The organism is Ligilactobacillus salivarius (assembly GCF_035231985.1).
In the GTDB taxonomy this organism is placed as follows: domain Bacteria; phylum Bacillota; class Bacilli; order Lactobacillales; family Lactobacillaceae; genus Ligilactobacillus; species Ligilactobacillus salivarius.
The window spans coordinates 961544-1787500 of sequence record NZ_CP117983.1 but is presented as its reverse complement, the minus strand read 5'-3'; the positions used below and the strand labels follow the sequence as shown (position 1 = coordinate 1787500).

The following is an 825957-nucleotide window of genomic DNA, read 5'->3' as shown; positions in this document are numbered from 1 at the left end:
TATAGCCAAGCGGTAAGGCAACGGGTTTTGATCCCGTGATGCGCTGGTTCGAATCCAGCTACCCCAATTTTTGAGGATTTGATCCTTTCGTGGCGGTATAGCCAAGTGGTAAGGCAGAGGTCTGCAAAACCTTTATCACCGGTTCAAATCCGGTTACCGCCTTTAGTTCCTAAGGGTGCTAACTGTAAATATGCCGGTGTGGCGGAATTGGCAGACGCGCTGGACTCAAAATCCAGTGTCCGTTGAGGACGTATCGGTTCGACCCCGATCACCGGTATCAGTATTTAAGTCTTAGTTATAAAAACTAAGGCTTTTTAATTTCTAAAAAACAGGCATAATTTTTTGAATATAAAAAGCACTAATGAATCTATTTTATCAATTCATTAGTGCTTTATTAATATATGTTATTGAGCAGTTTCACTAGTACCGGTTTGAGCAGATGAAGATGATGCTGAACTGTTGGAAGATCCACTATTAGAACCGTTGACCTTATTCTCGCCCTGTTCATTTTGGATTAATTGCTGTTGCAAATCCGGAGAAATGCCATCAGAAGAAGAGGTGGTTGAAGATACAGCAGAAGAAGTAGTAGCACTATTTGTAGTATTTTCACTAGTTACTTCGGCAGTATCATCAATACTATTATAAGGTACCTGAGTTCCAATATTTAATTGAATAGAACTAATGTCTAACTTGTGTGATGATAATAGTACTAATTTTCCTTGTAATTTTTTGCCAACCTTTAACTTATATCCATTTACAAGAACGTTATGCGCATAGTGATTAAGTTTTCCCGTTGAAGTAAATTTGCTGCCATCGTCAGTTGTAACAGATAATGGTGTTTTGGCTAAATCAATAGTTTCTTCGCCAACATTAGTAACACTATAAGTGATTGTAGTGCGATAGTAAGTATCCCCAAGAGATGACTTATATTTGAACTTTCTTTCGGCCTCTGTGTAGTTATTACGATCATTTTCAACTTTTCTAGTAGTAACAGTACCTAAATGATATTTAAGTGATCCTACAGTATCTAGGGTTTGATTAATAGTATCAGTTGATGCTAGGCTTGAACTCACACGACTACTGCTAGATGAAGTTGTTTCCTGTTTATTATTGGAACATGCTCCTAGAAATAGCAATGATAATAACCCCATTAGAACATATCTTTTTTTCATTCTATTAATTATCCTTTCTGGTAATCTATATTATAATCAATAATTATTTTAACATATTTGAGTTAAAATGTTTCATGTGGAACAAGAATAGATTGAGGTAACGTGATAGTAGAAAATGTGTTAAAATAGTAAGTAGCTTTCATGAGAGGGCTATCAAAAATTTAGACTGTGAGGATGGAAAAGTGAAACGTTTGTTGGAAAAAGAATTTTGGCAGATACCAGAATTTTTAAGAAATAAACATTTGCGAATAATAGCAGTTTTCTTACTTATACTCTCCTTAGTCTGTGCAACGTTGGCATTTATTGTTAATGCCTGGTTAGGTATAATTGTCCTTCTGCTGATTTTATTGACAATAGGATTGTCTTTTATAACATTAAAACAAGTTATGCAAGATACCACACATTATATATCTGATTTATCGTATAAAATTAAGCGAAGTGAGCAAGAGGCATTGTTAAAAATGCCAATAGGAATTCTAATGCTCAATGATTTAGCAGAAGTTGTTTGGGTTAATCCAACTATGCAAAAGTTATTTGGGCAAGAAGAAATATTAGGTAAAAAGTTAACAGAGGCTGATGAAGAATTAGCTAAAGTGATCAATGATAATATGTCGAATAAAGATAGTGTTGAAATCAAATGGCAAGATAAAAGATTTAATATGTTAGTACAAAGTGATATTAACGTTGTTTATCTTTTAGATATTACACACTATGCTGAAATTCAGAAACAATACGATGATTCTCGCTTAGTTATCGGACAAATTTTTATTGATAACTATGATGAAGTTACCCAATCAATGAATGATACTAATATTTCCAATTTAAGTAATTATATAACGAATGAGTTATCATCATGGGCTAGTCAAATGGGAATGTTTCTAAAGATGATTGATGAAGATCATTATTTCGTTTTAGCATATACAAAATCATTAACACAGATGGAAAAAGAAAAATTCAAATTACTAGATCGTATTAGAGAAAGAACATCTAAGCAGAATTTTCCAGTTACTTTGAGTATAGGATTAGCCTATGGTGGTACTGATTTAGCTAAACTTTCTCGATTATCACAAAGTAATTTGGATTTAGCACTAGGACGAGGCGGAGATCAGGTAGTTGTAAGAGGAGTAGATGATTCTCAAGCTCGTTTTTATGGTGGTAAGACGAATCCAATGGAGAAGAGAACTCGTGTAAGAGCAAGAATGATTTCTCAAGCATTACAAGAATTAATGAGTCAATCAGATGATATTTTTGTAATGGGACATGCTAGACCAGATATGGATTCGATAGGAGCATGTTTGGGAATTAGACGGATTGCAAAGATGAATGGTAAGCAATGTTGGCTTGTGTTGGACACAGATAATTTGCATTCAGATATCCAAAGATTGCTAGATGAAATTGATAACTATCCAGATATCAAGGAAAGCATCATTTCTCCTGAAGAAGCTTTACAAAAAGCAACCAAGAAAAGCTTATTATTGATGCTAGACTTGTCTAAACCTTCAATTTCAATGAGTCCTGAATTATATGATCAACTCAAGAATCGAGTTATTATTATTGATCACCATCGTCGAGGTGAAGAATTCCCTGAAAATCCGATGTTGGTATATATTGAACCTTATGCTAGTTCTACATGTGAGTTAATAACAGAAATGTTTGAATATCAATCACGCTATAGTGATGATCCAATAAATAAATTAGAAGCAACAGCTATGCTGACGGGAATTATTATTGATACGAAGTCATTCTCATTAAGAACGGGAACTAGAACATTTGATGCTGCTAGTTATCTTCGTTCAGTAGGTGCTGACTCACAAATGTCGCAACATTTTATGAAAGAAAATGTACAAAGTTTCTTGCAACGAAATCATTTGATTGATAGAGTGGAATTTGTAGGGAATGGAAATGCGGTTGTAGTTGGTGAAAATGATCGTGCCTATGATCCGGTAACTGCTGCACAAGCTGCCGATTCTTTATTAACTGTTAGTGGGGTGCAAGCTTCGTATGTAGTGACTCACCGTTCTGAAGATATTATTGGGATTTCAGCTCGAAGTAATGGAGAGACTAATGTTCAAATTATTATGGAAAAAATGGGAGGCGGAGGACATTTATCTAATGCCGCTACTCAAATTGAAGATAGAGATATTTTGGATGTTAGAAAGCAACTACTTGATTTAATTGCACAAACAGAAGAAAATAATACAGAGGAAACTGATTAGGAGTGATTAGTAAATGAAGATTATTTTTACAGAAGATGTTCGAGGTAAAGGACGTCGTGGAGAAATTAAAGAACTTCCAGATGGCTATGCTAATTTCTTAATTAAGCAAAATAAAGCAAAGCAAGCTAATGCACAAGCAATGAGCCAATTAAAGGGTCAAAAACGTGCTGAAGCTAGAAAAGAAGCAGAGGAACTAGAAGAAGCTAAGAAGTTTAAAGAACTACTTGAATCAGGTGAAAGAGTAGTAGAAATGAAAGCTAAGGCTGGAACTGATGGACGTTTATTTGGTTCAATTACTAGCAAACAAATTTCTCAAGAACTTGAAAAGCAATACGGTATGAAAATTGATAAGCGTAAAATGGAATTACGTGAACCAATTCGTACAATGGGATATGTAAATGTTCCTGTAAAACTTCACAATGAAGTAACAGCTAAAATAAGAGTTCATATTTCTGAAAAGTAAGAATTAAAATGATGAAAACATCCAATGGTAGATAGTATTATCTAGTATTGGATGTTTTTATATATTAGTCAAAAATAAAAAAGTTAACAAAAAGAATTACTTTTATTATGTAATTACATCTTAAAAAAGTTATAATTATAAAATGTAATATTGAACGGAAAGGAGCTTCTAAGTGAATAACGACATAATGACGGATAATTTACCACCACAAAATATAGAAGCTGAACAAGCGGTCTTAGGTGCTATCTTCTTGAATACAGATGCTTTAGCAGATGCGATGGAATATGTGGAAGCTGATGATTTTTATCGAAGAGCACATCAAATTTTATTCCAAGCAATGGTAGATTTGAACAATGATGGTGAAGCAATCGATGTATTGACAGTACAAAACTATCTGACTACTAATAATCAATTAGATGACGTTGGTGGAGTTGCTTATATTGCAGAATTAGCAACATCAGTGCCAACAGCAGCTAATGCTGGATATTATGCTAAAATCGTTGAAGAAAAGTCTATGTTGCGTCGCTTAATTTCTACTGCAACAAATATTATAACGCAAGCAAATAACGGTGATGATGACGTACCATCTCTATTAGATTCAGCTGAACGGCAAATAATGGACGTTTCAGAGCGAAGAAATCGTAGTGGGTTTAGAGAGATTAAAGATGTTTTAAATGAGACATTGAGTGATATTGATAGATTATCACAGCAAAGTGAAGATATTACAGGTTTACCAACTGGATATAGAGAATTTGATAAGATGACGGCAGGTTTACAGCCAGATAATTTGATTATTCTAGCTGCTCGTCCTGCTGTAGGTAAGACAGCTTTCGCCTTGAATATTGCTCAAAATGTTGCAACGTCTACGGATACAAGTGTTGCTATTTTTTCTCTTGAAATGAGTGCTGAGTCTTTAGTAAATCGAATGTTGTGTGCAGAAGGTTCAATAAATGCTAACCATTTACGTACAGGGCAATTAGATGAAGGAGAATGGCAAAATTTAATCGTTGCAATGGGGGCTTTATCAAACACCTCAATCTTTATTGATGACACTCCAGGTATTAAAATGGCCGAAATCAGAGCAAAATGTCGTCGACTAGCAAAAGAAAAGGGTAATTTAGGTTTGGTAGTTATCGATTATCTGCAATTAATTGAAGGTAGTAATAAAGAAAGTCGCCAACAAGAAGTATCTGAAATTTCACGACAATTAAAGAAATTAGCTAAAGAATTAAGTGTGCCAATTCTAGCCTTATCCCAACTTTCACGTGGAGTAGAGCAAAGACAAGACAAACGTCCTGTATTATCTGATATTCGTGAATCTGGATCTATTGAACAAGATGCGGATATAGTTGCTTTTCTATACCGTGATGATTACTATGAACGTGGAGAATCTAAATCAGAAGACGATGAGGATGATCAAGATTCATTAAATCAAGATGTTGGTGAGGTTGAATTAATCATTGAAAAGAACCGTGCTGGAGCTAGAGGAACAGTTAAATTATTGTTTATTAAATCCTATAATAAATTTTCAAATATTTCATATGCTCAAGAGCCGCCAATGTAGAAAATATTATTCATAAAACTTTTCCTATGATAGAATATAATTATACAAATAATTATAGATAGGATTGATTAGAATGTTAATTTTGGGTATTTTAGTAGTAATAGTGATTATTGCTTTAATATGGCGATATTTTTCACACTTAGTAAACCCAACTGATACTAAGGTAGAAGGTGGGATCAATAAATCTTTAATACTATATTTCTCACCTGCTGGAAAAACTAAGCGTTTAGCTCATTTGGTTCAACAAGAAACTAGTGCAGATATTATTGAAATCGAAGGTGTAAAAGAATATAGCGGTGATGATAAAGCACGTGCTTTTCGTGAATGGATAACAGGTGCTACACCAGAAGTGAAGAACAAGCTTGATAATATTGATAAGTACGATATGGTTTACTTGGCTTATCCTATCTGGTACGATACTGCTCCAATGATTATGAAGCAAGTTATTAAAAAGCATAATTTTAGTAACAAGTATGTAGTTCCTGTAGTATCGCTTAATAAGGCTTCTCAAGGCAGTGGACGCAGTATACGTTTAATTAGGCATCACGCACCTCGAGCAAAGGTATTACCTCGTTTATTGTTACAAGACGATGGTAAAGATTTGCAACGAATTCAAGAATATTTGAAGCAAATTAACATGAAATAATATAGGTAAAAATACTCGATCTATTGTCGAGTATTTTTTAATTATATACATGAACATATAATTAAAACACGAATTTAATTGATGATAATTTGCTAAAAAGGTTTTATTAAAGTTAAAATATTCGGTTTTTACTTGAATATAATCGTTTTTCTTGTTACAATTATCGAGGTTGCGTTGGTTTGATTGACGCAAAAGTTATGGTTATACATAAAATATAATTACGAGGTGGATTATAATGTCATCAGTAGTAGTCGTTGGTAGTCAATGGGGAGACGAAGGAAAGGGTAAGATTACAGACTTTCTTAGTCAAAATGCTGAAGTTATTGCACGTTACCAAGGTGGCGATAATGCAGGACATACAATTGCATTTGACGGAAAAACATATAAATTACGCTTGATTCCATCAGGTATTTTTTATTCTGATAAGATTAGTGTTATTGGTAATGGGGTAGTTTTAAATCCCAAATCCTTAGTTACAGAATTAAAGTACCTTCATGATAATGGAGTATCAACAGACAATCTTCGTATTTCAAATCGTGCTCATGTTATCTTGCCATATCATATCGTTTTAGATGGCTTACAAGAAGCTGCTAAAAAGGATAACAAGATTGGTACAACAAATAAAGGTATTGGACCAGCTTATATGGATAAAGCAGCTCGTGTAGGTATTCGTGTTGCAGATTTATTAGAAAAAGATACTTTTGAAGAAAAATTACGTACAAACCTTGAAGAAAAGAATCGTTTATTTGAAAAAATGTATGGTCATGAACCATTAAAATTCGAAGATATTTTTGAAGAATACTACGAATATGGACAAGTACTTAAAGATTATGTAACAGATACATCTGTTATTCTAAATGATGCATTAGACTCTGGTAAACGTGTCTTATTTGAAGGAGCACAAGGTGTAATGTTAGATATTGATCAAGGTACATATCCATTTGTTACATCTTCAAATCCAGTTGCTGGTGGAGTTACTATTGGTAGTGGTGTGGGACCAGCTAAAATTGATAAAGTTGTTGGTGCATGTAAAGCATATACTTCTCGTGTAGGTGACGGTCCATTCCCAACAGAATTACATGATGAAATTGGCGATCATATCCGTGAAGTAGGTCATGAATATGGTACAGTTACTAAACGTCCTCGTCGTATAGGTTGGTTTGACAGTGTTGTTATGCGCCACTCAAAACGTGTTTCAGGCTTAACTAATTTATGCTTAAACTGTGTTGATGTATTAACAGGTCTTGATGAAATTAAGATTTGTACAGCATACGAATTAAATGGTGAAAAAATTTATCATTATCCAGCAAGTTTGAAGGAATTATCTGCATGTAAACCCGTATATGAAACATTACCAGGTTGGAAAGAAGATATTACTAACTGCAAGACATTAGAAGATTTACCTGAAAATGCTCGTAACTATATTCACAGAATTCAAGATTTAGTAGGTGTAAAGGTATCTACATTCTCTGTAGGTCCAGATCGTAAACAAACAAATGTCTTAGATAACGTATGGGCACATATTTAATTTAGGATAAAGATATTAGAAGAAAAAGATGTAATAGGGGCTAATACAGCTTTTATTTCATCTTTTTATTTTTTATTGAATTATAATTTAAAAATTATATAAAATTAGAAATAATTCTATGAATAACACAAAGAAGTTAGAGTATACCTTTATATGAAGAATTCTTCAATATTTGAATGGAAAGTTACATACTATAAAAATATGATTAAATTAAGGTATTTGCTTAGAAATACAGATAATTTTCTAAATTCATATTAAAATAATTTTTTTAAAGGCTAGGAAACCGATTAAATTAACGATAGGGCTGATATGTTTAAAATTAGAACAATATTAAGGCTTTATTTTTGTCTAAAATAGATATACAATAAAAAAGTGCTAATTAACAAGAACGGATGTTTGTATATAGGAGGAAGAGTTATGGTAATGACAGAAGAGCGTTTGAGTTCAACTCAAAAGATAATTCAGCAGGTAATGAATGAGCGAAAGCTATCTTATAAAGAAGCTATCGCTTTCCTTCTAGAATATACAGAAAAAAGGTAGTGATTAAAAATCACTACCTTTTTTGTAATTCATTAATTTTTATCTTTCAAGCTTTCGATATAAGCAAATGCTTCTTGTCCTGCAATACCTGCATCGCCAACAGCTGTTGTAATCTGACGTAGAAACTTAGAACGAACATCACCAATAGCAAAAATACCTGGAACACTTGTTGCCATGTGATCGTCAGTTACAATCCAGCCCTTATCATCAGTAATGCCAAGTTTTTGGAATGGTTCACTCATTGGAACTGAGCCAACGTAGATAAATACACCATTGGCTTCGATTTCACCATCTTCACCAGTTTTTTTATTATGAGTCTTTACACCTGTAACCTTTTTATCATCGCCAATAATTTCAGTTACAATTGTATCCCATGTGAAGTGCATTTTATCATTAGCAAAAGCACGATCTTGTAAAATCTTTTGTGCACGTAACTCATCACGGCGATGAATTACATTAACAGAAGATGTTAATTTAGCAAGATACATACCTTCTTCAACGGCAGAATCGCCGCCACCAATAACTACAACGGGTTTATCACGGTAGAAAGCACCATCGCAGACAGCGCAGTAAGATACGCCACGACCACTATATTTTTCTTCACCAGGAACACCTAATTTGCGATATTGAGAACCTGTGGCAATAATAACAACGGGTGCTTCCAACTCGCCATCATCAGTCTTAACATGCTTAATGCCATTATCATCAACGGTAAGATCTTCAACATTACCATAGACAAATTCGGCACCAAATTGTGTAGAACTTTGGAACATCTTTTCAGCTAAATCTGGACCTAAAATAGATTTAAAACCAGGATAATTTTCAACCTCAGCTGTGTTATTCATTTGACCGCCATATACACCACGGTCAAGCATAGCTACTTTTAAATTAGCACGAGAGGCATATAAAGCAGCTGTCATACCACCAGGGCCAGCCCCAATCACAATTACATCGTATTTATCAGACATTCAGTGATACCTTCTTTCTTTTTAATTATCTTAACTATCATATCATACTTATTAATAATTGAAGTAAAGTAAGTCTTGAAATACCAATTTAATATTACTTACTTTTTACAAGTAATAATATAATACAAGATATTATATTTTGCAACATGTTTGTTTACTAATTCTTATCCCAAGGTAAATGTAAAGATATATGCTGATTTAATTCTTTTTGACGAGCGAATTTTTTAGTTTTTTCTAGTTTACGGTCTTTGTATCCAGCACAAATAATTTTTTCTTCTTCAGTTATAGGAGTAACTTGGGGTAGAATGATTTGTTTATCTGGTACAACAAAAGTTAAAAATGCCGTTAATCCTAAAAATCTTTCGCCAGTGGTTAAATGTTCACCGATAATTTTCGCAAAAACTTCAATTGAGCGGGAGCCAACGCCACTAACGTATGATTCGATACATAAGGAATCATTAAGGATAAATGGTGCTAAAAAATTAAGTTCATCAACTGATGCTGTAACATTGCTAGCTCTAGCAAGACGAATAGCGGAAATAGAGGCAGTGCCATCTAACATTTCTAAGAGTCTACCACCGTATACGGTTTCATGTTCATTTAAATCACTAGCTAAAACACGATGGCTAGTAATAGCTAGAGTTTGTCTACATGTTAAATCTTCCAAGTATAACAACCCTTTCATAAAAATTACACATATAATTATAACAGTTAATGATTGAAATTAGATTATTAAGAATAAAAATGATAGATTTAAAATAGATAGTGGAAAGGAATGAAACTATGGAAAAGAAGACATTTGTAATTCCAGTAGGGTTAGTGGGGCTATATGCAGTGTTACTGGTTATTAGTGGAAGAATAGTTCAGTTATTAAGTTTAAATTCCAGTAATAGTAAGACATTTGCCTCTGTAATAATTAATTTTGTGATATGTGCGTTATTTTTATGGCTTAATAAAAAATATATAGGAGTAAAAATCGACTTTAAATTTACTTTTAGCTTTTTTAAGAGACATATAATATTGGCTACAGTTTTAGCAATTATCACAATTTTAATTGTTATAGGTAATGTAAAAAATCTTCCACTGGCATTAATGGTATCTTTACAGGCAGGAATAGTTGAAGAGGTAATATGTCGAGGTATTATTAGTAAATGTATTTATAATGATTTAAACAAAGTAGAGGAAAAAAGAAGAATATGGATAAGTGCGATTTCTTCAGGTCTAGCATTTGGAATGTTACATTTTATCAATCTTTTTAGGCAAGGACTACTACCTACTATTAATCAAGTTATAGCGGCTGCAGCAATAGGGATGCTTTTTGGGGTAATATATTTAGTATATAAAAATTTATTTGGAACGATTTTTATTCATTTTTTGAATGATTTTTGGATTATTGCAGTAACAGGTACAATTACTGAGCAAGATTCAGGTACTATAGCGATGATTATTTCTTCAGTGCTATATTGGATAATATTAGGATTTATTGCATGGCGAATTATCAAGAAAAAAGTAGCATAGAATAATGTAGAAGGGAAATAACCTAAATGAAAATAATAATTTCTCCAGCTAAGAAAATGGTAGAAGATACGGACAGCTTTGATATTAGTAAATTACCAATATTTAAAGACAAAGCAGAAGTGTTATTAACATGGTTAAAGAGTAAAAACTATGATGAATTAAAAAATATTTGGAAATGTAATGATAAAATTGCCAAACTTAACTATGATAGAATTCAAGATATGAATTTAGATGAGAACTTAACACCAGCAGTTATGGCATATTCAGGGATTCAATATCAAGCAATGGGACCACAAGTTTTTATGCAAGAAGCACTACAAAGAGCAGCAAAAGATTTATATATCATATCAGGATTTTATGGAATTTTAGGAGCGATGGATGGTATTACGCCATATAGATTAGAAATGCAGGCAAAAGTAGATATTAATGATCAACATACTCTATATCAATTTTGGGGTGACAGTATATATCAAGAATTATATAGAGATAATGAATTAGTAGTAAATTTAGCTTCTAAAGAGTATTCTAAAGCCATTGAGAGATATCTAAAGCCTCAAGATAAATTCATCATTTGTTCGTTTAAAAAGGAAAAGAATGGTAAATATGTACAACAGGCAACAGCTGCTAAGCAAGCACGTGGTGATATGGTAAGGTATATTTTAGAAAATAATATTAAAGAAATTGATGAAATAAAGAACTTTTCAGTAAATGGATATCAATATGGACCTCAATTTTCAACTGATACTGAATTAGTGTTCATTAAAAACTAAGTACGTTTCACGTGAAACAAAGTATAAGTGTGTTACACTATACTTATAAATAGTTAGCAAAGGGTGGGCTTTATGATTGAAAATGAAACAATTAAACATCAACTAAATCATCGTGCAATTAGGGCTTTTAAAGATCAAACTTTGTCAGAAGAACAATTAACGACTTTATATGAAGTAGCTAGACATACAGCTACTAGTATGTTTATGCAACAATTTAGCATCTTACATATTACTAATGAGGAGAAACGTAAACAAATTAGAGAAATAACAGGTCAAAAATACGTAGGAGCTAACGGTGATTTATTTATTTTTGTCATTGATTTATATCGAAATAAACAAATTCGCAAACAAATGGGAAATGATGATGGGCGCTTGCATACAATGGATATTTTCTTTCAAGCATTTCAAGATACAATGTTAGCAGTCCAAAATGTAATTAATGCTGCTGAGAGTATGGGACTTGGAATAGTACCTTTAGGGACGGTTAATGATGATCCTAAAGCAATGTTAAAAGTATTAGATTTACCAGAACTCACATACCCAGCTTTGGGCTTACAAATTGGTGTACCAGATCAAGAACCACAATTAAAGCCAAGACTTCCATTAGAATTTACAACTTTTGAAAATGAATATCCACGTGATTTTGAAGTTAGTGAGCTGAAAGATTACGATGAAATAGTACAAACATACTATGATTTACGTGATGCTAATCGAAGAATTGATTCATTTACTAATCAAATTAACGGAAAAAAATTGAATACACATCAAAATAAACGTGATGACATTGTAGAAGCTATTCATAGTCAGGGGTTAGCACTAGATTTTAATTAATTTATAATTTAGGGTTGACAGCAGATAATAGAAAAGATATTATTATGGCATAATAATTAGAAATAGCTAAGAAAAGATGAGTAATTAATGTGAGTATCACTAAAGAGAGTCGTGAATGGTGAGATGCGATGTGTTGAAAGCTTAATGAAGATGGTCTTGGAGCTAGATTATCTGTGAGCCATGGCAAGCAGATAACAGGGGTCGCCTGTTATAGCGAACGAGTATAGCTTGTATAGTGTACTTAGTGAGGATATTACTGTGAGGTAGTATCGAATAACGGGTGGTAACACGTGAATAAGATGATGACACGTCCCTAGAACAACATTTGTTGTTCTAGGGATTTTTTTATTTTTATACGAAAGAAAGTAGGAAAAAATTATGACAAAGACGATTAAAGATTTAGCACATTATGATATTGTAGGAAGTTTTTTAAGACCTGAAGAATTAAAAAAAGCACGCAAAGATTTTTCAGAGAGAAAGATTTCTCAAAATGAATTAAAGGAAATTGAAGATAGACTAATCGATGAGTTGGTGGAAAAAGAAAAAGAAGTGGGGCTAAAGGCTGTGACAGATGGAGAATTTAATCGAGGCTGGTGGCACATTGACTTTCTAGAAAATTTAGATGGAGTAGAAGGATATGTTCCACAAACAGGATATAATCAACAATTTAAAGGGACTGATGCACCTGCTTATAATGTTCGAGTAGTAGGGAAAGTAAAATTTAATCCCGATCATCCATTTTTGAAGAATTTTTCTTATCTTAAAGAAGTTGCAGATAAAAGAAATCTCATAGCTAAAGCTACAATTCCTAGTCCAACAATGTTATATCGTCAGGAAATTTTAGCTAACGATGGTTCTTCAAAATTGAAAGAAATTTATCCCAACGTAGAAGAATTCTATGCGGACTTATCGCAAACTTATGCTGATGCAATTAAAGCTTTTTATGATTTAGGTTGTCGATATCTACAATTTGATGATACAAATTGGGCGTTTTTAGTTGATAAAAATAAACGTGAATCTTTATTAGAAAAAGGTATTGATCCCAAAGAAGCAACAAAAATTAGTAAAGAAATTATCAATAGTGCATTAGCGAATAAGCCTGATGATTTAATAATTACAACTCATGTATGTCGTGGAAACCATGCATCTTCTTGGTTATTTTCAGGTGGATATGAAGCTGTTGCAGAAGATTTATTTTCCACAGACTATGATGGATATTTCTTAGAATTTGACGATGCACGTTCGGGTAACTTTGAACCATTGAGATTTGTTCCGGCTGGTAAAAGAGTGGTATTAGGACTAGTAACTAGTAAAAAACCTGAATTAGAGGATAAAGATGAATTGAAACAAAAAATTCAGGAAGCAACTAAATATGTTGATTTAGATAATTTAGCATTAAGTACACAGTGTGGATTTGCCTCAACGGAAGAAGGAAATAAACTTACAGAAAAAGATCAAGAAAACAAACTGAAATTAGTAATTGAGACTGCTAAGGAAGTTTGGGGAGATTAAAATAAATTTTTTACTAAAAGAAGGTGAGAATGATGACAGTACAAGCTGTAAATGGAATAGCTTTAGCACAAAAACAATGGAAAAATAAACTGGATGATAAACAAAGTTTAGAAATATTAATTGTAAATTTAATGCCAACTAAGGAAACAACAGAATTACAATTTTTAAAGTTATTGGAAAAAACAAAAATTAATTGTAGAGTGACTTTTGCATATCCTGATAGTCATCATTTTCATCATGGTAATAGTGAGATTATAAAGAAACATTATCTGCCCTTAAGCAAGGTTTTACAGCAAAACTTTGATGGACTAATAGTTACGGGGGCACCAGTAGAACATCTGGATTTCACAGAAGTAGATTATTGGGATGATTTTCAAAAGTTGGTTGAATGGAGTAGACAAACAAAAATTTATACGATTTTTGAATGTTGGGCTAGTCAAGCAGCTTTGAAAGTAAAATTTGATATTGATAAGTCACCTTTAGTTTCTAAATTATTTGGAGTTTATCAAGCAGAAAAAATAAACATGAATAGTTCCTTTTTATTAGGTTTTGGAAGTGGGGGACCAATTCGAATGCCACAGTCTCGACATACTAAATTAATCTTACCGGCAAAATTACCTGATGAGTTGCAGGTATTAGCTAAGAGTCAGGAAGTAGAAGCGTTTTTATTAGCGACTACAGATCAAAAGAATTTGTTTATTACTGGTCATCCAGAATATGATACAAGAACGTTAGATAGAGAATATCGACGGGATTCAGAAAAGGGAAAACCAATTAGTAAACCTAATAATTACTATCGAAATAATCAGATAGTTAATCAGTGGGTTCAAAGTAGTGTCAAACTATATACGAACTGGTTAAACCTAATTCATACAACTTAGAAAAGAGGAATAATTATGACAATTCAAGATCAAACAAAAGCAACAGATAGATTCGAAACTTTACAAGTACATGCTGGACAAACAATTGATGAGACAGGATCAAGAGCAGTGCCTATTTACCAAACAACATCGTATGTTTTTAAGAATGCACAGGAAGCAGCGGATAGATTTGCATTGAGAGATGCAGGAAATATTTATACTAGGTTAACAAATCCTACCACTGATGTGGTTGATAAAAGAGTGGCAGCGTTGGAAAAAGGAAGTGCAGGTATAACATTAGCAACTGGATCAGCAGCTATTACATATGCGATATTGAATATTGCAGGACAAGGTGATGAAATTGTTGCTGCTAGCACACTTTATGGTGGTACTTATAACTTATTTAGTATTACTTTAAAACGATTAGGGATTAAAACAAATTTCGTAAATCCTGATAATCCTGCAAACTTTGAAGCAGCAATTAATGATAAGACTAAGGCAATTTATGTAGAGAGTATTGGAAATCCCGGAATTAATTTAGTTGATTTTGAAGAGATTGGGAAAATCGCTCATAAATACGGTATTCTCTTTATTGTTGATAATACTTTTGGAACACCATACTTAGTACGCCCACTTGAACATGGAGCAGATATTGTCGTACATTCTGCTACAAAATTTATTGGTGGTCATGGAACAACCATGGGTGGAGTAATTGTTGAAAAGGGAGATTTTGATTATGAAGCTAGTGGACGTTATCCAGACTGCACAGAACCTAATCAACAATATGAAGGGTTGAAATTTGCAGATATCAAAGGCGCAGCTTTCACTACTAAGGTACGAGCTGAAATTGGTCGAGATACTGGTGCTACAATTAGTCCTTTCAACTCATTTTTACTATTACAAGGTTTAGAAACATTATCCTTACGAGTAGAACGTCATGTTGAAAATACAAGAAAACTAATCTCATTCTTGAAGTCTCGCCCAGAAGTAGCATGGATCAATTATCCAGAGTTAGAGGACAGCCCATACTATAATTTGGCACAGAAATATTTCCCTAAGGGTGTAGGCTCAATCTTTACCTTAGGGTTAAAAGGTGGTAAAGAAGATGGTAAGAAATTAATTGAAAATTTACGACTATTTTCTCTATTAGCAAATGTTGCGGATGCTAAATCTTTAATTATTCATCCAGCTTCAACAACACATGCACAATTAAGTGACGAAGAATTGAAAGCAGCTGGAGTAACACCAGAATTGTTAAGAATTTCAGTTGGAATTGAAAATGCAGATGATTTAATTGATGACTTCGCTCAAGCTTTGGATAAATTGAAAGATTAAAAATATAAGTTATAAAAAATACTGGTAATCATGCAATTACCAGTATTTTTTTATGATTAATCGATGACTAACAGTGATTTAATAGTCTTACGATCTGCCATATCTTTATAAGCTTGATTAATTTCACCAAGACTATAACTATGAGTAAAAACTTTTCCAGGATTGATTTGTCCATCAAGTACAGCTTTAAGTAAAACCTTTTTATCATAAGTTGTAACAGAAGCAGGACCACCAGCTAGAGTAACGTTACGATAGAATGTAGTAGCAGGGTTCATATCTTTTCCGTGAGGTAGACCAACTCTACCAATAAAACCACCAGGACGGACAACACCTATAGCTTGTTCAGTAGATGCTTGAGCGCCTACACATTCGAGAACAGCATCAGCACCAGTTCCACCAGTTAGAGCAATAACTTTAGAAATACCTTCTGCTCCACGTTCAGCAACAATATCAGTAGCACCGAATTCCAAAGCTAAATCTTGACGATCCTTATGACGACTCATCATAATAATTTGAGATGCACCTAACATTTTAGCTGCAATAACAGCACATTGACCAACAGCTCCATCACCGACAACAACTACTTTATCTCCAGGCTTAACATGAGCTGTTCGAGCAGCATGATAACCAGTAGCCATAACGTCAGATAGAGTAAGTAATGATTTCAACATTCCTTCACTATAATCTTCGGGTTTACCAGGAACTTTAACTAAAGCCCATTGAGCATATGCAAAACGAATATATTGAGATTGGAAACCAACGCTAAAATTATCTTCATGATCTTGACATACACCATCAAAACCTGCTAAACAAGCTGCACAATGACCGCATCCATGTGTAAATGGAACAATCACAAAATCTCCAGGTTTTACAGTTGTTACATCAGAGCCTACTTCTTCAATAATGCCTAATGCTTCATGACCACTATTAACGGAATGTGTTTCTTTACTGTCTAATCCAGAATAAGCCCATAGATCAGAGCCACAAACACATGCACGAATAACGCGGATAATAGCATCACCACTATCTTGAATTGTAGGTTTGCTAATTTCTTCTAAACTGACTTTACCCTTATTTTCAAAAACTGCACTTTTCATTGAAGACACCTCATTTTTTAAATCTATTCTACAGTTAAATTCTAAACCTTTGAGTTAACTCCAAGGCAAGAAAAAGTTACTTTAATTTTGGTAAATGTTGATTAAGAAAGTCGTAGAAAAGTTTATTTTCTTTAGAATAGTGCTTTTTATTTAATCTGGCTAAAAACAAATTAAATGATGCAGGATTTTTAATTCGTTTAATAATAATGTTATCAGTAGAGGAAAATGTTGGGACTAGCGATGGCATTAAAGTAATTACAAAATTGCGTTGAATAGCATCTGTTAGATATTGCCATGAAGATGATGTGTATGCAAAATGAGGCTCTAGTCCACGTATTCTAAATTGTTCCATTACTTTAAAGTAGGTCTGGTATTTGTCTGATAAAGAGACAAGCGGATATTCAGCTAGATCTTCCCAAGTTAGTATTGCCTTTGAAGTAAGAGGATGTCCTAGGGGAAGAAAGGCCACAATCTCATCTTCAGCAACTAAACGCACATCAGCTAAATCAGGTGGTAATTCAAAAGGATTAACTAGTAAAGCAAAATCAAATTTTTTTTGTAAGAAATCATGTAGGATATTTACACCACCATCCTCAATAATTTCAATGTGGATATTAGGATGTGTACTTTCAAAATCAATGAAGAGGCCAGGAAATAAAATTTGTGGGGTACTAGCAATAGCTCCAAATTTAATAAGCGAAGGTTCAGTTCCAAGTTGACGCAATTCATTTTCTAATTCTTCGTATTTCTCTAGAATATCTAACATTATGGCATAGAGAATTTTACCTTGTTGACTTAGTCCAACTAAGCGATGCTTATCTCTTGTAAAAATATGCACATGATATTCGCTTTCAATTAAATTTATTGATTTACTGAGAGCGGGTTGACTGATATGTATTTTATGAGCCGCTGCAGTAACATTGAAGTCATTTTCAACAATGGCTTGGATATATTTAATATGATTAATTTCAAAACTCATAACGTATTCTCCAATATAACAGTGATAGTCATTAAAATTTTTATGATTAACTAAATTTTTAATCATAACCTAAAGTTATAATAACATGATTAATAGAAATTAGAAAACGATTACTTTTATACCTATAGTATTTTATAATTATATATGTGAAATATATAACTTGATAAATCCTATAAGGAGGAATTTTAGATGGTTAAAGTAAATAATTGGAATGCTGAGTATGATGTAGTTGTTTTAGGGTTTGGTGGAGCTGGAGCCACAGCAGCTAGATTTGCCGCAGATGAAGGAGCAAAAGTTTTATTAGTTGATGCTGCTCCTGAAGGCAATGAAGGTGGTAACACTCGTTATTCTGCTCAAATGATCAGTGCAAGTGATGACTTTGAAGCTGAAAAGAAATATTTCGCAGCTCTAACAGACCCGATGACACTGGACCAAGAAATAGCAGATACTTATGTTGAAGGTATGGCAAATATGGCTAAATATCTGAAAGAACATTTAGGTGTGGAACCTTATCAATATAAGCGCGATTATTGGAATAATCCTAAATTCGCAGCATTGAGGAAAGCTATTATTGATAATACAGTGGAATATCCAGAATTTGAAGGTAGTGAACATCATGATATTTTATCAGTTAGTTTGGGATTCTTTGATGGTGCTTTGTGGAAGATGCTAAGACAAAATGTAGTTGATCGTTCAGATAAGATCGATGTATGGTTTAGTTCACCAGCTCGTCATTTAATTCAAGATCCTGCAACAAAAACTGTAATAGGGGTTCAAATTGAACGTGATCATGTATTGAGAAATATCAAAGCCAATAATGGTGTAGTTATGGCTACTGGTGGTTTCGAAAATAACCCAGAAATGTTAGAAGATTACTTAGGTGCATCCAAGTTAGTGCCACTAGGAACCTTATATAATAAGGGCGACGGAATTAAGATGGCAACTGAAGTCGGTGCTAGTTTATGGCACATGAATAACTATGAATCTTTAGGAATGCTCCATGGACTAGCATTTACAGTTCCAACAGGTAAACGTGGTAAATTAATTTTGGGAGATTGGAAAGCTATTTATGACGGCAGTGTCTTCCTTGCAGGAGATGATGGTACACGCTATTATCCTGAAGATATGACTAATAGACATGGCCATGTTTATAGTCATGGTTATTGGAAAGTTCCACAAAATAATCATCATCCACATATTATTTTTGATAAAAAACAATACGAAAAATTTGCAGATAAAGAGACAAGTATCTACCCACAAGCACTAGATATGGTGATTGAAGCTAACACACTAGAAGAATTAGCTAAAAAGATAGGTGCTGTACCAGAAAAATTGCAAGAACAAGTGGCAGAGTTTAACTTCTTTGCAACTGAAAGAAAGGATTATGCATTCCACCGTAATTCAGAAACGATGCAAGCATTTGATGCTGAGGGTCCATACTATGCCTTATCAGTATCACAAACAGTTTTAAATACACAAGGTGGGCCACGCCGTAATGCACGTGCTGAAATTTTGTCCAATGATGGTACACCTATTCCACATCTTTATGGAGCCGGAGAACTCGGTGGTATTTCTGCTGGACGTTATCAAGCTGGAGAAAACATTGCTGAATGCTTAATTTTTGGTAAAATTGCAGGCTTAAATGCAGCTCGTGTTAAAGAAGAAGTTTTTGAACATACAACAGAAGAAATGGACGCTGTATCTTCAGCATCTCAAACTGAAAAAAAGGTCAATTTAGGTAGTGACTTAGATGTTAAAGAAACTTATATGGTAGGTGCAAACCAATATTTAGGAAGAAGTAATGCTGGTGTAGGTAACGAAGTTGTAGTTAGAATTACAGTAGATGATGATAAAAAATTAAAAGATATTGAGATTCTAAAACAAAGTGAAACTGGAATTGGAGCCCAAGCAATTGAGAGTATGCCAAAAGAAATGATTAGTAAGAATACTTACGATGTTGATAGCATTTCAGGAGCATCAGCAACAAGCAGGGCTTTAAAAGAAGCTGTAAAAGATGCGATGAATAAAATTTAATTGAAAAAATTGAAGTCCAAAAAATAGTGAAGTAATACGATTTTTTTGGACTTTTTTATTAGATTAAGATAATAAAAAAATGAATAAACGTAGTTGACAGATTATAAAAAAGTGTTAATATGATGACAACGAATAGAGAGATTAATAGCAATGACGAGGACAGTAGTAAATTTTTACGCTTAAAGAGAGTTTTCGGTTGGTGTAAGAAAACAGTATGGAAGTTTACGAATATCACCTTAGAGCTGAAAATGCGAAGAGTGTTTTTAGGTTGTACCCTTTAACGTACTAGCGTATCGCTTAGAGAAGTCTAAGCCGCACGTGAAAAGAGATGTTGATTAATTTTTGTTGATCAATAAAAATAGGTGGTACCGCGGAAACGCCCTATAGAAGTTTAATTACTTCTATAGGGCGTTTTTAATTGCTTAATAATTTTTCTCAATAAAATTATGAGGTGAATTACTAATGAGACAAGGAACAAAACTTTTAGAACTAGATAATGGATACCATCTATTTACTCGAAAGGAAGGGGAAAGTCCCGTTAAGATGTTATGCGTACATGGTGGCCCTGGAGGAAATCATGAAGAATTTGAAAACTTTGCTCAAAATTTAAATGATAAAGGTGTAGAAGTTTATACCTACGATCAATTAGGTTCGTTTTATTCAGATCAGCCAGACTTTTCTTTGGAAGAAAATAAACATTATTTAACGCTTGATTATTATTTGGAAGAACTAGAAGAAGTTAGAAAAAAATTGGGATTAGATAATTTTTATTTAGTTGGTCATTCATGGGGCGGACTTCTAGCACAAGAATATGCTTTAAAATACGGAGAACATTTAAAAGGCTTAGTTGTTTTTAGTATGATTGACAATATTGAAGAATATACAGCTCATATCAACAAGTTAAGAGAAGAAATGTTTAATAGTTTAGAAGTTCAATATATGAAAGATGTTGAAGAAGCTGAAAATTTTGATGATCCAATGTATCAAGAATTGTTGAAAAAGCTCTATGCTAAATATGTTACTAGACATCCAAAAGTTTCACATATGGTCAATACAATGGCAACAGATGTATACAATTATTTCCAGGGAAATAATGAATTTGTGATGGTAGGAACTTTGAATGGTTGGAGTGTACGAGATAAGTTAGCAAATGTAAAAGTACCTACTTTATTGACATTTGGTGAATTTGACACAATGCCATTAGATGTAGCTAGAAGAATGCAAGATACTTTACCAAACTCTAGATTGGTATTAACTCCGGACGGTGGACATTGCCACAATGAAGATAATCCAGAAGCATTCTTCAAGAGCTTATACAAGTTTGTATCAGAAGTAGAAGACGGAACATTTGGAAAAGAATAGTGACGATTAAGGGAGAAGATGAGAATATGAAATTCAAGAAAGTATTGCGATTAGTTCCAGTTGTTTTAGCAGGCACATTCTTACTAGCATCGTGTTCAGGAAAGAATAGTTCAAAGGACACATTAAAGTTAATGCAAACAGCTGAAATTCAATCGTTGGATAACTCTAATGTAGCAACTTTGCCTCAATGGAATGTGCTGGTTCAGTCAATGGAAGGTCTATATAGAATGGACAAAAATGGTAAGCCAGTAGCAGCGATGGCTACAAAAGTTGTAAAACCAACTAACAATGGAAAGACTTATACCTTCCATATCAGAAAAGATGCTAAGTGGTCTGATGGTTCTAAAGTTACAGCTCAAGATTTTGTAACTTCATGGAGAAGATCAGCAAGTCCATCAGCTAAATCAGGATATAACTACATATTTACTGGAATCAAAAATGCTACTAAAGTTTCAAGTGGTGAATTGCCAGCTTCTGACTTAGGTGTAAAAGCATTAAATGACACTACACTTCAAGTTAAGTTAGAGTATCCAATGCCTTACTTTAGTCAAATGATGGTAATGCCAGCTTTCTTCCCACAAAGTACAAAATACGTTAATAAAGAAGGAAAAAGATATGGTACTTCAAGTACAAGATTAGTATATAACGGACCATTTAAGGTAACAGGTTGGACCGGTACTAATGAAAGTTGGGATTTAACACGTAATAAGTACTACTATGATAAGAAAGATGTTCATCTGAAGAAAATCTCTATGCAAGTAGTTAAAGATTCAAATACTGCTCACCAATTGTTCCAAGATAATAAGTTAGATGATGCATTAGTTACAGGAACTACAGCTCAAGGTTTGCAAAAAGATAAAGATCTGAAGCATGTATATAGAGCAGGAACATATTATTTAAGACTAAATCTACAAAATAATAAAGCTTTCCAAAATCAAAAATTAAGACAAGCTTTGTATCTAGTTTTAAATAGAAAACAATTAGCTAATAAAGTACTAAGTGATGGATCAACAGCAGGAGATACTTATGTTGCTCCTAGATTAGCTAAAGATCCTACTACAAACAAAGACTTTGCAACAGAAATGAAGCCTTCTACAACTTATGATTTGAAAAAAGGTCAAGAATTATGGAATGAAGGTTTGAAGGAACTTAATAAGAAGAAAGTAACATTGACACTTGTTACAGATGATCAAACAATTTCTAAGAATGTAGGTCAATTTGTTCAATCACAAGTTGAAACAAAATTAAAAGGTGCAGAAGTGGATGTAGTATCTGTCCCTGCCAAGAGTGCTAGTGATAAAGTAAGCAACGGTAATTTTGATATGAATTATACTTTGTGGTTAGCTGATTTTGCAGATCCAATCAGTGATTTCGATGTATTATCTAAGACTAATCCACAAAATTATGGTAAATATGCTAGTGAATACTACAACAAGCAATTGGAATTAGCTAAGCAAAATGGTACTGATACTAATAAGTATTGGGAAAATATGAGAAACATGCAAAAACAATTAAATGATGACATGCCAGTAGTACCATTGTATACAATGACAGAAAGTCACTTAGTAAATAGCAACTTAAAGGGTGTTATGTGGCATTCAGTAGGTGAAACAGACTACACAAGAGCATACTTCGGTAAGTAATAAATAAAGATTGAGATTTAGATCTCTAAACTAAAATAATCGCTAAAGATTAACGTTTTAATTACGTAATCTTTAGCGATTATTATTTTGTGTATTATATTTTATTGATATAAAGCTGTAGAAAGATAACGTTCACCATTGTCAGGAGCGACAGTAATAACTTTCTTACCCTTACCTAATTTTTTAGCCAATTCAATGGCACCATGAATGTTAGCACCGGCAGAGATACCAGGTAGGAAACCTTCCTTTTTAGCAACTTCACGTGCAGTTTCAAATGCTTCATCGCTTGAAACTTCTACAACATCATCATAAATTTCACGATCTAAAGTATCAGGGATAAAGCCAGCAGAGATACCTTGAATTTTGTGTGCACCTTTTTTACCTTCTTTGAGTAGTGGAGATTCAGAAGGTTCAAGAGCATATACTTTTACATCAGAAGAAGCCTTCTTTAGAGCACGACCGATTCCAGTTAGAGTACCACCAGTACCTACACCAGCAACAAAAGCGTCTGGTAAATTATCGCTACCAAAAGCAGCAACAATTTCTTTACCAGTTGTAAGTTCATGAATTTCAGGGTTAGCTAAGTTCTTAAATTGCATAGGCATGAAGTAACCCTTAGTTTGAACTAATTCTTCAGCTTTAGCAATGGAGCCTGCCATACCTTCAGATCCTGGTGTGAGAATAAGTTCAGTGCCATAAGCACGCATTAATTTTTTACGTTCATCACTCATAGTTTCAGGCATAGTAATAATTAAATGATAGCCTTTAGCAGAAGCTACTGCAGATAAACCAACACCAGTATTACCAGAAGTTGGTTCAACAATAGTATCACCTGGTTTTAAAATGCCATCTTTTTCAGCTTTTTCAATCATTGCTAAAGCAATTCGATCTTTAACTGAACCTGCAGGATTAAAGAATTCAAGTTTTACATAAACATCAGCAGCATCTTCAGGTACAACATGATTTAATTTCACGATAGGTGTATTTCCAATAGTATCTAAGATAGAATTATAAATTTTTGACATAGGGAGTCCTCCTTTAATGATTAGTTATTGTAGTAATCCAATTTTTAAAGAATTTTTTTTGTGTATTTTCCCAAGTAAATTGGGGTTGGCTCATATTATTATCATCCTTAAAGTATCCTGTTGGTTTTGCCAAGCCAACAGCATCACCTCCTCGAGCATTTAATTCGCGGTGATATTCCTTTATAAAGGCATTAGGACCGTATTCTAGGTGTGAGAATAAGAAGTGTTGAGGCTTATTTTTTGCAGACACTAAGAATAAATGTCCGGTTGATGAATAAGCATTAATAATTAAGTCTTTAGATGAAAGAATGTCATCTTTATTCATTTCAGCGTAACGTGCATGCGGTGCCAAGAAACCACTAGTTAAACCCTTAAGTAAATTACTTTGGTTAGTAACTTTTTGTGGATAAATACCAAAAAGTTTAGCATCTAACATTTCTTTATGAATACCGTAGAAGTAATTAAGAGCAACCATACCACCCCAGCAAACATAGAGTTGAGAGATATTTTGCTTTTCTAAAGCATCCATTAGTCCCTGTAATTCATCAAGATAAGTAATATCTGAAAATGGTAATTTTTCTAAGGGCGCACCTGTAATGATGAAAGCATCCATCTGACGAATTAATTTTAAATCTAATGGTTGAGATATTTTAGCCACTAATTCTGGAACTTCACGATTCTTATAATGGTTAACAGGATAGAAATAAGTTATTTCTAAATTTTCACCTGTATCTCTTAAGACTCTAGAAAATCTTTTTTGAGTATCTTCTTTGTCATGCATAAGATTTAAAATTCCAATTTTCAATGGTTGCCGCGACATTCTTACCACTTCTTTCTACACTAAAATTTTAACTTACTTTATCGGTTATGTATTTAAAACAATAAAAGGCACAGAACAAAGATAAGATTGTCCTGTGCCTTGATATCTACCAAAAGAATACATGCATACTAAATGGTGGATGGCATAGGGCACAATCCACAACAACAAATATCTGTTTTTACTTGATATTTATTAGACATTTAGTATTACCTCCGACAAATAAGTTACTTGAATTATAACTTACGAAAAGTTAGCTGTCAATTGTTACGCTTACACACTAGCTTCACTAGTCATTGAATTATTATAAGGGATAACTGTAATGTAGTTAAAAATCATATTAGTATAAGAAGGATCATCGTAAAAATCAGTTATTTTACCATCTAGGGATGAAAGATTGTCTGTAATAATTCCATCAGTATTTAACCATAAAACTCTATTCATCTCACTATCAGTATTGACGGTCCAAGCATACACTTTTTGTTGGTTAAAAAGAGCTTCGATAATAAAAGAATCAGTTAATGTAGATTGCTCCATACTATATGCATTGGCAGGGGTCTGAGGATAAGTGAAGTTGTAAGGTAAGATATAACTTACAAATACTTCTGGAGCTTTAGACTTAATTTGTCTGACAACATTATAGTCTAAAGAATGAACTTCATGATGATATTTTAAAATATCTTTTTGGTATTTTTTTAAAAAGATATCAATCATATTTTTTGAATCATGTGGAGTAGTTTTGATCTCGATTAATAACTTCTGGTGATGCTTATTGGCATAGGCTAGATAATCATCAAAACTAACTACATGAGCTGAGTGACCATTTTCGTGAGCTATTAATTTTGTAATTTGAGCTAAAGTTAATTGGTAAGGAGCTTTATTAACACCTGTAAGATTTTTTAAGTTTTCGTCATGCATAACAACGAATTGATGATCTTTGGTTTCGTGAATGTCCATTTCAATAAAATCAGGATGTTCTTTAATGGTTGCAGCCATAGCAGGTATTGTATTTTGAACACCATTCCCATCATCAACACCTCGATGTGAAATGCGAAGTGGTGGAGTATCGTTGTTATGTAAATAAAAATAGTTATTAGTTAAAGATAGTAGAGCGATAAAGCTAATTAGGACAATAGTAGTAACTCTAATTTTTTTCTTACGTTGATTAATGCGATTAGTATGGTAAAAAGTAGGATATCCTTTAAATACTTCAGTTGGTAAAGTCATTTGAAGTAAAAGAAAACTAACAAGTGTAGCAATAAAAGTACTAAAAATTTGTATAATTGCTAGCATGATAATAGCCATAATTAAGTCAAAGGGTTTGGGAAATTTATCAAAACCAGCTTGAAGAAATATAATTAGTAAATATCCAACTGCAGAAATGATGCCAAAATAAATAGAAATAACAAGCATTCTGCGAAGGTTCGCAAGATTTTGGTGTCGAGTTAGACTAAAACTTTTAGACACAGCTTCGCGAGTATGATAATTTTGAATAATCATTAAAGGAAGAGTATATAGTAATCTAAGTCCTAGGTAAAAAATAATTAGGTAAGCAATTGCTAATAATAGAGCAAATTGCCATTTAGTTAACAAAAAATCAATAATAAATGCTGGAATTTTTGCCTTATTTAATAAAGGTGTTTTAAAAATTAAATTAGCAAAGGGCATGATAAGGACAAAATATCCAATGAAGAATAGAATACTTGTTGGTCGGAGTTGAATTAAACGTTCCCAAGAAGTAAACCAAACTTCTTTAAGTGAAAAATTATCCCTAGAAATATTAGTAATACCTGTTAGTAAAAATGTAAATTGGAAGAAAATTACACCAACTATTAGAACTAGCTCTAAAATGAGAGCCAATGATCCAACAGGGTGATGAGTGATAATTTCTAAAATATTAGTATATGAAACATATGGAATATGACTCAACTTTAAAATCCAACTAGTTAAAAACGTAAAAATGGGGATAACAATTGCCTCAATAAACAAATTAATCCCTAAAAAGAAAAACAAGTAGCTTCCCCAACTACGTTTGAAAACATTGATATAGTGATCGATAAATTGCAAATCTGAACGAATTTGTTGCAAAATAAGCGCCTCCCTTAAATATATTTTCTACGGTCTAATTATAACATAGTGAATTTTCTGACCATAAAAATAAGCAAATGAAAGGCTATGGTCATTTGCTTAAAAGAGATAAGATTTAATATTTAGGGGAATTCTTTATTAAAAGGTCTGCAACAGAGAAGCCAGACATAGGGTTTTGACCCGTAATAAATTGTCCATCTTGAACTGCAAAACTAGCAAAAGGTCTTTTTTGAACAAATTTAGCTCCGGCTTTCTTAGCTTGGTTTTCAGTTAAAAATGGTACTTTAAGTAATTTGCCACTGAGAATTTCTTCAAAGTTAGTAAAGCCAGTGATCTTCTTGTTATTGATCAAATAATTACCTTGATCATCTTTAATTGTAACGAGTCCAGCTAATCCGTGGCAGATTGACATAATGAAGCCACCTTGCTTAAAGATGCTATTAGTTATAGAGCTAAGGGCTGGTTGATTAGGAAAATCCCATAATACTCCATGACCTCCAGTATAGTAAATTGCAAAATAGTCTTGAGGATCAAGATCAGAAACTTTTAAACTGTGTTTTAAAGCGCGATTTTGAAAATCATTAGAATAATAAATTTCATCAATCTCTTTAGAACGATAAGTACTTTTTAAACTACGAGGATCTAGAGGAACTTCTCCACCATTAACACTGGCATAATCAACTTGATAGCCATGTTCTTGCACTTTATAGACAAATTCAGCAGCTTCAGCTAACCACAAACCTGTCTTATCTTTACTATTACCATAGTATCTGGTGTTAGTTAGAATAATTAATATCTTTTTCATTAATTGTTGCCCTCCAAGTTGATTTCTTGAATCAAAGAGATGATATCTTGTGATAATTTGGAAAGATCATGCCATTGTTGAGTATTAGTTTCCAAATAATAGAAATTCTTAGTACCTTCTTTTCTCATGCCGACAATCCCAACTTGTTTCAGTAGTTTTAAATGGTGTGAAACAGCAGGTCGAGAAAGGTGTGTCTTTTCTGTAATCTCTCCAACGCGGACACCACCTTTGGACTTGCAAGGAAGAGAAAAGAGAGTATAGATGAGATGTTGTCGATTTTGATCGCCTAATACTTCGAATAGTTGAGATAGATTTTCAAAACTGAGCTTGATTTGTTCCATTTTTTCTTCTTTAGTCATAATAAAAGTCCTTCCTACATCTTATTCGTTAATCAAATTAAACCATTCAACAATCATATTTTCAAGGAAAATAGATATTGAGAAAGAAAATCGAGACGAAAGAATAAGCAGACTAAGAATATTAATTATTTGGAAGATCTTATTGTTTAACTAAAATAATTAAGTATGGAGAATAAAGATTTACGTTTTTTAAGATAGCTTCAAAAATGGTATTATTTAAATTAGTGAGGTAATGATTATGAAGAAATTTGTGTTAGCACCAGATTCTTTTAAAGAAAGCATGACGGCTAAAGAAGTATGCGTTGCTATGGAAAAAGGTGTAAAAAAGGTTTTTAGCGATGCAGAAATTATACATGTACCAATGGCAGATGGTGGAGAAGGTACAGTGGAATCTTTAGTTGATGCTACAAATGGTCATAAAGAGTATATTGAAGTTCAAGGACCTTTACCTGAACAGAAAGTAAAGGCGTATTATGGAATTTTAGGTGATGAGAAGACAGCTGTAATCGAGATGGCTCAAGCAAGTGGATTAATGTTAGTAGAACCTAGATATAGAAATCCTCTGACAACTACTACTTATGGTACTGGAGAATTAATAAAAGCAGCACTAGATAAGGGAGTATCAACTGTTATTATAGGAATTGGTGGAAGCGCAACCGTTGATGGCGGTATAGGTATGGCCCAAGCCTTAGGGGTGAAATTTACTGATAAATATGGAAATAATATTGAGCCAACTGGTAGAGGTCTTACTAAGATTGATAAAATTTCAACGGAAAACATGGATAAACGAATCAAAAATGTAAACTTCATTATTGCTAGCGATGTAGAAAATACATTAACTGGTAAAAATGGTGCTGCAGCAGTATTTGGACCACAAAAAGGTGCAACTCAGGATGAAGTTGAATTATTGGATAAAGGATTATCACATTATGCCGAGATATTAAGAAAGGATCTAGATAAAGATGTAGAAGACATTGCAGGCAGTGGTGCTGCAGGAGGCTTAGGAGCTGGTTTAATAGCATTTTTAGATGCTAAGCTACAATCTGGTGTGGAAGTAGTAGCTAATACAGTTGAACTAGCAGAAAAAATATCTCAAGCAGACTATGTATTTACCGGTGAAGGCGGGATGGATTTTCAAACTAAATATGGAAAAACCCCATTTGGAGTAGCACAAGTTGCTAAAAAATATCAAAAACCGGTTTTTGCTGAAGCAGGATACTTAGGGGAAAGAATCGAGGAACTGTACGATATAGGAATATCTGCAATTTTTGGAATTGTAGATAAATCCGAAAGTATAGAAGAGTCTTTAGAAAAAGGTCCACAAAACGTAGAAAGAACAACTGAGAATATTGCCCGATTAATATCGAGTATCATAAATTAAAAAAATATACTGGCATAAGTAAAAAAACTTAGGTCAGTATATTTTATTTTATTGACAACTATAATTCTTAAGATTAATATATAGTTGTGATTACAAATGTAAATTAAAAAGGAGTGAGCCTATGATTACAAAAATTATTGTTTTAGTAATAGGGATTGCTTTAATCGGTTTTATTTCATGGTGGTTTTTTGGAAAACATGAAAAAGAGGCTGTTACAGCTGATGTTGCAGATAATGTTCAAGAAGTTACAGTTAAAGTTGACGGTGGTTATTCGCCAGAAACAGTGGTACTTAAAAAGGGAGTTCCAGCGGTAATTAATTTTTACCGTAAAGATCCTTCTAGTTGTTTGGAACAAGTTGTATTCTCTGACTTTGGTATTAGTAAAATGTTGCCAGAAAATGAAAACACTAAAATAGAAATTAATACCGATAAAGCAGGTGAATATGGTTTTGCTTGTGGCATGAATATGTTTCATGGAAAAGTAATTATTAAATAGAAAGTAGGAATCAATTATGAATAGAGTAGAAATAACAGTAGATGGTGGATACAAACCAAGTGAAGTTAAGGTTAAAGTTGGAGAACCAGTTAAATTAGTGTTTAATCGAATTAGCGATAAAGGATGTCTAGATCAATTAAATATCCCAGCTTTGAATGTTAAACAGCAGGATTTACCACTAAATGAACCACAAGAATTTGATTTAGATACGAGTAAAGCAGGTGAAATTGATTTTGCTTGTGGCATGAATATGTTTAAGGGTAAGGTAGTGATTGAGTAATGACGATTAGAGTAAGATTTTGGATTTCGTTAATATTTTCATTACCAATGTTTTTTGAAATGATACTAAAGCCATTTGGTTGGATGTTGCCAGGACATACTTATACAATGTTTATTTTAACAACAATTGTAATGGTAATTTCAGCAAGACCATTCCTTCATAGTGCATGGGCGGCTTTTAAAAATCATCATGCTAATATGGATACATTGGTAGCAATTGGAACAGCTACAGCTTATGTGTATAGTATTTATGCGATGTTTACAGGTCAAGATGTATTTTTTGAGAGTGCAGCTTTTGTTATAACATTCATCTTGTTAGGTCAAGTTTTTGAAGAAAAGATGAGAAACAATGCTAATAGTTCAGTTGAAAAATTATTAAACTTACAAGTTAAAGAAGCTGAAGTAATAGTAGATGGTAAGTCTCAAATGGTGCCATTAGATGATATAAAAGTAGGCGACATTATTCGTGTGAAACCTGGTCAAAAGATAGCTGTAGATGGAGAAATAATCGAAGGAAGTTCGACAGTAGATGAATCAATGATAACAGGTGAAAGTATGCCAGTAACGAAAAAAGTGGGCGATAAAGTTATTGGTTCAACGTTGAATAATACTGGAACTTTCCTTTTCAAAGCTGATAAAGTAGGTAAAGATACAATGTTAGCTCAGATTGTTGAAATGGTTAAAAAAGCTCAAAATAGTCATGCTCCAATTCAAAAAACAGCGGATAAGATTGCAAATATCTTTGTACCGGTAGTATTAATTATTGCTATTCTTACTTACCTGGTATGGTATGTATTTTTAGGAAATAGTAATGTTACTTCATTGTTATTTGCGGTATCAGTTGTTATTATTGCATGTCCATGTGCCTTGGGAATTGCAACTCCAACAGCTCTAATGGTAGGAACCGGACGTAGTGCAAAGATGGGAATTCTTATTAAAGACGGTGAAGTACTAGAAGCAACTGATAAAATTGATACAGTAGTCTTTGATAAAACAGGTACAATTACTGAAGGTAAGCCTAAAGTTACAGATATTATCGGTAATAAAGATGAAATATTACAAATTGCTGCTAGCTTAGAAAAAAATTCTGAGCATCCATTAGCCACTGCAATTATGGATAAAGCAGTAGAACAACAGATAAAATTATTTGAAGTAAATAATTTTACAGCAGTTGAAGGAAAAGGAATTACAGGTATAATTGATGAGCAACGAGTAGTCGTGGGAAACACTAAGCTTATTGAGGATTGGAATATATCTCAAAAACTTCAAGCACAAATGAAGAACTTACAATCTGATGCAAAGACAGTTGTAGTTGTAGGTAAAAATGATGAAGTCATAGGTTTAATTGCAATTCAAGACATTCCAAAGGCAACTTCAGCTAAGGCAATTAGTGATTTGAAAAAACGTGGGCTAAAAACAGTTATGTTAACGGGTGATAATCAACAAGTAGCAGAAGTTATTGCCAACGAAGTAGGAATTGATGAAGTGATAGCGGATGTTTTACCACAAGATAAGGCACATCATATTGAAATGCTGCAAGATCAGGGAAGAAATGTTGCTTTTGTCGGTGATGGAATTAATGATGCACCAGCTTTAACAACAGCTAATGTTGGGATTGCTATGGGAGCAGGAACAGATATTGCAATTGAATCTGGTGGCATTGTCTTAGTGAAAAATGACCTAGAAGACGTAGTCAAAGCTTTAATGATGAGTGAAAAGACTTTTAATCGCATTAAGTTAAATCTATTCTGGGCATTTATCTATAATGGCTTGGGAATTCCAGTGGCAGCAGGGATCTTTTCTGGCATTGGTTTAACTCTAAGTCCGGAATTAGCAGGATTAGCAATGGCATTTAGCTCTATATCCGTAATGATAAGTTCTTTGATGTTGAATAGGGTAAAAATTGCATAAAAATTAATGACTAGGGAATTTCTCTAGTCTTTTATTTTGTAAAATTTTATCAACTAAAGTAACCGCTTTAAAAAGTGATATAATAGAATCAATGAGTTTAAATTTAGGAAGTGATAAAATGGCAATAACAGTTTACATTGTACGCCATGGGCAAACATTATTGAATCGTTATAAGAAGATGCAAGGATGGGTAGACTCACCATTGACTGAAAAGGGAATTCAAGATGGTAAGCGAGCGGGTAAAATCCTAGAAAATATTAAGTTTGATAAAGCGTATAGTTCAGATACAATGCGAGCAATTCGTACTTGTGAGTATATTTTGAGTGAAAATAAGGTATCAGGTGATTTAAAAGAACCGCAAGCAATGATGGAGTTTCGTGAACAAAAGTATGGTTATTTTGAAGGTAGTGATTCACCACAAACATGGATGCTAATTGGTGCAGCGCATGGGGCAGGTTCATTTAAAGAGCTTGTAAATAAGTATCCTTTAGATGAGATTAAGGATTTTATGCATGAGACTGATCCATTTCATGAAAGTGAAGATAGTAAGACATACTGGAAGAGAATAGATTCAGGCTTTGACTATCTAAGAAAAAATCATAAAGATGGAGAAACTGTTTTATTGGTGTGTCATGGTAGTACAATTGCCAGTTTGGCTGACAAATATGGAGATAATATTAATGTTGGGGAAAACTATCCTCAGAATGGGTCAATTACTAAGTTAAAAGTAACAGAAAATGATATTGAAATTGAAGAATATAATAAAATAGATTAGAGATGGTGGGATTATTAGATGATACCTTTTAAAGCTGTAGCAATTGATATGGATGGAACCTTTTTAAGAGATGATAAAAGCTATAATAAAAAATTATTTTCTGAGTTATTAAATAAGATGAAAGAAAGGGATATTCATTTTATTGTAGCTAGTGGTAATCAATTTGAAAGAACGAGATTAGATTTTACTGAATATTGGAAAGATATGTCCTTTGTTGCCGAAAATGGAATGTATTTGGTAGATGATGGGAAAGATCTAAGTTATGAGCAATTGGACCGAAGTTTAGTTGAAGAGTTAGTAGACTTTATGGCACAAAGACCAGAATTAACACCAGCTTTATGTGGGAAAGAAAATGCATATCTAGAAAAGAATTCAGATTCAAAATTTGTTAAGATGATGAAATATTATTTACCTAAGCATAAAATTGTTGATAGCTTCGAGCAACTTCCTGATGATGTATTTTTCAAATTTACAGTTGATGTTCCTAAAGAAAAAACTTTATCAACGGTTGATGAAATTAACAAAAAATTTGCAGGAAGAGTTTTTGCTACTTCAAGTGGTTTTGGAAATTTTGATTTAATCTTGCCACATGTCAATAAAGCTATCGGATTAGAAAAAATGTTAGCAAGTTGGAATTTAACCTTAGATGATTTAGTAGCTTTTGGCGATGGTGGAAATGATTTAGAGATGTTAAAAGCTGCAGGACTTAGCTATGCAATGGAAAATGGTAGCGATGAAGTGAAAAAGGTAGCCGATAAAATCGCCCCTAATAATAATGATTCGGGAGTATTAAAAGTTTTAGCTGACTATTTAATGTAAGTTAATCTAAACTACGGTATAATTAGAAGTATTACAATAGTAAAGCGAGGAAATTTTATGACACTAAGAGGATTCGCTTTACCACAGTCGCCTCCATCATTTTGTGACAATTAAACAATAAAATTATCACAAGAATAGGAGAAATTAGATTATGGTAGAAGCAATTAACTTGAAAAAAGGTATGATTTTTGAAATGAACGGTAAACTTATTAAGGTGTTGGAAGCAAATCACCACAAGCCTGGTAAGGGAAATACTGTTATGCAAATGAAATTAAATGATGTGCGAACAGGAGCAATCGTTCAAACAACCATGCGTCCTTCTGAAAAAGTAGAGTTAGCCATAGTTGATAAGAAAAATGCCCAATACCTATATGGTGAAGGCGACCTTGAAGTATTTATGGATATGGATACTTATGAACAATATGAATTAACTAAAGAACAATTAGCAAATGAAGAAAAGTATTTAATGCCAAATATGGAAGTTCAACTAGACTTCTGTAAGAATGAATTAATTGGGATTGAATTACCAACAACTGTTGAAATGAAAGTAACTGAAACTGAACCAACAATTAAGGGTGCTACAGCAGCTAGTGGTGGTAAGCCAGCAACAATGGAAACAGGATTAGTCGTTACAGTTCCAGACTTTATTAATGTAGGGGACACATTAGTAATAAATACTACAACAGGTGAATATAAAGCACGTGCATAAAAAATGAAAGCCAATTATATACCGAGATTATGGTATATAGTTGGTTTTTATTTTAAAAATTAAAACTTGCACCCATTTTATTTTAATGGTATTCTAATAGTATACTCAAATGTAATTGGAGGTTGTAATGATGATTAACTTACATATTAATGATAACAACAAATTGAATACAACCACCACCTCAACCACTGTGTAAGCTGGTTGAGTTAATTTGGTATGCTATTATTAAAATGAATGCAAAAATACAAAGTCAACTAGATCAGCTAATCACAAACTAAAAATGTATTGTGAGAAAAGTTGGATGGTTGGCTTTTTTATGTATTTAGACGATCCAACTGAGTAGAATTTAGTTGGCAAGGAAAAGAGGAATTTATATGAGCAAAAATAAGGATAATATAAATGGGGGCCTGAATAGGTCGCTATCATCAGGACAGATGGAGATGATAGCTTTAGGTGGAACAATTGGTGTTGGATTATTCATGGGATCTACATCTACAATTAAATGGACTGGTCCTTCAGTATTATTGGCTTATGCAGTAGTAGGTATATTACTATATGCGGTTATGCGAGCTTTAGGAGAAATGATCTATATAACACCAGGAACGGGATCATTTGCTGACTATGCGACTGATTACATTCATCCACTGGCTGGGTATTTAACAAAATGGAGTAATATTTTCCAATATATTGTTGTAGGGATTAGTGAAGTTATCGCTGTTACTCAATATTTGAATTTTTGGTGGCCACATTTACCAGATTGGATTTCAGGATTAGTGGTTATCATAACATTGACTTTGGCAAATCTTGCATCTGCTAAAGCATATGGGACATTGGAATTTTATTTTGCGATGATAAAAGTTGTTACGATTATCTTAATGATAATTATTGGATTAATGGTTATCTTCCTTGGATTAGGAAATAACTGGCATGCGGTTGGATTATCAAACCTTTGGAAACATGGTGGATTCTTTACAGGTGGATTTAAAGGATTTATGTTTTCTCTATCTATTATTGTTGGTTCCTATCAAGGAATTGAATTATTGGGAATTACAGCTGGTGAAGCAGAAAATCCTAAGCATGCAATTGTAGCATCTGTAAAATCAATTGTATGGAGAATTTTGATTTTCTATATTGGAGCAATTTTTGTGATTGTGACAATTTATCCATGGAATCAACTAGCTGCTGTTGGTTCACCATTTGTTGAAACATTTACTAAAGTAGGTATTGCTGGTGCAGCTGGAATTATTAACTTTGTTGTTCTTACAGCTGCAATGTCTGGGGCCAACTCAGGAATTTATAGTTCTAGTAGAATGTTATTTAAGTTATCAGTAGATAAGGAAGCACCAAGCATTTTCAGTAAGTTGTCTAAACATGTGGTACCTAATGTCGCTATTTTGACGATTTCAAGTGGAATTTTGATTGGATTTATTTTGAACATTGTTCTTTCTATCTTTAGTAAATCCTCGGCTAACTTATTTGTAATTGTATATAGTTCTAGTGTATTACCTGGATTAGTACCCTGGTTTGTAATTCTATTATCAGAATTACGTTTCCGTCGTCAAAATGCACATATGCTAGAAGAACATCCATTTAAGATGCCGTTCTATCCATTATCTAACTATCTGGCAATCATTGCATTGGTAATAATAGTTCTCTTTATGTTTGTTAACCCTGATACACGAGTTTCAGTATCAGTCGGAGCAGTATTTCTATTATTATTGTCATTGATTTTCTTTATTAGACATGGAAAAGATGGACAAAAAGGAAAGAATTAATATAGAAGAAAATAGTCGCATCAATTGCGACTATTTTTTTGTACCAATTTAATATTATTATGAGAAATATTGTAATTTAATAAAAATATGGGTTGCTTTTATAGGGATGATTTATTATTAAAATTCGTAATTTGATAATAAATATAGTTGTTAAAGAGTCTAATTTTAGTTTTTACTAGAATGAACAAGAAATTAATTATAGCTTTTTTTAAAGTAGAATAAAAAAATTAATCGTAATAATAAGAGAAAATTTGAATTTTGTTAATCTGAATTATCATTGTTTTAAAATTATTACAGCAATAGTTATAGCCTTTATATCAGTATTTATAAGGTGTTTTAAGCTTTAAATAGTATTTGATAGGCATAATTAAAATTTCAATTTAATAGCAAAAAAATATATTTATAAAAGAAAAATTAAAATGTTGTAATTTTTCGGTGAGTATTATATAATCTAACCATGATATAAGATAACTTTTTTAACTGAGGAAAGGGGTAAATGAAATGAAGTTTAAAAAGCTATTAGCAGTTGGCGCTACTTTAGCAGTGTCAGCATTCACATTAGCTGCTTGTGGATCAAAGAGCAGCGATTCTGGCAAAACTCTTCACTGGGAAGACAATGCTGAAATTTCCACATTAGACCCTTCTAAAGTAACAGACGTTGTTGGTTTTAACCAATTAAACAATGTTACTGAAGGTTTATATCGTTTAGGAAAAGACAGTAAGATCACACCAGGTCTTGCTACAAAGACAACCGTAAGTAAAGACGGCCTTACATATACATTTACTTTACGTAAGGATGCAAAATGGTCTAACGGTGATAAAGTAACCGCAAAAGACTTTGTATATTCCTGGCAACGTACAGTAAATCCTAAGACAGGTTCACAATATGCTTACCTATTCAGTGGTATTAAGAACGCTGACGCTATTATGAAAGGTAAGAAGTCAGTTTCTGAATTAGGTGTTAAAGCAGACGGTGACTACAAGTTAGTTGTTACATTAGATAAGAAGATTCCATACTTCAAGTTATTGATGGGATTCCCATTATTCTTCCCACAAAACCAAAAAGTTGTTGAAAAATATGGTAGCAAGTATGGTACAGCTTCTAAGTACTTCGTTTATGACGGACCTTTCAAGCAAGAAGGTTGGACAGGTTCTAACTTAAGCTGGAAATTAGTTAAGAACGATGATTACTGGGATAAGAAAGCTGTTAAATTAGACAAGATTACTTACCAAGTAGTTAAGGATTCTAATACAGGTTACAACTTATTCCAATCTGGTAAGTTAGATGGTGCATTATTAAGTGCTGAACAAACAAAGCAATTAAAGGGACAAAAAGATTATAGAGTCTTCCATGAAAGTACAACATTCTACTTACAATACAACCAAACAAAAGAAGAATTTAAGAACGCTAATATCCGTAAAGCAATTTCTCTAGCTATCAATCGTAAGGACTACTTAAAAGTTCTTGGTGGTGAAAATACAGCTGCTACATCTGTAACACCAGTTGGATTGACAAAAGTTAATGGAAAAGACTTCCAAAGCGTTGTATCTGACAAGACAGATATGACATACAACAAAGCTAAAGCTAAAGAATTGTTCAACAAAGGTTTACAAGAATTAGGTAAAGACAAATTAGAATTTGCTATTTTGACAGATGATACAGACGGCGCTAAGAAGTCTGTTGAAGCTCTTCAAAGTCAATTGAAAGAAGCATTTGGTGATAAGGTAACAGTTAATACACAAACAGTTCCATTTAAGACACGTATATCCCGTTCAACAAACGGTGATTTCGATGTAGTATTATCAGCTTGGGGTGCAGACTTCGCTGATCCTATCTCATTCTTAGACTTGTTTACATCAAACAACGAACAAAATAATGGTAAGTGGAGCAATGCTGAATATGACAAGTTGATCGCTGCTTCTAAGAATGCTAGTTCTGCAAGTGATCGTTGGAGTGATCTAGAAAAAGCTGAAAAGATCTTACTTCAAGATCAAGGTGTAACACCACTTTACTACAGAAACCAAGCATGGATGGTAAATGATAAAGTTAAAGGTATCATCTACAATACAGCAGGTGCTAACTTGAACTTCAAGGATACCTACATCGCAAAATAATTTATAGAAGTTTAGTTCTAAAATTATTTAATAAATCGGGGGCTAGATTTAGATTTAGTCACCGATTTTATTTTACCCCACAGTTATTTATGAGATTTTTTTAATTTAAATAATAGAATGAAGGGACTAATTGATATGCGTAAATACTTATTAAAACGTGTTTTGTATATGCTATTAACATTGTTCCTGGTTGCGACAATCACATTCTTCTTAATGAAATTGATGCCCGGAACACCATATACGAACCAAGCTAAAATGACAGCTTCACAAATTGAAATAATGAACAAACAATATGGTTTGGATAAACCTATTTGGGAACAATACTTGATTTACATTTTTGGTATGTTCCATGGTGATTTTGGAACTTCTTTCCAATATAGTAACCAACCAGTAGCATACTTAATTTCTAGTCGTTTAGGTGCTTCAATGCAACTAGGTTTACAAGCAATGATCTTCGGGGTTTTCTTCGGTGTAATTCTAGGTGCAGCTGCAGCTATCAAGCATAATACATGGGCTGATACAGGAGCAACAGTAATTGCGATTATTGGTAAATCTGTACCAAACTTCGTGTTAGCTATCTTGTTACAATACTATATTGCTTTGAAATTGGGCTGGTTCCCAATTGCAGGTTGGGGTCAATTCTCCAATACAATTTTACCAACAATTGCTTTAGGGGTAGGACCATTAGCTGAAACAGCTCGTTTTATCCGTACAAGTATGGTTGAAGTATTGAACTCTGATTATATTGAATTGGCTAAAGCAAAGGGCTTAAGTAAATTTGAAGTGGTTTATCACCATGCATTAAGAAACAGTTTGATTCCATTAGTTACATTATTAGGGCCTTATACAGTTGCTTTAATGACAGGTTCTATGGTTATCGAAAATGTCTTTAACATTCCAGGAATTGGGGAACAATTTGTTAAGTCAATCATGACTAATGATTACCCAACTATTATGGGGGTAACAATGGTCTTCTCAATCGGATTGGTAGTAGTTATTTTAATTACTGACATCATCTATGGATTGATTGATCCACGTATTAGACTTGAAGGAAATGGAGGGAATAAGTAATGGAAGAAAAATTAAAATTAAGTCCAGATAGTTTCGAACCTTTAGCAAAAGGCGAAGCTCAAGATAATGAAAAAATCGCTGCTCCCTCACTTACCTTTACTCAAGACGTATGGTTAAGATTAAAGAAGAACAAAGGTGCAGTTGTCTCTTTGATTGTTATCTTATTGATGGTGATTGTAGCATTTGGTTCAACACCATTCATTAATAAAAGTACATTAGTTAAGTCTCAGCCACAATATGCAAACTTACCAGCTAAGGTTCCAGGTCTAGATGCAATTAATGGTCTTAACGGTAAGATTAAGCAAGGCGGTGTCTGGGTAGATGCTTATGCTAAAAATGATGTTCCAAAAGACAAGTATTTCTATTTAGGAACTGATTATTTAGGACGTTCATTAGCTCAACGTATTATTTACGGTACAAAAGTTTCATTGATTGTAGCTCTAGTCGCAACATTCTTTGATTTAACAGTTGGGGTCGCTTATGGTATCATCTCAGGATGGAAAGGGGGTAGAGTAGATAATGTTATGCAACGTATTATCGAAATTATTTCCTCTATCCCTAACCTTGTTATCGTTGTTTTGATGCTGGTAGTATTGAAGCCAGGTATGACTTCTATTATCTTAGCTATCGCAATTTCTTCATGGACAACCATGGCTCGTATGATTCGTGCCGAAACGCTGTCCTTGAAAACACAAGAATATGTATTAGCCGCAAGAACATTAGGTGAGTCACCTACAAAAATTGCATGGAAACACTTGGTACCAAACTTATCAAGTATCATCATTATTCAAACAATGTACACAATTCCATCAGCTATCTTCTTCGAAGCATTCTTGAGCTTTATCGGTATCGGTATTACAGCTCCAGAAACTTCTTTAGGGGTATTGTTGAATGAAGGACAAAAGAACTTCCAATTCTTACCATATCAAATGTGGTATCCAGCAATTGTATTGTGTGTATTGATGATTGCATTTAACCTTTTAGGTGACGGTTTACGTGATGCATTCGATCCAAAGACAAGAAGGTAGGTTTTAAACAATGGCAGAAAGAATTTTAGATGTTAAAAATTTAAAAGTGGATTTCCACACCTATGCCGGCGAAGTTAAAGCCATCCGCGATGTGAGTTTCCACTTAGATAAAGGTGAAACCCTAGCAATTGTAGGGGAATCAGGTTCAGGTAAGTCTGTTACAACTAAAGCAATAATTGGTCTTTTAGCAAATAATGCTAAGGTTGTTGGTGGTGAAATTAACTTCAACGGACAAGACATTTTGAAAAAATCAGAAAAAGAAATGCAATCCGTTCGAGGAAAAGAGATTTCCATGATTTTCCAAGATCCAATGACTTCTTTAGACCCAACAATGAAAATTGGACAACAAATTGCTGAACCTCTAATGAAACATAAAGGCATGAATAAGAAGGATGCTTGGGCAAAAGCTCTTGATATGTTAAAGGCTGTTGGAATTACAAATGCTGAAAAACGTATCAATGACTATCCACACCAATTTTCAGGTGGTATGCGTCAACGTATCGTAATTGCGATTGCATTGGTATGTGATCCTGAAATTTTGATTGCTGATGAACCAACAACTGCGTTAGACGTTACTGTTCAAGCACAAATCTTGGATTTAATGAAAGAAATGCAAGCTAAAGTAAAAACATCTATTATCTTCATCACTCACGATTTAGGTGTTGTAGCTGGTATGGCTGATAGAGTAGCTGTTATGTATGCTGGAGAACTTTTAGAATATGGTACAGTTGATGAAGTATTTTATAACCCACAGCATCCATATACTTGGGGACTTTTGAATTCCATGCCAACTTTAGCAAGTGATAAGTTAGAATCTATTCCAGGAACACCACCAGATTTACTTGATCCACCAAAAGGCGATCCTTTTGCTCCAAGAAATCCATATGCGATGAAGATTGATGCTGAGCAAAAGCCACCATTCTTCAAGGTATCAGATACACATTATGCTGCTACATGGTTGTTACATCCAGACGCTCCTAAAGTAACACCACCTGAAGAAATTGTTAGACGTCAACAAAAGTATGCAGAATTAATGGCTAAAAAGAAAGATTAACAGAAAGGATGAGAATTAATGCCAGAAAGAAAAAAATTGTTACAAGTTAAGCATTTAAAACAATACTTTACTTCCGGTAAGTCCACTGTTAAGGCTGTTGATGATGTTACTTTTGACATTTATGAGGGTGAAACATTTGGGCTTGTAGGAGAGTCAGGTTCAGGTAAAACAACAACGGGACGTAGTATTATTCGTTTATATGATCCAACTGATGGGGAAATTATTTTCGATGGAAAAGATGTTAGCAAGTTAAAGACTAGATCTGAAAAATTAGAATTTAATCGTGAGATGCAAATGATCTTCCAAGATCCATATGCTTCCCTAAATCCAAGAATGACAGTTGAAGATATTATCGCTGAAGGTATTGATATTCATGGTTTGGCCAAGAGTAAGAAAGAACGTTCAGAAATGGTTGAAAATCTACTTGAAACAGTTGGTTTGAATCGAGATCATGCTAGTCGTTATCCACATGAATTCTCTGGTGGTCAACGTCAACGTATAGGGATTGCTCGTGCATTAGCCGTACAACCTAAGTTTATCATTGCTGACGAACCTATTTCAGCTTTGGACGTTTCTATTCAAGCTCAGGTAGTTAACTTATTGAAAGATCTTCAAGAAGAAAAGGGATTAACTTATCTCTTTATCGCCCACGACTTATCAATGGTTAAGTTTATCTCCGATAGAATTGGAGTTATGCATTATGGAAGACTATTAGAAGTAGGACCAGCTGATGATGTCTATGATAAGCCTCTACATGACTATACTAAGAGTTTGATTTCTGCAGTTCCAATTCCAGATCCTGAAATTGAACGTCAACGTCATAGAATTGACTATGATCCTTCTATTGAAGGTGATGATGGTGATAAGGTTCGTTCTTTACATGAAATTACACCAGGTCATTTTGTAAGATGTACGGATGATGAAGTGGAAATGTATAAGAAAAAAGCTGCTGAATACGAAAAATAAGTAATTAGAAAATAAAATTAATATCGCACCATTTCCTAGTTATTAAACTTTGAAATGATGCGATTTTTGTTTATTATGATAAATTATTTCTGTTGTTGATCTTCTTCTTTAATATGAGCGTGTACAAAGTAACGATAAATCGCCATACCGACGATCAATAACAAAATACCGACGATATTTAAGATTAAATTCTTGTAGTCATCGTGAATAATTAGTAAGTTTCGTAGTAAGGCTGTTAACCCCAGTCCCATTAATAAAGTAATTGATACATGACCATTATTTTTAAGAGAGCTAATCACAATCATGAAAAATTCAAACAGTAAAAAGAAAACAATAATTTTGTCTATCATAAGATAAATATCACTGGTTGTAGGTTCAAGCGCAATTTGGAAAAGACGAATAATTTCTTTTGCGATTTGAATTAATAAAACTATTCCCAACAAAATAATAATAACGAAGCTAAGTACACTGAAAAGTTGAGCGAACTTATCTGCGTATTTTTGAATTAACTTTGAGAATTTCAAAATAGTGTACCTCCTAATCTAATAATGCTAACGTTAATTTGCACACTTTCTATACACATAGTGTACTAAATAACAGGTTAAAACAAAAGGAATTGTGCAGTATAAAGCGACACGTTGATTAGGATCGAACCAAATTAATATACAAGATAAAATACTAGTAATTAAAGCAAACAGTGGAATAACAGGATACCAAGGTGTCTTATATTTTAACTCAGATAAAGAATGTCCGGATTTTAAAAATTGTTTTCGGAAATTAAGCTCTGCTAAAGCAATAGCTGCCCAAACAATTACAACTGCTAATCCAGAAACAGAAACCAAGACTAGGTAGATAGTATCTGCTGCAAAAATACTTGAAAGCAGAGCTAACAATCCACCAATCATACTTAAACATAGTGCAATGACAGGAATACCATTTTTATTAGTTTTTGAGATATTTTTAGGAATTGTTCCTTCATTTCCTAATGACCAGAGCATGCGAGTTGATGCATATAATCCGGAATTGGCCGCAGAAATAATGGCAGTTAGAACGACAAAATTCATAATATCAGCTGCATAAGGAATACCCATCATTTTTAAAACATAAACAAATGGGCTTTGCGTAACTCCAGCTTTTTGGTAAGGGATAAGAGCGGCCATAACAACAATGCTTCCAATGAAAAAGATAACCAACCTCCAAAGAGTTGTGTGAATAGCTTTAGGGATAGTTTTATCAGGTTCTTTTGCCTCACCAGCTGTAATAGCAATTAATTCAGTACCGGAAAAGGCAAAATTAACAGTTAACATAGTCGTGAAAACACCACTAAATCCATTAGGAAAAATACCATTTTTATATAGGTTACTAATGCCGGGAGCATGAGTGAAATTATTTAAGGGAATAATTCCAACCATTGCTAGGATACCAAGTAAGATAAAGGCTACAATTGCAAAAACCTTAATGGCGGAAAACCAAAATTCACTTTCGGCGAAGATTTTAACCGAATAAGCATTGGAAAAGAATATTAATATAATAAAAATAGTACTCCAAATCCAAACTGGGGTATGAGGAAACCACTCTTGCATGATAAATCCAGCAGCTGTAAATTCTGAACCTAGAGCAATCGTCCAGGTTAACCAATATAAGATTGCGACAGTAAAGCCAGTACCTTCGCCGATATACTTTTTGGCATAAACATGGAAAGCACCAGTATAAGGCATTGCCACTGATAGTTCCCCAAGGCATAACATTACGGAGTAAACAATTAAAGCTCCAATTAAATAGGCGATAATGGTACCAATAGGGCCTGCTTGATGAATGGTATAGCCAGAACTTAAAAACAAACCGGTTCCGATAACTCCACCTAAAGAAATCATGCGAATATGACGAGTTTCCATTTTACGATTAAGATGTGTTTTCTTAGACATATTTAATCCTCATTTCTTGAAATTACAGTAATTATAATTATTATTATAACTTTAAATTAATTTTAGATTAGATTATAATTAGTATATTAACATGAAAAAGTAGGTGAGTAAACGTGGACTTTACAGAGTTTTTAACTAACAATCCAGTTGTTTTAGATGGGGCAATGTCAACTCCACTTGAAAAATTAGGCGTAGATACAAATAATGATTTATGGACAGCTAAAGCATTAATTGATAATGAAGAATTGGTATATGAAGTTCATAAAATGTATTTCGAAGCTGGAGCGGACTTAATAATTACGGATACTTATCAAGCTAATGTTCAAGCATTTGAAAAAGTTGGATACAGTGAAAAAGAAGCTAGAAATTTAATTAAAAAAGCAGTAAAAATCGCACAAAAGGCACGCGATGATTATGAAAATAGAACAGGAAAGCACAATTATATTGCTGGAACAATTGGTCCATATGGTGCTTACCTAGCTAACGGAAGCGAGTATAGAGGAGATTATGAGTTATCTGTTGAAGAATATCAACAATTCCATTTACCAAGGATTGAAGAATTGGTAAATGCAGAGGTCGATATCTTAGCTATTGAAACTCAACCTAAGTTAGATGAAGTGCTAGCAATTCTAGAATTGTTAAAGGAAAAATATCCGCAACAAAAAGTGTATGTTTCTTATACTTTGAGCGATGATGATACAATCAGCGATGGAACACCATTGCCTAGAGCTATCCACGCACTTGAGGATTATTCGCAAGTAATAGCAGTAGGAATCAATTGTGTAAAGCTAGAGTTAGTAGAACCGGCTTTAAAAAATATGAAAGAAATCACAGATAAGCACTTAATAGTATATCCTAATTCAAGTGCGGTCTATGATCCTAAGAGTAAGACTTGGTCCCAACCTAAAACTAGTGCAACCTTTGAAGAATTGATTCCTAATTGGTATGAAGCAGGAGCTAGAATTATTGGTGGTTGTTGTACAACAGGACCAAAGGAAATCAAAGCAGTGGCGGATTTTATTAAGCGTAATAGATAATATTATAAAGGTCATCTATCATGGGATAGGTGGCTTTTTTGTCGTTTAAGAATGAATTTTAACCGTTTAATAAAGATAGTGAACCGTTCATACAAAGAGACGTAAAATGTACTTTAACTATGCTATATTAAAAGTGGAAAGGGGGAATCAAAGATGAAAGTTAATATTAATATTGATGAAAATTTAGTAGAAGATAGAGCAGAATTTTATCTACAAGAAATGACTGATAAAATTACAAGAATTGCCAAAGAGTTAACTAACGATAATAGCGGATTATGGTGCTATAAAAATAGAGATATTATTCCCGTGAAATATGAAGAAATTATTCTAATTCAAAGTGAAAATAATATACTTATGGTCTATACAGATGAAGATAGCTATGAATACCATGGCAGATTGTATCAGGTAAAAGATGAGTTACCAAATATGTTTATAGAAGCTTCTAGAAGTGCAATTTTTAATTATCAAAAGATTGATCATTTGGAAATTCTAGGAAGTGGCATGATTGACGTAATCTTAGAAAATCAAATGAGAGTAGGGATTTCAAGAAGGAAAATTAAGATTTTGAAAGGGAGGTTAGGGCTATGACCATTAAAAAAATTGCTAGACTTGGAATCAATGGTATCACTTATGGTGTAACAGTAGGGATGATTCTTTCGTTAATCTTTTCATATTTAGCTGGTAGTAGTAGCTACTATCCATCTACACCAGCTTTTGTAGCAGGATTTAATAATAATTTGACGGCAACACTTATTTCTGTATTACTATGGATGGTAATTGGATTATTTTCAGCATACTCAAGCATAATTTTTGAATTGGAAAATATATCTTTGCTGATTAAAACTGTGATTCATTTTTGCTTAGTATATGCGATTGTGTTGGCAGTAGGAATATATTTGAAGTGGTTCACGACTAATGGATTTATCTTAGTTACTATCTCTTTTTTAGTCGTTTATACTGCTATCTGGGTAATTACATGGTTAACGATAAAGAATGACATTAAAAGGATAAATCAACAAATAACAAAGTTAAAAGAAAAATAAAAATTTATGTAGTAGTAAACCTTATTAAAAAGTGTTAGAATTAATCTGTAATAATTCTAAACTAACTTTGGAAGGGGAAATTATTATGGCAATGAATCCTAGCAAAGCGCAAGACGTGTGGAAAGATATTGGAAAGAGTGTACAATTTACGGTTCTTGAATTAAAGCGTGAAAATCAAGCTCATGAACAAGAAGTGATCCAAGAATTTGCAGATCGTTATCAAGCAATTATCCGTTCCTTGAGAATTAGGAATGGCGATGGTTACTTAAAAGCATCTTTCGGTATCAGTAATGAAGCTTGGGATTATCTATTCCCTAATGCTCCCAAGCCCAAGGAACTAGAAACGTATAAAACAATCAGTGGTCCAAAATACTCAATGCCTGCAAGTAAAGGCGACTTATTCTTCCATATTCGTGCCGATAGCGAAGCATATGTGTACGAAGCAATGAGTCAATTCCGCAGATTCCTTGAAGACATTACAACAGTTGTTGATGAAACTAAAGGTTTCCGTTATTTTGAAGGCCGTGCTATTATTGGCTTTATTGATGGAACAGAAGCTCCGCAAGTAGAAGATGCTGCTGATTACGCAATCATTGGTGATGAAGATCCATTCTTTGAAAATGGTTCATATGCATTTGCTCAAAAGTGGAAACATAATATGGACTTCTGGAATCATATGAAGACTGAGGAACAAGAAAAAGCTGTTGGTCGTGAGAAATTTACTGACCTAGAACTTGAAGATGAAGATAAGTTTAAGAATGCTCATAACGTAGCATCTAAGGCTGAAATTGATGGTGAGGAACAAAAGATTGTACGTATGAACGTTCCATATTCTGATCCAGCACAAAATAATACTGGTACTTACTTTATTGGATATGCACGTCATTGGAAAGTAACCAAAATGATGTTACAAAATATGGTAGATAAATCAGACTTTTTACTTACATTCTCTGATATTTTATCAGGTCAACTATTTTTTATTCCATCACGAGATATGTTAGACAAGATTGCTGATGGTGAATTGAATAAGTAGTCTTGGGTTAGCTCAAAAGATTAAAATAATCTTTTGAGTTTTTATTTATAAAAAATACATAATTAGATAAATGTCTGATAAATAAATGATTAAAAGTATTGCTTTGTTAATATAAGCATATTACTATCAAAGTGTGTAGATAGTTATTTTGTGAGTGTTTGAGAAAAGGGGGAGTTCAATGCACCAAAAGGATTTGAGGGTAAGAAGGACACGGGCAAAAATTAAAAGAGCATTGATTGATACTATCAATGAGAAAGGCTTTGGCAATTTAACAGTGTCTGATATTACTGAAAGAGCTGGAATTAACCGAGGAACTTTCTATATTCATTACAAGGGTAAACAAGATTTGTTAAATCAGTTAGAGGAAAATGTATATGCTGATATTATAAAGTTATTTCATGAAAATGGAACTATTTCTTCGGCAACAAGTTACGAGGATTTGAATGAGCAATTTTTTCAAAAGTTTTCAGCGTATATTTATGGAGAACGTGACTTCATTTTAGCAATGGTATTAGGAAATGGAGATCCTATGTTTTATCATAAGGTTAAACAAATTCTAATTCGAGAATTACTGAAAAGAATGGATTATCTGGGTATAAAAATGGATGATGAAATACCTCGTGAATATATACAGGAATATGCGATTGGTAGTATGTTAAATTTATCCATTTATTGGTTAGAAAAAGATGATCCAGAAGCACCAAGTGAGTTTACAAAAATAATGATGTATACGCGTACTAAAGCACCGTTATCATTTGCAGTTAAGGAATAATAATTATAGACAAATATGATTTATTGTGTGTGGTGCTAGTTGATTGGTAAATGATATAATCTCAAATTATACATCAACAAAGAAACTTCAAATCTAGTTTGAAATCCTGTTAAGGAACGATTACGGTTATTTTCGATCTTACCTCTACAACGAATTAAAAAATAATTATAAAGAATAATTATTATGCTTGGTTGCCCCTTTCACATTTGAGCTGTATAGTGTCACAAAATTATAATGCATAATTTTTTGTATTTTATTATTGATTTTTAATTTATTTCATGATAAATTAATAATCAACAAGATAAACGAGGTAATTTGATTATGAAAAAGACTAACTTCAACAACATTATTATTGCAAGCATTCGGGTCATTATTATTTAATGATGCGGCTTGCATGGTTGTGCCCGCATCGCTTGTGAGAAGATGCGGGTAGGAGTTAGCAAAACGCTGGTGACTATCCATCATAGTCACCAGCGTTTTTTTGTTTGTTTTGTTGAAAAATTTTTTAGAATGGATGTGACGTTTATGGAATCAGTAGAAAGTACCAACTTTAAAGTAGAAAAAGACCCGGTGAAAACTGTTATTGCCGCTTCAATGGTGGGCACCGCCATTGAATTTTTTGATTTTTATGCCTATGGGACTGCGGCGGCTGCTTATTTCCCTAAAATTTTCTTTCCAGCAATGACCCCCTTAATTGCAACCATGCTCTCATTATTAACATTCGGGGTTGCCTTTGTTGCCCGCCCAGTCGGTTCCTTTGTCTTCGGTCACTTTGGTGATAAGATGGGGCGTAAGAAGACCTTAGTTGTTTCCCTTTTATTGATGGGACTATCCACCGTTTTAATCGGTTTTCTGCCTGGTTACCGAACTTTAGGGGTATCAGCCGTCTTACTACTTTGCTTACTCCGCTTCGTTCAAGGGGTAGGCCTTGGTGGTGAGTGGTCTGGGGCTGTTTTAGTCGCCACAGAAAATGCTCCTAAGGAAAAACGCGCCCTCTATGGTTCTTTCCCTGAACTAGGAGCTCCTATCGGTTTCTTCCTTTGCAACGGGCTCTTCTTCAGTTTAGAAAGTTTCTTAAGTCCCGCCCAAATGATGAGCTTTGGCTGGCGGATTCCTTTCTGGGCCTCAGCTGTCCTCGTAGTGGTTGGTCTTTACGTCCGGCATAAGCTTCAAGAAACACCACTATTTAGGTTAGCCCAAGAAAAGGCCGAAGTTAGCCACTCCCCATTGAAGGTTGTCTTAAAGCACCACTGGAAGCAAATCCTTCAAGGAACCTTCATCATGGGTTCAACTTACGCTTTCTTCTTCACACTAACAACCTGGTCACTTTCTTATGCCACGACTGCCCTTGGCTTTGGTCACCAAGAATTTCTCTTCCTGTTGATGATGGCCATTGTCATCTTTGCAGCCATGATTTTATTATCATGCCTTTATGCTGATAAAGTCGGTCGCAAATCCGTCCTCTTATGGACAACAGTTGCCCTACTGGTTTTCTCTTTTGTCTTTCCAGTTTTACTGAAGGGTCAACACAATATGGTCGGGATGCTCACCTTCCTAGGGGTTGGTTTCGTCATCATGGGTACCCTTTATGGTCCCGTTGGTGCCTTACTTCCAGAACTCTTCCCAACCAACGTTCGTTATTCTGGAGCCGGTATTGCTTATAACATGGCGGCGGTAGTTGGGGCAGCCTTGGCTCCTTCCATAACTACTTGGTGCATCAGCAAGTTCGGTTTAATGTCAGCTGGATACTACATGGGCGCCTTAGCTGTTTTGGCAGTCGTTGCCCTTGTTTTAACTAAGGAAACCAAGGATATGGACTTCAGTAAATAAACGCTACGCACAGTTGTGATAGCGAAAAGTTTTTATGGTTTCAAAGCCCACGTTGAGATTACCTATGACGGCTATATTATTAATTATGTTATTACTAAAGCCTCTGTTCATGATGCTGTTGAAGCTCTAGAACTTATTACAAGCAGTCCTTATTATCAGCTTTTAGTTGATGTTGGTTATGTCGGCAAAGATTTACATGATTTTCTAAAAAAACAAGGTTTCTATTTATGGACACCTTATCGTTCCAATATGAAAGGCACTAAAGAACATAATTCTCAAAACTAAAGAATCAACGGCGTAAAATTGAAACATGTTTTTCAATGATGAACAATGCTTTTCATGTAGAAAATAATAAAAATAGATTAATTTCTGGGTTTCAAACAGAGTTTGAACTTGAAATTCTACTATAAAATCTTGGATTTTATAAATATATTTCTAACTAGCACCACGGGTGATTTATTAAAAAAGAAGAATAGCAGCCTTTGATTTAAAATAATCAAGAGCTGCTATTTTTTGTGGTTAAATTAAGCTAGACTATCTAAAAATTGTAGTACACTTTCATAGTCTGGTTCATTTGTTTGTTCAATAACTAATTCACGATATAAAACCTTACCGTCATTATCTAACACCCAAACGCTACGAGCATCAGTATCATTATCAGCAACATAAAGACCAGCATTCTTGCCAAAATCGAAAGCTTTATCAGAAAGAAGTTGCATATTCTTAACGCCTTCAGTTGCACACCAATTTGCTTGTTCTTCAATTGTGTTTGTAGAAACTGTATAGAAAGCGATGTTGGAATATTTGTCTACATCTTGATTAAATTTTTTAGTAGAAATACTACATACACTAGTGTTGATGTCAGGAACAACACTGATAAATGTCACTTTCTTTAATAAATCAGAACTACTTACATTTTCACCTTTGGCATTTTGAACTGTAAATTCTGGGAAAACTCCATTAACGTCTACAGGAGTTCCGTTAGTTGATAGGGGTTCGTCATGACGAGTAATTTTCATAATTAATCGATCCTTTCGTTATGTACTATCTTAATTATAGAACGAGTGAGCTTAATAGTGGTAAATATATGCTTGTAAAAATATTTCGTAAAAATATTTCGTAAAACTTAACGTTCGTATAATTATTATATACGAACATTAGCGTGTTAAGCATTATCATTATTTTTATATTAGAAATGCTAATTTTATGTTGATTAATCACGAAATGCCATATATATTTTAAATCGTAATATATGAACTATTAAAGTAGTTGTTTATTTTATTGTTCGTTTTTAAAAACAGGAGGTACAAAAGTGAGAAGTAATCGATATGTTGTTGCCTTAGCGGGTGTTATCTTTCATTTAATGATTGGTTCAGTTTATGCTTGGAGTGTTTATGCAAAGCCTATTGCAAGTCAAACTTCTTGGTCAGAATCAGCTATTTCATTTGCTTTTAGTCTGGCTATTTTCTTCTTGGGAATGTCTGCAGCTTTCATGGGCCGCTTAGTTGAAAGATTCGGTCCTACAGTGACAGGAACTATTTCAGCTCTCTTATTTGGAACAGGTATCATTTTGACAGGTGTTTCAATTCATTTGAATCAATTATGGATGCTTTACTTGTCATATGGGGTAATCGGAGGATTAGGATTAGGTTCTGGTTATGTAACTCCTGTTTCTACAATTATCAAATGGTTCCCAGATAAGCGAGGCTTAGCAACAGGTTTGGCTATCATGGGATTCGGATTTGCTGCTTTACTTACAAGTCCAATTGCACAAAGATTAATGAGTGTAGTAGGGTTAGAAACAACATTTTACATTTTAGGTGCATTCTACATGATTGTTATGTTTATTGCAGCACAATTTATTAAGCGTCCTAAAGAAGGCGATGTTCCAGAAGTAGCAGTTGCTAAAGGTAATAAAGTTAGTTTAGGTGCTCAACTTACAGCTAACCAAGCTTTAAAAACTAAAGCATTCTACTCTTTATGGTTCATGTTGTTCATCAACATTACTTGTGGAATTGGTTTAGTATCTGCAGCTTCACCTATGGCCCAAGAAATGACTGCTATGAATGCAGGTGCAGCAGCTGTTATGGTAGGTATTATCGGATTATTTAACGGTTTTGGTCGTCTTATCTGGGCAACATTATCTGACTATATCGGTAGACCTTTAACATTTAGTTTGATCTTCATTGTAGATATTATCATGTTAGCAACATTACTAATTTTCCACGTACCAATGGTATTTGTTGTAGCATTATGCTTGTTAATGTCATGCTATGGTGCTGGTTTCTCAGTAATCCCTGCATATCTAGGTGATGTATTTGGTACAAAAGAATTAGGTGCTATCCACGGTTACATCTTAACTGCATGGGCAATGGCAGGTATGGTTGGTCCAGTTTTACTATCTTACACTCACCAAATGTTACATAGTTATGCAACAACAATTATAACTTTCATTATTGTTGATATGGTAGCATTGTTTGTCTCCTTCTGGGTACAACGTGACATTTTGAGAATTAAGAAACAAGTATTTGAAAAATAAACTAGTATTGAATTGAAAATATATTGTTCAAAGCATAATAATTGTTGTGTAACCGCTTATATGTTATAATTTTTCTAAATTAAAAAAGAGAGGTATGGGCGATGGCAATACTTAGCTTACAGAATGTAGGATATAAAGTTGATACTAATGAGATATTGAAAAATATAAATCTAGACATCAACGAAAATGAATTTATAACAATCACCGGTCCTTCGGGTGGAGGGAAAAGTACTTTATTAAAGATAATAGCTACTTTACTAACTGCGACAACTGGAGAAATCTTCTTTGATGGGAAAAATCAAGATGAGTATGCGATAACTGAATATAGACAACAAGTGTCATATTGCTTTCAACAACCTAGTTTATTTGGAGAGACAGTATTTGATAATTTGAGTTTTCCTTATGAGATTCGTCAAAAAGAATTTGATGAAAAATCTGCAATTGAAGCTTTGAAATCTGTAAACTTACCAGAAACTTATTTACATAAGGATATTAATAGTTTATCTGGTGGTGAGCGTCAACGAGTAGCTTTGTTGAGAAATACGATGTTCTTACCAAAAGTTTTGTTATTGGATGAAGTAACTGTAGGTTTGGATGCTCGTTCAATTGAAATTGTGCATGAATTTATTGATAAGATTTGGAAACAAGGAGTAACAATCTTACAAATTACACATCATGAAGGAGAAATTAAGCAAGCTAATAAAATAATTTGGGTAGAGGAAGGGATGATTAAAGATGTCACAACTAAGCGTTAATAATTTATCTTTAGCATTGGCTTTTGCATTAGTATTAGTAGCCGTTTATATTAGTAACCGTGAAAAATTAGGTTTAACAAAGGATATTTTTTACAGTATTTCCCGGGCAATAGTCCAACTTGTAATCGTAGGATATATTCTTAAATATATCTTCAATGTAAATAATGTTATCTTAACAGCAGCAATGAGTTTCTTTATTGTGTTAAATGCTGCTTACAATGCTCATAAGCGAAATCCTAATGACCACAAGAGTTACTTTAATTCATTATTAGCTATTTTTGTTAGTACATATGTAACTATGGGAGTATTAGTAGCTTCCGGTTCAATTAAATTTATTCCATCTCAAATTGTTCCTATCAGTGGGATGATTGCAAGTAACTCTATGGTTGCGATTGGTCTTTGCTACAGAAACTTAAATACACTTTTTAAAAATCAAAGACAACAAGTTTTAGAAAAGTTGGCCTTAGGAGCATCTATGAAGCAAGCTTCATTACCTTTATTGCATGCAAGTATTAAGACAGCGATGCAACCAACGATAGATTCTGCTAAAACAGTAGGGTTAGTCAGTTTACCTGGAATGATGTCGGGATTAATATTTGCAGGGGTGGATCCTGTACATGCTATTAAATATCAAATAATGGTAACATTTATGCTCTTATCAGCTACAAGTTTGGGTTCAATTATTGCAGGATATCGTACGTACAAAGATTACTATAATGAAAAGTTACAATTAAGAGTTAAGTAATAAAAAAATGGTGGAACTATTTTCCATCAAGGATACAGCTAAAAATATGAAGTGGGTTATATCTGGTCTGATTGTGAAATTATTTCGCTGTCAGACCTTTTTGATACAGAAAATTTTTAGTGTTAAAATTATTGTATTTCTAACAATTTTTTGATGCTGATACAGTAGTTTATTTTAAAGATCCAGATGGTACAAATTTGGAATTAATTTTGCCTAAGGGCCCATTTCAACGTGAAAGAAACTAAAAAAAGAAGCTAGAACTTAAAGTTCTAGCTTCTTTTTATATAATCTCTGATGGGTGGTCAGGGGATCGAACCCTGGACCCACGGATTAAGAGTCCGTTGCTCTGCCAGCTGAGCTAACCACCCATAACTCATCAACAAATTATATAATATCAAAGTTTAGAAAATTATGCAAGATTTTTTTGAAATAAAAAAAGAATTATGTTTTTGCGTATAAAACATAATTCTTTTTAATATTTAAAGATTATTGAAATCTGTCCTATCTAAGTCTGTTTCAGGATTAACTTTTGGCCATTCATCAAAGTGTTTTAGCCACCATTTGTATTGGTCATCTGCTAATTCATAGAAGAGTTCAGTTAAAGAAACTCTATATGATGAAAATGAATTATTTTCAGGAACAACATTTCCTACAATCATAGCTGAGTAGAAGTATTGATGTTGAGGAAGAATAATATTGGTATAATGACCACTTTTAGCTTCAGTATCATTGAAATAATTACTAAAGTATTTTATACCTTCCATGAGCTCTAATTTGTTGTATACATCCGCCATATATTCAGGTGTAAAATGATTGCTTATGATAGGAGCATTGGCAGAAGGATAAACATTTTCTGAATATCCAGCTGTCATGGCATGAGGAACTAATAATACAGCGATAGTACCTACGTGAGAATCTCCAATCTTAAAGTCAGGATTTTGTCCAGCTTGGTATCCAGCTAATGCATGAACTATCATCATAGCTTTTCTTTTATCGCTGATAGGGGCCATTTTCATTGGAGGAACACCTATTGCAAATCGCATGCGATTAATATTTTCTAAAGCTCGTTTACTATAAGCATCAGCTAAGTCTATTAAAGGTTTCAAGTTAATAACATCTTCATCTGTGACGACGGTCTTAATGCGTTTGTCAATGTTACTACCCATAGAGTCTTTAGTGCCACGACCTAGAGCGAATTCTTTAAGAATATCTTCTTTTAGACGATTAATAGTTGTTACCATCTTATCGTAGGCTGGAGTACCAACTTGAAGATATTCATCGACTGTTTTGTATTTTAAATATTCAGGATCTATAGGATTACCAGCATAAACATCACCTAAATAAGGTAATATCTTGGCTACAAGTTTAGTTCTTTCAACAATATCATCTAAAGAAGCTGTAATTTTATAATTTTCATCGGTAAATTTAATATAGCTATCTTTTCCAGGGACCTGTAATTTTAATAGTTCTTCTAATGCTGCTGTACGCTCTTTTTCTTTGTCAGCGATCAATTTATCTGCTTTATTCTGTGCATCTATTGCTTCGTTAATAACAGTTGTTAATTTAGTAGCTTGTTCTTCATATAAATATGCTTTAGAAGGATCTTGTAACATTTCTTTACTTGCATTAATAAAGTCTGTTGCTCTATTTAATTCAGTGTATAAGGAAAGCTTAGTATCTACTAAATTTTGTAATTCTTGAATTTTTGCTTCTAAATCGCGTTTACCTTGTAACTGTTTATCAGCAGATTTAATGTAAAAATCTAACCATAATTTCAAATTATTGTGCATAGACACTATACTTTCAGTACTAAAAGCATTGATATTTGGTAAGACATTTAATCCTTGTGTCTGTAACAAACCTTCAGTTGCTACTCTATATGCATCAGGTAAATACTTGATAGCTTCTTGATAATATGCAATATCTTCTTTAAATGATTTAATAGCATCAAATTTATTTTGTTCTTCAGTTGATAGAACTTTTCCATCTAATTGATTTTTTGCTTCAATAACGTTGGCAATGGCCTTGTCAACAGTAGCCTGAGTTACTTGAGTAGTATTTTGTAATTTTTTCAGTTCATTTATTGCATTATCATAAGCAAATTGGGAAGAAGCAGTTGCATTATGGTAACGTTGGTTACTATCTCTATTATTATATTCTTCGAGAAGTTCATTTGCTTTAGAAAAATCTGTGGCTTTTCCATTTAGATTATTTTTAGCAGCAGTTAATTTATCAATCATTGCAACCATTTCTTCATTAGTCAATGATAATTTATATTGCAAAGATTTTGCTTCTGACATAAGTGCATCAAAAGCTAAACGGTTATTTTCAGAGGCATTATAATAAATAGGAAGTGATACTATGTTGGAATTTGCCATTAATAGATTTTGTAATGGTGAGATATCAATTTTAGGTTGTTCAGGTTTAGATGGTGATACCTCATCTATAGAACTAGGTCCCCCATTATTATCACTACCCGAGTTGTTAGTATTGTTATTATCACTGTTGCCAGTATCTACATTACCATTGTCAGTAGGGATATTACTGTTATCACTACCCGAGTTGTTGGTGTTGTTATTACCATTGTTGCCAGCATCAACATTACCATTATCAGTAGGAAGTTCTTGACTGTTGTCACTACCTGAGTTGTTGGTGTTGTTATTGCCATTGTTTCCAGTATCTACATTACCATTATCAGTAGGGATATTACTGTTGTCACTACCCGAGTTATTGGTGTTGTTATTGCCACTGTTTCCATTGTCAACATTGCCGTTGTCAGTAGGAAGTTCTTGACTATTGTCACTACCCGAGTTATTGGCATTGTTATTACCACTGTTTCCATTGTCAACATTGCCGTTGTCAGTAGGAATATTACTGTTATCACTGCCCGAGTTGTTGGTGTTGTTATTACCATTGTTTCCAGCATCAACATTACCATTATCAGTAGGAAGTTCTTGGTTATTGTCACTACCTGAGTTGTTGGCATTATTATCACTGTTTCCAGTATCTACATTACCATTATCTGTAGGGATATTACTGTTATCACTGTCAGAATTGTTAGTATTGTTATTACCATTGTTTCCAGCATCAACATTATCATTATCTGTAGGAAGTTCTTGAGTGTTGTCACTACCCGAGTTATTGGCATTGTTATTACTACTGTTTCCATTGTCAACATTGCCGTTGTCAGTAGGGATATTACTGTTGTCACTACCTGAGTTATTGGTGTTGTTATTGCCATTGTTTCCAGTATCAACATTGCCATTGTCAGTAGAAAGTTCTTGAGTGTTGTCACTACCCGAGTTATTGGCATTATTATTACCACTATTTCCAGTATCAACATTGCCGTTGTCAGTAGGAACATTACTGTTATCACTGTCCGAGTTGTTGGTGTTGTTATTGCCATTGTTTCCAGTATCAACATTACCATTATCAGTAGGGATATTGCTGTTATCACTACCCGAGTTGTTGGTGTTGTTATTGCCATTGTTTCCAGTATCAACATTACCATTATCAGTAGGGATATTACTATTATCACTACCTGAGTTATTGGCGTTGTTATTATCGCTGTTTCCATTGTCAACATTGCCGTTGTCAGTAGGGATATTACTGTTATCACTGCCAGAATTGTTAGTATTGTTATTACCATTGTTGCCAGTGTCTACATTACCATTATCAGTAGGGATATTATTGTTATCACTGCCAGAATTGTTAGTATTGTTATTACCATTGTTGCCAGTGTCTACATTACCATTATCAGTAGGGATATTACTGTTATCATTGCCCGAGTTGTTGGTATTGTTATTACCATTGTTGCCAGTATCTACATTACCATTATCAGTAGGAAGTTCTTGGTTATTGTCACTACCCGAGTTGTTAGTGTTGTTATTGCCATTGTTTCCAGTATCAACATTACCATTATCAGTAGGGATATTGCTGTTATCACTACCCGAGTTGTTGGTGTTGTTATTGCCATTGTTGCCAGCATCAATATTACCATTGTCAGTAGGAATATTACTGTTATCACTACCCGAGTTATTGGCGTTGTTATTATCGCTGTTTCCATTATCAACATTACCATTGTCAGTAGGGATATTACTGTTGTCACTGCCAGAATTGTTAGTATTGTTATTACCATTGTTGCCAGTGTCTACATTACCATTATCAGTAGGGATATTACTGTTATCACTACCTGAGTTATTGGTGTTGTTATTGCCATTGTTGCCAGTATCAACATTACCATTATCAGTAGGAAGTTCTTGATTATTGTCACTACCCGAGTTGTTGGCATTATTATTGCCATTGTTGCCAGCATCAACATTACCATTGTCAGTAGGGATATTACTGTTATCACTGCCAGAATTGTTAGTATTGTTATTACCATTGTTGCCAGTGTCTACATTACCATTATCAGTAGGGATATTACTGTTATCACTACCTGAGTTATTGGTGTTGTTATTGCCATTGTTGCCAGTATCAACATTACCATTATCAGTAGGAAGTTCTTGATTATTGTCACTACCCGAGTTGTTGGCATTATTATTGCCATTGTTGCCAGCATCAACATTACCATTATCAGTAGGAAGTTCTTGATTATTATCACTACCTGAGTTATTGGTGTTGTTATTACCACTGTTTCCAGTGTCAACATTGCCGTTGTCAGTAGGAACATTACTGTTATCACTACCCGAGTTGTTGGTGTTGTTATTGCCATTGTTGCCAGCATCAATATTACCATTGTCAGTAGGAATATTACTGTTATCACTACCCGAGTTATTGGCGTTGTTATTATCGCTGTTTCCATTATCAACATTACCATTGTCAGTAGGGATATTACTGTTGTCACTACCCGAGTTATTGGTGTTGTTATTGCCATTGTTGCCAGCATCAACATTACCATTATCAGTAGGAAGTTCTTGATTATTGTCACTACCCGAGTTATTGGCGTTGTTATTATCGCTGTTTCCATTGTCAACATTACCATTGTCAGTAGGGATATTACTGTTATCACTGCCAGAATTGTTAGTATTGTTATTACCATTGTTGCCATTGTCAACATTACCATTATCAGTAGGGATATTACTGTTATCACTACCCGAGTTATTGGCGTTGTTATTATCGCTGTTTCCATTGTCAACATTGCCGTTGTCAGTAGGGATATTACTGTTATCACTACCCGAGTTATTGGTGTTGTTATTATCGCTGTTTCCATTGTCAACATTGCCGTTGTCAGTAGGAATATTACTGTTGTCACTACCTGAGTTATTGGTGTTGTTATTGCCATTGTTGCCAGTATCAACATTGCCATTATCTATAGGGATATTATTGTTATCACTGTCAGAATTGTTATTACCATTATTGCCAGTATCTACATTACCATTATCAGTAGGGATATTACTGCTATCACTACCCGAGTTGTTGGCATTATTATTGCCATTGTTGCCAGCATCAACATTACCATTATCAGTAGGGATATTACTGTTGTCACTACCTGAGTTATTGGTGTTGTTATTGCCATTGTTGCCAGCATCAACATTACCATTATCAGTAGGAAGTTCTTGATTATTATCACTACCTGAGTTATTGGCGTTGTTATTATCGCTGTTTCCATTGTCAACATTGCCATTGTCAGTAGGGATATTACTGTTATCACTGCCAGAATTGTTAGTATTGTTATTACCATTGTTGCCAGTGTCAACATTACCATTATCAGTAGGGATATTACTGTTATCACTACCTGAGTTATTGGTGTTGTTATTGCCATTGTTGCCAATGTCTACATTACCATTATCAGTAGGGATATTACTGTTGTCACTACCTGAGTTATTGGTGTTGTTATTGCCATTGTTGCCAGCATCAACATTACCATTATCAGTAGGAAGTTCTTGATTATTATCACTACCTGAGTTATTGGCGTTGTTATTATCGCTGTTTCCATTGTCAACATTGCCATTGTCAGTAGGGATATTACTGTTATCACTGCCAGAATTGTTAGTATTGTTATTACCATTGTTGCCAGTGTCAACATTACCATTATCAGTAGGGATATTACTGTTATCACTACCTGAGTTATTGGTGTTGTTATTGCCATTGTTGCCAGTGTCAACATTACCATTATCAGTAGGGATATTACTGTTATCACTACCCGAGTTATTGGCGTTGTTATTATCGCTGTTTCCATTGTCAACATTACCATTGTCAGTAGGGATATTACTGTTATCACTACCTGAGTTATTAGTGTTGTTATTGCCATTGTTGCCAGTATCAACATTACCATTATCAGTAGGGATATTACTGTTATCACTACCCGAGTTATTGAAATTGTTATTACCACTATTTCCATTGTCAACATTGCCATTGTCAGTAGGGATATTACTGTTATCACTACCTAAGTTATTGGAATTGTTATTGCCATTGTTGCCAGTGTATACATTACCATTATCTGTAGGAAGTTCTTGATTATTGTCACTACCTGAGTTATTGGCATTATTATCACTGTTTCCAGTATCAACATTGCCCTTATCGGTAGGAAATTCTCGATTACTATCACTACCAGAATTATTAGAGTTGTCAGAACTGTTATCTGCTTTTTGTTTATTTGTAATAATTGCAGGAGTAGGTAGAGGTGTTTGAGCTATTCTATCTTGAGGTTGGATAATTTTATCTAATATAACATTACCGTTAGGGGTGGTAAATGTTAAGCGATTGCCTCTAATAGAAATAACGGTACCTACTGGAATGGTATATTCATCACCAGGTTTATATCCATTCCATTCCATTAAAGTTTGATAATTAATATTTAATACTTGTGAAATTCCCCAGAAAGTATCTCCTCGTTCAAAAGTAAAAGTTCTATCGTTACTTGAAATTCTTTTGGCGATTTCAGCAGGAGAATTAGCATGCCAGCTTGAAGCTTGTACTTTAACGTTAGAAAGTGCTACCACACTTAAACCAAAAAATAAGGTAGTTATGCCTCTTGCGACCCAATGGTTACCCTTTTTAATAAGTTTAACTCTATATTTTTGTTCAATTAGTGCTTTATATAGTTTTTCCATATTTATCAAAAGTGATTAACTGAAATCACTTACTCCTTTCCTTTTAATGCTAGAGTGTCTATAACCTGCTATAAGTTTAATAGATTAATTAAAGGATAGTCAAGCGTTCGAAATATAATATTTTATAGATATAATATTGATTTGTACATAAAATTATAACTATTTAAAAAAGTGAAATTCGACAAAAGTATGAAAGAAAGCGACTATGAGACGTTATTAGATGCAAGAAATGCTGAAGGCGAAAAATATACAATTGAAGAAATACCATTAACCTCTAAAAATGTAAAAGGATTGGACTATAAAGGATCATATTTGAATTTTTATTTGGGAAATAAAGTAGTATTGTTACCTGTTTATGGAGATAAAAATGATGATATTGCTATTAAGAAGATTCAGACACTTTATCCTGATAGAAAAGTAGTACCTATAAATGTTACGCCATTATATAAAAATGGTGGAATGATTCATTGTGTAACTCAACAACAACCATATGAAAAGGGATTAGAAGATGAATAATAGCAAAAACAAGTTATCTAAGAAAGTAAAGCTTATCATACAAGTCGGGTTAATATTTGGATTGGTAACTATATCAATTTGGGGATATTTACCAATTATAGATTTTTTTGACGAGTTGTTGTATCTAAATTTTAGTCATTTAATGTTTATATTTGGAATATTTTTAGGTATTTGTTATTAAGTATTGTGCATTTTAAAATATTTTCTTGCTGAAAAAAAGAAGGTATCGTCAGTTATCTCTTATATACTGGTAATTTTTCCATCTACTTTTTTATTGAATTGTTTTATATGGTATTTATATATGTTTTTTAATAAGTTAATTTCAGAAACTAAAGCAGATGCACAGTACTATCAAACCTTAATGATAGGTTTTTCGATATATTTTTTAACCGTAAAGATTGGTAAAGAAGTAGGAAGTTTATTTAATTTATATAATAAATTTTAATATAGTAATGAATAATGGCATTATATCAGATTCTTATAAAATGATATAATGCCAATTTTATATACAAAAAAACAGATAGAACGAATCGTCCTACCTGCTTAATAGATCTCTGATGGGTGGTCAGGGGATCGAACCCTGGACCCACGGATTAAGAGTCCGTTGCTCTGCCAGCTGAGCTAACCACCCATAGCGTATCAACAAGAAATATATTACCAGAATTTATAATGTTATGCAAGAATTTTTTTTAAATAAGTTATTTCTAGAGTATTTCCACTGAAAACATGTATAATATAAAGCAAAATTCTAATGAGGGGTAGGAAAATATATGGCTGTTATCTATACTAAAAAAGCTACGATTGATGATTTAGATAAAATTATGTCAATTGTTGAAGATGCAAGAGAATTGTTTAAAAATGATAAAATTCCTCAATGGCAAGGAAGTTATCCGGATGAAAAACGATTTAAAGAAGATATAAATAATGAAGAAGCTTACGTACTAATAGTAGATGATGAAGTAGCAGGCATAGGAGTATTAACTACTGAACGACAAGAAAATTATGATGCCATAGAAGAAGGTAGTTGGAAACGTGATGACGATTATGCAGCTATTCATCGCGCCGCAATTTCAAGTAAATTCAGAGGAATGCATCTAAGTAATTACTTATTTAGTGGATTAATTACAATCGGCGTTCAAAAAGGATATAAAGATTTTAGAATAGATACTCATCCGGGAAATGAACGAATGAAAGGATTATCAGAAAAGTTTGGTTTTGAAAAACGTGGCATAATTTATGTTGATGAAAAAATTGAACCAATCAGATATGCTTATGAATTAAATTTATAGAGTGAAAAATAAGGTTGAAAAGTTTAGCGACTTTTCAACCTTATTGCGTCTAGTTGTTAAGAGCCCGACTTAGCTAACTAAGAGTGAGTGAACATTAGTTACTAACTCTGAAAATTCCCAGTTAAATCAGAGTCATGACATATTCCAAGGAGAATGTGTTCCAAGAATCTAACTCAAGGGATATAGAATCTTGGATTGGAAAATGGAACTAATATTATCAACTTTAAAGCTAGTTAAAGCCCATCTGTATTATAGCATGTTTGCTTTTGAAAATAATATTTTTTTCAACATTTCATTGAAAATATCTTGCAAAAAGTAAAAATGACGATATAAATATAGGACCAATTTTCTAATTTATGCAAATCAAACGTTTACTTGCACAAATTAGAAAATTGGTCCTATATCCAAAACCTACTTTACTAATTTTCTTAATCTCCAGAATAGAGGGATTGCTACAAGGGCACCAACTAATCCTTGGATGACATTCATAGGAACAGCTATGATACCAGTGGAGAACTTATAAAGAAGAGAATCAGAAACTAAATATCCTAAAACCATAAATAATACACCGGCAATTAAAGAAACAATAAGTGATTTAGCAGAAATTTTCTTATCTTCGGTTAATTTACCAACGATAAAGCCTTCTAATCCATGAACAATCAAAGAAAATACCATATATTGAGGATAACCAGAAATTAAATCTAACAAAAATCCACTAAGGCCGCCAACAACACCGCCTTTTTTAGAACCAAAAAGCCAAGCTGCTAGAAAAATACCAGTATCACAGAGATTGACATTTCCATGTGTCATAGGAATAGGTATCAAAAAAACACGAGCAATAGCGACATTAGCAGCCACAATAACTGCAAGTAGGGTAAGTTGGTGTGTATTAACTAAATTATTAGTTTTCATAATTTTCACCTTCGTTTTCAAGAATTAATAGTTGTAATAAACGAGATAGATTGATTCCATAGCGACGTTCGCGATGCGATGTAGCTGTTTCCATTAAAGCATTAAAGGTTAATTTAGTAGTCTTTTTGACAGCTTGATGGAAATCTTTTCCATGCCATAGAAAGCTTGTTAGTAAGGCTGAAAAAACATCGCCACTTCCATAAAAATGACCAGGCAATTGAGGATATGAACAAAACGTTACTTCTCCATCTTGCTCATAAACACAGCCGTGCTTATCTTCGAAAACAATATCAGTGATTACCACATTTCCGTTAGGATGAATTAGTTTTTTCATTGCTAACAGTAACTTGGATAAACTCTCATAGGAGTTGTCAAGTTCGGTTAATCCTGTTAAGAATTTAGCTTCGGTTAGATTAGGTGTGGTAACAGTCGCATGTTGCAACAATTCCTTTATTGTAGCAAGATGATTATCATCTAAACCGGGATAAAAAGCACCATCATCAGCAAATGCAGGATCGATAACTACTAAATCAAGTGAATGACTTTCAATAAAATGAAGTAATTCTTGTCCAACAACTTGATTATTAAAATAACCAATTAATATTCCAGAAAAATCAAGTTGTTCTTTTGACCAGTGATTGAAAGTAGATTTAATCCAGTTCTCTGTTGGTAAAATAGCGGGAGTACCAAATCCTTCAGATTGAGTTGATAAAACACTTGTAGGTAGCACCGCTACGGGAATGTTCTGACATTGAAGTATAGGGGTGGCAACTGTTAGAGAAAGATCCCCTACAGCAGACAGATCTTCTGCTACGAGAAGCTGTTTGTTTTCCATTATCGATCCCCCAATATAATATGTATTGTGTTTAATTATATTTTAATTTTAATTTAATTTCAAGTTGTAAAAAGTCTGCGAAAAGTTCAAATTAACTTTTAAGCAATAAAAAAAGAAAAATTTAGGGAGAATGTGATATATTGAACATGAATAATGATTATTAGTTAAGAAGGAGGGAAATTATGAAAGTTATAAAAAATAATATATTGGTTATAATTCTGATTTTGATGGTGCTGATATCAATCGCTGTATATGGTATTTTACCAACACATTTGCCTATACATTTTACCTTAACTGGAACTGTTGATGGTACAGCACCTAAATTGGAGGGTATCAGTTTTATGCCGGTTATGGAATTAATCTTGTGGCTGATAAGCAGTTTTGGGATTAAAGACATCAATCTAAAAAAGGTAATAGATGGTATAGGAATAATATTATTTCTAGCACAGTTAGCAATAATAGGTGTAGCTTTGAAACCTACAGCAAATATTAACATGATTAATGCAGTTGCTTTGTCATGTATGATCATCATCATAGCTTTAATGACGATTTGGTGGAAATCCCCTTACTCTAGTGAGGGGATGGATAGCCTAAGCCTAGGACTCGTAGAGTCCTATTTTTTATATGCATTATATTTTTGGTCGTTAATATATCTCTCAACAACATCTTTACTCATGTTACCTAGAGAGCCTAGATAATAGCTAGAAGACCATAAATGACCGCCCCAATATTGTTTTTGTCTAATTTCTGGATGTGTTTGTAAGAATAGGAATGCACTTCTGCCTTTTAGTGCTTTGATTACGTCTACTGCTGATTTTCTCGGTGGAAATGAAATAAGCATATGTACATGGTCTGGCATTACTTCCATTTTTTCAATGACTATTTCATTGTCGTCAGCTACTCTTTGTAGAATATCTTTCATTTCGTTAGATAACTTTTCATTTGTAAAAGTCTTATTTCTGTATTTTGTACACCAAATTAAGTGAAAATGTAAATTATACACATAACGCTTTGTGTATATTGCGTCTTTTATTTTATTAGTCATTGTATAGTCTCCTTTACCTTATAAAATTAATGATTTCTCTTGATACAAGCTAATACATTGATTATTATTATAGTATAAATTTAAAGGAGGTGAAATACAATGAAGAAGATGAGTGATTTAGAGTATCATTATGGATTGAAAATGCGCATTTATCCAAGCACTAACCAAAAGAAGATTATTAAAATCAATGGTAACATTGCTAGAACTGTTTATAATAAAATGGTTGCTATTGACCAAGAATTATATAAGTTGAAACAAGTTAAGTTACCTATTGATATTGTTAAGGAACGTATTAAAGAATTAAAAAGTCGTAAAAACGCTAGAAACTTGTCTAATCATTATCAGTACATGCAAGATAAGAATATTGATAGTTTAGCTAAAGCTAACGCTATTCAAAATTATCAAAAAGCGTGGAAGATGTTTAGAAAAGTACATTCATCTGGTACACCTAAGTTCCATAAAAAGAGTTACCGTTTGAGTTATCAAACTAATGCTCAATATGGTAAAGATGCTAAAATGGACGTTTATTCTGCTAGCGTAAAATTTCTTGATAAGAATCATATTAGTTTGCCTAAATTAGGTAGATTAAGAGTATCTGGTTCTCACCGTCGTATTATTGACAATAAAGATGATATTAGAATCGGTACTGTTACTATCTCTAAAGATACAGCTGATAGATATTTCGTATCAATGCAATTAGGCTCTGATACACCATTTGTAAAGAAATTAGCTAAAACTAATTCTCAAGTTGGTGTTGATTTGAATACAGAGAATTTTTTGACCGATAGTTTTGGTAAAGTGGTAGCTAATCCACGTTATTACCGTACTATTAAAGGTAAAATAGCTAAAGCTCAAAAAGTATTATCTAGAAGGCAAAGAAGAGCTAAAAAAGAAAAACGTTCTTTACGTGATAGTAAAAATTACCAAAAACAAAGAGTTTTAGTAGCTAAGCTCCATGACAGAGTGCGCAATCAACGTAATAACTTTTTGAATCATGTTACTACTGCACTTATCAATAACCACGATTTGGTGGTAGTAGAAAATTTGAGAAGTAAAAATATGCTCAAGAATCACGCTTTAGCTATGTCTATATCCGATGTAGGCTGGAGAATATTTCTACAGAAATTGGATTATAAAGCTAATTTGTATAACAGAACAGTTATATCAGTTAATCCTAAAAATACAACACAGACTTGTTATGCTTGTGGCTTTATAATGGGAACAAATGGAACTGATAAGTTGAATCTCAAGGATAGAGAATGGACTTGTCCTAATTGTCATGAACACCATATTAGAGATTGGAATGCAGCTAAAAATATTCTAGCTAAAGGATTAGACAAGTTAGAAAAACCAAAAAACTTAGCTAAAGCTAAGTAAAGGGTGCGTTTGGCAGCTCGCGCCACTCGTATATTATTGTATACAAAGTGCTGTGGTAAATTGATGTGTAAGACGTAAGTATCTTTTTTGGATATTTATGCTGTATTTTACCCACGGAAGAGTGTGTTAGTAGAGCCGAAAGGCTTGAACACTCACAAGCCCCATGTCTTTGGACTGGGGTGAGTTGACTGACAAGAAATAACAAAATTAATCGCTATATTGGCATTAGAACCACTAGAACTATAAGTAGCGATAAAATTTGGAAAAAGACCAATGCTTTTGCAAGTAACTTGTTATTGGCAGTAGGCGGTATTGGACTTATTTTAGCTGTATTTCTAAGTAACATGTCAGTTGTAATAATAATTGTATTACTATTAATGGCCGTGGTAGGGTCAATAGTATATTCTTACTATGTAAAATAAAAAAATCGAGAAGCAAAGTTCTCGATTTTTTTCGTTTAACGACTTACAGTTTCAGCATTATATTTTTTAGCATAAGCATCTTGCAAAATCTTTAAAGTCTTTCCATCTTTTCCACCAACAGGCTGACCATCAAGCTCGACTGCACGGATACCTAGACAAGCTGAAGAGCTAACAATAACTTCATCAGCATTTCTAAGATCATCCATAGTGAATGGTGCTTCAGAAGTAGGAATATTATTTTCTTTTGCTAGTTGCAAGAGATGTTTCAAAGTAATTCCTGGCAAGATTAAATTATCTCTAGGTGGGGAACAGAGAACACCATCTTTTAGAATTAAGATGTTAGAGTGTGCGCATTCTGTAACTCTGTCACCGCGATGGAAGACTACTTCTTGGCAATGACTCTCATTAGCCTTTTGACTTGCAATAACGTTTGGAAGTAAATTTAAAGTCTTAATATTGCAATGTAAGAAGCGGGTGTCTTCGCGAGATATAAGTTTATATTCAGTATCAAATGGAACTAAACCATAAGGAGCAGTAAAAATTAATAAATTAGGTTGGCTATCTTCTGGGAAAATATGGTTACGTAAACCAGAACCACGTGAAGTTTGCCAATAAAGGATACCAGTATCAACTTCGTTAGCATCAATAACAGCGTAAAGCTTTTCTTTAAGTTCATCGCGGTTTAAAGGAAAGTCGATCTCTAGTAGGCGACAACTATTATAAAAACGATCAAGATGATCTTCTAATGCAAATGCAACATTGTTCTTAAATGTAGTTGCATCGTAGCAACCATCACCAAAATAAAGTGCACGATCAGTAGCAGGCACCTTAAGTTCATTTAAATCAGCGATAGTACCATTGTAGTATCCAACTTGCTTCATAAAAATCACTCCAATTCTAAATATGATCTAGTAGCAACATCGTTACAACAATTTTAAGATCTAAATAGCAACGTTGTCAATTTATATTAATAAAAAAACCAGAAGCTTAACTTCTGATTTTTTAAATTCTACCAAATATTTACACGTTTTTCAGGAGCGAGATACATCTTGTCATCTGATGTAATCCCAAATGTTGTATAAAAATCAGCTAGGTTCTTAGGTTGAACATTAGCACGTAATACGTGAGGAGCATGAACATCAATTGATAATAATAATTTTTGACGTTCAATTGAAGATTTCATTCTCCAAATACGAGCCCAGTTAATGAAGAAGGATTTTAGATCAACATCTGGTTCACTCTTAGCAGCTTCTAATGCACAACTTAGACCACCAGCATCAGCGATATTTTCTGAAACTACAAGCTTTCCGTTAACTTTACCTGCTTCAGTTTCTAGACCATCAAATTCAGCAATCATATCTTGAGCAAGTCCTTGGAAATGTTTCAAATCTTCATCAGTCCACCAATTGTGTAAATTACCAAACTCATCAAACTGAGCACCATTGTTGTCAAATGCGTGTGAAATTTCATGAGCAATTACTGCACCAATTCCACCAAAGTTTTCACTTGAAGATTGATCTAAGCTATAAAATGGTGCTTGAAGAATAGCTGCTGGGAAAACAATGATATTAAATGAAGGATTATAATAAGCATTTACCATGTGAGCTGGCATTTCCCAACGACTTCTATCAACATCTTTACCCCAATGACCATAATGTTCCTTAAGGCTAATTTGAGTAAAGTTTAAGTCATTAGTAACTAAATCTGCATCTTCATCGACAATAAACTTAGTGTAAAGTGGATCTAACTTATCAGGATAACCTACATTTATTCCCAAAGTATTAAGCTTAACAATAGCTTTTTGGCGAGTATCATCACTCAACCAATCATTGGAAGCAAGGCGATTTTTATAAACATTAATCATCTTTTCTACCATATGATGAACATCAGCCTTAGCTTTAGCACCAAAATATTTATGTGCATAATATAATCCAACTACTTGACTAAATTGACCAGTAGCAAGGTAAAAGGCAGCTTTTTGGGCTTTCATAGCTTCTTTAGAACCAGACAAAGCACGAGAATATGTGCCAGCTAGAACACGAGTATCATCATCCAATAAGGTACTTACACTGATGAGAGTTTTTACTAAAAGCCAACTCTTGAAGTTTTCGAAAGTATCAGGATTAATCAAAGTTTCTAATGCTTCATAATATTTAGGTTCATCCACAATGACTTGATCAGGAGTTTGACCGATCAATTTCTTAGCAAAAGCTCCTAAATCTACACTCTTACTAAATGCTGTATAATCTTCAAAACTGTACTTATTATAGGATTTAGCATAATCAGCACGTTCGGTACTATCTTTTTGAACAGGAGCAAGTGACTTATCAAAAGCAAGCGCCTTTTCTAAAGTTGCTTGTGCAAAGTCATTGTCATAGCCAGCACGCTCAAATAGAGCAAGTACCATTTGACGATAGACACTGAGTAATGCTTCAGCTTGAGGATGATTTTCTTCATAGTAGGTTTTATCTGGCAAAATTAAGCTAGGCACAGACGCATACAAGGCATAGTGCTGAGTATCTTTCATATCAGGTTCAACATATAATGGAAAAGGATTAGGTAATCCCATCATAGTTAAATCATAGAGTTTTTCTTGCCAATCATTGATGTCTTTTAATGAAGTAATCTTATCAAAGTATTGTTTGGCAGGTTTAAATCCATCAGCATTACGCTTTTCAAAATTGGAAACGAGACGATAATATTTAATGAATTCATTTAAGTATTTATCATCAGATATTGCTTCACCTGTCATAAAATTGGCGAAATCTTCCATTAAAGTTTTTTCAATATCATCGGCTAAATCATAAAAACCACCTGTAGCAGCCTTATCAGCTGGAATTTTAGCAGTCTTTAACCAGTCGCCGTTGACAGCCATATATAAGTCATCTTTTATTAATTCGTTATTAACCATGAATCCATCTCCTTAGAGTATTTAATCTTATTTTAATGTAATCTGTAATTTTTTTAAAGCATAAGGCAATGTTGGTTAAAAAAATAGCCTGAAAATTACAATAGAATTTCCAGACTATAAAAATATCGAATTAAGATAATGCAAATATTCGATCTGCTTTTCTTTCTAAAGCAACGACAACGATGCCGGCTAAGACTAAATTGAATAGGAAACTACCACCATTAACAAATAAGGAGTAAAGTACAGGACTCATACCTTTTGGTGCATAGGATCCCCAGAAAATAATGCCAGCAATGAAGTGGCAGAAATATTTAGCGAAAACTGCGATAAAAACAGCTATCAAACTACGACTGAAAACTACATGCCAATCATTATTGTGCAAAGCTTGTTTAATTTGATTGGAATAAATTCCAGCTAAACCAACAACCATGTTAGCTACAGGGTATTCCAAAATTCCTTGAGTAACTGTAAGAATAGAAGCACGACCAATTAAAATTGGAAGTAATCCCCAAAGTAATCCAGACAAAAGACCAGCTTTTAGACCACGGCGAATACTAAAAATTACGATTGGAATAATTCCCAAAGAAATATCGAACCATTCAACCGTTGGTACAACAGCACTTAGTACAGTGGCAATCGCAGCCATCAAAGCGCCTTCTAATAAAATTAATAGTTTTTCTTTGTACATAAAAAAGTCCCTCCTTGTGTGAACTCGATTAGAGCCAACACAAAGACGGTATGAATATCAGATTTATTTGTAGTTATATCTGATTTACTACACATTCCTACGCTCGCATTAACGAACAGGTTCAAAGGGTCTGAATAACTTCACTCTCAGCCAAAAAGGCTCCCCTTGTGCTAGTCAATCTATCTTCACATAATATTGTACAAGGCACATTATAAATGAAAAGGTATTCAATTTCAAGGGTGACGCTTACTGAAATCATTTGTGAAATAAAAGATATGAAAGCTCGTTTTTTTCCTGTATACTGAAAAAGAACTGTTTTAATGAGTGTACAAAACAGAGAGGATTGGATGAATTTTGAAAAAGACAGAACTCAAGTTGGAGAGTGGACTGGTTAAGGCTTTGGAAAATGAATCATTTAACCAGTTGACAGTCGCGGAATTGGTAGCTGCCGCCGGTATTAGTCGTAGATCGTTTTATATATACTATAAAGATAAGTATGAATTTTTGTATGATGTTAGAAGTAGGATTTTAAAAGGTATTAAACAGGCGATGGAAGCCGATAGAAAAGTCATTGAACAGTTTGAAGTTCGCAGATTGCAGACAGATGAAGAAAAGTATTTATCAACACATGATGAATTTTATAAATTAGCCGTTTTTATTAATGAAAATAGTGATATGGTGCGTACTTTATTTTCAAGAAATGCAACAATAGATTTTTATCATGATTTTATGGATTTATTAAAAGAAGAAATAACTATTCGTAATTCTTTTCATAAAATAACGTATGGGACAATGATACCTACCAGATATGCAGAGGGGATATTTGCAGGTGAAATCATAAGTACGATTAGAATTTGGGTATCAAACCATAATAAAGAATCAATGGAAAGTATCGATGAATTCCTTGATATTTTAGGGAAAATCCAAATTATTTCTCCATATCATTTATTTAGACCAATAAAGGAATAGTATACTATTTGTGCAAAATTATATAGTTTAAAATAAGTTTTCATGATATAATTATTTGTGCAATTTATGGCAAAAAAATATAATAGTAGTTTGATAAAAATTGTGGAAGGGGGAAGATTTTGATGCAATACACGGGAGAAACTATTGATTCTGCCATAAGTAAAGGATTGCAAGATTTGAGTGTAGATAGAGAAAATGTAGAGATTGAAGTCATCTCTCATGGTCGCAAAGGATTCCTGGGGTTAGGAAAAAAGCCAGCAGTTATAGAATTGACTGTAAACTCAAGTGTGCAAACTGAAAGTGATACTAAACCTCAATTAGAGATTGTATCTGAGGATCAAGTAGATAGAGAATCAGAAACTTTAGATAACGAGGATAGTAAAAACATTGAAATAAATAGTGAGAAAGTAGAAGAAGAAAATCAAAATAATTTAGATGTGGTTATTCAAAATTTAGGTTACTATCTAGCTGATATAACTAAGCAGATGGGAATAGAGGCTGTTATAGATGTTAGCCAAGGAAAAAGGGTAGTTTACTATAATTTTGATACTGAACTAGAAGGTTTATTAATAGGAAAACATGGTAGAACGTTAAATTCCTTACAACTACTAGCGCAAGATTACTTCGATAAGCATAAAAATAATAATCGAAGAATTCGTATTATGTTAAATGTAGCTGATTATCGTGAGCGAAGAGAAGAAACCTTGAACAATTTAGCTCAGAAAAAAGCACATGAAGCTATAATTTCTAGAAGTCAAATTAGTTTAGAGCCAATGCCAGCGTTTGAAAGAAAAATTATTCATTCATCCTTAGCTAAAGATGAGCATGTTAAAACTTTTTCGCGAGGTTCAGAGCCTTATCGTTATGTAATTATTGCACCAGCAAAAGCTAAATTTTAATATAATAATTAAAAAGAAAGAAGTGACGGTAATATGTTAGAACATAAGCCAAATAAATTAGAAAATGAATTATGTTTTGCTGTTTACACAGCTCAAAAATTCTATAATCGTTTTTATACAGAATCATTGAAAGAATTTAAGTTAACTTACCCACAATACATCACATTATTGGTATTATGGGAAGAACAACGCCCAATGATGATCAAAGAATTAGGTGAACGTTTAGGCCTAGATACAGGTACTTTGACACCATTATTGAAACGTATGGAAAAAAATGGTTGGGTAACTCGTGAACGTACAGGTGAAGATGGACGTAAGGTATTTGTTTCCTTAACAGACTACTCAGTTAAAATGGAAGCAGAAATTAAATCACACGTACAAGATTGTTTTGAAAATATTGATATGACACAAGCAGAATATAAGAAGAACGTTGAGCTTGTTAAAGAAATTGGGGACAAGATTTACGATAATAACCGTGAATTAGAAGAACGCCAAAGAAGAAGATTACGTTCATAATTGAAGATGTTAAAAGGCTATGTAGCTTACCAATGTTAAGCTGCATAGCCTTTTAAATTACCATACGAATGAGAGCTAATGAGATAATCCCCACAATAACTGTGACCAAAAGATTTTTAGAAATAATAGCACTGATTAAGGTTGGCAAAGATGCCAGAAGATTTTCCCAGTTAATGTTAGGAAGATGTCCCAAGTGTTGAGTGAAAAGTTGACTAAACCACAAGGCAGACATAATAACAATTGGAACGAAGCTCAGATATTCAATAACAATTGCTGGTAAAGAGAATTTCTTAAGTAAAATAAATGGCAGTACTTTTGAAAGCCACATTGCAAATCCACAACCAATGATTGTGAGTAAGACATAATTAAAAGAGGACATGTTTCAACACCATCCCTACTGCACACCCTAATAATGTGACAATAATAATTAAAAGATTGCTAGGTATAAAAATAAGTCCTAAATAAACAAGGATAAAGGTAGCAACTACTACTAAAAGCTGTAGACTTAATTTTAATGACTTATCAGAAATCATTTGTAGGTATAACAAACCTATAAACATAGCTACCAAGGCAAAATCGATTCCTAGATTAGTGGGATTTTCGATAAAATTTCCCACTAAAGCACCTAAAACTGAAGAGAAAAACCAGACGAAGTATGCGAACCAATTGGCTGTGTCAAACCAAGCAAAATTGAGTTTATTATTTGTATAGTTGAGTTTATTCATTGCCAAAGCAAAGCTTTCATCTGTTAACAAGGATCCAATTAGGATATTATGTAACATACTATCGTTTTTGAAGTATTTAGCAGTTACTAAACTCATTAAAATCATACGTGAATTAACGAGAAAAGCAGCTGTAATGATGGAAATAATAGGACTATGTACTAACAGCATACTTACGATAATAAATTGTGCAGATCCTCCGTAGGCAATCAAGCTCATAAGACCAGCTTGCAAAGCCGACAAACCAGCGGCTTTACTAACAATCCCAAAAGCAATTCCAATACCAATATAGCCGAATGCAGTAGGAAGCACTTCTTTAATTGCTGTTTTACGATTAAGTTCAGCATTCATAAATAACACCTTCTTAAAAAAATATATAAAAAACTACCAGTAACATGATAATACTGGTAGTGAAAAGAGTTTAGATAACTGGGCGATTAGCTAATTTAGGCATCAATTCATTGAAATCATAATTTGCTAAATCAGATAATTCACCTTTGCTTGCGTCAAAGTAAGCTGTAAGAGCTTGAGAAATCATGAGATTTAATTCCTTTTCAGCATCGAATTGAACTACAATGACAGGTGTATTAGTACCAAAAGCAAGGCCAATTTCAAAAGCTGTACCAGAATCAGCTTCGTTATCACTTTCTTCTTTCTTATAATCAATAATTGCAACTACAGCATCAGCCGTGTAAATATTATTGATATCAAGAGTAAAAGTAGCTTTTTGCCATTCTAGTGATCCAAATTCAGCATGTTCATATGAATGTTCTTCAGGTACAAAAATACTAGATACAGTCTTATTAGTTTCAAGAGCTTCTTTTACTTGATTGATACGTTCGTGTTGGCCGTCACTGAAAAATGGAGCCGCAAGATAAATTTTTGCCATTACAATTCTCCTTAAATATGTATATTAATTAATGATGATACAACATATGGTACCTTAATATTATTTTAAATACAAGATACCGAAAAATAATTCTTTATTTTTTAGATCAAGATGTGTATTATTATATAGGATAGTCTGGTTTATACCAGAACTTTATTGAAATGCTGCTGCGTGTAGCATATTTTTTTGCTCGCAATTATGGATATTATTTAGAAAAGAAAGGATGCTTCAATCATTTTGATTACATTATCGGGTATTATTGGCTCTGGCAAGTCAAGTTTAACAGAAATTTTAGCGAAAGAATTAGGGACTAAGGCATATTACGAACCAGTAAAGGATAACCCTGTATTACCAATTTTTTATAAGGGAAATGAAATTGCTGCTAAAAAGCGTGCTGAAGGGGATAAGGAAGCAACTAATCCATATGCTTACTTGTTACAAACATTCTTTTTAAATCGTCGTTTTGCGATGATAAAGAAAGCTATGCAAGATGATAACAACATTTTGGATCGTTCAATTTATGAAGATGAAATCTTTATGCGTATGAACACTGAAATGGGAAACGCAACTCAAGTAGAATATGATATCTATAAGAGTTTATTGCACAACATGATGGAAGAATTACCACTTGCTTCACATAAAAAATCACCTGACTTGATGATCACAATCAAAGTTTCATATGAAACAATGATTAAGAGAATTGAAAAACGTGGTCGTGATTATGAATTAATTGAAAAAGATCCTTCCTTGGTAGATTACTATCAAAGACTATTGAAGCATTACGATATCTGGATGAAGGAATATGATGCTTCACCACTTTTGATCATTGACGGTGATAAATACGACTTTATGGAAAGTAAGGAAGATCGTGTTCAAGTTCTAGAAACTGTAGAAAATAAATTGTTAGAGCTAGGTAATATTAGTGAAGAACAATTTGAACATTTAAGAAAGAAACATCAAGCATTTTTGAATTAAGAAAACTAGGAATCGGGCTTTAGGTCCGATTTTTTTTATATTATTAAAATCCATTAAATATTGATACATTTTTATTAAAATGTCGAATCTCTCTTTTAGTGACGACAAAAAAGTTTATAATATATATTGAAAACGTTTTTAAATAGTTTTGTGAGGTGATCTTTATGTTGAAGAAAAAAGCTATAATGATAGGTGCTGGTCTAGCAAATATGGCTGGTGCAGTTTATTTGATTCAAGAAGGAAATTGGAATGGTAAAGATATTACTTTCTATGCTTTAGATACACATGGTGCTAATGACGGATCTACTGCTTCTGAAGCTGCTGAAGAATATTGGAATAAAAATCATCCAATGGAAAATACAAAGGGATTTATTGCTCGTGGTGGACGTATGTTAAACTATCGTACATACGTTGATTTGATGGATTTATTGGACAGAATTCCTTCAGTTACAGAACCAGGCATGACGGCTGCTGAAGATACACGTGATTTTGATAGTAAACATCGTACCTATGATAAGGCTCGTTTGCTTCAAGGAGGCAAGGGAATCGTTGATGGTCACAAGCTTGGTTTAAATAACCTAGATAGAATATTACTTTCACGTTTAGTGATGATGCCTGATAATCAAGAAGAAAAATTAGATAATGTGACAATTGCAGAATATTTTGAAGATTCACCACATATTTTCCAAACTAATTTCTGGTACATGTGGGAAACAACTTTTGCATTTAGAACACAATCATCAGCTCAAGAATTAAGACGTTACATGCATCAGATGATTTATGAATTTACTCAAATTGAACATTTAGTAGGGGTAAATCGTACACGTTACAACCAATATGAAAGTATTATGTTACCACTAATTAAGTATCTTGAAGGACAAGGATGTAATTTTGTTATGAACAGACGAGTTACAGATTTTGAATTTAAAGATACACCAATGCAAGATGAAATTACTGTAACTGGTTTAGAAATGGAAAACATCGAACAAGGCACAGTAGAACACGTAACTGTAGATGATGAAACAGTTGTCTTCTTTACTAACGGATCTATCACAGATTCTGCAACTTTAGGTGATTTCAACACGCCAGCTCCTGAAAATATGGATTATGGGGCAGCTTCATCATTATGGAAGAAAGCATGCGAAAGATTTTATAACCTGGGAAATCCTGATAAATTCTTCAATGATAGAGATGCATCAGAATGGGTAAGTTTTACTTTAACAACTAAGAATCATATTTTATTAAATGAAATCACTAGAATTACAACACAAGTTCCAGGAAATGCTTTAAATTCATTCATTTCAACTGAACCTATTACACCATTAGGACATAAAGATGTTAATATGTCGATTGTTGTACATCATCAACCACACTTTACAACACAAAAAGCTAATGAATCTGTAATTTGGGGATACTTCTTATATCCACGTCGTCGAGGAGAATTTGTTGATAAACAATATATCAAGATGACAGGTAAAGAAATGTTGCAAGAATTGATAGGACAATTATCTAAAGTAGATCCTGGTCCACACAATATCATGGACTTAGAAGATGAAATTATGGACAGTGTTATCAATTGTATCCCAGTATACATGCCATATGCTTCAGCATTATTTAACAATCGTGCTAAGAGTGATCGTCCAGAAGTAATTCCAAAGCATTCTACAAACTTAGCATTTACTGGAGAATTTGTAGAACAACCATATCAAATGGTATTTACTGAACAAAGTGCAGTTCGTTCAGGTGAAGTTGCTGCATTCCATTTTGCAGGAGTGTCAGAGGCTAAACTAGTTAAGAATCCACGCTTTGATAAAGATCCAAGAGTATTGCTTAGAGCAACGAAGAGAATGTTTGAATAGAGATAAAGAAAGAGTGCTAGAGAATTGAAATTTTCTCAGCACTCTTTTTAAATATCATCTTCACTGATATGTTCTTTGACTTGTTTAAAAATCATAATAATATGTTTATCTGCTAAACTATATAAAATTCTTTGACCATCACGTCGACCAGATACAAGACCTGTTTGACGTAACAGTTTAAGTTGATGAGAGATAGCAGATTGTGAAACTCCAATTTTAGAAGTGATTTCTGAGACTGAAAGTTCACGTTCATATAATAGATACAAAATTTTGTAGCGAGTATAGTCTCCAAATGCTTTGAATATTTGGACACTACGTTGTGTTTCTTCTTCTGAAGGTAATTTTGCAAAATGTTCTTTCATATAGTTCACCAAAACTAATTCTACCATTACTAGCAAAAAAAGACACGCAAAAAAGTTATAAGCTGGATTGATAGGAAAATGAAAACGTGTTATACTCTAGATGTAAATATATGAGCATATATTCATATTTTAGAAAGTAGGTGTTTATTATGAGCTTAATAAAAAGAATGTCACCAGATGAGAAAAAAGAAAGTGGAGTAATTATACTTTGCTTAATGTTTTTGATTCTCACTCATTTTATACCGAAAAATATAACGATAGTTCTGTACATAGTAACTTATATTATTTCAGCTTATCCAATTTTAAAAGAAGCGATAGAAAATATACTTCATGGTAAGTGGTTTGACGAGAATTTTCTGATGTCGGTAGCTACAGTTGGAGCCTTAGCAATTGGACAATTCTCTGAAGCTATTGCAGTTATGTTATTTTATCGTGTAGGTGAAATATTTGAAGATTTAGCGATAGAAAATTCTAAAAAATCAATAACTAACTTACTAGATATTCGACCTGAATATGCTAATTTAGAATTGAATGGTAAATTACAGCAAGTTAAGCCAGAGTTATTAAACAAGGGTGACATAATCATTGTTAATCCAGGAGAGAAAATAGCGGTTGATGGAGTTGTTGAATCTGGAGAGGCATATTTAAATACTGCAGCTCTAACTGGTGAAACCAAACCCTTGTTAGTTACTAAGGATAGTCAGGTTTTAAGTGGAATGATTGTTGAAAATAGTGCCCTTAGGATAAGAGTAAGTAAAGAGTATAAAGATTCTACCGTAGTAAAGATTTTAGAATTAGTACAAAATGCTAGTGAAAAAAAGACAAAGACAGAGAATTTTATTACTAAATTTTCTCAGATATATACTCCAGTAATAGTAATATCTGCGATCATGTTAGCTAGCATCCCACCATTATTTTTAGGACAAGAATTCCAAGTATGGCTATATCGAGCTTTGATTTTTCTAGTTATTTCCTGCCCGTGTGCTTTAGTTATCTCAATACCATTAAGTTATTTTGGTGGAATTGGTGCAAGCTCTAGGGCTGGTATCTTAGTTAAAGGAAGCAATTACCTAGAGGCGCTTAGTCAAGCTAAAGCTGTTATTTTCGATAAGACAGGGACTTTAACTAGAGGTGAATTTTTTGTAACTCAAATTATACCTGCAAATGGAGTAAGCAAGAAAGAAATCGTAAAATTAGCTGCAATCGCTGAATCATCTTCTCCACACCCAATTGCCCGTTCGATTGTTAAAAATTACCCGGGAAATATTGCGCGAGTAAGCAATGTTGAAGAACTAGTAGGCCTAGGTGTTAGAGCTGAATATCAAGGTGATACTATTAGTGTAGGTAATATGAAGCTGATGAATAAGCTTCATATTGACGGAGTATCAACAATAGAAGATACTACAGGAACTGTCGTCTATGTAGCTCTAAATAATGAATATTTTGGTGCAATAGAAGTCTCAGATATGATAAAGACTGATGCTAAAGTAGCTATTCAAGGTCTTAAGAATGTAGGAATAGACAATGTTACCCTGCTTACAGGGGATAAAAAGATTGTTGGGGAAAGTGTAGCTGAAAAATTAGCTATCCCTAATGTAAAGACCGAATTATTACCACAAGATAAAGTAACAGAAGTTGAGAAAATCAAATCTGAGATAGGTGATAAAGGTAAAGTGATCTTTGTAGGTGATGGCTTAAATGATACTCCAGTTTTAGCTAGTGCCGATGTAGGCGTTGCAATGGGGGCATTAGGTTCAGATGCGGCAGTTGAAGTAGCAGATGTTGTTTTGATGAAAGATAATCCAACTGCTGTTACCAAAGCAATAAAAATTGCTAGAAAGACAAAGGTAATCGTATGGGAAAATATTATCTTTGCTTTAGTAGTAAAAGCAATTTTCCTTTTGATAGGTGCACTAGGAATAGCGACAATGTGGGAGGCTGTATTTGCTGATGTAGGGGTAACTTTCATAGCTATTTTAAATGCTTTACGTTTATTGAAGATAAAGGAAGAAAATGAAAAAATAAATAAGTATCCACACTCTAAAACAGAAAAGTATAAAGTAGAAGTTAATGAAGCATAAAAAAGCGTTGAGAGTTTTTCTCAACGCTTTTGATATATATATAACGACTAATAATTAGTCGATTAACTTGAATTGTTCAGCTTCGTCTAAGAATTCTTTATCACCAGCTGGAGCTTCGATAGAACCGAATGGCATTTGTGCACGTAATGTCCATTCTGCTGGAAGATCAAATTCTTTCTTGATATCAGCATCAATTAGTGGGTTATAGTGTTGTAAGCTAGCACCAATACCTTGTTCTGCTAAAGCAGTCCATACAGCTTGTTGAGCACCACCAATACCTTGTTCTGCCCATGTTGCGAAGTTATCAGCATATAATGGGAATGCTTCTTCTAATTCATGAACTTTAGGTGTGTTTGTAAAGTAAAGGATTGTACCAAAACCTGCACGGAAGCTAGCGATTTTTACCTGAGTATTCTTGAATGCTTCGTCATCGTCAACAACTTTACGTAAGTTAGCTTCAACGATGTCCCATACTTTATTTGATTTTTCACCAAATAATACAACAGCTCTTACTGTTTGGCTGTGGAAAGCTGTAGGAGATTGTTGAATAGTTGTTTTTACTAAGTTAAAGATGTCATTTTTATCAGCAGTAACATTTTCACCAATAGCGTAAATTGAGCGACGTTTTTTTTGTAATTCGTTAAATTTTGATTCCATTATTAATTACCTCTTTTTCAATTATGTTGTATTCAATAAGTACATATATAATATAACAGATTACAAAAAGTAAGTAAAGAGAGAATGCTAATTTTTTGTAATTAAAATTATTGATTTATTTTTTGTAAATCTTAAAAATTTATTCAATAAAAGTTCACAAAATCTTCAAAAATAAAAAGTAATATAAGTGAGTACTCAGTTTAGAGTATGTTTTTTGAAAGCATAGTTCCCAGCTGATGAACTGGGAATAACCCTTAAATATATTTCCTTTTTCTCCGCAGTTTCCCTAGCTGTGGAGTTTTTTTATGCTTTAAATAATCTAAAAAGTATTGTAAAATTTATTTAGAATATGTGTTCGGAGGGTTAAAATGGCAAGAAAAAAGAAAAATAAATCAAATAAATTTATGAGATGGTTAGCTACCGTTGCTGTAGGGGTTGCTTTAGCAGCAGTAGGGGTTAATACAAATCATATTAGTACACCATTTAATAATGAGGTTGCAAGTAGTAGTACATATAACAAAAAGGATTACACTCCTACTGAGGAACAAGCAAGTGTAGTATTAACAGATAATGTACGCCAACAATTAGGTGGTAATTTAAGCTTTAATGGGGCAGGAGCTTTCATTGTAAATAATAATAAGACTAACTTAAATACAAAAGTTTCTAGTGCACCATATGCTGTTAATGAGGTTGATTCATTGAATCGACCAACTGTTGCGAATGCTTGGCTAAATAGAACTAGTCGTCAATATAAAAATCGCCAAGCTACAGGAAATGGACGTACAAGTTGGAAGCCACAAGGATTTAGGCAGGTACAAAATTTGCCTGGTAGATTCAAGCATGCTTATGATAGAGGACATTTATTAGCATATGCGCTTGTGGGAAATGTTAGAGGGTTTGATGCTTCTGAATCTAATGAAAAGAATATAGCTACTCAAACTGCATGGGCTAATGAATCAGCTTCTAAAGACTCTACTGGACAAAATTACTACGAAGGATTGGTAAGAAAAGCTTTAGATAGAAACAAGCAGGTTCGTTATCGTGTGACAGATGTCTATGATGGTAATAATCTAGTGCCAGCAGGAGCACATTTGGAAGCTAAATCATCAGATGGTTCGCTAGAATTTAATGTATTTGTGCCTAATGTACAAACTAACATAAATATTAATTATGCTACAGGACAAGCTACTAGAAAATAAAAAAATGGTAAATCGATTTTTGATTTACCATTTTTATTTTTTGAAAAATTTAAATTAATTAACACCTGAAATAACAAAAAATTTAATAATAGAAATAAAGACCAAAAATAATTGTAGAATAAAGTCTATTTTATTGAAAATATTTTTGTCTGAAGTTGATTCATAAAAATGAAAATGGAACATCAACATAACCAATGAAGCAAACGCCAGGCCACCTAAATGGATTAGGTTGGAATCGATAATTGTCCAAATAAACAACAAAATTGTAACTACAAAGACAACGATTTTTGGAGTAGTAGTTGGATAATAAGAATTTTTCATGATAAATCAACCTCCCTGAATATAAGCTCCAACCATAGTATAACACGCTTTCAGTAAGAAAATTAAATGAGAGCTGTTATATTGGAGTTAAAAAAACCGAAAAATGTGTTGACAAATAATTACAGTATGATTAGAATACAAAGCATAGAGATTAAATATAAAAGAACGCAATGAGAAAGAAGAGTAATTTGTTTGCCCTTTAAGCGAGCTTCGTTTGGTGAGAGGAAGTAAGACAGTAAGCAGATGAAAATCACTTTCGAGTGTTGTACCGAAATCCTAGTGAGAGTAAGGTGCATTGGGAACACCCATTACAGTGTTAGCGTATCGCCTAGACGTAGGCCGTACGTGAAAGGTAGCTGCAGCGATGTAGCTATAAATGCAGGGTGGTACCACGCGATAGGCGTCCTTGAATCGAGTAGTCGATTTAGGGGCGTCTATTTTTTTATTGCGTGCAAACTGAGAGTAACCAATCCGGAAGGTGCTTAATTAGTTGCTATATTTTTTCTAATAAATGAGAATTTGATGAGGGTATGATTTTATGGAGAAATTAGTAGAAAGAAAATTAACTAAAAAAGATTATTTTGTCGTTAGTTCGTTGCTATTTGCATTATTTTTCGGAGCTGGGAACTTAATTTTCCCACTACATTTAGGACAATTGGCAGGTCATAATTGGTTTCCTGCTACACTAGGATTTTTAGTAACAGGTGTTTTGTTACCATTGCTATCAGTTCTAGCTATCGCAATCACACGTTCTAAAGGTGTTTATGATGTAGGTTTACCACTAGGCCCAACTTTTGCTTTAGTATTTATGGTATTAATTCATGCTACAATCGGACCATTATTTGGTACTCCAAGAACAGCTACTGTTTCATTTACGGTTGGTTTGGCACCATTAGTTCCACAACAATATCAACAAGTAGCATTATTTGGTTTCTCTGCATTATTCTTTTTAGCAGCATTTTTATTATCATATAAAGAAAATAACATCGCATCTAATGTAGGTAAGGTTTTAAATCCAGTATTTTTGGTATTATTATTCTTAGTATTCTTGGTATCATTCTTAAAACCAATGGGTAGTGTTTCTCAAGCAGCACCTACTGCACAATATCTACATGGTGCATTTACTAATGGATTTTTAGAAGGTTATAACACAATGGATGCTTTGGCAGGTTTAGCTTTTGGTGTTACTGTTGTTACAGCCGTTCGTGCAATGGGTAAAAAACGTGAAAAGAGTGTTGCTGCCGTTACTGCTAAAGCTGGTTTCTTCTCAATGAGTGCAGTTGCAGTAATCTACTTACTTCTAATTGTTGTAGGCGCAATGTCATTAGGTAGATTTAAATTATCCGCTGATGGTGGTGTAGCATTTTCTCAAATCGTTAATGCTTATGCAGGTACATTTGGTCAAGCTGTATTGGCTACATTGATCACAGTTACATGTTTAACAACAGCGGTAGGTTTGGTTGCAGCTTTTGCTCAAGATTTCCATGCACATTTTCCAAAGGTTAGTTATCACACATGGTTGGCATTATCATGCTTAGCATCATTCTTAACAGCTAACTTTGGATTAGAACAAATCATCGCTTGGTCAACTCCAATGTTAATGTTCTTATATCCATTATCAATGGTATTGATCTTATTATCTGTATTTTCACCTTTATTCAAGCGTGATGGTGCAGTATACTTCATGGTAGTTCTATTTACTGTAGTTCCAGCATTCTTTGATATGGTAGTTGCATTCCCAGCAGTTGTTAGTCAAAGCGCATTTGGTAAAGCAGTTGTAGCATTTAGATTGCATTACTTACCATTAGCTAGCATCGGATTATCATGGGTAGTTCCAGCATTAGTTGGATTAGTATTAGGATTAGGAGTTTACTTCTATAAGAAAGCTAGAGTATCTGTAGGAGTAACTGAAAAAGAATAGGTTATAAATGTTAAAATATCGAAGTGCGTGTAGTGTATGCTATACGCACTTTTTACGTTGTCTAGAATTATATTGGGAATTTTGTTATTATTTTATATAAAAGATATTTGGTTTTATTTGAATTTGTTTAGATGAGGTGGCAAATAGTGAGTTATATATTACAAAAGAAAATTGCTAATACTTTTCGTGAACAGATAATGAAAAAAGGTTTTAATCATGTTTCAGTAAGTTCCTTAATGAGAATATTAGATATCAGACGTCAAACTTTTTACGATAGCTTTCAAGACAAATATGATTTGTTAGAGTGGCAATTAAATGACATTTTAGAAGAAACGATTGATAATAATATTGACTACCTTCATTGGAAGGAAATCTTAAAGTTGTTCATTTACGAAATAGATGCTCATAAACGCTACTACTATGAATGCTTGACGGTACAAACCGAGATTAATGTAGCAGATATTTTTGCGACACATTTGGTAGTATTATTAGCTCATGTGCTAGAAAGACAGGAACTTATCTCAAATAAAAAAGCACAGGATAATATGTGGATCCTATGCTTAGGTATATCTACAACTATAATTCATAATGTTACGACACCCAATCCAGTAGATTATGAGTTAATTGTAAAACAAGCAATTAATGCAATTGAATATTCTTTTGAGAGTTAATTACCAAGCTGGAACATTAACGGGAGCTTGTAAGGCATGAAGCCAATCAGCATCTTCAACTTTTAATAATGATAGAGAAATCCCGTTAATTCCATAAGATGAAAGAAAAGTCCCGACCTTATCGAATGCAATATTGATATTATCTAAAGACAATAAAGAACAAACATCATTATTAAAAATCAAATTTTCAATAGGTGTAGTCCCACCTAGAGAATTGATTAGAACAACAAATGTATCATCTTTATACCATTGGAAATTTAAGCGCAATTTGGCTATCAACTCTCTAGCAAGTAATTCAGAAGACTTAAATTCTTCTTTGCGATAGCCGGGTTCACCATGGATACCAATTCCGTAATATATCTCATTATCTTTTAGGTTAAAATTATCTCCAGAAAAAGCCACACCAATAGTTTTTAGTTTCTCTGTTAAATGTTGGCCAACCATTTCAAGAGTATCAATATTAGCTCCTTTTTGGGCATAGTAGCCGAGAATTTTATGAATTAGGACAGTTCCAGCTACGCCACGCCGTCTTTTTTCAAAAGATGAATCTACCGAAATATCATCTCTAACAATAACCATTCCAATTTGCCAATCTTCATCTTCTAAAGTTACTTTAGCTTGAGTGAAAGCAGCAACATCTTTGGGAAAGTTTTTAACAATATAAAAAGCTTTTTTAAGTTTAGTTGTTTTTTTAGTAACTGTAATTATTTCTTCTGGAGTAGGTGGTTCAAATAATTCTCCAGTAATTGAAGCGCTTAGCATTCCAGGTCCAACAAATCCCCAGTGAGCAGGATCATGACCAGCACCACCACCTGAAACTAAAGGAATATGTTCATCATTAAAATTTCTATCTATAAATCCAAATATCCCTGAGACTTGCTTGAGAGCGGGGTAAGCAAGCTTGATGCCTTGGATTGTATTTTCTAAAGAAATATCATGTGTGTTTGTTAATCTCATATTATCACTTCCATACTATTAGTATAATAATACCTTATAGGATGAAGTAACGGACAGATTTAAGATATTGTCCACTATAATTGAAAACGGTTATATTATACAATCAAGTTGTAAATAATCATAGTTCGACATGGAGGTATAGTCATGAAGAAAATTATCAATAATCCAGCAGATGTTGTTCCAGAAATGGTTAACGGAATGGTTCGTTTATATCCACAATATATTGAAAAGATTGATGGTACTGAAGTAATGGTGCGTAGTGACAAAGAATCTATGCAAGGTAAAGTAGGTATTGTCAGTGGTGGTGGTAGTGGACATGAACCATCACATGCAGGATTCGTAGGTAAAGGTATGTTAAGTGCAGCAGTTGCAGGACAAGTATTTACCTCTCCAACACCTGATCAAATATACGAAGCAATCAAGGCTGTTGATAGTGGCAAAGGTGTATTTTTAGTTATTAAAAATTATTCTGGTGATGTAATGAACTTTGATATGGCAAAAGATATGGCAGAAATGGATGATATTGAAGTTAAATCAATCATTGTCAATGATGATATTGCCGTAGAAAATAGTTTGTATACACAAGGTCGCCGTGGTGTAGCCGGAACCGTATTAATGCATAAAATCTTAGGTGCGGCAGCAGATCAAGGTGCAAGTTTAGATGAAATAGAAGAACTAGCTAAGAAAGTATTACCTAATTTAAAGACTATTGGTGTAGCTTTATCAGCTGCAACAGTTCCAGAAGTTGGTAAACCAGGATTTGAACTAGCCGAAGATGAAATTGAATATGGGGTAGGAATTCATAGTGAACCTGGCTATAGAAGAGAAAAGATTAAGCCATCTAAAGAATTAGTAGCAGAATTAATTAAAAAACTTGATGAAGAACTTCATTTGAATAAGGATAAAAAATATGCTGTTTTAATTAATGGTATGGGTGCAACTCCATTAATGGAACAATATATATTTGGCAACGATGTGCTAGATGCATTGGAAGCAAAAGGTGTTAAACCAGTATTTACGAAAGCTGGAAATTATATGACATCAATTGAAATGGCTGGTATTTCCTTAACAATATTTGAATTAGCTGAAGATAAGTGGTTAGATTATTTGAATTATCCAGTAGAAACAATTGCATGGTAAAAAGCTTAGGTAGGGAAGGAAGATTGAAATGTCAGTAACTAAAGAAAACTTAGAAAAATGGTTAGAAATATTTGGTGATTTAATTGAAACTAACAAGGCATATCTTAGTGATTTAGATACACCAATTGGAGATGGAGATCATGGTAATAACATGGCTCGTGGTATGGCTGCAGTTAAAGAAACTTTAGCAAGTAAGCAACCAGAAGATATTGTTGGAGTATTTAAGGTTACAGCGATGTCCTTGATTAGTAAAGTTGGTGGTGCTTCTGGTCCTTTATATGGAACTGCATTTTTAGAAATGGCCAAAGCTAGTGCTAAAACAGATGATTTAGCAGAATTAATGGAATTAGCTTTAGCTGGAATTAAGAAACGTGGTGGAGCCGAAGCTGGAGATAAGACAATGGTGGATGTTTGGACAGCATTAGTACCAAAATTAAAAGATAATAGTCTAACTCAAGCAGATATTGACGCAGCAGTTGAATCTACAAAGGATATGGTTGCCAAGAAAGGTCGTGCTTCTTACTTAGGTGAACGTTCAGTTGGACATTTAGATCCAGGTGCTGTATCAAGTGGTTATCTATTTACGGCCCTTTTAGAAGCGGGGGTTATGTAATGAGTTTTGGAATTACAATTGTTTCTCACGTTTATGAAGTTGCTAATGGATTGCCAAGATTGTTGACTCAGGTAGCTAAGGATGTTCCTATTACAACAGCTGGTGGAACTGAAGATAATGATGTTGGGACAAGTATGGAAAAAATCATGAATGCTTTTGAAGAAAATGATGCTGATGAAATTTTGGCTTTCTATGATTTAGGAAGTGCAAAAATGAACTTAGAGATGGCGATCGAAATGACAGATAAAAAAGTTCATCTCTATGATGTTGCTTTAATCGAAGGAGCATATACAGCAGCAACACTTCTTGAAGCTGGAGTAGATTTACAGGAAGTAGAAAAGCAATTAGAACCACTAAAAATTAAATAGAGGTGAGTACTATGAACGGATTTATTGGTGAATTTCTTGGTACGATGATTTTAATCGTTCTGGGTGTAGGAACCGGTGCTGGCATAAACCTTAAAACTTCTTATGCACGTAATGCTGGCTGGCTATTTGTAACATTAGCATGGGGGATGGCTGTAACATTTGGTGTTTATGTAGCCGGTAGCTTTGGGTCACAAGGGCATTTGAACCCAGCAGTAACAATTGGATTTGCTCTGTTTGGTTTCTTTCCTTGGAGTCAAGTTTTACCTTATTTATTAGGACAATTTTTAGGAGCTTTTGTTGGTGCAGTTTTAGTAATTATCCAATATGGAGCACAATTCAAGAATGCTAAGAATACTAGCGATGGTAATGTAGTTGGAATTTTCGCAACTGGTCCAGCTATTGACAATGGTTTATATAATTTCTTGAGTGAAACAATCGCAACTTTTGTATTTATCTTTACATTATTAAATCTTGGTGACTTTACAAAAGGATTGAAGCCATTAATCGTTGGTTTATTGATCATGGTAGTTGGTCAAGCTTTAGGTGGAACAACAGGTTTCGCTTTGAATCCAGCTCGTGACTGGGCTCCAAGATTTGCTTATTCAGTATTACCAGTACCTAATAAGAGTAATGCAAATTGGGGTTATGCGTGGGTGCCAATGTTAGGACCAATTGTTGGAGGAATCTTAGCTGCTGGCTTACAATATTTATTAGTATAAAATTTTATTTGTTGTAAATATTAAAAATCTCAGTAGATAGTTCTATTGAGATTTTTTGTTTGCTTAATTCGTACAAATTTTTTATATTTTATGCTAGAATTAACTTATAGATAACACAAGGAAGGGATGATAGATAGTTTGGAGATAATAATTTTATTATTCGAATTGGTATTTTTTGCTGTTATCAGCATTATAATTGCTGAGATGTTTGCTAAAGTATCAATGAATTACGTTAGTTTAATTATGGGAGCGGTTTTAGGATTACTTCCTGTAACGACTTATGACATCCGTTCATTTAATCCAGAAGTTTTTATGCTTTTAATCGTAGCACCGCTATTATTCTTTGAAGGGCAAGCTACTTTCCTTAATGTAGTTGGTAAAAGGGTAAAACAAATTTTCCAAGTTACAGTTATCATGGTCTTACTTTGTGCAATCGTAGCCGGATTTAGTAGCTATGCAATTGGTAAGATTGGCTTGCCATTGGCTTTTATCTTAGCTGCAATCAGTACACCAACTGATGCAACAGCCACTCAATCAGTAACTGAAGGACTAAAAATTCCACGTCGCGAAGGATTCTTTTTAAAAATGGAATCATTATTTAATGATGCTTCAGGAATTATTTTATTAAACATGGCTGTTTTATGGTATATCAATGGAAGAATAAACTATCGTGAAACATTGACAGATTTTATTTTATCTGCTGGTGGTGGGATTGTAATTGGTTTTATAATCGCATGGATTATTGTTTTATTCAGGCAAGCACTCCTTAGAAGTTCGTATAATTCTGTAAATGCACAGGTGATTATTTATTTAATGACACCATTTATTATCTATTATCTGGCGGAAGAATTTCATGTTTCTGGGATTATTGCAGTAGTTTGTGCAGGATTGGTGCATAATGCTGAAACTCAACGTAGTCGATTAGCGAATGCTCAAATGGTGTATATGGGTACAAATTTAGTTTCAATCATTACGGAACTTTTCAATAGCATAGTTTTTGTAATTTTAGGAATGATGTTGGTTAATATCATAAAAGATGAGAGTATCACTTATAATTCGTGGATCTGGATAACTTTAGGTGCAATTTTGTACTTATCCAATGTAATTGTACGGTATATATATGGCAGAATTAAATTTAAAATGGATAATCGTGCAGGTTGGATCTTTTCTTTAGGTGGTGTGCATGGAGCTGTAACGTTATCCCTAGCATTTACAGTGGCTAAGACTAGTGTTAATAGCCAAGATTTTAGTCTAGTAGTGATGTCTGAAAGTGTACTGATTATTTTAAGTATGATAGTTCCTACTGTTATTTTTAGGTTCATTTTAGATAAAGATGTGTCTGATGAAGATGGTGAAAAGGAATTAGATGAATTAAGAGAAGAAATGATTCAACAAGCAATCGCCACTGTGCAGAAAATGTACTTAGCGAAAAATGTAAAACAATCTGTAATTTTTGATTTGAAGTCTCAAAATCAAAATACAAGAACAGGGGATTTTGTCAAAGAATGGCGTAATGCAGTACGTCATCCACAATATACAGAAGCGGAAAAAGAAATGGAAAGACGTGCATTTATTAATGCATTCTATCAAGAACGACAATATTTAGATATGATTTCTCAAAAAGAAGCACGGTATGAAAAATATGTGTATCACTTATATAGTGAAATTCTTTTAGCTGAGTCGATAGTTCTCAATTCGGAATTTATTGAAGAATAGGGTTACTTTAATAAAATTGTGAGTTAGACTAAATATTAGATAATGTCTAAATTTGTCAAAGTAGCGTGAAAGGATGTTAATTCCTATGATAATTCTTACAAAAAGGCAAAAAGAAATTTTATCGATATTATTACGAATATCAAATGGGACAACGATTAAACAGCTTGAAGAAAGCGTCAATGTTAGTCGAAGAACCATTTATCGTGAATTTAACGAGCTAAAATTGGATTTAGAGCGAAGAGGACTGACAATTTCTAACATTGATGGGAAATATGTACTTCAAGGACAAGAAAGAGATATTGAACAATTGCGTGAAGATATTGGTGATAGTCCTAGTCAACAAGAAATGTCAGTATCTGAAAGGCAAAGTATTTTGGCGGTAATGCTTTTACTAGAAGATGAGCCACAAAAAATTGTTAGTCTGGCGATGTCTCTAAAAGTAAGTGAAGGTACTGTACAACGAGATTTAACGGAAGTAGCCTTGGCACTTGGAAAATATGGGATAACTTTAATTAAGAAAAAAGGTGTAGGCATTTCAGTTAAAGGTACTGAATTTCAAAGACGTCAGGTACTATGCGGTATCTTATTGAGTGAGATCAATGATTATCGTTTCTTTAAGTATATTGGTGACGATCAGGATGTCGGGGGAAACAATTACTTTTTGAAATTATTACCGAAAAAAAGGATTCAATTAGTAACTCAAGCTCTAAACAAAAGTGTATTAAAAAAAATAAATATCAAGTCAGACCATCAATCAATGCAGCTGATATTATTAACAACCATTTGTTTAGAAAGAGCTGCCTCATCTGATAATTTGGGTGAAATTAAGGCTATTGATGGTTCGTTGAAATATCAATCATTGGTTTATCAATTTATGGCTGAGTATTCACAAATAGAACCATTAAAATTAGATAGAAAAGAAATTATCTATTTAGCTAATCAATTCCAAAGTTGTGATAATGAGAGTTCTCCGACATTTTATGATAATGATCAAGAACTGGCTTTATCACTACAAATAAAGTCTTTCGTTCAAACAGTTTCTGAAAAAATGAAATGGGATTTTCAACGTAATCCGGCATTTTTGAAACGTCTGACAACGCATATTGCTGGTTTAGTAAGTCATCAGGTTGAAAGGTTACCTAATACGAGAATTGAAACTTTAACTAGATTAAGCGAAAGGTATCAAGATTTATTTAATGCTATTAAACAAGCGTGGAAAGTTAGTTTTCCAGATGAAAAGTTAGCACAATCTGAACTACAATTATTGCTACTGTATTTCGCTAATGAATATACTAGTCGTCATTATCGAGGAGATTTGAAAGCGCTAGTAATTTGTGAAAATGGGATCGGTACATCATCGATCTTGGGACAAAGATTAAAGCAAGAAATTCCAGAAGTTAAGAAAGTAAAAATTTCTAAAATTGCACAACTTCAAGACCTTGATTTAAGTGGCTATGATTTAATTTTATCTACTTTAAAATTACCAGGTTTTCCAAGAAAATATCAAATAGTTAGCCCTCTATTATTAGATGATGAGATTAGTAATATTAAAGATTATTTGAAAAAATATCAGGAAAATTATATCGGCAAAGAAACAGAAAATAATAATGTTTATTTGAATAATTCTAAGTTACAACCAACTAAAAAGTTGAATGGTATTGCGATAGGGGCATTATTCTGTACGGAATTAGTAAATGGAATTGAAGTAATTACATTAAAAAATAAATCTACTGAAAACTTATCTCAAGTAATTAAAGAAATTACAAATAGAATTGGACAAGGAATAGTAAAAGATAAAAGACAAGTAGCTGAAAATTTAAAACGTAGAATAGATTTAGCTCCGATTGGAATTCCTAATAGTAACATGGCCTTGTTACATACTAGCAGCCCGGAAGTTAAACGTTGTTATTTTACCGTAATTGATTTAGACCAATCTCTAAAGATGAAAGCTATGGATCAAACTGAAATTGAAGTTTCAAGAATGTTATTAATGTTGGGACCTGAAAGATTATCAGATATTGAGCAAGATGTAATGGGAATGGTAAGTAGCATGATTGTGATGAGTGATGATACTTTGAAATTATTCGCAACTGGTACAAAGGAAGAGTTACAAAATGCGATTGCTGTAAGGTTCTTACAAGAAATAAAATCAGCTATACCAATTAGATGAAATGATTGTTGACAAGCAATAAATATTAATGTATATTGTAGCTGTTACCTTGATTTATAAGCATTTTCAATAATTTGAAATAAGAAATCAAGGTCTATACCAATTTTAGAAAATAAAGATTTGAATTTGAGAGGTAAATAACATATGTGTGGTATTGTCGGTGTTACTGGTAATAATGATGCAACAAACATTTTATTAGATGGATTACAACAATTAGAATATCGTGGCTATGATTCAGCTGGAATTTACGTAAATGATCAAAATGGTAAGGACTTTTTAGTAAAAGAAAAAGGTCGTATTTCCGATTTACGTGCAGAAGTTGGTCCAGAAGTTAAGGGTTCAACAGGTATCGGTCATACACGTTGGGCTACACATGGGATTCCTAGCAAGGTTAATGCTCATCCTCATGTATCAGCAAATGGCCGTTTCTTCTTAGTACACAATGGTGTGATTGGAAACTTTGCTCAATTACGTGATGAATACTTACAAGATGTAACTTTGGTAAGTAGTACAGATACAGAAGTCATTGTACAATTGATCGGTAAATTCTCTGATGAAGGACTAGACACAGAAGCAGCATTTAAAAAAGTTCTAGGATTAGTTGATGAAAGTTCATCATACTCTTTCTTATTGATGGATAAAGAAGAACCAGATACATTATTTGTTGCTAAGAATAAGAGTCCATTGTTGATTGGTGTTGGTAATGGTTTCAATGTTGTATGTTCAGACGCAATTGCAATGTTGAGTCAAACCCATGACTTCATCGAATTAGTTGATGGTGAAATCGTAATTGTAAAGCCTGATTCAATTACTATCAAGGACCCAGATGGAAATGTTATCAATCGTGAACCATTCCATGTAGATACAGATCCAGCCGCAGCTCAAAAGGGTGCATACCCATACTACATGCTTAAGGAAATTGATGAACAACCTGGTGTAATGCGTAACTTAGTTCAACATTATGTAGCAGAAGATGGTTCTATCAACATCGATAAAGAACTATTGGATGCTTTAGAAAAAGCAGATCGTTTGTATATCGTAGCTGCTGGTACAAGTTACCATGCTGGTTTAGTAGGTAAGGAATTATTTGAAAAATTAGCTAATATTCCAACTGAAGTTCATGTTGCTTCAGAATTTGCTTACAATCCACCATTGTTGTCAGAAAAACCATTCTTCATCTTCTTGACTCAAAGTGGTGAAACAGCTGATAGTCGTCAAGTGCTTACTCAAGTAAATGCACAAGGTTATCCAAGTTTAACAATTACAAACGTACAAAACTCTACTTTGGATCGTGAAGCAACATATACATTGTTACTATATGCAGGTCCAGAAATTGCTGTTGCTTCAACTAAAGCTTATACAGCACAAATTGCTCTAGAAGCTATCTTGGTTAAAGCTTATGGCGAAGCTAAAAACATTGATAAGGTTAAGGAATTCGATGTTGCTACTGAATTGACTAAAGTAGCTAATGGTATGCAAGAATTAGTTGACGAAAAAGGTACTGTTGAAAAGATTGCTAAGGATATGTTAGCAACAACACGTAATGCTTTCTACATTGGTCGTGGAATTGACTATGATGTAGCTCAAGAAGCAGCTTTGAAATTGAAAGAAGTTTCTTACATTCAAACAGAAGGCTTTGCTTCCGGTGAATTGAAGCACGGTACAATTGCTTTGATTGAAGAAGGTACACCTGTTGTAGCAGTAATTACAGATCCTAAGACAGCAACTCATACACGTAGTAATGCTCAAGAAGTATTAGCTCGTGGTGCTAATGTATTATTTATTGCTAGTCGTGATGTGGCTCAAGAAGGTGATCAAGTGGTATTACCAGAAGTAACACCATTGTTATCACCATTATTGGCTATTATCCCAGCACAATTATTAGCTTACTATGCATCAATCCAACGTGGATACGATGTTGATAAGCCACGTAACTTAGCTAAGAGTGTTACAGTTGAATAAAAAATATTAATATTAAAAAAGAGTTGGAATTGTCCAGCTCTTTTTTATATGCAGCATAGGTCTTATGCTATTGCATGGTAAACTAACCTGAACTCAAACCAAAGGCTGGGGGAAAATACATTTTCAGATAAATTTTAGAAAATAGTAATAAAAAGACTATCCAATAAAAATTTCTTTCACTGAATAGTCTTGACTAAGATTTATTTTGCTGATAACGCAGCCATTGTTATATAATTATATGGTTGGTTAAAGTGTGGCAAGAAGAAAATATCTAATAAACTTAACTTATCAATAGTTACATGTTCTTGAATTGCCAGTGAGAACATGTGAATTGCCATTGAAACATCTTCCGTTGAAGCTAGTTGAGCTCCGACAATTCTCCGACTTTCTTTTTCATAAACAATTCTGATCTTAACTTCTGCATTTACATCTTTAGGCATGAAAGCTGGTTTTTGTAAGTCTTCAAAGTCTGTATACTCTACATCTAAACCGAATTTTTTCGCTGCCTCTACTGATAGTCCTGTTGAAACCATCTTCAAATCCCAAATGTTAATTCCATTTGAGCCTTGTACCCCTACTGATTCAAGCTTAGTCCCAGCAAGATTGTGAGCAGCTACAATACCTGAACGAACAGCATTAGAAGCTAGAGCAATATAAGTCATTTTATCTAGAGCATTTGAGTAAATTGTGGCACAGTCTCCAACTGCATATACATTTTTATCGCTTGTTTGTCCATAACGATCTACTAAGTAAGCTCCATTTTTGAATAGTTTCAAATGATCTTTACCCAATGAATTATTAGGTCTAAATCCGATTGCATTAATCACTAAATCAACATCATATTCACCTTCAGCAGTTACAACTTGAGTTACATGATTCTGGTCATTACCTTTATATTCTGTTACTAACTCACCAAAATGATTTTCAATACCGTGATCAGCTAAGTTTTTATCCATTAAATCGGTGAATGCTTTATCATAATGAGTAGATAAGGAACGATCAGCTGCGTCAAATAGTAATACATTCTTACCCCGACGTTTAGCAGCTTCAGCAATTTCAACTCCGATATAACCAGCTCCGATAACTGCTACATTCTTTACTTCTTCTGCAGAAAGTTCTTTATCTACATCTTGACCATCTTGGAATAATTTCAAGAAATGAATTCCGTTTAAATCTTTACCAGCTACATTAGGAGATATTGGTAGAGAACCCGTTGCTAGAATTAGTTTATCGTAATCTTCAGTTAATTCTGTGCCATCTTTCTTAATATAGTGAACTACTTTTTTATCAAAATCTATATCTTTAACTTCTGCTTCAAGGGTAATTTTAGCACCTTTATTTGTGAAATCTTCTACTTTGGTATAGAACAACCCATGATAATCGTTCACTTGTCGTCCTACCCAAAGTGCTGTTCCGCATCCTAAGTAACTTAAATTAGAATTTCTATCAATCATCACTACTTCTTGATCTGGATAATTATCCAATAATGTATTAGCAGCAGCAATTCCAGCGTGATTTGTACCAATAATTACAGTCTTTGTCATCATAAAAGACCTCCTAAAATAGTTTGTAAACGTTTTAACAATTAAATTGTAACATTGTTCACAATATCGTGCAATATATTTTTTAAAATTAAAAATTCTTTTGTTACATTTCTCTTATTTTTCTCTAACAAAATATCAATGGTAAGTGGTACAACTTTGATAAAGTGACCGGAACAATGACTATAGGAGAAAAATATATTCCTATACAAGATAAAGTAGTTTGGTATTCTGATGATGGAACGATGCTATATGGTTGGCAAAATATAGATGGTAAAGTACATTATTTTGACAAAATAACAGGTAAAATGACAACGGGATAAAAGAATATAGATGGTCACTGGTACTTATTTGATAGCAAAGGAGTTATGCAACAAGGTTTCCAAAATATTGGTTATCAAAATAAAACTGTTTACTACAATGAAGACGGTTGGATGCTATATGGCTGGCAAAATATAGATGGAAAAGTATATTACTTTGATAAAGTAACCGGCAAAATGACAGTAGGACAAAAGAATATAGGCGGACATTGGTATTTATTTGATAGTAAGGGAGCTATGCAACGAGGTTTCCAATACATTGCTAATCAAAGTAAGACAGTTTACTACAACAAAGATGGTTGGATGTTATATGGACATCAGTTGATAAATGGAAAGAAGTATTACTTTAATACTATAACTGGCGCGAAAGAATAAGCTATAGTTTGTACAAGACACCTTATAATCGTTAGAAAAAAATTAACGATTGTAAGGTGTTTTTAATTTCTCGTGTGAAATTTATTGACAAAAAAGAAGTAAAATTGTATTCTTATAGTATCTTGAAATGAAGGAGTGTTAGAAAATGGCTAAAGGTTCATACCAAGCAATGTTGATGGTTCAACCATGTTACATGATGATGTGTAACATGCTTTTTGGTATGTATAATTCTAGTCAAAGACTAACATCTTCACGCTAATGATGGAATATTTAATCGTATGTAAGTAATTAGATATTTAAATCGGTGAATGCTATTAGTCGGAGACAAGACTAATAGCATTTTTATTTTGAGAACATTACATAAGAAGAGAAGGTGAGAGTATATGTGGCATACAGTTATTAGTTCTTTACCTGAGTTAATATCAGCTGGAATAAAGTACACAATTCCGTTAGCGATTATTTCATTTATTCTAGGATTGATTTTAGCTTTGGTTACAGCTTTAATTAGAATTTCGCAAACTAAAGGACCTTTCTTGGTTATCAAAGCAATTTTTAGATTTTATGTTTGGCTATTTAGAAGTACACCATTATTGGTCCAATTATTTATTGTATACTTTGGATTACCGTATCTAAAAATCAAGGGACTAGCACCAGAAGGAATAAAGTTAGATCCATTTACATCAGGAATTATAGTTTTTTCACTTAATACCGGGGCATATGCTTCCGAAACAATTCGTGCGGCAATTACCTCAATCCCTAAAGGACAATGGGAAGCTGCTGCCTCAATTGGAATGACTCATAAACAAGCATTGATGAGAATAATCATCCCTCAAGCAGCTAGAGTTTCATTGCCACCGTTAGCTAATAGTTTCATTGGTTTAGTGAAAGATACATCTTTAGCAGCTTCTATTACGATTGTGGAAATGTTTGAAGTTAGTCAACAAATTGCAGCTGAAAATTACGAGCCGTTAGTAATGTACTGCACAGTAGCAGTCTTATATGCAATTCTATGTACGGTATTATCCTTCTTACAAGGATGGCTTGAGAAAGTAACGTCACGTTATGTGGCAACTCAATAAGTAAAGTAAGTGAGGTGATTGAATGTTACGTTTAGAAAATGTGAATAAAACTTTTGGTGGTAATTTAGCTTTAAAAGATATTACGACAACATTTGAAAATAATCAGACTACAGTTTTAGTAGGTCCATCTGGTTCAGGAAAGTCAACGATGTTACGCTCATTGAATTTACTTGAGATGCCTGAAAGTGGGAAATATTATTTTGATGATTTAGAGTTGGACTTTAAGAAAGGAATCTCTAAAAAAGAGATTTTAGAAGTTCGTCGTGAAACAGAAATGGTTTTTCAAAATTACAACCTTTTTCCACATTTGACAGTTTTGAAGAACATTATTGAAGGACCAGTTCATGTGTTAAAAGAAGATAAGGAATCAGCAACTAAAAGAGCTTATGAATTACTTGAAAAAGTTGGTTTAGCAGATAAAGCAGATGCCTATCCGCAACAACTATCAGGTGGACAAGCTCAACGTGTGGCGATTGCTAGATCATTAGCGATGAATCCTAGATATATCCTACTAGATGAACCAACTAGTGCGTTGGATCCGGAGTTAGAATTAGAAGTTTTAAAAGTATTATTACAGTTAGCTAAAGAAAAACAATCGTTGATAATAGTTACACATAATTTGGCTTTCGCACAGAAAGTTGCGGATAAGATCTTATTTGTTGAAGATGGACAAATATTGTTCCAAGGTCCTAAAGATGACTTTTTCAATTCAGATAATCAAAGAATAAAGAACTTTTTATCCGCGATGACGTTAAGTAATTTAGATTAATGGAGGGAATAATAATGAAATATGGAAAATTAATTAAATCAGTTGCAGCATTTGTTGGGGTAGCTAGTTTGGGATTAGCATTTAACGTTGCTCGTCCAGCACAAGCTAGTGCAGATAAAATTTCAGCTGCTACAAGTAGTGAATTGAAGCAAAAGGGAACTTTAACAATTGGGTTAGAAGGAACTTTTGCTCCATACTCATACCGTAAAGATGGGAAATTAACAGGTTTTGAAGTTGAACTTGGTAAGGATATTGCTAAACAAATGGGCTTAAAAGCAAAGTTCGTACCAACTAAATGGGATGGATTAATTGAAGGTGTAAATACTGGCAAATATGATATTGTTTTGAACAACATTACAGTTACTAAGGAAAGACAAGCTAAATTTGGTTTCTCTACTCCATACATCTACTCTCACTTTGCTTTGATTTCTAAAAAAGGTAGTGGCTTGAACACATTGAAAGATATTAAAGGTGTAAAAATTGCTAGTGGTACAGGAACTGACAACTCTGTAGTAGCTAAGAAATTTGGTGCTAAAGTTGTTCCTTCTAGTGAATTTTCAACTTCCTTAGACATGGTTCGTCAAGGTCGTGTAAAGGGAACAATTAACTCAATGTCTGCATGGTATGCTTACAAGAAAGATGGTAAGAATGTCAAGGGACTTCAAGCTAAAGATGTTTCCAAAGATGAAAAGCCAGCTAAGATCAGTGCTTTGATGGCTAAGAAGAATACAGACTTGAAGAAAGATGTAAACAAAGCTTTGAAGCAATTACGTAATGACGGTACATTAACAAAACTTTCTAAGAAGTATGTTGGTGGCGACATTACTAAGTAAAGTCAATCTAAATTAAGTAACGGGGTTTTAGTAAGACCTCGTTTTTTTATGCCGAAAAATAAATCAGCTTACAAATTTTTGTAATTATGAATTATAATATACTTATAAAGTGAAAGGGGCTGAGAATTATGTTTCCAGAAAAATTACGTGCCTTAAGGACTGGTAAAGGTCTTTCCTTAGCTGGTTTAGCTAAAGAAATGAATGAAATGGAAAAAGGCAAGCAAGAAAAAAAGAATACAGGGCCTCAGATTGGAAGCTGGGAACGAGGCGTAAATACACCTTCATATCTTGAAATTATAAAGTTATGTCGTTTTTTTGGAGTAACACCTAACTTTTTAATCGGAGATATGAGAGGAAAAATAGATTTAAATGAACTCTTTGCCTCTAATGCACGAATGAAATTTGAAGGACGCACTCTAACTTCTGCTGATAGAACTGAGATTTATGGTTTAATTAAAGCTCATATTCGTGGAAAATATGCAGAAGTAAGTGACTTAAATGATGATGATACAGATGACCTTGCTTTACCATTAGATTAATGTAAATTTCTTGTAAAGGTAATGCTTAAAGTCACTTTAAGATAGAAAATTTTGATAAAATATACTTGGATAAAGATAATTGAAGGGAGATCAAATTACTAATTGGATATATTACAACAATTATATGGTCCATTTTTTGATGCTAATAACTGGCGAACAGTAGTCACTTCTGGTGAAGATTGGATGATCATCCTATCACTAGTATTGATTGAATGTTTATTGTCTGTTGATAATGCGATTGTTTTGGCTGCACAGACACAGGTATTACCAGATAAAAAACAACAAGAAAAATCTCTTTTTTATGGACTTTGGGGAGCTTATATATTCCGCTTCATCTTGATTGGTTTGGGAGCCTATCTAATTCATTTCTGGGAGATAAAAGTGGCAGGGGCAGCATATTTAATGTATCTTGCTGTTAGTCATTTTTATCGTAAGAAGAATCCTAAACCAAAGAAGGACGGTAAGAAAGCTAAAAAACGTATACTACCACTGTTTTGGTCTGTAGTTGTATCCATTGAAATGATGGATATTGTATTCTCGGTTGACTCAGTTTTAGCTTCATTGGCGATTTCGCCTAACCCTGTGATTGTTTTAATCGGTGGGTTAATAGGTATTCTAGCAATGCGAGGAATTGCTGAAATTATCATGAGGTTAATGGAAATTGTACCAGAATTAGAAACGACAGCATATGGTTTGATTGCATTAATTGCAATTAAACTATTCCTAACAATTCCTATGATTGATATTGAAATCCCTAATCTATTATTTGGGGTAATTGTACTAGGTTCGATTGTCGCAACTTTTATTGTTCATAGAATTAAAAATTAATATGTAAAAATGCAATGAGTTGAAGAATTCATTGCATTTTTTGGTTGATCAAGGATTATTGTGGTCAAAAAATGAGAATGTGTCACAAATAAGTAGTAGAGAGAAAGTCGATTAAACCAAGCTTTTACACGTATTGTGAAGAAAATAATTAATTTTGACACTGACAACTGTGCCAAAGTCACATTTAAAATGAATTGTATCCGCATTCAGCAAGCGTTACCATAAACTTGTAAGATAAATCAGGAAGAAAAGAGGAGAAAAAAATGCAAGAAGCAAAAAAGAAAACTTCACTTAAAGCGAAGGTTCAAAAGTTAGGTACATCGCTATCTAGTATGGTTATGCCAAACATAGCTGCAATTATTGCTTGGGGTTTAATCACAGCTATTTTTATGGAACAAGGTTGGTTCCCTAATGCACATATCGCTAAATTGATTTCCCCAATGTTAACTTATTTATTGCCATTATTAATCGGTTATGTTGGTGGACGTATGGTGTACGAAGAACGTGGTGCCGTTGTTGGTGCCATCGCTACAATGGGGGTAGTTGTTGGTGCTAAGGTTCCAATGTTCTTAGGGGCTATGATCATGGGACCTCTTGGTGGTTGGTGCATTAAGAAATTTGACCAATTATTCCAAGATAAGATCAGATCAGGTTTTGAAATGATTTATAACAACTTCTCTAGTGGTATTTTGGGAATGTTGTTAGCTATTTTAGGAACTTATGTAGTTAACCCATTAGTTGTTGCAGGTAGCAACTTCATGAGTAAAGGTGTTGACTTCATCATCTCTATTCACATGTTGCCATTAGCTAATATCTTTATTGAACCAGCTAAGGTATTGTTCTTAAATAACGCTATTGGTAATGGTATCTTGGTTCCATTAGGTATTCAACAAGCATCAACTGCTGGTAAATCAGTATTGTTCTTACTTGAATCTAACCCAGGTCCAGGTCTTGGTATTTTGTTAGCATTCATGTTCTTTGGAAAAGGATCTGCTAAAGGTTCTGCACCAGGTGCTGCAATTATTCACTTCTTTGGTGGTATTCATGAAATTTACTTCCCATACATTTTGATGAAACCAGCATTGATTTTAGCTGCAATTGCAGGTGGTGTATCTGGTACATTTACTTTCCAACTTTTAGGAGCTGGTTTAAAAGCTGCTGCATCTCCTGGTTCAATTATCGCTATTCTTCTAATGACTCCTAAGGGATCATATCTAGCTGTATTATCAGGTGTGTTCGTAGCTGCAGTAGTATCATTCTTGGTTGCTTCTATTATCTTGAAACACGATAAGTCAACTGGCGACGATTTAGCAGAAAAACAAGCTGAAATGGAAGCCATGAAAGCTGAATCTAAAGGTAAAGAAATGCCATCAAGTCAAGCTGCACAAGATTCTGTTGATAGTTACGCAGATGTTAAGAAGATTATCTTTGCGTGTGATGCCGGAATGGGTTCATCTGCAATGGGTGCTTCCTTATTACGTGACAAGGTTAAGAAGGCTGGTATCAAAGACATTTCTGTTACAAATACCGCTGTAAACCGTCTAAAAGATGAACAAGGATTATTAGTTGTTACACAAGAAGAATTAGCTGAACGTGCATTACAAAGAACACCAAGCGCAATGCATGTATCTGTAGATAACTTCTTGAGCAGTCCAAAATACGATGAAATTGTTGCAAACTTAAAGGCTCTATCTCAAATTCAAGATAAACCACAAGCAACAGAAAATACAGTAAAAAATGCAGAAGCAGGCGACTTAGGTAATGTAGATTTTGCTAAAGTTGAAGAAGTAAACTTCATTCGTCATGATCAACACATTGGTACAGTAACAATGGCTACAAGTTTGTTCAGTGATAGCATGAATAAAGCTAACAAGCAAACACCAGTTAAGGCTGTAAGAATTAATGAACTTGAAGATTCTGATAAGCACTTAGTAATCGTAACAGCAGCTGCTAAGAAGAATTTGGCAGTTCGTTACACAGACATTCAAACTGTAGTTGTAGATGATTTATTAACAGACAAGAAGTTACAAGATATTGTAGCTAAATTGAAATAAGAGGTGAGAGAGTAATGGAATTACAAGCAAATATGATTTCTTTAAATCAAGATGTTGCCACAAGAGATCAAGCAATTCGTATGGCGGGACAATTATTGGTAGATGCAGGTTGTGTTGAAAAAGAATATATCGACTCAATGATTGCACGTAATAATGATGTCTCAACATATATGGGTAATTTTATCGCTATCCCTCATGGTACGGACGAAGGTAAACAATATATTAAAAAGACAGGAATTTCAGTAGTGCAAATTCCAATGGGCGTAGACTTCAGTGGAGAAAATGACAGTGAACAATTGGTAACTGTTGTCTTTGGAATTGCAGGTTTAGGTAATGAACACTTAAATCTATTATCACAAATCGCTTTATATTGCAGTGATGTTTCAAATGTTGCTAAATTAGCAGATGCACAAACACCACAAGAAATAATTAATTTATTGAAGGAAGTTGGAAAATAATGAGAGCAGTACATTTTGGAGCAGGTAATATTGGTCGTGGATTTATTGGTGAAACTTTAGCCGCCAATGGTTTTGGAATTGATTTTGTAGATGTAAATGACACTATCATTAGTGCTTTGAATCAACGTGGAGAATATGATATCGAATTGGCTGCACCTGGTCAAAAGAAGATTCATGTAGAAAATGTTGATGGAATCAATAATGGTGAACATCCAGAAAAAGTTGTTGAAGCTATTAAGACTACTGATTTAGTAACAACAGCAATTGGTCCTAAGATTTTGAAGTTCATCGCACCATTGATTGCTGATGGTATTAAGGCTCGTAAAGATGCTGATAACAAGCAAACATTAGATGTAATTGCATGTGAAAACATGATTGGTGGTTCACAACATCTTAAAGAAGAAGTTTACAGCCACTTAGATGACGATGTAAAAGCTTTTGCTGATGAATATATTGGTTTTCCTAATGCAGCGGTAGACCGTATCGTTCCTCTACAAAAGCATGATGATCCATTGTTGGTATCAGTAGAAGAGTTCAAGGAATGGGTTGTTGATGAAAGTCAAATGAAGAATCCTAGCTTGAAGCTAGAAACAGTCCACTATGCTCCTGATCTTGAACCATATATTGAACGTAAATTATTCTCAGTTAATACAGGTCATGCCACAGTAGCATACACTGGTAAAGCTTTAGGATATGAAACAATTGGTGAAGCTATTAAGGATGAAAAAGTTCTTACACAATTAAAGAATACTTTGAAAGAAATTCGTTCACTATTATTAGCTAAGTGGGATTTCCAAGAAAAAGAATTAGAAGAATATCATGATAAGATTATTGGTCGTTTTGAAAATCCATACATCTCTGATGATATTGCTCGTGTAGGTCGTACACCTATCCGTAAGTTAGGTTATGATGAACGTTTCATTCGTCCAATTCGCGAATTAAAGGCTCGTGGCTTAAGTTACACAACATTAATGGAAACTGTGGGTAAGATTTATCACTTTGATGAACCACAAGACGATGAAAGTCAAAAACTTCAAAAGATGCTAAAAGATGAAGATTTGAAGGACGTAATTGTTGAAACAACAGGTCTTAAAGATGATGCTGACTTAGTTGCCGAAATTGCTACAAGTGTAAAAGCTGCTGATTAATTTAACATTTAAGGCAGTCGATTGATGATAAAAGTCATTGATCGACTGCTTTTTTGTTGACAAAGAAATTATTTTTATATATAGTTAGTTACATAAGTAATTAACTGAATATGAAAAAGAATTGAGGTGGAAATGAATGTTACACTTTAATTTCAATAGTACCGAACCAATATACTTGCAAGTAGCTAATCAGTTAGAGGAAGCAATTTTTACAAAAGCTTTCTTAGATGGTACACAGGTTCCTTCGACAACTGAAATTTCAAAAGAATTCCATATTAATCCAGCAACGGTATTAAAAGGAATGAATATTTTGGTTAATGATGGACTATTGGAAAAACGAAGAGGTTTAGGAATGTTTGTAACAGAGGGTGCTTATATGAAGTTACTAGAAAGAAGGAAAGAGTCTTTTTATCAAGATTATATTGTAAAAATGATACAAGAAGCTAAGAAATTAGGCATGAATGAAGATGATTTAATTGAATTAGTGAAGAGAGGTGTGGATTAGTAATGACAGGAATTAAGATTGATGGATTATCAAAGAAATTTCGTAAGAAAAATGTATTGGATAATATATCAGTAGAATTTAAACCTAATAAGATTTATGGGCTTTTAGGTAGAAACGGTGCTGGAAAGAGTACATTATTAAATATTATCGCTAATCGATTATATGCAGATCAAGGAAATTTAACACTGGACGATGAAAATTTAGTAGAAAATGACAGTGCATTAGGTAGATTATATTTGATGAATGATGTCGATATGTACAACAAAAGTATGAGATTGGACAAAATTTTCGAATATACTGAACAATTTTATGGAAGTTTCGACTATGAATATGCTGAAAAGTTAGCTGAAAGATTTAAAATTGATACTCATCAAAAATTTGGGAAATTTTCAACAGGTTATCACACAATCGCTAAGTTAATCATTGCATTATGTGTACCGGCAGATTACATCTTCTTGGATGAACCAGTATTAGGTTTAGATGCTAATCATCGAACAATTTTCTATGAGGAATTAATGACTACTTACAGTGAACGTCCACGTACATTCGTTGTAGCAACTCATTTGATTGAGGAAATTACTAATATTTTAGAACATGTCATGATTGTATCTGAAAGTAAAATTACAATTGATGAAGATGTTGAAGATATTTTGGCTAAATCACATTTGATTGTGGGACCACAAAATGAAGTTAAAGATTATGTTGAAGGTCTAAATATCGTTGGAAAAGAAAGTTTGGGTAATTTACAAGGTTACTATGTATATGGTGATTTGAATGACGATAAGATATTACCAGATACTGTACAAATTGAACGCGTTGACTTGCAAAAGATGTTTATATATTTAACAAATCAAGGTGGTGAAAATGGTGTTAACAAGTAAAGATATTAGTGTAGTTAAGTATCTATCTAGGAAATATGCAGAAGATACAGTGAAAGGGTTAGGGATATTATTTGGAATTCATATAATTGGAACTATCCTTTTGATAATGATGTCAAGTTCTGAAGAAATTCCTAGTATTGCACTCGGATTTTGGAGCAATTTTCCGTTAGCAGTTTATTTAATGGGTGCTTTATTTATAATTAGTGCGACTAATTACGAGATATTCGCATTTTTAAATCAAAATGGAATTTCACGTAAAACATTATGGAAAAATAAAATGATAGTGTTGGGGTTAGGAACTTTAATTTTAGTATTAATTGGAACTATATACGATGCAGTAGTATCAAGTAGTGGAACAAATGATTTGATAGCAATAAATTATTTAAAGGGAACTAATCCAGTAGTAAAAGCAATGGGAAGTTATCTTTTTGATGTATTAGTAACTTTTATGACAGTAACATGGATCAGTGCAATCGGGGCAGCTTGTGGGTTACTTCCTAAAAAGCATCGCGCTTGGATAATCTTTGGAATTGTAATGGCTGCATTTTTAGTAATTACTAGAATTGTTTCGTGGATTGCGATGTTACCATTTGCTTGGACAAGAGTTTTCATGGTAGTTGTAAAATATTTCTACCTATTGTTGGGAATTAGCTATCATGGAAATGAATATAGTTTTAATTTCCTACCACCAATTTTAACAGTAATTGTATTAGCGATTTTAGGAGCGTTTTTGACACGTCATCTTTTAATGAAGATGAAGATTAGAACGGAGGGATAGATATGTTAGTTGTAACAACAGAAAATATTCCAGGTAAAAAGTATGAAGTCTTGGGTGAAGTATTCGGTGTAACTACTCAATCTAAAAACTTTGTCAGAAATATTGGAGCAGGATTAAAAAATATTGTTGGTGGAGAAATTAAAGATTACACCAAGATGTTACATGAAGCTCGAATGGTAGCAATTGAACGTATGAAACAGGAAGCTACTGAAAAGGGTGCGGATGCGATTGTGATGATGCGTTTCGATTCCGGATCTATTCTACAAGATATGCAATCTGTCGTAGCTTATGGAACTGCAGTTAAATTTATTGAAGATTAAAAAAAGGTAGTATCAGAATTTCTGGTACTACCTTTTCTTATTCTCTAATTAATAATTTAATGCCATTAGGATCGAGTGTTTGAATTTTATGACCATAATCTTTAAATGGAATTTTAGCTTTTTGTAGATTTTCTTTAACTTATTTTTTATATAAAATATTGCTTACTAAAAGTAAACATAGTTCTAAGTTGCTAAATAAATAATTTTTGTTAGAATTGAAAGTGTATACATTATATTAAGGAAGTAGAAAAAATTATGAATAAACCAATGTTTTTAAAACCTGTATTCCAAGAAAAAATTTGGGGAGGAAGTCGCCTAAAGACAGAATACAATTATCCTATTCCAAGTGACCATACTGGCGAATGTTGGGCTATTTCAGCTCATCCACATGGTCCAGCAACTGTTGAAAATGGTGAATTTAAAGGACAAACATTAGATGAAGTATGGGCAAATCATCGTGAAGTCTTTGGAAATGCAGAAGGGGACGTTTTCCCACTATTGACAAAGATCCTAGATGCTAAACAAGATTTATCAGTACAAGTTCATCCTGATGATGCTTACGCTAAAGAACATGAAGGTGAATTAGGTAAAACTGAATGTTGGTATGTTTTGGCCGCTGATGAAGGTGCTGAAATGATTTACGGTCACCATGCTAAAACTCGTGAAGAATTAGCTGAGTTAATAGAAAATGGACAATGGGATAAATTGTTAAGACGAGTACCAGTTAAACCGGGTGACTTTTTATACGTACCAAGCGGAACAATTCACGCTATTGGAAAAGGTATCATGGTATTAGAAACCCAGCAAAGTAGCGATACAACTTATCGTGTATATGATTTCGATAGAGTAGATAAGACTACTGGTCAAAAACGTGAATTGCATATACAACAATCAATTGATGTAACAAACGTACCTCATGTTGATCCTAAATTAGATATTAAGGACCAAAAAGTTGGGGATGCAGATGTAAGAACATTTGTAGAAACAGATTTCTTTAGTGTTTATCGTTGGCGCTTAGAAGGTGGAGAAGCAACTTTCACTCGTAAAGCAGCTCCATATACTTTGGTTTCTGTATTAAAAGGCCAAGGTCAAATCATTGTGAATGATAAGAGTTATGAAATTGAAAAAGGCGTGCATTTCATCTTACCTTATGATGTTAAAGAATGGACAATCAAAGGTAATTTAGAAATTATTGCTTCAGAACCAGGCTCAAAAGCTTAAGCATAAAGTGATTTTCGTATTTGATAAAAAATATGGAAATCACTTTTTTAATAGACAAAAATTATAGAGAGTGATTTTTTTTGATTGTTAGTGTAAAATTTAAGTATATTTAATGTAGGAAAGAGGAATAGGGATGGAAAACAGGAATTTGCAAGATGCGAAACGCATAGTTGTAAAAGTTGGTACAAGTTCCCTGATACGTGCCAACGGAAAAATTAATTTACAAGCGATAGATGAGTTGTGTTATACCTTGAGTGGACTGGTGAATGAGGACAAAGAAGTGGTTCTAGTATCATCAGGTGCAGTAGGTGTGGGACTCGCAAATATGGGCTTGGTACAACGACCCAAGCAAATTCCTGAACAACAAGCCCTGGCAGCGATTGGTCAAAGTCAATTGATGACTATTTATCAACAAAGATTTGCAATGTACAGTCAAAAGACAAGTCAAATTTTATTGACGCATGATGTATTAACTTATCCTGAAAGTAGAGAAAACGTGTTGAATACTTTCAATGAACTTTTAAAATGGAAAGTTATACCAGTGGTTAATGAAAATGACACAGTTGCGGTTGATGAAATGGATCATCAAACAAGTTTTGGAGATAATGATTGGTTATCTGCAGTGGTTGCTTCTGGAATTGATGCTGATTTACTAATAGTTTTATCTGATATTGATGGATTATTTGATAAAAATCCTAAAAAATATGCTGATGCTAACTTAATTTCAGAAGTGACAGAAATTAACGAAAAAATCACAGGTGCTGCAGGTGGCACAGGAAGTCGTTTTGGAACTGGTGGAATGGCAACTAAGATTAAAGCAATGGATAGAATGATTAATGAAGGACGCAAAGCTGTCTTAGCTAATGGTAAGAGACCTTCAATCATTTTTGAAATTTTAAACGGCAAGCAAATAGGAACATTATTCCATAAGAAATAGAGGCGATATAGATGACTGTAGATTTAAATAAAATGGGACAGGCTGCTAGAGAAACATCTCGACAATTAGCCTTGTTGGGTGAACAAAAGAAAAATCAAGTTTTAGAAACAGTAGCCCAAGAATTATTAGCAAAAGCTGATGAAATAATAGCTGCTAACAAAGTAGATTTAGAAAATGCTACTAATATGCCTGAAAAATTCATTGATAGATTAAAGATTGATAATGACAGAATTGCAGCGATGGCAGAAGGTGTAAGACAAGTTGCACAATTAGCTGATCCAATTGGTAAGATTGATGCTGGCTGGGTTAACTATGCAGGACTCCAAATTGAAAAGAAGAGAGTTCCTCTAGGTGTTGTAGGGATGATTTTTGAAGCACGTCCTAACGTAACTGTCGATGCCTCAGCATTATGCTTTAAGTCAGGAAATGCAGTAATCTTACGTGGTGGTAAGGAAGCTTTACAAACGAATATAAAAATAACTAAAGTTATTCGTCAAGCTTTGGAACAAGAAGGAATTAATCCTGATGCAGTACAAGTAATTACAGAAACATCACATGAATTAGCAAATGAATTCATGCAACTAACAGATTACTTGGACGTATTAATTCCTCGTGGATCTGCACGCTTAATTCAAACTGTTTTGAACACAGCTAAAGTTCCAGTTATCGAAACTGGTGCTGGTATCTGCCATGTTTATGTAGACAAATTTGCCGACAAGAAAATGGCAGTAGAAATTACAACAAATGCCAAAGTACAACGTCCATCTGTCTGCAATGCAATTGAAAACTTAGTAATTCACCAAGATGTTGCTCAAGAATACTTACCAGCAATTGCTGATGAATTACAAAAGTATAATGTAGAACTTAGAGGCGATGAAAAAGTTTGTGAAATCTTAGGAGATAAAGCAACTTTAGCTACAGCTGAAGATTGGGATACAGAATACAATGATTACATTATTGCAATCAAGATTGTATCTTCAATTGATGAGGCAATTGATTTCATTAATGAACATAATACTAAACATTCAGAGGCAATTATCACTGAAAACTATACTCGTTCTCAAAAATTCTTGGACGAGATAGACGCTGCTTGTGTCTATGTTAATGCTTCAACACGTTTCACAGATGGTTTTGAATTTGGATTTGGTGCAGAAATTGGGATTTCAACTCAAAAATTACATGCACGTGGACCAATGGGATTAGAAGCCTTAACTTCAACTAAATATGTCATTCGTGGTAATGGACAAATAAGAAAATAATTATTTATTTTTCTAAAGCTTTTTGACGTTTAAAAGTTGATTGTATATAATTAAAGTAGTTGACAACCTAGATAAAACCTTCATGGAGGAAATGTGGAAATGCAAGAAAAGCAGGAGATAATGTTATTTGCCTTAAATTCTAATCCAGAATTGGCACAAAAAATTGCTGATAACTTAGGTGTTAAATTATGTGATGCTTCCGTAAAACACTTTAGTGACGGTGAAATTCAAATCAACATCAACGAAAGTGTTCGTGGTAGAGATGTATTTGTAATTCAATCTATATCTGATCCAGTTAACGAAAACTTTATGGAAGTTATGATTATGATTGATGCTTTACGTCGTGCAAGTGCAGGTACAATCAATGTGGTTATACCTTACTATGGTTATGCACGTTCTGATCGTAAGGCACGTTCTCGTGAACCAATTACAGCTAAGTTACTAGCTAACTTCATTCAAATGGCAGGTGCTGACAGAGTTGTAGCAATGGACTTGCATGCTGGTCAGTTACAAGGATTCTTCAACATTCCAGTTGACCACTTACTTGCAATTTTTGTACAAGCTCAATACTTTGGCGATTTGGGATTGAAGAAAGATGTAGTAGTTGTTGCTCCAGACCATAACGGTGTTAAGGGTGCACGTAACCTTGCTCAATTATTAAAGGCTCCAATTGCCATTGTAGATAAGCGTGGAACTGAAAGAATTGCAGAACCAACAGAAGCACATGTAATTGGTGATGTTAAGGGTCATAACTGCATTGTTTATGATGATATGATTGATACAGGTGGTAAGATGGTAGACGCTGCTAAAGCTTTAAAAGCAGCTGGGGCAGCAGATATCTATGCTTGTGCTACTCATCCTATCTTCTCTGGAAATGCTGTAGAAGAATTGAAGGTTTCTCCATATAAGGAAGTTGTAGTAACAGATACAATTGAGGTGCCAGAAGAAAAGCAATTTTCACAATTGAAAGTTTTATCAGTAGCACCTACAATTGCTAAGGCTATTTCATTGATTAATAGTAATAAATCAGTGGATTCATTATTTCAAAAGCATGAAATTTAATTAATATATAGACTTTAAAACCCCATAATTGTTGATAAAACCAGCAATTATGGGGTTTTTGTATCTAATTTTTAATGTTTAACGCCGCGATAACTATGATTGCCTTTTATTTTATGTACGTGTTGCTTAAATTTAGGACCATTATTGCTAGTTAGGCGAAAATTCTTCATTTTGCCAATAAATGGTTTATTTTCAGAACGAATTTTAGTCCAAGTTTGCATAGCTTCAGTCATTGCCTTTAAATCTTCTAATTGTTTGTCATTTTTCTCGCGTAAAGCAACAACATAAATATCAGTTTGCAAGCGATTGGTCAAGTTGATGTGATAATTTAACAAGTCTTGCGTTAAAGGTGCGTGACGATAAGAATTAAATAGTTTTTGAATAGTTTCCATAGCCTCGCGTACAGTTTGAGGTTGGACATAACGTTTTTTTGGTTGCATAATAAAATCCTTTCTTAGAATTTATTATTATTGTAACTCAATTTAAAGCTATGACCAAAAAAATGATAAACTAGGGAAGAGAATAAAAAAGTGAGAGGTGAAAATTTATGAGTTTAGGATTTATTTTAGGTGATGCTACTAAAAATCATCGTCAAGTATTGCTAGAACAAATAACTAACTGGCAAGCAGAAGATCCACAAGCCAAGATTTACTACATAGTTCCTAACCATAATAAATTTAGTGCTGAAGTAAAAGTATTAGACTATTTAAAAAGCCAGCAAGATAATCAAGACTTGTTTGCGACAAGTAATGTACAGACTTTCTCATTTACACGTTTAGCTTGGTATTTCATGAAAGATACTGCTACATATCAAGTTAATAGAATAACTAATGCTGGCTTGAATATGATTGTTTATCGTAGTCTGCAAGAACATAGTGATGAATTGACAATTTTTAAAGGTGAACAGACACAACCTGGTTTTATTGCTCAATTGGTATCACAATTGATAGAACTACAACAATCTTGCATTACATATGATGATATAGAAAGAATGAAAGAAAATTTAAGCCAACAAGATACAGCTGATAGTGCAGAGTTGGAAGCTAAATTACATGATATAGCGATTATCTATCGTGATTTTATGCAGATGACGGACAGTAAGTATTTAAAACCTGCTGATATTTTGCCAAGTTTGACCCAGTACTTACAAAATGAAGATCTAAGCAATAGTTATTTTATTATCGAGGGATTTTCACAATTCACAGCTCAAGAACAGGCTATAATTTCAGTTTTACTTCAACGAGCTAAAGAAGTGAGAATTGATTTGATTTTGAATCGAGGAGTGACTGATATTGAAGATTTAAGTGATAAGCAGTCATTATTTTATCGATCAGAGAGAACTTACTATTTACTTTATCAACAGGCTAGAAAAGCACAGGTCAAAATTCTGAATGATGTTTATCCACAGGAATTACGTGTGGAAACTCCTGAATTACAATCCTTGGCTAAATATTGGAAAGAATCCACAGATTTAAAACCAATTAATGTTGAAAAAATTGGGGATAATCATAATTTACAAGTCATAAAAGCTGATACAAGAATGACGGAAATAAGAGAAATTGCCACAAGAATAAAACAAATGGTAGCTTTGAAAGACTATCGTTATGCAGATTTCTTGCTATTGACGCCGGATTTGAATAAGTATCGAAATATCATTGAACCTATTTTTAATGACTATAAGGTTCCAATCTTTGTGGATTTAGCTAAGAAGATGATTGATCATCCACTTGTGGAATTGTTGACAGCTTTATTCAATGTGAAAGCACGTCACTATCGTTATGTGGATATGATGAGGCTTTTAAAAACTGAATTGTTAATTCCCAAAACAGAATATGGTTATTTAGGAATTAAACAATTCAGACAAGATTTAGATTTAACTGAAAACTTGATCTTAAAATTTGGTTTTGAAGGAAGTCAATGGCTACGTAAAGATGATTGGGTATATTATCGCTTTGGAAGTTCTGACTTTGGTACTCAAACTGATATCCAAGAGAAAATAACTAAGCAAGTTAACGTTATTCGTCGTTATATTAAGGAAATTTTACCACCATTCTTCAAACAATTAGATGAAGCCGAAAATGGTAAAGAAGCGGCACAAATCTTGATGAACTTTTTGATTATTAATGGTGTTCCAGAACAGTTGATTAATTGGAGAAATCAAGCACTAGAACAAGGTGACATGGTGATGGCAGATCGTCCCGAACAGGTGTGGAACTTATTTTGTGCATTAATGGATGAATATGTAGATACTTTAGGAGATCTATCATTTAAGGAAGAAGATTTCTTGAACTTACTACAAACAGGATTTGAAGGAGCTACTTATCGCCAAGTTCCATCAACACTTGATCAAGTTATTATTTCTGAAACAACTGCGACACAAATGAATGATAGAAAAGTAACATTTATCTTTGGTGCTACGGACTTAGTAATGCCTAATCGCATTCAAAATACAATGTTACTGACAGATATGGATAGAGAATTAGTTCAAGGAACACTAAATGATGAGAAATATTTATCTGACACTGCTGAAGGGCGAATGGCAGCAGAACCATTTATGAACTATTTAGCATTTATGACACCTAGGGAAAGATTGTACTTCTCTTATCCAGTTGCTGGAGTCAATGAAGATGGATTAAGAATGTCTCCATACGTAAATCGCATCATGAAACAATTTGATTTACCACTGTATGAAGCTAATGGTGAACCAACATTAGAAGATAAAAAAGTCTTGAAATTTGTGGCAACTAAACGGACGGCTTTGAGCAATTTAATTGGAGTAGCTCGTCAAGCTAAAGGGCAAAAGCAACCTTTACCTGTAATGTGGAGATATGTCTATCAGAAGTTACAAGAAGATGCTACTTATCGTAGACTTACGCGTAAATTGATGGCAGGGATCGAATATAGTAACATTCCTGAAAGATTAAAGACAGAATACGCAGAAAAATTATATGGTAAGACTTTGAATACCTCTGTATCTAAATTTGAGGAATTCTTCAAAAATCACTATGCCTTTTTCTTAAAGTATGGATTGAAATTAAAAGAACGTGACGTGTTTGAATTATCACCAGCTAATACAGGTGAATTCTATCATATGGCCTTAGATAAACTATTGAAGACTCTTAAACAAGATAAAGTCTCAATTGCTGATATAAATAAGCCTCAGTTTGACTCATATCTTCAACAAGTTCTAGGTGGCATGGAACAATTACCACAATTTCAAATTTTACAAAGTTCAAACAGAATGCAATTTATCTTGAAGCAACTTGGAGCTACTGTAAGTCAGATGGGCTGGGCTTTACATAACCAAGGCCAAAGAACAAAAATGCGTCCGTTAGAAACAGAAGTATTGTTTGGACACGTAGGAACAGAAAATGGTTTGAAAGCTTTGACTTATGACTTAGGTAATGGTCATAAAGTTAATGTACGTGGAAAGATTGATCGAATCGATCAAATGATTATAGACAATCAACGTTATTTAGGAATTGTTGACTATAAATCAAGTAGTCATAAATTTAATTACCAAGATGCCTACTATGGATTAGCTTTGCAGATGTTGACATATTTAAATGCCATGTTACAAAATACAGACTTATTGCTTGATTTAAATACTGGAGAAGAGATTAAACCAGCTGGAGCAGTTTATATGCACTTGCAAAATCCTGTTATCAAGCAAAAGGATATTTTGAAAAATCCATATAGCGAAGTATTGTTGAAACAAAATAAATATGATGGCTTAGTTTTAGATGATCAAGAATTATTAAGTAATTTAGATACATCAATTGAAAAATCTGGTAATTCTATCGTATATCCTGTTAGAAAATATGCAGATGGTCATTTTGGAGGAGTTAAGAATAGCGGTAATGTAATCACTTTTGATAATTTAATGTTACTTCTAAAACGAAACGAAGAATTAATTCAAGAAGCCGCAAAACTTATTCTTGCTGGTGATGTGGCATTAAATCCAGTTCTATGGCCAGATAGACGATCAGCATTACAATACTCACCATATAAGGCGATTATGCAATTTGATGAACTCTTAGGGAATCAATATTATCGTTTACCAAAAGAAAATACCACTGATATTCTCCAAAAATTAGCACAAGAAAATTCAACAGAAAGTGAGGTTTAAACTAATGGCGAATGGATTTAAGTTTACATCTGCTCAACAGAAAGCAATTGAAGATACAGGGAAAAATATTTTAGTAGCTGCTTCAGCTGGATCTGGTAAAACAAGAGTTTTGGTTGAACGTGTTATTAATAAAATCAAACAAGGAGTAAGTATTGATGAATTACTAGTAGTAACTTTTACGGAAGCTGCAGCTAAAGAAATGAAAGAAAGAATTCAGATTGCTTTGCGTAAGGAATTATCAACGGCTGACTCTGAAGAAGAAAAGCGTAGATATCTAACTCAGTTATCAAAATTAAATGTAGCTAATATCTCAACATTACACGCATTTTGCTTACAGATAATTAAGCAATATTACTATGTAATTAATCTAGATCCAATGTTTAGAATGCTAACAGAAGATACTGAAGTTGCGTTGTTACAAGAAAATGTATGGGATGATTTGCGTGAAAAATGGTATAGCAAAAAAAGTCCAGAATTTGAAAATTTAGTAGTTAATTTTTCTAGTGATCGTAATGATGATGGTTTAAGTGAATTAGTAATGAAAACTTATCAATTTGCTAATGCTAATCCTAATTCAGCAGAATGGTTAAATAACTTAGTAAGTGAATATGATTTAGGTGATCAACCTTTGATGGAAAGTAATTTCTATCAAAATAAGATAAAGCCTAATATTTTGGATCAAATTCAATTAGCGAAAGACAATTTAAAACAAGGAATGGATGAAGCTAATAAGCTAGGATTAGAAAAACTCTATCAAACTTTTGAACAAGATTGCGCAACAATTGATGAGTTACAAGATTTTGTAGTTGGATGTAAGGAATGGAATAATTTAAAGACAACTTTACAAAACTTCAAGTTCAAACGCGCTAAATCTGATAGAGGTCTAGATGATGATAAGAAAAAGCAAAAAGAAAGAATTAATAAGACTTTACGCGATGGTAGTAAAAAGATCATAGAAGATCTAAGTGTTAAATATTTCGCTTTACCTGAAGATGAGATCAAAGAGCTAACCCAAAAATCCAAACAAATTGTTGAAACTTTAAGTGAAGTTGTAAAAGAATTTGGATCAGAATTCAGTAAAGAAAAACGTAGAAGACATGTACTTGATTTTAGTGACTTGGAACATTTGACACTACAAATCCTAAACACTGATACTCCTGATGGTAGACGAGTTAAGGAAAGATTGAAAAATAAGTTCAAAGAAATCATGGTTGATGAGTACCAAGATACTAACCAACTCCAAGAAACAATTTTAACAACGATTGCCCACAAGAATCCTGGCAATATGTTCATGGTAGGGGATGTAAAGCAATCTATCTATGGTTTCCGTTTGGCAGATCCGGGATTATTTTTGAAGAAGTATCAAAGCTTTGCAACTGATGATAACAATGACGAGCGAATCATTCTTGCAGAAAACTTCCGTTCAATGGAAAATGTAACAGCATTTACTAACTTGATATTCTCTCAATTGATGGATGAAAAAGTGGGAGAAATGGCATATGACGAGGATGCTCGCCTTGTTTATGGGGCGAAATATTATCTCGAAGAAACACCTGTAAAAGCTGAAATTCTAGTATATGAAAGTGAAGATTCTAGTCAAGAAAATGATGATGAACCTGTAAATGAAGACTTTTCAATTGATAATAAAGCTCAAGGTCAAATTGTTATGACTGCCAAGAGAATTAAAGAATTAGTTGAAAATGGAGAAAAAATCTATGATAAGAAACAAGGGGCTATTAGGCCAATCGAATATCGAGATATCGCAATTTTAGCTCCAACTCGTAAGAATAACTTAATTTTGACAGAAGAATTTAAACGTCTAGGAGTACCAATTTTTGTTCCTGATGCACAAAATTATTTCCAAACAACTGAATTAAAAATAATGATGTCATTCTTACAAATAATTGATAATCCTTACCAAGATATTCCTTTAGTAGCAGTGTTACGTTCACCAATTGTGGGGTTAAAAGAAAATGAATTAGCTTATCTTAGAATTAATGATAAAACGGGTGATTATTTCCAAGCAGTAGAAAGTTTCTACGATAATTTTGAAGTTGAGAAAGCTTCAGCATTTGCTCAAGGTTTGTATGAAAAGATTGCAATTTTCTTGAAACAATTAACTGAATTTAGAAATATGACTCAACAAAATGAGTTAGCAAGTTTAATTTGGAAAATATATGAAGAAACTGGTTTTCTTGATTATGTTGGGGGAATGCCAGGTGGCTTGCAACGTCAAGCTAACTTACATGCTTTATACGAAAGAGCTGCAGAATATGAAGAAATGAGCTTTAAAGGTTTATTTCAATTTGTGCGTTTCATTAACAAGATGCAGACTAAAAACAAAGATTTATCAGAAGCTACAACGCAAGTTTCTGATGATGCGGTTACAGTTATGACTATTCATGGTAGTAAGGGATTGGAATTTCCAGTTGTTTTCTTATTGGATGCTACTCATAAATTTAATGTGGGAGATTTGAATAAACCATATTTGTTGAATGCAGATGATGGGATAGGAATTTCTTATCTTGATCCCGATACTCGAGTAAAGACAGACACTTTGATGAAAGTAATTGCTGGTGAACAAGCGTTGAAAAAATTAGCAGCTGAACAAATGAGATTACTATACGTAGCTTTAACACGAGCAGAACAGCAATTATTTATCGTTGGTTCATATAAAGATAAAAATGAAGCTTTGAGTAAGTGGGAGAAAGCTACGCAAAGTGAGTCCTTAGTTTTGAATGCAGGTATTAGAGCATCAGTTAGAAACTTCATGGACTGGATTGGTATGTGTCTAACAAGAAGTGAGATCTTTAAAGAAGTTGATGATACAGTAGATGCAAAGGAACCGGCATATATAGGTGAATTACCAGTAAAATTTGCGGTTAAGTTCTATAGTAATCAAGATCTACGTGAAGAAAATATTACTTTAGACGAGAATGGTGAATCATGGTTAAAACAACAGCTTAAGAAGATAGAAGGACAAGAGCCTTTAGAAATTAATGATAAGCAATATAGAATTATTGATAAAATTCTACAAAGTAAGTATCCTAATGAATCATTAACTAAAACGACTGCTTACCAAGCTGTGTCGGATTTAAAACGAGCTTTTGATGATCCGGATAATAATATGATGCAAAGTTTGGAGATTGATTGGCAAGATCAAGCACCAAAAGGAATTAATAGATATGTACAAGGCGAGTTGAAATTACCTAAGTTTATGACGACAAAAGTGAAAGTATCACCTGCACAAGTAGGGACGGCTACACACTTGCTATTGCAAAAATTACCACTTGATGATGAAGTAACACTTGAAGAATTGATGCAGTTATTATCGCAGTTGGTAGAAGATAAATTGATCACACCAGAAGTGGCTAAAGAAATTAATCTAGATCAAATTAAGAATTTCTATGCCAGTGATTTAGGTAGAACAGTTCTAAAGAATAAAGATAAAGTAAAACGAGAATTACCATTTGCGATGATTATACCTGCTGGGAGATTATTTAGTAATGTAGATAATGATGTAGAGCAGCCGATCTTAGTTCATGGTATTATCGACGGATTAATTGAGTTAGATGATGAAGTTATTATCTTTGATTATAAGACTGACCACCATACTTCCGAAGATAAGTTGATTGAAAATTACCGTGGACAATTAAACTTATATGCAATGGCGGTTGAAAGCATGTTGAATAAGAAAGTTTCACAAAAAATCATATATTCTTTAGATCTAGGAAAAAGCATTGTTCTCTAAAGTTGTGGTAAAATGGAACTACTATTCTAGTAGTAAAGGATGAGTGAAATGTCTAAAATATGGAAAGTCCTGCAATGGGTAATAGTGGTTGTCTTGATGGTTGTAGGGTTAGCTTTAATTTTTAACGAGCAAATTAAAAGCTATGTTGTTAACCACATGAGCCAAACTGCTATTAGTAAGCCGGTTGATACTAAGACAAAACATAAAGGAAATTTTGACTTTGAAAGTGTTAAAGCCGTTGATATTAAAGGAGTTAGTAAGGCTACTCAAGATGATACAACTGCAATTGGAAAAATTGCGATTCCAAGTATCGGTTTAAAGCTTCCTATTTTTTATGGATTAGATAATAATAATTTAATGCGTGGAGCTGGTACAATGAAGGCTGACGAAAAAATGGGAGCTGAAAATAATTACGCAATTGCCGGACACCATATGGAAGATCCTAATATCTTATTCGGACCTTTGAGTAAGGCTAAAATTGGCAAAAAAATATACTTAACTGATGAGAAGAAAGTTTATGTATATAAGATAACCAAGAAAGCAGTTGTAGACGAAACTCAGGTTAAATGGATTGATGATGTTCCTGGTAAAAGCTTGGTAACATTGGTAACCTGTGCTTCAGGTACAGAAGGAGAAGTCAATCGAATTATCATCCAAGGATCATTGGTAAGTACTGAGACAGCAAGTAAGAGTAATTTGAAGTATTTTAACAATTAATAATAATGTAATCTACTAGAAATTTTCTGGTAGATTGTTTGTTTTTGCAATTAATTTGCTTGCTAAAGATGAAATAAAGCACTATTCTAGTATATAGGAATAAAAAAATCGGGGGAAATTCAGGAGAAGCTGAATGAAAGGAAAAATGGGAATATTTAAACAAAGTAAAATACAAATTATATCTTTGATATCGTTGGTAGCAATGATATTACTATTAATATTAGGTGGAAATATTGCAAAAGCTGATGATGTTAGCAGTTCTAGCAGTAGCTCTACAAGTGAGACATCATCAAGTGTAGTTGTTAAGAGTCAAGATTCTTCAAATGTTTCACGTGAAACAAGTAGTTCTGCTACTAGTTCCAACAGTTCCAGTAGCGTATTGTCTAGCGTATCGTCAACTAGTGGAAGTTCTAGTTCAGTTCAGGGAAATGCTACTTCAAAAGCAAATATGCAAGTCTATGTAGTAGCAACAGTTGATAATTCTAAGGCTAATAATACAGATAAAGATACTGATCAACAAGCAGATGCTAGTTCAGTTGAAGTGGTAGTAGCTGATAACGAAAGTCAACCTAGTGAGTATGCTAGTGTAAAAGTTAGCAATAAGAATGTAAAGAAACATTCTGAATTATCAATGCCTAAGATAGAATCCACTAATAACTTTCCTAAAACAGGAGATAACGCTAAAGAATGGTTTCCAGTCTGGGGTGCAGTTGTGCTAGCAGTTGGAAGTATCCTAGCAAGTATTTTATATGCACAAGAGAAAGAAGGTAAATAATATGGCTAAGAAAGTAGCGGTATTAATTGCAGATGGTTGTGAAGAGATAGAAGCACTAACTCCTGTCGATGTTTTACGTCGTGCCGGAATTCAATGTGATATGGTAGGATTAGACAGTTTAGACGTGATGGGTGCTCATCAAATTGCATTAAAATGCGATAAAGTTTTAGATGATTCATTATTAGATTATGATTTAGTAACTTTACCTGGAGGAATGGGTGGAGCAACTAGATTAAGAGATAGTGAAAAGTTACAAGCTTTAATGGTTAAGCGTACTGAACAAGGTAAGTGGAATGCTGCAATGTGTGCTGCACCAATGGCACTAGCTAAGTATGGATTACTTAAAGGTCATGATTATACTATGTTCCCTGGTATGCATCAAGAACATGGTGATGCAGAAGGTAGATTCCATGAAGATATGGTAGTGGTCGATGAAGCAGCTCGTTTAGTAACTAGCCGTGGACCAGCAACAGCTATGCCATATTCATTTAAGTTAGCAGAAGTTTTAGGAGTCGATACAAGCGAACTTCGTGAAGCAATGCTTTATAATTTCTTATTGGATCAAAAATAATTAAAATCAAAAATCATCATTATTCAACTGATTTAGTTAAATAATGATGATTTTTTTTATTTAGTCATGAAATTATAAATTTCTTCAAGCGAATCAGAGAATAGAAGTTTATTTCTATCTTCAGTTGTTAAGAAACCTTCTATAACCATGTGATCGAAGAAATCAGCTAATTTGTCATAATAGCCATTGACATTATAAAAAGCACAAGGGTTAGGATTTTGGCCAACTCTTGCCCAAGAGAAAGCTTCACTGATTTCTTCTAATGTTCCTGGACCTCCAGGTAAGGCTAAACAAGCATCAGCTAAAGAAAGCATCTTAGCTTTTCTTTCATCCATATCATCAGTAACGTAAAATTCATCTAGATGTGGAGCGGCAATCTCTTTATCTACTAAAAATTGAGGCATAATGCCAATAGTATAAGTACCATTTTTAATAGCTCTTTCGGCCAATACATTCATTAACCCAACTCCGCCACCACCATAAACAAGGTCTAAATGGTGTTGAGCCAACCAATCAGCAACATTGATTGCGGCTTGAGTATAAATAGGATTTTTACCAGGATTAGCTCCACAATATACAGCAACTCTCTTCATATGAAAATCAACCTCTCTTTGCTAATTTCATTGACATAGTGGGCGAGATACCAGTGGTTTTAACCACTGGAGGGATAGCCCTCACTTGTAAGCTCGTTAGAGCTTGCTTTTTTACCCTTGCCTCCTCTTTGGTATATTTCACTAACTATTTATGTTATAATAGTTAGTGAAGAAAGTGAGGTGAACCTAATGGAAATGCAAGTTACAATCAAGACTAAACTAAAGATTTCTAACTCTGAAATAGCTTGGAGTTTTTCTAAAACAATGGAACAATATCGTCAAGCATGTAATTATGTATCTGAATACATTTTTAATAATGATTTTGATATGAAACAAAGTAGATTAAATAAAGAACTATATACTAAGTTGCGCAATCTATTTAGTCTTAAATCACAAATGGCTCAATCTGTAATTAGAACTGTTATTGCACGCTATAAAACTGTCAAAACTCAAATGGCACGTAGACCTTATAAATATCAAGACCAAAATACTGGTGAGTGGTACCGTGAAGTACGTGATTTGACTTGGTTACATAAACCAATTTCTTTTAATCGCCCACAAGTTGACCTTCAACGTAACCGTGATTGGTCTTATTTAAGTAGCGGTCAATTATCCATTAACACCCTTGATGGTCGTGTCAAAGTTGATCCTATTTGTCGTGGATTCAATCAGTACCTTGACGGTACTTGGAAATTTGGTTTAGCTAAATTACTTAAATCCAGTGGCAAATGGTATTTACATATTTCAGCCACTAAGGAAGTCGCTGATTTTAATAAACAAACTGTAAAACACGTTGTCGGTCTTGACCGTGGTTTACGCTTTTTAGCTACTAGTTATGATGAACAAGGCAAGACTGCCTTTTTTGACGGCCAAGCAATTATGCGTAAACGTGCTAAATATCAAAAACTTCGTGCCACCTTGCAAGCTAAAGGAACTAAGTCAGCTAAAAGACGTTTAAAGAAATTATCTGGACGAGAGAACCGTTGGATAAGTGATGTTAATCATTGCTTGTCTAAGACACTTGTTCAAAAATATGGTGCCAATACTTTGTTTGTCTTAGAAAACCTTAACGGTGTTTCTTTTGAACGTACTGACTTACCTAAAGCTTTGCGTAATCAAAATAAATCATGGGCTTTTTATCAATTAGAACAATTTCTAACTTATAAAGCACACTTACACAATAGTGAAGTTGTTGAAGTTTCTGCTAAATATACATCTCAACGTTGCCCTAAGTGTGGAGTTATTAAAAAAGATAATCGCAATCATGAAAAACATGAATATCATTGTGATAATTGTGGTTATCGTTCTAACGATGACCGTATTGGAGCTATGAATATCCAATTACTTGGAACTCAGTATATTAGTGGACAAGAACAACCTAAATTTGAATTAACAACTAATGCGTAAACGTGTTAGTTAAGTGGGTGCTGCCAACCACCCAATGATGTAGCCACGTATAGTGTGGGAGCAACGAAGTTGCGTTATTACCACTGACCGTAAGGTCGTGAGTTACAAGCCCCATGTCTTTAGACTGGGGTAGTTGACAAGATGATTATACCATTTTAAAAATAAGTTGATTATTTATTAAGAAATTTATAAGTGTAATTTTTACTGATAAAAAAATGATATAGTATAACTGTAAAATATTTTAAGAAAGAAGGTTAAAGAAAGTAAAAAATTTAAATTTTGGTTTTGTGTATTATAAGCGTGAATAATTTCCTAACTATTTTTATTTTGCAAGATTTAAGACATAAATTAGGAAAGGAAAACTTATGAAAGAACCATATCAGATAAAGAAAGAAGAATTATCTAACGTTTATAAAAATAATAATTTCAAGCAAGGATTAACTTCAAAGGAAGCATTAGAGAAGTTAAATGCAGACGGACCTAATACTTTAGAAGTGAAGCAGACTCCCAAATGGAAATTATTTTTACGACAATTCAATAATGTAGTTATATATATTCTATTGTTGTCGGCACTGTTGACACTTTTTATCAAACATTATACAGACGCAATCGTAATTATTGCGGTAGTGGTTATTAATTCCTTGATAGGATATTTCCAAGAAACTAGTGCTGCTAATGCTTTAGCTAAAATTAAGAATTTAATGGCTCAAAAAGCAACAGTTTATCGCGATGGAATACGTAAAGATATTGCAGCAGCTGATTTAGTTAAAGGGGATATCGTGTTTTTAGAAGCTGGAGATAATGTTCCAGCAGATTTGAGAATTGTAGAAGCAGATAATTTAAGGATAGAAGAGTCAGCTTTAACTGGTGAAACTAATTCTGTAACTAAAAGTGACGTTGCTTTAAGTGAAGAAAATATTCCACTAGCTGAACGTACTAATATGGCATATGCTTCAACTGCTGTAACAACAGGTAGTGGTCTAGGTATCGTTGTAGCAACAGCTAATGATACTGAAATTGGTAAAATCTCTCGTGAAGTTTCACAAATAAAATCAACTAAAACACCATTAATTAAGGAAATTGATGGCGTTGGTAAAGTTGTATCATATATTTCAATTATCGCATCGATCATCATCTTTGTAATAGGGTTCATGTTGAAGATATATGCCTTGCCAGCACTAGCTTTAGCAGTTGTAGCGATGTTAGTAGGTGCTATTCCAGAAGGGTTACCAGCAACTACTTCTGTGATTCTGGCTTTTGGTGTAAGTAAAATGGCTCGTGAACATAAGACTATTATTAAATCGATGCCAGCAGTTGAAACTCTAGGTTCAGTAGACATTATCGCCACAGATAAAACTGGTACTTTAACTAAAAATGAAATGACAGTTACCGATGTATGGGTAGGAAATCATAAATATCAAGTAACAGGTAGTGGGTATGAGCCTTTAGGTAAACTTCTACAGGACAAGAAAGAAGTAACTATGACTGATAAGATTGAACAGTTTATTGAAGCTGGCTATCAAGCAAATGATACAATCTTATCTGAACATGATGGTAAGTGGCAGATAAATGGTGAAGCAACTGACGGAGCTTTCTTAACTTTATACCATAAATTAAAAGGTAAGAATGCCAAGAGTCCATACCATGAAGTAGATTTATTACCATTTGATTCAGACTATCGTTATATTGCGAAATTGGTAGAAAACGATGCTGGTCAACAAATGATATTTGTAAAAGGATCACCAGATAAATTATTGGAAATGGCGCAAATAGCTGATAATAATTTTGAGACAAAACTATGGATAGATCGAGCAGCAACTTGGTCTAAAGCAGGTAAACGAGTGATTGCTGTGGGTTACCAAGAAGTGAAAGGTGAGAAATTATCAGAAGTAACCCATCAAGATTTGTACCAAGGAATCACATGGCTAGGAATGGCAGCTTTACAAGATCCACCAAGAGAAGAAGTAGTGGTAGCTCTTCAAAAGATGAATCAAGCTGGTGTTGCAGTTAAGATGATAACTGGTGACCATCCTGAGACAGCTCGAGCGATTGGGAAGCAATTAGGTTTAACTAAAGGTAAGATTAAAGCAATAACTGGGCAACAATGGGATGCTTTAACTAAGGAAGAAAAGCAGAAGGCAGCACTTGAAAATCAAGTTTTTGCTAGAACTACTCCTCAAAATAAGCTAGAAATTATTACGGCTTTACAAGAACAGAAGAAAGTAACCGCAATGACAGGTGATGGTGTAAATGACGCACCTGCCTTGAAAAAAGCAGATATTGGAATTGCGATGGGGATAAAAGGTACTGATGTGGCTAAAGATGCTGCTGATATGATTTTGGCAGATGACAACTTCGCAACAATGGCAACTGTCATCAAAGAAGGACGTAGGATTTACGACAATATCAAGAAAAGTATTCTCTTCCTATTGCCAACATCTTTTGCTGAAGGTTTAGTAGTGGCTTTCTCAATCCTGACAGGACAACAAGTACCGCTACAACCTGCACAATTACTGTGGATCAACTTGATTTCAGCAATTACAATTCAATTTGCTTTTGTTTTTGAAGAAGCAGAAAGTGATTTGATGGATAGAAAACCACGTTCATTGTCACAAAAGTTAATGAATATGAGTGACATTAGACAAATGGGATTTGTTGCAGCTCTAATGGCAGTTTTTGCCTTAATTGCTTATGAGTGGTTCATCAGTATGGGAGTCAGTGAGATCAGTGCCTCTACAATGATGGTTAACATGATTGTCATAAGTAAGATTTTTTACTTCTTTAGCATTCGAACAGATGATTTTGCACTAGGTAAAGCTATCTTAGAAAATAAGCATGCTTGGTGGATAATTGGATTAATGATCTTATTCCAATTATTCCTAACATACACACCATTTATGCAAGTAGCATTTAAAGTGACGGCGATGTCACTATTAGAATGGGTAGTAGTAATTCTATTTTCTATTTTGATTTTGCTCATAGTGGAAGGTAAGAAACGATTAACTAAATAATACAAAAAGCAGTTTCTTGAGTAGATTAGGACTAAAAAATCCTAAAATCTCAAGCAAACTGCTTTTTAGCTATATAGCAAAACTTGTAATAATCTTTCAGCGTCGCTCCAATGTTGAGCTTCTTTAATGGCAACATATAGTTGAGAAACATTATCAGTAACAATGCCATTGACACCTAAACTCAAAGCTTTATTAATGGCCAATCTGGAATTAGGGGTCCAAGCATAGACTAATTTATGTTTCTGACGATTAATTGCCATAAAATCTGGTGATAAAGTTGAATAACGTATGCCATATGCATGGATATTTTCTTCGGGAATAGTTAAGTTATATGGCATTAGATAATTTAAATTTCCCTTCGGAATATCATTTTGTAAAATCATCAAAGTTTGAAAATCTAAAGTGTGGAGTTGATGATGATTTTCAATGATATTAGCGTAGTATCTCTTAGCAAAAATATTAGCGAAATCAGTAGCGTTGTTAGGAGTAGTTTTTAATTCAATTAACAACTTTTGATGATGCTGATTTGCATATTTGAGATATGTGTCAAAATCAGTTAATTTAGTCTGGTGATTATTAGCTGTGACATTAAGCTTTTTAAGTTCAGCTAGAGTTAAATCTTCCGGATGAGCTTTAATGCCAGCTAGTTTTTTCAAATTGTTATCGTGCAAGACAATGAATTTATTATCTTTAGTCATATGAACATCCATTTCGATGTAATCAGGATGATACTTAATCGTCTTTTTTAGTGATTCAAGTGTATTAGGTACACCATTTTTCTGATTAACACCTCTATGAGCAATTGTCACAGGATTAATAGGGTGATTGAATAAAACCTTTCCTGTTGCAAAGCTCAAAGTGAAGGTGATAGCTATTAGTAAAAATTCTAATAAGAATATTCTTCGCCGATTAGTAATCTGAACTTCTGTATAAGCCAGAGTTATACTTATGCCCAAACTAACGATGCCCCAAAGACTAAATAAAGCATAATTAATAGCTAGTAAATTATATGTTGGTAAAATCCAATCGGCTATAATTTGAAGTAACAATATTACTAGATATCCACTCCAAGTAATAAGGAAAACTTTGATAAGAGCTAGCCAGAATTTTTTCCAGAAATTCTTAGTGCTAGTGGTTTGCCAACTTATTTTTAAAGAGGAAAGAATACCTTCATTTTCCAAAACCATGAGTGGTAAGACAAGGTAAAATCTAATTAAAAAATATAGCAAACATATATAAAGTAGTTGCCCTCCAACTAAAGAAAAAGGATTTCTAGATACAAATTCGGTCACCATAGAAGTTAAAGTTAGATTGCTTAGCCAAGGTGTTTTAAATAAAAAGTGTAAAAATGGCAAAAATCCTAGTAAATAAACTCCAGTAATAATTCCACCTAGCAGATGATATCTACCAAGAACTTCTAATGACTTTTGAAAAAGAGTATCCCAATTAAAACTCTCTGTAAGCAACATTTTAAAGCCAATGATGGCAATAGTAGCTAGCCAAAAAGTCAATAGTAAGAAAATAATAAACTCTATTACTAATCCAGTAGCTACAAATGGATGTTTAATAATAATATTAGTTATGTTGGTAAAAGAAATTAATGGAACAGCAGCTTGTTCTAAAAGAAAAGTTGAGAAAATTCTGAATAGAAACAAGCCTATCCAAGCAATTAAATTAATTAATAAACATAGCGTAAAAATGCCATGTTTAAAGTTTTTAAATGAATGAAAGATAACTACCACAACCTTTAGACATTTTCTTAAATTATAGCATTTATATATAGAAATAAGATTGAAAAAGGTAAATTGTAAAATTAAATAGAAATTTAATTTTTAAAGATCCAAAATATATTTGTAGGACTTTATACTTGGCTAAAATATGGTATCTGACATTAAGTGAACGAAGTTTAACTTCGTTCAACTCAGAAGATAAACCATATTTTAGGGAACCAAATGTTAAGTCCTACAATAAAGTAGATTTCTATTTTACACATGCTTATTCCCCACATGAAAGAGGAACTAATGAACGTATCAATAGAGATATACGCGGTTTTATTCCCAAGGGAATAAAGTTTGAAATAATCACAGACGAAGAACTATTGGATATCACTTGGAAACTAAACACTAGACCAAGAAAATGTTTAAATTGGAAAACACCCTTTCAAGTATTCTATAGCGAATATGAAAATAATTTCTAATAATTATTGCAATCTACCAAAGGTTGTACTATATTGATAATAATAAAATTAAATAATGATTAGGAAGGATAGATTTCTATGAGAAAAATGGCAGTAATTGGTTTAGGACATGTAGGAGCAACAGTTGCTTATACTTTAGTTTCTCAAGGAATTGCTGATGAGCTTGTATTAATTGATACAAATGAGAAAAAAGTAGTTGCTGAAAAACTAGATTTTGAGGATGCAATGCCTCGTCTACCTTACCATGTAGAAATAAAGACACAAGATTATGCTGAATTAAAGGATGCTGATGTAATTATCACAGCCTTTGGTGATATTGATGCAAGTGTTAGAACTGGAAATCGTTTTGCAGAGTTCGAAATTAACACTAAGAATGCAGTAGAAGTAGGTAAGAAGATTAAGGAATCCGGTTTTAGCGGTGTTATTATTGATATTTCTAATCCTTGTGACGCAGTTACTTCTATCCTTCAAGAAACAACAGAATTACCACGTAATCAAGTGTTAGGTACAGGTACATTCTTAGATACAGCAAGAATGCAACATGTAGTTGGTGATGCTTTAGGACAAGATGGACGTAATGTGGAAGGTTTTGTCTTAGGTGAACATGGTAATTCTCAATTTGTAGCATGGTCAACAGTTAGAGTTAATAACAAGCCAATAACTGAATTCTTCACAGAAGAAGAACTAGAAGAATTAGGTAAGAAACCAGCAGAAGGTGGCTTTAAGGTAGCTAACGGAAAAGGATACACATCTTACGCAATTGCAACATGTGGCGTTAAGTTAGCACAAGCAGTATTATCAAATGCTCATTTCTTTGGACCTGTATCAACATATGTTGAAGAAGTTGGAACATACGTTGGATATCCAGCAATAGTTGGTGCTAAGGGTGTAGAAAAGGTAGTACCTTTAGTGCTTACTGATGAAGAAAAAGCAAAATTAGAACAATCTGCTAACTATATTAAAGAACATTTAGATAGCTTAAAATAAGAAAGAATGGTAGAGAATTATCGTGAAGATAGTTTTCTACTATTTTTTTGCAAGCATTTGCGATAACGGTTGTAATTTTAGAACAAATAAATTAAACTTAACTTGATATGTGAAACATGTCAGCGATGCTGTGTTTCACAAAATTTTGCAAGGAGTAATTTAATGACACCAGAAGAATTCCGTCAAAGTTTAGCAGAACAAGGATTGAATCTAACAGATGAACAAATGCAACAGTTTGAGCTGTATTATGAATTTTTAGTTGAAACCAACAAAAATTTGAATTTAACAGCAATCACTGAAAAAAATGAAGTGTATCTAAAGCATTTCTATGATTCTTTATTATTAGCTTTGACAGTAAAGGATTTACAAACAGAAGAGTTGAGTTTATGCGATGTCGGAGCAGGAGCAGGTTTCCCATCTTTACCAGTCAAAATAGCATTTCCACAATTGAAGATTACAATAGTTGATTCATTAAATAAGAGAATTAAATTTTTACAAGAATTAACTCAAAAACTAAATTTACAAGATGTTCATTTTCATCATGCACGTGCTGAAGAATTTGGTGGTAAACGAAGTGTTCACCGTGAACGCTATGATCTTGTAACAGCTAGAGCAGTAGCTAGAATGTCTGTATTATCAGAATTATGCTTGCCATTAGCTAAAGTTGGTGGAAGATTTATAGCTTTGAAAGCACAAAAATCAGATGAAGAGTTGAAAAATGCTCAAAAAGCAATCGAAGTTTTAGGTGGAAAAGTAATAGCAGATTACGCTACAGAATTACCACAAGTTCATGATGAACGTCATATTATTGTTGTTGCAAAAGAGAAAGAAACCCCTAAAAAGTACCCTAGAAAAGCAGGAACACCAGCGAAATCTCCGATTGAATAAAGATTAGTCGCGAAAAGGGAGTGATTCGGGATGGCATTTTCATTTTTTAAGTCTAAAAAAGAAGAGAAAGTAGAAGACGATACACAAGAAAAGGTTCAAGAATTACCAATTGAACAAGTAGAAGTTAATGAAGATCAGCCAAGACAAGTCTTTTCTGAAGAAAGTATCGCTGAATTAGCTGAAACTATCCAATCTCATGGCTTGTTACAACCAATTATTGTTAGGCCAATTGGTGACAATAAGTATCAGATTATTGCGGGGGAAAGACGTTATCGCGCGATTAAAAAGTTAAATTGGCAAAAGATTCCAGCAATTGTGAAGAAAATGGACGAAAAAGAAGCTGCTTCAATGGCAGTTATTGAAAATCTACAACGTGAAGGGTTAACTGCAATCGAAGAAGCTGAATCCTATCGAAAATTGATGGATTTAAATCAACTTACACAGTTAGAATTGGCACGAGCAATTGGAAAGAGCCAAGCTTTTGTAGCTAATAAATTAAGGTTATTAAAGTTATCTCCATTAGTACAAAGAGCCATTTTACAAAGAAAGATCAGTGAACGACATGGTAGAAGTATTGTTTCTTTACCAGAAAAGAAGCAAGTAGAAATCCTAAAAAAGATTATAGATAAGAAATTATCTGTCAAAGAAACTGAAAAGATTGTAGCTCAGTTGAAGACTCCACCTGTTAAAAAAGAGAAAAAGAAGACTAATCGCAAAGGAACAGCATTAGATTGGCGCTTAGCCGAAAATACAATCAAAGAGTCAATTAAACTGGCAAGTGAAAATGGAATCGAATTAAAAACTAGTGAAGAAGATCATGGTGAATTTCACCGAATCATTATCGATATTCCAGTTAAATCAAAGAAGAAATAAGGAGGCACCAGAGTTTAATGGGAACAGTTATCGCAATTGCCAACCAAAAAGGTGGCGTTGGTAAAACAACCACAAGTGTTAACTTGGGTGCTTGTTTAGCTAGAGCAGGACAAAAAGTATTGTTAATTGATACTGATGCCCAGGGAAACGCAACAAGTGGTATTGGTGTAAGAAAACACAATATTGAAAATGATGTGTATGATGTGATTGTTAGTGAATTACCGATTAGAGAAGCAATCATGCCTACTTATATCGATAATTTAGATGTTGTACCGGCAACAATTCAGTTAGCCGGAGCAGAAATAGAGCTAACAGCACAAATGGCTCGTGAAAAGAAATTGTATGATGCAGTCCAAGATGTTAAAGAAGAGTATGACTTTATTTTAATTGATTGCCCACCTTCTTTAGGACTATTAACAATCAACGCTTTTACAGCCAGTGATTCAATTTTAATTCCAGTTCAAAGTGAATATTACGCTTTGGAAGGATTAAGCCAATTGATGAATACTATTCAACTCGTTCAAAAGCACTTCAATCCTGATTTACAAATTGAAGGTGTATTAATGACAATGTTGGATGCAAGAACTAATCTAGGTAACCAAGTTGTTGAAGAAGTAAAGAAATTCTTCAAAGAAAAGGTATACAAGACAGTTATTCCAAGAAATGTTAGATTATCAGAAGCACCTAGTCATGGCATGTCAATTATTGATTATGATCCTAGATCACGAGGTGCGGAAGAATATGAAGCATTAGCCAAGGAGGTGTTAAAGGCTCATGGCAAGTAGATCTAAAGGACTAGGACGAGGAATTGATGCTTTATTCCAAGAATCTAAAGAAGAACAACAACCAGATGAACAAGTGGTAGAACTTGAAATTAGTGAGATTAGACCTAATCCCTATCAACCACGTAAGACTTTTAATGAAGAGGCATTAGAAGAACTAGCAAAATCAATCAAGAAATCTGGAGTTTTCCAACCAATTATTGTGCGTAAATCTTCAGTTAAAGGATATGAAATCATTGCTGGTGAACGTCGCTATCGTGCATCTAAGTTAGCTAAAAAGACAGAGATTCCAGCAATAATTCGTGAATTTAACGAAGAACAAATGATGGAAGTGGCAGTGTTAGAAAATCTTCAACGAGAAGACTTAACACCATTAGAAGAAGCAGAAGCCTATAACACTTTGATGGAAAAATTGAATTTAACTCAAACTCAAGTGTCAGAGCGACTAGGAAAATCTCGTCCATATATTGCTAATTATTTGAGATTATTAGGTTTACCAGGTAAAGTAAAACTAATGCTACAAGATGGAAGCTTATCTATGGGACAAGCTCGTACTTTATTAGCAGTTAAAGATGAAGAAAAATTAATGGAATTAGCTGAAAAAACTGTTAAGGAAGGATTAACTGTTAGACAATTAGAACAGTTAGTAGCACAAATTAATGGTAAAAAGCCAAAGAAAGCTAAGAAACAAACTAATCCATATGAACCTTACATTAAGCAAACAGAAAACTTACTTCAAGAAAAATTTGGAACTAAAGTTTCCGTTAAAGCTAATGCTAAGAGTGGTAAGGGAAAGATTGAAATTGATTATTTAAGTATTGATGACTTCAATCGAATTATGGATATTTTAAAAATTAAGTTAGACTAGTGAGAGGATGAGGGCGATGTACGATTTACATGATATTGTTGAAATGAAAAAGAAACATCCATGTGGGGTAAACCGCTGGGAAATTGTGCGAATGGGTGCAGATATTAAAATTAAGTGTACTGGTTGTGGTCGTCTGATTATGATGACTAGACGAGACTTTGAAAAACGTATGAAAAAAGTTCTAGAAAAAGCAGAACAAGAAAATAATTAGAAAGAGTGATTTAAGAAATGGCATTAACAGCAGGTATTGTTGGCTTACCTAACGTTGGTAAATCAACATTGTTTAACGCAATTACAAAAGCAGGAGCAGAAATGGCAAACTATCCATTTGCTACAATCGATCCTAACGTAGGGATGGTTGAAGTACCAGATAGTCGTTTAGCAAGAATTGATGAAATTATTCCTGCTAAGAAGATTGTACATACAACTTTTGAATTTACTGATATTGCGGGAATCGTAAAAGGTGCTAGCAAAGGTGAAGGTTTAGGAAACAAGTTCTTGGAAAATATCCGTCAAGTAGACGCGATTGTTCATGTGGTACGTGCTTTTGACGATGATAATATTACACACGTGGCAAACAAAGTTGATCCTTTGGAAGATATTGATACTATCAACATGGAATTAACTTTAGCTGACTTGGAATCTGTAAATAAACGTTATGCTAGAGTAGAAAAAGTTGCTCGTACTAAGGATAAAGATGCTGTGGCTGAATTTGCAGTTTTACAAAAAATTAAGCCAGTTCTTGAAGAAGGTAAGCCAGTTCGTAGTATTGAATTCAACGATGAAGAAAAGAAGATTGTTAAGGGCTTATTCTTATTGACTTCTAAGCCAGTATTATATGTGGCAAACATTGCCGAAGAAGATATGGCAGATCCAGAACAAAGCGAATACTACCAACAAGTTAAGAAGTTCGCAGAAGATGAAGGTTCTCAAGCATTAGCTGTATCTGCAAGAACTGAAGAAGAAATTGCTGAACTTCCTGATGATGAAAAGCAAGAATTCTTAGAAGCTGAAGGTGTAGAAGAATCAGGTTTAGACCGTTTAATTCGTGCTTCTTACAAGTTATTGGGTCTAGCAACATTCTTCACTGCTGGTGGTAAAGAAACTCGTGCATGGACATTTAAGCGTGGTATGAAAGCACCTCAAGTTGCAGGGGTTATCCACTCTGACTTTGAACGTGGATTTATTCGTGCAGAAACTGTTTCTTTTGATGATTTAGATAAGTACGGCAGTATGCAAGCTGTTAAAGAAGCTGGTAGATTGCGTCTTGAAGGTAAGGAATACGAAGTTCAAGACGGAGATATTATCGAATTTAGATTTAACGTCTAATAGCGTAAGAAGGGAAGATTTTTAAATAGATGGCTGAAGAAAAAACAGTTCGTGAAAAGAATCAAGAAGCTGCCAAGAAACAAGCTGAAGCAGTTTCTCAACAAAAAAATAAACAAATCATGGAATTCAATGAAAAATTTGAAGGTTTAACAAAGCGTAATCAAGACTACATGTTCCATTTAAATAAGGCGTTAGCTGAAAAGAATTATGCAGAACGTGAAAAAGTTGTTAGTGAAATGTACAATGAATTGATGGAAAAACAAAAGCAAGGCGTTGTAGCTAACAAATTATACGGAACAGTTAATGAAAAGGTTGAAGCAATTCTTGCTGGTCCTAAGAAGGAACCTAAGATGCCTACTTTATGGGAATTATCACTTGATAATGGATTGATGATGTTAGCTTTATTCTGCATCATGTACGCTTTCTTAGGTATGTTCTCTAAGAGCAATCAAAATGCAGCAAATGGTGGAATAATCACATTGATTGTTACATCTATTGTTGCTGGTGTTGGTTTAGGTTATTTCTACCGTGCGATGATGCCAGGCCAAAGCAAACGTCGTGGTTGGTTAAACATTATCTTTATGATCGCAATCTTAATGGTAGTATGGGTAGCAGCATTCGGTATTGTTGCAATTATCCCACCAACAATTAACGTTGTTCTTCCACCACTAGCTTATGCAGTGCTTGCTGTTGTTGCTTATGGTGTTCGTTGGTACTTAAAGAAGAAGTTGAACTTCATTAGTCCAGCAGACTTCAGAAGAAATAGCCAAAATTAATATTAAAACTAAAAAATAATAAGATATTGTAAGATTATTTCAAGCAAAAAAGAGACATACTAGATGTAGTATGCCTCTTTTTTCATTATTTACTTTTACTATGCGAACGAATAAATATGTAAAGCCAAGAAATTGCTGCTAGTAGAAGCGAAAAATGGCTTAAAGTAGTTGGAAATCTTGGTCTGATAAGTACTCCAGTATAGGTAATTGTTGTAAACTGGGCACATGTCCATGAAATAAAAATACTCGCTCCCAAGAAAAGCAAAGGTATTTTATATTTTTTCATACGTACAGTTTAACACTAATTTTCAGTTTAAACATTAAGAATTGTAAAAACTCTGTTAATAGTTTACTTTAAAAATAGTTTCTAACAAGGTATCATAGATATTGAGAAGTCCTTTAAGGGAAAACGGGAGTGTTTTTTTATGAAGAAAAGTATCAAAATATTCATGGCTACATTGGTAGCATTAACTTTAGCTGCTTGTGGCAATGAAAATAATAAAAAATCAAGTTCATCTGAGATGAAAACGACACAAAAGTCAAATGTGTCTAAAGAATCCAAAAAGACAGAACAAAGTAGTGAAAGTTCTTCATCTTCAAGCTCATCAAGTTCTGAAAGTTCTAGTAGTGAAGTTAGTTCTTCAAGTCAATCTGGTCCACAACAAGCCAAAGTTACAGGGGATAATAATACCCAAAGAATGGCACAGATTGCTGGAGCATTGAAGTACTTTTTAGGAAAAGATGCCTTAGTTCCAACTAAAGCAGGGATTAGTAGTGGTGTGGTAAATGCCTACTATACTGGCGATGGTAATAATTTTACGGTTTACTACATCAAAGATACAGAAGGAAAGAATTTCAATGATCCTAGTTTAAAAGATAAAGTATCATATATAACATTTTCCAAGAAAACTTATGGTTCTGAAGAAGAAGCTGAACAAGCTGTAAATTACATTTCAGGTGAGGCAGAAATGGGCTTACCTAAGGTTCCATTAAGTGGAAATGTAAATGCTACATTGAATTCTGGTGCTGGACAAAGATATCTACATTGGAATTCTGGTAAATGGTCAGTAACAATTCATGGTTCAAGTGTAACTGGGAAAGATCCTGTTCCTACTGGTCGCAAGGTAGTTGCTTTATTGAATAAAGCTTATCTACCAGCTCCTGATTCTAGAGGTGCAGCAAGCTTTACAGCCGGTTCTGGTTCTGGAAATCAAAAGATTGAATGGAACAATGGTAAGGCAGTATATACTATAAAGGGTTCTAACATTAATTCTCTAATTGAATTAGCAGGATCAATTCAAAAATAATGATTAATTTAACAGCATTTGTCGCGTAGCGTGCGAGGAAACTCGGTAATTTATTGCCGAGAGGAGAGCACATCTTTTTGAGACCATCAGGTCTCTTTTTTAGGTTAAATTTATTGACAATGCAAAAAAAATAAATTATACAATTATCTCATAATAAAAAGAGTTAAGGTTAATACAAATGCAAAAACATTATAATAACTTAAATTATGCTAGAAGTAGTGTATACTCTCTACAATATCATTTAATTTTAGTTACAAAATATAGACGTGATGTCTTAATTGGTGATGTAAAAGTAGAGTTAGAAGAATTACTAAGAAACATGACAGAAAAATTTTCTGGTGAAATTATGGAAATAAATATTATGCCTGATCATGTACATATGTTGGTTGATGCAAGCCCCAAACACTCTATATCTTCAATGATGAAAGGATATAAAGGTGTATCAGCTAGAATGTTATTTATGCACCATCCTGAAATAAAGAAAAAATTATGGGGAGGTCATTTATGGCAACCTAGTTATTTCGCATGTACAGTAAGTGAACGTTCAGAAGAATTAATCAGAGAATACATTAGGAGACAAAAGAAAAGCAAAGGAAAGAGATAAGATGATGATTAAGCTACCAAAGACAACTGAATATATTAGAGTAAGACGTTATCGTTTAGTTGCCACAGATGATTTGGTAGCTAAATTTGAAAGGAATATTGAAGTTGAAAATAAAATTTATAACTATGTTCTTAAATTTTTAGAAAAAACCTATGGTGTTAAGCATCTAAATAGACCATACCCTACTACCAAAAAGGCTAAGGTGTTTCTAGCTAAAGATGTGTTAATTCCTAAGATTTTAAAAGATATTTATGGATTATCTAAATGGGACGGTAAAAAAGTTGGTATTCACTCACAAGCTTTAAGAGATGAATATTTAGTGTCAATATTAACCAATTTTGGTGAATACAGAAAAACTTTAATATCAGCTTTTAAGATGTCCAAACAAGATAAAGAAGACTACAAAAATAATGTACACAATAATAATCCGAAACATAAATCATGGTACTGTAAAGGTTCTTTAAACTATTTACGCCCTAACCAAAGTAAACGTTGTGTTTCTTTACCTTCAAATGGACAAGCCAAAATTATATCAGCACATTTTATAAAAATTCAAGACTATGGAATTATACAAGTTGTTGAGAATTTAACGAATATGAGAAATACGGATATTGTTACAACTAAAATTAAACATAAACAGGATGGAAAGTTTGAGCTTCAAGTAGTATTCAAGACTGTTAATAAACGTAAAGAAGTTATTAATAAAATTGGTGCTGATTGGAATATGAGGGATAACAAGGCTTGGCACACTTCAGAAGATGAAGAACTATACATTGATAAAGATGTATCAGATAAAGCTGATGAATTAGAAGATAAGATTAACAAATTAAAATCTCAAAGAGATTTAATAACATGGTTACCTAGAAATTCTAAAAGAATAGTTAAATTGAATAAAGAGATTCGCTACTGGAATAGTAAACGTAGTCATATATTAACTGATAAATACAATGATATGGCAAAAGAATTACTTTCTAAAAACGATTTAATCGCTATTGAGAATTTAGACGCAAAAGAAATGCGAAAAAGACAAGAAGACAATAGCAATTCTCAAAATAGAGCTAAAAATCGTAAATTAGCAAAGATTAAACCGTATGAAATGGAACAATTAATAATTCAGATGGCTAATAGACTAGGAAAAACAGTTATTTTAGTTGATAGTTATAAAACAAGTCAAGTGGAATATGGCACTGAATATCAAGAAAAACATAGTGTAGATGACAGAGAATGGACATCAAAGTATACAGGAAAAACAATCAAAAGAGATTTAAATGCAAGTAAGAACATCTTAGCATGGGCTTTAAACCCTAAAGAACATATAAAATATAAGGAAAGTCTAGATTTAAAAAAAGAAGGCAAAATTAAAAAAGCAATTAGACCACAAAGTCTAATCACAATTAATTAATAATCTTATGGGCGAGACAGAATCCTTGTCGTCCTAAATGGCTATGAGATTTAGGATATGCGTATCACCCTGAGCGAGTCAAAACGGGTGCGATATACTATTTGAGAGTCTTAAATGACTACCACATCGTAAGATGTGCATTGCCTAAACGTCTCCAAGCAATAGTGGTTGAATATAGCCGTTATCGCCTGGAAGCTCGGTACTTTTAGTGCCGAGTTCCGTTCACAGTTAGTAAATAGCTATAAATGCTGTTTTTGTATATTTTTTTAAAATTTTTAAATCGTAATTTGAAAATAAAAAATCCCTAAATAATAGTAAATTAGAATTTCTAAATCGTAATAAGCCGAAATGCTGCTATTTCAAGCAGTTGACAAGTTAATTTTATTTTATTAGGATATAAAAAGTAATGATTACTATATAAGAAAGAGTGATTTTTTTGAAAAAAATACTAAGTTTAAGTTTAGGAATAATTGCATTATGCTTATTCTTCCTACCTAGTAATGTTAGAGCAGATAAAATAAAAGTTGTAACAACGACAGATTTTTATGGACAAGTTGCAGAAGAAGTTTTGGGCAATAAAGGGAAAGTAACTTCAATTATTAATAACCCTAGTGTAGATCCACATGATTATGAGCCAACTACACAAACAGCTAAGCAAGTTTCAAATGCAAATATTGTTATTTATAATGGATTAGGATATGATTCATGGATAACAAAACTTAGTAATGGCAAAAAGAAGATAGATGTTGCGACAGACGTAATGCATGCTAAGGATGGGGATAACGAGCATTTATGGTATAACTCAAAAACAATGGGTAAGCTTGCAGATTATTTAGTTAAGGAATATGCGAAGCTAGATCCTAAAAATGAAACTTACTATAAAAAGAATGCAGAAAAATATAAACAAAAATTAACTAAATTACAAACTTTAATTGCAAAGATTAAGAAAAATAGTGATAATAAGGAAGTTGCAGTAAGTGAACCTGTTTTTGATTATGCTTTAAAAGATATGGGATATAAGATTGCTAATAGACATTTTGCTAAAGCTACAGAAGATGGTAGCGATCCTTCCTATAGTGATATTAAGAAATTACAAAATGATATTAAACACAAAAAGATAGCATTTTTTGTAGAAAATACTCAATCTGATAGTAAAGTAATTTCAAGTATTGTTAGTCTATGTCAAAAGTATGATGTTCCAGTTATAAAAGTGACTGAAACAACACCTAAGGGAAAGGATTACTTACAGTGGATGAGTTCAGAATATGAACAAGTTCTAAAAATTCAAGAAGACGGGAAGTAATTATGGAAAATATAGTTTCAGTTGATGGTCTGAATATAGATTTGCCTGATCGTCGTTTATTTGAAAATTTAGCCTTTGATATTCCTAGAGGGGCTTTAACATGTATAACTGGAGAAAATGGTGTTGGAAAAACAACATTAGTTAAGCACTTATTACGTGATTTAAAAACTAATTCGCATAACCATTTTGTTAAATTTACTATTGAACGTGATGAAGCTTTCTATATGCCACAAATTAGAAATATTGATGAGGATTATCCTTTAGCAATTAAGGATTTTGTATCATTGGGTTTTAAGCATCGATTATTACCATGGAATACAGTAGTAATGAATGATAAGTTAAAACAGATTTTAAAAGAAACAAAACTAGAAAATCTAGCTAAAAATCCACTAGGTAAGTGTTCCGGTGGTGAAAAACAAAGAACATACTTAGCACAAGCGTTATGTTCAGATCCCAAATTATTGATCTTAGATGAGGCGACTGCTAATTTAGATCAATCATCTAAACATGAACTGATGCGACTTTTAAAAAAATTGATGCCAATTCATGGAATTACAGTATTATTTATTACACACGACGCAGAGTTAATAGAAGATTATGCAGATTATGAATTACATTTAGAAAATAAATCAGGTAAATTGATGAAGAGAGAGGCGAGATATCGTGTTTGATTATGATTTTATGCGTTATGCATTTATTGCAGGGATTTTTATTGCCTTAATTTCTTGTGTGATGGGAGTCTTTGTAGTTGCACGTCAAACTTCTTTTTTCACGCATACATTATCTGAAATCGGATTTTCAGGAGCAGCATTTGGAGTTTTTGCAGGTATTTCTCCATTGACAGGGATGCTAATATTTACGATGACATCTGCTATTTTTGTCGGATTATCTGGAGAAAAGGTAGGTAGACGAGAAGCATCTATTTCGGTGTTCTCCGGCCTATTCTTAGGGTTAGGTATCTTATTTTTATCTTTGTCCGATAAGCAAGCGAGTTATGCAACCAATATCTTATTTGGAAGTATTGTGGGAATTGATATTAATAATTTGTATACTTTAATAGGATTGAGTGTACTTTTATTAATCGTTGTTAGTGTTCTTTTTAGAAGATTAGTTTATAATTCTTTTGACTCTCAGGGAGCTGAATACAATCAACGATATAATCAAATTGTATCAATCATATTTTTAGTGTTATTAGCATTAACTATTAGTATTACAGCACAAATTGTAGGAGCTTTATTAATTTTTGTTTTACTAACAATACCTGCTTCTGCAGCTAAGTACTTTGCACATACACTTTGGAAAATGATCGGTCTAACATTTATTTTTGTATTAGTCGGAATCTGGTTAGGTTTGTATCTAAGTTTTGTTACAGACTGGCCAGTAAGTTTCTTTATTACAGTTATCGAAGCACTATTTTATGGGGCTGCCATCGTTAAGGAAAGAATGTCCGCTTCTAGATTATAAAAATAAATTCATGTTTTTAGTAATGTTCGGATATAGATACTAGGAATTAGATGTATTTCGTGGTATAGTTAGGACCTAAGGGGTAGGAATCCTTGCGTAACGGACTAATGGAACGGAATGTGAACATTAGTAGATTAAGTCTGATATGACTTAGCGTTTGGTTTCCGCATTCACCATCAATAATTTAATATCAATGGTGCTTGTCTCTACCCTAAAAAATTATTAGGGAGATGTCTATTATGACACTATTATCATGGAAAAGTCCGAAATTAACCGCCCGGACGATAGCAATGGCGGCAATTTTAATTGCGATGCAGATTGTCTTATCTAAGCTTTCAATTGGACCTGACAATCTAGTTAAGTTTTCATTTGGCTTTATCGCTACAATGTTAATGGGTTACTATTTAGGCCCATGGTTGACAGGTGTAGCAATGGCAATAAGTGATATTCTTACTAATAGTGTTTTTTCGACGGGTGGTAATTTCTTTATCGGATTTACTTTTAGTGCAATTATTTCTGGAATAATCGCCGGAGCATTTTTGTATAACCAAGAGATAACATTGAGAAGATTATTCATTTATGAGTTTGTTCAAACTCTAGTTACGAATATTTTCTTTACAACTCTTTGGATTCATATTATGTACAAAGCACCTATTATGGCTTTGTTAACTGTTCGAGTACCTAAGAATATTCTTACATGGATTGTATATTCAATCGTAGGATTCTTAGTTTTACGTGCAGTTTCAAGGTTAAACTTACGTAGTAATAACAATACGTATTAATAAGTGAAGTTGATGCCAATGAGAAGTAATTCTTGTTGGCTTTTCTTTTAGAGGAAAGGGGATTTTCCAATGGTAAATGAATATCCGCAAGTAATGACAATTGCTGGTTCTGATTCAGATGGATCTGCAGGAATGCAAGCAGATATGAATACTTTTTTGGCTCGTAAAGTATATGGCACTTCAATTCTAACAGCCGCAGTTGCGGGGAATTCTTATGGAATCCATGCTAGTCATGCTTTACCAGTTGATTTTATCAAAGCAGAATTTAAGGCAATTGCAGATGATTTTAAAATTTTGGCAACTAAAACTGGCATGTTGACAGATACTAAGACGATTCATGCTGTAATTGAAAGTTATCAAAAATATGATTTTGGACCACTAATTGTTGATCCAGTTATCATTACCAAGCATGGAGCGATGTTACTGGAACAAGAAGCATATGAGACAGTGCGCGATGAATTGATTCCATTGGCAACTGTGATTACACCTAACTTCTATGAAGCACAAAAGTTAGTAGAATCTGAGCTTCAAAATGAGGATGAAATCATTGAAGCAGCTAAGAAGTTACAAGCTATGGGTGCCAAAAATGTAGTTATTAAAGGTGAACATAATGGTAGCTCTGAAACTGTTAAAGATTATGTCTTGCTCGAAGATGGAAAGAATTTCTGGTTAGAAGATGAGTATATCGATACAGAACATATCAATGGAACTGGCGATACTTACTCAGCATGTATAGCTGCAGAACTTGCCAAAGGAGCAAGTATCGAAGAAGCAATAAAAATAGCTAAAAAATATACTCATGACGCAATTAAAAATGAAATTGCAGTAGGTCATAAGTTCGGACCAATCAATCACTGGGTATAATATAAATTGAAAAGATCACGTCTAATTAATGTTATAATGAAAAAAGTAACATTAATAGGACGTGATTTTTTTGAAAGTACTAGGTATTTTAGGCTCACACAAGAGTAATGGAGTTACTAGAATGATGCTAGATGCAGTTCTTAATGGAGTTGAAGCTTCAAATGAAGTAGAGTTACTTAACTTGAATGACTATCAAATTAAGCCACGTGTTCCAGGTGAAGATAATCCAACATTAGACTTAATAATTGAAAAGCTCAAGGCAGCTGATGTGTGGGTTCTAGCAGCTCCTACCTACTGGGGTGGACTATCTGGAGTAATGAAGAACTTTTTAGACTGCATTAGACAAGAAGTTTTACGTTTTGATCGAAAAGGTGATCCACATTCTATTCCAGAATTCGCACACAAGCATTACGTTACATTGACGAATTGTTACGTAGGTAAAGCAGAAAATATGCTAACTGGAATGACAGATTCAGCTTTTAGAACAATGGATAAGGCGATGACAACAGCTGGTCTAATTAAATTAGGTGAAGGGGTTCAAACTGCGACTTATGGTTTAAAACAATTGACCGACAAAAAACAAGCAGAACTAGAAAAATTAGGCAACAAGATTAATCGAACACAGAGAAAGGATGACCAAACCTTGAAACGTTATATTGAATTGTTCTTTATTGTAGCAGCGATGGCATTAATAACAATGGTAATTCAAGCAGGAATATTAAAATTATTAGGACAAGCACTTAGCTTTTGGACAAATTATATTTCCTTTGTCTTGATATTCTTTATTTTATTAGCAATCACACTCCACTTCTTCACAGTAGTAAAACATAAACGTAAATGATAGAGAAATACCCCATGGAATCGGCTGGATTTCATGGGGTATTTGTTACTCTTCCGATAGTTTCAAATCATTTGTTGCTTGGGTAAGTTGTGAGTCATAGACATTAATCTTATGTTGCAAGTAGGCTCTAGTTTCTTGAAGACTAGCAATTCTTTCATCTAATTTTTCAGCCTCTTCTTCTAAGATTCTTTTACGTGCTGGAATGGTACGATCATCATTCAATGAGTAAAGATGCATGTATTCATGTAGACTTTCGATAGATAAGCCAGCATGACGCATACATTTTATAAAATCTAGTCTTTGAATGTCTATATCTGTAAAATTACGAACTCCATTTTTGTCTCGACTAATAGCAGGGACAAGTCCAATACGTTCATAGTAGCGGATAGTATCAGACGAAATACCTAACTGTTTACTAACTTTTTTAATATTCATAGCAATACCTCGTTAAAATTATTGATAATCAGAGTTTACACCTTGGAGTATACTCTAAGGCAAGAGGTTAGACTACAGAATTCCATTCGTTTTTGAACTCATCTAGAAAATCAAGCATAACTTGTTGGCGATGTTCAGCAATTTTCTTAGCAGTTGGGGTATTTAACATATCTTTCAACTTCAAGAGTTTTTCGTAAAAGTGGTTAATGATAGTTTCATCATCAAGGTTACGGTATTCTTCTCTAGTCATATTGGTGCGTGGAGCTAATGCCGGATTATAGATTTTTTCGCCATGATGACCACCGTAATAAATTGCTCGAGTGATGCCAATTGCGCCAATCGCATCTAGCCAGTCAGCATCTTGTACAATTTGTCCGGATAGGGGAAGTTGGAAGTCATCATCTTGTAGTGAATGTGCAAAAGACATATGTGTGATAATAAAGCTAATCTCATCTATTTGCGTTAAAGTAAAGTCTAAAGATTTTAGAAATTTTTGAAGTTCAGTTAAAGCTGATTTAGGATTAGAGACAAGTTTATCATCAATAGTATCATGTAGATAGGCAACAGTTAGTGTAATTAACTTATCAGCAGGTTCACTTTCTAGAATTTTTTCTGCCATAGTTACAACACGTTTGATATGATCATAGCCGTGTCCGGTTTTATCAGTTCCTAATTTGGATTTAGTATATGTTTTAATTTGGGATAATTTGTTAAATTCATCCATTTAATGAATCACTTCTTTCCTAGGAAATATTGTAGTCAAAAAAAGAAGTTGAATTTATATCCAACTTCCACGTGTTTATTATAATCTGAAAGAAAGCTTAGGTCTAGGAATAATAAGCAAGGCGATGATTAGAAGGATAATATCGATGTATTTTTTAGCATCGTACTCGCCCAGATAACCAGAAAATAGGACAAAAGCCATAATACCAACTGAAAATAATAATCGTAAAGTCTTACCGTTCATAATTATCACCATCCTTAAAAAGCTATTCTATTCATATAAATTATAGCATAAAATTATCGTTGTTGGGAACCGTTTACATTTAAAAATAAGAATAAAAAAGATTTTATTTACAAAATTACTAATTTACAAAATTTCTAAATAGAATTATGATAATAGTGTAAAATTTATTGAAGAGAGTTGAGAATATATGATGACTAAAGCCCAAAGAAAAGCTTTTGTATTTACTTTATTGTTAGGAACTTTTACTATGTCGATTAGTCAGTCCTCGTTATCGACAGCTTATCCTACTTTAATGAAGTTTTTCAATGTAGATGCACCAACGATTCAATGGCTAACAACCGGTTTTATGCTGATTATGTGTATCATGATGCCGGTTAGTCCTTGGTTGTTGAACAATCTATCTTTTAAGAAAATGTACTTAACGGTACTAGCAATCTTCGAATTAGGAACATTGATGATTATTTTGGCTCCTAATTTTCCAATCGCTTTACTAGGAAGAGGTCTAGAAGCAGTTGCGGTAGGTATTTTATTTCCATCTTATCAATCAGTCTTAATGACAATTACCGCTAAAGAAGGACGTGCTGAAGTCATGGGATTGGCTGGTTTAGTTATGGGATCAGCCTTAGCTTGTGGGCCAATTATTTCAGGTATTATTTTAAATTATATTAGTTGGCAAGGCTTGTTCTGGTTCTTCTTGTTAGTAATTGCGTTAATCTTTGTCAGTGCGATCTTTAATATGCGCGATGTAATGGAACGTAAAGAAAGCCAGTTAGACTTCATCTCCGTTATCTATTCACTTAGCTTTATCGGATTGTTGTATTTTGTAAATGAATTAGGCACTAAGCAGTTAACTTTGCCATTATATTTGATTTTAATTGTTAGTGTAATCTTGTTTATAGCCTTTATTTTACGTCAATTTAGAGTTAAGGATCCCTTACTTCAATTGCGAGTTTTGAAAGTAGCGAACTTTGATATTGGCGTTCTATTAACAGGTTTTGCTTACATTTCATTGATTGTAGTAACAATCGTATATCCATTGTATTATCAACGAATTTTGCATGTTAATCCGTTAGTGTCAGGTTTAGCATTAGTTCCACCAGCAGCTTTATTGAGTATTTTGAATCTAGTTTCCGGTCGTTTAGCTGACAAAGTAGGATTTAAAATTACACTGTTGATAGGTATGGTAATGCTAGTTGTAGGTTGGGCAATTCTATTTATCTTCAGCTACCATCTAAATGTACTGGGAATGATCCTAATTGCCTGTATCATTGAAGGAGGTAACGCCTTTGTCATGATGCCAGCGACAACTATGGGAGCCAACTCACTTCCTGAAAATATGATTCCACATGGAACTGCGATAACTACGACTGTGCGTCAGTTGTTAGGTAGTCTAGGGGTAGCTTTGGCGATGATTATTATAGTAGCTGGTGGACATACATTAAGTGAAATAATTGGTTATCACTATGCCTTTGGATTTTTCTGCATCTTGGAAATTGTAGGATTAATTTTGGCAATTATCTTGCGTGATGACAGTAAAAAATAACGAATAGAACATATCCTGCGACCTTTCTAGTGAAATTTGTTAGAATGATAATAGTAACTTTTAGATATTAATCATGGAAGGGTAGGACTATGAATTTGGATTTAGTAATATTTGACATGGACGGCGTTATTTTTGATTCAGAAAAGGTTTATTATGAAGCTAATCAAATAGCTGCTGATAAGCTTGGCATGGATTACTCATTGGCTTATTACAAGCAATTTATTGGTGCTGGAACAGATGCGATGAGAGCACAAATGATTGAAGATTATGGTGGCGATGCTCAACTTATTGATGACTTTTTACGTATTAGTGAAGAAAATGTGCATCCTTTAGTTGAAGCAGGAGAATTGAAATTAAAACCAGGTTTCGTAGAACTATCACAATATCTTCAAGCAAATGATATTCCTTATACTTTAGCTTCAAGCAACTACAAAAGTGAAATTGAATTTTTCTTAGAACATACAGATGTTGATCCAGCAGCTTTTAAAACGATTATTTCTGCAGATGATGTAGCTGAGGCTAAACCAGCACCAGACATATTTAATAAAGCTTGGAAGAAGAGTGGCGCACCTGCTAAAGAAAAAACGATAGTAATAGAAGACTCTTTTAATGGAATTAAAGCTGCTAATAACGCTGATATTCCAGTAATCATGGTCCCTGACATCATCCAACCAACAGAAGAACAAAGAAAGACAACAGTGGCTGTTTTGGATGACTTGATTTCTGTGCGAGAATATCTAAAAAATAATTATTAGAAAAGGACAGTCTATTTTGAAGAAACCATACTTAACAATTAAAGAAAACGGTGAAGCAACAATTGAAATAAAGAAGTCAGAATTTATCTGTTCCTTAGCTCGAACGGAGACTGAAGAAGAAGCAGGAGCATTTATAGATAAGATTAAGACTGAACATCGTAAAGCTACACATAATTGTTTTGCTTATATGATTGGATTGAATGATGAAATTCAACGTGAAAGTGATAATGGTGAGCCTTCTGGAACCGCAGGAGTACCGATTCTAGAAGTGTTGAAAAATCTTGAATTGCACAATGTAACAGCAGTGGTTACTCGCTACTTCGGTGGCATTAAACTTGGTGCCGGTGGCCTAATTAGAGCTTATAGTAATGCGACTTCTAATGCCATCGAAAAGGTTGGTGTAGTAAGGAAGGTTGTTCAAACAGAATTATCATTGAAGGTAAGTTATTCTGCCTGGGGTAAACTGCAAAACTATCTTGAAAATAATCAGGTAAATGTAAGTGATACGGTATTTATGACTGATGTCACAGCAGTAGTTTATGTTGATACGCCAGAAGTTGAATCTTTTACTGCTACAATTGTTGATTTGATGAATGGACAAGTTGAAGTAGAAGAAGGTCAGGAAAAATATGTCGAAGTGCCATATGAACTATATAAATAAAAATGAGGTTGGGATTTGAGTCCCAGCCTCATTTTTAATTGAATAGCACTGAAATAAATGGAGCGTTATTTAAGATATGAAGGGTTAAACTGTTAGAAAGATTTTTAGTATGTACATAGACATAAGCTAAAATCCAGCCCATTGTAACGTAAATTAAAGCAGAGATGAAGTTTGTACTAGAATGCATTAAACCAAAGATGACACCACTAATAGCAACTTGCCAAAATGGTTGGTTTTTAAAGAAGAAACTCGTAAATACACCACGATAAAGCAATTCTTCGGTAATTGGTACAAGTACAATTACTAATATAGTCATTAACAAGGAGGTTTTATCAGTAACTAATGAATTGATAGCTTGATCATTAGCACTAATTGTTTGATGATAAAACTTCGTCATTAAAGTCAATAGAATACCCTTAGCGAGAATCATGACAACATAAGCTGCAAGAATGAATCTTATGTTTTTTCCAGTAACTTTTTTAAATGGAGATTTACCAGTTGTTCGTTTAACGGTGTAAAATAATATTCCAATTAGTATTAAATAACATACAATAATAAGTGGTGCAATTATCCACATTGGATAACGTGCAACAATTTGACCACTAATGAGTGGTAATAATGGTAATTGTGATAGCAAGATAAAAATAATAAATAAACATATCTTACCAATTAATGATAAAAAATTTCGCATAAAATACCTCACTTTCGTATAGATATATCTTACTAGATTTGGATGGATTAGTAAAATATCCTTTGATAAAGTTTAAAGAATAATACCCATGACAAAATTTTTTAAATACAATTTGCTAATATTATGATATAGTAGTGAAGGTAGTAATTAATTTTATGAAATTGATTACAGAATAGATTTCTTAGTGAAATTTTATTTATATTATTTGTATATCTAAGTGAGGAGAAATCTCTTGGAAAAAAAGGTAGAAGTAGTAATTGCTACTCACAAGAAATATAAAATGCCTACAGATGATTTGTATTTACCAATTCATGTGGGTGCCGAATTGAATAAAGATAAAGACTTAGGATATCAAAAAGATAATGTTGGAGATAATATTTCTGATAAAAATGATAGATATAGTGAATTAACAGCTCTATATTGGGCTTGGAAACATGTAGATGCTGAATATATTGGCTTAGCTCATTATAGACGTCATTTTGGTGGGAAAAATTATCATCATGGTAAAGATAGGCTTAATTGGCTTGTTACAAAAGCTGAACTAGAACCAATGCTAGATAAGTATGATGTGATATTACCTAGAAAGAGAAGATATTATATTGAAACTCTATATTCACATTATGAACATACACATTATTCTAACCAGCTAGATGTAACTTTTGATATTATTAAGGAAAAATATCCAGAATATGCTGATACATATGAGAAGGTAATAAATAAGACTTCAGGATATATGTTTAATATGGTTATTATGAGAAAAGATTTGTTAGACGCCTATTGTACATGGTTATTTGATATCTTATTTGAACTTGAAAAGCGTCTAGGAACGCAAAACTTGGATGCTTTCCAACAACGTTTCTATGGACGTGTAAGTGAAATTATCTTTAACGTTTGGCTAGAAAAACAATTTGAAAATGGTGTTATTGATAAGAAGCGTGTTAAAGAGCTACCAATTGTATATGTAGAGGGAGTAAATTGGTGGAAAAAAGGCACAGCGTTCTTAAAAGCTAAATTCTTTAATAAGAAATATGAAAATAGCTTTTAAGAGTTACTAATAAGGGGGAGAAGAGCTAGCAAATTTTGCTGGCTTTTTATTTTATCAAGGCAAAAGAATAGGATGTGGAAATATGGGTATCACATTTTCGTTTATAATACCAACGTATAATTCGAAAAAGACAATTATTAGGGCGATTGAAAGTGTTACGAAACAATTAGATAAATCAGAATATGAAATCATCATAGTCGATGATGGTTCTCAAGATGGAACAGTTGAATTAGTTCATGACTTTATGAAAGATAACGGCAACATCCATTTTACTAGTACAATCGGTGGTGTATCTTTCGCAAGAAATAAGGGAATTAATCAAGCACAAGGTGAATATCTCTTATTTTTAGATTCTGATGATTATTATGTAGAAGGATCATTAAAAAATTTAAAAAATATAGTTGCACAAAGTAATAGTGATTTGGTGATATTCAACTTTGAACATGGTAATACTCCAGTATTATTAGCAGAAGTACCTAATACTAATGTCGAGGCTTTATCTGTAATGTTGAGTAATCCAACTAAATATATGACGGTTTGGGGAAAAGCCTATCGAACTGAAACAGTACATGAGAACAATATAAGATTTAATGAAGACTTAAAGTTATCAGAAGATAGTGAGTTTTTGGTAAGATATGTGCAAAAATGTAAGAAGATAACCTCTGATAACACAATTTTTTATCATTACTCAATCGACAATGTTTCAGTAATGAGAGGAAAAAATAAGCAAAGTAAGATTCCTGGATATTTGGAGTCTTTAGAGGTTGTACAAAAGGATATTTTTAATAATATTCCAGAATTGAAACAAGCATTTTATCAATATGCAGTAATTCAAATGAATATTATGATGGTTAGAGAAATATTTAACTATAGTGATAATAGTAACTATAGTTCTAAAATACGTAAATCTAACGAATTATTAAGAAATAAAACAATCAATGAAGCTATTAAGCAAATGAAATTAAAGAATTGTATGTCACCAAGATTTTTACCAGTGTTTTTCATTAAACTGGGAATGCGACCTCTGGCTAGACTGATGTTTAGGTTGAGAAGTTGGAGTAACTATAGGAAGGAAAAATAAAGCGTATATAGCAAGAAAGCAATTTTGATTGAGTCGAATCTCTTTCAAAATTGCTTTTTTGGTTGTGTTAAATTCTATACATTTTTCGATAAAAGATCGAACAAAGAAATGCCCCTAGTAGGGCGAGAAAAGCTAATGAGAATGGAGCTTGTGGACTTAAATTATAAATGAGTCCCGCTAAGTAAGCACCTAATATTTGCCCTAATGATTGTGTTGATTGATAAAATCCTAATACCAAGTTACGTGTCTCAACCTGAGCTTCCTGTGTAATTAAATCTTGAAGTAGTGGAGTACTCAAAGCATAGAAACCATAGAATATACAACTACTGATAACGTAAGCTGTTAGATGATGGCTAAATAAGATAAGTACCATTAAAGTTGAAGCACCTAATAGTACATAGATTAGACTTTTACTAATCTTAGTATTTTTCATCAAATACAAACCAATTGAAGTATTAACAATCAAAGAAATAATACCGATAGCTCCTTTGAAAATCCCATTAAAACTACTAGAAAGATTGAAAATATCCTTTAAATAGTAGTTAAAACTTTGATCGAAGGCAGTATATCCTAAATATAGTAAGATAGAAACAGAGAATAATAAGGCAAAAGCTTTATTCATAAATAAACGTCCGTCTTCGAGGCGTTTAAGTGGATTTGATTCTTTCAATATAAGAGATAATTGCAAACTATCAGTGTTTTGCGAATCTTTTTCAAGTAAAAGATAGAATAATATTCCGACTAAAGTCAGTTGAATAACTTGAACTGCAAAAGATAGATAAACATTATATGCACCAAGCATTCCACCGACGAAGTAACCTAAAGCACTAGCAACAGTTTGAATAGTAGCATTAAGAGTTAGGTTAGCTCCTCGATTTGTTTCACTGGATAGATTAACAATATAGTTAAGCACACCTACGAAAAATGCACCACATGCTAGTCCTGCAAGCAATCGGCCAATTAAGATCAGGCTTGTTGTATGTCCAACTGCAAATAAGAATTGTGCAATGGCATAGCCGATACAACCAATTGCGATAACAGACTTAGAGTTAACTAAACCAGCAATCTTACTCCAAAATGGAGAGGCGATAAAGATACCAAAGGACATTACAGCAAAAGCCGTCCCAAAGACAGAATTGTCAAGATGAAGCATTTTAAAATATGTAGGTGTAACTGGATGGGCATAGTTAGCTGCTAGATTAAATAAAGCGACAAGAAAAAATAAAGTTTTTTTCTTCATTGACATAGTGGGCGAGATACCAGTGGTTTTAACCACTGGAGGGATAGCCCTCACTTGTAAGCTCGTTAGAGCTTGCTTTTTTACCCTTGCCTCCTCTTTGGTATATTTCACTAACTATTTATGTTATAATAGTTAGTGAAGAAAGTGAGGTGAACCTAATGGAAATGCAAGTTACAATCAAGACTAAACTAAAGATTTCTAACTCTGAAATAGCTTGGAGTTTTTCTAAAACAATGGAACAATATCGTCAAGCATGTAATTATGTATCTGAATACATTTTTAATAATGATTTTGATATGAAACAAAGTAGATTAAATAAAGAACTATATACTAAGTTGCGCAATCTATTTAGTCTTAAATCACAAATGGCTCAATCTGTAATTAGAACTGTTATTGCACGCTATAAAACTGTCAAAACTCAAATGGCACGTAGACCTTATAAATATCAAGACAAAAATACTGGTGAGTGGTACCGTGAAGTACGTGATTTGACTTGGTTACATAAACCAATTTCTTTTAATCGCCCACAAGTTGACCTTCAACGTAACCGTGATTGGTCTTATTTAAGTAGCGGTCAGTTATCCATTAACACCCTTGATGGTCGTGTCAAAGTTGATCCTATTTGTCGTGGATTCAATCAGTACCTTGACGGTACTTGGAAATTTGGTTTAGCTAAATTACTTAAATCCAGTGGCAAATGGTATTTACATATTTCAGCCACTAAAGAAGTCGCTGATTTTAATAAACAAACCGTAAAACACGTTGTCGGTCTTGACCGTGGTTTACGCTTTTTAGCTACTAGTTATGATGAACAAGGCAAGACTGCCTTTTTTGACGGCCAAGCAATTATGCGTAAACGTGCTAAATATCAAAAACTTCGTACCACCTTGCAAGCTAAAGGAACTAAGTCAGCTAAAAGACGTTTAAAGAAATTATCTGGACGAGAGAACCGTTGGATAAGTGATGTTAATCATTGCTTGTCTAAGACACTTGTTCAAAAATATGGTGCTAATACTTTGTTTGTCTTAGAAAACCTTAACGGTGTTTCTTTTGAACGTACTGACTTACCTAAAGCTTTGCGTAATCAAAATAAATCATGGGCTTTTTATCAATTAGAACAATTTCTAACTTATAAAGCACACTTACACAATAGTGAAGTTGTTGAAGTTTCTGCTAAATATACATCTCAACGTTGTCCTAAATGCGGAGTTATCAAAAAAGATAATCGCCATCATGAAAAACATGAGTATCACTGTACTAATTGTGGTTATTGTTCTAATGATGACCGTATTGGCGCTATGAATATCCAATTACTTGGAACTCAGTATATTAGTGGACAAGAACAACCTAAATTTGAACTAACAACTAATGCGTAAACGTGTTAGTTAAGTGGGTGCTGTCAACCACCCAATGATGTAGCCACGTATAGTGTGGGAGCAACGAAGTTGCGTTATTACCACTGACCGTAAGGTCGTGAGTTACAAGCCTCAGTCTTTAGACTGGGGCAGTTGACATATTAAACATCCATATCAAAACGTTTCTTTAATTTGTTTTCGCTATATTCAAGTAATTCATCAGGTTTAATGTCATATTTAGCAGCCAATACCAATACCTGATCAATAACATCTGCCATTTCTTCTCTTAAATTATCTTCTTTTTCAGCTTGGTTTAGGATTTTTTCGCCAGGATGATCACGTCCGACTTCGATTGTACGAACAGCACGAGATAATTCTCCAAGTTCTTCTGTAATGTAATTAACTCGATCTTGAGGTGGATACTTAAACCAATCTCTTTTTTCATAGAATTTAACCAACCATTGTTGATGTTCATTAATATCCAAAATATATTCACTCCTTCATAATAATAAAACATACAGGAAACAGGTATATTTTTCAAGTTAGACGAATTTTAGAAAGGATGAATTTTTTTACAATTAAAAAACAATGAATAATCATAAATTATACGAATATGCCATGAATATTATGTTTTAAAACTCAAATTTATGGTATAAAAATGAATTTTTATTATAAAACAATAAAAAATCTATCATAATTAATACAAATTGCATAAAAGAGAATATACTTTAGTAGTTAATAAATATACATAAGATGGAGTGGAGATTTTGGAAGAAAATAAAAAGAAAATCACGACATTTGGCTTAGTCATGATGATCATTACCGCTATCTTTGGTTTTGGTAATGTTTCTAATGCTTATGCACAAATGGGTTACGGTAGTATTATTTGGTATATTTTAGCAGGGGTATGTTTCTTCTTCCCTTGTGGTTTAATGATGGCAGAATATGGTTCTGCATTTAAAGACGCTAAAGGTGGTATTTATTCCTGGTTAGCTGAATCAATCGGAGAACGTGCAGCTTTCATTGGAACCTTTATCTGGTTAGCATCTTGGATTGTCTGGATGGTATCAACAGCTTCACGTATCTGGATAACATTCTCTGCATTGATTTTTGGTAAAGATACTACACAACATTGGTCAATGTTAGGCTTGTCATCCACTGAAGTTATTGGTATTTTAGGAATTCTATTTATTTTAATTTCAACATTCTTTACCACACAAGGAATGGATTCAATTTCTAAAGTTGGTTCTCTAGGTGGAATTTTTACCGTTGTAACTAATATTATCTTTTTAATTGCTAGTTTAATCATTATTTTTGCTAATCATGGTCAATTAGCTCAACCTATCCATGGAATGAAAGATTTTATTACTTCACCTAATCCACAATTCCAAACACCAATTGCTATTATTTCATTCGTTGTTTATGCAATTTTTGCTTATGGTGGTATGGAATCTTTAGGTAGTGTAACTGATAGTATGGATAAGCCAGAAAAGACTTTCCCACGTGGATTAATTATTGCTAGCTTATTTACAATCGGTGCATATGTAATTATGATCTTTATGATTGGTTTCAGTGTTAACTATAACTCTGTTGTTGCTAAACACGGTGTAAACTTAGGAAATATTACATATATTGTCTTTAATCAATTAGGTGTTTATTTAGGACAGTCATTAGGTTGGTCAGCAGCTGCATCTCATACAACAGGTATGTTAATTACAAGATTTGTAGCTTTAACACAAGTTCTAGGATTCTTAGGAGCTATGTTTATCCTATTATATTCACCAATCAAGTCATTTATTTTAGGTTCAGATAAGAGATTATGGCCTGAAAAATTAACTCGCCTTAACAAGCACAATATGCCAGCTAATGCAATGTGGTTACAAGCAATTATTGTTTGTGTAATTATCTTTTTGGTAGCCTTTGGTGGATCTGCAGCTCAAAGATTCTATTTAATCTTAACTGATATGGCAAATGTATCTACTAGTTTCCCATATCTATTCTTAGTTGGGGCATTCCCATTCTTTAAGAAAAAGAAGATTGAACATTCATTTGTAGCCTTTAAGAATCCATTCTGGACTAACTTATTAGTAATTATTATTGAAATTATCTTATCAGCAGGTATTATCTTTACTTGTGTTCAACCAATTTTGGATGGTGACTTTGAAACAGCCTTCTGGACAATTGCTGGTCCGGTCTTCTTCGGATTAGTGGCATTCATCTTCTATCAAGTTTCATCAAAGAAACATAAAATAAAATAGTTAAAGAGACATCAATGAGTTTTGTAGATAAGCTCATTGGTGTTTTTATTTTATAGAAAACTGTTACATAAATATATTTTATTCATTTTAAATGCAATTTAAACATGAATTATGAATAAAATATACAAAATTACAAAAAATACTTGCATAAATAAACAATAGAAAGTATACTAATCATATCAACTTGAAAACTATAGATTATATTAACGAGGGAGATTATGAGTATGAAAATTTTTAAGAAGATATTAATGCTTTTAGCTGTACTCATGATGGTAGTTACACCATTTGCTGCGATTACTGCTGATACAACTTCTAGTAGTTCTTCCGCTGATACAGCTAAGACAACAGATGATTCATTGAAAAAGGTAAAAGAAAAGGGAACATTGGTAGTTGGTTTAAGTGCCGATTATCCACCTTACGAATTTACTACTAAGCAAGATGGCAAGACTGAATATGTCGGAATTGATATTCAAATTGCTAAAAAATTTGCTAAAGATTTAGGCGTTAAGTTAGTTATTAAGAATATGAACTTCGATTCCTTATTAGTTGCGCTTGAAACAGGTAAGATCGATACAATCATTTCTGCGATGAACCCAACTGAAGAACGTCGTAAGAGTGTTGATTTCTCTAACATTTACTACTCTGGTGGTAAGTACATTGTTATCAACAAGAAAGATAAGAGTAAATATACATCTAAGGAAAGCTTTAAGGGTCAAACAGTTGGTGCTCAAAATGGTACTTTGGAATACAATTTGATTAAGCAACAATTCCCTGGAGCAACAGTTAAAGGTTTAGCTAAGTTAAATAACTTAATCATTGCTTTACAATCTGGTAAGGTATCTGGGGTATTGATGGAAGAACTAACAGCTAAGGCTTACGTACAAAACAACCCTAACTTATATACATTTAACTCTAAAGTAAGTGTTGATGTTAACGAAACAGGGGCTGCGATGGCATTCCCTAAAGGAGCAACAGCTTTAACTCAAGCTGCTAACAAGACAATTGCTGATATTAAGAAACAAGATTTATTAGACAAAGAATACGTTCCAGAAGCTGCTAAATATATGAAGCAATCTAGCAAGCACAACACAATGGCTAGTTACTGGACATACTTCGCAAAAGGTATTGAATATACATTAATTATCACAGTTGTATCTGTATTAATTGGTTTTGTTTTAGGTATCATTCTTGCTTTAATGCGTTTAGGTCACAACAAGCTTCTACACGGTTTAGCAGTTGCATACATTGAATTTATTCGTGGTACTCCATTAATGGTACAAGTAATGTTTGTATACTTCGGAATTGGTGCAGTTATTCAATCATTACCTGCTTTGGCAGCTGGTATTATCGCTGTATCTCTAAACTCCGGTGCTTATGTAGCTGAAGTTATTCGTTCAGGTATTGAATCAATCGCAATTGGTCAAACTGAAGCCGCAAGAAGTTTAGGTATGAGTCAAAAGCAAACATACCAATATGTTGTTATTCCACAAGCAATTAAGAATATTTGGCCAGCTTTAGGTAATGAATTTATTACCTTGATCAAGGAAAGTTCAATTGTATCAGTTATCGGTGTAGGTGACTTGATGTATCAAACACAGTTAGTTCAATCTGCTACTTATAAAGGTGTAGCTCCATTGGCTATCACAATGGTTATCTACTTTGTACTAACCTTTACATTATCTAAAGGCTTGAATTACTTTGAAGGGAAGATGAAACATGAGTAACAAAAAGATGATTGAAGTACAAAATCTTCAAAAGAAGTTTGGAGATAATCTCGTTCTTAAAGATATTTCTGAATCAGTAGAACAAGGTCAGGTTATTTGTGTAATCGGTCCTTCTGGTTCTGGTAAGAGTACCTTTTTAAGATGCTTGAATGTGTTGGAACGTCCAACAGGTGGGAAAGTAATTTTTGAAGGAAAAGATTTAACTCATATTTCTGAGAAGGAATTAGATACTTTACGTGAAAAAATGGGCATGGTTTTTCAAGGCTTTAACCTATTTCCTAATATGAGTGTATTGGAAAATATCAAGTTAGCTCCAATGAAAGTCAAGAATGTTGATGAAGTACAAGCAGAAAAGACAGCAAAAGAATTATTAGCTAAAGTTGGATTAGCTGATAAAGCAAATCAATTCCCAGATAGTTTATCTGGTGGTCAAAAGCAACGTGTAGCGATTGCTCGTGCTTTAGCGATGGATCCAGAAGTAATGCTATTTGATGAACCAACAAGTGCGTTAGACCCAGAAATGGTAGGGGAAGTATTGAAGGTTATGCGTGACTTGGCTGATTCAGGAATGACTATGGTAGTTGTAACACACGAAATGGGCTTTGCTAAAGAAGTTGCCGACCAAATCTGGTTTATGGCAGATGGATACGTACAAGAAGTAGGAACACCAGAAGAAGTTTTCGAACATCCAACTTCTGAACGTGCTAAGGATTTCTTAGCTAAGATTTTATAAGATAAGAAAATAAAAAGGTAGTTTATAGAAATAGCACTTACTCGGTTGTTTTGAGTAAGTGCTATTTGCGTACTATTATTGTTTATCTAATAAATCTTTTTCTTTGTTTTCTGTACTGATTTTATCTTTAGCTTCGATTAAAGGAGCCAAACCTTGAACTAATAGTTCGTAAGCTTTTTTAGAGTAGTGAATATCGTCAGCTTGTAGTAACTCACCAGCTTCATATTCAGTAGCGACACTGTGCCAATCATGACAAGCAACGTTAAGTTCTTCAGCTAATGTTACAAGTCCTTGAGCATACTGGGATAACTTCTGATTAGGATAAAAGTCTTGTAAGCTAGGTCCAGTAATCCCAGGAGTGATGAGAATACATTTTTGAGTTCCAATTAAAGTAATCATTTCTTTAATATTAGCGATAAAAGTTTGATAATCTGGACCCTCATCTGTTACATCATTTGTACCAAAGAAAATAGTAACAATATCAGGACTACTTTGAATGACATCAGCTTGGATACGAGAAAGAGCCAAGTCAGTACGATCTCCAGGGACACCACGGTTTAAAATTACAATATTTGGGAAATATTTTCTAATTTCGTTAGAAAATATTGGAGAAGGATAGCCATCAGTCATACCAGCTGTAATACTATCCCCAAATAAAACTAAATTTGTCATAGATAACTAATTACCACCTTTAAATTTATTTGTTATTAGCTCTTTGAAAGCGCAATATAATTATAAAATAATATGATATAATGAAAAAGTTAAATAATATACAATTGTGAGAAAAAATATGGAAAATAGATTAAATTATTATAAAATAGAACGAAATGAATGGAGTAATTTTTATCAGGAATATATTGTTCCATTAACCGAAGAAGAATTATTGAATTTAAAATCTTTAAATGACCAAATTTCCTTGAAAGATGTACAAGATATTTATATGCCACTGGTGCATCTTCTGAGAATACACTTAGACTCACATCAAGAGTTACAAGACAGCCAGTCTGAGTTTCTAGGTGTAAAAGCACAAAAGGTACCATTTATTCTAGGAATAGCAGGATCAGTTGCGGTAGGTAAGAGCACAACTGCTCGCTTATTACAAAGCCTATTAAGTGAAGTCTATCCAGATAAGAAAGTCCAGCTTATTACAACGGATGGTTTCTTATATCCTAATCAAGAATTGAAGAGACGTAACTTAATGGAAAGAAAAGGATTTCCAGAAAGTTATGATATGAGAAGATTATTGCGTTTCGTAAATGATGTTAAGAATAATTTACCTGCCAAAGCACCAGTATATTCACATAAAGTCTATGATATTGTAAAAGGACAATATGAAACAGTGGAGAGTCCAGATATTTTAATCGTTGAGGGGATTAATGTTTTACAATTGCCAACCAACCAACAAATTTATGTGAGTGATTTTTTTGATTTTTCAATATATGTAGACGCTGAAGAAAATTTGATTGAAGAATGGTATCTGGAGAGATTTGAAACTTTACTAGATACAGCCTTCAAGGATCCTACAAATTATTATTATCCTTATGCGATTGGTGATCGAAAACAAGCAATTGAAATGGCTAAAAATATTTGGAAGACGATAAATCTTAAAAATTTACATGAATTTATCCTACCAACGCGTAATCGTGCAGACTTAATTATGCATAAAACTAAAAATCATGCAATAAATGAGTTATTTTTGAGAAAATACTAAGTCAGTGATGAGTTATGGTTTAAAATATTGCTCAACTATTGCTAACTATGTATAATAGGTACAAAGCATAATGAAATTTAAGATGAGGTGAAAGACTTGGCTAATGTTGATATGCAAACATTTGATAAAATTATCGTTTTAGACTTTGGTAGTCAATATAACCAATTGATTACACGTCGTATTCGTGAATTCGGTGTTTACTCTGAATTACTATCACATAAGCTTACAGCCGCTCAAATTAAAGAAATGAATCCAAAAGGAATTATTTTCTCTGGCGGTCCTAACAGTGTTTATGATGATGGTGCTTTCCAAATTGATCCTGAAATTTTTGAACTAGGTATTCCTATTTTAGGTATCTGTTATGGTATGCAATTAATGGCACACAATTTACCAGGTGGTAAGGTAGAAAGTGCTGATAACAAGGAATATGGTAAGGCTATTATTACAGTTAAGAATCAAGAAAATGTAATGTTCAAAGACTTACCAGAAACTCAAACAGTATGGATGAGTCACGGTGACTTAGTAACACAAGTTCCAGAAGGTTTTGAAGTTACAGCAACAAGTGATAACTGCCCAATTTCTGCAATGGCTAATGATGCTAAGAAATTCTACGGTTTACAATTCCATACAGAAGTACGTAACACAGAATATGGTAACGATATTTTACGTCATTTTGCTTTCGACGTTTGTCAAGCTCGTAGCAACTGGTCTATGGACGACTTTATCGATATGCAAATTCAAAAGATTCGCGAAACTGTTGGCGATAAGAAAGTCTTACTTGGATTATCTGGTGGGGTGGATTCATCCGTTGTAGGTGTATTACTGCATAAAGCTATTGGTAATCAATTAACAAGCATTTTTGTTGACCACGGTTTGTTACGTAAAGGCGAAGCTGAACAAGTTATGGATAGCTTGGGTGGCAAGTTTGGCTTGAACATTATCAAAGTTGATGCTAAAGAACGTTTCTTGAACAAATTAGCAGGTGTATCTGATCCTGAAAAGAAACGTAAGATTATCGGTAATGAATTCATTCGTGTTTTCGATGATGAAGCTGCTAAACTAGAAGGAATTGAATTCTTGGCACAAGGTACTTTGTATACAGATATTATTGAATCTGGTACAGATACTGCTCAAACAATCAAGTCTCACCACAACGTTGGGGGATTACCAGAAGATGTTCAATTCAAATTAATCGAACCATTGAATACTTTATTTAAGGACGAAGTTCGTGAACTTGGTGAAAAGCTTGGAATGCCACATGAATTAGTATGGCGCCAACCATTCCCAGGTCCAGGTTTAGGTATTCGTGTAATTGGTGAAATTACAGAAGAAAAACTTGAAATTGTACGTGACTCTGATCTTATCTTACGTGAAGAAATCGCAAAGCATGGTTTAGATAAGGAAATTTGGCAATACTTTACAGTATTACCAGGTATTCGTTCTGTTGGTGTTATGGGTGATGGTCGTACTTATGACTACACAGTTGGTATTCGTGCAGTAACTTCTATCGACGGTATGACCGCTGACTTTGCACAAATTCCATGGGATGTATTGCAAGAAATTTCAGTACGTATTGTGAACGAAGTAGATCACGTTAATCGCGTAGTGTATGACATTACTTCTAAGCCACCTGCAACTATTGAATGGGAATAATGAATATATATAACTTGGTGAGGAAAGCCTATAAATCAAGCTTTTAAAAAAGGTAGATCTACAAAAAAAGGTATAAAAACGTAGTTGTTTACCAAGAGTTTGCCAAAAGTCTGCCAGAATTAATTTGCCAGTAGTGTAAAAAGCTACTGGTTTTTTATTTATTATTAACTAAAAATAATATATAAATAGGTGCTAATTCGTATATCAAAAAATAGGAATGTCAAATTATAAAGTGCAAGTAATTAAGGTAAAGTCTATTATCACAACCATAAAGTGATAATAGGCTTGTTTTAGTTATTTGCGTATTTAGACACCGAAGAAATATAAAAATTTATGCAAGTAAGCGCTAAATTTGCATAAATTAGAAAATTGGTCCTGTGTCTAGATTGGCAAAATCGGATAACATTGGCATTTTTTTATAAAGATGTTATTTAAGATACATATTTTGTTTAGTATATATAATCTTGTGTTACTATTATTTTTAGTTGTCGATGTAAAAGGAGAATTTACGTGAAAAAATTTTTGTTAGTAGTTACGATATGTTTGTCGTGTATAATGTCTTTTCAAGATAAGGTACTCGCTAAAAATATTTCTGATAAAAAAATTCAGAAAATTATAAATGGAATGACATTAGATGAAAAGATAGGGTAATTGTATATGAGTCCTAGTTCTGGCGATGCTAGTAAGACGACAAATGATATAAAAAAATATAATTTAGGGGGAATTGTTCTATTTGGAGAAGATTTTAGTAATCAGAATGTAGATTCAATGAAACAGAAAGATGTAAAATTTCAAAACTCTAGTAAGTACGGATTATTTATCGCTACTAATCAAGAAGGTGGGACTGTGTCTAGATTAAGTACAAGTCCACAATTAACAAATGGAAGAAGTTTTCCTTCACCACAAGAGATATATAAACAATCAGGAATAACTGGAACGGTAAAAGAATATGGTAGTGTGGCTAAAACTTTGCGAAGTTTAGGTATTAATTGGAACTTTGCACCAGTTGCTGATGTTTCTAATAATTCAAATAGCTTTATATATGATAGAACACTAGGGCAAAATTATCAGTTGACAGCACAATATGTATCAAAAGTTGTACCAGCAATTCAAAAGCAACAAGTGGCTGCAACATTGAAACATTTTCCAGGATATGGCTCATCTGGAGATACCCACACAGACTTTGCAAGTGATGAACGTAGTGAAGCAGAAGTTAAGAAAAATGATTTTTTGCCATTTAAAGCTGGGATAAGGGTCAAAGCCGATTCAGTACTAGTAGGTCATGTCGTTGTTAATAGTTTGGATGCGAGTAGACCAGCTTCTGTATCAAAACCAATACATAAAATTTTAAGAAAAGAATTGAGGTTTAAAGGTGTTATTATTACGGATGATATGGGAATGGGAGCATTGACTAGCTTTGCGCAGAAACAAAACACGAATATAGATGCGATGGCGATTGAAGCAGGAAATGATATGTTATTAAGTAATGATTATGAAAATGGAATACCGGCTATTAAAGATGCGATAAAGTGTGGAGATATATCACAAAAACAAATCGACAATTCAGTGAAAAGAATATTGAAACTAAAAGCCAAATTGAATATTTTGAAGTAAATTAAATTTTTATAAATGATAGTATAATGCAGACATGTTTCTATTAGGGAAAACGAGTGTTCAAATTGTGGTTCATCATAAAAGAAGACGCAAAATTTTGTATATTTGGTGGATATCAATTAGTAAGGAAAAATATTAACAGATACAAATAGACTCTAGATAGTAAGATGAAAGAAGTATTTACGAATTATTGGAATTGGCTGGTTACTCCATGGAAACATACTGGGATAATTTCATCTAGTATAAGCAATCCAGTAAATTTCAATGTATTTGTAGTATTCTTTCTAGTGTAAAGTGCAATAATTCGGTACTCAAATTGAAAAAGAAGATGGAGAATATAAGGTAAAATCCATTGGTAAAACAGGTTCCAGTCCAGAATGGGAACATAGATATGATGATTAAAATTTAATACTGTAATTTATGAGATATGGTATTCTTTCTTTGGTTAGAAAGATGTTTATTCTCTCTTTTATTTTTAAATCTATTACTGCTGCTATAAAGTAATAATAGGCTTATTTTGATTATTGGTATATTTAAACATAGAAGAAATATAAAAGTTTATGCAAGTAAGCGTTAAATTATAAAATTGGTCCTGTGTCTAGATTGGAATATCAGAAAAATCAAGAAAATAAGAAGCATAGATTAAATTTATATGAAACAGAAATATTATTATAGTTGGTACTATGTCAAGAAAATGGACAAGTTAAATAGAACAAAGATAATTTTCCTTGTAAAAATTTTATTAGAATCATTATTTCTATCAAGGGCAAGCCCATACGGGAAACCCTTGACAAAAATAATGATTCTAATCCTTTGTTGGCAAGGAAAATAATCTTAAATCATCATCTTTTAAGCTGCTTTATTTACTTTTTGTACTTTATCAAAGTATGTCTGTTCAAATTCTAATGGTGATATGTAGCCACAATGGCTATGAATTCTCACCGTATTATAAAAACCATCTATATATGAAAATACTAATCGTCTAGCTTCATTATATGAACTGATATTATATTCATTTAAGCATTCACGCTTAATTATAGCGTGAAAAGACTCAATACAAGCATTATCCCACGGATAAGCTTTATTTGAATAACTTCTTGTTATTCCAGCTGTTATTTCGCAATACTCTTTAGAGGTGAATTGACTACCTCTATCACTATGAATAATTTTTGGATTACTCTTACGAGTAGCTTTCACTTTATTTATAAGAGATATTATATTTGTGGTCTCCAATGTTGTTGATAAATCCCAAGAAATTATACGCCGTGAAAACAAATCCATGATACTAGTTAGATATACAAATCCTTCTTTAGTTGGAATATAAGTTGTATCAATGCACCAAATCGTATCAGGTGCTTCAGGATTAAATTGTTCATCTAGGATATTTTTCAATTTATTATTAAGGTTGGAATCTCTAGTAGTTACAGTAAAGGGTTTACAGTACTTTGCACGTATTTTTAGTTCTTTCATATATTTTCCAACAGTACGTTCAGAAATTTGTATGCCCATTTTTCTTAGTTTAGCTGTAATTTTGGGTGCACCATAAAGGTGCTGACTTTCTTCCTATATTTCCATGATAAGATCCTTGATTTTTAGCTGACGTTCTTTTAATTTACTCAATCCTTTAGACTTATGTCTATAATATCCTGATTTTGATAATCCTATACGGTTAAGCATTCCAGCTACAGTAGGCTTTTGTTTAGAATTTTCACTTACTTCTTTTATATTCTTATAAATTTCTTCCGTTGTTACTATCCCAGAATGCTTATTGCTTTTTTTAGTACTTCAATCGCTCCTTCTGCGTCTCTTAATTGTCTTTTTAATCTTGCAATCTCTTTATCTTTATCGCTAGAATAATTTCCACTTACTCTAGTTATCACTGATCCATCTTTTTTTGATAATTTAATCCATTTTCTTAATGCACTGACGCTTACTCCTAGTTTTTTAGCAGTGGTATTAATAGAAAGTCCACTATCATAATAATAGTTTACGGCATCTGTTTTAAATTCATCAGTATATGTTTTCTTGGGCATGTAATGTCTTCCTCAATAAAATTATTTAATTATTATACATGATTCTATCACATTTAACTTGTCCCAATTTTATTCTACCTTCATAGTTACAAGAATAACACTTGCTACATATTGCATAAGAAAAAAATATAAGATAGAATAAAACATGTTTCTAGTTATTTTAGTTGTAAATTATGATAACATAGAAGTTTTTTTAAATTTAGATTAGATAAGAAATTGTAGGGGGAGTATATGTCTATAGACTTAAGTGTATGTATAATTGCCTATCATAATTTCGATGATATTAGAGTGGCTATTTCATCACTTGAAAAGTATACATCTAATAAAATTAGAAAGCAGATATATATTATCGACAATGGTAGTAAGAATGCGACTAAAAATGAAAAAGAAAAAATAGACAATATATTAAGTAGATACAATGATGTAACATATATAGATGCTAAGGAAAATTTAGGTTTTGGTAAAGGAAATAATTATATATTACCAATACTTACTTCTAAATATCACTGCATCATGAATCCTGATGTTATTTTTAACGAAGATGCTTTTTCACCTATAATAAAGTATTTAGACAATAATTCCTCTGTTGGAATGGTTATTCCTAATATAGTAGATGAAACAGGCAGTAGAGTTGCTGTATATAGGCAAGAATTAACTATATTTGATATGTTTGTTAGAATGTTTTTTAAAAATAATTTCAAAAAACGACAAGAATGGCATACGATGCAGTATGAAGACTATTCAAAACCATTTCAAGTTCCCTTTGGGCAAGGAAGCTTTCTCGTAATCAAAACGGAACTATTTAAAAGAATTAACGGTTTTGATGAAAGATACTTTATGTATATGGAAGATGCTGATCTTTGCAAGAGGGTAAATCAAGTATCTAAATTAATGTATTTTCCAGGTGCAACTGTAGTCCATAAATGGCAAAGAGGTTCACATAAAAATAAGAAACTTTTTAAGTATCATATAGAATCAATGAGACATTATTTTAAAAAATGGGGCTACAAGTGGATCTAGACTTAATATTACTAGTTATATGATATGGTAAAAACTAAAAGAATGGGGGATTTAAAATGAAATATTTTGTAACTGGTGTTGCAGGTCAATTAGGCCATGACGTTATGAATGAGTTAAATAAGCGCGGGTATATTGGGGTAGGAACTGACTTAGCTCCAGAATATGCAGGCATACAAGACGACAGTTACGTAACAACAGCTGAATATGTTTCGCTAGATATTACAAATAATGACGAAGTGCAAAAGATAATCGAGATGGTTGATCCAGATGTTATCGTACATTGTGCAGCTTGGACGGCGGTAGATGCAGCAGAAGATGAGGATAAGCAAGCTAAAGTTCGTGCAATTAATGTAGATGGAACTCAAAATATTGCAAATGCGGCCAAGAAAATTGATGCAAAGATGGTATATCTATCTACTGATTATGTGTTTGATGGTCAAGGAATGAAACCATGGAAACCTGATTGCAAAGACTATAAACCATTAAATGTATACGGTCAAACTAAATTAAATGGTGAATTAGCTGTGGCTAACACTTTAGACAAATACTTTATTGTCAGAATTGCTTGGGTTTTTGGTGTCAATGGTGCTAATTTCATTAAAACAATGTTGAAATTAGCAGAAAACCATGATGAATTAACTGTTGTTTCTGATCAGATTGGAACCCCAACATACACTTATGATTTGGCTAGGCTTTTAGTTGACATGACAGAAACGGATAAGTATGGTTACTATCATGCAACTAATGAAGGTGGTTATATTTCTTGGGCAGATTTTGCAAAAGAAATCTTTAAACAATCAGGTAAAGATGTAAAGGTTACTCCAGTGACAACTGCTGAATATGGAGTTTCTAAAGCTGCACGACCATTTAATAGTCGTTTAGATAAATCTAAATTAGTTGAAAATGGCTTTGATCCACTCCCTACTTGGCAAGATGCATTATCACGTTACTTGAAATTGATTAAATGAGAAAGTTTAGGTAGTTAATAATGAATTATAAGGTTGGTGCAGGTATAGTTTTATATAACCCTGAAATTGAATTATTAAAGAAAAATGTTGATGCGTTATATAATCAAGTTGATAAATTATTACTATATGATAATGGATCTAGTAATTATCAAGAAGTAAAAAGTATATTCGGCAATTATGAAAAAATTGTTTTTGAAGATGGGGTTAAAAATAGAGGGATTGCGTTTGCTTTAAACAAGATTCTGAATTGGGCGAATAGAGAAAATTACGAATGGGTCTTAACTATGGATCAAGATTCTATTTGTTCTAGTAATATGATTAAAGAATACACTCAGTATTTAGAGGGAGAAGATATCGCACTTATATGTCCTTTTATTTTGAATAATGGTAAGACAACTTTCAATGAATATAAGAAAATGGATTTACCACCCATAAGTGAAATTACTGATCCAGTGAAGTGTATTACTTCGGCATGTTTAACAAATGTAAAGATTACACTAAAGATTGGTGGATATGATGATAGACTATTTATAGATTGTGTAGACATTGATCTTAATTGCCGAGTGTTAGAATCAGGGTATAGAATTGTTCAAGTTAATACTACTTATATGACTCAACAAATGGGGAAAGGGAGAGTTATTCCCTTATTTGCTAAACTACAACAATTAACGAACATTGATATATTTCGAAGAGCAAAAGTAGTAGCTACTTATTCTGATATGAGATTATATTATCATTCAAGAAATAGTAGATATATTAGAAAAAATTATAAAAATCATGGAAAGCAAACAACAGCTTTATTCGTATTTGCGTATTATATATATTTTTCAATTTTTTATCCATATAATAGAAGCAGGATAAAAATGTGGAAAGCAATGATTAAAGGGTTTATGGATTATAAATATATTGGGAAAGGTTAATTTGGGTGTAATTAAAGAATGTTAATGATTTTTTTTTGTTTGGTAATGGGTTCAATTTTGATAAAGAGGCCTAACTTTTTTCCACCACTAATAATAATGTTTTTAGTAACTATAAATTATAATGCTCCTAATGTAGCTGATTTCATGAGTTATAATAATATTTATAATAGTATAACGAATAAAGAACTGTATCAAACAGGTTATGGTTGGTATTTATTAAATAACTTAGGTAGAACATTGGGATTAGATTATAATCATTATAAAATGTGGACTATTATAATAGCAGGTTGTTGCATATGGATGATATCGCGTATATTGGTCGGCAAAGGTGAAAATTTTATTGTTGGTCTATATTTGTTATATCCAGCATTACTTGATACAGTACAATTGCGTTTCTATACTGCAATGACGATTGTATTAGTAGGAATATTATTTTTAGTGAAGCAAAAAACATGGTCGACTGCTATCTTTATTGTATTTGTTTTAATGGCGTATACTATTCATTCATCAACAATATTTTATGCAGTATTTGCGTTGTATCCTATAATAGACAAAATTTCAGATAAAATGAGGTATATAATAGTAGGTATTTCAATACTATTAATTGTATTTAAGAGTAAATTGCTTAGTATTGTATATTACGTAGCTAATGTGCGTCAATTACAGTATTTAGACTCGGCATACGGGGTAACTTCAGGTAGTAGTTATGTGTTAGTGATAGCAATAATGTCTATTGTAGTCATGTATTTTATTAATAATAGAATTTTTGTATTAGTAAATTCAAATTCTTTATTTTCTGATAGTGATAAGCAAGTTGTGTCAACTATACGCGGAATTAGTTTGATGATGTTCTTGTTAATTCCACTTGTAATTTTAAGTGGTGAATTTTTTAGAGTTTTTAGAATTATTTTTATTCTTAGCTATATATCGATAGCTATTCTTTCAAAATATAACTATAATTATCAAATCAAAAATATAAAGTATAATGGAAAATCAATTAAAATTAAATCTCAGTTTCTGGGATTAATTATAGCAGTAGTAGCATTTATTATAAATATCTTATATTTATCTCCAGCTGCTTTTGATAGTTACTTCTAGGAGGATTATAAGTGAATAAGTTTTTGAGAAAAATTGTTGCATTTACAAAAGCACTACCAATTGTAATTAAGTTACATACATATTTAAAAAATGTACGTATCAGGAAAATAGTTGATGTACTATTTATTCCCATTGGTTTAATTAGTTATGTAGCATCAAAGAAAATAACTAAAAACGAAAAAATGATAAATGAAATTGATATATGTGTTATTGTAAAAAATGAAGCACGCTATATCAAAGAATGGATAGAGTATCATCGCTTGATTGGGATTAAAAACTTTTATATTTTTGATAATGATAGTAATGACAATCTTAAAGAAACATTAGCACCATATATAGAACGAGGATTTGTTTATTATAAGGCTATTCATGGGCATGTTCGACAGTTAGATGCATACAATCTTTCTTTGAGAATTGCTAAGAAGAAAAAACACTACCTTTTAGCACTAGATGCTGATGAATTTATATTTATGCCTAATCCTAATGACAAATTTATCGATATCGTTAATGATATTTTTATAAATAACGATAATGTAGGTGGAATTGTTTTCAATTGGGTGATTTTTGGTTCTTCTGGATATGAAAAGATGCAAGATAAATTAGTAACACAAACTTATTTTCACAGGAGCCAATTTAATTTCAAATTTAATCAGCATGTAAAAACACTTGTTAATCCTCAAAAAACAATATCTTTTGTAAATCCACATTTTGCTTGTTATAAAAATGGATTTTATGCAGTAAATTTAAATAATATTAAAGTTGATGGTCCGTATAGTAAAACGATTGATAATCCTAAAGTAAGAATAAATCACTACTTTACTAAGTCTAAAGAAGAGTTTATGGCTAAACGGGCGAGAGGAATGGCAGACAATAATAATATTAGAGATATAAAAGATTATGAAAAACATAATCGCAACGAAGTTTTTGATGATTCTATGAGAAGATATGCTGAAAAAATGTAATTTAATAATAGGATTTGGTGGAAATAAATGAATAAAATAGCGATTTTAATGTCTACGTATAATGGTGAAAAATATATTAGTGAGCAAATAGAGTCTTTACAAAAGCAAACATATAAAGAGTGGAGTCTGTACATTAGAGATGACGGTTCAGGTGACGATACAATAAGAATTATTGAGGACTTCAAGAAAAAAGATTTGCGTATTAATTTGATTAAAGATGATAAGAATCTAAAGCCAGCTAAATCGTTTTTTACTCTTATGAATAAGATAGAAGCAGATTATTACTTTTTTTGCGATCAAGATGACTATTGGTTAAAAAATAAGTTACAGATTATGTTACATAAAATATCTAGATTAGATAATACAATACCACAAGTTGTTTATTGTAATTTAAAATGTGTAGATCAAAATCTCAAGTTTCGTAAGTATGGGTTTGATGATTTAATTGGAAAAATCTCTGGAGATGGTAGATTTATAGGAAATGACATGCCAGGTTGCGTAATGTTATTCAATAAGAAAACGAGAGATTTAGTGAAAGAGTATAAACCTAATTATGATAATGTTACAATGCATGATTGGTGGGTTGCACTAGTAGCTCATGTTTTTGGCCAAATTCATTTTATTGACGAACGTTTAATTTATTATCGGCAACATGTAGATAATACTTTAGGCGCTGGAAAGTCAGGAAACGTTATTATGAAACTATTTCAAAAGGATTTGTTAGATAAACAAAGGAGATTAGTAAGGGAATCCTTTAAGCAAGATATGGAATTTAGACAAGCGTTTAAACCTATTTTACCGCAAGAGAAAAAAATAATGCTTGATAATATGATGAGATGCTATGATAAATCAATAATATACAGGTTAAAATTTATCAATAGTTATGATTTTAAGCAAATGTCTGCCATAAGGACATTTGCTTACAAGTGGACTTTTGTATTTATGCTTAAATCTAGTTTGTAAAGAAGTATTTCTACAAGGAGGGATTTTATTGAAAATAGCTTTTGTGCTACCTAGAATATCATCAGTCCCAATTGGTGGATATAAAATGGTATACGAATACGCCAATAAATTATCCAATGATGGCTTCGATGTTGCAATTTTTTATGATAACTCCTTAGTTATGGATAAATATAAGATCCCAGAGTTTATAAAGAGATTTCTTATAAGTAAGAGGACTGAAAAATCTCCCGTATGGTATGAATTAAATTCAAATATCGAAAAAAAATCATCGAGAGATAAAAATTTAGATTCTTTCTTTGCAAGTGTTGATATAGCAATAGCTACAGGTGCTGGAACAGTTAACTTGGTAAAGAATTTTTTTAAGAAATCTAAAAAGGTGTATTTCATTCAAGATTTTGAGGCAGATAAGACAGGTGAAAGTTGGAGTAATTCTGCAGAAGAGGTATACAATACGTATAATGCTGGACTAATTAATATTACTGTATCTAAATGGTTGAAGGAAATTGTTGATCAAAAATCTGATAGAGAAACAATTTATGTTCGAAATCCTTTGGATATTAATAAATATAAAGTACTGACACCTATAAATAAAAGAAACCAAAATACTATTGGAATGTTATATCATGATAGGCCACGTAAAGGATGTAAATATACTTTTGAAGCGATAAAAAGGGTTAGAGATAAATTTCCTAATGTTAGATTAATTATGTTTGGAGCTTGCCCTCCTCCAAAAAATTTACCAACATGGATAACATATTATGAAAATGCATCGCAAGAGCAAGTTATACAAATCTATAATTCAATTAGTATTTTTGCAAGTGGGCCAGTAAAAGAGGGGTTTGGACTAACAAGTCTTGAAGCAATGGCTTGTGGGACTGCACTTGTATCATCAGATAATCTTGGTGCTATGGAATATGCGGTAGATGGTAAGAATGCCTTATTATCACCTATTAAAGATGTGGAAAGTATGGAAGTTAATATAGAAAGATTACTAGAGGATGATAAGAAACGAATTGAGCTAGCAAGTGAAGGAGTAAAAACAGCGTCGAATTATTCGTGGTCAAAAGCATATTCAGACTTCAAGGAAGCGATACTATTAGAATAAGTACATGTAAAAATAAAATGTCTGTGGAGGAAGTAAAAGATTGATAAATATTGCAATTCAGAATAGTACACATGATATGACATCAGGAGCATCGCATTCATTAATAGGTATGGCTAAAGAGATAAAAAAAGAGGGTAAATATAATCCTATTATTATTTTGCCTGAAAGCGGTGAGTTGGAAAAAAAACTTAATGAAAACGATATAGAGTGTTATGTGATAAATGATTATCGTAAAGATATGTGGTCTACTGGGCTAGATACTTTACAATCATATCATGCAATCAAGATATATACTAAATTAGTTTTATCGCCAATTAGAGTAAGAAATTATATGAAAGAAATCAAAAATATTTTAATAAATAAAAATATTAAATTAGTACATATTAATATGCTGACGTGTGGTTTAGTAGGTCAAGTGGCTATTAAGATGGGAATTCCAGTGGTTTGGCATATACGGGAATATTTAGAAGAAGATATTGGAGCTAAAATTTTATGGCCTAGAAAGAGACTAAGAATTATTAATCAATCTAAAAGATTAATAGCGATTTCCGAAGGTGTAAAAAGTAAATTTCAAAAGATATTAACTCCTCCGATTGACGTTATTTATAATGGTATAGATTTTAGTCCGAATGAAATTATGCAACATGAAATTCTTACTAATGATGTGGTTAAAGTTGCTATATTTGGAAGGGTTAGTGAGAAAAAGGGCCAATTTGAATTAGCTCAAGCAATGGAAAAATTGTATGACAAGAAGAATCTAAACTATGAATTATTAATTTATGGTGGTATTCAAGAATTTAATTATTTCGAAAAAATCCAAGAATTTGTCAAGCTACATGGTGCAGAAAATAGGATATATTACAAGGGTATGACTTCTCATTCAATAGAGGTTATGAAAAAAATAGATATTTTAGGAATTTGTTCAAATCAAGAAGCTTTTGGAAGAGTGACAGTTGAAGGACAAATAGCAGGTTGTTTGGTAATTGGAGCAAATTCGGGAGGAACAAAGGAATTAATTAATGATGGTGTGACTGGGTATAAATATGTTACACATAATATCGATAATCTTTCTAACGTTATTTGGGATGCTATACAAAATAGGGAAATGTCAAATAAGATTGCTACTGCTGGTCAATCTTATGCTATTGAACATTTTAGCGCAAGAAAAAATGCTGAAGAAATCATGAATCTTTATGATGAATTGTTGGCTTAGTAAAATGCTGTATTATCTATGGATGTATTTTTTATTTAGGTGAGCAACTAGCTAAAACTAATTACTATGTGATTTGATATAGTAATACTACTTTCTGACAGCTTAGGAGTATAGTAGAGTTGAATAGTATAAAAGGTAATATATGATTCATAAAAAGTTTTGATATATTAAACAAAATGATATTGATAAAACTGGGAAGATATATAATAAGAGGGGCATCTTAAGATAGTATTAAATTATGAAGAAAAGGTATGTATGATAAGAAATGCAAAAAGATAAATCGCTTGGACTAAATGCGTTGTTAAACGGCTTACAAAGTCTTTTAAATTTAATATTTCCACTAATTACTTTTCCGTATGTTTCACGAACGTTATCAGTTGATGGAGTCGGGAAATATAATTTTGCGAATTCTATTATAAGTTATTTTATTTTGTTAGCTGGATTAGGAATTAGTAATTATGCTGTGCGTGAGGGAGCAAAATTGCGCAATGACAGAAAAGCTATTAGTAAGTTTGCAAGTAGAGTGTTTACTATTAACATGGCTTCAACGTTAATATCTTATTTATTTTTATTTTTAGTAATAATTTTAACACCTGGTCTGCATAACTATGTAGTAGCTATATTGATTTTTAGTGTTCAGATTTTTTTTACGACGTTAGGAACTGATTGGGTATATACAATTTTTGAAGAGTATGGATATATTACCATTAGAAACTTAGTATTTAAGATTATTTCAATGATTTTACTATTCATATGCGTTCGTCATTCTAATGACTATTTGAATTATGTTGTAATTACAGTTATTGCCTCAACAGGTTCATATATCTTAAATTTTCTCCATGCTAGAAAATATTGTGATATTAGATTAGATTTACATTTCCAATGGAATGATTATCTGATTCCGATATTGGTAATTTTTGGATCACGAGTTGCTATACAAATATATCTAAGTTCTGATGTTACGATGTTAGGTTTTCTTCAGAATGAGTATGTTGTAGGGATTTATAGTATTGCTACTAAAATATATGGGATTGTGGGTACACTTTTAACCGCATTAACTGCCGTCACGATTCCACGTTTAGCCATGCTCATGGGACAAGGGCGAATAGATGAGTATAATCAGTTATTAAAACAAGTTATTAATACGATACTATTCATAGTATTGCCTGGAATTGCTGGACTATTTATGGTTAGTCAAGATGTTATTATCATTCTTGCAGGTGAAAAATATTTACGTGCAACTTATGCTTTAAAGATCACTTGTTTTGCAATGCTAGGTAGTGCAATGAGTGTAATTTTTAACCAATGTGCTTTAATACCGGCAAAAAGGGAAAAAAGGACATTAATTTCTTCAACTACTAGTGCTTTACTAAATATTGGACTTAACTTTGTCTTAATTCCGATTATTGCTGAGAAAGGTGCTGCTTTAACTACTGTTTTAGCTGAATTTACCATGATGTTTATGAATTTCTATTTTAGTAGGGATATAACAGGATTTGTCTTTAAAGACAGGGAAACCTGGAAGAATATTATTACTGTGATATTAGGATGTGTAGGAATCGTAATAGTATGTTCATTTTCACATATTCTTTTTCAACAGATATTTATTAGATTACTTATCTCTGTAATTAGTTCCGTCATTATTTATGTGTCTATATTACTAGTAACTAAAAATAAAATAGCTTTAACATTTTTAAGTAAGGTAAAATAAAAATAAACGGTATATATTGGTTCTTTGTCAAAAAGGACTGATATCAAAATTTTAATTATTATTTTTAAACTATTAGATGAAGTCTAATAGTTTTTTTGTTTTAAGTGGGGAAGAAAATTACATTATTTTTTAGCGAAAGCACAAGCTTTTTACCGTAAGCACACTATAGTGTGATATTGCAGATAAAAAGGCCCTCAAAATCACTAGGAAAATGTGATTTTGAGGGCCTTACTTTGTACAAATTTCTTTAACTTTAGAATTCCATGGCAAATAAGCTCCAACCTTGACATTTTCTCGTTTTTCTAATAGTGAGAAAATGTAGTTGAAATACTTGAATATATCTAGTCCATTCAACTTAGCTGTTTGAACTAAACTATAAAATATTGCACTAGCTTTGGCACCATCAACGCTTCTCGCAAACAATGAATTCTTACGAATCAAAGTTGATAGTCTAATTACTTGTTCTGCGGTATTATTCGATAGAGGTAATTCTCCAATTTCATAAATTTGTTCTAATCTAGACCGAAATTTTTGGGCATACTCAACAGCTCGCTTTAACTTTCCACTAGGATTAATGATAGTCTCTAAGAAGTTGTAAAACTTATCAATACATTCTTTTAAATGAAGTTTTCGCTTCTGAGCTTTTTCTGTTGCACTTTGATACTCAAGATTTTTTTCTTTCTCAAAAATCCTCATCAATAGTTTTACTGCTTTTAGCGCAGATGATTCCTTACCTTGTTGTAAAGATTTAGTTATATCTGTAAAATGTCTTCGTATATGCACTAGACAACTTCCAAATGTTATTTGTGGATACATTTCACTACTATAAGCATTATAACCATCACACATAATTGCTCCAGCATAGTCTCCAACTAATTCAGAAATATTTTCTTACTTTCGATTGCTAGAGTAGCTAAAAATAGCTATTTGTTGATTAGAGAATTCTTCCGTTGATCTCATTACCCAAAAATATGACTTACTTCGATTCTTTTCTTCTAACACCTGAAAAGGTGTTTCGTCCATATGAATAACTGGATTCTTCAATAGAATCTTAGTGAGTTCATTGTAAACAAATTCTAACCGCTCACTTAGTTTAATAATAGCGCGAGACATCTTATTTGTATCCATTGGTAAGCCGAGATGCTTGAAGAACATTTTTTGCCTATTTAATGGTACAGTCATACCATATTTATCAACAATAATTTTTGCGAGTATACTACTAGAAAAATAACTGTGTGGAAAGATTGGACTAGTAGGTACTTTACTAACGATAATTTTATCGCCACCTTTGGGGTGGCAATGATTACACTTATATGTTTGTTGATAATGGTTACGACAAAAAAGCTCAGGTTGCTTTAGGCCAACTTCTCGATAAACACATTTTTTGCCAATCGGAGTAAGTTTTTCATGACAGTCAGTACAAGTTTTTTGTTCAAATTTATGAACAACATCTACTTGTTCTAAAGAGTCAAGAAACTCTGCTCGTTGACCATGTGGTTTAGCTTTTCGATGGCGAACTACTCTGAGCTTCGTTTTAACTTCTGTACTTTCTTCTAATGAAATATCAGAATTAACATCTAATTCTGTTAATTCATCTTCTGAAAGAATAGAAAGTTGGTTTTTATCTAATTTTTCCGTTTTTTTTCCAAAAATACGGGCATTGAGGAGCTTAATAATTTTAGCTTGTTCTTCAATTTTTTGTTGAAGTTGCTTAATAGTTTCCGTTAATTGCTGATTTTGTTTTTCCAGTTCCTCTATTCTTTTATCTTTATCCATAGTTCGCCACCTCCTTTCAAGCTTATGTTTAAAAGGATAACAGTAGGTAGCGTTTTTATTAAAGAAAAATTTTTAATAAAATGCACCTTGGGTGCTAAATGAACTTTAGGCTGTGGTAGAGGGTTCATTCCTTTCAAAAGTAAGTTAATTTGTTGATCATCTAACTCTTTGACTTCCTCACTAGTTCGTGGCCAAGTTAAGATACCATTCTCAAAGCGTTTATAAAGTAATATAAATCCTTTACCATCCCAATAAAGTCCCTTAAATCTATCATTTCTCCGACCACAGAATAAGAAGATTGAATCATCATAAAGATTCATACCAAAATTATCAGCAATCAGAATTGCCAGTGTATCAATTCCTTTACGTAAGTCAGTATTGCCACAAACAATATATACATGCCTAGGATCATGATAATTAACCAACATACTTTTTAATTAACCCCCAAACATCGTACAAAACCTCAGTATTAACTCCATGATACAAGGAAATTTTTACTTTATCTAGTTTAATTTCTGCATCTACTTTCAGACTAGTTGTTTTACTCTTAGCTACTGCTTTACGTTCTTTATTCGCCTTAACTTCAACAATCTCTTGTTTTTCCATAACAAAAATCCTCCTACGGTTATATCTACGATATAGTATAGAGGGATTCTCATAGATTTTATATACGACCTTATTATAATGTGCTTACTTACAATTAGGGCAATACATAGGATAAACAAATATAGATGACAGATCAAAGTCTTACTATTTTTAATAATTTTTTCTTCAATATACGAAGTATATTGATATTTAGGGTCAATAGTTAAATTAGGGTCTGTAATTCCAAGTAAAAGTTTGATATTATTATCCATAGAGATGGTGTCCTTTCTTTAATTAGATTGGTGTGTGGGCCATCTCTTTTATTTTGCCGCAAAAATGGAGAAAATAAAAGAAGGACCGTAATGTAAAAAATTATACATTATCAGTCCTAAATATTATATAACCATTTTTATTGCAAAAATAATATAGCGAGTCGTATAAAATATATTCAATAGAGATATATGGAATCTATAAAAATAATTTTTATATTGATTTTAGTTCTTTGTAACACGTAATGTAATGGTCAAAAGCATTAAAATAAGCAAAAAGCTCTTTGAAATAATTATACACATTAGTTATGTCAAAAGTAGTATTATTCAAGTAGTACGTAAAATTGTTATCTATCAAATAGCGAAAAGTAAGTGCTTTTTCATCGAGCTTGTGAAGTTCAGTAATTCTATTTTCTATTATTTGGAATTCGGGATTTTCAGTGTAATCTGAATTTTCCTTAATAATATTCTCTTTAAAAAGTAGAAATAGTTCATTTAGATTATGAGTCTTAATTTTTTTATTGAGTTTCTCTTGGTTAGTTAAAGTTATAAAATGATCATATATAAAAGCTTTGATATATAATTCTAGTGTGATTCGTGCTATAAGCATAAAAGGATAAAATAAATCATATGATCCTTTGCTTAGATAGTTATATAGAATATCGAATATAGTTTCATAACCTATCAACTTTGCTGTATGATTTTTTCTAGAAATGGTATCAGTATTTAATGTGGTAGAATTATCTGGTTGCCATATAAAAGTATTTTCATACCATTTGCCACCTACAAATAAAAATTTAGGTTCTAGAGAAGAATCAAAATCAGCAGAACTATCAGTACTCCCCATGCATTTCTCTAATAAGGTCCACGCTTGAAAACAGTTATTTAGGATCTTAACTATATTTAGATGCTTATTTTCATATTTTTTCATAAAATCCGAATTGAAAGCATATCTAAATGTATCAGAAACTGGATCTGTCTTTGATAAAGAATTAAAATACTTGGATAGCCATTCTTCTTCTGTAGGGCTTAATGGAATGCTTGGGTTGTCTTTATATATTTCGAATAATTTATCTAAATGATGAAAATTTATCTTCTGGAAATTATTATTTAAATCACTACTTGAATAATTGCGTAAAATAAGTGCTTTTAGACTAAGTTCAAAAGCATGTCTTATTAAGAATAAACCTACAAAGAAACAAGTATCAAGATTCCTAGTATTACTATCTTCTTTAATATAGTTAAAAATATGATAACTACATTGATAATAATTGTAAGCTAACTCTTTATAGTCTTCAAATATGTAATCTTTTCCTCTCCATTCTATGACTATACTTTTATCAAAAATACTTTTATCTTTATTAGGCCAATAAAATTCAGAATCTTCTTCAAAGAATGTCATAAATATCACTATCCTAATTAAATAATTTTAATCTCTCTTAAAAATATCGCGAGTATAAACTTTATCTTTTACATCATCCAAAACATTATTATAACGATTTGCAATAATAGAATAACTTAATTTCTTAAACTCATTTATATCATTAACAACTTTACTTCCAAAAAAAGTAGTACCATTTTCAAGAGTTGGTTCATAGATAATAACTTCAGCGCCTTTAGCTTTAACTCGTTTCATGATACCTTGGATAGATGATTGGCGGAAGTTATCAGAGTTTGATTTCATTGTAAGACGGTAAACTCCAATAGTGACTTTCTTTTCTTCTTGTGGGTTAAAGTTATTTGAATCGCTGTATGAGTAATAACCAGCTTTTTGAAGAACTTGGTCAGCTATGAAATCTTTTCTTGTTGAATTTGACTTTACAATAGCTTCGATTAAATCTTCAGGTACATCTTTATAATTTGCTAAAAGTTGCTTAGTGTCTTTTGGTAAACAGTATCCACCATAACCAAAAGAAGGATTATTGTAATGAGAACCAATTCTAGGATCAAGACAAACACCATTGATAATTTCTTCAGTATTAAGACCTTTTGATTCAGCATAAGTGTCTAATTCGTTGAAGTAAGAGACACGAAGAGCTAAATAAGTATTAGCAAATAATTTTACGGCTTCAGCTTCAGTAAATCCCATGTAAAGTGTGTCTATATTTTCTTTAATAGCACCTTCCTGAAGTAATGAAGCAAAATTGTGAGAAGCTTTGACAATTTCAGGATCATCTTTATCAGTAGAAACAATAATTCTACTTGGGTAAAGATTATCATATAAAGCCTTAGATTCACGTAAGAATTCAGGACTAAAGATAATTTTATTAGTTTGATACTTTTTACGTATATATTCTGTATAGCCTACAGGAATAGTTGATTTTATAACCATAATAGCATTAGGATTGACTTCCATAACAAGTTCTATTACAGCTTCAACAGCACTTGTATCAAAATAGTTACGCCTGCTATCATAGTTAGTAGGTGCTGCAATTACAACAAAATCAGCATCCTTATAGGCCGTTGGACCATCCAATGTAGCTGATAAGTTTAAATCTTTTTCAGCCAAGAATTTTTCAATATATTCGTCTTGGATAGGTGACTTACGGTTATTTATTAACTCAACTTTTTCTTGTATAATATCTACTGCGGTTACTTGGTGATTCTGTGCTAAAAGAGTAGCTATTGAGAGACCTACATATCCTGTACCAGCTACAGCAATTTTTACATTAGATAGAGTTTCAGATTCTTTAGTTGTGTTAAGTGGTTCAACGAATAAATCTGTTATATCAAAATCTAGTGCTTGGCTAAGGCTCTCTAATTGAGGAATGGAAGGAATAAAATCTTTAGCTTCTATTCTACTAATAGTTGCTCTATTTATATTAGTTACATCAGAAAGTTGTTGTTGTGTTAATGATTTTTTCTTTCTATTAGCAATAGTAATTTCAGCTAATTTAGAGAGTGATAAGTGTTTCATAGTTATAAAACCTCGTCCTTTTTGTTATTTTTATTAACAAAAGCATTGCTTTTAAGTAATAAAATAGCATATAAAGTATCTTTTTGCAAAATAAATACTTATTTATTGTTACATCAAATAACAATAAATAAGTCAATAGTATATTGACAAAATAGACAAAAATAAATTATTATTAAGCCTGTAGATTTTATTTATGGGAGAAGATTATGAGTAGAAAAGACGATGAAACGATTATTGATTTAAGACATCTAATTATTGTTTTGAAAAATAACATGGTATCCATTATTATTTGGGCAGTATTAGGATTAATAATGTCTTTGGGAAGTGTGTTTTTACTTATTGAACCTAAGTATAGTTCTAGTATTGATATTTTAGTTAATCAAAAAGCAAGTAATGAGCAAGCACAATATACAGCGCAACAAGCTGATTTACAGGCTATTAATACATATAAGGATGTTTTGACAAAACCAATTATTTTGGCTCCAGTACTTAAAGAGGTTAAACGTACAGATAACTATCAAGGAAATATAAATACTTTAGAAAATTCTATCAAAGTAACAAATCAAACTAATTCTCAAGTTGTAACAGTGACTGTGACTGATAAAAATGCTTATGTTGCTGCAGATGTGGCAGATACGATTGGTAAAGTTTTTTCAAAAAAAGTTAAAAAGATGATGCAGGTAGATAATGTTACAATTGTATCTAATGCCAAAGTTAATACCAGTCCAGTGTCACCTAATAAAAAGTTATTTGCTCTAGCAGGAGTAGTAATAGGTGTATTTGTTGGAATAGTAACTACTTTTATTAAAGAACTTACTGATAAAACTGTTAAGAATAGTAATTTCTTAACTGATGAACTAGGCTTAACCAACATAGGTTCTGTTTATCATTTAGACATTAATGATAACGATTATGGTGTAGTTAAGGTCATTGCTAGAAATAAAATTTCTGATGATAACGGCGACGAAGAAGTGTTTGATACTCCTCGTCGACGTAGAGTTTAGGAGGGGGGATAAGAGACATGGCATTATTTAAGAAGAAAAAGAAGTTAGATACTAATAGTATGGAAAAAGGTGTTTATTTAGTAACAGTTGCTAAACCAACATCTGTAGATACTGAACAGTTTAATACTATTCGTACAAATATTACATTTTCTAGTGCAGATACAGAATATAAATCTTTAATGATTACTTCATCTGTTGCTTCTGAAGGAAAATCTACTACAGCTGCAAATATTGCTGCATCTTTTGCAAAGCAAGGTTTGTCTACTCTATTAGTTGATGCTGACTTACGTAGACCAACAATTGCTTCTACCTTTGGTATTGCTGATCCAAGAGGATTGACAAACTTCTTAACAGATAGAGACTTCGACATTAATGATGTTATTTACGAAACAACTGTAGATAATCTCTTTGTTATTCCTGCTGGTCCAGTTCCTCCTAATCCATCTGAATTAATGGGTTCTAGACGTATGGATAAATTACGTGAAGCATTGGAAGAAAAACTAGACTTAGTTATTTACGATGCTCCACCAGTTTTATCTGTAACTGATGCTCAACTTTTATCTGCTAAAGTTGACGGAACTCTCTTAATTGTTCGTCAAGGGGTTGCAGAAAAAGAAGGTGTCCGTCAAGCCGTAGATTTATTGAAGCATGTTAATGCTCATATTATAGGAGCCGTATTAAACGATGTAGATGTTTCCACAGATGGTTATTATGGTTACTACGGCTACGGAAAAGGAAAGTAATTTATATAATTGTTAATCTAGTTCTTATCTATATTTAGGTAGGAACTTTTTAGGATTCTTTGTCAAAAAGGACTGATGCCAAAATCTTAATTATTATTTTTAAGAGGTTTGGAAAAAACTATATTTTCAGATAAATTTTAGAAAATATTTATATTAAAAATCGCTAGGAATCAACGTTTTTAGTAACGTGATTTCTAACGGTTTTTAAGTCTTGAGACTTTTTTCCTAGCCTCTTTTTTTAGTGGAGAAGAAAATTACATTATTTTTTAGCGAAAGCAGAATCCTGAGTCTAAAATGCTTAAAATTATTATAGCCATAGGCTATACGCTTAATTACTTTAATGTGATTATTGACGCCTTCAATAGGACCATTGGTAAGTCTAGGTGAAATAAAACTATTTTCTATTTCTGACTTATGTTTCTTGATAGTTTTAAAAGCTTGTCTCATTTCGGGTGGAAGATTCCAAGAAGATGTATCAGTTAATAAATTTAGTAATTGACGACTATTTTTGCGGTACATTTGTAGAAGTAACTGATAATATTCATAGGCTGTCTTCAATTCAGAAGACATAACAAATAAACGATCTAAAACTTCAGAATCGCTTAATTCAGCGTATTTTAAAATTTATCCTTGGATAATATCTATGATAATCAACATCATCTTGATTTTTTAGAAATAGTTTCCCAAAACGTTTCAAAGCTCGATACTCATGGGTTCCCGCTCCATATTCTTTCATAACCCTAATTCTAATTTTATTCATAGCTGTATATGCCTGTGTAACCACATGAAATTTATCTGCAATAATAAATACATTAGGAAATAGCTCCTTAATCAAACTGCGGTAAGGTGCATATAAGTCAACAGTTATAGACATTACTGATAATCTAGCTTTGTAACTATATTGAATAAAATAATTCCTAAGGAATTTATTATTTCTTTCTGGAATTATATCTATAATCCGATGATTGACTGCATTGATTAAACACATACTCATCATACCACTAGATGAAAATCTCTTACCAGATTTGAAGTCATCTAAGGATAAGTGACTAGGAAGCCAGTTACGATTGACTTTAAAATTATTTTCTACACTCTCTAAGGATCTAATAATTGTGTTTGAAGATGTAAAAGAGTCCGCAGAAATTTCACACATAGGCTTGGATAGACTTAAATCACGTACAAGTTTGGCTTTAACAGCATTGGAAAAATGATCATGATAGTTAGTATCTTTAAATTTAGCTGTCGCAGTTTTCTTGCATTCAGGACACAGATACTTCTGTTTTCTTATAGAAAGCACAAGCTTTTTACCAGCAGAAGAAAGGTGAACATTATTAACTACTTTAGTGCCGTTATGTAACATCAATACCTTACAATTAAGGCAATACATAGGATAAGACAAATATATATGACAAAGCAAAGCCTTACTATTTTTAATAATTTTTTCTTCAATATACGAAGTATATTGATATTTAGGGTCAATAGTTAAATTAGAGTCTGTAATTCCAAGTAAAAGTTTGATATTATTATCCATTAGAGATGGTGTCCTTTCTTTAATTAGATTGGCGTGTGGGCCATCTCTTTTATTTGGCCGCAAAAATGAAGAAAATAAAAGAAGGATCGTAATATAAAAAAATTTACATTATTAGTCCTAAATATTATACAACCTTATTTAGTATTGTAATTTAATTGAATAATAGAAATATATAACTATAGCGCTAAATGTATAAATAATTACTGATGTAGTAAAATGAAGTCAGGTTGGTGTAATGAAATATAAATATTAGTACACAAGAATTACAAGAACATTGGAATAATCAGATTAGATTTATCAGAAAATCGGTTAAAGAATTTGATTTAGGTGATGAGATGGAAGCATGAAGAATTGCAACGAGTCTTCAAATACTGTTTCATGATATAAATTATCGAAATTATTGTTCAAGCTATTAGAGTTATTGCAAATAAATTTCTAATCTCTCTAGAGCTTTTCAAATAAGGTTTAAAGAGCAGACGTAAACAAAAATAAGAAATTTGAAATGAGAATAGTTGACGATGCAGGAAAAAATATAAGCAGTTATAAATAGAGATAAATTATTTTTTATAAACTATTAAATATAGTAGGCGAAGATTATTTCGAAAAAAGAACTTTATATATTAATGAGGATAAAAGTGGAGTGAAAGTTGAATATATTTGGGGTTATTTTTTATTTAGGTATTACATATAACATGAGGGGTATAAAAAGTATGAAAATGAGATTCTTACAAATATGATATAAGTTTTTATTTAATATTGTAATTTGAGATAATCTTAATATATAATACTTAATAAGGAATAAATTAGAGTTTTTTCAATCAGTTGAATGTAAAGATTAACTTTATTTCTAACTTTCTTATGAAAATTTAGTATTTGGGTAACCATTACTAAAAAGTAGACTTAATAAATTTGTTTAAAAATCGACAACAATTGTCGATTTTTTGTTTGCCTTTAATGAATTTAAAGGTGTAGTTTGGTATAATATATGTGTTTTTTATATTATTTAATTATCAGAAAAGGATTATTAATATGAATTTTGAGAAAATAGTAGATCTACATTGCCATATCTTGCCAGGTATTGATGATGGATCTCCAGACTTAGAACATTCATTACAACTAGCCCAAGAAGCAGTTGCTGATGGAGTTACACATATTTTAGCTACTCCACATCATCTTGATCGTAACTATACTAATCACGCACGAGATGTTATTAGAGTTGCTGATGAATTTCAAGCTGAGTTGGACAAGCGAGAAATTAAATTGACTGTTTTTCCGAGTCAAGAGGTACATATTAACGGAGAACTTCTGGATAAATACGATGATTTACTAGGAATAGATGAGGATAAACGGTATATGTTATTAGAGTTTCCACATGATGGGGTTCCTAGATATGCAGAGAATATGATTTTTAATCTAAAGAAAAAGGGAACAATTCCAGTTATTGTACATCCAGAACGTAATCATGAAATCCAGAATAATTTAAACATGTTATACGACTTTATTAAAGCAGGGGCTTTAGCACAGGTTACAGCTACAAGTTATGTTGGTGGCTTTGGTTCACATGTGGCTGAAATATCACATACATTGGTTGAACATAATTTAGTTCAAATTGTTGCGTCGGATGCACATACTTTAAAGGGACGTAAGTTTGTATTAAGTGAAGCTTTAAATCAGATTGCTAAAGATTTTGGTGAACAAAAAGCAATACAATTTGAAAAAAATGCTGAAAATCTCATCAATGGGGAGTATGTCGTAGCTAGAGACTATACACCAATTCAGAAAAAGAAGAAATTCTGGTTCTTTTAACGGAAAGTGGGAGTAGGAAATGAATAATGAAGAAGAAAAGTTAAATAGAAATCACAGTCATCATAAGCATCATCACCATCGCTCATTTTGGCAAAGACATAAAATTTGGAAATGGATTTTAATTGTTATTGGGTTATTTATAGTTGCTGATGTTGCATTGTTTGGTAAGATGTATTTTGATGCTAAAAAGTCAGCTAATAGTACATATAAGCAAGTTAAGACAAATAAATTACGTAACACACCAGATTTAAATAATGGGAAACCATTTACAGTTCTTATCTTAGGAACTGATACTGGGGAATACGGGCGTACATATCGTGGACGTTCAGATACTATGATGTTGGCAGCAGTTAGTCCTAAAGAAAAGAAGACTACTTTGGTAAGTATTCCACGTGATACTAAGGTAGCAATTCCAGGGTACGGATATAATAATAAAATTAATGCTGCTTATTCATATGAAGGCACAAAGGGTGCAGTTAACATCGTTCAAAGTTATTTAGATGTTCCTGTGGATTACTATGTTGAAATGAATATGAAAGGTCTTGAAGAACTTTCTGCAGCTGTAGGTCCAGTTAAAGTTGAGAATGACTTAGAATTTACTAACTTAAATAAGACCTTTAAAAAGGGAACTGTAACTATTGATAAAGACAACATTTTAGCATATACACGTATGCGTTATGAAGATCCACGTGGCGATTATGGTCGTCAGCTACGTCAACGTATGGTTCTAGAAGCTTTAGTAAAGAAAATTGCTACAATTGGAAGTGTTACTAAGTATCAATCAATCTTAAATGCGATTTCTAGCAATATGAAGACTAACTTAACATTCGATGATATGAAAGCAATTGCAACTAAATACAGCTCTGCTTCTGATATTGAACAGGTTCAGTTGCAAGGGGAAAGTCAAATGATTGATGGAGTATCCTATGAAGTTGTACCGCAAAGTAATTTAGATAAAGTAACTAGTCAATTAAAAAAAGCTTTGAATGAATAATGTTAACTTTTTGTTAAACTTTTGTCGAAATTCAATGATATAATTTTTGGAGTTAATAAAAAATGAGGAGAATGCGTTAATGGAAAAAATTGGAGGAACGGTTAGCATGAAAAAACTGGATAGAGAAAATATTAATAAAAGATACATCTATCATTTTTTCAAACGAGCATTTGATTTTCTTGCTAGCTTAGTAGGATTAATTATACTATCACCGCTGTTTTTATACATAGCATTTAAGATTCATAATGAAGATAAGGGGCCAGTATTCTATACTCAAACTAGAGTGGGAAAAGACGGTAAAGAATTTGAAATGTATAAATTTCGTTCAATGATTGTGGATGCTGATAAAAAGTTAGCTGAATTAAAGGCTCAAAATGAAGTAGAGGGGCCAATGTTTAAGATGAAAGAAGACCCTCGTATTACTAAAATTGGTAAATTTATTCGTAAGCATAGTTTTGATGAGCTACCACAACTTTTGAATGTACTCAAAGGTGATATGAGTTTAGTGGGACCTCGTCCACCTTTGCCAAGTGAAGTTGCCCAGTACACAACTTATGATAAACAAAGACTACTAGTCGTTCCTGGCTGTACAGGGCTTTGGCAAGCAACGGTTAGAAGCAGTGTAGGGTTTTCAGAAATGGTTAAGTTAGATTTAGAATATATTCAAAAGAGTGGATTTTTCTATGATTTATATTTAATCTTTTTAACAGTTAAGATTGTGCTATTCTCTAATGATGCGTATTAGACATAATGATCTGAATGTAAATAAAATAGCTCAGTGAAGAGTACCCCATTATATAGATAAGGGTATTTACATAAAATTTATAAAAAGCGTATAATATTACTATATGTGAATAACTAATAAAGGTAGGTAGTTACCATGAAAGGAATAATTTTAGCCGGTGGTAGTGGCACGCGTCTTTATCCTATAACTAAAGGGATTTCTAAACAATTAATCCCAGTGTATGATAAGCCAATGATTTATTATCCATTATCAACTTTGATGTTAGCAGGTATAAAAGATATTTTAATTATCTCTACTCCAGAATACACTCCACTATTTAAACAATTATTGGGGGATGGATCTGAATGGGGGATCTCACTTACATATAAGGTTCAAGAAAAACCAAATGGATTGGCAGAAGCCTTTATTTTAGGTGCTGATTTTATTGGTAATGATTCAGTTTGCTTAATTTTAGGAGACAATATTTATTACGGATCTGGGTTATCTAAGCTTGTACAAGAAGCTGCTCGAAAGACAGATGGGGCAACAGTTTTTGGGTATCATGTAAATGATCCAGAACGATTTGGTGTTGTGGATTTTGATAGTAATATGAAGGCTTTATCAATTGAAGAAAAGCCAGAAAATCCTAAGAGTAATTACGCAGTTACTGGTTTATACTTCTATGACAATACAGTTGTAGAAAAAGCTAAGAATTTGAAGCCTTCTGATCGTGGTGAATTAGAAATTACAGATATTAATAAATTATATCTAGATGAAGGTAAACTAGATGTTAAGTTAATGGGACGTGGATATGCTTGGCTAGATACAGGTACCCATGATTCCATGATGGAAGCCGCTAGTTTTATTGCTACAATTCAAAAACGTCAAAATTTGAAAGTAGCTTGTTTAGAAGAAATTGCTTATCGTATGGGTTACGTAAGCAAAGAAAAATTAGTTGAACTAGCACAACCAATGAAGAAAAATGATTATGGTCAATATCTATTAAGATTAGCTAAGGAGCAATAATAATGGGAAAATTAATTGTAAAAGAAACAAAATTACAAGATGTTAAACTAATTACACCAGCTGTATTTGGAGATAACCGTGGTTTCTTCACAGAAAGTTATTCAGATCGTGATTTCAAAGAAGCTGGAATTGATTTTGATTTTATTCAAGACAACCACTCTCTTTCTACTCAAGCAGGTGTTTTACGTGGTTTGCATTTCCAACGTGGTAAAGCTGCACAAACAAAGTTGATTCGAGTAGCAACTGGGGCAGTTTTAGATGTAATCGTTGATTTACGTAAGGGATCTCCTACATATAAGCAATGGGAAGGATATATTTTATCTGAAAGTAATCATCGTCAATTGTTAGTACCTAAGGGTTATGCCCATGGATTTGTTACTTTGACAGATAACGTTAACTTCCTTTACAAATGTGATAATTACTATGATGCAGAAGCTGATGGTGGTATTTCCTTCAAGACTCCTGAACTTAATATTGATTGGCCAATCGACTTAGATAAGGCCATTACATCTGAAAAAGATGCTAACCAACCTACTTTAACAGAATTTGAAAAAGACAATCCATTTGTCTATGGCGAAATTTAGGAGGTATCTTGATGTTTAATAATATTATTGTAACTGGTGGAGCTGGTTTCATCGGTTCAAATTTTGTACATTATGTAGTAAATAATCATCCTGAAGTTCATGTGACAGTATTGGATAAACTAACATATGCTGGAAATAAAGAAAATCTTGCTGGCTTGCCAGAAGATCGTGTAGAGTTAATTGTCGGAGATATTTGTGATAAGGAATTAGTAGATAAGTTAGTTCAAAATGCTGATGCTGTGGTACATTATGCTGCTGAAAGTCATAATGATAACTCACTTAGAAATCCTGATCCTTTTATCCAAACTAATATTGTTGGGACATCAGTTCTAATTGAAGCATGTACTAAGTATGATGTACGTTTCCATCATGTTTCTACTGATGAAGTTTATGGCGATTTGCCATTGCGTGAAGATTTACCAGGACATGGTGAAGGTCCAGGAGAAAAATTCACACCTGAATCTCCATATAAGCCAAGTAGTCCTTACTCATCTTCAAAAGCAAGTTCAGACTTATTAGTTAGAGCATGGGTACGTTCATTTGGATTAAAAGCAACTATTTCCAATTGTTCAAACAACTACGGCCCTTACCAACATATCGAAAAATTTATTCCACGTCAGATAACAAATATTTTAAGTGGCATTCGTCCAAAATTATACGGAACAGGTAAGAATGTACGTGACTGGATTCATACTAACGATCATTCAAGTGCAGTTTGGAAAATCTTGAATGAAGGTAAAATTGGTGAAACATACTTAATCGGTGCTGATGGTGAAAAGAACAACAAAGAAGTTCTAGAATTAATCTTGAAATTAATGGGACAACCAGCAGACGCTTACGATCAAGTTAAAGATCGTCCAGGACATGATTTGCGCTATGCTATTGATGCAAGTAAATTACGTAATGAATTAGGTTGGGAACCTCAATACACTAATTTTGAAGAAGGCCTAAAGGCAACAATTGATTGGTACACTAATCATCGTGAATGGTGGCAAGATCAAAAGGATGCAGTTGAAGCTAAGTACGCTAAAAATGGGCAATAAAAATTTCCCCAGGTTTTCCTGGGGTTTTGTTTTATCATTGGAAGGAAGATATTAAATGAAAGTTTTAATTACTGGTGCAAATGGACAACTAGGTCAAGAAATGCAACATCTGTTAGATGAACGTGGGCAAGAATATCTAGCAGAAGATTCACAAGGATTAGATATAACAGATAAGGAAGCAGTAGATGCTTACTTTGAAAAGAATAAACCCGAAGTAGTTTATCATTGTGCAGCTTATACGGCAGTGGATAAGGCTGAAGGAGAAGGGAAAGAACTTAACTGGAAAGTTAATGTTGATGGAACAGAAAATATTGCCAAGGCATGTCAAAAAGTTGGGGCAACATTGCTTTATGTAAGTACTGATTATGTTTTTGATGGTAATCGTACAAGTGGTGAATATTTACCAGATGATCCTAAAGGTCCACGCAATGAATATGGTAAAGCAAAACTTGCTGGCGAAGAAGCAGTACAAAAATATTGCGATAAGTACTACATAATTAGAACTGCTTGGGTATATGGACAATGGGGACATAATTTCGTATATACTATGTTAAATCTAGCAAAGAATCATGATAAATTGACAGTTGTTGATGACCAAGTAGGACGCCCTACATGGACTAGAACATTAGCAGAATTCTTGACATATTTAGTAGATAATAAGGTTGAATATGGTGTATATCATTGCTGTAATGATGGTCAATGCTCATGGTATGAATTTGCTAAAGAGATATTGAAAGATACAGATGTTGATGTTCAACCTGTAACTTCAGATCAATATCCAACAGCTGCATTTAGACCACATTATAGTGTAATGAAGTTAGCTAAGGAAACAGGTTTTGTATTTCCAGATTGGAGAAAATCTTTGGATGAATTTATGGAAGAAATATAAGTAAAAATATTTTGAATACTAATAATGTGCAACATAGCTACATATTCAAGTGTTAATTAGGATACTTTATTTATAAAGTTCTACTAGTAGGTATTGTAAAAATTTATATAAAATAGTAAATTATAGAAATATAATATTACTTAATGAAGTTAGGGAATTTAAAGAAATGGGGAACCATGATGAAATTAATAATGGAAAATATTGGTAAAGTTAGTCATGCAAGTATAGATATAAATGGTATCACTGTAGTAGCTGGTGAAAATAATTTGGGAAAGAGTACAATCAGTAAGGCTTTATATTCAGTAGTAGATGGTTTAAGTAATTACGAAGATGAAATTATAGCTCAAAGATTACAATTAGTTTTTCAAAAAATAAAAGAATCGATGAGAGAAATAAGAATAAGAAGATATTCTTTGTTTGAGTGTATAGATGCTATTGAGTTTAAAATAGGTGAAGAATTAAAAATAAATACAAATCCTAGAGGTCGTAGAATCGGAAAAAATAGAGAGCTAGTAACAGTGCAAGATATGAGTGAAGTAGTCAAAAAATTTGAGGAAGGTGGTGAATTAGATGAAGATGATATAGAATTAATTTTTGAAAAAATATTAAATTTGTTAGATGAATCAAGGAAAATATATATATCAGATGATGAAATTTCATTTGAAAATATTGATATTCCTGAACTGCTGGATAATGTTAATGAAATAATGTCAGCACCAAAAAATAAGATACTAATGCGACTATTAAGCAATCATTTTAATAAAGAGTTTCAAAATCAAGTAAATAATATCTATGACAAAAATCTAAAAGCAAAAGTAGGCTTAATAGTAAAAGATAAGAGCGTAAATATAGATATTACTGAAAATAAAGTTACAAAAATCAGTGATAATCCGGAAAATTTATGGGTTAATGTGGAATATATTGATAATCCCTTTATACTAGACGATATACCAAGTAGGATGATTGAGAGAAATAGATATTCATTATACCATGGAACAAAGTTAATTTATGATTTACAAAAAGGTATTAGTGATAATGCGATTGAAGGTTATATATTAGACGAAAAATTTCAAGAAATTGAAGATGAGTTATTAAAAATCGTAAAGGGAAATTTGAAATCAGCTGATATGCATGTAGGATTATCTGAAAATGATAGTGACCAGATTATTGATATAAAAAATGTATCGGCTGGTTTAAAAATATTCATTATTATAAAAACTTTATTTGAAAATAAGTCCCTGGAAGAAAATGGAATTTTAATATTGGATGAACCAGAGATACATTTGCATCCGGATTGGCAGGTGAAATTGGCTAAAATTATAGTTCTTATTCAAAAAATTTTTAAAATGCATATCTTATTAAATACTCATAGTCCGTATTTTATTAATGCAATAGAAGTGTATTCTGATTTGTACAATATAGAGAATAATTTTTATCTAGCTGAACAAACTGATAAGGGAACAATGTTTGTTAATGTAAATAAAAATGTAGATAAAATTTATAAAAAAATGTTAAAACCATTTCAAGATTTGGAGAACATAGATGAGCGAGAAAGATAAAGAACTGTGGCAAAAAATTGAAAAAAAAGCATGTAGGTCCTTGAAGAAGTCATCGGAAGATGAAACCAATAAAACAAAAATGACTAAAAATAAGAGTAAAGTTATAGATTTTGATAGAGTCAAAGACTGTTATATGATTAATATTAAAAAAAATTTTAAAATAGATAATGATCCTAGATCTATAGATGCAATTTTTGACACAAAAGATGGTAGAATGGTATTTGTAGAATTTAAGAATGGGAAATTGAGCCCTAAAAATGTATTAGAAAAATTATATGACAGTGTGTTGATAAATAATGATTTGCTTGGAATAAGCATAGGCAAATTAAGGAAAGACGGTATCTTTATTCTTGTGTATAATCCAGGAAGTGCTGAAGAATTACAAAATATGGTTGCAAGTAATGCTAATGAATCAATCAAGAGAATGAAAATTGGTAGATTTGAAGGCTATATTTTTAAGAAAGTTTATTCATTTACTAAAGATCAATTCGAAGACTGGATAGAAGAAAATGGGGTATATTTTCCAAATCTATATAAGAGTAATTTCAGCAAATAATATGAAATTAAAATAAATTATTATACACTATTTTGAAATATATAAGCTAGAAAAAGTTTTAAAATTCAAAAATCGTCAAAGATTACGTTATTTAAACGTTAAACTTTGACGATTTTTTGGTTAAAGTAATGCAGGGGTTAATTTACCAAATTTAATGGGAATTAGCAAAGTCATAAGCATAATCAAAAATTTCAGGAATACCAGTAAACTCCTTAGTATTTTTGGCAACTAGAGTAGTTGCTTCATTTAAAATTGGTAGGAAGTAAGGTAAAGAATTTTCGTTAATGTAACTTCTTATATCATCTTCACTAATAGTTGATGAAAACATGATCTGTGATCGAGTAGATAAGCTGAATACAATTTTTAAACCATTCTTTAGTGTATAAGAAGATTCTAGTGAAGTAATTAGCATATAATCTTGGTTGTGAATCCGATCTAATGTATATTTAAGAGTATATTGAGTTTCATTTTTTGATAAGTCCAACTTAGTAATTTTATTTAAAGATAATAGAGATAGTCGTTCTGGATTAGCAATAAATAAGAAATCAACGATATTATCAATAAGTTTTAATTGGAATCTTTTTATATCATTTGCATTTGTCATTGAAATTTTACTCCTTTAGAAAAAATATCTTTAATCATTATAGCATTGCTCTTTCATTTTATGACAACAATGTAACACTAATTTAAAAATATACTACAGTTTACGTGTTTTGTTGTGATAATTAATATCATTAAGTATAATAAAATAGAATTCCTGTAAAATTTAGGGAATTTTCTACATAAGTTCAGAATTTAGATAAGATATTAAATAGTTCAGATAAGAAAAGGGAGGACGTTTTTTCTTGAAGAATTACGAAACAAAAAAACGTTATAAAATGTATAAATCAGGTAAAAATTGGATTGTTGCACCTTTAGTATTCTTAGGACTTGCTGTGGGTGTAAATATTAATAATGCTAATGTATCAGCTGATACAACTGCTCAAAGTCAAACTACTGATAGTAATCAGGCAAACACGAATCAACAAGAAGTAGTGTTAAGTTCAGAAAATAATAAAGTAGAAGCTAATAGCACAACACAAGTTACAAGTGAAAATGTAGCTAATAATCAAAATAGTGTATCTCAAAATCAAGTAAATAACTCAGAACAAATCACAGAAAAAGTAAGTCAAACAAGTCAAAGTAATACACAAAATTTGACTGTACAAGATCAAAGCAACAAATCTACAAATGAAAGTACAACATTTTCTAATAGCACTAATAATCAAAATACAGCTAGCCAACAAGTAAGTGATGTTAATAATTCATCTACTAATGAATTGGTAGTTACTAATGCTAAATACAGTACAAGTGTGAAGAGCTATAGCTATGCTGCAGTGAAGACTCAAGTAACTAATCAGGTGAAAAATGGTTGGCAACAAGAAAATGGTAATTGGTATTACTTTAATAATGGACAACAACAAAAAGGCTGGCTCCAAGGTGGTGAAGATTGGTATTACTTCAATAATAATGGTGTGATGCAAACTAGCTGGCTCCAAGGTGGCAACGATTGGTATTATTTCAGTCCAACAAGTGGACACATGCAAAAGGGTTGGCTCCAAGGTGGTAACGATTGGTATTATTTCAATCCAACAAGTGGTCGTATGCAAAAGAGTTGGTTACAAGGTGGTAACGACTGGTACTACTTCAATCCGACAAGTGGACACATGCAAAAAGGCTGGTTACAAGGAGGAAAAGATTGGTACTACTTCAGCCCAACAAGTGGACACATGCAAAAAGGCTGGTTACAAGGAGGAAAAGATTGGTACTACTTCAGCCCAACAAGTGGACACATGCAAAAAGGCTGGCTGCAAGGAGGAAAAGATTGGTACTACTTCAGTCCAACAAGTGGACACATGCAGACAGGTACTATCAATGTAGATGGTAAAAAATACTCTTTTAGAAACGATGGTAGAATGATAAAAGATACTTGGGGTTGGCCATTTCCATCAGTAGGTGAAGGATACTTCTCTGGAGCTCAATTATTTGGAGTAAATCCAGGTGGTGAATTTAGAATGAATGGTTTCCATGATGGATTAGATTTCGGTTCAGTTGATCATCCAGGTTCAGCTGTTCATGCAGTACATAGTGGTGTGGTTACACAAATTGGATATATCGCAGGATTAGAAAATTACGTGGTAGTTCGTTCTGATGAATATACTTTTGTTTACCAAGAAGCTTTCAGTAATAAGGGAAATATTTCTGTAAAAGTGGGACAACAAATTAGTACAGGAGATGTTATTGGTTATCGTGATACTTCTCACTTACATTTAGGAATAACAAGAGAAACAAACGTCATGAAAGCAATAGCAAATTCCTTTAATAATAACGGTACATGGCTAGACCCAAGAGCCTTAATTAAAAATGGTATTGCTAATCAATAATTTAAATTAGAGGGGAGTATGTGGTATATGGGACTTATCAACAATAAGTTGGCTTTATTAATGGGAACAACCGTAGCAATTACAAGTACGATATTAACAAATACTAAAGTCAAAGCGGATACTGATGCTAACTCTAGTTTAAAAGAAGTTACTGTGCAAAATAATGATCAAAGTACAAATAGTATTAATGCACAAGAAGTAACTTTACAAAACCAAAGTACAAAAAATGAAGATAGCAGTGTGGATACAAAAGGAGTTGTATCAAAGGCCGAAACTAATAACATTCAAAGTAGCACTAGTGAAACTAATATAACCAGTACTACTGCACAAAATAGTGTGGAAAGCAGCAACACTAATAGCTATGTGAATATTAGCAAGACACAGCAAGTATCAGATGCAAGTAGACAAAATGTTAATGCATCTACGCAAGCTTTGAGTGTGAGCAGGAGAATGAAGGCCAGTGTAAAACTTGTAAGTCAAAGTTATAAAACTGGCTGGGTTAATACCAATAATAATTGGAGCTATTATCAACAAGGAAAAAAAGTAACAGGTTGGCTCCAAGGTGGCAATGATTGGTATTATTTTGATCAAAATGGGAAAATGGCAACTAGTTGGTTGCAAGGTGGCAATGACTGGTACTACTTCAATCCAACAAGTGGTCGTATGCAAAAGAATTGGCTTCGAGGTGGCAATGATTGGTATTACTTCAATCCAGTAAGTGGTCATATGCAGACAAAATGGTTTAAAAATAATAATAAGTGGTATTATCTTAATCCAACAAGTGGTCGTATGCAAAAAGGCTGGTTACAAGGTGGCGACGATTGGTATTATTTTGATAGAGCTAGTGGTGATATGAAAACTAGCTGGTTGCAAGGTGGTAACGATTGGTACTACTTCAATCCAACAAGTGGTCGTATGCAAAAGAATTGGTTGCAAGGTGGCAACGATTGGTATTACTTTAATTCAACAAGTGGTCGTATGCAAAAAGGCTGGCTAGATGAAAAAGGTGATTGGTACTATTTCAAAAATAATGGAATGATGGCAACTGGATATTATAATGGATACCTATTTTCAAATTCTGGAAAATGGATTAGTAACTTTACTTTAACAGGTTTAGGAGCAAAGAACTTTATAAGCCAAATTGGTGAAGTTGCTAAGATAGTTGCAGACGAATATGGTATATATGCTTCTATGATGATTGCACAAGCTGGATTAGAAAGTGGCTGGGGAAGTAGTCTATTATCTCAGCAAGCACACAATCTCTTTGGTGTAAAGTGGAGTGGTAAGGGTAACTATGTTACAATGCCTACTTTAGAATATTATGGAGGAGCTTACCATACAGTGAATGCACCATTTGCAGCTTATAATACTTACTATGAAAGTTTAGTTGGATATGCTACAATGATAAAGACTAGGTTCCCTAAATCTACTAAGAGTTATTCTCCAACTTATCAAGATGCTGCTCGCAATTTAAGGAATGGTATATATGGGACATATGCAACTGATCCCGAATATGCTTCAAAATTAGTATCCGTAATTAATACTTATGGATTATACAAATATGATATTTAGGTAGGTTAGAGATATTTTCTCTGACCTATTTTATTGGAGTAAATAATTAGATGAGGTAATGCAATGCAAGCAATTTTAATATTAGCGCATAAAAATATACAACAGGTAGTAGAGCTAAGTAGAAAACTTAATTCGAATTTCAATGTATATATACATTTCGATAAAAAAATGTCTCTAGATAACGATTACCTTAAAGTTTTGGAGAATGAGAATATAAGATGTATTTCTCAAGAAGATGTTAAATGGGGAAGTTGGAGTATCGTAAGAGCAACAATCGCTTTGATGAAATTAGCTTTAAATGATAAAGATAATCAGTATTTTCACCTAATATCAGGTCAAGATTGGCCTATCATTAATCCACAAGGAATATATGATTTTTTTGAAGGTAAAAATAGTATATACATGGAACGATATTTGGCAGATGGAATAAGAAAATCACATGAAGAAATAATAAATTGGCAAAAATACTACTATTACTATGATGTAATCAATAGAAGAAAATTGTATGGAAAAATCCTCCATAGATTGACAATGAAGTTACAAAGTTTATTAAAGATTGATAAATTTAAAAAATTAAAAATTGATTTAGATATATATGCAGGTTCTCAGTGGGGGAGTCTTCCAAGAGATGCGGTTGAATTTGTATTGGATTATTTAGATTCTCATGAAAATGTACATAAAATGTTTGAGACTGGATTTTGTAGTGATGAATTTTGGCTGCCAACAATTTTGATGAATTCTTCTAAATTTAAAGATAGATATGAGAATTATAATTATCATTTTATAAAGTGGACTAAGCAACATGGAAGTTATCCAGCTATTTTAGATGAAAATAACTTCATAGAATTACGACAAAGTAATGCTTTTTTTGCAAGAAAGTTTGATGCCGATATATCTAGAAAATTAATTGAAAAATTGGAGTCAGAGTAAGCTTATGAGATTAAACTTTATGTGCCATTATTTAAGTGGTAATGGTGGAGTAGAAACTGTATTAACTGATGTATTAAATTACCTTTCAAAAGATAATGATGTAACTTTAACATTAACAAATGAACCTGAGAATGAAAATTGGTTAAGTAGTTTAAGTAGCAAAATTATAATTAAAAAACCAATGTTTGAAAATAAAGTTGGTAAGGTAGCATTTTTTAGTAGAGAATTTATTAGTTCATCTCAGGATGAAATAATGATAATTTTAGGTGCTAATTTAATTAAATTAGGATATAAAATTAGAAAGATTTTCAATAAGAGATATAAGATAGTATCTTGGATCCATTTTTCCTTAAATAATCAAGATATGTTTGATCCTAATAATATTAAATATGCAGATAGACACTGGGCCATAAGTACAGCTATAAAAAATGAATTAGAAGATTTGGGCATTAGTAGTGAAAAGATAGACTTGATATATAATCCTGTTAATCATCATAATACACTTATAACTAAAAATAATTCTGATACTTTAAAATTAGCATATATAGGAAGAATGCAAATTACAGGACAAAAGAATCTATCAGATTTGTTAGAAGGAATTAGGCAATATAAAGGTAAAATAAAAGTTGATTTCTTTGGAACAGGGAAAGATGATTTATTAATAAAAGAGTATATAGAAAAATATAATTTAGAAAAAAAGATTATATGGCATGGATGGGTTAAGAATCCTTGGGACAAGTTGAAAGAATTAGATGCAACTATACTAACTTCAAACTATGAAGGTTTGCCAATGGTATTTTTAGAATCAATTTCTAGAGGGATTCCAGTGATTAGTTCTAAATTCCTAGGATATACTGATATTGTAAAAGAAAATATTAATGGATATAGTTATAATGTTGGGAACATACAAGAGTTGCTAAAGTGTATGGTGAATATAAAAAATATGGACTATAATTCTAGTAAGATTCAGGAAAGTATTTTCCAATGTTATTCTGAAAATTATCTGGAAAAATTAGAACTTATTTTAAAGAAAATCTAGTAGAGGAATGGTAAGATGAAAAAGTATATAGTATCTATATATGATGACTCTGAGTATAACGCGGGACCAAAAGCGAAAAAAGATGTGGAGGATATTTTAGTAAAGGATAATTTTGAAAAGATATCCTTAAAGTTTAAATTAAACAATTCTTTGAAATCAAAAATCTTAAAAATAAAGTATAAATATATAGATATTCCATTGAGCCTATCTAAAATAGAAAAAAATAGCATAGTGTTTTTGCAGTATCCAGCATATTCCTCGTTTATTTTAAAAATAATAATAAAAAAACTAAAAGAGAAGTCGAGAAAATTATTTTACATAGTTCATGATGTGGAATCACTTAGATTATTTAGAGATAAGCCAGAGTACCACCATGAAGAACGGTCATTATTAAATATGGCTGATGGTTTAATAGTACATAATCAAGAAATGAGAAAGTGGCTAATCAAAGATGGTATCACTGTTCCAATGGTAGATATAAAAGTATTTGATTATCTTAATGATAAAATTGATAGACAAAGTACCTCTTTTGATAAATCTATTTGTTTTGCAGGAAATCTATCTAAATCTTCTTTTTTGGAAGAAGTAGAGACAAAGTATGAGTTAGATTTATATGGTATGTATCCAGCCAAAGAATATAAAAATGGAGTTAAGTATAAAGGTGCATATCCACCTAGTGAGTTAGGAAAACAATTAACTCAGAATTTTGGCTTGATATGGGATGGAGATAGCGTAGAAGAATGTAACGGAATTTATGGTGAATATATGCAGTATAATAATCCTCATAAATTTTCATTATATTTAAGTTTAGGTATACCTGTTATTATTTGGGAAAAGGCAGCATTAGCTAAGTTTGTTAAAGAAAATAATATAGGGATAACAATAGCTAATTTAAAAGATTTAGATAGGATTTTAGATAATATAACATATGAAGAATATAAGAGAATGAAAAAAAATTCTGAAGAAATAGGTAATAGTGTAAGACAAGGAAAATTTACTAAAACAGCTGTAGAAGAGCTAATTAGAAAGGTTGATAATCTTGGAGATATTACTAAATAAAAGAGATATATTTAGAGAAAAATATCTAGTGTGGGGAAATTATATTTATATACTTTCATTATGTATATATATAGCGATTAATTATATAAGAGGGATAATGTTAGCAGTAAGTGGACAAACAATTTTTCATATTACACTACTAGCTGCTACACTATGTCTAATTAAAATTTTAATTTTCAATAATTTTGATAAATATAAATATTTATTTATGATTATTTTTTTGTTATTTCTTTTTTCCCTGGGAAGACAGTCATTAGATTATGATATGTATTATTATACAATTTTTATATTTGGTGCTGAAGGAATAGAATTCAGAAAAATATTAAAGATATTTATTCTAACGGTTAGTTCAATAATGACAGTTACTATAATAGCTTCGATTCTCAATCTTATTCCAAATATTGAAGTTGGAAGATCTGCAAGTCCTGTTTTACGCTATTCACTTGGAGCACTATATCCAACTGATTTTGCAGCTAGAGTATTTTGCTTAATTTTAGCATACGTAGCTTTGAAAAAATTTATATTATCTCTTCCTGAATATATAGGAGTAATAGCAGTAATTTTTACTATTAATTTGGTAACTGATACAAGGCTAGATACTATATTGATGATTCTTATTTTAGTTTGTTGTATTTTAAAGAAATATTTGGAAAAACTAATAGCATATTTAGGATCAAAGAAAATAAATTTACTGATTTTATTATTCATTTTTATCAATATTATATTGCCGTATATCTATACTCCTAATAATGTAATTTTAAGGAAATTAGACAACTTATTATCTACAAGATTATATTTTGGAAATTTAGCATTTAAGAACTATAATGTAGATTTATTAGGTCAATACATATATCAAGTTGGTAACGGTGGAATTCATCATTCCCCAATTACAAACTATTTCTTTATTGATGTTTCATATGTAAGAATATTAATGATGCAAGGTCTCGTAGCGTTTATATATACTTTATTTTTAATTTGCAAGAATAGTAGTAATTTTATTGAAAATAAACTATATTTTTATGAGTTTATGTTGTTAATGGTTGTTTTAAGTGCAGCTATTGATCATCATTTTTGGGAAATATCATTTAACTTTACTTTGTTAGCAACATTTTCAAAGTTAACTTGTAGTGAAAGGAATTTAGATTATGAAGGAATTAACAACTCCAGAAATTAGAAAAAGATTATTAGATATCTTGGTAGTATTTAGGGAATTTTGCCAGGAAAATAATCTTAATTTTTATCTTTGTGCGGGAACTTTATTAGGAGCAGTTAGACATGGTGGTTTTATTCCATGGGATGATGATATTGATGTGGCCATGTTGAGAGACGATTATGATAAATTATTAGATATTGCTAGAGATAATCCTATTATTAAAGACAAATATAAAATTATATCTTATGAATTAGGAACTTCACATTATCCATTTTTAAAGATTTTAGATATGGAAACACAAACAATTCAAAGTTTTTCTGATGAAGGCCATAATAATTCACTTTGGATAGATATATTTCCATTTGATGATGTATCTGAAAATACTGAACTTAGAAAGAAACAATATCGAAAAGTGGGCATATTAAGAGAAATATTGATGTTAAATTTTGCTAAATTTGGCGAAGGGAAAACACTCTTTAAAAGAATTTTTAAGCCATTATTAATACCATTTGCTAAGTTAGTAGGTGTAGATAAAGCTAACAAAGAAATGATAAGATTAGCTACAGATAGTAATTGGAAGGGAAGCCCAATAGTTGGAGATGTAGTGTGGGGTGAGTACAACAAGGAAATTATAAAAAAAGATTCATTTACTAATCCAGCTAATGTTAAATTTGAGGGAGAAACTTTCCTTACTATGTCTACATGGAAAAATTATTTGACTACAACTTATGGTGACGATTATATGGAACTACCTCCTAAAAATCAGAGAGAAAATCATGAATTAAAAGTTTGGCTTAGAGATCCAATGAAAGGAGGTGAAGTAGATATATGACTGCTTCGATAGTAATGACCACGTATAATGGAGAAGAACATGTAAAAGAACAGTTACAATCTTTATTAAATCAATCTTTAAAGGCAAATGAAGTATTGATATATGACGATGGTTCTACCGATAATACAATTAATATAATAAGAGAGTTTATAGTTAGTAATGACTTATCTGATTCTTGGAAATTAATCCAAAATAAAGAAAACAAGGGTTGGAAAAGAAATTTCATGGAAGGAATCTGGAAAGCTAAAGGAGATTATATATTTCCTTGTGATCAAGACGACATCTGGTATGATGACAAGCTCGAAAAAATGATTAAAATTATGGAATCTCATCAACAAATTAATTTGTTAGTGTCAGATTTTGAGTATATGTATGGAGAACAAAAAGTAAGAAACAAACCTTTGAATGAAAAGAATTCTAAACTTGAAAAAGTTGAATTAACTAAACATTGGCTAAGAGTAGATTTTCCAGGGTGTGTCTTTTGTATCAGAAGAAATATGGCACAAAAAAGTAAAAAATATTATGATGCAGAGTATGCACATGATGATTTTTTTTGGCGAATAGGATTATTTGAACAAAGTTTATATATTTTACATGATGAATTAATAGGTCATAGAGTTTATAAAGAAAGTACTTTTTCAAAAGAAGTACTCCAATTAAAAACTAGATCTAAAAAAATAGAGTGGATTGATTTATCAATAAATTGTTGCAAATCTCTTATGAGGATGCTAAATAACGGTACTGATATTAGTAAAAAAAAGAAATTAATTGCTGATACAGAAAAATCATTAAAGCTTAGAAGAAAGTTTTATCAAACTAGAAATCCTATTTATGGAATTATATTAATTAAATATTTAGATAATTATCAATTTAAAAAGCAGTATTTAGGAGATTGGTTCTTCACTTATTTTAGATAATTACAATGTCTAGAGGGGGATTAACGTTGAAATTAGGTAAATATATATTATTTGTAGGAAGTTTAATAGTAACTTTAACAGCTATGAGTGTAAATGCTGATACTGTTAAAGATCAGAGTAATGCTATATCTGTAGAAACGACAGATAATAGTATGATTAGTAAAGATAAAATTAATAAAGAAAACGAAAATAATAGTCAAAGTAATAAAGAAAATGAAAATAATAGTCAAAGTACGTCTCAAGTAATGTCGGATTTGACGAAAAGTAGCTCAGTACAGAGTACAAATAGTAATGATTTAAATAATAATAGTAAACCAGAGATAAAAAAGATTGAAGAACCAGCTGTGTCAGAAAAGAAAACTACAGTAATTAATGAACCTAAAGCAAAAGCTGTAGAAGTAAAAAATGGATGGTATTCTGTCCAAAATGATTGGTACTATTATAAGAATAATAGTATGCAAAAGGGCTGGCTACAAGGTGGAAACGATTGGTACTATTTTGATCCTCAAAATGGACGTATGCACAAAAAGTGGCTACAAGGTGGAAACGATTGGTATTATTTGGATTCAGTAAATGGTCACATGCAAAAAGGATGGTTACAAGGTATAAATACATGGTACTATTTCAATTATTATAATGGAAAAATGTATAGTAATACATTTTTTAATGATGGAGGACAGACATATTTTGCTGCACTTTCTGGCAATGTTCATTCACCTAAATATGTTAGTCAATGGATTCCAGTAAGAGCGCCAGAAGGTTGTACAATTGCTTCGATTGCTATGTTAATGAGCATAAAGGGAGAAAGAATTACAAATATGTATGCTGCATATGCAAACTTACCACAAAGTGGAAATGTGTTTACAGGTGCAGGATTTACAACAATTATTCCAGCTTCTAACTTAGTAACATATGTTCGTCGGTATAGTAGTGATATAGTCAATATTTCCGGTAGTAGTATAAGTACGTTAGTAAATTACATTCAAAATGGACACCCTGTACTATATTATGGATGGTCAGGATATGAAAGAATTTATGGGAATAGAAACCATGCCAAGGTTATTGTTGGATATAGAAATGGTAATTTTCATGTATATGATCCTTGTTACAACCATCAATGGGATCCTGCTGGAACATCTGGAGGTGGCAAATACGATAGAGGTGCAGACAGATGGATCTCATGGGGAGATCTGGCTAGTGAATATAATGGTTCAGGTGCTGTAACAATTGTCTAGATAAATAAATAAAAAGAGCGAGAAAGTGAACTTGCTCTTTTTTTTGAGGTGAAGTAAGTATGGAGAAAAGGGCTTCTAATTTAGAATTATTAAGAATTTTAAGTATGTTTATGATTGTAGTACATCATTTTGCATTTCATGGAACATTTAATTTTAAAACAATAACTAATACTAATCAGGGTGCATTGTTAGCGACTTTAATATTGGAATCATTTGGTAAAGTAGGTGTGGCGATATTTGTTCTTATAGGTGCATATTTTTTAGTGGAAAAAAATTTTAGTTTTAAGAGAATCATAAATTTAGTGATCTTGACAAGTTTTTATTCAATTACTATTTATATAGTATTAAAATTGCTAAAATATGGTATACCAAGTGATTATTCGTGGACTAAGATAATATTTCCATATCCAATTCCAACTAATTACTGGTTTGTGACTAGTTATATTGTAATGTTACTAAGTATGCCTATGTTAAATATAGTAATACGGAACATTAATCAAAGAAAGCATTTGTATATATTATTGTTTTTAACAGTTTTTATAGTAGCTATTCCTGATCTGTATTCATATTTTCCTGGAAAAATGGATATCTGGATAGGACAATTTGGTGCTACAGATGCTACGTATTTCATATATTTGTATTTTATTGCTAGTTATTTTAGGTTATATTCTAGTAAATTAACTAGAAAATGGGAATATTGGCTAATACTTGTAGTTATCGGAAATATATTATTGTTTATATCATACTCACTTCCGTTATTTATAAGTGATGCTACTCATAATTATTTAAATTATTCCCAATTAATGATTGGACAGAATAGTACTGTAATTACTATGGTGGCCGTATCAATATTTATGCTATTTGTAAATATTGATATAGGTAAAATAAGATATATAAACTATATATCAGCATCGATGTTTGGAGTATATTTACTCCATGAGAATGCATTTTTACGTCCTATTATATGGAATTACATTAACAACAATAGATTTACAACATTTACTTCAATGATAATCAATGGTTTAAAATATAGCTTTTTAATTTTTATTATATGTATATTGATAGATATAGTATTTCGAAGAATTTTATTTGAAAAGAAAATTAATAATTTGTCACTAAAATTAGGGAATTATTTAGATAAGAAATTATTAGGAAAATAAATAATAATTGTGTAATGAGGATATTATTATTATAATTTTAGTGATAAAATGAAAAGTGTTTTGCTAATTAAAGGAAATATTTTAGTTTTGGAGGATTTAAATGACAAATTATTTAGTAGTAGGTGCAGGACTTTTTGGTGCAGTATTTGCACGTGAAGCTGCTCAAAGAGGACATAAAGTAAAGGTTATTGAAAAAAGAGACCATGTTGCTGGAAATATTTATACAAAAGAAGTACATGGCATTCAAGTTCATCAATTTGGTGCACACATTTTCCATACTTCTAAGAAAGAAATTTGGGAATATGTAAATCAATTTGCTGAATTTAATCGTTATACTAATAGCCCAGTGGCTAATTATAACGGTGAAATCTATAACTTACCTTTTAATATGAATACATTTAACAAACTTTGGGGAGTAGCTACTCCTAAAGAAGCTATGGCTAAGATTGAAGAACAACGTGCAGTTCTTAATGGTAAGAAACCAGAAAATCTTGAAGAACAAGCTATTTCATTAATCGGAACAGATATTTATGAAAAGTTAATTAAAGGTTATACAGAAAAACAATGGGGACGTAAGGCTACAGAATTGCCAGCTTTTATCATTCGTCGTTTACCAGTACGTTTAACTTATGATAACAACTATTTCAATGATACATATCAAGGTATTCCAATCGGCGGTTATACACAAATTGTTGAAAAGATGTTGGATCATGACAATATCACTGTAGAAACAGGGGTAGATTTTTTCGATCGTAAAGAAGAATATCTAAAAGAATACGATAAAGTTGTTTTCACAGGTATGATTGATCAATTCTTTGATTACAAACTTGGTGAATTAGAATATAGAAGTTTACGTTTTGAAACAGAAGTATTAGATGAAGATAATCATCAAGGTAATGCCGTAGTAAACTATACAGATGCTGAAACACCTTATACTAGAATAATCGAACACAAACATTTTGAATTTGGTAAGGGTGAAAAAGGTAAGACGGTTATTACGCGTGAATATCCTGCTGATTGGAAACGTGGCGATGAACCTTACTATCCAGTAAATGATAGTAAAAATAACAGTCTTTACAAGCAATACCAAGAATTAGCAAGTAAAGAAACTGAAAATGTAATATTTGGTGGACGTTTAGGACAATATCGTTACTACAATATGGATCAAGTTATAGGAGCAGCTTTAATAACTGTTAAGAATGAATTTAATTAATAGTGGTACATAATTAGAGATAGTGGATTTAGTTATGTATAATCAAAAGGTTGGAAGGTTATGGAATCTTCCAACTTTTAGATTAGGTAGATGGTAGTGTTGTTTTTTAACAATTAGAATAGGTGACATACATGAGAGTAATAAAGAATTATTTATATAATGCAGGTTATCAATTATTAGCGATAATAGTTCCACTGATAACAACTCCATACGTTAGTCGTGTGTTACATCCGGTTGGTGTAGGTGATTTTTCATATACTAGTTCAATCATACAATATTTTGTTTTAATTGCCGGTATGGGTGTAGGATACTACGGAAATAGAGAGATTGCTTATTTGAGAGAAAATAGGTATGAAATGAGTAAAGCATTTTGGGAAATACAGATAGTAAAAACATTTACCACTATTATCGCATTTATCATTTTTGTCTTATTTTTATATTGGTATGAGCACTATATTCTTTATTTATGGATACAAGCAATTAACATCATAGCTGTTGCTTTCGATATATCTTGGCTATATATGGGAGTGGAAAATTTTAAGCCAACAGTTGTAAGAAATACAATCTTTAAAATATTGTCTACGATAATGGTGTTTATTTTCGTTAGAAATAGTAATGATGTAGGAATCTATATTTTAATTACTGCATTATCTGTTATTTTAGGGAATATGGCTTTGTGGTATAGTTTAAAAAACATAGTTGTCAAAGTTAAGTTAAATGAGTTAAAACCATTTAGACATTTAATGCCAAGCATTTCAATGTTTATTCCACAAGTTGCAATTCAAGTATATGTGCAGCTTAACAAGACAATGTTAGGAGCTTTTGTAGGGACTGTATCTTCAGGGTATTATCAATATTCTGATAATTTGGTAAAAATGGTTTTAACAATAGTTACAGCGACAGGTACTGTAATGTTGCCACATGTATCTAATGCTTTTTCAAAGGGAGATACGAATAAGGTTAATCAAATGTTGTATAGATCGTTTGATTTTGTCTCGTTTTTAGCTATAGCCATGATGTTTGGATTAGCAGGTGTTTCAAAGTATTTGGGATTAATGTTCTATGGACGTGGTTTTGGGCCTGTGGGAATGGCTATGATAATTGAATCAATAGTAATTGTTTTGATAGGATGGAGCAATGTTATTGGTACTCAATATTTATTGCCTACTAATAAAGTAAATTCCTTTACCGTATCAGTAACTTTAGGAGCAATAATAAATATTATTTTAAACGTTCCGCTTATTTATATGTGGGGATTATATGGTGCTATGTGGGCAACTGTATTCTCAGAGTTTGCGGTAACAGCGTATCAATTATGGGTTGTGAGAAATTCTTTAAGTATGAGAGAATTATTTAAAAACTTTTGGAAGTACATGGTAGCTGGATGTATAATGTTTAGCTGTGTAATATATTTAGAATTACTATGGAAACCGATTAGTATAAGTAGTATTACAGATATTGTACATTTATGTATCATTGTTGCGGTAGGTATATTGGTGTATGGTATAATGATATTATTATTAAAACCTACGATTTTAGATTACGCAAAAGAGATTCTTTTCAAAAGAAAGAAATAATTTAGTTAGGAGAAGTATATTTATGAAAAAATTGTTTGTATCTAGCATGGTACTAGTGAGTTTGTTAACATTAGGTGCATGTTCTAATGATGGTAACAAGAGTAGTATGTCATCTGCTAATCATGAATCAAGCAAAAATGTAGAAAAGACAAAGAAACAGATAAAAGCAACTGCTGTTTCTTCCGTAGATGAAGATAGTACAAGTATTGTGAATAATGATAATAGTGGTGAAGAAAGCAGTTCAAGTAATAACTCTGCGATGTCTTCTCAAAGTAGTGAAAGTAGCAGTAATAGTAATAAAAATTCCACTACTTCTTCCAAAAAGCAATTTTCTCAAGAACAAATTGCAGCTTTGGCATCTTGGTATACAGGAAATATAAAGAATAGTAAAATAGTGGTTCATAACATGGGAAATTATAATGCTGTAAGTGATGATAATGGGAACCTATTATTCGCATATAGCGTTTCTGGAGATAATGTAAAAGTTGGTGGCTTTGGGGATAAGCCTTGGGATGAAATGAATATCTCAAATTTAAATGACAAAGCATCTCAACAGGGACAATCAGATAATGTAAATAGTGTTGCAAATAACACTACATTTACAGATGGATATCAATAAACAAACAAACGCAGATAAATCAAGACAATAACGTCTTGTTTCATCTGCGTTTTCGTTTATTCTTCTATTGGAAGTAGGCAATATGAGCCTGCAGTATCAATGCGATATGAATTTTCTTCATTACCTTGTAAAGTCATTTCCATATCAGTTGCATAGATTACTAAACCTAATTTATGTCCTTTAGGAAGATGATAGAACATAGGTTGCGTAGTAATTTCAACATCATAGAACTTATTAGTTTCAAGTTCATCAGTACTAAAGTCGTTATGACGATTCTGTAAGTTCAAGTGAGCTTGTGTAATCATCTTAAATGGTGTTTCCTTAGTTAATTTAAATTCTACTAAATTATCTTCTTGCCAGTGATAACCTAAATCTAAGCCACGTCTTTCAAGAATTGTAGGAGTAGCTCCTAGACGTTTAGCATCGCCATAATCGACCAACTTAACACTGACCAAGCCATGATCAAGTTGACTAGCAATCTTCAATTTAATTTTAGCAACACCTTTAAGTAAAGTTTCATGCTTTAAAGGTTCGCTGGTGAGGATCAAACGATTATCTTCAAGTTTTGGACTAGTTGGTGCAAGAATATCTTCTTTCCAACTATTAATATTTGCTTGATAGTGTTTAAATGTAGCTTCTGGCAAATGATCACTAAATTCTAAAGTTTGATTTTCTTTCTTTTGTTCAGAGAGAGAATCAGAATCTAAGTATAACTTAGTAAAGTTCTTGCTTTGCCAACTAGAATAAGTTTCCCATGTACTTTCTTTAGTATTATTTTGAACTAAGATATCTGGGAGTGATTCTTTAGCGTTATTCTCAACACCATACAATTTATGACTTAACCAAAGATTCATCATATCTGTGAAATCAAGTGATTGGAAATTGTTGATATAGATATGTTGACCTTGATGTAAGATAAGTTTCTTCGTTACCTCAACATCACCAAGTTTATTATATAAGTTAAATACATTCTTTAACTTAACATTCCAGTCATTGAGACCATGAACCATCACAATATCACATTTGATGTTACTTACATCTTTCAAATAGTTACGAGCATCCCAGAAAGTATTGTAATTACCAGTAGTGCGATCTTGATCTTTAGTAATAGTTGATAGGAATTTGTTAAAACCATCTTTAGCACGATTATAGTCACCAGCACTTTTTTGACGACTAAAACATTCTTCAGCTAAGATGTCGGCATCTTCTCCAGGAAATCCACCAGGTGCAATAACAAGTCCGCCTTCGCGATAGTAGTCATACCAGCTAGAGATAGCAGCTTCGCTAATAATAGTCTCTAATCCTTCCACACCAGTAGTAGCAGTAGCTGTAGCAAGCGTTCCTAGATATGATTTTCCAGTCATCGCTACTTTTCCATTTGACCACCAAGCAGGAATAGCCTTATTTGCTTCTTTAGTTGTAAAAGCTGTTCTCTTTCCGTTCAACCATTCAACAACATCCTTAGCTCCCAAAGTTTCAGCTTCATCGCCACAAGTTCGGTATCCATCAGAATCTAAGGTCCCAATTCCACCAGAATAAACAACAGCAAATCCACGAGCTAACATGTAATCGTTAAAAGTATATGTAAATAAGTGTTCCCAACTTTCTTCAGCATTTTTAGTAGAGATTACGACAGGACGTTTCTTAGGAAGTTTAGTTTCTGGCTTATGGTATTCAATATCCTGATAAGAAAGAGGTTTAACTTCCTTACGCGTAATTGGTAAGTCGACACTGTGCATCATTTTCTCAGCACTAGCATCATTAGTTCCTAAATAGTAGGGACTAGCTGTGAAAATAGTTGGAACTTTCATACCATTATCAGTCATTGCTGGACGCGTAATAATAACTTTTAGTAAATCGCGCTTACCATCTTGATCGGTATCTAATTCTGATTCAACATAGACTACTTCGTGAATAAGTTTATTTGTATCAAAAACAGGTTGAGCTTTTCCGTTAAAGAAAATTGGCTTTGTCAGATTCAATTGGTAAAATTGTGTGAAATATCCACGATTAGCTAGAATATCGAGTAAATTTTGTCCTTTTTTAGTTGAAGTACATAGTAAATCATACCAAGCATTAATAACATCATCGCGATGATTTATTTCTTTTTGGTATGGCAAGTTTAGCTTATCCATTGCAGAAAATGGATCTTTTAAATCAAAATCTAGTCCAACTTCAAAGCCTAAAAGCTGTAGACCAATGGCATAGAAAACTCGAGAATTTATCTTACTAGAATTTAAATAAGTTAAAACATCAGCATTCTCAGTAGCTGCTAGATTGGAAAGAGCGTGATTTTTAGCTGCTTCAGTTTTGAAATTTGGAAAAGCACGTTCTAAAAATAAGCGATAAATATGATTGCTAGCTAAATCTTCATCACCAGCGTGAAGAAAAGCAATACGATTGAGTTCGGCTAATTTTTGTTCAAAAGGAACTTTGACATGAGCGAATTGATTGAATTTCATAATAACGATCCTTTCTTTTAGAATATTTATTACCATTATAGACTTTTTATAGAAAAACTTCTATGGTAATAGAGGGAACGTTTACATTGAATAGCCAGGGTATTTGACTTTTAAGACAAATATTTTTTTTGTAAAATATATATTGTAGAGTAATTTTTAGGTACTTTGAAAGGAAGATTATATGACCTATTTAGGAACACTTTGCTTGGTTTTGCTGACAACTGCTTTTGCTGGCAGTATTAGTCGCAGAGTCGGAATGCCTGCCGTAATTGGTCAGTTATTGGTAGGGATTATTCTGGGACCAGCGATGCTAGGTTGGGTGACAAGTAATAATTTTGTCCACATCTTTTCAGAAATTGGTGTGGTCATCTTAATGTTTATGGCGGGACTTGAAAGTGATCTAGATTTATTGAAGAAATATCTTAAGCCTGCGACTTCAGTAGCCTTATTTGGTGTAATTGCGCCTATTATTTTAGTTTATCTTTTGGGGCGAATATATAACTTTACTAATGAAGAAGCAATTTTTCTCGGCGTAACTTTCGCAGCAACTTCAGTTTCTATTTCAGTTGAAGTGTTAAAAGAGTTAAAGAAATTAGATACAAAAGAAGGGACAACGATTTTAGGGGCTGCCGTAATTGATGATATATTGGCGGTTTTGATTTTAAGTGTCTTAGTAAGTATCTTTAGTGATGTTGCTCAAGCAGAAGGTGGTCATACTCAATCTAATTTGGGTGTGGGTATCTTAATTCAAGTAATATATTTTATTGGTATTTACTTAGTCTTTAGATGGATTGCACCACTTTTAATGAAAATCAGTGAAAAATTACCAATATCTTCAAGTGAAATTCTAATGTCACTAGTAATTTGCTTGGGAATGGCATTCTTTGCTGACTTGGTAGGTTTAAGTGCAGTGGTAGGTTCATTCTTTGCTGGAGTGGCAGTTGCACAAACTCCATATAAACAAGAGATAGATTCAAGTATTGAACCAATTGGCTATGCAGTATTTATTCCGATGTTCTTTGTATCAATTGGATTGAATATGACATTTAAGGGATTACTGACTAATTGGCTCTTTATCGTAATTTTGTTAGTATTGGCCTTACTAACAAAATGGGGTGGCTGTGGCTTAGGTGCTAAAATGCTAGGAATGAGTTGGCATTCTGGCGATATTATCGGAGCAGGAATGGTTTCTCGTGGAGAAATGGCATTGATTATTGCCCAAGTAGGTTATGAGGCACACTTGTTATCTGATAAGTTCTATTCAAGTGTTATTATCGTAATCATCTTAACTACAATCATTGCACCATTTATGTTGAAATCAGCAATTATGCGCCAAGCAAAGGCTGAAGCTAAATAATATTAATAGAAGACGGATAAATTATTGGAAAAGATAATTTTTATCCGTCTTTTTATTCACTTATACACAGTATTGTGCATAACTTTGTGCATAAGTACTAAATGATCAAATATTAGAAGTAAAATAGAGATACATATGTTCACTTTATTGGATAATAAAGTAGTGTTATCCACAAAAAGTGTGTATAACTCGGGGATAAGTTGTAGAATACTGCCATTTTTATCCACGTAGATGAAATGTTTGGATTTACAAACGTGGATAAGATTAACTTAATAAAGTGAAAACAGAAAACAATCTTAGTTTAACAATATAGAAATAAAGTTGCGTTATTATTGATAGATAACTTAATTAATGAGGAAGAGAATTATTTATGAAGAAGCAATTTAAGAATTGGCTAATTCTAGTTATGCTAGAAATTGCAATTATAACTGGTAGTGGAATCATGAGAGGAGTAGAGGCAGATAAGATTGATGCCAAGGCAGCTTACATGATAGATGCAGGTACTGGTCAGGTCTTGTATCAACAAAATGCTGATAGCAAATATCCGATTGCATCACTAACTAAAATTTTAACATTAGCGGTTATTATGAAAGATATCCACAACCAAAAATTAAGTTGGGATCAAAAAATTAAAGTAAATAAAGATGTGTCTGATATGGCTAATAACTGGCAATACTCAAATGTTCAGTTAAACGAAGGCGAAAGCTATACCGTTAAGTCACTAGTAGAATCAATGATGATTGTATCGGCAGATGGTAGTACAGAAGCTTTAGCCTTGGCTGATGCTGGAAGTGTGAAAGCCTTTAATGAAAAGATGAAAGAAGTAGCACATGAAGCAGGAGTTACTGATGCTGAGATTTATAATATGATTGGTTTGCCAAATTCAGATTTGGGTAATTTAAAGTTGAAGAATGTAGGAGATGATCAAGAAAATAAATTTTCAGCTAAAGACATAGCTTTGATTTCAAAATACTTGGTAAATAACTATCCAGAAGTAATAGATATTACAAAACAGAAGAATGTTGATTTTAAAATAAGTGCCGATCAGACATATAATATGGAGAATATTAATTATATGTTGGAAGGAAGTTATGCAGCTCCTAAAAATGGGACAATAGATGGTCTTAAGACAGGATTTACAGATGAGGCTGGATATTGTTTTGTAGGAACAGGTACATTCAATGGACAACGTGTGATAACTGTTATTTTGAATGCTTCAGATTATAATAAACAATTTGCTGAAACGAATAAGATGATTGAGTCAGTTATGAATAATGATAAAGTAGTTAATACTAAGGATATAAAGAGTGTTAAGCAAGCTTTGAAAAAAGAAAATTTGAAAGTAAATGATACTAATATTTGGGTAACAAAGAACACCGATCCTAAACAAATAAAAGCAAAATTAACTCTATCTAATGAAAAAATAAAAGCAAAAAATGCTAAGAATGAGAAAGTTGGCACAATTAAAATCAGTTCTTCTGGGGTATCTTCAGTGGAATTAAATGTCAATTTAGAAGCTAAATAAATTAATTATAAAAGTGTAAAATAAGTAGATAAATACTGGTTTTACACTTTTTTATTTTGTCAGATATAAAAATATTTTATGGGTTTAAAAAATATTTTAATAAAACTGAAATCGCTTGCAGCGAAGGAGACTTTGTGTAAAAATAAACTTATAAAGATAATTAATTAGTTAAAGGAAGTTGAAACTTATGAACCACTATGTTGGAATTGCCGGCACTAATGATTTGAAGTCTACTAATCTTAAATTAATGCAATATATTAAGAATCATTTCAGCGAAAAAGCAGAAATCGAACTAGTTGATATTAGTGACCTACCAGTATTTTTTAAGAACAAAGATAGAGTTATCCCAGAAAAAGCAGCAGAAATTTCTATGAAGATTGAAGCAGCAGATGGTGTGATTATTGCGACACCTGAATATGATCACTCCGTACCTGCTGTTTTAATGAATGCTTTAGAATGGCTATCTTATGCAAGACATCCATTTGTAGGTAAACCTGTTATGATTGTTGGTGCTTCTTATGGTACTTTAGGAACTTCAAGAGCTCAAGCACACTTACGCAGAATTTTAGATTCACCAGAATTAAGTGCAAGAATTATGCCAAGTTCAGAATTCTTATTAGGTCATTCATTGCAAGCATTTGATGAAGATGGAAATCTAAATAATGAAGAAAAAGTTACATTATTAGATGGCTTGTTTGAAGATTTTGAAGTGTTCTCAAACATTTCTAAGCATCTAACTAATGCTAATGATGAACAAAGAAAAGAAGTAGAAAACTATTCATGGAAAGATTAGTCGGAGGAGTGGAATAAATGAAATTAGTAGGAATTATCGGTTCAATTGCTGATGAATCATACAACCGCAAATTAATGCTATACATAGCAAGTCATTTCAAGGAAACAATTGATATTGAAATCCTTGATATTAGAGATGTTCCAATGTTTAGAGCAGGAATGGAAATGGGACCAGCTGTAGAATATTTGAATAAGAAAATCTCTGCAGCAGATGGTGTAATCATTGCAACTCCTGAACATAATCATACAACTACAGCAGCTTTAAAGAGTGTAATTGAATGGTTATCTTCTAGTGTTCATCCATTTGCAGATAAACCAGTACTATTGGTAGGTGCTTCTTACTTCGAACAAGGTTCTGGTAGAGCACAATTAGATCTACGTCAAATCCTAGAATCTCCAGGGGTAAATGCTTTGGTAATGCCAAAGGATGAATTCTTATTAGGAAACGTTAAATCAGCTTTTGATGAAAATGGTAACTTAAAGGAATCAAGAACTGTTAGCTTCTTAGAAAGTGTCATGGGCAACTTCTTGAAGTGGATCAAAGTTTTGAAAGCTATGAAGAAGAATAACGATGTAAAAGGTGACTGGGAATCAGAAGATTTAACTGCATCTCAAGAGATTGATACAACTGTTAAAGGTGTAGATATGAAAGCTGAAGATTGGGTAGAACAAGCTGCTGCTAAGACTAATGCAGTTGAAGGTGATACTTATGTCAAGTTAGATAGAGGTCTTTTGACAGTTAACCAACTTAACTGGTTCTTGAATACAATGCCAGTTGAATTGACATTTGCTGATGATAATAACCAATTTATCTACTATAATCGTATGGATGAAAATCCTAAAGATATGTTAGCACCTCGTCAACCTAAGCAAGTTGGGGATCCGTTAGAATCAGTTCACCCAGAACGTGCTTTGAAGGGTGTAAAACATGTAGTTCATACACTTCGTACAGGTGAAACAGATCTTGTAAGTATGCCAGTACCATTTATCAATAAGGTTAATGAAAAGCATGTAATGCACTATTACAAGGCAATGCATGATGAAGATGGTCGCTACCGTGGAATTAATGAATGGGTAGTTGATATTTGGCCAGTAGTTGAATCTTATTTGAAGATGACAGGTCAAAAATTGGTAGCTGATGAAAATGCAAAAGTGGATGCAACATCCGGAGCTTCTGAGAAAAAAGAAGAACCAGTAGCTACACCTGAAACAGACGCAACATCAGGTGCATCTGAATCAGAAACAAAGGTAGAAGAAGTAAAAGTTGCTGAACCAGAAGTAGATGCAACATCAGGTGCTTCAGAATCTTAATAGATATGAAAGTCGAGTTTTGATACTCGGCTTTTTTTTGATAAAAAAACAAGATTAGCCCATGCTAATCTTGTTGAAAAATTAATATTTAGTTACTCCTAAAGACATGCGACTCTTTAGAGCCTTGTAAACAAGTGAAACAACATAAATAGCGACTAAACGATCGAGATAATCAGTTCCAACTTGAACAAGGAATACAGCTAAGCCTTTACCTAAACCTAATTTAGCTAATATTTGTACGATAATAGCAGATCCAGAACTAGTAATGCCATGGAATAAAAATAAAGTAATGGCAGAACTTACTAAAGTAGCTGGTAAAGAAATGATGATAGCTAACCACCATAGCTTTTTAAAAGTATCTGCAGCATAGTGTGAGTAAACCATACCTGCGATGAGACCAACTATAAGTTGAACTGGCAAATAATATAGTGAAAATAAGTCAGTTGTTAAGCCAACAATAATTGAAGTTAGAGCACCTACAGTAACACCACCAACTGGGCCGGCCAAAGAAGCAGCTAAAATAGTACCGATAGTATCTAGGTAAATTGGAAGTTTCAAAAGTAAAGCAATGTTACTTCCAACAATATTTAAAGCGATGCATAAAGCTAAGATTGTTATGATTTTAGTTGATAATTTTTTCATGAATTATTCCTCCGATATTAATTGTGGCAAAATTTTTTCTAGAAGTTCTGAATCAATTGAACAGGTACGTTGTAAGAAGATTTGCATAAAACGTAGATTATCTACCCCTGTCAAAATATGACTGTTGACAGGTTTATGCCAAAAATTCATTTCATCAACGACACTTTGACCAATACTGATACCTTTAGTTTCAATCTCAGTATGAGAATCAAAACCAGTACATAATTCTGGAAAAATAGTATAAGCCACTGCTAAGGGATCGTTAATGACACAGCCAATAACTTTTTCATATTTCCAATGAAAATCAAAATAGAATCTTGTAATTTTTTGAATAAAATTAGCTTGTTCTGGATTAACTTGATGAATTAATTCTAGAATATTTGGTGTAAGTACAATTTTTCGTGTGACATCAAGTCCTATCATTTCAATTTTTACGGAAAGATGTTGATAAACATAATTAGCAGCATCAGGATCACACCAATAATTATATTCAGCAACAGGGGAACAATTACCAAAACTCTTGAAGTTTCCACCCATTGAAACAAAACGAGTACAGTTATTCCAAACATCTGGTTGTGCTTGATGAGCTAATGCAATATTGGTTAGAGGACCTAATGCTATAATTGTTAGATTAGAATTATCAGCTAGAGTCTGATTAATAAACTCAATAGCGTTATCGTGAATAAGAATACCTGAGACTTCAGGCAGATAAGATTCACCTAAACCATCTTCTCCATGCGTATCCATGGCATCAACATAGTTACGTTTAAGTGGAGATGACGCGCCTTGATAGACGGGAATATCAAGACGATCTAAGTGATTTAAGATTTTGAGGGCATTTTTAGCACCCATATCGGAAGGAACGTTACCAGAAACGGTTGTGATTCCGACAACTTCTAATTCGGGCGATGTCAAAGCTAACATCAAAGCCAAACTATCGTCAATTCCTGGATCACAATCAATGATAACTTTTTGTCTGTCATTCATTTCTCCTACCTCCTTTGAGATTCTTGGTTTTTTATACTGGGAAGTTTACGAACCAGTCCAAGTCAAACTTGAATTTAATGAATGTACCTAACTAGTATAAGGCTGTTTGTGAGAAATTGGAAGGAATAAATAAGAGATTACCCCACAGTTCTGAATAAAGTAATTATTAATGAAAAAAGCCTGATTCCGACGAATAACGAAATCAGACTACATAAATTTTTGCATATTTAATTGTTTTAATTACTCTAAACTTTTCAATTCTTATACGTGTTTTTTATAACTTATTAGGTATTTTACAACCAATACTAATGTCATAACAAGAACATCAACCACCAAACGTAACAGCATAGCACGCCAAGAAGAGTGAATAAGCCCTCCCCAGAAAACCCAATAAAGATCAAGATGATGGATGCACAAAAGGATTATTGAATTACGCCCAAAAATCACTAACCAACTTGTTAAAGCGGTTGACATAAGTCCCCTTGATAAATAACATACAACAAGGGTCCCTGCAATTGCTTCTACAATAGTAATAACAAAATTAGGATAGCTTCGAATAGCTAATTCAATGTGCAATCCACTTTGAACACACCAAAGCCAGAAAACTAAAGCGGCGAAAACAGTTAAAAATTCGATCTTAGAATTTGAGAAGAAGTGGTAGGAACGGAGTACAGCACCAACCCATATAAAAAAAGCAGCAACTAAAGCAATATCTAGTGCTTGAGGTAACCAAATTTTTTGAGATATCAAATATCCGGCGTAAGCTAAAATAGCAAACATAACACCATTGTAGCGATCATCTTTAATTATTAATCGTCCCATATCGAAAATAATTCGAGCCCAGAAGTATGCGAATAAAAACCAAATTACTCCTACATTATTCAAGCCGGGCCGGGCACCATTTGAACCCCAAAAGATTCCCATAACAGTTACTTTAATAACATCAGCTATTTGAGCTGGATAAAATAAATAATTTTCTATTGCTAACAAGATAATCATTAATGTTGCTAAAATCCAAATACGTTTAAATAATTTACTGATAATTTTGCGAAAACCAGACCAAGTATCCACACGACGAGCGGTGTAGCCAGATAAAATAAAAAAGAGTGGCATATGAAAAGAAAAAATCCAAGTATAAATGTTTCCGCTAGCTTCATGACCAATCACCATTAACAAAATTGCAATTGCTTTAGCCATGTCAATCCAAGCAATACGTTTGGTGCTAGGCTCCGTCATACTTTGGTTAATTGAATTTAAAAAATTAGTAATCCGATTTTGACTTATATGATCAGATTGACTTGATTTTGTTTGCATTTTATAATTAACTCCATTCATATATAAGCGTTATATGTAAAGTTTATCAATCATGTAAGAACATAGCAAGTTTAATTTGATTTTCTCGAATCTTTTTAAAATTTTATAGATTCCAATGTATTAGTTGAAATTAAAATATTATTAAGAAGATTTCTAGTGTAAGAATTTAAGGAATGAATGATGATAATTGATACAGTGGATACATCAATTAAAGTAATAATCCTTTTAAATTAAAAATAGTTGGCTTACTGAGTTTACCAGAAAAAATATTGAGAATAATGTCAGATAGTCTAGAAATAAGTTTGTTATTTTGATATGCTTTATCTGAAGTGCCTTCCTTTGTATATTTGTTTGCAATTTAAGCATATCAAGAAGGAATGTGGTATTTTGTTTTTTATTTTTAAACAAAAATTGTAAAGTGCTGAATATTTGTTTAAGACTGATTTTTTAAATATTAGATAGTTTTTACTGATATTGTGTTTGAAAGGATGGAGACGATGAAAAAACTAAGAAGTAGCAGTAATATAGTTGCATTAGCAATATTATTTATTACTGGAATAGTAGCAATGGTTCCATATTTTGCAGCGAATGCACTGCATTCAGGTGTTGATATGTCTTTTCATTTGAATAGAATTTATGATTTGGCACAAAATATAAGAAACGGTAACTATTTTTCATATATAGAAACTTATGCCAATAATCAAGTAGGGGCACCTATAAATATGGTATATGGTGCATTACCGCTTTATCCGTTTGCGGTAATGTTGAATATCTTTTCTAACAAGATTATTGCTATATATTTAGGTTATTTAGTGATTGTATGGATATCATTAATGATTTCTTATTACGTAGGTCTGAAATACTGGCAAAAAGACAAGAAAAAAGCAATTTTATTTGCGGTAGTATATGTTTTGTCTACATATAATTTTTCATGGATGTTCGGGACCTTTGATTTAGGGCAAGTTTCAGGGTATGTCTTCTTACCCTTGATTGTATATGGAACGTATAGCATTTTTTATTGTCCTTCAAGAGAGTGGTGGCTACTATCAATTGGAATGATAGGTTTGATATATAGCCACATGTTGAGTACTTTGATATACTCCTTCTTAGTGGGAATGTTAGTGATTATCGCTCTTTTTACTGCACCAGATTTTTGGAAAAAAATAAAATACTTTCTGTATGCAGTAATAGTTAGCCTGTTAGGAACAGCTTTTTATTGGAGTACGTTATATGGTGTATATAGCAGTAATAAACTGTTCATAACTAAATCGAATGATATACCTACTGCTGGTTTGAAATTTGGTGATGCGATATTAAATATATTCAATAACGATGGCTCTATTGGGGTATTGTTAGGAGTTTTACTGATAATAGGCTTAGTTTTGTGGAAAAAACAAAATGTAGAAGCTAAAGTTGCTGCAGTCATTGGAATAGTATTTTTGTTAGCAACAACAAATATTTTTGATTTTGCTTGGAATTTTATTAACAAGACACCTTTAATCATAATTCAGTGGCCAGGAAGATTATTATGTGTTGTTAACTTTTTTATAGCGGTATTTGCAACAGAAACATTATTTATTCTAATCTCTGAATCTAGACGTAAAAATAAGGGGCATATATTATCGGTAATAATTGCTATTTTCGTGGTTTTGAGCAATTCATATACATTTTTGAATACACATCAACAGCAACCTGTTGTAGATTATGAACCTAGTGTGCAAAAACAATTACCATTTACCGATTATCAGATAACATCTAATGTGGGATTTAATTATTTAGTTACAGGCTATAATCAAGGTGTCGGCTCAATAGATTATTGGCCAGAAATTAGTATGAAAGATGAAAGTGTTGTTAGAGAAATAATGCAACATATGGCAATTATAAATACTAAAAAGGTGAAGTTGCAACCTACTAGTATAACTGATGGTATAAATTATCAACTCACTACAAATAAAAAAGGTAGTAGTGTTGATTTACCATTTTTGAATTATAACTCTTATGAGATTCAAGTAGATGGACGAAAAGAAAATTATTTTAAAACAAGTAGGGGTACTATTGGGATTAAGATAAATAAAGCAGGGCAACATGAGATAAAAATCAAGTATGTGGTACCTAAAATGATGAAAGCTGCTATGGTTGTTTCATGGCTGACAGTTATTTTGTTACTATTATTTGGGATTATTAGACTGCTATTTAGAAATACAGCACTTTACAAAAAATAACCCAATCTATAGTTAAACAACATTTTTAGTAGACTGAGGTATGTATAGTATGTATACTTTACAGTTAACTCAATTACGGATGTTTTCAGAAAGGCAATCATTTTGTGCAGCTTCAGTTGCAGATAAAAGTGTTTCTTTGTTTGTTGGACGAGACTTTCTAACTTAATATGATCAGTAGTGTTCAATTGGGTTAAAATCTGAACTATGTGTGGTAAGAACATTGAAGTTAATATTATTTTCATTCATTTTCAGTCATAAATATGATTACAGATTTGGCGTGATGAGATTTTATATTGTCCATGATAATGATGTCATCGTTACGCATATTTTCGTGTAGAATTGTCAAAAAAATTGGTAAAACGTTTTTGAGTCGTACCACCTTCATAAATGTCGGTAATAACTGTTCCGTCGTCATCTATGGTACCAATTAAAATTATTTTTAGAGCGAGTTAAAGGTTCTGTGGTATTTAGCACATTGCTCTTTAATAGAACGTCCATAATTTGGCCGTAGATTATTTGAAAAGCCTGATTCATCAAGAAAAATCAAGCGTAATATGGGCATCGCTAATAGTTGTGGTAAGATTTTCATTGAAAAATTGTACAAGTTTATCATCTTCTTTTGCAGATATGATAGGCTTTCTGCCACGACTATGAACGTATAAATCTAATTCATCATCTGATAACTTCGAGATTTTATAAATGTAAGCACAAAAATACTTTGACGAAGCAACAATTTTCTCGACAGATACGCTATTTTTATGAAGATTCCTAATGAAAAATTCTTTGTTCATTGTCTAATACTATCGTTCCCTCTCGTTGTGTTCTTTTCAATTATATTTTGATGCAATCAAAGGATAGTAGAGCGGCTACTATTATGTTTGTCTAATTATAGTTAGCTTATTTATCGTGGCTGAACTGTTACATAGAATCACATAAGATGAAGAAAGAAATTTGGATAAGTCCTTGAAATAATTTATAAATTAAGATAGAATAAACAAGTATATGAGTTGAAAAGGAGGGACTAAGAATGTCACAAAATACACATGTTGGCGTAGCAAATGATCGTCGTCCTGTAAACTCCAAGAACATTAAGAAGCGTCGTGCACAACATCAAGCTGTACTTAACTTCTTAAAGGAACGCGACGAAGCAGACAAGGAAAGCAAGTAATTAAGTTTTTCCTTGGATATTGAATATCAGATAACTAAATATTGATATCTTCCACATGTTGATCTTCCAAGGAAAGCATGTGGATTTTTTTAGTTTCTATTATAATTTAAATGGTTTTAGCTACAGGATCAATTTCTAATAGAAGAAATAAAGTCTTGTAATTATTATGTTACGGAAAAATTAATTTTTTTTATAAATTTAGTAAGGGAGATGGAAATTTAATAAAAAAATTATGTAGTATATTAATGGCATGTGTATCTATAGTAATAGTCACATTTTCTTTGTTAATAACACAAGCGAATCCAATTTTTTTGCAAAATAACCTATTTTCAAAAAGATTATTTGCATATGGATTACTGAATAATTTTTCTAATGTAATTGTTGGTGTGTTACTAATTTTAATAGGTTATCAAGTAAAAGGAAGTATAAACTTCATAAAGAAATATATATACATTTATATAGTAAACTTACTGATATTTATAGGGTTATTTTTGTGGACTAGAAATTTTACTATCTCAAATTTATATGATGCGGTTCTTCCAATTACTAGAAATACTTATCCAATTGTGATTGGAACTATATCTGCATTATTAATAAAAGACAAAGTAAAGAGTTTGATTAAAAAGTACAAATTTTCAGTGATTTTAGAAGTATATACTATAATTTTTTTGTTACCAAGTCTCTTTAATAAAGATATTTTTGGATTAGGTAATGGTAATAATATCATTACGGCTTTTTTGTTAACGACATTGGGAGTAATATTGTCAAATATAGAGTTAGAGAAGTTTCGTATTAATAAAAAAATTATAACTTTAATGGTTATGAGTATAATATTAAACATAATTCTAGCATTTTCTATGCCATACATTTCTTTGAGAATGCATAAAAATCTTTCAACTGCATATCGCTTCAATGTATTAACTTCAATTACCGTAGTAACAATGGCTATAGTTATATTTATAGTTGTGCAGAAGTTAAAATTATTAAAGATTAGTATAAATATATTAGAATATGCTGGGTTATTGACATTATTAATCTATTCAAATAGCTTTATTATTGAAAAAATTGTTAATAGTAGTGTTAGTTTAAAAGTTTTGCTTTTTAAGAGTTGTATAGTCACTATAATAATTATTATTTTAGGATGGTTACTGTCAATAATAGATAAAAAAGAGCATCTATTAGAGAAGAAATTATTATTGAATGATGAAAAGTTGATCAGCCTATGGATAGGTGAAATAATTGTAAAGATAACAAATTATATTAAGCAACATAAATATAATTTGTTAAATATTGTTATTTTATATATTTTGGCATACTGTTCCTTTATTTTTATGTCACCACATTTTACCTCTCCTCATATGGATGGAGAAAGTTATACAAGCATCTTTTTTTATACTTTTTTTATTAAGCAAAATATGTTGCTATTGAATTTTATATTATATTATCTGATATATAGATTTATATATAGTGTTACAAATAAATTTTGGTTAAGTTCAGTCACTACATATGTTATTACAGCAGTAGCAATTGTAGCCGATGCCATTAAAATTTATTATCGTTCAGAACCGATATTTCCTACTGAAGTCACAATGATATCTGCATATGGTGATATTTTGAGTATGGTTCCAAAAGTTATTTTATGGATAGCGATGATAGGAATCATTATTTTAAGTGTATTCATTATTTTTTGTGAAATTAAAATTCCACAAAGAAAATTAAATTGGAAGTCAAGATTGATAAGCATACTAATAACTATTATTATTTTTGGAAGTAGTACTCAAATTAATCATTGGAATTCGATAGTTAGTAAATGGTTAAGTTCGTATGGAAATGATCCTGCTTTTTGGAACCAAGAATGGGGAGTCCAACAAAATGGTGCACTACAACAATTTTTAAATAACATAGACACTAAAATTATGGAAGAGAGTTCAGATTATTCTAGAAAAAAAGTTGATGAAATAGCAGAAAAATATGAAAAACAAGCTAAAAAAATCAATAAAGACAGGATTAATAATCTATCTACGCAAACTATCATTTTTAACTTAAGTGAAAGTTTGGCTAATCCTAATAGATTAAAAGAAGTAGAACTATCACAGAATCCCTTATCACATATAGATAGTATTAAAGAAAATACAACATCTGGATTAATGATAAGTTCAGGATTAGGTGGTGGAACTGCAAATATGGAGTATATGACACTAACTGGTCTTCCAGTAAGTAATTTTTCACCAACAATAGCTACCCCTTATACACAAGTAGTACCAAATTCTGAGCAAACTTTGACAATTAATAATTATTTTAAGAAATCTACAGCTATCCATCCTTACAGGGGGAGTTTTTACAGTAGAGAAGTAGTTTATAAAAAATTTGGTTTTCAAAGATTTATGTATTTGGGAAGTAAATACAAGATAAAGCATAAGATAAAAATAGGATCTAATCCATATTTATCAGATGAGACAGCATATCAAAATACATTAGATGTGATTAATAGCTATAAGAATGGACAGTTTATTAATTTAGTTACTATGCAAAATCATCTTCCTTATTCAGATTATTATGATAATTCTGGAGATTATCAAGTAAGTGGTAATATGGATGATGACGAAAAAAATAATATTAGCAACTATAGCGCAGGAATTTCATATACTGATAAAGCTGTGCAGAAATTTATTGAACAGATAGATGAAATTGATAAATCAATTACAGTGGTATTTTATGGAGACCATCTTCCAGGAATTTATAGCAATATAGACGGAAATAGTTTAGAAGCACGAGAAACAGATTATTTTATTTACTCTAATAAATATGCTAGACAACATGGTGCGAAGAATCTAAAACACGTTAAATATGTTTCACCAATTGACTTTATAGCATTGACAGCTGAGCAAACAAATTCTAAAGTATCGCCATACTATGCTTTGTTGACAGAAATTCAAAAGGAATTACCAACAATAAAAGTATATGCATATAACAATGGTAAAAATCCTGTTTTTGTTAATAAAAAAGGAAAAACTATTAAGTATAAGCAACTAACTAAAAAACAAAAGAGATTGTATAACGACTTGAAGTTAGTACAATATGACTTAACTGCAGGGAATCAATACTTGTATAAAACTAAATTTTTTAATGTTAATAAATAATAAAAAGACTTAAAATCAGCTTATTGCAAGATTTTAAGTCTTTTTATTATTAAATCAGTAATTCTTTAACATATTTTTCCATCTCATCAGGTTCAATAACAGTATCATGTAACTGTTTAGCTTCAAATAGCTTGGCGACCGTCTTGGGTAGAGGTAGCTTAATTAAATCAACTAATTTTTGTACGTCATCTAAATCTCCAGTCGTATTATCTATTCCTAAAGCAGCTAGAACTGTTTGTGGGAATTTATATGGACTTGCCGTAGATACTGTAACTGTTGGGCAAGGGTCGGCAGTTGATTCTTCATATTTTCGAGTAACAAAGGAAGCAACAGCTGTATGAGGGTCAATGGCATAATTACTCTCAGTGAAAACTTGCTTAATTTCATTTTTAGTATCAATTTGACTTGCCGAACCAGCGTAGAAATGTGTTTGGAGGAATTTAAGTGTATCTGAGTCAACAGTATATTTACCTTCTTTTTCAAGTTGGTTCATCCATTCAGCCACTAAAGCTGCATCCCCGTTTGTAGCATAGAACAATAAACGTTCCAAGTTACTAGATACAAGGATATCCATTGAAGGAGAGTTTGTAACTTTGAAATCGTGTTTCTTATTATATGTACCAGTTTTGAAAAATTCAGTTAAGACATTATTTTCATTCGATGCACATAGTAGCTTATTAATAGGTAAGCCAAGTTTTTTAGCGAAGAAGCCAGCTAAAATATCACCAAAGTTACCAGTCGGAACACTGAAATTAACATTATCGCCTAACTTGATTTTATTATCAGCTAATAATCGTCCATAAGTATAGAAGTAATAAACAATTTGTGGCAATAATCTACCAATATTAATAGAGTTAGCCGATGAAAATTGATAGCCACTTTTTAGTAATTCATCAGTTAAAGTTGAATTATTAAAAATCTGCTTAACATTTGTTTGAGCATTGTCGAAATTACCAGTAATACCAACCACATAGACATTTTTCCCAGTTTGTGTAAGCATTTGTTTTTCTTGAATAGGGCTAACACCGTATTTAGGATAGAAGACAATAATTTGTGTATTTTCTACATCTGCGAATCCAGCCATGGCAGCTTTACCTGTATCGCCCGAAGTAGCTGTTAAGATGACGTTCTTCAGATTAGAGTTATTTTTCTTAGCTGATGTTATTAATAAGTAGGGCAATAATTGTAGAGCAACATCTTTAAAAGCAATTGTAGGACCATGAAATAGTTCAAGGTAAATATTACCAGCATGATAGGAAACTGGGGTAATCTCTTCACTAGTAAAATTACTGCCATAAGCAGAGTTGATGCATGAACGCAATTCATCTTCGGTAAAGTCACTGAAAAAAGGTTGGAGAATTTTGTAAGCTAATTCTTGATAGGATAGCAATGGTAATTGTGATAAATCTAGATCTAATTTAGGAAAATCAACCGGAACAAACAAACCACCATCTGGACTAATTCCTTGAAGAACAGCTTGAGACGAAGAAATACTATTAGCTGAAGCGTCGCGTGTACTACGATACAAAGTTGCCATAAAAAAGCCTCCTTAATGAAATTTTGTTAAGTTTATTTTAACAAAAACATTAGGGAGGCTCAATTAAATTTAATGTTGAATAACTTCGAATTCATCGGAGAGTAAATGGAAATCATTAGGAGTAAACTTACTCAAATATATCTTATTATCAGTAGTTACAAATACAGCTCCTAATAAGTTAGGATTATCTTTGCCCCAATCTTTAACTGGTTCGCCGGCAAAGAAGAGATTAGTAGTTTCAATTTCTCCATCAATTGAGTATTTAGAGAATACTGTAACACTTGCTAGATTATTTTGTTTAGGATATCCGGTCTTAGAGTCTAAAATATGATGATAACTTTTACCGTCAACTTCTAAATGACGTTCATAAATCCCACTAGTTACAATAGAACATTCAAGTGTCACAACTACTCCAATTGCACTACCACGAGCATCATGTGGATTTTGTACACCAATTCGCCAAAGTGTATCATCATGTTTAGGTTGAGGACCGACTAGTAGTAGATTTCCACCTAAGTCGATAATACCTGAACTAATGTCAAAGGCATGCCAAAAATCTTTAATTCTATCAGCGATATATCCCTTAGCAATTCCACCTAAATCTAGTTCCATTCCATCATCTTGTAGGAATACCGTCATTTCGTTATCATCTAGAATAATTTTTTGAGGGTCAATTAAATTTAAAGTTGACTTAATATCCTCGTCTTCAGGTACATTAGCATTATCAAAACCAATTCCCCAAAGCTTAACAAGTGGACCGATTAAAGAGTTGAAGCCAAGATATTCCTGACTAACTTGAACAGAACGTTTAATAAGCTTATAAGTTGCCTCGCTTACTCTAACAGGATATTTGCCAGCAGCATGATTAATGGACATAACTTCAGATTCGTCACGGTTAACAGTTAGAACATCTTCGTAATATTTTATTAAGTCATATGTTTTATCTAAGATAACAGGATTTTCGCAACCAAAGATAGTTAGATTAATTCTAGTTCCTAGTGCAAAATAAGTTTTTTGAAGTGGAGTTTGTTTAAATGTTGTATTTTTATTTTCCAAATGAATCATCTTTTCTAAAAATATTATTGATGATACTAATTATAACGAAAAAATATCAAAAAATATATTAAATATGAAAACAGTATCTTTCAATAATAATTAAAATTTGATAAGATTATTATAATAATTAGTAGGGAGGTTCTCTTTATGGAAACTATCAATATCGGTATTTTAGGTTTAGGTACAGTAGGTAGTGGTGTTGTTAGGATTTTACAAAGTCACGCAGATAAAATCTCAAGCATTACTGGCAGAAAGTTAAAGGTAAAAACGGTAGTTGTACGTGATATGACTAAGAAAAGGACAGTTGATTTAGATGGGGTAACCTTGACTGATGATTTTGAAATGTTGATCAATGACGATTCGATTCAAATGGTAGTGGAAGTAATGGGAACAGTAGAAAAAGCGTGCGAATATATTAAGCGTCTTTTAGAAGCTGGTAAGCATGTGGTTACAGCAAATAAAGATTTGATTGCGACATATGGTCCAGAACTTACAAAACTAGCCAAGGAAAAGAAATGTGATCTTTTCTACGAAGCAAGTGTAGCTGGTGGGATTCCAATCTTACGAACAATCGTCAATTCATTTGCGGCTGACCAAATTGTATCAGTTAAGGGAATTGTTAATGGAACGACAAACTATATTTTGACACAGATGAACCAAAATAATGTTGCTTATGAGGAAGCATTAAAAGATGCACAAAAATTAGGTTTTGCAGAAGCAGATCCAACTAATGATGTCGAGGGAATCGATGCTGCATATAAGATGATAATTCTGACACAATTTGCTTTTGGAAAAGATATAACTTTAGACGATGTAAAGATTGAAGGAATTTCCAAAATTCAATTATCAGATATCAAAGAAGCTAAACGTTTAGGTTACAATATTAAGCTCTTAGGGGTAGCAGAAAAGGTTAATGATCATATTACTGTATCAGTTGGACCTGTATTGGTACCTCAAACACACCCATTAGCAACTGTTATTAATGAAAACAATGCTGTTTTTGTTACAGGTGTTGCAGTGGGTGAAACAATGTTTTATGGTCCAGGTGCAGGCGAACTTCCAACTGCCAACAGTGTGTTAAGTGACATTATTAGTGTAACTAAAAATATTGTAATGGGAATTACAGGCAACAGTTTTAATGATTATTCACATGAGATTAAACTAGCGACTCCAGATGAAGTAAAGAATCCATATTATATCTCATTAATTGTTCCAGATAAAACAGGGGAAATGTTAAAATTAACAGAATTGTTTACTAATGTAGAAGCTAGTTTCAAGTTAATTACACAAACAGAAGCTAATGAAGGCTTTGCTAAAATCTCAATTGTTACTCATGCAATGACAGAAGCTCAGTTATTAAAGATTGAAGAAGGTCTTAAGCAAGAAAAAGACGTAGAACTTCTAGCAGCATATAAAGTTTTAGAAAAGGGGTAGTAAGGTGAGTGTAAAAATTATTGTACCAGCTACTAGTGCTAATATAGGTCCAGGATTTGATTCTTTGGGTTTAGCTGTAACTAGTTATTTAACAGTAATGGTTGTGGAAGAGAATGTAGATGCTTGGCATGTTGATCATAATTTAGGTGAAAAAATTCCACATGATGAAGAAAATTTAATTGTAAAGACAGCTTTAGAATTAGTACCAGACCTACAACCATTAGCAATAAAAGTAGAATCTGATATTCCATTAACCCGAGGCTTAGGAAGTAGCTCTTCTGCTATCGTTGCAGGTTTGATGTTAGCAAATCATTTTGGAAACTTGAATCTTTCGAAACAGGAATTGGTTCAAATAGCGACTGAAATTGAAGGACATCCAGATAACGTTGCACCAGCTATACTAGGCGATTTTGTCATTGCTACATATTTGGATGGAGAGATAATGTATGAAAAAATAAGTTTCCCAGATGTAAGTTTGTTAGCATATATTCCTGATTATTGGTTGGCTACTAAAAAGAGTAGAGAAGTATTACCAGCAAATTTGGATTTCAAAGATGCTGTTAGAGCTAATGCAATTGGTAATGCTTTGGTAGCGAAGATTGTATCTGGAAATAAAAAAGATATGGGAAAATTAATGGAAGCAGATCTCTTACACGAACCATATCGCGATAAATTAGTTCCACATTTCTTAAAGTTAAGATATTTGGGACATGAGGTAGGAGCATTTGCTACATATTTAAGTGGAGCTGGTCCTACAACAATGACGCTAATTGAAAAAGACAAGGTTGATGAATTTGTAAAAATTGCTCAAGAATCGGGCTTAAATGATGAATATCGTTTGCTTGAAGTTGATAGAAATGGTACAAGGATTGAAATAAAATAATAAGTATGAATCAGTAGTTTCTTAATATAAATAGGAATTACTGATTTTATTTTGTCATTAAAGATTGACTTTTTTAAGAAATATGTTATTTTATACCTTAAGATGTTCAAAAAAATAAAAAAGGAGTTTTTTATGAACAATAATGAATATGAAATATTACAATTAATTAAAAATCAAAGAATTGAAAATCAAAGAACTCTAGCTAAGATGAGTAATTTCTCTTTGGGGAAAGTAAATAGATTAATCAATAAATTAATAATGGAAGGTTTTTTGACCTCAGATTTGTCCATTACAAGTGCAGGTAAAAGATTATTTGAAGAACATAGGGTAAATAATGCAATTATTCTTGCGGCTGGATATGGTATGAGAATGACTCCTATAAATAATGATGTTCCTAAAGCACTTTTACAAGTAAAAGGAGAAGTGTTGATAGAGAGAATAATTCAACAGCTACATGATAAGCAAATATATGACATAAATATAGTTGTTGGATTCATGAAAGAAAAATTTGAGTATTTAATAGACAAATTTGGAGTAAATTTGATTGTTAATCCTGAATACGACAGAAAAAATAATTTGAGTTCATTGTATTTAACCAACTCAAGAATTTCTAATACATATATTATTCCAGGAGATATTTGGTTTAAAATTAATCCTTTTAGAATTAATGAATTTTATTCTTGGTATATGGTTAGTGATGAACTAAAAAACAATCAATATTATAAAGCAAGTAAAACTGGAAAATTACTACTAACTAAAAATAATGAGTTAGGTAATAAAGCGATTGGTGTGGCATTTATTTCAAATAAAGATAGTGACATCATTCAAAATAATATAAAAAAATTAAATGGAAATGCAAGAAATATTAGTGAATTTTGGGAAAAGTCTTTACTTCAAAAAAATAAATTGCTTGTAGCAGCTAGAATATATCCCAATAATGAATTTTCAGAGATAAATACTTATGAACAATTATTAGAATTAGATAGAGATTCTGATCACTTAGATAATGAAGCAATTGAAATTATACAAAGTACTTTTTCAGTAGATAAAAATGAGATACATGATATAAAAACTTTAAAAAAAGGTATGACAAATAGATCTTTTATTTTTAGTTGTAAAAATAAAAGATACATAATGCGAATACCGGGAGAAGGAACGGATGAATTAATAAATAGAGAACATGAATATGAAGTCTATAAAACAATAAAAGATTATCATGTAGGTGAAGAAATTCTTTATTTTAATAAAGAAAATGGTTTTAAAATAACTAGGTTTATAGATAATGCTCGGAATTGCGATGCTCAAAATTGGGATGAAGTTAAGAAATGTATGCAATTTTTGAAGAAGTTTCATAATTTGAAATTAAAGGTTAGTCATGAATTTAATTTAATGGAACAAGTTAATTTTTATGAGGGGTTACGAAAGAGTAATTCTATGTATGATGATTATGACTCAACTAAAAAAAATATTATAGAATTATATAGATTTATTAATGAGTGTAAACCAGAACACTGTTTAACGCATATTGATGCTAATCCTGACAATTTTATTATAAAAAGTGATAATAAGATATTATTGATTGATTGGGAGTATGCAGGAATGCAAGATCCTCACTTGGACATTGCGATGTTTGGAATATATTCACTTTATAATGGAGATGAAATGGATAAACTAATAGATATATATTTTGATGGTAAGTGTGATTTGAAAGATAGGGCAAAAATTTATTCTTATATAGCTATTAGTGGTCTGCTTTGGAGTAATTGGTGCGAGTATAAAAGAGAATTGGGAGTAGATTTTGGTGAATACTCATTAAGACAATATCGTTATGCAAAAGATTATTACAGAAAAGCTAAATTATTGATGGGAGAAATTAACAATGAGTAAAGTTAAAAGAGCAATTATAATGGCTGCTGGCTATGGTACAAGGTTAAGACCAATAACCTTATCTACGCCTAAACCATTAATAAAAGTGAATGGAATCAGAATGATTGAATCAGTTATAGAGGCGTTGCTAAAAAATGATATAAGAGAAATATACGTTGTGACAGGCTATTTGGCTGAAAAATTTGACTTTTTAGAAGAAAAGTATTCAGAAGTAACTCTTATATATAATCCCTATTATAGTAAATATAATAATATTTCTTCATTATATGTAGCTAGAGATCATTTGAAAGATGTAATTATTTTAGATGGAGATCAAATCATTAAAAATGATAAAATCCTAAGTCCCAATTTTGAAAAATCAGGGTATAACTGTGTATGGAGTGAAGAATACACGGATGAATGGCTTTTACAAGTAGAAAAAAATACAATAGTTAGTTGTAGTAGGAATGGTGGAGAAAAAGGTTGGCGCTTGTATAGCATTTCTCGTTGGAATCAAGAAGATGGTCAAAAATTGAAAGTAGACTTGGAATATCAATTTGAAGTAGAAAAAAATTATGATATTTATTGGGATGATGTGGCATTATTTTGCTCACCCCAAAATTATGATTTAGGCATTAGAGAAATGAACTTAGATGATGTTATAGAGATAGATACGATTGATGAATTAAGATTAGTTGATAAAAGCTATGATTAGAATGAAAGGTTAATAATGAAAAAGAAACTTGATATAGATTGGAGCATGATTTACATACCAATTACTGCTGTAGTAGCAATTAGTATAATTTTTATGATTTATCCTGCTTCTTCTAAAGAGTATTTAAAAAATATTAGAATGTTTTTGAGCAATAACTTTGAATCTTATTATATTGTCATTGCATTAGCATTTGTTATATGTACTTTATATTTGGCGTTTTCAAAATATGGAAAAATAAAATTAGGAAAAGAGAGTACAACTCCAGAATATTCTAATATTAAGTGGGGTATGATGATTTTTACTTCAACAATGTCTGCTGATATAATTTTTTATTCTTTATGTGAATGGATCATGTATTCGCAGGAAAGTTATATGAATCATATACCTGGTGGTTTACAAAAATGGGGATTGACGTACTCCTTATTTCATTGGGGCCCGATGGCATGGGGATTTTATATAATTCTATCAGTATGTTTTGGATATATGTTGCATGTTTCAAATAGAGAAAGACAACGTTTTTCAGAAGCATGTAGACCGTTATTAGGAAAATATACAGATGGAATTACAGGAAAAATTATAGATTTATTTGCAATATTTGCACTTATTGCTGGGACAGCAACAACATTTTCAATGTCTATGCCACTATTATCAACTGCTATAAATCAAGTAACAGGAATACCTAATAATAAGATGTTATCAGTAATGATACTATTATTGGTAGCTCTTATTTATACAATTGTCGCATTTATAGGAATGAAGGGATTAGCCAAGTTAGCTAACATATCAGTAGTGTTATTTTTAGCTTTACTTATATATGTATTTGTTTTTAGTGGTGAGCAAAGATTTATTATTGAAAATGGAATATCTTCTATAGGAAATTTGGTAAATAATTTTGTAAGTATTTCTACGGATACTGATCCACTTAGAAAATATACATTCATCCAGAAGTGGACGGTTTATTACTGGTCTTATTGGATGGTTTGGTGTGTAGCTACACCTTTCTTTATTGGGAAGATTAGTAAGGGAAGAACGATAAAAAATGTTATTTTAGGTGGCTATTCTTGGGGATTAGCTGGAACATATTTATCATTTATAATAATGAGTGGTTATGGATTAAGTAGACAATTTATGGGAAAAAATGATTTTATCAAGATGTTAGAGAATGGAAATGATTATGCATCAATAATTATCAGTATATTCAAAACAATTCCTTTGTCTAATATAGGTTTATTATTATTAGTGTTGGCAATGGTAGGACTATATTCTACTGTTTTTGATTCAATAACAATGGTATTTTCGGCGTATTCGTATAAAAATTTAGCTCTTGATCAAGAACCTGATAAAAAAATACGAGTTTTTTGGGCTATTGTATTTATAATATTACCAATTGCTTTAATTTTAACAGGAAATTCAGTTTATAATTTACAATCAGTTTCTATAATAGCTGCATTTCCTATAGGAATGATTATGATAGCGATAGTTGGAAGTTTTTTGAAAGAAATAAAGAATAATCATAAGTAAAGTATTTAATTTGATATTAGATTGTATTAAAATAGTGGTTGGTATTTTAATCGTAGGGGGTATTTATATTGCAAAAGAATAGACTATATTTTCTTTTGGGTAGTGTAGCTTTATTATCTTCACTTACTTTAGGAGTAAATAGTGCACAAGCCGATGCTACTGTACAACAAAGCAGTGCTAGTGTTGAAGTGCAAACGAGTACTAGTAGTGAATCTAATGCTAAGGAAACGGCTAGTGCAGACATTAGTGTAAACCAAAATGTTTCAAGTGCTGAAGATAGTAAACATTCAGAAAGTAATGTAGATAGTAGTAATGGTATAAGTAAAGCAAATGAATATGTAAACAGTGAAAATACTAGTGTTGTAAGTACCAATGTACAATCCTCTTCAGAGATTTCACAACATTTGAGTCAAAAAAATGCTACAAGTTTAAGTATTAGTACAACACAGGTGAAAAATGGATGGTATTCTGAACAGGATAACTGGTATTACTATAATAATAATAATATGCAAAAAGGCTGGCTCCAGGGTGGAAATGATTGGTATTATTTCAATCCAATAAATGGTCAAATGCAAAAGAGTTGGCTTCAAGGTGGAAATGACTGGTATTATTTCAATCCAGTAAGTGGACGTATGCAAAAGAATTGGCTCCAAGGTGGAGATGACTGGTATTATTTCAATCCAACAAGTGGGTATATGCAAAAAGGCTGGCTTCAAGGTGGAAATGACTGGTATTATTTTAATCCAACAAGTGGACATATGCAAAAGAGTTGGCTCCAAGGCGGAAATGACTGGTATTATTTTAGCCCGACAAGTGGACACATGCAAAAGGGTTGGCTTCAAGGTGGAAATGATTGGTATTATTTCAATCCAGTAAGTGGACGTATGCAAAGAGGATACGCATATATAAATGGTGTTAACTATAATTTTTCAAATAGTGGGAGACAAATTTTAAATTACTCTATTGATTACAGATATTCATTACCAGCTGGTGAAGGAGACGATGAAACAGCTGCTAATAACTATATTATTTTGCATGAAGTTGGTACAGAATCAGGTGCAGCAGTTAATGCTAAGTATTTCCATGATACAGTAGATACAAATGAGGCATATGTAACATTTGTTGTTGGTGATGGTGGTAGAGTTTACCAAGTTGGTAGACCTGGACAAGTATCTTGGAGTGCCGGTAGTGTGGCTAATCACAATGCTCCAGTTCAAATTGAGTTAGGTAGAACATATAATTCTGGTCAATTTTGGCAAGACTATGTAACATATGTCAGAGTAGCTCGTGATATGGCTGGTAAGTACGGCATACCTTTGACATTAGATGCAGGTGGTGCTGGAACTAGAGGTATCAAGAGTCACTACTGGGTAACAAAGAATATCTGGGGAGACCATGTTGATCCATACGGATATCTAAGTCGTTTTGGTGTTACACAAGCTAAGTTAGCACACGATTTATTGTATGGTGTGTAATTAATTATTGAACGAGTGGATTTTTATCTGCTCGTTCTTTTTAATTTACTTTAATAATTTAATCGGTTAAGATATGTTAGAATTAACTATAGGATAGTTAGATGCTTTATTGTATAAAGGAATGACATATATGAATAATCAGGAAAAGATCGAAATTTTAAAAAAGGATATTAAGTATAGAAGAGTAACAATCATAATTCAAATGATATTTGGATTGATATGTATCAGAATGCTTCAACATGGTTATGACACTATGATTGCGGTTATCGCTGCATTTGAAATTACATTATGCTTAAGTGACTTCAATAGAATTAGAAGAAATAGTAAAGAACTGAAGAAATTACAGTAAGTAAAATGATGGACACGAGTTGTTCATCATTTTTTTGTATGGGCGAAAATTTTTAAAGAATAGTTAAGAAATCGGTGCTATAATGATAACCATATTGAGTAAAACATAAGAGAGTAGCATTGGAGATGACGTGCAGGTGAAAGTTAATGAATACCCTAAAACTTGGAAGAGAACATTTATATCATTATGGTTAGGCTGTTTTATTACTGGACTAGGATTTTCCATGACTATGCCATTTATGCCACTGTTCATGGAAACCTTAGGTAATTTTTCGACTTGGCAACTAAATTTATATTCTGGTTTAGCTTTTTCCATGACATATTTATCGCAAGCAATTGTGTCACCATATTGGGGAAGTTTGGCAGATCGTAAGGGTCGTAAATTAATGTGTATGCGTGCTTCAGGTGTTATGGCTTTTACGATTTTCCTAACAGGATTAGCCCAAGGTGTTTGGGTGATTATTTTCCTTCGTTTCTTACAAGGAGCATTCTCTGGTTATATAAATAATGCGACTGCATTTATTGCTGGCGAAACTCCACGTGCTAAAACGGGATCCGCAATGGCAAATATGATGACTGCTAGTGTTTCAGGAAACCTACTAGGACCTATTTTTGGTGGCGCGATTGCTGGATCATTTGGCTATCGAGTACCATTCTTTATTACAGGTTTTATGATGTTAGTTGCGTTTTTCTTAACCTGGATAAATACTAAAGAACACTTTAAGCCAGTAGCTAAACGTGAAATGAAGCCTATGAAAGAAATTTTTTCTCAAATTTCAAATACTAAATTGATAATTTCAATGTTTATAACAACTTTAATTATTAACGCATCACTAATGTCAATTTCACCAATCATTAGTTTGTTGGTTAAAAGATTGATGCATGGGCAAGGTAATATTTCTTTAGTTAGTGGAATTGTTGCGGCTGCACCAGGATTTGGAACGCTATTGGTAGCAAATAAATTAGGACATAAAATGGACGAAATAGGACCAGAAAAAGTATTAATAACTGGATTAGTTGTAGAAGTACTACTATTTATTCCAATGTCCTTAGTAACTTCGCCATGGCTATTAGCTGTGTTACGTTTCTTCATAGGAATTGCGGATGCAGCTTTATTACCAGCTGTACAGACGATCTTATCAGTAGACGTACCACCAGCAGCATTTGGTAGAATCTTCAGTTATAATCAATCTTTCCAAGCTAGTGGTGGGGTAATTGGGCCATTGCTAGGATCATTCGTATCTAGTTTGTTTGGTTATCAAGCAGTCTTTTTATTCACAGCTTTGATGTTAGGATTTAATTTCATTCTAGTAATTTGGTCACAAAATAAACGAATTTTAGTAAAGAAATAGCATTTATCACGGTAGAGATGCCGTAATAAATGCTATTTTGGTTTATTCATTAGACTCTTAATTGCTAATGCTATTTTGGCTTATTCTCTAGACTCTTAATTGCTAAAGATTCATAAGGTTGTAGTGTAATTTGTTTTGCAGTCTTTTGAATCTCATTTTGGTAATTATCGATAAGTGTTGTGCATTCCTTATCTTGATATTCAGCTGGTAAATCAATTGTAACTTCAGTGCCATAGAAGTTATTGAAGACAACTAATTTCTCAGATGAATCATCTAGATAACGCTCATAAGCAAAGACTTGTTTATCATCTGCCAATAATTCTTTGAAATGACCAGCGTAGATAAGTGGTTCTGATTTTCTTAATTTAATCAATTTTTGATAGTGATTAAAGATTTCTCCACTAGCTAATTCTTTTTCTACATTAATTTCATCTTGATCAGTAGGCATTAACCAAGGTTTTACTTCACTAAAGCCAGCATATTTACTATCATCCCAATGCATAGGAACACGGGAATTATCACGTGATTTAGAAACAACAATTTCAAAAGCACGATCCTTATCTACACCCTTATCAAGTAACATTTGGTATCCGTTCAAAGCTTCTACATCAACATAATCGTCAATGGATTTATAATGAGGATCCATCATGCCTAATTCTTCACCCATGTAGATGTAAGGAGTACCACGAAGTAGGTGTAGGGTAGTTGCTAGCATTTCAGCTGATTTTTCACGGTAGTTTACGGGATCACCAAAACGATTTAATGCCCAAGGTTGATCATGATTGTTCCAGAATAATGCATTCCAGCCATTGCCTTTATCCATTTCTGTTTGCCAAGTAGATAATAGGGATTTTAATTCCATAAAGTTAAATGGAACCTTGCTCCATTTTTCACCGTTATCGTAGTCAACCTTCAAATGATGGAAAGTGAAGACCATAGATAATTCATGTTCATCTGGATTTGTATATTCAATTGAGTTAGGGATAGTTGTTGATGACATTTCTCCAACAGTTACGATTTCAGGATCTGTTCCAAAAGTATTACGGTTGAGTTCCTTAATATACTTATGAACAACTGGAGTATCAGTATATAGCGGTTTTTCATGATCTGGATCTACAGAATCTACCAATACTTCATCTTTTCCAATTACATTAAGCACGTCAAATCTAAAGCCAGCAACGCCTTTTTCTTTCCAGAAGTTGACGATTTTAGCTGCTTCAGCACGTACGTCTGGATTATGCCAGTCTAAATCTGCTTGAGTCTTATCATATAAATGAAGGTAGTATAAATCTGTATCACCAAATTTTTCCCATGCAGGACCACCAAATTTAGATTGCCAGTTAGTTGGTAATGAACCATCTTCTTTAGCAGGACGAAGATAGAAATATTTTTGATACTTTTCATCGCCAGCCAAAGCTTTTTGGAACCATTCATGTTCAGTGGAACAGTGATTTAATACCATATCCAACATTACACCAATGTTAGCTTCTTTTAGCTTGGCTACCATTTCTTCAAAATCTTCCATAGTACCAAAACGTTCATCTATCTTATAGTAATCAGCGATATCATATCCATTATCATTTTGCGGAGAAACATAAAAAGGATTGAACCAAATCATATCAATATTAAGTTTCTTCAAATAGTCAATCTTAGCAATAATTCCTTTCAAATCTCCAAAACCATCATTATTAGAATCGTAAAATGACTTAGGATAAATTTGATAAATTACTTTTTGACCAAGTTTTGTCATGTTTAGCTACCTCTTTTCTTAGATTTTTTTTCTACGAGCAAAGTCAATAAATTTAAATTTGTCAGGGCGATGATAGGAAGATGTTAGTTGGAATAGTGTAGTGTCGTCTAAATAAGAAAGACTTCTGACTATAACAACGAGTTTATCATCATCCAGTTGCAACTTTTCAGCGATGTCATCTGCGGCTTTTTCAACCGTAATAGCTTTAGTAGCATAGGATACTTCTAAATGCAATTCTTTTTCCAAATATTCATAAATAGAGTCTTCAGCTACACCAGCTGGCAAAGAAGAAACTGGAGGTGTAAGTAGATAATCTTGATCTAATACTACAGGTAGGTCGTCGATAGTACGAAGACGTTCAACGAAAATTGCCTGTTGATTATCGATATTAATGTCCATAAATCTTTTAGGAGCCAATGTGTTTACTTGCTTTAGAACCGTTGTCTTAGCATGCATATTTAGAGATCTATTTAATTCCTTAAAACTTGTAATCCCAGAAATAGGGAAGGTAAATTTTTGAATATCTAAAACGACAGAACCCTTACCACGGATTTTTTGAATAAGTCCTAATTCGGTTAAATGATTGAGAGCTTTACGAATAGTTTCGCGAGAAGTTCCATAAAGTTCACAAAGTTGATGTTCACTTGGGAGATAATCTCCTTCTTTATATTGATGATATTTAATTTTTGAAGCGATGTCTTGCGCAATCATATCATATTTACTTTGTATCAAATTGCATCCCTCCAATTAAGTTAAGTAAATTTCAAAATCATTATAACAATTAATAGATGTATATACAATATATTAATACGACAATTTTGTTGAATATATTGATTTTAAAATATTTGTAAACAATTTCATGTTTTTAATTGACAACTTGTATATACAAGTGATACTATGATTACGGAAAGAAAAAGAAAAGGTTTACAGGAGGGAAAAACATGGCTAAGAAAGTAAAAATTGTTTCTCCAGCAGCAGGTAAAGTATTAGCGCTTAGTGCAACTAATGATGAAGTTTTCTCCACAGGTATGATGGGAGAAGGCTTTGGTTTAGAACCTGTTAGTGAACAAGTTGTTGCACCAGTTTCAGGTAAGATAACTATGGTAGCCGATTCTAAACATGCGGTAGGTATTACTACTAAAGAAGGTTTAGAAGTTTTGGTACATATGGGTATCGATACTGTAGGCTTGAACGGCGAACCTTTTGATTTAGCCATTCAAGATGGACAAGAAGTTAAGGCAGGTCAAGCATTAGCTACAATGTCCCTAGAAAATATTAAACTAGCTGGCTTAGAAACAACAATCATGGTAATTATAACTAACTCCAGCGATAAATTGGAAGGGCTTGATATTGAAGAAGGTGAAGTTGAAGCCGGTAAAGAAGTTGCAACTGCCTACGTTAAAGCTGCTACTAAGAAAAATGGCAAGTTAGATTATGATGCTTTGGCAGATGTAATTATTGATAATGTTGGTGGCCAAGAAAATGTAAATAGCTTGGTTCATTGTATCACTCGTCTTCGTTTCAACTTAAAAGATGAAGGTAAGGCTCATGATGATGTCTTGAAAGATACAGACGGAGTAATTGACGTGTTACATGCATCTGGTCAATATCAAGTTGTTATCGGAAATGAAGTTACTAACGTTTTTGATGCAGTTATGAAGAAAATGCCAAATCTAGCTGACGCACCAGCAGAAGATACAGCTCCTGTTGATGATGGTAGAAATCCTGTTAGTCGCGCATTTGGTAACTTAATTGGTGTTATTACTGGTTCCATGAGTCCAGTAGTTGGGGTAATCGCAGCATCTGGTATTATTAAAGGTCTTTTAGCATTATTAACTTTACCTCAATTAGGAGCGTTGCTTGATGCCAAGAGTACAGCATACATTACAGTTAGTGCAATGGCAGATTCTGCATTCTACTTCTTACCAGTCTTGGTAGGATTTGCGGCAGCTAAGCGTTTAGGTGGCGATCCAATTGTAGCCGCAGTTATTGGTGGGGTACTAACATATCCACAATTAGTAACTTGGGGTAAAGCATTTAAAGGTATGTTTACAATCTTTGGAATTAACTTCCAATTCTTAAACTACACATACTCCATTTTCCCAATGATTTTAGCTGCATGGATGGCTAAGAAGTTAGGTGACTGGTTGAAGAAAGTTCTCCCTAGCTACTTACAAATGATTTTCAATCCATTAATTACAGTATTAGTTGTTTCAACAATTACTTTAGTTGTTACAGGTCCAATTATTCAAGGTGTTGCTAACGGTATCGCTGACTTCATTAACTGGTTAGTACATTCTTCCGGTTGGGTAGGCGGCTTGGTAATTGGTGGTTTCTATCAATTACTAGTTATCTTCGGTTTACACTGGGGCGTTGTGCCATTGGTTGCTCAACAAATCGCAGGTTCTGGCGAAAGTGCTTTGAACGCTATTATTTCTGTAACAATGGTTTCTCAAGGTGCAGCTGTTTTAGCAGTAGCTATCAAGTCCAAGAAGAATGACATGAAGTCATTAGGTATCGCTGCAGCAATCTCCGCATTCTGTGGGGTTACAGAACCAGCTATCTACGGTATCAACTTACGTTATCGTAAAGTATTTATTTCCGGTTTAATCGGATCTGCTGTAGGTGGTTTTGTCACAGGTTTAATGCACGGTTCCATGTTTGGATTTACAGGATCTCTAATCGGTTTCTCCTCATTCTTTGATTTGAAACATCCTAGTGATTTAAATAGTTTCTATGCATTCTTAATCTCAAGTGCTTTAGCTTTAGTAGTAAGTTTTGTAGTAACTTGGGTATGGGGATACAGTGACGACATGGCAATGAGTAAGAAAGTTGAAAAGAAGAAACGCCCAGGAACAGTTTAATAATAAAATAAAGGTACCATTTCCTAGAAAAAAAGGAGATGGTACCTTATTTTTTAGCGATTGAAGTAAATAACAGTTTTAGTATCTTTAGTCATTTTAACCTTAGTAATACCAGCATTTGTAGGTTCGCTAATATTAACTAGATTACCGATATTGAGAATATAATCTAAGATTAATTTGATGGTGAAACCATGGCTAACAACTAGTACAGAGTCATCAGGATGTCGAGCGATAACTTCATCGAAGAAAGATTCTAAACGTGATTTTACTTCTAAATATGTATCACCTTTTGAATCCACCCAAGAATTAGGGAGCAGATTGTGATGTTCATCGAAATATTGGGGATATTTTTGCCAAATATCAGCTTCGATTTCTCCGTCCCAAGTGCCATAATCATATTCTTTTAGGCGAGGATCAAAAGTAATAGTTTTATCACTACCACCGATAATAGTGGCAGTTTGAGCAGCTCGTAAAAGCGGACTAGCATAGATAGCGTCAAAATTGTCAGTTCCAAGTTTGGAAAGTGTAACTTGAGCTTGAGAGCGTCCAAGTTCAGTTAGTGGAGTGTCAATTTGGCTACCTTGAAGAATTCCCTTAGCATTGGCTTCACTTTGTCCGTGACGGATAATATAAAATGTTGTCATAATTGCACACCTCTAGCATAATTTTCTTTAGTTTAAAGGTTTTCAAAAATTAATTCAAGAAAATAAAATTAATATTGCTAAATTATTTAAAAGTGATACAGTAGGTAGAAAAGACAACTAGTCGAAGAAAAGAGTGGTATAAATGACAAAGGCATTGTTGATTATTGATTATACTAATGATTTCGTGGATGATAAGGGAGCTTTAACTTGTGGTAAGCCGGCTCAAGAGTTGGAAGACTACATTGTTAAAACAGCTCAAGATTTTTATAGCAATGGTGATTATGTAATTCTACCAACAGATACACATTTTGAAAATGACGTATTTCACCCAGAACATAAATTGTTCCCACCACATAATATAGCAGGGACTTGGGGACAAAAGTTGTATGGAAAATTAGATGAATGGTATCAAGAACATCAAGCAGACGGAAAGGTATATCAATTTGCGAAGAATCGCTACTCTGCCTTTCAAAATACTAATCTAGATAATTTCTTGCGTGAAAGAGGAATTAAAGATCTATATTTAGTAGGAGTTTGTACCGATATTTGTGTCTTACATACAGCAATTGGTGGCTACAATTTGAATTATCAATTAACAATTCTAAAAGATGGAGTAGCTACTTTTACAGATAATGGACAAGAATGGGCTCTAGAACATTTTAAGAATAGTTTAGGAGCAAAAGTTGAATAGAATACAAAAGAAGAGCCGAGAAATTAATCTTGACTCTTTTTAATTATTCAATTGATTTATTAATCAAGAGGTTTCCATTCCCAGTTTTCAACTTCTGGTAAATCAGTACCTTCATCACGAATGTATTGATGATGCTTAGCAACTTTAGCATCCATTTCAGCAACAAGTTGACCATACTTGTCAGCATCTGGAAGAGAAAGTGCAACAGATTTTACAAGATCGAAGCGATCCATTTGGCTTAGCACACGCATATCGAATGGAGTTGTGATATCACCATTTTCACGATAGCCGTGGAAAGCAACGTTATGATTGTGACGGTAGTAGAAGATGTCACGCAATAGGCCTTCATAACCATGGAAAGCAAAGATAACGGGCTTGTCTTTTGTAAAGTAAGCATCAAATTCATCATCGCTTAAGCCACGAGGATCTACCTTAGGACTACGTAACTTCAAGATATCAACAACATTGATGAAGCGAATCTTCAAGTCAGGTAATTTTTCATGCAAGATAGAAATTGCAGCTAAAGCTTCTAAGTTTGGTTCTGTACCAGCAGCAGCGATAACTACGTCTGGTTCAGCATTCTTATCAGTTGAAGCCCAATCAATAATCTTCAAACCTTTATCAACTAATTCCTTAGCTTCTGCAGCTGAGTAGAATTGTTGACGTGGGTGCTTAGAAGCAACAATCAAGTTAATCTTATCGCGATCATTAATAGTCTTGTCGAATACAGCCAATAATGAGTTAGCATCTGCAGGTAAGTATTCACGAATATATTCAGGTTTCTTATCAGCTAAGTGACCTAAAATACCAGGATCTTGGTGTGTGTAACCATTGTGATCTTGTTGGAATACAGTAGATGTAGCAATAACATTCAATGATGGAATTGATGTACGCCAAGGTTGTTCAGTTGCTTTACGTAACCACTTGAAGTGTTGTGTCAACATAGAGTCAACTACACGCAAGAATGATTCATAACTTGCAAAGAAACCATGACGACCAGTCAAAACATATCCTTCTAAGAAACCTTCAGCTTGATGTTCTGATAATTGAGAATCAATAACTTGACCTGATGGAGCTAAGTATTGATCGTTAGGTTCCTTAATTTCAGCTAACCATTGACGCTTAGTTACGTCAAAGATAGGTGCTAAACGGTTAGACATTGTTTCGTCAGGACCAAAAACACGATAGTTATGACGGTTATCAGAAAGTACTTTTTCAAGGTATTTACCTAAAACAGTCATATCTTGAGCAACTTCTTTACCTGGAACAGATGTATCAACAGCAAAATCACGGAAATCAGGTTTGATAACTTCTCTGATTAATTTACCAGGGTTAGTGTGAGGGTTAGCAGCCATACGCTTGTCGCCCTTAGGTGTAATTTCAGCAATTTCAGCTTTCAACTTACCATTTTCATCGAACAATTCTTCAGGTTTATAACTTTCAAGCCAGTCAACCAAAGCATCAGCATGTTGCATATCATTTTGATCAACAGGAATTGGAATTTGATGGGCACGAAATGAATTTTCAATTGGTTCGCCATCCCATTCTTTAGGACCAGTCCAACCTTTAGGGGCACGGAAGATAATAACAGGCCATGCTGGAAGACTAGGATCGTTATTTTCACGAGCATTCTTTTGAATAGCCTTGATTTCTTCAATTGCTTCATCCATTGCTTTAGCCATTGCAGGATGCATCAACTTAGGATCATCGCCTTCAACAAAGATTGGATGCCAACCCATACCTTCAAAGTACTTAGTCAAAGTTTCATCACTTTCACGAGAAAGGATAGTAGGGTTAGAAATCTTAAATCCATTAAGATCTAAAATTGGTAGGACAGCACCATCATGAATAGGGTTGATAAATTTGTTAGATTGCCATGAAGCAGCTAATGGACCAGTTTCAGCTTCACCATCACCAACAACTGCAGCCACAATCAAATCAGGATTATCTAAAACTGCACCAACAGAGTGAGAAATAGAGTAACCTAATTCGCCACCTTCATGAATAGAACCTGGTGTTTCAGGAGCAGCATGTGATGCAACACCACCTGGGAAGGAGAAACGTTTAAATAGACGTTTCATACCTTGTTCATCTTGAGAAATTTCAGGATAAATTTCAGAGTAAGAACCATCAAGATATGAGTTAGAAACCATAACTTGACCACCATGACCTGGGCCTTCAACGTAGAACATATTCAAGTCATATTTGTTGATGACACGGTTCAAATGGGCATAAATGAAGTTTTGGCCAGCGATAGTTCCCCAGTGACCAATTGGTTTAACCTTAACGTCTTCTGCCTTTAAAGGACGACGAAGTAAAGGATTATCTTTTAAGTATAATTGACCAACTGAAACATAGTTAGCAGCACGCCAATAAGCATCTAATTTATCTAAGTATTCTTGGGATGAATAATCTGTCATGAGTGTACCCTCCTAATTAATAAATCTGTTTTTTCTTTAATAATTAACTTTACAAGTAAATAATAACGCTTTTTTATCAAATGTCAACCATTTTTGAAATTGGAACGTACCAATTTAAAAAAACGTTAAGAAAAAAACTCTCAGTGCAAAACACGAGAGTTAATCTAGGTTGATAAAAGTATTAAATTTAAGGTATTTAAAATGTAGTCGCATTTGTGAAAATTCAAATGGAGTACCGTTATCTAAAAAGAAGATACCTTCCATCACACTGACAGGTTCATTTTCTTTAAGTTTGAGTAAATTTTGATCTTCTGAAGTTGAAGGTTCAGCATAAATTGACATGAATGATTTGCTGGCAGTTTGGTTAAGTTCAGATTGAATGTAAGCAAAGATTGAACTTTCAAGCTGAGTACGACTAAGTTTAGGTAAGATTTTAATAGGAATATATCCTGTTTCAATCATAAAAGGTTCATCTTCAAAAAGACGAAGACGGATAATTTTATACACAAAATCTTCAGGGGATAAGAATAAATCTCTTTGTAACTCTGAAGTTGGTTTGATTACTTGGAAATCTAAAATTTTGGTTTGAGGTTTCTTTCCTTTTAATCTGAAATTATCGGAAATCCCTAAGTTAGATCCTTCCTCATAATTAAAAATAGATTCATTTTTTAAGTACAAGGGATTAATAAAAGTACCTGATCCACGCTTTTTAAAAATAATACCCTCATTGGACATTTTGCTAAGAGCACGTTTGACCGAACTACGACTAACATTGTATTGTTCAGCTAATGAACGTTCATCTGGTAGTTTCATATCAGTAAACTTACCAGCAAATATTTTTTCTTTTAAATCACTGATAATATTTTTATAGACTAATTCAGCCATTTTCTCCCCACTTTCTATCATAAAAAAACAAGTCTTATACAATAAAGTAAAGCACAATTGTAAAAAAACGACAAGTGGTGACACACAGTAACAAAAGAAGGTGGTAAAATAAGAGATAAGTAATTTTAGGAGGTAAGTAACTGTTACTAGTATATAAAATAATGTAGAATTTAATGGTATAAAATTTCATTAGAAATAATAATGTGGAGTGAATATTATACAAACAAAGTTTTTTAAGAAATTTACTGTATTAAGAAGTTTAATTATATAGCGAACTAAAGTTCTATTTTCATCTTGGATTAGTCTGAAATTATTGATAAAATATTAATTGAAGTAATTCTAATTATGAAAAGTGGTGAAAATAGTGATCCGAGTTCAAAAAGTAAGACTTTATCCAAATCAAACTATGAAAAAGGTTATTGATGATTTATGTGATTATCGTAGATATTGTTGGAATCGAGGTTTAGCTTTATGGAATGATATGTATGATAGTTCCCTGGTTTTAGATGATAAAAAGTTAAAACCTAGTAAACGTAAGGTTCGAGATGAGTTAGTGGCTAATAAAGAGGATTGGCAGTATCAATTATCAGCTCGTTGTTTACAATTAGCGATTTCTGATTTAGGCAAAGCTTGGAGCAACTTTTTTAATAAAGCTATGCCAGATTGGGGAAAGCCTAAATTTAAATCTAAAAAAGCTTCTAGACAGGGCTTTAAAACCGATAGAGCCAAAATTATTAATGGGAAACTAAGGCTAGACAAGCCTCGTGGGAAAACTTGGTACGATATTAAGTTTAAAGGTGCTAAGAGCTTAGCTGGTGATTTAAAAGTGGTTTCTGTTTACCGTGAAAATGGTAAGTATTGGGCTAGTTTACCTTTCGAAGTTGAAATAGCTAAGAAAAATAAAACTAGCAATAAAACAGCGGTTGATATTAATGTCGGTCATTTTAATTATACCGAAGGTAAAGTTAATACTCTGCCTAATCATTTAAAGAAACTATATAAACGAATTAAGTATTATCAACGTCAGTTAGCCAGGAAACGTATTGTCAATGGAAGAAAAGCTACTCAATCACATAATTACGTTAAAACGAGAGCCAAGTTACAACGTGATTATCGTAAAGTAGCTAATATCCAACATGATATTATTCATAAATTTACGACCAAACTAGTGAGTGATTACGACAAGATTGCAATTGAAGATTTAGATGTAAAGAAAATGCAGATGACGCACGTTGCTTCTAAAGGCTTACAGAGGTCATTATTTGGGTATTTTAGACAAGTATTGACTTATAAAGCTGAATGGTATAGTCGATACTTGAAGTTAGCTGATAAATATTATCCAAGCACACAAAGATGTTCTAATTGTGATCATATTAAGACTGGCGAAGATAAAATTGGTCTTGATGGTAACCAAAAATATAAAACTAAGCATAACGAATATATTTGTTATGCATGTGGTTTTGAAATGGATAGAGATGAAAATGCAGTTAAAAATCTTTTAGCTTTATTAGATTAAAATATTTTTAGGGTGGGCTACACCCTTATGCTATCAGAGCCAGTCAATGTCGTTACCCTCTTGTTAGGATATGGGAATACTGGTGTTGACGGTAGTAAATAAAATTAGGAAAGGGAAAGCTATATTTCTTTCTAATGATGTAGAACTAATAAATATTGTTCTATATTATTCCACATTTTATATAGCAGGAAAGTTATGTCAGTATTAGTTTTAGGTGGTGCTGGATACATTGGTTCCCACACCGTAGATCGCTTAGTTGAAGCGGGTAAAGACGTTGTCGTAGTTGATAGCTTGGTTACAGGTCATTTAGCTGCGGTACGTAAAGAAGCAAAATTTTATCAAGGGGATTTAGCAGATAAGGATTTCATGCGTAAAGTTTTCACTGAAAATCCAGATATCGATGCAGTAATTCACTTTGCAGCATTCTCATTAGTTGCAGAATCTATGAAAGATCCTTTGAAGTATTTTGATAACAATACAGCAGGTATGGTTAAACTTCTTGAAGTTATGAATGAGTTTGATATCAAGTATATCGTCTTTTCATCCACAGCTGCTACATATGGTATTCCTGAAAAAATGCCAATCTATGAAGATGATCCACAACTTCCAATTAACCCATACGGTGAAAGTAAGTTGATGATGGAAAAAATTATGCGTTGGGCAGATGAAGCTTATGGAATTAAGTTTGTTGCTTTACGTTACTTCAATGTGGCTGGTGCAAAACCAGATGGATCTATTGGTGAAGATCATCATCCAGAAACACACTTATTACCAATCGTGTTGCAAGTAGCAATGGGTGAACGTGAAAAGTTACAAATTTTTGGCGATGATTACAACACTCCAGATGGAACTAATGTCCGTGACTACGTACATCCATTTGATTTAGCAGATGCACACATTTTAGCAGTAGATTATTTACGTAATGGTAACGAATCAAGTGCCTTTAACTTAGGTTCTTCAACAGGTTTCTCTAACTTGGAAATCGTAAAGGCTGCTCGTGAAGTAACTGGTAAAGAAATTCCAGCTGAAATCGCAGCTCGTCGTGGTGGAGATCCTGATACATTGATTGCTGCTTCAGAAAAAGCACGCAAAGTTCTAGGATGGAAACCAGAATTTGATGACATTCACAAGATTATCGAAACTGCTTGGAAGTGGCATACAACTCATCCACAAGGATATAACGACTAAAAATAAAGAAAGCTTGAGACTCTAAAAACGAGTTTCAAGCTTTTTTTGATAAGTGTTGTTGATGACGTAAACCCCATTTATGAAGACTATCAATGATATCTTCAAGTTCTTTTCCATGTTCAGTAAGACTATATTCAACTTTAGGTGGGACAGTAGGGTAGACTGTTCTAGTAATTAAATCATCTTCTTCAAGTTCTTTGAGATTCTTAGATAACATTTTCTTTGAAATTTCAGGAAGAACCTTTTGCAAGTCTGAGAAACGCATAGTCTGATTTTTTAATAGATATAAGATGATTGGTATTTTCCATTTACCCAAAATAGTATCCAAACCATCATCAACACGGCAAAATTGTGGATCAATCTTCATAAATATACCTCGCAATATCTCAGTATCCATCTAAAAGTATACTTTAAGTTACCTAGTTATTAAAATGAAACCTCTTCACAAAAGAAAAAATCCTAGTAGAATAACTTACATAAAGTAAGTGAGATAGAAAAGAGGTTTTAACAATGGCAATGGAAGATTATCGTATAAATAAAGAAAATGGACTAGAATTTGGCTTATATTCACTAGGAGATCACATGCCTAATGCCCTTACAGGCAAACGTATTTCAGCTAAAGAAAGAATTGATCAAATTGTTGCTGAAGCAAAATTAGCTGAAGAAGCAGGATTAGATTTCTTCAGTGTAGGTGAAAGTCACCAAAAATACTTTGTTGGACAAGCTCATGCTGTTATTTTAGGAGCAGTTGCCCAAGCTACTGAAAAGATCAAGATTGGTTCATCTGCAACAATTGTTTCAACATCTGATCCTGTTAGAATTTATGAAAATTTTGCGACACTAGACTTACTATCAAATGGACGTGCTGAAATTATTGGTGGACGTGCTTCACGTTTAGGATTATTCGATTTATTGGGCTACAATGTGAATGACTACGAAGAATTATTTGAAGAAAAGTTTGAATTACTGCTCAAAATTAACGAAAATCATCGCGTTAACTGGGAAGGTAATTTCCGAGCACCATTAAAAGACGCAGAAGTTTTACCAAGACCATTGAATGATAAGCTACCAATTTGGCGTGCAGTAGGTGGACCAGCTGAAAGTGCAATTAAAGCTGGATTACAAGGTGTACCAATGACAATCACTTTATTAGGTGGTCCATTACCAATCTTCAAGCGTTCAATCGATGCTTATCGTCAAAGTTTGAAGATGAAGAGCTATAATCCAAGTGATTTCCCAGTAGCGACAACAGGATTTTTCTATGCAGCTGATGATACCAAGACAGCTTTAAGAGAACTTTACCCTTATGTAGATCAAGGAATGAAGTTGGCAAATGGTACAGGTTACCATAAACGTTTATTTGCTAATGGCGCAGACATGAATGATGTAATGTTGGTGGGAAGTCCACAACAAATTATCGAAAAAATGATTTATCAATACGAAGAACTAGGACATCAAAGATATTTAGCACAAATTGATTTTGGTGGAATGCCGTTTGAAAAAGTTATGAAGAATATCGAAATTATTGGAACAAAGATTTTACCAGAAGTTAAAAAGTATACAAAGGGGAAGTAACATGAAAGTTGTAGCAATTTCCGGAGCTGTAATTGGGAAAAAGACTTTAACTGCCATGAAATATGTAGCAGAAAAGATGAATAAAGATTTTCCAGAGGTTGAATTTGACTTGATAGATTTAGGTGAAAAAGATATTCAATTTAGCGATGGACGTAATTATACCGAATATCAAGGAGATACTTTAAAAGTTACTACTAAGATTATGGAGGCAGATGCCCTAATAATTGGAACGCCGATTTTCCAAGCTTCAATTCCTGGATCAGTGAAAAATATTTTTGACTTACTGCCAGAAAAAGCCTTACGTGACAAAGTGGTTTCAATTGTGGTTACTGCTGGTTCTGCTAAGCATTATCTAGTAGCTGAGATGCAACTTAAGCCAATTTTGTCATATATGAAGGCACAAGTTTTACCAGAAATTGTCTTTATTGAAGGACAAGATTTGTTCAGACAAGAAATCATCAATGCTGATATTAACTTTAGACTGGATAAATTAGTTGAAGATACTTTAATCATGGTTGAAACTTTTAAAGAACTTCGAAAGAAACAAGAAGATGCATTATTCTAGAGTTACCGAGAAGAGTGGATGGAATTCCATTCTTCTTTTTTATTAGAGCAGGTTTTGAAAACGGTCTACAAAATAGTCGTGAATTAGTGTACAATGATTATATAAATTGAAATAATTGGAGGAAGATTTTGATGGACATCTCAGCAGAACGTTTTGGTGAACTGAACGGTGAAAAGGTAAACAAAATTACATTGACAAACGATAATGGAGTAGCAATTTCATGTTTGACAATGGGAGCTTTATGGCACGAATTCTTAGTACCAGCTGCAGACGGTACAAAACAAAACTTGATTTTAAACTATAACACAGTAGCTGAATACTACAGCAATGGTTTATGCACTAATCAAGTAATTGGTCGTGTTGCAGGTCGAATTAAGAATGGTAAGTGCGAAATTAATGGGGAACAAGTAACTTTACCACAAAATGAAAACGGTAATACTTTGCACGGTGGTCCTCATGGATTTAATACTTATAACTGGAGCTTTACAACTTCTGCTAATCGTAACAGCATTAGTGTAATTTTCCAAAAACAAGTTTTAAGTGCAGTTGATGGATTTCCAGGAGATATTTTAGTAACTGTTATCTATACTTTAGACAATAGTAATAACGTAACAATTTCCTTTAATGCACTTGGAGACGATAAGGTAGATACACTATTTAACCCAACTAACCACGTTTACTTTAACTTGAGTAATCGTTCTGACTTGGCTAGTCATGAGCTTAAAATCAATAGTGATGGATATCTAGAATTAGATGAGAAACTAATTCCAACAGGCCGCATTCGTCATGGCGAAGGTACAGCTTATGATTTTACTAAGGGTGCTAATTTATACGAAGCTATCCAACAAAATGAAAAAGGTGGCTTTGATGATGCATTTATTGTAAATGGACCAGGTAAGGCTGTGGAACCAATCGCTGTTTTACGTGATACTCAATCTGGAAATACAGTAACAATTGATTCAGATCGTAACAGTTTGATCATGTATACAATGAATGATGATTTGCCAGATGTTCATTTCAAACGTGATAATGGACGCCCTGCTAAGAAACAAGAAGGGGTAGCTTTAGAAGCTCAAACTTTACCAGATGCAATTAATCAAGAAACATTTGGAGATATTGTATTACCACGTGGAGCAAAGCGTTCCTACCACATTAAATACACATATTCTAACGATAAAAATTAATTTGAACTAAAATAGATCTTTCGTTAAGATTATAATAAACAAAAAGTCAGTATTATTACTGGCTTTTTTCTTGAGGTGAGTTATGTTAGAAAATTATTTATTTGACTTTGACGGTACAATTGCTGATTCTGGTGAAACTGGAATTATCGCAGTTCAAAAAGCTTTTGTTGATTATGGATTAGAGAAGCCAACTGCAGAATCAGTTAGATATTATATGGGTGTGCCCATTGAAATATTCTTCCCTAAAATATCTAATCGTGAGTTAAATGATACTGAATGGGAAGAAGTTTTTGCGATATTTAGACAATACTACAGTGAGCTAGAGCTTGAAATTACACAACTTTTCCCAGGTATGAAAGAAACTTTGATGCAATTAGTTGAGGATGGAAAACGTTTATTTGTAGTATCAAGCAAGAACTCAGTTTCCTTAAATCGAAATTTGGAAAACTTGGGGATAGCAGATTTGTTTACAGACACAATTGGATCTGATCAAGTAGAAAACTACAAGCCAGCTCCAGATGGTATAAATATACTTGCTGATAGACATGATCTAGATAAGACAAAGACAGTTATGATTGGCGATGCTAAGTATGATTTACAAATGGGTAAAGCTGCTGAAGTTAAAACATGTGGCTGTGCTTGGGACACTTATGATATTGAATTATTGAAAAATGAAGAACCGGATTATTTGTTAGAAAAAGTAGAAAAGTTACTAGAAATCTAAGGATAAAAAGATTAATAAAAGCGTTGGTATGTGCCAACGTTTTTTTGATATGAAAAATAAAAAAGAGCGGTATTTGAACCGCCCTCAATTCTACAACGCTGCTTGACTATTAGGTTGGTTAGACCCAATGTACAACTTCATAATCTTTATTCTCTTTAATAAGTATGCATGATATGCCAATTAAGTGCATTAAAAAAGGCTATTTCAGCGGTTCTTTTTGAGGATCGCTGTTTTCATTTTCTTCTGACCCAACAGCCAAGATGAAGACAGTACTAATAACTAGCAAACTACCCAAAATTTCAGCCCAGTTAAACTGCATTTTAAAGATAAGAAAATCTAGTAAAGCAGCAGTTAAAGGCTCGAAAGTGTCCAATAGAGTTGCTTCAGTAGCACTAATTAGATGCAGACTTTTTACAAAAAGGTAGTAAGATAAAGCAGTTCCGATAAAAATCAAGAAAAGCATATTTAAAGTAACTGCAGGCGTAAATTTAGGAACAGACTTCCATACTGGATGAATAAATTCAAAGACAATACCACCAACTAACATCGCCCAAGCACTGATAGTAGTAGGATTATGTCGGCGTAAAAGATCAACTGGCAAAACAGAATTTCCGGCTTGAGTTAGCATCAGAAAAATTCCCCAGATAATTGCTTCTTTTGAGATCGCAAGTTGATTAAAAGAACCTTTAGTAACTAATAACCAAGCACCAATAAGAGCAGTAATAGTTGCAATCCATTGTTTTCTACCAGGTAATTGTTTAAAAATAATAGCTGAATAAAAGATAACAGGAAGAATCCCTAAAGTTTGGATGATAGTTGCGACAGTTGCATTACTGTAATTAACAGTCATTGAATAAGTAAATTGTACTCCTGCCAAACCTAAAATGGAAAATAAGACAATTCCCAAAATATCCTTGAAACTTTTAAAGACCAGAAAAATTTTCTTACCATCAAGATAGTAAGCCAATCCCAGTAAAGTTAATGCCGACAAACTCATTTTTACACCCATCATCCAATAAACTGAAACGTGTTGATCTTGAAATAGATATTCAGAAGCAATTCCAGCCATTCCCCAGAAAATACCAGCTAAACTAGCATAAATAACTCCTTTTAAATGTGTTCTTGTTTGCAAAATTTCACCACCTAAAAAACATACTTTATCGATTATAGGTAAAATTAGAGGAAAATTAAAGACATTATTGAACTAAAATTGTAAAATAAAGGTATTATGCTAGGGAAGTGATGTTTTTGACGCTGTGGCAACGTTTTTTAGGAAACGAACGGTTAAGGCGATTTACAGTTTTACTATTTTTAGTAGGAGTGCTGTATCTAGCTCGAAGTATGATGAGTTTAATCTTACTAACCTTTATTTTTTCGTTTCTAGTTATTAGTTTAAATGATGCAATTAGAAAGAAAATAGATATTCCTTCTAAATTAATTGTCATCATTGTTTATTTGTTGATGATAGGTGGTATTTACTTAGCAATAACTATCTACCTACCAAAATTAGTTATACAAACGGAAAATTTGGTAAATTACATTGTTAAGTTCTACAATCATCCACCTAAGGGAACAAATGATGTGATTAATATGGTCACACAGTATATTAGTCAATCCGATATTATGAAGCAAATGCGTGGTGGTATGTCAATTATCGTTAAGTATTTGGCGAATATTGGAACGATGGGAATGACGTTTATTATGGCGTTATTACTAAGCTTTTTCTTTACAATTGATAAAGATGATTTGTTTAAGTTTTCAAAATCATTTTTAAAGGGTCCATATTCATGGTTCTTTAATGACGTTTACTACTTTGCTAAGATTTTTGTTAATAGTTTTGGAGTTGTATTAGAAACTCAATTTATTATTGCTTTAATTAATACGGCAATTACAACGACGATTTTAGCATGTATGAAGATGCCTCAATTGTTCAGTTTAGCGTTATTAATATTCTTCATGAGTATGATTCCAGTTGCTGGGGTTATTATTTCAGCAATTCCGATGATGTTAATTGGTTACACTGTTGGTGGGGTAAAGTATATTATTTACATCATTATTATGCTTTGCGTGGTTCATGCTTTAGAAGCATATGTGTTAAATCCTAAGTTAATGTCAAGCAGAACAGAATTACCAATTTTCTACACATTTGTTGTACTATATGTGTCTGAACATTTATTTGGAATGTGGGGATTAATTGTTGGTATCCCAGTATTTACATTCCTTTTGGATATTTTAGGGGTTAAAAGCGACCACATTCGCAGAGAAAGACTAAAGAAATTCAGAGAGAAGGTAAAATAGATGGAAAAAGAAGAATTTATCAAGAAATACGCAGTTGAACGTCGTAACACTAACTCATCTAAATGGGATGGCTTAGAATCTCAATTCGGCGAAACTGATCTTTTACCTTTATGGGTAGCAGATACAGAATTCAAAGTTCCTGAAGCAGCACGAAAAGCATTGGTTGAACGTGTTGAACACGGTGCTTTTGGATATTCTTTAGTGCCAGATAGCTATTATGAAGCATACTTTAACTGGCAAAAGGAACGTTATGGAATTGAATTGCATAAGGATTGGATGAGATTTGGTACAGGGGTAGTGCAATCATTAAGTACTTTGATTGAAACCTTAACAGTTCCGGGTGAAGCGATCATGGTTTTACAACCAGTATATTACCCATTCATGCGAGTAATTGAAAATAACAATCGTAAATTAGTAATTTCTGAATTGGTAAATCATGATGGACATTACGAAATGGATTACGGAGATATCCAAAAGAAGATGCAAGAAAACAATGTTAAGTTACTAATTTTCTGCAGTCCACATAATCCAGTTGGTAGAGTTTGGTCTGAAGATGAATTGGAAAAATTACTAGCAATCTGCCACGATGAAAAAGTAAGAGTTATTGCTGATGAAATCCACCATGACTTAATTATTGGAGATGAGAAGTTCACATCTATGTTATCAATTAAAGATGGTTTCTACCGTGATAACTTAGTAATGGTAGATGCACCTTCTAAGACATTTAATATGGCATCATTATTAAATAGTCATGTAGTTATTCCTAATCCTCAAATTCGCGATTTATATGATGAAGTAGTGGGTCGTTTAAGCGCTCCTCAAGGCAGTCTATTAGGTCGTGTAGCTGCAGAAGCTGCATATCGTGAAGGTGCAGAATGGCTAGACAACATGATCGAAGTAATTAGAGATAACTTTGTTTATGTGCGCGATGAATTAACTAAAGCATTCCCTGAAATTAAAGTTAGTGATCTAGAAGGAACATATCTCATGTGGATTGATTTATCAGCACTTGTTCCAGCTGATAAAGTTGAAAAGTTAGTTAAGAAACAAGCTAAATTAGCAGTTGATTTTGGTGATTGGTTCGGTGAAAGTGGTAAAGGCCATATCCGAGTAAACCTTGCTACTACACCTGAAAATATCAAAAAAGCAGTATCTGCATTAGTAAATGCTTTAAAATCAGAAAATTAAGTAAAGTTTTACATGAAATAACTACCAATTTTTTCATTTTCAGTGTAAAATTAGGCTTGTAAATATTATTTTAAGAAAGAGGTTTACATTACTATGCCAAAATTAGTATTTATCCGTCACGGACAAAGTGAATGGAACTTAAAGAACCTTTTCACAGGTTGGGAAGACGTTAACTTGAGTGAAAAAGGTGTTGAAGAAGCTAAGGAAGCAGGTCGTAAGTTAAAAGAAGCTGGTATCGAATTTGACCAAGCTTACACATCTGTTTTAACTCGTGCTATCAAGACTTTACACTTTGCTTTGGAAGAATCTGGCCAATTATGGATTCCAGAAATGAAGACATGGCGTTTAAACGAACGTCACTACGGTGCATTACAAGGTAAGAACAAAGCAGACGCTGCTGAAAAGTATGGTGACGAACAAGTTCACATCTGGCGTCGTTCTTACGATGTATTACCTCCATTATTGAGTGCAGATGATGAAGGTTCTGCAGCAAACGATCGTCGTTATGCTGACTTAGACCCACGTATCATTCCTGGTGGCGAAAACTTGAAAGTTACTTTGGAACGTGTAATTCCTTTCTGGGAAGACCACATTGCACCAGACTTATTGGCTGGTAAGAACGTAATCGTTGCTGCACACGGTAACTCATTACGTGCTTTAACTAAGTACATCGAACAAATCTCTGATGAAGACATCATGAACGTTGAAATGGCAACAGGTCAACCAGTTGTTTACGACTTGGATGACAAGTTGAACATTGTAAACAAAGAAAAGCTTTAAGATAGATTTTCTTTATGATATAGACCACTCTCATTTTGAGGGTGGTTTTTTTGTTGTATAGAAGTTATTTCAGTTTAGAAAAAGAAGTTATATAATTTAGTTATATAATTGTAATAAAAGGGGGAGAATATATTATGAAAAAATGCAATAAATGTGGAACTGTGAATTCTAAAGATGCAATTTTTTGTGAAAATTGTGGTAATAAACTATCAGAAAGTAAAAAGGTAGTATGTCAAAATTGTGGTTTTCCGAACTCAGTAGAAGCTTCTTTTTGTGAGAATTGTGGAAGTAAATTATCAGGAGTACAATCAAGTGATACTATATCTGATAATAATATTGATAATACATATGAAGAGTTACCAAAAATAGATAATACAAACAAAAAGCAAAAAGATGTTTCAAGAATAAAGTCTAAAAATTTAAGAAGATCACAAGGAAATTCTAAATCTAATAACTTAAGAAATATTGTTGTTACAGTAGCAATAATCATTGTAATTGTTATAGGAGCAGTTAGCTTGAGATATTTTAAGTCTAACAGACAAACTGAAAATTCAAGGAATAGCAATTCGACTGTTGTACAAAAAGACAAATCCAATAGTAGTGAGAAGAGTTCAAGCTCAAATTCAAATAGTTATTCTGAAAGTTCTTCTAGTTCAGAAAAGGAAATATCAGATAATTCAGAAAAATTATCAGTATCAACTTTAACTAATAAACAGAATGCAGCTTCAATTTTAGTATATGGGGCTTTAAAAGCAGATGTTCCTTTATTTAAGGGTAATTATGAGCTTTCTTTAAAGAATTCGCAGTTATATGTTAGTTTAGTTAAACTAAATGATGATGAAACTGAAGCTGATGAAACACCAATTCTATATGAATTAGCACCAGGACAAATGGACAGTTCTTGTGGATACAAATTAGGAAGGAATAGAGAAGTTTACTTCTATTCTCAAGTTAAAGATACACCGGGTTTTAGTAGGATAAGTGCGACTACTCAAGATGAAATTGTAGATTATATTAATAGTCATCATCTTGTAGATAAAGTTAATGAAATAGCTAATAATACAGTTGTTAACGGAGAATGAACATAATACCTTTAAATGTCTAGTAAAATAGCTATCATGCTTATTTATTGTAGTTTTATAATATCTAGAATGCGACAAATATCGCTATCTGTTTATTGTCTACATAGTAATATAAAGTGTATATTATATAACGTTAGAATATAAATTGAGAAAGAGGGGGTATGCTACTTTGAAGATGGTAGCTGAAGAATTTAATAATATTCGTAAACATAAGATTTTAACGGCAACAATTATTGCTATTATGATTATTCCCTTCCTATATAGTTTATTCTTCTTAAAATCAGTATGGGATCCTTATGGCAATACCAAGTATTTACCCGTTGCGGTAATAAATAATGATAAGCCAGTTAAGTATCAAGGAAAGACATTTAAAGTCGGTGAAGATTTAGAAAAAGAATTAAGAGAGAATAAAGATTTAGGTTGGCATTTTGTTAACGCAAAAGAAGCTAAATATGGATTGAGCCATAAGAAGTACTATATGGTAATTACAATTCCTAAGAACTTCTCTAAAAATGCTACGACTGTGTTAGATAAGCATCCTAAGAAGATGCAACTAACATATAACACTAATGATGCGTTGAACTACATTGGTAAAGTTATCGGAGAAGAAGGAGCTAAGCAAGTAAATTCTTCTGTTCGTGATTCTGTTTCCGAAGCTTATGCCACAACAATGTTTGACACAGTGAAGAAAGTTGGTAAAGGTTTCAACAAAGCTGCTAAAGGTGCTACACAACTTTCAGATGGTGCATATACATTATCTGATGGTTTGAAGGTTTATACAGCAGGTGTTGACCAAGTTAACGATGGTGTTATCCAACTTAAGAACGGTGTTGCTCCATTGAGTGCTGGTGTATTGAAGTTAACAACTGGTGCTAGTGTATTGGCAGATGGATTAAACCAATTGCAAAGTAAAACTGGAACACTTGCTTCAGGTGTAAATCAATTAGCAACAGGTTCTAAGACTTTATCATCTGGATTGAATACACTGCAAGGTAAGACAGGAACATTAGCTTCAGGTGTAAATCAATTAGCAACAGGTTCTAATGATTTAAACAATGGCTTAGGTCAATATATAAATGGTGTAAATCAATTAGTATTTGGTGTTGATACTTTACATGATAAAGTTGCTGGTAGTGCTGATAGTTTAAGTGCTGGTGCTACTAAATTAAATGACGGTAGTAAGCAACTAAATGATGGAGTTAATAAGTATACAGCAGGGGTATCTCAACTTCAACAAGGCTTGACTGAACTTAACGGTAATTCTAAATCATTGAAAGATGGTGCAGCACAAGTTGCCGCTGGTAATAAAGCACTAGCTGCTGAAGTTGCTAAAATTAATGTCAGCCAATTTAATAGTGGAGATACTACACAATTGATTAATGGCTTACAACAATTACAAGTTGTAAAGCAACAATTACAACCAGCAATGCAAGCTATAACAACTCTACAAAGTAGTATGGGTGGAATGAAGGATGAATTAGCTGCTGTTCAAAGTTCATCCACAGAATTATCTAATAAGTTAGGTAGTGATTTGAAGACTGCTGGAAGTAGTGTTCAAGGTTCATCTGCAAATATCCAAGCAGTTTTAGGTTCTAGCAACTTAACAGATGCTGATAAGCAAAAATTACAAGCAGCTTTACAACAAAACCAAGCAGCTGGTAATGCAATTTCAGATGCAGGTACAACAGCAGGTCAAATTAAGGCTCAGATGGATGGTGTAAATACTAAGCTATCAGGACTTCAAGGTCAACTATCTAATTTATCAGCAATGTCTGATAAATTAACTAATGCAGCTAGTGTATTGAATGGAATTAATATCGATCCTAATGAATTAAAAGGTAATGCTGACAAATTGCAAGAATTAGCAAAGAATGTAACTACTTTACAAGAAGCAACTAAAGCGTTAGCTAAAGGCTCATCTGATTTGAATGATGGTGTAAACAAATATACTGCTGGTGTAACAAGTGCCTTAAATGGTGCAAATCAATTGACTGATCAAAATGGTGCATTGACTTCTGGTGCAAGCCAATTATATGCAGGAACATCAGAATTGAAGAATGAATTGCCAGAATTAGTAACAGGTGTTACACAATTGAATAATGGCGCAGTAGCATTAGTTGCTAATAACGGTAAGATTTTATCTGGTTCCGCACAATTAGCTGGTGGAATAGGTCAAATGAATGCACAAATTCCAGCATTAACAAGTGGTGTAAATCAACTAGCAAATGGTGGTAACCAATTAGCTAGTGGTTTAGGCCAAATGAATGCACAAATTCCAGCATTAACAAGTGGTGTAAATCAATTAGCAAATGGTGGTAACCAATTAGCTGGTGGTCTTGGACAACTTAACGCTCAAGTGCCAACATTGACAAATGGTGTAAACCAATTAGCAAGTGGTACTCAACAATTAGCTGCTAACTCCGGTCAATTAATTGATGGTGCAAACCAAATCAGTGAAGGTAACGGAACTTTAGCTAAGAGCTTAAGTGCTGGTGCTAAGGAAGTTAATAGTCAAAACTTGAATAGTGCAAATGCTAATATGTTCGCTGCACCTACAACATTGAAACATAAGAACTACTCCTATGTTCCTAACTATGGTTATGCATTAGCTCCATACATGTTATCAGTTGCTTTATATGTTGGTGCATTGGTATTTAACTTAGTTTACCCAATTCGTCGACTATCAACTCCTGATGGCTCTGCAACAGAATGGTTCTTCAGTAAAGTAAGTATCGGTGCTGTTGTAGCGGTAGGAAATGCTATTGTTGAAGTAGGATTGATGATGTTAGCTGGATTACATCCAGATCATCCATTTGCTACATTCATGAACGCTATTTCCTTCTCACTGGCGGCAATGTTCATAATTATGGTATTAGCTATGTTGTTCAGTAACCCTGGACGATTCATTGGTATGATTTTCTTGGTAATTCAATTAGGTGCCTGTGGTGGTTCCTTCCCAATTCAAATTACTAAGGGTATGAATGGTTTCTTCCAAGCAATTAACCCATACTTACCAATGACTTACTCTGTTTACGGATTCCGTGAATCATTATCCAGTGGTTTAGGAAGCAGCCAAATAACAATTTCATTAACAGTTCAATTAATCTTTATTGTAGCAAGCTTATTGCTATTATGGATTTCTATGAGTTACTTACGTACAAGCGGAAAGGTAAGTTATTCAGAAGAACCAACAAGCATTGAAGATTAGAATAGAAAAGAGAGATTTTCGAATTTTGAAAATCTCTCTTTTTTCGTCTAGATATTAATTTCTAACACTATTGGAGTATGATCACGACGTTCACCAGAATCCAACATTTCAGAACGAACAATTTTATCAGCAATACGATTACTTGCTAGCCAATAATCAATTCTCCAACCAGAGTTGTTAATCTTGCTTGTACGACTTCTTTGAGCCCACCAAGAGTAAACATCCTTAACATCGCCATGAACATAGCGGAAGGTATCTGTAAAGCCCTTATTAAGCAAGTTAGTAAAGCCTGCTCTTTCTTCATCAGTGAAACCAGCAGAATGATGATTATTACCAGGATGAGCTAAGTCGATTTCCTTATGAGCAACATTGAAATCACCGCTAGAAAGAAGAGGTTTATTTTGATCCAATGAAACTAGGTAGTCAGCGTACTTTTCATCCCAAACTTGACGTTCAGCTAAACGTCTCAAACCATCGCCAGCATTAGGAGTATATACTTGAGTAACGTAAAAATTATCAAATTCAAGTGTGATAATTCTACCTTCAGAATCCATTGGTTCAGGTGCATCAATTTCAGGATAGCTGATAGTAGGATTTAAATTGTTTTTATAGAGAAACATAGTACCGGCATAACCTTTACGAGCTGGTTCTTGAGAACTTCTCCAAGCAATTTCATAATCTGGAAATTGTTCAGCTAAAATAGTTTGATGCTTTTTAGTTGGACCTGTAGCTGATAATTTTGTTTCTTGAATTGCTATTATATCTGGATTTTCATCAATAATAGTTGCTAAGACTTCACGTGATTGTTTAGCACGAGCAGAATCACTAGTTAAAGCAGCATTCAAAGAATCGATATTCCATGAAATAAGTTTCATGATTTCACATCCTTAATTAATATATTTGACTCAATGTTACCACATTTTTCAAATTCTAAAAAAGGGGTATAATGAAAATAGGAAGTGATTAAAATGGCAAAAGCTACTAACGAAGACAAAAATATAGAAGTTAGTGAAATTGGTAAAAAATTCGTTAAAGGCACACATGTTGAATTTAAGTTTCATCGTCATACTTTTACAGGAGTAGTCGATAAACAATTACATAATTCAGCGATGATAATTTTTGACGATGAGTATAATAAATCAATTACTTATCAAGACGCTAAGGGAAAAATTATTATTAGCTATAGTAAAATGCAGATAATCAAATAAATCTGATATTAATTTTTATTTTAAAGTTTAAATAATCATGTGTTATAATTGAATTGTGAGGACTTTATTCTTAAAATGGAGGCTTATTCGTGGAAAAAACAGAAGCACGTTGGGTAGAAGTATTCAAGGTGTCTCTACCATTATGCCTAAGTTATGTGCCAATCGGTTTGGCATGCGGAATTTTATTACATGCTGCCGGTTTTAACCCGCTATTAACTTTATTGGTATCTGTATTAGTATTCTCAGGTGGAGCTCAGTTCTTGATAGCTTCTATGTTAACTACGAATACCCCAATGCAAACGATAGTTATTATGCTATTTTTCCTAGAGTTACGTTATGCGTTGTTGGGTTCAAGTTTGTCACAATATATTAAAGGAACAAGCAAGAAGTTTTTATATTTCTTTGCCGTTTCATTGAATGATGAAAATTATGCTGTAAACTACTTAAAATTCGCAACTGATAAGAGCTGGACGCCTAAAGATGCCTTAGCTGTAGAACACTGGTCCTTACTATTTTGGTCTGTAGCTAATTTTATTGGGAGTTTAGTTGGTAATTTATTACCAATGGAGAATTATCTAGATATTGTCGACTTTGCTTTAACTGCAATGTTTATTTATATGATTGTTATGCAAATTCGCAACAAACTAACAATTTTAGTTAGTTTTATTTCAGGGGTAATTGCAATTGTTGCGTTAGTTACTTTGAAGAGTACAATGGGACTAATAGTAGCTACATTGTTAGCTTCCTTTATCGGTTTTATGATTGAACATAATATCGTTAAAAAAGGTGAAGCCAAGGGCAATTTCTGGTTAAAGAAGATCAAGCCAAAGGCAAGTCGGAAAGTTATTAGTAAGTCAGGAGAAAAATGATGCAATATTCGTCAATGGACCATTTTATACTTATTATCTGTTCGATGATTGCGGCTTTCATTCCTCGATTTTTACCATTGAAATTCTTCTCAACTCGTAAGATTCCAGAATGGTTTAATGAATGGATGAAATACGTGCCAGTATCTTTGTTTACGGCACTCGTAGTCAGAGACCTTTTTGTTAATACAAAGACCTATACATTTGTAGGTTTAGAATATATGGCTAAGTTACTAGCAGCAATAATCGTTATTGTTGTGGCTTATCGCTCACGTTCCATGGGACTTTCAGTTCTTTTTGGATTGGTAGCAGTAGCAATTTTAGCCACATTTTTGACAGTTTAGAATATAAGGTTTATTAGCTATCTTAGGCATATTATTACTAAGGTGGCTTTTTGTTTTAAGGAGGATTTTATTATGCAAAAAATAACGGAAAAGATCACAGTTGCAGGTCATACAGCTGAATTAATGGGATATACAATTGAAAAGAAAAATGACTGGGGAGTACAAGATAAGCACGCTACAATTATCATTTGTCCCGGTGGGGGTTATCATTTTGTTTCAGATAGAGAAGCCGATCCAGTTGCTTTGAAATTAATAACTATGGGATATAATGCATTTGTATTAAACTATACTTGCCAAGTTAGATATCCTGTAGCCTTGGAACAATTAGCCCAAAGTGTAAAATTAGTTAGAGATAATGCTGATGAATGGAATGTTCGCGAAGATAAGATCATCATTATGGGAATGTCAGCTGGTGGTCATTTAGCTGCTAGTTTAGGTGTTAAATGGAATAGCGATGAATTGAAACAAATGGGATATAAACCAGAAGAGATTAAGCCAAATGGTTTGGTATTATCCTATCCTGTTATCACAGCTAATAAAGATTTTTGGCATCAAGGTTCCTTTGAACAAATTTTAGGTAAAGATGGAATTGAAGATGAAAAAGCTTTAGCTAACCAATCACTTGAAAAGTTAGTTACTAAGGATGTACCACCAGTATTTATGTGGCATACATTTGAAGATAAGGCTGTTCCTATGGAAAATAGTTTACTATTTGCCTCAGCATTGAGAAAAGCTGGAGTATCAACAGAATATCATATCTTCCCACATGGTCCTCATGGCTTGGCATTAGCTAATGAAGAAACGGCTCGTGTAGGTCGTCCAGAAGACATTGAACCACAAGCTGCACAATGGGTAGATTTATTCCATAGTTGGATGCAAGCACTTCTTAAGTAGAATTGGTGAGTAAATGCTATACTAGACTAGAAAGAGAAATGGGGTGAGATGATGAAGCGGTGGATGTTTTGGTTAATAACAGCAATTGTAGTGGCACTTGTATTTGTTGGCTTTGGTTATACTAAAAAGCGTGAAACACAAAAGCAGTTTGATAATTTAATGTCGCAAGCAATAACTAATGCTCAAGCTGCAGAATATAAGAAAGCAGAACTTAATTTGCAAGATGCTCTACGTAAGAAACCAGATGATGTAGTAGCTAAACAACGATTAGAACAAGTTAAACTCTATCAAGAAGGCTTAGCTGAATTAAAACAAGATGATTATGAACAAGCGCAGTTAACATTTAGATCAACTGCAAAGATATCTCCGTCTTTATCAATTCTAACCCAGAGAGCTAAGAAGAAAGATAAGCTTCTAGAATCAGTACTAAAGCAACGTGAAAAGTATGATGATCTTTATAATGAAGCTATAAGACTTACTGAAATAGGAGCTTATAGCCAATCGAATGAAAATCTAGTTCAGATTTTAGATGGAAAAAATATTGACGAAAAGTATTATTCACAAGTAAGAAAAGATGCACGTGAATTGCAGGAAAGAAATAATAGCATTTTGGAACAAATTAGAATTCAAAATCAACAAGCTGCAATAAGAAGACAACGTGAACAACAAAGACAAGAAGAAGCTAAAAAAGCAAAACAAACTGCTGCTAGTTCATCATCATCAGCGGAAAATCAAAATGGTGAGCCCAAGAAAAATGACGATAAAAATAATGGCCAAGATAATGTAAAAGATAGCTCGGAATCTAAGCCGGAAACAAATAATTCTGCAACTGAGCCACAGCCTAATAATGAAAATAAGTAAAAATAAAAGCAACACCTAGAGTGCTGCTTTTAATAATTATTAGGGTTAATCACTGATTCTACGCCAGATTATAAGTGAACTTTCCCATAAAAATAGGACTAATAAAACACTGGCAATAGTATCAGTAGGATAATGTACATGTAAATATACGCGCGTTAGGGCGATAATAAGAATCCAAAGGAAACCTAAGAAGGTTAGAATTCGTCTTAACGTAACAGCCTTAATTTGAGGAACAATTAAAAATACTACGAAAAAGATAAATAAAGCAGTTCCAAAGGTATGCCCACTTGGAAAGCTATAGCCACCGATTGCGACTAACTTATCACTAGGGCGTGGACGCTGAATTAAATTTTTAGCTAGTATATTGATAAGATTTCCAATTACCAAGGTGCTGGCTGACCAAATTCCAGCCTTGAAGTTATGTCTAATAAACATATAAAGACTAACGATAATTGAAAGAATTGCGGCAATTCTAGGGCCACCTAGATAAGTAATTTTTTCAACAATTCTTGTATTAGTGGGATTAGTAATTGGTAGAAGTAAGTTCTGTACAAATTTATCAAATGATGTAACGATTGTGCTGTTAGTTTTAACTAAGATTAATAATATTAAAAATAAAACTAAGTAGATAGACGCGATAAAGGGTCTATACTTATTTTGTGGAACAAACATCAAAAAACTCCTTATAAATAATATCTACTAGATTATACCATTTAAATTATTTTTAAAGAAAGGAAACTGATTATGGGGAAAGATTCATCACAAGAAATGCGAAGAACACAAGCTGAAAAAATGCTAAAGCAACCCAAGAAACTTCGTGCTAAGTGGATAAGTCGGTTATTTACTTTAATCATGGTGGCTGCTTTAAGTGTCGCAACTATGGGACTTTTGATAAAGACTACGGTTTTGAACGCAGATTTTACCAGTAAGGAATTAGCTAAAGACGAAAATATTGGGAAACTATATACTGAAGCCAATCAAACATTAGCTTCATCTGCTCAAATATACCGAATTCCAGCAAGTTATGCGGATAGTTTAATTACTAAGAAGCAGTTTAGACAAGATGTTGAGATTGCCATTAAAAGAATTTATGACGGACAAGTTACACAAATTGTGGATACTAATACTTTAAGTAGTCAAATTCAAACAAATGTGAATAAGGAAATTGCAAGTTCAGGAGTACCCGTTGACGCTTCTGTCTTTAGTGGAGTAGTGGAGTCACTGGCTTCTGTATTAAACAATTACATCAGTCAACAAATTCCAAGTACACAGTTACAACAAGTATATGATGCTGCCAGCGATATCAGTGGTTATGTGACACTGATGATAACTGCAGGAAGTATCATTACAGTGATAATGTTGATCTTAGTATTATTATTACAGAGAAGTTTATTTGGTTGGTTGCACTATACAGGTTTAGCATTTTTGATTACAGGGATAATCTTTTGCATTATTGGATATACTAGTGTGCCAGCAGAGATATTTCCAAGTTTAATTAATCAATCAGGAATTTTGGGAAGTATTGTTGAAAACTATGCCTACGCAATTTTAAGTCAGATTGTGAATATGGGAATAATCGAATCTGTAATTGGTATAGTGGCATTATTAGTAAGTTTCTTTAGAAAGGTTTAACGATGAAATTTACGTGGAATAAAGAAAGTGACGAGAAAACGACACTCAAAAAATTTTTAAAGAATAAGGGTGTCAGTCATCGAACTTTAAGTAGTTTGAAAAAAGGAAATGGAAAAGTTTTAGTAGATGGCAAAAAAAGGTCATTATCTATTGAAGTTGGTAAAGGAAAAATAACTTTAATTTTACCACCAGAAAAATCAGATGAAAATGTCAAAATGAGTAAGGAATCGCTAGATATTATTTATGAGGATAGCAATTGGCTAGTGGTAGATAAACCACCTTTACTTTCAAGTGTTCCAGGTCCTAGTAATCGTATCGATACTTTAGTTAATCGGGTTAAATTTCATCTATGGCAACAAAAATCAAAAGACTTAGTTCCGCATGTAATTACTCGTTTAGATAGAGATACAAGTGGCTTAGTTCTTGTAGCTAAGCATCGTTTTGCTCAGGGATTGATTAACAAACAGGTTGAAGAACATAGTATAGATAAAAGATACTTGGCAGTGGTCGAAGGAATTATTGCAGAAAAGCATGGCATAATAGATAAACCACTTGGACCTAGAGAAAACGGAATCGGACAAATGGTAACTGATACAGGAAAGATTGCCAAGACTGAGTACTGGGTTAGAGAATATTTAGGAGATAAAGCCACTTTAGTTGAATGTAAGCTACATACAGGTAGAACGCATCAAATAAGAGTTCACTTCAGTAGCATTAATCATGCTTTGATAGGCGATGAGTTATATGGTGGCAGATTAGATTGGGGACTAGAAAGACAGGCACTCCATGCGTATCAGTTAGCTTACGTAGATCCATTTACTCAAGAAGAAAAGTTATTTAAAAGTGAGATGCCAAAAGATTTAGAAAATTTGATAGTTAGATTGAAAAATTAAGATTTATTTTTGGTAGACCAAAATTTAAATTACTATAGTGTTTGAAATCTGTTATAATTAGGTAGTAAACGTTTTACATTTATGAGTGACGAGTAATTTAAATTTGGAAAAAATAGAGGTGAAATAATGACACCTAAGAAAGAAGATTATTTAAAAATTATTTTTGAACTTGGTGGAACTAAGAAAAAGGTTTCTAACAAGCAAATAGCGATGAGTTTAAATGTTGCTGCTGGTTCTGTAACTGAAATGGTTAATAAATTAGTTAAAGAGGGTTTAGCTGCACATACGCCATATGCAGGAATATCATTAACTGATGAAGGAATTGAAGTAGCTGAAAAATTAGTTCGCCGTCATCGTCTATGGGAAACTTTTTTAGTAGAAAAATTGGATTATCAATTATCAGAAGTTCATGATGAAGCTGAAGTTTTAGAACATGTAGCTAGCGATAAGTTAATGAAAAAGCTTGATCAATTTCTTAATAGCCCACGTGAATGTCCACATGGTGGAGTTATTCCAACAGAAGCTGGGGAATATGAAGAAGAAAGTCACGAATTTTTAGCTGAAATTAAAGTTGGAGAAACGGTTGAAGTTGACAGATTTATTGATAACCATGAGTTGCTAACTTATTTAGATGATTTGGAACTTAAATTGGGAGACAAGATTGAAGTTTTAGAACATCTTCCATTTGAAGGACCAATTAAGGTTAAAAGGTTGGCTGACGGGGCTGAATTAAGCATTGGATATAAAGCTGCTCATTATATTTTCGTGAAATAATTTGGTTATTGCCAATAAGTATGTTATACTTAGAATTGTATTTTTGACTAGGTTTCATTTAGATTGTTTCAATGAAATTTCTCTATTATGTGCCACTCAGAATTACAGAATTATTATGTGCTTAGGCACAAGGAGGATTTTTCATTTATGGAACAAGGAACAGTTAAATGGTTTAACGCAGAAAAGGGCTTTGGTTTTATCACACGTGAAAATGGTGATGATGTATTTGTACATTTCACAGCTATTCAAGGTGAAGGTTATAAGACTTTAGAAGAAGGTCAACATGTAACATTTGACGTTGAAAGTAGCGATCGTGGTTTACAAGCTACTAACGTTGTTAAAGACTAATAATTAAGTAGATAAATGATAGACTGGAAAGAAGAAATTCTTTTCAGTCTTTTTTTGCTTTAAATATCGTGATATGATTAGATAAATTTTGAAGACGGTGGGGGTTAGTTACAATGCAAGATACGCAAATGCAAGAATTAATAGATTCTGTCATGTTAGCTGGAAAAATTATGATTGAAAGTGGAGCTGATATGGCAAGAGTTGATGATACTTTAAAACGTATAGCTCGAAATGGTGGAATTAAAGAACCAAAAATTTTTGAGACTACCACCGGAATCATGATGTCAGTTCCAAATTATAAATTGGCACAGGTAGAACCAATTCAAAAAAGAACAATTGATTTAGAAAAAGTGTCAAGAGTCAATGACATTTCACGTGCTTTTCAATTGAAAAAAATCACAGTTGAAGAAATGAAGGTAAAGTTGGAATTTATCGATAAAAAAGCACCATTTTTTGCTTGGACATGGCAAGTATTGGCTGCAGCAATGATAAGTTGCACTCTGATGATAATGTACAATGGTCATTGGCAAGATTTTATCACAACTGCAGTTATTGGTGGATTGGGTTATGTTTGTTATTACTTTATCAATACAACATTTAAAATAAAGTTTGTAAGTGAATTTTTAGCTTCGTTAGTAATTGGTGTTTTATCCGTATTAGCTGTTAGAAATAACTTGGGAATATCAGTAGGTATGATAATTATTGGGAGTGTTATGCCGTTAGTACCAGGAGTACCAATTACCAATTCTGTAAGAGATGTTTTAGCTGGCCATTTATTAAGTGGATTAGCTAGAGGAACAGAAGCATTATTATCAGCTAGTGCAATTGCTTTAGGGATTGCGATGGTTCTAAGATTTATGTAAGGGAGGGAAGGTTAAGGTGAACTTATTAATCAATATCTTATTCAGCTATCTTTCATCTGTAGGCTTTGGAGTACTTTTAAATATTCCTAGAAAGGCCTTAAATGGTTGTGGAATTATTGGAGTATTAGGCTGGATGGTCTTTTTATTTATTAAGCATCTTGATTTAGGTAATATGTTAGCTAATCTTTTAGCTGCATTTGCAATTGGAGTTACTGCAATTATTTTTGCACGTGTGAAAAAGATGCCTATGATTCTTTTTAATATTCCTAGCCTAGTACCATTAGTGCCAGGGGGACAATCTTATCGTGCAATTCGTTATTTTGCTTTAGGAAATAACTCTTTAGCAATTGAATATTTAGTACAAGTTGGGATGATAGCTGGAGCCATAGCGATGGGATTCTTTTTAGCTGAATTAGTAGGTCAGGTTTACTTTAAGATAAGGACTGTAAAAGAAAGTTAACGCTATTATTACATAACAGTAACAAAATGAAAACTTGAGTTAATATTTTTTAAAGAATTAAATACGTTTTAATATAAGTATTTGTTATCTAATAATTTTTTGGTAAACTGGCACTATGATTACATAATTTGAAAAAAATGATTCAAAGTATATTATTATAAGCGGATTATTTTTTTCGATAATTTTGGAGGAGAAAATGCCATCACGAAGAAATGATAATTATAATGTTCGAAGTGATGAGAATGGTTATATAGATACAGAACATATGACTCGTTCCCAACGCTATCATCAACATAATAATAAACCGAAAAAAAAGGGACATAAATTACTATGGCTAGTTGTAGTTATTGTAGCAATTATTGGGGGATTTTATGCTTATAGAAAATATACTAATGCTAAACAAGCCGCTAATGCAATTTATAGTTCAACTCAAGTCGCAAAAGCCAGAAATGTTAGTGACGCTTTGAAGAAGAAAAGACCTATCTCAATTTTGCTAATGGGTACTGATACTGGAGCTTTGGGACGTAGTTTTAAAGGAAGAACAGATACAATGATACTTTGTGTCTTGAATCCTGGGGACAAGAAGATGACATTAGTATCATTACCACGTGATACTGAGGTAGCTGTTTATGGTTATGAAGATTACTTCCCAAGCAAGATAAATTCAGCATACGAATATGGAGGATCAGCAACAGCAGTTAAGACTGTACAAAAATTCTTAAATGTGCCAATTGATTTTTATGCAACTATCAATATGGGTGGACTAAAAAAATTAATTGACGCAGTTGGAGGAGTTAAAGTAGAACCAACTATTAGCTTTACCTATGGTGGGTATACCTTTAAGAAGGGTAAAGAAGTAAATATGGATGGGAAGAAAGCTTTAGCATATGTTCGCATGCGCCATGAAGATCCACTTGGGGATTATGGTAGACAAGAACGTCAACGTCAAGTATTAACTAAACTTGCATTTAAGAGTTCAGGGTTAACAAGTTTAGTTAATCAAAAGTTCCTAAGTACTATTTCTAAGCAAATGAAGACAGACTTAACATTTGATGATTTATTAATACTAGGAACTAAGTATCGTGTTGCTACACATGATATGGATTCAGACTTCTTACAAGGAACTTCTGAAATGATTAATGGAGAATCTTTCGAAATAGCATCAACAACTGAAAAACAACGTATTACTAATAAGCTTAGAAAAGCACTAGGTTTATCTAAGGCTAAAACAGGAAATACACTTTCTAGTGATAATGATGTGAATATCAGCTCAGAAGGCAAAGATACTAATTATAGTAATGATGATAACACTTATTATGGTGGATATTAGATGATAGAAAAGAACCGGTTTAGGCTGGTTCTTTTTTCTTTGCTATAATGTGTTACAATATAAATTGAAGTTAAATTAAAACAAAGGAATGAATGGTATATGTATAAATTAGTAGCGATTGATATGGACGAAACTTTATTGAATGATGACGCTGAAATTACACCTAAAAATGTATCCGTTCTCAAAAAGGCGATCAAAGACGGAGTAAAAGTGGTTTTAAATACAGGTCGAAGCTATCTCTCTGTTCAAGAAAATTTGAAGACATTAGGAATTTACCAAACAAAAGATCAATATGTAGTTAGTTTTAATGGTGGAGCAATTGTTGAAAATAAAGATTTAAAGGTAGTACATGTTGAAGGATTGGCCTTTGATATTGTTAAACAATTGTTTGATATCAGTTTGAGATATTATCCAGAAAGTTGCATCCACGTTTATACTTTGGATGAATTGTACATGTGGAATGTCAATCAAGACGAAAAAGATTACTTGCAACCACGTGGAGTAGAGTGGACTGAATTACAAGAACCTAATATTGATTTCTTAAAAGATACTCCTATTACTAAGATTATCATCAATGTTAATGATATGGATAAGAGACTTGCCTTTAATGAGATTGCACGTAAAGAAATTGGCGATAAGTTCAAAACCACATATTCTTCAGGCCGTTATATTGAATTCAATAACATTTCAACGGATAAAGGTACAGGAATGTTGAAATTGGCTGAAATGTTAGGAATTAAGCCAGAAGAAACAATCGCAATTGGTGATAATAGTAACGACTTGCCAATGATTGAAGCTGCCGGAGTCGGTGTAGCTGTTAGAAATGCTAATGAACAAGTTTTATCTAAGGCAGATTATATTTGCAAGCGAGATAATAATCATGATGCTGTTGCAGAAGCAGTAGATAAATTTATTTATAATAAAATAGATTAAGCAGTAATTTTGTGCATAACTCCGAGATGGTGGTAAGATAAAATTACAAAGTTATATGAAATGAGGGATTTAAATGGCTAAAAACATCACTCCCAAAGATTTAGCTGATGTAACTAAGGAAGGGCTAACTTTGGTTGACTTTTGGGCAGAATGGTGCGGACCATGTAAAATGATGAATCCAGTTTTAGAAGAATTGGAAAAAGATTATCAAGGAAAAGTAAAATTTGCTAAGGTCGATGTAGATAAGTATCAAGATTTAGCGATGGAATATAAAATTATGAGTATTCCAGCGATGATCTTATTTAAAGATGGAGTGGCAAAAGAAAAAGTTGTAGGTTTCCATCCTAAAAAAGATATGGCAAATTACTTAGATGAAAAACTTGCAGAAGTAGAATAGAGATAGTTTTGCAATTCAATCAAATCTAACTTATACTATAAGGATTAATTAGTGGAGATGATTGAGGTGCAAAACGTGAAATTAGGCACTTTAATAAGTGTCTTTTTCTTTGGGATGATAGGCGGGATGTTAAGATATTTGTTAGGTCTTAAGCTAGCATCTACGGGAACTATTTTGGTTAATCTGATTGGAAGTTTTTGCTTAGCTTTCCTGACTTATTATGTGATTGAAAGGCAAAAATTACCAGCTTGGTTAAGTACAGGTCTAGGGACAGGAATGGTAGGAGCTTTCACAACTTTTTCCACATTTACAGTGGATATTTTGGGCTTGTCTACATTTACTAATGTTACCTTTTACTTGTTGATAAGTGTAGTAGGTGGTTTCCTATTAGCATATATAGGAATGATTTTAGGAATAAAATTAGGAAAAGTTGGTGACCGAAGATGATAGAAGTAGCTTTAGGAGCTGGATTAGGTGCATCTGTGCGGTATCTAATGACACAAGTATTGAAGAGCAGAACTAGAGTATTTCCTTGGGCAACTTTTATTATCAACATAACTGGAGCCCTATTATTAGGATTTTTACACAACAAAAGCACAAGTAGTCACATATTGTTATTACTAGGGACTGGATTTTTAGGTGGATATACAACTTTTTCCACATTCCAAGTAGAATTGGTAACACTTGTTAATAATCGCAAGCGAAAAATGATGCTTATATATTTATTATTAACAGTGATATGTGGGATACTGGCTGCATATTGTGGATCTTGGTTAGGAAAGTTATAAGACAAACAAAAAATATGATAGAATGGAATAGTAGTGTCGTTTTTGAATAGAATAATTTAAAGGATAAATAAATGAAAGTTGCAATTTTAACTGATACTTCAGCTTGTCTGACAGTTGATAAGATAAAAGAACTTAATATTCATCAAATTGAATTGTCTATTGAATTTGAAGGTAGTAGATATCCAGAAAAAACAGGGATGACGCCTTATTTAAGAGATAAAATGTTAGACAAAAGGACTGATACTCCGGTTTTAGAACCAATATCAACGGCTTATCTAGAAGAATATTTTGAAAGTCTAGAAAAAGAAGGTTATGATGAGTTCTTGTATATTTCTTTAGCTAACGGAATCAGTAGCTTACCTAAAGTTGTATCATCATATGCTAAAGCTTCGGATAGAAAGATAATTGTATTTGATTCTTACTCTAGTGGAGCCTTACAAGGACAAATGGTTGAGTTGGCTGGTGAAATGCTTTTATCCGGAAAAACAGTTAGTCAAGTTGTAGATCAACTTATTAATTTAAGAAATAATAATCGCACTTATATGCTTATTTCTGATATCTATCAACTAATGAAGACGGGATATGTATCGAACGGTGTAAATTCAATGTCGAATCTATTTTTGCGTCCATTAACAATGATGAAATTTAATGAGAACGGAAAATTAGCGATGGTAAATACACACTATCGAGAGAAGAAAGCCTATAGTGAGGTATTAGAGCTAATTATTTCTCAGTATCATAGTATGAATGATCAGATGCGGATTACCCTAATGGGCGATGAGAATAATAGTCAATTTGACGAATTATGTGAATTGTTACAAGAAAATTTTCCAACTGCTAAAATTGAAAAAGATGAGCTTCCAATATCTTTAGCTATTTATACAGGAAAGAAAAGTATTGGGATAAGTTTTGGTTTAGATTGGAAAACTGTTATATCTGAATAACTCTTAAGAAACATTAAAACTCCTAAGTTTTAGTGTTTTTTTGTTGAAATTAAATTGCAAAAGATATAGAATAGCTAAAATCAAGTAATGGATAAGTAAATTTATTAAGTATTTAATAAAAGTTATGAAAACGGTATAGAAATATTTGAACATTGCTTGTGAAAGTGTTATCATATTGATTGTAGATAGCATTACTAAATTTTTAGGAGGTGAAGCATATGAAGTGGTATTTAGTTGAAACTGTTAAAGATGGTCACGTAACTAATACAATTGTAAAGGCTTCCTCTGTTCAAGAAGCTGAAGAAAAGTCAAATGAATAATTGGAGCCTAGAACGTTGCAAAAAATAAAATTAACCCATAAGAAAAAGCGGCTGCAAGAATTTAAATAGTTCTTGTGGTCGCTTTTGTTATTCAAAAAAGTTTGTTATACTGTATTTCGTGGCTTTTCCACACTGGTTCGTAAACATCCCAGTTAAAAAAACTAGAAAGCAGGTAATTTATATGGTTGATACACAATCACACGAAAAACTTATTGCGGTGATTAAAGGTGCTTTAGTGGCAGCTTTATATGCAGCAGTAACACTAGGTTTAGCTCCTTTAAGTTTTGGGGCAATTCAATTCAGACTATCAGAAGTATTTAATAACTTGGTAGTCTTCAATAAACGTTATATATGGGCATTGACAATTGGATGTGCAATTGCAAATCTTTGGTCTCCAATGGGAATCGTTGATGTCATTTTTGGTTCATTAGGAACATTAGTTATGACGGGTCTAAGTTATTTATTAAGTAAACATGTAAAATCAGTCCCATTAAAGCTCTTAATTACAGTTATAATTTGTACTGTTATGACATGGAGTGTAGCATTGGAATTATATTATGTAAGTAAGCTACCATTTTGGCCAACATATTTCACTGTAGCAATCGGTGAATTTGGTTCAATGTTAATTGGTGCAATTTTAATGTGGATTTTAAGTAAACGTATTGATTTAACTAGATAAGCGAGGGAAGATTATGACTTTTGAAGAAGTATTACCAGAATTAAAAAAAGGTAAAAAAGCTGTTCGTACTGAAGGTTGGGGTAGCTCTGAGGAATACATTTTCGTAGTTGATAATGATACTCTTAATGGAGAAAAAGTTAACCCATATTTGATGATTAGAACAAAAGAAGAGCCAGCTTTATCACAATTTATGCCAACTTCTTGCGATGTATTAGCTGATGATTGGAAGATTGTAGAATAATGAACCTTTATCCAGAATTTGAAGGAAAAGTAGTTGTTATGACAGGTGTCAGCTCTGGAATAGGACTAGAGCAAACTAAAGCATTTTTACAAGCAGGAGCAATAGTTTATGGAGCTGATATTAAAGAAAGTGTAGAAATTAAGGAAGTAGAGCAAAAATTTCCGACTTTAAGTTTTCAACAAGTGGATATAAGAAAGAAAAAAGATATTCACATGTGGACAGGAAAAATAAAAAAAGAATTATCAACTGTGGATATTTTATTAAATACAGCTGGTATTCTAGATAATTATGCACCAACTTTAGATACTAGTGAAGAACAATGGGACAATATTTTTAATACCAATTTAAAAAGTATGTTCTTGTTGACTAATGAAATTTTACCAATAATGTTGAAACAGAAACATGGAGTTATTGTAAATATGGCTTCTATTGCAGGATTGGTTGCTGGTGGTGGTGGAGCAGCTTATACAGCGGCAAAGCATGGAATTATTGGATACACTAAACAATTAGCTTATGATTACGCTGATAAGGGAATTCGAGTTAATTGTATAGCTCCAGGAGCAATTAATACACCGATGAATGCGGCTGATTTTGTTGGAGATGGGGCGATGGCTAAAGAAGTAGCCAGACTCACACCAGCTAAACGATGGGCAAAACCTAAAGAAGTAGCAGAAATGACACTTTACTTGGCAAGTCCAAGAGCTGATTATGTTCACGGAACTGTTTTTACAATTGACGGTGGATGGATAGTTAAATAGATTTGAAAAGATAGTAATTGATCATGCATCGATTGCTATCTTTTATTAATGATTAGAAAAATCCCTACTAATTTACAATTAAAGTAATTTAGTAGGGATTTTAGTTAATTATTTTTCAAATAAACGACCAAAACTAAATGTTTTAACAACATTTAAATCAGAATCAAGAATGTTTAGGTCAGCATCTTTACCAACTTCAATGGCACCTTTTTGAGTTAAGCCAAATTCACGAGCTTGGTTAACAGAAGACATTTTCACAGCATCTTCAATACCGCAACCAGTAAATTTCATAATATTCTTAAAGGCATCTTGGTATTGTAATACAGAGCCAGCCAAATTACCAGATTCTAGGCGAGCTTGCTTGTCTTTAACGATAACTTTTTGACCACCTAATTCTGAAACTCCTTCAGGCATACCTTTTGCACGCATGGAGTCAGTGACTAATTCAATCTTATCTGGTCCTTTTAGGTCATAAGCTAGTTTAATCATATCTGGGAAGACATGGAATCCATCAGCGATGATTTCGCAGTACATATTTCCTTCGAGAAGAGCATGACCAGTAACACCTGGTTCGCGATGCTTCAATTCACGTTGAGCATTGTATAAATGAGTAACGTGACTAGCAAGTGAGCCTTTCATTTGAGCACGTGTAGCATTACTATGACCTACAGATAATACGATGTTGTGTTCAATACAATATTTTTCAAATTCAGTAGTATTTTTATTTTCAGGAGCATAAGTAACTAATTTAATCATGCCACCAGATAGTTCATTCCAATGAGCGAAAGCATCGATATCAGGAGATTCGATATATTCTTCTGGTTGAGCTCCTTTGAAAATAGGTGAAACAAAAGGTCCTTCAAGATGAATACCTTGAATAACTGGATTTTTTGCAGCAGCTTCTTTAATACCAACCATCGCATGCGCAATATTTTCATGAGATTGAGTCATAGTTGTAGCGAAATATGTAGTAATACCTTCATGGACCATATCATTAACCATTTCATTAATTTGGTTAGCATCGCCATCCATGGAATCGAAGCTATAACCACCATGGCTATGAACGTCGATAAAGCCAGGAACTACAACTTGTCCTTCCAAATCAATAATTTTATCATCAGATACTTGGGCTTTATATTCAGACATTGGTCCAACATTGATAATTTGTTTATCAAATCGTAAATATCCATCTACAATTTTTGCGGAACCAGTATAAATAAGTCCATGTTTTAAAACTGTACTCATATATTTGACCACCTTTATTTTAAATAATAGCGATAAACTCGCACTTCTATTAACTTAAGTAACAACTTAATAATAAATGGTATAGACCATAAATGCAAGAGTTTACAAATAGAAATATTAGTTGTATAATTGGTATAGACCAAAACGAAAGAAGGAGTATTTATTATGAAAATAATCAAAGTTAAAGATCAAGTAGAAGGCGGAAAAGAAGCATTAAAAGTATTTAAAGAAGCTTTAGATAATGGGGTCAAAGTATTCGGCTTAGCTACAGGTAGTACTCCAGAAACAACATACGATGAATTAGTAAAAAGTGATATTGATTTTTCCAATAGTATTTCTGTAAATTTAGATGAATATGTGGGATTAAAGCCAGAAGATGAACAAAGTTACGCTTATTTTATGAAGGAACATTTATTCAATGCTAAGCCATTTGCAAAATCATTTTTACCAAATGGAATGGCTGAAGATGCTGATCAAGAATGTGAGCGCTATGATAAGTTGTTAGAAGAATATCATGTTGGATTACAACTTTTAGGAATTGGACGTAATGGTCATATTGGTTTTAATGAACCAGGGTCATCATTTGATGGTAAGACTCATAAAGTGGCATTGACACAATCAACTATTAATGCAAATTCACGTTTCTTTGACAATGAAGAAGATGTTCCAAAATACGCATATTCAATGGGAATTGGAACAATAATGAAATCTGACACAATTTTATTAGAAGCATTTGGCAAGAATAAAGCTGAAGCAGTTAAGGCGATGATTGAAGGACCAGTAACACCTGAAGTTCCAGCAAGTGTACTACAAAATCACCCTGATGTTGTAGTAATTATTGATGAAGAAGCAGCTTCATTGTTGAAATAACAATTAGAGAGTACATGGAATTTCCATGTACTTTTTTCTTGCCTTGAAGTAAGCTCTAAGCTTTATAATAGGCTTTGAGGTGGTATAGTGTTACGAAAAAATAAATCTGTATGGTTAGTCTTACTAGTTGTTTTATTAATAGTATTTTGTGGAGTAAGACTTTATCGAGTACAAGCTGCTCAGAAAAATTATATTAATTCAGATGTTCCTACTTTATTCTTTCATGGTTGGGGGAGTAGTTATCGTGCGGAACGACAAATGGCAAATTATGCTAAAAATAAAGGTGTAACTAATACAATCATCAGAGCTGATGTTTCGGCTAAGGGTGAAGTTGAATTAATAGGAAATATGAAAAAGAATGCAAGAAATCCAATTGTCGAAGTGAATTATCAAGATAACAAGAACGCAAATTATAACGAAGATGCTAAATGGATGAAAAATGTAGTGGTAGCCTTACAAAAGAAATATGGCATAAAAAAGTTTAATGTAGTAGGACATTCAATGGGAAATATGTCAATTATGTTTTACTTGCTGAATTACGGTGGAGATAAGAGGTTACCTCAAATTCAAAAGCAAGTAGATATTGCTGGTCATTTTAATGGTATTTTAGGAATGGATGACAAATTAGGTGAAAGTAAATTGGATAAAAATGGTAAGCCAAATATCTTTAGACAGAGTTATAAGAAATTATTGGCAATTAGAGATAATTATCCTAAGAATCAAATTGATGTCCTAAACATCTATGGCGACGTAGGTGATAAGTCAGATGGAAGGGTAAGCAATAATTCATCAAAATCTTTAAAATACTTATTAAATAGTCGTGAGAAGTCATATCAAGAATTAAAAATAAGTGGAAAATATGGACAACATAGCAAATTGCATGAAAGCAAAGAGGTTGATAAAGCATTAGTAAGTTTCTTATGGGCTAAATAGGATTTGCATAAATTAGGAAATTGGTCCTGTGTCTAGAATTGACAATTGTATAAAAAATAAAATCTCAAACTGGTATCTAAAATATCAGCTTGAGATTTTTTTAGGTTATTTATAAGTTGAGATTTCAATCAGATTTTGATCATAATCACGTAGATAAATCGATGTCATTTCGCCTTCAGATCCCATTTTTGTCACAGGACCAGCAACAATATTTACAAAATAACTCTTAAGATGATTTTCAATGTCAGACATTTTATCTCCAGAGACGATACAAATATCAGCTGCACCAATTGTTTGATTATTAGCATGCAAGTCACTATTTTTATCAGCTTTGCGTAGACGAATAAGTTGATGACCACAACGAAGTGTAATTACATCTTCAGTGGTTTGATCCTTAATGACTGGCATATCAAATACTTCATGATAGAAGCGTTCAGCCTGAGCTAAATCTGATACTGTTAATACGATGTGATCTAAACGTTTGATTTTCACAATAAAGATTCCTTTCTTATTTGCATAGTAGAAATTTTTTTATTAGTCAGATATATACCTAAGCTTGCTACGATAAATTCAGTAAATGGAACACTTGCCCAGACACCAGCTATGCCACCAAAGTAAGCAAAAATAATAATTGATGGTAATAGGATGACGTATCCACGTAAAATCGACAAGAAAAAGGCACCTCTAGCATCGTTGATAGCTGCTAAAAATAGCATTAAAACAAGGTTTAGACAACTAAAAAAGATACTAATAAAGTAAATAGGAATACCCTTAACTGCATAAGCAACAAGTTGAGCTTCGTGTTCAGCGTTGAAAATATCGACAATAGGAGCTTTAAAAATAAGAAGTAAGAAATAACTGATTATAGCTATTGAAAAAGTAACAAGCAATCCAATTTTTAAAGCAATTTTTACGTTTTGGTATAAGTGTTTACCATACTCGCGACTGGCAATAGGTTGTACCCCTAAGGCAACACCGTTGAAGATTGCTAAGAAAACAATCCCAATATTAGCAATAACTCCATAAGCAGCAATCGCATAATTCCCACCTAACTTTAGAAGTACTAAGTTGAAAACAAAAATGCTAACTCCAGTACTCATTTCATTCAAGAAAGATGGAATACCTAATCGAGCAGCTTTTAGGACCGTTTTGAGATGGACTTTGGTTTTAAAAAGTTTTAATTGTCGTTGTGCAAAATGGCGATGACTACTTAAAACCGTCAGACTAGTTAAAGGAGAAAAAATAGTTGCTAAAGCAGCACCTTCCATTTTTAAATTTAACCCAAAAATTAAAAGCCAATCCATGAATATTACGAAAGCTGTTTGTGTTAAAGCAGCCCGCATTGTTAGTGAGGGGTTGCCATCATTTCTAACAAAGTTAATAGTAACATAATTTGCCATAAATAATGGAGCACCACAGGAAACAATACGAAAATAAGTGGTTGCCATATTGATGGTTTGTTGATTAGCACCCATTAAAGTCAAAATTTGATGAGGAAAAAGATTTCCAATTATTGCAAAGAGAATTCCTAGTCCTACACAAAAAATGATGAGTTCACTGTAAAGTCCTTCAATTCTTTCAGGGTGACGAACTTTATTTAAAGAAAAAATAGCGGCACCACCAACACCTAAAAGTAACCCTAAAGAGTTAAAAAGATTGAAAATTGGCAATACAATATTTAAAGTTGCAAGACCAATTGAACCAGCTGCAAGAGCTATAAATAAAGTATCAACCAAAACGTATAATGATATTCCTAAAGATGCGAAGATATTTTTCACGATATAACCGGAAACTTCACGTCTTACTGAATAAACAGTATTTTGCATAATTACCCTCCGTATAAGCGAACCTATGCAGAAAATCTGCCGCCTGTCAGTTCACTTGTAGTTTAGATATTGTGGCAAAACCCGGCGATTTTGCATCCTTATTTCAAAAAAGTATTATAGCACATTATTAGAATAATGAAGGTAATTATCTACTTGAAAATAATTTATATCATATGTCAAACGTTTAGCACATTTTTCTTTACCTTTTAAATGATATGTTATAAAATAATAGTTGTTATAGAGGAAAACGTTTACCAATTAATAGAGGTGAGATAAATTGACTAAATTATACGGAGCAATTGAAGCCGGTGGAACAAAGTTTGTTTGTGCAGTGGCTGATGAAAATTTAAATATAGTAGAAAGGGTTTCAATTCCTACAACAGTACCAGAAGAAACAATGAGCGATGTTTTCAAGTTCTTTGAAAAGCATGAAGTTCAAGCCATTGGAATTGCTTCTTTTGGACCAATTGATGTTAATCGCAAATCTAGTACATATGGTTATATAACTAATACACCTAAGCCAGGCTGGAAGAACTATGATTTCTTAGGTAAAATGAAGAAGAGATTTGACGTACCTTATGCATGGACAACGGATGTTAACGGAGCCGCTTACGGTGAATTGAAAAAAGGTGCAGCTTTAGGTAAAGATAGTTGTGTTTACTTAACTGTTGGAACAGGTATCGGTGGCGGTGTTGTTATTAATGGTAAAGTTATCGAAGGATATGGACATCCAGAAATTGGTCATATCATTATGCGTCGTCATCCTGATGACAAATATGAAGGAAAGTGTCCATTCCATCATGACTGTTTAGAAGGTTTAGCTGCTGGTCCTGCAATTGAAGCAAGACAAGGTGGCGTTAAAGCTTATGATATTCCTAAAGATGATAAGGCTTGGAAAATTGTAGCATATTACTTAGCACAAGCATGTGTAGATTTAACTTTAACTTTATCACCAGAAAAAATTATTTTTGGCGGTGGGGTTTCTAAGCAAGAACAATTATTCCCAATGATAAGAGAATCATTTAAAAAGCAAATGAATGATTATGTTCCAACACCCGATTTAGATGACTATATCGTTCATGTAGAATTAGGCGATGATGCTGGAATTACAGGTTGTTTCTTACTAGCAATGGAAGCAGAATAATTATTTTTTAAATGGTGTGTCTATTATAGGCATGCCATTTTTTATTGGAATTTTTTAAGAAATGCTTGCGTTAAGTCTTTGTTATGTGTATAGTTAGTTATGTAAGTAATTAACCAATGAAGATGATTAGTGATATATAGTGAAGAATACAATTGATCTAGGGAAATAATTTGGAGGATAGAAGATGAAGAAAAAAAGAAGTTTACGAAATAAATTTACAGGGAAAAAACGCTGGGTAATAGTTGGTGGAGTTGTAGTATTATTGGTAGTCGGAGTAGCTGTACATTCTGCAATCTCAGATAAGAATTCAAGTGAAGATTCCAAATATCGCGTTGCTAAAGTGTCACAACAAACTAGCTTTACGTTAACAGGAAGTGTTGAGCCAGTTCAAAGGGAAATTTTAGATACTCCTAGTGGTGATATTCAAAGTATTAATGTTAAGAATGGTGAGCATGTTGAGCAAGGACAAGCTATCCTAACTACACACAATGCAGATAAGCAAGATTCGGTTGTGGAAGTTCAAGGTGAAATTGATAAATCGCAAAGAGCGATGAATTCTCAGCAACAAAGTATTAATAATATTAAGAAACAAATGAGCAGTGTGGGATCAGGTAATGATGGATATAGTGAGTTACAAGGACAATTAACGGAAGCACAAAATGCTTATGCCGATGCTCAAGCAAGTGTGAATGCTGCAAGAAATAAGTTAAATACTTTATCTAGTAAGGTTAACCAAACTTTAACAGCTCCATATGCTGGATATGTCGAAATAGATACATCCAAACAAAATCAACCAGTTGTTACTTTATATTCTGATGATAGACAAGTTTCAGCTCAAATTTCAGAATATGACTATAACAAGGTTAAATTAGGTGGAAATATTCAGGTTAAGGCAGTAGCTACTAATAAGGTTCAAGAAACACAAATATCATATTTGTCAGAAGTACCAACAAAAGATAGCAAGGGCAATAATACTAAATATGATTTAAATGCTAAAGTGGATGCCAAGAAATTCATGTTAGGTCAAACTGTTAAAATGTCAGTAGTACAAAAGGGAATAAAAATTCCTAAAGCTGCTGTAAAAGATGGAAAAGTATACGTTGTAAATAAAGCTGGAAAAGCCCAAGCAACTAAAGTGTCAGGCAAAGAAGTTAATAGCTATTTTATTGTAGATCAAGGCCTTGTAGATAGCGATAAGATAGTTACTAATCCAGATAAAGACCTAAAAAATAATGAGCAGGTAGAAAATAATGATTAGGCTAGAAAATATTAACAAATACTACCAACAAGGCGATTCTCAATTTCATGTGTTACATGATATTAATCTAAATATCGATGCAGGAGAATTGGTAGCAATTATTGGTGAATCTGGCTCAGGGAAATCTACTTTGATAAATATTATTGGTTTTTTAGATGATAAGTTTGAGGGGACTTATTATTATAATAATGAACCAATTCATGATTATGATAGAAAAGACTTTTCAAAACTTCGGAACGAAAATGTAGGGTTTGTTTTTCAAAATTTTAAGTTATTAAGAGACGTTAGTGTGGCAGAAAATGTGGCTTTGCCATTATTGTATGCTGGTAAGAAACGTGCGGAGATTAAGGAAAGAGTTAGCGAAGTTTTGAGTAAAGTAGGTCTGGCTGGTTATGAAAATAAATTGCCTAAAAATATGTCTGGTGGGCAGCAACAACGTGTTTCGATAGCACGAGCAATAGCTACGAATCCTAAATTCTTAATTGCTGACGAACCAACTGGGGCTTTGGATACACAAACTAGCCAAGAAATTATGAATTTATTTAAGGAACTTAATCGAGAAAGTCATACAACTATTATTTTAGTTACACACGATCCACACGTTGCTGAGCAATGTGAAAGGGTAGTAACAATTCTTGATGGTCACATGATAAAAGATGAAAGGAATGAGATATAATGAAGTTTATAGAGTTATTGAGAACAGCCTTTCAATCTTTGAAAACTAATCGGAAAAGAAGCTTTTTAACAATTATCGGGATAATGATCGGGATTGCTGCCGTTATTACAATTCTGGGCATGGGTGATGGTGTTAAAAAGACGATGTATGATAAGTTTGGTAATTCTAAACAAGGACAACAGACGACAGAAATTGGATATTCTTCAGTAGATATGGGATCGACAGTACATGGCTTTACTGAAGAAGATATTGCTAATATTAAGACGGAATTTGGTTCAGAATTTAAAGATGTGAAGATAGAACATGATTCATTAATCAATTCTAAGATGACTATTGGCGATGAGGAGAAGTCTGTAAGTATTAATTTAGAGAAGAAACCTGAAAAGTCGATCGACTTAATAGCTGGTAGAGAGATTACTAAACAAGATTTACAGATGAAAGAGCCAGTAGCGATGATAAAAGAATCCTTGGCAAAAAAAGAATTTGGAACTGCTCAAAATGCAGTTGGAACTTCAATTTCATCTAATGAGACAACTTATCGTATTATTGGTGTTTATGGTGGTGGAAGTAAGTATGATCAATATGGAACATTAAGTGCAAAAGGAACTGACGTTGTTGTTCCATATAAGTTATATTACGATGGACAAAATGCCAATGAAGGTGATGTAATTAAATTAACATTCCCTCAAGACGCTCCGGCAAGCAAGGTATCTAAAAAGATTGCTAAGTATCTTGAAAAAAATGGAAGTGCCATGAATAAAGGAACATATGCATATTATGATATGGAAAAAGAACTAAAGGCATTTTCTTCACAAATTAATATGATAACAGGATTTATCAGTTTAATTGCGGCAATTTCTCTGTTTATTGCTGGAATTGGCGTTATGAATATGATGTATATTTCAGTTTCAGAACGAACTCAAGAGATTGGTATCCGATTAGCGGTAGGGGCAACTCCAACTAACATTATGTTACAATTTTTAATTGAAGCGATGGTTCTGACTGTAACTGGTGGTCTAATTGGTTTTGTTTTAGGTGCAGGCTTATCACATCTACTGGCACCATTGCTAAGCCTAGGTGGAGGAATTAAAATCAAAGCACATATTACGCTAAATGCTTTCTTATTAGCATTTGGAGTTTCTAGTGCTGTTGGTTTGATTTTCGGTATATTACCAGCTAGACAGGCAGCAAATAAGAATTTAATTGATATATTGAGATAAGAAATAAAGTAGAATTATTTGGTTATGATACAAGTTTCATAATTAGGTAAGGCTACTTTTTATTTTGCCATGTTTCACGAAAATTATTATAATTAGCTCGGATTAGAAATGAGGGAAATAATGAGTAAGTATAAATTTGAAAGAACAGTCAATGCTGAATTTGGTGGAATTTCATTACGAGCTTTATTGTCTGAAAAGTGGTTACTTCCACGTAAATTTATCCATTTTTTGAGAATTAGGGAAAACGTAAAAATTAATGATAACTATTATCCGATGAATACAATTGTTCAAGGAAATCAAAAGATTGAATTAATCTTTGAAGGTGATGAATTTAGGACAGCTACCTCAAATTATATTGTAGACAAAGGTAGGAAAATTCCAATTATTTTTGAAAATGAGGATTTATTAGTAGTAAATAAGCCTCAAGGAATCAAGAGCCATCCTAATCAACCATATGAAACAGGAACTTTGATGAATTATATTGCTGGATACTTAGATGTAAAAGATGAACATCCTTATATGGTACATCGTTTAGATATGTTGACCAGTGGGGCGATGATAGTGGCTAAGAATCCAGTTGTGGTACCAATATTGACTCGTTTGATTAGTATGCACACAATCAAGCGTGACTATTTAGCTGTAACAGAAGGAATTTTTGATCAAAAAGAAGGAGTTATTGATCTACCAATTGGTAAGGATGAAAATGATAAGCGTAAGCGAAAAGTAGACGGCATAGGCGCACTACCAGCTAGAACACATTATCAAGTAATTAAAGAATTTGGAAATAATTCAGTAGTTTATTTAAGATTGGAAACAGGAAGAACGCATCAATTACGCGTACATCTATCGGCAATGGGGCATCCTATTGTAGGAGACGTGTTATATAATCATGTAAGTGAAGAAAAGCATATGATGTTACATGGCTACAAACAGAAATTAACTTTGCCATTTTCAATGAGAGAACTAGAGATAAAGGCAGATATACCCAAATATTTTACAAATTATGAGGAAAAAGTAAAAGAGAGTAAAAACTAAATTTTTACAAAAATATTGATAATGTATAACTAGTTATAGTAGATTATATCTTAGAATAATTTTTAAGGACGTGAACTAAATGGAAATCGAAGTAGGAAATTTCATTACTGCGATTGAAAACGAGGATTATCACAAGGAGACAATCACAGCTAGAGCTTCAGATGTAGACAGCATGGGAGTAGCTGATGTTATGGTGCCGGTGATTGATAAATTTGAAAGTTCTATTAAAGATAATAAATTAACTCAAATTGAGTTAGTTATTGATTATGCAGATGGTCCAGTCTTCGTTAGATTAGAATCTGGAATAATTAATTTACCATATAGCAATATTGATAAGGTTGATAATTTCTTTAATAGATTAGAAGAAAAAGTACCAGTAGTAGTGAATTTAATAGTTGAATCACCTAAATTGAATGCATCAGGATTCAGGATAGACACCTTAGGAAGTGTCGATGAATTTCTCGCAAATCCAGAAAATTATGAAGTAAAGATTGCAGGGAATATTGCCGAAAAAATTTCAGTAATTGAAAGTGCAGAAATTTCTGAAGAAGATACAAATAATTAACCTAAGTATAAGGTAATTTTACGTAAAAAATGCTATGATAGAGCATATAAGAATTAAAAAATCAGTAGATGAAATTAAAAGGTGTTAATTAAGACATCAATATTTTGAGAAATGGGGAATGCATTTTGTCTAGTGGTCAGGCGGTTAGCAATTTAATCGTTGTAGTAATTGTATTTTTCTTTGCCGCTTTCTTTGTGGCAGCTGAATTTGCAATTGTTTCAGTACGTAAAAGTCAAATTGAGAGTATGTTAGAGGATGGAGAAGGTAACAAGAAAAAGCTTGAAATGGCTTTGAAGATGGTCGATAACATGAATGAATATCTATCTACAACTCAGGTAGGTGTTTCATTAACAGGAATCATCTTAGGCTGGCTTGGAGCAGATACCTTATCGCAAATTTTTGCTGACTTTTTTGGTTTTACACCGTTAAATCACACAACTATTATGGCAATTAGTGCAGTTTTAGGTGTTGTTTTACTTACATATTTGGAAGTTGTTTTAACTGAAATTGTACCTAAGAACATAAGTATTGATATGCCGATGAAAGTGATGATGTTTGTGGTTCGCCCACTACATTACTTCCATATTCTATTCTATCCATTTGTGTGGTTATTAAATGCTTCTGCTAACGGTATAGTTAAAGCGATGGGATTAAAACCAGCTGGAGAAGCCACAGATGTATTGTCAGAAAATGAAATCTTAAATTTATCAAAGAATGCAGTTACTGGTGGTTCGATAGACAAAGAAGACTATCTATATATGCGACGTGCATTTGAATTTAATGACAAAGTTGCTAAAGATGTTATGATTGATCGAACAAGTGTTGAAGTGGTAGATATTACCGCAACTGTAAAAGATGTTTTGAATAAATATCTGCAAGAAAAACACTCACGTTATCCGGTAGTAGCCAATAATGATAAAGATAAGATTTTGGGTTATGTCTATATTTATGATTTGATTCGTCAATCACGTGTAGATGATACGATCAAGATTTCTAAGTTATTGAGAACAATTATTTCTGTTCCTGAAACTACAGAATTACAAGGCTTGTTACGACAAATGACAAGAAAACGAGTTCCAATGGTTGTGGTGTTAGACGAATATGGTGGAACTAGTGGAATTGTAACTGATAGAGATATTTATGAAGAAGTTTTTGGAACAGTTTTAGATGAAGCTGATGATGTTTTACCAGATGATATTATTGATAATCACAATGGAACATATAAAGTTTCAGGTAAAACAACTTTATACGACTTTGAGCGTTATTTTGGATTCCAAGAAAAAGATTTCTTAGAATCAGAAAGTGTAACATTGGCAGGATATTTGCAAGATAACTATAAGATTCAGTTGGGAACTGAAGTTGAACTTGGTGGTTTGAAAGTTAAAGTTACTGAATTCAATCGAAATTATGTTGATTGGGTCGAAGTTTGCGAAAAGAAGAAGTAATATATTTTGAGTAATAAAAGCTAGGTCTATTATAATTAAGATAGACCTAGTTTTTTTGATTGTAGGTGAAATTAATTATGGAACATAGAATGTTAGAATTAGAAGAAGGTATAAATTTTAGAGAATTGGGCGGTTATTTAACCGAGGATGGTAGAAAAATTAAGTGGCACAAACTATTACGTTGTGGAAGTATGGCACAACTAACCAAGAATGATGTAGATTATCTAGATCAATATGGAGTTCGTTATATTATTGATTTGCGTTCACCCGAAGAATCCAATTATTCGCCAGATAAGTATCCAGATAAAGCACAATATTTCCAAGATACTGTATACCCATTTTCTTTTAGCTTGTTTAAAAATTTAGGAATCATCAATAATATGCGATTAGGAGCTAGTAATATGGATTTTGGAAGACAAACTTATCTTCAAATGTTGTTAGATCCTCATGCACAAGCTGCTTATCGAAAAATGTTCAATGTCTTATTGGAAAATGATAAAGAGAGAGAAAGTGTGGTTTTCCATTGCACAGCTGGAAAAGATAGAACAGGGGTAGCTGCATTTTTAATTTTGAGTGCATTAGGTGTGAGTGAAAAACAAATTGTGAAAGATTACTTATATACCAATCTATTTTTTGATAATTATTCTTCTGAAACAATAAATGATGCGTTAGAAAGTGAATCGCAAACAGAAATAGCACAGAGATTAAACAGTAAAACAGCAGTTATTGCTGAAACAATTGAAGTTTTACCTAAAGCATGTAGAGTAGTAAGTGGATCTGTTGCGAGATTTTTGGAAGAAAAATTAGGAATGACAAAAGCTAAAATTGAAAGGTTGCAAGAATTATATTTAGAATAAAAATGCAAAGGATGAGAAGTAGATAATGGATAACGAAACATTGAAGGAAGCGATGCTTAACGGCTTGTATGCTGCTGATTATTCCGGACATGAATTATTAACTCCTAAAATGTTAGTCAATGCTAATGATCAACATATTTGGACAAGTCTGAAACAAGAATTAAAAACATGTAAAAGTTTTATTTGGTCGGTAGCCTTTATAACTTTGGATATGTTAACTCCTTTGAAAGTTGTTTTGGCAGATTTATATAAAAAAGGGATAAGGGGCAAGATTGTTACAAGTACGTATCTTAATTTTAATCAACCCAAAGTATTTACTGAATTGCTAAAGTTAAAGAATGTAGACGTTTATCTTGCCGAAGAATCTGGCTTTCATGCAAAAGGATACATGTTTGAACATACAGATTATTATACGATGATTGTTGGCAGTGCTAATTTTACTAGAGCTGCGATGTTAAGTAATTATGAATGGGCGATAAAACTAACTTCAACGGAAAATGGTAGTCTATATCAGCAAACTCATTCAGAGTTAGAGCGAATTATAGAAAATTCCCAAGTACTGACACAAGCTTGGACAGATAATTATAAAGAAGTTTGGCAAAATTTACGAGTAACAAAAAAGTCTATTAATAACAAAGCCAAAAGTGAGATAGTTCCTAATAAGATGCAGATGGCTGCTTTAAAAGAGTTAGAAAAAATAATTGCTGAAAAGAAGAGTAAGGCCCTAGTTGTGTCTGCTACTGGGACTGGTAAGACTTATTTAGGAGCATTCGCGGTTAAGGAATACCAGCCTAAACGATTTTTATTTGTAGTTCATAGGGAACAAATTGCTAAAAAAGCGATGGAAAGTTTTAAGAAGGTAATCGGTGGAAGTGGCAGATTGTATGGAATGTTAAGTGGTGATAGGCAAGATACTCAAGCAAAGTATATTTTTTCTACTATTCAAACAGTGAGCCAAGACAAAATATTAGACCAATTACCAAGTAATTATTTCGATTATATTTTGATTGATGAGGCACATCGTTCAGCAGCGCCATCTTATCAAAAAATCATGCACCATTTTAAACCAGATTTTTGGCTGGGAATGACGGCGACACCTGAAAGAATGGATAATCAGGATGTATATGCTTTATTTGATTATAATTTAGCTTACGAAATTAGATTGCGTGATGCTTTAGAAAATAAAATGCTCAGTCCATTTCACTATATTGGGGTTCAAGATTATGAAGAAGATGGCATTATCGTAGATGAAACAACTAATCTACGCTATTTAACAGCTCCTAAGCGTGTAAAATATATTTTGAATCAATTAGACTATTATGGTTACTCTGGACTAAAAGTTCATGGCTTGGTTTTCTGTAGTCGTCAAGATGAGGCATTAGAATTGGCTCAGGCATTTACGGATGCAGGACATCAAGCTAAAGCTTTAACTAATCAAGATAGTAATGAACGTAGAAGAGCAGTAGTTAGAGAATTAGAAGAAGGGAAAATAGAATATATCATTACCGTTAATTTGTTTAACGAAGGTATCGATATTCCTTGTGTCAATCAAGTTGTGATGTTACGAAATACACAGTCAAGTATTGTATTTATTCAACAATTAGGACGTGGATTAAGAAAATATCCAGGAAAAGATTTCGTAACAGTATTAGATTTTATTGGTAATTATAAAAATAATTATTTGATTCCAATTGCTTTAACTCAAGACAATAGTCGCAGTATTGACGAAGCTAAAGCAGAGTTAAGAGTTCCACCAGTAATTGATGTTTCAACGATTAATTTTACGGAGATTGCTCAAGAAAAGATTCTGCAATCATTGGATAAAGTGAAGTTAGATTCAATGAAGGAATTGAGAACAGCTTATCAAGATTTGAAAAATAAACTTGGTAAAGTACCTTTGCTACAAGATTTTTATAGATTTGGGTCAGTTTCTCCAATTGTTTTTGCTAATAACGGAAATCTTGATAACTATGATATTTTCTTGCAAAAAATGGGAGAAGATTCTGAGTTGAATTTGTATCAAGAACAAGTTTTAACTTTTATAACCAAAGAATTATTGAATGGAATGAGACCTCACGAACTCATATTATTAGATCTATTGACTAAAAATAAAGTATGCAGTTTATCTGATTATGAGCAAGAATTACAAGAAAAACAAATTTATTTCAATATGGAATTAATGAATTCTGTTGAAAATATTTTGAACTTATCTTTCTTTGATGTGAAGGCTGGAAAGACAACCAAAGCTGAACAGTATGGTGGAATTCCTATCATAGAAAAGGTCAATTTGTTAGATTATCAACTTAATGATCAAATTAAAACAAGTTTGAATAATCCTAAATTCTACCAGTTATGGCAAGATGTTATTCAAACAGGATTATTATTGAGTGAGGAATATCAAAATAAAAAGCAGTTTACATTCTATCAAAAATACACTCGTAAAGATGTATGCCGCTTATTAAATTGGGAAAAAGACGTCAGTGCACCAATGTATGGGTATCGTGTAGGTGAAAAAGAATGTCCAATTTTTATAACCTATAAGAAAGATTCTGAAGATAAGCGAAATGCTAAATATCGTAATGATTTACAAAATGGTAAAAGTTTGAGATGGTATACTAGATCTCCTCGACATATAGATTCAGATGAGGTTCAACGGCTTTTAGCAAAAGATAAAATGGGAAATTATAAAATAAAACTACATCTTTTTGTAAAACGTAGCGATGCCGATGGAAAAGGGTTCTACTATTTGGGAGAAGGTAAGATTGTATCAGATAGTGTTCGTGAAGAAATCGTTGGGAAAAAGACAGCAGTAGGAATGAACATAGAGTTGCAACACCCATTAGAAACTAAAATGTATGATTTGTTATTTACTGAATAATATATTAATTATTCGTAAATAAGGTAGCTAAAAAACGAATTTTAACCTTAAAAATAAGAATAAGATTAAGAATTTAAAAATTAACTAAGAATACTTGCTTTTTCTTGAAATATTTTGTATTCTGTAAGACAACATATTAACAATTACGTAAAGGAGAGTTCTAACAATGTCCAAATGGGATACTAAATTTGTTAAAAAAGGATATACATTCGATGACGTACTATTAATTCCGGCTGAAAGCCATGTCTTACCTAATGAAGTTGATTTAAGTGTTCAACTTGCGAAAAACATCAAATTAAATATCCCTATCATTAGTGCGGGAATGGATACAGTTACAGAATCTGCAATGGCAATCGCAATGGCTCGTCAAGGTGGATTAGGTGTTATTCATAAGAATATGACAATTGAACGTCAAGCTGATGAAGTTCGTAAAGTAAAACGTTCTGAATCAGGTGTTATTATTGATCCATTCTTCTTGACTCCTGATAACAAAGTTTTTGAAGCAGAAGCACTTATGCACAAATATCGTATTAGTGGTGTTCCAATTGTTGAAAATGCTGAAAACCGTAAATTCTGTGGTATCATTACAAACCGTGATTTACGTTTTGTTACTGATAGCAAGGTTAAAATCGACGATGTAATGACTAAGGAAAACTTAATTACTGCTCCAGAAGGCACATCTTTAGAAAAAGCAGAAGAAATTTTACAACAATATAAGATTGAAAAATTACCAATGGTTAATGAAGAAGGTCAATTAACTGGATTAATTACAATCAAAGATATTGAAAAAGTAGTAGAATTTCCACATGCTGCTAAAGATAAACACGGACGTTTGTTAGTAGCTGCAGCTGTTGGGGTTACAAGTGATACTTTTGAACGTGCAGAAGCTCTTTTAAATGCAGGTGCAGACGCATTAGTTATTGATACAGCTCATGGACATTCAGCTGGTGTATTACGTAAGATTAAAGAAATTCGTGAACATTTTCCAGAAGCAACTTTGATTGCTGGTAATGTTGCAACTGCAGAAGCAACAAAGGCATTATATGATGCTGGTGTTGATGTAGTTAAAGTAGGTATTGGACCTGGTTCTATTTGTACAACACGTGTTGTAGCTGGTGTAGGTGTTCCTCAAATTACTGCAATTTATGATGCTGCAGGTGTTGCTCGTGAATATGGTAAGACAATCATCGCTGATGGTGGTATTAAGTACTCAGGTGACATTGTAAAGGCAATTGCTGCAGGTGGTAATGCTGTAATGCTAGGTTCAATGTTAGCTGGTACAGACGAAGCACCTGGTGAAACAGAAATTTATCAAGGCCGTCGCTTTAAGACATATCGTGGAATGGGTAGCTTGGGTGCTATGGATTCTACACATGGTTCTTCTGACCGTTACTTCCAAAGTGGTGTCAATGAAGCTAACAAGCTTGTTCCAGAAGGTATCGAAGGACGTGTTGCATACAAAGGTAGCGTAGCAGACATTGTATACCAAATGGACGGTGGACTTCGTGCAGGTATGGGTTACTGTGGTGCTCCTGATTTAGCAACACTTACAAATGAAGCTCAATTTGTACAAATTACAGGTGCTGGTTTAGTTGAATCACATCCACATGATGTACAAATTACTAAAGAAGCTCCTAACTATTCTAAATAAGAAGATTAAATAAAAAAGGAATTACGCGAATAATAACGTAATTCCTTTTTGATTATAGAAAAATTGCAATGAAAAGGTACTAGTAATTAGTTAATTATACTAATCGCTAGTACCTTTTTTGGTTATATTAAATTATTTATTTCCAGAAAGCTTACTGTGTTTAATACCGTAACTAAAGTAGATAGTTAAACCAATTAAGAACCAAATACCAGAAGCAACCCATGTTTCTAATGAAAGTTGAGATAGCATGATTAAACATAAAACAACAGAAACAATAGGAAGTACAGGATAAAATGGAACTTTGAATCCTTTGCTGTTATCAATATCTTTACGACGACGTAAAGGAATAACACCCAGAGAAACAACGGTAAAAGCAACTAAAGTTCCAATATTAACTAAGTTAGCTAATTGATCTAAAGAAACAAATCCACTAGTTAAAGCTATAACAATTGTTACAGCATATAGAGCAACTTTTGGTGTATGTGTCTTTTCATCTAATTTACTTAAAGAAGCAGGTAGTAGACCATCGCGACCAATTGAGTAAATTAGGCGAGAAGATGAGAATGTAGTTGAAAGGATCATAGTAAACATACCGATCAAAGCACCTAAGGCGATGATACCAGCAAACCAATCTTGGTGAGCTAGTTGCATAGCGTATGATACAGGATTTCCAACATCAAGTTTTGTATACTTGACCATTCCAGTTAAAACAGCTGCTACAGCAATATATAGAACAGTAGTGATTGATAAAGTTCCTAAGATACCAGCTGGCATTGAACGTTTTGGATTCTTAACTTCAGCAGCTGATGAAGCAATAACATCAAATCCTAAATAAGCAAAGAAAACTGTTGAGGCACCAGTGAAGACACCTTTGATTCCAAATGGCATATATGGATTCCAATTAGCAGGTTTCACAAAAAAGGCACCAACGATTACAAATAATAGAATAATTGCAATTTTTAGATAAACCATAATGTTGTTAAGACGAATAGATGCTTGCACACCCCTACTTAACAAGAAAGAAATAAACAATACAATTAAAATAGCAGTTAAATTAACGTAAGTACCTTGAGCTGGATTAAAAGGACCGCTAACTGCTTTAGGAATATGAATTCCAAAACCAGCAATAAAAGAGTTGAAGTATGAAGCCCATCCAGTTGCAACAGCAGCGACAGCTAACATATATTCAAGAATTAAAGCCCAGCCTAAAATCCAACCTATAAGCTCACCGAAAATAACATTACCGAATGAATAAGCACTTCCGGCAACTGGTAAAGCAGATGAGAATTCTGCATAACATAAAGCTGAAGTAGAACAAACAATTGCAGCCAGGATGAAAGAAATAGTAATCGCAGGACCACTATGTGTTGCGGCAACAGTTCCTGGAAGGATAAAGATACCTGTCCCAATAACAACACCAATCCCCATGGCAATCAAATCTTTAGTCCCGATAATACGTTCAAGGTGATTGTCGGAATCTAAGTAACGTTCGAGACTTTCTTTTCTTAGAATGCGATTTAAAATCCCCATTAAATCACTCCATTCATTATTAATATAGTGACAATAATAGCAATTATTAGAGTATAATGTCAATGTTAATAGAAAAATTAATTTTAGTAATCGATTTTAGCAATAAAAGCCGATAAAATGGGGATTAAAAAATTAGAAAAAATAATAAATTAGCATTTTAAAATAATTGATGTTAGTATAGATTAGAAAGTAAAGATTACTATTTAGAGAGATGGTGAATGACTTTGGTTAAGGAAGCAATCAGTATTTTAAAAGAGCATAATTTAAAAATAACCAAACAACGACAAGCTTTACTGGAATATTTGAGTAATTATCAGCATCGATATGTGGATATTACACAGGTGGATAAATATATGCATACTCTTTTTCCAGGAATGAGTCATAATACAATCTATCGTAATATAAAAGATTTTGATAATTTAGGGATCATTGAGACTCAAGAGAAACCATCAGGAGCTTGTGTAAAATATCAATGTGATTTTGGAAATTTGCATCATCATCATTTTATTTGTGAGAAGTGTGGGAAAGTTGAAGAAATTAATCTTTGTCCTCTAGATGATTTATTACAGACTCAACTTCCTGGATATCAAATTGATGGACATAGATTTGAAGTATATGGTGTATGCGACAAATGTCTTAAAGGCTCTTAGTAAATCTTTAAAGCTTCATCATAAAAAATTCATGTATTCTTTTGGACGTATGTAGTAATATAGTTAAGAAAGTGAAAGTATAGATAGGAGGAAGAAAAATGGCATATCGTACACCACCGTTTATTACACCATTTGCGATTTTATCGGCGGTATTAGCTTTAGGTGCAACTAACGTGGCAGTTAACACTGCAACTGGTACTTCTGAAGGAAAGCCTAAGGTAGAAAGTGTGTCTACGTCAACAGTTTCTTCAAGTTTTAGTTCAAATCCAGAACAAGATAATTCTAAGATGTCATCAAGTCAAAGTGATGATAAGAAACACGATAGTAGTTCGTATGATGATAGTGAAAATGATCAAAATCAAGATACTAGCTCTACTACTGATTATGACAATACAAATGGTAATAATAAATCTTATTCAAGTTCTACTAAAACTACTGATAATACAACTGGTGGAACAACGACAAATAACAATACTAATAGTAATGATACAACTACTGATAGTAATAATACGACAGGAAATACAACAACTAACAATAACACAACTGGCGGAACAACAACAAATAATAATCAGTAAAAAGAGGTGAGATGATTGTTTAGTATTTTAGGGTTGATAAATACCTGGATAGGATATATCAACATGAATGTTAAGATAAAAAATAGAGTCTACACTATAGTAGGTGGTGTAGGTAATTTCTATCTTTTATATGTAGCATGGCGTTTCTTTGCGAATGGCTTTATCGGAAGAGGACTTCTTTTTATTTTAGCATTTCTAGTGTTGTTATATTTTACCTATCTTAATGCAATATATTGGTTTACAGAAAAGAAAGCTAAGTGGGATATTTCTCCTAAAATCGAAAATGCTTTAGGAATTAAGTCTAAGGATCCTGAAGAAGAAGCTCGCAAAAAGGTTGCTAGAATGAGACAAGCAGGATTTGTGCAAACTAATGGTATTTTTGATGAAAATCAAGATTTCTTGCCGGCAGAAATAACAACTTCTGAAGCAGAGTTAGCTAATATTCAAATTGTTGCTGACAGTTTGAAGAAGATTAATTACCTTCATCTTGATTATGATGGAAAGAGTAAGAATACCATCTTTAAAGAAATAAAAAGCGATGGAAAAGTTAGATATGCTTTAGGTGAGACACCACAAGCATTACCATATTTTGAATTGAAAAATGTAGAAGGTAAATTAGTTATTTATGGTGGTATTAATCAAATTGAAAGTTACCAATTAGGAACTGTCAAAACAATTGGATTAATGCCAGCTAGTGAAGCAGCTAAGAAATATCATATTTATTTGGCAACTGTTGTATTAACAGGTGGTCCATTTATGATAGCAGGGCGCTCTACAGCGATGGAAGATAATGAACCATTCAGAATTGATGCAAAAATTGCATATACTAGTCGCGAAAAAAAGGCTGCACCTAAAGTTGCTTCTTCTTACTATGAAAAAACTTCAAGTGTTGAAGATGAACATTTAAGCAGGCGTAGAGACAGAAGAAGGTAAGATGTAATACCTTGTAAGTAGTAAAAGTTACTTACAAGGTATTTTTTTATAAAGGGGGTTACCAAAATAGATTGGAGTTTAATTTTAATCATCTTAATAGGTATAAGTATCTTTTTTAATGCTAGGAAAACGCGGAGTTTAATTTTTGTACAGTCCATTGCACTTTTGTTTGGGATGGTAATTATTAATTTAATTCTGTTTATTATTTTATTTAGTTTAGCAATTATTTTAGCTGACAGTTTTAATGCTTTAAGAATAGGATCGATTTTTACGTTATCAATGTGGGTGATTGTTCTTTCTGGCTTAATTCATTATTTAATTTTTAGGAAATTTCAAGAAAAGTTTAATTTGCCAACAACTGTATTGACGATGGTTGAGTATTATATTCAATGGATATTGATCTATATGACTATTTATCAAGTAATGTTTGACACATTACATAAAGTAGTAAAGGAAATTCCTGATATTTTGAATTTAGATTTAAGTTATTTGATAAACCCTACATACCTAATTATCGCAATTTTCCCAGCATTAATTGCAACTTGGATAACGATAGTTTTATATAAAGTTTATAAAAAAGATATTTAAGAAGACACCATATAGTTGTTAGATTTTCTAACAATTATATGGTGTTTTTATATTCATGTAACCTAATATAACATGTGTTTTAAATAAATACTTGCTTTTTGATTATATAAAGATTAAAATTAGAGTACGTTGTTATTATTTTTATATAATAATTGAGTGATATCAACGATTTTGATTATGTATAAAATGTAACGTGGAATGAAGGAGGAACAGAATATGTCGATGATTGAATTTAAAAATGTTGATAAATATTATGGAAATTTCCATGCTTTAAAGAATATTAACTTGAAGGTGGAAAAAGGCGAGGTTGTCGTACTTATTGGTCCCTCTGGTTCTGGTAAAAGTACACTTATTAGAACAATTAATGGTTTAGAAGACATTAGTAATGGTCAATTAATTGTTAATAACTATGATTTATCCGATAAGAAAACAGATATGAATAAAATTAGAAAAGATGTCGGAATGGTATTCCAACATTTTAACTTATACGAAAATAAAACTGTATTAGAAAATATTATGTTAGCTCCACGAATAGTTTTGCATAAAGATGAAGCTGAAAATAAGAAATATGCTCTAGAATTGCTAGAAATGGTAGGTCTTTCAAGTAAAGCAGAATCATATCCTAGAATGTTATCTGGTGGACAAAAACAACGTGTTGCAATTGCACGTTCATTAGCTATGCAACCTAAATGTATTTTGTTTGATGAACCAACTAGTGCTCTAGACCCTGAAATGATTGATGATGTGTTAGATGTTATGAAGACTGTTGCAGAACGTGGAATTACAATGGTTGTGGTAACACATGAAATGGGATTCGCACGAGAAGTTGGAAACAGAATTGTATTTCTAGCAGATGGGGAAATTTTAGAAGATGATGATACAGAAACATTCTTCAAAAATCCTAAAGAAGAAAGAGCCCGTCAATTCTTGAGTAAGATTATTACTCACAAATAGAAAGAGGGGTCAGCTATGAAAAATTTAAGAAAAGTAACACTGCTTTTTTCAGCGTTGCTAATGATCTTTTTCTTAGGAGCATGTGGAAAAAAAGATAAAGCAGCAAATATTGCTCAGAGAACTGAACAAACTAAGACGGTTACCTGGGGTGTAAAAGCAGATACTAGATTATTTGGTTTAATGAACATTAAGACAGGGCAAATTGAAGGTTTTGATGTAGATATGGCCAAGGCATTAACGAAAAAGATGTATGGTAAAGATGCTAAAGTAAAATTAGTACAGACAACAGCTAAAACTAAGATACCACTCTTAAAAAATCAAAATATTGATGCTGTAATTGCTGCGATGACAATCACTCCTGAAAGACGTAAGATAGTTGAATTCTCACAACCATATTTTGCAGCTGGTCAGTCATTGTTGGTGCCAGATAATAGCACAATTAAGAATGTTCACGACTTAAATAAAAAGGGCATGGTTGTTTTAGCTGTAAAAGGAACAACTGCTGTAGCAAATATTCATAAGTTTGCTCCTAAAGCTAAAGTTTTGGAATTTGATGATTATGGTCAAGCATTTACGGCTTTGAAATCTGGTCAAGGTCAAGCGATGAGTACAGATAATGGTATATTGGCAGGGATTGCTTCTGAAAATCCTGGTTATCAGGTTGTAGGTGGTAACTTTACTAATGAACCTTATGGAATTGCTGTAGATAAAGGCCAAACTCAAATGATGAAAAGAATTGATAAAGCTTTAGATGAATTAAAAGCTGATGGTACTTATGATAAGTTAATTCAAAAGTGGTTTGGAAATGTTAAGGGGTTTGATGCGAAAGGAGCTGGAGAAAGATGATACATATACTATCAGAAAATTGGCAAACTTTCCTAACGGGGTTTGAAAATACGATTTTATGTAGTGTGATTGCACTATTCTTCAGTTTGATAATTGGATCGATATTTGCAATTTTGCAAACAGTCCCTTCTAAATTAGTGAGGATAATAGCTAATATTTATATTGAAATTTTCAGAAATATTCCTTTATTAGTTATTACCATGGTGTTTTATGTAGTAGTACCACAATTTTTTATTAAATTAAGTGGATTTACTGCAGGAACAATCGGTTTAACATTATATACCTCAGCCTTTATTGCAGAAACTGTAAGAGCTGGGATTAAAGCTGTTGGAGTTGGACAAATGGAAGGTGCACGAGCAAATGGTTTAACTTACTGGCAAACAATGCGATACATTATTTTGCCACAAGCTTTTAAATTAGTAATACCTCCATTGGGAAATCAATTTATTAATTTGATTAAAAACTCATCAGTATTAGCGTTTGTTGCTGGCTTTGATTTGATGTATCAAGGTGATGTAATAGCTTCAGCTTCTTTTGAAACAATTAATACTTATTTAGTTGTAGGTGTGTTTTATTTGATTTTGACATTGCCTTTAAGTTATTACATGCGTTATTTAGAAAAGAAATTGGCATAAATTAAAAGGAGGCGACTTAGATGTCAACATTTGAACAAGCATATTCATGGATAAATCTACGCTTTCTTTTAGAAGGATTGTGGGTAACACTAGAAGTATCAGTGATTTCAATTGTTTTAAGCTTTATAATTGGTTTAATTCTAGGAGTAATCAGATATGTTAAGATTAAATATTTATCTGCAGCTGTAGGCTTTTTGATTGATATTATTAGAAATCTTCCTTTACTGTTGATTATTTTCTTTACTTATTTTGGTTTACCAGAGCTAGGTTTAAGAATGACACCAATGTTAGCGGCTGTTACTGCCTTGGTAGTTTTTGAATCTGCGATGTTAGCAGAAATTGTTCGTAGTGGTATTCAAGCTGTTCCGGTTGGACAAATGGAAGGTGCAAGGTCAAGTGGGCTGACCTATGTACAAGCAATGTGGCATATAATTATGCCTCAAGCATTACAAAAGATGATACCACCTTTAGTATCACAATTTATATCTTTAGTTAAAGATACATCTTTAGCAACTATTATTGTTTTACCAGAATTACTATATCATGCACAGATTATATATAGTCAAAATACGACTTACATGGTACCAATGTACTTAATGATTGCAGTCATGTATTTTATAGTATGTTATTGCTTGTCATTGGTAGCTAGAAGATTAGAAAAAAGATACGGTTAGAGATAAAAAAGTACGGCAGATTGAATTGCCGTACTTTTTTTGTGAAATTATTTTTTGACTTTCCAATAATATACTGGAACACCGATTAAAATAAATATAAATGAAACTAATACACCGTTAAGATCAGAGAATATTTCGCTAAGCATAACGAAGATAGCTCCTAAAATAGCAATAATTGGTGTAAGAGGATATAGAGGAACTTTAAAAGGTCTAACTAAATCCTTGCGTTGTTTACGAAGTTTAAATAAACCGAAAAATGCAATAAGATAAAAACAATAAATAGAAAAAATACAAATTTCGGATAATCTATCAGGGTTAAAGAATAATATCAAGATAGATGCAAAACTAAACATTGTAAGCACTGAAACAACAGGGGAAAACATTCTAGGATGTAACCAAGCTAATTGTTTTGAAAATGGAAGCTCGTTAGCGCGTGCCATCGCAAACATAATTCTTGGGAATGTCATAATCTTACCATTGATTGTACCAATGATAGAAATAATAATTCCAAGATTGAGAATTTTACCCCCGATTGAGCCGAACATTTTAATCGCAAAATAAGGAGCAGCATTTTCTCCAAGTTTAGTTATCTGATTAGCTGGCATAGCTTTGAAAATTCCTACAGTAAGCAAAACATACACGATTAACACAAAGGAAGTTCCTAAGATGATTGCTAATGGAAGAATTTTTTGAGGATTTTTAATTTCCCCACCAAGATTAGCAATTAAAATCCAACCATCATAAGCAAAAAGTGTAGCTAATACAGCGACGCCGAAGTTACCAATGGAAGCTTGACCGTTACTTACGACTTGTCCTAATGCGTGTTCATCTCCAAATAAAATTCCGCAGATAATGATTAAAAATATAGGAACCATTTTACAGAGTGTAGTAAATATTTGTAGTGCAGCTCCAAATCTATTGGATAACAAATTAAACAATGAAATTAATAAAATTGAAATAATTGCAATTGCGGGTGTCCAAGTTCTAGGAAAATGGAAAAATGCTCCAATTAAGATAGCGAGGTATGCACCTAGAGATGCGATTAAAGCAGGACCATAAACAATTATTTGAACCCAACCAGCTAAGAAACCCCAGAATTTACCATATATTTTTTCGATATAAACATATAATCCACCAGTATGAGGAAATAAAGATCCAATTTCAGCGATGGTTAAGCCGCTAGTTAGTGTAATGATACCGCCGATAACCCACGCAGCGATCGCCATGGTCGTAGTATGAGCATTAGCCAAAATGGAAGATTGTTTAAAAAATATTCCTGAACCAATAATTGTTCCGATAACTAATGATAATGCTGAATATAAACCTAGCGAACGCTGAAGTTGAACATGATTTTTATTTTCTGGCATATTTCTCCTTCTTTCTGAGTAAAAATGATATTTTTATAATTATTTAAAAAACTCATAGTATTAATGTTAACATAGTGATGCTAAAAGATAAATAATTATTAGAAAATAAAAGCTTTTAATTAAATATATACATAAAATACACATTATTAAAAGTAAACTTGTAATAATTAGAGATTTTGAGTATAATTATATTTAACAATTATAATTTTTATTTAATCATTTTTTCATATTTCGAAAGTAGGTGATATTGTGGATTTGAAAGTAAACCCTAAATTTAATAAAGGTGAGTTACTGAATTTGTATGCTGCGCTAGGAAGAAAAGACGAGCTAGAAAATTATGATTGCTTTAGAAAGAGTTTAAAGAAGTCTTATGTGATAGCTGCTTATGATCAGGGACGCTTGGCAGGGTTAGTTAACGCTATTAGCGATAATGCAACTACTGTTTATGTAAAAGACCTTTTAATATCACCTAATTTTGATAAATCAAAAGTGGGAAAATTCTTGATTGAACACTTAAAAAGTTATTATAAAGCAGTTCCTAAAATTATAATATCTACTAGTGACACAGATACTTCAGAATTAGTCCTGTTAAAGAGTGTAGGCTTTGAGGAACAAGATCAAAAAATTTTAGAATACTCCTAATAAATAAATCGGATAATGGATCAAGATAAATTTGATTCATCATCCGATTTTATTTTATTTAGTATAATTCATACCCCAATTGTCACGAACACGATTTAAAATATGAGCTACATCTTGTGAAAGTGATAGTTGACCGTCATCATGACCTTGTGATATATAACGTTGCATATCCATAACTTCGTAATTTAAAGCTTTAGCAGAATCGCCTGCAGTTATTGTTTCATTACTTTCAGTATGAGCATCTAGGGTGTATGTTACTTTAGCTTCTGTTGCGCGTGGATAATTATTTATTTCTACATATCCTTTTGTGCCAGATATAACACCACGTTTAGGCTGCTTAGCGCGCATTGAAAGAGCCATGACAGCTAATTGTTCTTGAGAATTCTTTAAAATGATACCAGATTGTTCATCTACTCCAGTTTCGAAAAACTTAACCGTTGTTAGAGTTACTTCAGGCTGTTCATTTAAGAACATACGAGCAAAGGCAGTAGCATATCCCCCAATATCAAGTAAAGCACCACCAGCTAATTCTTTTGCGAAGAAACGATTATTTGGATCATAGTCCTTAAGGCTACCAAAGTTTACTTGAACGAGCTTGATATCGCCTAATTTACCACTGGAGATTAGGTCTCTTACTTTTTCATAGATAGGCATATGATAAAGAGTAAATCCTTCAGTTAAAATCAAGTTTTTAGACTTAGCTAAGGCAACAACCTCATCTAATTGTTTAGCGCTAGTAGTAATAGCTTTCTCAGCAAAGACATGTTTTCCTGCATTTAATGCTTTCTTTATATAGTCATAATGAGATATATGTGGAGTAGCAATATAAATAATATCTACATCTGGATCTGTGATCATTTCATCAGGATTTATAAAAGTGTGTTTAACGTTCTTTTCTTTAGCAAATTTATATAGAGATTCTTCATTCGGATTAGATACAGCGTAAATTTCGCCATTAACTTCATTCAAAGCGTCAGCCATTTCATGTGCGATCCAACCAGTTCCGATAATACCCCAATTATATTTATGCATGTAAATCACCTTTCTTTATTTCAATAGGATTATTGTTTTTATCAAGTGTTAAAACAGAGTGGACAATGTTTTCAAAATATGAAGTTGATACAACTCCGTTAAGTGAACTTAGTTTGCTATTTATTTTCTTAATGTCTTGCCAGCTTTCACAGTAGCAATCAATAAGATAATTGCCTAGAGGTGTACGGGCGTAACTAGCAACAGCACTACCCAATCTTAATTTGGCCTTTAAACCTAATTGCTTAGATGCAGACAAAACAGAGTCAACAGAAGGAAAAACAACTTCTAAACAAAGTTGAACATTTGGATTAAGAGAAGCTTTTAATCTTTCTGGTGGAGATATAATAATGTATTTTTCTGCTTTATAGGCATACTCTTTTTCCAATGTATGGATACCACCGTTACTTTTTAAGACATTTAAATCAAAATCAATAGCATCACAACCATCAAAACCAAATTCGATAGTAGAGGCTTCGGTTATATCAATGAGATTTAAATTTAAATCACGACAAATTTGTCTAGTATATTCTGAAGGAGAACAAACTTCAATATTCAATTCAGGATGCTGACTCAATTTATGAGCGAGCTTTTTAACATTACTTCCTCCACCTAAGCTAATAGTAGTGTCAGGGTGGAGCAAATTAAATGCGAGATCGATAACATTATCCATAACGATTCCTCCAAATAAATTCATTTAAGAAATTAATTTTCAACAAAATAATAATATTGAAAATTAATTTTGTCAAGGATAGAATTAAATAGTAAGTTAAAATATAGTAAAGTAATTAACGAGGTGAGCAAATGAATAAAAATATTATCGATACTATATATGAAAAAATGCCTCACATGTCGCAAACTGATAAAAAAATATCAGAAGTTGTGTTGAGAAATCCTCAAAAAACAGTGGATTTCACAATTTCCGAATTATCCAAGTTAGCGCAGGTGAGCGATGCTTCTGTATCTCGTTTTTGTAAAAATTTGTCATTGTCTGGGTTTCATCAGTTGAAAGTGGAGTTAGCTAAGGCCTCACAGAATGAAGATAACTACTATAAAGAATTAGATAAAGATAATGTAGGTAATTCTATAAAAAGTATCTTGGATAATAAAATAGTAGAGATAAAGAATACAATAGAAGGAATTTCAAAAACAGAATTAAAAGAGATAATGAATATTTTGAAAAAATCTCGGATAGTGCAGTTTGCTGCTGAAGGAGATACTTATATTGTGGCTCAAGATGCAGAGTATAAATTTAATCAAATAGGTCGTTTAGCAATCTCTTCTAATATGTGGGAAAATGCCTTGGCACAGACTTTAAATATGAGCAGTCAGGATTGTATCGTGGCTATTTCTAATTCAGGGGAATCATCTAGACTGCTAAAGCAAATAGAAGAAGCTAAGAAGAAAGGAATAAAGGTTATAGCTATTACAAATCATTCTGAGTCGCCATTAGCATTGTTAGCAGACTACCATATAAAAACAACTTTCCGCCAAAGAGTATTGCAGTCTGAATATTATTTTTCGCGAGTTGCTGCTATGTCAGTAATAGAATTATTATTCCTATTGTTAATTGTTGAAGATAAACAAATGCTAGAATCTATAAAAAATCACGAAGAATTAATTGCTGTTACAAAAATATAAAAGAGGTTGGTAAAAGTCTAAAAATTAAAAAACGTCAGAAATCAAGTTTTCATAACGTGATTTCTGGCGTTTTTGATGTTGATATTTTCTATAGTTTAACTTGAAATGTTGTTTTCCCAACTTCTTTTTAGTCTATAATGAATTTTTTAAGTTGTTGTGCCATAATAGGCGTTGATTCAGCTGTTATTTTAGTACCCTCAGCAAGATAGTCAGTTTTTAAAATATTTGCTTGCTTGTTAATTATTTCTAAGTAGCGTCCCTCAGAAAATGGAATTAAGTAAGTATGAGTAACATAGTCCTGAAATAGATTTTCTTTGATTAAGTTGATTAACATTTCAATAGACTTTTTATCCTTAGCACTATAGTAAAATTGATTACCAACAGAACTTGGATAAGGTGTACTTGTTAAATCGGATTTGTTATAGGCATATATCATAGGGATATCTTTAACTCCGATTTCATCTAAAGTTTGTTTAGTTGTTTCAATCATATCTTTTGCGTGTTCATCACTACCATCAATAACTTGAATCAATAAGTCAGCTTGATTAGCTTCGGAAAGGGTAGTACGGAATGCTTTAACCAATTGGTGAGGTAAGTCGGAAACGAAACCAACAGTATCACTTAGGAAAAATTCCTTGTTATCGGGTAATTTAATTTTTCTAATAGAAGTGTCAAGAGTAGCGAAAAGCATGTCTTTTTCAAAAACTTCCTTATTAGTAGGTTGTTCCAGTAGTTTTAATAGTCCATTCATAGTAGTTGATTTTCCGGCATTTGTATAACCAACTAGAGAAACAGTTTTAATGCTAGAACGTTCTCTTGCACGACGTTGATTTTCATGCACGCTCTCTATTTCTTTGAGTTCTTTGGAAAGATTACTAATCCTTTTTTCAATAACACGTTTATTAAGTTCTAATTTTGTTTCCCCAGAACCACGGTTGGTATAACCGCCACCAGTATTACCAGCAGTTTGTTGGTCCATACGGTTGATACTAGAAGTTCTTAATCTAGGTAATTGATATTGTAATTTTGCAATTTGGACTTGGAGTTTAGCTTCTTTTGTTTGAGCTCGAGAAGCAAATATTTCTAGAATCAAGGCCGTTCTATCAATAACTTGAAGCCCAGTAATATCTTCGAGGTTACGCAATTGAGTAGGGGTTAGCTCTGCATTTACAATTAAAGTGTCAATATTATTAATTTCTCCCACATGACGAATTTCCTCAGCCTTTCCTTTACCAAAGTAAGTAGCAGCAATTGGATGCTCTAATTTTTGCTTCACAGAAACAACAACTTCCATATTATTAGCGTAGGCTAAAGATGAAAGTTCATCCATTTTATATTCGAAATTTTCATAGTCATTTTCTAAACCAGCAATAATAACAGGTAACACGTATAAGCCTCCTAAAAATTATTTCTACTATACTATAGTATAGTAGTTTTTAGAGTAAAGAAAGCCAGATGAAAATAAAAAATGAAAAAATTGAAAAAAAGTACTTGATTTGCCATCTATTTTATAATAATATAGAAAAGTACTTGTTCAAGGGGACGAGTATAGTTTAGTTGTTTATTTTTCAGCTTTGATGTGGAAGGTTGCGACACACCCGGCCGCTTTGCCACGAGTGGATCGGTAATTTCCACGGAGCTAGTCTTATTTTTAAAATAGACGAAGGAGGGAACAAGATGGCAAAACAAAAAATTCGTATTCGTTTAAAGGCATACGAACATCGCATTTTAGATCAATCCGCAGATAAGATTGTGGAAACAGCAAAGAGAACAGGTGCTACAATTTCTGGTCCTATTCCATTGCCAACAGAACGTACACTTTACACAGTGATTCGTTCACCACACAAATACAAGGATTCACGTGAACAATTCGAAATGCGTACTCACAAGCGTTTGATTGACATCGTTAATCCAACACCAAAGACAGTTGATTCATTGATGAAACTTGACTTACCTTCTGGTGTAGATATCGAAATCAAACTTTAATTATTAATTATATATAGAAAATAAAAATATTGGAGGTGTACTCATGACCACTAAAGGAATCTTAGGAAAAAAAGTAGGTATGACTCAAGTCTTTACTGAAAATGGTGAATTAGTTCCTGTAACAGTTGTTAAAGTTGATTCTAACGTTGTATTACAAGTTAAGACAATGGAAAACGACGGTTACGAAGCTATCCAATTAGGTTTTGATGACTTGCGCGAAGTTTTAACAAACAAACCTGCTAAAGGTCATGCAGCAAAAGCAAATACTACTCCTAAGCGCTTCGTTCGTGAAATTCGCGATGTTGAGCTTGGAGAATATAAAGTTGGAGACGAAGTTAAGGCAGATATTTTCGAAGCTGGAGACTTCGTGGATGTAACAGGTACGTCTAAAGGACATGGTTTCCAAGGATCTATCAAACGTAATGGTCAACATCGTGGACCTATGGCTCACGGTTCTCGTTACCATCGTCGTCCAGGTTCTATGGGTGTTATTATCAACCGTGTTATGAAGGGTAAATTACTCCCAGGACGTATGGGTGGCAACAGAGTTACGATCCAAAACTTGGAAATCGTTAAAGCTGATACAGAAAATGGCGTACTTTTGATCAAGGGTAATGTGCCAGGCGCAAACAAATCCTTAGTAACAATCAAAAGTACAGTAAAATAAATCGAGGAAGGGAGGAAATAACACATGCCAACAGTTGCATTATTCAAACAAGATGGTAACCAAAATGGTGAAGTTCAATTAAACGAAGCTATTTTTGGTATTGAACCAAACAATAATGTTGTTTTTGATGCAGTTATCATGCAACGTGCATCATTACGTCAAGGAACACATGCTGTAAAGAATAGAAGTGCAGTTCGTGGTGGTGGTAAGAAGCCATGGCGTCAAAAGGGTACAGGTCGTGCTCGTCAAGGTTCTATTCGTTCACCACAATGGGTTGGTGGTGGTACCGTATTTGGTCCAACACCTCGCTCATACAGCTACAAACTTCCACGCAAAGTTCGTCGCTTAGCTATTAAATCTGTTCTTTCTCAAAAAGTTGCAGATGAAAGCTTGGTAGTAGTTGATGCATTGAATTTTGATGCACCAAAGACAAAGGCATTTGCTGAAGTATTAAGTAACTTAAATGTAAATTCTAAAGTGTTAGTAGTTCTTGAAGATGACAATACAACTGCAGCATTAGCAGCTCGTAACTTGAAGAATGTTACAGTTATTCCTGCTAAGGGATTAAATGTATTAGACGTTATCAACAATGATAAGTTAGTCATCACTCAAGGAGCTCTTTCTCAAGTAGAGGAGGTTCTTGCATAATGGAATCACGCGATGTAATTTTACGTCCAGTTATCACAGAAGCTTCTATGGCTGAATTGGACAACAAACGTTATACATTTGACGTAGACACACGTGCAACAAAGGGTCAAATCAAAGATGCTGTTGAAGACATTTTTGAAGTTAAAGTTGCTAAAGTTAACGTTATGAATGTTAAAGGCAAAAAGAAGCGTATGGGTCGCTACGAAGGCTACACAAAGAAGCGTCGTAAGGCTATCGTTACTTTAACTGCTGAATCTAAAGAAATTAAATTATTTGAAGAATAATTCTTTGTAATAGGAGGGAAACACTGTGGGGATCAAAAAATTCAAACCAACCACTAACGGTCGTCGTAATATGACTGGTTCTGATTTTGCTGAAATCACAAAAACAAAGCCTGAAAAATCTTTGTTAGTTTCTAAGAGCAAAACAGCTGGTCGTAACGCTTATGGCCGTATCACAGTTCGTCACCGTGGTGGTGGACACAAACGTAAGTATCGTTTGATCGATTTCAAACGTGTTAAAGATAATGTACCTGCAACTGTTAAGGCAATCGAATATGATCCAAACCGTTCTGCTAACATTGCTTTGCTTGTTTATGCTGATGGTGTTAAATCATACATCCTTGCACCTAAGGGCTTGAAAGTAGGCCAAGTTGTAGAATCAGGTAAAGATGTTGATATCAAGGTAGGTAACACATTACCACTTGCAAACATTCCTGTTGGTACAGTTATTCACAATATCGAATTAAAACCAGGTAAAGGTGGACAATTAGTTCGTTCTGCTGGTACATCAGCTCAATTACTTGGTAAAGAAGGTAAGTATGCTATCATCCGTTTAACTTCTGGTGAAGTTCGCATGATTCTTGTAACTTGCCGTGCAACAATTGGTGCTGTTGGTAATGAACAACACGAATTAATCAAGGTTGGTAAAGCTGGTCGTGCTCGTTGGGCAGGCAAGCGTCCACAATCTCGTGGTTCTGTAATGAACCCTAACGATCACCCTCATGGTGGTGGTGAAGGTAAAGCTCCTGTTGGTCGTCCAAGTCCTATGTCACCATGGGGTAAGAAGACTACAGGTCTTAAGACTCGTTCTAAGAAAGCAAGATCCAATAAGTTTATCGTACGTAGCCGTAACAAGAAATAATTTAAAAGCGGCCTAATGATTATATAATCCGGAAGGAGGATTACACTTTGAGTCGTAGTTTGAAAAAAGGACCTTTTGTCGATGAACATTTGATGAAAAAGGTTGAAGCACAAGCTGATCAAGAAAAGAAGTCAGTTATTAAAACATGGTCACGTCGTTCAACAATCTTCCCAAGTTTTATTGGTTATACGATTGCAGTTTATGATGGTCGTAAGCATGTTCCAGTTTATATCCAAGAAGATATGGTTGGACATAAATTAGGTGAATTCGTGCCAACTCGTACATTCCATGGTCATGGAAATGACGACAAGAAAACTGGCGTTAGATAGTTAAGGGAGGATAAAAAATGGCTGAACAAGTTACATCAGCAAAAGCAACTGCCAAGACAGTTCGAATCCCTGCACGTAAAGCACGTCTAGTGATCGATCTTATCCGTGGTAAGAGTGTTGCTGAAGCATTTGGTATCTTGAAGTTTACTCCAAGATCAGGTGCTTACTTAATCGAAAAAGTATTAAAGTCTGCTGTTGCTAATGCAGAAAACAATTTTGACTTAGATGTTGAAGATTTGTATGTAAGCGAAGCTTTTGTAAATGAAGGACCAACTTTGAAACGCTTCCGTCCTCGTGCTAAAGGTTCCGCTTCTCCAATCAACAAACGTACAAGCCACATTACTGTTGTGGTATCAGTTAAATAAGGAGGGATAACGCGTGGGTCAAAAAGTAAATCCAACAGGTTTACGTGTCGGAATCATTCGTGATTGGGACGCAAAGTGGTACGCAGAAAAAGACTTTGCTTCTAACTTACACGAAGATTTACGCATCCGTAAGTATATCGAAAGTAAATTAGCCGACGCTTCTGTTTCTACCGTAGAAATTGAACGTGCAGCAAAACGCGTTAACATTTCAATCCATACTGCTAAACCAGGTATGGTTATTGGTAAAGGTGGATCTGAAGTTGAAAAGCTTCGTAAAGAATTAAATAACTTGACAGGTAAGAGAGTTCACATTAACATTGTTGAAATCAAGAAGCCTGATTTAGATGCAAAATTAGTTGGTGAAAGCATTGCAGAACAATTAGAAAACCGTGTTGCTTTTCGCCGTGCTATGAAGCAAGCTATTCAACGTACAATGCGTGCAGGTGCTAAGGGTATCAAAGTTCAAGTTGCAGGTCGTTTGAACGGTGCTGATATGTCCCGTGTAGAACGTTTCTCTGAAGGAACAGTTCCTTTGCACACATTGCGTGCAGATATCGATTATTCATGGGTTGAAGCTCACACTACATATGGTAAATTAGGTGTTAAGACATGGATTTACCGTGGTGAAGTTTTACCAGCAAAGAAAGAAAACAGTAAAGGAGGGAAATAATCTATGTTAGTACCAAAGCGTGTTAAGCATCGTCGTGAATTCCGTGGTAAGATGCGTGGCGAAGCTAAGGGTGGTAAAGAAGTTACTTTTGGTAAATATGGTTTGAAGGCATTAGATTCTCACTGGATCACTAACCGTCAAATCGAAGCTGCTCGTATTGCTATGACTCGTTACATGAAACGTGGTGGGAAAGTTTGGATTAAGATTTTCCCTCACAAGTCTTATACAGCTAAAGCTATTGGTGTTCGTATGGGTTCCGGGAAAGGTGCTCCAGAAGGTTGGGTAGCACCTGTAAAGCGTGGTAAAGTTTTATTTGAAATCGATGGAGTTTCTGAAGAAGTAGCTCGCGAAGCTTTACGTTTAGCTTCCCACAAGCTCCCAATTAAAACCAAGTTTGTACAACGTGAGGAAGTAGGTGGCGAATCAAATGAAGGCTAAAGAAATTAATGAATTAACCACTGCTGAAATGCTAGAAAAAGAAAAGCAATTCAAAGAAGAATTATTTAACTTACGCTTCCAATTAGCTACCGGTCAATTAGAAAATACTGCTCGCTTAAAAGAAGTACGTAAGAATATTGCACGTATCAAGACTGCATTACGTCAACAAGAATTAAATAAATAGAATACGAAAAAGGAGGCTAATCGCGCATGAGTGAAAGTCGTAACCAACGCAAAGTCTATCAAGGACGTGTCGTTTCTGACAAGATGGATAAAACTATCACAGTTGTTGTTGAAACTTACAAGAATCACAAAGTTTACGGCAAACGTGTTAAGTATTCCAAGAAATTTAAAGCACATGACGAAAACAACGAAGCAAAAGTTGGCGATATCGTCAAAATTATGGAAACTCGCCCATTGTCAGCTACAAAACGTTTCCGTTTATTAGAAATCGTTGAAAAAGCAGTTATTTTGTAATAAATAACATTTGCACTGATTCGTATTCTGATCTAATAACGAAAGGAGGACACATACTGTGATCCAACAAGAGAGTCGTTTAAAAGTCGCTGATAACTCCGGTGCTCGTGAAATTTTAGTTATTAAGATTTTGGGTGGTTCCCGTGTAAAGACTGCAAATATCGGTGACATCATTGTTGCTACTGTTAAACAAGCAACACCAGGTGGCGTTGTCAAAAAAGGTGATGTTGTAAAAGCTGTTGTTGTTCGTACTAAGTATGGTACACACCGTCCAGATGGCTCATACATCAAGTTTGACGAAAATGCTGCTGTAATTATTGGTGAAGATAAATCACCTAAGGGTACACGTATTTTTGGGCCTGTTGCTCGTGAATTACGTGACGGAAACTTCATGAAGATCGTTTCCTTAGCACCTGAAGTATTATAATCAATTATCGTCAGCAAGGAGGTGCGAAGTAATAATGTTCATTAAGAAAAATGATAAAGTTAAAGTGATCGCTGGTAAGGATAAAGGCAAGGAAGGTACAGTAGAAAAAGTATTTCCTGCTCAAGACCGTGTGATCGTTAAAGGCATCAATATCGTTAAGAAACACCAAAAACCAACTAACGCAAATCCAAATGGTGGGATTGTTGAAGTTGAAGCACCAATCCACGTTTCTAACGTTATGTTGATTGATCCTTCTAACAATGAAGCTACTCGTGTAGGCTTTAAAGTAGTTGACGGTAAGAAAGTCCGTGTTTCTAAAAAATCAGGTGAAATTCTATAGTAAGGAAAGGAGGATACTTTCTTCATGGTTAACCGTTTAAAAGAAAAATATGATAATGAGATCGTTCCATCTTTGATGGAAAAATTCAATTACACATCAATCATGCAAGCACCAAAGGTTGATAAGATTGTTATCAACATGGGTGTTGGTGATGCTGTAAGTAACGCAAAGCGTTTAGATGAAGCTGTTGATGAATTAACTTTGATTGCAGGTCAAAAGCCTGTTATTACAAAAGCTAAGAAATCTATCGCTGGTTTCCGTTTACGTGAAGGTATGGCTATTGGTGCTAAAGTTACATTACGTGGTCAACGTATGTACGAATTCTTAGATAAATTAGTATCCGTATCACTACCTCGTGTTCGTGACTTCCATGGTGTAAGCAAGCGTGCCTTTGATGGTCGTGGTAACTACACATTGGGTATTCGTGAACAATTAATCTTCCCTGAAATTGATTTTGATGATGTTAACAAAGTTCGCGGTATGGACATTGTTATCGTTACAACAGCTAATACAGACGAAGAATCAAGAGAATTATTAACACAACTTGGAATGCCATTCGCTAAATAAGGGGGTTTCACATTGGCTAAAAAGTCGCAAATTGCAAAGAATAAACGTCCTGCAAAGTTCTCAACACAAGAATATACACGTTGTGAACGTTGTGGCCGTCCACATTCTGTATACCGTAAATTTAAGTTATGCCGTGTTTGCCTGCGTGATCTTGCTCATAAGGGTCAAATCCCTGGCATGAAGAAAGCTAGCTGGTAATCCATAAAAGATAAGCAAAGGAGGCAAACGAACAATGGTCATGACTGATCCTATTGCAGATTTCTTAACACGTATTCGTAATGCTAACATGGCAAAACACGAATCATTAGAAGTTCCTGCATCAAAAATCAAACGTGACATTGCTGAAATCCTTAAGAATGAAGGATTTGTACGTGATGTTGAATATATCGATGATGACAAACAAGGCATCATTAGAGTATTTTTGAAGTATGGTAAGGGTAATGAAAGAGTTATTTCTGGTATCCGTCGTATTTCAAAACCAGGTTTACGTTCATATGTAAAAGCAGATGCTGTTCCTAAGGTTTTAAACGGTTTAGGAATTGCTATCTTATCCACTTCTGAAGGTGTTATCACTGATAAAGAAGCTCGTGCCAAGAAAATTGGTGGCGAAGTAATAGCTTACATTTGGTAATAAATAATAAAACGTAAGGAGGTGCCTAATCCGTGAGTCGTATTGGTTATAAAGTAGTTAACTTACCAGAAGGTGTTGAAGTAAAACAAGATGGTAATGTAGTAACAGTCAAGGGACCTAAAGGTGAATTGACACGTGAATTTTCTGACAAAATTACTATTAAAGTAGAAGGAAATGAAGTTTCTTTCGAACGTTCAGCAGAAGATAACAAAACAAAAGCTTTACATGGTACAACACGTTCAAACTTCCATAACATGGTAGTTGGTGTATCTGAAGGTTTCAAGAAGGAACTTGAACTTCGTGGTGTTGGTTATCGTGCACAAATGAAGGGTAAAACATTAGTATTGAATGTTGGTTACTCTCATCCTGTAGAATTTGAAGAAGAAGAAGGTATTACATTCGAAACACCTTCTGCAACTTCAATTATTGTATCAGGTATCAACAAGGAAGAAGTTGGCGATTGCGCAGCTCGTATTCGTGCAACTCGTGCACCTGAACCTTACAAGGGTAAAGGTATTCGCTATGTTGGCGAATATGTACGTCGTAAGGAAGGTAAGACAGGTAAATAATGCAGCATAATTTGCTGAATAAATAAATCTAAGAGGTGAAAATTGTGATTTCAAAACCAGACAAGAATAAGACACGTCAAAAACGTCATGCACGTGTCCGTGGTAAAATCTCTGGTACTGCTGAGTGCCCACGCTTAAATGTTTATCGTTCAAACAAAAACATCTACGCTCAAGTTATTGATGACGTAGCGGGTGTGACGCTAGTTAGTGCCTCTACTTTAGACAGTGAAGTAAGTGGCAACACAAAGACAGAACAAGCTAGTTCTGTAGGTGCTGTTGTTGCTAAACGTGCTGTAGAAAAAGGTATCAAAGAAGTTGTATTTGACCGTGGCGGATACCTATATCATGGTCGTGTACAAGCTTTGGCTGAAGCTGCACGCGAAAATGGTTTGGACTTTTAGGAAAAGGAGGAAATAACGTTTATGGCTTTTATTGATCCAGCTCAATTAGATTTAGAAGATCGCGTTGTTGCGATTAACCGTATCACTAAAGTTGTAAAAGGTGGACGTCGTCTACGTTTTGCTGCTTTGGTTGTTGTTGGTGACCACAACGGCCACGTAGGTTTTGGTACTGGTAAAGCTCAAGAAGTACCAGAAGCTATTCGTAAGGCTGTTGACGCTGCTCGTAAGAACTTAATCGAAGTTCCTACTGTTGGAACGACACTTCCTCACGAAGTTATTGGTCAATACAGTGGTAGTCGTATTATGTTGAAACCAGCTATTGCCGGTTCCGGAGTTGCAGCAGGTGGTGCTGTTCGTGCCGTTATGGAACTTGCAGGTATTGCTGATGTTACAAGTAAATCATTAGGTTCAAATACACCAGTTAATGTTGTACGTGCTACATTTGATGGTTTAGTAAATATGAAGGACGCTGAAAGTGTCGCAAAATTACGCGGCGTTTCCGTTCAACATTTAGCAGAATAAGGAGGACATATTCATGGATAAATTAAAAGTTACTTTAATTCGTTCTGTCATTGGACGTCCTCAAAACCAACGCGATATCGTAAAAGGCTTAGGTCTTGGTCGAGTAAATAGCTCTGTTGTTGTTCCTGACAATGCAGCTATGCGTGGTGCAATTAGAAAAATCAATCATTTAGTGGACGTTGAATTGGCTAAATAGTCTATTTTATAAATTAACAAGGAGGTGCCAACCTAATGAAATTACATGAATTGAAACCTGCTGAAGGTTCACGCCAAGTACGTAATCGTGTTGGTCGTGGTACTTCATCTGGTAATGGTAAGACTGCTGGTCGTGGTCAAAAAGGTCAAAAGGCTCGCGGTAAGGTACGTTTAGGTTTTGAAGGTGGACAAATGCCATTGTTCCGTCGTATGCCAAAACGTGGTTTCAAGAACATCAATCGTAAAGAATATGCTATTGTAAACTTGGAAACTTTAAATAAATTTGAAGATGGTGCAGAAGTAACACCTGCATTATTAGTAGAATCTGGTATCATTAAAGATGAAAAAGATGGTATCAAAGTACTTGGCAATGGTACATTGAACAAGCAATTGACTGTAAAGGCAAGCAAGTTCTCTGCATCTGCTAAGGAAGCAATCGAATCTAAAGGCGGTAAAGCTGAGGTGATTTAATAATGCTTAAGACAATGAAGAACGCCTTAGCTGTAAAAGAGATTCGAAAAAAAATCTTATTTACCTTAGGTGTCTTGATTGTATTTCGCTTAGGCACTTATATCACTGTCCCTGGGATCAACGCTAAAGCTCTGCAAAGCGTTGCATCTTCAGGGTTAATTAATATGTTGAATATTTTTAGTGGTGGTGGTTTAACTAACTTCTCACTATTTGCTATGGGTGTTTCTCCATATATTACTGCGCAAATTGTTGTTCAGTTATTACAAATGGATATTGTTCCTAGATTTGTTGAATGGAGTAAACAAGGTGAAGTAGGGCGTAGAAAGTTAAATCAAGTAACTAGATATTTAACTATTGTGCTTGCGTTTGTACAATCAATCGCAATCACTGCTGGTTTTAATGCTTTGAGTAGCTTAAACCTTGTAACTAACCCAAGTGTTAAAACATTTGTAGTTGTAGGAATTGTTTTAACTGGTGGAACTATGTTTACTACATGGTTGGGTGACATGATAACTGATAGAGGTTTGGGAAACGGAATCTCTATGATTATCATGGCTGGTATTTTATCTCGTGTTCCAGATGGAATTGTACAGATTTATAAAGATCAGTTCTCAGGTGTTACTGGTAGTGATTTATGGGAACCAATATTATATGTAGTTATTTTATTGATTGTTATTTTAATAATCGTTACGTTTGTTACGTATGTTGAACAAGCAAGCTATAAAATTCCTATTCAATATACTAGAAGATTGGCTGGAGCAACTGAAAATTCTTATTTACCATTGAAAGTTAATGTTGCTGGGGTTATTCCTGTTATTTTTGCTAGTTCATTTATTTCAGCACCTCAAACAATACTATTAGCTTTCACACAGAACCACTCTGAAGATACATGGTATAAGATTATGACAAGCATTTTTAATATGCAATCTACTCCAGGTATGATTCTTTACACAGTTTTAATTGTAGTATTTACTTTCTTCTATGCATTTGTTCAAGTTAACCCAGAAAAACTTTCTGAAAACTTGCAAAAACAAGGAAGTTACATACCTAGTGTATGGCCAGGAAAAGAAACTGAAAGATATGTATCAAGATTATTGATGCGTCTTAGTTCAGTAGGCTCATTGTATCTAGGCCTTATTTCATTAATTCCTTTAGTTGCATCCGCAGTTTGGGGATTGGATGAATCAATCGGACTAGGTGGTACTAGTTTATTGATTGTTGTTGGTGTTACAATTCAAACAATTAATCAATTAAATGGTATGATGATGAAACAAGAATACGTAGGCTTTATACGTGAATAAGAACTGAAAAGGTCAGAGAGATATTTTATATCTTTCTGACCTTTTGTATATTAAAAAAATAAGTTATAATTAACAAGTACAATTTAGGAGGTAATTATAATGGCAATGAATTTAATGTTGATGGGGTTACCAGGAGCTGGTAAAGGAACACAAGCTGAAAGAATCGTTGATGAATATAAGATTCCACATATTTCTACTGGTGATATTTTCCGCGCTGCTATGAAGAATGAAACTCCAATGGGATTAGAAGCTAAGAAATATATCAACAAAGGTGAATTAGTTCCAGATGAAGTAACAAACGGAATTGTAAAAGAACGTTTGACACAAGATGATACTAATGTAGGTTTTTTATTAGATGGATTCCCAAGAAATATGGCTCAAGCAGAAGCATTAACTGAAATGGGAAAAGAATTAGGAAAAGAATTAAACGGTGTTATCAATATTCATGTTGATCCTGAATCATTAATGGAAAGATTAACAGGTAGATATATTTGCCGTAATTGTGGTGCTACATATCATAAAGTATTTAATCCAACTAAAGTAGAAGGTACATGTGATCGTTGTGGTGAACACGAATTTTACCAACGTGATGATGACAAGCCAGAAACAGTTAAGAACCGTTTGGATGTAAATATCAAGATGAATACACCATTACTTGATTACTATAAAGAAAATGGTTTATTACATGAAGTTGATGGCAATCAAGATATTGACAAAGTATTTGCTGATATTAAGGCAATTTTAGATAACTTGAAATAAATTTTAAAAGGATGCAAATATTTTTGCATTCTTTTTTAATTATTTCTTGAATTAGTTAGGTATATGTGATATTATAATTCAGGTTTATCTTTTCAATAGGCTCAGTTTGCCTTTAAATAGGCAAATGAACTTGCGGAAAAAGGTGGGACTCCAAAGAAAGCTTCTCACATTTTTACGTGTAAAGTTTTAAAACCAATTAAGGAGGTACTTTTGCATGGCGAAAGATGATGTGATTGAAATTGAAGGCACGATTAAAGAAACGTTGCCTAATGCGATGTTCAAGGTTGAACTCGAAAACGGACATGAAATTCTAGCACATGTTTCCGGTAAAATTAGAATGCACTATATTCGTATCTTGCCTGGAGATAAAGTGACAGTTGAAATGTCCCCTTACGATTTAACTAAGGGACGCATTACCTATCGCTTTAAATAGATTGTACTTCGAGAATATATTAGGAGGTATAATTAATGAAAGTAAGACCATCAGTTAAACCAATGTGTGAACACTGTAAAGTAATTAAGCGTAAAGGTCGCGTTATGGTTATTTGCAGTAATCCAAAGCACAAACAACGTCAAGGATAATAATTAATTAGGAGGTGTAATTGTAATGGCTCGTATTGCAGGTGTCGATTTACCACGTAACAAGCGTGTCGTAATCGGATTAACTTACATTTATGGTATCGGTAATTCCACAGCTCAAAAGATCTTGAGCGAAGCAGGTGTTTCAGAAGATGTTCGTGTACGTGATTTAACAGCTGATCAAGAAGATAAGATTCGTGCAGTTGTAGATAAGTATAAAGTTGAAGGTGATCTTCGTCGTGAAGTTTCCTTAAACATCAAGCGTCTTTCTGAAATTGGCTCTTACCGTGGTCTACGTCATCGTCGTCATTTACCAGTTCGTGGTCAAAATACTAAGAACAACGCACGTACACGTAAAGGCCCAGCAGTTTCAATTGCAGGTAAAAAGAAATAATAATTAACAAAGGAGGTTAGCTATTTCATGGCAGTTAAGAAATCACGCAAGCGCCGTGTAAAGAAGAATATAGAGAGCGGTGTTGCACATATTCATTCAACATTCAATAATACACTTGTTATGATTACTGATGTTCATGGTAACGCAGTAGCATGGTCTTCAGCTGGTTCTCTTGGTTTCAAGGGTTCTCGTAAGTCTACACCATTTGCAGCACAAATGGCTTCTGAAGCAGCTGCTAAAGGTGCTATGGAACATGGTATGAAGACAGTTGAAGTAGCAGTTAAAGGACCAGGTTCTGGTCGTGAAGCAGCAATTCGTGCTCTTCAAACAACAGGTTTGGAAGTTACATCTATCAAGGATGTTACACCAGTTCCTCATAACGGATGCCGTCCTCCAAAACGCCGTCGTGTTTAATGTGGGTCAGTATTCATTTTTGAGAGAAACTCATAATGTTTTCGCCAGATTACACGTTACGTTTTGAAAGGGGTAAAGATAAGAATGATCGAATTTGAAAAACCAAAAATTCATAAAATTGAAGAAGATAATAACTACGGCAAGTTTGTTATAGAACCGCTTGAACGTGGTTATGGTACAACTTTAGGTAACTCTTTACGTCGTATCTTACTTTCTTCATTACCAGGTGCTGCTATTACAGACGTTCAAATTGATGGTGTTCTTCATGAATTTTCTACTATTCCAGGTGTTCTTGAAGATGTTACTTTAATCATTTTGAATTTGAAGAAAGTTGCTTTAAGTATGGAATCTGAAGACAGTCAAGCATTAGAAATTAATGTTACTGGTCCGATGGAAGTGACTGCTGGAGATATCCAGAGTAATAGTGATGTAGAAGTTCTTAATCCAGAACAATATATTTGTACAGTTGCTGATGGGGCTGAACTTCATGTTCGGATGAATGCTAATAAGGGTCGTGGTTATGTTTCAGCTAATGATAATAAGGCTCTTGCAGATGATATGCCAATTGGTGTATTACCTATCGACTCTATTTATACCCCGATCGAACGCGTTAACTACCAAGTAGAGAAAACACGTGTTGGTCAAAAAAATGATTATGACAAATTAACTCTTGATGTGTGGACAAATGGTTCTATCACTCCTAGTGAAGCTATTAGTCTTTCTGCTAAGATTTTAACAGAACACTTGGCATTGTTTGTTGATTTAACAGATGAAGCTAAGAATGCTGAAATCATGGTAGAAAAAGAAGAAACGCATAAAGAAAAAATGTTAGAAATGACGATTGAAGAGCTTGATTTGTCAGTTCGTTCATATAACTGTCTAAAACGTGCAGGTATCAATACAGTTCAAGAATTAACTAATAAATCTGAAGCTGACATGATGAAAGTACGTAACTTAGGACGTAAATCCTTAGACGAAGTTAAGGCTAAATTGGCAGATCTTGGCTTGTCTTTACGTCATGATGACTAGAATTTACTATAACTAAAGGGAGGGAATCTGTTCATGGCTTACCGTAAATTAGGACGCACAAGTGCACATCGTAAGGCAATGTTGCGTAACTTAACAACTGATTTAATTGTTAACGAAAAAATCGTTACAACAGAAACACGTGCTAAAGAAGTTCGTAAATTTGTTGAAAAGATGATTACTTTAGGTAAAAAAGGTGATTTAGCTTCTCGTCGTCGCGCTGCTGCATTTGTAATGAATGTTGTTGCTGATGTAAAAGAAGAAAACGACGATGTAGTTGTTCAATCAGCTTTACAAAAGTTATTTGATGATCTTGCACCTCGTTTTGCAGAACGTAATGGTGGTTACACTCGTATTCTTAAGATGAGTGAACGTCGTGGCGACGCTGCAAAGATGGTTGTGCTAGAATTAGTCGACTAAACTTTCGATAAGTAAATAAAAGAAATTGTCACTTTTATAACGATAATTGGGTGTTATGATGTTGGGAGATATAAATTAACCGAGTCTAGTCCAAAGTAGCAGATATTTGATATCTTGTGAATCTTCGTTATAAAAAGTGATTTTTTGTTTTCTATAAAATTGATATTTATCATAATCATTGGTATATTAGCATTTTAAAGACACTCATTACGAGTGTCTTTTTTGTTTGAATACGTCATGACTAAAGTAAGTTTTCTTAGTTTATATATGGTATATTATTACTATGTATATATAATATCTAGGAGTAATTGTTTATGAGTTTGACAGATGGAAATATAATTGAAATTGATAATTTATCTTTCAAATACGCTCGACAAAATAAATACATTCTGAAAAATTTAACTTTAAATATAAAGGACGGTCAATGGATAGCTTTAATTGGGCATAATGGTAGTGGAAAATCCACATTAGCTCGATTAATAGATGGACTGCTAAAGGCTGAATCTGGCAGTATAAAAGTTGATGGCTATGAAATGAATGAAAAAAATATTTGGGATATTAGAAAAAAAATAGGAATGGTATTCCAAAATCCCGATAATCAGTTTGTTGGTGCGGATGTTGAAAGTGATATAGCGTTTGGTTTAGAAAATCAAGGAGTACCTAGAGAAGAAATGGTATCGCGTGTAGCCGATGCTTTGAAAGTTGTCGGGATGGAAAAATTTGCTACACATGAACCGGCAAGATTATCTGGTGGACAAAAGCAAAGAGTAGCAATTGCTGGAGTATTAGCATTGAGACCTAAAATAATTATCCTCGATGAAGCTACAAGTATGCTTGATCCAGAAGGAAGAAAAGGTTTGATTACTCTTATCAAAAATTTAAAAGATGAGTATAAGTTCACTGTTATTTCTATTACACATGATATTGATGAAGCTACTTTAGCAGATAGAGTTATTGTTCTCGATGACGGTAAAATAATTGATGATGGTAAGCCAGAATCTATTTTTATAAAGAATGATGAATTATTAAATATTGGATTAGATATTCCTTTTGCTGAGAAAATTAGAAGAGAACTTACAAAAAAGGGTGTAGATATTCCAAATAAATATTTTACAGAAGAGGAAATGGTCGATTGGTTATGTCAATTCAAGCAAAAAAATTAAATTATACTTACCAAATTGGAACACCCTTAGAACATGTAGCATTGAAAGATGTATCTATAAATATTGAAGACGGTAGTTATACGGCAATAGTTGGACATACCGGTAGTGGCAAATCTACATTGTTACAGCATCTGAATGGCCTATTGAAACCTACTAGTGGAGAAATTTCAATCAATGGATATACAATTGATAATACTACTAAAAATAAAGAGTTGGGAAAATTAAGAAAAGAAGTAGGATTTGTTTTTCAATTTCCTGAAGCACAATTATTTGAAGAAACAGTTCTAAAAGATATAGCATTTGCTCCTAAAAACTTTGGAAAAAGTGAAGATGAAGCCGAAAAAATTGCAAGAGAAAAAGCAAAATTAGTAGCTCTTCCTGAAGAAGTATTGGAGAAATCACCTTTTGAATTATCTGGTGGTCAAATGAGAAGAGTAGCAATTGCAGGGATTTTGGCAATGGAACCAAAAGTTTTAGTATTAGATGAACCAACTGCGGGATTAGATCCTGAGGGACGCCATCAAATGATGGAAATGTTTAATAGATTACATAAAGATGAAAACTTAACAATCATCTTAGTAACACACCAAATGAATGATGTTGCTGAATATGCTGATCATGTAATAGTCTTGGAATCAGGTAAAGTAATTGCTGATTCTACTCCTAAAGAACTATTTAGTGATCCAGAGTGGTTAAAAAATCATCATTTAAATCTTCCACAAACTACAGATTTTGCCTATAAATTGTTTGATAAGTTAGCTCTTTCTAAACATAGTATTCCACTAAAAAGTGAAGAGTTAACTGATGAAATTTTGAAAATACTAGGGGGAAATTTGAATGAATAAATTACTTTTAGGAAGATATATCAATGGTAATTCTTTAATTCATAGAATGGATCCTCGAAGTAAATTAGCACTAAGTTTCTATTTTATAGGAATAATTTTTCTCGCTAATAATTGGCAAACATATTTATTGTTGATAGCTTTTACTTTTTTAGGAGTATTGTTATCAAAAATTAAATTGAGCTTTTTTATTAGAGGAATAATACCATTAGTTTGGTTAATATTATTTACAGTATTATTACAAGTCTTTTTTACAAATGGTGGTCATGTATTTTGGCATTGGGGGCCTTTTACATTATCTAAATATGGGCTAGTAAATGGTGTCTATGTATTTTTTAGATTTGTCTTGATAATAGTGATGTCTACCTTATTAACATTAACAACATCGCCATTAGAAATTTCAGATGCTATGGAGTCATTGTTAAAGCCATTGAAATATTTGAAAGTTCCAGTATATGAAATTTCTCTAATGCTTTCGATAGCATTAAGATTTGTACCTACTTTAATGGATGAAACAGCTAAAATAATGAATGCTCAGCGTTCAAGAGGTGTTAATTTTGGTGAAGGTTCATTAGTTGAGCAAGTAAAAGCTGTAATTCCTATACTAATCCCATTGTTTGTATCTTCTTTCAATCGAGCTGAAGATTTGGCTACTGCAATGGAAGCTCGAGGATACAAAGGTGGAGAGGGTAGAACTAAATTTAGAGTACATGTATGGAAATTGCGTGATACGATGACTATCATTGCTTTTGCAGTTTTAACAATAGCATTAATTATTCTAAAAAACTAATTGAAAGGAAGAAATATGACGCAAAGATTTAAAGTAACGTTAGCTTATGATGGTACTAATTTTGCTGGTTTTCAAGCTCAACCCAATCAAAGAACAGTTCAATTTGTTCTGGAAAAAGCTATTAACAAAATGAGTAAAAAGGATGAGTATATAACTGTTTATGGATCAGGGAGAACAGATTCTGGAGTACATGCTTTAGGGCAAGTTGTACATTTTGATTTTCCGCATCCTATTTCTGCTAAAGGTATGTTGAGAGGATTAAATAGTATGTTGCCGCTGGACTGTGAAGTAGTAGATTGCAAAATAGTACCAAATGATTTTCATTCAAGATATACAACTCATGGGAAAAGATACTTATATCGTGTTAGTAGAGGGGAATTTGTAAATCCTTTTAAGAGATTGTATACAGGACACTATAAGTATCCTTTGGATATAGAAAAAATAAAAGAAGCGATGCCAGATGTTGAAGGAACACATGATTATTCAAGTTTTGTTGCTTCTGGTAGTCAAGCCAAAAGTCATGTAAGAACAATTTATGAAGCTAAAGTTTACGAAGATAAGGTAAACGATGAAATAGTTTTTGAATTTTATGGAAATGGATTTTTGTATAATCAAGTTAGGATAATGGTGGCAACACTTCTGGAAATTGGTAATGGAAAAAGACCAGTACACGATTTTTTGAGATTGTATGAAGTTAAGGATAGAAGTCAAGCAAGACAGACAGCACCAGCTAGTGGCTTATACTTAAAGGAAGTATATTATGATGAAGAGGATGAAAAATTATAAGAAAACTCAATTATTATATATTGACTTATTGTTAAACAAGTAATAAACTAGTATTTGGTATTGTTTGCCCCACAGTAAGCCCCGTTAATCTTATTGTATGTCAAACATGTATACAACAAATGGAGGAAATAAACGTGCGTACAACATATATTGCAAAACCAGGCGAAGTAGAACGTAAATGGTATGTAGTTGATGCAACAGATGTTCCTTTGGGACGTTTATCATCAGCTGTAGCATCTATTTTACGTGGTAAGAATAAACCAACATTTACACCAAACGTAGATACAGGTGACTATGTAATTGTTATCAATGCTGAAAAGGTTGCTTTAACAGGTCGTAAGGCTTCTGATAAGGTTTACTACCACCACTCAAATCATCCAGGTGGTTTGAAAGCTCGTACAGCTGGTGACTACCGTGAAAAGGATCCTGAAAAGTTATTAGCATTATCTGTTAAAGGTATGCTTCCAAAGGGTACTCTTGGTCGTCAACAAGCTAAGAAGTTACATGTATACCGTGGTGCAGATCACAAGCATGAAGCACAACAACCAGAAGTATTGGATATTAACAAATTAATCTAGGAGGAATTAGAAAGTGGCTCAAGTACAATATCAAGGCACAGGCCGTCGTAAGAACTCCGTTGCTCGTGTTCGCTTAGTACCAGGTACAGGTAAGATCACAATGAACGGAAAACCTGCAGAAGAATACATTCCATTCGCAAACATTCGCGAAGATATGGTACAACCATTTGGCGTTACAGAAACAAAAGGTCAATACGACGTTTTTGTTAACGTAAATGGTGGTGGATTCTCTGGTCAAGCTGGTGCAACTCGTCATGGAATTGCACGTGCTTTACTTGAAGTAGATCCAGATTTCCGTGGAGTATTGAAGTCAGCTGGTTTATTAACACGTGACGCTCGTATGAAAGAACGTAAGAAACCAGGTCTTAAGAAAGCTCGTAAAGCTTCACAATTCTCAAAACGTTAATATATACCATATTATCGGAAAAGCACATCTCTTGTTGGGATGTGCTTTTTGTTATGCATTAATATGATAGTAAAATTGAATTAACTGTGGGATTGAAATTTTAAATTAGAACTTTATAGGGAGCAGATAATGTCGGAAAGAAATACTAAAATGAAGTATGATAAAGTTGATCAGCAATATGGTTTAATGCTTGGAAAGTCTAAGTTAGTTTTTATTAAAACTGGTGCTGCTAGTTCAATTTATGGGTATAAAAATAAGTATTTAGAATTAGCAAGTAAAATTCAGAATGAAAGAGGATATGCCGTGGTTGTTTCAGCTAATCCAGTTGGTTCTCCACTAAATTTACAAGAAGAGTTGGAAAAAGCTTCAACATACTTAATAGATGTTAAAGAAATTATATTAATTGGAATTTCGCGAGGTGGATTATTAGTATTGCAACAAGGATATTTAAATACTAAAGTTAGCCGAATTTTAGCAATTAATCCACCACTGGCAATTAATTGGCATAAAACTAAAAAGGGGATAATTAACTTTAGTGGAGCAAAAGTACAAGTGGTTTTTGGTCAATATGATCCTAGTGTTGATTATTCAGATCTTATTGAGAGATTGGAAGTACTAGAAACAGATTATAGTAGTCAAATTATTTCTAAGGCAGATCATAATTTTAAAGGGAAACTAGATACTTTTAAAAAATTAGTGATGCAATTTGTATTAGAAGATTAAAGTTGTTAGTAGTGATGATTAATAATTTAGATAAAAGATAGTAATATATATGTTGAGAATGAAAAAAGGACTACGCATTGAGCATAGTCCTTTTAAACAACTATTCATTTCTTCTTTGAAGTTTACGTCTGAAATAAGCACTTTCTTCAGCACTAGCAGAGAAGATAATATGATCACCTAATTGTAATTGCGTATAACCATGAGGTGCAATAGCATGTCCATTACGATAAATTCTACTGATTGTAATCTTATCAATGTGTGGTAAGTCTTTAACTTCAACTCCAACAAAAATTGAATCATTAACTACTACTTCATATAAACGGGATTCAGAACTTGTAAGAATTTGTAGCATAGACGGACTATCAATCATTGAACGCATCATACCTACATTGATATCGAAATAACTGAAGTATTCAATACCAGCCTTTTTAAGTTCATCTTCCATATCATTAAGTGGATTACGATTTTCAAAACGAACAATGACACGATTTACACCATACTTTTTAGCTGCAAGAGATAATTTATAATTAACATTATAATCAGAATATCCTAAAACGAGAATATCAGTATCAAAAATATGATTAGCAATTAACTCATCAGGATCTAAAGAATCTAAGAAGTGTACATTAGCTTGAGAATTGTAGGTTGTAAAGTTCTTAGAATTATCTGTATACATTTGAACATCATACATTCCTTTAGAAAGCTGTTGAGCAGCAGATACTGTAACTAAATTTACACCAATAATATGCAATGAAGTTTGCTTTTGATCTTCTGGCTCAGGTTTATATTGTTTATTAAAGAAAACAGGTCCTACGATACAAGTAAGAATTCCAGCAAGTAAAAAAGCACCAGATTGTTGTGGAGTTATAGCATGTAAGTGTTCAGCAATCTTTAAGGTTGTTACTACTAATGTGATAGTAGTACTTGTTGCAACAGCACCAACAAAGGAGTTCTTTTTACTAAAACGTCTTTGGAAACCAAAATATCCTGGAAGTTTTGCGAGGATAAAGGCTACAAAGAATAAAGGAATTAATAATAATGTTTTAGGCGAACGCATCAATGATGGAATATCTAAATTTACCCCTGTTAAAATAAAGAAGAAAGGAGTAAAGAAACCATATCCAATTGCATCAAGGCGATGTTCTGTTTCTTCCGCAGGTTCTAATAATTTCAAAACAATTCCGGCAACGAAAGCACCAAGAATATTTTCAGCTCCAACTGTCTCAGCTACTAAAACTAAAGCAATGATAACAAAGAAAGCAAGACGCATATCAATTTGTGTAGTTGCTTTATTGATTTTATCAAAGAATGAGAAGAAGTGTCTGAAACGATTGAATAAGAACGCTGCAGCTATGAATAGCAATGTAATCAACCACAAACTTGCACCTTTTCCTGCATAGAGAGAGGAGTAAGCAGTTAAAGCAATCATAGGAATAACTTCACCTAATACAGAGAATAAAAGAATAGTTTGACCGAATGGACGGCTTAGTAACTCATTTTCTTTCAATAATGAAGTCATAATTCCTAAAGAAACAGTACTAAATAAAATAGTAGCTAAACCAACATCTGAGAATAAGCCTGTAACTTTAAATAGCAAAGCTAAAATTAGCGATGCGACTAAAGAAAAAGCATACGCATAAGTTGCAGCTCTAACAGGTGAAGTTTTAGGTTCATTAGCTGCCATTTTTGCTTCTAATGGGGATAAGGTATGTGAATTCTTCTTAAATAAGCTAAAATCAATTTCCATACCACTTAAAAACATTAATAGTATAACCCCGAAAGTTGAACACCAACTCAAGAGCGTATCAGCATGAATTAAATTGAAACAACTTTTACCAATAATAATACCTATAATAATTTCAGCAACTGAAGTAGGAAGAAAAGATACTTTGAATCTTGCTAAAACCATAGGTGTGATAAAAGCTGCCAGTGTAACAATTAAAAATGAAACTGACATAGTAATACCTTCTAATCTTAAATTTTTTCTATACAAGTATAACATAAAGGCTAGAATGAATTAAATTATTCATCCTAGCCTTCAACACTGTATTCGTATTATTACAATACATTATTATACAGGCTCGAGTGATTTATTTGTAGGTTAAATTAAATGATTTTTACTTTTTTATAAATTAAATAAAGGATAATAGTTATAAAAAATATTTGAAATTTGTTATAAACAGTTAAAAATGATACAATAGTATGACGAGTTTTTTGATAATTTGAAAGGGGTTGTTAAAAATGGCTCTTACTGAAAAAGAATTAGAACAAAAACATATGGATGATGTTGTTGCTAAAATAAAGCAAGCTGAAAAGAGACATCAATCTGAGATTAATAAGGTTGAACAAGATAGAAAAGACATTATGGATGATTTTAAAAATAATGTCAGAATTAAAACAGGCTCCTATGCTGGAATTATGGAAACTGGTCTAACTGTAAGACAACAGCAACAACTTTTGCAAGAACGCGAAAATAGTTGGCAACATGCAACACAGAGATTAGAAGTTCTTGAAAAGTTAGAGAAAAAGCCGTACTTTGCTAGAATAGATTTCACTGAGAATGATGGTAAGCAGGAATCTATTTATATAGGATTAGGTTCGTTTGCGGATACCCCAGACCATTTTATGATTTATGATTGGCGTGCTCCAATTTCTAGTATTTACTATGATGGTAAATTAGGAGAAGTAACATATGATACACCTGATGGCCCACAAACAGCAGTATTAACTCTAAAAAGACAGTTTATGGTAGAAGATGGCAAGATCATAACTTTATTTGACACTGATGAAACTGTTGGGGATCAAATGTTATTGGAAGTTCTAGACGAATCTTCTGACATTAAGATGAAGAGCATTGTTACTACGATTCAAAAAGAACAAAATAAGATTATCAGAGATACTAAGTCTGACTTGCTATTTGTTCAAGGTGCTGCAGGTTCAGGTAAAACATCTGCTGTATTACAAAGAGTAGCATATCTATTGTATCGTTATCGTGGAAATTTGAGCTCGAGTCAAGTGGTATTATTTTCACCAAACCAGTTATTTAATGACTATATTGATCAAGTTCTACCAGAATTAGGGGAACAAAATATGGTTCAAATGACTTACTATCAATATTCACAACGTCGTCTACCTAAGATACATGTAGAGACATTACAAGAAAGATTTGATGAAGATAATCAGCCATTAAGAAGAAAAATTTCAGCTTTAAAAAGTAGCTTAACAATGTTTAATGCGACAACTAATTATAGTGATTATTTAAATACTGCTGGAATGAGATTTAGAGATATAAAATATAATGGAGAAATCTTCTTCTCTAAAAAGGATATAAAGAAAATTTACTATAGTTTTAATAGTAATTACAATCTACGTAATCGTTTGTCTGCTACTAAAGAAAAACTTATTAAAATTCTGAATAGTAAGGTAGGAGAACTTGCTAAGCAAGATAGTGTTCAAAAACAAATACAAGATTTAAGTAGAGAAGAGCTCAATGAATTATATGGTGATGAGCCACGTAATTTTGTTAATGGTGATCAAGAGCTAAAATTCTTAGCCCGCAGTTACGTTATGAAACAATTACGTCCAGTTCAAAGAGCTATTGTACGTAATCGCTTTTTAAGTATTAATAAACAGTTTGTTCATTTCATGCGTAATATTCCAGAACTAGTTGATTTAGCAAAATTTGATTTAACTTTAGAACAGTGGAACGATGGTGTCGATATGACAATCAGTCGTTTGAAAAATCATAAATTAACAATAGCTGATGTAACTATTTACCTGTATTTGTATGATTTGATTACGGGAAAACGTGGCGAAGTAGATATTAAGCATGTATTTATTGATGAAATTCAAGATTATACAGCATATCAATTAGCATATTTAAAATTTGGTTTTCCACGTGCTAAATTTACAATGTTAGGTGATTTAAATCAGGCTATTTTCACGAAAGAAAACAGTCATACACTGTTGGATGAGCTAGGAACAATGTTTGACAAAGATAAAACAAAAGTTATTCAATTGACGCAATCATATCGTTCAACTCAACAAATAACAGACTTTACAAAAGAAGTATTAGTAAATGGAGAAAAGGTTACATCTTTTGCTCGCAAAGGACCATTGCCAACTATTACAATTGATAGCGATGAAGAAAAATTAGTTAATGATGTAGTTATGCAATTGCACAGAAATGATGCAGAAAAGATGACTACTGCAATTATTGGCAAAACATTAGCTGAATGTGAGAAATTGACAGAGGAATTGAAGCAAAAGGGTGCTCAAGTTACTTTAATTAAGACTGAAAACCAACGCTTAGTTCCAGGAACAATTGTGGTGCCAGCCTTTTTAGCAAAAGGACTAGAATTTGATGCTGTAATAATGTGGAATGCTAATAGAAATAATTATCATGATGAAAGTGAAAGACAATTAGTTTATACAATTTGTTCTAGAGCGATGCATAGATTAGATATATTCGCTGTTAAAGAATTAACACCATTAATGGACAGGGTAAATCCAGAATTGTATGAAATGTTATAAAAAAATTCCTGAGTACTTGATTGGAAATGTAAGCCAATCAGGTCTCAGGAATTTTTTAATTCCAAAGCATACCTTTAGAATGTGTTAATTCGAGAACTTCATCACGTTTGGTAACTTTTCGATTAAGATTGCTATTTTTGCCAATAATTTGTTGAGTGAAATTCTCTTTACGTGGGTTAGAGGTGCGACTTAAATAGTAATGTTCAACTTCTTTATCGTAATCTTCATAGTCTTGTGTAGACAGATTATCCTGATATTCATTTTCAAAGACTTTGAATGATAATGGTAAACGAGGCTTTTGCTGAATTTCTTCATCAGGGATACCTATTTGCAAACCTAAGGCAGGAATTACCATATCAGGGAGATTGAATAATTCATTAACAGCACGAATATCATTGCGAATGCTACCTAGAATTACGCCTCCTAGGCCTAAACTTTCAGCTGCAAGGTACATGTTTTGAACAGCTAAAGTAGCATCAGATAAGCCTTGAAGGTACAAATCCATTGTATGCAAGCGACCATCATCAAGGTTAGCTTCTTGGCGCAATTTTACATTGCGATGTAGATCGATTAAGAAGATAAAAAGTTCACCATTTTCAGATACTGGTGGTTGGTTACAAATTTCGGCTAACTTAGTGCGTTTGTTCTTGTCTGTAACATGAATAATAGAGAATTGTTGAAGAAACTGGCTACTTGCAGTATGATTTGCAACTTCATAAAGAGTATTTAAGGTTTCTTTATCAAGTTGTTGATTCTTGAAATGTCTAATAGAGCGATGATTAAGTTGCGTTTTAATAGTATCATTTAAATTCATTACGGATCTCCTATCTCTCTAGATAAAATATACATTTAAGTATAGCACCACAAAAAGAAACGCAACAAATGAAATGAATTGTTGCGCCTAATATTATATTATTTAGATCTTATTAAATTTCCATCATCTAATTGGTAAATTTCATCGGCAAATTTTTCTAATCTAATATCATGTGTGACGACAAGAATTGCTTTATTCTGGTCATGGGCTAGATTGGCCAGTAAACTACCAACTTCTTTAACTTTTACACTATCTAAAGCAGCTGTTGGTTCATCAGCTAAGATAATTTCAGGGTTGGTATATAAGGCTCGAGCAATAGCCACTCTTTGTTTTTGACCACCAGATAGTTGATCTGGATATTTATTAATCAAATTATCGATACCTAGTTTAATTAATAATTGATTCAATGCCTCCTTAGAAAGATTATTTACTTTTTTAATCTTATCAACTAAAGTAAATTGTTCAGCGACAGTTAAGTAAGGAACTAAGTTATAAGCTTGTAAAATAAAGCCAATTTGATTTAATCGTAAATTGTCACGTTCTTTAGCAGAAAAAGCACTAATATCTTTATCATTAATCATTACTTGTCCAGAATCTGCAGATTGAAGCCCACCAGCAATCGTTAAAAAGGTACTTTTGCCAGAACCAGATGGACCTAGGATTAAAATGAGTTTTCCTTTTTCAGCAGTAAAATTTAAATCACGTAGGACATGTACCTGAGCAGTATCTTTACCGAAATACTTATTAATATTTTTTAATTCAATAACAGACATTTTTTATCCTCCAATAACAGAAACAGGATCTACTTTAAGAACAATTCTGATAGGAATTAGTGAACCAAGAATTGCCATTAAAATTAATCCTAACGAGACGACAAACATAAAAGTTAGGTTAAAGGACATAGGAACAGTATTTGGAATTAAAAATGACGTTCCGATAGTTAAAAAGATACTAATTCCAAGACCGATAATAGTTAGTATTAGTGACTGATAAAAAGTAGCATTAACTAGAAGTTTAGCAGGACTACCTTGAGCTCTGAGAACAGCATAGTTGCCAATTTTTTGAATCGTGATTATATAAAGGAATACCGCAATGATAATTAAGGAAATAATCATCAAAAATCCAATCATAAAGATAAAAGTTGAATTCTGAGCAGAATATCCTGGTAACTTATTAATAACATCTTCAACTGTATAAAGTTTTAACGAAGTATCAGTATTTTTGATTGAATTTTTTTTAGAAACAATAGCACTTCCACCGAAATTAGATCCCATACCACGCAAATTTTGCCATGTTGTAGTAGTTCCATAAATAATAGGTGAAATATTAATTTTAGCATTATGAGTGAATCCAACAATTTTATATTTAGTACTATCTGAATTTAAGGTTAGATAATCTCCTAATTTATATCCTTTTTGTTTAAAAGAATCGTCAACCACAACTTCATGATTATTAGTAAATTTTCTACCACTACTTATTTTTAAGTCACGATTAATAAATTGTTCCTTCTCTAGTCCGATAAAAGAAGCAGATTGCTTTTCTTTATCAGTAGCTTTAGCAACAACTGTAGCCTCAGCAATAACAGCATTATTTTTGTTCTTTGTCAGTTTATTTACTTGTTCGGTAGTTAATAACGATTGACGTAAATTAGTATCAGAATCTTTATTAAGGACAACACTCTTTATTTTCCAACTATCAATAGCAGCAGTATTTTCTTGAGCAAGACCTAATGCAAGACTTGTTAGGATAAAGATTAAATAACTAATCAGGGCGATCATGGCAATGATTAAACCATAACGTAACTTTTCATGTTTGATTTCTTTTAAAGCGAGAAACATACAATATCATTCCTTTCAATTTTCCAAAAGCTTTGTCAAAACTACGTAAAGTTGTTCCAGATATTTATCTTGTTTATCAGGAGAACTCATACTTTCTCTAATTGTTGCATGACATAACTCAGCAACTGCCCAAACTAAAGGGGAAACGTCAGGAGACATTGGTTTGGCAGGAATATGATGTTCGTTATGTAAGATATGCATCCTTATTAAGTCATAATATTTACTTTTTTGAGTATTGGTCAAAAAATCACGAGTTTGCTGAACGTAAGCATCGGCTGTTTGATCACTCTTAGAAATAAAAGGAGTATGAATATCTTTCATTGCTAACTTATAAAGAAAAATATATGCATCAGTTAAATCAGAAAAATATTTATAAAAGGCACCACGTGCGATCTCAGCTTCTTTAACAATTGGTGCAACCTGAGCTTTGCTCAAAGATACTTTTGAAAATTCATGGAGTAAGGCAAGAATAATTGTGTTTTTCTTTTTTTCAGATAAATGTTCAAATGTGGATGAAGGCATAAATTATCATTCCTTTGATTTAAATTAATTAGTGACACGGTGTCAACTTTACAAAAAGTATCATATACCAAAAGTGACACGGTGTCAACTTTAAAATGATTTATAAGTTAAAAAGTAGGAAGAGAAAATAATAGATCTATAAGTTATAATTTAAGACAGAGGTGATTTAGATGGATAAAAAATTAACAGGATTTACTAATATTCAGAAATTAGATCCAGATATTATTGTTGATCTAAAATATGCGACAGAAGATAATTTTACAGGCAAAGTAATTTATGATTTTACTACTGCTATAGCTAGAACTGGAACCGTATACAAACTAGCTGAAGCAAGTGCAATTGTAAAGAAACAAGGATATAGATTGAAAGTATGGGATGCTTATCGTCCTGTAAAATCTCAGAAAAAATTATTTGAAGTTTATCCTGATCCTAAGTTTGTGGCTGAACCTAATCCAAATTTCAGCCATCAAAAAGGTGTTACATTTGACTTAACTTTAACTAATAATTTAGGAAATGAAGTAGAGATGCAAACTGGATTTGATGATTTCTCTGAAATGGCTGCTAGAAAAGCACCAAGAACCCCTGAACAAGAGAAAAATTATAAGATCCTAAATGATGCGATGCTTGAAGCAGGATTTGTAGGATATGAAAATGAATGGTGGGATTACCGCGATAGTCAAATGGATGAATATGAACCTTTAGATGCTGATCCTAATGAATATAAAATAAAATAAAAAAAGTTGCACAAAACACTTGAACTAAAAGTAAGTAAGTAGTACACTATAAAACGTAATCGAAAAGAAAACGTTTGCAATGTATAATTTAGATTTGTTTTATGGAGGTTCTATTTATGACTGAAAAGAAAATTGCAGCAAGTGTTGCTATGTTAAAAGTTTTAGAAGCATGGGGAGTTAAGGATATTTATGGTTATCCAGGAGGTTCTTTTAACTCAACAATGAAAGCGCTAGATATTGAAAAAGAAAATATCAATTATGTTCAAGTTAGACATGAACAAGTAGGTGCTTTAGCTGCAGCTGCTCACGCAAAATTAACAGGACAAATAGGTGTAACTTTTGGTTCTGCTGGACCTGGTGCAGTTAATTTATTAAATGGACTTTATGATGCTAAGGAAGATCATGCACCTGTTTTAGCATTAGTAGGACAAGTTCCTCATACTAATATGAACTATGATTATTTCCAAGAATTTCCTGAAGTTCCAATGTTCCAAGATGTAGCAGTATATGATCGTATTGTAATGACACCGGAAAGTTTACCTTATGTTGTTGATAAAGCAATTCGTGAAGCTTATAAGAATAAAGGTGTAGCAGTAGTTGTAATTCCTAACGATTTTGGATATGTAGAAATTCCAGATGTAGACTATGCATCTACTACAATTCTAGATAAAGCTGAACCTAAACCAGCACCAACAGATGAAGAAGTTGACAAGTTCTTAGAATTAGTTAAGAATGCTAAACGTCCTATTTTCCATGTGGGTTCAGGTATTAAAGAAAATGCTGATAAGTTAATAGAGTTATCTAGAAAATTACAAATTCCGGTAACAATTACAGGTTTAGCAAAAGGTTCTGTTCCTGATGACTATGAAGGTAATTTAGGTACATTAAACCGTGCTGCTTCTAAAGCTGCAGATGAAGCATTTGCAACAGCAGATTTAGTAATTGCTTTAGGTGCAGATTTCCCATTTGCTAACTTGGTATATCGTACACATGACTTTAAGTTTGTACAAATTGATAATGACAGATCCCATTTTGGTAGACATCATTTCTTAGATCTAGGAATTTGGTCAGATTCAGGAGAATTCTTGGCAAAAGCTTTAGAAAGAAGTGAAACTGCTCCAGAAAGTGCATTCTTTAAAGCAAGTGTTGCAGCTATGAAAGATTGGAAAGAATATCTTAACAAGTTAATGTATAAAGAAGAAGGTCCACTTTCATTTGAACAAGTGTACCGTGAAATTAATCGAATTGCTGAAGAAAATGCTGTTTTTGGCATTGATACAGGTGATAATATTATCAATAGTTTCCGTTTCTTAGACTTTAAAGGCGATAAAAAGTGGACAATTTCTGCATTATTTGCAACTATGGGATACGGAGTACCTGCAGCTATTGCTGGTCAATTAGCTTATCCAGATCGCCAAGTATTCAATATTTCTGGTGACGGAGCTTTCTCAATGGTTATGCAAGACTTATTGACTGAAGTTAAATACAATTTGCCAGTGATCAACATTGTAACTTCTAACCAAACACTAAACTTTATTAAATCAGAACAAGATGATATTTTTGAAATGAATCATTCTGGTATTGATTTAGTAGATGCTGACTATGCTAAAATTGCAGAAGGAATGGGAGTAAAGGGAATTACAGTGAAGACTCTTGAAGAACTTCCTGCAGCATTTGACGAAGCATTAGCTACTACAAAGGCTGGTCGTCCAGTATTAATTGATGCTAAGATTACTGATAAGCGTGGAATTCCGGTAGAAGAACTAGAATTACATGTTGAAGATGGTAAATTTGTTGAAACAATTTCTGCTGCTTATCAAGCAACACATGCTGAAAAGACAGTAGAAGATTTCTTCGCAAGTTATGATGGTGCTGAATTAAAACCTTTAACTGCATATTTTGAAGAATATGGCGTAGAAGTTTAATTAAAATCAATTAGCCAATCTAAATTTATTATAAGAATCTCCTTAGGCGTCGACATTGGAATAAATGTTGATGCCTTTTTATTATGCTGATTTTTGGCAAAATAAAAAGTCCCAATCTAAGAGGATTGAGACTTAAAAATTAATTTCAATATAGTAATTGTGGCTAAATCTTAGTACCAGCCGTTAGATAACCAGTGAGATTGAGCAGCTGACCAAGAACCATAACGACTAGCTACGTATTGATCTGCAACACGTTCTTGGTTAGCAGGGGAGTAATCTCCACCTAAGTAAGAAGCAGATAATTGATATCTACCAATGTATTGACCATTACGAGCGCCATAATTGCCACCAGATTCACGAGCAGCAATCCATTCCTTAGCAGCTTGTTCGTTACCAGAAACATTGGATGTGTAATTAGAAGTTGTATTGTAGTTTGTAGTAGCTTGTTGTGAACTTGCAGCTGGAGCAACTTGTTGACTTTGTTGATCTTGAGCTGCTTGTTGGTTGTTATCTGCTTGAGTAGCTTCACCAATTTCAAGTTTTTGACCAACGAAGATTAAGTTAGCATTTGATAATTTGTTTGTGTTAACAATAGCGTCAACAGTTGTATTGTAATCTTTAGCAAGTTTTGAAACTGTATCACCTGATTTAACTGTAACTGTATCTGCGTTTGCAACTGCTGTGGAAGCAAAGACACCTGTTAATGCTGCGGCTGATGCGATAACTGCTGTTTTTTTCATATAAAATATTCACTCCTGTAAAAAATTCTTATTTAAAATCTAAATCTTAGAATAATATACATAGCTTAATAATTTGAATAAGTTCTCCTATGTATCAACGCTTATAAGTATAAAAAAATAATATAACAGGCATATAGCATATAAATTACTTTTTTCGATGATTATGTAATATTTTGTAATATTTTAGACTATTTAATGATCTAAATGTTGATATAATGGGAATTACAAAAAAATATAAAGTACTGAAAAATGTAACAAAAAAAGTAAAAAATATCCAGAAATTATTCATAAAAATCGAAATATTGATAAAACTTTGGTTATTTTACGAAGATATTACTTAGTATAAGAAGTTGTTACGAGAAAAATTAAAGAGATTTTTTAGGATTGAAAGTAGTGTGTAAAAAAATTAAATTAACTACTACTTTTTTTATTACCACTATAATATGGTAAAATTAATATAAAACTTATGTTCGGAGGGGTAATATGAAATTTTTACATACTGCAGACTGGCATATAGGAAAAAAACTACACAATTTTGACTTGAATTATGAAGAAGATGACGCGTTTAAACAAATTGAAAGAATTGCAGAGGAAGAAAAGGTTGATGCAATTATTATAGCTGGTGATTTATATGATAGATCATTACCAAGTGAAGAAGCAGTAAAAAGTGTAAATGAAAAATTAAAGAGGCTAAATCTGGTTGATAAGTATCCTTTATTAGTTATAAGTGGGAACCATGATTCAGCAACAAGATTAAATACTGGTAGTGAATGGTTTAAAGCTACAAATTTATTTTTAAATACAAAAATTTCTGGAGCATTTGAACCAGTAGAAATAGAAGACACACAATTTTTTCTCTTACCATATTTTGAACCACAAGAGGTAAGAAATTATTTTGACAGACAAAATTTGAAAAATGTTCAAGAAGCGATGCAACTTATTGTAGAAAAAATAAAAGAAAAGTTTAAACCTAACATGAAACATGTGTTGGTTGCACATTTTTTTGCTGCTGGAAGTACACAAACTGATTCTGAGACTAATGTTATGGTCGGTGGTTTAGACGCCATTCCAACTTCTTATTTGAATGATTTTGACTATGTTGCGTTAGGACATTTACATGATGCAAGAGCAAGTCAAGCAGAGACTATAAAATATAGTGGATCACCTGTAAAATTTTCAGTGTCAGAAGCGACATCTCAAAAGGGTGTTTGGATTGTAGATACTGAAAAAATAGCACCTAAATTTGTTCCATTAGTTCCAGTTCATGAAATAAATGTATTAGAAGATTCATTTGACAATTTAATTTCTCCATCGGTATATGAAAAGTATTCTAAAGAAGACTATTATGCCATTAGATTGACTGACACTAAGGTTATTCCAGATGTGATTAATAAATTAAGAAATTACTATCCTAAGATCTTAGAATTGAGGCGTGTTGGTGAAATTCAAGAGCTGAAAGTAGAAGAGAATAAAGAAAGAGATTTAACTGATCCCATGAAATTAGTTAGTGACTTTTTTACTGAAGTTACAGGTGAGAAATTAACTTCAAATCAGCAAAAATGGGTAGAAAATGCATTAAAGGATGTGAATAAAAAATGAAACCATTAAAGTTAAGAATGAAGTACTTTGGACCATATATTGATGAAACCATGAATTTTACAGAGTTTGATAATACACCTTTATTTTTAATCAGTGGAAAAACAGGTAGTGGGAAAACAACCATTTTTGATGCTATGAGTTTTGCTTTATTCGATCATACTTCTGGCGATGAAAGAGACGCTAAGCAGATGAGATCTGATTTTGCTACACCTAATGATGCAACTGAAGTGACATTTGTATTTGAGCATAATGGAATAAAGTACACAGTTATTCGTAGCCCCAAAATGAATTTAGCTAAAAAGAGAGGAAATGGAACTAGAGATATTGAGGCTTCTGTAAAAGTAAAATATATCAATAAAGAACAAGAAAATATCGAGATTACTAAAAAAAATCAGGCAGATAAATTTTTACGTGACTTAATCGGCTTGGATGCACAGCAGTTTACACAAATTGTTTTATTACCACAAGGAAAATTCAGAAATTTCTTGAATGCTAATAGTGCTGATAGAGAAAAGATATTAAGAAAATTATTTGGAACGAGTCTATATCAAAAATGGACAGAGAAAATCCAAGAACAAGCAAAAGTCAATGAAAGTGAAAATGAAAAGTTAACAACACAAATACAAACAATCCGACAACAAGTAGAAATTGAAGATAATGATGAAATTAATGACGAAGAATGGATAGTTAAAGTTAATAACCAAATTGAAGAAAAAAAGAAAAAACAAGAAAAAGTAAATAACGATATAACTATCAGTCAAAAGCAACTTGATAACTTGGTTGAGACTTATCAAAATGAAAAAGTATTAGCAGATAGTATTAAGCAAAAAGAGGACAATATACATAAACTACAATCTCTAGAAAATAATCAAGATAAGATTGAATTAAAGAAAATTTACGCTTATAAATTGGCTTGGTATCAAAAAAATCAACAAATATTTAACAATAAAACTGATTTAGAATTACAGATAAAAGAAAAAAGTGACAAATTGGTATTACTAAATCAAGAAAGTAAATTTTTAATTCAAAAACATGAATCTGCAAAAATAGAAGCCCAAGAGCTAGAAAAGCAACAAGAAAATATTGAGAATCTAAAAAATAAGATTTCAACATTAGAAGTAAAATTACCAATTTATCAAGATGTAAAAGTAAATCAAGAAAAATTGGATAATTTGGATAAGAATCATCAAGATACTAAAAATAGGCTTGATAATTCAGTAAAAGAACTAGAAAAACAAAAAGTAAGCTATAATGATTTAGAAAAAAAACTAGCTAAGTTAGAAAATTTAGATGAGAAACAAGTTGAGTTGGTTAATGAGAATAATAAATTAACTAGACTGAGCGAAAAAATAGATTTAGTAGATCATTTAGATAGTGAGATTGAATCAAAGAAATTACAAAAAGAAAAATTAGAAAAGAAATATCAAGAACAGGAAGAATTAGTACAAGAAAGTACAGATACTGAAGAAAAGTTAAATACTTTGTGGATAAAAAATCAAATTTACTTTCTTGCTAAACAATTAGCACCAGGAGAACCTTGTCCAGTATGCGGATCTAAAGAACATCCATTACCAGCTAAAATAGATGAATTGGAACAAGTAACTGAGGAAGATGTAAAATTAGCGAATAAGAAAGCTGAAATTGAAAGATCTAAAGCAAAAGAATTTAAGTTAAGACTAACATCTATAACAGACGAAATAACAGAATTAGAACAAAATAAAAAAGAAAGCATAGATAAAATAATACTTGATTTTGAACTAGGGGAAAAACATTCTTTATTAGAACTACAAGAAATATTTCAGATTAAAAATGATGAGTATCAGAAAAAAGCAAAAGATCTTGAAAATAAAGTTAGCTTGAGAGAAAAGTTAAAAGGTGACAGTCAATTAATAAAAAATGAAATAGCTAATTTAGAGAAAGAAAAAGATAAATTAAAAGAACAATATGACGATGTATATTATCGCTTAAAAATGACTGAAACTACTTTACAAGAACAAAAAAAGCAGTTGAATCCTGAATTTAATGATGTAAAACAGGTTGAAGAATATATTACAGATGCTAAAAATAGAGTGGAAGATTATCAAGCAAGTAAGGATAAAATTACTAAAGAACTTCAAGATACTAAAGCAGAATTAATTAAAGTTCAAGCTGATATTGATAGCAATGACCAAGAATTAGAAAGTAAGAAAAAAGGGTTAAGTAAAATTAATAAAGAAATAACTACATTAATAGAAAATAGTGAGATTAATTTAGAAGAAATAGCTTCCTTAGCTAAGGATCTAGCACGATTAGATTCTATTAATAATGAAATTAATAGTTATGAAAAACAAATATTAATAGTAAAAACAAAAATATCGGAATTGGACAAAACAATTAATAATAGAGAAATGCCAAATTTAGTTGAACGTAATAGTGTGATTGCTGATAAAAGAAAAGAACTTCTAACATTCCAAGCAGAATTTAGTGATATTACAACGGAAATTAACCATATACAAAAAATAAAGCAAGAAGTAGAACAATTACTGCAAGAACAAAAAGGAAATTATAAGTTAATGGCAGAATGGAAACAATTATCAGATGTAATGACTGGTAAAAGTGCTACTAAGTTGAGTTTGGAAAGATATGTGCTACAAATGTACCTTCAAAGAGTGTTAAATGTTGCTAATGGACGTTTGAAAGAATTAACTCAAGGAAGATATAGTTTCCAAATAAAAGATGAAAAAGGTAGTTATAGTAGTAATACAGGATTAGAGATTAATATATACGATGATAACGCTGGGAAAGTTAGACCAGTTCAAACTTTATCAGGTGGTGAAAGTTTTATTGCTGCTTTAGCTCTAGCACTAGCTTTAGGTGAGGTTATCCAAGCTAATGCTGGTGGAATATTTGTGGATGCTTTATTTGTAGACGAAGGATTTGGTTCCTTGGATAGCGATGCATTACAGATAGCATTGGAAGCCTTGCAGACGATTGAAGGAAAAAATAGAATGATAGGGATTATCAGTCATGTTAAAGAATTGCAAGAACAAATACCATTCCAAGTAAAAATATCTAGCAATTATGGAAAAAGTAAGATAAGTTATAGAAAGGATTTCTAAATAAAAGTACATTAAAGAGGAATAATAATGCAGGCGAAGACTCATATTACAACAACTTTAGCATTAGGATTACCCTTGATGTCGTTGACAAATGAATTAACACTCGTAAATGTTGGAGTATTAGCAGTAGGAAGTTTATTACCAGATATTGATCATCCAAGTTCTTATCTTGGAAAGAGGCATAAAATGGTAAGTGGTGTAACTAATAAAGCTTTTGGTCATCGCGGTATTACACATTCTTTGCTAGGATTTATCTTGATAGGTATAATAGTCAAATTTATCCAAAAACAATATTTGACTGATAGGATTGAAAATATTGTGTTTTGGTTAATGTTAGGATATTTACTTCATTTGTTAGAGGATAGTTTTTCTCAAAGAGGCGTTAAGTGGTTATATCCTTTTACAAAATCAGGTTCGTCATTTGGTGGAAAATTTGCATTTTATAAAACTGGTCAATTAAGTGAATATTTAGTGATGGGTTTCATGTTGTGCTTATTACTAATGGAAGTACGTCTTTTTTGGCTAGGAAATTTAAACCGTCTTTTACCTGGTGTAGTGGCGGATATATTAAAAACATTGATATTAAAAGTGCAAGATATTTTAAATAGTTATTAAAAATTTAATACAATATATTGCTAGACATAATTTGATTTTTGTATCATAATAATGTTAGAGAAATTAGTTTATAAAAGTTATAAAGTGGAGGAGGAAACCGTATGAATAACCAGGAACAATTAATGATGGCTGCAGAAAAATTAAAGAAGCGTCATATTAAGAATACTCCACAAAGACAAGTAATTTTAGCATACTTAATGTCATCTAAGGAGCATCCTTCAATTGAAATGATCTATTCATATGTTAAGGAAAATGGCTTTAGCGTAAGTTTGGCAACTGTTTATAATACATTAGAGTTATTTATGGACAGAAAGTTAATTATTGAAGTAACGCCAGACAACGAAGGACATATGCGATATGATTATTTTGCAGAACCACACTATCACGTTATTTGTGTAAACTGTAATAAAATTATCGATGTACCTAATGATGAATATGTAAAATTAGAAAAAGATGCGGCTGAGAAAACAGGCTTTAAAGTCTTTAATAGTCAATATGAGGTCTATGGATTATGTCCAGAATGCCAAGCTAAGATAGCTGATTAGCTATTGACTTTATATGAAAGTTATCATATTATTAATGACATATTAAAGTGATGAAGTAGATTAGTAGATTTGATAGTCAATTTTTAAGAGACTTGATGGTGCTGTGAATCAAGATAAACTATCAATCGAATTACACTATGGAGCTTGTTCGGGTCATTCCGATAAAGATGACAGAGTGGCTTTTTAAGCAATCTGGGTGGTAACGCGGAAATAATTTTTCGTCCCTAATGTTATTATTAACGTTAGGGACTTTTTTATTATCAAAAGAATGGAGTGTATCTAATGAATATTTTAGATGAATTAGCATGGCGTGGTGCGATTAACCAAGTTTCTGATGAAGAAGGGTTAAGAAAATTATTAGATAAAAAGTCAGTAGGTTTATACTGTGGGGTCGATCCAACTGGAGATAGCCTTCATATCGGTCATTTAATTCCATTTATGATGTTAAAGAGATTCCAAGAAGCTGGACATCGAGCACATATCATCATTGGTGGGGGTACAGGTTCAATTGGTGATCCTTCAGGAAAAAAATCTGAACGTGTACTACAAACAATGGAACAAGTTCACCATAATGAAGAAGCTTTAACTAAGCAAATGAAGTATTTGTTTGGAAAGGATAATATCACAATTGTGAACAACCGTGATTGGCTTTCTAAAATTGATTTATTAGGTTTCTTACGTGACTATGGTAAGTTATTTAATGTAAATACAATGCTTAATAAAGAAGTTGTTGCAAGTCGTTTAGAAGTAGGTATTTCATTTACTGAATTTACATACCAAATTCTTCAATCTATTGACTTCCATCATTTATGGAAGAATAATGATGTTCAACTTCAAATTGGTGGAGCTGATCAATGGGGAAATATTACATCTGGTATAGATTTAATTCATAAGATGGAAGGTAGCGAGGCTGAAGCTTATGCATTGACTATCCCATTAATGTTAAAAGCTGATGGAACTAAATTTGGTAAAACAGCTGGTGGAGCAGTATGGTTGGATCCTGAAAAGACAACACCTTATGAATTCTACCAATTCTGGTTAAACCAAGATGATAGAGATGTTATTAAATACTTGAAGTACTTTACATTCTTATCTCAAGAAGAAATTGCTGACTTAGAAGAAAAAGTTAAGACTCAACCAGAAAAACGTGAAGCTCAAAGAAGATTAGCAGAAGAAACTGTAGAATTTGTACACGGAAAAGAAGCAGTTAAGGAAGCTGAACACATTTCTGCAGCATTATTCTCTGGTGAAGTTAAAGACTTAACAGCAAGTGAAATTGAACAAGGATTTAAGAACATGCCAAGTGTAGAAGTAACTGCTGAACCTAAGAACATCGTTGAATGGCTTGTAGATACTGGAATTGAAAGTTCCAAGCGTCAAGCTCGTGAAGACGTGACAAATGGTGCAATTAGAATTAACGGAGATAGAATTCAAGATTTAGAATTCACAATTAATCCATCTGCAGAATTTGATGGTAAATTTGTAATCGTTAGACGTGGTAAGAAGAAGTATTTCTTGGCAAGAGTAAAATAAGATAATATAAAAAGTGTATCTCTTATCCGAGTTGAAATTGGATTGAGATACACTTTTTTTAATTATTAATTATTTTTCACGTAATTTTTCTTGACGAGTATGTTCTGCTAGATGAACTAAGTTTGTTAAGAAGGCATGTGTTTTAGCTTCGTAATTATGTTTACGTCCAAGTTTTACTAAATATCCGTTGATGTAATCTACTTCAGTAGGGCGATTTTTACTCATATCTTGATACATTGAAGGATAATGGAGTGGATTAGCAACTTTACTTACATAGTTGACAGTAGCCAATTCTTCTTCTCTAGTTTGTAGCATTTTTACGCCATCGCGCTCACAAACGTCATAAGCTTCGTCAATTAATGCACGGGATAGTTCATCTGCCTTTTCGAAATTAGCATATTCTCCCATAGTTATTTCAAATAAAGTACATAACGTATTGACCACTGAGTTAAATACAACTTTAGCCATAAGAGTACCTCTGAAGTTTGTAGTCAAAGTAGGATTTATATTGGCTTTTTCTAATTCAGCTACAACTTTATGTGTCATTTCATCAGGTTTCTCTGTGTAGTTAGCTAAATTCATAGATCCAGCTCCAGGCTTACCAACGAAATCTACTTCTCCAGGTGCTTTTAGAATTGTTGCAACAAGGGCAGTACCTGCTAAAACTTTTTCAGGTTTAAAGTATTTTAGTAGTTTTTCAATATGACCCATACCGTTCATGCCAGTCAAAGCATATTGTTTGTCTGTAAAGAAATGGGAACATCTTTCAAGCATTTCACCAAGTTGCATTTGTTTTAGGAAGAAAATAACAACATCAGAGTCTGTATTATGATATTCTTCTGGGGTATACACTTTGACAGGAACTAAATGACGATTTTCCTTATCTCTAGTAACATAAACGCCACCTTGTTCTTTCATTTTATTAACATGTGGTTCCCAAGCATCTACAAATTCAACTTCATTTCCTGCTTGTTGAAGTAATACACCATATCTAAGTCCCATTGCACCTGCACCAACAACTGTAAATTTCATAATTCAAGCCTCATTTCTCTAAAGTATTTGGTTATAAAATAAAAACGCCCTTTAGTCTAGTAGAGACTAAAGGACGCTTAGCGTGATACCACCTTATATTTATTATGAATTCGCACTCATAAACTCGGTATGTAGCTGTTTTTTAACTACACATAGCTGTAATGGGCTAACCCACCAATAACTACTAAAATTCATTATGGCACTCAAAGTGATATTCGCTTTATTAGTAACTATCTCTTTTCACCAACCAGAGATTCTCTGAAGTATTTAATAAAGTTACTCTTCTTTTTCATAGTGTTTTATAACCGATGTTTAATTTAATGTTAATTATACACAAATGAAAATAAAATACAAGACAAAAAATAAAAAAAGTATTAAGTAATCCAGTAGACAACTTAATACTTAAATCTTACTTAAATCTTCAATTTCTTCAATTTCGAACCCTCTACGCTTTAATTTAGTAACAATCCTGTTTAGACGTTTTTCTTCAATTCCAGATGGTAGAGTGAATAAAGTCCGATGTAAATTATCTTTTTTACGAAACCCTAAAGAAATACAGCTAGCTATTTCAGAATATTGGGTAATAGTTTTTGCAATATCTACCAAATCACCACGTTCACCTTTTGAAAGAACTGTAAGAACATAGCTTCCGAGCTCAACATTCCAAGAACGAGATAACATTTTTAATAGACGATTATGGGTTAAGATACCAAAAAAGTAATTATTTTCATCTAAAACTGTAATGTATGGTAGATCCTTAATAGTGAAAAATATATTAAAAAATGCAGCGTTGATAGAGATGAATTTTGTAGCATTTTTTAATAGATAAGTGACGGGCAGAGTCATATCACCACCGCGAGATTTATGACGATATATGTGCATTTTGTAGATGTTACCTCTAAAAATCTTACCTGTTTTATCGAGAATAGGGACACAACGAAATCCGGTATCTTCTAAAATATCTAGGGCTTCAGCTAGAGATATATCTTCTTGAACTGTAACTAATTCGTCCTTAGTTTGGATTAAAGATTTTAATATCATTAGTAATTCTTCCTTAAAATATAAAATATGCTAATTAATAATAACATAGATATAAGATTAATGATAGAGGAGAAAATAAAGAAAAAATTCTTATTTTATAAGTGAAGTGTTTAATTTAACAAAGAATTATTCTTAGAACAAAAAAGAGATTGGATATAATCCAATCTCTAGAAACTTGTAATTAACTTTCTTATTACTTGTTTTCTTCAAGAGCCTTTAAGCCATCTGTAAGAACCTTCTTCAAAGTAGCAGCAGATTCTGTCATCTTCTTGCTTTCTTCTTCATTCAAAGGTACTTCGATAACTTCATGTAAACCAGTACCGTTAACAACGGCTGGAGTACCGATAAAGATATCGTTTAAACCATATTGACCTTCCATGTATGCAGAAACTGGTAATACAGCATTTTCGTCACGTAAAATAGCTTTAGAAATACGTGCAAGAGCAGCAGCAACACCGTAGAATGTAGCACCTTTCTTGTTGATGATTTCGTAAGCTTTGTTACGAACGTCATCTTCCATCTTATCTAAATCTTCTTTGGAGACACCATGTTCTTTTGCCCAATCTAAGAATGGACGACCACCGATTGTAGCAGCAGAGTATGCAGCAAATTCAGAGTCACCATGTTCACCCATGATGTAAGCATGCATAGAACGAGGATCCTTGATGCCTGTCATTTCAGCCATAGCAACACGTAAACGTGCTGTATCTAAAGAAGTACCGGAACCGATAACTTTTTCTTTAGGGAATCCAGAGAATTTCCATGTAGCATATGTCAAGATATCTACAGGGTTAGCTGCAACCAAGAAGATACCGTCGAAACCAGATTCAACAACTGGTTTTACGATAGAAGATAAAATCTTCAAGTTCTTGTTTACAAGATCTAAACGAGTTTCACCAGGTTTTTGAGGAGCACCAGCAGTAATAACAACTAAATCTGCATCCTTGCAGTCAGAGTATTCTGCTGCATAGATCTTCTTAGGGAATGTGAAACCTGTAGCATCGGATAAGTCAAGAGCGTCACCTTCTGTACGTTCTTTAACAACGTCTACGATACCAAATTCTTCGGCAGTACCTTGTAAAGCCATAGCATAAGCATAACTAGATCCAACAGCACCGTCACCGACTAAAATAACTTTTTGATGATTTTGTGTTTTTGACACAGTTCTTCATCCTTTCATAAGTAAGCTTTTTTTACAAATCTAGTATAACACGTTTTTCATAAAATGTGATATTATTTTCAAACAAATTTTCTAAGATTTAAGAGAAAATATGTTATACTTGACTAAAGATTTGGTGATAGGTTTCTGGGTAATGATGAATTAGCCAGCCTTTTTTGCGTGTATAAATAAAAAATTCTTTGAAAATGATGAAACTTATTTTGCTAAAATTGAAAGGAAGATATAAAAAAATGAAAATGATTGTAGGTTTAGGTAATATAGGAAAAAAGTATGAAGGTACAAGACATAATGTTGGATTTATGGTAGTAGAGCGTTTTGTGGAAGAACATGGTGGAAATTTTAACAAAGAAAAATTTGATTCATTGATATCAGAGTTATTTATTAATGGTGAAAAAATAATAGTAATAAAACCTACAACTTATATGAATGAATCTGGTAGAGCTGTTAGACCATTGATGGATTATTTTAATCTAACTACTGAAGATATTATTATTTGCCATGATGATATGGATTTGGAAATTGGACATTTACGTTTACGACAAAAAGGATCTGCTGGTGGACACAATGGAATTAAGTCTATTATTTCACATGTGGGGACTGAAAAATTTAAGAGAGTCCGTGTAGGAATTGATCATCCACAAAAAATGTCAGTGGTAGATTGGGTATTATCTAGATTTACTAAAGAACAAGAAGCAAAATTAGATGATGGATTAACTAGAGCTGTTGCTGCTTTAGATGATTGGATAGAAAATGATGATTTTATGAATACAATGAATAGATTTAACTAGTTAAGTGAGGAATCTAATTTAATGGAATTAATAGATACTTTTTTGAATGTCTCGGAATTGAAAGAGTGGGAAAAGAATTTAACTACTGATGGACGACATATGTTGACAGGATTGGTAGGCTCTTCTAAGACATTGATGATAGCTAAACTATTAAAAGATAAGAAAGTACCACAATTAATTGTGGAAAGTGATTTATACCATGCACAACAATTGCAAAGTGATTTAGAGAATATAATAGAAGATACAAGAATTGAATTATTTCCAGTAGAAGATATGTTAGTTGCAGAAATGGCAACTAGTTCTCCAGAATACAGAGCTCAAAGAGTAAGCGCCTTAACTGCATTAACTTCAGAAAATCCAGTAATTGTAATTACTACAGTAGCTGGGATAAGACGTTTTTTACCTAGTGTGGAGTACTGGAAACAACATGAAATTCAATTAGAGATTGGCAAGGAAGTTGACCCAGCCGAACTAGAGAAGAAATTATTTGAAATGGGATATATTAGGTCCAATATGGTAAATGCACCTGGAGACTTTGCAATCCGAGGATCTATCGTCGATATTTTTCCTTTAGATGCAGATAATCCGTATAGAATAGATTTCTTTGATATTGAAATTGATTCAATGAGGACTTTTGATATCGCAAATCAAAGAAGTATTGAAAATGTGGAGCAAGTAACTATCATTCCAGCTACTGACTTTATTGCTAGTAAAGAAGTTCTAGAGTTGGCTAGTGAAAAAATAAAAAAAGAATATAATAAGCAATTTTCAAAATTAAAGAATACAAAAGAAGAAAAACTAACTGAAAATATTCAAAAAATGTTAGCTGATTTTAAAGATGGTTTTTTAAAGGCTGAATATCTACCATATGCTGAATATATCTATCCACAAAGTACAAATTTAATTGATTACTTGAGTGATGAAGGGTTAGTAATCTTTGATGACTATTCTCGTTTAACTGAGAAACAAAAGAACCTAGAATATTCTGAAGCTGATTGGTTAACGGATAGACTACGTACTAATAGTTTGTTTGATAATTTAAAATTAGGTCATGATTTTAGAAGTGTAGAAAAGAAAATTAAACAACCTAGAATTTTCTTATCGTTATTTCAAAAAGGACTAGGCAGAATGAAGTTTGCCCAACTTGTAGATATAAAGACACGTGCTGTTCAAAAGTTCTTTGGACAGATGCCACTTTTGAAGACTGAAGTTTCACGTTGGGAAAAACAAAAGCAAACAGTTGTATTTTTGATTAATGATAGAGAAAGACTGGAAAAGGTCTCTCAAACATTAGATGATTTTGAAATTAAGTCGATTATAACAGATAAGAACGCAATTCAAGTTGGAGTTACACAAGTAGTCCAAGGTTTCTTAAATGAAGGATTTGAAATTCCTAAGGATAAACTTGTTGTTTTAACCGAAAATGAATTATTTTCTAACGTGAAGAAAAAGCAACCTAGACGTTTAACTATGAATAACGCAGAACGACTAAAAAGTTATACTGAGTTGAAAAAGGGTGACTATGTCGTTCATGTCAATCATGGGATTGGACGCTATATGGGGATGCAAACTTTAGAAGTTGGTGGACATCATCATGATTATATGACCATTCTCTATCAAGATGATGCGAAACTTTTTATCCCGGTATCTCAATTAGATAAGATACAAAAATATGTGTCTTCAGAATCAAAAACCCCTAGAGTTAATAAATTAGGTGGCTCTGAGTGGGCTAAAACTAAACGCCGTGTTGCTAATAAAATTGAAGATATTGCTGATGAGTTAGTTGATCTTTATGCTAAACGTGAAGCTGAAAAGGGATACGCATTTACTCCTGATGATAGCTATCAAAAAGAGTTCGAAGATGCATTTCCATATACAGAAACACCAGATCAACTGCGGAGTGCTAAAGAAATTAAACAAGATATGGAAAAGACCAAGCCAATGGATCGATTATTAATCGGTGATGTTGGCTATGGTAAAACAGAAGTGGCATTAAGAGCGGCTTTTAAAGCGGTTCAAGATGGTAAACAAGTTGCTTTCTTAGCGCCAACGACAGTTTTGGCTCAACAACATTACGAAACAATGGAACAACGTTTTGAAAATTTCCCTGTTGAGATTGGTATCTTATCTAGATTTAATACAGCCAAGGAAATTAAAGAGACTATTGAAAATTTAGAAACAGGCAAGTTGGATATTGTTGTTGGAACACATAGGTTATTGTCAAAAGATGTAAAATTTGCAGATTTAGGGTTATTAATTATTGATGAGGAACAACGTTTTGGAGTTAAACATAAGGAACGATTAAAAGAATTGAAGACAAGTGTAGATGTTTTAACATTAACAGCTACACCTATTCCAAGAACGTTAAACATGTCTATGTTAGGTGTACGTGATTTATCAGTTATTGAAACAGCACCCATGAATCGTTATCCAATACAAACTTACGTTATTGAAAAAAATTATGGGGTAATTGTAGATGGAATTAAGCGTGAAATAGAGCGTGGGGGACAGGTTTTCTATCTGCATAATCGAGTTGATGATATTGAAAAAGTTGCTAGTGAATTAGAAAGTTTAGTACCTGAAGCTAAAGTAGCTTATATTCACGGAAGAATGACCGAAACGCAACTAGAAAATATTTTGATAGATTTTATCGATGGTGAGTATGATGTTTTAGTCACAACAACAATTATTGAAACTGGTGTTGATATTCCTAACGTGAATACATTATTTGTTGATAATGCGGACAGAATGGGATTATCACAGTTGTATCAATTAAGAGGACGCGTTGGACGATCAAATCGTATTGCGTATGCTTACTTCATGTATCAACCTAATAAAGTGTTGACAGAAGTTGCTGAAAAACGTCTGGAAGCTATTAAAGATTTCACAGAGTTAGGTTCAGGATTTAAAATTGCGATGAGAGACTTATCAATTCGTGGAGCTGGAAATTTATTAGGTAAGCAACAACATGGTTTCATTGATTCTGTTGGATATGATTTGTATACACAGATGTTAAATGATGCTGTAGCTAAGAAACGTGGTAAAGAGATTAAAGTTAAAACGGATGCTGAACTTAATCTTGATTTGGAAGCTTATTTGCCAGCGGACTATATTACTGATCCTAAACAAAAGGTTGAGATTTATAAACGAATCCATCAATTTGAAAATGAGGATCAATATATAGAAGTTCAAGATGATTTAATTGATAGATTTGGGGAATATCCAATAGAAGTACACAATTTATTAGAAGTTGGCCAATTAAAAATGTATGCTGATGCAGCTTTAGTAGATAGTGTTAGCCAGAATAAAAAAACAATTGAAATTGAGTTATCAGATAAGTTAAATGGGAAATTAGACATTAAGGATGTTTTTAAAGTATTATCGGTAACTAAATTTAGTACGACTCTGGGAAATAAAAATCAAAAAATTCAGATTAAGTTAAACATCCAACCTGGCATGGAAAGTAATCAGATTTTGGAAGAATTAAAAAAATTACTCAAAGAATTAGCTAAAATGGTGGATGTCACTATGGATAAATCAGCATAGGTGAAGGTAATGAAAAATAATTTTGGAAATGTTATGAAGGGAGCAATAATCCTATCAGGGGCTTCTTTTATAGCTAAAATTTTAAGTGCGATGTACCGAATTCCTTTTGAAAATATGGTAGGGAATTTAGGATTTTATGTTTATCAGCAAGTTTATCCGATTTATGCAATTGGAATGACTTTTTCTTTATCAGGATTTCCTGTATTTATTTCAAAAATTATTGCTGAACAAGATGATATAGAATCAAAATACCAGATTTCAAAAAGGATATTCAACGTTTTAGTTGTACTGGCTATCTTGTGCTTTTTATTTCTACAATTTGGATCATCTCAAATTGCTGAAGCCATGGGAGATACAAAATTGAAGGTAATTATCAGGAGTGTTTCCTGGATGTTTTTGTTGATGCCTTTTTTATCAGTAGGAAGAGGATTTTATCAAGGTATATTTAATATGACGCCTACTGCTGTATCACAAGTGTATGAGCAACTAATAAGAGTGATTGTTATTATTGGGGTTGCGTGGTATGCGGTTAGACATCATTGGTCTATTTATAAAATGGGAGCTTGGGCGATGTTTGGCTCAACATTAGGAGGCTTAGTTGCACTACTATGTTTTGTAGGTATTTTTATAAGGCTTTTTTCAAGAAAATCCCACAAACATAGTATCAAATATCGAGATTTAGTAAAGAGACTAATGACAGAAGGAATCATGATATGTTTATTTACTGCATTGATGGTACTTTTGCAATTAATAGATTCCTTCACAATTAAGAATAATTTGGAGATTTATGGCTTATCTTCAATAAAAGCTAGAAATATAAAAGGTATTTACGATAGAGCTCAACCTCTAATACAATTAGGATTAGTAATAGGTGTAAGTTTTTCTTCAACGCTTTTACCTTCCCTAACAGCCGCAATTGAAAAGAAAGAAAAAACTACTTTTGAAAATACTGCATCATCTATCTTGAGAATTAGTTTAGGAATAGCTAGTGCTGCTACAGTGGGATTGTTAGCCTTATTGCCTGAAGTTAATAAACTTTTATTTGGTGATAGTGAACTTAGCTTGGTAATTGGAATATATTTACTAGGTATAATTTTAATGACAGTAATCAATAGTTATAGTTCTATTTTACAAAGCATTGATGAGTACAAAGTGTTACTGATTGGATTAGGGGTAGCTTTCTTAACTAAATATATTCTTAATAGTTACTTAATTGGTAAAGTTGGAATAATTGGAGCAAGTATTGCTACTACAGCTAGTTTATTATTAGCTGCAATTATCATTATTCTCTTTAGTTCAATAAAGCTTGAGATTTTATTTAGAAGTGATGGTTATGTCTTAAAATTATTACTTATTTCATGTATTATGGGGATAGTAGTAAAAGAACTTTCGATATTATTAGGATACCTATTGGGAAGTTCTAGATTAGATGTCGGAATAATTTCAGTAATATGTATTCCTGTGGGAGTATTTATTTTTGGAATTTTAGCAATTAAGTTTAATTTATTTACCAAAGAAGAATATATGGCGATGCCAGGTGGAAATAAGATTATAAAAATAATTGACAAATTAAATGGAGGACGTTGATGAGATTAGATAAGTTTTTGAAAATATCACGCATTATTAAAAGAAGAACAGTAGCAAAAGAAATTTCAAGTCAAGGTAGAATTACAATTAATGGCAAGGTGGCTAAATCATCATCAAATGTAAATGTTGGCGATGAAATTGTGATAAACTTTGGTAATAAAGTATTAACAGTCAAAGTTAATGATATTAGAGATACAACAAAGAAAAAAGAAGCACAAGAATTGTTTGAAGTTATCTCTGAAGAATATAAGGAAGATTTTTCTATATAAATAGTTTTGGACAAAGAATGGAAGGGGCTAGATAGTCAGTGAAGAAAAGATCAAAGATTACCATCATGGATAATGATTATTTTCGTAAGCAACAAGCTAAAAGTAAAAATGCTGCTTTAAAAGCTAAACACTATCAACATTATCGATTGTTTAGAGTAAGTATTATTTCTTTAACTATACTATTAACAATAGTGTTTGGAATAAGACTCATTACAATGCACTATCAAACCCAAAATATTAATGTTCAAACGGAAGAAGCTAATAAGAAGTTAGAAAAAGTAAAAGCTAAAAATGCTGATTTGAAAGAGCAGATTAAGCAATTAAATGATGAAGATTATTTAAGAAAATTAATTCGAGAAAAGTACTCCTATTCTAAAGATAACGAAATAATTTATAACTTACCAACAGATGTTACAAAAAATATTGGACAATAATTAAAAAAAGTTTAATTTAGTAGTATTAATAATATTTAGTGCGTGATATACTGAGAGGTATAGAATTTCGAGGAGGAAGACAATTTTTATGTCGATTGAAGTAGGAGCTAAACTTTCCGGAAAAGTTTCAGGAATTACAGATTTTGGTGCATTTGTTGATTTAGGGGATAAGAAGACAGGATTAGTTCATATTAGTGAAGTATCCAATACTTTTGTTAAAGATATCCATGAAGTCTTATCTGTTGGTGATGAAGTTACTGTTAAAGTTTTATCTGTCAGTGATGATGGTAAGATCGGTCTTTCCATCAAGAAAGCAGTAGATAAACCTCAAAAACAAAACAACCACCGTCGTAACAATAATCACGAACAACATAATAATAGGGATAAAGTAAAGAAAAATCATAATACTTCTTTTAAGCCAAAGCATGAAGAAAAGAAGAAAGATTTCGATTCCTTATTAGCTGGATTTTTGAAGGAAAGTGAAGATAGATTGACTTCCTTGAAACGTAATACAGAAGGAAAACGTGGCGGTCGTGGCGGTCGTCGCAGCTAATACAACAAAAGGCAAGAGGTAATTACTTCTTGCCTTTTTATTTTTTTGAAGTGAGTGATAAAGTTGAATGTAAAAAAATTTGAAAATCAATTATTACAGCGACTTAGGGATTTAAAAATTTCTAATAAAAAAGTATTGCTTGCAGTTTCTACAGGTGTAGATTCTATGGTCTTATTATCAGGAATGTTGAAATTGAGTAAAGTTTTAGATGTAGAAATTAATGTCGCTTATATTGATCATCAATTACGAGAGCAAAGCAAAGAAGAAACAAAATTTATTAAAGAGTTTTGTTTTGCACGGAATATTCCTTTATATGTATACAGGTGGGAAAAAGAAGAACATCCTGTACAAAGCATTGAAGCTGCAGCCAGAGAAGTTAGATATAACTTTTTTGAAAAAGTCCTAAAAGAAAATAATATTGAGTACTTGGTAACGGCGCATCATGGAGATGACCAAGCAGAAACTTTTTTAATGAAATTAATTCGAGGTGGGAATATTCAACAATTACAAGCAATTCAATCTGTACGCATTTTCAGAGAGGATTATCAAATAGTTCGTCCCATGTTAATTTTTAATAAAAAAGAAATTTATGATTATGCTAAACAATTAGGGATTAAATATTATGAGGATGAAACTAATAAAAGCGATGACTACCAAAGAAATAGGTTACGACATCATATAATTCCAGTATTAAAAGCAGAAAATCCAGAATTTTTAAAGCATGTATTAGAATATACTCAGCAATTAACAAATAATTTACAAGCAATTCAAGAAGTAGCTGATGTGAAACTGAATAAGATTTCTAAAGAAGAAACTTTGGACTATGATAAATTTGTTAAAGAAAGTCCCTTATGGCAACGTATTCTACTTGAACGATATTTAGAAGTAAAAGGATTAGAAATCAAAGAAACACAGGTACAGCAAATTTTAGCGATGCTTAATGATGAGAAGAAACCTCAAGCAAAGTTTGATTTGAATGAAAAATTTGAATTCTATCATGAATATCTCGAAATAGGAATAAGAATTAAAAGTACTACTAGTTTAAATCTAGAAGAAAATTTTGAATTAAAATTGAATCAATGGCACAACTTAGAAGAAGGAAAAAAGATAGGCTTATTTAAGCTTGATGAAATAGAACTAATGCCTGGAGATGAAACTCTAGTTGTAGAAGATAATGAAAATTGGGTAATTAGACATAGACAACCGGGTGATTCACTAAAAATGAGCTTTGGAAATCAAAAAATTAAAAAAGTTTTTATTGATAAAAAAATTCCAAGTGAACAGAGAAATAAAAGTTGGCTAATTACAAAAAATAAAAATGAAGTGTATTGGATTTTAGAAACAAAAAAAACTGATTTGTCACTGGCCCCACAAAATGCTAAAATTCATTACATACTAGTATTTAGAAAAAAGTAAGAAAGAGGTTAATCTTATGAACAACGACATCAAAGAAGTTTTATACAGTAAAGAACAAATCGCTGAAGTTACTAAAAGACTAGGAAAGCAAATTACTAAGGATTTTGAAGGTAAAAATCCATTAGTAGTTTGTGTTCTTAAGGGTGCTGTTATGTTCACAACTGATATTATTCGTGAAATCGATACATATTTAGAATTAGATTTTATGGACGTTTCTAGTTATGGAGAAGGAACAGAATCATCTGGTGAAGTTAAAATTATTAAAGACTTAGATACATCTGTAACTGGAAGAGATGTTTTAATCGTTGAAGACATTATCGATACAGGTCGTACATTACAACGTTTAGTTGAACTATTTAAGCATCGCAATGCAAAATCTGTTAAGATTTGTACTTTACTTGATAAACCTGAACGTCGTGTTGAAGGAGTTAAGCCTGACTATGTAGGTTTTGAAGTTCCTAATGAATTTGTAGTAGGTTACGGTTTAGACTTTGCAGGTCGCTATCGTAACTTAGGATATGTTGGAATTTTGAAGCCTGAAGTTTACGAAGGTTAATAAAATTTTAAACAATTTATTTTAGTGAAATTAATAGTCAATAATAGTCAAAATTTATTAATTATGCTATTATATTCACAATGGAGTGCTTATTTAATGGTGATAAGTGACTCTTTAATCCTTGGATATGGAGGAACGTTATGAATAACAACAGGAATGGTAACGGACTTCTTAGAAATAGTTTCTTTTATATCGTAGTATTCTTGGGTATTATGGGTGTCTTGTATTATATGTTTGGTAGTCGCCAAAGTATGCAGACACAACAAATTCAATCTAGTCAATTTATAACAGAATTGAAGAAGAATAATATTAAAGATTTTACGATGCAACCTTCTGGAAGTACGTACAAAATAACGGGTACTTATCGTCATGCTAAGAAATCATCTGGTTCGAGTGGTATTGCCGGAATTGCTTCCAGTGGTGCGGATGAATCAACTGGTTTTACAACTAATGTATTGACGAATGACTCGACTGTAAAACAAATTCAAGAGTATGCACAAAAAAATAAAATAAAAAATAGTGCTAAAGAAGAAGAATCTAGTAGTATTTGGATTCAACTTTTAATTTCAGTAGTTCCAATTCTATTCTTCATTTTCTTCTTCTACATGATGATGGGTCAAGCTGGCCAAGGTGGCGGCGGTGGCCGTGTTATGAACTTTGGAAAATCCAAAGCTAAGCCTATTGACAAAAAGAACAATAAAGTTCGTTTTTCAGATGTAGCTGGTGCTGAAGAAGAAAAGCAAGAATTAGTTGAAGTTGTAGAATTTTTGCGTGATCCACGTAAGTTCTTAGCTTTAGGTGCTAGAATTCCATCTGGTGTGCTATTGGAAGGACCTCCAGGAACTGGTAAAACTTTACTTGCTAAAGCTGTTGCTGGTGAAGCTGGTGTACCATTCTTCTCAATTTCTGGTTCTGACTTCGTTGAAATGTTCGTCGGTGTTGGTGCTAGTCGTGTGCGTGACTTATTTGAAAATGCTAAAAAGAACGCACCATCTATTATCTTTATCGATGAAATTGATGCAGTAGGTCGTCGTCGTGGTGCCGGAATGGGCGGTGGACATGATGAACGTGAACAAACACTTAACCAAATGTTAGTTGAAATGGATGGTTTCGAAGGTGATGAAGGTGTCATCGTTATGGCAGCTACTAACCGTTCTGATGTATTAGACCCTGCTTTGCTACGTCCAGGTCGTTTTGACCGAAAGATTTTAGTAGGTCGTCCTGATGTTAAGGGTCGTGAGGCTATTTTGAAGGTTCACGCTAAGAACAAGCCTTTAGCAAAAGATGTCGATTTGAAGATGATTGCTAAGCAAACACCTGGTTTTGTTGGTGCTGACTTAGAAAACTTATTGAATGAAGCTGCATTACAAGCTGCTCGTCGTGATAAGAAAGAAATTGATGCATCTGATATCGATGAAGCAGAAGATAGAGTTATTGCAGGACCTGCTAAGCGTGATCGTGTAATTAGTAAGCATGAACGTGAAACAGTGGCATATCACGAAGCTGGACATACAATTGTAGGTTTAGTATTAAATGAAGCACGTGTAGTTCATAAGGTTACAATCGTACCTCGTGGACGTGCTGGCGGATATGCTATCATGTTACCAAAAGAAGATCAAATGTTGATGTCCAAGAAGAACCTTAAGGAACAAATTGCTGGTTTGATGGGTGGACGTGCAGCCGAAGAAATTATCTTTGGTCAACAATCTTCTGGTGCTTCTAATGACTTCCAACAAGCTACTCAATTAGCTAGAGCAATGGTTACAGAATTTGGTATGAGTGACAAGTTAGGCCCTGTTCAATATGAAGGTCAAGCTAATATGCAACCTGGTGAATTCAATGGTCAACATAGTTACTCTGGACAAACAGCTAATATCATTGACGAAGAAGTTAAACGTATTGCCAATGAAGGTATGCAACAAGCTAAGGAAATTATCGAAGCTCATAGAGAACAACATAAAGTAATCGCTGAAGCATTACTTGAACATGAAACTCTAGATGAAAAACAAATCTTGAGTTTGTATAAGACAGGTAAGATGCCAGCAGAAAACGAAGATGAATTTCCTAGTGAAAAGGCAGCAACTTTTGAAGAAGCAAAACAAGCTGTTGAACGTAGAGAAGCTAAAAAACAATTAGCTGAAAAAGATGAGGAACATAAAGAAACAGAAGTGTTCTATCCTCATGAATCAGATGAAGATTCTGATAAGAAAGATGAATAACAAAAATGGTATTGGTGGTTTTAAACTGTCAGTACCATTTTTTATTTGACAAAATAAAAAAGATAATAATAGAAAAATTGACTACAATTTGTTAGTATGTAATTTGTGTATAAAAATAAAGAGGTAAGAAAAATGTCTGATTATTTAGTTAAAAGCTTAGTATATGATGGAGCAATTAGAGCTTATGCAGTTGATGCTACTGAAACTGTAGGAGAAGCACAAAAATTACACGATACTTGGAGTGCTGCTTCAGCTGCTTTTGGTAGAAGTTTGATAGGTACTTTATTATTATCAGCATCGGAACTATCTGGTGATGAAAAAATGACCGTAAAAATCAATGGCGATGGACCAATTGGGGCTATTGTGGTAGATGGTAATGCTAAAGGTACAGTCAAAGGATACGTACATGAACCACATGTGCATTTGCCTTTAAATGAAAAACATAAGATTGATGTTAAAGGCGCAGTAGGTACTCAAGGCTTTTTATCAGTAACTAAAGATTTAGGATTAAAAGAGCCTTTTACAGGACAAGTGCCCCTTGTATCTGGTGAGTTAGGTGAAGATTTCACTTACTATCTAGCTAAGTCAGAGCAAATTCCATCAGCCGTAGGATTATCTGTTTTTGTTGAAGATGATAACACAATAGGTGTAGCTGGTGGTTTTATGATTCAAGTTTTACCAGGAGCTAGTGATGAGATTTTAGATGAAATTGAAAAGAAGTTACAAGAAATACCGTTAGTATCTGAAATGATGCGTAAAGATGGTAAGACTCCTGAAGAAATTTTGTATACACTTTTCCCAAAAGACAAAGTAAAAATTCTTGAGAAAATGCCAGTAGCATATGAATGCGATTGTTCAAAAGAAAGATTTGCTGAAGCACTAGCAAGTTTACCTAAAAAAGATCTTAAAGAAATGATAGAACAAGATAAAGGTGCAGAAGCAGTTTGCCATTTTTGTGGGAAAAAATATGAATTTAATGAAGAAGAATTAACTAAAATTATGAATGAAGCTAATCAAGCTTAAAATGGAGGAAGAGAATAATGGAATGGAAAATTGGTGATATAGTTATCCCTAATCAAGTTGTAGTAGCTCCTATGGCTGGGGTTACAAACGTTGCCTTTCGTATGATTTGTAAGGAATTTGGTGCAGGTTTAGTTGTTTGTGAAATGATTTCTGACAAAGGAATCCATTTTAGAAATAAGAAAACATTAGATATGCTATTTGTTGATCCAACTGAGCATCCAGTTAGTGTCCAAATTTTCGGTGGTAGCAAAGAAACTTTAGTTGAAGCTGCTCAATTTGTGGCAGAAAATACTGCGACTGATATTATCGATATAAACATGGGTTGTCCAGTTCCTAAAGTTACAAAGACTGATGCTGGTGCAAGATGGCTTTTAGATCCAGATAAGATTTATGAAATGGTTCATGCAGTTACTAGTTCTATAGATAAGCCTGTAACAGTTAAGATGAGAACCGGTTGGGATGAAGATCATATTTTAGCTGTTGAAAATGCATTAGCAGCAGAAGAAGGTGGAGCTAAAGCATTAGCAATGCATGGACGTACTAGAAAGCAATTATATACAGGACATGCAGATTGGGGAATTTTAAAAGAAGTAGCTGATCATTTAACTAAGATTCCATTTATGGGGAATGGTGATGTTCGTACACCAGAAGAAGCTAAGAAGATGTTGGATGAAGTTGGAGCAGATGCAGTAATGATTGGTCGTGCAGCTTTAGGTAATCCTTGGATTGTTAAGCAAACAACACATTACCTTGAAACAGGAGAAATTTTGGAAGAACCTACACCTGCAGAAAAGATTAAAGTTGCTAAGGAACATTTACATCGTTTAGTTAAAGCTAAAGGTGAAGTTATTGGGCCAAAAGAATTCCGTTCTCAAGCTGCATATTATTTGAAAGGAATCCCACGTTCCGCGCGTACTAAAGCGGCTTTAAATTCTGCAGATACAGAAGCAGAAATGATCGATATTTTTGATAATTTCTTAGCAGATACATTAGCACGTCAAGCTGTTTAGTGGATATTTTGTTAATATTATAATTAATATGTTCAGTTGACTATGATATAATAAAGAGCAGTGTATAAATTATTGAGAAAGTGAGGATTTTAAATGGCTAATCAACAATCAATGAATGATCAGTTAAGAGTTCGTCGTCAAAAGATGCAAGAATTGCGCGATGAAGGCGTTGATCCATTCGGTCATAGATTTGAGCGTGATTTCTTAAACAAAGAATTACACGACAAATTTGAAGATAAGACAAAAGAAGAATTAATTGACTTAGATGTTAAGGCTACAATCGCAGGACGTATGGTAGCAAAGCGTGGTAAAGGTAAGGTAGGCTTTGCTGATTTACAAGATAAGACAGGTAGAATGCAACTTTACATTCGTAAAGATGAAGTTGGCGAAGAAATGTACCATATCTTTAAACGTTCAGATTTAGGAGATTTCTTAGGTGTAACTGGTGATGTTATCAAGACTGATATGGGTGAGCTTACAATTAAAGTAACTAAACTTACTTTCTTATCCAAGGCTCTAAGACCATTGCCAGATAAATTCCACGGTCTTCAAAACGTAGAACAAATTTATCGTCAACGTTACTTAGACTTAATTACTAACCGTGAAAGTTACAATCGTTTTGTAAACCGTAGCAAGATTGTTACAGCTGTTCGTAATTATTTAGATAGTAATGGATTTTTAGAAGTTGAGACACCTGTATTACATAATCAAGCTGGTGGTGCAGCTGCACGTCCATTTATTACACATCATAATGCATTGGATATTCAACTTTACTTACGAATCGCTTTAGAATTACACCTCAAACGTTTGATTGTTGGTGGAATGGAACGTGTTTATGAAATTGGTAGAGTTTTCCGTAATGAAGGAATTGATACTAAGCACAATCCAGAATTTACAATGCTTGAAACTTATGCAGCATACTTTGACTTTAAAGACGTTATGGATGAAACAGAAGGTATCTTTAAAGCAGCTGCTAAAGTTGTAACATCTGATGGGAAGATTAACTATCAAGGAACGGACGTTGATTTTAATAAAGAATTCAAACGTGTTCATATGGTAGATTTAATCAAGGAAAAGACGGGAGTAGATTTCTGGAAAGAAATGTCTCTTGAAGAAGCTAGAAAGATAGCAGATGAGCATAAAGTTCATTATGAACCATACTGGCAAGTAGGTCATATTATTAATGAATTCTTTGAACAATTCTGTGAAGATACAATTGTTGATCCAACTTTCGTTTATGGTCATCCTGTAGAAATTTCACCATTAGCTAAGAAAAATGCTGATGATCCACGTTTCACAGATCGTTTTGAATTATTCATTTTAGGAAATGAATATGCAAATGCCTTTACTGAATTGAATGATCCAATTGACCAACGTCAACGCTTTGAAGCACAAGTTGCTGAACGTCAAGCTGGTAATGATGAAGCTGAAGGTATCGATGAAGATTATATTGAAGCTATGGAATACGGAATGCCTCCAACAGGGGGATTAGGTATAGGAATTGATAGATTGGTAATGCTTCTAACAGATGCACCATCAATTCGTGATGTACTCCTATTCCCAACTTTGAGACCAGAATAATAGAAAATAAGATAAAAAATCAGTTTGTAAATAAGCAAACTGATTTTTTTTAGATTTTATTAAAAAAAGTGTTGACGCAGAGGTGTAACTCGTGTATATTATTTAAATGTTGCTGCTACTTAAGAAGTTGCAAGTTATGAAGTTGATAATTTTTTTATTGACATATTTTTTAACTGTGATATAATTAAATAGTTGCATGAGAATGTTATATGATCTTTGAAAACTAAACAAAGTTTCGATGAAACAAATGTGCAGGGCTTCTATAAAGAAGCAAAAACATTTGCGAAGTCAATTCGCTAGTAAAAATAATGAGTCACAAACTTTAAAATGAGAGTTTGATCCTGGCTCAGGACGAACGCTGGCGGCGTGCCTAATACATGCAAGTCGAACGAAACTTTCTTACACCGAATGCTTGCATTCATCGTAAGAAGTTGAGTGGCGGACGGGTGAGTAACACGTGGGTAACCTGCCTAAAAGAAGGGGATAACACTTGGAAACAGGTGCTAATACCGTATATCTCTAAGGATCGCATGATCCTTAGATGAAAGATGGTTCTGCTATCGCTTTTAGATGGACCCGCGGCGTATTAACTAGTTGGTGGGGTAACGGCCTACCAAGGTGATGATACGTAGCCGAACTGAGAGGTTGATCGGCCACATTGGGACTGAGACACGGCCCAAACTCCTACGGGAGGCAGCAGTAGGGAATCTTCCACAATGGACGCAAGTCTGATGGAGCAACGCCGCGTGAGTGAAGAAGGTCTTCGGATCGTAAAACTCTGTTGTTAGAGAAGAACACGAGTGAGAGTAACTGTTCATTCGATGACGGTATCTAACCAGCAAGTCACGGCTAACTACGTGCCAGCAGCCGCGGTAATACGTAGGTGGCAAGCGTTGTCCGGATTTATTGGGCGTAAAGGGAACGCAGGCGGTCTTTTAAGTCTGATGTGAAAGCCTTCGGCTTAACCGGAGTAGTGCATTGGAAACTGGAAGACTTGAGTGCAGAAGAGGAGAGTGGAACTCCATGTGTAGCGGTGAAATGCGTAGATATATGGAAGAACACCAGTGGCGAAAGCGGCTCTCTGGTCTGTAACTGACGCTGAGGTTCGAAAGCGTGGGTAGCAAACAGGATTAGATACCCTGGTAGTCCACGCCGTAAACGATGAATGCTAGGTGTTGGAGGGTTTCCGCCCTTCAGTGCCGCAGCTAACGCAATAAGCATTCCGCCTGGGGAGTACGACCGCAAGGTTGAAACTCAAAGGAATTGACGGGGGCCCGCACAAGCGGTGGAGCATGTGGTTTAATTCGAAGCAACGCGAAGAACCTTACCAGGTCTTGACATCCTTTGACCACCTAAGAGATTAGGCTTTCCCTTCGGGGACAAAGTGACAGGTGGTGCATGGCTGTCGTCAGCTCGTGTCGTGAGATGTTGGGTTAAGTCCCGCAACGAGCGCAACCCTTGTTGTCAGTTGCCAGCATTAAGTTGGGCACTCTGGCGAGACTGCCGGTGACAAACCGGAGGAAGGTGGGGACGACGTCAAGTCATCATGCCCCTTATGACCTGGGCTACACACGTGCTACAATGGACGGTACAACGAGTCGCAAGACCGCGAGGTTTAGCTAATCTCTTAAAGTCGTTCTCAGTTCGGATTGTAGGCTGCAACTCGCCTACATGAAGTCGGAATCGCTAGTAATCGCGAATCAGCATGTCGCGGTGAATACGTTCCCGGGCCTTGTACACACCGCCCGTCACACCATGAGAGTTTGTAACACCCAAAGCCGGTGGGGTAACCGCAAGGAGCCAGCCGTCTAAGGTGGGACAGATGATTGGGGTGAAGTCGTAACAAGGTAGCCGTAGGAGAACCTGCGGCTGGATCACCTCCTTTCTAAGGAATAATTACGGAACCTGTACATTTATCGAATACTTTGTTTAGTTTTGAGAGGTCATATCTCTCAAGATTTTGTTCTTTGAAAACTAGATATTGATTTATTTCTTAAAAATAAACCGAGAACACCGCGTTTTAAAGAGTTTAAAACAAGAATTATAGTTCTTAATCGCTAAACTCATAACCTATTATCGTTAGATAATATTAGGTTAAGTTATTAAGGGCGTATGGTGGATGCCTTGGCACTAGGAGCCGATGAAGGACGTGACTAACTGCGATATGCTTCGGGGAGTTGTAAGTAAACTATGATCCGGAGATTTCCGAATAGGGAAACCTAACAGGTTTTACCGCCTGTTATCACTAAGTGAATTCATAGCTTAGTTGAAGGTAGACGTGGGGAACTGAAACATCTAAGTACCCACAGGAAGAGAAAGAAATTCGATTCCCTCAGTAGCGGCGAGCGAACCGGGAAGAGCCCAAACTAAGAAGCTTGCTTCTTAGGGTTGTAGGACTGAACATTTGAGTTACCAAGAAATGAAGTAGTTGAATAATCTGGGAAGATTAGCCAAAGAGAGTGATAGCCTCGTAAGCGAAACTTCGTTTCCTCAGTTCAGGATCCTGAGTACGGCGGAACACGTGAAACTCCGTCGGAATCCGGGAGGACCATCTCCCAAGGCTAAATACTACCTAGTGACCGATAGTGAACCAGTACCGTGAGGGAAAGGTGAAAAGCACCCCGGGAGGGGAGTGAAATAGTTCCTGAAACCATATGCCTACAAGTAGTCAGAGCTCGTTAATGAGTGATGGCGTGCCTTTTGTAGAATGAACCGGCGAGTTACGTTAGCGTGCGAGGTTAAGGAGGAAAGTCCGGAGCCGTAGCGAAAGCGAGTCTGAATAGGGCGAGATAGTACGTTGACGTAGACCCGAAACCAGGTGACCTACCCATGTCCAGGTTGAAGGTGCGGTAAAACGCACTGGAGGACCGAACCCGTGTATGTTGAAAAATGCTGGGATGAGGTGTGGGTAGAGGTGAAATTCCAAACGAACTTGGAGATAGCTGGTTCTCTCCGAAATAGCTTTAGGGCTAGCCTCGGAGTTAAGAATCGTGGAGGTAGAGCACTGTTTGGACTAGGGGCCCGTCTTGGGTTACTGAATTCAGATAAACTCCGAATGCCACAGATTTATATCCGGGAGTCAGACTGCGAGTGATAAGATCCGTAGTCGAAAGGGAAACAGCCCAGACCACCGATTAAGGTCCCAAAATATGTGTTAAGTGGAAAAGGATGCGGAATTGCATAGACAACTAGGATGTTGGCTTAGAAGCAGCCACCATTTAAAGAGTGCGTAATAGCTCACTAGTCGAGTGATCCTGCGCCGAAAATGTAACGGGGCTAAACACATTACCGAAATCGTGGATGTACCGTAAGGTACATGGTAGGAGAGCGTTCTAAGGACGGCGAAGCTAGACCGTAAGGACTGGTGGAGTGCTTAGAAGTGAGAATGCCGGTATGAGTAGCGAAAGATCAGTGAGAATCTGGTCCACCGTATGACTAAGGTTTCCTGGGGAAGGCTCGTCCTCCCAGGGTTAGTCGGGACCTAAGCCGAGGCCGAGAGGCGTAGGCGATGGATAACAGGTTGAGATTCCTGTACTGGTTAAACTTGTTTGAACAATGGAGGGACGCAGGAGGCTATCGATGCGTACTGTTGGATATGTACGTTCAAGCAACAAGTCTGTAGATGAGTCAAATGCTTATCTACTTAAGGACAAGTTGTGATGAGGAGCGAAATTTAGTAGCGAAGTGAGAGACGTCACACTGCCAAGAAAAGCTTCTAGTTAGAGTTTAATCACCCGTACCGCAAACCGACACAGGTAGTCGAGGCGAGTAGCCTAAGGTGAGCGAGAGAACTCTCGTTAAGGAACTCGGCAAAATGACCCCGTAACTTCGGGAGAAGGGGTGCTGAGCGCAAGCTCAGCCGCAGTGAATAGGCCCAGGCGACTGTTTATCAAAAACACAGGTTTCTGCAAAATCGTAAGATGAAGTATAGGGGCTGACGCCTGCCCGGTGCTGGAAGGTTAAGAGGATGGGTTAGCGTAAGCGAAGCTCAGAATTGAAGCCCCAGTAAACGGCGGCCGTAACTATAACGGTCCTAAGGTAGCGAAATTCCTTGTCGGGTAAGTTCCGACCCGCACGAAAGGCGTAACGATCTGGGCACTGTCTCAACGAGAGACTCGGTGAAATTATAATACCCGTGAAGATGCGGGTTACCCGCGACAGGACGGAAAGACCCCATGGAGCTTTACTGTAGCTTGATATTGGGTGTTTGTACAACTTGTACAGGATAGGTAGGAGCCGTAGAAGTCGGAACGCTAGTTTCGATGGAGGCATTGGTGGGATACTACCCTCGTTGTATGAACACTCTAACCCTCGCCGGCAATCACGGCGGGAGACAGTGTCAGGTGGGCAGTTTGACTGGGGCGGTCGCCTCCTAAAAGGTAACGGAGGCGCCCAAAGGTTCCTTCAGAATGGTTGGAAATCATTCGCAGAGTGTAAAGGCATAAAGGAGCTTGACTGCGAGACCTACAAGTCGAGCAGGGACGAAAGTCGGGCTTAGTGATCCGGTGGTTCCGTATGGAAGGACCATCGCTCAACGGATAAAAGCTACCCTGGGGATAACAGGCTTATCTCCCCCAAGAGTTCACATCGACGGGGAGGTTTGGCACCTCGATGTCGGCTCATCGCATCCTGGGGCTGTAGTCGGTCCCAAGGGTTGGGCTGTTCGCCCATTAAAGCGGTACGCGAGCTGGGTTCAGAACGTCGTGAGACAGTTCGGTCCCTATCCGTCGCGGGCGTAGGAAATTTGAGAGGATCTGTCCTTAGTACGAGAGGACCGGGATGGACATACCGCTGGTGTACCAGTTGTTCCGCCAGGAGCATCGCTGGGTAGCTAAGTATGGATGAGATAAACGCTGAAAGCATCTAAGTGCGAAACTCACCTCGAGATAAGATTTCCCATTACGTAAGTAAGTAAGATCCCTGAAAGATGATCAGGTAGATAGGATGGAAGTGGAAGTGCTGCGAGGCATGGAGCGGACCATTACTAATCGATCGAGGACTTAACCAAGTAAAGAAAACGTGAGTTTTCGGTGAAAGAGATAAATGATATCTAGTTTTGAGAGAATAAAATCTCAAGTAAATAGTGCGGTGATGATGGCACGAAGGATACACCTGTTTCCATTCCGAACACAGAAGTTAAGCTTCGTAACGCCGAGAGTAGTTAGAGGAACGCCTCTTGCGAGGGTAGGAAGTCGCCGTGCGTTATTCCGGCATAGCTCAGTTGGTAGAGCATCTGACTGTTAATCAGGGTGTCGACGGTTCGAGTCCGCCTGCCGGAGTTATGGCCCGTTGGTCAAGTGGTTAAGACACCGCCCTTTCACGGCGGTAACATGGGTTCAAATCCCGTACGGGTCATCCTAATAAACTTATGCCGGCTTAGCTCAGTTGGTAGAGCATCGGTATCGTAAACCGAGGGTCACAGGTTCGAATCCTGCAGCCGGCATAACAAGTTGCTGATATTTATGATAATTAACGTTATTTAACATTAGTTTGTTGAATAACGTTTTTTTATTTCAAAAAAATCTTCTAAATATTGGCATTTGATTTTTATTTTACAGATTAAAGATATAAGCTACTTTACTTTAGAAACAAAGGGATTAGAATTATTGGTAATAAGTATTGTTTTAGATACTAATTAATCTAATATATTTAGAAATAAACAAAAATAAATACTTATTTCCTCAAGTTATGATAAGATGAATATGTACATAAAAATTGAGATAAAAAAAAGATAAATTTAGTTCGAAAGTAGGGAATTTTTATGGAAAATGAAGTGCTTTTTCCAGGTGATACTCTGGGGATTATTGGTGACAGTTCTAATGGAATTATATTGGCTCAAACAGCTAAAAGACTAGGATTTAAAGTAATTGTTTACGCTACTAACGAAGGAAGTCCTACTTTAGCTGATGCAGATGTTAAGATTGTAGGAGAATTTAGCGATAAGGCTAAGTTACAAGATTTTGCTGAACGTTGTGATTTAGTAATGTATGAATCAGAACATATATCTTCTGAAGTTATTGCATATCTACAAAAATTCACTAGAGTTCCGCAAGGTTCTGAAACTTTAGAAATTGCACAGGATAGATTGTTGGAACGTGCTTTCTTTGAACAAATGAATATAAATATTGCCCCTTATGCAACAATTGTTAGCTTAGAGGACGTTTACCAAGCTGTTAGCTCAATTGGATATCCTTGTGTATTAAAACCTATTCAAAAAGGATTTGGACCTAAACGTCAACAAATAATTCGTAAGCAAACAGATATTGCCAAATGTGCAGACATTATTGATATGGGGACTTATATCTTAGAATCGTGGATACCTTATAATAAAGAACTATCAGTTATAATGACACGTGATTATGATGGAAATTTATCATATTTTCCTGTAATTGAAACTAGATATAAAGAAAATCGTCTTAACGAGGCAATTGTACCAGCTAATGTCCAACCTGATGTAGAGGAGGAAGTAAAACGTTTAGCTGGTGAAATTGTCAGTGGTTTAAAATATGTAGGTGCTTTAGAAGTAGCTTTCTATCTAACTGAAAGTGGTTCTTTGTATGTAAAAAGAATTGTGCCAGCTTTACACAATTCTGGCTACGTCTTTGATAAGGCAACTAATGTTTCGATGTTTGAGCAACATCTTAGAACTTTGGTGAAGATGCCATTAGTTGATATTAAATTAGTTCAACCTGCAGGCATGGTAATGATTGAAGAAGAAAATATTGATGATATTCGTACACAATGGGTACTAAAAAATAATTGGTATTATACATTCTTTAGATACCCAGAATCAATGAGACCACAACCAGAAGGCTATATTATAGTATTAGCTGAAAATGAAATGGAAATAAAACAACAAATAGAATCGACTGGTATTTGGGACGATTTATCAAAAGAATAATAGTTAATGGAGCGATAAATAATTATAAAGTTATCGCTCTTTTTAATGATTAATAATTGGATTTTAGTTATAATAAGAATTGACATTTTTCTGAAAGGATGAGTACTGTGACCGACAATATGTTTTTGTCAGGAATGAATGATAAACAATCAGAAGCAGTTTTATGTACAGAAGGACCATTATTAATAATGGCAGGAGCTGGTAGTGGGAAGACTCGTGTGTTAACTCACCGTGTAGCATACTTAATTGAAGAAAAAGGCGTAAATCCTTGGAACATACTAGCTATCACCTTTACAAACAAAGCAGCTCGTGAAATGAGAGAACGTGTAAATAATTTAATGGGTGAAGGTGCAGAAGATATATGGGTATCTACATTCCATGCTTTATGTGTACGAATTTTACGAAGAGACGCAGAAAAAATAGGCTTTAATAGATCATTTACAATTGCAAGTACAAGTGAGCAAAGAACTTTAATGAAACAGGTTCTTAATGATTTAAATATTGATACTAAAAAATATGATCCACGTGCAATTTTAAGTGTAATTTCAAATGCCAAAAATGACCTATTAGATCCTAAAGATTATGCCCAACAAGCTAATGGACCATTTGAAGAAATTGTAAGTAAAGCATATTTTGAATATCAAAATCAGCTTGCAAATAACCAAGCAATGGATTTTGATGATTTAATCATGCAAACTATTAGATTATTCAACGAATCACCAGAAACATTGGAATTTTATCAACGTAAATTTCACTATATTCATGTTGATGAATATCAAGATACTAACGAAGCTCAATATGAATTAGTTAATAAGTTAGCTCGTAAATATCGCAATTTATGTGTTGTAGGTGATGCAGATCAAAGTATTTATGGTTGGCGTGGTGCAAACATGGAAAATATCATGAACTTTGAAGAAGATTACCCAGATGCAACAGTAATTAAATTGGAACAAAATTATCGTTCTACAAAAAATATTTTAGCAGCTGCTAATAATGTGATTGAGAATAACGTAAATCGTAAAGATAAGACTTTATGGACAGATAATAAGCAAGGTGACAAGATCCATTATTATCGTGCAAATAACGCTAATGAAGAAGCTTATTATGTAGTTAAAAAAATTCAAGAACAAATTAGAAATAATGGACGTCATTATGGAGATTTTGCTATTTTATATCGTACTAATGCACAGTCACGTATAATCGAAGAAACTTTCGTGAAAACCAATATACCATATAAATTAGTTGGAGCGCATAAATTCTATGATCGCAAGGAAATAATGGACACTTTAGCTTATTTACGTTTAGTAACTAATCCAGCTGATTCTATGAGTTTTGAAAGAATAGTAAATGAACCAAAACGTAGTATCGGCTCAGTAACTGTTGGAAAATTAAGAACATTCTCTCAAATTCATGGTATGTCAATGTTAGAAGCTTCCAAGAGTGCTGCTTTAGCAGGGGTATCTGCCAAGGCAAGTAATGAATTAGAAAAGTTTGCTGAGATGATAGAACAGTTACATGAATATCAAAAGGCACATAATGTTACTGAAGTTACAGAAAGAATTCTAGATGTAACGGGTTATAAAGCTAACTTACAAAGAGAAGATACTTTAGAAAACCGTAATCGTTTAGAAAACTTGGAAGAATTTTTAACGGTTACTAAGCAATTTGATCAAGATTGGGAACCTGAAGATGAAGAAAGTGATCCATTTGTTGATTTCTTAGCTGATTTAGCTTTAGTTTCAGATCAAGATAGTGTAGAAGAAGAACCAGATGAAGTCACATTAATGACATTACATGCAGCAAAAGGGCTAGAATTCCCAGTTGTATTTTTGATGGGATTAGAAGAAGGTATTTTCCCACTTTCTAGAGCAGTTATGGACGAAAATGAACTCGAAGAAGAACGTAGATTGGCCTATGTAGGGATAACTCGTGCTGAAGAAGAACTTTATTTAACTAACTCGATTTCTCGTATGTTGTATGGTAAGAGTCAAAATAATCCAGCTTCTCGTTTTATTGAAGAAATTGATGAAGAATTAATCCAATCAGATAATCAAACGGTAGCAAGTACAACATTAACATCCAAGAGAACTAGATCTAGAGAAGTACCATTTAGTAAGAAGCCTAAATATCGTATGCCAGCAGGAACTGTTGAACGCCCTAAAGAAACTGGTGCTGACAAACAAAGCTGGAATATAGGAGATAAGATTTCTCACAAAGCTTGGGGAACAGGAACTATTGTCAAGGTCTCAGGCGATGGCGAAGATACAGAACTAGATATTGCTTTTGAAGGTAAAGGTATTAAACGATTATTAGCAGCATTCGCACCAATTACAAAGATATAAGGAAGGTGGTGCCCATATGTCACAAAAAGATATAGAGATGGAATTAAAAGAGCTTCGTGATAAGTTAAATCGCTGGAGTAATGAATATTATGTGTTGGATACTCCATCTGTTGAAGATAGCGTGTATGACAAACATTATCAACGTTTATTAGAGCTCGAACAGGCCAATCCTGATTTAGTAACTGCGGACTCTCCTAGTCAAAGAGTAGGTGGTAAAATTCTAAGTGGTTTTACTAAAGTAAATCATGATATTCCAATGTTGTCATTAGGTGATGTATTTTCTAAAGAGGAATTAATAGAATTTTTAGAGCGTTTAGAAAATAATGTAGAGCAGAAGTTGGATTATAGTTGCGAGTTAAAGATTGATGGTTTGGCTATTTCCTTAACTTATGAGAATGGTAAGTTTATCAAGGGGTCAACTCGTGGTAATGGGGTAATCGGTGAAGATATTACTGAAAATCTTAAAACTATCAAGGCAATCCCTATGGAATTAAATGAACCTGTGTCAATTGAAGTTCGTGGAGAATGTTACATGCCTAAGAAATCTTTTGTGGAATTGAATACTAAACGTGAAGCAGAAGGACAAGCTGTTTTTGCTAACCCACGTAATGCAGCAGCAGGATCTTTGCGTCAATTAGATACAAAAATAACAGCTAGTCGAAACTTGAGTACTTTTATTTATTATTTAATGGAACCTGAAAAGTTGGGGATAAAAACTCAAACTGAAGCCTTAAACAAATTAGAGAGCTGGGGGTTCAAAGTTAATAATGAATCTAAACAAGTTAAAACAAAGGAAGAAATATTTGCTTATATTGATGAGGCAACTGATCAAAGAGCCAACCTTCCATACGATATTGATGGAATAGTTCTAAAAGCAGAATCCTTTGCAGTTCAGTCTCAAGTTGGAAACACAGTTAAAGTTCCTAGATGGGCAATAGCTTATAAGTTTCCACCAGATGAACAGGAAACAAAAGTTTTAGATATTGAGTGGACAGTCGGAAGAACTGGAGTGGTAACCCCAACTGCTGTTATGGAACCAGTAACGTTAGCAGGAACAACTGTGGCAAGAGCTTCACTACATAACCCTGATTATTTAAGGGAAAAAGATATTCGTATAGGCGATACGGTGAAACTTCATAAAGCTGGAGATATTATTCCTGAAATTTCTGAAGTAGTTTTAGCTAAAAGAACAGAAGATTCAGTAGAGTATCAAATTCCAACAGAATGTCCAGAATGTGGTGCTAATTTAGTTCATTTAGATGATGAGGTAGCTCTAAGATGTATCAATCCACAATGTCCAGCTTTGGTAAAAGAAAGCTTAACACATTTTGCTTCAAGAAATGCGATGGATATTAGAGGATTAGGACCTAGAATAATTGAACAGCTTTACAACCGTGAAATGATTAAAGATGTTGCCGGAATTTATAGCTTAACTTTTGAACAGTTGATAACTTTAGATAAGTTTAAGGAAAAATCTGCGAATAACCTATTGACAGCAATCGATAATAGTCGTAATAATTCTATTGAACGTTTAATTTTTGGACTAGGAATCCGCCATGTTGGTGCTAAAGTAGCTAGAATATTAGCTGAAAATTATAAGTCAATGGATAACTTAGCTAAAGCAAAAAGTGATGAAATTTCAACGATTGATTCATTAGGAAAAATTATAGGTGATAGTGTTGAAATGTATTTTGCAGATGAACACGTGATGGAATTATTAGATGAATTGCGACAAGCTGGAGTAAACTTGGAATTCTTAGGGAAAACTCGTGAAGAACAGCTTGAAAGCAGCACCGATAGTAGTTTCAATGGTTTACGTGTTGTTCTAACTGGCACTTTGGATACTTTGAAGAGATCCGAAGCTAAATCATGGCTTGAAGCACATGGTGCAAAAGTTACAGGAAGTGTGTCTAAGAAAACTGATTTACTTATTGCAGGTCATGATGCTGGTAGCAAATTGACAAAAGCTCAAGAATTAAATGTTAGAGTAATGAATGAAGCAGAATTTATTCAGCAGATGGAGGAAGAATCTTGAAAAAGTTTGGTATAATTATCAGTTTATGTCTATCAGCTGCTTTAATGGCTTCTTGTGGAAAACTTGGTGGTAATTCTAATACTACAACAGCAACTACAGAGTCATCTAAAAGTGGTTATCAGACAACTGGTGAAAACAATAGTAGTGATTATCAAGGAATTATTGAAGATGGAGAATATAAGACAAGTAAGTCTAGAGGGGTAGGGATTTCTCAAAATTCAGATAATCTATTGAATTTGAAGAGTTTTGAAGCAGGTCTAACAACAATTTCTAAGGATCATTTCTCTACTAAGAGTTACATTTTCCAAGAAGGACAATATTTAAATAAGGCTACTATTCAAGATTGGTTAGGGAGAAAATCTAGTTCTAATCCAGAAGGTTTGAATCCTAGCGACAATGGTAAGAAAGAAGCAAATAAGCGAAACCCAATTTATGTTCAACAAATAGAAGAACAAGATTACATGAAGCAAAATAATGGTAAATTGGAATTAGCCGGTATGACAATTGGGATTGGTATGAATCAAAAGGATTACTACCAAAAAGAACAATATGGTGCTACTTATTCAACAACAATTTCTAAAGAAAAGAGAATTGAAGAAGGTAAGATAGCTGCTAAGAAAGTTCTTGCACGAGTTCGTCAAAAAGTCGGAAACAATGTACCAATTGTGATTGCGATGTTTGCTCAAGCTCCTAATGATAGTTTAGTAGGTGGTTATTTCTACTCCTATACTGTAAGTAAGAGTGGGACAGATATCGGAAGTTGGACAGAAACAAACATTAAGAGTTACGTTCTTCCAGCGACTGAAGATAACAAACTTCCTAATGACAATGATTCAACATCATTTGATAATTTCCAAAAAGAAGTTAAGAATTTCTTCCCTAATATTTCTAATGTAACGGGACAAGGTCAATATAAAGATAAGACTTTGCAAGGTTTACACATAACAATTACAACTCAATTTTATAGTGAAACCGAGATAACTAGCTTTACTCAATATGTAGCACAAGCTGCCAAGTCATACTTACCAAGTGGTATTCCAGTAGATATTAAGATTAATGGTAGTGATGGTGAAACACAAAGTTTTGTTTCAACAACAGGTGGCAATGGCGGATATTATACCCATGTATTTGGAAGTTACTAATTAATATATAAAGTGAGACTATTTTTTGCAGTAGTCTCTTTTATATTTTTAAATGATTATGCTAGAATATCAATTAGGAAACTTATTAACAAACTATAAGTAGTAATAAAATTATTAAAGTAATAGATAAGTGATGAAAGAGGGATGAATAATGGCAATTGGATCTGAAGAAGTAAAGCACGTTGCAGGGCTAGCAAAGCTTGCTTTTAAAGATGAAGAGTTAGCTAAGTTTACTGGACAAATGGATGAAATTATTAACATGGTTCAACAACTTAGCGAAGTAGATACAACAGATGTTCCTGTAACAACACACGTAACAGATGCAATAAATACTTTACGTGAAGACGTTGCAGTAAAAGGAACAGATCGTGATTTATTAATGAAAAATGTTCCTCAAAGCCAAGATGGATATATTAAAGTTCCAGCAATTATTGACGAAAGTGAGGAATAGTAATGGATTACTTTAAGAATGATTTAGCAAGTATTCACGATGATTTAGTAAATAAGAAATATAGTGTTGAAGAATTAACTAAGTCAACATTTGATAACATTAAAAAGGTTGATAAAGAAATTGAAGCCTTCTTAAAATTAGATGAGGAAAGAGCATTAGAAAAAGCTCGTAAAATTGATGAACGAGGCGTTAAAGCTGATTCTATTTTAGATGGTATTGGTATCGGTATTAAAGATAATATCGTAACTAAAGATTTAACAACAACAGCTGCTTCTAAAATGTTAGAAAATTTTGAACCAATTTACAACGCAACTGTAATGGACAAACTTAATGATGCTGGCATGATTACAGTTGGTAAGTTGAATATGGATGAATTTGCAATGGGTAGTTCTACAGAAAATTCAGCTTTCAAAATTACTAAGAATGTCTGGGATACTACAAAAGTTCCTGGTGGTTCTTCTGGTGGTTCTGCAGCAGCAGTTGCATCTGGTCAAGTTCTAGCATCTTTAGGTTCTGATACTGGTGGTTCAATTCGTCAACCAGCTGCATTTAACGGAATTGTTGGGGTAAAACCAACATATGGTCGTGTATCTCGTTATGGTTTGATTGCTTTTGCATCTAGTTTAGATCAAATTGGACCTTTGACACGTACAGTTAAAGACAATGCTTTAGTGTTAAATGCAATTAGTGGACATGATGCTCATGACTTTACTAGCTCCAGTCGTGAAGTTCCTGATTTTACTAAGGGAATTGAAGATGGTGTTAAGGGTATGAGAATTGCTGTTCCTAAAGAATACTTTGGTGAAGGTGTAGACGAAGACGTTGCTAAGGCAGTTAAGGATGCCGTAAATACTTTTGAAAGCTTAGGGGCAACAGTAGATGAAGTATCTCTACCTCATAGTAAATATGGTGTTCCAGTTTACTACATTATTGCTTCATCTGAAGCATCTTCTAACCTTCAAAGATATGATGGTATTCGTTATGGATTCCGTGCTAAAGATGTAAAGAACTTGGAAGATGTATATGTACGTTCACGTTCTGAAGGATTTGGCGATGAAGTTAAGCGTCGTATCATGTTAGGAACATTCTCTCTTTCTGCTGGTTCATATGATGCATTCTTCAAGAAGGCTGCACAAGTTAGAACTTTGATTTGCCAAGACTTTGAAAATGTTTATAAAGATTATGACTTGATTTTAGCTCCAACATCTCCAACTACTGCATACGGAATTGGTGAAGAAATCAACGATCCAGTAACAATGTATATGAATGATATTTTGACAATTCCAGTTAACTTAGCAGGACTTCCAGGTATGTCCTTACCTGCAGGATTCTCTAATGGATTGCCAATTGGTTTACAACTAATTGCACCACGTTTTGCAGAAAGTACAATGTATCGTGCAGGATATGCATTTGAACAATCAACTGATTTTCATAAAGCAATACCAACGTTAGGAGGTCAAGACTAATGAATTTTGAGACGACTGTAGGTTTAGAAGTCCATATTGAAATGCAAACAAATTCTAAGGCATATTCACCTTCTCCTGTTCAATATGGTGCTGAACAAAATACAAATACCAATGTCATTGATTGGGGTTATCCAGGTGTCTTACCTGAAATAAATAAGGGTGCTTTAGAATTTGGAATGCGTGCTGCATTAGCACTTCATTGTGATATCACACAAGATGTTGGTTTTGACAGAAAGAATTACTTCTATCCTGATAACCCTAAAGCTTACCAAATTACACAAGCTCGTACACCAATTGGTACTAATGGTTGGTTAGAAATCGAACTTGAGAATGGTACCAAGAAAAAGATTGGTATCCGTGAAATGCACGTTGAAGAAGACGCTGGTAAAAACACACACAATCCAGATGGTTACTCTTACGTTGACTTGAATCGTCAGGGTACACCTTTGATTGAAATTGTTGCAGAACCTGATATTTCTAGTGCTGATGAAGCTTATGCATACTTAACAAAATTACGTCAAGTTATCCAATTTACAGGTATTTCAGACGTAAAAATGGAAGAAGGTTCCATGCGTGCTGACGTTAACGTTTCAATTGCACCAATCGGATCTGACAAGCTTGGTGTTCGTACTGAAATGAAGAACCTTAACTCATTTGAACATGTACGCAAAGGTATTCAATATGAAGTTAAGCGTCAAGAACGTTTATTGATGTCTGGTGGAGAAGTAGAACAAGAAACACGCCGTTTTGATGAACCAAGTGGTGAAACTATTTTAATGCGTTCTAAGGAAGAAGCTAACGACTACCGTTACTTCCCAGAACCAGATCTACCACCAATTCATATTAGTGATGATTGGATTGAAGAAGTTCGTGCATCTATTCCAGAAATGCCAGATAAGCGTCGTGAAAGATATACACAAGATTGGGGTATTCCAGCTTATGACGCAGGTGTCCTTACTCAAACTAAAGAAATGTCAGACTTCTATGACGCAACTGTAGCTGCAGGAGCAGATCCTAAATTAGCAGCTAACTGGTTGATGGGTGAAGTTAATGCTTACTTGAATTCTAAGCAAGTAGAATTAAGTGATACTGCTTTAACTCCAGAACATTTGGCAACAATGATTAAATTAATTGAAGATGAAACAATTTCTTCTAAGATTGCTAAGAAAGTATTCAAAGAAATCATTACAAATGATACTGAACCTAAAGCTTGGGTTGAATCTAAAGGTATGGTTCAATTATCAGATCCAGCTAAGTTACAACCTATCATTGATGAAGTTTTAGATAACAACGAACAATCTATCGAAGACTTTAAGAATGGTAAGGATCGTGCTATTGGTTTCTTAGTAGGTCAAATTATGAAGAAAACTCGTGGTATGGCTAACCCTAAGATGGTTAACAAATTATTAATGGCTAGTTTGAAGGAAAGATAAGAGGTTTTAGACTCTTAGGCGGGGAAAAAAGCATGCAAAAAAGATGTCGCATTATTTATAATCCAACTTCTGGTCGTGAAGCATTAAAAGGTGATTTAGTAGAAATTTTGGATATCCTTGAGAATGCTGGTTATGAAACAAGTGCATTTGCTACAACAGCTGAAGAGAATTCTGCTAGAAATGAAGCTGAACGTGCAGCAAAAGCAGGATTTAGCTTAATTGTTGCTGCTGGTGGCGATGGTACGATAAATGAAGTTGTGAACGGAATTGCAGGGCTAAAGAAACGTCCACAGCTAGGAATTATTCCTGCTGGTACAACTAATGACTACGCTCGTGCTTTAAAAATACCTAGAGAAAGTCCAGTTGAAGCTGCAAAAGTAATTGCTGCTGGTAAAACTGTTAAGATGGATATAGGTATGGCAAATGATAATTATTTTGTGAATATTGCTGGTGGTGGATTACTAACTGAATTAACATACAGTGTTCCATCAGAGCTTAAATCCTTATTTGGATATCTAGCATACTTAGCAAAAGGTGCAGAATTATTACCACAAATGAAGAATGTACCTATGCATCTTGAATATGATGATGGGGTATTTGATGGTGAAGCTTCAATGTTTTTAGTAGCATTGACCAACTCAATCGGTGGTTTTGAACAGATTGTACCGGATGCTTCACTAGATGATGGTAAATTCACAGTTATCGTAGTAAAGACAAGTAATCTTGTTGAAATGCTCCACTTGATAACAATGGTCTTAAATGGTGGTAAGCATGTTAATGATAAGCGTGTTTTATATATAAAAACAAAGAAATTAGTTGTTAAGCCAGTTGATACTAGAATTATGATTAATATCGACGGTGAATATGGTGGCGATGCACCAATGAAATTTACAGCTTTGAAGCAACATATTGAATTTTTTGCTAATACTGATGAAATTCCAAAAGGTGCAATCACTGCTAGTGAAGATACTAAGCAATTAGTTAAAGATATTGAAGAAGTAACTAAAAAAGATTTAAATGGCGATGGAATAATTGGTGAAAAAGAAGAGTAAACTAATAAGCCAATGAAGTCTAAAGAAGAGGGCAGAAGAGTTAATTCTTTTTGCCCTCTTTTTTTAGGGAAAGGAAGATAATGAAGAAAAAATTACCTGTTAGTAAAAATGAAGATTTAATTTTAACAATTGAAGACTTAACTTATCAAGGAATGGGTGTGGCTAAGGTAGATGGTTATCCTTTATTTATCGAAGGTGCATTACCCCAAGAAAAAATTAAGGCACATGTGGTTAAAGTTACTAAGAATTATGGCTTTGCTAAAGTGATAGATTTTATTGAAAAGAGTCCGGATAGAGTAGAAAATGAAGATAAAATATATCTTCAAACAGGAATCGCTCCACTGCAAAACTTAAGCTATCCTGCACAATTGAAGTTTAAACGTAAATTGGTAACTGATTTGTTGCAGAAGGTACATTTGGATAATTTAGAAGTAGCAAATACTTTAGGGATGGAAACACCTTACTATTACAGAAATAAAGCACAAGTTCCAGTAAGAGAAGTTAATGGTAAGTTGGAGATTGGATTTTTCAAACGTAACAGTCATGATTTTGTAGCGATGGAACATTTTCTTATTCAAGACAAGAGAATAGATGAAATCTTGATAAAAGTAAGAGATATTTTGCGTATGAGCAAGATTACTGCTTATAACGAAGAAAAGCATACTGGAATGATACGTCATATTTTAGTTAGAAGAGGATATTATTCTCATGAGGCGATGGTAGTTCTAGTTAGTCGAGTAAGAAAAATTCCAAATCTTGATCAAATTGCATTCTTAATTCAACAACAATGTCCAGATGTAAAGAGCGTAATGCTGAATGTAAATCCAGATAAGACAAACGTTATTTTAGGAAAGAAAACTATAAAATTAGCTGGTAAAGATACAATTCAAGATACTTTGAATGGTTTGAAATTTGATATTTCAGCACAATCTTTCTACCAAGTTAATCCACAACAAACTGAAAAATTGTATCAATTAGCAATTGAAAATGCAGAATTAACAGGAAAAGAAACTGTTATTGATGCATATTGTGGAATTGGAACAATCTCATTAAATATGGCTAAATTTGCTAAAAAGGTATACGGTGTAGAAATTGTCCCTGAAGCTATTGAAGATGCTAAGCATAATGCTAGTCTAAATGATTTAGATAACTTGGACTTTGAAGTTGGAGAAGCTGAAGTATGGATGGAAAAATGGCAAAAGCAAGGAATTAAGCCAGATGTAATAATGGTTGATCCTCCAAGAAAAGGACTAACTTCTAGTTTGATACAAAGCGCAGTGGCGATGGAACCTAAAAAAGTCGTTTATGTAAGTTGTAATCCAGCAACTCTAGTACGTGATATTCAAGAATTCATGGAACTAGGATACCAAGTTACAAAGCCTATTCAACCAGTAGATCAGTTTCCACAAACAACGCATGTGGAGAGTGTTACTGTGTTGGAGCATGTGTAAGATAAGCAAATATAATTAGCATAAAAAGGAGGGAGGGAGAGATAGTGCCTAAGAATAAAATGATAGAATTTGAAAATTTAATCATGACTGAAGTCTTAAAGGCAATGAAAGAGCTTGGGGGTCGAGTGACACGCAAAGAAGTTAGGCGAGAGATTCGTGATCACTCGGATGTGATTTCAGAAGAGCAAGTTGATAAAATCAAACAGTCAAAAAAGACAGGAAAAGAATATCAACCATTCATTTATAGATTTAATTTTGCTGTTAAACATTTAATTACGACAGGGTATATCTTTACTGAGAACAACCATGATCTTGAATTGTCAGAGAAGGGGAGAACGGTTGATTTTGAAAAGTTTGATCCAATTCATGATGTTCGATCTATTGTAGATGGATCATTAAATAATGAGATAGATAATAGTAATTCCGATGAAGATACTGATGAGACTTGGCGTACAGAATTATTAGATGCTTTAGCAAAAATGTCGCCTAAAAAATTTGAGTTGTTTAGTCGAGGGCTACTTATTCATATGGGAGTTGACCTAGATGATAATATAGGTGTTAGATATGTAGGGGATGGTGGCTTAGATGGATTTGGCTACATTACATCTGATGATTTTCGTACAACTCGTGTTGCTTTACAAGCTAAGCGATGGGATGGAAAAGTTTCTGCACCAGAGATTGATAAATTTCGTGGAGCGATGGATAAACATAATGCTGAGTATGGTATTTTTATTACAACATCAGATTTTACGCGTGAGGCTATGAAAACCGCTAGAGAAGGAACTAGGGTAATTACACTCATTAATGGAGATCAAATCTGTGATTTAGTGGCAAAGTACCACTATTATGTAGAACCAGTTACAACTTATCGATTAAAAAATTTTTATTTTGATGAGGATTAATTGATAGAATTTAAACTAGAATATTTAGACTGATCATTTTAGTATAAATTAGTCTATATTTGGGGTAAATTAATATGCAGAAAATTAAATTGATGTTCGAATTTAGTCATGGTCCTATTTGGGACTCTGAACCGTTTACAGGAAAATTAATGACAGGAATTGAAATAGTTGACAGTGATCCAGATTTAGAAGTGTGGAATAGACAATGTATAGATCTTTATGATGAGTGCTATGAATTTGATTCACATGGCAAAGGTTGTTATTTCAATGAAGAAACACTAGCCAAAAATAAAAAGAAATTGCTATGTATACTTGAACAAATTAAGAGTCGCCTAGGAGAGTTGAATGATAATAACTTTACTATTGAAGATTAGGCAACAGATGAATTAAATAAAGTTAACTAGAAAAAGATTATTTGTGGTATTCATCTTTGAAAGTAAATTAAATTTAGAAAGTGTGTTTTTCTTTGATAATTGTTAAAGAGAAATGCACTTTTTGTATTTTATGAATAATAGAGCATTTATCTCAGCTTTAAAAATATCGACAATGATAGTAAAATAATTAGTATTAGTGTTAAAATCCATCGTTTAAAAGTAGTAAAAGTGGATTAAAAATGGGTTTTAACGGGTGAAGTTTGAAGAATTAATTAATTTTTTCAAAGGGAAGATGCTCTTAGGATATTAACTAAAGGTAGTGAATGAAAATGAAGAATTTAGTTACAACTTTAAGAATGAAAGAAGCCACTTTTACAATTAAGGGTGACGATAAAATTATTCCTTTTAGTGCTTTGGATAAAACGATAGAAATTAATGAAGTGATTGAAAAAAGCTACAATTATCTTAATGGTGTAGAACAAGCTTACCTTTTAATTCCAAATCTATCTGACAATTTTTATTTTAAAGAACTTAAATTGGTTTCCAATGTATGGTTCAATCATAAGAACTTTATTGATTGGGATTCTGATGAATATTATGGTGGTTCGTTTTGGAAGGAAAGTAATAAGGCTTTTGGCATAGCAGTTGCCGCAGATAATTATAACTTAGATGATCATATTGGATACGGAAAACATTTGCCATATTATTCTGATATTGACGAAAAATTGACAAGATATAATGATTTCAAATTTTTAATAGCAAAAATGGCACTTGATGATTTTGAATACGAATATGATCTGCAGAAACTTTGTACTTTTGACATTGCTTTTGATATTCTTTAAACAATGCAAATAATGGCTCTTAATCTAAAAATTATTGAAGATAGAAGCATTTTCGTGAGTTCATTTTTGTAGTATACGTAGGCGATTAAATCAATTGAAAATTAATAGTGATGAGATTAACTATCCTGAATCAATTAGAAAATATTTAGGTCGAAAAATTTGGTACTCTAATATGGATACAATTAATAGACATCCAGAATTTTGGCCAGTATTTGTTAAGTCGGTTGAAGGAAAGAAAATTACGGGAAAAGTTATTAGGTCTCCTCAAGATTTGATAGGACTAGGGTCAAGTTATGAAAATCCAGATATTATCTGCAGTGAAGTCGTTGATTTTGTAGCAGAATGGAGAGCCTACGTTCGTTATGGTCAAATTGAAGGAGTCAAGCCATATTATGGAGATTGGCATTTTCACTATGATCCTAAAGTTATTGAAAATTGTCTCAATGACTATGTTGATCAGCCAGCTGGTTTTTCGCTTGATTTTGGTGTTACTAAAACCGGATAAACCCTGTTAATTGAAGTAAATGAAGGATATTCTCTAGCATCATACGGATTATATGATATTCACTATGCAAAACTTTTAGCAGCACGTTGGGCAGAGCTAACAGATACTGTTGATGAGTGTGCATTTGATCTTGATATATAAGAATATACAGAAACTAGTGTACTATATTTTGTTAGTATACTAGTTTTTTAATATTTATATTATTTATTTACTGGTGTACTTGTTTAAAAACAAACTTGTGGAGGTATTATATGGAAAAAGTATGGGAAGATTTATATAAAGCAGCTAAAAATGTGCAAAATCCAAGAGAAGTTTCTGAAAGAATTTATGCAGGTGGTGTAGCTGCAGCTATTGAAGCATCTAGTGGAAAAATTTACACAGGAGTATGTGTCGATACATCTTGCACACTTGGAATATGTGCAGAAAGAAATGCGATATTTAACATGATTACTAATGGCGATAACGAAGTAAAACGAGTGCTTGCTATTATGTCTGATGGAAAGACTGGGGCACCATGTGGAGCATGTCGAGAATTAATAACACAATTGATGCCTAAATCTTATCAACATGTGGAAATTATGCTTGATTATAAGAAAGAAAAAGTAGTTACGTTAGGGAAATTAACTCCAGAATGGTGGATATAGTTAATGAAATGAGAGTGATTTTATGATTATCTGGACCATACAACCATATAGTGTATATCAACAACTGAAAAGTAAAGGTCAATTTTATTGTGACCCTGAAAAATCAGAAAACTTGAAAGAAAATAATTTTCAAGTTGCTTATAATTGGATGATTAAGCAAATGAAACGAAGAAAAATCTTGCCACTCAAGGATGTAAAAGTACCATTGTGGGCTTGGTATCGTAGAGATTATAAACATGTACGTCCCGATTTTCGTTGGATAAGAGATAGCGAGATAGAAGTCTGTATGAAAATCAATATACCTGAAGAAAAAGTTCTTTTAAGTGATTTTGAAGCTTGGCATTTTGTATTGAATGATTGGTATTATTCTCCTGCAACCAATGAACAAGAGTGGGAACGATTAGAGAAAAAATTTGATAGCTTGCCTGAAAGAAAGCAAAAACAAGTTAAAGAAAAATCGTGGCAACGAATATTTGATACTGATATTCGACATGGAAAATGGACGAGCAATGGTGAGACAATTCAGGCTTGTTTTTGGATGTTAGAAATGAGTCAAGTACGGAAAGCATGGTTGCTAAAAAAAGGAGAGAAAGTTCAGGAAATATACTCAGTAGATTGAATGGTATTTCCTATAATTACCAAAAGCACCATCAATAATTATGTAGTAAAATAAAGAAGTAAAACAATAATTTTAAGTGACGAAGGATATTATTTGAATATTTACTATCTTTAAGGTATAGGAAGTGAGACTATGGCAACCTTTATTGTAGGAAATACTAGGAAAGTATTTAATTTTGGTACAAGTAAAGTTTGGGACTTTTCTGAAGCGTATAGGAATGCAAGCAATGGCGATGTAATTCAATTCCAAGCAGGAACTATAATAAATTTAGGACAAAATAGATTTACAATTGAGAAAAATCTCAGCTTTGTTGGTGATATGAAAGATGACGGAAGTTTAACTACATCTATCAATGGGACTATCTTAGTTGCTAAAGGATATCAAGTTTCGTTTGAAAAAATGATTTTGAATGACAATATTGATAGAACTGTAGTTACTGTTAATGGTGCAGATGTCGTTTTAAATCAATGTATTATGCGCAATTTTAGTAATACTAATAAGAAAGTTTTATTGTATGCTAACGATAATGCACAAGTAAAAATTATGAACTCCATAGTAGATACATCTGATCAAAAAAGATGGGATACAATTAAGACTTATCAAGCAAATTTAGTAATTGAAAATACAACACTTGATAAAGTTTCAATTTGGACATCTGAAAATAGTAATTGTAAATTAACTAGAGTTGAAAGTAGTAGAATTCGCAGTACAAATGCAGTATATGCAATTAGATCTAATGTAGAGATTGAAGACTCAAAAATAATTAACGATGGCATAGATGGAGAAAATAAATATCCAACCGTCTTTTTAAATCAATCTAGTTTAAAATCACATAATTCAATTTTAGATAATCAAGATGAGGTAGAAAGTGTTCATTTAGAAAAATATTCTGTATTTGAATCAAATAATGATTACATATATAAACTAGCAGCATATAGCAGTCAAGTATTTTTAAATAATGCGACAATACAGTTGATTTTCTTATTGACCAATCGTTCTTCAGGTTATGCAAATAGTGTACATTTTAATGAACATTCAGAAAGTATAATTAACATCCTAAGTACAGATGAATCTGTGTTATACATAAAAAATGCAGTATTTGAAGAGATAATTGATCCTAATGTCAGGGTGGATAATGAAGCTTTTGCTGCTATTGATAAAATTGATTTTGTAAATGGTAATCCAGATGATATTTTGATGGAAGCTAAGAACGGCAGTAAGTTAGTTTATGATGGACAACATGGTCAAAAATCAACATCAGAGAATGAAGAATCAGTAGGAGATACAGATAATAAGACTCAAAGTGAGGATTCAAATGTAGCATTAGAAAAATTAAATAGCTTGATTGGCTTAGATAAGGTTAAGAAACAAGTTAAAGAGTTTATTAACTTGAATATTATTAACCAGAAACGTAAAGAACAAGGACTTCAAGTAGTTAACACTAGTATGCATTCATTATTTTTAGGTAATCCAGGTACAGGTAAAACGACTGTAGCACGAATTATAGGAGATGTTCTTTATCAAAAACAAGTAATCAGTCGACCAGATGTGATTGAAGTTTCACGTGCAGATTTGGTAGCTGAATATGTTGGCCAGACTGCATCAAAAACTAGAGAAGTATTAAAATCAGCTTTAGGTGGAATTCTCTTTATAGATGAAGCATATACTTTAAGCAATGGTGGAGAGAATGATTTTGGGCGTGAAGCTATTGATGAAATTTTGAAATTTATGGAAGATAATCGCGATGATATTATGATTATTTTTGCAGGTTATCCAAAAGAAATGAGAAAGTTTCTCAAGATGAATTCAGGTTTGAAGAGCCGTATTCCAAACGTCTTTGATTTTGAAGATTATACTGCTGATGAAATTGTAAGAATTGGTTTATTTGACCTAAAGAAACGAAATTACACTGTTGATGAATTGTATTATGAAAAGGCGCTTAAAGATTACTATGATAAAGAAAATGATCATAGTAATGGGCGTTGGATCCGCAATGTCAACGAAAAAATTATGAAAGCTCAAGCATTACGTTTGGCAGAGAGCGATAATATAAGTGTAGATTTACTTCAAGAAATAACGCAAGATGACATTAATCAAGTTGTAAATAAAGATCTAGAAATAAATTCAGCCGACGATGCTTATGCTAAGCTTAACTCATTGATAGGTCTAGAAAAAGTTAAACAACAAGTTTCTAAATTTATTAATATGAGTGTTATTAATAATAAGCGTAAAGAGCAAGGGTTAGCAACTTCTGCAGTAAGTTTGCATTCGCTATTTTTAGGTAATCCAGGTACAGGTAAGACGACAGTTGCTCGAATTATGGGACAAATTTTGTTCCAAAAAGGAGTTATTCGTAAACCTGAATTAGTTGAAGTTTCTAGAACAGATTTGGTAGCAGAATACGTTGGTCAAACAGCCCCTAAGACTAGAGATGTGTTAGAATCTGCCTTAGGAGGAGTCTTATTTATAGACGAAGCATACACTTTAAGTTCAGGTGGAGGTAATGATTTTGGACGTGAAGCTATTGATGAAATTCTGAAATTCATGGAAGATCATCGCGACGACATTGTAATTATCTTTGCAGGTTACACCAAAGAAATGGATCAATTCCTTAAGATGAACTCAGGTTTGAAGAGTCGTATTCCAAATGTTTTTGACTTTGAAGATTATACTGCTGATGAAGTTGTGCAAATTGGCTTATTTGACCTATCAAAGAGACAATACATTTTAGAAAATGAAGACACATATTCAGAAGTAGTAAAAGATAGTTACGAAAGTACTAATGATCATAGCAATGGACGCTGGATTCGCAATGTTAACGAAAAATTGATTGCAATCCAGGCTGAAAGATTAGCAAGTAGTTCAAATGATATGGATGATATAGATATGCTGAAAACAATTACTGAAGAAGATTTACTTAAGTTTAAAGGATAGTGAATTTCTCAATAAACTGTGTTAAAATGTAGAATGAATTATATGTGAGATATCATTGTGGCAATTTGAAAATAATTAATTACCTTTGCTAAAAATATTTTTAAGGATAAAAAATGTGCTCCCCATATCTGGTGGGGGTGATCCTTATATGTTTTAGTTAAAGATGGGTGTTCCCCATTTTATGGGGGATAATTGCTACAAAGCTTAGTAATTGAATAATATTGAAAGATCTATCAGGTAATTATCTGGTAGATCTTTTTATTATAGAGGATAAAATTCTTAAAGGGCAGTATAGTAGGAGATGATTTAATAAATTTTATTTCGAATAGTGATGATATACTTTGAATATAAGAAAAAGTTGGTTGAATTTTTATTTTTTGACTCAACTATTAGTTGTTTTTTTGAAATAATGCAATTCAACTAACGGTTCATAGTGTTTTAAATTATAAAATAAGATAATGAGTTTTGAGGGAGGAATTTTTATGGAACAGGAAAAAATTGGAAAGTTTATTGCCAAACGTAGAAAAGATTTACATTTTACTCAAGCCAATCTGGCAAAAAAATTAGGAATTACCGATAGAGCTGTCTCCAAGTGGGAAAATGGTAAAAGCATACCAGATGCTTCGTTGATGTTAGATCTCTGTCAATTACTAGAAATTAATGTGAATGAACTCTTAACTGGAGAACAAATTGTTATGAAAGATTATAAAAAAATAGCTGAACAAAATTTAATTGAATTACGAAACCAAAAAGAAAAAGCAGATAGAAGATTACTTACTACAGTAAAGATATTAGCTACTTTAAGTTGTATTTCTGCAGTTGTGTTAATACTTATGGGAACGTTATTGACGAAAATAAGTCAATTTTTAGGAATTATGGTCGTTATTTTAGGTACAATTCTAATTTTTGTAACTGCTATATATGCTGTTATGATTGAGCATGATGCAGGATATTATGAGTGCCCTAATTGTAAGATGAGGTATATACCAACCAGGAAAGCTGTGCTTTTAGCTCCACATTATGGAACAACAAGAAAAATGGAATGTCCATATTGTGGTAAAAAGGGATATCATAAAAAAGTGTTTACCAAATGAAAGCTGATTTTGTAAGCATAATATTTAGTGTATTTAGAAATGAGTTATCGGCAGAGAATTCTTTGATGTTAAAAATCAAGCGGCAGTTAGTTTTTACAATAAGCAGGGATTGAAGATTGTTCGAAAGCAAAGTGATGAGATGGGAAATAAGGAATATTTAATGCAGTGGGGAAAGTAAAAGGATTTTTAGTGAATATATAATTTATTTGTCAACTGCTAAGAGAGGTTCTGTTTTTTAATCAGGACCTTTTTTATTTAATAAATTACTATTATATAGAAGAAAAATAGTATAGATATGTTAATTATTTTTAGTTATAAAAAATTTATCATGATATATAGGTTAAAAAGAAATTTAGAAAATAATTATAATAATTAACAGAAAATAATTTTTAGTAGTTGATTAAACATGAAAGATTCAAGTATAATTAAGATAGAAAAGGTTACCATATAAGGATTAAGTAAGTGATAAAAAGCAAGCCATAATAAAAGAGGTGATTACTATGTTATCAAAGAAAAACAGGATATTAGCTACAAATTACAAACAGAGATGGGCCATTCGTAAATTGACTGTTGGCGTTGTTTCTGTTTTATTGGGGGGAACAATGTTATTTATCAGTGGAACTACTGTATCAGCTGATAATTTGATCCCAAAAAATGAAAGCGTTTCAAAAGTTGAAGAAAAAGTTCCAAATAATAATATAACCGAGGAAAAATCAATAAATACTTCTTCAGAGGTAATAACAAAAGAAACTAAAGGAACTGACACAACAATCGATAAAACTACCTTGAATGTATCTGAAATAGATCAACAAAATAATGTTGCTTCTTCAGAAACAGTTCCAGAAAAAGTTCAGGAAATCACCACAATGAGTGATGCTTCAGTAGAATTAGATAATAATACTCCTACTTCAGAAGTAGAAAAAGTTCAATCTCAACCAACTGTTTTCAGTTATCAACCTAAAGAAAGTGATTTAAGAAAAGAAGAGCATGGAAATAATGTTGTAACTTACTTTGTTATTGTTCGAGAAGTAACGATTGTTAAGCCTGATGGTAAAGAAGAAATACTTCCTTATGAAAGTATGGATACTCTTTATTATGGAATAGAGTCAGAGAATGATGATTTACCACTGATAAACTTTAAAGCAATTGATGTTCCACCAATCCCAGGGGCAAAATCACCAGTTATTCCAGGAATTTCACAAACTGTTAATTCATTTATGGAAGACGACATTAACGAAATTCTAGACACTTCATATGTTAAGTCTCCAGTTCAAAGAATTAGTGGAGAAGTTATACCTCTTCCTGAAGAAGAAAAATATGATGAACCTTACTATTTATATGAACCAAAATACGAAGAATATGAAAAGAAGTTCGCAAAGGGAGATATAAAATTAATAGGATACGATGGATTATTAATTAAAGAGAAGTATCGATATATATTGGATGATGATCCAAAACCTATAGAAGGAAAAGAAGAAAAGACGATTACGCGAACAATCAATGTACACTTGCCAAATGGTGAAGTTCAAACAACAAAACAACCAGTAACCTTGGAAAGAAAGTACACGAGTGTAGCAGGAAGCGATGAGAAGAAATATGGACCATGGACCGTAGGTCGTTGGGAAAGCTTTACAGCCCCAGAACAAGAAGGCTACACAGCAATTCCAGGCACAGTAGATGAAGCAGAAGTAACTTCAGAAAGTTTGGACGCAGTGGTAGACATCTACTATCGAGCAGATGAACCAGCAATAGTAGAAGGAAAAGAAGAAAAGACAATCACGCGAATAATCAATGTACACTTGCCAAATGGTGAAGTTCAAACAACAAAACAGCCAGTAACATTGGAAAGGAAGTACACGAGTGTAGCAGGCAGCGACGAGAAGAAATATGGACCATGGACCGTAGGTCGTTGGGAAAGCTTTACAGCCCCAGAACAAGAAGGCTACACAGCAATCCCAGGCACAGTAGATGAAGTAAAAGTAACTTCAGAAAGTTTGGATGCAGTGGTAGACATCTACTATCGAGCAGATGAACCAGCAATAGTAGAAGGAAAAGAAGAAAAGACAATTACGCGAACAATCAATGTACACTTGCCAAATGGTGAAGTTCAAACAACAAGACAACCAGTAACTTTGGAAAGGAAGTACACGAGTGTAGCAGGCAGCGACGAGAAGAAGTATGGGCCATGGACCGTAGGTCGTTGGGAAAGCTTTACAGCTCCAGAACAAGAAGGCTACACAGCAATTCCAGGCACAGTAGATGAAGTAAAAGTAACTTCAGAAAGTTTGGACGCAGTGGTAGATATCTACTATCGAGCAGATGAATCAGCAATAGTAGAAGGAAAAGAAGAAAAGACAATCACGCGAACAATCAATGTACACTTACCAAATGGTGAAGTTCAAACAACAAAACAGCCAGTAACATTAGAAAGGAAGTACACGAGTGTAGCAGGTAGCGATGAGAAGAAATATGGACCATGGACCGTAGGTCGTTGGGAAAGCTTTACAGCCCCAGAACAAGAAGGCTACACAGCAATTCCAGGCACAGTAGATGAAGTAGAAATAACTTCAGAAAGTTTGGACGCAGTGGTAGACATCTACTATCGAGCAGATGAACCAGCAATAGTAGAAGGAAAAGAAGAAAAGACAATCACGCGAACAATCAATGTACACTTGCCAAATGGTGAAGTTCAAACAACAAGACAACCAGTAACCTTGGAAAGAAAGTACACGAGTGTAGCAGACAGCGACGAGAAGAAATATGGACCATGGACCGTAGGTCGTTGGGAAAGCTTTACAGCCCCAGAACAAGAAGGTTACACAGCAATTCCAGGCACAGTAGATGAAGTCGAAGTAACTTCAGAAAGTTTGGATGCAGTGGTAGACATCTACTATCGAGCAGATGAACCAGCAATAGTAGAAGGAAAAGAAGAAAAGACAATTACGCGAACAATCAATGTACACTTACCAAATGGTGAAGTTCAAACAACAAAACAACCAGTAACATTGGAAAGGAAGTACACGAGTGTAGCAGGCAGCAACGAGAAGAAATATGGACCATGGACCGTAGGTCGTTGGGAAAGCTTTACAGCGCCAGAACAAGAAGGCTACACAGCAATCCCAGGCACAGTAGATGAAGTCGAAGTAACTTCAGAAAGTTTAGACGCAGTGGTAGACATCTACTATCGAGCAGATGAACCAGCAATAGTAGAAGGAAAAGAAGAAAAGACAATCACGCGAACAATCAATGTACACTTGCCAAATGGTGAAGTTCAAACAACAAAACAGCCAGTAACATTGGAAAGGAAGTACACGAGTGTAGCAGACAGCGACGAGAAGAAGTATGGACCATGGACCGTAGGTCGTTGGGAAAGCTTTACAGCGCCAGAACAAGAAGGCTACACAGCAATTCCAGGTGCAGTAGATGAAGTCGAAGTAACTTCAGAAAGTTTGGACGCAGTGGTAGACATCTACTATCGAGCAGATGAACCAGCAATAGTAGAAGGAAAAGAAGAAAAGACAATCACGCGAACAATCAATGTACACTTGCCAAATGGTGAAGTTCAAACAACAAAACAGCCAGTAACATTGGAAAGGAAGTACACGAGTGTAGAAGGCAGCGATGAGAAGAAATATGGGCCATGGACCGTAGGTCGTTGGGAAAGCTTTACAGCGCCAGAACAAGAAGGCTACACAGCAATTCCAGGAACAGTAGATGAAGTCGAAGTAACTTCAGAAAGTTTGGACGCAGTGGTAGACATCTACTATCGAGCAGATGAACCAGCAATAGTAGAAGGAAAAGAAGAAAAGACAATCACGCGAACAATCAATGTACACTTGCCAAATGGTGAAGTTCAAACAACAAAACAACCAGTAACTTTGGAAAGGAAGTACACGAGTGTAGCAGGTAGCGACGAGAAGAAATATGGACCATGGACCGTAGGTCGTTGGGAAAGCTTTACAGCGCCAGAACAAGAAGGTTACACAGCAATTCCAGGTGCAGTAGATGAAGTAGAAGTAACTTCAGAAAGTTTGGATGCAGTGGTAGACATCTACTATCGAGCAGATGAACCAGCAATAGTAGAAGGAAAAGAAGAAAAGACAATCACGCGAACAATCAATGTACACTTGCCAAATGGTGAAGTTCAAACAACAAAACAACCAGTAACTTTGGAAAGGAAGTACACGAGTGTAGCAGGCAACGACGAGAAGAAGTATGGACCATGGACCGTAGGTCGTTGGGAAAGTTTCACAGCTCCAGAACAAGAAGGCTACACAGCAATTCCAGGCACAGTAGATGGAGTAGAAGTAACTTCAGAAAGTTTGGACGCAGTGGTAGATATCTACTATCGAGCAGATGAACCAGCAATAGTAGAAGGAAAAGAAGAAAAGACAATCACGCGAACAATCAATGTACACTTGCCAAATGGTGAAGTTCAAACAACAAAACAACCAGTAACCTTGGAAAGGAAGTACATGAGTGTAGCAGGCAGCGACGAGAAGAAATATGGACCATGGACCGTAGGTCGTTGGGAAAGCTTTACAGCGCCAGAACAAGAAGGCTACACAGCAATTCCAGGCACAGTAGATGAAGTAGAAGTAATTTCAGAAAGTTTGGACGCAGTGGTAGACATCTACTATCGAGCAGATGAACCAGCAATAGTAGAAGGAAAAGAAGAAAAGACAATCACGCGAACAATCAATGTACACTTGCCAAATGGTGAAGTTCAAACAACAAAACAACCAGTAACTTTGGAAAGGAAGTACACGAGTGTAGCAGGCAGCGACGAGAAGAAATATGGACCATGGACCGTAGGTCGTTGGGAAAGCTTTACAGCGCCAGAACAAGAAGGCTACACAGCAATTCCAGGAACAGTAGATGAAGTAGAAGTAACTTCAGAAAGTTTGGACGCAGTGGTAGACATCTACTATCGAGCAGATGAACCAGCAATAGTAGAAGGAAAAGAAGAAAAGACAATCACGCGAACAATCAATGTACACTTGCCAAATGGTGAAGTTCAAACAACAAAACAACCAGTAACTTTGGAAAGAAAGTACACGAGTGTAGCAGACAGCGACGAGAAGAAATATGGACCATGGACCGTAGGTCGTTGGGAAAGTTTTACAGCCCCAGAACAAGAAGGCTACACAGCAATTCCAGGCACAGTAGATGGAGTAGAAGTAACTTCAGAAAGTTTGGACGCAGTGGTAGATATCTACTATCGAGCAGATGAACCAGCAATAGTAGAAGAAAAAGAAGAAAAGACAATCACGCGAACAATTAATGTACACTTGCCAAATGGTGAAGTTCAAACAACAAAACAACCAGTAACTTTGGAAAGGAAGTACACGAGTGTAGCAGGCAGCGACGAGAAGAAATATGGACCATGGACCGTAGGTCGTTGGGAAAGTTTTACAGCCCCAGAACAAGAAGGCTATACAGCAATTCCAGGTACAGTAGATGAAGTAGAAGTAACTTCAGAAAGTTTAGACGCAGTGGTAGACATCTACTATCGAGCAGATGAACCAGCAATAGTAGAAGAAAAAGAAGAAAAGACAATCACGCGAACAATTAATGTACACTTACCAAATGGTGAAGTTCAAACAACAAGACAGCCAGTAACCTTGGAAAGGAAGTACACGAGTGTAGCAGGCAGCGACGAGAAGAAATATGGGCCATGGACCGTAGGTCGTTGGGAAAGCTTTACAGCCCCAGAACAAGAAGGCTACACAGCAATTCCAGGTACAGTAGATGAAGTAGAAGTAGCTTCAGAAAGTTTAGACGCAGTGGTAGACATCTACTATCGAGCAGATGAACCAGCAATAGTAGAAGGAAAAGAAGAAAAGACAATCACACGAACAATTAATGTACACTTGCCAAATGGTGAAGTTCAAACAACAAGACAGCCAGTAACCTTGGAAAGGAAGTATACGAGTGTAGCAGGCGGCGACGAGAAGAAGTATGGACCATGGACCGTAGGTCGTTGGGAAAGCTTTACAGCCCCAGAACAAGAAGGCTACACAGCAATTCCAGGCACAGTAGATGGAGTAGAAGTAACTTCAGAAAGTTTGGACGCAGTGGTAGATATCTACTATCGAGCAGATGAACCAGCAATAGTAGAAGAATTAGAAGAAGTGACAGATGATCCAACTCCAGAAACTTCTACAACTAGTCCAACTCCAAAAAACATCACAAACGCAAAAGGGAAGACAGCTACACCTGAATTAAAAAATATGGATACTAAGTCTAAGGTCTTTCAAAATAAACTTCCACAAACTGGAAATAAAGTAGGGACCATTTACTCGATTATTGGATTACTTTTGACGTCTATTCTTGGAGTATGGGAGATTATTCGAAAACGTTAAAAAATTGATGTGATATATTAAGTAACGAAATTTTTTCTTAAAATAGTTATAATAGATGGCACTAAGCTCAATATTAACGAGATTTAGTGCCGTCTTTTTATGAACTACTAGAAAGTATAAAAAAATAAACAGTTAAATGTTATTATGTGTAGTGTTAATTAATAAAATTTTTAGAGGTGAAATCGTATTCTATGGAAAATAAAGAAGAATGGAAATAAGTAGAGAATCTTACAAGAGAAGCTTTTTGGAATAAATATCATCCTGGATTTTCTGAACATTATATTCTTCATAAATTTAGAAAACGTTCTGATTTTGTAAAAGAATTAGATTATGTTTTAGTTAAAGGTAGGTGTTCCCCATATTATGTGGGGGAGAATTTTTGTCAAATATTCAGCATAAATTTAATGAAAGATCTATCAGGTAATTATCCGGTAGATCTTTTATTTAAAGTTAGAAAAAATTATACAAGAAACTCATGTTAAATTACGTGATAACTCTTAATAGAATTATGTCTTTATCCTAACTTAACCTAAAACTATCGTTTCTTAACGGTTAAATTAGGGATTCTGGGAACACAGTATAACTTTTCACTAAATTGTTAGAGGTCACTGTTTTGTTACCATGGCGTGTTCCGTACCGTAATGAGCGATAAAATAACGCAGCGTCAAACTTGATAAAAATCTAGTTTGACGCTGTTATATTAATTAAATGGATCCCAAGTATATTTAGCGCGTTGACCACCGATCAATTTAGGACGTGAACGCAAGAACGTAACATGGGCTTTGCCAATTTCAGTAACACTTGTTCTAACGGGAATTTGTACAAATTTTACATGCATACCAATAGAAGTATCCCCAATATCCATACCAGCTTTCGCAGTGATATGTTCAACTTCTACTGGGTTATCAAAAGCTTCAAATGCTGCGATTTGACCAGCTCCACCAGCATGTAGAGACGGATAAACTGTGACAACTTCCAAATTATTCTTTTCAGCAACACTTTCTTCAACAACTAAAGCACGGTTCAAATGTTCACAACCTTGAACTGCAAGATGTACACCTATTTCTTTAAGGCGATCGTTGATTGTATTTACGACTGTGCGACCGATATCAATATTTGAATGCTTACCAATATGTTGTCCTTGTATTTCACTAGTACTCATACCTAGTACAAAAATATCATCTTTTTTTAAATTAGCTTGTTCAAGCAACTCATTAAGTGCTTGTAAAGTTTTTTCTTTGATTTCAGTTAATTCCATTTTCTCACCACCAATAATTGCTATATGTCCTATTATAACGCAAGTTTGAGAAAAAATATTATTCAATAGATTGTATACTATATATAGTGTGATATTTTATTTTTTGACACTATATATTGTATTAGATGGAGTTAACGTGTAATATATATAGTATAATTAAATGAAAGAAAGGAAAATGTACCATGTTGGATTTGAAAACAGATAAAAATAGTATAAAAGTTATAAAAGAAGTACCAAGTTACTTTATTAAAAGAGATGGAGTAAAATTTTCCTTTGCTTTATATAAATTAAAATTAGTACTAAATGCAATGGATTTATCGGGTAAGATCCAAGAAAATGTAATTAGTGGAATACTAAATAAATTAGTAGGAAAAGACGAAGTAAGTGCACAGGAAGTAGCAACTGCTTTTGTAGATACGTTAAAAGAGCTAGGTTTAGATGATAAAGCTCAAGCTTACATAGAATATCGTAAACAAGATGAAGAAAAATGGGAAGAACAAACAAATCCAACAGAAAGACTAGCTAGACTTCAAGGAAAGGATCCAAGTTTAGTTCATGAAAATGCTAATAAGGATAGTAAAGTTTTTAATACGCAACGTGATTTAACAGCCGGAACTGTTGGAAAGACACTAGGTTTGAAGATGATGCCTGAACACGTTGCTAAGGCTCATTTACGTGGTGATATTCATTATCATGACTTGGACTATACACCATGGAGTCCCATGACTAATTGTTGTTTAATTGACTTTAAAGAAATGTTGACCCATGGATTTAAGATTGGTAATGCAGAAGTGGAAAGCCCTCATTCTATTCAAACTGCAACAGCACAAATGGCACAAATCATCGCCAACGTTGCTTCTTCTCAATATGGTGGTTGTTCTGCTGATAGAATTGATGAAGTTTTAGCACCATTTGCGATGAAGAATTATCACAAGCACTTGAAGGAAAGTGAAGAATTTATCACTGATGAGGATAAAATCAAGGCTTTTGCAGTTAAAAGAACTAAAAAAGATATTTATGATGCGATGCAAGCATTAGAGTATGAGATTAATACACTATTTTCATCACAAGGTCAAACACCATTTACTACTTTAGGCTTCGGTTTGGGAACTTCATGGATTGAAAGAGAAATTCAAAAATCAATTTTGAAAATTAGAATTGCTGGATTGGGTAAAGAAAAGAGAACTGCTATTTTTCCAAAGTTGGTTTTCACAATCAAGAAAGGTGTAAATTTGAAGCCTGAAGATCCTAACTACGACATCAAAGAATTGGCAGTTGAATGTGCTACTAAGAGAATGTATCCTGATGTTTTAATGTACGACAAGATTAAAGAGTTAACAGGTAGTTTCAAAGCGCCAATGGGTTGTCGCTCATTCTTGCAAGGTTGGAAGGATGAAAATGGTCAAGAAGTTAACTCTGGACGGATGAATTTAGGGGTAGTAACAGTTAATTTACCAAGAATAGCCTTAAAAGCTAATGGAGATAAAGATCTATTTTGGCAAATTTTTGATGAGGAAATGCAAGTTGCTAAATCCGCATTAGTTTTCAAGGTTAAACGAGTATTGGATGCTAGTCCTGAAAATGCACCTATTTTGTATCAATTTGGTGCTTTCGGCAAGAGATTAAAACCAGATGGAAATGTAGATGAACTTTTCAAAAATGGTAGAGCAACAGTTTCTTTGGGATACATTGGTTTGTATGAAGTCGGAACAAGTTTCTATGGTCCTGATTGGGAAAATAATCAAGAAGCTCATGACTTTACTTTACAAATTGTTAAAGAGCTAAACTTAAGATGCAAAGCTTGGTCTAAGGAATATAATTATCACTTTAGTGTTTATTCAACTCCAAGTGAATCATTGACAGATCGTTTCTGCAAATTAGATACAGAAAGATTTGGTAAGGTAAAGGATATTACAGACAAAGAATACTACACAAATAGTTTCCACTATGATGTAAGAAAGCATCCATCTCCATTTGAAAAATTGACTTTTGAAATGGATTATCCTAAGTATGCTTCTGGTGGCTTCATCCATTATTGCGAATATCCTAATTTGAGACAAAATCCTAAGGCACTCGAGGCTGTGTGGGACTGGGCTTATGATAAGATAGGTTATTTAGGAACTAATACTCCAATTGATAAATGTTATAAATGTGGATTCCAAGGTGAATTTAAACCAACAGCACGTGGTTTTGAATGTCCTAAGTGTGGTAATCATGATCCTAAGACATGTGATTGTGTAAAGAGAACTTGTGGTTACTTAGGTAATCCTCTACAAAGACCAATGGTACATGGTCGTCACGTTGAAATAGCATCACGTGCTAAAAATTTAATGAATGGAATGGCAGAAGATGAACAATAATGATTCGATTCGTATAAGTGTTGGTGGAGACACAGTCTTTGTTAATAAGGATGATTTTAAAGTAGATAATAGTGAATCAAAAAATAAGCAAAGAAGACGAAAAAGAGGCCCTCGTAATCCACAACCTAAAGAATGGTTAGCAAGTAATTTAAGTCAAATGAAGATTGCAGATTATAAACCATTTAATTTTGTTGATGGTGAAGGGATTAGATGTAGTTTATATGTCAGTGGATGTATGTTTGCTTGCCCAGGTTGCTATAATAAAGCTGCTCAGAATTTTAATTATGGAACCCCATATACCCAAGAACTTGAAGATCGAATTATTAAAGATTTAGGCGAGAGCTATTGTCAAGGATTAACTTTATTAGGTGGAGAACCATTTTTAAATACACAGGTTTGTTTGAGATTAGTCAAAAGAATAAGAAAAGAGTATGGTCATGAAAAAGATATCTGGTCTTGGTCAGGATATACTTGGGATGAATTGATGAAAGAATCTGAAGATAAGTTAGAATTATTATATAATTTAGATATTTTAGTTGATGGTAGATTTGAACAAGATTTGATGGATTTAACTTTGCAATTTAGAGGAAGTTCTAATCAAAGGATTATTGATGTACAAAAGTCATTTAAAGAAGGTCAAGTTGTAATTTGGGATAGATTGACTAAATAAACAAAAACTTAACTTTTATATAAGTTTATATATATAGGTATTTGAGAATAAAAATATTTGATATAATCACATTAATATAAACATGATAATTGTTTACAAAAAGTTAATTAATATTTTTTGTAAAAGATATTTATTTTTTGAACAATATGTAGTAAAATAATTATGTGGTTAATTATATTGTAGTACATTGAGGTAGGTCCTTAATTTAGAAAAGAGGCGTTTCATAGATGGTTACACTTTATACATCACCAAGTTGCACATCTTGTCGTAAGGCTCGTGCATGGCTAGAAGAACATAATATTCCATTTGAAGAAAGAAATATTTTTTCTAACCCTTTAAATGTTGATGAAATTAAACAAATTTTACAAATGACAGAAGATGGAACTGAAGAAATTATTTCTAAACGTTCTAAGATTTTTCAAGATTTAGATATTGATTTAGATGAATTACCATTACAAAAACTTTATACATTAATTCAAAAGAATCCTGGTTTGCTTAGAAGACCTATCATGATGGATAGTAAGAGACTTCAAGTTGGATATAATGAAGACGAGATTAGAAGATTCTTACCAAGAGATGTTAGAGCTTTAGAATTGCAAAGAGCACAAGCATTAGTGGATTTGTAAGAATTAGTTAATAGTGGAAAAATGATAAATTGTGTTTTTGAGGAAACATGATTTGTCATTTTTTATCATTTTATACTTACTTTTTATTAGTAAAATAAAAATATATGTGCTACAATTTGGTTGAATTTAAATTGGAAAGTGAGGATATTAAATGCAAGAATTTAAAAATATAGTCATTGGATTTGGAAAAGGTGGAAAAACTTTAGCCAAGAATTTAGCTGCTAGAGGTGAATCAGTCTTAGTAGTGGAGAAATCTAAGAAAATGTATGGTGGAACATGTATTAATATTGCTTGTTTACCATCAAAAAATTTGATCATTAATGCTCAACGTGGAATTAAGTTTGAAGATGCTGTTAAGCAAAAAAATGAAATGACAACAGCTTTAAGAAATAAGAATTATCATATGGTCGCAGATGAAGAAACGGCAACTGTTTTAGATGGGACAGCTAAATTTGTTGGTAATCATACGATTGAGATTGTTTTGGACAGTGGTGAAAAGACTAAGATTAAGGGCGAGAGAATCTTTATTAATACTGGAGCTACTCCGATAATTCCACAAGTTAAAGGTTTGAAAGAAAGTAAGTATATTTTAGATTCAACAGCAGCTATGGATCAAAATTCCTTACCAAATGAATTAGTAATTTTAGGTGCTGGGTATATTGGTATGGAATTTGCTTCAATGTTTGCTCGTTATGGGGCTAAAGTAACAGTTTTAGACACTAACGAAAAGTTTTTAAAGCGTGAAGATGATGATATATCAGAAATGCTTTTCAATGATTTAAGTCAAGATGGTATTGAATTTAAATTAGGGGCAAAAGTTGTAGAAGTTAAGGATTTATCTGATAAAGTGGAAATCATTTACGAAATTAATGGTAAAAAGCAAACTGTTAAAGCCGATAAATTATTAGTAGCAACGGGAAGAAAGCCGGTAACAGAAAATTTAGGATTGGAAAATACGGATATTGAACTAGATGAACGTGGAGCAATTAAAGTTGATGATTATTTAAGAACAACTGCAGAAAATGTATGGGCAATTGGCGATGTTAAAGGTGGACCTCAATTTACTTATATTTCTCTAGATGATTTTAGAATCATTTTTGACCAACTATATGGAAAAGGTAAAAGAAAAGTTAGTGATAGAAATTTAGTACCTTATAGCGTTTTTATTACACCAGCATTATCCAGAGTAGGTTTAAATGAAGTGGAGGCTAAAAATAGTAAAATTGAGTATAAACTATTTAAGTTGGCAGCAACGTCTATTCCAAAAGCTAAGGTAATAGGAAATACTCGTGGAATGTATAAAATCTTAGTAGATCCAGATACAGAGGAAATTTTAGGTGCGACAATTTATAGTGAAGAGTCATATGAAGTAATTAATTTAATTGCGTTGGCGATGAAAGCTAAATTACCATATACAATGTTAAGAGATCAAATTTACACTCATCCAACAATGTCAGAAGCACTAAATGATGTGTTAAAAGGTTAATTGAATAACAAAAAAGTCCTACTTTAATCGGCCATAAGATTAAAGTAGGACTTTTTGACTAACGGATAAAGCCTAATTTAGCCATTAAAACTTTATACCAAACTTGTTTAGATTTATCTTTAACAACTTCTCTTTCATTTCTAATAACATTCTTTAGTGGTAATAAATACTTCTTGTACAATCTATTATTTAAAATCCAATTGTGGAATTTAGGGGAGAACTTAGACGTAAAGTAAATTGCCAAAAGAAAGAATGGTACTTGAGGGATTACTGGTAAAGCTAGACCAACTAATCCTAAGACAAAAAAGAAAATTGCAAGTACTAACCAAATTCCTCTTAAAACAAAACGCATAAAATGTCTCCTTTACTATCATTTACAAAAAGTATAGCACAAAATAATGATAAAGTGGTTAAAGATTATTTTAAGAAAATTTATTAATTTGTGCAAAACAGAACAAATTATTTTTTGTAAAAACGAATATCCATAATTAACTCCTTAAATTATAAATGCTTTATTTATAAGTGTTTTTGAACTACATATAAAAATATTTTATAGAGTATATAATATTTGACTATATGAATATGTGAATTGTATCATTAACATTGAAAGTGATTTCTTAATATTTACTTAAGGAGTGGATTAATTATGTCAGAATTTCGCATTGAAGAAGATACATTAGGAGAAGTAAAGATTCCTAAGACTGCACTCTGGGGACCACAAACAGAACGTAGTCGTAACAATTTTCCAACTGGACGTTTTATGCCAATTGAAATAATTCGTGCTTTACTTCAAATTAAAAAGGCAGCTGCACAGTCAAATATGGAATTAAACCAGATTAGTGAAGCAAAGGGAAAGTTAATTGTTGAAAGTATCGATACTTTACTTTCTTTAAGTGATGAAGATCTTCGTAAAGATTTTCCATTAAAAGTTTATCAAACAGGTTCTGGCACTCAAACAAATATGAACTGTAATGAAGTAGTAGCTCATCAAGCTGCAAAATTAAATCCTGAACTTGAAATTTTACCTAACGATGATGTTAATAAAGGTCAAAGTTCTAATGATATTTTCCCAACAGCAATGAATATTGTAGCTGCAGATGCAGTAGCTAAGTTGGAAGAATCTGCACAACATTTGATTGATGAATTAAAGAAAAAACAAGAAAAATATTGGAGAGTAGTTAAGATTGGACGTACTCATTTACAAGATGCTACACCATTAACTTTTGGTCAAGAAGTATCTGGCTGGGTATCAGCTCTAGAACATGATCTTGAATACTTAAAACAATTAGACGGTACACTTTTAGAATTAGCAATGGGGGGTACTGCAGTAGGAACTGGTTTGAATGCTGCTCCTGGATTTGCTGATGTAATTGCTGAAAAAGTTGGTAAAGTATACGGACATGAATTTACAGCTAAAAGTAATAAATTCTATGGATTATCTCATCACTCTAACTTAAATGTAGTTCATGGAGCAATGAAGACTTTAGCAGACGACTTGATGAAGATTGCTAATGATGTACGTTTCTTAGCTTCAGGTCCACGTGCAGGATATGATGAATTGAATATCCCAGCAAATGAACCAGGATCTTCCATTATGCCTGGTAAAGTAAACCCAACTCAAGCAGAAGCAATTACTATGGCTGCAGTTCGTGTTACAGGTAATGATGTTGTAGTTGGTATGGCTTCTTCTCAAGGTAATTTTGAAATGAATGTTTACAAGCCAGTATTAATCGAAGCATTCTTGGAATCAGCTGACTTATTAGCAGGAACAATGAGAGGATTCGCAGATAAGATGATTAGTGGCTTAACTGTTAACGAAGCTCGCATGAAAGAATTAGTAGATAATTCCTTGATGACAGTTACAGCTCTATCTCCACATATTGGATACCATGACAGTGCTAAGATTGCTCAAAAGGCAGATAAAGAAGGAACAACTTTGCGTGAAGCTGCAATTGCATCAGGTAAGGTAACTCCTGAACAATTTGATGAATGGGTAGATCCATTGAAGATGACAAATATCGATAGATAAACTTTTAGGAGGATATATAATGGCTGAGAAATTTATTTTTGAACCATGGAATATTTCGAAATTGGAAAGTAGCTATGATGTTGTAATCGTAGGTTCTGGTAGTACAGGTTTAACAGCTGCTATTCAAGCACATGAATTAGGTTTGAAGCCAGTTGTTTTAGAAAAAATGGAAAAATTTGGTGGTAATACTAATCGTGCTTCTTCAGGAATGAATGCTGCTGAAACTAACATCCAATTACATCATGGAATTGTTGATAATATGGATGACTTTTATAAGGAAACTTATAAAGGTGGTGGGAAGTTAAATGATCCAGAATTATTAAAATATTTCACTAGTCATTCAGCTCTTGCAATTGATTGGTTAAAAGACCATGGAATTGAATTAGACGAACTAACTTTCACTGGTGGTATGAGTAAAATGAGAACTCATCGCCCATCTAGCATGGCACCAATCGGAGCTTTCTTAATAAAGAATCTATTAAAGATTGCTCAAGATGAAAATTTACCAGTTTTCAATAATGTAACTGTTACAAAAGTTAATAAAGAAAGTGGTCGAGTAAATGGTGTGACTGTAAAAACTAGCGAAGGTGAAAAAGTAATTAATGCCAAAACAGTATTATTAGCTACAGGTGGTTTTGGTGCTGCTCAAGATATTATCAAGAAATATCGTCCAGATTTAGCTAGCTACAAGACAACTAACCATCCCGGAGCTACTGGAGATGGAATTAAGTTAGCTGAAGAATTAGGTGCCCAAGTTGTACAAATGAATTTAATTCAAGTACATCCAACTGTACAACAAGATACACCACATGCCTTCTTAATTGGCGAAGCTGTTCGTGGTGAAGGTGGCATTTTAGTAAATGGTGAAGGACAACGTTTTGTAAATGAACTTAATACAAGAAAAGTTGTTTCTAATGCTATTACTGCTTTGCCTGAACACAGTGCATACTTAATTTTTGATAAAGATATTCGCAGTCGAGTAAAAGCTATTGAATTCTACGATAGTATCGGCTTGGTAGAACATGGATCTAATTTGAAAGAATTAGCAGAAAAGATTAATGTTCCTGCAGATAAATTAGAAGCAACAGTTAACAACTGGAATCAAATGGTTGCTGCTGGTAAAGATACTGATTTTGATCGTAAAACAGGAATGGAAAGAAAGATTAGTGAAGCTCCATACTACGCTATTCATATTGCACCTGCTATCCATTATACAATGGGTGGAATCCATATTGACAGTCGTACAAGAGTTATAGATGGAAATGGTGATATAATTCCTGGTCTCTTAGCTGCTGGAGAAGTTGCAGGTGGTTTACACGGTAATAATCGTATCGGTGGTAACTCTATTGCAGAAACGGTTATTTTCGGTATACAAGCTGGACGCGAAGCATTTTTAGAAAAATAACAAATAAAGGTTGAGCAATAAAATCTCAACCTTTTTCTAAGGATTTGTAAATTAAGCAAATCCCCTACATAGAGAAGTTTGGAGAATTTTTTATGAAATCATTGGAAAAAGTTGATTATAAAAAGTTTATAGTCCCAGTTATAGTGGGCTTAATTATCTGGTTTGCAACTCCACTTAGACCAGTAGCGATTTCAGTTGCTGGTTGGCATATGTTTGCTTTGTTTGTTGCTACTATTATTGCATGTATTACACAACCTCTACCAATTGGTGCAGTTTCGATTATCGCTTTTGCTTTGGTTGTTTTGACGAGAACTGTGCCAATGGAAAAGGCAATCGTAGGATTTGGTAATGCAAGTATTTGGTTGATTGCAATGGCATTCTTTATAGCCCGTGGCTTTATTAAAACAGGATTGGGTAGAAGAATTGCCTTGATATTTGTTAAGTTATTCGGTAAACGTACTTTAGGATTGGCTTATTCATTAATCGGGGTAGATTTGATTTTAGCACCAGCAATGCCTTCTAACACAGCACGTGCAGGTGGTATCATGTACCCAATTATTGAATCATTAGCCAAAGAATTTGACTCAGATCCTAAGAAGAAAACAGAAAGAAAAATCGGTTCATTTCTAATTTTTGCTGAATACCATGGTAATATGATTACTTCAGCAATGTTTATGACAGCGATGGCCGGAAATCCTTTAGTTCAAACTTTAGCTAAGAGTAATGGTGTACATCTTCAATGGATGGATTGGTTCTTAGCTGGATTAGTTCCAGGTTTATTGTCATTGATTATCATTCCATTTATTATTTACAAGCTTTATCCACCTGAAATAAAAGAGACTCCAAATGCTAAGGAATGGGCAGATTCAGAATTAGAAAAAATGGGTAAAATAACAGTTCCTGAAAAAGTAATGATTGGAATCTTTATTTTTGCATTATTATTGTGGGTCTTAGGTAGTACATTAAAGATTGATGCTACTTTAACAGCCTTCATGGCACTTTCCTTATTGTTGATTACAGGTGTCTTAACTTGGAAAGATATTTTAAATGAAAGTGGTGCTTGGAACACATTGACATGGTTCTCAGTTTTAGTAATGATGGCTAGCCAATTAAATGAATTAGGTTTTATTCCTTGGTTGAGTAAGACAATTGCCGGTTCATTACATGGTATTAGTTGGTTCTTTATCTTATTGATTTTAGTTCTAGCATTCTTCTATAGCCATTACTTATTTGCATCTTCAACAGCACATATCAGTGCGATGTACGGAGCTTTGTTAGGTGTAGCTGTATCTGCTGGTGTTCCAGGAATGTTAGCAGCTTTGATGTTGGGATTCTTTGGTAATCTTTGTGCATCTACAACACACTATGCTTCAGGTCCAGCACCAGTATTGTTTGGCTCTGGTTATGTAACACAATCTAAATGGTGGCAAATGAATGCTTTCTTAGGAATTATCTACATCGTTTTGTGGATGGTTGTAGGAACACTTTGGATGAAAGTTATAGGCATGTGGTAAAATACACAGTTGCTTTTAACGAGGATATGGATAAACTTAATACTAAAGAAAGGTTGATCTTTTTTGGGACAACCTTTTTTTATTCGAGAAATTTTGAGGTTTATACGATGAAAAATTTTGACATAGGAAAGATAAAGAAGATAACAAATCAAGGAAATTTATACTACGATTTTGATGAAGACATAGATAATGCAAGAAATTATGCTTTTACTAATTGTCGTAAATATAATAGTGATTATCAAATGAAAGGAGAAGCAGATCGAAATTTAATCTTAGATTTATTAGGAAGTTATGGAGAAAATTTCGTATTTAAACCAGGCTTTATTTGTGAATTTGGCTTTAATTTTCATGTTGGAAATAATGTTTTGATAGGTAATAATTTTAAATTAATAGATTGTAATAAGGTTTTAATAGGGGACAATGTTCAAATCGGAAATAATGTAGGTATATTTACTTCTAAACATGCTGAAAATCCTCAGTATCGTGCGGATCACTGGGTTAAAGATCTACCAATAACAATTGGAAATAATGTTGTCATTGAAGATGATGTTGTGATTGGTGGAGGAGTTACAATTGGAGATAATGTAGTAGTTGAAAGAAATAGTGTAGTTATTAAAGATATACCTAGTAACTCTAGAGTTTGGGGAAATCCTTTATGTATAAAACCACTTAAATGATTATTTATATGCACTTGAAATCGCTTTAAATAAATAATATTATATACAATGTAATTAGTTGAAGAAACGAGAGTGAGTTTTATGAGAAAAATTATTGTAATTAATTCTGGAAGTTCTAGTTTAAAATTCAAATTATTTGAATCCCCATCTAAAAATGTTTTGGCTAGTGGCCTTATTGAACGAATAGGGTTAGATGATTCGATTATTACAATTAAATATGGAGATAAGAAAAAACATCGTGAGGTTCAAGCAATAAAAGATCATACTGTTGCGGTTGATTTATTGCTACAATTATTAAAGAAACTAGATATAGTAACTGATCTTAACGAAATTAGTGCGGTGGGTCATCGTGTAGTTGCTGGTGGTGAATATTTCAAGAAATCTGTTCCTGTAGATGGTAATGTAATTAAGAAGATTGAAGATATTATTGAATTAGCTCCAATACATAATCCTGCTAACTTGGTTGGTATTAAAGTCTTCAAAAAGTTACTTCCAAATGCTTTGAGTGTAGTTGCTTTTGATACAGCATTCCATCAAACATTACCAGAAGAAAACTTTATGTATAGTACACCATATAAATGGTATAAAAATTATGGTGTAAGGCGATATGGAGCACATGGTATAAGTCATCGTTATGTGTCTTTACGTGCAGCGAAACTAATGGGAAAACCTGTCGAAGATTTAAAATTAGTAACATGTCATTTAGGTGCAGGAGCTTCTATTACAGCCGTAAAGAATGGAAAATCTTTTGATACATCTATGGGATTTACACCATTAACGGGGATTCAAATGGCTACTCGTTCTGGGGATGTAGATGTTTCATTAGTAGCATATATGATGAAGAAGTTAAAAGTGAAATCTGTTTCTGAAATTTTGTATATGTTGAATAAAGAGTCAGGATTTTTAGGTGTGTCTGGTGTATCTTTGGATATGCGCGATGTTGAGGCAGCTGCAGCTAAAAACAACAAGAGAGCAGAATTAGCCATTAAATTATTCTATAATGATATTATTAAGTATATTGGACAATATTATATGGAAATGGAAGGTATTGATGGTATTGTCTTTACTGCTGGTATTGGTGAAAATTCACCAGAAACCAGGGAAGCTATAATGAATAAGTTATCGTTTTTAGGAGTAACAATTAATAAAGATGAAAATTCTAAGCGTGGGACAGAAGGTATTGTTTCTGGAAAAGATTCAAGTATTACAGTAATGCGGATTCCAACAGATGAAGAATATATGATTTGTTGTGATGTAGAAGCATTAATGAATAAATAATAAAATTTGATTATATAAAACAATAGGATTGAGATTATGAATTTTTCAAAATCTCAATCCTATATTATTTTGCCTTTCTTAATTTGATGAAGTAATAGCCAATAATTGTTAAGCCTAAGAGAATAACAATTATTGTAGTAAAAGAATCAAAAACTGTAAGAATTTTTTCCCAAGATGCTCCAAGATAGTGTCCAGAGCAAATTAAAATAGTATTCCAAATAGCTGTTCCTAAAGATGAAAGAACGACAAATCTCTTCCAATCAAAATGTGTCACTCCAGCTGGGATAGAAATTAAACTTCTAATTACCGGAACTAGTCTACCAAAAAAGATTGCTTTACTACCGTGTTTTTTGAAGAAACTAATAGACTTGGCTATATCTTTATCGTTAAAGTGAAGTAATTGTCCAACTTTTCCAGATAATATTTTTTCCAGACGTTCAGCTGAAAGTAGATGCCCAGCTAAATATAGTATTAAAGCACCTAAAACAGCGCCAATGGTAGATGCAACTATTACCCCTAGAATGTGTAATTCGCTATTTAAAGTCAAAAAACCAGCAAAAGTTAGAATTACTTCTGATGGAATAGGGGGAAAAATATTTTCAAGAGCAATCAGCAGTGCAATTGCCAAGTAACCGTATTGATTAATAAGCTCGGTAAGAACTGTTGTGTTCATGAAAACCTCCAAATTAGTTATTGTTTTGTCCAAATAATCCTTTTATCCAATTGGTAAATTGTGTCCACCAATTCTCAGAATTATTTGTATCAGTATTTTCGTTACTGGAGCTATCATCTACAACACTAGAAGTGTCAGAGGATGAAGTTGTATTACTTGATTCGTTAGTGTTAGTATCTGTGTCTGTGGAATTATCAGATTTTTGTCCAAAAATACCTTTTATCCAATCAGTGAATTTAGCGAACCAGCCCTTAGCTTCTTCAGCTGTTTGACCAAATTTTTCACTATTAGCCCAATTTTTTGCTTTATTCATTAAGTTACCAGTTGAGTTTTTTACATTATTAATCGTATCATCAACAGTATTTACATAAGTTTTACTTGATGAAATAGGAGCATTTTGAAATACTACTAAAGCATTAACAATTTGTGTAATCTGAGTTTGATTAGTTGTATCAGCTATGCCACGTTTTTCTAGAGCTTTATTTAACATATCTTGGATGTCTTGTTTAGTCGCTAAGTTACTAGAATCATCTTGTTTTTGCTGAGCAATTTGTTTTGAAACATCACCTACAGCTGCCATTAATTTTCCAGGATAACTTTTATCATCTTTATTAGCATCAATAGCAGATTGCGTAGCATCTAATACATTATTTGCAGCAGAAGTGTTTTCAGAATTGATATTTACCCCGTCAGTAGCTAAAGCTTTATAAACACCTGTTAAAGCAGATTCACCAGATACAGCTCGGTTAGCAGTAACGACAATACTTACATCAGTTACACCAGCCATTTGAGCAACCATAGCATATTGCTGAGCAGTAACCTCAGTGATATTATTTTCACCATTATAATTCTTTATATTAACTTTAACTCCAGACCCTGGATCACCAGGAGCAATAGCAACAGAACTAATCATAGCAGCGTTAGTTGTATTACTATTATTATTAATATATTTACGGTAATCGTCTGCTGTTGCCGTCATAGTTTTAAATGAAGAATCTGTTTGTAAAACATCATTTAAACTTGAGTAGATATCTGATGAGACTCCAGACCCGTAGACTACGTATGCAGAATTTAGAGTGTGTGTATTTGAGTTACTAGAATTTGAATTAGTTGTATCTGCAAGTACAGAAATATTCTGTATAACAGGAACAACGGGACTAATAATAGTGGTGGCTATAATAGTTCCTGTTACAATTTTAATAATATTTTTTGATTTCATAGAAATACCCCTCCTAAATAAAGGAATAGTTTTATAGTATAAATTATACCATGTATAAAAAGAAGATACCGTTTAAGAATTTGCAAACAATCTTAAATTAAAATGTAATTAATTTATTGAAAATTTAGAATTATTGTCAATATTGTGTTAAGCTATATGTGATAAAACGTTTTATTTTTTATTTGAGTTTATTTTATGAGCTTAGGAGGAACGGATATGGTTTCGAAAAATAATTATCAATTCTACCAACAAAAGCATGCCGATGGGAAGCAACGTTGGGGACTACGGAAGTTATCTGTAGGAGTAGCATCAGTATTGTTGGGGACAACTTTTATGCTATATAGCAACCATGCGGTATCAGCCGATACGGTGCCAACTACTACACCTACTGATGCTACTGTTCAAACAGATAGCAATGTAGCAGACCATCAAAGTTCTGAAGTAACATTGCGGACTACAGCTGATAAAGAAGAAACGGTAGCAACCACAACTAATGCTGAAGAAAAAGTAGTGGCAACAAATACCCAAGATACTACGCAAGATAAAGGCAAGCAGACAAATGCGAATGAAACTACGCAAAATACTACCAAAGTCGGCAATGAAGTAATGCCGGCTAACGGCGTAACAACACGAAAGAAGTTTGTACGGGCTGCACTACCAGTAAGGAAGGCTGAAGCACCAGATACTACGCAAGATAAAGACAAGCAGACAAATGCGAATGAAACTACGCAAAATACTACCAATGTCGACAAAAAAGATACTGAAGTAACGCCGACTAACGACGCAACAACAGCTACACCGAAGACAACCGCCAAGGTTAACGCACTAGTTGCACCAACAGCAATGAAGGCAGTAGTAAATCCAACTAGTACTGATCCGACCACAAGTAACAATGAAGAACCCTCGACTAGCTTACCTTGGTATTCTTTTTCGTTAGTGACCACAAGTAACAATGAAAAACCCTCGACTAGCTTACCGATGTCAAACCAAGACATTAAGCTGGATTCCCAGCCCATGTTAACGGAGATAACTAATAAGCCCACGGATAACTGGGTATACAATAACCTGAAGCATTATTGGATCAAATCAACAGCAACAGTAAAGGGAATCTTGCAAACCCACACTACCAACGATGAGAGCGGGAGATACTACTTTGCCGGTGTTGCTAACTATAATGAATCTTACCATGTTATCTATTTGTTGGCCCGCTCAAATAATTTGAATGATAATAATTTATATGTAACAATTTTGCATACTGGAAGGTATCAAAATATACAAGAAGAAGTGGTAGCACCTGGTGAATCAAAGAAGGTTGAGTATAGTAACGGGACAGGTGGAACTACTTATCCTCCAATTTTTACTAATTATGATGGGACTAGTGTTTCAATTGGTCTTGATGGGATCGAAAAAGGCGATGATATACAAGGCATGGTGGTTGGTTTTGCATATGGTCACGATACCGGAATTTCTGGAGACCCAGCTTCAATGGGAAATGGCTTTATGATGACTCCAATGCCAACGAAAGTGACAACTACGATTCATTATGTTGATCAAGCAACGGGAGACGAACTTGCAGTGCCAAAATCTTTTGAAGGTGTTGCTTATCAGAAATACACAATTACCGGAGAGGCACCAACTATTGATGGATATACATTGAAAAAATCGCCAGAGACTACAGGATATATCTCCCCATATAAAGTGGGTGAATCGTATGATTTTAGACTTGATAAACATGTAGTTATAAAGCAAACAGTAATTGACTCTCAAGGGTTGATTCGAATTACTGCGTATTATGATGGTGAAGCGATTAATAATACGACACGTTACTTGGGGAACATGAAAAATGTTAACGATCACTTCTCGTTTATTTCGCATGGAAAATCGTACACATATACAAATCAAATTACATCAACTAATGATGGTATTGTTTACTATTATGCAAAGGATGGTAGTGAAGATAAGTCTGAAGTTAGAGTTCATTATATCGATGTAACTGGGAATAAAAATTCTATTTTTGTGCCGGGAGATGGGAAAGAAGTAGCAACAGATAAGATTAGTGGTAAATTGGGAGAAAATTATAATTATAATGTCAATTTACCAACGGACTATAATTTGGCGACCAATCAAGCAAATACTGTAAATGGAACATATACTATTAATCATCACGATGAATATGTGTATGTAGTTAAAAAGACTTCAGCAGAGCTGGATCCAACGGTTCCAGCCAAGACCAAGGTTGATAATCCAACGAAGCTGACTGCTGACGAAAAGAAAGAAGTCGCAGACAAGGTCACAGAAGCCAATAAAGATAAGTTCCCAGAGAAGACGGAAGTCACAGTCGACGATGATGGGAAAGTCACAATCAACTATCCAGATGGCTCCCAGGATACGATTCCTGGTGACCAGGTAGTCGAAGCTAAGAAAGATGCCGATAAGACTAATCCAACGGTTCCAGCCAAGACCAAGGTTGATAATCCAACGAAGCTGACTAATGACGAAAAGAAAGAAGTCGCAGACAAGGTCACAGAAGCCAATAAAGATAAGTTCCCAGAGAAGACGGAAGTCACAGTCGACGATGATGGGAAAGTCACAATCAACTATCCAGATGGCTCCCAGGATACGATTCCTGGTGACCAGGTAGTCGAAGCTAAGAAAGATGCCGATAAGACTAATCCAACGGTTCCAGCCAAGACCAAGGTTGATAATCCAACGAAGCTGACTGATGATGAAAAGAAAGAAGTCGCAGACAAGGTCACAGAAGCCAATAAAGATAAGTTCCCAGAGAAGACGGAAGTCACAGTCGACGATGATGGGAAAGTCACAATCAACTATCCAGATGGCTCCCAGGATACGATTCCTGGTGACCAGGTAGTCGAAGCTAAGAAAGATGCCGATAAGACTAATCCAACGGTTCCAGACAAGACCAAGGTTGATAATCCAACGAAGCTGACTGATGACGAAAAGAAAGAAGTCGCAGACAAGGTCACAGAAGCCAATAAAGATAAGTTCCCAGAGAAGACGGAAGTCACAGTCGACGATGATGGGAAAGTCACAATCAACTATCCAGATGGCTCCCAGGATACGATTCCTGGTGACCAGGTAGTCGAAGCTAAGAAAGATGCCGATAAGACTAATCCAACGGTTCCAGCCAAGACCAAGGTTGATAATCCAACGAAGCTGACTAATGACGAAAAGAAAGAAGTCGCAGACAAGGTCACAGAAGCCAATAAAGATAAGTTCCCAGAGAAGACGGAAGTCACAGTCGACGATGATGGGAAAGTCACAATCAACTATCCAGATGGCTCCCAGGATACGATTCCTGGTGACCAGGTAGTCGAAGCTAAGAAAGATGCCGATAAGACTAATCCAACGGTTCCAGCCAAGACCAAGGTTGATGATCCAACGAAGCTGACTGATGACGAAAAGAAAGAAGTCGCAGACAAGGTCACAGAAGCCAATAAAGATAAGTTCCCAGAGAAGACGGAAGTCACAGTCGACGATGATGGGAAAGTCACAATCAACTATCCAGATGGCTCCCAGGATACGATTCCTGGTGACCAGGTAGTCGAAGCTAAGAAAGATGCCGATAAGACTAATCCAACGGTTCCAGACAAGACCAAGGTTGATGATCCAACGAAGCTGACTGCTGACGAAAAGAAAGAAGTCGCAGACAAGGTCACAGAAGCCAATAAAGATAAGTTCCCAGAGAAGACGGAAGTCACAGTCGACGATGATGGGAAAGTCACAATCAACTATCCAGATGGCTCCCAGGATACGATTCCTGGTGACCAGGTAGTCGAAGCTAAGAAAGATGCCGATAAGACTAATCCAACGGTTCCAGCCAAGACCAAGGTTGATAATCCAACGAAGCTGACTGCTGACGAAAAGAAAGAAGTCGCAGACAAGGTCACAGAAGCCAATAAAGATAAGTTCCCAGAGAAGACGGAAGTCACAGTCGACGATGATGGGAAAGTCACAATCAACTATCCAGATGGCTCCCAGGATACGATTCCTGGTGACCAGGTAGTCGAAGCTAAGAAAGATGCCGATAAGACTAATCCAACGGTTCCAGACAAGACCAAGGTTGATAATCCAACGAAGCTGACTGATGACGAAAAGAAAGAAGTCGCAGACAAGGTCACAGAAGCCAATAAAGATAAGTTCCCAGAGAAGACGGAAGTCACAGTCGACGATGATGGGAAAGTCACAATCAACTATCCAGATGGCTCCCAGGATACGATTCCTGGTGACCAGGTAGTCGAAGCTAAGAAAGATGCCGATAAGACTAATCCAACGGTTCCAGACAAGACCAAGGTTGATGATCCAACGAAGCTGACTGCTGACGAAAAGAAAGAAGTCGCAGACAAGGTCACAGAAGCCAATAAAGATAAGTTCCCAGAGAAGACGGAAGTCACAGTCGACGATGATGGGAAAGTCACAATCAACTATCCAGATGGCTCCCAGGATACGATTCCTGGTGACCAGGTAGTCGAAGCTAAGAAAGATGCCGATAAGACTAATCCAACGGTTCCAGACAAGACCAAGGTTGATAATCCAACGAAGCTGACTGATGACGAAAAGAAAGAAGTCGCAGACAAGGTCACAGAAGCCAATAAAGATAAGTTCCCAGAGAAGACGGAAGTCACAGTCGACGATGATGGGAAAGTCACAATCAACTATCCAGATGGCTCCCAGGATACGATTCCTGGTGACCAGGTAGTCGAAGCTAAGAAAGATGCCGATAAGACTAATCCAACGGTTCCAGCCAAGACCAAGGTTGATAATCCAACGAAGCTGACTGATGACGAAAAGAAAGAAGTCGCAGACAAGGTCACAGAAGCCAATAAAGATAAGTTCCCAGAGAAGACGGAAGTCACAGTCGACGATGATGGGAAAGTCACAATCAACTATCCAGATGGCTCCCAGGATACGATTCCTGGTGACCAGGTAGTCGAAGCTAAGAAAGATGCCGATAAGACTAATCCAACGGTTCCAGCCAAGACCAAGGTTGATGATCCAACGAAGCTGACTGATGACGAAAAGAAAGAAGTCGCAGACAAGGTCACAGAAGCCAATAAAGATAAGTTCCCAGAGAAGACGGAAGTCACAGTCGACGATGATGGGAAAGTCACAATCAACTATCCAGATGGCTCCCAGGATACGATTCCTGGTGACCAGGTAGTCGAAGCTAAGAAAGATGCCGATAAGACTAATCCAACGGTTCCAGACAAGACCAAGGTTGATGATCCAACGAAGCTGACTGATGACGAAAAGAAAGAAGTCGCAGACAAGGTCACAGAAGCCAATAAAGATAAGTTCCCAGAGAAGACGGAAGTCACAGTCGACGATGATGGGAAAGTCACAATCAACTATCCAGATGGCTCCCAGGATACGATTCCTGGTGACCAGGTAGTCGAAGCTAAGAAAGATGCCGATAAGACTAATCCAACGGTTCCAGACAAGACCAAGGTTGATAATCCAACGAAGCTGACTGATGATGAAAAGAAAGAAGTCGCAGACAAGGTCACAGAAGCCAATAAAGATAAGTTCCCAGAGAAGACGGAAGTCACAGTCGACGATGATGGGAAAGTCACAATCAACTATCCAGATGGCTCCCAGGATACGATTCCTGGTGACCAGGTAGTCGAAGCTAAGAAAGATGCCGATAAGACTAATCCAACGGTTCCAGACAAGACCAAGGTTGATAATCCAACGAAGCTGACTGATGACGAAAAGAAAGAAGTCGCAGACAAGGTCACAGAAGCCAATAAAGATAAGTTCCCAGAGAAGACGGAAGTCACAGTCGACGATGATGGGAAAGTCACAATCAACTATCCAGATGGCTCCCAGGATACGATTCCTGGTGACCAGGTAGTCGAAGCTAAGAAAGATGCCGATAAGACTAATCCAACGGTTCCAGACAAGACCAAGGTTGATGATCCAACGAAGCTGACTGATGACGAAAAGAAAGAAGTCGCAGACAAGGTCACAGAAGCCAATAAAGATAAGTTCCCAGAAGGGACTCAGGTAACTATTGGTAATGATGGTACAGCAACGATTACCTACCCAGATAAGACAACTGATACAATTCCAGGAGACAAAGTGGTAGAAGGAAAGAGCGACGTAAAGAGCGACGCTGAGAAGATCACACCAAATATTCCATCAACCAAGGAACCAGTAGCAGATCCAAGTCACTTAACTGAAGATGAAAAGGACCAAGTTAAGACTAATGTAACTAATGCCAACAAGGATAATCTTCCATCAGGCAGTCAGGTTACAGTAGGCAATGATGGTACTACAACGATAACTTATCCAGATGGTTCCAAGGACACCATTCCAGGAAGTGACCTAGTTCGTCAATCAAACGACGCAGATAAGATCACACCAGAAGTTCCAGAAACTAAGGTACCAGTAAATGATCCAAGTCATTTAACTGATGACGAAAAGGATCAAGTCAAGACTAATGTAACTAATGCCAACAAAGATACTCTTCCATCAGGTAGTCAGGTTACAGTAGGCAATGATGGTACTACAACGATAACTTATCCAGATGGTTCCAAGGACACCATTCCAGGAAGTGACCTAGTTCGTCAATCAAACGACGCAGATAAGATCACACCAGAAGTTCCAGAAACTAAGGTACCAGTAACAGATCCAAGTCATTTAACTGATGACGAAAAGGATCAAGTCAAGACTAATGTAACTAATGCCAACAAAGATACTCTTCCATCAGGTAGTCAGGTTACAGTAGGCAATGATGGTACTACAACGATAACTTATCCAGATGGTTCCAAGGACACCATTCCAGGAAGTGACCTAGTTCGTCAATCAAACGACGCAGATAAGATCACACCAGAAGTTCCAGAAACTAAGGTACCAGTAAATGATCCAAGTCATTTAACTGATGACGAAAAGGATCAAGTCAAGACTAATGTAACTAATGCCAACAAAGATACTCTTCCATCAGGTAGTCAGGTTACAGTAGGCAATGATGGTACTACAACGATAACTTATCCAGATGGTTCCAAGGACACCATTCCAGGAAGTGACCTAGTTCGTCAATCAAACGACGCAGATAAGATCACACCAGAAGTTCCAGAAACTAAGGTACCAGTAACAGATCCAAGTCATTTAACTGATGACGAAAAGGATCAAGTCAAGACTAATGTAACTAATGCCAACAAAGATACTCTTCCATCAGGTAGTCAGGTTACAGTAGGCAATGATGGTACTACAACGATAACTTATCCAGATGGTTCCAAGGACACCATTCCAGGAAGTGACTTAGTTCGTCAATCAACCGACGCAGATAAGACTACTCCAAGTGTCCCAGAAACCAAGGTACCAGTAATGAATCCAAGTCAGCTAACAGATAGCGAAAAAGAAGAACTATTAAATAACTTGGAAAAACTTAATCCAGGTACAGTGGTAACTATAGCTGATGACGGAACAGCAACGTTGACATATCCAGATGGATCAACAAATATAATTGCAGGTAGTCAATTAGTTGTTTCTAAAGATAATGTTACGAGTGTAGTTACAGTTCCAACAAGTGCTAATAAGATTGATAAAAATAATTATTCACTTGGAAAGAAAGGAATTAATAACAGTACAAATAAATTACCACAAACGGGTGAAAACAATAATAGTCAAAAGTTATCTATTATTGGAATGACGTTAATGGGAATTTTAGGTCTGTTTGGTTTAGATAGAAAAAAGAAGAAAAACTAATTAATTAAAAAAGGATTAATTAGGTAAATACAAAACTCCCTTTAGAGTAGTTATAGAATATATAGATTTCTGTAACAAACTTTGAAGGGAGTTTATTATTAAATAATATAAAATTTAGTATATGCGTATCATTTGAGTAAATTAAAAAAGTACGGTGTAATTTTATTTAATCTTTTAATGAGTAATACATTGTAAAATTTGTATTGACTAAACTTTTTTTATCAATAACGTTGAAACATTGTAGTTATTGATAGGGAATTTGATACTTTTAGTACCAAGTTACATTCATGTAATTAATAATATATAGAAAGTTTTATTTATTATATATAAACCACTACTTAAAATATATAAGGTAGTGGTATACTATAACATATAGTATTTTAGGTGGTGAAAATGTTGGAAAAAGTTGAAATCAGCAATGCTGAGTGGGAGATTATGAGAGTTATCTGGACTTTAGGCGAAACTACTAGTAGACAAATCATTGAAGTTTTATCTGATAAAAAAAATTGGAAGCCAGCAACCACTAAAACTTTGATTGGTAGATTAGTATCAAAAGGATATGTAGGGACTAGACGAGAAGGTAGAGCATACATTTATTATCCGGTTATAAAAGAACAAAAAACAATTAATGAGCAGATATTAACAAGTTTTGAAAATATTTGTCAAATGCATGTTGGTCAAACTCTAGTAGAAGTTTTAAATAATGTAAAGTTATCTAAAAATGACATAAAAAAACTTGAGGAAGTTCTTAAAATAAAATTTAAGGATGCACCAGAAAAATTATCCTGTAATTGTGTTTCTGAAAAATATTGTAATTGTAATAGAGGGTAATAATTATTTATATCAAATAAAAAAGTTTGGTTATCCTAAAAAACGTTTAAAAATCAAAAGGAATAAAGTATAATGAAATTGTATCTTTATAAATACAGATTCTAGTTGAAAGGATGAGCAAAATGGATTCTGAAAATATTAAAAATATTAAAAAAATATTAGTTGGTGTAGATGATTCAGAAGATGCTCAATTAGCATTTCGTGTGGCAATGCGTCGAGCAATTGAATTAAATGCAACTTTAATTATCACTTCTATCTTGGAGAAAGATGAGATGAATATTTATCAAGCTATGTCTCGTGATTATATCCATGGTGAACGAGCTGAATTAGAAAAGCATATGGAGGGTTATCGAAAGATAGCTTTGGAAGCAGGGGTAAAAAATGTTCAATTAGTATTTTCTGAAGGAAATGCAGGCGAGGAAATAGTTAAGCGGATAATACCAGCAGTGAAACCTGATTTATTAATTATTGGTGCATTGTCTAAAACAGGAATTAGAAAATATTTTGGCTCACAAGCAGCTTACATTGTCAAGTATTCTCCAATTTCGGTGTTAGTAGTACGTTAGCAATAAAAATTATGAGGTAATAGGTCAATGAAAAAGCAAAAATCTAAAAGAAAAGAAGCATTAGGTAATAGTTTACTAGTACTTTTGCGTAAAGAACCATTGGAAAAGATAACGGTAGATCAAATTTGTCGTGAGGCAGGAGTACATCGAAGTACATTTTATCGTTATTTTGCTGATAAATTTGATCTATTAAAATATAGTTTTTTGACTTTCATGATTGCTGAACTTGATCCACATGAGACTATTAATTCAGTTGTTACAATGATTGGCAATGATAAGCCATTATTTAGAAATGTATTAATCAATAATAATGATGTTACACTATTGAATGTTATTATTAATATGCTTAGTGAACAATTATTACGAGGATCTAAGGAAGATACAGAGAATTTTACTGATATTAATTGGATAAGAAATGTATTGAGTACTTCTGAAGTCCCAGAAATGACAGCTAAAATGATTGCAGGTGGAGTTTTAACAATTGTGGTAGATTGGGTAGAACAAAACTTTCAAACACCAGAAGAAGAGATAATTAACTTTTTTAGGGATTTTATGCCGTAGTATAAAATAGTAATTTGAAACACTAATTATTGATATAGAATTAATATATCGATAGTTAGTGTTTTTATTATAATTATAAAAGAATGGTTAATAATTTTAAATTTCATTGCAGTAAAAAAAATTTAGCCAAAGTATTTTACAAGATAAAAATAATAAAGTATAATACAAACAGGTAAATTAAGTACAACTGTAAACTTGTCTGAAAATGTTATTTTAAATAAATTTATGGTATTTGCTATTTACTTATATGTATATTTTATTATACGATAGAATTTGTGTTTATTGCATAAAAAGGATATAAGGCAATCTTAGTAAATTGGAGGTAAGATCAATGAGCAATTCTATTCAAAGAGCAATGGTTAACTTAACACAACTTATTAGATTACATGATTATTATGAAGGTGCTGTTGAATTGGACAAGTTAGGTGCAATCGATATGTACTATTTAGAAGCAATTAACCAATTAGATAATCCTACTATTGGAACAATTTCTAAGTTATTAGGTCAATCTACACCTAATACAAATTATCATATTAAAAAATTAACAAGTCTAGGTTTAGTGACAAAAAAAATCGATGATGAAGATAGACGTGTTACACATTTATCAGTTACAGAAGATTATACTAATGCTTTAGCACAACAAAGTGAATTTTGGGATAATTTGCAAGAACGTTTAGAAGATGAAGTAGCTCCACGTGACTTAGCTATTTTTAAGCGTGTATTACGCCAAGCAACAGAACTTATTGCTGAAAATAATCCTAGATAACTACTCATAAGTAAATAAATAATTAATAGTCTAGAATCAAAGATTCCAAAATCGATGATTCTAGACTATTTTTTATCTGTTAATAAAGAAATTAGTTTACTTTGGTTAGGAGTTAAAATATGAGAACGACGGTATGCAATTGAAACAATGAAATTTAGTGGAATATTAGTTTCAATATCTAGTGCAACTAGATCGTCAGTGTTTTTCAAAGCCAAGTCCGTTAATAAAGCTATTCCAGTATTTTGAGATACCAAACTTTTTAGTAACGGAACATCGCTTGTTTGGAAGATAATAGTTGGACGAAAATGTGCCTCGTGGGCAAAGTGTTTAAAAACTTCTGCATGAATAAAGCTTGAATTTAAGTTAATAAAGTTTTCGTTTACTAATTCATTAAAAGTTACACTTTTTCTATTTGCTAAGCGATGTTGAGGACTAACAATAATTTTAAAATTCGCTTTTGAAATAATATGTGCTTTCAAGTTTTTATTAGCTAGTGGAGTAGTTGAGCTAAGTAAAGACATATCTAAGGTACCGTCTTTTAACATTTTTAATAAAATAGCAGATCCTTTTTCTTCATAGGGTTCGATTCGTCTTAAAAGTTTGTTATCTGCTAAACCTGGAGTAATTTGTGGGAAATAGAACTGACTAATAATAGGGGGCAGTCCTAAACGGATCATTTGTTCCTGATTTCGAGAAATTTCTTTACGTGCAATTTCTAATTCATTAAGAATTGTGACTACATGCCTATCAAACTGCTCACCATCTTTAGTCAAAATAAGTTCTTTATGTGATCGATCCCGCAGAAAAAATTTTGTTTGATATTCATTTTCTAGACGTTTAATTGCTAATGTAATTGTAGGTTGACTAACTTCGAAAAATTCAGCAACTTTTGAAAAATTTTTTTCTTCAACTAATTTGTGATAATATTCTAAACTTTTTGTATCCATTTAATCACCGGTATAATAACCTTTCTTTTTATCATATAAAAAATATTAATAGTCGTATCTTTACTTGACAATAATTTTAACCCAAAACTATAATGCACCATGTAGACAGGTAAATTAGATATTTACATGGGAGGAATTTATATGGCAACGCCACAAGAAATTTTAAGAAATCCATTTTTAAATAAAGGTACAGGCTTCTCTAAAGAAGAAAGAGAAGAATTAGGCTTAGTAGGATTATTGCCAAGTCACGTTCAAACAATCGAAGAACAAGCTGAACGTGTCTATGAACAGTATAGCTCAAAGACATCAAGATTGGAAAAAAGAATTTACTTAATGTCCTTATTTAATACTAATAGAACATTATTCTTTTATCTAATGGGACAACATTTAAGAGAATTTATGCCAATTGTTTATGATCCAGTAGTTGCTGAATCAATCGAAGGATACAATCATTTATTTATGCGTCCTCAAGAAGCAGCATTTATTTCAATCGATAAACCTGAATCAATTGAAACAACTTTGAAAAATGCAGCTGATGGTCGTGACATTCGCTTAATTGTAGTTACTGATGCTGAAGGAATTTTAGGTATTGGTGACTGGGGTGTTGATGGTGTTGATATTGCTATTGGTAAATTGATGGTTTACACAGCTGCAGCAGGTATTAACCCAGCACAAGTTTTACCAGTTTCTATTGATGCAGGTACCAATAATGAAGAATTATTAAATGATCCATTGTATTTAGGTAATAAACATAAACGTGTTTATGGCGAAAAGTACTACGAATTAATTGATAAATTTGTAGCTACAGTTCAAAAATTATTCCCAGAATCAATGTTACATTTTGAAGACTTTGGTCGTTCTAATGCGGACGTTATTTTAAATAAGTATAAAGATAAAATCTTAACATTCAATGATGATATTCAAGGTACGGGTATTGTTTGTTTGGCGGGTGTCTTAGGTGCTTTAAACATTTCAAAACAAAAATTCACAGATCAAAAATTCTTAACTTTTGGTGCTGGAACAGCTGGAATTGGGATTGCTCGTTTAATGTTTGATGAAATGAAGCGTCAAGGCTTGAGTGAAGAAGAAGCTAAGAAACACTTCTATCTTGTTGATAAACAAGGATTATTATTTGACGATACAGAAGGATTAACTGAAGGTCAAAAAGCATTTGTTCGTTCACGCGATGAATTTGAAAATGCTGATGAATTAACAAACTTAGAAGCTGTTGTAAAAGCAGTTCATCCTACAGTTATGATTGGTACTTCAACTCAGCCAGGTGCGTTTACTGAAAGTGTAATCAAAGAAATGGCTGCATATACAGAACGTCCAATCATTTTCCCAATTTCTAACCCAACTAAGTTGATTGAAGCACATGCAGATGACTTGATTAAGTGGACTGAAGGTCGTGCTTTAGTTGCAACAGGTATTCCATCAGATGATGCTGAATACAACGGGGTAACCTACAAGATTGGTCAAGCTAACAACGCTTTGATTTATCCAGGTGTATGTTTTGGTGCAATGGCAGCAAGTTCTAAAGTGTTGAATGAAGAGATGATTTCCCAAGCAAGTCATGCTTTAGGCGGAATTGTTGACCCTGATGAACCAGGTGCACCAGTTTTACCACCAATTGATAAGTTACAAGAATTTACAACAACAGTTGCTGAAACTGTAGCTCAATCAGTCATTGATCAAGGATTATCTAAAGAAAATATAACAGATGCTAAAAAAGCTGTAGCTGATATGAAATGGGAACCACGCTATTAATATTTATTTTAAGAGAGACAAAGAGACAGAGAGAATGAGAATAGATTAGGAGGAGATAGAGTGGCAGCATTCTTAACTTCAGTATCTAGCGTAGTTGTTATCGTTTTGATGATGGCATTAGGATATATTTTACGAAAGAATGGATGGTTTGACGATTCATTTTCAAGTAATATTTCCAAATTAATCACACAAATTGCTTTACCAGCTTCAATTTTTATTTCAGTTCAAGATCATTTGACAAGAGATGGCTTAGGCAATTTATTCCAAGGATTACTATTTCCAGCTTTAGGAGTAGTAATAGGTTATATCATTGCTTGGTTAACAGTTAAGATTTTTAAAATTCGTCCAGGTCGTCGAGGCATCTTTATGAACACAGTAGTAAATGCCAATACAATTTTTATTGGTATGCCATTAAACAATGCTTTGTTTGGTTCAAAAGGACTATCTTACTTTTTGATTTACTATATTATTAATACAGTTTCAACCTGGGCTTTTGGTGTTTATTTAATTTACAATGATGATCCAGTTGCTAAAAATAAAAATGCAGCTAAAAAGATTAATTGGCGTAAATTATTACCAATGCCATTGGTAGGTTTCATTGTTGCAATTTTATGGTTATTGACTGGTATCAAAGTTCCAGCATTTGTGGCTCAAACATTGACATATGTTGGTGGTTTGGTAACACCATTATCTTTAATTTATATTGGTATTGTACTTTGTGATGCGGGATTGAAGAATTTTAAAGTTGAAAGAGACACAATTTTAGGTTTAATAGGAAGATTTATTCTTTCCCCACTTGTATTAATTTTACTTATAAAATTTGTTGCTCCAGCAGCAGGAATTCACATGGTAAGTTTAATGAGAGAAACATTTATCGTGCAAGCTGCGACACCAGCATTGGCAGTCTTACCAATCTTAGCAAATGAAGCACATGGTGATGTAAAATATGCCACTGATATTGTCGTCATGAGTACAGTATTATTTATTGTAGTAGTACCAATCTTAATGACAATTATCCAATATATATAGTTTTTTAAGCATAAGAGAGAAACTAATCATATTATGACAATTAGACTTTCATAATATGATTAGTTTTATTTTTATAATTTTTATTTTTAATAATGTGATATAATCTAAGCTAATGAATTATCTAAGAAGGGATTTTATATTTTGGAGAGTAAGGATAAGATTTTTAAACAGGTATTAATTGCTTTGTTTGGTGCAATTATTATCATTCAAAATTTCATACCATTTTTAGGTTATATTCCAATGGGGCCACTAAATTTAACAATTATCCACATAACGGTAATTGTTACGGCCTTAGTTTTTGGTACTAAATATGGATCGATCATAGGTGGAATATGGGGTATCATTACTTTTATTAGAGCTTTTGTTTGGCCAACTAGTCCCTTAGCAGCAATTGTTTTTGTTAATCCTTTAATTTCAATATTACCTAGAATTTTAATTGGGACAGTCGCTGGCTGGTTATTCAAGTTCTTAACACTTAGGACTGGGAAAAAATATTTAAGTATGACAGTTGCAGCTGTTGCAGGATCATTAGTTAATACTATCCTGGTCCTAGGTCAAATCTATCTATTTTACCGTGGACATTCGATGGCTTTATATCATATCGACATTCAAGCATTATTACCTTATTTATTAGGGGTAATCGCAACAAATGGAATTCCTGAAGCTATCTTAGCAGGAATATTAGCCCCAATGATTGCAAAGCCTTTAAGAAAGATGATGATTGATCGTATCAAATAATAAATAAACTAGTAATAGAAGGGAAGTTACAGAGTTTGGCGCGAAAAAGAACACAAAACAAGAAAACAGTCAAAAAAAGACGAAAAAAAGCAAAATTTAAGTTCTTATACGTAAATGGCAAACTTCGATTATCGGACTTATTATTAGTAGTTATTTTGTTAAGTTTATTATTTGTACAATTTATAAAATGGTCTAGTGTAAATAACAATACACAAATGACCAAAATTGAAGATGTAAAAAAGGAAGAATTTGTAGAGAAAATTGCTCCAATTGCGCAAGATGAACAGCGAAAATACCATATTTTTGCTAGTATTACTATTGCTCAAGCAGCATTAGAATCAAATTGGGGTCAAAGTGAATTAGCCACACAATATTACAATTTATTTGGGGTAAAGAGTGATACTGGAGGCTTAATGACAACTAAAGAGTATGTAAATGGACAATGGATTGTTGTAAGGGCACGATTTGCTATCTATCAAAGTTGGAGAGAATCTATTGAGCAACATACAGCACTTTTTGTAGATGGAACAAGTTGGGATAGTAGCCATTATCAAGCTGTGTTGTCAGCAGATAATTATGTGGAAGCTGCTCAAGCTTTACAGCAAAGAGGATATGCGACAGATCCTAATTATGCTCAAAAGTTGATTTCATTGATAAAAACATATAATTTAGATAAATATGATAATAATTAGATTTAAAAACCGAATTATAATGGTTGTTAAAGTTGTTATTGTATGTTATCTTTAAATATATACTTATATATCGTCATAATATGGGTGACAGTTTCTACCCAGGACCTTAAATCTTGGACTATAAGTAATTAAGCATAGTATATTTTAGTATGGGCTTTTTTACTTATGGTAAAAGAGCTTTTATTATTTTATGGAGGAATTAGGAGTTATGAAGCTATTAGAAGAGAGAATCAAGAAAGATGGAGTTGTTTTACCAGGAAATGTGTTGAAGGTAAATCAATTTTTAAATCATCAGATTGATCCTGAATTGATGTACAAAATGGGAGAGGAATTTGCAAGATTATTCAAAGATGAGGAAATAACAAAGATCATTACAGTTGAATCATCAGGAATTGCACCTGCTGTAATGACTGGATTAGTTATGAAGTTACCAGTTGTTTTTGCTCGTAAACATAAGAGTTTAACATTGGTAGATAATCTATATACTTCAGATGTTTATTCTTATACAAAGAAAGTTACTAATACAATTTCTGTTGATAAGAAATTTTTAACATCAGATGATAAAGTGTTGATTATTGATGATTTCTTAGCTAATGGCCAAGCCGTTCAAGGAATATTCAATATTTGCGATGCCGCTGGTGCTGAAATTAAAGGTGTAGGAATTGTCATTGAGAAATCTTTCCAAGAAGGTGCAAAGATTATTCATGATAGAGGAGTTAGATTAGAATCTCTAGCTGTTATTAGTTCATTTGATGATAACCAAGTACATTTTGAAGGGGAAGAATAATCATGCAAGAAAAAAATGTAAATCATGGTAGAGCTGCGATTTTAGGTTTACAACATTTATTGGCGATGTATTCAGGAGCAGTTGCCGTACCATTATTAATTGGTACAGCATTAAGATTTAATAGCGAGCAAATGACATATTTGGTCTCAATTGATATTTTTATGTGTGGTTTAGCTACTTTTATTCAATTAGCTCGTAATAAGTATTTTGGAATTGGACTACCAGTTGTTTTAGGATGTGCGATTCAAGCGGTAGAACCTTTGAAGATGATAGGTAAACAATTTACAATTGGAACGATGTATGGTGCAATTATTGTCGCCGGAATTTTTGTGTTTTTGATTTCAGGTTATTTTTCTAAGATTAAGAAATTATTCCCACCAGTTGTAACTGGAACATTGATTACAGTTATCGGTTTAACATTAATTCCAATTGCTCTACAAAATATCGGTGGTGGCGATGCAACTGCTGCTGATTTTGGTAATTGGAAGAATTTAGTTACTGGTTTTGTAACGATTTTGATTATCTTGATTATTCAGATTTGGGGTAAAGGTTTTTTGAGTTCCATAGCTGTATTAATTGGTTTAATTTTAGGAACATTACTAGCAGCTACAATGGGAATGGTATCCTTACAACCAATTGTCGAAGCTGCATGGTTCCACGTGCCACAACCATTTTATTTTGGAGCTCCACACTTTGAATGGTCATCTTCTGTAACAATGATAATCATTTCCTTAGTATCAATGGTTGAATCCACAGGTGTATTCTTTGCTTTAGGTAATTTATTAAACAAAGATATTACTGAAGATGATTTGAAGCATGGTTATCGTGCAGAAGGTTTAGCAGTAGTTTTAGGTGGTATTTTTAATACTTTCCCATACACAACTTTCTCACAAAATGTAGGTTTATTACAATTAACAGGAATTAAGACTAAGCGTCCAATTTATTGGTCAGCAGTTTTATTGATGGTTTTAGGATTACTTCCAAAAATTGGAGCATTAGCAACTATTATCCCAACTCCAGTTTTAGGCGGAGCTATGTTGGTAATGTTTGCGATGATTAGTGTCCAAGGAATTAGAATGTTGATTGACGTTGATTTCAAAGATGAACGTAATATTTTGATTGTAGCAGTGTCAATTGGGTTGGGATTAGGAGTATCTATTTATCCTACAATTTTCCAAAACTTGCCTCGCACAATTCAATTGTTCTTAGGTAATGGTATCGTTGTTGCAAGTATTTGTTCAGTTGGCTTAAATGTTTGTTTCAAAGGTAAAGAAGGATTAGATCAGGAACAAATTACTCAAAAAGATGAACGTCCAATGACGGTTGAAACTAAATAAAAAGAAAAAATTCACGAGATGTAAAAACATATCGTGAATTTTTTTATGGTTTATCATCAATGTTGATTTTACGAATAACTCTGGCTGGATTTCCAACAGCCACTGAATTAGCTGGAATATCTCCTGTAACAACGCTGCCAGCACCGATAATAGAGTTTTTACCAACTGTTACTCCAGCACCAATTACAGCATGTCCTCCAATCCATACGCCATCTTCAATGTTAATGGGAGCAGCTGAAAGATAATGTTGTTTCCTCAATTTGAGATCATCAGGATAAATAGTAGTATAGATGCCAACCTTTGGAGCAATATTGACATTATTTCCAATCTTAACTGGTGCATAATCTACAATAGTTGCATCATGATTTAGAAAAGAGTTATTTCCAAATGAAATATTAGTACCTAGTTCACAATAAAAATTAGATTCAATGTAAGGATTATCTCCTAAATTTTTAAATAAGGATGACAGTAATGAGTAATCATACTTATTTTCGAAATTTATCTTATTATTATATTTACGACAGATATTTTGAGCTTGAGCTTTTAATGCCGTAATTTTATCGGTTTGACTATTAAACAATCTTACAATTCCTTTTCTTCAATATAGTGTATAATTTTATTGTATCAAGAATGTAAAAGAATGGAAGATTTTTAATGAAGAAATTAATTTTAGCAGAAAAGCCAAGTGTCGCTCGTGATATTGGAAGAATTTTAAATGCTAATGAAAAGAAGAAAAACTATCTTGAAGGTAAAAATTATGTTATAACTTGGGCTTTAGGACATTTACTAGGTTTAAAAATGCCAGAAGATTTAAACAAAAAGTGGGAGAAGTGGCAATTAGAGACATTACCAATATTACCTAAATTTATTGGAACAAAACCATTGCCAAAAACTAGAAGCCAATTAAAGACAATAGAAAACTTAGTCAAAAGAAAAGACATAAATGAAATTGTAATAGCTACTGATGCTGGTCGTGAAGGAGAATTAGTAGCTCGTTGGATATTACAATATGTACATGCAAATAAAAAAGTTACGCGTCTTTGGATTTCTTCACAGACAGATAAAGCTGTTAAGCAGGGATTTAAAGAATTAAAACCAGCAGAAAAATATGATAACTTATATGAATCAGCATTAGCTCGTGCCACAGCAGACTGGTTAGTCGGTTTAAATGTTACACGTGCATTAACTGTTAAATATCAAGACAATTTATCAGCTGGACGTGTTCAAACTCCTACATTAGCTTTAGTGAGAAGACAAGAAGAAAAAATCGAAAAATTCATGCCTCAAAAGTATTATCGGATAGCATTACGCCTTGGTAATCAAACTGCATACATGAAACAAAAAAACATTTATGCAATTAAAGAACGTGATGAAGCTGAAAAGAAAAAGCGTCATCTGGATAATTTTAAGGGTCAAATAAGGAATATTAATTCAAAGGTAAAAAGAGAAGCAGCACCTTTACTGTACGATTTGACGGAATTACAAAGAGAAGCAAATAAGAGATACGGTTATTCAGCTAAGAAGACATTGAGCTTGGTTCAAAGTTTATACGAAATTCATAAAGTGGTATCTTATCCAAGAACTGATAGTAGATACTTGTCTAATGATATTAAGTCTACTTTAATGGAAAGGTTACAAGCGATTAGAAAATATGATAGTAGGGCTGAAGAATCTATAAAAAACAAAGCTAAGGTTATCTTGAAAAAAGTTTTCAATGATAGTAAAGTTACAGATCACCATGCTCTAATTCCGACTGAACAAGTACCGAACTACAGTAAATTTTCTGCTGATGAACAGAAAATATATAACTTAATTGTTTCGCGTTTCTTAGGGATTTTTGCACAACCTTATACAGTTGAAGAATTAAGAGTAGTTGTAACTTTTGATAAAGATGAATTTATTTTCGTAGGAAAGAAAGTTCTAGATTATGGTTGGAAGAATAAAGATGCATCTGAAGAAGTTGCTTTAAATCTAAAAAAAGATACTATAGTAAGTCCAAACTTTACAGTTGAAGAAAAATTAACAACACCACCATCACCATTAACCGAAGCTGGATTATTAGCGCAAATGGAAAAATTTGGCTTGGGTACTCCAGCAACTAGAGCTGAAATTATTGAGAAGTTAGTAAAATCGGAGCTGATGGAAAGAACTGGTCATGCACTAAGAGTAACACCTAAAGGAAAACAATTGTTAAATCTTGTAAATAAAGAACTTGTTAGTCCTAAATTGACTGCTAAATGGGAAAAACAATTGGAAGATATTGCTCATGGAAAAATGAAATCACAAAAATTTATTGGAGATATAAAAAATGATACTAAACGTTTAGTAAGTGAAGTAAAGAATAGTAAAGAAGATTATAAAGACTTTTCATTAACTAAGAAACGTTGTCCAGAATGTAATAGTTTCCTAAAAGTTCGAAAAACAAGAGATGGAGAAATATATGTATGTTCTAATCCAGAATGCAATTATCGTCGTCGAAAAGATGCTAAAGTTTCCAACCATCGCTGTCCACAATGTCACCGTAAAATGTTAATTGTTGAAGGAAAAAATGGTAAATATTTCAGATGTAAGTATGACGGTACTACTGAAAAGATGACAGTTGGTAAGAAAAATAAAAAGATGACTAAGCATGAAGAAAGAAGATTGCTAAAGAAAATTAATCAAGATAATGAGCCACAAGAAAGTTCTTTAGCATTAGCTTTAAAAGCAGCAATGAGTAAAAACGAATAAAATTGAAAATTTTTGAAAAATAAAAGTATCTATTTCCAACAACAAACGCTAATATGTTAAACTAATAAACGAAAGTATTTAGAATTGGAAGGTAAGTACGATGGATTGGCAATTATTTTTGAATCCCTACGAACAAACCGTAAATGAATTAAAATTAAAATTAAGAGAAATGAGAAAGCAGTATCGTCAAACTGATAATCATGCACCGATAGAATTTGTAACTGGACGAATTAAATCAGTAGATAGTATTAAAGAAAAAATGGTAAGACGACAGTTAACAGAAGATAGATTAGATGAGATGGAAGACATCGCTGGTGTAAGAATAATGTGTCAGTTCGTTGAAGATATTTATCAAGTTGTATCAGATTTACGTAAGCGAAAAGATATGACAATTATTGAAGAACGAGATTACATTACAAATAACAAGTCTAGTGGATATCGTTCTTATCACATCGTAATTAATTATCCTCTACAACAAATTGATGGTGAAAAGATTATCAAGGCTGAAATTCAAATCAGAACTTTGGCGATGAACTTTTGGGCAACAATTGAGCATTCACTTAATTACAAGTATCAAGGAAAATTTCCTGATGAGATAGAAGCTAGACTGCGTAGAGCAGCTGAGGCGGCTTTTCAATTAGATACAGAAATGTCTAGTATTAATGGTGATATTAAAGAAGCTCAACAGATTTTTTCACAAAAAAAAGGTTATACAGATAGTTCGCTGGATGATATAGACAACTAAATTGAGGTGTAAAGTTAAACATGAGAGTCGGAATCTTTTCAAATAATGTTCGTCGTTCTTTAGAAGTAAAAGCTGCCTTGACTAGACGCTTTTTGGAAAGGCATTTTATAATTGATGATGAAAATCCAGAAGTGGTAGTTACGATTGGTGGCGATGGTACACTTTTGTCAGCATTTCATAAATACATTGATATGTTAGATAAGATAAGATTTGTAGGTGTACATACTGGACATTTGGGATTTTATACAGATTGGCGTGACGATGAAATAGATGACTTAGTTATCAGTCTACAGTCTGATAATGGACAGTCAGTTAGTTATCCTCTCCTAGATGTGTTTGTTACTTATAAGGATTCAAATAAACGAGATGTATTTATTGCTTTAAATGAGGCTACTATTCGTCGTATTAGTAGTACTATGGTAACTGATATTTTTATTGGTGGCGAATTTTTTGAACGTTTTCGTGGCGATGGTTTGTGTGTATCAACTCCAACTGGTTCTACTGCTTATAATAAATCTTTAGGTGGTGCGGTAGTGCATCCAACTTTAGATGTATTACAATTAACTGAAGTAAGTTCGATTAATAATCGTGTCTTTAGAACATTAAGTTCACCAATGATTATTGCCCCTAAAGATTGGATAACAATTGAACCTGAAGGAGCTGCAGATTTTATTTTAACTGTGGATTCCGATAGTTATCATAAATTGAAAATAAAAGAAATTAAATTTAAGATTTCGAAGAAGAAAATTCATTTCGCCAAATATCGCCACACACATTTCTGGCATCGTGTTCAAACTGCGTTCATTGGTGATGAAGATGCAGATTAATTGGATTTATTCAGAAGATGTTAGTTGTAAGTTGAAAACTTTCTTCAAAAAACAAGGAATATCTAGAAGATTATTAGCTAAGGTCAGATATTCTGACGGAAAGATTTTGATAAATGGTAAATCCGGGCGTAAGGTAGATAAAATAAAAAAGAACGATAAAATAACTTTAGTTGTTCCAGACGAAGAGTTTAGACGGAACGTTCCGCCATCATTTGTACCAATTAAAATTTTGTATGAAGATGATAATTATCTTTTAGTAGACAAACCGGCTTTTGTAGCGTCAATTCCTTCACCTTTGCATCCTAATGATTCTTTAGTTAATCGAGTCGTAGGTTATTATCAAATTCGAGGATATCGTGGAATTATCCCACATATTGTGACTAGACTAGATAGGGATACGTCAGGGATTGTTATTTTTGCCAAACATCGCTATGCTCATGCTTTACTAGATAGTCAGTTAAAAGAGCATAAGATTAGCAAGACATATACAGCAATATTAAATGGAATTTTGCATAATAATCATTATATAATTGATTTACCTATTGGTAGAGATAGTACAAGTTTAATTAAACGAAAAGTACTATTCTCTGAAAAAGCTAAGCGAAGTAAAACTGAAATTTTTGTAAAAGAGAGAATAAGAGATAATACACTTTGTAAAATAAAGTTGCATACAGGTAGAACCCATCAAATAAGAGTACATTGCTCCTATTTAGGATATCCTTTGGTTAGTGATACTTTATATGGTGGGACTATTTCTATGCCACTACAACGTCAAGCTTTGCATTGTAGTGAGGTTGTATTTTGGGATCAATTTAGTTCTCAGTATATAAAAGTAAAGAGTAATATTTCCCAAGATATGATGAATTATTTAAAGTGAAAGGAGGATGATTAGCAATGGTAGAGAAACAAATTGAGAGCGAAGAAGAAATCAACGCTATTTTAAATTTGTTAAATCAACAGAAGGCGCATGATTTTAGAGAGCAATACTTAGACTTACACGTCTATGAGCAAGCACAGATTTTTGCTGAAATGGACTATATCCAACGTTCTAGATTGTATCGCTATCTTACTCCTGAAGAAGTTGGGGAAATTTTTAATGTTAGTGAAGAAGAACCAGTGGTATTAGCAAATTACTTTGAAGAAATGACTCCGCGTTATGCAGCCCAAGTTATTAATTCAATGTATACAGATAATGCGGTTGATATTTTGGCATATGCTAAGAAGAAAAACTTAGTAAAATATATGAAGTTACTGCCAGAAGAATCGGCAACTGAGATTAGAGAAATGTTGCATTATGAAGATAAAACTGCTGGAGCGATCATGTCTACAGAATATGTTGACATTGTGGGTAACCAAACTGTTAGATCGGCGATGCACGTTATCAAGAGTGAAGCTTTAGAAGCAGAAACTATTTATTATGTTTACGTAATTGACGATGAAGAAAAGTTAATCGGAGTTTTAACTCTACGTGATTTATTAACTAATGATGATGATACAATGATTAGCGACATTATGAATACTCCAGTAATGTCAGTTGAAGTTTCTGAAGACCAAGAAGAAGTTGCTCAAACAATCAGAGATTATAATTTCTTAGCAATTCCAGTAACCGACTACGATGATAAGTTAATAGGAATCATTAACGTCGATGATATTATTGACGTTATCGATGAAGAATCGTCTGAAGATTACTCAGGTTTGGCTGGTGTTGATACAGAGCAAGTTACGATAAATCCTTTTGAAAATGCTAAAAAACGTCTACCAAGTTTAACAGTAATGTTGTTGTTGGGATTATTGACAGTTTTATTAGTTTCACATTTCGAATACCTGTTAAATCAAGCTACAATTTTAGCAGTATTTATTTCAACTATTACCGGTGCTTCTGGTAATGCGGGTACCCAGAGTTTAGCTGTGGCGATTAAACGTATTGCCAATAATGATGATGATGAGTCTAGGTTAAAAATTATGGTAAATGAAATTTTGACTGGTATCTTGATTGGTGGAGTTACTGGTATTATTATTTGGATTTTGGTTGGGGCATGGAAGGCAAACTTTGTTTTGGGATTTGTAGTTGGGATAGCTATGTTCTTTGCAATTATTATAGCTAATTTAGTGGGTTGTTTAATTCCAATGATAATGGAAAAATTTAATGTTGATCCTTCTGTTGCTTCAGGTGCTCTTATTTCAACTTTAAGTGACGTGACTTCACTATTAATATATTTCCTTTTTGCACAAATGTTTTTACAATTTTTTATTGGACAATAGTAAATGTGGTAGTTTCTGAACAGTTTATGCTGATTAGAAACTACCACATTTTATTATCTAAACATATTTACTACGTAATTTAATACTCGAAAAAATAGATAGATTGAACTACTGACAATAAAATAGTATAAGAGAAGCAAAATCAAAGGTAAGTACCAAAGATTAAGAGAAAGTAAAACTGATACGAAGGCTAACTTTCCTTTTAAATATAGGTGAATCACATAAACGAGGGTAATAATAAAGCCTAGAAAAATACTACTCTTAAATTGCTTCTTATTAATCATAGAAAAAACTCCTAACAAATTAGCTACCTCTATTATAGTATGAATATCAAGGAATTTAAACCAAATATAGATTAAATTAAAAAGGTTAGATAAAAATATCAAAAACTTATTGACACCGCTTACAGATAGAAGTATTATTATGGAGTAAGGTATTTAATAAATTTACCTTCTAATCAATTCTCTTTCTCTCTTATGCCAAGGAGTTGGGATGAAGTCATTCGACTATATCCCAGCTCCTTTTGCTATGGTTGAAAAATATTATTTGAGTTAAAATAGATATTGCATAATAGTTGGGAAAGGAAAAGTAAAATGGCAAGAAAAAGTAATGAAACATTAACTTTGATTGAAGAAATAACACGTAATGATGGCAGTAAATATTATGAAATTTCAAATATGGTTCAAAATGGACGTGCAGAATTAGCCGCAATTCGTGGAATGATAAAAGAAGTTAGAATTATTCAATTAAATATTCCACATTCTACTAACGTAATTAAATATGAAAATTATGTTAATGAGAATTTTGAAATGCCACCTGAAAACTTTACTGAATTTGAAGAATGGAAGAAAACCCCTGAAATGGAAGAAATAGTTGAAAAAATTTTAAAAGAAAATCATATTGGATAACCTGAAAGGAAGAGATTATGGAATTTAAAAAGGTATGTCCAGAAGAAATAGATGCGATAGTTAGAATTGAACAAAGCGGTTTTACTCCGGAAGAAGCTGGAAGTAAAGCTACTTTTATTGAAAGAATTAAGAATTTTTCCGAAACGTTTTTGGTAGCAATTGAAGATGATGAAATTAGAGGATTTATTTGTGCTATTAGGACTAACGTTCGTTATGTAGAAGATTGGATGTATGAAGTACAAGCTAAGCCAGATGATAGTGGTAAGTATTTAAATGTTTTGTCTGTTGCTGTCGCACCTGAGTATCGTGGGAATCATATTGGCAGTGACTTATTGATAAATTTGGAGAAAATTGCTAAAAAGTTAGGAATAGATGGTATTTCTTTGACTTGCTTAGAAAGTAAAGTGGGATTTTATGAGAAAAATGGTTATTCAAACAAAGGGAAATCATCTTCTGAACATGCTGGGGAAATTTGGTATAACATGGAAAAGGAATTATAATTGAATACGAAGAAAACTAGTAAATAAGCAAGTGATAATAAGTTTTTTTCACAAGATAAAGCTTAATTTAAAAGCATTTGTTAGAATATTTTGTGAAAAATCAAAGCAAAATACTTGCTTATTTTTTATAATAGCATTATTATGTAAGCGTACTCAAATTTAGAAAGAGGTGCTTTTTATGGCATATAAAACAATTAATCCATATACAAATGAAGTAGAAAAAGAATTTCCTAATGCAACTGATGAAGAGTTGGAAGCTGTTTTAGCCAAAGCACACCAATTATATTTAGATTGGCGAAATGATTCTGAAAGCTTAGAAGATAGAAAAGCTATTTTACATAGGGTAGCTGATATTTTACGTGAAAGAAGAACAGAATATGCAACAATTATGTCTCATGATATGGGAAAATTAATTGGCGAAGCAGAAGGTGAAGTAGATCTTTGTGCAGATATTTGTGATTACTATGCAGATAAGGCAGATGAATTCTTAAAGCCTCGTACTTTAGAAACAGATGCTGGAAAGGCATATTATATTAAGCAATCAACTGGAGTTTTGGTAGCGGTTGAACCATGGAATTTCCCATTCTACCAAATTGCACGTGTATTTGCACCAAACTTTATTATCGGTAATCCAATGATTTTAAAGGATGCCTCTAATTGTCCTGCTTCAGCTCAAGCTTTTGCAGATGCAGTTTTAGAAGCAGGAGCTCCAGAAGGCAGTTTGAATAATATGTTTATTAGCTATGATCAAGTAGCAAAAGCAATTGCAGATAAGCGTGTTAGCGGTGTTTGCTTAACTGGTTCTGAACGTGGTGGAATGAGTGTAGCTGCTGAAGCTGGTAAAAACTTAAAGAAAGCCACGATGGAATTAGGTGGTAATGATGCATTTATCATTTTAGATGATGCCGATTGGGATTTAGTTAAGGAAGTAGCTCCACAAGCTCGCTTGTATAATGCAGGACAAGTATGTACTTCATCTAAGAGATTTATTGTAATGGCTGATAAGTATGACGAATTTTTAGAAGTACTGAAAGATGCATTTTCAGCTATTCGCATGGGAGATCCTACTGATAGAACTACAACATTGGCTCCATTAAATTCTAAGAGTGCTAAAGAAAAATTAGAGAAACAGGTTGAACTAGCAGTTGAAAATGGTGCTAAAGTTTACTATGGAAATGAAAAGGTTGATTTACCAGGTCAATTCTTTATGCCGACTATCTTAACTGATATTACTCCTGATAATCCTATTTTTAATCAAGAAATGTTTGGACCAGTTGCATCTGTTTATAAAGTAAACTCTGAAGAAGAAGCAATTGCATTAGCAAATAACTCAAGCTATGGTTTAGGAAATACAGTTTTCGGTGAACCAGAACACGCTGCTCGAGTAGCTGCTAAGATTGAAACAGGAATGTCTTGGATTAATTCAGGCTGGGCATCACTTCCAGAATTACCATTTGGTGGAGTTAAGAATTCAGGATATGGTAGAGAATTAAGTGAATTAGGATTCAATGCTTTTGTAAATGAACACTTAGTGTTTGAACCAAAGAGATAATCAATAATTATTAATATCGACGAGTTTGTAAGGCTTGTCGATGTTTTTTATTAAATAAATCTGGCCTTAGGTTTAATTTTAGATTAAGTAAATCTAATTTATTTTTAAAAATATGAGAAAATAGTTGATTTTAAATAGATATATTATATATAATTAGATCAACGATAAAATTGGAGGTGCTGCTAATGAGTTATGTTGATGACGTTTATTCAAGAGTAGTAGAACAAAATCCTAGTCAGCCTGAGTTCCATCAAGCTGTTAAAGAAGTATTAGAATCATTAAGACCAGTAATCGAAAGTGATGAAGAAAAGTACCGTAAAGAAGCTTTATTGGAAAGATTGACAACTCCTGACCGTCAAATTCTATTCAGAGTAAGTTGGGTAGATGACAATGGGCAAGTTCAAGTTAATAATGGTTATCGTGTTCAATTTAATAATGCAATTGGGCCTTATAAGGGTGGGCTTCGTTTACATCCATCAGTTTACCTAGGTATTATTAAGTTCTTAGGATTTGAACAAGTATTTAAGAACGCATTAACTTCACTACCAATTGGCGGTGCTAAAGGTGGTTCGGACTTTGATCCTAAAGGTAAGTCTGACAGAGAAGTTATGGCATTCTGTCAAAGTTTCATGACTGAACTTTATAAATATGTTGGAGCTGATGTTGACGTACCAGCTGGTGATATCGGAACAGGTGCTCGCGAAGTTGGTTACTTATTTGGTCAATATAAGCGTCTAAAGTCTACATATGAAGGTGTTCTAACTGGAAAGGGCCTGACCTTTGGTGGTTCTTTAGCTCGTACTGAAGCAACTGGTTACGGATTACTATATCTAGTTGAAGAATTATTAAAAGATCATGGTAAAGACTTAAAAGATAAAGTTGTAACAGTTTCTGGTGCTGGTAACGTAGCTATCTATGCAATTGAGAAAGCACAACAATTAGGAGCTAAAGTTGTAACATGTTCTGACTCTAATGGTTGGGTATATGATCCAGAAGGAATTGATGTTGAACTGTTAAAAGATGTCAAAGAAGTTAAACGTCAACGACTAACAGAATATGCAGCACGAAGAGAAAGTGCTCAATATCATGAAGGCCGTGGGGTATGGTCAGTTAAAGCTGATGTTGCTTTACCATGTGCAACTCAAAATGAGTTGGATTTAGATGACGCTAAGAATTTGGTTGCTAATGGTGTACTTGCTGTTTGTGAAGGTGCAAATATGCCAACTACATTAGACGCAACAAAGTATCTTCAAGAAAACGGAGTACTTTTTGTTCCAGGCAAAGCAAGTAATGCAGGTGGTGTTGCAGTGTCAGCCTTGGAAATGAGTCAAAATTCAGAACGTCTAAGTTGGTCATTTGAAGAAGTAGATGGTAAGCTAAAAGATATCATGGTTAATATTTATCATAATATTGATGAAGCTGCTAAGAAATATGGTTTAGATGGAGACTATGTAGCAGGTGCAAACATTGCTGGATTCTTAAAGGTAGCAGAAGCAATGGAAGCACAAGGTGTAGTTTAAAGAATAACTAATTAGTTAATTTAAGAGGCTATTAGGTTTTTCCTAATGGCTTTTTTTAGTATAATTATATCTGAAAGGAAGCGGTAACAATGTTAGGTGGATTTAGTGTTCTATTTGAAGCTCCCTTAGAGAAAGTTAAAATTGTTACAGATGATAGTGGGGGCTTACGACTTAGACCTCAAGAAAATGAAGAAACAAAACAAATAGTTATAATAAAGAAAAATGGAAAAGTTAGAGTTAAGAGATATAGCTATAGATTAGAAATTAATGGTGATCGAAAATTTTTTGATCGGACATTTAAATTTGATGAAGAAATCACTCAAAAGATTTTAGCAAGTATAAGGAATTGTTTCAATAACAGAGAGGGTAACATTATAGGTTTAGATGCTAGACCTTGGACTTTGGATGTAACTGATGAAAATGGTAGAAAGAACCAATTAGTAGGTATAGTCAATGGAGACGAATCAGTTAGCAAGATTTCAAGTTATATTCGAGAAACGTTAGATTTGGACTATTTATGGTTATTTGATGGTAAAGATACTAAGGATGAAATAAAAAAAGTTATTTTAGAAACTAGACATAATTTAAACAATACGATCAAGATAGAAAAGCTAATTATAACTGCTAAAGAAGATAAAATTGAATATAGTCAAAAAGATAATAAAGGAATGAAAATCGTTAAGACGTATGTAATTCCTAATAAGGTGAAGGAACTTTTAGAAAATTATTCTTTTACTAATTCATTCAATAGAATCTTAGGCAATCCTAAAGATGTTATTGAGTCAGAAGAAAAGCGGGATTACCAATTAATAATTGAAAATAGTCAAAATGATCGAAAGACTTATGTGGGAACTTATGATAGATATTCTCTGCCAACAGATTGGGGAGATTTTATTAAAGATATAACAAATATAATTTCACAAGAAGATGAAACAGAGATTTTTAAATCAAGTGTTTATAATAGGAGACTACGCAGAAAAGGCGAATATATTATTTGTGGTGTATTCTTTGAAGGCGGATATAAAGAATATAATTATTTAACTGATGATGAGAGTATTCAAGTTGGCGATGAGGTTGAAATCCCGGTTGGTGTTGATAATCATGTAGTAAAAGCTAAAATAGCTGATGTAAATTATTATTATAAGGAAGAAGCACCATATCCAATTGAAAAGACAAAAAAGATTCTAAGAAAAGTTTGATTGGAAGTATCAAAATAGCGCAGGGGGAATTTGAAAAAAATGAATTTAGCGGCACTTTATCACAGACCAGATAGTGAAATGGCGTATTTAGTAAAAAAAGATGACTTTCAGATTAGATTAAGAACAGGGACAAATGAAGTTGAAGCTGTAATTTTATATTATGGAGATCCATATGACGTTACCATAAATGATAAAAAGAAGCAGATTTGGGAATATCAAGTTCAAAAAATGGCACTACAGGCTTCAACAAGCCTTTATGATTATTGGCAATTAAATGTGAGTGTGCTACTAAAAAGACTACAATATTTCTTTAAAATAAAATTTAAAGATGGCGAAGAATTTTTATATGATGACAGACATATTTGGAGTTATTCCAAGACTCATTTAGAGAATAGTTCTGGTTTTAGGATGCCTTATTTCCATGAAATAGATCGCATAAAAACGCCAGATTGGGTGAAAAAAACGGTTTGGTATCAGATTTTTCCTGAACGTTTTGCTAATGGAGATCATTCAATTGATCCTAAAGGAACATTGCCATGGGGAAGTGAAAAACCTAGTAGAACTAATTTCTTTGGTGGTGATCTTCAAGGGGTAATCGATCATTTAGATTATCTGGAAGACTTAGGAATTAATGGAATCTATTTTTGTCCGATTTTTGCTGCACATTCTAACCATAAATATGATACGATAGACTATTTTAATATTGATCCTGCTTTTGGCAGTAAGGAAAAATTTAAAGATTTAGTAGATAAAGCGCACGAACGTGGTATTAAGATAATGTTAGATGCGGTATTCAATCATGTGGGGGACTTTTCCATGCAATGGCAAGATGTTATAAAGAATGGAGAAAAATCTCGTTTTGCCGAATGGTTCCACATTAATAAATTTCCAGTATCTTATGATGAAATTAGCCTGGAACAAGCAGAAAATTTAACCTATGAAGTTTTTGCTAAGACACCACATATGCCTAAATTAAATACAGCTAATCCTGAAGTACAAGATTATTTGTTAGAAATTGCTAAATATTGGATTGAACAATTTGACATTGATGCTTGGAGGTTAGATGTTGCTAATGAAATAGATCATCACTTTTGGAAGAAGTTCTATCGAGAAACTCATAAGTTGAAATCAGATTTTTATGTTGTAGGAGAGGTCTGGCATTCAGCTCAATCTTGGTTAGCCCAAGCTGAATTTGATGGCGTGATGAATTATCCATTTACTGATGCAATTATTGATGGAATTATTTTGAATAAGATTAATATTACAAATATGATGGATGCACTTATAAATAATTTAATGAAATATCGGGATCAAAATAATCAAGTTATGTTAAATTCATTAGATACACATGACACAGCCAGAATTTTGACGCTAGCAAAGGGTGATAAGAATAAAGTAAGACAAGCTTTAGCATTTATGTTCATGTTGACAGGAAGTCCATGTATTTATTATGGTACTGAAATTGGTATGACTGGGGGACCAGACCCAGATTGTAGAAGATGCATGATTTGGGATAAAAGTCAGCAAGATTTAAGAATGTTCAATTTTATGAAAGATTTAATTGCTATAAGAAAAAAGTATTCAAAAGTATTAAATTATAGTAATATAACATGGAGTTTAGTAGACAAGGGTAATTATGGTGTTGAGTTAATACGAGAATTACCTGGGGGTAAAGTGCAATCAATTTTTAATTTTGGAAAGAATAATATAGATGTAAAAATGGCTGGAAAGAAAATTTTAGCAAGTAATATCGAAAAAAATGAAATCGCTCCAGGTGGCTTTATAATAACTGTTACTGACTAAGTAAATTTTAAAGAGGGAAAATAATTTTTCTCTCTTTTTTTATTGGAATAAAATTAATAAAAAATACATTTAAATGAAAATAAGATTAAAAAAATCAGTTGATTTTGATAAAATTTGTGAAAGCTATTTCCTTAAATCAATATACGTTGTATTATAAAAGTAGATAATTTTAAATTTATCAATTCAACATAAGGAGGGGTGTCTATGGCTGTAAATACAGAAGAACGCCACGGACAAGAATCGCTAGAAAATCATAAACACATGTTTAATCAAGGTGTGAACTATGAACTTTATAATTTTTTAGGTGTTCATAAAATTAGTACAGATGATGAAAGCGGTTATGTTTTTCGCGTTTGGGCTCCTCATGCTAAACAAGTATGGGTATGTGGAGACTTTAACAACTGGGATAAATCTCACCCAATGACGTTAGATAAAAAATCTGGCATTTGGAGTATCGAGGTAAAAGAATCCCGAGAAAATCAATATTATAAATATTTGGTCAAACAGGCAAACGGTAGAGAAGTCATGAAGACTGATCCGATGGCACAGGTATATGAAAAACGTCCTGAAACGGCAGCTGTTGTCAAAGAATTGGAACCGTTTAAGTGGAATGACGGCTTATGGCGTGGCAGACAAAAACGTATGAATCATTTTAATAATCCTATCAATATTTATGAAGTACATGCACCATCATGGAAAGAACATGAAGATGGTAGTTTGTATACGTTTAAGGATTTAACAGCAGAGTTAATACCATATGTAAAGAAGATGGGTTACACTCATATCGAATTTATGCCATTGATGGAGCATCCCCTTCCAGCATCATGGGGTTATCAGTTAACGGGATACTTTGCTTTGTGTTCAAGTTACGGTACACCAGATGAGTTTAAGGATTTTGTTAATGAATGTCATCAAAATAATATTGGTGTTTTAGTTGACTGGGTTCCAGGTCATTTTAGTATTAATGATGATGCTTTAGCATATTATGATGGAACTCCAACTTATGAGTATGAAGATCCAGATAGAGCTAAAAATATAGGTTGGGGTGCCTTAAATTTTGATTTAGGTAAACCAGAAGTGCAATCATTCCTTTTATCAAGTGCTTTTTATTGGCTTAACGAATTTCATTTAGACGGTATGCGAGTAGATGCCGTATCAAACATGATTTACCTAGATTATGATGAAGGTCCATGGAAACCTAATAAATATGGAGATACTCGTAATTTAGAAGGATATGCTTTCTTACAAAAATTTAATAAAGTTGTGAAGTTTGCTCATCCTGAGTCTTTGATTATTGCTGAAGAAAGCTCATCAGGTACACAAATATCAGGAACTATTGAATCTGGAGCAATAGGATTTGATTATAAGTGGAATATGGGTTGGATGAATGATGTACTAGAATTTTTCGAAATGGATCCATATTTTAGAAAAGATAATTTGAATTTAGTTACATTTTCATTTATGTACTGGCAAGCAGAAAACTTTGTATTACCTTTATCACATGATGAAGTTGTGCACGGTAAGAAGAGCTTAATGCATAAGATGTGGGGAGATAGGTATCGTCAATTTGCACAATTGAGAACGCTCTATACATTTATGATGATGCACCCAGGTAAGAAATTGCTATTCATGGGTGGCGAATGGGGACAATTCTTAGAATGGAAATTCGATCATGGATTAGAGTGGATAGATTTACAAGATGAAATGAATGCTAAAATGCAACATTTTACTTCAGTTTTGAACCACTTCTATAAGGAAGAAAGACCATTATGGGAGTTAGGTCAACAAGATGCTACATTAGAGGTTATAGATGCGGATAATCGTGATGATACTGTTTTGAGTTTTATTCGTCATGGTAAACGTAAAAAAGACTTCTTAATTGTTATTTTAAACTTTACACCAGTTGAAAGAAGAAATTTCAGAATTGGTGTCCCATACAAGGGTACATATACTGAAATCTTAAATACTGAAATGAAGGAATTTGGTGGAACATGGGTTGAACATAATGCTGATAGTGTTAGCGAAGAAGTTAACTTTAAGGATTATGAACAGTCTATTACTACAACGGTTCCAGCTTTAGGTGCAATTATTTTGAAGCCTAAAAATGTTAAAGTAACTCGTCGAAGTTCTAAAAAACACTCACATAAGAAATAGTCAAAAAAGAGAGAGAGAATTTGGTTGTTTTTGTTGTTTGATGTCTAGGGTAAGAACAAAGTGAGGTGAAAGATGAAGTTGTTATACTTCATCGTAGTATATGAAAAATGAAATGTTAGGAGTAATCCTTGCAGGAGGTAAAGGTACGCGTTTAGGAAAATTGACACATAATCAAGCTAAACCTGCTGTACCATTTGGTGGACGTTATCGCATTATTGATTTCACTTTAAGTAATTGCGTTAACTCAGGAGTTAAAAATATCGGTGTTATTACCCAGTATCAACCCTTAAATCTAAATGCACACATTGGAAATGGTGCAAGTTGGGGATTAGATGACTTGAATGCGGGAGTGACAATATTACAACCTTATTCTAATAATGAAGGTAGCAAGTGGTTTGAAGGGACTGCCCATGCTATCTATCAAAATATTGGTTATATTGATCAAATGGATCCAGAATATATTTTAATTCTATCTGGTGATCACATTTATAAGATGGATTATGAAGCAATGCTTGATCAACATAAAGAAACGGGCGCTTCATTAACTGTTGCTGTTATTGATGTTCCTTGGAACGAAGCACCACGCTTTGGAATTATGAATACTGACGATAATAATCGTATTATTGATTTTGAAGAAAAACCGGCTGAGCCTAAGAGTAATCATGCTTCTATGGGTATTTATATCTTTAACTGGAAGAGATTACGTGAAGTTTTAGTAAATAGCTTTACTCGTAATCAAGATATGGTGGATTTCGGTAAAAATGTTATTCCATATTATTTGAAGAGTGGTGAAAGTGTATTTGCATATAACTTCAAAGGATACTGGAAAGATGTTGGTACTATCGATTCATTATGGCATGCAAATATGGAGTTCTTGGATGAAAATAACGGATTGAACTTACAAGATAGAACATGGCGCATCTATTCTAGAAATCCTATTGCACCACCACAAATCATTGCTGAAACAGCTGAAATTAAGGATGCAATGGTTGTTGATGGCTCTTATATTGCAGGTAAAGTTGATCATAGTATTTTATCTGCTAATGTAAGAATTCAAACAGGTTCTGTTGTGACAGATTCTGTAATCATGCCAGGTGCAAAGATTGGTAAAAATGTAACGATTCATCGTGCAATTATTGGTGAAGGTGCTGTTATCGGCGATGATGTTGTCATTGATGGTACAGATGAAATTGCAGTTATCGGAAATAAAGAAGTAGTTGGGGTGACAAGTCATGAAAAATAATAAAATGTGTGCAATCTTAGGAAATGAACATGAATATACGGAATTACTACCATTGACCAAAAGAAGAGCATTAGCCACTCTTTACTTTGACTGCAAATATCGTATCATGGATTTTGCTTTATCAAGTATTGTAAATGCTAATATTCGTAATATTTTCTTAGTGGTAAATCAAGCTAAATTAAAATCTTATTTTGACCATTTAGGCGGAGGTAGAGAATGGGGATTAGATAGTATTGGTAGTTATCGTTATATTAACTTTTCTCAAGATTTAGTTCGTCAAAAAGTAGAAGGTCAAAAGTATTTTGATGATGTAATTGATTATTTAGAGAAATCACGCTCAACATATACAGTTTTTGTTGGTAACAAGATGTTAAATAGTGTTGATTTAAAGGCTGTTTTGAAGATTCATAAGGCACAAAAAAATGACATGACAGTTGTATTCAAACGTATGCCAAAAGATAAGATTGCTTCTGATGATCAAATTCTAGAAATTGATGATCAAACAAATCGTGTAAAAGGTAACCATAACTTTAGTGAATATCCACATAATTCTGATATTTACAACTTATCAATGAATATCTTCATCATTGAAACTCAAAACTTAATTAACCAACTTCGTAAAGGTCAAAGAATAGGAGCATCTGCTAACTTAGAAGATTTCTTCTTAAGTTTGATTAGTCGTTTAAACTGTGGTACGTATGAATACACAGGATACTTGTGCAATATTTTTGATGTAAAGAGTTACTATGATGCTAATATGGATATGTTGAACGTTGATCATATGAATTCATTGTTATACAGTAGCCAGCACATTATTACTAGAACAAAGAATGAAGTAGCTACTCACTTTACTAAGACTTCCGATGTTAAGAATAGTCAATTTGCAACAGGATGCGTTGTTGAAGGATATGTAAGAAACAGTTTAGTATCACGTAGAACATTTATCTCTGAAAACTCTAAAGTAGAAGACTCAATAATCATGTCTAATGCTCGTATTGGAAAAGATGTAGAAATTAAATATGCAATCTTAGACAAAGATGTTGTAGTTAAATCTGGTGTAAAGATTATCGGAACTCCAGAAAACCCTGTAGTTATTGAAAAGAAGATGAAAGTAACAAGTGATGTTATTCAAGATACACCTAAGGAGGATATTGAAGACTAATGAAACTTTTATTTGCCGGTAGTGAATGTGCACCTTTCTTTAAAACAGGTGGCTTAGGCGATGTAATGGGGGCATTACCTAAAACAATTGCTAAAACAACTGATAATGATGTAAGAGTGGTACTTCCATTCTTTACAGGAATGGCTGAAGAATACAAGAGTCAACTATCATTTGTAACAAGCTTTTATGTAAAAGTTGGTTGGCGTGATCAATATTGTGGTGTTCTAAAGTTAGAAATGGATAACGTTACTTACTACTTTATTGATAACTTGTATTATTTTGATAGACCAGGCTTGTATGGTTACTATGATGAGGGCGAACGTTGGGCTTTCTTCCAACAAGCAATCATTGAAATGTTAGAAAAAATTGGATTCATTCCAGATATCTTACATGTAAATGATTATCACACTGCATTTATTCCATTCTTATTAAAAGAAAAATATGGATGGATTAATGCATATCAAAACATTAAAACAGTTTTGACAATTCATAACTTACAATTCCAAGGTGAGTATGGGCGTGAAGTATTGGGAGAATTATTTAATTTAGATGCTTCATATTATGATGATGGAACTGTTCGTTTTGATACTGCTGTTAATTTCATGAAGACTGGTATTCTGTATGCTGATAAGGTAAATACAGTTAGTCCAACTTATGCAAGTGAAATTCAAACTGAAGCCTTTGGACAAGGGTTAGATGAAATTTTGAGAATGCATAATTGGAAGTTAAGAGGAATTCTAAACGGTATTGACTACGAAAGAAATAATCCTGCTACAGATAAGAATCTTGTCGCAAATTATTCTGCTAAAAAGTTAAAGGGTAAAGTTAAAGATAAGTTAGCTTTGCAAAAGGAATTTGGTTTACCTCAACGTAAAGATGTTCCAGTGATTGCAATGGTTAGTCGTTTAACAGCTCAAAAAGGATTCCAACTAGTTGTTTCAGAAATGCAAAACTTAGTTCAATTTGATGTTCAAGTGATAGTTTTAGGAACTGGCGATGCTAATTTCGAACATGACTTTAGATACTTTGCAGATACTTATCCTGACAAAGTTGGAGCTGCTATTACATTTGATGTTGGATTGGCCCAAAGAATATATGCAGGGGCAGATATGTTCTTAATGCCATCAGCATTTGAACCTTGTGGATTATCACAAATGATTTCAATGCGTTATGGTACATTGCCAATTGTTCATCAAATTGGTGGCTTGCAAGACAGTGTTCAACCATTTAATCCTGTAACTGGTGAAGGAACAGGATTTGGTTTCCACGATTTTTCTGGCTTCTATATGATGCAAGAAATCCAAGAAGCATTACGTTTGTATGCAGAGCCAGTAGCATGGACAAAAGTTGTAAAGCAAGCTATGTCACAAGATTTTAGTTGGGAAACAGCGAGTCAAGAATATCTAAATATGTATAATGAACTAGTCTAATAAGGATAGCTTAGGAAAGAGGGTTAACATGGATTTTAACAAAGAAGTTTTTAAAGAAAAATTCAAAAATCGTTTAGATGAAAAATATGCTTTAGATGTAAAGGATGCAACACCTCAAGAACTTTATTTAACATTGAGTTCAATTGTACGTTCAAGCTACAGTCGGTATTGGCGTAAAACTTGGAAGAAGTACATGGAAGATGGTAAAAAGCAAATTTACTATTTCTCTATTGAATTTTTACCAGGTCGCTTATTAATGAGTAATTTACTCAATATGGGTTGGTTAGAAACAGTTAGAGAAGCATTGAAAGATTTAGATATCGATTTAGATGAAATTGCGGAAGTAGAAAAAGATATGGCTCTTGGTAATGGGGGATTAGGTCGTTTAGCTTCTGCTTTTATGGATTCTTTAGCTTCTGACGGTCTTCCAGGAAATGGTAATGGTATCCGTTATCGTTATGGATTATTCAAGCAAAAATTTATTGATGGTTACCAAATTGAATTACCTAATGAATGGCTTGATAGTGGTAATCCTTGGGAAATTCGCCGTGAAAGTAAATCTGTGATAGTTAGATTAGGTGGAAAGGTATATCTTGTTGATAGGGGAAACTATCTTGAACCAGTCTATGAAGGTGCACAATTAATTAAAGCTGTACCATATGATACTGCCATCGTGGGCTATAAAAATGGCACTGTTAATACAATGAGATTATGGGATGCTGAAATTCCATCTTCAGAAGAAACTAAGTACAGAACTATTGAACAAAGACGTGAAGTTGAAGATTTAGTATCTGTTTTATATCCAGATGATTCTAAAGAATCTGGACGAATTCTTCGATTGAAACAAGAATATTTCTTCGTATCAGCTGGTATTCAAAGTATTGTTCGCCACTTTAAGAAGTACAATAAATCAATGAATAAGATTGGCGAATATATTGGAATTCATATTAATGATACTCATCCAGCTATGAGTGTGGCTGAATTAATGCGTATCTTAGTAGATGAAGAACATATGAGTTGGGACGATGCTTGGAAACAAACTGTTGCTGTAATGAGTTATACAAACCATACAATCATGGCAGAAGCCCTTGAAAAATGGCCTGTTCATATCATGCAACAAGTTCAACCTCGTATTCTACAAATCATTCAAGAAATTGATCGTCGTTTTGTTGAAGAAAAACAAGGTAAATATGCACGTGATATGATCGAACGTACACGTATTATTAAAGATAATCAAGTGAGAATGGCTAACTTATCTATCATTGGTTCTCATAGTACTAATGGTGTAGCTAAGTTGCATACAGAATTACTTAAAGATGATGTGTTGCATGATTTCTATGTAATGTATCCTGAAAGATTTAACAATAAGACAAACGGAATTACAAACCGTCGTTGGTTACAAATTGCTAACCCAGAATTATCTAAAGTTTTAGACAAGGCAATTGGTACAGAATGGCGTCAAGATCCAACTAAGCTACAAAAGTTATTAAAGTATCAAAATGATAATAAAGTTTTAAACCAGATTGCTAATGCTAAGTTGAAGAACAAAGAAAGATTAGCTAAGTTTATCGAAAAAGAAACAGGAATTAAAGTTTCTACAGATGCTATCTTTGATGTTCAAATTAAACGATTACATGCATACAAACGTCAATTATTGAAATTGATGCATATTGTTAAGTTGTATCTAGACATTAAGCAAGGCAAGGTAGCCTCTGATTTCCAACCAAGAGTATTTATTTTTGGTGCTAAAGCAGCACCTAGTTATTACTATGCAAAAGCCATCATTAAGTGCATTAATGAAGTTGCAAACATGGTAAATAATGATCCTGAAATTGGCGATAAGTTAAAGGTAGTATTCTTGGAAGATTATCGTGTATCTTTAGCAGAAAAGATTATCCCAGCTGCTAATATTAGTGAACAAATTTCTCTTGCATCTAAAGAAGCTTCTGGAACAAGTAACATGAAGTTAATGCTTAATGGTGCTTTGACTGTAGCTACACTTGATGGTGCTAATATTGAAATTAAAGATTATGTTGGGGAAGATAATATCTTTATCTTTGGTTTGACTAAGGATGAAGTATACGATTACTACAATAATGGTAATTACCATTCATATGATTACTACAATAATCATGAAGAAATTCGTCGTGTATTAAATGCTTTTGTAGATGGAACAATTCCAAATTGCCAAGCTGAAGGTCAAGAAATTTTTGATTCACTTACAAAATACAATGATGAGTATTTTGTATTAAGAGATTTCGAAAGTTATGTAAATATCCAAGAAATGGTTGATAGAACTTACGGTAATAAGCGTCATTGGAACCAAATGAGTTTGGTTAATATTGCTTACGGTGGTATGTTCTCTTCTGATGATACTATTAAGCGTTATGCTGAAGATATTTGGAACATTAGTCCATTAAAGGATGAAAAACATGGCACATATTCTTTATAATGCCTGGGATTCTTTATATAAAGAACCTTTTGGAGCTGTAAAAATAGGTCACGAAGTTGTATGGCGGATACAAATTTTTCCAGATGAGAATGAAGAAATTCATTATGTTAATTTAATTCTTACCAAGGATGGAGAAGAAGATGTACCTTATGCTTTAGAAAATTTAAATCATGATGGGTTATATCAAGTAAAGCTCCAAATTGGAACAGCTGGATTATATTTCTATCATTTTGAAATTGAAACTAGCCATGGTAGATCATACTTGGAAAAACGTCAAGGTGGTATGGCTCAACAAGTAAGTAGTCAATCAGATTTGTTGAGATTTCAGTTAACATGTTTTGACGAAGAAGTTCCAAGTCCTAAATGGTATCGCCAAGGTGTAATTTATCAAATTTTCCCTGATAGATTTGCAAATGGATTGCCTAATGGTGAAGTTCAAGGAAGAAAGCCAAATAGCTTTATTTATGGTACTACTGCTGATAAACCTTATTATATTCGTGATAAAAATAATGAGATTGTACGTTGGGATTTTTATGGTGGTAATTTAAAAGGAATCTTGAAGAAGTTACCATACCTAGAGGAATTAGGTGTGACTACAATTTATCTGAACCCAATCTTTTTATCTCGTAGCAATCATCATTATGATACTGCGGATTTCTTAAAGATTGATCCAATGATAGGAAACGAAGATGATCTGAAAGAATTAATCACTGAGATGCATAAGAAAAATATACACTTGATTTTAGATGGAGTTTTCAACCATGTGGGCAAAGAGAGTATCTACTTTAATGCCAGTGGGTCGTATGGGAAAAATGTTGGAGCTGCCCAAAGCAAAGAAAGTCCTTATTATTCGTGGTTTGACTTTATTCATTATCCTGATGATTATAAATCTTGGTGGGGTATTAAAGATTTACCGGTGATAGATAAAGATAATCCTGAATATCAGAAGTTTATTTATGGTGATAGTAATAGAAGTGTACTATCCAAGTGGAATAATTTTGGCATTGATGGTTGGCGTTTAGATGTTGCTGATGAGTTACCAATGAATTTCCTTAGAGGAATTAGAAAAAACTTGGACTCACATCATAAGCAAGTAATGATAGGTGAAGTTTGGGAAGACGCTTCAAATAAGGTAGCATATGATGAACGTCGACAATATACAGTTGGAGATAATTTAACGGGTGTTATGGGATATCCAACAAGAATTTTTGTGATGGATCTGTTAGAGTCTACAAAAAGCTCACAAGATATTAAGAAATATTGTAATGAATATTTACAGTTACAAGAAAATTATCCAAGAGATTTTTGGCTTAATACTTTGAATAATATTGGAACACATGATACCCAAAGAATTAAGACAGTTTTGCATAATGACGATAATAAAGTAATTCAAGCTTTCAGAATACTATTTAATTTACCTGGTGTTCCATGTATTTATTATGGGGATGAAGTAGGTGTTGAAGGTGATACTGATCCAGATAATCGTCGATTCTTCCCGTGGGGACAAGAGAAGAGTAGTAGAATTATACAAGAAGTAAAAAAACTTGTTGATAGAAGAAAGAAAAATATTTTATTACAAGAAGGTCGTTTGGGATTTGTTATTGCAAGAGGTTCACATTGTCCAGCTTTGGCAATAGTTAGATATGATGATCAAGGTAATTCTGTGTATAATTGGTTGAATTTAACTCAATATAAACAGATTATTTCACCAGAGAACTGTGAATACCTTTGTCTACCACAAAATATTCAACAGAAATTCCAACATGAGTTAACTTTGGACTCGTGGGAATATAAAGTTATATAAATAAAAATGTACCAATTTTCAAAAGTTAGTTAAGAACTAACAATGAAGGTTGGTACATTTTTTTATAAAAAAAACAGTCTTTTAAAACTAAGACTGGTGAAATAATTGCTAATTTAATTTTTCTAAAGGATAGACACGATCATCTGCTTCATCATAAACACTAATTGGAAGCTGATTAACAGCATCTATACGGAGATGATATCCATAATTATCTAGGAACAATAATTCGCGATTATCTAGACTAACGATCTTACCGGGAAGACGCTTGCCATCGATAAAGATTTCCAAATTATCCGCAACTTCTAAGCGATGACTTCGTTTACTAATTTCATCAGTAAACATCCAAACTCCAAAATAAAATGCAGGAATAGTAATTTTGTTTTTTCTATGTTTCTTCTTAGCGTAAAAAAAATTTTTTATGCCATCTTTTAAGAACCACTTAGACCTAACGAAGTGCCTACGTTCCATCACCACTATCAACTCCTCCAAACTTAAAAACACACTAAATACCTCTTATTACCGACTATTATATACTATTTTTTTGGTTGTGGAATAGAAAAAATAAATAATAACTAAAATGAAATAATTCATTATTTTTGTTACAAACCAGAAACAATAAAACGTTTACAATAAAACGTTTACGTTGTAATATAACAGTAATTTTTGGTATGATAAATGTAATAAATTATATATGGAGGAATTATTATGCTCAGACTAGGAATTATTGGAACAGGATGGATTGCTGACCAATTTGTTGAAGCTGCTCATGCAACAAAAAGATGGCAATTATCAGCTGTTTATTCAAGAAGGATGAAGAGAGCTAAAGAATTTGGAAGCAAGTATTCTGAGGATATTGTATATTTTGATCGATTATCCGATTTTTTCCAAAGTGATAGTTTTGATGTAGTATATATTGCTTCTCCAAATAGTCTTCATTTTGAACAAGCTAAAGCTGCAATAATGGCTGGAAAACATGCAATTGTAGAAAAACCAATTACATCTAATCCACAAGAAATGTCACAATTAATAAAAGTATTAAGAAGACATCCACAACAATTTTTATTTGAAGCAGCTAGACATTATCATGAAGAAAACTTCAAAGCTGTTCAACAGGCTGTACAAGGAATGGAAGAAATTCAAGGTGCAACTTTGACTTACATGAAGTATTCATCAAGATATGATGCCTTCTTGGAAGGTAAGAATCCTAATGTATTTTCACCAGATTTTGCTGGTGGTGCTTTACAAGATTTAGGAGTTTATATGGTGTATGATGCACTAGCATGGTTTGGAGTACCAGATAGTGTAAATTACTATGCTACAAAGCTAAATAATGGAATTGATGGAAAAGGTATTGCAATTTTTAATTACCCACAATTCGAAGTAACTTTGCAATTTGGTAAAACTGCAAACTCATATTTACCTGGTGAAATCTATGGTAAGAAAGAAACAATTGTTATGGATAATGCTGCAGATTTAAATGAAGTTTACATTGTCAATGGCGAAGGTGAAAAGACAATTATTTCAGAGTTAGCAGATAATAATCCAATGTTAGCAGAAGTTATAGATTTTGCTGATGTATTAGAAAATCCAGATAGTCTTGAAGCTAGAGATATTGCGGATGAATGGTTAGCTATGTCAGTTGAAGTTAATAAAGTAATGTATAAATTACGTTACTATGCGAAAATAGAATTTCCAAATGATTATGAAGAAGAGTAGAAAGGATTAATTTTAATAATGAATCCAAAATTTGAAGAACAATTCCGTCAAGAAGGATTTACTGAACCTACGTTAATTCAAAAATATGTGTATCCAAAATTAGCTGAAGGAAAGAATGTAGTAGGTTTAGCTCCAACTGGTTCCGGTAAGACTTTAGCGTATTCATTACCATTGCTAGAAAAAATATTACCCAAAGATGGAAGTCAATTATTAATCATGGCTCCTTCTCAAGAATTGGCTGCACAGTTAACAAATACGATAAGACCATGGGCTAAATTAATAGACTTAAGTGTTATTGGTTTGTTAGGTGGTGCTAATGTAAAACGACAAATTGAAAAACTAAAGAAGCATCCAGAAGTAGTTATTGGAACTCCAGGTAGATTGTTAAATTTAATAAATCTAAAGAAACTGAAGCTTCATAAAATTGAATCTATTGTTATTGATGAAGCAGATGAGATGTTAGGTGATGAAGATAGCTTAAATGATGTACGCGAAATCGTTGGTCACTGTCCATCTGAAGCACAAATTAGCTTTTTCTCTGCTACTGAAGCACCTATTCTTTCTGAATTGCATCGTTGGTTTGGTGTTGATGTAGAAAGAATAGATGTTCGAAAAGAAGATAATACACGTGGTGAAGTAACAAACTATATGATAGAAACCCCAACACGTAAACGAACTGAAATGTTAAGAAGATTAGGACATGTTGATGATTTTTATGCTTTAGTTTTCTTTAAACAAACAGCTACTTTACGTGATGTAGCAGAAAAGTTACTTCATATGAAGGTACCAGTAGCTATTTTGTCTAGTGAACAAAGACAAGTAGATAGACAAAAATCATTAAGACAGTTACGTAAAAGAGAAATAAGATTTGTTTTGACAACTGATGTAGCTGCTAGAGGATTAGATTTACCTGATTTACCAGCAGTTGTTAATTATGATTTACCTAAGGATACTAATACTTACATTCATCGCGCAGGAAGAACTGGTCGTATGGGTGCAGATGGTATTGTTGTTAACTTGGGTAATGAACATGATTTACGTTTATTCAAACAATTAATGTCTGGAACAGATTTTGTGATAGAAAAAGGTATATTATATGCTGGAAAATTAATTCCAGAATCTGAAAAAGCATTGATTGCAGTAGAAGATGAAAGACCTAATAAAAAAGCAACAAAGAAGAAAATTAAAGATAAGAAGCCTACTCGTAAGGAAGAAAAGGCTACAGAAAAGAAGAAGAAAAAGCGTAAGCGTAATTTGAAAAATAAGGGCAAGCGTCATGGACGTAAAAAAGATAAGTAGAATAGGACGAAGTAAGAGTTAGAGGTGAGCGGATGAAAGCAGTAACGACTTTACATGTTTCAGCTAAATATTTATTTGAAAGAATTGCTGATAAAACGTTGTATGATATTTTTCAAACAACTGGTCAGGAACTTTCTTTGAATGAATTACAGGGGTATTCTTATTTGACTAAGATTGATATGTATAATGAAGCTCAAATTACAATTACTAGTGTCCTCCCTTACTCAAAGTTTCAGTATATTACTGATACAGCTGATAGTCATGTTACAGAGACCTATAAATTTAAGAGTTTAGCTCAAGATAAAGTAGAAGTTACATTTGAGCAAATAGAAGTTACATCTAATTTTTTGAAAGCTGTAGCTAATAAAATAACTAATATATCTTTGGGCTGGTTAAAGAAACATAACTTTAAAAAGGTTTTAAAACATCTAGAAACTGGATATTAGTAATATAAATATTTTTAATTTAATGATTATTGACTAAACCAAGTTTAATTTATTATACTATATGGTGTTGTCAATAATTAACAATGCACTCGTAGCTCAGCTGGATAGAGCAACCGCCTCCTAAGCGGTAGGTCATCGGTTCAAATCCGATTGAGTGCATTTTATCGAAGTTATATACCGAGATAGCAATTTAAATAGTCGGGGGAGCCAGTAGGTTTTCCCGGCTTTTTAAGTATTTAAAAACGATTGGAGATTGAAATGAAAGTAAAAAGAAAAATCTTTTGGGGAGCTTTAATAACTCTAGGGATAGTTTATGGTGATATTGGGACATCACCTTTGTATGTAATGAAAGCTCTAATTATGGATGCTGGAGGATTAAATGGGCTAACCGAAGATTACATAATTGGATGTCTATCACTGGTTTTTTGGACTTTAATGTTAATGACAACAATAAAGTATGTTTTAATAGCGTTGAGGGCAGATAATCACGGTGAAGGTGGAATTTTTGCCTTATATGCATTGGTACGTAATAAGAAAAAGTGGCTGATATTACCGGCGTTACTAGGTGGTGCGGCTTTATTAGCAGATGGAACTTTAACACCTGCTGTTACTGTAACAAGTGCTATTGAAGGTTTAAAGGGTATTTCGATTGGTTCTCAGCCGTGGATAAATACACAGTTAGAAGTTAATTTAGTAACATTTGTAATTCTATTAGTACTATTTTTGATTCAACGATTTGGTACAAGTTTTATTGGTAAAGCTTTTGGACCATTGATGTTGTTATGGTTCTCATTTCTAGCAATTTTTGGAATTGTTAACTTAATTCATGAGCCATTGGTATTGAGGGCTTTGTCGCCTCATTATGGATTAATGTTGTTGTTTTCTCCTGCTAATAAAGTAGGAATATTTATTTTAGGAAGTGTCTTCCTGGCAACAACTGGAGCAGAAGCTTTATATTCTGACATGGGTCATGTTGGTAAGAGAAGTATATATTTAACTTGGCCATTTGTTTGTGGGGCATTAGTATTAAATTATTTTGGACAGGGAGCATATTTGATTAAAAATCTTGGTAATTTTAAAACTACTGGTGATATTTTTAATCCGTTTTATGAGATGCTACCTTCCAGTGTCTATTTATTTGGCGTACTAATTTCAACGATTGCTGCAATCATAGCCTCTCAAGCTTTAATTACTGGATCATTCACATTAGTTGAAGAAGCAGTCGGATTGAAATTACTACCTAAAATGAAAGTAGAACATCCTTCTTTATCCAGAGGTCAAATTTATATTCGTACGATAAATTGGTCATTATGTATTTGTACTCTGTTAGTTTTGGCATACTTTAGAACTTCTGAAAGAATGGAAGCAGCTTATGGTTTAGCAATTACAATTACAATGCTTATGACAACTATTTTGTTATCACAATATCTTAAGGATAAAGTAAATGTAGTGTTTAATGGGATTTTCTTAGCTGTTTTCTTGTCAGTTGAATTGATATTCTTAATCTCTAGTTTAACTAAGTTTACACATGGTGGTTACGTAACTCTATTAATCACGCTTCTGATACTATTAATTATGGTAATTTGGTATTTTGGTAATAAATTACGTGATTATCTAAGTGATGAAGAAGAATGGGTATCGTTAAGTGATTATAAAGATGTATTACAGGAACTATCAAATGATGATAGGATTCCACTTTATATCAGTAATTTAGTAATGTTGACTAAAGTAGATAAAAGAACTTATAAAGTTAAAAGAGAAACACTGTATTCAATTTTAGATAAGTCTCCTAAGAAAGCCAAAGTATATTGGTTTGTAACAGTTAATACTACTAGTGATCCATATACAAATTATTATACAGTTGATATGATGGGAACAAGAAACATTGTTAATCTACAACTTTATTTAGGATTTAAAATGGATCATCGCGTAAACCTTTATTTGAGACAAGTAGTTGAAGACTTAATCGAAAATGATATTATCGATGAACAACTTCAAAAGTATACAACTATGCCTGGAAGAAAGATAGGGGATTTCCGCTTTATTATCATTCAAGAACTACTATCTCCAAATACAAGAGTAAGAGGATGGCAACATTTACTTATTTCTGCCAGAATCTTTATTCAAAACCATAGTACTAACCCAATTCAATGGTTTGGACTTGAATTTAGTGAGGTTAAGGTTGAAAAGGTACCATTGCTATTGAAGAAACGAAGAATACCAGCAATGGAACAAAGAATGATTTTGAATCCTAAAGATGTAAAACGTAGTACAAAAGAATAATATAAAAAAGATAGGTTGACAGTTAAATGTTACCTATCTTTTATATATATGTCTTTAATACAATTTATAGTAGAAAACATAATGTTAAATATTGTATAGTAGATATGAGAATAAATTTAAGAGAAATACGAGGGATTGTATGACTACAATTAGAGATGTCGCAAAATTAGCTGGTGTTTCTCCATCAACAGCTTCAAGAGCGATGCATGACAGTAATTTAATTAGTGATAAGACGAAGGAAAAAGTAAGAAAAGCAATGGAGGAGTTGAATTTTTCTCCTAATTACGCTGCACAAAGTTTGGCCAATAGGTTTTCAAAAACAATTGGGGTTATTTTACCAATAAGAGAAGAATCTGTTGGTAATAATCCATTTTTTATTCAAATACTTCAAGGAATTTCGACTATTTGTAATGCACATGATTATATAGTTTCGTTAGCGACAGGTCAAAAAGAAGAAGAATTAATCCAAAATATCGATAATTTAATAAATAGGGGTAATGTTAAGAACTTTATTTTTCTTTATTCGAAAGAAAATGATGTGATTCTAGAATATGTTAAGAAACAAAAAGATGTGTTTTATGTGATTGTGGGTAAACCATATGACAATATTGAAAGTACATCATATGTGGATAACGATAATATTCAAGCTAGTAGCGATGCGACTAATTATCTAATCAATAAGGGACATCAAAATATATGCTATGTATATACTAATCTGGACGAAATGGTACAAGATGATAGATATGTAGGATATAGGCTAGCGGTTAAAGAAAAATTATTTAATTCATATAAATTAAACTTTTCAAGTGATAATCGGGAAGAAAATAAGGAAAAGTTACTAACTTTTATCAAAGCAAATCCACAAGTAAATGGGATTGTTGCATGCGATGATATAACAGGATTAACTGTTCAACAAATATTGATAGAATCTGGGATAGATTTAGAAAAGTATGAAATTGTAACATTTAATAATTCTATCTATACTCAAATTGCTAAACCCATGATAACTGCAGTAGAAATTTTTCCAAGATTTTTAGGATCAGAAGCAGCTGTCTTAGCAATAAATAATGGGCAAAAAACATTAGATGTGGGGACTAAACACATAATTGTTCCACATAAAATTATAGAGCATTAAAAAGTCACGAAAAAAATTGTGATTTTTTCAAAATTTTTTATTGCAAACGGTTGCAAAAGAAAACGTTATCTGCTATTATATTTATTGTCGAAATGAAAGAATGCGATTTCATTTTTGATGATTTTATTACATTTATCTAGGAGTGTGATCTTATATGAGCGAAAAGGCGCAAAGTTCACAAGCAACAAAAGGTTTGCCTGACGTTAGTAGAAGTTTAATTTGGATGATAAACTTTGGATTCTTAGGAGTTCAAACAGCATTTACGTTACAAAGTTCGCAAATGTCTCGAATTTTCCAAACATTAGGTGCGGATCCTAATAGTCTTGGTTGGTTCTTCATTTTACCACCGTTAGCTGGCTTATTAGTGCAACCGGTTGTAGGGTATTATTCAGACCGTACATGGGCACCAAAATTAGGTGGTCGTAGATTGCCATATTTACTATTAGGTACATTAATTGCCGTTATTGTAATGATTTTATTGCCTAATTCTGGTAGTTTTGGTTTTGGATATGGTTCATTAGCAGCTTTGCTATTTGGTGCTATAACTGTTGCGTTCTTAGACGTTTCATCTAACATGGCTATGCAACCATTTAAAATGATGGTTGGTGATATGGTAAATGATGATCAAAAGAGTTATGCATATGGTATTCAAAGTTTCTTATCCAACACAGGGGCTGTAATCGCAGCTGTTCTTCCTTTCTTATTTGCATATATGGGATTAAAGAATACAGCTGCTAAAGGGGTTGTTCCTCAAACTGTTGTGGTAGCATTTTATGTAGGCGCTGCATTACTTATCATTACAAGTTTGTTTACCATCTTTAAAGTAAAAGAATATGATCCTGAAACATATGCTTTATATCATGGTATTTCTACAGAAGCAAATGAAGAAAAAGTTAGTTGGATTCAATTATTGAAGACAGCACCTAAAGCATTCTGGACAGTTACTTTAGTTCAATTCTTCTGCTGGTTTGCATTCCAATACTTGTGGACATATTCAGCTGGTGCAATTGCTGAAAATGTATGGCATACAACAAACGCAACATCTCAAGGATATCAAGCAGCTGGTAACTGGTATGGAGTTTTGGCAGCGGTTCAATCTATCGCAGCTGTTGTATGGTCATATGTATTAGCTAAAGTTCCTAATAAATATCACAAAGCAGGTTACTTCTCAAGTTTATTACTAGGTGCATTAGGATTCTTATCAATTTTCTTTGTTTCTAATCAATATGTTTTGATTGTTTCTTATATTCTTGTAGGTATTGCATGGGCAGGTATTAATACATATCCATTGACAATTGTTACAAATGCATTATCAGGAAATCACATGGGAACATACTTAGGTTTATTTAATGGTTCAATTTGTTTACCACAAATCGTTGCATCTTTACTAAGTTTTGGTTTATTCCCTCTACTAGGCGGACATCAAGCAAATATGTTCTTAGCAGCCGGAATTGTTTTAGCATTAGGTGCATTTTCAGTATTACTAATTAAAGAAACACATGAGGCATAATTTATGATAGAAGAAGAACATTTTGGATATATTGGAAATAAAGAAATTTCAAAATATATTCTAAAAAATAAGCAACAAACACGAGTTGGAATTTTAAATTTGGCAGGAATAATTCAAGAATTCTCAATAGTAGTAAATTCTAAGCGGAAAAATTTGGTTGTTAATTTTGACACACCTAATGAGTATGTAGAAAATAACTTTCAAATTTGTAAGCAAATAGGAAGAGTTGCTGGAAGAATAAAAGGTGCAAGTTTTGAACTTGATAATATGCAATATACAGTAGAAGCTAATGAAGGTTCTAATGCATTGCATGGAGGCTCACATGGTTTAAGCACCCAAATCTTGGATGCCAAAATTACAGGAAACACTTTAATCTTATTTACGAGATTAAAACATGAAGTAGATGGTTATCCAGGAGATATAGACTTGGAAATAAGTTATAGTTTGGATGATGATAATTGCTTGAGTGTGGGATATAAGGCTAAAGCAATTGGAAGTACAGTTTTTGATCCAACGGTGCATGTCTATTGGAGATTACCACAAGGGTTGAAGAATTCCAAGTTGATAATTCCTACTGGTCAACATGTAGAAACAGATGTGGAAAATATTCCAACTGGTAATTTTGATACGAATGAGAAGTATAATTTACAAAAAGAAAAATATTTATCAAATGTAATAGAAGAACTAAGATCTGATGAAATTGCAGGTTTAGACGATATCTATAAAGTTGATGCTAGTGACGATAAAGTGGTTGCTAGACTTGCCAATATGGAAGATAATATTAATATAGATATTTTTAGTAATAGAAATGGACTGATTGTTTTTACAGCTGATCCTATAGATGTAGCTAATCATGACAAGGGTATTTACAATGCAGTGGCAACTGAAGCTCAAACAGTTTCTGATTCGTTGCATCATCCAGATTTTGGTGATATAAGGTTGTATGATGGTCAGGAAAAAAATTACGAAATAAAATATAAAGTAAGTATAGTTTGAAAGGAAGTCTAATTATGAAGAGAATATTTGAAGTTGATCCATGGAAAGTTATTTCTCATGAACTAAAGCCTGAAGATAAACGATTACAAGAAAGTATGACAAGTATTGGTAACGAATATATGGGTATGCGTGGGATGTTTGAAGAAAAATATTCTGGCGATACACATAAAGGTATCTATTTAGGTGGAGTTTGGTTCCCTGATAAGACAGTTGTTGGTTGGTGGAAAAATGGTTACCCACATTATTTTGGTAAAGTTATAAACGCTGTGGACTTTGTATCTGTTGATATTAAAGTAAATGGTGAATCCATTGACTTAGCTAAAGATAGTTATTCTGATTATGAAGTTAGTCTTGATATGAAGAAAGGTATTTTAACTCGTAGCTATGTAGTTGATAAAGATGGAGCTAAGGTAAAGGTAACATCTACTCGTTTTGTAAGTATTGCATTTAAAGAACTATATGCTAATAAATTAACTTTTGAAAATCTGGGCTCAGAACCTGTAACTTTAGAAGTTGATTCTGTAATTGATGCAGATGTATACAATGAAGATGCAAATTATGATGAACAATTCTGGAATGTTTTGAGTAAACAAGTATCTGCTAAAGATGGAAGATTAGTTGCACAAACAATTCCAAACAATTTTGGTACACCTCAATTTACTACTGAGATGGCAATGCATCATGTTACTGACATGGAAGCTAAAGGCTTAGGTAAAGAAGAAGACAAGCAAGTTGTTAATACTTTTGCTAAAGAATTGGCAGCCAATGAACAAGTAGCATTTGAAAAACGTGTAATTGTTACAACATCTCGTGACTATGCAGATGAGAAAGATTTAGATGAAGCAACAAGTAAATTATTAGATTCACAAGCAGAAAAGACATTTAGTGAACTATTAACTGCTCATGAAGAAGCATGGGATAAGAGATGGGAAAAGGCTGATGTTAAGATCGAAGGCAGTGACGAAGCACAACAAGGTATTCGTTTCAACTTATTCCAACTATTCTCAACATACTATGGTGATGATGCTCGTCTAAATATTGGACCAAAAGGCTTTACTGGTGAAAAATATGGTGGTGCAACTTACTGGGATACAGAAGCATTTGCTGTTCCACTTTACTTAGCATTGGCTGATAAAGAAGTTACTCATAATCTTCTTGAATACCGTCATAATCAATTACCAGGTGCATACCATAACGCACAAGAACAAGGTCTAAAAGGTGCTTTATATCCAATGGTAACGTTTAATGGTATTGAATGCCATAATGAATGGGAAATTACTTTTGAAGAAATTCATCGTAATGGTACAATTGCATATGCTATTTACAACTATACACGTTATACTGGCGATGAAGAATATGTGACACATGATGGATTTGATGTTTTGACAGGTATTGCACGTTTCTGGGCAGATAGGGTGCATTACTCACAACGTAAGGGATTATACATGATTCATGGTGTAACAGGTCCTAATGAATATGAAAACAATGTAAATAATAACTGGTATACAAACATGCTTGCTAAATGGTGCTTGAATTACACTAATGAAATTGCAGATAAGGTTTCTGATGAAAAATTAGCGGAATTAGGACTTACTGAAGAAGAACGTAACAAGTGGCATGAAATTGCAGATAATATGTATCTACCAGAAGACAAGGAATTAGGAATCTTTGTACAACATGATACATTCTTAGATAAAGATTTAACACCAGTAGCTGATATTCCTGCTGATCAATTACCATTAAACCAAAATTGGTCATGGGATAAGATTTTAAGATCACCATATATCAAGCAAGGTGATGTAATGCAAGGAATTTGGTACTTTATCGATAAATTCCCAGAAGATGTTAAGAAACGCAACTTTGAATTCTACGAACCATTAACAGTACATGAATCTAGTTTATCTCCTTCTGTACACGCAATTATTGCTGCTGATTTGCACAAAGAAGATAAAGCTGTAGAAATGTATTCTAGAACTGCACGTCTTGATTTAGATAACTACAACAATGATACTAATGATGGATTGCATATCACATCAATGACTGGTTCTTGGTTAGCTATTGTTCAAGGATTTGCTGGTATGAGAGTAATTGATGATGAACTTCAATTCTCACCATTTGTACCAAAAGATTGGGAAGGTTATAACTTCCGTATTAACTTCCGTGACAGATTACTTGAAGTTACTGTAAATAAAGAAGGTTCATCTATTAAATTGCTAAAAGGCGATGATTTAACAATCAAGTTAAATGGTGAATCTTTGACATTAACAACAGAAAAGTAGGTGAATAGTTTGAAGGGTGTAGTATTTGATTTAGATGGTGTAATTACTGATACAGCTAAATTTCACTTTAAAGCTTGGAGTCAACTTGCAAAAGAAAAATTTGATTTAACTCTACCAGCTGAATTTGAAAGTAAGTTGAAGGGAATTAGTAGAATTGAATCTTTAGAAAGAATTTTGGAATTTGGCAATTTGAGCGATAAGTATACAAGTGATCAAGTAGCTGAAATGGCAAATGAAAAAAATACTTATTACGTAGCAGCAATTGATAGTCAATTAACTGAAAATGATATCTTACCAGGAGTAAAAAGATTACTTGATGAGTTGAAAGAACATGGCATGAAACTAGCAATAGCTTCTGCCTCTAAGAATGCTCCACATATTTTAGAAAAGCTAGGAATCATTGATGAGTTTGATGCAATTGCTGATCCAGCTAAGGTAGCTAAAGGCAAGCCAGCTCCAGATATCTTTATTGCAGGTGCTGAAGCAATTAATTTAGATCCTAAAGATTGTGTAGGCGTAGAAGATGCAGTGGCTGGAGTAGCTGCTATCAAGTCTGCAGGAATGGTTGCAGTTGCAGTTGGTGATAAGGATGAATTAAGCCAAGCTGATGAAGTTGTACCAAGTACACAAGATTTTAGTTATGAATTGTTTAATCAAGTGTGGAATAAAGTGAATAAGTAAATAAGAGAATAAGATGTGATTGAGAGAAGAAGATATTAACTGATTTTGGTTAATATCTTTTTTTTGCGTATAAAAATGAGGATCAGAGAAAGAACTCTAATCCTCATTTCTTTTAAATATTTGGATTCTTACGACCTATCATAGTAATTACAATTAAGGCAATAATTGATTCAATTGCAATATATAATCCGCGCAAAGCTAGATGAGTACCACCAAGACAGAGATTAAAAATAATAGATACAATGACGATGCCTAAAATAGCAATCCACTGACCTCTATTAAAGGCGATGCCATATTTTTCTTCGCGTCGGCGAATAGAAGGTAAGATAGCACCTAAACCAATTAAAACTACGATTGCAACAATATTAATAATTAATTCATACCACCATGTATGACTGAATTGCTTAACATCTTGAGGTGTAATTCCCAAAATAGTAGCAATAGCAGTTACAGCAAGTAACAAGAAACCAACAATATAAGCCAGTTTGTCATTTTTTATGTAAACATATTCTGATGGATATTTAGCTGAATTTTTACGAACACGCATGAAGGCATAGAAAATCCAGCAGGTAACGCCAGGAGAAATAATACCGTTTAAATTCAAAAGCCAATTAAATACATCATTCATTTCTGGTAAGAATACCCCTAATAGCATGATGAAAGCTGATAATGAGCTAGTTAAGATATAGCCATTAATAGGTAGGCCATCGCTATTAGTTTTACGTAAGAATTTAGGCATGAATTTATCACCAGTGTCTGAGATTAACATACGTGTCATAGCATCCAATAGAACCGCTAGTAAAGCACACATATAAAGAACAGAAGTCCAAGCGTAGATGTACATGAATAATTTACCTACACCAAGTTGTTGTCCTAAAGCTTGAAAAGCATAGTAAGAACCGTTCATCTTTAAATCATTTGGTAAGTGATAAGCATTAAAATAGATACCTAATGCAAATGAACCAAAAATAGTTAAGAAAGCTGTCATGATTGATAAAGCGATCATTGACTTAGGGAAATCACGTTTAGGTTTTTTCATCTTAGTAACATAAGGAGCAATGAGTTCACAACCATTAACTGCATAGATTAACATACCAACAGTTGACCAGTATTTTAGATCAAATTTAGGGATGATTGTTTTCCAAGTCATAGGTTGAGTTGCCATATGACCGCCATTCTTAGCTAAACCAAAAAAAGCTAAAACAACAAACAAAATTGTCATAATGAACATCATACCGCCACCGATTGTTGAAAGGAGTTCCATTGAATTTTTCAAGTGACGTTGAATAAAAATAAATACGATGAAAATTAAAAAAGTCCAAAATGTAAATTCAGCATTAGACATTGTATCTTGAAATTTATTTGATCCAGTAAATGCCCAGCCAAAACCAACTACAACAGAATTTGCAGAATCAACTACGTAAGGTACGGAAGCAGCCCAATAAGTCCAAGCAGTGAAGTAACCGAGAAATTCTCCGTTAGTTCCACGAATCCATGAACTAAGACCACCACCTTCTTTATTAAAAATACCACCAAGTTGTCCAACGATTAAAGAATAAGGAATAACATATAAAAATAGCATCAAAACCCAGGAAGTAATAACAGTCATTCCTTGGTTTTGAAAATTATACATAATATCATCAAAACCGATAACAGTAACAAAGGCCATTAAAGTTAAGATAGGCCAAGAAATATAATTCTTACTATGTAAATTATCCATAAAATTTCCTCCTTTTTATAAAATAATAAGAACGCACGAATAAAAGAATATATTAAGATATATATTTATGCAAGATAAAAAAGTAGAAAAAGCAATTTATCAAGATTTGGATATAGGACCAATTTTTTAATTTATACAAAATAATCGGTTTTAAAATTAGAAATTGCAGAAATTAAAGAATTGGTCCTGTGTGAAAATAAGAAATTGCTAGTAAGTGGTGATAAATTATGTAAAGCAAAGTTATATGTTTAAACAATATAAATAGCGCTTGAGAAAAATTCCTCTCAAGCGCATTTTAGCAGTATTATTTTTATGCCCAGTCACCGTTTCTAAAAATAGGAATAATAGTACCATCTTCTTTGATACCATCAATATCCATATCAGCTGAGCCCATCATGAAGTCGACATGAGTTTGACTAATATTGATGCCGTGTTCCTTTAATTCTTCGTCTGACATTTTAGTACCACCTTGAATTGAGAAAGGATAAGCAGCACCTAAAGCCATGTGGTTGCTTGCATTTTCATCAAATAAAGTATTAAAGAAAGTAATACCGGATTGTGAAATTGGCGATGGATCTGGAACTAATGAAACTTCTCCTAATGAAGTAGCACCATCGTCAGTTTTGATAAGTTCTTCTAAGATATTTTGTCCTTTATCAGCTGTGACTTTAGTAACTTTGCCATTTTTAAATTCAAAGTGCATATTTTCAATAATATTACCAGCATAGCTCAAAGGTTTAGTTGAACCGACATAACCGTCAATGTGACGAGCATCAGGTGCTGTGAAGACTTCTTCAGTTGGCATATTTGCCATAAATTCAATTCCAGCATCATTATAGCTACCAGCACCTTCCCAAATATGATTTTTTGGAAGTCCAACAGTAATGTCAGTAATTGGGGAAATGTAATGAAGAGCTTTAAATTGCTCTTTATTTAACCAATCAGCTTTAGTACGTAAAGTTTCATCATGTTTCTTCCAAGCAGCAATAGGATCTTCTTGATCGATACGTGTAGTTTTAAAAATTTCTTCCCACAATTTGTCAACTGCTGCATCACCCTTTAAATCAGGGAAAACTTTTTCAGCCCATTTAACACCAGCTGCACCAACAACAGTCCAGCTTAAATCGTTATTTTGAGTGGCTTTTCGTACAACATTTAAAGCTTTACCATTAGCTTTTTGGAATATAGATACACGATTATGATCTAATCCGTTAAAAGCATCAGGATCTTCAGAGATAACAGAAATACGTGCAGCTTTATTATCAGCAATATATTCAGCTTCTTTTACAAGATAGTCAGGAATATTTTCAAGACGTTCTTGATTAGCAAATTCTAAAAATTGACGAGAAGTAAATGTATCTGACCACTTAACCATAACTTCACTTGCTCCAGCAGCATATGCTTCTTTAACAATTAAGTGAGCTAATTCTTGTTGTTCAACGTTAATGTATAATACAACTGGTTGGTTTGGTTGGACATTTACACCAATTTTAACAATTAATTCAGCATATTTTTGTAGTTTTTCTTTAAAATTTGGAATTGTCATAATGGACCTCCATTCAAAGTAGATTTGTAAATTTAATATATCATAAATACCATAAAAACTGACAATAAAAGCACTGGATTTGTTATACTTTTAATGAAAACATATTTTGAAGAGGGACGGATGTTAATGAAAAAAATAAAAGTAATGACGGTTTTTGGAACAAGGCCAGAAGCAATAAAAATGGCACCGTTAGTATTGGAATTACAAAAACAAAGTCAGCGTTTTGAAGCAATTACAACAGTATCTGCACAACATCGCGAAATGTTAGACCAAGTTTTAGATATTTTTCATATCAAGCCTGACTATGATTTAAATATTATGCATGCCAGACAAACTTTGACTGATATAACTTCTAATGTACTAATCAATCTAGATAAAATCTTAAAAGAGGCTAAACCGGATATTGTATTAGTTCATGGGGATACAACAACTACATTTGCTGCAAGTGTAGCAGCATTTTATAATCAAATACCTATTGGACACGTGGAAGCAGGACTTAGAACATGGGAAAAATATTCTCCATATCCTGAAGAAATGAATCGCCAAATGACAGATGCGATGACAGACTTGTACTTTGCTCCTACAAATCAAAGTAAAGCTAATTTGCTTAAAGAAAACCATAAAGAAGATAATATCTATATTACAGGAAATACAGCTATAGATGCACTTAAACAAACAGTAGATAAAGAGTATCACCATGATATTCTAGATAAGGTTTCTCCTGATAATAAATTAATTTTACTAACAATGCATCGTCGCGAAAACCAGGGAGAACCTATGAGACGTGTGTTTAAAGTAATTCGTGAAGTAGTTGAATCAAGAGAAGATGTAGAAGTTATTTATCCAGTTCATTTAAGTCCGGCAGTTCAAGAAACAGCAAAAGAAATTTTAGGAAATACAGAAAGAATACACTTGATTTCACCACTTGATGTTGTTGACTTTCATAATTTAGCAGCTAGAAGTTACTTTATTATGACAGATTCTGGTGGTGTTCAAGAAGAAGCACCTTCATTAGGTAAACCGGTATTAGTATTGAGAGATACAACTGAACGTCCAGAGGGTGTAGAAGCAGGTACTTTAAAATTAGTCGGTACAGAGTCTGAAAAAGTAAAGGAAGAAATGGAAGAGTTGCTAGATAATGATGCTGAATATCAAAGAATGGCACAAGCAAAGAATCCATATGGCGATGGAAAGGCATCGGAACGAATTTTAGATGCAATTGCGTATTATTTTGGTGTGACAGATAAAAAGCCAATAGAGTTTGAATAATAGTAATAGGACTAGTTGTTTTCTGACGACTAGTTTTATTTTTTTACAATTTGTGAAAAGGATATCAATCTGTACTATTAAAATGCTTTTGTGAAAAAATACACTTGAAATTAATCAACAATTGCATTATAGTAGTTACTGTAAGGTACTACTATAAGGAGGTAAAGATCAAATGCTTGATATATCAACAGTCATGAGAAAATATGGGTTCAATGAATCAGAAATAAAAGTTTATCTCACCTTAATTAATCATGAACAGATGACAGGGTATGAAGTTAGCAAATTATCTGGTGTGGCTCGTTCAAAAGTTTACAATGTCTTAGAAAATTTAATACAAAAGAATATGGTTTTAGTAAATCAAACAGAAAATAAGATGTACCGTGCAATTCCTACAGATGAATTTTTAGCAAGACTTGAGCATATTTTTAAGAATGACTTAAGAAATCTGAAGCAAGGTTTTAAAGAAATTAAAGAACCTAAACGAGATGCTGGACACCTTTGGAAGATTAATGATTACACAAGTATGATTGAAAAAATAAAATATGTTATCAGTAACGCAAAAGAAAGTATATATATTCAAATATGGACTTCTGATATTGATGATGAGCTGGTTAATTTAATAAAATTGGCAGAAAAACGACTTACTAAAGTAGTTATTATTTTGTTCAAAGATAGTGAAGATAATTTTGATTTTAAAAATGTGTATTACCATGGTTTTGAAAAGGATAAGTTATCAGATTTCGGTTCTCGTTGGATTAATGTTGTTGCAGATAACAAGCAAGTAGTGTACGGCACTATTAATCATCATACAACAAATGTAATTTGGACAGAAAATACAGCTATGATAAGTTTAGCTTCAGAATATGTAAAACATGATGCGTATACTTTGAAGATTTTTAGAGATTTACCGGAAGATCTAAAGAAAGAGTATGGTGTGGATTTTGAAGGAGTAAGGGAAATTTATTGAGAGGATAGTGAAAGAAAATGGTTAGGTATATATTATTAACAATGGTTGTAATTGTAAACGGATACTTTGCAACTGTATTTATCCGTGATTTATTGAAACATAAGCAGGAATTTAAGGAAGAACCAGCTGATTCTAAATGGTTAGCATTGTCATCATTTATTATATTCTTTTTATCAACATTTGGAATTTCTGATTTTGCAATTGGTACTGTTCTATATCAAAAAGCTAAATGGGTAAGCATGAAAAAATTGCCAGGAACTTTGAATACAGAATGCGTAATACCTGTAGCAGTTATGGCTTTGAGCTATATTACTGGAATATCAGTTGGTATCAAAACTTTATTGGTTTGTATCATTTGCCAAGTTATCGGTGCATATTTAGGACCACGTTTTGTAGTTAAATTGCCAGAAAAAACCATTAAAGTTTTTGTAGGGATTGGTTTAATTATCGCTTCACTTTTGATCGTTGCTGGTCAGTTAAAATTAATTCCTTCAAATGGGACTGCAACAGAATTATATGGTTGGAAACTGATTTTAGCAGGATTTTTACTTTTTGTATATGGTGCGTTGAATAACATTGGGATTGGATCATATGCGTTGACAATGGTGACAGTATATTTACTAGGATTAAATCCAATTGCAGCTTTTCCTATTATGATGGGGGCATGTACATTCTCTGTTCCGGTTGGTTCAGTTCAATTTATTAAATTGGATGACTATAGTAGAAAAATAACTCTATTCACTGCAACTTTTGGGGTGTTAGGTGTATTAGTAGCTGTATTCTTGGTAAAGCAACTAAATACATATCTTTTAAATTGGTTAGTAGTAATTGTCTTGCTATATAGTGCCTATACTATGTTATCAAAGCAAAAAGAAGAAGCTTAGGGAGGAAATATGAATGTTAATTTTAAAAAAAGATGATATAAAAAAGTGTTTTACAATGAGAGATGCGATTGAAGCAGATAAAGAAGCTTTAGAGATATATTCTGAAGGAAAAGCTAAGGTGCCATTAAGAACCAATATTGATATAGATGAAAAAAATGGACAAAATCTTTATATGCCAGCTTATGTTGGAGGAAACCAAGCTGCTGCTGGATTAAAAATCGTTTCTGTTTATCCTGATAATATTTCTAAGGGTTTACCAAGTGTGCCAGCGACAGTAATAACTTTAGATGCTGATACTGGAGAATTAGGTGCGGTAATTGAAGGTACTTATTTGACACAGTTAAGAACGGGTGCTGTTCAAGGTGCAGCCACAGAGTTATTAGCTAGAAAAGATGCTAAAGTTGGAGCTTTGATAGGGACTGGTGGACAAGCAGCAACACAACTAGAAGCAATGATAGAAGTTAGAGATTTAGAAGAAATTAGAATTTTTGATATAGATTTTAGCAGGGCTAAAAAGTTTGCTGAATTAATGGCAGATAAATTCAATAAAAATATTTATCCATGTCAAACTGCTAAAGAATGTGTTGAAAATGCCGATATTATTACAACAGTTACTACTTCAAAACGTGCAACTTTCAATGATGAATGGGTTAAACCAGGAGCACATATTAATGGGATTGGAGCATATACGCCAGAAATGTGTGAAATACCATGTGAAACAATAAAAAGAGCTAAAACCATTGTTTTTGATACTCTTGATGGAGTTTGGCAAGAAGCTGGTGATTTTATTCAACCATTAAATAAAGGTGAAATTAGTAAAGATATGATTACTGGTGAGTTAGGACAATTAGTGGCAGGGAAAATAAAAGGTAGAACTAGTGATGATGAAATAACTATTTTTAAAACAGTTGGAACAGCTGTTTTAGATGTTTATATTGCAGATAAGATTGTAAAAAAAGCACAAGCTAATGGATATGGACACGAGTTTGAATTAAATTAAAGAGTTAGCAACTAAAAAAGGAAGCAAAGATCAAAAAAATCTTTGCTTCCTTTTAATATTATTTTTTCTTAAATTTAGTATATATCAAACTAATTGCTAAAAGAATTAATCCAACGATTGAGGTAATCATCCCTAGTTTCAAACCTGGAATATTATAGACTAATTTAACTTTATGTGTGCCTTGAGGGAGTTTTAATCCTACAAAAGCTTGGTTAGTTCTAATAACAGGAGCTTTTTTTCCATCTACTGTGGCAGTCCAACCGGTAGAATAAGGAATTGAAGAAGTTAATATTCCAGTACGATTAGTAGTTATTTTTCCTTCAAGACCGTGCTTATTGAATTTTAAGTTTTGAAGTGCATGTTTTTGAATTTTAGCTACTTCTTTATCGTAACTAGTATTTAATGGTTCAGCATAAACCTTTAATTTAAAACTATAAGTTCCCATTTTTGAAGGAGTAAGTTTTAAAGTCTCCGGTAAATTCTTGAAATATCCCATATTCATGGTTCCACTGTTTACGATTTTAAAGAATGAAGTTTTGCTTTGACGAGGTTGAGCAATTGTTTCAGTTCCAAGATTAGAGCTGATATTTAAAGTATAACTCATATCAGGTGATCCCTTCAAAACATGATATCTAAAGTATTTATAGTAGGTCAATTTTTCATTAGCAGCTAGAAGACCATTAGTTAGATCATCTGTTTGATTTTTTTCTTCCAGTGCAATTTGTTTCTTGAAAGAAAATGGAGTGTACTTGATATCATTTATTTCAACATGTAATTCTACATTTTGAGGAAGATTATTCTTTTCCTTCAATTTATCTAATTGTAAAACAAGTTTGTAAGTTTCATTAGCATCAAGTTTTTCTAAGTTATTAGTATCAATAACATTTCCACGACTAGAAACCAATACATAAGGAATGTCAATTACATCAGTATTGGAAATTTTAGCTTTTTTCAATCCTTTGGCATTATTACTAGATGTAAAGACTGCCTTACTTAATAAGCGTTCCTTTTGAGAGACACTGAGTTTATCGTAATTCTTAGGAGTGATAGCAGTATCTTGCCAATAAAGCAAGGGAAAATTATTTTTAGTAGCATATCTACGTGTTTGTTGGTTTTTACTAGAATTTTGGTTTATATCATAGATTAAACGAGTAGTTTTATCGAGATGATAACCATATGGAATTTTAGTATCATTTTCTTGATTCAACTGAGTAAATAAATATTTAACTCCTAAAAAGTTTAAGATCACTGAGCGGTCATCAAACTGTTGCAGAGGCACATTAGTTTCATATTGGACATTTTGCATATTTAAAGCAAACTGACCTATATATTTGTTTTGTAAGGAATAATATGAACTAAGTCCATGCAATTTTTCGTTAAGAGTGTTATACATTTTAAAGTCTTCACCTAAGTAATAGTTATTACTAATAGTAGAAACTTTAAAAGTATTATCATTATCAATATCTGAATCTAAACCAGCATAACGTTGATTTTGCAATTTATCATAAGCACCAGCTGGTAACATTTCATTAGCAAAACCTCCATTATAAGGTGTTTCAAAATAAATAGCATTTAAAATAACATTTAACAATACTAAAATATTTGCCCATCGATAAGCATGTTTATAATCAATGAAACGTAACCAAAAAATCAAACCTAAAAATACAAATAAGAAGATGATAGGAATAAATAATTTTTCACTATTTTGGAAATAATAATTAATACCTACAATACTGATATAAATAGCAGTAGTAATTGTGATGTACTTTAACATTTTTGGAGATAGTTTCTTAACATGTTCTAGTAAAATACATACAGAGAATGAAACTGGTAAGCAAAGCATTAGAGTCCAACGATTTGAAGGAGACATTAAACCATTGAATGCTGCACCAAAAGCGGGTAATAAAAGCATAATCCCACTAAGGATGAAGATAGCAGTCATAACTGGATATTTTCGATACTTAGCAAGGACATAAATTACTCCGAAAAAGGCGATGCTAGAAAAACCTAAAGCACTCCAAAAGTAAAAATCACGGTTTCCACCATTAATTAGCTGCGATGGTAAGGCTAAGTAATAGTAAAGTGGATAAAATTTTAATCCATTGGCGAAAGTACTACCAGCTCGAGTAGAGTTTTGTACTGCAAGTAATTCAGGGATTAAAAGTACAGAACTCAGTAACAAACTTAAAATAGTAGAACCTGCGAGCTTCCGAAATATTAAGAAGTAATTTAAAGTCTTACGATAAGTGAAAAAGACTCGAATTACTAAATAAATCATAGCTCCAATGCCTAAAATAAAGGCAAAATAAAAGTTATTGATTAACATCCAAGTGAATGCAAATGTCAGCATCCAAGCGGATTTTTCTTGCAAAACTTTTTCTAAACCTAAGATAATTAGTGGAAAAATTATGAATGCAGTTGTGAAAAAAGGTTGTGCAACGTTGGCGTATAAAAGATACGCATTAAAAATATAAACCATCGCTCCTGGAATAATAACTGACTTTTTCAAGTCGAAATGATTAGCGAAATATGTAAAAGCTAATCCAGCAAAATATAATCGTAAAATAATCATTAACTGATAAGCAAAAATTATTTTATTTGCAGGAAATAGTAGGGTTAGGTAAGCAAAGATATCTCCAACTGTATAATAAGAATAAATTTGAAAAGTATCAGCACCTAATCCGTATTTCCAAGACCAAGTCGTTATACCAGAAAAGGGATGGTGTAAAAATTCAATTAAAGCTTTGCGATAATTAATTAATAGAGGTAAATGTTGTTGAGAACCATCTATTTGCCAAATTAATGAATGGCCTGAAAAATAATAGGAGCCATAAACAAAAAAAGCGACTATCACAAATGAAATTGAATACCAAATAAATAGTTTTTTGAAATCTTTTTTTTCAAATGAGAAATTCACGAAAGAAAACCTCCTAATATGCTCACAACATATTTTACCGTAATTAGTAAAAAGTGTGAATGATTAGGAGGTTTTTAAAAGAATATTTAATTAATCTCGTTTTTTAAAAATGAAAAATTTACTAAAAAAGTAATTCAGAACTACGATTACTACTTGGTCAATAAGTTTAGTCAAACTACTATTAGCATGCAGTAAAGAAATACCAACAAACATAATACCCGCATCAATGAAATAGGAAAGAATTCTATAGAAGAAAAAAGACCACATTTCAATGAAAAAAGCTTTAACAGTTGTATATTTTGAGCCAAAAACCCAAACTTTATTGGTGAAAAATGCAAATAAAACAGATAAGAACCAAGCAATAAAATTAGCCACTTGGTAGTTCCAATGCAAGCCAGAGTCAAAAATGAAAAATACAACAAAGTTAATTAATGTTGTTAATCCTCCAAAAAATAAGTAGGCAATTACGCTTTGATATTTTTTGAAAAGCTTGAAAATCATTAATTTTCCTCCAATTTAGCAGCAAATTCACCGGCAAAGTTTTCTAAGATTTCAATATCTTCATCTGAATCAGGTGCAAGATTAATTTTTACATTTTCAGCACCCTTAGTAGCACCAGCTTTAGCTAATTGTGTTCCAAAATCGTCAACAGCTGTACAGAAGTATTCACCATAGAATGTATCGCCTGAACCTGCAACACCATAAACTTTACCTGATAGATCAACATCTGCCAAATCTTCATAGAAGTCCATTCCTTCATCAGGTAATGCACCTTCGTCATATGTGTAAGGACATACAATAACACCATCGAACTCTTCTAGGTCAAAAGCATCAACTTGTGAAATTTCTTCAACGTCAACTGTAATTCCTTTGTTTTCTAATGCTTCTGCGATAATATCAGCAACATCTTCATTATTTCCTGTAATTGTTGCAAATACAACTTTTACACTAGCCATTTAAAAGCCCTTCTTTCGTAAAATTACAATAATTATTTCATTTCCATATTATAACAGATATTTCAGAATAGGTTGCTAAAATTTCCAATCATCACAAATTAAGCGATAAGTGCTATAATAGATTAGTCGGAAATGATTTATTGGAGGAAGAATATAATGATTACTTTAAAATCACCACGTGAAATTAAAGAAATGCAAAAATCAGGTCAAATTTTAGCTGGAATGCATATTGGCTTGAGAGATATTATCAAACCCGGAATTTCTAGTTGGGAAATTGAAAAATTTGCTAGAAAATATTTTAAAGAACACGATGCGATTGCAGAACAAATTGGTTTTGAAGGTTATAAGTATGCCACATGTGTAAGTGTTAATGATGAAATTTGCCATGGTTTTCCACGAAAGAACTTAATATTAAAGGATGGAGATTTGGTTAAGGTAGATACAGTTGTTAACTATCACGGAGCTATGAGTGACTCTTGCTGGAGTTATGTTGTAGGTAAGTCTACTCCTGAAATTGACAGACTAATGGAAGTTACAAAGAATGCTTTGTATTTAGGGATTGAACAAGCACAAGTTGGAAATAGAATTGGTGACATTGGTGCTGCTATCCAACATTATGTCGAAGATGAAAATGGATATGGCGATGTACGTGAATTTATAGGACATGGTATTGGACCCACAATGCATGAAAGTCCTAATGTCCCTCATTATGGCGAAGCTGGACAAGGTGTCCGCTTAAAAGAAGGTATGACAATTACAATCGAACCAATGGTAAATATTGGTGGTTGGGAAGCAGAAATGGATGATCCTAACGGTTGGACAGCACGTACAGCAGATGGTAGTTTATCTTGCCAATATGAACATACTATTGCAATCACTAAGGATGGTCCTAAGATTTTGACTTCTCAAGATCCTGAAAGAGATAAAAAATATCTATTGGACGATTAGTATAAAAAAGTAAGTACTTATTGTTTTTTAGCAATTAAGTACTTATTTTTTTATGAAAGCCCTTATTTTAATCTTGTAAATCTCGCTATTATTGGTATAATCAGTAAGGAGAGTATATAAACATTTATTGTTGATATACTAACTTAAATTTAAGGAGTCTACGAAAGATATGAAAGTAAGAAAAGCTGTTATTCCTGCTGCAGGTTTGGGGACACGTTTTTTACCTGCTACAAAGGCATTAGCTAAAGAAATGTTTCCTATTATTGATAAACCAACAATTCAATATATTGTTGAAGAAGCTAAAAAATCTGGTATTGAAGATATTTTAGTTGTTACCGGAAAGGGTAAGCGTCCAATTGAAGATCATTTTGATTCAGTACCAGAATTGGAACAAAATCTAACAGAAAAAGGAAAGACAGAATTACTTCGATTAGTACAGCAAACAACAGATATTAATTTGTACTTTATTCGCCAATCACATCCACGTGGCTTGGGTGATGCTGTATTAATGGCAAAAGATTTTGTAGGTAACGAACCATTCGTTGTTATGTTAGGTGATGACCTTATGGAAGATAAGGTTCCTTTGACTAGACAATTAATTGATCGTTATGAAAAAACACATGCTTCAACATTAGCTGTAATGAAAGTACCTCATGAAGAAGTAAATAAGTATGGTGTAATTGATCCAGCTGCAGAAACTCAACCAGGTTTGTTTGATGTTAAGCAATTTGTTGAAAAACCAGATGTTGACAAGGCCCCAAGTGATTTAGCAATCATTGGTCGTTACTTATTAACACCTGAAATTTTCGATATGCTTGAAACACAAAAGCCAGGTGCTGGTAATGAAATCCAATTAACTGATGCTATTGACCGTTTAAACAAGATTCAAAGAGTATTTGCACATGAATTTAAGGGTCAACGTTATGATGTAGGTTATAAGTTTGGATATTTGAAGACATCTATTCAATTCGGTTTACGTCATCCTGAAGTAAGAGATGAATTGAAAGAATATATCAAAGAACTTTCTAAGAAGATTAAATAATACTATTTATTATTTTTATAGGAGTCTGAAAAGATTTTGTTTCTTTTCAGGCTTTTTAATTTTATAATAGGTTAGGTATGTTAATTAATCTAATTAATTTTTTAGAGGTGAAAATTTTGAAAAAGATACATAAGAAAAAAAGAAGATGGATAGCTTATTCCATTATCTCAGTAATTCTTATCGCTATTTTGTTAGTGATGGTAACTCCTGTAAAGGGAATAATTGTTAAGCGAGCAATGCCAACTGCAGCGATGCAGAAAGCAGAATATGAAAGTAACAAAAAAGTTGCGCGTGAAAAATATGGAGTAAAAGTTACTAAAAAAGAATCTGAACCAAAGAAAAATAATGAAGAAGCAAGTTTTGAAACAGATACAATGAGTAGTAGTAGTTCTAAAAAATCTAAGTATATTACTTATACAGTTAAAGCAGGCGATAATTTGACAATGCTTGCGGAAGAATACAATACAACGATTGAAGAAATTATGCAGGTTAATGGATTGACTCAAAGAACTGTTTCAACAGGAACTACACTAAAAATACCAAAGAATAGTGTACGTTAAAAATATTGAAAGTAATGATGAATTTGAAAGAAAAATTACATAAATTTCGTGATTTATTTCTCTTAATTGTTGAACGTGCGAGTGAAGCGAATATAAATAGTACATCTATAACAATTGCTTACTATGCATTATTAGCGATCTTACCTACAATCATTTTGTTAGGAAATATTCTTTCGATAATTAATTTAAAAGAAGCAGATGTTTTAAGTGGATTACAAGTAATAGTTCCAAGTAATGTTTTTACGACTTTAAAACCAATTATTGAGACCATGCTAAAGAAAGGTTCAGGTGGAATTGCCTCTGTTAGTGGTATTTTAGCACTGTGGGCGGTTAGTCGAGGAATAAATGCTTTAAAAAATGGTTTAAATATGGCATATGGAGTAGGTAAGGGAACTGGAACAGGTGCAGTATTAGGAAGAATATTCTCTATTTTTATTACAGTAGTTTTAGGATTGTTAATAGTTGCGCTATTTTTAGTATTTAGTTTTGGACAGATAGCTTTGGATTATATTACACCTTTGTTGAATCTTTCTACTAATTGGATAGATTTATTTATGCGTTGGAAATGGCCAACAGCTGCAATTGGTATTTTTGTAATTATAATACTGATCTACATACTAATCCCCAACGCTAAATTACATTTTATTTTAGTATTACCGGGAGCTATTTTAGCAACAATAGGTTGGCTGGGATTATCGCAAGGCTTTTCTATTTATGTTAGATACTTTACGCGGACTTTGTTAAGTTATGAAGCCCTAGGTACATTTATAGTTCTGTTATTATGGTTAAATTATACCGGTTGGGTAATAATGCTAGGTTCGGTAGTAAATGCAGGTTTAGAATATTATTTCTTTGGCGAAGTAAAGACTAAGAGTAGTACAATAAGAAAAATTTTTCAGTAAAAGTAGCTATTAATTGATGAAATATTCAATTTTAATAGCTATTTTTAGTATCCTAAAAAAATTCAAAAAAAATTTTCTGATGATTAAACCGAAGTATTTGAGTGGAAAGTAGAGTTTGTTTGTGGTTTTGAGATTAAAATGGTGATAGTGAATCAAAATGAAACTGTTTTTAAATTATAAAATACGAACTTTGTGATTTTGGATACCCGAAATACCTTGAAATAAAGGGGTTGACGAATAGTATTGAAGTCGGTATAGTAGATTATGCTGTTAGGGCAGATGAGTTGTTCTAACCAAGTATATGATCTTTGAAAACTAAACAAAGTTTCGATGAAACAAATGTGCAGGGCTTCTATAAAGAAGCAAAAACATTTGCGAAGTCAATTCGCTAGTAAAAATAATGAGTCACAAACTTTAAAATGAGAGTTTGATCCTGGCTCAGGACGAACGCTGGCGGCGTGCCTAATACATGCAAGTCGAACGAAACTTTCTTACACCGAATGCTTGCATTCACCGTAAGAAGTTGAGTGGCGGACGGGTGAGTAACACGTGGGTAACCTGCCTAAAAGAAGGGGATAACACTTGGAAACAGGTGCTAATACCGTATATCTCTAAGGATCGCATGATCCTTAGATGAAAGATGGTTCTGCTATCGCTTTTAGATGGACCCGCGGCGTATTAACTAGTTGGTGGGGTAACGGCCTACCAAGGTGATGATACGTAGCCGAACTGAGAGGTTGATCGGCCACATTGGGACTGAGACACGGCCCAAACTCCTACGGGAGGCAGCAGTAGGGAATCTTCCACAATGGACGCAAGTCTGATGGAGCAACGCCGCGTGAGTGAAGAAGGTCTTCGGATCGTAAAACTCTGTTGTTAGAGAAGAACACGAATGAGAGTAACTGTTCATTCGATGACGGTATCTAACCAGCAAGTCACGGCTAACTACGTGCCAGCAGCCGCGGTAATACGTAGGTGGCAAGCGTTGTCCGGATTTATTGGGCGTAAAGGGAACGCAGGCGGTCTTTTAAGTCTGATGTGAAAGCCTTCGGCTTAACCGGAGTAGTGCATTGGAAACTGGAAGACTTGAGTGCAGAAGAGGAGAGTGGAACTCCATGTGTAGCGGTGAAATGCGTAGATATATGGAAGAACACCAGTGGCGAAAGCGGCTCTCTGGTCTGTAACTGACGCTGAGGTTCGAAAGCGTGGGTAGCAAACAGGATTAGATACCCTGGTAGTCCACGCCGTAAACGATGAATGCTAGGTGTTGGAGGGTTTCCGCCCTTCAGTGCCGCAGCTAACGCAATAAGCATTCCGCCTGGGGAGTACGACCGCAAGGTTGAAACTCAAAGGAATTGACGGGGGCCCGCACAAGCGGTGGAGCATGTGGTTTAATTCGAAGCAACGCGAAGAACCTTACCAGGTCTTGACATCCTTTGACCATCTAAGAGATTAGGCTTTCCCTTCGGGGACAAAGTGACAGGTGGTGCATGGCTGTCGTCAGCTCGTGTCGTGAGATGTTGGGTTAAGTCCCGCAACGAGCGCAACCCTTGTTGTCAGTTGCCAGCATTAAGTTGGGCACTCTGGCAAGACTGCCGGTGACAAACCGGAGGAAGGTGGGGACGACGTCAAGTCATCATGCCCCTTATGACCTGGGCTACACACGTGCTACAATGGACGGTACAACGAGTCGCAAGACCGCGAGGTTTAGCTAATCTCTTAAAGCCGTTCTCAGTTCGGATTGTAGGCTGCAACTCGCCTACATGAAGTCGGAATCGCTAGTAATCGCGAATCAGCATGTCGCGGTGAATACGTTCCCGGGCCTTGTACACACCGCCCGTCACACCATGAGAGTTTGTAACACCCAAAGCCGGTGGGGTAACCGCAAGGAGCCAGCCGTCTAAGGTGGGACAGATGATTGGGGTGAAGTCGTAACAAGGTAGCCGTAGGAGAACCTGCGGCTGGATCACCTCCTTTCTAAGGAATAATTACGGAACCTGTACATTTATCGAATACTTTGTTTAGTTTTGAGAGGTCATATCTCTCAAGATTTTGTTCTTTGAAAACTAGATATTGATTTATTTCTTAAAAATAAACCGAGAACACCGCGTTTTAAAGAGTTTAAAACAAGAATTATAGTTCTTAATCGCTAAACTCATAACCTATTATCGTTAGATAATATTAGGTTAAGTTATTAAGGGCGTATGGTGGATGCCTTGGCACTAGGAGCCGATGAAGGACGTGACTAACTGCGATATGCTTCGGGGAGTTGTAAGTAAACTATGATCCGAAGATTTCCGAATGGGGAAACCTAACAGGTTTTACCGCCTGTTATCACTAAGTGAATTCATAGCTTAGTTGAAGGTAGACGTGGGGAACTGAAACATCTAAGTACCCACAGGAAGAGAAAGAAATTCGATTCCCTCAGTAGCGGCGAGCGAACCGGGAAGAGCCCAAACTAAGAAGCTTGCTTCTTAGGGTTGTAGGACTGAACATTTGAGTTACCAAGAAATGAAGTAGTTGAATAATCTGGGAAGATTAGCCAAAGAGAGTGATAGCCTCGTAAGCGAAACTTCGTTTCCTCAGTTCAGGATCCTGAGTACGGCGGAACACGTGAAACTCCGTCGGAATCCGGGAGGACCATCTCCCAAGGCTAAATACTACCTAGTGACCGATAGTGAACCAGTACCGTGAGGGAAAGGTGAAAAGCACCCCGGGAGGGGAGTGAAATAGTTCCTGAAACCATATGCCTACAAGTAGTCAGAGCTCGTTAATGAGTGATGGCGTGCCTTTTGTAGAATGAACCGGCGAGTTACGTTAGCGTGCGAGGTTAAGGAGGAAAGTCCGGAGCCGTAGCGAAAGCGAGTCTGAATAGGGCGAGATAGTACGTTGACGTAGACCCGAAACCAGGTGACCTACCCATGTCCAGGTTGAAGGTGCGGTAAAACGCACTGGAGGACCGAACCCGTGTATGTTGAAAAATGCTGGGATGAGGTGTGGGTAGAGGTGAAATTCCAAACGAACTTGGAGATAGCTGGTTCTCTCCGAAATAGCTTTAGGGCTAGCCTCGGAGTTAAGAATCGTGGAGGTAGAGCACTATTTGGACTAGGGGCCCGTCTTGGGTTACTGAATTCAGATAAACTCCGAATGCCACAGATTTATATCCGGGAGTCAGACTGCGAGTGATAAGATCCGTAGTCGAAAGGGAAACAGCCCAGACCACCGATTAAGGTCCCAAAATATGTGTTAAGTGGAAAAGGATGTGGAATTGCATAGACAACTAGGATGTTGGCTTAGAAGCAGCCACCATTTAAAGAGTGCGTAATAGCTCACTAGTCGAGTGATCCTGCGCCGAAAATGTAACGGGGCTAAACACATTACCGAAATCGTGGATGTACCGTAAGGTACATGGTAGGAGAGCGTTCTAAGGACGGCGAAGCTAGACCGTAAGGACTGGTGGAGTGCTTAGAAGTGAGAATGCCGGTATGAGTAGCGAAAGATCAGTGAGAATCTGGTCCACCGTATGACTAAGGTTTCCTGGGGAAGGCTCGTCCTCCCAGGGTTAGTCGGGACCTAAGCCGAGGCCGAGAGGCGTAGGCGATGGATAACAGGTTGAGATTCCTGTACTGGTTAAACTTGTTTGAACAATGGAGGGACGCAGGAGGCTATCGATGCGTACTGTTGGATATGTACGTTCAAGCAACAAGTCTGTAGATGAGTCAAATGCTTATCTACTTAAGGATAAGTTGTGATGAGGAGCGAAATTTAGTAGCGAAGTGAGAGACGTCACACTGCCAAGAAAAGCTTCTAGTTAGAGTTTAATCACCCGTACCGCAAACCGACACAGGTAGTCGAGGCGAGTAGCCTAAGGTGAGCGAGAGAACTCTCGTTAAGGAACTCGGCAAAATGACCCCGTAACTTCGGGAGAAGGGGTGCTGAGCGCAAGCTCAGCCGCAGTGAATAGGCCCAGGCGACTGTTTATCAAAAACACAGGTTTCTGCAAAATCGTAAGATGAAGTATAGGGGCTGACGCCTGCCCGGTGCTGGAAGGTTAAGAGGATGGGTTAGCGTAAGCGAAGCTCAGAATTGAAGCCCCAGTAAACGGCGGCCGTAACTATAACGGTCCTAAGGTAGCGAAATTCCTTGTCGGGTAAGTTCCGACCCGCACGAAAGGCGTAACGATCTGGGCACTGTCTCAACGAGAGACTCGGTGAAATTATAATACCCGTGAAGATGCGGGTTACCCGCGACAGGACGGAAAGACCCCATGGAGCTTTACTGTAGCTTGATATTGGGTGTTTGTACAACTTGTACAGGATAGGTAGGAGCCGTAGAAGTCGGAACGCTAGTTTCGATGGAGGCATTGGTGGGATACTACCCTCGTTGTATGAACACTCTAACCCTCGCCGGCAATCACGGCGGGAGACAGTGTCAGGTGGGCAGTTTGACTGGGGCGGTCGCCTCCTAAAAGGTAACGGAGGCGCCCAAAGGTTCCTTCAGAATGGTTGGAAATCATTCGCAGAGTGTAAAGGCATAAAGGAGCTTGACTGCGAGACCTACAAGTCGAGCAGGGACGAAAGTCGGGCTTAGTGATCCGGTGGTTCCGTATGGAAGGGCCATCGCTCAACGGATAAAAGCTACCCTGGGGATAACAGGCTTATCTCCCCCAAGAGTTCACATCGACGGGGAGGTTTGGCACCTCGATGTCGGCTCATCGCATCCTGGGGCTGTAGTCGGTCCCAAGGGTTGGGCTGTTCGCCCATTAAAGCGGTACGCGAGCTGGGTTCAGAACGTCGTGAGACAGTTCGGTCCCTATCCGTCGCGGGCGTAGGAAATTTGAGAGGATCTGTCCTTAGTACGAGAGGACCGGGATGGACATACCGCTGGTGTACCAGTTGTTCCGCCAGGAGCATCGCTGGGTAGCTAAGTATGGATGAGATAAACGCTGAAAGCATCTAAGTGCGAAACTCACCTCGAGATAAGATTTCCCATTACGTAAGTAAGTAAGATCCCTGAAAGATGATCAGGTAGATAGGATGGAAGTGGAAGTGCTGTGAGGCATGAAGCGGACCATTACTAATCGATCGAGGACTTAACCAAGTAGAGAAAACGTGAGTTTTCGGTGAAAGAGATAAATGATATCTAGTTTTGAGAGAATAAAATCTCAAGTAAATAGTGCGGTGATGATGGCACGAAGGATACACCTGTTCCCATTCCGAACACAGAAGTTAAGCTTCGTAACGCCGAGAGTAGTTAGAGGAACGCCTCTTGCGAGGGTAGGAAGTCGCCGTGCAGTATGCGGAAGTAGTTCAGTGGTAGAACACCATCTTGCCATGGTGGGGGTCGCGGGTTCGAATCCCGTCTTCCGCTTATGTAGTAATGATGGCACGAAGGATACACCTGTTCCCATTCCGAACACAGAAGTTAAGCTTCGTAACGCCGAGAGTAGTTAGAGGAACGCCTCTTGCGAGGGTAGGAAATTGCTATATAGATTTAAGGAGCAGATATGCTCCTTTTTTTAATACCATAATATTTTAATTAGTAAATAATAAATATGCAAAAATATATTTTCATATTCATTAAAAAAATCTTTAAAATATTAAGGATATTGACCTTTTTATTAAGGTAACTTATAATTATATATGTCGTTATTTTTAATTTTATTCAAAATTAATTATAAAAAAGACAAAGTGATGTATAAAAAATTACATCACTTAAGTTTGGAGGAATTTAATTTATGAATTCAGAATCAATGGACAAAGCTTTCTTTGGTCATCCTCGTGGATTATCAACTTTGTTCTTTACTGAAATGTGGGAACGGTTTAGTTACTATGGTATGCGTGCCATTTTACTATTCTATATGTACTATTCCGTATCCGATGGTGGTCTAGGAATTGATAAGACCACAGCTGCTTCTATCATGGCTATATATGGATCGCTTGTATACTTATCTAGTGTTATTGGTGGTTTCATAAGTGATAGAATTTTAGGAAGTCGCCGTACAGTATTTATCGGTGGTGTATTAATAATGCTAGGTCATATTGCATTATCAACACCATATGGTAAGGGAGCTTTGCTCTTATCAATTATCTTGATTGTTTTGGGTACTGGCTTATTAAAACCTAATGTATCAGAAATGGTTGGTAGTTTGTATTCTTCAAATGACCCTCGTAGAGATGCTGGGTTTAATATTTTTGTTTTTGGTATTAACGTTGGTGCCTTGGTTTCACCAATTGTTGTTGGGCAATTAGGATTTAACGTTAACTTCCATTTAGGTTTTTCTTTAGCAGCTATTGGTATGTTCTTTGGTTTATTACAATATTGGTTAGATGGTAGAAAATACTTATCGAAAGATAGTTTATATCCTACAGATCCAATTGAATCTGATGAATTAAAAGGTTTACTTACAAAAACAGTTATTGGTATTGCTGCAATTGCATTAATATTAATAATTATGAATTTATTGAATGCACTAAATATTACTAATATTATCAATTTAATTTCTATTATTGCTGTATTAATTCCAATTTACTATTTTGTGTTAATGCTAAGTAGTAGAAAAATAACTAAGGTAGAACGTTCACGTGTATTGGCATATATACCTTTATTCATTGCCTCAGTTTTATTCTGGTCAATTGAAGAACAAGGTTCAGTTGTTTTAGCTTTATTTGCTGGTGAACAAACAAGATTATCATTGTTTGGATTCCACTTTGCACCTAGTTTATTCCAAAGTATGAATCCATTATTCATTATCATCTACGTACCATTCTTTGCATGGTTATGGGTAAAATTAGGAAGCAAACAACCATCATCACCAATGAAATTCTCAATAGGTTTATTCTTCGCAGGGTTATCATTTATGTGGATGATGTTACCAGGAATGTTATTTGGAACTGATAAGTTAGTTAGCCCATTCTGGTTGATTATTAGTTGGGCTTTAGTAATCATTGGTGAAATGAATATCTCACCAATTGGATTATCAGTAACTACTAAATTGGCACCTAAAGCATTCCAATCACAAATGATGAGTATGTGGTTCTTAGGTGATGCTGCAGCACAAGCTATCAATGCACAAATAGTTAAATTGTATAGTCATGGTACAGAAGTTATGTATTATGGTGTAGTTGGTGCTATTACAATTGCATTTGGTATTATTTTGTTATTCTTTGTACCTAAGATTGAAAAGTTAATGTCAGGTGTTTTATAAAATTAGTTTAGAAGAGTCTAGTAAATATGCTAGACTCTTTTTTACTGGAATAAAAAAATTATTATTTTTTTTGAATATTCTCTTGCTTTTTTATCAAAAAACATGTATGATAATTAAGTCGGATATGTGATGTACATATTCAAGAAATATGGAAGGGTAGCGAAGTCTGGCTAAACGCGGCGGACTGTAAATCCGCTCCTTCGGGTTCGGTGGTTCGAATCCACTCCCTTCCACCATATTGGGGTATAGCCAAGCGGTAAGGCAACGGGTTTTGATCCCGTGATGCGCTGGTTCGAATCCAGCTACCCCAATTCTAGCGCAGATCATGTTGATGATTTGCGTTTTTTTATTACATTTATTATTACTGTAAAGCAAAGGATGGTTGAGATTATGAAGATTGGTTTCATAGGTGTAGGAAATATGGCAAAAGCCATAATTGAAGGTCTAATGAGTAAGGGTGTAGAAGCAAAGAATATTTTTATTCATAGCGCACATAAATCCAATTATGAAGTATATAGTCAAGAAACTGGAGTATCTGCTTGTGAAAGTAATAGTGAAGTTATTGAAAAATCAGATGTTGTTTTCTTAGCAGTAAAACCAATTGTAGTAGAAAAAGTTTTAAAAGAAGTAAAAGATTCAGTTCTAACTCACGATCCAGTCTTAGTATCTGTTGTAACAGGTGTATCTGTAGCTGAGTTAGAGGATATACTAGGAAGTAAAGATGTAAAAATAGTAAGAACAATGCCTAACGTTAATGTAGAGATAGGTGAAGGAATGACAGCTTTACATAAGAATGATAATGTAAGTGATGAAGATTACCAGCTTGTAAAAGAATTATTCGAAAAGATAGGTAAAGTTGCAGATATTGAAGAAAAAGACTTTAGTACATTTGTAGCTTTAGCTGGAAGTTCCCCAGCCTTCGTGTACTTCTTTATTGATAGTTTAGCACGATCAGGTGTTAAATATGGATTAAATAAGCAAAAAGCAACTCAAATAGCTGCACAAGCCGTTTTAGGAAGTGCATTAAAAGTGTTGAAATCAGATAAAACACCATGGGAATTAGTAGATGATGTTTCCTCTCCTGGTGGAACAACAGTAGCTGGATTATTAGCAATGGAAGAAGCAGGTTTTATGACTTCTATTGTTAAAGGAGTAGATGCAACAATTTCAAAAGATAAGGGATAGAGAGGGGGATATAAGATGGTATCACCTGTTTATATACAGATTCATAATCAAATAAAAAAAGATATAGAAGCTGGTAAGTGGAAAATAGGAGAAAAGATTCCATCAGAAAGAGAACTAGCTGAAAATTTTTCTGTTAGTAGAATGACTTTACGTCAAGCTATTCAAACTTTAGTGGACGAAGGAATCCTTGAGAGAAAAATTGGCTCAGGAACTTTTGTAGCAAGAAAAAAAGTTCAGGAAAAAATGTCTGGAATTACGAGTTTTACAGAAATTACAGAAGCTCAAGGGAAAGTACCAACTAGTAAAACCGTCTCTTATTTAATTACTATTCCCTCACTAAGTGAAAGTGAAAAATTGAATTTAGATGATAATCAGAAAGTCTTAAGGATGGAAAGAATTAGATTTGCTGATGATGTGCCTATTTGTTTTGAAGTGGCCACAGTACCATTAGAATTGGTAAAGGATTATGACAAAACTCAGATTACTTCATCTTTATATAGAACTCTAGAAGAAAATGGGTTAATTATTGGTCATGCTCAACAAACGGTATCTGCTATGTTAGCTTCAGAAAGAATAGCGGACTTTTTACAATTAAAGAAAGGTGATGCTATTTTAAGGTTAAGACAAGTTTCTTTCTTACAAGATGGAAGTCCTTTTGAGTATGTACGTACCCAATATGCAGGTGATAGGTACGAATTTTATTTAGAAAAATAGTGTAGCAATAAAATAATGGCTTAGAATCAATGTTGTGAGTAACATGATTTTAAGCCATTTTTGTATACTAACTTATTTTTTTAAGAATTTTTCTCTGTATATGAGTAACATGTATTTAGGTAGAGCCATCATTCTAATTATTCGTTGAGGTTCTTGAAGAAGACGATAAAACCATTCTAAATGGTGTTTTTGCCAAAAAATTGGTGCACGTTTTGAGTATCCGGCTAGGACATCGAAACTACCACCGACTCCCATCCAAATAGAATCAGAAATATGGCGATACTTGTTAATAAAAAATTCTTGCTTAGGAAATCCTAGTGCTACAAAAATAATATCTGGGTTACTATTCTTTATTGTTTCGACAATATAGCTATCATCTTTAAAATAACCATCATTGATTCCAGCAATATGGATTCCTGGGTAAGTTTCCTTAATTTTTGAAGATAATGTCTGTGCAACTTCAGGTTTAGCACCTAAAAAATAAATTTTCATATGTTCTTGATTTGCCCAAGAAAGTAGTGAAAGCATAGTATCATAACCTGTAACTCTTTCAGGAAGAGGCTTTTTAAGAATTTTAGCCCCTTTAATAATTCCAATGCCATCAGCAACAACATAGTCTGCAGAATTTATAATACTAGCATATTCTTTATCTTTTCTAGCAGCAAGTACAATCTCAGGATTAGCAGTAACTACAAAACGATTCAAGTGAAGATTAGAGTCAGTTTTTAATTGATCTACAAACTGCTTGTTAGTTATTGACAGAAAATTAATTCCTAAGATATTTACGAGTTTTGATTTATTAAACATAGAATCCTCTTTCAAATAGAATTTAAATTAATTATACAATATTTTTAGACGATATTTACTAAAAGTGATAAAATAAAAGTTAAATTAGTAATTCGTACATTTTGTATGAAAATATAACCCAGTTCATAGTAACTGAGGAGGACATAGAGTTATGAAAAAAACATTACCAGATGATAGTTATACTTTACATACTGATTTGTATCAATTAAATATGATTGAGACATATTGGAGAAAGGGTATTGACCAGAAAAAAGCAATTTTTGAAGTTTTCTTTAGAGATTTGCCTTTTGATAATGGTTATGCTATTTTTGCTGGTTTGGAACGACTTGTTTCCTATATCAATAAGTTGAAATTTACTGAGACAGATTTGGAATACTTACGGGATGAAGTTGGTTACAAAGATGATTTTATTGATTATCTTAGAAATTTCAAATTTACTGCTACAATTCGTTCTGTTGTTGAAGGAGAAGTCGTTTTTAACAAAGAACCATTAATTCAAGTTGAGGGTCCTTTGGTAGATTGTCAGTTAGTTGAGACTGCTATTTTAAATATTGTAAATTATCAAACTTTGATAGCAACTAAAGCTGCTAGAATTCGTTCTGTTGTTGGAAATGATGCTTTAATGGAATTTGGTACTAGACGTGCTCAAGAACTAGATGCAGCCATCTGGGGAACAAGAGCAGCTTATATTGGTGGTTTTGATGCTACAAGTAATGTACGTGCAGGAAAGATTTTTGGTATTCCTGCTAGTGGTACCCATGCTCATGCACTCGTACAAGCATATCGTAATGATTATGAAGCATTTAAAGCATATGCAACTACACATAAAGATTGTGTATTCTTAGTAGATACATATGATACATTGAAGAGTGGTGTTCCAAATGCTATCAGAGTCGCTAAAGAAATGGGCGATAAGATTAATTTCTTAGGTGTAAGAATAGACTCTGGTGACATGGCTTATATATCTAAACGTGTGCGCGAACAATTAGATGAAGCAGGATTTAAAGATGCTAAAATATATGCTTCAAATGACCTAGATGAAAAAACAATCATGAACTTGAAAATGCAAGGTGCTAAGATTAGTGTTTGGGGTGTAGGTACTAAGTTAATAACAGCTTATGACCAACCAGCCTTAGGTGCGGTATATAAGATGGTAGCCATTGAAGATGAAAATGGTGAAATGGAAGATACTATTAAGATTTCAAGTAATGCTAGCAAGGTTTCTACACCTGGTCGTAAGCAAGTATGGAGAATTAATAAGAAGGCTGATGGAAAGTCTGAAGGAGATTACGTTGCTTTATGGTATGAAGATCCACGTAATGAAGAAGAATTATACATGTTCCATCCTCAATATACTTATATTAACAAGAAAGTCAAAGATTTTACTGCAAGACCTTTATTAAAAGATATTTTTGTTGATGGTGAACAAGTATATGACTTACCATCCTTGAATGAAATTAAACAATATGCCCATGAAAGATTGGATAGTTTGTGGGAAGAATATCGTCGAGAATTGAATCCACAAGAATATCCTGTTGATTTATCTAAAGATTGTTATGATAATAAGATGAAGATAATCCATGATATTCATGAAAAAATTAATAGTGGTAAAATTTAAAAGAGAAGAAGGTTTAATTATGCGCCCTTTACAAGAGAGAATTATCAATGAATTGAAAGTAAAGCCAGAAATTAATGCGGAAGAAGAAATTCGTCGTTCAGTAGATTTTCTAAAAGATTATTTGAAAAAACATCCATTTCTAAAAGCATTAGTGTTGGGAATATCTGGTGGACAAGATTCTACCCTAGCTGGAAAGTTATCTCAAATGGCGATTTCTGAATTGCGTGAAGAAACAGGCGACGATGCTTATCAATTTATTGCTGTACGATTACCTTATGGAGATCAAGCTGATGAACAAGATGCTATGGATGCAATTGAATTTATGCAAGCTGATAAGACTGTTAGAGTAAATATAAAACAAGCAGCTGATGCAATGGTTCAAAGTATCGAAGAAAATGGACTTGAAATTAGTGACTTTAATAAGGGTAATATTAAGGCACGTGAAAGAATGATTGCTCAATATGGAATTGCTGGTGCTGTTTCAGGAGCAGTGGTAGGTACAGATCATGCAGCTGAAGCAATTACAGGTTTCTATACCAAGTATGGTGATGGTGGTGCAGACATTACTCCACTTTGGCGTTTAGATAAACGTCAGGGAAGAGCGATGTTAGAATTATTGAATGCACCTGAACATTTATACAAGAAAGTTCCAACTGCTGATTTGGAAGAAGATAGACCAGCCTTACCTGATGAAGTTGCCTTAGGTGTTACTTATAACGATATTGATGATTATCTAGAAGGTAAAGAAGTAGCTGATAATGTAGCAGAAAAAATTGAAAATTGGTTCTTAAAAACAGAACATAAACGTCATATGCCAATTAATGTATACGATACATTTTGGAAATAGATGTTTTTTAAAAGTTAGGTAAGTTCTAAGACAAGCCTAACTTTTTTATTATGAGAAAGGAAAGTATCGATGGATAAAAAAGTTTTAAAATTAACTAATGCTGAATTAAAGTATAATCCTAAAAAAATAGAAAAAGTAATTGAATTGCTAGAAGAAGGAAATACTATTCCTTTTATAGCTAGATATAGAAAAGAACTAACTGGAAGTTTAGATGAAGTCCAATTAAGAGAAATCCAAGTAACTTATCAAAGAAATGAAAAGATAGAAACACGTAAGAGTGAAGTTCTTAAGAAAATTTCAGAACAGAATAAACTTACAGAAGATATAAGAAATAAAATAAATAATGCAAGTACTCTTCAAGAGGTCGAAGATATTTATTTACCTTATAAGAAGAAAAGAAAAACTAAAGCACAAAAGGCAGTTGCAAATGGATTAGAACCATTAGCTAAGTGGTTATTGAGAGTAAATAGCGATGCGCCAATGGTAGAAGCTAAGAAGTATCTTAATAAAGAAGTACCTGATGAAGAAGTTGCCTTAAATGGTGCTGTTGATATTTTAGCAGAAGCATTTGGTGAAGAAGCACAATTAAGAGATTGGGTGCGAAAGCAAATGTCTAGAAAAGGAGTATTAATTGCTAAGGAAAAAGATAGTAAGAAAGATGAAAATGGTACCTATGAAGATTACTATGATTTCGAACAAGTAGTGTCTAAATTAACATCATATCGAATTCTAGCAATTAACCGCGGTGAAAAAGAAGGAATTTTACGAGTAAAAATAAGTACAGATGACGATTATGCGCTAAGATATTTACATTCTAGAATAATTGGTAGTAAGAAAAGTACAAGTAATGACTATGTAGAAATGGCATATACTGAAGCGTATAAAAAATTTATCAAACCTGCCATTGAAAGAGAGCTTCGAGCAACTTTAACTGAAAAAGCTGAAAATGAGGCTATTAAAGTTTTTGGTGAGAATTTGTACAATTTATTAATGCAAGCTCCTTTGAAAAATAAAATTATTTTAGGAATGGATCCAGCATTTAGAACTGGTTGTAAATTAGCGATTATTGATGAGACTGGGAAATTTTTAGTTAAAGATGTGATTTATCCACATGAAAAGCATAAAGGCGAGAAACCAAATCCTGAATTAAGAAAAGAAGCTGCTGAAAAATTAGAGACATTGATAAATAGATATAATGTTGACATGATAGCAATTGGGAATGGTACAGCAAGTCGAGAATCAGAAAAATTTGTAGCAGAAGTTTTAAAGAAGATAGATAAAGAAGTATATTACGTAATTGTAAATGAATCAGGAGCTTCTGTATATTCAGCAAGTGAAATAGCAAGAGATGAATTCCCGAATTTTAACGTAGAAGAACGTTCGGCTGTAAGTATAGCTCGAAGATTGCAAGATCCTTTAGCAGAATTAATAAAGATTAATCCTGAATCAATTGGTGTGGGACAATACCAGCATGATTTACCACAAAAGCAACTAGATAGCGAAGTTGAAGCGACTGTTGAAACTGCAGTTAATAAAGTTGGTGTGAATTTGAATACAGCTAGTATCCAATTACTAACCTATATTTCTGGATTGAATAAAACAACAGCTCAAAATATTATTCTTTATCGTGAAGAAAATGGAAAATTTCAAAATCGAAAAGAGTTAAAAAAGGTTCCTAGATTAGGTCCTAAAGCTTATGAGCAGGCGGCAGGCTTTTTAAGGATTATTGATGGGAATGAGTCTCTAGATAATACAGATATACATCCAGAAAGTTACACGCTAGCAGAAAAATTGATAAAGGATCTAGGTATTACTAAAGAAGATATGGGTACTAACACTATAAACGATAAGTTAGCGAAATTTAATGTTGAAAGATATGCAATAGATAATGAATTAGAAGTAATAACTGTTAAAGATATTGTAAAAAGTTTGATGAAACCAGGGCGCGATGGTCGAGAAAGTATGCCAATGCCTTTATTGAAATCAGATATTTTAAAAATAGAAGATTTAAAAGCAGGAATGCAACTAGAGGGTACGGTAAGAAATGTTGTTGATTTTGGAGCATTTGTTGATATTGGTGTAAAACAAGATGGACTAGTGCATTTATCAAAACTAAGTAAGAAATATGTTTCTAATCCACGAGATGTAGTTGCGGTAGGACAGATAGTTACTGTTTGGGTTGAAGATGTTGATCTAAATAGAAAGAGAATTCAATTAACAATGGTAAATCCAAATGAATAATAGAGAACTATTAGAACTAACTCGAAAAATTTCTAATTCTTATTTTAATAGAGAATTTAAGCACGAAATAAAGTTTAATAGTAGGTTGAGGACAACTGGGGGACGGTATTTTTTAAGTAATCATAATATAGATATTAATCCTAGGATGTTAACAGAATGTGATATGGATACTTTGATAGGTGTCATTAAACACGAACTATGCCATTATCATCTCCATATTAATGGTTATGGGCATCAGCATAGGGATAAAGATTTTAAAATATTATTGAAAAAAGTTGGAGGTTTAAGATATGCTCCAACTTTAAAGGCAAGCTATAAAGATATTTATGTTTGCCAAAATTGTGGAAAAAAGTATTATCGACAAAGAAAAATAAATACTAGCAAATATGTATGTTCTCATTGTCACGGGAAATTAAAATTAATTGAATAAGCACTTGCTAAATAGGGTTAAACTTGATATAATTATCTCTGTTGTCGCGGGTATGGCGGAATTGGCAGACGCGTCAGACTAAGGATCTGGTGGGCATTATTGCCCGTGATGGTTCGAATCCATTTACCCGCATACAGAGGTGAGCATAGGAGTCTATATTGGCTACTATGCTTTTTTATTTTATAATATATTTTGATGACTAAAAATAAAGTGAGGTTCTTTATGAATAAGGGAATAAAAATGGTATCTATAGCAGGTTACCTACCTGATAATGTTGTGACAAATGATGACTTGAGCAAAATTATGGAAACATCTGATGAGTGGATTCAAAGTCATACAGGTATTAAGCAAAGGTACTATGCTTTTAATGAAAATACGTCAGATTTAGCTACTGAAGTAGGAAAAAAACTTCTAGAAAGAGCAAATCTTAAGCCAGAGGACATAGATTTGTTAATTGTATCAACTATCTCTCCAGATGCAATTACACCATCTACAGCAGCTATTGTAGAGAAGAAGTTAAATTTAAAGTCAGCTTTTGCCTTTGATATTTCTGCAGCTTGTGCTGGGTTTATCTATGCTTTAAGTACAGCCCATAAATTTTTAGTTTCAGGTTTATATCGTCGAGCAATGGTAATTAGTGCTGAAACAAATTCTAAAATGATGGATTTTAAGGATAGAACATCAGCTGTTTTCTTTGGCGATGGTGCTGCTGGAATGATTGTAGAGGCGACTGATGATGAAAAAGAAAACATTTATTTATCTGAGAAATTGGTTACGGTAGGAAATGAGGAAGTTATTCATAGTGGTAGAATTACTCCTCTTAAGGAAATATCTAGTGATAATTATCCAAGTATGGACGCTTTTTATCAGAATGGAAGAGAAGTTTATAATTTTGTAACAACAGATATAGTTAAGCATATTAAGGAGTTTTTAGAGACAAATAAAGTGAACTCCAAAGATTTATCGTATGTTGTAACTCATCAGGCTAATTTACGATTGATAGAAATTATATCAAAAGAGATTGAAGTTCCTCTAAATAGGGTGGCGACTGATGTTAAGGAATGTGGTAATACTTCTTCTGTTGGAATACCATTAGCCTTGGCTAGAAAGTTTGAAGATGAAAATATAACAGGTAAAGTTCTATTAACAGGTTTTGGTGCTGGTTTAGCTTATGGATCTATTCTTTTAGAATTTGGTGAATAATTGATGATAATTGTATGTTATACTATTCATTAATTAAGGATAGAGAAAGAGTGATTAGATGGCAGTATTTTTCCAGAGTATCTCCGGTGTATTAGTAATCTTGGTAATGATTGCTGTGGGATATTTTTTAGAGCAAAAGGGATGGTTTGATGATAAATCAACCAAATTAATTGCTAAAATCGTTACCCAAGTATCATTACCTTGTTATATGTTGGGGACAATTGTTAGTAAATTTTCAGCTAAAGAATTATTACGAATGATACCTGATTTGAGATTCCCGGTAATTTCGATGTTAATTTTGATGGGAATTGCTTTTGCCGTTGTTCATATTTTTAAAATCCAGGATAAACATGCGGGTTTATTTACTTCAATGTTTTTTAACTCTAATACAGTTTTTGTAGGTTTACCGATTAATATGGCCTTATTTGGTAATAAAAGTATCCCCTATGTATTAATTTATTATATGGCTAATACAACATTTTTTTGGACAATTGGTACTTACTTAATCCAAAGAGATGGTGATAAGAAAACAGCTTTTGATTTAAAAAGAACATTAGGTAAAATATTTTCACCTCCATTGTTGGGATTTATAGTTGGGGTTATCTTTGTATTGTTAAAAGTGAAATTACCGACATTTGTTAACTCAGATTTATTATATCTAGGTAATTTGACAATACCATTGTCTATGATTTTTATTGGTATTTCAATTTCTAAAGCAGGACTTAATAGAATCTCTATTGGAAAAGATAATCTTTTGTTGTTATTAGGGAGATTTATTTTAGCTCCTCTAATGATGTACATACTAGTTACACCTACTAATATTCCTTTGTTAATGAAGCAAGTATTTATTTTACAAGCAGCGATGCCAGTTATGACGAATGCTCCTGTTGTAGCTAACTTATATGGAGCAGATTCGGAATATGCAGCTGTAATGGTTACAGAAACCACGTTAACATCATTAATTGTTGTTCCAATATTGATGGTAATAACGCAAAATATCTGATAGATAAGAGAGTGATGAATTTTGGTTAAGCTTGTATTGCTTAGACATGGGGAAAGTACGGCTAATGAGGCAAATATTTATACTGGTTGGTCAGATGTTCCATTGACAATTAAAGGTTGTGAACAAGCTAAAGTTGCAGGAAAAAAATTAAAAGAAGAAAATATTACTTTTACTAAAGCTCATACTTCTTTGTTAGAGAGAGCTATAAAAACGGGAATGATTGTATTAGATGAAATTAATCAGTCATGGATACCACTTGAAAAGACTTGGAGATTAAACGAACGTCATTATGGAGCATTGAGGGGATTAAATAAAGAATTTACAAAGCGTAAATATGGAAAACACCAAGTTGCTTTATGGAGACGATCGTTTGATACCGTTCCTCCTATGTTGGATGAAAGGATAGAAGAACCTAAATATAAGAAATATCCTTCTACAATTATTCCACGTGCAGAAAGTTTAAAGGATGCTTACAATCGAATACTACCATATTGGGTTGATGAGATAGCACCTGAGTTATTACATGGAAATAATCAAATTGTGATTGCTCATGGAAGTACGTTAAGAGCAATGATTAAATATATTGAAATTATTAGCGATGAAGGAATTGATGGCGTAGAAGTTGCTAATGCTGAACCAATTATTTATGAATTAGATAATAAACTTCGAGTAATCTCAAAGAAAATATTAAAATGAAAAATTAATGTGAATATTGAATATAGTTGACTAATTTTTTGTTGTTAGGAAAAAAGCTCTATGAGGAACTAGTAGTTTTCATAGAGCTTTTTATACTTAGAAATACAAAAAGACAACTTCATTAGAATATGAAGTTGCCCTAGTATTAACGATAATTAAAATTCTTCAATTAATGACGAGGAATTTCTTCGAAAATGCTATAGAATTGAGATTTAGCAGAGTAGTCAGCCATATAGACACCATTTAAACCAGCTCTTTGTCCCAAGACGCCAATATCAGCAATTAATTTTTCTTCATTAGTTGGAAAGTGAATTCGTCCAGCTAAAGCTACACTACGAATGTAATTAACCAATCGATTAAGTAATGCTTCAGGATTTTTAGTTTCAGGTAATTTACGATAAACTTGTGCTAAAACATCAATAATATCTAACAATTCAGATTGTTTTTTTTCATAATTATTGAGTATCCCTAATAATTCTTTGATATCAGTTTGTGCTTGATTAATAAGTTTTGTTCTTTCCATAATTATACTATACCTTGTTTGCAGTGAAATAGCAGTTGCTGTATTTAATCTACAGCCTTTATGTTTGTATGTGATATTATTGCTAAATCACTTTTATTTATCTCTATATTAATGATAAGAGATAGAATTAAAAATATGTAATAAGGTGATTAAAAAGCAATCACCTTAGTTGTTGTCAAATAATTTCTTAAATGACTATTTAAGTTAAACTAAGCTAATGAACCCATTGGATCCCATGGAGCTAAGACTTTAGGTTCTTCAGTAAGAACTTTTTGTAATTCTTCAGGTAAGAATTTCTTGTTTACAACAACTTGATAACAATATTCTTCCATCCAGTTATTACTCATAACGAAGAATCCTTTAGTACCAACTTTATCTCCCCATGAGTTTTCAACTTTCCATTTAGTTGGAGTGCCATTAACTAGATCTACACCAGTTAATACCATAGCGTGAGTCATTAAACTTTCACTATAATCTAAGCGTTCAGCTTTAGACATTGAAAAGTCAACATCGAATAGTTCATCTTTGTGATACAATTCAGTATCCATGATACCTTTCTTACGATCAGATTCTTGACCAACATCACAACCAAACCAAACACTTTCACCAGATTCAAGTTGCTTAATTGCTACTTGACGGAAGGTGTTCATATCAACGTTTAAATGTCTTACTTCACGTTCGCCTAGGACATTACCAAGCATTTCGATAGTGTACATATGATTATATGGCTTGTCATCAGTAGGTGCGTTAATAATTGATACATAGTCGTCAAGATTCCAATTTACGTATTTTTCAAAGAAAGTTTGAGGAGTTAAATCTTGATCGATATGATAGTTATTATCAGAATCACGATATTCAAAGTCAAAATTAACAGGTGGTTCACCCAATGTATAAACTAAGATACGATAAATTTCAGCAAGTTTCTTTTCCTTGAAAGAAGCGACTTCTTCAAAACTAGCGTTACTATTAACTAATTCACGTAAATCAACAGCATCCTTACGCAATTTTAGATTAAGAGTAGAATTTAATTCATTTGATTTTGAAGAATTATAACTTTCAGGCATTACACTCTTAGGAACTACACCATATTTTCTGATAATTGCAGTAATCATATCCCATTGACCACCATCTTGTTGAGGTGTTGTCATTAACCAAGATACTTTACGATCAGAAGTTGGAAGAGAAGCTGTTTTAATAACATTTTCATAGAAATAATTGGATTTTTCTAGCTTATCCCAGAAAAATGTATAACTTTGAGATAGTTCAAAGTCCTTAGCTACACCAAAACGATTCTTTAAATCATGGCGCATAGTATTAAGAGCAGCAAACATCCAGCAACGGCCAGATTGTTTTTGGTTTGCTACATCTCCTGTATCAAGATCAATTGAAAAGACAGGATCCATATTAACTTCAGAGTGGAAATCAGCACTTGTAGCTAAAATTCCATTTTTAGAAACTGCACGTTCTAAAACTCTGGATTTTGGATCATCTTCAATTAATTGATGAAATTTTGATAATTGTTCACTGCTAATTGCTTCAGACACAGTGATCACCCTCCTTAAGATAAGTTAATTTAATTGTAAGACAGTTTAGCTAAAAGATAAATAATAATGTTAGAAAAAATTAGAAAATTATTTTTTAGCTAATAAATCTGCATACTCAGGATGTTTTTGCATAAATTTATTAGTGTATGTGCAAAGTGGTAATAATTTTTTACCTTCTTCTTGGACTCTTGTAATAAATGTAGTGGTAATTTTACCTGCAATTCCTTGACCTCTGTAAGCATCGCTAACCCATGTTCGTTCAACAACGTATGTGTTGCCATCATCAATAGTTGAAAAACCAATTTCTGCGACTAGAGTATCACCATCATGAAGTGATAAAGTGTCATTATTCCATATATAGTTCATAAGAAACCCCTCCCAATGAAAGTATAGCACACGAAAAAATTTAAGATGGAATAAATTTATTAATTAAAATGAAATTTATTGTTAAATACGATAATTTTTAATAAATGACCTTAGCTAATATTTAATTTTAAGAATAGTTAAGAAAAGCCTATTAAATCAACATTCTTTGGATATTGATTATAGATATTTTTAAATGATTAAGGATAAAACAGACTGCATTACAGACTGTCAACAGACTATTATTAGACTGCAAATAGACTTAAAAAAGATACCCTACTCATACAAGAATAGACTTGTGTTATAATGGTATCAATGAGTATATATATTAGGTGTTGCATCGCTGCAGCTCCTTTTATTTTTAGTATGTTATAATGTCTAATGTTTAGTACTTTTATATATCAGTCTCTTAGCTCTTTGCCTTAGTGGCAAGGGGCTTTTTTGTTGTCTGAATAGGGGGTACTTTAGAGTACGGCTTTATTTTGAGCTTTCCTATTTTCTTATTGAGCTTAATTTTAAGGGTATTCCAAAAATGTCTTATCCTTGAGCTTGGTTTTAAGCTCTTATTCAAAAAAGATTAATAGCCTTTTTTAAGCCTGCCAAATCTGCCCTAGCAGTCTTTTAGGTTTTTCACTTTTTTGTGATAAACCCTTAGGGGCATCGCCTGCATGTAGTTGTGGCATGTACTCTTAATATATAGCAAGTAAAAGCCCTGTATTGTAAACTTTTGTAAACTTGATTAATTCCATAAATGCTTGATGTATCAATGGATAATACTAAAAATCAAGGTTTACAATTTCTAAATCGTTCATAATTCCAATATATACTCCAGTCTTGGCGATGTCTTAACTGGATTACTTGAATTGACTCAATCAAATTACAACGATTTTATTTTTCATTGCATAAGTAAGGTTGTCTAACTTAAATAATGCTCTTGATTGCTTGTATTTGATAAAAAAACATGCAAATAACAACCTTAAATATATCTTGAGTGTAATTATACTGGATAGGGGTTAAATGTCTTAAAACGTGCTTATTGGCTCTTGCCATGTTAATTCTAAGCGTCTGTAAATCTAGTAAGCTATGTAATTGTATTAATGGATTAAATAAGGGCGTGTCTGATAACTCTATTTAGTCAATTCAGACAATAAAAAAACATACTACCAAGTAACAACTGTACTTTTACGTACACTGGTATAAGTTTACTTTTAAATCTATTACATGTATTATTGTATATGAATAAAGGGCAAACAGTTGCGACCTGTTTACCCTTGAGCGTGGATGTTTAAAACATTGTTATGATTGAGCTAACTTTTAACGGTTAGCTTTTTTTATTACTCCTTGTAAGATATTAAATCAATATCAGTAACCAATTTAAGAATACTAGCAAACTCACAACAAGCCTCATTGATTGAGTCATATATCCTTGTCTTTTCATAACTGGTTATTTCCATTATTTCCGTTACTTTTCTATGTTCTATTAGTCTGTACGTTAAGACTTGAGCTTTTAAAGGTTCAAGGCTATTGATACATTCATGAATTGCCTTAAGGTATTCTTTAGCCTGTAATTGTCTTACTCGTATAGTTTCTACACTGTTATTAGGCGATGTATTAACTTTAGTACTGCCATAATCTACTGCCTTAAGCGTGGATATGTTAGTTAGTGCCAATAGGCTATTATATTTAGTATCAAAGAATTTTTTGACGTTCTTAATTGTCTGTTTCTCGTCTACTTCTTTATTATCAAATAAAAAGTCTAGTGTTTCCATAAATCATCGCCCTTAGTAATTTTTTAATAGTTTGAATGTGCTGCAGCTCTTTTTTTAATTGTCGCTCTTGTCGCTTAGGTTACCTTTTGTAAAGTAACAAAATGACCTATGTTAGATTTTCCAATATAGGCTTTTAGCCTCTTGAGCGATGCAAAGTATCAAAATGATACAATGCAAAGTACAAAATGATACAACGTAACTTTAATAGGGTAGCTATAAAAACACTGATATATCAACATTTTAAGCACCTACCTATTAAAGTTACACTATTATATAATATATATACTATATAAATTGAACGTGCTACTAGTATATATAGGGTAGTAGTTATTAGTATTAGTAGTAAGCTGCAGGGGAGGGGTCTATTCTACTCTTCTCTAATCTTATCTACTCTAATCTATTCTATTCTGCGTATACAAGATGTTTCCATAATGTTTACAAGATGTATACAAGATGTTTCCAAGATGTTCACAAAAAACACTAAAAAATTCTATCTAGCATGATTTTGTAAACATTCCGTATACATTATTTTTACAACCTGTAAACATTCCGTATACAAGATGTTTCCAAATGAATTAATGTTTGTTTTGCTCCTGTTCTTCTGGCTCTCTTAATTCATATATTTTATTTTCGCTTTCTTCGTCATAAATAATGTTATTGTCTAAAAATTCCTTATAAATGCTTTCTTTGTATCTATCATTAGGTATCTTATTATTATTCAGTAGCCAATGTCTAATCAAATACACGCCATTATTAACCTTGATTAAGTAACCTAATGTAACCAATTCATTAATCACTGAAATGTTAATCCCTAGCATTCTACAAGTCATAAGGGCATTATTTACAAAGCCGTCATCATCAGCATTTAAATTAAGATGTAAATATAACGCTTGTGCATCTTTGCTTAGATTATAAAAATTGTCTGTTTCTATTACTTCTCTTGATAGCATTCTTTTTCTAGCCATTTAAATAGCCTCCTTAATTATTTTTAATATGTTTGAATGTAATTATATTGATTTTAGTTAAAACGCCTTACAAGCTAATTTATTAAGGTTAAAATGAACGTTACTTCTTGCATCGCCTCCAGTTAAATAATTGATTGATTTTGTATTTGAGCCGTACTTTAAAAGGGGGCTTGAATAATTTATTTTTACCCTTGATGTTTGCTTGTAATTTTCTAAATATTTGTATATCAAGGTCTGGATAGTTATTTCTTAAATCCTCATCGCTTACTTTATTCATTGTCTTAAGTATCTTGCTTGTTTCCTGCCATAAAATAATAAGGTTCTGTTTATGTAGGGCAAGTAGTTCATCGTATGAGATTGCATTCATATCGTGGATTTCTTTCAGTCTCTCAAGATGAAAATCATTTGTATCAGTCTTTTCTAATCTGTTTATTTGTTCTCTTAAGTCATCTATTTCTTTGCCTAAGTCTTTTAATGTTTCTACATTGTTATAGCAATAGTCAAAGTCCATAATGTAGTTATTAATATCTTTACTTAGTTCTAGTATTTCTTTTTCTTGCATCGCTGCAGCTCCTCTCTTAAAAAAAGAGTGTATTTAATTACACTCTGTTTAGGTTTATTCATGTATGTTATAATCAAAAAGCACAAATGAATTAATATTTGTTTGTAGTTATTTAAGGTATTTTATTCTTGAGCTTATTCAGTCTCTAGCTGCATAAGCTCTTTTTCTTTTGCTCTCAATCAAAAAAAGTACCGTCCTTAATTGCTCTAACTATTCCATGTAATGTATATCCAGTAACAACAGACAAAAATATCAATGTGATATATTGTATTAAATTAAGTGTATATATTGGCATTGCTTTTATTCCTCCTTGTTCCAGTTGGTAAAGTTTTCTTTTAGCTTGTTTACTCGTCTAAGTTCTTCTTTACCTTGTGCCAATATTGGCAAATAGATAGCTTTTAACTCTTCTTCTGTTTTGGCGATAAAATAGCCTGCGTTTTGTGTTCGTGTAGTTCCTGCAGGTATTCCATAATCAAAAACAAGCCTATTAATTCTATCTCTGATAGTTCTTTCATTTAGTCCTGTAGCTGCCTTTAGGTAAGATGTTCTAATTGGCTTTTCTAGGGTAGCATTTAATAATAAATTGTAAATAACAATTATATGTTTATCTGATGTAGGTATTCCGTTAATTGTCATCAGTCATCGCCTCCTTTTACTGTTTGAATTTCATCATCAATCTTTTCACTTAACAAAATAACGGCGTTAAATAATTTCGTTACTTCGTCTTTTTGTGGCATATTCATTGTTTTTTGGTCGAGTAAGCATAATTTTTCATTCAACAAGTCATTTAAGATGTTGATATTATTAATTGTGTTTTCTAATTGTTCTATTTCTTTCATGGTTTTAGTTCCTCTCTATCCTAAGTTTTCTCTTGATTTCATAAAATCTATATAACTTTGCTTTCCATATCTGACCGACCCTAAAGCATAGGATACTGGCAAGCCTTTAGCCCTTAGCTCGTTTACTGTTGCTACGCTTTCGCCTATCCATTGAGCAAAGTCCTTTTGCTTTAAGTAGGGGGCTTTCAAATTGTCATTTTCTATTTCTTCTTTTACGATTGCTCTAATTAAATCTTCACTAATGTTGGCACTTAATACCTGCTTTAGCTCCTCAAATTGAACGTCTGTAAGATATACCTTAATGAGTGGCATCGCTGCTTGTTGTGGCTCTTGTATTGCTTGCATCTTTATCGCTCCTTTATGAGTATATTTTTTATATCTGACAAATATGACTATGACTTTTTAGTACTGCAAAAACTGAATGTAATTCTGTTCTTGAATGAGTGGGGTATCAGTTTATTATTTTGATGTTTTAAAGTCTTTCGCTTATTTCAATATCTAAGTTAGATACTTCTTTATCTAATTGGTCAATTAAGTAATATGTTTTGGCGATGTCTCCAGTGAGTGCATCATCTTTATTTTCACTATCAATTTGCTTTAGGGTATCAGTTAAAAATGACTCTAATATTATGATTTTTTCTGTAAGTGTAGATAAGTCATCTATTAAAACATTGCCATTATTTTTTTCTTTTGCAGCTACGGCAATTACTTCTTCGCCTAACTTATCAATTAAGTACAACATTGTTTCAACGTCTTTAGAAAATGCTTTTTCTTTATCGTTAATACTGATATTCTCTACCGTGTTAAATAATAATCTCTGTAATGTCATAATATCCGTTCTGAAAAAGTCTAATGTATCTGTTAATTCAATATCTCTCATGTTTAGTACTCCTTTAATCTTTTGTTGTAATGTTTGCTGCTAATAAGCTAATATTCACGTCTAAATCGTCTATATCCTTGTTTAAAAGCTCGCTTAGCTCCTTAGGTAGTGAATTATATTGTTCTAGGTTACGAATGGTAATAGCTAAGCTAGTATAAGACTTAAATATCTCTTTAACTAATTGTGAGTTTGTCATCTTGCATCGCTCCTTGATATATGAATTTAATTTCTTTGCCTGTTAGTAGGGCTTTTATTAGTTGATAATCAAAATTAGCCTCAATATAGGCAATTACTTTTTGTTCCAGTTGCTTATATTTCTCTTGTTCCTGCGATGTTAGCAAGTCTAGGGCTACTTTTGCATCGCCTCGCTCTTTCTTAAGTGCGTTAATACTTAATCCAGTAGCACCCTTGATTAATAGTCTGTTGATGTTGCTATAAGCGTGTTTACTGGTATATTTCCACTTCTTAATGCAATCCATTAGAGTTTTTTAACTGGCTTTTCTATCGCTCTGTTAATGTTTCTCTTGGTTAGCTCGTCTCTCATCTCATAGAATTGTTTGACTAAGGCAACCTTAAATAATTCAACTTGTGGCGTATTATCCAAGAATGTAATTAATAAGGTCGCTTGTTGCTCGTTCAAGTGATAGATTTTTCTTGGTCTACCTCCTTTAGAATTTTTAGGGGGTTTAGCCATTTCAAATCGCAAAACCCCAAAACGTTCTAAATGTTCTTTGTTTCGGTTAATTAAATCAAGAATACTTTTTCTTTTTGTTCCTGTATTAGCTGCAATCACTTCTGGCGTCGTGTATGGTTCAGCCTTTAGAGTGTTATCTGTGTAAAATACTAGGTCTAGCATGCTTAAGCCTCCTTACTGTCTTTTTATTAATAAATCATTAGGCGTTACATTTAATTCAATACATAGTTTTTTTAAAGTATCAAAATTAATAGCCTTGCTTTTTTCATAATAAAGTTTAGTTAATGTACTTCTTGAAAGTCCTGTGTTTCTTGAAACTTCTGAAATACTTTTCTTTTGTCGCCCTAAAATCTCAGATAGATTATTATTCATCGTTATCACTCCTTAAAATATATTATGATACTTATTTTGTAGTTTATACACTACAAAATTACAACTATATTATATACATAATGATTGCATTAATCAACGAAAATAATGTTATTATTTACAAAATGTCGTCTTAACACTACAATATAAGTAAAAAGGCGGTGCTATAAATGATTAGATATAACCTAAATAAGTTGTTAGGCGAAAGAAATTTAAAAATAAGTAGGGTATTTGTAGATACTGGTATATCAAGGTCAACATTGACTAAAATTGTTAATAACCAAAGTAGCATGGTACAAACTGAAACTATTGATAAACTATGTCAGTATTTGAAAGTTGATGTGAAAGATTTTTTTGAGTATATACCTTTAGATGTAAAAATCAATGTTGTTCCTAATGCTATTGAAACTTCTGGACGTGATAAAAATAATCCTCTACTAGATATAGATATATTTGTAGAATTTAGAGACACATTGAACGATAGGGTAGATAAATTTGAACTATGGTTATGTTCTGACAAGAATTATGCTAAATTTTTTCAAAAACCTAATACTAATAATATTTTTGATGGTATTGAACAATCGCCGTTTGATGATGATTATGTCCTATTAAATTTATATTTACCTGATGAATTAATAGAATACATATCTAAAGCTACCAATAATAATTATGGTTTTACCCTTGATATACGTTCAATGATTGAGGAACATATAGAAAAATGTTTGGAAAAAAATCATATTACATTTGATAATGTTTTAATTGATAATTTAGGCTTTTAAGTCCCTCTGTTTTCTCTGTTTCATCGCCTGCAGCTAAGATTACAATTCTGTTTTTGTATGAGTAGGGTATCAGTACAAAAAGGATTGATTATAATGACTAAAATAATTAGATATACAAACAAGGATAATGAAACACTGTATAAATTCCGTTACTATGCAGGATTAGATGAATTAACAGGAAAACAACGTTATATAAGGCGTCAAGGGTTTACAAGTGAAAAGGCTGCAAAGACTGAGTTATTAAAGATTGAGTATTTGGTAAGCACTAACCAATATTTTAAAGATGTGAAAAGTGGCAAATTTGGCGATGTCCTAGATGAATGGTTAGAATTGCATAAAACAAGGGTTAAGGCATCAACGTTTTACAATATAAAAGTAAGGGTAAATAAATACGTACGTCCATATTTTAAAGATATGTATGTAGATAAAATAACATTAAGGCATTGCCAAGACTTTACTAATAAAACTTTTAAAACTGCTCCTAAATCTTATGTATATTCAATTAGCATTGTTAAAAATATACTTGATTACGCTCTAAGACTTGGCATGATTGAAAGCAATCCAATGCTTTATGTGATTAAACCTAAGTTAATGCAGCAAGTACAAGAAAAACATGCTAATTTTTATAGTCGTGATGAATTAAAAAAGTTCCTTGATACTGCTAAAAATGATTTTGACTTAAAAAAATACGCTCTATTCCGTCTACTTGCTTATTCTGGCATGAGAGTAGGCGAATGCTTGGCTCTAACGTGGCATAACTTAGATTTTAAGAATAATATTCTCGATATTAATAAAACTCTTGCATCTACTGAAAAAGGTCTTGAAATTCAAGTGCCTAAGACTAAAGCAAGCGTTAGAAAAATAAGCCTTGATGTTGAAACAATTCAAATATTAAAATCTTGGCAACTTGAGCAAAGAAAACAATTATTAAAGCTAGGCATTAACTCAATGAATAAGCATCAGTTAATTTTTAACAGTAATAAGAATAGTTTTATATTTAACTCTGTAATAGCATACGATATTAAGTTAATTGCAAATAAAGCCGGTATCTATCCTATAACTACTCATGGTTTTAGGCATACTCACGCTACATTACTTTTTGCCTCTGGTATGGATATTAAGCAAGTACAAGCTAGATTAGGTCATAGCAACGTACAAACAACACTTAATATATATACTCATGCTATGAAAGATAAACAAGACAAGATAGGCGATGAATTTGCTAGATATATCAGTTTGAATTAATAGACTGCATTACAGACTGTCAAGAGTAGTTGAGGGGTAAAAGGTAGTTATATAAAGGCTTTTAGTGGGTTTTGTATAATTTTTAATAATTAATGGTATGATAAAATAGAAAGTATATTAGTTAGAGAGGATTAACAAGAATGAAAAGAGGATTTGAAGTAGTAAGTAAATATAAAGACCGTGGAGTAAAACTTCCAGTCAGAATGACAAAGAATGCTGCAGGATATGATTTTTTTGCTGCAGAAGATTTTTTATTACCTAGTATTTGGAAATTTAATTTTTTGAAAATTTTATATGCATTGTATAAACAAAAAAATATAACTGAAACAGAATTATTAGAAGGACAAAAATGTTTAAAACCTTTTCTAGTTCCTACTGGAATTAAGGCATACATGAAAGATGATGAGTTCTTAATGTTAGCTAATCGTTCTAGTAGTCCATTGAAAAGAAGTTTAATTCTACCTAATGGTGTGGGAATAATAGATGCTGATTATTATAATAATCCTAATAATGAGGGTGAAATTTTTGTACAATTAGTTAATTTTGGACTAAAAGATCAATTAATAAAAAAGGGTGATCGAATAGGTCAAGGTATATTCTTACCATATTTAGTAGCTGACAATGATGAAGGTGGAAAGGAAACTAGAACTGGTGGATTTGGATCTTCTGGAAAATAGTTTGGAAGGTGAATGTATTGGCGAAAACTAAGACAAGATATGTTTGTCAAAATTGTGAATATATCTCTCCACGCTATTTAGGACGCTGCCCTAATTGTGGTTCTTGGAATAGCTTGGTAGAGGAAATAGAGAAAAGGGAAAGTTCAACTAAAGCACAGCCTAGAGTTAGTATCTCTGGTACAACAGTGAAACCTAAATTAATTGATGATGTTTCTACTGTAGAAACTCCAAGATTTAAAACTAATTTAGAAGAATTGAATCGTGTTTTAGGTGGCGGAATCGTTCCAGGATCTTTAGTGTTAATTGGTGGAGATCCAGGTATTGGTAAGTCTACATTATTACTACAAGTTTCTGGGCAATTATCTACTCTCGGGAAAAAGGTTCTTTATGTTTCTGGGGAAGAAAGTGCAACTCAAATTAAATTACGTGCGGATCGTTTAGGAGTTCATGGAACTGAACTATATTTATATCCCGAAACAGATATGGATAGTATTAGAAAAAATATTGAACTTTTAAAGCCTGATTTTGTTGTAATCGATTCGGTGCAGACAATGCAGGAGCCAGAAATGACAGCCGCAGTTGGAAGTGTTTCTCAAATTAGGGAAGTAACTGGAGATTTGATGCAAATTGCGAAAACTAATGGAATAACTGTCTTTGTTGTAGGACATGTTACTAAAGGTGGAGCAATTGCAGGGCCTAAAATTTTAGAACACATGGTAGATACTGTTCTTTATTTTGAGGGAGATCAACATAGAACATTTAGAATTTTACGAGCTGTTAAAAATAGATTTGGTTCAACTAATGAAATTGGAATCTTTGAAATGAAAAATGGAGGATTAAGCGAAGTTGCTAATCCATCAGAGATTTTTCTAGAAGAAAGATTAAAAGGGGCTACGGGATCAGCAGTCGTTGCTTCGCTTGAAGGGACTAGGCCTATATTGGTAGAATTACAAGCACTAGTAACACCGACTGCATTTGGAAATGCTAAGCGAACAACAACTGGTTTAGATCATAATCGAGTTGCGTTACTGATGGCGGTACTTGAAAAAAGAGCGGGTTTGTTATTACAAAATCAGGATGCTTATTTGAAGGCCGCTGGTGGAGTGAAGTTAGATGAGCCAGCAATAGATTTAGCCATTGCTGTTAGTTTAGTTTCTAGTTATCGCGATGCAGAAACAAGACCAACTGACTGTTTTATAGGGGAAGTGGGATTAACTGGTGAAATAAGACGAGTTAATCGTATTGAACAGCGTGTTGTTGAGGCTGCTAAGCTAGGATTTAAGCGAGTATTTTTACCAAAGAACAACTTAGATGGTTGGATGCCTCCAAAAGAGATTGAAGTAGTAGGCGTAAGTACACTAAATCAAGCATTAAAACTAATTTTTAGTTAAAAATTGATAGAAAGGATGTGCTTAAATGCGAAAAAGAATCATAGGATTAATATTAGCTATTTTAGGTGTAGGTGCAGGATATACATTTCTACCAGAGCTATGGAGCTTGATAGGACTTGGAAGTAATCGCTGGTTAACTAATGGGTTGGTTAATGCTATTATTGGTTTGATTATTATGGAAATACTAGCGATTTTCTTAATAGATGCTATTGAGCGAGTAATCATAAAAATAGAGAAAAATTTGATTAGACAAAAGCCGGAAGTAATTATTTCAACGAGCTTGTCAATCACAGTGGGATTAATTGTAGCAGCTTTAATTTCAACGATATTTAATCGATCACATGTATTCTTCATCAATACCATTTTGCCGATTGTATTAATGATTTTATTAGGGTATCTGGGATATGTTGTTGGGAAAGAAGGCTTTGGAAATTTAAAGAGATTATTTAATTTACGACAAAGAAAAGTGGAAGATGATAAAACTCAGATTTTAGAAAGAAAAGTTGGCGAAAATTTCCACAAATACAAGTTGTTAGATACTAACATTTTGATAGATGGGAGAATTTATGATCTAGCAAAAACTGGTTTCATTGAAGGTACATTAGTAGTTCCTAATTTTGTATTATATGAACTTCAATATATTGCTGACTCAGGAGATAGTATTAAACGAGTTAGAGGACGTAGAGGTTTGGACATTCTAAATAAACTACGTTCAGAAAAAATTGTTCCTGTAAAAATGTATGAGGGAGATTTTGAAGATATAAAAGAAGTTGACAGTAAGCTTATAAAATTAGCAAAGGTTTTAGATGCAGTCATAGTAACAAATGATTACAATCTAAATAAAGTTAGTGAATTTCAAAATGTACAAGTTTTAAATGTAAATGCTTTGGCTAAATCATTAAAACCACGTGTTATTCCAGGGGAAAAATTAACCGTTACAGTTATAAAAAATGGTACAGAAAGACAACAAGGTGTTGCATACTTAGATGATGGAACAATGATAGTGGTTGAAGATGGACGTTATTACCTTAATAAACCTATTGAGGTAGAAGTAACTAGTGCATTGCAGACGGATGCTGGAAGAATGATTTTTGCAAAGCCAACACATTCTAAAAGAGAATTACGTGAGAAAAACTAAGAATAAATACCATGGAATAGTTTATTTTTTACAGTAATCATTGTAGAATGGTAAGAGTATGAGTTATGATATTATTCCTATAATCATAATGTTATTAATAGATAATTATTAAAGAAAGAAGTGCTTTAAAGTGGCAAAAAACAAGATACGTGTACGTTATGCTCCAAGTCCAACTGGACATTTGCATATTGGGAACGCAAGAACAGCTTTATTTAACTATTTATTTGCAAGACATAATAAAGGAACTTTTGTATTAAGAATCGAAGATACTGATACAAAGCGTAATATTGCAGATGGTGAAAAGAGCCAAATGGATAACTTGGAGTGGCTTGGTATTGATTGGGATGAAGGTCCTGATAAGCCAGGTAAGTACGGACCATATCGTCAATCTGAAAGAAAAGATATTTACAAGCCATTAATTCAAGAATTATTAGATAAAGATTTAGCTTATGAATCATTCATGACAGAGGAAGAATTACAAGCTCAACGTGAAGAACAAAAAGCTAGAGGAGAAGCTCCTCGTTATGTCTATGAATATGAAGGCATGTCTAAAGAAGAAATCAAGAAGGCTCAAGATGAAGCACGTGCTAAGGGATTAAAACCAGTTGTTCGTATTCGTGTGCCACACAACAAGACATACGAATGGGATGACATTGTAAAGGGAAAGATTAGCTTCTTATCTGACACAATTGGTGGAGATTTCGTTATTCAAAAACGTGATGGTATGCCTACATACAACTTTGCTGTTGTAGTAGACGATCATTTAATGGAAATTACTCATGTATTACGTGGGGATGATCATGTTGCTAATACACCAAAGCAATTAGTTGTATATGAAGCATTTGGTTGGAAAGCACCTGAATTTGGTCATATGTCCTTAATTATTAATACTGAAACTGGTAAGAAGTTAAGTAAACGTGACGAAACAGTGCTTCAATTTATAGAACAATATCGTGAACTAGGTTACTTACCTGATGCAATGTTTAACTTTATTACTTTATTAGGTTGGTCTCCTGTTGGCGAATCAGAAATCTTTAATAAACAAGAATTCATCAAGATGTTTGATGCAAAACGTTTGAGCAAATCTCCAGCAGCATTTGATGGTAAGAAATTAGAATGGATTAATAACCAATATGTAAAGGCTGCTAAAGAAGATGAAATTATGGATTCTTCATTACGTCAATTAATTAAGGCTGGTAAAGTACAAGCTGATCCGGATGCTTATACAATTGAATGGGCTAGAAAACTAATTAGTCTTTACAAACAACAAATGTCTTATACAGGACAAATTGTAGAAATGGCAGATGTATTCTTTAATGAACCACCTGTTTTAAGTGAAGATGCTAAAAAAGAATTAGCTGATGAATCAGCTGCAATTGTACTAAAAGAATTTGCTGAACGTGTTAAAGATTTACCAATCTTTGATGCTGTTGAAATTCAAAATACAATTCGTTCTATTCAAAAGGATACAAAAATTAAGGGACGTAAACTCTACATGCCTATCCGTATCGCAACAACACGCGAAATGCATGGCCCAGAATTGGCACCATCAATCGAATTATTAGGTCGTGAAAAGGCATTGAAACATCTAAAGCAAACTTTAGAAGAAATGAACTAATCGTGTAGATATAGTATAATTAAAATGAGACAAGGTTGAGGCATATTTTTGTCGCAACCTTTTGTTTTATGTTTTATTATTAAGTTAAGAGTTAAGAAAAACGTTAATTGTGATATATTATTACGTTTTAATAGATTAGGAGTGATGAATTAGATGTTGCAATTGTATAATACATTAACTAATCAAAAAGAAAAATTTGAACCATTAAATCCTGGAAAAGTGACAATGTACGTCTGTGGCCCAACAGTGTATAACTATATTCATATTGGTAATGCTAGAAGTGCGGTTGCTTTTGATACAATCAGACGTTATTTAGAATATCGTGGTTTTGAAGTAAACTATGTTTCGAATTTTACAGACGTTGACGATAAAATCATTAAAGCAAGTCAAAAAATGAATCTTTCAGTTAAAGAAATAACTGAGAAATTTATTAATGCGTTTTATGAAGATACAAGTGCTTTGAATGTAAAGAAAGCTACATTGAATCCTCGAGTAATGGATAATATGGATGATATTATCAAGTTTATTGAAGTTTTAGTGCAAAAAGGATATGCATATGAATCTGCTGGAGATGTATATTATAAGACTAGAAAGTTTAAAGATTATGGTAAACTATCTGGACAATTAATAGATGATCTAGAACAAGGTGCTAGTAGCCGAGTCGATGATATCGACCAAGATAAAAAGCAAGATCCATTAGATTTCGCTCTTTGGAAAAAAGTAAAGCAAGGAGAAATATCTTGGAATTCTCCTTGGGGACAAGGACGTCCAGGGTGGCATATTGAATGTTCAGTAATGTCTACTAAATATTTAGGAGATACAATAGATATTCATGCTGGAGGACAAGATTTAGAATTCCCACATCATGAAAATGAGATTGCACAAAGTGAAGCAAAGACTGGCAAAAAATTTGCTAGATATTGGTTACATAATGGATTTGTAACAATTGGTGAAGAAGATCAAAAAATGAGTAAATCTTTAGGAAATTTTGTAACAGTACATGATTTACTAAAGAAAGTAAACCCTCAAGTTATTAGATTCTTTATGTCAACAACTCAATATCGTCGACCAATCCGATATAGTTCTGCTAATTTAAATGAAGCAAAAGTTAATCTAAATAAATTGCAAACAGCTTATGAAAACTTAAGTTATCGTTTAAAAGATAGTGTAGAAGGAAACGATAAAGAAGTAGAAGTTAATTTTGCTAATCTTGAAAAAGATTTTGTTAAAGTTATGGATGATGATTTTAATGTACAAAATGGGATTTCTGTTATTTATGAAATGGCTAAACAACTAAATATCTATTCAGAAAAAGAAAAGGTATATACTGATACTATTAATAACTTAATTAACACTTATAAGAAAGTCGTAGAAATTTTTGGTATAAGTTTTAGTGAAGAAAAAGAATTGTTAGATGATACGATTGAACAACTTATCCAAGAAAGAAATGAAGCAAGAAAAAATAAGAACTTCAAACGTAGCGATGAAATAAGAGATCTACTAAAAGAACAAGGAATAATATTAGAAGATACAGCACAAGGTACAAGGTGGAAGAGAAATGATTAAAGAAGATGTAGACTATAATCAAATGAATGGGATTGCCTTAGCATATATGGGCGATGCAATTTATGAAATTTATATTCGAAGACATTTATTAGCTAAAGGTTTAACTAAACCAACAAAGCTACATCACAAGGCTACTCATTATGTATCTGCAAAGGCACAAGCTTTTTTAATCGAAAAAATGCAAGAGCAAAATGTTTTGAATGATGAAGAGTTAGAATTCTTTAAGCGTGGTAGAAATGCCAAAAGTCATACTTCTGCAAAAAATACTTCAGTTGTAACTTACAGAATTTCTACAGGCTTCGAAGCATTATTTGGTTATCTATATCTAAGTGATCAAATCGAAAGATTAGAGGAATTAGCAGATTGGTGTATTAATACAGTAGAGAAAGAAGGGAAATAATGAAAGAAGAGCAAAAAGATTTTATTATTGGACGTCATCCAGCTATGGCGGCTTTAAAAAAGAAAGATAGCAATATTAATAAAGTTTTTGTTCAAGAAGGATTAAAGGCGGATGCTATTCAGGAAATATATACTTTAGCTAAAGCCCGAAAGTTAGTAGTTTCTAGAGTTCCTAAAACTAAACTTGATAATTTAGTAAATGGACAAAATCACCAAGGTGTAGTGATTGCTATAGCATCATATAGTTATGCTACAATTGATGATTTGTTTGAAAAAGCTCGTAGTAAAAATGAAGATCCTTTTTTCTTGATTTTAGATGGAATTGAAGATCCACATAATTTAGGTTCAATTATGAGGACCGCAGATGCAGCAGGAGTTCATGGAATTATCATTCCCAAAAGACGTGCAGTGCAGTTGACTTCAGTTGTGGCAAAAACTTCGACAGGTGCTATTGAACATGTACCTGTTGTGAGAGTTACAAATTTAGTACAAACTGTTAAAGAATTAAAAGAACAGGGAGTATGGATCTTTGGGACTGATATGAAAGGTACTGATTTTAGAAAGTGGAGTGCTAAGGGAGCAACAGCTTTGGTAATAGGAAATGAAGGTAAAGGAATTTCTCCACTTTTGAAGAAAACTTGCGATGAAATGTTAACTATTCCAATGGTAGGACATGTTCAAAGTTTAAATGCAAGTGTAGCTGCTAGTTTATTAATATATCAAGGATTTACTTCAAGAGGAAATTAATATGAAAAAGAATATCTTGATTGTTGATGCATATAATATGATAGGAAATTGGCCACAATTAGATAAATTAAAGAAGAGTGATAGGCTAGAGGATGCTAGAGATTTACTTTTGAAAATATTATCTAATTACCGTAAACAGGCTAATACAGAAATTATTGTAGTATTTGATGCGATGTATGTACCTGGTATGACAAAACAATATGAGCAATATGACTTACAAGTGGTATGGACAGCTGAAGATCAAACAGCAGATACTTATATTGAATCATTGGCTGGAAGATTACAAACACCATTGACTCAGGTAAGAGTAGCAACAAGTGATCAAGCTGAACAATGGACAATTTTTTCGCAAGGAGCATTGAGACTCCCAGCGTGGGAATTATATCAGGAAATAAAAAGATCTAAAAAAGAGGTTAGACAACAGGCAAAGATATATCAAAATCAAAAAGCCGCAAGACGTTTAACTTGGAATGATGATCAGTTAGAAAAATTAGCTGAGTATCGGGATAAATTAATGGGAAAAGAAAAATAGTGTGATTGACATTTTAGGATATATCATGATAGAGTTTATTTGATTCAGTGTAAAGGAGTAATTTATGGCTAATAAGAAAAAAGTAGCACTTGCTTGTTCTGAATGTGGTTCACGTAATTATACAATTACTGAAAATCCAAATCGTACAGAAAGACTAGAAGTACAAAAGTTTTGTAAGTATTGTGGTAAGCATACGTTACACAGAGAGACAAAGTAATTGCTGAGGAGTGATTTAATTGAAATTTCTAAAGAATGTTATTAAAACTATGAAAGATACAACATGGTTGAATGCAAAGGAAACAAGAAGAGATACAACTACTGTTATTATTTCTTCATTGCTATTTATAGGCTTTTTTGCTGTTGTGGACTGGGTTATTCAATCAGCCTTATCATTACTTGTATAGTTGTTTGATATTATATCTAGCAATAAAAGAAAACATTTGCTATAATTACGAAAGAAAGCCCCGGGATTCGTGGAGGCTTTTTTATTTTCAATAAATTTAGAAAGGAATGGAAAAATGGCACATACAGTAGAATCAGTTGAAAAGAAATGGTATGTTTTACATACTTATGCAGGATACGAAAACAAGGTTAAAGAAAATTTAGAATCAAGAGCAACTTCAATGGGGATGGAAGATTACATTTTTAGAGTAGTTGTTCCTGAAGAAGAAAAGCATGAAACTACTAAAACAGGAAAAGAAAAAGTAGAAAAATTAAAAACATTCCCAGGATATGTATTAGTAGAAATGGTAATGACTGATCAATCATGGTATGTTGTTAGAAATACTCCTGGCGTAACTGGGTTTGTAGGTTCACATGGATCAGGAAGTAAGCCAGCACCACTATTAGATGAAGAAATTAATCATATTCTACATGAATTAGGAATTAGTTCACGTCATTCTAACTTTGATGCTGAAGTAGGGGATGCAGTTACTATTATTGATGGTGCATTTTCTGGTTTAGTTGGTAAGATTACAGAAATTGATACTGAAAAGATGAAATTAAAAGTTGATATTGATATGTTTGGCCGCGAAACAGCAGCTGAATTGAATTATGATCAAGTAGATAAATTAGTATAATAAATACTTGCATGGATGAAATACAAATGATATAATTCATGAGTATGATTTTTATCATACAAGTGGGAGGCTAAATTTTTTATAGCCATCCGTACCACACACGGAAAGAGGAGGTTTTTACCGTGGCAAAGAACGTAGTAAACGTTGTTAAATTACAAATTCCTGCTGGAAAAGCAACTCCAGCTCCACCAGTTGGTCCTGCATTAGGTCAAGCAGGTATCAACATTATGGGATTCACAAAGGAATTCAATGCTCGTACAGCAGATCAAGCTGGTATGATCATTCCTGTTGTGATTAGTGTATACGAAGATCGTTCATTCGACTTCGTTACAAAGACACCACCTGCTGCTGTATTACTTAAAAAAGCTGCTGGTGTAGAAAAGGGATCTGGCGAACCTAACATGAAGAAAGTTGCTACTGTAACTAAAGATCAAGTTAAGGAAATCGCAGAAACAAAGATGCAAGATCTAAACGCTGCAGACGTTGAAGCTGCAATGCGCATGATTGAAGGTACTGCACGAAGCATGGGCTTTGTTGTAGAAGACTAATTTCTACGGCCACGCTTCTCAGACGGATACTCTATGAAAATAGATGTATCAAGTGGGAGGTTTATCCGATAGACCACATATTGCAAGGAGGAAATTTCACTAATGGCTAAGAAAAAAAGTAAAAAGTATTTAGAAGCTGCTAAGCAAGTTGAAGAAGGCAAGTTATACAATGCTTCTGAAGCATTTGGCTTAGTAAAGAAGATTGATTTTGCAAACTTTGATGCTACTATCGAAGTTGCTTTCAACTTAAACGTTGATACAAAACAAGCTGATCAACAATTACGTGGTGCTATGGTTTTACCAAATGGTACTGGTAAAGATCAAACAGTTGTTGTATTTGCTAAAGGTGCAAAAGCACAAGAAGCTAAGGATGCAGGCGCAGACGTTGTTGGTGACGACGACTTAGTTGCACGTATCCAAGACGGTTGGTTGGACTTTGATGTTGCTATTGCAACACCAGATATGATGGCACAAGTTGGTCGTTTAGGTCGTGTATTGGGACCTAAAGGCTTGATGCCAAACCCTAAGACTGGTACAGTTACAATGGATGTAACAAAGGCTGTTACAGATGCTAAGTCTGGACAAGTTACATACCGTACAGACCGTGACGGTAACGTACATGTTCCATTGGGTAAAGTATCATTTACAGAAGAAGCACTTGAAGGTAACTTCAAAGCTGTTTATGATGTAATTGCTAAGGCTCGTCCTGCATCTGTTAAAGGTGTTTACATCAAGCATGTTTCTGTTGCTTCTACATTTGGACCAAGTGTTACATTAGATACAACAGCACTTTAATTTAAATAATGAGGTGGGAAGATAAATTCTTCTCACTTTTTTATTATTTTTTCTTGACACTTATAATAGGCTATGGTAACCTATTAAAGGTCAAGTTAATAATTCTACCTAAGACTCAGGTGGCTAACGCCTTAAATTTATGCCTGCCGAGGAGTAAACGTATCTCTCTCTGTGTCTTGGTGTGGACATAGAGCTTTTTATTTATAAAAAGCTTTTGACACAATGACTAGGAGGTGAATTAATAATGAGTAAGGAAATTATCGCAAAGAAAGCTGCTATCGTTGAAGAAGTTTTTGAAAAATTCCAAAGTGCTTCTTCTGCTGTAGTTGTTGACTATCGTGGCTTAACTGTTGAAGAAGTTACTGATTTACGTAAGCAACTTCGTGAAGCTGGTGTAGAAATGCGTGTTATCAAGAATACATTCTTGAAACGTGCAGCTGACAAAGCAGGTTATGAAGGTTTAGATGATACATTCTCTGGCCCTACTGCTGTTGCATTTGGTGGTGAAGACATCACTGCACCTGCTCGTATTATGGCTAAATTTGCAGAGGATCATGAAGCTTTAGAAATTAAAGGTGGTATGATCGAAGGTAAGATTGCTTCTCTTGAAGAAATCAACGCTCTTGCTAAATTACCAAACCGCGACGGATTACTTTCAATGCTATTATCTGTATTGCAAGCTCCAGTTCGCAACTTTGCTTATGCAGTTAAAGCTGTTGCTGACAGCAAAGACGAAGATGCAGCTTAATTCTAAATTATTAGTTGCATAAATTACAATTAACAAAAAAAGAATTTTATCTATGTATGGAGGAAAATAAAATGGCATTAGATACAGAAAAGATTATTGCTGACTTAAAAGAAGCTAGCATTCTTGAATTAAACGACTTAGTAAAAGCTATCGAAGAAGAATTTGGTGTTTCCGCTGCTGCTCCAGTTGCAGTTGCAGGTGCTGCAGGTGCAGACGGTGCTGCAGAAAAGGATTCATTTGATGTTGAATTAACAGATGCAGGTTCTGCAAAAGTTAAAGTTATCAAGGCAGTTAAGGATATCACAGGTCTTGGCTTGAAAGATGCTAAGGGCTTAGTTGATGGTGCTCCTTCCGTAATTAAAGAAGGCGTTGCTAAGGACGAAGCAGAAGAATTGAAGGCTAAACTTGAAGAAGTTGGCGCAAAGGTAACATTGAAATAATTTATTTTAATTTTACTTTTAGAGATCAGTTTAACGACTGGTCTCTTTTTTCATATATGAGTAATTATCTTATCCAGGAAAGAAGGTGGAATAGGTGAGTACTTTAGATAATATGGCTCATGCAAGTAACGAAAGAAGAAATCAAAATATAATGAAGTTACGTCAAGCATTTAATGATGAGAAATACAATACGATAAGTCAAGCTGCTAGAGGTACGGGATATACATATCAAACTGTAAAAAAATGGGCTATTGATGGAGATATTCCACTACTTGATGAGAATGGAACTTCAATAGTTAAAATCACTGAGGATAATCAAAGAAAAGTAAATGAGAAACGTAGAATTGAGCATATAAACAAATTAAATGAAATATTTCATAAAAAAGAAGCTATAACTGTTTCTGCGTGTGCTAGTAAATTAGGTTATCCAGAGGAAACAATAATTTCATGGGCGAAACAAGGAGAGATACCATTGTTAATGGCAAATAATGAATTAGTAGTACCATTTAACGAGTATAATCGTCCGTATTGGTTAGATAGTGATGATTTTCTTTAGGATTTAGTAATTTTTAATTTCCTTTACAATCTTGATTAATTACTACGTATTAGTGATAATAGAGAGAGGGATTGGAGGATGTAACATGAAAAAAGTTAAGGATTTTATCAAACAAAAATCCACAATTTTACAATTAATGTTTGTAGCTTCAGTGTTAATATTAGTTTTAGTGGAAATTAGTAAAATTATTAGGGATGTTGATTGGAATCAGGTTAGTGATGGCTTGCTGAGTCAGTCAATTTTTTCAATTATTATGATGCTAATTCTAGGAATGTTTTCTGTTACTCCAATGCTAATTTACGATATTTCGATAACTTCTTTTTTATCAGAAAAGTTTAATTGGAAATATATTTTAAAGAGTGGCTGGATAACAAATACTTTTACTAATATTGCAGGTTTTGGGGGGATATTAGGAGCTACATTAAGGGCTAGTTTTTATGGTAAAAAATCTAGTAAAAAACAGGTTTTGTATGCTATATCTAAGATTGCTTTATTTTTATTAGCAGGATTATCAATATATTGCTGGGTATCGTTATTTATAATCTTTGGTTTACATATAGGTGCTGGATTAACTAAATATTGGATTTGGTTAGTCGGTGGGGGTCTGTATTTTCCATTGTTATTTAGTATTACTAAATTCAAAAATAATGCTTTTTTTGGTGATCTTACGTTAAAAAAAGAACTATTTTTAATACTGGGTTCTTGTTTGGAATGGGCAGGCGCAGGTCTATTTTTCATATATATTGGATTAGTTTTAGGGGTAAAATTCAATATACTTGAAATATTTGCTTTGTACATTATTGCGTCCGTTTTTGGGGTTATATCAATGGTTCCTGGTGGATTAGGTTCGTTTGATGTTTTTATTATCCTAGGAATGGAAAGCCTAGGCATAGGTAATGCAGATGTAATTGTATGGTTGCTATTTTTCCGTATATTTTACTATATTGTGCCATTTTTTGTAGGTACTGTTTTATTTGTGCATACTTTAGGTAATAAAGTGAATGAGTACTTCGATGGTATTCCAAGTGCATTATTACAAAAAACGGCTCATATATTAATTACAATTTTTATGTATGCATCTGGCATAATAATGTTAATAGAAGCAGCTGTTCCAAGTTTTGCTTTTTCTAACTTTATTCTGGTCAAGTTATATCCGTTAACATTTTTATTCTTACATCAAATGACAGACGTGATATTTGCTTTCTTGCTAATTGCAATGGGTAGAGGCTTTGAATCTAGAGTTAAAAAATCATTTTGGCCAACGATAATAGTTTTAGGAATAGGAATTGTTAATACTTTATGGAGGGTTTATACTCCAGGTTTAGCATGGTTTTTAATCTTTATTATGGCTTGTGTGATCCTCTCAAGAAAAGAACTTTATCGAGAACAATTACGTTATTCATTTGGAAAAATGTTTGTAGATGGTGGAATATTTACAGTAACATTTTTGTTGTATTTGTTAGTTGGATTCTTGAATTTTAGACCAATAGGACATAAAAGTATCCCAGTACCAGAAGTTTTAATTTTTCAAGGACAGCAAATATGGTTGTCAGGTTTTATGGGAATGATTTTAGCTGGCATAATAATGTTAATAATTATAACTAGCTTTACATCAGATACTGATCCGTTTAGAAAAATGAATTTCGATAAAAAGAGAATTAAAAAAATTATAGATAATTATTCTGGCAATGAAGTTAGTCATTTAGCCTTTTTAAGAGATAAAAATATTTATTATTACAGAGTTAATGGTGAAGATATAATGTATTTCATGTATCGCAGGAAAAATGACAAGTTAATTTTTATGGGAGAACCTGTGGGAAATATGGATTATTTAAAAGATGCCATTAAGGAACTAATGACACAAGCAGATTACTATGGCTATGAATTAGTTTTCTATGAAATAAATTCTAAATTAACCATGTTGTTACATGATTTAGGCTTTGACTTTATAAAGAATGGTGAAGAAGGATATGTAACTTTGAAGGACTTTTCACTGTCAGGTAAGAAAAAACGTGGTGAGAGGGCATTAATCAACAAATTCGAGCGTGAAGGATATACTTTTGAAATGATAGAACCTCCGTTTTCTAAAGAGTTGATTCAAGAGTTAAAACAAGTCTCTGACAGTTGGTTAGATGGTCAGTTAGAGAAGGGCTTTTCATTGGGTTTTTTTGATGAATATTACCTAAATCAAGCTAATATAAGTATTATTAAAGATGCTGATAATAAAATTGTTGCATTTGCTTCAATGATGCCTATGGATGATAAGACTTTATCAATAGACTTAATGAGACATAGTAAGCAAGCCCCTTCTGGAATAATGGATAAAATTTTCATTACCTTATTTGAGTATGGTAAAGAAAATGGTTATGAACGTTTTGATATGGGAATGGCACCATTAGCTAATGTAGGGACTTCTCAGTATAGTTTTATTGAAGAAAGAGCTGCACATTTTATTTATGAGTATGGATATTCATTTTATGGTTTCCAAGGCTTAAGAGATTACAAAGATAAATATGTCAGTTATTGGTTGCCTAAGTATACTGCTTATAGAAAGAGAAGTTCAATTGTTTCTACAATGCTAGAAGTAACAAGCGTTGTTAATAGTAAGAGAAGAGAACAATTTAGAAGAGAGATTTCACTTTCAAGATTCTGGTCATAAAAATTATTAATTTAATATAGTATAAAAAATATCCTCGTCAATTTTCAGATCGATTGACGAGGATATTTTTATCTATTTATCAGAGTTATCATCAAAGTTAAATAGGTAATCAGAATCTTCCATTGCTTCAACGTCACCAAGGAGATATCCATTACCAACTTGGGAGAAAAAGTCATGGTTAGATGTAGAAGTTGAAATACCATTCATAACAACTGGATTAACATTTTGCGCATATCCATCAGCAAATAGTGGATCCATACCTAAGTTCATTAATGCTTTATTAGCATTGTAACGAAGGAAAACTAATACATCATCAGTCCAACCAACTTTGTCATAAAGTAAGTGAGTATATTTTTCTTCATTTTCGTATAACTCATAAAGCAAATCGTACATCCAAGAAGTAAATTCTTCTTGTTCATCATCAGATAGTTCATTAAAGCCTAATTGAAACTTATATCCAATGTAAGTACCATGAACTGATTCATCGCGAAGAATTAGTTTAATAATTTCTGCTACGTTGGCTAATTTATTATGACCTAACCAATATAGTGGAGTATAGAATCCTGAATAAAATAAAAATGTTTCTAAAAATACAGAAGCAACTTTCTTTTGTAAAGGACTACCGTTTTGATAAATTTCATTGATACGATTAGCTTTATATTGCAAGATTTCATTAGAATTTGTCCAATCAAAGATTTCTTCAATTTCCTTAGGAGTGTTTAATGTAGAAAAAATTGAAGAATAACTTTTAGCATGAACTGATTCCATAAATTCAATGTTATTCATAACAGCTTCTTCGTGTTGTGTACGAACATCTTTCTTCAATGAAGACATACCATCTTGGGATTGAAGTGTATCTAATAAAGTTAAACCACCGAATACTTTACCAACGACGTCTTTGTCATCTTCATTAAATTCACGCCAATCAGATAAGTCATTGGATAAAGGAATACGTGTATCTAACCAGAATTGTTCAGTAAGTTTTTCCCACGTAGCTTTATCAATTTCATCTTCTAAAGCATTCCAATTAATAGCGGTATATGATTTAGTCATTATCTAATTCTTCCTTTCTAAATTGAACAACTTTCGCATTCATTTGCACCAACTTCAGATGCATCATCAGTAAAAGTACGTACATAGTAAATAGATTTAACACCTTTATAATGTGCATAATTGCGAAGAATAGATAAATCTCTAGTTGTCATTTTATCAGTTCTTCCATTCTTCCACTCATATAAACCTGCTGGAATTGTTGAACGCATAAATAATGTTAAACTCATACCTTGATCAACATGTTGTTGAGCTGCTGCATAAGTATCGATAACTTTACGCATATCAGTATCGTATGCTGATTTGTAATAAGGTAAAGTTTCATTTGACAAGTAAGGTGCAGGATAGTAAATCTTTCCAATTTTTCTTTCTTGACGTTCTTCAATTCTATTGATGATAGGGTGTAGACTAGCTGTTGTGTCATTGATATATGAAATAGAGCCATTAGGTGCTACAGCTAATCTGTTTTGATGATATAAGCCGTATTTCATAACATTTTCTTTAAGACTAGTCCAGTCAGATTTTGTAGGTATAAAGATACCATCAAATAATTCTTTAATACGTGCATTTTTTGGTGCAAATTCTTGATTTAAATAAGTATCAAAGTAACTACCGTCAGCATATTTACTATTTTCAAAATTATCAAAAGTAACTTTTCTTTCTTTTGCAATTTTGTTTGAAGCTACTAAAGTCCAATAGTTTAGTAACATGAAATATACACTAGTAAATTCAAGAGCTTCAGGTGATCCATATTCAATTTGATTTTTAGCAAGGTAAGCATGTAACCCCATAGCACCTAAACCGATAGTATGAGCTAATCGATTTCCGTGTTGGATTGATGGAACAACATCAATATCCGATTTATCAGTAACAAAAGTTAAAGCTCTAGTCATAACTTCAACAGATTTACCGAAGTTAGGTGATGCCATAAGGTTAACAATATTAGTAGAACCTAAGTTACAGCTAATATCTGTCCCTAGAACTTCATATTCTTGACGATTATTAATTACTGAAGCACGTTGAACTTGTAAAATTTCGGAACATAAATTACTCATAACAATTTTTCCAGAAATAGGATTTACTCTATTAGCAGTATCTATGTTAATAACATAAGGATATCCAGATTCTTGTTGTAACTTAGAAATTTGTTCTTCTAAATCACGAGCTTTAATAACTTTCTTAGGAATATTTGGATTAGCAACCATATTATCATATTCTTTAGTGATATCCACATAAGAAAATGGTTTGTGGTAAACACGTTCAACTCCCCAAGGATCAAAAAGATACATGTCTTCATTTTTAGCTACTAATTCGTAGTATTTATCTGGAACTACTAATCCTAATGAAAGGGTCTTTACACGAATTTTTTCATCAGCATTTTCTTTTTTAGCAGATAAAAATGCTTCTATATCAGGATGGAAGACATTTAAATAAACAGCACCAGCACCTTGACGTTGACCAAGTTGGTTTGAATATGTAAAGCTATCTTCAAGTAACTTCATAACAGGAACGACACCAGATGCAGCTCCATGAATTCCTTTAATAGGAGCACCAGCACCGCGTAAATTGGAAAGATTAATACCAACACCACCACCAATACGTGATAATTGTAGGGCAGAATTAATATTTCTTCCGATTGAATTCATGTCATCAGTCATTTGGATTAAGAAACAAGATACCAGTTCTCCACGGCGTTTACGACCGGCATTCAAGAAACTTGGAGTAGCAGGTTGATATCTTTGATGGATTAATTCATCAGCTAATTCTAAAGCTAATTTTTCATCTCCATCACCAAAATAAAGAGCGTTAGTAGCAACTCTATCTATAAAGTTTTCTAAATAGTAGGCATTATCGTCAGTTTTTAAAGCGTACTGAGCATAAAATTTATATGCTGCCATAAAAGTTTTAAAATGAAAATCTTCTTTTTTTAGGTAATCATATAATTTTTCGATAAATTCAAATGAATATTTAGAAATAAACTCTTCTTCATAGTAGTTATTTTGAATTAAATAATTAATTCGTTCCTTAATTGAAGAAAATTGTTTAGTATTAGGCTTAACATTTTCATTTAAAAAGGCTTCAAGAGCCTCTTTATCTTTTCCTAATTGGATTTGACCATTTACAGGAATATTTATTTCATTATTTAAATCAAAATAAGTAACTTTACTAATATCAATGTCCTTTAGACTCAAGTTCCTTCACCGCTTTCTTAAAATTTGAAACATCAGTAGGAGTTCCATTAAATTCAAATGCATAAATTAATGGAACGTGATATTCGTAAGATAGATTTTTTGCTGTAAAGATAAATAATTCAGCAAAGTTACGATTACCAGTTCCAACAATTCCTTTAAGATAATGACTATTATTTTGATACTCTAAAAAGTCATTTATGGGTTCTGTTATCTGTTTATCATAAGTAGGTGTAATTAATACAAAGGGATCATTTACTTCAAAAAAAGGATTGGCAGCATCTATTTCAAAATATTCATAGTTGCTGCCTAATTTTTTGATAAATCTTTTTGTTTGTCCAGTTACCGTGAAGTAAACTATTTTCATTGAGCAATCAACTTCTTCAATAAGTCTGGACGGAAACCATTTACGATAGGGGAATCATTTTCTTCCAACACAGGTACAGCTTGGAATCCCTTGTTCTTTAAATAGTCAATATATTCAGGATTTTCAGAAATGTTGTGTTCTTCAAACTCAACGTTATGTTGTTTTAAAAATTTTTTTGTCATTTTACATTGAATACAATTGTTTTTAGTGAATAAATCTAATTTCATAAAAACTACCTCCGTAACTTCTTGTGTATTTAGTATACAATATATAGAGAAAAATTCAAGTCTAACTACACCATATATTGTGGGTTTTTAATAATAGTGTCCGACATGTTGTGTTAATGGGAATTTTGGTAAAAACAATAATTTGCTAAGGTAGAAAAAAATGCGTATTATTATAGATATAAATTACAGGAGAAAAAGACAATGACTAATTATTATTATTCTTCAAACCCAGACGTAGAACATAAAGAAAAAAAGTGGAATTTCGAATTGCTGGGAAATAACATACATTTTACAACAGATAATGGAGTTTTTTCAAAAAATACGGTTGATTTTGGTACAAGAGTACTATTAGAAACTATTGATGCTAATTTAGATTTAGATAATAAAAAAATACTAGATATGGGTTGCGGCTATGGCCCTATTGGATTGTCAATAGCAAAAGCATATCCAAATAGTCAGGTAGATATGGTAGATGTCAATGAACTAGCCCTTGAATTAGCCAAGAAAAATGCAGCAAATAACAATATAAATAACGTTAAAATTTTTAAATCTAGTCAATATGAAGATATTAATGAAACTGATTATGATTTGATAATTACAAATCCACCTATAAGAGCGGGAAAAGATGTTGTTCATGGGATTTTAGCAGGATCAAAGCAACATCTAAATCTCGGTGGCAGTATTGTAGCTGTAATTCAAAAGAAACAAGGTGCACCTTCTGCAATAAAGAAATTAAATGAAGTATTTGAAAATTGTCAAACTCTAAATAAGAAGAAGGGATATTTTATTTTACAAAGTGAAATGATTAAATAGCGAGGTGATTTTCTTGCCATTGACTGATGAACAAAAAGTGAAATTTATGAAAGAAGCTTTATTTGAAGCAAAATTAGCAGCTAAGATTGGAGAGGTGCCAATTGGCTGTGTAATTGTAAAAGATGGAAAAATCATTGGGAGAGGGCATAACTTAAGGGAACATAGTCAGAATGCTACACTACATGCAGAAATGTTAGCCATTGAGGAAGCAAATGAAACAGTTAATAGTTGGAGGTTAGTCGATACTCAACTTTTTGTAACATTAGAACCTTGTCCAATGTGCAGTGGAGCGATTATTAATTCAAGAATTCCTGAAGTATATTATGGTGCATCTGATCCTAAAGCAGGAACTGTAGGAACATTGATGAATTTACTTGAAGATAGCAGATTTAATCATCAATCATTTGTAGAAAAAGGAATTTTAGAAAATGAATGTGCTTCTATTCTGAAAGATTTTTTTAAATCAATTAGGAAAAAAATGAAGAAAAAAAGAAAAAATCGAGTGAAAGACTAGATATTTTTGACTAATTCGTGTATCATAGTATTTGCCGCAAGGCCTTGAGGCAATGTTGTCTTTGTGAAGCGTGTCAGGTCCGGAAGGAAGCAGCACTAAGCAGAGTTCGCATGTGCCTTAAGTTAATATGAAATGTTAACTCTCGGTTTTGTTCTTGGAGCAACCGAGAGATTTTTTTTGATGAATTTTGGAAGGAGGAGTCTCTTTGAGTTATCAGGCTCTTTATCGAGTTTGGCGTCCACAAAGATTTATGGATCTAGTTGGTCAAGAAATGGTGACCAAAACTCTGAAAAATGCAATTATAACTCACCAAACCTCGCATGCTTACTTATTTACTGGTCCTAGAGGAACTGGTAAGACATCTGCAGCAAAGATTTTTGCCAAGGCTATAAATTGTCGCTTTTCAAAAGAAGGTGAGCCTTGTAACGAGTGTGAAACATGTAAGGCCATTACGGAAGGGCGTTTAAATGACGTTATTGAAATAGACGCGGCTTCTAATAATGGTGTAGAGGAAATTAGAGATATTAGGGATAAAGTAAAGTATGCGCCCACAGAAGCTGATTATAAAGTATACATTATTGATGAAGTTCATATGTTATCAACTGGTGCATTTAATGCTTTGTTAAAGACCCTTGAAGAACCTCCAGCAAATGTAGTCTTTATCTTGGCTACAACGGAACCGCATAAAATCCCGGCAACTATCATCTCAAGAACGCAGAGATTTGATTTTAAGAGAATAACTGCTGAGTCTATTTTACAAAGAATGATTTATATTTTAGATCAAAAAAATGTAGATTATGATGATAAAGCTTTAAAAGTAATCGCTAAAGCTGCTGAAGGTGGAATGCGTGATGCTTTAAGTTTACTAGATCAAGTAATCTCTTTTGGTGATAATAATGTTACTTTAGATAACGCATTATTAGTAACGGGGAGTGTTACACAAGAAAGTCTATTTAATTATCTGAAATTTGTACTATCTAAAGATACGACTAATGCTTTAAAAGAAATTCAGCAGATTGTAGAACAAGGTAAAGATGCCAATCGCTTAATTGAGGACTTAATTAATTATTGTAGGGATTTACTATTATACCAACAAGCACCAGAAATGGTTTCTGATGGCGAATTAGGTTTATTAGATGATAAATTTAAGAAATTATCTCAACAAATAAATGTTACTCAAATTTACCAAATCATAGATGAATTAAATAAACAGCAAGAGAATATGAGATTCAGTTCTCACCAATCTATTTATTTGGAAGTATTAACTGTCAAACTAACGCAATTAAGTACGAACAGTGAAGCTGATAGGGTATCGAATGTTGATTTGAGCCAAATTGAATTATTAAAGCAAAAAATAGAAAATTTACAACGTAAAGTGGATAGTTTATCCAGTAATACAATTCAAATTGAAAAGAATAATGAACCTAGAAAGCAAGTTAGAAAAAATACAACAAAGGGACAAAAAAATGTTAAAATTAATTTGTCACAAGTTTATAGTGTATTAAACAATGCTACAAGGCAATCACTAAATGAATTGAAGCAAGTTTGGCCAGATTTAATGAATATGTTATCTGTTACTCAAAGAGCAATTATGCATGTTAGTGAGCCTGTTGCAGCTAGTGAAAATGGTGTTGTTGTTGGCTTTGAATATGCATTTTTATGCCAAAAGGCTCTTGAAGACCAAGAGTTGATAGATACTCTGGAAAATGGATTAGATAGACTAATTGGAAAGGTTCCAAGTTTAGTATTGATTCCAGTAGAAAATTGGCCTGAAATAAGAAGTAACTATCTTAAACAAAGAAAAAATGGGACAGTAGTTATTACTGATGATACAAATGAACAATCTCAGGATAATAATGATCAATCTGCTTCAACTCAGCCAACTATTATACAAAAAGCTGAGGAACTATTTGGTACAGACATTGTTGAAATAAAAAATGATTAATTGAAAGGATATGATGAATAATGATGCGTGGTATGAACATGCAAAGTATGATGAAACAAATGCAAAAACTACAAAAGAATATGAAAAAGGATCAAGATGAGCTAAATGCAACTATTTTTGAAGGTCATGCAGCTGATGATGCTGTAGTAGTAAAATTTACTGGTGATCACAAGATGACAGATATATCTATCAAGGAAGAAGCTGTTGATCCAGATGACGTAGATATGTTACAAGATTTAGTACTTATGGCAGTTAATGATGCTATGAACAAGATTGATAAACAAACACAAGAAACAATGGGCAAATATTCTCGTAATATTCCAGGACTATAATTTTTCTAGAAGGAAGGGGTTATTAGATGCAATATCCAGAACCTATTTCTAAATTAATTGATAGTTATATGAAATTACCAGGAATTGGTAGTAAAACGGCAACTAGATTAGCATTCTATACAATTGATATGCAAGAGGATGATGTGACTGAATTTGCTCAATCTCTGATCTCTGCTAAAAGAGATTTAAGTTATTGCAGTATTTGTGGCAATATTACTGAAAGTGATCCTTGCATGATTTGCGCTGATAAATCGCGAGATAATAGTAAGGTTGTTGTTGTTGAACAACCAAAGGATGTAATGTCATTAGAAAGAATGAATGAGTATCATGGTTTGTATCATGTACTCCATGGTGTATTATCTCCAATTGAAGGAAAAGGTCCTGAAGATATAAATATTGCTTCTCTTTTAAGAAGACTGCAGAAAAATGGAGCAATAAAGGAAGTTATCATTGCTACTAATGCAACCCCTGAAGGAGAAGCAACTGCTATGTACATTGCTCGTTTAGTAAAACCAGCTAATATAAAGGTTACTAGATTAGCACATGGATTAGCTGTAGGTAGTGATATTGAATATGCAGATGAGATGACATTATTTAAAGCTATTGAAGGACGACAAGAAATTTAAGGTGGTGGGTATTCTGTTCGGTAGAAATAAAAAGAAATTACGCAAAGAATACGATGAAGAACTACTTTATTTAATAGATCAGGCTAAAAAAAATTGGGATCACGCTAGACAAACAGAACAAGCTGTATATGAAGTAGATGAGGAATTAGTGGCTGAAACTCAGCTTGCAAAAGCTAAATATCAATTTTTATATCAAGAAGCTAAGTTGCGAAATGTCAGGGGACATATTCAATCCTCTGTAATAGATCATTAATTAAAGAAAGAGGAATTGTAATTTAAAATAGCAGTTCCTCTTTTTATTTTTTGCAATTAGACATAAAGAAAAAATTAAAGTAGAATTGAATTAATATTATATGCAATGAGGTTTTTTTATTGGAAGGAAAATTTATAACATTTGAAGGTATTGATGGTTCAGGTAAAACAAGTGTATTAAAGGGTGTTATAGAGCATCTAAATGGTAAGAAAATAGATAATTATATTTGGACCAGAGAACCCGGTGGAAATAGAATATCAGAAGCTATCAGAAAGATCATTTTAAATGTTGAATATACGGAAATGGATGCAAGAACAGAGGCATTACTATATGCGGCAGCTAGACGACAACATTTAGTTGATACAGTACTACCAGCTTTGAATGAAGGAAAGTTAGTCCTATGTGATCGTTTTGTTGATAGTTCTGTAGTATATCAAGGAGTAGCTAGGGATATAGGTGTAGAGCCAGTTATTAAATTAAATGAGTTTGCTACTGAAAATCTCAAACCAGATTTAACTTTATACTATGATGTTGAACCGGAGATAAGTTTGAAGAGAATTAGCAATAATCGTCAAAATCAAGTAGATAGATTAGATAAAGAATCTATGGATTTTTATCATAAGGTAAGACAAGCTTATTTATCATTAGCTGAAAGCAACAAAGAAAGAATTAAAGTTATTGATGCAAGCCAAAATTTAGATAAGGTTATAGATGATACATTATCTATTTTAAATAATTTTATGTAATTTCCATAGTTAGAATTAGAGGTATCCAACTAAAATGAAAATGTCTATAACGGAAAGACAACCGTTTTTAACGAAACATTTTGCAAAATTGATTAGAGAAAACAAGCTGGTACATGCATATTTACTATCAGGCGCTGAAGGTACTGGAAAAATAGAATTAGCAAAGTGGATTGCTAAGGGGATATTCTGTTTAAATTCACAAAATGGAGTACCTTGTTTAAAGTGTTCTGAATGTAATAGAATTGAGAATAATAATCACCCAGATGTAGTTACTATTATGCCAGACGGATTATCAATAAAAGTTGAGCAAATAAGATATTTGAAGTCGGAGTTTAATAAGAGTGGGGTAGAAAGTGATAGGAAAGTATTTATTATCCAAGATGCTCAGAAAATGTCAATTGGAGCTGCAAATAGTTTATTGAAATTCTTGGAAGAACCATCTGGAAATATAACAGCTTTTTTATTAACATCAGAACCACAAAAATTGTTACCAACTATTATTTCAAGGTGTCAAGAAGTTGAAATGCAACAACTTACTTCTGGACAATTGGAGCAAGAATTAATTTCAGAAGGTATTTCTGAGAAAAATAGTCATATTTTAGCCAATCTTGCTCAAAGTGTAGTTGAGGCTAAAAAAATTAATGATAATGAAAATTTTGATAAGATTTTAGCAACTGTCAATAATTGGTATCGAAAATTGTTAAGAAAAGATTTATTATCATTTGTAATGATTCAATCAAAAATTATCGGACTTATTCAAAATAAAGAAGATCAAAATCTAGTATTACAAGTTATAATATTAACTGTACGTGATACAGTTTTAGAACGTTTTGGATTGACAGAAGAAATAGTCTTTAAAGAAAATATAGATTTTATCCAACAAAATACTGCACAGATAGCAAATAGTAAATTGATTAATAGCTTAAATTTGGTGGTAGAAAGCAATAGAAAGTTAGCAAGTAATATATCTATGCAAAATATGTTAGAAACTTTAACGTTAAATTTGTTTGATTGCTATTTTAAATAAATAGGAGTGGTACTGTGAATAAACGAGAACTATATGATAGTTTTGAAGAATTGGAGAAACAAACAAAATTTACATTATCTCAAATTGAACGGATAAAAGCTGAGATGGGTAAAGTAATTGAAAAGAATGCAGAGTTAGAAATTGAAAATCAACATTTAAGAGAACATTTGCATGAAATTGAGCAGAAACAAAAAGGCAACAAGGAAGGAACAGAACTCTCTAAATCTAGAAAGAATTTAGAAAAATTGTATGAGGAAGGATTTCATGTCTGCAATGTGGATAATATGTATGGTTCACGAAGAGTTAATGATGAGCCATGTGTATTTTGCCAGGATGTGATATATGGTGATAGGCATTAATGGTATTACAAGTAATTAGTAGTTTCAAAGGACAAACTTCAAATGGAATTTTATATTTGGTTCCAACTCCTATTGGAAACTTAGGAGATATGACACCTAGAGCGATAGAAGTTTTAGGTGAAGTAGATTTAATAGCAGCAGAAGATACTAGAAATACCCAAAAGCTATTAAATCATTTTAATATCAGTACTAAACAAATTAGTTTTCATGAACATAACACTCAGGAAAGAATACCTAAGTTAGTTGAAAAGTTAAAGACAGGTATAAATATTGCACAAGTTAGCGATGCAGGTATGCCATCTATAAGTGATCCTGGGCATGAATTGGTTGAGGCGTGTATTAAAGAAGATATACCAGTTGTACCACTACCAGGAGCTAATGCAGGTATAACAGCGTTAATAGCTTCGGGATTAATTCCACAGCCATTTTATTTCTATGGTTTCTTGCCACGAAAAAATAGTGAACAGAAACAAGAATTAACGAATTTAAAAGGACATACTAGCACAATTATTTTCTATGAAGCTCCACATCGATTGAAAAAGACCTTAAAGAATATGTTAGAGGTGCTGGGAAATAGAAAAGTTGTATTATGCCGCGAATTGACTAAAAAATTCGAAGAATTTATTAGGGGAAATTTAGAAGAAGTAATGGAATGGGCAAATACTTCTGAGATTCGTGGAGAATTTGTAATAATACTAGATGGTAATCATAATGAACAAGTAGAAGAGAATAAGGTAACCACTGATTTAAGTATTGAAGAACAGGTAAAAGAGTTGATTGAAGATAGGAATTTAAAACCTAATCAAGCAATTAAAGAAGTAGCTAAAGAAAATGGACTAAAAAAACAGGAAGTATACAATTTATATCATCATTTGGATTAGAGGTAATATAAATGGTAGCCAAGAGATACAATGAGAAACATCGGGTAGTTTTCTACGAAACTGATGTAACTAAGAATATAAATATTGGAATGTTAGTTGATTTGATGATGTTAGCATCGGAAAATCAGAGTGAACAATTAGGTATAGGAACAGATAAAGTAAATGGTCTAGGATATGGATGGGTTATTACTCAACATGTTTTGGAGATTGAACGCCTTCCTAAGATAAATGAGGAAGTTAAAATTTGGACAGAAGCAGATTCTTATAATAAATATTTTTGTTATCGCGAATTTGGAATAGATGATATGGATGATAATCCGTTAGTAAGGATGCATACAATCTTTGTATTAATGGATTTTAAAAATAGAAAAATTTCTCAGATTGTACCAGAACTTATTATACCTTTTGGGGCAACTGAAACTCCTAAGGTGAAACGATATAAAAATGTTAAAAAGATAAAGGAAATAGACAATCATAAAAAATATCAAGTTCGTTTTATGGATATAGATTCAAATCATCACGTTAATAATGTACACTACTTTGACTGGATGTTAGATACGTTAGACTATGATTTTCTTAGCAAACATACGCTAAAGAAGATAAATATTCAGTATAAACAAGAAATTACATATGGTGATATAGTAACAAGCAATATCCAAATAATAAATAGTAATGATACAATTACTACTTTACATGAAGTTAAGAATAATGATAAAGTATCATGTTTAGCTGAATGTGAGTGGATATAAAAGAAAAGGCACTGACAATAGATAGAATAATAATTCTATTGTCAGTGCTTATTTTATTATTATGAGATTGCATCGCTAACAAAATTAACTAAATCTTTACCTTTCAAGCCGGCACTAATACCAACTAATAATTTTATTCGAGCTTTTTGACCATTTAATCCTTGGCAGAATATGACGCCCATCTCCTTTAACTGAACACCGCCACCTTCGTAAGAATAAACATCTTCAGCGATACCATTAAAACATCTAGAAACTAAAACGACAGGAATATTTTTATCAATGATTTTCTTTAAACTAGGAAGTACATGTGGTGGAAGGTTTCCAGCACCAAGAGCTTCTATAACTAAACCATTAGTATTACTTGTATCGCTAGCAATAAAATTAAAAAGTTCATTATCCATACCAGCATATGCTTTTAATAAATATACATGATTTACAACATTTTGGATAGGTAAGGCAGTATGTCTAAGTAACTCTTCAAAAAATGAAACTTTATGTTTAGATACTAAACCAATTGGTCCAAAAGTTGGAGTTCTAAAAGTTGCAACATTGGTTGTATGAGTTTTTGTAACATATCTAGCAGTATGAATTTCATCATTCATTACTACTAAAACACCTTTACCATGAGCTTCATCACTAGCAGCAGTTTGAATAGCTGTTTGAAAATTATGTAGACCATCAGATCCAATTTCATTTGCGGATCGCATTGCACCAGTAATAACGATAGGAAATTTACTAGGAATGGTTAAATCCAAAAAATAAGCAGTTTCTTCAAGAGTATCTGTACCGTGAGTGATAACAACACCATCAATATTTTCATCAGCAGCACGTAAAATTCTTTTTTCCAGTAGAAGCATTTGTTTAGGTCCAATATGTGGAGAAGGATAATTGAAAATATCTTCAGTAATTAAGTTTAATTTTCCAGCAAAAGGATTAGCAAATTGATTAAGAGGATTAGAAGAATCGGGAGATACAGCACCATTTTGATCTTCAGACATTGCAATTGTTCCACCAGTATGTAGTATTAATATGTTTTTCAAATTAAACCACCTCATAAGAATAAATATATGTAAGCTAATTATAACTACCTAAAAAATGAATGTCGAGAAAGAATTAAGATAACAGATTTTTAATCAATAAGTTAGTGTGATAAAATTATACGAGTAAAACTCAAACGAGGTGAATATAATTATGAAAATATTGGCAATAGATACGTCTAATAGACCTCTAAGTGTGGCAATATTAGAAGATAAAAGATTGTTAGCAGAAACTACTACTAATGTTTTAAAAAATCATAGTACTACACTTATGCCAATTGTAGAAGATTTATTAAAAAAAGCTGCAACAACGATTCAAGAAATAGATAGATTTGTTGTTGCTAAAGGTCCAGGTTCATATACGGGTTTAAGAATAGGAGTTACTACGGCAAAGACTTTTGCGTTTACTTTAAATAAAGAATTGGTGGGGGTTTCTAGTTTAAAAGTATTGGCGGCAAACTATAAAAATACTAATAGGATTATTGTCCCTTTATTTGACGCTAGAAGACAAAATGTTTTTGCCGGGGTATATCGTTGGGAAAATGGAGAATTGGTTAATGTAATGCCTGACGGGCATATTTCTTTAGAAAAACTTCAAGAAAAATTAAAAGGCAATGAAATTGTCTTTGTGGGTGAAGATGCAATTAAGTTAGAAAAAGAAATTGGTGAATTCTTTACTGGAGAAGACTATATTTTTGCTGAAGGAAAAGATAATTATCCGTCAGCAATGGTGTTAGGTGTTTTAGGACAGAAAGAAAGCGTAGTAGAAAATATTAACGATTTTATTCCAGATTATTTGAGATTAACACAAGCTGAAAAGCAGTGGCTAGATAAGAATAGTGATGAAAAAATTAAGTACGTTAAAAAATTTAATGACCAATTATAAAACAATGTTTAAACAATATAAGAAAGTTTATTCTTTTGAGGAATGTTTATATCAAAATAGAATTACTTTAAGGCAAGCTATAGTTACAGATATTAATAGTTTTCTACAAATTGAAGAAGACGTTTATGATGGAAAAACACCATGGAATCATACAGCGTTTTTGCAAGAAATGTTGAACAATAGACGTTCGATTTATATATCTGCAGTAGCTAAAAATGAAGTTATTGCATTTATAGGTGTAGACTTTTATCCATTAAAATGTGAAGCACATATTACTAATTTTGCAGTTGTTACTCCATATCAAGGACAAGGACTAGCAAAGTTTATGATGAAAAAAGTAATGGATTTTTGCAAAGATGAAGGCTATAAAGTAATTTCTTTAGAAGTGAACAATAATAACATTATTGCGAAATCATTGTACGCTAAAATGGGTTTTAAAGAAGGAAAATTCTTAAAAAATTATTATACTGAAACTTTGGAAGATGCAATAGAAATGTACGTCTATTTATAATTTAAAATTTAAGGTGGAGAATAATGGATAAAAAAGATAATATAATTTTAGCTTTTGAATCTAGTTGTGATGAGACAAGTGTAGCAGTAGTAAAAAATGGAAATGAAATCTTGTCAAACATAGTTGCAACTCAAGTGGCTAGTCATCAAAGATTTGGTGGGGTTGTTCCAGAAGTTGCTTCAAGACATCACATTGAACAGATAACATATTGCATACAAGATGCTCTTGATGAAGCTAATATAGATTACGAGGACTTGGATGCGATAGCAGTGACTTATGGTCCAGGGTTAGTGGGTGCTTTATTAGTAGGTGTAGCTGCTGCTAAAGCCATTGCATTTGCACATAATTTACCATTAATTCCAGTAAATCATATGGCTGGACATATCTATGCCGCAAGATTTATAGGAGAGATAAAATTTCCAGCTTTAGCTTTATTAGTATCGGGAGGACATACTGAATTAGTATATATGCCTGAGGAAAATAAATTCCAAATAATTGGTGAAACTCGTGACGATGCAGCTGGAGAAGCTTTTGATAAAGTAGGTAGAGTAATGGGAATGAAGTATCCGTCTGGTAAGGAAATCGATGAATTAGCTAAAACGGGGAAAGATACTTTTAATTTTCCAAGAGCGATGGAGAAAGAAGATAACTTTGATTTTAGTTTCAGTGGTTTGAAGAGTGCGTTTATTAACACTGTACATCATGCTAGTCAAATTGGAGAAAAACTTGATAAGGCAGATTTAGCTACAAGTTTTGAACAAAGTGTAGTTGATGTATTAAGTAGCAAAACTGTCAAAGCATTGGGACATTTTAAGGTAAAACAATTAATTCTTGCTGGAGGCGTAGCTGCTAATCAAGGATTAAGAACAAGATTAGATAAGGAATTAACAGCATTTAAAGATGTAGAATTGTTGAAAGCACCTTTGAAATTATGTGGTGATAATGCAGCGATGATAGGTGCTGCTGGATATGTGGCTTTCAAGCATGGTGTTCGAGCTGACATGACATTGAATGCTGAACCAAGTCTAGAATTTGAATGGATGGTAGAAAAATAAAAAGATGTGAGACTTAGTATGACTAGAGTGAGCATAACTCTGGTATTAAGTCTTACATCTTTTTTATTGTAATCCTTCTAATTCTAAACTTAGTTCAGTCCATTTACTTTCGGCTTCATTTAAATCATTTGTTGCCTTAGATAGCTTTGTGTGTAACTCATCCATTTTTTGTGGATCATTGAAATTATCAGGTAGTGTCATTTCTTGCTCTATATTAGTTTTTAATTCTTCAAGACGTTCCATTTCAGATTCAGCATCATCAACTAAACGTTGTAATTTACGCTGTTGTTTTTGTAATTCTTTACTTTTCTTATAGTTAAGTTGCTTTTGAGAAGTTTTTGAAACTTGTTGATCATCTTGAGATTGTTCTGCCTCTTTAGCTGCTTCAATTGCTTCTAATTCAGCTTTTTTCTCTAAATAATAATCATAGTTACCAAGGTATAAGTTACTTCCCTCTGGAGTGATTTCAAGAACGGTATCAGCGACTTGATTGATGAAGTAACGGTCATGGGAAACAAATAAGATGGTTCCTTCAAAATCAATTAAAGCACTCTCTAATACTTCTTTACTATCTATATCTAAATGATTAGTGGGTTCGTCGAGCATTAAGAAATTATCTTCTTGTAGAGCAAGTTTTGTTAATGTTAATCTGGCCTTTTCCCCACCAGAAAGATTATGTACTACTTTTTTAACATCATCACCGACAAATAAGAAACTACCTAATAATGAGCGAACGTCTTTTTCTAACATATTAGGATGATCATCCCAGATTTCATTTAAGACAGTTTTTTTATCATGTAGGTTTTGTTGTTCCTGATCGTAGTACCCAGTTTGAACATTAGTACCAAAAGTAGCAGATCCATGGATGAAAGGAATATTTCCTAAAATACTCTTTAGTAAGGTGGATTTGCCAATTCCATTAGGTCCGACAACAGCCATTGCATGATGTTTGCGTAATTCGAAAGTGATAGGATTTGAAATAACTTTTGAATCATAGCCAATAGCAGCATCTGTAACCTTTAAAACTACATTTCCACTTTCCTTGCTAGCATGAAATTTAAAATGAGGGCCTTTTTCTTCACCTTCAGGACGCTCTAATCTATCCATTTTCTCTAATTGTTTTCTTTTACTTTGAGCTCTTTTAGTTGTGGAAGCTCGAACTAAGTTTTTATTAACAAAATCCTCTAATTTTTGAATTTTCACTTGTTGCTTTTCATATTCTTTCCATTGAGTACGCAAGCGAGAAGCTTTTTCTTCAATATAATGAGAATAATTTCCAACATAATGACTAGAATGTTGATGACTTAATTCATAAACTTCATTGACAACTTTATCTAAGAAGTAGCGGTCATGTGAAACAATTAAAAGGGCACCGGTATAACCTTGGATATAATTTTCTAACCAAGTCAAAGTTTCAATGTCGAGGTGGTTAGTAGGTTCGTCAAGGATTAATAAATCACGTTTTTCTAAAAGTAATTTAGCTAAAGCTAAACGAGTTTTTTGTCCACCTGATAAGTCAGAAACCATTTTTCCATAGTCTTCTTCAAAGAATTGGAAACCATGTAAAACAGCTTTTACTTCATTTTCATAACCATAACCATTATTTTCTTGGAAGTCATGTTGTAATTGATCATATTGATTTAATAATTGTTGATATTCCTTAGATTCATGTGGAATTGACGGAGAAGCAATCTTTTCTTCAAGTTGATGAATCTTAGCTTCCATCTTTTGCAAGGGTTCAAAGACACTTAACATTTCATCTAATACATTTTTAGTAGATTCTAATCCTGTATGTTGTGCTAAATATCCAATAGTTAAATCTCGTTTAGTAACGATTTTTCCTTCATCTGGAAGTGATTCACCGATTAACATTTTTATTAGTGTAGATTTTCCTGCTCCGTTGCGACCAACAAGTGCGATCTTGGAATTATCTTTTATATCAAGATTGACATTCTCAAAAAGGATATCTGCTCCAAAATGTCGGGCAACTTGCTGTGCTTGTAAAAGTAGCATAAAATCACCTTTTCTATTAATTTACTGTATTATAACACTAAGACGATTTATAGTGTAACATAGAAATTTCACAAATAAAAACGTTAAAGATGATAATTAAGCCAATATATTGTATAATTGTGGAGCTATGTGTTAAACTTATGTTAAATATTTCACGAAAAGAGGAAAGTCTAATGGCAGAAGTAAAGATTCCGCAGGCTACTGCAAAACGTCTACCGATATATTATCGTTATCTAAGACTATTATCTAATTCTGGAAAGAATAGAGTTTCTTCAACAGAATTAGCTGAAGCCGTAAAAGTAGATTCTGCTACTATTCGACGTGATTTTTCGTATTTTGGTGCTTTAGGTAAACGTGGTTACGGATATGATGTACAAAGTTTACTTGATTTTTTTACTAAGCAATTAAATCAAGATACGTTAACTAATGTTGCTTTGGTTGGGGTTGGTAATTTAGGACATGCTTTATTGAACTTTAATTTCCATCAAAGTAATCATGTAAGAATTAGTGCAGCATTTGATGTAAATGAAGATATTACGGGAACAATTCAAAGTGGAATTCCAGTATATCCAATGTCTGATATGAAAGAACAATTAAAGTTACAGCAAATTGAAATTGTAATTTTAACTGTTCCAGCTCCTGTAGCACAAAAAGTTACAGATGAGTTAGTGGAAGTTGGTGTAAGGGGAATATTGAATTTTACACCACTTAGAATTACTGTACCAGAAAATATACGTGTGCAAAATGTAGATTTGACGAATGAAATGGAAACTTTGATTTATTTCTTGAATCATTTTGGAAGCACAGAAGAGTAGTGTTACATAGAAGACCGAAATGAGTCTCAAAATAAAAATTGCTGAAGATTATGATGTTATCTAATCACATTAATCTTCAGCAATTTTTTGATATTAATAACTTCTAAAGCGATGATAGAAGTATAATAAACAAGTTTAGAAATATATGACTAAAAGTAGAAGTAATAATCGTTCCAGTCCGATAGTAAATATAGCAAAACAAAAGGCCAATACTAGCATAGATAAGGAAATGACCATCCATATGAGCTAAACTAAATAGAAGACTGGAAATTAAGGCAGCAGGTAGAAAAGGGATGAATCTTGAAAAATTTCCAAATAAAACTTTTCTAAAAATTAACTCTTCCATTACAGGTGCAACAATTCCAGGTACTAAAATGTAGTATGGGTAATGGTGAACAATTTCTAACAATAGGTTAGTATTAGCTGAATATGATGAAAAATGAAAAAGTCCTGATTCGATACGAGATAATCCAATTTGAATTATGAGGGCACCGACCATACCAAGGATACTCCAGAGTAAAATAGATTTAAGTTTAATAGTTTTATATTCTAATTTATTTTTAAAAGAGAATCTATGATTGAGATAAACAATAAACAACATGCAGAGTATTCCAATAATAGTTTCAACCAAATAAAAATTATGACTTTGATTATAAAAAATATTGAATATTGCTAACAAAATTTGATAACCAATATAGGTTAGCAATAAGGGAATAGAATTTCTTTGTTCCAAATTAATTATCACCTTTCATTTTTAAGTTTAATTGTACCATTAACAGGTCAAATAAAAAAATTAGCACTCTAATGTGTCGAGTGATAAAAAATACTTGCAATTTATATTTAAAGTGGTTATAGTATTAATTGTAGTTAGCACTCAAGAGTTGAGAGTGCTAAATGATACAGATGATTGATATTGGAGGGATTAGACGTGCTTAAACCATTAGGAGATCGCGTTGTTTTAAAAGTTCAAAAGGAAGAAGAACAATCCATTGGTGGAATTGTTATCGCAAGTAATGCAAAAGAAAAGCCTACAACAGGTGAAGTAATTGCTGTTGGTAACGGACGTATCTTAGACAATGGACAAAGGGTTGAACCTGAAGTAAAAGTTGGTCAATCAGTTGTTTTTGATAAGTATGCTGGTTCTGAAGTTAAATATGAAGGCGAAGAATATTTAGTAATCCGTGAAAATGACATTATTGCGGTTATAGATTAATTTTTAATTAATTTGAGGTGAAGAGATTTATGGCAAAGGAAATTAAGTTTTCAGAAGATGCTCGTTCAAAGATGTTGAAGGGTGTAGATAAATTAGCAAATACAGTAAAATCAACTATTGGTCCTAAAGGCCGTAATGTTGTTTTGGAACAATCTTATGGTTCCCCCACAATTACAAATGATGGTGTAACAATTGCTAAGGCTATTGATTTAGAAGATCATTTCGAAAATATGGGAGCAAAATTGGTGTCTGAAGTTGCTTCTAAGACAAATGATATTGCAGGTGATGGTACAACAACTGCTACTGTTTTAACACAAGCTATTGTAAATGAAGGTATGAAGAATGTAACTGCTGGTGCAAACCCAGTTGGAATTCGTCGTGGTATTGAATTAGCAACTAAGGCTGCAGTTGATGCATTACATGAAATGTCCCATACAGTAGAATCCAAGAGTGATATTGCACAAGTTGCTTCTATTTCATCTGCTAACGAAGAAGTTGGTAAATTAATTGCCGATGCTATGGAAAAAGTTGGTAATGATGGTGTTATTACAATTGAAGAATCTAAAGGTATCGATACTTCTTTAGATGTTGTTGAAGGTATGCAATTTGATAGAGGATATCTATCACAATATATGGTAACTGATAATGATAAGATGGAAGCTGATTTAGATAATCCATACATTTTATTAACAGATAAGAAGATTTCAAACATTCAAGAAGTATTACCATTATTGCAATCAATTGTACAACAAGGTCGTCCATTATTGATTATTGCTGATGATGTAGACGGTGAAGCATTACCTACACTTGTTTTGAACAAGATTCGTGGAACATTTAACGTTGTTGCAGTTAAAGCTCCAGGATTTGGCGATCGTCGTAAGGCAATGTTACAAGATATTGCTACATTGACAGGTGCTACTGTTATCACAGATGACTTAGGCTTACAATTGAAAGATACAACAGTTGAACAATTAGGTTCTGCTGGAAAAGTAACAGTAACTAAGGAAAATACAACAATTGTTGAAGGTGCTGGTGATAAGGACAAGATTGCTGAACGTGTAGAACAAATTAAGAAGCAAATTAGTGAAACAACTTCTGATTTTGATCGTGAAAAATTACAAGAACGTTTGGCTAAATTATCTGGTGGTGTTGCAGTTATTAAAGTTGGTGCTGCAACTGAAACAGAATTGAAAGAACGTAAGTACCGTATTGAAGATGCTTTGAATGCTACACGTGCTGCTGTTGAAGAAGGATTTGTTCCTGGTGGTGGTACAGCATTGGTAAATGTTATTGGTAAAGTTGCTGCTTTGGAAGAAGAAGGCGACGTACAAACAGGTATTAACATTGTAAAACGTGCTTTGGAAGAACCTGTTCGTCAAATCGCAGAAAATGCAGGTTTAGAAGGTTCTGTAATTGTTGAAAAATTAAAGGAACAAAAACCAGGTGTAGGTTTCAATGCTGCTACAAATGAATGGGTTGACATGGTTGAAGCTGGTATTGTGGATCCTACAAAGGTAACTCGTTCAGCACTTCAAAATGCAGCTAGTGTATCTGCTTTATTATTAACAACAGAAGCAGTAGTTGCTGATAAGCCAGAACCAGAAAGTAACGACCAAATGCCTGCAACACCAGGTATGGGTGGTATGATGTAATCTAGGTTTAGATTACTAAATTAAAATAAGTAATAAACACTGAGATTTCAGTCATGAAATTTCAGTGTTTATTTTTTTAAAATTATATAATATTTTAAATGTATTATATAAAAGTTAAAGATTGTTCAATGATTTTATTATATCCTACATGTTATACTAACATTAGTGATAGTTAGGGATTGGGGGATAGTAATGAAAAAATCAAGTAACGAAAAAATTGACATAAATAGGATAACTCCTAATGCAGACTATGGGCTTACGGATAAACAAGTGGAAAAATATAAGAAAAATGGTTGGAGTAATGAGGCAGTGAAACCACCTGTACGTACTGCCAAAGAAATAGTTGCAGAAAATATATTTACATATTTTAATTTGATATTTTTAATATTAACTTTACTTTTATGTTTAGTAAATTCATTTAGAAACTTAACCTTTTTACCGATTATTATTGCAAATATTTTTATTGGGATAATTCAAGAATTAAGGGCAAAAAAAGTTGTTGATAAGTTAACGATGCTAAATGTTCCGCAGGCTATGGTAGTAAGAAATGGAGAGGTTACACAAGTAAATGCAGAAGATTTAGTATTAGATGATATTGTAATCTTTAAAATGGGGAATCAAATTTTAGCTGATAGTGAAATTGTAAGTGGAGAAGTTTTAGTAAACGAATCTTTATTGACAGGTGAGTCTGATGAAATTCCTAAAAAGCCAGGAGATAAATTAATGTCAGGTAGCTTTATTATTGCTGGAAAGTGTAGAGCAAGACTAACAGCGGTTGGCAAAGACTCATATATTTCTAAGTTAACATTAGAAGCTAAGAAAATGAAAAATGTTGAACGTTCTGAAATGATCCAAGATCTTGATATATTAGTAAAATTTGTAGGTGTAGCGTTAGTTCCGATTGGAATTGTCTTATTTATACAAGGGATTTTCATAAATCATGAAAGTTTACATGACAATATAACATCTATGGTAGCAGCTGTTTTAGGTATGATACCAGAGGGGCTGTATTTGTTAACAAGTGTAGCACTAGCTGTTAGTTCCATGAGGCTAGCTAAGAAAAAAGTATTGCTTCATGATATGAAAAGTATTGAAACTCTAGCAAGGGTAGATGTTTTATGTGTAGATAAAACAGGAACAATTACTGAAAATGAAATGAAAGTAGAAAAAATAAAAGCAATCGATGTAGAGAACAGAGATGCCTTTGAAGAGTTATTAGCAAAGTTTGTTTATGCAATAGATGAAAGTAATAATACTATGAAAGCTATAAGAAATTATTGTAAACAGACGAGTAAAGTAATAGCAAGTGAAATCATTCCATTTACATCAAAAAATAAGTATAGTGGGGCTGTTTTTGAAAATGATGCATACATATTAGGTGCTCCTGAATTTGTATTGCGTGAAGATTTTCCATTATATCAAGATAATATTAATGAAGATACTAAAAAAGGATACAGAGTACTAGTGTTTGGAAAAGCTTTAGATGGTTTTATGGATAAGAAAATTACAGGTAAAGTAATTCCTATAGGATATGTATTAATAACAAATCCCATAAGAAAAGAGGCACCTGCAACATTTAATTATTTTAAGGAGCAGGGAGTAGAAGTAAAGGTTATTTCTGGAGATAATCCGCAAACTGTTTCAGAAATATCTAAAAAAGCACAGATTGAAAATGCAGATTTGTACATTGATGCTACAAAGTTAGAGACAAAAGAGGACCTAGCTGAAGCAGTTAAAAACTATAATATTTTTGGTAGGGTGACACCAACGCAAAAAAGAGAAATTATACGAATTTTGAAAGAACAAGGAAGAACTGTTGCTATGACAGGCGATGGAGTAAATGACGTGCTAGCACTGAAAGATGCAGATTGTAGTATAGCTATGGCGTCTGGTAGTGATGCTGCAGTTTATTCATCGCAAGTAGTGCTGTTGGAATCGAATTTTTCATGTATGCCTGATGTGGTTTTAGAAGGAAGACGTGTAGTAAATAACATTCAACGTTCTGCTAGTTTGTTTTTGGTAAAGAATATATTTTCCTTTTTCTTATCAATGTTAGCAGTTATTTTATCATTTACTTATCCTTTAAAGCCTGCACAAGTTTCATTGATAGGGATGTTTACAATTGGAATACCAGCCTTTTTCCTAGCGTTACAACCTAATAAAGAAAAGATAGAAGGGCGATTTTTATCTAATATATTACTAAGGGCCTTTCCAGCAGGAATAACTGATGTGATAGTTGTGGAAATGATGGTACTTCTAGCTTCGATGTTTGAAATAAAATATACAGATTATTCAACAGCTTCTACTATTTTATTATCTATAGTAGGATTGATAGTTTTGTATAAGACTTGTAAGCCATTCAATGTCCTTAGAGTAACCGTTTATGTGGGATGTATCTTAGGATTGATAGGAAGTTGTGTGTTTTTACCATGGCTATTTGGCATCACATTGCCATCAAAAGAATGTATTGTTTTATTAATATTAATTGTAATAACGATTAATACGTTATTAAGTTATACAACCAAAATTGTTAACTTAGTTCGAAATGGTTTTATTAAAATTAGAAATAAAATCAAAAGTATTTTTAATAATTAATGGTTAATTTTTAACGAGACCTATGTGACAAAATTCTAACAAATTTACTTTTTTAAACATTTTGATTAAATAGCTGTTGAAACTTTGAATGAAATATGATTTTATATAATTTGTATCAAAATATTCTTAACATTTAGTTAAGAAAAGAGAAAAATAGATAATTAAATTAAGGGAGCAATTATTATGTGGCGTTACTTAAAAAGATTACTTATTGGGGAGCCGCTTAAGACAACAGAAGAAGGCGGCCAAGCGTTAACAAAATTTAAAGCTCTAGCATTACTTTCATCAGATGCTTTATCCTCAGTTGCTTATGGTACAGAACAAATCACAACAGCTTTATTTGTTTTATCTGCAGCAGCTACATGGTATGCAGTTCCAGCAGCAGGAATAGTATTGATTTTACTTTTTGCAATAACTATGTCATATCGACAAATTATCCATGCGTATCCTTCTGGTGGTGGTGCTTATGTTGTTGCTACGCAGAACTGGGGAACAGGTGCAGGATTAGTAGCTGGAGGTTCTTTATTAGTTGACTATATGCTTACGGTAGCTGTATCTGTAACATCTGGTACAGAAGCAATCACTTCTGCGATACCTTCTTTGAGGGCTCATAGTGTAGGTATATCTATTTTAATTGTCCTGTTCATTATGACTTTGAATTTAAGAGGATTGCGTGAATCAGCTTCATTTTTGACGGTTCCAGTATATTTCTTTGTAATTATGATTGTAGCTTTGGTGGGTTGGGGATTGTTTAATATCTTCACAGGTAATATCCACTATGCTGCAGCTGCGCATGTCGGTCAAGCAGTTCCTGGAATGTCAGTGCTTTTATTCTTAAAAGCTTTTTCTGCAGGTTCTTCCTCATTAACAGGGGTTGAAGCTATTAGTAATGCAGTTCCAAACTTTAAGAAACCTAAACGTAAAAATGCTGCTAATACATTAGGAATTATGGCATTGATTTTGGGTATCTTCTTTGCTGGAATTACATTCTTAAGTTACTACTTAGGTATTTTACCTAATTCCAAGCAAACAGTTTTATCACAAATAGGTATTGCCGTATTTGGGCATGGAGTGCTATTTTATCTATTACAATTGGCAACTGCGATGATTTTAGCTGTTGCTGCTAATACAGGTTTTTCAGCATTCCCAATCCTTGCATATAATCTTGCCAAGGATAAATTTATGCCACATATGTTTATGGACAAGGGTGATCGCTTAGGATACTCTAATGGTATTATTGCATTGGCAATTGGCGCGATTACTTTGATTTTAATTTTCCATGGACAAACTAATCTATTGATACCTTTATATGCAGTAGGTGTGTTTGTGCCATTTACTTTATCTCAGTCTGGAATGATCATTCATTGGTTTAGAGAACGAGGTAAACATTGGATTTTAAACTCAATGTTTAATTTGGTAGGTGCTCTAATTTCATTGGCTCTAGTTATTTTCTTGTTCTGGTTACATTTTGCAAATGTATGGCCATATTTGATTATCATGCCAGCATTGATTTTTGGATTCTATAAGATACACGATCACTATGTGAAGATTGCCGCTCAATTAAGATTAAGCAATGATGCTCAATTGCATGATTATGACGGTTCAACTGTTATTGTATTAGTTAGTTCTGTAACTCATGTAACTACTGGTGCTATTAACTATGCTCGTTCAATTGGTGACTATGTAATTGCAATGCATGTTTCGTTTGATACTAACCCTAAAAAAGAACACGAAACTGCTAAGGAATTTAAGGAATCATTTGGCGATGTGAGATTTGTTGATTTACATTCATCTTATCGTTCGGTTCAGACACCTGTTATTAGATTCTGTGATGTTATTGCTAAGAAAGCTGCGGAAAGAAATTATTCAGTTACGGTCTTGGTACCTCAATTTGTACCTAAGAAACCTTGGCAAAATATCTTGCATAACCAAACAGCATTACGTTTAAGAACAGCTTTGAATTCTCGAGAAAACATCATTGTTTCAACTTATAATTATCATTTGAAAAAATAATTAAAATAAGGATTGGCGATGTTAAATTGTCAATCCTATTTTATTTTAGGTATTAATGACTAATTTGATAAGTTATGATAAGATAGCGGTATATAATAAATTGTTAAAACATAGTTCTACATATAGTTAGAACTTAAGAAAGAGGATAATATGTATAGAATTATAGCATCTCTATTTGCAACAATGATTCTATCAGCTATTTTGACTCCGTTTATAAGATTGTTAGCATTTAAAGTAGGAGCTGTTGACAATCCAAATGCTCGTCGTGTAAATAAGGTTCCTATGCCGACAATGGGTGGATTAGCTATTTTTTTAGCATTTAATGTGACTAATTTTCTTTTATTGAGAAAGCAATACCCAATCGAACAATTGTGGGCATTATTGTTAGCAGAATGTATAATTTTAGCTACTGGAATAATAGATGATATTTATGAATTAAAACCTAGACAGAAAATATATGGAATAACTTTAGCAGCTTTAGTAGTATTTTTTATTGCTAAAATTAAAATGACAACTATTACATTACCATTTTTAGGTACAGTAACTTTAGGGTGGTTAAGTTTACCAATAACACTAATATGGATTTTAGCAATTACTAATGCAGTTAATTTAATTGATGGATTAGATGGATTAGCAACTGGAGTAGCAATTATTGCTTTATCTACCAGTGCAGTTACAGGGTATTTCTTTTTAAATGTAACTAATACTTTTATATCAATAATGATGTTTACGTTAGTAGCAGCATTGATAGGATTTTTGCCATATAATTTTCATCCTGCTAAGATATATTTAGGTGATACGGGATCTTTATTTATAGGTTTCATGATCTCGGTTTTTGCATTATATGGTTTGAAGAATGCGACATTTATTACAATAATAATTCCAGTTATTATTTTAGGGGTACCAATAACTGATACTGTCTATGCAATTTTACGAAGAATTTTAAATAAAAAACCAATTTCACAAGCTGATAAGCATCATTTGCATCATAGACTAATGCAAATGGGATTGAGTCATAGACAAACCGTATTAGTTATTTATGGAATAGCATTGATTTTTTCATCTATTTCATTGCTATATCCTATTTCTAGTTTTTGGGGCTCTATTTTATTGACAGTGGCTACACTATTGGGACTAGAAATTTTTGTTGAGGTTATTGGATTAGTTGGTGAATCACGACGTCCATTATTGAATTTTATAAAAAAAATAGTTCTCTTGTCTGAAAATAAAATAGAAAAATAAAAAATGACAGAAAATATTTAGTATTTTCTGTCATTTTTGCGTATATAGAAAGTAGAAAATATTGGGAGGGCAAGTATGGATGGATTTTAATGAAATGGCTGGTCGTTTAGTAGTAGTCGATAAATCGGAAGAAAAAATAATGTCATCTGATAATATTGAAATTTATCAAGCAATTAAGGTTTTTAAAAATAAAATAAAATGTAATCGTTGTGGGAAAGTAACAACTAAGGAAAGAGCTAAACTACCCTATGATAATTACTATTGCCCGAAATGTATTGTTTTAGGAAGAGTCAGTACATTGAATAATTTAGTTCATGTTATTGAGGATAATCATTTTAATAATGTTGATGAAATTTTAACGTGGGACGGGAAATTGTCTAAATTTCAAGAGGTATGCTCTAATGAACTAATTAATATAATTGGAAAAAATACGGAGCATTTATTATGGGCGGTTACGGGAGCTGGAAAAACTGAAATGCTATTTAAACCAATAGCTGAAGCTCTAAGAAAAAATTTTCGTATAGCGATTGCTTCTCCTAGAGTGGATGTATGTAATGAATTATACCCACGTTTAGATAAAGCTTTCAAAAAGATTGATAAAATTCTTTTGCATGGAAGAAGTGAAGAAACATATAGATATACTCAACTGGTAGTATGTACAACACATCAATTATTAAAATTTAAAGAAGCTTTTGATGTACTGATAATTGATGAAGTCGATGCTTTTCCATATGTTAATAATAAAGAATTATTATTTGCAACTAAACAGGCTATTAAGAAAACAGGGACTCTTATTTATCTAACTGCTACGCCTAGTAATGAGTTGGCAAAAAAGATAAAAAGAGGGAATATATCTATAAGTTATTTACCAATGAGATTTCATCAAAATGCTTTACCTACTATAAAAGTAGAATTTACAAATAATTGGTGGGGATTTATTTTACAAGGGAAATTGGATACAAAAATTAAAAAGTATCTAAAAAAATGGGAGCAAAATGGAAAGCAGTTCTTAGTATTTGTACCTCATGTTGCTATGTTAAATAAAGTAAGAGAAGTAATTAAAGCAGTCTTAGCTAGTAAAATAAAAGGTGATACAGTTCATGCAGCTGATGAATATCGAATTGAAAAAGTACAAAAAATGAGAAACAAAGAGTATACGTATTTAATAACAACAACAATTTTAGAAAGAGGAGTTACTTTTCCGGAAATCGATTTACTAGTGTTAGGTGCTGACAATAGTGTGTTTTCAACATCTGCTTTAGTTCAAATTGCTGGGAGGGTTGGGCGCAGTGTTAGTAGACCAGATGGTGATGTAATATTTATCTGTGATAGATATACAAGAAAGGTAAAAGATGCACAAAAGCAAATAGAATTTTTAAATAAAAAAGCTAAAAAATTGAGAGAAGGTATCTCATGAATTGCTTATTATGCAACAACACAATTGATTTTAAATTAAATATTAAATGGATTTTATCGTTAGAAAAATATAAGCGAGACAATGTTTGTAAAAGATGTAGAGAAGAATTGGGAAAATGTAAGATAGATAATGCTTGTGAAGGATGTGGGAGAGAACAAAAAAATTTATTATTATGTAATGACTGCATTAAGTGGAAAAATAATAACAAAATCTTATTGAATAATAAGTCTATATATACATATGATAATTTAATTATCAAAAAATATTTCGAAAGATATAAGTTTATGGGAGACTATTATTGGAGAAAAATTTTTAACATAGAGTTTAAAAATTTTATAACGAATAACTATCCCTCTAAAGATTGGATATATATTCCTATTCCAGTGGATGAATATACAATGCAACATAGAGGTTTCAATCAAGTAGAAGGATTAATAGGAGATCTACCTTATTCAAGAGTTCTGAAGATGAAGGAAATAAGAAGGGATAAAAAGCAGTCAGAAAAAAGTAGAAGTGAGCGTTTGAAAACACAACAACCATTTGACTACATAGGTGATAAACTACAAGGAAATTATGTCATAGTAGACGATGTTTATACAACAGGAAGAACTCTATATTATGCTCAAGAATTACTACTAAAAAATGGAGCTAGTAGAGTATGTTCAGTAACTTTAGCAAGATGAGTTAAAAAATTATTGTAAACTTAAATAAAATTTATAAAGAAATTACATAAAACTTGATAAATTTATTTGATAATTTAAACGCTTTCTATTATAATATAGGTAGAAAGAGTGATAAAAGTTTTTTTATTTACTCTCTATATAAGTCTAATAAGACTTAGTTGTGAAAGGAGAGGTTTACCATGTTAAAAATCAATGTTCGTGGTGAAAATATTGAAGTTACAGGAGCAATCCGTGAATACGTTGAAAAGAGATTAGCAAAATTAGAGAAGTTCTTTGATAATACTGCTGATTCAACGGCTCACGTAAACTTAAAGGTGTACTCAGACAAGACTGCAAAGGTAGAAGTAACAATTCCATTGCCATATCTTGTTTTGAGAGCAGAAGAAACCTCACCTGATATGTATGCAAGTATTGATCTTGTTACAGATAAACTTGAACGCCAAATTAGAAAATACAAGACTAAAGTAAATCGTAAGTCTCGTGAAAAAGGCTTTAAGAATTTTGAATTTGCACCTGTTGCAGATGAAAAAGAAGAAGTAGAAGATAAGAAGTTTGAAATCGTTCGTACTAAGCGTCTATCTTTGAAACCAATGGATAGCGAAGAAGCTGTATTACAAATGGACATGTTAGGTCATGACTTCTTCATTTATGAAGATGCAGAAAATGGTGGTATAAATATTGTATATCGTCGTCGCGATGGCCGTTATGGTTTAATTGAAGCTAGTGAAGACTAAGCTTAATTAATAATTAATTGCTCTAAATACTCCATAGATTAGTCTATGGGGTATTTTATTTTGATGAGCAATGCTATAATTTTTCTTAATGATACGATAATTATTTTGTGAGGATGAATATAAATGTCGAAAGTAAGAAATAATTTTGCTTGGGAAATAGTGTTAATTGCATGCAACTTAAGATTAGCAATTATAATTCTTACACCTTTAATAGATAAAATAGGAGAAACATTCAAGCTATCTACAGTTCAATTAGGGATACTTACTACGATACCATTATTATGTTTTGGTTTTATATCGATATTAATTTCTTTGTTAATTAAAAAAATTGGAACTAGAAGAACAATAATAATTGGTTTATTTTTGTTAATGCTAGCCAATTTTTTCAGAATATATACCGAAAGTTTGATTTTTGTAGGTACATTATTTGTAGGTGTAGCAATAACTATTTTAAATGTAACTTTACCGGCTTTGGTTGTAGATTATGCTGAAGAAAAATCAGCATTTTTAAATGGATTATATATAGCTACTAGCAATTTAATTTCTGCTTTAGCAGGAGGTGTGATAGTTCCACTGTCAAATCTAGTAGGTTGGGAAAATGCAATTCAAGTATTTTCATTGCCTGCATTAATTGCTGGAGTTGGAGCAATTTTGTTACCTAAAAAAGAAATTGAATTAGATAATAAAGTAGAAATTCTTGAAAAAGAAAAGGTATGGCAAAGGCATGCTATCTGGTTGTTAGCAATTTTTATGGGATTGCAGTCCTTAGTTTTTTACACGTTGGTAGCATGGTTACCAAGTGTTTTAGTAAATCATGGAATCTCTCCTGTAACAGCGGGATGGATGTTTGCAGCATTTCAAATGATAGGATTCCCATTTTCATATGTAGTTCCTAAATTAGCAAGTAGATTAAAGAGTGCACGATTGACAATGCTATTATTATTAGTGGGATATATTTTAGGTGTGGGAATGCTAATTGTTGTCAAAGATAATTTATGGTTGTTATTGCTAGCTTGTTTAATAAATGGAATAACAACAGGAACAAGTTTTGCATTATCTTTATATCTAATTACTGTTTTTTCAAGTAGTAAGGAAGAAGTTGGGCAAGTTAGTGGTTTTGTCCAATCTATAGGTTACTTACTGGCAAGTTCTGGCCCGGTTATTTTTGGAATTCTTAAAGATACTTTTAATAATTGGAATACGACTTTATTGTGTTTATTATTAGTAGCAGCATTTACTGCCACAATTGGGTTAATTATGATAGGAATGGGAAGACAACATTTTTTACGATTAAATAAGTAATTTGAAATTAAGGAATTTATTAAGTGTGATTATTTAATTTCAAAGTGATTAATGGTAAAATTAAAGTTAGTTTACAAATTTGGAAATAGTTTAATTTTATTGAGGATTGGAAGGAATTGACATATGGCAAATCTTCTTAAACGTTGGGTGGAAAGTGATAAACGAGAACTTAAACGCCTAGGAAAAATTGCTGATAAGGTAGAATCATATGCTGATGAATTCGGTACTTTATCAGATGATGAATTAAAAGCAAAAACAGAAGAATTTAAAAAAAGATATCAAGATGGAGAAAGCTTAGATGATTTATTACCTGAAGCTTTTGCTGTCTGCCGAGAAGGTGCAAAAAGGGTACTAGGCTTGTATCCATACCATGTTCAAATAATTGGTGGTATCGTTTTGCACGAAGGTAATATTGCAGAAATGAAAACAGGTGAAGGTAAAACTTTGACTGCTACAATGCCAGTATATTTGAATGCTATTTCTGGTAAAGGTGTTCACGTTGTTACTGTTAACGAATATTTATCTGAACGTGATGCCACAGAAATGGGAGAGTTATACACATGGTTAGGGTTAACTGTTGGGTTGAACTTAGCTGATAAATCACCAGAAGAAAAGCGTAATGCTTATAATTGTGATATTACTTATTCAACTAATAGTGAACTTGGTTTTGATTATTTGCGTGATAACATGGTTGTTTACAAGGAAGATATGGTTCAACGTCCATTGAATTTTGTTATCGTAGACGAAGTTGACTCTATTTTAATTGATGAAGCTAGAACACCATTGATTATTTCTGGTCAAGCAACGGGAACGACAACTCTTTATACTAGAACTGATCGTTTTGCTAAGACTTTGACAGAAGATGAAGATTTCAAGATTGATTTGGAATCAAAGACAGTTTCATTGACAGAAGATGGTATCCGTAAAGGTGAAAAATATTTTGGATTAAAGAACTTATATGACCCAGATAATATGGCACTAAACCATCATTTGGATAATGCTCTACGTGCTAATTACATCATGTTAAGAGATAAAGATTACGTTGTACGTGATGGTGAAGTTCTAATTGTTGATCAATTTACTGGACGTATTATGGATGGACGTCGTTATTCTGACGGATTACACCAAGCTATTGAAGCAAAAGAACATGTTGAAATTGAAGAAGAAACAAAGACAATGGCTAATATTACTTATCAGAACTTCTTCAGAATGTATAATAAACTTTCTGGAATGACAGGTACAGCTAAGACAGAACGTGAAGAATTCCGTGAAATTTATAATATGGAAGTTGTATCTATTCCTACAAACAAACCAATTGCTCGTGTAGACAAGCCTGATTTGTTATATCCTACACTAAAGAGTAAATTTAATGCAGTAGTAAGAGATGTAAAAGCACGTCATGAAAAAGGACAACCTGTTTTAGTAGGTACAGTTGCAGTTGAAACTTCTGAATTATTGTCTAAGATGTTAGACGATGAAGGCATACCACATTCTGTTTTAAATGCTAAAAATCATGCTCGTGAAGCTGAAATTGTAATGAATGCTGGTCAACGTGGTGCGGTAACAATTGCTACTAACATGGCTGGTCGTGGTACTGATATCAAACTTGGACCTGGTGTTCGTGAATTAGGTGGATTAGCTGTTATCGGTACTGAACGTCATGAATCACGAAGAATTGATAATCAGTTACGTGGACGTTCAGGTCGTCAAGGAGATCCGGGTGTTACTCAGTTCTATCTATCATTAGAAGACGATTTAATGTTGCGTTTTGGATCGGAACGCATTAAGAACTTCTTGGAAAGAATGAAAGTTAGTGATGACGATGCAGTTATTCAATCCAAGATGATAAGTCGTCAAGTAGAATCAGCACAAAAACGTGTTGAAGGCAATAACTATGATACTCGTAAGCAAGTTCTTCAATATGATGATGTTATGAGAGCTCAACGTGAAGTTATTTATGCTCAAAGACAACAAGTAATCATGGAAGAAAAGAGTTTGAAACCAATAATTATGCCTATGATTGAAAGAACTGTAAAGCATACAGTTTTGATGCATACTCAAGGTGATAAGAGTGAATGGAATTTGCAAGGTATTTTAGATTTTGCTGTTTCTGCAATGGTTAATGAAGATACTATTAGTTTAGGTGATTTGGTGAATAAAACACCGGATGAAATTGTTGACTATTTAATGAAACGTGCAGAAGATATCTATGCTGAAAAAGAAAAGCAATTGTATGATGAAAGCCAAATGTTAGAATTTGAAAAAGTTGTAATTCTAAGAGTTGTTGACTCATTGTGGACAGATCATATTGATGAAATGGATCAATTAAGACAATCTATTGGTTTGCGTGGATATGGACAATTAAATCCATTGGTAGAGTATCAACAAGATGGTTTCAGAATGTTTGAACAAATGGTAGGTGCAATCGAATATGATGTTACTCGTTTGTTCTTGAAAGCTGAAATTAGACAAGACATAAAGCGATAATAAACAGTAAAGACTGGAAAGAAGTTCTTCTTTCTAGCCTTTATAGTATACAGACTAAATTATTGATAGGAGCGATGATTTTGAACTTAGAATTAAGTGAATATAAGAAAAATATTGCTGAAATGAGTAATAAAGTTAGTGAATTTAGGAGGTCTCTTTGACTTAGATGCTTTAGAAGAAAAGATTGCAGAAAATGAAGCAAGGATGGCAGAGCCAGGATTTTGGGACGATCAAGAAAAAGCACAAGAGGTTATTGCTGAAAATAATGATTTAAAGGCAAAATTTGAGACATTTCATGAACTAGCGGAATCTATTTCAGATTTAGGAGTATCGTTAGAGTTATTACAAGAAATTCCAGATGATGAGGAATTACAAGCAGATTTAGAAGAAAATTATCAACATGCTGAAAAATTGTTACAATCATATCAATTAAATATGTTGTTAAGTGAAAAGTATGATAAGAATAATGCTATTTTAGAAATTCATCCTGGAGCAGGTGGTACAGAATCTCAAGATTGGGGATCAATGTTACTAAGAATGTATACACGCTGGGCTAGTCAACACGATTTTAAAGTTGAAACTGTAGATTATCAACCAGGCGATGATGCCGGCATAAAAAGTGTAACGCTTATGATAGAAGGAAAAAATGCTTATGGTTATCTACGAAGCGAACGAGGAGTTCATAGACTAGTACGTATTTCACCATTTGATTCTGCCGGAAGACGTCATACCTCATTTGCATCTGTTAATGTTATGCCAGAACTTGATGATTCTGTTGAAGTTGAGTTAAGACCTGAAGATATAAAAATGGAAGTCTTTCGTGCTAGTGGAGCAGGTGGACAGCATATTAATAAAACTTCTTCAGCTGTTAGACTTATTCATATACCAACGGGAATAGTTGTTTCAAGTCAGGCACAACGTTCTCAATTTCAAAATAGAGCAACTGCAGAAAATATGTTACGTGCTAAGTTATATCAATTGGAGATGGAAGAAAAAGAAAAGCAACGTGCTGCTATTCAAGGGGAACAATTAGATATTGGTTGGGGTTCCCAGATTAGATCATATGTCTTTCATCCATACTCAATGGTCAAAGATCATCGCACTGATTATGAAACTGGAAATATTCAAGCAGTCATGGATGGAGATTTAGATCCATTTATTAATGCTTATTTACAATGGAAGCTGCAACAAGCTAATCCACAATAATTGTTATATAATAAAACTATAGAGGGTTGAAGCACCAATAAATCAGTAATTAGTAATGACTGATTATAGGTGCTTTTTTATTATGTGATATTTTTGTCAATGAATTACAAAATTTGATATACTTAAATTAAACTATGTTTTGAGGAGGGACGTTAACTTGTTAATTTTAAAACTTATAGGTAGTTACTTATTGACACCTGTTTTATGGTTAGGAATATTGTACGTAATTATTAGTTATAATCAGAGAATTAATAAAGAAAGAAAACAATTTAGAGTTGCGATAAATAAGGATTTTTATGAGGGGCGAAATTTCATAAAATATGGTCTGTTATTTTTTGTGATAGGAAGTTTAATTTCCATGATATTAGGACTAACCTTGCCTACAAATAGTGTATACATATATCAAATTTTAGTAGTACTGGCGTTTTTAATAAACGGATTTTCAACAACAAGCATGTTATTGGTTATGACTGCAGCAGGTATATTAGAGTTAGTTGTCCCAAGATTCATTACATTTTTTGGAGATGTATTTCCAGAAATATCAGGGCCTAGTTGGTTATTGTTAATATTTATTTCAATATTAGCCGATTATTATCTAACGAGAAATATGAAGAAGCATCCATTAAGTCCAAGGATAAAAAGTGGAAAACGTGGTAGAAACATTGCTACATATTTAGGAAGAGAAACGGTTGTGTTTCCACTGTTGGCATTAATCCCTAGTGGTACTCTCTCTAGCACTTTGAATTTTTGGCCAGTTTTTAATATTGGTAATCAAAAATTTTCGTTAATTCTATTTCCAATTTTTATAAGTACTAGCGTTAAAGTCATAAAAAGAGCTAAGGAACGAGTAATACAAGATAAATTAAAGAATATTGAATTACTTTTAGGTTTAACTTTTGTTTTAATAGTATTAACTAAATTTATGTCAAAACTATTTTTGATCAGTTTGATAATTTTGACAGTAGTATCGATATTTTTTGAAATTAAACTTAGAAAGAAAGAGAAAGATGCCAATTCTTGGTATGTGGAAACAGATGAAGGTATTAGAATCATTTCAGTTCAGCCAGAGACACCTGCAGCAAAAATGAAGTTGCAGCCGGGAGATGTTATTTTGACATGCAATAATAGAGTAGTAAATTCTGAGGAAGAATTTTATCAAGCATTACAACTAAACTCTGCATATTGCCATGTTAAAGTGAGAACTTATGAGGGAGATTTACGAATTGCGGAAAGTGCCATTTTCATGGATTCTCCTCATGAAATCGGCTTAATTTTATTCCACTAGTTAGAAGGTGAAAATATGGCAAAAGTATTGGTTGTAGATGATGAACAAGCAATAACAACATTGTTGAAATATAATTTAGAAAAGGCAGGCTATGAAGTTAAAACCGTTAATAATGGAAATGATGCATTAGATGAAGGATTAACTGGCAAATACGACTTTATAATCTTAGATCTAATGTTGCCAGGAATTGATGGAATTGAAGTTACTAAGAGAATAAGACAAGAAAAGATAACAACATATATTCTTATTCTTACTGCTAAGGATGATGAGTATGATAAGATCATTGGACTGGAATTAGGTGCTGATGACTATTTGACTAAACCCTTTTCACCACGTGAAATTGTTGCTAGGTTAAAAGCAGTCAAAAGAAGAGTGGAACATTATTCTGATAATTCAGAGAAGGATTCCAAAAATAAGTATTACTTTGGAGACTATATGGTAAATCTTGATAGTTATGAATTGAGAGATAAAAATAATAATTTAATTAAGTTAACGCCTAAAGAATTCGAATTGCTTGTATATTTTTTAAGAAAAAAAGGTAGGGTTTTAGGACGCGAAGAATTGTTGAACAATGTTTGGGGATTTGACTATATCGGTCAAACAAGAATGGTAGATATGCATGTCAGTCATTTACGGGAAAAAATAGAGAAGAATCCTAAGAAACCTATTTTTTTAAAAACCGTTAGAGGCTTCGGCTATCGCTTTGAGGACGAATAATGAGTAAAATTAGACTTGTTTTATTAAATATTGTTTTAGTTCTAATATCAATGCTAGGTGCAGTATTGATAATGGTTGATTTTAAAAAATCGGTTCTATCAGAGTTTTTGGAAAGAGAATCGTGGATACAAATTATAATTGCTGTTGTAGTACTTGTAGTATTAGATACAGGAATTGATTTGTGGAATAGTAGAAAACAAAGAAAAGAGATAGAGAGATTAAATAAGAAAATTATAGAAGATATCAAATTAACTGATAATGTGATAGATAAGAAGAATCCTTATTATGAGTTATCTCAATCTATAGGTTATGTTCAAGATAAACAAAATAAGCTTTCTAAAAAATATGATAAAAGAAAAAGAGAATATTTGAGTTTATTAGAATATATCGATATTGGGATATTAGTTATTGATTATAAAGATAGATTAACAATGTCTAATGAATTAGGAAAAGATTTTTTTGATTTTGACAATGAATGGAAAAATCAAGATTATCAAAATTATATTTACAATCTTGATGTGAGAAAATTAATTGAGCAAGTTAAGTTAACCAAGGAAGATAAGAAAAAGCAGATTGTATTAAAAATTGATACAGTTCAAAAAATTGTTGAGACAAGTGCTATTTATATTCCAATAGATTCTAAGCGCTACTTAATAATGCTAATGTTACGAGATTTAACAGCTCAAAAAGAAATGGAAAAAAAGCAATTAGATTTTGTGGGAAATCTTAGTCATGAAATAAAAACGCCTATTACTGCAATAACAGGATTTAGTGAGACACTATTAGATGGTGCTCTAGATGATAAAGAAGTTAGTAAACAATTTATTGAAATTATTCATGATGAAAGTACCAAACTCTCGAACTTAGTTGATGATATGATAACTATTTCTAGATTAAACGAGCATGGAAGTTTGAATATTGAGTTGGTGAATATCTTTAAGTTGGTTAAAGATACATTACAATTATTTAGTCATGAAATTGAGAAAAAAAGATTGAATATTAGGATAGAAATAGATGAAGAATTAAGTTTATATTGTGATAAATTGAAATTAAAGCATATTATCACTAATTTAATTCAAAATGCAATTCGATATAATTTAGAAAATGGGGAAATAAAAATTAAGGTCCAAAATGATAAAAAAAATGAGTGGGTCTTTGTTATCAGTGATACAGGTATTGGTATATCGGATGAAGATAAAGAAAGGATCTTTGAGAGATTTTATCGTGTAGATAAATCACATAGTAAAACAGTTGGTGGAACAGGATTAGGTTTAGCTGTTGTAAAGGAATCAGTTGATGCTTTATCTGGAAGGATAAAAGTTAAAAGTCAAATTAATAAGGGAACAACATTTTATGTGATTTTACCGAGATTTAAGGCAAGGTAGGGATAGCAATATATGAAAAAATTATACAGATCAAATAGAAATCGTATAGTTGGTGGAGTTTGTGGTGGTATTGGTGAATATTTAGGAATAGATGCTAAGTATGTCAGAATAACTTTTGTAGCTTTGACGATTATTACTAGTATTTTTAGACCACTGTCTATGGTCGTACCCGGAATTTATATTATTATGATGTTAGCAATTCCAGTAAAAAAAGTTAATAGAGATGATCTTGACTCAACTTTTGATCCATTCTCATATTTTGAGAAAACAGATGATGTTAAAGAAGAAAAAGGTAGAAAAACATTAACAAATGTTACTGAAAAGGACATCAAAGATGATAGAAAGGATTAAACAATGTATTTAGGTTTTTGGAAGAGAGTTTTGATAAATGGCATATTTTTTATAGCGATTGCTGGTTTATATAGCTCAGGGCTACATGTGGCCAATGTTTGGGTAGCATTCATGGCTGCTTTTGTTTTAGGATTGTTAAATACGTTTGTAAAACCATTTTTAATAATTTTATCTTTACCGATAACTTTGTGGACAATGGGGCTATTTTATTTTGTAATCAATGCTTTATTACTAGAATTGACCTCAGTTGTAATGAAAGGTGCATTTTATTTTACAAGTTTTGGTTCAGCACTAATTGTTGCGATTATCATGAGTATTGTAAACTTAATTGTGACAAATTATTTTATGAATAGATAAAGTAGTGAAACCGGTTTATAAAAATGATAGAATATAGATAGAAGTTATTTACTTCTGAATGGAGGGAAGATAATGAATAGTGTTTCAGTAGCTAACTTGGTAGAAGCTATTAACTTAACCGTTTATTCTGGAGAAGAATATTTAGAAGAAAAGCAGATTACTACAAGTGATATCTATCGTCCTGGTTTAGAACTTACAGGATATTTTGAATATTATCCAGAAGAACGTATCCAGTTATTTGGAATGACAGAAGTCTCATACGCTCATCAATTGACTAAAAAAGATTTGCAGGATGTTGCGGAAAAATTATGTGCTCCAAAGACACCTTGTTTAGTAATTGCTAGGGATCTAAAGGTACCAGCAGAACTAGAAAAATCAGCGAAAGCCAATAATATTCCGATTTTATTATCTAGCTTACCAACAACAAGATTATCATCAAAAATGACGGATTATCTTGAAGGAAAGTTAGCTGAGCGAAGAGCAATGCATGGAGTACTAGTAGATATCTATGGCTTAGGTGTCCTAATTACTGGAGATTCAGGTGTAGGTAAATCAGAAACTGCACTTGAATTAATAAAACGTGGGCACCGTTTAATAGCTGATGATAGAGTCGAAGTGTGGCAACAAGACGAACAAACTGTTGTTGGTGAAGCACCACAAATTTTGCGTCATTTATTAGAAATTAGAGGAATTGGAATCATTGATGTCATGAATTTATTCGGTGCTGGTGCTGTTAGACAAGACACAGATATATCATTGATTGTTCATCTTGAAAATTGGAGTAAAGATAAACAATTTGATCGTTTAGGTTCAGGAGAACAAAGTCAACAAATTTTTGATGTATCAGTTCCTAAAATTACTATTCCAGTAAAAATTGGACGAAATTTAGCTATTATTATTGAAGCCGCAGCGATGAATTTCCGTGCAAAAACAATGGGATATGATGCAACTAAAGCATTTGAGAGAAATCTTAACAATTTAATTAAAGAGAATTCAGAAAATTAGAGGTGTAAAGATTAATGAATTTTTTAGGAGTAATTAATCCGGTTGCCTTACAATTAGGTCCATTTCAAATTAGATGGTATGGAATAATTATTGCTAGTGCAGTTATTCTGGCAGTATATTTATCTGTTTTAGAGGGAAGGAAACAAAATATCTTAGATGATGATATCTATGATTTATTGTTGTATTCTCTGCCAGTAGCAATTATCTGTGCCCGAATTTACTATGTAGTTTTTGAATGGTCATATTATTCTCATCATTTAAGTGAGACTTATCGTATTTGGGACGGTGGAATTGCTATTTATGGTGCACTAATAGGTGCAGTTATAGTTATCTTGATCTTTTGTCGTCGTCGCAATATTCCAACTTGGACTTTACTTGATGTGATTGCCCCGACAGTTATATTGGCACAAGGCATAGGACGTTGGGGAAATTTCATGAATCAAGAAGCTCATGGTGTTGCAACGACATTAGGTTTTTTAAAATCGTTACATCTACCTAAGTTTATAATTAACCAGATGTATATAGATGGAACATATTATCAACCTACGTTTCTTTATGAGTCTCTATGGGATATTAGTGGATTCGTTGTTTTAATTATTTTGAGAAGACAGAAGAAATTATTAAAAAGCGGAGAAGTTGTTCTGTCTTACATAATTTGGTATTCATTTGGTCGTTTCTTTATTGAAGGAATGAGAACTGATAGCTTAATGTTGGGGAGTTTAAGAGTATCACAATGGTTATCTTTAATTCTATTTATTAGTGCCATCGCAGCAATCTTTTACAGAAGATATAATGATCCGTTGTTGAAATGGTATACAGAATAATAATTAGTTTAAAAAAATTTGCTATTCTATAGTATAATATAGATATATGTTAATGGAAGGGTGATTTTCATGAGTTGGCAAGATACTTACCAAGACTGGAAAGAAAATAAAGAATTAGTTGAAGATTTACGTGCAGATTTAGTACGTATGGAAGGAAATCAAGATGAACTTGAAGATGCATTCTATGCACCATTAGAATTTGGTACAGCTGGTATGCGTGGGGTTTTAGGTGCAGGAATTAATCGTATGAACATTTATACTGTTCGTCAAGCTACTGAAGGTTTAGCTCTTTTCATGGAAACTCTTGATGAAGAAACAAGAAAACGTGGTGTAGCTATTAGTTACGATTCACGTCACCATTCACAAGATTTTGCTTTTGAATCTGCTAGAGTATTAGGACAACATGGTATTCCAACATTTGTTTTTGAAAGTTTACGTCCAACACCTGAATTATCATTCACAGTACGTCACTTACATACTTATGCAGGGATTATGATTACTGCAAGTCATAATCCAAAGCAATACAACGGATATAAGATTTATGGTGAAGATGGGGCACAAATGCCTCCTAAAGAATCAGATTTGATTACTAAATATATTCGTAAAGTAGATGATCTATTTGCAATTAAAGTTGCAGATCAAGAAGAACTAATAGAAGATGGTGTTCTTAAGGTAATTGGTGACGAAGTTGATAAAGCATACTTAGATGAAGTAAAACAAGTTACTATTAACCAAGAACTAGTTGCTGAAGAAGGTAAGACAATGAAACTTATCTTTACACCACTTCATGGTACAGGAGCTATGTTAGGTGAAAAGGCTTTGCGTCAAGCAGGTTTTGAAAACTTTACAATGGTTCCAGAACAAGCTAAGCCAGATCCTGATTTCTCAACAGTTAAGAAGCCAAATCCAGAAGATACAGCAGCCTTTGATTTAGCTATTAAATTAGGTAAAGAAGAAGGTGCAGATTTATTAGTTGCTGTTGACCCTGATGCTGACCGTTTGGGAGCAGCTGTGCGTCAACCAGATGGTGAATATCAATTATTAACAGGTAACCAAATTGCAGCAATTATGTTAAACTACATTTTAACTGCTAGAAAGAATGCAGGTACTTTACCAGCTAATGCAGCAGCAGTTAAATCAATTGTATCAAGTGAATTTGCTACAAAGATTGCTGAAAGTTTTAACGTAGACATGATCAATGTTTTAACTGGATTCAAATTTATTGCTGAACAAATTAAGCATTTTGAAGATACGAATGAACATACATTTATGTTTGGATTTGAAGAGAGTTATGGATACTTGGTTCGTCCATTTGTTCGTGATAAAGATGCTGTACAATCACTTGTAATGTTAGCAGAAGTGGCTGCTTTCTATAAGAAACAAGGTAAGAATCTATACGATGGTCTTCAAGAATTATTTGAAAAGCATGGTTACTTTGTTGAAAAGACAACATCATTAACTTTTGATGGGGTTGAAGGTGCTAATAAGATTAAAGACTTAATGGCTAAATTTAGAGCTGAAGCACCAAAACAATTTGGTGATTATAAAGTTGTTGCAATGGAAGATTTTGATAAATCTGAAAAGAGTTATGCTGACGGAAAAGTCGAAGCAATGACTCTACCTAAGTCTAATGTATTGAAATTCTTATTGGAAGACGGTACATGGATTGCTATTCGTCCTTCTGGTACAGAACCAAAGATCAAATTCTACATTGGTACTTTAGGCGATACCTTAGAAGCAGTAACAAAGAAACGTGCAGTCTTTGAAGAAGAAATTAATAATTTTGTAAATGAATAATAAATAGAAATTAGTTTAGAGAAACGTCTTATTACTGATAAAAATTAGTAGTAAGACGTTTTTATTAATTCTAAACTAAGTAGTAGTAGAATTCTTGTTCGGTGTGGTACAATATATATGCAATTTTTATGATTGGGAGGGTTCGATGTGATTGAGCGTCAAGCAGATAGAAATTTTGAATTAGTTTCTAAGTATAGCCCAACTGGAGACCAGCCGGAAGCAATACAAGAATTAACAGAAGGAATTAAAAAAGGTGAAAAAGCTCAAATTTTAATGGGAGCGACAGGTACTGGTAAAACTTTTACAATTTCTAATGTAATAAAGAATGTTAATAAACCAACTTTAGTTTTAGCACATAATAAGACGTTGGCAGGACAATTATATGGGGAATTTAAAGAATTCTTTCCTAATAATGCAGTGGAATATTTTGTTAGTTATTATGACTATTATCAACCAGAAGCTTATGTTCCTTCTAGCGATACTTATATTGAAAAAGATTCAAGTATTAATGATGAAATAGATAAACTTCGTCATTCTGCTACAAGTTCATTATTAGAAAGAAATGATGTAATTGTTGTGGCTTCTGTTTCATCAATCTTTGGGTTAGGTGATCCCCATGAATATAGAGAACACACAATTTCATTAAGAGTTGGACAAGAAATTGAGCGTAATAAATTATTAAATGATTTAATTGATATTCAATTTGAACGAAATGACATCGACTTTCAACGTGGACGTTTCAGAGTTCGTGGAGATGTTGTTGAAATCTTTCCAGCTTCAAGAGATGAGTCAGCATTACGAGTAGAATTTTTTGGCGATGAAATTGATAGAATTAGAGAAATTGACCCATTGACTGGAGAAACTATCGCTGATAGAGAACACATCGCTATTTTCCCTGCTACTCACTTTATGACAAATGAAGAAAGATTAGGAACAGCGATTGAGGGAATTCAACAAGAATTAGAAGAAAGAACGGCTGAATTAAAAAGTGAAGGAAAACTTTTAGAAGCTCAGCGATTACAGCAAAGAACCACATATGATATTGAAATGCTAAAGGAAATGGGATATTGTTCCGGAATTGAAAATTATTCAAGACATATGGATGGTAGAAAGCCAGGAGAAGCACCTTATACTTTATTAGATTTCTTTCCAGATGATTTCTTGATTGTAGTAGATGAATCACATGTAACGATGCCCCAAGTTAGAGGTATGTATAATGGGGATAGAGCTAGAAAGCAAATGCTGGTGGATTATGGATTTAGGTTACCTAGTGCTTTAGATAATCGTCCATTAACTAGAGAAGAATTTGAAAAACATGTAAATCAAATAATTTACATGTCAGCGACACCAGGGCCTTATGAACAAGAAAAAACATCACATGTTGTACAACAGATTATTCGACCAACTGGATTATTGGATCCAGAAATTGAAGTTCGTCCTATTATGGGACAAATGGATGACTTAGTTGGAGAAATCAATAAACGGGTTGAACTTAATGAAAGAGTATTTGTTACAACGTTAACTAAAAAAATGGCTGAAGATTTAACTGATTATTTCAAAGAAATGGGAATAAAAGTTAAATACTTACACTCTGATATAAAAACATTAGAAAGAACTGAGATTGTTCGAGACTTAAGAATGGGAAAATTCGATGTTTTAGTAGGTATTAATCTTTTGAGAGAAGGAATAGATGTACCTGAAGTTTCATTGGTAGCAATTTTAGATGCTGATAAAGAAGGCTTTTTACGAAATGAACGCTCTTTAATTCAGACGATTGGACGTGCTGCTCGTAATGCAAGTGGTCATGTAATTATGTATGCTGACGATGTAACACCTTCTATGGAGGCAGCCATCAAGGAAACTAAGAGACGTCGTAGTATCCAAGAACAATATAATAAAGATCATAATATTATTCCTAAAACAATTATTAAACCAATTAGAGCAGCTATTTCTATAAGTTCAAAAGTTAATAAATCAGATACAAATATTAGTGATACAGTAGATTTTGCTGATATGAGTAAGAAGGAACAATTAGAAATGATTTCTAATCTAGAAGAACAAATGCGTGAGGCTGCTAAGAAGTTAGATTTTGAAGAAGCTGCAACATTAAGAGATACTGTAATGGAATTGAAAGCACAGATTAGTTAAGGAAGAAGGGTATATAATTTGGCTCAAAATAAAATAAAAATTCGCGGAGCAAGGGCACATAATTTAAAAAATATAGATGTCGATATACCTAAAGATAAGTTGGTAGTAGTTACTGGTTTATCTGGTTCAGGTAAAAGTTCATTAGCATTTGATACTTTATATGCTGAAGGACAACGAAGATATGTAGAGAGTCTCTCAGCATATGCACGTCAATTCTTGGGACAAATGGATAAACCGGATGTTGATTCGATTGATGGATTATCTCCAGCAATTTCAATTGATCAAAAGACAACTTCCAAAAACCCAAGATCGACAGTAGGAACAGTTACTGAAATCAATGATTTTTTACGATTATTATGGGCAAGAGTCGGAACGCCTATTTGTCCTAATGATGGTCATGAAATAACAAGTCAATCTCCAGAACAAATGGTAGATAAGATATTAGAATTGCCAGAAAGAACTAAATTACAAATTCTAGCTCCAATTGTAAGAGGAAAAAAAGGGCAGCATAAGAAAATTATTGAAAAAGTAAAAAAAGATGGATTTGTACGCATTATTGTTGATGGTGAAATCCATGATGTTGAAGAAGAAATAGAGTTAGATAAAAATAAAAAGCATGATATAAGTGTTGTAGTAGATCGAATTGTATTGAAAGATGGTATTCGATCAAGATTGTTTGATTCACTAGAAGCCGCTTTAAGATTAACTAACGGCAATGTTGCAGTTGATGTAATTGGTGATAAGATGTTGCAATTTTCTGAGAATTTCTCATGTCCATATTGTGGTTTTACCATTGGAGAATTAGAACCACGTATATTTTCTTTTAACGCACCATTTGGAGCATGTCCTGATTGTGATGGTATAGGTGTGAAATTAGAAGTAGATAAAGATTTGGTAATACCAGACGATACAAAAACTTTAAATGAAGGTGCACTTGCACCATGGAATCCTATCAGTTCTAAGTACTACCCAACGATGTTGCAACAAGCATGTGAGGCATTTGGTATTGATATGGATACTCCATTTAAAGATTTACCAGACAAAGATAAAAAAATTATATTGTATGGAGCTGGAGATAGAGAATTTCATTTTAAATTTAAAAGTGACTTCGGTGGTTTGAAGGATATTGATACAACATTTGAAGGTGTTATTCCAAATGTTGAAAGACGTTATAGAGAAACAAATAGTGATTTTACAAGAGATGTTATGCGTCAATACATGACTAGTTTAACTTGTCAAACATGTCATGGATATCGTTTAAATGAACAAGCATTATCTGTAAAAATAGCAGGTAAACATATTGGTGAAGTGTCAGATTTTCCTATTAATGAAAGCTTGAATTTCTTTGAAAATCTAACATTTAGTGAACAAAATCAAGAGATTGCCAGACCAATTCTAAAAGAAATTGATGATAGGTTAACATTTTTAAAGAATGTAGGTTTAGATTACTTAACACTTAGTCGTTCGGCACGTACACTATCAGGTGGAGAAGCCCAAAGAATTCGTTTAGCTACACAAATTGGATCAAATTTATCGGGCGTAATGTATGTTTTAGATGAACCATCAATTGGTCTCCATCAAAGAGATAATGATAGATTGATTGCTTCACTGAAAAAAATGCGTGATTTAGGTAATACACTAATTGTTGTAGAACACGATGAAGATACTATGAGAGCAGCAGATTATTTAATTGATATTGGTCCAGGCGCTGGCGAGAATGGTGGACAAGTTATAGCTGCTGGAACTCCAAAACAGGTTGAAAAAAAGCGTAATTCTTTAACTGGACAATATTTGTCAGGTAAGAAGTATATTGCAATCCCAAATGAACGACGAAAAGGAAATGGAAAGAAGATAGTAGTTAAGGGTGCTTCGGAGAATAATTTGAAAAATATAGATGTTAGTTTCCCACTAGGTGAATTTATAGCTGTTACCGGTGTATCTGGTTCTGGGAAATCAACATTGGTAAACATGATTTTAAAGCGTGCCTTGGCTCAAAAACTTAATCATAATTCTGAAAAACCAGGTAAATATCAAAAAATTGAAGGTGTCGAAAATATCGAAAAAATTATTGATATAGATCAAACACCAATTGGACGTACTCCTAGAAGTAATCCGGCTACATATACCGGTGTATTCGATGATATTAGAGGACTATTTGCTCAAACTAATCAGGCTAAATTGAGAGGATATGGCAAAGGAAGATTTAGCTTTAATATTAAGGGTGGAAGATGCGAGGCATGTAAAGGCGATGGAATTATAAAGATTGAAATGAACTTTTTACCAGATGTTTATGTTCCTTGTGAAGTTTGTCATGGTACACGCTATAATTCTGAAACTTTAGAGGTAGAGTATAAAGATAAAAATATTGCTGATATTTTAAATATGACTGTATCTGAAGCTTTAACATTTTTTGAACCAATTCCTAAAATTAAACGGAAACTACAAACGATTGTAGATGTTGGTTTAGGTTATGTGAAATTAGGACAACCAGCAACAACTTTATCTGGTGGTGAAGCACAAAGAATGAAATTAGCTTCAGAACTTCATAAAAAGTCTAATGGAAAAACTTTTTATATTTTGGATGAACCTACAACAGGGCTACATTCAGAAGATATTAAGAGACTATTAGAAGTTCTGCAAAGATTAGTTGATAAGGGAAATACTGTTCTTGTAATTGAACATAATTTAGATGTTATAAAGACTGCAGATTATTTAATTGATCTAGGCCCTGAAGGTGGAGATGGTGGCGGTCAAATAGTAGCTACCGGAACACCAGAAGAAGTCATAAAAGTTAATGATAGCTATACTGGTAAGTATTTAAAAGAAGTGCTAGTACCTGATCATTATGCATAGTTATAATTTGCAATTTTAAATAAAAATGATAGAGTAGAAATTGAAATTAATATTTTTATATAGGAAGTGTTAAGATGGCTAAGGTAGAAAGTTTTACATTAGATCATACAGCTGTTAAGGCTCCATATGTACGTTTAATTACTGTTGAAACAGGTGCAAAAGGAGATAAGATTTCAAATTTTGACTTAAGATTTGTTCAACCAAATGAAAATGCAATTCCAACAGCTGGATTGCATACAATTGAACATATGTTGGCAGGATATTTGCGTGACCATATGGATGGAGTTATTGATTGCTCACCTTTTGGATGTCGTACAGGTTTCCATTTAATTATGTGGGGTGAACATGATACTACTGAAGTTGCAACAGCTTTAAAGGCATCTTTAAACGATATTATTAATGCTAGTTGGGAAGACGTTCAAGGAACAGATATTAAGAGTTGTGGTAATTATAGAGACCATTCTCTATTTTCTGCTCAAGAATGGTGTAAGAAGATTTTGGCTGATGGCATTTCAACTGATCCATTTGAAAGAAAAGTTATTTAATTTTTTTGTTAGGAGGATGTTTCGTGGCTAAGATATTTGTAGTTGGTGGCTCTGGTAGAGTGGCATCAGAACTAATTAAGAATTTAATTAATGATGGTAATCAAGTATTTGTAAGTTCACGTCATCCTGAGAAAATTATTAAGTTAGATAATGTTGTTCCAGTTAAGTTGGATTTGCATAGTGATGTTAGTGCTTGGTCTGAAGTTTTTAAAGGTATGGATGTTATTTACTTTGTAGCTGGATCTAGAGGTAAAGATTTGCTACAAACGGATGCAATGGGAGCTGTCAAAACGATGCAAGCAGCTGAGAACGTTGGTGTTAAAAGATATATAATGTTGAGTTCTTTGTATGCTTTACAGCCTGAAAAATGGTCACAATATGAATCATTGGCAGCGTTGACTGATTATAATATTGCAAAATTCTTTGCAGATAATTATTTAGTTAATGATACCAAATTGGACTATACAGTTGTTCAGCCAGCATCACTAACTGAAGAAACAGGTACTGGAAGAGTATCTTTTAATGAAATAATAAGTAATACTAATCCAATTCCAGATGTTGCTAAAGTATTGGCAGAGGTAATCAAACATAACAATACGATTGGCAAAGTTATTATGATGTGTAGTGGGGATAACCCAATTGAAACAGCATTAAAAGACATTTAGAGTGTCGGATTTGACCCGTATATCTAAAGGCAAGATGACTTTAGATTGCGGGTCATTTCTTGTGAAAAGGAAAGAATTATAATTAAAATACATGTAGGAATATTTTTATTTTTTTAAAGACACGCCCGGATATGATATAATGGTAAAATGATTAAAAAGGATAAGAAAGTTGAGGCGATGTTCATGAGTGCATTGCAATTAGTAATAGTTACCGGAATGAGTGGTGCTGGGAAAACAGTAGCTGTACAGAGTTTTGAAGATTTAGGTTATTTTTGTGTGGATAATATGCCTCCTAAATTATTGCCTAAATTTTATGAATTGGTTAAGGAATCTGGGAAAATAACGAAAATAGCATTAGTAGTAGATTTAAGATCTCGTGCTTTCTATGATGAAATTGTAGAGATGGTGAGAGAATTAGATGAAAATGAATTCAATTCTTCTAAAATATTATTTTTAGATGCTTCAGATGAAGAACTAGTTGCTAGATATAAAGAAACTAGAAGATCTCATCCGTTAGCTATGGAGGGAAGAATTTTAGACGGAATTCATTTAGAAAGAGAACTATTGGCACCAATTAAGTCAAATGCTCAAATCATTATTAATACTTCTAAGTTATCTCCACGTCAACTAAGAGAAGAGATATTTAAGAATTTTGAAGCTAGAGATACCAAAACTTTTCATATCGAAGTTATGTCATTTGGTTTTAAATATGGACTACCTATAGATGCAGATATTGTTATGGATGTACGTTTCTTACCTAATCCTTACTATGTACCGGAATTGCGAAATAAAACTGGTAAGGATGACGCTGTATACGAATATGTGATGAAATCTGAGAAAACAGAAGAATTTTATCAAAAATTTGTATCTCTTCTAAAATACGTAATTCCAGGTTATATTGCAGAAGGGAAATCTAATGTAACAATTGCAATTGGATGTACAGGGGGGCAACATCGCTCAGTGGCATTATCTGAAAGAATAGGTAATGAATTATCTAAAGAGTATCCTGTTCATATGTCACATCGTGATATGAATAAACGAAAGGAGACGGTGAATCGCTCATGAAACAACAAACAAGAAATACACCTAAAATTGTTGTCATAGGTGGAGGTACTGGCCTTCCTGTTATTTTAAATGGTTTACGTAAGAGAGATGCTGATATTACTGCTGTTGTTACAGTTGCTGATGATGGAGGATCTTCCGGAATTATCAGAGATTATATTAACGTAGTTCCGCCTGGAGATATTAGAAATGTATTAGTTGCTTTATCTGATCTGCCAGATGTATATAAAGATATATTTCAGTACAGATTTAATTCTAAAGACCAGTTCTTTTCAGGGCATGCAATTGGAAATCTTATAATAGCTGCACTATCTGAAATGGAAAATAGAGGAATTTTTAATGCAGTGCAAGAGTTATCTGAATTAATGAAAGTAGATGGACACGTCTATCCGGCTGCTAATACTCCGTTAGTATTGAATGCAGAATTTACTGATGGTAGTGAAATCTCTGGTGAAGCAGAAATTTCAGCGGCTGGAAAAACCATAAAAAAAGTATGGGTTACAACAAATGGTGAAGGTAAACCAGAGGCGATGCCAGAAGTAATTGATGCCATTATGAATGCTGATCAGATTGTATTAGGGCCAGGAAGTCTATTTACTAGTATCTTGCCTAATTTAATGATTGAAAATGTGGGTCGTGCAGTTTGTGAAACTAAGGCTGAGGTTATATATATTTGTAACATCATGACTCAAAAGGGTGAAACTGAACATTTTTCAGATGCAGATCATGTTAAAGTTTTGAATAGTCATTTGGGTAAAAACTTTATTGACACAGTGTTGGTAAATACTGAAAATGTGCCTAGCGATTATTTAGACAGACAAAAATACGACGAATACTTATATCAAGTAAAACATGATTTTTCAGGTTTACGTGAACAAGGAACAAGAGTTATTTCAGATAACTTCTTATTAATGCGTGATAGAGGAATTTTCCATAATGGAGATCAGGTTGTAGATGAACTGATGAGACTTACTGGAAGACCCAAGTCATGGAACGACGATGAATTTAATTAGAGTATAGAATAGAGGTGGAGGAATGTCATACGCTAGTGATGTAAAAAAAGAACTTACAATGCTTGAGGTTCATTTTGGTAATGCTAAGGCTGAATTGATGGCACTAATAAGGATGAATGGCTCATTGAGTATTGTTAATAAGCAATTTGTTTTAAGTGTTCAAACAGAAAATCCAGCTATTGCTAGGCGTATCTACCGATTATTAAAGCAGTTTTACGATATAGAGAGTGAATTGATCGTTCGTCGAAAGATGAAATTGAAGAAGAATAATTTTTATATTGTACGTTTAAAAACTGGAACAAATGAAATTTTAAAGGATTTAGATATATTAGATAATTTTCAGATTAAAGAAACTGTTCCTTTAGAATTTTTGGATGACGATGCCAAGGTAAGATCATATTTACGTGGGGCATTTTTAGCAACTGGTTCTGTTAATAATCCTGAAACAAGTAGATATCATTTAGAAATTTACTCACTATATGAAGATCATAATGATACAATATGTGAAATGATGAATAGATATGGATTAAATGCAAGGAAAACAGAGAGAAGAAGTGGTTATATTACTTATCTAAAAGAAGCTGAGAAAATAGCAGACTTTTTATCTTTGATAGGTGCAACTAATGCCATGCTGAAATTTGAAGATATTAGAATTGTTAGGGATATGAGAAATTCAGTTAATCGTATTGTGAATTGTGAAACTGCTAATCTTAATAAAATCGCAGATGCTTCTAAAAAGCAAATTGATAATATTAAGTTGATTGATGCTAAGGTGGGAATTGATAAATTACCACAGAAATTACAAGAAGTAGCAATAGCGAGATTGGGGCATCCAGAAGAAAGCTTAAAGAATTTGGGTGAACTTATACCTGGAGGACCAATTTCTAAATCTGGTATAAATCATAGGTTGAGAAAATTAAATGAAATTGCCGAAAAAATACGCGCTGGTGAAAGTATTGCGGTACTATAAAAAAAGTTCCTAGATTTCATGGTCTAGGAACTTTTTTTATAATGTATTAATTATTTAATTTTCTTCTTATTCTTCATAATACCATCAATCAAACCATAATCTACAGCTTGTTGAGCAGTCATGAAATTGTCACGTTCAGTATCTTTATTGATAGTTTCAATATCTTGACCAGAACCGTCAGCTAAGATTTGATTAATTAACTTGCGAGTCTTAAGAATGTGTTCAGCAGCAATTTGAATTTCAGTTGATTGTCCTTGAGCACCACCTAATGGTTGATGAATCATAATTTCAGAATTAGGTAGAGCAAAACGTTTACCTTTGGTACCAGCTGTTGCAAGGACAGAAGCCATAGATGCAGCCATACCCATAACGATAGTTTGAACATCAGCATTAACGAAATTCATTGTATCGTAGATTGCTAAACCAGCAGAAACAGAACCACCAGGAGAATTAATGTACATATAAATATCTTTTTCAGAATCTTGAGCATCTAAAAATAGAAGTTGGGCGATGATAGCATTAGCCATGTCATCATTGACTTCACCAGATACCATAATAATTCTATCTTTTAATAAACGTGAATAAATATCATAAGCGCGTTCACCTTGTGAAGATTGTTCAATAACTGTAGGCACTAAATTCATAAGAGAAACCTCCTAAATAAAATTTATATTCTTGAATAATTTTAGCATTCAAGCTCTTATATTGCTAGTTTAGTACAAAGGTCAATGATGGTCAAATTTAAAGCCTTAATTAAATGAAAATAATTTTATTGCTTTTAAAGTTTATATGAAGTAAAATCAATAACGTTATTTAATTTGTGCTGTTAGTGTAATGGATATCACACAAGATTCCGGTTCTTGTAATCTCGGTTCGACTCCGAGACGGCATATAATTAATTTTTAAGCTGGTTCAGGGTTGAGCTGGCTTTTTATTTTATTATAAATAATGTTCGGATTTTATCATTACAAAATGAAATTTAGAAATAAAAATTCTGAATATTTTGATATTATTTATAGAAAAGTTAATTTAATTAAGATTTAAAGAATTTATAAAGAAACGCTCAAATTAGAGAGTTTAAAGGCTTGCAAAATTTAAAGAATATTGATATACTACAAATGTAGTTGAGGTATAAGAACAGTTTAATGGTTAATTAATTGTTGTTGTACTTTTTCTTTTTAACTTAACTGGGTCGCTCGATGACACTGTTGGACGTCAAGAGTCCCGCAAGAAAGAGGACATAAAATGCGCGAGGAAGTAGAGTTGATTGAGTCAATCGTTCCAGATTTAATTGATGTTCTGAGGAAAAGATTCATTATCTTAAGAAATATTGATTGGTCTGAACCAGTTGGCAGAAGAGTATTAGCACAAACCTTGGGCATGAGTGAACGAGTTTTGCGGACTGAAACAGATTATTTGAGGAAGCAAGAATTAATTGCTTCAACAAAGTCTGGTATGATTTTGACTGCTAAAGGTAAAAGAACAATACAAGGCCTTTCCAAGTTGATGGACTCTTTATTAGGGTTACAACAAATGGAGAAAGAATTATCTCGATACCTAGGTATAAGAAACTGTTTAATTGTTTCGGGAGATAGTGATAGACAGCCTTTGATTATTGAGGACATGGGCAAGTTAGTAAATGATATCCTAGGTAAGGAATTGCCTAAGGGTAAAAATGTCATTGCTGCAATGGGTGGTACTACGATGGCCAAAGTTGCTACCTGTTTGACTTCCGAAATTGCAGTAGATAGAGATTTGACTTTCGTGCCTGCCCGTGGTGGTATAGGCGAAAGGTTAGATATTCAGGCGAATAATGTATGTGGCTTGATGGCTGAAAAAACTGGTGGTAATCACAGGACATTATATGTGCCTGAACAGGTTAGCGAAGATACTTATCGTCCGCTTCTTAATGAACCCGTAGTACAAGAAGTTGTGAATTTAATTAGACAGAGTAATGCTGCTGTTCATAGTATAGGTGAAGCAATTAGTATGGCAGAGAGACGTTCGATGCCTAAAAATGTGGTAGCAATGCTAAAAGAGCGTAAGGCTGTGTCTGAGACTTTTGGTTATTTCTTTGACGATAAGGGGAAAGTTGTTTACAAGATTCCTAGAATTGGATTGCAACTTGAAGATCTCGCGAATATGGATTGTATAATCGCTGTTGCTGGTGGTAGTTCTAAGGCACGAGCAATAGCAGCATACATGAAGAACGCTCCTGAGAAAACATACTTGATTACTGACGAAGGAGCTGCTAAGATGATTTTAAAAGGGTAGTAATTCTATTACCTTTTAAAATAAAATAAAATTTTCATTTCCTAAAGGAGGAAATTTTAGTTATGACAACTAAAGTAGGTATTAATGGTTTTGGCCGTATCGGTCGTTTAGCATTCCGTCGTATTGCTGAAACATCTAAGGACTTGGAAGTTGTTGCTATCAACGACTTAACATCTCCAGCAATGTTAGCACACTTATTGAAATATGATACAGCTCATGGTCAATTTGACGGTGAAGTTTCTGCTACAGACAACGCACTTATCGTAAATGGTAAGGAAATTCCTGTTTATGCTGAAGCTGATGCTAAGAACATTCCTTGGGTTAAGAACGATGGCGTAGACTTAGTTCTTGAATCAACAGGTTTCTACACATCTAAAGAAAAGGCATCTGCTCACCTTGAAGCTGGTGCAAAACGTGTATTAGTTTCTGCTCCTGCAGGTGACATGACAACAATCGTTTACGGTGTAAACGACGATGCAATCACAGCTGATGACAAGATTGTTTCTGCTGCTTCATGTACAACAAACTGCTTGGCACCACTTGCAAAGGCTGTTAACGATGCATTTGGTATCAAAGCTGGTACAATGACAACAATCCATGCTTACACAGCTACACAAAAATTACAAGATGGTCCAGATCGCAAGGGTAACGTTCGTAACGCTCGTGCTGCTGCTCAAAACACAATTCCTCACTCAACTGGTGCTGCAAAAGCTATCGGTTTAGTTGTTCCAGAATTGAACGGTAAGTTAGATGGACATGCACAACGTGTTCCTGTAATTACAGGTTCCTTAACAGAATTAGTTGCAACTCTTGACAAAGAAGTTACAGCTGAAGAAGTTAACGAAGCAGTTAAGAAAGTTACAGAAAACAACCCATCATTCGGTTACAACGCAGATGGCATTGTTTCTTCTGACATTATCGGTACAACATTTGGTTCTGTATTTGACCCAACTCAAACACAAGTTGTTGGTAAGGGTGACGGCCAAGTTGTTAAAGTTGTTGCATGGTACGACAACGAATACGGTTTCACATCTCAAATGATCCGTACATTAGAAAAATTTGCTAGCATGATCTAATTTTAGTTTTTACTAAAATTAATTTGCAATGCAAGTTACTGAGGCGGGAGGAGGTTACTCCTTCCGCCTTTTATTTTAATTCTACTTTGGAGGTTTACTAAAATCATGGCTAAACTTATTGTTTCAGATTTAGACGTAAAAGGTAAAAAAGTTCTTATGCGTGTTGACTTTAATGTTCCTATTAAAAATGGAGTAATTGGTAACGACAACCGTATTGTTGCTGCTTTACCAACAATTAACTACATTATTGAACACGATGGAAAGGCTATTTTATTCTCACACTTAGGACGTATTAAGAAAGAAGAAGATAAGAAAGAATTATCTTTACGTCCAGTTGCAGAACGTCTTGCAGAATTATTAAACAAGCCTGTTACATTTGTTCCTGCTACACGTGGAGCACAACTTGAAGATGCTATCAACAATATGAATGATGGTGACGTTCTTTTAGTTGAAAATACTCGTTTTGAAGACTTAGATGGTAAGAAAGAATCTGGAAATGATCCAGAATTAGGTAAGTACTGGGCATCATTAGGTGATGTATTTGTAAATGATGCATTTGGTACAGCTCACCGTTCACATGCTTCTAACGTTGGTATTTCTGAAGCTATGAAAGCTGAAGGCAAGCAAGCTGCTGCAGGTTACTTACTTGAAAAAGAAATCAAGTTCTTAGGTAACGCTGTTGACAGTCCAAAGCACCCATTTGTTGCTATCTTAGGTGGTGCTAAAGTTTCTGATAAGATTGGTGTTATTAACCACTTATTAGGAAAAGCTGATAAAGTTATCGTTGGTGGTGGTATGACATATACATTCTACGCTGCTAAGGGTATCAAAATCGGTAACTCTTTAGTTGAAAAAGATAAGATCGAATTAGCTAAGGAAATTATGGAAAAAGCTGGCGATAAGCTAGTATTACCTGTAGACAACGTATGTGCAAAAGAATTTAACAACGATGCACCTAGTGAAGTTGTTGAAGGTGATATTCCAGATGGTTACATGGCTCTAGATATTGGACCAAAATCTGTTGAATTATTTGAAGATACTTTGAAAGATGCTAAGACAGTTGTATGGAACGGACCTATGGGTGTATTTGAAATGAGCAACTTTGCAAAAGGTACACTTGAAGTAGGTAAGTTCTTAGGTACTTTAAGCGATGCTACAACAATTGTTGGTGGTGGCGATTCTACAGCTGCTGTACAACAATTAGGTGTTGCTGATAAGTTAACACACATTTCTACTGGTGGTGGTGCTTCCCTTGAATATCTAGAAGGTAAGACATTACCTGGTATCGCTGCAGTTTCTGATAAGTAATTTAAGTTAAGTTATAGAAACTAGGTTGAGGTTTAATTTCTGAAAGGATGATTTATTGTGCGTACACCAATTATCGCAGGTAACTGGAAAATGAATATGAATCCAGAACAAACTGCAGAATTTGTAAAAGCTGTTAAGGATAATTTACCAGCAGCATCTGAAGTTGAAGCTGTTATTGCAGCTCCTGCTGTTGACTTACCAGCATTACTTGAAAATGCAAAAGGTTCTGATTTAAAAGTTGCAGCTGAAAACTGCTACTTTGAAGATGAAGGTGCTTTTACAGGTGAAACATCACCAAAAGTACTAAAGGAAATGGGAGTAGACTACGTTGTTATCGGTCATTCCGAACGTCGTGATTACTTCCACGAAACTGATGAAGATATTAACAAGAAAGCTCACGCTATCTTCCGTAATGGTTTAACACCAATCATTTGCTGTGGTGAATCTTTGGAAACTCGTGAAGCTGGAAAAGCTGAAGAATGGGTAGCAAACCAAGTTACAGCAGCTTTGAAGGATCTTTCCGCAGAACAAGTTGCAAGCTTAGTTATCGCTTATGAACCAATCTGGGCTATCGGTACAGGTAAGACAGCTACTGCAGATCAAGCAGAAGAAATTTGTGCAGTAGTTCGTAAGACAGTTGCTGATTTATATGATGAAACAGTAGCTGACAAAGTACGTGTACAATACGGTGGTTCTGTAAAACCAGCTAACGTTAAAGAATTAATGGCAAAAGAAGACATTGATGGTGGATTAGTTGGTGGAGCTTCATTAGTTCCTGATTCATACTTACAATTAGTAAACTACAAAAACTAGTTTTTAGGATAAATTATTCATAAGTAATTGAATAATTTAGTAAAAACCCTTAAAATATCTATTAGAGAAGGAATTCTCAGTTAATTTTTATAAACTCAAAGGAGTGTAATTTAATGTCTGCAATTACAGAAATTTATGCACGCGAAGTTTTAGATTCACGTGGTAACCCAACAGTTGAAGCTGAAGTATATACACAAGATGGTGGTTTCGGTCGTGGAATCGTTCCTTCTGGTGCATCTACAGGTGAACATGAAGCTGTTGAATTACGCGATGGTGACAAAGATCGTTACATGGGTAAAGGTGTAACAAAAGCTGTTGCTAACGTTAATGATATCATTGCTAAGGAAATCGTTGGTTACGAAGTTACTGATCAAGTTGCTATCGATAAAGCAATGATTGCTTTAGATGGTACACCAAATAAAGGTAAGTTAGGTGCTAACGCAATCTTAGCAGTTTCTATTGCTGTTGCTCGTGCAGCTGCTGACGAATTACAAGTTCCATTGTACAACTACATTGGTGGTTTCAATGCTCACGTATTGCCAACACCTATGATGAATGTTATCAATGGTGGTGCTCACTCTGATAACAAGGTTGACTTCCAAGAATTTATGATTATGCCTGTTGGTGCTCCAACAGTTAAGGAAGCAATCCGTATGGGTTCAGAAACATTCCATCACTTACAAAAATTATTAGCTGCTGATGGTAAAGTAACATCCGTTGGTGACGAAGGTGGTTTTGCTCCTGACTTTGCAAACAACGAAGAACCATTAGAATACCTTATCAAAGCTATTGAAGCTGCAGGTTACAAGCCAGGTAAGGATATTGCTATTGCTGTTGACGTTGCTTCTTCTGAACTTTGGGACAATGATTCCAAGAAGTACAAGTTACGCTGGTCAACAGGTGAAGAATTCACAACTGAAGAATTCATCAAATATCTTGAAGGCTTAGTTGCTAAGTACCCAATTATTTCTATCGAAGATCCTATCGATGAAAACAACTGGGATGACTGGGTAACAATTACTTCTGAACTTGGTAAGAAAGTTCAATTAGTTGGTGACGACTTCTTCGTTACAAACACAGAATACCTACGTAAAGGTATCAAGATGGGTGCTGCAAACTCTATCTTAATCAAGGTTAACCAAATTGGTACATTAACAGAAACAATGGAAGCTATCGAAATGGCTAAAGAAGCTGGCTACACAGCTATTGTTTCACACCGTTCTGGTGAAACTGAAGATACAACAATTGCTGACTTAGTTGTTGCTACAAATGCAGGTCAAATTAAGACTGGTTCTATGAGCCGTACAGACCGTCTTGCTAAGTACAACCAATTAATGCGTATTGAAGATCAATTAACAGACTTGGTTGCTAAGTACAAGGGTATTAACTCATTCTACAACTTGAGTGAACAAGCTCGTCAAGACATCATTAACAAGTAATTGTTATGACTTAAGAAAGAATGTGATTATTAATCACATTCTTTTTTGTTTGCTAAATTGAATATTAACTTATATAATATAAATGATTTAAAGAGATAAGTAATTATCTCTTTTTGTTTTATATTTTATAGAACGTACGTTTTAAAGGCGGTGATATTAACATGGAGAGAAAAATTTTGCATATTGATATGGATGCATTTTATGCTTCTATTGAAATGAGAGATAATCCAGAGTACTTAAATAAGCCATTAGTGATTGCTAGAAATCCTAAACATACTGCTGGAAAGGGAGTTGTAGCAACCGCTAATTATGTTGCTAGAAAGTATGGAATTCATTCTGCAATGAGTGCTCAAAAAGCATTAGATAAGTGTCCTCATGCAATTTTTAAAGCTCCTGATTTTGCTAAATATCGCCGAGTATCCAGTCAAATTCATACAATATTTCATGAGTACACTGATAAAATTGAAAATGTAGCACTAGATGAAGCATATCTTGACATTACAGAAAATAAGTTAGGTATAAAATCAGCAGTAGAAGTTGCCTGTAGAATTCAAAGAGAAATTTATTTAAAAACTAAATTAACTTGTTCTACAGGAGTTTCGTATAATAAATTTCTAGCTAAATTAGCATCTGATTACTCTAAACCGTTTGGAATGACAGTTGTGACACCAGATGATGTACAAGATTTTTTATTTAATATGCCAATTAAGAAATTTAGAGGCGTAGGTAAAAAAACATTACCTAAAATGTATGAGGAAGGGATATACTATGGTATTGATTTATATAATAAGAAAGAAATAGACTTAATTAATAAATTTGGTAAAATTGGACATATATTATATCAGCGTGTACGTGGTATAGATATGAGGCCAGTTGAATGGAAAAGAGAACGAAAATCTGTTGGCAAGGAGCGGACATTTGATCAACCTTTAAAAACAGTTGAAGAGGTTGATAGTCAATTAAGATTGATAGCTACAAAACTTGTAGATATAACGACAAGTAGACAAATTAGGGGAAAAACTTTAGTTATTAAAGTTAGAAATAATGATTTTGAAACGGTAACAAAGAGAACTACCCTTCAAGATTATATTCCTAATGATGTAGAAAATATAGTTTTTTATGGAAAACAATTATTTGAAGAAGTACAAGACATAGATATAGATGTTAGGCTATTGGGCTTGACTTTGACAAATTTAGATACTGTAAATTTTGAAAATATGAGCTTACCTATTTAAAGTTTAATAATGATAGTGTAGCATATTACTTATAATGTAAGTGAGGTAATAAACATGAAACTACTAATGATTGAAGATAACAAATCAGTATGTGAAATGATGTCCATGTTTTTTGAAAAAGAAAAATGGGACGTAGAATATGCTTATGATGGTATTTCTGCAGTAGAAAAATTTAAAGAAAAATCTGATGAGTGGGATATGATCACACTTGACTTGAATTTACCTGGAATGGATGGAATGCAAGTTAATGCTGAAATAAGAAAAATTTCAAGTACTGTTCCAATCATAATTTTGACTGCTAGAGATTCTGAAAGTGATCAGATTTTAGGCTTAGAAATGGGAGCAGATGAGTATGTTTCCAAGCCATTTTCACCAATAACATTAATTGCAAGAATTAAAGCCCTTCATCGTCGTGCTCAAATTTCTGCATTAGGAAGCAGCAAACAGAACAAGGAAGATGATGACTTTGATGTTAAAACAGATCATTTTAAACTAAATTCTAGTACTAGAGAAGCTTACTTGAATGACAATAGGATTGATGGTCTAACACCAAAAGAATTTGACTTGTTAAGAGTATTAGCAAAAAAACCACGTCAAGTATTCTCTAGAGAACAATTATTGCAATTGGTATGGGATTATGAATACTATGGTGATGAAAGAACAGTTGATGCACATATTAAAAAGCTAAGACAAAAAATTGAAAAAGTTGGTCCACAAGTTATACAAACTGTGTGGGGTGTTGGATATAAGTTTGATGATACAGAGGCAGAATAATGAAATTTATATATCAACAAATGCTGGCTTTTTTGTCTATTATAATTATTTTGTCTGGAACGTTAGCGATGGTCTTTTTTCATTTAACTAAGGAAATGACGTATGAAAATGCCTGGCAACAAATGCAAGGCTATGCTTATACCTTAAGAAAAGAAGCTCTTAAATTGACGACGGATAAAGCCGGAAAGACAATAATTGTATTGAATGTCTCACAATTAAAAGCTACAGAAAAATTATTATCAGCACAAAACACACATTTTACTATTTATACAAGTAGAACAGACGTGTTATATCCTGATAATTCAGTCATTCGTGAGAATAGAAGTATTAGTAAGGCTGATTGGAAAAAGTTGACAGCAGGTAATGTTGTTAAGAGAAAACAGGACTTTAGACCAAGAAAAAGTAAGAGTGAAGTAGATGGGTCGGATGTTAAAATAACGGATATTTACGCTCCTTGTTTTGATTATCAGGGAAATTTAGTAGCTGTTATTAAAGTAGGTGAAGACTTATCTAATATCACACAGAACCTACAAATTATAAGACGAAATGTAGTTTTGACCGTTGCCTTTGCAATTTTAGTAGGAGTTATTTTAAGTATCATAATTGCCCATTTCTTAACTAAAAAAATAGCTCGATTGAGAAATGCTACAGACCTAGTTGCTGCGGGAAATTTTGATGTGCATTTAGATACTAATGGTGATAGTGAATTGGACAAATTAACATTGGACTTCAATTCAATGGTACAATCATTGCGTGAATCAAATGAAGAAATAAAGCGTCAAGAAGAACGTAGACGCCAATTTTTTGCTGATGCAGCACATGAAATGAGGACACCGTTAACTACTATTAATGGGTTACTTGAAGGCTTGGCATATGATGCTATTCCTGAAGAAAGCAAAGAGAAAAGTATTGAATTAATGCGTAATGAAACTAAACGTTTGATAAGATTAGTAAATGAAAATTTAGACTATGAAAAAATTAGATCAGGACAAATTGAACTTTCCAAAACTGAGTTTGATGTTGTTCAAGTTTTAAATAATATTATTAAGCAATTAAGAAATAAAGCTGAACAAGTAGGAGATAAATTTGAATTGTATACACCTGATAAATTAATGGTTTATGCAGATTATGATAGGTTAGTTCAAATTATTTTTAATATTACACAAAATGCGATACAATTTACAGAAAATGGTGTAATTAACATCTCTGCTGAAAAAGGAAATGAAGAAACAATTATTCGCATCTCTGATAATGGAATTGGTATGAACGAAGAACAATTAAGAAATATTTGGGAACGATATTATAAAGCTGATCCTTCAAGAAAAAATACCAAGTATGGCGAATCTGGATTAGGATTATCTATTGTTCATCAATTAATGCAATTACATCAAGGAAGTGTTACTGTTGAAAGTAAGGAAGAAAAGGGGACAACCTTTACTTTACGTTTTCCAAATAAAAATAAGTTAAGTAAAATTTAGATTATTTAAGGATACAGTTAAACAAGGAGGTTTGACTGTATTTTCTTGTAGAGGGGTGGAGATTTTTTGAAAAAAGAAATATCTTTATTCGCTGTATTGCTAGGCTCTTTTTGTACTAGCTTTGAAATGAGTTTTATTTGGCCATTAACAAGTGTTTATTTGCACGACAATCTGCATATTTCACTCGCACTAGTGGGCTTAGTGTTATTTTTTAATTCTTTGGCTAGTGTAATTGGAAATATATTTGGTGGATTAGGATTTGATAAATTGAATCCATATTATTTATTGTTATTAGGCGGAGGAGTTACAACCTTATCCCTAGTTGTTTTAGTATTTTTCCACCAAGCTTTACCGTTTTCTATCTGTCTATTCTTTTTAGGATTAAGTGCAGGATGGAATGGAACTCTAATAAGTGCGTTAGGTGCGATATTGAAGAAATATGACGGTAATTATGTGTTTAATATGATTTATTTTATCCAAAATCTTGGAATTGTTATTGGGTCTTCAACTGTAGGTTTCCTATATGATTGGAATATAAAGTTGCCATTTATAGCTGCTATGCTAATTAGTTTTGGCTTTTTGTTAGTTGTAATGATAGGATTTCGTGCATTGAAGGACGAAAACATACATGGTAATACCCATAAACATAGTAAAGTTAAGGTTGTTTTACCAAAAATAAACATGTATTTAATCTATAGTTTATTTGCGATGTTGTTGGTTACTTGGACAATGTATCAACAATGGGGAAGTAATGTTTCAGTATATATTACAAGTTTAGGAATACCATTTCGTTACTATAGTGTTTTATGGACTATCAATGCAGGATTAATATTGGTAATTCAAATTTTTATTGTTAGATTAAGACATCTAATAAAGAATAATTATCTTCCAATTTACTTTGGTATATTTACTTTTGCGTTATCTTTTGTAGTTTTATTTTTTGCTAAACAATATTATTTATTTGTCGTAGCAATGGTCCTACTGACATTTGGAGAGGCTTTAGCTTTTCCGCAAGTTCCAGTTATTATTAATCAACTGACACCAAATGAAGTTAAAGGTAAATATCTTGGTTTAGTTAATTCATTTGGTAGTGCTGGAAGAGCAATCGCCCCTTTATTTGGTGGATTGGTTATTGAAGGTTTTGGATATAGAAATTTATTTTTAATTGCGATAATTTTTAATTTAGCAATATTAGTAATAGTGTATTTAGTTAGATTAAGAGTCGGAAATAACGTAAAAAATTATTAATAGATGTTAATAGATTTAATAGAATATATAGAAAATACAGGATCAATTTATAATTTATAGATTGATTCTGTATTTTTTATGGTGATGTTGAAATATTAAGCATTTAGATTGTATTTGAAATAGTATATAATTAAATTTATAACATTATTAAATTTTTATTTTGAAGGGAATTAAAATGAAATTTGATACGAGTAGATTTATATTTATAGTTAAAGGATTATTAGTTGGAGCGACAGTAGGAATTGTAGTTAGTTTATTTCGACTATTAATTGAAAAATTTTTAGTACTTATCAAGTTTTTGTTTATGCAAGCCCATAATAATTCAATCTATTTTATAATTTTAGCAATTATAATGTTGGTATCTTTAATAGCTAATTCAAAATTCATTAAGGATGAACCAAATATTAAGGGATCAGGTATTCCCCAAGTCGAAGGACAACTTGCTGGAGAATTGGAAATGAACTGGTGGTCTGTTCTTTGGCGTAAATGGGTTGGTGGAATTTTAAGTATCGGAATAGGTCTATTTTTAGGGCGTGAAGGTCCATCAATTCAATTAGGAGCAGCAGTAGGACAGGGGATAGCTGAAAGAACAAATCATCGCGGTTCTGGTAGAAGAATTTTAATTGCTGGAGGAGCTTCAGCAGGATTATCTGCAGCTTTTAATGCACCAATTGCATCAACATTATTTATTCTTGAAGAGGTTTATCATAATTTTTCTCCATTAGTTTGGACAACTTCTTTAGCAGCGGCAATTGCAGCTAATTTTGTTTCTTTAAATTTTTTTGGTTTAACACCAGTATTACATATGTCTTATAAATTAGCTTTTCCCATTCATTATTATATCCATCTAGTATTATTGGGAATTTTTTTAGGACTCTTAGGGTATGTTTATCAATACTTAACTTTAAATGTCGATAGATTTTATAAACTATTTGAATTTATCCCTAGTAATTGGTTAGCAATAATTCCCATAATATTATTATTTCCTTTAGGGTACTTTTTACCAGACACTTTAGGTGGAGGTAATAGTTTAATTCTTGAAATAGGTGGTAATATTCCGACGGTATGGCTACTTTTAGGTATTTTCTTATTAAGATTACTATTTTCTACTTTATCTTACGGTAGTGGATTGCCTGGTGGAATTTTCTTGCCTATTTTGACAATTGGAGCTACTTTAGGAGCTTTATATGGAGTTGTTGCAGCTCATTTTGGTTTATTGCCAGATAAATATATTGTTGACTGTATTATTTATGCCATGGCAGGTTATTTTGCTTGTATAGGGAAAGCACCATTTACGGCGATTCTCTTAATTACCGAAATGGTAGGTTCTTTGCATCATTTAATGCCATTAGCAGTCGTATCACTAACAGCATATACAGTTGTTGATTTATTACGTGGACGCCCAATTTACGAAGCATTGTTAGAAAAATTTCTTAAACGTTATACACCACATCCAGATGAGTTTACAGATCAATTAGAAATTCCTGTATTTGCAGGTTCATATTTACAAGACAAACAAGTTAGAGATATAACATGGCCTAAAGAATGCTTATTAGTGGCAATTCAACGTGGAGAAAAACAAACAATCCCACATGGTGATACGTTAATTAGAAGTGGTGATACTCTTGTAATTGAGACTGGAGATGCTCATCGTGCAGAAGTGGCAAGAAAAATTGGACATATTGCTAATGACATTTCCAACTGGAAAAACTAGTAAAGATATGTTAAATTAGAGTATATGTATTACTGTATAAGGAAAAGGAGGTTTTCCTTTTGTATAATGTGTTATTAACATTATTAGTTATTATCTCAATATTAATAATTATCGCTGTGATGATGCAGCCTGCTAAAAATGATAATGCTTCAACTGCTCTTTCAGGCGGTTCAAGTGAGTTATTTAGTAAGCAAAAACCACGTGGATTTGAAGCGTTTATGCAAAAAGTAACAACAATTTTAGGAATTTTATTTTTTGTAATAGGTTTGGCATTGGTTTATTTGTCATCTCACTAATTACTATAAACCTCCTGTTAATTTACAGGGGGTTTTTCTATACAAATTATTTAATAAATGACGAGGAATTAAATGGATAAAGAAAAATTACAAGAAAAGCTATTACAAATTTTTGAAGCTGAACCACAAAAAAAATTCCAAGTTCAAGATTTAGTTAAAGTTCTTGACATGGAAGGAGCAGGTCAATTCAAATTTGTAGTACAAGCTTTAGCAGATTTAGAACATAATAAGCAAATAAAATTATCTGAAGATGATACATTTAGTTTAATAGTAAAAGAAAGTCCTAAGACTTTTGAGGGAGTCTTTCACGCTAATGATAGAGGATTTGGCTTTGTATCAGTAGATGATGAAGAATTGGATGATTTCTTTATTAGTCCTACACAAACTTTAGCTGCATTGAACGGCGACCGCGTTGTAGTCGAAATGATCAGTGAAGGAGATCCTGAAATTAGCAAGCGTCCTGAAGGTAAGGTTATCGAAATTATTGATCATGCTCTAACACAAGTTGTTGGGGAATTTCGTGTTGATCCAGATGAAATCATGCCAGATGGATATATTGGAACAGTACATTTAAAAGATAAAAAATTATCTAATATCAAGTGCTTTATTGAAGAAAAGGGACTACATCCAGTACCTGGGGAAGTTATTTTAGCTGATATTACTTCCTATCCTACACAGACGTTACCAAATATAATCAAGGCAGTAGCTGTTAAAGTTATTGGTAATGTTAACGATCCAGGAATGGATATTTTAGAAATTGTATACCAACACAATATTCCAACTGAATTTCCAGAAGAAGTGTTAGAACAAATTTCTAAGATTCCAGACTATGTTACAGAAGAAGAAAAGGTTGGTCGTGTAGACTTAACTGATCAAGATCTTGTTACTATTGATAGTATAGAATCTAAGGACTTGGATGATGCTGTAAATGTTTGGAAACTTCCTAATGGGAATTATCATTTAGGTGTACATATTGCTGATGTTTCACATTATGTAAAACCTAAAACACCTCTAGATAAAGAGGCTTTTGAACGAGGTACTTCTGTTTATTTAACAGACAGAGTTATTCCAATGTTACCTCCTAAATTATCTAATGGTATATGTTCTTTAAATCCACATGTAGAACGTTTAGCAATGACATGTGAAATGGAAATTAATGCTGATGGAGAAGTTGTAAATCATAAAATTTTCCCAAGTGTCATTAAATCAACTGAAAGAATGACATATAAGGCAATCAATAAAATTTTAGAATCTGATGATGAAAAAACTAAAGAACGTTATGCAGATTTAGTACCTATGTTTAAAGACATGGCTGAATTACATAGGATTTTAGTTAAAATGAGAAAACGTCGTGGTGCAATTGATTTTGATGCCCCTGAAGCAAAAATCATTGTAGATGAATTAGGACATCCAATTGATATTGAATTACGTGAACGTGGAACTAGTGAAAGAATGGTCGAGTCATTCATGTTAGCAGCTAATGAAACTGTTGCGGCTCACTATAATAAATTACATGTACCATTTGTATACCGTATTCATGAAACACCAACTCCAGAAAAAATAACAACATTCTTTGAAGCTCTTAATAGTTTAGGAATAGAAGTTACTGGTAGAAGTAATGATGTTAAACCTAAGATGTTACAAAATATCTTGAAGAAGGTAGCAGGTAAACCAGAAGAAGCAATGGTATCAACAATGTTGCTTCGTTCTATGCAACAAGCTAAATACTCACCTGACCCATTGGGACATTTTGGTTTAGCAGCTAAAGATTATACTCACTTTACTTCCCCAATTAGACGTTATCCTGACTTGATGGTACATCGTTTGATTAGATACTATAAAGAAAATGGTACATCTGAACAAGTTCAAGAAAAGTATCGTAACAAATTAGACGAAATTACACTTCACAGTTCACAAATGGAAAGACAAGCAATTGACGCTGAACGTGATACTGATGCAATGAAGAAGGCTGAATTTATGGCTGATAGAGTTGGAGAAACATTCCCAGCTGTAGTTAGCTCAGTTACAAAATTTGGAATGTTTATTGCGCTTGAGAATACTGTAGAAGGTTTAATTCATATTAGTGAGATGAAAGATGACTATTACGTATTCCTTGAAAAGCAAATGGCGTTAGTTGGTCGTCATTCTAAACGAACATTTAAGATTGGACAACCAATTGAAGTTAAACTAATTAATGTTAATGTCGAACAAAAAGAGATAGACTTTAAATTAGAGGGTGTCAAAGATATTCCTAAGTCTGATTTATTAGAGGGTGTTGAATTACCTGAATTTAAACCACGTGATAATAATAAACGTCGTTTTAAAGATAAGGATAAAAAACGTTCACATGGCAATAAGAAGTACCATGGTAAAGATAAGAAAAACTTTAAAGGTGGACAAAAGCCTTTCTACAAAAATGGTAATAAAAATAGATTTAATCACTCTAATAAGAAAGGTCGACGTTCAAGATAAGTTTATTGATAAGGGTGTGAGATAAGTGGCAAAAAGTAAGCCTAAAGATAATGCTTTAGCACAAAATCGTAAAGCACGCCATGATTATAATATTTTAGAGACTTATGAGGCTGGAATTGCTTTAACTGGGACAGAAATAAAATCTGTACGTGCTAGCCGAATTAATTTAAAAGACGGTTTTGCGCAAGTTAAAAATGGTGAAGTTTGGCTAATGAATGTTCATATTTCTTTATACGATCAAGGAAATATTTTTAATCATGATCCTTTAAGAAATAGAAAGTTATTATTACACAAAAAAGAGATTAAACATTTAAGTGAAGAAACTCAAAAAAAAGGAATTACGATAGTACCTTTGAAAGTATATATCAAAAATGGATTTGCCAAAGTATTGATAGGTATCGCACAAGGTAAACATGTCTATGACAAGCGTGAGACAATAAAACGTCGTGATCAAGAAAGAGAAATAAGAAGAACTTTGAAAAATTATGGATAGAAAAAAACTCGTTGAGCATTTGTTCAACGAGTTTTTTTATGAATAATTAACGTTAAGATTATTATTTAGTTCAGTTTGATTAGAATGTGAAGGATTACGCATTTTAGCCCAATAGTCTAAAATTGAAGCGATGCATAAGCATAATGGTTCATATTCTTTATGGGAGATTTCAAATTCTAAATAATTACCGCCGTCTGGAAGAGTTACTTCATGAATTTTCATAATGCAGTCTCTACCTTTAAAAACCTTATAGTTAAAAGTAAAGAGATTACCAAAAATAAACCAATTTAATTTTTTTACGAATAACATATCATGATTAATACCATAATACCTTCTAAGAGAACCAGCATAATGGCCATCTTCCAAAAATATAAATTTTGGAAAAAAACCTAGCGATTTTTGACGAGCTTCAGCTAATAACTTTCCCTGAATATCAAAAAGATCTATTCGGCCTTGGTGTCCGCCAAGATGGCCCGAAAGAAAGTAGATAATTTTTTTGTCTGAGTCTCTAAAAGTAAGCTGAGTCCCAACTTCGAACATATCTCGGCGTGTGTATAACTTACGAATTTGAATCACCCCCAATCATACGCTAATTATAGATTAATTAGTGTTCTTGATTTTCTCTAAGAACTTCTTCAATAGCCTTACCAACACCGTCAGAAGTATTAGTGTCAGCTATTCTTTTAGCTAACATTTTAACTTCGTTAGAGCCATTTTCCATTGCATAACTCATTCCAGCGACTTTTAACATAGAAACATCATTGTTATTGTCGCCAATTGCCATGACGTTATCCATAGGTATATTTAAATAGTCAGCATATGCTTGTAAAGCAATTCCTTTCTGAGCATTAACATGATTAATTTCAATGTTAGATTCAGAAGAAGAGGTTACAACAAGTTCAGAATTTTCACTGATTTCATCACGAATAGGATCTAAAACTTTCTTACCTTCAGAACTAAAGGCAACAATTTTGAAAACTTTGGTGTGCTTTTCATCTATAAGTTCCATATAGTCGTCAGTATAATTGATATTCATAAGTTCTAGACGATTAGAAGCCATGATAACAGCTAACTTATATGGAGTATCAGGACTAACTCGAGTTAAAAGTTCAGCAAAGTTTTCAATTCTTTTAGCTTTGTTATCAGAGTAGATGCCCTTTGAAGTGATTACTTCAGCGTAGAGTCCTTTTTTTCGTAATAAGCGAATGATTTTTTTAGCAGTAATTTTAGGTAGAGGAGAAGAACTTAAAACTTTTCCATTTTCATCTAAAACTTCAGCACCGTTAAGTGTAATCATAGGACTATTGAAATCAGCAGCCTCAATTAAAGGCTTGATTTCATTATATCCACGACCAGAGGAAACAATGAAGTGAACCCCATTTTTTTGTGCTTCTTTAATAGCATCGGCATTTCGTTTAGAAATTACCATTTTGTCATTTAAAAGTGTACCGTCCATATCTGAAGCGATTATTTGTATCATAAAGGAAGCCTCCCTAAAAAACTTTATACTACTAGTTTACCATGATATAGTGAAGAAAAGTAAATTTTAGAGACTAAGAATTTAGTGATAGTAATTAATCTTTAAATAAATTTATGATAGAATAGAAAACGAGGTGTTCATGTTGAAAACGTTTATACACAATGATTGGCAAGAAGTATTAGGTCCAGAATTTGAGAAACCTTATTATACAGAATTGCATAATTTTTTAAAAAATGAATATAAGACGCAGTATATTCACCCAGATATGTACCATATATACGAAGCCTTTGAATGGACGCCATTTTCAAAGGTAAAAGTTGTCATTTTAGGACAAGATCCTTATCATGGCCCTAATCAAGCTCATGGGTTAAGTTTTTCTGTGTTACCAGGCGTGGCTATTCCACCTTCATTACGGAATATCTACAAGGAGTTATACTCCGATTTAGGAATAAAACCTGTTAATCATGGTTATCTTGAAAAATGGGCTAAACAGGGTGTTTTAATGTTAAATTCAGTTTTAACAGTTAGAAATGGACAGGCATTTTCTCATCAAGGAAAAGGTTGGGAAAAATTGACGGATGAAGCGATTAAAAAGCTCTCAGAAAGACCAATGCCAGTTGTTTTTATATTGTGGGGAGCTGCTGCTAGAAAAAAGGCAGCTTTGATTGATAGAAAGAAGAATATCATTATTGAATCTCCACATCCTAGTCCTCTTTCTGCTAACAGGGGGTTTTTTGGATCTCGTCCGTTTTCAAAAACTAACGCTGCTCTAGAAGCATTAGGTGAAACGCCGATAGATTGGCAATTACCAGAGAAAGTAGAATTGACAGAAAAGTAAATTAACCTTAATTTAATTTTAGAGGTGTTTTAAATGGATTTATTTGATAACTTAAAGCAAAAAGTTGCAGGAGCAAACAAAACAATAGTATTCCCAGAAGGACAAGAACCACGTATTTTTCGTGCAGCTATTCGATTGAAGAATGACGGTTTAGTAGTCCCTATTTTATTAGGAAAAGTTGATGAAATTAAGCAAAATGCGGAAAATGAAGGAGTAGATTTAGGAGATATTGAATTAATTGATCCAAATACTTACCCTGAAGATAAATTTGCTGAAATGGTAGAAGCTTTTGTTGAACGCAGAAAAGGCAAAAATACTAAAGAACAAGCAGAAACAATGTTACGTGATGTAAATTATTTTGGAACAATGTTAGTTTACATGGATAAAGCTGATGGCTTAGTTTCAGGTGCTATTCATTCAACAGGGGATACAGTACGCCCAGCATTACAAATAATTAAAACAAAGCCAGGCGTAAGTAGAACAAGTGGTGCTTTTATAATGGTTAAAGGCGATGAAAGATATTTATTTGCAGATTGCGCTATCAATATTAATCCAGGTGCACAAGAATTAGCTGAAATTGCTGTGGAAAGTACAAATACTGCTAAAATTTTTGATATTGATCCACAAGTTGCAATGCTAAGTTTCTCTACAATGGGTTCAGCTAAATCAGATGAAGTAACAAAAGTTCAAGAAGCAGTAAAATTAGCTAAAGAATTAGCACCTAATGAGAAGATTGATGGAGAACTACAATTTGACGCAGCTTTTGTACCAGTTGTTGCTAAACAAAAGGCACCAGAATCAGAAGTTGCAGGACACGCTAATGTCTTTGTATTCCCAGAATTACAATCTGGAAATATTGGATATAAAATTGCACAAAGATTAGGAGGATTCGAAGCAATTGGACCTGTTCTTCAAGGGTTAAATAAACCTGTATCAGATTTATCAAGAGGTTCTGTTGAAGAAGATGTCTACAAGGTTGCAATTATTACAGCAGCTCAAGCTTTGATGTAAAACATGGAAATAGTAAGTAAAAAAGCAGAAGATACAGAAAAGTTGGCAAAAAAGATAGCTCAATTTTTAAAGCCTCAAGATATTATTTTGCTAGATGGAGATTTAGGTGCTGGTAAAACAACTTTCACTAAAGGACTTGCTTTAGGATTAGGAATTAAGAAAAATGTAAAAAGTCCAACATTTACAATTGTTAGAGAATATCATGAAGGTAGATTACCACTATATCATATGGATGTTTATCGTTTAGAAGATGCCAGTGCTGATGATATTGGCTTAGATGAATATTTTAACGGTGACGGTGTAAGTGTTGTTGAGTGGTCACAATTTATTGATGATGAATTACCTAGTGAATATTTGATTATTCATATCATTAAAGATGAACAAAATGATGATCAGAGAAAGATAGTAATTGAAGCTAAAGGGGAACGTTATCAAGAATTGCTAGCGGAGTTATAATATTTGATGCTAATAAAAGCACTGTAGGATCTGATTACGTACAGAAGTCAGATCTTTACAGTGCTTTTGATTTATTTTATTTTAATGAATGGTTGTAACTGATCTTCACCAAAAAGATTAGCTTGGTAAAGTAAAATTTCAGCACAAGCAGTACTATCAAATAAAGCATTATGATGATGCTTTAAATCGATGTTTAAGTTATTACAAATTGTATCAAGCTTGTGATTCTCAAAATCTTTGAAAAATTTCTTACTAGTTCTAAGTGTATCTAATAGTTGATAATGTGGCAGGGTGATATCATAATGTTCTAGTGTTCTTAATAAAACACTGGAATCAAAACTTGCATTATGAGCAACAATTAGATTGTTAGGTGTAAAGAAATTTTGAATATGTGGCCAGAGTTCAGGAAAACTAGGTGCATTTTGTACTTGTTTTTCTGTAATTCCATGGACTTGAATATTTCTCCAAGAAAAATCAGTATCAGGCTTGATTAAAGAATAAAATTGATCGGCAATTTGATCATTTTTAACAACAGTTAGTGCTAAAGAACAGGCACTATATCTTTTAGGATTGGCTGTTTCAAAGTCAATTGCTACGAAATTCAAAAAATCACCTTCTGTTTTATAGATATATCTAGTCTAACAATTTTAGACTTAAAAAGCGAATAATATATTAATAACTAGATTTACAATTATAATCTAGCTATAGTATGTTAGAATTAAAAATGAAACTATTTAATAACGAGGGAATAAAATGACAACAAATGATTTAAGAGAATTGTTTTTGGATTTAAATGTTAAATTTGATGAAGAATTAAAGAAATATACAAATACAAAAACAGGAGGAAAAGCTGACGTATTAGCTTTTCCTGACAGTATTGAAGAAACTGAAAAATTAATTAAAATTGCTAAAAAAAATAATGTACCTTTGACAATTTTAGGAAATGCAAGCAATTTAATTGTTAAAGATGGTGGAATTAGAGGTCTAGTCGTAATTTTGCAACATCTAAATCAGATAACCGTTGATGGAACAAAAGTCACAGCACAAGCAGGAGCTTCTTTGATAGGAACAACCCGTGTAGCAGCTAAGCACAGTCTAACCGGAATGGAGTTTGCGTCAGGAATTCCTGGTAGTATTGGTGGAGCAATATTTATGAACGCTGGAGCTTACGGTGGGGAAATAAAAAACATTGTTGAATCTGTTAAGTTATTAACTCGTAATGGTGAATACAAAACTTATACTGTAGATGAGTTAGACTTTGGTTATCGCCATAGTCGTTTACAAAGTGAAGATGATATTGTAGTTGCTGCAACCTTTAAACTAGAACATGGTGATATAAAGAAAATTAGGGAAAGAATGGAAGAACTTAGCTTTTTAAGAGCTTCAAAACAACCTCTAGAGTATCCATCTTGTGGTAGTGTATTTAAACGTCCAGCAGGGCATTTTACAGGTAAATTAGTACATGACTCAGGATTGCAAGGATATACAGTAGGCGGTGTTCAAGTATCTAAAAAGCATGCTGGATTTATTGTGAATATTGGTAATGGTACTGGTAAAGATTATTTAGATGTTATTCATCATGTCCAAGCAGTTGTGAAGGAAAAATTTGATGTTGAATTAGAAACAGAAGTTAGGATAATTGGTGAAGATTAAAAATAAGAGAGGCTGGAAAAAACTATATTTTCAGATGAATTTTAGAAAATAGTTATATTAAAAACCGCTAGGAATCAACGATTTTAGTAATGTGATTTCTAGCGGCTTTTAAGTATTGAGACTTTTTTCAGCCTCTTATATTTCTAAATTATTTTGTTTTGCATATAAATAAATTGAGTGACGTCCAATAGCCACAGAAGCCCAGACAATTAATTGAATTATTGTCATAAAGATAACGAAGGTTAACATTCTAGCATTCCACATACCTATTAATAAATCAACCACCCATTTAGGACTAGTGAAGAGGTAAGCTGAATGAAGTCTTAAAAATCTACCAACATAAATTCCAATTGAGGAAAGAATTGTCAAAATAAAGGCCAATGATATTCTGAAAGGAATTGAACGTTTATTCCAACGAATAGCAATAACATTAATAAAGTGATCAAAACTCCATAATCCCATCAATGTACAACCTAGAGCACTTGAAATTAAATTAGTAAATTCTAGCCACATTTTTAATCTTAAAGTCATAAGACCTGTTGTAGGGTCGTACGGATTAAAACGTGCTAAATGGAACAAGTCTGTTAAGACATAAGGTGCATTGGGATAGAATAATAACCAGAAGAAAAATAAAAGCCAAAAAATAACAGGATTTTGTTTTTCGTTAATATGCATCGCTAATTCAACAGGGATATATCCTAAAAATGTATTTAAAAGTAAGAAACTAAAAAAAGTTCCGCGGCTATAATCAGCTATATAAATATAAATCATAAATAAAACAAAGATTGTTCGAATGAACCATTTTAATTTAGTAGGCATAAAAATTCACCACTTTTCCAATTCTCTTTAACTAACATTCTAACAAATATATTTGTCTATAATGTGAACAAATTATTTACTTTATAAAGATTTTAAAGTTAAAGTCTTCTAAGTAACATTATATTCCAAATGTTGTTAATTGTAATTCGAAAAGTATAGGATTATTTTTAATAAAATAGATTTTTCAATTGGTTAACGTGATATAATATTGAAAGACCAAGGAGGGATATTTATGCCTTTTGATTGGAGCAACTTGATAACTTCACAACATTTGATAAACTTATTAGATGTTGCAGTTGTTTGGTATGCTATTTATAAGTTGATGATGCTTCTTCGAGGAACAAAGGCAGTTCAACTCTTTAAAGGAATTGTAGTAATCGTAATTATCAAGTTACTAAGCTGGTATATTGGATTATCAACTGTATCTTGGATAATGGACCAAGTTATTAATTGGGGAATTATTGCAATTATCATTATTTTTCAGCCTGAAATTCGGCGAGGTCTAGAACATTTAGGACGTGGAACATTTGTCCATAACCGTAAGCAAGGTGCTGAAGAAGAGAAGATGGTAAAAGCTCTCGATCAGGCTATTCAATATATGTCTAAACGAAGAATTGGGGCGTTGATAACAATCCAAATGAATACAGGTTTAGAAGATTATATTGAAACAGGGATAAAATTGGATGCAGATATAACAGGTGCATTACTAATAAATATTTTTATTCCTAATACGCCTCTTCATGATGGAGCTGTTATTATCAAAGATAACAAGATTGCAGTAGCCGCAGCATACTTACCATTATCTGAAAGTAATCTTATTCCTAAAGCTTTAGGAACACGTCATCGAGCAGCTGTGGGAATTAGTGAAGTAACAGATGCTTTGACAATTGTTGTATCTGAAGAAACTGGTGGAGTTACAATTACTAAAAATAGTGAATTATTAAGGGATTTAACTCAAAATGACTACCTTAAGCTTTTAAGAAATGAACTTATTCCTAAGCAAGAAGTTAAGAATGATAATATCTTAACTAAATTTGTAGATGGATTTGCTAAGAGTTTTAAAGGAGGTAGAAAACATTGAAATTATCAAAGTACTTTAATACAAAATTTTTCTACCGAATTGTTGCTCTAATTTTTGCTCTTTTTCTTTTTTTCTATGTTAATGCAGATCAGTTAACATCAGGACAGTCTACAGGACATACATTAACAACAAGTACAAATGAGAAGTCAATTGTTATTGAGATGCCATTAAAAGTTAAGGGAGCAAAAGATACTGAATTTGTGGCAGGATTACCAGATAAGGTAAAGGTTAGAATAATTGGGCCAAGCGCAATTGTCACAGCTATTAACAATACACGTAATTTTGAGGTGTATGCCGATTTAACTGGTAAAGGGTATGGTAAACATACAATAACTTTATCTCAATCTGGGCTGAGCAAAGAAGTGTCAGCTAAGATAGATCCACAAACTGTTAAGGTTAAAATTAGTAAGAAAGCTACAAAAACTTTCCCAGTTCAAGCACGCTATAATTCAAGTAATGTAGCAAGTGGATATGCAACTGGTAGTGTAACTATGAATAATCAAACGGTTCGAGTTACAGGTGCTAAAAATGATGTAAAAAATATCGAAATTGTTGTAGCAAATGTTAATATCCCAAGTGGAACTAAGAATGATGTAGTACGATCTGTTCTACTACAAGCTTTGGATAAAAAGGGTAAAAGCTTAGATGTAGTTTTTGATCCTGAAACAGTTCGTGTAACGATTCCGGTTTTTGAAGCTAGTTCAAGTAAAAAAGTGAGCTTGAATTTAGTTCAAAGCGATGGAGACAAAAATCGAAGTTACTCGATATCAACAGATACAAAAACAGTTGTGTTACATGGAACAAAACAAGCTTTGAGTAAGGTTTCAACATTAACGGTGCCTGTGTCAGTAGAAGGTGTAACTAGTTCTGTAACAAGAACAATTCAATTACAATCAACAATTAGTGGAATTGCAAGTATTTCTCCAGCTACAATTTCGGTAACTATTACTGCAAGTGGAGATAATAATGAAAGTTCTGCAGATGTATCGCAGACTAATAAAATAGATAATAGTTTGAATAATGATAAAACTGAAGATGATAGCAGTAAAACTAGCTCAAATATAAGTGTAAGTAGCTCGAATAGTGAGAAATCATCTGAAAGTAATAATTAATTTGAATGTGAGGATTTTTTAATATGAAGTATTTTGGAACTGATGGTGTTAGAGGAATTGCAAACGAAACATTGAGCCCAGAATTAGCATTTAAGCTAGGTCGTTGTGGAGGATATGTTTTAACTCAACATGCTTCTAATAAACCAGCACGTGTGTTAGTTGCAAGAGATACACGTATTTCTGGACAAATGCTTGAACAAGCTCTTATTGCTGGCCTTTTATCAGTAGGAATTGAAGTATTTTCTTTAGGAGTTATGACAACACCTGGGGTAGCTTATTTAGTAAGATTACAAGATGCTGATGCTGGGATTATGATTTCTGCATCGCACAATCCTGTTCAAGATAATGGAATAAAATTCTTTGGTAGCGATGGTTATAAATTATCTGATGAAAAAGAAGAAGAAATTGAAGCATTATTAGAAAGTGATGAAGATACTTTACCTCGTCCTTCTGCAGAAGGTTTAGGTACTTTAAGTGATTATCATGAAGGAGCATTAAAGTATACTCAATTTCTAGAACAAACAATTCCTGACGATTTAGAAGGAATGCATATTGCTATTGATGGAGCTAATGGATCTACGAGTGCATTAGTTTCACGCTTGTTCGCAGACCTCGGTGCTGATTTTGATACAATGGCAACTAATCCAGATGGCCTTAATATCAATAAGGGAGTAGGTTCTACTCATCCAGAAGCATTAGCAAAATTTGTTGTGGAAAAAGGTGCACAAGTTGGTGTAGCTTTTGATGGTGATGGCGATAGATGTATTGCTGTTGACGAAAATGGTGAAATCGTTGATGGCGATAAGATTATGTTTATTTGTGGTAAGTACTTGAGTGAACGTGGACGCTTGAAGAAAGACACAATTGTAACAACTGTTATGAGTAATATTGGTTTGTACAAAGCAATGAAAGAAAATAATCTTAATTCTGTTCAAACTAAAGTTGGCGATAGATACGTTGTAGAAGCAATGAGAAAAGATGGATATAATGTTGGTGGAGAACAATCAGGACACGTTGTATTCTTAGACTTCAATACAACTGGCGATGGAATGTTGACGGCACTTCAATTATTAAATGTAATCAAGCAAACTGGTAAGAAGTTATCAGAATTAGCAGCTGAAGTTAAGACATATCCACAAGAATTAGTAAATATTAAAGTTACTGATAAAAAAGCAGCTTTAGATAATGAAAAGATTAAAGAAGCTATCGCTAAAGTTGAAGAAAAAATGGCTGGCGATGGTCGTGTCTTAGTAAGACCAAGTGGAACAGAAGACTTACTTAGAGTAATGGCTGAAGCTAAAACTCAAGAATTAGTGCATGACTATGTAATGGAAATTGCAGACGTTGTAGAAACTGAAATGGGTGTAAATGAATAAGAGATAAAAAGTCTCGAAACTTAAAGCGCTAGAAACCACGTTATTGAAAACGTTGATTTCTAGCGCTTTTTACTATTGATGTTTTTTATAGTTTCACTTGAAAAGTTGCTTTTCTAGCATCCTGTTAGTTTAATATTCAATTGTAGAACCAACGTGGATGGATGGCATTTTTTCAGGAGATAAATAGATAGCATTATTTTGAGGTTCATCAGGTACTTCAGTGAAGTATAGAGTAACATGTCCTAACATAGAAAAGTTACTATCAACTAAATCTCCCTTAAATTTTACAGCATAAACTTGATTATCAATTTTAATTTCATTATTGATGGTTATATCTGCAGATTGGACATTTTCAAATCTCTGAACAACGGATACTTTTTCTAGGTTGTCAGTTACAGAATTTTCACCAAATAAAATGATAATAGGTTCTGTATCACTGATTGCATTTTCACCAATACTTACAACATTTGCTTTAAACAAAATTTACTCAACTCCATTTTAAAGAATAAAGCAATTATAACACAGAAGATGTTAGATTATGAAATAAGAGCAATGGAACATAATTAGGTTTATGTGATATGTTATACTTAACAATGTAAACTATTACAAGGAGGCTTTTTCATGCTTGAAAAAATATATTTTGGAACTTATACCAGAAATAACAGTAAGGGTATTTATCAAGCCGAGTTAGATACTGAGAAAAAAGAAATTAGAGATTTAGAATTATTTATTGATGATATCGTAAGTCCTACATATCTTACAACGACTAATAATGGAATTTTACTGACAATTACAGGAAATGATCAGGGACAAGGAGGAATTGCAAGTTATAATCTTACAACTCCTAAACCTGTTTTAGTTGATCAAAAATTAGCTGATGGTGCATCTCCTTGTTATGTAAGCTATGATGGTCAGCGTAAGTTGGTGTATACTGCAAATTATCATAAAGGTTTAGTTGAAGTATATCGCCTAGAAAATGATAATACTTTAACATTAAAAGATTCCGTTACTTATAAAGGAAAAGGTCCGCGTCCAGAACAAGATAAATCACATGCTCATTATGCAGATTTAACACCTGATAATAAATTGGTAACTATTGATTTAGGTGACGATAAGGTTCACACATATGATGTGTCAGAAGAAGGTAAGATTTCTGAAATCGCAGCTTTTCAAACTCCTGAAGGTTTTGGACCCAGACACATTGTATTTTCCAATAATGGTAAATTGGCATATCTAGCAGGAGAATTATCAAGTGAAGTAGCTGTATTGGAATATAATAATGGTATTTTTAATCTTATCCAGATAGTATCAACTATACCTGTGGACTGGACAAAACATAATGGGGTAGCGGCTATACGTATTTCTTCTGATGATAAATTTGTATATGTTTCTAATAGAGGACATAATTCTATCGCAGTATTTGAAGTTAAAGAAGACGGTATTTTGAAACTTATTCAAACTATTTCAACAAATGGAGATTTTCCACGTGATTTTGCGCTTGATAATAGTGAGAGATTTATAGTTGTTGCTCATCAAAATTCGACAATTGCATCTTTATTTGCAAGAAATGCAACTTCTGGTAAACTAGAACTATTGCAAACAGACATTCCAGTTCCAGAGGGTGTTTGTGTTCACTTTGTAAAATAGGGAGGAATTTGTTTTGATTTTCAAGGATACACGAGTTAATTCGCTATCAGAATTAGTCAATGTTATAAAACAAGGTACTCATCGTGTTACTTTAAAAAATCATGAAGCAACTGTTAGTAAAGGATTTATGGCAGAAGCTATCAAGTATGCTCATGAACATGATGTATCAGTTAATGTTGTAATTAACATTCCAACTGAAACTTCTTATCAATATTCAGATGTTGAAATTAAAGCTTTAGAAGCAGATATTTTTGAAGCACAAGCATTAGGAGCAGATAGTATAGAGTTCTTAGCATTAAATGAAGATGGTAGTTTCGATGTTGAAACTGCAGATCAATTTTTAGCAGCTTGTGGTGGAATGGAAGGAACTATTAATTTAAGTAATATTCAATTCACAAATGATCAGTTAGAAAAAATTGCAGAGTGGGTTGAGGAAAAACAAATCTCACGTGTTTATACTGATAATGATAGTACAGATGAATTAATTAAGTTAAAGGAAGTTCTTCCTAATATAGTTCCTGCTACAATTTCACTCGAAGCAGCAGAAAAGTTAGAATTTAAGCAAATTCAATTATAGTAAAAAATGGCAATCCATGATTTTGGGATTGCCATTTTTGATTATAGAAAATATTAATTTTAAATAACTATTTATTTCTAAAACTTGCTACGTAAGCATCATGTTTAGCTTGGTCAAATTCGTTTTCGGATTTACCAATAACTAAAGTAGCAGTAACATTACCTGCAACGTTAACTGCAGTACGTCCCATATCAACAAGACGGTCAATACCGGCGATCAAGGCTAAGCCAGAGACTGGAACACCAATTGAAGATACAGTTGCTAATAAAACAACGAATGAAGCACCTGGAACACCAGCCATACCTTTAGAAGTAATCATTAAAACTAAAAGCAAAGTAATTTGTTGACTAATTGATAAGTGAACATGATATGCTTGAGCTAAAAAGATAGCAGCAAGTGATTGATAAATTGCTGAACCATCAAGGTTAAATGTATAACCAGTTGGAATAACAAATGAACTAATAGCTTGGTCAACACCAAGTTTTTGTGTCTTTTGCATCAAACGAGGCAAGGTAACTTCTGAACTAGCAGTTGTGAAAGCTAAAATTAGTTCATCTTTAACAACTATTAATTGATCCATGATTCTGAAACCAAAAATACGAGAAGTGATACCTAATACCACTAAAATAAAGAATATCATAGTAATATATGCCATTACGATAAAGAGTGCCAATGGTTTTAATGAAGCTAAACCTAGTTGGGCAACAGTGGCACCAATTAAACCAGCAACACCAAATGGAGCAAAATGCATAATCCAACCAGTTATTTTGAACATAACTTCAGCAACGGCTTGTAAGAAAGTGATTAATATTTTACCTTTTTCACCAATTGCAGCAATTCCTAAACCAAATAGGGATGAGAAGAAAATAACAGGTAGCATTTGTCCTGTAGCTAATGCGTCAAAAAAGTTAGAAGGAACAATAGACATAAGTATTGAACCTAAACCATTATGAGCAGCAGATTTAGCAGTCTTTACGTAAGTAGAAATATCAACATGAGATAATTGACTTAGATCAAGCATATATCCAAGATGAGAAAAATTAGAAATAACCATCCCAACAATAAATGCAATTGTAGATAAAACTTCAAAATAGATTAATGTCTTTAAGCCAATTTTACCTAATTTTTTAATATCTCCCATATTAGAGATCCCAACAATTAAACTAGAGACAACAATAGGAAGAACAATCATTGAAATCATATTGATGAAAGTTGAACCTAAACCGTTGGCAAAAGCAATAAACTTCTTATTATCAGCAAAAACGACACCGAGAATGACACCGATGACTAAGCCTAAAATGATTTGCCAACCTAAAGAAAGTCGAAAAACTTTATTCTTTTTCATAATCTTATAATCAACTCCTATATTCTATATGCCATATATTAATTTACCACAACTTTAATAAAAAATCATGTTTTTGTTAAGAATTCTATAAGATAAATATAATTTATATCAATTAAGTTCGGAAATAATGGCCAAAACTAGGGTTTTTTAGGATATTGTTACAAAATAAAAAAGATTGTTATAAAAACAATCTTTTAAAGTAATTACAACATATCACCGTTGTAGATAGAATTTTTAACAATTACATAGTCAACTTTTCTAAGAGCTAATAATTCTTTACCACCAGCATAAGAAATAGCAGATTGTAAATCCTCTTGCATTTCACGAAGTGTATCGGCTATTTTTCCTTTATATGGTAGAAGTAATTTTTTACCTTCGACATTTTTATATTCGCCTTTTTGATATTGAGAAGCAGATCCAAAATAAGTTTTGAACTTCTTGCCATCTTTTTCAATAATATCACCAGGAGTTTCATCATGTCCGGCAAAAAGGGAGCCAATCATACACATTGAAGCACCAAAGCGAATTGATTTGGCAATATCACCATTATTTCTAATACCACCGTCAGCAACGATTGGTTTGCTAGCAGCCTTAGCACATGCACGAATAGCAGCTAATTGCCATCCACCAGTTCCAAAGCCAGTTTTTAATTTAGTGATGCAAGCTTTACCTGGTCCAATTCCAACTTTAGTAGCATCAGCTCCAGCATTTTCTAATTCACGAACAGCTTCAGGAGTACCAACATTTCCAGCGATAACGAAAACACCAGGTAATTTATGCTTAATATGCTTAATCATATTAATGACGGTATCTGAATGTCCATGAGCAATATCAATAGTAATATATTCAGGAACTAAATTCTTTTGAGATAATTCATCGATTAAATCATATTCAGCAGGTTTTACTCCAACAGAAATTGAAGCAAAAAGACCCTTGTCGTGCATATTTTTAACAAAATTAACACGTTCATTTTCATAAAAACGGTGCATAATATAGAAATAACCGTTCTTAGCTAACCAAACAGCAAGATTTTCATCAATAATAGTCTGCATATTAGCAGGGACTACAGGTATTTTAAAAGTCATAGGTCCAAATTTAACTTTTGTATTTACTTCAGATCTACTCTTAACAATACATTTATTTGGAACTAATTGGATATCTTCATAATCAAAAACTGGCATAATAAAACCTCGCTCTATTAAATAATTTACGGTATTAATTAAGAAATAACCACAAAACATAAGATATAATAACGTATTTTAAAATATATGTCAAACTAATAGCCTAATATTCGTAATAATGTTCGTGTTTAGCTGAAAACTTTAAATTGATATAGATATAAGTTAAAATTATATTGATTGTGCTATTGTTTAAGATAATTAAATTTTAGAAAGAAGAGGTTTAAATGGCAAAAAAGAAGAAAAAAACTAAAGAAAAAAAGACTAATGAAGAACGAGTATTAGACCAACACAATATAGAATATGAAGAAACATCTTTCAATTGGATAGAGCAAGGAAAAGATGCATTGAAGGAAGCTGCTGAATTAGGAGTAGAACCTGAATCTATTTTAAAGACAATTGTGTTGCAGGGTAAAGGAGATCCTAAAGACTTTTTTGTAGTTTGTTTACCAATTGTACATGAAATGGATTTGAAGTTAGTTGCTCAACAATTAGGTAAAAAACAAGTACACCTAGCTGATAATAAAAACTTAATTAATATAACTGGTTATATTCATGGAGCAAATACGCCAATTGGTATTCATGCTTTTAAAGGTTTTCCAATCTATTTTGATGAAAGAATTAAGCCTTTTGAAGTAATTTCAGTATCAGCTGGTAAAGTTGGACGTTCTGTTAGATTAAAACAAGAAGATTTAGTTAAACTGGTTAATGGTAAATATATTGAAGTTGAGAGAAAAGAATAGTGAAGAAAATAGATAGAGCAAAATTATTTATTCAAAATAATATGGAAATTTTCCGGTGTCCTTTTTGTCAAAATAAAATAACCAGTTTACAAGATAACAGTATTGTATGTATTAATGGACATGTTATCAATCTTAATAAAAAAGGAACATTACATTTATTAACTCATGGAGTGAAGAGTGACTATGATAATAAAGAATTGTGGAATGCAAGACGAACTTTGTTACAAGCCGGTCTATTTTCACCAATTATTGAGCAGATAATGAAAGAATTACCAACAAAAAAATTAAAGATAATTGATGTAGGTTGTGGAGAGGGCACACCATTAATTAATTTAGCAAGATCAAGAGAGAAGTATAATGATACCCTAATAGGGTTTGATATTTCTAAGGATGCGATAAATTTAGCAACACAAAATGAGTTACATCCATTTTTTTGTATTGCAGATTTAGCAAATCTTCCATTTATGGATAATAGTATCGATGCTATTATTGATATTTTTTCACCTTCATCTTACGGAGAATTTTTAAGAGTTCTGAAAAATGAAGGTAAGTTATACAAAGTAATTCCTAATGCAAATTATTTAATTGAACTACGACATCTTTTATATGGTGATACAGGTTCAAGAAAATCAAGTTATAGTAACGATAAGGTGTTAAATTTATTTTCAAAGCATTTTCCCAACTTTGAAAGCAAGCGTATAAGATACAAGCTTAATTTAACGTCAGAAAATTTTAAAAATTTATTGTTAATGACGCCACTTAGTTGGGGTGCAAGTAACGAGCAATTAGAATATGCTAGGCAAAATCCATTAAATGAAATAACTGTAGATGTTACCTTATTAATAGCATAGTTTTAAAATTTAAGTAGATAAATAATTTGTATAAGATAAATTAAAATTAATTTTCTGAAAAGTATTGAAAAAAGTATAAGATGGTGTTACTATAGTCTACAAGAAATCGGTTGTTAGTAATTAACGGAACTGTCGTTAGTTGCTATATAATTGTACTTCATTAACGTAGCTGTTCGCCGTGCCCACACCGAATGGCTACGCTTTTTTTATGGATAAAAATTGTTATGAAAGGATTTACATATGGCTAATCATATTGTTTTATTTGAACCACTAATGCCTGCTAATACAGGAAATATTGCTAGAACTTGTGCAGGTACAAATACAGAATTACATTTAATTGAACCACTAGGATTTTCAACAGATGATAAATATATGAAAAGAGCTGGATTGGATTATTGGGATAAAGTGAAAATTACTTATCATCCTAATTTACCAGCATTTTTAGAAATAATTCCTGAAAATGGTGAATTATATATCGTGTCTAAATTTGCTTCTAAGGCATATACAGAAGCCGATTATACAAATACTGAAAAAGAACATTATTTCTTATTTGGTAAAGAAACAACTGGTTTACCAGAAATGTTTATGCGACAAAATCCAGAAAAATGTATTAGAATTCCTCAAAATGATGAACATATTAGAGCTTTAAATTTATCTAATACAGCAGCAATTGTAGTTTATGAAGCACTTAGACAACAAGGATTCCCTAATTTAGAAACTACTCATACTTATGAAAATGATAAATTAAAATAAGTAAGATAGCTTGGTATTTTAGAAAGGACTATCGTTGTGGCTAGAAGAAAGAAAACAAAAAGAAAGACAAAAAAGAAAATACAAAAACAAACTTCTGAGCGAGTTGTCGGTGGTTGCTTTATTCTATTTGGAATTTTAGGGTTATTAAATCTGGGATACCTTGGTGTTTTACTGGCAAATGTCTTTAGGATATTTGTTGGTGATAGTTATAAAGTAGCGGTAGTGTTACTCATAGGATATGGAATATATTTGTTATCAATGGGAGAACAGCCGATAATTCCTAGAAAGAAAATAGGCGGTGTATTATTAGCTTATTTAGGAGTACTACTTTTTTTAGAAGTACTACTATTTCAAAAACTTGATTTACATGCCAATTTTGTTGATATAACTTGGCAGTATTTAAGCTCAGATATTATTTCTGGTAGTGTTGGTAGTGCTGTTGGTGGTGGAATTACAGGAGCTTTATTATATAGCGCAACTTCGTTTTTGGTAGCGCAGATAGGCTCTTATATTGTTGCAGTTTTAATTTTTATAGCTGGCTTATGTTTATTGTTTGATATTGCATATCGACAAGTTTTCGAGTATTTAGGCAAGAGTCTATATTGGGTGATTTCTGAAACAAAAAAAGTAGTAGTTGCTTTTTCACATTCAATTAGTAAAGGGAATGACAGAGTTAAGCAAATTAAAAAAGCGCGTCAGGAAAAGGCAATTGAAAAAGCTAAAGAAAACGAAATTACTCATAGCGATGATGAAGAAAGAGATTTGCCTACACCAGTAGCAGATATGGAAAAACTTGAAGTAGATAATGATAGTAAAGATGATTTGACTGACTGGAATCAACCAGTTGAAGAAAAAAGTGAGGATGAGCAAGAAATTGTAGTAAAGAATCATCCAACTTTAGAAAATTATCAATTACCATCAGTTAATTTGTTACAGGATGTGCCACCTACTGACCAAAGTGAAGAAAAAGCAGAGATTCAACGAAATAAGAAGATATTAAAAGAGACATTTAAGAGTTTTGGTGTAGATGTAGAACTAAAAAATACAATTTTAGGTCCATCGGTTACAAAATATGAGCTGCATCCAGCAATTGGAGTTAAAGTTAGCAAGATTGTTAATTTAGCTGATGATTTGGCCTTGGCATTAGCAGCTAAAGACATTCGTATTGAAGCACCAATTCCTGGTAAATCATTAATTGGTATAGAAGTACCTAATAAAAAAGTGGCAACAATATCGTTTAAAGATATTATTTCTTCACAAAAGAAAGATTCTAGTAAACCTTTGGAAGTACCGATTGGTCGCGATGTTTCAGGTAGTTTAATCACTGCTGATTTGGCTAAGATGCCACATCTATTAATTGCTGGTTCGACAGGTAGTGGTAAGTCAGTTGCAATTAATGGCATCATTACAAGTTTATTGATGAATTGTCCTCCAGATGAAGTGAAATTAATGTTAGTTGATCCTAAAAAAGTAGAGCTCGGTGTTTATAATGGAATTCCACATTTATTAACACCGGTTGTAACTGATCCGAAAAAAGCATCGCGAGCTTTGCATAAGTTAGTTTCGGAAATGGAAAGACGCTACGAATTATTTGCTAATACAGGGCAACGTAATATTTCTGGATATAATGCGATGATTCAACGACAAAATCATGATAATAATTCTAAAGAACCTTTAATGCCATACATTGTGGCAATTGTTGATGAATTATCAGATTTAATGATGGTAGCTTCTAATGAAGTTGAAGATGCAATTATTAGATTAGCTCAAATGGCTCGTGCGGCTGGTATCCATATGATCTTAGCTACACAAAGACCATCAGTAGATGTTATTACTGGTTTGATTAAGGCAAACGTACCATCAAGAATGGCATTTGCTGTATCGAGTGGAACTGATTCACGTACAATTATTGATCAGTCTGGAGCTGAGAAATTACTTGGACGTGGGGATATGTTATTCTTACCAATGGGAATGAATAAGCCTGTACGTGTACAAGGTGCGTTTATTTCAGATTCTGATGTTGAGAATGTGGTCAACTTTGTTCGTGAACAACTTCCAGCTGAGTATGATGAGTCGATGGAAGTATCTGATGAGGAATTACAACATGAAGCTGACGGAGAGGCTGAAGATGAGCTATTTAGTGAAGCAGTTGAATTTGTCAGACAAGAACAGAAATGTAGTGTGTCAATGCTTCAAAGACGATTTAGGATTGGATATAATCGCTCAGCTAGAATTGTCGATGAAATGGAAAAACGTGGAATTGTTGGCCCTCAAGAAGGTAGTAAACCACGCAAGGTATATAGTCAAGATAATTAGTGAGTATTATAAAATGGCATTATTTGGAATTATAAGGCTAATTAATACATTTAGTTAGTTGATGATTTCAAAATGCCATTTTTTAATTGTTTTTAAGTGTATCATACATTATAGTAGATTATGAATTAAGGAGGCGTTTTTTTGCGTATAGAATTAGTCAAAGGCGTGAATTTAAATATCATTCCTTCTAAACAATTTAAGACAACGAGAATTTTTATATCATTTGTTAAAAATATAGAATCAAAAAAAGAATTAGCTGAAAGAGCATTATTGGCTAACTATTTAGAAATGTGTAGCCAAAACTATCCTACACAAATTGATATTGCACGTAAATTATCTCAAATGTACGGTGCTAGTTTTGGTAGTTCCGTTGATAGACGTGGAAATTATCAGCTTATTAATTTCAGCATTGATTATATCGAAAGTAAGTATTTAGCAGGAAATGAAGATCTACTTTCAGAAGTAATTGAATTTTTAAAAGAAATTATTTTCAATCCATTGAGAGTGGGAGAAAATAAAAATTTTGATGAAGAAACTTTTACCAGGCAGAAAAACAACACTATTACATATTTGAAATCTATTAAAGAAGATAAGCAAGCTTATGCTGCAGCAAAATTAAGAAAGCTTTACTTTGACAATGAGATTCAACAAGTACCATCATTTGGTGAAAGTGAAGATGTTGAAAAGTTAACAATCTCTGATGTGATGGATGCTTATCAAAAAATGCTAAATACTGATAGAGTAGAAGTTATGATTTCTGGAGATGTTAATACTGATGAGGTTGTAAATAAGTTCTCTGTGTTACCATTTAAGGTGCGAAATATTTCACGAGCAAGCATGAGTTATACTCAAGAGATAAAACAAGAGGTTGTAACACAAATTGATGAAGAACCTTTATCTCAAAGTAAGTTTGATATGGCATTTAGGTTGCCAGTTGTATATCGTGGAGATTTGCATTATGCAGCACTTGTTTTTAATAGTTTATTTGGTGGTTCAGCATTAAGTTTATTATTCACCGTTGTGAGAGAAAAAATGAGTATGGCATATTATGCTAATAGTAACTTTGATCCATTTAGACAATTATTAGTAGTTCAAACTGGAATTTCATATACTAACAAGGATAAGGTTCAAGAATTAATTTTAGAGCAACTAGAACGACTAAGAAAAGGTGATTTTGAAGACGAGTTGTTAGAACAAAATAAGAATAATTTGATTAGTAGTTATATTTCTCGTTTAGATAGTCAAACTTCAGCTTTATTAAGGGCGCAATCTGCAGCTTTAACTGGAATCAATGTTACTGTTGAAGAATGGTTGGATAATTTGCAAAGTGTAACCAAAGACGATGTGATGAAAGTTGCAAAAATGGTCGAACTACAGGCTACTTATATGTTAGGAACTAATTAGTGAGGTGATATAGTGTTAGAAAAGAAGGAATACACACAATTTGGAGAAACCATTTATAGTGAAGAATTGGATAACGGATTAAAAGTTAAGCTTCTACCAAAGAAAAGTTTTCATAAAGTGTATGGTATCATGTCTACTAATTATGGCTCAGCTGATAATGAATTTGTTCCTTATGGAAAAAAGGATATGAAAGTTTATCCAGCAGGAATTGCACATTTTTTAGAGCATAAATTGTTTGAAAAGAAAGATTATGATGCTTTTGAATTATTTGGAAAGTATGGAGCAGATTCCAATGCTTTTACAAGTTTTACAAGAACAAGTTATTTATTTTCAGCTACACAGAATGTAGAAAAATGTGTAGAAATTCTGCTAGATTTTGTTCAAGAGCCTTATTTTTCTGAAGAGTCTGTGAAAAAAGAGCAGGGTATTATTGGGCAAGAAATAAAGATGTATGATGATGATTCAGGCTGGCAGTTATATTTTGGATTAATAGAGAATTTATATCCTAATACTCCAATTAGCCAAGATATCGCAGGTACAATTGAGTCGATTAGTAAAATAACAGCGCAAGATTTATATGATTGTTATAATACATTCTATCAACCTAGTAATATGACCTTGTTTTTAGTGGGAAATTTTGATGAAACGGCGATGATTTCACTAATTAAGAAAAATCAAGCTAAAAAAACTTTCTCTAAGACAGAAAAGATTGTACGAGCTCCATTTTCTAAAGGAGATGAAGATAAGATAATAATTTCTTCAAGAACCAGAAAAATGGATTTACAATTACCTAAAGTTGCAATTGGTATAAAGGGATTAGGTAAACAATTGCGCGGATATGAAGCAATAGGTTATAAGTTGAAAGTCCAACTATTACTAGATATCTTGTTTGGTGAAAGTTCCAAAGAATATTTACAATGGTACAACGAAAATATTATTGATGATAGTTTTGGATATGATTTTCAATTTGAACGTGGATTTAATTTTGCGATGATAAGCGGAAGTACAAGTAACCCTGAAGAATTCAAAAAGAAAATTGAAGACTTAATAGTCCAAGCACCTGATTTATTAGAAGACAGGGCAGAAGAATTTGAATTATCTAAAAAAGAATTTCTAGGCAGTATTATTCGTTCAATGAATTCACTAGAGAGTATTGCTAATCGCTATGAAGGTAGATTGTATGATGATGCAACAATTTTTGATATGGTGGAAATTTTAGAAAAGATAACTTTAGAAGATGTTGTAGAAACTGCTGAAGAATTTCTCAATCAAGATGCTATTAGCATTTATGAATTATTACCAGAGAGTAGGTGAAAATAATGCGATGGGCTTTGATATTAGGTGCTTCAGGAGATATAGGATCAAAAATAGCTAATGATTTAGCTGCCCAAGGTTGGTCATTATATCTTCATTATAATAATTCTTATGAGAAAGTTAAAAGATTATATGATAAGCTAGATAGTGAATATAGTAAGCAAGAATTTTTAATCATTCAAAGTGACATGTCGAAAATTTCTGAAATAGATAAGTTAACTAATTCAGTTTTTAGTTTAGATGCTGTTATTTTTGCTGAAGGAACAACTAAGTACGGATTGTTTAACCAGTTAAAAATGGAAGAATTTGATGAAATGTTAACAATGCAACTTAGATATCCTTTATTCCTATTACAAAAGCTAGAGGAAAAATTAGCACGTTCTAGTTTAGGGAGAATAGTATTTATAGGTTCTGTTTATGGTGGATATGGTAGTGCCATGGAAGTTGGATATAGTACGATTAAAGGTGCTTTGAGTGCATTTGTAAAAGCCTATAGCAAAGAAGTAGCTTCATTAGGAATTACAGTAAATGTTGTAGCTCCAGGTGCAGTCGATACTAGAATGAACAATATGTTTTCTTCTGATGTGAAAGAACAAGTGGCAGAGGATATTCCAATGGGAAAACTGGCACAACCTGATCAAATAAGTTATTGGGTAACTTGTCTATTAGCAGATAGAGCAGAGTATCTAACAGGGCAGACAATATATGTGACGGGTGGTTGGTTACAATAAAAATAGCATTAATATTTTTATTGTAGTATGCTATACTATTATACGAATAACAATAGATTTTAGATTATGGAGAGAGTATCAATGACTGATATTGGAAAAACTTTACAAAATGCTAGAAATGAAAAGCATTATACTTTAGATGATCTTCAACAAATTACCAAAATCCAAAAAAGATATTTGATAGCGATTGAAGAAAATAACTTTGATGCACTTCCGGGAGATTTCTACGTTCGTGCTTTTATCAGACAATATGCTGATACAGTTGGTATAAAAGCAGATAAATTATTATCAGAACTTGATGAACAAGCCGGTAAGAAGAAAGTCGAAGAAACTGAAGAAGAGCCAACAGAGGCTAAAACAAGAACAGAAGCAGTTAGAAGACAACAACAATCAAGTACTCCAAGTCAAGTTAGTCAAAGCTTTGATAAGTTTATGCATTATTTACCAACAATCATTATTGTTGGGGTTGTGGTTATCATTATAGGTTCCATATACTTTGTAGTTGCTGGAAATAAAAAGGAAGCTAACCAAGCTGCTTCAAGTACAAATGTGTCTATTTCATCAGATGTATCCTCATCAAAGAAATCTTCTAAGAAAGAGTCTTCTTCTGAAGAAGTAAGCAGTAGTTCAAGCAAGAAAGAAAGTAGTTCTAGCAGTGAATCTTCTAAGAGCAGTAAGGGACAAAAGATTACTAATACAGCTGTTAGTGGTTCAAGATTTACTTACTCATTAACAAGCCCTGCTAAGAAGAATAAGATTAAGTTTACTTCTAAAGGTGGTTCTGCATGGAGCAGCATCTCAGTTAACGGTACAGCAAATTGGCAAGGTACATTACAAAACGGTGCTTCTCATACAGTAACATTGCCAGAAGGTACTACAAGTTTTAATATTAGTTTAGGTAATTCAAATGTAACTAATATTACAATCAATGGTAAAAAGTTTGATTTCTTAAAAGAAAACAGCACATTAACTGTTCGTCAAATTACAGTTAACGTTGCTAATGAATAACGTTAACTTAGGGAGTGGATATTCACTCCCTTATATTAAGGAGTGATTAATTTGAACTTACCTAACAAATTGACAATCATTAGAATCTTATTGATTCCAGTTTTCATGTTAGTATTATTATTACCGTTAAACTGGGGTGATGTGATAATTGCAGGAACAACAATTCCTGTAACATCATTATGGGGTGCAATTATATTTGCAGTAGCCTCAATTACTGATTTTGCTGATGGACAGATTGCTCGTCGCAGACATTTGGTATCTAACTTTGGTAAATTTGCTGATCCTTTGGCTGACAAAATGTTAGTTATGACGGCATTTATTATTTTGGTGCAAATGGGAAAGGTACAAGCTTGGATTGCGGCAATCATCGTATGTCGTGAACTTGCAGTAACAGGTTTAAGATTAATTGTAGTTGAAAATGATGGAGAAGTAATAGCGGCTGCAATGCCAGGAAAAATTAAGACTTTTACACAAATGTTTTCAATTTTATTCTTGTTCTTAAACGATGTATTCTTTGCAGCTGTAAGTATTCCAATAGGTGAAATTTTATTATATATTTGCTTATTCTTTACAGTTTATTCCGGTATTGATTATTTTTATCATAGTAAAGATATTTTCAGCGATTCATTTGGAAAATAGTTTTTTGATTATGTGGGAAGAATTGTTCTTCTCACATTTTTTTGAATTACAAAGATTTTTGCGTAGTTTATTTTTGAAGAAGAATTTTTGTGAACTTTAGTTCGATTCTCTTGATATTTACCGTATAAATCAGTATGATTAATAGAGTAAAAGTTCTTCTTTATATTAAGATGAAACGAGGAGGAATTGTAAGTGGCTAATGACAAAAATAAAGTTCAAGGCGATCAACCTGAAGAAAGATTAAAAGCTTTAGATGCAGCTTTAAAAAAGATTGAGAAAAAGTTCGGTAAGGGTTCCATTATGAAAATGGGAGGAAAGGTAGATACAAAGATCTCTACTATTTCTAGTGGCTCAATTGCTATTGATGCAGGATTAGGTGTAGGTGGTTATCCACGAGGACGTATTATTGAAATTTATGGTCCAGAAAGTTCTGGTAAGACAACAGTTGCATTACATGCAGTTGCTGAAGTTCAAAAACGTGGTGGTACAGCAGCATATATCGATGCTGAAAATGCTTTGGATCCTGCATATGCTACTGCATTGGGAGTAAACATTGATGAATTACTACTTTCACAACCAGACACTGGTGAACAAGGCTTAGAAATTGCTGATGCTTTGGTTTCATCTGGTGCAATTGATATAATTGTTGTTGACTCAGTAGCCGCTTTAGTACCTAAAGCTGAAATTGAAGGTGAAATGGGTGATTCTCATGTTGGGTTGCAAGCTCGTTTGATGTCACAGGCTTTGAGAAAACTTTCAGGTACAATCAATAAGACGAAGACGGTAGCTATATTTATTAACCAAATTCGTGAAAAAGTAGGGGTTATGTTTGGAAATCCCGAAACAACTCCTGGTGGTCGTGCTTTGAAGTTCTATTCAACTGTTAGAATGGAAGTGCGTCGTTCCGAAGCAATTAAGGCAAAATCTGAAATTATTGGTAATAGAACTAAGATTAAATTTGTGAAAAATAAGGTTGCTCCACCATTCAAAGTAGCTGAAGTTGATATTATGTATGGTGAAGGTATTTCTAAAACTGGTGAATTACTGGATATGGCTGTTGAAAAGGATATCATTCACAAGAGTGGTTCTTGGTTCTCTTATGGAGATACAAGAATAGGTCAAGGACGTGAAAATGCTAAGGAATATCTTAGTGAACATGAAGACGAGATGAATGAAATTAATATCAAAGTCAGAGAAGCATACGGTATACCGGATGAAAATGGAAATGTACCTGAATCTCAAGATAAGAATACTACTCAATCTGCTATGGATGACAAGGCTGCAGATATAGATGATTCTGAAGAAGTATCTTTAGATGTAAATGATAGTGACGAATAATTAGTTATTTAAACGGCTTGAAAGTTTTGCTTTTAAGTCGTTTATTTTCGAGGGAAAAGAAGTAATTATTGACATAAGCATGTAACAAACATTAAAATATTATTGTGTGTATTAATCAATGACATCAATTAGTATAGACATTTTAAATATAAATAATGGTGTGGAGGTGCAAGTGTGATTATAGCAATTACAATCCTCGCCATCGCCATTGCGACTTTAGTTATTGGTTTTGCGTTGGGGGTAGCTTATCGTAAGCGTAGTTATGAACAAGCTTTAGATGTAGCAACCCAAACAGCAACTGGTATCATTGAAACAGCAAAAAAAGAAGCTGCTGCAAGTAAGAAGGAAGCGATTATTGAAGCTAAAGAAGAAAATCATCGTTATCGTTCTGAAATAGAAAGTGAACTAAAGGAACGCAGATCTGAAATTCAACGTCAGGAAAATCGCTTGTTACAAAGAGAAGAAATTCTCGATAGAAAAGATACTGCTTTAGATAAACGTGAGGACGTTTTAGAGAAAAAAGAAGCACAATTAGATTCTGATCAAAAAGTTGTAACTAAGCAAAAAGAACAAGCATCTTTGTTAGTAAAAGAGCAACAAGATAAACTTGAAGAAATTGCAGCATTGACAAGACCCGAAGCTAAGGAATTAATCTTGAATGAAACTAAGGAAGAATTAATTCATGAGCGTGCGGTAATGATTAAGGAAAGTGAAGAAGAAACTAAAGCTACAGTTGACCGAAAAGCTAAGAGTTTAATCGCTCAAGCTATTCAACGTAGTGCTGCAGATATGGTATCTGAAACAACTGTATCTGTAGTAAATCTTCCAAATGATGAAATGAAGGGTAGAATAATTGGACGTGAAGGTCGAAATATTCGTACTTTAGAAACATTGACTGGAATTGACTTAATAATCGATGATACGCCAGAAGCAGTCGTTTTAAGTGGTTTCGATCCAGTTAGAAGAGAAATTGCTAAAATGGCCTTAGAAAGATTAATTCAGGATGGTCGAATTCATCCAGCAAGAATTGAAGAAATGGTTGATAAGGCTACTAAGGATATGGATGCAAAAATTCGTGAAATAGGTGAAGAAGTTATTTTTGACCTAGGAATTCATTCAATGCACCCAGACTTGATTAAGACTATTGGTAGATTAAATTATCGTACAAGTTATGGTCAAAATGTTTTGAATCATTCAATTGAAGTTGCAAAAATTTCAGGAATACTAGCTGCTGAGTTAGGCGAAGATGTCATATTGGCGAAACGTGCAGGATTATTACACGATATTGGTAAAGCTGTTGATCATGAGATTGAGGGTTCACATGTCGAACTTGGTGTAGAACTCACTAAGAAATATAATGAAAGTGAGACAGTTGTCAATACAATTGCTTCGCATCATGGAGACACAGAGCCTAAATCCGTAATAGCTGTTTTAGTTGCTGCGGCTGATGCAATTTCAGCTGCTAGACCAGGTGCTCGTAGTGAATCATTAGAAAATTATATCCATCGTCTTGAAAAATTGGAAAATATTTCAAACGAATTTAAGGGTGTTCAAAAGAGTTACGCTATTCAAGCTGGTCGAGAAGTTAGAGTTATTGTTCAACCAAATGAGGTTAGCGATTTAGAAGCAACTGTTTTGGCTAGAGATATTCGAATGAAGATTGAAGATGAGTTAGAATATCCAGGTCATATTAAAGTGACAGTTATTAGAGAAACAAGAGCTGTTGAATATGCTAAGTAATTAATGAAGCTGAGGAGAATTTTATCTTCTCGGCTTTTTAAGTATCGTGAAGTAAGTTTTCGTTAATTAATTGAAAGCAATTAATAAAAAAACATGTTAAAATTATACTTGCACGTAAATTTTGGACGTATAAATAAATATATTTTTAGAAAGGACTTTAGAAAGAATGCCTCAGAAAACAAAGCAAACACCAATGATGGAACAATATATGCAGATAAAAAAGCAATATCCGGATGCCTTTTTGTTCTATCGTTTGGGTGACTTTTATGAAATGTTTTATGATGATGCAATTAAAGGATCTCAAATTTTAGAATTGACATTGACACAACGTAATAAAAAAGCAGTTGATCCAATTCCAATGTGTGGTGTACCTCATCATGCTGCACAAAATTATATAGATATTTTAGTAGATAAAGGTTATAAAGTTGCCATTTGTGAACAAGTTGAAGATCCTAAGCAAGCTAAAGGGATGGTAAAGCGTGAGGTCATTCAGCTGGTAACACCGGGGACAATAATTGATGAGTCCGCAGGTGAAGCTAAGGAAAATAATTATTTAACAGCTTTACATTTTGAAAATAATCAATATGGTTTTGCATATGTTGATTTATCAACTGGTGAACTTAAAGTATCTGTGTTAAATACAATTGACACAATATTAAATGAGTTAATCAGTCTTAGAACGAAAGAAATTGTGGTTGACTCAAGTGTAAACGATGAAGTTTTAAATCAAATTAAGAATCTTAAGATTTTAATTTCTGAACAAAATGATACAGAAGATAGTTCAGAAGTAAGTTTTGCTAGTCAAGATGTTGAGAATAGTGTCGAAGTTGAAGTAATTAAACATTTAATTACCTATCTGAAAATTACTCAAAAACGTGCTTTATCACATTTACAGCGAGCAGTACATTATGAGCCATCACAATATTTAAAGATGGATTATCATGCAAAAAGAAATTTAGAATTATTAAGAAATCTTCGTACTCAGAAAAAATCAGGAACGTTATTGTGGTTGCTGGATTCAACTAAAACTGCAATGGGCGGTCGTCTATTAAAGCAATGGATTGACAGACCTTTGATTAATTTAAAAGAAATAGAAGCTAGACAATCAATGGTTGAGAATTTATTAACCCACTATTTTGAAAGAAGTGGACTTCAGGAAGAATTAGTTAATGTCTATGACTTAGAAAGATTAGCGGGAAAAGTTGCATTTGGTAGTGTTAACGGTCGGGATTTAATCCAACTTAGAACATCATTGGAACATATTCCACAAATTAGATATATTATTCAAGAATTAAATAATGATAGTACATTTGATGAAATTTTTGACAAATTGGATCCAATTGAAGATATTGCAGATTTGATTGAACAAGCAATTGAAGACGAACCACCAATTTCTGTGACTGATGGTAATTTGATAAAGCCTGGATATAGCCAAGAGTTAGATGAATACGTAGATGCTATGAAAAATGGCAAAGCATGGTTAGCAGAACTAGAAGCTAAAGAACGTCAAGCAACTGGAATAAATAATTTAAAGATAGGATTCAACAGAGTTTTTGGATACTACATTGAAGTTTCTAAGGGAAATTTGAGTAAATTGCCTGAAGATAGATATCAACGTAAGCAAACATTAACTAATGCTGAAAGATTTATCACTCCTGAATTGAAAGAAAAAGAATCACTAATTTTAGGAGCAGAAAGTAAAGCTAAAGAGCTAGAATACAAGATTTTTACTGGTATTCGTGATCAAATAAAAGATGAGATTCAGCGTATCCAGGAATTAGCAGGTGCTGTAGCTGCATTAGATGTTTTGCAAAGTTTTGCTACTGTAAGTGAGCAGGGACATTTTGTAAAACCAGAATTAACTACTGACAATCATAGTTTAGATATTAAGGATGGTTGGCATCCAGTGGTTGAGAAAGTTATGGGTAAGCAGAGTTATATTCCAAATGACATTAAAATGGATGATGATCTAGATGTACTTTTGATAACAGGGCCTAATATGTCTGGTAAAAGTACGTATATGCGACAATTAGCTTTAACTGTAGTTATCGCACAGATTGGATGTTTTGTACCTGCTAAATCTGCTAAGATGCCAATATTTGACCAAATTTTTACACGTATTGGAGCGGCAGATGATTTAATTTCTGGTGAATCAACATTTATGGTAGAAATGAAAGAAACAAATGTTGCTTTAATGAATGCAACTAGAAATAGTTTGCTATTGTTTGATGAAATTGGTCGAGGAACTGCTACTTATGATGGCATGGCTTTAGCTCAAGCAATAATTGAGTATGTACACAATAATATCCATGCTAAAACCTTATTCTCTACTCACTACCATGAATTAACAATCCTGGATGAAAGTTTGGATAAATTACAAAATGTTCATGTAGGTGCAATAGAAAAAAATGGTGAGTTGATTTTCTTGCATAAAATGCAGGAAGGTCCAGCTGATAAATCATATGGGATTCATGTTGCTAAGCTAGCTGGTATGCCAGATAAACTTTTAAAGCGTGCTGACAGCATTTTAAATAAGTTAGAGAGTGAGAATGATTTTACTGTAGAATCAACAGAAAGTTACACTGAAGAAAAGCATATTGAAGAAAAAAATGCAAATGAAACTTCGGAGATTCAAGAAGAACAGTTGTCGTTGTTCCAACCCGAAGCAGTAAGTTTAGATTCTAATCAAAGTAAAATACTTAAAGAGATTAAGAATGCTAATTTAATGGGAATGACACCAATGGATGTAATGAATATTGTTTTCAAATGGCAAAAAGAACTCAATAAGAAAGGTTAGTGATAGGTTATGGCTAAAATTCACGAACTTTCAGAAATTTTGGCTAATCAAATTGCAGCCGGAGAAGTAGTTGAAAGGCCGGCATCTGTTGTAAAAGAGCTAGTTGAAAATTCTATTGATGCTGGGGCAAAGCAGATTGATATAATTATTGAAGATGCCGGATTAAAATCAATTCAGATTATTGATGATGGAAATGGAATTGAGGCTGAAGATGTTGAAACAGCCTTTAAACGTCATGCAACAAGTAAGATTATCGATAGAAAAGACTTGTTTAAAGTTCATACATTAGGTTTTAGAGGAGAAGCTTTACCAAGTATTGCCTCTGTTTCAGATGTAGTGATGGAAACAGCTGTATCTAGTCAAGCAGGAACTAAAATTCATATCAAGGGTGGAGAAGTACTTGAAAAAACACTAAGCGCAAGTCGTGAAGGTACTACTATTACGGTTTCAGATTTATTTTATAATACACCTGCAAGATTAAAGTATTTAAAATCTGTTCAAACAGAATTGTCGTATATTAGTGATATTGTAAATAGATTAGCTTTGAGTCATACTGACGTAGCACTTTCGTTAACAAATAATGGACGTCAATTATTGCAATCTGCAGGGAATGGAAACTTGCAGCAAACAATAGGTGCAATTTATGGAGTTCAAAATGCTCGTCAAATGGTAAAGTTTGAGGAGGCTAATCTAGATTTTAAAATAAGTGGATATACTTCTTTACCTAAATTAACAAGAGCGTCAAGAAATTATATCAGTTTGTTGGTAAATGGACGTTATGTTAAGAACTTTCAACTTACTAAAGCAGTAATTGAAGGGTATGGTTCAAAATTAATGACGGGTCGTTATCCGATAACGGTCTTGTCAATAGAATTAGATCCTACTCTAGTAGATGTTAATGTTCATCCTACAAAGCAAGAAATAAAAATTAGTAAGGAAGATGAATTAGTTACATTTATTAAGAAGACTATTTTTGAAAGAATTGGTCAAGAAAATCTAATTCCTGATGGGTTGCAAAATATTAAAAGTAAAACTAAGGAAAAATTAGACTTTGAGCAATTAAAAGTAGGACTAAATGAAGCCTCTAAACAATATCAAACTAAACAGCATCGAACAGGAATAACACCAGAAGTGACAGCAGCATTAGTTGGAGAAAAACTGACTAAAGATGAGAGTCAAACTCAAACTAATGAAAAAATAAAGGAAGAAACTAAAGTAGAGCTTAGTCCGATAATTATTAAAGATAAACAAGATTTAAAATCTGATAGAGTAAAAGAGTGGGATGAAAAATATCAATCTCGGAATAAAAAAACGGAAGTTACATCTATAGCAGAAGAAAGTGGATCAGTGGATGACGAAAGAAAAGATGCACCGAGATTTCCAACTTTACGCTACATTGGCCAGATGCATGGAACTTTCTTATTTGCTGAAGGCGAAGAGGGATTATATATTGTAGATCAACATGCTGCACAAGAGCGTGTAAAATATGAGTATTATCGTGAAGAGATAGGAAAAGTATCTCCAACTCAACAAAATTTGTTAGTACCAATTGTTTTAACGTATCCAACAACCGATTCATTGATTATTAATGAAAATGTGGATAAATTGAAAGAACTAGGTATATATTTAGAAGATTTTGGACAAAATACTTATATTATTAGACAACATCCTACTTGGTTTAAAGAAGGGCAAGAAGAGTCAATTATTCGTGAAATGATAGACTATTTCTTAAAAGATAGGAAATTAAGTATTGCTAAATTTAGAGAAAAAACCGCAATTATGATGAGTTGTAAAAGATCGATTAAAGCAAATCATCATCTAGATGATAAGCAAGCTAAATCGATTTTAGAACAGTTAAAGACTTGTGAAAATCCTTTTAACTGTCCACATGGTCGTCCAGTATTGGTGAAACTTTCCAATAAAGATCTGGAGCACATGTTTAAACGAATTCAAGACCCTCATCATACCGGAATTTTAGAAGAAGATTAGTAGTGAGGAATTACAGATGTATGAATATTTAAGAGGTGTAATAACCGAAGTAACACCGTACTATATTGTAGTTGATGTAAATGGAGTAGGATATCAAGTTTATGTTGCTAATCCTTTCAAATATGAAGAAGATGAGCATGCAGAACAAAAAGTTTTTGTTTATCAAGCAGTTAGAGATAATGATATAAGCTTATATGGGTTTAAAAATAGTTCAGAGAAACAATTATTTTTAAAACTTTTAGATGTATCTGGAATCGGACCTAAGAGTGCATTGGCAATTCTGGCTAATGATGATAATCGTGGTTTGATTAATGCAATTAACAGCGATGATGATGGATATTTGACGAAGTTTCCAGGTATCGGTAAAAAGACTGCTAAACAAATTATTTTGGATTTGAAAGGTAAGTTATCAGATGTTGATAGCGATATGTTAACCGGACAAGATAACCTAGATTTAGATTTAAATGCTTCTTCACCATATTTGAAAGAAAGTTTGGAAGCATTACGTGCTTTAGGATATACTAAAACAGAAGTTAAAAGAATTAGTAAGAAACTTGAAAAATATGACGGTAAGTCAACAGATGATTATCTACGACAAGGTTTACGTTTATTAATGAGTTAATAATTCTAATAATTTAGAGGAAAGGAGGAGTTTTTTCAATGTATGATGAAGAGAGAATAGTTTCTGGTGATAGTTTTGAAGGTGAAGATTTAAATGAACAATCCTTACGTCCTCAAACTTTCGATCAATATATTGGTCAAAAATTATTGAAAGATGAAATTAGTGTTTATATCCAAGCTGCAAAGCAAAGAGAAGAATCATTAGATCATGTTTTACTATACGGCCCTCCTGGTTTAGGGAAAACAACTTTAGCAACAGTAATTGCTAATGAAATGGGCGTTAAAATAAAAACTACTACTGGTCCAGCGATTGAAAAACCTGGAGATTTAGTAGCTTTACTGAATGAATTAGAACCAGGCGATGTTTTATTTATTGATGAAATTCATCGTTTGCCAAAAAATGTAGAGGAAATCTTGTATTCAGCAATGGAAGATTATTTTATTGATATTATTGTTGGTCAAGGTCCAACTGCACATCCTGTACATTTTCCTCTACCACCCTTTACTTTAGTAGGAGCTACCACTAGGGCTGGACTTTTATCTGCGCCATTAAGAGCTAGATTTGGAATTGTCGGTCATATGGAGTATTATAATGAAGTTGACTTATCACAAATCATTAAAAGGTCTGCCCAAATTTTAAGTACAGGAATTGATGATGAGGGTGCTCATGAAATAGCACGTCGTTCTCGTGGAACTCCACGTGTTGCTAATCGTCTTTTAAAGCGAGTCCGAGACTTTGCTGAAGTTAAGCATAAAGACAAGATTGATACGGAAATTGTACAATTTGCGTTAGATTTGTTGCGGGTTGATAAAGTAGGCTTAGATAGAACTGATAGAAAACTACTAAAAGCAATGATTGAATTGTATGATGGAGGTCCAGTGGGTCTAAATACTATTGCTGCTAATATCGGTGAAGAAAGTGATACTATTGCTGATATGATTGAACCATATTTAATGCAAATAGGATTTATTAAACGAACTCCAAGAGGTAGAATTGTAACATTAGCTGCTTATGAACATTTGGGAATAAAATATAATAAAGAAGGTTAAGAGAGATGTCAGAGAAACATTTAACAACAGAAGATTTTGATTATGATTTACCAGAAAGTTTGATTGCACAAACACCGCTTGAAGAAAGAGATCAATCAAGAATGTTGATTCTAGATAGTAAGACTGGTGAATATCAAGATGATTATTTTTATAATGTAATTGATCAATTAAATCCTGGTGACGCATTGGTTATGAACGATTCTCGTGTTATGCCAGCAAGAATATATGGTGTAAAACCGGAAACTGGTGGTCATGTGGAAGTTTTATTACTAAATAATACACATGGTGATGAATGGGAAACTTTAGTTAAACCTGCGCGTCGTGCTAAAGTTGGTACAAAGATTTCCTTTGGTGATGGAGCTTTAAAAGCAACAGTTACTAAAGAATTGGAACATGGTGGTCGTTTAATTAAATTTGAATATGATGGAATCTTCATGGAAATTCTAGATAAATTAGGAGAAATGCCATTACCACCTTATATCAAGGAAAAATTAGAAAATCCAGAAATGTATCAAACAGTTTATTCACGTGAAGTAGGATCTGCAGCTGCTCCAACTGCTGGATTACACTTTACTAAAGAATTGCTACACAAAATTGAAGAAAAAGGTGTAAAACTAGTTTACTTGACTTTACACGTAGGACTAGGAACATTCCGTCCAGTTAGTGAAAAAAATATTGAAGATCACAAGATGCATAGTGAATTCTATCGTTTAACTGAAGAAGCAGCTGCAACTTTAAACGAAGTTAGAAAAAATGGTGGACGTATTGTTGCAACGGGTACAACAAGCATTAGAACTCTTGAAACTATTGGTACTAAATATGATGGTGAAATTAAAGCGGACAGTGGTTGGACAGATATCTTTATCAAGCCAGGTTATGAATGGAAAGTAGTACAAGCTTTCATTACTAACTTCCATTTACCTAAGTCCACTTTAGTAATGTTAGTTGCTTCATTTACTGGAAGAGAAAACATTTTGAATGCTTATAAGCATGCTGTTGAAGAAAAATATCGTTTCTTTAGTTTTGGCGATGCAATGTTTATTAAATAGTATTAGGGGGATTATATGGCAGCAGAACCAGCAATTAAATATCGTTTGATAAAAAAAGAAAAGCATACAGGGGCTAGATTAGGAGAAATTATGACTCCTCATGGAACTTTTCCAACGCCAATGTTTATGCCTGTAGGGACACAAGCTTCAGTAAAATCAATTGCACCAGAAGAATTAGATGCAATGGGTGCTAACATTATTTTATCTAACACATATCATTTATGGTTGAGACCAGGTGAAGATTTAGTTGAAGAAGCTGGTGGCTTACATAAATTTATGAATTGGGACAAAGGTATTTTAACTGATTCAGGTGGTTTCCAAGTATTTTCTTTAGCTGATTTGAGAAACATTAAAGAAGAAGGGGTATATTTCCGCAATCATTTAAATGGACAAAAACTCTTCCTATCACCAGAGAAAGCTATTAATATCGAAAATGCTTTAGGTGCAGATATCATCATGAGTTTTGATGAATGTCCACCTTTCTTTGAAAGCTACGATTATATAAAGAAATCTGTTGAGCGTACAAGTCGTTGGGCTGAACGTGGTTTGAAGGCTCATAAGTATCCTGACCGCCAAGGATTGTTTGGAATTGTTCAAGGTGGGGGACATAAAGATTTACGTCAACAAAGTGCAAGAGATTTAGTATCATTAGATTTTCCAGGCTATTCAATTGGTGGATTATCAGTTGGTGAATCAAAAGCAGAAATGAATAATGTTCTAGAATTTACAACACCATTATTGCCAGAAAATAAACCACGTTATTTAATGGGTGTTGGTTCACCTGATGCCTTAATTGACGGGGTAATTCGTGGAGTTGATATGTTTGACTGCGTATTACCAACCAGAATTGCTCGTAACGGTACATGTATGACATCACATGGACGTCTAGTTGTGAAAAATGCTAAGTATGCACGTGACTTTACTCCGATAGATGATAATTGCAACTGCTACACATGTCGTAACTTCACTAGAGCTTATGTCCGTCATTTATTAAAAGCAGATGAAACATTTGGATTACGCTTAACAAGCTACCATAACTTGTATTTCTTAATTAATTTAATGAAGCAAGTTAGAGAAGCTATTATGAATGACAATTTATTAGAATTTAGAGAACATTTCTTTGAAGAATATGGATATAATGAAAGTAAGAGAAATTTCTAAATTTGCTAGTAAACTGTTAATATTTTTGATACAGTAGATATAGACAATTTTTAGGAGTGAATATAAATGGGTTCAACTTATACAATTTTTATGTTTGTATTGTTGTTTGTGATGATGTATTTCTTTATGATTCGTCCACAACGTAAGCAACAACAACAACATCAAGAAATGATGAATAATTTAAAGAAGGGCGACGAAGTTGTTACAATTGGTCGCTTACATGGTGTGATTGACTCCATCAATACTGAAGATAAAACAGTTACTTTAGATTGTGACGGTGTTTATTTAGTTTTTGATATCAATGCAATTGGTAGAGTTCTTTCACCTGCTACAACTGTTAAGACAGAAGAAAAAGCCGTTGTTGATGAAAATAAGGAAACAACAACTGAAGAAGATAACAGTACTGAAGAAAAAAGCGAAGATGTAGAAAGTACAGAAGAAAAATAATATAAAGTATTTTAAACCTTAACTTGTTGAAAAATTACTTTTCTAACAGGTTAAGGTTTTTTAGTTAAAGAAAGATTTGATCTTGAAATAAGGTTGTTTTTGAAGTAAAGTTTAGATTGTAAGCGTGTACATAAAAGAGAGGAGGAACTGAAATGAAAGATAAAACTAATTATTGTTATAATCGAGCAAGAACTTATCTATATGAGGCACAAAGAGGAATTGAATTTGTAATGTCAGGGGATGAAAATAGGGGAGAGTTAATTTTAAATACTCTAATTAGGGTTGGAAAAGCGGAAGCTAGGAATGAAGTAGGGATTAAAGAATATAATGAGATGTTAGAAAAAATTAATACATATGCAGTTGAAGATCATGATTTAATAGATAAGTTAGTAAGAATTAGAAATTGTTCGCGAAACTATCTAAATCATGCTAGTTTGAAAGATTTTTGAATTAATTGTGGATAGTGTAATTATGTGACGACAACGCTTGCATTTAATGATATAATGTATATATAGAGAAATCTATATATAGATGCAAGGGAGTGAGCGATTATGAATCAAGTTCAACACTACAAAAGAATTTTGACCCCAGTGGATGGTTCTGAAGCAGCAGAAAAGGCATTACAAACTGCAACTGAAATCGCCAAAAGAAATAACGCACATTTAGATATCTTAAATGTTATTGATTTAAAGCAATTTTCTGTAAGTTTTGGTGGAATGGTCGATGCTAATGGCGATGTTGTTTATCAAACATTTGAGGATGTTGATAAGTACTTGAATGAACTATTAGAAAAGACTAAAGAACAAGGCTTAGAAGATGTTGAGGTTCATGCACGCTTTGGCTCACCAAGAACGGTTATTGCTAGAGAATTCCCAGCTGATCATCAAACAGATTTGATAGTTATGGGACCTACAGGATTGAATCCAGTTGAGCGTGTATTAGTAGGAGCAGTTACAGATTATGTAACACGAGCTGCTCAATGTGACGTTATCATTGCTCGATAATTTTTAAATAATGGTAAAGAATATTAGTTTTTGGCGAAAAAACTAATATTTTTTTATGCTTTCCTTGACATTATTTGAAATATTCTATTATATATATTATGTTACCTAAAAGTTGAGAAATAACCTATTGGCTTTTTAATCAAATTTTGAAGGGGAATTGATGAAAGTATGAAAACTTTAAAGTTATATGGGGTAGCGTTATTGCGAGTACTAGCTCCCTTTATTGTCTTAATGGCAATAGCAGTTATAATGAATACTGATTCATGGAAATATTTAACAGAGTATTTTTTGGTAAGTAACTTTTTCTTATTCTTCCCATATATATTTTTAAAATATAGAAATGACAAATTGAAAAAAATGAAATATGTAGATGAGATAGACGATAGTGAAGAAAATGAAGATGAAATTAAATATCGTCGTCGTAGTAATCGTAGAGAAGAAAAAGATTGGTTGGAGACTGCTGAGGATAGAGATAATGCTTTTCGTGAAAGCAGTACTCACTACTTGATAGTATTGGTATATGGATTTGTAAAATATACGATATTATTAGTAGGGGCTCCAATTATATTTTTATATTATATGTTATTTAAAAATGATTTTGAATTTTAAAATTACCTGTAGATTTTAATACTTTATTAATGAAACGCTTTCTTGATAAGATGGCGTTTTTTTTAATATGACTAACTACTTAAAATGTATTTATCAAAATAGAATATGAAAAAATTATTATTTAGATTGACCTTTTCTCATACTTTTGTTATAATTCTAACATTATTAAAAGTAGGAGGAAAAAGATATGGCGAATTTTTTTAAAAGATTGTTTGCTAAAGAAGACCCTAGTGTTTATCAAAAGAAAGATGCACATTTAATTCAAGTGTTAACCGTAAAGGATTTCTTAGCATTAGGGGTCGGTACGATTGTTTCGACTTCAATCTTTACTCTACCTGGTGTTGTAGCAGCTAATTATGCAGGCCCTGCTGTTGCTATTTCATTCTTGGTTGCTGCGGTTGTTGCTGGCTTGGTAGCATTCGCTTATGCAGAAATGTCCTCTGCCATGCCTTTTGCTGGTTCAGCATTTTCATGGATAAGTGTCGTTTTTGGTGAATTTTTCGGTTGGATTGCTGGTTGGGCATTATTAGCTGAATATTTTATTGCTGTAGCATTCGTTGGTTCTGGATTTAGTGCTAATATTAGAGGTTTGTTGGCACCAATAGGTTTCAACTTACCAGCTTCTTTATCTAATCCTTTTGGAACCAATGGTGGTATTGTTGACTTAATGTCATTAGTTGTAATTCTTTTAGTTGCATTTCTATTATCTAGAGGTGTATCAGAAGCTGCTAGAGTAGAAAATGCTTTAGTTATTTTGAAAGTATTTGCTATTATTCTATTTATTATAGTTGGTGCTACTGCAGTTAAAGCAAGTAATTATGTTCCATTCATTCCAGAACATCGTTTAAATGCTGATGGTACTCATTTTGGTGGTTGGCAAGGAATATATGCAGGTGTTTCATCTATTTTCCTATCTTATATCGGATTTGATTCAATAGCTGCAAATGCTGCTGAAGCTAAGAATCCATCTAAGACCATGCCGAGAGGGATTTTAGGTTCATTGTTAATTGCAGTTGTTTTATTTGTGGCTGTTGCTTTAGTATTAGTAGGAATGTTTAAATACTCTAGTTATGCTGGAAATGCTGAGCCTGTTGGTTGGGCGTTACGTAAAGCTGGTCATGGTGTTATTGCTTCAGTAGTACAAGCAATTGCAGTTTTCGGAATGTTTACAGCTTTGATTGGAATGATGATGGCGGGTTCTCGTTTACTTTATTCATTCGGACGTGATGGCTTGCTTTCTAAATGGTTAGGTGTTTTAAATGAAAACAACTTGCCTAATCATGCACTTTTTGTTCTAACAGTTATTGTTGTAATATTAGGTGCTTTCTTCCCATTCCAAGTGTTATCACAATTAATTTCTGCCGGAACATTGATTGCGTTCATGTTTGTTTCTTTGGGTATTTATGCATTAAGACCTCGTGAAGGTAAAGATTTACCAGTTCCAGGATTTAAGATGCCACTATATCCAGTTTTACCAGCATTAGCATTTATTGGTGCTTTAATTGTGTTCTTAGGATTGGATATCGAAGCTAAAGAGTATTCATTATATTGGTTTATTATTGGTGTAGTAGTATACATAGTTTATGGAATGCATCATTCTAATTTACAAAAGAATCTTAAGTAATATAGATTGTTAAAGATTGAACTTTATAAAACATTAAATTTTAGATATAGATATATAATTTATTAATTTAAATAAATTTTATCTATATCTATTTTTTTGTGCTTTAATTTAAATATAGCTGATTTGACAGCGATTATAGAAGTTATTTGTAAAAAGCAACTATTGAAATTTATTTATTGAGAGTAATTTTTTTGAAAAAAACTATAAATTATGTACTTTTTTTCTAATGACACTTGTGAAATAAAGAGTTATAATGAAAGCGAATTTAAGTTAGAATCGTTCTAAAAGGAGGTGGCTGACTTCAATCTAGAAGTCAGGTGTTATGAAAAAAATAAAAGTTTGTATTTTTTCTACTTGTCTAGTTGATTTACTTTTTCCTAAAGTAGGGATGGCGATGGTAGAAGTTTTAGAACGTTTGGGTTGTGAAACTGTATTACCTGAAAAACAAATTTGTTGTGGGCAACCAACATATAATAGTGGCTATTCTAAAGATAGTATGAAAACGTTTAAAAATGAAATTGATGCGTTACTAAGTATTGATGCTGATTACATTGTTGGTCCTTCGGGTTCTTGTGTTTTTATGATTAAAGAATATAAGGATATTTTTAAAGATGATCCTGAGTATGGTCCTAAAGCCGCAGAAATAGATAGCAAAATTTATGAATTTACACAATTTATTTACCGAGTTTTAAAAGTCGTAGATTGTGGTGCGGAATTAGATGCTAAAGTAACTGTCCATCGTTCATGCCATATGACGCGTTTGATAGGCGAAAGAACAGCTCCATTTGTATTATTGGATCATGTAAAAGATATTGAAAGAGTTCCTTTAAAGAATGTACAGTTATGTTGTGGATTTGGTGGTACTTTCTCAGCTAAAAGACCAGAACTTTCAGTAGAAATGGTTGATGAAAAAGTTAAGAATATTGTTGATACAGATGCTGAGATCCTAATTGGAACAGAAGAATCTTGCTTGATGAATATTGTAGGTAGAATGAATCGTTTAGGATATAAGATAAAAGCGATGCATATTGCTGAAGTATTAAACCATAATGTTGATATAAATAGAATTAAATATATTAAGGATACAGATCATGTTGTTGTACCAGCTAATGGAGAAGGGGTGTTTTAAATGGGAATTTCAACTAGCGATAAGCCATATTTAGAAAGAATTGAAGATGCAAAAAGCGATCATTTTATGCAAGCTGCCGTCGCTAAGGCCCAAGACGCTCAATTTATTAAACGAACAAAAGCAAGACGTGAAATGGGAAACTGGAATGAATGGCGTGATTTGGCTGAACAAATTAGACAGCATGTTTTAAAATATCTTCCTGATTATTTAGAAGAATTTTCGCAAAATGTTGAAAAACAAGGTGGACATGTATTTTTTGCTCAAACCGAGGAAGAAGCACGTAATTTTATTAAAGAATTAGTAATTGAGAAAAAAGCAAAAAATGTGGTTAAATCCAAGTCGATGGTTACTACTGAAATTGACTTAGACAAGACTTTATTAGATATAGATGGGGTTAATCTTTTAGAAAGTGACCTAGCAGAATTTATTTTGCAAGAAGATAACTGGGATGAACCTACACATATTGTTTTTCCAACTTTACATAAAAACCGTGATCAAGTTCAAGAAGAGTTTAAGAAATTGGGCTATACTGGAGACAATGACCCTCAACATGAAGCTCGTTTTGTTAGAGGATACTTGCGCGACTACTTTATGAAAGCTGATTTTGGAATAACTGGATGTAATTTTGCCGTAGCTGATAAAGGTATCATTAATTTAGATACAAACGAAGGAAATGCTGATTTAACAATGGCTTTACCTAAAACTCAAGTTGTAGTAATGGGGATGGAAAGAATTGTTCCATCTATGAAAGAAGCTGAAGTTTTAGATAACATGCTTGCTCGTTCAGCTGTAGGACAAAAATTAACAACATATTGTACTTTCTCTGGTAAAAAAGTCGAAGGTGAAGTTGATGGACCTGAAGATTTTTGGGTAGTTGTTTTAGATAATGGACGTTCAGATGCATTAGGGACTGAATTTGAACCAATTTTGCAATGTATTCGTTGTGGTGCTTGCATGAATGTTTGTCCAGTATATCGTCATATTGGCGGTAAAGGATATGGATCTATCTATCCTGGACCATTAGGTAAAGTTTTATCGCCTATTTTAGGTGGTTATGAAGAATTTGAAGATTTGCCATATGCTTGTTCTTTGTGTGCTGCATGTACAGAAACTTGTCCAGTTAAAATTCCGCTACATAATTTGATTAGGAAACATCGAATTGTAGAGATGGACAAAAAGCATATGGATCATAGTATGACTAATTTAATTATGAAAGTAATTGGTATGGGAACAGGTTCTCCATTCTTATTCCAATCAGCATTAAAAATGGAGCATGCTGGCTTAGGCATGTTTGGAAAAGCAAAAAATGATCAAGATGTTGATGGAACAATTTATGAAAATGGCAAGATTAAGAAGTTACCGAAAATTGCACCTAAATTGGTTAAAGGATGGTCTGATATCCGTGATATTCCAGTTCCCCCTAAGAGTAAAGATAGCTTCAGAAATTGGTATAAGAATCATCAACCAGTTGAGTCAGTAGTAAGTATTAGACAAAAGGGGGAAAAGGGTGATGAGTAAATTATTAGATAAAGCAAATAGCAAAGAAAATAGAGAAGCCTTTTTAAATAGGATTTCTAAAAAAGCTGGACGTCCTCGCCATCAAGTAAAAGAATTTAAGCCTTTAAATGATTTACCTGATAAAGTATTAATAAACAAGAGTAATGATGAGTTACTAGAAATAGCTAAAGAAAACTCAGAATCTGTTAATGCTAAAGTAATTATTAAGAAGAAAGATGAATTAGCTAAATTTTTAAAAGAATATATTGAAAAGATTGAAGCTAAGAAATTAATGTTACCTAGTTTTGGCGATGAAAAATGGGAGAATTTCCATTTAAAAGAATGGTTAAATAATTCTGGAGCTAAAAAGATTGATTATTGGACAAATGATTTGAGTAGGATGGAAAACGAAAATTTGGCAAATGATGCTGATATTGCAATAGGGTTTGCTGATTATTTAATCGCTAATACAGGAACTATTACTGTTACTGTTAGTCCAGAACAAGGAAGAGGGTTTAACTTCTTACCAACGCACTATTTAGCATTAGTTCCTAAAAGTGGTTTAGTTCCATCTACTAGAGTAGCTGTAGAAAACTATGAAAAACGACTAGGTAGTAAAGAATTAGAAACCTCAGCGATTAACTTTATTTCAGGACCTTCTAATTCTGGTGATATTGAAATGGAATTAGTTGTAGGGATTCATGGACCGTTAGATTGTACTTACTTAGTAGTAGAGGATATGTAAGATCGTTAGAAGCAGAAGATTTACGAAGTCTTCTGCTTTTTTTATTTGATAAAGCGTTGTACAAAATATAGACTTTTAATTAAATTTTATTAATTTGTATAAAAAATTTAAAATGAAATAAATATATTTATCTGTTATAGTATATAATGTAAACGGTTAAATAATAAGATAAGGTCGTGTTGGTATGGAAAAAATTCTTTCAATAAATTCTGGAAGCTCAAGTTTAAAATTTAAATTATTTGCAATGCCTGATGAGAAAGTCCTAGCTAAAGGGCTTTTTGACCGTATTGGAATTGATAATTCTCGTGTTACTATTAAATATGATGGTAAAAAATATGATGAGCAAAGAGAATTGAAAGATCATAATCAAGCTGTACATGTTTTGTTGAGCTTATTCAAAGAATTAAAATTAATTAATGATTTTAATGAAATTACAGGGGTTGGACATCGTGTAGTTGCTGGTGGTGAATACTTTGATAAATCTGTAATTGTTGATGAAGATGTTATGAATAAAATTGATGAATTGGCTGAATATGCGCCTTTGCATAATCCTGCAGAATTAGTTGGTATTAGAGTATTTAAGGAATTATTGCCAAATGCAGTATCTGTAGCTGTATTTGATACTGCATATCATCAAACAATGCCTAAAACAAATTACATGTATTCTATCCCATATGAATGGTATGAAAAATATCATGTAAGAAAGTATGGGGCACATGGTACAAGTCATCGCTATGTAGCTCATGAAGCTGCTAAATTATTAAACAAACCATTTGAAGATTTAAAAATCATAACTTGCCATTTGGGAGCAGGTGCATCAATTTGTGCAACAATGAATGGAAAGTCTTTTGATACTTCAATGGGATTCACGCCATTAGCAGGAATTACAATGGCTACACGTGCAGGTGATATTGATGCATCATTAGTTTCTTTCATGATGGAAAAACTACAAATTAATAGTTCTGAAATGATAGATATTTTAAATCATAAAGCTGGTTTAATTGGTATTTCAGGAGTTTCATCAGATATGCGTGATGTTTTAGCGGCAGCAGATGATAATGAGAGAGCTCAGCTAGCAGTTGATATTTTTGTAAAAAATGTTGTTAAATATATCGGTTCATATATAGCTGAAATGGGTGGCGTTGATACGATTGTATTTACTGCTGGTATCGGGGAAAACTCAACACCAATTAGAAAGTTAGTCATGGAACGTTTAGCATATTTGGGAATTACAATTAATGAAGAAGAAAATAGTAAGCATGGTTCAGCAGGAGTAATTTCAGGCGAAGATTCCACTATTAAAGTACTAAGAATTCCAACCAATGAAGAATTAATGATTGCAAGAGATGTTCAAAAATTAGAAAAAGAAGTAAAATAAATATAGAGAAAGAACTAAAGATGATATGAGAATATCTTTAGTTCTTTTGTTTTAATTTAATGTATTCGATTTCAAAAAATTGTTATAATAATATTATAGGGAAGATAGCTAATATAATCGAGGTGATTAATAGAATATCTGGTGCAAGTTATATATTGAACATATTAAAATGGATGATGTATTTAAAATTTTGTAACCAAAAAGTAAAATAAAAAGGTTCACTTTTTGATTGAAACATGATATTTTATTTAGGTCAATTAGATTTTAGGAGGACTTTATCATGGGCAATAAACTCGACATACAACATGAGTATGAAGAAGCTGAGAAAAAGGCAAGCGAGTTAAAAGATGTTTGTGAAAAGATAAATAATTCGGCACGAGGCCGACACTTACTCGAGGAATATGAGAAAAAACATAAAGAAGCAGAAGCAGAAAAAGAGCAATTAGGCATAATTTTAGATGCAATTCAAGCTGCTGAGGATTAATATTGAAAGTTAGTATCCTTGTATTTGACAGTACTGATGCTGTTGATGCAAGGATTTTTAAATTGAATAATTTTGTAATTATAGTAAATAATCGGTATACTTAGTAAGGTAGAATAGTGAAATACGAGGAGTCTTAAAATGACAGTAGAAAAAGAAATAATCCAAAAAATAGAAGAGTATGATACGATTATTATTCATCGCCACCAACATCCAGATCCAGATGCTTATGGATCACAAGGTGGATTGGCAACAGCTATTATGCAAAGCTTTCCCGCAAAGAAGGTATATCAAGTAGGAAAAAACATTCCTGGATTAAATTGGATTACAGTTGAAAATGAAGATTTACCAGATGAAACTTACAAGAATGCTTTAGTAATTGTTACTGATACAGCTAATACACCAAGAGTGGATGATGATAGATATAATAAAGGTGATTTTTTGATTAAGATTGACCATCATCCTAATGATGACCAATATGGTGACTTAAGCTTAGTTAATACCAATGCTTCAAGTTGCTCAGAAATTATCCATGATTTAATTCTAGCTTCAGAAGGAAAATTAGAATTGACTGCTGAAGTTGCTGAAAAACTATATGCTGGTATTTCCAGTGATACTGGAAGGTTTATGTATGACGCAACAACTGCACATACAATGGAAGTAGTAGCTTCTCTAATGAGAATTGGTATTGATACTAGCAAGATAAATCGTCGTTTAGATAGTATAACTTTACCCGTAGCTCGTTTATCTGCGTATGTATATGAAAATATGAAAATTACTAAGAATAATGCGGCTTACATCATATTAAATCATGATAAGATTGAAGAATTTGATTTGGGCGATGCAGGAACATCTGCGGTAGTACCACTTCTAGGTAAAATTAATACTACAATTTGTTGGACAGTATTTGTACAACAAAAAGATGGTACATATCGTTTACGAGTACGCTCAAAGGGTCCTGTGATCAACGAATTAGCTAAAGAATATCAAGGTGGCGGTCATCCATTAGCAAGTGGTGCAAGAATAGATGATGCTAACGAAATTCCAGCTTATATTGAAAAATTAGACGGATTAGCAAAGAAATTTGCTGAAGAACATGACATGACAGACTGGTAATCAATCGAGGTGAAGAAATTTAATGGCAAATTTTAGAGAATTTAATTTTAAAGAGTATATTTATCAAGCATTAGACGAAATTAATTTTAAAGAACCTACTGAAGTTCAAGCTCGTTTAATTCCGACTATTTTAAAGGGCAAGAGCGTGGTAGGACAATCACAAACTGGTAGTGGTAAAACTCATACGTTCTTATTACCTATCTTTCAAAATCTTAATGCACAAAAAGATGAAGTTCAGGCAGTGATCACAACACCAAGTAGGGAATTAGCATACCAAATTTATGAAGCAGCAAAGCAACTAGCAAAGTTTTCTCCTGAAAATATTTGGATTCAAAACTATGTTGGTGGAACAGATAAGCAAAGACAAATTGAAAAGCTGAAATCTCATCAACCACAATTAGTAATTGGAACACCAGGACGTATATTGGATTTAGTGAGAGAAAATGCACTTGATATCCATAATGCTCACTATTTAGTAGTGGATGAAGCAGATATGACATTGGATTTAGGATTTTTAAAAGAAACAGATGCAATAGCATCGACGTTACCTAAAGACTTACAAATGCTAGTCTTTTCAGCTACTATTCCAGAAAAATTACGTCCGTTTTTAAGAAAATATATGTACAATCCAGTTATTGAAGTTGTTGCTAACAAACATGTAATTAGTCCAACAATTGATAATTGGTTAGTTTCAACTAAAGGTAGAGACAGAAATAAGCTTATTTATGACTTGCTAACAATGGGTGAACCTTATTTAGCATTAGTATTTGCAAATACTAAAGAACGAGCTGATGAGTTAACAAATTATCTTCGTTCTCAAGGGTTGAAAGTAGCTAAAGTTCATGGTGGTATTCAACCTCGTCAACGTAAGCGAATTATGCGTGAAATTCAAAATCTTGATTATCAATTTGTGGTAGCTACAGATTTAGCGGCTCGTGGAATTGATATTGAAGGTGTTTCACATGTTATCAATGACGACATCCCTGAAGATTTAGAATTCTTTGTTCATCGTGTAGGTAGAACTGGACGTAATGGAATGAAAGGTACAGCAATCACACTTTATGAACCAAGTGAAGAAAAATTAATTGATGAACTTGAAAGTATGGGAGTTCATTTTGTACCAAAAGCAGTTAAAAATGGTGAAATAGTTGATTCATATGATCGTAATCGTCGTGAAAAGCGCCAAACACGTAAAGAATCAATGGATCCTAAATTACGTGGATTTGTGAAGAAAGAAAAGAAAAAACGTAAACCTGGTTATAAAAAGAAAATTAAGCGAGCAATAAAACGTGATGAACAACAAAAGCGTCGAATTGCACGTCGTCAAGCAAGAAAAATGAAGTAAAAAGTATATGTTTATATAGTATGAAAAAATACTTTTCTATTGACATCTAGCGGTTTATCGCATATACTTTGACTTGAATTAGGACATACTGCTAAGTACCTCTATTACAGAGAGAGTTCGGTGCTGGAAGGACTTATAGGTTGGCTTAGACAGTGCTACCTAAATGTTTATAACAAAAGAATATTATTAATGAAGTGGTTAACGATGACATCGTTGCAAGTAAGGTGGTACCGCGTAGTAATTGCGTCCTTACTAGCAACGATGTTTTATTGTTTTTGGGCTTTAAAACAGAAAGGAATTTAAAAATGAAAGAATTATCAAGTGCTCAAATACGTCAAATGTATTTAGACTTTTTCAAGAGTAAGGGACACGATGTAATGAAGAGTGCACCACTTATTCCACACGATGATCCAACTTTATTGTGGATTAACTCCGGTGTTGCTACAATGAAAAAATATTTTGACGGTTCAGTTGTTCCAAAGAACCATCGTATCACTAGTTCACAAAAGTCTATTAGAACTAATGATATTGAAAATGTAGGTCATACAGCTCGTCACCATACTTTATTTGAAATGTTAGGAAACTTTTCTGTTGGTGATTACTTCAAGAAAGAAGCTATTACATGGGCATGGGAATTACTAACAAGTCCTGAATGGTTCGATATGGATAAGGAAAAATTGTACATCACAGTTTATCCTGAAGATAAAGATGCTAAGAAGTATTGGGAAGAAGTAGGGGTAGATCCTAGCCACATTTATGAAGCTGAAGATAACTTCTGGGATATTGGTGAAGGTCCATCTGGTCCGGACTCAGAAATATTCTTTGATCGTGGTCAAGAAATGAATAATTTGCCAGAAGATGATCCTGAAAGTTATCCTGGTGGAGAAAATGAACGTTATTTGGAAATCTGGAATATTGTATTTTCTGAATTTAATCATAAACCAGATGGAACATATGAACCATTGCCACATAAAAACATTGATACGGGTATGGGATTAGAACGTGTGGTATCCGTATTCCAACATGCACGAACAAACTTTGAAACAGACTTATTCTTACCAATTATTGAAAAAACTGCTGAATTAAGTGCAGGTAAGAAGTATGGTGAAAATGCAGAAGCAGATGTTTCCTTTAAAGTTATTGCAGATCATGCACGTGCAGTTACATTTGCTATTGGTGACGGTGCTTTGCCTTCAAATGAAGGTCGAGGATATGTTATTCGTCGTCTTATCAGACGTGCAGTTATGCATGGTCAAAAGCTTGGAATTGATGAAGCATTCCTTTATAAGTTGGTTCCAGTTGTTGGAAAAATTATGGAATCTGCATATCCAGAAGTATTAGAACAAGCTGAATTTATCGAAAAAGTTATTAAGATGGAAGAAGATAGATTCAACGATACTTTGAAAGATGGTATGCAATTATTAGATAGCTTAATTGCTGAAACTAAAGAAAATGGTGGTAAAGAATTACCAGGAAAACCTGTATTTAAGTTATATGACACATATGGATTCCCATTAGAATTGACAAAAGAATATGCTAATGATGAAGGCCTTGATGTTGATGAAGAAGGTTTCAATGAAGAAATGGAACAACAAAAGGCACGTGCAAGAGCAGCTCGTTCAGATGCTAAGTCTATGGGTGTTCAAAATGGCTTATTAACTGATATTACAACTCCAAGTGAATATGTAGGTTACCATGAATTGAAAGCTAATGGTGTATTAAAAGATATCATCATTGACAATGAATTAGTTGATACAGTTCCAGCTGATTCTAGAGCACAAGTTATCTTTGATAAAACACCATTCTATGCTGAAATGGGTGGACAAGTAGCTGACAAGGGTGTTATCAAGAACCAAGCTGGCGAAGTTGTTGCTGAAGTTGAAGATGTACAACATGCTCCAAATGGACAAAATATGCATACAATTCACGCACTTAAGGAAATGACTAGAGAAAATACATATTCTCTAGAAGTAGATGTTGCTTTCCATAATAAAGTGAAGAAGAATCATACTGCAACTCACTTATTAGACCAAGCATTGAGAGATGTTTTAGGTTCACATACTCATCAAGCAGGATCATTAGTTGAACCAACATATTTACGTTTTGACTTCACAAATCTAGGATCTGTAACAGCAGAAGATTTGAAGAAGATTGAAGATATCGTGAATGCTAAGATTTGGGAAAATATTCAAGTTGAAACAGTTGTTACAGACAAGGAATCAGCTGAAAAAATGGGTGCTATTGCCTTGTTTGGCGATAAGTATGGTGACACAGTTCGTGTTGTTAAAGTTGGCGATTACTCCATGGAATTCTGTGGTGGTACTCATGTTGCTAATACTAATGAAATTGGTTTATTCAAGATTGTTTCTGAATCGGGTGTTGGTGCTGGAGTAAGACGTATTGAAGCTGTTACTTCAGAAGAAGCATTTGAATTCTTAGAAGAAAGAAATCAATTATTACGTCAAAGTGCTGATGAATTGAAGATAGTACAAATTAAAGAAGTTCCACGTAAGATTGAACAATTACAAGAACAAGTCAAATTACTTGAACAACAAAAACAAGCTTTGGAAGATAAGTTTGCAAGTCAACAAGCAGGAGATATCTTTAAGAATGTTAAAGAAATCAACGGCAAGACTTTGATTGCTGGTCAGGTTAACGTTTCAGGCATGAGTCAATTAAGACAACTTGCAGATCAATGGAAAGAAAAGCAACTTTCAGATGTACTTGTACTTGCTACTGCAACAGCAGATGGTAAGGTTAACTTAATTACAGCTATTAGTAGCGATGCAGTTAAGGAAGGTTATAAAGCCGGAGATTTAATTAAAGCAATCGCACCTAAAGTAGGCGGTGGCGGTGGTGGCCGTCCTGACTTGGCACAAGCTGGTGGTAAGAAACCAGAAGGCATTCAAGAAGCATTGAAAGCTGCTGAAGATTGGTTGAATAAATAAGATTAAAGAGTGATATTGATAGGAATGACAGTTCTTAGCAATATCATTTTTTATTATTGTATTAATTTTAAGTAATATTTTTTCTAATACAGTTTTTTTAATTGTTTGTTGTGATCCATTTTAGTACAATAGATATTAGAGTAATGTAGTGTATGGAGGTGTTCTCGATGAGTGCATTAGATAAAACAATGTATTTTGACTTTGGACAAAATGAAAAAAAGGATGTTCATCAGACTTTAGAAACGGTTTATAATTCTTTGGAAGAAAAGGGCTATAATCCTATTAATCAAATAGTTGGTTATTTATTGTCAGGAGACCCTGCATATATTCCTCGTTTGAATGATGCTCGTAATTTAATCAGAAAACATGAACGCGATGAAATTATCGAAGAGTTAGTACGAGCTTACTTAGATAAGGGGGAAAAATAGTGGGCAGATTAATGGGGTTAGATGTAGGATCTAGAACTGTTGGTGTAGCTGTTAGTGATATGCTAGGTTGGACTGCACAAGGTGTAGAAATTGTTCAAATTAATGAAGATGAGCAAGAATTTGGGCTAGATAGAATAGCTGAATTGGTTAAAGAAAATGAAGTTGTAGGATTTGTATTAGGATTGCCTAAAAATATGAATAATACTTCTGGTCCAAGAGTAGAAGCTGCTAAAGCATATGGTGAACTGCTAAAAGAAAAATTCAATTTACCAATAGATTTTATTGATGAACGTCTAACAACCGTTGAAGCAGAAAGAATGTTGGTTGAACAAGCTGATGCTTCAAGAAAAAAGCGTAAAAAAGTTATTGATAAATTGGCTGCTAGTTTAATTCTACAAAATTATCTAGACGCTAAAGGAAAATTATTAAAAGAACTTAACTAAGGAGTATGACAATGGCAAAACAGAATCAAGATGAAAACTTAATTACATTAGTTGACGAACAAGGAAATGAAACTTTATACCAAGAATTGTTCAATTTCCATTCAGATGACTATGACAAATCATATATTTTATTGATTCCAGCAGGTTCTGAACCTGAAGAACAAGTAGATGTGTTGGCATTCGCATTCAATCCAGATGAAAATGATGATAGCCAGGATTATGAATTGTTTGATATTGAAAGTGATGAAGAATGGGAAATGGTAGAAGGTGTCCTAGATACTTTCTTGAACGATGAAAATATGAGATAATGCTGGTGCAAAGTCGGTTACACAAACGGATAGCTAACAAGCTGATATGTGTACGTCGGCTTTGTTTTTATTTAAAATTAATTTAGAGAGCTGAGTGTAATTTTGGGAAAAAAAAGATTTAAAATAGAAATTGGTGGTAAAGAATATATTATCATCGGTGAGGGTAGTCAGGAAAGAATGAATGCAGTTGTTCAACTTGCTAATGAAAAATTGGAGAAAATTAAAGAACAAATCCCAGATATAAGTGATGAAAAAGCAATGACTTTATTAGCAATTAATGCATTTTCTGAGCAATTAGAGCTACAAGAAGAATTAGACAAATATACGGAAAAATAATACGGTGCAAAGATGATAATATCATTAATAATTATAATTTTGTTGATATGTGCATTTAGATATGGTATAAGAAGGGGTCTTTTGGGATCACTTGTCAGTTTGCTAGGTTACATCATTGTATTTATCTTATCTTTATTTTTAGCATCGCCACTTGGCAATATAATTGCGGATTTATTTAGTAATATTAATGATGGATCTGGATTATTGGCGACGACCTTTTATAAAATTCTTTCATTTTGGATTATTGGAATTATAGGTGGAATTATTGTTAGAATTTTAGCGAATGTTTCTAGGGGCTTTACAAAATTACCTGTAATTTCACAATTTAATGCATTATTGGGTGGAATTTTAACCACTATTATGATGTATGTTGTAATCTTTTTCGGATTAATATTACTATCTAATTGGCCTAGCCAGAAAGTCAAGCAAACTGTAGAAGAATCAAGAGTAGCAGTCTATATTTTAGACAATACTCCTAATGTTATGAATCGAATAGTAAGTATGTAGTTAAAAGAGGTGTATTATGAATAAAAAGGTATTAAAAACTTTAGAATATGATAAAGTTAAGCAAAATTTATATGCTTTTACTACAACTTCAATGGGAAAGAGATTGATTGATAAGTTGGAACCATCATCTGATTATGATGAAATTGCTAATTCACTGTCACAGACTAAAGATGGGGCTGACATTCTACGAATTAAGGGTGGTATACCTGTTCCAAATCTTATTTCCATTAAGAGTTTTTTGAAAAGATTAGATATAGGTGGGACTCTCAATAGTAAAGAATTAGCGGCTATTGGACGAGTTTTGAGAGCTACAAATGAAGTTAATCGTTTTTTTAAAGATTTAGCAGATAACAAAATCAAGTTAGAAGTATTATTTGATGATGTAGCTAAACTGGAAAGTCTACCAGAAATTAGTAAAAAATTATTAGTTTCAATTGAAAATGATGGACATGTAACTGACGATGCATCTACTTTGTTAAAGAGTATTAGACAACAAATTTCAGTAACTGAGGAAACTATACGTGAACGTTTAAATTCATATACTAGAGGAACCAATTCTAAATATTTGAGCAATGCAGTGGTTACAATTCGTAATGAAAGATATGTTTTGCCAGTTAAACAAGAATATCGTAGTAAATTTGGCGGTATTGTACACGATCAAAGTTCTTCAGGACAAACATTATTTGTTGAACCTGCAGTGATTGTTGAATTGAATAATCGTTTAAGGCAGCAACAGGTTGCAGAACGTGAAGAAATAAATAGAATCTTGGAAGAATTGTCTGAGGAGTTAGCACCTTATACACATGAACTAAATAATAATGCTAAAATTTTGGGAATGTTAGACTTTACTAATGCTAAGGCCAAGTATGCACATAGTATTAAGGCAACAGAACCAATTTTATCAAAAGAAAATGATGTTTATCTAAGACAAGTTTGGCATCCATTGCTAGATATGAAAAAAGCTGTAAAAAATGACATCATGATTGGTAAGGATTATCAGGCAATTGTAATAACAGGACCTAATACAGGTGGTAAGACAATCACTTTAAAAACATTAGGGTTGGTACAGTTGATGGGACAATCTGGTCTATATATACCTGCTTTTGAAGAAAGTAGAATTGGAATATTTGGTAATATATTTGCTGATATTGGCGATGAACAATCGATAGAGCAAAGTTTGAGTACGTTCTCTTCTCATATGACTAATATTGTAGAAATATTGAAGGATATAGATGAAAAATCATTAGTATTATTTGATGAATTGGGTGCAGGAACAGATCCTCAAGAAGGAGCGGCTTTGGCTATCAGTATTCTAGATGCCGTGGGAGCTAAAGGAAGTTATGTAGTTGCAACAACTCATTATCCAGAGCTTAAGGCTTATGGTTTTGAAAGACCTAATACTATTAATGCAAGTATGGAATTTGATGTTAATACATTACAGCCAACATATCGCTTATTAATTGGAATTCCAGGTCGTAGTAATGCTTTTGATATTTCCCAAAGGTTGGGATTAGATAAAATGATTGTTATGGCTGCTAGACAACTTACTTCACAAGATAGTCAAGATCTAAATGAGATGATTTCAGATTTAGTTGCTAAAAGGCATGATGCAGAAGAAAAAGAGATTACGTATCGAAAATATTTGCGTGAAGCTGAAGAATTGCACCATGATTTAGAAGCTAATTTCCATCAATTTGAACGTCAAAAAGAAAATATGTTAGAGCAAGCTAAGGAAAAGGCTAATCAAATTGTTGAGGAAACAAAGAAAAAATCTGATGAATTGATTTCTGAACTTAGAAAAATGAAGATGTCTGCTGTTTCCAATATAGAAGAGAAAAATCTAATAGATGTTCAAGGTCGAGTTAATGCTTTACATCAAGAAACTAATTTGAAAAAGAATAAAGTGTTACGTAAAGCTAAGAAACAACAAGAATTACACCCTAATGACGATGTTATGGTTAATTCCTATGGTCAAAGAGGTGTTCTGTTACGTAAAGCAGGAAACCATGCTTGGGAAGTTCAATTGGGTATTTTGAAGATGAAGATTGATGAAAGTGATCTTGAAAAAATTAAGGTTAAAGATACTCAACCTAAGAGAGCAGGAACAGTGTTGAAATCATCTAGTTCTAGTCATGTTTCACCAACTTTAGATCTTCGTGGTGAACGTTATGAAAATGCGATGGTAAATGTTGATAGGTACATTGATGCGGCTGTTTTAGCAGGATACAACTCTGTTACTATTATTCACGGTAAAGGTACAGGTGCGTTGAGGACAGGTATTATAAATTATCTTAAGCAAAATAAAGCAGTTAAGAATTTTGAGTTTGCCAGTCCTAACAATGGTGGTAATGGAGCAACTGTGGTATATTTCAAGTAAGGCAAAAAACTTGATTTTTATGTTGTATATGATATTATTTACTTACGAAAAGAAAGTAGAAGGTGATTTGAATGGTTACAGAATTAACAGATCAAACATTTGATGAAAAAACAAATAATGGAGTAACATTTACAGACTTTTGGGCAACATGGTGTGGTCCTTGTCGTATGCAATCTCCTGTTATTGAACAATTAGCTGAAGAAATGGGAGATAAAGTATTTTTCTCTAAAGTAGACGTTGATGCAAATCAAGAAACAGCAGCTAAGTTTGGAATTATGAGTATTCCAACAATGCTCATAAAAAAAGATGGACAAGTTGTAGATACAATTGTTGGTTATCATACAAAAGAACAATTACAAAAGAAATTGGAAGAATATATTTAATAATTTATAAGAGAATTATGAGAAAGTTTGGCTTTTTAATAAAATTATAGTTGAGGATCGTTAAAGATTAGCATTTAGAGTAACCTAATCTTTAACGATTTTTTATTTTGAATTTTCCTAGTGCTACTTATTCAAGGAAAGTTATTTTTATAAAAATAATCTTAATATATATATTAGATATAATTTAATTATATACTTAGATGATTAACAGAAATAATATTAATAAATGGAATTCATCTAAATGATTAAAGGTACATTATAAAAAATAATTTATTTATATATAAATAAAATTATTTATTTTTTAACTAATTTAACTTGTGAAATTATTGGAATTAGTGTAATCTTATAGTGGATAATTAGGTTGTTAGAAATTTAAGTTTTACAGAATAATTACAGAAAGGACTAGAGAGATTCTCTAATAAGGAAAGGTTAAATGGAAAAGAAAGTTAAATATAGTATTAGGAAGAAGTCAGGAGTGAGGGCGGCTTCTTATATTATCGGTGTATCTTTACTAGGTGGAAGTTTGATGATGACACCACCAATTCAAGCCAATGAAGTAACACCAACAACACCAACAACTACATTGACATCGCAAAATAATACTACAGAAATTAAACAAACTGAATCAGAAAATACTGATATTAATAAAGCAACAAACACAACTACTAATGAGAGTACATCTGATGAGGTGATTAGTAATAATACTGAAACAGAACAGATACAGACACCTTATCCAACAAATACGAGTGCTAATAATGATGCTATCTATAAAATTACTGATACAGATCATGACGGAATCATTGATCAATATGATAAAAATCCAGAAAAATGGGATGTATCAGATAGAGATTTGCGCTTTTTTACTGAACTATCATATCGAAGTCCTCAAGAATTAGACCAGATATTTACAGGTAATAATGATACTATTGATAAATTTAATCAGGAAAAAACATTTAATGTTGCAGACGTAAGAGAGATTCTTGATGACTGGAGAATGGACAGGCAGATAAATAATCCCGATGGTTTTTCAGCAACATTTTTTTCCACTAAAGATAATCAAGTTGTTGTTGCATTTAGAGGAACAAATGATAATGCTGATGCAGATGATGACATTGACATCTTTAATGGTGCTCAACCTGGTCAAGTAAAAAATCTGGATCAAGTTTTGGAAGATTTACAGCCTTATAAGGAAATATATTTAACTGGGCATTCTTTAGGGGGCTATCTTGCAGAATATTTTGCTGCTACTAAATTAATGTACGATCCACGTTTTGTTAGAGGAGCTGTCTTTAATGCACCTGGTATTAAAGATAGTTGGTCATGGATATCTGGAAAATTAGAACATAGGTTAGCTGCTGAAAACAGTAAAATTTTATCTAAGGAGTTTTATACTAATGATGCAGATTCACGAGTAACAATTTTGGGACATAAGATGCAGTCATATGCAATTCATAAAGATACAGTTGGTAGTTTGTATTATTATCCAAATACACAGTGGGCTTATGCAGTTAATGGTACAGGAACGCATTCAAGTGGAAACTTTTTTGGTAAAAAATATAGTAGTGAGATAAAAAATTGGTTTACTGTGGGTTATAGAATGGACACACCATATGTCAGTGAAGATGCTGATCATGATGGCTTTGGAGATCAATTAGAAAAGGCCATTGGTACTAATTATATGGATAGCAACAGTAAACCTACTTTAAATGCATTCTATAAGGTAAAAAATACAGGCAATGTAGTAGTACCTACGTTTTCAGATTTAAATACGTATCTTATTAATGAAAAAATTAGTGTAGAATTCGACCCTCAATATGAATATTACAAAAAACAAATACCTACTTTCCAGCCAGTAGAATTAAAATATGAATATTTAAATTATCCTCAATCTGTAGCTGATAATGTTGAAAGTATTATTGTTCAAGTTAAAGTTGATTTTCCAGATGGGAGTAAGTCTGTTATTATTGATGTTCCGGTTGAATTTCAACAAGCAAAGACTTTAAATGTTGCTAAAGATAAAATTAAAGATAGAATTGATCAGATGTTAGAACTAACAGTTGATCAAAAAGATAATTTCAATAAGCAAATTAATGAAGTAACTAATATAAGAGACCTTGCAGAAGTTTTAAAAAGTGCTCAAGAGCAAGCGGATTTGAATTTGAAAACGTCTAAAAATGAGTTGGAAAGTTTGATAGCCGAATCAGTTACGGTGAAAAAGTCAGTTATTTATGTAAAGGCTGATGAAGATAAACGACAAGCTTATGACGATTTATTAGAAACAGCTAGAGCAGTATTAGATGATAAAAATGTAACGAAAATTGAGATAGATTCAATAATATCTAAATTAAAGCAAACTCAATTAGCTTTAAATGGTAAGGAAGAAACACCAGTGGATCCAAGTGAGCTAGGCAAAGAGCCGGAAACACCAGTGGGCCCAAGTGAGCCAGGCAAAGAACCGGAAACCCCAGTGGCCCCAAGTGAACCAGGCAAAGAGCCCGAAACACCAGTGGATCCAAGTGAACCAGGTAAAGAGCCGGAAACACCAGTGGATCCAAGTGAACCAGGTAAAGAGCCCGAAACACCAGTAGATCTAAGTGAACCAGGAAAAGAACCGGAAACTCCAGTGGACCCAAGTGAACCAGGAAAAGAACCGGAAACTCCAGTGGACCCAAGTGAGCCAGGCAAAGAACCAGAAACACCAGTGGATCCAAGCGAACCGGGTAAAGAGAAAGAACCAGAAACACCAGTAGATCCAAGTGAGCCAGGCAAAGAACCAGAAACACCAGTGGATCCAAGTGAACCAGGCAAAGAGCCGGAAACACCAGTGGATCCAAGCGAACCGGGAAAAGAACCAGAAATCTCAGTAGATCCAAGTGAGCCAGGCAAAGAGCCAGAAACCCCAGTGGGTCCAAGTGAGCCGGGCAAAGAACCGGAAACCCCAGTGGGTCCAAGTGAGCCGGGAAAAGAACCGAAAACCCCAGTGGATCCAAGCAAACCGGGAAAAGAACCAGAAACACCAGTAGATCCAAGCGAATCAGGCAAAGAACCAGAAACACCAGTAGATCCAAGTGAACCAGGTAAAGAGCCCGAAACACCAGTAGATCCAAGTAAACCAGGTAAAGAGCCCGAAACACCAGTAGATCCAAGTGAACCAGGAAAAGAACCGGAAACTCCAGTGGACCCAAGTGAACCGGGAAAAGAACCGGAAACACCAGTAGATCCAAGTGAACCAGGAAAAGAACCGGAAACACCAGTGGATCCAAGCGAACCGGGTAAAGAGCCGGAAACACCAGTGGATCCAAGTGAACCGGGCAAAGAACCAGAAACCCCAGTGGATCCAAGCGAACCGGGTAAAGAGCCGGAAACTCCAGTGGATCCAAGTGAGCCAGGCAAAGAACCGGAAACTCCAGTGGACCCAAGTGAACCAGGAAAAGAACTGGAAACCCCAGTGGGCCCAAGTGAGCCAGGCAAAGAACCGGAAACCCCAGTGGGCCCAAGTGAACCGGGCAAAGAACCGGAAACTCCAGTGAACCCAAGTGAGCCAGGCAAAGAGCCGGAAACACCAGTGGATCCAAGTGAGCCAGGCAAAGAACCGGAAACCCCAGTGGGCCCAAGTGAGCCAGGCAAAGAGCCGGAAATACCAGTGGATCCAAGTGAACCAGGTAAAGAGCCCGAAACACCAGTAGATCCAAGTGAACCAGGCAAAGAACCGGAAACACCAGTGGATCCAAGTGAGCCAGGCAAAGAACCGGAAGCACCAGTGGATCCAAGTGAGCCAGGCAAAGAACCGGAAACTCCAGTGGGCCCAAGTGAACCGGGCAAAGAACCGGAAACCCCAGTGGATCCAAGTGAGCCAGGAAAAGAACCAGAAACCCCAGTGGATCCAAGTGAGCCAGGAAAAGAACCAGAAACCCCAGTGGATCCAAGTGAGCCAGGCAAAGAACCGGAAACTCCAGTGGGCCCAAGTGAACCGGGCAAAGAACCGGAAACACCAGTGAACCCAAGTGAGCCAGGCAAAGAACCAGAAACCCCAGTGGATCCAAGTGAACCGGGAAAAGAACCGGAAACACCAGTAGATCCAAGTGAGCCAGGAAAAGAACCGGAAACCCCAGTGGGCCCAAGTGAACCGGGAAAAGAACCGGAAACTCCAGTGAACCCAAGTGAGCCAGGCAAAGAGCCGGAAACACCAGTGGATCCAAGTGAGCCAGGAAAAGAACCGGAAACCCCAGTGGCCCCAAGTGAACCAGGCAAAGAGCCGGAAACCCCAGTGGCCCCAAGTGAACCAGGCAAAGAGCCGGAAACCCCAGTAGCCCCAAGTGAGCCAGGAAAAGAACCGAAAACCCCAGTGGCCCCAAGTGAACCAGGCAAAGAGCCCGAAATCCCAGTGGATCCAAGCAAACTGGGAAAAGAGCCGAAAACACCAGTAGATCCAAGTGAACCAGGTAAAGAACCAGAAATCCCAGTGGAACCAAGTGAATCAGGAAAAGAACCGGAAACCTCAGTGAAGCCAAGTGAGCCAGGCAAAGAGCCGGAAACCTCAGTAGATCCAAGTGAGCCAGGCAAAGAGCCAGAAACCCCAGTGAATCCAAGCGAACCGGGTAAAGAGCCAGAAACCCCAGTGGATTCAAGTGAACCAGGCAAAGAGCCGGAAACACCAGTGGATCCAAGTGAGCCAGGCAAAGAACCGGAAGCACCAGTGGATCCAAGTGAGCCAGGCAAAGAACCGGAAACTCCAGTGGGCCCAAGTGAACCGGGCAAAGAACCGGAAACCCCAGTGGATCCAAGTGAGCCAGGAAAAGAACCAGAAACCCCAGTGGATCCAAGTGAGCCAGGAAAAGAACCAGAAACCCCAGTGGATCCAAGTGAGCCAGGCAAAGAACCGGAAACTCCAGTGGGCCCAAGTGAACCGGGCAAAGAACCGGAAACACCAGTGAACCCAAGTGAGCCAGGCAAAGAACCAGAAACCCCAGTGGATCCAAGTGAACCGGGAAAAGAACCGGAAACACCAGTAGATCCAAGTGAACCAGGAAAAGAACCGGAAACACCAGTGGATCCAAGCGAACCGGGTAAAGAGCCGGAAACTCCAGTGGATCCAAGTGAACCGGGCAAAGAACCAGAAACCCCAGTGGATCCAAGCGAACCGGGTAAAGAGCCGGAAACTCCAGTGGATCCAAGTGAGCCAGGCAAAGAACCGGAAACTCCAGTGGACCCAAGTGAACCAGGAAAAGAACTGGAAACCCCAGTGGCCCCAAGTGAGCCAGGAAAAGAACCGGAAACCCCAGTGGGCCCAAGTGAACCGGGAAAAGAACCGGAAACTCCAGTGAACCCAAGTGAGCCAGGCAAAGAGCCGGAAACACCAGTGGATCCAAGTGAGCCAGGAAAAGAACCGGAAACCCCAGTGGCCCCAAGTGAACCAGGCAAAGAGCCGGAAACCCCAGTGGCCCCAAGTGAACCAGGCAAAGAGCCGGAAACCCCAGTAGCCCCAAGTGAGCCAGGAAAAGAACCGGAAACCCCAGTGGCCCCAAGTGAACCAGGCAAAGAGCCCGAAATCCCAGTGGATCCAAGCAAACTGGGAAAAGAGCCGAAAACACCAGTAGATCCAAGTGAACCAGGTAAAGAACCAGAAATCCCAGTGGAACCAAGTGAATCAGGAAAAGAACCGGAAACCTCAGTGAAGCCAAGTGAGCCAGGCAAAGAGCCGGAAACCTCAGTAGATCCAAGTGAGCCAGGCAAAGAGCCAGAAACCCCAGTGAATCCAAGCGAACCGGGTAAAGAGCCAGAAACCCCAGTGGATTCAAGTGAACCAGGCAAAGAGCCGGAAACCCCAGTGGCCCCAAGTGAACCAGGCAAAGAGCCGGAAACCTCAGTAGATCCAAGTGAGCCAGGCAAAGAGCCAGAAACCCCAGTGAATCCAAGTGAACCGGGAAAAGAGCCGGAAACTCCAGTAGATCCAAGTGAACCAGGCAAAGAGCCGGAAACCCCAGTGGCCCCAAGTGAACCAGGTAAAGAGCCCGAAATCCCAGTGGATCCAAGCAAACTGGGAAAAGGGCCGAAAACACCAGTAGATCCAAGTGAACCAGGTAAAGAACCAGAAACCCCAGTGGATCCAAGTGAGCCAGGCAAAGAGCCGGAAACTCCAGTGGGCCCAAGTGAGCCAGGCAAAGAACCGGAAACCCCAGTGGCCCCAAGTGAACCAGGCAAAGAGCCGGAAACTCCAGTGGACCCAAGTGAACCGGGCAAAGAGCCAGAAACCCCAGTGGATCCAAGTGAACCAGGCAAAGAACCGGAAACTCCAGTGAATCCAAGTGAACCAGGTAAAGAGCCGGAAACCTCAGTAGATCCAAGTGAACCAGGTAAAGAGCCCGAAACACCAGTAGATCCAAGTGAACCGGACAAAGAACCAGAAACCCCAGTGGATCCAAGCAAACCGGGTAAAGAGCCGGAAACTCCAGTGAATCCAAGTGAGCCAGGCAAAGAGCCAGAAACCCCAGTGGATCCAAGTGAGCCAGGCAAAGAACCGGAAACACCAGTGGACCCAAGTGAACCGGGCAAAGAACCAGAAACCCCAGTGAACCCAAATGAGCCAGGCAAAGAACCGGAAACACCAGTAGATCCAAGTGAGCCAGGCAAAGAACCGGAAACACCAGTGAATCCAAGCGAACCGGGCAAAGAACCGGAAACTCCAGTGGATCCAAGTGAATCAGGCAAAGAGCCGGAAACACCAGTGGCCCCAAGTGAGCCAGGCAAAGAACCGGAAACACCAGTAGATCCAAGTGAACCGGGTAAAGAGCCAGAAAAACCAGTAGAACTAAGTAAGAAATCTGAAGTGAAATCTATATTTGATAATTTGATGAGAAACACTAGTAAATCAGATAATATTTTGAAAAATACAGTATTAATTCAAGGAAGTGTACAATCATTTAAGCAGAATAAAACACAAAAAGATATAGATGAAAAATTGCCACAAACTGGAAATAAAGTAAATAATCTTACGGTGTCTGGAGCTATATTATTAGGAATGGCTGGAATGATTGTAGGAGGAGAGTTAAGAAAAAAGAGAGAAGATAAGTGAAACATATTTATGTAAAAGTTGTGACTTGAAAGAGTCCGAAGAAAAAAGATGTTTAGTTTCCAAAAATGATATAATTTTGAATGAAATGTTCTACCGTTAAATAAATATTAATATTTTAAATAGCCTAATTCTGATGTTTTGCTGGAATTAGGCTATTTGTTATCTTAATAAAGAGGACTAAGAATTAATGGAAGATTTAAATTTAACTAAATCTAAAGAAAGAATTACTAAGCTAGGCAAAGTTTTGCACCACAAGCAACAGTTAATAAAATGTTATATTTACCAAGAGTTAAGCAAAAATTAATAGCTATATTTATTGAAATATTTGCTAATGAAGTTGCATTTTTTAGTTGAATTTCTACGACGAAAAATAAAAGTAGCATTAAGTCAAAGTAGGTCTGCCGATGAATTTGATGATAGAAGTTTAGTAGCTTTATCTACACTCTATGGAATTGAACTAATGGAAGATAATGTGAAAATGCTTGTTATGAATATGTTTTCTCAGTTCTCGTTTGATTATCAAAGTGGAATCAAGTAGCTTGGTGGAAGTTCAAATAAGGAAGTTCTCGAAAGTGTTAAGGTTATCATTCAAGTTAATATGGTTCAAGGTAATGCTTTAACTAAAATTGATGGGGATGGAACCCCAATTGTTTTTAGTGAATGGCAGTTATTGCCAATAGTTGGTAATATTAAACATCAAAAGGTTCAAAGGCGAATATACTTTTCAAGATATTTTAGATGGTAGAGAAGAAACTCAAGGTGTTTTGACCCATAAAGATAGCGAAGAATTTGATTTATTTGATTTTCTTGATGAAGATTATAATACTGAAGAAGAAAAAAAGATGTTAAGAAAACCGTATGCCCCCTGTGCGAATTACTCAAGTTTATAAAAAAGAGTTAGTAGAATAATTAGCAAAAATTTGTAATTTAGATACTTGATAGTGTATTAATTTTATTAAAAGAAACATCATATTACCTAATCAATAAAAAAGAGAACCTAAAGTTTGGCATTGAATAGTGCCTACGACTTTAGGTTCTTTTTTATAATTCTTCCCTAGATGGATTGAGTAAATCCTTATCGGGAATAGTATTTAAGTCAACAGGATCACGTTGGTCAACTTGAACAGTTATAAAAACGGAATTTCCACGAGATGTTTCAGTATCGATAACAGCTTCTGAAGTAAATCCGCTTTGATTTTGGATAGTTTCTGCGATGAACCCTGCTTCTAAAAGAAATTCACATTTAGAATTAATCTTTTTTCTGATTTCGACTATTGGACCTGAAAGTTCAAAAACTTGACGATTCATCTTAGATTTTACCCTTTTTAAATACCCCCAATTAGCTTTCTCGAAAAATACAGGTAAATCTTCATCTTTAGCTAGTGGAAAATTTCGAGCTAAACGTTTGCCTGCCCAGTAAAGAATAGTGTTATCTGTTCCAACTAGATCAGGTAGAAGAGCATCCCTCAAGATAGAACTACCAAGAGTGGTCCCTAAATTATTATGCTCCACAGCTGTTGAATAAAATTTGACATCCACTTTCTTCCTAGCCCCTTTAACAATTGATAATTTTATTATACACACTTTTTATTTGAATAGCTTAAATTATACTTAACTTTTTAATCTTTTTTAGAAAATTAAGTATCTGTCTAAATAAGATAGTTGATTTTTTGTGTGAGTTTTGCATAATAAAAGATAGATAAGAACTAGAGATAGATGGTGGTAAAATGGTTAAACATATATTGATAGCAACAAAAAATGTGGGAAAAGCAAGGGAGTTCAAGAAATTATTTAGTGAAAAGGGAATAGAAGTAAAAACTTTACTAGATATGGAAAATACACCCGAAATTGATGAAAATGGCAAAACTTTTACAGAGAATGCATTAATTAAAGCACAAACATTAACAAATTTGTATAAAATTCCAGTTTTAGCTGACGATTCAGGTATTGTAGTTGATTATCTAAATGGAGAACCTGGTATTTATTCTGCGAGATATGCTGGCGATCATGATGATGAAGCAAATAAAAAGAAATTACTACATAATTTAGAAGGTGTACCTTTTGAAAAGAGGACAGCTCATTTTCATTGTTCGTTAGTAATTACTAGTCCAGTAAAAGATCCATTGATTGCTGAAGGAAATGTAGAAGGCTACATTGTTGAAGAAGAAAGAGGTAAGGGTGGTTTTGGTTATGATCCATTATTCTTCTACCCACCTTTGGATAAAACTTTTGGTGAAACAACTGCAGATGAAAAGAATGCTGTTAGTCATCGTGCAAATGCTATTAAAGATTTGCTAACAAAATTTGATGAATGGTGGGAAGAATAATGAAAATTTTAGTAGTTAGTGATAGCCATTCTAAAAAGAATATATTGGCAGACTTAAGAGATAAGTATAGTAATGAGGTTGATTACTTCATTCATTGTGGCGATAGTGAGTTAGACCCTAATTCAAAATGGGTATCAGATTATACAATTGTTGAGGGGAATTGTGATTACTATGACTACCCAGAAAAAGAAGTTGTTGCAACTGAAGAGGGTAATATTTTAGTAACTCACGGTCATCTGTATGGAGTTAATTATGGATTAGACAGACTAGCATTATTAGCTAAACAAGAAAATGCTAAATTTGTTTTTTATGGTCATACACATCGCTTAGCAGTTGAATATGTTGATGGTACGCTTTTTTTGAATCCAGGGAGTGTGTGGTTTCCACGTGGAGAATATCAAAAACTAGGTGGAACTTACGCTATTGTATCCGTAAATGAAAGTAAGATTAAGGTTACCTACTATACTAGAGAAGGATTAGCTCCTGTTTCAGAGTTGCAATTTGAATATCAAAGGTAATTTGTTGGAAAATCATGCTAAAAAAGACTTGATTTTGATTATTTTCAGGAGTAATATTATACGAGTAAGTTAATTGCCCGTTGGTCAAATTGGTTAAGACGTCGCCCTCTCAAGGCGGAGTTACGGGTTCGATCCCCGTACGGGTGATAATATTCGTATGTAAAATGAGAACAACTTGAATAATAGGTTGTTCTCATTTTTTATTATAAATAAAAATCAGCAATCCAAAAATTGCTGATTTTAAAATATTTAACGATTATTTTTGTTCTGTTGGGTTCTTTTTATTGGATTCTTTTTCAACAGTTTTAGTTTCTTTTCGATTTTTAGGATCAATAGTTGCAAATTTATCAAATAATTGTTCTAAATTGTGTTGTTGATTGACCTTTAATCCCATAATATTCACTTCCTCAAAAAATTGCTAACATCTATTGCCTAGAAAGTTATCAAAATTTTAAGCTACTGTCAAGTTAGAGCTTAAATTACGTTGGTAGGAGTACCTGTCAAATAGCTTTTCAAGTTATTAACTGTAATTTCAAGTAATCTTTCCCTAGTTTCCAAAGGAGCCCATGCGATATGTGGAGTGATGTAGCAATTTTTTGCAGTTAAAAGAGGATTATCTTCTGAAATTGGTTCTTTGGAGACTACATCAGTTGCTAAAGCATAGATGCGATCATTATTTAATGCCTCAGCTATATCAGTTTCATTGATTAGTTTTCCTCTAGCTGTGTTTAAAATAATGACATTCTTTTTCATTTTAGAGATTGTCTCTTTATTAATTAGATTAATTGTGTCAGGTGTTTGAATAACGTGTAAACTAATAACATCCGATTGTCTTAGAAGTTCGTCTAAAGGAACTTGTTTAATCCAGGGAACATTAACCTCTTTAGGACGATGATTATAAAAGATGATATTCATTGAGAAAGCATGACCTAATTCAGCTACTTTTTGTGCGATACGACCGTAACCAATTAATCCTAATGTCTTACCCTTTAATTCATAGAGAGGTTTGTCCCAAAATGTAAAATCAGGAACTTTTGACCATTTTCCTTCATGAATTAGTTGATTATGTAAGCCAACTTGACCAGTTACTTCTAGTAGAAGAGAAAATGTGAATTGAGCAACTGCATCAGTACCGTATGTAGGAACATTGGTTACAATTATATCATGTTGATGAGCGCTCTCAATATCTACGACATCATAGCCAGTTCCCATAATACCAATATATTTTAAGTTAGGAACTTGTTTTAAAACTTCATTTCTTAATGGTGTCTTATGTGTAATTACAATTTCAGCATTATCAATACGTTTAATAATCTCTTCAGTGTCATCCACAGGTGTTTGATCGTAAAAAGTGCAATTGCCTAAGTTGGATAGTTTGCTCCAAGTTAAATCAGCGTTTAGAGAGTAACCGTCTAAAAGTACAATATCCATAATATAATCACCTCAATAAATATTTACTTTAATTATAAACGCTTTCAAAATGCGATTCAAGATGTGAGTATGACAATTGGTTTTGCTAGATATAAATAGTATAATTAAGACTAGAATATTAGAGAAAGGACGTAACTATGGCGACACAACATATTGAAAACAAATTAAAACTATTACCAGATTTGCCTGGCTGTTACATGATGAAAGATATTAATAGTAGAATTATTTATGTAGGTAAAGCCAAAAATTTAAAAAATCGCGTACGTTCATATTTTAAAAGTAGTCATGAAGGAAAAACAGCTAAATTAGTGTCTGAAATAAGGGATTTTGAAACAATTATCACTTCAACTGATAAGGAAGCATTTTTGTTAGAAATTACTTTAATTCAAAAACATAAGCCTTACTATAACATTAAGCTAAAAAGGGGAACTGGGTATCCGTATATTAAGATAACTCATGAAAAAGACCCACAATTAAAAATTGTCAGTCAAGTTAAAAAGGATGGTGGCTATTATTTTGGCCCTTATCCCAATGTCTATGCTGCAACAGAAACATTACAGTTACTGCAAAAGGTGTATCCTTTAAGACGTTGTAATGGATATCAAAAACGGCCATGTTTGTACTATCATATGGGACAATGCTTGGGTGCCTGCTTTAAAGAAGTCCCACAATCCGAATATGAAAAGCAAATCAAGAAGATAAAGTCATTTTTAAATGGAAATGTAAGTAAAATAAAAAAAGAACTTGAACAAAAAATGGAAACTGCATCCGAGAATCTAGAGTTTGAAAGGGCAGCTGAAATAAGAGATCAAATTCACTATGTTGAAATGACAGTTGAAAAACAAAAAATTATTAGCAATGATAATACACCGCGTGATTTATTTGCTTTTTACATGAATAAAGGTTGGTTATCTTTACAAATTTTCTCTATTAGACAAGCACGTTTGATGAAACGTGAAAAACGACTATTTCCATGTATAGACACGCCTGAAGCTGAGCTAGAATCTTTTATTTTACAGTTTTATAATCAAAAAAACCGTATTTTACCTAAAGAAATTTTAGTTCCTTCAGGGATGGATAAAGAAACATTAAGTGAAATTTTAGGTATTCCAGTTAAAACACCACAACGAGGACAAAAGCGTGATTTACTAGAAATGGCACAGAAAAATGCTAAGTTAGTGTTGGAAGAAAAATTCCGTTTACTTGAATTGGATGAAAGAAAGACAACTGGGGCTATGAATGAAATAACAGATGCGTTAGGATTGCCTAATGGTCATAGAATTGAAGCATTTGATCATTCTCATTTACAAGGAGAAGATTTAGTATCCGCGATGGTTTGTTTCATTGATGGGAAACCAGAAAAAACAGAATATCGAAAATATAAGTTAAAAAATGTTGACCATGCTGATGAAGCTGCTAGTACAAGAGAAGTTATTTATCGTAGATATAGTAGACTTTTGAAAGAAAAAGCTAATTTACCTGATTTAATATTAATGGACGGTGCAAGTATTCAAATTAATGCCGCTGTTGATGTGTTACATAATCAATTAGGTATTGATATTCCTGTAGCAGGAATGGTAAAAAATGATCGCCATAAAACTGCTGATTTAATGATGGAAAATGATGAAAAGATTGGTTTAGATCCTAAAAGTGAAGGCTTTTATCTACTACAAAGAATTCAGGATGAAGTTCATAGATTTGCGATTACTTTCCATCGCCAAGTTCGATCAAAAAATTCATTAGCTTCACGCTTAGAAAGAATTCAAGGAGTAGGTCCTAAAACGAGAATTAAGTTATTAAGAAATTATGGTTCTCTGAAGAATATTTCTGCAGCTTCAGTAGAGGATTTGGAAAGCTTAGGTATTTCTAAAAAAGTGGCTCAGACAATTAAGTTAAGCTTGAAAAACCAAAGTTAGAAAATGCTTTGACCTAAGAGAAGATAATTGGTATATTTAAGATTGATTAACTTATTGATGAAATAGAATAATAAATATGCAATATAGTTAGATATATAAGGAAAGGCGATTAAATAAATGTTTGTAGATCAAATAAAAATTGAAGTAAAAGCCGGAAAAGGTGGCGACGGTATGGTTGCTTTCCGCCGTGAAAAGTATGTTCCTAATGGTGGACCTGCTGGTGGTGACGGTGGTAAAGGCGGAAGTATTATTTTAAAAGTAGACCAAGGTTTACGTACATTAATGGATTTTAGATATCACCGTATTTTTAAAGCAAAACCTGGTCAAAACGGCATGATCAAGGGAATGTATGGTCGTGGTGCAGACGATACCTATATTAGTGTTCCTCAAGGTACAACAGTTACAGATGCTGAAACTGGAGAATTGTTAGGTGATTTAGTTGAAGCAGACGATGAATTAGTTGTAGCTAAAGGTGGCCGTGGTGGTCGTGGTAATATTAAGTTTGCTAGTCCTAAAAATCCAGCTCCAGAAATTGCTGAAAATGGTGAACCTGGCGAAGAAAGAAAATTAAAACTAGAACTTAAAGTGTTAGCCGATGTTGGTTTAGTAGGTTTCCCTTCTGTTGGTAAATCTACTTTACTTTCAGTTGTAACAAGTGCTAAGCCAAAAATTGCTGAATATCACTTTACAACTTTGGTTCCTAATTTGGGTATGGTTCGTCTAGATGATGGTAGAGATTATGTTATGGCTGACTTACCTGGATTAATTGAAGGTGCTTCTCAAGGTGTAGGTTTAGGTATTCAGTTCTTACGTCATGTTGAAAGAACTCGTGTTATTTTGCATTTGATTGATATGTCGGGTGTAGAAGGTAGAGATCCATATGATGATTTTGTCAAAATTAATGAAGAATTGAAGGTATATGATCCAACTTTACTTGATAGACCACAAATCGTAGTAGCAAGTAAGATGGATATGCCAGACAGTGCCAAGAATTTGGCAGAATTCAAAGTCAAGTTAGCTAAGGATAAGACTTTAAAACAAGTACCAGAAGTTATGGAAATATCTTCCTTAACTCATCAAGGGTTGAAAGAGTTAACACATAGAACAGCTGATGTACTAGAATCTACTCCTAAGTTTGAAACATTGGCAGAAAAAGAACAAGCAAGCAAGGTTTACACCTTTAAAGAAGATGAACCAGCATTCAAGATTACACGTGATTCTGACGCAACTTGGGTACTTTCAGGTGAAAAATTGGAACGTCTATTTAAGATGACTAACTTTAACCATGATGAAAGTTTAATGAGATTTGCTCGTCAATTGCGTGGAATGGGTGTAGATGATGCCCTACGCGAACGTGGTGCTAAAGGTGGAGATTTGGTAAGAATCGAAGACTTTACTTTTGAATTTGTAGAATAATAATCATGCTTAAGTAGGGGTAATGGAAAAATGAGAAGATTAAAAAGAAGCCGATACATTACGGGATTTGACGGTATTCGAACGCTGGCAGTTATTGCAGTTATTTTCTATCATTTGTTTCCTTACGCAATGCAAGGCGGCTTGATGGGAGTTTCTATATTCTTCGTTATTTCTGGATATTTAATAACTGATTTGTTGTTACAAGAATGGGAACAAAATCGAAAAATTGATGTCAAAGCTTTTTATATTAGGCGTATGAAAAGGTTGTATCCAGGATTGATAACAATGTTAGTTGGAACGATAGCGTATATAACTTTGTTTCAAAAAGAGTTATTGGCTCATATTCGAATGGTTTTTCTGACAAATTTGACCTCAATATATAATTGGTATCAAATTCATACAGGTCAATCATATTTTGATAAATTTGCGATTCAGTCTCCTTTTACACATTTATGGTCGTTATCTATTGAAGGACAATTCTATTTGTTTTGGCCTTTATTGATTATATTAATGTGTAAATACTTACCTAAGAAAAGTGTTAGATTCTTTCTGTTAATAGGATTGAGTTTACTATCAGCTTTAGAAATGATGCTTTTATTTAAGGTAGGTAGTGATCCTTCACGTGTTTACTACGGAACAGATACACGTGTATTTTCGATACTAATAGGTGCAGCTTTAGCAATTGTTTGGCCAAGTAGTAAGTTAAGTCAAAAACTTCCTGATGAGAGTCGACGAATTCTTAACATAACAGGTATTGTGTGTGCTTTATTAGTAATATTATCATTCTTTAAAATGAATGGTGAAAAAGCTTTTGTATATCATGGTGGGATGTACTTATTTTCAATAATCTCTGCAATACTTGTCGCAACAGTAGCACATCCGGGAGCCAATATGAATACCTGGTTTACTAATCCAGTTTTTACATGGATAGGTAGGCGTAGCTATGGGATTTATATTTATCAGTATCCAGTGATGGTTTTCTTTGAGTCAAAAGTTAAGAATATTGCTGCACATCCTTGGTTGTATGGATTAATAGAAATAGCAATAATACTTGCTATAAGTGAATTATCTTATAGATATATTGAGATACCTTTGAAAAACTTTGATTACAGTCAAACTCTAATCAAAGTTAAACAAGTCTTTAAACGAGATAAATCACATTTAAATTCCAAAATTGGTGTAGCTGTGGGAGCAATTGTATTTTTGATTGCTGGTGCTGGTTTAGTGCAACAGCCAACTAAGAAACCACAGGATAATGCTTTGGCAAAACAAATTAAAGAAAACAATGCCAAAGTTAAAAAGAGAAATTCTGAATTAAAGAGTGGCAAAAAGCAATCAACTGAACAAGTTTCCTCATCTTCTAGTTCTGAAGTGAAGAAGTATCAGTTAACTGCTGCTCAAGCTGATAAAGCAAGAAATATGAAGATTACAGCAGTAGGAGATTCTGTATTAGCTGATGGAGCTAGTTCATTACAAGAAATTTTCCCTAACATGTATATCGATGCTAAAGTTGGTAGGCAGTCAGCTGAAGCAGCAAAGATAGTACAACAATTAGCGCAAACTGGAAAATTGGAACAAACAGTGTTGATAAGTGAGGGCACAAATGGTGCTTTTATGGGACATGAAATTCAAGATATTATGAATGCTGCTGGTAAAGATCGCCAAGTATATTGGATTAATGTTCATGTACCAACAAGACGTTGGCAAGATCAAGTGAATCAAGATTTGGCATCAGCTAGCAAAAAGTATAAGAATTTACATATAATTGATTGGTTTAGCTATAGCCAAAATCACGCTGATTGGTTCTACAATGATAACGTTCATCCTAATCCACATGGCTTGGAATATTATGGTAGTTTTGTTGCTAAAAAAATAGTTAAATAAAATCTTACATACTCTATAATTGTTAGATAAAATCTGACAGTTATAGGGTATTTTTATTGAAATAAAAAAACAATCCTTATAGAAGGCAAGGATTGTCAAAAAATAAATTTTTAGTTTTTAGCCTTACTTGGTACAACAAGAAATCCTACTAATAGGATTCCAATAACTGCAACAAATGCAGCTGATAATACGTTACCTGCTAGGTAAATACCCATAGCAACAGTTGCAAACATACCAACAATTGTAAAAATAATTCCTAAACGTTGAACTAGATTTAATTCCTGGAAATCTTTACGGAAACCAATTTCTAAAAGAAATGCACCGATAAGGGCCATTGTACCGAATAGAATGTGTCCAAATAACATCATAGTATTCACCAACCTTTAATAAATTGTACAAAATAAGTATAACATGAATTATTTATCCTCTACAATATAAAAATATTACTGAGTTTCTTTATTATTTTTTTGCAGCAGATATAGAGGTTTATATGCTAATTCTAATTCAGATTGGGAAATTTTAAATGACATAAGTGGGAGAGTATAATTTTCTTTCTCAACATCTCTAACCCTTAATTCAGCCTTTTTTGGATATTTTTTTAGAATGCTTAATAATTCAGAGAGGGTAACTAATTCTGGAGAAGGAGAAATAAGGATTGTATTAGTATCTTTTATGGTAACTTTCCCAGAGATAATATTTTTATGATCAAATTCTTGAGTAATAACTAATTTAGGATTTAAGAAATCGGTAGCAGTAATGAAGTCTATTATACGCATATTAATTCCCCTCTAGTTTGGCAGTAAAGTATATTATCTATTATAAGATATTTTGAAAAATTTTGAGAAACTTTAAATTGATACTCATTAATGATAGAATTAAGAAGATACTGTCTAATTAGTTAATGATAAGGATGAAAGATAAATGGAATTAGAATTTTTAGGAACAGGTGCTGGATCACCTTCTAAGAGTAGGAATGTATCCGCAGTTGCATTAAAATTATTGGATGAAATCAAAAAGATTTGGTTGTTTGATGTAGGCGAAGGAACACAACACCAAATTTTAAACACAACAATTCGTCCACGTAAGATTGATAAAATATTTATAACTCATATGCATGGTGATCATATTTTTGGATTACCTGGCTTTTTGAGTAGTCGTTCATTTCAAGGCGGCGAAAAAATGGGACCATTAACAATTTATGGACCTAAAGGAATTTCTGATTTTGTTAATATTAGTTTAAAGGTTAGTCAAACAAAATTATCGTATGAATTAAATTTTGTAGAACTTGAAGAAGAAGGTTTACTTTTAGAAAATGATCGATTTAAAGTTTACGCTTATAAATTAGATCATCGTATTGAATGTTGGGGCTACAGAATTGAAGAAAAGGATTATCCAGGTGAATTACAAGTTGAAAAACTTAGAGAAGCTAGAGTTCCATCTGGACCAATCTATGGTCGTCTTAAAGCTGGAGAAGTAGTAACACTTGAAGATGGTAGAACTATAGATGGGAAAGACTTTATAGGTAAAGCTAAGAAAGGTCGAATTGTAACGGTTTTGGGTGATACTAGACAAACACCTAACTTGAAATTACTTGCTAAAGATGCTGACGTGTTAGTTCATGAAAGTACTTTTGGTAAGGGTGAAGGGAAATTAGCACGTAATTATCATCACTCAACTTGTGTTCAAGCAGCTACTTTAGCTAAAGAAGTAGGCGTAAAACAATTACTGTTAACTCATATTTCAGCTCGTTATGTAGGGAAGATGGTGAAAGTTTTAGAAAAAGAAGCTAAGAAAGTATTTCCAAATACTAAGGTTGTTAAAGATTTTGATACCTTTAATATTCCTTTTCCTGAAAGAAAGGACGATGAGCAATGAAAAATTATAAAAGTTTAAAAGACTTAACTAATAAAGTTGTGTTGATAACTGGAGCATCAGGTGGTTTAGGTGAACAAATAGCTTATCAAGTAGCTAAAAAGGGTGCAATAGTTGTAGCTTGTGCACGTCGTAAAGAAAAGTTAGATGTAGTTGTAGAAAATTGTCAAAATTTGTCTAAGAGATTAGCATATGCATACCAACTAGATATTTCCAAGCCAGAAGAAGTAGAAAAAGTTGTTAATGAGGTAGAGGAAGAAGTGGGACCTGTCTCAGTTTTAATTAATAATGCTGGCTTTGGACTAATGGAAGACTTCCTTGATTTTGATATGGATAGAGTAGAAGCGATGTTCAGAGTAAATGTTTTAGGATTAATGTATGCTACTAAATATGTAGCTACAAAAATGGCTGAAAGACAAGTAGGTGCAATAATTAATATTGCTTCTATGGCTGGCAAAATAGCTACACCTAAATCAACTGTCTATTCTGCAACTAAATTTGCAGTGCTAGGCTTTTCTAATGCTTTACGTTTGGAATTGAAACCATTGGGAATTTCAGTAATGACCGTAAATCCTGGACCTATCAGAACAGAATTCTTTGATAAAGCAGATAAAACACATAATTACCTAAATTCTCTAGGAAATATAGTTTTAGACCCAGAGGAAGTAGCTTATAAAATTGTTTCAAAGATTGGAACTAGTCGACGTGAAGTGAATTTACCATATTACATGGAAGTTGCTCATCACTTATATGAAGTCTTCCCACATATGGCTGATTATTTAACAGGTGGTATTTTTAACAAGAAATGAGGAAAAACTCTTGATTGATGCTAAAAAAGAATGGCAAGAAATTGAATTATCAGAAAATGAACATCTTGATGAATTAATTGAAGAAACAGGTTTTCCTAAGATAGTTTTACAAATATTAATAGAAAGAGGATACGATTCTCTTGAAGCTATTAACAATTTTTTAGATCCAGATGCTCGTGGATTGTACGATCCTAATTTTATGCATGATATGGAACTAGGTGTAGATAGAATTCAACAAGCAATCATGAATGGTGAAAAAATAGTCATTTATGGAGATTATGATGTTGATGGAATCACAAGTACTGCCCTTATGTACGAAACTCTTGAAGAATTAGGAGCAGAAGTTGAATATTATATACCTGATAGATTTAAAGATGGCTATGGTCCAAATGTGGAAGCCTATAAGCGTTTGATTGATGAAGGTGTTAGTTTAATTGTAACCGTGGATAATGGGGTAGCTGGACATGAAGCCATTGATTATGCAAATCAACATGGAGTAGATGTAGTCATAACAGATCATCATGAGTTACCCGAAACTTTGCCAGATGCATATGCGATTATTCATCCTCGTCATCCTGAGGGCGATTATCCTTTTGGTGAATTATCTGGAGTAGGTGTGGCTTTTAAGGTGGCGGCTGCTTTACTAGAAGAACTACCACAAGATGTATTAGATTTAGTTGCTTTAGGGACAGTAGCTGATTTGGTTTCTCTAACTGGTGAAAATAGAATCTTAGTTAAGTATGGTCTGCAATTGTTACAACAAACAATGCGTCCTGGGTTGCAAAGTTTATACAAAGTAGCAGGGATAGAAGTTCCTACAATTACGGAAGAGACAATTGGTTTTTCACTTGCTCCACGTTTAAATGCATTAGGAAGAATGGAAAATGGAAGTTTAGGGGTAGAATTGCTAACTACTTTAGATGAGGAAAGAGCTGAAGAGTTAGCAAAAACTACCAACCAATTAAACATAAAAAGGCAAGAAGAAGTTAATAAAATTGTTGAAGAAGCGGTGGCACAATTAGCTAATAAATCTGAAAATCATTTAGTCAATGTAGTGGCTGGAAATAACTGGCATGAAGGTGTAGTGGGTATCGTGGCAAGTAGGTTAGTCGATATGACTGGCAAACCTTCTTTAGTTCTTAGCATTGATGAAAAAACAGGTATTGCTAAAGGCTCAGGAAGATCCATTGAAGCATTTCAAATGTTTGATGCCTTAGATAGTCATCGAGATATTCTCATGAAATTTGGAGGACATCATATGGCTTGTGGCTTGTCTCTAGATAAGAAGAAGTTGTCAGATTTACAACAAGTTGTTGATGAAGAAGGAAAGAAACAAGGAATTGAACATGCTACAAAACCGGTAGTAAAAGTCATTCCTGTTAATTTAGATGATGTTAATTTGGATTTAGAGGCACAATTAGAAGCTTTAGCACCATTTGGTACAGATAATCCTCGTCCTGTTTTTGAATTCAAAGATTACAAAGTGAATACAGTTAAGGCGATTGGACAACAAAAAAATCATCTTAAACTTCAATTGCAATCCAATAACTCTCAAGTAGATGCTTTGGATTTCGGAATTGGTAGTAAAAAAATTTCTGAAATTGAGCGAAATAAAAATTCAGTTCGTTTGATAGGAACTTTGGGAAAAAATGTTTGGCAAAATAGAGTTAATCTTCAAATTATGGTAGAAGATATTTTGTTGGATGATAGTAATACTGGCACAGTTGTTGAGATTCAACGAAAAAATAAATTAACTAAACTAATGTTTCAACAAAAAGCAACGTATGTTTTCTTTGATAAAAAACTATACAATCAAGTAATGCCATATCTAGCAGATAGTAGTGAAGCTTATTTATATAATTTTAGCGATGATAAGAAATTAAATTGTGATACGTTGATTGTAGTAGATTGTCCAGATAATATAGAAAAATTAAAGTCTTTACTTGCTAAAGTAATTGTTAAGCATTTTATTTTTGTTGGTTATACTAGAGAAAATACTTACTTAAATGGCTTGCCAACTAGAGAACAGTTTGGTAGACTATATAAGTTCTCGCAAACACACACTAATGTAAATATAAGAAGAGATTTACAGAAATTAGCGGACTACTTAAAATTAAAACGTGAACTTTTAGTTTTTATGATTAATGTGTTTTTTGAAGCGAAATTTGTTAAAATAGAAAATGGGTTAATGAGTGGAAACACAAATGTAACTCCGCATAGTTTAGAAGATACAAATTCATATCAAGCATATTTACAAAAAATGAAAGTACAAAAATCGCTAATATACAGCAAATCAACAGATTTACAGAAGTGGATATTAAAGTATCTTGATGAAAATAATTAGAGCTGAAAAGGAGAAATTTTAATGGCTTTAGATTTAAGAAACTATATTGCAAGTATTGAAAATTATCCAGAAGAAGGAATTGTATTTAGAGATATTTCTCCATTAATGGCAGATGGTGAAGCTTATCGCCAAGCTACTGACCGCATCGTTCAATTCGCTAAAGATAAGGGCGTTGAAATGATTGTTGGACCAGAAGCACGTGGCTTTATCGTTGGTTGCCCTGTAGCTTATGAATTAGGTGTAGGCTTTGCTCCAGCACGTAAGAAGGGTAAGCTACCTCGTGAAACAGTTAAGGCTGATTACTCATTAGAATATGGTACAGCTTCACTTTATATGCACAAAGATGCAGTTAAACCAGGACAAAAAGTTTTAGTTACAGATGATTTATTAGCAACTGGTGGTACAATCGGCGCAACAATTGACTTAGTTGAACAACTTGGTGGCGTGGTTGTAGGTTGTGCATTCATCATTGAATTGGAAGATCTACATGGTCGTGACAAGATTAAGGGTTACGATACTTTAGCTTTAATGAAATACTAAATTTTAGTATAGAAACAATAAAAGACCAATATATCAATTCTTCATTTGTGAAGATAGATATATTGGTCTTTTTAATTATTTATGAACTTTTCTTCTTACCATTCCAGGAATAAATAGCAACATCAATGAAATAACTGATACCACAAGTCCTTGATAAAGATATGGGGGAGTAAAGGTTAATTTTACTTGATGCTTGCCTTTAGAAATAGGGAATCCAATAAATGTTTGTTGGATCTTATAAGTAGGAACCTCTTTTCCATCAACATAAGCTTTCCATCCATCATTATAAGGAATAGTAGTTGCAAACCATTGATTTGACTTAACAATATTAATGGTTCCATTTAATGAAGTTGACGAATAATCTTGTATCTTCCAAGAATATTTTTTAATTTGAGTTAGCTTTTGCTTTACTAAATTATTATCTAGTTGATATAGAACAAAATTATTCAACCAAAGATTATCTTTTTTAAATTTAGCAGTAATAGAGATTTTTTTACCTTTATCGTTATTTGCGACATTCACAAGAGTTGTATGTCTAAAAGTAGAATAATTATGAAGTACGCGATCATTAATTAGAAACTCGACATTGTCATTATCAAGTGAAGTACCCAATGTAAGATAATAAGAATTATTGGTTGTCGGAATGAATTCAAAAGTAATACTTGCATCCTTACTTTTATCAATTTTTTTAAAATCTGAGTTAGTTAAAGTTGTTTTTTCTGCGGTATTAGTAAAAATAACTTTATTAAAGTTCATAGCTGTAAAATAAGTCGTTCCAGGCATTGAACTAGATGCAGCGTTAAGCCAATTAGATTGATAAATAACGGGATTGTCAAACAAACGTTGCATCTTTGAAATAGTAGATCCTGCACTATAACCAATACTTGTAGCATATGGATTTTTATAAATTGAAGTACGAGGATTATTTTTTAGTAGTTGATATGAGCTTAAATCACTACGCTCTGAAGTTTGGATTAAAGGATAACCGTGACTGCTACCTTCAGTAACTTCGTTATTATTTTTAGGAGCAATAGCATATTTCATATCAAGTAAACCATCAGTTATCAGACTGCCATTAGAATAAGTAACATAGTTATCACCATCTGGTTGGCCAATCATACCATAAAAATCTGGAATATTCTTTTCTAGAGCAGAACTGAAATATGCACCAGCATTAAGATTATGTGTTATACCATCATTTTTAGTTCTAGAATAAATTTGAGCAGTTCTATAAAAGCTAGAATCATGGCGATGTAGCCAAGAACTATCAGCAGTAAGTGCAGTTGTTGGATCTGCAAATTCGCGTTTGGATAAATAGCTAATATTATTCAGAGAAAAAATCATATTGGCAGACATTTCAGATACGGCTACTAGGAAAAGTAACAGAAACTTAATGATGCTTCTGTCATTAGTACTATTAATACTTAAAAGTAGTAAAACTAAAAATGCAAAGGTAGCAGAAAAAATTAAAGTCTCAGTAGTAGCATAGTTGAATTTTTTAACATTAATCCATACATAGGAAATAATACCGACTTCTATGAAGAATAAAAGGAAAATTTTCCATGGCTTAACATTAACAATGAAATTAGTGATACCTTGACTTCCCAAGAAAAGCATCCAAAAACTTACAATAAAGGTAAATCTATATGGATACCAAACCGGAAATTGCATTCCATGCCAAAATAAATCTAGTGGTTCAAAGCACATTGAAACTGTAAAGAAAATACTGATTAAAAATGCACTTATTCTGGATTTGATTGTATTTTGACGATTAAAGAAGTACAAAATAAAGGCAAATAATGCAAGACTACCAATAAAAATATTAGGAAACCCAGATGGCATTTGATCAAAATTAAATGAACCAATCGTTAATTTTGATAACATTTTAAGTGGATTATATTCTAATTTAGCTTGAATCGAGCTTTCTGTGTATTGGCCTTTACTGCTAGTAAGGGTTATCGCAGTAGGAATTAAAATAACAGCAGCAATGCCCCCTGCTAGAATTGATCGACTTGCAAATAACCAAGTTCTAGATAGAAATTCCTTGAATTTGGTAGTATATGTTATCTGGTACCAAATAAAGAATAAAACTAGGAAGATACACACCATATATGCCATGTAATAATTATCTATAAGCATCAATGCAAGTAAAAGAGGATAGGCCTTCATCTTACGTTTTTCCATTAAATCATAGAAACTAGCAATAATTAGAGGAAGTAAAATAGCCGCATCCATCCATAATAAATTAAGTTGATTAACAACATTCCACGCCATTAAAGCATAACTAATTGAGAATGTAGGTATCATCCAACCTTTTTGCAATTTTCTTTTAGATAAAAGATACGCAAAAGATAGGCCACAAAAACCATATTTCAAGAGAGTAACGACTAAGACTCCAGCGGCAATCGATTTACCGGGGAAGAAGATGAATAATAAATTAAATGGACTAAGTAGGTAATAAGCCCATTCTCCAATCATTTCACCACCAATAGCTTTTGAGAAAGAGTAGAAGAAACTCCCAGGATGATGAAGTAAGGTTTCTCTGAAAAAAGCAAAGAAGTCTACATATTGCTGTCCTAGGTCAACAGTTAGAATTGTGCTCGAACCAAATGGATACATATGACGAGCAATAAAATAGGCTAACATTATGACAATAGGGCCAAAAAAGCTAAGTAAAAATGGATATTTATTATTTATAAAAGATTTCATTTTAATCCACATGATAAAAAAGAATCCTTTCTGTTAAAGAATATAATATCTATAGAATATCATAGGTAAAGAGTAGGTAAAAGGTAGTAAGTAATATCTTAACCTTTTAGAAAATTTTAACGGAATTTATGCCCAAAATTGTGATAGTATGGTAGGATAGAGAATGGATTTAAATATAATTATCATAGTAAGGTTAAACTTTTGGAATTATATTTGTTAGTCGCAATTTTTTCCAAAATAGATAGGAGAAATTAAAGTGAAATTTTTACGCAGTTCACGGAGAAATAGACGGAATAGTAATCAAAATTCATTAATTCCGTTTAGATTAAATTTTCTCTTTGTTATTGTATTTTTATTATTTGCAGCATTGATTGCTCAGTTAGCATATTTACAAATTGTTAATGGACAGAAATTTTCAAGTGAAGCAGCAAATAATGATACTTATACTGAAACCACTAATGTTCAACGTGGGATGATGTATGATTCAACAGGTAAGTTAATTGTTGGTAATAATTCTTCAAGAGCGATTACCTATACCAAACCCCTTGGCGTTACGAATCAAAAAATGAGAGCAATTGCTGATGAATTGGTAAAATTTGTATCTATCAAAACAGATTCATTAACGAGTGGGATGAAGGCTGAATATTATCTAGCTAATGTAAAGAACTATGACGCTGTAAAAGAGCATATTAAAAATGCTGATAGTTTAGATAGTAGTGAGTTAAATCGCCTAATGATCACTTATGTTAGAAAACACGGTTTAGTTTCTGATATGACTAATAAGGAAAAAGAGGCAGCAATTGTTTATAACAAGATGAGTGGTGCTTATGCTCTATCAAGCGTTTATATTAAGACTAGTGGTGTTAGCGATACTGAAATGGCTGAAGTTGGTGAAAATCTTTCTTCAATGCCTGGAATAAAGATTGGAACAGATTGGACACGTAGTTATCCAGATGGAACATCGATAAAGAATTTAGCTGGGACTGTAACAACTGAAAAGCAAGGTTTACCAGATGATTCTATTAATACTTTCTTAGCTCAAGGATATTCAAGAAATGATAGTGTTGGTTCAAGTTATTTAGAAAAGCAATATCAGGATGTCCTAAAGGGTACTAAGAAAACTACAAAAGTATTTACTCAAAATGGTAAAATTACTAAAGAAGTTGAACAATATGGTGGACAAGCCGGTGATGATGTTCAGCTAACAATTAATGCTAAATTCCAACAAGATATGCAAAAAATAATGGATAGCGCAGTTGCTGGATTAGGTGGTTATTCAAATGGTGGTTATGCAGTAGCGATTAACCCACATACTGGTGGCATTTATGGTATGGCCGGTGTTTATCGTGACCCTAACACTGGTAAGACAACTGTTGATCCTGCTGGGGCAATTAATCAATCTATTACTATGGGGTCTGTTGTTAAGCCAGCTATGATTATTGGAGCTTTGAAGTCAGGCGTTATTACACCTGATAATAATGTATTGACTGATATGCCAATTAAAGTTAAAGATACACCAGTCAAGGGATCATGGTTCAACAAGAGTGGTGGAGCTAATGTGGCTTTAACTGCTTCTGATGCTTTGATGGTTTCTTCTAACTCGTACATGATGCAACTTGCTATGAAGGAAGCAGGATTTAAGTATAGTTATGGTGCAACCTTAACTATGCCAACCTCAATTTTTAAGAAATTAAGAAATAACTTTAATGAGTTTGGCTTGGGTGTAAGAACAGGAATTGATTTACCTGGTGAAGTTTCTGGATTGGAAGGTAAGAGTACAGCTAAATATATTGGTAGTGCCCTTGACCTCTCTTACGGGAACTATGATTCTTACACAACAATTCAATTAGCCCAATATGCTTCCATTTTGGCTAATAAAGGTTATAAAATTCAACCACATTTATTACAATCAATCAGAGCAAATGGCAAAGATGGTAAGATGGGCGCTGTAAAATATGAAGTTAAGCCTAATATCACGGGCGTAATAGATGTTCCAGATTCTTATTGGAATATTATTCACAGTGGTATGTATAAAGTAGTACACGGAACTAGTCAATATGCAACTGGTACAGCAATGAAGGATATTAATCCAGCCATTGCAGCTAAAACAGGTACTGCTGAAACTGTTTATAAGAATACTGATACAATTACATTAAGTGCTATTAGTTATGCCCCTTATGATGATCCACAAGTAGTAGTGGTTGTAGCTTTCCCAAATCTTGCTAGTGATAAAAGTAGTGTTAACATGAGTACCTTGAAGAGTATTTATGAAGCATACTGGAAAGATGTTCAATCTAGCGATGGATATAAAACATCTAAATAATAGTTGATGTTATTTATTACTTAGACTTTTTGAGTTATGTATGCTACAATGATTTCGAAAAGTTAAACCAAAAGAGGTGAGAAGATTTTTTTTCTCATCTCTTTTTTTAGGTGCTTGAATTTCTATTTGGTAATAGCTATAATTGTCATAATTTATGTTGAGACGGGTGAATTTATGGACTTTTATACATTAACATATCTTCAGGAACAAAATAATGTAGCACAATTTGTCCAATATGGAATTGTTGTAATTATCTTTTTAGTTCTAATTATAGCGACAATTTTGTATATAAAAGATAAATTTCAAACTAAGTATCGTGACTTAAGTATTATCATGGCACTGATATTACTTTTTATGGCAGGAATAAACTTTACTGAATATCAAAATGGTAGAGATACAAGTGTTCAAGCTGCAGAAGCAACAACTTTTTTGAAATCTATTTCTGAAGAATATCACGTTAAAAAAGATCAAGTTGCTATTAACGCACGTGGATTATCAGATGGGATAATTGTGAAAATTAATAAAAAATTTTATAAAGTTAATTTAAGTTCTGATCAAACTAATTATGTACTTGTTCGGACACATCTTATAAATCAAAAAGTAAAGATACATAGATAGAGGTGAAGAACTGGATGGATTATTATTTACCAATTATTATTAAATTTGTATTGGGACTATTGGTATTTATTTTACAGATAAATCTAACAGGTAAAGGAAATTTAGCACCTTCGACTGCTTTAGATGCTGTTCAAAATTATGCACTTGGTGGAATTATTGGAGGAGTAATATACAATGAAAATATTACTATTTTGCAATTTGTTATGGTTCTGATTATTTGGACTATAATTGTGTTAACTCTAAAATTCTTTAAAGACCATAATCGTTTTATTCGTAATATCATTGATGGACAACCAGTAACTTTAATTAAAAATGGTAAAATCAGAGTAGAAGAATGCTTAAAACATGGGATATCAGCAAATGATTTAATGTTCAAGTTAAGAAACAAAGGGATTTATGAAGTTGCTAAAGTAAAAAGTGGAATCTTAGAACAAAATGGGCAGCTAACGGTTATTGAATTTAGTGATAAAGATCATGTTCGTTATCCGCTTATAAGTGATGGACAGTTAAATGTTGATGTATTGGAACTTATTAACCAAGATGAAGAATGGTTAATAGGTAAATTGAACAAAATAGGTTATAAAGATTTAAGTGAAATATACATAGCTGAATATATAAACGGTGACTTGCGTATTGTAAGTTATCCTAAATAGAGATCGTACATTTATCGTATAGAGATAATTGTACGATTTTTTAATTAAACTTCACAAAAAATTCAAAAAACTATCACGAAATATTTATGTATAAATGATATTGACAAAATAGCGTGGGGGGGGGTAGAATGAGGGTGTTATATAGGTACCATATAACATTCCGATTAGGAGGGATAAATTATATGTTTTCTAAGAATAATAAAAAAATGATAGCAGAGCGTAGTGCAGAGAGAACTCTCAAATACGGTCTAGTAAAATTAAATGTGGGGTTAGCATCTGTCTTATTAGCAACAGGTTTGACATTTGCTGGAGGCCAAGCTGCTAGTGCTGATACAGTTACAACAAATACTGAAGCACAAACAACAGAAGTAGCACCAGGCCAAAATGATGCAACAACAGAAGCAACAGAAACAACAAACAAGGCTGATGCAGCAACACAAACAGAAAACCAAGGCCTTACAAAAGAATCAGCAACAGAATCTTTGAAGGATGCTAAAGCTACTCAAGATAAGGCACAAGGTGAAGTTACAGAAGCTACAAAGAATGTAGAAGATGCAACTACTGTTCGTAACGATGCAAAAGATGTTGAAGCATCTGCTCAAAAAGACTTAGATGCTTCACTTCAAGCAAAGAAGGATATTCCAGCCGCAACAGACAAAGTTAAAGAAGATAGTGCAGCTTTAGATAACGCAAGAGATGATGTTGATAAAGCACAAGATAACACAGAAGTTGCTAGAGAAGCAGAAAATACTGCAGTCGTAAATGAAAACGCTGCCCAAGAAAAGGTTGATGCACAACAAAAAACTGTTGATGACTTAAAGCCAGCTGCTGATCAAGCAACTGCAGCACAAAATACTGCAAAAGCAGCAGATGACATCGTTTCAGATCAAGCTGCAATCCAAAAAGATACAGAAGATGAAGCAAACTTACAACAAGTTGTAAAGGAAGCTCAAACAACTGTAAATAACTTAGTAGAAACAGCTCGCCAAGCTGCTGAAACAGAAACTCAAGCAGTTGACGCTTTGAAGAAAGCAAAAGAAGCAGAAGCATCTGCTCAAGCAAATGTTGATGCTACACGAACAGCATTGAAGGATGCTACTGCACAAGCAGACAAAGATAAGGCAGCATTAGAAGAAGCTCAAAAAGCTGGTGATGCAGCAAGAGCTACTGTTAAGGGATGGGAAGATAAGATTGCTCAATGGCAACAATTCCTTGTAGACGAAAAGGATACTTCTTCAAGTGAACACTTAAATAACTTGAAGAAAGGTATTGCAGCTATGAAAGTTCGCTTAGGTCAAGCACAAGATGCAGTTGCAGAAGCTCAAAAGGCTATTGATTCTGCATTAGATGTTTATGGTGCAAGCCGTGCTAAGCAAACAAAAGCTGAAGAAACTTTAACAAAAGCAAATGCTGCATTAGCAATTGCTAAGATGTCAACAGCTGCAGCACAAACAAAAGAAAAAGCAGCAGCTAAGAGCAATGCTGAAGCACAAGCAGCTCTTGAAGCAGGTAAAGCTGCATTAGAAAAGAGCCAAGCTGAATTAGCAAGTGTACAAGACAAGTTGGCTGCAGATAAGGATAAATTAGCTGCAGATCAAGCTAAGTACAATGACTTAAAAGCACAAAACAATTTTGCTGATGACGAAGATGTTGCAGCAGCGCAAGCAGCAGTAGACGAAGTACAAACAGCAGTAGACAAAGTTCAACCAAATGTTGACAAGGCAAATCATGCTGTACATGCACAAGAAAAAGTTGTTAAAGCAGCACAAGCAGCAGTAGATGAAGCACAAGCAAATCTAGATGCTGTAAGTGAAAAATTAGCACAATGGAAACAAGCTCTTGTAGACGAAAAAGACACTGCAACAAGTTACCACTTAGATAACTTAAAGAAGGGTATTAAAGCTCTTACAATCCGTCAAGGACAAGCACAAGATGCATTGAAAGCTGCTCAAGAAAACTTGGCAAACGAACAAGCTAAATTAGCTAAGTTCCAAGCAGTTCAAGCAAAGAACCAAGCAGCATTGGATTCTGCAAATGAAGTTTTAACAAATGCTAAGAATACATTAGCAGATACTGAAAAGAAGAATGCAGACTTTAAGGATGCTTTGGCAAATACACAAGCAATCAAAGATTACGAAGCAGCAAGTGCTACATTAGCTGAATATCAAAAAGAATTAGCTAGTGCACAAGAAGCAGTAGCTAAAGCTGAAGCAGCATTTAACGAAGCACAACAAAAAGAAGATGCAGCTAAAGCAGCTTATGAAACAGCTAAAGAAACATACTTAACTGATAAAGCTAAGTTACAAGACTTAGAAGCTTTAGCAGCTAAGGAAGATGAATATGTTGTAGCATTTGAACAAGCTTCTGATAAATTGAACGAAGCACAAGCAGCTCTTGATGAAGCTCAAAAAGCATTACAAGATAAGAATGCAAGTTTGAGTGTAGCAAATGGCGAAGTTAAGTACTGGGAAGGTGTATTGGCTGCATTAGAAACAAAGACACCAAGTAAAGATGCAGAAACACAAACACCAGAAACAGACAAACCTGGTAAAGATGCAGAAACACAAACACCAGAAACAGACAAACCTGGTAAAGATGCAGAAACACAAACACCAGAAACAGACAAACCTGGTAAAGATGCAGAAACACAAACACCAGAAACAGACAAACCTGGTAAAGGTGCAGAAACACAAACACCAGAAACAGACAAACCTGGTAAAGGTGCAGAAACACAAACACCAGAAACAGACAAACCTGGTAAAGGTGCAGAAACACAAACACCAGAAACAGACAAACCTGGTAAAGGTGCAGAAACACAAACGCCAGAAACAAACGAACCTGGTAAAGACGTTAAAGATAACAATGAACCAGCTAAGACTGCAGACGAAGACAAAGTTGTTGTAAACGACGTTAAGAAAGTTGCTACAACACCTGAAAAGAAAGTTGAAGTTAAGGCAATTGCTAAGAAAGCTGAAGCTCCAAAGGCAGATGCTAAGGCAGCTACACTTCCACAAATGGGTGAAAAAGACAACAACGAAGCAGCTGTAGTAGGTTTAGGACTTGCAGGCGTTGCTGGAGCATTAGGTTTAGGTGTCTTGAATAAAAAACGTTCATAATTATTAACTGTTATTAGATAGTTATGTAATTTGAAAGTTTGAGTTATATCAGAAAAATGAGTGAAGATAATAGATAAATTTGGGGAAATTTGTCGATTGATCGGATAGAAACTCTGTATAGAGGATGATTGCTATATAAGTATTAGTGATCATTAATTAAATATAGAAAACAATAACTATTTATTTTTACTTCTATCAAGGAATGTTATTGTATAGATACATTTTAGAGATAAATAATTAGTTGCAGTTTTTGGAACCGGTATGAGCTATAAACTAGGGAGAATTTATAGCAAGTACCGGTTTTTATTATGGCTAGCATTAGGTATTTGAACGTATTTTTGTTACAATTAAAAATAAATGTCTAAAGAAGGTTTTAAGTATGACAACTTTTCAAGAACGTAGAAATAGGTTAAGAAATTTAATGTCACAAATGAGTGTTGATGCATATTTGATAACTAACAGATTTAATATTTATTATCTAAGTGGTTATACAGGTGATGATGGAGTAGTTTTAGTTACTGAACAAAGTGCATATATTATTACTGATAGTCGATTTGAAGAACAAATAAAAGCAGAAAATCCTGATATAGATTCAATTATTACACGTGACTATTTGGGTGAAGCGCTTAATGTTGTGGCTAAGGAAAATTGTGTAGCTTTGGCATTTGAAGGTACTTTAGATTATGAATCGTTTGATTATTTAGATGAAAATGCAAGTAGTGATGTAGTAGCTTTAACTAAAGTAATTGAAAAAATGAGAGCAGTTAAGGATGAAGATGAGATTTCGACGATAAGAAAAGCTTGTCAACTCTCAAGAAAAGGTTACGAACATATTTTAACTAAAGTACATGCCGGTGTAACAGAAAAAGAAATGGCTTTAGAACTTGACTATTACCTAAGGAAAAACGGAGCTGCAGAAGCATCGTTTGAAACTATTTTTGCTAGTGGAGATCGAACAGCTTTACCTCACGCTACCTATTCTGATAAAAAAATTGCTGAAGGAGAACTGGTAACTTGTGATTTTGGATATTATTTCAATCACTACACTTCCGATATAACAAGAACTTTTGTAGTTGGTAAAGCAAGCGATGAAATAAGAAAAATATATGATATTGTTAGAGTAGCTAAAGAAAAAACAATTGAGGCAATTAAAGCAGGTATTAGTTCAAAAGAATTAGATGAAATTGGTAGAGGATATATTAAGGAACAAGGGTACGGAGAATACTTTACTCATGGTATGGGACATGGAATAGGCTTAGATATACATGAGTTACCTAATATTAGTTATAGTTATCCAGATGTCTTAGAAGCCGGTGAAATAGTCACTATTGAACCTGGTATCTACATTCCAGGATTAGGTGGAGTAAGAATTGAAGATGATATCTTAGTTACGGAAAAAGGATATGAAAATTTAACTGACTTTAAACAGGATTTGATAGAAATCAGTAATTAAGAATGAAATTATTAAAAATATCTTATGAACTAAAAATAATAACTGACAAATTAAGATGTTCATGATATTATTTAAAAAGAACAACCGTATAATAAATAATTAAGTGTTAGGATGGACATTTTAATGGAAAATAAAAAATTACACATTGCATTGTTATTTGGAGGAAACTCATCTGAACATGACGTTTCAAAACGTTCTGCACACAATATTTATGATGCTCTTGATAAAGATAAGTATGATGTATCTGTCTTTATGTTTACTAAAAAAGGTTTCTTGCTTGGTAATAAAGACTCTATGCGTATCTTTGACGGAGAAAATGAAGATGATGTTGTTGCAGAAGTTATCAAAGATGTTGATTTCTCCAACCCATTGGCAAATATCCAAAATTTAGCCGAAGTTAAAGATGTTGATGTATTTTACCCTGTTATTCACGGTAACATGGGTGAAGACGGTACAGTTCAAGGATTATTCCGTTTATTAAACAAGCCTTGGATTGGTAGTGGTGTTGCTTCTTCTGGTGTTTCATTTGACAAGGATTTGACTAAGAAATTACTTACTTTGAATGGAATCAGAAATACAAAGTATGTTTTAGTAACTCCAGAAAATAAAGCTGACTATCCATACGCTAAAGTAGCTGAAGAATTAGGTGAAACATTATTTGTAAAACCTGCTCGTCAAGGTTCTTCTGTTGGTATTCATAAAGTAAGAAATGAAGAAGAATATAATGCTGCTTTAGAAGATGGTTTCAAGTATGATTACAAGATTTTAGTTGAAGAAGCAATTAAGAATCCACGTGAAGTTGAATGTTCAGTACTAGGTAATCGTGATATCAAAGCATCCAAGTTAGGTGCAATCCGTATTCCTGAATCAGATGATTTTTATGACTACAACAATAAATTCGTTGATGCATCTGGTGTGGTATTTGAAATGCCTATCAAGTTACCAGAAAAATTAACTAAAGAAATCCAACAAATGTCCTTAGATGCATTTAGAGCATTGGATAACCGTGGTTTAGCTCGTATGGACTTCTTAGTTGATGAAAATGATGTTCCATACTTTGGTGAAGTAAATACTTTACCAGGCTTTACAAACATTTCCTTATATCCACAATTATGGGAAGTTTCAGGCATTAGTTATAGCGAATTAATTGATCAATTGATCCAATTAGCTATTGATGAATTTGACGATAATGCTAAGATTCACTATGACTTTACAGAATTAGGAACAGAAAAAGTGGGTAAGAAGATTATCGGTGAATAATCTTATATAATATTTTAGAAGCAATCATGGCTAACAAAGCTATGGTTGTTTTTTTATAGTAAAAACAGAACTTATTTTCGTTTTTGTGCTAAAAATTTAAAAAGTTAGCGTATAATAATATAATGAGATTTTTGATAGAAGGTGAGCTTAAAATGAAATGTGCATGGATTTATGGAGCAGATCAGTTAATGATAGATTATCATGATAAGGAATGGGGACGTCCTTTACATGATGAAAGAGGACTATTCGAACTTTTATGTTTAGAAGGATTACAGGCAGGATTGAGTTGGAAAATAGTACTGAATAAAAGAGAGTTTTTAAGGGAAGCATTTGATAATTTTGAAGTTGAAAAAATTTCACAATATACTCTTGACGATGTCGAAAAATTATTGACTGATCCTAAAATAATAAGAAATAGACGAAAAATAGAAGCAATTATTAATAATGCGAAAATAGTTAATGCGTTACATGAAAGAAATGAATCATTGGATAGTTTTTTCTGGGGAATAATTGATAATCAGCCAATTATTAATAATTTTAAGAATCCGGAAGAAATACCTACAAAAACTAAATTATCTGAACAAATTTCTAAAACGTTAAAGAAAATGGGATTCAAATTTGTAGGACCAACGATTATCTATTCATTTATGGAAGCTAGTGGAATGGTAAATGATCATTTGGTAGGGTGTTATGGTCGTAATTAAAAGGACGTGAGATTTTACGCTCACGTCCTTTAGTTTAATATATATTAGTCTTTACGTTGGAATCCTTTACGTTGTTCTTTTGAAAGGGCAGGCTTGTTATCTAAGTCTGTACGAACAACTAAAACATCACAATCAGCAGTTCTAGTTACGTATTCTGTAACAGAACCAATCAACAAGCGTTCAACAGCATTTAAACCAGTAGCTCCAATCATAATTAAATCAGTTCCTAATTCCTTAGGAAGATCCTTAGCAATGATAACTTTAGGAGCACCGTATTCAACAGAGTAGCTGATGTTTTCTAATCCAGCTTCTTTAGCTTCTTTTACGTAACCATCCATTGTCTTACGTGCTGTTTCAGTTACTTGTTCAACCATAGCTGTATCGAAACTTGAGATGTTTTGGAAAGCACGAGTATCAACAACATGTACAAGTTGAAGTTTTGTTTCCTTACCATTACGCTTAGCTACTTCAACAGCTTTTTTAAATGCTAATTCAGCTTCGTAAGAACCATCAATTGGAACTAAAATATTTTTATATCTTTGTAACATACGAATCACCCTTTCTGTAATACCTTTCATATATATTATACTTGATATAGTTTGAAAATAAAAGTGTAAACAGTTACAAAAATATAATTTTATTCAAAATTATTTTATGTAGTTTACTATTTATTTGTAGTGTTATAGTAAATCAACATAATAAATGAGAGAGAAGCTTCTACAATCGCATCTAAAACTAGGATAATTGAAATAAAAACGATACTTTTAATAATAAAGATAGCAAGTATAGTTAATAACCCTAAAATAATAAGCAAACTTCCCCAGATAGTCATAATAATTTTTAAACTGGGCTCAGAAGTAGGATCAAAAAGTAAGAACTTACGATTGCGATGGGTAAGTAAGTAAAATCCAGTATACAAAACAATAACAGCTAGTAAAGATTCACAAATTATTAATAGTACATCAGTCATAATTGGCCTCATTTCATTGAATAATAGTCAATAAATAAAAAGAGCTGAGACAGTGTCCCAACTCTTTGTCTCCGATGATGCCGTTAATCATCTCTGTAGTTGAACCCGCGTTTAAGCAGGTGGTCCTTCTTGCAATAACTTCAAGTTCTTACGTGAAATAATATACTTTCCATTAAAGATATGAAAGACCAATATTATAAGTGTTCGGTCAACCATACGAATGAGATAACGCGTACATCTCAGAACCTAAATCAATCATAGCATAATCATATTGAGAAAGCAAATTAACTATTTTGGGCATTCTTAAGGCGATGGTACTGCTTTCCTAAACTTTCTTCGTAGCGTCCATTTTGTTTAGGATGATAGTATTGCTTGGATTTAAGTTTATCTGGTAAGTATTGTTGTTTAACCCAATCGTGAGGATAATCATGAGGATATTTATAATCAATACCATGCCCCAATTCTTTAGCTCCTGAATAATGTGCATCTTTTAAATAATCAGGTATATCACCATAATTTCCAGCTCGAATATCAGAGAGGGCAGCATCGATTGCTGAAATACCAGAATTAGATTTTGGAGATAGGCATAATTCAATAACAGTATCAGCTAAAGGAATTCTAGCTTCAGGAAACCCTATTTTTTCTGCAGCTTGAATTGCTAGAACAGTTCTAGTAGCAGCAGGGAGATTAGCCAATCCAATATCTTCATAAGCAATTGTTATTAAGCGTCGACTAATTGATGGGAGATCTTCAGCTTCGATTAAGCGTGCTAAGTAGTGAAGAGCAGCATCAACATCGGATCCACGAATAGATTTTTGAAGAGCAGAGATAACATCATAGTGTGCGTCACCATCTTTATCTTGAATCAAAGCTTTTCTTTGCATACATTCTTCAATGATTTCTAAAGTAAGTACAATATTCCCTTTAGAATTCTTTGGAGTAGATTTAGCAGCTAATTCTAAAGCATTTAATGCACTTCGTAAGTCTCCATGTGTTGCGATTGCTAGTTGGTGCATAGCATCATCATTAATTTGTAGAGGCAATTCACCTAAACCATCATCTTTATCAGTAATAGCTCGGTTAATTGCTTGAATAATATCGTCTTCATTTAGAGGATGTACTTCAAATATTTGAGTTCTACTTCTAATAGCAGGATTGATTGAAATATAAGGATTTTCAGTAGTAGCACCAATTAGAATAATATGTCCATCTTCTAAATGAGGTAGTAAAAAGTCTTGTTTAGGTTTAGTTAAGCGATGGATTTCGTCAAGTAATAGAATAACTGTACCACTAAACTTGGCTTCTTCAACCACTTGTTCTAGTTTCTTTTTAGAATCAGTTGCTGCATTCATTTTTCTAAAGGCATATTTAGTTGAACCAGCAATGGCACTAGCAATGCTGGTTTTACCAGTACCGGGTGGGCCATACAAAATCATAGATGAAAGTAATTTAGCTTCAACCATTCTTCTAATAATTTTTCCAGGACCGACAAGATGCTGTTGCCCTACAACGTCATCAATATTTTTAGGTCGCATGCGATAGGCTAAAGGTTTCAAAATATCACTTCCTAAATTAATTTATAGATCAAATAGTTTAGATAGAAATCCTTTCTTATCTTCTTTAGGATCATTCTTTTCTTCAGATTTTCTTTCAAAAAGTTCATGGTATTTACTTTCAACATCAATATTTTCAATATGAAGAGCTGATTTAGAAGAACAAATAACAATAGCATTGGCGTCATCATCATGTGAAAAAGAAGCATCAGCTAGATATTCAAATTTAGTATTATTTTCTTTCGAAATTTGAATGATTTTATCAATAATATCAGATGACAATTGCCCATTAATCTTTATACTAAGTTCTTCTTCAGTATTAGATGAAATTTCTTGTTTAATTGCAGTTAAACAAGCATTTTGATTATTTGAAAATTCCTTAAATGTAATAGTTAAACTGACTCTTTCTCTAAAAGTTCCTAAATACTTACGTTGTTCATCAGGGTGTAATTGAGGAGTTCCGTAGAGTCCGTTGTTCAAGTGTTCTTGTAAATTATCATTTGTCATAATTATTCTCCTTTCAAAATAGGGGAGTAGTTAAACATTATCATAATTCTAATTATAAATTTATTAAAACGGATATATAAAAACCCACTATGTTCAAATGAACAATAGTGGGATCAAAAGAGTTATCTCTTTGTTGAGCTAAATATTAACGGTTGTAGAATTCAACAACAAGTGCTTCGTCAATATTTGCGTCAAGTTCTTCACGGTCTGGAAGACGTACTAATGTACCTTCCATCTTGTTTTCGTCGAAGTTAACGAATGGTACACGACCAACAACAGCTTCAAGAGCTTCTTTAACGATTTGTAAGTCCTTAGAACGTTCACGTAAAGAAATTACTTGACCTGGTTCTACTTCGTAAGATGGAATGTCAACGCGCTTGCCATCAACAGTAATGTGACCATGGTTTACTAATTGACGAGCTTGACGACGAGTTGATGCTAAACCTAAACGGTAAACAACGTTATCTAAACGACGTTCCAAAAGAATCATGAAGTTATCACCATGCTTACCTTCACGAATCTTACCAGCTCTCTTGAATAAGTTTGAGAATTGACGTTCTGTTAAGCCATAAGTCATACGTAACTTTTGCTTTTCACGTAATTGCAAACCATATTCAGAAAGACTACCACGACGATCTTGACCATGTTGACCTGGAGCGTATGGACGACGAGATAATTCTTTACCTGTACCAGATAAAGAGAAACCTAAACGACGAGATACTTTCCAGGAAGGACCTGTATAACGAGACATTAAAAATTCCTCCAATAAATTAAAATTAAGTTGGAGTAAAATAATCCGTGTGAACTTAGTATTCGTGCAGTTTATTTTAGACTTTCGCTCTTGCAGCCGAAGAGTTACTAGACGAACTATTATATAGCAATAAACTGTTGACGTTCTTACCGCTCACTGCTGCATTATTTTACACAAAGTGTATCTTAACATAAACAAATTAAAAGTCAACTAATTTATATGTGTTTTAATAAAGTTTTGGAAAATTCGACTAATTCAACTTCATCTTCAGGAGAGAAGCGGGATAAGGAAGGAGAATCAATATCTAATACACCAATAATTTTATCATCCTTAATTAGAGGAACCACGATTTCAGAGTTACTTGCTGAGTCGCAAGCAATATGGCCAGCAAATTCGTGGACGTTATCTACATGTAAAACTTTTTGTTGTTGAAGTGCAGTGCCACAAACGCCAGAGCCATTTTTTATATGCATACATGCAACTTTTCCTTGAAAGGGTCCAAGATGTAATTCATCGTTTGTTTCATCATAAAGATAGAAACCAGCCCAGTTAATATCAGATAAAGATTGATATAAAAGTGCTGAAGCATTAGATAAATTTGCAATGAAATTAGTTTCATTTGTGAGTAATGCATCCAATTGTTGTGAGAGAAGTGAGTTTGTCATATAAAAAGTCCTTTCTTTACTTTTTTGTAATTGAAAAAATATATACCTAAAGTTATATTAATGATATAATTATTATTAGATTTTAAACTGAGATGGGGTTATTTTCAATTAAAACGAATAGCCTACAATATTAATTGACTAATTTATAGATATAGACGATAAGATGTTAGGTGGGAATTTATTATGGTTTTATTTTTTGTGGTTATTGTGGCGGTCGCCATTGGAATATATGTTGGAGTCATATATTTTCAACGATCGTTTAGAAAACAAATAAATGAGTATCAAACTCAGCTTGAAGAATTAAGCAGTAATACTCTAGGTAACGAATTAAATAAAATTGAAAAATTACATTTAACGGGTGAAAGTCTACGTGAATTTGAGGAGCTCAAGAAAAGCCATAAGAAACTTACTAACCGTGAGATGCCAGAAATTTCGGAAATGATCTTAGATTTAAATGATTTGAATGAACGTTACAAGTTTATGCAAGAACGTTCAGAGTTATTAGAAGTTGGATCTAAGTTACAACATGTTAAAGAAGAAACTCGTCAACTTGAAGAAGCTGTCAATGAGATGAAAGAAAAATCCGAAGAACATCAAAAAGCTGTTACAGAATTAAAAGATAAGTATCGTGATATTCGTAAGACATTATTGGCTAAGAACTTTTCATTTGGACCAAGCATTGACAAATTAGAAGAAAATCTTTCTAAGTTAGAAGAAGACTTTGATAAGTATGCTAAATTAACTGAAAGTGGAGATTTTGTAACTTCTGATAAGCCTTTAAATCAATTAAAAGAAGATACCGCAAGTATGGAACGTGATTTAGAAGTTATTCCTGGAATCTACAAGAATCTAAAAAATGTTTTTCCTGATCAATTATCAGAGTTACGGCAAGGTGTAGCTCAGATGCAAGATGAGGGGTTTGCATTTGATAAAGATATTTTAGGACAGTTAAAAGATCTAGCAGAACAATGTAGTTTAAATAATAAAAACTTGAAGGAATTACGTGTTGATAATGCTAAAGTCTTAGATGAAGATATTGCTAATAAAATTGATGCTATCTATGAAACTTTAGAAGAAGAATATAAGGCTAAGATTTTTGTACAAAAGAAAATTTCAACCTTTGGTAAGTTCATTGAACATGCTGAAAAGCAAGAAAAGAATTTATTGTTGGATCTAGATAGATTAAAACAAAACTACACACTCAATCATGATGAGATTGAAAGTGCACAAGGCTTAGCGGACAGGTTAAAGGGAATTCGTAGTTGGTATGATCAATTTATTAAAGATGCTGGGACAAAAGCAATCCTATATTCTTCTATTGCTCAGAGAATAGAAATTGATATGCAAGCTCTAACTGATATAGAAAAGAAACAAAAAGAAATCAATGATAGCGTGGCAAGTTTATGGAAAGAAGAGCGCGAAGCACAAAATGCAGTTAAGAATTTTGACTTGGAAATTCACAAAATGAAGCGTGAAATTGAAAAGCTTAACCTTCCAGGATTATCAGATGATTATTTGGATTATTTCTTTAAAGTTAGCGATGAAATCGAAAAATTAGATAAAGATTTAAATCGAGTTCAAATTAATATGGATGAAATTACAAAATCATTGATAAATACTCAAAGTGATTTAGATATTTTGGGTGAAAAGACTGACGAATTGATTTCTAGTTCAATTTTAACGGAAGAAATTTTACAATATTCAAATCGTTATCGAAACAGATATCCAGATGTGGCAGCTGCTTACAACCAAGCAGTACAATTATTTGAGAAGGAATATGAATATGTAAAAGCATTGGATACGATCTCGCATGCGGTAGATAAGGTTCAAGAGGGTGCATCCAAAAAGATTATGGAAGAGTACTCAAAGAATCATCCACCAATGTTTTCTAAATAAAAGTATAGTTAGCTAATTAACAGTAACAACTGCTGATTAGCTAATTTTTTGCTGTTAGAGTAATAATAGTTTTATTTCTACTAACTTTTTGTTAGACTAAGTAATGAGATTTTTGATTTGTAAGAAGGGTAGATATGATTTATTTTGATAATAGTGCAACAACACAAGTGCTACCAGAAGTATTAAGTACTTATAATGCTGTTAGTGAAAAGATTTGGGGTAACCCATCTTCACTTCATGCGATGGGAGAACAAGCTTTTAATTTGTTAGAACAATCAAGAAAACAAATTGCTGACTTACTTCATTGCAATATTGATGAAATTTATTTTACAAGTGGTGGAACAGAAGGAGATAATTGGGTCGTAAAGGGAACTGCAATTGAAAAAAGACCATATGGACGACATATTATAACTAGCAGTGTTGAACACCCAGCTGTTTTAAATTCACTACATCAATTAGAAAAATTAGGTTATGATGTAACATATCTTCCGGTTGACGAAAATGGAAGAGTTTCTGCAGAAGATTTGAAAGCAGCTATCAGAAAGGATACAATTCTTGTTTCAATTATGGCTGTGAATAATGAAGTAGGAGCTATTCAACCATTGAAAGAAATTGCAGCAGTACTGGAAGATTTTCCTAAAATACATTTCCATGTTGATGCAGTTCAAGGTGTAGGTAAAGGTATTCAAGAATTATTAGAGCAAGATAGAGTAGACTTCTTAACATTCTCTGGACATAAATTCCATGCACCTCGTGGCATTGGATTCATGTATAAAAAACGTGGTCGTATGATTGCACCATTGATGTCTGGTGGAGGTCAAGAAAAAGCTTTACGAAGTGGTACAGAGAATCTTCCTGCAATTGCAAGTATGGCTAAAGCTTTAAGATTGACTTTAGAAAATGAAGAAAAGAAAGTAGCACAACAAAAAGCTATTAAAGAAAAAATCTATAATCATATTTCTAAAAGATCTAAAGTAACAGTATTTTCTAAATTAAACGATGAATTTGCTCCACATATTTTATGTTTTGCAATCAGTGGAGTTCGTGGAGAAACTATTGTTCATGCTTTTGAAAATTATGATATCTATATTTCAACAACTAGTGCTTGCTCATCTAAAAAGGGAATAACATCTGGGACATTGACTGCAATGAAGATTCCGGATAATATTGCTACATCCGCTGTACGTATAAGTCTAGATGAAAAAAATACTTTAGCAGAAGCTGACAAATTTATTGAAATTTTTGATGTTCTATATGAAAAATTCAAAAAAATTAATTCTTAATTGAAAGGATAAGAAAATGCAATATACAGAAATAATGGTTCGTTACGGCGAACTATCTACTAAAGGTAAAAATAGAAAAAACTTCATTGATCGTTTAGGATTTAATGTGCGTGAAAGTTTGCATAGTTTTGAAAATTTGGTAATCAAGGCACATCGTGATCGTATGCATATCCAATTACATGGAGAAGATTACGAAGCTGTTATGAAACGTTTAAAGCAAGTTTTTGGGATCCAAAATTTCTCACCATCTATTAAAGTTGAACGTGATATAGAGAAAGTCAAGGCTACTGCGGTAGAAATGGTGAAAGAAAAATTCAAAGAAGGAATGACATTTAAAATCAATACTCGTCGTTCTGACCATAACTATCAATACGATACAAATGAGATGAATGATATTCTAGGTAGTCATATTTTACGTGAAGTTCCAGGTATTAAAGTGAAGATGAAAAATCCTGATATGACTTTACGTTGTGAAGTTCGTGCGGATGGTATTTATCTTTCACATGAAAAGATTGACGGTGCTGGTGGTTTGCCTGTTGGAACTGCTGGTAAAGCAATGTTGATGCTTTCTGGTGGAATTGATTCACCAGTAGCTGGATATTTAGCAATGAAGCGTGGAGTGGATATTGAAATGGTTCATTTCTTCAGTCCTCCATATACAAGTGAACAAGCTTTGAATAAAGCTAAAGACTTAACTGCTAAATTGACACCATATGTTGGTAAGATAAGATTTATTCAAGTTCCATTTACTGAAATTCAAGAAACAGTTAAGGAAAAAGTGCCATCAGGATATTTAATGACAATTCAAAGAAGATTCATGTTGCGCTTAACAGAAGCAATTGCTCAAAGAAGAAAGGGATTAGCTATCTTTAATGGTGAAGCTTTAGGACAAGTAGCATCTCAAACACTTGAAAGTATGGCTGCCATTAACGATGTAACTACTATGCCAATTTTACGTCCAGTAGTTTCAATGGATAAAAATGAAATTATTAAAATAGCTCAAGATATTGATACTTTTGATTTGTCAATTATGCCATTTGAAGATTGCTGTACAATTTTTGCACCACCAGCTCCAAAAACTAAGCCACGTATTGATAAGGCACGTTACTATGAAGAACGTTTAGACGTAGATGCTTTAGTTCAACGAGCACTTGATGGCATTGAGATTACAGAAATTAAGATTGGTGATACTTTCTTAAACCAAGAAAAGAAAGTTTTTGCTGAATTACTATAAAAAGTATCTTGACGTATTACCTAGCAAAAGATAGAATATATCCATATAAGCAATGAACAAGAGGATTAAAAGAAGCTTGGATTAGAGAGAAATCGTCTGGTGAAAGATTTTCGATAGCTATTTTAATTGTAGCTTGTGAGCTGTTATCTTGAATAAAGTAGGGATAACCGGATTTCGATTCGTTAACAAGGATTTAAGTGGAGTTAAAAACTCAATTTAGGTGGTACCACGGCATTGTCGTCCTATTAAGTAGGATGGCAATGCCTTTTTCTTTGCTTAAAATTATGTAGAAAGGAATAATTATTATGACAAAAGAAGTAGAAATGTCAACTAAATACGATCCAAGTCAAGTAGAACCTGGCAGATATAAAGAATGGATCGAAAAAGGTTTATTTAAACCTAATGAAGATAAAGAAGCAAAACCATATTCAATCGTTATTCCACCACCAAATGTAACTGGTAAATTACATTTAGGTCATGCATGGGATACAACATTGCAAGATATGATAATTCGTCAAAAGAGAATGCAAGGCTTTGATACTTTATGGTTACCAGGGATGGACCATGCTGGTATTGCAACTCAAGCTAAGGTAGAGGCCAGATTAGCTGAAGATGGAATTTCTCGGTATGACTTAGGACGTGAAAAATTCGTAGAAAAAGTTTGGGAATGGAAAGGCGAATATGCTGACATCATTCATCAACAATGGGCTAAGTTAGGTTTGTCTTTAGATTACGATAGAGAAAGATTTACTTTAGATGATGGATTATCTAAAGCTGTAAGAAAAGTCTTCGTTACTTTGTACAAAAAAGGATTAATCTATCGTGGTGAATATATTATTAACTGGGATCCTAAAGCTCGTACTGCTTTATCAGATATTGAAGTTATTCATAAAGATGATAAAGGTGCATTTTACCATGTTAAATATCCATTTGCTGACGATACGACATTTAATGGCAAGAACTATATTGAAATTGCTACAACTCGTCCTGAAACTATGATGGGTGACGTAGCAGTTGCCGTAAATCCTGATGATGAACGTTATAAGGATATTGTAGGTAAGACTTTAGTTCTACCATTACAAGGTAGACATATTCCAATTATTGCTGACCAATATGTTGATCCTGAATTTGGTACAGGTATGGTTAAGATTACACCAGCTCATGACCCTAATGACTTTGAAGTAGGTAATAGACATAATTTGGAACGCATCAATACAATGAATGAAGATGCTACAATGAATGCTAATGCTGGTAAATATGAAGGTTTAGACAGATTTGAAGCACGTAAGGCAATCGTGGCTGATCTTGAAGAGCAAGGCTACATGTTGAAGATTGAACCAATCGTACATAGTGTAGGACATTCTGAAAGAACAGGGGTACAAGTTGAATCACGTCTTTCAACACAATGGTTTGTAAAGATGAAACCTTTAGCAGAAGCAGCTTTAAAGAATCAAGAAACTGATGATAGAGTAGACTTTGTGCCACCTCGCTTTGAACATACATTTACACAATGGATGGAAAATGTTCATGATTGGGTTATTTCTCGTCAATTATGGTGGGGACACCAAATCCCAGCATGGTACCATAAAGAAACTGGTGAAATTTATGTAGGTGAAGAAGCACCTGAAGATATCGAAAATTGGGAACAAGATTCAGATGTATTGGATACATGGTTCTCTAGTGCATTATGGCCATTCTCAACAATGGGTTGGCCAGATACTGAAAGTCCTGATTTCAAGCGTTATTTCCCAACTAATACATTGGTTACAGGTTATGATATTATTTTCTTCTGGGTATCCAGAATGATTTTCCAAAGTGTTGAATTTACAAAACGTCGTCCATTTAAGAATGTTCTAATTCATGGTTTAATTCGTGATGAACAAGGACGCAAGATGAGTAAATCACTTGGAAATGGTATTGATCCAATGGATGTAATTGATAAGTATGGGGCAGATGCATTGAGATGGTTCTTATCTAATGGTTCTGCACCTGGCCAAGATGTGCGTTTCTCATATACAAAGATGGATGCTGCTTGGAACTTTATCAATAAGATTTGGAATGCAAGTCGTTTTGTTATCATGAACTTAGATAGCGATGTTGAATTAAGTTTACCAGAAGCATCTGAATGGCAATTAGCTGATAAGTGGATTTTGAGTCGTCTTAATGACACAGTTCGCGATGTAACTCGTTTATTCGATAGTTTTGAATTTGGTGAAGCTGGTCGCGCTCTATATAACTTCATTTGGAATGATTTCTGTGACTGGTACATTGAAATGGCTAAGGAAAATCTTACAGGTGAAGATGAAAAACTTAAGAAGAATACACAACGTATCCTACGTTATGTATTAGATCAAATTCTACGCTTAATGCATCCAATTATGCCATTTGTTACAGAAAAGATTTGGTTATCTATGCCACATGATGGTGCATCCTTGGTTGTTGCTGAATATCCTGTTGAACATGCTGAATTTGATAATCAAGTAGCAGAAAAAGACATGGATAATTTGATTGAGTTAATTAAAGCAGTACGTAACAGTCGTTCTGAAGTTAATGCTCCAATGTCTTCAGCAATTGATATTTTAATTAAGACAAAAGATGATGATACAAGAAAAGTGTTTGAAAACAATGTTGATTATATCAATCGTTTCTGTCATCCAAAACGTTTAGAAATAGCTGCAGATATTGAGGCACCTAAGTTAGCTATGACATCTGTTATCACAGGAGCAGAAGTTTACTTACCATTAGCTGATTTAATTGATTTAAATGAAGAAATTTCACGTTTACAAAAAGAAGCTAAGAAATTAGAAAGTGAAGTTACACGTGGTGAAAAGAAACTAGGTAATGAAAAATTTGTTGCCAATGCACCAGAAGCCGTTGTTGCTAAGGAAAAAGAAAAATTAGCTAATTATAAGCAACAACTTGCTGCAACTGAAAGTCGAATTGAAGAGTTAAAAGCTGAAATTTAAAACTGAAAGATATATTGTCCGATATATGGATAATATATCTTTTTTTATCTGTTATAATGGATGATGGTTAATACTATTAGAGAGAGGCAGAGAAATGTTCGTAAATAATTATAATGATGCCTTGGCATTTATTCATGGAAGAACTAAGTTTAAAAAGATCCCAACTTTAGATAGAATGAGGGATTTCATGAAGAGATTGGGAAATCCACATGAAAAAGTAAAAGCTATTCATGTAACAGGTACAAACGGTAAAGGATCGACAACAGCGTATTTGAGAGACTTAATAGCAGAACAAGGATATAATGTAGGAACATTTACATCACCATTTATCGAGAAGTTTAATGAGAGAATATCTGTAAATGGGAAAATGATTAGTGATGAAGAAATTGTTCGTTTGGTTAATATAATTGGACCAGTAGTGAAAGAAATGGATTCAGATTGGCGTGATCGTGAAGGTGGACCAACAGAATTCGAAATTGTAACAGCGATGATGTTTGTTTATTTTGCTGAAGGACATGTTGACTATGCTGTAATTGAAGTAGGAATTGGTGGATTATTTGATTCTACTAATGTTATTACTCCGCTTATGTCAGTTATTACGACTGTTGCAATGGATCATGCTCATATTTTAGGCGATACAATTGCTAAAATTGCAACACATAAAGCGGGTATAATCAAGTATAAAAAGCCAATCTTGATTGGTAAACTTCCAGATGAAGCAATAAAAGTAGTTAAACAAGTAGCTAAAGAAAAAGAAGCACCATTATTAATAATGGATAAAGATTTTTCCAGTAAAGTAAAGTTAGAACAAGGTTGGGGAGAAAAGTTTGATTTTTCAGACAGTAGAGGAGAAATAAGTAATATACATATCTCTATGGAAGGATTTCATCAAATAGAAAATGCAACTTTAGCTATTGAAACATTTATTCAATTTGCTGAACTTGAAGGAATTAATTATTCTAATAAAGATATAAAAAATGCAATTCAAAAAACACAATGGCTTGGAAGATTTGAACTTTTAAATAAAGAACCATTAGTGGTGATTGACGGTGCTCATAATACGGCAGCGATGAAAAGAATTTCCCAACTTTTGAAAAAAGAATTTGCGGATAGAGAAGTTTATGTTATTCTAGCTATTTTAGCTGATAAACAACCTAATGAAATGTTAGATGAGTTGTTAAAATTGCCAAATGTACATGTAACTGTAACTCGCTTTGAAGGACCACGAAAAGTAACAAAGTTGGCAGATTTTAAATTACATGATAATGTAAAGTATGTGGAACATTGGCAAGAAGCAATAGGTGAAGTCATATCTAATATGTCACTAGATGATATGTTATTGATAACTGGCTCTCTATATTTTATTTCTGAAGTTAGAAATAACTTTGAAGGATAAACATATAAAAACTCTTCTTTACGTACTTTAATAGTGAGAGGAGAGATTTTTATATGACACTAACTAATAATTATTCAGAAAAATATATAACAGACAAAATTATTCGCTTTGGAGCTGAGACACTAACTAATAAAGAGTTATTGCAATTTATATTAACTACTAAAGTTTCACAAATATCTGCTAAGAATGTGATTAAGGATTTTTTTGATGAGCACCAAAGATTAAATGAACTACAATTTTTTAGTGATGAGGGACTAAAAAATTTGTGTAAGGATGATGAAAAAGTCGCTATAATTAGAGCACTAAGAGAATTTTCAGAACGCTATAAGGAAAAAGAAGGATTAGTTTTGGGGCAAATCTTTTCAAGTTGTATGTTTGGAAATTATATGATAGATAAAATTGGTGATAGTAAGCAGGAATTGTTGGTATGTGTATGCTTAGATACTAAGAATCAAGTATTGAGCGAAAAAGTGATTTTTAAAGGTACATTAAATTCGGCTACGGTACATCCAAGAGAAATTTTTAAATATGCATTAAATTTTAGTTGTGCCAGAATTTTAGTAGCACATAATCATCCAAGCGGGAATGTCGAACCCTCAGAAAATGATATTCAATTAACTAAAAGATTAATTAATGCAGGAAAGATGATTGGAATTGAACTAATTGATCATGTAATTGTAGGTTCTGAAGTGTATTTAAGCTTAGCAGAAGAAAAAATAGTCGAATTTTAAGGTGGGTAACAATATGATTTTAGGAACAGTACATAAATTTAATAGAGAAAAGGGCTTTGGTTTTATAACTCCAGATGATAGCAAAGATGACGTTTTTGTTCATTTTTCAGCAATTCAAACTGAAGGATTTAAAACTTTACAAGAAGGTCAACGTGTAGGTTTTGTAACGATTGAAGGAAAACGAGGACCACAAGCCGCTAATGTAGAACTTATTTCAGATTAACTTTATAAAAAAATTAATAATTTATAAAGTTTATGGATATACTTTAAAGAGTAAAAAAAATCGTGTATCCTATATGTTGAACTTAATTTAAACTAAACGATAATTGTTAAATATGATATAATACTCTTATCGTTATATTACCCTGTTCAGGGATTATGGAAGGGAAGAAAAATGGTGTTCGGAATCGGAACGAAAAACATAGGAATTGATTTAGGAACAGCAAATACAATTGTGTATGAAGAAGGTAAGGGTATTGTTTTACGTGAACCTTCTGTCGTAGCTAAAAACATAAAAACAGGAGAGGTCGTTTCCGTTGGTTCAGAAGCCAGAGATATGATTGGTCGTACTCCTGAAAGTATTGTAGCTATTAGACCAATGAAAGATGGTGTTATTGCTGATTACGATACAACAGTATCAATGATGCAATATTACATCCAAAAGGCTTTAGGAAACAAAGCTAACAAGCCTTACGTAATGGTATGTGTTCCTAGTGGTGTAACAGAAGTAGAAAAAAGAGCTGTCATAGATGCAACTCGAGTAGCTGGTGCTAGAGATGCTTATACAATTGAAGAACCTTTTGCTGCTGCAATAGGTGCTGGATTACCTGTTATGGACCCAACTGGTAATATGGTTGTTGATATCGGTGGTGGTACTACTGATGTAGCAACAATTTCTTTAGGTGGGATTGTATCAAGTCGTTCTATTAGAATGGCTGGTGATAAGATTGATGAAGCAATTATTTCTTACGTACGTAAAAACTTCAATCTTTTAATTGGTGAACGTACAGCTGAACAATTAAAAATGGACGTAGCATCTGCATCAGTTGAAGCTGCTAAAGATATTGAAAGTCAAAGTATTCGTGGTCGTGATTTAGTATCAGGATTGCCTCAAACAGTTGAAATTGAAGCTGTTGACGTAGCTAAAGCAATTCAAGAAGTTGTTCAAGAAATTATTGTAGCAATCAAAGAAACATTAGAAGAAACTTCTCCAGAAATTGCTGCTGATGTTATCGATCACGGAATTGTCCTTACTGGTGGTGGAGCTTTATTGAAACATTTACCTGAAGTTATTTCAGAAGCAACTAAAGTTCCAGTATTTGTGGCATCTGAACCTTTAGATTGTGTTGCTATTGGAACAGGTGAATCATTGAAGAGTATCGAAGTCATGAAAGACAAATAAACTAACTATTGAAGTCGTGTCGATTAGAAGGTAGTAGTGATTTCCTTTTAGTGATACGGCTTATTTTTTGAGTAAATCTTACTTGAAAAATAATAGTTATAGGAGGATCATACAATGCAAAAATCTTTTTTTAACAAAAAACTGGTTATTGTATTAATCGCATTAATTATAAGTTTCTTATTAATTGCATTTTCTATTGCTGTAAGAAATAATAGAAAGGCTCCTACATTTGTACAACAGATAGGAAATGATGCAGCTGGAATTGTTGATAGAGTAGTTAGTTATCCTTTAGATGGGGCTAAAAATGCGACATCTTCATTTTTTAATTTAATGAACACTTACCAAGAAAATCAACAATTAAAAAAGCAAGTAGATAGTTTAGCTGCAAAAGATGCAGAAAATCAAACTTTAAGAAAAGAAAACCAACAGTTAAAAGCACAACTAAAATTATCTAAAAGTTTAACTAATTATGATCAAGTTACTGCATATGTTTTAACTAGAACTCCTTCAACTTGGCAAAATCAAGTAACTATTAATAAAGGTTCACTTGCTGGAATTAAAAAGGGTGATTCTGTTTTATCTAGAAAGGGAATTGTTGGACGAATTACAGAAGTGAATAATTCTAATAGTAAGGTAGAGTTAATTTCTACAAATAATGATTCAGCTAATAGATTCGCTGTACAAGTGACAAGTAAATCTGGTGATGTTATCAATGGTTTGATTACTAATTACGACACTAATAGCGGTGATTTGGTAATGGGACAAGTAACTTCTAAGAAGAAAATTGAAAAAGGTACTAAAGTGGTAACATCTGGTATGGGTGGATCTACACCTAAAGGACTATTAGTTGGGACAGTTGAGAAAGTTTCTGATGATGATTATGGCTTACCATCTAAGATTTATATAAAGCCAGCTGCTGATTTGGATGACTTGAGTTTTGTGACAATTGCAGTAAGAACTGATGATTAGAGGTTAAAGTGATGAGAACAGAAAAAATGAATTACTATTTTCCAATCGGACTGTTTTTAGCAATGTTTTTAGATGGTGGTCTGACACAAGTGTTTGCAAAGTATATGTTTACTAACACAATGGCCATGGAAAGCAGGTTAGTATTACTTTTTATAGTAATGGCCGTCTGTTATGGAAATGTAGAGCATTTAGTAATGTGGTCTGCAATCGTTGGTTTATTTTATGATATGTTTTATACGGGTATTTTAGGTGTATTTACAATGATACTTCCTTTGATGGTATATGTAACAAAATATATGTTTCAGTTTTTCACACGATCGTTTATTGTGGTATTATTAATATACTTAATAGATATAACAATTGTGACATTTTTGTTCTTTTGGGCTAATTCACTAGTTGATTTTACGAATGCGACAATAACAGATTTAATTGGTAGAACTTTAGGACCAACTTTAATTTATAACTTAGCTTGGTTTGTAGTTTTATTCCTCCCATTAGAACACTTCTTCGAAACAAATTATTAAAGATGAGGGGTGTATCAATGCAAAAGAGTGTTGTATTAAAGGGTTATAAAGATGGTTATGAAATTGAGTTAAAAGCAGATGCTGCTTTCTCACAGATATTAATTGAGTTAACTGAACTGTTTGAGCGATTAAAACATGAAAAAGAAAAGAATGATGAGAAAATTGCATTTAACATCAAAACAGGTACAAGATTATTAACCATTGACCAAAAACATGAAATTGAAAAGATAGTTGATAACTACCCTAATTTTTTAGTACATAGAATTGTTTCTGATGTTATTAATATTAAAGAAGCATTGCAAATAATGGACAGTAAGAATGTGCATGTTAATGGCGATGTAATTCGTAATGGACAAGTTAAAGATATAACAGGGGATGTCCTATTTTTGGGAAATCTGCATCAAGGTGGAATCTTGAGAGCAACTGGAAATATTTATGTTATGGGTAGTGTTAGTGGAATTATTCATGCTGGTTTTGATAGTAATGTTCGATCTATTATTTTAGGAGATATTTCTGGGGCTCAACAACTTAGAATAGGAGATTTAGTTGACATTGTTGATGAAGAAAAAGTTACAGTTGGGACAGATTCATTAGTGTTTGTAAATGATCTACATGTTTTGGAATTTACAAGTATTGACAAGTTAAAATCTCTACGTCCAAAGATATTTAATCAGGTAGGAGGCTTTTAAAATGGGAAAAGCAATAGTTATTACCTCTGGTAAGGGCGGTGTTGGAAAGACTACTACAACTGCTAATTTAGGAACAGCACTTGCTTTACTAGGAAAAAGGGTATGTTTGGTTGATTTAGATATAGGTTTAAGAAATTTAGATGTTATATTAGGACTGGATAACCGCATTATTTATAATATTGTTGATGTTGCTCAAGGAACAGCAAAATTACATCAAGCTTTAATTAAAGATAAGCGATTTGATGATAAGCTCTATTTATTGCCAGCTGCTCAAAATACTGATAAGTCTGCCTTAGAGCCAGAAGAAGTTAAAGCAATTGTAGAAGAATTAAAGCCGGATTTCGATTATATCTTATTAGATTGTCCTGCTGGAATTGAACAAGGTTTCATGAATGCTGTCGCTGGAGCAGATGAAGCGATTGTTGTTTCTACACCTGAGATTTCTTCAGTTAGAGATGCTGATAGAGTTGTTGGATTACTTGAACAAAAAGAACTTACAGAGCCACCAATGTTAGTTATTAGCCGTATTCGTCGCCATATGATGAATGACGGAGATATGATGGATGTTGATGAAATTACACATCATTTATCAATTAAATTAATTGGAATTGTTTTTGATGATGATGAGGTTATTTCATACTCTAACAAGGGTGAACCAATTGTGTTGAATGAAAAAAATCCAGCTTCACAAGGATATCGTAATATTGCCCGCCGTTTAGAAGGTGAAACAGTACCTTTAATGACAATTAGAGAAACAGAAAAAGGCGGCTTTATGAAAAAATTCATTAGTTGGTTTAAAAAATAAGTGATAATTTCTTGACAATTTCTAATTAAAATGTTAATTTATTATCATCATAAATAAAGACGATGAACGGAAGAGTAGATGAAGTACGGACGCCGAAAGAGAGTATCTTTATCAGCTGAAAGGGATACCGATCCACTTAATTGAACCACACCCGTGAGTTTATAGGTTGAATATTTTAGTAGGCCTATACGTGTTATTGCGTTAAGATGTGAGTTATACGTATGTGTAACTTGATGAGGCTATTTTCGTGAGAATTTAGCAAAATCGAGGTGGAACCGTACTTTCATAGTGCCCTCTTAGATCGACTAGATCTAGGAGGGCTTTTTGTTTATGATAATAACTTACTTTTTGTTTTACTAGCTAGTTTAATGATTAATTAATTGATTTACATTAGGAGGATAAAGGATGAATTATGTATTAGAAGTGTTACCATCATTATTGGATGGTGCAAAAATGACTTTACAAATCTTTTGTTGGACTCTAATTGGTTCTTTACCATTGGGGTTGATCGTAGGGTTGGCATTAATTTCACGATTTAGATTATTAAAAGCAATTTTAAGATTTTATGTATGGTTGATGAGAGGGACGCCTTTATTACTACAATTGATTTTTGTATTTTATGGTTTGCCTTTAGTAGGGTTAACATTAGGACGATTTGATGCAGCATTATTTGCGTTTATTCTAAACTATACTGCATATTTTGCTGAAATTTTCCGTGGTGGTTTACAATCAATTGACAAAGGTCAGTATGAAAGTGCTAAAGTTTTACGCTTAACTTACTGGCAAACAATTAGAAAAATAGTAACACCTCAAGTTGTAAAGATTGTATTACCTTCTATTGGAAATGAAGTTATTAATTTAGTTAAAGATTCTAGTTTAGTTTACGTAATCGGTATTGGAGATTTATTAAGAGCTGGGAATGTTGCAACAAGTAGAGATGTTACACTAGTTCCATTGGTAATGGTAGGTGTTGTTTACCTAGTTATGACAGCAGTTTTAACCTTTATTTTAAGAAAATTAGAACAATACTACAGTTACTGGAAATAAGGAGGTTAGCATATGTTAGAGTTAAAGAATATTAGTAAAAGCTTTGGCGATAAAGTTATTTTAAATAATTTGAATTTAGAAGTTAAAGATGGTGAAATTCTATGTATCGTTGGTCAATCAGGTGGTGGTAAAACAACACTTTTAAGATGTATTAGTGGACTAGAAAAGATTGACGGCGGTCAAATTTTAATTGATGGTCAAGCATTTGATCCATATACAAATGAAAATAATGATTCTGTTATCGGTGTAGTATTCCAAGAATATAATTTATTCCCACACCTTACAGTTTTACAAAACGTAACTTTAGCACCTACTATGGTTTTAAAAAAGAAGAAAGAAATTGCTGAAACTGAAGCTAAGAATTTATTAAATGGTTTAGCTTTAGAAGGAAAGGAAGGATTATATCCATTCCAATTATCTGGCGGTCAAAAACAACGTGTGGCAATTGCACGAGCTCTAGCGATGAAACCACAAATTTTATGTTATGACGAACCAACTTCTGCTTTAGATCCAGGATTGACAGCTACAGTTAAAGATATCATTTTGAACTTGAAAAAAGAAGGAATGACACAAATTATTGTAACTCACGACATGGATTTTGCAGAAGAGATTGCAGATAATATTTTGAAAGTGAAACCCTTAGGCTATTAATGAGAGTGGTGATTTCTTTGAAGAAAATTGTAAAAATTATTACTTGCTTGTTAGCATTCTTAATAGTAGGAACAACTTTAGCAGGTTGTACAAATGTTAGAAAACGTGCTAATGATCAAGATAATTGGAAGAAGATTGAGAAGAAAAAGAAAGTAGTTATTGGTTTAGATGATAGTTTCGTTCCAATGGGATTTCGTGAAAAGGATGGTTCTTTAGTAGGATTTGACGTAGATTTGGCTAGAGAAGTATTCAAGCGTTATGGAATTGATGTAGATTTTCAAACAATAGATTGGTCTATGAAGGAAACAGAACTAAGAAATGGAACTATTGATCTAATTTGGAACGGATATACAGTAAATCCAGAGCGTAAAAAGACTGTAGCTTTCAGTGTTCCATATTTACGTAATCAACAAGTTCTTGTATCTAAAAAGAAAGAAAATGTTTATGGTGCTAAGAGCATGAGAGGAAAGGCATTAGGGCTACAATCAGGTTCATCTGGTTATGAATCTTATATGTCACAACCTAAATTATTAAAGAACTACGTAAAAGAAGCAGTTCAATATGATACATTCAATAATGCATTTTTAGACTTAAATGCTAATAGAATTCAAGGATTATTAATTGACAGTGTTTATGCAGACTATTATGTTGCACACGAACCTGATCCTAATAGCTATCGTATTAGTGATGTTGGATTTGAATCCGAAAATTTTGCTGTAGGTATGCGTAAAGGTGATAAAACTTTACAAAAGAAGATTAATGTAGCATTAGCTCAAATGGCAAAAGATGGAACCTTGCAAAAAATAAGTAATAAATGGTTTGGTACTACCAAAATGGTACCTTTGAAAGAGATTGAGAATCAAAAAATTGATTAAGGAAATTTATTAAAATGAAGAAGAGAAAGTTAATATATTCTTTAATAGTAGGTTTAGTGATATTGATTTTACTTGGGATAACAGGTGGAAGCTATTATTTAGTTAGTTATGCTTTTAAACCAGACCCAACAGTTAAGTCAGGACCAAAAGGAAAAGTTGATAAGAAATTACTAGCAGATCAAAATTGGTTAAAGAAACAAAATTATCAAAATTGGTATGAAGAATCTGCTACAGATAATTTAAAACTTAGAGCTATTTATTTACCAGCGGAGAATAAAACTAATAAAACCATTATCGTCGCTCATGGATATAAAGGAGAAGCGATGCATATGGCTAGATATATTAGACTATTTCATAATTTAGGTTATAATGTTTTAGCTCCAGATGATAGGGCAAGTGGACAGAGTCAAGGTAAATATATTACATTCGGCTGGCCAGATAGACTGGATTATGTGAAATGGATTAAACAAGTTATTGCTAAGAAAGGGTCTGATTCACAGATTGGACTATTTGGTGTAAGTATGGGTGGCGCTACTGTTATGATGGTAAGTGGAGAACGTCTACCTAAACAAGTAAAAGCAATTGTTGAAGATTGTGGATATTCAAGTATAGAATCGGAATTAAGCGAACAATTAAAGCAACAATTTAATCTGCCTAAAGAACCGATGATAACTGCAGCACGAATTATGGGAACAATTCGAGTTGGATATGACTTTGGTAAGGGCAGTTCAACAAAGCAGTTAGAAAAGAATAAGTTACCGATTTTCTTTATTCATGGAGATAGTGATACCTTTGTACCAACGAAAATGGTATATGAAAATTATAAAGCAACTTCGGCCCCTAAAAAGTTATGGGTAACTAAAAATACAGGACATGCAAATTCATATAATAACCATCCTAAAGAGTATCAAAAAAGAGTAAATGAATTTTTTAATAAATATCTAAAATAAAAATGAGACTAGAGAAGTCATAAAAGATTTCTCAGTCTCATTTTTTAATTCATAAAACTTGCAATTGCTGATAGGACAACACTACCAATTGTAAAGATAAGCATTAGCCATACAACAACTAAAGTTATTTTTTGGAAAGTAGAACGCTCTTTCTTTGTTTTTTTAGCCACATTTTTCACCCTTTATCATATTATCATGTTTAACTATAAACTATTATTATGCTAAAAATCAATAGTTGTCACTGATTTTATAAAATTAGATAATCATTGTTGAAATTTATACAAGATGAATTTATAATAATAGGAAAATAGAATTAAAATTTTCTTAATATAATTAAATTTAGGAGAAATATTTTTAAGTTTGAGGAGGAATTATAATGAAAATTATGGTTCAAAAATTTGGTGGAACTTCTGTCCAAGATGATGAATCAAGAAAGTCTGCCATGCGACATATTGAACATGCAGTAAATGAAGGATATAAGGTGGCAATCGTTGTATCTGCAATCGGAAGAAAAGGTGCCCCTTATGCAACTGATTCATTACTTAGCTTGGTAGGTGGTGAAAGAACCAAACTTACTCCTCGTGAATTAGATATGATTGTTTCTGTGGGGGAAGTTATTTCAACAGCAGTTTTTACACAAATGTTAAAAGAAAATGGATTTAACGCCGTAGCTATGACAGGTCCAGATGCTGGTTTTAGAACAAATAATGACTATCAAAATGCTAAAGTTTTAGAAGTGAAGACAGACGCTGTGTTAGATGCATTCGCTTCTCATGATGTAGTAGTGGTTTCTGGATTCCAAGGAATGTCAGAAGAAGGGCACGTCACAACTTTAGGTCGTGGTGGATCTGATACATCAGCTGCTTTATTGGCAGTTGCATTAGATGCAGAACGTGTTGATATTTTCACTGATGTTTCTGGTATGATGACAGCTGACCCTCGAATTGTAAAGAACGCGCATTTCTTGAAAACAGTTAGCTATGACGAAGTTGCTAATATGGCTCATGAAGGTGCAAAGGTAATTCATCCACGTGCTGTTGAAGTTGCGCATCAAGCACATTTACCAATGAGAATTCGTTCAACTTGGGATGATGTGGATGAGTTGGGAACATTAGTTACTGATAAGAACCTTAGCATTGAACATTATCGTACAGTTACAGGTATTGCACATCAAACAGGCTTAACACAAATCAACCTTTCAGTTAACAATACAGAAGCTGAAAAGATCTTCAAAGTGTTAGCTGAAAATGATGTAAGTATTGATTTTATCAATATTTCACCTAAGCAAGTTGTTTTCAATACAAGTCGTGAAGATGGATTAAAAGCTAAAAAAATCTTTGAAGAATATAATATACCAGTGAACTTTGTTGAAAATTGTGTTAAAGTATCTATTATTGGTGGCGGTATGGTAGGAACCCCAGGTGTTATTGCTAAAATGGTTACAGCACTTTCAAAAACTGGGGTTGAAATCTTACAAACAGCTGATAGTGATACCACTGTTTGGATTTTAGTGACTGAAGATAACTTCAAACTAGCAGTTAATACCTTACATGAAGCCTTCTTAGAAAATTAAGGATGTGGAGATTGTGTTACGAAGTTGGATAGTTCAGCTGTGTATAGTGGTTTTTCTATGGATAGTATTGACTATGTTTAAAAATAGATTCAAAAATATTTGGCCTCGACGTTTAAAGAAATTAGATGTTTTATGTATATTCTTAATAATTGCAATTCATTTTACTTCTATTGAATTGATAGGAATATCATTATTTCCATATTTGGTGTTTGTAATGTCTGTTGTGGGCTTGATAATGATATTTGCTAGTGCATATAGAAGTGGTGATATTATTTATGGTGTATTTTGGACCAGATTTATTAGAATTTTAGATTTAGTAACACTGTTTACATACTTTATTGTATTAATAATGACAATTTTTAAGGCTATTTTATTGTAGTGATATAGAGCGATTGGAAGAGATTCCAGTTGCTTTTTTTATTGGCAAATAAAATTATAAGAATGAACTTAAGTAAATCTATAACTGAAATATATTTGAAATTTTTTTAAAATCAAAAATTAATAATTATTAAGTGGTTTTTAGGGGAAATTATATGGTTAGAAGTGGGGAATTGTGGTACTATAAATATGGTGTTATGTAAGGTGGTGAAGTAGAATGTTCATGGGAGAGTATAGACATACGATTGACGCCAAAGGAAGATTGATCGTACCCGCCAAATTTCGCGAACAATTAGGGAATTCCTTTGTTGTAACACGTGGAATGGACGGGTGCTTATTTGGATATACTCAAGAAGAATGGAACATTCTAGAAACTAAATTACAAAAATTACCACTTACAAAGAAAGACGCCCGTGCTTTCGTTCGTTTTTTTTATTCAGCTGCAACTGAATGTGAAATTGATAAGCAGGGTAGAATAAATATTCCTAAATCTCTACGTACACATGCCGCCTTACAAAAAAAGTGTGTTGTTGTAGGGGTATCTAATCGTTTTGAAATCTGGAGCGAAGATAGATGGGATGCTTTTGCTGATGAGGCAGAAGAAAACTTTGATGATATAGCAGAAAATATGATTGATTTTGATCTTTAGAGGAGGATATATGGCTGAATTTAAGCATATTACAGTATTATTAAATGAAGCTGTAGATGGTCTGAATATTAAGCCAGATGGAACTTACGTTGATTGTACCTTGGGTGGTGGCGGTCATAGTGGTTTGATACTAAGTAAGTTATCAGAAAATGGGAAATTATATTCATTTGACCAAGATATAACAGCTATTAATTTTAATAAGGATAAGTTTAAAGAAGAAAATGAACTGGGACAGATTAACTTTATCAAAAGTAATTTTAGAAATATTTCTGAAGAGTTAAATAAAAGAAATATTTTGGGAGTAGATGGAATTCTCTATGACTTGGGTGTCTCATCGCCGCAGTTCGACAATGCAGATCGTGGTTTTAGTTATAACTATGATGCTCCTCTAGATATGAGAATGGATCAAAGTCAATCATTAACAGCTAGAGATGTGGTAAATGACTGGAGTTATGAACAATTAGTGAGAATTTTCTTCCGTTACGGTGAAGAAAAATTTGCTAAGTCAATTGCTCGTAGAATTGAGAAAGTTAGACAGCAAACACCAATTGAGACAACTGGTCAACTGGTTGATCTTATTAAAGAAGCTATTCCGGCTAAGGCCCGTAGAAAAGGTGGACATCCAGCTAAAAAAACATTCCAGGCAATTAGGATTGCAGTTAATGATGAATTAGGTGCATTGGAAGAATCTTTGGAGCAAGCTTTAGATTTATTAAATCCTGGTGGTCGTATTAGTGTAATTACCTTCCAATCATTGGAGGATCGATTAGTTAAGGTAATGTTTAAGCAGAAGACAAGTCTACCAGAATTACCTCCCGGATTACCAGTAATTCCGGATAGCCAAAAAGTTGAGTACAAACTGATTACAAGAAAGCCGATAGTACCAAGTGAAGATGAGATTACACACAATAATCGTGCTCACTCGGCTAAATTAAGAATAATTGAAAAATTGTAGTGTAGTAGGAAGTGGTCGTTATGGAACAAACAGCTCGTAAACTTAACCAACAACCAAGAATAGTACATAATAACGAGCCTGAGAAAAAATACATAGTTCAATCATCTCCTTACAGAAGTAAGATGATGAAATTGTTTGCTGGATCAATGGTATGGATAGGAGTTATGACTACCATGGTAATTTCAGCAAATGTTAAATTAACAAATGCACAGTTGAATTTACAAGATACAACAAGCAAAATTACAAAAATCCAAGGTTCTAATACTAATATGAAACAGGAAATTAGTGAGTTATCAAGTAAATCTCGTCTAAGCAAAATAGCTAAAGATAGTGGTTTAAAGATGAATACAAAGAATACAAGGAATGTTACTAAATGAACACAAATAATAAACGTCCTATAAAAGAAAGACAACAAAGGATGATGTACAATCGAAAGTATTTTGGGAGGGGAATATTTTTTATTGTTCTTATCGTTTTTATTGTTTTTATCGGACGTTTTTTTCGTGTAGCTGTAGGACATAAAATATATGGTGTGGATCTAAATAAGAGTACACAACAGCTATACGCAAGTAAAACTGAGATAAAAGCGAAACGTGGAACAATATATGATGCAGCTAATCAACCAATTGCTGAGGATACGACTACTTACTCAATATATATAGTTCTCTCTAAAAGTGCAGTTGCTTATGGAAAAAAAGAATATTTACCGGATTCCCAAAAGAAGAAAGCTGCTAAAGTTTTAAGTGATAATTTAAATATTAGTTATAAAAGAGTATTACAAATTTTGAATCCTAAAGATAAGAATACTTATCAAGTTGAATTGGGAAATGTTGGTAAGAATATCTCTCTTGAAACTAAGAAAAAGATAGATTCTTATCATTTAACAGGTATAAAATTTACACCATCACAGTCTAGGTTATATCCTAATGGTGTTTTTGCTTCACATTTGATAGGGTTAGCTGAATCGGAGGATAAAAAGCTAGTAGGTATTATGGGACTAGAAAAAGTATTTAATAAACAATTATCTGGTCGCGATGGAATAAATAATACTGCTACAGATAGTTACGGTGTTCAGTTGCCGGGATCTTCTAAAAAGAAACGAAGCGTTCAAAATGGCGATGACATCTATACAACATTGGATCCTAAGATTCAAACTGCCTTAGAAAATTTATTTACACAAAAGCAAAAGAAATTTAAGGCTGCATCAATTAATGCGGTTGTTATGGATTCACATACTGGTAAGATAGTAGCAGCTAGCCAACGTCCGACATTTGATGCTCAAACAAAAGAAGGTTTAACAAATGTTTGGAGAAATACACTGTTAGAGGATGCATACGAACCAGGATCGACTATGAAAGTTTTGACAGTTGCATCTGCAATTAATAGTGGAAATTATGATTCAAATGCAACTTATAGATCTGGATCATATGTGATTGATGGATCTACAGTGTACGACTGGAATCGTTCTGGATGGGGCAATATTACAGTTAAAGAAGGCTTTATGCGTTCATCTAATGCTGTAATGGCTCAACTTGAACAAAAAATGGGTAAGAAAACCTGGATGAGTTATATTAGAAAATTTGGTTTACTTCGCCCAGTAGGTGCAGGTTTAGGTGCAGAATCTAGTGGTAATATCAATTATACATATGCATTTGATCAAGCTAATACGGCTTATGGTCAAGGGATAGATGTTACTGTTATTCAAATGATGCAGGCTTTTTCTGCAATTGCTAATAAGGGTAAGATGGTTAAGCCACGCTTGGTAGATAAAATAGTTGATCCTAATACAGGAAAAACAGTTTATAAATCAAAAACACAAGTAGTCGGTAAACCAATTACTGCAAAAACAAGTAAGAAAGTTTTAGATATGATGGAAGCTGTTGTCTATGACGAAAAAGGTCTTGGACAAGATTATGCAATTGATGGCTATAAGATAGCAGCTAAAACAGGAACTGCCCAAATCGCTAATTCAAACGGAACAGGTTATTTGAGTGGTAGTTCTAATTATATCTTCTCAGTTGTAGGAATGGCGCCTGCCGATAATCCAAGATATATTATGTATTTGACTGTAAAACAACCAAAATCATTTGGAAATAATGATGCTACTAAGAATCTATCAACTATTTTCAACCCAATTATGAAAAAAGTTTTAGATTCAAGTCAAGTAAACAATACTAATTCTGGTACAGTTAAAGTCGAAAATGTTGTTGGAAACTCAGTTGATGATGCTAAAGATAAAATTTCAAAACAAGGCTTGGTACCTGTTGTAATTGGTAGTGGTGATAAAGTAGAGAAACAATCAGTTGAGGGAGATCAGACTGTTATTTCTGGAGAAAAAGTATTATTATTGACAAATGGAACGAAAACTATGCCAGACATAAATGGATGGTCAAGAAATGATATTGCTAAACTGGCTGATTTAACTGGAATTACAGTTAATTATACTGGATCTGGTTATGCATACTACCAAAGTATAGCGGCTGGAGGAGCACTTAAGAAATCTGATATAGTTGAAGTAAAATTAAAATAGGAGAGAGAAAATGAATTCAATGTTATTGATTATAGCACCGGCTGTATGTGCATTTATTTTGACAGTGATTTTTGTACCAATGTTCATCAGCTACTTTAGAAAAAGAAAAGAAGGACAAATGATTCGTGAAGAAGGTCCAAAATGGCATCAGAAAAAATCTGGTACACCAACAATGGGTGGATTTGTTTTTAATCTAGCAATTCTTGCAGTTGTTTTGGTTTTTGGACTATTAACTAAAAATTTACATGCTAAATTATTAATAATCACCTTTATCTTAGTTTTATATGGCTTTTTAGGTTTCTGGGATGATTCTATTAAATTATGGAAGAAACAGAATGAAGGTTTGAAAGCTTGGCAAAAATTTCTTGGCCAAGTAGTAGGTGCACTTCTTTTCGTATTTGTTTTTGTGCATGAAAAACTTCCATTATCTTTAGCGTTATTTGGACATGAATTACATTTAGGATTAGTGTTGTATACACTATTTGCTATTTTCTGGTTAGTAGGTTTTTCTAATGCAGTGAACTTAACTGATGGAATTGACGGACTAGTTTCAGGACAGGCAATAATAGCTTTTGCAACCTATGGAATTATAGCTTATTATCAAGGCCAATTTGATGTATTACTATTTTGTGCTACAGTAATTGGTGCATTACTTGGCTTTATTATCTTTAATCATAAACCAGCTAAAATTTTCATGGGTGATATGGGTTCATTAGCGCTAGGTGGTGCGTTGGCTGCCGTTTCTTTAATGACACATCATGAATTAGCTTTATTAGTTATAGGTTTCGTCTTTGTTATGGAAACAGCAAGTGTAATTTTACAAGTTGCCTCATTCAAGTTAACTGGCAAAAGAATTTTTAAAATGAGTCCAATTCATCATCACTTTGAAATGTGTGGCTGGAGTGAATGGAGAATTGATATTACTTTTTGGTGTATAGGAATTGTTTGTTCAGCAATCGCATTAGCGTTTATTCTATAAAAATTAAGCATTAAGGAAGTCTTGTATTATGAAAATGATAGAGAAATATCGTGGAAAAAAAGTATTAGTATTAGGATTAGGTAAGAGTGGTGTGAATGCAGCTAAGTTACTGAAAAAGTTAGGTGCAGAAGTTACTGTAAATGATAAAAATACCCCATCTGATTTAACTCAAGTAAATGAACTAAAAAATGAAGGAATTGAAGTTATTACTGGTAGTCATCCTTTAGAATTATTAGAGAATATTGATTTAATGGTTAAAAATCCTGGTATACCATACACAAATGTTTTAGTTAGTGGTGCTAAAGATAAGGGAATAAAGATAATTACTGAACCTGAACTAGCTTTTGAAATTAGTGATGCAAGATTTGTAGGAGTAACAGGTACAAATGGTAAGACAACAACTACAACAATGATTTCTTTGATGCTAAATCAGGGTCAAACTGAAGGTAAGGCTTATGTTGCTGGTAATATAGGTGTTCCAGCTAGTCAAGTGGCACAAGAAGCAACAAACAAAGATACAATAGTTACAGAATTATCTAGTTTTCAATTATTAGGAATTACAGAATATCATCCTAAAGTTGCTGTATTAACAAATATATATGAAGCGCATATTGATTACCACGGTACAAGAGAAAATTATGTTAATGCTAAGATGCGTATCGTTATGAATCAAACAGAAGATGATTACTTTGTGGTAAATTGGGATAACGAAGAATGGCAAGAATTAAGTCAACGTTCTAAAGCAAAAATTGTTCCATTTTCTCGTCTAGGTAAATCTAAGAAAGGTGCTTATGTAGCAGATGGATATCTATTCTATAAAGAAGATAAAATAATGCCAGTTGCTGATATTAAAGTTCCTGGTACTCATAATGTAGAGAATGCATTAGCTGCAATTGCTGTTGCGAAGATATTTGGCAAGTCAAATGAAGATATTAAAGAAATTTTAACAACATTCTCAGGTGTACGTCATCGTACTCAATATGTAACAACTCTAAATGGTAGAAAATTCTATAATGATTCTAAGGCTACTAATATGGAAGCGACTGAAAAAGCATTAGCTGGTTTCAATAATCCAGTAGTATTATTAGCTGGTGGATTAGATAGAGGATTTACATTTGAAAAATTAGAACCTTCATTGAAGAATAAAGTTCATGCAATGATTGTATTTGGTGAAACAGCTGATCTGATGGCAAAGGCTGGTAAAGAAGCTGGTGTTGAAAAGATTATTAAAACTAAAGATGCAGTTTCTGCAGTCCCTGAAGCTTATAAAGTAAGTAATGAAGGCGATGTTATCTTACTATCTCCAGCTTGTGCTAGTTGGGATCAATGGCCAACATTTGAAGTACGTGGGGATAAATTTATTGAAGCTGTAGAAAAATTGACAAAAGAGTTGGAGGAAAAATAAATGCGATTATTAATTTCTGGTGGTGGAACAGGAGGTCATATCTATCCAGCACTAGCATTGATAGAAGCTATTAAGCAAAAAGAACCAGATTCAGAAATTTTATATGTTGGAACTCATAAGGGTTTAGAAAGTCGTATTGTTCCTTCGGCAGGAGTTCCATTAAAGACGATTAAAATTCAAGGTTTCAAACGCTCTTTATCTTTGGAAAATTTTAAAACAGTATATCTCTTTTTAAAAAGTGTGCATGACTGCAAGAAAATTATCCGTGATTTCAAACCAGATGTTGTTGTAGGAACAGGTGGCTATGTTTGTGGTGCGGTTGTATATGCTGCAGCTAGGATGAAAATTCCAACTTTTGTTCATGAGCAAAATAGCGTTGCTGGCGTAACGAATAAATTTTTAAGTTGCTTTGTAGATAAGGTAGGAATATGCTTTGAAGATGCTAGAAAAGATTTTCCAGCATCTAAAGTTGTTTTTACTGGTAATCCTAGAGCCCAACAAGTTGCTGGTATGAAAGATACAGGTAGATTAGAGAAAGAATACAAGCTGAGAAAAGATTTACCAACAGTTATGATTTTTGGTGGTTCTCGAGGAGCAGAAGGAATTAATGCTGCTGCTCTAAAGGCTATTCCACAGTTTGCTAAAAAAGAATATCAAGTTTTATTTGTTACTGGTAAAGTTCACTATGATAAAATAATGGCCAAAGATGAAGCTAAAAACTTACCAGATAATGTTAGAATAGAGCCTTATATTGCTGATATGCCAGCAATTTTACCTGAAGTTGCAAGTATTGTTGGTCGTGCTGGTGCAACAAGTTTAGCAGAAATTACAGCCTTAGGAATTCCGACTGTTCTAATCCCAAGTCCATATGTAACAAATGACCATCAAACAAAGAATGCGATGAGTTTAGTTAATAAAGATGCAGCATTGATGATTAAAGAGAAAGATTTAACTGCGGATACATTAGTTAAAAATATCGATGAAATTATGAATGATTCCGATAAAAGATTACAAATGGGTAAAAATGCCAAGAAAGCTGGAATTCCAGATGCAGCTAACCAAGTAATCAAAGTACTAGAAGATATAATGCATAAATAATTATTCAAGATATTAAAGTAAAGGAGGTGATTGCGTGTTTGGTAAACGGAAAGATTCTAAAAATAAAGCCATGAGAGATAATGAAGAACTTACGCCTTGGGAAAGACAGCAATTGTTGCGAGAAGAAAATATAGAGAAAAAACAAAAGAAATCTAAAAAAATCTTGATAAGTAGCAATTTAGTTAAATTTAACGGTCTTAGAAAGAAAAGACTCCAAAAGCGAGTAATAACTCTAGCATCAATTTTTGGAATTAGTGCAGTAATATCTTTATACGCAATCCTTCCAGTTAATAGAGTGAGTAATATAGAGATAGAAGGCACAGATAGCCAAACAAAAACTGCTATTATAGAGGCTAGTCAAGTGAAAAAGAACGAATCTTTATTCGCGGTTGTGCCTACTAAATTTTTGATTAGTCAACGTATAAAAAATGATGTAGCAACTGTTAAAGATGTTAATATCTCTTTGGAAAAAAACGTCGTTAAATTTAAAGTTACTGAATATGATATTGTCGGATATATTCAAAGAAAGAATACTTATTACAAGTTAACTTCAAATGGACGTGAATTGAATGTAGGTCAAAAGGCAACCAATGGAAATTACCCATTATTTCTTGATTTCAAAAAGAAAACTTTATTACATGAAGCAGCACAACAGGTAGGGGAGATGCCTAAAAAAGTAAGATTTGGAATTTCTGAAATACATTCTAGTCCAACAAAGGTAAACCCTAAACGAGTGAGATTAGTGATGAATGATGGAAATAAAGTAATAGGAAGTATAGATACTTTAGCAACAAAAATGAGTTATTATCCAAGCATGGCTAAAGCTCTAGATAAAAAAGGTGTGATTGATCTAGAAGTGGGTGCATATGCTTATCCTTATGATAATAAGTAATAAAGTTGTTTCAAATGTTTAACAAAGTAAAGTACACATCTATTGCTTAATGTGGTAAAATTTATATATTGACTAAATATGAATAAAAATAGACAAAAATTATAGCTTAAAATTTGAGTGTAAGAGGAGGTCAAAATGATGGATAATTCTGAAATATATGTGGGATTGGACATCGGAACGACTTCAATAAAAGTCATCATCGCAGAACATGTGAAAGGACAAGCAAATATCATTGGTTACGGTAATACAAAATCTGCTGGCTTAAATCGTGGTGTAATTGTAGATATTGATCAAGTTGTTGCAACAATAAGAGATGCTGTTAATCAAGCTGAAAAAAAAGCTAACTTGGATATTTCTGAAGTAACAGTTGGAATACCTGCTAATTTGCTACAGATTGAAAAATGTCACGGTATGGTTTCCGTCAGTGATGAAAATGGTAACTCACAAGAAATTACGAAGAATGATGTGTATAAAGTAACACAAGCTGCTTTGGTACAAAATCTTCCTCCTGAACGTGATGTTATTGATATCATTCCAGATGAATTTATTGTAGATGGTTTCGATGGAATTAAAGATCCCCGTGGTATGATGGGGGTTCGTATGGAGATGCACGCTGTTATGTATACGGGTCCTAAGACTATTTTACATAATATCAAGAAGTGCATACAAAAAGCGGGCTTAAAAGTTAAAGCAACTGTTGTAGCTCCTTTGGCTACTGCCAGATTAGCAATGTCTGATGCAGAACAAGATTTTGGATCTATTTTAATTGATATGGGTGGTGGACAAACAACTGCAGCTGTAATTCACGACCATAAATTAAAGTATACATATGTAGATCAAGAAGGTGGCGACTATGTCACTAGAGATATTTCGGTAGTTCTTAACACTTCCATTGAGAATGCCGAAAGCTTGAAGCGTACTTATGGTTTTGCAATGGCTAATCAAGCATCTTCTGAAGATGTATTTCCTGTACAAGTTGTAGGGAAACAAGAACCTGAACAAGTATCAGAAGAATATTTGGCTGAAATTATAGAAGCTCGTATGAGACAGGTGTTTGAAAAGATAAATCGTTCTTTAAAAGATGTTAATGCTTTTCAATTACCGGGTGGAATAATTTTAACTGGTGGAATGGCTGCTTTACCAGGAATTAGAGAATTAGCAGAAGAAATTTTTGGAGTAAGCGTTAAAATTTATATTCCACAAGAAATGAATTTACGTTTCCCATCATTCTCTCAAGTGATAGGATTAGTAAACTATGTAACTAAAATGAGTGATATTGAACGCTTAGTTAAAGGTAGTTTGGAAGGAAATACAATTGATATAACAGCAGATACTATTCCATATGCTGATAGCATGATTAGTAATAATTTTGATACAACAGCTGTATCTAATGATTATGTGGATGATTATGTAGAAACTGCAGATGTTGAACCTCAAGACTTACAAGAAACACAACCTAAGCATAAGCAAAATAAAAAGAAAAATGGTATATTGTCGAAAGCTAAGAATTTTATGGAATCTTTCTTTGACTAATTAATTGGAGGGTAAAAGAATGGCAATGGAATATTCATTAGATTCAAGTCAAAATACAGGCGCAAATATAAAAGTAATCGGTGTTGGTGGTGCAGGTGGTAACGCTGTTAACCGTATGATTGCTGATGATGTTAAAGGTGTTGAGTTTATTGTAGCTAATACTGATGTTCAAGCTTTACAACATTCAAACGCTGAAACAAAAATTCAATTAGGACCTAAATTAACACGTGGATTAGGTGCAGGTTCCAATCCTGAAATCGGTAGTAAAGCTGCTCAAGAAAGTGAAGAAGCAATTGCCGAAGCTCTTTCCGGTGCAGATATGATTTTTGTTACTGCTGGTATGGGTGGCGGTACAGGTACAGGTGCTGCTCCTATTATTGCAAAGATTGCTAAAGAACAAGGTGCTTTAACAGTTGGTGTTGTTACACGCCCATTCAGTTTTGAAGGACCAAAGCGTGCAAGATTTGCTGCTGAAGGTGTAGCACAAATGAAAGAACACGTTGATACTTTAGTTATCATCGCTAACAACCGCTTATTAGAAATCGTAGATAAGAAGACACCAATGTTACAAGCATTCCAAGAAGCAGATAACGTATTACGTCAAGGTGTACAAGGTATTTCTGATTTAATTACATCACCTGGTTACGTTAACTTGGACTTTGCTGATGTTAAGACTGTTATGCAAAATCAAGGTTCTGCTTTAATGGGTATTGGTACTGCTAACGGAGAAAATAGAACAGCAGAAGCTACAAAGAAAGCTATTTCTTCACCTTTATTGGAAGTATCAATTGACGGTGCAGAACAAGTTTTACTTAACATCACAGGTGGTCCAGACCTAAGTTTATTTGAAGCACAAGATGCTTCAGATATTGTGGCTCAAGCTGCTACAAGTGATATTAACATTATTTTCGGTACTTCTATCAATGAAGAACTTGAAGATTCAGTTATCGTAACAGTTATTGCAACTGGTATTGATAAAAAGAAAAAAGAAGCACCAAAGCGTACAAGAATGAGTAATCCACTTAACAATGCAGGTATTAATCATTCAACAACTGGTGTGAATGAAACAACAACTAGAAGTCAAGGAGATCCATTAGGTGATTGGGATTTAAGTCGTGAAATGAATAATCCTCGTCAAGCTACACAAAATGAACGTGGAAATGATTTCCAAAACGTTGAAAAGAAAGATTTCGATGTGTTCCAAGCTGATTCAGATGCAGATGATAGCAACGATGATTCTTTAAATACACCACCATTCTTACGTCGCCGTCGTCGTTAAGATTTCCTTTGAAGGAGTGTTAAGATGTCATTAAGTGAAAAGCTAAGTAATTGGTTCAATGGAGTTCCAGAAGAAGAGTATTACGAGGAAGTTACTGATAGCAAACAAGCAGTCAGTACTAATACTGATGTTAATAGAGCTTCTGAACCAGAAAAAGATAATAATAGACAGGTGATGTCTTTGATGAGTTCTAAAAACAATAGTACAACAGTTCAAAGAGAACAAAAGATCATGGTCTTTGATCCAAGTGTTTTTTCAGACGTTAAGAATATCGGTAAGATGATTTTAAATGGTAGAGCTGTGATTGTTAATTTTAGAAAAATGGATGAAAATCAAATTCATCGTGTAATAGATTTTCTTTCGGGCTTAATTTTTGCTGTTAATGGTGACATGCAAAGAATAGGTGAAAAAATATTCTTGTGCACCCCTAAAAATTTTAAGATCGAAGGAGATTTGTCTAATCTTACAGGTAGATGATATTAGGTATAGGTTAGGAGTAATTAATTGATATTTTTAGTTGATAGAATTTTTAATCTGTATTCGACATTAATCTTAATTTATGTATTAATGTCATGGTTTCCAGGTGCATATCAAACTAAGTTAGGTCAATGGTTAGGAAAGATAGTTGAACCATATTTAAGTTTGTTTAACTTCATTCCCCCAATTGCTGGTTTGAGTTTTGCACCAGTAGTAGCGTTAATTGTTCTACAACCTGTTGAATGGGGTGTAGACTTTATACTTAGACTGTTAGGACTTTATTAATCATGGATAGTAACATTTTGCAGCATTTTAGAAAAGATGAAGAACCATTAATTTCACAATTGTCTGATTACATTATGCAGGTAGAAAACGAATATCGACCAATATTAACGCATTTCCTGAATCCAAGGGAACAATATATTACTCAGTCGTTGATACACAAAAATCAAGATGTAAAAGTTTCTTTTAGTGGTGGTTATGAAAATGCTGAAAGAAAACGAGCAATATTTTACCCAAGTTATTACGAGGTACAGGATGATGATTTTAATTTAGAATTAATTATGATTAAATATCCTGTGAAATTTACATCGTTAACTCATGGACAAATTTTAGGAACTTTGGCTAATAGTGGGTTAGATAGAGAAGTAATTGGTGATATAATAGAACAAAATGATACTTGGCAATTCCTTTGTGAAAAAGAAGTAAGTGACTACTTCAGATTGCAAATTGATAGAGTGGGTAAGATTAAAGTTAGACTTGAAGATGCACCACTCGATGAAATTGTAGTTCCAGAGTTGAATTGGCAAGAAAAAATGGTAACATCTTCTTCTCTAAGAATAGATAGTTTAGTTAGTGTTACGTTCAACATATCAAGGGAAAGTAGCAAGAATTTAATTAAAGCTGAAAAAGTACAGTTAAATTGGATGACTGTTGCTAGACCAGACTATGAAGTTAAGTATGGAGATATATTATCGATTCGTGGTTATGGTAGACTTAGAATCGATGACCTATTAGGTGTAACTCGTAAGGATAAATTAAGAATTAGAGTTTCTGTATTGGAGAAGAATAACTGATACGTTTTTGGAGGTGTTGGGGATGGCTTTGACCCCTTTAGATATTCATAATAAAGAATTTCATGTAAAATTACGTGGCTATGATCAAGATGAAGTTAATGATTTCTTAGATCAAATTATTAAAGACTATGAAAATACTTTAAAAGAAAATGACAGATTAGCAGATAGTTTGCAACAAAACAAAGAAAAATTGAAGTATTTCAATGACTTGAAAGATTCATTGAATCAATCAATTATTGTGGCTCAAGAAGCTGCTGATAAAGTTAAGGCAAACTCACAAAAGGAAGCTGAAATCATTAATCATGAAGCACAAAAGCAAGGTCAAGATATTATTGACCAAGCTAATGCTAAGGCAAAACACATCATTGATGAAGCTTCGAGAAAAGCTAAGAAGATTGCAATTGAAACTGATGATTTGAGAAAACAAGCTCGTATCTTCCGTCAAAGACTTCAAGTAATGATGGAATCACAACTTGAAGTAATTAAGGGTAGTGACTGGGATGAAATTCTCAAGCAAGGCGATGTAAGCAGTTTTGAAGAAATTCAAGATGCAATTCGTCATGATGATTCACTTGACAATTTTGGTCAAAATGAAGTACAATCAGACGCAAGTAGTGATGGAGCAGAGGTAATTGTTCCAGGCCAAATTGATGCACCAGCTGATGTTGTTACTCAAGATGTCCCAGAACAACCTCAAGAAGAATCAGTTTCTCAACAAACAAATGAAACTGTTGTTATTTTCCCTGATGATGATCAACCTCAAGGAAAGCACTTTGCTCCTGAAGATTAATTTATTTCTGAAAGAACGCGAAAATCATATTATATAGGCAGCGAGTCGATGGTCGGTGAAAGTTCGATATATCCCTGATATGATTTTTATCATCTTTCAAATACTTTCCTGAAATAATAGTAAGGTAAGTCGTTTCATCGCGTTAATGATGACTAAAGAAACTACTAATTAATGATAGTTAAAATTTGGGTGGTACCACGGAAATCTCGTCCCTTGCTGGATGGGATTTTTTTGTTTCCAATTTTTAACTGAGAGAGAAAGGATGAATCTTATGAAAGTCAAAGATACTTTAAATTTGGGTAAGACAAAATTCCCAATGCGTGGTAATTTACCTGTTCGCGAAGTTGAAAGACAAAATGAATGGGAAGAAAATAAAGTTTATGAACAAAGACAAAAATTAAACGAAGGAAAACCAAGTTTTGTGTTACATGATGGACCTCCATATGCTAACGGTAATATTCATATGGGTCACGCAATGAACAAGATTTCTAAGGATTTCATCGTTCGTTCTAAATCAATGATGGGATTCCGCGCACCTTATGTACCAGGTTGGGATACACACGGTTTACCAATTGAACAACAATTGAAAAAAGCTGGTGTTGATCGTAAAGCATTATCTGTAGCTGAATTCAGAGAAATGTGTCGTCAATATGCTTTAGAACAAGTTGATAAGCAAAGAAAAGACTTTAAGCGTTTAGGTGTTGCTGGTGAATGGGATAACCCATATTTAACATTGAAACCAGAATATGAAGCACAACAAATTCGTGTCTTTGGTAAGATGGCAGAAAAGGGCTTAATTTATAAAGGTAAAAAGCCAGTATTTTGGTCATGGTCATCTGAATCAGCTCTTGCTGAAGCTGAAGTTGAATATCATGATGTAACATCACCATCTGCATTCTACGGTGAACAAGTTGTTGATGGTAAAGGTGTATTAGATGAAAATACATATATGGTTGTTTGGACTACAACACCATGGACTATTCCTGCTTCTGAAGGTATTACAATTGATGCTACATTCGACTACGCAGTTGTACAACATGACGATGATGAACGTAAGTATGTTTTAGCTGCTGATTTAGTAAATGTTGATGCTGAATTATTTGGTTGGAATGATGTTAAGATTGTGAAGACTGTTAAGGGTGCAGAATTAGAAAATGTTTTATGTCAACACCCATTCTATCCAGAAAGAAAACTTGTAACTATGTTAGGCGACTTCGTTACAACTGATGCTGGTACAGGTCTTGTTCATACAGCTCCTGGCTTTGGTGAAGATGACTTTAACATTGGTGTTAAGTACGGTTTAGATGTATATGTTCCTGTTGATGATAAGGGATATATGACAGAAGATACTGGCGAAGATTTTGCAGGTTTATTCTATGAAGACGCAAATGAAGTTTCTTTGAAGAAATTGGAAGAAGCTGGCGTACTTTTGAAGCAAATGGATTACGAACATAGCTACCCATTTGACTGGCGTACAAAGAAACCTATTATCTTCCGCGCTACACCACAATGGTTTGCATCTGTTGATAAGATTCGTGACCAAATTTTAGGTGCAATTAATGAAGTTCAATTCTTCCCAGATTGGGGTCAAAAACGTCTTTACAACATGATTCGTGATCGTGGTGACTGGGTAATTTCCCGTCAAAGAGTTTGGGGTGTTCCATTGCCAATCTTCTACGGTGAAGACGGTGAAGCTATCATGACCAAGGAAACAATTGAACATGTTGCAAAATTAGTTGAAGAATACGGCTCAAATATTTGGTTCCAACGTGAAGCTAAGGACTTATTACCTGAAGGCTTTACAAGTGAACATTCTCCAAATGGTAAATTTACTAAAGAAACAGATATCATGGATGTTTGGTTCGATTCTGGTTCCTCACATCAAGGTGTATGTGCTGAACGTGATTACTTGACATACCCAGCTGATCTATACTTGGAAGGTTCTGACCAATACCGTGGTTGGTTCAACTCTAGTTTGATTACATCTGTTGCTTACTCTGGCCATGCACCATACAAGCAAATTCTTTCTCAAGGGTTTACACTTGATGGTAAAGGACGTAAGATGAGTAAATCATTGGGTAATACAATTGTTCCTAGTGAAGTTATCGATAAGATGGGTGCTGAAATTATCCGTCTATGGGTATTGAGTGTTGATACATCTGCTGACGTTCGTGTATCTATGGAAAGTTTCCAACAAATCGCTGAAAGTTACCGTAAATTTAGAAACACAGTTCGTTTCTTACTTGCAAATACAACAGATTTTGATCCTGCTAAAGATGCTGTTGCTTTCGATGAAATGGAATCCATTGATAAATACATGACAGTTCTTGTAAACAAATTTACTAAAGAAATTCTAGATGCATATGCAAACTATGAATTTATGGAAATTTACAAGAAGTTAATTAACTTCATTACAACAGATCTTTCCGCATTCTATATGGACGTTGCTAAGGATGTTGTTTATATTGAAGCTTCTGATAGCAAGAAACGTCGTTCAATGCAAACAGTATTGTATGATGTAGTAGTACGTCTAACTAAGTTAATGACTCCAATTTTACCTCATACAACAGAAGAAATTTGGAAGTATTTGAAGGAAGACGAAGAATACGCACAATTATCCGAAATGCCTGAAGTTAAACATTTCAATAATGAAGAAAAACTCGTTGATTTATGGAATAGATTCATGAATTTACGTTCAGGTGTATTTAAAGCTCTTGAAGAAGCAAGAAATGAAAAATTAATCGGTAAGTCCTTCGAAGCACATGTAGACTTATATGTATCTAATGGTGTACAAGCTGATTTAGATGCATTAAATGCTAATGTTCGCCAAGCATTGATTGTTTCTGCATTAGATGTTCATCCATTATCTGAAGCACCAGAAAATGCTTTGAAGTTCAATGATGAATATGCTGTTGTAGTTGAACATGCTAAAGGTGAAGTTTGTCCTCGTTGTCGTATGATCAAGACAGATATCGGTAGTGATGCTGACTTACCAACACTATGTGCAAGTTGTGCTGAAATTGTTCGTGAAAACTATCCTGAAGCTTTAGCAGAAGGTTTAGAATAATTTAATTAATAGTTAAAAGAGATTCAAAGATAAATTTTCTTTGAATCTCTTTTTTACATACAAAGGTATGAGAAAGCTATAATCCCCATTTACCACCATGAACTTTAGTTACATTAGATGTAACAATAAAGGCTTCTGGATCAATTTCATGAATTTTAGCAATTAAATGACCGTAATCTTGGCGATCTACGATTAATAAAATTTGTTGCTTTTGTGTTTGACTATAACCACCAACTACATCATAAAGAGTCAGACTACTATTATCTTTTAGAAGGGTTTCTTTAATTTCATCAAGCAAATCGTTACTTAAAATTTGAACTTGGTATTTTAAGTCAAAGCCTACCTCGGTATAGCGCATAACTAAAGCAGTTATAACTTGAGAAAAGGCTGCTAAAAAGAAAGCATTGAGTCCAGCGACAAATATATTCATAAAAATAACAAGTAGGTCGATAAACATTAATGTTAGGGCAGAATCCAGATAAAAGTATTTCTTCAAAATCATTGGTGGAATAGTTGTCCCTCCACTTGAAGCATTAATTCGATAAAGAAGTGAAACTCCAAAGCCCATCAAGCCACCACCGATAATAACAGCTAATAATTCATTATCAGTAACTTGAAAACTAGGAGTTAATTGCATAAATACAGGTAACAATAAACTACCTAAAGTAATATTTTTAACCACTTTTCTTTCTAAAAAAATCCAAGCTAAGCCAATCATAGCTAAATTACAGATTAAAACTGTTAAAGGTCGTTCTACATGCCAAACAGCTTCTACTAAGATGGCAATTCCAGTCGTTCCTCCGGCTGCAATATCGATTGGAGCATAAAAGAAGTTAATACTTAAAGTAATAATTTCTAGAGCAACTAAAAATACTAGCCAACGTCCCCAGCGATATCTACGTATATTTCTTGTCATCTAAACATCCTTTCGTTTGATAGTAGTTCAAACTATGATTTTATTATTATAATTATCATAACAATAAAGTTGATTTTATGTAAAGAAAGTAACAATAATAAGTAATATTTTTAGTATAATTTTATAAAAAATTAAGATTATGGGGAGAAGAATATATATAATAATAGGATAAAAAATATATTTTATATGTTATCATGCATTGAATTTTTGACTTAATTTTTTACCAAGAGATATAATTACATCTCGTAATTCTAATTTATTTAGATAAGAAGCTGGAAGCCAGAGTGAGTTACTTTGTTGAACACCCACAATTTGTCCGGTTATTGAACCGGTTGAATCAGAATCTCCATCATGGTTAACAGAAATTTCGATAGCACGGCATGGATCTTTTTGATATTTCAAAGAACAATAGAGGGCAATAGCTAGTGTTTCTTCAGCAACCCATCCCTTTCCTAAGCGTTGAAAATTTATAAAATCGCTATCTGGTGTTTGACTTAAATTTGTTGCTAATTTAATTATTTCTGTAAAATCGGATAAATAATCCATAGTACTGAATTTTGACTTTATAAAATTAAGAGTATCTAATACAAGTTGGGGAGAAATATTAGATGTAAGTAAACGATGAATAAGTACTGCTAAATAAGCAGAAGAAAGACTACTTAGTGGATGACCATGAGTCAAAGCAGAGCTTTCAGCTCCAAGTTGAGCAATTATATTTTCATCTTCATCAATAAATCCAATTGGAGCTACACGCATAATACCACCACATCCTTTGCTATTATTAATTGGATGTTGTAAATTTCCTGGTTTTTGTTGTGCTAGTGTCATTAAGCAAGTCCTGCCTGGTTCACGAGAATTAAATAGTTCCTGAAAATCTACCAATTTACTAACAGGCTTATGGGTCATACTTTGTTTGTCAGTTTTCCACTGAGTTTCTAACCAATCTTGATAACAATCCCAAAGATTAGTCAGATAATTATCCGATATTAATAAGGCAGAAGCTGTAAATAGAGACATTTGTGTGTCATCTGAAATTAAAACTGGTTCAGAAAAATTAATAAAAGTGATGCCACTGGGATTATTTTGTTGAATTTCTCGATAGCTAGAAAATTCCACTGGGTATCCTAATGAATCGCCTAAAGCACCACCTAATAAGCAATTAGTAGGTTTATTTGTCATTTTTATCTTCCTCCAATAAATTTTAGATAAATATTAAAGTAAATGATGTTCGACTTTCAAGTCAGTATAGCATAAATTAGTTATAAAATTATGATAACTCTTATAAAATCAAGATATAATAGCTATAAATAGTAGGGAAGTGAATTAAGTTGATGAACAAAAAATTACCTTACATATATTTTAAAACAAAATCGTTTCATGTATATTTACGATTATGGAAATTAGATGATGAATGGATAGGAGTATCTTATAGTGTAAGAACTTATAATTCAGAAGAAATTTATCAAGGTGGAAGTCCCTTAAGTGATTGGTATCATGATGATCTAACAGTACTGTTAAATGGAATAGATGAATTAATGATAACGGATGAATATGCAAATACTTTTGAACCTTTAGATGATCCTTATTTGGATATAGTATTAAAAAGTAAATATGGTAAAAAATATCTAAGAATTGACTTTTATTGGGATCCAACAGAGAGTAGAGATCATTTGTCAGTATATTTAAATAGTAAACAAATTGAAAATCTAAATATGTATCTCTCACTAGCAACTGGAAAAATAATAAAAGATAATGATCAAATTAAGATATTGTATGATCAAGGTATTTTACAAGGAGATTAAGCAGAAATTCTTACAAAATAAATTTCCAATCTTCATTTTTGGTTCTTAATAAAGATAGACTTATAATAGTAGCATAAGGAAAACTTAGCATGAAAATAGGGGATTGTGCTAAAATAGTTAAAGTGATTATTATTAAGGACGTGAACTAATTGAGTAATGAAGAACCATTAATTTTTCATTTGCAAGTTGCACGTAAAAAGCCAGAAAATATTAAACATCCTGAAGGTTACTGTCCTTTCTGTGATAGAGAGAATTTGACTAACATATTAGATAAGGATGGAGATTGTATCTGGCTTGTAAATAAGTTTCGTACACTCCAAGATACAATGCAGACAATTATTATTGAATCTAAAGACCATCTTGGAGATCAAAGTAATTACAGTCAACTTGAAAATCGTAAAATTATTAAATATGTTTTAGAATGTTGGCAAAAGATGATTAATCAAAATAAGTATAAGAGTGTTTTGCTATATAAGAATTTTGGACCACGATCTGGTGGTAGTTTAAGGCATCCGCATTTTCAAATTGTAGGATTAGATAAAAAGTATGGGTATGCTAATATTTCATCGAAAAACTTCCAGGGAGTAGATGTCGTTTCTAGAAATAACGTTCAACTTAACATTTCTCGCTATCCTTTAAAGGGATTTGTTGAGTTTAATGTTCAAATGTCACAAGATGGCAATGTTGCAACTTTTGCTGATTATATCCAATCAACTGTTAAATTTATTTTGAGCGATGACTTTTATCATGGACACTATGACTCCTATAATTTATTTTTCTATAATATAGATCAAAAAATTGAGTGTAAAATAATGCCACGTTATGTAGCTAGTCCATATTTCATAGGTTACCAAATTTCTCAGGTTAATAATGAGGAAAGTCTTATGCAAATTGCAGAAGCATTACAAAAAAGAATTTTAGCAGAGTAGGTGATTAAATGGGTGAAAGAATTGCCGTCTTTTCAGATGTGCACGGGAATACGACTGCATTAGAGGCAGTTTATCAAGATTCAATCAAACAAAAGGTTGATAAGTACTGGTTTTTAGGAGATTTATTTTCTCCTGGACCAGGTGCTCAGGACTTATGGGATCTATTTAAACAGATAAATCCTGAAATATGTATTCGTGGAAATTGGGATGATTTGTTTTTAAATGCTCTAAGAGGAGTAGTTGATACTGATAGAACAAGTTTAGTTTATATCTCTAAATTGGCACAAACATTGTCTGAAAGATTAGACGCTAATGAAGTAACGTCTACTATAAAAAAATGGCCTATAAGGGAAGAAACAAGGGTTAGAGATATTAAGGTAGGATTGACACACAATTTACCTGATTTAAATTATGGACAGGCTTTATATCCTACTGAGAAACAGCGTAATTTCAATGAATTATTTGATGGAAATCAAAATCTTGATTTAGCTATTTATGCCCATGTTCATCACCCACTAATGAGATATAGTAGCGATGAGCAATTCGTTTTAAATCCCGGGTCTGTAGGGCAGCCGTTTTTTGCATGGGATAAATTTCAAAAAGATATGCGTGCCGAATATTTGATTTTAGAAATTGATGAACATGGAATTCAAGAAACGAACTTTAGGAAAGTCTATTATGATAGAGATTTAGAATATAAGCGGGCTGAATTAGCTAATTTACCTTATTTAGACATTTATAAGTTACAACTTGTAACAGGAAAAGTACATACACATGATCATGAATTGATGAAGAAAATTAATGATGAACGTGGTTACTTAAAAGATGTAATAAAATTTAATGAAAAGGTACGAAAAAAAGGATAAAGAAAAAAGCAAGTAAATCTGACTAGAGCCAGAATTACTTGCTTTCGTTATATTATGGTCTTATTTTAGTACCAACCATGTGATTGCCAGAATTGTTGAGCAGCAACCCATGAACCATAACGTGATGTTACATATTGGTTAGCAACTCTTTCTTGGTTAGCAGCAGAGTAGTCACCATTTAAATATGATGCAGATAATTGATACTTACCAATGTATTGACCATTAGTAGCTGTATAACTACCACCAGATTCCTTATTAGCAATCCATGTTTTAGCAGCTTCTTCACTTGAGCTACCAGAAGCTTGATAGTTGTAACCAGAGTTAGCAGCTTGAGTATTAGTATTAGCGTTATAGCTATAGTTATTATTGTTATTGTAGCTATAGCTAGGTGTTGTAGCTGCTTGGTAATTATTGTTATTGTAGCTATAGCTAGGTGTTGTAGCTGCTTGGTAATTATTGTTATAAGTTTGAGCTGGTGATTGGTAGTTATTTGTTGTAGTACTTGTTGTAGTTGTATTAGCAGAAGCTGTTGCTTGACCATTTTCACCTACTTCAAGTGTTTGACCAGCATAAATTAAGTTTACGTTTGCTAAGTTATTTAATTGTTGGATACTATCAACTGTTGTATTGTGCTCTTGAGCAATCTTAGAAACTGTGTCACCAGGTTGTACGGTAACTTGGTCCGCATTTGCTGCAATAGTTCCAACTGCGAGTAAACCTGCTGCGGCTGTAACTGACAATAAAGCTTTGTTGAATTTCATATAAAAAATATTCACTCCTGTAAATTAAATCTATTATTTGTGTATCTACTTAATTCGCCTGTTATGCGAATCAACGGTTAAAAGTATACGGAAAGAATATAACAGTGAAATTCCAGAAAGGTTACTAAAATCAGATTTAATGTAATAATTATTACAGTTTGTAGTATTCAGAAACATAAAATCGTCATTTTTTTATAAGAACATTGCTATAATAGCAATTCAAGAGTGGAAATTATATGACAAAAATCGGCTTTTTTTGTCAAGCATTTTGTTTATTAGAAAATATTTAATGATAAAAAGTAGGAATTTTTGCTAATTTTTCTTGAAAAACGCTAGAATTTGGACAAAATACCATTTTTTGTAAAATTACTGTTATTTTGAAATAAAAAATAGAAGGGCTTTTCCTTGTTTTTAACCCTTAATAATAAAATAACATTTTACTTTTAACTAAAAAAGAAGATAATATATTGCAATTATTATTAAAATAGATTATTTTCGTAAGTTTTAAAATAAAAGCTCCCATAATTAGACGACAAATTTTAACTAGGGGAACTTCAGATAGAAATTTATGTAATAAAAAAGCAAGGACGAATCCTTGCCAAAATTATTTATCATGTTCTAGTTTACCAGTCCAACTATCTAAGCCACCTTTAACATTAATGGCTTTATATCCTTTGTTTCGCAAAATCTTAGCAGCTTCTTCACTACGTTTACCAGATTGACTGATAAGATATATTCTATTTTTCTTACTATTAGAATAGCTATCAATTTGAACTAAAGGATAATTTCTAGCATTAGGTAGATGTGCAGTGTGGAATTCGGGTGGAGTTCGCACATCTAAAACCGTTATCGGAGTCTTTTTAGCTAATAATTCAGCTAATTTATCAGTTGTAATAGTAGGAGTCTTACTAAAAAAATTAGTAAAAAACATTTTTAATCACCTTTATAATTTGTATATCTAATAGACAATTTTAAGTTAAAATTGCAAAGAATACAATAAAAAAATAGGAAGATAAAAACTTCCTATATATAGTAATTATATTAATACCAGTTATTTGCTTCCCAATGAGCTTTAGCAGCAGTCCATGAACCGTAACGAGAAGCTACATATTCATTAGCAACTCTTTCTTGGTTTTCAGCAGAATAGTCACCATTTAAGTAAGTTGCAGTTAATTGATACTTGCCATAGTAGATACCATTCTTAGCTGTGTAACTACCACCAGATTCCTTATTAGCAATCCATTCTCTAGCAGCATCTTCATCGTTAGAAGTAGAGCTAGTAGTAGTATTTTGAGTAGCTGTTGTAGTAGCAGCAGGTGTAGTACTTGCTGAAGAATAGTTAGAGTTAGTATTAGCTACAGTATTATTTACAGAACTAGTAGTATCTGTCCAAGTTGTAGTAGGAGTTTCAGCAGGTGTATTTTCTACATATGTTGTAGTAGCAGGTGCTTGAACTTCTGTTTGTGTTTGAGTTGGTGTAGTTTCTGTTTCTACAGGAGCTGCTGTTTGATCAGTAGTATTTGTGGAAACTGTATCATTTGTTGTAGTAGCTGCTTGATCAGTATTTGTAGCATCAACTTGTGCTTCAGAAGTTGTAGTATCGCTAGCAACATTAGTTTGAGCATCTTGAGTAGTTGTATCTGCAGGAGTAGCTGTTTGGTCAACAGTAGTTGTAGTATCTTGAACTTGATCTGTTGCAGCAGGTACATTATTTTGAGTAGCACTATAATTAGTTTGAGTATAGTTAGCTTGTGCATCTGTATTTTGAGCGTAATTTTGTTGGTATTGGGAGGCAGTTTGATATGTAGTTGTAGTATAACTACCATCACCCATTTCAAGAGTTTGACCAACAAAGATCAAATCAACATTTTCAAGATTATTTAATTGTTGTACGTTATCAACGGTAGTAGCGTGGTCTAAAGCAAGTTGAGAAACAGTATCACCGGATTTTACAGTGATTTTGTCAGCTTTAGCACCATTAGCAGCTGCACCAGTTGCGATAATACCAGTAGCGGCAGTTAAGGATAATAAAGTCTTGTTTAATTTCATATACTAAGTTCACTCCAAATTAAATAGATTTTCTGTCTATACTTATATAGTATAACTAAAAATCGTTTACATTAAAATAGTAAAAATATTACTAAGATATTAATTTTTTGTAATCTTAGCTTTTTTTAATTATTTTTTTGAAAGGGGAGAAAAAATAATAAAGTTGGGTAAAGGTTGATAAATAGCTAATAGTAAGTAGAAATTTATTTTAGATAAAGTATTGTAATTTACTGATGCTTAGTGTAGTATTAATGACGTATTAATTAATAGAAAAGAAGTGATTAGATTGGATTTAATTATTCCAAAGGATTATGATCCTAAATTATCAATCCGCGAAACCCAAGAAGCAATTCGTTATATTCGCGAAACATTCCAAGATGAATTTGGCAAGGAAATGGGCTTAAATCGTGTTTCAGCTCCAATGTATGTCGAAAAGAGTTCAGGGATTAATGATAATTTGAATGGATATGAAAAACCAGTATCTTTTACTATGAAAGATATGCCTGGCGAAACCATCGAAGTTGTCCATTCTTTGGCTAAATGGAAGCGTATGGCCTTGAAGAAATATGGCTTCGGCTTACATGAAGGTTTATATACCAATATGAACGCTATTCGCAAGGATGAAGATTTGGATAATTTCCATTCTAGTTATGTTGATCAATGGGATTGGGAAAAAGTTATTTCCAAAGATGAACGCAATGAAAAGACATTAAAAGAAACAGTTGAATTAATTTTTAAAGTTGTCAAGCATATGGAACACGAAGTATGGTACAAATTCCCTAATGCTGTTTACCATTTGCCTGATAAGATTCATTTTATAACTTCACAAGAATTGGAAGATAAATATCCAGAGTTAGAAGATGCTAAAGATCGTGAAAATGCCATCTGTAAAGAACTAGGTTGCGTTTTTGTAATGCAAATTGGTGATGTTCTAAAGAGTGGTAAGCGTCACGATGGTAGAGCTCCTGACTATGATGATTGGAAATTAAATGGTGACATTTTATTCTGGTATGAACCATTGCAATGTGCTTTAGAGTTATCAAGTATGGGGATCCGTGTTGATGAAGATTCTATGGTAGAGCAATTAAAGAAAACAGGCGATGAAGATCGTTTGAAATTACAATACCATAAGATGATTTTGAACAAAGAGTTACCATACACAATTGGTGGGGGAATTGGACAATCTCGTCTATGTATGTTACTTCTAGGTAAAGCACATGTTGGTGAAGTGCAAGCAAGTATTTGGCCAGATGAAATGCTTAAAAAATGCGAAGAAAATGATATTCATATTTTGTAGTATCAAGTGATAATCATCATTAGATATAAATAATGTATGTAATTTTAAATATGATACTAAATATTTTATTAAAAGTACTAGTAATTAAATGATTACTAGTATTTTTTTGTGTATTTAAGTAAACCATCTAAATTAATTAAAATTATATTGAAAACATTTTCAAACAAAGATGGTATAAAATATTGAAAACAATTAATAAAAAGGCTAAAATAACATTGTAAAGAATTATTTAAGGTTAGTGGTATACTGATTTTTTTAAAATTTGAATGGAGGTTTATCGTTATGAGTATTTTAAGTTTGGCTCGTTTCCAATTTGCCATGACGACCATATTCCATTTCTTCTTCGTTCCATTTTCAATCGGAATGGTTTTTATGGTTGCGTTGATGGAAACATGCTATGTTCGTACAAAGAACGAAGCTTATAAGAAAATGACAAAGTTCTGGGGGAATATTTTCTTGTTGAGCTTCGCTGTTGGTGTTGTAACCGGGCTTATTCAAGAGTTCCAATTTGGTATGAACTGGTCAGATTACTCTAGATTCATGGGGGATATCTTTGGTGCTCCACTTGCTATGGAAGCTTTACTATCTTTCTTCATTGAATCTACATTTATTGGTTTATGGATGTTTACTTGGGATAGAGTGAAACCAGGTTTGCACTTATTCTTTGTTTGGATGGTTGTAATTGGTACAATGACATCTGCTCTTTGGATTTTGACTGCTAACTCATTTATGCAACATCCAGTAGGTTACACAATCCGTAATGGACGTGCTGAAATGACAAGTTTTTCTGCTCTATTAAGAAACCCACAAGTTTGGTATGAATGGGGACACGTTATTTCTGGTGCTATCATGATGGGTGGTGTAGTTGTAGCTGGTATGGCTGCATTTAGACTTTTGAAGAGAAAGTCTCTATCTGAAGTAAGTAAGGATATTTTCAAACGTTCAATGCGTTTAGGTATGATCGTAAGTTTACTAGGTTCCTTATCTGTAATGGGTGTAGGTGACCTTCAAATGAAAGACTTACTTCACACACAACCAATGAAATTTAGCGCAATGGAAGCATTGTACAAAGATACTGGTAAATCAGCAGGTTGGACAGTTGTCGGAATTGCTGATACCAAGAATCATAAGACAAATTATACAATTGAAATTCCAGGTATGTTGAGTGTTCTTTCCTATGGTAAGACAACTGGTTCAGTTAAAGGTATGGACACAATCAACAAAGAATTACAAGCAAAATACGGAACTAAGAATAATTACTACGTTCCAGTTAACACATTATTCTGGAGTTTCCGTGTAATGGCAGGTTTTGGTGCTTTAACATTCCTTGTATCTGCTTTAGGATTGTTCTTCACACGTAAGAAGAAGGCAAGCTTATTTAATACAAATTGGATGTTGTGGGTTGTAGCTTTAATGACATTTACACCATTCTTGGCAAATACATGTGGTTGGTTAATTACAGAATTAGGTCGTTACCCATGGACTGTATATGGATTATTTACAATCGCACAAAGTGTATCACCAAGTGTTTCTGCAACATCATTATTGATTTCAAACATCTTATACTTTGCAATCTTCACAGTTCTAGCTATTGTAATGGTTGGCTTTGTAGTTAAGGAACTTCGTAAAGGTCCTGACGAAGCTAGTGAACCTGAATTTGCAAAACATGGTTTAGATCCTTTTGACAAGGAGGCGTTTTAGATGACTGCTTTACAATTTTTATGGTTCATTTTAATTGGGGTACTATTTGCAGGTTTCTTCTTCCTTGATGGATTTGATTATGGTGTAGGGATGGCAACTAAGACTTTGGCACAAAATGATGCTGAAAGAACTCAATTAATTAGAACAATCGGTCCAGTTTGGGACGGAAATGAAGTTTGGCTCATCACTGCTGGTGGGGCAATGTTTGCTTCTTTCCCTTACTGGTATGCATCCTTATTCTCAGGATACTACTTAATTTTATTAATTATCCTATTAGGTTTAATTATTCGTGGAGTATCATTTGAATTTAGACATCATGCTGAAGGTGCTAAGAAGAGAACATGGGATTGGACTTTAGCAATCGGTAGTTTCATCGTACCATTCTTCTTTGGTATTTTATTCATCAGTATGGTTCAAGGCATGCCAATTGATGCTAATGGTAATATGCATGCAGGTTTCTTTGATTACATCAATGTCTTTTCAGTTGTCGGTGGTGTAGCTTTAACTTTATTAGTTTACTTACATGGTTTGAACTACATTGCATTGAAGACCGAAGGTGCTATCAGAGATAGAGCTAAGAACTATGCTCAATTCTTATATTGGGTACTATATGTAGGTTTGGTTGTATTTGCACTATTGTTAATTTTCCAAACAGACTTCTTGAAAGTACATCCAATTAGCACATTAGCTATTTTAGTTGTAATTGTACTTTTAACTGTTTTAGCACATGTATCAGTATTTAAAGGTAAGGAAATTAATTCTTTCATTTATAGTGGATTGACTTTAGTAGCTTTAGTAGCATTACTATTCTCAGGTTTATTCCCACGTTTGATGATTTCCTCTATCAGCGCTAAATACAATTTAGTAATTTCAACAGCATCTTCAACACCTTATACTTTGAAGATCATGACAATTGCAACATTCTGTCTTTTACCTTTTGTATTGGCATACACAATTTGGGCATACTACATCTTCAGAAGAAGAATTAAAATGCCTACTATAACGGAGGGTGAATAATGTTTGATAAGGGTTTATTAACCCTGACAGACATTAAAAAAACTATGAGAGGGCTTGTAGGACTTTATATCCTACAAGCTTTTCTTATAGTTGGTCAAGCTGTCAGTCTAGGGTTAGTGATTACACATTTATGGAGTGGAAAACCACTTAAGGAACAATTTATTTATATTATTGGTTTTATAATTTCTTTTGCTGGAAGAGAAGGGCTACAATGGTGGAGCAATCGCTGGTTAGACGATTATGCACGTGTAGAAGCAAAGAAATTACGTAAAACTTTATTAGAAAAAGTCTTCATTTTAGGTCCAGAATTGGTACAGAAACAAGGAACTGGACACATGGTCACTTTGACTTTAGATGGTATTTCTGAAGTTGAAGATTATATTCAACTAACACTTAGCAAAATGATTAGTATGATGATTGTGCCAATTGTAGTTTTAGCGATGGCCTTTTATCTGGATTGGGTATCAGGAGTAATCTTATTCTTCATCTATCCTTTAATTGTATTGTTTATGATTATTTTAGGATATGCAGCTAAGGCTAAGGCAGATAAACAATTTGTTTCTTTTCAACGTTTATCCAATCACTTTATTGATTCTTTACGAGGAATTGATACATTAAAATACTTTGGTTTAAGTAAACGATACGCCAACAGTATTTATAAGACAAGTGAACGCTTTAGAAAGACTACAATGAGTGTATTACGCGTTGCAATTCTTTCAACATTTGCGTTAGACTTTTTTACAACTTTATCAATCGCGGTAGTAGCTGTATTTTTGGGATTACGTTTGATCAATGGTGAAATTACATTATTTCCAGCTTTAACAGTATTGATTTTATCGCCGGAATACTTCTTACCAATTAGAGCATTCGCTAATGATTATCATGCAACTTTAAATGGGAAAAATTCCTTCCACTCAATTCAAGAAATTATCAATAGTGCTGAAGTTAAAGAAAGTAAGTTAGAGCTTCATCAATGGCAACCTACAGATAGTTTGAAACTAGATAATATTGAGTTTGCTTATGATGATAATGCAGAGCCAGTTAAGTTTAATACAGAGTTTACAGGCTATCAAAAAGTTGGAATTATTGGAATGAGTGGGGCTGGTAAGACAACTCTAATTAATTTGTTAAGCGGCTTTTTACCTTTAAAAAATGGAAAATTTGAAATTCAAGGCAAAGAAACTACTGATTTAAATGAAGATGCATGGCGAAATCAAATTATCTATATTCCACAAAGTCCATATATCTTTGATAATACTTTGCGTTACAATATTGCTTTCTATACACCTGATGCTAGCGATGAAGAAATTATTGAAGCAATTAAAGCAGTAGGATTGGAAGATTTATTAGAAGAACTTCCAGATAAACTTGATACATTAATTGGTAATGGTCAAAGAACTTTAAGTGGTGGACAAGCTCAACGAATTGCTTTAGCTAGAGCATTTTTAGATAAGCAAAGAAAAGTATTAATTTTTGATGAACCAACAGCTCACTTAGATATTGAGACTGAATTGGAATTAAAGGAAAGAATGTTACCTTTAATGAAGGATAGATTGGTAATTTTTGCTACACATCGTCTACATTGGATGAAAGATATGGATAAAATCGTCGTCTTAAAGGACGGAAAAATTGCTGAAGAAGGACAATATGATGAATTGTTAGCTCATCAAGCATATTTCTATGAATTATTAAATCGAGCAAAAGGTGGTGAAAAGAATGTTTAAGAAAATTCCATTATTACAAGAATTGAAAAAAGATACTTGGGTTAAGCCTTTCTTGAAAAAATACAAGAAAACTTTGGTACTAGCAATTTTCTTAGGAATTCTAACATTCTTTTGTGCAGGAGCCTTGATGTTTAATTCTGGATATCTAATTAGTCGCTCGGCTACACGTCCAGAAAATATTTTGCTAGTTTATGTTCCAATTGTTTTGACACGTGCATTTGGTGTAGGTAGACCGGTATTCCATTATCTTGAAAGATTAACAAGTCATAACTGGGTTTTTAAAATGACTTCTGATTTACGTGTTAAGTTGTATAAGGCTTTGGAAAAAGATGCGGTATTCTTTAAGAGTAAGTATCAACTCGGCGATGTTTTAGGATTATTATCAGAAGATATTAATCACATCCAAAATTTATATTTAAGAACCATTTTCCCAACCTTTGTTGCATGGGGACTTTATGTATTTGTTGTTATTGGAGTTGGTATTTTTTCAATTTGGATGGGGCTTTTGATGCTATTAATGATAGGTATTATGTTAGTAGCATTCCCAATCTGGTCAGTTATCGTAAATGGTGCTAGACAAGAATATGAAAAGAAAATAAAGAATGAATTATACCTAGACTTAACTGATAATATTGTTGGGATTACAGATTGGATTTTTGCTCAACGTGGTCGTGATTATGTTAAGCTACATGAACAAAATGAGGAAAAATTGATGGATGTTCAAGAAAAACTACATCATTTTGATCAAATTAGAGATTATCTCTTACAGTTAGTGTTTATGTTGGTAGTTGTGAGTCTTATTTTATGGGGCGGTACATACCTAGGTGGCAGTAATGGAGTATATACAGGTCTAGCTAACTGGATTGCTGCTTTTGTTTTGTGTCTTTTCCCTGTAGTTGATGCATTTGCAGTAATTCCAGCTGCTTCACAAGAAACTAATGTATATAAGGATTCTTTAGTTAGATTAAATAGACTACAAGATAATTCATTTGAAGAAGAAAAATCAGAAATTAAATTAATTGCACCTTATGATATTAAATTAGATAATGTGCATTTTAGATATGAAAATGGTAGTCGTGAAATCCTTAAGGGTATTAACTTAGATATATCTTCTGGCGATAAGTTAGCAATTTTAGGTCGAAGTGGTTCAGGTAAAAGTACGTTAGCTAACTTGATTAGAGGGGATAGAGTTGCTACTGAAGGTACGATTACTATAAATGGTATTGACGTAAGTAAAGTTGGCGATCAAATTTCCAATTATATTGGAGTAATACATCAGACTCCATATTTATTTAATACTACTATTTTAAATAATCTTAGAATCGGAAATGAAGAGGCTACTATCGAGCAAGTATGGCAAGTGCTGGAACGTGTAGGATTGAAAGATATGGTTAAAGCTTTACCACAAGGACTGGAAACAATGGTGGACGAAGCCGGAATGCGTTTTTCTGGTGGTGAAAGACATCGAATGGCATTGGCAAGAATTTTGTTAAAAGATGCTCCAATTATCATTTTAGATGAACCAACTGTGGGCTTAGATCCATTAACTGAACAAGAAGTAATTTCAATTTTTAATCGTGAATTGAAAGATAAAACTTTAATTTGGATAACTCATCACTTACAAGGTGTTGAAGCAATGGATCAAGTTATCTTTATTGAAGATGGAACTATTGAAATGCAGGGTAGTCCTGATTATTTGAGAAAAACAAACGAACGTTATCAAAAGCTTAAAGCAATTGATGAAGGACGATAAAATAAAAGTCATCATTCTAAAAAATTAGAGTGATGACTTTTTAATTTGTACGTTTTAATAAGACTTTAGTAAGTTTAGCAAGTTTCTTTTTAGCTGTAGAATCAGGTAATTTATCGATATCAATAAGTGCTTTATTAGTAAATTTAGCAGCTAAATCTTTAGCTTTTTCTACACCACCTAATTCAACGACTAAAGCTTGGATACGTTGAATTTCAGGTAAAGTTAGGTCTTGCTTTTTAGCTAATAAAGTATGTAATTCATCTGAATCTTCATTAAGAACTAGCAATAATGGTAAAGAATAAACCCCAGTTGCCAAATCTTCGAGAGTTGGTTTATTAAGTCTTGATGCGTCAGAATAATCAAGAATATCATCTAAAATCTGGAAACTAATTCCGATATTTTGTCCGATTCTAGTAGCTAAGCTAACGGTTTGTGAAGAAGCTCCACCAAAATATGCTCCTTCAGCACTTGCTAAGCGGAAAAGATAGGCGGTCTTACCATTTACATTACGCAAATAATTCAAGAAAGTTTGTTGGGTATTGTAGCGATGTTTCATCTGATTTAATTCGCCTAATAAAATTTTCTTCATAGTTCTTGAATTGATCTTAAAAAATGGTGTGTCTAAAACATTATCAGTGATTAAATCAAAGAAGACTGTAAATAAATAATCACCAGCATAGACTGCAATATCCTTACCAAATTGGCTTTGGACACTAACTTCACCACGCCGTTTAGGAGAATCATCAATAATATCATCATGAATAAGTGTGGACATATGTAAAACTTCAAGTGAAGTAGCTATATCAATGAGTTTTTTATCGTCTACACGATTTTGTAAGTCTGCTGTTAATTTGGTAAATAGTAAGAAAAAGGCTGGACGTAAAAATTTACCGCCATTGCTTGCCATTTTTGATAGAGCAGCTTGTAAATCAGGATAGTCGACAGAGATTTTATCTTGAAGATTATATTTAACTTTTTCGATATCTTTTGCCAATTCAGGGTACTGTAACCATAAATTGAATGCCATTTTTTCACCACCTTAATGATAGTCTATGTTTCTATTTTACCCTAAAATAGCCTGTGCAACCACGATGAATTAAAAATTATTTTGAAGAATATGATTTTGTAATGAGTAAATAAAAAATTGAGACAAATAAGCAAAATTATTTTGCTAAACATGAATTTTTTGAGAGATTATTGTAACTAATTACATAAGAATATGGTAATATATTATGTAGAGGGTAATATATTTTATTTTACTAGGAGGCAGAGTTTTGTCTTTAAAAGTCTTCCTAGAGCTTGTTGAGATCAAAGCTAAAACGGCAAGTATTTTACCATTTTTGATAGGAATTTGTTTTAGTTATTACTACTATAACTCAGTACACTTAGGTCTATCGGTGATATTTTTTGTTGCGATGCTTTTGTTTAATATGGCAGTTGACGCATTAGATAATTATAATGATTATCACCATGCAGTTGATAAACTAGAATATAAGCGTAAGACAAATATCATTGGAAGAGAAAATATCTCTCCTAAATTGGTATTTGTAATTTTAGCAATTATGACAGTAATTGCTGCAATTATGGGACTATATCTAGTATATGTAACTGGCTTGCCATTGCTTTGGATGGGAATGTTTTGTTTTGCTGTAGGAATTTTCTATTCCTCAGGTCCACGTCCTTTATCTAGTTTACCTTTAGGAGAATTTTTCTCCGGTATTACAATGGGTTTTGTAATAAGCTTAATCTGTGTTTATCTTAATTCATACCAAATATTTTCATGGCATTGGGAGAATCTAGCTAAGGTATTTTTGATTTCTTTACCAAATATTTTATGGATCTCTAATCTAATGTTAGCTAATAATATTTGTGATTATGACGAGGATGAAAGAAATAATCGACATACAATTGTTCATTTTATTGGTGTGAAAAATGCTTTATTTGCATTTAGCTTGAAGAATGTTTTAGCATTTGCTGCAATTATTCTATCTTTTTATCTCAAGCTAGCACCGTGGACGAGTTTGTTAGCTTTGTTGGCAATACCATTTGTATATAAACAAGATAGGATGTTGATGAAAGAACAAGTTAAATCCAAAACATTTAAGTGTGCAGTTAAGATTTTAGCTTTTGGTTCATTTATACAAGTTCTAACCTATTCTATTGGATTATTATTTTTGTAGGAGGTTTTAAACCATGAAAGAAGTTTTAGTTTTAGGTGCTGGCTATGCAGGCTTAAAAGCAGTTAGAAATCTTCAAAAAGAAGTAGGGGACAACGCTCATATTACTTTAGTTGATATGAATGATTATCATTATGAAGCTACAGAATTGCACGAAGTTGCTGCAGGTTCTGTAGACAAGAGCAAGATTACATATCCAATTAAAGATGTTTTGAATAACAAGGTTAAATTTATTCAAGATGAAGTAGTTAAAGTAGATGCTGATAAGAAGACTGTTGAATTGAAGAATTCAGGTCAATTACGCTATGACTACTGTGTATTAGCTTTAGGTTTTGTATCTGAAACATTTGGCATTAAAGGTGCTTTAGATAATGCTTTACAAATGACAGATATTGACCAAGCTGTTGCTATTCATGAACACATCGTTGAAACTATGAAGAAGTATCGTGAAACACAAGACAAGGAATACTTGAACATTGTTGTTTGTGGTGCTGGTTTCACAGGTATCGAATTAGCAGGTGCTTTAGTTGATGAACGTCCAAAATATGCTAAGCTTGCAGGTGTAGACGAATCTGAAATTTCTATCACAATTGTTGAAGCTGCAACTAAGTTATTACCAATGTTTAGTGAAAATCTTGCAAACTACGGTGTATCATTAGTTAAGAGTTTAGGTGTTAAGATCATGACGGGTTGCATGATTAAAGAAATCCAAGATGGTCGTGTAATGTACGCAACACAAGATAACGAAGAACTTCAAGCAGTTCCAGGTAAGACAATTATTTGGACAACTGGTGTTAGTGGTAGTCCCGTTATGGGTGAATCTGGTTTCAAGGAACGTCGTGGTCGTGTAATTGTTAATGATAACTTACTTGATCCAGATCATGATGATTTATACATCATTGGTGACGTATCTGCTCTTATGGATAAGGCAACAGATCGTCCATACCCAACAACAGCTCAAATTGCTACACGTATGGGTGCTTATGTTGGACATGCAATTGCTCAACGTTTGAAGGGTGACGTTCCAGAACCATTTAGTTACAACTCCTTAGGTACAGTTGCTTCTGTTGGTAACACACATGCCTTTGGTCTTGTAGGTAAGAAAGAATACAAAGGTTTCCCAGCTTCATTCGTCAAGAAGATGATTATGAACAAATCATTAGCTGATATTGGTGGGGCAAAAGAATTATTTGCTAAAGGTCGTTTCGACTTATATCACTAGAATTAATGACAAGAGAGCTATCTCGCTTAGGTGAGGTGGCTCTTTTTTATGGGCTATCCCTTGACTATGAAACCTATTTCCGCTACATTAAAATAGTTGCACTTTAAGAGAAAGGGCGAAAGTATGGAAAATAAAATAAAAAGATCTTGGCAACCCAAGAAAACACCAATTCAAAAGGAAATTTTAGCAGGGATTACAGGATTCTTTGCAATCTCTTATATTATTATTGTTAATCCGATAATTTTAACTGATGCAGGAATTCCAGCTAATTTAAGTGTCTTTGCAACAATTTTTTCTTCATTTATAGGTTCATTAATAATGGGTATTTGGGCTGATGCGCCAATTATCATTACTCCAGGAATGGGGGTTAATGCATTTTTTACCTATACTTTAGTTGTAGGGATGGATTTAACTTGGGAACAAGCTGTTGCGATCTCAATAATTAGTAGCTTTTTATACATGGTAATAGCGTTTACTCCAATTAGTGAGTATTTAGCACAAAAGATACCACAAAATTTAAAGATAGGGATAACAGCTGGAATTGGAATGTTCCTAGTAGTTTTAGGATTAGAAAAAGCTGGCATTGTTAAGTCAGGTGGCAGTCGATCTTTACTAGCTATGGGTAACTTATTAGCACCTGAAGTTATTCTATCCTTATTAGGAATAATGTTAACTTTGATCTTATTTTTACGTAGAGTTCCAGGTGATTTTATAATAGGAATAATTGTGATTAGTATTTTAGGGAATATCATCGGAGTGAAGGGCTCGAACGTACCTAATATTAGATTGACCGAGATTAGTAAGTACAGTGAAATTGTTGCTCAAGGTGATTTTAGTCAGCTATTTACGTTAAAATTTTTAATAGCAATCTTTTCTATGACAATGATCTTAGTTTTTGAATCGATGGGGATTTTAGAAGGGTTACTGCCAGTTAAATCACAGTTCAAAAAGGCATTTCAAGCAAGTTCAATTGCAGCTTTTCTTTCAGGATTTTTAGGAACTAGTCCAACAGTAGCAGCAGCTGAAAGTGCTTCTGGTATTCAAAGTGGTGGTCGTAGAGGGGCAATGGCAATTACTTCAGGGTTATTGTTTTTAGCAGCAATTTTCTTGATTCCATTATTATCATTTATACCTGAATCAGCGATTGCACCAGTAATAATTATTACAGGAGCCATTATGATGCAACAATTAAGATTTGTAAAATTTGCAGATTTTAGTGAATGGTTTCCAACATTCTTAATTTTAGTTTTAATTCCTTTAACTAGTTCGATATCAACAGGTCTAGCTTTTGGATTCATCGTGTATCCGATCTGTAAATTAGTAGTAGGAAATTATAAAGATGTTTCTAAAGTCATGTATGTTTTAAGTTTCTTATTTTTGATTCAACTTATTTGTGAATCTATCATAGGACAGTAGATTAGCGTTTGCGTGAGTACGCAGACGCTTTTTTTATAGAAAAATATAAATTTTAGATGATATAAAAATAGTATTTTTATCATAATTAACATTATAAAATATCAGAAAATTTACGGATATACGTAAATTTATTTCGATTACTTACTTTAATAACATAAATAATTTATAATGATATTATTATATAATGTTTAGAAAAATTGGTAAAAATACTAGGAAATAATTAGTAATGCTTATTAAAATGGTTATTATATCGCTAAAAAATGATGATTGACAATTAAAGAAAATATTTATATTATCTAATAGTATGAATAATAATTTTAGAGTGAAAGATAATTTATTTTAGTATTTAGGTGGTGAACGCCCTTGTATAAGATGATTATTTTGTCATTAGTTATGCCTTTGATGATAGTTAGCCTATTATACAGTCAATGGACTTTTTATAAAAGTTATATTGAGGAACGTTTAAGTAAGGTTCAAAGTTATGTTGCTGTATTACTAATCTTTGGCTTATATCAATTCTTTATTATAGAATTTTGTCACTCCACAATTGATGGCTTGTATTATCAATATTCAATGGCAATTTTGAGCTTCTATTTATCAAATTACATGCGTGAAAAGTATTTAGGATATGTAATGTTAGCACTTGCGCCATTATTTGATAATTTCTTTCTATATACTATCAACGATATTCCTGCGGCAGCGATGTTCAATTTTGCTTGGGAAGGTGCACTACTAATCATTGTATGTGAAATCTTCATTAGAATTGAAGCACTACCATTGATCTACCGATGTACATTAGAATTCCTAATTGTTAACCAAATTCCACCATTGGTTTATTTTGTGTTACCTGGTAAATATCATGCGATGAGTGCAACATATTTTACATTTGCGTCAATAATAGATGTAACTTTAGGGACGTTGTTAATGTTTGCTGTGGCAAATGTTTACGTTAACTTCTTAACTAAGCAATATGAAGAATTGAGAATGGCAAGATATGATGTATCTCATGATGGATTAACAAACTTGTTAAATTATGATTCATTTCATAGTCATATGAATGAATTATCACAAAAAAGTAGTAAACATCAAATAATATGCATCTTGGATATTGATGATTTCAAAAAGATTAATGATACTTATGGTCATCTTGAGGGTAATGATGTATTAGTTTATTTTACTAAACGTTTATTTGCTGAAGTTAAGGCTCATTTCGGCGAGTTAGCTTCAGTATATCGTTTTGGTGGAGAAGAATTTTGTATTTCTGTACATGGAGTAACAGTTGAAGATTGTCTAGAGATGACAGATAAACTAGCTGAAGAATTACGAACTAAAGATTATGTAACAGCAACCGGTGATAAAATTACAGTCACATTTTCTGGAGGAATTGCCCTAGGATGTGATAAGAAAGATATCAGAACTGTTTTAAGAGAGGCCGATAAAGCACTCTATTACAGTAAACGACATAAAAAGGGGAGTGTAACCTGTGCTAAAGATTTGGAAAAGAAGTCTACTGATACTGATATGCCTCTTAGCTACTAATTTTCCAAATTTAGTTAAGGCAGATACAGTTACTTCTAGTGATGCACTGGTTCATTTCATAGATAATAAGCTAACAGGAAAATATGGAATATATACTAATTATTTAGCAAAAACAGGCAATGATGATACTTTAGCAACAGGTCATCAATATTTAAGTGAATCATCTGGATATTATCTGCAATATTTAGCTGAAACAAAGCAAAATAAAAAGTTTAGAGCATTTTATGCGTTAACGAAGAAAACTTTTTATCGTCAAGGAGTATTCTTATATCGTTTTGATGCCAAACATCCAGATAAATATCAAGTTAATGCAACAGTGGATGATTTGCGTATTATATCCGCACTAATGACTTATGATAAAGTTAATCACACAAAAAAGTATCAGTCTGAAGTTAAAGATCTATACAAGAAATTAAGTATAAGAGTGAAACAAGCAGGCTTATTGACTGATATGTATAGTCTTGATAGTAAGACACATAATCAGTTGGTTACTTTGTGCTACCAAGATTTATCTGTTTTGAAGAAATTAGATTCAAGGAGTTATCACAAAGCTTTACGAGTAGTGGAAGAGGGTAAAATTAGTCATGAAGTGCCATTATATTATCAAAGTTATAACTTAAAGGATAAAAAATATGCTAAAGATAAGTTGGTAACTCCTCAGCTTTTAATAACATTTTTACATTTAGCTGAGGTAGATAAGTTACCTAAAGATAGTTTGAATTGGGTAAAACAAAAAGTAGACACACAAACTTTATACAATGCTTATTCTGTTACAGGAAAGGCAGAAGATAAGTCTACTTCAGCAGCTAATTATGCAATTGCGATGATGATAGGGAATACAGTTCATGATGACCAATTGTATGATGCTGCAAAAAAAGTTTTACTATCGATGCAAGTTACAGATAAGAAATCTGAAATTTACGGAAGTTTTGGAGATAGTAAGACTAAACAGGTATATTCATTTAATGAATTAAATGCTTTAGTAGCATTAAATCAATAGGAATGTGAGCAATGATAGAAAAATTTAGGAAAAATATTTCTCCGCCCCTATTAGCCTGTGTTTTAGCAGCAGTGATAGTGGGGTATTTGTTATTTGTATCTCCAATTAATGGATATGCAGATAACGGGGATTTTGCCAGGGTAATTTATATCAATGGAATCTACCCATTAGATACGAAGAATTACCAGTATACAACTTATTTAACGCAACATTATGGTTTATTTAAATACTACAATGAACATATTGCGATGTTGTTTTCTTCGCAAGGTATTTTTGTAAAAACAGCAGTATTATTAAATAAGTTATTCTACAGCAAAACAGTGTTTGATATTAGGTTTATGGGATTAGTTTATTACGTCTTTTATTTAGGGGCAATTTACTTACTAACTCTAGCTGTGACAAACTCAAACAAGCAAAAAAATGTAGATTATGTAATAGCGTTAATTGTAGTTTTTATGTTTGCTGATTCATCGCTGACATTATATTTTAACTCTTTTTTCGCTGAACCAGTTATGATAATAGCAATGATGTATATTACAGCTTCCTTATTATTACTGATGAAAAAACATTTTGCTCGTAGTTGGTATATGCTAGCAGTGTATTTTTTAGCATCATTAGCATTGGTAACTGTTAAACAGCAAAATGCACCATTAGCATTGAGTTTAGTTATGGTTACGATCGGAATTTATTTTGTATATAGAAACAAGCTTTCTAGATTACTAATTCCGATTTCTTGTTTAATCTTGCTGGGATCAGGGATTGCGACTTATGTAATGATTACAGATCAATTCAGTAATATTAATAGTTACCAATCAATGACTCGAGGGGTAATGTTAAAAGAACAAGATCCTGGTAATTCTCTAGAAAAAGGTGGAATATCTCGTCAATATGGATTGTTGAAAGGAGATATTTATACTCAGACTTATGCCGCAACATCTATTAAATCCAAAAACATAACCAAGGACTTTATTCCAAAATATAATTTTGCTTGGATTTTGAAATATTATCTAACACATGAACAACAATTTAATGAAATGTTAGACGTAGCTGCACGCGATGGCTACCTGGTACAAATTAAAGCGGTCGGTGATTTTACTAAAAAATCTGGTGCAAAGCCGCATCAACAAGTACAATACTTTACTTTATATGGAGCGATGATGAAAGCTTTCTTTCCTAAAAAGTTTGCTTTCTATATGACATTATGTGTAGTTTTAGTTGCTTTATATATAGTAATTTTTGTTATTAGCGTAAAAAGTAATGAAATGGAATCTGCAATTAAAGTTTTTATGGTAATTGGATATACAACAATGGTAATAGGGACCTTTATTACAGCGGTTGTTGGTGACGGTGATGCTGATTTAGCCAAGCATTTATTGATGGTACCTTTATCATTAAACTTAATTTTCTTGCAGATAATTTCAGATGTCTTACATCATAATTTTTGGCATCCTTCGAGGGAGGGTGAATATTGAAAAGATATTTATTATTAATTTGTTTGTCAATCCTCAGCATCTTGAGTATACATATTCCAGTACAGGCGGATGATAACCGACCAGTTTTGTTAGTGTATGATAGTGAAAATGTCTATTATAACGGTTCTAAAAAAATCGATTCTGTGCAAAGAATGTTAACGGCAGACGGATTAAAGATAAAAACATTTATGTTAGAAAATTACCGAAGTGGAGAATTGAGCGACAACAAATATCGGGGAGTAGTAACTCTGATTAATTGGCAGGAAGCTGATTTAAGTAATGATAGCTTTACACATGATAGAGCTAAATTCTCAGGTACTAAATTGCATATTGGGCCTAATTTACAAGATGATGAATTAGAAGGCTTACATGCAAAAAAAGGTATGATTATTAGGCAGCAGTTAACACTGTCAGATGATGGAATAACAGAACAGATGCCATATACTAATCGAATGGAATATTTGGTAGACGTTGCTGGTAGTGACAAATATGGTGTTTTGAATACGCAAAATGTAGGGAATCAAAAAACTTTACCATATGGGGTCAAAGTAGATAGTAATGCCTTCCTACCATTTTGGAATACTAGTGGTTTAGCAGTTAATTGTGAAGAGAAATTAATTGCTGATTTGTTTAATACGAAGACAGATAGTAGGCCATTATTAGTAATTAATAATGTTACACCAACAAGTAATCTAGAATATCTTGATAAGTTAGTTGATGATTTATATCGTAATAATATTCCTTTTGCAGTCAGTGCAACTAATGTCGAAGGTAATACCAATCAATTTGCTTATAAGAAATATATGTATTCTTTAAGAATGATTGAATTGAAAAATGGAATTATTTTTATGCGAGTACCATATTTATATTCCTATACTGGCAAAGAAATTAATGCGCAGAATTTAAAGGCAACAATGAGTGAACGTCTGCAATTAATGGTAAGAAGTGGTGTTTATCCAACTGGTTTATCTACGCCTAATCATTGGAATCAGGATGCAGTTTTAGGAAAAGTCGGATTAAAATCAGCTTCTAATGTTTTGCTACTGCCAGATCCTAAAACATATCCAAAAGTTAAGCAAACGGATTATAGTCAAGAATTTGATAAGGCATATTATGTAATGTCTTTAAAAGATTTGGATAAGGCTAAAACGACGGTATCTTTGACTAAAGCAAATAATTTAAATTACACTTTACCGACAGCCTTGAATATAAAAATGCCACGAACATTGTCGGAATTACGTAAGGTTGAGAAGAGTGTCTCGAGATCAGAATTAAATTGGGAAAATCCAGCTGCAGAAGATAATTCAAGAGAAATGAATTTTGCAAAAATGAAGTTGGAATACCATGCTGGAACGTATTTTGTTAATGGTAATGAACAAAATATTAGTGATACTGCTCCAGTTCAAAAGAAACATAAACACAAAGAATACCAAGAAACTGGTTTGAATTTGATCTTATCTTATCAAGGTAAATTCTTAACAGTCTTCATTTTAGTAACTTTGATAGGCTTTGTCTTACTTATTTATAAAGGTCGCAAAGTTTATTGGGATAAATTTAAAAGAAAGTAGGAAAGTAGTTGTCATTACTTGATATATTATTATTTATCAGTATTTTTTCAATTTGGACAATTTTAGCGGTTAATGTTGTCTTGATTTTTGCTGGTTATATGAATTATTTAACAATGAAAGTTCATGATAAATTACCAGCAGATGCACCATTTGTAACAATTATGGTTCCTGCACATAATGAAGGTATTGTAATTGTTAGAACGGTAAAATCATTGCTAGCATTGGATTATCCTCAAGATAAATATGAAATTATTGTAATTAATGATAATTCATCTGACAATTCAGCCGAGCTTTTAGCACAGGTGCAAAGTAAGTATCCCAACCGAAATCTTAAAATTATCAATACTGATAATATAACTGGGGGAAAAGGAAAGTCTAATGCTTTAAATATTGGCTTAAAAGAGGCCAAAGGATCTATTATCGCAGTTTATGATGCTGATAATACTCCTGAAAAACAGGCATTACGTATTTTAGTATCTGAATTATTAGCTGATGATAAAGCTGGAGCAGTAATTGGAAAATTCAGAACACGTAATAAGAATGCTAGCTTATTAACACGATTTATTAATATTGAGACTTTGTCATTTCAATGGATGGCACAAGCAGGTAGAAAAAAACTATTTAATTTATGTACAATACCAGGAACTAATTTTGTTATTCGTCGTAGTTTACTGGAGAAAATTGGTGGTTGGGACGTAAAAGCCCTAGCTGAAGATACAGAAATAAGTTTTAGAACTTATTTAATGGGTTATCACATTAATTTTCAACCGGCAGCTGTTACCTGGGAACAAGAGCCACAAACTTTTGTGGTTTGGTTTAGACAAAGAACGAGATGGGTTAAAGGTAATATTTATGTGATTTTAAAAAATTTGAAATTACTATTTAATCCTAAGAGTAAGGCTATTCGCTTTGATTTGATATACTTTTTATCAATTTATTTTCTATTAATGACATCTTTAGTTATTTCAGATACGGTTTTTATTTTATCAGTATCCGGATTAGTTCATACATCAATTAATGGTTTTAGTAATTGGTTATGGTTCTTTGCGGTTATCTTATTTGTATTAGGAACTTTTATAACTATTACAACAGAAAAGGGTGAGATGACGCTCCAAAATTTATTGATCATTGTTTTGATGTATCTAGTCTATAGTCAAATGTGGTTAATAGTAGCCTTTTATGGCATGATCATGTATGTTCAAGAACAAATTTTTCATAAAAAAGCTAAATGGTATAAAACACAGAGGTATGAATAGAATGAAGAAAAAATTATTCATTACGATTTTATCAATGTTAGTTTTGATAATTTCGTGGTGTACACAAGTTAAGGCAGATGACATGAAGAGTTATACGCAACCATTTCAAAATTCAACACAAACTCTTTCAGGAAAATCTGTATCAGATAATACATATTTTACAAAAATTGATTACTGGGATGTTAAGAAAGCAACTTTAAACTTGAGTTACCAAGTTTCACAAATTGCTGATGATCAAACATCTGACATTACAGTATCAATTAATGGGGTTAAATTTTACTCATTTAGACCTGAAATAAAAGATGGTGTTCAAACTAAGCAAATTGATATTCCTCTAAACTTAATTAAAGGGGCAAATAATCTTAAAATTTACGGACAAATTTTAAATAAGTCTGACAAATCAACGGTTAGTGTACAGACACCTGCTAATTGGTTAACAATTTATGAAGAGTCAAATGTTAACTTCCAATATAATTTAAAGCAACCAGATTATTATTTGAAGTCTTTCTATAATCATTTTTCAGGGGCAGATACTATTTCATTTGGACAATCTGTTATTGCAGTTCCTCAACAACCTAGTGATGCTGAATTGTCAGCTGCAACTTATGCTTTAACAGGGGTAACTAGAACAATCGCAACAGATACAGACAAGGTTAGAATCTTGCCATACAATGATGGTAGAGTTAAGGACGCGGATTATCGCGTTATTATCGCTAAATATGATAATTTACCTAAGAATTATAAGAGTAAATTCTCGGTAGATAAATTGAAAAATCGTGGTTGTTTAAGATTAGTGTATAGTAAGAATAAATACACATTGATAATAACAGCTTTAGATGATGAAATGTTGCAAAAAGCAACTCGTTTTATAGCTAATACAGAATTGATGACAGAAACTAAAAAGCCAGTTAAGTATGTGAGCTCTAAGACAGCAACTTATATGTCAAGCTTACATTACGATGGCAGTTACCAATTGACTAATCAAGGAGCAACTTTAACTGGAAGTGGACATCACGAAGAAACATTCTTTGTTGCTTTACCAGCTAGTCAAAGCAACTCCTATGGTAGTAAGGTAAAATTGAGTTTGAAGTATTCAAAGAACTTGAATTTTAACAACTCTTTAGCAACTGTATATATCAATAACTGCAACATTGGCAGCTATAAGTTAACTAAAGATAATGCTGATAATGATGAGCTAACCTTCAATATTCCTAATAATATGAAAATAGGTAGTGGTTTTTCTGTCAGAGTAGCTTTTGATTTAGAACCAAGTCAAATTACTAAGTCAGATAATAGTGAAACACCTTGGGCAGCAATCAATACTAACTCAAAGATTTTTGTTAAGTCTATTGAAAAGAACGACATCCTATTTTCAAATTATCCAAGTTTATTCATCAGAAACAATACTTATAGTAACTTAGCAGTTGTTAAGCCTAGAAAGATGACAACAAATGATTTTGAAGCATTATCTAATATTTTCAATTTGATTGGTATCTATGCTAAGAGTAATACTGGAAAAATTGAATTCTATAGTCAACAACCTGATGATGAAACATTAAAGAACAGTAATGTAATCGTATTGGGAACACCTAGTCAAAATTCTATGATTAAGAACTTAAATGACAAACTTTATTTCCAATATAATAAAAAATATACAAGCTTTATCTCTAATGAAAAATTGAGTATCGAATATGATTATGGTAAGACAATGGGTACAGCTCAATTATTGCGCTCGCCTTACAATGATAAGAGAGGTATGTTAGTTGTAACAGGTATCACATCTAAAGACGTTTATCTAGCTTCAACTCAAATTAATTACCAAAAGACAATTGTTGAACATGGTGGCGATGCAATTGTAGTTGATAATGATAATAATATTTATAATTATCGTTTCAAGAAGAAAGCTGATTTAGATAAGAAGGTATCTTTGAAACAAACAATTCACAAGAATACCAAGTTGATCATTTACTTAGTAATTGCTTTAATCTTTGTTGCTTTGCTAGCTGCAGCAATCTTTATGGTTCTATGGAAAAATAATCTGTTAAGAAAGGATAAAAATAATGAGAAGAAATGAGAATTATAGTTTAAATACTGATATTTATATTATCTTGTTGTTAGTTTGTTCAATCATGACAGCTATTTTCGTTGGAATTTCATCTAATTTGATGATTTTGAATTGTATTTTCTTAGCAATTACTTGTTTCTTAGTATTGATTACTTATTTTCTCGGCCTATTAGCTGGATTAATCTTTAATTTACTGTTTGTCTTTATTCAGGGAAGTTATGTTTTATATGCAGATGTGGTCTTAGGAAAAGAACTAGATTTATGGTTAATTGTTTGGATTTTCTTACCATTGATTTGGTCATTATTAGTAAGCTTTATGACACGAAATCTTCAAAAACTACAAGAAGAAAATCTAAGTCTTAGAGAAAGTAATGCACGTAATCTGGGATATAATAGTGAAACAGACTTGCGTACCATGAGATCTTATCGTCAAGACGCAGAAGTATTTATTGAAACTCATAAACGTTTTGATATTCCTGTTTCAACGGGAATAATTTCAATTCGTTACTTCCATCAAATTATGAATATTTTAACTGAAGAACAACAACATCATTTGATCAAAAGATTATCAGATATTTTATCTGAGAGTTTTAGAAATAATGACATTGTTTACAGTATTGATGGTGTAGGTGGTGTACCTCAATGGGGAGTTCTATTATTCGCGGATTATGATGGAGCGATGGTAGCGATGGATAGAATTAAGCAAAGAGTAACTACTTTACTGCGTGAAGATAAGGAATTAGGAAAGTATGATATTCAAATATCTATTGGAGTTGTTGAATACAATGAAGATAAGATAAAGAGTGTCAGCCAATTTATTGACTCTGCTCAGCATGTACTTCAATACGATGTTTAGTTATATAAGTTGAATTGTATATTGAAATTATTTACATAATGATAATATAAGTATATAATTTAGATAGTGGGATTAGATTTGACTAGAGGGGGGAGATGGAATGAATTCTACTTTAAAGATAGCGCCGGATAATCTAACTTTAGCATTTCAACCTATAGTCAGAATAGTTAGTGAAGATACATTTGAAATATCTGATTACGAGGTATTGTTGCGGTCGAAGGACAAAAAGAGTTTCCCTGCTGCAATATTTGAAAAGATTGTAAATAATGAAAGTTGTAATCAAATGTTTTGGGAATGGTTTGCTTCTGAAATAAAGAAAGTTTTAACAGACAAAAAAGTTAGAGTAGATATAAATATTGACCCACATCAATTTTTGTATCAATCAACCTGGGATTTTTTGGATAAAATGGTTGAGTACAACCAACAAATTACAATTGAAATTACAGAGCGTGTATCGCAAGAATTAAACTTGAAAAAGGGTTTAATTGATACAGTTAAGCATGTAAAAGATTTAGGCTATCGTGTAGCTTTAGATGATATTAGTTCTGGACAATATAGTTTTAAAGTTGTTCAAGAAAATATTAAAGATATTGATAGGGTTAAGTTATCCTTGTTGATTTTTAATGACGATAGCACAGACTCAAAGACGAAAAATCTCTTCATTATGTCTTGGATAAATTTTGCTAAGACCAATAATGTTGAGTTGGTAATTGAAGGTATTGAGGATAATATCGCAGCTAAAGAGATGTTGTGCCACAATATCAAGTTGCAACAAGGATTTTTCTGGCAAGTACCTCAAGATTATATAAGTCCCAAAGAAGTACATAGTTTTAAAGAATTTGAATAAGTAGCAGAAGAAACTAGAAAATAGTTTCTAAATGAAAATATAAGTTCGACCCTTAATTTTGTGAATGCAAGATTGAGAGTCGAATTTTTTTATTTTTGTAATGTATGTATATGGTAACTAATGGTAGGCAGCAAATATCGATCCTAGTATTAACTTTTTAAAATAAAGCTGGTATTCTTAGAATAGATTAATAATTGGATTAGGAGAAAGTTTATGAAGAATATTTATGTTGTTGGAGCTGCGCTAATAGAAGATGGTAAATTATTAGTTACTAAGAGAAATAGTGATCGTATATTAGGAGACTTATGGGAATTTCCTGGTGGCAAAATTGAACAAGGTGAGCTACCGCAAGAAAGTCTTAAGCGTGAGTTAAAAGAAGAGTTTAATGATGAGATTATTGTAGGAGAAAAAGTTACCGAAACAGCAAGCTATGAATATGAATTTGGAACAGTACATTTGACAGTTTATTATGCTAAATTTTTGTCAAAGAATTTCGATTTAATTGCCCATAGTGAGGTAAAATGGATTGATCCGGCAGAAGTTTCAAAATTAACTTGGGCTCCAGCAGATATTCCTGCTGCTAAAGTAATAAGTAAAACAAATTTAAATGGGGTAAAATTCGATGCAGTCGACTAACCAAAAAATAAAGAATGCAATTTTGAATTCTTTTTTGGACAAAAATACATTTGAACAAAATGATGAATATGCTGCCAAATTAATTGCTAATACCAAAGATGAAACAATGTATAATCGTATCTTGGATGAAGTTCAACATTGTAAATCTTTTACATTTGCGGTGGCTTTTATTGAGAGTGGTATTCTTAATTCTTTAAAGACAGTTTTGAAAGATCTGAATGTTCAAGGAAGAATATTGACATCTACATATCTATACTTTAATAAACCTCAGATGTTTAGAGAATTATTAAAGCTACCAAATGTTGAAATAAGAGTCTATGAACAGAATCATGGTAAATTTCATGCGAAAGGCTATCTATTTCAACATGAAGGTTATCAGTCTGCGCTAGTGGGAAGTTCTAATTTTACTGCTGGTGCTTTAAAAGTAAATAAGGAATGGAATTTACTTTTTACTTCTCATAATAACGGAAAACTCACAGAAGACATAGCTTCAGAAATAGAGGAACAATGGAAAGGAGCTAGCAAATTATCTCCTGAGTGGATTGATGAGTATGAGAAAAAATACAAGATTCAAAATAAACCTGCGATAAAAGTTGTTTCTCAATCGGTAGATGAAGATAACAGTAATTACTCTATAATTAAACCAAATAAGATGCAAAAAGAGGCATTGAAAAATCTACAAAAATTAAGGCTTTTGAGAGAAACAAAGGGTTTAATTATCTCTGCAACAGGGACTGGTAAAACATATTTAGCTGCTTTAGATGTGAAAAATTATAATCCTAAGCGTTTTTTATTTGTAGCTCATAGAGAACAAATACTAAAGAAGTCCTTAGATAGTTTCCATAAAGTATTAGGTGGAGATAAGAAAACAAACTATGGAATATTATCTGGAAATACTAAAAATACTGATGCAAAATATTTATTTGCAACTGTCCAAACTTTGAGTAAAGCTGAAAATTTGAATCAGTTTAAAAGAGATGAATTTGATTATATTTTAATTGATGAAGCTCACCATGTTGGAAGTAAAATATATGGGAAATTACTAGACTATTTTACTCCAGATTTCTTGTTAGGAATGACAGCCACACCTGAACGAAGTGATGATAAGAATATTTATGAATTATTTGACTATAATGTTCCTTATGAGATTAGATTACAAGAAGCATTGGAAGAAGAAATGTTAGTACCTTTCCACTATATAGGTGTATCTGATTATACATACAATGGCGAAGTTATTGATGATAATACTAATTTGAAATATCTGGTTAGTGAAGAACGAGTAAAATATGTCATGGAACAAAGCAAGTATTATGGCTATGATGGCGATGTACTCCATGGCTTAGTTTTTGTTAGCAGAAAAGAAGAAGCAGATGAAATTGCTAAGTTATTAACCAAAAATGGATATCCATCACAAATGTTAAGTGGTGAAGATAGTCAAGAACAACGTGAACAAGCTATTGAAAAACTAAAAAATGGAGAATTAACATATCTAGTTACAGTAGATATTTTTAATGAAGGGATAGATATTCCTTTTATAAATCAGGTAATTATGATGAGAAAAACAGAATCTGTAATAGTATTTGTTCAACAATTAGGTCGAGGTTTAAGAAAAGCTCAAGGAAAAGAATATTTAACGGTTATAGATTTCATTGGTAACTACAAGAATAATTATTTGATACCAGTAGCGCTGACAGGTGACCAATCTAGGACACGTGAAGGCATTAGAGAACACGTTGAAACTGGACAAATAGAAGGTTTATCGACAATTAATTTTGAATTAGTCGCGAAAAAACGAATTTTGAAACAGTTGAGAGGAAAGAAAAATCTCTTTACTTTAGAAATAAAAAAAGATTATCAAGAATTAAAGAGACGTTTGAATAAAATACCATTGATAACTGATTTTATAAAGAATAACATGGTTGCTTCACAAGCTATTTTGTCTATTTTGAATAAAAAAGGTAATTATAATGATTTTCTTCTTAAGGTTGATAAGGACGCTGCTTATTCATGGGAAAATGATTATTTAGATAAGACCCTTACTTTTATTACATCAGAATTTTTAAGTGGAAAAAGAATACACGAATTATTGTTATTGCAAAAACTTTTAGACAATGGTGTGAGTTCTAGATCAGAGTTGGAAAAACTAGTAGTTGATAATGGAAGTTATTGCAATGATGATGTATTGGATAGTGTGGAAAGAATTCTAACTCTAGAGTATTACAAACCTAAAAGTTATGATGAGAAGAACGATAAAGAGAAAAATAAAACAGAATTCGCTAAATTAGGTGGGCAAGCATTAATTGAAATCAGTAATAATAAAGAATATCGTTTCAATAAAGAAATCTCTAAATCATTGGAAAATAATCATGGCTTTAAAAATCTCTTTGTAGATGTTATCAAGGCTGGGTTATTAAATGCTCGTAAATATGATAAGGAAAATATCTTTACGATAGAAAAAAGATACACTAGATCAGACGTCAATAGATTATTGAATTGGCAGAGAAAAATACCAGCTCAAAGTATAGGGGGATATTTCATTGAAAATGGGTATTGTCCAATCTTTGTAACTTATGTGAAGAGTAATGATATAGATGATTCTATTAAGTATGAAGATAGATTTATATCTAATAGCAAAATTCATTGTTATACAAAAAATGGAAGGAAATTAGGACAAGGTGAAACATTAAAGATGTTTGCTGGAGTTAGTGAAGGGAACCCCAAATTAACATATTTACTTTTCGTAAAGAGATCAGATGCTGAAGATGATGATGCGTTTGTTTACTTAGGAACAGGTAAAGTAACAGTTGATTCTCTGAAACAAGAATATAGAGAAATAGATAAAAAAGGTAAGTTAGTAAATACACCAATTGTTTCGTATGATCTTAAGTTAGACATACCAGTATCACTTGCAAGATACAGAATGTTAACGGAAAGAAGTAATGAGTAAACAAAGAAAAAATATAGAAGAATTTAGTTGCTAATGAATAAAATTTACAAGCAAATTTTTTATGAGCATATGGGTTAAGGTTTATGAAGGATTTGAAATATATGAGCAAAAAATCTTTATCCAATTTTATTCATGAAATTATAATTTAGTACCTCATAATTGTTAGGTAAAACTGACAGTTATGAGGTATTTTTTATTGTGAAAATGAATTTTGAGCAATGAAATGAGTACGCTTTTTGCAGTTTCTAAGTCGCAAATAGCGGAACATTTAGATGTAAGATTCGTTATATTTAAAGTGGTTAGAAGATATAAGTCAGGAGGAAATTAGTATGCCAATTACATATAATGAAAAAAGCAGAGAGTTTCACTTGTATAATAACAAAATTAGTTATCTAATTAAAATTTTAGCTAATGAACAGTTAGGACAATTGTATTTTGGAAAGCGTATTCCTAACAGAGAAAATCATGACTATTTAGTAGAGAATACATATCGCCCAGTTACTTCCTATGTTTTTGATGATGACTATTCATTTTCATTAGGAAACGTAAAACAAGAATATCCAGCTTATGGTACGACAGATCAACGACGTCCAGCACTTGATATAAAACAACCTAATGGCAGTCGAATTACTGATTTTAAATATGTTTCTCATAAAATTTATGCTGGAAAGAGAAAATTAACGGGGTTGCCAGCAACTTATGTAGAAAATGAAAGTGAAGCAACTACACTTGAAATAAATTTGTATGATGAATTAATTAAAGTTACATTGTGCTTACAATATACTATTTTTGAAAATAGTGCTGCAATTGCTAGAAGTGTGAAGTTTAGTAATGATAGCGATCAGAAATATCAATTAAAAACAGCACTAAGTTTAAATTTAGATTTGCCCGATGCTAATTATGAATGGTTACAATTTTCAGGTGCTTGGGGTCGAGAAAGACACTTACATAAGACACCTTTACGTCCAGGAATTCAAGCAATAAATAGTGCTAGAGGTGCTTCAAGTCATATGCAGAATCCTTTTGTTATCCTAAAAAGACCATTTACGACAGAAGAACAAGGTGAAGCTTTAGGGGTTAGTTTTGTATATAGTGGTAACTTTTTAGCCCAAGCAGAAGTAGATGAATATTCAGTAACTCGTTTACAAATTGGAATAGATCCATTCCAGTTCAGTTGGTGTTTAAAGCCAAATGAAACATTCCAAACACCAGAAGCAATTTTAGCTTATACTAGCGAAGGATTAAACCAACTTAGCCAGACTTTCCAAAAATTGTATACGACGAGGTTAGCTCGAGGATATTGGAGAGATAAAGAACGTCCAATTTTGATTAATAATTGGGAAGCTACTTATTTTGATTTTACTGAAGAAAAGCTATTATCAATCGCAAAGAAAGCAAAAGAATTGGGAATTGAATTATTTGTATTAGATGATGGTTGGTTTGGAGAGAGAACAAAAGAAACAGCAGGTTTAGGTGATTGGTACGTTAATCGAAATCGATTAAAAAATGGAATTTCAGGTTTATCAAGGAAAATTCATGACTTGGGAATGATGTTTGGTTTATGGCTTGAGCCGGAAATGGTCAATAAAGATAGTGATCTCTATCGAAAACACCCAGACTACATTATTGAAACACCTAAACGACACGCTTCACATGGTAGAAAACAATACGTTTTAGATTTTTCAAGGAAAGAAGTAGTTGATAATATTTATGAGCAGTTAGTTAAGATTTTAGATGAAGATGAAATAGATTATATTAAATGGGATATGAATCGTAATATTACTGAATGTTATTCAATAGCTTATCCTCCAGAACAACAAGGAGAAATCATACATCGCTACATTTTAGGTGTCTATAATTTATATGAACGTTTAATTGAACGCTATCCCAAAATTCTATTTGAATCTTGTGCAAGTGGTGGTGGGAGATTTGATGCTGGAATGTTATATTATGCTCCACAAGCTTGGACGAGTGATGATAGCGATGCAATTGAGCGTTTGAAAATTCAGTATGGAACGAGTTTTGGATATCCGCAAAGTATGATGGGAGCACATGTTTCAGCTTCACCTAATGAACAACTCGGACGAAATACACCATTGAAGATAAGGGGAGATGTTGCCTTCTTTGGAGCTTTTGGATATGAACTTGATTTAGATAAATTAAGTTCAACAGAGTTAGCAAGTATTAAGAAACAAATCGAACTTATGAAAAAATATCGTAGTATATTCCAATATGGCACTTTTTATCGCTTAAAGAGTCCTTTTGAAGGAAATATTGTATCTTGGATGGTTGTATCTGAAGATAAATCACAAGCAATAGTGGGATACTATAAGATTTTAAATGATGTAAATTGTGAATACAGACGATTATACTTGCCAGGATTAGAAGCAGATACTCTATATAATGTCCAAGAAGAATTAGGTTCATACTTAGGTAATTTTACTGGTGACGAGTTAGCTAATATAGGTTTGGTTACAACAGATGCCTCTGCTGGTCAAAATCAAGAAACAACTGATTTTTATAGTAAACTATTTATTTTAGAAAGGTGTGGGGAATTAAGTGACTAGACTGACAAAAAAACGCATAATGGCAATATCTGGAATAACTTTATGTGGTTGTTCTGTGGGAATTTTACAAGATTCATCTTTAGGCTTGGATCCATTTAGTTGCTTTGTTACGGGAATTGCCAATATTTTTGGCAGTAGTTATGGAACTTTATTACTTAATAGTAACTTCTATTTTATTGCTTGTTGTAATCTTCTTAAAAAGAAATTATCTTGGCTACACCACACTGGCTAATCTACTGTTAACAGGAATAATAGCTGACTATGCATTAGCTTTTTTGAATGGTTTTGTAAAAGCTCCAACATATTTAATTCGAATTATACTATTACTGTCAGGGTTAGGATTAATGTGTTTAGCAGCTTCGCTATATTTTACAGCAGCATTAGGTGTATCAGCATATGACGCAATTGCTTTAATATTTGCAGATAAATATAGATCACTACCTTTTAAATATCATAGAATTATAACAGATGGTTTTTGCGTAACAATAGGTTTAATTTTTGGGGCTACTGTAGGAATAGGAATCTTAATTACAGCTTTCTTTATGGGACCTATGATTCAGTGGTTTAATAATCATGTTTCTGAGCCACTGTTAAGATAGTAAAAAAGAGTTTCTAGCATTAATGAAAATCATAATGTTAGAAGCTCTTTTTGTTGTAGTCTAAAGTCACTAGGTGTTAAACCATAGGTAGCTTTAAAAGTTCTTGCCAGGGAGTCAACTCGCTGGTAGCCACATCTTTGAGAAATTTCAAGCAAAGAAAGATTTGTTGATTCAATTAAATGTCGTGCTTGTGTAATTTTATAATTTTTCAAATAGGTTTGAAGGGTCATTCCTGTTACTTTCTTAAATCTCTTACCCAGATAACTTCTATCTAGTCCGATCATTTGTGCCAATGAAGCAGCTGAGATGTTAGGAAAGTTTTTATTGACTAAAGAAATAGCTTTCTCAACATAAACATCAGAAATAGAAGAGGTTGACTCACGAGATATAATTGTAGCATTGGAAATAATACTCAAAAATTCCAGCAAATAACTAAGATTGAGTAATTTCTTTGTTGTTGAATTAACTGACTTTAATAACAATAAATTAACTAACTCAATTAAACGTTTGGGATCATTTAAACTGAAGATTGGTTCACGTTGATTTAGTGGAATTTGCTGCATAAGTTGATCAGCAAAATTACCAGAAAAGCCAATCCACACATAAGACCAAGGTGTATTTTTATCGGCAATATAGGTCGTTTCTTGTCCTGGTTCAATTAGAAAACCTTGTCCAGCATGTAATTTGTAGATTGATTGATCAGTTTTAAATGTTCCAGAACCAGCTAAGATATAGTGGATAAGGTAATATGGTCTAACTGCTGGTCCATACTTATGTCCACTCAATGTATCTGAGCGTCCTACATTTGCTAGTTGTAATTGATCACTTGGAACTGAAATAAAGTTTAATGAAACTGCTTTTTCCATTTAATCACCACGATTAATCATAGCATAAAATAATAAAAAAGACCGAGAAAATTCTCAGTCTAGTTTAAAGCATTAAACAAAATATACTTGTTTAGCTGCGATATATTTCAAAATTTCTTTTAGCTCAGCTTCAGTTGGATAAGCAAAATTTTTCGTGAAATCAATCTTACCATCTTTTGTTAATAATGGAGAACTAATGACTAGATCTGCAGAAGTATACGGTTGAAATTCACGTTGGATTAAAATTTTATCCATTGTAGAAGAAGAACTTTCCTTAAAGTCAAGTTGTTTGAAATAAGAAATTAACTCAGCATAGCCAGGTAGCCACTTAATTTGATAATCTAGACGATGTGCTAAATCGTCAATTTTTACCAATTGTTCAGGATCAAAAGGAGTCATTTCCAAATAAATTTGAGTACTATCTGCTTGTTCTAAAGTTTTCTCAATATTTTTTAACTGGCCAGTTTTAGAGAGATAATTATCACTATCATCGCGATCTTGATAACCTAAAATCAAGTAGTCTAATTTTTGTTGAGAAAAGAACTTTTTCCAAGCTTTAATACGTTTTTTGTGGATTCCATGAATATCAAATTTAGCAACATAGCCTAATTTTTGATGATCATGTTCCAAATAGAGAGCTATTGATCCCCATAAACCATCATCGTTATTGAGTGCAGTAATTTTCAAATCAGCAACGGGCACAGCGAATCCATAAGGAAGAACCTTTAGATCTAAATTTAAATTAGCTATTAGTTCAAATTTAGTTAATTTTTGTAATAGTAAAAATAAATTTTGAGATACAAATGTTTTTGCGGGTAAAGTTGCTTGCTGCAAATAAGCTAAGTTATCAGCTGATAAGTAACTAATAATTACAAATTTCTCTTTAGGACTATCAACATTAATATAATTGTTGAAAAAGATAATTGTTTCATCAGTTTCAACAAATTTGTTTTCAAAATTATATTCCATAGTATGACCTCATTAAAGATTGACATCAACTTTAAATGATAATGGAGATAGGGCGGTTGAAGCTGTAATTAGTTTAGCTATCAACTCATTATATTTATCAAGACCAATTTGTTGGCAAGCAATACTTTCTGTTGTCAGATAATCTCTTAGTTCTTGACCAGAAAGCGTAAGAGCTTTAGCGTCAATTTCATGAACTTTATTGTTAAGTAAGATTGCAACTTCTTTTTGAGTATCTTTTAGCATTTTGCCAAATTCTTTGTAATGTGCATCAACTAGGACGCCAGCTAATTTATATACCCAATAAGCAGATTTGTCATCATAAGTTTCACTACCAACTTTGTATGCAGGGTGGACATCAGTAGTTGCAGGATAGAATGGAATATAAGAACTTTGAGCAGTTACACCCATTGCTAACCATTGAATACCACGTACATCAACAGGCATACCACTTCTGATTTGTAGAATATGTGATTCTTGAGTGGCAGCCAAACTAATAGGACGGAACTTATGACCATCAGCATTATCATTGTTTAATGGATCATATGGTGTATTTTGGTAGTGAGAACCTAATACATAGGCAATATCATCTAAATGGAGTAAACGATTAGCTTTACGGATGAAAGGTAATTCTTCACTCATTGGATCTTGATCATTATCACCAGAAAGGTATTTTTGACCGTACCATACACGAGGAGTGCTATAAATTTCATCGCTATATTCATGTGTACCAAAGACATTACGGAAGTTAAAATTATCAAAATCAACTTCAAAATGATTTTGGTATACAAATTGTACAATACCCTTGGAATACATGAAATTATCAGGATCGTCAAGATCGACTTTTTGGATAGCTAATTGATTAGCTACTACTGCATAGCAATCATCTGGAATACGTTGTGCAACCCAATGATGACCACTACCACTTTCAAAGTACCAAACTTCATCTTCATCAGAGAAGAGGACACCGTTTGTTTCACTAGTACCATATTTTTCAATAATGCTTCCTAGACGTGCAACACCTTCACGTGCAGACTTAATATATGGAAGAACAACGGTCACCATTGCTTCTTCACTAATACCATTTTCAACGAGTGGATCAGCACCAAGTACACGTGGATTGGAGTAGGCACTTTCAGTAGCACTCATTGCTACACCATATTCATTAATTCCATCTTCTTCGAATAAACCAAACTTATCAGTCCATTCAGGAGTAGCAGAGTATCTAAATCTAACCTTAGGAAGTGGCATTGTAAACTTGTTATCGTTTGATACAAAAACTTGCTCTTCTTCGAATTCTTTATGCTCATGAACAGTAAGATGTTTAGGCCAAGCAGTTTTAGCATCTTCATTACGAGCGATGATAGTTGAATTGTCGGCCATTGCTTTTTTCCCAACTAAAATACTAGTACAAGCAGATAATTTTTTTTGAATTTTCACAATTTTCGCCCCTTGTATAAATATTATTACTGTATTAATTCTAACATATCGCAAGAATGGATAAAAATAATTTGAAAAGTAATAGCTTTTTTGATTTAATTAAGTTAGTTAATTAAGAAAAGAGGGACTATTATGCCATTAGTACATATTGAATTAATTGAAGGTCGTTCAGAAGAACAATTAAAGAACTTAGTAAAAGATGTTACAGATGCAGTTACTAAGAATACAGGTGCTCCAGCAGAACACGTACATGTTGTTTTAAGTGAAATGAAGAAGAATCGTTACAGTGTTGCTGGTGTATTAAAGAGTGAAGAAAAATAATTAATAATTATAAAAGAGATTAACTATTGAAAGTTAGTCTTTTTTTATTGTCATTAAAATTAAGTGGGAAAAAGATTATCAATATGTTAGAATTAATAAAAATACATCTTGTGCAATTAGTTGAAAGGGGAATTAACTATAATTATGAAAAGAGAAATTCCAGTAAATAGTGAAGGACATTACACAATTGGGGGACTTGACTCTTTAGAACTAGCTAAAAAATTTGGCACACCTACAATTGTTTATGATGTTGCTAAAATCAAAGAACAAATTGCAAAGTTTAAAGCAGGTTTTGAAGAAGAAAATGTTAAATATCACATTTCTTATGCTAGTAAAGCTTTTTCAAGTTTAGCCATGTATGACTTGGTGGCTAAGAGTGGTATTGGAAGCGATGTTGTTTCTGGCGGAGAACTTTATGCAGCTTTAAAAGGTGGAATGGATCCACAAGAGTTGGAATTTCATGGCAATAATAAATCCCGTGCTGAATTAGAAATGGCAGTTGATAGCAACGTTGGCTATATAATTGTTGATAATTTTTATGAAATTGATTTATTAAATGAAGTACTTACAGAAAAGAATAAGACAGCTAATATCCTATTGCGTTTAGCACCAGGTATCCATGCTGAAACTCATGAATACATCTCAACAGGTCAAGCTAAATCTAAATTTGGTTTTGATTTACAAAGTGGACAAGCAAGTGAAGCATTAGAAAAAACATTGGCTAACCCTCGTTTTAAAGTACTAGGTGTCCACAGTCATATTGGTTCACAAATCTTTGCAACTGCTGGTTTTGTAGAAACAGCTAAGAAATTGATGGACTTCTTAAGTGCTTGGAAGGAAAAATATGATTTTACAGCTGAAGTACTTAATCTTGGTGGTGGTTTTGGAATTAGATATACTGATCAAGACGAACCATTAGATGTAAAAGACTTTGTTAAGATCATTGTAGAAGCAGTCAAAGAAAAGAGTAAGGAATTAAACTATCCAATGCCTGCTATCTGGATTGAACCAGGTCGTTCAGTTGTAGGGGAAGCTGGTGTAAGTTTATACACAGTTGGTTCACGTAAAGATGTTGAAGGTGTTGGAAGTTTTGTCGCAGTTGATGGTGGTATGGGTGACAATATTCGCCCAGCCTTATATGGTGCCAAATATGATGCTGTTTTAGCTAAGGATCCTAATGCACCAATTGCACAAAACGCTTCAATTGTAGGTAAGTTCTGTGAATCTGGAGATATTTTGATTAAGGATTATGATTTTCCTAAGACAGAACCTGGCGATGTGATTGCGATGTTATCAACTGGTGCTTATGGCTATGTTATGGCAAGTAACTATAACCGTAATCCACGTCCAGCAATTGTTTTTGTTGAAGATGGTAAAGCTCGTTTAGTTGTAAAACGTGAAAGTTACGAAGATATGATTCGCAATGAAATTCTTTAATTAACTGGGAAGTGAGCATGTGGTAGTTGAACTAAAAAAGTTAGATATGAACCATTCGCTTGAGTTTTGGAAGCTGGCTTTTTCTGATCCTAAAGCAGAATGGCGAAATTGGAATGGGCCTTATTTCGATAATCACTATCCAACTAGAAAAGATTGGATAGCTGGTGGGGAACTTGATTATCTTGAAAGTGATATGCGAAAGGTAATCTATGTTGATGGTAAAATGGTTGGTTCAGTTTCTGCTTATTATGATGATGGGTATTTAAAACGTTGGTTAGAAGTTGGTTTAGCGATTTATGATGAGCGGAAGTGGGGTCAAGGGATTGGACACCAGGCCCTGGAACTTTGGATTGATGAATTATTTCAACGAATTCCACTACCACATATTGGACTCACAACCTGGTCTGGAAATCAGCGTATGATGAAGTTAGCTGATAGATTAGGTCTAAAATGTGAGGGACGAATAAGAAAAGTTAGGTATTGGCAAAATACTTACTATGATTCCGTAAAATATGGTATTTTACGTGAAGAATGGGAAAATAGATAAGAAAAAACGATTTCTAGTAATATAGAAATCGTTTTTTGCATTATGCTAATTTTAAGTGATTTTCAAGATATCTTGCTAGGCCATCATGTTCATTATCATATTCAGTGATATCGTTAGCGAGTGATTTTAGTTTATCAGTTCCATTTTGCATAACGACACCCCAACCAGCATAGTCAATCATAGAAGCGTCATTATGTTCATCGCCAAAAGCAATAATATTCTTTTTATCAATATTGTATGTCTTAGCTAAGAAATCAACACCTTTAGCTTTATTGACACCTTTAGGGGAAAGTTCAAGAATTGGATTTTTGCCACCCCAAACGCCAACTGTAATCTTATCGCCAAAGTTAGCTTTTAAAGTTTCGACAATATTAGGTAATCTGTGTTCATCAACTAACATAGTCATCGCAGAAGGATCTTTTTGCAAGTTAATGGCATTTAAGACTTCATTTGCTTTCAAAGTTGCTGGAAAGAAATCTGGAATAATATTATTAGGTTGATCAGCTAAAGCATAATTTTTACTTTCAGCAGCGACAATCTTGATTCCAAGTTTTTCTTTTTCAGCTACTAAATCAAGTGCGATATCTTTAGAAAAAGTTTCAATGTATTCTTTATCCCAATTTTTATGTGGAATATGTCCTAAAGCACCGTTGAAATTAATCATCGGAGTAGGAATATTCAATTCATCGTAAAAGTTTTCAGAAATACGATTAGGACGACCAGTCACGATTGAAACGATATGGCCAGCTTGGGCAGCTTTTTGTAAAATTTCTTTAGTATATGATGAAATTTTAGATTCGTTATTTAAAGTTGTTCCGTCTAAGTCAATCGCAATTAACTTTCTTTCCAAATTATTCACGTCCTTAATCTTAATTTTTACCTGTAATAAAAACAGTAACGTTTTAAATTTAACATAAAGCTGTTAGAAATACTAGAGAGAAGTAAAGAGTTCGTTGTATAATTAATTCATTATATAGTAAGAAAAGAGGCGGAGTTCATGATTTCTATTATTACAAAAGAAATTAATGATTTACCAATCCTAGAAATTTGCGATAGTGAGAAATTAGGTGAAGAATTACCACTTGTCTTTTTCTATCATGGTTGGACTGGATGTAAAGAAAGAGTTTTAACTCAAGGTTATGAAATTGCTAAAAAAGGATTTAGAGTAATTTTACCGGATGCTTTATATCATGGAGATCGTCAAGAGGGCGATGTAAAAGGGCATGTTCTTGAATTTTGGAAAATTGTCTTAAATTCAGTTAAGGAATTTCCAACTTTGGTTGATTACTATCGTGAAAATGTTGGAATTAAAGATGGTTTTGTAGGAGTTAGTGGTTTATCAATGGGCGGGATAACGACTAACGCTTTAATGACAACATATCCATGGGTAAATGCAGGAGTTTGCCTAATGGGTAGTCCTAAACCAGTTAAATTTGCGAAGAAATTAGTTGTTGATGCGGCTACACAAGTTAAAGGAATGCCTGATACTGAAGTTGATAAGCAAATTTCAGCTTTAGAACCATTTGATTTATCTTTGAATTTAGAAAAATTAGCTAGTCGTCCGCTTCATTTTTGGCATGGTACAGCAGATAAAATGGTACCTTACCAAGATACGGTGGACTTTTATCGCGAAAATATAGGTAAAAGTTATACAGAAAATGTTACTTTAACCACAACAGAGAATGCGGGTCATAAAGTCAGCCAAGAAACAACTTTAGAAATGGCAAATAAATTTAATCAATATTATCAAAAGTTTGTCGGTAAGAGGTAAGCAGAATTATGAGAATATTTAGAAATAAGTTGTTGATCATTTTATATGTCTGCTTATTAGCTTTTTGTAGTGTTTGGGTGTTCTTTAAGATTCAAGAACGCGATATTGTTAATCAATTGAACAATCATAACCTTTCACAAAACGCCTATGAAGTAGTGATGAAAGGAACAACTTCTTTGGAAGATATTAATAATAAGATTTCTAACTCTAGCAAAATTGATGATGTTCAAGTTCATTATCAAGATAAGAAGAATAGTAATCTAACTTATTTCTTTGGAAAAGGTGATTACAGTACTACACCAATGGTTTCTGGCAGCTTTTTTGCTGATAATGACTTTAATTCAGAAGTTACAGTAGCTTTAGTAGGAAAGAATATTGCTAAAAAACTATACAAACCTAAAGATCAAGATTATTTAAAAGTAAACTCAGGTTATTTGCCAGTATTAGGAGTTATGGGAGAAAAACGAAGCTCTTCAAGTTTAGATGATCAGATTTTTATTTCAGGTGCAATTTCAACTTTAAAGACTTTAACAAGTAAGGATTATCGAATTGTGATAGATTCTGAAAAGCCTTTAGATGCAAAAGTTATTAAACATGTCTTAGGTGCCAAAGAAGTTAAGACAATGTTTACTAACTCATTGGGTATTCCTAAGGGTGTATGGTTAACTTCCTTAGTTCGTAAATTAGTTGCGCTATTGTTTATTTTTGTAGCTTTCTTGGCAGAAGCAATTTTATGGGGTGTATCTTACAAGAGAAGATATGTTATCAAACGTGCAACGGTTAATCGTGCCACTTTCCAAGAATGGCAAGTCTTTACAATTTTAGCACTTGTAGGAATGAGTGCAGGGACAATTTTAGGCTTAATATATTTTACGCTATATAGTTATACTGGAACTATTATTTTTAACACCTTAATGTTAATAACGGGAAGTATCGTTTGTTACTTAACAATTTATGATAGGATAAAAAAACAAGTAAAGGAATAGATTAGAGAATGGATTTACCTAAAGATTTTATTGAGAAATATCAAAATTTATTAGGAGATGAAGCTGAAGATTTTTTGGCTAGTTTGGATGAAAAAAGTGTGATAGGTTTTCGTTTAAATCCTTTAAAACGTCATTATAAAGATGTAGATTATGATTTAACTGCTAGTGTTCCTTTCGCTCAAGATGGATTTATTGGTAAAGTAAGTGGACGTTCACTTGAACATCAAGCAGGCTATGTGTATAGTCAAGATTTAAGTGCGATGTATGTAGCAGCGGTAGCTAATGCACAACCGGGAGAAAAAGTGTTAGATTTATGTGCAGCTCCCGGTGGAAAATCAACGCAACTTGCTGAACAACTCAATAATCAAGGCTTATTAGTAAGTAATGAAATTAATACCAAGCGAGCCAAAATTTTAGCAGAAAATATGGAACGCATAGGTGCTAAGAATGTAATTATCACTAATGAATCTCCTGATAATCTCGCGAAAGTATTTAAGGGGTATTTCGATAAAATTGTTGTTGATGCTCCTTGTTCTGGAGAGGGTATGTTTCGTAAAGACCATAGTGCGGTTAAGTATTGGCATAAAGATTATCCAGATGAATGTGCTCATCGCCAGAAATTAATCTTAGAAGAAGCGATGAAAATGCTCAAAACAGGTGGCGAGTTGGTTTATTCGACTTGTACGTTTGCTCCAGAAGAAGATGAACAAATTGTAGCTTGGTTATTAGAAAATTATGACTTAACTTTGGAACCAATTACTAAGTATGATGGTATGGACAGTGGACGTCCAGAATTTGCAGATGGCAATAAAGACTTGGCTAAAACAATTCGTTTGATGCCACATCATTTTGAAGGTGAAGGTCAATTTTTAGCTAAGTTAAAATTTAACGGGGAAGCTGCAAGTGTAGCTAAAAAGAAGTCTAAGAAGAAAAAGAAAAGTAAAACTATTTCAACTGATGAGTTGGACTTATGGCACAAATTTGTAGCCGATTTTTCAAGTCAGGAATTGAACTTTGCTGATCAAGATTTACGTATTAATGGCGACTATCTTTACTATTACAATAAAAATTGGTTGGATATAAATAAGTTGAAATATGTTCGACCAGGTTTGATGTTGGGGACTTTCAAGAAGAATCGCTTTGAACCTAGCTATGCCTTGGCTTTAGCAGTACAGGAAGCTGCTGAAGAAAATGTAATTGAATTGTCTAAAGGTAAATGGGCAGAATACGTATCAGGTAACACTATATTTTTGAGTGGTAACACTAGAAAAAATGGCTGGTATCTATTACGTTGTGAAGAAAAGAATTTTGCATTTGGCAAATTAGTTAATGGAACTATAAAGAACTTTTTCCCTAAAGGATTAAGATTTCAAGCTTAAGGGAGGAAGGAAGACTACTATGAGTATCAAAGAAATAAGCAATAGCGTAGAAGACATTGAAGCATTACAAGCGATAGCTAAGCAAACTTTTACTGAAACATTTGGTAGTCAAAATACTGCTGAAGATTTGGCGAAGTTTCTTAGTGAAGAATATGCTTTTGATAAGTTAAAAGCTGAAGTGGAAAATCCAGAATCATTTTATTATTTCTGTTATTTTGAGGATGAACTTGCAGGATATTTAAAATTGAATGTTGGTGCAGCTCAAACAGAACCAGATTATCCAGAAGCACTAGAAATTCAAAGGATATACGTATTGCAAAAATATCAAGGAAAAAGAATTGGTCTAGCTATGATGCAACAAGCGTTAGCAGTAGCAGAAGAATTAAAGAAACCGCAAGTTTGGCTAGGTGTTTGGGAAAATAACTTTAAGGCACAAGTTTTCTATCAAAAATCTGGTTTCAAAAAAGTTGGATCACATGACTTTATTTTAGGTGATGATATACAAACGGATTATATATTGGTGAAGGAATTATGAAAAAATTTAAACTTTTAATACGTTTATCATATTTAATTGTATTATTAGAAGTATTCTACTATTTAAGAATATCGCCTCAAGTAATCGGTACGCATTTTGTGAGGGATAATATTCCTGATAGTTTTGGAAACAAATATCAGCTATTTCTCTGGGAACTGCTGATATTAATTATGGGTGAAAGTATTATTTTAATAGAAAAGAACTGGCGTGTAAAAAATAAATTGGATAATTTACCAGAGCTATTACCAAGAGAGTACAGATTATTAGCATTGCCAGTAGTTATCATTATTATGGCAGGTTTTATAATGTTTCAACAAATAAGTGTTTAAAAAAGCTTTATTAAGAAGTGATTACGATAGTTATTGTAATTCACTTCTTATTTTTTTGTATTTAGTTGTTGACATTAAAACAACAGGCTTGTATATTATAGTTATTGATTATAAAACAACAAGTTTAAAAGATAAGTTAGGAGAAGATAATTATGAAATATGGTATTACAGCAGCAACTGGTCATTTTGGTCAAGTAGCAGTTAAGGAATTAGTAGGTTTGGTAGGAGCAGACAATGTTGTCGCAATTGCACGTAACTTAGAAAAAGCTAAGCAATTACTTCCTGATGATATTGAAATTCGTCAAGGTGATTATGATGATAAGAATAGTTTAGTTTCAGCTTTTGAAGGACTAGATAAGGTATTATTTATTTCGTCTCAACCGGGTGGTAAAATTTCCCGTCTAGAACAGCATACAAATGTAGTAGATGCTTTGAAAGAAGCAAAAGTAAAATTTGTGGCATATACAAGTTTCCCACATGCTGATCAAGCTAAGTCTGCATTAGCTAGTGATCACACCGCAACTGAAAAATTAATCGTAGAAAGTGGCATTAAACATTCATTCTTGCGTAACAACTGGTATTTAGAAAACGAAGCCGGTTTCTTAAATGGGGAAGATATTGTTTATGCTGCTGGTGATGGTAAAGTAGGTTGGGCATTAGAACGTGAATATGCAGAAGGTGCAGTAAAAGTACTTGTTAGCGATGAAACAAAAGATGTCTATGAATTTGCTGGTGCAAGTAGAAACTATGCAGATTTAGCTAAGGCAGTCGGCAAAGTCTATGGTAAGGAAATCGCAGTAACAAATGTTGCTAGTGAAGACTATAAGGCAGGTTTAGAAAAAGCTGGTCTAGACGAAAATACAATTGGATTCATTTTAATGATTCAAGATCTAATCAAGCAAGGAGAACTTACAGAAGAAACTTCTGATTTGGTAGATGTATTGGGTCATGAATTAAAAGCTTTGCCAGAAGCAATTAAAGAAGTTATTGGTCGCTAATTTGTTGAGTATTAACTATACCTTTGTTAAAATGAAGAAAGTTAGATTTGAGAGGTATAGCGATGAAACATTCATATAAACTAAGCGATGCAATTCATATTTTAACATATGTTGATATATACAAAAATGATGATTTAAGCAGTGCTAGAATTGCGGCAAGTATTGAAGCTAATGCTAGTGTTGTGAGAAATTTAATGTCAAAATTAAAAAAAGCAGGGCTATTAAATAATCAGCCGGGAGTAGCTAGAGCAAGTTTAGCAAAGCCAGCAAGTGAAATTTCAGTCTTAGATGTCTATCGTGCAATTACATCAACAGCTAGTTTGTTACATGTTGATCCTAAGACTAATCCTAATTGTGTGGTAGGTGCCAATATCCAAAATACATTGGAAGAAGTATATCAGAGAGTGCAAAATGCTGCAGAGTTAGAGATGAGCCAGATTAGTATTCAAGATGTAATTGATGGAGTGCTAGAGAGCGAAAGATTGAAACAGAAGGCTGGTGGCGATGATGACACCCTTGATTAAGGGCATTAATCTAGATGCTGCAGGGCGATGTAAACATTACCACAAAGATGCAGACATTGCGGCTTTAAAATGTAGTCAATGCGATGAATATTATGCTTGTTATCAATGCCATGATAGCCTGGAAGATCATAAATTTGTAGCAAGCAATAAAGGCGATTATCCTGTGATGTGTGGCGTATGTCGACGTTTATTGGACTTTGACGAATATACAAGTGGTGCATGTCCTAATTGTCATCATGGGTTTAATCCGCGATGTAAATTGCATTATGAAATATATTTTGAAAACTAAGACCAATTTCAGTTAGTTTAAAGTCGTTAATTATCTTTTATTAGGTTTAAATGTAAAATACAATAATTTTTAAGATGGCTTAAAATCATGTTGTGAGAAGCATGAGTTTTAGGCTATTTTTTTGTGCTTTCGTCTCGATTTTCTTTCTCAATAGGGAAATAACTTGTGGGTAGAATAGTTTAATTGTTTAATTTGATTAAATAAAGAGAAAGTGTAGGTAGATAATGAAAGCAGCATACATTGAACATTATGGACAAGAAAAGTTAACTTTAGGTCAACTACCTAAACTTAAGATTACTTCAGCTAAACAAGTTTTAGTCAAAGTTCTCAAAGCAAGTGTTAATCCAGTTGATCTGAAAATCCAATCTGGGAAATTACGTCCATTATTACATTTTTCAATGCCACTTATTTTGGGTAATGATTATGTGGGAATTGTTGAAGATATTGAGGCAGATGTTAAATCAGTAGAAATTGGACAATTAGTATTTGGTCGCATCAGCAAGAAACAAATTGGAACTTTTTGTGAGTATTTAGTTGATGAAGAAAATAATCTTGCTGTAGTTCCATCAGCATTGACACTCCAAGAAGCAGCAGGATTGCCATTAGTTGGTTTAACTGCTTACCAAGCACTATTCGAGAAAATGAAAGCTAAGAGTGGACAATCGATATTAATTCATGCAGGGGCTGGAGGAGTAGGAAGCTTGTTGATTCAACTGGCTAAGATGCAGGGCCTAACAGTTATTACTACTGCGAGTCAACGTAATCATGCTTGGCTGTATTCTCTAGGAGCTGATCAAGTTATAGATTATCATAAGAGTGACTTTACTGAAGTTTGCCCACCGGTTGATTATGTTTTTGATACTATTGGACAAGAAACATTATTACGCTCGTTTAAAGTAGTTAAGCCAGGCGGGAAAGTAGTATCTGTTTCAGGATTACCAGATGAAAAATTTGCTAAAGGTTACGGCCTGAATATAATTTGGCAAAAGTTATTTAAGCTAGGTAGTTACAAGATAAGGAAAGCTAGCCAAAAAGATAAAGCAGATTATGAGTTTCTATTCATGCATCCTGATGGAAAACAACTAGAGAAATTGGGTAAATTAGTTGCAGATAAGAAATTGAAAGTCAGACTTGATAAAGAATTTGACTTTGGTGATTTACAAGCGGCTTGTGATTATGTAGCAACTGGCCACGCTAATGGTAAGGTGGTGATTATAGATGTAGTGGGATAAGATAAAAATTTGCACAATAAAAAGCAAGTAATCGATTTGTATTTAAATAAATTAATTACTTGCTTATTTTTATTCTTCTGCAGCATCAGGTTGTTCAGGAACATTGTCACCAGCATTACTAGAATCGCCGGAATCACCATTACTATTTCCTTCATCTACAGAGTCTGATGGAGCAGGAGATTGGTTACCACCAGAATTGCCGTTACCAGATCCACTGCTACTACCTCCACCTTGAGGAGCAGTATACCCACCGCTATAGTAGTAACTAGATACTGGTGCTTGATATGTTGTAGTATTACCTTGACTTGTATTTTGTTGATTTGATGATGTATCTTGTGTATCATCGCTTGATGAAACTGAACTTGAGTCAGTTGATTCAGATACACTTGAACTTACAGAACTGCTTTGCTCAGAACTGCTAGAACTTTCCTTTTTCTTTTTCTTCTTTTTATGTTTTTTCTTTTTAGCAGCTTCAGCCTTATCATGTGCTTCTTTTTTAGCTTCTTTTTTAGCTTTTTTAATGCTTTCTGCTTTTCGAGAACTTGCTTTATAAGAAAATAAACTTTCATTAGAGGATTTACTTGATGACGTTATTGAACAAGCTCCTAGCGTCATTAATGTAAGCACAGAAAGGACAAAAATGCTTATTTTTTTCATTTATGTATACCTTCTTTTTTAGTACAGCTTTTAGCGACATCAGATTGCTGGTCGAAATATCTCATATTTAATACTATCTTATAATATTAAAACGGTCAACATTAAGAATAGTAGTAATTTAGCAAATATTTTTGTTACATTTTAGTTCTTGCCAACGTATATATTATAGGACGTCCAAATAGACCAAAACGAAATGGCAGGAATTTAATATGAAAAACTTTGAACCCAATCGGGCATTTAATACAGAAGTCGCAGCAGCTTTAGGAATTTATCAAGCAATTTTGATTCAACAAATTCGCTATTGGCAAGAGAAGTCAACACATGAGATTGATGGAAGAAAATGGATTTATAATACTTATCAAGATTGGTCCAAGCAGCTTACATTTATTTCAGAGCGAACCATTAGGAGAGAACTAAAGAAATTAGCTGAATTAAAGATTGTTAGAGTTGCGAAATACAATATTTCAAAATTTAATCATACAAAGTGGTATTCACTAGACGAGGAGAAGCTACAAGAATATTTAGACAATAAAACACCTGAATGTCGAACTGGACAAATTGGACAGGTAGAGTGTCCTAGGGAAGATAATGGAAATGGAAAATCTGACCAGTTCAGAACTGGACAAGTTGACCACTTCAAAGACAATAAAGTACCTAAGAATACATCATTAAATAATCAACAAAAGATAAAGGAGATCCTGGAATGTTTCAAAGAAGTTACCGGGCAGGTGTTTGATAAAGATAAATGGGGAATAAAATTGATTAAAGAAAGACTAGCAGCTGGAAATGATGTAGAACAATGTAAAAGCATGATAGTTTTGAAAGCTAAGCAGTGGAAAGGAACACATGTTGAAAAATTTGTCCGTCCCCGAACATTGTTTGGTGATAATTTCAGTAAATATTATGCTGAATGTTATGCATATCATCGTGAAAACAACTATTTTGTTAATGACAAAGAAGAGAACATTGATCGAGACAAATTAAATCAAGAAATAGATATACTTTTAGCTAAGATTTGAGTGTTACAACAATACTATTTTTTTCGTATATATCAGTGAGAGGAGGAATTTGGAAAAGAAGGGGGATTTTCAATGAAATTAATCTTAACGAAATTAACATTTTGTGGCTGGATTTTAGGTTTTAAGCAAAAAGTAAGCTTTGAAAGAACCACGATTGAAAAAGAACCTGAATATAAAACAAATAGAAGTGAGTGACAGGCTTCTTGAATAATTAATATAAACAGGATTTAGAGTAAGTAGGAATTCGCTTTCATACTTACTCTTTATATATTTATAAATTGTGATAAGATGTAGTTAGAAGCTAATATGGGGAGGTTTTAACTATGAATGAAATTGAATTAGCCCATGTAAATGATGTTGACAGATGTTTGGAAATTATTGATAGTGGTAAGAAATTTCAAAATGATCAGGGATTTACTGAATGGACAGATGACTATCCTAATCGTGAAAGTATATTAGAAGATATTCTAGCTAATAAGGGATTTGTGTTACGTGTAGATGGTATCATTGCCGGCTATTTACGAATAGATTTTACAGGTATGCCATATTATAAAGAAATATTAGGAGATTGGCATACGGAAGAACCTTACGCAACAGTTCACAGTTTTGCAATAGCAGAAGAATATCGTAATCAAGGCCTAGCAAGTATTGCTTTGGAATTAGTGGAGAGATTGACATATGCTTGTCAAATTTATGGAGTTAGATTAGATACAGCTCTTGAAAATGAACGAATGAAACATATTTTGAAGAAGAATAATTATCAAATATGCGGAAAAGTTAATTTTAAGGGTGCAGATAGAGTGGCCTTTGATAAGGTGTTGAAAGAAAAATTTTAATAAGATCCAATCTTATACTTTATACGAAAAAGGATTGAAGAAAATGAAAAAGAAATACTTAGTTACAGGGGGAGCTGGGTTTATCGGTTCAAATCTAATTGAAAAAATCATTTCACAAGGAGATGAAGTTGTTGTTGTAGGTAGGCATCTACCAGCTGAATACAAAGAAGATGCTAATAATTTAAAAGATAATATTACTTTTTATCAGGCTGATGTTACTGATTATGAGTTCATGGAACAGTTATTAATCAAAGAAAAATTTGATTATATTGTATTATTAGCTGCAGTTATTAGTATTTCAGGTACAATAGCTGAGCCTCTTAGCACACATTTTATTAACCAAGAAGCAATTTTATATATTTATGAAATTATTCGAAAGAACAAGTTAAAGGTAGAAAAGGTACTATTTACTTCCTCATCAGCTGTGTATGGGAACATTGCTGATACACCTAGGCGTGAAGATATGCCGGTAAGTCTTGAAAATCCTTATGCAATAGATAAATTTGCAAGTGAAAGATACGCTATGTTTTACGAAAAAGTCTATGGTATTCCAACAGTTGCTGTGCGTTTCTTTAATGTATACGGGCCTAGACAAAAAGCACATGGGAAATCTGCAGGTGTATGTGCAATTATCTTAGATTGTTTGCTTAATGACAAGGAATTTAAGCTAAATGGCGATGGAAAGCAAACACGTGATTATATGTATGTAACAGATGCAGTTGATGCTACGTTGATGTTACTGAAAAACCCCAAAATAAGTGGAGAAATCTTCAATGTTGCTTCTGGAAAATCGGTAAGTTTAATAGACTTAATAGCAGCTTTTGAGAAAATTACAGGCAAAAAGCTAAAAATTATACATAACAAGGGTTTGAAATTTGATACCAAAAATTCACTTGCGGATATCACAAAACTTGAAAAAACCGGCTTCCTTCCTAAATATACGTTTGAATCAGGATTGAGACAATATGTAAAAGAAGAAAAACGCCGGTTGGAATATAATTAGTAAAGTAGATTAACCTTTTCAATTAATTTATGATAGATACGTTGATTGAACCAAATTTCACTGACCTTAGAATCTAAGCTAGATAAATCAAGCCAAGCAATTTGACTATTTTCATCAGGTTTAATACGTAATGGCATAGTAGTATCAGCTTCGAATAGGTAAGTAATGTTTAAATGTAAGTGCGAAGAAACATATTCTCCACGTTTTTCGTGTCCATCAACAGTTAGAACTTCAAGCGAGAAAATATCGTCTGATAAAAATTTAACATCAGTTAGGTCACTTTCTTCTTGAATTTCTTTGAGAATTACTTGCTTTAAATTGGAGTTGCCATCAGCATGTCCTCCAAGCCAAGACCAAGATTGATAGATATTGTGATAAGCCATTAGAACTTTATTTTTATCAGGGCTGATAATCCAAGCTGATACAGTAAAATGAGCTAATTTGTTTTTACGAGTAAAAATATCTTTGGCATTAGCAAGTTGGTCAATAATAAGCTGCTTATCTTGTTTTTCTTGTTCGTTAAAAGGAATATATGATTTAAGTTGGGACATTAAGTCATTCATAGTAAATCCACCTCCTGAAAGATTGCAAATCAATTATAGCATTTAAAGAGAATGAAAAGACAGTCGAGAATGACTGTCTTTTTTAGGTTCTATTAAAATAGCAGAACTTATTCACAAGATACTTGTGACACTCTTCAAGGACCTTATCCATATTTTTTGAATCTTCATCAGAATAAAGAAAAGTAAAAGTTTCTTTAAGAAGTTGATGAAGCATTTCTTTTGTATAAATATCACGAGGAATATCTTTTAATGTACCAATATCAATATAATCAGAAATTGTAGAAATAGTTTTTTGTGCATTGAAATTTAGCAGAGTTTCAAGAGTATACAGGAAATGAGCAGTAACTTTTAAACTAGTTCTAAAACTTGTTTTCTGATTTAAAAAGGTAACATACCCTGATAATCCTTTGAATTTAAAGGCAATATCATGGTGACTAGTATCCCAAATAGATTCGACCAGGCAAAGATTGATCCAAGTGGCAGGATGCTGAGAAGAACGAATGAAACAGTGAGAATCAGAAATAGCAGATGTGTATGCCTGAAATTTATGATGCTTCTTGATTATCTCAGTAATTAACTTGGTGAAACATATACCATTCGTCTTATTAAGTAGAGTTGTTATAGAAAATTTTGATAATACTACACCTTGATTTTTATCAAAAATAATGGACTTATACTTTGAAGGAGTATTTTTTAGATTGAATATGAAGTAAGTGGAACTATTGTTAATTGTATAGGTAGATCTATACTTTCCGATCTTCAATAATTTATCAATATCAATTTCATGATTAGTATCGAATAAATTATTTGTATAGATCATAATTTCCCTCCTTTGGCGAATTTTATATTTTATAAGTAAATAATCTATCAAAAAACAGTTTATAAATCAATATTTTTTTATTTATTTGCAAAATTAATTTTAGCTTACGGAATTTCAGAAAAATGACGTCAAATTAATTAGGTATTGATAAGTATTAAGTTATAAGACTGATAACGAATACATGGTAAAAAATCAAGAGTAAAATATTTTGCAACACATCCTGAAATGAATATTTTTGATGGGGTGCATGAATTTTAAGACCTATTTATTCTTAATGAGTACAAGGCGCCAGTACAAATTATTTTTAGAGGTGAAATAGTGAAACGAGGGTTTGAATACGCATTGAAGAATAACGGACTTATTTATGGAGTGCTAGCACAGTTAAATTACAAGGTGGGGCATCCTGATTTTGAAGATATGTTTGAAGAAGCGAGAATTTTACTAGCTGAGATATATACCGAATATTATCGTAAAGAAAATGCTAAAGAGGAATGCGGAAGTTATATGTTTCAAAAACTAAAGTGGCGCTTATTGGATAAACTAAGGCAAAAGAAGCGTAAGCAAGTAGAAGTGTGTTTTAGTCAGTTAGCCAATGAGGATGATGAATTACCCCAAATAGAAGAAATTATCGAAACTGGGGATAACATTGAGATTAGCGATGCTCTATATCAGTTATATAAAAGATGTACTGATAATGAAAAAATGTTGTTGAGCTATTATAGTGTAGGAATAACTAAGACTACAGAAATTGCGAAGTTAATGGGGAAATCACGAATGACAATTAATCGTTGGAGAAAAAGCATCCAAGAAAAATATTTAGAATTAAATAATGAAAAATAAAAATGCATGTTACAAATGGCCCCAAAATTACGTATATATCTATGTAAGCTTCAAGATGAGCTTAACAATAATTTAAAGGAGGCCGTTAAAATGGCAAAAGAAGTTAAAAAATCTGTATTATACATTTATGGTACCAAGGAGGATGGAGATACGCGTCGTCGTTCCTACCATAATTTAGTGAATAATGTCGGTGCTGAAAAGTTATCTGCATTTGGAAAAATTATTGGTGAATTATCTGGAGAAGAAACTCAAGATATTGAAATTGTCGAAACTAGCATGGTTAAGGATTAATTAAGGAGGAATTTAAATGAAAGTTAGAGCATTAAATCTTGGATTCAAAGCAGCAGACGGAAAACATCATACATTAAAATTAAATAACGTATCTACAAATCTTGATGAGAGTAAACTTCGAGAAGCGATGAATAAGTTAGTTGAATTAGATATGTTTCAAGATAAATTTGGAACAAAGTTATATGCAGAGGCAGTTAGTGCGAAGTATGTTGATACAGAAACTCAAACAGTTTTTACAATTGAAGACTAAGTAAAATTTGAATAAGCAATAAGGCATGTCAGAAATGATATGTCTTTTTAACGTTGAAATAAATTTATTTAATGCTATAATCTTAAGTATAGAACATACGTTTGTAGCGGAGGAAACTTATGCCAAATTATGTCATTGTAAGAAATAGAGATGGAAAGCCAATGGAATATTATCGACAAAAGACGAAGACGTTTGTCGGAAGTCTTCAAAGTGCTAGTAAATGGAATAGTAAAAAAATGGCACAACCAGCTTATGATAAATTAATCAAAAATGGTGAAAAGAACTTAGAAATAGTAGATAGCGATAAAATTAAAATAACAATTCAGACAGATAAATGGGAAGACTATGCTAAGAGAATCGCACATGCTGATAATAAGACTTTTTATCAAGAAGTAGAAAAAGTGGCATCTTTCCTAATAGCTAGTCCTTTGATAGTTGAAGAAATTAGAAAAGAAATATCACAGGAAGATGGTGTTGTACTACAAGATATTTTACATACTGTAGAGTTAGGCGACTATAACAAAGATGAAGGGCTTGAATTGTTGGGAGATTTGCGTAGTAGTCGTCAAAAACGAAGAAACTATAAAGATAAGCAGGAAGTTATGAATATGTTGCTAGGTGGCGATGAAAATACTGGTTCGCAACATGCGATGGATGCGTTAGATAAGATAAAAGAAGTAACAAGTCCTAGAAGTTATCAGTATCGTAATCCAAAACTCAAACAAAAATATAGTAAGTTATTACAATCTAAACAAATAAAGACTATTGAAAAATTAATTAAGCGTGTTTGGAAGCTGGTAAAATAAGGGATTTTAGAGCTTTATATATTTTTTTCGAACATATTTTTGATAAAAATACTGGACAGAACAATCGAACGTATGTATTATAAGTTACGTAAAGAATGTGCGTTCGAAAAAAAGTAAAGGTGAGATTAATATGAATCGAGTATATGAAGGAATCCAATTTGCAACAGTAACAATCACATTATCAGCAGTAATTACATTGATCACGTTATTTGTTACACCATCTGTATGGCAATTAATGTTGTTAATTACAGGAGAAGTTATCGTCATTAATGCTGCTTACTTAACATTTGTATTGATATTACTAGGACTTAAGAACCTATTAGATTATTGGGAAAAGAATAAATCCAAATTCAAATATTTAAATTAGATTTTTTCTATTGACTATTAGTAATTGATTTGTTAATATTTTAGTGTTGTATTTGTGCATATCACATCTGCAACCGCACGTTTTAAGTTTAAGTATCTCTTTGGAGGTCACTACATTACGGCGAGTCTAAGTATTTTAAGAGGAGGTGCACATAGATGTACGCAATTATTAAAACAGGTGGCAAGCAACTTAAAGTTGAAGCTGGTCAAACAATTTACGTAGAAAAGCTTGATGCAAAAGAAGGCGACAAGGTAACTTTTGATAAAGTTGTTTTTGTTGGTGGCGATAAGACAGTTATCGGTACTCCTTTTGTTGAAGGTGCTACAGTTGAAGCTACAGTTGAAAAACAAGGTCGTGCTAAGAAAGTTGTTACTTTCAAGTACAAGCCTAAGAAGCATCAACACACAAAGCAAGGTCATCGTCAACCATATACAAAGGTTGTTATTGACGCTATCAATGCTTAATTTGTCTAAAAGGTTGGTATTAGAATGATTAGAGCAAGATTTTTATATCGTGATAAGTTAATTTCTGGCTTTGAAATGCGAGGTCATGCTGATTCCGGCAAATATGGACAAGATATCGTTTGTTCAGCTGTTTCAGTGTTAGCTATAAATACAGTTAATAGTCTTGAGAAACTTGCTAACGCCAATTTGAATATCGTTTCTGATGATGAAAATGGCGGACTGTTAGAAGTACATGTTAGTGAGAACTTTCTTTCAAATGAAAGTGTAAAGTTATTATTAGCTAGTTTAAAACTAGGACTTGAAGATGTTGAAAAAATGTACGGTGATTTTATAAAAATCGAGAATAACTAATTATTAGGAGGTGCAATCATTATGTTAATGAATTTACAATTCTTCGCTCATAAAAAGGGTGGTGGTTCCACAGCTAACGGCCGTGATTCACAATCTAAGCGTTTAGGTGCTAAGAGTGCTGACGGACAAGTTGTTACAGGTGGTTCTATCTTATACCGTCAACGTGGTACACGTATTTACCCAGGTGTTAACGTTGGTATGGGTGGCGACAACACATTATTTGCAAAAGTTGCAGGTGTTGTTAAGTTCGAACGTAAAGGACGCGACAAGAAACAAGTTTCTGTTTACCCTGTTGCTGAATAATATATAGTTTAAAACGTCTTAAATCCTTGATAGGTAAGGATTTAAGACGTTTTTTGTTTGTTAAGATATGAGAAATATGAAAACATGATATGGTGAAATTTGAGATGCTTAGTCTTATTTGCTAATATGTAAGATATAATAAAGTAAGTATTTTTGTAAGTTTGAATTTAATATAGTAATTAGTCTTTCTAATATAGGTGGTTGCTGATATGAAATATAATTATAAAGATTTGAAAAGTAAAACAGTAGATGAGCTTGCAATGATGTATTTTGATAAGCATAAAGGTAGTATTCCACCGTTTCTTGGGGCAACACTTGATGAACTTAAAGAGGTGTTTATCTATGCATTACTAAATGATATAGAAATTGAATTTCCAAAAGTAACTGAAGGTATTTTTGGATAAAGTATTCTATGTTAGCAGTACTCGGGAAACGTAATTTAACAATTGAATTTTTAGATAATAACGATTTTTTTCAATAGAGTTTCTAAATCATCTTTCTAACTAATAACTAAAAATCCCACTTTTTGAAAGAATTATTTCAAAAAGTGGGATTATTTTTTACGTCTTTCTTTGAAAGGAACACTAGATAGATTGAACCAGAAGGGATAGCTAGTAGTTTTGAAGAAAATATCAAAATACTGGCTGCCATGTTCTTCACCATCAATCTGTAGAAATTCCAATGATTTAATAGTTAAATGAATTTGATCATCTTTGAAGCGATGGAATGACTTCAAATTAAGTTGTTTATGAAAATATAAACTTACAATCAACATAAAGAAACGTATGAAATTCATATTTTCAGTAACGATCAAGTCGAGTTTCTTATCTTTAATGTTAGCTTGAGGAGAGAGTGAAACATCTCCTTCAAAATAGGGATGGTTAGCAACATTCATGATATAGACATGTTTGAAAAATCTATAGGAGTCACTAACTCTAACCGTAGTCGAAAAAGGTTCTTGATTATAATAAGCACTTATACTGCTAGTAAGGAATGGAAGAAAACCTCGGCGGAAGAATTTACGTTTCTTCTTACGATTGTAAATACTTGTAATAAAAGCATCCATGCCTATACCAAAATTATTTAAGAAGTAACCTTGAGTGTTTCGTAAAGTTTCTTGGTAAGTACCAATTGTATAGTATATCTTATCTGTTGTATTGATAACTTGCTTTAAAGCGACGACAGGATTAAGTGAAAGTCCAATTGCTTTGGCAAATCCATTTTCAATCCCAGCAGGAACTAGACCAATTGGTAGATCGAAACGTTGTGCTTGCTTGATACCATTTAAAACATCGACTAAAGTTCCATTTCCACCTACAACTAAGACGACAGTTTTACTCTTTTCTCTTTCAGCTAAATCCAAAGTAAAATTTTTAACAACTTCAACAGCATTTTCATTAACTTTTTTGTAAGTAAATTTGACTCCTTGTGTCACTAATTCTGAATGAATAGTTTGCCAGATTTGTTTAGCATTACCATTTTTGGCATATTCATTGACAACTACAAAGTATTCCAAGGTAATCCTCCTTTCTTAGAGATTTGATTGCAAAAATATTTCATTCTTTATTATAATTTTACAAATAATTATCAACTATGCAATTATAACGAACAATCAACACAATTGACAAGTATAAAGAAACGATTACATAGTAAATTTTCTTTAATCTTTAACTTTAAATTATCGCAATATAAGATATAAAAACATATTTTGAGATTTGTTGATAGATTTTTTTGATTAAAAGGTGGTAGAATGGAAACAATAACTTTAAGAAAGGTGGCCTATATAACCATGCTTGATAACATGATTTTTAAGCAACTAATGAAACATTCTTTTACAATTCCAGTAGAGGTAACCTATCCTAATGGGAAAACTGAAAAATATGGTAATGGTGCCCCACAGGTAAAAATTAAAGTTAATGAAAAGATACCAGTAAAAGATTTACTGAGAAATGCTTCAATCACATTAGGTGAAGCATATATGGATAAGAAAATAGAAGTAAGTGGTTCTTTACAAGTGCTTATTAATTCAGCATATGAATCAGCAAACAGTTTCTTGAATAATAATAAGTTTAAACGTTTCTTACCAAAACAATCACATTCTGAAGAAAGTAGTAAGAATGACGTTCAAAGTCATTATGATTTGGGAAATGACTTCTATAAATTATGGCTTGATAAAACTATGACATATTCATGTGCTTATTTTGAAAAGCCAGATGATTCTTTAGAAGAAGCCCAAATGAATAAAGTTCATCATATCTTAAAGAAATTAGATCCAAAACCAGGTTCTAGTTTATTAGATATTGGTTGTGGTTGGGGAACATTAATGTTAACTGCCGCAAGGGAATATAATATGAATGTTGTTGGTATTACTTTAAGTGAAGAACAGTATAATGCAGTTAAACAACGTATTAAAGATGAAGGATTGGAAGATCAAGCTGAGGTACTTCTTGAAGACTACCGTGAACTTGATCATCTACCATTTGACTACATTACAAGTGTTGGTATGTTTGAACATGTTGGTGAAGAAAATCTAGGTGAATACTTCAATACAATTTCAAGATATTTGAAGAGTAATGGGGTAGCATTGATTCATGGTATTACTCGTCAACAAGGTGGAGCATACAATGGTTGGATTAATAAATACATTTTCCCAGGTGGTTATGTGCCAGGTTTAAATGAAAATCTAACACATATTATTGAATCAGGTATGCAAGTGGCTGATATAGAAATGCTACGTCGTCATTATCAAAAAACTTTGGAAATGTGGACAGATAATTTCCATAAAGTATTGCCAGAAGTAAGAAAAATGCATGATGACAGATTTATTCGTATGTGGGACTTATATCTTCAAGCTTGTGCAGCTTCATTTGAATCAGGGAATATTGATGTAATCCAATACTTGATTTCTAAAGGTCCAAGTGCCCGTACTTTACCAATGACAAGAGATTATATGTATAAAGATTAGTCACAAAGTACTTTGAAATATTGTCTATTAGGCAAATTCCAAAGTACTTTTTAGTATGAATTTGATAGAAAAGGTCAGATTTAGTCAAAATTTAGTAACCTTAAAAATATTTTATAGTTTATCTTAAGGTAAATTCTTGACTATTATTGACCTTCTTTGTAATAATTATAGACAATGAGGGGTGATAGTGAATGGAACTCACTTGGATTGAAGAATTCAAGAAATATTTGTTAATTGAAAAACAATATTCAGATGAAACTTTGAAAGCTTATAGTGAAGATTTACAACATTTTGTTGATTTTATTGACGAAACTGGAGGCGCTAAATCTTTCAAAGAAATTGGTAGTAATGATGTTCATGCATATATGAGCTATCTATATGATAGATATGAAATGACATCGATTTCGAGAATGATTTCCAGCTTACGTGCATTCTACAATTTTTTAATTAAGAATGAATTAACAGATGAAAATCCCTTCGCTTATGTACAATTAAAGCGACATCCACGATCACTACCACGTTTTTTCTATGAAAAGGAAATGACCGCATTATTTGAAGCAACTGAAGGAGATACACAGATGTTGATCAGAGATAGAGCGTTGTTGGAGTCTTTGTATGGAACTGGAATGCGTGTCAGTGAATGTACAGGTTTAAAAATGGAAAGTGTAGATTTGACTAATAAAAAGATGCTTCTACATGGGAAAGGTGATAAAGACAGACTAGTACCATTTGGAAGTTACTGTCAAGAAGCATTACAACGTTATTTTGAACAAACTCGTACACCTTTAATGGAAAAATATCATCGGGATCATGATTTAGTCTTTGTAAATCATTATGGAAATCCTTTAACTCCAGCTGGGGTAGCATATATCTTAAAACAGATAGTTAAGCGTAGCAGTCTACATACCAGTATTCATCCTCATGAGTTGCGACACACATTTGCGACACATTTGATGAGTAATGGTGCGGATTTACGTGCGGTACAAGAGTTACTAGGGCATAGTAGTTTATCTACTACTCAGATCTATACTCATGTAACACCGGAACATTTACAAAGAGATTATCGAAAATTTTTCCCAAGAGCATAGAATTTAATTATTAGGAGCTGAAATTAATGACAACAATATGTGCAGTAAAACATAATGGAAAGACAGCGATTGCCGGCGATGGACAAGTTACTTTAGGTGAAAAAGTAATCATGAAAGGCAGTGCTAGAAAGGTACGTCGCATCTACAATGACAAAGTAGCAGTTGGATTTGCTGGTGGTGTAGCAGATGCAATTAACTTAGAAGAAAAATTTGAAAATAAGCTAAATGAATATAGTGGTAATTTGGAAAGAGCTGCCGTAGAATTAGCGCAAGAATGGCGAGGCGATCGTACTCTACAAAAATTAGAGGCGATGTTAATCGTAATTGATAAAGATAATTTATTAATTGTATCCGGTTCTGGTGAAGTTATTGCACCTGATAATGGTGTATTGGCAATTGGTTCTGGTGGTAATTATGCTCAAGCTGCAGCTGTAGCTCTATCAGAATATTCCAAAGATATGTCAGCAGGTGAAATTGCCAAAGCTGCTTTAAATATCGCCGCAGATATAGATATCTTTACTAACCATAATATTATAGTTGAAGAATTAGCTTAGAAATGAGGAATTTACAAGATGAATGAAATAGATAAGACACCTAGACAGATTGTTGCTGAACTTGATAAATATGTTATTTGTCAAGACAGTGCTAAAAGAGCAATTGCGGTAGCTTTACGTAATAGATATCGTCGTATGCAACTACCAAAAGATATGCAGGAAGATATATCTCCTAAAAATCTTTTGATGATTGGACCTACTGGGGTTGGTAAAACAGAAATCGCACGTCGTTTAGCTAAAATTGTTAATGCACCATTTGTAAAAGTTGAAGCAACGAAATTTACAGAAGTTGGTTATGTTGGACGTGACGTTGAATCTATGGCACGTGATTTAGTTGAAGTTGCATATCGTATGGAACAAAATGATGCTTTCAAGCAAGTTCGTGCTCAAGCTGCACAACAAGCTAACAAGCGTTTAGTTAAGTTGATCGTACCCGCTAAGAAGAAACAAGAAAATCCTAATCAATATCTTTTCAATGCTTTGAGAGATCTACAATCCGGTTCTTTCCCTAACATGAATGGAAATGATATGGAAGAAGTAACTGAAGATGTTAGAAATGAACGTTTAAGTGTTGCTGAACAATTAAAACGTGGCTTGCTAGAAAATAATGAAGTTACAATTCAAGTGGATGATCCTTCAACACAATTCAATAATCAAAGTGGTATGTTAGGACAAATGGGGATTGATTTATCTTCATTGAGTTCAATGATGCCAACTAAGAAAGTTGAACGTACAATGACAGTGGCAGAAGCTAGAGAAATCTTGATTAAAGAAGAATCTGAAAAATTAGTTAACTCTGCAGATTTGGCTGATGCAGCAATTAAACGTGCTGAAAATACAGGAATCATCTTTATTGACGAAATTGATAAAATTGCTTCTAAATCTCAACAAAATGCAGGTCAAGTTTCACGTGAAGGTGTACAACGTGATATCTTACCAATTGTTGAAGGTTCTCAAATTTCAACTAAGTATGGCTTGGTTAAGACAGACCACATTTTATTCATTGGCTCTGGTGCTTTCCATGAAAGTAAACCAAGTGATTTAATTGCCGAATTACAAGGTCGTTTTCCAATTCGTGTTGAATTAGAAGATCTATCAGTTGATGACTTTGTTAAAATTTTGACAGAACCAAACAACGCTTTGGTAAAACAATACATCGCGATGATTGGTACAGACAATATTGATGTAACATTTACAATCGAAGCTATCCATCGTATCGCTGAAGTAGCATATCAATTGAACCACGATACAGAAAATATTGGTGCACGTCGTTTGCATACTATTTTAGAAAAATTACTTGAAGACCTACTATTTGAAGGTCCAGATATGCAAATGGGCGACATCAAGATTACAGAAGCTTATGTAAATGACAAGATTGGATCAATTGTTGAAGACAAAGATTTGAGCCAATACATTTTGTAAGATTGGTATATGAATATTGCGAAAAGTATGCATTGATGTGCATGCTTTTTTGTTTTGAGGTGAAGTGTTTGTAGGATTAATGTGAAAGATTAAAAAAGTAAAGTGTGATTATAACGGAAAAATGAAATCAAAGAAATGATGTGATCGAAGCGAGAGTCTCCATTAGCATCTATAAAGGATAAAAAGTAATCTATAGTTCTTAACCCTAGATATAGAACTTTATGAAAATAGTAGATAAAATCTCCAAATCAACAAGCACTCACAACAGGGTGCTTTTTAAATGCCCAAAAATAAAAATTATGTCTATCTGCTTGTGATTGTATGTTGTTTAAAAATATGATAGAGTAGTAACATGTGTAGAGTTCAAGATAAAGGAGGACTCGTTTTCGATGTTATATAAATATAAAAAGGATTATCAAAAAATCGCGATGGGATTGTTGTCCTTTATCGCTGAATTGAAAGATATATCCAGATTACAATCAGAATTAAAATGGTATGATGCCGAAGATAATCGCAATCTTTATCTATGGAAAGACGACAGCAATGATTTTGTTGGGATTGTTGGGATTGAAGAAAATGATGATATTGTGATTGTACGTCATATTACGGTTTCTCCAGCAGTGAGAAATGAAGGCGTAAGTTTTAAGATTCTTGATGATCTCCAAAATTTATATTCAGAAAAGAAAATCATGGGAAACATTGAAACAACTAATTTAATTACAAAGTGGGAAATGAAAAATGGCTCAGGAAAATAAGCAAAACTCACGAACAGCTGAGCATTTAACGTTTAAATTGGATCAGTTTGAAGGTCCTTTAGATTTACTTTTACATTTAATCAAGCAAAATGAAATGGATATTTATGATATTCAGGTTGCAGAAATAACTTCTCAGTATATAGATTACCTTCATCAAATGCAAGATTTAAGGTTAGATATTGCTGGGGAGTATTTAGTTATTGCTGCAACTTTATTAAATATCAAAAGCAAAATGTTATTGCCTGTTGAGCAAGAACAACAAGTTGAAGAAGATTATGTCGATCCACGTGAAGATTTAGTCCAACAATTGGTTTCACACCAACTTTATCAAGAAGTTGCGGCTAAATTTCATGTAATGGAAAAACAACGAATGGAATTGTTTTCCAGAGAACAGGCAGTTAATGAAGATGTAACCTATGAAGTTTCAGAAGGAACAACGATTGATTTACTACAAAAAGCCTTCGCAAAATTGATGGCTCGTAAACAAGTAAAGAAAATCAAGAAGATTAAACGGAAAATTATTCCTGAACGTTATACAATTAAAGAAGAAATTGAAAATATTGAACATACACTCAAAATGCATAAAGGAACGATGAATTTTACTGATTTATTTGATTTTGACGGTGAGGTTGAAGTTGAAAAAGTTGTTACATCTTTTCTAGCATTATTGGAGTTGGTAAGAGTTGGTAGAGTAAGTGCGAGTCAGGAAGAAAATAATGGACCAATTCTAATGACATATGAAGGAAAGGCGGAGGAAGATGCTATCTAATCAAGCAAAAATTGAGAGTTTGCTATTTATTAGTGGAAATGAAGGGATAACATTAACCGAACTTTCTCAGATTACAGGAATTTTAAAGCCAGCTTTACATGAGCAGTTGGATAAATTAGCAGATAAGTATAAGCAAGATAGATCCTCAAGTTTGCAACTTATCCATGCGGAGGAAAGATATAAGCTGGTGACCAAACCTGCTTTAGCTGAGTTGGTAAAGAAATACCTAAATAGTAATAACATTACAGAATTAACTGGAGCAGCCTTGGAAACTTTGGCAATTATTGCTTACAAACAACCAATTACTCGTATTGGTGTTGATGAAATTCGGGGTGTGCAATCTAGTTCAATGATTCAACGTTTACAACTACTAGAGTTAATTAAAGAAAATGGTCGTTTAGATGCTCCCGGAAGACCAATTCTTTACGTTACAACTGACAAGTTTTTGGATTACTTTGGTTTAGAGAGCCTAGATCAACTTCCAGAACTTGATGAAGAAAAACAAGAAGATGAAGAAATGGATTTAATGACTTTATTTGAACAAACGACAGGTTCAACGGAAGATGAGGAGGAAGAATAATGGCTGAACGATTGCAAAAAGTTATGGCTAATGCTGGTGTAGCTTCACGTCGTGCAAGTGAAAAGCTAATCCAAGAAGGTCGTGTAATGGTTAATGGTGTTGTAGTAACTGAATTGGGAACTAAGGTTGAAAGTGACGACTCAATTTCAGTAGATGGTAAGCTTTTAAAGAAAGACGAAAAAAAAGTTTATTACTTACTTTATAAACCACGTGGAGTTATTTCAGCAGCTAAAGATAACAAGGGACGTGAAGTTGTAACAGACTACCTAAAAGATGTTCCTGAACGTTTGTATCCAGTAGGAAGATTAGATTATGATACTTCTGGATTACTAATCTTAACTAATGATGGTGATTTTGCTAATCAAATGATGCACCCTCGTTATAAAGTAGATAAGACTTATGTTGCTAAAGTTGAAGGACTAATCACACCTGATAGCATTAAGAAGTTACGTAATGGAGTAGTTATAGACGGTAAACCTACTAGCCGTGCTAGAGCTAAAATTATATCACGCGATGCTAAAAAGAATACTTCAATAGTTTCATTAACAATTCATGAAGGACGTTATCATCAAGTTAAGAAAATGTTTGATGCAGTAGGACATAAAGTCCAAAAACTTTCACGAACAACTTATGGTACATTGACACTTGATGGTTTAACTTCAGGTGAATATCGTGAACTTTCACATAATGAAGTACGTGAACTTTTGAAACTTATAAATAATAAGTAAAAAAAGATTGATTACCGCTTACATTTATGATACTATATAGGTGTTGAAAAAAATAATATAAAGTATAGGTGTCTTCAGAGGCAGGGTGAAATTCCCGACCGGCGGTTAAAGTCCGAGAGCTGCTATTGTATGTAGTGGTTGAACTGGTTTGATTCCAGTACCGACAGTATAGTCTGGATAAAAGAAGATGAGCGATTATCAAGTAAATAAAATAACAAAGCTCTGTTGATTCCTTAGTCAACAGAGCTTTTTACTTGTAATTACTCTGGTACTTGTGAAGGGACCTCAAGTGGAGGTTTTACTATGAGAAATGTTTCAATCAAAAGATATGCAATAATTGCATGTCTCGCCGCTATTTCATATTTACTAATGTTTATTTCATTTGCAGTTATTCCAATTGTGCCATATATGAAAGTAGACTTTGCGGATATTCCAATTTTATTAGGATTCTTCGTATTAGGTGTTAGTGGTGGTATTGAAATCGCAGTGTTAAGATCAGTTCTATACTTTTTGATTACCGGTCCATCAATCGCAAGTTTGATTGGAGTTGGAACTAATTTATTGGCTACATTAACAATTTGCTTGCCAATGTATTATATCTTACATGAAAAGCATGACTTGAAGAGATACATTATTGCGATTGTTGTATCAACTATCTCATTGACATTCTGGTTATCTATAGGTAACTGGTTAGTGATTACACCATTATACATGGCAGTGTTAGGTATGAAATTAACTTTACCTTTAAGTCAATTAGTGTTATATGGAGTATTGCCATTTAATCTTATTAAAGGTGTAATTGTTGGGACAGTCTTCGTACTAGTTTACGCAAAGATTCATGTATGGTTGGATAACAAAGCAAACGAATTTCTTGCTGAAACAAAAACAAAATCAATCTAGAAAATAAATGTAGAGTCGTTAGGCATTTGTCTAGCGACTTTTTTACTTGGAAATAGACCTTAACTATAATTAAACTTATATTTATGGTAAACTAGGTTGTACTAATAGATTCGGAGTGATTATATTTTGGAAAGTTGGATATTTCTAGGGCTAATTTTATTGATTGCGTATCTGGGAAAGAATTCCTCGCTATTAATTGCAGGAGCAGTAGTAATGGTAATCAAGCTTTTCCCATTTCTATCGCAAAAATTATATCCAGTTATTCAAGCGAAAGGAATTAACTGGGGTGTAACAATCATTTCAGTTGCAATTTTAATTCCTATCGCTACTGGACAGATTCAATTTAAAGACTTGATTAATGCGATGAAAACTCCAGCTGGTTGGATTGCAGTTGTTTGTGGAATTTTAGTAGCAATTTTATCCAAACATGGAGTTAACTTGTTATCATCAACTCCACAGGTAACAGTAGCTTTAGTAATTGGAACAATCATTGGAGTAGTATTTTTAAAGGGTGTAGCAGCTGGGCCAGTTATTGCAGCCGGAATTACATATTATTTAGTTACACTGCTGAATTTGAGTTTTAGCTAATTATGGAGGAAAAAATGTTAAAAAATATCTTAGGTAGAGAAATTATTGCGAAGGTAACAGATTTTAATGATAAATATATCTTTGCACAAGTAGAAGGTTTAACTTTTAGAATGGCACGTGATGAGCTTTTAAAAGCACCTAAAATTAATTCATCATTGAAAGGTTTTGCTTATATCAATGATAATCATCAATTACAGTTGACTAAAAAGGTTCCTAAAGTTCAAGTTGATAGGTATGCTTGGGGAACAGTCGTTAGCAGCCGTAAGGACTTAGGTGTATTTGTTGATATAGGTTTACTTAATAAAGATATCGTAGTATCAATTGATGATTTACCAGAGTTACCACAATTATGGCCACAAAAAGGTGATAAATTGATGATTGGACTAGCAATTGATGCTAAAGATAGGATGTGGGGCAAGCTAGCTACTCCTGAAATGTTCCAAACCATTAGTGGAATGGCCAAGAAAAATATGCAAAACAAGAATGTAACAGCTACAGTCTATCGTTTGAAATTAGTAGGAACTTTTGTAATAACAGATGACTACTACTTAGGCTTTATTCATCCATCTGAACGAGAAGTTGAACCACGTTTAGGCGAAGTTGTTAAGGCACGTGTAATTGGAGTAAAAGATGATGGTACATTAAATCTATCTATACGTCCACGAGCATATGAAGCAATTAGCGATGATTCACAAATGATATTGATGGCCTTACAACACACATCGGCTAAGCAATTACCATTTACAGACAAATCATCGCCAGACGAAATCAAGGCCTACTTCGGTATTAGTAAAGGTCAATTTAAACGTGCAGTTGGTCATTTAATGAAAGCAGGTCTAGTTAAACAAGCAGACGGATTTTTGATTTTAAATGAAAATTAGAGGTGAGTAGCGATTAATAATATTTTAATGGACTATTTGCATTATTTAAAAGTTGAGCGTGGCTTATCAGAGAATACGATTAATAGTTATGGAATTGATCTCAAATTGTTTTTAGAGTATTTAAGGGAAAATGAAATTCCATCTTTTAAGCAAGTGAATAAAGAGGTTATCGTCAACTATATGCAAGCTGAGAAGAATAACAATAAAGCTAATTCCAGTATTTTACGTAGTGTTAGCAGTTTAAGAAAGTTTTTTCAGTATTTAGCGCAAGAAAAAATTATTGAAAAAGACCCAATGTTGTTAATTGATACACCAAAGAAGAAACAACATTTGCCCCAAGTATTAACCAAAGAAGAAGTTGAAAAACTATTGCATTCGCCTAATACTGGACAGGTATTAGGTTTAAGAGACAGGGCGATGTTAGAATTGATGTATGCTACTGGTTTGCGTATCAGTGAAATTATTAATTTGAAGCTCGAAGATCTACACTTAACAATAGGAACTTTGCAAACATTAGGGAAAGGACATAAAGAACGTATCGTTCCGGTAGGCGATGAAGCAATTAAATGGATAAATCGTTATTTAGAAGAAGCACGTCCTAAATTATTGAAGCAAAAGCGTAGTAATTACTTGTTTTTGAACTTTCATGGGAATAACTTAACGCGTCAGGGTGTATGGAAAAATTTGAAGGCAGAAGTAAGAAAAGCTGGAATTCAAAAAAATATAACACCACATACCTTGCGTCATTCATTTGCGACCCATATTTTAGAAAATGGGGCAGATTTAAGAATTGTTCAAGAGTTATTAGGGCATGCAGATATTTCAACAACACAGATTTATACGCATCTTTCAAATAAGCAATTGACGGATATTTATAATCGTGCTCATCCTAGAGCATAAAAAAACAGGATTTGAAACTGGAAAATCAGATTTCAAATCCTGTTTTTATTATTAACTAATGTCCGGCTTGGTTACCGCCATTATTTCCAGCTGGTGTTGCTGGAGTGTTGTTGTTTTGTGTATTGTTGTTACCACCTGTAGTAGTTGTTGCACTACTGTTAGCTGATGTACTGCTTGCAGTAGAAGTACTGCTTTCGCTAGCATTACTGTTAGAATCACTACCAGAAGACTTTTCATCGCTAGAAGAAGTGCTGCCAGAAGATTCTTTATCACTAGAAGAACTTGAGGAACTAGATGAAGATTCATTGATTCCTGAAGAACTTCCTTTACCAGTGATTGTAGGAGCAGCTGAACCAGCTAGGTAAAGTTCACGTTGGCCATTAATTGTTCTAGAGTAAACATTACTTGGTTTAGTCCAGTCGGTATTTGAAACTCCTTGGGATAGGTAAGTCATCAACACTTTATAAATCTGTTGTGCCAGCTTGGAGTTATTCGGAACATAATTACCAGGTTCATACTGGTGATCATATCCAACCCAGACAGAAATGGAATAATGTTTAGTATATCCATCAAACCAAGAATCCATTGCTGCATCAGATGGGAATTGACCACTGACATCAGATGGATAAGCAGTTGTACCAGTTTTACCAGCTTGGTATAAACCAGAAATATTAGCTGCAGTACCAGAACCATTAGAAGAAGTGATAACTTGTTTCAACATATCAGTAATCATGTAAGCAGTTGAGGATTGCATTACACGTTTACCAGAGCTAGAGTAGTCATTTACTTGACCGTCTGCAGTTTCAATCTTATCAATATAAGTTGGTTCATAGTAAGTACCACCGTTAGCAAAAGCAGCATAAGCAGCCGCATTTTGTAATGTTGATGCTGGAAGTCCAATACCATTTTGTAAGGACAAGCCTTTAGTATCATAACCAAGATTACTCAAGAATGACTTAGCTTTAGTCATACCAACTGCTTGTAGAGCTCTAATCGCAGGAACGTTTCGAGATTCAATCAAAGCTTGACGCATGGTAATTGTACCTTTGTAGCGATTATCAAAGTCATATAATTGAGTTGATGTTCCAGGATAGTAGAACTTGGTATCCTTCAAAGCGTGGTAAGTAGCCCAATCTAGATATTCAATTGCTGGTGCGTAATCCATAACAGGCTTAGCTGTCGAACCACTAGAGCGGTCAGTTTGAACAGCACGGTTTAAACCATAAGTTACATCGCCAGTCTTACGTCCACCAATCTGAGCAATAACTTTACCATTATTAGGATCAACAACTGTTGTCGCAACTTGCATAGTATCGTTAGGGAAGTCTACATAGTAGTCAGTATTAACGATGTTATAAAGTTTCTTTTGTGCATCCATATCTAAATTGGTGTAAATCTTTAAGTTTCCAGAATAAGGATCATAGCCTTTTTCCTTAGCTTCAGCAATTACTTCTTTTAGATAGGAGTCAGAAATTTTTGCTTTTTGTGAAGTTGTGCTTTCTTGTTCATGTGTTTGGACAAGACCATCTGTTACATCCTCTTGCTTAGCTTCATTAGCTTGAGCTTGTGAGATCTTTTTATTAGCTACCATTGCATCTAAAACATCATTACGACGTTGAGTAGCTAATTTAGGACTCGAATATGGATTGTAAGTAGAAGGAGCGTTAGGAATACCTGCAATCATTGCAGTTTGTGCTAAATCAAGATTCTTTAATGATTTACCATAATAATACTTGGCTGCAGTTTCCATACCATAAGTGCCATATCCCATGAAAACTTTGTTAATGTAGAAAGTCAAAATTTGTTCCTTGGAATATTCTTTGTCCAATTGCATCGCTAACCAAGCTTCTTGTGACTTACGCTTGAGCGTTTGATCTGACTTCTTAGTTGAGAAGAAAGAAAGCTTGATTAACTGTTGATCTAAAGTACTACCACCTTGTAGACCGGCGGAAGAACCAGTGACGTTTGAAAGGGCAGCAGACACGATACGAACAGGATCAACACCGTGATGCTTATAGAAACGTCTATCTTCAATGGAAACAACAGCATCCTTCAATTGTTGAGGAATGTCTTCCGTCTTTATGTAAGTACGATTCTCATTTCCAAGTGAAGTTATCTTATCACCATTAGCGTCGTAGATAACGGAATTACCGGCACTTGTAAGTTTGTTTTCTGAAAGCTCAGGGGCATTTTTAGCATAAACGAAAAATACCGTAGCTCCAATAACAAAAAGTGCCAAAAGTGCTGTTAAAGCGCCTAAAATAATCTTTTTGACTAAGCCACTATTTTTATTAGGCTTGCGAGGGTTATTTCGACTTTCTTCTTCGCGACGTTTTGCCACACGAGAAAGTCTAGAATTTTCATTACTATCCATTTTTATCTCCTTTAATAAAGTTTAATGAATTATGAATTAGCAATTAATAAGTCTACCCCCTTCAAGAAGGGAATTCTTGGAGAAATTGAGTAATTCAATTTATATCCAAGCTGTTCAATTTCTGCTTTAGGAATTGATTTACGTGACTTATCTTGTTCATCCCAGTACTTAAAAAGTAAATCAGCAGGTAAAATAAATAACTCGTCAGTCTTAGTAAACTTAACAATAGTAAAACAAATTCCTCCTTGCTTCTGGCAGGCTCTCATGTGTTCAACCTGATGTGCATGAAAGTTGCGTAAAGGAAAAGAGGAAATATTAGTTGTTTCTTTAGCTTCAAAGTCGAGATATTTACCCTTATAAACACCGTTGTAGTCTGTTGTCGAAGCTTGCTTAAAGTAGGCTTCTTTAATAACAGCGGCGCTTCTCTTAGGATAATCAACACTAACTATTTGGATTGGTATCGGTTTCTTATGAATGACAGCAATCCCTTGACTCAAATAATATTGATTACTTTCATTGATTTCTTCTTCAAGTGACATTCCACGATTTCCATAAATTGTCTTAGAACGATTGTGATTGATGCTGCGATGATTTACCTTATTAACTAAACTAGGATGATTTTCATTTTTATGATAGTCGTAAGCACGACCATTCGGATAATGGAAAACCATTAATTCATCACGCTCCTATCCAACTAATTATACCAAGCCCGCCATGTATTAGCAAAATAATTATGTGTAACTTAGTTGTAACAAACGTTTAACATAGAGGGATATTTATTACTATAAATGTAAAAAAGATAGGCCCATTATAAGACCTATCTCATGAATAATATTTATTAAGCTTTTTTCTTTATAACATTTACAAATCCCGCTAAGATGCAAAGAACCGTAACTAAGAATGGGAAGATTGCAAATGGAATAAAGTCTAGTGGATTAACGCGTAGGGTGCCGGCGATAAATACACCACTAACACTCCAAGGAACGACAGCATTAATTGCAGCACCGGCATCATTGAGGACACGAGTAAGAGCTGTTCTAGGTAAATTGTGGTGATCAAAAGCTTCTTTGAAGGATTCACCTGGTAAAATAATTGCAAGGTAATGTTCACCAACTAAAAGGTTAACACCGATACAAGTTAAAGCAGCAGAAATAGTTAAACCAACGATACCTTTGACAGATTCTTCAATCTTAGTGATGATCACACCGATAATGTTGAATTTGATTAAAAGTCCACCCAAAGCTAGGGCAAAAATAATTAATGCAAGTGAAGTAAGCATACTACTAATTCCACCTTTTGAAAGAAGAAGGTTGATATTTTTGTTAGGTGTATGAGCAACGAATCCATTCATGATCAATTCAGTAATAGAATTAATGGAGATATTTGGATTATGAATCCAGCCTAGAATAACCGCAGATAAAGCACCTAGTCCTAATGAAGGAATTGCAGGAACTTTAAAGATAGCTAGGATGATCAACAAGATAACAGGTAACATGGTCCATGGTGAAATCCAGAAGTTATTTTGTAATTGATCAAGCATAACATTGATAGTGTGTAAACTAGCTGGTTTTGGATGTAATCCCATAAGTGTGAAGAATATTAATGAGATAAACCAAGCTGGTAAATCAGTCCAAAGAAGTGACTTGATATGAGTGTAGATGTCAATTTCTCCGGTGCTAGCAGCTAAGTTGGTTGTTCCAGACAATGGTGAAATGTTAGAACCACAGAATGCTCCAGAAACAATTGCACCAGCTGTTAGGCCAGGACTAAAATGTAAAGTTGTACCAATACCGATAAAGGCAATTCCCATAGTAGAAACACTGGTAAATGAACTACCACAAGCAATTCCGACCAAGGTACAAACTAAGAAGACAGTAGGGAGGAAAAATTGAATAGAAATAATTTTAAATCCCCAAAACATAACAGTAGGAATGGTTCCTGAGAAAATCCAAGTAGCAATTAAAACACCAATTGTTAAGAAAATTACAAGTGGATCAACCCCAGCACGTAAACCAGTACGCATACCGTCAATGATCGTGTCCCAAGTGAATCCACGTAAGCGACCGTAAACCATTAAAACAACAAAAGCGATTAATAATGGTGCTTGTGGTTCTTGATGTTGTCCAATAATTAGGAAACCTAAAATTCCTAGAATAATAGCTAAAACAATAATACTTTCCCCTAAGCCTAAAATAGGTTCACTTTTCTTAATTAATTTCTTCATAATAATTTCTCCATTTCTTATAATAAAATATTAATCGTCACTGAAAAAATATTGATAATAATAATCCATACATCATCACTCCTTTTAAACAAAAAGCCCCACGACTGACTAATCAGCCGTGGGACGAAATTCTCGTGGTACCACCCAGTATTTATGCAATAACTTGCACCTCAATTGCTGTATCGTAAGCAAACGCAATTCTAATTTTGATGGTTGTAATTCATTAGAATACTATGGTTTAACTTGCAGCTACCGTTAACTCTCTTAGCCGGGGAGTATCTAACTACTGGGTTCCATTAGAATTATTAGAGATCTTTAATTTATAACTTAGGTTAATGCATGCAAAAACATTTGTCAACACATTTATTTGCTAAAATCCAAAATTATTTAAAACTAACTACCAGTCAATTAATGTAAATAACCATATTGTAGAGTATATTTGAACTGGTAAAATAATTAATTGTGAGGTGAAAATATGAATTTATGGGTAACAGGTTATCGGAGTTATGAGTTGGGAGTTTTCAATTCAAAAGATAAAAAGGTAGAAGTGATCAAATATGCATTACAAAAGAAGATCCTTGAAAAAATTGATGAGGGTTTAGAATGGGTTATCACTGGAGCACAAATGGGAATTGAACAGTGGACTTGCGAAGTAGTAGCAGAAATGAAAAAAGAATATCCGGAGCTTAAGTTAGCTATCATGATGCCTTACAGTGAATTTGCTGGAAATTGGAATGAAGCTAATCAGGAAAGTTTTTCAATACGTTGTTCACTGGCAGATTTTGTAGGAGAAGTTAGTAAGGAAAAATATAAGAGTCCGATGCAACTTAAAAATTATCAAAACTTTATGTTAGATCATACGGATCAGGCGATGTTAATCTATGATCCTGAACATGAAGGTAAGACAAAGTACGACTATGAAATGATAAAGAAGTATGGCGAACAAGAAGATTATCCATACGATTTAGTAGATATGTATCAGCTCCAAGAATTTGCGGAAATGTATCAAGAAAAGCATAGTTTTTAAAAACGAAAATCGCCCTTGTTAGTTCGGTTTTTGTGTAGTATAATCTCAAATAATAATATTTTAAGAGGATATACAGTTAAAATACGAATTATAGAAATGGGTGTTATAAATTTTGGAAAAGCAAAAACTTATTAAATTGATAGATGTCGCTGCAGGGCGTAAAAAAGCTGATTTAGTTTTAAAGAACGCAAAGATTGTAGATGTTTTTCAAGCTAAAATTTTAATAGGAGATATTGCTATTTCTGACGGTTACATCGCTGGAATTGGTGGAAGTTATCAAGGTGTAGAAGAACGTAATTACACTGGCAAGTATGTTGCACCAGGTTTCATTGAAGCTCATATTCATATCGAGTCATCCTATGTTTCTCCAGAAGAATTTAGTCGAGTTTTTATTCCAAGAGGAACGACAACCATCTTGGCTGATCCTCATGAAATCGTAAATGTTGCTGGATTAAAAGGTCTAGATTATATGGTAAATGCTGCAAAGAACGCAAAGATGGATATTCGCTACATGATGCCACCATGTGTTCCAGCAACTAATTTTGAAACTTCAGGTGCAGATTTATATGCTGATGATATGGAAGATGCATTAAAGACAGGTGAAGTTGATGGCTTAGCAGAACTAATGAATTTTCCAGGAGTTATTAACGCTGACGATAAGATGATTGATGAAATTCTTATGGCTAAAAAGTATGGTGCTCGAATTGACGGGCATGCTCCTCAAGTAGTAGGAAAAGACTTAAATGCATATATTGCTGCTGGTCCAGCTAACGATCATGAATGTTCGACTTTAGAGGAAGCTGAAGAACGTTTAGCACGTGGAATGTATCTTTTATTACGTGAAGGTTCAGTTACACAAGATTTACGTAAGCTATTGCCAATTGTTAATACTGCTAATTCACGTCGTTGCTTGTTATCTGGCGATGATGTACAGGCAAAAACAGCAATTAATAAAGGACACTTAGATAATAATATTAGAATATGTATTGATGAAGGCTTGAATCCAATTACTGCTATTCAAATGGCTACATTAAATCCAGCTGAATACTGTGGCTTGAATGATAGAGGAGCAATTGCACCAGGTCGTCGTGCAGATATGGTCGTTTTTGAAAGTTTAGAAGACTTTGCTGTTGAAGAAACTTATATTTTAGGTGAAAAGTTAAGCCAAGGAAATGAATATTTAGGTGAAGTTAACTACTATCCAATTGATAGTGTTGAATCTTCTATGCATGTTAAGGATTTTACACGCGAAAAGCTTCAACTACATTTAAATAGTGACAAAGTTCGTGCAATCGGAGTAGTACCAGGTGAAGTTTTGACAACTGAAGAGCATGTGACAGTAAAACGTGATGGCGATGGTAACTTTGTATATAATGATCATGAAGATGTCACAAAGATTGTCGTTGTTGAACGTCACCATAATACTGGAAATGTAAATGTGAACCTATTAAGTGGATATGGTATTAAAGCTGGAGCGATCGCAATTTCTATTGGACATGATTCACATAATATTATTGCTACTGGAACTAATGATGATGACATCTTCATGGCTGTTAACGAACTTATCAAGCAAGAAGGTGGAGCAGTCGTAGTTAAAGATGAAAAAGTTATTTCACGTATGGAATTGAAGATTGCAGGATTGATGTGCAATTTACCAGCTGAGAAAATGATTGCGCAACAAGATGCACTTGATGAAGCTGTTCATGAAGAATTAGGTGTACCAGATAATGTTAACCCAGTAATGACTTTGAGTTTCATGCCATTAGCAGTAATTCCAAAGCTAAAAATTACAGATAAAGGGTTAGTTGATGTTGAAAAGAATGCTTTTGTCAGCAATGAGTTAGACTAAAATCAAATTATTTTAAAATATATCTTTCAATCAACAAAAACGTATGCTATAATGGTTTTTGTTGATGCGGGTGTAGTTTAGTGGTAAAACCACAGCCTTCCAAGCTGTTGTCGCGAGTTCGATTCTCGTCACCCGCTTATATATGTGAGTATAGTCAGTAAGGTTTTCTTACTGGCTATTTTTTTATTATCAGTAATTTTAGTATAAACAAAAAAGTAGCTCTACTATATAGTATGACTACTTAAAAATAATCTTTATTAACAAGAGATACTATTCTTCTATTTCATAGGCTAAGTATTTATAAGCAAATTGGTATCCTAGTTTTTGTGCTAAACGCAAAGATATTTTAGTATGAGCATCCCAGCTTGGATATAGGCCTTGGTCAAGGCAAGTTATTATTAATTGAGAACAAACAATTGTTGCTAATCCTCGTCTTTGAAAATCTGGATGTGTGGCAACTTCAATTTCAATTCCATTTTGATATGATGAAAAAGAACTAGCTCCTGCAACGATACTTTGGTCATTAACAATTACATAACCAAGTCCCAATTTTTTAAACTCATCATAGTTACTATAATTTCCTACCAAGTCAGTTGACCATTCTTTTTGTAAACATTGATCATATAAACTAGCATCAATTGAGTGAATTTGAAATTCTGGTGATAGTTTTTCAATGTTTAATTGGAGTTTGGGTGTATCAAAATTAGTATCCTTGAGGGTTGCATAACGCGTAAATTTTCTGACTTGATCACTACAATATCTCTCAATCATGTTAGCCCATTCTGTATTTTGGGGTACCATAATTAAATCAGAACAAGCGTTAACGGCAGTAGTAATAAGGTTCAAATCAGGTTTTCCAGCAAAAAAAGCAAATGCTGAATTGATGCCTAGTATTGCTAATGCTGATTGAGGATTAGAATCATTATCAACAATAATTTGTCCCATAGTCCCATCTAAACATGACCAAATTATTGTTTGATCCCATCCAGTAAATAGTGAGTGAACCTTTTGCATAGTTTGTTCATTCATAATTTTTGTATCCTTTCTGAATCTTTCTGTGTCTGTAATTTAAAACTTATTATTTTGATTGCAAAATTCTCTATTATAATAGATTATCAGATTGTTTTGTTTATAAATCAACATTGCATCATTTTTTATAGTAGAAACTGTTATTGTACAATTATTATAACGTACTCATTTATTGACTACTTAATGAGTTTGACCATTACAAAATAATTTGATATTATACTTTAAGTGTGCATAAACTTTTAAAGAATTAATTGAAACCTTTAATATACACAACTTTAATAGTATAATTATGCCTGAGCAATAATTTAAAGTATTGCAGATAATGATCGTTAATACTTTGAAAATGGGTCAGGTTGACTAGCGATCTGGCTCGCCTTTTTGCTTATGTTAAATTATTTTGAGAGGTGCTGCTTTTGGAAAACTTTGATTATTTACAAATGTTGGCTGGAGAACTTTACATAGCTCGTGATGTTGCTGAAGTATGTGATCCTCGCGAAGGACGTGAAATTACAAGGCAAATTAATCAAACTGATCGCAATGAAAGGGAGAAAATCAAGCGTTTAGTAGGAAAAATTGTAGCACACAAAGATGATAATTACTGGATAACACCACCTGTATATGTTGATTATGGGAAACATATCACTGTGGGCAGCAACTTTTATTGTAATCTGGATTGTATTTTTCTTGATGTTAATAAAATTACAATTGGTGACAATGTTATGGTTGGACCAAGAGTGAGTTTCTACACAGCTGGTCATCCAACTGATGCAGAAATCAGAAATGAAGCGTTAGAATTTGGATTACCAATTACTGTAAAAGATAATGTCTGGATAGGTGGAAATGTTGTAATTCTACCAGGAGTAACAATCGGTAAAAATTCAATTGTTGCTGCTGGCGCGGTAGTTACAAAAGATGTACCTGACAATGTAATTGTTGGTGGCAATCCAGCTAGAGTTATTCGTGAAATAGGGGAAGACGATAAGGCAAAGTGGGAACGAATGAAAGATACATATTATAGAAAGAAAAAAGAATTCGAGGAGAGATAATTTTGAATACAAGAAAAAATAGCTCAGATTTTCCTGTGCGTCGTTGGTATGGCGATGCTTTTGGGATTAGTGGAGCAGTCTTCTTATTAACATTATTACTAGTGATATTTAATGTAAAGGTATTTGTTAATTTTGAAGATAATATTACCGCTACTTTCCAATCTATGTTTGGTTTACCCAAAATGGATTATAGTGGTGGATTATTAAACGATATCATGACATTTGTGGCATCTTATTTTGATACTAAGCCAATTATTGCAATCACAATTGTAGTGGGAATTGTATTGATTTTAAGACGTCAAATTAAAATAGGCATTTGGTTGATGTATGTTGTGGCAAGTGGTGGCATCATAGGATTAGTATTAAAAGCTTTGATCAAGCGTCCACGTCCACTTCATCATCTTCCAATTGATGATGGATATTCATTCCCAAGTGGACATTCTCTAGCAAGTACTTTATTGATTTGGGCAATCATCTTCGTTGTTCTTCCCTTAATCAAGAAGGAAAATGTTCGTAGAATTGTTGGTTGGTTGTTAGTCTTATTGTGGGTATTAATCTTATTCTCTAGACTATACTTTGCAGCTCATCACTTTGGCGATGTCCTAGGTGGTGTAAGTTTCTCACTTGCTTGGTTATGGTTGAATATGGCGTTATATCCCAAGATTTTTATGAGAAATTAGAAATTTAATTCAGGGTATATTTTTAAGGATTCTAAGAAAGAATTTTTCTTGGGATCCTTTTTATTTTGGCCTTAATATTTGCATAATAATTTTTAGAATTGCTTGTATGGTAAAATAATAGTAGGAAGTAATATTTTATTGAATAATAGTAAACAATTATGAAAGGGGTTTATTATATGGATGATAAGTTAGTAAATTGGATTGCAGAATTACAAAGTATCGCACAAGCTGGTTTAACTTATGGTAAAGATGTTTATGATCGTGAACGTTATCAACGTATTAGAGAAATCACTGCTGAAATGATGGCAGCCAAAACTGGACTTTCATTGGAAAAAGTGACTGATTTGTTTTGTGGTGAAACTGGTTATCAAACGCCTAAAGTGGATACAAGAGCGGCTATTTTTAAAGATAACAAGATATTACTTGTACATGAGAGCGATGGTACTTGGTCTTTACCTGGTGGTTGGGTTGAATTTAATCTATCAATAAAGGAAAATACGATAAAAGAAATTCGTGAAGAAACAGGATTAGAGGCAACTGCAGAGAAAATAATCGCTATACATGACAGAAATAAGCATAATGTTCCTGAATATGTATATGGTGTCTGCAAGATTTTCGTTTTGTGCCGAGTTCATGGTGGAGAATTTGTAAAGAATATCGAAACGACAGGTTTTGAATACTTTGCTGAAGATTAAATTCCTACTCTCGCTCTTGCCAAGAATAATGAAGAACAGGTAAAAATGTGTTTTCGTGCTTATAATGATCCAAATTGGGAAGTGGAGTTTGATTAATGTTTAATAAATTTTGGGGAAGAGACGTTGAAATAGTCGACATTGATGATAGAAAATGGATAGGTTATGTAGCAGGGATTGAGTCTCCTGCTGATTCAGACGATAATCAATGGTGGCTAGATGTAGAAGTGCCTGATCCTGGTTTTGAAACAGGTCTAGCAATATCAGAAAGTGAAATAAAGCAAATTAAAATTATAAATTAGCTTATACACATATTATAGTAATTTCCGTACAATCTTAAGTATTATCGGCCGTCTTTTTGACGGTTATTTTATTGTTGTCATTTTTTAGATTGCAATTACCCAACGAATAACTATAATTAGACTTAACATAAAGAGATGAATGTAGGTGGTTTAATGTATGACATTTTGGCAATCCAAAATAAATGGGTTAACAAGTTAGTCTGGCTTCGGCGGCGTGTCATTGTAAGAGCAGTGCAACGAACCTTACTATCCTTGTTTCCGTTTGCTCTTTTAGGAAGCATCGCCAGAGTTGTTTCAATTTCATTTTTATCAGACAAAGGGTTTATTAACAGTATCCTTGCGATGCCCAAATGGTTTCCGGATTTCCGTTTAGTAAAGCTATTATTCAATAACTTTGCGACCTTTACAATTGGTATTTTAGCTTTGCTAGCGGCATACTATTGTGCCAAGTATACGGCTGAATTTTATCGGGAAGATCAGCAAGTAGCAGGTATTACAGGTTTGATCTCTTATTTATTCGTATGTATGGTAAATGTTTCTGAAAATGGGGACGGTATTATTAATTTACCAGTAGATGCGATGATGTTAGGGGCAAACGGAATCCTTTTAGGCCTATTGGTTGGTTACATAACAGGACAAATTTTTCGAAAGTTTGGAGGCATTGATTTAAAAAAGGCTAAAAGTCATTCGCCAAATGTGTTAGAGAAAGCATTTAATTCACTTTTAGCAATTATTCTTTCATTTCTAGTAGCAATTGTCATTAATGGATTATTGTATCTATTCTTTAGATATGGTGTATACGATGCAATCGCTGATTATGTAACAAGCATCTCCCTTAAACATAGCAATTTTTCAATGACGCTATTTGGAACTTTTGTCACAACAATTTTTGCCTGGTTAGGATTTAGTGGACCTTATCAATATCGTTCATTTGTAGATGATAATACCTCTGTTGAAAATCTTAATTATGCATTGAAATATCACTCTGTTTGGGGTGTACCACATCCATTCTCAGAATATTCGCTCTACCACAGTTTTGGGGCTTTTGGTGGAATTGGCTCGATTTTAGCTCTGATTGTAGCGATCTTAATTGTTTCTGGAGCAGGAAGCTATCGTCGCGTTGGTGTGTCTGGCCTAATACCAACACTATTTAATAGTGGGACTTCTGTCATGATAGGACTCCCAGTGATGTTTAATCCTTTATATTTAATACCGTTTATTCTTACTCCGATATTGAATATAGTAATTGCAGCTCTAGCCATTATTGCACATATTATGCCACCAGTTGTTTATCCAGTACCAATGGGGACACCTGGACCTTTAGTAGCTTTTATCGGTACGGGAGGAAATTTTGTAGCTCTAATAATTGGAGTTATTGTCTTTTTTATCGACATTATAGTCTATATTCCTTTTGTTAAACTGAACGAACAAATATGGTTGAAAATGCAATATATTTACTTGCAAGAAGAAAAGGAGGGCGAGTAAATGACTAAAAAACGAACAAGAATTATCTTATTTGTGACCTTAATTTTTATCATTCTACTCGCAATTCCTTCTTATTTTTGGACTAAGAGTAATATCAAAGAATTAAATGCTTTCTACAATTCTAAGCTTTCGCCGGTAATTATGATTCCAGGAAGTTCAGCCACAGAGAATAGATTTGATACTTTGGTAACAAAACTCAATCAACATACTAGAAATAAACATAGCTTGTTGAAGGTTAAAGTTTGGAATAATGGAAAAATTACCTATAAGGGTAAAATTAAGGCTAATGACAATGAACCAATTATTGTAGTGGGATTTGAAAATAATAAAGATGGTTATAGCAATATAAAGAAACAAGCACGCATGTTTAATCAAGCATTCGCAGCATTGCAAACTCGTTATAAATTTAATAATTTTAAAGGAATTGGTCATTCTAATGGTGGATTAATATATACTGACTTCTTAGAACAGTATTTCAATGAGTATAGTCAAGTTGAGATTAAACGACTAATGACAATTGGTACACCGTATAATTTTGATGAAACGTCTATTTCTAATAAAACAGAAATGTTGGCAGACTTTATTGCGAATAGAGAAAGTATTCCAACCAATCTTACTGTTTATTCGGTGGCAGGGACTGAAACCTATGATTCTGATAGACTAGTACCAGAAAGTAGTGTTTCAGCTGGTAAATATATTTATCAAAAACAAGTAAAGCATTTCACTGAAATAACTGTTACAGGGGAAGATGCAGAACATTCAGACTTACCTCAAAATGATGAAGTTGTAAGCTTAATTGAACGTTACATTCTCGATAATCAGAATCAAGGAATGAACCAAAAAGGAAAGAATCCACAAGATAATTTACAAAAGCAAGATAAAAAATAGATAGTTATGCCGGTTAAAAACTGGTATAACTATCTTTTTTTAGAAATAATAACTTTTTAAATGATTTTGAAAAATAAAGACAAGTTAGATTACAACGAGCAAAAATAAAATTTAAATAATGCATAGTAAAAGTTATTGAATTTTATTTCAAATATGCTATACTCTAAGCATTGAATAAAGTAAACATTGATGAAAAAGGGACTATTCATAAGGATAGATACAGCGAGTCTGGATAGTGTAAGCAGATGCTATCCTGAATAGTTTGGCGTTTTCGGAGTTTATACGAATTAAGTTGCTAGTTTAACTAGAAGTAGGGTGGAACCGCGATGACGAAAGATCGTCCCTATGTAACCAGAGGCGTTGCATAGGAACGGTCTTTTTCTTATGCAACGAGTTTGATTAGCTTTCGAATCATTTATTCAAAGGAGTATTGTAATGACAAAGAAATTAGCATTGCAAGATATTATTTTAACGTTGCAACAATTTTGGGCTAAACAAGGCTGCATGTTGATGCAATCATATGATACTGAAAAAGGTGCCGGAACAATGAGTCCTTATACATTCTTGAGAGCTATTGGACCAGAACCATGGAATGTTGCCTATGTAGAACCATCACGTCGTCCTGCTGATGGTCGTTATGGTGATAACCCTAACCGTTTATACCAACATCACCAATTCCAAGTTTTGATGAAACCATCTCCAAGTAACATTCAAGAACTTTACCTTGATAGTTTACGTGCCTTAGGTATTGAACCTAAAGAACATGATATTCGTTTCGTTGAAGATAACTGGGAAAATCCATCTATGGGTTGTGCCGGTGTTGGTTGGGAAGTATGGCTAGATGGAATGGAAATTACTCAATTTACTTACTTCCAACAAGTTGGTGGTTTAGAAGTTAAACCAGTTGCTGCCGAAGTAACATATGGTTTGGAACGTCTATCATCATATATTCAAGACGTAGACTCTGTTTATGATCTAGAATGGGCTGACGGTGTTAAGTACGGTGATATTTTCAAAGAACCTGAATATGAACATTCCAAGTATTCATTTGAAGAAAGTAACCAAGAAATGTTACTAAACTTATTTGATACATTTGAAACAGAAGCTAAGAAGCAACTTGCAAATGGACTAGTTCATCCAGCTTACGATTATATTTTGAAATGTAGTCATACTTTCAACTTACTTGATGCTCGTGGTGCAGTATCTGTAACAGAAAGAGCTGGTTACTTATCAAGAATTAGAAATATGGCTAAATCTGTAGCCAAAGTATTCGTAGCTGAAAGAAAGAAACTAGGTTACCCATTAATTAAAGATGAAAAACTAAGACAAGAGTTACTAAAGGAGGAAAAATAATGGCTCATACATTTTTACTAGAAATCGGACTAGAAGAAATACCAGCACATGTTGTTACTCCTAGTGTTAACCAATTAGTACAAAAGACAACAAAATTCTTAAAAGAACAAAGAATAGATTTTGATGAAGTTATCCCATATTCAACTCCACGCCGCTTAACAGTAAAAGTAACAGGCTTAGCTGATAAACAAGCTGATATTGAAGAAGAAGCTAAGGGACCTTCAAAGAAAATTGCTTTAGATGACGAAGGTAATTGGTCAAAAGCTGCTCAAGGTTTCGTTAGAGGTCAAGGCGTAACAGTCGACGATATCTTCTTCAAAGAATTAAAAGGTACAGAATACGTATACGTTAAGAAATTTATTCCTGGCAAACCAGTTACTGAAGTTTTAGCAGGAATGAAAGACGTAGCGATGGACTTAAAATTCCCTACAATGATGCGTTGGGGATCTAATGATTTTGAATATGTTCGTCCAATTAAGTGGTTAGTAGCTTTATTAGATGATGAAGTAGTACCATTTGAAATTTTAGATATTAAAACAGGTCGTACAACTCAAGGACATCGTTTCTTAGGTGAAGCAGTTGACGTTCCATCAGCTGACAAGTACTTAGAAACATTAGAAACACAAAAAGTAATTGCTGATGCTGGGGTTAGAAAAGCAGAAATTCGTAAACAAATTGATGCTTTAGCAACTGAAAATAATTGGAACATTGTTGTTGATGAAGACTTATTAGAAGAAGTTAACAACTTAGTAGAATATCCAACTGTTTTTGCTGGTAAATTCAAAGAAGAATACTTGCAAGTGCCAAATGAAGTTTTAATTACTTCCATGAAAGATCATCAACGTTTCTTCTACGTAACAGATAAAGAAGGTAACTTATTGCCAAACTTTGTATCTGTTAGAAACGGTAACAAGGATTACTTAGAAAATGTTGTAGCCGGCAATGAAAAAGTGTTAACTGCTCGTCTAGAAGATGCTAAGTTCTTCTATGAAGAAGATCAACAACATACAATTGCTGACTATGTTGAAAGATTAAAGAAAGTTATGTTCCACGATAAGATTGGTACTATCTATGAAAAGATGGAACGTGTAAATCTATTAGCTAAGTTCCTTGGAGACAAGCTTGGTTTATCTGAAACTGAATTAAAAGATTTAGACAGAGCATCTATGATCTACAAATTCGACTTAGTAACAGGTATGGTTGGTGAATTCTCTGAACTTCAAGGTATCATGGGTGAAATTTATGCTCGTTTACAAGGTGAAGATGACAATGTAAGTACTGCAATTCGTGAAGAATACATGCCAACAAGCTCTGAAGGTGAACTACCTCAAAGTAATGTAGGTGCAGTATTATCAATCGCTGACAAATTAGACAGCATTCAATCATTCTTTGCTGCTAACATGATCCCAAGTGGTTCTAATGACCCATATGCATTACGTCGTCAAGCTTTAGGTATTATCAGAATTGCTTTAGATAAGGGTTGGGAGATTTCTTTACCAGTATTACATGCAGCAATCAATGATGCCTTTGCTAAACGCGATGACCTATACAAGAATACAAATCCTGCCGATAATGCAGCAGAAATGGATGAATTTGTAAATGATCGTCTAGCACAAGTATTAAGTGGTAATAAGTTACGTCGTGATATTCTAGATACAGTAGTAGCTAGAGCTGATATGCCATTTATTCAAGCATTACAAGCTGCACAAGTTTTAAGTAAACATGCAGAAGATGATAACTTTAAAGAAGTTATTGAAGCTCTAACTCGTGTTACTCGTTTGGCTAAGAAAGCTCCAGAATTTGGTAGCGATGCTGTAATTGACAGTACTTTATTTGAAAATGATACTGAAAAAGTTCTTGCTGATGAGTTTGCTAAGGTTGAAGCAGGTTATGGCGATGCAGAAATGAATGAAAAATTTGCTATTTTAAGTTCATTGAAAGACAGCATTACAGCTTACTTTGATGCTACTATGATTATGGCAGATGATGAAAAAGTTAAGAATAATAGATTATTGCAATTAGTTAAGATTGCTGAGTTAACAGAAGATTTCGGATCATTAGATAAATTAATTGTAAAATAATACACTCAACGATTTTCATGAATATGATATATAAGAGTTGGAAGGATTTTATGTGCCTTTCAACTTTTTTATTAATGAAAGTATTTTGCTTTACATTTACATAAAAATAGTTTATTATATATCTTGACTATACGCAGTGGGTGTAGTGCGCACTTTTTTGTTGAAGTGAGGTGAGTTAGATTGGCGAGATTAATTCCAGAAGCAACGATTGACGAACTAAGAAGTAATGTCAATATTTTAGATGTTATTAGTCAGTATGTACAATTGCATAAATCCGGTAAAAATTGGTTTGGAATCTGTCCTTTCCATTCAGAAAAGACACCATCATTCTCGGTAAATGAGCAAAAACAGATTTTTCATTGTTTCTCTTGTCACCGTGGTGGGAATGTATTTAAGTTCATTATGGAATTAGAGGGATTATCTTTTCCTGAATCAGTTCAAAGAGTTGCTGAATTGGCAAATTATGATTTAGGAATTTCCATAGATAATTCTGAAAATCAAAATGAAACTTCTGAAAATGGTAAAATTAGGAAATTATATAAGGAAACAACCAAGCTATATCACCATATTTTAGTTAATACAGTGTTGGGAGAACCTGCTTTAGAATATCTGCATAAACGTGGTATTAATGATGATTTAATCGAAGAATTTGAGATAGGATTTGCCCCTGAAAATGATATTTTAGAAGCCTTTTTTAAGGAGCAAAAATTGTATGATTATCAGATTTTGCGAAAATCAGGTCTTTTTATTGAAAGACAAAGTACAGAGCTTGTAGAAAGATTTAATGGTAGGGTAATGTTTCCTATTCGAGACACATCTGGACAAACGATTGCTTATTCAGGAAGATTGTTAGAGAAAAGAGATGATGCTCCTAAGTATTTGAATTCTCCAGAAACTGCTATTTTTAATAAACGTAAAGTTTTATTCAATTTTGATAAAGCAAAAGGTATTATTCGACGTGAAAAAGAAGCAATTTTATTTGAAGGTTTTATGGATGTAATAGCAGCTTATCGATCTGGTATCAAAAATGGAATAGCATCTATGGGAACGAGTTTAACTGATGAACAAATCCAAGCTTTAGATCGGGTAACTTCGCATTTGGTAATTTGTTATGATGGCGATAACGCAGGACAAAATGCAACTAAACGTGCCTTAGAAATCATTGAACCAACTGGAAAATTTAGCTTAGAAGTTATCAAAATTCCTGAAAAACTAGATCCTGATGAATTTACAAAAAAGTATGGTAGTGAGAAGTTTGTTGAATTAGCTCGAAATGATCGTAAAAGTCCATTAGATTTTTATCTAAGCTATTACGAACAAGATAAGAATCTAAATAATGAAAATGATCAACTAGAATACATTCGTGATATTTTGCAGGAAATCGCAAAAGTTAGAGATCCTTTGGAACAAGACTTATATCTGAATCGTTTAGCACAAAGATTCAATGTCGCCAAAGAAAATCTAGACTCACAACTTAAACAAATTCGTGAGAAAATATTTGCTCAAAGAGCTGAAAAGCAAGAAGAACAAAGTTATCAGGCTCAGCAGATACCTAGGACAGTCATCCAGAAAAATGAAGTACAACATTTTTCAAAGGCAGAGAAAGCAGAGCGCTTATTATTATATCGAATGTTACATGATAAAAATGTTTGGTTGAGAATTAATGGTATACCAGATTTCAATTTTATTCATGAAAACTATCAAGTCATCTATAATCTGAGTGAGGCATATTTTGACACACATGATGAGTATGAAGTTGCCGATTTCTTAGATTTTATCAATGAAGATGGATTACGCCAAGTTGTAGTTACATTGGAGATGGGTGACTATGCTGATGAGGTAAGCGAGCAAGAAATTAATGATTGTTTGAGTTTGATAATGAGCCAAACACCATTAGAGGATAAAATAAAAAAAGTTCAAACTGAAATGTTAGAAGCAAAGCGTCAAAATGACACTGCAAAAATAACCAAACTAACAATGGACTTGATTTCTTTATTAAAAGAACAGCAAAATGCTAAGTCATTAACAATATAGGAGGAATTTATCTTGGCAAAAGAAATTTTAGAAAATAACCCTGCATTCACAAAAGCTTTACGTGATTTAATTCGTGAATATAAGCCACAAAAACAAGTTAATTATAAGGTGCTTACAGATAAGTTAGTTACACCATTTAAGTTGGATGCAGATCAAATGGATCAATTGATTGGTTCTATTGAAGATAGAGGGATTTCTGTTGTTGATGAAAATGGTGAACCAAGTGCTCACAGTTTGAAGGCAGCTACAAAAGAAGCAGAAAAGGCAGAAAATGACAAAGATGTTTCCGCACCATCTGGCGTTAAGATTAATGACCCTGTACGTATGTACTTAAAAGAAATTGGACGAGTAAACTTGTTGACTGCTGACGAAGAAGTAGCATTAGCTTTGAAGATTGAAGAAGGAGATCAAGAAGCTAAGCAACGTTTGGCAGAAGCTAACTTACGTTTGGTAGTTTCTATTGCTAAGCGTTATGTAGGTCGTGGTATGTCCTTCTTAGATTTAATTCAAGAAGGTAACATGGGGCTTATGAAAGCTGTTGAAAAGTTTGATTATCGTAAAGGATTTAAATTTTCAACATATGCAACATGGTGGATCAGACAAGCAATTACTCGTGCTATTGCTGATCAAGCACGTACAATCCGTATACCAGTACACATGGTTGAAACAATCAATAAGTTAATCAGAATTCAACGTCAAATGTTGCAAGATTTGGGTCGTGAACCAATGCCTGAAGAAATTGGTGCTGAAATGGATATGCCAACTGAAAAGGTACGTGAAATCCTAAAAATTGCTCAAGAACCAGTATCATTAGAAACTCCTATTGGTGAAGAAGATGATTCTCATTTGGGAGATTTCATTGAAGATCAAGATGCAACAAGTCCAGCTGAACATGCAGCTTATGAATTGCTAAAAGAACAACTTGAAAGTGTATTAGATACATTGACAGATAGAGAAGAGAATGTTTTACGTCTACGCTTTGGTTTAGATGATGGACGCACAAGAACACTTGAAGAAGTAGGTAAGGTGTTTGGTGTTACTCGTGAACGTATCCGTCAAATTGAAGCTAAAGCATTAAGAAAATTACGTCATCCATCTCGTTCTAAGCAATTAAAGGACTTCTTAGAATAAAATTAAGTAATAGATATAGATAATTGTAGACTCTCTTTGGAATAGACACATTAATGTAAAAAACTTAGTCGTCTATTCTGAAGAGAGTTTTTTTTAATTAAAAGAAGGAGGATCAACAACATCTAAATACAAAACAATGCAACTATAAATTTATTAAAAATAAAATATCCATATATTAAACACAAAAACAATCATATTTGCTTATTTCTATAAAAAAAAGAACTTCCATTTGAGTCAGTTAAGATCGGAAGTTCTTTTTAATTGATTCTATTTATTATGTTTTTTAGCTTGTTCAGCTGCAAAGCGTTTATTACCTAAATGTAATTCAACTAATGTCCAAATTAGTAAAGCAATAATAAGCACAATTAATATATAAGCTACTGTGTGTGCTAAGCCAACTTTGTCAGCTGGGAAGAAAGGTTCAAGGTTTTGTGGCAAACCAATCATATTTAAGTAAGTTAGAGAAATAACTGAAATCCAACCAAGGATATTAATCCATAATCTGTTCTTAAATCTTTCACCCATTTCAACTTTGCTACCTGTCATAATAACAAGAGGTAACATTGAGAATGGAAGGGCGAAAGCTAAGAATACTTGTGAGTTATTCATTAAATTATTTAATGCTTCATGTTCTTCAATTGTACTCTTACCACTAGTTAAAGCTACACAGATAAGTACAGGTACTACAGATAATAAACGAGTAATTAATCTTCTAGCCCAAAGTGGCATTCTCAAATGGATAAATCCTTCCATGATAACTTGTCCAGTTAAAGTACCAGTAATAGTGGAGTTTTGACCTGAAGCTAATAAAGCAACTGCGAATAAAGTAGATAAAATACCAGTTCTAGCAGCAGCAGCTAAAAGGCCATTACTCATAACACTTGTATCAGATAATGCTTGATATAATCCAAAGAATGAAGGATCTTCAACAGCACCAGATTTGAAAACAGCAACCCCCATGATAAGAAGAAGGGAGTTTACAACAAAAGCTAAACCTAATTGAATGTTGGAATCCCAAGCTGTAAAACGAACAGCGTTAGCAATATCATCTTCATTATTACGATCAAACTTACGTGTTTGAGAAATTGCAGAATGAAGATATAAGTTATGAGGCATAACTGTTGCTCCAATAATGCCTAAAGCACCATTTAATGGGGACATATCATGTACAACTGGATGCTTGGCAAAAGTTTCAGATGTTGGGACTAATCCTTTAAATACGCCACCCCAGTCAGGATTTGATAAAGCAACTTGATAAACAAAAACAAAAAGAATAACAAAAATCAAACAAACAACAATAGCTTCAATTTTTCTAAATCCAACTTTAGTAAGTAATAAAAGGAGTAATACGTCAAAAACAGTAATAAATACGGCTATGATTAGTGGAATATCAAATAACAAATATAAAGCAATTGCCGCACCAATAACTTCAGCAATATCAGTAGCCATAATAGCTAACTCTGTTAAAATCCAAAGTACAATACCTAGTGCTTTACTGGTTCTAGCACGAATAGCTTGGGCCAAGTCCATTTGGCTTACGATACCCAGTTTAGCAGCCATATATTGTAGTAACATGGCAATTAAACTTGATAGTAAGATAACAGACATTAATAGATATTGAAAATTTTGACCACCAGTAATAGATGTTGACCAGTTACCTGGATCCATATAACCTACAGCGACTAAGGCACCAGGTCCGGAGTATGCAAACAAAGTTTTCCAGAAACCCTTGCCTTTAGGAATTTCTACGGTACCATTGACTTCTTCAAGTGATTTACCGTTAGCATATTGAATCATCTTATGCTTTTTATGATTATTTTCATTGTTTACCACAGTGAAAACCCACCTTTCTTTTCATTACAATGGTAGTATACACCATTTTTTTACACTTTAAAAGATATTTTTAGGCCTGCCTTAACTTTTATTATTGCAAATGAAATTTACTAGTTTTCATTTTAGTTGGGAAAATTTAAAATTTAGCGTATTATATTAATACGAGGGGTGATTTTTAGATGTTGGAATTACGATTATTGGATTTCTTTTCAATCGATCAACCCAGAAGACAGGCAGTATTACGCCAGATTCTTAAAAATAAAGTAACAAGTTCTTCAATATACTGGGGATTGAGATATAATTATTTATCTTATCTAAATGTTTTTCCTGAATTAAATGAAAAAAACTACGATCGAGCAATTGCACAGTTAATAGAAGAAAATTATCTGAGTAAAAAAGATAACAAATTACTTTTAACCATTAAAGGACAACATGCTTTAGATGAATTTAAGCAACAACACTATTTTATCGATAAGCCACAATTGTTTAATAAATATGATTTGAAACTATGGAAAGAAATTTTACGACTTATGATACAAGTTTTATCAGAATTAAGTTTTGAAAATCGCCGATATTATGTAGTATCTCAGAATTTAAAGGCTCAATTTTACATTAAAAAGTGGCTGTATCAAGAAAAAGGGGAAGTATTAATACCACAATTTAAAAAATACCTATTAGATTTTTTGGAATCTCAACCTAAAGATAAAAGTGATATTTTCATGAATTCCTTTGTTGGACATGGATTACCAGGATATACTATTGAGCAATTAAGTGAATTTACAGGGCTAGCAACTGCTGATATTCAAATTGTCATCGCTGATCTATCTTTAAAATTTGCTGATTATCTTAATCAAAAAGGTGGTAATTTTTCAAAGATTATCAATCTTGTATCAAGGTCTCAGGGATTGCCGACTAGTGTAGAGGAGACTTACACTTTATTACAAAAAGGTTTTACAGTGGAAAAAATAAAGCAAATAAGACGACTTAAGGAAAGTACTATACAAGAACATTTAATCATTGCTTCAATCTTATCGAATAATTTTGATTATCATCAAGTACTTACTTCTGAAGATCATCGTATTTTACAAAGTATATATTCTGATGATAATCTTGATGATTGGAAATATCAGGATTTAGAATTGTCAGGGCACCAAATGCCTTTTTATAAATTTCGTATATATCAAGTGCAACGGAGCAAATTAAATAATGATAGAACATGATTTAAAATTTTATTTAAAGAAATATTTTGGATATTCTTCGTTTAAAGAAGGACAAGAAGAAGTTATTAAAGCTTTAATTGATCAAAAAGATGCAGTTGCCATTTTACCTACTGGAACTGGTAAATCAATGTGTTATCAGTTAACAGGGAAACTTCTTGATGGAACAGTTATAATTGTTTCACCGTTACTTTCATTAATCCAAGATCAAGTAGAACAATTACGATTTCAAGGTGAACGTAGAGTCTTAGCTTTAACTTCTAATTTAACTTATTCTGAAAAAAATTACGCTTTACAGAATTTGCATACATATAAGTACATTTATTTGGCTCCAGAAATGTTTCAAAATAATGAAGTACTAGCAAGATTACAACAACAAAAGATCAGTTTGTTTGTAGTTGACGAAGCTCACTGTATTTCACAATGGGGGCCAGACTTTAGGCCGGATTATTTAGAATTAGGTAAGATACGTGAAAAATTAGGTAATCCACTGACATTAGCTTTAACAGCAACAGCATCGCAACAAACAATTAATGCAATCATGTCGGGACTAGAGTTGGATCAATCAGCAACTAAAGTTGTTCGAAAGTCTGTAGATAGGGAGAACATTTTTTTAAGTGCTTTTAAATTTAATAATGAACAAGATAAGTTAGAGAAGTTGTTTGACTTATTAAATACGATAAAAGGTCCAGGCTTGATCTATTTTTCTAGTAAAAAGAAAGCCAATGAGATAACTGAAAAGATAAAAGTAAAAACTTCATTAAAAGTAGCAGCATATCATGCTGATTTAGATATGAATGATAGATTTATTATTCAACATCAATTTTTGGATAATAAGTTAGATTTAATTTGTGCAACTAGTGCTTTTGGAATGGGGATAAATAAAGAAAATATTAGATACGTTATTCATTATCACTTACCAGGAGAATTAGAATCGTATATTCAAGAAATTGGTAGAGCAGGACGAGACGATAAACAAAGTATAGCTATTTTGCTCTATCAAAAAGGAGACGAAGGAATTCAACAACAATTATCCCTTAATAATATTCCAGATAATCAAATGATAGATTATTACATAAATAATAAACAGCAATTTGCCAAAACAGACAATGAAAGCATTCAATTACTTAATAAAATAAGTAACTTATATTCATCTAAGGAAGAATTACAATCTTTTTTCTTGCAGAGGAAACGACAAAAGTTTAATTCATTGCAGCAAATGCTACAGTATGTTGATACTAAAGAATGTAGAAGGCAGTATATTTTAGATTATTTTGAAGATGATAAAAAAATTGACCATCATGAATTATGTTGCCAAAAACTAAATGATGATTTACCATTAGAAGAACTAGGGTTAATTTTTGATAAAAATGAACAAAAATCTCTAAAGATTGAAGAATTTTATAAAATAATTGATGAAATTTTTAGAACTTAAAGCATTTTTATTGATAAGTTATGGTAAAATGATTGTTGGTATATGTGAGGAGGCGGGATGAATGAATAATAAAAATGATGAAAAACCTTGGGAAAAGACATTTGAAGAAGATCGTGATGAACAGGGTAACTATTCACGAACAGCAAATCGTAGAAATGCCAAAAATAATACAATGTTGACAACATCACTTCTAATCATTTTTATAGTGATAGTTATTGGAACAATTGCATTGTATTTTGTATCACAGAAATCTGAATCTAAGCCTGCTAGTAGCTCTCAAATTAATACAGTGGTTACAAGTAAAAAGGCTAGTGTGAAGAAAAAAACTGCTACTAGTAAGAAAAAGAAAAGTAATACCAAAGATAAATCATCTGTTAAAAGCGTAGATGCAACTGAAGATACAACTACTACTGATAGTCAAGAAAGTACTGTTAGTGAATCTAGTAGTTCTTCTAGCTCTAGCAATAGCGAAGCTAAATACGTAACAATTTCTTCTGGACAAGGAATTTATCGAGTAGCTGTTAATAATGGTCTAACTGTTGATCAATTATTACAATTAAATCCAGGTATGGGCTCAAACTTAAACCCTGGACAACAAGTACGTGTTAAATAATAAAAAGAACAAATATTGGAGTTGGAATTAAGTGGTTAAAAAACTACAAATAGCAATTGATGGACCTGCCTCTGCTGGTAAGAGTACTGTAGCTAAATTAGTAGCTAAGAAATTAGGATATATTTATTGTGATACTGGAGCTATGTATCGTGCTGTGACGTATGCTGCATTAAAGGCAAATATTTCATTAGATGATGACGCAGCTTTAAAGAACTTATTACAAAATTTCAAATTGGAATTTGTACCGGCTGAACCTGAACAAAAAGTTTTTGTTAATGGAGAAGAAGTTACACAAATTATTCGTACTCCAGAAATTACTAATAATGTATCGTTAGTTTCGGCACAACCAAGTGTTAGACAAGACTTAACTCATCGCCAACAAGAAATTGCTGATAACGGTGGTATTGTTATGGACGGTCGTGATATTGGTACAACAGTATTACCAAATGCTGAAGTAAAAATCTTCTTAGTTGCTAGTGTTGAACAAAGAGCATTAAGAAGATATAAAGAAAATGTTGCTAAGGGTATTGATACACCGTTAGAAGTGCTTGAAAAAGAAATTGCTGAAAGAGACTATAAAGATTCTCATCGCAAGATTTCTCCATTAGTTCAAGCTAAAGATGCTGTTAAGGTTGACACAACACCGTTAACAATTGATGAAGTTGTTAATGAAATTATGAATATTATTGAAGAATGCAATCATTAATAATGTAAAAATAAAAGTCAAAGAATACCAATTTTGATATTCTTTGACTTTTTAGTTTTGATCAAAATATGTATCTAATCCTTGTTTAATATCATCAGCAACACTATCTTGATAACTAGTAGAAGTAATTCTTTCGAAATCTCTATCTGAATTAATATATCCCATTTCAAGTAAAACTGCTGGTACAGTATTTTCACGAATTACAAGAAAATCACCAAATTCAACCCCACGATTTTCTAATTTTAAGTATTTTAATTTACTGTTAATGTCTTGTGCTAATCTCAAAGACGTTTTCTTGTGATAATAGTAAGTAGTATATCCTGACCCCATGTTATTTTCTGGAGCAGAGTCAAAATGAATACTAATAAAGGCATCCGCATGTACATTTTCAGCTAGTTGTGGCCGACTATTCAAACTTACAAAACTATCATCATCTCGAGTCATATAGACCATCGCTCCAGCCTTTCTTAATCTTTCTGCTAATTTTTTAGCATAGATAAGCGTATATGTCTTTTCATTCTTATTTGTACGAGATAGGGCACCTGAATCAGAGCCACCATGTCCAGCATCGATTACGATAGTAGCATCTGATAAACTAGTAATTTTATTTTGTTGTTGAAAGTTCCAATCTTGAATCCAACCAACTTCTCCCTCTGAAGTTTTAACCTTTTTCCAATGATATTTAGTTGAAAGAACTGTAACACGATCGCCCATATTTAAAGTACCTAGGTTTTTGCTAGATGTGTTATAAGATTGATATATAATTGCTTTATTAATCAGTGGTACCTGACGAATATAGTGAACAGTTCTGAATGTTAATATTGAAAATAGGATAATAATTATAAGGTATAGGATTTTTAAATCTATTCGAGATAATAGAATTTTTTTATAATCTTTCATAGTTCATTAACTCCCGTAAAGTTTCGTATGTTAGTAATTATACGATAAGATTGGACAATGATAAATTACAGATTAGTTAAAAATAATAAATACATAGTCTATCTTTAGTAAAATTTTATAAGAATAAATATCTAGCCCTAATCTTTAAAGTATGCTATATTAACGATATATATGTATTTTATAAGGGGGATTTGGCTTGTCTGAATCACAAGTTGTAGAAAAAGATTTTTATCTTAAAAATGCCAATATTGCACCTGCTTTATTTGGAATAAATGATAGCTATTTAAAACTCCTTGAAGAAAGTAAAAATGTAACCATTAACCCGTTTGGTGATTATATAAAAATTTCTGGTAATCAAGAAGATGTTATTGAAACTCAAGAAATATTAAGTGAGCTAGTAAAATTATTAAATCAAGGGATAAATCTGAGTGAAGCCGATATTGTTTCTGCAGTAAAAATGGCTGAAAAAGGAACATTAGAATATTTCCAAGATTTATATAGTAATACATTATTGAAAGATCGTGCTGGACGACCTATTAGGGTAAAGAATTATAGTCAACGTCAGTATGTACAAATGATTAAAAATAATGATTTAACCTTTGGTATTGGACCGGCCGGAACAGGTAAAACTTACTTGGCCGTTGTAATGGCAGTGGCAGCATTAAAACGTCGTGAAGTAGATAGATTAATTTTAACTAGACCAGCTGTGGAAGCAGGTGAATCACTCGGTTTCTTGCCTGGAGATTTAAAAGAAAAAGTTGATCCTTATCTTCGCCCAATATATGATGCGTTGAATTCAATTTTAGGTGTAGAACATGTTGAACGTCTTATAGAAAGAGGCGTTATTGAAATTGCACCCCTAGCTTACATGCGTGGTCGTACTTTAGATAAAGCATTTGTAATTTTAGACGAAGCTCAAAATACTACTAGAGCACAAATGAAAATGTTCTTAACACGTTTAGGTTTTGGTTCTAAAATGATTGTCAATGGTGATGCTTCTCAAATCGATTTACCGAAGGGACATAGTCAAAGTGGTTTAGTAGATGCAGAGAATCGCTTAAAAGGTTTACCACATATTGCTTTTGTTAATTTTGACGCTAATGACGTTGTTCGTCACCCAGTAGTGTCCGAAATTATCCGTGCATATGAAAACAATAATTAACTAAGGAAGGTATAAATGGATTTAGAAATTTTTGATGATACTAATAGTGTACCTACTGAAAAAATTCAGTTGGTTAAGGATATTTTAGAGTTTTCCGGAAAATATCTTGAACTTCCAGAAGATACAGAAATGTCTGTAACTCTTATGAATAATGAACAAATTCATGAGATAAATCTAAAATATCGTGGTGTAGATAAAGCAACAGACGTAATTAGTTTTGCAATCGAGGAAGATGATCCTGATGAACTTCCAATTATTTTACCAGACGATGTAGATTTTGAAGAACCTAAAAATATCGGTGATATGATGATTTCAATGGATAAAGTGAAAGAACAAGCTGAATATTTAGGTCATTCAGAAGATCGTGAACTTGGTTTCTTAACTGTCCATGGTTTCCTTCATTTAAATGGGTATGATCATATGAAAGCTGAAGACGAAAAAGTTATGTTCAAATTACAGAGAGATATTTTAGATGCCTATGGTCTCAAAAGATAAAAAGAAATACGTAACTAAATGGAAGAATCGTCGTTTTATCAAATCACTAACTTATGCCGTTAAAGGGGTTCAGACCGTCTTTAATGAAGAACGTAACTTCAGATTTGATGTTTTTGCTTTATGTATGGTTATCATTGGAGGCTTATTTTTTAAAGTTTCGATTGTAGAGTGGTTGTGGTTACTACTTAGCGCCACTTTAGTTTTGACAGCAGAAATTATTAATTCTGCGATTGAAAATGTAGTAGATTTAGCTACTGATCTAAAACCCAATAAGTTAGCTAAAAAAGCTAAGGATATGGGAGCAGCAGCCGTTTTGATAATAGCTATTTTTGCGACTTTAGTAGCAGCTATGATCTTTCTACCACGAATATATTTTTGGATATTAACATTTTGAAAGGACTTTTAATTAATGCAAAATAATTTTCATTCTGGATTTGTAGCAATTTTAGGTAGACCTAATGTTGGTAAATCTACCTTTTTAAATCGAGTAGTTGGGCAAAAAATTGCAATTATGAGTGATAAAGCTCAAACAACTAGAAATAAAATTCAAGGAATCTATACAGAAGACAATGCACAAATTGTTTTCATTGATACACCTGGTATTCATAAGCCACACAGTCGTTTAGGTGACTTCATGGTAGAATCTGCATTATCCACTTTAAATGAAGTTGATGCCGTATTATTCATGGTAAATGCAACTCAAAAACGTGGTCGTGGTGATGATTTCATCATTGAACGTTTGAAGAATGTTAAAAAACCTATTTATTTAGTAAT

The 825957-nt window shown here is 33.1% G+C and carries 752 protein-coding genes, 15 tRNA genes, 7 rRNA genes, 2 other RNA genes, 12 pseudogenes, 6 riboswitches and 8 other annotated features (2 of these 802 only partly in view); of the genes and pseudogenes, 630 read left to right on the top strand and 158 right to left on the bottom strand.

Going from position 1 to position 825957, the window contains the following annotated elements:
* From PTA89_RS08750 to PTA89_RS08740, 3 genes are all read left to right on the top strand, one after another.
* A tRNA-Gln gene (locus tag PTA89_RS08750) sits at nucleotides 1–67 on the top strand (it extends 5 nt beyond the left edge of the window).
* Nucleotides 68–91: 24 nt separating this feature from the next.
* Nucleotides 92–162 (top strand) — tRNA-Cys (locus PTA89_RS08745).
* A 30-nt stretch (nucleotides 163–192) separates the two neighbouring features.
* Nucleotides 193–277: transfer RNA gene (locus PTA89_RS08740), tRNA-Leu, on the top strand.
* Between the two features lie 127 nt (nucleotides 278–404).
* Here PTA89_RS08740 and PTA89_RS08735 read toward each other — a convergent pair.
* Nucleotides 405–1172 (bottom strand): hypothetical protein, encoded by a 768-nt coding sequence (locus PTA89_RS08735; RefSeq protein ID WP_160994029.1) that lies wholly within the window; start codon nucleotides 1170–1172, stop codon nucleotides 405–407.
* A 182-nt stretch (nucleotides 1173–1354) separates the two neighbouring features.
* Between PTA89_RS08735 and PTA89_RS08730 the strand changes: the two genes are divergently transcribed.
* From PTA89_RS08730 to PTA89_RS08705, 6 genes are all read left to right on the top strand, one after another.
* Nucleotides 1355–3388 carry a DHH family phosphoesterase gene (locus PTA89_RS08730; RefSeq protein WP_034983741.1) on the top strand — a complete coding sequence of 678 codons (2034 nt, stop codon included), beginning with the start codon at nucleotides 1355–1357 and terminating at the stop codon, nucleotides 3386–3388.
* Between the two features lie 13 nt (nucleotides 3389–3401).
* On the top strand, nucleotides 3402–3851 hold the full coding sequence (gene rplI, locus PTA89_RS08725) for a 50S ribosomal protein L9 (RefSeq protein WP_003700898.1): 450 nt from the start codon (nucleotides 3402–3404) through the stop codon (nucleotides 3849–3851).
* Between the two features lie 172 nt (nucleotides 3852–4023).
* Entirely contained in the window at nucleotides 4024–5415 is a 1392-nt protein-coding gene (gene dnaB / locus PTA89_RS08720) for a replicative DNA helicase (RefSeq protein WP_003705626.1), read from the top strand.
* A 73-nt stretch (nucleotides 5416–5488) separates the two neighbouring features.
* Entirely contained in the window at nucleotides 5489–6061 is a 573-nt protein-coding gene (locus PTA89_RS08715) for a flavodoxin (protein ID WP_003705625.1), read from the top strand.
* 235 nt (nucleotides 6062–6296) lie between these two features.
* Nucleotides 6297–7589: an adenylosuccinate synthase gene (locus PTA89_RS08710; RefSeq protein WP_044005550.1), complete on the top strand. Its 1293-nt coding sequence runs from the start codon at nucleotides 6297–6299 to the stop codon at nucleotides 7587–7589.
* Nucleotides 7590–8006: 417 nt separating this feature from the next.
* Nucleotides 8007–8129, top strand: a complete 123-nt coding sequence (locus PTA89_RS08705; protein WP_283599306.1) for a hypothetical protein — start codon at nucleotides 8007–8009, stop codon at nucleotides 8127–8129.
* Nucleotides 8130–8161: 32 nt separating this feature from the next.
* Here the strand turns inward: PTA89_RS08705 and trxB are convergent, their stop codons facing one another.
* Both trxB and PTA89_RS08695 read right to left on the bottom strand, forming a co-directional pair.
* Nucleotides 8162–9097, bottom strand: a complete 936-nt coding sequence (gene trxB, locus PTA89_RS08700) for a thioredoxin-disulfide reductase (RefSeq protein ID WP_324177221.1) — start codon at nucleotides 9095–9097, stop codon at nucleotides 8162–8164.
* A gap of 157 nt (nucleotides 9098–9254) precedes the next feature.
* Entirely contained in the window at nucleotides 9255–9782 is a 528-nt protein-coding gene (locus tag PTA89_RS08695; RefSeq protein WP_034982991.1) for an acyl-CoA thioesterase, read from the bottom strand.
* 98 nt (nucleotides 9783–9880) lie between these two features.
* Between PTA89_RS08695 and PTA89_RS08690 the strand changes: the two genes are divergently transcribed.
* The 6 genes from PTA89_RS08690 (at nucleotide 9881) to PTA89_RS08665 (ending at nucleotide 15923) form a co-directional block, all read left to right on the top strand.
* A complete protein-coding gene (locus PTA89_RS08690) occupies nucleotides 9881–10615 on the top strand; it encodes a CPBP family intramembrane glutamic endopeptidase (RefSeq protein WP_255819923.1) in 735 nt (244 codons plus the stop codon).
* A gap of 26 nt (nucleotides 10616–10641) precedes the next feature.
* A complete protein-coding gene (gene yaaA / locus PTA89_RS08685) occupies nucleotides 10642–11385 on the top strand; it encodes a peroxide stress protein YaaA (protein WP_324177220.1) in 744 nt (247 codons plus the stop codon).
* Between the two features lie 72 nt (nucleotides 11386–11457).
* Nucleotides 11458–12216 (top strand): NADPH-dependent oxidoreductase, encoded by a 759-nt coding sequence (locus tag PTA89_RS08680; RefSeq protein WP_160994031.1) that lies wholly within the window; start codon nucleotides 11458–11460, stop codon nucleotides 12214–12216.
* Nucleotides 12217–12594: 378 nt separating this feature from the next.
* Nucleotides 12595–13728, top strand: a complete 1134-nt coding sequence (locus tag PTA89_RS08675) for a 5-methyltetrahydropteroyltriglutamate--homocysteine S-methyltransferase (protein WP_003708881.1) — start codon at nucleotides 12595–12597, stop codon at nucleotides 13726–13728.
* Nucleotides 13729–13757: 29 nt separating this feature from the next.
* Nucleotides 13758–14609, top strand: coding sequence for a homoserine O-acetyltransferase/O-succinyltransferase family protein (locus PTA89_RS08670; RefSeq protein WP_087249931.1), 852 nt, complete (start codon nucleotides 13758–13760; stop codon nucleotides 14607–14609).
* A 15-nt stretch (nucleotides 14610–14624) separates the two neighbouring features.
* A complete protein-coding gene (locus PTA89_RS08665) occupies nucleotides 14625–15923 on the top strand; it encodes an O-acetylhomoserine aminocarboxypropyltransferase/cysteine synthase family protein (protein ID WP_003708878.1) in 1299 nt (432 codons plus the stop codon).
* Nucleotides 15924–15979: 56 nt separating this feature from the next.
* Here PTA89_RS08665 and PTA89_RS08660 read toward each other — a convergent pair whose 3' ends face one another.
* Together PTA89_RS08660 and PTA89_RS08655 are read right to left on the bottom strand one after the other, a co-directional pair.
* The gene (locus PTA89_RS08660; RefSeq protein ID WP_003708877.1) at nucleotides 15980–17020 is read right to left on the bottom strand and encodes a zinc-binding dehydrogenase; all 1041 of its coding nucleotides are present in this window, start codon (nucleotides 17018–17020) and stop codon (nucleotides 15980–15982) included.
* 76 nt (nucleotides 17021–17096) lie between these two features.
* Nucleotides 17097–17999, bottom strand: coding sequence for a LysR family transcriptional regulator (locus PTA89_RS08655; protein ID WP_113895961.1), 903 nt, complete (start codon nucleotides 17997–17999; stop codon nucleotides 17097–17099).
* A 189-nt stretch (nucleotides 18000–18188) separates the two neighbouring features.
* Here PTA89_RS08655 and PTA89_RS08650 point away from each other — a divergent pair, with 189 nt between their 5' ends.
* The 3 genes from PTA89_RS08650 (at nucleotide 18189) to PTA89_RS08640 (ending at nucleotide 23038) form a co-directional block, all read left to right on the top strand.
* Nucleotides 18189–20033 carry an FAD-dependent oxidoreductase gene (locus tag PTA89_RS08650; RefSeq protein WP_160994034.1) on the top strand — a complete coding sequence of 615 codons (1845 nt, stop codon included), beginning with the start codon at nucleotides 18189–18191 and terminating at the stop codon, nucleotides 20031–20033.
* A gap of 141 nt (nucleotides 20034–20174) precedes the next feature.
* Nucleotides 20175–20420 (top strand) — a binding site (T-box leader).
* Nucleotides 20421–20495: 75 nt separating this feature from the next.
* Nucleotides 20496–21395, top strand: a complete 900-nt coding sequence (locus PTA89_RS08645; RefSeq protein WP_113895959.1) for a proline iminopeptidase-family hydrolase — start codon at nucleotides 20496–20498, stop codon at nucleotides 21393–21395.
* A 26-nt stretch (nucleotides 21396–21421) separates the two neighbouring features.
* Nucleotides 21422–23038: a peptide ABC transporter substrate-binding protein gene (locus PTA89_RS08640; RefSeq protein ID WP_113895958.1), complete on the top strand. Its 1617-nt coding sequence runs from the start codon at nucleotides 21422–21424 to the stop codon at nucleotides 23036–23038.
* A 101-nt stretch (nucleotides 23039–23139) separates the two neighbouring features.
* Here the strand turns inward: PTA89_RS08640 and cysK are convergent, their stop codons facing one another.
* The 5 genes from cysK to PTA89_RS08615 all read right to left on the bottom strand — a co-directional run bounded on the left by cysK (nucleotide 23140) and on the right by PTA89_RS08615 (nucleotide 28132).
* Nucleotides 23140–24063, bottom strand: a complete 924-nt coding sequence (cysK, locus tag PTA89_RS08635) for a cysteine synthase A (protein WP_003705607.1) — start codon at nucleotides 24061–24063, stop codon at nucleotides 23140–23142.
* Nucleotides 24064–24076: 13 nt separating this feature from the next.
* Nucleotides 24077–24883: a homoserine O-acetyltransferase/O-succinyltransferase family protein gene (locus PTA89_RS08630; RefSeq protein WP_087448463.1), complete on the bottom strand. Its 807-nt coding sequence runs from the start codon at nucleotides 24881–24883 to the stop codon at nucleotides 24077–24079.
* Nucleotides 24884–25153: 270 nt separating this feature from the next.
* Nucleotides 25154–26968, bottom strand: coding sequence for a glycerophosphodiester phosphodiesterase (locus tag PTA89_RS08625; protein WP_324177219.1), 1815 nt, complete (start codon nucleotides 26966–26968; stop codon nucleotides 25154–25156).
* Between the two features lie 115 nt (nucleotides 26969–27083).
* On the bottom strand, nucleotides 27084–27773 hold the full coding sequence (locus PTA89_RS08620; RefSeq protein ID WP_098034406.1) for a type 1 glutamine amidotransferase domain-containing protein: 690 nt from the start codon (nucleotides 27771–27773) through the stop codon (nucleotides 27084–27086).
* Nucleotides 27773–28132 carry an ArsR/SmtB family transcription factor gene (locus tag PTA89_RS08615; protein WP_041822969.1) on the bottom strand — a complete coding sequence of 120 codons (360 nt, stop codon included), beginning with the start codon at nucleotides 28130–28132 and terminating at the stop codon, nucleotides 27773–27775. Before PTA89_RS08615 ends, PTA89_RS08620 begins: the two co-directional genes overlap by 1 nt.
* A gap of 238 nt (nucleotides 28133–28370) precedes the next feature.
* On the opposite strand from PTA89_RS08615, the gene PTA89_RS08610 reads away from it, so the two are divergent.
* From PTA89_RS08610 to PTA89_RS08550, 13 genes are all read left to right on the top strand, one after another.
* Nucleotides 28371–29513, top strand: a complete 1143-nt coding sequence (locus PTA89_RS08610; RefSeq protein WP_095761302.1) for a glycerate kinase — start codon at nucleotides 28371–28373, stop codon at nucleotides 29511–29513.
* Between the two features lie 121 nt (nucleotides 29514–29634).
* Nucleotides 29635–30009: a cupredoxin domain-containing protein gene (locus PTA89_RS08605; protein ID WP_003707451.1), complete on the top strand. Its 375-nt coding sequence runs from the start codon at nucleotides 29635–29637 to the stop codon at nucleotides 30007–30009.
* 16 nt (nucleotides 30010–30025) lie between these two features.
* On the top strand, nucleotides 30026–30289 hold the full coding sequence (locus PTA89_RS08600; protein WP_095761301.1) for a cupredoxin domain-containing protein: 264 nt from the start codon (nucleotides 30026–30028) through the stop codon (nucleotides 30287–30289).
* On the top strand, nucleotides 30289–32199 hold the full coding sequence (locus tag PTA89_RS08595; RefSeq protein ID WP_095761300.1) for a copper-translocating P-type ATPase: 1911 nt from the start codon (nucleotides 30289–30291) through the stop codon (nucleotides 32197–32199). Before PTA89_RS08600 ends, PTA89_RS08595 begins: the two co-directional genes overlap by 1 nt.
* Nucleotides 32200–32317: 118 nt before the next feature.
* Complete coding sequence (locus PTA89_RS08590; RefSeq protein ID WP_034984177.1) at nucleotides 32318–32974, top strand: histidine phosphatase family protein; 657 nt, start codon at nucleotides 32318–32320, stop codon at nucleotides 32972–32974.
* An 18-nt stretch (nucleotides 32975–32992) separates the two neighbouring features.
* The gene (locus PTA89_RS08585; protein ID WP_003709350.1) at nucleotides 32993–33793 is read left to right on the top strand and encodes a Cof-type HAD-IIB family hydrolase; all 801 of its coding nucleotides are present in this window, start codon (nucleotides 32993–32995) and stop codon (nucleotides 33791–33793) included.
* Between the two features lie 151 nt (nucleotides 33794–33944).
* Nucleotides 33945–34502 (top strand): elongation factor P, encoded by a 558-nt coding sequence (gene efp / locus PTA89_RS08580; RefSeq protein WP_003700953.1) that lies wholly within the window; start codon nucleotides 33945–33947, stop codon nucleotides 34500–34502.
* Between the two features lie 374 nt (nucleotides 34503–34876).
* Nucleotides 34877–36277 carry an amino acid permease gene (locus tag PTA89_RS08575; protein WP_160994038.1) on the top strand — a complete coding sequence of 467 codons (1401 nt, stop codon included), beginning with the start codon at nucleotides 34877–34879 and terminating at the stop codon, nucleotides 36275–36277.
* Nucleotides 36278–36778: 501 nt separating this feature from the next.
* On the top strand, nucleotides 36779–38392 hold the full coding sequence (locus PTA89_RS08570; protein WP_178848106.1) for a peptide ABC transporter substrate-binding protein: 1614 nt from the start codon (nucleotides 36779–36781) through the stop codon (nucleotides 38390–38392).
* Between the two features lie 135 nt (nucleotides 38393–38527).
* On the top strand, nucleotides 38528–39463 hold the full coding sequence (gene opp3b, locus PTA89_RS08565; RefSeq protein ID WP_003709355.1) for an oligopeptide ABC transporter permease: 936 nt from the start codon (nucleotides 38528–38530) through the stop codon (nucleotides 39461–39463).
* The gene (locus PTA89_RS08560; RefSeq protein ID WP_003700958.1) at nucleotides 39463–40491 is read left to right on the top strand and encodes an ABC transporter permease; all 1029 of its coding nucleotides are present in this window, start codon (nucleotides 39463–39465) and stop codon (nucleotides 40489–40491) included. Before opp3b ends, PTA89_RS08560 begins: the two co-directional genes overlap by 1 nt.
* A gap of 10 nt (nucleotides 40492–40501) precedes the next feature.
* Nucleotides 40502–41545 carry an ABC transporter ATP-binding protein gene (locus tag PTA89_RS08555; RefSeq protein WP_003702677.1) on the top strand — a complete coding sequence of 348 codons (1044 nt, stop codon included), beginning with the start codon at nucleotides 40502–40504 and terminating at the stop codon, nucleotides 41543–41545.
* Between the two features lie 18 nt (nucleotides 41546–41563).
* Nucleotides 41564–42511, top strand: a complete 948-nt coding sequence (locus PTA89_RS08550; protein WP_003707469.1) for an ABC transporter ATP-binding protein — start codon at nucleotides 41564–41566, stop codon at nucleotides 42509–42511.
* Between the two features lie 83 nt (nucleotides 42512–42594).
* Here the strand turns inward: PTA89_RS08550 and psiE are convergent, their stop codons facing one another.
* Together psiE and PTA89_RS08540 are read right to left on the bottom strand one after the other, a co-directional pair.
* Nucleotides 42595–43035, bottom strand: a complete 441-nt coding sequence (psiE, locus tag PTA89_RS08545; RefSeq protein ID WP_324177218.1) for a phosphate-starvation-inducible protein PsiE — start codon at nucleotides 43033–43035, stop codon at nucleotides 42595–42597.
* 33 nt (nucleotides 43036–43068) lie between these two features.
* Entirely contained in the window at nucleotides 43069–44436 is a 1368-nt protein-coding gene (locus tag PTA89_RS08540) for an amino acid permease (protein WP_324177217.1), read from the bottom strand.
* Nucleotides 44437–44549: 113 nt separating this feature from the next.
* Here PTA89_RS08540 and mmuM point away from each other — a divergent pair, with 113 nt between their 5' ends.
* The 7 genes from mmuM to PTA89_RS08505 all read left to right on the top strand — a co-directional run bounded on the left by mmuM (nucleotide 44550) and on the right by PTA89_RS08505 (nucleotide 50436).
* Nucleotides 44550–45473, top strand: coding sequence for a homocysteine S-methyltransferase (gene mmuM, locus PTA89_RS08535; RefSeq protein ID WP_324177216.1), 924 nt, complete (start codon nucleotides 44550–44552; stop codon nucleotides 45471–45473).
* A gap of 153 nt (nucleotides 45474–45626) precedes the next feature.
* Nucleotides 45627–46061 (top strand): LytTR family DNA-binding domain-containing protein, encoded by a 435-nt coding sequence (locus PTA89_RS08530; RefSeq protein WP_003700966.1) that lies wholly within the window; start codon nucleotides 45627–45629, stop codon nucleotides 46059–46061.
* On the top strand, nucleotides 46058–46516 hold the full coding sequence (locus PTA89_RS08525; protein WP_003707474.1) for a DUF3021 domain-containing protein: 459 nt from the start codon (nucleotides 46058–46060) through the stop codon (nucleotides 46514–46516). Before PTA89_RS08530 ends, PTA89_RS08525 begins: the two co-directional genes overlap by 4 nt.
* A gap of 85 nt (nucleotides 46517–46601) precedes the next feature.
* Complete coding sequence (locus PTA89_RS08520) at nucleotides 46602–47549, top strand: Dyp-type peroxidase (protein ID WP_003705582.1); 948 nt, start codon at nucleotides 46602–46604, stop codon at nucleotides 47547–47549.
* A 178-nt stretch (nucleotides 47550–47727) separates the two neighbouring features.
* The gene (locus tag PTA89_RS08515) at nucleotides 47728–48321 is read left to right on the top strand and encodes a TetR/AcrR family transcriptional regulator (RefSeq protein WP_034997623.1); all 594 of its coding nucleotides are present in this window, start codon (nucleotides 47728–47730) and stop codon (nucleotides 48319–48321) included.
* Between the two features lie 510 nt (nucleotides 48322–48831).
* The gene (locus PTA89_RS08510; RefSeq protein ID WP_191976159.1) at nucleotides 48832–50151 is read left to right on the top strand and encodes an MFS transporter; all 1320 of its coding nucleotides are present in this window, start codon (nucleotides 48832–48834) and stop codon (nucleotides 50149–50151) included.
* A 15-nt stretch (nucleotides 50152–50166) separates the two neighbouring features.
* Complete coding sequence (locus PTA89_RS08505; RefSeq protein ID WP_004564014.1) at nucleotides 50167–50436, top strand: transposase; 270 nt, start codon at nucleotides 50167–50169, stop codon at nucleotides 50434–50436.
* Nucleotides 50437–50675: 239 nt separating this feature from the next.
* Here the strand turns inward: PTA89_RS08505 and PTA89_RS08500 are convergent, their stop codons facing one another.
* Nucleotides 50676–51170 (bottom strand): thiol peroxidase, encoded by a 495-nt coding sequence (locus PTA89_RS08500; protein WP_003705576.1) that lies wholly within the window; start codon nucleotides 51168–51170, stop codon nucleotides 50676–50678.
* A gap of 293 nt (nucleotides 51171–51463) precedes the next feature.
* Between PTA89_RS08500 and PTA89_RS08495 the strand changes: the two genes are divergently transcribed.
* From PTA89_RS08495 to PTA89_RS08480, 4 genes and pseudogenes are all read left to right on the top strand, one after another.
* On the top strand, nucleotides 51464–52690 hold the full coding sequence (locus PTA89_RS08495; protein ID WP_004564015.1) for an L-lactate MFS transporter: 1227 nt from the start codon (nucleotides 51464–51466) through the stop codon (nucleotides 52688–52690).
* 101 nt (nucleotides 52691–52791) lie between these two features.
* Nucleotides 52792–53445, top strand: coding sequence for an ABC transporter ATP-binding protein (locus PTA89_RS08490; protein WP_003700976.1), 654 nt, complete (start codon nucleotides 52792–52794; stop codon nucleotides 53443–53445).
* Nucleotides 53426–54190 carry an ABC transporter permease gene (locus PTA89_RS08485; protein WP_003705574.1) on the top strand — a complete coding sequence of 255 codons (765 nt, stop codon included), beginning with the start codon at nucleotides 53426–53428 and terminating at the stop codon, nucleotides 54188–54190. Before PTA89_RS08490 ends, PTA89_RS08485 begins: the two co-directional genes overlap by 20 nt.
* Nucleotides 54191–54354: 164 nt before the next feature.
* Nucleotides 54355–54435: pseudogene (locus tag PTA89_RS08480) on the top strand (VOC family protein); the annotation flags it as partial.
* 50 nt (nucleotides 54436–54485) lie between these two features.
* Here PTA89_RS08480 and PTA89_RS08475 read toward each other — a convergent pair.
* Together PTA89_RS08475 and PTA89_RS08470 are read right to left on the bottom strand one after the other, a co-directional pair.
* Nucleotides 54486–54558: transfer RNA gene (locus PTA89_RS08475), tRNA-Lys, on the bottom strand.
* Between the two features lie 111 nt (nucleotides 54559–54669).
* A complete protein-coding gene (locus tag PTA89_RS08470; RefSeq protein WP_324177215.1) occupies nucleotides 54670–61245 on the bottom strand; it encodes a LysM peptidoglycan-binding domain-containing protein in 6576 nt (2191 codons plus the stop codon).
* 189 nt (nucleotides 61246–61434) lie between these two features.
* On the opposite strand from PTA89_RS08470, the gene PTA89_RS08465 reads away from it, so the two are divergent.
* Nucleotides 61435–61761, top strand: a complete 327-nt coding sequence (locus PTA89_RS08465) for an agmatine deiminase family protein (RefSeq protein ID WP_003705572.1) — start codon at nucleotides 61435–61437, stop codon at nucleotides 61759–61761.
* Nucleotides 61762–62319: 558 nt separating this feature from the next.
* On the opposite strand, the gene PTA89_RS08460 is transcribed toward PTA89_RS08465, so the two are convergent.
* Nucleotides 62320–62392, bottom strand: a tRNA-Lys gene (locus PTA89_RS08460).
* Between the two features lie 139 nt (nucleotides 62393–62531).
* Here PTA89_RS08460 and PTA89_RS08455 point away from each other — a divergent pair.
* Nucleotides 62532–63050 (top strand): GNAT family N-acetyltransferase, encoded by a 519-nt coding sequence (locus PTA89_RS08455; protein WP_324177214.1) that lies wholly within the window; start codon nucleotides 62532–62534, stop codon nucleotides 63048–63050.
* Between the two features lie 411 nt (nucleotides 63051–63461).
* On the opposite strand, the gene PTA89_RS08450 is transcribed toward PTA89_RS08455, so the two are convergent.
* Complete coding sequence (locus PTA89_RS08450; protein WP_003705571.1) at nucleotides 63462–63962, bottom strand: ECF transporter S component; 501 nt, start codon at nucleotides 63960–63962, stop codon at nucleotides 63462–63464.
* On the bottom strand, nucleotides 63952–64797 hold the full coding sequence (locus tag PTA89_RS08445) for a PfkB family carbohydrate kinase (protein ID WP_034997627.1): 846 nt from the start codon (nucleotides 64795–64797) through the stop codon (nucleotides 63952–63954). The genes PTA89_RS08450 and PTA89_RS08445 overlap by 11 nt, the downstream gene beginning before the upstream one ends.
* Before the next feature lie 182 nt (nucleotides 64798–64979).
* Here PTA89_RS08445 and PTA89_RS10270 point away from each other — a divergent pair.
* A pseudogene (locus PTA89_RS10270) lies at nucleotides 64980–65138 on the top strand (DUF1648 domain-containing protein); the annotation flags it as partial.
* A gap of 229 nt (nucleotides 65139–65367) precedes the next feature.
* Here PTA89_RS10270 and tnpA (PTA89_RS08435) read toward each other — a convergent pair.
* Nucleotides 65368–65842 (bottom strand): annotated as a pseudogene (tnpA, locus tag PTA89_RS08435) (IS200/IS605 family transposase).
* Between the two features lie 99 nt (nucleotides 65843–65941).
* Here tnpA (PTA89_RS08435) and PTA89_RS08430 point away from each other — a divergent pair.
* Nucleotides 65942–67219, top strand: a complete 1278-nt coding sequence (locus PTA89_RS08430; protein WP_324177213.1) for an RNA-guided endonuclease InsQ/TnpB family protein — start codon at nucleotides 65942–65944, stop codon at nucleotides 67217–67219.
* Nucleotides 67220–67407: 188 nt separating this feature from the next.
* Nucleotides 67408–67641: an SdpI family protein gene (locus tag PTA89_RS08425; RefSeq protein WP_324177466.1), complete on the top strand. Its 234-nt coding sequence runs from the start codon at nucleotides 67408–67410 to the stop codon at nucleotides 67639–67641.
* Between the two features lie 35 nt (nucleotides 67642–67676).
* Here PTA89_RS08425 and PTA89_RS08420 read toward each other — a convergent pair whose 3' ends face one another.
* The 3 genes from PTA89_RS08420 to thiT all read right to left on the bottom strand — a co-directional run bounded on the left by PTA89_RS08420 (nucleotide 67677) and on the right by thiT (nucleotide 71240).
* Nucleotides 67677–68522: a D-amino acid aminotransferase gene (locus PTA89_RS08420; RefSeq protein WP_003700996.1), complete on the bottom strand. Its 846-nt coding sequence runs from the start codon at nucleotides 68520–68522 to the stop codon at nucleotides 67677–67679.
* A gap of 128 nt (nucleotides 68523–68650) precedes the next feature.
* Nucleotides 68651–70552, bottom strand: a complete 1902-nt coding sequence (locus tag PTA89_RS08415) for a M13 family metallopeptidase (RefSeq protein ID WP_324177212.1) — start codon at nucleotides 70550–70552, stop codon at nucleotides 68651–68653.
* A 130-nt stretch (nucleotides 70553–70682) separates the two neighbouring features.
* Complete coding sequence (gene thiT / locus PTA89_RS08410) at nucleotides 70683–71240, bottom strand: energy-coupled thiamine transporter ThiT (RefSeq protein ID WP_324177211.1); 558 nt, start codon at nucleotides 71238–71240, stop codon at nucleotides 70683–70685.
* Nucleotides 71241–71317: 77 nt separating this feature from the next.
* A riboswitch (TPP riboswitch) is annotated at nucleotides 71318–71416 on the bottom strand.
* Nucleotides 71417–71594: 178 nt separating this feature from the next.
* Here thiT and PTA89_RS08405 point away from each other — a divergent pair.
* From PTA89_RS08405 to PTA89_RS08395, 3 genes are all read left to right on the top strand, one after another.
* The gene (locus PTA89_RS08405; RefSeq protein WP_253006339.1) at nucleotides 71595–72209 is read left to right on the top strand and encodes a TetR/AcrR family transcriptional regulator; all 615 of its coding nucleotides are present in this window, start codon (nucleotides 71595–71597) and stop codon (nucleotides 72207–72209) included.
* Between the two features lie 122 nt (nucleotides 72210–72331).
* Nucleotides 72332–73108, top strand: a complete 777-nt coding sequence (gene jag / locus PTA89_RS08400) for an RNA-binding cell elongation regulator Jag/EloR (RefSeq protein ID WP_003705563.1) — start codon at nucleotides 72332–72334, stop codon at nucleotides 73106–73108.
* Between the two features lie 33 nt (nucleotides 73109–73141).
* A complete protein-coding gene (locus PTA89_RS08395) occupies nucleotides 73142–73624 on the top strand; it encodes a MarR family winged helix-turn-helix transcriptional regulator (RefSeq protein ID WP_003705562.1) in 483 nt (160 codons plus the stop codon).
* A 52-nt stretch (nucleotides 73625–73676) separates the two neighbouring features.
* On the opposite strand, the gene PTA89_RS08390 is transcribed toward PTA89_RS08395, so the two are convergent.
* The 3 genes from PTA89_RS08390 to PTA89_RS08380 form a co-directional block, all read right to left on the bottom strand.
* Nucleotides 73677–74003, bottom strand: a complete 327-nt coding sequence (locus PTA89_RS08390; RefSeq protein WP_003705561.1) for an AzlD domain-containing protein — start codon at nucleotides 74001–74003, stop codon at nucleotides 73677–73679.
* Nucleotides 73990–74697 carry an AzlC family ABC transporter permease gene (locus PTA89_RS08385; RefSeq protein ID WP_003705560.1) on the bottom strand — a complete coding sequence of 236 codons (708 nt, stop codon included), beginning with the start codon at nucleotides 74695–74697 and terminating at the stop codon, nucleotides 73990–73992. The genes PTA89_RS08390 and PTA89_RS08385 overlap by 14 nt, the downstream gene beginning before the upstream one ends.
* A 70-nt stretch (nucleotides 74698–74767) precedes the next feature.
* Nucleotides 74768–75235 (bottom strand): nucleoside 2-deoxyribosyltransferase, encoded by a 468-nt coding sequence (locus PTA89_RS08380; protein ID WP_014568810.1) that lies wholly within the window; start codon nucleotides 75233–75235, stop codon nucleotides 74768–74770.
* 237 nt (nucleotides 75236–75472) lie between these two features.
* On the opposite strand from PTA89_RS08380, the gene PTA89_RS08375 reads away from it, so the two are divergent.
* Together PTA89_RS08375 and PTA89_RS08370 are read left to right on the top strand one after the other, a co-directional pair.
* Entirely contained in the window at nucleotides 75473–76210 is a 738-nt protein-coding gene (locus PTA89_RS08375; RefSeq protein WP_003701006.1) for a deoxynucleoside kinase, read from the top strand.
* A gap of 164 nt (nucleotides 76211–76374) precedes the next feature.
* Nucleotides 76375–78069: an oleate hydratase gene (locus tag PTA89_RS08370; protein WP_003709386.1), complete on the top strand. Its 1695-nt coding sequence runs from the start codon at nucleotides 76375–76377 to the stop codon at nucleotides 78067–78069.
* 47 nt (nucleotides 78070–78116) lie between these two features.
* On the opposite strand, the gene PTA89_RS08365 is transcribed toward PTA89_RS08370, so the two are convergent.
* Nucleotides 78117–78458, bottom strand: a complete 342-nt coding sequence (locus PTA89_RS08365) for an ArsR/SmtB family transcription factor (RefSeq protein WP_044005624.1) — start codon at nucleotides 78456–78458, stop codon at nucleotides 78117–78119.
* 122 nt (nucleotides 78459–78580) lie between these two features.
* Between PTA89_RS08365 and PTA89_RS08360 the strand changes: the two genes are divergently transcribed.
* Nucleotides 78581–80512: a heavy metal translocating P-type ATPase gene (locus PTA89_RS08360; RefSeq protein WP_099459604.1), complete on the top strand. Its 1932-nt coding sequence runs from the start codon at nucleotides 78581–78583 to the stop codon at nucleotides 80510–80512.
* A gap of 54 nt (nucleotides 80513–80566) precedes the next feature.
* Here PTA89_RS08360 and PTA89_RS08355 read toward each other — a convergent pair whose 3' ends face one another.
* Nucleotides 80567–81169 (bottom strand): nitroreductase family protein, encoded by a 603-nt coding sequence (locus PTA89_RS08355; protein WP_324177210.1) that lies wholly within the window; start codon nucleotides 81167–81169, stop codon nucleotides 80567–80569.
* A gap of 368 nt (nucleotides 81170–81537) precedes the next feature.
* On the opposite strand from PTA89_RS08355, the gene PTA89_RS08350 reads away from it, so the two are divergent.
* Nucleotides 81538–82368, top strand: coding sequence for a DNA/RNA non-specific endonuclease (locus PTA89_RS08350; RefSeq protein WP_003709392.1), 831 nt, complete (start codon nucleotides 81538–81540; stop codon nucleotides 82366–82368).
* Between the two features lie 54 nt (nucleotides 82369–82422).
* Here PTA89_RS08350 and PTA89_RS08345 read toward each other — a convergent pair whose 3' ends face one another.
* Entirely contained in the window at nucleotides 82423–82689 is a 267-nt protein-coding gene (locus PTA89_RS08345) for a hypothetical protein (protein ID WP_003701014.1), read from the bottom strand.
* A 161-nt stretch (nucleotides 82690–82850) separates the two neighbouring features.
* Nucleotides 82851–83100, top strand: a binding site (T-box leader).
* Between the two features lie 127 nt (nucleotides 83101–83227).
* Between PTA89_RS08345 and brnQ the strand changes: the two genes are divergently transcribed.
* Together brnQ and dhaS are read left to right on the top strand one after the other, a co-directional pair.
* Complete coding sequence (gene brnQ, locus PTA89_RS08340) at nucleotides 83228–84610, top strand: branched-chain amino acid transport system II carrier protein (protein WP_324177209.1); 1383 nt, start codon at nucleotides 83228–83230, stop codon at nucleotides 84608–84610.
* Nucleotides 84611–84756: 146 nt separating this feature from the next.
* Nucleotides 84757–85281 (top strand): dihydroxyacetone kinase transcriptional activator DhaS, encoded by a 525-nt coding sequence (gene dhaS, locus PTA89_RS08335; protein WP_003709398.1) that lies wholly within the window; start codon nucleotides 84757–84759, stop codon nucleotides 85279–85281.
* Here the strand turns inward: dhaS and dhaQ are convergent, their stop codons facing one another.
* Nucleotides 85282–86238 (bottom strand): DhaKLM operon coactivator DhaQ, encoded by a 957-nt coding sequence (gene dhaQ, locus PTA89_RS08330; RefSeq protein WP_268857412.1) that lies wholly within the window; start codon nucleotides 86236–86238, stop codon nucleotides 85282–85284.
* Between the two features lie 144 nt (nucleotides 86239–86382).
* Here dhaQ and dhaK point away from each other — a divergent pair, with 144 nt between their 5' ends.
* The 7 genes from dhaK (at nucleotide 86383) to glmS (ending at nucleotide 94926) form a co-directional block, all read left to right on the top strand.
* On the top strand, nucleotides 86383–87378 hold the full coding sequence (gene dhaK / locus PTA89_RS08325) for a dihydroxyacetone kinase subunit DhaK (protein ID WP_099459600.1): 996 nt from the start codon (nucleotides 86383–86385) through the stop codon (nucleotides 87376–87378).
* 28 nt (nucleotides 87379–87406) lie between these two features.
* Nucleotides 87407–87991, top strand: a complete 585-nt coding sequence (gene dhaL, locus PTA89_RS08320) for a dihydroxyacetone kinase subunit DhaL (RefSeq protein ID WP_178847425.1) — start codon at nucleotides 87407–87409, stop codon at nucleotides 87989–87991.
* Nucleotides 87991–88359 (top strand): dihydroxyacetone kinase phosphoryl donor subunit DhaM, encoded by a 369-nt coding sequence (gene dhaM / locus PTA89_RS08315; RefSeq protein WP_003701022.1) that lies wholly within the window; start codon nucleotides 87991–87993, stop codon nucleotides 88357–88359. Before dhaL ends, dhaM begins: the two co-directional genes overlap by 1 nt.
* A gap of 11 nt (nucleotides 88360–88370) precedes the next feature.
* A complete protein-coding gene (locus tag PTA89_RS08310; RefSeq protein WP_003705541.1) occupies nucleotides 88371–89078 on the top strand; it encodes an MIP/aquaporin family protein in 708 nt (235 codons plus the stop codon).
* 126 nt (nucleotides 89079–89204) lie between these two features.
* Nucleotides 89205–90794 carry a cation:proton antiporter gene (locus tag PTA89_RS08305; protein WP_324177208.1) on the top strand — a complete coding sequence of 530 codons (1590 nt, stop codon included), beginning with the start codon at nucleotides 89205–89207 and terminating at the stop codon, nucleotides 90792–90794.
* 85 nt (nucleotides 90795–90879) lie between these two features.
* Entirely contained in the window at nucleotides 90880–92964 is a 2085-nt protein-coding gene (locus PTA89_RS08300) for a BglG family transcription antiterminator (protein ID WP_324177207.1), read from the top strand.
* Between the two features lie 144 nt (nucleotides 92965–93108).
* A complete protein-coding gene (glmS, locus tag PTA89_RS08295) occupies nucleotides 93109–94926 on the top strand; it encodes a glutamine--fructose-6-phosphate transaminase (isomerizing) (RefSeq protein WP_268857411.1) in 1818 nt (605 codons plus the stop codon).
* 200 nt (nucleotides 94927–95126) lie between these two features.
* On the opposite strand, the gene nox is transcribed toward glmS, so the two are convergent.
* Entirely contained in the window at nucleotides 95127–96470 is a 1344-nt protein-coding gene (gene nox, locus PTA89_RS08290) for a H2O-forming NADH oxidase (RefSeq protein ID WP_069468895.1), read from the bottom strand.
* A gap of 176 nt (nucleotides 96471–96646) precedes the next feature.
* Here nox and PTA89_RS08285 point away from each other — a divergent pair, with 176 nt between their 5' ends.
* The 19 genes and pseudogenes from PTA89_RS08285 (at nucleotide 96647) to PTA89_RS08195 (ending at nucleotide 111833) form a co-directional block, all read left to right on the top strand.
* Nucleotides 96647–96790 carry a hypothetical protein gene (locus PTA89_RS08285; protein WP_268857410.1) on the top strand — a complete coding sequence of 48 codons (144 nt, stop codon included), beginning with the start codon at nucleotides 96647–96649 and terminating at the stop codon, nucleotides 96788–96790.
* Nucleotides 96791–96838: pseudogene (locus tag PTA89_RS08280) on the top strand (hypothetical protein); the annotation flags it as partial. It abuts the gene before it with no gap.
* Nucleotides 96836–97162 (top strand): hypothetical protein, encoded by a 327-nt coding sequence (locus tag PTA89_RS08275; RefSeq protein ID WP_324177206.1) that lies wholly within the window; start codon nucleotides 96836–96838, stop codon nucleotides 97160–97162. The pseudogene PTA89_RS08280 and the gene PTA89_RS08275, both read left to right, overlap by 3 nt.
* Before the next feature lie 383 nt (nucleotides 97163–97545).
* On the top strand, nucleotides 97546–98241 hold the full coding sequence (locus PTA89_RS08270; RefSeq protein WP_003701033.1) for an amino acid ABC transporter permease: 696 nt from the start codon (nucleotides 97546–97548) through the stop codon (nucleotides 98239–98241).
* Between the two features lie 22 nt (nucleotides 98242–98263).
* Nucleotides 98264–99010 carry an amino acid ABC transporter ATP-binding protein gene (locus PTA89_RS08265; protein ID WP_081509972.1) on the top strand — a complete coding sequence of 249 codons (747 nt, stop codon included), beginning with the start codon at nucleotides 98264–98266 and terminating at the stop codon, nucleotides 99008–99010.
* Nucleotides 99011–99024: 14 nt separating this feature from the next.
* Nucleotides 99025–99843: a transporter substrate-binding domain-containing protein gene (locus tag PTA89_RS08260; protein WP_134354576.1), complete on the top strand. Its 819-nt coding sequence runs from the start codon at nucleotides 99025–99027 to the stop codon at nucleotides 99841–99843.
* A gap of 128 nt (nucleotides 99844–99971) precedes the next feature.
* Complete coding sequence (locus PTA89_RS08255; RefSeq protein WP_324177205.1) at nucleotides 99972–100382, top strand: helix-turn-helix domain-containing protein; 411 nt, start codon at nucleotides 99972–99974, stop codon at nucleotides 100380–100382.
* Between the two features lie 102 nt (nucleotides 100383–100484).
* Nucleotides 100485–101210 (top strand): TerC family protein, encoded by a 726-nt coding sequence (locus PTA89_RS08250; protein WP_014568795.1) that lies wholly within the window; start codon nucleotides 100485–100487, stop codon nucleotides 101208–101210.
* Nucleotides 101211–101473: 263 nt separating this feature from the next.
* Entirely contained in the window at nucleotides 101474–103264 is a 1791-nt protein-coding gene (locus PTA89_RS08245) for a PTS mannitol transporter subunit IICBA (protein WP_324177204.1), read from the top strand.
* 14 nt (nucleotides 103265–103278) lie between these two features.
* Complete coding sequence (locus tag PTA89_RS08240) at nucleotides 103279–103722, top strand: PTS sugar transporter subunit IIA (protein WP_003701041.1); 444 nt, start codon at nucleotides 103279–103281, stop codon at nucleotides 103720–103722.
* Nucleotides 103722–104870: a mannitol-1-phosphate 5-dehydrogenase gene (locus tag PTA89_RS08235; RefSeq protein WP_003709429.1), complete on the top strand. Its 1149-nt coding sequence runs from the start codon at nucleotides 103722–103724 to the stop codon at nucleotides 104868–104870. Before PTA89_RS08240 ends, PTA89_RS08235 begins: the two co-directional genes overlap by 1 nt.
* Nucleotides 104871–105006: 136 nt before the next feature.
* On the top strand, nucleotides 105007–105375 hold the full coding sequence (locus PTA89_RS08230) for a GntR family transcriptional regulator (RefSeq protein WP_003701043.1): 369 nt from the start codon (nucleotides 105007–105009) through the stop codon (nucleotides 105373–105375).
* Between the two features lie 2 nt (nucleotides 105376–105377).
* Nucleotides 105378–106256, top strand: a complete 879-nt coding sequence (locus PTA89_RS08225) for an ABC transporter ATP-binding protein (RefSeq protein WP_324177203.1) — start codon at nucleotides 105378–105380, stop codon at nucleotides 106254–106256.
* The gene (locus PTA89_RS08220; RefSeq protein ID WP_324177202.1) at nucleotides 106240–107034 is read left to right on the top strand and encodes a hypothetical protein; all 795 of its coding nucleotides are present in this window, start codon (nucleotides 106240–106242) and stop codon (nucleotides 107032–107034) included. Before PTA89_RS08225 ends, PTA89_RS08220 begins: the two co-directional genes overlap by 17 nt.
* Nucleotides 107035–107036: 2 nt before the next feature.
* Nucleotides 107037–107354 carry a heavy metal-binding domain-containing protein gene (locus tag PTA89_RS08215; RefSeq protein ID WP_003701046.1) on the top strand — a complete coding sequence of 106 codons (318 nt, stop codon included), beginning with the start codon at nucleotides 107037–107039 and terminating at the stop codon, nucleotides 107352–107354.
* Between the two features lie 255 nt (nucleotides 107355–107609).
* Complete coding sequence (gene manA, locus PTA89_RS08210) at nucleotides 107610–108575, top strand: mannose-6-phosphate isomerase, class I (RefSeq protein ID WP_324177201.1); 966 nt, start codon at nucleotides 107610–107612, stop codon at nucleotides 108573–108575.
* Between the two features lie 133 nt (nucleotides 108576–108708).
* Nucleotides 108709–109512: a glutamate 5-kinase gene (gene proB / locus PTA89_RS08205; protein WP_003701050.1), complete on the top strand. Its 804-nt coding sequence runs from the start codon at nucleotides 108709–108711 to the stop codon at nucleotides 109510–109512.
* A gap of 11 nt (nucleotides 109513–109523) precedes the next feature.
* Nucleotides 109524–110771, top strand: a complete 1248-nt coding sequence (locus PTA89_RS08200; RefSeq protein WP_324177200.1) for a glutamate-5-semialdehyde dehydrogenase — start codon at nucleotides 109524–109526, stop codon at nucleotides 110769–110771.
* A gap of 99 nt (nucleotides 110772–110870) precedes the next feature.
* Nucleotides 110871–111833 carry a ribose-phosphate diphosphokinase gene (locus tag PTA89_RS08195; RefSeq protein ID WP_003705524.1) on the top strand — a complete coding sequence of 321 codons (963 nt, stop codon included), beginning with the start codon at nucleotides 110871–110873 and terminating at the stop codon, nucleotides 111831–111833.
* Nucleotides 111834–111904: 71 nt separating this feature from the next.
* Here PTA89_RS08195 and PTA89_RS08190 read toward each other — a convergent pair whose 3' ends face one another.
* Nucleotides 111905–112273, bottom strand: a complete 369-nt coding sequence (locus PTA89_RS08190; RefSeq protein ID WP_324177199.1) for a hypothetical protein — start codon at nucleotides 112271–112273, stop codon at nucleotides 111905–111907.
* Between the two features lie 107 nt (nucleotides 112274–112380).
* Between PTA89_RS08190 and PTA89_RS08185 the strand changes: the two genes are divergently transcribed.
* The 5 genes from PTA89_RS08185 (at nucleotide 112381) to PTA89_RS08165 (ending at nucleotide 121776) form a co-directional block, all read left to right on the top strand.
* Complete coding sequence (locus PTA89_RS08185; protein WP_324177198.1) at nucleotides 112381–115962, top strand: PD-(D/E)XK nuclease family protein; 3582 nt, start codon at nucleotides 112381–112383, stop codon at nucleotides 115960–115962.
* Between the two features lie 4 nt (nucleotides 115963–115966).
* Nucleotides 115967–119713 (top strand): helicase-exonuclease AddAB subunit AddA, encoded by a 3747-nt coding sequence (gene addA, locus PTA89_RS08180; RefSeq protein WP_324177197.1) that lies wholly within the window; start codon nucleotides 115967–115969, stop codon nucleotides 119711–119713.
* 48 nt (nucleotides 119714–119761) lie between these two features.
* The gene (locus tag PTA89_RS08175) at nucleotides 119762–120430 is read left to right on the top strand and encodes a class A sortase (RefSeq protein WP_324177196.1); all 669 of its coding nucleotides are present in this window, start codon (nucleotides 119762–119764) and stop codon (nucleotides 120428–120430) included.
* Between the two features lie 133 nt (nucleotides 120431–120563).
* Entirely contained in the window at nucleotides 120564–121205 is a 642-nt protein-coding gene (locus tag PTA89_RS08170) for a glucosyltransferase-S (protein ID WP_113895930.1), read from the top strand.
* 1 nt (nucleotide 121206) lies between these two features.
* Nucleotides 121207–121776, top strand: a complete 570-nt coding sequence (locus tag PTA89_RS08165) for a DJ-1 family glyoxalase III (RefSeq protein ID WP_201897072.1) — start codon at nucleotides 121207–121209, stop codon at nucleotides 121774–121776.
* Nucleotides 121777–121832: 56 nt separating this feature from the next.
* Here PTA89_RS08165 and PTA89_RS08160 read toward each other — a convergent pair whose 3' ends face one another.
* Nucleotides 121833–122369 carry an LOG family protein gene (locus PTA89_RS08160; protein WP_324177195.1) on the bottom strand — a complete coding sequence of 179 codons (537 nt, stop codon included), beginning with the start codon at nucleotides 122367–122369 and terminating at the stop codon, nucleotides 121833–121835.
* Between the two features lie 189 nt (nucleotides 122370–122558).
* On the opposite strand from PTA89_RS08160, the gene PTA89_RS08155 reads away from it, so the two are divergent.
* Nucleotides 122559–123776, top strand: coding sequence for an RNA-guided endonuclease TnpB family protein (locus PTA89_RS08155; protein WP_081509958.1), 1218 nt, complete (start codon nucleotides 122559–122561; stop codon nucleotides 123774–123776).
* Nucleotides 123777–124141: 365 nt separating this feature from the next.
* Nucleotides 124142–126787: an HAD-IC family P-type ATPase gene (locus tag PTA89_RS08150; RefSeq protein WP_003705510.1), complete on the top strand. Its 2646-nt coding sequence runs from the start codon at nucleotides 124142–124144 to the stop codon at nucleotides 126785–126787.
* 65 nt (nucleotides 126788–126852) lie between these two features.
* Here PTA89_RS08150 and PTA89_RS08145 read toward each other — a convergent pair whose 3' ends face one another.
* Nucleotides 126853–128529 carry a glycerophosphodiester phosphodiesterase gene (locus tag PTA89_RS08145; protein WP_324177194.1) on the bottom strand — a complete coding sequence of 559 codons (1677 nt, stop codon included), beginning with the start codon at nucleotides 128527–128529 and terminating at the stop codon, nucleotides 126853–126855.
* A gap of 239 nt (nucleotides 128530–128768) precedes the next feature.
* On the opposite strand from PTA89_RS08145, the pseudogene PTA89_RS10325 reads away from it, so the two are divergent.
* The 18 genes and pseudogenes from PTA89_RS10325 to PTA89_RS08055 all read left to right on the top strand — a co-directional run.
* A pseudogene (locus PTA89_RS10325) lies at nucleotides 128769–128984 on the top strand (transposase); the annotation flags it as partial.
* A 78-nt stretch (nucleotides 128985–129062) separates the two neighbouring features.
* On the top strand, nucleotides 129063–129971 hold the full coding sequence (locus PTA89_RS08135; RefSeq protein ID WP_003705504.1) for an L-lactate dehydrogenase: 909 nt from the start codon (nucleotides 129063–129065) through the stop codon (nucleotides 129969–129971).
* A 162-nt stretch (nucleotides 129972–130133) separates the two neighbouring features.
* Complete coding sequence (gene rsmG, locus PTA89_RS08130) at nucleotides 130134–130859, top strand: 16S rRNA (guanine(527)-N(7))-methyltransferase RsmG (RefSeq protein ID WP_003705502.1); 726 nt, start codon at nucleotides 130134–130136, stop codon at nucleotides 130857–130859.
* 30 nt (nucleotides 130860–130889) lie between these two features.
* Nucleotides 130890–131732 (top strand): nucleoid occlusion protein, encoded by an 843-nt coding sequence (gene noc / locus PTA89_RS08125; protein ID WP_003705501.1) that lies wholly within the window; start codon nucleotides 130890–130892, stop codon nucleotides 131730–131732.
* Between the two features lie 17 nt (nucleotides 131733–131749).
* Nucleotides 131750–132517 carry a ParA family protein gene (locus PTA89_RS08120; RefSeq protein ID WP_003701079.1) on the top strand — a complete coding sequence of 256 codons (768 nt, stop codon included), beginning with the start codon at nucleotides 131750–131752 and terminating at the stop codon, nucleotides 132515–132517.
* On the top strand, nucleotides 132507–133382 hold the full coding sequence (locus tag PTA89_RS08115; protein ID WP_003705499.1) for a ParB/RepB/Spo0J family partition protein: 876 nt from the start codon (nucleotides 132507–132509) through the stop codon (nucleotides 133380–133382). Before PTA89_RS08120 ends, PTA89_RS08115 begins: the two co-directional genes overlap by 11 nt.
* A gap of 16 nt (nucleotides 133383–133398) precedes the next feature.
* The gene (locus tag PTA89_RS08110; protein ID WP_003704318.1) at nucleotides 133399–133593 is read left to right on the top strand and encodes a DUF951 domain-containing protein; all 195 of its coding nucleotides are present in this window, start codon (nucleotides 133399–133401) and stop codon (nucleotides 133591–133593) included.
* 17 nt (nucleotides 133594–133610) lie between these two features.
* Entirely contained in the window at nucleotides 133611–134711 is a 1101-nt protein-coding gene (ychF, locus tag PTA89_RS08105) for a redox-regulated ATPase YchF (RefSeq protein ID WP_003701082.1), read from the top strand.
* 29 nt (nucleotides 134712–134740) lie between these two features.
* Nucleotides 134741–135487, top strand: a complete 747-nt coding sequence (locus tag PTA89_RS08100) for a DUF1129 domain-containing protein (RefSeq protein WP_003704334.1) — start codon at nucleotides 134741–134743, stop codon at nucleotides 135485–135487.
* A 425-nt stretch (nucleotides 135488–135912) separates the two neighbouring features.
* Nucleotides 135913–136794, top strand: coding sequence for a hypothetical protein (locus PTA89_RS08095; RefSeq protein ID WP_324177193.1), 882 nt, complete (start codon nucleotides 135913–135915; stop codon nucleotides 136792–136794).
* A gap of 178 nt (nucleotides 136795–136972) precedes the next feature.
* On the top strand, nucleotides 136973–137398 hold the full coding sequence (gene tnpA, locus PTA89_RS08090; protein ID WP_324177192.1) for an IS200/IS605 family transposase: 426 nt from the start codon (nucleotides 136973–136975) through the stop codon (nucleotides 137396–137398).
* Nucleotide 137399: 1 nt separating this feature from the next.
* Nucleotides 137400–138800: a transposase gene (locus tag PTA89_RS08085; RefSeq protein ID WP_324177191.1), complete on the top strand. Its 1401-nt coding sequence runs from the start codon at nucleotides 137400–137402 to the stop codon at nucleotides 138798–138800.
* A 436-nt stretch (nucleotides 138801–139236) separates the two neighbouring features.
* Nucleotides 139237–140103, top strand: coding sequence for a metal ABC transporter solute-binding protein (locus PTA89_RS08080; protein WP_003704329.1), 867 nt, complete (start codon nucleotides 139237–139239; stop codon nucleotides 140101–140103).
* Nucleotides 140104–140105: 2 nt separating this feature from the next.
* A complete protein-coding gene (locus tag PTA89_RS08075) occupies nucleotides 140106–140774 on the top strand; it encodes an ATP-binding cassette domain-containing protein (RefSeq protein ID WP_003701086.1) in 669 nt (222 codons plus the stop codon).
* Nucleotides 140767–141567, top strand: a complete 801-nt coding sequence (locus PTA89_RS08070; protein ID WP_003705492.1) for a metal ABC transporter permease — start codon at nucleotides 140767–140769, stop codon at nucleotides 141565–141567. Before PTA89_RS08075 ends, PTA89_RS08070 begins: the two co-directional genes overlap by 8 nt.
* 76 nt (nucleotides 141568–141643) lie before the next feature.
* A riboswitch (THF riboswitch) is annotated at nucleotides 141644–141745 on the top strand.
* Between the two features lie 61 nt (nucleotides 141746–141806).
* Nucleotides 141807–142349 (top strand): folate family ECF transporter S component, encoded by a 543-nt coding sequence (locus PTA89_RS08065; RefSeq protein ID WP_011476449.1) that lies wholly within the window; start codon nucleotides 141807–141809, stop codon nucleotides 142347–142349.
* Nucleotides 142350–142418: 69 nt separating this feature from the next.
* The gene (gene thiD / locus PTA89_RS08060) at nucleotides 142419–143213 is read left to right on the top strand and encodes a bifunctional hydroxymethylpyrimidine kinase/phosphomethylpyrimidine kinase (RefSeq protein ID WP_324177190.1); all 795 of its coding nucleotides are present in this window, start codon (nucleotides 142419–142421) and stop codon (nucleotides 143211–143213) included.
* A 61-nt stretch (nucleotides 143214–143274) separates the two neighbouring features.
* A complete protein-coding gene (locus PTA89_RS08055; protein WP_324177189.1) occupies nucleotides 143275–144054 on the top strand; it encodes a flavodoxin family protein in 780 nt (259 codons plus the stop codon).
* 45 nt (nucleotides 144055–144099) lie between these two features.
* Here the strand turns inward: PTA89_RS08055 and PTA89_RS08050 are convergent, their stop codons facing one another.
* The 3 genes from PTA89_RS08050 to PTA89_RS08040 form a co-directional block, all read right to left on the bottom strand.
* A complete protein-coding gene (locus tag PTA89_RS08050; RefSeq protein ID WP_324177188.1) occupies nucleotides 144100–144489 on the bottom strand; it encodes a MerR family transcriptional regulator in 390 nt (129 codons plus the stop codon).
* A gap of 67 nt (nucleotides 144490–144556) precedes the next feature.
* Nucleotides 144557–145213, bottom strand: a complete 657-nt coding sequence (locus PTA89_RS08045; protein WP_324177187.1) for an HD domain-containing protein — start codon at nucleotides 145211–145213, stop codon at nucleotides 144557–144559.
* 78 nt (nucleotides 145214–145291) lie between these two features.
* Nucleotides 145292–145456 carry a hypothetical protein gene (locus PTA89_RS08040; RefSeq protein ID WP_003701093.1) on the bottom strand — a complete coding sequence of 55 codons (165 nt, stop codon included), beginning with the start codon at nucleotides 145454–145456 and terminating at the stop codon, nucleotides 145292–145294.
* A 187-nt stretch (nucleotides 145457–145643) separates the two neighbouring features.
* On the opposite strand from PTA89_RS08040, the gene PTA89_RS08035 reads away from it, so the two are divergent.
* From PTA89_RS08035 to PTA89_RS08025, 3 genes are all read left to right on the top strand, one after another.
* On the top strand, nucleotides 145644–146999 hold the full coding sequence (locus tag PTA89_RS08035) for an MDR family MFS transporter (protein ID WP_034982328.1): 1356 nt from the start codon (nucleotides 145644–145646) through the stop codon (nucleotides 146997–146999).
* Between the two features lie 89 nt (nucleotides 147000–147088).
* Nucleotides 147089–147754 carry an HAD family hydrolase gene (locus PTA89_RS08030; RefSeq protein ID WP_324177186.1) on the top strand — a complete coding sequence of 222 codons (666 nt, stop codon included), beginning with the start codon at nucleotides 147089–147091 and terminating at the stop codon, nucleotides 147752–147754.
* Nucleotides 147755–147770: 16 nt separating this feature from the next.
* Nucleotides 147771–148415, top strand: coding sequence for a YigZ family protein (locus tag PTA89_RS08025; protein ID WP_081538307.1), 645 nt, complete (start codon nucleotides 147771–147773; stop codon nucleotides 148413–148415).
* A gap of 34 nt (nucleotides 148416–148449) precedes the next feature.
* Here the strand turns inward: PTA89_RS08025 and PTA89_RS08020 are convergent, their stop codons facing one another.
* Nucleotides 148450–149106 carry a CPBP family intramembrane glutamic endopeptidase gene (locus PTA89_RS08020; RefSeq protein WP_081538306.1) on the bottom strand — a complete coding sequence of 219 codons (657 nt, stop codon included), beginning with the start codon at nucleotides 149104–149106 and terminating at the stop codon, nucleotides 148450–148452.
* Nucleotides 149107–149338: 232 nt separating this feature from the next.
* Here PTA89_RS08020 and PTA89_RS08015 point away from each other — a divergent pair, with 232 nt between their 5' ends.
* Both PTA89_RS08015 and PTA89_RS08010 read left to right on the top strand, forming a co-directional pair.
* Complete coding sequence (locus PTA89_RS08015) at nucleotides 149339–150151, top strand: DUF4422 domain-containing protein (protein ID WP_324177185.1); 813 nt, start codon at nucleotides 149339–149341, stop codon at nucleotides 150149–150151.
* An 82-nt stretch (nucleotides 150152–150233) separates the two neighbouring features.
* Nucleotides 150234–151232 carry a glycosyltransferase family 2 protein gene (locus tag PTA89_RS08010; RefSeq protein WP_324177184.1) on the top strand — a complete coding sequence of 333 codons (999 nt, stop codon included), beginning with the start codon at nucleotides 150234–150236 and terminating at the stop codon, nucleotides 151230–151232.
* A 67-nt stretch (nucleotides 151233–151299) separates the two neighbouring features.
* On the opposite strand, the gene PTA89_RS08005 is transcribed toward PTA89_RS08010, so the two are convergent.
* Nucleotides 151300–152472, bottom strand: a complete 1173-nt coding sequence (locus tag PTA89_RS08005) for an MFS transporter (protein WP_324177183.1) — start codon at nucleotides 152470–152472, stop codon at nucleotides 151300–151302.
* Between the two features lie 158 nt (nucleotides 152473–152630).
* On the opposite strand from PTA89_RS08005, the gene PTA89_RS08000 reads away from it, so the two are divergent.
* Nucleotides 152631–153848, top strand: a complete 1218-nt coding sequence (locus tag PTA89_RS08000) for a transposase (protein ID WP_324177182.1) — start codon at nucleotides 152631–152633, stop codon at nucleotides 153846–153848.
* Nucleotides 153849–153988: 140 nt separating this feature from the next.
* Here the strand turns inward: PTA89_RS08000 and PTA89_RS07995 are convergent, their stop codons facing one another.
* Nucleotides 153989–154312: a MazG-like family protein gene (locus PTA89_RS07995; protein ID WP_324177181.1), complete on the bottom strand. Its 324-nt coding sequence runs from the start codon at nucleotides 154310–154312 to the stop codon at nucleotides 153989–153991.
* 282 nt (nucleotides 154313–154594) lie between these two features.
* On the opposite strand from PTA89_RS07995, the gene yjeM reads away from it, so the two are divergent.
* From yjeM to PTA89_RS07980, 3 genes are all read left to right on the top strand, one after another.
* Nucleotides 154595–156085, top strand: a complete 1491-nt coding sequence (gene yjeM / locus PTA89_RS07990; protein ID WP_081541036.1) for a glutamate/gamma-aminobutyrate family transporter YjeM — start codon at nucleotides 154595–154597, stop codon at nucleotides 156083–156085.
* A gap of 224 nt (nucleotides 156086–156309) precedes the next feature.
* Nucleotides 156310–157809, top strand: coding sequence for an ABC transporter substrate-binding protein/permease (locus PTA89_RS07985; protein WP_324177180.1), 1500 nt, complete (start codon nucleotides 156310–156312; stop codon nucleotides 157807–157809).
* Nucleotides 157802–158542, top strand: a complete 741-nt coding sequence (locus tag PTA89_RS07980; protein WP_003705436.1) for an amino acid ABC transporter ATP-binding protein — start codon at nucleotides 157802–157804, stop codon at nucleotides 158540–158542. The genes PTA89_RS07985 and PTA89_RS07980 overlap by 8 nt, the downstream gene beginning before the upstream one ends.
* Before the next feature lie 75 nt (nucleotides 158543–158617).
* Here PTA89_RS07980 and PTA89_RS07975 read toward each other — a convergent pair whose 3' ends face one another.
* Nucleotides 158618–159214 carry a GDSL-type esterase/lipase family protein gene (locus PTA89_RS07975; RefSeq protein WP_324177179.1) on the bottom strand — a complete coding sequence of 199 codons (597 nt, stop codon included), beginning with the start codon at nucleotides 159212–159214 and terminating at the stop codon, nucleotides 158618–158620.
* Between the two features lie 118 nt (nucleotides 159215–159332).
* On the opposite strand from PTA89_RS07975, the gene coaA reads away from it, so the two are divergent.
* The 3 genes from coaA (at nucleotide 159333) to PTA89_RS07960 (ending at nucleotide 163520) form a co-directional block, all read left to right on the top strand.
* Nucleotides 159333–160253: a type I pantothenate kinase gene (gene coaA / locus PTA89_RS07970; protein WP_324177178.1), complete on the top strand. Its 921-nt coding sequence runs from the start codon at nucleotides 159333–159335 to the stop codon at nucleotides 160251–160253.
* Nucleotides 160254–160364: 111 nt separating this feature from the next.
* Nucleotides 160365–161906: a glutamine-hydrolyzing GMP synthase gene (gene guaA / locus PTA89_RS07965; protein ID WP_324177465.1), complete on the top strand. Its 1542-nt coding sequence runs from the start codon at nucleotides 160365–160367 to the stop codon at nucleotides 161904–161906.
* 657 nt (nucleotides 161907–162563) lie between these two features.
* Nucleotides 162564–163520 carry a glycoside hydrolase family 3 N-terminal domain-containing protein gene (locus PTA89_RS07960; RefSeq protein WP_324177177.1) on the top strand — a complete coding sequence of 319 codons (957 nt, stop codon included), beginning with the start codon at nucleotides 162564–162566 and terminating at the stop codon, nucleotides 163518–163520.
* Between the two features lie 849 nt (nucleotides 163521–164369).
* On the opposite strand, the pseudogene PTA89_RS07955 reads toward PTA89_RS07960, so the two are convergent.
* Nucleotides 164370–165068 (bottom strand): annotated as a pseudogene (locus PTA89_RS07955) (IS3 family transposase); the annotation flags it as partial.
* A gap of 203 nt (nucleotides 165069–165271) precedes the next feature.
* Nucleotides 165272–165553 carry a transposase gene (locus tag PTA89_RS07950; protein WP_324177176.1) on the bottom strand — a complete coding sequence of 94 codons (282 nt, stop codon included), beginning with the start codon at nucleotides 165551–165553 and terminating at the stop codon, nucleotides 165272–165274.
* Nucleotides 165554–165784: 231 nt separating this feature from the next.
* On the opposite strand from PTA89_RS07950, the gene PTA89_RS07945 reads away from it, so the two are divergent.
* The 9 genes from PTA89_RS07945 (at nucleotide 165785) to PTA89_RS07905 (ending at nucleotide 175513) form a co-directional block, all read left to right on the top strand.
* Nucleotides 165785–166573, top strand: a complete 789-nt coding sequence (locus tag PTA89_RS07945) for a glycosyltransferase family 2 protein (RefSeq protein WP_324177175.1) — start codon at nucleotides 165785–165787, stop codon at nucleotides 166571–166573.
* Between the two features lie 56 nt (nucleotides 166574–166629).
* The gene (gene rfbD / locus PTA89_RS07940; protein WP_324177174.1) at nucleotides 166630–167541 is read left to right on the top strand and encodes a dTDP-4-dehydrorhamnose reductase; all 912 of its coding nucleotides are present in this window, start codon (nucleotides 166630–166632) and stop codon (nucleotides 167539–167541) included.
* 20 nt (nucleotides 167542–167561) lie between these two features.
* Nucleotides 167562–168461, top strand: a complete 900-nt coding sequence (locus PTA89_RS07935; protein ID WP_324177173.1) for a glycosyltransferase — start codon at nucleotides 167562–167564, stop codon at nucleotides 168459–168461.
* Between the two features lie 96 nt (nucleotides 168462–168557).
* Nucleotides 168558–169559 carry a hypothetical protein gene (locus PTA89_RS07930; RefSeq protein WP_407659821.1) on the top strand — a complete coding sequence of 334 codons (1002 nt, stop codon included), beginning with the start codon at nucleotides 168558–168560 and terminating at the stop codon, nucleotides 169557–169559.
* An 11-nt stretch (nucleotides 169560–169570) separates the two neighbouring features.
* The gene (locus tag PTA89_RS07925) at nucleotides 169571–170521 is read left to right on the top strand and encodes a glycosyltransferase family 2 protein (RefSeq protein ID WP_324177171.1); all 951 of its coding nucleotides are present in this window, start codon (nucleotides 169571–169573) and stop codon (nucleotides 170519–170521) included.
* A gap of 27 nt (nucleotides 170522–170548) precedes the next feature.
* Nucleotides 170549–171484 carry a glycosyltransferase family 2 protein gene (locus PTA89_RS07920; RefSeq protein WP_270503327.1) on the top strand — a complete coding sequence of 312 codons (936 nt, stop codon included), beginning with the start codon at nucleotides 170549–170551 and terminating at the stop codon, nucleotides 171482–171484.
* Nucleotides 171485–171512: 28 nt separating this feature from the next.
* Nucleotides 171513–172589, top strand: a complete 1077-nt coding sequence (locus PTA89_RS07915; protein ID WP_324177170.1) for a glycosyltransferase family 4 protein — start codon at nucleotides 171513–171515, stop codon at nucleotides 172587–172589.
* 40 nt (nucleotides 172590–172629) lie between these two features.
* The gene (locus PTA89_RS07910; protein ID WP_324177169.1) at nucleotides 172630–173802 is read left to right on the top strand and encodes a glycosyltransferase family 4 protein; all 1173 of its coding nucleotides are present in this window, start codon (nucleotides 172630–172632) and stop codon (nucleotides 173800–173802) included.
* 265 nt (nucleotides 173803–174067) lie between these two features.
* Complete coding sequence (locus tag PTA89_RS07905) at nucleotides 174068–175513, top strand: flippase (protein ID WP_324177168.1); 1446 nt, start codon at nucleotides 174068–174070, stop codon at nucleotides 175511–175513.
* Nucleotides 175514–175741: 228 nt separating this feature from the next.
* Here PTA89_RS07905 and tnpC read toward each other — a convergent pair.
* From tnpC to PTA89_RS07880, 6 genes and pseudogenes are all read right to left on the bottom strand, one after another.
* A pseudogene (tnpC, locus tag PTA89_RS07900) lies at nucleotides 175742–177289 on the bottom strand (IS66 family transposase).
* On the bottom strand, nucleotides 177268–177717 hold the full coding sequence (gene tnpB / locus PTA89_RS07895) for an IS66 family insertion sequence element accessory protein TnpB (RefSeq protein ID WP_324177167.1): 450 nt from the start codon (nucleotides 177715–177717) through the stop codon (nucleotides 177268–177270). The pseudogene tnpC and the gene tnpB overlap by 22 nt, the downstream one beginning before the upstream one ends.
* On the bottom strand, nucleotides 177707–177895 hold the full coding sequence (locus tag PTA89_RS07890; RefSeq protein WP_324177166.1) for a hypothetical protein: 189 nt from the start codon (nucleotides 177893–177895) through the stop codon (nucleotides 177707–177709). The genes tnpB and PTA89_RS07890 overlap by 11 nt, the downstream gene beginning before the upstream one ends.
* Before the next feature lie 87 nt (nucleotides 177896–177982).
* A pseudogene (locus tag PTA89_RS10320) lies at nucleotides 177983–178146 on the bottom strand (ISL3 family transposase); the annotation flags it as partial.
* Nucleotides 178147–178357: 211 nt separating this feature from the next.
* Nucleotides 178358–179545: a hypothetical protein gene (locus PTA89_RS07885; RefSeq protein WP_324177165.1), complete on the bottom strand. Its 1188-nt coding sequence runs from the start codon at nucleotides 179543–179545 to the stop codon at nucleotides 178358–178360.
* A gap of 27 nt (nucleotides 179546–179572) precedes the next feature.
* A complete protein-coding gene (locus PTA89_RS07880) occupies nucleotides 179573–181060 on the bottom strand; it encodes a nucleotide sugar dehydrogenase (RefSeq protein WP_324177164.1) in 1488 nt (495 codons plus the stop codon).
* A 206-nt stretch (nucleotides 181061–181266) separates the two neighbouring features.
* Between PTA89_RS07880 and PTA89_RS07875 the strand changes: the two genes are divergently transcribed.
* Both PTA89_RS07875 and PTA89_RS07870 read left to right on the top strand, forming a co-directional pair.
* The gene (locus PTA89_RS07875; protein ID WP_324177163.1) at nucleotides 181267–182064 is read left to right on the top strand and encodes a YveK family protein; all 798 of its coding nucleotides are present in this window, start codon (nucleotides 181267–181269) and stop codon (nucleotides 182062–182064) included.
* Nucleotides 182065–182081: 17 nt separating this feature from the next.
* Entirely contained in the window at nucleotides 182082–182807 is a 726-nt protein-coding gene (locus tag PTA89_RS07870; protein ID WP_324177162.1) for a CpsD/CapB family tyrosine-protein kinase, read from the top strand.
* 225 nt (nucleotides 182808–183032) lie between these two features.
* Here the strand turns inward: PTA89_RS07870 and PTA89_RS07860 are convergent.
* Nucleotides 183033–184338, bottom strand: a pseudogene (locus PTA89_RS07860) (ISL3 family transposase).
* 1029 nt (nucleotides 184339–185367) lie between these two features.
* Between PTA89_RS07860 and PTA89_RS07855 the strand changes: the two are divergent.
* From PTA89_RS07855 to PTA89_RS07815, 9 genes are all read left to right on the top strand, one after another.
* Entirely contained in the window at nucleotides 185368–186144 is a 777-nt protein-coding gene (locus PTA89_RS07855; protein ID WP_324177159.1) for a tyrosine-protein phosphatase, read from the top strand.
* Nucleotides 186145–186163: 19 nt separating this feature from the next.
* A complete protein-coding gene (locus PTA89_RS07850; protein ID WP_324177158.1) occupies nucleotides 186164–187138 on the top strand; it encodes an LCP family glycopolymer transferase in 975 nt (324 codons plus the stop codon).
* Nucleotides 187139–187217: 79 nt separating this feature from the next.
* Nucleotides 187218–187883 carry a sugar transferase gene (locus tag PTA89_RS07845; RefSeq protein WP_324177157.1) on the top strand — a complete coding sequence of 222 codons (666 nt, stop codon included), beginning with the start codon at nucleotides 187218–187220 and terminating at the stop codon, nucleotides 187881–187883.
* A 135-nt stretch (nucleotides 187884–188018) separates the two neighbouring features.
* Nucleotides 188019–188888, top strand: a complete 870-nt coding sequence (rfbA, locus tag PTA89_RS07840) for a glucose-1-phosphate thymidylyltransferase RfbA (protein ID WP_324177156.1) — start codon at nucleotides 188019–188021, stop codon at nucleotides 188886–188888.
* A 2-nt stretch (nucleotides 188889–188890) separates the two neighbouring features.
* Nucleotides 188891–189472, top strand: coding sequence for a dTDP-4-dehydrorhamnose 3,5-epimerase (gene rfbC, locus PTA89_RS07835; RefSeq protein WP_324177155.1), 582 nt, complete (start codon nucleotides 188891–188893; stop codon nucleotides 189470–189472).
* Between the two features lie 11 nt (nucleotides 189473–189483).
* A complete protein-coding gene (gene rfbB / locus PTA89_RS07830; RefSeq protein WP_324177154.1) occupies nucleotides 189484–190515 on the top strand; it encodes a dTDP-glucose 4,6-dehydratase in 1032 nt (343 codons plus the stop codon).
* 55 nt (nucleotides 190516–190570) lie between these two features.
* Nucleotides 190571–191404: a dTDP-4-dehydrorhamnose reductase gene (gene rfbD, locus PTA89_RS07825; protein WP_324177153.1), complete on the top strand. Its 834-nt coding sequence runs from the start codon at nucleotides 190571–190573 to the stop codon at nucleotides 191402–191404.
* Between the two features lie 191 nt (nucleotides 191405–191595).
* Entirely contained in the window at nucleotides 191596–192963 is a 1368-nt protein-coding gene (locus tag PTA89_RS07820) for an AAA family ATPase (RefSeq protein ID WP_324177152.1), read from the top strand.
* Nucleotides 192947–193519, top strand: a complete 573-nt coding sequence (locus PTA89_RS07815) for a hypothetical protein (protein ID WP_324177151.1) — start codon at nucleotides 192947–192949, stop codon at nucleotides 193517–193519. The genes PTA89_RS07820 and PTA89_RS07815 overlap by 17 nt, the downstream gene beginning before the upstream one ends.
* A 151-nt stretch (nucleotides 193520–193670) precedes the next feature.
* Here PTA89_RS07815 and PTA89_RS07810 read toward each other — a convergent pair whose 3' ends face one another.
* Complete coding sequence (locus PTA89_RS07810; RefSeq protein ID WP_160993644.1) at nucleotides 193671–194123, bottom strand: hypothetical protein; 453 nt, start codon at nucleotides 194121–194123, stop codon at nucleotides 193671–193673.
* 241 nt (nucleotides 194124–194364) lie between these two features.
* Between PTA89_RS07810 and PTA89_RS10265 the strand changes: the two are divergent.
* The 14 genes and pseudogenes from PTA89_RS10265 to PTA89_RS07745 form a co-directional block, all read left to right on the top strand.
* Nucleotides 194365–194487: pseudogene (locus PTA89_RS10265) on the top strand (KxYKxGKxW signal peptide domain-containing protein); the annotation flags it as partial.
* A 66-nt stretch (nucleotides 194488–194553) separates the two neighbouring features.
* Nucleotides 194554–195942 (top strand): peptidoglycan DD-metalloendopeptidase family protein, encoded by a 1389-nt coding sequence (locus PTA89_RS07805; protein ID WP_407659828.1) that lies wholly within the window; start codon nucleotides 194554–194556, stop codon nucleotides 195940–195942.
* A 27-nt stretch (nucleotides 195943–195969) separates the two neighbouring features.
* Nucleotides 195970–197514: a glucosaminidase domain-containing protein gene (locus PTA89_RS07800; RefSeq protein ID WP_324177149.1), complete on the top strand. Its 1545-nt coding sequence runs from the start codon at nucleotides 195970–195972 to the stop codon at nucleotides 197512–197514.
* 63 nt (nucleotides 197515–197577) lie between these two features.
* The gene (locus tag PTA89_RS07795; protein WP_324177148.1) at nucleotides 197578–198444 is read left to right on the top strand and encodes a beta-1,6-N-acetylglucosaminyltransferase; all 867 of its coding nucleotides are present in this window, start codon (nucleotides 197578–197580) and stop codon (nucleotides 198442–198444) included.
* Between the two features lie 19 nt (nucleotides 198445–198463).
* On the top strand, nucleotides 198464–199483 hold the full coding sequence (locus tag PTA89_RS07790; protein WP_324177147.1) for a glycosyltransferase: 1020 nt from the start codon (nucleotides 198464–198466) through the stop codon (nucleotides 199481–199483).
* Between the two features lie 15 nt (nucleotides 199484–199498).
* On the top strand, nucleotides 199499–200542 hold the full coding sequence (locus PTA89_RS07785; RefSeq protein ID WP_324177146.1) for a galactofuranosyltransferase: 1044 nt from the start codon (nucleotides 199499–199501) through the stop codon (nucleotides 200540–200542).
* Nucleotides 200543–200639: 97 nt separating this feature from the next.
* Nucleotides 200640–201716 carry a polymerase gene (locus PTA89_RS07780; protein ID WP_324177145.1) on the top strand — a complete coding sequence of 359 codons (1077 nt, stop codon included), beginning with the start codon at nucleotides 200640–200642 and terminating at the stop codon, nucleotides 201714–201716.
* Nucleotides 201688–202527, top strand: a complete 840-nt coding sequence (locus PTA89_RS07775) for a LicD family protein (protein ID WP_081535088.1) — start codon at nucleotides 201688–201690, stop codon at nucleotides 202525–202527. The genes PTA89_RS07780 and PTA89_RS07775 overlap by 29 nt, the downstream gene beginning before the upstream one ends.
* Complete coding sequence (locus tag PTA89_RS07770; protein ID WP_081535086.1) at nucleotides 202524–203444, top strand: glycosyltransferase; 921 nt, start codon at nucleotides 202524–202526, stop codon at nucleotides 203442–203444. The genes PTA89_RS07775 and PTA89_RS07770 overlap by 4 nt, the downstream gene beginning before the upstream one ends.
* A 26-nt stretch (nucleotides 203445–203470) precedes the next feature.
* Entirely contained in the window at nucleotides 203471–204679 is a 1209-nt protein-coding gene (locus PTA89_RS07765) for a C39 family peptidase (RefSeq protein WP_324177144.1), read from the top strand.
* Nucleotides 204680–204738: 59 nt separating this feature from the next.
* Complete coding sequence (locus PTA89_RS07760; protein ID WP_081535082.1) at nucleotides 204739–205839, top strand: acyltransferase; 1101 nt, start codon at nucleotides 204739–204741, stop codon at nucleotides 205837–205839.
* A 100-nt stretch (nucleotides 205840–205939) separates the two neighbouring features.
* The gene (gene glf, locus PTA89_RS07755; RefSeq protein ID WP_081535080.1) at nucleotides 205940–207052 is read left to right on the top strand and encodes a UDP-galactopyranose mutase; all 1113 of its coding nucleotides are present in this window, start codon (nucleotides 205940–205942) and stop codon (nucleotides 207050–207052) included.
* A 131-nt stretch (nucleotides 207053–207183) separates the two neighbouring features.
* Nucleotides 207184–208629: a flippase gene (locus tag PTA89_RS07750; protein ID WP_081535078.1), complete on the top strand. Its 1446-nt coding sequence runs from the start codon at nucleotides 207184–207186 to the stop codon at nucleotides 208627–208629.
* Nucleotides 208630–208651: 22 nt separating this feature from the next.
* A complete protein-coding gene (locus PTA89_RS07745; RefSeq protein WP_160993651.1) occupies nucleotides 208652–209248 on the top strand; it encodes a hypothetical protein in 597 nt (198 codons plus the stop codon).
* Between the two features lie 56 nt (nucleotides 209249–209304).
* Here PTA89_RS07745 and PTA89_RS07740 read toward each other — a convergent pair whose 3' ends face one another.
* Nucleotides 209305–211710 carry a Xaa-Pro dipeptidyl-peptidase gene (locus tag PTA89_RS07740; protein WP_324177143.1) on the bottom strand — a complete coding sequence of 802 codons (2406 nt, stop codon included), beginning with the start codon at nucleotides 211708–211710 and terminating at the stop codon, nucleotides 209305–209307.
* Nucleotides 211711–211891: 181 nt separating this feature from the next.
* On the opposite strand from PTA89_RS07740, the gene PTA89_RS07735 reads away from it, so the two are divergent.
* The 4 genes from PTA89_RS07735 to PTA89_RS07720 all read left to right on the top strand — a co-directional run bounded on the left by PTA89_RS07735 (nucleotide 211892) and on the right by PTA89_RS07720 (nucleotide 216695).
* A complete protein-coding gene (locus tag PTA89_RS07735) occupies nucleotides 211892–213067 on the top strand; it encodes a cation:proton antiporter (protein ID WP_003701155.1) in 1176 nt (391 codons plus the stop codon).
* 370 nt (nucleotides 213068–213437) lie between these two features.
* Nucleotides 213438–214592: a D-alanyl-D-alanine carboxypeptidase family protein gene (locus PTA89_RS07730; RefSeq protein ID WP_324177142.1), complete on the top strand. Its 1155-nt coding sequence runs from the start codon at nucleotides 213438–213440 to the stop codon at nucleotides 214590–214592.
* Nucleotides 214593–214779: 187 nt separating this feature from the next.
* Nucleotides 214780–215385, top strand: coding sequence for an NADPH-dependent FMN reductase (locus PTA89_RS07725; RefSeq protein WP_003701157.1), 606 nt, complete (start codon nucleotides 214780–214782; stop codon nucleotides 215383–215385).
* A gap of 17 nt (nucleotides 215386–215402) precedes the next feature.
* Nucleotides 215403–216695 carry an NADPH-dependent oxidoreductase gene (locus PTA89_RS07720; RefSeq protein WP_324177141.1) on the top strand — a complete coding sequence of 431 codons (1293 nt, stop codon included), beginning with the start codon at nucleotides 215403–215405 and terminating at the stop codon, nucleotides 216693–216695.
* 81 nt (nucleotides 216696–216776) lie between these two features.
* Here the strand turns inward: PTA89_RS07720 and PTA89_RS07715 are convergent, their stop codons facing one another.
* From PTA89_RS07715 to PTA89_RS07705, 3 genes are all read right to left on the bottom strand, one after another.
* Nucleotides 216777–217337, bottom strand: a complete 561-nt coding sequence (locus PTA89_RS07715; protein WP_094372173.1) for an ECF transporter S component — start codon at nucleotides 217335–217337, stop codon at nucleotides 216777–216779.
* 3 nt (nucleotides 217338–217340) lie between these two features.
* Nucleotides 217341–218324, bottom strand: a complete 984-nt coding sequence (locus PTA89_RS07710) for a nucleoside hydrolase (protein WP_324177140.1) — start codon at nucleotides 218322–218324, stop codon at nucleotides 217341–217343.
* 17 nt (nucleotides 218325–218341) lie between these two features.
* Nucleotides 218342–218386, bottom strand: a riboswitch (PreQ1 riboswitch).
* 199 nt (nucleotides 218387–218585) lie between these two features.
* Entirely contained in the window at nucleotides 218586–219659 is a 1074-nt protein-coding gene (locus PTA89_RS07705; RefSeq protein ID WP_324177139.1) for an acyltransferase family protein, read from the bottom strand.
* Between the two features lie 476 nt (nucleotides 219660–220135).
* On the opposite strand from PTA89_RS07705, the gene PTA89_RS07700 reads away from it, so the two are divergent.
* From PTA89_RS07700 to PTA89_RS07690, 3 genes are all read left to right on the top strand, one after another.
* A complete protein-coding gene (locus PTA89_RS07700; RefSeq protein ID WP_324177138.1) occupies nucleotides 220136–221860 on the top strand; it encodes a hypothetical protein in 1725 nt (574 codons plus the stop codon).
* A gap of 1027 nt (nucleotides 221861–222887) precedes the next feature.
* Nucleotides 222888–223028 (top strand): hypothetical protein, encoded by a 141-nt coding sequence (locus tag PTA89_RS07695; RefSeq protein WP_003701828.1) that lies wholly within the window; start codon nucleotides 222888–222890, stop codon nucleotides 223026–223028.
* Nucleotides 223029–223309: 281 nt separating this feature from the next.
* Nucleotides 223310–226168: an LTA synthase family protein gene (locus PTA89_RS07690; RefSeq protein ID WP_324177137.1), complete on the top strand. Its 2859-nt coding sequence runs from the start codon at nucleotides 223310–223312 to the stop codon at nucleotides 226166–226168.
* Nucleotides 226169–226217: 49 nt separating this feature from the next.
* Here PTA89_RS07690 and thrC read toward each other — a convergent pair whose 3' ends face one another.
* Both thrC and PTA89_RS07680 read right to left on the bottom strand, forming a co-directional pair.
* A complete protein-coding gene (gene thrC / locus PTA89_RS07685) occupies nucleotides 226218–227705 on the bottom strand; it encodes a threonine synthase (RefSeq protein ID WP_324177136.1) in 1488 nt (495 codons plus the stop codon).
* Nucleotides 227706–227774: 69 nt separating this feature from the next.
* On the bottom strand, nucleotides 227775–228770 hold the full coding sequence (locus PTA89_RS07680) for an FAD:protein FMN transferase (RefSeq protein WP_324177135.1): 996 nt from the start codon (nucleotides 228768–228770) through the stop codon (nucleotides 227775–227777).
* 138 nt (nucleotides 228771–228908) lie between these two features.
* Between PTA89_RS07680 and PTA89_RS07675 the strand changes: the two genes are divergently transcribed.
* The 8 genes from PTA89_RS07675 to PTA89_RS07640 all read left to right on the top strand — a co-directional run bounded on the left by PTA89_RS07675 (nucleotide 228909) and on the right by PTA89_RS07640 (nucleotide 238355).
* Nucleotides 228909–230195, top strand: coding sequence for a homoserine dehydrogenase (locus tag PTA89_RS07675; RefSeq protein WP_095759152.1), 1287 nt, complete (start codon nucleotides 228909–228911; stop codon nucleotides 230193–230195).
* 4 nt (nucleotides 230196–230199) lie between these two features.
* Nucleotides 230200–231078 carry a homoserine kinase gene (gene thrB / locus PTA89_RS07670; protein ID WP_324177134.1) on the top strand — a complete coding sequence of 293 codons (879 nt, stop codon included), beginning with the start codon at nucleotides 230200–230202 and terminating at the stop codon, nucleotides 231076–231078.
* 132 nt (nucleotides 231079–231210) lie between these two features.
* Nucleotides 231211–232965: a phosphotransferase gene (locus tag PTA89_RS07665; RefSeq protein ID WP_324177133.1), complete on the top strand. Its 1755-nt coding sequence runs from the start codon at nucleotides 231211–231213 to the stop codon at nucleotides 232963–232965.
* Nucleotides 232958–233659, top strand: a complete 702-nt coding sequence (locus tag PTA89_RS07660; protein WP_160999530.1) for a sugar phosphate nucleotidyltransferase — start codon at nucleotides 232958–232960, stop codon at nucleotides 233657–233659. The genes PTA89_RS07665 and PTA89_RS07660 overlap by 8 nt, the downstream gene beginning before the upstream one ends.
* Nucleotides 233660–233674: 15 nt before the next feature.
* The gene (locus PTA89_RS07655) at nucleotides 233675–235180 is read left to right on the top strand and encodes a BCCT family transporter (RefSeq protein ID WP_324177132.1); all 1506 of its coding nucleotides are present in this window, start codon (nucleotides 233675–233677) and stop codon (nucleotides 235178–235180) included.
* A gap of 68 nt (nucleotides 235181–235248) precedes the next feature.
* Nucleotides 235249–236655 carry an N-acetylmuramoyl-L-alanine amidase gene (locus PTA89_RS07650; protein WP_324177131.1) on the top strand — a complete coding sequence of 469 codons (1407 nt, stop codon included), beginning with the start codon at nucleotides 235249–235251 and terminating at the stop codon, nucleotides 236653–236655.
* A gap of 130 nt (nucleotides 236656–236785) precedes the next feature.
* On the top strand, nucleotides 236786–237004 hold the full coding sequence (locus tag PTA89_RS07645) for a hypothetical protein (RefSeq protein WP_003705415.1): 219 nt from the start codon (nucleotides 236786–236788) through the stop codon (nucleotides 237002–237004).
* Nucleotides 237005–237140: 136 nt separating this feature from the next.
* Nucleotides 237141–238355, top strand: a complete 1215-nt coding sequence (locus PTA89_RS07640; RefSeq protein ID WP_187397958.1) for an MFS transporter — start codon at nucleotides 237141–237143, stop codon at nucleotides 238353–238355.
* A gap of 70 nt (nucleotides 238356–238425) precedes the next feature.
* On the opposite strand, the gene treC is transcribed toward PTA89_RS07640, so the two are convergent.
* Together treC and treR are read right to left on the bottom strand one after the other, a co-directional pair.
* On the bottom strand, nucleotides 238426–240105 hold the full coding sequence (gene treC / locus PTA89_RS07635) for an alpha,alpha-phosphotrehalase (protein WP_324177130.1): 1680 nt from the start codon (nucleotides 240103–240105) through the stop codon (nucleotides 238426–238428).
* Between the two features lie 18 nt (nucleotides 240106–240123).
* Nucleotides 240124–240837, bottom strand: coding sequence for a trehalose operon repressor (gene treR / locus PTA89_RS07630; protein WP_324177129.1), 714 nt, complete (start codon nucleotides 240835–240837; stop codon nucleotides 240124–240126).
* A gap of 209 nt (nucleotides 240838–241046) precedes the next feature.
* Here treR and PTA89_RS07625 point away from each other — a divergent pair, with 209 nt between their 5' ends.
* Complete coding sequence (locus PTA89_RS07625; RefSeq protein WP_324177128.1) at nucleotides 241047–242969, top strand: glucose PTS transporter subunit IIA; 1923 nt, start codon at nucleotides 241047–241049, stop codon at nucleotides 242967–242969.
* Between the two features lie 53 nt (nucleotides 242970–243022).
* On the opposite strand, the gene PTA89_RS07620 is transcribed toward PTA89_RS07625, so the two are convergent.
* Complete coding sequence (locus tag PTA89_RS07620) at nucleotides 243023–243613, bottom strand: histidine phosphatase family protein (protein ID WP_011476385.1); 591 nt, start codon at nucleotides 243611–243613, stop codon at nucleotides 243023–243025.
* 142 nt (nucleotides 243614–243755) lie between these two features.
* Here PTA89_RS07620 and PTA89_RS07615 point away from each other — a divergent pair, with 142 nt between their 5' ends.
* Entirely contained in the window at nucleotides 243756–244304 is a 549-nt protein-coding gene (locus tag PTA89_RS07615; RefSeq protein ID WP_081512725.1) for a cysteine hydrolase family protein, read from the top strand.
* 59 nt (nucleotides 244305–244363) lie between these two features.
* On the opposite strand, the gene PTA89_RS07610 is transcribed toward PTA89_RS07615, so the two are convergent.
* Complete coding sequence (locus PTA89_RS07610; protein ID WP_081538256.1) at nucleotides 244364–246724, bottom strand: phosphoketolase family protein; 2361 nt, start codon at nucleotides 246722–246724, stop codon at nucleotides 244364–244366.
* Between the two features lie 159 nt (nucleotides 246725–246883).
* Complete coding sequence (locus tag PTA89_RS07605; protein WP_101897669.1) at nucleotides 246884–247609, bottom strand: GntR family transcriptional regulator; 726 nt, start codon at nucleotides 247607–247609, stop codon at nucleotides 246884–246886.
* A gap of 364 nt (nucleotides 247610–247973) precedes the next feature.
* On the opposite strand from PTA89_RS07605, the gene PTA89_RS07600 reads away from it, so the two are divergent.
* Nucleotides 247974–249125 (top strand): RNA-guided endonuclease InsQ/TnpB family protein, encoded by a 1152-nt coding sequence (locus PTA89_RS07600; RefSeq protein WP_003705405.1) that lies wholly within the window; start codon nucleotides 247974–247976, stop codon nucleotides 249123–249125.
* 195 nt (nucleotides 249126–249320) lie between these two features.
* On the top strand, nucleotides 249321–250313 hold the full coding sequence (gene galE, locus PTA89_RS07595) for a UDP-glucose 4-epimerase GalE (RefSeq protein ID WP_003703422.1): 993 nt from the start codon (nucleotides 249321–249323) through the stop codon (nucleotides 250311–250313).
* Nucleotides 250314–250347: 34 nt separating this feature from the next.
* Here galE and PTA89_RS07590 read toward each other — a convergent pair whose 3' ends face one another.
* On the bottom strand, nucleotides 250348–250680 hold the full coding sequence (locus PTA89_RS07590; protein WP_003703410.1) for a winged helix-turn-helix transcriptional regulator: 333 nt from the start codon (nucleotides 250678–250680) through the stop codon (nucleotides 250348–250350).
* Between the two features lie 143 nt (nucleotides 250681–250823).
* Here PTA89_RS07590 and PTA89_RS07585 point away from each other — a divergent pair, with 143 nt between their 5' ends.
* The 4 genes from PTA89_RS07585 to PTA89_RS07570 all read left to right on the top strand — a co-directional run bounded on the left by PTA89_RS07585 (nucleotide 250824) and on the right by PTA89_RS07570 (nucleotide 254361).
* Nucleotides 250824–251888 (top strand): LLM class flavin-dependent oxidoreductase, encoded by a 1065-nt coding sequence (locus tag PTA89_RS07585; RefSeq protein WP_180376442.1) that lies wholly within the window; start codon nucleotides 250824–250826, stop codon nucleotides 251886–251888.
* A gap of 1 nt (nucleotide 251889) precedes the next feature.
* Complete coding sequence (locus PTA89_RS07580) at nucleotides 251890–252453, top strand: NADPH-dependent FMN reductase (protein WP_201897015.1); 564 nt, start codon at nucleotides 251890–251892, stop codon at nucleotides 252451–252453.
* A gap of 131 nt (nucleotides 252454–252584) precedes the next feature.
* Nucleotides 252585–253637: an aldose epimerase family protein gene (locus PTA89_RS07575; protein ID WP_201897014.1), complete on the top strand. Its 1053-nt coding sequence runs from the start codon at nucleotides 252585–252587 to the stop codon at nucleotides 253635–253637.
* An 82-nt stretch (nucleotides 253638–253719) separates the two neighbouring features.
* On the top strand, nucleotides 253720–254361 hold the full coding sequence (locus tag PTA89_RS07570) for an HAD family hydrolase (protein ID WP_099459523.1): 642 nt from the start codon (nucleotides 253720–253722) through the stop codon (nucleotides 254359–254361).
* 199 nt (nucleotides 254362–254560) lie between these two features.
* Here PTA89_RS07570 and PTA89_RS07565 read toward each other — a convergent pair whose 3' ends face one another.
* The gene (locus PTA89_RS07565; protein ID WP_081512715.1) at nucleotides 254561–255493 is read right to left on the bottom strand and encodes a DMT family transporter; all 933 of its coding nucleotides are present in this window, start codon (nucleotides 255491–255493) and stop codon (nucleotides 254561–254563) included.
* Between the two features lie 110 nt (nucleotides 255494–255603).
* Between PTA89_RS07565 and PTA89_RS07560 the strand changes: the two genes are divergently transcribed.
* The 5 genes from PTA89_RS07560 to PTA89_RS07540 all read left to right on the top strand — a co-directional run bounded on the left by PTA89_RS07560 (nucleotide 255604) and on the right by PTA89_RS07540 (nucleotide 262917).
* Entirely contained in the window at nucleotides 255604–256659 is a 1056-nt protein-coding gene (locus PTA89_RS07560; RefSeq protein ID WP_003701199.1) for an AI-2E family transporter, read from the top strand.
* Nucleotides 256660–257847 carry a MalY/PatB family protein gene (locus PTA89_RS07555; RefSeq protein ID WP_324177127.1) on the top strand — a complete coding sequence of 396 codons (1188 nt, stop codon included), beginning with the start codon at nucleotides 256660–256662 and terminating at the stop codon, nucleotides 257845–257847.
* Nucleotides 257848–257940: 93 nt separating this feature from the next.
* The gene (locus PTA89_RS07550; RefSeq protein ID WP_003701203.1) at nucleotides 257941–258627 is read left to right on the top strand and encodes a 2,3-diphosphoglycerate-dependent phosphoglycerate mutase; all 687 of its coding nucleotides are present in this window, start codon (nucleotides 257941–257943) and stop codon (nucleotides 258625–258627) included.
* A gap of 134 nt (nucleotides 258628–258761) precedes the next feature.
* On the top strand, nucleotides 258762–259709 hold the full coding sequence (locus PTA89_RS07545; RefSeq protein WP_223687555.1) for a zinc ribbon domain-containing protein: 948 nt from the start codon (nucleotides 258762–258764) through the stop codon (nucleotides 259707–259709).
* Nucleotides 259710–259878: 169 nt separating this feature from the next.
* On the top strand, nucleotides 259879–262917 hold the full coding sequence (locus PTA89_RS07540; protein ID WP_324177126.1) for a YhgE/Pip domain-containing protein: 3039 nt from the start codon (nucleotides 259879–259881) through the stop codon (nucleotides 262915–262917).
* A 47-nt stretch (nucleotides 262918–262964) separates the two neighbouring features.
* Here the strand turns inward: PTA89_RS07540 and PTA89_RS07535 are convergent, their stop codons facing one another.
* A complete protein-coding gene (locus tag PTA89_RS07535) occupies nucleotides 262965–263792 on the bottom strand; it encodes an exodeoxyribonuclease III (RefSeq protein ID WP_003705390.1) in 828 nt (275 codons plus the stop codon).
* 93 nt (nucleotides 263793–263885) lie between these two features.
* Here PTA89_RS07535 and PTA89_RS07530 point away from each other — a divergent pair, with 93 nt between their 5' ends.
* The 5 genes from PTA89_RS07530 to PTA89_RS07510 all read left to right on the top strand — a co-directional run bounded on the left by PTA89_RS07530 (nucleotide 263886) and on the right by PTA89_RS07510 (nucleotide 267090).
* Nucleotides 263886–264125, top strand: a complete 240-nt coding sequence (locus PTA89_RS07530; protein WP_003701221.1) for a hypothetical protein — start codon at nucleotides 263886–263888, stop codon at nucleotides 264123–264125.
* Between the two features lie 89 nt (nucleotides 264126–264214).
* Nucleotides 264215–264994, top strand: coding sequence for an AzlC family ABC transporter permease (locus tag PTA89_RS07525; RefSeq protein WP_003701222.1), 780 nt, complete (start codon nucleotides 264215–264217; stop codon nucleotides 264992–264994).
* On the top strand, nucleotides 264994–265335 hold the full coding sequence (locus PTA89_RS07520) for an AzlD domain-containing protein (RefSeq protein ID WP_003701691.1): 342 nt from the start codon (nucleotides 264994–264996) through the stop codon (nucleotides 265333–265335). The genes PTA89_RS07525 and PTA89_RS07520 overlap by 1 nt, the downstream gene beginning before the upstream one ends.
* A gap of 72 nt (nucleotides 265336–265407) precedes the next feature.
* Entirely contained in the window at nucleotides 265408–266229 is an 822-nt protein-coding gene (locus PTA89_RS07515) for an alpha/beta hydrolase (RefSeq protein WP_003709620.1), read from the top strand.
* A gap of 51 nt (nucleotides 266230–266280) precedes the next feature.
* Nucleotides 266281–267090 (top strand): hypothetical protein, encoded by an 810-nt coding sequence (locus PTA89_RS07510; RefSeq protein ID WP_324177464.1) that lies wholly within the window; start codon nucleotides 266281–266283, stop codon nucleotides 267088–267090.
* Nucleotides 267091–267135: 45 nt separating this feature from the next.
* Here the strand turns inward: PTA89_RS07510 and PTA89_RS07505 are convergent, their stop codons facing one another.
* Nucleotides 267136–267762: a phosphatase PAP2 family protein gene (locus PTA89_RS07505; protein ID WP_324177125.1), complete on the bottom strand. Its 627-nt coding sequence runs from the start codon at nucleotides 267760–267762 to the stop codon at nucleotides 267136–267138.
* 72 nt (nucleotides 267763–267834) lie between these two features.
* Here PTA89_RS07505 and PTA89_RS07500 point away from each other — a divergent pair, with 72 nt between their 5' ends.
* The 15 genes from PTA89_RS07500 to PTA89_RS07430 all read left to right on the top strand — a co-directional run bounded on the left by PTA89_RS07500 (nucleotide 267835) and on the right by PTA89_RS07430 (nucleotide 278450).
* On the top strand, nucleotides 267835–268722 hold the full coding sequence (locus tag PTA89_RS07500) for a hypothetical protein (RefSeq protein ID WP_324177124.1): 888 nt from the start codon (nucleotides 267835–267837) through the stop codon (nucleotides 268720–268722).
* A gap of 2 nt (nucleotides 268723–268724) precedes the next feature.
* Nucleotides 268725–269615: an RluA family pseudouridine synthase gene (locus PTA89_RS07495; RefSeq protein WP_324177123.1), complete on the top strand. Its 891-nt coding sequence runs from the start codon at nucleotides 268725–268727 to the stop codon at nucleotides 269613–269615.
* Nucleotides 269616–269741: 126 nt separating this feature from the next.
* Nucleotides 269742–270389, top strand: coding sequence for a metal-dependent transcriptional regulator (locus PTA89_RS07490; protein ID WP_003705381.1), 648 nt, complete (start codon nucleotides 269742–269744; stop codon nucleotides 270387–270389).
* 147 nt (nucleotides 270390–270536) lie between these two features.
* On the top strand, nucleotides 270537–270737 hold the full coding sequence (locus PTA89_RS07485) for a cold-shock protein (protein WP_004564159.1): 201 nt from the start codon (nucleotides 270537–270539) through the stop codon (nucleotides 270735–270737).
* A gap of 113 nt (nucleotides 270738–270850) precedes the next feature.
* Entirely contained in the window at nucleotides 270851–271600 is a 750-nt protein-coding gene (locus PTA89_RS07480) for a threonine/serine exporter family protein (RefSeq protein WP_003705380.1), read from the top strand.
* A gap of 16 nt (nucleotides 271601–271616) precedes the next feature.
* On the top strand, nucleotides 271617–272060 hold the full coding sequence (locus PTA89_RS07475) for a threonine/serine exporter family protein (protein ID WP_003709626.1): 444 nt from the start codon (nucleotides 271617–271619) through the stop codon (nucleotides 272058–272060).
* Nucleotides 272061–272256: 196 nt separating this feature from the next.
* Complete coding sequence (locus tag PTA89_RS07470) at nucleotides 272257–273390, top strand: LCP family glycopolymer transferase (RefSeq protein WP_324177122.1); 1134 nt, start codon at nucleotides 272257–272259, stop codon at nucleotides 273388–273390.
* A gap of 99 nt (nucleotides 273391–273489) precedes the next feature.
* Nucleotides 273490–274323 (top strand): Cof-type HAD-IIB family hydrolase, encoded by an 834-nt coding sequence (locus tag PTA89_RS07465; protein ID WP_014568697.1) that lies wholly within the window; start codon nucleotides 273490–273492, stop codon nucleotides 274321–274323.
* Nucleotides 274324–274396: 73 nt separating this feature from the next.
* The gene (trxA, locus tag PTA89_RS07460) at nucleotides 274397–274720 is read left to right on the top strand and encodes a thioredoxin (protein ID WP_003705375.1); all 324 of its coding nucleotides are present in this window, start codon (nucleotides 274397–274399) and stop codon (nucleotides 274718–274720) included.
* A gap of 57 nt (nucleotides 274721–274777) precedes the next feature.
* The gene (locus PTA89_RS07455; RefSeq protein WP_324177463.1) at nucleotides 274778–275167 is read left to right on the top strand and encodes a fluoride efflux transporter FluC; all 390 of its coding nucleotides are present in this window, start codon (nucleotides 274778–274780) and stop codon (nucleotides 275165–275167) included.
* Complete coding sequence (crcB, locus tag PTA89_RS07450) at nucleotides 275164–275508, top strand: fluoride efflux transporter CrcB (RefSeq protein ID WP_324177121.1); 345 nt, start codon at nucleotides 275164–275166, stop codon at nucleotides 275506–275508. Before PTA89_RS07455 ends, crcB begins: the two co-directional genes overlap by 4 nt.
* 71 nt (nucleotides 275509–275579) lie before the next feature.
* The gene (locus PTA89_RS07445; RefSeq protein WP_324177120.1) at nucleotides 275580–276452 is read left to right on the top strand and encodes a DegV family protein; all 873 of its coding nucleotides are present in this window, start codon (nucleotides 275580–275582) and stop codon (nucleotides 276450–276452) included.
* Nucleotides 276453–276898: 446 nt separating this feature from the next.
* A riboswitch (PreQ1 riboswitch) is annotated at nucleotides 276899–276943 on the top strand.
* A gap of 10 nt (nucleotides 276944–276953) precedes the next feature.
* Nucleotides 276954–277451: a QueT transporter family protein gene (locus tag PTA89_RS07440; protein WP_003701672.1), complete on the top strand. Its 498-nt coding sequence runs from the start codon at nucleotides 276954–276956 to the stop codon at nucleotides 277449–277451.
* Nucleotides 277452–277464: 13 nt separating this feature from the next.
* Nucleotides 277465–277692 carry a DUF2829 domain-containing protein gene (locus PTA89_RS07435; protein ID WP_324177119.1) on the top strand — a complete coding sequence of 76 codons (228 nt, stop codon included), beginning with the start codon at nucleotides 277465–277467 and terminating at the stop codon, nucleotides 277690–277692.
* Nucleotides 277692–278450, top strand: a complete 759-nt coding sequence (locus PTA89_RS07430; RefSeq protein ID WP_324177118.1) for a 3-oxoacyl-ACP reductase — start codon at nucleotides 277692–277694, stop codon at nucleotides 278448–278450. The genes PTA89_RS07435 and PTA89_RS07430 overlap by 1 nt, the downstream gene beginning before the upstream one ends.
* A 108-nt stretch (nucleotides 278451–278558) precedes the next feature.
* On the opposite strand, the gene nagA is transcribed toward PTA89_RS07430, so the two are convergent.
* Nucleotides 278559–279695, bottom strand: coding sequence for an N-acetylglucosamine-6-phosphate deacetylase (gene nagA, locus PTA89_RS07425; protein ID WP_081535001.1), 1137 nt, complete (start codon nucleotides 279693–279695; stop codon nucleotides 278559–278561).
* A 165-nt stretch (nucleotides 279696–279860) separates the two neighbouring features.
* On the opposite strand from nagA, the gene nagB reads away from it, so the two are divergent.
* Both nagB and PTA89_RS07415 read left to right on the top strand, forming a co-directional pair.
* Nucleotides 279861–280565: a glucosamine-6-phosphate deaminase gene (gene nagB, locus PTA89_RS07420; RefSeq protein ID WP_003705368.1), complete on the top strand. Its 705-nt coding sequence runs from the start codon at nucleotides 279861–279863 to the stop codon at nucleotides 280563–280565.
* 87 nt (nucleotides 280566–280652) lie between these two features.
* Complete coding sequence (locus PTA89_RS07415; RefSeq protein WP_324177117.1) at nucleotides 280653–281498, top strand: alpha/beta hydrolase; 846 nt, start codon at nucleotides 280653–280655, stop codon at nucleotides 281496–281498.
* 105 nt (nucleotides 281499–281603) lie between these two features.
* On the opposite strand, the gene PTA89_RS07410 is transcribed toward PTA89_RS07415, so the two are convergent.
* Together PTA89_RS07410 and PTA89_RS07405 are read right to left on the bottom strand one after the other, a co-directional pair.
* Complete coding sequence (locus PTA89_RS07410) at nucleotides 281604–281990, bottom strand: VOC family protein (protein ID WP_081534999.1); 387 nt, start codon at nucleotides 281988–281990, stop codon at nucleotides 281604–281606.
* Nucleotides 281987–283324, bottom strand: a complete 1338-nt coding sequence (locus PTA89_RS07405) for an MATE family efflux transporter (RefSeq protein ID WP_087365799.1) — start codon at nucleotides 283322–283324, stop codon at nucleotides 281987–281989. Before PTA89_RS07405 ends, PTA89_RS07410 begins: the two co-directional genes overlap by 4 nt.
* Before the next feature lie 277 nt (nucleotides 283325–283601).
* Between PTA89_RS07405 and PTA89_RS07400 the strand changes: the two genes are divergently transcribed.
* The 10 genes from PTA89_RS07400 (at nucleotide 283602) to guaB (ending at nucleotide 296053) form a co-directional block, all read left to right on the top strand.
* On the top strand, nucleotides 283602–284468 hold the full coding sequence (locus PTA89_RS07400) for an ROK family protein (protein ID WP_324177116.1): 867 nt from the start codon (nucleotides 283602–283604) through the stop codon (nucleotides 284466–284468).
* A 184-nt stretch (nucleotides 284469–284652) separates the two neighbouring features.
* On the top strand, nucleotides 284653–285726 hold the full coding sequence (locus tag PTA89_RS07395; RefSeq protein WP_324177115.1) for an efflux RND transporter periplasmic adaptor subunit: 1074 nt from the start codon (nucleotides 284653–284655) through the stop codon (nucleotides 285724–285726).
* On the top strand, nucleotides 285719–286402 hold the full coding sequence (locus tag PTA89_RS07390) for an ABC transporter ATP-binding protein (protein WP_044005321.1): 684 nt from the start codon (nucleotides 285719–285721) through the stop codon (nucleotides 286400–286402). The genes PTA89_RS07395 and PTA89_RS07390 overlap by 8 nt, the downstream gene beginning before the upstream one ends.
* Nucleotides 286402–287622: an ABC transporter permease gene (locus PTA89_RS07385; protein ID WP_324177114.1), complete on the top strand. Its 1221-nt coding sequence runs from the start codon at nucleotides 286402–286404 to the stop codon at nucleotides 287620–287622. The genes PTA89_RS07390 and PTA89_RS07385 overlap by 1 nt, the downstream gene beginning before the upstream one ends.
* Before the next feature lie 120 nt (nucleotides 287623–287742).
* The gene (locus PTA89_RS07380) at nucleotides 287743–288657 is read left to right on the top strand and encodes an RluA family pseudouridine synthase (protein ID WP_301265370.1); all 915 of its coding nucleotides are present in this window, start codon (nucleotides 287743–287745) and stop codon (nucleotides 288655–288657) included.
* A gap of 79 nt (nucleotides 288658–288736) precedes the next feature.
* Entirely contained in the window at nucleotides 288737–289222 is a 486-nt protein-coding gene (locus tag PTA89_RS07375; RefSeq protein ID WP_268857334.1) for a hypothetical protein, read from the top strand.
* A gap of 125 nt (nucleotides 289223–289347) precedes the next feature.
* Nucleotides 289348–290667 (top strand): hemolysin family protein, encoded by a 1320-nt coding sequence (locus PTA89_RS07370; RefSeq protein WP_324177113.1) that lies wholly within the window; start codon nucleotides 289348–289350, stop codon nucleotides 290665–290667.
* Nucleotides 290668–290744: 77 nt separating this feature from the next.
* Complete coding sequence (locus PTA89_RS07365; protein ID WP_324177112.1) at nucleotides 290745–291524, top strand: tyrosine-protein phosphatase; 780 nt, start codon at nucleotides 290745–290747, stop codon at nucleotides 291522–291524.
* Between the two features lie 25 nt (nucleotides 291525–291549).
* Nucleotides 291550–294402: a DEAD/DEAH box helicase gene (locus PTA89_RS07360; protein ID WP_324177111.1), complete on the top strand. Its 2853-nt coding sequence runs from the start codon at nucleotides 291550–291552 to the stop codon at nucleotides 294400–294402.
* A gap of 166 nt (nucleotides 294403–294568) precedes the next feature.
* Nucleotides 294569–296053, top strand: coding sequence for an IMP dehydrogenase (gene guaB, locus PTA89_RS07355; protein ID WP_004564176.1), 1485 nt, complete (start codon nucleotides 294569–294571; stop codon nucleotides 296051–296053).
* A gap of 132 nt (nucleotides 296054–296185) precedes the next feature.
* Here guaB and PTA89_RS07350 read toward each other — a convergent pair whose 3' ends face one another.
* Nucleotides 296186–297583, bottom strand: a complete 1398-nt coding sequence (locus tag PTA89_RS07350; protein WP_081530778.1) for an APC family permease — start codon at nucleotides 297581–297583, stop codon at nucleotides 296186–296188.
* Nucleotides 297584–297801: 218 nt separating this feature from the next.
* On the opposite strand from PTA89_RS07350, the gene PTA89_RS07345 reads away from it, so the two are divergent.
* The 8 genes from PTA89_RS07345 (at nucleotide 297802) to PTA89_RS07310 (ending at nucleotide 303438) form a co-directional block, all read left to right on the top strand.
* Nucleotides 297802–298233 carry a Fur family transcriptional regulator gene (locus PTA89_RS07345; protein ID WP_301265373.1) on the top strand — a complete coding sequence of 144 codons (432 nt, stop codon included), beginning with the start codon at nucleotides 297802–297804 and terminating at the stop codon, nucleotides 298231–298233.
* A gap of 98 nt (nucleotides 298234–298331) precedes the next feature.
* Entirely contained in the window at nucleotides 298332–298808 is a 477-nt protein-coding gene (locus PTA89_RS07340; protein ID WP_004564178.1) for a hypothetical protein, read from the top strand.
* Between the two features lie 15 nt (nucleotides 298809–298823).
* Complete coding sequence (locus tag PTA89_RS07335) at nucleotides 298824–299741, top strand: DUF6681 family protein (protein ID WP_255819698.1); 918 nt, start codon at nucleotides 298824–298826, stop codon at nucleotides 299739–299741.
* A gap of 48 nt (nucleotides 299742–299789) precedes the next feature.
* Nucleotides 299790–300329, top strand: coding sequence for an SA1002 family membrane protein (locus PTA89_RS07330; RefSeq protein ID WP_420896856.1), 540 nt, complete (start codon nucleotides 299790–299792; stop codon nucleotides 300327–300329).
* Nucleotides 300330–300545: 216 nt separating this feature from the next.
* Nucleotides 300546–301283 (top strand): amino acid ABC transporter ATP-binding protein, encoded by a 738-nt coding sequence (locus tag PTA89_RS07325; protein WP_003701689.1) that lies wholly within the window; start codon nucleotides 300546–300548, stop codon nucleotides 301281–301283.
* Between the two features lie 15 nt (nucleotides 301284–301298).
* Complete coding sequence (locus PTA89_RS07320) at nucleotides 301299–302129, top strand: transporter substrate-binding domain-containing protein (RefSeq protein WP_081534993.1); 831 nt, start codon at nucleotides 301299–301301, stop codon at nucleotides 302127–302129.
* Nucleotides 302126–302764 (top strand): amino acid ABC transporter permease, encoded by a 639-nt coding sequence (locus PTA89_RS07315; RefSeq protein ID WP_081509860.1) that lies wholly within the window; start codon nucleotides 302126–302128, stop codon nucleotides 302762–302764. Before PTA89_RS07320 ends, PTA89_RS07315 begins: the two co-directional genes overlap by 4 nt.
* A gap of 20 nt (nucleotides 302765–302784) precedes the next feature.
* Nucleotides 302785–303438, top strand: a complete 654-nt coding sequence (locus PTA89_RS07310) for an amino acid ABC transporter permease (RefSeq protein ID WP_011476340.1) — start codon at nucleotides 302785–302787, stop codon at nucleotides 303436–303438.
* 47 nt (nucleotides 303439–303485) lie between these two features.
* Here the strand turns inward: PTA89_RS07310 and PTA89_RS07305 are convergent, their stop codons facing one another.
* The gene (locus tag PTA89_RS07305) at nucleotides 303486–304805 is read right to left on the bottom strand and encodes an APC family permease (RefSeq protein ID WP_011476339.1); all 1320 of its coding nucleotides are present in this window, start codon (nucleotides 304803–304805) and stop codon (nucleotides 303486–303488) included.
* 249 nt (nucleotides 304806–305054) lie between these two features.
* Between PTA89_RS07305 and PTA89_RS07300 the strand changes: the two genes are divergently transcribed.
* A complete protein-coding gene (locus tag PTA89_RS07300; protein WP_003701292.1) occupies nucleotides 305055–305447 on the top strand; it encodes a GNAT family N-acetyltransferase in 393 nt (130 codons plus the stop codon).
* Between the two features lie 54 nt (nucleotides 305448–305501).
* On the opposite strand, the gene PTA89_RS07295 is transcribed toward PTA89_RS07300, so the two are convergent.
* The gene (locus PTA89_RS07295) at nucleotides 305502–306479 is read right to left on the bottom strand and encodes a Gfo/Idh/MocA family protein (protein ID WP_301265374.1); all 978 of its coding nucleotides are present in this window, start codon (nucleotides 306477–306479) and stop codon (nucleotides 305502–305504) included.
* The gene (locus PTA89_RS07290; RefSeq protein ID WP_201896996.1) at nucleotides 306472–307149 is read right to left on the bottom strand and encodes a ribose-5-phosphate isomerase A; all 678 of its coding nucleotides are present in this window, start codon (nucleotides 307147–307149) and stop codon (nucleotides 306472–306474) included. Before PTA89_RS07290 ends, PTA89_RS07295 begins: the two co-directional genes overlap by 8 nt.
* A gap of 131 nt (nucleotides 307150–307280) precedes the next feature.
* Between PTA89_RS07290 and PTA89_RS07285 the strand changes: the two genes are divergently transcribed.
* Nucleotides 307281–308117, top strand: a complete 837-nt coding sequence (locus tag PTA89_RS07285; RefSeq protein WP_201896995.1) for a MurR/RpiR family transcriptional regulator — start codon at nucleotides 307281–307283, stop codon at nucleotides 308115–308117.
* Between the two features lie 127 nt (nucleotides 308118–308244).
* Here PTA89_RS07285 and hflX read toward each other — a convergent pair whose 3' ends face one another.
* Nucleotides 308245–309504 (bottom strand): GTPase HflX, encoded by a 1260-nt coding sequence (gene hflX, locus PTA89_RS07280; RefSeq protein ID WP_201896994.1) that lies wholly within the window; start codon nucleotides 309502–309504, stop codon nucleotides 308245–308247.
* Nucleotides 309505–309794: 290 nt separating this feature from the next.
* Between hflX and rpsJ the strand changes: the two genes are divergently transcribed.
* The 36 genes from rpsJ to PTA89_RS07100 all read left to right on the top strand — a co-directional run bounded on the left by rpsJ (nucleotide 309795) and on the right by PTA89_RS07100 (nucleotide 329144).
* A complete protein-coding gene (gene rpsJ / locus PTA89_RS07275) occupies nucleotides 309795–310103 on the top strand; it encodes a 30S ribosomal protein S10 (protein WP_004563872.1) in 309 nt (102 codons plus the stop codon).
* Between the two features lie 43 nt (nucleotides 310104–310146).
* On the top strand, nucleotides 310147–310770 hold the full coding sequence (gene rplC / locus PTA89_RS07270) for a 50S ribosomal protein L3 (protein ID WP_003701302.1): 624 nt from the start codon (nucleotides 310147–310149) through the stop codon (nucleotides 310768–310770).
* A gap of 24 nt (nucleotides 310771–310794) precedes the next feature.
* Nucleotides 310795–311418 (top strand): 50S ribosomal protein L4, encoded by a 624-nt coding sequence (rplD, locus tag PTA89_RS07265; protein ID WP_003701303.1) that lies wholly within the window; start codon nucleotides 310795–310797, stop codon nucleotides 311416–311418.
* On the top strand, nucleotides 311418–311702 hold the full coding sequence (gene rplW, locus PTA89_RS07260) for a 50S ribosomal protein L23 (protein ID WP_003709690.1): 285 nt from the start codon (nucleotides 311418–311420) through the stop codon (nucleotides 311700–311702). The genes rplD and rplW overlap by 1 nt, the downstream gene beginning before the upstream one ends.
* A gap of 25 nt (nucleotides 311703–311727) precedes the next feature.
* Entirely contained in the window at nucleotides 311728–312561 is an 834-nt protein-coding gene (gene rplB / locus PTA89_RS07255; RefSeq protein WP_003701306.1) for a 50S ribosomal protein L2, read from the top strand.
* Between the two features lie 47 nt (nucleotides 312562–312608).
* Nucleotides 312609–312890, top strand: a complete 282-nt coding sequence (rpsS, locus tag PTA89_RS07250; protein WP_003705314.1) for a 30S ribosomal protein S19 — start codon at nucleotides 312609–312611, stop codon at nucleotides 312888–312890.
* Nucleotides 312891–312907: 17 nt separating this feature from the next.
* On the top strand, nucleotides 312908–313255 hold the full coding sequence (rplV, locus tag PTA89_RS07245) for a 50S ribosomal protein L22 (protein ID WP_003701308.1): 348 nt from the start codon (nucleotides 312908–312910) through the stop codon (nucleotides 313253–313255).
* A 13-nt stretch (nucleotides 313256–313268) separates the two neighbouring features.
* Nucleotides 313269–313925, top strand: coding sequence for a 30S ribosomal protein S3 (gene rpsC / locus PTA89_RS07240; RefSeq protein ID WP_003701310.1), 657 nt, complete (start codon nucleotides 313269–313271; stop codon nucleotides 313923–313925).
* Between the two features lie 3 nt (nucleotides 313926–313928).
* A complete protein-coding gene (gene rplP / locus PTA89_RS07235; RefSeq protein WP_003705312.1) occupies nucleotides 313929–314363 on the top strand; it encodes a 50S ribosomal protein L16 in 435 nt (144 codons plus the stop codon).
* Nucleotides 314353–314547 carry a 50S ribosomal protein L29 gene (rpmC, locus tag PTA89_RS07230; protein WP_003701313.1) on the top strand — a complete coding sequence of 65 codons (195 nt, stop codon included), beginning with the start codon at nucleotides 314353–314355 and terminating at the stop codon, nucleotides 314545–314547. Before rplP ends, rpmC begins: the two co-directional genes overlap by 11 nt.
* A 26-nt stretch (nucleotides 314548–314573) precedes the next feature.
* Nucleotides 314574–314840, top strand: a complete 267-nt coding sequence (rpsQ, locus tag PTA89_RS07225; protein ID WP_003701314.1) for a 30S ribosomal protein S17 — start codon at nucleotides 314574–314576, stop codon at nucleotides 314838–314840.
* Nucleotides 314841–314898: 58 nt separating this feature from the next.
* Nucleotides 314899–315267: a 50S ribosomal protein L14 gene (gene rplN / locus PTA89_RS07220; RefSeq protein ID WP_003701315.1), complete on the top strand. Its 369-nt coding sequence runs from the start codon at nucleotides 314899–314901 to the stop codon at nucleotides 315265–315267.
* Nucleotides 315268–315301: 34 nt separating this feature from the next.
* Nucleotides 315302–315607, top strand: a complete 306-nt coding sequence (gene rplX, locus PTA89_RS07215) for a 50S ribosomal protein L24 (protein ID WP_003701316.1) — start codon at nucleotides 315302–315304, stop codon at nucleotides 315605–315607.
* A gap of 24 nt (nucleotides 315608–315631) precedes the next feature.
* On the top strand, nucleotides 315632–316174 hold the full coding sequence (gene rplE / locus PTA89_RS07210; RefSeq protein WP_003701318.1) for a 50S ribosomal protein L5: 543 nt from the start codon (nucleotides 315632–315634) through the stop codon (nucleotides 316172–316174).
* Nucleotides 316175–316186: 12 nt separating this feature from the next.
* Complete coding sequence (locus tag PTA89_RS07205) at nucleotides 316187–316372, top strand: type Z 30S ribosomal protein S14 (RefSeq protein ID WP_003701320.1); 186 nt, start codon at nucleotides 316187–316189, stop codon at nucleotides 316370–316372.
* A 34-nt stretch (nucleotides 316373–316406) separates the two neighbouring features.
* Complete coding sequence (gene rpsH, locus PTA89_RS07200; protein WP_003701322.1) at nucleotides 316407–316805, top strand: 30S ribosomal protein S8; 399 nt, start codon at nucleotides 316407–316409, stop codon at nucleotides 316803–316805.
* A gap of 32 nt (nucleotides 316806–316837) precedes the next feature.
* Nucleotides 316838–317374, top strand: a complete 537-nt coding sequence (gene rplF, locus PTA89_RS07195) for a 50S ribosomal protein L6 (protein WP_003701323.1) — start codon at nucleotides 316838–316840, stop codon at nucleotides 317372–317374.
* A 35-nt stretch (nucleotides 317375–317409) separates the two neighbouring features.
* Nucleotides 317410–317775 carry a 50S ribosomal protein L18 gene (gene rplR, locus PTA89_RS07190; RefSeq protein WP_003701325.1) on the top strand — a complete coding sequence of 122 codons (366 nt, stop codon included), beginning with the start codon at nucleotides 317410–317412 and terminating at the stop codon, nucleotides 317773–317775.
* 21 nt (nucleotides 317776–317796) lie between these two features.
* Nucleotides 317797–318297, top strand: a complete 501-nt coding sequence (gene rpsE / locus PTA89_RS07185; RefSeq protein ID WP_003701326.1) for a 30S ribosomal protein S5 — start codon at nucleotides 317797–317799, stop codon at nucleotides 318295–318297.
* A gap of 13 nt (nucleotides 318298–318310) precedes the next feature.
* Entirely contained in the window at nucleotides 318311–318493 is a 183-nt protein-coding gene (rpmD, locus tag PTA89_RS07180; protein WP_003701327.1) for a 50S ribosomal protein L30, read from the top strand.
* A gap of 35 nt (nucleotides 318494–318528) precedes the next feature.
* A complete protein-coding gene (rplO, locus tag PTA89_RS07175) occupies nucleotides 318529–318963 on the top strand; it encodes a 50S ribosomal protein L15 (RefSeq protein WP_003701328.1) in 435 nt (144 codons plus the stop codon).
* Between the two features lie 2 nt (nucleotides 318964–318965).
* A complete protein-coding gene (gene secY / locus PTA89_RS07170; protein WP_003701329.1) occupies nucleotides 318966–320264 on the top strand; it encodes a preprotein translocase subunit SecY in 1299 nt (432 codons plus the stop codon).
* A gap of 99 nt (nucleotides 320265–320363) precedes the next feature.
* Complete coding sequence (locus PTA89_RS07165; protein ID WP_003701331.1) at nucleotides 320364–321023, top strand: adenylate kinase; 660 nt, start codon at nucleotides 320364–320366, stop codon at nucleotides 321021–321023.
* A 214-nt stretch (nucleotides 321024–321237) separates the two neighbouring features.
* Nucleotides 321238–321456: a translation initiation factor IF-1 gene (infA, locus tag PTA89_RS07160; protein WP_003689399.1), complete on the top strand. Its 219-nt coding sequence runs from the start codon at nucleotides 321238–321240 to the stop codon at nucleotides 321454–321456.
* A 35-nt stretch (nucleotides 321457–321491) separates the two neighbouring features.
* Nucleotides 321492–321605, top strand: coding sequence for a 50S ribosomal protein L36 (gene rpmJ, locus PTA89_RS07155; RefSeq protein WP_003689393.1), 114 nt, complete (start codon nucleotides 321492–321494; stop codon nucleotides 321603–321605).
* Nucleotides 321606–321630: 25 nt separating this feature from the next.
* The gene (gene rpsM, locus PTA89_RS07150) at nucleotides 321631–321996 is read left to right on the top strand and encodes a 30S ribosomal protein S13 (protein WP_003701333.1); all 366 of its coding nucleotides are present in this window, start codon (nucleotides 321631–321633) and stop codon (nucleotides 321994–321996) included.
* Between the two features lie 27 nt (nucleotides 321997–322023).
* Nucleotides 322024–322410: a 30S ribosomal protein S11 gene (gene rpsK / locus PTA89_RS07145; RefSeq protein ID WP_003701334.1), complete on the top strand. Its 387-nt coding sequence runs from the start codon at nucleotides 322024–322026 to the stop codon at nucleotides 322408–322410.
* An 84-nt stretch (nucleotides 322411–322494) separates the two neighbouring features.
* Entirely contained in the window at nucleotides 322495–323439 is a 945-nt protein-coding gene (locus PTA89_RS07140) for a DNA-directed RNA polymerase subunit alpha (RefSeq protein ID WP_003701335.1), read from the top strand.
* A gap of 33 nt (nucleotides 323440–323472) precedes the next feature.
* Nucleotides 323473–323856, top strand: coding sequence for a 50S ribosomal protein L17 (gene rplQ / locus PTA89_RS07135; protein WP_003701337.1), 384 nt, complete (start codon nucleotides 323473–323475; stop codon nucleotides 323854–323856).
* Nucleotides 323857–324170: 314 nt separating this feature from the next.
* Nucleotides 324171–325019, top strand: coding sequence for an energy-coupling factor ABC transporter ATP-binding protein (locus PTA89_RS07130; RefSeq protein ID WP_003709696.1), 849 nt, complete (start codon nucleotides 324171–324173; stop codon nucleotides 325017–325019).
* Entirely contained in the window at nucleotides 324995–325864 is an 870-nt protein-coding gene (locus PTA89_RS07125; protein ID WP_087309846.1) for an energy-coupling factor ABC transporter ATP-binding protein, read from the top strand. The genes PTA89_RS07130 and PTA89_RS07125 overlap by 25 nt, the downstream gene beginning before the upstream one ends.
* Nucleotides 325857–326651, top strand: a complete 795-nt coding sequence (locus tag PTA89_RS07120) for an energy-coupling factor transporter transmembrane component T family protein (RefSeq protein ID WP_003701341.1) — start codon at nucleotides 325857–325859, stop codon at nucleotides 326649–326651. The genes PTA89_RS07125 and PTA89_RS07120 overlap by 8 nt, the downstream gene beginning before the upstream one ends.
* Nucleotides 326652–326666: 15 nt before the next feature.
* Nucleotides 326667–327437 carry a tRNA pseudouridine(38-40) synthase TruA gene (gene truA, locus PTA89_RS07115; protein WP_004563878.1) on the top strand — a complete coding sequence of 257 codons (771 nt, stop codon included), beginning with the start codon at nucleotides 326667–326669 and terminating at the stop codon, nucleotides 327435–327437.
* A 134-nt stretch (nucleotides 327438–327571) separates the two neighbouring features.
* Nucleotides 327572–328015: a 50S ribosomal protein L13 gene (rplM, locus tag PTA89_RS07110; protein ID WP_014568676.1), complete on the top strand. Its 444-nt coding sequence runs from the start codon at nucleotides 327572–327574 to the stop codon at nucleotides 328013–328015.
* A gap of 13 nt (nucleotides 328016–328028) precedes the next feature.
* Nucleotides 328029–328421 carry a 30S ribosomal protein S9 gene (gene rpsI, locus PTA89_RS07105; RefSeq protein WP_003701345.1) on the top strand — a complete coding sequence of 131 codons (393 nt, stop codon included), beginning with the start codon at nucleotides 328029–328031 and terminating at the stop codon, nucleotides 328419–328421.
* Between the two features lie 129 nt (nucleotides 328422–328550).
* Nucleotides 328551–329144 carry an alpha/beta hydrolase gene (locus tag PTA89_RS07100; protein WP_201896993.1) on the top strand — a complete coding sequence of 198 codons (594 nt, stop codon included), beginning with the start codon at nucleotides 328551–328553 and terminating at the stop codon, nucleotides 329142–329144.
* Nucleotides 329145–329244: 100 nt separating this feature from the next.
* Here the strand turns inward: PTA89_RS07100 and PTA89_RS07095 are convergent, their stop codons facing one another.
* On the bottom strand, nucleotides 329245–331101 hold the full coding sequence (locus PTA89_RS07095) for a monovalent cation:proton antiporter family protein (protein ID WP_178846943.1): 1857 nt from the start codon (nucleotides 331099–331101) through the stop codon (nucleotides 329245–329247).
* A gap of 284 nt (nucleotides 331102–331385) precedes the next feature.
* Here PTA89_RS07095 and helD point away from each other — a divergent pair, with 284 nt between their 5' ends.
* Nucleotides 331386–333677: an RNA polymerase recycling motor HelD gene (gene helD / locus PTA89_RS07090; protein WP_324177110.1), complete on the top strand. Its 2292-nt coding sequence runs from the start codon at nucleotides 331386–331388 to the stop codon at nucleotides 333675–333677.
* A gap of 55 nt (nucleotides 333678–333732) precedes the next feature.
* Here helD and PTA89_RS07085 read toward each other — a convergent pair whose 3' ends face one another.
* From PTA89_RS07085 to PTA89_RS07070, 4 genes are all read right to left on the bottom strand, one after another.
* Nucleotides 333733–334491 (bottom strand): NADPH-dependent oxidoreductase, encoded by a 759-nt coding sequence (locus PTA89_RS07085; protein ID WP_095761431.1) that lies wholly within the window; start codon nucleotides 334489–334491, stop codon nucleotides 333733–333735.
* A gap of 98 nt (nucleotides 334492–334589) precedes the next feature.
* A complete protein-coding gene (locus tag PTA89_RS07080; RefSeq protein WP_178846948.1) occupies nucleotides 334590–335264 on the bottom strand; it encodes an ABC transporter ATP-binding protein in 675 nt (224 codons plus the stop codon).
* Nucleotides 335265–335267: 3 nt separating this feature from the next.
* The gene (locus tag PTA89_RS07075; protein ID WP_301206951.1) at nucleotides 335268–336329 is read right to left on the bottom strand and encodes an ABC transporter permease; all 1062 of its coding nucleotides are present in this window, start codon (nucleotides 336327–336329) and stop codon (nucleotides 335268–335270) included.
* Between the two features lie 15 nt (nucleotides 336330–336344).
* Entirely contained in the window at nucleotides 336345–336851 is a 507-nt protein-coding gene (locus tag PTA89_RS07070; protein ID WP_034982621.1) for a TetR/AcrR family transcriptional regulator, read from the bottom strand.
* A gap of 170 nt (nucleotides 336852–337021) precedes the next feature.
* Between PTA89_RS07070 and PTA89_RS07065 the strand changes: the two genes are divergently transcribed.
* Nucleotides 337022–337585: a M15 family metallopeptidase gene (locus PTA89_RS07065; RefSeq protein WP_301206952.1), complete on the top strand. Its 564-nt coding sequence runs from the start codon at nucleotides 337022–337024 to the stop codon at nucleotides 337583–337585.
* 116 nt (nucleotides 337586–337701) lie between these two features.
* The gene (gene spxB, locus PTA89_RS07060; RefSeq protein ID WP_301206953.1) at nucleotides 337702–339510 is read left to right on the top strand and encodes a pyruvate oxidase; all 1809 of its coding nucleotides are present in this window, start codon (nucleotides 337702–337704) and stop codon (nucleotides 339508–339510) included.
* A gap of 170 nt (nucleotides 339511–339680) precedes the next feature.
* On the opposite strand, the gene apf (PTA89_RS07055) is transcribed toward spxB, so the two are convergent.
* A complete protein-coding gene (gene apf / locus PTA89_RS07055; protein ID WP_003705282.1) occupies nucleotides 339681–340250 on the bottom strand; it encodes an aggregation-promoting factor in 570 nt (189 codons plus the stop codon).
* Nucleotides 340251–340733: 483 nt separating this feature from the next.
* Between apf (PTA89_RS07055) and PTA89_RS07050 the strand changes: the two genes are divergently transcribed.
* The 5 genes from PTA89_RS07050 (at nucleotide 340734) to tyrS (ending at nucleotide 347640) form a co-directional block, all read left to right on the top strand.
* Nucleotides 340734–341849 carry an exonuclease SbcCD subunit D gene (locus PTA89_RS07050; RefSeq protein WP_003709710.1) on the top strand — a complete coding sequence of 372 codons (1116 nt, stop codon included), beginning with the start codon at nucleotides 340734–340736 and terminating at the stop codon, nucleotides 341847–341849.
* Nucleotides 341846–344947, top strand: a complete 3102-nt coding sequence (locus PTA89_RS07045) for an AAA family ATPase (RefSeq protein ID WP_099459491.1) — start codon at nucleotides 341846–341848, stop codon at nucleotides 344945–344947. The genes PTA89_RS07050 and PTA89_RS07045 overlap by 4 nt, the downstream gene beginning before the upstream one ends.
* Before the next feature lie 27 nt (nucleotides 344948–344974).
* Nucleotides 344975–345562: a metal-dependent hydrolase gene (locus PTA89_RS07040; protein ID WP_003701365.1), complete on the top strand. Its 588-nt coding sequence runs from the start codon at nucleotides 344975–344977 to the stop codon at nucleotides 345560–345562.
* A gap of 101 nt (nucleotides 345563–345663) precedes the next feature.
* A complete protein-coding gene (locus tag PTA89_RS07035) occupies nucleotides 345664–346107 on the top strand; it encodes a Fur family transcriptional regulator (protein WP_003701366.1) in 444 nt (147 codons plus the stop codon).
* A gap of 41 nt (nucleotides 346108–346148) precedes the next feature.
* Nucleotides 346149–346336: a binding site (T-box leader), on the top strand.
* A 53-nt stretch (nucleotides 346337–346389) separates the two neighbouring features.
* Nucleotides 346390–347640: a tyrosine--tRNA ligase gene (gene tyrS, locus PTA89_RS07030; RefSeq protein WP_324177109.1), complete on the top strand. Its 1251-nt coding sequence runs from the start codon at nucleotides 346390–346392 to the stop codon at nucleotides 347638–347640.
* A gap of 69 nt (nucleotides 347641–347709) precedes the next feature.
* Here tyrS and PTA89_RS07025 read toward each other — a convergent pair whose 3' ends face one another.
* The 3 genes from PTA89_RS07025 to PTA89_RS07015 form a co-directional block, all read right to left on the bottom strand.
* Entirely contained in the window at nucleotides 347710–348672 is a 963-nt protein-coding gene (locus PTA89_RS07025) for a ketopantoate reductase family protein (RefSeq protein WP_003705272.1), read from the bottom strand.
* Nucleotides 348673–348738: 66 nt separating this feature from the next.
* Nucleotides 348739–348974 (bottom strand) — a binding site (T-box leader).
* Between the two features lie 100 nt (nucleotides 348975–349074).
* Nucleotides 349075–349713 carry a cyclic di-AMP binding protein CbpA gene (gene cbpA, locus PTA89_RS07020; RefSeq protein ID WP_003705271.1) on the bottom strand — a complete coding sequence of 213 codons (639 nt, stop codon included), beginning with the start codon at nucleotides 349711–349713 and terminating at the stop codon, nucleotides 349075–349077.
* A 193-nt stretch (nucleotides 349714–349906) separates the two neighbouring features.
* Nucleotides 349907–350875, bottom strand: coding sequence for an L-lactate dehydrogenase (locus PTA89_RS07015; protein WP_003705269.1), 969 nt, complete (start codon nucleotides 350873–350875; stop codon nucleotides 349907–349909).
* A 248-nt stretch (nucleotides 350876–351123) separates the two neighbouring features.
* Between PTA89_RS07015 and pth the strand changes: the two genes are divergently transcribed.
* From pth to PTA89_RS06835, 36 genes are all read left to right on the top strand, one after another.
* Complete coding sequence (pth, locus tag PTA89_RS07010) at nucleotides 351124–351681, top strand: aminoacyl-tRNA hydrolase (protein WP_003703198.1); 558 nt, start codon at nucleotides 351124–351126, stop codon at nucleotides 351679–351681.
* Nucleotides 351682–351702: 21 nt separating this feature from the next.
* Entirely contained in the window at nucleotides 351703–355227 is a 3525-nt protein-coding gene (gene mfd, locus PTA89_RS07005) for a transcription-repair coupling factor (protein WP_324177108.1), read from the top strand.
* A 9-nt stretch (nucleotides 355228–355236) separates the two neighbouring features.
* Entirely contained in the window at nucleotides 355237–356814 is a 1578-nt protein-coding gene (locus tag PTA89_RS07000) for a putative polysaccharide biosynthesis protein (protein WP_324177107.1), read from the top strand.
* Complete coding sequence (locus tag PTA89_RS06995) at nucleotides 356814–357083, top strand: RNA-binding S4 domain-containing protein (protein ID WP_003709726.1); 270 nt, start codon at nucleotides 356814–356816, stop codon at nucleotides 357081–357083. The genes PTA89_RS07000 and PTA89_RS06995 overlap by 1 nt, the downstream gene beginning before the upstream one ends.
* 38 nt (nucleotides 357084–357121) lie before the next feature.
* The gene (locus PTA89_RS06990; protein WP_034997743.1) at nucleotides 357122–357517 is read left to right on the top strand and encodes an FtsB family cell division protein; all 396 of its coding nucleotides are present in this window, start codon (nucleotides 357122–357124) and stop codon (nucleotides 357515–357517) included.
* A gap of 88 nt (nucleotides 357518–357605) precedes the next feature.
* Nucleotides 357606–358070 (top strand): S1 domain-containing RNA-binding protein, encoded by a 465-nt coding sequence (locus PTA89_RS06985; RefSeq protein ID WP_003705264.1) that lies wholly within the window; start codon nucleotides 357606–357608, stop codon nucleotides 358068–358070.
* A gap of 57 nt (nucleotides 358071–358127) precedes the next feature.
* Nucleotides 358128–359486, top strand: a complete 1359-nt coding sequence (gene tilS / locus PTA89_RS06980) for a tRNA lysidine(34) synthetase TilS (protein WP_081535234.1) — start codon at nucleotides 358128–358130, stop codon at nucleotides 359484–359486.
* A 16-nt stretch (nucleotides 359487–359502) separates the two neighbouring features.
* Nucleotides 359503–360042: a hypoxanthine phosphoribosyltransferase gene (gene hpt / locus PTA89_RS06975; RefSeq protein WP_003701387.1), complete on the top strand. Its 540-nt coding sequence runs from the start codon at nucleotides 359503–359505 to the stop codon at nucleotides 360040–360042.
* A 140-nt stretch (nucleotides 360043–360182) separates the two neighbouring features.
* Nucleotides 360183–362261 (top strand): ATP-dependent zinc metalloprotease FtsH, encoded by a 2079-nt coding sequence (ftsH, locus tag PTA89_RS06970; RefSeq protein ID WP_003701388.1) that lies wholly within the window; start codon nucleotides 360183–360185, stop codon nucleotides 362259–362261.
* Between the two features lie 132 nt (nucleotides 362262–362393).
* Nucleotides 362394–363284 carry an Hsp33 family molecular chaperone HslO gene (gene hslO / locus PTA89_RS06965; protein ID WP_087365878.1) on the top strand — a complete coding sequence of 297 codons (891 nt, stop codon included), beginning with the start codon at nucleotides 362394–362396 and terminating at the stop codon, nucleotides 363282–363284.
* A 17-nt stretch (nucleotides 363285–363301) separates the two neighbouring features.
* Entirely contained in the window at nucleotides 363302–364294 is a 993-nt protein-coding gene (gene dusB / locus PTA89_RS06960) for a tRNA dihydrouridine synthase DusB (protein ID WP_003701390.1), read from the top strand.
* A 93-nt stretch (nucleotides 364295–364387) separates the two neighbouring features.
* Entirely contained in the window at nucleotides 364388–365875 is a 1488-nt protein-coding gene (gene lysS / locus PTA89_RS06955) for a lysine--tRNA ligase (protein ID WP_003701392.1), read from the top strand.
* Between the two features lie 323 nt (nucleotides 365876–366198).
* Nucleotides 366199–367760 (top strand): 16S ribosomal RNA (locus PTA89_RS06950).
* 207 nt (nucleotides 367761–367967) lie between these two features.
* Nucleotides 367968–370883 (top strand): 23S ribosomal RNA (locus PTA89_RS06945).
* Nucleotides 370884–370959: 76 nt separating this feature from the next.
* Nucleotides 370960–371076: ribosomal RNA gene (rrf, locus tag PTA89_RS06940) — 5S ribosomal RNA — on the top strand.
* Together the 16S, 23S and 5S rRNA genes with 3 tRNA genes alongside form the textbook arrangement of a ribosomal RNA operon.
* Before the next feature lie 5 nt (nucleotides 371077–371081).
* Nucleotides 371082–371154, top strand: a tRNA-Asn gene (locus tag PTA89_RS06935).
* Between the two features lie 4 nt (nucleotides 371155–371158).
* Nucleotides 371159–371230, top strand: a tRNA-Glu gene (locus PTA89_RS06930).
* A 15-nt stretch (nucleotides 371231–371245) separates the two neighbouring features.
* A tRNA-Thr gene (locus PTA89_RS06925) sits at nucleotides 371246–371318 on the top strand.
* A 318-nt stretch (nucleotides 371319–371636) separates the two neighbouring features.
* Nucleotides 371637–372776, top strand: a complete 1140-nt coding sequence (locus PTA89_RS06920; protein WP_324177106.1) for a 5-(carboxyamino)imidazole ribonucleotide synthase — start codon at nucleotides 371637–371639, stop codon at nucleotides 372774–372776.
* A gap of 98 nt (nucleotides 372777–372874) precedes the next feature.
* Complete coding sequence (gene pcrA, locus PTA89_RS06915; protein WP_003701505.1) at nucleotides 372875–375118, top strand: DNA helicase PcrA; 2244 nt, start codon at nucleotides 372875–372877, stop codon at nucleotides 375116–375118.
* 16 nt (nucleotides 375119–375134) lie between these two features.
* The gene (gene ligA / locus PTA89_RS06910) at nucleotides 375135–377153 is read left to right on the top strand and encodes an NAD-dependent DNA ligase LigA (protein ID WP_324177105.1); all 2019 of its coding nucleotides are present in this window, start codon (nucleotides 375135–375137) and stop codon (nucleotides 377151–377153) included.
* Complete coding sequence (locus tag PTA89_RS06905; protein ID WP_003701508.1) at nucleotides 377150–378295, top strand: CamS family sex pheromone protein; 1146 nt, start codon at nucleotides 377150–377152, stop codon at nucleotides 378293–378295. Before ligA ends, PTA89_RS06905 begins: the two co-directional genes overlap by 4 nt.
* 151 nt (nucleotides 378296–378446) lie before the next feature.
* On the top strand, nucleotides 378447–378746 hold the full coding sequence (gatC, locus tag PTA89_RS06900; protein ID WP_003702422.1) for an Asp-tRNA(Asn)/Glu-tRNA(Gln) amidotransferase subunit GatC: 300 nt from the start codon (nucleotides 378447–378449) through the stop codon (nucleotides 378744–378746).
* A 2-nt stretch (nucleotides 378747–378748) separates the two neighbouring features.
* Nucleotides 378749–380212 carry an Asp-tRNA(Asn)/Glu-tRNA(Gln) amidotransferase subunit GatA gene (gene gatA / locus PTA89_RS06895; RefSeq protein WP_324177104.1) on the top strand — a complete coding sequence of 488 codons (1464 nt, stop codon included), beginning with the start codon at nucleotides 378749–378751 and terminating at the stop codon, nucleotides 380210–380212.
* Nucleotides 380212–381645, top strand: a complete 1434-nt coding sequence (gatB, locus tag PTA89_RS06890; RefSeq protein WP_109242345.1) for an Asp-tRNA(Asn)/Glu-tRNA(Gln) amidotransferase subunit GatB — start codon at nucleotides 380212–380214, stop codon at nucleotides 381643–381645. Before gatA ends, gatB begins: the two co-directional genes overlap by 1 nt.
* Before the next feature lie 32 nt (nucleotides 381646–381677).
* Entirely contained in the window at nucleotides 381678–382697 is a 1020-nt protein-coding gene (locus PTA89_RS06885; RefSeq protein WP_003705249.1) for a diacylglycerol kinase, read from the top strand.
* An 80-nt stretch (nucleotides 382698–382777) separates the two neighbouring features.
* Nucleotides 382778–384148, top strand: a complete 1371-nt coding sequence (gene rlmD, locus PTA89_RS06880; protein WP_255819659.1) for a 23S rRNA (uracil(1939)-C(5))-methyltransferase RlmD — start codon at nucleotides 382778–382780, stop codon at nucleotides 384146–384148.
* 59 nt (nucleotides 384149–384207) lie between these two features.
* Entirely contained in the window at nucleotides 384208–385050 is an 843-nt protein-coding gene (locus PTA89_RS06875) for a restriction endonuclease (RefSeq protein WP_407659827.1), read from the top strand.
* Between the two features lie 74 nt (nucleotides 385051–385124).
* Nucleotides 385125–385424, top strand: a complete 300-nt coding sequence (locus tag PTA89_RS06870; protein ID WP_324177102.1) for a hypothetical protein — start codon at nucleotides 385125–385127, stop codon at nucleotides 385422–385424.
* A 329-nt stretch (nucleotides 385425–385753) separates the two neighbouring features.
* Entirely contained in the window at nucleotides 385754–386266 is a 513-nt protein-coding gene (locus PTA89_RS06865) for a hypothetical protein (protein ID WP_268857682.1), read from the top strand.
* A 94-nt stretch (nucleotides 386267–386360) separates the two neighbouring features.
* Nucleotides 386361–386771, top strand: coding sequence for an ATP-grasp domain-containing protein (locus PTA89_RS06860; RefSeq protein ID WP_324177101.1), 411 nt, complete (start codon nucleotides 386361–386363; stop codon nucleotides 386769–386771).
* 251 nt (nucleotides 386772–387022) lie between these two features.
* Nucleotides 387023–387415 (top strand): cytidine deaminase family protein, encoded by a 393-nt coding sequence (locus tag PTA89_RS06855; RefSeq protein ID WP_324177100.1) that lies wholly within the window; start codon nucleotides 387023–387025, stop codon nucleotides 387413–387415.
* Between the two features lie 22 nt (nucleotides 387416–387437).
* On the top strand, nucleotides 387438–388034 hold the full coding sequence (locus PTA89_RS06850) for a DUF3841 domain-containing protein (protein WP_324177099.1): 597 nt from the start codon (nucleotides 387438–387440) through the stop codon (nucleotides 388032–388034).
* Between the two features lie 132 nt (nucleotides 388035–388166).
* Entirely contained in the window at nucleotides 388167–390968 is a 2802-nt protein-coding gene (locus PTA89_RS06845) for an AAA family ATPase (RefSeq protein WP_324177098.1), read from the top strand.
* 482 nt (nucleotides 390969–391450) lie between these two features.
* Nucleotides 391451–392062 carry a helix-turn-helix domain-containing protein gene (locus PTA89_RS06840; protein ID WP_035150355.1) on the top strand — a complete coding sequence of 204 codons (612 nt, stop codon included), beginning with the start codon at nucleotides 391451–391453 and terminating at the stop codon, nucleotides 392060–392062.
* Between the two features lie 500 nt (nucleotides 392063–392562).
* Entirely contained in the window at nucleotides 392563–398427 is a 5865-nt protein-coding gene (locus PTA89_RS06835; RefSeq protein ID WP_324177097.1) for a mucin-binding protein, read from the top strand.
* Nucleotides 398428–399127: 700 nt separating this feature from the next.
* Here the strand turns inward: PTA89_RS06835 and PTA89_RS06830 are convergent.
* Nucleotides 399128–399685: a TIGR01440 family protein gene (locus tag PTA89_RS06830; protein WP_035150357.1), complete on the bottom strand. Its 558-nt coding sequence runs from the start codon at nucleotides 399683–399685 to the stop codon at nucleotides 399128–399130.
* Nucleotides 399686–399867: 182 nt separating this feature from the next.
* On the opposite strand from PTA89_RS06830, the gene nrdD reads away from it, so the two are divergent.
* The 4 genes from nrdD (at nucleotide 399868) to PTA89_RS06810 (ending at nucleotide 404827) form a co-directional block, all read left to right on the top strand.
* On the top strand, nucleotides 399868–402045 hold the full coding sequence (gene nrdD, locus PTA89_RS06825; protein ID WP_324177096.1) for an anaerobic ribonucleoside-triphosphate reductase: 2178 nt from the start codon (nucleotides 399868–399870) through the stop codon (nucleotides 402043–402045).
* Nucleotides 402035–402715 carry an anaerobic ribonucleoside-triphosphate reductase activating protein gene (gene nrdG, locus PTA89_RS06820; protein ID WP_044005154.1) on the top strand — a complete coding sequence of 227 codons (681 nt, stop codon included), beginning with the start codon at nucleotides 402035–402037 and terminating at the stop codon, nucleotides 402713–402715. The genes nrdD and nrdG overlap by 11 nt, the downstream gene beginning before the upstream one ends.
* 227 nt (nucleotides 402716–402942) lie before the next feature.
* On the top strand, nucleotides 402943–403341 hold the full coding sequence (gene spxA / locus PTA89_RS06815) for a transcriptional regulator SpxA (RefSeq protein ID WP_003705214.1): 399 nt from the start codon (nucleotides 402943–402945) through the stop codon (nucleotides 403339–403341).
* Nucleotides 403342–403492: 151 nt separating this feature from the next.
* Nucleotides 403493–404827: an FAD-dependent oxidoreductase gene (locus PTA89_RS06810; protein WP_324177095.1), complete on the top strand. Its 1335-nt coding sequence runs from the start codon at nucleotides 403493–403495 to the stop codon at nucleotides 404825–404827.
* A 58-nt stretch (nucleotides 404828–404885) separates the two neighbouring features.
* Here the strand turns inward: PTA89_RS06810 and PTA89_RS06805 are convergent, their stop codons facing one another.
* Nucleotides 404886–405179: a YbaN family protein gene (locus tag PTA89_RS06805; protein ID WP_003703609.1), complete on the bottom strand. Its 294-nt coding sequence runs from the start codon at nucleotides 405177–405179 to the stop codon at nucleotides 404886–404888.
* Nucleotides 405180–405473: 294 nt separating this feature from the next.
* On the opposite strand from PTA89_RS06805, the gene PTA89_RS06800 reads away from it, so the two are divergent.
* The 5 genes from PTA89_RS06800 to PTA89_RS06780 all read left to right on the top strand — a co-directional run bounded on the left by PTA89_RS06800 (nucleotide 405474) and on the right by PTA89_RS06780 (nucleotide 411730).
* Nucleotides 405474–406856, top strand: coding sequence for a class II fumarate hydratase (locus PTA89_RS06800; RefSeq protein WP_301206969.1), 1383 nt, complete (start codon nucleotides 405474–405476; stop codon nucleotides 406854–406856).
* A 19-nt stretch (nucleotides 406857–406875) separates the two neighbouring features.
* Nucleotides 406876–408261, top strand: a complete 1386-nt coding sequence (locus tag PTA89_RS06795) for a flavocytochrome c (protein ID WP_324177094.1) — start codon at nucleotides 406876–406878, stop codon at nucleotides 408259–408261.
* 92 nt (nucleotides 408262–408353) lie between these two features.
* Nucleotides 408354–409775, top strand: coding sequence for an anion permease (locus PTA89_RS06790; RefSeq protein WP_003710641.1), 1422 nt, complete (start codon nucleotides 408354–408356; stop codon nucleotides 409773–409775).
* A 107-nt stretch (nucleotides 409776–409882) separates the two neighbouring features.
* Nucleotides 409883–410452, top strand: a complete 570-nt coding sequence (locus PTA89_RS06785) for an LbetaH domain-containing protein (protein WP_324177093.1) — start codon at nucleotides 409883–409885, stop codon at nucleotides 410450–410452.
* An 81-nt stretch (nucleotides 410453–410533) separates the two neighbouring features.
* A complete protein-coding gene (locus PTA89_RS06780) occupies nucleotides 410534–411730 on the top strand; it encodes an acetate/propionate family kinase (RefSeq protein ID WP_324177092.1) in 1197 nt (398 codons plus the stop codon).
* A gap of 64 nt (nucleotides 411731–411794) precedes the next feature.
* On the opposite strand, the gene PTA89_RS06775 is transcribed toward PTA89_RS06780, so the two are convergent.
* Both PTA89_RS06775 and PTA89_RS06770 read right to left on the bottom strand, forming a co-directional pair.
* Nucleotides 411795–412403 (bottom strand): DedA family protein, encoded by a 609-nt coding sequence (locus PTA89_RS06775; protein WP_273778381.1) that lies wholly within the window; start codon nucleotides 412401–412403, stop codon nucleotides 411795–411797.
* A 208-nt stretch (nucleotides 412404–412611) separates the two neighbouring features.
* Nucleotides 412612–413622 (bottom strand): annotated as a pseudogene (locus tag PTA89_RS06770) (DUF1002 domain-containing protein); the annotation flags it as partial.
* 216 nt (nucleotides 413623–413838) lie between these two features.
* On the opposite strand from PTA89_RS06770, the gene PTA89_RS06765 reads away from it, so the two are divergent.
* From PTA89_RS06765 to PTA89_RS06745, 5 genes are all read left to right on the top strand, one after another.
* Nucleotides 413839–421353, top strand: coding sequence for a YSIRK-type signal peptide-containing protein (locus PTA89_RS06765; RefSeq protein ID WP_324177091.1), 7515 nt, complete (start codon nucleotides 413839–413841; stop codon nucleotides 421351–421353).
* 393 nt (nucleotides 421354–421746) lie between these two features.
* The gene (locus tag PTA89_RS06760; RefSeq protein ID WP_324177090.1) at nucleotides 421747–422184 is read left to right on the top strand and encodes a CopY/TcrY family copper transport repressor; all 438 of its coding nucleotides are present in this window, start codon (nucleotides 421747–421749) and stop codon (nucleotides 422182–422184) included.
* A gap of 122 nt (nucleotides 422185–422306) precedes the next feature.
* Nucleotides 422307–422750, top strand: a complete 444-nt coding sequence (locus PTA89_RS06755) for a universal stress protein (RefSeq protein WP_004564273.1) — start codon at nucleotides 422307–422309, stop codon at nucleotides 422748–422750.
* Nucleotides 422751–422777: 27 nt separating this feature from the next.
* On the top strand, nucleotides 422778–423311 hold the full coding sequence (locus tag PTA89_RS06750; RefSeq protein WP_044005134.1) for a TetR/AcrR family transcriptional regulator: 534 nt from the start codon (nucleotides 422778–422780) through the stop codon (nucleotides 423309–423311).
* A gap of 331 nt (nucleotides 423312–423642) precedes the next feature.
* Nucleotides 423643–424077 (top strand): MarR family winged helix-turn-helix transcriptional regulator, encoded by a 435-nt coding sequence (locus PTA89_RS06745; RefSeq protein ID WP_003705201.1) that lies wholly within the window; start codon nucleotides 423643–423645, stop codon nucleotides 424075–424077.
* A 65-nt stretch (nucleotides 424078–424142) separates the two neighbouring features.
* On the opposite strand, the gene PTA89_RS06740 is transcribed toward PTA89_RS06745, so the two are convergent.
* Nucleotides 424143–425024, bottom strand: a complete 882-nt coding sequence (locus PTA89_RS06740; protein WP_161022877.1) for a LysR family transcriptional regulator — start codon at nucleotides 425022–425024, stop codon at nucleotides 424143–424145.
* A gap of 141 nt (nucleotides 425025–425165) precedes the next feature.
* Here PTA89_RS06740 and PTA89_RS06735 point away from each other — a divergent pair, with 141 nt between their 5' ends.
* The 6 genes from PTA89_RS06735 (at nucleotide 425166) to PTA89_RS06710 (ending at nucleotide 431374) form a co-directional block, all read left to right on the top strand.
* The gene (locus tag PTA89_RS06735) at nucleotides 425166–426791 is read left to right on the top strand and encodes a malolactic enzyme (protein WP_324177089.1); all 1626 of its coding nucleotides are present in this window, start codon (nucleotides 425166–425168) and stop codon (nucleotides 426789–426791) included.
* A gap of 60 nt (nucleotides 426792–426851) precedes the next feature.
* Nucleotides 426852–427820 (top strand): AEC family transporter, encoded by a 969-nt coding sequence (locus tag PTA89_RS06730; RefSeq protein WP_049154486.1) that lies wholly within the window; start codon nucleotides 426852–426854, stop codon nucleotides 427818–427820.
* A gap of 141 nt (nucleotides 427821–427961) precedes the next feature.
* The gene (locus PTA89_RS06725) at nucleotides 427962–428558 is read left to right on the top strand and encodes an ECF transporter S component (protein ID WP_011476271.1); all 597 of its coding nucleotides are present in this window, start codon (nucleotides 427962–427964) and stop codon (nucleotides 428556–428558) included.
* A 35-nt stretch (nucleotides 428559–428593) separates the two neighbouring features.
* On the top strand, nucleotides 428594–429250 hold the full coding sequence (locus PTA89_RS06720; RefSeq protein WP_324177088.1) for a glycoside hydrolase family 73 protein: 657 nt from the start codon (nucleotides 428594–428596) through the stop codon (nucleotides 429248–429250).
* A gap of 43 nt (nucleotides 429251–429293) precedes the next feature.
* A riboswitch (purine riboswitch) is annotated at nucleotides 429294–429391 on the top strand.
* 67 nt (nucleotides 429392–429458) lie between these two features.
* The gene (locus PTA89_RS06715; RefSeq protein WP_003705196.1) at nucleotides 429459–430037 is read left to right on the top strand and encodes a xanthine phosphoribosyltransferase; all 579 of its coding nucleotides are present in this window, start codon (nucleotides 429459–429461) and stop codon (nucleotides 430035–430037) included.
* 2 nt (nucleotides 430038–430039) lie between these two features.
* Nucleotides 430040–431374: a nucleobase:cation symporter-2 family protein gene (locus PTA89_RS06710; RefSeq protein ID WP_081534905.1), complete on the top strand. Its 1335-nt coding sequence runs from the start codon at nucleotides 430040–430042 to the stop codon at nucleotides 431372–431374.
* Nucleotides 431375–431417: 43 nt separating this feature from the next.
* Here PTA89_RS06710 and PTA89_RS06705 read toward each other — a convergent pair whose 3' ends face one another.
* On the bottom strand, nucleotides 431418–431954 hold the full coding sequence (locus tag PTA89_RS06705) for a sugar O-acetyltransferase (protein WP_081538177.1): 537 nt from the start codon (nucleotides 431952–431954) through the stop codon (nucleotides 431418–431420).
* A 74-nt stretch (nucleotides 431955–432028) separates the two neighbouring features.
* On the opposite strand from PTA89_RS06705, the gene PTA89_RS06700 reads away from it, so the two are divergent.
* From PTA89_RS06700 to PTA89_RS06620, 17 genes are all read left to right on the top strand, one after another.
* Nucleotides 432029–434104, top strand: a complete 2076-nt coding sequence (locus tag PTA89_RS06700; RefSeq protein WP_324177087.1) for a DNA topoisomerase III — start codon at nucleotides 432029–432031, stop codon at nucleotides 434102–434104.
* A 100-nt stretch (nucleotides 434105–434204) separates the two neighbouring features.
* Nucleotides 434205–434849, top strand: a complete 645-nt coding sequence (locus tag PTA89_RS06695) for a GTP pyrophosphokinase (RefSeq protein WP_003705192.1) — start codon at nucleotides 434205–434207, stop codon at nucleotides 434847–434849.
* A 20-nt stretch (nucleotides 434850–434869) separates the two neighbouring features.
* Nucleotides 434870–435676, top strand: coding sequence for an NAD kinase (locus tag PTA89_RS06690; RefSeq protein WP_004564284.1), 807 nt, complete (start codon nucleotides 434870–434872; stop codon nucleotides 435674–435676).
* Nucleotides 435666–436553, top strand: coding sequence for an RluA family pseudouridine synthase (locus tag PTA89_RS06685; protein ID WP_004564285.1), 888 nt, complete (start codon nucleotides 435666–435668; stop codon nucleotides 436551–436553). Before PTA89_RS06690 ends, PTA89_RS06685 begins: the two co-directional genes overlap by 11 nt.
* Nucleotides 436554–436570: 17 nt before the next feature.
* Complete coding sequence (gene mgtE, locus PTA89_RS06680) at nucleotides 436571–437938, top strand: magnesium transporter (RefSeq protein WP_003705188.1); 1368 nt, start codon at nucleotides 436571–436573, stop codon at nucleotides 437936–437938.
* A gap of 593 nt (nucleotides 437939–438531) precedes the next feature.
* A complete protein-coding gene (locus tag PTA89_RS06675; protein ID WP_003703026.1) occupies nucleotides 438532–438846 on the top strand; it encodes a hypothetical protein in 315 nt (104 codons plus the stop codon).
* 17 nt (nucleotides 438847–438863) lie between these two features.
* Complete coding sequence (locus tag PTA89_RS06670) at nucleotides 438864–439346, top strand: GNAT family N-acetyltransferase (protein WP_003705186.1); 483 nt, start codon at nucleotides 438864–438866, stop codon at nucleotides 439344–439346.
* 178 nt (nucleotides 439347–439524) lie between these two features.
* A complete protein-coding gene (locus PTA89_RS06665; protein ID WP_324177086.1) occupies nucleotides 439525–440898 on the top strand; it encodes an NAD-dependent succinate-semialdehyde dehydrogenase in 1374 nt (457 codons plus the stop codon).
* 185 nt (nucleotides 440899–441083) lie between these two features.
* Nucleotides 441084–442418, top strand: coding sequence for an NADP-specific glutamate dehydrogenase (gene gdhA / locus PTA89_RS06660; RefSeq protein ID WP_003703082.1), 1335 nt, complete (start codon nucleotides 441084–441086; stop codon nucleotides 442416–442418).
* 89 nt (nucleotides 442419–442507) lie between these two features.
* Nucleotides 442508–443617 (top strand): hypothetical protein, encoded by a 1110-nt coding sequence (locus PTA89_RS06655; RefSeq protein WP_324177085.1) that lies wholly within the window; start codon nucleotides 442508–442510, stop codon nucleotides 443615–443617.
* Between the two features lie 39 nt (nucleotides 443618–443656).
* Nucleotides 443657–445420: a glycoside hydrolase family 13 protein gene (locus tag PTA89_RS06650; protein ID WP_324177084.1), complete on the top strand. Its 1764-nt coding sequence runs from the start codon at nucleotides 443657–443659 to the stop codon at nucleotides 445418–445420.
* 204 nt (nucleotides 445421–445624) lie between these two features.
* Nucleotides 445625–447574, top strand: coding sequence for a 1,4-alpha-glucan branching protein GlgB (glgB, locus tag PTA89_RS06645; protein ID WP_113895774.1), 1950 nt, complete (start codon nucleotides 445625–445627; stop codon nucleotides 447572–447574).
* Between the two features lie 100 nt (nucleotides 447575–447674).
* The gene (locus PTA89_RS06640) at nucleotides 447675–448817 is read left to right on the top strand and encodes a glucose-1-phosphate adenylyltransferase (protein ID WP_113895773.1); all 1143 of its coding nucleotides are present in this window, start codon (nucleotides 447675–447677) and stop codon (nucleotides 448815–448817) included.
* On the top strand, nucleotides 448807–449979 hold the full coding sequence (gene glgD, locus PTA89_RS06635; RefSeq protein WP_324177083.1) for a glucose-1-phosphate adenylyltransferase subunit GlgD: 1173 nt from the start codon (nucleotides 448807–448809) through the stop codon (nucleotides 449977–449979). Before PTA89_RS06640 ends, glgD begins: the two co-directional genes overlap by 11 nt.
* On the top strand, nucleotides 449979–451409 hold the full coding sequence (gene glgA, locus PTA89_RS06630) for a glycogen synthase GlgA (RefSeq protein ID WP_004563807.1): 1431 nt from the start codon (nucleotides 449979–449981) through the stop codon (nucleotides 451407–451409). Before glgD ends, glgA begins: the two co-directional genes overlap by 1 nt.
* A 28-nt stretch (nucleotides 451410–451437) precedes the next feature.
* The gene (locus PTA89_RS06625; RefSeq protein WP_113895771.1) at nucleotides 451438–453861 is read left to right on the top strand and encodes a glycogen/starch/alpha-glucan phosphorylase; all 2424 of its coding nucleotides are present in this window, start codon (nucleotides 451438–451440) and stop codon (nucleotides 453859–453861) included.
* A complete protein-coding gene (locus PTA89_RS06620; protein WP_324177082.1) occupies nucleotides 453842–455665 on the top strand; it encodes a glycoside hydrolase family 13 protein in 1824 nt (607 codons plus the stop codon). Before PTA89_RS06625 ends, PTA89_RS06620 begins: the two co-directional genes overlap by 20 nt.
* 108 nt (nucleotides 455666–455773) lie before the next feature.
* Here the strand turns inward: PTA89_RS06620 and PTA89_RS06615 are convergent, their stop codons facing one another.
* Nucleotides 455774–456139: a DUF4828 domain-containing protein gene (locus tag PTA89_RS06615; protein ID WP_162917711.1), complete on the bottom strand. Its 366-nt coding sequence runs from the start codon at nucleotides 456137–456139 to the stop codon at nucleotides 455774–455776.
* 231 nt (nucleotides 456140–456370) lie between these two features.
* Here PTA89_RS06615 and PTA89_RS06610 point away from each other — a divergent pair, with 231 nt between their 5' ends.
* The 10 genes from PTA89_RS06610 to pgmB all read left to right on the top strand — a co-directional run bounded on the left by PTA89_RS06610 (nucleotide 456371) and on the right by pgmB (nucleotide 468010).
* Nucleotides 456371–457381 (top strand): Gfo/Idh/MocA family protein, encoded by a 1011-nt coding sequence (locus PTA89_RS06610; RefSeq protein ID WP_003705170.1) that lies wholly within the window; start codon nucleotides 456371–456373, stop codon nucleotides 457379–457381.
* An 18-nt stretch (nucleotides 457382–457399) separates the two neighbouring features.
* Entirely contained in the window at nucleotides 457400–458680 is a 1281-nt protein-coding gene (locus PTA89_RS06605) for a DEAD/DEAH box helicase (protein WP_081538168.1), read from the top strand.
* A 32-nt stretch (nucleotides 458681–458712) separates the two neighbouring features.
* Nucleotides 458713–459126, top strand: coding sequence for a DUF3284 domain-containing protein (locus tag PTA89_RS06600; protein ID WP_003710591.1), 414 nt, complete (start codon nucleotides 458713–458715; stop codon nucleotides 459124–459126).
* Between the two features lie 85 nt (nucleotides 459127–459211).
* Nucleotides 459212–459285, top strand: a tRNA-Arg gene (locus tag PTA89_RS06595).
* Between the two features lie 99 nt (nucleotides 459286–459384).
* Nucleotides 459385–461409: a KUP/HAK/KT family potassium transporter gene (locus PTA89_RS06590; protein ID WP_324177081.1), complete on the top strand. Its 2025-nt coding sequence runs from the start codon at nucleotides 459385–459387 to the stop codon at nucleotides 461407–461409.
* A gap of 139 nt (nucleotides 461410–461548) precedes the next feature.
* On the top strand, nucleotides 461549–462544 hold the full coding sequence (locus PTA89_RS06585; RefSeq protein ID WP_003703033.1) for a LacI family DNA-binding transcriptional regulator: 996 nt from the start codon (nucleotides 461549–461551) through the stop codon (nucleotides 462542–462544).
* A gap of 154 nt (nucleotides 462545–462698) precedes the next feature.
* Nucleotides 462699–464054: an SLC45 family MFS transporter gene (locus tag PTA89_RS06580; protein ID WP_003703075.1), complete on the top strand. Its 1356-nt coding sequence runs from the start codon at nucleotides 462699–462701 to the stop codon at nucleotides 464052–464054.
* A 3-nt stretch (nucleotides 464055–464057) separates the two neighbouring features.
* Nucleotides 464058–465050 (top strand): aldose epimerase family protein, encoded by a 993-nt coding sequence (locus tag PTA89_RS06575; RefSeq protein WP_003705159.1) that lies wholly within the window; start codon nucleotides 464058–464060, stop codon nucleotides 465048–465050.
* A 14-nt stretch (nucleotides 465051–465064) separates the two neighbouring features.
* The gene (locus tag PTA89_RS06570) at nucleotides 465065–467329 is read left to right on the top strand and encodes a glycoside hydrolase family 65 protein (protein ID WP_081509721.1); all 2265 of its coding nucleotides are present in this window, start codon (nucleotides 465065–465067) and stop codon (nucleotides 467327–467329) included.
* A gap of 9 nt (nucleotides 467330–467338) precedes the next feature.
* Nucleotides 467339–468010, top strand: coding sequence for a beta-phosphoglucomutase (gene pgmB / locus PTA89_RS06565; RefSeq protein ID WP_003705156.1), 672 nt, complete (start codon nucleotides 467339–467341; stop codon nucleotides 468008–468010).
* A 112-nt stretch (nucleotides 468011–468122) separates the two neighbouring features.
* Here the strand turns inward: pgmB and PTA89_RS06560 are convergent, their stop codons facing one another.
* Together PTA89_RS06560 and PTA89_RS06555 are read right to left on the bottom strand one after the other, a co-directional pair.
* Nucleotides 468123–469730, bottom strand: coding sequence for an APC family permease (locus tag PTA89_RS06560; RefSeq protein ID WP_324177080.1), 1608 nt, complete (start codon nucleotides 469728–469730; stop codon nucleotides 468123–468125).
* Nucleotides 469731–470040: 310 nt separating this feature from the next.
* Entirely contained in the window at nucleotides 470041–471276 is a 1236-nt protein-coding gene (locus PTA89_RS06555; RefSeq protein ID WP_324177079.1) for an aminopeptidase, read from the bottom strand.
* 126 nt (nucleotides 471277–471402) lie between these two features.
* Here PTA89_RS06555 and wecB point away from each other — a divergent pair, with 126 nt between their 5' ends.
* From wecB to PTA89_RS06535, 4 genes are all read left to right on the top strand, one after another.
* Nucleotides 471403–472545: a non-hydrolyzing UDP-N-acetylglucosamine 2-epimerase gene (gene wecB, locus PTA89_RS06550; RefSeq protein WP_324177078.1), complete on the top strand. Its 1143-nt coding sequence runs from the start codon at nucleotides 471403–471405 to the stop codon at nucleotides 472543–472545.
* A 172-nt stretch (nucleotides 472546–472717) separates the two neighbouring features.
* Nucleotides 472718–473512 carry a TrmB family transcriptional regulator gene (locus PTA89_RS06545; protein ID WP_324177077.1) on the top strand — a complete coding sequence of 265 codons (795 nt, stop codon included), beginning with the start codon at nucleotides 472718–472720 and terminating at the stop codon, nucleotides 473510–473512.
* A gap of 17 nt (nucleotides 473513–473529) precedes the next feature.
* Nucleotides 473530–474396 carry a sulfite exporter TauE/SafE family protein gene (locus PTA89_RS06540; protein ID WP_003703062.1) on the top strand — a complete coding sequence of 289 codons (867 nt, stop codon included), beginning with the start codon at nucleotides 473530–473532 and terminating at the stop codon, nucleotides 474394–474396.
* Nucleotides 474397–474409: 13 nt separating this feature from the next.
* A complete protein-coding gene (locus PTA89_RS06535) occupies nucleotides 474410–475396 on the top strand; it encodes an ornithine cyclodeaminase family protein (protein WP_004563822.1) in 987 nt (328 codons plus the stop codon).
* 58 nt (nucleotides 475397–475454) lie between these two features.
* Here PTA89_RS06535 and PTA89_RS06530 read toward each other — a convergent pair whose 3' ends face one another.
* The 3 genes from PTA89_RS06530 to PTA89_RS06520 all read right to left on the bottom strand — a co-directional run bounded on the left by PTA89_RS06530 (nucleotide 475455) and on the right by PTA89_RS06520 (nucleotide 479269).
* Complete coding sequence (locus PTA89_RS06530; protein WP_255819612.1) at nucleotides 475455–478313, bottom strand: YfhO family protein; 2859 nt, start codon at nucleotides 478311–478313, stop codon at nucleotides 475455–475457.
* 90 nt (nucleotides 478314–478403) lie between these two features.
* Nucleotides 478404–478814 carry a GtrA family protein gene (locus PTA89_RS06525; RefSeq protein WP_003702760.1) on the bottom strand — a complete coding sequence of 137 codons (411 nt, stop codon included), beginning with the start codon at nucleotides 478812–478814 and terminating at the stop codon, nucleotides 478404–478406.
* A complete protein-coding gene (locus PTA89_RS06520; protein WP_004564311.1) occupies nucleotides 478814–479269 on the bottom strand; it encodes a flavodoxin in 456 nt (151 codons plus the stop codon). Before PTA89_RS06520 ends, PTA89_RS06525 begins: the two co-directional genes overlap by 1 nt.
* Nucleotides 479270–479425: 156 nt before the next feature.
* On the opposite strand from PTA89_RS06520, the gene map reads away from it, so the two are divergent.
* From map to PTA89_RS06450, 14 genes are all read left to right on the top strand, one after another.
* Nucleotides 479426–480217, top strand: coding sequence for a type I methionyl aminopeptidase (gene map, locus PTA89_RS06515; RefSeq protein ID WP_003705135.1), 792 nt, complete (start codon nucleotides 479426–479428; stop codon nucleotides 480215–480217).
* Nucleotides 480218–480386: 169 nt separating this feature from the next.
* Nucleotides 480387–481259, top strand: coding sequence for a UTP--glucose-1-phosphate uridylyltransferase GalU (galU, locus tag PTA89_RS06510; protein WP_003702763.1), 873 nt, complete (start codon nucleotides 480387–480389; stop codon nucleotides 481257–481259).
* Nucleotides 481260–481366: 107 nt separating this feature from the next.
* Nucleotides 481367–481819, top strand: coding sequence for a LysM peptidoglycan-binding domain-containing protein (locus PTA89_RS06505; RefSeq protein WP_224757496.1), 453 nt, complete (start codon nucleotides 481367–481369; stop codon nucleotides 481817–481819).
* A gap of 17 nt (nucleotides 481820–481836) precedes the next feature.
* Entirely contained in the window at nucleotides 481837–482721 is an 885-nt protein-coding gene (locus PTA89_RS06500) for a YihY/virulence factor BrkB family protein (protein ID WP_069469104.1), read from the top strand.
* Between the two features lie 415 nt (nucleotides 482722–483136).
* A 16S ribosomal RNA gene (locus PTA89_RS06495) occupies nucleotides 483137–484698 on the top strand.
* Between the two features lie 207 nt (nucleotides 484699–484905).
* Nucleotides 484906–487821 (top strand): 23S ribosomal RNA (locus PTA89_RS06490).
* A gap of 76 nt (nucleotides 487822–487897) precedes the next feature.
* Nucleotides 487898–488014, top strand: a 5S ribosomal RNA gene (gene rrf, locus PTA89_RS06485).
* A gap of 5 nt (nucleotides 488015–488019) precedes the next feature.
* A tRNA-Gly gene (locus PTA89_RS06480) sits at nucleotides 488020–488091 on the top strand.
* 2 nt (nucleotides 488092–488093) lie between these two features.
* Nucleotides 488094–488210, top strand: a 5S ribosomal RNA gene (gene rrf / locus PTA89_RS06475).
* A 248-nt stretch (nucleotides 488211–488458) separates the two neighbouring features.
* Nucleotides 488459–489928 carry a peptide MFS transporter gene (locus PTA89_RS06470; RefSeq protein WP_003700706.1) on the top strand — a complete coding sequence of 490 codons (1470 nt, stop codon included), beginning with the start codon at nucleotides 488459–488461 and terminating at the stop codon, nucleotides 489926–489928.
* Nucleotides 489929–490078: 150 nt separating this feature from the next.
* Nucleotides 490079–490164 (top strand) — tRNA-Tyr (locus tag PTA89_RS06465).
* Between the two features lie 3 nt (nucleotides 490165–490167).
* Nucleotides 490168–490239: transfer RNA gene (locus PTA89_RS06460), tRNA-Gln, on the top strand.
* A gap of 79 nt (nucleotides 490240–490318) precedes the next feature.
* The gene (gene proC, locus PTA89_RS06455; RefSeq protein WP_011476242.1) at nucleotides 490319–491113 is read left to right on the top strand and encodes a pyrroline-5-carboxylate reductase; all 795 of its coding nucleotides are present in this window, start codon (nucleotides 490319–490321) and stop codon (nucleotides 491111–491113) included.
* Between the two features lie 15 nt (nucleotides 491114–491128).
* Nucleotides 491129–491827, top strand: coding sequence for a GntR family transcriptional regulator (locus tag PTA89_RS06450; RefSeq protein ID WP_003702624.1), 699 nt, complete (start codon nucleotides 491129–491131; stop codon nucleotides 491825–491827).
* A 72-nt stretch (nucleotides 491828–491899) separates the two neighbouring features.
* Here PTA89_RS06450 and PTA89_RS06445 read toward each other — a convergent pair whose 3' ends face one another.
* The gene (locus tag PTA89_RS06445) at nucleotides 491900–492634 is read right to left on the bottom strand and encodes a WecB/TagA/CpsF family glycosyltransferase (RefSeq protein WP_003702613.1); all 735 of its coding nucleotides are present in this window, start codon (nucleotides 492632–492634) and stop codon (nucleotides 491900–491902) included.
* Between the two features lie 151 nt (nucleotides 492635–492785).
* Here PTA89_RS06445 and PTA89_RS06440 point away from each other — a divergent pair, with 151 nt between their 5' ends.
* From PTA89_RS06440 to PTA89_RS06405, 8 genes are all read left to right on the top strand, one after another.
* The gene (locus PTA89_RS06440) at nucleotides 492786–494252 is read left to right on the top strand and encodes a nicotinate phosphoribosyltransferase (protein ID WP_011476240.1); all 1467 of its coding nucleotides are present in this window, start codon (nucleotides 492786–492788) and stop codon (nucleotides 494250–494252) included.
* Nucleotides 494253–494271: 19 nt separating this feature from the next.
* Nucleotides 494272–495099, top strand: a complete 828-nt coding sequence (gene nadE, locus PTA89_RS06435) for an ammonia-dependent NAD(+) synthetase (RefSeq protein ID WP_011476239.1) — start codon at nucleotides 494272–494274, stop codon at nucleotides 495097–495099.
* A 69-nt stretch (nucleotides 495100–495168) separates the two neighbouring features.
* Entirely contained in the window at nucleotides 495169–497340 is a 2172-nt protein-coding gene (locus tag PTA89_RS06430) for a Tex family protein (protein ID WP_324177076.1), read from the top strand.
* Nucleotides 497333–497770, top strand: coding sequence for a SprT family protein (locus tag PTA89_RS06425; RefSeq protein WP_324177075.1), 438 nt, complete (start codon nucleotides 497333–497335; stop codon nucleotides 497768–497770). The genes PTA89_RS06430 and PTA89_RS06425 overlap by 8 nt, the downstream gene beginning before the upstream one ends.
* 46 nt (nucleotides 497771–497816) lie before the next feature.
* Nucleotides 497817–497902: transfer RNA gene (locus PTA89_RS06420), tRNA-Leu, on the top strand.
* A 90-nt stretch (nucleotides 497903–497992) separates the two neighbouring features.
* Nucleotides 497993–498973, top strand: a complete 981-nt coding sequence (locus tag PTA89_RS06415) for a beta-ketoacyl-ACP synthase III (RefSeq protein ID WP_324177074.1) — start codon at nucleotides 497993–497995, stop codon at nucleotides 498971–498973.
* A gap of 58 nt (nucleotides 498974–499031) precedes the next feature.
* Nucleotides 499032–499976 carry an AEC family transporter gene (locus tag PTA89_RS06410; protein WP_003700695.1) on the top strand — a complete coding sequence of 315 codons (945 nt, stop codon included), beginning with the start codon at nucleotides 499032–499034 and terminating at the stop codon, nucleotides 499974–499976.
* A gap of 21 nt (nucleotides 499977–499997) precedes the next feature.
* Nucleotides 499998–500672, top strand: a complete 675-nt coding sequence (locus PTA89_RS06405; protein WP_099459683.1) for a 2,3-bisphosphoglycerate-dependent phosphoglycerate mutase — start codon at nucleotides 499998–500000, stop codon at nucleotides 500670–500672.
* 169 nt (nucleotides 500673–500841) lie between these two features.
* On the opposite strand, the gene PTA89_RS06400 is transcribed toward PTA89_RS06405, so the two are convergent.
* The 14 genes from PTA89_RS06400 to PTA89_RS06335 form a co-directional block, all read right to left on the bottom strand.
* Nucleotides 500842–501195 (bottom strand): bacteriocin immunity protein, encoded by a 354-nt coding sequence (locus PTA89_RS06400; protein WP_003710547.1) that lies wholly within the window; start codon nucleotides 501193–501195, stop codon nucleotides 500842–500844.
* Between the two features lie 209 nt (nucleotides 501196–501404).
* Nucleotides 501405–502739 carry a C1 family peptidase gene (locus PTA89_RS06395; RefSeq protein ID WP_324177073.1) on the bottom strand — a complete coding sequence of 445 codons (1335 nt, stop codon included), beginning with the start codon at nucleotides 502737–502739 and terminating at the stop codon, nucleotides 501405–501407.
* Between the two features lie 87 nt (nucleotides 502740–502826).
* A complete protein-coding gene (locus PTA89_RS06390; RefSeq protein WP_003702618.1) occupies nucleotides 502827–503105 on the bottom strand; it encodes a GNAT family N-acetyltransferase in 279 nt (92 codons plus the stop codon).
* Nucleotides 503106–504436: 1331 nt separating this feature from the next.
* Nucleotides 504437–504871 carry an ArpU family phage packaging/lysis transcriptional regulator gene (locus tag PTA89_RS06385; protein WP_324177072.1) on the bottom strand — a complete coding sequence of 145 codons (435 nt, stop codon included), beginning with the start codon at nucleotides 504869–504871 and terminating at the stop codon, nucleotides 504437–504439.
* 575 nt (nucleotides 504872–505446) lie between these two features.
* Nucleotides 505447–505836: a hypothetical protein gene (locus PTA89_RS06380; RefSeq protein WP_324177071.1), complete on the bottom strand. Its 390-nt coding sequence runs from the start codon at nucleotides 505834–505836 to the stop codon at nucleotides 505447–505449.
* A 100-nt stretch (nucleotides 505837–505936) separates the two neighbouring features.
* Nucleotides 505937–506398, bottom strand: a complete 462-nt coding sequence (locus tag PTA89_RS06375; protein ID WP_324177070.1) for a hypothetical protein — start codon at nucleotides 506396–506398, stop codon at nucleotides 505937–505939.
* 300 nt (nucleotides 506399–506698) lie between these two features.
* On the bottom strand, nucleotides 506699–507034 hold the full coding sequence (locus PTA89_RS06370; RefSeq protein WP_225415301.1) for a hypothetical protein: 336 nt from the start codon (nucleotides 507032–507034) through the stop codon (nucleotides 506699–506701).
* Nucleotides 507034–507237: a hypothetical protein gene (locus PTA89_RS06365; protein WP_113895761.1), complete on the bottom strand. Its 204-nt coding sequence runs from the start codon at nucleotides 507235–507237 to the stop codon at nucleotides 507034–507036. Before PTA89_RS06365 ends, PTA89_RS06370 begins: the two co-directional genes overlap by 1 nt.
* Before the next feature lie 15 nt (nucleotides 507238–507252).
* Nucleotides 507253–507582 carry a hypothetical protein gene (locus tag PTA89_RS06360; protein ID WP_113895760.1) on the bottom strand — a complete coding sequence of 110 codons (330 nt, stop codon included), beginning with the start codon at nucleotides 507580–507582 and terminating at the stop codon, nucleotides 507253–507255.
* 127 nt (nucleotides 507583–507709) lie between these two features.
* Nucleotides 507710–508117 (bottom strand): hypothetical protein, encoded by a 408-nt coding sequence (locus PTA89_RS06355; protein WP_324177069.1) that lies wholly within the window; start codon nucleotides 508115–508117, stop codon nucleotides 507710–507712.
* 13 nt (nucleotides 508118–508130) lie between these two features.
* Entirely contained in the window at nucleotides 508131–508313 is a 183-nt protein-coding gene (locus tag PTA89_RS06350; RefSeq protein ID WP_087250859.1) for a hypothetical protein, read from the bottom strand.
* On the bottom strand, nucleotides 508291–508596 hold the full coding sequence (locus PTA89_RS06345; RefSeq protein ID WP_324177068.1) for a hypothetical protein: 306 nt from the start codon (nucleotides 508594–508596) through the stop codon (nucleotides 508291–508293). The genes PTA89_RS06350 and PTA89_RS06345 overlap by 23 nt, the downstream gene beginning before the upstream one ends.
* Nucleotides 508596–508973, bottom strand: a complete 378-nt coding sequence (locus PTA89_RS06340; RefSeq protein ID WP_324177067.1) for a Rha family transcriptional regulator — start codon at nucleotides 508971–508973, stop codon at nucleotides 508596–508598. Before PTA89_RS06340 ends, PTA89_RS06345 begins: the two co-directional genes overlap by 1 nt.
* Nucleotides 508974–508985: 12 nt before the next feature.
* Nucleotides 508986–509183: a helix-turn-helix domain-containing protein gene (locus tag PTA89_RS06335; RefSeq protein ID WP_223686847.1), complete on the bottom strand. Its 198-nt coding sequence runs from the start codon at nucleotides 509181–509183 to the stop codon at nucleotides 508986–508988.
* A gap of 167 nt (nucleotides 509184–509350) precedes the next feature.
* Between PTA89_RS06335 and PTA89_RS06330 the strand changes: the two genes are divergently transcribed.
* The 19 genes from PTA89_RS06330 (at nucleotide 509351) to mprF (ending at nucleotide 526097) form a co-directional block, all read left to right on the top strand.
* Complete coding sequence (locus PTA89_RS06330; protein WP_255820303.1) at nucleotides 509351–509959, top strand: helix-turn-helix domain-containing protein; 609 nt, start codon at nucleotides 509351–509353, stop codon at nucleotides 509957–509959.
* A gap of 93 nt (nucleotides 509960–510052) precedes the next feature.
* Nucleotides 510053–511204, top strand: coding sequence for a tyrosine-type recombinase/integrase (locus PTA89_RS06325; RefSeq protein WP_324177066.1), 1152 nt, complete (start codon nucleotides 510053–510055; stop codon nucleotides 511202–511204).
* A gap of 140 nt (nucleotides 511205–511344) precedes the next feature.
* Nucleotides 511345–511881: a dCTP deaminase/dUTPase family protein gene (locus tag PTA89_RS06320; RefSeq protein ID WP_003706510.1), complete on the top strand. Its 537-nt coding sequence runs from the start codon at nucleotides 511345–511347 to the stop codon at nucleotides 511879–511881.
* Between the two features lie 17 nt (nucleotides 511882–511898).
* A complete protein-coding gene (gene radA / locus PTA89_RS06315; RefSeq protein WP_081538145.1) occupies nucleotides 511899–513272 on the top strand; it encodes a DNA repair protein RadA in 1374 nt (457 codons plus the stop codon).
* A gap of 25 nt (nucleotides 513273–513297) precedes the next feature.
* Nucleotides 513298–514410 carry a PIN/TRAM domain-containing protein gene (locus tag PTA89_RS06310; RefSeq protein WP_003706511.1) on the top strand — a complete coding sequence of 371 codons (1113 nt, stop codon included), beginning with the start codon at nucleotides 513298–513300 and terminating at the stop codon, nucleotides 514408–514410.
* Nucleotides 514411–514540: 130 nt separating this feature from the next.
* Nucleotides 514541–516028: a glutamate--tRNA ligase gene (gene gltX, locus PTA89_RS06305; protein WP_003700687.1), complete on the top strand. Its 1488-nt coding sequence runs from the start codon at nucleotides 514541–514543 to the stop codon at nucleotides 516026–516028.
* Nucleotides 516029–516181: 153 nt separating this feature from the next.
* Nucleotides 516182–517594: a cysteine--tRNA ligase gene (gene cysS, locus PTA89_RS06300; RefSeq protein ID WP_003706513.1), complete on the top strand. Its 1413-nt coding sequence runs from the start codon at nucleotides 516182–516184 to the stop codon at nucleotides 517592–517594.
* Nucleotides 517587–517994, top strand: a complete 408-nt coding sequence (locus PTA89_RS06295; RefSeq protein ID WP_003700685.1) for a Mini-ribonuclease 3 — start codon at nucleotides 517587–517589, stop codon at nucleotides 517992–517994. The genes cysS and PTA89_RS06295 overlap by 8 nt, the downstream gene beginning before the upstream one ends.
* Nucleotides 517994–518740, top strand: a complete 747-nt coding sequence (gene rlmB / locus PTA89_RS06290) for a 23S rRNA (guanosine(2251)-2'-O)-methyltransferase RlmB (RefSeq protein WP_003702630.1) — start codon at nucleotides 517994–517996, stop codon at nucleotides 518738–518740. Before PTA89_RS06295 ends, rlmB begins: the two co-directional genes overlap by 1 nt.
* A 1-nt stretch (nucleotide 518741) precedes the next feature.
* Nucleotides 518742–519272: an NYN domain-containing protein gene (locus PTA89_RS06285; RefSeq protein WP_003700683.1), complete on the top strand. Its 531-nt coding sequence runs from the start codon at nucleotides 518742–518744 to the stop codon at nucleotides 519270–519272.
* Between the two features lie 64 nt (nucleotides 519273–519336).
* Complete coding sequence (gene rpmG, locus PTA89_RS06280) at nucleotides 519337–519489, top strand: 50S ribosomal protein L33 (protein ID WP_003700682.1); 153 nt, start codon at nucleotides 519337–519339, stop codon at nucleotides 519487–519489.
* 19 nt (nucleotides 519490–519508) lie between these two features.
* A complete protein-coding gene (gene secE, locus PTA89_RS06275; RefSeq protein ID WP_003700681.1) occupies nucleotides 519509–519676 on the top strand; it encodes a preprotein translocase subunit SecE in 168 nt (55 codons plus the stop codon).
* 114 nt (nucleotides 519677–519790) lie between these two features.
* Nucleotides 519791–520351, top strand: a complete 561-nt coding sequence (gene nusG / locus PTA89_RS06270; RefSeq protein WP_003702631.1) for a transcription termination/antitermination protein NusG — start codon at nucleotides 519791–519793, stop codon at nucleotides 520349–520351.
* 122 nt (nucleotides 520352–520473) lie between these two features.
* The gene (rplK, locus tag PTA89_RS06265; protein ID WP_003700679.1) at nucleotides 520474–520899 is read left to right on the top strand and encodes a 50S ribosomal protein L11; all 426 of its coding nucleotides are present in this window, start codon (nucleotides 520474–520476) and stop codon (nucleotides 520897–520899) included.
* Between the two features lie 102 nt (nucleotides 520900–521001).
* Entirely contained in the window at nucleotides 521002–521694 is a 693-nt protein-coding gene (rplA, locus tag PTA89_RS06260) for a 50S ribosomal protein L1 (RefSeq protein ID WP_003700678.1), read from the top strand.
* Between the two features lie 89 nt (nucleotides 521695–521783).
* Nucleotides 521784–521903, top strand: a sequence feature (ribosomal protein L10 leader region).
* A gap of 35 nt (nucleotides 521904–521938) precedes the next feature.
* Nucleotides 521939–522442 carry a 50S ribosomal protein L10 gene (rplJ, locus tag PTA89_RS06255; protein WP_003706514.1) on the top strand — a complete coding sequence of 168 codons (504 nt, stop codon included), beginning with the start codon at nucleotides 521939–521941 and terminating at the stop codon, nucleotides 522440–522442.
* A gap of 71 nt (nucleotides 522443–522513) precedes the next feature.
* Nucleotides 522514–522882, top strand: a complete 369-nt coding sequence (gene rplL / locus PTA89_RS06250; RefSeq protein ID WP_003702605.1) for a 50S ribosomal protein L7/L12 — start codon at nucleotides 522514–522516, stop codon at nucleotides 522880–522882.
* A 94-nt stretch (nucleotides 522883–522976) separates the two neighbouring features.
* A complete protein-coding gene (locus tag PTA89_RS06245; protein WP_003706516.1) occupies nucleotides 522977–523438 on the top strand; it encodes a hypothetical protein in 462 nt (153 codons plus the stop codon).
* An 85-nt stretch (nucleotides 523439–523523) separates the two neighbouring features.
* Nucleotides 523524–526097 (top strand): bifunctional lysylphosphatidylglycerol flippase/synthetase MprF, encoded by a 2574-nt coding sequence (gene mprF, locus PTA89_RS06240; protein WP_003706517.1) that lies wholly within the window; start codon nucleotides 523524–523526, stop codon nucleotides 526095–526097.
* Nucleotides 526098–526169: 72 nt separating this feature from the next.
* Here the strand turns inward: mprF and nrdF are convergent, their stop codons facing one another.
* The 4 genes from nrdF to nrdH are packed head-to-tail and all read right to left on the bottom strand — an operon-like array spanning nucleotide 526170 to nucleotide 529930.
* The gene (gene nrdF / locus PTA89_RS06235; RefSeq protein WP_003703371.1) at nucleotides 526170–527150 is read right to left on the bottom strand and encodes a class 1b ribonucleoside-diphosphate reductase subunit beta; all 981 of its coding nucleotides are present in this window, start codon (nucleotides 527148–527150) and stop codon (nucleotides 526170–526172) included.
* Between the two features lie 17 nt (nucleotides 527151–527167).
* The gene (gene nrdE / locus PTA89_RS06230) at nucleotides 527168–529339 is read right to left on the bottom strand and encodes a class 1b ribonucleoside-diphosphate reductase subunit alpha (protein ID WP_201897565.1); all 2172 of its coding nucleotides are present in this window, start codon (nucleotides 529337–529339) and stop codon (nucleotides 527168–527170) included.
* Nucleotides 529320–529703, bottom strand: coding sequence for a class Ib ribonucleoside-diphosphate reductase assembly flavoprotein NrdI (nrdI, locus tag PTA89_RS06225; protein WP_003700671.1), 384 nt, complete (start codon nucleotides 529701–529703; stop codon nucleotides 529320–529322). The genes nrdE and nrdI overlap by 20 nt, the downstream gene beginning before the upstream one ends.
* Entirely contained in the window at nucleotides 529700–529930 is a 231-nt protein-coding gene (nrdH, locus tag PTA89_RS06220) for a glutaredoxin-like protein NrdH (RefSeq protein ID WP_003700670.1), read from the bottom strand. Before nrdH ends, nrdI begins: the two co-directional genes overlap by 4 nt.
* Nucleotides 529931–530131: 201 nt before the next feature.
* Between nrdH and PTA89_RS06215 the strand changes: the two genes are divergently transcribed.
* From PTA89_RS06215 to PTA89_RS06160, 12 genes are all read left to right on the top strand, one after another.
* Nucleotides 530132–530743, top strand: coding sequence for a class I SAM-dependent methyltransferase (locus PTA89_RS06215; RefSeq protein ID WP_003703376.1), 612 nt, complete (start codon nucleotides 530132–530134; stop codon nucleotides 530741–530743).
* Nucleotides 530744–530756: 13 nt separating this feature from the next.
* On the top strand, nucleotides 530757–531257 hold the full coding sequence (tadA, locus tag PTA89_RS06210) for a tRNA adenosine(34) deaminase TadA (protein ID WP_003703380.1): 501 nt from the start codon (nucleotides 530757–530759) through the stop codon (nucleotides 531255–531257).
* Nucleotides 531258–531298: 41 nt separating this feature from the next.
* Nucleotides 531299–531384, top strand: an RNA gene (gene ffs / locus PTA89_RS06205) — signal recognition particle sRNA small type.
* 78 nt (nucleotides 531385–531462) lie between these two features.
* On the top strand, nucleotides 531463–533202 hold the full coding sequence (gene dnaX, locus PTA89_RS06200; protein WP_034997825.1) for a DNA polymerase III subunit gamma/tau: 1740 nt from the start codon (nucleotides 531463–531465) through the stop codon (nucleotides 533200–533202).
* Between the two features lie 17 nt (nucleotides 533203–533219).
* Nucleotides 533220–533534 (top strand): YbaB/EbfC family nucleoid-associated protein, encoded by a 315-nt coding sequence (locus tag PTA89_RS06195; RefSeq protein WP_080550229.1) that lies wholly within the window; start codon nucleotides 533220–533222, stop codon nucleotides 533532–533534.
* A 26-nt stretch (nucleotides 533535–533560) separates the two neighbouring features.
* Complete coding sequence (gene recR / locus PTA89_RS06190) at nucleotides 533561–534160, top strand: recombination mediator RecR (RefSeq protein WP_004564332.1); 600 nt, start codon at nucleotides 533561–533563, stop codon at nucleotides 534158–534160.
* Nucleotides 534138–534413 carry a YaaL family protein gene (locus PTA89_RS06185; protein WP_003710524.1) on the top strand — a complete coding sequence of 92 codons (276 nt, stop codon included), beginning with the start codon at nucleotides 534138–534140 and terminating at the stop codon, nucleotides 534411–534413. The genes recR and PTA89_RS06185 overlap by 23 nt, the downstream gene beginning before the upstream one ends.
* Before the next feature lie 119 nt (nucleotides 534414–534532).
* Nucleotides 534533–535159, top strand: a complete 627-nt coding sequence (tmk, locus tag PTA89_RS06180; RefSeq protein ID WP_003703369.1) for a dTMP kinase — start codon at nucleotides 534533–534535, stop codon at nucleotides 535157–535159.
* A gap of 34 nt (nucleotides 535160–535193) precedes the next feature.
* Nucleotides 535194–536186, top strand: a complete 993-nt coding sequence (gene holB, locus PTA89_RS06175) for a DNA polymerase III subunit delta' (RefSeq protein WP_099459691.1) — start codon at nucleotides 535194–535196, stop codon at nucleotides 536184–536186.
* A gap of 14 nt (nucleotides 536187–536200) precedes the next feature.
* Nucleotides 536201–536545 carry a DNA replication initiation control protein YabA gene (locus PTA89_RS06170; protein ID WP_003700660.1) on the top strand — a complete coding sequence of 115 codons (345 nt, stop codon included), beginning with the start codon at nucleotides 536201–536203 and terminating at the stop codon, nucleotides 536543–536545.
* Nucleotides 536545–537426, top strand: coding sequence for a 16S rRNA (cytidine(1402)-2'-O)-methyltransferase (gene rsmI, locus PTA89_RS06165; RefSeq protein WP_004564334.1), 882 nt, complete (start codon nucleotides 536545–536547; stop codon nucleotides 537424–537426). The genes PTA89_RS06170 and rsmI overlap by 1 nt, the downstream gene beginning before the upstream one ends.
* 11 nt (nucleotides 537427–537437) lie before the next feature.
* Nucleotides 537438–538175 carry an acyl-[acyl-carrier-protein] thioesterase gene (locus PTA89_RS06160; protein ID WP_099459692.1) on the top strand — a complete coding sequence of 246 codons (738 nt, stop codon included), beginning with the start codon at nucleotides 537438–537440 and terminating at the stop codon, nucleotides 538173–538175.
* Between the two features lie 59 nt (nucleotides 538176–538234).
* Here the strand turns inward: PTA89_RS06160 and PTA89_RS06155 are convergent, their stop codons facing one another.
* Nucleotides 538235–539215 (bottom strand): asparaginase, encoded by a 981-nt coding sequence (locus PTA89_RS06155; RefSeq protein WP_003706526.1) that lies wholly within the window; start codon nucleotides 539213–539215, stop codon nucleotides 538235–538237.
* Nucleotides 539216–539366: 151 nt separating this feature from the next.
* Here PTA89_RS06155 and tsaB point away from each other — a divergent pair, with 151 nt between their 5' ends.
* Genes tsaB through tsaD form a run of 3 tightly spaced genes read left to right on the top strand, consistent with a single transcriptional unit; the run spans nucleotide 539367 to nucleotide 541664 of the window.
* The gene (gene tsaB, locus PTA89_RS06150; RefSeq protein WP_099459693.1) at nucleotides 539367–540098 is read left to right on the top strand and encodes a tRNA (adenosine(37)-N6)-threonylcarbamoyltransferase complex dimerization subunit type 1 TsaB; all 732 of its coding nucleotides are present in this window, start codon (nucleotides 539367–539369) and stop codon (nucleotides 540096–540098) included.
* On the top strand, nucleotides 540085–540609 hold the full coding sequence (gene rimI, locus PTA89_RS06145) for a ribosomal protein S18-alanine N-acetyltransferase (protein WP_235720951.1): 525 nt from the start codon (nucleotides 540085–540087) through the stop codon (nucleotides 540607–540609). The genes tsaB and rimI overlap by 14 nt, the downstream gene beginning before the upstream one ends.
* 23 nt (nucleotides 540610–540632) lie before the next feature.
* On the top strand, nucleotides 540633–541664 hold the full coding sequence (gene tsaD, locus PTA89_RS06140) for a tRNA (adenosine(37)-N6)-threonylcarbamoyltransferase complex transferase subunit TsaD (RefSeq protein WP_003710516.1): 1032 nt from the start codon (nucleotides 540633–540635) through the stop codon (nucleotides 541662–541664).
* A gap of 63 nt (nucleotides 541665–541727) precedes the next feature.
* Here the strand turns inward: tsaD and PTA89_RS06135 are convergent, their stop codons facing one another.
* Nucleotides 541728–543677 (bottom strand): ABC-F family ATP-binding cassette domain-containing protein, encoded by a 1950-nt coding sequence (locus PTA89_RS06135; protein WP_201897566.1) that lies wholly within the window; start codon nucleotides 543675–543677, stop codon nucleotides 541728–541730.
* 173 nt (nucleotides 543678–543850) lie between these two features.
* Here PTA89_RS06135 and PTA89_RS06130 point away from each other — a divergent pair, with 173 nt between their 5' ends.
* Entirely contained in the window at nucleotides 543851–544492 is a 642-nt protein-coding gene (locus tag PTA89_RS06130; RefSeq protein WP_003710514.1) for a redox-sensing transcriptional repressor Rex, read from the top strand.
* Nucleotides 544493–544595: 103 nt separating this feature from the next.
* On the opposite strand, the gene PTA89_RS06125 is transcribed toward PTA89_RS06130, so the two are convergent.
* Nucleotides 544596–545225 (bottom strand): CPBP family intramembrane glutamic endopeptidase, encoded by a 630-nt coding sequence (locus PTA89_RS06125; protein WP_003710513.1) that lies wholly within the window; start codon nucleotides 545223–545225, stop codon nucleotides 544596–544598.
* A gap of 195 nt (nucleotides 545226–545420) precedes the next feature.
* On the opposite strand from PTA89_RS06125, the gene groES reads away from it, so the two are divergent.
* The 26 genes from groES (at nucleotide 545421) to whiA (ending at nucleotide 578013) form a co-directional block, all read left to right on the top strand.
* Nucleotides 545421–545705, top strand: a complete 285-nt coding sequence (groES, locus tag PTA89_RS06120) for a co-chaperone GroES (RefSeq protein ID WP_003706535.1) — start codon at nucleotides 545421–545423, stop codon at nucleotides 545703–545705.
* 29 nt (nucleotides 545706–545734) lie between these two features.
* Entirely contained in the window at nucleotides 545735–547357 is a 1623-nt protein-coding gene (gene groL / locus PTA89_RS06115; RefSeq protein WP_003706536.1) for a chaperonin GroEL, read from the top strand.
* Between the two features lie 192 nt (nucleotides 547358–547549).
* Nucleotides 547550–549952: a cation-translocating P-type ATPase gene (locus tag PTA89_RS06110; RefSeq protein WP_201897567.1), complete on the top strand. Its 2403-nt coding sequence runs from the start codon at nucleotides 547550–547552 to the stop codon at nucleotides 549950–549952.
* Nucleotides 549953–550135: 183 nt separating this feature from the next.
* Nucleotides 550136–551965 (top strand): APC family permease, encoded by a 1830-nt coding sequence (locus PTA89_RS06105; RefSeq protein ID WP_003700646.1) that lies wholly within the window; start codon nucleotides 550136–550138, stop codon nucleotides 551963–551965.
* 150 nt (nucleotides 551966–552115) lie between these two features.
* Nucleotides 552116–553207 (top strand): glycosyltransferase family 4 protein, encoded by a 1092-nt coding sequence (locus tag PTA89_RS06100; protein WP_003706538.1) that lies wholly within the window; start codon nucleotides 552116–552118, stop codon nucleotides 553205–553207.
* Between the two features lie 79 nt (nucleotides 553208–553286).
* Nucleotides 553287–554624: a DEAD/DEAH box helicase gene (locus tag PTA89_RS06095; RefSeq protein ID WP_268857502.1), complete on the top strand. Its 1338-nt coding sequence runs from the start codon at nucleotides 553287–553289 to the stop codon at nucleotides 554622–554624.
* Nucleotides 554621–555307, top strand: a complete 687-nt coding sequence (locus PTA89_RS06090; RefSeq protein WP_193524603.1) for a ComF family protein — start codon at nucleotides 554621–554623, stop codon at nucleotides 555305–555307. Before PTA89_RS06095 ends, PTA89_RS06090 begins: the two co-directional genes overlap by 4 nt.
* A gap of 179 nt (nucleotides 555308–555486) precedes the next feature.
* Nucleotides 555487–556041 carry a ribosome hibernation-promoting factor, HPF/YfiA family gene (hpf, locus tag PTA89_RS06085; RefSeq protein WP_003700641.1) on the top strand — a complete coding sequence of 185 codons (555 nt, stop codon included), beginning with the start codon at nucleotides 555487–555489 and terminating at the stop codon, nucleotides 556039–556041.
* Between the two features lie 123 nt (nucleotides 556042–556164).
* Complete coding sequence (locus PTA89_RS06080) at nucleotides 556165–557343, top strand: CynX/NimT family MFS transporter (RefSeq protein WP_081540894.1); 1179 nt, start codon at nucleotides 556165–556167, stop codon at nucleotides 557341–557343.
* 123 nt (nucleotides 557344–557466) lie between these two features.
* Entirely contained in the window at nucleotides 557467–559830 is a 2364-nt protein-coding gene (gene secA / locus PTA89_RS06075) for a preprotein translocase subunit SecA (RefSeq protein ID WP_201897569.1), read from the top strand.
* Between the two features lie 74 nt (nucleotides 559831–559904).
* A protein-coding gene (gene prfB, locus PTA89_RS06070; RefSeq protein ID WP_099450942.1) for a peptide chain release factor 2 occupies nucleotides 559905–561036 on the top strand; the annotation gives its coding sequence in 2 pieces (ribosomal slippage) (nucleotides 559905–559988 and nucleotides 559990–561036; 1131 coding nt in all).
* Nucleotides 561037–561193: 157 nt separating this feature from the next.
* The gene (locus tag PTA89_RS06065; protein WP_324177065.1) at nucleotides 561194–562321 is read left to right on the top strand and encodes a PDZ domain-containing protein; all 1128 of its coding nucleotides are present in this window, start codon (nucleotides 561194–561196) and stop codon (nucleotides 562319–562321) included.
* A 15-nt stretch (nucleotides 562322–562336) separates the two neighbouring features.
* Nucleotides 562337–563038 (top strand): response regulator transcription factor, encoded by a 702-nt coding sequence (locus PTA89_RS06060; RefSeq protein WP_081534827.1) that lies wholly within the window; start codon nucleotides 562337–562339, stop codon nucleotides 563036–563038.
* Nucleotides 563038–564423: a sensor histidine kinase gene (locus PTA89_RS06055; RefSeq protein ID WP_004564348.1), complete on the top strand. Its 1386-nt coding sequence runs from the start codon at nucleotides 563038–563040 to the stop codon at nucleotides 564421–564423. Before PTA89_RS06060 ends, PTA89_RS06055 begins: the two co-directional genes overlap by 1 nt.
* A gap of 12 nt (nucleotides 564424–564435) precedes the next feature.
* Complete coding sequence (locus PTA89_RS06050; protein ID WP_201897570.1) at nucleotides 564436–564774, top strand: PspC domain-containing protein; 339 nt, start codon at nucleotides 564436–564438, stop codon at nucleotides 564772–564774.
* A 3-nt stretch (nucleotides 564775–564777) separates the two neighbouring features.
* On the top strand, nucleotides 564778–565131 hold the full coding sequence (locus PTA89_RS06045) for a phage holin family protein (protein WP_003700632.1): 354 nt from the start codon (nucleotides 564778–564780) through the stop codon (nucleotides 565129–565131).
* A 69-nt stretch (nucleotides 565132–565200) separates the two neighbouring features.
* Nucleotides 565201–566136 carry an HPr(Ser) kinase/phosphatase gene (gene hprK, locus PTA89_RS06040; RefSeq protein ID WP_034990390.1) on the top strand — a complete coding sequence of 312 codons (936 nt, stop codon included), beginning with the start codon at nucleotides 565201–565203 and terminating at the stop codon, nucleotides 566134–566136.
* A 14-nt stretch (nucleotides 566137–566150) separates the two neighbouring features.
* The gene (gene lgt / locus PTA89_RS06035; protein WP_003700630.1) at nucleotides 566151–566960 is read left to right on the top strand and encodes a prolipoprotein diacylglyceryl transferase; all 810 of its coding nucleotides are present in this window, start codon (nucleotides 566151–566153) and stop codon (nucleotides 566958–566960) included.
* Nucleotides 566961–567029: 69 nt separating this feature from the next.
* Nucleotides 567030–568757, top strand: a complete 1728-nt coding sequence (locus PTA89_RS06030; protein ID WP_201897571.1) for a phospho-sugar mutase — start codon at nucleotides 567030–567032, stop codon at nucleotides 568755–568757.
* 147 nt (nucleotides 568758–568904) lie between these two features.
* Nucleotides 568905–570905, top strand: a complete 2001-nt coding sequence (gene uvrB / locus PTA89_RS06025; RefSeq protein ID WP_049165113.1) for an excinuclease ABC subunit UvrB — start codon at nucleotides 568905–568907, stop codon at nucleotides 570903–570905.
* An 18-nt stretch (nucleotides 570906–570923) separates the two neighbouring features.
* Nucleotides 570924–573758, top strand: a complete 2835-nt coding sequence (gene uvrA, locus PTA89_RS06020) for an excinuclease ABC subunit UvrA (RefSeq protein WP_081538128.1) — start codon at nucleotides 570924–570926, stop codon at nucleotides 573756–573758.
* Nucleotides 573759–573832: 74 nt separating this feature from the next.
* Entirely contained in the window at nucleotides 573833–574303 is a 471-nt protein-coding gene (locus PTA89_RS06015) for an S-ribosylhomocysteine lyase (RefSeq protein ID WP_003700626.1), read from the top strand.
* Nucleotides 574304–574326: 23 nt separating this feature from the next.
* Nucleotides 574327–574968 carry an NAD(P)H-binding protein gene (locus PTA89_RS06010; protein WP_324177064.1) on the top strand — a complete coding sequence of 214 codons (642 nt, stop codon included), beginning with the start codon at nucleotides 574327–574329 and terminating at the stop codon, nucleotides 574966–574968.
* 183 nt (nucleotides 574969–575151) lie between these two features.
* Entirely contained in the window at nucleotides 575152–576033 is an 882-nt protein-coding gene (rapZ, locus tag PTA89_RS06005; RefSeq protein WP_324177462.1) for an RNase adapter RapZ, read from the top strand.
* On the top strand, nucleotides 576030–577043 hold the full coding sequence (locus tag PTA89_RS06000; RefSeq protein WP_003710476.1) for a gluconeogenesis factor YvcK family protein: 1014 nt from the start codon (nucleotides 576030–576032) through the stop codon (nucleotides 577041–577043). The genes rapZ and PTA89_RS06000 overlap by 4 nt, the downstream gene beginning before the upstream one ends.
* A gap of 22 nt (nucleotides 577044–577065) precedes the next feature.
* Complete coding sequence (gene whiA / locus PTA89_RS05995) at nucleotides 577066–578013, top strand: DNA-binding protein WhiA (protein WP_003700622.1); 948 nt, start codon at nucleotides 577066–577068, stop codon at nucleotides 578011–578013.
* Nucleotides 578014–578063: 50 nt separating this feature from the next.
* On the opposite strand, the gene clpP is transcribed toward whiA, so the two are convergent.
* Nucleotides 578064–578657, bottom strand: coding sequence for an ATP-dependent Clp endopeptidase proteolytic subunit ClpP (gene clpP, locus PTA89_RS05990; RefSeq protein ID WP_003700621.1), 594 nt, complete (start codon nucleotides 578655–578657; stop codon nucleotides 578064–578066).
* A gap of 601 nt (nucleotides 578658–579258) precedes the next feature.
* Here clpP and PTA89_RS05985 point away from each other — a divergent pair.
* The 13 genes from PTA89_RS05985 to smpB all read left to right on the top strand — a co-directional run bounded on the left by PTA89_RS05985 (nucleotide 579259) and on the right by smpB (nucleotide 594633).
* Nucleotides 579259–580287, top strand: a complete 1029-nt coding sequence (locus PTA89_RS05985; RefSeq protein ID WP_003706553.1) for a sugar-binding transcriptional regulator — start codon at nucleotides 579259–579261, stop codon at nucleotides 580285–580287.
* Between the two features lie 62 nt (nucleotides 580288–580349).
* Entirely contained in the window at nucleotides 580350–581363 is a 1014-nt protein-coding gene (gene gap, locus PTA89_RS05980; RefSeq protein ID WP_003700619.1) for a type I glyceraldehyde-3-phosphate dehydrogenase, read from the top strand.
* A gap of 105 nt (nucleotides 581364–581468) precedes the next feature.
* Nucleotides 581469–582671, top strand: a complete 1203-nt coding sequence (locus tag PTA89_RS05975; RefSeq protein WP_003700618.1) for a phosphoglycerate kinase — start codon at nucleotides 581469–581471, stop codon at nucleotides 582669–582671.
* A 57-nt stretch (nucleotides 582672–582728) separates the two neighbouring features.
* Nucleotides 582729–583484: a triose-phosphate isomerase gene (gene tpiA, locus PTA89_RS05970; protein ID WP_087250491.1), complete on the top strand. Its 756-nt coding sequence runs from the start codon at nucleotides 582729–582731 to the stop codon at nucleotides 583482–583484.
* 113 nt (nucleotides 583485–583597) lie between these two features.
* A complete protein-coding gene (gene eno, locus PTA89_RS05965; RefSeq protein WP_003700615.1) occupies nucleotides 583598–584923 on the top strand; it encodes a phosphopyruvate hydratase in 1326 nt (441 codons plus the stop codon).
* Between the two features lie 161 nt (nucleotides 584924–585084).
* Nucleotides 585085–586158 carry a DNA polymerase IV gene (gene dinB, locus PTA89_RS05960; protein WP_324177063.1) on the top strand — a complete coding sequence of 358 codons (1074 nt, stop codon included), beginning with the start codon at nucleotides 585085–585087 and terminating at the stop codon, nucleotides 586156–586158.
* A 54-nt stretch (nucleotides 586159–586212) separates the two neighbouring features.
* Nucleotides 586213–586932, top strand: a complete 720-nt coding sequence (locus PTA89_RS05955; RefSeq protein WP_003706557.1) for a response regulator transcription factor — start codon at nucleotides 586213–586215, stop codon at nucleotides 586930–586932.
* Nucleotides 586932–588410: a HAMP domain-containing sensor histidine kinase gene (locus PTA89_RS05950; protein WP_324177062.1), complete on the top strand. Its 1479-nt coding sequence runs from the start codon at nucleotides 586932–586934 to the stop codon at nucleotides 588408–588410. Before PTA89_RS05955 ends, PTA89_RS05950 begins: the two co-directional genes overlap by 1 nt.
* 66 nt (nucleotides 588411–588476) lie before the next feature.
* Complete coding sequence (locus PTA89_RS05945) at nucleotides 588477–589658, top strand: MFS transporter (RefSeq protein WP_081534805.1); 1182 nt, start codon at nucleotides 588477–588479, stop codon at nucleotides 589656–589658.
* A 175-nt stretch (nucleotides 589659–589833) separates the two neighbouring features.
* A complete protein-coding gene (locus PTA89_RS05940; RefSeq protein WP_324177061.1) occupies nucleotides 589834–591372 on the top strand; it encodes a ClC family H(+)/Cl(-) exchange transporter in 1539 nt (512 codons plus the stop codon).
* A gap of 59 nt (nucleotides 591373–591431) precedes the next feature.
* Nucleotides 591432–591668 carry a preprotein translocase subunit SecG gene (secG, locus tag PTA89_RS05935; protein WP_003700607.1) on the top strand — a complete coding sequence of 79 codons (237 nt, stop codon included), beginning with the start codon at nucleotides 591432–591434 and terminating at the stop codon, nucleotides 591666–591668.
* Nucleotides 591669–591740: 72 nt separating this feature from the next.
* Nucleotides 591741–594140 carry a ribonuclease R gene (gene rnr / locus PTA89_RS05930; protein WP_324177060.1) on the top strand — a complete coding sequence of 800 codons (2400 nt, stop codon included), beginning with the start codon at nucleotides 591741–591743 and terminating at the stop codon, nucleotides 594138–594140.
* A gap of 25 nt (nucleotides 594141–594165) precedes the next feature.
* Nucleotides 594166–594633: an SsrA-binding protein SmpB gene (gene smpB, locus PTA89_RS05925; protein WP_003700605.1), complete on the top strand. Its 468-nt coding sequence runs from the start codon at nucleotides 594166–594168 to the stop codon at nucleotides 594631–594633.
* 36 nt (nucleotides 594634–594669) lie between these two features.
* Here smpB and PTA89_RS05920 read toward each other — a convergent pair whose 3' ends face one another.
* Both PTA89_RS05920 and PTA89_RS05915 read right to left on the bottom strand, forming a co-directional pair.
* Complete coding sequence (locus PTA89_RS05920) at nucleotides 594670–595173, bottom strand: LURP-one-related/scramblase family protein (protein WP_003706563.1); 504 nt, start codon at nucleotides 595171–595173, stop codon at nucleotides 594670–594672.
* A 64-nt stretch (nucleotides 595174–595237) separates the two neighbouring features.
* Nucleotides 595238–596113, bottom strand: coding sequence for a Cof-type HAD-IIB family hydrolase (locus PTA89_RS05915; protein WP_003710459.1), 876 nt, complete (start codon nucleotides 596111–596113; stop codon nucleotides 595238–595240).
* 139 nt (nucleotides 596114–596252) lie between these two features.
* Between PTA89_RS05915 and PTA89_RS05910 the strand changes: the two genes are divergently transcribed.
* The 3 genes from PTA89_RS05910 to tsaE are packed head-to-tail and all read left to right on the top strand — an operon-like array spanning nucleotide 596253 to nucleotide 598418.
* Nucleotides 596253–596951 carry a uracil-DNA glycosylase gene (locus PTA89_RS05910; protein WP_003706565.1) on the top strand — a complete coding sequence of 233 codons (699 nt, stop codon included), beginning with the start codon at nucleotides 596253–596255 and terminating at the stop codon, nucleotides 596949–596951.
* Between the two features lie 33 nt (nucleotides 596952–596984).
* Nucleotides 596985–597962, top strand: coding sequence for a phosphate acetyltransferase (gene pta, locus PTA89_RS05905; RefSeq protein ID WP_324177059.1), 978 nt, complete (start codon nucleotides 596985–596987; stop codon nucleotides 597960–597962).
* Nucleotides 597963–597965: 3 nt separating this feature from the next.
* On the top strand, nucleotides 597966–598418 hold the full coding sequence (gene tsaE / locus PTA89_RS05900) for a tRNA (adenosine(37)-N6)-threonylcarbamoyltransferase complex ATPase subunit type 1 TsaE (protein ID WP_160993736.1): 453 nt from the start codon (nucleotides 597966–597968) through the stop codon (nucleotides 598416–598418).
* A gap of 71 nt (nucleotides 598419–598489) precedes the next feature.
* On the opposite strand, the gene PTA89_RS05895 is transcribed toward tsaE, so the two are convergent.
* A complete protein-coding gene (locus PTA89_RS05895; RefSeq protein WP_324177058.1) occupies nucleotides 598490–599023 on the bottom strand; it encodes a 3'-5' exonuclease in 534 nt (177 codons plus the stop codon).
* Between the two features lie 148 nt (nucleotides 599024–599171).
* Here PTA89_RS05895 and murB point away from each other — a divergent pair, with 148 nt between their 5' ends.
* Nucleotides 599172–600071, top strand: a complete 900-nt coding sequence (murB, locus tag PTA89_RS05890) for a UDP-N-acetylmuramate dehydrogenase (protein WP_003700595.1) — start codon at nucleotides 599172–599174, stop codon at nucleotides 600069–600071.
* Nucleotides 600072–600206: 135 nt separating this feature from the next.
* Here murB and PTA89_RS05885 read toward each other — a convergent pair whose 3' ends face one another.
* Nucleotides 600207–600890, bottom strand: coding sequence for a DUF1361 domain-containing protein (locus PTA89_RS05885; protein ID WP_003700593.1), 684 nt, complete (start codon nucleotides 600888–600890; stop codon nucleotides 600207–600209).
* 232 nt (nucleotides 600891–601122) lie between these two features.
* Here PTA89_RS05885 and cdaA point away from each other — a divergent pair, with 232 nt between their 5' ends.
* The 3 genes from cdaA to glmM are packed head-to-tail and all read left to right on the top strand — an operon-like array spanning nucleotide 601123 to nucleotide 604459.
* Nucleotides 601123–601971, top strand: a complete 849-nt coding sequence (gene cdaA, locus PTA89_RS05880; RefSeq protein ID WP_161022560.1) for a diadenylate cyclase CdaA — start codon at nucleotides 601123–601125, stop codon at nucleotides 601969–601971.
* A complete protein-coding gene (locus PTA89_RS05875; RefSeq protein WP_324177057.1) occupies nucleotides 601968–603083 on the top strand; it encodes a CdaR family protein in 1116 nt (371 codons plus the stop codon). Before cdaA ends, PTA89_RS05875 begins: the two co-directional genes overlap by 4 nt.
* Before the next feature lie 23 nt (nucleotides 603084–603106).
* Nucleotides 603107–604459, top strand: a complete 1353-nt coding sequence (gene glmM / locus PTA89_RS05870) for a phosphoglucosamine mutase (RefSeq protein ID WP_250200451.1) — start codon at nucleotides 603107–603109, stop codon at nucleotides 604457–604459.
* A 129-nt stretch (nucleotides 604460–604588) separates the two neighbouring features.
* On the opposite strand, the gene PTA89_RS05865 is transcribed toward glmM, so the two are convergent.
* Nucleotides 604589–604939 carry a PTS glucitol/sorbitol transporter subunit IIA gene (locus PTA89_RS05865; protein ID WP_160944305.1) on the bottom strand — a complete coding sequence of 117 codons (351 nt, stop codon included), beginning with the start codon at nucleotides 604937–604939 and terminating at the stop codon, nucleotides 604589–604591.
* A gap of 141 nt (nucleotides 604940–605080) precedes the next feature.
* Here PTA89_RS05865 and PTA89_RS05860 point away from each other — a divergent pair, with 141 nt between their 5' ends.
* On the top strand, nucleotides 605081–606106 hold the full coding sequence (locus PTA89_RS05860) for a lactonase family protein (RefSeq protein ID WP_003710444.1): 1026 nt from the start codon (nucleotides 605081–605083) through the stop codon (nucleotides 606104–606106).
* Nucleotides 606107–606119: 13 nt separating this feature from the next.
* Nucleotides 606120–606683, top strand: a complete 564-nt coding sequence (locus tag PTA89_RS05855; protein ID WP_003710442.1) for a copper homeostasis protein CutC — start codon at nucleotides 606120–606122, stop codon at nucleotides 606681–606683.
* A gap of 67 nt (nucleotides 606684–606750) precedes the next feature.
* On the opposite strand, the gene PTA89_RS05850 is transcribed toward PTA89_RS05855, so the two are convergent.
* Both PTA89_RS05850 and PTA89_RS05845 read right to left on the bottom strand, forming a co-directional pair.
* Nucleotides 606751–608028 carry a cation:dicarboxylate symporter family transporter gene (locus PTA89_RS05850; RefSeq protein ID WP_003706575.1) on the bottom strand — a complete coding sequence of 426 codons (1278 nt, stop codon included), beginning with the start codon at nucleotides 608026–608028 and terminating at the stop codon, nucleotides 606751–606753.
* A 203-nt stretch (nucleotides 608029–608231) separates the two neighbouring features.
* On the bottom strand, nucleotides 608232–609209 hold the full coding sequence (locus PTA89_RS05845) for a GMP reductase (RefSeq protein ID WP_004564366.1): 978 nt from the start codon (nucleotides 609207–609209) through the stop codon (nucleotides 608232–608234).
* Nucleotides 609210–609433: 224 nt separating this feature from the next.
* Between PTA89_RS05845 and PTA89_RS05840 the strand changes: the two genes are divergently transcribed.
* From PTA89_RS05840 to PTA89_RS05645, 40 genes are all read left to right on the top strand, one after another.
* The gene (locus tag PTA89_RS05840; protein WP_003700582.1) at nucleotides 609434–609949 is read left to right on the top strand and encodes an aminoacyl-tRNA deacylase; all 516 of its coding nucleotides are present in this window, start codon (nucleotides 609434–609436) and stop codon (nucleotides 609947–609949) included.
* The gene (locus tag PTA89_RS05835) at nucleotides 609949–610800 is read left to right on the top strand and encodes a methyltransferase domain-containing protein (RefSeq protein WP_324177056.1); all 852 of its coding nucleotides are present in this window, start codon (nucleotides 609949–609951) and stop codon (nucleotides 610798–610800) included. The genes PTA89_RS05840 and PTA89_RS05835 overlap by 1 nt, the downstream gene beginning before the upstream one ends.
* 240 nt (nucleotides 610801–611040) lie before the next feature.
* Complete coding sequence (gene trmL, locus PTA89_RS05830) at nucleotides 611041–611553, top strand: tRNA (uridine(34)/cytosine(34)/5-carboxymethylaminomethyluridine(34)-2'-O)-methyltransferase TrmL (RefSeq protein ID WP_003710432.1); 513 nt, start codon at nucleotides 611041–611043, stop codon at nucleotides 611551–611553.
* 36 nt (nucleotides 611554–611589) lie between these two features.
* Complete coding sequence (locus PTA89_RS05825) at nucleotides 611590–613869, top strand: DNA translocase FtsK (protein ID WP_098034426.1); 2280 nt, start codon at nucleotides 611590–611592, stop codon at nucleotides 613867–613869.
* Between the two features lie 141 nt (nucleotides 613870–614010).
* Nucleotides 614011–615273 carry an EF-P 5-aminopentanol modification-associated protein YfmF gene (gene yfmF / locus PTA89_RS05820; RefSeq protein WP_324177055.1) on the top strand — a complete coding sequence of 421 codons (1263 nt, stop codon included), beginning with the start codon at nucleotides 614011–614013 and terminating at the stop codon, nucleotides 615271–615273.
* Nucleotides 615274–615285: 12 nt separating this feature from the next.
* Complete coding sequence (gene yfmH, locus PTA89_RS05815) at nucleotides 615286–616587, top strand: EF-P 5-aminopentanol modification-associated protein YfmH (RefSeq protein WP_098034425.1); 1302 nt, start codon at nucleotides 615286–615288, stop codon at nucleotides 616585–616587.
* A gap of 5 nt (nucleotides 616588–616592) precedes the next feature.
* The gene (gene ymfI, locus PTA89_RS05810; protein WP_003706582.1) at nucleotides 616593–617318 is read left to right on the top strand and encodes an elongation factor P 5-aminopentanone reductase; all 726 of its coding nucleotides are present in this window, start codon (nucleotides 616593–616595) and stop codon (nucleotides 617316–617318) included.
* A gap of 81 nt (nucleotides 617319–617399) precedes the next feature.
* Complete coding sequence (locus tag PTA89_RS05805) at nucleotides 617400–618326, top strand: helix-turn-helix domain-containing protein (RefSeq protein ID WP_004564371.1); 927 nt, start codon at nucleotides 617400–617402, stop codon at nucleotides 618324–618326.
* A gap of 51 nt (nucleotides 618327–618377) precedes the next feature.
* Nucleotides 618378–618965 (top strand): CDP-diacylglycerol--glycerol-3-phosphate 3-phosphatidyltransferase, encoded by a 588-nt coding sequence (pgsA, locus tag PTA89_RS05800; RefSeq protein WP_003706586.1) that lies wholly within the window; start codon nucleotides 618378–618380, stop codon nucleotides 618963–618965.
* Nucleotides 618966–619157: 192 nt separating this feature from the next.
* The gene (gene recA, locus PTA89_RS05795) at nucleotides 619158–620303 is read left to right on the top strand and encodes a recombinase RecA (RefSeq protein ID WP_003700567.1); all 1146 of its coding nucleotides are present in this window, start codon (nucleotides 619158–619160) and stop codon (nucleotides 620301–620303) included.
* 174 nt (nucleotides 620304–620477) lie between these two features.
* Nucleotides 620478–622043 (top strand): ribonuclease Y, encoded by a 1566-nt coding sequence (gene rny / locus PTA89_RS05790; RefSeq protein WP_003700566.1) that lies wholly within the window; start codon nucleotides 620478–620480, stop codon nucleotides 622041–622043.
* Between the two features lie 166 nt (nucleotides 622044–622209).
* The gene (gene mutS, locus PTA89_RS05785; protein ID WP_324177054.1) at nucleotides 622210–624840 is read left to right on the top strand and encodes a DNA mismatch repair protein MutS; all 2631 of its coding nucleotides are present in this window, start codon (nucleotides 622210–622212) and stop codon (nucleotides 624838–624840) included.
* 9 nt (nucleotides 624841–624849) lie between these two features.
* Entirely contained in the window at nucleotides 624850–626829 is a 1980-nt protein-coding gene (gene mutL, locus PTA89_RS05780; protein WP_324177053.1) for a DNA mismatch repair endonuclease MutL, read from the top strand.
* A gap of 16 nt (nucleotides 626830–626845) precedes the next feature.
* Nucleotides 626846–627451 (top strand): Holliday junction branch migration protein RuvA, encoded by a 606-nt coding sequence (gene ruvA / locus PTA89_RS05775; RefSeq protein WP_003700560.1) that lies wholly within the window; start codon nucleotides 626846–626848, stop codon nucleotides 627449–627451.
* Between the two features lie 38 nt (nucleotides 627452–627489).
* Nucleotides 627490–628500, top strand: a complete 1011-nt coding sequence (gene ruvB / locus PTA89_RS05770; RefSeq protein WP_003700559.1) for a Holliday junction branch migration DNA helicase RuvB — start codon at nucleotides 627490–627492, stop codon at nucleotides 628498–628500.
* 5 nt (nucleotides 628501–628505) lie between these two features.
* Nucleotides 628506–629549, top strand: a complete 1044-nt coding sequence (gene queA, locus PTA89_RS05765; protein WP_003706597.1) for a tRNA preQ1(34) S-adenosylmethionine ribosyltransferase-isomerase QueA — start codon at nucleotides 628506–628508, stop codon at nucleotides 629547–629549.
* Nucleotides 629550–629564: 15 nt separating this feature from the next.
* On the top strand, nucleotides 629565–630710 hold the full coding sequence (tgt, locus tag PTA89_RS05760; RefSeq protein WP_003706600.1) for a tRNA guanosine(34) transglycosylase Tgt: 1146 nt from the start codon (nucleotides 629565–629567) through the stop codon (nucleotides 630708–630710).
* A 66-nt stretch (nucleotides 630711–630776) separates the two neighbouring features.
* The gene (yajC, locus tag PTA89_RS05755) at nucleotides 630777–631157 is read left to right on the top strand and encodes a preprotein translocase subunit YajC (RefSeq protein WP_003706602.1); all 381 of its coding nucleotides are present in this window, start codon (nucleotides 630777–630779) and stop codon (nucleotides 631155–631157) included.
* A gap of 152 nt (nucleotides 631158–631309) precedes the next feature.
* Entirely contained in the window at nucleotides 631310–631606 is a 297-nt protein-coding gene (locus PTA89_RS05750) for a hypothetical protein (RefSeq protein WP_003700552.1), read from the top strand.
* Nucleotides 631607–631708: 102 nt separating this feature from the next.
* Nucleotides 631709–632161 (top strand): universal stress protein, encoded by a 453-nt coding sequence (locus tag PTA89_RS05745; protein ID WP_003700550.1) that lies wholly within the window; start codon nucleotides 631709–631711, stop codon nucleotides 632159–632161.
* 168 nt (nucleotides 632162–632329) lie between these two features.
* Nucleotides 632330–632770 (top strand): hypothetical protein, encoded by a 441-nt coding sequence (locus tag PTA89_RS05740; protein ID WP_003704690.1) that lies wholly within the window; start codon nucleotides 632330–632332, stop codon nucleotides 632768–632770.
* A gap of 187 nt (nucleotides 632771–632957) precedes the next feature.
* Nucleotides 632958–634394 carry an APC family permease gene (locus PTA89_RS05735; RefSeq protein ID WP_087250327.1) on the top strand — a complete coding sequence of 479 codons (1437 nt, stop codon included), beginning with the start codon at nucleotides 632958–632960 and terminating at the stop codon, nucleotides 634392–634394.
* Between the two features lie 322 nt (nucleotides 634395–634716).
* Nucleotides 634717–635523 (top strand): (Fe-S)-binding protein, encoded by an 807-nt coding sequence (locus PTA89_RS05730; RefSeq protein WP_003700546.1) that lies wholly within the window; start codon nucleotides 634717–634719, stop codon nucleotides 635521–635523.
* Nucleotides 635524–637041, top strand: coding sequence for a LutB/LldF family L-lactate oxidation iron-sulfur protein (locus PTA89_RS05725; protein WP_081538099.1), 1518 nt, complete (start codon nucleotides 635524–635526; stop codon nucleotides 637039–637041). It abuts the gene before it with no gap.
* Nucleotides 637034–637765: a LutC/YkgG family protein gene (locus tag PTA89_RS05720; RefSeq protein ID WP_324177052.1), complete on the top strand. Its 732-nt coding sequence runs from the start codon at nucleotides 637034–637036 to the stop codon at nucleotides 637763–637765. The genes PTA89_RS05725 and PTA89_RS05720 overlap by 8 nt, the downstream gene beginning before the upstream one ends.
* 184 nt (nucleotides 637766–637949) lie before the next feature.
* A complete protein-coding gene (locus tag PTA89_RS05715; protein ID WP_003706610.1) occupies nucleotides 637950–639143 on the top strand; it encodes an acetate/propionate family kinase in 1194 nt (397 codons plus the stop codon).
* Between the two features lie 280 nt (nucleotides 639144–639423).
* A complete protein-coding gene (locus PTA89_RS05710) occupies nucleotides 639424–639627 on the top strand; it encodes a hypothetical protein (RefSeq protein ID WP_003700540.1) in 204 nt (67 codons plus the stop codon).
* A 138-nt stretch (nucleotides 639628–639765) separates the two neighbouring features.
* Nucleotides 639766–640740, top strand: a complete 975-nt coding sequence (locus PTA89_RS05705) for a DHH family phosphoesterase (protein ID WP_324177051.1) — start codon at nucleotides 639766–639768, stop codon at nucleotides 640738–640740.
* A 22-nt stretch (nucleotides 640741–640762) separates the two neighbouring features.
* Nucleotides 640763–642085 (top strand): DEAD/DEAH box helicase, encoded by a 1323-nt coding sequence (locus PTA89_RS05700; protein ID WP_003700537.1) that lies wholly within the window; start codon nucleotides 640763–640765, stop codon nucleotides 642083–642085.
* A 305-nt stretch (nucleotides 642086–642390) separates the two neighbouring features.
* Nucleotides 642391–645033 carry an alanine--tRNA ligase gene (gene alaS, locus PTA89_RS05695; RefSeq protein ID WP_003706614.1) on the top strand — a complete coding sequence of 881 codons (2643 nt, stop codon included), beginning with the start codon at nucleotides 642391–642393 and terminating at the stop codon, nucleotides 645031–645033.
* Between the two features lie 167 nt (nucleotides 645034–645200).
* Nucleotides 645201–645461 carry an IreB family regulatory phosphoprotein gene (locus tag PTA89_RS05690; RefSeq protein WP_003703962.1) on the top strand — a complete coding sequence of 87 codons (261 nt, stop codon included), beginning with the start codon at nucleotides 645201–645203 and terminating at the stop codon, nucleotides 645459–645461.
* The gene (gene ruvX / locus PTA89_RS05685) at nucleotides 645461–645904 is read left to right on the top strand and encodes a Holliday junction resolvase RuvX (RefSeq protein WP_003703966.1); all 444 of its coding nucleotides are present in this window, start codon (nucleotides 645461–645463) and stop codon (nucleotides 645902–645904) included. The genes PTA89_RS05690 and ruvX overlap by 1 nt, the downstream gene beginning before the upstream one ends.
* An 11-nt stretch (nucleotides 645905–645915) precedes the next feature.
* Nucleotides 645916–646212 carry a DUF1292 domain-containing protein gene (locus PTA89_RS05680; RefSeq protein ID WP_003706616.1) on the top strand — a complete coding sequence of 99 codons (297 nt, stop codon included), beginning with the start codon at nucleotides 645916–645918 and terminating at the stop codon, nucleotides 646210–646212.
* 102 nt (nucleotides 646213–646314) lie between these two features.
* Entirely contained in the window at nucleotides 646315–646548 is a 234-nt protein-coding gene (locus tag PTA89_RS05675; RefSeq protein WP_003700529.1) for a cell division protein ZapA, read from the top strand.
* A 12-nt stretch (nucleotides 646549–646560) separates the two neighbouring features.
* Complete coding sequence (locus PTA89_RS05670) at nucleotides 646561–647055, top strand: CvpA family protein (RefSeq protein ID WP_004564383.1); 495 nt, start codon at nucleotides 646561–646563, stop codon at nucleotides 647053–647055.
* 16 nt (nucleotides 647056–647071) lie between these two features.
* Nucleotides 647072–649432, top strand: coding sequence for an endonuclease MutS2 (locus PTA89_RS05665; protein WP_004564384.1), 2361 nt, complete (start codon nucleotides 647072–647074; stop codon nucleotides 649430–649432).
* 71 nt (nucleotides 649433–649503) lie between these two features.
* Complete coding sequence (trxA, locus tag PTA89_RS05660; protein ID WP_003706622.1) at nucleotides 649504–649815, top strand: thioredoxin; 312 nt, start codon at nucleotides 649504–649506, stop codon at nucleotides 649813–649815.
* A gap of 433 nt (nucleotides 649816–650248) precedes the next feature.
* Complete coding sequence (locus PTA89_RS05655; RefSeq protein ID WP_324177050.1) at nucleotides 650249–656887, top strand: Mbeg1-like protein; 6639 nt, start codon at nucleotides 650249–650251, stop codon at nucleotides 656885–656887.
* A 331-nt stretch (nucleotides 656888–657218) separates the two neighbouring features.
* Nucleotides 657219–657425: a hypothetical protein gene (locus tag PTA89_RS05650; RefSeq protein WP_069469166.1), complete on the top strand. Its 207-nt coding sequence runs from the start codon at nucleotides 657219–657221 to the stop codon at nucleotides 657423–657425.
* Between the two features lie 142 nt (nucleotides 657426–657567).
* On the top strand, nucleotides 657568–657777 hold the full coding sequence (locus PTA89_RS05645) for a methylase (protein ID WP_255819538.1): 210 nt from the start codon (nucleotides 657568–657570) through the stop codon (nucleotides 657775–657777).
* Nucleotides 657778–657928: 151 nt separating this feature from the next.
* Here the strand turns inward: PTA89_RS05645 and PTA89_RS05640 are convergent, their stop codons facing one another.
* The gene (locus PTA89_RS05640) at nucleotides 657929–658426 is read right to left on the bottom strand and encodes a YslB family protein (protein WP_003703936.1); all 498 of its coding nucleotides are present in this window, start codon (nucleotides 658424–658426) and stop codon (nucleotides 657929–657931) included.
* A 188-nt stretch (nucleotides 658427–658614) separates the two neighbouring features.
* Here PTA89_RS05640 and PTA89_RS05635 point away from each other — a divergent pair, with 188 nt between their 5' ends.
* From PTA89_RS05635 to PTA89_RS05625, 3 genes are all read left to right on the top strand, one after another.
* Nucleotides 658615–659214: an XTP/dITP diphosphatase gene (locus PTA89_RS05635; protein ID WP_324177049.1), complete on the top strand. Its 600-nt coding sequence runs from the start codon at nucleotides 658615–658617 to the stop codon at nucleotides 659212–659214.
* Nucleotides 659214–659732: a metallophosphoesterase gene (locus tag PTA89_RS05630; protein WP_003707479.1), complete on the top strand. Its 519-nt coding sequence runs from the start codon at nucleotides 659214–659216 to the stop codon at nucleotides 659730–659732. The genes PTA89_RS05635 and PTA89_RS05630 overlap by 1 nt, the downstream gene beginning before the upstream one ends.
* A 74-nt stretch (nucleotides 659733–659806) precedes the next feature.
* Nucleotides 659807–659879 (top strand) — tRNA-Glu (locus PTA89_RS05625).
* 109 nt (nucleotides 659880–659988) lie between these two features.
* Here PTA89_RS05625 and PTA89_RS05620 read toward each other — a convergent pair.
* Nucleotides 659989–660126, bottom strand: coding sequence for an SPJ_0845 family protein (locus PTA89_RS05620; protein WP_003700519.1), 138 nt, complete (start codon nucleotides 660124–660126; stop codon nucleotides 659989–659991).
* 80 nt (nucleotides 660127–660206) lie between these two features.
* A complete protein-coding gene (locus tag PTA89_RS05615; protein WP_011476165.1) occupies nucleotides 660207–661163 on the bottom strand; it encodes a D-2-hydroxyacid dehydrogenase in 957 nt (318 codons plus the stop codon).
* 137 nt (nucleotides 661164–661300) lie between these two features.
* Here PTA89_RS05615 and uvrC point away from each other — a divergent pair, with 137 nt between their 5' ends.
* The 3 genes from uvrC to PTA89_RS05600 all read left to right on the top strand — a co-directional run bounded on the left by uvrC (nucleotide 661301) and on the right by PTA89_RS05600 (nucleotide 666379).
* The gene (gene uvrC / locus PTA89_RS05610; protein ID WP_081538089.1) at nucleotides 661301–663079 is read left to right on the top strand and encodes an excinuclease ABC subunit UvrC; all 1779 of its coding nucleotides are present in this window, start codon (nucleotides 661301–661303) and stop codon (nucleotides 663077–663079) included.
* 117 nt (nucleotides 663080–663196) lie between these two features.
* Nucleotides 663197–664495, top strand: a complete 1299-nt coding sequence (gene obgE, locus PTA89_RS05605; protein WP_034982600.1) for a GTPase ObgE — start codon at nucleotides 663197–663199, stop codon at nucleotides 664493–664495.
* 30 nt (nucleotides 664496–664525) lie between these two features.
* The gene (locus tag PTA89_RS05600; protein WP_324177048.1) at nucleotides 664526–666379 is read left to right on the top strand and encodes an acyltransferase family protein; all 1854 of its coding nucleotides are present in this window, start codon (nucleotides 664526–664528) and stop codon (nucleotides 666377–666379) included.
* Nucleotides 666380–666489: 110 nt separating this feature from the next.
* On the opposite strand, the gene PTA89_RS05595 is transcribed toward PTA89_RS05600, so the two are convergent.
* Both PTA89_RS05595 and PTA89_RS05590 read right to left on the bottom strand, forming a co-directional pair.
* Entirely contained in the window at nucleotides 666490–666747 is a 258-nt protein-coding gene (locus tag PTA89_RS05595) for a hypothetical protein (RefSeq protein WP_003707483.1), read from the bottom strand.
* A gap of 75 nt (nucleotides 666748–666822) precedes the next feature.
* Entirely contained in the window at nucleotides 666823–667155 is a 333-nt protein-coding gene (locus PTA89_RS05590) for a hypothetical protein (RefSeq protein WP_324177047.1), read from the bottom strand.
* A gap of 145 nt (nucleotides 667156–667300) precedes the next feature.
* Between PTA89_RS05590 and rnz the strand changes: the two genes are divergently transcribed.
* The 4 genes from rnz to PTA89_RS05570 are packed head-to-tail and all read left to right on the top strand — an operon-like array spanning nucleotide 667301 to nucleotide 671944.
* Nucleotides 667301–668254, top strand: coding sequence for a ribonuclease Z (gene rnz, locus PTA89_RS05585; RefSeq protein WP_003707484.1), 954 nt, complete (start codon nucleotides 667301–667303; stop codon nucleotides 668252–668254).
* Nucleotides 668251–669060, top strand: a complete 810-nt coding sequence (locus tag PTA89_RS05580; protein ID WP_003707485.1) for an SDR family NAD(P)-dependent oxidoreductase — start codon at nucleotides 668251–668253, stop codon at nucleotides 669058–669060. Before rnz ends, PTA89_RS05580 begins: the two co-directional genes overlap by 4 nt.
* Before the next feature lie 10 nt (nucleotides 669061–669070).
* Nucleotides 669071–671404, top strand: coding sequence for a single-stranded-DNA-specific exonuclease RecJ (gene recJ / locus PTA89_RS05575; protein ID WP_324177046.1), 2334 nt, complete (start codon nucleotides 669071–669073; stop codon nucleotides 671402–671404).
* A 21-nt stretch (nucleotides 671405–671425) separates the two neighbouring features.
* The gene (locus tag PTA89_RS05570) at nucleotides 671426–671944 is read left to right on the top strand and encodes an adenine phosphoribosyltransferase (RefSeq protein WP_003700501.1); all 519 of its coding nucleotides are present in this window, start codon (nucleotides 671426–671428) and stop codon (nucleotides 671942–671944) included.
* A 75-nt stretch (nucleotides 671945–672019) separates the two neighbouring features.
* On the opposite strand, the gene PTA89_RS05565 is transcribed toward PTA89_RS05570, so the two are convergent.
* The gene (locus tag PTA89_RS05565; RefSeq protein ID WP_324177045.1) at nucleotides 672020–674665 is read right to left on the bottom strand and encodes a YfhO family protein; all 2646 of its coding nucleotides are present in this window, start codon (nucleotides 674663–674665) and stop codon (nucleotides 672020–672022) included.
* A gap of 244 nt (nucleotides 674666–674909) precedes the next feature.
* On the opposite strand from PTA89_RS05565, the gene PTA89_RS05560 reads away from it, so the two are divergent.
* The 7 genes from PTA89_RS05560 (at nucleotide 674910) to PTA89_RS05530 (ending at nucleotide 684780) form a co-directional block, all read left to right on the top strand.
* A complete protein-coding gene (locus PTA89_RS05560) occupies nucleotides 674910–676976 on the top strand; it encodes a peptidoglycan D,D-transpeptidase FtsI family protein (protein ID WP_101897822.1) in 2067 nt (688 codons plus the stop codon).
* 174 nt (nucleotides 676977–677150) lie between these two features.
* Nucleotides 677151–677594, top strand: a complete 444-nt coding sequence (locus PTA89_RS05555; RefSeq protein ID WP_003706477.1) for a DUF3290 domain-containing protein — start codon at nucleotides 677151–677153, stop codon at nucleotides 677592–677594.
* Nucleotides 677595–677608: 14 nt separating this feature from the next.
* Complete coding sequence (locus PTA89_RS05550) at nucleotides 677609–678247, top strand: DUF421 domain-containing protein (protein ID WP_087250296.1); 639 nt, start codon at nucleotides 677609–677611, stop codon at nucleotides 678245–678247.
* A gap of 182 nt (nucleotides 678248–678429) precedes the next feature.
* The gene (locus PTA89_RS05545) at nucleotides 678430–681363 is read left to right on the top strand and encodes a YSIRK-type signal peptide-containing protein (protein WP_324177044.1); all 2934 of its coding nucleotides are present in this window, start codon (nucleotides 678430–678432) and stop codon (nucleotides 681361–681363) included.
* 379 nt (nucleotides 681364–681742) lie between these two features.
* Nucleotides 681743–682816, top strand: coding sequence for a M24 family metallopeptidase (locus tag PTA89_RS05540; RefSeq protein WP_324177043.1), 1074 nt, complete (start codon nucleotides 681743–681745; stop codon nucleotides 682814–682816).
* Between the two features lie 123 nt (nucleotides 682817–682939).
* Nucleotides 682940–684076: a D-alanine--D-alanine ligase family protein gene (locus PTA89_RS05535; protein WP_324177042.1), complete on the top strand. Its 1137-nt coding sequence runs from the start codon at nucleotides 682940–682942 to the stop codon at nucleotides 684074–684076.
* A gap of 152 nt (nucleotides 684077–684228) precedes the next feature.
* Complete coding sequence (locus PTA89_RS05530; RefSeq protein ID WP_003706473.1) at nucleotides 684229–684780, top strand: DNA-3-methyladenine glycosylase I; 552 nt, start codon at nucleotides 684229–684231, stop codon at nucleotides 684778–684780.
* 44 nt (nucleotides 684781–684824) lie between these two features.
* Here PTA89_RS05530 and PTA89_RS05525 read toward each other — a convergent pair whose 3' ends face one another.
* The 7 genes from PTA89_RS05525 to PTA89_RS05495 form a co-directional block, all read right to left on the bottom strand.
* Nucleotides 684825–685328 (bottom strand): universal stress protein, encoded by a 504-nt coding sequence (locus tag PTA89_RS05525; RefSeq protein WP_003703973.1) that lies wholly within the window; start codon nucleotides 685326–685328, stop codon nucleotides 684825–684827.
* Nucleotides 685329–685444: 116 nt separating this feature from the next.
* Nucleotides 685445–685750 (bottom strand): hypothetical protein, encoded by a 306-nt coding sequence (locus PTA89_RS05520; protein WP_081534713.1) that lies wholly within the window; start codon nucleotides 685748–685750, stop codon nucleotides 685445–685447.
* A 64-nt stretch (nucleotides 685751–685814) separates the two neighbouring features.
* Nucleotides 685815–685999: non-coding RNA, 6S RNA (gene ssrS, locus PTA89_RS05515), on the bottom strand.
* Nucleotides 686000–686034: 35 nt separating this feature from the next.
* Entirely contained in the window at nucleotides 686035–687306 is a 1272-nt protein-coding gene (locus PTA89_RS05510) for a replication-associated recombination protein A (protein WP_324177041.1), read from the bottom strand.
* Between the two features lie 21 nt (nucleotides 687307–687327).
* Nucleotides 687328–687810, bottom strand: a complete 483-nt coding sequence (locus PTA89_RS05505; protein WP_003706471.1) for a YueI family protein — start codon at nucleotides 687808–687810, stop codon at nucleotides 687328–687330.
* Between the two features lie 145 nt (nucleotides 687811–687955).
* Nucleotides 687956–688561 carry a 30S ribosomal protein S4 gene (rpsD, locus tag PTA89_RS05500; RefSeq protein ID WP_003703954.1) on the bottom strand — a complete coding sequence of 202 codons (606 nt, stop codon included), beginning with the start codon at nucleotides 688559–688561 and terminating at the stop codon, nucleotides 687956–687958.
* Between the two features lie 215 nt (nucleotides 688562–688776).
* A complete protein-coding gene (locus PTA89_RS05495) occupies nucleotides 688777–689226 on the bottom strand; it encodes a GAF domain-containing protein (RefSeq protein ID WP_324177040.1) in 450 nt (149 codons plus the stop codon).
* A 183-nt stretch (nucleotides 689227–689409) separates the two neighbouring features.
* Here PTA89_RS05495 and ezrA point away from each other — a divergent pair, with 183 nt between their 5' ends.
* From ezrA to PTA89_RS05415, 16 genes are all read left to right on the top strand, one after another.
* Nucleotides 689410–691122, top strand: coding sequence for a septation ring formation regulator EzrA (ezrA, locus tag PTA89_RS05490; protein WP_003710339.1), 1713 nt, complete (start codon nucleotides 689410–689412; stop codon nucleotides 691120–691122).
* A 134-nt stretch (nucleotides 691123–691256) separates the two neighbouring features.
* The gene (locus PTA89_RS05485; protein WP_003707515.1) at nucleotides 691257–692405 is read left to right on the top strand and encodes a cysteine desulfurase family protein; all 1149 of its coding nucleotides are present in this window, start codon (nucleotides 691257–691259) and stop codon (nucleotides 692403–692405) included.
* Between the two features lie 16 nt (nucleotides 692406–692421).
* Nucleotides 692422–693639: a tRNA uracil 4-sulfurtransferase ThiI gene (thiI, locus tag PTA89_RS05480; RefSeq protein WP_003706467.1), complete on the top strand. Its 1218-nt coding sequence runs from the start codon at nucleotides 692422–692424 to the stop codon at nucleotides 693637–693639.
* Nucleotides 693640–693682: 43 nt separating this feature from the next.
* Nucleotides 693683–693887, top strand: a binding site (T-box leader).
* Nucleotides 693888–693944: 57 nt separating this feature from the next.
* Complete coding sequence (locus PTA89_RS05475; protein WP_087118329.1) at nucleotides 693945–696605, top strand: valine--tRNA ligase; 2661 nt, start codon at nucleotides 693945–693947, stop codon at nucleotides 696603–696605.
* A 94-nt stretch (nucleotides 696606–696699) separates the two neighbouring features.
* Nucleotides 696700–698001 carry a bifunctional folylpolyglutamate synthase/dihydrofolate synthase gene (locus PTA89_RS05470; RefSeq protein WP_003706465.1) on the top strand — a complete coding sequence of 434 codons (1302 nt, stop codon included), beginning with the start codon at nucleotides 696700–696702 and terminating at the stop codon, nucleotides 697999–698001.
* A 53-nt stretch (nucleotides 698002–698054) separates the two neighbouring features.
* Nucleotides 698055–698732 (top strand): RadC family protein, encoded by a 678-nt coding sequence (gene radC / locus PTA89_RS05465; protein WP_099459738.1) that lies wholly within the window; start codon nucleotides 698055–698057, stop codon nucleotides 698730–698732.
* Nucleotides 698733–698745: 13 nt separating this feature from the next.
* A complete protein-coding gene (locus PTA89_RS05460) occupies nucleotides 698746–698955 on the top strand; it encodes a cold-shock protein (protein WP_003700473.1) in 210 nt (69 codons plus the stop codon).
* 174 nt (nucleotides 698956–699129) lie between these two features.
* Nucleotides 699130–700134, top strand: coding sequence for a rod shape-determining protein (locus PTA89_RS05455; RefSeq protein WP_003710333.1), 1005 nt, complete (start codon nucleotides 699130–699132; stop codon nucleotides 700132–700134).
* A 114-nt stretch (nucleotides 700135–700248) separates the two neighbouring features.
* The gene (gene mreC / locus PTA89_RS05450; RefSeq protein ID WP_003700471.1) at nucleotides 700249–701103 is read left to right on the top strand and encodes a rod shape-determining protein MreC; all 855 of its coding nucleotides are present in this window, start codon (nucleotides 700249–700251) and stop codon (nucleotides 701101–701103) included.
* A gap of 11 nt (nucleotides 701104–701114) precedes the next feature.
* The gene (mreD, locus tag PTA89_RS05445; protein ID WP_003706463.1) at nucleotides 701115–701627 is read left to right on the top strand and encodes a rod shape-determining protein MreD; all 513 of its coding nucleotides are present in this window, start codon (nucleotides 701115–701117) and stop codon (nucleotides 701625–701627) included.
* A gap of 17 nt (nucleotides 701628–701644) precedes the next feature.
* On the top strand, nucleotides 701645–702316 hold the full coding sequence (locus PTA89_RS05440) for a septum site-determining protein MinC (protein WP_069469188.1): 672 nt from the start codon (nucleotides 701645–701647) through the stop codon (nucleotides 702314–702316).
* A 1-nt stretch (nucleotide 702317) separates the two neighbouring features.
* The gene (minD, locus tag PTA89_RS05435; protein WP_003700467.1) at nucleotides 702318–703121 is read left to right on the top strand and encodes a septum site-determining protein MinD; all 804 of its coding nucleotides are present in this window, start codon (nucleotides 702318–702320) and stop codon (nucleotides 703119–703121) included.
* Nucleotides 703122–703174: 53 nt separating this feature from the next.
* Nucleotides 703175–703420, top strand: a binding site (T-box leader).
* A gap of 106 nt (nucleotides 703421–703526) precedes the next feature.
* Nucleotides 703527–704168 (top strand): amino acid ABC transporter permease, encoded by a 642-nt coding sequence (locus PTA89_RS05430; RefSeq protein ID WP_003700466.1) that lies wholly within the window; start codon nucleotides 703527–703529, stop codon nucleotides 704166–704168.
* A 12-nt stretch (nucleotides 704169–704180) separates the two neighbouring features.
* Nucleotides 704181–704819 carry an amino acid ABC transporter ATP-binding protein gene (locus PTA89_RS05425; protein ID WP_003706461.1) on the top strand — a complete coding sequence of 213 codons (639 nt, stop codon included), beginning with the start codon at nucleotides 704181–704183 and terminating at the stop codon, nucleotides 704817–704819.
* Nucleotides 704819–705694, top strand: a complete 876-nt coding sequence (locus PTA89_RS05420) for an amino acid ABC transporter substrate-binding protein (protein WP_003707534.1) — start codon at nucleotides 704819–704821, stop codon at nucleotides 705692–705694. Before PTA89_RS05425 ends, PTA89_RS05420 begins: the two co-directional genes overlap by 1 nt.
* A 14-nt stretch (nucleotides 705695–705708) precedes the next feature.
* Nucleotides 705709–706644 (top strand): alpha/beta hydrolase, encoded by a 936-nt coding sequence (locus PTA89_RS05415; RefSeq protein ID WP_003700462.1) that lies wholly within the window; start codon nucleotides 705709–705711, stop codon nucleotides 706642–706644.
* A 44-nt stretch (nucleotides 706645–706688) separates the two neighbouring features.
* On the opposite strand, the gene PTA89_RS05410 is transcribed toward PTA89_RS05415, so the two are convergent.
* A complete protein-coding gene (locus PTA89_RS05410) occupies nucleotides 706689–706814 on the bottom strand; it encodes a DUF4044 domain-containing protein (protein WP_003706458.1) in 126 nt (41 codons plus the stop codon).
* A 206-nt stretch (nucleotides 706815–707020) separates the two neighbouring features.
* Between PTA89_RS05410 and dapG the strand changes: the two genes are divergently transcribed.
* The 17 genes from dapG (at nucleotide 707021) to ileS (ending at nucleotide 725325) form a co-directional block, all read left to right on the top strand.
* A complete protein-coding gene (dapG, locus tag PTA89_RS05405) occupies nucleotides 707021–708217 on the top strand; it encodes an aspartate kinase (protein WP_003706457.1) in 1197 nt (398 codons plus the stop codon).
* 4 nt (nucleotides 708218–708221) lie between these two features.
* On the top strand, nucleotides 708222–708596 hold the full coding sequence (locus PTA89_RS05400; RefSeq protein WP_324177039.1) for a DUF3397 domain-containing protein: 375 nt from the start codon (nucleotides 708222–708224) through the stop codon (nucleotides 708594–708596).
* 216 nt (nucleotides 708597–708812) lie between these two features.
* On the top strand, nucleotides 708813–709244 hold the full coding sequence (mraZ, locus tag PTA89_RS05395) for a division/cell wall cluster transcriptional repressor MraZ (RefSeq protein ID WP_204770786.1): 432 nt from the start codon (nucleotides 708813–708815) through the stop codon (nucleotides 709242–709244).
* A gap of 10 nt (nucleotides 709245–709254) precedes the next feature.
* Complete coding sequence (rsmH, locus tag PTA89_RS05390; RefSeq protein ID WP_268857532.1) at nucleotides 709255–710199, top strand: 16S rRNA (cytosine(1402)-N(4))-methyltransferase RsmH; 945 nt, start codon at nucleotides 709255–709257, stop codon at nucleotides 710197–710199.
* A gap of 20 nt (nucleotides 710200–710219) precedes the next feature.
* Nucleotides 710220–710576, top strand: coding sequence for a cell division protein FtsL (ftsL, locus tag PTA89_RS05385; RefSeq protein WP_003700455.1), 357 nt, complete (start codon nucleotides 710220–710222; stop codon nucleotides 710574–710576).
* A complete protein-coding gene (locus PTA89_RS05380) occupies nucleotides 710573–712729 on the top strand; it encodes a penicillin-binding transpeptidase domain-containing protein (protein WP_324177038.1) in 2157 nt (718 codons plus the stop codon). Before ftsL ends, PTA89_RS05380 begins: the two co-directional genes overlap by 4 nt.
* 10 nt (nucleotides 712730–712739) lie before the next feature.
* Nucleotides 712740–713708, top strand: a complete 969-nt coding sequence (gene mraY / locus PTA89_RS05375) for a phospho-N-acetylmuramoyl-pentapeptide-transferase (RefSeq protein ID WP_003707547.1) — start codon at nucleotides 712740–712742, stop codon at nucleotides 713706–713708.
* 28 nt (nucleotides 713709–713736) lie between these two features.
* Nucleotides 713737–715113 (top strand): UDP-N-acetylmuramoyl-L-alanine--D-glutamate ligase, encoded by a 1377-nt coding sequence (gene murD, locus PTA89_RS05370; RefSeq protein ID WP_134354673.1) that lies wholly within the window; start codon nucleotides 713737–713739, stop codon nucleotides 715111–715113.
* Complete coding sequence (gene murG / locus PTA89_RS05365) at nucleotides 715114–716211, top strand: undecaprenyldiphospho-muramoylpentapeptide beta-N-acetylglucosaminyltransferase (RefSeq protein ID WP_324177037.1); 1098 nt, start codon at nucleotides 715114–715116, stop codon at nucleotides 716209–716211.
* Nucleotides 716212–716245: 34 nt separating this feature from the next.
* On the top strand, nucleotides 716246–717103 hold the full coding sequence (locus PTA89_RS05360) for a cell division protein FtsQ/DivIB (RefSeq protein ID WP_134354675.1): 858 nt from the start codon (nucleotides 716246–716248) through the stop codon (nucleotides 717101–717103).
* 138 nt (nucleotides 717104–717241) lie between these two features.
* Nucleotides 717242–718636 (top strand): cell division protein FtsA, encoded by a 1395-nt coding sequence (ftsA, locus tag PTA89_RS05355; protein ID WP_225426873.1) that lies wholly within the window; start codon nucleotides 717242–717244, stop codon nucleotides 718634–718636.
* Nucleotides 718637–718661: 25 nt separating this feature from the next.
* Nucleotides 718662–719915 carry a cell division protein FtsZ gene (ftsZ, locus tag PTA89_RS05350; RefSeq protein WP_003710313.1) on the top strand — a complete coding sequence of 418 codons (1254 nt, stop codon included), beginning with the start codon at nucleotides 718662–718664 and terminating at the stop codon, nucleotides 719913–719915.
* Between the two features lie 24 nt (nucleotides 719916–719939).
* Entirely contained in the window at nucleotides 719940–720392 is a 453-nt protein-coding gene (locus PTA89_RS05345; protein WP_003703335.1) for a cell division protein SepF, read from the top strand.
* 27 nt (nucleotides 720393–720419) lie between these two features.
* The gene (locus PTA89_RS05340; RefSeq protein ID WP_161022305.1) at nucleotides 720420–720677 is read left to right on the top strand and encodes a YggT family protein; all 258 of its coding nucleotides are present in this window, start codon (nucleotides 720420–720422) and stop codon (nucleotides 720675–720677) included.
* A gap of 2 nt (nucleotides 720678–720679) precedes the next feature.
* A complete protein-coding gene (locus PTA89_RS05335; protein ID WP_324177036.1) occupies nucleotides 720680–721468 on the top strand; it encodes a YlmH family RNA-binding protein in 789 nt (262 codons plus the stop codon).
* Nucleotides 721469–721490: 22 nt separating this feature from the next.
* Entirely contained in the window at nucleotides 721491–722258 is a 768-nt protein-coding gene (locus tag PTA89_RS05330) for a DivIVA domain-containing protein (RefSeq protein WP_003706443.1), read from the top strand.
* Nucleotides 722259–722529: 271 nt separating this feature from the next.
* The gene (gene ileS / locus PTA89_RS05325; protein ID WP_324177035.1) at nucleotides 722530–725325 is read left to right on the top strand and encodes an isoleucine--tRNA ligase; all 2796 of its coding nucleotides are present in this window, start codon (nucleotides 722530–722532) and stop codon (nucleotides 725323–725325) included.
* A gap of 76 nt (nucleotides 725326–725401) precedes the next feature.
* On the opposite strand, the gene PTA89_RS05320 is transcribed toward ileS, so the two are convergent.
* Complete coding sequence (locus PTA89_RS05320; protein ID WP_324177034.1) at nucleotides 725402–726241, bottom strand: YitT family protein; 840 nt, start codon at nucleotides 726239–726241, stop codon at nucleotides 725402–725404.
* A 192-nt stretch (nucleotides 726242–726433) separates the two neighbouring features.
* Complete coding sequence (locus PTA89_RS05315) at nucleotides 726434–727420, bottom strand: ADP-ribosylglycohydrolase family protein (protein ID WP_003707562.1); 987 nt, start codon at nucleotides 727418–727420, stop codon at nucleotides 726434–726436.
* A 152-nt stretch (nucleotides 727421–727572) separates the two neighbouring features.
* Between PTA89_RS05315 and PTA89_RS05310 the strand changes: the two genes are divergently transcribed.
* The 3 genes from PTA89_RS05310 (at nucleotide 727573) to PTA89_RS05300 (ending at nucleotide 729838) form a co-directional block, all read left to right on the top strand.
* The gene (locus PTA89_RS05310; protein WP_324177461.1) at nucleotides 727573–728043 is read left to right on the top strand and encodes a hypothetical protein; all 471 of its coding nucleotides are present in this window, start codon (nucleotides 727573–727575) and stop codon (nucleotides 728041–728043) included.
* A gap of 149 nt (nucleotides 728044–728192) precedes the next feature.
* A complete protein-coding gene (locus PTA89_RS05305) occupies nucleotides 728193–728972 on the top strand; it encodes a DUF4931 domain-containing protein (protein ID WP_324177033.1) in 780 nt (259 codons plus the stop codon).
* Nucleotides 728973–728980: 8 nt separating this feature from the next.
* Nucleotides 728981–729838, top strand: coding sequence for a metallophosphoesterase family protein (locus PTA89_RS05300; RefSeq protein ID WP_003707567.1), 858 nt, complete (start codon nucleotides 728981–728983; stop codon nucleotides 729836–729838).
* Between the two features lie 65 nt (nucleotides 729839–729903).
* Here the strand turns inward: PTA89_RS05300 and apf (PTA89_RS05295) are convergent, their stop codons facing one another.
* The 3 genes from apf (PTA89_RS05295) to apf (PTA89_RS05285) all read right to left on the bottom strand — a co-directional run bounded on the left by apf (PTA89_RS05295) (nucleotide 729904) and on the right by apf (PTA89_RS05285) (nucleotide 732648).
* A complete protein-coding gene (gene apf / locus PTA89_RS05295; RefSeq protein ID WP_324177032.1) occupies nucleotides 729904–730599 on the bottom strand; it encodes an aggregation-promoting factor in 696 nt (231 codons plus the stop codon).
* A 604-nt stretch (nucleotides 730600–731203) separates the two neighbouring features.
* A complete protein-coding gene (locus PTA89_RS05290) occupies nucleotides 731204–731530 on the bottom strand; it encodes a rhodanese-like domain-containing protein (RefSeq protein WP_081534687.1) in 327 nt (108 codons plus the stop codon).
* A 110-nt stretch (nucleotides 731531–731640) separates the two neighbouring features.
* On the bottom strand, nucleotides 731641–732648 hold the full coding sequence (apf, locus tag PTA89_RS05285; RefSeq protein WP_268857542.1) for an aggregation-promoting factor: 1008 nt from the start codon (nucleotides 732646–732648) through the stop codon (nucleotides 731641–731643).
* Between the two features lie 286 nt (nucleotides 732649–732934).
* Between apf (PTA89_RS05285) and asnA the strand changes: the two genes are divergently transcribed.
* From asnA to cydC, 5 genes are all read left to right on the top strand, one after another.
* Nucleotides 732935–733945, top strand: a complete 1011-nt coding sequence (gene asnA, locus PTA89_RS05280; protein ID WP_003706424.1) for an aspartate--ammonia ligase — start codon at nucleotides 732935–732937, stop codon at nucleotides 733943–733945.
* A gap of 282 nt (nucleotides 733946–734227) precedes the next feature.
* A complete protein-coding gene (locus PTA89_RS05275) occupies nucleotides 734228–735646 on the top strand; it encodes a cytochrome ubiquinol oxidase subunit I (protein WP_003706422.1) in 1419 nt (472 codons plus the stop codon).
* Nucleotides 735647–736663 carry a cytochrome d ubiquinol oxidase subunit II gene (gene cydB, locus PTA89_RS05270; protein WP_003700429.1) on the top strand — a complete coding sequence of 339 codons (1017 nt, stop codon included), beginning with the start codon at nucleotides 735647–735649 and terminating at the stop codon, nucleotides 736661–736663.
* Complete coding sequence (gene cydD, locus PTA89_RS05265; protein WP_034990381.1) at nucleotides 736663–738387, top strand: thiol reductant ABC exporter subunit CydD; 1725 nt, start codon at nucleotides 736663–736665, stop codon at nucleotides 738385–738387. The genes cydB and cydD overlap by 1 nt, the downstream gene beginning before the upstream one ends.
* Nucleotides 738380–740140 (top strand): thiol reductant ABC exporter subunit CydC, encoded by a 1761-nt coding sequence (cydC, locus tag PTA89_RS05260; protein WP_087250258.1) that lies wholly within the window; start codon nucleotides 738380–738382, stop codon nucleotides 740138–740140. Before cydD ends, cydC begins: the two co-directional genes overlap by 8 nt.
* Before the next feature lie 40 nt (nucleotides 740141–740180).
* Here the strand turns inward: cydC and PTA89_RS05255 are convergent, their stop codons facing one another.
* A complete protein-coding gene (locus PTA89_RS05255; protein ID WP_324177031.1) occupies nucleotides 740181–741167 on the bottom strand; it encodes a polyprenyl synthetase family protein in 987 nt (328 codons plus the stop codon).
* Nucleotides 741168–741414: 247 nt separating this feature from the next.
* Here PTA89_RS05255 and PTA89_RS05250 point away from each other — a divergent pair, with 247 nt between their 5' ends.
* The 15 genes from PTA89_RS05250 (at nucleotide 741415) to PTA89_RS05180 (ending at nucleotide 762307) form a co-directional block, all read left to right on the top strand.
* Nucleotides 741415–742320: a prenyltransferase gene (locus tag PTA89_RS05250; protein WP_324177030.1), complete on the top strand. Its 906-nt coding sequence runs from the start codon at nucleotides 741415–741417 to the stop codon at nucleotides 742318–742320.
* Between the two features lie 13 nt (nucleotides 742321–742333).
* Nucleotides 742334–743539: an NAD(P)/FAD-dependent oxidoreductase gene (locus PTA89_RS05245; protein WP_289526312.1), complete on the top strand. Its 1206-nt coding sequence runs from the start codon at nucleotides 742334–742336 to the stop codon at nucleotides 743537–743539.
* A gap of 123 nt (nucleotides 743540–743662) precedes the next feature.
* On the top strand, nucleotides 743663–744955 hold the full coding sequence (locus PTA89_RS05240) for an NCS2 family permease (RefSeq protein ID WP_201897606.1): 1293 nt from the start codon (nucleotides 743663–743665) through the stop codon (nucleotides 744953–744955).
* A 372-nt stretch (nucleotides 744956–745327) separates the two neighbouring features.
* Nucleotides 745328–746494, top strand: a complete 1167-nt coding sequence (locus PTA89_RS05235; protein WP_227412246.1) for a GGDEF domain-containing protein — start codon at nucleotides 745328–745330, stop codon at nucleotides 746492–746494.
* Entirely contained in the window at nucleotides 746439–747494 is a 1056-nt protein-coding gene (locus PTA89_RS05230) for a glycoside hydrolase family 8 (RefSeq protein ID WP_193524406.1), read from the top strand. The genes PTA89_RS05235 and PTA89_RS05230 overlap by 56 nt, the downstream gene beginning before the upstream one ends.
* A gap of 11 nt (nucleotides 747495–747505) precedes the next feature.
* Nucleotides 747506–748966, top strand: a complete 1461-nt coding sequence (wsfD, locus tag PTA89_RS05225; RefSeq protein WP_193524405.1) for a glycan biosynthesis hexose transferase WsfD — start codon at nucleotides 747506–747508, stop codon at nucleotides 748964–748966.
* Complete coding sequence (locus tag PTA89_RS05220; RefSeq protein WP_227412243.1) at nucleotides 748963–750534, top strand: polysaccharide deacetylase family protein; 1572 nt, start codon at nucleotides 748963–748965, stop codon at nucleotides 750532–750534. Before wsfD ends, PTA89_RS05220 begins: the two co-directional genes overlap by 4 nt.
* A gap of 8 nt (nucleotides 750535–750542) precedes the next feature.
* Nucleotides 750543–751790 (top strand): glycosyltransferase family 2 protein, encoded by a 1248-nt coding sequence (locus PTA89_RS05215; RefSeq protein ID WP_324177029.1) that lies wholly within the window; start codon nucleotides 750543–750545, stop codon nucleotides 751788–751790.
* Between the two features lies 1 nt (nucleotide 751791).
* Nucleotides 751792–753864 carry a cellulose biosynthesis cyclic di-GMP-binding regulatory protein BcsB gene (locus PTA89_RS05210; protein ID WP_324177028.1) on the top strand — a complete coding sequence of 691 codons (2073 nt, stop codon included), beginning with the start codon at nucleotides 751792–751794 and terminating at the stop codon, nucleotides 753862–753864.
* Entirely contained in the window at nucleotides 753851–754711 is an 861-nt protein-coding gene (locus tag PTA89_RS05205; RefSeq protein WP_081559667.1) for a GGDEF domain-containing protein, read from the top strand. The genes PTA89_RS05210 and PTA89_RS05205 overlap by 14 nt, the downstream gene beginning before the upstream one ends.
* 100 nt (nucleotides 754712–754811) lie before the next feature.
* Nucleotides 754812–755558, top strand: coding sequence for an EAL domain-containing protein (locus PTA89_RS05200; protein WP_324177027.1), 747 nt, complete (start codon nucleotides 754812–754814; stop codon nucleotides 755556–755558).
* A gap of 213 nt (nucleotides 755559–755771) precedes the next feature.
* Complete coding sequence (locus tag PTA89_RS05195) at nucleotides 755772–756194, top strand: (deoxy)nucleoside triphosphate pyrophosphohydrolase (RefSeq protein ID WP_003700413.1); 423 nt, start codon at nucleotides 755772–755774, stop codon at nucleotides 756192–756194.
* Entirely contained in the window at nucleotides 756181–759141 is a 2961-nt protein-coding gene (locus tag PTA89_RS05190; protein ID WP_324177026.1) for a DEAD/DEAH box helicase, read from the top strand. The genes PTA89_RS05195 and PTA89_RS05190 overlap by 14 nt, the downstream gene beginning before the upstream one ends.
* A gap of 329 nt (nucleotides 759142–759470) precedes the next feature.
* Nucleotides 759471–761708 carry an alpha-galactosidase gene (locus PTA89_RS05185; protein ID WP_324177025.1) on the top strand — a complete coding sequence of 746 codons (2238 nt, stop codon included), beginning with the start codon at nucleotides 759471–759473 and terminating at the stop codon, nucleotides 761706–761708.
* Between the two features lie 140 nt (nucleotides 761709–761848).
* On the top strand, nucleotides 761849–762307 hold the full coding sequence (locus PTA89_RS05180; RefSeq protein ID WP_456152078.1) for a YczE/YyaS/YitT family protein: 459 nt from the start codon (nucleotides 761849–761851) through the stop codon (nucleotides 762305–762307).
* Between the two features lie 29 nt (nucleotides 762308–762336).
* On the opposite strand, the gene PTA89_RS05175 is transcribed toward PTA89_RS05180, so the two are convergent.
* The 3 genes from PTA89_RS05175 to PTA89_RS05165 form a co-directional block, all read right to left on the bottom strand.
* Entirely contained in the window at nucleotides 762337–763173 is an 837-nt protein-coding gene (locus tag PTA89_RS05175) for an AraC family transcriptional regulator (RefSeq protein ID WP_324177024.1), read from the bottom strand.
* A gap of 72 nt (nucleotides 763174–763245) precedes the next feature.
* The gene (locus tag PTA89_RS05170; RefSeq protein WP_324177023.1) at nucleotides 763246–764142 is read right to left on the bottom strand and encodes a hypothetical protein; all 897 of its coding nucleotides are present in this window, start codon (nucleotides 764140–764142) and stop codon (nucleotides 763246–763248) included.
* A gap of 12 nt (nucleotides 764143–764154) precedes the next feature.
* On the bottom strand, nucleotides 764155–765579 hold the full coding sequence (locus PTA89_RS05165; protein WP_324177022.1) for a C69 family dipeptidase: 1425 nt from the start codon (nucleotides 765577–765579) through the stop codon (nucleotides 764155–764157).
* Nucleotides 765580–765708: 129 nt separating this feature from the next.
* Between PTA89_RS05165 and PTA89_RS05160 the strand changes: the two genes are divergently transcribed.
* The 3 genes from PTA89_RS05160 to PTA89_RS05150 all read left to right on the top strand — a co-directional run bounded on the left by PTA89_RS05160 (nucleotide 765709) and on the right by PTA89_RS05150 (nucleotide 767884).
* The gene (locus PTA89_RS05160; RefSeq protein WP_255320015.1) at nucleotides 765709–765900 is read left to right on the top strand and encodes a 2-hydroxymuconate tautomerase; all 192 of its coding nucleotides are present in this window, start codon (nucleotides 765709–765711) and stop codon (nucleotides 765898–765900) included.
* Nucleotides 765901–766044: 144 nt separating this feature from the next.
* Complete coding sequence (gene lysA / locus PTA89_RS05155) at nucleotides 766045–767337, top strand: diaminopimelate decarboxylase (protein ID WP_324177021.1); 1293 nt, start codon at nucleotides 766045–766047, stop codon at nucleotides 767335–767337.
* A 19-nt stretch (nucleotides 767338–767356) separates the two neighbouring features.
* On the top strand, nucleotides 767357–767884 hold the full coding sequence (locus tag PTA89_RS05150) for a GNAT family N-acetyltransferase (RefSeq protein WP_095758569.1): 528 nt from the start codon (nucleotides 767357–767359) through the stop codon (nucleotides 767882–767884).
* Nucleotides 767885–767924: 40 nt separating this feature from the next.
* Here PTA89_RS05150 and PTA89_RS05145 read toward each other — a convergent pair whose 3' ends face one another.
* On the bottom strand, nucleotides 767925–768734 hold the full coding sequence (locus tag PTA89_RS05145; RefSeq protein WP_324177020.1) for a Cof-type HAD-IIB family hydrolase: 810 nt from the start codon (nucleotides 768732–768734) through the stop codon (nucleotides 767925–767927).
* 147 nt (nucleotides 768735–768881) lie between these two features.
* Here PTA89_RS05145 and PTA89_RS05140 point away from each other — a divergent pair, with 147 nt between their 5' ends.
* From PTA89_RS05140 to PTA89_RS05100, 9 genes are all read left to right on the top strand, one after another.
* The gene (locus PTA89_RS05140) at nucleotides 768882–769655 is read left to right on the top strand and encodes a prolyl oligopeptidase family serine peptidase (protein ID WP_003710272.1); all 774 of its coding nucleotides are present in this window, start codon (nucleotides 768882–768884) and stop codon (nucleotides 769653–769655) included.
* An 8-nt stretch (nucleotides 769656–769663) separates the two neighbouring features.
* Nucleotides 769664–770641 (top strand): ABC transporter permease, encoded by a 978-nt coding sequence (locus tag PTA89_RS05135; protein ID WP_324177019.1) that lies wholly within the window; start codon nucleotides 769664–769666, stop codon nucleotides 770639–770641.
* 8 nt (nucleotides 770642–770649) lie between these two features.
* The gene (locus PTA89_RS05130) at nucleotides 770650–772020 is read left to right on the top strand and encodes an RsmB/NOP family class I SAM-dependent RNA methyltransferase (protein ID WP_276489535.1); all 1371 of its coding nucleotides are present in this window, start codon (nucleotides 770650–770652) and stop codon (nucleotides 772018–772020) included.
* Nucleotides 772021–772039: 19 nt separating this feature from the next.
* Complete coding sequence (locus PTA89_RS05125; RefSeq protein WP_081534641.1) at nucleotides 772040–772555, top strand: GNAT family N-acetyltransferase; 516 nt, start codon at nucleotides 772040–772042, stop codon at nucleotides 772553–772555.
* On the top strand, nucleotides 772552–772884 hold the full coding sequence (locus tag PTA89_RS05120; protein WP_095758573.1) for a hypothetical protein: 333 nt from the start codon (nucleotides 772552–772554) through the stop codon (nucleotides 772882–772884). The genes PTA89_RS05125 and PTA89_RS05120 overlap by 4 nt, the downstream gene beginning before the upstream one ends.
* A gap of 152 nt (nucleotides 772885–773036) precedes the next feature.
* A complete protein-coding gene (locus PTA89_RS05115) occupies nucleotides 773037–773882 on the top strand; it encodes an SDR family oxidoreductase (protein WP_324177018.1) in 846 nt (281 codons plus the stop codon).
* Between the two features lie 62 nt (nucleotides 773883–773944).
* Entirely contained in the window at nucleotides 773945–774406 is a 462-nt protein-coding gene (locus PTA89_RS05110; RefSeq protein ID WP_081509443.1) for an Rrf2 family transcriptional regulator, read from the top strand.
* Complete coding sequence (locus tag PTA89_RS05105) at nucleotides 774387–774695, top strand: CHY zinc finger protein (RefSeq protein ID WP_134354662.1); 309 nt, start codon at nucleotides 774387–774389, stop codon at nucleotides 774693–774695. Before PTA89_RS05110 ends, PTA89_RS05105 begins: the two co-directional genes overlap by 20 nt.
* Before the next feature lie 224 nt (nucleotides 774696–774919).
* Entirely contained in the window at nucleotides 774920–775927 is a 1008-nt protein-coding gene (locus PTA89_RS05100; protein WP_324177017.1) for an NADP-dependent oxidoreductase, read from the top strand.
* Between the two features lie 69 nt (nucleotides 775928–775996).
* On the opposite strand, the gene PTA89_RS05095 is transcribed toward PTA89_RS05100, so the two are convergent.
* Nucleotides 775997–776584 (bottom strand): hypothetical protein, encoded by a 588-nt coding sequence (locus PTA89_RS05095; protein ID WP_134354664.1) that lies wholly within the window; start codon nucleotides 776582–776584, stop codon nucleotides 775997–775999.
* Between the two features lie 209 nt (nucleotides 776585–776793).
* Here PTA89_RS05095 and PTA89_RS05090 point away from each other — a divergent pair, with 209 nt between their 5' ends.
* The 4 genes from PTA89_RS05090 to PTA89_RS05075 all read left to right on the top strand — a co-directional run bounded on the left by PTA89_RS05090 (nucleotide 776794) and on the right by PTA89_RS05075 (nucleotide 779442).
* Nucleotides 776794–777603, top strand: a complete 810-nt coding sequence (locus PTA89_RS05090) for a conserved phage C-terminal domain-containing protein (protein ID WP_003706380.1) — start codon at nucleotides 776794–776796, stop codon at nucleotides 777601–777603.
* 72 nt (nucleotides 777604–777675) lie between these two features.
* On the top strand, nucleotides 777676–777798 hold the full coding sequence (locus PTA89_RS05085; protein ID WP_003700355.1) for a hypothetical protein: 123 nt from the start codon (nucleotides 777676–777678) through the stop codon (nucleotides 777796–777798).
* A gap of 128 nt (nucleotides 777799–777926) precedes the next feature.
* Nucleotides 777927–778439, top strand: a complete 513-nt coding sequence (locus PTA89_RS05080; protein WP_003710252.1) for a GNAT family N-acetyltransferase — start codon at nucleotides 777927–777929, stop codon at nucleotides 778437–778439.
* 43 nt (nucleotides 778440–778482) lie between these two features.
* Nucleotides 778483–779442, top strand: coding sequence for an SDR family NAD(P)-dependent oxidoreductase (locus tag PTA89_RS05075; RefSeq protein WP_324177016.1), 960 nt, complete (start codon nucleotides 778483–778485; stop codon nucleotides 779440–779442).
* On the opposite strand, the gene PTA89_RS05070 is transcribed toward PTA89_RS05075, so the two are convergent.
* Nucleotides 779439–780005, bottom strand: coding sequence for an NUDIX hydrolase (locus PTA89_RS05070; protein WP_268857557.1), 567 nt, complete (start codon nucleotides 780003–780005; stop codon nucleotides 779439–779441). The genes PTA89_RS05075 and PTA89_RS05070 overlap by 4 nt on opposite strands.
* Nucleotides 780006–780087: 82 nt before the next feature.
* Complete coding sequence (locus PTA89_RS05065) at nucleotides 780088–780825, bottom strand: hypothetical protein (protein ID WP_324177015.1); 738 nt, start codon at nucleotides 780823–780825, stop codon at nucleotides 780088–780090.
* A 318-nt stretch (nucleotides 780826–781143) separates the two neighbouring features.
* Here PTA89_RS05065 and PTA89_RS05060 point away from each other — a divergent pair, with 318 nt between their 5' ends.
* From PTA89_RS05060 to PTA89_RS05020, 9 genes are all read left to right on the top strand, one after another.
* A complete protein-coding gene (locus PTA89_RS05060; protein WP_003710248.1) occupies nucleotides 781144–781665 on the top strand; it encodes a sigma-70 family RNA polymerase sigma factor in 522 nt (173 codons plus the stop codon).
* A 90-nt stretch (nucleotides 781666–781755) separates the two neighbouring features.
* On the top strand, nucleotides 781756–781956 hold the full coding sequence (locus PTA89_RS05055) for a DUF1659 domain-containing protein (protein WP_003701799.1): 201 nt from the start codon (nucleotides 781756–781758) through the stop codon (nucleotides 781954–781956).
* A 16-nt stretch (nucleotides 781957–781972) separates the two neighbouring features.
* On the top strand, nucleotides 781973–782206 hold the full coding sequence (locus PTA89_RS05050) for a DUF2922 domain-containing protein (RefSeq protein WP_081512284.1): 234 nt from the start codon (nucleotides 781973–781975) through the stop codon (nucleotides 782204–782206).
* Nucleotides 782207–782325: 119 nt separating this feature from the next.
* Nucleotides 782326–783012 (top strand): hypothetical protein, encoded by a 687-nt coding sequence (locus tag PTA89_RS05045; RefSeq protein WP_268857559.1) that lies wholly within the window; start codon nucleotides 782326–782328, stop codon nucleotides 783010–783012.
* Between the two features lie 130 nt (nucleotides 783013–783142).
* A complete protein-coding gene (locus PTA89_RS05040) occupies nucleotides 783143–783379 on the top strand; it encodes a hypothetical protein (RefSeq protein WP_081512282.1) in 237 nt (78 codons plus the stop codon).
* A 61-nt stretch (nucleotides 783380–783440) separates the two neighbouring features.
* Nucleotides 783441–783517: a sequence feature (ribosomal protein L21 leader region), on the top strand.
* Between the two features lie 17 nt (nucleotides 783518–783534).
* The gene (gene rplU, locus PTA89_RS05035) at nucleotides 783535–783843 is read left to right on the top strand and encodes a 50S ribosomal protein L21 (protein ID WP_003700335.1); all 309 of its coding nucleotides are present in this window, start codon (nucleotides 783535–783537) and stop codon (nucleotides 783841–783843) included.
* Between the two features lie 24 nt (nucleotides 783844–783867).
* The gene (locus PTA89_RS05030) at nucleotides 783868–784194 is read left to right on the top strand and encodes a ribosomal-processing cysteine protease Prp (RefSeq protein WP_081512278.1); all 327 of its coding nucleotides are present in this window, start codon (nucleotides 783868–783870) and stop codon (nucleotides 784192–784194) included.
* A 21-nt stretch (nucleotides 784195–784215) separates the two neighbouring features.
* Nucleotides 784216–784497 (top strand): 50S ribosomal protein L27, encoded by a 282-nt coding sequence (gene rpmA / locus PTA89_RS05025; RefSeq protein ID WP_003700332.1) that lies wholly within the window; start codon nucleotides 784216–784218, stop codon nucleotides 784495–784497.
* Nucleotides 784498–784706: 209 nt separating this feature from the next.
* Nucleotides 784707–784901, top strand: coding sequence for a hypothetical protein (locus PTA89_RS05020; protein ID WP_081512274.1), 195 nt, complete (start codon nucleotides 784707–784709; stop codon nucleotides 784899–784901).
* A 149-nt stretch (nucleotides 784902–785050) separates the two neighbouring features.
* Here the strand turns inward: PTA89_RS05020 and PTA89_RS05015 are convergent, their stop codons facing one another.
* A complete protein-coding gene (locus PTA89_RS05015) occupies nucleotides 785051–786013 on the bottom strand; it encodes a diacylglycerol/lipid kinase family protein (RefSeq protein ID WP_324177014.1) in 963 nt (320 codons plus the stop codon).
* 273 nt (nucleotides 786014–786286) lie between these two features.
* On the opposite strand from PTA89_RS05015, the gene PTA89_RS05010 reads away from it, so the two are divergent.
* From PTA89_RS05010 to xerD, 12 genes are all read left to right on the top strand, one after another.
* Nucleotides 786287–787462, top strand: a complete 1176-nt coding sequence (locus PTA89_RS05010) for an SAM-dependent methyltransferase (RefSeq protein ID WP_081509419.1) — start codon at nucleotides 786287–786289, stop codon at nucleotides 787460–787462.
* 191 nt (nucleotides 787463–787653) lie between these two features.
* Nucleotides 787654–788550 (top strand): tyrosine recombinase XerC, encoded by an 897-nt coding sequence (xerC, locus tag PTA89_RS05005; protein ID WP_003700321.1) that lies wholly within the window; start codon nucleotides 787654–787656, stop codon nucleotides 788548–788550.
* Nucleotides 788551–788576: 26 nt separating this feature from the next.
* Entirely contained in the window at nucleotides 788577–789104 is a 528-nt protein-coding gene (gene hslV, locus PTA89_RS05000; RefSeq protein WP_003700319.1) for an HslVU peptidase proteolytic subunit, read from the top strand.
* A gap of 18 nt (nucleotides 789105–789122) precedes the next feature.
* Nucleotides 789123–790526, top strand: coding sequence for an ATP-dependent protease ATPase subunit HslU (hslU, locus tag PTA89_RS04995; RefSeq protein WP_324177013.1), 1404 nt, complete (start codon nucleotides 789123–789125; stop codon nucleotides 790524–790526).
* A 389-nt stretch (nucleotides 790527–790915) separates the two neighbouring features.
* Entirely contained in the window at nucleotides 790916–791281 is a 366-nt protein-coding gene (locus PTA89_RS04990; RefSeq protein ID WP_003700315.1) for a reductase, read from the top strand.
* Nucleotides 791265–792050 carry a segregation and condensation protein A gene (locus PTA89_RS04985; protein ID WP_044004912.1) on the top strand — a complete coding sequence of 262 codons (786 nt, stop codon included), beginning with the start codon at nucleotides 791265–791267 and terminating at the stop codon, nucleotides 792048–792050. The genes PTA89_RS04990 and PTA89_RS04985 overlap by 17 nt, the downstream gene beginning before the upstream one ends.
* Nucleotides 792040–792630, top strand: coding sequence for an SMC-Scp complex subunit ScpB (scpB, locus tag PTA89_RS04980; protein ID WP_003700312.1), 591 nt, complete (start codon nucleotides 792040–792042; stop codon nucleotides 792628–792630). Before PTA89_RS04985 ends, scpB begins: the two co-directional genes overlap by 11 nt.
* Nucleotides 792630–793358: a pseudouridine synthase gene (locus tag PTA89_RS04975; protein WP_003700309.1), complete on the top strand. Its 729-nt coding sequence runs from the start codon at nucleotides 792630–792632 to the stop codon at nucleotides 793356–793358. The genes scpB and PTA89_RS04975 overlap by 1 nt, the downstream gene beginning before the upstream one ends.
* A 66-nt stretch (nucleotides 793359–793424) precedes the next feature.
* Nucleotides 793425–793551: riboswitch (FMN riboswitch) on the top strand.
* A gap of 110 nt (nucleotides 793552–793661) precedes the next feature.
* Nucleotides 793662–794258, top strand: a complete 597-nt coding sequence (locus PTA89_RS04970; RefSeq protein ID WP_069469241.1) for an ECF transporter S component — start codon at nucleotides 793662–793664, stop codon at nucleotides 794256–794258.
* Nucleotides 794259–794384: 126 nt separating this feature from the next.
* The gene (locus tag PTA89_RS04965; RefSeq protein WP_003701769.1) at nucleotides 794385–794846 is read left to right on the top strand and encodes a DUF441 domain-containing protein; all 462 of its coding nucleotides are present in this window, start codon (nucleotides 794385–794387) and stop codon (nucleotides 794844–794846) included.
* Between the two features lie 14 nt (nucleotides 794847–794860).
* Nucleotides 794861–795727: a CvfB family protein gene (locus PTA89_RS04960; protein ID WP_324177012.1), complete on the top strand. Its 867-nt coding sequence runs from the start codon at nucleotides 794861–794863 to the stop codon at nucleotides 795725–795727.
* 27 nt (nucleotides 795728–795754) lie between these two features.
* On the top strand, nucleotides 795755–796627 hold the full coding sequence (gene xerD / locus PTA89_RS04955) for a site-specific tyrosine recombinase XerD (protein ID WP_081540787.1): 873 nt from the start codon (nucleotides 795755–795757) through the stop codon (nucleotides 796625–796627).
* A gap of 55 nt (nucleotides 796628–796682) precedes the next feature.
* Here the strand turns inward: xerD and PTA89_RS04950 are convergent, their stop codons facing one another.
* From PTA89_RS04950 to nhaC, 3 genes are all read right to left on the bottom strand, one after another.
* Entirely contained in the window at nucleotides 796683–799001 is a 2319-nt protein-coding gene (locus tag PTA89_RS04950; protein WP_324177011.1) for a transglycosylase domain-containing protein, read from the bottom strand.
* 29 nt (nucleotides 799002–799030) lie between these two features.
* Complete coding sequence (recU, locus tag PTA89_RS04945; RefSeq protein ID WP_003700298.1) at nucleotides 799031–799672, bottom strand: Holliday junction resolvase RecU; 642 nt, start codon at nucleotides 799670–799672, stop codon at nucleotides 799031–799033.
* A gap of 167 nt (nucleotides 799673–799839) precedes the next feature.
* On the bottom strand, nucleotides 799840–801225 hold the full coding sequence (gene nhaC, locus PTA89_RS04940) for a Na+/H+ antiporter NhaC (RefSeq protein WP_003707699.1): 1386 nt from the start codon (nucleotides 801223–801225) through the stop codon (nucleotides 799840–799842).
* 475 nt (nucleotides 801226–801700) lie between these two features.
* On the opposite strand from nhaC, the gene PTA89_RS04935 reads away from it, so the two are divergent.
* The 3 genes from PTA89_RS04935 (at nucleotide 801701) to PTA89_RS04925 (ending at nucleotide 804238) form a co-directional block, all read left to right on the top strand.
* A complete protein-coding gene (locus PTA89_RS04935; protein WP_034998020.1) occupies nucleotides 801701–802252 on the top strand; it encodes a DUF1273 domain-containing protein in 552 nt (183 codons plus the stop codon).
* 112 nt (nucleotides 802253–802364) lie between these two features.
* A complete protein-coding gene (ade, locus tag PTA89_RS04930) occupies nucleotides 802365–804101 on the top strand; it encodes an adenine deaminase (RefSeq protein WP_276469665.1) in 1737 nt (578 codons plus the stop codon).
* Nucleotides 804102–804167: 66 nt separating this feature from the next.
* Nucleotides 804168–804238 (top strand) — tRNA-Gly (locus PTA89_RS04925).
* Between the two features lie 133 nt (nucleotides 804239–804371).
* Here the strand turns inward: PTA89_RS04925 and PTA89_RS04920 are convergent.
* On the bottom strand, nucleotides 804372–805130 hold the full coding sequence (locus tag PTA89_RS04920) for a GNAT family N-acetyltransferase (RefSeq protein WP_324177010.1): 759 nt from the start codon (nucleotides 805128–805130) through the stop codon (nucleotides 804372–804374).
* Nucleotides 805131–805543: 413 nt separating this feature from the next.
* Here PTA89_RS04920 and PTA89_RS04915 point away from each other — a divergent pair, with 413 nt between their 5' ends.
* From PTA89_RS04915 to rpoD, 10 genes and pseudogenes are all read left to right on the top strand, one after another.
* Complete coding sequence (locus PTA89_RS04915; protein WP_253005639.1) at nucleotides 805544–806176, top strand: sugar O-acetyltransferase; 633 nt, start codon at nucleotides 805544–805546, stop codon at nucleotides 806174–806176.
* Between the two features lie 2 nt (nucleotides 806177–806178).
* Nucleotides 806179–806856, top strand: coding sequence for a phosphatase PAP2 family protein (locus tag PTA89_RS04910; protein WP_003700286.1), 678 nt, complete (start codon nucleotides 806179–806181; stop codon nucleotides 806854–806856).
* 176 nt (nucleotides 806857–807032) lie between these two features.
* Nucleotides 807033–807647: pseudogene (locus PTA89_RS04905) on the top strand (NUDIX hydrolase N-terminal domain-containing protein).
* Nucleotides 807647–807850 (top strand): hypothetical protein, encoded by a 204-nt coding sequence (locus PTA89_RS04900; RefSeq protein WP_069469247.1) that lies wholly within the window; start codon nucleotides 807647–807649, stop codon nucleotides 807848–807850. Before PTA89_RS04905 ends, PTA89_RS04900 begins: the two are co-directional and overlap by 1 nt.
* A 135-nt stretch (nucleotides 807851–807985) precedes the next feature.
* Entirely contained in the window at nucleotides 807986–809335 is a 1350-nt protein-coding gene (locus PTA89_RS04895; protein ID WP_324177009.1) for a PTS transporter subunit EIIC, read from the top strand.
* Nucleotides 809336–810223, top strand: coding sequence for an alpha/beta hydrolase (locus tag PTA89_RS04890; protein ID WP_034998033.1), 888 nt, complete (start codon nucleotides 809336–809338; stop codon nucleotides 810221–810223). It abuts the gene before it with no gap.
* Between the two features lie 435 nt (nucleotides 810224–810658).
* Nucleotides 810659–811576 (top strand): glycine--tRNA ligase subunit alpha, encoded by a 918-nt coding sequence (gene glyQ / locus PTA89_RS04885; RefSeq protein WP_003700278.1) that lies wholly within the window; start codon nucleotides 810659–810661, stop codon nucleotides 811574–811576.
* Nucleotides 811576–813657, top strand: coding sequence for a glycine--tRNA ligase subunit beta (glyS, locus tag PTA89_RS04880; protein ID WP_324177008.1), 2082 nt, complete (start codon nucleotides 811576–811578; stop codon nucleotides 813655–813657). Before glyQ ends, glyS begins: the two co-directional genes overlap by 1 nt.
* Before the next feature lie 180 nt (nucleotides 813658–813837).
* Nucleotides 813838–815691 carry a DNA primase gene (dnaG, locus tag PTA89_RS04875; protein ID WP_187397777.1) on the top strand — a complete coding sequence of 618 codons (1854 nt, stop codon included), beginning with the start codon at nucleotides 813838–813840 and terminating at the stop codon, nucleotides 815689–815691.
* A 24-nt stretch (nucleotides 815692–815715) separates the two neighbouring features.
* The gene (gene rpoD / locus PTA89_RS04870; protein WP_034983182.1) at nucleotides 815716–816822 is read left to right on the top strand and encodes an RNA polymerase sigma factor RpoD; all 1107 of its coding nucleotides are present in this window, start codon (nucleotides 815716–815718) and stop codon (nucleotides 816820–816822) included.
* Nucleotides 816823–817089: 267 nt separating this feature from the next.
* Here the strand turns inward: rpoD and PTA89_RS04865 are convergent, their stop codons facing one another.
* Entirely contained in the window at nucleotides 817090–818655 is a 1566-nt protein-coding gene (locus PTA89_RS04865) for an Nramp family divalent metal transporter (RefSeq protein WP_069469259.1), read from the bottom strand.
* 179 nt (nucleotides 818656–818834) lie between these two features.
* On the opposite strand from PTA89_RS04865, the gene PTA89_RS04860 reads away from it, so the two are divergent.
* The 4 genes from PTA89_RS04860 to cmk all read left to right on the top strand — a co-directional run bounded on the left by PTA89_RS04860 (nucleotide 818835) and on the right by cmk (nucleotide 822626).
* A complete protein-coding gene (locus PTA89_RS04860) occupies nucleotides 818835–819875 on the top strand; it encodes a helix-turn-helix domain-containing protein (protein ID WP_087251201.1) in 1041 nt (346 codons plus the stop codon).
* Nucleotides 819862–821307 (top strand): RecQ family ATP-dependent DNA helicase, encoded by a 1446-nt coding sequence (locus tag PTA89_RS04855; protein WP_324177007.1) that lies wholly within the window; start codon nucleotides 819862–819864, stop codon nucleotides 821305–821307. Before PTA89_RS04860 ends, PTA89_RS04855 begins: the two co-directional genes overlap by 14 nt.
* Before the next feature lie 61 nt (nucleotides 821308–821368).
* Nucleotides 821369–821920, top strand: coding sequence for an SAG1386/EF1546 family surface-associated protein (locus PTA89_RS04850; protein WP_069469262.1), 552 nt, complete (start codon nucleotides 821369–821371; stop codon nucleotides 821918–821920).
* A 31-nt stretch (nucleotides 821921–821951) separates the two neighbouring features.
* On the top strand, nucleotides 821952–822626 hold the full coding sequence (gene cmk, locus PTA89_RS04845) for a (d)CMP kinase (RefSeq protein ID WP_255819415.1): 675 nt from the start codon (nucleotides 821952–821954) through the stop codon (nucleotides 822624–822626).
* 51 nt (nucleotides 822627–822677) lie between these two features.
* On the opposite strand, the gene PTA89_RS04840 is transcribed toward cmk, so the two are convergent.
* Complete coding sequence (locus PTA89_RS04840) at nucleotides 822678–823526, bottom strand: N-acetylmuramoyl-L-alanine amidase (protein WP_113895663.1); 849 nt, start codon at nucleotides 823524–823526, stop codon at nucleotides 822678–822680.
* A 196-nt stretch (nucleotides 823527–823722) separates the two neighbouring features.
* Between PTA89_RS04840 and PTA89_RS04835 the strand changes: the two genes are divergently transcribed.
* The 4 genes in view from PTA89_RS04835 to era are tightly spaced (at most 15 nt apart) and all read left to right on the top strand, a layout consistent with a single transcriptional unit that may run on beyond the window.
* A complete protein-coding gene (locus PTA89_RS04835) occupies nucleotides 823723–824688 on the top strand; it encodes a PhoH family protein (protein ID WP_113895662.1) in 966 nt (321 codons plus the stop codon).
* A gap of 15 nt (nucleotides 824689–824703) precedes the next feature.
* A complete protein-coding gene (gene ybeY, locus PTA89_RS04830) occupies nucleotides 824704–825183 on the top strand; it encodes an rRNA maturation RNase YbeY (protein WP_095842299.1) in 480 nt (159 codons plus the stop codon).
* A complete protein-coding gene (locus tag PTA89_RS04825) occupies nucleotides 825161–825577 on the top strand; it encodes a diacylglycerol kinase (RefSeq protein ID WP_069469266.1) in 417 nt (138 codons plus the stop codon). Before ybeY ends, PTA89_RS04825 begins: the two co-directional genes overlap by 23 nt.
* Nucleotides 825578–825592: 15 nt before the next feature.
* Nucleotides 825593–825957, top strand: the 5' portion of a protein-coding gene (gene era, locus PTA89_RS04820) for a GTPase Era (RefSeq protein ID WP_069469267.1). Its footprint extends 538 nt past the window's final position; the window shows 365 of its 903 coding nt (coding positions 1–365); it begins with the start codon at nucleotides 825593–825595; its stop codon lies off the right edge, out of view.

Coding starts and splice junctions, on each gene's coding strand:
- PTA89_RS08735 (WP_160994029.1), bottom strand. CDS start 1,172: ATGAAAAAAAGATATGTTCTAATGGGGTTATTATCATTGCTATTTCTA.
- rplI (WP_003700898.1), top strand. CDS start 3,402: ATGAAGATTATTTTTACAGAAGATGTTCGAGGTAAAGGACGTCGTGGA.
- PTA89_RS08715 (WP_003705625.1), top strand. CDS start 5,489: ATGTTAATTTTGGGTATTTTAGTAGTAATAGTGATTATTGCTTTAATA.
- PTA89_RS08710 (WP_044005550.1), top strand. CDS start 6,297: ATGTCATCAGTAGTAGTCGTTGGTAGTCAATGGGGAGACGAAGGAAAG.
- PTA89_RS08705 (WP_283599306.1), top strand. CDS start 8,007: ATGGTAATGACAGAAGAGCGTTTGAGTTCAACTCAAAAGATAATTCAG.
- trxB (WP_324177221.1), bottom strand. CDS start 9,097: ATGTCTGATAAATACGATGTAATTGTGATTGGGGCTGGCCCTGGTGGT.
- PTA89_RS08695 (WP_034982991.1), bottom strand. CDS start 9,782: ATGAAAGGGTTGTTATACTTGGAAGATTTAACATGTAGACAAACTCTA.
- PTA89_RS08690 (WP_255819923.1), top strand. CDS start 9,881: ATGGAAAAGAAGACATTTGTAATTCCAGTAGGGTTAGTGGGGCTATAT.
- yaaA (WP_324177220.1), top strand. CDS start 10,642: ATGAAAATAATAATTTCTCCAGCTAAGAAAATGGTAGAAGATACGGAC.
- PTA89_RS08680 (WP_160994031.1), top strand. CDS start 11,458: ATGATTGAAAATGAAACAATTAAACATCAACTAAATCATCGTGCAATT.
- PTA89_RS08675 (WP_003708881.1), top strand. CDS start 12,595: ATGACAAAGACGATTAAAGATTTAGCACATTATGATATTGTAGGAAGT.
- PTA89_RS08670 (WP_087249931.1), top strand. CDS start 13,758: ATGATGACAGTACAAGCTGTAAATGGAATAGCTTTAGCACAAAAACAA.
- PTA89_RS08665 (WP_003708878.1), top strand. CDS start 14,625: ATGACAATTCAAGATCAAACAAAAGCAACAGATAGATTCGAAACTTTA.
- PTA89_RS08660 (WP_003708877.1), bottom strand. CDS start 17,020: ATGAAAAGTGCAGTTTTTGAAAATAAGGGTAAAGTCAGTTTAGAAGAA.
- PTA89_RS08655 (WP_113895961.1), bottom strand. CDS start 17,999: ATGAGTTTTGAAATTAATCATATTAAATATATCCAAGCCATTGTTGAA.
- PTA89_RS08650 (WP_160994034.1), top strand. CDS start 18,189: ATGGTTAAAGTAAATAATTGGAATGCTGAGTATGATGTAGTTGTTTTA.
- PTA89_RS08645 (WP_113895959.1), top strand. CDS start 20,496: ATGAGACAAGGAACAAAACTTTTAGAACTAGATAATGGATACCATCTA.
- PTA89_RS08640 (WP_113895958.1), top strand. CDS start 21,422: ATGAAATTCAAGAAAGTATTGCGATTAGTTCCAGTTGTTTTAGCAGGC.
- cysK (WP_003705607.1), bottom strand. CDS start 24,063: ATGTCAAAAATTTATAATTCTATCTTAGATACTATTGGAAATACACCT.
- PTA89_RS08630 (WP_087448463.1), bottom strand. CDS start 24,883: ATGTCGCGGCAACCATTGAAAATTGGAATTTTAAATCTTATGCATGAC.
- PTA89_RS08620 (WP_098034406.1), bottom strand. CDS start 27,773: ATGAAAAAGATATTAATTATTCTAACTAACACCAGATACTATGGTAAT.
- PTA89_RS08615 (WP_041822969.1), bottom strand. CDS start 28,132: ATGACTAAAGAAGAAAAAATGGAACAAATCAAGCTCAGTTTTGAAAAT.
- PTA89_RS08610 (WP_095761302.1), top strand. CDS start 28,371: ATGAAGAAATTTGTGTTAGCACCAGATTCTTTTAAAGAAAGCATGACG.
- PTA89_RS08605 (WP_003707451.1), top strand. CDS start 29,635: ATGATTACAAAAATTATTGTTTTAGTAATAGGGATTGCTTTAATCGGT.
- PTA89_RS08600 (WP_095761301.1), top strand. CDS start 30,026: ATGAATAGAGTAGAAATAACAGTAGATGGTGGATACAAACCAAGTGAA.
- PTA89_RS08595 (WP_095761300.1), top strand. CDS start 30,289: ATGACGATTAGAGTAAGATTTTGGATTTCGTTAATATTTTCATTACCA.
- PTA89_RS08590 (WP_034984177.1), top strand. CDS start 32,318: ATGGCAATAACAGTTTACATTGTACGCCATGGGCAAACATTATTGAAT.
- PTA89_RS08585 (WP_003709350.1), top strand. CDS start 32,993: ATGATACCTTTTAAAGCTGTAGCAATTGATATGGATGGAACCTTTTTA.
- efp (WP_003700953.1), top strand. CDS start 33,945: ATGGTAGAAGCAATTAACTTGAAAAAAGGTATGATTTTTGAAATGAAC.
- PTA89_RS08575 (WP_160994038.1), top strand. CDS start 34,877: ATGAGCAAAAATAAGGATAATATAAATGGGGGCCTGAATAGGTCGCTA.
- PTA89_RS08570 (WP_178848106.1), top strand. CDS start 36,779: ATGAAGTTTAAAAAGCTATTAGCAGTTGGCGCTACTTTAGCAGTGTCA.
- opp3b (WP_003709355.1), top strand. CDS start 38,528: ATGCGTAAATACTTATTAAAACGTGTTTTGTATATGCTATTAACATTG.
- PTA89_RS08560 (WP_003700958.1), top strand. CDS start 39,463: ATGGAAGAAAAATTAAAATTAAGTCCAGATAGTTTCGAACCTTTAGCA.
- PTA89_RS08555 (WP_003702677.1), top strand. CDS start 40,502: ATGGCAGAAAGAATTTTAGATGTTAAAAATTTAAAAGTGGATTTCCAC.
- PTA89_RS08550 (WP_003707469.1), top strand. CDS start 41,564: ATGCCAGAAAGAAAAAAATTGTTACAAGTTAAGCATTTAAAACAATAC.
- PTA89_RS08540 (WP_324177217.1), bottom strand. CDS start 44,436: ATGTCTAAGAAAACACATCTTAATCGTAAAATGGAAACTCGTCATATT.
- PTA89_RS08530 (WP_003700966.1), top strand. CDS start 45,627: ATGAAAGTTAATATTAATATTGATGAAAATTTAGTAGAAGATAGAGCA.
- PTA89_RS08525 (WP_003707474.1), top strand. CDS start 46,058: ATGACCATTAAAAAAATTGCTAGACTTGGAATCAATGGTATCACTTAT.
- PTA89_RS08520 (WP_003705582.1), top strand. CDS start 46,602: ATGGCAATGAATCCTAGCAAAGCGCAAGACGTGTGGAAAGATATTGGA.
- PTA89_RS08515 (WP_034997623.1), top strand. CDS start 47,728: ATGCACCAAAAGGATTTGAGGGTAAGAAGGACACGGGCAAAAATTAAA.
- PTA89_RS08510 (WP_191976159.1), top strand. CDS start 48,832: ATGGATGTGACGTTTATGGAATCAGTAGAAAGTACCAACTTTAAAGTA.
- PTA89_RS08500 (WP_003705576.1), bottom strand. CDS start 51,170: ATGAAAATTACTCGTCATGACGAACCCCTATCAACTAACGGAACTCCT.
- PTA89_RS08490 (WP_003700976.1), top strand. CDS start 52,792: ATGGCAATACTTAGCTTACAGAATGTAGGATATAAAGTTGATACTAAT.
- PTA89_RS08485 (WP_003705574.1), top strand. CDS start 53,426: ATGTCACAACTAAGCGTTAATAATTTATCTTTAGCATTGGCTTTTGCA.
- PTA89_RS08470 (WP_324177215.1), bottom strand. CDS start 61,245: ATGGAAAAACTATATAAAGCACTAATTGAACAAAAATATAGAGTTAAA.
- PTA89_RS08465 (WP_003705572.1), top strand. CDS start 61,435: ATGAAAGAAAGCGACTATGAGACGTTATTAGATGCAAGAAATGCTGAA.
- PTA89_RS08455 (WP_324177214.1), top strand. CDS start 62,532: ATGGCTGTTATCTATACTAAAAAAGCTACGATTGATGATTTAGATAAA.
- PTA89_RS08450 (WP_003705571.1), bottom strand. CDS start 63,962: ATGAAAACTAATAATTTAGTTAATACACACCAACTTACCCTACTTGCA.
- PTA89_RS08445 (WP_034997627.1), bottom strand. CDS start 64,797: ATGGAAAACAAACAGCTTCTCGTAGCAGAAGATCTGTCTGCTGTAGGG.
- PTA89_RS08430 (WP_324177213.1), top strand. CDS start 65,942: ATGAAGAAGATGAGTGATTTAGAGTATCATTATGGATTGAAAATGCGC.
- PTA89_RS08420 (WP_003700996.1), bottom strand. CDS start 68,522: ATGAAGCAAGTTGGATACTACAATGGTACTATCGCTGATTTAAATGAA.
- PTA89_RS08415 (WP_324177212.1), bottom strand. CDS start 70,552: ATGGTTAATAACGAATTAATAAAAGATGACTTATATATGGCTGTCAAC.
- thiT (WP_324177211.1), bottom strand. CDS start 71,240: ATGTACAAAGAAAAACTATTAATTTTATTAGAAGGCGCTTTGATGGCT.
- jag (WP_003705563.1), top strand. CDS start 72,332: ATGCAATACACGGGAGAAACTATTGATTCTGCCATAAGTAAAGGATTG.
- PTA89_RS08395 (WP_003705562.1), top strand. CDS start 73,142: ATGTTAGAACATAAGCCAAATAAATTAGAAAATGAATTATGTTTTGCT.
- PTA89_RS08390 (WP_003705561.1), bottom strand. CDS start 74,003: ATGTCCTCTTTTAATTATGTCTTACTCACAATCATTGGTTGTGGATTT.
- PTA89_RS08385 (WP_003705560.1), bottom strand. CDS start 74,697: ATGAATGCTGAACTTAATCGTAAAACAGCAATTAAAGAAGTGCTTCCT.
- PTA89_RS08380 (WP_014568810.1), bottom strand. CDS start 75,235: ATGGCAAAAATTTATCTTGCGGCTCCATTTTTCAGTGACGGCCAACAC.
- PTA89_RS08370 (WP_003709386.1), top strand. CDS start 76,375: ATGTTGAAGAAAAAAGCTATAATGATAGGTGCTGGTCTAGCAAATATG.
- PTA89_RS08365 (WP_044005624.1), bottom strand. CDS start 78,458: ATGGTAGAATTAGTTTTGGTGAACTATATGAAAGAACATTTTGCAAAA.
- PTA89_RS08360 (WP_099459604.1), top strand. CDS start 78,581: ATGAGCTTAATAAAAAGAATGTCACCAGATGAGAAAAAAGAAAGTGGA.
- PTA89_RS08355 (WP_324177210.1), bottom strand. CDS start 81,169: ATGGAATCAAAATTTAACGAATTACAAAAAAAACGTCGCTCAATTTAC.
- PTA89_RS08350 (WP_003709392.1), top strand. CDS start 81,538: ATGGCAAGAAAAAAGAAAAATAAATCAAATAAATTTATGAGATGGTTA.
- PTA89_RS08345 (WP_003701014.1), bottom strand. CDS start 82,689: ATGAAAAATTCTTATTATCCAACTACTACTCCAAAAATCGTTGTCTTT.
- brnQ (WP_324177209.1), top strand. CDS start 83,228: ATGGAGAAATTAGTAGAAAGAAAATTAACTAAAAAAGATTATTTTGTC.
- dhaQ (WP_268857412.1), bottom strand. CDS start 86,238: ATGAGATTAACAAACACACATGATATTTCTTTAGAAAATACAATCCAA.
- dhaK (WP_099459600.1), top strand. CDS start 86,383: ATGAAGAAAATTATCAATAATCCAGCAGATGTTGTTCCAGAAATGGTT.
- dhaL (WP_178847425.1), top strand. CDS start 87,407: ATGTCAGTAACTAAAGAAAACTTAGAAAAATGGTTAGAAATATTTGGT.
- dhaM (WP_003701022.1), top strand. CDS start 87,991: ATGAGTTTTGGAATTACAATTGTTTCTCACGTTTATGAAGTTGCTAAT.
- PTA89_RS08310 (WP_003705541.1), top strand. CDS start 88,371: ATGAACGGATTTATTGGTGAATTTCTTGGTACGATGATTTTAATCGTT.
- PTA89_RS08305 (WP_324177208.1), top strand. CDS start 89,205: ATGATAGATAGTTTGGAGATAATAATTTTATTATTCGAATTGGTATTT.
- PTA89_RS08300 (WP_324177207.1), top strand. CDS start 90,880: ATGATAATTCTTACAAAAAGGCAAAAAGAAATTTTATCGATATTATTA.
- glmS (WP_268857411.1), top strand. CDS start 93,109: ATGTGTGGTATTGTCGGTGTTACTGGTAATAATGATGCAACAAACATT.
- nox (WP_069468895.1), bottom strand. CDS start 96,470: ATGACAAAGACTGTAATTATTGGTACAAATCACGCTGGAATTGCTGCT.
- PTA89_RS08285 (WP_268857410.1), top strand. CDS start 96,647: ATGACTATAGGAGAAAAATATATTCCTATACAAGATAAAGTAGTTTGG.
- PTA89_RS08275 (WP_324177206.1), top strand. CDS start 96,836: ATGCAACAAGGTTTCCAAAATATTGGTTATCAAAATAAAACTGTTTAC.
- PTA89_RS08270 (WP_003701033.1), top strand. CDS start 97,546: ATGTGGCATACAGTTATTAGTTCTTTACCTGAGTTAATATCAGCTGGA.
- PTA89_RS08265 (WP_081509972.1), top strand. CDS start 98,264: ATGTTACGTTTAGAAAATGTGAATAAAACTTTTGGTGGTAATTTAGCT.
- PTA89_RS08260 (WP_134354576.1), top strand. CDS start 99,025: ATGAAATATGGAAAATTAATTAAATCAGTTGCAGCATTTGTTGGGGTA.
- PTA89_RS08255 (WP_324177205.1), top strand. CDS start 99,972: ATGTTTCCAGAAAAATTACGTGCCTTAAGGACTGGTAAAGGTCTTTCC.
- PTA89_RS08245 (WP_324177204.1), top strand. CDS start 101,474: ATGCAAGAAGCAAAAAAGAAAACTTCACTTAAAGCGAAGGTTCAAAAG.
- PTA89_RS08240 (WP_003701041.1), top strand. CDS start 103,279: ATGGAATTACAAGCAAATATGATTTCTTTAAATCAAGATGTTGCCACA.
- PTA89_RS08235 (WP_003709429.1), top strand. CDS start 103,722: ATGAGAGCAGTACATTTTGGAGCAGGTAATATTGGTCGTGGATTTATT.
- PTA89_RS08230 (WP_003701043.1), top strand. CDS start 105,007: ATGTTACACTTTAATTTCAATAGTACCGAACCAATATACTTGCAAGTA.
- PTA89_RS08225 (WP_324177203.1), top strand. CDS start 105,378: ATGACAGGAATTAAGATTGATGGATTATCAAAGAAATTTCGTAAGAAA.
- PTA89_RS08220 (WP_324177202.1), top strand. CDS start 106,240: ATGGTGTTAACAAGTAAAGATATTAGTGTAGTTAAGTATCTATCTAGG.
- PTA89_RS08215 (WP_003701046.1), top strand. CDS start 107,037: ATGTTAGTTGTAACAACAGAAAATATTCCAGGTAAAAAGTATGAAGTC.
- manA (WP_324177201.1), top strand. CDS start 107,610: ATGAATAAACCAATGTTTTTAAAACCTGTATTCCAAGAAAAAATTTGG.
- proB (WP_003701050.1), top strand. CDS start 108,709: ATGGAAAACAGGAATTTGCAAGATGCGAAACGCATAGTTGTAAAAGTT.
- PTA89_RS08200 (WP_324177200.1), top strand. CDS start 109,524: ATGACTGTAGATTTAAATAAAATGGGACAGGCTGCTAGAGAAACATCT.
- PTA89_RS08195 (WP_003705524.1), top strand. CDS start 110,871: ATGCAAGAAAAGCAGGAGATAATGTTATTTGCCTTAAATTCTAATCCA.
- PTA89_RS08190 (WP_324177199.1), bottom strand. CDS start 112,273: ATGCAACCAAAAAAACGTTATGTCCAACCTCAAACTGTACGCGAGGCT.
- PTA89_RS08185 (WP_324177198.1), top strand. CDS start 112,381: ATGAGTTTAGGATTTATTTTAGGTGATGCTACTAAAAATCATCGTCAA.
- addA (WP_324177197.1), top strand. CDS start 115,967: ATGGCGAATGGATTTAAGTTTACATCTGCTCAACAGAAAGCAATTGAA.
- PTA89_RS08175 (WP_324177196.1), top strand. CDS start 119,762: ATGTCTAAAATATGGAAAGTCCTGCAATGGGTAATAGTGGTTGTCTTG.
- PTA89_RS08170 (WP_113895930.1), top strand. CDS start 120,564: ATGAAAGGAAAAATGGGAATATTTAAACAAAGTAAAATACAAATTATA.
- PTA89_RS08165 (WP_201897072.1), top strand. CDS start 121,207: ATGGCTAAGAAAGTAGCGGTATTAATTGCAGATGGTTGTGAAGAGATA.
- PTA89_RS08160 (WP_324177195.1), bottom strand. CDS start 122,369: ATGAAGAGAGTTGCTGTATATTGTGGAGCTAATCCTGGTAAAAATCCT.
- PTA89_RS08155 (WP_081509958.1), top strand. CDS start 122,559: ATGGAAATGCAAGTTACAATCAAGACTAAACTAAAGATTTCTAACTCT.
- PTA89_RS08150 (WP_003705510.1), top strand. CDS start 124,142: ATGAAAGAACCATATCAGATAAAGAAAGAAGAATTATCTAACGTTTAT.
- PTA89_RS08135 (WP_003705504.1), top strand. CDS start 129,063: ATGAGAAAAATGGCAGTAATTGGTTTAGGACATGTAGGAGCAACAGTT.
- rsmG (WP_003705502.1), top strand. CDS start 130,134: ATGACACCAGAAGAATTCCGTCAAAGTTTAGCAGAACAAGGATTGAAT.
- noc (WP_003705501.1), top strand. CDS start 130,890: ATGGCATTTTCATTTTTTAAGTCTAAAAAAGAAGAGAAAGTAGAAGAC.
- PTA89_RS08120 (WP_003701079.1), top strand. CDS start 131,750: ATGGGAACAGTTATCGCAATTGCCAACCAAAAAGGTGGCGTTGGTAAA.
- PTA89_RS08115 (WP_003705499.1), top strand. CDS start 132,507: ATGGCAAGTAGATCTAAAGGACTAGGACGAGGAATTGATGCTTTATTC.
- PTA89_RS08110 (WP_003704318.1), top strand. CDS start 133,399: ATGTACGATTTACATGATATTGTTGAAATGAAAAAGAAACATCCATGT.
- ychF (WP_003701082.1), top strand. CDS start 133,611: ATGGCATTAACAGCAGGTATTGTTGGCTTACCTAACGTTGGTAAATCA.
- PTA89_RS08100 (WP_003704334.1), top strand. CDS start 134,741: ATGGCTGAAGAAAAAACAGTTCGTGAAAAGAATCAAGAAGCTGCCAAG.
- PTA89_RS08095 (WP_324177193.1), top strand. CDS start 135,913: ATGAAGAAAAGTATCAAAATATTCATGGCTACATTGGTAGCATTAACT.
- tnpA (WP_324177192.1), top strand. CDS start 136,973: ATGCAAAAACATTATAATAACTTAAATTATGCTAGAAGTAGTGTATAC.
- PTA89_RS08085 (WP_324177191.1), top strand. CDS start 137,400: ATGATGATTAAGCTACCAAAGACAACTGAATATATTAGAGTAAGACGT.
- PTA89_RS08075 (WP_003701086.1), top strand. CDS start 140,106: ATGGAAAATATAGTTTCAGTTGATGGTCTGAATATAGATTTGCCTGAT.
- PTA89_RS08065 (WP_011476449.1), top strand. CDS start 141,807: ATGACACTATTATCATGGAAAAGTCCGAAATTAACCGCCCGGACGATA.
- thiD (WP_324177190.1), top strand. CDS start 142,419: ATGGTAAATGAATATCCGCAAGTAATGACAATTGCTGGTTCTGATTCA.
- PTA89_RS08050 (WP_324177188.1), bottom strand. CDS start 144,489: ATGAATATTAAAAAAGTTAGTAAACAGTTAGGTATTTCGTCTGATACT.
- PTA89_RS08045 (WP_324177187.1), bottom strand. CDS start 145,213: ATGGATGAATTTAACAAATTATCCCAAATTAAAACATATACTAAATCC.
- PTA89_RS08040 (WP_003701093.1), bottom strand. CDS start 145,456: ATGAACGGTAAGACTTTACGATTATTATTTTCAGTTGGTATTATGGCT.
- PTA89_RS08035 (WP_034982328.1), top strand. CDS start 145,644: ATGATGACTAAAGCCCAAAGAAAAGCTTTTGTATTTACTTTATTGTTA.
- PTA89_RS08030 (WP_324177186.1), top strand. CDS start 147,089: ATGAATTTGGATTTAGTAATATTTGACATGGACGGCGTTATTTTTGAT.
- PTA89_RS08020 (WP_081538306.1), bottom strand. CDS start 149,106: ATGCGAAATTTTTTATCATTAATTGGTAAGATATGTTTATTTATTATT.
- PTA89_RS08010 (WP_324177184.1), top strand. CDS start 150,234: ATGGGTATCACATTTTCGTTTATAATACCAACGTATAATTCGAAAAAG.
- PTA89_RS08005 (WP_324177183.1), bottom strand. CDS start 152,472: ATGAAGAAAAAAACTTTATTTTTTCTTGTCGCTTTATTTAATCTAGCA.
- PTA89_RS08000 (WP_324177182.1), top strand. CDS start 152,631: ATGGAAATGCAAGTTACAATCAAGACTAAACTAAAGATTTCTAACTCT.
- PTA89_RS07985 (WP_324177180.1), top strand. CDS start 156,310: ATGAAAATTTTTAAGAAGATATTAATGCTTTTAGCTGTACTCATGATG.
- PTA89_RS07980 (WP_003705436.1), top strand. CDS start 157,802: ATGAGTAACAAAAAGATGATTGAAGTACAAAATCTTCAAAAGAAGTTT.
- PTA89_RS07975 (WP_324177179.1), bottom strand. CDS start 159,214: ATGACAAATTTAGTTTTATTTGGGGATAGTATTACAGCTGGTATGACT.
- coaA (WP_324177178.1), top strand. CDS start 159,333: ATGGAAAATAGATTAAATTATTATAAAATAGAACGAAATGAATGGAGT.
- guaA (WP_324177465.1), top strand. CDS start 160,365: ATGCAAACATTTGATAAAATTATCGTTTTAGACTTTGGTAGTCAATAT.
- PTA89_RS07960 (WP_324177177.1), top strand. CDS start 162,564: ATGAGTCCTAGTTCTGGCGATGCTAGTAAGACGACAAATGATATAAAA.
- PTA89_RS07950 (WP_324177176.1), bottom strand. CDS start 165,553: ATGCCCAAGAAAACATATACTGATGAATTTAAAACAGATGCCGTAAAC.
- PTA89_RS07945 (WP_324177175.1), top strand. CDS start 165,785: ATGTCTATAGACTTAAGTGTATGTATAATTGCCTATCATAATTTCGAT.
- rfbD (WP_324177174.1), top strand. CDS start 166,630: ATGAAATATTTTGTAACTGGTGTTGCAGGTCAATTAGGCCATGACGTT.
- PTA89_RS07935 (WP_324177173.1), top strand. CDS start 167,562: ATGAATTATAAGGTTGGTGCAGGTATAGTTTTATATAACCCTGAAATT.
- PTA89_RS07930 (WP_407659821.1), top strand. CDS start 168,558: ATGTTTTTAGTAACTATAAATTATAATGCTCCTAATGTAGCTGATTTC.
- PTA89_RS07920 (WP_270503327.1), top strand. CDS start 170,549: ATGAATAAAATAGCGATTTTAATGTCTACGTATAATGGTGAAAAATAT.
- PTA89_RS07905 (WP_324177168.1), top strand. CDS start 174,068: ATGCAAAAAGATAAATCGCTTGGACTAAATGCGTTGTTAAACGGCTTA.
- tnpB (WP_324177167.1), bottom strand. CDS start 177,717: ATGTTGGTTAATTATCATGATCCTAGGCATGTATATATTGTTTGTGGC.
- PTA89_RS07890 (WP_324177166.1), bottom strand. CDS start 177,895: ATGGAAAAACAAGAGATTGTTGAAGTTAAGGCGAATAAAGAACGTAAA.
- PTA89_RS07885 (WP_324177165.1), bottom strand. CDS start 179,545: ATGACATTCTTTGAAGAAGATTCTGAATTTTATTGGCCTAATAAAGAT.
- PTA89_RS07880 (WP_324177164.1), bottom strand. CDS start 181,060: ATGAAACACTTATCACTCTCTAAATTAGCTGAAATTACTATTGCTAAT.
- PTA89_RS07875 (WP_324177163.1), top strand. CDS start 181,267: ATGAGTAGAAAAGACGATGAAACGATTATTGATTTAAGACATCTAATT.
- PTA89_RS07870 (WP_324177162.1), top strand. CDS start 182,082: ATGGCATTATTTAAGAAGAAAAAGAAGTTAGATACTAATAGTATGGAA.
- PTA89_RS07855 (WP_324177159.1), top strand. CDS start 185,368: ATGAATTTTGAGAAAATAGTAGATCTACATTGCCATATCTTGCCAGGT.
- PTA89_RS07850 (WP_324177158.1), top strand. CDS start 186,164: ATGAATAATGAAGAAGAAAAGTTAAATAGAAATCACAGTCATCATAAG.
- PTA89_RS07845 (WP_324177157.1), top strand. CDS start 187,218: ATGGAAAAAATTGGAGGAACGGTTAGCATGAAAAAACTGGATAGAGAA.
- rfbA (WP_324177156.1), top strand. CDS start 188,019: ATGAAAGGAATAATTTTAGCCGGTGGTAGTGGCACGCGTCTTTATCCT.
- rfbC (WP_324177155.1), top strand. CDS start 188,891: ATGGGAAAATTAATTGTAAAAGAAACAAAATTACAAGATGTTAAACTA.
- rfbB (WP_324177154.1), top strand. CDS start 189,484: ATGTTTAATAATATTATTGTAACTGGTGGAGCTGGTTTCATCGGTTCA.
- rfbD (WP_324177153.1), top strand. CDS start 190,571: ATGAAAGTTTTAATTACTGGTGCAAATGGACAACTAGGTCAAGAAATG.
- PTA89_RS07820 (WP_324177152.1), top strand. CDS start 191,596: ATGGAAAATATTGGTAAAGTTAGTCATGCAAGTATAGATATAAATGGT.
- PTA89_RS07815 (WP_324177151.1), top strand. CDS start 192,947: ATGAGCGAGAAAGATAAAGAACTGTGGCAAAAAATTGAAAAAAAAGCA.
- PTA89_RS07810 (WP_160993644.1), bottom strand. CDS start 194,123: ATGACAAATGCAAATGATATAAAAAGATTCCAATTAAAACTTATTGAT.
- PTA89_RS07800 (WP_324177149.1), top strand. CDS start 195,970: ATGGGACTTATCAACAATAAGTTGGCTTTATTAATGGGAACAACCGTA.
- PTA89_RS07795 (WP_324177148.1), top strand. CDS start 197,578: ATGCAAGCAATTTTAATATTAGCGCATAAAAATATACAACAGGTAGTA.
- PTA89_RS07790 (WP_324177147.1), top strand. CDS start 198,464: ATGTGCCATTATTTAAGTGGTAATGGTGGAGTAGAAACTGTATTAACT.
- PTA89_RS07785 (WP_324177146.1), top strand. CDS start 199,499: ATGAAAAAGTATATAGTATCTATATATGATGACTCTGAGTATAACGCG.
- PTA89_RS07780 (WP_324177145.1), top strand. CDS start 200,640: ATGTTAGCAGTAAGTGGACAAACAATTTTTCATATTACACTACTAGCT.
- PTA89_RS07775 (WP_081535088.1), top strand. CDS start 201,688: ATGAAGGAATTAACAACTCCAGAAATTAGAAAAAGATTATTAGATATC.
- PTA89_RS07770 (WP_081535086.1), top strand. CDS start 202,524: ATGACTGCTTCGATAGTAATGACCACGTATAATGGAGAAGAACATGTA.
- PTA89_RS07760 (WP_081535082.1), top strand. CDS start 204,739: ATGGAGAAAAGGGCTTCTAATTTAGAATTATTAAGAATTTTAAGTATG.
- glf (WP_081535080.1), top strand. CDS start 205,940: ATGACAAATTATTTAGTAGTAGGTGCAGGACTTTTTGGTGCAGTATTT.
- PTA89_RS07750 (WP_081535078.1), top strand. CDS start 207,184: ATGAGAGTAATAAAGAATTATTTATATAATGCAGGTTATCAATTATTA.
- PTA89_RS07745 (WP_160993651.1), top strand. CDS start 208,652: ATGAAAAAATTGTTTGTATCTAGCATGGTACTAGTGAGTTTGTTAACA.
- PTA89_RS07740 (WP_324177143.1), bottom strand. CDS start 211,710: ATGAAATTCAATCAATTCGCTCATGTCAAAGTTCCTTTTGAACAAAAA.
- PTA89_RS07735 (WP_003701155.1), top strand. CDS start 211,892: ATGACCTATTTAGGAACACTTTGCTTGGTTTTGCTGACAACTGCTTTT.
- PTA89_RS07730 (WP_324177142.1), top strand. CDS start 213,438: ATGAAGAAGCAATTTAAGAATTGGCTAATTCTAGTTATGCTAGAAATT.
- PTA89_RS07725 (WP_003701157.1), top strand. CDS start 214,780: ATGAACCACTATGTTGGAATTGCCGGCACTAATGATTTGAAGTCTACT.
- PTA89_RS07720 (WP_324177141.1), top strand. CDS start 215,403: ATGAAATTAGTAGGAATTATCGGTTCAATTGCTGATGAATCATACAAC.
- PTA89_RS07715 (WP_094372173.1), bottom strand. CDS start 217,337: ATGAAAAAATTATCAACTAAAATCATAACAATCTTAGCTTTATGCATC.
- PTA89_RS07710 (WP_324177140.1), bottom strand. CDS start 218,324: ATGAATGACAGACAAAAAGTTATCATTGATTGTGATCCAGGAATTGAC.
- PTA89_RS07705 (WP_324177139.1), bottom strand. CDS start 219,659: ATGAATGGAGTTAATTATAAAATGCAAACAAAATCAAGTCAATCTGAT.
- PTA89_RS07700 (WP_324177138.1), top strand. CDS start 220,136: ATGAAAAAACTAAGAAGTAGCAGTAATATAGTTGCATTAGCAATATTA.
- PTA89_RS07695 (WP_003701828.1), top strand. CDS start 222,888: ATGTCACAAAATACACATGTTGGCGTAGCAAATGATCGTCGTCCTGTA.
- thrC (WP_324177136.1), bottom strand. CDS start 227,705: ATGGCAACTTTGTATCGTAGTACACGCGACGCTTCAGCTAATAGTATT.
- PTA89_RS07680 (WP_324177135.1), bottom strand. CDS start 228,770: ATGATTCATTTGGAAAATAAAAATACAACATTTAAACAAACTCCACTT.
- PTA89_RS07675 (WP_095759152.1), top strand. CDS start 228,909: ATGGAAACTATCAATATCGGTATTTTAGGTTTAGGTACAGTAGGTAGT.
- PTA89_RS07665 (WP_324177133.1), top strand. CDS start 231,211: ATGAACAATAATGAATATGAAATATTACAATTAATTAAAAATCAAAGA.
- PTA89_RS07660 (WP_160999530.1), top strand. CDS start 232,958: ATGAGTAAAGTTAAAAGAGCAATTATAATGGCTGCTGGCTATGGTACA.
- PTA89_RS07655 (WP_324177132.1), top strand. CDS start 233,675: ATGAAAAAGAAACTTGATATAGATTGGAGCATGATTTACATACCAATT.
- PTA89_RS07645 (WP_003705415.1), top strand. CDS start 236,786: ATGAATAATCAGGAAAAGATCGAAATTTTAAAAAAGGATATTAAGTAT.
- treC (WP_324177130.1), bottom strand. CDS start 240,105: ATGACAAAACTTGGTCAAAAAGTAATTTATCAAATTTATCCTAAGTCA.
- PTA89_RS07625 (WP_324177128.1), top strand. CDS start 241,047: ATGGCTAAGAAAGTAAAAATTGTTTCTCCAGCAGCAGGTAAAGTATTA.
- PTA89_RS07620 (WP_011476385.1), bottom strand. CDS start 243,613: ATGACAACATTTTATATTATCCGTCACGGACAAAGTGAAGCCAATGCT.
- PTA89_RS07615 (WP_081512725.1), top strand. CDS start 243,756: ATGACAAAGGCATTGTTGATTATTGATTATACTAATGATTTCGTGGAT.
- PTA89_RS07610 (WP_081538256.1), bottom strand. CDS start 246,724: ATGACAGATTATTCATCCCAAGAATACTTAGATAAATTAGATGCTTAT.
- PTA89_RS07605 (WP_101897669.1), bottom strand. CDS start 247,609: ATGGCTGAATTAGTCTATAAAAATATTATCAGTGATTTAAAAGAAAAA.
- galE (WP_003703422.1), top strand. CDS start 249,321: ATGTCAGTATTAGTTTTAGGTGGTGCTGGATACATTGGTTCCCACACC.
- PTA89_RS07590 (WP_003703410.1), bottom strand. CDS start 250,680: ATGAAGATTGATCCACAATTTTGCCGTGTTGATGATGGTTTGGATACT.
- PTA89_RS07585 (WP_180376442.1), top strand. CDS start 250,824: ATGGCAATGGAAGATTATCGTATAAATAAAGAAAATGGACTAGAATTT.
- PTA89_RS07580 (WP_201897015.1), top strand. CDS start 251,890: ATGAAAGTTGTAGCAATTTCCGGAGCTGTAATTGGGAAAAAGACTTTA.
- PTA89_RS07575 (WP_201897014.1), top strand. CDS start 252,585: ATGGACATCTCAGCAGAACGTTTTGGTGAACTGAACGGTGAAAAGGTA.
- PTA89_RS07570 (WP_099459523.1), top strand. CDS start 253,720: ATGTTAGAAAATTATTTATTTGACTTTGACGGTACAATTGCTGATTCT.
- PTA89_RS07560 (WP_003701199.1), top strand. CDS start 255,604: ATGTTTTTGACGCTGTGGCAACGTTTTTTAGGAAACGAACGGTTAAGG.
- PTA89_RS07555 (WP_324177127.1), top strand. CDS start 256,660: ATGGAAAAAGAAGAATTTATCAAGAAATACGCAGTTGAACGTCGTAAC.
- PTA89_RS07550 (WP_003701203.1), top strand. CDS start 257,941: ATGCCAAAATTAGTATTTATCCGTCACGGACAAAGTGAATGGAACTTA.
- PTA89_RS07545 (WP_223687555.1), top strand. CDS start 258,762: ATGAAAAAATGCAATAAATGTGGAACTGTGAATTCTAAAGATGCAATT.
- PTA89_RS07535 (WP_003705390.1), bottom strand. CDS start 263,792: ATGAAACTTATTTCATGGAATATCGATTCTTTGAATGCTGCTTTAACT.
- PTA89_RS07530 (WP_003701221.1), top strand. CDS start 263,886: ATGGCAAAAGCTACTAACGAAGACAAAAATATAGAAGTTAGTGAAATT.
- PTA89_RS07520 (WP_003701691.1), top strand. CDS start 264,994: ATGCAATATTCGTCAATGGACCATTTTATACTTATTATCTGTTCGATG.
- PTA89_RS07515 (WP_003709620.1), top strand. CDS start 265,408: ATGCAAAAAATAACGGAAAAGATCACAGTTGCAGGTCATACAGCTGAA.
- PTA89_RS07510 (WP_324177464.1), top strand. CDS start 266,281: ATGAAGCGGTGGATGTTTTGGTTAATAACAGCAATTGTAGTGGCACTT.
- PTA89_RS07505 (WP_324177125.1), bottom strand. CDS start 267,762: ATGTTTGTTCCACAAAATAAGTATAGACCCTTTATCGCGTCTATCTAC.
- PTA89_RS07500 (WP_324177124.1), top strand. CDS start 267,835: ATGGGGAAAGATTCATCACAAGAAATGCGAAGAACACAAGCTGAAAAA.
- PTA89_RS07495 (WP_324177123.1), top strand. CDS start 268,725: ATGAAATTTACGTGGAATAAAGAAAGTGACGAGAAAACGACACTCAAA.
- PTA89_RS07490 (WP_003705381.1), top strand. CDS start 269,742: ATGACACCTAAGAAAGAAGATTATTTAAAAATTATTTTTGAACTTGGT.
- PTA89_RS07485 (WP_004564159.1), top strand. CDS start 270,537: ATGGAACAAGGAACAGTTAAATGGTTTAACGCAGAAAAGGGCTTTGGT.
- PTA89_RS07480 (WP_003705380.1), top strand. CDS start 270,851: ATGCAAGATACGCAAATGCAAGAATTAATAGATTCTGTCATGTTAGCT.
- PTA89_RS07470 (WP_324177122.1), top strand. CDS start 272,257: ATGCCATCACGAAGAAATGATAATTATAATGTTCGAAGTGATGAGAAT.
- PTA89_RS07465 (WP_014568697.1), top strand. CDS start 273,490: ATGTATAAATTAGTAGCGATTGATATGGACGAAACTTTATTGAATGAT.
- trxA (WP_003705375.1), top strand. CDS start 274,397: ATGGCTAAAAACATCACTCCCAAAGATTTAGCTGATGTAACTAAGGAA.
- PTA89_RS07455 (WP_324177463.1), top strand. CDS start 274,778: ATGATTGAGGTGCAAAACGTGAAATTAGGCACTTTAATAAGTGTCTTT.
- crcB (WP_324177121.1), top strand. CDS start 275,164: ATGATAGAAGTAGCTTTAGGAGCTGGATTAGGTGCATCTGTGCGGTAT.
- PTA89_RS07445 (WP_324177120.1), top strand. CDS start 275,580: ATGAAAGTTGCAATTTTAACTGATACTTCAGCTTGTCTGACAGTTGAT.
- PTA89_RS07440 (WP_003701672.1), top strand. CDS start 276,954: ATGGTTGATACACAATCACACGAAAAACTTATTGCGGTGATTAAAGGT.
- PTA89_RS07435 (WP_324177119.1), top strand. CDS start 277,465: ATGACTTTTGAAGAAGTATTACCAGAATTAAAAAAAGGTAAAAAAGCT.
- PTA89_RS07430 (WP_324177118.1), top strand. CDS start 277,692: ATGAACCTTTATCCAGAATTTGAAGGAAAAGTAGTTGTTATGACAGGT.
- nagA (WP_081535001.1), bottom strand. CDS start 279,695: ATGAGTACAGTTTTAAAACATGGACTTATTTATACTGGTTCCGCAAAA.
- nagB (WP_003705368.1), top strand. CDS start 279,861: ATGAAAATAATCAAAGTTAAAGATCAAGTAGAAGGCGGAAAAGAAGCA.
- PTA89_RS07405 (WP_087365799.1), bottom strand. CDS start 283,324: ATGCAAAATACTGTTTATTCAGTAAGACGTGAAGTTTCCGGTTATATC.
- PTA89_RS07395 (WP_324177115.1), top strand. CDS start 284,653: ATGAAGAAAAAAAGAAGTTTACGAAATAAATTTACAGGGAAAAAACGC.
- PTA89_RS07390 (WP_044005321.1), top strand. CDS start 285,719: ATGATTAGGCTAGAAAATATTAACAAATACTACCAACAAGGCGATTCT.
- PTA89_RS07385 (WP_324177114.1), top strand. CDS start 286,402: ATGAAGTTTATAGAGTTATTGAGAACAGCCTTTCAATCTTTGAAAACT.
- PTA89_RS07380 (WP_301265370.1), top strand. CDS start 287,743: ATGAGTAAGTATAAATTTGAAAGAACAGTCAATGCTGAATTTGGTGGA.
- PTA89_RS07375 (WP_268857334.1), top strand. CDS start 288,737: ATGGAAATCGAAGTAGGAAATTTCATTACTGCGATTGAAAACGAGGAT.
- PTA89_RS07365 (WP_324177112.1), top strand. CDS start 290,745: ATGGAACATAGAATGTTAGAATTAGAAGAAGGTATAAATTTTAGAGAA.
- PTA89_RS07360 (WP_324177111.1), top strand. CDS start 291,550: ATGGATAACGAAACATTGAAGGAAGCGATGCTTAACGGCTTGTATGCT.
- guaB (WP_004564176.1), top strand. CDS start 294,569: ATGTCCAAATGGGATACTAAATTTGTTAAAAAAGGATATACATTCGAT.
- PTA89_RS07350 (WP_081530778.1), bottom strand. CDS start 297,583: ATGGGGATTTTAAATCGCATTCTAAGAAAAGAAAGTCTCGAACGTTAC.
- PTA89_RS07345 (WP_301265373.1), top strand. CDS start 297,802: ATGACTTTGGTTAAGGAAGCAATCAGTATTTTAAAAGAGCATAATTTA.
- PTA89_RS07340 (WP_004564178.1), top strand. CDS start 298,332: ATGGCATATCGTACACCACCGTTTATTACACCATTTGCGATTTTATCG.
- PTA89_RS07325 (WP_003701689.1), top strand. CDS start 300,546: ATGTCGATGATTGAATTTAAAAATGTTGATAAATATTATGGAAATTTC.
- PTA89_RS07320 (WP_081534993.1), top strand. CDS start 301,299: ATGAAAAATTTAAGAAAAGTAACACTGCTTTTTTCAGCGTTGCTAATG.
- PTA89_RS07315 (WP_081509860.1), top strand. CDS start 302,126: ATGATACATATACTATCAGAAAATTGGCAAACTTTCCTAACGGGGTTT.
- PTA89_RS07310 (WP_011476340.1), top strand. CDS start 302,785: ATGTCAACATTTGAACAAGCATATTCATGGATAAATCTACGCTTTCTT.
- PTA89_RS07305 (WP_011476339.1), bottom strand. CDS start 304,805: ATGCCAGAAAATAAAAATCATGTTCAACTTCAGCGTTCGCTAGGTTTA.
- PTA89_RS07295 (WP_301265374.1), bottom strand. CDS start 306,479: ATGCATAAATATAATTGGGGTATTATCGGAACTGGTTGGATCGCACAT.
- PTA89_RS07290 (WP_201896996.1), bottom strand. CDS start 307,149: ATGGATAATGTTATCGATCTCGCATTTAATTTGCTCCACCCTGACACT.
- PTA89_RS07285 (WP_201896995.1), top strand. CDS start 307,281: ATGAATAAAAATATTATCGATACTATATATGAAAAAATGCCTCACATG.
- rpsJ (WP_004563872.1), top strand. CDS start 309,795: ATGGCAAAACAAAAAATTCGTATTCGTTTAAAGGCATACGAACATCGC.
- rplC (WP_003701302.1), top strand. CDS start 310,147: ATGACCACTAAAGGAATCTTAGGAAAAAAAGTAGGTATGACTCAAGTC.
- rplD (WP_003701303.1), top strand. CDS start 310,795: ATGCCAACAGTTGCATTATTCAAACAAGATGGTAACCAAAATGGTGAA.
- rplW (WP_003709690.1), top strand. CDS start 311,418: ATGGAATCACGCGATGTAATTTTACGTCCAGTTATCACAGAAGCTTCT.
- rplV (WP_003701308.1), top strand. CDS start 312,908: ATGGCTGAACAAGTTACATCAGCAAAAGCAACTGCCAAGACAGTTCGA.
- rplP (WP_003705312.1), top strand. CDS start 313,929: ATGTTAGTACCAAAGCGTGTTAAGCATCGTCGTGAATTCCGTGGTAAG.
- rpmC (WP_003701313.1), top strand. CDS start 314,353: ATGAAGGCTAAAGAAATTAATGAATTAACCACTGCTGAAATGCTAGAA.
- rpsQ (WP_003701314.1), top strand. CDS start 314,574: ATGAGTGAAAGTCGTAACCAACGCAAAGTCTATCAAGGACGTGTCGTT.
- rplX (WP_003701316.1), top strand. CDS start 315,302: ATGTTCATTAAGAAAAATGATAAAGTTAAAGTGATCGCTGGTAAGGAT.
- rplE (WP_003701318.1), top strand. CDS start 315,632: ATGGTTAACCGTTTAAAAGAAAAATATGATAATGAGATCGTTCCATCT.
- rpsH (WP_003701322.1), top strand. CDS start 316,407: ATGGTCATGACTGATCCTATTGCAGATTTCTTAACACGTATTCGTAAT.
- rpsE (WP_003701326.1), top strand. CDS start 317,797: ATGGCTTTTATTGATCCAGCTCAATTAGATTTAGAAGATCGCGTTGTT.
- rpmD (WP_003701327.1), top strand. CDS start 318,311: ATGGATAAATTAAAAGTTACTTTAATTCGTTCTGTCATTGGACGTCCT.
- rplO (WP_003701328.1), top strand. CDS start 318,529: ATGAAATTACATGAATTGAAACCTGCTGAAGGTTCACGCCAAGTACGT.
- secY (WP_003701329.1), top strand. CDS start 318,966: ATGCTTAAGACAATGAAGAACGCCTTAGCTGTAAAAGAGATTCGAAAA.
- PTA89_RS07165 (WP_003701331.1), top strand. CDS start 320,364: ATGGCAATGAATTTAATGTTGATGGGGTTACCAGGAGCTGGTAAAGGA.
- infA (WP_003689399.1), top strand. CDS start 321,238: ATGGCGAAAGATGATGTGATTGAAATTGAAGGCACGATTAAAGAAACG.
- rpmJ (WP_003689393.1), top strand. CDS start 321,492: ATGAAAGTAAGACCATCAGTTAAACCAATGTGTGAACACTGTAAAGTA.
- rpsM (WP_003701333.1), top strand. CDS start 321,631: ATGGCTCGTATTGCAGGTGTCGATTTACCACGTAACAAGCGTGTCGTA.
- rpsK (WP_003701334.1), top strand. CDS start 322,024: ATGGCAGTTAAGAAATCACGCAAGCGCCGTGTAAAGAAGAATATAGAG.
- PTA89_RS07140 (WP_003701335.1), top strand. CDS start 322,495: ATGATCGAATTTGAAAAACCAAAAATTCATAAAATTGAAGAAGATAAT.
- rplQ (WP_003701337.1), top strand. CDS start 323,473: ATGGCTTACCGTAAATTAGGACGCACAAGTGCACATCGTAAGGCAATG.
- PTA89_RS07130 (WP_003709696.1), top strand. CDS start 324,171: ATGAGTTTGACAGATGGAAATATAATTGAAATTGATAATTTATCTTTC.
- PTA89_RS07125 (WP_087309846.1), top strand. CDS start 324,995: ATGTCAATTCAAGCAAAAAAATTAAATTATACTTACCAAATTGGAACA.
- PTA89_RS07120 (WP_003701341.1), top strand. CDS start 325,857: ATGAATAAATTACTTTTAGGAAGATATATCAATGGTAATTCTTTAATT.
- truA (WP_004563878.1), top strand. CDS start 326,667: ATGACGCAAAGATTTAAAGTAACGTTAGCTTATGATGGTACTAATTTT.
- PTA89_RS07100 (WP_201896993.1), top strand. CDS start 328,551: ATGTCGGAAAGAAATACTAAAATGAAGTATGATAAAGTTGATCAGCAA.
- PTA89_RS07095 (WP_178846943.1), bottom strand. CDS start 331,101: ATGTCAGTTTCATTTTTAATTGTTACACTGGCAGCTTTTATCACACCT.
- helD (WP_324177110.1), top strand. CDS start 331,386: ATGGCTCTTACTGAAAAAGAATTAGAACAAAAACATATGGATGATGTT.
- PTA89_RS07085 (WP_095761431.1), bottom strand. CDS start 334,491: ATGAATTTAAATGATACTATTAAAACGCAACTTAATCATCGCTCTATT.
- PTA89_RS07080 (WP_178846948.1), bottom strand. CDS start 335,264: ATGTCTGTTATTGAATTAAAAAATATTAATAAGTATTTCGGTAAAGAT.
- PTA89_RS07075 (WP_301206951.1), bottom strand. CDS start 336,329: ATGTTTCTCGCTTTAAAAGAAATCAAACATGAAAAGTTACGTTATGGT.
- PTA89_RS07070 (WP_034982621.1), bottom strand. CDS start 336,851: ATGCCTTCATCCACATTTGAACATTTATCTGAAAAAAAGAAAAACACA.
- PTA89_RS07065 (WP_301206952.1), top strand. CDS start 337,022: ATGGATAAAAAATTAACAGGATTTACTAATATTCAGAAATTAGATCCA.
- spxB (WP_301206953.1), top strand. CDS start 337,702: ATGACTGAAAAGAAAATTGCAGCAAGTGTTGCTATGTTAAAAGTTTTA.
- apf (WP_003705282.1), bottom strand. CDS start 340,250: ATGAAAAAAACAGCAGTTATCGCATCAGCCGCAGCATTAACAGGTGTC.
- PTA89_RS07050 (WP_003709710.1), top strand. CDS start 340,734: ATGAAATTTTTACATACTGCAGACTGGCATATAGGAAAAAAACTACAC.
- PTA89_RS07045 (WP_099459491.1), top strand. CDS start 341,846: ATGAAACCATTAAAGTTAAGAATGAAGTACTTTGGACCATATATTGAT.
- PTA89_RS07040 (WP_003701365.1), top strand. CDS start 344,975: ATGCAGGCGAAGACTCATATTACAACAACTTTAGCATTAGGATTACCC.
- PTA89_RS07035 (WP_003701366.1), top strand. CDS start 345,664: ATGAATAACCAGGAACAATTAATGATGGCTGCAGAAAAATTAAAGAAG.
- tyrS (WP_324177109.1), top strand. CDS start 346,390: ATGAATATTTTAGATGAATTAGCATGGCGTGGTGCGATTAACCAAGTT.
- PTA89_RS07025 (WP_003705272.1), bottom strand. CDS start 348,672: ATGAAATTTACAGTTGTTGGTGCAGGTGCAATGGGACTTAGATATGGT.
- cbpA (WP_003705271.1), bottom strand. CDS start 349,713: ATGATATTAAAATCTTTAATCCAAACTAAGGACGAATTAGTTACAGTT.
- pth (WP_003703198.1), top strand. CDS start 351,124: ATGAAAATGATTGTAGGTTTAGGTAATATAGGAAAAAAGTATGAAGGT.
- mfd (WP_324177108.1), top strand. CDS start 351,703: ATGGAATTAATAGATACTTTTTTGAATGTCTCGGAATTGAAAGAGTGG.
- PTA89_RS07000 (WP_324177107.1), top strand. CDS start 355,237: ATGAAAAATAATTTTGGAAATGTTATGAAGGGAGCAATAATCCTATCA.
- PTA89_RS06995 (WP_003709726.1), top strand. CDS start 356,814: ATGAGATTAGATAAGTTTTTGAAAATATCACGCATTATTAAAAGAAGA.
- PTA89_RS06985 (WP_003705264.1), top strand. CDS start 357,606: ATGTCGATTGAAGTAGGAGCTAAACTTTCCGGAAAAGTTTCAGGAATT.
- hpt (WP_003701387.1), top strand. CDS start 359,503: ATGAACAACGACATCAAAGAAGTTTTATACAGTAAAGAACAAATCGCT.
- ftsH (WP_003701388.1), top strand. CDS start 360,183: ATGAATAACAACAGGAATGGTAACGGACTTCTTAGAAATAGTTTCTTT.
- hslO (WP_087365878.1), top strand. CDS start 362,394: ATGTCTGATTATTTAGTTAAAAGCTTAGTATATGATGGAGCAATTAGA.
- dusB (WP_003701390.1), top strand. CDS start 363,302: ATGGAATGGAAAATTGGTGATATAGTTATCCCTAATCAAGTTGTAGTA.
- lysS (WP_003701392.1), top strand. CDS start 364,388: ATGGCTAATCAACAATCAATGAATGATCAGTTAAGAGTTCGTCGTCAA.
- PTA89_RS06920 (WP_324177106.1), top strand. CDS start 371,637: ATGGAAAATGAAGTGCTTTTTCCAGGTGATACTCTGGGGATTATTGGT.
- pcrA (WP_003701505.1), top strand. CDS start 372,875: ATGAGTACTGTGACCGACAATATGTTTTTGTCAGGAATGAATGATAAA.
- ligA (WP_324177105.1), top strand. CDS start 375,135: ATGTCACAAAAAGATATAGAGATGGAATTAAAAGAGCTTCGTGATAAG.
- gatC (WP_003702422.1), top strand. CDS start 378,447: ATGGCAATTGGATCTGAAGAAGTAAAGCACGTTGCAGGGCTAGCAAAG.
- gatA (WP_324177104.1), top strand. CDS start 378,749: ATGGATTACTTTAAGAATGATTTAGCAAGTATTCACGATGATTTAGTA.
- gatB (WP_109242345.1), top strand. CDS start 380,212: ATGAATTTTGAGACGACTGTAGGTTTAGAAGTCCATATTGAAATGCAA.
- PTA89_RS06885 (WP_003705249.1), top strand. CDS start 381,678: ATGCAAAAAAGATGTCGCATTATTTATAATCCAACTTCTGGTCGTGAA.
- rlmD (WP_255819659.1), top strand. CDS start 382,778: ATGAAGAAAAAATTACCTGTTAGTAAAAATGAAGATTTAATTTTAACA.
- PTA89_RS06875 (WP_407659827.1), top strand. CDS start 384,208: ATGATAGAATTTGAAAATTTAATCATGACTGAAGTCTTAAAGGCAATG.
- PTA89_RS06870 (WP_324177102.1), top strand. CDS start 385,125: ATGCAGAAAATTAAATTGATGTTCGAATTTAGTCATGGTCCTATTTGG.
- PTA89_RS06865 (WP_268857682.1), top strand. CDS start 385,754: ATGAAGAATTTAGTTACAACTTTAAGAATGAAAGAAGCCACTTTTACA.
- PTA89_RS06855 (WP_324177100.1), top strand. CDS start 387,023: ATGGAAAAAGTATGGGAAGATTTATATAAAGCAGCTAAAAATGTGCAA.
- PTA89_RS06850 (WP_324177099.1), top strand. CDS start 387,438: ATGATTATCTGGACCATACAACCATATAGTGTATATCAACAACTGAAA.
- PTA89_RS06845 (WP_324177098.1), top strand. CDS start 388,167: ATGGCAACCTTTATTGTAGGAAATACTAGGAAAGTATTTAATTTTGGT.
- PTA89_RS06840 (WP_035150355.1), top strand. CDS start 391,451: ATGGAACAGGAAAAAATTGGAAAGTTTATTGCCAAACGTAGAAAAGAT.
- PTA89_RS06835 (WP_324177097.1), top strand. CDS start 392,563: ATGTTATCAAAGAAAAACAGGATATTAGCTACAAATTACAAACAGAGA.
- PTA89_RS06830 (WP_035150357.1), bottom strand. CDS start 399,685: ATGGAATTAACTGAAATCAAAGAAAAAACTTTACAAGCACTTAATGAG.
- nrdD (WP_324177096.1), top strand. CDS start 399,868: ATGTTGGATTTGAAAACAGATAAAAATAGTATAAAAGTTATAAAAGAA.
- nrdG (WP_044005154.1), top strand. CDS start 402,035: ATGAACAATAATGATTCGATTCGTATAAGTGTTGGTGGAGACACAGTC.
- spxA (WP_003705214.1), top strand. CDS start 402,943: ATGGTTACACTTTATACATCACCAAGTTGCACATCTTGTCGTAAGGCT.
- PTA89_RS06810 (WP_324177095.1), top strand. CDS start 403,493: ATGCAAGAATTTAAAAATATAGTCATTGGATTTGGAAAAGGTGGAAAA.
- PTA89_RS06805 (WP_003703609.1), bottom strand. CDS start 405,179: ATGCGTTTTGTTTTAAGAGGAATTTGGTTAGTACTTGCAATTTTCTTT.
- PTA89_RS06800 (WP_301206969.1), top strand. CDS start 405,474: ATGTCAGAATTTCGCATTGAAGAAGATACATTAGGAGAAGTAAAGATT.
- PTA89_RS06795 (WP_324177094.1), top strand. CDS start 406,876: ATGGCTGAGAAATTTATTTTTGAACCATGGAATATTTCGAAATTGGAA.
- PTA89_RS06790 (WP_003710641.1), top strand. CDS start 408,354: ATGAAATCATTGGAAAAAGTTGATTATAAAAAGTTTATAGTCCCAGTT.
- PTA89_RS06785 (WP_324177093.1), top strand. CDS start 409,883: ATGAAAAATTTTGACATAGGAAAGATAAAGAAGATAACAAATCAAGGA.
- PTA89_RS06780 (WP_324177092.1), top strand. CDS start 410,534: ATGAGAAAAATTATTGTAATTAATTCTGGAAGTTCTAGTTTAAAATTC.
- PTA89_RS06775 (WP_273778381.1), bottom strand. CDS start 412,403: ATGAACACAACAGTTCTTACCGAGCTTATTAATCAATACGGTTACTTG.
- PTA89_RS06765 (WP_324177091.1), top strand. CDS start 413,839: ATGGTTTCGAAAAATAATTATCAATTCTACCAACAAAAGCATGCCGAT.
- PTA89_RS06760 (WP_324177090.1), top strand. CDS start 421,747: ATGTTGGAAAAAGTTGAAATCAGCAATGCTGAGTGGGAGATTATGAGA.
- PTA89_RS06755 (WP_004564273.1), top strand. CDS start 422,307: ATGGATTCTGAAAATATTAAAAATATTAAAAAAATATTAGTTGGTGTA.
- PTA89_RS06750 (WP_044005134.1), top strand. CDS start 422,778: ATGAAAAAGCAAAAATCTAAAAGAAAAGAAGCATTAGGTAATAGTTTA.
- PTA89_RS06745 (WP_003705201.1), top strand. CDS start 423,643: ATGAGCAATTCTATTCAAAGAGCAATGGTTAACTTAACACAACTTATT.
- PTA89_RS06740 (WP_161022877.1), bottom strand. CDS start 425,024: ATGGATACAAAAAGTTTAGAATATTATCACAAATTAGTTGAAGAAAAA.
- PTA89_RS06735 (WP_324177089.1), top strand. CDS start 425,166: ATGGCAACGCCACAAGAAATTTTAAGAAATCCATTTTTAAATAAAGGT.
- PTA89_RS06715 (WP_003705196.1), top strand. CDS start 429,459: ATGAAGCTATTAGAAGAGAGAATCAAGAAAGATGGAGTTGTTTTACCA.
- PTA89_RS06710 (WP_081534905.1), top strand. CDS start 430,040: ATGCAAGAAAAAAATGTAAATCATGGTAGAGCTGCGATTTTAGGTTTA.
- PTA89_RS06700 (WP_324177087.1), top strand. CDS start 432,029: ATGAAGAAATTAATTTTAGCAGAAAAGCCAAGTGTCGCTCGTGATATT.
- PTA89_RS06695 (WP_003705192.1), top strand. CDS start 434,205: ATGGATTGGCAATTATTTTTGAATCCCTACGAACAAACCGTAAATGAA.
- PTA89_RS06690 (WP_004564284.1), top strand. CDS start 434,870: ATGAGAGTCGGAATCTTTTCAAATAATGTTCGTCGTTCTTTAGAAGTA.
- PTA89_RS06685 (WP_004564285.1), top strand. CDS start 435,666: ATGCAGATTAATTGGATTTATTCAGAAGATGTTAGTTGTAAGTTGAAA.
- mgtE (WP_003705188.1), top strand. CDS start 436,571: ATGGTAGAGAAACAAATTGAGAGCGAAGAAGAAATCAACGCTATTTTA.
- PTA89_RS06675 (WP_003703026.1), top strand. CDS start 438,532: ATGGCAAGAAAAAGTAATGAAACATTAACTTTGATTGAAGAAATAACA.
- PTA89_RS06670 (WP_003705186.1), top strand. CDS start 438,864: ATGGAATTTAAAAAGGTATGTCCAGAAGAAATAGATGCGATAGTTAGA.
- PTA89_RS06665 (WP_324177086.1), top strand. CDS start 439,525: ATGGCATATAAAACAATTAATCCATATACAAATGAAGTAGAAAAAGAA.
- gdhA (WP_003703082.1), top strand. CDS start 441,084: ATGAGTTATGTTGATGACGTTTATTCAAGAGTAGTAGAACAAAATCCT.
- PTA89_RS06655 (WP_324177085.1), top strand. CDS start 442,508: ATGTTAGGTGGATTTAGTGTTCTATTTGAAGCTCCCTTAGAGAAAGTT.
- PTA89_RS06650 (WP_324177084.1), top strand. CDS start 443,657: ATGAATTTAGCGGCACTTTATCACAGACCAGATAGTGAAATGGCGTAT.
- glgB (WP_113895774.1), top strand. CDS start 445,625: ATGGCTGTAAATACAGAAGAACGCCACGGACAAGAATCGCTAGAAAAT.
- PTA89_RS06640 (WP_113895773.1), top strand. CDS start 447,675: ATGAAAAATGAAATGTTAGGAGTAATCCTTGCAGGAGGTAAAGGTACG.
- glgD (WP_324177083.1), top strand. CDS start 448,807: ATGAAAAATAATAAAATGTGTGCAATCTTAGGAAATGAACATGAATAT.
- glgA (WP_004563807.1), top strand. CDS start 449,979: ATGAAACTTTTATTTGCCGGTAGTGAATGTGCACCTTTCTTTAAAACA.
- PTA89_RS06625 (WP_113895771.1), top strand. CDS start 451,438: ATGGATTTTAACAAAGAAGTTTTTAAAGAAAAATTCAAAAATCGTTTA.
- PTA89_RS06620 (WP_324177082.1), top strand. CDS start 453,842: ATGGCACATATTCTTTATAATGCCTGGGATTCTTTATATAAAGAACCT.
- PTA89_RS06610 (WP_003705170.1), top strand. CDS start 456,371: ATGCTCAGACTAGGAATTATTGGAACAGGATGGATTGCTGACCAATTT.
- PTA89_RS06605 (WP_081538168.1), top strand. CDS start 457,400: ATGAATCCAAAATTTGAAGAACAATTCCGTCAAGAAGGATTTACTGAA.
- PTA89_RS06600 (WP_003710591.1), top strand. CDS start 458,713: ATGAAAGCAGTAACGACTTTACATGTTTCAGCTAAATATTTATTTGAA.
- PTA89_RS06590 (WP_324177081.1), top strand. CDS start 459,385: ATGAAAGTAAAAAGAAAAATCTTTTGGGGAGCTTTAATAACTCTAGGG.
- PTA89_RS06585 (WP_003703033.1), top strand. CDS start 461,549: ATGACTACAATTAGAGATGTCGCAAAATTAGCTGGTGTTTCTCCATCA.
- PTA89_RS06580 (WP_003703075.1), top strand. CDS start 462,699: ATGAGCGAAAAGGCGCAAAGTTCACAAGCAACAAAAGGTTTGCCTGAC.
- PTA89_RS06575 (WP_003705159.1), top strand. CDS start 464,058: ATGATAGAAGAAGAACATTTTGGATATATTGGAAATAAAGAAATTTCA.
- PTA89_RS06570 (WP_081509721.1), top strand. CDS start 465,065: ATGAAGAGAATATTTGAAGTTGATCCATGGAAAGTTATTTCTCATGAA.
- PTA89_RS06560 (WP_324177080.1), bottom strand. CDS start 469,730: ATGGATAATTTACATAGTAAGAATTATATTTCTTGGCCTATCTTAACT.
- PTA89_RS06555 (WP_324177079.1), bottom strand. CDS start 471,276: ATGACAATTCCAAATTTTAAAGAAAAACTACAAAAATATGCTGAATTA.
- wecB (WP_324177078.1), top strand. CDS start 471,403: ATGAAAAAAATAAAAGTAATGACGGTTTTTGGAACAAGGCCAGAAGCA.
- PTA89_RS06545 (WP_324177077.1), top strand. CDS start 472,718: ATGCTTGATATATCAACAGTCATGAGAAAATATGGGTTCAATGAATCA.
- PTA89_RS06540 (WP_003703062.1), top strand. CDS start 473,530: ATGGTTAGGTATATATTATTAACAATGGTTGTAATTGTAAACGGATAC.
- PTA89_RS06535 (WP_004563822.1), top strand. CDS start 474,410: ATGTTAATTTTAAAAAAAGATGATATAAAAAAGTGTTTTACAATGAGA.
- PTA89_RS06525 (WP_003702760.1), bottom strand. CDS start 478,814: ATGATTTTCAAGCTTTTCAAAAAATATCAAAGCGTAATTGCCTACTTA.
- PTA89_RS06520 (WP_004564311.1), bottom strand. CDS start 479,269: ATGGCTAGTGTAAAAGTTGTATTTGCAACAATTACAGGAAATAATGAA.
- map (WP_003705135.1), top strand. CDS start 479,426: ATGATTACTTTAAAATCACCACGTGAAATTAAAGAAATGCAAAAATCA.
- galU (WP_003702763.1), top strand. CDS start 480,387: ATGAAAGTAAGAAAAGCTGTTATTCCTGCTGCAGGTTTGGGGACACGT.
- PTA89_RS06500 (WP_069469104.1), top strand. CDS start 481,837: ATGAATTTGAAAGAAAAATTACATAAATTTCGTGATTTATTTCTCTTA.
- PTA89_RS06470 (WP_003700706.1), top strand. CDS start 488,459: ATGAATTCAGAATCAATGGACAAAGCTTTCTTTGGTCATCCTCGTGGA.
- proC (WP_011476242.1), top strand. CDS start 490,319: ATGAAGATTGGTTTCATAGGTGTAGGAAATATGGCAAAAGCCATAATT.
- PTA89_RS06450 (WP_003702624.1), top strand. CDS start 491,129: ATGGTATCACCTGTTTATATACAGATTCATAATCAAATAAAAAAAGAT.
- PTA89_RS06445 (WP_003702613.1), bottom strand. CDS start 492,634: ATGTTTAATAAATCAAAACTCGTAAATATCTTAGGAATTAATTTTCTG.
- PTA89_RS06440 (WP_011476240.1), top strand. CDS start 492,786: ATGAAAAAAACATTACCAGATGATAGTTATACTTTACATACTGATTTG.
- nadE (WP_011476239.1), top strand. CDS start 494,272: ATGCGCCCTTTACAAGAGAGAATTATCAATGAATTGAAAGTAAAGCCA.
- PTA89_RS06430 (WP_324177076.1), top strand. CDS start 495,169: ATGGATAAAAAAGTTTTAAAATTAACTAATGCTGAATTAAAGTATAAT.
- PTA89_RS06425 (WP_324177075.1), top strand. CDS start 497,333: ATGAATAATAGAGAACTATTAGAACTAACTCGAAAAATTTCTAATTCT.
- PTA89_RS06415 (WP_324177074.1), top strand. CDS start 497,993: ATGAATAAGGGAATAAAAATGGTATCTATAGCAGGTTACCTACCTGAT.
- PTA89_RS06410 (WP_003700695.1), top strand. CDS start 499,032: ATGGCAGTATTTTTCCAGAGTATCTCCGGTGTATTAGTAATCTTGGTA.
- PTA89_RS06400 (WP_003710547.1), bottom strand. CDS start 501,195: ATGGAAAGAACAAAACTTATTAATCAAGCACAAACTGATATCAAAGAA.
- PTA89_RS06390 (WP_003702618.1), bottom strand. CDS start 503,105: ATGAACTATATATGGAATAATGACACTTTATCACTTCATGATGGTGAT.
- PTA89_RS06385 (WP_324177072.1), bottom strand. CDS start 504,871: ATGGAAACACTAGACTTTTTATTTGATAATAAAGAAGTAGACGAGAAA.
- PTA89_RS06380 (WP_324177071.1), bottom strand. CDS start 505,836: ATGGCTAGAAAAAGAATGCTATCAAGAGAAGTAATAGAAACAGACAAT.
- PTA89_RS06375 (WP_324177070.1), bottom strand. CDS start 506,398: ATGCAAGAAAAAGAAATACTAGAACTAAGTAAAGATATTAATAACTAC.
- PTA89_RS06370 (WP_225415301.1), bottom strand. CDS start 507,034: ATGACAATTAACGGAATACCTACATCAGATAAACATATAATTGTTATT.
- PTA89_RS06365 (WP_113895761.1), bottom strand. CDS start 507,237: ATGAAAGAAATAGAACAATTAGAAAACACAATTAATAATATCAACATC.
- PTA89_RS06360 (WP_113895760.1), bottom strand. CDS start 507,582: ATGCAAGCAATACAAGAGCCACAACAAGCAGCGATGCCACTCATTAAG.
- PTA89_RS06355 (WP_324177069.1), bottom strand. CDS start 508,117: ATGAGAGATATTGAATTAACAGATACATTAGACTTTTTCAGAACGGAT.
- PTA89_RS06350 (WP_087250859.1), bottom strand. CDS start 508,313: ATGACAAACTCACAATTAGTTAAAGAGATATTTAAGTCTTATACTAGC.
- PTA89_RS06345 (WP_324177068.1), bottom strand. CDS start 508,596: ATGGATTGCATTAAGAAGTGGAAATATACCAGTAAACACGCTTATAGC.
- PTA89_RS06340 (WP_324177067.1), bottom strand. CDS start 508,973: ATGCTAGACCTAGTATTTTACACAGATAACACTCTAAAGGCTGAACCA.
- PTA89_RS06335 (WP_223686847.1), bottom strand. CDS start 509,183: ATGAATAATAATCTATCTGAGATTTTAGGGCGACAAAAGAAAAGTATT.
- PTA89_RS06330 (WP_255820303.1), top strand. CDS start 509,351: ATGATTAGATATAACCTAAATAAGTTGTTAGGCGAAAGAAATTTAAAA.
- PTA89_RS06325 (WP_324177066.1), top strand. CDS start 510,053: ATGACTAAAATAATTAGATATACAAACAAGGATAATGAAACACTGTAT.
- PTA89_RS06320 (WP_003706510.1), top strand. CDS start 511,345: ATGAAAAGAGGATTTGAAGTAGTAAGTAAATATAAAGACCGTGGAGTA.
- PTA89_RS06310 (WP_003706511.1), top strand. CDS start 513,298: ATGCGAAAAAGAATCATAGGATTAATATTAGCTATTTTAGGTGTAGGT.
- cysS (WP_003706513.1), top strand. CDS start 516,182: ATGTTGCAATTGTATAATACATTAACTAATCAAAAAGAAAAATTTGAA.
- PTA89_RS06295 (WP_003700685.1), top strand. CDS start 517,587: ATGATTAAAGAAGATGTAGACTATAATCAAATGAATGGGATTGCCTTA.
- rlmB (WP_003702630.1), top strand. CDS start 517,994: ATGAAAGAAGAGCAAAAAGATTTTATTATTGGACGTCATCCAGCTATG.
- PTA89_RS06285 (WP_003700683.1), top strand. CDS start 518,742: ATGAAAAAGAATATCTTGATTGTTGATGCATATAATATGATAGGAAAT.
- rpmG (WP_003700682.1), top strand. CDS start 519,337: ATGGCTAATAAGAAAAAAGTAGCACTTGCTTGTTCTGAATGTGGTTCA.
- nusG (WP_003702631.1), top strand. CDS start 519,791: ATGGCACATACAGTAGAATCAGTTGAAAAGAAATGGTATGTTTTACAT.
- rplA (WP_003700678.1), top strand. CDS start 521,002: ATGGCTAAGAAAAAAAGTAAAAAGTATTTAGAAGCTGCTAAGCAAGTT.
- rplJ (WP_003706514.1), top strand. CDS start 521,939: ATGAGTAAGGAAATTATCGCAAAGAAAGCTGCTATCGTTGAAGAAGTT.
- rplL (WP_003702605.1), top strand. CDS start 522,514: ATGGCATTAGATACAGAAAAGATTATTGCTGACTTAAAAGAAGCTAGC.
- mprF (WP_003706517.1), top strand. CDS start 523,524: ATGAAAAAAGTTAAGGATTTTATCAAACAAAAATCCACAATTTTACAA.
- nrdF (WP_003703371.1), bottom strand. CDS start 527,150: ATGACTAAATCATATACCGCTATTAATTGGAATGCTTTAGAAGATGAA.
- nrdI (WP_003700671.1), bottom strand. CDS start 529,703: ATGAAAATAGTTTACTTCACGGTAACTGGACAAACAAAAAGATTTATC.
- nrdH (WP_003700670.1), bottom strand. CDS start 529,930: ATGAAATTAGATTTATTCACTAAAAACAATTGTATTCAATGTAAAATG.
- PTA89_RS06215 (WP_003703376.1), top strand. CDS start 530,132: ATGACTAATTATTATTATTCTTCAAACCCAGACGTAGAACATAAAGAA.
- recR (WP_004564332.1), top strand. CDS start 533,561: ATGCAATATCCAGAACCTATTTCTAAATTAATTGATAGTTATATGAAA.
- holB (WP_099459691.1), top strand. CDS start 535,194: ATGAAAATGTCTATAACGGAAAGACAACCGTTTTTAACGAAACATTTT.
- rsmI (WP_004564334.1), top strand. CDS start 536,545: ATGGTATTACAAGTAATTAGTAGTTTCAAAGGACAAACTTCAAATGGA.
- PTA89_RS06160 (WP_099459692.1), top strand. CDS start 537,438: ATGGTAGCCAAGAGATACAATGAGAAACATCGGGTAGTTTTCTACGAA.
- tsaB (WP_099459693.1), top strand. CDS start 539,367: ATGAAAATATTGGCAATAGATACGTCTAATAGACCTCTAAGTGTGGCA.
- rimI (WP_235720951.1), top strand. CDS start 540,085: ATGACCAATTATAAAACAATGTTTAAACAATATAAGAAAGTTTATTCT.
- tsaD (WP_003710516.1), top strand. CDS start 540,633: ATGGATAAAAAAGATAATATAATTTTAGCTTTTGAATCTAGTTGTGAT.
- PTA89_RS06135 (WP_201897566.1), bottom strand. CDS start 543,677: ATGCTACTTTTACAAGCACAGCAAGTTGCCCGACATTTTGGAGCAGAT.
- PTA89_RS06130 (WP_003710514.1), top strand. CDS start 543,851: ATGGCAGAAGTAAAGATTCCGCAGGCTACTGCAAAACGTCTACCGATA.
- groL (WP_003706536.1), top strand. CDS start 545,735: ATGGCAAAGGAAATTAAGTTTTCAGAAGATGCTCGTTCAAAGATGTTG.
- PTA89_RS06110 (WP_201897567.1), top strand. CDS start 547,550: ATGAAAAAATCAAGTAACGAAAAAATTGACATAAATAGGATAACTCCT.
- PTA89_RS06105 (WP_003700646.1), top strand. CDS start 550,136: ATGTGGCGTTACTTAAAAAGATTACTTATTGGGGAGCCGCTTAAGACA.
- PTA89_RS06100 (WP_003706538.1), top strand. CDS start 552,116: ATGTATAGAATTATAGCATCTCTATTTGCAACAATGATTCTATCAGCT.
- PTA89_RS06095 (WP_268857502.1), top strand. CDS start 553,287: ATGGATTTTAATGAAATGGCTGGTCGTTTAGTAGTAGTCGATAAATCG.
- PTA89_RS06090 (WP_193524603.1), top strand. CDS start 554,621: ATGAATTGCTTATTATGCAACAACACAATTGATTTTAAATTAAATATT.
- hpf (WP_003700641.1), top strand. CDS start 555,487: ATGTTAAAAATCAATGTTCGTGGTGAAAATATTGAAGTTACAGGAGCA.
- PTA89_RS06080 (WP_081540894.1), top strand. CDS start 556,165: ATGTCGAAAGTAAGAAATAATTTTGCTTGGGAAATAGTGTTAATTGCA.
- secA (WP_201897569.1), top strand. CDS start 557,467: ATGGCAAATCTTCTTAAACGTTGGGTGGAAAGTGATAAACGAGAACTT.
- PTA89_RS06060 (WP_081534827.1), top strand. CDS start 562,337: ATGGCAAAAGTATTGGTTGTAGATGATGAACAAGCAATAACAACATTG.
- PTA89_RS06055 (WP_004564348.1), top strand. CDS start 563,038: ATGAGTAAAATTAGACTTGTTTTATTAAATATTGTTTTAGTTCTAATA.
- PTA89_RS06050 (WP_201897570.1), top strand. CDS start 564,436: ATGAAAAAATTATACAGATCAAATAGAAATCGTATAGTTGGTGGAGTT.
- PTA89_RS06045 (WP_003700632.1), top strand. CDS start 564,778: ATGTATTTAGGTTTTTGGAAGAGAGTTTTGATAAATGGCATATTTTTT.
- lgt (WP_003700630.1), top strand. CDS start 566,151: ATGAATTTTTTAGGAGTAATTAATCCGGTTGCCTTACAATTAGGTCCA.
- PTA89_RS06030 (WP_201897571.1), top strand. CDS start 567,030: ATGAGTTGGCAAGATACTTACCAAGACTGGAAAGAAAATAAAGAATTA.
- PTA89_RS06015 (WP_003700626.1), top strand. CDS start 573,833: ATGGCTAAGGTAGAAAGTTTTACATTAGATCATACAGCTGTTAAGGCT.
- rapZ (WP_324177462.1), top strand. CDS start 575,152: ATGAGTGCATTGCAATTAGTAATAGTTACCGGAATGAGTGGTGCTGGG.
- PTA89_RS06000 (WP_003710476.1), top strand. CDS start 576,030: ATGAAACAACAAACAAGAAATACACCTAAAATTGTTGTCATAGGTGGA.
- whiA (WP_003700622.1), top strand. CDS start 577,066: ATGTCATACGCTAGTGATGTAAAAAAAGAACTTACAATGCTTGAGGTT.
- clpP (WP_003700621.1), bottom strand. CDS start 578,657: ATGAATTTAGTGCCTACAGTTATTGAACAATCTTCACAAGGTGAACGC.
- PTA89_RS05985 (WP_003706553.1), top strand. CDS start 579,259: ATGCGCGAGGAAGTAGAGTTGATTGAGTCAATCGTTCCAGATTTAATT.
- gap (WP_003700619.1), top strand. CDS start 580,350: ATGACAACTAAAGTAGGTATTAATGGTTTTGGCCGTATCGGTCGTTTA.
- PTA89_RS05975 (WP_003700618.1), top strand. CDS start 581,469: ATGGCTAAACTTATTGTTTCAGATTTAGACGTAAAAGGTAAAAAAGTT.
- eno (WP_003700615.1), top strand. CDS start 583,598: ATGTCTGCAATTACAGAAATTTATGCACGCGAAGTTTTAGATTCACGT.
- dinB (WP_324177063.1), top strand. CDS start 585,085: ATGGAGAGAAAAATTTTGCATATTGATATGGATGCATTTTATGCTTCT.
- PTA89_RS05955 (WP_003706557.1), top strand. CDS start 586,213: ATGAAACTACTAATGATTGAAGATAACAAATCAGTATGTGAAATGATG.
- PTA89_RS05950 (WP_324177062.1), top strand. CDS start 586,932: ATGAAATTTATATATCAACAAATGCTGGCTTTTTTGTCTATTATAATT.
- PTA89_RS05940 (WP_324177061.1), top strand. CDS start 589,834: ATGAAATTTGATACGAGTAGATTTATATTTATAGTTAAAGGATTATTA.
- rnr (WP_324177060.1), top strand. CDS start 591,741: ATGGATAAAGAAAAATTACAAGAAAAGCTATTACAAATTTTTGAAGCT.
- PTA89_RS05920 (WP_003706563.1), bottom strand. CDS start 595,173: ATGTTCGAAGTTGGGACTCAGCTTACTTTTAGAGACTCAGACAAAAAA.
- PTA89_RS05915 (WP_003710459.1), bottom strand. CDS start 596,113: ATGATACAAATAATCGCTTCAGATATGGACGGTACACTTTTAAATGAC.
- PTA89_RS05910 (WP_003706565.1), top strand. CDS start 596,253: ATGTTGAAAACGTTTATACACAATGATTGGCAAGAAGTATTAGGTCCA.
- pta (WP_324177059.1), top strand. CDS start 596,985: ATGGATTTATTTGATAACTTAAAGCAAAAAGTTGCAGGAGCAAACAAA.
- tsaE (WP_160993736.1), top strand. CDS start 597,966: ATGGAAATAGTAAGTAAAAAAGCAGAAGATACAGAAAAGTTGGCAAAA.
- murB (WP_003700595.1), top strand. CDS start 599,172: ATGACAACAAATGATTTAAGAGAATTGTTTTTGGATTTAAATGTTAAA.
- PTA89_RS05885 (WP_003700593.1), bottom strand. CDS start 600,890: ATGCCTACTAAATTAAAATGGTTCATTCGAACAATCTTTGTTTTATTT.
- cdaA (WP_161022560.1), top strand. CDS start 601,123: ATGCCTTTTGATTGGAGCAACTTGATAACTTCACAACATTTGATAAAC.
- glmM (WP_250200451.1), top strand. CDS start 603,107: ATGAAGTATTTTGGAACTGATGGTGTTAGAGGAATTGCAAACGAAACA.
- PTA89_RS05860 (WP_003710444.1), top strand. CDS start 605,081: ATGCTTGAAAAAATATATTTTGGAACTTATACCAGAAATAACAGTAAG.
- PTA89_RS05850 (WP_003706575.1), bottom strand. CDS start 608,028: ATGAAAAAGAATAAAGTTTTTCGACTTTCTTTAGGTTGGCAAATCATT.
- PTA89_RS05845 (WP_004564366.1), bottom strand. CDS start 609,209: ATGCCAGTTTTTGATTATGAAGATATCCAATTAGTTCCAAATAAATGT.
- PTA89_RS05840 (WP_003700582.1), top strand. CDS start 609,434: ATGGCAAAAAAGAAGAAAAAAACTAAAGAAAAAAAGACTAATGAAGAA.
- trmL (WP_003710432.1), top strand. CDS start 611,041: ATGGCTAATCATATTGTTTTATTTGAACCACTAATGCCTGCTAATACA.
- ymfI (WP_003706582.1), top strand. CDS start 616,593: ATGCGATGGGCTTTGATATTAGGTGCTTCAGGAGATATAGGATCAAAA.
- PTA89_RS05805 (WP_004564371.1), top strand. CDS start 617,400: ATGACTGATATTGGAAAAACTTTACAAAATGCTAGAAATGAAAAGCAT.
- mutS (WP_324177054.1), top strand. CDS start 622,210: ATGCCTCAGAAAACAAAGCAAACACCAATGATGGAACAATATATGCAG.
- mutL (WP_324177053.1), top strand. CDS start 624,850: ATGGCTAAAATTCACGAACTTTCAGAAATTTTGGCTAATCAAATTGCA.
- ruvA (WP_003700560.1), top strand. CDS start 626,846: ATGTATGAATATTTAAGAGGTGTAATAACCGAAGTAACACCGTACTAT.
- ruvB (WP_003700559.1), top strand. CDS start 627,490: ATGTATGATGAAGAGAGAATAGTTTCTGGTGATAGTTTTGAAGGTGAA.
- queA (WP_003706597.1), top strand. CDS start 628,506: ATGTCAGAGAAACATTTAACAACAGAAGATTTTGATTATGATTTACCA.
- tgt (WP_003706600.1), top strand. CDS start 629,565: ATGGCAGCAGAACCAGCAATTAAATATCGTTTGATAAAAAAAGAAAAG.
- yajC (WP_003706602.1), top strand. CDS start 630,777: ATGGGTTCAACTTATACAATTTTTATGTTTGTATTGTTGTTTGTGATG.
- PTA89_RS05750 (WP_003700552.1), top strand. CDS start 631,310: ATGAAAGATAAAACTAATTATTGTTATAATCGAGCAAGAACTTATCTA.
- PTA89_RS05745 (WP_003700550.1), top strand. CDS start 631,709: ATGAATCAAGTTCAACACTACAAAAGAATTTTGACCCCAGTGGATGGT.
- PTA89_RS05740 (WP_003704690.1), top strand. CDS start 632,330: ATGAAAACTTTAAAGTTATATGGGGTAGCGTTATTGCGAGTACTAGCT.
- PTA89_RS05735 (WP_087250327.1), top strand. CDS start 632,958: ATGGCGAATTTTTTTAAAAGATTGTTTGCTAAAGAAGACCCTAGTGTT.
- PTA89_RS05730 (WP_003700546.1), top strand. CDS start 634,717: ATGAAAAAAATAAAAGTTTGTATTTTTTCTACTTGTCTAGTTGATTTA.
- PTA89_RS05725 (WP_081538099.1), top strand. CDS start 635,524: ATGGGAATTTCAACTAGCGATAAGCCATATTTAGAAAGAATTGAAGAT.
- PTA89_RS05720 (WP_324177052.1), top strand. CDS start 637,034: ATGAGTAAATTATTAGATAAAGCAAATAGCAAAGAAAATAGAGAAGCC.
- PTA89_RS05715 (WP_003706610.1), top strand. CDS start 637,950: ATGGAAAAAATTCTTTCAATAAATTCTGGAAGCTCAAGTTTAAAATTT.
- PTA89_RS05710 (WP_003700540.1), top strand. CDS start 639,424: ATGGGCAATAAACTCGACATACAACATGAGTATGAAGAAGCTGAGAAA.
- PTA89_RS05705 (WP_324177051.1), top strand. CDS start 639,766: ATGACAGTAGAAAAAGAAATAATCCAAAAAATAGAAGAGTATGATACG.
- PTA89_RS05700 (WP_003700537.1), top strand. CDS start 640,763: ATGGCAAATTTTAGAGAATTTAATTTTAAAGAGTATATTTATCAAGCA.
- alaS (WP_003706614.1), top strand. CDS start 642,391: ATGAAAGAATTATCAAGTGCTCAAATACGTCAAATGTATTTAGACTTT.
- PTA89_RS05690 (WP_003703962.1), top strand. CDS start 645,201: ATGAGTGCATTAGATAAAACAATGTATTTTGACTTTGGACAAAATGAA.
- PTA89_RS05680 (WP_003706616.1), top strand. CDS start 645,916: ATGGCAAAACAGAATCAAGATGAAAACTTAATTACATTAGTTGACGAA.
- PTA89_RS05670 (WP_004564383.1), top strand. CDS start 646,561: ATGATAATATCATTAATAATTATAATTTTGTTGATATGTGCATTTAGA.
- PTA89_RS05665 (WP_004564384.1), top strand. CDS start 647,072: ATGAATAAAAAGGTATTAAAAACTTTAGAATATGATAAAGTTAAGCAA.
- trxA (WP_003706622.1), top strand. CDS start 649,504: ATGGTTACAGAATTAACAGATCAAACATTTGATGAAAAAACAAATAAT.
- PTA89_RS05655 (WP_324177050.1), top strand. CDS start 650,249: ATGGAAAAGAAAGTTAAATATAGTATTAGGAAGAAGTCAGGAGTGAGG.
- PTA89_RS05650 (WP_069469166.1), top strand. CDS start 657,219: ATGAAGTTGCATTTTTTAGTTGAATTTCTACGACGAAAAATAAAAGTA.
- PTA89_RS05635 (WP_324177049.1), top strand. CDS start 658,615: ATGGTTAAACATATATTGATAGCAACAAAAAATGTGGGAAAAGCAAGG.
- PTA89_RS05630 (WP_003707479.1), top strand. CDS start 659,214: ATGAAAATTTTAGTAGTTAGTGATAGCCATTCTAAAAAGAATATATTG.
- PTA89_RS05620 (WP_003700519.1), bottom strand. CDS start 660,126: ATGGGATTAAAGGTCAATCAACAACACAATTTAGAACAATTATTTGAT.
- PTA89_RS05615 (WP_011476165.1), bottom strand. CDS start 661,163: ATGGATATTGTACTTTTAGACGGTTACTCTCTAAACGCTGATTTAACT.
- uvrC (WP_081538089.1), top strand. CDS start 661,301: ATGGCGACACAACATATTGAAAACAAATTAAAACTATTACCAGATTTG.
- obgE (WP_034982600.1), top strand. CDS start 663,197: ATGTTTGTAGATCAAATAAAAATTGAAGTAAAAGCCGGAAAAGGTGGC.
- PTA89_RS05600 (WP_324177048.1), top strand. CDS start 664,526: ATGAGAAGATTAAAAAGAAGCCGATACATTACGGGATTTGACGGTATT.
- PTA89_RS05595 (WP_003707483.1), bottom strand. CDS start 666,747: ATGATGTTATTTGGACACATTCTATTCGGTACAATGGCCCTTATCGGT.
- PTA89_RS05590 (WP_324177047.1), bottom strand. CDS start 667,155: ATGCGTATAATAGACTTCATTACTGCTACCGATTTCTTAAATCCTAAA.
- rnz (WP_003707484.1), top strand. CDS start 667,301: ATGGAATTAGAATTTTTAGGAACAGGTGCTGGATCACCTTCTAAGAGT.
- PTA89_RS05580 (WP_003707485.1), top strand. CDS start 668,251: ATGAAAAATTATAAAAGTTTAAAAGACTTAACTAATAAAGTTGTGTTG.
- PTA89_RS05570 (WP_003700501.1), top strand. CDS start 671,426: ATGGCTTTAGATTTAAGAAACTATATTGCAAGTATTGAAAATTATCCA.
- PTA89_RS05565 (WP_324177045.1), bottom strand. CDS start 674,665: ATGTGGATTAAAATGAAATCTTTTATAAATAATAAATATCCATTTTTA.
- PTA89_RS05555 (WP_003706477.1), top strand. CDS start 677,151: ATGGACTTTTATACATTAACATATCTTCAGGAACAAAATAATGTAGCA.
- PTA89_RS05550 (WP_087250296.1), top strand. CDS start 677,609: ATGGATTATTATTTACCAATTATTATTAAATTTGTATTGGGACTATTG.
- PTA89_RS05545 (WP_324177044.1), top strand. CDS start 678,430: ATGTTTTCTAAGAATAATAAAAAAATGATAGCAGAGCGTAGTGCAGAG.
- PTA89_RS05540 (WP_324177043.1), top strand. CDS start 681,743: ATGACAACTTTTCAAGAACGTAGAAATAGGTTAAGAAATTTAATGTCA.
- PTA89_RS05535 (WP_324177042.1), top strand. CDS start 682,940: ATGGAAAATAAAAAATTACACATTGCATTGTTATTTGGAGGAAACTCA.
- PTA89_RS05530 (WP_003706473.1), top strand. CDS start 684,229: ATGAAATGTGCATGGATTTATGGAGCAGATCAGTTAATGATAGATTAT.
- PTA89_RS05525 (WP_003703973.1), bottom strand. CDS start 685,328: ATGTTACAAAGATATAAAAATATTTTAGTTCCAATTGATGGTTCTTAC.
- PTA89_RS05520 (WP_081534713.1), bottom strand. CDS start 685,750: ATGACTGATGTACTATTAATAATTTGTGAATCTTTACTAGCTGTTATT.
- PTA89_RS05505 (WP_003706471.1), bottom strand. CDS start 687,810: ATGACAAATGATAATTTACAAGAACACTTGAACAACGGACTCTACGGA.
- rpsD (WP_003703954.1), bottom strand. CDS start 688,561: ATGTCTCGTTATACAGGTCCTTCCTGGAAAGTATCTCGTCGTTTAGGT.
- PTA89_RS05495 (WP_324177040.1), bottom strand. CDS start 689,226: ATGACAAACTCACTTCTCTCACAACAATTGGATGCATTACTCACAAAT.
- ezrA (WP_003710339.1), top strand. CDS start 689,410: ATGGTTTTATTTTTTGTGGTTATTGTGGCGGTCGCCATTGGAATATAT.
- PTA89_RS05485 (WP_003707515.1), top strand. CDS start 691,257: ATGATTTATTTTGATAATAGTGCAACAACACAAGTGCTACCAGAAGTA.
- thiI (WP_003706467.1), top strand. CDS start 692,422: ATGCAATATACAGAAATAATGGTTCGTTACGGCGAACTATCTACTAAA.
- PTA89_RS05475 (WP_087118329.1), top strand. CDS start 693,945: ATGACAAAAGAAGTAGAAATGTCAACTAAATACGATCCAAGTCAAGTA.
- PTA89_RS05470 (WP_003706465.1), top strand. CDS start 696,700: ATGTTCGTAAATAATTATAATGATGCCTTGGCATTTATTCATGGAAGA.
- radC (WP_099459738.1), top strand. CDS start 698,055: ATGACACTAACTAATAATTATTCAGAAAAATATATAACAGACAAAATT.
- PTA89_RS05460 (WP_003700473.1), top strand. CDS start 698,746: ATGATTTTAGGAACAGTACATAAATTTAATAGAGAAAAGGGCTTTGGT.
- mreC (WP_003700471.1), top strand. CDS start 700,249: ATGCAAAAATCTTTTTTTAACAAAAAACTGGTTATTGTATTAATCGCA.
- mreD (WP_003706463.1), top strand. CDS start 701,115: ATGAGAACAGAAAAAATGAATTACTATTTTCCAATCGGACTGTTTTTA.
- PTA89_RS05440 (WP_069469188.1), top strand. CDS start 701,645: ATGCAAAAGAGTGTTGTATTAAAGGGTTATAAAGATGGTTATGAAATT.
- minD (WP_003700467.1), top strand. CDS start 702,318: ATGGGAAAAGCAATAGTTATTACCTCTGGTAAGGGCGGTGTTGGAAAG.
- PTA89_RS05430 (WP_003700466.1), top strand. CDS start 703,527: ATGAATTATGTATTAGAAGTGTTACCATCATTATTGGATGGTGCAAAA.
- PTA89_RS05425 (WP_003706461.1), top strand. CDS start 704,181: ATGTTAGAGTTAAAGAATATTAGTAAAAGCTTTGGCGATAAAGTTATT.
- PTA89_RS05420 (WP_003707534.1), top strand. CDS start 704,819: ATGAGAGTGGTGATTTCTTTGAAGAAAATTGTAAAAATTATTACTTGC.
- PTA89_RS05415 (WP_003700462.1), top strand. CDS start 705,709: ATGAAGAAGAGAAAGTTAATATATTCTTTAATAGTAGGTTTAGTGATA.
- dapG (WP_003706457.1), top strand. CDS start 707,021: ATGAAAATTATGGTTCAAAAATTTGGTGGAACTTCTGTCCAAGATGAT.
- mraZ (WP_204770786.1), top strand. CDS start 708,813: ATGTTCATGGGAGAGTATAGACATACGATTGACGCCAAAGGAAGATTG.
- rsmH (WP_268857532.1), top strand. CDS start 709,255: ATGGCTGAATTTAAGCATATTACAGTATTATTAAATGAAGCTGTAGAT.
- ftsL (WP_003700455.1), top strand. CDS start 710,220: ATGGAACAAACAGCTCGTAAACTTAACCAACAACCAAGAATAGTACAT.
- PTA89_RS05380 (WP_324177038.1), top strand. CDS start 710,573: ATGAACACAAATAATAAACGTCCTATAAAAGAAAGACAACAAAGGATG.
- mraY (WP_003707547.1), top strand. CDS start 712,740: ATGAATTCAATGTTATTGATTATAGCACCGGCTGTATGTGCATTTATT.
- murD (WP_134354673.1), top strand. CDS start 713,737: ATGAAAATGATAGAGAAATATCGTGGAAAAAAAGTATTAGTATTAGGA.
- murG (WP_324177037.1), top strand. CDS start 715,114: ATGCGATTATTAATTTCTGGTGGTGGAACAGGAGGTCATATCTATCCA.
- ftsA (WP_225426873.1), top strand. CDS start 717,242: ATGGATAATTCTGAAATATATGTGGGATTGGACATCGGAACGACTTCA.
- ftsZ (WP_003710313.1), top strand. CDS start 718,662: ATGGAATATTCATTAGATTCAAGTCAAAATACAGGCGCAAATATAAAA.
- PTA89_RS05345 (WP_003703335.1), top strand. CDS start 719,940: ATGTCATTAAGTGAAAAGCTAAGTAATTGGTTCAATGGAGTTCCAGAA.
- PTA89_RS05335 (WP_324177036.1), top strand. CDS start 720,680: ATGGATAGTAACATTTTGCAGCATTTTAGAAAAGATGAAGAACCATTA.
- PTA89_RS05330 (WP_003706443.1), top strand. CDS start 721,491: ATGGCTTTGACCCCTTTAGATATTCATAATAAAGAATTTCATGTAAAA.
- ileS (WP_324177035.1), top strand. CDS start 722,530: ATGAAAGTCAAAGATACTTTAAATTTGGGTAAGACAAAATTCCCAATG.
- PTA89_RS05320 (WP_324177034.1), bottom strand. CDS start 726,241: ATGACAAGAAATATACGTAGATATCGCTGGGGACGTTGGCTAGTATTT.
- PTA89_RS05315 (WP_003707562.1), bottom strand. CDS start 727,420: ATGACAAATAAACCTACTAATTGCTTATTAGGTGGTGCTTTAGGCGAT.
- PTA89_RS05310 (WP_324177461.1), top strand. CDS start 727,573: ATGAACAAAAAATTACCTTACATATATTTTAAAACAAAATCGTTTCAT.
- PTA89_RS05300 (WP_003707567.1), top strand. CDS start 728,981: ATGGGTGAAAGAATTGCCGTCTTTTCAGATGTGCACGGGAATACGACT.
- apf (WP_324177032.1), bottom strand. CDS start 730,599: ATGAAATTCAACAAAGCTTTATTGTCAGTTACAGCCGCAGCAGGTTTA.
- PTA89_RS05290 (WP_081534687.1), bottom strand. CDS start 731,530: ATGTTTTTTACTAATTTTTTTAGTAAGACTCCTACTATTACAACTGAT.
- apf (WP_268857542.1), bottom strand. CDS start 732,648: ATGAAATTAAACAAGACTTTATTATCCTTAACTGCCGCTACTGGTATT.
- PTA89_RS05275 (WP_003706422.1), top strand. CDS start 734,228: ATGAGTATTTTAAGTTTGGCTCGTTTCCAATTTGCCATGACGACCATA.
- cydB (WP_003700429.1), top strand. CDS start 735,647: ATGACTGCTTTACAATTTTTATGGTTCATTTTAATTGGGGTACTATTT.
- cydD (WP_034990381.1), top strand. CDS start 736,663: ATGTTTGATAAGGGTTTATTAACCCTGACAGACATTAAAAAAACTATG.
- cydC (WP_087250258.1), top strand. CDS start 738,380: ATGTTTAAGAAAATTCCATTATTACAAGAATTGAAAAAAGATACTTGG.
- PTA89_RS05255 (WP_324177031.1), bottom strand. CDS start 741,167: ATGGCATTCAATTTATGGTTACAGTACCCTGAATTGGCAAAAGATATC.
- PTA89_RS05245 (WP_289526312.1), top strand. CDS start 742,334: ATGAAAGAAGTTTTAGTTTTAGGTGCTGGCTATGCAGGCTTAAAAGCA.
- PTA89_RS05240 (WP_201897606.1), top strand. CDS start 743,663: ATGGAAAATAAAATAAAAAGATCTTGGCAACCCAAGAAAACACCAATT.
- PTA89_RS05235 (WP_227412246.1), top strand. CDS start 745,328: ATGATTATTTTGTCATTAGTTATGCCTTTGATGATAGTTAGCCTATTA.
- wsfD (WP_193524405.1), top strand. CDS start 747,506: ATGATAGAAAAATTTAGGAAAAATATTTCTCCGCCCCTATTAGCCTGT.
- PTA89_RS05210 (WP_324177028.1), top strand. CDS start 751,792: ATGAAGAAAAAATTATTCATTACGATTTTATCAATGTTAGTTTTGATA.
- PTA89_RS05205 (WP_081559667.1), top strand. CDS start 753,851: ATGAGAAGAAATGAGAATTATAGTTTAAATACTGATATTTATATTATC.
- PTA89_RS05200 (WP_324177027.1), top strand. CDS start 754,812: ATGAATTCTACTTTAAAGATAGCGCCGGATAATCTAACTTTAGCATTT.
- PTA89_RS05195 (WP_003700413.1), top strand. CDS start 755,772: ATGAAGAATATTTATGTTGTTGGAGCTGCGCTAATAGAAGATGGTAAA.
- PTA89_RS05190 (WP_324177026.1), top strand. CDS start 756,181: ATGCAGTCGACTAACCAAAAAATAAAGAATGCAATTTTGAATTCTTTT.
- PTA89_RS05185 (WP_324177025.1), top strand. CDS start 759,471: ATGCCAATTACATATAATGAAAAAAGCAGAGAGTTTCACTTGTATAAT.
- PTA89_RS05180 (WP_456152078.1), top strand. CDS start 761,849: ATGGAACTTTATTACTTAATAGTAACTTCTATTTTATTGCTTGTTGTA.
- PTA89_RS05175 (WP_324177024.1), bottom strand. CDS start 763,173: ATGGAAAAAGCAGTTTCATTAAACTTTATTTCAGTTCCAAGTGATCAA.
- PTA89_RS05170 (WP_324177023.1), bottom strand. CDS start 764,142: ATGGAATATAATTTTGAAAACAAATTTGTTGAAACTGATGAAACAATT.
- lysA (WP_324177021.1), top strand. CDS start 766,045: ATGAAAAGAGAAATTCCAGTAAATAGTGAAGGACATTACACAATTGGG.
- PTA89_RS05140 (WP_003710272.1), top strand. CDS start 768,882: ATGATTTCTATTATTACAAAAGAAATTAATGATTTACCAATCCTAGAA.
- PTA89_RS05135 (WP_324177019.1), top strand. CDS start 769,664: ATGAGAATATTTAGAAATAAGTTGTTGATCATTTTATATGTCTGCTTA.
- PTA89_RS05130 (WP_276489535.1), top strand. CDS start 770,650: ATGGATTTACCTAAAGATTTTATTGAGAAATATCAAAATTTATTAGGA.
- PTA89_RS05125 (WP_081534641.1), top strand. CDS start 772,040: ATGAGTATCAAAGAAATAAGCAATAGCGTAGAAGACATTGAAGCATTA.
- PTA89_RS05120 (WP_095758573.1), top strand. CDS start 772,552: ATGAAAAAATTTAAACTTTTAATACGTTTATCATATTTAATTGTATTA.
- PTA89_RS05115 (WP_324177018.1), top strand. CDS start 773,037: ATGAAATATGGTATTACAGCAGCAACTGGTCATTTTGGTCAAGTAGCA.
- PTA89_RS05110 (WP_081509443.1), top strand. CDS start 773,945: ATGAAACATTCATATAAACTAAGCGATGCAATTCATATTTTAACATAT.
- PTA89_RS05105 (WP_134354662.1), top strand. CDS start 774,387: ATGATGACACCCTTGATTAAGGGCATTAATCTAGATGCTGCAGGGCGA.
- PTA89_RS05100 (WP_324177017.1), top strand. CDS start 774,920: ATGAAAGCAGCATACATTGAACATTATGGACAAGAAAAGTTAACTTTA.
- PTA89_RS05095 (WP_134354664.1), bottom strand. CDS start 776,584: ATGAAAAAAATAAGCATTTTTGTCCTTTCTGTGCTTACATTAATGACG.
- PTA89_RS05090 (WP_003706380.1), top strand. CDS start 776,794: ATGAAAAACTTTGAACCCAATCGGGCATTTAATACAGAAGTCGCAGCA.
- PTA89_RS05085 (WP_003700355.1), top strand. CDS start 777,676: ATGAAATTAATCTTAACGAAATTAACATTTTGTGGCTGGATTTTAGGT.
- PTA89_RS05080 (WP_003710252.1), top strand. CDS start 777,927: ATGAATGAAATTGAATTAGCCCATGTAAATGATGTTGACAGATGTTTG.
- PTA89_RS05075 (WP_324177016.1), top strand. CDS start 778,483: ATGAAAAAGAAATACTTAGTTACAGGGGGAGCTGGGTTTATCGGTTCA.
- PTA89_RS05070 (WP_268857557.1), bottom strand. CDS start 780,005: ATGAATGACTTAATGTCCCAACTTAAATCATATATTCCTTTTAACGAA.
- PTA89_RS05065 (WP_324177015.1), bottom strand. CDS start 780,825: ATGATCTATACAAATAATTTATTCGATACTAATCATGAAATTGATATT.
- PTA89_RS05055 (WP_003701799.1), top strand. CDS start 781,756: ATGGCAAAAGAAGTTAAAAAATCTGTATTATACATTTATGGTACCAAG.
- PTA89_RS05050 (WP_081512284.1), top strand. CDS start 781,973: ATGAAAGTTAGAGCATTAAATCTTGGATTCAAAGCAGCAGACGGAAAA.
- PTA89_RS05045 (WP_268857559.1), top strand. CDS start 782,326: ATGCCAAATTATGTCATTGTAAGAAATAGAGATGGAAAGCCAATGGAA.
- PTA89_RS05040 (WP_081512282.1), top strand. CDS start 783,143: ATGAATCGAGTATATGAAGGAATCCAATTTGCAACAGTAACAATCACA.
- rplU (WP_003700335.1), top strand. CDS start 783,535: ATGTACGCAATTATTAAAACAGGTGGCAAGCAACTTAAAGTTGAAGCT.
- PTA89_RS05030 (WP_081512278.1), top strand. CDS start 783,868: ATGATTAGAGCAAGATTTTTATATCGTGATAAGTTAATTTCTGGCTTT.
- rpmA (WP_003700332.1), top strand. CDS start 784,216: ATGTTAATGAATTTACAATTCTTCGCTCATAAAAAGGGTGGTGGTTCC.
- PTA89_RS05020 (WP_081512274.1), top strand. CDS start 784,707: ATGAAATATAATTATAAAGATTTGAAAAGTAAAACAGTAGATGAGCTT.
- PTA89_RS05010 (WP_081509419.1), top strand. CDS start 786,287: ATGCTTGATAACATGATTTTTAAGCAACTAATGAAACATTCTTTTACA.
- xerC (WP_003700321.1), top strand. CDS start 787,654: ATGGAACTCACTTGGATTGAAGAATTCAAGAAATATTTGTTAATTGAA.
- hslV (WP_003700319.1), top strand. CDS start 788,577: ATGACAACAATATGTGCAGTAAAACATAATGGAAAGACAGCGATTGCC.
- hslU (WP_324177013.1), top strand. CDS start 789,123: ATGAATGAAATAGATAAGACACCTAGACAGATTGTTGCTGAACTTGAT.
- PTA89_RS04990 (WP_003700315.1), top strand. CDS start 790,916: ATGTTATATAAATATAAAAAGGATTATCAAAAAATCGCGATGGGATTG.
- PTA89_RS04985 (WP_044004912.1), top strand. CDS start 791,265: ATGGCTCAGGAAAATAAGCAAAACTCACGAACAGCTGAGCATTTAACG.
- scpB (WP_003700312.1), top strand. CDS start 792,040: ATGCTATCTAATCAAGCAAAAATTGAGAGTTTGCTATTTATTAGTGGA.
- PTA89_RS04975 (WP_003700309.1), top strand. CDS start 792,630: ATGGCTGAACGATTGCAAAAAGTTATGGCTAATGCTGGTGTAGCTTCA.
- PTA89_RS04970 (WP_069469241.1), top strand. CDS start 793,662: ATGAGAAATGTTTCAATCAAAAGATATGCAATAATTGCATGTCTCGCC.
- PTA89_RS04960 (WP_324177012.1), top strand. CDS start 794,861: ATGTTAAAAAATATCTTAGGTAGAGAAATTATTGCGAAGGTAACAGAT.
- xerD (WP_081540787.1), top strand. CDS start 795,755: ATGGACTATTTGCATTATTTAAAAGTTGAGCGTGGCTTATCAGAGAAT.
- PTA89_RS04950 (WP_324177011.1), bottom strand. CDS start 799,001: ATGGATAGTAATGAAAATTCTAGACTTTCTCGTGTGGCAAAACGTCGC.
- recU (WP_003700298.1), bottom strand. CDS start 799,672: ATGGTTTTCCATTATCCGAATGGTCGTGCTTACGACTATCATAAAAAT.
- nhaC (WP_003707699.1), bottom strand. CDS start 801,225: ATGAAGAAATTAATTAAGAAAAGTGAACCTATTTTAGGCTTAGGGGAA.
- PTA89_RS04935 (WP_034998020.1), top strand. CDS start 801,701: ATGAATTTATGGGTAACAGGTTATCGGAGTTATGAGTTGGGAGTTTTC.
- PTA89_RS04920 (WP_324177010.1), bottom strand. CDS start 805,130: ATGAATGAACAAACTATGCAAAAGGTTCACTCACTATTTACTGGATGG.
- PTA89_RS04900 (WP_069469247.1), top strand. CDS start 807,647: ATGTTTAATAAATTTTGGGGAAGAGACGTTGAAATAGTCGACATTGAT.
- PTA89_RS04895 (WP_324177009.1), top strand. CDS start 807,986: ATGAATGTAGGTGGTTTAATGTATGACATTTTGGCAATCCAAAATAAA.
- PTA89_RS04890 (WP_034998033.1), top strand. CDS start 809,336: ATGACTAAAAAACGAACAAGAATTATCTTATTTGTGACCTTAATTTTT.
- glyQ (WP_003700278.1), top strand. CDS start 810,659: ATGACAAAGAAATTAGCATTGCAAGATATTATTTTAACGTTGCAACAA.
- glyS (WP_324177008.1), top strand. CDS start 811,576: ATGGCTCATACATTTTTACTAGAAATCGGACTAGAAGAAATACCAGCA.
- PTA89_RS04860 (WP_087251201.1), top strand. CDS start 818,835: ATGTTGGAATTACGATTATTGGATTTCTTTTCAATCGATCAACCCAGA.
- PTA89_RS04855 (WP_324177007.1), top strand. CDS start 819,862: ATGATAGAACATGATTTAAAATTTTATTTAAAGAAATATTTTGGATAT.
- PTA89_RS04850 (WP_069469262.1), top strand. CDS start 821,369: ATGAATAATAAAAATGATGAAAAACCTTGGGAAAAGACATTTGAAGAA.
- PTA89_RS04840 (WP_113895663.1), bottom strand. CDS start 823,526: ATGAAAGATTATAAAAAAATTCTATTATCTCGAATAGATTTAAAAATC.
- ybeY (WP_095842299.1), top strand. CDS start 824,704: ATGGATTTAGAAATTTTTGATGATACTAATAGTGTACCTACTGAAAAA.
- PTA89_RS04825 (WP_069469266.1), top strand. CDS start 825,161: ATGCCTATGGTCTCAAAAGATAAAAAGAAATACGTAACTAAATGGAAG.